The following is a 922,746-nucleotide window of genomic DNA, read 5'->3' as shown; positions in this document are numbered from 1 at the left end:
AGGAAGAGGCAGGCTTGAAGCTTATAGCGCTGGAAAAGATCTCCAGTCACTATTGTTCTCCGGGGTGTTCGACCGAATATTTCCACCTCTTTTTAGGTGTTTGTGATCTGCCTGATCTAAATACTGGGCAGGGCGGTCTAGAGACTGAGCACGAAGACATTCGTACCCATGTTCTACCCTTTGAAGCGGCCATGGATCTTTTGACCACGGGCGAGGCAGATAACGGTCCTTTAGTCCTTTCTTTGCTGTGGCTCGCGCGTGAGCGTGAAAGGTTGCGATCCGCTGCTTGAGTTCCCCGCGCGCAAGCCCTACATCTTGGGGGCATTTTTCTAAGGAGCACGCGGAATGCAAGTACACAAGGATCTGGCCGCCGCCATCGGCAATACCCCTCTTATCCGGTTGCACCGGGCCAGCGAAGCCACAGGTTGTGAGATCCTTGGTAAAGCTGAATTTATGAACCCTGGTCAATCGGTCAAAGACCGTGCCGCGCTGTTCATCATCCGAGATGCCATTGCACGTGGCGATTTGCGTCCGGGCGGCACAATTGTTGAAGGCACCGCTGGCAATACTGGTATCGGCTTGGCGCTAGTCGGGGCCTCACTTGGGTTTAAAACCGTGATTGTCATCCCAGAAACCCAAAGTCAGGAAAAGAAGGACATGATCCGGTTGGCCGGGGCTGAATTGGTGCAGGTGCCCGCCGCGCCTTACAGCAACCCCAACAATTATGTACGCTATTCCGGGCGTTTGGCTGAAAAACTGGCCGAGACTGAGGAAAACGGTGCGATTTGGGCCAATCAGTTCGACAACGTTGCGAACCGTCAGGCACATATTGAAACCACTGGCCCAGAAATTTGGAACCAGACCGGTGGTAAGGTTGACGGCTTTGTTAGTGCCATCGGGTCTGGTGGTACGTTGGCCGGGGTTGGCGAAGCGTTGCAGCCCAAAGGCGTCAAGGCGGCGCTTGCTGATCCTATGGGGTCAGGCATGTACACGATCTATCGCGATGGCAAGGCCGCGTCAGAGGGCAGTTCGATCACCGAAGGTATCGGGCAGGGGCGGGTCACTGCCAACCTCGAGGGCTTTACACCAGATATGTTGTTTCAGATCCCGGATGAAGAGGCGCTGCCAGTGGTCTATGACCTACTGGAACACGAGGGCCTGTGCCTTGGTGGATCATCAGGCATTAACATCGCCGGTGCCATGCGCATGGCACGTGAAATGGGCCCGGGACATACGATTGTAACCATGCTGTGTGATTACGGTACACGGTATCAATCCAAGATGTTCAATCCTGAATTCCTGCGCGAGAAAAAACTGCCTGTCCCAAGTTGGTTGTCGCAGGCACCTGAATCCATCCCCGGAGTGTTCATCGAGTGATCCATTCCGTGACACGCCTGCTATCGATCTTCTGCCTGCTGCTGGGGCTAAGCCTTGGCGGTATGGCTTGGGCGCAGGATGATGTAACGACGCCAGATTATCAGGCGTGGCAAAAAGCGGCGGGCATTGCAGAGCAGGCGATTGAGGCTGAAAAGATATCGACAGCAGCATTTGAAGAGCTGCGCGATGAAATGGCGGTTTGGCGCGATGAGTTTCGTGCTGACGGATCAATCAACAGTAATGCCATCGCGATTGTACGCGATCAAATCTCTGCGCTGGGTCCGGCACCTGAAGATGGCAATGAAGATGCTGAAACGGCGCATCAACGACAAACGCTGAATCTGCGCCTGTCAGAATTGGAGGCCCCGGTTAAAACGGCAGAATTGGCATTTCGCCGGGCAGATGGGATGATCAGCGGGATTGATGACCTGATCAGAGAGCGACGCAAGCAAGAGTTCCTTACGTTAGGGCCATCCCCGCTAAACCCGATCCACTGGGAAGCCACCCTGCGCGAGATTGGCGCGACGCTCGCAACCGTCCGGTCTGAGGTGGTGACTGCTTTGCGTCATCCCAAACAGATCGAGGATACCCTTGGATTTACGCCGGTCGCCATCGTTCTGGCGCTGATTGGTTTACTGTTATTGACGCGTGGTCGCGGGTGGGGGCAAACCCTGACAGACCGTGTTCTGGGCACAACCCCCATAGCGGCTCGTCGGGCCCTTGGTTTTGCCGTATCCCTGAGCAGTATGGCGCTGCCACTGACTGGCGTTTATATCCTGATACAGGGTGTCTATATCAGCGGTCTGGTTGGGCTGCACGGCGACTTTATGTTGCGCGCAGTTATACCTTCGATGGCGGTGTATCTTTTTGCGCGCTGGCTGACACTGCGAGTGTTTTCCCCGCGCGAGCAGAGTGAACCTATTCTGCGATTGACCTCAACCCAGCGGAAAACCGGACGCAGGTGTGGTGATTTTCTGGGCGCGATCGCCGGTCTTTACCTTTTCTTGATGGATGTTGCTCAAATCGGTGGATGGACTGCAGCCACAACCAATGTGGTTCTTTACCCGCTGATTGTGATGGCGGGCCTACTCTTGTTCAAACTGGGACAGCTAGTGCTGATTCACAGCCGTCTTCGTGACAATGAATGCGGTGAAACCAGCTATCGGGCACGGCTGTCAAACCTCTCTGCGCGGGCGATTATGGCGCTGGCAATTGCGCCGCCTATACTGGGCGGTATCGGCTATTTCGCTGCGGCACAGGGATTGTTGCTACCAACGTTACTTTCGCTGCAAATCTTAGGTGCGTTGCTGGTGGTGCAGCGGCTGGTTGGGCAGATCTATGTGATGCTAACGGGCGGGCGCAGCAGCGCCTCGGATTCGCTGATCTTGGTGGTGATAAACTTCTGTCTTGCACTTTTGACACTCCCGGTTCTTGCCTTGGGTTGGGGCGCTCGCTGGGCTACGTTGACCGAATTGTGGAGCAAACTCAGCGAGGGCGTCACATTAGGTGAAACCCGAGTTTCGCCCACGGCCTTTTTCACGCTGATTATTGTGTTTGCTATCGGATATATTGCGACACGTCTTATTCAGGGGGCGTTGAAAACCACAGTCCTGCCCAAAACCCGGCTCGATATCGGCGGGCAAAGCGCGATCGTTTCCGGTATGGGCTATGTCGGGATCTTTTTCGCGGCTTTGGCCGCAATTGTTTCGGCAGGTATCAATCTTAGCTCAATCGCCATTGTCGCCGGGGCGCTGTCTGTCGGGATCGGTTTTGGCCTTCAGACTATCGTATCGAATTTTGTGTCTGGTATCATCCTTTTGATTGAACGCCCTATATCTGAGGGCGACTGGATCGAAGTTGGTGGCAACATGGGATACGTGCGTGACATCAGCGTGCGTGCCACTCGGATTGAAACGTTTGACCGCTTTGACGTAATCGTACCGAACTCAGATCTGGTCAGTGGCACCGTCACCAACTACACCCGTGGCAATACCATTGGCCGGGTGATCGTGCCGGTAGGCGTAGCCTACGGCAATGACACGCGTCGGATCGAAAAGATCTTGCTGGAAATCGGCGAGGCTCATCCGATGGTTTTGGCTGATCCCGCACCCTATGTGGTGTTTCAGGGGTTTGATGACAGTTCGCTGAATTTTGAGATCCGAGCGATCTTGCGTGATGTGAACTGGGTCCTGAATGTCAAATCCGACATGAATCACGAAATCGCCCGCCGCTTTGCTGCGGAAGGTATTGAGATCCCATTCCCACAGCGCGATATCTGGGTGCGCAGTTCTGATCAGTCTAGTGCATTGAGCGCTGGGTCGAAGCCAGGGGCGCAACAGACCGCCAGTGCCGACAATACCACACAGGCGACCAGCTACGTGTCACAGTCTGACCTTGATGGTGATGCTGATGCTGGCGGAGACGGAGGCGGCGGAGGTGGTGACGGCGGCCGTTAAGCCCCGTTCGACCATCGGGTAGAGGTCTTGCGCCTGTGAAAATAACCAAAATTGCGCGCGCAAAGCCTTTGGCGCAAAAAACTTTCCCATGGTACTGAAATCACCTTGCCTTTCCCAAGCTTTATACAGTACCACCGGCGCCACGGAGCGGTGGCCGAGTGGTCGAAGGCGCACGCCTGGAAAGTGTGTAGGCGGGAGACCGTCTCCAGGGTTCGAATCCCTGTCGCTCCGCCACTAACCCCTGCAGTATTCTGCCTCTCTGTGGTTGGCGTAATTTACCTTTATATAACGGTCGCTTAGATGCAACGCTTTGCTGCGTAGACGCCCGTGATCCGACCGTATCTCTCATATTTCCGCATCCGTCTCAGTTGGCCTGCTTTGGAGGTTCCATTGCGGGTGATTTGGTTCGCGTGGACTATTTTTACAGGGAATTTCGCGGTTTTTTTAAACGTGGAAATATGCGGCGAGATGGTGTGTGTTGTTTTACAACGGGTTTTGCGCATTGCTGCGATATTCAAAACAGGGAATTTGCGAGGAAGCGCTAAAATAGGCGCGGCCCAGATTGGACGCAATATTGATAGCCCAAGTCCTGATTGCCCGAGAAAGTGAGTGTGAAACCTTGAGCGCTTAAACGCCCAGCATCCTCTCATGTGCCGCCCAATCAAGAGGGAGCTTCATTTTGATCAGCATACGGGTTGTGAGATCGGCAGGCTGGGTGCCGTTCATAATGGCCCTCTGGATTTTTGGGGACAGCGCGGCGACAAAATCAATTGGGTGGGCAAGGACAGTTGATAGAGACTAGAAACTATGTCTATGATCACCCTAAATATGGTCAAATCGTAGTCAAGGAACATAGTGTTGGCCATCCAGCTTATTCGGGGAAACCCGCGAGCCAGCCGCATTTCAATATTGAGCGATATCACGGCGAAACTAATGGTAAACATCAAACTTCAAGTATTTCAGATGTTTCGGGGTACTACACTTTTGATGGATCAGGTTTATAGGTGAATAGATGTGGAGAAATCACAAGGCATTACACAAACGTATCATTTCCATTTTAGGAGAGGACCGACAAGGAACCCAAACGATCGCAGAACTGAAGATTTACCCTGATCAGGTTCTCGCGGTCGTGTACGAACGTTACGAACAACCTCCTTTGAATCTCAATAAAAAGGGTAAAGATTGCATCAGGTTCGATCTTTTTTTCAGCCAATAACCGCATCTATCGTTAGAAATACCTCTGATCAGGTTAAGAAAAGCAGCATTATTTTTATTGATGAGAAAAACATAGAATTTTCTATGGGACGGTTTAACTACCGATTTAGTTGCGATGAAATTACATTTTACGCATTTCAGGCGCTCAACTATAGTAAAGTCGTAGATAACAATTTTGGTAAGATGTTAGATGAACAAGTATAAGGCATTGTCAGACTAATTTGCTTGCCCCTGGGATAGGGCAGGGTAGCTTGCGATTATGACCAGTAAATGCCCGTTTAAATATTTCAAATCCAGCCGTGATGTCATCCGTTTCGCTGTGAAGTTACGCATTCACTATGGCCTGTCGTTACGACAATGCGAGGATATGCTGGCCGAGCGCGGCATTGATGTCAGCGAGCCGTAGGGTGGGTAATATTTGCCCACCGCTTTTGGGTGCCATGGAATTTCACGTCATTCGCTCACCCTGATGGCCGCCCCTTAGCCTTGCATCACCACTCCGTCCGCGCGCCCCTCCTTTGCGTACCAAACCCGCGTACAACCTGTACAACCTGTACGCAATTTTCCACGATACCTTTGCTGCCATTCCCTGTGCCAATGCAAGGACAGGCTGGCGAAACGTGTGATGCAGAAATTCCGCAGCCATGCCAGTTTGCAGAATTTCGCCTCCGCCCACGCCTCAATTTACAACCACTTCAATGTGGAAAGAAACAAAACCAACCGCGCCAGATTAAAGACACTACGATCCGCCGCGAACACCGAGTGGAACCAACTTTTCGCGGCCTAAGAACAGGGAGTTGTGTGTCTTTTTGAGACTGGTTAGAATTCGCCTGATACCACCGCCGTTAACCCCTGATGTGTCCTACATCTGCCGTATAAAGGCGACTCTAACGGCTAGGCACATATTGCTGTGGTCAGGTGAATTTTCTAAACAATTTTGTATCGTCGAATACGGATTCTAGCGCGTCAGTGCGTTCTTTTACCGACTCCCAGGTTGCTTCTTGCACAGCGGCGATGACGCATTCGACCAAAAGCAACAGAGACTGACACGAATCCCATGCCGAGGGCACAGCAATGCGTGCGCCAAAGCTGTATTGTGCAAAGCGGTGGATAGGGGAGCGCCATTGATCGGTGAACAAGGCCACGCTGGCCCCGCGTTGCTGTGCCATTTGCGCCACAAGCAACGTGTCATTTTGATAGCGGCGGACATCAAAGGTAATCAGAAGGTCATCTTCCTTAATATCTAACAAATCATGGGCCCAAGCAGAGCTGGCCGGGATCAGGCGAACCTCGGCGCGGATCATTTGTAGGTGTAGATAGAGATACTGTGCAATAGTGTGAGATATGCGCCCACCTGCAATGTAAATACGCCGGTTCGGATCAGAGACCAGGTTGCAGACGGCGTCAAAGGCTTCGATATCCAGATGTTCCAACGTGGCACGCTGATTTTCCTGAGAAGCGCGGGAATAGCGATTGACGATGTGCTGTTCTGGCAATTCATTCTTCCAGGCATCGCGTTTGGCAATAGGGTTTGAAATAACCTCACCCAGCTCTTTGCGCAGGCTCGACTGAAAGTCGGGAAATCCTTTGAAACCGAGCTTTCTTACCATACGCAAAACGGTCGGGGTGGATACACCGGCCTTTTCAGCGATCTCGGTCATACTGCCCAAGCCAGAGATTGGGTAGTCACCCAAAATACTATCCGCCAGTTGGATCTCAGAGCGGGTCATGGCTTTGGTGTTGGTTTGGATTTTTTCGGCGATTGACATGTGATTTCCACAGTTTGCTGATATTTGTACAGTATATTACAAAATTAAATGCTGCGACAAAGAAGTTTCAGTAAATTTATTGACAGGTAAAAGTTTTTTGTAAAACGTGTTACAAATGATGACTCCACTGTGTGATTCCACCTACGGGCCGCCAGCCCTTGTTCTGCCTGCACCGGCGGATGCGGACGTGCTTATAGTTTGTGAACATGCCTCTAATCATATTCCTGTATGTCTGGATGGTCTAGGGTTGGAAGCGGAAGTCTTGCAAAGTCACGTAGCATGGGACCCGGGGGCGTTGGGCGTGGCGCAGCACCTAGCAACGGTGTTTGCGGCACCGATTGTTAGGGGCGAAATTTCGCGTTTGGTTTATGATTGCAATCGCCCTCCGGAAGCGGGAGATGCCATTCCAGCGCAAAGTGAGATCTATAACATTCCTGGGAATGTGAATCTAACACCAGAGCAACGGCAGCAAAGGATTGATCTGGTATACAAGCCTTTTTATGCGGTTTTAGCTGGGGAAATTGCAGCTCGCCAGAGATCACTACGAGTAATGGTGACTGTCCATAGTTTCACACCGGTTTACCGGGGGCAAAGACGTGATGTTGAAATTGGCATCCTGCATGGGGACGATGCGATCTTTGCCGAGGCGATGATGGAAACGCAGCCTATCGGTTCGCCTTATCTGACGCTGATGAACGAACCATATAGTGCCACTGACGGAGTGGCGCATACGCTTGACTTGCACGGTGCGACGAATGACCTGCCGTCAGTCATGTTGGAAATCCGCAATGATCTGATCACAACGGGGATGAAACAGTCACAAATGGCGAACATGCTAGCCACGTGGATTCAGCGCGCTTTGACGAAATGTGAGGGCAGGTTGTAGCTATGATTGGTGTGATGCTGGGATATGTCCAAGTGGTGGATGCAATCAATCGGCGCATTGGCAGGGTTACTATGTATGGCCTGTTTGCCATGATGGCGGTCTTGTTGTGGTCTTCGATTTCCAAGACGTTCTTTCTACCGTCACTCTGGACGCTCGAAATAGCACAGTTTGCTATGGTCGCCTATTTCATGTTGGGTGGCCCTTACGCGATCCAAATGGGATCGAATGTGCGTATGGACTTGTTCTATGGCGGATGGAGTACACGACGTAAGGCTGTGGTAGACGCCTTTACTGTCTTTTTCCTGATCTACTATCTCTACATGCTGTTTTACGGTGGGCTTGGATCGTTGGCGTATTCCTTTGGTTACTGGGGAGATGAGCCATATTCGTTTTTCGCGGGCCTATTGACAGGCAGTGAAGAGATTGGCCGATTAGAGCGTTCCTCGACTGCGTGGCGGCCTTATATTTGGCCTGCCAAGTTAATCATGGTGACAGGCATCTTCTTGATGCTGCTACAAGCCATTTCTGAATTTTTCAAAGACATGGCACGGCTTGCTGGGCATGATATCGCGGAGACACGGGTATGAGCCAGGAACACATCGCGCTGTTCATGTTTTCGACGATGATGTTGATGCTGCTGAGTGGTCAGCGGGTATTTGGTGCTATTGGTGCCATTGCGGCCATCGCTGCGATGGCCTTGTGGGGCACAGGTGGATCAGACATTCCGTTTGCAGCAGCAATGAAGTTGATGAAATGGTATCCGCTACTGACGCTGCCGATGTTTATTTTCATGGGTTATGTTCTGTCGGAAAGTCGGCTGGCGGATGACCTTTATCGCATGTTCCATGTCTGGTTCGGTAATGTGAACGGCGGGTTGGCCATGGGTACAATCGGCTTGATGGTGTTGATTTCGGCGATGAACGGCTTGAGTGTTGCTGGCATGGCTATCGGAGCGACGATTGCTCTGCCAGAGTTGCTGAGGCGCAATTACGATAAGCGCATGGTGACCGGAGTGATTCAAGCGGGGTCCAGTCTTGGTATCTTGGTGCCGCCGTCGGTGGTTCTGGTGCTATATGCGATGATTGCGCGCCAGCCCGTTGGGCAATTGTGGCTGGCTGGGGTTGTACCGGGCTTGATGATGGCTGCGATGTTTGTGCTTTATATTTGGATCCGTTGCCGCATTCAGCCTGAACTGGGGCCAGCCTTGCCTGACGCAGGAAATGTTCCCCGCGCAGAAAAGATCAGGTTGCTGGGGGCGGGTCTATTACCCCTGTTGATTTTTGCTGCGATGATGGTGCCGTTTGTGAATGGCTGGACATCTTTGGTGGAAAGTTCGGCCATTGGCGCATTGACTGCATTCTTTGCCGCGGTTCTGAAACGACGGATGACGTGGAATGTATTTGAAACCTCTGTTCGTCAGACGCTGGGCATTACCTGCATGTTCATGTGGATCATTCTGGCGGCGCTGGGATTTGGCGCAGTTTTTGACGGCTTGGGCGCGGTAAGCGCGATTGAAAACCTGTTTACCGAACAATTGGGCCTGAGCCCGATCATGATACTGATCTTGATGCAGCTTAGCTTTATCTTGATGGGCACGTTTCTGGATGACACGGCGATGCTGGTCATTGTGGCGCCGCTTTACGTGCCGTTGGTTGGCGCACTGGGCTTTGATCTGATCTGGTATGGCGTGCTATACACAATCACTACGCAGATCGCCTATATGACGCCGCCGTTTGGCTATAATCTATTTCTAATGCGCGCGATGGCCCCGCCTGAGATTTCGTTGCGCGACATCTATGTTTCTATCATTCCGTTTGTCGGGGTGATGGTCTTAGCATTGACGTTGATCATGCTCTTCCCGCAGATCGCGCTTTGGCTGCCTGAATATGTTTATCAAAAATAACCTAAAAAGAGTTTCGCAAAGAAACCAACCATTTAAGACAAGGAGACTAGGACCATGACGACAACTAGACGTAAGTTTATCACCAGCGCTGCGATGGGCGCAGCGGCGGCCCCGCTGGCGACACCAGCATTGGCGCAAAGCACAATTACCTGGCGGATGCAAACCTATGCGGGCCCAGCATTGGGTGAGCACGTGATCAAGCCTGCGATTGATATGTTCAATAAAATCGCCGGTGACCGGATGCAGATCGAACTGTTCTATGCTGATCAGCTGGTCCCAACTGGAGAGCTGTTCCGGGCGATGCAGAAAGGCACGATTGATGCGGTTCAGTCAGATGATGATTCGATGGCATCGCCAACGGATGTGACTGTCTTTGGCGGATATTTCCCATTTGCTTCACGCTACAGTCTTGATGTGCCAGTGTTGTTTAACCAGTACGGCTTGAACGAGATTTGGGATCAGGAATACTCTGCCGTTGGTGTCAAACACATCAGCGCGGGTGCATGGGATCCATGCCACTTTGCTACCAAAGATCCGATCAACTCGTTAGAGGACCTCAAGGGTAAGCGCGTGTTTACATTCCCGACAGCTGGTCGTTTCCTGAGTCAATTCGGTGTCGTGCCAGTGACACTGCCGTGGGAAGACATCGAAGTGGCTGTGCAAACCGGCGAGTTGGATGGCATCGCGTGGTCGGGCATCACAGAAGACTACACAGTGGGCTGGGCTGATGTGACTAACTACTTCCTAACCAACAACATTTCGGGGGCTTGGGCTGGTTCATTCTTTGCAAATATGGATCGTTGGAATGAGCTGCCGGAAGACCTGCAAACACTGTTCAAAGTGTGCTGTGATCAATCACACTACTATCGTCAGTGGTGGTATTGGGGTGGCGAGGCCAGCCTGCGTGTCAATGGAGATAAAATGCAGCTGACCACCATTCCAGATGAAGAATGGGCGCAGGTTGAAGCGGCGGCAACCACCTTCTGGGATGAGATTGCAGCCGAGTCTGAGACTAAGGCGAAGGTTGTTGAGATCTTCAAGCAATATAACGCAGACATGCAAAAAGCTGGCCGTCCATATCGCTATGGTTGATGCTCTCTGGCAATAAGCTTGCGGGGCGACAGTGTCGCCCCGCAGGGCACTAGGAGCCTAACTTTCTTGCCCTGTGGATGGTGCCGGGATGGCTTGTGGATGTGACGCATAAATGCCCGTCTAAATATTTCAAACCCAGTCACGAAATTTGTCCACTCATTATGACCTCTCGCGTCAACAATGAGAGGATATGTTGGTCGAGTGCTGAATAGATGTCATTTACGGGGGAACCCGCTGATCAGTCCAACCTAAGTGGTCCAGTTTAAATGTTAGTGCATGATTGCCTGATTTCCATCGGCACTATGGTTTCCGCAGCCGGTGGGCGATAGCCCAAAGCACTGTATGGACGTTTAGTGTTGTAGTGTTTCCTCCACTGTTCGATCAGGATCTGTGCTTCTCGAAACGAGTAAATCACGCTCCGGCAGCCCCATCACAAACGCACCCGTAATGATCCGAACGGGTTGCAATTTCGGGTTTAGCAGGAAATCATAAGGTCATGATCGGGCTGCATCACTGATATTCGCATGTTGGCCAACGTTTCGCCCTTGATTGCGGCTATTCAATCGCCTTGAACCCAGCCCAAATCATGAACAAACCGCGTTCTCATGCCGTACAGACCCTATAGTGCAGCCCTCCTAAGACAGGGGGCTGTGGTTTTAAAATTTCACGATACGTTCGGTAAAGGTTTCGAAAATATTTACAAATTTATGCGTTGAAAACAAACTAACCATGCCGGTTTCCGATACCGCTCCGTTCAGCCATTCCGGCATCTCTCCGAGGAGGGGGGCGGGCGTTTAGTTGCCTTTTACGGGTCGCACAAGGGGTTTCGCATTGTTTGCCGTCAAAAAGTCATTAGCTTGTCTCTGTCATCAAACGAGAGGCTTTTCGTGATTTTTACAGTTTTGCACCCGAATTCATCTTGGATGAGGCTGGCAAAGCCGCTGATTAAACCTTTGTCCCTCACAAGAGTGGCGACAGTGGCGTTACTGCTCTTTACCCCCGCGCAAGCGGCCGAGGATGATGAGATTACTCAGTTGATAGAAGCGTTGCGGTTTTATGAAACCGCCGAGATCATGCGTGAAGAGGGGCAGAAATACGGGGCAGAGATTGCTGTTGAAATGCTGGGAGGCGCTAATCTGGACAGTTGGCAACAACAGGTCAATCGGATCTATGATGTCGACAAGATGAACACGCTGATCGCGGCGCATTTCAAGGCGGAAGTCGGAGATCTTGACCTTGCGACAGCTGTGGCCTTCTTTACCTCGGAGCTGGGGGCCGAGATTGCAACGTTGGAACTGACCGCACGGCGGTCGTTTCTGGAAGACCACGTCGAGGATCGAGCGATTGAGCAGTACCTTGAGCGCAAAGACGACGAAGATGTGCTGATTGGCCAGATCGCCACCATCATCGAAGACAGCGATCTGATCGAGCTGAATGTTATGGGCGGGCTCAATGCCAATTTTATGTTTTATCGTGGCCTGGCCGAGGGCGGTGCGCTGGACATGAGCGAATCCGATATGTTGGCCGACGTCTGGGCGCAGGAAGATGGCATTCGAAAGGATACTAAGGAGTGGATCAACGCATTTTTACTGATGTCGTATCAGCCCCTGGAGCAAGGTGAGTTGCAAACCTATATAGAGTTTTACCAGACAGAGGCGGGGAAAACGCTGAATCGTGCGATGTTTGCGGCTTTCGACCAGATGTATGATGAGATTTCATACCTTCTGGGACAGGCTGTGGCGCAGCATATGCAAAGTGAGCCGTTATAAGCGCATTGCGGTCAATTCAGCCTTGACTTTGGGCGCCTTTCCCCGGATAAGCGCGCATCTTGGCGGGATACTCTCGTCCGGATTTACGTATTATGCTTCAAAGTAGCACGCTGTTCGAGGCGGCCCAATGGGCCAAGAATACCCTGAAGAGGGAGCCGTAGAATGCGAAAACGAAAAGGAAAGACGCAATGTTCGCGGTTCTGAAAACCGGTGGCAAGCAATACAAAGTTCAATCTGGTGACGTTCTCCGGGTTGAAAAGCTGGCTGCTGATGCTGGAGAAAAAGTCCAGTTTAATGAGATTCTGATGCTGGGTGGCGATGCCCCTGTTGTTGGTGCACCATTTGTTGATGGCGCAGCGGTTCAGGCTGAAGTCGTTGATCAGATCAAAGGCGACAAAGTGATTCACTTTGTCAAACGTCGTCGTAAGCACAGCTCCAAGCGGACCAAAGGCCACCGCCAACAGCTGACACTGCTGCGTGTCACAGACATCCTCGCCAAAGGTGCGGACAAGTCTGGTGTGAAAGCAGCTTTGGGTGCGGGTTCAGCGCCTGCAGCGATTGAAGCAGCGGCTCCTGCAAAGAAGCCTGCGGCCAAGAAAGCCCCTGCGAAAAAAGCGGAAGCGAAAGCTGAAGTACCTGCTGGCGCAGATGATCTGAAAAAACTTTCAGGTGTTGGCCCGGCGCTTGAGAAAAAGCTGCTCGCCGCTGGCGTGACATCTTTTGCTCAAATCGCAGCATGGTCTGACGCAGACGTAGCTGATTTTGACGAGAAACTGTCGTTCAAAGGCCGTATCGAGCGTGAAGGCTGGATCGAACAGGCCAAAGAATTGACTAAAGGCTAAGGAGAGACAAGATGGCACATAAGAAAGCTGGCGGTTCATCACGTAACGGTCGCGACTCTGCTGGTCGCCGCCTTGGCGTAAAACTCTACGGTGGCCAAGAGGTTAACCCAGGCAATATCATCGTGCGTCAGCGCGGTAATAAGTTCTGGCCAGGCGAGGGTGTAGGTCAAGGTAAAGACCACACAATCTTTGCTGTTTCCGAGGGCGCTGTAAAGTTCCACAAGGGCTTCAAAGGCCGCACCTTTATTTCGGTTCTCCCAGTGGCGGAGGCCGCTGAGTAATCCGACCTTAAGGTTTTGCAAACATTAAAGGATCGGCAAGCAGCCGATCCTTTTTCGTTTTTGACGGTCAATTGCGATCAAAATTTAATGATTACGTTACAGATCAGGAATATGAGGCTTGAAGATACGCCCTGAGGTTCCAAATCAGATGTAGCCAGGATCAGGCGGGATAGAGGAGAGCACGCATGTTACTGGAAAGAATTACAAATCAGGCTTTGATTGAGACACCACGGTTCGATCTGCGTCCATTGCGCGCGTCAGATGCAGGATTGATCACGATGAACCTTAGCGATCCCCGCGTGGCACTGAATACCAGCTCTGTGCCGCATCCATTACCACCGGGCACAATTGAGGCGATGATTGCACGGGCGCAGGCCGATGGCCGATTCGAGGATTTCTGGGCCATGGATGGCAGCAAATCCGGCGGCGATGAGGTCATGGGTGTCATCAGCTTGGTCCGTTTGGAACATGACCAGTCTGAGGTAGGTTATTGGGTGGCCCCGGCCTATTGGAACACTGGTGTGGCATCTGCTGCGGTCGAGGCTTTGCTCAAGGCCAACCCGCAAGAAAGCAAAAACATCTTCGCTGCTGTCTTTCAAGACAACGCGGCCTCGGCACGTGTGCTGACGAATTGTGGCTTTAAATACCTTGGTGACGCCGAGAGTTTCTCGGTCGCGCGTAATTCAAAGGTCGCAACCTGGACATATAGTTGGAAAACTGATTGAGGCGGACGCCGCCTTTGCTTAAGGACACAGCATGAAATTCTTGGATTTAGCAAAGGTCTATATTCGATCAGGTGCAGGCGGTAACGGCTGCATCAGTTTCCGGCGTGAAAAATATATCGAATATGGTGGCCCCGATGGTGGCGACGGTGGCAAGGGCGGTTCTGTTCTTGTGGAAACCGTTGATGGTTTGAACACACTGATTGATTTTCGCTATCAGCAGCACTTCTTTGCCAATAACGGGCAACCGGGCATGGGCAAGCAGCGCACTGGTAAAGATGGCGATGATATCGTATTGCGTGTGCCTGCCGGAACCGAGATCCTTGATGAAGATCAAGAAACAGTGATTGCCGACCTTACGCAACTGGATGAACGTGTTCAGTTGGCCAGGGGCGGCAATGGTGGCTTTGGTAACCTGCATTTCAAAAGCTCCACCAATCAGGCGCCACGCAGGTCAAATCCAGGGCAGGAGGGGATCGAACGCACGATTTGGCTGCGTCTCAAGTTGATTGCAGATGTGGGGCTGTTAGGTCTGCCGAATGCAGGCAAGTCGACCTTTCTGGCCGCCACGTCAAATGCACGCCCAAAGATTGCGGATTATCCGTTTACCACGTTGCATCCCAATCTGGGTGTTGTCGGAGTGGATGGTGTTGAATTTGTCGTCGCGGACATTCCGGGCCTGATCGAGGGCGCGCACGAGGGCCGTGGGCTGGGTGACCTGTTTTTGGGCCATGTTGAACGGTGCGCAATGTTGTTGCATCTGGTTGACGGCACCGCGGAAGATGCGGTTGAAGATTATAAAACAATCATTGGCGAGCTAGAGGCCTATGGCGGCGAATTGGCGGTCAAACCACGTCTGACCGTGCTCAATAAGGTGGATGCCTTAGATGACGAGGAACGGGCCGAGTTGGTTGAGGCGTTGCAAAAAGCCAGTGGCGATAAGGTTATGACTATGTCTGGTGTGTCAGGCGAGGGGGTTACACAAGTGCTGCGCGCCCTGCGGTTTGGTATCGACAGCAGCCGGTTGAAAAACATCGAAGAGTCAGAAGAGACAGGGTCGTGGCAGCCATAAAAAACGCAAAACGTATTGTGATCAAAATCGGTTCTGCCTTACTGGTGGACCGCGATAGCAATCAATTGCGCCTCGAATGGCTCAAGGCATTGGCCGAAGATGTGGCGATGCTGCGGGCGCGTGGAACCGATGTGATTTTGGTCTCATCTGGCTCCATCGCGCTTGGGCGCGGGGTGCTGTGCCTGCCGATGGCAGAGCTGTCTCTAGAGCAATCTCAGGCAGCTGCCGCTGTCGGACAGATCCAGCTGGCGCACGCTTATGACCGCGCGTTGGGAGCGCATGATATCAAATCGGCGCAAGTCTTGGTTACGTTGGAAGATAGTGCAGACCGCCGCCGCTATCTAAACTCCCGCGCCACACTTGAGCAGCTTTTGCGTTTCGGTGTTGTTCCGATCGTGAATGAGAACGATACCGTCGCCACAGACGAGATCCGTTATGGTGACAATGATCGTATGGCGGCGCAAGTTGCTGTGACTGCTGGCGCCGATCAGTTGATCTTGCTTAGCGATGTAGATGGATTTTATTCAGCCAATCCAACACAGGATGTCACTGCGTATCGATTTGATGTGATTGAAAAAATAACCCCTGAGATCGAAGCGATGGCGGGCGATGCCGGTTCAGGTCTGAGCAAGGGTGGCATGAAGACCAAGTTGATGGCGGCGAAGACCGCCACTGCGGCAGGCTGCGATATGGCAATCACCGAAGGGTCGGTCATGAACCCAATCCGTGTGCTAGAAAATGGCGCCGCCGTGACATGGTTCACCGCGCAGGGTGATCCACAGCAAAAGCGTAAAGCATGGATCGCTGCGATGAAACCCAAGGGCCAAATCACAATCGATGCCGGGGCCGCTAAGGCGGTGATCGGTGGTGGCAGCCTGCTGGCGGCAGGGGTACGTGTCGTTTCCGGCCGGTTCTGTCGGGGCGACGCTGTGGAAATCCGAACTGTTGATGGCACTGCGGTTGGCAGTGGTTTGATGCGTTATGATGCCAAAGATGCGATGCTGATCGTCGGACGACGCTCGGATGAGATGGAAGAGGTCCTGGGTTATCCGCCGCGTGGCCCGGTCATCCACCGGGATGACATGGCGTTCTAATTCTGCGAATAATACCCCCGAAATCCGACAAGAGGATGATGCAATGAAAGATCTGGATAACATTCAGGACCTGATGGCTGATATCGGCCTGCGCGCTAAAGCGGCCGCAATAGATCTGGCCATTGCATCGCCGGACGCGAAAGAGCGCGCATTGAGCGCTGCCGCTGATGCGGTTTGGGTCGCGCGTGATCAGATTATCGCGGAAAACGCCAAGGATCTGGAGTTTGGCCGCAACAAAGGCCTGTCCGATGCAATGATGGATCGCTTGATGTTGGACGAAGCCCGCATTCAAGGCATTGTTGATGGTTTGCGTGCTGTCGCTAGCCAAGAGGACCCTGTGGGGCAGGTACTGACCGAATGGGATATGCCCTCGGGCCTAAATATCTCGCGTGTGCGCACGCCTTTGGGGGTGATCGGGGTGATTTATGAAAGCCGTCCCAATGTGACCGCCGACGCCGGGGCGCTGTGCCTCAAGTCCGGTAACGCGGTGATCTTGCGTGGCGGGTCCGAAAGCCTGTATTCCTCTTCGGCCATTCACAAATGTCTGGCCCAAGGCCTCAAGACCGCAGGCTTGCCCGAAGATGCGATTCAACTGGTGCCCACCCGTGACCGGGCTGCGGTTCAGGAATTGTTGACCATGACGGACACCGTCGATGTGATTGTTCCACGTGGTGGGAAGGGGCTGGTTGGCTTGGTGCAGCGCGAGGCCCGAGTGCCGGTTTTTGCCCACCTCGAGGGGATTGTTCATATCTATCTGGATAAGCAGGCTGATGTGGAAAAGGCAGTGAATGTGGTGCTGAATGCCAAGACCCGTCGCACTGGTATTTGTGGTGCAGCAGAATGTCTGCTGATCCACGAGAGCCTGCTGGATGGGTTGGGCACTGCGGTGATCGCAGCGTTGGTTGCTGCGGGCGTAGAGGTGCGTGGTGACACACGCCTGCAAGCTATCGAAGGTGTGACGCCTGCATCAAATGAAGATTGGGGTAAAGAATACCTCGACAGCATTATAGCTGCTCGTGTTGTCTCTGATATTGATCAAGCCATTGAACATATTCGTGAATATGGGTCACAGCATACCGATTGTATTATCACCGAGAATGCTGACGCCGTGCAAAAATTCTTTGCCCAGCTAGATAGCGCGATCTTGGTGCACAATGCCTCAACCCAGTTCGCTGATGGGGGCGAATTTGGCATGGGCGCGGAAATTGGCATTGCCACTGGCAAGATGCATGCTCGTGGTCCGGTAGGGGCCGGGCAATTGACCAGCTTCAAGTATCTTGTCGTCGGAGACGGAACGGTGCGCGCCTGACTTTACTTGGCATAACGGTGCTATGAGTGATGCCGATCATTAATTGACCTGAAGAATAACTGACCTGCAAAGGCAGGCCTTGTGCGGCGAGTGAAAGCGGCAAAAGGCCAAACTCCACATGTGAGGCTTGCAAGTCATTGAGCGGCTGACCACTGCGCAGACTATCCCAGTGGGCCGTATCATGCATAATTGTGGATGCCTTGGCCACGATTTGATACTGATGTGACGTATCGCAGAGCGTGATCTCCCCGCCATGGGGCAGCGCCTTGTTCAGACACAGGCTGGCCAACAGCAATACCTGCGCTTGTTTACGGTCAACTGGCCCCTGAATGCCACAGGTTACAGTGGTGCGCTCATTCACAACGTGGTGCATGTTTTCATGAACCAAACTGGTCAACGCCACCTGTCCGTCCCGCGCCGCCCCAAAGGCGATGCGGTAAACCGTGAGCCGGGCAATAATATGATGTGCGCTTTCCATGGTCAGATCATATTCTGGGCCAGAGACGGTATCGGAGAGCCCAAGCAATTCAAGCCCGTTGGAAACGGATCCGATCGGGCTGGCAAAATCATGACAGAGACGCGAGCCTACCAGTGTCGCAATTTCCAAGCTATCATACATGTACAAACCTATCTGTTGAGGACCACTTTATGACCAATCTGAACGCCTTTCTTGCGCCAGGAATGCTTGTGGAACACCCGCAACGACCTGATTGGGGGCAAGGGCAGGTGCAATCTAACATTGGAAATAAGATAACGGTCAACTTTCGAAATGCGGGCAAGGTGGTGATCGATGGAGCCCGAGTGGCACTTTTGTTAAGCGATGAAAACTGAAAAACCTTACTGAAAATTTAACGAAATTTTATTTAACAAAATCTGGATGCAATGGCTGCCGTTGCCTTTGGAAACCCAGCCTTTTAAAAGCAAGCCAAATTGAATGTCACAGCGCGGGGTCAAGCCCGGCATGAGGGTGCAGGCAGAATGAAACAAGACCGTCCGCGTTATCATGTGACCGTGGCCCAGAATGAGCCTGACGTTCGTAAGGCTCAACGACTGCGTTACCAGGTTTTTGTAGAGGAATTAGGTAGCGATGGCCCAATGGTTGACCATCAAAACCGTCTGGAAGTTGATCAGTTCGATTCCTATTTTGACCATCTGTTGTTGTTGGATGCCCAGAATGGTGACGAAGTTGTCGGGGTGTATAGGGTTTTACGCGATGATCAGGCGGCTAGAATGGGGCGATATTATTCCGAGGATGAATATGATCTGAGCACGCTGAAGGCCTCGGGCCGTAAATTGATGGAACTTGGCCGTTCTTGTCTGTCGGCCGAACATCGCGGCGGGCCGGCGATGTTCTATCTGTGGAACGCTTTGGCGCATTACGTCTATGAACATAAGATCGAGATTATGTTTGGTGTGGCAAGTTTTCACGGGACTGATCCAGATGAAATTGCGCAATCCTTGTCCTTCCTGCACCACAATCATCTGGCACCCGAAAACCTGCGTACAAGGGCACAACCAGATCATTATCAAAACATGAATCTTTGCGGGAAAGGTGACATTGATCGCCTGACTGCGATGAAAAAAATTCCATCTCTGATCAAAGCTTACCTGCGGCTTGGTGGTTTTGTCGGGGATGGGGCCTTTGTTGATCATGCTTTCAACACCATCGATGTATGCCTGATCATGGATACAGAGCAGCTCAATGAAAAGCAGAAAAACATTTATTCGAAAGGTGTTGCGGCGTGAGTTTCACCTGGAGGCCTGAAGGTGAACCGACATTCAGACCCATCACATCTGGGGGCTGGATGCGGATTGTGCTGCGCGGGGGGGCTTTTGCTTTGATCTTGTTTGTTGGGGCGATCATCTCGTTCTGCATACGTTTGATTGAGCGGCCCTTCACAGGCGAAAAACGTCCCTTCAGTCCTTATTTGACTCAATGGGTGGCACGCTCCTTTTTTATCCTACTGGGCATGCGGCACGAGGTTTCTGGCGAATACATGAAGCAGTCAGGCGCGGTGGTCGCCAATCATGCTTCGTGGTTTGACATCTTTGCGCTGAATGCCCGTAAAAGGATTTACTTTGTATCAAAATCAGAGGTCGCGAATTGGCCTGTGATCGGGTTTCTGGCTGGAATGGTCGGGACGGTGTTTATCGCGCGCGACCCTAGACAAGCTAAAGTGCATCAAAAGACATTCGAAAATCGGCTGCTGTCAGGACATAAATTGTTATTTTTCCCTGAGGGAACTTCAACAGATGGAATGCGAGTTTTATCTTTCAAACCAACACTGTTTCAGGCGTTCTTCGCTGATAATTTGCTCCATGAGCTCTATATTCAGCCGGTTAGCGTGACTTATTTAGCGCCCAAGGACCAAGACCCACGGTTTTATGCATGGTTTGGGGATATGGAGTTTGGTAGTCATTTCCTGCAGTTATTGGCTGCACCGAAACATGGCAGCGTGTCCATTGTGTACCATTCTCCGCTCAAAGTGGACGCATTTACGGATCGCAAAGCCTTGGCCAAAGCGGCCGAGGATGCCGTGCGTTCTGGTATGCCCGCTGATCGCCAAATCGGGGCGGTGAATTAGGTGCCGCTACCTGTTGCAATTGCGTTAGCAAAGTGCTTGATCGTTTGTGCTGGATCTTCGGATTGCCACAGTTCATCGCCGATTCCGAAAAAATCGGTATAAGGCGCGATGCTGCGCACCAAATCAAGATCAAGCGCGCCTTCGGCAACCACTGGAATTTCGATGGTTTGCGACCACCAGTCAAAGAGGTCCAACTCGGCTTGTGTGCCATCGCCAAGGTTTGAGGCCCCGGCGGGGCCAAAACTGACGTAATCGACACCGGCTTCGCCAGCGCTCATGCCATCATGGCTTGAATTACCACAAAAGCTGCCAACGATTGCATCGGGGCCTAACTCTTTACGAGCGGCACGGACGTTGCGGGATCCGTCTAGTAGATGTACGCCGTCAAGGCCTAGCCGTTCGGCTAGCAGGAAATGCGTATCCAGTACCAAAGCCACGTCGCGGTCATGGGTGATGGCGCGGCAGGCGTCTGCAGCCCGCGACAGGTGATCTTCGTCATGAGAGGAGAGGGCAAGGCGCACACAAGCCACCTCTTGGATGTCCAAAACCTGCGCCAGCTGATCAGGAAACCGGCTCAACTCGATCTCGGGCGGCGTGATGAGGTAAATCTGTGGGTGTTCGGCCTCGGACATTTTTCACTCTCCCGGTAATCTTCGCGCTCCTATAGCGCGGAAAATCGACTTTGACCATCGGCTTATGCGCATAGAAAGGCCTCTCAGGGTTTTCAACGCGCTGTGGCTGGATTATGACGCAATCGATTTAAGGAGCGATCAACATGTCTAAAGGCCATCCGCAACCTGCCTTTGTTCTGGTACGTCCGCAAATGGGCGAAAATATCGGTGCCGCTGCCCGTGCAATGTGGAATTTCGGATTGGATCGCATGCGCATCGTGGCACCGCGCGATGGTTGGCCAAATCAGCGGGCTGTGGCAATGGCCAGCGGGGCCGGTCGGTTGCTAGATGAGGCAATGCTGGTGGATGACACCGCCGCTGCGCTGGAAGATTGTCATTACGTTTTTGCCACCACGGCCCGTATGCGCGGGATGACCAAGCCGGTCTATACCCCGGAAGAGGCCATGAGGGTCGCTGCGCAGAAAATTTCAAACGGGGAAAAGGTTGCTGTTTTATTTGGACCAGAACGTGCCGGGTTGGAAAATGACGATATTGCTAAGGCCAATGCGATTATCAATGTGCCGGTGAATCCTGAGTTTGCCAGTCTCAACCTTGGACAATGCGTGTTGCTGACCGCCTATGAATGGCAGCGCAACCATGTGGATGTGGCGCCGGTCCGCGATGAAATGGCAGGTACCGTGGTCGCTGAACAGATCGAAATTGAGAAACTCGCAGAACATTATGAGCAACGTTTGGGTGATGCTGGATTCTATTATCCGGAAGGCAAGGCGGAAAGCATGAAGTTGAACCTGCGCAATATGTGGAGTCGCCTGCCACTGACCCGTGCAGATGTGCAGATGTTGCACGGTGTTATGCGTCAGATGGTCCGTTGGAAAGAACGCGGTTGAGACCGCTTGTAGGCCGATGTGGTGCATATTAGGCTGCGGACAGCTAGCCAGGAGATTTAAGTGTGAGCAACAAGCGCAGTATCTTTGAAGAGGTCGGAGCAGAGCAGCCGGTGAATACTCCGCGAGGGGGTATGATTGACCGTGGCCGTGGCGGTGCCCGTCGGGCGGTCCGAATCTGGTTGATGGCCTTGTTTGCGCTGGTGGTTGCAATGATCATTGTTGGCGGATTGACCCGGTTGACTGACAGCGGGTTAAGCATCACTGAATGGAAACCCATCACCGGGGCTGTGCCTCCGATGAGTATGGCGGATTGGCAAGCTGAATTCGATAAATATCAAGAAATTCCAGAGTTTCAGCAGCAAAACAGCTGGATGACATTGGAGGATTTCAAATCCATCTATTGGTGGGAATGGGGGCATCGTCAATTGGGCCGTGTTGTTGGCCTAGTTTGGGCCATTGGATTTCTGGGACTCTTAGCATTACGAAAAATTCCCACGGGCTGGACGGGTAAGTTGATCATTCCGGGCGCTTTGGGAGGTGTTCAGGGTGCTGTCGGCTGGTGGATGGTGTCCTCTGGACTTGGCCATGGCATGCTGGATGTAGCCAGCTACCGGTTGGCGCTTCATTTGGGGCTCGCTTTTGTGATCCTGGCCGTTCTGACATGGTTTATCTTCAAATTGGGTCGTGAAGAACGAGAGCTGATGCAGGCCCGGCGTGGCAAAGAGGAAAAGCTTTATAAGTTGTCGACCGGCTGGCTGCATTTTGCCGGGCTACAGATACTGATCGGCGCACTGGTTGCTGGCATCGATGCAGGGCGGACATATACAGACTGGCCTTTGATGGCCGGAGGTGTTTTGCCGCCTGAGATGTGGATGACGGAACTGGGGTGGCGCAATCTGTTTGAAAACCCGGGGTTGGTGCAGTTTGTGCATCGGGTTGTTGGTTACATCTTGCTAGGCTTTGCTGTCATGGTCTGGGTGAAAGGCCGTCGCAGTGCCAATGCGGTGACACGTGGGGCGTTTAACGCGGCCTTTCTTGCGCTTTGTGTGCAGGTGATGTTGGGCATTATGACCGTGCTCTATGCAGCGCAGTGGCATGTCGCGATCACGCACCAAATTGTGGCGGTGGCCCTATGGGTGTTGATCCTGCGGGCGCGGTTTCTGAGCCTATATCCCGTTGCACAATCGATCAGAGGGTAAAATATGCGTGCTTATGACGAGTTGATGCGTTTCCAACGCGATAGCGAAGCCTTGGGACAGGTCGCAGGACGGTTGTCCTGGGATCAAGAAACCATGATGCCAGCAGGCGCAGGCGCGCAGCGGGCTGAAGAAATGGGCGCGCTGGAGGCAGTTTTACATGCCCGCCGGACAGACCCGCGCGTGGGCAACTGGCTTGCCAAGGCGGAGACGGATACACAGGGCGAAGTTGAAGCTGCTCAACTGCGGTTGATCCGGCACAGCTATGATCGCGTTACAAAAGTGCCTGCAGATCTGGCAGTAGCAGTGGCACGGGCAACCAGCACTGCACAGGGTAAATGGGCTGATGCACGTGCAAACGATGATTTTTCCACCTTTGCTCCGGTTTTGACAGAAGTTCTGGCTCTGAAACGTGAAGAAGGGGCCGCATTGGCAAATGGCGGCGATATCTATGATGCTTTGATCGAAGATTATGAACCGGAAACCTCTGCCGCTGATCTGCAAGCGATGTTTGATGCCATGCGACCCGGATTGGTGGCGCTACGCCAGGCGGCATTGAATGGAACAGAGGCCCCAAGCGTGCAGGGCACGTTTGATCACGCTCAGCAACTTGCGCTTTCGAACGAATTGGCCCGTGTTTTTGGGTATGATTTGAACCGCGGTCGGTTGGATCTGGCGGTGCATCCATTTTCCAGCGGCTCGGGTGATGATGTACGCATTACAACGCGAGTCAGTGCAACGGATCCGTTCAACTGCCTCTATTCGACCATTCACGAGGTTGGCCACGCTTGTTACGAACAAAACATTGATCGTGCCTATCACCTGACGCCAGCGGGTAAAGGCGTATCGATGGGCGTGCACGAAAGCCAAAGCCGGATCTTTGAAAATCAGCTGGGACGTTCGCGCCCGTTTTGTCATTGGCTCTATGGTCGAATGGTGGACCTCTTCGGTGATTTTGGCATTGCGGATGCCGAAACATTTTATGCCTGTGTAAACCGGGTGCATCGTGGTTACATCCGCACGGAATCTGACGAAGTGCAGTACAACCTACATATCATGCTGCGGTTCGATCTTGAGCGTGCGCTGGTGTCGGGGGATCTTCTGCCACAGGATCTGGAAGGCGCGTGGAACGATCGGTTCAAGGCTGATTTTGGCTATGAGGTCACAAAGGCCTCTGACGGCTGTCTGCAGGATGTACATTGGTCCGTGGGACTGTTTGGTTATTTCCCGACCTATGCGTTGGGCAATGTCTATGCTGGCTGCCTACACGAAGCCCTGCGAGAGGCAGTGCCGGATCTAGATGCACAGCTGGGTAGGGGCGATTTGTCGGTTGCTACGGCGTGGTTGCAGGACAATCTGCAATGCCATGGCGGACGATACAAACCGCAGGAAGTGATCGCAAATGCTTATGGAAAGGTGCCAGATTCCAATGCGTTGATGGTTTATCTTCAACGTAAATTCGGTGATTTATATCCAGTTAAGTAGAGGATGAGCGGCCTTACTGATTGATGATTTCATCGTCCAGTTCAGCCCGTTCGATCCATTGTATGGCGATGGTGCCAAGCAATGTACGATTGCGAGTTTCAATTGCCTGACGCAAGGACTGCAACACATTGGCCATCTCTATCTCGGACAGATGGTTTTCCTGTGCACGCATGATTTTTGGATGCGGCGTGGTCAACATGTCGGAACCGATGAGCAATTCCTCGTGCAGCTTTTCCCCAGGACGCAAGCCGGTGATTTCAATGGAAATATCGCCATCAGGTTGTGCGGTATCACGTACGCTCAGGCCGGATGCCTCGATCATTTGGCGTGCCAGGTGACGGATAGGAACGGGCTTACCCATATCCAGTACAAACACATCGCCACCACGTGCAAATGACCCGGCTAGTAGGACAAGGCGTACCGCCTCGGGGATGGTCATGAAGTAACGGGTGACATCAGAATGAGTTAAAGTAACGGGGCCGCCATGAGCGATCTGATCTTGAAATAATGGGATAACTGATCCGGATGAGCCCAGCACGTTGCCAAATCGCACCATGGAAAACCGGGTATGGCTGGACCGGGTGGCAAGATCCTGGATCACCAGTTCCGCCAGGCGTTTGGAGGCCCCCATCGCTGAAGAGGGACGCACAGCTTTGTCGGTGGATACCAGAATGAACCGATCGACCTCAAACTGACGCGCTGCATCAGCGACGACCTTGGTGCCGATGACGTTGTTTTGCATGCCTTGCAGGGCGTTATCTTCGACCATTGGCACGTGTTTATAAGCTGCAGCATGCAGAACTATGTTAATACCATTGTCGCCGATGGTCTCGGTGATCAACGGCTTGTCGGTGACTGATCCAAGCACGGCAGAAATGCGCAGATCCGGAGCTTTGTCACGCAGTTCATTGTGAATTTTGAATAGTAAAAGCTCGCTATGATCGAGCAAGATCAAATGCCGTGGATTGCACCGGATGATTTGGCGGCACAATTCTGATCCGATGGACCCACCAGCACCGGTGACAAGGATATTGCGGCCATCATAGGTGCTGCTAACGGCTGGCAGTTCTTCTTCCAGACGGTCGCGACCCAACAGGACGTTGATATCAAATGATTTCGGCTGCGGTTCTGATTGGATGGGCTGGGTGTGATGATCGGGAGAAACTAGATTATGCATCAACACACTAGCCGCGGCAATTACGATCAAAGCAGCAATGATAAAGGCACCAGCAGACATAGACACACCAGGAGCCAACAGCAGGACACCAACGCTGGATGTGGCAACGACTAGAATGATCAAGCACAGCGAGATTGCACGCTTTTGCCTGATATTGAGCGAAGCCATAAAATCATTCAGCATGACGTATATTCCCGACACGATCTATTTTTTGCGCCATCAAAATTTTTCCTGCCTTTGAAAGACTTATAGACATGATGGTCGTTTTCTACCAGCTAAGATAAGGTGCGCCCTTTACCCGATACAAGGCCTGTTACGGGATGTCGCAATAAGTTGTGTGAGGGTGAACAGGGTGACGGGGTTAATCGTGACCGTTTAGGCCTGCAGTTTAGTGTTATGCCTGCGCCAGTCGAGGATCATATCGTGTGCTGTTTTCTGATAGATTTGATCTGGTAGTAGTGTGGCCAAGCATGTTGTGGATAGTGAGACCTCCGCTAAGGCCTCTGAAGGAGCGTCACGCCAGTTGATGGCAATTCCAGCTGCCTTTGCCAGATTAGCCATATCAACGGGTAGAGGCGCGGCGATGTTCAACGACTTTGGCAGTTTAGCCGCGGGAATGGCGCAGAGCGCCAGAAGGATTTTGGACAAATCTCCCGGGGCGATGTAGCTGCGCTTTGGTCCAGCCCCATCTGGGAAGCGATCCAGATGGAGCGGTCTGTCGCCTTGCAATGCAGGAGTTAAGCTGTCAGCGCCCACAACATTGGCCAGACGCAGGCAAAGATGTGCAAAAGGGTCGTGCTGCCGAAAGGTCTCAACCAGCGCTTCCATATCACATTTGGCGCGTCCATAAGCATTCACGGGGAGCAATGGCGCGTTTTCCACAAGCGCGCGACCCGAGCCATATACAGCTGCGGAAGACAGATGAATGACACGCTTTGCACCGCAGTGCTTAGCAATGGCACGGCTATGCTGGGCCAACTGAATATTATCCTGCAACTCAGCCTCGTTCCCATGGGTGCAACCCCAAAGCGCGATGACGCTCTGACAGGCTGGAAAAACCTCCAGAGATTGACCCGGGGCCCAGATAACATCGCTATCCGAATGGCGTGATTGCGTGATAATCTCGACACCTGGCGTGCCGGCGGCATGCCAAGCATTTAGCACGAGTTTTCCTAACTTACCGTTTGAACCGGTCACTATGATACGTTCTGATGAGAAAATCTGTGTCATGCGCGAGTCCATGAATATGTGTCTAAGCAAAGCTTTAGCACGGCTGGTTACGAACCGGCATCATATTCAGCTCAAATGTAAGAAAGTCCGTTAGATATTATAGCAATTCAGGCGCGTTGCTTTGTAGCCTTTTGCGCCGGTTTTGGCCGGGCCACGTCAATCCTTCGCGCTGCAAGCTTTGCTGTCTTTTCAGTAGACGTTGTGCGGACACTACGCTTTGGCAACGATGGTCGTTGCATGTCGGCTTGGACAACATTGGTATAAGCCATCAATACAGCCGCGCTGAGTGTAAGATCACGCCAGATCGCCGCGATCTGCCCAAGATCAAAAGGATAGATATGTTGCGCAACGCTGGAGCACATTACAAACATCGTCAAAACCAGAGCAAAGGTACGTGTGTGAATGCCCGTCATGAAGGCCACACTGATACCGAACAATAGGGTCGAGCCGACAAGATCAGCCCATTCAAAACTCAGGAAGGGCAGAAAAAGGCTACGTTGATCTACACCGGAAAAGAGATCAAGTGATACCCCAATGAAATATGATCCAAGTGCAATACGGATCAGATTAAGTGCGAATTGAATGATCAAGCGGTGTTTTGGCAAAGGCACGATTGCAATTCCTGTCTGACAGTCACGAGCCTGTTTTTGTACGTATGGCCCTTGAGGTAACCTCTCCAGAAATTGCGGCGAAACTTTAGCCAAAGGATGAAAAACGAGGGCCGGATGCAAATCCGACCCTCTGCTTTAGGTTTAAAGGTCTCAGAATGAGATCTTAGCTTTCGCTGGTCTCTGCGTTTTCGTCTTCGTCGTCGGATTGTTCTGCAATCCAGGCAACGCTGACAACCTCTTCGCCTTTGCCAGTGTTGAACACCTTGACGCCACCAGCGCTGCGAGATCGGAAGGAAATACCTTTGATTGGGACCCTGATGGATTGACCCTTAGAGGTGGCCAACATGATCTGATCTTCCAGTTCCACCGGGAACGAGGCCACGACTGCACCAGCGCGCAGGCCTTTATCGATGGCCTGAACCCCCATGCCACCACGCCCGCGCACAGGATAATCGTGGCTGGAGCTGAGCTTGCCAGCACCCTGTGCGGTGATGGTCAACAGCAAGTTTTCCGCCGCCGACATTTCCGCATAGCGATCGGGGCTGATGGTTGCGTTTTCATCGACGTCTTCATCGCTGGCGGTCTCGTCATCAACCATACCGGCAACCGCCCGGCGCATTTTTAGATAGGCAGAGCGCTCATCCGCAGTGGCATCGAAATGGCGAATGACTGACATCGACACAACCTTGTCATCACCTTGCAGGCGGACACCACGGACACCGGTGGATTTGCGGCCCTTAAAGACCCGTACATCGGTGGATGGGAAGCGGATCGCGCGACCTGAGTTTGTCACCAGCATCACGTCATCACTTTCCGAGCAAATTCGCGCGTTGACCATTTCGACCCCTTCGGGCAGGTCCATCGCGATTTTACCGTTGCGCATGACGTTGGTGAAATCTGAAAGTGCATTGCGGCGCACATCCCCCGCCGTTGTTGCAAAGACGATCTGCAAGTTTTCCCATTCTTCATCTGGCACATCGACCGGCATGATGGCAGCAATGGAAACACCCGGTGACATTGGTAGGATGTTGACGATGGCCTTACCTTTGGCAGTCCGTCCACCCAGTGGCAAACGCCAGGTTTTCAACTTGTAGACCATGCCGTCTGTGGTGAAGAACAACAGCTGTGTATGCGTATTCGCCACAAAGAGGGTGGTCACAGCATCCTCTTCTTTGGTCTGCATACCGGATATGCCCTTGCCTCCGCGTTTTTGTGCCCGGAAATCGGCCAATGCGGTGCGTTTGATATAGCCACCGGCGGTAATGGTGACGACCATGTCTTCGCGCTCAATCAGGTCTTCGTCGTCCATATCACCTGACCAGTTGACGATCTCGGTGCGACGCGGCACTGCAAACTGGTCTCTGACCTCGCGGAGCTCGTCCGAGATGATCTGCATGATCCGCTCACGTGAGGCGAGGATGGCAAGGTATTCTTTGATTTTGCCGGCCAGTTCTTGCAGCTCGTCGGTGACTTCTCGTACTCCAATCTGGGTCAGACGTTGCAGGCGCAGCTCCAGAATGGCACGGGCTTGAATTTCTGACAGATTATAAGTGCCGTCGTCATTGGCCGTATGGGTGGGATCATCGATCAACGCAATGTATTCAAGGATTGAATGCGCTGGCCAGCGACGAGTCATCAGCTTTTCACGTGCTTCGGCCGCATCGGCAGAGGCGCGAATGGTGGCTACGACTTCATCGACGTTGGATACAGCCACCGCTAGACCACAGAGGATATGGCTGCGTTCGCGAGCTTTGCGCAGTTCAAACGCGGTGCGGCGTGCAACAACCTCTTCGCGAAAGATTACAAAGGCAGTCAGGAAACCACGCAGGTTAAGCTGCTCTGGACGACCACCATTTAGGGCCAACATGTTACAGCCGAAGTAGGTTTGCATTGGCGTAAAGCGGAACAATTGGTTCAGGACCACTTCGGGCGTGGCATCCCGTTTGAGTTCGACCACAACACGGACACCGTTACGATCGGATTCGTCCTGAACGTGGGCGATGCCTTCGATCCGCTTTTCACGCGCTGCTTCGGCGATCTTTTCGATCATCGAGGCTTTGTTCACCTGATACGGGATCTCATCAACCACGATGGCATAGCGGTCTTTACGAATCTCCTCAATCCGGGTTTTAGCACGAACTACGACGCTACCGCGCCCTTCGAGATAGGCTTTGCGGGCGCCGGAGCGGCCCAAGATCATCCCGCCGGTGGGGAAATCTGGGGCAGGGATGTATTCGATCAACTGCTCAGAATCGAGATCCGGATCGTCAATCAGCGCCAGAGTGGCATTGATCACTTCGCCAAGGTTGTGTGGTGGAATGTTCGTGGCCATGCCAACCGCGATACCGCCAGCACCGTTGACCAGCATGTTTGGGTAACGCGCGGGCAGAACCGTTGGTTCGCGGTCTTTGCCGTCATAGTTATCCTGAAAATCGACAGTGTCTTTTTCGATGTCCGCCAGCAAGGAGGCGGCAGGCTTATCCATCCGCACCTCGGTATAACGCATGGCAGCCGGGTTATCGCCATCCATTGAGCCAAAGTTACCCTGACCATCCAACAACGGCAGCGACATCGAGAAATCCTGTGCCATACGTACAAGCGCATCATAAATCGCGCCATCGCCGTGGGGGTGGTACTTACCCATGACATCGCCGACAGGGCGGGCGGATTTGCGATAAGATTTATCGTGGCTGTTACCGGTTTCATGCATCGCATATAGAATGCGGCGGTGCACTGGTTTTAATCCGTCACGCAGATCTGGAATGGCACGTGAAACGATCACGGACATGGCATAATCGAGGTAGGAGGTTTTCATCTCCTCTGCGATTGAGATCGTCGGGCCATCATGTGCCGGACGTTCTGGTTGATTATTTTCCATGTTTTCAGGGTCTTGGGGGGTATCGTTCACTATGTTACCTGTATTGTCAGGGACTGCTATATCTTGTTGTCTTTAATATATCAGAGGCAGGATATGGGGTGCAATGCCTGTCCTGACCTCAGGTTGGCAGCCGGGTTGTCAAAGTGACAACACATTGTTTTCATTGAAAAGTAATTTTTTCAGTGCATCATTAGTATATCAGGCAATAACAGGAGCAGAAACATGCAGATGTCTGAAACTGAAATGATGCTCAAGGGCTATGGACTGACGACGGCAGAACTCTTCTATCATATGCCGGACCATATTCATGTGTTGAATACATTTATCTGGCAGGATTACGACCTGGCTCCGGATTATCCCAAACTGTTTGAGTTTGTGGAGTTTTGGCAAAATGAAATTGATGGGCCGCTGCATTCAGTCAGCTTCACCCATCGCAAGCTGATCGCAGCGGGTGAATGGCGCAATATGAAAGGTGAATTTCACCTGCACTAAATGAAAATGGTAAGCTGGGTTAATGCTCAGCTTACCAAGATGTTGTTTGGTCTGCACACCGGATCATGGAATGATGCGGGTGTACTTGATGCCTTCGACCGTGGCGCCGGCCATGATGCCAGCTTGACCAAATATCACGGCAACAACCGGCGAAGTAACTGTCGTGGTGTCGGCTTGTAGGTTTCCACCTTGATCGGGCAGGGCGTATTCTACATTTGCCCCTGCAGCCCAGCCGGGAGAGCGGCGGAATTTGCTTAATGCGTCCTCGGTCATGAAAAATAACACATGGGAGAATTGCTGCGCGCCGATTTGCAGGCCAACGCTACCTTTGGCTGCAGAATAGTAATCAACCGTGGCATTGTTGATACGCAAGGCCCCACGGCCATATCCGCCGCCAAAGCCAAATCCGGCTTCGGTTACGACGGGCATTACGAGAATGCCGCTGGCCTTATCGCCCAAATCACGGGCGTTAGGGTAGTTGGCATAAAGATAGTTCAGTGTGGCATTGACACGCGCGTCAATTTTTTGCGCGCCGGAACTGCCGACGCCATTGCCGCAAGCGGCCAACACGGGAAGGCCCGCAAGGGCGCCCAGCGAAAAGCTGCGTCTGGTGAGATTGCTCATTTTATTGCCTGTTCGTTGCCTGACATTTGCCGACCTTTTTATGCATGCCGGTTGGGGCGTAGTATAGGTGTTCGAAAGAGCGCTGTCACTATGTAAGGACAATAAAGGCGGCTTATCGCCTGTATTTGCAGGTCAAAATCAGCGTTCTGACAACGGATGTGTTATCATGTGGACGACTCTCGATAGCAGGAGGTGTCGTATGGTCAACCGTGACAAAATATTTGAGGGATCGATTCCAGAAATATACGACGCATATTTGGTTCCTTTGATCTTTGAAGAATTCGCCGTTGAAATGGCAGATCAGGTGGCAAAAGCGGCCCCGAGGGAAGTATTGGAAACTGCAGCAGGAAGTGGTGTTGTTACGCGCGCTTTAGCTCCAATATTATCAGGTGACGCAAGATATTTAGTTACGGATCTTAATTCACCCATGCTGGACCGGGCTCAGCAGCAGCAACCGCCAGATGAACGCATTACATGGCAGAGGGCGGATGCTTTGGATTTGCCGTTTGAAAACAACCGATTTGATGTGGTGTGCTGTCAATTTGGCGCGATGTTTTTCCCCGACAAAGTCTCCGGATTTGCTGAGGCCCGCCGCGTGCTGAAACCTGGTGGCTATTTCGTCTTTAGCGTATGGGATCAAATTAAGCATAATGAGTTTGCTGACCATGTTACGCAGGCTGCAGGAGAGTTGTTTGCAGATGATCCACCGGTTTTTCTCGCGCGCACTCCGCATGGTTATTTCGATTTGACCGAGATTGTAGGGCACCTGAAATCGGCTGATTTTACGCAAGCCGAGATCAGGACTATTACGCTACAAAGCGTGGCAAAAACCGCGCGTGATCCAGCTGTCGCCTATTGTCAGGGCACGCCTTTGCGCAATGAAATTCTGGATCGCGATCCAGAGGCGTTGGAACGGGTGACGGATCATGCCGCAGCACGATTGAAAGCGGTCTATGGTTCAGGCCCAATCAGTGGCAAAATTCGTGGTTATGTGATCATAGCTGAGGCTTAATCAGCTAGATATCGCGCCATGGTTGGGGCGAAATAGCTGAGCACCCCGTCGCAACCAGCGCGTTTAAAGGCCACCAGGCTTTCGATCATTGCGCGTTCACCATCAATCCAACCATTGGCCGCTGCAGCCTGGATCATCGCATATTCACCGGACACCTGATAGGCAAAGGTCGGCACGCCGAACTCTTGCTTTGTGCGGCGGCAGATGTCGAGATAGGGCATGCCGGGTTTGACCATGACCATATCGGCGCCCTCTGATAGATCACGTGAAATGCAACGCATCGCCTCATCAGAGTTGGCGGGATCCATTTGATAGGTTTTTTTGTCACCCTTCAGTGCGCCCGACGCGCCGACCGCGTCACGGAACGGGCCGTAAAAAGCGCTAGCATATTTGGCAGCATAGCTGAGCAGCAACACATCTTGATAACCTGAGGCCTCCAACGCTTGCCGGATGGCACCGATGCGACCGTCCATCATGTCTGACGGGCCGATAATATCAACGCCAGCCTCGGCTTGGCTAAGTGCTTGCTTGATTAGTGCCTCAATTGTCTCATCATTGACGATTTTACCGTCGCGCACAAACCCGTCGTGGCCGGTATCAGAGTAAGGATCAAGCGCCACATCGGTCATAATCGCGATTTCCGGCACGGCGGCTTTGATTGCGCGCGTGGCCCGATTTGACAGGTTGCCCGGGTTCCAGGCTTCGGCACAATCGGCGGTGCGTTTGTCTGCGGTGGTGTAAGGGAATAGGCATATTGCCGGAATGCCAAGATCTGCAGCCTCGCGCGCAGCCTCGACAACGCGGTCTACGCTGCGCCGGACCACACCGGGCATAGATGGCACAGGTTCCTCAATATTGTCACCGTCGCGTACAAAAACCGGCCAAATCAGATCGGACACAGTAAAGGTGTTTTCGCTAACCATGGCGCGAATAGCCGCCGATTGGCGGGTGCGGCGCAAACGGTTGGCGGGATGTATCGGAGGGGTCACGGCCATATCACGGATTCCTGAATTGAACTGCTTCTCAGTTGCATGGATTTTGCCACATCTCAAGGGTGGGAATCCGGCGGCGTCAAAGGTAAGAGTAACAGACATGGTGTTGGGGGCTTAAATATTGGATTGGTACGGTCACGTTTTCGAACTGATTGATATGCGCAGTTTCAGTAATTTATGGTACTGGATATCGCTTGCTGTGGTGTGGTCCACGACCAGTCACTGGGTTTTAGGTGTGCCATGGGACGTGGCCGTGCGGGCCAAGAAAAATGTCTCTGATCAAAGCGTCCAGGATTTTGAAGATCTAGTTCGGGTTAACGTGAACCGGATCATTTATATCGTGGAGGAATCAGGTGTTTATCTCGTGGGGTTTGTCTTTTTCGTTCTGACATCCCTATGTCTCATTGGTTTTATTTACATGAACCACTTTGCGCAGGCGGTATTTTTGCTGGTCTTTCCTATGAGCTTGGTCGGGCTATTGACCATACGCACGGCATTTGCCATTCGCCTGCAGGATCTGCATGGGGACGAGTTGATCAAACGCCTGTATGGGCATCGGCAAATCACCCAGTTGCTGGGTGTGATTGCGATCTTTGTAACTGCCACGTGGGGTATGTGGCAAAACATGGTACATGGTATCCTTGGTTGATCGGGCGAAATTGGCCACAGGATTTGAATTAAGGCATGACACGATGAGTAAACAGTCTCAGATCACCATCAGTGGTGCGCCCGAAGGTTTTGACGCAAAGCTGCTTTTGAACGAGCTGGAGAACCGTCAAAAGCCGATCGTGCATATCGCACGGGATGACAAACGCATGGCGGCTATGGCAGGTGCTTTGCGGTTCTTTGCCCCGGATATTCCTGTGATCCAGTTTCCCGGTTGGGATTGCCTTCCCTATGATCGCGTGTCCCCAAATGCCGATATCAGTGCCGCGCGTATGGCGACGCTGGCCGGTCTGGTGCATGGCATGCCGGATCAGTTTATCCTGTTGACCACGCTGAATGCGGCTATGCAGCGCTTTCCGGCACGCGAGGTTTTGCAAGATGCGGTTTTCAGCGCCACTGTTGGTTATCAAGTGGATGAGGCCAATTTGCGCGGCTATCTGGTGCGCATGGGCTTTGTGCAGGCCCCAACGGTGATGGAACCGGGGGACTATGCCATCCGGGGGGGGATTATTGATATCTATCCACCCGGTGCAAGTGGCCCGATCCGATTGGATCTATTTGGTGATGTTCTTGATGGCGCGCGGCAGTTTGATCCTGTCAGCCAACGTACCACGCAAAAAATGGATCGGATTGAGCTGGCCCCGGTGTCTGAGGTGATACTGGATGAGGCCGCGATCACGCGATTTAGGCAAAACTACCGGATAGAGTTTGGTGCCGCTGGTACTGATGATCCGCTGTATGAAGCGGTGAGTGCAGGGCGCAAACATGCAGGCGTTGAGCATTGGTTGCCATTCTTTCACGAAAAACTGGAAACGCTGTTTGATTATCTGCCAGGTGCATCAATTGTGCAGGATGATCAACTGACTGCGGCCCGGTTGGCGCGTTGGGACAGTATTGAAGACCAATATGACAACCGTATGCATGCGCTTAAACAAAAGAAACGAGGGGATACGGTTTACAAGCCGGTTAAACCGGATCTGTTGTATCTGAACGATACTGCATGGGGGGAGGCAAGCAAAGATCACCGCAGCATTCAATTGGCACCTTTACCGCAATCAACCGGCCCCGAGGTGATCGATGCTAGTGGTCGGATTGGACGCAACTTCGCACCAGAGAGACAGCAAGAAAGCATAAATCTTTTCAGTGCGCTGAAGGAGCACGTTGATCAGAAATTGACGCAAGGCCCAGTTCTGGTTGCCTGCTATTCTGAGGGCGCGCGAGAGCGAATGGAAGGCCTGCTTGAGGATGAAGGCCTGATTGGTGCTGTCACCGTCAGCGATGCAACACGTATTGGTAAGATTGGTCTGCATCTGGCGGTTTGGCCAATTGAGCACGGTTTTGAAACGCCGGGCCTGACTGTGATTGCCGAACAGGACATTCTGGGCGACCGCCTGATCCGTGCCCCGAAACGGCGTAAGCGGGCAGAAAATTTTCTGACGGAAACGCAAAGCCTGAGTACCGGTGATCTGGTCGTGCATGTTGATCATGGTGTTGGTCGCTATCTGGGGCTTGAAGTAGTGACCGCTGCCGGGGCTGCGCATGAATGTATATTGCTGGAATATGCTGAAAATTCAAGACTTTACCTGCCAGTTGAAAATATTGAGCTGCTCAGCCGGTATGGCCATGACGAAGGGCTGTTGGACCGTTTGGGCGGCGGCGCATGGCAGGCCAAAAAGGCCAAGCTAAAAGAACGTATTCGCGAAATGGCGGATCGGTTGATCCGTATTGCTGCCGAACGTGCCCTGCGAAAAGCGCCGGTGCTGGAAGCTGAACACCACGCCTGGGAAGAGTTTTCAGCGCGCTTCCCGTATCAGGAAACTGATGATCAGCTGCGTGCGATTGAGCATGTGTTGGGCGATCTGGAAGCCGGTACGCCGATGGATCGGTTGATTTGTGGTGATGTGGGCTTTGGCAAGACCGAGGTGGCGATGCGCGCGGCCTTTGTCGCGGCGATGCAGGGGATGCAGGTGGCGGTGATAGCACCGACCACATTGTTGGCACGCCAGCATTATCAGAGCTTTGCAGAAAGATTTCGTGGTTTTCCGGTCAATGTACGACCGTTGTCACGGTTTGTGAGCGCCGGAGAGGCCAGCAAAACCCGCGACGCGATGGCAAAGGGGCAGGTTGACATCGTGGTGGGGACACATGCGTTGTTGGCCAAGAATATTAGGTTTTCCAATCTGGGCCTGTTAATTATCGATGAAGAACAACGTTTTGGCGTTGGGCACAAAGAGCGACTGAAGCAGCTACGTAGTGACGTGCATGTACTGACGCTTACGGCAACCCCAATCCCACGGACCCTACAGTTGAGCCTGTCCGGAGTACGAGACCTGAGCATCATCGGTACGCCACCGGTGGACCGCTTGTCGATCCGCACTTATGTGAGCGAGTTTGACAATGTCACCATTCGCGAGGCGTTGCTGCGCGAACATTATCGCGGTGGGCAAAGTTTTTATGTGGTGCCGCGGATCTCGGACTTGCCAGAGGTCGAAGCCTTCCTGAAGGACCAGATGCCAGAGGTGACCTATGTTGTGGCGCATGGTCAGATGGCAGCGGGTGAGCTCGATGATCGGATGAATGCCTTTTACGATGGCAAGTACGATGTTCTTGTGGCAACGACTATTGTGGAATCTGGCTTGGATATTCCAACGGCGAACACGATGGTTATTCACCGGGCCGATATGTTCGGTCTGGCGCAGCTGTATCAGATCCGGGGCCGGGTCGGGCGTAGCAAAACCCGTGCCTATGCCTATCTGACCACAAAACCCCGACTGAAGCTGACGACAGCGGCAGAAAAGCGACTGCGGGTTCTGGGTTCTCTCGACACCTTGGGCGCTGGATTTACGCTCGCGGCGCAAGACCTAGATATTCGCGGGGCAGGGAACTTGCTGGGCGAAGAGCAATCCGGCCAGATGCGCGACGTGGGCTATGAACTGTATCAGTCGATGCTGGAAGAGGCGATTGCCAAGATTAAAGCAGGTGAATTGGAAGGGCTGTCAGATGCTGACGATCAATGGGCACCACAGATTAACCTTGGGGTGCCGGTATTGATCCCCGAAAATTATGTGCCTGATTTGGATGTTCGCCTTGGATTGTATCGCAGGCTCAGCAGCTTGCAGAGCAAAGTTGAACTTGAAGGCTTTGCCGCTGAACTGATCGACCGCTTTGGGAAACTGCCGAAAGAGGTCAATACCCTTCTACTGGTCGTGCGGATCAAAGGTATGTGCAAAAAAGCCGGGATTGCGAAACTGGATGGTGGGCCCAAAGGGGCCACCTTGCAGTTCCATAACGATAAGTTTGCCTCGCCCACAGGGTTGGTCGAGTTCATCAAAGATCAAAACGAGTTGGCTAAGGTCAAGGACAACAAGATTATTGTGCGGCGTGATTGGCGTAAGGACAGCGATAAGATCAAAGGGGCTTTCGCGATTGCCCGGGATCTGGCGGAAAAGGTCGTGGCCGAGAAGAAGCGCCAAAAGACTAAGGCGTGAAGCTCAAAGGTTGCTGAGGATCCGCGCCTCATCAGCCACGCTTTTGTCGAAGTTGTAGCAGCGGCCAAATTCGGACCAACCGGTGCTGTGAAAAATCAGATCAGCCTGGCTGATCTGCGAGGCAGTCAATGTGCCAGCGCCCTCATAGCCGGCCTGCGCGTCGTTGAGCTTGGATGAGGTGATCATGCCATCGCCTCGACAAGGGATGCCTAATCGGCGCATTAACTGCACGCTTGCCATGAGGACAATTTCTGATTCCGGATTGCCAAAGATAGGGCCCATGAACTGCATCGAAAATGGTGTCGCAAATACGCCAGCAACGACGGGTGCACCGGCGCGGTATATCTGAGTGAGCGCGGCACCGACCATGATTTCTGCTAGACCCTGAGCCAGTGATCCTATCACGCTGACAGGGCTGGTGGCGCCCATCATCATGTATGATTCGATCATGTTGCCTTGACCCAATTCCGCCGCTGTTCGCAGGCACTGCAAAGGATTGGCTTGAATCACGAGAGGTGGCGTGGTGTTGATCATATGCATCAGCTGGCACTCAGTTGGTGTGGTCCCAACTTCCTGAGCCACGTCGCGCAAGGCCTGCTCAGATATCACTGTTCCCATCATAGGTTTTTTTGAGTGCTTCAGATGCGCGCGTGCCATGGCCATATGGCGGGTGTCCTCGGGAACATCATGAGCGATTGTCAGAAGATATCCGGTTGTTCCGAGTAATTTTGAGCGGTCACAGATTTTCACCAGTGTTTCATAATCGGCCAATGTGCCTTGTCGACGTTGACCATCAAAAGTCTCAACAACTGGTGGCCCATAAGTCGGTGCATAGACGGGTGTTCCCGCCCCGATCACAAGGTCATTTTCTGGGTTTTGCCCATGCCATGTGAACTGGGCGGGGGCTTTGGAAATGAGCTCGCGCAGATTATTCCCTTTGGTAAATACCTTATCGCCCTCGATGTGGGCCCCGATGGATGCCATCGCCTCAAGGCTGGTGGGATCGTCTTGCAGGATCACACCCACTTCGGCCAGAATCTGATCTGCCATCTCTTCGATGTTCACGATTTGCCGGTTGGATAGGGGGGCGTAAGCAGGAAGAGTTTGCTGCATGGCAGAGGTGCCTTGATGAGAGGGAATCGCCTGTGTTTTGCAACTATGAAGAAATGTAGAAAATTTGGAAAATGATTTTTTCAAATAGTGATATCGAAATTTATCATACGCAGAGTCAACAAAAAGCCCCGGCGTTGGTCGGGGCTTTTAGGGTCGTTTTACGCTTTGGCTGTGTCTTTCATGGCGTCTTCACCCTTTTTCCAAAGATTGCCCTGCCAGAGCTCTTCCAGACCGGTTTCACCGCTGGCACCTTTGGTGGTCAAATAATCATAGTATGATGTCGGTTTGTGTCCGGTCAGATTGTAGAAATCTGGGCTGCAGCGAGTGTAAAATCCGTTGGTCAGGTATTCGAAAAACTCAGCGCGGGTTGCACCAAAATCGTTTTCGAAATCAACCATGCTTTGTGGACGGTATTCGATTTCTTTGTCCATCGCACGGCCCAGGTCAGCGGCGATTTCGGCCATTGATTGCGGGGCAGGGCCGGTGATGTCATAGAATTTATTGGCGTGACGCTCAGGGCCCTCAGATAGGGCCACGGCTGCGGCCTCGGCAATGTCGCGAGTGGCTACAAAAGAGTTGCGCATATTGCCCAGTGGGTTTGCGAACCAACCCTCATTAGCAATGGTGTCACAATCGGTTTTCAGCAGGTGGTTCATGAAGAAGTTATTGCGCAGGGCGGTGACATTCAGTCCCGCATCAATCAGGGCCTTTTCACCCCACCAATAGTGTTGCAGCATCAGTGGGATGCCGGCTCCATCGCGCGAGGCGTGGCTGTCTGCTTCATAAGATGCGGTGTTGGTATCCGCACCCATGCAGCTGACTCGCACCACATGCCTAATTTGCTCGCGACGATTGCCCAGTTCTTTACAGAAGTTCAGATGCCCGTCGAGCATTGGATCAAGGGAGGCGGAGTAGATCGCTGAGACGCCATCAAGTGCAGGACCCCAGGTATCGGGCGCGGAGAGGTCGAATTTCACCACCTCATCTGCACCCAGTGATTTCAGCTGATCGATTTTGCTGTCACTGAAGTAACAGGCACGCACAGTAAATTGGTTAGCGGCGGCTAGGAGGGCGACAAGTTCGCGTCCAATGCGGCCAGTTGCGGATGTGATCAGGACAGTTTGTTTCGACATGAAGAATTTCCCTATGAGGCAAACTACACAAGGGTGCGTTTTAGTTGGGCATTGAGTTAAGTTATGAAGGCCGCTTTGGAAAACGGCATGCCCCGGAAATGTTCCGGAGCACGTGGTTATTTGGGAGCAGGGAGGCGCGTTTCGTTGAGTTTTTTGACCTTTTTCAGCAAAAGCGCACGCGCAGCAATGTTTGCGCGGCGCACGCGGAGCGCTGTGAGGAAAGCCTCTTCGGCGGTTTGTGAGGTCGCACCTAGGACCTTGACGATTTCACTGATGGCAATTTCATCGTCAGAGGCCTCGATATACTTGATGACCTGTTGAGCCAGGTCATCAGCAAGGTCTTCGGTAATGCCCATGGCCTACCTCGTGTTTTCAGTCAGGCGACGCTTCACATAGGTCGAAACGGACCCAATCATGTGGTCCATATGCTCAGGTTGCTTGAAGAAGTGATCGGACCCCTCCAACTCTTCATGCGTTATGGTGATGCCTTGCTGTTCGTGCAGTTTGTTCACCAAATTCACGGTATCGGCTGGCGGGGCAACCCGATCAGCGGTGCCGTTAATGATGAGACCAGATGATGGGCAGGGTGCTAGAAAGCTGAAGTCATACATATTTGCCGGCGGTGAAACCGATATGAAGCCGGTGATTTCCGGACGGCGCATCAGCAATTGCATGCCGATCCAGGCCCCAAATGAGAAACCTGCGACCCAGCAATGTTTTGAATTGGCATTCATCGACTGAAGATAATCCAATGCTGAAGCGGCATCTGACAGTTCGCCAACGCCTTGATCATATTCGCCCTGCGACCGGCCGACACCGCGGAAATTGAACCGCAAAACGGTGAACCCCATGTTGTGAAAGGCATAGTGCAGATTGTATACGACCTTGTTGTTCATCGTTCCACCAAACTGCGGATGTGGATGCAGGATGATGGCGATGGGTGCGTCACGCTCGCGTTGTGGATGGTAGCGGCCTTCTAGGCGGCCTTCAGGGCCGGGAAAAATAACCTCGGGCATATGGCTCCCTGTCATATGAATGGGTGATTGCGCATTCTTGACGAAATCCGTCAACCACCTTAGAACTGTTCTAAATTCCGGCAATTGCCAGACTGCATGTAAGCGAGATAAGGCCTGCGTTCAGCAAGGTCAATCAGTTCGCGGGGGAGAAACGCATGAAACTGAGCACAAAAGGGCGCTATGCTATGGTCGCATTGACCGATATTGCGCTGCAAAAGAGTGAAGATTTGGTCAGCTTAGGGGGCATTTCCAAGCGACAGGATATCTCACTACCTTATCTCGAACAGCTGTTCGTTAAGCTGCGACGTGCTGAATTGGTCGAATCCGTGCGTGGGCCCGGTGGTGGTTATCGTCTTGCACGCAGCACGTCTGATATACGGGTTTGCGATATTCTGGCAGCAGTAGATGAAACCGTTGATGCACTGCACAAAGGGGCCGGAGCCTCGGGTGCGGCCAGTGGATCGCGGGCACAATCTGTTAACAATCGACTGTGGGAAAGCCTTAGCGCGCATGTCTACGTGTTCTTGCACCAAACCCGGCTGAGCGATGTGGTGGAAAATGAATTGGCCCCATGCCCGGCGGTTCCAAACCTGTTTGCTGTAGTCGATGAGGATTGAAGATGGTTCGGAAGTGCTGTCCTCATCGCCCAACGAACGACGCTCACGTAATATTATAAACAAAAAGAATCAGCCATGAACCGAGTGTACCTTGATCACAATGCCACGACGCCGTTACGGGATGAAGCCAAGGCGGCCATGGTTGCGGCGATGGAGGTTGCGGGTAATCCATCTAGTGTTCACGCTGAGGGACGAGCGGCCAAGGGATTGGTTGAGCGGGCGCGCGGGCAGGTTGCTGCGGCCTTTGGCGCGGAAGGTGCTGATGTGATTTTTACATCCAGCGCAACCGAATCCGCTGCATTGGCTTGCGCTGGGCGTGGTTTGCTGGGTGCGGCTGTTGAACATGATGCGGTTCGGGCGTGGGTTGAAGACGTTCTTGCTGTCGATGAGGCCGGTGCCGTGGTGATTAACGCGCCCGAGAGTAGCGTGTTGCAATTGGCGAACTCTGAAACCGGTATTGTGCAGGATCTGCCACAGGGTTTGGCGGTAAGTGATATGACGCAGGCTTTTGGCAAACTACCCTTGGCGTTCAACTGGGTGGGTTGTCAGATGGCGATGATTTCTGCGCATAAATTGGGTGGCCCCAAAGGGATTGGGGCATTGGTGATCAAACGCGGCACGGATCTGACCGCGCAAATCAAGGGCGGCGGTCAGGAAATGGGGCGCCGCTCCGGTACGGAAAATGTGATTGGGATTGCAGGTTTTGGGGCCGCAGCAGAAGCAGCAGCCAAGGATTTGGCTGATGGTGTTTGGGCAAATGTAGAGAAACTTAGAAACATTCTAGAATTAGCTATTGAGGAATCTGGCAAAGGGACTATTTTTGTCGGGAACTCTGCGAAACGTTTGCCTAATACTAGTTGTTTCATCTCTCCTGGATGGAAAGGAGAGACACAGGTGATGGCTATGGATTTGGCTGGTTTTGCCGTCTCAGCGGGTTCTGCCTGCTCCAGTGGCAAGGTCAAGGCGAGCAATGTTTTGCAGGCGATGGGATATGACGCAACTCAAGCGTCCTGTGCTGTACGAGTCTCTTTGGGGCCGACGACGACAGAAGAAGATATTTTGCGATTTGCCGAAAGTTGGGGCAAAGCGCATGCGAAATTCCGCGCCCGTGCGGCGTGATGACGAAATGAAGGAGAAGGCCATGGCGGCGCTGGATGATGTTCAGGTCAAAGAAGGGGTCGATCAGGAAACGGTCGACGCTGTACGCGAGGTAGGTAGCGCCTACAAATATGGCTGGGCAACCGATATTGAAATGGAATATGCGCCCAAGGGCCTGACCACTGATATCGTAAAGCTGATCTCGGAAAAGAATGAAGAGCCTGAATGGATGACCGAGTGGCGGTTGGAGGCGTTTGCTCGTTGGTTGAAGCTGGAAGAGCCAGATTGGGCGATGGTTGATTATCCTGAAATTGATTTTCAGGATCAGTATTACTATGCACGCCCCAAAAGCATGGAAGTCAAACCAAAATCCTTGGATGAAGTAGATCCAAAGTTGCTGGCGACCTATGAAAAGCTGGGCATCCCTTTGAAAGAGCAGATGATCCTGGCCGGGGTTGAAGGCGCTGATGATATGCCAGCCGAAGGCCGCAAGGTCGCCGTCGATGCCGTGTTTGACAGTGTCTCTGTTGGGACGACTTTCCAGGCTGAGTTGAAGAAGGCGGGGGTCATTTTCTGTTCAATTTCCGAGGCGATCCGCGAGCACCCTGAGTTGGTCAAAAAGTACCTCGGATCTGTAGTTCCTGTCAGCGATAATTTCTATGCGACGTTGAATTCCGCAGTCTTTTCAGATGGTTCATTCGTGTATGTACCACCGGGCGTGCGCTGTCCGATGGAGCTAAGCACTTATTTCCGTATCAATGCTGAAAACACAGGTCAGTTCGAACGCACCCTGATCATCGCCGACAAAGGCAGCTATGTCAGCTATCTGGAAGGTTGCACCGCACCACAACGTGACGTCAGTCAGCTGCATGCGGCTGTGGTTGAAATCGTGATCGAGGAAGACGCCGAGGTGAAATATTCCACGGTTCAGAACTGGTACCCCGGTGATGAGAACGGCAAAGGCGGGATCTACAACTTTGTGACCAAACGTGCCGATTGCCGCGGTGATCGCTCCAAAGTGATGTGGACTCAGGTGGAAACAGGTTCGGCTGTAACGTGGAAATATCCGTCGTGCATTCTGCGCGGCAACGAAAGCCAGGGCGAGTTTTACTCAATCGCGATCACCAACAACATGCAGCAGGCCGATACCGGCACCAAGATGATCCATTTGGGGAAAAACACCAAGTCACGGATCGTGTCGAAAGGGATCAGTGCCGGCAAGGCGCAGAACACCTATCGCGGGCTGGTCAGCATGCACCCCAAAGCGAAAGACAGTCGTAACTATACGCAATGCGATAGCTTGTTGATTGGATCAGACTGCGGGGCGCACACCGTGCCTTATATCGAGGTGAAAAACAATTCCTCACGCGTGGAACACGAGGCGACAACATCCAAAGTGGATGATGAACAGTTGTTCTATTGTCGCCAGCGGGGCATGGACGAGGAAGAGGCGGTGGCGCTGGTCGTCAACGGGTTCTGCAAAGATGTCTTGCAGGCGCTGCCAATGGAATTTGCTATGGAAGCGCAGCAGTTGGTTGCGATCTCTCTTGAGGGCTCGGTGGGATAAAAGCCGTGATTCGCGATTTTTCAATACTTGGCGCGTTTGGTCTGGCTTGGGGGTATGATCCCTCCAAGCCTACACCTGCTCGTTCGGCCAATGAGGAAGTCGCTGCTTTTGAAGAGCATGCCGCTCGAGGTATTCGCCACTACCTTCTTTCAAAGTTCGTGAAATACACGTTGCCAGTCGTCTTGATTGCTCCTGTGTTTTTAACTTTAAGTTATTGGAAGTCCATTGGTGTTTTCGGGATTTTTCTTGGGGTAACATTTGGGTGCGCGCTGATTTATGGATATGCCCGTTTGGTTTGGCACTGGTTTCGAAAATGACGCCATGAGTTATTTGAAAACCAAAATATTCACTGATATTCGGGGTGATGAACATCCTGTGATTGCAGGCCTGTTGCCAAGGTCGCGTGTTGGCGGTAACTCTTGGCTGCAAAAAACAGACCCGAGTGCAGACACAAATGAACGAAGAGCAAAAGCAGGCCTTTCAGGATCGGGTTGCACGGTTAAGCGACAAGGGCAAGGCTCAAGTCGAAGCGCGCTCAAAAACACGCAAGAAAGGCGTGCTATTGGAACGCTTGGCTTTTCCGATTTCAATTATCGGATCACTCGCACTGGGCTATTCCACAGCTTTTGTATCGCGTTACGTGATGTATCATATGGTTGGCGTGCCCAAACCGGGAAGTGTCGACATCGCCAGCCTGATCTTCGCCGCGGCAATTGTGTTGACGATGTCCGCGATTTTGAAATCCAAACAAAAGGAATGTGCGACCGCCAGTACCATAGGATTACTGTTGGCGGTGTTCACCTTGCACAATTTTGTCTGGGAATATCCAGATCTGTTTGCACAGGTTTACGGACCCGATTGGGTCAAGGCCGTACAGCAACAAACCGAACCTTACAGCTTGTTCGTGTTCGGGCGGGTCATCGAACTGGGCTAAGGTCATCGGAGATGTCCGATGGCTGAAGCCGCGACCTCCATAATCCGGCCAGAGCTGACTTTGCCAGAGCAAGAGGCCGAATGCCTACGCGCAGCCTATCAGGATGCCCGAGTCGTGTTGGAGTATGGCAGCGGTGGCTCAACGGTTATGGCAGCTGAGATGCCGAACAAACATGTGCTATCTGTTGAAAGCGATCGCGCTTGGGTTCAGATGATGCAGGCGTGGTTCGCTGAAAATCCACCGGTAGAGAACAGCAAAGTCGATGTCATCTGGGCCGATATTGGGGCAACCGGAGAGTGGGGCCACCCCAAAGGTCATGACAATTGGCGGAGCTTCGCAAACTACCCTTTGAAAGTTTGGAGCCTGTCAAAGTTTGAGCAGCCCGATGTGGTTTTGGTCGACGGACGGTTTCGAAGCGGTTGCATCTTGGCGGCGGCATTCAGAACAACAAAGCCGCTGCGGGTGTTCGTCGATGACTATCAGCAGCGCAAGCACTATCACAAAGTGGAAAGTTTTGTTGGCACGCCCCGAATGCACGGGCGCATGGCCGAATTCGAAATTCAACCGATGCCGGTTCCGGCAGACCGGTTGCTGGAAATTATGGAAATGATGACCCACCCATGAGGTGTGGCAATGGATGACATGAGGACGAAAAATGTTAGAAGTCAGTAATCTGCACGTTGACCTTGAAGAAGAAGATAAGACTATTCTGAAGGGTGTGAACCTGACCGTTGAGGCGGGCAAAGTACATGCGATCATGGGGCCAAACGGGTCGGGTAAATCGACGTTGTCTTATGTTTTATCGGGCAAGGACGGTTATGAGGTCACGGATGGTGGTGCCACATTGAACGGTGCGGACATACTGGAAATGGAACCTGAAGAGCGCGCCGCGGCTGGCCTGTTTCTGGCATTCCAATATCCGGTCGAAATTCCGGGTGTTGGCAACATGACATTCCTGCGCACCGCTGTGAATTCGCAACGCAAAGCGCGGGGCGAAGAGGAGCTGTCGGCTGCGGACTTTTTGAAAGAAGTACGCGCCAAAGCCAAAACCCTGAAGATCGACGCAGATATGTTGAAGCGCCCGGTAAATGTTGGCTTCTCGGGTGGTGAAAAAAAACGCAACGAGATCCTGCAGATGGCCATGCTTGAACCCAAGATGTGTATCTTGGATGAGACGGACTCAGGTCTTGATGTTGATGCGATGAAATTAGTTGCAGAGGGTGTGAATGCGCTGCGTGACGAGGGACGCGGGTTCTTGGTTATCACACATTATCAACGGCTTTTGGACCATATCAAACCTGATGTTGTGCACATCATGGCCAATGGTCGGATTGTAAAAACTGGCGGACCCGAACTGGCGCTTGAAGTTGAAAACAACGGTTATGCCGACATTCTGGCGGAGGTGGCGTAATGGCGCAGGCCCTGACAAAACAGGATGCGACTGCGGCACGATTGGACGGCGTGAGCCTGCCAGAGTGTGGGGCATGGTCGCGCAACGCTCGCGAGGCCGCATTGGCGCGGCTGCGCGAAATGGGTCTGCCTGATCGTCGTGATGAATACTGGAAATACACCCGCCCGGATACGTTGACGCAAGCTGAGGCACCAAAAGCGGCATTGTTTGGTGCTGACGAGCCTGAGCTTTATGGCGGTGTGGATCGGCTCAAGATCGTATTTGTGGATGGTGTGTTTGATGCCGAAGCCAGTGATGATCTGGCACTGGAAGGGGTCAAAATTGACCGCCTGTGTGCGGCTGATCAAAGTGACATCCATTGGGCAAAAGACGTCTACGGCGTGTTGGAAGAGCGCGGGCAAACCCCTGTGCAACGTCCACTGGCAGCTTTGAATACGGCTCTGGCTTGTGATGGTGTTTTGATCCACGCAACGGGTAAGATCAGCAAGCCAATAAATCTGATTTATAACCATGAATCAGAAACTTCTGATGCGATCCTTCATCATGTGGTCAAGCTTGATAAAGGTGCTGATCTGACGGTTCTGGAAAACGGACCAGCGGCGGCACGGTTTAACAAGGTGATGGAAGTTGAGGTTGCTGATGGCGCATCTTTCCACCATATCCGCAAACAAGGGCGTGACCATGAACGCCGGGCCGTGACGCATATTTTTGCACGTCTTGGCAAAGAGAGCAGCTTCAAGTCCTTTACGTTGACTGCCAATGGCGTTCTGACCCGCAATGAATGCGTGATCGAGCTAACGGGTGATGATGCTGTGGCCCACGTAGCTGGTGCGGCTGTGGGGGATGGCAATTTCCACCACGATGACACGGTGTTCATCACCCATGATGCAGAGCGTTGCGAAAGCCGTCAGGTTTTCAAAAAAGTGCTGCGTAATGGTGCCACGGGCGTATTTCAGGGTAAAATTCTGGTCAAACAGGGTGCGCAAAAAACTGATGGCTATCAGATCAGTCAATCCTTGCTGTTGGATGAAGACAGCCAATTCCTTGCCAAACCAGAACTGGAAATCTATGCCGATGATGTGGTGTGTTCGCACGGGTCAACCAGTGGCGCGATTGACGAAGATGCATTGTTTTATCTCCGTGCGCGCGGCGTTTCGCGCCCGATCGCAACTGATCTACTGACATTGGCCTTTTTGGCCGAAGCCGTGGACGAGGTCGAAGACGAGGGCCTGCGTGAGGATATCGTGACCCGCCTAACAGGTTGGTTGGAGCGGCGGCGCGGCTGATGTCGGCGACACGTGATATTGTAGCGACCTATCGCGGCCCACGGGCCGTGATGCGACGTTTGCTGCAGGCCGGACCGCGTGAAGACAGGGCCTTGGTCTTTCTGATTTGCGGGTGTCTAATTGTATTCGTCGCACAATGGCCGCGTCTTGCGCGCGAGGCGTATCTGACCGGGCAGGAGCTTAACCCACTATTGGGCGGCGCGCTGTTGGGTTGGGTTTTCATGGCACCGTTGTTTTTTTACGCATTGGCTTTGGTTAGTCACTGGGTGTTGCGCCTGCTCAAGGGGCACAACACCGCTTACGAAGCACGCATGGCGCTTTTCTGGGCCTTTTTGGCATCCAGCCCACTGTTTTTGCTGCATGGGCTGGTGGCTGGCTTTATCGGACCGGGTCCGGGCCTTTTGGGCGTCGGGTTTGTATGGTGTGCGATCTTTTTGTGGTTCTGGATTGCCTGCCTTCAAGAGGCGGGCTGGGGCAAGGAATAAGCATGGAACTTCTGCGTGAAACCTTGTTCAGCCCTTCAACAGCGGCTGAAAAAATACTGAGCATGCGATTTCGTCCGGATGCCTTGTGGATGGCGCTGATCCTGATGGGCGTGTTGAATGCGCTTATACAGGGCATCAGCCTGTATATATCGCCTATCCCCGATGGTGTAGTGGTGCCTTCGTTGTTTCTGTCGCCACTGTTGTTTGCGACCGCCTCTGTGTTGTCATTGGTGGCTACGGTTTGCCTGTTGCATTGGCTCGGGCAGACCCTCGGCGGTGAGGCGCAACGCAATGACCTTCTGGTGCTGGTGACCTGGCTTCAGGTTGTGCGAATTTTGGCGCAGCTGTTCAGCGCGCTTGTTGTGTTTATTATGCCTGCCATGGCGGGATTGCTGATGTTGGTGGCCTCGTTATGGGGGATTGTCATTTTGGTGACTTTCATCAACAAAGCACATCGGTTTTCAAACCCATTCAAGGGGCTGGGCGTCTTGATCGGGACAATGTTGGGGATGGTGCTTGGGCTGTCTCTTCTCTTTAGCGCCATCGGCGCATCTATCGTAGGGGTGGCATGATATGCTGGATGTCGCAAAAATCCGGGCGGACTTTCCAATTCTTTCACGTGAAGTGAATGGTAAGCCGCTGGTGTATTTGGATAATGGGGCCTCGGCGCAAAAGCCAAAGGCGGTGATTGATGCGATCAATCTGGCCTATAGTCATGAATATGCAAACGTGCACCGCGGATTGCATACGCTTTCAAACATTGCCACCGAAAAATACGAGGGCGTTCGGGCGATTATTGCGCGTTTTCTGGGGGTGGCAGACGAAGATCAGATAATTCTGAATTCGGGCACCACCGAGGGCATCAATATGGTGGCCTATGGCTGGGCAATGCCGCGGTTGCAGGCGGGTGATGAAATTATCCTGTCGGTGATGGAGCATCATGCTAATATCGTGCCATGGCACTTTCTGCGCGAGCGGCAGGGGGTTGTGCTGAAATGGGTCGATACCGAGACTGATGGCTCGCTGGACGCGCAAAAAGTCATTGATGCGATCGGCCCAAAGACAAAGCTGGTGGCGATTTCACATCTGTCGAATGTACTTGGCACCAAAGTTGATGTGAAAACCATCTGCGATGCGGCGCATGAAAAAGGTGTACCTGTGCTGGTGGATGGGTCGCAAGCGGCGGTACACATGCCAGTGAACCTTGATGAGCTGGGCTGCGATTTCTATGCCATTACAGGGCACAAGCTTTATGGCCCCTCTGGGTCAGGCGCGATTTTTGTACATAAAGACCGGCTGGCCGAAATGCAGCCGTTCTTGGGCGGCGGCGACATGATCCGCGAGGTCAGCAAGGAAACCATTACCTATGCTGACCCGCCGATGAAGTTTGAGGCTGGGACCCCGGGTATTGTACAAACCATTGGTTTGGGCGTGGCGCTGGACTATATGATGGATGTCGGCATGGAAGCGATTGCCGCGCATGAAGAAAGCCTTTGCCAATACGCACAAAAGCGCCTGGCAGGCCTGAACTGGTTAAATGTGCAAGGGCAGACGCCAGGTAAGGCCGCAATCTTTTCGTTCACGATGGATGGTGCGGCACACGCGCATGACATATCGACCATTCTGGACAAAAAAGGCGTGGCCGTGCGTGCCGGGCATCATTGCGCTGGACCATTGATGGAGCATCTGGGTGTCACTGCGACCTGTCGTGCGTCTTTTGCAATGTATAACACCACGGCTGAGGTGGATGCGTTAATCGATGCGCTGGAATTAGCACATGATCTTTTTGCTTGATGCTGTTGCCTAAGATAAAGGGCGCTTAAGGATCGCGAAAAATCTCGTTAAAGGATTTTCGCAGCCAGCTCATGGTCGTCTGAATTCGCTTGTATTCCACTGTGTCAGGGTTGAGATGCATGAATAAAGGCCGCTCGATCTCGGGCGGGCCGGGGTTTGTCCTCGCTAACCCGCTAGCAGCGTGCGCGATACAAACAGGTAGCAGACCTTTGCCAATGCCGTTGCGCACAGCAGACAGCAGAATACTGGCATCGGTTGCTGTGACGCAGGTCCGATCCTCATCATTCATCTGGCGTAAGGCAGATTTGGCAATTTGTGGCCGATCTGCACGTTCATCCAGAAACTGTACCCAATCATGAGGCTTGGGCGGAATGATTGCAGATTGATAGACTGCATAGGGAACTTTTCCCAACTCAACTGCAAACTCCGTGGTAACCGGCTGAACCTCGAACCAAAGCGATACTGTGGCATCCCCACGAACCGGGGCTGGAGGTGGTGTGGATTCCAGATGGACATCTAGATCTGGATTGGCTTGCAGTAATGTGGGTAGAGCAGTTTCAGCCAGACGTTGAAGGGTCCAGGCATTGCCGTTAAGCCTTACGAGGCCGGTTGCGCCAGCTTTGGGCCCTGATAATTCATCATCCAATCTCAGGCTGGTTTTTTCCATTTCTTGCGCGCGGGCAACGGCGATATGGCCAGATTCAGTGGCCACAAATCCGGCCTTTGAACGTACGAACAGGACGGAACCGACGTCAGATTCCAGCGCGTTCAGTCGACGGCCTACAGTGGATTGATCCATGCCCAGCCGATGAGCCGCAGCAGTCAGAGAGCCTGCACGGCTGATTTCGAGTAGAATTTTCAGATTATCCCAGTTCATGCTGCTTTCATAATTATGCAAATTTGCATTTTCAATATGCTTGTATTCGGCTTTTGTCCTTAAATCCATAGGGATATTATCCTGCTACGAAGCGGCATGCCACGTGTAGAAGAACTGAAGAGTGAAATAGTGGTTTGTTTTCAAAAAGAAATTTTTAGAAGCGATTGGCGTCAAAAGTGGACGTCTGTGGCATGCCGCGGTTAAATGTTTTGGAGAATATAAGATGAAATTCCTGAAGTTCGCCCCTATAGCGGCCTTGGTAATTGCGACCGCTTGTTCGCAATCTGATCCTGAGCCGAACGTGGTTTATGCAGAGCCCGTATACGATAAGTGGGGCAATGAAGTGATCCGTGAAGATGGCGGAGGCGGGTGTTCAAATTCTGGCAATTGTTTGCCACCACCACCTCCACCACCACCACCTCCGCCACCACCTCCTCCACCAGATAGCAGTTACCCAGATCCTCAAGGTCCCGGTAACGGCGGCGGCGGTGGAAGCAGCAGCGGCGGTGGAAGCAGCGGTGGCGGAAGCAGCAGCGGCGGTGGAAGCAGCAGTGGCGGTGGAAGCAGCAGTGGCGGTGGAAGCAGCAGCGGTGGCGGAAGCAGCAGTGGCGGCAGTGCAGGTGGCACGGCCGGAGGTGTATAAATTGTGAATTGAGTTGGCGCAACTCCTTGGACCGCTCCGGCACTGATCGTGTCGGGGCGGTTTGCTTTCATCCAATCGTTGCTCGTCTATTTCTTGCCAAACCAAAGTTCCCTCAAGCTGCAATTCGTTATTGCGGGATGATCAATGGACGACTATACCCCGTGACGCACGCACCTGTAGCTCAGCTGGATAGAGCGCTGCCCTCCGAAGGCAGAGGCCAGAGGTTCGAATCCTCTCAGGTGCGCCAATAAAACCAACTAGATACAAGATATAGCGGTGAAAATTTCATCGCGTCGCCTAAGTTTCGGCAATTTGACAGAGTTATCTATCGCTGTGACCCCTGTTCCTGACAGTAGGGTGAATGGTGCCAGTATACGCGCTCGATGGGCGCGGCCGTCGTTGAAAAGAAGCTGGCCGCGTCCTCAATTTTGGAACCGTTTTGCTTCGCTCAGGTAATGGCTGTGCGCTTCAGGATATGAGGAATTATGTGCTGCTTTGGGGGTTGCACAGTTTTGGTAAGAGACCAGCTTGAACGCTTTATGACGATGCGTATCTGTGGGGATTATGACCTTTAACGGGAGATCATGTGGTATTGGGTACTCGTCATGATGCGGATGATACTTTAGGGGATAATCCGCCGGCCAATCTGGAAAAGAATGACCGCTCCCGACCTTGCAAGGTAGCTTGGCTCTTACCAACGCTTAAAAGCGAGCATTAGGGGAAAAATTAGCTGATTACGTCACGGTTTACAGGCGTTGTCGGATCGATATCGGAATATCGATATATGGGCTCGAGGGTGGCTACCTGGATTAAACAACTTCATCTTTATCCCCTTATGCCAGCCCTGGTAAAACAACTCTTGCACCCGCAACAATCATCTCCACTGCGATTGCCAATAAGATCATACCCATTAAACGCGTCATTATCACGCGCATCGTATCTGTCAGAACTTTGCCAAAGAACGAGGCAAAGAACAGCACGACAAACAGCATCGCAAGAATGGCCCCCACGACGCCACCAACGGCGATAAGCCCGGTCATCTCCTGTACGTGTCCGGCATAGATAATCAGCGTTGCGATTGTGCCCGGCCCGACGATCATCGGAAAGGTAATTGGGTAAAATGCAAGCCCTGACAGATCTTGCATATGATCCTTTTCTTTGTCGGTGCCATGGTGCGACGTGATGCTGTTACCGTTCAGCATGGACCACGCAATATGGGTCAACACAATGCCGCCCGCGATCCGAAATTGGTCAATAGTGATGCCGAAGAAACTGATGATTTTTTGTCCCAAAAATAAGATGATCACGCACATAATCGCCGAAAATATAGTGATCTTTAAGGCCAGAGCCCGTTGTTGAGCGACAGTGAAGCCAGCGGTCAGAGCTAGGAAAATTGGCAAATTCACAAACGGATTCATAATCGCAAAAAATGCCCCAAATGCTTTGGTGAGTTCGGCGTAGTCCATGTAAGTCCCTCTGGTTTTCCCTTGACCGTATGCCAAACGTCAGACACCTATTCAATCGCCCTGAACCCAGTCCAAATCAAGAACAAACCACGTTCTCATGGCAAATAAAGCCTATAGTGCTGCCCTCCGAAGGCAGAGGCCAGAGGTTCGAAACCTCTCAGGTGCGCCATCATCCTCATTGAAAAACATTTTGGGCTTGATTGCATTCTTAAGTTCGCAAGGCAGTCGCGTTTCATATGTGGGCACATATATTCGTGGTGATTGTGACGGTCATATTACAAATAGAAATGATGTGTTTGCGAGGGGATGTTTGCTTGAATTACCTCAGGCGAAATGCCAAAATTCCTATTCAACAACGGTTGGGAATTTTGGCTCCGGCGGTAGGGATCGAACCTACGACCAATTGATTAACAGTCAACTGCTCTACCGCTGAGCTACGCCGGAACACATGGGCCGTATAGCAATAGGTTTTGATGGCGTCCAGAGGGATTTTGACAATTTTTTATTTTCTAAATTATTGATGGAAATTCAGTTTGAATTTTTCGTTTGGAGAGAGATCTTCGATCGGGGAAACCACGTTTTTACCATATAGATCAATGAGGTGCGCCAATACGTTGCGTATGGCTGCAGGCATGAGGCGTTCTGGGGTATCAGTATAAATCATCTGTGCCAAGTCCGGCGCAGAGGCAGGCCCTTGTTTCAACGCCTGCACAATTTCCTGCTCTCGCATCAAACGATGAGAGATAAGCCATGAAAGACGCTCATCTGGGGTCATAATAGGGGCACCATGACCCGGAAAATATGTGTCGACGTGTAGTGCCTCAAGCTTACGGCATGAGTTCATGAAGTCTGTCAGATCCCCGTCAGGGGGGGATACCAGAGAGCTGGCCCATCCCATGACCAGATCTCCGGTAAAGAGGGCAGAGCCGAATTGGAAACACATGTGATTACCTAAATGTCCCGGGGTCCAATGGGCCGTAATCTGCCAATCGCGGCCAATGATGATCTCGCCATCAGACAGTGTGATGTCGGGCTCAAAGCCCGTGTCGATCCCTTCACCAGAAATTGGAAAACCTTTATCTATAAGGTTTTGCATGATTTTACTGCGCCCTGATCCGGACGGACCATAGGCGTGAACCTTTGCTCCAGTGATATCAGCCAGGGCGCGCGCGAGTGGAGAATGGTCAAGGTGGGAATGCGTGACAAGAATGTGAGTGATTTTCTGACCTGGTCGCAGAGCATCCAGGATGGCCTGCAGGTGTTTCGAATCTTCTGGACCGGGGTCGACTACGGCTAGATCGTTTGTGCCCAGTAGATAGGTGTTGGTTCCATGATAGGTCATCGGCGAGGGGTTTGGAGCCAGGATCATGCGGATTGTGCTGCTCAGGCGTTGTATTTGTCCTGTGGGCAATGTGTCATTTTCGATTTTGTCGCTCATGATCCCTTTTTCTCATCTCTGACTGCGGTTAGGTTTCTGTATGACATTTAACTGGCTTAAACCCTATATGCCCCGCAGCCTTTATGGCAGAGCGATTCTGATCATGTTGCTGCCAGTGATTACCCTGATGCTGGTCGTATCCGTGGTGTTCATTCAACGTCATTTTGAGGGTGTGACGCGGCAGATGACACGCTCTGTTAGTCGCGAAGTGCAAGTCTTGGGACAAAGTGGGCTGTCGGTCGAGGAGGTGGCTAAATCCGATTTGGCCAAGGTGCTGGAAATCTCTGTTCAGAAAATTCCTGAGACTGCGATGCCAGAAGCAGATGCACGTCGATGGTACGATTTTACCGGGCGGGTTGTAACCCGAGAATTTAAACAGTTGTTACCTGGATTGACGGCGGTAGTGCTCCCAGATGATTATATCGTGAAGCTCTATTTTGTGCGTGATAACACCCCAGTTGAGTTAAGCTTTGATCGCCGCCGGGTCTCGGCTTCAAATCCGCATCAGTTGCTGGTGAATATGGTGGTGTTCAGCATTCTTGTAACAATCGTGTCGTATTTTTACCTGCGCAACCAATTGCGACCGATAACACGATTGTCCCGTGCGGCAGAGGCATTTGGGCGTGGGCACAATGTGCCATATCGCGCAGCAGGGGCAGTCGAAGTTCGGGCCGCTGGCAATGCTTTTTTGAACATGCGAGCGCGGATTGAACGGCAAATTGAGCAAAGGACACTGATGCTGTCGGGGGTTAGTCACGATCTACGGACGCCGATTACACGGCTGAAACTTGGGTTGTCGATGCTGGAAGGTGAAGACAGTGAGTTGCTTCAACGTGATGTACTGGAAATGGAGCGTTTGATTGAAGAGTTTTTGGCGTTTGCGCGCGGGGCTCAGGAAGGGGTTCCTGAGCCTGTCGACCCGGTGGAATTCATTACCGAGATTGTCGAGGACAGCAAGCGTACAGGAGACGATGTTGCACTTGTGCTGCAAGAAGGTGCGGGGGAGATCGTTTTACGCAAACATCCGATGCGGCGCGCTGTTAGCAATTTGATTGGCAATGCCGTCAGATATGGTAATTGCGCCGAGGTTTCGATGAAGCTGACAGATCGCATGTTACGGATCAGAGTCGAGGATGACGGGCCGGGTATTCCGGCGGATTTACGTGAACAAGCCATGAAGCCGTTTGCGCGTCTTGATACTGCCCGAAATCAGGATCTTGGGAGCGGCGTCGGGCTTGGGTTGGCCATCGCAGCAGATATTGCACATGCGCACGGTGGCACGCTTAGACTGGGTGAAAGTGATAAGCTAGGTGGACTTAGGGCCGATATTATCATCGCGCGGTGAGTTGCTTTCCTTCTCTTTAGGCTAGGCGTTTGCCACCCTTTTGGTATCGTTACGATGCGCTAATTTTCTCTTAATACCCATATGATTTTTTAATGTGGATCCTGGTTGCACTTGTTGAGCCGGGGTAACGGGACAATCAATTTTATCTCGTGAAATATTTTTCGGACGTGCTGCGCTGATGTGGGCTCCGATACTCCGGATTGATTGGGCAAAGGCATTTCGAGAGGCCATGAGAGGGAAAATGACACAGTTAACTGATACACAAATGATTTTGGGGCCTTACGCCTATTACGCCAAACCTGCGACGCTCATTGTGCAGGCTAACGGGGGCACCGTGACGCTAGAGGTTCTGGCGGATAAGAGCGCAGATATCTGGATTGTTGACCAAAGCTTTGATGCGGACAGCGTGCACAAAGTCGATGTCAGTAATAGTACAATACGGCTCACACCGATTGGTGCTGCAAAATTCAGTTTTGTGGCGGGGTGAGAGATGAGAATCAGTGCCCCATTCACGCGCTCGTTGGTTCAAAACTTTGTACATCAAGCTGAACTTGACGCGGCTTCTGCATCTGGTCCGATCGTCACTTCCAGTCCCTTTGTTTCCCCGTTAGCGTCGGAGGAGAACGTGCAAGTGACTCGTACAGAGGGCATCTATGCGCCTCGTGGGGCTGGCGTTGTCACAATCACCACAAGCGAGTGGCGGGTTGATGGCGTGCAGGCTGGCACCGCTGCAAACTATACGCCTATTGCGGGTGATGTAGGTAAGATGTTTTCCTATCATGAAGTCGTGACGGAGACGGGAGGCATTGCGCCGGGGGTGATTAGCCGTAGTGTTGTGATGGGGGTAGTACAAGCAGAACCCGTACCAACACCGTTAGCCGCCGGCGGGTTGATTGATCAGACATTCACCAAAGATACGGGTGTTCAAACTTATAGCGTGTCGGGTGATTTCACCAATGCGGGGAGTGGGGCATGGTCTCTTTCGGTCAATCCTGACCCGGTTAATATCACAATCAACGTGTCTGGGGTTATTAGTTTCGACACAGGTGCTCTTGCTGTGGCGGCGGGTTCCAGTGTGGTGGCTACCTATACCAATGTCAGTGGCTCTGCTGACAGCGGGTTTTCTCTTACAATCGAGACGGCTGTTGTTATCACGGCTCCTGAAGCCTTTGCCATTGGCATGTGGGAACTGTTGGATCCGGCAACAGGCGGCGATCTGTCTGTGACAATCAGCAGTTTGCCTGCAAGTGGCGGTGCATTGGTTACAGATATCGAATATCGCCTTGATGGCGGAAGCTGGGTAACCTCTGGCGGGACCGGGGATTTTACAATCTCGGGCCTGAGCAACGGGACATCGGTGGATATAGAGTTGCGTGCCGTCAATAGTGTCGGGGCATCAACCGGCAGCGATAGCAAAGCGGCGACACCAACCGCTGCGCCTGTCTTTACGCCTGCGACCATTTCCGGGCTGTCCTCGTGGATCAAGGCCAATACGGCTGTGACCGTTGATGGCGGCAACATGGTTACCGCGGCGCGCGATGTCCGCGATGCGGGGTATCCTGATCCAAACGGAGCGCCGGTCATCAACGCATTGGCGGCCTGTGCGATGGATGTTGCCAGTGGCGAGATCCTCTATTGGAAGGAGCCTTCGTTTGCCGCGACGCCGGCCAGTATCACCAAGAGCCCTGTCATTGCGCATGCATTGCGGATCATGGCGGGATATGGCGTCACGCTGGCGGATAATGTCACGATGGAAGCTGGTGATTTTGAGGGAGCAGAGACCACACCACCGCTTGCAGCAGGCGATACGATGACACTGGGGGATCTGATGTATATCGCCATGCTGGAAAGCGCGAATGCGGCGGTGCGGTGTGTGGCGCGGGTTTTGGGCCGTAAAATCCTATCAAGTTCATCTGCTGCGCCGCAAGTCGCTATTGAGGCCTTCATCACGAATTTATCCGCTGCGCTTAAGGCGGATGGGATCAGCGGATTTCATATGGAAAGTGTCTCGGGCGTGTTTGATTTTGAGGGGGAAATGCTGGGTGGACCGAAAGACAGCGACCATGTCACCACAGCACATGCGGCAGCGGGATGGGCGCGTTACGCCCATCAGACTTCTGGGATGGATGCGATTTGGGGAGCTTCAAGTTACAGCTACACCATCACCGCAGGCCCTAATGCTGGTAGCAACACTATTGGCCATTTGATTGGGATGGTTGCGGATACGGATATCTATGGGCTGAAAGGTGGGGCATTGCCGGGATTGGTGGGTAAAACCTTGCATGCTGTGGCTGACCTGCCGGATGGCCGAAAGGTCGCAGTTGCTGTGCTGCAATCGGTCAATCGGGAAGGCGATGCCCGCGATATCATCACCTATTGTGCTGGAATTTCTATCGGGACAGGGCAGCAGGCGGTGAAAATTCTGCCGGGAAATGGAGTGCGCTACTGGAAGGAAGGATCCGATCCCGCGCCAACACTGGTGAGCGATGCCGTCGGTCCCGCATTTGACTTTGGCTTGCCCACAAACGCGGTTGGGCCTTATCTGAGAGCCGATATACCGGATGTACAGACGATGTTCTTTGTCTGGGACCGAGAGGTGAGCCAAACCGATTCAACCGTATGGGAAGCCTATATGGACATTTGGGGCGGCGAGCAGCAATCAGAGCGGTTGAGCACTTTGCCCGGAACGAATGGCTGGTGGGTGAAACCAGCGGGTGTGACGGTTTACAAAAACGGCAGTCCGACAGATGCTTTGCTACCGTTTGGACGTTGTGTGGTTGCGATTACTGACAGTGATCCAGACAGCATTGGGGTCTTTGGGGCAGGGCGTGTCGATGAATTTCGCAACCTGTCAGGAAAGGTCAGGGAAATCATAACCTATCATGAGGTTTTAACAGCGGCGCAAATTCAAGCCGTCACTGATTATCTTATCGCCGAATATGGCATCTTATGACACGAGCTGTGGAACATTGGGCATGAAACGCCGGATGCCCGTTTTGTGGTTTAAGATCAGATGCTACGGCGTTGTAAAATAAAGTCATCAAAACTGTTTGGATATTGCGGCTGGCGTAATACCCTGAGGATGAAGAATCGTTTTCAATCTGATTTATGTCCGCGGGGTCACGCAACAATGTCCGACAGCAGGTTTTCAATTTGGGCGCAATCAGCGGTATTCGCGGGCTTATATGCACTTAGCATGTCGCATGCGATTGCGCAGGAAGCCGCAGCGCCAAAGGTTTCTATAGCAGCAGCCTACACCGAAGAAATCGTTGACGAATCTGAGTTTATTGGCAAGGGCGAAGCTATTGATGCAGTGGAAATTGTTGCCCGCGTCGATGGGTTTGTTGAAGAAGTGGCCACCGAAGATGGTGCTACCGTCGAAAGCGGCGACCTGCTGTTTCGCATCGAACCGGATAGCTATGCCGCAACGCTTTCGGCGCGACAGGCGGATTTGTCTAAGGCACAAGCCAATCTGGAATTGGCATCAATTGAAATGAAGCGAAAACAGGAATTGGTCCGTCGTGGATCGGTTGCCGTGTCCGAGGAGGATGTGGCGCGGGCCAACGAGTTAAGCGCTGAGGCTGAAGTTCAAGCCGCGCAGGCGGCGGTTGAGCAGGCTGAGCTGGAATTAAGCTATACCGAAGTGAAGGCCCCGTTTTCTGGTCGTATTGGCCGTATGGGGGCGAGTGTTGGTGAATTGGTTGGGCCGACAAGTCCCGCACTGGTGTCGTTGGTACGAGAGGCCCCTATTTACGTGCGGTTTTCACTGACGGAAAAGCAATTTGGGTCCGTTTTGGAGCGCTTGGAGACAAGTCCTAGTGAATTGACGCATTCTGAAACGACGCCAAATGCTTTTGTCACATTATCAACCGGGACTGACTTGGATGAGGCCGGGAAGATTGTATTTCTGGATAATCGGATTTCCCCCACTACGGGGACGATCTCAGTTTTGGCCGAGTTCCAAAATGAAAAGAAGTTGATCATTGATGGGGCTTTCCTGACTGTTCGGATTGAAGCGTTGGAGCCGACATTGCACCTGTTGATCCCGCAGGCATCGGTGCAGCGGGACCAGCGTGGGGACTTTGTGCTGGTGGTGAATGCCCAGCAAATGGTCGAGCAACGTTATGTCGTTCTGGGCAAACAGGTTGAAACAGCTGTGATTGTGACGGAGGGATTGCAACAGGGCGAAAGTGTCATCGTCGAAGGTTTGCAACGGGTTCGCCCCGGGGTGCAGGTCGATGCGATCCTGACTGGCCAACAAGAGGGGCAGTAAAGGGTGTTTTCAACAATTTTCATTTCTCGCCCGAAAATGGCGATCGTTATTTCGACGGTGCTCAGCATCATGGGGGGCATCGGATATGTTGCCTTGCCAGTGGAGCAATTCCCCAATATCACCCCGCCGGTTGTCAATGTAAGTGCTACCTATACCGGTGCGAACTCTGAAACCGTTGAAAATACGGTGGCTGCCCCGATTGAGGCACAGGTGAACGGCGTCGATGACATGATGTACATGTCATCAGACAGCACAGACACAGGATCTTATTCCTTGTCGGTGACGTTTGAGGTTGGAACCGATGCCGATATCGCATCGGTGAACGTGCAAAACCGCGTGGCGCAGGCGACGGCCAGCCTGCCATCCGAAGTGATCAATTCTGGAGTGGTGACGCAGAAATCCTCTAGCAATATGTTGCTGGTGGCAGCGCTGTCGTCACCAAACGGCACTTATGATGAGGTGTTTCTGTCCAACTATGCCGCGATCAATCTCAAGGATTCTCTGGCGCGGGTTAATGGCGTTGGTAAAGCCGATATCCTGACCAATTTTGAATATGCCATGCGGATCTGGATGGATCCGAATAAGCTTGCCACACTGGGTTTAACGCCAAGTGACCTGATCCAGGTCATTCAAGAACAAAACCTTGAAGTATCCGCCGGTCAAATTGGGGCACCCCCAACGCCGGAAGGACAGCAATTCCAATATACGATTAAATCCAAAGGGCGGCTGACATCCGTTCAGGATTTTGAAAACATAGTTGTTCGCACCGGAGATTCCAGCAGCATTGTACGCGTACGCGATGTTGCACGGGTCGAGCTGGGGGCGAACTATTACAGCTCGTCAGGGCGATATAAGGGGCTGCCCGCAACTATTCTAGCAGTTTATCAAGCGCCTGGAGCCAACGCATTAGCCGTGTCTGAGGGTGTGTTGAACGAGTTGGAACGTCTATCGCATAGTTTCCCGGATGATGTTGAATACGCGGTGCCGTTCAACACGACGGACTTTGTTGAGCAGTCATTGAATGATGTTGTCTCAACGCTGATTTTGACCTTTATTCTGGTCATTTCAGTGGTCTTCGTCTTTTTGGGTAATCTGCGCGCTACGGTCATTCCGGGCGTGGCGATACCTGTATCGTTGATCGGAACATTTGCATTCTTGCTGCTCTTTGGCATGTCGTTGAACACAATTTCATTGTTCGCCCTGGTTCTGGCGATCGGTATTGTGGTTGATGACGCAATTGTTGTTGTTGAAAACGTCGAACGGTTGATCGCAGACGAAGGGCTTAGCCCGCCTGAGGCAACGCGCAAGGCCATGGGGCAGATTACCGGACCGGTGATTGCAACGACCTTGGTGTTGCTGGCTGTGTTTGTGCCGGTAACTTTCATGCCGGGGATCACCGGGCGACTATACTCGCAGTTTGCCGTGACGATTTCCACCGCCGTTGTAATCTCTTCGATCAATGCGCTGACATTGTCACCTGCACTTTGTGCCTTGATCCTGAAACCGCGATCAGGCCCACCCCAAGGTGTATTGGCGAAGTTCGAAAACGGGATCGGAGCTGTTCGGGGCCGGTATGTCGGTATTGTTCGTGGGTTGGTAAAGGCGCCAATTCTGGGGCTGGTCGTTCTGGCGGTGATATTTGCTGGCTCAAGCGGGTTGATGAAGGCCGTGCCAAAAGGATTCTTGCCGCTTGAAGATAACGGGTATCTGTTCGTGAACGTGCAGCTTCCTGATGCGGCGTCTTTGGGTCGGACCGAAACCGTGACCGAAAGGGTCAATGAAAAGATCTTGGAAATCCCCGGCGTTAAAAGCACGATTTTAGTCAATGGCTATAGCCTGTTGAATGGGGCAGGGTCGAATGGCGCGATGATCATCGCCAATCTTGACCCCTGGGACGAGAGAAGTTCCGATGAACTAAGCGCTGATGGCATCTTGCAAAAGATACTGGGTATTGCGTTTCAGGAACCAAGTGCCAGCGTAATTGCCTTTAATCCACCGCCGATTTCAGGGCTGGGGATGAGTGCAGGCGTTGAGATGAAGGTTCAACAAACCGGAGGGGGCTCAGCACAGGATCTGTCAGCGGCATTGGGGTCTTTGGTTTATGCTGCCAACCAACGTCCAGAAATTGCGCAGGCCTATACGACCTTTAGGGCGAATGTGCCCAAAGTGTTTGTGGATCTTGATCGAGAGAAAGCCAAGTCTTTGGATGTAGCAATCAGCGATATTTTCCTGACGTTGCAATCCTATATGGGGTCTTTTTATGTCAATGACTTCAACCTGTTTGGCCGGGTGTATCGGGTCATGATCCAAGCCGAGGGCGAGTATCGCGATAAGGTTGAAGATATCAATGCGCTTTATGTCCGCTCGCAAACCGGTGAAATGGTGCCAATGGGAACGCTTGTATCGACCAAGAACGAGTTGGGGCCGATCCTGCTGAACCGGTACAATATGTTCCGTTCAGCAACGATCACGGCTGTTCCGGCTGAAGGGTTGTCTACGGGTGATGCCATTCGTGTTCTCGAAGAAGAGGCTGCTACGGCTTTGCCGCCGGGGTTCGCATATGAGTGGACCGGGACGGCGCAGCAACAGCTTAGCTCTTCAGGGATGGTTGTCGTGATTTTGATAATGGCGGTGGTGTTCGGCTATCTGTTCCTTGTGGCGCAATACGAAAGTTGGACCATGCCGATTGGCATTTTGTTGTCGGTCACAGTTGCACTGTTTGGTGCGTTAATCGCGGTCTTTGTGGTGGGAAGTGATATCAACCTTTATACCCAAATCGGGATGATCATGCTGATTGGTCTTGCGTCCAAAAACGCGATTCTGATTGTGGAATTTGCGATGGAGCGAAAGGCTGCGGGCCTATCGACCAAAGAAGCCGCCCTTGAAGCCGCAACCCAACGGTTCCGCGCTGTAATGATGACAGCGCTGTCCTTCTTGCTGGGGGTTGTTCCATTGATGACCGCATCAGGGGCAGGGGCTGCAAGTCAACGTGCGATTGGGATCGCGGTCTTTGGCGGCATGTTGGCGGCGACGGTTGTTGGGGTTATTTTGGTGCCAGTACTTTATGTGATCATGCAAAATCTGCGTGAATACGTGAAGGGCTTCAAAAAAACGACCTGAGCGATGGCAGCGGTCAATTCTGGTCCATGTCCAGGCAATCTATCCCAGCCCTGATCGCGGGACTGGGATTCATAAATTATACAAAGTTGGGTTTTGTACTGCATGGTTTTGGTTGCGTTTCTGGCCGTTATCGATAAGTTTGCGGAAACTCCATCCGCACTAGGGAAATTATCGATAAAATGACTGATTGCATCACGCGCTGGACCCGAGATACTGCTCAAGACTTGTATATACTGCCATTGATGGATTTGCTGTTTCGCGCGCACACTGTGCATCGCGAAAATTTTGACCCAAACAAAGTGCAAACTTCAAAGCTTCTTTCGATCAAAACGGGTGGCTGCGCCGAAGATTGCGCCTATTGTTCACAGTCGGCGCGCAATGGCTCACAATTGCCAGCCTCCAAGCTGATCGAGGTCGAGCGTACATTGGCGCAGGCCCGCAAGGCACGTGATGCCGGGGCAACCCGTTTCTGTATGGGGGCCGCATGGCGTGAACCTAAAGCCCGCGATATGGATGCGCTTGTAGCGATGGTTCAGGGGGTCCGAGACCTTGGCATGGAAACCTGTATGACGCTTGGCATGCTGGACGACACGCAAGTGGTGCAACTGCGCGATGCAGGTTTGGATTATTACAATCACAACATCGATACATCTGAGCGATATTATCCTGAAGTGATTGGCACGCGCACCTTTGCAGACCGTATTGATACGCTGGAACGGGTGCGGGCCGCTGGAATGAAGGTATGCTCGGGCGGTATTCTTGGCATGGGTGAACACACAGGTGACCGCATCGACATGCTGGTGTCTCTGGCAAACCTGTCTGAGCCACCTGAATCTGTGCCGATCAACATGCTGATGCCGCAGGCGGATACGCCGTTGGCAGATGCTGAACCGATTGACCCGATCGAATTTGTCCGTGTGATTGCCGTGGCTCGCATCATGATGCCGCAGTCCTATGTGCGCCTTTCGGCTGGTCGTAGTGACATGAGTGATGAGATGCAGGCGATGTGTTTCTTTGCCGGGGCGAATTCGATCTTTGTGGGTGATACATTGCTGACCGCGGACAACCCCGAAGAAGACACTGACGCGCGTTTGTTTGCCAAACTTGGCATGCAGCCAGAGACCCTGCCCGTACAGGATCGGGTGGAAGCGGCTGAATGACAGCCACTGAGCGTCTGAAATCCATGCTGGGCACGCTTGAGGTCCGGCATCGACGCCGTAGGCTTTCGCCCCGGCAGGGTTTGGATTTCGCGTCAAATGACTACCTTGGGCTGACTGGATCCCAAGCGATGAACATGGCTGCGCAAAAGGCGCTGGCGCGCGGCGTTCCGCTGGGCTCGGGGGGATCGCGTCTGCTGCGGGGCAATCATCCTGAACATGAAGTGCTTGAACAAGAGGCAGCTGCGTTTTTCGGGACCGAGGCAGCACTATTCATGGGCGGCGGATTTCAGGCCAATCAGGCGTTATTTTCGACCCTGCCAGCGGCTGGTGATCTGATCCTACACGACGTATTGGTACACGCCAGTGCGATCGAAGGCATGCGGCTGGGGCGGGCGGATACACGCGCTTTTGCCCATAATGATGTCGATGATGCGCAACGCGTGTTGGCCGATTGGCGAACGGCAGGCGGAACCGGTCAGGTTTGGCTGGCGGTCGAAAGTGTTTACTCTATGGAGGGCGATCTGGCCCCACTAAAGGCCCTTGCGGCTCTGGCACACGCACAGGGGGCCATTTTGGTGGTGGATGAGGCGCATGCAACCGGCGTATTTGGGTCTCAGGGCGCAGGTTTGGCGCACGGGCTTGAGGGCGAGCTGCTGACATTGCACACCTGTGGCAAGGGGCTGGGCGTTTCTGGTGGTTTGATCTGCGGCGCGCAGGTGATGATTGATACCCTGATCAACCGGGCGCGCCCCTTTATCTTTGCCACCGCACCATCGCCCTTTGATGCGGCCATGGTCCGGGCGGCGCTGGAACAGATCTCGAATGGGCAGGGGCTGGTGGATGCGGCACAGGCACGAATGCAACATGCCCACGCCGAGGCGCGCCGTTGCGGGTTAACTACAACTGAGCTGTCTAGCCAAATCATTCCGGTCATTCTGGGCGATGATGCGCGCACTATGGCGATGGCCACGGCCTTGCAAGGGCAGGGGTTTGATGTGCGCGGCATTCGCCCACCGACTGTGCCGCGCAATACATCGCGCCTGCGGATTTCGATCACCGGAAATGTTAAACTATCAGATATAACTGAATTATTTGAACTATTGGCAACCCAATTGGCAGAGGCTGCATGAATACGATCATCATAACAGGCACGGATACGGGCATTGGCAAAACGGTCTTTGCTGCTGGGCTGACCGCAGCGCTTGGCGCAAGCTATTGGAAACCCGTACAATCGGGATTGGATGATGCAACTGACAGCGAATCCGTGCAAGCCCTGTCAGGTGCACGGATCCTGCCCGAGGCGTACCGTTTGAATATGCCTGCCTCGCCGCATTTGTCGGCCGAAGATATGGGCGTGGAAATTGACTTGGGCCAGCTTGCCTTGCCGCAAGTTGAGGGCCCGTTGGTGGTCGAAGGGGCCGGGGGCGTTATGGTGCCGCTGACCCGTAAACATTTCTTTGTGGACATGTTCGCGCAATGGCATGCACCGGTCATTTTGGTGGCCCGCACGGCACTTGGTACGATCAATCATACATCACTGTCGCTGAAAGCGCTCCGAGATGCCGGATGTGCGGTGATTGGCGTGGCTTTTGTCGGCGATCCCGATCCTGCGGTTGAGGGCACGATCTGCCAGATGTGTGACGTCGCACATCTGGGACGGTTGCCCGTGCTGGATCCATTGACCAAAGCCAACCTGAGCGAGGCCTTTGAAGCCATCGATCTTGCAACAATCAGGAGCGCGCTATGACCCCGATGGAGTTTGACGCCCGCCATTTGTGGCATCCCTATACGAATGTCATGGATCCCGGCCCGATGCATTTGATTACGGGGGCTGAAGGTGTTTGGCTGACTCGCGATGATGGCGGCAAGATGATAGATGCAATGTCATCGTGGTGGTGCGCTATTCACGGCCATCGTCATCCGGTCATCACTGACGCCATGCACCGTCAGATAGATCAGCTGCCGCATGTGATGTTTGGTGGATTGACCCATGATCCGGCGATTGAGCTGGGGCGCAGGCTGGTTGAATTTATGCCTGAGGGGTTGGACCGCGTGTTTTATAGCGATAGCGGCTCTGTCACGATCGAAGTCGCGTTGAAAATGGCGGTGCAGTATCAGATGGCGCAGGGGCACGCTCATCGGGTTGAATTTGCCACCATACGTGGCGGCTATCACGGGGATACGTGGAAGGCGATGAGCGTCTGTGATCCGGTGAATGGTATGCACGGATTGTTCGCCGGGGCCTTGTCGATCCAGCACTTCCTGCCACGCCCAAGTATTCGCTTTGATGAGGAATGGTGCGAGGATCCCATCCAGAATGGTCTGGCAGAGTTGGAACAGCTACTGGAGCGAAAAGGCAACCAGATCGCAGGCCTTATTGTTGAGCCGGTGGTTCAAGGGGCGGGGGGCATGTATTTTTATCACCCGGCATGGCTGCGCGGGGCGAAAGAGCTGTGTGATGAATACGGTATCTTGCTGATTTTTGACGAAATTGCCACAGGATTCGGCCGCAGTGGAGAGCTGTTTGCGATGGATCATGCTGGGATTGCGCCGGACATTATTTGTGTGGGCAAAGCTCTGACTGGGGGACATATCACCCTGTCAGCGACGGTCACCTCAAAAAACGTGGCTGAAGGTATCGGAAACAGTGAGGCCGGGGTGATGATGCACGGTCCCACGTATATGGCGAACCCATTGGCCTGTGCTGCGGGCGCTGCCAGCCTGAGCCTGCTTGCAAACGGAAACTGGAAGCAGGATGTGACACAAATTGCTGATCAGATGCAGCATGAGCTGGCGCCAGCCCGCGCTTTGCCCAGTGTGGCAGAGGTCCGCGTTTTAGGTGCCATCGGTGTGATCGAGATGCATGAGACGGTTGACCCACGCGTCGCCCACCGTGCGGCGCTTGAAACGGGGGTGTGGCTGCGACCCTTTGCCCGCAATATCTATTGCATGCCGCCGTTTGTGATGTCCGAGGATGAGTTGAGCCGAGTGACCTCGGCGATGGTGGCTTTGGCGCGAGGCGATGTATGAGGCACCACTGGTTATCCCATACTGGTACATCGGATCTGATCCTTGTTTTTGGGGGCTGGGCGCTTGGCGTTGCCCCATTTCAGGGCCTGAGTGGGTCTGATGATATTTTGTTTGTGGAGGACTATACCAAACTGGATGATCCGCTACCGGATCTGGCGGGCTATGACCATGTCACGTTGCTGGCCTATTCCTTTGGCGTGGCATCTGCGGCGCATTGGCTTGCGCAAAGCGGAGCAGAGCCTGACAAGTTGGTGGCCGTCGCAGGCACGTTGTATCCCGCAGATAGTAGCCTGGGTATCGCGCCTGAAACGGTGCGCGCCACGGCAGATGGGTTGACGGATGTCAGTTTTGCCCGGTTTTGCCGACGCGCGGGGGTAACTGGCCAGGCGCCTGCGATCAATCTGACAGCGGCACAGGCGGAGCTGCATGCTATTGCGGATCGCGGCGCGGCACCTGATCGCCAGTTTGATCGGATCTGGATTCCAGATCGCGACCGGATCATCCCAACCGACGCGCAAATCGCGGCGTGGCAGGGGCAGGGTGATGTAGTGCGCCATACCGATGGGCCGCATGTGCCGTTTGGTGCCGGCCAAAACTGGGCGGAGTGGCTGATATGACCCCACAAATGTCTATGCGTGTTCAACGCAGTTTCAGTCGTAGCTTTGATACCTATGATGAAGCCTCCAGCCAGCAAATCTGGGTGGCAAATCATTTGGCTCATTTGTTAGGGCAATCCGGCGCACCCAAAGCATTTGAATATGCGTTCGAGTTTGGCTGTGGTACTGGGCATCTGACGCAAGCACTTTGTCAAAATTTCGAATTCTCCAAACTGATCCTGAACGATATCACCCCTGAAGCAGATCACACTGCTGCAATCTTTGGAGCGGAATTTTTGCCCGGAGATGTCGCAACCACCGCATGGCCCAATCAGGTTGATCTGGTGGCCTCGGCATCAATGATCCAATGGCTGCAGGATCCGGCAAAGCTCATGGCGGAGGCTGCTCGCCATCTTGCCCCGGGTGGATGGCTGGCCGTGTCGGGATTTGGTCAAAATCAATATTGCCAGCTGTCTCAACTGGGATCTTCAGCAAAAGCGCCGGGTCTTTGCCAGCCAGAGGATTTGGTTGCGGCGATCTCTGATGAAATTGAAGTGATTGAGATGGGTGAGGCTGAAAGATGCCAGTATTTCCCAAGCCCGCGACATGTCTTGCATCACCTGCGCCAAACCGGGGTCAATGGACGCGCTCAAAAAGGGTGGAACAAGACCAGACTTGCGCAGTTCACGTCAGAATATGTCGATAAATTCGGTACAGAGCATGGCGTGCCGCTGACTTATCACCCGATTTGGATCGTCGGACGTAAACGCGCCTAGCCTAGTCGTGCCAGATGGCGTTGCATGACGGTATGCGCGCGCTTGGCATCACGGGCCTTGATCGCGGACAGAATTGCCGCGTGATCAGGGTCATCACGACGTTTCCAGCGTGGGGCATGATGGTTGAAAAAATGTCGTGCATATAGCAGTTGCAGATTGCTCACTTCGGCAATCAAACGCGGCATTTTGCAGCCTTCGATGATCGCGATGTGAAAGTTGCGGTTCTCACGTTCCCAATCAGTGGCCGTTTCTGATGCGTTGCAGGCCAGATGGATCAGCTCAATTGTGGCGATCTGCTCCGGGGTCAGGTTTGGCACCGACAGTTGCAGGGCGAGGGGCTCAAGCGCCCGGCGCATGACTTGCAGTTCGTCCACAACGGACTGATCCAGAGGTGCGATACAGATCCCTCGGCGTGGCAGGCTGATGACAAGCCCCTGCGATGACAGGCGGGTGAACGCTTCTCGGACAGTGACCTGACTGACGCTGAATTCACGGGCAATCGAATCTTGGCGCAGTTTTTCACCGGGCTGAAACTCTCCACGTACAATCCGCTCCGAAAGCACATGCGCAAGCTGGTCCGATTTCTTGCTTTGCTGCTCTGACACCTGTGCCTCGATACTCAATTTCCCGGTTCATGCCTTGCTAAACGATATTGATTGCAGGGTGAAGTAGGCAGGCCGTCTGAGGGGGATAATTTAAAGATGCCCCCCATTGGCATCAGGCAGACGGGGGGCGATTTTAACAGATTCAGTTTGATAAGTTTCTCGCCTGTTCACGTAGCGAGAATTTCTGAATTTTCCCGGTCGAAGTTCTGGGGATTGGTACAAACACAAAATGGCCGGGCACTTTATAGGGTGCAAGCTGATCACGGCACCATTGGCGCAACGTCTCGGCTGGTACATCAGATCCGACCACACGTTCGACAAAGGCACAGGGCGTTTCCCCCCACTTCTCATGAGGCATGGCAACAACGGCGACCACTTCGACAGCGGGATGTCGGTACAAAGCCTCTTCGACTTCGATTGAGGAAATATTTTCTCCGCCCGAAATGATGATGTCCTTGGATCGATCTTTGAGTTGGATATAGCCATCGGGATGCATGACACCCAGATCGCCAGAGTGGAACCAGCCGCCAGAAAAGGCCTCTTGCGTGGCGTTGTGATTGCGAAAGTAACCCTTCATCACGACATTCCCTCGGAACATGACCTCTCCCATGGTTTGGCCATCACGGGGCACCGAGGTCATTGTTTCAGGATCCATCACATCGAGACCTTCCAGCGGAAGATAACGCACACCTTGGCGGGATTTCAGTGCGGCCTGTTCAGCCGCGGGCAGGGTTGACCAATCTTGATGCCAGTCATTCACTACCGCAGGGCCGTAGGTTTCTGTCAATCCATACAGATGGGTCACGTCAAATCCTGCGGTTTTCATATCGGCCAACAACGTTTCAGGTGGCGGGGCGGCGGCGGTGAAAAACTGCACTTTGTGCGCAAGTTCCCGTTTGGCACTGCTTGGCGCGGAAATAAGGAGCGACATTACAATAGGTGCGCCACACAGGTGGGTCACACCATCGTCAGCCAACGCATTCCAAATTGGCTCTGCCCGGACCTGACGCAGGCACACATGGGTGCCGATGATGGCCGACATCGTCCAAGGGAAACACCAACCGTTGCAATGAAACATTGGTAGTGTCCACAGATAGACCGCATGTTTGTGCATTGAGGTTGTCAGTGCATTTCCCTGTGCCAACAGATAGGCACCCCTGTGATGCGACACCACGCCTTTTGGATCGCCGGTTGTGCCAGATGTGTAGTTGATCGAAATTGCATCCCACTCGTCTAGTGGCATCAACCATGCAAAATCAGGATCACCAGAGGACAAAAACGTATCGAAATCGATCGCGGCGTGATCTGTTTCAGGCCCGGTGAATTCCGGGTCATCATACTGGATTAAAGCCGGTTTGTGCGTACATAATGCAAGGGCCTCTTGCATCAAGGGCATGAATTCCCGATCAACAATCACGACCTTAGACGCCGCGTGATCAAGCTGAAAGGCAATGATCGCCGCGTCCAATCGGGTATTGACCGAATGCAGTACTCCGCCGCACATTGGTACGCCGTAATGGCATTCTAACATTGCTGGAGTGTTTGCCAGTAGTGCCGATACGGTGTCACCCCGTCCAATGCCGATTTGCGTCAGGGCCGAGGCCAGCTGCCGGGACCGCGTATAGAAATCGGCGTAATTGCGTTGCAATGTGCCATGAATGATTGCGGTGTGACTGGGAAAAACGCTGGCGGCGCGTTCCAGAAACGTCAATGGCGTCAGTGGTTGGTAATTTGCTGGATTGCGATCCAGACCATCATTGTACGGATTGTTCATTTTCTGCTCAATGATCTTGCCATTGAGGAGCACGTTTTTCGATGAACGCACCTATGCCTTCTTCGGCGTCGTGGGCAAGCATGTTGTTGACCATCACCCCAGAGGCATAATCGTAAGCTTCCGAGAGGGGCATCTCGCGTTGGGCATAGAAGGCACGTTTTCCGGTGGCTAGCGTCATACTGGATTTTGAGGCAATTTTACGCGCCATTTCCATGGTGATTTCTTGCAAGGTATCGGGGGCGACGGCCCGGTTTATCACCCCAATTTCGGCGGCGCGACTTGCGGGCGTCATATCGCCTGTCAGCAGCATTTCCATCGCGTGTTTATTGCCAACATTCCGTGACAGGGCCACCATCGGGGTTGAGCAAAACAAGCCGATGTGAACGCCGGGTGTGCTAAATTGCGCTGTGTCGGATGCAATCGCCAGATCGCAACTGGCCACCAACTGACAACCTGCTGCGGTTGCAACTCCTGTGACTTGGGCAATGACGGGTTTGGGACAATTCACAATGGACTGCATCACGCCTGAACATTGCGCCAAGACCTTTGTGAAATAAGCTTTTCCATGATCAGGTGCGGCGCGACCGGCTGTCATTTCCTTCAGATCGTGACCGGCACAAAAAGCAGGCCCGTTGGCGGCCAATATGATGACCCGCACGGATGGGTTGGCACCGGCATCGGCAAAAGCAGTGCCAAGTCTGGTCAGCATCGCCTCTGACAGGGCGTTGCGCCGCCCAACATCATTGAGGGTCAGGCGCAGAATGCCGTTGTCATCCAGATCATGCAGTAGAATATCAGTTGTTTGCACAGGTCCGTTCCTTTTCCCAGTCTACAGAATGTTGATTTCGACGCTGTCAGCGAGCGTATTGGCGATGAAGCAATAGCGGTGTGCCCGGTGCTGCATCTGCTCCAGTTCAGCTTTATCAACGGTGAACCCGGTGTCAAAACGCACCACTGGATGCAAATCCACTTTGGTCACTGACATTTGACCCTTGGCATTTTTGCCAAGATGGGCAACCGCGTAATCGTGGTAGCTTGCCACTTGCCAGTTGGCCTTTGTGGCGAGGGCCAGAAAGGTCATCATATGACAGCTGGATAAAGCAGAGGCGAGGGCTTGTTCAGGATTAGTGTGATCAGGGTCGCCACCCCAGTCTGGGGCGGCGTCAACCTGAACTTCGTGGCTGTGATTGTATTGCACGGTATGTGCGTTTGAATATTTACCTTCTTGTAAGACGGGCTCGATGCGCTGCCAGTGCAGCTCGATTGAAAGGTCAGACATTAATGTGTTCTCTGTATTTTTTACGCGGTTCAGGAGGCGGCGATTTTCTTTTTGGGATCAAAGAAGGGGCGTTCTGCGATGGTGGCCTTATGGATCCCGTCCGGCATTGCGACATCGACCACGGTGCCGATTTCTGAGCAGCCAGTGGATATCATTGCCAAGGCGATGTTTTGCTCAAGCCGCGGAGAATAGACGGCAGAGGTGACCTTGCCAACGACAGCACCATCTTTGCTGATGGCCCAGAAGGTGGTGTTCGGGCCTGTGAGCGGCGCGCCGTCGATCACAAGCCCCACCTGTTTGCGGCTTGTGCCGTTTTTTTTAATCCGGCGCAGCGCGGATTTGCCGATGAATTCAGCATCAATATCGAGGTTCACAAGCCGGTCAAACCCAAGCTCATAAGGATTGGTGTTGATATCGGCATCAGCATGATAAGACAGCATCCCACCCTCGATCCGACGAATAGAGGAGGTATGACCGGGTTTCAGATCAAAGGGCTTTCCTGCTGCCATAACTTTTTCCCACAGCTCATCCCCTCGTGTTCCGTCCTGCAGGTATAACTCATACCCCAATTCGCTGGACCAGCCGGTGCGCGACACGATCAACGGAATGCCATCCAGTTCGAACTTGCGCAGCCAATAGTATTTCAGATCCATGATGCTGTCGCCAAACAGCGCTTTCATCACCTCGCCTGATTTTGGACCTTGCAGTTGAAGCGGCGAAACATCGGGTTCGCAGATGCTAACATCCAGGCCCGAATGTACGGCCACACCCTGCGCCCAAAGTAGGATGTCGCTGTCTGCCAGCGAGATCCAGAAGTGGTTTTCGGCCAAGCGCAGCAGGATTGGGTCGTTCAGAAGGCCACCATCAGCATTGGTAATCAGGATATATTTACACTGGCCTACAGCCATCTTGGACAGGTCACGCGGGGTTAGCATTTGGACAAACTTAGCTGCATCCGGTCCGGTGATTTCAACCTGACGCTCGACCGCGACGTCACATAGGATGGCGTCATTCACAAGATTCCAGAAATTCTGTTCGGGGCTCCCGAAATCACGCGGGATGTACATGTGATTATATACGGAGAACCCTTGCGCGCCCCAGCGGACGGTTGCGTCGAAATACGGGGATTTTCGGATCTGTGTTCCGAACCCGAAACCATCTGATTTTGTCATGTTATTCATCCATTTACACCAATGGCGGTGGCTTCATTCGTTGTTACGAACATGTAACATCACAAGCCAGTTGGGTGTGGTCTGAAAACACGCGTTTTGCAGACCGGATAGACTGTAATCAGAGGATTGACAGGCTGATCGGGCGGGGCATGTCAGATGTTGGGTTTTGCCGCCAGTTTAGAAAGGTGAGGAGGTTGCGATTTGACCTCGCGCGTGACGATGTAGGTCATGTAACGCTCGATCCCAATTTCTGCAGCCAGCAAAGCGTCCATCATAGCTTGAAACGAGGCAAGGTTGTGGTTGAAGACCTTCATCACATAATCCATGCCGCCGCCCGTCGCGACGCATTCTGCGACCTCATCCAGTTTTTGGATGTGGGCTTCAAACCGTTCGAAATCGGATTTACGGTGATGTGTCAGCGCGATGGTGACGATGACTTGCGTAAAATCACCAATCTGATCTAGGGCAATTTCAGCATGATACCCGCGGATAAATCCAGCTGTTTTCAGCTTGCTCAATCGGGCCCAGCAGGGGGTTGGCGACAGATTGACAATCTCAGCCAGCTTGGTTTTACTGAGTTGCCCATGCATCTGGACTGCTCTGAGGATGCGAATATCAGTCGCATCAAGACCAATTTTCTTCATGTACCCGTGACCTTCGTTGAGTTCATCATAACATTGGCCATGAATGCGCAGGACGCAATCAGTTACTCTCGTTTCAGAGGTTAAGCGTTAGATTTTGGACATATCGTTTGACGCAGCTACAAGCCGTACCGTATGGGCATGAGCCATTCTATTGTAGCATACGTTTGCTTTGTGGATCATGGAATGGCGTTAAGCTGATGTCAGCAGCAATGGCACGGCCTTCTACCATGACGGTATAGCTGCCAGTTTCCAGTGATTCCTTGTCAGTTTCTCCATCTGGTAAGGCCACAAAGCACAGCCCCACAGCTGACCCGATGGTGTTGCCATAGGCCCCGGCAGTGACATAACCGACCACCAGCCCATCGCGCAGGATGGGCTCATTGTGATGCAATAATGGTTCTGGATCGTTCAATTTGACAGAACAGAGATAGGGGCCATCAGCTTTGGCTTTGCAGACAAGATAAGCGTCGCGCCCTATGAACGGGATGTCTTTGTTGGGTTTGCAGGCAAAATCCAACCTTATCTGATGTGGAGATTCCGTATAGGCCATGTCATGCCCCCAATGAACAAAGCCTTTCTCAATGCGCAAGGCATTGAGGGCTTCGCCACCGATAAGGCGCAAGCCATACTGTTTGCCCGCGTTCATCAAAACCTCGAACACATGTTCGGCAAAGTCCGGGGTGACAAAAACTTCCCATCCCAGCTCACCCGAATAGGAAAGGCGTTGGGCGAAGACCTTGGCGTGACCGATGTGGAAATGTTGGAAGCTGTTGAATTTGAAAGCTTCATTCGACATATCTATATCGCTGACGCTGGCCAGAACCTCTCGCGATTTGGGCCCCATTATGCCTAGAACGCCATAGGACGATGTCACATCACGCAGGCGCACATCTTCGTCCGGTTGGATATTGTCCCGTAAATGCAGGTAGTCGCGTCGGGTGTGTGAGATGGAGCTCATCATCATGAAGCTTTCATTGCCATGGCGGGCAACAGTGACATCACTCTCAATCCCGCCGCGTTCATTGAGCATCAGCGTATAAGCCACCCGTCCCGGGTTCATCGCCATATTGTTGGTACATAGACGTTGCAGGAAGGATTCCGCATCCTTGCCCTCGACCATCAACTTGCCCAACATGGTGTAGTCGATCATGGCCACAGCATTGCGGGCGGCATGCTGTTCCTCTTGAACTGTGTCAAACCAACTGGGGCGATAGAAACTGTGGTCATAGACCGGCGTGCTGCCAGTTGGGCCAAACCAGCCGGGGCGTTCCCAGCCTTGCGCTTCGGCAAAGCAGGCGCCGTGCGCCTTGAGTGCGTGATGAAACGGGGTGCGGCGCAGGTTTCGCACCGTTTCACGCTGACGGCCGGGCCAGTGCATCGCGTAGGTCAGCACCAAGGTTTCGGGGCAGCGTTCGCGCAAATAGATGTCACGCGCCTGAAACTCTTCGCAGCGCTTTGGGTCCATTTCAGCCAGATCCATCGGGGCATGGCCCTTCATGATCCATTCGGCCAATGCCTTGCCCGCACCGGGGCCCGATTGAATGCCGGTGGAATTCACACCTGCCAACACAAAATACCCTTTGATGTCTGGCGCTTCGCCAAGGGTAAAGCGACCGTCGTAGGAATAGCTTTCTGGTCCGTTAAAAAACGTGCGAATGCCGGTTTCCTGCAGCAGCGGCACACGGTTCATCGCCAGTTCCAAGACCTCCATCACGTCGTCTTCGACAAACGGAAGGCTGTCGAATTCAAAAGATTCGGGAATGCCATTTGTGGCCCATGGCTTGGCGTTGAAATGGGCAAAGCCAAACAACAGCTTGCCGGCGTCTTCCTTCCAATAGGTGCCATCGCAATAAGATCGTAGCACCGGCAGGTCACTGGGTAGATTGGGAATGGCCTCGGTCACCAGATAGTAATGTTCACAGGCATGAAGCGGGACACCGACGCCACTCTTCTGGCCCAATTCTCGGGCCCACATACCGCCGCAGTTGACGACAAAATCAGCTGTGATCGTGCCCTGTTCGGTGCGCACGCCGCGTGCGGCGCCACCTTCGACCAGCACTTCCTCAACTTTGATGTGTTCAAAGATTTGCGCGCCGTGCATGCGCGCGCCTTTGGCCAGCGCGGTGGTCAGGTCAATCGGGTTGGCCGAGCCGTCAGACGGCATATAGATGCCCCCCAATACACCCTCGGGATTCATCAGAGGCCAACGTTCTTTGATCTCATCCGTGCTGAGCGCATGCGCCTCGATCCCAAACAACGACGCGAAATCTGCTTTGCGCTTCAGCTCAGCATGACGTTCCTCATTGACAGCGATCGAGATTGAACCAGACCGGCGATAACCGGGATTCTGACCGGTCTCAGCTTCGATCTCTTCCAGTAACTCAATACCGTATTTGGCAAAGGCCGTGGTGGCGTGACTGCCCTGCAGCTGCCCCACTAGACCGGCGGCGTGCCATGTGGTGCCGCTGGTCAGTTGCTTGCGTTCCAGCAACACAACATCTTTCCAGCCTTCCTTGGCCAGATGATAGGCGACCGAGCAGCCGTGGATACCACCGCCAATGATTACAACTTGCGCATGGCTGGGGAGTTGTTTTTGCATGTTTGTCGTCCTGTCAGGGGTGGTTATGCGTCGGTCAAAACGCGCAGTTGTTCACGAAATAGCTGGCCAGCGTTGTCAACGGTGTCTTCGATGCCCGCCAGACGTAGCAAATGCCACGCAAGGGCGTGGTTGCTGGCGGTGACAGGCTTGCCTAAGGTCTGTTCTGCCTGTTCGATAATGCCCGCCGCGCGCAGGCTGGTGCAGGAAATAAAAACGCCGTCAACGTCAGGCGATTGGCCAACAGATATGGCGGCTTGCAGGATAGACTTTGGATCGATCTTGCCAACGACCAAATCGCTTTGCTCATAGAATGAGCCCACAACTGTGACATCGATACCTGCAGTGTTGAATTTGGCCTGCATCGCATCAGTCACTTCGGGGGAATATGGTGTCAGTAATCCAAGTCGTTTAACACCCAGAGCGCCAAGCGCGACCTTGGCGGCGGTCAACGGGTTGGTTGAGGGCACGCCGGGATGCGCCTCTTCAAAGATTTCGGCCACACGCTCTTCGCCAATAATGGTAGACGCAGACGTGCAGCCATAACCGATGGCGTTGAGGCCCATGTAGTCAGGTAACAGCCCTGCAGCGATAGGCAGTTCAGCCTCCATCCGCCCCAAGGTTTCCGGGGTGACGGTGACGTCATTGGCAAGACGCGAATGATAGACTGACACGCCGGGCAGGTCCGTCAGGGCGCGGAATTCCCATTCCATCGTCTGGTCGGATTCAAGCACCAGAAGGCCAATGCGGGCGCGGTCTCCCGCGCCAGCATCGGTTGTAAAGTTCAGGCGTTTGATACGCGCGTCTTGTTTGCTCATCTCATCCCGCCTCGGCCATCTCTTGTTGCGCGAAAAACGAGGTGTCTTTTGGCACCTCAGGCAACGCCATATCGTAAGACGAACAACGCACGCGGCCCGACGCCTCGCCGCGCACGACCTCATGCGTAAGCGTGCTGGGCAGGTGGTTTTGGCTCAATTCAATCGCGTCCTCGGCGTAATAGGTTGAGATGTAGAGCGTGCGCGAGGTGTCAGACAGGTTCGGCGCAGATCCATGCAACAGACGCGCGTGCATCAGGCAAACGGACCCTGCTTTGCCGGTGCATTTGATGACATTGTCTATGTGCTGATCTTTAACCTCATCCGCCACAGCGCCGGTAAAGACCCCGTTATGCCAATGGGAATAAAGTGGCCCGATGTGGGTGCCGGGTACAACCTCAAGCGGGCCATTTTCAAGCGTGACATCATCGACGAACAGCAGGCATGTGATGATGTCATCGTTGGTCATCGGTTGGAATGGAAAATCTTGATGGAATTTCACTTCGGTCGCCGTACCCGGAAGCTTGGAATTTACCTTGCCGTGGTGGAAGCGCAGTGCGGGGCCAATGAGTTCAGCACAGAAATCGACCGTGCGGGCGTTGCGCATAATACCTGCGTATACGTCCGAGATCTCCTCAGGTGATTGCACCCTGCGCAGGCCAGGAACCTCAGCGGTATGACCCGGTTGCAGGTCAAACCGTGGGCGGCCATCCATGGTCTCGCCGTAGTCATCAGTGTAGGCGCGGCTTTCTTCGACCCATTCAGAAAACACTTTGCGTAAGTCTGCAAGTTCTTCCGATGTTACGGCATCTTCAAGAACCAATACGCCGTCACGCCAGAACTGATCTTTTTGCTTCTGTGTCAAAACAGCCATGTTTTTGCCCTCCCTGCAAGGTAAGCTGGTATATACCAGTGATTGAGGTTGGTATATACCAGATTCCATGTTATGCAAAACAAAATCCCAGAGTGATCCTAAAAATATGAAAAGCGATATGAAATCATCAACTTCAGCTCCATTGTTTCGGAGGATTGTGGGTGATTTGAAAAGCCAAATAGTAGACGGAGAGCTGCCAGAGCATACTCCATTGCCCTCTGAGAGAGTCGTTGCTGAGCATCATAATGTCAGCCGTATGACCGCAAGGCGTGCTTTGGAAGCGGTTGAGGCCGAGGGACTTGCCTATAGTAAAGACCGCAAGGGGCGCTTTGTTTCACCCAAACGTCTGGATTACGATGTCGGTAGCATGTCAAACTTTATCTCAGGTGCTGCGGCCAAGGGGATCGAGATCGAGATGGAGCTTCTTGATAGTAAGCAATCTGTTGTCGATGCCGAATTGGCAAAAATCCTGCCGGTTCCGGTTGGAACACCGGTCTATGAGAATACGCGACTGTTTCGTCGGCAAGGGCACGCAACGTTCCTTGAAACCGAAACGGTGATCGTCAGTCGATGTAACGAATTATTGTTCAACGCGCAACCAGAGCAGCAGGCGCAACCGCAAACCCAACGCTATAGCCCGCTTGGACATATGGCAGATATCGTTATCCGAATGCGCGCGCTTGACCCACCCGAAGCTGATATTCTGGGTCTGATGCCGTATCAGTCTGGAATAGAGCAAGAGCAACGGGTGCGTGATCAAGCAGGTAAAGTTTTCTGTTTCAGCCGCCAGATCTGGCGCGGAGAGCTGGCGCAGTTTTCAGCACGGGCAATTTTAAAAGCTGGATCATAGCCATATCTTGTCGCTAATGTAGACCCGAGACGCGGGGCGGTTGATTTACTCGTTCTGGTGCAAGTTAGGAGCGGCTAAATCCGCTCTTCAAGTCGATCAATTGAAAGGGCTCTTCCGCCAGAGCCTAAAATCTAAAGCAATCTTGGAAAACCTTGAAGCCCTTTGTGATCTCTATCTCTTCACTTGCCGTAAATCCTATTAGAAGTGCCTTCTTAGGTGGCTTTTGACTGCTGTAGTAATATGAGAGCTGTTCGATCCCGATCCCGCGTTTAAGGGCCGTCCGTGTGACTTTGAAAAGTTTGTAATCTGCGCATTTATGTGGCTCATGCCTGACGCAGAATTAGTTACTTTGGGCTTCTTGTGCTCATCCGAAGGCGCCAGTTAAGTTCTTTCTATCATAAACTAGCTTGAGGATCGGCTTTGCGGCACGAAACGAACGTCGGCATGATTTAGTAGGTCACGCAATTTGTCGAAGTACCCACTGTGTTACAGGTTGTTTGGGTAGGCGGTTGATAAACGGGCACTGGAACATAGTCTGGCCGATCAGATTGTGCAGCGATTATGCCGCTATCATCAGTTTTAGCATTTTCACATGCAAACTGGTGCAATTCCTCGGCGCTAATCATAGCGTTTACGGCGTTGCCACCTCGATAGTTCGCGTGTTTCCCATACTTAGCGCAGTGCTTTACGGCAATGTCACGAGCCTCAGCAGTTAGTGTTGGTACTGTATCCCAAGCGCTGTACTTCAAACTAATCCCATTTTCGGATGCGTAATCCACGGTCGGTGTGCCAGTGGTGCATCCCAACAGTGAAACCATAACTATTGTCGCCAAAGGTGATCTCATTTTTAACACTCAATTTTGTTCATCCGTGAGTTCACCTTTAGACAAAACACTTCTGGCACAAGTTAAAGGCAAGTATAGTCAATGGCTTCTCTGGGCTCAGAGCAGTTATCTGAAGGTTATCGTCAGGATCACGGGGCCATAAATTAGGATGAATTACGGTAATACGATGCTAAGTGGCCTATGAAAAGGTTGCCCTCCGACGTCATTCTGGAAAGATCGAATCTTTGAATGCATGGAGCCACTTAGGACAGATGGAATCGTCGGAGCCACCAAATTGCGCTGCTGTGACTTTTCTTGTCACTTACAGAAAGATTTTTTGGCGAACTACACTAGGGCTAAATCGGCTCGCTCAATATCTCAAATTGGTGCAATAGTGGGTGCGATAAAATGATTCGCCATCTGTTATTGCTGTTTAATAACAATCACTTGAGTGATGGCGGAGGAGGTGGGATTCGAACCCACGGAGGACTTTCACCCTCGTCGGTTTTCAAGACCGGTGCATTCGACCACTCTGCCACTCCTCCGACTTGGTGATCTCTTAAGGAATGTGAATATCGCCTGCAAGTGTAAAATATCGTTGCCTTGATCTATCTTGATTAAGTGGAGTGATTTTCTTGATTTTAGGTTAGTTGATATTCACATTTTTCCAAAATGACTGTGGGCAGATAGGTCTCTGGGCAACGCGTGATCTGATGGTTCCAGCCGTTAAGTAATGACAGGTCTGGAATGTCCTGATTGCGTTGCCCGGTTTCTTGGTCCTCTGATGCGTTGAAGATGATGATGACCTTAGTTTTGGCGAGGCGACATATTTCACGGATGTATTCGAGATATTGTGGTGGGTTCGCATAGAAGTTGATCGCCTGGTGGCATAAAACCAGATCATGTTCAGCGGTCGGTAATGGTATTGGTAAAACTCGACCATCAAAGTACAGGGGGTGCACGTTATAGTGTGTCCAAAACGGCTGGAATGACGTTGTCTGGCTGTTTCGATCCCAATAGTCAGCCAGAGTGACGCTATGGCCCCGAGCGGATAATATCTCGTGGTTGGCGCAGGTGCCGGGCGACAGGTCAAGGACTTTCAGACTAGGTTTGTCGAACACTTCCGGGGCAAATGTTGCTAGACGTAATTTTTCACGCAAAAGATTGTAAGGTCGGATCCTGTACTTGGGTGGCGTCAGGCATCGCTCAAATACTGATGCAGACATGGGGTATGGGCCCAATTCATCTGGTTTGGAGATAACGCCGAGGTCTTGCAATCGTACCCAAGCTTCTAGTGCCCGCTGTGAGAATATGCCTAATGCGGTATCCAACCAGACAGTTTTCGGTTGTTTTCCGGTCCTTTCAAAGCGCTCTCTCATACGTGTCATACGTTCCGAGATGATTTGAGAGTGAATATCGCGACAGCGGAGGATTTCTCTTAGAACGGCGCGTTCTTCTTGCGTTTTAGCGATATAGGCTTGTCTTTTCATATGCTTCGTACGCGATCATGCTGTGTTTTGCGCTTAAACTTTCGGTACCCCCGCTTATTGAGTGAAAAGGGGCGTTTGGTGTGTTTGCACAAAGCGCGGGTATAAATCTAGTTTGTTCAGATGCATTCTTTCAATCTAACGGGGATGCAAAGATTGGAAAATCTGCAATGACCGGAGTTTTCAGGGGATTTCTGCCGAAACGATCATAGTGGACTTTTCTTGTTTGGTCGGGCAGGTTAGACTGTGCCATGCATAATCTGCATAATAAAAAACAGCACTGGGAAAACCGGTAGGCAAACAAGGCGACGGGCAAGGACACAGGAATGAGCATTCGTTCAATTGGTAAAATTCAGGCATGGCATGGGGTTGTCATGATCGGTTTGATCGCGCTTGTTGGTTGCGAAGAAGGGCAGGGTTTTTTGAAGCCTGCCGATAAGGATAAGGTTGCGACGGATTCCTCCGTATCCCAGACGGTTCCAAAAGCGGCCAAGGGCGAAGCCCGCGATGTTGAGGCTCCGGAAGTTTTTCAGGTGACCAGCAGTGGCCTGTGGGATGGTCGCCCCTCGTTGGGCGGGATCTGGGTGGCGCATCCTGATGTGACCCAGCCAGAGCGGGTGATAATTCGTAATACCAAAAATTCGAAATCGGTTGTTGGTGCGCTGTTCCGTCGTGAGCGGAACAATCCGGGCCCGGTGTTCCAGATTTCATCGGATGCAGCGGATGCCTTGGGCATGCTGGCTGGTGCGCCGGCTGAATTGTCAGTTACGGCCTTGAGGAAAGAAGCGCCACCACCGCCTCCGCCCACACCGGAACCTGTGCCAGAAGTTGAAAAGACTGGGGCTGAGACAAAAAGCGCGACCACGACCAAAAAATCCGCAACTGAAAAGAAACCTACCAAATCACAGAGCAAAAAGCTTAAAAAGGCTGAAAAGATTGAAACCAAGTCGCTTGCCCCTGTGGCGGGCGCTGCTGCGGCAATTGCGGCAGCCGAGGTCGCCAACGCCGCTGCAGCGAGCTCTGGTGGGGTAACAGATATTGGGGAATCCGCGCAGCAATCGTCGCTCAGAAAACCATATCTGCAGATCGGTACTTTCAGCGTTAAGGAAAACGCAGAAAGTACCGCCGCTAAGTTGCGTGAACAGAGCCTGCAGGCCTCTGTCAGGGAACAGAAAACCCAAAGCAAAACGCTGTGGCGTGTGGTAGTTGGCCCTGCAACCAACAAGCCCGAACGCAGCGCGCTTTTGAAAAAGATCAAGGGAATTGGTTTTGATGATGCTTACCCGGTCCGTGACTGACGGTTTTATAAATATGCGTCGTGCAACAGGTTTATTGGCTTTGGCTGCACTGTTGGGAAGTGTTGGATTTCCAGCAGAAGCCTTTGATACCAAAGCCAAAGCGGCCTTTGTTGTTGATGTTGGAACTGGCACTGTGTTGCTGAATAAAAATGCGGACGAACCATTGCCGCCCGCTTCGATGTCCAAGCTGATGACGCTGTATGTTGCGTTTGAGGCGATCCGAAAAGGTCAGATGTCGTTAGATGAACGTTTGCCAGTATCTGAGCATGCAATGAGCTATGGCGGCTCGACCATGTTTTTGGATACCACAGACCGAATACGGGTCGAAGATCTGCTGAAAGGTATTATTGTGCTTTCTGGCAATGACGCCTGTGTTGTGATTGCCGAAGCACTCAGCCCAGATGGAACCGAAGCCGGTTTTGCCCGATTCATGACACAACGGGCACAGAAAATGGGGATGACCCACTCGACATTCTCAAACTCAAACGGCTGGCCTGCTGCTGGCCATTTGATGAGCATGCGTGATCTTGCTCTTTTGTCACGACGCTTGATCGAAGATTTCCCAGAGTTTTACCCGCTGTTTGCAGAAACTGAATTTGAATTTGATGGGCGTGCACCCAAAAACACCCAAAACCGCAATCCTTTGCTGAAACTGGGTATTGGGGCGGATGGTCTGAAAACCGGACACACGCAACGCGCAGGGTATGGCCTTGCCGGTTCTGCCAAGCAGGGCGATCGCCGGGTGGTGTTTGTGCTGTCCGGGTTGGATAGTGCTAAGGCACGGGCAGAAGAATCTGAGGCTGTGGTCAATTGGTCTTTTCGGCAGTTTTCGCAACGTTCCATTATCAAAGCAGGCACCGAGATTGCCAGTGCCAACGTTTGGATGGGGGACAGTCCCGAAGTGGGGCTAACCTCGATCGAAGATATAGAGACATTGCTACCAGTTTTGTCCGACGAAGAGGTTAAAGGCGATGTGGTCTATAGTGGTCCTGTTGAAGCGCCAATTCAAAAGGGACAACAATTGGCGGAATTGGTCTTGAAACCCGAAGGTATGCCCGAAACCCGCATCCCTTTGGTTGCGGCACATGACGTTGCGCGTGGCGGGTTTATGGTCCGTTTGCAAACTGCCTCTTCGGTGTTTTTGAAGCGCATGACAAACAATCCTGAGGGGGCGCTTTGAGCGGGCAGGGACGGTTCCTAAGCTTTGAAGGGGTTGATGGGTCCGGCAAATCTACGCAGGCGCGTCTGTTGGCGGAGCGTCTTAAGGATGACGGTCATGATGTGGTCTTTACTCGTGAACCCGGTGGCAGCCCGGGCGCAGAAGAAATTCGCAAATTAGTACTGGAAGGCGATGCCGATCGTTGGTCGCCTGAAACGGAGCTGCTATTATTTACTGCGGCCCGGCGCGACCATCTAGAGCGCGTGATCTTGCCGGCACTCGCGGAAGGAAAAGTTGTGATCTCTGACCGGTATGTTGATAGCACCCGAATTTATCAGGGCGTCAGCCGGGGGGATCTGCGGACGCAGGTGGATCAACTGCATACACTGATGATTGGTCGCGAAACTGATATGACGCTGTTGATCGACATGGATCCCGAAATTGGCCTGTCCCGTGCCTTTGCCCGCGGTGGCACAGAGGAACGGTTTGAAGCCATGGGGCAGAGCATGCAGCAAAAAATGCGACAAGGGTTTCTTGAACTGGCTGCTGCAGATCCGGGGCGGATCAAGGTGATCAATGGTAACCAACCAATCGAAGCGGTTGCCGACGATGTGCGCGCTGTCGTAGATAATCTTTTAATATGAGCATAGACACACTGCCTGAAGCTGACCGGACTGAGGGGGCGCCGCACCCACGCGAAACGATTCATCTCTATGGCCAGGATGCGGCAGAGACCACGTTTCTGTCGGCCTTCAATGCCGGTCGCTTGCACCACGCCTGGCTGATGGCCGGACCGCGCGGTGTGGGCAAGGCGACATTGGCTTGGCGGATTGCACGGTTTTTGTTGGCGACGCCTGATGCCGATGATGGTGGGCTATTTGGAGAAGCTATGCCAAGCCCGGAAACGCTTGACATCAGTTCAGAGCATCCTGTGGCGCGGCGCTTGCTGGCTGGATCAGATCCGGGTCTGTATCACATCACCCGCAGTGTAAATGAGAAAACGGGCAAGATGCGTGATGCGATCCTTGCCGATGCTGTGCGCGAGTTGAACCAGTTTCTGCAGCTCAGTGCTGCGGATGGCGGGCGGCGTGTGGTGATCATCGACAGTGCCGATGAGATGAACACGCAAGCAGCCAATGCGTTGTTAAAAATGCTGGAAGAACCACCAGCACTTACGACATTTTTGTTAATCACGCATCAACCTGCACGTTTGTTGCCAACAATTAGGTCGCGGTGTCGGGTGCTGCGCCTGAACACATTGAGTGAACATGATATGGCAACTGCGCTGGCGCAAGCCGGGGTGGAACAAGCCGAAGATGCACCAGCTTTGGCGGCGCTGTCTGGTGGGTCGGTTGGGGAATCCATTCGTTTGATCAATCAGGATGGGCTTAAGGTCTATGATGAGCTGGTTCAGATCATTTCGGGCTTGCCGCAACGCTTTGATCGGCAAAGGGCGATGAAGTTGGCTGAATCAATCAGCGGTAAAGAAGCCTCGCAAAAGCTGGACCTTTTACTGGTGTTGATCAATTTATTATTGTCGCGACTGGCCCAAACCGGGGCATATGGACACCCTCCTGCCGTCGCGGCCTCGAATGAAGAGCAAGAGACGTTGTTGCGCTTGTCGCCGGATGCCGCACGCGGTCGGCTTTGGGCCAATTGCGCACAGGATATTTCGTCGCGGGCGCGCCATGGGCAGTCAGTGAACCTTGACCCTGTCGCGCTGGTCCTTGATACGGTATTCAGCATTCAGAAAACCGCCGCTGGCTGAACCCTTGGATTTTAGATGTCGCACTTGATTGAGATTACCGACAGTCATTGTCACCTCGACTTTGACTCTTTTGACACCGAACGCGATGAGATCGTTGCGCGTGCGATAGATGCTGGTGTGACCCGCATGGTCACCATCTGCACTGAATTGCACAAAGAGCCATATGTCCGTGCGATTTCAGAGCGTTATGCATCGGTGTTTTACGCCGCTGGCACACACCCGATGAATGTTACTGATGAGTACATGACAACGGTTGATGAATTGGTCACTTTATCAAAGCACCCTAAGTTTGTCGGTATTGGCGAGACGGGGCTTGATTATCACTACACCGCTGAAAGCGCTGATGTGCAAAAGCAATCCCTGCGAGTGCATATTGAAGCCGCCCGTGAAACTGGCCTGCCGTTGATCATCCACGCCCGTGCGGCAGATGAGGATATGGCCCGTATTCTGACTGAAGAGTACAACAATGGCGCGTATACCTGCGTGATGCATTGCTTTTCATCCTCGGTCGAACTGGCAAAGGCTGCGCTTGATCTTGGATTTTACCTGTCGATGTCGGGCATAACGGCCTTTCCCAAAAGTCAGGAACTGCGTGATATATTCTCCGCGGCACCGGTTGATCGGGTGTTGGTAGAAACTGATGCGCCTTATCTTGCGCCGCCTCCATATCGCGGCAAGCGCAATGAACCAGCCTATAGCGTGCACACGGCCCAAAAAGGGGCTGAGGTGTTTGGCATGGACTGGCCTGCATTCGCCGCGCAGACGCAGATAAACTTTGATCGGCTGTTCAGCAAGGCCGCACTTTATCAGGTAGCAGCCTGATGGCAGAGCTGCGCTTCACCCTTTTGGGCACAGGGTCTTCTGGGGGGGTGCCCCGGTTGGGCGGTGTCTGGGGCGATTGCGATCCTGATAATCCCAAAAACCGTCGGCGTCGCTGTTCGATGCTGATTGAGCGGATCACTGAGGCCGGGGTCACCCGGGTTTTGATCGATACCTCACCGGACATGCGCCAGCAGCTGTTGGATGCCGAGGTCGGTACGTTGGATGGTGTGGCCTTTACCCACGCCCATGCGGACCATATTCACGGCATTGATGACCTGCGGGTGATTGTTTTCAACACTAAAGAACGTCTGTCGGTTTGGGCTGATGGGGATACACAAAACGAACTTTTTGCAAAGTTCGGATACACATTTGTGCAACCTGAAAATTCACCGTATCCGCCAATTTTGAACATGCACACGATCCACGAGGATCAAGCCTTTACGATCTCAGGCGAGGGGGGCGATATTTCCCTGTTACCACTCCAGGTTAATCACGGATCGATTGATGCACTTGGTTTCAAGATTGAGGGTTTGGTTTACCTCCCGGATGTAGCGCAGATCCCCGATAAGATCTGGCCCGAACTGGAAGGGTTGGAGTATTGGATCGTTGATGCTCTGCGCCGCAAGCCGCATCCGACGCACACACATCTGGCGCAAACACTGGACTGGATCGAGCGGGTCAAGCCACGTTATGGCGTTTTGACCAACATGCATATCGACATGGATTACCAGACCCTCGTCGATGAGACTGCCGACAATGTTATCCCCGCCTATGACGGGATGCAAATCAGCCTGACGGTTTAACCCGATGCAGGCGCTGCTGAACGTCATTCTACCCGTCTTTATCGTGATTGGGTTTGGCTATGTTGCGGTATGGCGCACGTGGTTCAGTCAATCAGGCGTGGACGGGGTGATGGTCTTCGCTCAGAAGTTCGCCATTCCCTGCCTGCTGTTCTATGCAATGGTCAATCTGGATTTGGAGCAAGGTTTCGACTGGCGACTGTTGACAAGTTTTTACACCGGGGCGTTGTCCGGGTTTGCATTGGGTATTTGGGGTGCGCGTTATCTGTTCAAGCGCGATTGGCAAGACGCGGTAGCGATTGGATTTTGTTGCTTGTTTTCCAACTCGCTCTTGCTGGGATTGCCGATTACGGAACGGGCTTACGGTGCGGGTGCCTTGACCGCGAACTTTGCTATCATCGCGCTGCATTCCCCGCTTTGCTATGGGGTAGGTATCACCGTGATGGAAGTGGTCCGCGCCTGTGAAAACGGTGTTCGGGCAAGCCTGTTCAATGTGTTGAAAGCAATGTTCTCAAATGCATTGATTGTCGGGATTGTGCTGGGCTTAGCGGTTAATTTGATTGGCTTGCCTCTGCCTGCACCCCTCAGTGAGGCGATTGCCTTGCTCGGGCGATCGGCTTTGCCAGCAGCCTTGTTCGGGCTAGGTGGTGTGCTGGCTCAATACCGGCCACAGGGTGATCTACGCATCGCACTTTATGTTTGCGTAGTGTCCTTAGCGATCCACCCGGTGATCACGCTCATCTTGACATCAACCACCGGAGTTTCGGTGGATGCGACACGGTCCGCCGTCATCACGGCAGCAATGGCGCCAGGGGTGAATGCCTATATCTTTGCAAACATGTATGGACGGGCGCAACGCGTGGCGGCCTCGGCGGTGCTGATCGCCACAGGTTTATCTGTCGTTACAGCTTGGATGTGGCTGAACGTTCTACCATGATGCTGTTTGTAATGGCGATCTGAAGACCGCCATTACAAACATTTATAAAATATCAAAGGGGTTTTAGGTCTACGGCCATCTGGCGCCCATCACGGCCATCCTCCAACCCGTACTCAACTTTTTGGTCGTCGGCGAGGCCGGTCAGGCCTGAGCGTTCTACCGCTGAAATATGCACAAATACGTCTTTGCCGCCATCATCGGGGGCGATAAAGCCAAATCCTTTAGTGGTGTTAAACCATTTCACGGTGCCATTTGGCATGCCGCTTCTCCTTCTTAACGTTCTTAACTTCGCTTCCCGGAAATATGCCAGGCCATATCACACTGGGTCGTATGGTACCGGACATCTCATGCGATGGCGGCACCTGAAACACCAATGTCACGCGGGGATCATTACACCGCGAATGTAAAAAGCAAGCGAAACTCGGATGACTGCGATGTCAAAACCGGTTATGGCGGTAAAAAGAACGGAGCAAATGAATGATTTTGTATGGGTTAAAAACTTGTGATACCTGCCGTAAGGCTTTGAAATCACTTCTTGAAGTTGAATTTCGAGATGTGCGTATTGATGGGGTGCCGCAGGATTTGCTGAAATCCGCTTATGCGCAGTTTGGAAACGCTGTGTTGAACACACGGTCGACCACTTGGCGTGGATTGGATGCGGTAGAGCGCGAGCGTGATCCACTTGACCTTTTGGCAGAGCATCCGGCATTGATGAAACGCCCCTTGATAGATCACGATGGCGTGCTGTTTTTGGGCTGGACTAAAGATGTACAGGAAAAATTGCTTGGATAAAGCAAAACACCTCATAAGTTATTGAAAACGGTTTGGAGTAAATTAAATGCGGAATGCAGCATTGATGCTGGGTGTGATTGGTGGATTGTTGGCCTTATTGGTCGGATTTTTCAGCTACGGTTACACTGAATTTGTTGATAAAGTCGGAGAGATTGACGGCATTGCCGAGCAGGTGGATCAGGTTGGCCTGATCCGAGCGGTCAGCTTTTTGGCACCGCTTCTAGCGATCGCCGGTGGGGCCATGTCCAAGGTGCGCGCCCTATGGGGTGGTGTCTTGATGCTGCTATCCGCCGGGGCGATGTATTATGCCTTTGGTTTCAACGTATTCACTATGTTCCCAATGGGCTTTGTTGCACTTGGTGGCATTCTGGCCATTGCGGCCGGTAAGCCGGATGAACCAAAAGCACATTTCTGAATAAGAAAACCGGCCTCATGGGGCCGGTTTGGTTAATCTTAATGGGTTTTTACCCTACATCACGTCGATGTCAGCTTTATGTTTTCGGCACAAGATCGCGTCGAGCGATATGGCACCCGCACCTTTGATCACAATCACCAGCAAAACAAAGACCCAAAGCGCGCGAATATCAAGCAATCCGACGCCTTTGATCGCGGGATCGTACTCTGCCACATTGTCAAACCACTGCCCCCATTTTGAATGTTGCGCAGCATAGACATCGGTCAGGCTTTGCACCGCAACAAAGCCAATCATGCCAATGGCGGCCAGACGTGTGAACAATCCAACTACGATCAGGATCGGTAGAATGATTTCCGCAGTGGTGCCTGCAACAGCAACTGCCCAGTGAAAGATGCTTAACTGGCTGGTATCATATCCAGCGGCTTCCATCGCGCGGGGGAACATCTGGATGTAGGCCCCACTTGAAGGGAACAAGAAGCCGAAAATGCCATCGCCCAGTTTTGTCATAGCAGACTTCCAGAAATACACGAACAAGATGGCCGCAAACATGAAACGTGCAATCATCGGAAGCATCCAGTCGCCAACGCGTTCGACCAGTCCGAAAACCATATGATGGAGAGAGAGAAGAGCGCGCATGGCGTTTATCCTTCGGTAACAAGAGAAATGATAGCGTGTCCCTGCAACAGCAGGGTGAGAGTCGTGCCAAGATCAAATTCGGGGTGAATGCCCAGCGCGACATCTTGTGCCTGACCAATGGTTTGTCCCTGACATAAGGCAAGAATCCAATCGGCCCCACCTTGGGGTAGAAGTTGTGGAACAGGGTCAAATTCTGGTCGAGTGATCAGTGTATCTTGCGCCGCAGCCTGCGGTTTTTGCGCATCCGGTTCGGTGTTATACGCCCAGATGGCGTGTACCGGCCAGGGCGAACGAACAAGCTCCATCGCGGGGGCAAATCGGATCGTTGCCGACGCAAGTTGCTCAGGATCAATCGCCAACTCTTCCGGCGTAATGGGGGTGCTGTCGGCCGCATGATACGAACGGCGTATTGCCAACTCAAACCGGGCCACATCTGGCAGGTAGGGAATATGGGCAAGCTGTTTTTCATTGTTCAGAAAATCTGGGAGGGCGTCACCATAGTGCATCATCAATGGCGAAGATGGGGGATGTTGACGCAAGAATGTGCCTGCCAGCCCATCCATGTTGGTGCGCCCCAGAAGTTTGCTGATCAGGGGAAAGGCATTGTGCATCGCTTCGGTCAAGGAAACCGCTACATTGTTGCGGTAAACGTTGAATCGTTGACCTGCAGGGCGGGCCTGCGCATCGATGAGCCCCGTCGGAACCGTGGCGATAGGGTTGAGTAGAGCTGCCTGAAATATGTCTTGTGAAACGCTCATACGTGAACCTTTTCCAACGCAGTTTGAGCGCGCAGGGCTTCGGCTTGCAACACAGACCACTCTGGCACATCGGTATCCCATTCGACCAACACGGGCTTAGGTCCGGAACGCTCCAGAACGTAGTCAAGCAACGCCCAGACCGGATCGATCACTTCGCGTCCGTGGCTGTCGATCAGCAATGGCTGGCCGTGTTCGTCTTCATCTTCGTCATGCCCACCAAGGTGAATTTCACCAACCGATCCCAACGGATATTGATCAATGTAGTCCTGAGGTGAGAAGTTTAGATTGGTTGCAGAAACGAAAACATTGTTTACGTCCAGCAACATGCCGCAGCCCGTCCTGCGCGTGACCTCTCGTAGGAAATCAGGTTCGGACCATGTGCTTTCATCAAAAGCAAGATAGCTGGAGGGGTTTTCCAGTAGCATTTTACGGCTGACCACGTCTTGTACCTGATCTATGTGATCGCAGATCCGGGTCAGGCTGTCATTTGTATAGGGCAGGGGCAGTAGGTCATTCAGAAAATGACTGTCGTGCGTCGACCATGCCAGATGTTCGGAAAAGCTAGCAGGATTGAGCCAACCACAAAGATGTTTGAGACGCGCCAGATGATCTGTATCTAGGGGGCCTTCACTGCCAATCGACAAGCCAACACCATGCACCGAGATTGCGAACCGTTCGGACAGGTGTCGCAGTTGCGCCAGAGGGCGACCACCATCGCCCATATAGTTCTCTGCATGTATTTCCAGCCATTCAACCGGGGCGGCATCATTCAAAATTTGTGTGAAATGCTGTGATTTGTAGCCGACACCAACACCAAAAGGCAGATGATTATTATGACTGCTATCGTCCAACATCTGACATTCCTTTCTGATTGAAAATCGACGGGGCTAGTTCGCAAAAACGGGGCAGGCGTTTTGAAATTGCCTGCCCCGGATGATGAATGGTCTTATGCAGGCAGATCGCGGGACAGCTCTTCCAGTGAACCTTCGCGTGGAGTGCCATCAGCCTGTGCAGGAAGTTCGATTGACGTGCATGTACCTTCGTCAACCAGTTTCCAAGCGTTGCCTTGGTAATCAACTGTTGAGGTGCCCGCACAGGTAGTGCCGGGACCAGCCGCGCAGTCATTTCCTTCGGCGAGTGATACACCATAGCATTTTTCCTGCGCACCGGCAGTGGCGTTTGTGGTTTGAGCTACGAGAGCAGCAGTGACTGCGCCAGCAAGTGCGACAGTTTTGATTGCGTTTGACATCGGGTCTCTCCCTAGAGTTAAAAATCGTATCCTATCGATACTGAGCCGTGGAACAAGCGCGAAGCGGCTGCCGTCAAACTCGTTATCGTCGATACATGTATGATAAAGGGAGGATATGTGAAAATACCATTCACGAGCGCGTTAGACACGGAGCCGTCAAATGATGTGTGAAGGTGGTATGTTCTTATCTTATTGTTATTATTGCGTTATGTAAGTTTCCGCGGCCAATTTTTTGAAAATTGTTACAAGAAATTGGCCGCGTTTTTCGCGCTATGTTACAACAAATCAGGAGCTGTGGCCTCAACGGCCAAGGCCGATGTAACATCTGCAAGACTTTCAACCTTGGTTTGTTTCTCTCCAAGGCGGCGCACAGAGACAGTGCGCTCGTCGATTTCCTTCATACCACAGGCAAGGATAACCGGTACTTTGCCGACAGAGTGTTCGCGAACCTTGTAGTTAATCTTTTCATTGCGAAGATCGGCTTCTGCGCGGACGCCAACGGCGCGCAAAGCGTCAACCACTTCAAGACAGTAATCATCCGCATCAGAGACAATAGAAGCCACAACAACTTGACGCGGGGCCAGCCAGAATGGGAACTTTCCAGCGTGCTCTTCGATCAGGATACCGATGAAACGTTCGAACGATCCCAAGGTTGCCCGGTGCAACATAAATGGAGTGTGTTTACTGCCATCAGCCCCAATGTATTTGGCTTCCAAGCGGTCTGGCAGGTTGCTGTCCACCTGCAAGGTGCCGCATTGCCAGGTCCGGCCGATGGCATCAGTCAGGGTGAATTCCAGCTTGGGGCCGTAAAACGCGCCTTCGCCTTCCAGAAGCTCGTATTCATAGCCAGCAGCCATACAGGCATCGCCCAGGGCTTTTTCGAGCATGTCCCAAGTTTCGTCCGAGCCGATACGTTTTTCAGGCCGGGTCGACAATTTGATGGTCCAGTTTTCAAACCCTAGATCAGCATAGACCTTGGCAAGAAAAGCGATGAACTTCTTAGTTTCGGGCTCAATCTGTTCTTCAGTACAGAAGATGTGGCCATCGTCTTGGGTAAAACCACGTACGCGCATGATACCATGCAGCGCGCCTGAGGGCTCATACCGGTTGCATGATCCAAATTCAGCCATGCGCAGGGGCAGGTCACGATAGGATTTTAGACCCTGATTGAATACCTGAACGTGACAGGGGCAATTCATTGGTTTTAAAGCATTAATCGCTTTTTCACGGGCGTGTTCTTCATCGACTTCGACGATGAACATATTCTCTTGGTACTTGTCCCAGTGGCCCGAGGCCTCCCAGAGCTTGCGGTCCACCACTTGGGGGGTGTTGACCTCTACATAGCCGTCACGTTCCTGCATGCGGCGCATGTAGTTTTGCAAAGTGGTGTAAACTTTCCAGCCATTGGGATGCCAAAACACCTGACCGGGGGCCTCTTCCTGCATGTGATAGAGGTTCATCTCGCGGCCCAGTTTGCGGTGGTCGCGTTTCTCAGCCTCTTCGAGGAAGTGCAGGTATTCTTTGAGCTTTTCCTTGCCGGTGAAGGCCACGCCATAGATCCGTTGCAACATCTGACGATCTGAATCGCCACGCCAGTAGGCACCCGCGACAGACATTAGCTTAAATGCATCTGCAGGCACTTGACCGGTGTGCTGCAGGTGAGGGCCGCGACACAGGTCCTGCCAATCCCCATGCCAATACATCCGCAGCGGCTCGTTGCCCGGAATGGCATCGATTAGCTCTACTTTATAGGGCTCATTGTTCTGGGTGTAGAAATCAATCGCGCGTTGGCGATCCCAGATCTCAGTGGTAACCTTGTCGCGCAGATTGATGATTTCTTTCATCTTTTTCTCAATAGCGCCCAGATCTTCGGGGGTGAAGGACTCTGCGCGGTCAAAGTCATAATACCAACCATTGGAGATGACGGGACCAATGGTGACTTGCACGTCAGGCCACAGGGCTTGGACGGCACGGGCCATGATATGCGCAAGGTCATGGCGGATCAGCTCATTCGCAGGCTCTTCGTCCTTCATGGTATTGATACCAATGGAGGAATCTTGATCAATCGGCCACTGAAGGTCCCAGTGTTGATCATTCACAGTGGCGGAAATTGCTTTCTTCGCCAGTGAGGTTGAGATGCTTGCCGCCACTTCGGCAGGGGTCACACCTGCGTCGAAATTGCGCGCATTGCCATCGGGAAAAGTAAGGGAAATCTGGGCCATCAGCCTGATGCTCCTCGTCAGTTTGGCGCCCACGGAACGCCCGGTTGCGGGTATATGGTTCGCCGCTGTTGTGGCGCGGTCACGTTACCAAGTCAAGAGGGGCAATTTGTGTACAGGTTGTACGCGAGTTTAGTACACAAATTGGCTGTCTGTGAACGGAAGAGGCGACGTTGGCTCAGCTGCTTTGATCTCAGTCTTTTTTTGATGAAGTAAACAAACAAGAGAGGTCGTTTAGAGTTTCTGCGGCGAATGATCGGAGAGAGCCCAATCTGCACGATACGGGACAACCATTCGAGGCCCGCTTGCTGAATACGTCTCCTTACGCATCATCGCATCAAATAGAGGTTCTCGTGTATTCTCCGCGGCCTATACGACGGAAAATCCAAGGTTTTTTCATCCACAATATCGCGAAGTCAGAGAATACTTGGGGTCAAAAACATCATATTTGTCAGGTGTCAGATATTTGTTTTTGTCGCGGGCCCGGTCACCCAAGTAATTATGATATCCGTCCCTTGATCTTATCCAATGTGTGCTCTGTGTATCCGGAACGAGCTGATCTGCCCAAAAAGGAAGCCTCCGCGAGGGATAGGTTCGTCTCAAGGACTGGCAAATGAGCTGCTCCTTAACCGACGACTGCGCAACCTGACCGAATTCAATCTTTAAGAGATTCACTACGTGGCCTGCTTTGATCGTCAAATTGCGAATTTCAAAAGTAAGCGTTTCGTTTAGCTCAAAAATGTGAGTTTGCTTTCCCGGGCCAAATAGAAATTCTTCGCCTTTCCAGTCCATTCCAGCCGCGAATCTCAATCGAAATTCCCCAGGTGGGACAAGGACTTTGAAGAAGTCCCCACCGATGATGTAGGCAGCCAATGCGTCCTCATCGGTTTCAACATCGATCAACGTCAGAAAGTAATCTTGCCCTGGGGGCGCTTTGACCTGAAGTGGGAACACAGCGGGAAGACCGGTACGGTTCCACATCAGGCCGGTGGTTTGCACGGATTTCGTAGCCCTATCATCTCCAGCGCTCGCAAATGCGGACACCACGCATAGCCACACTTGAAGGACAAAAACACCAACTTTTCGACTGTGGAACAATTTTGTCAAACCAGCCTCATATCTGCAGTTCTTGGGCTCTACCGACATAATAATAGCATTTTTCAGGCGAAATGTGCGGTCACAATCGTTCAACTTGTTCTCACGTTAGAGAATGGGCAGTATCTATCTTCAGAACATCATCCGTAAATAACGTGTGATATATATCACATTTAAAAGCAATAGGTTAGAGGCCGTTCGATCTGTTACTTACGGCCCAAAGCAGACGTTCACTTAACTTGGAGATACCGCAGTGTAACAGGCTGTTAAGAATCTAGAAATTCGACAACGAGGCGATTGAACAATTCTGGATTTTCGAGATGGGCAGCGTGTGCACAATTTGGCATGACAGCTAGTTGTGATTTGCCAATGGTTTGCCAAAGTTGTTCGGTCTGTGCCCAGCTATAAGTTCGATCCTGATCACCCCAAAGGACGAGCGACTGGGCCTCAATATGTGAAAGTCGGGCCACGCCACTCCAGTTTTGCATGGCATCCAAACCAGCACAGATGGCTTGCATGCTGCTGTGTTCTGCTATTCTTGCACAGCCTTCGAAAGGTGTGGCTGCTTCTTGGAGCAAAAACCACGTTGCAGCGATACGACGAGCTGTTGCTTTCGCTCCTTCGGCCTGTGCACGGGACTTTGATGTTGCGATTGTCTCGAACCGACCTGGCAGAACTCCGGTGGCTCCAGTGCCATAGAGGATCAGCTTTTCTATACGCTCTGGCGCTTGGGACACCATCTCTTGTGCGATCATACCCCCCATGGAATGACCCAGTAAATGGAAGGTACTTATCCCGCGTTTATCCAGATCTGCTAATACCCAGCCTGCAAAAGCGGAAATGCTATTTGGGCAATTCAAATGAGCATTTTCACCAAACCCAGGCAGATCGACGGCAATAACATTGAAACTGGCACCTAGGGCCTCAATTTGCGATTGCCATTGCCGGCTGCCCCCCATGAAACCATGGACAAAAACCAAGTATTTCATTTTCGGCCACCCTGTACGATCCGATCAAGGATCATGGCGCAGAACAAAATAGCGAACCCAGCCAAGATACCTTGACCCACATTGGCATATTGTAGTGCCTCCAGCACATCCTCACCCAATCCCTTGGCGCCGATCAGAGAGGCGACAACGACCATGGCCAGTGACAACATAATGGTTTGATTGATGCCTGCGCGGATAGACGGTCCCGCTAATGGCAGATCGACCTTGGTCAGCAAATACCACTTGTTTGCACCAAAACTGATGGCCGCTTCGCGCACGCTTTCTGGTACCCCGCGCAAACCAAGCACGGTCAGGCGTACAACAGGTGTTCCACCAAAAATCATCGTTGTGACAACCGCTGCCGGTTTGCCGGTACCAAAAAATGCAATCACGGGGATCATGAAAACGAATGCTGGCATCGTTTGCATAAAATCCATGATTGGTTGAATAAATGAGTAGAACCGGCGTCGCCGAGCCGCGAACATGCCTAATGGAATGCCGATGACAATTGAAAGACATGCTGCTGTTCCCAGCAACGCCAATGTTGTCATCGCTTTTTCCCAAAAGCCCAACAGCCCCATGTAACCCAAGAAGGCCCCGCAATAAATTGCGGCGCTGATACCTGCGGTCAGCCACGTCAAAAGAATGATCAAGCTAGCGACAACGATCCAAGGCGTGCTGACAAAGACAAGTTCCAGCGCATCCAGAATGGCGCGAATACAGTATGTGATTGCATCAAATAACGTCTCACCATTATCGACACAGAAGGCAAAAAAGGCTTCAACCCAGGCGATGGCCGTCAGGCGGATGCTCGGTTCTGTTGGAAAATCACCCAACAGTTCAAATCGCCCAGGGAAACTATAGTGGAGCATGGCAGTCAAGACGATCAGGGTCATGAACGCGGCACTAAAGATGAGGTTCCTTGTCGGAATGCCCGAACGAACCGAACGGTCAGATAGCCAGTCTGAAAAACGCGCCTCTAGCGCCCAGTTGGCACAGATGGCTTGGATCACTTTGGCGACGATCAAGATAATAAGCCCTGTCAGCGCAATCCAGATCCCCTGATCTGCTAGGGCTTCGGCTTCGGCACGTATGCCACCGATGTTCGCCTCAAGCGAGTCAACAGTGCGTTGATAAACATCCACTTTGTCCGAATTGCTTTCAATCGCGGCTGCTAGCTGTTGTCGCCTAAGCTCCAGCGTGCCTTCGATTGATTCAATTCGTGCCATGGCATCTGATGCCAAATCACCAAATAATCCGCGTGCGATCTGCACAAAGCCGAGTGTTTCCAGAATTAAGAATGAAAGCGCCCAAGACCACAGTCCACGCGCGCCAAACCAAATTGGTCCAAGTAGACCTGCGACAATATTCAGGGTCGGCGTAAATCGGGCGTTGGCGCCGATTTTATCGAACTGGGCGATGTAATAATCTGGCGAAGTTTCCACAAAGGCGCGGATGTTTTCACGCCGCTCCTCGGCATAGGCCAGGGCTGCTTCGCTTTCGGTATCTTCAAGAGGGTTAATATTTGAATCGCTCATGATACTTCTGTCCCCTCGATTACAGTGCGCAGCAAATCCGCGCGAGTGATCACGCCAACATCAGTGCCGCCATCTTCGACAAGAATTGACCGTTCATCATCAATTGCCATGTTTATGAGATTGCTGAGTGTTTCACTTTCATTGACTCGTGGCAGGTCTGCGGAAAGTGGCCCGTGAGTGGCTACATGTTCTTCGATAGATCGCATGACAACATGGGCTCGAACAACCTTGAGCCGTGAAATGCCGGCGACAAAGTCGGCAACGTAGTCATCTGCCGGGTTCATAACAATGTCTTCAGCTGTGCCAGTTTGAACCACGCGGCCATCGCGCATAATGGCTATCCTGTCTCCAATGCGCACGGCCTCATCAAGATCGTGCGTGATAAAAACCGTGGTCTTTTTAAGAATTTTGCTGAGACGAATGAATTCATCTTGCAACTGCCTGCGGATCAAAGGGTCTAACGCGGAAAACGGCTCGTCCATCAGTAGAACATCTGGATTGGCAGCCAAGGCCCTTGCAAGACCAACGCGCTGCTGCATCCCGCCTGAAAGCTCATGCGCAAACTTTGCGCCCCACGCGCCAAGTTCTACAATATCCAGAACCGCAGCAGCTTGTCTCATGCGCTCATTTTTTGAAACCTGTCGGATCTCCAAAGGCATCGCAACATTGTCCAAAACTGATCGGTGCGGCATCAATGCGAAGTTCTGAAAAACCATCCCAATCTTGTGGTTGCGAAAACTCTGTAGTGCTTTGTGATCAAGCGCCATCACATCGGTGCCCTCGATCAGGATTTTGCCATCGGTCGGCTCTAACAAGCGATTGAAATGGCGTACCAATGTGGATTTTCCGCTGCCGGACAACCCCATAATGCAAAAAATCTCACCGCGATTCACCGACAGGCTTACATCGGCTACACCAACCACAGAATTGTATTCAGAAAGAACCTCTGCCTTGCTAAGTCCTTTGTCTCGGATCGCCTGCAATGCGGCTTCCGGCTTTGCACCGAATATTTTCCAGACGTTGGATATTTCTATGACGGTTTCGCTGCTCATTGGGTGCACCTGACCTTGCTTCGGGCAAATTTGGTATCGCGGCACCACGTTCGGGTGCCGCGAGAGATATTCTGTCTTAAAGAATTACAGTCCCAACCATGCGTCGACACGATCTGGATTGTTTTCGACCCACTCGCGGGCAACCTCTGCCGGTTCGCGCCCTTTGCCGCTGATCTCATATGCAAAGCCAGAGACATCATCTGCAGTCAGCGAGAAATTGGCAAAAAACTCGGCAATTGCAGGTGAGCGATCTGGTAGAGAGTTTGACCATGCGATCTGAACATTTTTCAGAGCATCTTTCGTGGCCACGCTGGAATTATTGTACCAATCCGGATCATCTGATGGCTGTTTCATGTCATACTTTGCTGCATCAAACGCAGGTTCGCTCAGCATTTGAACATCAAACATGTACCAGATGGCGTGCGGTTTATAGCAGTAGAAGGCGTAGCCTTCGCCCTTTGCAATGGAATCTTTGACGCGGGCGGTTTTCACACTCTCCTCGGCCCGAATTGGATCGATGAAGTCTAATAGGCCGTAGTCGCGTACTTTAACTTCGTTAACGTTGGCTGACGCCCATCCTGGCGCCCCGATCCACATCTCACCTTTGCCATTGCCATCGCTATCCATTTGCATGGCGACGTCAGGACGCCCCAGATCAGCGATGTCGGTGATGCTGTTGGCCTCGCCAAAGTCTTTGGAAACGCAGAAGCCCTGATTTCCCTCATACGGATTAGACGAAAGCGTTACCGTGCCCTCTTCATCAACATATTTTTGAGTGAAACTCTGCTGGTTAGGAAGCCAAACGTCGGGGTGCACATCAATGTCACCCTTGCCTTGGTCCATGGCTTGGAAAATTGTGGCATTATTACCCGGAACAAATTCGACTTCGCCTCCGATGCGCATTTCAACAACAGCTCCCAGTAGGTGCGCGATGGCTTGCGCACCGGTCCAGGATGGCACCCCGATTTTTACTTCTTCCGCGGCAAAAGCTGGAAGCGCGAAGGCGCTGACAGCGGCAGCAAGGCCAAGTGATTTCAACTTATATTTCATAATATTCTCCTCTGTTGGGTCGCGCCATTTGCGGCGTCGTTATTACTTTGATGTTGGTTCAAGTGGTCGGCAGATTGGGCGTCGAGCTCTGCACCGCATTCAGTCCCCCCGGATGTTTGCTCGATAGGATAACTCTAGTTCAGCTTGAATTAATTTCGCCAATTCAAACATTTCATCAAACTATTCCGAAATTGCATAAATATGATAAGCTCTCAAAAGTTAGATGCCGGTGGGGAAAGAAGATGGATTTAAACTGGTTGCGAGATTTCGAATGCCTTGCGCGCACTTCAAGTTTTACCCGCGCGGCAAACGAGCGGAATATTACGCAATCAGCGTTTAGTCGCAGAATCAAGGCATTAGAGAATTGGGTTGGTCTGCCTTTGATCAATCGAGCGACCTATCCGGTCCAGTTGACGGAGGCGGGGCAGCAATTCTTGCCCATCGCGCAGGCCTCGATTTCGCAGCTCTCAGAGGCCCGCCAATCGATCCGGGACGCTGATCGTGGTGACAGCCGCTTCGTCCGCATTTCAGCGCTTCACACGATTTCGGTCAACTATCTGGCCCCACGAATTGAAATTCTTCAGCAGCTGCTACCGGATTTACGTACGCGAGTTGTCTCTGATTCTCTGAGTACTTGCTGCGAATTGTTGATTGAGGGTGCTGTCGATATCATGCTTTGCTACTATCATCACGCGGTCTCTCCAATGATCGATGAAACCGCCTTTGAGCGCAAAGATCTTGTGGTTGACCGACTCATCCCGGTCGCCGCCACAGGGCCGGCACAGACAGGTGGATGGAATTTGAGTAATCGGAATGGCCCACCCATCCCATATCTCGCCTATGAGCGGTCGTCATTTCTGGGCATGGTTGTTGAGAACACAGTGGACCGAAAACCTACGAACACCAGTACGATCTACGTCGATGGCCTAGTAGAAGCAATCAAACGAAGGCTTCTGTCTGGAAGTGGGTTTGCTTGGATGCCAGAAACGGCGATTGCCCCCGAACTCGCTGAGGGGGCAGTGGTACCTGTCGGTAACAGCGAATGGAATGCGGAGTTAACAATCTCAGCGTTCCGAAATCCAAAAATGGATGATGAAACTGCGCGTGAATTATGGTGCCAGCTTTAGAAAATGATGTCCAACGATGTTTGCGGAAACAGAGATTGTTCTTTTAACAATTCCTTACGTGCAGACAAGCTTTCGTGCCAACAAAGCAATGGGGCAGGTTCTCAAACGTCGAGATCAACGCCATGCGTTTGATCTTCTTGCGCAACACTAGCTGCCCGCACTTATCAAAACCAACCAAGTGAAAAACACCTTTGCCTATACCAACGTCAACCGACATCAGCTCATCAAAATCATTCTTCGCTACGCGACTTCTCCTACATGCAGTATAGGCCAAGCTTAACCTGCTGGGTGAAGTGGCCAGTATATCCCATTACTACCGAATGCTGCATCCGGCAGGAATGAGCGCAGTCTGCGGTAAGAGGGCATTGTTAATCAGCAGAAAAGGCAGGCATTTGGGGGTGGTTGATAACCGGATATCTGGCCCCTTACTGGAAGAACTCGCCATGAATAAGGTTGTTCCGCATCAACCGTTGCTCAAGGGTTCCGAGTGGCTCCCCGATCTTATCCAAGTATTTTGAACGTGATAACGAATCGTCACGAACCGCGGAGATCGCTTGTTCCGGGGAAACTGCAGTAAATCTGATCTGTTGGCCGCTGCGGGCCTGAACCAATCTGTCTATATCGCATGAAATGACAGTTGCGATCTTTGGATAGCCGCCGGTTGTCTGATGATCGGACAGCAGCACCGTCGCTATCCCATCACCGGACACCTGAACCGATCCGCGCACAATTGGCTCTGACGGAATAGAAAGGGCACGGTCAAGGGCAAGCAATGGGCCTTTTAGACGCATACCCATACGGTCATAGGCGCCTGTAACGGCAAATGGATTGGATGTAAAAATAGAAAGGGCTTCTTTGGCAAAATGCTGATCTTGCGGTCCCATCACCACACGAATTGGCGCGTTCAACGAGTGATCATACTGAGATATTGCGCCTTCGCGGTCATTGTGAATGCTAGTATCATGGACAGTTAAGACCTGACCCGATTGTATGGCACCGCCGCCAAAGCCAGAGCTGGCATGGGTGGCGCTGTGGCCGAGCCATCTTTCACTTTGCAGCAAACCTGCAAAGGCAAGATAGGCCCAACTTCCCGTTGCACCGGGACGGATGCTAAGCTTCTCTCCTTTGCGAAAGGTCAGCACTGTCCCGGACGTGCCTTTTTGTCCGTTGTGGTCGAAAACAAACCCTTCACCCATGATGGCAAGCGTGACTTCCCCTTCACGGCACTGAAGCGTCACACCGGCTAGCGAGATTTCTATCGCTGTTTGTCCAGGTGAATTGCCGAGCGCGGCATGCGCCGCTGCAAAAGACAAACGGTCCATTGGCCCTGAAGCAGAAACACCAAAGCGCATATGCCCACGGCGCCCAGCATCCTGAAAAGTGACATGAGGGCCTGCAAAACTGACATAGATCTCAGCGTCAGTCATTTGCGTTCCCTTTCGCTAATCGCTCGAATTCTGCCTGAGTGATACGTTCGAATATTACCTTATCGCCAATATTAAACAGGAAAGGCCTATCAGCATTGCCCGTTAAAACCGACGTGGTCGACCGTCCGATAACGGACCAGCCCGTGGGCATCATTATCGTCGTCACAATACATTGAGGGCCAGCGATGATGACGCTGCATCCGGGGATATCACGTATTGCCGCTGGTTTCCGTGGCACCTGAATGGTTTCGGGAACACCCGCAAGATAAGCAAAGCCGGGTGCAAATCCATACATCAACGCACGGTAATTCCCTGCAAGGTGTGCGTTAATCACGGCGTCTTCTGACAGTCCGGTCTGTTGCGCCACAGCCGATAGATCAGGATTAAAAGGATGCTCATAACAGACCGGAATATTATGAGTGATGCCTGTGTAACCGTCTGGTTTGAGGTGCCGCAGCATGTTGCGAATATCAGATGTAATCGTAATATGATCTGTCATCAGCGGATCAAAATCCACCAAGATGTTCACCAAAGCCGGTATGGTTTCAATCACACCCGTCGGCGGCGCATCTACAATAGCTTTGTCCAATGCGACGATGATATTATGCACATCATCGCTTATCTCCGTTGCAAAGCTAACAAGAAGCGCATGGTCTGCGACGGCTTTAAATTGCGCGTTCATCTTCATGACGTAGGTTTGGAAAATTGCCTGATTTCCACCCCATGTGCCAACAGGCGTTTACGTATTTCCTTTGTCATGGCGACGGCGCCGGGGCTATCACCGTGCACACAGACGGATTGTGCTGCTAGGCGAATGGGGTCACCGTCGACGACAGGCATCATGTCGGTTTCGAGATAGGCAATAAGTCGTTCACTGGCTTGCGCGGGGTCATCAATCATCGCGCCCTCTTGCCCACGGGGGACAAGTTGCCCGGTGGAAAGATACCCTCGATCTGCAAAAATCTCGGAATATACTGGCGTGCCTAAATCGCGTGCTGCCAGTTCACTTTGAGTGCCAGAAATCGCGAGCATTGCCAAATCGGGGCTTATCTTTTGGACAGCCGCAACAATGGCATCCGCAACTGATCGGTCACGCGCCGCAAGATTTCCTAAGGCGCCATGGGGTTTTACGTAATCCACTGACACACCAGCCTGCGCTGCAAGCGCCATCAATGCACCGATCTGGGCCGCACACATGCGCCCAACCTCGTCAGGGGGCATAGGGATCACCCGACGGCCAAATCCAATCCGATCATTGTACCCGGGATGCGCACCGACTGAGACGCCGTTTTCTTTGGCAAGCAAGAGTGTCTGGAACATCGTCTCTGGGTCACCGGCATGTGCACCGCAGGCAATATTAGCCGAGGTTACAAGCGTGAGCATTGTTGCGTCATCACCCATCGCCCAAGAGCCAAAACCCTCGCCGAGGTCAGAGTTGAGATCTATTTTTAGCATTGCAGCCTACACATTTCGCACTGTTCGTTTCAGCATACGGGGATCGGCAATGATGTAAATTGCCTGCCATGCAGCCGAGGGTAAGTCATCCAATGAATGAACGATATTGATCATCCTATGCTTGGGCAACCAATCGTCGTTAAACGCCTGCAGGCAAGGGTCTAATAGGTAATTTGCCGACCAATTTGAGGGCGCTTTGTAAACTTGCCTGAATATGATTCATCATTTTTTGCGAGTAATTGAATTTGATCCATCAATTCTTTGGGGTTTAGTGGGTGCACCACAAAAAGGAATTGGCATGGTTCGGCGGGCCACACGGCGACAGACAGGGGAAAGCGGGACGGGTGCGGTACCCGATTGCGAGATACCGACCGGTGGCTATTTAAAGCCATTATCGCCGACAGATGCGTCGATGATCGTGGACCATGCTTTTGAAATGTTGTCACACATCGGGATGTCGGGCTTACCACGACCGATGGCCAATCGCTTACTCACACTCGGGGCACGGCACCGAGAGGATGGTCGCATATGCTTTCCACCTGCGATGATCCGGTATGCCTGCAACCGCGCACCTAAAAACATTTCGCTTCCCGGCTTCACACCAGACCGCGATCTGATGATTGGCGGTGGACGGGTTCATATCGGAACGGGCGGGGCGGCAGTGCAGATGCTGGATGCAACAACCGGAACGTACCGGGATAGCCACCTGAGCGATCTTTATGAATTGATGCGTGTTCTCGATGCGTCATCCCATATTCACTATGGCGTGCGTCCGGTTGTTGCCAGAGATCTTACAGATCCGTTTGAGTTGGACATTAACTCTGCCTTTGCCTGTATGAAGGCCACATCAAAACCCATCGGCATCAGTTTTTGCGAGGCGGATCATGTTCGCCCAATCATTGATATGTTTGACATGGCCCTTGGCGGTACGGGCGCATTCCGTGAGCGGCCGTTTTGTATGGCGGTCATTGCGCACGTGGTGCCGCCGCTGACATATGCCGCCGAAGGTATAGAGATATTAGAGCGGGTCATCGATGCAGGCATGATCCCGCAGATTGTTTCAGCCGGTCAAGCGGGGGCAACCAGTCCAGTGACATTGGCTGGGGCACTTGCACAAGGTTTGGCCGAATGCCTGGCTGGGCTAGTCGTGGTTGATGCCATTAAACCTGGCGCGTCGTGTATCTATGCCCTTATGCCTTTCATCTCAGATTTGCGGACAGGCGCGATGAGCGGGGGCGGTGGCGAAGGCGCTATTGCCAATGCGGCAGCAGCCCAATTGCTGGCGCATCTCGGCCTGCCATCGACCGTGTCGGCAGGCATGACCGATTCTAAGATCGCAGATGCGCAATCGGGATATGAAAAGGGCTACACCGTTGCGATGGCGGGTCACGCGGGCGCTGATATGATCAATCTGTCGGTGGGCATGTTGGGATCAATTATGGTGGCAAGCCTTGAGGCAATGGCGATTGACGATGACATGTGCGGCGCCATTCTGCGGTCGATACGGGGGATCGAAGTATCTGACGATACACTGAATCTTGAATCAATTGAACGCGTGGTGACGCAGGACGGACATTACTTAGGCGAAGCAGAGACCCTTAAGCGCATGAAAACAGATTATCTGTATCCGGCGCTTGCCGATCGTCAGAGTGTGAATGACTGGGTTGATGCGGGCGAGCAATCTATCTGGGACAGGGCACAGGCACGCGTGGCTGATATTCTTGCAAGCCCGGGACCCACACATCTGAGCGTTGAAACAGAGGCGAAAATTCGCGCCACTTATCCCATCCGACTTGAGCAATAACAGGAGGTCCTATGCACGTATTCCGCAGCATGATCATTGACGCACCCATTGAAAAAACCTGGGCTGCAGTCCGGGCCTTTGATGGTGTTGCCGCCTGGAATCCAGGAGTAGAAGGCGCAACACTGGAAAATGGCGCCGCAACACAGGTCGGCGTGGTCCGCAGTCTGAAAATTGCAGATGGCACCATTTTTCGCGAAACTTTGCTGACGCATTCTGATGTCGAAACCTTCTACACCTATGACATTCTGGAAAGCCCACTGCCGGTCACCGGATATGTTTCGATCCATCGTTTCATTCCGATCACCCACGGTCAGCAGACGCTAAGTATCTGGGAAAGCTGGTTTGAGTGTGCACCGGATAACGCTGCTGAAATGGAACAGGTGGTTGGTGATACCATTTACATCGGCGGCATGGCCGGCCTGAACAGGTTTATGAAGGAGACAGAGAATGGCTGATACCTTAGCCCCGCGCGCTGTGATTGGTGTCATGACGCCCGCCATGAACACGGTCGTGCAGCCAGAGCTGGAGCTTTTGCGCCCCGCAGGTGTGACCAACCAGATGCAACGGTTTCGGCTGGGCGGTGATGTGATTTCGGATGATCTGCCTGATGAGGCGGCCAAGTTGATGGATTGTAAACCTGCGGCCATCGCCGTGGGGTTGACCACAGATGCGGGTCCCGGCGGGCCCGACAAGCTGAAAAAACGCTGTGATGAAATATCTGCCCAAGTCGAGGTCCCGATCTATTGTGCATCCTTTGCGGATTACGAAGCCCTGCGTACCTTGGGGGCGACGCGGGTTGGCATCGTGACGCCATTCAATGCTGATGTTGATGCTGTCGTAAAAGCTAACACCGAAGCGGCGGGGTTCAACGTGGTGAGCATAAAGGGCACCAATGCCCCGTCATTACCCGCTATTTGCGAGACACCTGCTGACGATATTCGACATGTCTTTGCCGAGGTTGCAGCGACCGAGTGTGACGTCATCTTGCAGGTTGGGACCGCTCTACCAGTTGTCGCTATGATTGCGGATTTGGAAGCCACACATGGCAAGCCTATCGTCGCCTGCAACGCTGCAGTTTATTGGCAAACGTTACGCGGTATCGGGATCACGGACCCAATCCTCGGATACGGTCAGCTACTCGAGGCGCATTAATGAGCACTTATGTTCAGGTGGCGGTCATTGGTGGCGGCGCTGTCGGTGCTGCAATCCTTTATCATCTGGCTGAGGCCGGTATTACCGACACCGTTTTACTTGAGAAGAATGAGCTGACAGCCGGATCGACCTGGCATGCGGCGGGTAACATCCCGACTTATGCTAATTCATGGCTTGGCATGCGGGCGGGTAATTACGCATGGCAGCTCTATAAAGAGCTTGCCAAGGACCCTGAGGCTCCAATCACCTATCGGCATACCTCGGCCATATGGCCGGCACATACACCCGAGCGAATGCAGTTGTTTCAGCATTTGTGCGGCGTGTCCCGCTCTGCCGGGTTTGATCTGGAGATGCTCAATCCAGCCGAGATTGAAGAAAGACACCCCTATTGGCGGGCCGATGAAACGGTTTTGGGTGGTATCCTTGACCCATATGAAGGTGACATTGACCCCAGCCAGTTGACACAAGCGTTGGCGAAACATGCGCGTGCCAATGGTGCGAAGGTAAAACGCTTCACTCCAGTGACCGGGTTGGCTCAGCGTGCGTCAGGGGAATGGGACGTCGAGACATCTCAGGGTACATTTGTAGCTGGCACGGTTGTTAATGCTGCCGGATCAAGCGGTGGGATGATCGCCGCACTGGCAGGATTACATTTGCCTGTGGTCACGCTTGAACATCAATACATGGTGACCAGCGCATTACAGCAACTGGATGAAGATAGTGCCGTCTTTCCGCTAATCCGTGATCCGGATATTCGGTATTATCTGCGCCGTGAACGCAATGCATTGTTATTGGGATCGTATGCACATGACGGCCGCCCGGTATGGCAAGAGGGCGTACCTGCTGATTTTGATCACCAGCTTTTTGCCGATGACATTGACGGCATGATGGAGGTTTTTGAAGCTGCAGCAGCCCATGTGCCGATTTTGGCCGAGGCCGGCGCACAGCGATTTGTGAATGGACCGATCCCTTATTCGCCCGACGCGCTGCCATTGGTTGGGCCTGCGGGCGGTGTGAAAAATTTCTATCACGCGACTGGCGTTCAAATCGGCATCACCCATTCTGCCGCAATTGGGAAGGCAATGGCCGAATGGTTGACGGTTGGAGAAACAGAATGGGATCTTTCAGCTTGGGATCCACGCCGCTTTGGGCCTTGGGCCAGTCAAGAATATGCTGCGAAACGTGCGTCGCAGCACTATGATTTACAATATGCGATCCCTTACCCTCACCGGACTATGGATTCAGGACGGCCGGTCAATCAAACTCCGCTCTATGACCATCTGTGCGATCAGGGTGCTGTGATGGGGCAGGTCGGGGGCTGGGAGCGGGCGTTTTGGTTCAAGCAGGACGCCGCAGCAGACGCAGGCGAACTGAGCTTTGGGCATGAGCCATGGCAGGATGCCGTGCGTGTTGAATGTGAAACTGTACGTGACGCTGTTGGCATCATGGACCATGGCGGTTTTACAAAATACCTGCTTGAAGGACCAGACGCAGCGGCAATTTTAGACACTGTCGTTTGTGGAAAATTGCCCCCAGTTGGTCGCGTTCGCCTGTCATACATGCTGACGCCAGAGGGGCGCATTTGGTCCGAAGCGACAATTGCGCGTTTGGCAGAAGATCGCTTTTTGCTCTGCGGACCAACGCTGGCGGTTGAGCGGGATTTTGATTGGATTTCTGCTCAGGCCGAAAGAGCAGATGTGACGCTGACCAAAGGCTATATACATGACGGGGCTTTGCTGGTCATGGGACCAAAATCACGTGAGCTTTTACAGTCTCTGACATCGTCAAACTTAGACGCACAGACTGCGCCGTGGATGAGCGTGGCAGAGATCGAGATTGCCGGCATTCCGGTCACCGCTTTGCGGGTGAGTTATGTCGGCGAGCTGGGGTGGGAATTGCACGTCTCCTCAGATCATCTGACCCAGCTTTTTCAGGCCATTTGGCAGGCCGGTTTAACGCATAACATCTGCAATTTTGGCTCCTACGCGCTCAATGCGATGCGCGTTGAAAAAGGCTATCATGGGTGGGGAACAGACTTCGGGACTGAATACACACTGTTTGATGCGGGGCTATCGAAGTTTGCAAATATGGCGAAAGGCCCATTTACAGGACGAGAGGCCGTCGCCCGGCAATCAAAGACAGACGTTGAGTGGAGTTTTATCGGGATGGAAATCACTGATCTCGGCCCTGAGCCTTTGCCCTCAGATCCAATACTAAAGGATGGGGTTGTCATCGGCTATCTTACGTCGGTTTCTATGGGATACCGTACGGGTAAACTGCTGGCCCTTGGGTATGTTAAAAATGGTTCTCTGAGCATGGGTGAAGAATGCTCAGTTCAGGCTTTTGGGGTTGAGCGCAATGCCGTGCGCCATGAACATCACGTCTATGACCCTGAGAACAGCAGGTTAAAGGGTTAGCTAAAACCGCCGCTAATGCTGGACCATGTCGCCAATGCTTTGCCCACGTCTGTGATTGGTCCGGTATTGCTATCTTCAGAACGCATCAGAGCTTGCCAAGGGATCTCTATACCGTCCTGCCCGACGCGAGCTCCAATGATACGCCCTGCTTCAATTGCGGGGCGAACAGCCCAATCCGCCAGAACGCTTGTGCCTTGGCCGGCGGCTACCAGCTCGACGATGGCTTCAGGTAGTTCGACAGTAGCCGTCCAGCGAGGATAGCTTTCCGACGGGCGGAACAGGCGGGCAAATTCCCGATCCGGTTCAGGTGTCTTTGTGTAGGTGATGAAATCTTCACCTTCGATATCGGAGCCTTCAATAAAGGGTTTTCCTGCAAGGCGATGATTGGGTGGCATTATAAAGACCAACGGGTCTCGAAATAGCGGGATATGATTTGTGCCAAGCGGCACCGTTTCACCTGAGACAACGATCAGATCTACATGTCGGTTGGTCAGTGCCTGAACGGGTTCTCGCCCGGCACCCGCCATGACTTGCAAATCCACCCCAGGAAGATGCGCCCGCAGATAATTGGTGAAGCTGGGCAGCCAGTGATAAGAGCTGTAAGCTTCAACAGCGATGCGCACCACGTGTTCAACACCGCGATCCATACGTCGAACATCCTGCTCAGCACGGTCCATTTCTGACAGAATGCGATCGGCAGTTTCGGCGAGGTAGTCTGCGGCGGGCGTCATGCGCAGCCGCTTGTGCATGCGCGTAAACAAAACGACATCCAGTCGCCGCTCGGCCTCTTTGATGCGATGCGATAAGGCCGAAGGTGTTACGCCCAAAGCCTCGGCCGCATCGGTGACGCGCCCGTGCTCCGCTATGGCACGGATCATCTTGAGGTGGCGCAATTCAAGAAGGGGGCCGATTGGCATTTCTTTTGCCTGAATTAATTTCACGAGAACTACCATTTTAATTAACTCCTCCTCATCCATGGTCAAGATAAAATTCACCTGCAGGGCAGGAGGCGACAGGCAATGGCCGAAACAGTTCAGGAGATGTGGTGTGCTCAATCGCGGTCAGTTCTACCTGCGGGAGGGTTTGGGAATTACGATCCAAGCATTGTAATCAAAAAAAGGCCGCGGGGCGCGTGTCTGGGATGAAGATGGGAAAGAATACATCGACTACCTGATTGGTTTTGGACCAATGCTCGTCGGTCACAACCACCCGGAAGTGATGGAGGTTATTCAAGCTCAACTTTCCGATGGCATGACGTTTTTCACCAACAATTCTGTAGGGATAGAATTGGCTGTATTGGAACAGTCACGCTTTAATGCCGCCCCAAGTGCTTGTTTACGCCACTTATGAAAGTTCATACACCTTCAATTAACTGCATCGTACTGAGAAATCTAAAGCGGAAGGGTAAGGAACTCTAAGACTATTGTAGCGTAAAACTCCGAACTAGTTATCTAACACATCAGAAAGTTTCGTTCTGATCCGGGTACGCAAATCTCGGCTTCCGTTTTCGAGCCAAGCATCTGCATCGGAGCGTTCAAAGAGTGTTGGATACCAATTTTCGCTCAGGAATCTGTCTTGCGTATGCTGGTCCGTTAAATAGCTGTTGTCGGGGGCGGCGCGTTGCACCACGTCATAGGCAATGGTGTCGGCGTTGACCGGGCAGCCTGCCGCCATCTGATTGGTCCAGCCTACCAGTTCATCGCAAAGTGCCAGCATCTCAAGCGACCCGGTTCGCCCACCTGACAGGAAGCCGAGGTTGTGCACAAAGGGCGTGCCCGCCAGTGCGGCGATGGCCATGTTCGCCCCGGCCTCGGCGGCGGCTTGGGCGTCAAAGGCGTGTGAATCTGAGCATCCCGCCCCGATCCATGACGGCACACCGATGGATTTGAAGTAATCCGCCGCGCCCAAGCCGTTCAGCATGTATTCGGGCGACCCGTAAGCCAAATCCGCCTGCCGCATATCCATGGGCAAAACAGCAGATCCACTCATGATTGGGGCACCCGGTTCCGTGAGTTGGTGGATGACGATGCCGGCGATGGCCTCGGCCGAGGATTGTGCGATTGCCCCGGCCACGCTGATCGGGCTGGACATCCCGGGGAAGGTGGCTGGGTAACACACAATTGGCATGTGATGATGTGCGGCATTGATCACGCGCTCGCAGAAATCTTCGGGCAGGCGCAGGGGAGAGATTGGCCCCATCAGCTCCAGCGCAATGGGCTTGTCCGCCAGGTTGTTGTAGCCTCCGGCCAGTTCGGCCAAATGCGCCAAAATGCGGTTCTGAATATGCTCATCATGTGCCAAAACGGCTGCGGGTTTTGAGCAATGCGCAAACAGTACTTTCACCGTTTCAACCGCCTCGTCCTCGGCGGAAATGTCGCTTGGATAGCCCAAGGAACAAGACATGCTGAGATTGGGCAGTACTTCGCAAACCTTGGCGGTTTCGCGAATGTCCTCCAAAGTACAAGGGCGCAGTTCCCCGGTTGTCCGGTCCAGAATGCGCACGCAGTTGTGCCCCGGGCAATAGGATGTGATCTGGCTGGAGGTATCGACCCTGAGCTTGCCGTTCAAATCATAAAGCTTGATTTCGCGCGGCACCGTCTCCAACGCGCGTTCTACCAGCTCAGGCGGCATCCGCAGATATCCATCATCGCCCAGCATGCAGCCATGATCATTGATCAATTTTGTCCGGGCACCCTCATGTTCAACAATCACGCCGATCTGCGACAGGATTTTCAAAACGGCCTCGTGGATCTGTACCAGTTGCCCCGTATCAGCCACACGCAGTTGCAGAGCCTGATCCTTGAGCGGAGAGATGTCGGCAATATGGGCCTTGCGGTTGACCTTGTCCGAGCGCGAGCTTTTGCGACGACCACCGCTGCGGCGTGGTTTTTGCGCGAGTTCAACCATTGGGTTGCTCCTCCATGATGTCAGTCAGTGTTGTGGTTTCCAGACCGATAGTTTCATTCCCAAGGGTGATGCCCAGTCCGTTGATCATCCGCGTCCAGTAGGCAAAACTGGCGGCAATTTGATTGACGTGCACAATCTCCGCGGCGCTAAGACCGGCGGTGGTCAATGCGTCGATATTATCGCGCGTCATCGCTTCAGGTGTGTTGCTCAGCTTGCGGGTATAGAGTGCGATGGCACGTTGCCGACCCGACAAGATGTCGGATTGCAGATCACCTTGCTCCAGAACGGCCAGCACCTGTTCCGCCTTGCGCCTGTCAGGGGCCGTCGCGCAGAAATTTTCACCATGATGGGCGCGGGCATAGACGCAGTGGTTCAGGATCGCCACGTAGGTTGCAACAAACTCGGCATTGTGCAGATCCAGCGGCGCATCGGGGGCGTGCAGGATCGCCTGATAGAATTTATGCACCGGCAAGATGGCCGAGGGCCAAGGGGATAACGCCTGATACAATCGATGCAATGTGCCATCGTCGCGGCATACCTCTTGGCGTATCTCCTCGGTCAAAAAGCTATCGACCGGCGTGTCGTCTTCGATCCAGCTGGCGGAATGAGTCATGGGAACCTCACAAACCAATATCTTGATACGTGGCCATGTCATCAGAGGTCAGGCCGAATTCCTGTAAAAGAGTCTGCGCCTCAGCGGTTTGAAAGAAGGTAACCTCGCCATCGGTGAGGAACGCCTCGTCATCAAATCGCACGGTCGGATCGATGATGTGCCAGTTGATCTCGCCCGGCGGATAGTCCCCGCAGGTGTGAAAATGCAGATGGCGGGGCGAGCCGAAGATCATCCCATTCCACCGCACTGGGTCATCCTTGGCCGCTGCAAAATATCCGGTGCCGGGGTTGAGGCCGTGATGCCAGGAATGGATCAGGGTTTCATCCAATCCAAACTTTTCCGCCACCATTCGCGCATGTGCGCGAAAGGCTTCGACGTCTGGCCCGTGGCCCTCAATGTCCGTGCTATGTCCGTTTGCCACATGGATGGTGATCGGCGTGTTCAAATAATGCACCTCGGGTGAATAAGCGTGCGTATTTGTCCCGGTGACCCAGCGTTGCAGGACGATCTTGCCATTCATCGTGTGCGCAGAAATGGGTTTGTGTACTGACATCGGAAACAGGCGCACGGCAAAACCACCGCTTGAGGCCGAAACCGGTTTAGGGGCGGGGATCTCGCCGCTGACATCCGTGCCTGCCGGGCAGGTGATGTTCCATTTCTTCTTGCCGTCTAACGTACCATTGAACAGGGCGACCATGCGCACCATGAAATCATGATCATAGGTCGCTGCGCGCGAGGCCAATGTGTCGACATCCAGCGTATAGACCATCGTTTTGCTGCCCGCGCCGGGCAGAGATCTGAACCGCATCTGATCCCCAATCCGATTGAGGAACACGGTATGGTCCACCTTCGTCATTGCGGCGTTCAGGGCTTCGGGCACATCATCCGGACCGTCTGCACGCGGTGTTGAAAGGGTCAAAATAGTTGCACCTATTTCTCGGGCCTGTTCAGCGATGATATCGGCAACCGCATTGTCAAAGTAATCGATCTGCCGATCTTCCGTAATCAACAACAGGCTTTGCCCTTTTGATAGCTGCACGCAGTTGCGCAGTAAATTCCGGGCGCCTGCAGTGGCCAGCGCGTGTTTATTGGCGTGTACATTCATGATCAGAATCGCTCTGTATTTTGCAAAATCATCATATTTTAACGTTACAATATGTAAAAAATCAAAAAGATCCAGAGAAATTTTGACTGTTAAGTGGTGTCGCCTTCGACCAACTCCGCAGGCAGGGTAATTGTTGTTTGATCAAAGCTGCCGGTGTCTAAAGCCTGCAGCAATTCGCGGGCCCCGACACAACCCATTTCATAGGCAGGGGACTGCATGGTGGTTAATGTCTGCGCCGTGATCTCGTGGAGGCCAAAAGCATTGAACCCGGTGACGCAGGTTTGCCCCGGCACATCGACGCTGGCTCGTTGCAAGGCTTTCAGGGCCCCAAGCGCAATCTCATCGTTGATACACATGATTGCTTCCGGATACCCGTGTTGTGCGGCATGCGTGTTCAAGGCGGTGATCACGTCGCGATGGCGGCCATCGCCACTTGGAACAATGTCCAGCTGTTCAACACCACCCGATTGCGCAATTTCATCCCGCATGCCAGCAACACGCGCATTAACGGCGGCCCATTCGTTTTCACCGGCTGTCATGATCAAGACCGAGCGAGGTCGCCGCTTTAACACGCGCTGTGTCAATATTCGCGCTGCCACATAGTCATCTTGCATGACCGAGCAGATTTGATCAGATGGCACGTCCGGCGCTTCAAGAAACAGAACGGTTGGTTGCTGAAACTCGCGGATCAGTTTGAACTGATGCGCCCGCTGTGCGTCTGACCCAGACAACAATACGCATAATCCATCGGTCTGCACATTGCGCAGCATGGCCGATGTATCAAAGGCATCGGGTTTTACCCCTTGCAGGATCACAGAAAACCCGCCGTCGTTCAGCGTGTTGCTGATCCCGGCGATGATCTGTGTCGTGTAACCATCCGATAGGTAATGGTCAGAGGCATCCACCACGATGACCCCGATCGACCACAGTTTAGACGTCCGCAACATGTGCGCACCATGGTTCCGGCGGTAATTCAGCTCCCTAACAGACTGTTCGACCTTCTGGCGCATCTCAGGCGTCATCAGGTTGAACCGACCGTTCATAAAGTTCGAAACGGTCATCGGCGAAACTTGCGCGTGCTCGGCGACTTGTTTCAGTGTGACGCGTTTTTTCATGGGCATTGGAAAATCATTTTAATGTTACAGGGCCAAATGCGTGGAATGTAACCGTCCACAATTGAGTCTGATTAACAATCTCATTGAGAGCATGAAAGGTAAATTCCTTTTTCGAAACACAGTGTAACCTAACAGAATTGATATTACATAACATGATGAAAAGCTGTGTTCAATTTTCTGGAAAGTTTGATGATCTGAGTCGAATTACCATCCCGTGAATCTAATCTAACCCGAAGCATAGAATGTCGGCTTTCCGCCCGATTTCGGTTAGAAAAGAGCTGCCGCACGTCGTGCTTTACGCGCCTGTATAACGTTAGCAAGATCGTGTCTGCCGCTGACGTTCCAGTATTCAAAGTGATGCCGCATTGCGGTCCGCTTCAGCGGTAATTGGTCGATGGCGCCGCATTTTAAGATGAAAGAGGGGTGTATATTTACCAGACACTAAATACTGACAGGAAGGCACCCTCTCATAGCCTAGGGATTTTACCTTAAACATTACAATCAATAACAAGAAACTGTTCTTCCCATCATGGTATTTGATTGCCAAAACTGCGTTTACGGATTCGAAAGAATAAGGTCGCTTGCTTTTTCCCCGATCATAATCGCAGGGGCATTGGTGTTTCCCGACACAATTTCTGGCATGATTGAGCAATCGGCAACGCGGAGGCCTTTGATCCCGTGGACCTTTAACGCATCATCTACAACCGCATGAGGTTCATGCCCCATGCGGCACGTACCTGTTGGATGATAGATCGACGCCGTGTTGTCGCGCGCCCAATTCAGGGTGCCTTCATAGTCATCCATGTTTAAATCAGCAGTTGGTCGGAACTGTTCGGATATTTTGGAAGCAAGCGGGGCATGAAGGGCAATGTTGCGCGCGATATTCACCCCATCAACTATTGTCCGGCAATCCCTTTCGGTCGCTAGGTAATTGGGGTGAATTTTCGGATAGCTGCGCGGGTCAGGACCATTCAGAACAATTTCGCCACGGCTTTCCGGACGTAATTGGCACACTGACATGGTGAAAGCTGAGAACGGATGGACACCCTCACCGGGGCTGTCCGCTGACCAGGGTTGAACATGGAACTGAATATCTGGGGTCTCCAAATCAGGGTGGGTTTTCAGAAACCCGGTTGCCAAACTTGCGGCCATCGTCATCGGCCCGGCCCGGAACATCGCGTATTTCAATGCAATTTTGGCTTGGTTGAACAGGCTGCGAACTTCGTCATTCAAGGTTGGTTCATTGCACTTAAAGACAAGCCTTGCCTGTAGGTGATCCTGAAGCCCGCGCCCGACACCTGAAAGATCATGCAGCGGTTCAATTCCATTTTCCTTGAGGTGCCCGGCGTCACCGATCCCCGAGAGCATCAGAATTTGCGGCGAATTAATTGCCCCAGCAGATAAGATAACTTCACGCGTCACAGTAATGGTTTGTTCACGTCCCGAACGATCAATAAAGGTCAGGCCCGTGGTTTTTTTGCCATCAAGGTTGACTCGTTTAACCAGTGCATGAGTGATGATCTGTAAGTTCGGGCGATTTCGAATGGGCTTGAGGAAAGCAACAGCTGCACTGCATCGTCGCCCGTTGCGGGTTGTCAGCTGAAAGTATCCGACACCGTCTTGTTGTTCACCGTTGTAATCGGGATTGAATGGATAACCCGCAGATTGGGCCGCAGCAACCCAAGCGTCGCATATCGGGCGTTGGATGCGCATATTTGAGACGGACAATGGCCCGCCAGTTCCATGATGATCATCGGCGCCACGCTCTTGATCTTCACTGCGCTTAAAGAGGGGAAGCACGTCTTCCCAGGACCAGCCCTTGTTTCCCATCTGCCGCCAGCGGTCATAATCTTGCTTCTGTCCGCGTACATAAAGCAATCCATTGAGCGAAGATGAGCCCCCCAGCACTTTGCCACGTGGCCAATCTAGAGAACGGCCATTCAGCCCAGGATCCGGCTCAGTCTTGTAGCACCAGTCCACAGACGGATTGTGCATAGTTTTGAAATACCCAACGGGGATATGGATCCAGGGGTTTATATCACGCCCGCCTGCTTCCAATAGGATGACCCTGTTTTTGGGATCAGCACTCAGTCGATTGGCGATGACACAGCCAGATGACCCTGCTCCCACGACGACATAATCCGCCTCCATTTCATCCCTCCTTATCGGTGTTTGAAAAAAATTCTATGCAAGTTGAAAGAAATAAGCTAGCCTTTTTTGAAACAAAACGTCTCAATAAATGACAAAATGGGAGAGAAAGATGGGAATCGACAATAATCTAAAACGGATATCGCGCCGCGATTTATTCAGAGTTGCGGGTACTTACGGCATGAGTTCGACGCTTTTGGCTGCTGGCAGCTTTGGCGGCGCAATGAGCCTTGCGAATCTCGCCAGCGCGGCGGAATCAACTTACGAAAAGCGTTTTGCAAAAGAAGCCAAACACACATTGAAGTTTGGTGCATCGGGCTTCAATGATCAGAACCTTTTGATCGAACGTGCTGGTGCGCTAGAATTTGCCCGCGATCTTGAAAGCCGGACCGATGGTGAAATTCGCGTTGAATTTATCGGCAACAACCAAATCTGCGGGCAGACATCCTGCGTTGAGAAAACTCAACAAGGCATCGTGGACATCTATGCCGCCTCGACACAGAATTCCGCGGGCGGTGCACCGTATCTAAACGTTTTGGATTATGCCTACATGTTCCCGGGACGGGCGTCTCAATACCACTTCCTCTATAGCCCAGAGTCCCAGCGCATTCTGCGTGAACCGCTTGAAAAACGCCATGGTCTGAAATTCCTGTTCAGCCACTGTGAGCTGCGCGGAATTCAATTGGGCCTAGGTTGGGAAGATAGACCCACAGTCACCAAGTTAGAAGAACTGTTTGGAACCAAGAACCGTGTCACGGGCACGCAACTTGGCCGGATCGCTATGCAAGCGCTGAACTTGAACCCGGTTCCAGTTGCATGGGAGGAAACTCTGGACGGTCTCAAGCAAGGTCTTATCGATGGGGCCGAAACATGGGCCTCGGCCGTGGCCTATGCCAACATGTCACCGGTTGTATCCCAATCTGTTGACCTCAAGTTCTTCTGCGGCACGGAACACACATCAATGTCTGCGTCTGTGTTCGATAGTCTTGATGGGCACCTACAAGATGCGGTTATGGAATCCTCGTATTGGACACAAACGCACGTTCAAGCAGCGAATGAAGCCGCCTTGGTCAAGACCGTTGGTCACTCAGACCCGCAATTGCCAGGGACAATCTTCGCTGAAAACAATGTTCGCAATGCATTCCTCGCTGACGATCAGATCAAGATGGCCGAAGAGATGTGCTCGCCCGAGTTCCAACCACAATTGTGGGAACAATGGCGTGAACGCCTGAACAATTGGGCCGGTGGCATCGATACGTATCAGGAAATTTACGATATCGCGCGACAAGTTCCCGCAGATATGAAACCTGAAAATGTAGAACCCCGCCGTTGGTGGAAGTCATAACTTAATGCAAGATTGCTGGGGTTGGCGCGTCAATTTGCGCCAACTTTGACTTTATTCATAAGACCGGGAAAATCCGGCGCATCAATGGGAGACTGAAATGGCATTATGGTCAGAACTTGGCGCAATATTGAGCGCGTTTGCGGCACAAGATAGTTTTGAAATCCGAAACGCTATGAAATCCGATGCCGCATGGGTGTTGGGGGCCATCACCGCAGCACTTGGCGGATTGATTGTCATGTGGGTCTATTCAAAGGTGCCGCTTCTGGATCGGCATTTAGAGCGCACGATCATGGTTTGGAGCTATCTCGCCATTGCCTTTATTATCTTCTGGGGGGTGATTGACCGCTTTGTTTTCTCCAATCAGCAACCTTGGTCAACAACCATTCCACCGCTATTGTTTATGATCATGGCGTGGTTTGGCGCGGCCTTTAACGTGCGTTTGCGTACGCACCTGAGCTTTGCGGAGTTTCGGACTATGATGCCTCGCAGGGGGCAATTGGCATGCCTGTGCCTAGATGGTGTTTTGTGGTTCGTTTTCGCGGTGATCGTGCTTGTCACAACCACTCGGCTGACGGCCCTGTCCGCGTCGAACTTTCAGATCGTGCTCGGAACAGACAATGTGATGCAATGGTGGTTCCTGATCACCGCACCATTGTCATTCTTGCTGCTGGTTGGGCGGGTATTTGAGAACTTGAGAGACGATTTTTCTAATTGGCGCAGCGGTGAACCGTTGATCAAACAAGCCATTATCGGGGGGGATGTATAATGGCCGATGGAACCTGGGTTACGTTAATTTCACTTGGTGTCACCCTCTTGTTTATGCTGGGTGTGCCGGTGCTTTTGGTAATCGCATATTGGGTTATTGGATGTTCTGCCGTGCTGGGGCTGACACTTGATAATATGGGGGCAGAACTTCTCAATGTGTTCAACAAGGGGTTCGCCCTTTTGGCAATGCCGCTCTTCATTCTAACCGGTGATTTGATCAACCAATCCGGCATCGCCCGAAGGTTATCGGATTTTGCCTATGCCTGTTTGGGTTGGATGCGTGGCGGCTTGGCGATGGCCTCACTGGGGGCTTGTGGACTCTTTGCTGCGATCTCGGGATCCAACTCCGCCACGACAGCTACGATCGGTTCAATGCTACACCCGGAAATGGTTAAAGGCGGCTACGATGAACGGTTTTCGGCAGCAACTGCTGCAGCTGGCGGGACGGTGGGGATTATTATTCCACCTTCCATTATCTTCATCGTCTACGGTTTCTTGTTGAACCTGCCCATTTCTGAGCTGTTTGTCGCAGGTATCTTGCCTGGAACGTTGATGGTTGTCGGTATGCAGCTGGCATGTTGGATTATCTGCAAGATTAATGGCTGGGGTTACCTGATTCCGCTGCAGTTGAATCGTGTATTGAAGACAGCTTTCGGCGCTTGGCTGGGGTTCTTCGCCATTGGTCTGGTTCTGTGGGGAATCTACACTGGTAAATTTTCCCCGACCGAGGCCGCGGGCGTAACGGTCGGATTTTGTGTCCTTGCCGGTGTAGTGAGTTGGCCCCTAAATAAGCTGATGGGAGCAAATCGCGACAAACCGGTGACTGAAAAAAGCTTTGCTGAAATGTTCGTTGTCGAAGGGTTTACGCCGTTTCAAATCCCATCAATCGTTGTGCGTTCAGCGCAGATCACCGGAATTCTTGCACCCCTGATCGCTATTTCAGTTGTGATGCAGCAAATTTTATCTCTGCTGGGCGCACAGCAAACAATCGGTGATTTCGTAACCTCTATGGGCGGATACTACGCTGTCTTGTTCACTTCGATGGTGATCGTGTTCTTCTCGGGTATGGTGCTTGAAAGCCTGCCGGTGACCATCATCCTGGCCCCAATTTTGGCACCTATTGCTGCGTCCGTTGGCATTGATCCAATCCACTTTTCGGTGATCTTCCTAGTCGGCGCATCTATTGGGTTCATTACACCGCCTTACGGTCTAAATCTTTATGTAGCCTCTGGTGTAACTGGCGTTCCCTATTTCCGACTGCTCCGCTATACGGTCCCCTACCTTGTAGCGCTGATCAGCGTTTGGATACTGGTATCACTTGTGCCTGATCTCGCGTTGATCTTGCTGCCCAACAGATAGAAAAATGCGATGCCCGATAATGACCTGACGCCCCAAAAGGACAAACAAACACCACCAAATCTGCGTTTGTTGCTCATTTTGGAAGAGGTTGCACGCTTGGGCATCGCGGTGAAACCCGCGCAACTGACCGAGGCATTGGGCCTGCCCAAGCCTACGATCCACAGGCTGCTGCAAACCGCAGAGGCTGAAGGTTTTCTGCAACGCGACCTAGATGGAAGATCTTATGGCCCGGGTTTTCGGCTTCGCGGTATGGCGATGAATACGATGTCTTCGGAACATCTGCGAACAGGGCGGTTGGCAATATTGAAAAGCGTTGCCGAGGAAATCGGCGAAACCTGCAATCTGGCCACACCTGATCGCGAGGGGATGATTTATCTGGATCGGGTTGAAACCAAATGGCCTCTGCGCATCCAGCTTCCGATTGGGACACAGGTGCCGTTTCATTGTACAGCCAGCGGAAAAATGTATTTGTCTACGCTACGGACCAACGTGCTGGATGCGGTACTTTCGTCCAGTACATTGGAAAAAAAGACAGACGTGACACTCACATCTTCCGATGATCTCAAGCGCGAACTGGATCTCACTCGACAACGCAAATTCTCAACTGACAACGAAGAGTTCATGACCGGGATGACCGCAATCGCAGTGCCAGTTTATGACAGCCACCGACGTTTACTTGCGACCTTGTCAATTCACGCCCCAGTTTTACGCTTTCCCGTCAGTAAACTTATAGACTGCCTACCTGTATTGAACCGGGCCGCGCAAAACCTCACAGATATGCACGACAAGTAATTGGCTTGCGCATAATCACCAAAACAACGCTACAACGAAGAGGCGTCGCAGTGTAATACTATTGTGTTCTGCACTGCTTGTGCCGACTGTCACACATTTCACGAGGGATGCAATGGTAGCGAAGGTCTGGTATTCGCCTGAAGTGCCTTTCGCTACAGATGTGAAGCGACGAAAGTAGCCATTGGCGCAAGTGCAGCGAATTGGTGCATCGTCCGCAAAGCAGATATCATCGGTATGTCTTGCATGTGTCTGAAAACGACTTAGTTGTGAATAAACTGTTACCACAGATATCTCTTGATTACTCAAAGACGGTCGCTAGAGGCTGATATCTGAGCTCCAGTAAATATTGAGGAACCTGCTTTGGAGCAGGGGGGTGGAATGAGGTGTCACATATCTGACACAGAGTGATTTAAGCATGCAATTGCGTGCAGTTGTGCGCGATATGGGGCAAGTGCCTGTAATACTGACGTTAAGCATGTTGTGTGCAAATGTATGCCAGTGTTGCGCACAATTGTATGCAAAGGTTTATTTTAATATACTGAAATTAAATGATTTTTTTATTGTTATCGTGAATTTATCGCCATAGCGTGATCTTACGCTCTCTTGGAAAGATGAGCTAAAGAACAACAAGGATGTTCGTTATGACAGTGCAGATGACCCAATTGCAGATGGCCCAAATGAATGAAGCGACCTCTGGGTTCCCGCAGTTTAAGCAAGCCGCAGATGTGGCTGACCACGATGTGGGCGTGGTCTATGATAACACCGCGAAACGCCCCGCAGGTCAGGGCCTGTTGCGGCAGATCGAAATGCGCCTCGGTTCGATCGCGTAATTTTCTGATCTTGTAACTGCCTGCCGATTTCGGTGACACTTGTTTTGAACTTTCATAGGTCAGGGCAAAGACATGGCGCAGGCAGAATTTCTTGAAACATCGACAGGGCGACGCATCGCTTATCACAAGACCCTTGGACAGGCGCCGGGCGTGGTATTTCTGGGTGGTTTCAAATCCGATATGGATGGCACCAAGGCCGTGCATCTTGAGGCTTGGGCGCAGGCGCAGGGGCGTGCATTTCTGAGGTTTGATTATTCCGGGCACGGGCAGTCCTCTGAGGGGTTTACTGATGGCTGTATCGGGGACTGGGCCGCAGATGCGATGGAGGCCATCACAACCTTGACCGAAGGTCCACAGGTGCTGGTAGGCTCCTCTATGGGCGGCTGGATTTCTTTGCTTTGTGCACGCGAGATGCCCAAAAAGGTTGCGGGTTTGGTTACGATTGCTGCTGCCCCTGATTTTACAGAAGATTCCATGTGGGCCGGTTTTGATGAAAGCCAAAAGGCCGCATTGGAGCGAGATGGACAGGTGGCACTGCCTAGTGACTACGGCGAGGATTACATCATCACCCGCCGCCTGATTGAAGATGGACGTCATCAGCTGGTATTACGTGAGTTGCTGTCGTTGCCCTTTCCAACACGGTTTTTGCAAGGCACCGCCGATGAGGATGTGAACATGTCTGTGGCTCTGCGTTTGCTGGAGCATGCCAAAGGTCCAGACCTGCGCTTGACGTTGGTGGATGGGGCAGATCATCGGTTTTCGGACGAGACTTGTTTGTTGCTGACGGAGCAGAGCGTCGAGCAGGTTTTGGGCTTGGTTACAGCGTAAGGAGTTGGTTATGGAGCAGCGGATCTCGTTGGTAACTTTGGGGGTGGAGGATGTTGCGCGATCCGCCGCGTTTTATGAGGCCTTGGGGTGGCTGCGTGTCGACAGCCCGGATGGGGTGATTGCCTTTGATCTGATTAGTCAGACCCTGGGCCTGTACCCGCGTGCGGCTTTGGCAGAGGAGATTGGGGTGTCTGAGGCTGAGTTGGGGACTGGGGCAATGACTTTGGCCCATAATTTGCGATCTCGTGATGATGTGGATGTGCTTATGGCGCAAGCGAAACAGGCGGGCGCGCATATTTTGAAACAGCCGCAAGAGGTGTTTTGGGGTGGGTATCATGGGTATTTTTCTGATCCGGATGGCCATATTTGGGAAATTGCCCACAATCCATTTTCACCGCTGCGGTCTGATGGCGCGTTTCGTTGGAACGGTCATTAACGTAAATTGAGCAAAGAAAATTGAGCGCACCTGAGGGTGCGCGCTGGATCCCTCGTTGTTCGCCAGCGGCGAACGGCCTCATGTTGTCTGTCGGCAGAGGTAGTGCCGAAATTGCATTCAGGTGTTGGATTTAAGACTCACTTTGGATTGAAAGCAGGCACCGGGGCTTGACCTGATGCGTCTCTCAGGCAGGATGGGAATAGGAATAACACATTGAGGTCGCAAGGAAATTGATTATGCGTGAGCCACTGGTGCTTTTGCCGGGTCTGATGAGCGATGTACGGGTGTTTGGCCCTGTTCTGGAAGGGTTGAGCCGGGATCGTGCAATCACCGTGGCCCCGATCACCGATGGGATACGGATAGAGGATATTGCATCAGGTCTGTTGGATGTTTTACCCCAACGGTTTGCATTGGCCGGGATGGGAATGGGGGGCAATGTCGCGATGGAGATTTTGCGCCGAGCCCCGGATCGAGTGATGCGAGTGGCCTTGATGAATTGCATGCCTTTACCCGAAACGCCACAATCAGCGGCCGATTATGAGCCATGGATTATCAAGTTGAAGGCCGGGCTATGGGAGGATGCAGTGCAGGGTTTGTTGCCGGCGGAGACATTGGCACCGGGTGCAGTGAGAACCACTGTTATGGCACGGATGGTGGATATGGCGCAGACCATTGGTGCGGATGGGATTATTTCGCAGATCCGGGCGTTGCAACGGCGACGGGACTATCAGGCCGAGTTACGCAAAAGCAAAGTGCCGATGATGGTATTGGGGGGCGCGCATGATACGCTTGTGCCAGTCAAACGGCTGGAGTTTATGGCAGATCTGATCCCCTTTGCAGAACTTGTGATCATTCCAGAGGCGGGGCATGTGCCGACATTGGAACAACCCACGCAAGTTCTGAACGCCTTGAACAGCTGGTTAGAGCAACCTTTGGTTTTGCGGATGAGGGTTGGGTGATTGAGCGAATTACAAAGCCGCCCGGAAAGGGGCAGCTTTGTCGAATGTCAGGTTGATCGCAACGTCAGTATCTTAAGCTTTAGGAGCCGATTTCTTTTTCTTGGGGGCTGTCCGGCTGCGTTTGGCTGGCGCCTCGGAGTTGGCATCAATGAAATCCAGAACCAATGGACGGATGTTGTTGCGCCAGCTACGACCGGCAAAAATACCGTAGTGGCCAGCATCGGGCTCAATATAGCTGGCCTTTTTACTGTCGGGCAGGCCGGTCAACAGATCCAGTGCGGCGACACATTGGCCGGGTGCTGAGATATCGTCTTTGCCGCCTTCGACGGTTTTGACGGCAACGCTGGTGATTGCCCCAATATCTACCTGATGGTCGCCGATTGTGAATTTGTTTTGCGCGATCTCGAGGCCTTTGAAAATGCGCTCTACGGTGGAGAGGTAAAATTCTGCAGGCATGTCCATGACAGCAAGGTATTCATCGTAGAATTTGTTGTGGGGGTCGCGATCAGTGGCTTCGCCGCGGGCAGTGCGTGTGATTTGATCTGTAAAGGCTTTGGCATGACGTTCAGCGTTCATTGACATGAAGGACGATAGCTGGAGCAGGCCCGGGTACACCTTGCGACCCACACCTTTGTATTTGAACCCGACTTGTTGGATCATGGTCTCTTCGAGTTGACCCATTGTGACGCGCCGACCGAAGTCAGTCACATCGGTGGCAGCAGCGTCGGGATCGATCGGCCCACCAATCAGGGTTAGTGACCTGGGCTGCGCGTTGGGATCTTGTTCTGCCAGATAAGCGGTAGCCGCCAATGTGAGCGGGGCAGGTTGGCAAACCGCAACGACATGCAGGTCTGCGCCCAGCTCGCGCATGAAATCTACCAAGTATAGAGTGTAATCCTCTACATCGAATTTGCCTTCGGATACCGGGATATCGCGGGCATTGTGCCAGTCTGTGACATAGACCTCGCAATCAGGCAGGAGCGATTTGACGGTGGAGCGCAGCAGGGTGGCATAGTGGCCGGACATTGGGGCAACCAGCAGCACGCGGCGGTCCATTTCTTCGCGGCCTTGAACGGCGAAATGGATCAGGTCGCCAAAAGGGCGCTCAATCACGGTTTCAATGTTGATCAGATGGTCGCGGCCATCTTCGCCGGTGATGGAATCGATGCCCCAATCTGGTTTGACGACCATGCGTTGAAATGTGCGTTCAGTCACCTCGCCCCAAGCGGCCATCCATTGCATGGCTGGGTTTGGTGTCATGCTGAAAAGCGGGTATGATGCCATCGACAGGGCCGATGCGCCCAACCATTGATTTGTATTACGTAGGGTTTCCATCAGGTCGTAAGTCATCATGTAACGCATGTACTGGTCTCCTGCGTGGTGTACGGGTAGACTCTGTTACAAACCTGTGACCCGGCGATATTATGCTGCACAGCAGAAAGTTAAGGAAGATTCGTTAAAATGGCAACGCATGAGGACATTTCCGAACAGAAATTTGAGCGGTTAAATCAGAATCTTGCGCAAGTAGAGGCATTATCGCAACGTTTGGTGCAGGCCCTGTCGGTGCGTAAGCCGGCGAATCCAACATTGAACGGTCCGTCGCAAGATCTTTTTGCACGTGCAGCAACGACCTATTGGGCGGATTTTCTGGAAAACCCTAGTCGGATTTACGAGCAGCAATTGGAGTATTGGGGTAAATCAGTGCGCCATTTTATAGAAGCTCAACAGGCGATGGTGCAGAGCCAGGCCGACCCGGAAGAGCAGGGCGATGACCGACTGAAGGGGGACCGACGTTTTTCTAACCCGCTGTGGGAAACGAACCCATATTTCCATTATATCAAACAGCAATATGCCACCAATGCAGCGACCATTCGGCAAGCGGTGGCAGAGATCGAGGATCTGGATCAGACTGACAAGCAGCGATTGGATTACTTTTCGCGCCAGATCATCGACATGATGAGTCCGACCAATTTTCTGGGCACCAATCCAGACGCATTGGAAAAGGCAGTGGAGACGGAAGGCGCCAGTCTGGTGAAGGGGTTGGAAAACCTTGTTGCTGATCTGGAGGCCAATAACGGTGAGCTGGTTGTACGGCTGGCGGATGAGAGTGCCTTTGAGTTGGGTGAAAACGTAGCCACATCGCCGGGCGAAGTGGTGTACCGCAATAAAATGATGGAACTGATCCAATACGCGCCCACGACAGAGCAGGTGCATTCGACGCCTTTGGTGATTTTCCCGCCCTGGATTAACAAATTCTACATTCTGGACCTCAAAGAGCAAAACAGTCTGATCAAGTGGATCACTGATCAGGGGTATACGCTGTTTGTTGTTTCCTGGGTGAACCCGGATGCGTCTTTTGCTGATGTAGGTCTGGAAGAATATATTGAAGATGGATTCCTTGCGGCCATTCGCGAGGTTAAAGCGATCTGCAACGTGAAGCAGGTGAATGCGGTTGGTTATTGTATTGCAGGGACCACCTTGCACCTGACTTTGGCATTGATGGCGAAGCGCGGCGATAAGAGTGTGAAGTCCGCGACCTTTTTTACCGCGTTGACGGATTTTGCAGAGCAGGGGGAATTTGTGCCTTTCCTGCAAAACGATTTCATCGATGGGATTGAAGAGGAAGTGAACGAACAGGGGATTCTGCGGTCGTTCATCATGTCGCGCACAATGTCATTTCTGCGGTCCAATGACCTGATCTATTCGCCCGCGATCAAAAGTTACATGATGGGAGAAACGCCGCCCGCCTTTGATTTACTGTATTGGAATGGGGACGGGGCCAACCTTCCGGGTAAGATGACGATGCAGTATTTGCGCGGCCTGTGTCAGCGCAATGAATTCATCGATGGTGGATTTGAGCTGTTTGGTGAGACGCTTCATATCAGTGACGTGAAAATCCCGCTGATGGCGGTGACCTGTGAGACGGATCATATTGCGGCGTGGAAAGATTGTTACCGTGGGTTCCAGCAAACCGGGGCGAAAGACCGATCATTCATTGTGTCCGAGTCGGGCCATATTGCCGGGATCGTGAATCCGCCCAGCAAGAAGAAATACGGCCACTATACCAATGCAGACCTGAGCCTGAATGCCGATGACTGGCAAGAGGGGGCAGAATTCCACAAAGGGTCATGGTGGCCCCGTTGGGAAACATGGCTGCGCAAACGCTCTGGCAAGAAGATTTCTGCCCGCGAACCAGGTGATTCTTCGCATCAACCTTTGGCGCCAGCGCCAGGTGCTTATGTGCGCCGTAAGGCAATGGGCTGAAATTAAAAGAAAATCCATGAATTGTGAAATTTATGCTGCAGTGCAGAAAAAACCTTGAAATGCTGCAGCGCAGCATGTATATAGTTTGCAGACGCAGAAAGCGGAATTACCCGCTGACGCATATCAAGGATTGAAACGATGGCTAAAGCACAAGACTTTAACACTGTCATGAAAGACATCATGGGCGCGTTCCCCGTCGACACAAAAGCGATGGAAGATGCGTTCAAAAACCAAGCAGCCCTGAGCGAAAAGCTGTCTGGTGTTGCTCTGACCGCAGCTGAAAAATCAGCTGAACTGTCCAGCAAATGGACAAAAGAAACACTGGCCAAACTGACAGACGTCAGCAAAGCAAAAACAGAGCCAGCGGATTACGCCAAAGCGGTAACTGATTTCGCATCAGCCAACGCCGAAGTTGCTGCCGAAAACATCGCAGCATTCGCAGAAATCGCCAAAGCAGTTCAGACACAAACTGTTGAGCTGATGATGGCGGCTGGCAAAGACCTGCAAGAAGAAACAGCAACTGCTGTTAAAAAAGCTGCTGACGAAGTCACAACAGCTGCAAAAAAAGCAACTTCTGCTGCTAAATAAGCTTAGATCTTACCACTAATCCTCCCGATTAGGTATGATCTGTAAGGGCGAGCGTCAGGCTCGCCCTTTTATTTTGTGCTGCATGTGTCTAGTCTTTGCTGCAGTGCTGCATTTTGGGGAGGAAATCCGTGGCTGATACCGGAAAATCGCTTTTGATTAAGCGTTACGCTAGCCGTCGTTTGTATAACACGGAAACATCCGACTATGTGACACTGGAAGATATCGCGGAGTTTATTCGTGATGGCCGCGAGGTTCAGATCATTGATCTGAAATCTGGCGATGATCTGACGCGGCAATATCTGCTGCAAATCATTGCCGAGCACGAAAGCCGAGGCGAAAATGTCTTGCCGACCAATGTGCTGACGGATCTGGTGCGTAGCTACACAAATCAGGCAACTAGTATGGTGCCGGATTTTCTGGCCGCCAGTTTTGAGATGCTGCGCGACAGTCAGAGCCAGGTTATGGACAGCATGACCAAAGCCAATCCACTGTCTGGCATGCCAGGTATGGAAGCCATGCGCGCGCAGCAAGAGGCGTTCTTAAAGGCAATGACCGGTGGTTTAAGTGGCATGGGTACGATGCCCACCCCCGATGCTGCACCTGCCGAGAGCAGCAATGAAGACCTCAGCGATATCAAGAAACAACTGTCCGAGCTTCAGGACAAACTGTCGAAGCTGGGAAAGTAACATCAAATGGTTGATAGCCCCGGGCGCATAACCCTGTGGGGGATCGAAGTGTTCATGGCTGCGGCGGATGAACGCTCGATCTCGGCGGCGGCCAAGCGATTGGGTGCAAGCCCTTCGGCGGTCAGCCAGCAGTTGACCAACCTAGAGGGTGCCTTGGGCGCGACATTGCTGCAACGTAACGCGCGCCCGGTGCGGTTGACCCCCGCGGGAGAGATCATGCACCGCCGCGCGCAAGCCATAATGAACGAGGCGGCACTCGCACGGGCAGAACTGGCGATGTCAGACCTGTCTATGCTGACACGGTTCCGCCTTGGGATGATTGAGGATTTTGAAGCAGACGTAACACCTAAGCTGTTGACCCATATGGCGCAAAAACTGAAAGGCTGCCAGTTTCTGCTGGAAACCGGCGCCAGCCATTTTCTCTATGATCAATTGGATGCACGCGCGTTGGATGTGGTGGTTGCTGCGGAACTTGGCGCAGAACAGGACTGGGTCGAAGTGCACCCCTTGCTGCGCGAAGGGTTTGTCGTTGCTGCACCTAAGGGGATGATTAACTCGGATCGTGATACACTTAAGCAGCTCAAGCGGTTACCACTGATTCAATATACGCAACGACACTATATGGGACGTTTGATTACCTCTCATTTGGCCCGTCAGAATATCTCTTTGCCGCATCGGTTTGAGTTAGACAGCTATGCGGCGATTTTGGCGCTGGTTGGACAGGGCGAGGGGTGGACGATCTTGACGCCGTTGGCTTTGATGCGGGCTCGCCGGTTTGCGGATCAGCTTGACGTGCTTGAACTGCCATTGGCACCTTTGTCGCGGACAATTTCACTGATCAGTCGCAAAGGCGTGCTGAAGGAAATGCCCGAAAGTGTTGCGAGCAGTCTGCGCCCGATTTTACAAGAAAGTATCGTGACGCCGGCTGCGGCACGGTATGGATTTTCCGAAGAAATCCTGAAAATTCTGTAAGAGCATAAATTCATGCCACATTGCGGGTGTGCGGGTTTGAATGCTGCATTTGCAAAGAATTGATGCATTTATGGCTGACGAGGGGGGATCTGTGCTGCTAACCTCTTTTCAGCGCTGCTATTGAGTCTATATAGACAGCGCAGAAACCGCATAAGCAGACAGCATCTTGTAATGATTGATTGTATCGTCAGATTGTCAGGCCCGACCTCAAGCCAGGATGATGATGGACCCGATGGGGATGCATCTGTTCTGGTTGAGACACGTCCAAAGACCAAGCGCCCGCCGCTTTATAAGGTGTTGTTGCTCAATGACGATTATACTCCGATGGAGTTTGTAATCGCGGTGCTGGAGCGGTTTTTTGGAATGGATCATGCGCAGGCCTTTGAAATTATGCTGACGGTTCACAAAAAAGGCGTGGCGGTGGTCGGAGTGTTCAGTCATGAAATTGCGGAAACCAAGGTGGCGCAGGTGATGGATTTTGCCCGCAGACACCAACATCCGCTGCAATGTACAATGGAAAAAGAATAATATGGCTGTGATTTCACGCCTGTCGCTGGCCCTGTCCGAGGGGGATTTGACCCTGCCCGAGGCGGGACGCATCGCCATCTTTGGTCCGCGGTCCGAGACGGATATTTCTGCGTTACCCATGGAACGCTGTCATGTCGTGACAGGGTTTCGGCCGGACTATGATCACTTTGCCGGTCGTGGTTACAGTTGTTCGCAGGAACCCGAAGGGCGCTATAGCCTTGCGGTGGTGTTTCTAGGGCGGGCCAAAGCATTGTCGCAGGCGATGATTGCCAAAGCTGCGGCGGTGACCGAGGGGTTGATCGTCGTTGACGGTGTAAAAACAGATGGCATTGACTCCATGTTAAAAGCCGTACGCAAACGCACAGAGGTATCAGCGCCATTGTCAAAAGCGCACGGCAAGCTGTTCGCGTTTGTGGCCGGTGACGACTTTGATGATTGGGGTGCGCAGGTCAAACAGGTGGCGCCCGGTTTTGAGACCTTGCCAGGTGTGTTCTCGGCTGATGGGATTGATCCTGCATCTAAACTTTTGGCAGACCACTTGCCCAAGAAACTGGGTAAGCATGTTGTCGATCTGGGTGGTGGATGGGGATATCTGAGTGCCCGCATTCTGGAGCGTGAAGAGATAGAGGCGTTGCATATGATCGAGGCAGATCATGATGCGCTTACATGCGCCCGCCAAAACATTGCTGATGCGCGGGCCTGGCTCCATTGGGAGGATGCGACCCGTTGGCAACCTGAGGACCGGGTGAACACGGTTGTCACCAATCCACCATTTCATACCGGACGTGCTGCAAGCCCTGACTTGGGGCAGGCGTTTATTCGATCGGCTTGGGGGATGTTGAAACCGCAAGGGCAGCTTTGGCTGGTTGCGAACCGGCATTTGCCCTATGAAAAAACCATGGCAACGCTTTTTGCGCAGGTGTCTGAAGTGGCCGGGGACCGTAGGTTCAAGATCTTGAATGGCCAAAAACCTCTGCGGCAACCACGTTGATTTGCGCGCAAATCTGGGACGAAAGGTAGACAGTTTATGTCATTTTCAATTTCCGGCAAGACAGCAATAGTGACCGGCGGGGCCAATGGAATTGGCTTGGCGATCGGACGGCATTTCGTTGACAAAGGTGCAAACGTAATGTTTGCCGACATGGACGAAAAGCAACTGCTGCATGAATTGGGTGAGAATAAGGAAGATAGCCCGCAACGGTACTTTGCCGGGGACCTTCGGGAAAAATTGACCCAGGCCAACCTGTTATCGGCCACAATTGATGCATTTGATCAGGTTGATATCCTTATCAATGCCTCGCGACAGATTGCCCCTTCGGATGCTTTGAGTGCCGAGGATGACGCGGTCGAGATGTTGTTGCAACAAAATCTCATGGCGGCTTTGCGGTTGAGCCAGACAATCGCCAAACGGATGATCAAGCAGGCCGATAAATTGGATGACGATGACGGTGTGATTGGTGCTATCATTAATCTATCCTCGATCGCTGCGCGGAATACGCACCCTGAATTGCTGGCTTATTCCGTATCAAATGCCGCACTTAACCAGATGACCCGGTCGATGGCTGTGTCGTTGGCACCCAATCGGATCCGAGTAAACGCGGTGGCGTTTGGGTCCGTGATGAGTGGGTCATTGCAACGAACCCTGCGTGACAATTTGGAATTCCGTAAAGAAATCGAAGAACGCACGCCATTGGGGAGGATCGCTTCGGCGCATGAATTGGCTGAGACCGTGCAGTTTCTGGCCAGCGACAGTTCGGACTTTATGACGGGTCAGGTGCTGACAGTTGATGGTGGCCGTAGTCTGCTGGACCCCGTCACAGCGCCAGCGCATTGATCGCGGCACAGGGGACTATGATGCAAGAACAAAAACAGCGGGCCGCGGCCTGGTTTCGTGAGCTTCGTGATCAGATCGTAATCGGGTTTGAAGCCCTGGAAGAGCGGCACAGCACTGGCCCGCTGGGGGATCAACCCGCGGGACGGTTTGACGTGCGCGAGACAACACGCACGGCGGATGATGGATCAGACGCCGGTGGCGGATTGATGAGCGTGATGCGTGGTGGTCGCGTGTTTGAGAAAGTTGGCGTCAACGTGTCCGAGGTGTACGGCACATTGGACGAGGCCGCGCAGAAATCCATGGCTGCACGCGGTGTGCCGGGCATTGCAGACAATCCGCAGTTCTGGGCCAGTGGCATTAGTTTGGTGGCGCATATGCAAAATCCGCATGCGCCAGCCGTGCATATGAACACTCGGATGTTCTGGACGCCGGGGGCCTGGTGGTTCGGTGGCGGATCTGATCTGAACCCTTGCATTGAATACACTGAGGACACCCAGCATTTCCATGACACGCAGAAAGCGCATCTGGAGCCGCACGGCGCAGGTCTCTATCCGCGTCTCAAAGAATGGGCTGATGAGTATTTTTATATTCCACACCGTAAACGTGCGCGCGGTGTTGGTGGTATCTTCATGGATGACCAAAACAGTGGTGACTGGGAGGCGGACTTTGCTTTGACACAGGACATCGGCCGGGCGTTTTTACCGGCCTTTGTACCCCTGATTGACAGGCGACGGGTGCAGGAATGGGGCGTGGCTGATAAGGATGTGCAACTGGTGCATCGCGGGCTCTATGCCGAGTACAATCTGGTCTATGATCGAGGCACCAAGTTTGGCCTGGCCACGGGGCATGATCCGGATGCGGTCCTGATGAGCCTGCCACCGATGGCGAAGTGGGTCTGACCGAGTTTTGCCAAAGCCTTGTTATTGAAGCGCGGCAGGCGTATGTCTGCGGCGAAATTTGCCGGATTTTGACCTGATGAGCGACGAAAAACAGCCCTTTTGGACCCGTGACCGTATGGTGGGCATGGCGATGTATGCGCCAATCGCTTTTGCGATGCTGCTGCCGTATCGCTGGCGGATTGCGTTTATTGGTTGGATCACATCGCGGATAGTGGCTCCGATTGCGGGCTACGACAAGCGCGTGCGTGAAAATCTGGCGTATGTGTTACCGGACCTGCCTGAGGATGAAATCCGCCATTTGATGCGTGCTGTGCCCGACGGGGCAGGGCGCAACATGATCGAACTTTATTCGCACAAGGCCTTTACGGAACGCACGCGGCATTCGCCTGTGACCGGCCCGGGCTTGCCTGCTATTCGCGAGGCGCGAGAGAATGGTAAACCGGTAATCTTTGTGACCGGACATTTTGGCAGCTTCAATGCCGCGCGAGTCGCAATGATCGAACAAGGCTTCGAGATGGGGGTGTTTTACCGCCCAATGTCAAACAACTGGTTCAACGCGCGTTACACTGAGGCCATGCGCTCACTGTCAGAGCCGATGTTTGAGCAAGGTCGTCGCGGCATGATTCAAATGGTAAAGCATCTGCGCAGTGGTGGCGTTCTGGCGATTCTGACAGACCTGAACGCCCATGATGGCGTGCCGCTGCAATTCTTTGGAAAGCCTGCGCTGTCCCCTTTGGCAACGGCTGAATTGGCGCTAAAATTCGATGCGCCTTTGGTGCCGGTTTGGGGTATTCGTGCGGAAAATGGTTTAGATTTCAACATTCTGGTCGAAGAACCTGTGCCGCATTCTGATCCTGTGACCATGACCCAAGAGGTCAACGACCGGCTGGAGGCACAAGTGCGACAGCGTATGGATCAATGGTTCTGGATTCACCGTCGTTGGAAAGACGGTATCGGCCCAATGGCAGACAAGGGTGCCCAACAATTAGAAGAAATGCGCCGTAAAGCCGACGATTAACTGCTGGTTTGTGGCTGACAGCTATGGCTGTTAGTGTCCCAGACGGTTCCCTCAGAACAAGACATTGTTTGTTTACTGTGTTTGCTGCACGCGAGTGCGGTATGTGCGGTGCTGAGGCTTAAGGCAAAGGCGAGAATTGCTACAATTTTCATCTGTCTGTCTCCTGCATCTGCCGCGCAGTATAGCACAGCAGGGCAGGAAAAGGCAGGGGGCTCAGTAGCTGTAGGTCTGGCCGGTGGTAATAGCCTCATAAAGCGAGGCCTCTGCCCAACTGCCTTTGCCGTTGTATTCTCGAATTTTGAGCAGCTGATGACGCGCGCCTTGCAGGTCACCCTGTTCGACCATGGCCTGCCCCATGTAGGATCGGGCCAGAATATTTGCGGGGTTTTCTGTGAGGGCCGCACGATAATAAACCATGCCGCGATCAACTTCACCAAGTTTACGATAGGTGAAACCCCAATAAGTCAAAACGCGGTCTTCGTCTTGGTCGGACATTGCAGAAAGCGCGGTTTGCGCATGATCGAGCTGGTCATGATACGCAAACTCGCGAACGGCTTGATACAACTGGTCATCGGTCAATGCGCTATGCTGCGGATCGACGCATGATTTTGATTTTTTGTCCCAGACTTTGCCACCGGTACAGGTTTGGGTAGTCTCTGAAGGTTTCGGAGCGGTGGAGCTGCCACCCCCGGCAAGCGCAAGGCTGGGGGCGATGATGGCGGCGGCAAGTAATGGACGAAGCATGGGACCTCCTGCAAAGGTGTGTCTTGATTGATTATACCAAACAAAACACACCAGAAGCCGGATTATTCAGCCCATAACGTTTTCGTGAAAGATTTTAGCTTTCGCCGAAAACGCGGGTAAAGATCGTGTCGACATGCTTGGTGTGGTAGCCAAGGTCGAATTTCTCCTCGATCTGTTCCACACCCAGTGCTTTGACCACTTCTTCATCGGCCAGCAGCTCTCCTTTGAAGTCACAGCCGGTTTCCCAGACTTTCAGGGCGTTGCGCTGTACCATTTTATAGGAATCCTCGCGCGAGACGCCGGCTTGTGTCAGGGCCAGCAGAACTCGTTGCGACATGACCAGACCGGGAAACTTGTTCATGTTGGCCATCATGTTGTCAGGATAGACCAGCAGCTTTTCGATCACGCTGGTCAGGCGGGCCAGAGCAAAATCAAGGGTGATGGTCGTATCAGGACCGATGTTACGCTCAACAGATGAGTGGGAAATATCGCGCTCGTGCCAGAGCGCCACGTTTTCCAGAGCGGGCACGACGGCCATACGTACCAGACGCGCCAGACCGGTCAAGTTTTCAGTCAGAACTGGATTTTTCTTGTGCGGCATCGCAGATGAGCCTTTTTGACCCATCGAGAAAAATTCGGCCGCTTCCAGAACTTCGGTGCGCTGCATGTGGCGAATCTCAGTCGCGATGTTTTCGACGGTAGAGGAGACAACACCAAGCGCGGCAAAGAAGGCGGCGTGACGGTCGCGTGGGATCACTTGGGTTGAGATCGGCTCTGGCTCGAGGCCCAGCTCCTTACAGACGTGCTCTTCTACTGCGGGGTCGATGTTGGCGAATGTACCAACCGCGCCGGAAATGGCGCCAGTGGCAATTTCTTCACGTGCCGTTTGAAGGCGACGCAGGTTGCGGTCCATTTCAGCGTAGAAACGCGCGAAGGTCAGGCCCATTGTGGTTGGTTCGGCATGGATACCGTGTGAACGGCCGATGCGGATGGTGTTTTTGTGTTCAAATGCGCGGGTCTTCAGTGCGGCGAGCAGACCTTTGGCATCTTCGATCAGGATGTCCGCGGCGCGCACCAGTTGGACATTGAAGCAGGTGTCGAGCACGTCTGAACTGGTCATGCCTTGGTGGACAAAACGTGCCTCGTCCGAGCCAACATGTTCAGCCAGATGGGTCAGAAACGCGATAACATCGTGTTTCGTTTCAGCTTCGATCTCGTCAATGCGGGCGACATCAAATTCGACATCCTTGGCTTTCCAGACGGCCTCGGCGTTTTCGCGCGGGATCACACCCAGATTGGCCATAGCATCGCAGGCGTGCGCCTCGATCTCGTACCAGATGCGGAATTTTGTCTCGGGCGACCAGATGGCAACCATTTCAGGGCGTGAATAGCGAGGAATCATGTGACGGGCTTTCGGATATCGGTTAAATCTTGACGCGGGTTTAGACCGCGCAGCGCGCAGCGGCAAGGTAAGAGCGGCCAAGTGAGGCGGAATGCCCGTGTTTTAAGAGCTCAGAGGTGTGTTATGGCGGAAAATGAGGCGTTGCATTTCAAGGATCATGCCCAGACCCAGGCACAGGGCAAAGAGATCCTTCAGACCCAAACCCCGCATGATGTGGAGAACCTGCGCGCCTTGCCGGGGATTGCACCGCTAAAGCCGGAAGAATGGCTGCTATCTGATGAGGCTTTTACTGCCCAGATGGCCGAGCGGGAACGCTTGCTGCAAACACGGCGAGAGGATGTTTTAGCGTTGTTGCCCGAGGGGCGTGCAGCAGCGGAGGAGCTGTTGGAGCATGTTCTGGGCTGGCTGAGGATAAACGGGCAGGGGTATCAGATATCGGGCAGCTCAGTGAAGAGGCCAGATGGAGTCGTTGTTGATGTTTATCCAGATGATCCTTTGGGGAGTCTTGGACGGATTGTGCAGGATGATTTTTGCCTGTTGCAAAAACAGGGCGATGAACATGTGTTGACCGGGGCGGTGTTGTGTTTCCCGGCAAGCTGGCGATTGTCCGACAAGATCGGGCGACCATTGATTGGTATTCATGCGCGGGTGCAGGAATATGATGATCAAGTCGCGCGGCGGGTGCAGCGCCTTTTTGATGGCGTACAGGTTGGGCGGCCACTGTGGCGGTTTAACCGGCTGTATTATTCTGACCCATCCTTGTTTCAGCCTGTATCACGTCAGACCCCGTCTGAGGAATTAAGCGCAGATTATCCTTATCTGCGGACTGAGAGACAATGCGTGCTGCGCCTGCCGAAAACACAGGCCTGTGTCTTTTCTATCCATACCTATGTGATGAAACGCGGGGACACATCAGAGAATTGAAAAAGTTCGGCCTGCCCTTCATTCAAGCAAGGACAGGCCGGTCCGGCAAAAAGAGTCTGAGCGAAGGTTCAGGCTGGAAGAGCCGTGGTTCCGCTGACATCACGCAGCAATGAATACACCAACATAAAGGCCCCAATGGCAGGAACCTGTAGCAGGAATGAACAGCTGAGCGTATAGATGGTCAACCGCTTGGGAAGTGAGATTTTCTCACCGATACTGACAAGAGAGATGCTTTGCTCTGGCTCGTCGTCGGCAGTCAGGATCATATCATCTGGTGCCACATAAGGTGCGTTGTCTGCAACCTGATCACTGCTGTCATCGACGAGGTCTGCAACAAGGTCGATCAAATCGCTGCCGATCGCACAGCTAGCTTCGCCTTGCATCACGGTGTCATAAGGAAGGTAGCTGTTGGTATGCTCTACAATGTGTTGTGACATTGCCTCGAAGTAGCCGGCCGTTGGAGGGCACTTTTCACCCTGCGGCGAACTGCCAACAGCAATCACCAAATGCCATGAATTCCCCGGTCTGTTGGGTTTCAGCCATCCCAATGCGATACGCAATGTTTCGCGGTCAAGAATTGCAACGTCATCACAATCCCAAGTCAGGCTGCGCACGCCTGTGTCTGCCATCTGAAAGGCAATGTCGAACTCTTCGACAATATCAGAAAATCCAATTTTTGGCTTTTGGCGATACTCAAGGACCGCGATCGTTCCAAAATCATTATAGGACATCGTATGTTCCACCCACTTATAGTGTCCGAATATTATATGAACTTCATCATATGAATTTGGACACAATTTGCTTGGACTGTGGCGGAATTAGGTCATCCAAGCAGTACACGTATGGGTGAGCAATTAATTGCCAAAACTAGATGGTTCAATTTTCACGCATCGATTTTCGCTGCCATAATGGCGATGGCTTTTTGATAGACACCAGCCGCATTCCATTGCTGCAGGGTTTGAAAGTTGGGTTGACCGGGTTGATATCCTTTTCCTGGCTTCCAACCCTTTTGCCGCAAAAAATTAGCAGTTGAGGCCAGTGCATCAGCTTGAGAATAAAAGTCGACTTTACCGTCGCCATTTGCGTCCACGCCATATTTTAAGGCATTTCCAGGCAGGAACTGCGTGTGCCCCAACTCGCCGTGTTTGGCGCCTTTTGTGGCAGGGGTAATCGCGCCGTGATCAACCAATTTCAATGCGCCAAGGGCATGGGGCACGAAAAAGTCGGAGCGACGACAATCATAGGCAAGGGTCGTGATCGCCGAAACAACGGCGCTATCGCCCATGAAGCCACCAAACCCTGTTTCCATACCATGAATGGCGATTATGACACCCGCGGGCACACCATATTGACGCTCTAGTGAGGCATAGAAATTAGGGTTTGCGGCTTTGCGTTTGCGGCCTTGCGCAACAATTGTATTGGCACCACGCACCTGCATGAATTTTTCTAACGAATATTTAAAGCTTTTCTGATTGCGGTCTGCGGCAATGGTGCGTGTTGCATATTGTGCACTGGCAAGGGCTTGCAAGCCACGCTTGCCAACGCCGGCTTGTTTGGCCTGTTTGACAAAGCTGGATTTCCAAGCTCCAAACCCGCTGGCATTGTTACCGCACTCAGCAGCCGTTGCTGCCCCAGTTTGTAAAACCAACAAACAAGTTCCTAATGATAGAATGAAATTTCTTTTTTTCGTTAACATGACAAAAGCCTCAGTGATGCGGTTCTCATCAAAGGTAGTCGAGAGTTGCGCCAGCACAAGGGAAACCTGTGATGGCTATCACGTTTTAGCCGACCAGGTGTTGAATGGCACCCATGGCCTGAGCTGTGGTGCCATATGCGTTAAAGGCGATAAATGTCCCAGTCAGAGCCGCAGCCTGAGAGCTCAGCCGTAGGTCTTCGCCCTTGATCAGGTTGAAAACAATCAATGCCAAACCGATAGGAAGGCAAAACAGAGAAACAGAAAACGACATGAGCCATGCAGACAAGCGCTGCAGGTCACTATGTCTTATGGCGTTGACTACGATGGCAGCGCGATTGGATTCAGTTGGATAGTTTTCCTGAAATATTGCGCGCAAGTCACTGTTACGTGCGTGATCTTGATCAGTTACAGACTGCCGTGCAAGTAAGCGCTGCTGCAAAATATCTGCGGTTTCTTCAATTTCCGGCAGGACTTTGGCGCGTGAAACTGGTGTAGTTCCTTGTTGCAATACAAGGCTTTCGTGATCTTCAGGTTGTGTTGTGGCCTTGATGAAGTCGGCGCTGCTCAACACGGCCGTTCGACCTATCCATTTGACATAGTCGGGCGACAGCGCCCAATGCAGCAATGTCAGTGTATGGGCCAACACGGAATCCGTTTTCAGCGGAGTGCTCCCCGGTATTCCGGTTTCATCTAGATTTGGTTTGATTTGGACAGCTAAAAAAAATTCAGCGGGGGTTTGCAACGTCGCGATTTCAATATCTTCGCAGATTGCCAAGCGCACAACGTGATCTGCAGTCGAAACTATTGCGCAGATGTCAGAGAGGACTCTGACGGATGTGACTTTTTCTTCGAGCGCCTCAAAGCTATGGGCAACACGATTGGCGATTTTGACGATATCAAGATCTCGATAGCCCAAAAACACCAGGCCCGAAGTCAACCAATCTTTATCATTATCCATGCCACAGCCCGCTCAGAACATTTGTGCTCTAACGCACATAGCACGCATAAGGTGAAATCAATTTGTTTCAATTGCGGACACATTGAGGCAATTTGCAAAATTTCAAGCTATTGGTGCTAAATTTGAAACAAATAGTCACAAAGAAATAGCTTGTAGTTTTTCTCTGAGAACTGCTGCAGACTTTGGTGTTTCAACGTTTGAATACCTATGCTGAGAGATATTTTGGCTTTTGCTGAGGCAAGATAAGCAATTTACATGAAGAGACCGTGCTCATTGAGATAATGAAAAAAGGCACCATAATGGTGCCTTTGATCTGTGGTTTTTCGATGTTAGCTCACGATTGCGATGATCACGGCAATGTAGGTGCGATCAGATACATGGCACGCATCGCCAGCCCAGGTTGTGCTGTAGGGAAAGATTTGCGGTATAGTTTCGACATCTCTCCACTGGAATAAAGCCTTGAGAGGATGGTATCGACCAAAAGACGCATATCCGCATCACCACGCGCCATCACTAAGCCATGCTTTTCCACCGTTAAAATTTCGTTTGAAATTTTGAACTTATTTTGTAGCTCACTATTACTAAAGAGATTGTACAGAATAGATTGATCTGCGAAATGGGCTTCGATTTCGCCAGCTTCCATAGCCGCCATCGCAGCCTGATGGTTATCAAACGCAACGACTTCACCATTGACGCCAGCGCGTTTTAGCGAATTTCCCAGGGCTTTCTCGGTGGTAGTGCCTTTTCTAACGCCAATTTTCTTGCCATCCAGGGCTGACATATCCCCGCTGGCGTCCCGAAGTAGCAGAACTGCAGTTCCATCAATGAAAGTTGGAGTTGAAAAGTCAACTTTCACTCTGCGGCTCAGCGTGATTGTCGATGCTCCGCACAAAAGGTCAACATCACCGGATGCCACTTTGTCAAAACGATCTTCTGTTGTGACCGGGATAAAGTTTGTCTTGATTTTTTCAAGCTCAAGTGGCTGAGCCATAGCCGCAACAATTGCTTTGCAGATTTTGATCGAATAACCGGTAGGATTACCGCCACTATCGGCGAATGACAGGGGCGCTGCGTCCGTGCGGTATCCGATGTTAATTTCTCCTTTGGCCCGGATGCGGTCAAGTGTTTGGGCGGTGGCCGGGGCTGCGAACAGGGCCGTCATGAGAAGGCCAAGAGCGATGCGACGCATTCAGATATCCTTTTGGTATGAAATCAGTTGGGGCAATCTAGCCTGTGTTGCGGGAGTGTCAAACAGGTCACATTGCCCACGGCGGAAGAGTGCGTACAAAAAAGGCGCCCCGAAGGGCGCCTGATCGTCTGGTATTACCTGCTGTATTAGCAGCTGTAGTACATTTGGAACTCAACCGGGTGCGGTGTGTGCTCGTAAGATTGAATCTCTTCCATCTTAAGGGCGATATAGCCGTCGATCTGGTCTTTGGTGAAAACGTCACCGGCGATCAGGTAGTCGTGATCCGCTTCCAATTCTTCCATGGCTTCGCGCAGGCTGCCGCAGACAGTTGGGATGTCTTTGAGCTCTTCCGCAGGAAGGTCATAGAGGTTTTTGTCCATGGCTTCGCCCGGATCGATTTTGTTTTTGATCCCGTCAAGGCCAGCCATCAGCAGGGCAGCAAAGCACAGATAAGGGTTGGCCGCCGGATCGGGGAAGCGCGCCTCAACACGTTTCGCCTTGGGGCTTTCGGTCCATGGGATCCGAACACAACCCGAGCGGTTACGTGCCGAATAGGCGCGCAGAACGGGGGCTTCGAATCCTGGGATCAGACGTTTGTAGCTGTTCGTGGCCGGGTTGGTGAAGGCGTTCAGCGATTTGGCGTGGCTCAGGATGCCGCCAATGAAATACAGTGCTTCCTGGCTCAGGTCAGCATATTTGTCACCTGCAAACAAAGGCTTGCCATCTTTCCAGATCGACATGTTCACGTGCATGCCGGAACCGTTATCACCATAGATCGGTTTTGGCATGAAGGTGGCGGATTTGCCGTAGGCGTGCGCCACGTTGTGAATGATATATTTGAATTTTTGCAGCTCGTCTGCTTGCTCGGTCAGTGATCCAAAGATCAGGCCCAGTTCGTGCTGGCAGCTGGCGACTTCGTGGTGGTGTTTGTCGACCTTCATACCCAGACGTTTCATGGTGCTGAGCATCTCGGAACGCAGGTCCTGTGCCTCATCGATTGGGTTAACCGGGAAGTAACCACCTTTGAGGCCAGGGCGATGGCCCATGTTGCCCATCTCATATTCGGTGTCTGTGTTCCAGGATGCGTCTGATGCATCAACCTCGTAGGATACTTTGTTGATACTGTTAGAGAAACGCACATCGTCAAACAGAAAGAACTCAGCCTCTGGGCCCATGTATGCCACATCGCCGATACCTGTTGATTTCAGGTAAGCCTCAGCCTTTTGGGCCGTGCCACGTGGGTCGCGTGGGTAAGCTTCGCCAGTGTCAGGCTCAACAACCGAGCAATGGATGCACAGGGTTTTTTCCGCGTAAAACGGATCAACATAGGCGCTTGTGGTGTCGGGCATGAGCTTCATGTCCGAGGCCTCGATCGATTTCCAACCCGCGATGGAGGAGCCGTCAAACATGAAGCCCTCTTCGAGGAAATCTTCATCAACCAGATCGGCGATGATAGTGACGTGCTGTAGTTTGCCGCGCGGGTCAGTGAAGCGGATGTCGACATATTCGATGTCGTCTTCGCGGATTTGGTTGAGAACGTCTGAGATGCTCATTCCCGATTTCCTTTTTTTGCTGGGAAAATTGCGAAAGGGTTTAAAGTGCGTCTGAACCGGTTTCACCGGTGCGGATGCGGATAGCTTGTTCTACTGGGCTAACGAAGATTTTGCCATCACCGATCTTGTCGGTTTTGGCGGCATCTACAATGGCCTCGATTGCGGCGTCGACCTGATCATCGTCCAGCACAACGTCAATTTTGACCTTGGGCAGGAAGTCGACGACATATTCAGCGCCGCGATATAGTTCGGTATGGCCCTTTTGGCGACCAAACCCTTTGACCTCGATTACCGAAAGGCCCTGAACGCCGATGTCCTGCAGCGCTTCTTTCACTTCATCAAGTTTGAAGGGTTTGATGATGGCTTCGATCTTTTTCACGGTCAGGCCTCCGACTTTGGGGTTTGGAGATGTTCGACCACTTCCCGAAGGGGGATACAATCGGTTAGCGTACGAGGAACGTGCTGCGCGTGCGAGAATGAAGTGTGTTGCCTAAATTTTAGGCAAGTTGCGTTTAAAACGAGCAAGAGTGAATCGAGTGAGACCCAGATGACAGAACTTTTGACTGCAGCCCAGATGCGGGCCATTGAGCAGGCCGCGATTGAATCGGGTGAGGTCACCGGACTTGAGCTGATGGAACGCGCAGGGCAGGGCGTGGTAGAGGCGATTTTTGAGGAATGGCCGGAGCAGGCAAAAACATCCTACCGCGCGGTGGTCCTGTGCGGGCCGGGCAATAATGGCGGTGATGGATTTGTTGTTGCCCGATTGCTCAAGGAATGGGGCTGGGAGGTGGAGGTGTTTCTGCATGGAGAGGCCGATAAGCTGCCACCGGATGCGCGGGTGAATTATAAGCGGTGGTGTGAAATCGGTGTCGCACATCGGTATGACGCCGAAATCCTTATGGGGGCGGCACGGCAGGCTGTGGTTGAAGGGGTGGAACAATGGCTTGTGGTGGATGCTCTTTTTGGCATCGGTCAGCGCGCACCGCTGAACGAGGTTATGGCGCCAATGAACCGCCTGATTGATGCGACCTTTGGTGAAGGTGCAGGGCCAACGCCATTTTTCGTCGCGATAGATATCCCTACCGGATACGACGTGGACACAGGCGCGACCCTCGCACAACGCCCGATGCCAAGCGATTTGATCGTCACGTTTCATTCACCTAAACCAATTCACGAGATGCCACATATGGCGGATGCACGCCTGATGGTTGTGGACATCGGTTTGCCCGACAGAGAGGCCTGACATATGGGACGTGCCCCTAGAGTTATCTACGCCAACGCCACACGTATTGCCGGGTTGTGCAAAGACTCCGACAATCACAAGTATTCCCACGGTCATGCGCTCATCCTCTCGGGTGGATCAGGCAAAACCGGCGCGGCGCGCATGGCGGCGCGGGGGGCGCTCAGGATTGGGGCGGGGCTGGTGAGCTTGGGCGTGCCACCCTCGGTACAGATGGAGGTGGCATGTCAGGTCACGGCGGTGATGCTCAAGCGGATTGAGGGGGGCGAAGGCTTTGCCGAGGTGTTGCAGGACGAGCGCTTGAATGCGCTGTGTCTGGGGCCGGGGGTGGGGCTTGAACGAGCACTAGAATTGGTGCCGGTGGCTTTGGCGGCCAAACGGGCAACAGTTTTGGATGCGGATGCTCTGTCAGTCTTCGCGGATAGTCCGGAAGTGTTATTCGACAAGCTGCATAAAAACTGTGTTTTGACGCCGCATGGCGGGGAGTTTGCGCGGTTGTTTCCGGACATTGCTGCGAAACTGAACGAAGCGCCCACCAAAGGCCTGGCCTATTCCAAGGTGGATGCGACGCGAGAGGCGGCCAAAAGGGCGGGGTGTGTTGTCCTGTTCAAGGGTGCCGATACGGTGATTGCAGCACCTGATGGGCGCTGTTCCATCAACTCTGCGCATTATGAGAGATCGGCACCTTGGTTGGCGACAGCGGGATCGGGGGATGTGCTTTCTGGGTTTGTCACCGGATTGATGGCGCGCGAGTTTGATCCGATGCAGGCAGCGGAAACGGCCGCGTGGCTGCATGTGGAATGCGCACTCAGCTTTGGCCCCGGTCTGATTGCCGAGGATCTGCCAGAGGAATTGCCAAAGGTTTTCCAAAAACTTGGCGTGAGCTGAATTTTCCTCTCGCATCCCGTTACGGGCTTTGTTATGTGGCACCTCAATGCGGGTGTGGCGGAATTGGTAGACGCACCAGATTTAGGTTCTGGCGCCTATGGCGTGGGGGTTCGAGTCCCTTCACCCGCACCACTTCCACAAAATTTCAAAAAGGCGGGAATATCCCGCCTGATTATTATTTGTTGATGTCTTCATGCACAATTCGGGTCTGATCGTCGGCAGGTTTAAACGCGCGGCGCAGGGCGAACCACGAGATCAGAGACAGTACCGCAAACACCGCCATAAGGGCGGGCAGGCCGATATTGAAGGGCAGGGCGACAACCCCGGCAGTGATGGCCGCGCCTAGGGCGATACCAAGGAAAATATATCCCGGTGCAAGGGTTTCGAGAATGGCGAGTACGAGTGCTGCGCCTAGCCAGACCCACCATTGTGCCCAAAGATCTGTCATGATTTCCCTTTCAGCATGTTGAAGGCGTTGCCAAAGGCCTCAAGCGCATTTGCGGGGACCAGTATGGTTGATGATGATGGGCTGCTGCCAAGTTTGTTCAACGCTTCTACTTGTTTCAAGGCCACCTGATATTGCGCGGCTTCTAGGCCATTTTCTGCAATGGCAGCGGCAACGGTGCTGGTGGCATAGGCTTCTGCTTCGGCCTGAACTCGGCGGGCCTTGGCGATCTGCTCAGCGGCATACAGCTCGGCATCGGCGTTTAGCTCGACCGCGCGTTTTGCGCCCTCGGCCTCGGTCACCTGTGCGCGGCGGGCGCGCTCGGCGTTCAGCTGCTGCAGCATCGCATCGCGGGTGGCCTGATCAAGGTTCACATCCAGAATCTCGGCACGCGTCACTTCGATGCCCCAGTCATCAACGGCGTCTTCGACTGAGGATTGGATGGTATCGATCAAACCGCCACGGTTGGCTTGCACATCATCAAGGTCCATTTGACCGATCTGTGCTCGTACGATACCAGCGACGGTTGTGGCGATTGCGGCGTCGACGTCACGAATGCGGTAAACTGTCTTTTCGGGTTGGGTAATGCGATAAAAGACCGATGTGTCGACCTGCACCAGAACGTTGTCTTTGGTGATAGCATCTTGTGATGCGGTCGGGAGTTGGCGTTCCAGAATAGAGATCTTGTGGCGCACTTTGTCCAGAAACGGCACGATAAAGTTAATACCGGGCCCAAGCACCGCGCGCAGCCGGCCAAACCGTTCGACCACATGTTGCTCAGATTGAGGGACAATCTTGACCCCACGAAAAATCAGGACAAAGACAAAGACGGCCAGCAGAATAAACAGCAGATTTGATGAGACGAGATCGAGAAGTAGGTCTTCCATTAAGGATCCTCAATTTGTGTATGCAATGGTATACATATGGGTGTTTGTAGTAAATTTACAACCGCAGATAAAAGGAAAACCGGGCAGGAAAAAGGCCGTAATTGCACCTGAGTAGAAATTTTTAAAGCAGATATAAAAACGAGGCAGGGCCATACTGTACTGGCCCTGCCGTTAGGTTGACGTCAAGGTTTAGCCGTTTTACGTCGCTTGATCGGCGTGGCGCGAGCGTGCGATTCAATCACATCATACAACTTTCCGGCGATATTTTTTCCGGTAGAGTTTTCAATACCCTCAAGCCCTGGTGAAGAGTTGACCTCAAGGACCTTTGGCCCGTTTTCTGAACGTAAGAGATCGACACCTGCAAGATTGAGATCAAACGCTTTGGCCGCGCGCAGGGCGGTTTCACGCTCTTCCTTGGTGATGCGTACCGATTGCGCACTACCACCCCGATGCAGGTTTGAGCGAAAATCGCCCTCGGCCCCCGTGCGTTTCATGGATGCGACGACCTTGCCACCAACCACCAGACAGCGAATGTCTTCGCCGGCGGCCTCTTTGACAAAATCCTGCACCAAGAAGTTGGCCTTGAGACCCCGGAAGGCATCAATCACCGATTCCGCGGCTTTTTTGGTCTCGGCAAGCACCACACCTTTGCCTTGGGTGGATTCGAGTAATTTGACAATCAACGGCGCGGTGCCCACCAATCCTATCAAATTGCCGGTATCCTTGGGAGAGGCGGCAAAGGCGGTGTTGGGCATGCCGACCTTGTGACGGGCCATCAACTGGTGCGCATGCAGCTTGTCGCGGCTCGCTGTAATACCTGCCGAGGGGTTCACACAATAGGTGCCGATGGTTTCGAACTGCCGTACAATCGCAGTGCCATAGGGCGTGATTGATGCCCCAATGCGTGGAATGACCGCATCAAAGCGCGGCAGGCGTTTGCCATCATAATGCACATCCGGCGCCATGGCGTTGATGGTCATATAGCATCGGGTGGTGTTGATCACTTCAACGGTATGACCACGCTTTTCACCCTCTTCCACCAAACGGCGGGTGGAATAGTTATCTTCACGTGACAAAACCGCGATCCGCAGGGATCTGTTGGGTTGGGCCTGACGCATTTTTGAGGTGTGATAGACGTCATAATTGAGTTCTGGTTGTTGGAAGCGCTCAGTTGCAACAATTGAGATATTGTCCTTAAGCGCCGTACGTCCCAGCAACATACGCGAATTCATCGTGGCGCGGTTGGTGAGCGTGATCTCAATCGGCCAGCTTTGACCGCTGACGGATAAGTCGCTTTGTATAACAAAACGCATCTCTTTTTCGCCATTGGATGAGGTCACTTCACGTCGATCAGTAATCAATGCGGAACACGGGATCACCAGATCATCGCGGCCGGGAATGGGGTGAAGGGTGAAGCGAACCTTGGGCTTGGCTGCCGGGCCAAATGTTTCTATGTCAAATGCGTGTAGCGCGCTGGTGCGGGCGCCGGTATCGATTTTAGCGCGCAGCGCTGGAATGCCGAGATCAGGCAGGCTGATCCATTCTTCCCATCCGAAATTGAGAATGTCTGTGTCATCGGGAGTGGGCAATCGCGTCCCTCCTTATTTTGTGTTTTTGGGGCTTCCGTCATTGTGGGAAACCCTTTCCCTGAAGGCATGATCACAACATGTATGACCACAGGGTGCAACCCGGGGCTTGGCAAATGCGCTGATCCGGTGCATGTGGGCGGCATGAGAACCTTTTCCTTTTCCCTTAATGCCGAAGACGGGCAAGCCCGCACCGGCGTCATCTCAACCCCACGCGGAGAGATCCGCACACCGGCGTTTATGCCGGTGGGTACAGCCGCGACCGTCAAGGCGATGATGCCCGAAAGCGTGCGCGCGACCGGGGCGGATATTTTGCTGGGCAATACCTATCACTTGATGCTGCGCCCCACAGCGGAGCGGATCGATCAGCTGGGCGGTCTGCATAAGTTTATGAACTGGGAGCGCCCCATTCTGACCGACAGCGGTGGGTTTCAGGTGATGAGCCTAGCAGGGCTGCGTAAATTAAACGAACACGGGGTGACGTTCAAATCGCATATTGATGGCTCCAAGCACGAGCTGACGCCCGAACGGTCGATGGAAATCCAGAAGCTGTTGGGCAGTGACATTGTCATGTGTTTCGACGAATGCCCGGCACTGCCTGCGACTGATAAGGAAGTTGCTGAAAGCATGCGGCTGAGCATGCGTTGGGCGGAACGCTCCAAGGACGCCTTTGGCGATCGGCCGGGTCATGCGCTCTTTGGGATCATGCAAGGTGGTGTCACGCCGGAATTGCGTGAGGAATCTGCCGAGGCACTGAAAAATATCGGCTTTGATGGCTATGCCGTTGGTGGATTGGCTGTGGGTGAGGGGCAGGAGGCCATGTTTGGCGTTCTGGATTATGCGCCAGGATATCTGCCCAAGGACAAGCCGCGCTATCTGATGGGCGTCGGCAAGCCAGATGATATTGTTGGCGCTGTTAAGCGCGGCATCGATATGATGGACTGTGTTTTGCCGTCACGCTCTGGTCGGACAGGGCAGGGCTGGACACGTCATGGGGTTTTGAACATCAAAAATGCCCGTCATCAAGATGACCCACGCCCGATCGACGATGCTTGTACATGTCCGACTTGCCGCAACTATAGTCGCGCCTATCTGCACCATGTGTTCCGCAGCCAAGAGATGATCAGCTCGATGTTGCTGACCTGGCACAACCTGCACTACTATCAGGACCTCATGGCAGGCATGCGGAGCGCAATTTCTGAGGGGCGTTTTGCCGCTTGGGAGGCAGACTTCCACGCGCAGCGCGAACAGGGCGATATTGAGCGACTTTAATAATGTGTTGGTCTAGGCGATTCTGTTTAGGGACGAGGGCAATCTTTAGCATGGAGTTTGATTTGTGAAACAAAGGCAGTCCAACCCGTTGGATTGTTGCTGTATTCGCGCTCAAATTAGCGCATTTACCCGAAATGACGCCGGGTAAGGAAAGCCTGAATAGGTGAGTGGCGGGTTTTGGTGTATGATGCAGGTGTACTGGGATGTCTGCATTGTGAGTTATATTATGAGCTATACTATTTTTGCCTTTATGTGGGCTTCGGTCGCCGTGTTAGCTGCTATGGCACTGGGCTGAAGAAAACGTAAAGAGAATTTGAGACGAATGCATTGATTTGCGGCTTGCTCCTGTTAAGCCGACAAGGCATTGTTGCCCGAATATGGTTGAAATTCGGACACGCGCTGCCCACATCAATCATGTCAAACGGAGAAGGCCGGGGTTGCTGATTATTCGGGGCCGGAGCTTTCTTGCTTAATACAGGATATAATAATGCCAGAATTCCTTAATGCGTCGCTTCCCGTATTGCCCCTGCGCGATATCGTGGTGTTTCCGCATATGATTGTGCCGCTCTTTGTCGGGCGTGAAAAATCTGTGCGTGCCCTTGAAGAGGTGATGCAGGACGATAAACAGATTTTGCTGGCCAGCCAGATTGATCCAAGCGAGGACGATCCCGAAGCGGAGGGTATTTACCGCTCTGGTGTTCTGGCGAATGTACTGCAGCTACTGAAACTGCCAGATGGCACTGTTAAGGTGTTGGTCGAAGGCGTTGCGCGCATTCAAATTGATGAATACCTAGAAAATGATAGTTTTTTTGAGGCCCGCGCCGCGTTCCTTGAAGAGGAGCTGGGTGATGAGGCCACGATCGAGGCGTTGTTGCGCACCGTAACAAGCGAGTTCGAGCGCTACGCCAAGGTCAAAAAGAACATCCCTGAAGAAGCACTGGCAACGATTTCCGAAACCACCGAGCCGGAAAAACTGGCCGATCTGGTTGCCGGGCATTTGGGCATTGAAGTCGCGCAAAAGCAGGAACTACTTGAGACGCTTTCGGTCAGTGAGCGGCTGGAAAAGGTCTATGGCCTGATGCAGGGCGAAATGAGCGTTCTGCAGGTTGAGAAAAAGATTAAAACCCGCGTCAAATCGCAGATGGAACGCACCCAGCGTGAATATTATTTGAATGAGCAGATGAAAGCCATTCAGAAAGAGTTGGGCGACGGGGAAGAGGGCGAAGGTGAGATTGCCGAGCTTGAGGCGCGCATTAATGACACCAAACTGTCAAAAGAAGCGCGTGAAAAAGTCGACGGCGAGCTGAAGAAGCTCAAGAACATGTCACCGATGAGTGCTGAAGCCACCGTTGTGCGCAACTATCTGGACTGGATCCTGTCCATTCCATGGGGTGTGCGCAGCCGGGTCAAAAAGGATCTGAGTAAAGCCGAAGAGGTTCTGGATATCGATCACTACGGCCTCGAGAAGGTCAAAGAACGGATCGTTGAATACTTGGCAGTACAGCAACGATCCAAAAAGCTTAAAGGCCCGATTATGTGCCTTGTTGGCCCGCCGGGCGTGGGTAAAACCAGCCTTGGTAAATCTGTGGCCAAGGCAACGGGACGCGAATTTATCCGCATCTCACTGGGCGGAGTGCGCGACGAATCTGAGATCCGCGGTCACCGTCGGACTTATATAGGGTCGATGCCCGGTAAGATCATTCAAGCACTGAAAAAAGCCAAGACCACCAACCCGCTAATCTTGCTCGACGAGATTGACAAGATGGGGCAGGACTTCCGTGGTGATCCAGCCAGTGCGATGCTTGAAGTTCTGGACCCAGAACAAAACAACACCTTCATGGATCACTACCTTGAGGTAGAATATGATTTGTCGAACGTGATGTTCCTGACCACCTCGAACAGCTACAACATGCCCGGGCCACTGTTGGACCGGATGGAGATCATTCCGCTGGCGGGTTACACCGAGGACGAGAAAACCGAGATCGCCCGACGCCACCTGATCACCAAGCAGGTCAAAAATCATGGTTTAAAAGCCAAGGAATTTTCCCTTAAGGATGATGCTTTGCTGGATATAGTACGTCACTATACCCGCGAGGCTGGGGTGCGGAATCTTGAGCGTGAGATCGCGAAAATTGCCCGTAAAGCCGTGACCAAAATCGTTAAGAAAGAGGCAGAAGTAATTGAAGTTACATCAGAAAATATTTCTGACTATCTTGGCGTTAAAAAATTCCGCTATGGTCTGGCGGAGGATCGCGATCAGGTAGGTGTTGTTACTGGTCTGGCCTACACATCCGTTGGCGGTGAATTGCTGAACATCGAGGCCCTGCGCTTGCCGGGCAAAGGCCGGATGAAAACCACGGGTAAGCTGGGCGATGTGATGAAGGAATCGATCGATGCCGCGTCCAGTTACGTGCGCTCAATCGCGCCACAGATCGGGGTGAAGCCACCGAAGTTTGACAAGATGGATATCCACGTTCACGTGCCCGAAGGGGCAACGCCAAAAGACGGGCCAAGTGCCGGTCTGGCGATGGTGACATCGATTGTGTCGGTTCTGACAGATATCCCTGTACGCAAAGATATCGCTATGACGGGTGAGGTCACATTGCGTGGCAATGCCTTGGCCATAGGTGGGCTCAAGGAAAAGCTGTTGGCGGCGCTACGTGGCGGCATCAAAACGGTTCTGATCCCTGAAGAGAACGAAAAGGATTTGGCTGAAATCCCGGACAATGTAAAACAAGGGCTGAAAATCATCCCAGTTACACATGTCTCTGAGGTGCTCAAACTGGCCCTGACTGGAGAGCCTGAACCGATCGAATGGGATGAAGCCGCCGAAGAGGCCGCCGCCGCCGAAGCCGCGCTTAAAGTCGGTACAGGTGGGGCGGGCGCAACCGCGCACTAATCGTTGATCATGCATAAAATAAAGGGCGCTGTTGTAGCGCCCTTTATTGTTTTTATGTGATTGTTAGGTGCTTTCGGTAGCAGCCCTTGAGACGCGATTTATGATCCATTATGGATTATGGAATCGTAATTTTGTGCTACCTGATCATTCGCGTGGCACCCGTGAAACATAGTGATTTGCGCTGATGAACCAAGCCTTCCCAGAGCTTTGGATTTTACGCCATGGCGAGACCGAGTGGAATGTCCTTGGGCGCCTGCAGGGGCTGTTTGATAGTCCGCTGACCGAATGTGGCCTAGCACAAGCCGTGCGGCAGAGAGAAATCTTGAAAGCTGCGTTGCCAGAGCAAGGTGTGCAGGCTTTTTCGAGCCCGGCCAAACGGGCGCTGCAGACCGCAGAAATAGCGATGGACGGGCGTAACTGCCATATCAAAACTGATCCGGCCTTGCAGGAAATAGCAATCGGGGGTTGGTCGGGGATGACCGTCGCCGATATTAAATCGGCGAATCCTAATCTGGAACATTCTGATGATCCGCATGTCTGGAAGTTTCAGGCTCCGGATGGTGAACGACAGGAACAAATGCAAACCCGGTTAGAAGGGTTCCTGCACCGGCTTGAGGGCCCCAGCGTAATTGTAACCCATGGGGTGACTTCGCGGATGCTGCGCTGTCTGGTGTTGGGTTTAGACATCTCTAATTTGTCACAGGTTCCCGGCGGGCAGGGCATGGTACATCACATTCAAGGCGGGCAAGCCGAGGTGTTGCAATAATCCCTTTTGGGTAACGACGAAGTGGAACAGATGTGACCTTACCGCCAATCTATGTGCTTAGGCATGGCGAAACAATTTGGAACGTCGAGCGCCGCCTGCAGGGCCGTCGCGATTCCGCTTTAACGGAACGTGGACATGCACAGGCTGAAGCACAGGGGCGGTTGTTGCAAGCGCTGCTCAAGGACATTCCAACGCCAGATGTCTATTGCAGCCCGCTCGGCCGCACACGCCAGACCGCGCAGATTGCCTTGCAAGGAATTGATCTGGAAGTGAAATATGATGCGCGCCTGCAGGAGGTATCGGCTGGAGAATGGGAAGGACGCACAAGGCCTGATTTATTTGAAGAACTTGGAATGGAAGACGGTCCAAGCACCGAATTTACCTTGTTTACCAATGCTCCGGGCGGCGAATCCGTGGCGGAGTTGCAAGCACGTTGCACATCCTTTTTGAATTATTTGACCGGACCCACAGTTGTCATCACCCATGGCGTCACGGGCTTGATGTTGCGCGCATTGGCCTTGTGCCTGGATGATTCAGATATGCGCCAACTTGAACGCGGACAGGGGTGTATTTACCGTCTGCAAGATGGGTCTGAGATCTGCCTGAAAGAAAACGAAGTGCGGATCTGAAAGGTTTTTCAAAAATCCTGCATTTTCCGTCTCAAGGGGGCTTGCGCCCACCCTCAGGCTTAGTTATGACCCGCCTCACGGGTGATTAGCTCAGTTGGTAGAGCGCTTCGTTTACACCGAAGATGTCGGGAGTTCGAGCCTCTCATCACCCACCATCCCTTCTGCTAAATGTATAAAGTACTTACACTGATTGCATAATTATCTATGCGCTTTGTGTATCTGTGTCCGCTGCACTTAGACGATGAAGATGTCTCCAACCAACGGAGATACAGACAATGGCTACAGTGAATAAACAGCCAAACGACGTTGAATCGCGACAATGCTTGGGAGGATATACGGCGGGCTCTGTCTGCTGTTACGTGCGTGGAGGAATGTGCAGGAAGTGTATCTTTGGCAATCTGGTCTGTAGAAGGAGCAGGGGGTTCCTTTGTCGACAAAATGCTCGGATATGGCTGGAGCTTTCACGCTATGCGCGGGTGAACTCTTAGCGGCCTTGAAAGTGACGCGTAGGCATTTTAGACGAGACGTAATCGCAATGGAGATTTCATGCCCTGTTAATGTGGGGAGGCAGCAACCCTCCCGGTACAAAATCGATGGAAGATACTGTGCTGCCAAATCGATTTGATGGGCAACATTTGGCGGACTTGAGGTTTTGTAATATCATTACACAATAACACTATAAGCCGGGGTGGACCCTTAAGGTGTCCCGTGGCTTTGACATGAAAGATATCCCCAATGACAAGGGACTATTCCAAATTTCTTCCACCCAGCATGAGCGGTGGAGGGGAGAAGCGTGAGAGGCCAACCATCGAGACGCTGGGGTGGCAACCTTGTTTTGCCCAACAGATCAGCCTTGAAGAGCTGACTGAAACCCCACCGGTTCGGGTGATCGAAGTGCATCGCAGTGGCCTACATGTTGTTGGCAATGACATTGACACAACCATTGCACCGATCTCGAAGGTGACGGTTGGTGACTGGCTGTTGTATGACGCGCAGGATTCGGGTGCGAGCCGTGTTTTGGAACGCAAAAGCCTGTTGAAGCGGCGCGCGCCGGGGACGGAACGGGTGGCGCAGCTGATCGCGGCCAATATTGACACGGCTTTTATTGTCACATCTTGCAATCAGGATTTTAATGTCGCGAGGCTAGAGCGGTATATCGCCTTGATCCTTGAGGCCGAAATCACGCCGGTGATCATCCTGACCAAGAGTGATTTGGCGGTGTCTGCTGCGGAGTATCTAGCGCAGGCGCAGGCGATCTCGGAGCTGGTGCAGGTGGTGGTGCTTGATGCGCGTGGGGATGAACCCAAGGTGAAGCTTGCGCCGTGGTGTGTGCCGGGTAAAACGGTGGCCTTTCTGGGGTCATCCGGGGTGGGTAAATCGACCTTGACCAATGCGTTGACGGGGACCCAATTGATTGAAACGCAGGCTATTCGCGAAGATGATGACAAGGGGCGGCATACCACGACTCGGCGGCAATTGCATGTTGTGCCGGGGGGCTGCGTGGTTCTGGACACACCTGGGATGCGCGAGCTGCAGTTGACTGATGTGGCGGCGGGCATTGAGAACTTGTTTGCGGATCTGCACAGTCTTGCGGGGCAATGTAAGTTCAATGACTGTGCGCATGATGCAGAGCCGGGATGTGCGGTTTTGAAGGCGCTTGACGAAGGCGCGATCGACGCCGCACGCCTGGGTCGCTGGCGCAAGCTGATGGCGGAGGAGGAGTTCAACTCGGCCAGTCTATCGGAGCGCAAGTCAAAAGATAAAGCCTTTGGCAAGACCGTCCGTATGATCCAAAAGCAGAGCAAAAGAAGAAAGGGCAAGCAATGATACGCGAATATCATACCATTGATTTTGATGCTCTTTGGTGTGCTGGATCATTCTATTTGTGGGCGGCTTGATCGCGCAATACTGGATTGTATGAATTATTCAGAAGGTAGCCACACAATAGCCATGCTTGACAATCATGAGTTGTAAATTAATAAGGCCTTTTGCTTTAAGGAGGGAGCGTGTTATGCACCCTGCTTATGGGGTGGATGGTAACGTGGTTGGGGCGGTATATGGCAAGATACTTCAAACAATTATGGCAGAACCAAGATGGCGCAGTAAGTGTTGATTGGGTGGTTTTGACCGCGATGATCGTTGGCTTGATTGCTGCAGCATTCTCTGGTGTTGAGGGGGGCGTAGCTGCTTTGACCACTAAACTTATGGAATATCTGCAAAACCTTACGGTTGGTGTCTGATATCGTAGATTGCGGGTGTCGTTACATCGCGATCGTAAGTTGCAACTTATCGGCCCAATGTCTGGCGAACGGGCCAAAGGGTTTCAGCAGATGAAACAAATCAACACCCGTTGGTGAAAGTTGATACCCCTCTGAACCACGTTCAATAAACTGACTTTCGCGCAATTCTTTGAGGCGTTTGTTCAGCACGGTGGGGGACACAGATTCGCATTTGTCCTGTAGCTGACGAAATGTCAGCGGACCTGCAGAAAGCTGCCAAAGTATTCCTAAAGCCCAACTTCGACCAAGCAGGTCAAACAGTGCCATGATCGGTTTTCCGGATTTTGACCCGCGTACAGGTGCGCCGGGGAGAGGGGTGGTTTGGGGCATCATATCCTCTTGCTATCTTTTGTGTAGCAAATTATTGCTATCAAATATGTAGCGGATCCGAGGGGCCATGTCATGTTTATTTTGCCATTGTGCGCGGCTGTTGGGGCATCCACCGGCTGGGCGGTTGGGATTGTTCTTGCGCAGGCCCCGGCACGGGCGCTTGGCGCGTTTGAATTTACCCGGATACAGCTGATTGTCTGCGCCGCGCTGCTGGCGGTGATTTGCACCGTCTTTGGCCTTTGGCACAGTGTGGCTTGGGCGTATTGGCCTGCTTTTGTCGTCAGCATTTGTTTTGGTATCATTTTGGGCAATCTGGCGATGATCGAATGCCTGCGGCGTGGCGGCCCCCGACGGACAGAGCTGCTACTGACGTTCAAAGGTGTATTTGTGATGATCATGGCCTACCTCTGGCTGGGGGAGGCGATCGAATACAGCGACCTGTTGGGAGCGGCCGTTGTTCTATGCGGAGTATTTCTTGCAATCCAATATGGCAGTGATGAGGTCGGGGAAACCGATCATCTTACTGGTTCTATAATGTCGGTGATCGTGTTGGGGCTTGTGGCAACGGCCTGTCAGGGCATGGGGTTCTTGATTATGAAACCGGCTATGCAAGCAGGGACGGAACCGCTGGCAGCCTCGGCCATTCGGTTGCTTGGTGCAGCCTTGATCATATCTGTTGTCGGGCTCTGGCCGGCACAGATCTTCCGACCGCAGGCTGAAATGACACCCCAGTTGGTGTGTCAAACTATTGTGCCGGGCGTTATTGGCTATGCGGTGTCATCGTCTTTGCTGCTTTATGCCTTTGCCCATTATCATGCGGGCGTTGTTGCCGTGCTTGGGTCTTTGTCGCCTGTGTTGGTGTTATTTGTGATCTGGATAAAAGAAGGCACGCCGCCGGGCATTTTGGCGATGTTGGGGGCGACGCTTGCGGTGTTGGGCATGGGCATAATTGTAATCGCCTAAATTGGTTTGAACCAATATTTATTAACCATTGTGAAGCTGGGGCAGCCCACAGGCCGTGATCATATTATGGCAAAAGAGATGGGATGATATGCCTTATTACTTTGGAAATAGCCTAGAGGCGAATTTGGTTGCCGATGCTATTCAGGATGCCATGAGTGCGCAGTGCAAGGTGCCGGCAATTGCGCTCGGAACTAGGGAAATTTCGTGAGTTTCACTGGGGAACGCGGGATAGATTACTCTGGTCTACCTGCAAGGTTATTAGGCATCTTGGTGAAAGGCACAGGTCGGCTGTAAAGCCTTTTCGAAACCTCCACCAAATTCATTAATTCCTTGACGGCACCAGTTTGCCTGGGTTCATGATGTTTTTGGGATCAAGTGTTTGTTTGATCATGCCCATCACACCCCAAGCGGCGCCATGTTCTTGCGCCATGTATTTTTGTTTGCCCAGACCGATGCCATGTTCACCAGTGGCGGTACCGTCGAATTCAAGTGCGCGTTCTACCAAGCGATGAGAGGCTTTAACTGCGCGTTCTTGTGCGTCTGTGTCGCCCTCATCAAACAGCAGAGTGGCGTGAAAATTGCCATCGCCAACATGGCCCAATATGGGGGCTGTTTCATAACCCAGCTCTGCCAGATCATGGCGGGCGGCGTTGATCGTCTCGGATAGGCGCGAGATTGGCACGCAGACATCAGTTACTAAGGCCTGTGCGCCGGGGCGAGTGGCCAGAATTGCGTGATAGGCACTGTGCCGCATGGCCCAAAGGGCGCGGCGGTCTTCCTCTTGCTTGGCCCATTGGAAACCTGCGCCGCTGTGATCTGCGGCAATGTCGCCAAACAGCGTGGCTTGTTCATCCACGGCACTGTTTGAGCCGTGAAATTCCACCAGTAAATGCGGCTGCTCGGGCAGGTTCATCTGGGAATAAGCGTTCACGGCACGTACTGAATAAGTGTCCATCAGCTCAATTCGGGCCATGGGCAGGCCCATCTGGATGGTTTCCGTCACCGCGTTCACCGCGTCCAAGACCGTGGGAAAAGCGCAGACGGCGCCCGATATCGCCTCGGGTTGGCCGTGAAGGCGCAGGGTGAGCTCGGTGATCAGACCCAAGGTGCCTTCGGCTCCGACAAACAAGGCAGTGAGGTCGTAACCAGAGGAGGATTTACGGGCTTTGGTGCCGGTGCGGATGATTTCTCCGTTTGCGGTGACCACCTCAAGCGCCTGCACATTGTCGCGCATGGTGCCATACCGGACCGCCGTGGTGCCGGAGGCGCGGGTGGAGGCCATGCCGCCCAACGTGGCATTGGCACCGGGGTCGACCGGGAAAAACAGACCTGTGGCGCGTAGCTCTTCGTTGAGGGCCTCGCGGGTAACACCGGGCTGAATGGTGACGCTCATGTTCTCGGGGTGGACGGCTAGGATGGCGTTCATTTGTGAAAAATCCACGCAAACCCCACCTGAGATGATCTGAGTTTGCCCTTCGAGTGAGGTGCCAACGCCCCAAGCCACAATCGGGCAATGATGGCGGGCACAAATGCGAGTGATTTGTGCAACTTCATCGGTGGTTGCCGGATAGGCCACGGCATCTGGCGGCGAGAGCGGGAAATGGGTCTCACTTCTGCCGTGAATATCCAGATCAGACGTGGACAGGCTGAGGCGTTGCCCTAATAATGAGGTTAATTCGACAATCGCGGCCTGAAGTTCCATATCCTGCCTTTCGTTTGGATGACCTGCGCAGTTTAAGTGTATACTGTGGAACAGGAAAGGGCGCTTTGATCCGCGATTCAACTGGGCAGATATGGTATGCAGGATTCTGAGGTACGTGCGCTGTTGCGCGACAAAGCGCAAGAGGCGCGTGCTGGTTTGCGCACGGCTTGGAAAACGCTGCGCCAGCGAGGCCCCAGTCAGTTTCAATTTTGGGTTATTGCCCTAATAATTGGTATTGCAGCGGGTAGTGCCGCGTTGTTTTTTCGAAAGTCTATCAATGCATTACAGCGTTTTTTTTATGGAACAGATGACGTACACCGGTTGCATAGCTTTGCGCTGGAACTTCCTTGGTATTGGATTCTTTTGGTGCCAATGGTGGGTGGTTTTGTTGTTGGGATAATATTGCACAAGCTGACCCCGGATGCGCGGGTGCGGTCCGTTGCTGACGTGATCGAAGGGGCCGCCATAAATGATGGCCGGGTTGAGACAAAAGCAGGTCTTGGATCAGCGCTGGCCTCTTTGGTGACGTTGGGAACTGGCGGGTCCAGCGGGCGAGAAGGCCCGGTGGTGCATATGGCGGGGATGATTTCGACCTGGGTCAGTGATAAAATCGCGGCCAGTGGTATCACTAGCCGTGATTTGTTGGGCTGCGCAGTAGCGGCGGCGGTGTCGGCCTCATTCAATGCGCCGATTGCCGGGGCGCTATTCGCGCTTGAGGTGGTGTTGCGTCACTTTGCAGTGCACGCCTTTGCGCCCATCGCAATTGCCAGTGTGGCCGGCACGATCATCAACCGGATCGAATTTGACGAAACTGCCGAATATGCTTTGCCTTTGGCAAATACGTTGGAATTCTACGTCGAGCTGCCAGCGTTCTTGTTGTTGGGTTTGCTCTGCGGTCTGGTGGCCACGGCGTTGATGCATTCGATTTTCTTTGCCGATGACCTGGCCAGCCGCGTGCAAGACCGTTTGCGATTGCCACGCTGGCTGCGCCCAACAATTGCGGGGCTAATGCTTGGGGTCCTCGCGATTTGGTTTCCGCATATCATTGGGGTTGGCTATGAAACTACCTCGGCGGCATTGACGGGTGAGTTGTTGCTGTGGGAGGCGATCGTGTTCACTGTGCTTAAGGTGTTGGCTGTGGCCATTACCATCGGTGGGCGCATGGGGGGTGGTGTGTTTTCGCCCTCGTTGATGATTGGTGCGCTGACCGGACTAGCCTTTGGTTTGATCGCAACAGCGATTTTTCCACAAGTATCGGGATCACACACGCTCTATGCGCTTGCGGGGTTGGGGGCTGTGGCAGCGGCTGTTCTTGGTGCGCCAATTTCTACAACGCTGATTGTGTTTGAGCTGACCGGAGACTGGCAGACCGGGCTTGCGGTGCTGGTGGCGGTGTCGATGTCAACCGCACTGGCATCGCGATTGGTTGAACGGTCGTTTTTCCTGACACAGTTGGAACGACGTGGCGTGCATCTGGCTGCCGGACCTCAGGCCTATTTGCTGGCGATGCACCGTGTGGCCAAACTGATGCGGCCACTGGGAACAGACACAAGCCCAACCGAGGAGGCCTGTTGGGGGTTGATCGAGGATGGGATTTACATCGATGGCAATGCCACTTTGGAGTCGGCCATGCCAATATTTGAACGCAGCAATGTTTCGTACATTCCGGTTGTGACCTTGGCCGGAGAGGGCGAAGCGGCAGAATTATGGGGCACTTTGCATCAGGTCGACGCACTGTGGGCGTTCAACCGGTCGTTGGCTGAGGTGTCAGCAGAAGAGCACCGGTAAGTTTGTCCCGTTAAGATGTGCGCCTGCGGCGCGCAGTATGTCTCGTTGTCGACCTCTGGCCTCCGCCTCGGGCATGTCTCCGCCGGAGATATTTATGGTCAGATGAAATGAACGGATCAACGGGTTAATTCAGGCGAGATTGCCCAAGGCCGTTGATACCTTGTTTTGTCAGGGCAGCGATCAGGTCTTGGGTGTCGACGTTTTGAACCGTGTGGTTTTCAGAGATAGCCTGTGCTGCAGCGGTGCCGGTGGCTTGGCCCATGGCGATGCATTGCGGCATGCCGCGCACTGAGGCAAAGGCTACTGGGTCAGCGCAGATGATGCGACCGGCGAACATCAGGTTGGTGATGGCCTCAGGGACAAGGGAGCGGAAGGGAATGGTATAATAGGAGCCGTAATCAACGATGGCCTCGTGGGTCATGTCATCGTCACCGCGCATGACGTCATCGATCGGGTTGTCGCAGCAGACGATGCCGTCTTCGAACTTGCGGGCGCGGGCGAGGTCTTGTGCCGTGATGCGGTAAATCGCTTCGAGCTTGCGGGTTTCGCGGACACCGACGGTGGGTGAAAGCATTGACATATGGGCATTCTCGAACCCCGGCACATCAGATCGCAGAAATTGTGCAAGTTGATGGCAGCGGCGGCGACCTTCTTGTGCGGCCTTGCCGACGGCGACCGGATCGGTGCCATCAACGCCGCGAATGTGGACCGAGTTGCAAAACACGTTCCCCTTGTGAAAGGCTTTCATCAGGTAAAGCTGGGACAGATCAGGGTGCAGACGCCCCTCGGCGATGCCTGTACTGGCATATTTTGTGAAATATGGGTCAGGATCTGAAAAAGCGCGGCCCCAATCGACGCCAATCATCATAAATGAAATCGTCACGCCCATCATGTTGCCGCTAGCGTCACCCAGCGTGTAAGGCACGCCCGCCTTGGCGGAAATGTCGCCATCCCCGGAGCAATCGATCACGATTTTGGGCTCGATGGTAAACGGTCCGTTGCGATCATAGCATTGGACTGCGGCGATCTGGTTGCCTGACATGTCAGGGGCGGAGGCGGCCGCATTCAGGCGGGTTTTGACGCCAGCCTCTTCGAGCATTTCGAACATCGTCAGGGTGGCGATGTCGTGGTCATAGATGATCTCAGGCCCGAAATTCTCAAGCGTACAGGGGCGTTTTTCCGCAGCGGGAGGCGTCATGGCCTCTAGCCGCTCGGTCAGTTCCTGCATTAATCCACCGATGATCCGGCCTACTGGATAGGCCGCGCCCCAAGGCATGCCGGGGCAAAAGGCCATGACACCACCGACTTTGCTGGTGGCTTCAAGCAAGGTGACATCCAGACTTTGGCGCCCGGCGGCAACAGCCGCGCCAAAGCCGGCGGTGCCGCCGCCAATGACCAGAACATCAGTGTGTTCGATACGTTCGTTCATGGGTGGGGGTTAGACCCGTTCAACCGTTACGTCGTCATTGGAATAGAACGCCAAATGACCTTTGATCGGCTCTGCTGCGTCAGTTGGGGCCTCGTAGCTCCAACCGGCGTTGTCTATGGTTTTGCTTTTGGTGACGATGGAATAATAGCTGGCATCGCCTTTGCGTGGGCAAAAGCTGGTGCGTTCGCTGTCATCAAGAAACGCCATGGCGATATCAGAGCGCGGGAAGTAAATCACATCGTCATGGCCAGCCTCAGACAGCTCAAGCGCGTTTTTGCTTTCTGCCAGAACGGCACCACCTGCGCGGACGGTCCATGTGCCTGCTGCTTTTCTGATCGTGATCTCTGACATGTTCATTCCCTTTGTTGGTCTTATTTATTATCGCCGTTTTTTGTAACAGAACTGTATTACACGGGCTGGGTCGCTTGTTCCAGCCATAGCTGAGTTTCTTGGTCCAGCAGAGGCGTGATCTTGTCGCGGCAGGTGCGGTGGTATGCGTTGAGCCAGTCCCGCTCGGGCCCGCTGAGCATTTCTACTTTGATCAGTCGCTTGTCGATGGGCACAAAATTAAGTGTCTCAAAACACAGCTTGCCGGTTTGATCGCCGCCGGGCAGCAGATCGGCGGCTGTGACCACCACCAGGTTTTCGATGCGGATGCCAAAGGCACCCTCGCGGTAATAGCCCGGCTCATTTGAGACGATCATACCGGGTTCAAACGGGACATGGCTAACCTTGGACAGACGTTGTGGCCCTTCGTGCACGCAAAGATGCACACCGACGCCGTGGCCAGTACCGTGATTGTAGTCCTGATCAACCAGCCACAGTGGATAACGCGCAATGGCGTCGAGATCACGGCCCGCGAGCCCAACAGGGAAGCGCAGGCGGGAAATGGCGATCATGCCTTGCAGGACACGGGTAAAAGCCTGTTTTTCATCGTCACCGACTTTGCCCACTGGCAATGTGCGGGTGATGTCGGTGGTGCCATCCAGATATTGCCCGCCGCCATCCAGCACCAGTAATTCGCCGTCTTGCAAGGTGCGGTTTGAGCTGTGGCTGACCCGGTAATGCGACATTGCCCCATGCGGGCCGGTGCCGGCGATGGTATCAAAACTGATATCCAGCAGCTTGCCAGTTGCGGCGCGACAACCTTCGATCTTGGTGACCACGTCGATCTCGGAGATTGTGTCTGGGGGCTGTGCGTCAAACCAGCATAAAAATTCACAGACCGCCGCACCATCGCGTAGATGTGCCGTCCGGGTGGCGTTGATCTCGGCCTCAGTTTTGCATGCCTTGGGCAGAACGCAGGGATCGGGTGCAAACGCGTAAGGCACCTCTGAGGCTTCCAGCTCTTGCACGATCCACAGCGGGGCGCTGGTGTCATCCAATCGCACAGGACCGGTCAGGCTGCGCAGGGCAGGGCCAAAGGCGTGGGGCGGGCGAATGGTGATGTCCGCACCGAGGTGGGTTTTAACCGTGTCGTCAAGTTTTGCGTCTTCGATAAAGAGCGTGAGGTGGCCGGTGTCGTGCAGGATGGCAAAGGCATGGGCCACGGGATTGCGGGGGATATCACACCCCCGGATATTCAAAAGCCATGCGATGGAGTCGGGCAGGGTGAGAATGGCGGATTCTTGACCCGCGGTTTTGAGATCAGTCGCGAGGCGGGCACGTTTGTCTTCGTGGGAGTCGCCGGCAAATTCATCTGGGTAAACTGAAACTTTGCCTTGGGGCGGTGCGGGCTGATCGGTCCAAATGCGGTCAATCAGATTGTCATGCGGTTTCAGGCTGATGGCGCTGCTTTCAAGCCCTTTCTCAATCGCTTTGATCTGCGACGGCGTGTAGTGCAGAGGATCGTAACCCAGGACGCCACCATTGGGCATTTGCGAGCGCAACCAATCGGCGGGCAGGTTCTCAGGCCAGTCGACGGGGGTGAAATGATCCTCATCGACTTGCATCTTGACCTGTACGGTGTAACGCCCGTCAATAAAGATACCGGCAATGTCTGCCAGCGCGATGCAAAACCCGGCGGAGCCTGTAAAGCCGGTCAGATAGGCCAGACGTTCATCACAGGCCGCGACATATTCACCCTGATGGGCATCCGCGCGCGGGATCATGAATCCGCCGAGGCCATCCTTGACCATCTCTTCGCGGAGTTGCGCCAGACGAGGAGGGCCTTGTTGAGGGCTGGCGGTGTCATGGAAGTTTTGGAACATGCTGATCCTCTTGGTCTGTGTTGGGGATACCGTGCTGAGGCGTTGGAGAAATGTCCAGAGGAGATGGTGCTGAAGTATGAAATTAGCAGAGGATTTAAGGCCTTACTCATGGTTGATGTTTCGATTCAATACCAGCTTTGAACCCTTAGGTACCAAGTCAAATTGCAATTTGAACTGGAATTTGATAGCAATTCAATGTCTGAAAACTGGATAGGATAACCGGGTACATGAAGTTCAACTGAGCAAAATCTGAATCTTTTACTATGCTCACAGGAGAACAATCATGTCTTCCGATTCCAATTCGGCTGCGCGCCACGCAAGCAAAAATTACACTATTTTCACATTATTAGAACGTCCTGAACTTTTTGATGAACATCAAAACGTAGGTGGCTCAGCATGGCCTGAGTTCATGGTTCATGATCCGGTTGCAATAGCAAACTGGGACAAGATGATGAGCTATTTTTCTAACGATCAACTTTCTCTCGTGATCGAGGATCAAATTGCTGCGGTTGTTAATATGGTTCCCCTTTGCGTCGAAGGTGATCTAACCAAATTGCCTGATAGAGGTGTGGATTGGGGTGTAGAGAAATCGGTGCTGGATCATGAAAATGGAACGCCACCAAACGCGTTGATGGGCCTGCAAGTCGTTGTTGGAAAATCGTTCCGTGGGCAGAAACTCAGCATATCAGCAGCAAATGAGATGGTTGAACACGCAAAACGAGCGGGACTTGAGTACGTTGTGCTGCCCATTCGACCTAACGATAAACAAAATTACCCGCTGATCCCCATGGATCAATACATCAAATGGACGACTCCGGCGGGGCATCCCTTTGACGGTTGGCTGCGAGTTCATCAACGTTTGGGTGGTGAAACAATCAATGTGTGTCACAAATCAATGAGCATCCCCGGAACCATTTCCGACTGGGAAAGCTGGACAGGTCAGAAATTTCCCGGATCGGGTAGCTATGTTGTTCCCGGCGCCCTTAATCCAATTGAAATTGATACTGATCAAAACGTCGGGCGATACGTGGAGCCAAATGTTTGGGTAGTTCATCGTGTAGAATAGTAAGCCAGTATGGCCTTGCATGTGCTAACCGTTTGCGGGTGATTGGCCAAACACCCCCATCAAATCAATGGCAGCAAAGTCCCGCATAGCGCACGTGAAGGATTGGCTCGCCTTGGCTAAATCGCGCGCCGCATCCCCATCACACGAGCGCGGGCGCGGGGGTCGTTGTCAAACAGGGCGGCCAATTGTTCGGTCATCGCGCCGGCCAGTTGTTCGGCATCTGTGATGGTGACCGCACGTTGATAATAGCGCGTCACGTCATGACCGATGCCGATGGCCAGCAGTTCAACCTGCTTGCGTTTTTCGACCATGGCGATGACGTCGCGCAGGTGCTTTTCCAAGTAATTTGCGGGGTTAACGGACAAAGTGCTATCGTCCACCGGGGCACCATCCGAGATCACCATCAGGATCTTTCGGGCCTCCTGACGGGCAACGGTACGGCGGTGGGCCCATTCGAGCGCTTCGCCATCGATGTTTTCTTTGAGCAGGCCTTCTTTCATCATCAGACCCAGATTGGCGCGGTTGCGCCGCATCGGGGCGTCAGCCGATTTATAGATGATATGGCGCAGATCATTCAGGCGCCCGGGCAGCTGTGGGCGACCCTCATTGAGCCAGTTTTCACGGCTTTGGCCACCTTTCCACGCACGAGTGGTGAAGCCAAGGATCTCGACCTTGACGTTGCAGCGTTCCAGCGTGCGAGCCAGAACATCGGCGCAGATTGCAGCGATCGAGATCGGGCGGCCGCGCATAGAACCAGAGTTGTCTAGCAAAAGGGTCACGACGGTGTCGCGGAATTCGGTGTCTTTTTCGACCTTGAAGCTGAGTGGCGTGGTCGGGTTGGCGACAACTCGCGCCAGACGGCCCGCATCAAGCGTGCCCTCTTCCAGATCGAATTCCCAACTGCGGTTTTGCTGGGCTTGTAGGCGACGTTGTAATTTGTTGGCCAGTCGACTGACAGCACCTTTGAGGGGCTCAAGTTGTTGATCCAGATAGGCACGCAGGCGTTCCAGCTCGGCTTGCTCTGCCAAGTCGATTGCGTGAATTTCTTCATCGAATTCAGTGGTGTAGACGTTATATTCAGGATCAGCATCCGAGATATTCTGCGGTGCAGGTGGCTCGAGCGGGGCTTCGCCTTCTGGCAATTCCTGCTCTTCACCGTCTTCCTGTTCAGCCATCTCGTCGAGGCTGACCTGCGCCTGAGACTGGTCTTGCTGTTCTTCCTGACTTTGCTCTGGGTCGGCGTCGGATTCTTCTTCCTCGCCTTGGTCTTCACCGGTGCTATCAGGATCTTCTTGATCTTCGCTGTCTTCTTCGGCCTCGTCTTGTTGGTCTTCATCCAGCGCGTCGGGATCATCGCCCAATTGATCACCGTAACCCAGATCATCGATAATCTGGCGTGCAAATTTGGCAAATTCACTTTGATCTGAAAGCTTTGCTTGCAGATCTTCAAGTGTTCCGCCGGCCTGATCTTCGATGAAACCTTGCCACAGCTCCATCACGTTTTGCGCAGCGGGTGGCAGATCACGCCCTGTGGCCAGATGGCGGATCAGATAGCCAGCGGCCACAGGCAATGGCGCATCCGAGGCCTCGCGGATCTGATCATAGCCACGGCGTTGCGCCTCGGCGCCGATTTTGGCATCGATGTTGCCTGCAGTGCCGGGCATATGACGTGCGCCCAGCGCCTCACAACGCGCAGTTTCCATGGCATCATAAAGCTCTCGCGCCATTTCACCGGGAGGAGAATAGCGGGCGTCTAGCTTGTTGTTGTGATATTTGTGTTTCAGGGCAAGCGCATCCGCGGTGCCGCGTGCTTGCAGGACCTCATCACGGCTCATCCGGCGGCTAACCTGAGGCAAGCGCATCGCATCGCCGGACACGCCTGACGGATCAACGGTATAGGTGATCTTCAACTCACTGTTGTCGGCCATTACTTTGGTGGCCTCAGCAAGGGCTTTCTTGAACGGATCAGCAGGGCTATCAGATGGTTTTCTCATGGTCGGATCCGTTCCATCAGGTATACAAGTCTGGGAATAGGATCTTTAGAGGTCATCCTATTCCCTGCTGACATCACCCCAGGCTCATGCTGGCAGCGCTTTCGGGCAGTTCTTCGTCAAAGCAACGCTGATAGAACTCGGCCACGGTCTGACGTTCCAGCTCGTCACATTTGTTGAGGAAGCTGAGGCGGAAGGCATAGCCGACATCGCGGAAGATGTGGCTGTTTTGCGCCCAGTTGATCACGGTTCGTGGGCTCATCACAGTCGACAGATCGCCATTCATAAACGCCGTCCGCGTCAGATCGGCAACGGTAACCATCTGGCTGATGGTGTCGCGGCCTTCGGCGGTGTTGAACAAAGGCGCCTTGGACAGCACGATATTGGTTTCGGCGTCGTGGCTGAGGTAGTTCAGCGTGGCGACCAGTGACCAACGGTCCATCTGGGCCTGGTTGATTTGTTGGGTGCCGTGATACAGCCCGGTGGTGTCACCCAGACCAACTGTGTTGGCGGTGGCGAACAGACGGAAGTTCGGGTTCGGCGTGATGATCTCGTTTTGATCCATCAGGGTCAGTTTGCCGTCGGTTTCCAGAACACGCTGGATCACGAACATCACGTCAGCGCGACCGGCATCATATTCATCGAACACGATAGCCACAGGGTTGCGCAGGGCCCAAGGCAGGATGCCCTCGTGGAATTCGGTGACCTGCTTGCCGTCGCGCAGTTTGATAGCGTCTTTGCCGATCAGGTCGATCCGGCTGATGTGGCTGTCAAGGTTCACGCGGACACAGGGCCAGTTCAGGCGGGCAGCGACTTGTTCGATATGGGTGGACTTGCCCGTGCCGTGATAGCCCTGAACCATGACGCGGCGGTTATGCGAAAAGCCGGCCAAAATCGCGAGGGTGGTATCTGGGTCAAATTTATAAGTGCTGTCGATCTCTGGCACGCGATCTGAGGGCTCAGCAAAGCCTTTGATCGTCATATCCGTATCTATTCCAAACACGTCGCGGACGGAAATCTCTTCGTTCGGTTTTGCGTTCATATCCAGGTTTCCGTCAGCCATTTCAGACCCTTCTCAAATCATGTGTCGGCAATTCAGAATGTGGTGCAACAAATTGACCAAAAGGACAAGGGGAATGACGGGATTTCCTGATCATATGATCAGGAGTTTTATAAGGCCAGATTGAAAGGCTTTTAAAATGGTTAGGTCAAATAGGCGTGGTCAAAATGAGTGACTTTAGGCAGATCTATGCTTGTTTGTGCAGTCAAAGCAGGGATTAAACAGCCTTTTTGATGTGTCTAGTGATCACAAACAAAGGTCCAAATCATTTTGACGGCGGTATTGGGATGGGCTTAATTGGCTGTGTTTACGAAAGGCACGGGTGAAGTTGGCGTGGTCGGAATAGCCAAGTGATACAGCAATTTGTGTAACTGATAGATGGCTTTCAATGAGCAGGTTTTGAGCGCGCGTCATAATCACCTGATTTCGCAATTGCCGATAGGTCAGTCCATGTTTGCGTAAAAGCCGTTGCAGGCCTTGCACGCCTAACCCGCAGTGCTGGGCGACGCCGTCAATATCAGACAGATTGTCCAGCAGGCGCATGGTGATGATTTGCTGAATAGATGCAATCGGATCGTTTGGTTTATCGTTGTGCGTCGAAGCGGCAATCATTTCGTAGGTCAGCGGATTTCTGGCCTGAGGAGGGGCTATTGATGCATTGCATAGGCTGGAGGTATTAAACCAAAGCGCCAGACAAGGCTGCGCAAAAAAGGCAGGGCTCTCTAGTGCGGCAGCAAGGCGGGATGCATCAGGATCTTTTGGGTAGTCCAGATCAATTCTTATTGGTTGCCAAGCTGCGCCCAGATAGTGGCGCAGAAACCGTGTCATTGCCCCAACCAGATGGTCCGTATGATGTGGGCCAAAGGCGCTGTCAGGCGGGCGTTTGTAGCACCATGCGGACCGTTCACCTTGTTGATGCAGGAACAATCGGCTGCCGGTTTGCTGACTGTTCGACGTGCGACTGGCGCGTTGTAATGCTTCAGATAGAGTTCGGCCTTGGGCGCAATACTGGAGCCATAAGCCAAATTCCTTGGGGGACATGTTTTGCCCCACATCAAGGCCAAAGCATCGATCCCCGGCGCTTAGGGCGGCCATGTCAAACAGGCCGCACATAGAACGCAAAGGGATCGCCGTTTGCCTGTCTTCTATAACGCCGAGCGGTACAGCATTGGCTTCAAACACCTTTCTTAAGGGGCCAAAGCCTGCTCTTTTTTCGAGAAGTACTGGCAACGGACCGAGCCCAGTTGCCTTGGTCATAGGAACAAACGCCAAGCGATACCCCTTGTGCTGACAGGAAATGACAAGCGCACCCCCTTTGGGGATTTATACTGTCGATAGGCATCAAATGGGTCAAGCGCTTTGGCCTTTTCGATGAGGCCAGGTAATTCGAAAAAGGAATTTGTGATGAGACTAAGGCAGGTTTTATATGTTGGGTTGACTTGCGGGGGTGCGATATTCGGGCTTTCGGATGCAGCTATGGCACAGGATAAGCCGATGAATTTCCTAGTGATTTGGGGTGATGACATCGGGATGTGGAACATTAGTGCTTATAATCAGGGTATGATGGGGTATGAGACCCCCAACATCGACCGGATCGCAAGTGATGGCATGTTGTTTAGTCATGCCTACGGCGAACAATCCTGCACCGCGGGGCGCGCCTCGTTTGTAACCGGCCAAAGTGGGTTTCGAACTGGGCTGCTCAAAGTTGGCCTTCCAGGCGCAAAAGAAGGGATGTCTGAGAAAGATCCAACGATCGCAGAATACATGAAGTCTAAAGGTTACATGACTGGCCAGTATGGGAAAAATCATCTGGGGGATCGTGATGAACATCTACCTACAAACCACGGATTTGATGAATTTTTTGGCAATCTTTATCATTTAAATGCGGAAGAAGAGCCGGAGAGTGTCGATTATCCCAAGGATCCAGAATTTAAGGAGAAGTTTGGGCCCCGTGGGGTCATTCGCTCATCTTCAGATGGTGCAATCGAAGATACTGGGCCGCTGAATCGTAAGCGTATGGAAACCATTGACGAAGAGGTGACCGCTGGTGCGCTTGATTTTATGGATCGCGCAACCTCTCAGGATAAGCCTTTCTTTCTATGGTATAATTCGACTCGTATGCACATCAACACCCATCTCAAAGAAGAAAGTCAGGGAGTGACAGGTCTGGGGGTATATCCGGACGGTATGGTGGAACATGATGGCATGGTGGGTGAGTTACTTGATAAGCTTGAAGAGCTGGGTATAGCCGACAATACCGTTGTGATGTATTCCACGGATAACGGGGCAGAGGTGTTTAGTTGGCCAGACGGTGGTACAACACCATTCCGCGGCGAAAAGAACGATAATTGGGAAGGCGGTTACCGCGTTCCAATGATGCTCAAGTGGCCGGGAGTTATCGATGCTGGCAGCAGAACCAGCGAAATCATCAGCCATCTGGACTGGTTTCCAACCTTCATGGCCGCGTTGGGCGATCCGGATATGAAAGAGAAGATGTTGGAAGGACCGCAATTTGGTGAAGACAACAGCAAGGTGCATTTGGACGGATATAATTTCCTGCCGTTCTTTTCGGGTGAGACCGAGGAGGGGCCACGCAGAGAGTTCTTTTACTTTTCGGATGGTGGAGATCTGGTGAACCTGCGTTACAACCGTTGGAAAGTGGTCTTTGCAGAGCAGCGCGCAGAAGGCTTTGACGTCTGGGAAGAGCCGTTGACGTTTTTACGCCTGCCAAAGATCCTTGATTTATATAGTGATCCCTTTGAGCGGGCCCCGGAAGAAGCTGCAGGATACGCTGCTTGGCGGCTAGAGCGTCTATATCTTTTGGTGCCTGCGCAGGCTTTTGTCGGCAAATTCTTAAGCACGTTCCAAGATTATCCACCGCGTCAGAAGCCGGCCAGCTTTTCAATTGATCAGGTTTTGTCAACGTTGCAGAGCAACCAAGGCGGTTAGCGATGAGAGCTTCTTGAAATGAGAAAGGCGCCAGATTTGGCGCCTTTTTCCTATTTAAAGCTCTTGCTTTGTTTGATCTGATCCCAGGCCCAGACGGCTTCTTGTAGCTGTTCTTCTTGAGAGCGGTCGCCGCCGTTCATGTCGGGGTGGAGGACTTTGATCAGCTTTTTATATGCTTTGCGAATCTCGGCCTTGGACCAGGTGTCCTCGGCTTGCAGAATGTCGATTGCGCGGCGCTCGGTCGGGGGTAGCTTGCGGGAATTGCCGCCACGGGTTTTGCCGGGGTTTTGTGTGGCGTTGCCACCCAGTACCTGATGTGCGTCTTCAATACCCAGACGCGCCCATGCGCGCGCCTCGGGATTGGCAAAGGATTTGGTTTCGCGTTCCCAAACCTTATCCTTGGACATCTGGGCGTTCATCTCGGCCTCGGTCGTGCCGTCGAAGAAATTCCATTTCAGGTTATATTCGCGAATGTGATCCTTGCAGAACCAAAAAAATTCATCCAGCACGTCGGGCGCTTTGGGGGCACGGTACTTACCATCCTCGGTACAGCCTTCGTGCTCACACTGGCGGGTTGAGGTTGTGGATTCGCCGGACATGCCGCGGCGGCCACGCGGGTTTTTCTTTTTTGCTGTTGAGACAGACATGTCAAAACCGAAGGGATCATTCTTAGCCATGGGCACACCTCTGCGAGTCGGAGGCCAGATTTTAGAATAAAACGCGGCGAAGAAAAGGAGTGTAATGCGAAAAAGTTGTGATAAGCGAAAAAATGATGAAAACTCAGCCGTCAAATCAGTGCAATTTGACGCGATTCACTTAACGACAATCATGCCAGAGGTCAGATTGCCAAGCGTATGCGGTGCTGATGCCGCCATAGATTTAATCATTACTGCGGCTGTTCGGGCTGTTCTTGGCATCGCCCAGTAAATTTACCACAACCGGCGCTGCCTTAAAGTCAAAATATCAAAAATGGTGGGCCTAACCTGTCGCCTTTGTATCTTAGCGAGACTATGGTTTTCCGCGTTTGTTGAATGCTTTGGCTATGGTGGCTTTTTTTGCCGCACTTGGTAAGGCACGAATTGGCTTTTCCCCAGCTCAGATTCGTGAAATAGGGAGGCGTCAAACGATCTGCCCATGGAGATGATGATATGGAGATTCGTGAGGCGCTGACCTTCGATGATGTTTTGCTTGTTCCTGCTGAGTCCAGCGTATTGCCGAATACGGCAGATACCCGGACCCGCGTAACAGCGAGTATTGACCTAAATATCCCACTTTTGAGTTCGGCCATGGATACGGTGACCGAAGCACGTATGGCCATTGCCATGGCGCAAGCAGGTGGTATGGGGGTCATTCACAAGAACCTCACCACAGACGAGCAGGCTCAGCAAGTGCGCCGGGTCAAACGGTTTGAATCCGGTGTGGTTTATAACCCGATCACCCTGACAGCAGATCAGACATTGGCGGATGCCAAAGCGTTACAAGAACGCTACCGCGTGACGGGCTTCCCTGTGGTGGATCACGATGGTCGGGTTGTGGGGATTGTGACCAATCGCGATATGCGCTTTGCCACTGATGACAACACGCCGGTCTCGGTAATGATGACCAGCGACAACCTGGCAATGATGCGCGAACCGGCTGAGCTGGAAGAAGCCAAAAGTCTGATGAAGGCGCGCCGGATCGAGAAACTGCTGGTGGTCGATGCCGCAGGCAAATTGACTGGGTTGCTGACGCTGAAAGACACAGAACAAGCCGTGTTGAACCCAACCGCTTGCAAGGATGATCTGGGTCGTTTGCGCGTGGCTGCTGCCAGCTCTGTCGGGGATAGCGGTTTTGAACGCTCTGAGGCTTTGATCGATGCCGGGGTGGATATCGTGGTGATTGATACTGCGCATGGCCATTCTGCAGGTGTGATCGATGCCGTGCGCCGGGTCAAAGCGCTCTCCAATCAAGTGCAGGTGATTGCCGGAAACGTCGCCACAGGCGAAGCCACTCGAGCGTTGATCGATGCGGGCGCGGATGCCATCAAGGTCGGTATCGGGCCCGGTTCGATCTGTACCACACGGATGGTGGCAGGGGTTGGTGTCCCACAGCTGACTGCGATTATGGATTGCGCCAAAGCGGCAAAGGATACACCGGTCATTGCCGATGGTGGCATCAAGTTCTCTGGAGATTTTGCAAAGGCGATTGCCGCGGGCGCGTCGTGTTCCATGGTTGGTTCCATGTTGGCGGGCACTGATGAGAGCCCCGGCGAGGTGATCTTGTATCAGGGCCGCTCCTTCAAGGCGTATCGCGGCATGGGCAGTCTAGGTGCCATGGCGCGTGGCTCGGCTGATCGGTATTTCCAGAAGGACGCCGCCAGTGACAAGCTCGTGCCCGAAGGGATTGAAGGGCAGGTGCCTTACAAAGGTGCTGCCGGAACTGTTGTACATCAGCTGGTTGGTGGACTGCGCGCAGCTATGGGTTATACCGGCTGCGCCACCGTGGCTGAAATGCGCCAGAATTGCAATTTCGTGCGCATCACAGGGGCGGGGCTGAAGGAAAGCCATGTGCATGACGTGCAGATCACCCGCGAAGCACCAAATTACCGAGTTGGCTGATGACACCCGCCGCGCGAGTTCAGACCGCAATTGAATTGCTGGACGAGATCCAGTCCGGGACACCGGCTGAAAAGGTACTGACGGGCTGGGCGCGACGTAGCCGGTTTGCCGGATCAAAGGATCGTTCGGCAGTACGAGACCATGTTTTTGATGTGCTGCGCCAGAAAAATAGCTGTGCCATGCAAGGTGGAGGCACGTCCGGACGGCAGCTTATGATTGGTTCGTTGCGGTTGCAGGGCATAGATCTGGAAGAGGTGTTCACCGGTGCGGGATATGCGCCTGAAGCACTGGATGCAGCAGAAAGCAACCAGCCAGAAACAGAACATGCCATTGACCTTCCAGATTGGATTGTGTCGCACATGCAGGCCGCACTTGGCGCAGAGTTCGATCAGACAGTTCAGTATCTGGGGCAGCGTGCGCCGGTCTCTTTGCGCCTTAATCTGATTAAAGCAGAGGTCGGTGCCGTGATTGAGTCCTTAGCACCCGAAGGCATTGTTGTGCGGGAATCGTCGATGTCGCCAACGGCTTTGATCGTAGTAGAGGGCGCGCGGCGCGTTGCCGGATCAAGCGCCTATCGAGATGGGTTGGTTGAATTGCAGGATGGCTCTAGTCAGGCGGCGATGGACCTTTTGCCTTTGGAGCCGGATATGCGGGTGCTGGATTATTGCGCTGGCGGTGGTGGTAAAACCCTGGCCATGGCCGCGCGGGTCAAGGCGCAGTATTTCGCCCATGATGCGAACCCCGCCCGCTTGCGCGATCTTCCCATTCGGGCCGAGCGCGCTGGCGTTGCTGTGCAGGTTCTGGATACAGAGCAGTTACAGGGTCGGCAGTTTGATTTGGTGCTGTGTGATGTGCCGTGTTCTGGTAGCGGAACTTGGAGGCGTGCCCCTGATGCGAAATGGCGGTTCACGTCAGCGCATCTGGGTGATCTGATTAATGTGCAGGCAGAAATACTGGGGATGGCTGCAAGTATGGTAAGCCCCAATGGGGTATTGGCCTATGCAACATGTTCAGTTCTGAATCAGGAAAATGAAAACCAGATCACTAATTTCTTGCAGCGCAATGACGGTTGGAGTGTGACGCAACAGACCCGTTGGCCAGTTCACCCTGAGGGGGATGGGTTTTTCCTGACTTGTTTGCAGCGGGCGGACGGGTAAATGGGGTTTCGCCGTACAATTTATCTTTTGGTAACCATCAATTAAGGTTTTGCAACGCAGACTGTCTCTGAGGTTTCGCATCAGGGGCTTGGTTTGGCTTTGCATTCATCGGTAATTGTGCCCGTTTCCCATATGGCACTGCGCTTGGGCGCTGGAACTTGGGTAATCGTTGTCGCGGCAACGGGGCTCATAGCGGCGGGTTTGGTAATGCTGCCCGGCGCGCCGAAGTTGACGGTGCTATCCGCTGGAGTTTTATGCCTCTTATGTGCCTCTATCCTGTGTGTGTTGCGTTTAGAAAAAGGTTGGCAACGCCGTCGCTTCAGGCGACTGATGAACCAGATCAGCCAAGCCGATCCATTGCCCAGTGTGTTGACATTACAAAATGGCGAAATTGTAGAAACCAACGCTGCAGCAGAAATCTCATTTGGCGAAACCTTGTCGGGTATGATGACGTCGATCTTACAAGACTATTGTGCAGATCCTGCGGGCATTGTGAAACATCTGCATCAACAAGCCCTGTCATATGGAACCGCGAACGACAAAATAAAAAACCCGGGTAGAACATTGCACTTGTATGTTTCTCATGTTGGGCAGGGTTTCTATTCTTGGCGACTTGATGAAGCGTATTCCGAGTCGGGCATTTTGGGTGATACGTTTCCAATACCAGCCTTGTTGATTGGGGCAAGAAATGACGTTCTATCTATGAATTTCGCTGCAATTACATTGCTTGGAAACAACGTGTTAGGACTTGATCAGATTTGCGACAACTTGCCTTTCGTTTCTGGGCAATATCATGATGTCCATACAGCAAATGATGTGGTGCCCTGTCTGGCCTTTATAGACCAAAATGATGTGCCGGAAGGTCATCGTCGGCTATTTTTGTATCCTAAACCGGATATTGCGGCCGATCAGGGAAATGGGTGGGCTTTTTTTGAAGATCTGCCTGTTCCCTTACTTAAACTGGAGCCTGATGGTGAAATCGTATTGATAAATTATTCGGCGCGCCGATTGTTGGGAAATCCGGCAAAACCGGGAATGATGCTGGAAGATCTGCTGGAGGGTTTGGGGCGCTCGATCGTGGATTGGCTGGAGGATGCCATCGCGGGGCGAGGCGGGACACATTCCGAGTTTCTTAGGCTAAGAGACGATGAGCAAGAAGTGTTTATTCAGGTTGCTTTGAACAGGGTTAATGAACCTGAGGGCGCGCGTCTCATTGCGGTTTTGAATGACGCGACAGAATTAAAGTCGCTGGAAGCACAATTTATGCAAAGTCAAAAAATGCAAGCCATCGGCCAGTTGGCTGGCGGTGTTGCACATGATTTCAATAACTTATTAACCGCGATAACAGGCCATTGCGACTTGTTGCTTTTGCGTCATGATGCGGAAGAAACCGAATATGCGGACCTGATGCAGATCAGTCAAAATGCCAATCGTGCTGCGGCTTTGGTTAACCAATTGCTGGCGTTTTCACGCAAGCAAACATTGAAACCCAAAGTGATCGAAATGCGTGAAACACTGTCAGATCTCGCGCATCTTTTGAACCGCTTGGTCGGGGAAACGGTATCAGTGTCACTATCACATGCGCAGGACCTTTGGGCCATTCGTGCAGACCAAAGACAGCTGGAACAAGTGTTGATGAACTTGGTGGTGAATGCGCGCGATGCAATGCCTGACGGAGGTGAGATCGTCATTGAGACCGCCAATCTTGTTCTTGATCAGCCAATGGAACGTGATCGCGCGGTTATAGCACCGGGGCGGTATGTACGGGTCAAGGTCACGGATGAAGGGTGCGGGATCACCCCTGGCAAAATCCAGAAGGTTTTTGAGCCGTTTTTTACCACCAAACGCACTGGCGAGGGCACTGGGTTGGGCTTGTCGATGGCTTACGGGATTATCAAACAAACCGGTGGGTTCATATTTGTGGACAGTCAACTTGGGTGCGGCACAACATTTACCCTGTTGTTACCTGCATATGACCGGGAAAATATTATCCAAGAGGACATTGTGGCTGCGCCTGAGGAAAGCCACGTTACTGGCGGCGTTGTGCTGCTGGTCGAGGATGAAGCCCCGGTTCGTGCCTTTGCCTGCCGTGCATTACAGATGCGTGGTTTCACCGTGATCGAGGCGGAATCTGGTGAAAAGGCGTTAACTGTGTTGCAAGATGCAAACTTGCATATCGATGTGTTCGTTACTGATGTGATCATGCCGGGGATTGATGGGCCGACATGGGTGCGTAAAGCCCTGCTTGCACGCCCGCAAACCACGACGGTCTTTGTTTCTGGATACGCCGAAGATTCCTTTGGTGATAAACAATCACGCATTGCCCATTCTGTGTTTTTACAAAAGCCGTTTTCTCTGGTTGAGCTCACCGATGTTGTGGGTCAGCAATTGCATCAACAACGTCTGTTAATCAGCTCAGGGCTTAGGGCTTAGGGCGTGAGGGCAGGGGATGATAGTGGCCATTTGATCCAATACCATTCCATAGTGCGAGATCCGCGGCGCATTTACGTTCGAACTTATGTCGGGTTTTTTCCGATAGAGTTAAGTCGCCAGCTGGTGAAACGTTGTGGGCTGTTGTGGTGAAGGATGTTCCAAGCCGATTTTCAAGGAAACTGTGCAGACCGGCTTGATCGTCGTAGCGAAAAAGATGGGTGACAGCGGTTCCATTGCGCTGTGGTTCCAGAAATTTTGATTGGGATCCCACGTTAGCATAGGCAGGTTGTTCACCACGTGTATAGGCGTCAACGAAGGTATCAAATGTGATGCCTTGCGTGCTGGATGGTAAGCCTGCGCAATCCGGACGTTGGCGATAGCGATACCAGCTTCCGAGCCAGTCGATAGGTTCGCGCATGACGGCAAGAATCTCGAAATCTTCGCCAACAAATTTTTCCAGCATGGGGCGGAAAAACCGATTGTAGCGAAAAACCGGGGAATGTTTCAGTTCTGGCGGGTCGTGAACAACGAGTGCTGCGAGAGGTGCAAGGGCGGCTTGATAAGCTGTGCTGCCGGTTTTTGGTGCGGATAAAAAAACGAGCTTCGCCTTTGAAAACACAAGCAATTTCGGGATTCCTTTTAGGCCGGTGATTGGGTCCGTATAATTTAAACTACTCTTTAACTGTTCTGGGTAAAAGTGAAGATACAAACAATTTTCTTGCAATGTTCTCATTTTGTCCACATAAGAAAAAGAACAAGACGGGAACAATTGCAGCGATTGCCGCTTGCGGCAGGGTATGGAATAAGGAAGTGAAATAATGGCAACGGCAGATCTTTTATCAATGGACAGCAAGAAGAACGCAGACAAGCAAAAGGCGCTCGATAGCGCTTTGGCGCAGATTGAACGGCAGTTTGGCAAGGGCTCGATCATGAAACTGGGCGCGGATAATCCTGCGCAGGATATTGAGGCGACATCGACCGGTTCTCTGGGGCTGGATATTGCCTTGGGTATTGGTGGTCTGCCTAAAGGCCGGATTGTTGAGATTTATGGCCCGGAAAGTTCTGGTAAAACCACGCTGACCCTGCACTGCATCGCAGAAGAGCAGAAAAAAGGCGGTGTTTGTGCCTTTGTTGATGCCGAACATGCGCTGGATCCGGGCTATGCCAAGAAATTGGGCGTCGATCTGGATGAATTGTTGATCTCGCAACCCGACACAGGTGAGCAGTCGCTGGAAATCGTTGATACCTTGGTGCGCTCTGGCGCAGTCAGCATGGTTGTTGTCGATTCGGTTGCGGCGTTGACACCGAAATCCGAGTTGGAAGGCGACATGGGCGACAGCAACGTTGGTGTTCAGGCCCGCCTGATGAGCCAAGCGATGCGCAAATTGACCGGATCAATCAGCCGTAGCAAATGCACAGTTGTGTTCATCAACCAAATCCGGATGAAAATTGGTGTGATGTTCGGCAGCCCTGAAACCACAACCGGTGGTAACGCATTGAAATTCTACAGCTCGGTCCGTCTGGATATCCGCCGTATTGGCGCGATCAAAGACCGTGATGAGGTGGTTGGCAATGCGACACGCGTGAAAGTGGTTAAGAACAAAGTGGCACCGCCGTTCAAACAGGTCGAGTTTGATATCATGTATGGCGAAGGTATTTCCAAGATGGGCGAACTGCTGGATCTGGGTGTCAAAGCTGGCGTTGTCGATAAATCCGGCAGCTGGTTCAGTTACGGTGACGAGCGTATCGGTCAGGGCCGCGAAAACGCGAAAAACTTCCTCAAGGAAAACACCCGCACCGCGCTTGAGATCGAAGATAAAATCAGGGCTGCACATGGTCTGGATTTCGATATGCCCGAGATGCCCAGTAAAGATGAGGATGACATCCTCGAGGCGTAAGTCTGTACGTGACAGAGATTTTGGAACCCGGGCTGTAATGGCCCGGGTTTTCTTGTTGTAGACATGACGCTGCAGCGCGGCTAAATCATGCAGGACGCCCTGCGCCCTGAAGCCCGAAAAGAGACACTGATGCCGACGCTGAATGAAATTCGTTCCACATTTCTGAATTACTTTGACAAAAACGGTCACCAGATCGTGGACAGCTCGCCGCTGGTACCGCGCAATGACCCAACGCTGATGTTCGTCAACTCAGGGATGGTACAATTCAAAAACCTGTTCACCGGTGTTGAAACCCGTGATTACACCCGCGCCACAACGTCGCAAAAATGCGTCCGCGCCGGTGGTAAACACAACGATCTGGACAACGTTGGCTATACGGCGCGTCACCATACTTTTTTTGAAATGCTGGGGAATTTTTCATTCGGAGATTATTTCAAGAATGAGGCGATCCCTTTTGCTTGGGAACTGATCACCAAAGAATTTGGAATCGATAAAAACCGCCTGCTGACCACAGTATATCACACTGATGATGAGGCGTTTGAGATCTGGAAGAAATTGGGCGTGCCAGAGGACCGGATCATTCGCATCGCAACCAGTGACAATTTTTGGCAAATGGGCCCCACAGGGCCATGCGGTCCATGCACCGAGATTTTTTATGATCACGGCGATCACATCTGGGGCGGTCCTCCGGGCTCAGCCGAGGAAGATGGCGACCGGTTCATTGAGATCTGGAACGTTGTTTTCATGCAAAACGAACAATTCGAAGATGGATCGATGAAGGCGTTGGACATGCAGTCGATCGATACCGGCATGGGGTTGGAACGGATTGGTGCTTTGCTGCAAGGCAGCCATGACAACTATGACACGGATCTGTTCAAGGCGCTGATCGAGGCGTCGGCCAATGCCACCAATGTAGACCCTTATGGGGATCAGAACGTACATCACCGTGTGATTGCAGATCACTTGCGATCAACCTCTTTCTTGATTGCGGATGGGGTGATGCCATCGAATGACGGACGTGGGTACGTTCTTCGCCGGATCATGCGCCGGGCAATGCGGCATGCGCATCTGCTGGGTGCAAAAGACCCGGTCATGTATCGATTGGTTCCTTCTCTGGTGGCCCAAATGGGCGCGGCGTATTCTGAGTTGGGCCGTGCGCAGGCGATGATTGAAGAAACGCTGCTGTTGGAAGAAACCAGGTTTAAACAAACGCTTGAGCGGGGCTTGCGACTGTTGGATGATGAGCTGGATGGCTTAGGCGAAGGTGCTGCATTGCCGGGGCAAACGGCCTTTAAGCTCTATGACACCTATGGTTTTCCGCTTGATTTGACACAGGATGCGCTGCGCGAGCAGGGCCGTGAAGTCGACACAGATGGTTTTGATGCGGCTATGGCCGAGCAAAAAGCCAAGGCACGCGCGGCCTGGTCCGGATCTGGTGAGGCGGCGGATGCCACAATCTGGTTTGATATTGCAGAAGAGAATGGCACGACCGATTTCCTTGGCTACGACACTGAGGTAGCTGAAGGTCAAATTCTGACCCTTGTGCAAGACGGGGCCACAACCGATGCCGCTGCGAAAGGTGAAAAAGTGCAGGTCATCCTGAACCAGACTCCTTTTTATGCCGAATCTGGTGGACAGGTTGGCGACAATGGCGAGTTGAAAACAGAAACGGGCCGGGTTCAGGTCACTGACACCAAAAAAACCGCGGGCGTGTTCATTCACATTGGCGAGGTGATTGAGGGCGACATTACCAAAGGGCAGGCGGCTCAATTAGAAGTTGGCCACGCCCGCCGCACGGCAATCCGGGCGAACCACTCGGCGGCGCACTTGTTGCATGAGGCCCTGCGCGGGGCATTGGGCGAACACGTGGCGCAGCGAGGATCGTTGAATGCGGCGGACCGTTTGAGGTTCGATTTCAGCCATTCCAAGGCGATGAGCGCTGAAGAACTGAGACGAGTTGAAACCGAAGTAAACGCCTATATTCGCCAGAACACACCGGTCGAGACGCGGATTATGACGCCTGATGACGCACGCGATCTTGGGGCGCAGGCACTCTTTGGTGAAAAATACGGCGACGAAGTGCGTGTGGTGTCGATGGGCACTGATGCGTCTTCAGGCAAGGGGATGGACGGTCAGACTTATTCGATCGAACTCTGTGGTGGTACGCATGTGCGTCAGACCGGTGATATCGGTGTTTTTGCGTTGGTCGGGGAAAGTGCATCCAGTTCAGGTGTGCGCCGGATCGAGGCATTGACAGGCGAGTCTGGTTTTGCGCATCTGAGTGCACAGGCACGGCGGGTCTCGGAAATTGCGGCAGACCTGAAAGCCAAGCCTGAGGAACTGGCAGACCGGATCAAAGCAATGAGCGACGAGCGCAAGGCCCTGAGCAACGAGGTTGCGCAGTTACGACGCGAGCTGGCTATGGCTGGCGGAGCCGGTCAGGCGGCAGGCCCTGAGGCGCGCGAAATCAATGGCGTGCAGTTCTTGTCACAAGTATTGAGCGGCGTGTCTGGCAGGGATCTGCCCGCGCTGATTGACGAGCACAAGAACCGTCTGGGATCAGGCGCGGTGTTGTTGATTGCGGATGCAGATGGCAAAGCGGCTGTGGCGGCTGGTGTGACCAAAGACATGACCGACAAAGTGTCGGCCGTGGACCTGGTGCGCGCCGTGACGCCCGAGCTGGGTGGCAAAGGGGGCGGAGGCCGCCCGGATATGGCACAAGGCGGTGGCCGGGATGCCAGCAATGCTGAGGCTGCGATCAAAGCGGCCGAAGCGGTATTGGAGGGATAACAGATGCCAGCACTTTGGATTGCACATGTCACGGTGACCGACGATGAGTCTTATGGCAAATACGCCAAGCTAGCGGGGCCTGCTATTGAAAAGCACGGGGGGTATTTTATTGCCCGTGCCGGGCGTTACGTCCAGCTGGAAGGCAAAGAGCGTCCGCGCAATGTTGTGGCCAAGTTTCCTAGCGTTGAAGCCGCGGAAACCTGCTATCACAGTGCAGAGTACCAAGAGGCGTTAAGCCATGCGCGCGATGCATCCGAGCGTGAATTGTTGATCGTGGAAACGACAGAATAATGCAGGGCTTTGCTGAATTGCTAAAAACGCATTCGGCACCGGGGCGCATTGAATGGATTGGCTTGCGATCTGAACGCAAGGCCGATTTACGATCGGTTGAGAACGCTAACGTTGAATTGGATGGCTTGGCCGGGGATCATGCGCGGCCGGGTAAGCGCGCCCTTACGTTAATTCAAGCAGAGCATTTCCCGGTGATTGCAGCGCTTTGTGGGCATGAAGTGATTTTGCCAGAGGTGTTGCGCCGTAATGTCGTGATCAGCGGTATCAATCTGACAGCGCTGCGCCACAACAGGTTGCGACTTGGACCATGCGAGATTGAATTTACCGCACCTTGCGCACCGTGTTCCCGGATGGAGGCAGCCCTTGGCAAAGGTGGCTATAACGCCATGCGCGGGCATGGAGGGTGGTGCGCCCAGATTTTGAAACCCGGGCGCATCGCGATTGGGGATACGCTGGAAGTAATCCGCGATTAAGCCTGCCTTATGACAGAGACTTGGCGTTGCGCTTACGCTCATGTGGGTCAAGATAACGCTTACGCAGGCGGATCGATTCCGGTGTGACCTCGACCAGCTCATCGTTGTCGATGTAGGCGATGGCCTCTTCCAGCGACAGGGTGATTGGTGTGGTCAGGCGAACTGCTTCGTCGGTGCCGGAGGCGCGAACGTTAGTCAGTTTCTTGCCTTTGAGCGGGTTCACCTCGAGATCGTTTTCGCGTGAATGCTCACCAATGATCATGCCCGTGTAGATCTTGGCTTGTGCGCCAATGAACATCTTGCCGCGATCTTCCAGGTTCCACAGGGCGTAGGCCACGGATTCACCGTTTTCCATCGAAATCAGAACGCCAGCGCGACGGCCAGGAATTGCACCCTTATGCGGGGCCCAAGAATGGAACACACGGTTCAGAACGCCAGTACCACGGGTATCGGTCAGAAACTCGCCGTGATAGCCAATCAGGCCACGTGAGGGTACCAACGCCATGATGCGGGTTTTGCCAGCCCCAGCTGGTTTCATCTCAGTCAGTTCACCCTTGCGTGTGCTGGTCAGCTTTTCGATCACGGCACCGGAGTACTCGTCATCGACGTCGACGGTGACTTCTTCAATTGGCTCTAGCTTTTTGCCATCTTCGCCGTCACGCAGCAGAACCTGAGGGCGCGAGATTGACAGCTCAAAGCCTTCGCGGCGCATGTTTTCGATCAAAACGCCCATCTGAAGTTCACCGCGACCGGCGACCTCAAAAGCTTCGCCACCTGGGGTATCGGTGATGCGAATGGCGACGTTTGATTCCGCTTCTTTCATTAGGCGTTCACGAATAACCCGCGATTGCACCTTTTTGCCTTCGCGGCCGGCCAGTGGGCTGTCGTTGATACCGAAAGTGACCGTAATGGTTGGCGGGTCAATTGGCTGCGCTTCCAGCGGAACGTCTACTGCCAAGGCGCAGATGGTATCGGCCACGGTTGATTTTGACATGCCGGCAAGGCTGACGATGTCACCGGCGGTTGCCTCTTCAATGTCTTGGGTTTGCAGACCGCGGAAGGCTTGGATTTTGGTGACGCGGAATTGTTCAATTTTTTGACCAACGCGCGACAACGCCTGAACTGTGGCGCCAACCTTGAGACGACCGGATTCAACGCGGCCCGTCAGGATACGGCCCACAAACGGGTCAGAACCCAAAGTGGTTGCCAGCATGCGGAAATCTTCGTCAACACGGTTCAGCTGCTTGGGGGCAGGGACGTGATTAACGATCAGGTCGAACATTGCAGACAGATCAGAGCGAGGACCGTCAAGCTCGTGGTCGGCCCAGCCGGAACGGCCTGAGGCATACATGTGTGGGAAGTCAAGCTGATCATCGTTAGCGTCGAGGCTGGCGAACAGGTCAAAACACTCGTCCAATGCGCGATCAGGCTCGGCATCGGGTTTGTCGACCTTGTTGAGAACCACAATAGGGCGCAGACCCAGAGCAAGCGCCTTGGAGGTTACAAACTTGGTTTGTGGCATCGGGCCTTCGGCTGCGTCAACCAGCAGAACCACACCGTCAACCATGCTCAAGATCCGCTCAACCTCGCCACCAAAATCGGCGTGACCGGGGGTGTCAACGATGTTGATACGGGTGCCTTTCCATTCCACCGATGTGGGTTTGGCAAAGATGGTGATCCCGCGTTCGCGTTCAAGATCATTGCTGTCCATGGCGCGTTCATCAACGGCCTGATTGGCGCGAAAGGCACCCGATTGTTTGAGCAGCTCATCGACCAGCGTTGTTTTGCCGTGGTCAACGTGAGCGATGATGGCGATGTTGCGCAGATCCATCTGAAAAGCTTTCCTGATTTGAGTTTCCCCGCGCCCTATACGGGCAGGCACGAAAAGGCCAGAGGCAATTCTTGATGCATGGCGGCTTTGCGTGGACTGATGGCCTTTATATCAGCATGGGGCAAAAAACAGAAACGGCCACTCTTTGGCGGCCGTTGTTGTTGTCGGTATCGTTTGAGACTTAGAACGGGATTTCGTCGTCGTAATCCTGACGTCCACCGCCGCCACCTTGGCTGCTCTGGCCGCCTTGGGATGGGCCAGAGTCGTAGCCGCCACCTTGGCCACCGCCACCGTATCCGCCGCCATAGCCGCCGCCTTGGCCACCACCACCGCCACCACCTTCGCCGCGACCATCCAGCATGGTCAAAGTGCTGCCAAAGCCTTGAAGCACCACTTCGGTGCTATAGCGGTCATTGCCGCTCTGATCTTGCCATTTGCGGGTTTGCAGCTGGCCTTCGATGTAGACCTTGGAGCCTTTGCGCAAGTATTGCTCAGCCACACGGACAAGACCTTCGTTGAAAATCGCGACAGAGTGCCATTCGGTGCGTTCGCGTCGTTCACCGGTGTTACGATCTTTCCAGTTTTCCGACGTCGCAATACGAATGTTGCAGACTTTCCCACCGTTTTGGAACGTACGCACTTCGGGGTCGCGACCCAGATTGCCGATGAGGATTACCTTGTTGACGGAACCGGCCATTGCGACCTCCTTGCGATTGTCATTTTCGTTATCTGTGGCTTACAACACTCTACGGGCATGAAGGAAAGATTAAAATTGTAAATATTGGGCCATTTGACCGCAGGAATTTGCCGAAGATGCGCATCTTGCTGGATATTTGAATGAAACAATTTATAGTTTGCCAAAATTTAGGGTGGCGGTGACAGGTATGCGTTCGTTAACTATTGCAGCAATGGCTTTGGGCTTGCTGCTCCCAAGCGTGGGGGCGGCGGACGTTCTGTCGAGCAAAAACCGCAATAAGTTGTTTAAGTCCCAGACTGGTGTGCTCGATACCCGGGCCAAGCAACAATATAATAGCTCGGTCCGTCTTAAGCCGCAGAAAGTACGAACCCCGACGAAATGGGGCGATGAAGGTTTGGTGCGTGGCTATAAAGGCAAATACAAAGGCCGTTATCTGGGCATGGCGCGGGATGCAGCGCAACGCCATGGTATCCCGCAGGACTTGTTTTTACGGCTGGTGCAACAAGAATCGGGTTGGAACCCAAGGGCCAAGTCACACAAGGGAGCGATTGGTCTGGCGCAGTTGATCCCCAGTACTGCACGGTATTTGGGTGTGAACCCGCATGATCCATATGAGAATCTGGATGGTGGGGCGCGCTATTTGGCAGAACAATATCGTGAATTCAAATCTTGGCGGTTGGCACTGGCGGCCTACAATGCAGGGCCTCAGGCGGTCAAGAAATACGGCGGAGTGCCGCCTTATAAAGAAACCCGAAATTACGTGAAGGTTATTTGGGGCGGTTAAATCTGATCAATATTTTTGTAATATTGACTTTATATCAACAGATTAGCCAACTAAATTAAAGTGATTCGGCTGGGATTTTTTCCCAATCCTTCATCCGTGCGCGAAACCAAGTTCGTTGTCGTTTCGCATATTGCCGGGTTGCGATGGTTGCCAGATCACGTGTCTGATCCAATGTAATTTCACCCTTCAGATGGGCAATCAATTCCGGTGCTCCAATTGCCTTTGAAGATAGGTGCGTCGGGTCCCAATAATGTAGATTTTGGCGCGCTTCATCAAGCGCACCGCCATCCAACATCAAGTCAAATCTTTTTTTAATCCGATTGTTTAGCCATTCTTTTTCAACTTCGACCACAAGGCCGGTTGCGCGGGAAAGCGGCAAAAGTGGTGGTGGTGTATTGTCATGCCAGTTGGCAAGACTGCACCCAGTGGTGCGCTGTACTTCCCATGCGCGTTGAACCCGCATGGGGTTAAGAGTGTCAATTCGGGCTATTGTGTCTTGATCCAGATCGGCGAGCAACGCGGTAATACCTTCGCTTTCAAGCTTTGCGGTCGCTGTATGGCGGATATCATCCGGGGTAGGCGGGATTTCAGCGAGGCCTTGTGTCAGCGCAGTGAAGTACAAGCCTGTCCCGCCTATGATAATGGGGCGCGGCCCACTTTCGAGCAGCGAAGCTACTTCGCGTAGCCAATGGCCAACGGAATAGGGTGCATCATAAGGCACATGACCATAGAGCAAATGCGGAACTTGATGTTCATCTTCGATCGATGGACGTGCAGTCAAAATCCGCCAGTTTTCAAAAACCTGAATAGCATCAGCATTCACGATAACGCCGCCTTGCTTTTGCGCAATGCGCAACGCAAGGGCGGACTTGCCCGAAGCCGTCGGGCCCGCAATCAGGATCGGACGATCTGTGGGAAGGGCAGCAATATCTATCATCGATCCTATCCAATAGGTGAGAATATCGCGATATGCGAGATTGTTTTATGCATTTTGAGTGCATTTACCGACTCTGCGATTGAACCCCGGCGCGATTTCCGACATTTTGCACGAAATTAGCCAAATCACCATTGCGGAGCGATGCCCATGTCCGATGCCGATTCTTCTGCCTCCAAGTATAATCGTGTTATGCTTAAAATTTCAGGCGAGGCATTGATGGGGGATCAGGGGTTTGGCCTGCACCCGCCAACGGTTGAAAGAATCGCCCGCGAAGTGAAGATCGTTCATGACCTTGGGGTTGAGATCTGCATGGTCATTGGTGGCGGTAATGTTTTTCGCGGGTTGTCTGGCAGCGCGCAAGGTATGGAACGCACGACTGCGGACTATATGGGCATGTTGGCCACGGTGATGAATGCGCTGGCGATGCAAAGCGCGCTGGAGAAACTGGGTGTTTTCTGCCGGGTGATCTCGGCCATTCGCATGGATGAAGTGGCCGAGCCTTACATTCGCCGCCGCGCGGTGCGCCACCTAGAGAAAAAGCGGGTTTGCATCTTTGCCGCAGGCACCGGGAACCCTTATTTCACAACGGATACCGCCGCAACGTTGCGGGCCAATGAAATGGCCTGCGAGGCGATCTTCAAAGGGACCAAGGTTGACGGTGTCTATGACAAAGATCCAGTCGGAAATGATGATGCAAAACGCTATGACCGAGTGAGCTATGACGAGGTGCTGGCCAAGCATCTGAAAGTAATGGATGCCAGCGCGATTGCCTTGGCACGTGACAACAACTTGCCGATTATCGTCTTTAGCCTGGATCAAGCGGGCGGGTTCCGCAGTATTTTGGATGGTAGCGGCACCTATACAACAGTACACGGCTAACGTTAAAGAACCTGTACCAACAGGCAGGTGCAAGAAGGATAAGTAACATGGCAGATGATTTCGAACTGGACACCGGCGATATTGAACGCCGCATGGAAGGCGCGATTGCGTCCTTGCGGACAGAGTTTGCATCATTGCGCACGGGGCGTGCGTCGGCCAGCATGCTGGAGCCGATCATGGTTGATGCATACGGTTCACCAACGCCGATCAATCAGGTGGGTACTGTAAATGTACCGGAACCGCGTATGGTGACAGTAAATGTCTGGGATAAATCACTGGTCGGAAAAGTTGAGAAAGCTATCCGTGAGAGTGGATTAGGGATCAACCCTCAACTCAACGGCACAATTATCATGCTTCCAATTCCTGAACTCAACGAAGAACGTCGCCGTGAATTGACCAAGGTTGCTTCGCAATATGCCGAAAACGGCCGTGTGGCGGTTCGGAACGTGCGTCGAGATGGTATGGATCAGATTAAGAAGGCCAAGGCCGACGGTATGTCAGAAGATGACCAGAAGTTCTGGGAAACCGAGGTGCAGGAACTGACGGATGCCTTTATTAAGGCTGTTGATGACGCGCTTGAAAATAAGCAAGCCGAAATCATGCAGGTCTAAGGACCGGAGGGCGCGGCATGGCCACAGATATTAATGGACGAGGGCCGAACCATGTCGCGATCATCATGGATGGCAACGGTCGTTGGGCGCAGGCCCGGGGCCGTCCGCGCCTGTTTGGTCACCACGCCGGTGCGCGTCGGGTCCGCGATGTTGTCAAGTCTTGCCCGAAACTGGGCGTTAAGTACCTGACAATATTTGCCTTTTCGACAGAAAACTGGAAGCGCACACAGACCGAGGTTGCTGGTCTGATGAAACTGTTCCACCGCTATATTGTATCAGAGATGCAGGAGTTTGTGAAATCAAACGTCCGGGTCCGTTTTATTGGTGATCGGTTACGTCTAGATCGTAAACTTCAGATATTAATGGATGAGGCCGAAGAGCTGACCAAAGGGTGCGATGGCATCCATTTGACGGTTGCACTCAATTACGGGGGACGGGATGAGGTCTCTCGTGCGACAAAGCGTTTAGCGCAAGATGTCGCCGCCGGACGGCTTGACCCGAATGACGTCAATGAAGAGACGTTGCCAAAATATTTGGATACCCATGTATTACCTGATCCGGATCTGGTAATCCGTACAAGTGGTGAGGCAAGGATTTCCAATTTTCTGCTGTGGCAGTCGGCTTATTCAGAATACGAGTTCGTAGAGACGCTCTGGCCTGATTTCACCGAAGAAATATTTGCAAAGATCCTAGCCTCTTATGGCGCACGTGAACGCCGGTTTGGAGCCGTGTCCTGATGTCTGGAAATGCACAATGGTCTGATCTGATGCCGCGGGTTATCTCGGCTCTTGTGATGGCCTCCATTGGATTGATTGTCATCTTGACGGGCGGCTGGCTGTTTACGTTGGCGATTGCGATGATCGCTGGCGCAATGACCTGGGAAGTGATGCGGATGTTTATGGCGCCCAAGGCGATCTCGCATGGGGTGCTTTGTGGTTTTGCCGTGTTTTTGTCAGCACTTTTACCATCCATTCTTGTACTTCCTATTCTGGGTGCGGCTGTCTTTGTATCTGCCGCTCATATAGAGCGCGACAAAGGTGTATTCATAGGTTTTAGCTTGTGGGTGTTGTTGGCTTGCTTTGGTTTCATTCTTTTACGGCACGAGGCGGCACTGACGTGGATGCTGTGGTTGGTTTTGATTGTGATTGGAACTGACATAGCTGGATATTTCGCCGGTCGCATTTTGGGTGGGCCAAAATTCTGGCCTGCTATCAGCCCGAAAAAGACCTGGTCTGGAACGGTTGCGGGCTGGGCCGTATCGGCCATTGTCGGGGTAATATTCATCGGGCCGACCGGAACCGGCTTTGGACTTGTGGTGGTATCGGTCGTTCTAAGCTTCAGCAGCCAGATGGGCGATATTGCTGAAAGCGCGATTAAACGGCGGATGGGTGTCAAAGACAGCTCGAACCTGATCCCAGGTCATGGTGGTTTTCTGGACCGTTTTGACGGCATGATGGGTGCTTCTGTTGTGTTTGCGTTGTTTTGGGTGATCGGGTTGTTGAGCTCGGGGGCGTCATGAGACGCATCTCCATTTTTGGTGCAACCGGATCCATCGGGCAAAGCACGATAGATCTGATCCGGCGTGAAAAAGAGCTTTATGATATTGTTGCCCTGACCGGTGGCGCGAATATTGCGCAACTGGCCGCAGATGCCATCGAGCTGAAAGCGCAACTTGCGGTGACGGCATATGGCGACAAGCTGCCAGAATTGCGCGCGGCGCTGGCAGGAACCGGTATTGAGGTTGCAGCTGGAGCAATTGCCTTGGCTGAGGCGGCCAACCGCCCGGCAGATTGGGTGATGTCTGCTATCGTCGGTGCCGCAGGTCTGAAACCGGGTTTGGTCGCACTTGAGCAGGGCGCGACATTGGCGCTGGCCAACAAGGAATCGCTTGTAACCGCCGGGCCGCTTTTGATGCAAACCGCAAAGAAACATCAGGCGCGGATCCTCCCAGTGGATAGTGAACATTCGGCCGTGTTTCAGGCGCTGAATGGCGAAGATATCAAAACGGTTAAACGCGTTATTTTGACTGCAAGCGGTGGGGCATTTCGCGATTGGCCGCTTGAGCAACTGGCGGAGGCCACAGCCGCACAAGCGATGAAACACCCAAATTGGTCGATGGGGGCAAGGATCACGATAGACAGTGCTTCTATGTTCAATAAAGCCTTAGAGGTTATTGAAGCAAAAGAATTTTTTGACCTAAGATCTGATCAAATCGAGGTATTGGTTCACCCTGAATCCCTTGTGCATGCCTTTGTCGGGTTTTGCGATGGTGCGCTGATGGCCCACGTCGGGGCACCCGACATGCGACATGCCATTGGGTATGCGTTGAATTGGCCGCATCGGAGACCTTTGCCCGTTGAAATGTTGGATCTGGCCTCACAAGGTCAGTTGAACTTTCAGTCTCCAAATCTGCAAAAATATCCCGCTTTACGTTTAGCTCGTGTGGTTATGGAGCAAGGCGGGTTAAGTGGAACTGTGTTTAATGCGGCAAAAGAGCGTGCGCTAGACTACTTCATTGCAGGGCAGATTGGATTTTGCGATATGAGCTCAGTTGTTGAAACGGTTCTTGATGACCTTTGTGCGACAACTGATTTGATCGACGTCGATGTGACCTTAGATAACGTACAGCACATTGATTTGATTGCGCGCGAAGCCATTGATGCGCTTGTTGTTCATGGCGACCTAAAACTAGTGATACGAGGTTAAGTTGGAATTTTCATCCTTCATCCCCCAGTTTGACGGCTTTCTTATGACAGCGTTGGCTTTTGTTGTTGCGCTATCCGTGATTGTCGCGATCCACGAATATGGCCACTACATCGTTGGGCGTTGGTGCGGAATCAAAGCCGAGGTGTTCTCATTGGGATTTGGCCCGGTGCTGTTTGCCAGGACCGACAAACATGGCACACAATGGCAATTGGCCGCCCTGCCATTTGGTGGATATGTGAAATTCTTGGGCGATGCCACTGCGGCCAGCGGTCAAAGCAGTGATGAGGTTGAGGCAATGGATGCGGTACAGCGCCGCAAAACGATGCAAGGAGCACCCTTGTGGGCCCGGGCTGCGACGGTTGCGGCGGGGCCGATCTTCAACTTTGTACTTGCTATTATCATTTTTGCCGGCGTTGCAATGATGCAGGGCACAGTAAAAGAACCTTTTTCGGTTGGAGAATTACGCTCGTCACCCGTCGCCGAGATTACATTGGAGCCAGGTGATCAGATCGTTCGCATTGCCGGGTTTGATTTTCCAGAGTGGGGTGAAAGTGGTGCTTTTGACGCATTTATTCAGAACTTGCCATTGGAACAGGCCCTGGATTACGACGTCATTCGCGACGGCAAGACGATAAGCGTTGTAGGCCCATACCCAATGCCGCCAGTGATTGTTGGTCTGGCGCCACGGTCTGCAGCTTATGAGGCCGGATTGGAAAATGGCGATGTTATAACGCGCATTGACAATAGCGCAGTTACCGCATTTTCCGAATTGAAGGGCGTTGTAGAGAGTTCAAACGGGCGGGCGTTGAAACTGGACATCTGGCGTGATGGCGAGATTTTGGAGTTAAGTCTGAGTCCCAAACGGGCTGATGAACGCAAAGACGACGGCAGCTTTAAAACTGAATGGCGGATTGGCATTGTAGGTGGATTGGCATTTGAGCCGGAAACCGTGGGTGCGGGGCCGGGGGCTGCGGTGATATCTGGCGTCAACCGGTTGTGGACTGTGATAGAATCCTCACTTTCTGGCCTCTATCACATGATCACTGGAGCGATTAGCAGCTGTAATATGTCTGGCCCACTAGGGATCGCGCAGGTTTCTGGCGCAATGGCAAACCAAGGCGCAAGCAGCTTTATCAATTTCATCGCTATTCTGTCAGCAGCCGTTGGGTTGATGAATCTGTTCCCGGTCCCAATTCTGGATGGTGGGCATTTGGTCTTTTACGCTTATGAAGCGGTGGTTCGACGCCCCCCAAGTGAACGCATCATTAATGCATTAATGAGCTTTGGCTTGGTGTTTGTTTTGGGGTTGATGGTATTTGCCCTTGGGAACGATCTGTTCTGCCCGTAAGGAATGCCTTTTTTTGGCCGCAATTGGCCACTGATTAATGCCTCAATCAGCTACTAAACTATCCTCGCAAATTAAGTGGGGTTGCTATGAAGCAGGTTGCAAATGGATTGGGTCTTTTGTTCGATTTGAACTGGGACAGAATACTCTATGTGGCGACTGTTTTGGTGGCCTTATATGTGGGTGCATTTGTCGGGTCGCTCTGACGAAAACCGTGCTATTTCGACGGCATTTGGCTGCCGTTTGATACTCCCTTGAATTGGTCTTTTGACAAGGCATCAGACTCCGTTTACTGACGTTTACCAATAGGATGTCTTACTGGGTTATAAGAATGCATAAATTCCATCGGGGGCAGGGTCTGACACAACGTCGGGCAGGGCATTTTTCACAGATTTTTGGAAAAGTAATCGCGATTTTGTTTTTAATCGCGACGCTTACCGTACCACAAGTTTCGCAAGCGCAGTCTTATCGGTTTAATTCCGTTGCGGTTGAGGGCAATCAGCGGATCGATACCAATACGATTCTGAACTATGCTGGAATTAGTAAAGGCGAGACCGTTTCTGCAGGCCAGTTGAATGAGGCCTATCAGGACATTCTTGGTAGTGGACTGTTTGAGGCGGTCGAACTTGAGCCGCGCGGTAGCACGCTAAACATCAAGGTTAAAGAATTCCCGACGATCAATAAGATCGCCTTTGAGGGTAACAAAAAACTCAAGGATGACGACCTTTCTGGCTTCATCGAAAGCCGGACCCGTCAAGTTTTCAGCCCAACCAAAGCTGAACGCGATGCGGCCATCATTACCGAAGCCTATGCGCAAAATGGTCGCGCTTCAGCGCGTGTAACACCTAAGATTATTAAGCGTAGTGACAATCGTGTGGATCTTGTTTTTGAAGTGTTCGAAGGCGGAGCCATCGAAGTGCAGCGCATCAGTTTTGTCGGGAACCGTGCCTATTCGGACCGTCGGTTGCGCCGCGTTATCGGCAGCAAACAGGCCGGGCTGTTGCGTGCCTTTATCGGCCGCGATTCCTTTGTTGAAGACCGTCTGGAATTCGACAAGCAAGTACTGAGGGATTTTTATAATTCGCGGGGATATGTTGATTTCCGGGTCACCGGAACCAACGCTGAATTGGCGCGTGAGCAAGATACATATTTTGTGACATTCAACATTCAGGAAGGTCAGCAATTCAAATTTGGTCAGATCACAACCGTTAGTGAAATTCCAAATCTGGATTCGGAGATCTATGACGATACGCTCAAGGTGCGTTCAGGTGTTGTTTATTCACCCACCTTAATCGAAAGCTCGATCGCCCGGATGGAACGACAGGGCATCAAGGATGGCGTTGACTTTATGCGCGTTGAACCTCGCATCACCCGCAATGACCGCGATTTAACGCTTGATGTTGAATTCGCACTGGTCAAAGGACCGCGCGTTTTTGTTGAACGTATCGATATCGAAGGCAACACCACAACGCTTGATCGTGTGATCCGTCGTCAATTCGATGTGGTCGAAGGTGACCCGTTTAATCCACGTCAAATTCGTGAAGCGTCTGATCGGATCGAGGTGCTGAATTACTTTGAGGATGTCAATGTTGAGGCCCGCGAAGGTTCACGCCCGGATCAGGTGATTGTTGACGTTGATGTCGAGGAAACGACAACGGGTTCAATCAGTTTTGGTGCCAGCTTTTCGACCAACGATGGTTTGGGTCTGAGTATTGGCTTTTCTGAACGTAACTTCCTGGGCCGTGGACAACGTTTGTCTGCTCAGGTGTCGGGGTCAGCTGAAACGCTGAACTATCGCCTCAACTTCGTGGAACCGGCCTTTTTAGGTCGGGATCTGGAATTCGGAATTTCAACCTCGTTGCTTGAAACCAGTGACCGCAACAGTTTATTTGATACAACCAGTGCGGACTTCACACCAAGTATTGGATTCCCAATCAGTGAAAATGGTCGGCTGAGTCTGTTTTATAGCCTCGGCTATGGTGACATGCGTAACTATACTGGTACTTCGGGTATTCTGGCGGCGGAAACAAATGGAGATGGCCTGTTTTCCAGCGGTATCGGATATAACTATACCTATGATACACGCCGGACCGGCTTGAACCCCAATGCAGGTGTTTTGCTGTCCTTCGGGCAGCAATTCAATGGCGTTGGTGGTGATCAAGATTTCATTGAAACCACAGCTCGGGTTGTTGGCCAGACTCTAGCCTTTGCCGAGGAAGTCACGCTTCGGGCCACGCTGGAAGGTGGTGCGCTTCATTTTCTAAATAGTCAAAACAGCCGTGCGGTTGACCGCTTTAGTCAGCAGGTGATCCGTGGTTTTGAACCCAATGGCATCGGTCCGATAGAAGGAACTGAGCATCTGGGTGGTGATTTTTATGCGGCTTTGAAATTTGAAGCTGAGTTCCCGCTGGGCCTGCCTGATGAATATGGTATTACAGGTGGCGCATTTTACGATGTCGGTTCCATCTGGGGTATCGATACAACGAACGCAACTGGCGTTGTCAATTCAAGTGACTTTGAAGCGCGCCATGTAATCGGTCTTTCAGTGTTCTGGGAATCGCCTTTTGGCCCGCTGCGGATGAACTTCTCGCGTGCACTCAACGACCAACCCGGTGACGAAGAGCAGACATTTGACCTGACCGTCAGATCGAATTTCTGATGAAGCCAATGATTTGGCAGCTGTTAAGAATCCTGTGCCTGTCAATTCTTCTGACAGGCACAGCAAAGGCTCAAACGATAGGGGTGATCCAAAGCGAATTGCTGGTCTTGGATACAGAGCGGCTCTTAGCTGAAACCCTGTTCGGCAAAAAAATGACTGCTGAATATCAAGCCGCCCGTGAAAAACTAAGCACCCAAAACCGCCAGATCGAGGCCGAACTTGAGGCTGAGGAAAAGTTGTTGACAGAACTGCGTGCGCAGAGCAGCACGTATGAGTTCAAAAGTATGGCTGACGCCTTTGATGCCAAGGTTCAGGAACTGCGTCGTACAAGTGATCTTAAGGTGCGCGAGCTTGAACGTAACCGAGATCTGGCTCCGGTGGCGTTTATGCGTACCGTTGAACCTATTTTGGTTGAACTGATGGTCGAAACCGGTGGCGCAGTAATTTTGGATAAGCGCAGTGTTCTCTTCAGACGCGATGTCGTAGATATTACCAGTTTGGCAATCACGCGCATTGATCAAAAAATTGGTGATGGCACAGGCTTTGTTGTGAAAAATACCAAGAACGACCCCGAAAATGCAGTGCCGCAGGAGTGAGCGTCACTTGCTCGCGAGCGCGTGAATTGTTAGGGGTCGAAGATAAGACTGACAGGCGAAAGGATACCTGATGAGCGAGCCGCTTAAATCTGCTGATATCAATCTGATCCAACGGCTTATTCCTCATCGGTATCCGTTCTTGTTTCTTGACAAGGTCGTTGACATTGATGGTTTTAAGTCCGCGCGTGGGATTAAGAACGTCACCATTAATGAACCTTTTTTCCAGGGGCATTTCCCGGGTAAACCGATCATGCCAGGTGTCACTATCATCGAAGCCATGGCGCAGACCTCTGCGGTGCTGGTGTCGATGGGGTTAAATGCCGAGGATGCGGGCCTGTTGGTCTATTTCATGTCGGTCGAAAAATGCAAATTCCGTCGCATGGTCGTGCCGGGTGATGTGCTTGAACTTCAGGTTACCACAATGCGCGGTCGCCCGGGTGGTAAGGTTTGGAAATTCCACGGCGTAGCGACTGTCGACGGTGAAGTGGCCTGCGAAGCTGAATTCGCGGCGATGATCGACGCACCCAAGGAATGATGGATATGGCGATACGGCCAGATACTCAAATTCACCCCAGTGCTATTGTCGAGCCCGGCGCCGAGTTGGGGCAGGGAGTACAGGTTGGCCCGTTCTGTCATGTCGGCGAAGATGTCATTTTGGCCGACGGGGTTGTGCTTAAATCGCATGTTGTCGTCGCAGGGGATACCACAATTGGCGAAGACACCGTTGTGTTTCCGTTCAGCTGCATTGGCGAAATTCCGCAGGATCTGAAATTCAAAGGTGAAAACACCAAGTTGGTGATTGGTGCACGTAACCGCATTCGCGAACACGTCACTATGAACACCGGCACCGAAGGCGGTGGTGGTATGACCCGTGTGGGCGATGATGGCTTGTTCATGGCAGGCTGCCATGTGGCGCATGATGTTCAGGTTGGTGATCGGGTAATTGTGGTCAACAACGCAGCATTGGCTGGCCATTGCATCATTGGTGATGACGTTATCATCGGCGGCCTGTCGGGCATTCATCAATGGGTGCGTATTGGGCAGGGAGCGATAATCGGTGCGGTGACCATGGTGACCAATGATGTCATCCCTTATGGTTTGGTTCAGGCCGCCCGGGGTGAACTGGACGGCCTTAACTTGGTCGGTCTCAAACGTCGTGGTGTTTCGCGCGTGGATATTTCAGAACTGCGTGCTGCATTTCAGGACCTTTCCAGAAATACGGGCGGCTCTTTCATGGAGCGTGTGAAAAACTTGGGGGAAAATGCGCAAAGCGATTACGTCAAACAGATTGTGGAATTTGTCACTGGCGAAACAGACCGCTCTTTCCTGACGCCAAAACCCGGGCATCGCAAATGAGCGACAATCTTGCGATTATAGCCTGCGCCGGGGTGTTGCCGGTATTGATCGCCAAGCATCACCCCGAGGCCCTGTGCTTTGGTCTGAAGGGTGTTCCGAATGATCTTGAGAATGATGTTGATGTGCATCAGATCGAGAAGATTGGCGGCTTGTTTGCTGCCATGAAAGACCAAGGCGTTGAACGTGTTGTTCTGGCAGGATCCTTGACGCGCCCCCCGCTGAACCCGGCAGATTTTGATCCGGTGATTATGGGCTTTGCCCCGCGCTTACTAGGGGCCTTGCAGGCTGGAGATGATGCGCTGTTGAGGCAGGTGATCGGATTTTTTGAAGAGCAGGGTTTCACGATGCTGGGCGCGCACGAGCTGGTGCCAGAGCTGACAGCAGAAGAAGGCCTTCATATCGGCCCTGAGATTGGCAAGGCCAATGTTGCCGATGTCGCCCGGGCGCAAGAAATCCTGACAGCCCTGTCGCCGCTTGATGTCGGCCAAGGCTGTGTCGTGGGTAATGGACAATGTCTTGGTGTTGAAACCCTACAAGGCACTGATGCGTTGTTGCGATTTGTTGCCGAAACGGACGAGGCCCGTCATGCCAAAGGTGGCGTGCTGGTCAAAGCGCCTAAACAGGGGCAAGACCTGCGGGTTGATATGCCTGCGATCGGCCCTAAGACGATACAGGCGGTCAAAAACGCGCGGTTGGATGGGATCGTGATCGAGGCGGGCCGTGTGATGATTCTTGAGCGTGAAAAGACGCTGGACGCGGTTAACGACACTGGCATTTTCCTCTCTGCACAGAGGTTCTGATGCGGGTGTTTCTGGTTGCAGGTGAGGCGTCTGGCGACAAGCTGGGTGCTGCCCTTATGACCGGTTTGAAATCGCTGACGGATGTTGAGTTTGATGGTGTTGGCGGCCCGTTGATGCAGGCTGAAGGCCTGAAAAGCCTGTTTCCTATGGACGAACTGAGTGTTATGGGCTTGGCTGAAGTGCTGCCAAAGTACCCAGAATTGCGCAGGCGACTGCATCAAACGGCAAACGCTGTATTAGACGTTCAACCGGACGTTCTAATCACCATCGATAGTCCTGATTTTGGCCTTCGTGTTGCGAAACTGGTCAAGGCCAAAACTTCAATCAGGACGGTGCACTATGTGGCACCATCGGTATGGGCCTGGCGACCGAAACGCGCAGATAAAATGGCCAAGGTTATTGATCATGTTTTGGCACTATTACCCTTTGAGCCGCCCTATATGCAGGCAGCGGGGATGGAGTGTGATTTTGTTGGTCATCCAGTTGTTGAGGAGACACTTGCAAGTGATTGTGAGGTAAGGAAATTTCGTAACAAATTCCAGCTTGAAAGTCGACCTGTGTTGCTGGCTTTGCCGGGCTCTCGTCGTGGTGAAGTTAGCCGATTATCCCCAATCTTTGGACCGGCGATTTCGAAATTTAAACGCCAAAACCCGAACTATGAAGTGGTTGTCCCGGCGGCAGGCGCTGTCGCTGATTTGGTGAAAGAGCAGATTGGCGAATGGGACGTTTCCGCGCATGTGATTGACCCCAATGCCTATGATCTGGCAACCGCACAAGCGTACAAACGCGCTGCATTTCGGGCGGCTGATCTGGCACTTGCAGCCTCGGGCACTGTATCTCTGGAGCTGGCTGCCGTTGAGACGCCAATGGTCATCGCGTATGACTTCAGTCTGATTACGCGGTTTTTGATGAAACGTATGGCGTTAATTGATACCGCGACGCTGGTCAATCTGGTCAGCGACACACGGGTTGTTCCCGAATGCCTGTTTGAAAATTGTCGCGCCGATCTGATTGCGGATAAACTGGTTGAGGTGCAGAAAAATCCTAATGATCAGATTGCGGCAATGCGTCTGACAATGGACAGCTTGGGTCGTGGAGGCGAGGCACCCGGCCTGTGTGCAGCTAAGGCCGTTTTGACCGGGATAACAAAATCACAGACGTGAGAATTAATGCCCACGCCAGATCCATCCACCACCCAAAATGCGGCTGCTGTCGTTTTCATAAAACACACAGGCCTGACCGGGGCTGATACCCTCTTCGGCGATGATCAGTTCAACTTCGGCTGTGGTTGGGGACAAGGGCCTGATGACCGCCTCACGCGGGGGGCGGGTTGAGCGCACCTTGACGGACACCTGCCATTCGCCTCGGCTGTCAAAAGGTTCATCACCCAACCAGTTGATTTCGCGCACCGGAACAGTCCGGGTTGAGAGGAGTTCTTTGGGGCCAACGGTGACGGTCTTTTGATCAACATCCAGTTTCACCACGTAGATCGGTTCTGACAGGCCACCAATGCCAAGGCCCCGGCGTTGGCCGATGGTGTAATGGATCACGCCGTTATGTTCGCCCAGTACCCGGCCATCTGCATGTAGAATTTTACCGGGTTCGGCGGCGCCGGGGCGCAGTTTCTCGATCACGCTGGCGTAATTACCATTAGGGACAAAACAGATGTCCTGACTGTCAGGTTTGTCTGCGACCATCAGGCCGTATTTCGAGGCCAGTTCACGCGTTGCATCCTTGGACGGCAAGTGACCCAGAGGAAAGCGCAGGTAATCCAGCTGTTCGGGTGTGGTTGAGAACAGGAAGTAGCTTTGATCACGGTTGGCGTCAGTCGCGCTATGCAGTTCCGGACCCCGCGCGCCCATCTTGCGCTGGATATAGTGGCCAGTGGCCATACAGTCGGCTTCAAGATCTTTGGCGGTTTCCAGCAGGTCTTTGAATTTCACCCGCTCATTGCATCGGATGCAAGGCACAGGGGTGGCCCCGGCAAGATAGCTGTCGGCAAATTCATCAATCACCGCGTCTTTGAAGATATTCTCATAATCCAAAACGTAATGGGGGAAGCCCATGTCCTCGGCCACACGGCGGGCATCATGGATGTCGATACCAGCGCAGCAGGCCCCTTTTTTCGCGAGTGCCGCGCCGTGATCATACAGCTGCAGCGTGACACCGATGACATCATAGCCTTCTTCTGCCAGTTGCGCAGCCACAACGGAGCTATCGACGCCGCCAGACATGGCCACGACGACACGGGTGTCGGCAGGGGCTTTAGCAAAGCCAAGGGAATTGAGCGGTGTCTCAAGGGGCATGGTTGGTCTCCGACGCAGATACTGCGGAATATAGGAAAATCCTAACTACTCTCAAGGGCCAGTTTCACTTGTCGTTAACGTGCTGTGGCAATTCTGTTGGGGATGCGGCGAAAGGGGAATGAGATGTTTTTGAAAAAGGTCGACGGTCCGCGAGCGGTGACGTTGCCGGATGGGCAGGTTTTTACGCAAGCGGATTTGCCCAAAGCAAATACCAAGCGATGGGTGGCCTCCAGAAAGCTGGCCGTGGTGCGGGGTGTTTTGTATGGGTTGATTTCTCAATCCGATGCTGTGCAGCAATATGGCCTCAGCGATGAAGAGTTTTGCGAATGGGTTTCCTCTTTTGAGCAGTTTGGAAAAACGGGGCTAAAAGCCACAATGCATAAAACCGTGCAAAAAAAGCTAGACAACCATAGGTAGTATTTACTATTTGTTCTTCTATAGTAATCTGTAGTTAACCATTTTTACCGAAGCTTAATCGGAGAACTTTTTATAGCGGAGAACCCTAATGCGCGTGTTGCTCGTTGAAGATGACCCTACGACATCAAAAAGCATCGAACTGATGCTGACCCATGCCAATTTAAATGTCTATACAACGGATATGGGCGAAGAAGGCATCGATCTGGCCAAACTTTATGACTATGATCTGATTTTGCTGGACCTGGGATTGCCAGACATGAATGGCCATGAGGTGCTGCGCCAGCTCCGATTGGCACGGATCGAAACCCCCATTCTGATTTTATCTGGAACAGATGATACTGATAGTAAAATCAAAGGCTTCGGGTTTGGGGCTGATGATTATATGACAAAGCCTTTTCATCGTGAAGAGCTGGTGGCACGTATTCACGCGATTATCCGACGATCTAAAGGCCATTCACAATCGGTGATCAGAACCGGGCAGATAAATGTGAACTTGGATGCCAAAACTGTCGATGTCGAAGGTCAAGCCGTTCATCTGACCGGAAAAGAATATCAGATGCTAGAGCTTTTGTCGCTGCGCAAAGGGACGACATTAACCAAGGAAATGTTCTTGAATCACCTCTATGGTGGCATGGATGAACCTGAATTAAAAATCATTGACGTTTTCATCTGTAAGTTGCGTAAGAAACTAACAGAGGCCACTGAAGGCGATAACTACATCGAGACAGTCTGGGGGCGAGGTTATGTCCTGCGTGACCCACAACCTGTCGATCTGGACAAAGGGCATCGCTTGGCGATTGGCGCATAATCGCTGCCTCCAAAAGGTAGAGGTTCAACATGTGAGTGCTGGACCTCTGCCGCGCTGCATCCTATCACTTTGACCTGAAGCTGAAGTCGGCGAAAGATCGAAGAGGGCATTACGGATGGATAATAAAGCGGTGGAGGCCCTGACAGAGGCCGAGGCCAAAGCAGAGCTGGCTCAGCTGGCCGGCGCACTGGCCCAAGCTAATATATTATATCACGGGCAGGACGCGCCGGGCATCAGTGATTCTGAATATGACGCACTGAAGCAACGCAATGCCCTGATCGAGGCGCGATTTCCTAAACTGAAAAGACCGGACAGCCCCAGTGAACAGGTGGGCGCGGCACCAAGTGAGGGATTCGCAAAAGTCACCCATGTCGTGCGAATGCTGTCATTGTCTAATGCGTTTGATGGTGACGATATTATCGAATTTGATGAACGAATCCGTCGCTATCTTGGTTTAGGGGATGTCGCGCCGCTGGAATATACGGCTGAACCAAAAATTGATGGATTGAGCCTGAGCCTGCGTTATGAGGCGGGAAAACTGATTCATGCGGCAACCCGTGGGGATGGTGCGGTTGGCGAAAATGTCACCACGAACGCCCGCACGATTGCAGAACGTGTCGCTGAGGGGCGCAAATTACCTGACATACCGCTTCTGATCGATGGTGCCCCTGACGTTTTGGAAGTGCGCGGAGAAGTCTATATGAGCCACGCCGATTTTGCGGACCTGAATACGCGTCAAGTTGCGAGATCAGATAAGCAATTTGCAAACCCACGGAATGCGGCAGCGGGCTCGCTTAGGCAATTGGATTCTGCGGTCACCCGACGTCGCCCCTTGAGGTTCTTTGCTTATGCCTGGGGTGAGCTTAGCGCGCCATTGTCTGATACGCAGATGGGGGCGATTGAGCGTTTGAATGATTTTGGTTTTCAAATCAATCCGTTGACGGCGCTTTGCGATGGCCCTGCCGGCATGTTGGCGCATTATGACAAGATTGAACAACTGCGGGCCGCGCTTGGCTATGATATTGATGGTGTAGTTTATAAAGTGAATGACCTGTCTTTGCAGGGACGCCTGGGTTTTCGCAGCACGACCCCCCGTTGGGCAATTGCCCATAAATTTCCGGCAGAACTGGCCTGGACCCATCTGGAAGCGATTGAGATCCAAGTTGGACGTACAGGGGCGCTTAGCCCGGTGGCGCGTCTACAGCCTGTGACCGTGGGTGGCGTGGTGGTCAGCAATGCAACCCTGCACAATCAAGATTATATCACTGGGCTGGATAGCAAAGGGCAAGAGATCCGGGGTGGCAAAGACATTCGTGAAGGTGACTGGGTACAGGTTTACCGTGCAGGAGATGTGATCCCGAAGGTGGCGAATGTTGACCTGAGCAAACGCCCTGAAGGCAGCGCCGTGTATGTGTTTCCTGACAAATGCCCCGAATGTGGCAGCCCGGCCATTCGAGAGGATGGTGATGCCGTGCACCGGTGTACGGGCGGCTTGATTTGTCCGGCGCAGGCTGTTGAAAAATTAAAACATTTTGTCGGTCGTGCCGCCTTTGATATCGAAGGGTTGGGGGCAAAACAGGTCGAACAATTTTATTTAGACGGCTGGGTTAAGGAGCCCTCGGATATCTTCACGCTTGGAGAACGGTTCAGTAGCGGTCTACAGCAGCTGAAAAACCGCGAAGGTTGGGGCGAGAAAAGCGCGAATAAGTTGTTTCAAGCAATTGAAGAAAAAAGAAACATTCCGTTTGCAAGAGTTTTGTTTTCACTTGGAATACGCCATGTTGGAGAACAAGCCAGTAATCTGATCACACGCAATTACACCAGCTGGCCCGCGCTAATTACTGCAATGGATGCGGCGGCCGCGTGTGAAGGGGTTGAATGGGATAATTTGCTGGGCATCGATGGGGTCGGTGATGTGATGGCGCGCAGTTTAGTGATGGCCTTTGCGCCGGGTCCAGAACGCGATAGCATCGATAAGCTGACCGGACATCTGAACATTGAGGATGCAGAACATCCTGATATCGATGGCAGTCCAGTGGCTGGAAAGATTGTGGTTTTCACTGGAACGCTGGAGAAGATGACGAGGGCCGAGGCCAAAGCGCGGGCCGAAGCGCTTGGTGCCAAGGTCTCAGGCAGCGTGAGCGCGAAGACCGACTTGCTTGTTGCTGGGCCCGGTGCAGGTTCCAAGGCGAAAAAAGCAGCCGATCTCGGAATTGAAACCATCGATGAAGACGGCTGGTTGCAGCTGATCGATGGCTTATGAGTGGCCGCCCAGAAATTCTATTCCCGTTGTTTGCAGGGTTAGAGACGCTAACGGGTGTGGGCCCAAAGACTGTTCAAAATCTGGCTGGGCTGGATATTGAAAAGCCGAAAGACCTAGTGCTGACGTTACCTCACTCTGGGTTGGACCGACGCAAAAGGGATACTGTCCAGGGCGCGGATCTACCTGGGGTCGTCACGGTCGAGGTTACGGTTGGTACGCACCGTGCCCCAGCACGCCGTGGCGGGGCCTACCGGATTACAGTCGAGGATGCTGCGACGTCGTTCCAACTGGTGTTTTTTCACGCACGCGGGGATTACCTGGCCAAGATCCTGCCCGAAGGGTCACGGCGTATAGTGTCAGGCAGGGTCGAACTATTTGATGGCATGGCGCAATTGGTGCATCCGGATCATATTCTGCCGGTCGATGAAGCCGGTGAGATCCCGAATTTTGAACCAGTTTACCCGCTGACTGCTGGAATTAGTCAAAAAATGATGTCCAAGGCTGCCGCCAGTGCTTTGACCCGGATTGTTGAATTGCCCGAATGGATCGATCCGGCCCAAAAGGCACAATCTGGATGGCCAGATTGGTATGATGCCATCATGACCGCGCACCGGCCCAAATCTGCGCAAGATCTATCAGTGGCGCACCCAGCGCGTGAACGATTGGCTTATGACGAACTGATGGCGCATCAGCTGACGTTGGCATTGGCCCGGAGCAAGCTGCGGCGTTTCAAAGGACGATCCAGTGTGGGGACTGGTGTGTTGCAGGCCAAGGTATTGGACGCTTTACCCTATACCCCGACTGGTGCACAAACACGGTCTATTTCTGAGATCGCGGCAGATATGGCACTTGAAAACCGTATGAATCGTTTGCTGCAAGGTGACGTTGGAGCAGGAAAAACATTGGTTGCATTCAATGCGTTGCTGATCGCAGTTGAAGCGCGAGGGCAGGGGGTGATGATGGCCCCAACCGAAATATTGGCACGCCAACATATGGAAGGCTTGTATCCGTTGGCCGAGGCAGCAGGTGTGCGCCTTGAGATCCTGACTGGCCGCGACAAAGGTGTGGCGAGGCGGGAAAAATTGGCAGCCTTGAAAAATAGCGATATCGACATTCTGGTTGGCACCCATGCGGTGTTCCAAAAAGATGTGGAATTCAACGATTTGCGTTTGGCGGTGGTGGATGAACAGCACCGGTTTGGCGTGCGCCAGCGGTTGGAGCTGGGCAAAAAAGGCGCGGCGGCAGATGTTTTGGTGATGACGGCCACGCCGATACCGCGCTCGCTCGCATTGGCGCAATATGGCGATATGGACGTGAGCGTGCTGGATGAAAAACCGCCGGGGCGCAAACCGATCAAAACCGCATTGGTGAACATGGCCCGGATGGATGAGGTGGTGGACCACCTACGCAAAGCCATTGCCGAGGGGCAACAGGCCTATTGGGTCTGTCCTTTGGTTGAGGAAAGTGAAGTGTTGGACTTGTCTAGCGCAGAAGATCGTTTCAAACGCCTGCGTGCGGCCCTTGGGGACGGGCATGTTGGTTTGGTACATGGGCAGATGCCAGCCCAGGACAAAGATGTGGCTATGGCCGCATTCCAACGCGGCGAAACAAGCGTTTTGGTGGCAACTACGGTGATTGAAGTCGGCGTTGATGTGCCCAATGCCAGCATCATAGTGATCGAGCGCGCCGAGCATTTTGGTCTGGCGCAGCTGCATCAGCTGCGCGGTCGGGTTGGACGGGGCGTGGCGCAGTCAACCTGTCTGTTAATGTATCAGGCCCCGATGAGCAAAGGTGGTGAACGTCGCCTGACCACCATGCGCGAGACCGAAGATGGTTTTCAAATTTCTGAGGTCGATCTGGAAATGCGGGGATCCGGTGACCTGATTGGAACGGCCCAAGCCGGTTTGCCCAGATTTCGTGTGGCTGACCTGGAACGGCAATCCGCATTGATGGCGGTTGGGCAATCGGATGCACGCAAATTGCTGAATGATGATCCTGATCTTCAGACGGAACGCGGGCAGGCGGCACGTATTCTGTTGTGGTTGATGGAACAAGATCAGGCAATTCGTTTGATTTCAGTGGGTTAATGGAATGATTCCATAAATGTTCACTAATGTTCTTAAAAAGTTCTTTACAGTGAGTGAATAAAATGAGAACAAAGTAGCAACTGTTAATCAAAAAGGAGCCCACACCGATGCTTCACCAGATCAAAACTGTTGCCCATACGTCCCGCGAAACCCTGCTAAGCGATGCGCTTGGTGTTGTTGCTTTGATGGTCATTTTGGTCGGGGCACTTTACTTGCCTGGATTAACGTAAGTTTTCTGCCTGCAATATCCTGACCCGGCTGTGCTTGCATCTTATGTCCCAAGCGTGATGCACATATTCCGAGACGACTGTCCCTTGTCCCGACTTCTGTCCCTGTCAGCGGGTTTTTGCCTCTTCCCGCGTGAGGCACAGTTTGGATCTCCAGGATTTGCATGACTTGCCGCCGCCGCCCTATGGGTGCGCGGCGGTTTTTTTATCTGTGGTGAGAATGCAAACTTAGTCTTGGTTCTTGCGGGGGCGCATTTTCCAAACGGGTATAATGAAAACCAAACAGGCAATCAGGAACAATAGACTTGCAACACAACCGATGGCATCGCCCGCTTTGAGGGTTGTCCATAAAAAACCAAGTGCGGAGAGGGTAAAGAGAACCCATCCAGTAAAGTTATATGCCCAGACCCTACGAGGTGACATAGCAGGTCAGGCGCAGCTGCTGGCGGCGCTGATCTCAGCCATGGCCTCGACTGAGGCGTTGAGGGTTAGCAAAATCGACTCGTGGCGATTTTTATAGTCACGCGCAGGCAAAAGAACCTCGAGCCCATCAAAGGGGGCATCAGGGACTGGGCCATCCTGTTTTAACATCGATTTGAGCGCATCTCGGGCGGCAATCACCTGATCCTGTGTGCAGCCGATGATATTGGCTCCAACAATGCTGGCCGCCGCCTGACCCAAGGCGCAGGCTTTGACATCAGCGGCATAGCCTGACACGCGGCCATCGGATACTTTGATATCAACCGTCACTGTTGAACCGCACAGCGGCGAGCGGCGCTTTACTGTGGCATCAGGGGATTCCAATCGGCCATGGCGCGGAATGTCGGCGGCCAGCTCCAGAATGCGGGCAGAATAGAGTTTGATGAGGTCGGTTTCGCCGCTCATGGCTTTTCCTTTGTGTTGCTGTCTCTTAGATAGTGGGCAAAGCGTCAGATGCAAAAGGTTTTCGACATGAAATTTGATCCAGAGACACTGAAATACAACGAGGCAGGGCTGGTCCCGGCAATTGCGCAAGATCACGAGACCGGAGATGTGCTGATGATGGCGTGGATGAATGCAGAAGCCGTGGCACAGACGCTGGCAACTGGCCGCGTCACTTATTGGAGCCGGTCACGGCAAGCGTTCTGGATTAAGGGTGAAACCTCGGGCCATACTCAGGAATTGGTGGATTTCCGGTTAGATTGTGATCGTGATTGCCTTCTGGTGCTGATCAAGCAGGTAGGAGCGGCCTGCCACACCAATCGGCGGAGTTGTTTCTATACGGCAGTACGCGATGGGCATGAATGCGAGTTGATGGCGCCTATGGAAGGGTAAGATCTAGTGGTTTCGCTTTCGCAGGTCCGTACAGGATGTTTTTAATCAAGTGAAAGCGAAAGCCCGACTTTTTGGCGGATGTCATTTTCTGTGGCCCCCTCGTTGCGATATTTTGAGATGGCACGTGCGTCATCGCGTTTGGCAAGACGTTTACCTGCATCATCACGGATCAGGCCATGATGGTGATATGTTGGGGTTGGCAGATTTAGCAGGCGTTGCAGTAAGACGTGGATTTGTGTGGCCTCAAACAAGTCTTGGCCCCGAATGACATGGGTGATGCCTTGATCCGCGTCATCCAACACAATTGATAGGTGATAAGAAGCCCCCATGCCTGGACGTGCCAGAGCGACATCTCCGACGGTTTTCACCATGTTTTGAGGTTGGATCTGACCGGTTTCTCCCGTGTGTGTGCTGCCGGTTTCTAGAAACTCAAGCGGTGTGTTGAGGAGCTTAATCGCGCGCGCCATATCAAGCCTTAGAGGTAAATTGGGCAGCGGGCCTGTATGCGGCGTTTCTGGACGGCATGTGCCGGGGTAAACCAACCCATCTGGACCATGCAGCGCGATGCCTTCTTGCGGGGCTGACGCTGCGGCGCGAACATCTGCACGCGAACAGGTACACGGGTACAGTAGCCCGCGATCCCAGAGGATTTGCAACGTATCGCGATAACGCGGCAAACGTTCTGATTGGCGCAGAACGGGCTGTGACCAGCTTATGCCTAACCAAGCGAGATCTTCATAGATCTGCTGTTCCCATCGTGGCTTGCTGCGGCTTTGGTCGATATCATCAATACGAAGGTAAAACTGCCCATCCTGTGCCAGTGCCATGTCGTGGGCAAGGCACGCCGAATAGGCATGCCCCAGATGCAGAGGGCCTGTGGGAGATGGTGCAAAGCGGGTTTTGAATGTCACTTCTTTTCAACAATATAGACGTTGGACTTTATGTTTTGACCAGGCAGGTGTGGGCCATATTTTTTGAACACAAGCAGTGCGGCACCACAATCCAACCATTCACACAAAGCGCGTTCATAACTGGGGTCGGCCAGCGCATGATCATTTAGGCTCAGGCCCAGATGGCCACCCTTAGGCAGGGCTTTTAGGAGTGTATGAAGTGCAGAGGCTGGGGCCGCCCCGGTGCCAATAACGCCGATAGCGGCGATGGCTGCGTAGCTGTCTTGCGGGATCGGGGTCTCATCTTCGAGATCGATTGGGATCAGAGTGCGGTAGGCGTCTTTTTCACTGGCTCGCGATAACATTTCGGTGTTCGGATCCATGCCGTCGACCTGGCTAAATCCAGCTTGACGTAGCGCTAAACCCGACAATCCGGTGCCGCAGCCAAAATCCAGTATGGTAGCAGAGTGATCCGGCAGGTGTTTGGCAAGTGCTTTGGCGACACGCGCCGGAGTGGCATAACCATTATCGGCGACCTCTGCATCATAACTTGCTGCCCATTTATCATACATATCTTGTGTCGCCTCGGGCGAGGAGACGCCATAAATCTTATCGAAGAACTTTTCTGTCATGCAGGCAGAAGATCACACCGATTGTGTGGGGTCCAGCGCTGTTTCATCCAGCCAGCCCTGCCAGGCGTTCTTGGCGCGGTCAGTATAGGCCTTGTAGCGGTCTTTACGGCCACGACGGCCACCTTTGAGGCCATCTACCGGGCGGAACAGTCCGAAATTGACGTTCATCGGTTGAAATGTCTTTGCCTCGGCTCCGCCTGTAATGTGATGGATCAGTGCACCCATGGCGCTGTCTTGTGGGGGATCAGAGATTGGGTGCTCCAGCAATTCAGCCGAAGCAAGGCGCCCGGCCAGAAGGCCCATTGCCGCGGATTCAACATAGCCCTCAACCCCGGTGATTTGACCAGCAAAACGGATATGAGGGTGCGAGCGTAGTCGCATCTGGCTATCGAGTAAGGTGGGGGAGTTCAGGAAGGTGTTGCGGTGGATTCCACCCAAACGGGCAAAGCTGGCGTCTTCCAGTCCCGGGATCATACGCAGCACTTCGTTTTGCGCGCCGTATTTCATTTTAGTTTGAAAACCCACTATGTTATATAGTGTTCCTAATGCATTATCGCGACGCAACTGTACCACGGCATAGGGCTTGTCATCCGGTGCATGGGCATTGGTTAGTCCAACAGGTTTCATTGGGCCAAAGCGCAGTGTTTCACGGCCGCGTTCAGCCATCACCTCGATCGGCAGACAGCCATCGAAGTACGTCGCTGTTTCACCGTCGTGAAATTCGGTTTTATCTGCGGCTAGCAAGGCATCAATGAAGGCTTCGTATTGATCGCGGTCCATCGGACAATTGAGATAGGCGGTACGTTCTTCCTCGGTCTCGCCCTTGTCGTAGCGCGATTGCATCCAGGCGCGGCTCATGTCGATGCTGTCAAAGTAGATGATGGGTGCGATGGCGTCGAAAAAGGCGAGGGATTCAGCGCCTGTAACGTCAGCAATCGCCTGACCAAGGGCGGTCGATGTCAGCGGTCCGGTGGCAAAGATCCAGTTTCCATCATCGGGCAGGGCGGTGATTTCTCCCTCGTCCACGGTGATGTTGGGATGGCTGCGCAGACGTTCTGTGATTGATCCGGCAAAGGCCTCACGATCGACAGCCAAAGCTCCACCTGCGGGCAGGCGGTGTTTGTCGGCCATTTCCATGATCAGGCCATTGGCCGCCCGCATTTCCCAATGCAGCAGGCCCACTGCGTTTTGTTCACTATCGTCAGAGCGGAATGAGTTGGAACAGACCATTTCGCCAAAGTCACCGCTTTGGTGGGCGAAGGTGCCCACATGTGGGCGCATTTCATGAAGAATGACAGATATGCCAGATTGTGCGGCTTGCCAGGCGGCTTCGGAGCCAGCCATGCCGCCGCCGACGATATGAAGTGTTTTGCTCATACCTTGCGATTTAGGCGATGACGTCGGATTAGGAAAGGGAAGGTTTGCAGTCTACGTATAAAAAACCGGGCTGACTGCTGTCAGGCCCGGCTTTGAAAAATAGCATGCATGGCAAACTGATACTCGGTTTACACTAATAGCCGTGCATGCGTCCTAAACTAATAACTAATGCAATGACCAACACACTGGTTACTGACACTTTCGTAGAACCGATATGAGTTCCTAATTATTTCTTCGCCGGTTTCACTGATACTGTTGTTACTGTTTAATCGTCATATCGGTTCTGCTTCAGTTTGATCAAATAACCGGTGAAGCATATAGTGATCAACTGGATACAGTTTGTTTCCAATGTGAGGACAAGGGGCCTATATTCATGGAAATACAACAAAACATGTCCCCTTAATCGGATCGATTATATTTTGTGTCCGATATATGTGACTCACGTACTTTCTGATACCTATACAATTTTAAGTAATTGATCGTTATGTTCCTTATTTGAGAACAATCGAGTTTACGAATCTGACCAAGATGGTGGGCGTTTTTCGATAAAAGCACTGATTCCCTCTGCTGTGTCACTGTCCATCATGTTCTCGACCATGACATCCCGGGTGTAATCATAGGCTGCATCAAGTGGCATTTCGATCTGCCGGTAAAAGGCTTGTTTACCGATGCGTACCGCCGTGCTGAGTTTGCTGGCGATGGTTATGGCGAGCTCGTTTGTAGCTTGTTCAAGCTCTTCATAGGGCACCGCGTCGTTGATCAGACCCAGCTCTATCGCGCGACTTGTGTCGATGAAGCGGCCAGTGGTGAGCATCTCAAATGCCTTTTTGCGCGGGATGTTGCGGCTGAGCGCGACCATGGGCGTAGAGCAGAACAATCCGATATTCACGCCATTTACGCCAAAGCGTGTCCCTTCGGCGGCGATGGCCAGATCGCAAGTCGCGACAAGTTGGCATCCGGCTGCGGTGGCGATGCCATGGGGCTGGGCAATAACCGGCTGTGGAAGGTCGCGAATGGTGGTCATTAAGGTGGCGCACCGCGAAAACAGATCTGCAAAATAGGCTTTTCCACCATCTGCTGCCTGTCGCCCGTGAGTCATTTCTTTGAGGTCATGCCCAGCACAAAACGCCTTGCCGTTTGCAGCAAGGATCACAACGCGGATATCAGTGCTGTCTGCTATTGATAAAAGTTCAGATTGCAGTGCCGCTAACATGGCATCAGACAATGCGTTTAGCTTCTCTGGGGTGTTAAGGGTGAGGCGGGTAATGGCGCCGCTGTCAACACGTTCAAGGATTGGCATCTTGTGTCCTCCGATCTGATGTGTTCCCTTTTATGTTGGAAATCGTAGCGAGGGAAGTATGGAGCTGTTGATGAACATTGAGGAGTTGAACTCTTTCGTCGACAAAGAATTCCCTCAGGTTCGTGGCGAATTCACCATTGAGGACCTGGGGGAGATGCGCATTCGGACTCGCATGGCGGTGACTGAACGCCACTTACGCCCCGGTGGTACGGTGTCCGGGCCTTCGATTTTTGCTCTGGCTGACGTTTCTGTTTACTTGGTGGTTCTTGCCATGCTCGGTCCTAAGGGGCTGGCTGTGACCACAAGCAGCTCCATGGATTTCATGCGTAAACCTGCCGCGGGTCAGGATCTGATCGCGGAATGTCGGTTGCTGAAATTGGGTCGGGTTCTGGCCGTGGGTGAAGTGTTAGTCTTTTCAGGAAATGATGATCGCCCCGTTGCCCGGGCGAGTATGACCTATTCGATCCCACCCAAAACATAAGTTGCGCATAAAAAAGGGCCGGAGCGAACTCCGGCCCAGGGGAAGAGGGGCCGTTACGGGGTGTCACGGCCGCCAAAAAGGCTTACTGCACTCTATCAGGGCATCGCGGTGAGAAATCCCGATGTCTTCAAGTTGCTTGGGGTTGAGCCATTGCAGTTGTTTTCGTGTGTTATGGCGAAGCGACCAAAGCGTAATGAGATAAGCTGCGCGCACTGCGACCTGAGCCAGAACAGGCATGTCGCGACGAGCGGTAAGCTGCGCAAGATCTGCGTGATCTGTAAGGATAGAGGCGTGCATTGGTCTAACTCCTGTATTGTATTGGTACAATGTATGTGTTACGTAGGGATATACGTAACTTGTTTAGTACAATTCTGCTAGGAAAACATTGTGACCGATACAATTTGGCATCCTGATTTCGCTAACATTGACTCACCTAAATACATTGTACTGGTACAATCAATGCGCGCGGCGATCCGATCCGGTGTGTTGAGCCATGGGCATAAAATGCCGCCAGTGCGAGAATTGGCTTGGCAATTAGGGATCACACCGGGAACAGTGGCTCGCGCCTATAGGTTGGCAGCAGAGGAAGGTTTGGTCGAAACTGGCGTGGGAAGAGGGACCTTTGTGTCTGGAGGATTGGTGACACAGGACGCAGAACCTGAGCCCCTTTTGAATGATCCTAGTCCGGGGTCCGTAGATTTCCGTGGCGTACGGGTTCCTGATGTTGGGCAAGACAAAGAGATACAGCGCATTATGATGCTATTGGCGCGTGATAGTGAGCGCAATTATACGGATATTCCAAGTTCAGCATCAGATAAAAGGGCGCGCCAAGCCGTAGTGCAATGGATTGGGCCGGAACGAGCAGGGCGACTAACCGAAGATGATATTGTGTTGGGGTTTGGAGCGCAAAATACGGTCATCGTAGCCCTTCAAGCCTGTTTGCATGGACCTTCGCCGGTGATTTTGACAGAGGAGCTCGCCTATCCCGGGGTGCGACACGCGAGTCGTTTACTGCGAACCCAGTTGATTGGGATTGGTATGGACGACGAAGGGATGCGCCCTGATCGGTTGGAGGAAGCGTTGCGCAAGCATGGTGGGCAAGTGTTGCTGACTTTTTCAGAAGTGCACAGTCCAACAACCAGCCGGACCAGCTTGCAAAGGCGGCAAGAGATAAGCGAAATTGCCCGCCGATATCAGTTGCAAATCATCGAAGATGATAGCCTATGTGTGACACGCCCCGAAGCACCAAGTTACCGTGGTATTTGCCCGGAAAGAGCATGGTATGTGTCATCACTCAGCAAATCGGTTTCTGCGGCAATGCGGTTTGGCTATGTTGCTTGCCCGCGTGAACAAGCAGCGCAGGCGCGGCAGGTGGCACAGTCTTCCTTTTACGGCTTACCTCAAACCTCGCTCGATATCTGTGCCGAACTGATATTGTCTGGAACAGCTGAAGCCGTGCGACTGAAAGTGGAGCAGGTTATCCTTGAACGTGTTCGAATTGCGGTGAATGTGCTTGGTCAATGGGAAATCAATTGGCGGCCAGACGTACCCTTTATTTGGCTTAAGCTTCCGCAGGGCTGGCGGGGGTCAACTTTTGCTCGGGCATGCGAGGCGGAGGGGGTGCGGATTAAACCTTCTGATGAGTTTGCTTTGCCAGATGGACATGCGCCAAATGCAGTAAGGTTGGGGTTGAATGCCAATGTCTCTCAGGCAACGTTTGAAAGCGCATTGCGAACAATGTCACGGCTATTGGCGCAGCCACCCACAAACGTTGACTTGTGAATTCTGTGATTCATAGTCCAATATCGGTAAATTTAATTGGGGTAAAATAATACCGTAATTGTAATTTATTGTATTTAAACGTTTATTTGTTTCTTGGTGTCATTGACTGGCGCAAAAAGACAAGTATAAACCGCCCATCAATCGGGGTTTGTCATTTGGCAGGCCCAACAGACAAATGGGATATCCCTGAAAATGAAGACATTCTCTGCAACACCAGCAGATATCGACAAGAAATGGATCCTGATCGACGCAGAAGGCGTTGTTCTGGGCCGTCTTGCTTCGATCATTGCGATGCGTCTGCGTGGCAAACACAAAGCCAGCTTTACGCCAAACATGGACATGGGTGACAACGTGATCGTCATCAATGCCGACAAAATCCAGCTGACCGGCAACAAACGTGAAAAGCCAAACTATTGGCACACTGGCCACCCAGGTGGGATCAAATCGCGCACAACTGGCGAAATCCTGGAAGGGAAATATCCGGAGCGCGTTGTGATGCAAGCGGTCAAGCGCATGCTGCCAGGCAACCGCCTGTCACGTGTACAGATGACAAACCTGCGCGTTTACGCGGGTACCGATCATCCACATGATGCACAACAGCCTGAAGTGCTGGATGTGAAATCCATGAACTCCAAAAACACGCGGGTGGCTTACTGATGAGCGAAGATATCAAAACACTCGAAGGTCTGGAAGCGGTTGCCGATGGCACAGCACCAGCGATCGAAATCGAAGCCCCACGTGAGCCAGTTCGTGATGATCTGGGCCGCTCATATGCCACTGGTAAGCGTAAAGATGCGGTTTCCCGCGTCTGGATCAAACCAGGTTCCGGCAAAGTAACAGTCAACGGCAAAGAGATGAGCAAATATTTTGCACGTCCGGTTCTGCAGATGATCCTGCGTCAGCCGTTCACGGTTGCAGGCGTTGAAGATCAGTTTGACGTTATGGCCACCGTTAAAGGTGGCGGTCTGTCTGGTCAGGCCGGTGCGGTTAAGCACGGGATTTCAAAAGCACTGCAGCTTTATGATCCCAGCCTGCGTGGCGCTCTGAAAGCTGCTGGCTTCCTGACACGCGACAGCCGTGTTGTTGAACGTAAGAAGTTCGGTAAGCGTAAAGCGCGTCGTAGCTTCCAGTTCTCGAAGCGTTAAGCTTTTCGACATTTGGATTTGGAAAGGGCTGCCTTTGGGCGGCCCTTTTTTACGTTATGGGTACATGTTTGATTTCGCGGCGAGGGCACGTTTGCGAATGCAAAAAAGCCCGCCAGTGGCGGGCCTTCGGTTTTTTGCTAAGTGTGGTCGATCAGGCCAGTTCAGGCTCTTTGATCTGCTCGAGGTGTTTCATCAGGTTGTCAGGTGAGGACACGCCATATGGATCTTCTGGGCAGTTATCCATCAAGCCGGGCTCTTCAAACCATGCTTCAACAATGCCATCGGTGACGATGGCGGCGTAACGCCACGACCGCATGCCAAAGCCAAGGTTTTCTTTGTCGACCAGCATGCCCATTTTACGGGTGAATTCACCTGACCCGTCCGGAATGACATGTACGTTTGACAGTTTTTGATCTTGCGCCCATTTGTTCATGACAAAGCTGTCATTTACGGACATGCAGTAGATCGCATCAATGCCGTTGTCCTTGAATGTGTCAAACCCGTTTTCAAAACCGGGAAGCTGATAGGTCGAGCAGGTCGGCGTGAACGCACCGGGCAGAGAAAACAGTATCACGCGTTTGCCAGTGAAATAATCGGCAGTGGTTTTGTCTTCCCAACGGAACGGATTAGGACCTTCGATTGCGTTGTCACGGACACGTGTGTGGAAGGTCACGTTGGGCAGTTGTGCGCCAGCTTTCATCATCAAACTCCTGTGATGCAGATGTGTTTGATTAGCGCTCTAAAATGATTCTAAGGGCAGCTTCAACGGTCGAAATGTCGCGGGGTAGAATGTGAATTTATATAATAATTTTATTGCGTTGCCACACGCTCTGAAGGGTGGATAGTTTCGAGATGAAACTCATTCATCTGGTGGGATAAGCCCCAGCCCACGCAGGTAAATCCCAATTCCGGATTCCAGCAAATCCTCGGGCGCAAAGGGGCTTTGCGTACCGGGAGAATTGCGTGCGAACAGCTCTACAACGCCGTGGCTTAGCGCCCAAACATGTGCGGAAAACATCGCGGCAGGTGGGCGGTTTTCTGCGGGGATGTGTTTTGACAGCTCGGTTGCGGCATGTTCCAACACATTGCGCGCACGCGTGGCCACTGCCGCCAGTTCAGGTGTGCGGTTGATTGATATTCCAGATTCGAACATGGATATATAGTAGCCAGGATATTTCCGGGCAAATGCCAAATAGGCGCGACCTGTGGCTTCAAAGCTGGCAAGAGCGGATGGTTGCCCCTGGTCAAAAGCGTGCTGGATCAGGTCGGCGAAAATCTCATATCCCTGACGGGCGGCTTCTGCGATTAGGTCTTCTCGGCCTGCAAAATGACGATAGACAGCTGCAGGGGTGACACCGGCCTGTTTTGCAGCTTCTGACAAGGTAAATCCGGTTGGGCCTTTTGCCTCGATCAGGCTGAGTGCAGCATCAACCAATGCCTGGCGCAGATTGCCATGATGATATCCGCGCTTAGGCATGCCAGATCTCAGGGCCGGCGCATATCTTAGGATCTATCGCGCCGATGGCCTTAGCGTCTTTGTACGCATAAGGCAAAGCGTTTAGAACGTGCCGAATGGCTTGTAATCGAGCACGGCGTTTATCGTCGGTCCGTATAATCGTCCAGGGTGCATGGCTTGAATGGCTTTGATCTAGCGTTTCGTGAATGGCTCTGGTGTAATCATCCCACTTCTTTAGGCCATCAGCATCAATTTTACTTAGCTTCCACTGCTTTAAGGGGTCAGATTCGCGCCTCAGAAAACGTCGTAATTGTTCAGCACGGCCGACATTAAGCCAGAACTTGAAAACGTAGATCCCTTCGTCAGTAAGCATCTTTTCAAATGGACAAACCTGATTGAAAAATCGGTTGCGATCAGCGTCAGAGCAAAAGCCAAACACTTTTTCAACCACACCGCGGTTGTACCAGCTACGATCAAAGAACACGATTTCCCCAGCCGAGGGTAAGTGGTCAATGTAGCGCTGAAAATACCACTGAGATAGTTCTATGTCCGAAGGTTTGGGAAGCGCTACAACTCGGGCACTTCTTGGGTTAAGGTTTTCACGGAAGCGTTTGATTGTACCACCTTTTCCCGCCGCATCTCGCCCTTCAAAGACCACAACAACACGCGCGCCACTTTGACGGGCCCATGCCTGCATCTTGACCAATTCAATTTGCAACTGGTGCAGATCTTTTTCATAGGCTTTGCGTGGTAAGCGTTCAGAATGGGGATACGTATGAGAGAGAATTTCACCTTTGTCGGCGCGCCGGATGGCATCACGAATGTCCTGTGGCGCATCGTTTTCAAAAAAGTCACTAATGGCACCGCCAAATGGTAAATCCATCCTGATCTCCCTTTTACTTACATTTAATATGGCGTGCCGCCGGGTGGGGTGCAATCTTACATTGGCGTGAATCAATCAGGCGCGCAGGTCTGTCTGCTCAATCCCGATTTTGTCGATATCGTAAGGTGTTGTCTCGTATATTTCAGAAATCCAGTTGCCATAAAGCAAATGTGCATGGCTACGCCACCGGTTTTGCGGCGGCTGGGTTGGATCATCATCGGGATAGTAATTGCACGGCACATTGATGGATGTGTAATTGGCGACATCACGATCATACTCTTGTTTGAGTGTGTCACTGTCATACTCAAAATGGTTAAATATATAGAGCGCACGATGTGCCCTGTCAGATACGAGGCAAGGGCCCACCTCATCGCTATACAGGAGGGTATTCAGACCATCGGCGGCATCAATTTCATCTTGACGCATTTCTGTCCACCGGCTCACGGGAATTACACACTCGTCTGAAAAACCACGTAAAAGCGGAGAAGAGGGCTTCATATTCCGGTGCTTGAAACAACCAAAAGCCTTATGCGGTAACATATGTTTCTGCACGCCGTGAAAATGGTTGATCATCGCCATCCCGCCCCAGCAGACGCCAAAGGTTGAATGCACATGAGTTTGCGTCCATTCAAAGATCTGACGCAGTTCTTCCCAATAGGTGACAGCTTCAAAGTCGAGATGCTCAATTGGGGCGCCGGTGATGATCAACCCGTCAAATTTCTCGTCCGACGCCAGAACTTCGCTAAATGGGCGGTAAAAGCTGGCCATGTGTTCTGCAGCGGTGTTTTTGGTGCGGTGTTCGCTCATCCGGATCAGGTGCAGATCGATTTGCAAAGGTGTTGCCCCAATCAGCCGCGCAAATTGGTTTTCCGTCTGAATTTTCTTGGGCATCAGATTCAGCATTGCAATCCGTAGCGGTCTGATATCCTGACGCGCGGCCTGATCCTCGTCCATAACCATCACACCCTCGCGCGAAAGCACGTCATAGGCGGGAAGGTTGGAGGGGATCTTGATGGGCATGATGTTGAACTTTTTGTTTTGTTTGTTTGCAGATAAGAAGGTTAGCTGAGATCCTCAAGGGCGCTCGCGACGGCGTGATCAAAGTCCTCAGGGCTTTGGATTGTGGCCATTTTTGCGCTGGTCAAGGTAATACCCCATTTCGCCATCGCTTCGTAGCGTGGTTTGCGATGCGCAAGTGCGCGGGCATAGGTCCAGCGGATGAAAGTATCGGGGTCAACCGTGTCATCGCTCAGACCAGATTCGACCAAATACTCCTCCCAACAAGCGTGCAGGAAATCGGGCTGGTAGGCCATCGGCTTGGGCGAACGGTCAAACCGGCGGATCAGTTCCTGTGTGTGAGCCTCATTACCTTGCAGATAAATCATTAGGCATTGTGATGACAGCTCATTCAGTAGTGGATCATCAGGATCGTCACCGTCGGCCCATTCGCAAATTGATCCGCCGGTATCGCATATGAAGTTCGGATAGTCATACAAACGGGCGGCTCGGTCGACAAAATAGGCTGTGTCGGCCAGTGCTCGAATTTCGGCCTGACGGAATTGTTCCTGACGACGATGGTATTCATCGATTGGAAGGCCACCCTGATCTGGGTTGCCGGGTTTACCCAAATAGGTCGAAACTGGGGTCAGATTGCTGAAGGTGATATTGGATCCGATGTAAATGGAATCGGTCAGTAACAGTTCACGCAGAAAGGGCACCTGCATGGCGTGAGCCTTGGCGTTATCAGCGATAACCTCGCCCATGTAACGTGTGCCTATGCGGTAATCGATCGAGTAGTGAAACCATTCACCTTGATCACGCAGTATGCTGGAAAGGTGGGTCTTGCCCAAGCCAGACATTCCATAAAACAAGATACGTTTGTTTGGCGCTGCTCGCCAGTCATCGGCTGTTTGATAGATCATGATCGGCCCCTTTATCGCGCCTGTGGTAGCCAGAGCCGGAAGCGAGGTCAATTTGAAAGCGCAGAAAATAAAAAACCCCGCCCGAAAGGGGCGGGGTAGATACGGTTTTTGAGGGGAGAGCCTTAGAAACGGAAGCCCAGCTTCATGCCGAATGCGATAACATCATTCCCGGAGAATGAAGACACTGATGTTTCTGCGCTACCCATGTCGAAATATTTAACACCTGTTGTGATTTCCCAGGTTTCGGTCTCATAAGTGGCAGCAAGCCCATAGCTAATGTAACCATCTTTACCTGAGAGGTTACCAACAGGTTTGCCGTGATCAGATTCATAACCGAGTAGGGCAGCACCGCTCCAATTTTCATTGAAGCGACGGCCTAGACCCAGTTCATATGTCCAGATATCATCGGGTTCGGATGCAATTGGGCTGTTGGTGCGGTTTCCGGGCAGTGATACGAAGTCGGGTGGAGCAATATTGAATTTGCTCCATTCACGCCAGCGGACTGAGCCAAATAGGAGCGTATCCGTAGCAATGCCGGTTTGTGCATGCAAGGTAAAGGCCTGTGGGATTTCCACATCAAATTCCGTGCCATTGTTGTCGCGGAAGTCGTGTTCAATCGCAGATTCATATGTTAGTGCAACGCGCAGTGCAATTTCGGGCTTTTCGTATGCAGCACCGAGAAGGTAACCGAGTTTATAATCATTTCCGACATTAAGATTATAGTTAAACAACGCACCGTTTAAGCCGACAACGGTAACATTACCTCTCAGGGTTTGCAGGCGAAGGCCACCATATACACTGAAATTCTCGGAGGTTTGGTATTTTGCCAAAGCTGTAAATGCGCGAGAACTTACATCTGCATTGGATCCAGCGAAAACTGCATTTGCGGCTGTGTAATTTACATCGGCACCGACTGGCTCGTCTATCGTGAAGGCCAAAGCAACTTGATCGTTCAGTTGATGCTTATATCCTAGGGCTCCGGTAATATAGCGATCTGTGATGTTGCCAGTGCCACCTACAGCTGCTGCACCAACCGTAACTCCGCCCGAGATGATTGGTGTCATCGAGGGGGACGTCGCGTTTGGTGTACCGCTAATATAAGGTGTCACCACAGCTGCGCTGAATTCCAGATAGTTTTTGCCTTCTTCAAACAAAATTTGCGATGGATCACCGGCTCTCTCGATGCTGCCCGCGTCCGCCATGCTGGCGATCGCTGCTGTGGCAAACGTTGCCGTTATTAGACCTTGATATTTCATAAAACCCTCATACCTCTTCCTGTTTAAGGCAGAATATAGAGGCGGATGAGCCGGTCAATCTTTGACGCCGCGTCACAAATTTGTCATTTATTCTGTGTGGCGCAATGACATCACCGCATTTAAGTTATTGTATTAAATTGTATTTTTAGATTCATTCCAAAGATTTAGATAATTTGCTGCAAAAATAATTGCCGCCCCAAGCAAGACGGTTAAGGTGATTGGTTCTTGGTAAAACCAGAATCCAATCAAGGCGATCAATGGTAAACGTAGGAAGTCTACGGGAACCACAACAGTTGCAGGAGCAATGCTGATTGCTTTGGTCAAACAAAAATGCGCAGTAAGACCACAAAGCGCAATCACGATTAGCCATGGCAACGTGTCACCCGACAGGCCGGAAATGTGACCATCGTAGCCGGCGCAAATTAGTCCAAACACTGATTGCAATAAGGTCATCCAAAACAAGATACAAGTCAGGCTCTCTCGTCGGGTTAGGAGCTTGGTAAAGATAATTGACCCGGCAAATCCGATCGCAGCTAAGCCCGCAGCAATAGTACCGATGTTCAGGGCATCACTATTTCCGGGCTGTGTCACGATCAGCACACCACAAAAGCCTGTGATGGCGGCGATACTTTTGATCAGTGTTAGCCGTTCAGACAAAAAAACCGGTGATAAGATCAGCACCCAAATTGGTGAGGTGAACTCCAATGCAAAGAGTTGTGCCAACGGGATCAGGGGGAGGGCGAAGAACCATAGATTTTGCCCTGCAAAATGACTGATGTTTCGTAGGGCCTGCAAATGCATATTGCGCAGGGTTATTTGGCGGTGAGTGTTAGCTAAACGAGCGATGCACACAACGGTGATCAACCCGATCACGCTGCGATACATCATAATCTCGAATGTATCGAGTTCCAGACTGACTGCGCGCCCGGCAATCGCCATGAGTGAAAAGGCAAACACTGCCCCCAACATCCAGACCGCGGCACGTAAAATATGTGCGGGTTCAGTCGTTGTCGGGGCTGGTGTTATTCCCACTCGATTGTACCCGGAGGTTTTGAGGTGATATCATAGGTTACGCGATTGATGCCTTTGACCTCGTTGATGATCCGGGTTGCAGTTTCGCCAAGAAATTCGTGACTATAGGGATAGTAATCAGCTGTCATCCCATCAACCGAGGTCACCGCGCGTAGGGCACAGGCAAAATCATAGGTTCGGCCATCGCCCATCACACCAACGGTGCGAACTGGCAAAATAGCAACAAATGCCTGCCAGATCTCATCATAAAGTCCGTGCTTACGAATCTGATCGATATAGACAGCATCGGCTTCGCGCAGAATCTCCAGCTTTTCACGGGTGATTTCACCGGGGCACCGAATTGCCAGGCCGGGGCCGGGGAAGGGATGGCGGCCAATAAAACTATCTGGCAGCCCTAACTCGCGACCCAAAGCGCGGACTTCGTCCTTGAACAACTCGCGCAGCGGTTCGACCAGCTTCAGGCCCATTTTTTCCGGCAAACCGCCGACATTATGGTGTGACTTGATCGTGACGGATGGGCCGCCGGAAAAAGAGACGCTTTCGATCACATCAGGATAGAGTGTGCCCTGAGCAAGGAATTCAGCGTTCTCAATCGTGTCGGCGTATTTCTGGAACACGTCAATGAACAGCTTGCCGATGATCTTACGTTTGGTTTCAGGATCACTTTGACCATCCAACTCACCCAAGAACAGATCGCTTTCATCTGCATGGATTAGTTTGATGTTATAATTGTCGCGGAACATACTGACGACTTCGTCGGCCTCATTCTTGCGTAATAGGCCGTGGTCAACAAAGACACAGGTAAGCTGATCGCCGATGGCCTCGTGAAGCAAGATTGCAGCGACCGAACTATCGACACCACCTGAAAGGCCACAGATGACCTTTTTATCGCCGACTTGATTGCGAATGGTCGCTATCATCTGTTCGCGGTAGGCACCCATGGTCCAATCACCTGAAAACCCGGCCAGACGCACAAAGTTTTCATAAAGCGTGGCACCCTTGGGGGTGTGGTGCACCTCGGGATGAAATTGTACCGCGTAAAAATTGCGCGCGACATCTGCCGTAATGGCATAGGGCGCGTTGGGCGAGGTGCCGTAGACCTCAAACCCTGGGGCTATTTCGCTAACGTGGTCACCATGCGACATCCAAACCTGTTCGTCGCCATCTGCAAACCAGCCCTGCAAGATCGCCAGATCATCGCCGGGTGTCACAAAGGCACGCCCAAATTCAGCGGTTCCATGGCCCGATTCGACCTTGCCACCCAGCTGATGCATCATCACTTGTTGGCCATAACAAATGCCCAAGATGGGTAAGCCCATGGCAAAGATTTCCTGTGGCACGCGCGGGGACCCTTCGCGGGTCACGCTGTCTGGGCCACCGGAAAAGATCACGGCTTTGGGGGCGAAATCCTTTAGAAACGTGGCTGTGACGTTCTGATAAGGGTGAATTTCGCAGTAAACATTCAACTCGCGCAGGCGCCGGGCGATCAGCTGGGTAACCTGGCTGCCGAAGTCGATGATAAGAAGGCGGTCATGGGATGTCTGGGTCATAAAAGCCTAGTAGGCCGAGGCGTAGATTTACGCAAGAGAGGCGATGAGTTGTTCGATAAAAAATGTCGCCATTGTCTTTGTTAGATGTCGCTATAGGGCCTCAAAGGCCGCAAACCTTCAAGGGTGAGCGGTTTTGATTGGTTAAACTGACATTAAGCCGCGCCCTACGGGGTGCATTTAAAACCAGAGGAAGTACAGTATGGCCGAAGCAGGATCGCGTCGCCGCAGTCGCGGAGGTGGCGGAGCAGCCCGCCGCGCAGAGCGCACTACAGTCAGTTTTGAAACCGCCAAGTATATTGAACGGAACATTCCGAACTTTGAGGTTCTGAACGAGGAGGCGCTGGAGCTGATTGAAGCCAACGCTGAGACCATTCTGGCCGAGGTCGGTGTGAACTTCGTTGATAACCCAGCGGCATTGGAGCGCTGGCGTGATGCCGGTGCCGATATTGACGGTGAACGTGTTCGTATTCCACGTGGTTTGGCCCGTAAGCTGTGCTCAACCGCACCAAGTGAATATATTCAGCACGCCCGTAATCCAGAGCGTTCAGTGACCGTTGGTGGCCGCAATCTTGTTCTTGCTCCGGTTTATGGTCCTCCGTTCGTACGCGACCTGGATGGTGGTCGCCGTTATGCCACCATGGATGATTTCGAGAAGTTCGTGAAACTGGCCTATATGTCCAAATGGCTGCACCACTCGGGTGGTACCGTTTGTGAGCCAACAGATATTGCTGTAAACAAGCGCCACCTTGATATGCTCAAGGCGCATATGTTGCTCTCTGATAAACCGTTTATGGGTTCGGTGACCGAACCAAGCCGTGCGCAAGACTCTGTCGATATGTGCGGAATCGTATTCGGAAAAGAGTTCGTACAGAACAACACTGTTATGACTTCGTTGACCAACATCAACTCGCCAATGACATTTGACGATGTGATGATGGGGTCGTTAGAAGTTTATGCCAAGAACAATCAAGCCTGCATCATTTCACCCTTTATCGTTGGTGGCGCGATGGCGCCGGTTTCGGTTGCTGGCACGCTAACACAGGTTCTGGCTGAAGTGATGGCCGGTGTGGCTTATCACCAGTTGGTTCGCCCTGGTGCGCCTGCAATCTTTGGCGCTTTTGTGAGTTCGATCGATATGAACTCGGGTGCGCCAACGTTTGGGACACCTGAGGCATCGATGGTGACATATGGCGCAGGTCAGCTGGCACGTCGTCTTGGTTTGCCATTCCGTTCCGCTGGATCGTTCTGTGGATCGAAACTGCCAGATGCGCAGGCGGCTTATGAAACGTCAAACAGCCTGAACATGGGGTTGCTGGCGGGTGTGAACTTCATGCTGCACTCTTGTGGTTGGCTCGAAGGTGGTCTGGTTGCCGACTTTGAGAAGTTCGTGATGGATGCTGATCAATTGGGTGTGTTGCACGGTCTGGCCAAAGGCGTATCTATTGACGGCGACGCGCCTGCGATGGACGCCATCCGCGAAGTTGGCCCGGGTGGTCACTATCTGGGTTGTGCCCATACTCAAGCCAATTTCAAAACGGCGTTCTGGCGGTCTGATCTGCTGGACTATAAACCGTTTGAAACCTGGTCCGAAGAAGGTGAGCGTGACACACGGACATTGGCAAACATTAAAATGAAGCAAATGCTGGCCAACTACGAAAAGCCAGCAATTGATCCGGCGATTGAAGAAGCTCTCGAGGCCTATGTGGCAGAGAAGAAAGCCTCTATGCCGGATGCTTTCACTTAAGATCCTGAACCACTGGCGAAGCGCATAACAAACGCGCTTCGCCCATCAGCGCGATCAGGATTTCGACATGGTGTTTGACAGAATAGGTCATATCATCATCCAAGCGTTGCGCATTTGCCCTCTCTTCCAATTCCAATAATTGCGCTGTTGCCTCATCCACCGTTGGCAATGGGATGTCCGTAATGCATCTGGCCAGGTGTGTCTCGCGGCAGTAATTCTCCACGCCAATGCGAGCTGCATGTATTAGTGTCCGTGGGCGTTTCAAATTGCTCAGTAAAATTGCGTAATTTTGCATTATTATCCCCTATTTGCAGGCTCTCATTGAAGCACAACTATACCGGGTGTTGCGTGATGTAATGAATACCGAACGGTAGGGGGTAGATTTAATTAACATTTGAAAACAATTATTAACAGGACCCAAAAAGTTCGAAATGCAATGATTAACACGCATAGGTAGAGAGAGATTAATAGGTAGTAAGACTAATGCGCTGTCTGCTACGAAATCCGGGAGGCCAATGATGGAAAATGTGGCGGTGAAAACCGTTAATATTTACGCGTTTCCATCTTGGGTCCCAAAACCAGCCCAGAATTACCTCATACATACGGAAACAGGTGTCTCGATCAGGGCTGTCGCCCGGCAGGTTGGTTGCCATGCCTCAACTGTGCTTAGGCAAGTACGGCGATGCGAAGCGCGCCGTGATGACATGCTGATTGATCAGGCTTTTCATCGCCTAGGAGATTGCGTTCGACCTTGTGCTGCACCTGCAAGCCCATCCAAGGAGAGACCAATGGCAACAGATCAGTTAAACCCCGAAAAGCCTGTCGTTATGAGCGATGAAAAATTTCATGCTGAAGCTTTTCCGGTTTTACAACAATTGCGGAAGAACAGCACGGTGTTAGCAGTTGCCGCTGGTATGGAAAAGGCGGTTATTGTCAGTGATGACAAAGAGCAGGCAACCGTTGCAATCAACAATATCGACCGAGAGTTGGCAGAAGCGATCGCATTAAAAGGATGGATCGAAAGCAATTGTACCGGGCGTATTGTCCGTTATCGTATCAGCGCATCGGGACGTTCAGCGTTTAACCTTTTATTGGCCGAGCGTGAAAATTCCGCCATGGGGTTCGCCGAAACACAAACCTCATTTTTGGGGGTGGGTGTGACTTCGCACGGCCTTGAAACGGACACGGATGCGCCGAATACCACCACCAGAAAAAGAATTCGATACAGTGCGCCTGATACGCCACTTGCAATGTTAGCCCGCCGCCGTGACCGCGATGGCACACGGTTTTTATCGGACGATCTTGTCCGGGCAGGGGAGCGATTGCGCGAAGACTTCGAGTTGGCACAAATTGGAGTGCCAGAGCCAGATAATTGGAGCCAGATTCTTACAAACATTCCCGAGGATATACATAATTACACCGGCTCACCTTATGCTCGGGATCGCGTGATTTGTGCATTTCGCGACCTTGGTCCAGGACTTGGCGATGTAGTTTTACGCTGCTGTTGTTTTCTTGAAGGCCTTGAAAAAGCAGAGAAGAAGATGGGTTGGTCAGCACGGTCGGGCAAGATTGTGCTGCGTATAGCCCTTCAACGGTTGCACCGACATTATGATTCACTGGGTGATGCTGGTGGAATAATAGGCTGAGTAAGCGCCCGATATCGGGCGCTTACTGAAACTCTGAGCTTATTACGATCGGGCCGGGGGCCAGATTAGGGTAATACGCGACGGGCCACTCGATAACATCTGCTCGACCTGCACGGTTTCTGCAGTACTGGTACTCCCCGCCGCTGTTGTATACATAGGTATTGTTTAACGGTTATTTGCGGGGAAAAAACGGTGAAGGACATCAAGGTTCCAGAGCTACGGCATCCAGAAAAAGCGCACCGTCCGGATAATGCCCAGCCGCGCAAACCCTCGTGGATTCGTGTCAAAGCGCCGAATAGTAAAGGGTACAAGGAAACGCACCGTATTATGCGTGAGCACAACCTTGTCACGGTCTGCGAAGAGGCGGCCTGTCCAAATGCCGGGGAATGTTGGAGCCAAGGCCATGCCACCATGATGATCATGGGCGAAGTCTGCACGCGAGCCTGTTCCTTTTGTAACATCGCGACTGGAAAGCCGCCGGAAGATCTTGATGTGTTTGAGCCTGGCCGTGTGGCCGATGCTGTGCAGAAACTGGGCCTGAATCATGTTGTTGTGACCTCGGTTGATCGCGACGATATCAAAGACGGGGGAGCCGCGCATTTTGCCCAGACGATCCGAGCGATCCGACACCGTAGTCCTAAGACCACTATTGAAATCCTGACACCGGATTTCCTCCATTGCGATCCTGCCGAATTGGAAGTGGTCGTTGATGCTCGCCCAGATGTCTTTAACCACAATCTAGAAACCGTGCCGGGGTTATACCCGCAGGTGCGCGCCGGGGCGCGGTATTTCCATTCACTTCGTTTGTTGCAGCGGGTCAAAGAGCTTGATCCTAGTATCTTTACCAAATCCGGCCTTATGGTGGGCTTAGGGGAAGATCGCCAATCTGTGCATCAGGTGATGGATGATATGCGCGCCGCTGATATCGATTTCTTGACCATTGGCCAGTACCTTCAACCTACACCAAAACATCACACGGTGGCCGATTTTATAACTCCGGATGATTTTAAAGCTTATGAGCGCGCTGCATATGGCAAAGGGTTCTTGATGGTTTCTGCAACACCTTTGACCCGCTCATCCTACCATGCAGGAGATGATTTTGCTCGTTTGCGGGAGGCACGCGACGCTAAATTGGCGCGTCAATAACATGCGCTACCGCCTGTGTTCTCGACTTGCATTAACCTTAAGCAGAGTTGAGCAACATAGTTTTGAGGCATCAAAAAGAAAAGGCGACCCGAAGGCCGCCTGTTACGTGAGTGTTATGACTAAGCGTTAAATGAACGCCCTTTAGTATCAGCTGCCCCATGTGCGGACAGGTCCACAATCCATATGGACAAAGTTGCTGCCAGAATACCGGCCAACGCCGCCACCGGCGCAAGCTTTTGCTGCGCGGTACATCTGACCAACTGACCGAGATGAGAGCCGCAGATCTGCTGCTTCGCCGTTCATATGGCGAGAGTTTTTCGCGACACCGCGTGATCGGCTACGCAACATCGCATTGGTTTTCGGGCTGCGATAGCCAGACAACAGCATGAAAGGCTCATTAATATCCAGCAAGTTATGACTTGCTGCCATGATATCGATTGTACGCGCATCGATCTTCATGATGTCGTTTGTTCGCCAATCGCGCATAAACGTTGAAATTTCGCGCATAGCGTCCTTGATATAGCTGCCCTCGATCCAGTAGATCGTGTCAATGGTTTCACCTGTTCGGGGTGAAGTCATACGCAGTCTGCGGATATCTCCGCCACCACGAAGGAAGCCTGCTGCATTGCTGTATGTTGGTGCTGCGACAACGGCTGTTGCTGCAAATGCACCAAGTACCGCGCGCCGCGATAGTTGAATCGTGCCACAATTTTTCATTAGTCCGCGCCTGTCCCGTCGCTTACCTGTTTGTCCGCTTGCAAGGCGGTTCTGCCATCTCATCCCCAGATGTGCGATTGTTATTACACAAACTGATTCAGCCACCAAGTAGGGATTGTAATGTGCCTCACGAAAGCTTCAATTTCGGCGAGAATTTGCGCAAAAACTGCACAAACTACGAATAACACATGAAAATCCGATGCTATTTAGTCTCAATATCATCAATATCTTTCATAAAGATTAGGATTTCATTGGACAGATTTGACCAATCGCGAAAAAACAACAGATGGTATTACGCGACTTTCAGAAAGGTGCGGTCAGAGTGATGATGTTCAAAATCCCCACAATCAGAATGGCAAAATTAGCCTGCGCAGTATGGGTTTCTGCAACAGCTGTGGTTGTTGATACATCAGCTGCGATGGCACAATCGACGGCATTTCGGCAGGCGATTGCAGAAGGTGCGTCTTCTGATCGGGCGTTAGCCACGTACTTTCAAGACACAAATTATCAGCGCCTATGGACACAAGAAGGTGAGATTGGCCAATTGCGGCGCCAGGCACTATTTCGCGCGCTTCAACATGTTGAGGCCCACGGGCTTCCGTCAGGAGAGTATGATATTCAAGGTCTGTTGCAGCAAATGGGAAGCGCAAAGTCTCCACGTGCGCTTGGCCAAGTCGAGGTTGCGCTTAGTAAAGTTTTTTTGAAATATGCAAAAGATGTGAGTACCGGCGTTCTAGTGCCATCGTCTGTTGATTCCGGGATTAAACGTACCTCGCCTGACTTTAACCAAACCGCGCATTTGGCAAAATTCGCCCAAAGCATTCCTCGTAAATACATCAATGGACTTGCGCCCAATTCGAACGAGTATCGTCGGCTGATGAAAGAAAAGGTGCGCCTGCGGCAATTAGTGCAGTTAGGAGGGTGGGGTGCCACTATTGCTGCGGATAAACTGCAACACGGGGATCAGGGCGAGGCTGTTATCGCAATGCGCAATCGCCTGATCGCTATGGGCTACCTTGAACGGCATGCGGGGCAAGTGTTCGACGATAAGATTAAGCAAGCGGTTCAGCTGTTTCAGGCTGCGCACGGGTTGGAAACCGATGGCGTTGCAGGCCCGGGTACATTGGCCGAGTTGAACAAACCCGTAGAAGCTCGGCTAAAATCGATCATCGTCGCGATGGAGCGGGAACGCTGGATCTCTCAACCGCGGTATGAACGCCACATTATGGTAAACCTTACTGATTTCAATGCGCGCGTATTCGAGAACGATGAGGTTCAATTTGTCACACGGGCTGTAGTAGGCAAAAGTGTGGATGATCGCCGTAGCCCTGAGTTTTCTGATGTAATGGAATTTATGGTGATCAATCCCACCTGGCATGTCCCGCGTTCAATAGCGGTCAAAGAATACTTGCCTAAGATGAAAAAGAACCGCAATGCGGTATCTCATCTGAAACTGTATAACCGGCAGGGACGCGAAGTTCCCCGTAGTGCAGTGAATTTTGCGGCTTATAATAAAAGAACCTTCCCCTTTTCCATTAAACAACCGCCGTCCAAGCGCAATGCGCTTGGGCTGGTCAAGTTCATGTTTCCAAATAAATACAACATATATTTGCATGACACCCCGGCCAAGGACCTGTTTGCACGTGAAAAACGCGCCTTCAGTCATGGTTGTATCCGATTGCAAAAGCCGTTTGAGTTTGCCTATGAATTGCTTTCCAAGCAGGAAAGTGACCCCAAATCATATTTTCATTCCAAACTAAATACTGGGAAAGAAACCAAAGTCCTGCTGAAAAATAAGGTTCCTGTGCACATTATTTATCGCACTGCTTTCACCTCATCCAGCGAGGGTGTGCAGTACCGACGCGATGTTTACGGGCGTGACGCAAAGATTTGGGATGCTTTACGCAAAGCGGGGGTTTCGTTGAGCGCGGTTCAGGGCTAAACCATCCCCAAGGATAGGGGGTGTCATGGGATATACCATCAAGCAAATCGCCGAGGCTCTGGGGGCTGAGGTTTTTGGAAACGCAGACCTGATTGTTCAAGGTGTGTCCGAGCCCGCAGATGCCAGCGCAGATCAGCTGGCCATGGCCATGAAACCCAAGTTCGCCGATGACTTGCCCAACGGTGCGGCGCGTGCTGCTTTCTTGTGGGAAGGCGCGGACTGGCAGAAAATGGGGCTTGAGGCCGCTATCGTCGCGCAACGGCCGCGCTATGTGATGTCTAGCCTCACGGCTTTTCTTGATCCGGGGCAGGGTTGGGATGTTGGCGTTCACCCATCTGCCGTCGTGCATGACACTGCACAAATCGGTGCCGATGTCACCATTGGTCCGCTGGCAGTGATCGGAGCTGGGGCTGTAATAGGCGCTCGTAGTGTGGTTGGCCCACAATGCTATGTTGGCACAAATGCCAGTATCGGCGAGGATAGTTTTTTACGCGAAGGCGTGAAAATCGGATCCCGTGTCGAAATTGGCGACCGTTTTATCGCACAACCCGGTGCTATTGTTGGTGGTGATGGTTTTTCTTATGTCACACCAGAAAAATCGGCTGTGGAACAAGTACGTCAAACTTTAGGTGACCGTGGTGATGCAGGGGCACAAAGCTGGACGCGGATTCATAGTCTGGGTGCTGTAGAAATTGGCGATGATGTCGAATTAGGGGCCAATTCGACCATCGACAAGGGCACCATTCGCAACACGCGTATCGGGGCCGGCACCAAAATCGATAACCAGGTGATGATCGGCCACAACGTTGAGGTAGGCACCGATTGTCTGTTTTGTTCGATGGTTGGCATTTCAGGCTCTACCCGAATTGGTAAAAACGTGGTTCTGGCCGGACAAACCGGTGTGAACGACAATATCTTTATCGGTGACAACGTCGTAACTGGTGGGGCCACAAAGGTATTCTCAAATATCCCGGCGGGCCGCGTGATGTTGGGCCATCCAGCGATGAAGATGGAGACCACGATGGAGGTTTTCAAAGGTCTGCGTCGTCTCAAGCGGCTTTACGATGACGTCGCTGAATTGAAAAAAACTGTTTTAAACCAGAAGCAGAGCAAGTAAATCGATCAACATATACCGGAAGAGGTCGATATGGACATCAAAGATCGTGTGATAAACATCATCGCTGAGCAGGCGGTTTTGGAACCTTCTGATGTCACACCAGAAAATACGCTGGAGGATCTGGGCATTGACAGCTTGGGGTTGGTCGAAAGCATTTTTGCAATCGAAGAGACCTTTGATATTTCAGTACCGTTCAATGCCAACGATCCAAGCGAGAGTGATTTTGACATTTCTTCGGTTGCCAGCATTATTTCTGGCATCGAAAAATTGGTGAAAGATCAATCGTGAAACGTGTTGTCATTACCGGCGCGGGGACAATCAATGCGCTTGGGGCCAATGTGCCGCAAACTCTGGACGCAATGCGCGAAGGCCGTTGCGGCATCACCCAGCTGGAAATCAAAGATGTCGAACGTCTTGCCATCCAGATCGGCGGACAGGTCAAAGGGTTTGAACCAGAAGCGGCGTTTAACCGACAGCAACTGGCACTTTATGACCGGTTTACACAGTTCACTCTGATTGCGGCGCGCGAGGCGATCGCACAATCGGGATTGGAATTTTCTGGCGAACTTGCAGCCCGTGCCGGTGTTGTGTTGGGCAATTCTGGCGGCGGCATGACCACGTTGGATGAAAATTACCGATCAGTTTATGAGGATGGCAAAAACCGGGTTCATCCGTTTGTTGTGCCAAAACTGATGAATAACGCAGCGGCCAGCCATGTTTCGATGGAGTTTAACCTAAAAGGCCCAAGCTTTACGGTTTCTACTGCCTGTGCTTCGTCTAATCATGCCATGTCGCAAGCGTTTCAGATGGTACGTAGTGGCATGTCACCAGTGATGATTTCCGGGGGCTCGGAATCGATGCTGTGTTTTGGCGGGGTGAAAGCTTGGGAGGGGTTGCGCGTGATGTCAAAAGACGCTTGCCGGCCGTTCTCGGCCAATCGTAATGGTATGGTGCAGGGTGAAGGTGCCGGGGTTTTCGTATTTGAAGAGTTGGAGCATGCCCAGAAACGCGGGGCCGAAATTCTGGCAGAAGTGGCCGGTTTCGCGATGACTTCGGATGCTTCGGATATTGTGATGCCGTCAAAACAAGGCGCAGCACGTGCGATCAAAGGCGCGTTGCAGGATGCAGGGATCGCCCGTGAAGACGTGGGGTATATTAACGCACATGGTACGGGCACCGCGGCAAACGACAAAACCGAAAGCGCCGCCGTTGCAGATACCTTTGGGGCACATGCAGATAAGCTGATGATCAGTTCTACCAAATCGATGCATGGCCATCTGATTGGGGGGACGGGCGCAGTTGAGATGTTGGCCTGTATCATGGCCCTTCGCGACGGCGTGATCGCTCCAACGATTGGCTATGAAGAGCTTGATCCGGAGTGCGCCCTTGATGTGGTTCCTAATGTTGCACGTGAGGCCAGAGTCGACGTTGCACTATCTAATGCCTTCGCTTTTGGTGGGTTGAATGCAGTGCTTGCGCTTAAGCGTTTCCACTGAGACCTGGCAAGAAAAAGGCTGCCCTCATGGCAGCCTTTCAGCTATTGTACCAACATCATATTCAGTTGCTAGTGATGGCTTCGCTTTTAAAGGCGGCTGTGAAACCATCCAGTGATACGCCGATGTTTACAAACCGATCAGGGGCCTGCGCTGGTACGATCTGCATCACAGCTGAATTCCCAGCTTTGAAGGCGTTGATGTCTTCTTGTGTAAATCCAAGTTGAGCATAGCACGCGCTTCTATCGCAATAGACAAACTCATAGACTTTAGCGCGTCCACCATCGACAGCGATTTTCAAATCCTGTGTTAGCAAGGTTTGCAAGGGAACAGCAACTGTTGCCCCCGCAACAGCCTGACCACCTTCAGGAAGCTTGAACAAATCGATGGTTGCAACAGGGTTGCCGCTGTCATCAGGTAAAAGTTGGAACAAATTGCATGGGTCTTTTTCGGCATCTGTTTTGTAGCACTTCAATTGCCAGTCGCCATATTGCTCAGCTATATAGACCGCTGGCTGCGCCGCTTCCTCTTGCGCAGGTGCGCTGGCGACATTGGTTTCTGGTTCAGCCGTAACATCTGCCTCAGTTGCCCCCTCAGCGGAGGGTGCCTCGGCTTGTGTATCTTGTGATTCCGTTTCGGCCGCGACAGTGCTTTCAGTTTCGGAAGGTGCTTCTATAGCGTTTGTACTGTCTTCTTGAGCGTGCAGCGTGGTGCCTATCGCCATTAATGCAATAACGGAGAGCGACGAATAAAGTTTTGTCATTTTGGTCCTATTGTTCCAATTGATTTGCGCAGGGCCTACCACAGCCCAAACGGTGTGTCAGGCTATATCCTGCTCATTACTGGCTGGTGAGGCAAAATATTGCCACTTAAAGGCTTGCTATAAAAAGAAAAAGGAAAAGAGATTACACAATCTCTTTTCCTCATCTCTCCCTGTCGGACAGGCCGACTTATTCATTGATGGCGACGCTAGGGCAGATCCTCATTTGGGTCAACAGTTTAAAGGCAAAAATTGTACAAAAAAGCGCCGCACCCGAAGGCGCGGCCAGTCTGACAGGGAGGAAATTACCCAAAACACGCTAATAGATAGGGTTTGGGTAGGTTTTCAGACTAGCCAGAAACTCTTAACTTAGTATGTTCACATCGTGAAAAAAGTAAGACAGGGGTAACGTCGTGGAAAAAAGCGTATTTATTGGCGGTGGTGGTGAAAACTACGGCGTTCAACAAGGTCTTTCACTTAAATATGCAAACCGACACGGGTTGATTGCCGGGGCGACGGGGACAGGGAAGACAGTAACCCTGCAGATCCTAGCGGAAGGGTTTTCAGCCGCAGGCGTGCCTGTTTTCTTGTCTGATGTCAAAGGTGACCTGTCAGGGCTGGGCGATACGGGCAGTGAAGAGTTCAAGCTACATCAGGCCTTTACTGATCGAGCGCAGACCATTGGGTTTGCTGATTACGTCTATACCGCATTCCCGGTCGTATTTTGGGATTTACTAGGCGAACAGGGTCACCCCGTCCGCACCACGGTTTCTGAAATGGGCCCATTATTGCTATCGCGCCTGCTAGAGCTGACAGATGCGCAAGAAGGGGTGATCAATATCGCCTTTCGTGTGGCAGATGAAGAGGGACTGCCATTGCTAGATCTTAAGGACCTGCAATCATTGCTGGTTTGGGTCGGCGAAAACAAAGATAAGCTGTCACTGCGATATGGCAACATTTCCCCACAATCTGTTGGGGCTATTCAACGGCAGCTATTGGTGCTGGAAAATCAGGGCGGAACAAAACTCTTTGGTGAACCCGCGCTTGAACTTGCCGACCTGATGAAAACCGCACCGGATGGTCGGGGCAACATCAATATTCTCGCCGCAGATCAATTGATGGGATCGCCCAAGCTTTATGCGACTTTTCTGTTGTGGCTGCTGAGCGAGTTGTTTGAAACATTGCCAGAGGTTGGCGACCCGGACAAACCCAAGCTGGTGTTTTTCTTTGACGAGGCGCACCTGTTATTTGACGATGCGCCCAAAGCACTGGTCGATAAGGTTGAACAAGTCGCTCGCTTGATCCGCTCCAAAGGGGTTGGCATCTACTTCATCACCCAAAACCCGGATGACGTGCCCGAAGACATCCTTGGTCAACTGGGTAACCGGGTCCAGCACGCTTTGCGTGCCTTTACCGCCCGCGATCGAAAGGCCTTGACCCGAGCGGCAGAAACCTATCGCCCAAACCCACGATTTGACACTGTCGATGCGATACGTGACGTCGGTACAGGGGAAGCTGTGACCTCGATGCTGGAGGCTAAGGGAGCGCCGGGTGTGGTAGAGCGCACGTTGATCCGCCCGCCGTCCTCCAAGCTTGGTCCGATAGATTCATCAAAACGTAAAGAGCTGATACAGGCATCCCCAGTTGCGGGAAAATACGAAACCCTCAAAGATCGCAAGTCGGCCTATGAAATTCTGGCAGGGCGGGCACAGGCTGCGGCAAGCGAAGCAGAAGTTGCTGAAACGGAAGCCGAAGAATTACCTCCGATGGAGCGTGAATTCAACACCGCACGCCGCTACTCTGGCAGTCGGATCAAACGCTCCAGCAGTCGTGATCGCAGCATGGGTCAGCAATTTGGTGACGCGGTAACAAACGCAGTGCTCAAAGAGCTAAAGGGCACAACTGGGCGGCGGATTGTGCGTGGTATTCTTGGTGGTCTGTTCAAAGGACGCTAGGTGCGGATCTGAGATAGGTCCTTTAACAAGGCTTGGCAAAATGCTTCGGATTTGGTGGTACTCTGCGTTGTTTGCCCCAAAGTTTCAGGCCGTAGCAATGCGTCGCAACCAATCATGATTGGGAGAGCAATCTCCCGTTCATCTTGATCCAAATCAAAAACGCGGCAAAATGTCGAAAATCCGGTTTGGCTCACACCAAGGTATTGCACGTCTGGCGTGTTATTGTCTCGTAGGGCAAGATGCGACAAAAAACGCGCCATATCGCGGTAAATTGGGCTACGCCCAGATCGGCCAATGTCGAAACCAACCAACGTTGTTTCACGATGAATCAGATTGTTAGAATGGAAATCCCCATGGCAAATTGCCGTGCGCCAGGTTCTCTCATCGAAATAGCGGGCTAACCTCTCTAACTCGTTTAAAATACAATCTTTTACGGGCTTAAAGCGCGCGAGCGTTTTGGCTTCGTGGATATCACGAGCTCTCTTGATCCAACGACGATGGGTGGTTTGTTCGTCATGCTCTGAAACTGACATGTAGTGTTTCAGCCAACGTGCTGCCGTTTCCAAGTGTGTCGATTTCTCATCGTGATTGGATTTGCGCAACACACGCAAAAAGGATGTGCCATCAATAGCTTGCAAAATCAAAAGGTTGTATTCACTTAAGAATAATATTGGTTCGCAAACTGTGTATGCACCCTCACACATAAAGGGCCAAATGCGTTGATATTCTTGCCACTCCCGCGTTGCCGTTTGATTTGATGATCCCAAATGCATGCGAAAAACCACATCCCGCTCATTCAGGGTGCCACGCATCAATGCGCGTTTTTCTGGCACAATACGCAGCATCTCTTCGATGTGTGCGTCTTTCAATTCGGGTACCTCATCAATCATGACTTCAAGCTGCTCTGCTAATAAAAGCGTGGCGTCCAATTTTGACAGATCATGATTATCGTTGGTTTTTTGCATTGGTGTATCTTTTCTGAGCCACAACAGGGCGTCAACCGAATTGAACCCAGTCCATAGCAGCGTTATTGTGCCTCAAACAAAGAATGCAGGATTCCCCATGACCGACACACCCGTAGTAGAAATGTCATTCGAAGAGGCGATGAAAGAGCTGGAGCATGTTGTCGGCAAGCTGGAACGCGGGGATGTCGCATTAGAGGCCTCTATCGCGCTTTATGAGCGGGGTGATGCCCTGAAAAAGCATTGTGAGGCTGAGCTGAAGCGGGCCGAGGAAAAAGTGGCAGCGCTGACGCTGGACCGCGACGGTCAACCCACCGGCACGACCCCCGTCGAAGAGTTGTGAGCACTATGCATGAGGCTTTGACTGGGCTCGCGGCCCGGGTTCAGACGCATTTGGAGCAGGCTCTTGTGCCGTTTGGCGATGGTCAGGTGGCACAGGCGATGCAATACGCTGTCTCGGGCGGCAAACGGGTGCGCGCCTTTTTGGTGACTGAATCTGCTAAGTTGCATGGTGTGCCTGAGGCGCGTGCGATCTGGCCCGCCAGCGGGATCGAGGCGATGCATGCTTACAGCCTTGTGCATGACGATATGCCTTGCATGGATGATGATGCGCTGCGTCGCGGCCAACCTACTGTACATGTAAAATGGGACGAAGCGACCGCAACTTTGGCTGGTGATGCGCTGCAATCTCTGGCGTTTGAGCTGGTGTTGCACCCAGGGGGCGCTGAAACAGCACAGGCGCAAGCCGCCCTTGGGCTTGGGCTGGCACGGGCCGCTGGCGGGCAGGGGATGGTGCTTGGACAATCACTTGACATTGCCGCCGAAACCGCCGAAATCCCACTGAATTTAGAGCAGATCACCCATTTGCAAGCCGGTAAAACTGGTGCTTTGATTGAATGGTCGGCAACAACAGGCGCGGTGATGGTGGGTGCCTCAACCGAAGCCTTGTCAACATTTGCGCAGGCGCTTGGACTGGCGTTTCAAATTCAGGATGACATCATAGATGTAATCGGTGACGCCTCCGAAGTTGGCAAAGCCGTTGGCAAGGATGCCGCCGCCGGAAAAGCGACTTTTGTATCTCTTTTGGGACTAGATGGGGCAAAACATCGCGCCTCAGCCCTTGTCGATCAGGCCTGTGACGCCCTATCTATATATGGAAATGACGCAGACATGTTGCAGCAACTCGCGCGCTTTGTTATCTCGCGTCAAAAGTGAACCGGTATGACCCGATTTGACCAAGAAGGGACACCGCCCCATGTCTGACCGCCCCAAAACCCCCTTGCTGGATCAGGTGGCAAGCCCAGCGGATCTCAAGCAGTTCAGTGACGCGCATTTGAAGCAGCTTGCGGATGAAGTTCGCGCTGAAACTATTTCTGTTGTCTCAGAGACTGGCGGGCACCTTGGGGCTGGCCTTGGTGTTGTTGAGCTGACTGTGGCGCTGCATGCGGTGTTTGATGCACCAAAAGATAAGATCATTTGGGATGTAAGCCATCAATGCTATCCGCATAAGATCTTGACCGGGCGTCGTGATCGGATGCGGACCTTGCGCCAGAAACATGGTGTGAGCGGGTTCACCAAACGATCAGAATCACCCTACGATCCCTTTGGTGCGGCACACAGCTCAACATCGATCAGTGCCGCTCTTGGTTTTGCCGTGGCACGCGACCTAGGTGGTGCCTGTGACACTGGGCATGGCGATGCAATCGCGGTCATCGGTGATGGCGCCATGAGTGCTGGCATGGCGTTTGAAGCATTGAACAACGCGGGTCATCTGAAAAAACGCTTAATCGTAATTTTAAACGATAATGAAATGTCGATTGCTCCGCCTGTTGGCGCACTTTCATCTTACCTTTCAAGACTTTATGCTGGCGAACCGTTTCAAGAATTCAAAGCGGCTGCTAAAGGTGCTGTCTCGCTTTTGCCAGGACCATTCCAAGAGGGTGCCAAACGGGCTAAAGAGATGCTCAAAGGTATGGCTGTTGGCGGCACGTTGTTCGAGGAGCTGGGATTCTCTTACGTTGGCCCCATCGATGGTCATGATATGGAGCAACTACTGCCAGTGCTACGCACCGTACAGGAACGGGCCACAGGGCCAATCCTGATCCATATCACTACAAAAAAAGGTAAGGGCTACGCCCCTGCGGAAAACGCCCGCGACGGTGGCCATGCGACGGCAAAGTTCGACGTTCTAACCGGGGTGCAAAAGAAAACACCATCAAACGCGCCAAGCTATACCAAAGTGTTTTCTGAGGCGTTGTTGGATCATGCGGCCAAGGATGATAAAATCTGCGCCGTAACTGCGGCTATGCCGGACGGAACTGGTTTGGATCTGTTTGAGAAGCGTTATCCAAGCCGTTGTTTTGATGTCGGAATTGCCGAGCAACATGCCGTGACATTTGCTGCGGGTTTAGCTGCCGGCGGCTTGCGTCCATTCTGCGCGCTTTATTCGACCTTCCTACAGCGTGGCTATGACCAAGTGGTGCATGATGTTGCCATCCAGCGCCTGCCTGTGCGCTTTGCGATTGACCGTGCCGGGCTTGTCGGGGCCGATGGGGCCACGCATGCAGGCAGCTTTGACACAGCATTCTTGACCAACCTGCCGGGTATGGTGGTGATGGCCGCGGCGGATGAGGCAGAACTGGTTCATATGGTTGCCACCGCAGCTGCACATGACAGTGGACCAATTGCGTTCCGTTATCCACGTGGCGAGGGGCAAGGCGTCGATATGCCGGAAACCGGCGCCGTGCTGGAAATAGGAAAAGGCCGGATCGTTCGCGATGGTGCAAAAGTGGCAATCTTGTCCTTTGGCACCCGTCTGGGTGAAGTTATGAAAGCAGCAGAGGCTCTGTCAGCGCGTGGTATTTCGCCAACCGTGGCAGACGCACGTTTTGCCAAGCCGCTAGATGAAAAATTGATCTTGGACTTGGTGGAAAATCACGAAGCGCTGATCACAATCGAAGAGGGCGCAATTGGCGGTTTTGGCAGTCATGTCAGTCAGTTACTGGCGGAAAATGAAGTGTTTGATCAAGGTTTTAAGTTCCGATCCATGGTACTGCCTGACATCTTCATCGACCAATCCAGCCCAGAAGACATGTACAGTGTTGCGGCCCTTAATGCGTCAGATATTGAGGCTAAGGTACTTGATATATTGGGCGTTTCGCAGTTGAGTGGAAAGCGGGCTTAAACCGACAACCGTGCCGATTGCGTGCCGCGTTCGCGATAGGGTGTGGTGTTATAATGGGCGCGGTAGCATTTTGAAAAATGCGAGGGCGAGGCAAAGCCACAGGCCAGCGCCACGTTGATCACCGTCATGTCGGTTTGCATTAACAGGTTACGCGCTTTTTGCAACCGTAGCTCCATATAGTACCGTTTTGGACTGCGGTTCAGATAGCGGCGGAACAGACGCTCTAACTGCCGGGTCGACATGCCGACATCCTTGGCCAGAATCGATGGGCTGATTGGCTCTTCGATATTGGCTTCCATCATCTGGATCACTTGGCTCAATTTTGGGTGCCGCACACCAATCCGGGTCGGAACCGACAGGCGCTGTGTGTCCTGATCTGTGCGGATCGATGAATAGATCAGCTGATCTGCAACGGCATTTGCCAATTGCTCGCCATGATCATCGGCGATCAATTTCAGCATGAGGTCAATCGACGAGGTGCCACCCGCAGTAGTCATCCGATTGCCGTCAACGATAAAGACCGATTTGGTCAGCTCGACCTCATCAAATTCTTCCATGAAACTATCGTGGTTTTCCCAATGGATGGTCGCACGTTTGCCGTTCATCAGCCCGGCTTTGGCCAAGGTATAAGCTGCCGTACAAAGTCCACCAATACGCAGACCCTTGCGCGCTTCACGTCGGACCCAATTCAGTAGTTTCTTAGTGGTCGCATTTTGGATTTGAGTGCCACCACAAAGCATGACGCAATCATCACGACTCAACTCGCCCAGTGGGGAATCCAGTTGAAAGATCGACCCGGCGGAGCAATTCACCGTGCTCTCTGAATCGCCGGTTGTAACCCATTCATAGACGGTCTCTTCGGCCATTCGGTTGGCAATACGCAGGCACTCAATTGCGGCTGCATAGCTTAGTAAGCTAAAGTTATCCAACAGCACAAAAACAAAACGCTGTGGGGCGTTTTGTCCGGCGGCTCTTACTTTTCCGTCACCTGTACGCATGGTGGCGAATCTCCGACATATTCAGGTCTGTTCGCGTCGACTTTCACTAAACTGTCGCAATTTACAAGCATTCCTTCGACTCGATTGCGAGAATTCCAGCAAGACCTATATGGTCTCTTACCAACAGCTCTAGTATAGGGATGGTTCAGAATTCTGAAAGCGGAGAAAAAAGATGACCGATTGGCACAAATCTGACTGGCGCGCGAAACCGCGGATTCAGATGCCAGATTATACCGATGCTGATGCTTTGCACGCGGTTGAAGCGCGTCTTTCACAGTATCCTCCGCTCGTGTTTGCTGGCGAAGCGCGTCGATTGAAAGCCGCGCTCGGGGCCGCATCACGAGGCGAGGCATTTTTGTTGCAAGGTGGGGATTGTGCTGAGGCATTTGACCAATTTAGCGCCGATGCGATCCGCGATACCTTCAAGGTGATGCTGCAAATGGCGATGGTTCTGACCCATGGTGCCAAAGTGCCTGTGGTCAAGGTTGGCCGGATGGCTGGTCAGTTTGCCAAGCCACGTAGTGCACCAACTGAGGTGATCGATGGGATTGAGTTACCCAGCTACCGTGGTGATATCATTAATGATCTGGCGTTCACATCCGAGTCGCGTATCCCGAACCCAGACAAGATGTTGCAAGCCTATACACAATCGGCGGCGACGCTGAACCTGTTGCGTGCATTTTCAACCGGCGGCTATGCAGATATCCATCAAGTGCACGCTTGGACCTTGGGCTTTACTGAAGGTGAAAAGGCTGCGCGCTACCGTGATATGGCCAACCGGATCAGCGATACGCTCGATTTTATGCGCGCAGCTGGCATAAACAGTGACACAGCACACAGCCTGCAAACGGTTGATTTCTACACCAGCCATGAAAGCTTGTTGTTGGAATATGAAGAAGCGCTGACACGCCTGGATTCCACATCCGGCAAATGGCTGGCTGGCTCTGGTCACATGATCTGGATCGGTGATCGCACCCGCCAGCCTGACGGTGCACATGTCGAATTTGCCCGTGGCGTGTTGAACCCAATTGGTCTGAAATGTGGTCCAACCACCACGGCTGATGACTTGAAGGTTCTGATGTCCAAGCTGAACCCAGAGAATGAGGCCGGTCGCCTGACCCTGATCGCACGTTTTGGTGCGGGCAATGTCGGTGAGCACCTGCCACGTCTGGTCAAAGCGGTTGAGGAAGAGGGTGCCAATGTGGTTTGGGTTTGTGACCCGATGCACGGCAACACGATCAAATCGGCCACCGGTTACAAAACCCGGCCGTTTGAATCGGTTCTGCGCGAAGTGCGTGACTTCTTTGGTGTGCACAAGGCCGAGGGAACAATCCCCGGCGGCGTGCATTTCGAGATGACCGGTCAAGATGTGACCGAATGCATCGGCGGTATGCGTGCCGTCAGCGAAGAGGACCTGTCTGATCGCTATCATACCGCTTGTGATCCACGTTTGAATGCCAGTCAGTCGCTGGAATTGGCCTTCCTCGTCGCCGAGGAATTGTCAGACCTGCGTGAAAACCGTCTGGCGGCACAAGCCGTATAACAGGCACCCGTGTTGCCAATAATCTTGGGTAACAAATAAAATAGGCCCGGCGCATTGAACGATGCGTCGGGCCTTACTCGTTACAGATCACAACTCTTGAAACCGAATACTCTTACGTTTTAACGAGCCTCAAATAAGGGCGCTCGCCTTCTGTTGCCGTGGTCTTTCCTGTGACGGCAGGTGTTGCAGTCTTGGTGATCAACCGCAAATTAGTGCCGGTGCCAATCTCGACTGGTTCCACGTTACTTTTGGTGATCTGAAATCGCCGTGGGCCAGTCTCTGCTTGGACTTGGTAGATCCCAATGCTTTGTCTGTGGCTCTGATTTTGGGTCAAAAAACACCCTAACGCTCGCGATGTATCGCTAAGATCGCTGCGCAAGGGCAATAGCAACAGGCGACCATGAAGATCGGGTGCACCAGGTTTCGAAATGCTGCGCAGGTTAAATGTCAGACTAGCCGGGGTCTCGAACAGGTCCACCAGCAGGTCAGAAAACTGCGCACGATCAGGTTGGGCGATGAAGCTGCTGACAGGCATACCGCGCACATCCATGCCCATCAAATCAGACAGGTGTGTTCCTGCCATCCGAAACCGGGCCATGCCGGGGGCAATTTTTTCGGCGATAAAGGATGAACCTAGCAATGACGTGATGCCCTGTGGGTTAATCATGCTCCGCTTAGGGATCTGGCCGTCCTCGCATTTGCTATCCCAGTAATGACGCATCAATCGCAATTGACGGCGAAAGAGAGGGCTGTCATCCTCATCCTGCTTCATGTCCTGGATCGCGTTTAATAAATCGTCTCGCATAAGCCTCTCCATCCTCAGATGGCTGTAGCGCCATCTCGTGGGGTCATTTCAATTCGCGTAGAATTTGCCATAGTTTTGCGATGATTTGTTGTGAAAACCTAACAACTGGTTAACGCAGCAAGGTCGTGAACGCCGGACAGTTCTTGTCAGCCGTCCGGCAAATGGATAGGAGAAGAGTAGCAGCGCAGGAGGCAGGTTTGCTAAATTCTATGACGGGCTTTGCGTCGGCCAAAGGCAGCGATGCGCGGTATTCCTGGACTTGGGAATTGCGAAGTGTGAATGGCAAAGGTCTGGATATTCGCCAACGGGTGCCAGACTGGGTTGATGGGTTAGAGGCCGCGCTGCGCGCCCGAATGGGCAAGGCATTGGGGCGAGGAAACGTTTCGCTCTCATTACGGATCCAGTCGGACGAGATGGAAACCACCCAAAGTATCAATCAGGCCAACTTGACTGGCATTCTGACCCATATGGCCGAGGTTGAACAACAGGCGATGACAGCGGGCGTGTCTTTGGCACCCGCCACGTCGGCCGATGTTCTGTCAATCCGGGGCGTATTGGAAAACCGTTCCAATGATCAAGATACCAAGGCTCTGTTGGCCGTATTGCAAAAAGACTTTGAGCCGCTTTTGCAGAGCTTCATCGCCATGCGCGCCACCGAAGGGCAGGCCTTAACTGAGGTGCTACAGGGCCAGATGGATCAGATCGATACACTGACCACGGCGGCAGGTGACGTACTGGAAGAACGCCGTGATGACATGCAAGCGGCCTTTCGTGCGTCATTGGCACGGGTAATGGACAATACCGATGGCACTGATGAGACACGCATTGCGCAAGAGCTTGCCATGCTAGCGGTAAAAACCGATATCACGGAAGAACTGGACCGGCTGCGCGCCCATATTACTGCGGCTCGTGATTTGATAGCCAAGGGGTCCCCCGTGGGGCGTAAGCTTGATTTTCTGGCGCAGGAATTCAATCGTGAAGCCAATACGCTGTGTTCCAAGGCGCAAAATAGTGCATTGACCGCTATCGGGCTTGAGCTGAAAACCGTCATCGACCAGATGCGTGAACAAGTACAGAATGTGGAATAAGGGACTAATATGACCAACCGACGTGGCCTGCTGATCATCTTGTCCTCGCCCTCGGGCGCAGGAAAATCCACCCTGAGCAAACGGCTACGGGCCTGGGACCCAAGTCTAGCGTTTTCCGTTTCCGCGACAACCCGTGCACCGCGCCCCGGCGAAGAGGATGGCCAAGACTATCACTTCATGAGCGAAGATGATTTCAAACGCGACGTGAGCCAGGGCGAAATGCTGGAACATGCCCATGTTTTCGGTAATTTCTACGGCTCGCCCAAAGGCCCGGTTCAAACCGCAATCGATGCCGGGCGGGATGTGTTGTTTGATATCGACTGGCAAGGGGCGGCACAGATCCGAAACTCGGATCTGGCACCACATACCTTGTCGATTTTCATCCTGCCGCCCTCGATCGAAGAACTGCGCCGCCGTTTGATCAGCCGGGGTCAGGACAGTGATGACACCATCGCCAAACGTATGCGCAAAAGCTGGGATGAAATTTCCCGCTGGGATTCTTATGATCACGTGCTGATCAACGATGATCTGGACGCCACCGAGGCGGACCTGAAGACCATCATAAACGCGACACGTCTACGACGTATTCAACAACCGCTTCTGGTTGATCACGTGCGCAAGCTGCAAACCGAGTTTGAGAATTGCCAATGACCCTTTATGCGCTGGATGATCACCAACCACAGATTGCCGAGGACAGCTGGATCGCGCCGGATGCCAATGTGATTGGGCAAATCATTGTGGAAGAGGGGGCCTCGGTCTGGTTTGGCTGTACGCTGCGTGGTGATAACGAGCCGATCATGATCGGCGCGGGCAGTAATGTGCAGGAAAACACCGTTATGCACACTGATATGGGTTTTCCGCTGACTATTGGTGCGGGTTGCACGATTGGACACAAGGCCATGTTGCACGGCTGTACTTTGGGTGAAAATACCCTGATCGGTATGGGGGCCACGGTGTTGAACGGGGCAAAGATTGGCAAAAACTGCCTGATCGGGGCAGGGGCATTGATTACCGAAGGCAAAGAAATCCCCGACGGATCGCTAGTGATGGGGGCACCGGGCAAGGTGGTGCGGCAACTAGACCAAGCTGCGATTGACCGCCTGAAACTCAGCGCTTTGAATTATCAGAAAAATATGCGCCGTTTCCGCGCCGGGCTACGCGCCCTGTAAGCCATATCACCAGTGGGGCAATAATGGACAGACAACAGATCAATGCGCTGCTGGAGGCCCTTCCGTTACCCGCATTGGTCATCGGTCCGTCCGAGATCATTCTGGGCGCAAATGATACGGCACAAGCATTGTTGGGGCAGGGCATGATTGGGCGGCATTTCATCACCGCGCTGCGTCAACCCAATGTGCTGGATGTGGTCGAGGCAACGCTGAAGCACGGCACGACCCACACCACACGTTATCTTGGTAATGATGGCGCACAAGACACCACCTTTGTCGTCAACTGTGCACCGGTAGATATCGGACAAGGAGCCGGGGCACTGATTTGCTTTGAGGACGTCACTCACGTTGAACAAGTCGGGCAGATGCGTCGTGATTTTGTCGCCAATGTCAGCCACGAGCTGCGCAGCCCGCTGACCGCACTGTCGGGATTCATTGAAACGCTACTTGGTCCTGCGCGCGAAGATGAGGCCGCTCGAGAACGATTTCTCGGCATCATGCAGATTGAGGCCTCACGTATGGAACGGCTGGTGCGGGATCTTTTGTCGCTCAGCAGGGTTGAGAGCGAAGAACGCCAACGCCCAACAACAGAAATAGATATATTGCAGGTGATTGGTTCTGTGCTGCATACTTTGCAACCATTGGCATTGGACAATAACGTGGAAATCAAAACCGATTTCAGCCCTGATGAAGTTCTGTTGCCCGGTGATCAAGATCAGCTTCAGCAAGTGCTGACCAATTTAATTGAGAACGCCATTAAATATGGCGGGAAAGATCAGCAGGTACTGGTGCGCGCCACCACGACTTTGGACGAACCCACGGTACGGGGACCGGCAGTAGTTGTTGCTGTCCGCGATCAGGGGCCGGGGATTGATCCGGTTCACATTCCACGACTGACAGAGCGGTTCTACCGTGTTGACAGCCATCGCTCGCGCGAAATGGGCGGTACAGGACTTGGCCTCGCAATCGTCAAACATATTCTCAACCGACACCGCGGACGGCTTAGGATCGAATCAAGACCGGGTCATGGTAGTGAATTTCGGGTTATTTTGCCGATGGTGTGGAAAAGGTGAAAGTTTTAAGATCATAATATTTTATAATTACAAATACTTAAAGTTATGGTGATGTCTGTCATAAAAGAGTTACAAAACCGTAACAAAAGCGTTGCTGACCGCGCCTAAATAAGCGCAAGGCCACCACATAACGTGAGGCCATGAATAAAATCAGGAGCGTTACGCATGTCTCTCGTTAAATTGACCACGTCTGCTGTGGCCATCGCGGCCGTCTCGGCCTCCGCTGCCTATGCGCGCGATAATGTTCAGGTTGCCGGTTCTTCAACCGTTCTTCCTTATGCCTCAATCGTTGCCGAAGCTTTCGGCGAAAACTTCGACTTCCCAACCCCAGTTGTTGAATCGGGTGGCTCATCTGCTGGCCTGAAACGCTTCTGTGAAGGTGTTGGCGAAAATACCATCGACGTTGCAAACGCATCGCGTGCAATCCGCGAAAAAGAAGTTAAGGCCTGTGCTGAAAACGGTGTAACAGACATCATCGAAGTGCGCATCGGTTACGATGGCATTGTCTTTGCTTCGCAAATCGACGGTCCAGCTTTCACCGCATTCGAGCCGATTGACTGGTTCAACGCGCTGAGCCCGAAAGTTGTTGTTGACGGCGCATTGGTCGATAATCCAAACAACAAATGGTCAGACGCCAACGCTAAACTGCCAGACGTTGAAATCGCGGCCTTCATTCCCGGCACCAAACACGGAACTCGCGAAGTGTTCGAGGAAAAGGTTCTGGTTAAAGGGTGTAAAGATGCAGGCGCATATGATCTGTATCTCGTAGCTGCCGAGGGCGACAGCGAAAAAGCCAAGAAAAAAGCTGCTAAGAAAGCCTGCTACCACGTACGTACAGATGGCAAGTCAGTCGACATTGATGGCGATTACACAGAAACCCTGGCACGTATCGATAGCAACCAAGATGGTGTTGGCGTCTTTGGTCTAGCGTTCTACGAGAACAACACTGACAAGCTGAAGGTAGCAACAATGACTGATGTTGCACCTTCGACCGAGACTATCGCATCGGGTGAATATCCCGTGTCGCGCCCATTGTTCTTCTACATTAAGAAGGCCCACATTGGCGTGATCCCTGGTCTGAAAGAATACGCAGAATTCTTCGTAGCCGATGAGATCGCTGGCCCAGATGGCCCACTGGCTGAATACGGCCTGGTTTCTGATCCTGAGCTGATTGAGACACAAACAGCGGTATCAGACGAAACCACACTTGGTGGTTCATAATCTGCTTAAAACTTCGGGGCGGCCAATTGGCCCCCCGACCACCTTACCTGATGTTTCTCTCATCTGAACGGAAACCTTATGCCTTCTCATTGGCTTGTTTTGATCGTGCTTGCCTTGGCAACCATCGGCTTTGTGATTGGGCGCGCTCGCGCTCTCCAAAGTGCAGGCGGGGACAGTAAGGTACTCCACTCGCTGCCATCCTATTATGGTGCACATGTTTCGATGTTGGCCGCAGTGCCCGCTATTGGATTGTTGCTGATCTGGTTGATTGCGCAGCCATTGATCCTCAACAATATCGTTTCTTCTAACCTGCCTGATAGTGCCGTCGCAGATAGTGCGCGCAGTCTGGTCATGAGTGATGTTCGCCGTGTTGCCGATGGTATTGAGGTGGCAATTTCTCAAGGTGCAATGAGCGCACAAGAAGCCCAGAATTTGAACGCTGAAATAACAGATGTACGTGCTGAACTGGCAGATGTCGGTGTGGCACTTGGTTCTGACGTCAGCCGCACAGTTTTGGATGCCGCACAAGCCTATCGCCAATTATCGAAAACAGGCAGTATCGCGATGGCGGTTGCCGTTTTGGTATTGGTGGCAGGGGGCATGCTCTTTGCTGTGCAACGCACCGACAAAAGTTTTCGCGCCAGAAATGTCGTTGAATCCGGCATCAAAACCTTGCTACTCGCAGCTGCGTCTCTTGCCATCCTGACCACGCTGGGCATTGTGCTATCGCTGGTTTTTAATACGGTTGAGTTTTTTAAACTCTATCCCATTGGTGACTTTTTCCTCGGACTGACATGGGCACCAAGCTTTGGGGGTGGGTCAGAGCTGGGCTTTATCCCACTTTTGTGGGGCACGCTTTATATCTCGTTCATCGCGTTGTCTGTGGCAGTGCCGATCGGCCTGTTTGCTGCAATTTACTTGTCCGAATATGCCAGTCCCAAGATGCGATCAGTTGCCAAGCCATTGATCGAGATTCTCGCGGGTATCCCAACCATCGTTTATGGTCTTTTTGCCTTGCTTACAGTCGGACCATTATTGGTCGGCATCTTTGGCGCTGATGGTGTCGGCATCATGAAGGCGGGCACAGCAGTCATGACCGCAGGTCTGGTTATGGGGGTGATGTTGATCCCCTTTGTCAGCTCGCTTTCGGACGACATTATCAATGCTGTGCCTCAATCGCTGCGAGATGGCTCATATGGTTTGGGTGCAACCCGCTCTGAGACCATTAAACAGGTGGTTTTGCCGGCGGCCCTTCCGGGTATTGTCGGGGCGATCTTGTTGGCGGCATCTCGTGCCATCGGTGAGACCATGATTGTGGTGCTGGGGGCAGGGGCCGCCGCCCGGCTGAGCTTGAACCCGTTTGAAGCGATGACCACTGTCACTGCCAAGATCGTCAGCCAACTAACTGGGGACGCTGATTTTGCCTCACCCGAGGCTCTGGTTGCCTTTGCCTTGGCGATGGCGCTTTTCATCATCACGTTGGGGCTTAACTTTGTGGCCCTCTACATCGTGCGCAAATATCGGGAGCAGTACGAATGACCGACATGGCTACCAATAATAGTGCCGAGCCACAGGCGAAGTCTTCGCTTCTCGCACAAGATGCCCGCACCCAACGCCGGAACCGCAAGGAAAGTACCTTCAAGGCTCTTGGCCTAGGTGCCGTCGTGATTGGTATGTTGTTTCTATTGGTCTTGCTGACCACAATCGTCAGTAACGGCGCAGGCGCATTCAGGCAAACCTTTGTAGACGTGCCGGTCTATTTGGATTCTGCCAAGCTCGATAAAAAGGGTGAGCGCAGTATTGAGGACATCAAGAAAGTTTCGACCTTTGGGTATAACCCGCTGGTTTTGAATGGTTTGTTTGATTTGGTGCAGGAAAACGGCATTGAAACTCCGTTTGAGAAATCCAAACAGATGAAAAGTCTTATTTCGGCATCGGCAGCGGCAGAAGTACGGGACTATGTGATCGCGAACCCAGATCAAATAGGTGAAACGGTAACGTTTAAATTGCTGGCATCCAGCCGGGTTGATGGCTACCTGAAAGGCCGGGTTAAACGCGAAGATGTTGCGCGGGATAAAAATATATCTGCCGAACATTTGGATTTGGTGGATGAACTGGTCTCAGGAGGCATTGTACGCAAAAGCTTCAACATGTCCTTCGTTACGGGCGCTGACGCTTCAGAAAGCCGGGCTGAGCAGGCCGGGATCGGCGTGGCGATGATGGGCTCGTTCTTCATGATGCTGGTGGTATTGTTTCTCAGCCTGCCCATCGGGGTCGCGGCCTCGATCTATCTCGAGGAATTTGCCCCGCAAAACAAATTTACCGATCTGATTGAGGTAAACATCTCAAACCTTGCTGCGGTTCCGTCGATTGTCTTTGGTATTCTTGGTTTGGCTGTGTTCATCCAGTTCATGCATTTGCCGCAATCTGCACCGCTTGTGGGCGGCTTGGTGTTGACCTTGATGACCCTACCAACCATCATCATCTCAACCCGTGCAGCCCTCAAGGCGGTGCCGCCAAGCATCCGTCAGGCGGCACTAGGGGTTGGGGCTTCAAAGATGCAGTCCGTATTTCATCACGTGCTACCGTTGGCCATGCCCGGCATTCTAACCGGAACTATAATAGGTCTGGCACAGGCGCTTGGAGAAACCGCACCACTGCTACTTATCGGTATGGTCGGCTATATTGCTACCAACGCACCCGATGGTATCGCCTCAGGCTTTCTTGATCCAAACTCGGCCATGCCTGCACAGATCTACGAATGGGCTAAACGCGCAGACCCGGCGTACTATGAACGTGCCTGGGGGGGCATCATTATCCTGCTGCTCTTCTTGTTGACTATGAATGTCATCGCCGTCATCTTGCGCCGCCGTTTTGAACGTCGCTGGTAATTGGTTAGGATAGAAAACAATGTTTGATACTGACAACGCAAAGAACACCATGACCAAAACTGACATCAAATTTTCGGCCCGAAACGTTCAGGTCTTTTATGGCGATAATCACGCCATCAAAGATGTGAATGTGGAGCTGGAAGACAAAACCGTCACTGCCTTTATCGGTCCATCTGGTTGCGGCAAATCCACATTCCTGCGCTGCCTAAACCGGATGAACGATACCATCGACATCTGTAAGGTCAAAGGTGAGATCCTTCTAGACGGTGAAGACATTTATGACAAACGTGTCGACCCGGTCCAATTGCGCGCCAAGGTGGGTATGGTGTTCCAAAAGCCAAACCCTTTCCCCAAATCGATCTATGACAATGTGGCTTATGGCCCGCGCATTCACGGCCTGGCCCGGAACAAGGTAGAGCTGGACGAGATTGTCGAGCAGTCCCTGCGTGGTGCCGCCATCTGGAATGAGGTTAAAGACCGGCTTGATGCGCCTGGTACAGGTTTGTCGGGAGGGCAACAACAGCGTTTGTGTATTGCTCGCGCGATTGCTACCAAACCCGAAGTTCTGTTGATGGATGAGCCGTGTTCAGCCCTTGACCCAATTGCCACGGCACAGGTTGAAGAGCTGATCGATGATCTGCGCAAGAACTTCTCTGTTGTCATCGTGACACATTCGATGCAGCAGGCCGCGCGGGTCAGTCAAAAAACTGCCTTTTTCCACCTTGGTAATATGGTGGAATTTGGCCAAACTGAAAAGATTTTCACCAACCCAGAAGATGAACGCACCGAAAGCTACATTACAGGCCGTATCGGGTAGGAGCAGGTAAAATGAACACCGAAGGACATATCGCATCCGCATTTGACCGTGATCTCGAAGGTATTCAAGCCAAGATCATGAAGATGGGCGGAATGGTTGAAAACGCCATCCTCAACGCCGTTGAATCACTGGAAAAGCTGGATGAGGAGCTGGCCGAACAGGTCCGCGCCGGAGATCGGGCGATTGATGTGCTCGAAGAGCAAATCAACACTGATGCCGCACGGGTGATTGCCCTACGCGCACCTACAGCGATTGATCTGCGGGTTGTACTGTCGGTGATGAAGATCAGCGCCAACTTGGAACGCATCGGTGACTATGCCAAGAACATGGCGAAGCGCACCACAGTTCTGGCGCAAATGCCCGCGATTTCAAGATCTTCCGTTTCTTTGCGCCGAATGGCCAAAGAAGTTGACCGTATGCTGCGCTCTGCCTTAGATGCCTATATCCAACGGGATGTAGATCTGGCCTACGAGGTAATCGACCGGGATGAAGATGTCGATCAGATGTACAATGCATTGTTTCGCGAGCTGCTGACTTTCATGATGGAAGACCCGCGTAATATCACCGCCTGTATGCATATGCATTTCATTGCAAAAAACACGGAACGCATGGGTGACCATGTGACGGCGATAGCAGAACAGGTGATATATCTGGTGTCAGGCGATACCCCCGATGAGCGCCGACCAAAACAGGATCAGACATCAGTCGATCCAAATATAGCACCGGACTTTCAGGAATAAATAGAAAGTAGTCCCATGGCAACGGAACAACCCAAGGTTCTTTTGGTCGAAGACGAACCAGCACAACGCGAAGTGCTGGCTTACAATCTGGAAGCAGACGGGTTTAATGTTACCCGTGCTGAAAACGGCGAAGAGGCGCTAATCTTAGTTGAGGAAGTCGCGCCAGACATCATATTACTGGATTGGATGCTACCAAATGTGTCGGGCATCGAGGTCTGCCGACGTTTAAAAACCCGATCAGAAACTCGCGGGGTGCCGATCATCATGCTGTCGGCCCGTTCAGAAGAGGTGGACCGAGTGCGAGGCCTTGAAACCGGTGCCGATGACTATGTGATCAAACCTTATTCAGTTGTTGAACTGATGGCGCGGGTCCGTGCCCATTTGCGCCGCACACGGCCTTCGACAGTTGGGGAACGTCTGGAGTACGCCGACATCGTGCTGGATTCCGAAACCCACCGGGTTACGCGTAATGAAAAATCCCTGAAACTGGGCCCGACAGAGTTTCGCCTGTTATCGACCTTCATGGAAAAACCAGGCCGAGTCTGGAGCCGTGAACAGCTACTGGACCGCGTCTGGGGGCGTGATATCTACGTCGATAGCCGTACCGTTGATGTCCATATAGGTCGCTTACGCAAGGCCCTGTGCCAACACGGTGGCATTGATCCACTGCGCACAGTACGCGGGGCAGGATATGCGTTGGGGTGAATGACATGCTGCTGCATTAACGTGGCAGCATATCTTCTTGGTCCATTTGCGCAGCCAACCAATTCCTGAATTTTAGTACGGCAGCGTCCTTGGATTTTGTTTTTGGCCAAACCAGAAAATAGGCACCGGGTAGTGGCGTGGCGTGGCCCCAAGCGCGCACCAACCGCCCGGATGCAAGATCCTGTTCCACCAGATAATCCGGAATCAGGGCCACACCCAGCCCGTGTAATGCGGCTTGTATGATGGTAGAAAACTGATCATAAAGCATCCCGCCGACATGATCGACGCTTTCACCTTGGGCAGAAAACCAATCCCGCCATGCAGAGGGACGTGTCTGGATATGCATCAACGGATGCTGCAAAAGATCTTTGGCTGACCTAATGCTTTTATCTGCAAGAAAGTCCGGCGCACAAACCGCTATCACGGCCTCGTCTTTGAGGTGCAGAGCATCCGTTTCCGGCCAATCATGTTTTCCGAAATGTATTGCCGCGTCAAAAGGTTCCGACGTAAAGTTAAACTCAGATAGACGTGTCGAAAGATTGATCGTCACCTCTGGGTGTAACTGGGCAAACTCAGGAAGTCGGGGAACCAACCAGCGCATGCCAAAGCTGGGTAAGATCGCCAAATCAAGACTGCCGCCTGCTGGATTGATGGTCAGTTTTAATGAGGATTGCCCAATGATTTTAAGGGCTTCACGAATATCTAAAGCATAATCAATTGCCTCGGGCGTCAATGACAGTCTTCGACCTTGTTTCACAAACAGGTCGACGCCCAATTGCGTCTCCAGGCTTTGCAATTGGCGACTGACGGCACTTTGTGTCTGCGACAACTCGCGTGCAGCAGCAGTGGCGCTGCCTAATCGTTCCACTGCCTCCAGGGCTTGGAGCGAGGCAATTGGAGGTAAAAAACGGCGAGAAGGGCTCATACTTTCCTAAAACTCATGTATACTTGCTCAATAATTGATTTTTATTGCCATAAACTTCTATATTTTACAATCAAACATGCAATTTACTCATCAGGATGCCGATATGAGCTTCGATACCCCCGCGTTGCGCGCCAAGGATAAACCCAACCTTACAGATTTTGACTGGCAGGATGCGTTCCGTTTGTCAGATCAGCTTGAAGAAGATGAGCGCATGATCGCCGAAAGCGCACGGGCCTATGCACAAGAAAAGTTGCAATCTCGTGTGATCAAAGCCTATTCCGAAGAACAAACTGACCCGGAAATATTTAGCGAAATGGGTGAGATGGGCCTGTTGGGCACCACAATCCCCGAGGAATATGGCGGGTTGGGCGCAGGCTATGTTAGTTATGGCCTTGTCGCGCGCGAGGTTGAACGAGTGGATTCCGGTTATCGCAGCATGATGAGCGTACAGTCCAGTCTGGTGATGTATCCAATCTATGCCTACGGCAGTGAAGAACAGCGCCGTAAGTATCTGCCAGGATTGGCAAAAGGTGATCTGATAGGTTGTTTTGGTTTGACCGAACCAGATGCCGGTAGCGATCCTGCAGGTATGAAAACCCGTGCCACCAAAACTGATGGAGGCTATCTGCTTAACGGTTCCAAAATGTGGATTTCCAACAGCCCGATTGCTGACGTCTTTGTCATTTGGGCCAAGTCTGAGGCACATGGCGGCAAAATCCGAGGTTTTGTTCTCGACAAAGGTACCAAGGGCCTCAGTGCGCCCAAGATTGGCGGTAAGCTTTCACTTCGTGCCTCCGTCACAGGTGAAATCGTCCTGGAAAACGTCGAGGTTGGCGAAGAAGCGCTGTTGCCCGGTGTTCAAGGTCTTAAGGGACCGTTTGGTTGCCTCAACCGTGCACGCTATGGCATTGCTTGGGGTGTGATGGGTTCGGCTGAATTCTGCTGGCACGCGGCCCGTCAATATGGATTGGATCGGCACCAGTTCAATCGTCCCTTGGCGCAAACCCAGCTGTTTCAAAAGAAACTGGCGGATATGCAGACTGAGATCACCCTTGGTTTGCAGGCAGCATTGCGCGTGGGCCGTTTGATGGATCAAGCTAATGCCGCGCCAGAGATGATCAGTATGATTAAGCGCAACAATTGCGGCAAAGCATTGGATATCGCCCGCATGGCGCGTGATATGCATGGCGGCAACGGTATCTCTGAAGAATTCCAAGTGATCCGTCACATGATGAACCTTGAAACGGTTAACACCTACGAAGGCACCCATGATGTTCATGCATTGATCTTGGGACGAGCACAAACAGGGCTACAGGCGTTTTTCTAATCGACGTCCAAAATTTGACTGTTAAGGTGACTCGACTGGACCCGTTCCTGCCGGGTTTTTCTTTTGGGGCAAGTCATGGACAATCTTTGGCAACACACCTGTGGTGAAACATTCAATGCAACATCATTGACATGTTCGCATACCACCGAGGTTCTTGTGATAGGTGGAGGATTTACCGGCTGCTCTGCCGCCCTCAAAGCGGCAGAGCTTGGGGCAGATGTGACCTTGCTTGAGGCGGAAACCATCGGCCACGGTGGATCTGGCCGCAATGTCGGGCTGGCTAACGCCGGACTTTGGTTGCCGCCGGATGACGTCTGCAATGCTATGGGGCAGGTAACCGGAGCGCGGTTAAACCACGTTTTGGCAGGGGGTCCAGATCAGGTGTTTGCCATGATTGCAAAGCACGACATTCAATGTGATGCCACTCGGAATGGCACCTTGCACCTAGCCCATTCTGCCAAGGGCGTTGAACAGCTTAAAGCCCGCTTGACGCAATTCAAACAACAAGGCGCTCCAGTTACAATGCTGGATCAGCTCGAGACTAGAAAACGTACTGGAAGCGATTTGTTTTATGCTGCATTGCACGACCGGAGGGCTGGGACAATCCAACCTTTGGCCTACGCCAAGGGATTGGCACGCGCAGCAACGGCTGCCGGAGTTAAGTTATATGAAAATACAGCTGTGTTAGGCTTGGAAAATACAGGGGAGCAATGGATCGCGACCACGGCCGACGGCACGGTCAAAGCCAATTCCTTGTTGCTTGCCACCAACGCATATCACGCGCACTTCAAAACGTTGAATCTGCCAACAACATCGACTGTGCATTACTTTCAGATTGCGACGGAACCGCTTACACCGCAGCAATTGCAGACAATCCTGCCGGGTCGGGAAGGGGCCTGGGATACGGCGTTGATCATGACTTCATTCCGTCTTGATGCCGCCGGGCGGTTATTAATCGGTGGGATGGGGGCAGGAGGGGCCGTTCACAGCAATTGGGCTAAACGGAAACTTGCCAAGATGTTTCCAAGCCTTGTAAGGACAGAGATTTCGCATTGTTGGAGTGGTCGTATTTCGATGACCGCAGATCACCTGCCGCGCATTATGAAGTTGGCTCCAAACAGCTATAGTATCTTTGGGTATTCCGGCCGTGGCATCAGCCCCGGGACGGTTTTTGGAACGGCGACAGCGCAAGCTATCCTTAACTCAGACCCTGCCGGCTTGCCTGTGCCTGTATGTGAAGACTACAGCGAATGGAGTCCAGGTCTGAAATCTGTATTTTACGAGGCCGGCGCATCAGCGGTTCATTTCTCTGGTGCCCGGTAGATGAGGGCAATCACCAAAAGTGGTTTTGGCGATGATACAGACTTGAGCGGTTAAATAGGCTGCAGGATAAGCGGCTCTTTGAAATGGGCAGGCGTAGTAGGAGCTTGGTTTATTCAAGCCAAGTCTTGATGCTCAGCAAGCGACTGGTTAGAGGAAAACGGCAATGGATATTGCAAAAGAGATTTACCGCGGTGGATTTTATTCGCTGGGGCAGCATCACGAAAAGAAACAACACCCCGTTACGGGTGTTGAACACGTTATACCTGAACCTGATGTTGATTTGCGCTCACTGATGCAGGAAATGGTGCCACCGTCACCTGAAGTGGACGTCGAGTATGATAAATATGATATTCGGGCCAAACTAATAACGTTACAAAAACAATTTGTTGACCAGAGTAAGTTACTTTTACTTCACGCGGTTCTGATTGCGATCTTGCGCAAACGTGACCCTCACGAACATGCCGTAGTCTTGTTTCAGAGACTTTGGAATGAACACGGTGAATTTCTCGCAAAAAAACTGAACATTCGTTGGAAAATATCGGCATCCACAACCTTTGCTGATCATGGTGTGAACTTTGAACAGCGCTCACTTGGGATGGGGCTATCTATCTTGTTTGATTCAATAAAAATGCATGATTGTGAGCGCCGAAGGTCGGGTCAAAGTGGGGATCAACCGTTTAATCTTAACAAACAAGTAACCCGCCCATCGTTAGCATTTGATATGGGGGATTATTCCTTTTCGAAAGGTGACATCGACCGCAATATGCTTGCGCGTCTATGGGTGCTTGCAGAACGTGACATAGTGATTTTTCCGCTGGCGCGCGCGATGCTCTTTGAAATCATGACAGACGATCGATCGATTTTCGCACGCCTACAAAAACTTAAACCCCAAAAAGACACTGATGGCATTTTGAGCTTGCTGGATCGCCTATAGCCGATTCCGGGTGCGGTATTAACCACTAAGAACGTTTTCCGCCGATAAAGTTCATATATGTTCATATGCGCACAGACAGCTGTGAAACTTGCGGGCTTGGATACCCCGTAGAAAGACAATATGTACACCAAACTTCGACGACAGCGTTTTCGCGCCACCGTCCTGTGCAAGGAGAGCCAGCGTGGCCTACATAGCAGATGCAAAATTTACCCAGGGCAACCTGATGCACCACGTATCGTCGATGTCCTTGACCGCGAGCATCGGGTTGATGGCGATCTTTGTGGTCGATTTGGTGGATATCTATTTCATCTCGCTGCTTGGCGTCGATGAATTGGCTGCTGCTGCGGGCTATGCCAGTGCGCTGATGTTTTTTGCCAGCGCTATCAACATAGGCCTGTCGATTGCCGCCGCTGCGTTGGTTTCACGATCGGTCGGGGCGAAGCAAGATGAAAAAGCCCGGACGTATGCCACAAGTGTGGCGGCTTTTACCGTGGTCATCGGTATTGTCATTCCAGTGGTGATCATGGCGAACTCTACTTACTTCCTTGGCCTTCTTGGCGCCACGGGCGAGATTGCGGACAAAGCCTATACATACCTTAAGATCATTTTGCCAACGACAGTATTTTCTGGGTTGGCGATGGTTGCTGTGGCCACGTTGCGGGCTTACGGTGATGCGAAACGGGCGATGTATCCTTCCTTGATTGGGGGTGGTATCAACGCTGTTCTGGATCCTATTTTTATCTTTACACTTGGAATGGGGTTGGAAGGGGCAGCTTGGGCGACAGCCATTGCAAGGATCGCGACGATGCTGTTCGCGATCTACCCGGCGCTGCGCCAGTACAACGCTTTTGCCATGCCTCAGGCTTCAAGAATTCTGCAGGACCTGCGTGAGGTCATTGCCATTGCAATTCCAGCCATCCTAACAAACGTCGCAACGCCCTTGGGTAGCGCCATCGTAACTCGCGAGATGGCAAAATACGGTACCGAAGCTGTGGCAGGTATGGCCGTTATTGGCCGGCTGACACCTGTCGTTTTTGCCGTTGTGTTGGCCCTGTCTGGCGCTATCGGGCCGATCATTGGCCAAAACTACGGCGCTTCGCGTCTGGATCGGGTACGTGAAACCTATATTGATGGCCTAAAGTTTCTCGCCATATATGTGTTGCTGGCAACACTCTTTCTTTATCTCGTGCGGGTTCCGCTGGCGGATATGTTCGATGCGCAAGGCGATGCACGTGTGCTTCTCTATTGGTTTTGTGGTCCCTTGGCTTTAGCAAGCTTCTTTAATGGGGCGATCTACGTCTCAAACGCGTCGTTCAACAATCTGGGCCATGCTACATATTCTAGCTGGATCAATTGGGGTCGTCACACACTTGGGACGTTGCCATTTGTATTAATAGGGGCTGCTTGGATGGGGGCCCCGGGCGTATTGATCGGGCAGACTTTAGGCGGAGTAATTTTCGCCGCTCTTGCGATTTGGTTGAGCTTTCGTGTGATCGATCATCCAGGGCATAAGCTGTTCATGCCATTCTTTTGCCCACAAATGCATCGGATGCATGTGGTCAGCAGTCGCTGTATTCGCTGATAGATACTCAGGGCGATGCTTTTCGTCCTGATTGCGACTCATCTTTGCGGGAATAACGTTATTAATGATTGTTAAGAAAAAAATCGTTGATTTTGAGCATCCTGAAATCAATATTTAACTATGGAGACGTTCGAGGGACAACATCGAACGACATAACCATAAACAGGGAGTTTCAATAACATGCGACAAAAACAAGATACATTAGTCTTGGGACGTATTGTCGAAGCTGGTAAGCAGCGACAAATCACCCGACGCCATTTTATGCAACATGCGACATCTGCAGGCCTTTCAGTCGCTGCGGCGTCAGCGCTGTGGACCAACGAAGTTTCTGCCGCAACACCGGAAAAAGGTGGCTCATTCCGCTTAGGCGTTCATGACGGCAACACCAGTGACACGATGGATATGGGCAAGTACCAGTCCGTTGGTGAAATCCAACTGGGGCATACATTCCGTAGCTTCCTAACCGAAATCACATCGGATAACGGCCTTGGCGGCGACATGGCAACTTCTTGGGAGGCTTCGCCAGACGCGAAACAGTGGACGTTTGAACTGGCGAAAGATGCCTCATTCCACGATGGTCGTCCGTTCACTGCAAAGGATGCGATTGCGTCTCTGAACCACCACCGCGGCGAGGGCAACACCTCAGCAGCGGCGTCGCTGTTGGCAAACATCACAGACATAACAGCGGATGGCGATCATAGCATCACCATTGATCTTGATCAGGGCTTTGCTGACCTTCCATGGGTTCTGGCTGACTATCACCTGACAATGGTTCCCGCTAAAGAAGACGGGACTGCGGAGTGGGATACACAGATGGGTGCGGGCCCTTACAAGATCGTAGATCACGATCCGGGCGTAGGTACATTCATGGAACGTCACGATGGCTGGCACCGTGAAGGCGCATACTTTGACAAGGTTGAACATGCGATTCTGAACGATCCAAACGCGCGCCAAACCGCACTTGTTTCAGGTGACGTAGATGCGATCACCTCGGTGGACCTAAAAACACTTGGCTTGTTGGCGCGCGCGCCAGGTGTTGAGGTTGAAAATGTTGCGTCTGGTTCGGCGATCACATTGCCAATGTTCTGTGATCAGGAGCCGTTCAATGATGTGAACGTGCGCTTGGCATTGAAGCATGCTATCAACCGTGAAGACATCGTTGAGAAAATCCTGTTCGGCACTGGCACACCGGGCAACGACTTCCACGTTTCGCCCAACATGCCATACTGGCCCGACATAGAGCAGCGCACATACGACCCGGACAAAGCCAAGTGGCATCTGAAAGAGGCTGGCTTGGATTCCCTGAGCGTATCGCTATCCGCTGCAGACAGCGTGCTGCCGGGTGCAGTCGACATGTGTGTTCTCTTCAGTGAGCACGCTAAAGCTGCTGGCATCGACCTCAAGGCGGTTCGCGAACCGAATGATGGTTACTGGTCGGATGTATGGCTTAAAAAGCCATTTGTGTTCGTGAAATGGGGCGCACGTCCAACACCGGACAACATGCTGACACTAGCCTATAAAGGTGATGCGCCTTGGAACGAGTCGCATTGGCAAAATGAGCGCTTTGACACTTTGCTGTTGCAAGCTAAAGCGGAGCTGGATGAAACCCGCCGAGCAGAGATGTACCGCGAGATGTGTCAGCTTTCACGCGACGATGGTGGCACGATCATTCCTGCGTTCCTCAACTTTGTTTACGCACGCAGCAGCAAAGTTGGCCGCGGTGACAGTCTGGCTGCAAGCTGGGAAGCCGATGGAGCACGCGGTTCACACCGTTGGTGGTTCACCAGCTGATCACTGCAGATACAATATTGGAAAGCCGGGTAAACGCCCGGCTTTCTTTGTTTTTGACGTCAAACAATTGTTCCAATTGATTAATTTTTAAGACAAGGTACACTCAACCTAACGCGGGGGGAGCGGACAATGTCAGAGTCGAAAGAAATCAGGTTCACTGAAGGGAACCTGATGAAACACGTAACGGTGATGTCTTTCACATCAAGTATCGGCATTATGGCCATATACCTAGTTGACCTGTTCGATATCTTTTTCATCTCACTTTTGGGTCATCAGGAGATGGCGGCGGCAGCTGGATACGCCAGCACGTTGATGTTTTTTGTCAGTGCCATCAACATTGGCTTGTCAATCGCTGCTGGGGCCCTCATAGCTGCTGCATTGGGCGCGAATAATAGAGAAAAAGCCCGAGAAATCACCACCAGCGTTGCGGTCATTGCCACATTGATCGGGATCATTTTTCCGGCGCTAATGCTTCCGAACATCGAGTATTTGCTCAGTTTAATTGGAGCAACGGGTGAGGTCGCCGAAAAGGCGGCAAGTTATTTGTGGATTATCCTGCCTGCGACAATGTTTTCAGGCATATCAATGACCGCAGTTGTTGCCTTAAGGGCTTATGGCGAGGCGAAATGGTCAATGTATCCGTCGCTTGCCGGCGCGGGGGTCAACTTTGTGATGGACCCGATTTTGATCTTTGCCTTGGGATTGGGTCTTGAGGGAGCCGCCGTTGCGACGGTTATGGCCCGCATTGCAACGCTAGTCATGGCCGTCCGGGGCGCACGTAATCGTAGCAATGCCTTTGTAAAACCTACGGTACCCATGGTGTTGCATCACACAGGGGCCATCGTTCGGTTTTCAATCCCTGCTGTCATGCAGTCTGTGGCATCTCCTGTCGCGATGGCCATCTTGACTCGTTACATGGCCAAATTCGGATCAGAGGCTGTTGCAGGCATGGCCGTCATTGGTAGGCTGGCGCCGGTGGTTTTCTCGGTCGTGAATGCGCTACGTGGTGCCATTGGGCCGATCATTGGGCAGAACTATGGGGCAGGGCGCATGGACCGTGTGCGTGAAACCTATTTCTCTGGTCTGAAGTTTCTTGGTATCTATGTTGTTGGAATGTGTGTGCTGCTCTTTGTGCTGCGATCACCTATTTCTAACGCTTTTGGGGCCACTGGATTAACCCGAGAATTGTTGTACCTGTTTTGTGGTCCACTGGCGATCGTGGCATTCTTTAACGGCACGATCTTCATTTCAAACGCCACATTCAACAACATGGGTCATCCCGGGTATTCCGGTTGGCTCAACTGGGGCCGCAGTACCGTCGGGATGCTGCCCTTTGTCCATGTCGGTGCGTTGATGTTTGGGGCAAAAGGCGTCCTTTTAGGAGCAGTCATGGGCGGTGCCGTTTTTGCCGTCATTTGTGCAAAAATCAGTTTCAAACTCATGGACAAAAAGACAGCAGCACAAGCTCCGAAAGATCCCGATTTTGCCTTTGATCAGGAAAGCGAACATGTGATGGTCAATCAAGTGAATTCGATACAAGGGTAAGCGAAAACAAGCTAGACAGTTGATCCGACTTAGTAAGTCTTTGAGTGCAAATGAAGTTATGATCGGAAATTCCTCGATCAATGTTCACATAGCTCTGACCGCGAACACAATGGTAATGGCTTTTCCGATGCAGATAACAATTGCGCGAACTGTGCTTGCAGAAAGACGTCATGCAACGATGGCATCGTTAATGTATCAGGGGAAAATGGCGACAGCACTTGTTACGTTGCAGCAATTGTCGGGACGCCGTGGATACAAGCGCTGGAAAAGTTAGGAAACTACCACCACCTGCAATTGCATTGGCGATACCAGCAAAGAAAGCGGCTGTCATTAAAGTCGTAATATCAATGAAGATCAATTCTGGGATCCACTTCGACAAATTTGAAGGCTGTTGTCTGTACTATCGCGATCTGCGTTAGAGCGATATTGTTGCGCGACCACAGTGTTGCATTCCGTGGCGACGGTCCCTGCTAAAAATGCCATCATATCCACCAATATCGTTATCAGGGCTGCCGGGATTGATATCGACGGCCACGATATACATTCCAGATAGTGCACGCAACATGACCAAACCCTCGCGGGTCTGATGACCACCCCAGGTTGGTGTGCAGACTCTGGGGGCACAAGAGGGGGTCAAAGAAATCCGTGTCTATGCGCAGGTAATCCGGCCTGTTCTAAATAATCTGACGAACATCATTAACAATATTTGGAATGCCGCGCTCGAACATCGTCGCACATAAACAATTGATATCCCAACCCTTGTTGAGGCCAGTTTTAGAGGCGGCCGTCTTCAAAGACTTTGTTAAAACCAAAATTGAAAAGGCGGATCATTACCAAAGTCATAGCGAAACCGAAAAAACCGTTATCCAGTGCAAAGGTAAGACGCTATCGCCAATGGAACGATTATGGGTGCCAAATGGCAGAACTATGTGTCGTCTTACACAAGAGATGTGGAACGTCACGAACCTTTGACTCAATCGGCAGCTAAAACTTCGGGAAAAATAGCGATTTTCTAAAAACCCTGAAGGCAAATCTAGAGAGAGAGAAGACATTGGATTCTGGGATGGTGTCACCGAGGCTGGATATTACATGAACGTTGATCTGGATGCAGTCGTTTGTGGACCCGATCGCATTTCCCAGGCGCACCAGCCTAACGAATGTATTTCGGTAAGTTCGTTGGTAGAGTGCGAAGCGTTTTTATACTGTTTGATTTCCAATTTAACCGATGCTAAATGAGTTTTGTCAGGCATCTGTCGAACAGTACCAAAGTTGCACTTTGTCCGCATTGCGAGTTGCAGCGAACGGCTAGTTCGAAGGCTGCTATGCGGCATGACAGAACATGGATGAATGTCCGCAAAGGGCCGTTTACGTCGAAAGATCTTGCGGCTTACGGCGCCGATGCTGCGAGACGAACTGATGTCTGCTATATTCCACTTGCGCACATTCAGTTGGCACCGAGAAGTGCACGTCTTCACTTGTGAGACTTGCGATAACTAGCGGGCGTTTTCCCGAGCCACCGTTTAAAGGCGCGTGTGAACGAGCTTTGCTCGGAAAACCCGGTCAGAAAAGCAACATCAGCCAGAGAATACTGCTCATCGCGCAGAAGGCCTTCGGCAAGCTCGCGGCGCGTTTCCTCAGTCAGTGTTTGGAAACTCAGGCCATGCTCGGAAAGGCGGCGGTGGAAAGAACGCGCGCTCAGCCCCAAACTCCTCGCGATATCCGCCATGAGTGGTGCGCCTTCATTCAATGCCTGCGCGATTGAGTCTTTTGCTTGTGCGACAAGGGGCGTCGCGCTCTTGAGATCTGCAAGCTCCGCATCGAGATGCGAAATCAGGTAGCGCGAGATGCCCTCGTCTCCGAGGATATTGGGGCGTTCCATCGCTTCTTTTGATATCAGCACCGCGTCGAGATCGGCGCCGAAGGTCACGGGACAGCCAAACCAATCTTCGTGAAACAACTTCGACTTCGGCGCGGCGTGCTTCGCGAACACTTCAACCGGCGAAAACGGCACTGGGCAGACCTGTCTGCTGAGAGATACGGCACTTGCTAAGGTCGCCTCATTTGACAGACGTAGCCCCAATCTTCGCTCACCCTCGCGGTGCAGGATGAAGAGCGTGCCGTGCGGGTCCTCTCGCAATTCGTAGGAGACAACACCCGTCCAGAGACGCGCGTAGCGTTCAATACGGGTGCAGGACCCATGAAGCGTCGGGGCTGCTTTCCACGTCAGGCCAAGAGCCCCGTAATCGTCACATCTCATCGACGCGCCGACATGCACAGGCAGCTCTGTCACATCAACTTCTTTGGCCATGGCCTCCAGCATGTCGTAATAGGCCACTGCTGGGATCATGACCTTCGGATCCCACGGCGCATCATAGTCAATTCCGGCGGATGCAAGCGTTGCCCTAGGGTCGATACCGGACCCAGCAGCGGCGACCATCTTGCGCGCAAAAAGAGATGTTACATAGGCCATCGTGAAAAGAACCTCGTTGAGAAAGTACGGCACATACCAAGATAGTATCCGCGATTTTTCGCGATGTCACAGGACACTTTCCTAGGTGAAGCCATCAGAATTGCGTTTCAGCCGAATGAGGCGTCGTTTGGCGAGCGCGGTCAATTCTTTGGCGGTCGGGGTCAATATCTGAGCCGCCTGCTGGGCCTATTCCTTGGTCACCCATTTCAACCAAGGAGAAAATATATGTATAGCCAACCCATTCTCGTCGTCGGTGCCGCCGGCAAAACTGGTTTGCGCGTCGCGGCCAAGCTCGAAGAAAAAGGCGTTGATGTACGCCGGGGCTCACGGAGTTCGGATGTTCCCTTTGACTGGGAAGATCCTGCCACTTGGGCGCCTGCGCTGCACGGGGCTACCAAAGCCTACGTGACCTACTTCCCAGACCTCGCCTTCCCCGGTGCTGTCGAAAAGCTCGAAGCCTTCACGAAGGTTGCTGCCGCAAGCGGGCTGAAGCATATCGTTCTTCTGTCGGGCCGCGGTGAACATCACGCACGCCTCGGTGAAGAGGTCGCGCGTAATTCCGGTATCCCGTTCACAATCGTTCGCGCCGCCTGGTTTGCACAGAACTTCAGCGAAGGCTACCTGCGCGATCCGATTTTGGCAGGCGTGCTCCCGATGCCCGGTGGCGACATTGCAGAACCGATCATCGACATTGACGACATTGCAGACGTCGCCGTCGCCGCGCTGACCGAAGAGGGTCACGAAGGCGAACTCTATGAAGTCACCGGCCCCCGGCTGATGACCTTCGCCGAGATGGCCTATGTTCTCTCTCAAGCAACTGGCCGCCAGGTCCAGCACCTCTCCATCACGTTCGAGGACTTCCACGCCAATGTCGCTGCCTCGGGCGATGATTTTGTCGCCGACGTTTTCACGGCTATCGCGCGGGAGACGCTCGATGGTCGGAACGCGCATACGACCAACGGGGTTGAACGCGCACTTGGCCGGAAGCCACGCGACTTTGCGGTATTCGCGACCGCTGCCGCCTCTCGAGGCATGTGGAACGCCGCAGCGTGACCTCTTACCTCAAACGAAAGGACATCTCATGTCATTTACACGACTCGAAAAGGTTACCCTGGGCATCTGGCGCATGGCGATGGCACAGGTGACGTCGCTGCGACGCTCATCGTCTTCCTCGCGTTTCCTGTGGGTCGGCTAATTGGTGTTGCGGTCGATGGAATGCCATCCGGCGGCATCATCGGTGCGCTTGTGCTTGAAATTGCTATCGCGATTTTGTGCATCTTTGCCTTTCGCTAGCGCATCATTGCCCAGTTGTGACCGTCTCGCGGTGGCGCGCACATCGGCGCGCGTCGCAACCTAACTCCCAAACAGGAGATGCACTATGTCACCCTTTGTCTTTGTCCTCCTGCAACTCTCCATCCTCGCCTATGCCCTCGTCGGCGGCGTATTCCTCGCGTTCTCAGATTTCATCATGCGCTCTCTCGCTCATACTGACGGCGTCGGTGGTATCGAGGCGATGCAGGCTATCAACCGCGAGGTTTTCCGCTGGATCTTCATGACGCTCTTCCTCGGCATGGCTGCTGTGTCCGTCTTCGTCGTGATCTATAGCGCAACCAATATTGCTGGTGGTCCGAGCCTGCTTATCCTCTCAGGCGCGCTCGTTTACCTTCTGGGTTGCTTCGCGGTCACAGTGTTCTTCAACGTACCGATGAATGAGGCGTTGGCGGGCATGGACCTGACGTCTGAGGCGACCCGAGACTATTGGACCGGAACTTACCTGCCACGCTGGACGACGTGGAACACGGTGCGCACCATTGCCTGCGCGCTGTCTGCTGCGATGATGCTCTTCGGTCTCATCTGGCTGACACAGGTGCAGATGCGTCCCGCATGAATTCTGATCGGCCATCTCGCACGCGGCGGCCGATCCATAAGAACGACAGTAGGGTCAAAATGCGAAAGAGAAAGGAGAACTGATTGTCTAAGGCTCGCCCACCCAATCAGACTGGCGCTTTATCCCGCTCTCCGGTCATTGCGTCGCTGATAATGTAGCGCAGACGATCAACGTCCACTTCGGGGAAGCTGTACTGTGGCAGCATTGTACGTGATGGACGACAGCTAAGGGCCGTGAGCGCCTTGCCCTGCTAAGAATTTTGTTAGTAGACCCCTGCAGTTTGCGGCCAAAGCAATTAGTGAAACCCGTGTCTTCACCTCATCTCAAAAAGATGTTTCAACCCACGTCTTCCTTCCGAACGGATCAGGCCGACTTCTTCATCATGGCGAAGTTTTGACGCCGAAAATCCTTTCGCACGGGAGAGTTCAGAAATATCAAGTATGGCCTTGACCTCAAGTTGGCTTGAAGTGGTAATAAACATCCTTCCGATAAAGTATCAACAAAGAATAAGGTCACCACCGCATGATTACAGAGTTTCTTCCAAGCGCAGTATTGATTGGTATCGGAGCAACGGCCTTCATGGATTTGATTGCATTTGTCCAAAAGCAAATGCTTTCCCAGAAAACACTCAATTATGCGATGGTGGGGCGCTGGCTCGGCCATATGGCCCGAGGGCGGTTCATACATCGACCTATTTCTGCGAGTGAAGCAATCCGATCAGAAGGTTTGCTTGGCTGGGGGGCTCACTATCTGATTGGAGTTCTTTTCGCTTTGGTTTTTCTCACACTGGTCGATCAGAACTGGCTCATGAATCCTACGTTAATGCCAGTAACGATATTTGGCGTGCTGACGGTGCTCGCACCCTTCATGATCCTTCAACCAGCTATGGGAGCAGGGCTTGCAGCCCGGCATGCACCCAGCCCAAATATCGCGCGCGCTAAGAGCCTTCTCGCACATCTGAGTTTTGGTGTCGGTCTTTGGGTTGCTGCGACCTGCCTATCCACGTTGGCTTGACAACAAAGGCAGTCATTCACAGCAGCGGGCTAAACGGCAGTTTTGTCCCGCACAACTGACCTTGAGGCCAAGTTAGGTTTTGCAATCACAGCGAACGGCAGCAATGCGGGCTGCGACTGCAGCAATTTGGAACTGTGTCGAACGACCTCTATGGGCCGTCCATGACGGCAAAAAATGATTAGTTCTTAAGGATGCTGCGTTCGATCTAATGACGTCACCGAGCCCATTTCGACGGATGCTGCACTTTAACCCAACGGCGAAATGGTTGTGCTTGTGGACTTTCACCTGCTCCATTTGACGGGTGGTTGGCGCGATGCCAATGTTTACCTGACAGAGAACACCCACTCGGCAAGGCGCCGCTAACGGGTGTTAATTTGAAGTCTTTTCGCAAAACCCTGACGTGCCAGCGCAATCAATTTGGAGAGCAGACTGTCAAATTGATTGCACACACAGCGTAACGGATACGCTTAACTCAAAAGGAGCTAAAAGATGCAAAAGGTAATGATTACAACTGCTACGGTGTTCGCGCTTGTTGTGAGTGCTGGAATGTCCATGGCCGGCCCGTTGGGCGGCAACGGTCAACGCGGGTTTGCACAGGATGTTCGCTCATCTGTTTCGCAAGCCTTCGACCAGCAAACCACTAAAACGATAGGCCTTGGCCTGGATTTGTCGTCAAAGCAGGATCCGAGTCAAAAGAACCTCTCATCAACCCAGAAGACTAGCAATTATGGCTCGAGCTGGAGCTCGCAATTGCCCAATGCTGTCGTCATCACGGTTGATGATGGTGGCTCTCACACTGTGATTTTTGGCCAGACGTCAGGTTCCAACCTGCAACCCACGCCAATCTGGAAGTACTACCGGTAGCATTGCGCTGATCCAAGCAGGTCGCCCCAGGGACAACAAACCTGCCACCAATTAGTATCGGGCCCGGTTGTTCGCTCCGGGGCCCGCCTATGCGTACCAACTTCAATCTCTTCGGGTTCGTAGAGGGTGAAGTCAATGTCTACCTGACCAAGAACGCCCCACTGCCAAATACGCAATGAACGGGCGTAAGTTTGATGTTTTTTCACAAAACCTTGACCTGCCAACGCAATCAATTTGAACCGCACCGCGTCAAATTGACTGCACACACAGCGTAACAGATACGCTTAGCTGAAAGGCGGCCAAAGATGAAAAAGGCAATGATTACAACTGCTACAGTGTTCGCGCTTGTTGTGAGTGCTGGAATGTCCATGGCCGGCCCGTTGCGCGGCGACGCACAACGCGGGTTTGCACAGGATGTTCGCTCATCTGTTTCGCAAGCACGCGTCAGCGGTGCACTGACCGAGTTGACGACAAGCGCACAGCCATTCACCTGGGTTCAGACTGCAGGGGAATGCATCAGCAATAGTGTCGGTGATCGTAATGTGACGACGTACAGCGATGACCAGCGATATGATCAGGACTTTCTTTTGGGCGAGGTCGCGGGCGGACAGTTATTTGGCGGGCTGGAACTTGGCATCAGCAGCCTGACATCGGGTGCCAGCTCCCGCTTGGCCAATGCCAATATTTCTGCCGACTCCTATGATGCAACCCTGAGCGCGCTTTGGGTTGCCGAAAGCCAATTCTATATCGACGGGCAGTTTCGTTATGGGGATTTCGACAGCCGCATAGATTTGAATGGCCGGAACACCTTGGATATCAACGGCAGTGGGTATCAGATATCTGTTGAACTCGGCAAGTCGTTCGCATTGCAGAATGAATGGACGCTCATCCCGCAAGTGCAGGTCATGTACAGCGATATCGATTTGGGCGATGCCGCAGGTCGGATCGGATCCTTGGTGGATGATGATGCGTTGACGGCTCGGATCGGATTGCGTGCAGCACGTACCTTTGCAAACAATTCGATGCTGTATGGTCAAATCGACTTCTACAATACGTTCGACACCGAAACCTCAGCGGCAATTGATCAGAACACAGCGGCCCTGAGCGTGGGGGGCATTGTCGCCCTGTCGGATCGCTCGCAGCTGTATGCTGAGATCACCACTGAAACCGAATTGGGAAGCGGCTCCGGCGGCCTCGCTTTCGGATGGGACATCGGCTTCGAGGTCCGGTTTTAAAGCGTTTTGCGTTGATCTGAATTGAAATGGAGCTCACATGAACGCGTTAACTTAAAGTCTTTTCGCAAAACCTTGACGTGCCAGCGCAATAAATCTGGAGAGCCGGTTGCTAAGTTGATTGCACACACAGCGTAACAAACACGATCAACCGAAAGGAACCAAAAGATGAAAACCGTAATGATCACATCCACCACTATACTCGTCCTTGTTGCAAGCGCCGGAATGTCCACGGCGGGCCCGCTGGGTGACCACAATCTACGCGACCGCGCACAGGATACCCGCTCAGAGGTTTCGCAGGCACGCGATCATGTTGTTGACAGAGCAGCCAATAACGCGCGTGCCAGCGATACTGTAGCAGCCATCGAACAGGACGCAGAGCAAAGAGCGCAATACATATGCAGATCAGTACCTTGATGCGTTTGGGTATGCCATATCCGGAAGCCTTAAATTCAAAGCATGGACAGATAACCCCAACAAACCGCCAATCGGGCGCCCTATTTGAGGTACAAAAACAGCGCACATCGCCCTGGTTCACAGTGCTTGCCGGTTTGCATAAACCGAGGCCAGCCTAACCAGCCCGAACACTACCCGGCGATTGGCCTGTCCAGGTCTTGTAGGCATTCGTGAATGCCGCCTGATCAGAGTAACCAAGCGCAAAAGCAATGTCAGAAAGACTGAGCTTGGGATCATCAAGATATTGCTCTGCCAGCCTGGCACGAATGTCCTTCAGCAGTTGTTTATAGGTCGTACCTTCCTTGGCCAGTTTACGTCCAAGCGTACTGATACTCATCCCAAGTGTCTTCGCAACGTCATCTTGTGTTGGAGCAGTAAAAGACAGACGCGAGGTTATTTCGCTCTGCACCAAAGAACTTGTTTCACCAATGTCCGGCGCTAAATCCGACATCAGAGTTTGCACATGTGTTTCAAGGTGCAAAAGCAAGGCGGGATCCGCATCTCTGATCGGGATATCCAAAATTGTCTTGTCAAACAGGATACCCGGAACGCGTTGACTCTGTTTGACTTTAATCGACAAAACCTCGGATATTTGTGTTTGCGCGTCTTCCGTCAATTCATGCGGGAAACGTATCTCATGGATAGACAGGGGCGTCGCGGCTGCAATTTGAAGACTGGTCAAAAAAGCGGAAATTCGAAATTCATTATGAGCGCCATCAGCACGCATCAGCTGGGATATGGAATCTATCTCCAGAAACATGCCATTCCCGTCCTCATAGAAGGACAATTTGGCAAATCCCCGCACCAAGCGGGCGTAGTTCACAGCCTTCTCAATGGCCTCGCCAACGGTCGGAGAATTCAAAAAAACATAACTAAGAAGTGTCGTCTTTCTGGGGTTGAATGTTCTTCCGGCTGAGATCGCAAACAAGCGGTCACCGGTTTCTTGGACGGCAAGCTCCAATAGTCGCAGCTCGTTCCGGACATCAACAAAGTTTGGCGGGGTTTCGTGAATATCAACGGGTAGGTTGGCCGATCTCAGAAGCGCAACAATATCTGAACCACGGTTTTCCAAAAGCTTGGCGATGTGATGGACGCCAAAACCCGGGACATTCCAAATATCGTCATCCGAATTCCCTTGGTTCTCTTTCATACCGATATGTCGCCCTAGACTGAAGCGCCCTGCAAGCTCGGGGCGTATTGCGTTTTAAGCTATGTTAAACAGGGTGCCAAAGCTATGCCAAGCATTCGTTTCGTTGCCACTAGAAGACCAGGCAGTTGAGGCGCCGACACTATTAGGAACAAGGGCGACACTACATCCGGCGACCAAAGACCTCGCTTCTTCTGCTCAGATCCCTGGAAACCCTTCTGCCGTTTGGTCTGACGGACGCGAGCCACTCACACTATTTTGAAAGTATCAAATCACTGGTGCAGAAACAGGCGTTGGTCAGACCACAGTTGTCAGTTGGTCGCATGCCGACAGAACGCCCGACCGATTGAATCTGATCACTTACATGCAACAAAGGCAATCAAGCGGCGGCACGGCTACTTGTTGGAAAATCACAAAAAACTGAGCACTTCTCACAATACTCAAAGCTATGGCGGTCCTAGGTTGGAGATGTAACCAAATACAAGGAGATCAAAAATGAAACGCCTCTACACAATCAAAAAACTCATTGTCGCACCAGCACTGGTGATAGCACTGACGGCAGGGTCGATCATGGCAGGGCCACGTGATCACTTTGGCAGCGGTGACCGTCTCGGTGGCGCAATGTCAGGTCAGATTGCGAGCCGTGCCTATGCAAAGCAAATGGCTGAACATAAGATTGGTTCCTTCAAGAGTGGCAACAGCGTGTCAAGTTCTCACCATGTAGTTGATACTTCTGCCATCGGTGATGACGTATTGGCAAGATATGTCTTTACCCCTACAGAAGCCTCGTTCCTAAAGACTCTGTTTGACCAGCGTTAGGTGCTCAATCGATTAACCATATGACTGAAGCCGGAGGGTGAATCGCACCGGAGTCGACGCCGACAACTCCATAGGCATCGACGCAGGTGCGCATTTCACCGACCATATACCAACAGAGAACCATGGCGGTAGGGTACCTCCCGATCAATAGCGTGACCGTTGGGCGCGTTATAATGGTGGACATATCCCTCCGTGTTTTTCCACTTCAAACCACGGTTCTTAGTAACACTTTTACGCACCTTTTTTACTTCCTAGGAGGCTCAAATGAGCAAGCGGCCAAATGAGAAAAATGAACGTCTTAAACGTCGATTTTTAGAATATCGTAAGTATGCAAGACAACTTTCTAAAAAATCGCTTGATCGCGAAATTGCAGCGCTCGAACGCTTTGACGTTTGGAATGGACGCAAAGATTTCGCACGTTTTCACATTGAACAAGCGATGGGGTTTCGGACTCATTTGGAAAACAGCAAAACGCCAGTTGGGAAACCTCTTGGCAAGTCCACCATGCGGGCCATTCTGACAACCATGCGAGAATTTATTCTATCGTTATCGCAGCAAGATGGGTATCGTAGCCGGATCAAAGCCGCAGATTCTGACTACTTCAATTTGCAACGGCGGGATGAGGCGGAGGCCCGTGCGGCACCACCAGGTCCAGCACCTAGCATTAATCAAGCCAAACATGCGCTTGCGTTAATGCCAAGCGGAACGCCAATTCAGAAGCGGGATAAAGCCATATTTTCCTTTTGTGCCTGACAGGTATTCGGGTCGGCGCTTTGACCTCTCTGAAAATCAGGCATATTGATTTGGCTGAAAAATCCGTGACCAAAAACCCGCGGGAGGTAGCCACAAAATTTGGCAGGTTAATTGATACATTTTTTGCGAAGAGTTTTGAGGATGCAGAAACAGCTTTGATAGACTGGATTACCTATCTGGATGAAAAAGCACTGTAGTCATAAAGATTTTTGGAGTTGCTAAGCTCGGCATGTTTGGAGGCCCGGTCGAGATAGGAAGTCAGGTTGGAACACACGCCAATGTCTTCCGCACCATCGTAGCAAATGTTCATATGCAGACTTGATGCAGCCTCGTGCTCTTCGGTCGGAGAATACGTTTGCATTCGATGTTGTCCAACAAAGTGAGCAGCGCGACACGAAGACTCGCAGGTCGCGCCGTCTATCGTCGGATGAGTGTGAGAACACGCAGATGGCGTATCGTTAGTTTGGTTCAAAACGTCATCCCACCAAACCTCGCAGGAGTTCATCACCCACTCAGTGCGATAGTTGAGACTGGATTTGGCCGACAGCGACGCGGCCCCAGCGTCAGAGATCGCCTGTTGCTTTCGGGATGCAGTTATGTCGGCAACCGCGGCAGCAATACCAACTAAGGCGACAGACAATAACAGGTACTCAGTAACTTCCCAAAATCGACCTGAACGCTTTGATAAATAGAAGGTGGAGGCCAATGAAGTCGACACAAAAACTAGGAGAGGTTGTCCCCACGCACCTGCAATAAGATTAGACAAAGCCGTCTCATGGGTTGGCGCCTGTGGGCCCTTCAGTCGAATTGTATTGCACTTGCTACTGCAGCCCTCGCCAGGAGCATGTTTTAGAGACAAACGTCCTAGGGAATTTCGTTCAAAACGAGATCTAAGGTAGGGACCATGCTGAATTTTGCCACAAGACCAAAAGCAAAGCAAATTAGAGCAAAAGTAAATTGCTATCGCCAATGGAACGACTATGGGTGCCAAATGGCAGAACTATGTGTCGTCTTACATATGAGATGGTGGCGGACCGAGGAGGATTCGAACCCCCGACCCCCTGATTCGTAGTCAGGTACTCTATCCAGCTGAGCTATCGGTCCGTGAGGGGGGAACTAGACTTTGCGGCGGGGGTTTGCAAGAGGCTTTTTCAGAAAATGTCACTTTGCCGAAATATCGCCTTTAGGCAGGGTGATGACAAAGGTTGATCCGTTATCACTGGTGCTTTCTAGCTGCAAAGATCCACCGTGTCCGCGCAATAATTCATCGGCTATGCTCAACCCTAGGCCCGTACCACCTTTGGTCACGCCGCCGCGAAACGGGGTGAATAGGTTTTCCTGAGCCTTGGGAGGCAGGCCGGGGCCGGTGTCCAGGATTCTGATTCTCCAATCATCGTTGGACTCGTGAGCTGACACGTTGATTTCGCCGGGCTTTCCTGAATTTAGTATCGCCTGACGGGCGTTGCGCATCAGGTTCGAAATCACCCGATAGAGTTGCTCAGAATCGGCACGTATGGTCATTGCGTAGGGAATGTTTTGTGAAAAAATAACATCTGCATCGCCCACAGCTAACCGCTCGCTGTCAATGACGTCACTGACGATGTCCGTCAGCATAAACCGATTAAGTGTTGGCGAGGGTTCCTCGGCTTTGCCATAGGCAAGCGTGTTTTCACACAGGTTGACGGCGCGGGTGATCGAGTTGACCAGTTTGGGGGCCATACGGCGCACCTTTGGGTCTTCGCTCATCTCAATCCGGTCGGTGAAAAGTTGTGCGCTTGTTAGGATATTGCGCAGGTCATGACTAACCTTGGCGACGGCACCGCCAAGTTGCGCCAAACGTTCTTTTTGACGCAGTGCCGAGGTCAACTCTGTTTGCAGAGATTGCAGTGTTTCTTCCGCCTCTCGCAGCTCTGTGATTCCAGCAGACGGTTTTATAACACGTCGGGCATCTTCTGGGGCCGCAGCATATGCTTTCATATGACCAATCACACCTTCGATCGGTTTGACCAGAAAGCTGCGCACCGCCAGAAAGAGCAATCCCGCAGTGATGATAGAAATCACTGCAGACAACAGCAAAATACGAACACCGTAATCGATCATGGCATTGCGCAATGGGGTGGTTTCCAGCGTCACCTCGATCAACAGTCCGGCCATGCGTGCTGGTTCTCCGATCACGCGGATTACCTTTGGCTCAGCGTTCATGAGACAGACAATTGCGTCCTTGATCAGTTCCATTGCGGACACATCCCGCAAATCAAAGGTGCCTGCTACGGCCGAAGGCATGGGAGAGCTCAGCATAAGTTGGCGCGCTTCATTGCGTCGCAGCACCACGTTAAAGACACCAGCGTTTTGCAGTAGTTCTTCTTGCAGTTCTGGGCTGATGTCGTCAGTGGCTAAAAGCGCGAGAGACGCTATCTGCGCCTTTTCTAACCGCGCCATCAGGTAGTCTTCGCGAAAACGAGCTACAGAGGGTACAAAAATCATGATCTCAGCCAGCATCACAAAAACTGCTGTCAAAATCAGGAACCGGCCCGAAAGAGAATTCAATACACGCATGCTCGCCCTCGCATTGTCACGTTATGGTAGCCAGTTTTGTACAAACCTGACAGCCCGTTTCAGCGTTGGGTTGTCAAACAGTTTCGGCGAAAAATATGCCCCTGCCGCTCGTTTGTTGATTTCGCCAATTGTAGGGTAGGGTGCAACCATGGCCGCCACGTGTTTCATCTTCAATCCATTGGCAATGACCATGGACCATAGGTTGATCAATTCACCGGCTTGTGCGCCTACAATGGAGGCCCCGACGGGTTTGCCTTTGTATACCATTACCTTAATCAGGCCGGTGGTTTTACGCTCGGCTATAGCTCGGTCATTGTGATGGAAGTCAAAACGCGCGATCTCTAGCTTGTCGCCGTATAGGACGCGAGCCTCAGATTCTTGTAACCCAACTTGTGCCAGCTCTGGCTCAGTGTACGTGGCCCAGGGGATGTGATCAGTGCGTTGTTTTGCGGGCAAACCCAGCAGGGCAGAGCGAATTATCAGACCTGCGTGATATCCGGCGACGTGGGTGAATTGCAACCCACCGGCAACATCGCCGATGGCATAGACTCGTTTGTTGGAGGTTATCAGGTGGTCGTTGACTACGATGCCACGCCTGTTGGTTTCAATGCCCGCTGCACCAAGGTTGAGCTTATCGATATTCGGCATGCGCCCAACGGCCATCAGAAGGTGCGTGCCCTGAAAGCTGCGCCCGTCCTTGGTATCAACCGTGATAGTGCCGGCTGTCTTGCTGATGTTTGTGGCCAATGCATTTTCGGCGATCTCAATGCCTTCTTCGCGAAGCCTATCCAGCACGATTGCTGTCAGTTCAGGGTCATCATTGCCAAGCGCCGTTGCGCCTTCGATCACCGTGACCTTAGATCCCAGCCTGCGATGCGCCTGGGCCATCTCCATACCAATCGGGCCGCCACCAATAATTAACAGGTGATCGGGCTGTTCGCGCTGATCAAATAGGGTTTCATTGGTCTCATACGGGACATTTTCCAAACCAGGGATGGGCGGTACAAAGGGCGAGGAACCTGTTGAAATCACGATTCGGCGGGCCGTGATGGTAGTATCACCCGCCTGCACTTCGGTGTCAGAGATAAAGCGGCCATATTCGCGAATAACTTGCACGCCAAGGCTCTCAAACCGCTCTTGGCTATCGACCGGCTCAATTTGGGCGATGACATCGGCAACGTGGTCTTTAGCCGCTGCATAATCCACAACGGGTTTTACATCGGCGATTCCAAAATTGCTTGTATGGGCCTGATGATAGGCGGCTTTACCACTGGCCAGAAGAGCCTTTGATGGGACGCAGCCAAAGTTTAGGCAATCGCCACCCATTTTGTGCCCTTCAAGCAGGACAACTTTTGCTCCCATTTGAACTGCGCCAGCAGCAACAGACAACCCGCCTGATCCTGCCCCGATGACCAGCAGGTCAGTTTTGATCTTGGTCATGTTCAAAATTCCTTTTTGCCACGCAGGGCTTTGATGACAATCGGTAGGGCGGCAAGGGCGCAAAGACCCAAGATAGGGCCAATAACTTGCGGTTCCCACAGTAGGGATAGGTCAGGGCTCTCTCCGCGATCAAATACTTCTCCCAGTCCCACACCTATCCAGGTAAACACAATCGCACCGGGGATAATGCCCAGCAGAGTGGTGAAAGCAAAGTTGCGAAATTTGACACCGACCAGCGCGGGTAGCAGGTTGGCGACAAAGAAGGGCACGACTGGAATCAAACGCATTAAAAATAACACACTGATTTCATTCTCATGCAATCCGGTTTTTATTTTCTTAAATGTGCCGTCCGAGCTGTCCATTTTGGCAGCCAATGACCGGCCCAGACCCCAACGCGCCGCGAAAAAGATTGCAAAAGCTCCCAGTGAGGCGGCAATGACATTGAAAGCTGTGCCCAAACCCAAGCCAAACAGAAATCCACCAGTCACCGAAGCCACCGCAGCACCGGGCAGGGAAAACGCAACGATGATAAAGTAGATGGCAATAAAGCTAAGGACGAGACCAAGATAATTGGCATCCCGAAAGGCCAGTAGGGTTCCGCGTTGCTCTCGAAGTGTGTCAAAGCTCAGATATTCCCCCAAGGTGAAATAGCCAACGATGGCTGCTATCAGAATCGCAACCAGCGGCATGTGTCGCAACATGCCACTTTTTTGAGGGGTTTCTGGGGCTGTGGTTTCTTTCATATCCGGATCCGATGTTATTGTGGTGTCTCCTTAAATGAATGTTTCTATTTCAAATGGCTATAAACCTCACGTGTGGGTGATCAGCAGTGATGGAATTAAGTCTCGAGATGCCGCAAATTAGGCCAACTGTAACATCAGTGTGGAGAAATTCATGTTTTTGTTGCAAAAGCGGGTAGATGGGTTTGACTTGTTTTAAACTGCGGACTATAGCCGGGTCTCGAATTACACTTGGTTTGCGTTGATTCCTGATCGATGCGACCCTCAATGTCGGAGACGGAGCGATGAAACGCACCTTTCAGCCTTCTAACCTGGTCCGCAAGCGGCGCCACGGTTTTCGTGCGCGTATGGCAACTAAAGCTGGCCGCAAGATCCTTAATGCACGTCGCGCACGCGGTCGTAAAGAGCTGAGCGCATAAGCGCCAATCTTAGGATTGAGAACATGAAACCGCCGGGGAACTCTGTTAGTCACACAGAGAGTATTTCCCCGGCGGCTTCCGTTTGTCTGCAAGTTTTGCGAACAAGGCCGCAGTTTATTGCCGCGTCCAAAGCGAAATGGCGCAGAATGCCGTCGATGACGGTGCAAGCGCGGCCGCGCAATGATGATAGCCCGTTGATTGGAATGGGTTTTACCTGCTCCAAGAAAGTCGGGAATGCCGTGGCGCGTAATCGGGCCAAACGTCGCCTGCGTGAAGTGGCACGGGCCGTTCTGCCGGATCAAGGGCGCGAAGGCTGGGATTATGTGCTGATCGGGCGGGCCAATGTGACGGCAGAGCGCCCGTATGAGACGCTGATCGCAGACCTGCAAGAGGCTTTAAAATATCTGCACAAACCCGCAAAATGAGCCCTCTGGCGCATATCCTGTCATGGCCGGTCAAGGCCTACCGTTTGGTGTTTTCGCCGTGGGTGGGCCACAACTGTCGGTATCACCCAACTTGCAGTAAGTACGCACTTGAAGCTCTTGAAAGTCATGGGGGAATTCGCGGTGGATGGTTGGCATTCCGGCGTATTTTACGCTGCCATCCGTGGGGGAGTTGCGGCATTGATCCGGTTCCAGAGCGCGACGAAGCAAAAGACAAATCGTAAACAGGGCGAACGTACAGGATGTACGTTTTACCCCCTCGTTATGTACACAAATCAGGTGAATCGCGATACTTTGGATGTGCCGGCCTTGCTGGCTTAGAAAATTTGACTGCAGTTGATCCATAGCCGCCGGTGTGCTGTGCAACGAACGACAAGTTGGGCCCGATGTGACCGCCGTTACAAAAAGCCTCGAAAGGCGGTCTCCCGGAAAAAGGAGAGCCTATCTAATTCTACTAAACCAACAGCTCGATCTCTCCTACTGGGAACCTGATTTACGATGAATACGCTTGGCAGCAAGAGTAATGCCGCCAGTGTGTGTTCTCTCGCCACTGGGCGGCGCGAAAATCAGCCATTGGTGCTGACCCGCAGCTATATTGGTGCCTAGCCCTGGGTAACTTAGTGCGCGCACCGATGCCCAACTGCCTTGGCTATACCTCGTTCTTAGGTTGGCTCAGTCTTTTCCACTCTGCGTCGCGATTTGACACCTGAAAAGAGCGTGCGGCAATGTCATCTTAACCGATTGAGCCGCTGGTTTGTGAAATTGATGGTGAGGTCGAGAAACCGACACAATTGGCACGTAAGGTTGCTACGCCTCATTACTTTTGTTTAGTTTTCGGGCCGCTCTTTGGGCACGAGGATGCGGTGTTGACCTCTTATTTAGGCCAATCAACTTTCGGGTGACAAAGAAATTGTCTATATACGAGGTCAGATTAAACTCTTCCTCAGACGAAATATTACGGCCTTTATGATTTCCCATGACGTCTTCCATCAGGCGTAACATGAATGAAACACAATCCTCTGGCGCATCGGAATATTCGCTATTTTCCCAAAAACTGGTCTGTAAATCTTCTATAAAATAGATTCCTCCCGGAGGAAGTAACGGCAGTAAAGTACGCAGACCAATAATTTGATGAGACCAGAAATGGCTAGCGTCATCAATAACGACATGCGGTTTGTACTTTTCATATACCGCGGTTAAAAACTTGGGGTCAGAAGCATCTCCGATTTCGATAGCAATACGATCTCCCTCAAAATTCTTGGAGATCTTACGGATATCCACCCCAACAATTTGTGCATTAGGGAAATAGTCACGCCAAACCCTCAAAGATGGCGCTTCTTTACTTGGAATACCCACTCCCAATTCAAGCAAGGTAAAGGTTTCATATCTAAGAGGCGCCAACATAAATTCATACAATCGCGTATAGTCGTGATGCTCTGAACTCTTGTCGGTGTTGTGTTCTTTTGCCAGATCATCAAGCTTGCCAACAGGAAATCGAGTTTTCAATATCTCAAGGTTCTTGTTGTTTGATAAGTCGGGCGAATCTATGTTGGTATTTTCCTTCGTTTTAAGAGCCTTATCAGTAGATTGCAGTGACTGCTTTGCCATTTACTTTCCTAAAACTAGAATCGAACAATTTTAGTATTTTGTAAGTGGTATCAGCCCAGTTTGTCAAAGTTCCTTTGACGTCGCGCTTAGATACCGCGCCCGTGTAAGCAATATGTGAACCGCGACACTTGTTTATGCCAGGGTAGGGCACTCAATGTATTACCTCCATCATCGATTATTTCTTATTTACGTACTGACTGGATCTAGAGATTTTTGGACCGATTATTCACTCTCTGTGGGATTTAGGGATGCGCGATAATCGTGAGGCTACATGCACCGTTGTGGAACACTATGGAGCCTGAACACTCTCGGGTAGATCATCAATGTCTGCTTTGAAGAAGCTGAAGTGCCGCTATCAAGTGCACGATAAAGGCCCGCTATGGGCTGCTTGCCAATGGCGAAAGATGGTATGACACCATATATACGGTTGTGACTGCGCTAAGTCGATGGTTTTGGTTTTTGCAAACAAATTAGAATATGGGCAAAATATGCTTTAAGTAAGCTAAACAAAAAAGGATCTATCGTATCAATAAGTTTGACCTCAAAACGCTATCAATAGCTCATCAAGACGTGGTTAAAAACACTCGTCGATGGCTTGAACAAATGGTCGTCGGATTAAATCTATGCCCATTTTCCTCTAGCGTCATAGCCCGAAACCAAGTGTATTATGCCGTATGTGATGCCACCACCGATGCAGAATTAAAGCAGTTCTATGTGAATGAACTACAGCGCCTGCTTGGGGCTAACGAAAAAGACGTTGCCACTAGCTTGCTCATGTTTACCCAAGGTCTAGAAGAGTTCGATGATTACCTCGACTTACTCGATTGGTTTCAGCAGTTATTGGATAAAGCAGAACTGACAGAGCATGTGCAATTAGCGTCATTTCATCCTCAATATCAATTTGAGGGTGTGGCAGCAGACGATCTCAGCCACTTTACTAATCGCTCACCCTATCCAACCATACATCTTCTGCGTCAAGATCAGATGACTAAAGTCCTCGCACACGTCTTGGACCCCGAGAAGATTTATATAGATAACATAAAAACATTGAATAAACTTGGTCGTCGACAGGTCGAAGCACTCTGTCCCTGGGGTACATAAAAACTATTTTGGATCGTCGTGTAACTACATCCTTCGTCAGGTTTTATTGCTCCAAAGGCGGCTTAAGCTAAGAGAGAGTTAGGCTCATCTGGGTTATTGCATTGCTACGGTTCAACTTTGTGGTGAGCGAGGCCATAGCATGTTGATGTGCGAACGTGGAGAATGGCCACGAAGAGCCCATTTCTACCGCTCACAATATCTCAAGTTTCATGTACTTGGACTAATCGGCGATGTGGGACGTGTGCCCAGTGCCATCCTCTTGTCACGGGACATCTACCGATTGAAGGGCAGGGCGGAAAGCAGTCATTCGCTACGGTCGCAAGGCTAAGCTAGATGGTCACGAAAGCTGCCATTCAGTTGCGCACATTCGTGGCGAATTCATAGGAATGATTATTAAAGAAAAAAGAAACACTCATTAGTCGAAAAGTAGGCTACCAATAGCGCTTTGAGCCGAATTGAGTTTAGGTACCTTTTTTTGTCAGAGATCAAAGCAGCATCTTATTCGTGTAGTTTGGCTTCAACAAATGACCTTCCATTTTCAGGGGCATGATTAGGAGCTGCTGGAGTACAGGCAAATCGAAAGGTAGCGCTTCCATAAGCGCTGGATTTGAGCAATATAAAACAATCGCAGTCATCAACAACGAAGTCTATACGCTCACCAACTGATATTTGCTTAGTATTATTCGCATAACTGATTATGAGGTTACCTCCCATCAAAGAGCTTACGCCAAGCATAAGCTTCGGCTCCGACAACCAGTGTGCTTGCTTGTTGTCAGTTATCTCAAAATCCTTCACTACGACGTATCCAACCACGAGTTGCTCACGAATTTCCTTTAAAGCAATTTCTTTGCTCTCTATTGCCAGCTTTGCTTTCGCCAATAGATCAGAGTATTTCTCATCAAGCTCGTTTTGAACCTCCTTTTGAGCTGTGGCATATGTTTCATGAGGCGCGTGTTTTGTTAATGAATTTGTGTGCGAAGAAATCAGAATCGCAATCGATGAAATCATCCATGCAGTTGCAAAGAGAGTAAAGTTAACGGCAAACAGAAAGCTTTGACGTTTAGAGCTGCGTCTACAGTAAGGCATGTGTTTCTCCGGAGTGCTCAGAAGTTCAGTTGTTTTAAAAATAACCGACAACACGTTACCCATCATCTGCTCAACAGAATGGGCGCTGACAATTTGGGATAAGCCACTATCCAAAAGATAGTTGGAGTATCCGAGTGCACCAGTGCTCCAATAAATTTTGAATCATATTCTGGTGGTAGTCAGAACATACGAATACAGCTGGAGTAATGAGTCATGAGCAATTTAAAGATAGCGCAATATGTAAACCGTATTGAGATCCTATTTCTTACTCGACAAATAGTACTGGGAGGTCTGCTCGCATTGGCACCCATTGTAACACATGCGGTTCCATTAAGTTTTGACCAAATGATTAACGCAACAACCGGCAATAATCTTTTGGGAAATACAACAGATGAACGAACGATATTCTTTAGAAACGTTGCCAGTGATAACGGTCAAACGGTTGATGCGAAGATCACCACAACAATCAAAGGCGAAACAGATTTTGCCGATCAGCGAAACCCCAATGCTGAAAACTATTTTGGCGATCCAGGCTTCATCCCAGACTATCGAAACAGTACAGGTGGTCCACAGGATGATTTGGGTTTTTTGTACTATGGCAACGGCATCAACAGTTTAGAAAATGGGATTTCCATGACGTTGGAGTTCTTCGATGGAACTGATGATTTGTCGGGATCTTTCCTCCATCCAACACTGCTTACCAGCCTAGAAATCGCAATCTACGATGTAGACGGAGAAGCGTCTCAATCAGAATACTTTTTTGCACAGAAAGCGGACGGGTTAACCTCGTACTTTACGGGTAACAGCCCTCAGGCATTAGTTGCGACAGATCTTGGCGACAGTATTTTGTTTGAGGGTCCTGGCACAAACTTTTCTGAATCAGACGCAAGTGGTGCAGCTATTTTGTATTATGAACTAACTGATGCCGTAAATCTCAGCTTCGGATCAAAACAAACTGGCGGTCCCAACCAAAACGCCGTCTTTTCTGCAATTGATGGCGACCTCAGCTTGTTTGCAGGCGAAGATTTCGGCGAACCAGTGACGGTATCTACGATTCCTCTTTCGGCGAGCGTGATCTTTCTTCTTTCCGGTATCGCGGCTTACCTCATCATTGGAGGAAAAGCAGCACGCCCAATTTTTATATCTAGGACACTTGGCAAACGATAGCCTGCTTGCTGACGAATTAGATATGAAGCTTTCTTCGTAAGGCAAATTAAAAGGAATAGAGCCTGGGCCTGCTTAACGTAGACATTTGATTAACTCTTTGTTTTTTCAGTGCCATTCGCAAAGCGATGCAAAGGTTATCATATGGCTTTACAATAGTTCTGAAATCTCTCTTGCGAGCTCAGGTAAAACTGTGTGTTTTATAGACAGCCAAGCTTCGGCGTCGCAATTTTCAATTTTTTGCAAATCCGACCATAAGCTTTGTTTTCCCAAAATGGATGCTGACCCAGAAAGCTTATGAGCTTTTTGTTTGGTGGTTAAACTCAATTCCGGTTCCCTTTCGAGCGTACGGTAAAGATTTTGCAAGTCAGCTCCCAGATCTTTCAGGGCATCCAGATATTTCTTTTCTCCAAAACGCCGTTGAAAGTCTGTTACGGTGTTTGAGCCGCTCTCATCGATATGGAAGTCCTTCTCTCCTTCCAATATCGCGATGATGTTTGCATTCAGCTCATTAAGATCGACCGGCTTTACCAGCAAGGCTTCAAAGGGCGCTTGAAGGATCTTACGTTTATCTTGTTCTGAGGTATGTGCGGTTACAGCAATGGCAGGGACATTGCTCCATGCTACGTCTAGTGCCCGTATAGAATTCAAGGTTTCTATGCCATCAATTCCTGGCATACTGATATCAATAAAAGCGATATCAAAAGCGTTTTGAGACAACATTTTAATCGCTTCATATCCATCAGAGGCTTGTTCAACATTAAAACCGATATCCAGCAACATGTCCGTCATGATCATACGGTTTATCTCGTTGTCGTCCACAATGATCGCCTTGAAATTTGCCATCACGGTAATAGGTAGAATATCGAATTTTTCAGGATCCGGCTGCGGCATCGGCTCCACCATAGGAAGAGGAAGCCGTATCGTAAAAAGGCTACCTTCGCTGATAATGCTATCAGCTTCGATCTCTCCATTCATTGTTTCGACGAGGCGTTTCGTAATTGCTAGGCCGAGTCCTGTACCTACATTTTTTCTCGAAAAAGTGGTATCGATAGTCACAAATTCCTCAAAGACGCGGTCTAGATTTTCTGATGCGATGCCAACTCCATTGTCCGAAACTCGTATTTCCACAAGATTGTCCGAAGATAATCTTTCGACTTCAATAGCAACCGTACCTTCACTGGTGAATTTGATAGCATTGCCAACTAGATTCATCAGGCACTGCTGCAAAGACATTTTATAACCCAGTACAACTTCCAACTCTGTCGAAAGAAATTCGACTTTCAACTTGGTGCCGCGTGCTTCGGCGTTCGCCCTTAGACTATCTGCAACCTTCTGTACTAAATCCCGCAGATCAAACCGTGTCTCTTCTTGTTGAGAGGTGTCTGCAGAGAGGCTGGACAGATCTAAAACATCATTCACGTGAGATAACAGCAATTCTCCTGAAACGGTGATCGAGTTGAGATGTCGCTTCTGTCTTTCACTAAGATTATCAAGATTTATAAGCGAAAGGGAACCGAGTATGCCGTTTAGGGGCGTCCGCATTTCATGACTCATGATGGTCAATAACTCTGATTTCGCCTTTTCGCTTTCCTGTGCCTTGTCGCGTGCACTGCGCAGTTCCTCTTCGGCCTTAAGCTCTTTGGTGATGTCGCGTAGAAACGATACAAATACGCGCTCTCCATTGGCTTCTGACAATGATATCGATAGTTCCACCGGGAAAACTTCGCCCGATTTCCGCATCCCTTCTAAGCGTATACGTCCAGCGCCAATTACCCTCTGATCACCTGTTTCAAGAAATCGGTTCATTCCCTCAAAATGCATCTTGCGCATATGTTCCGGCACGATCATTTCGGCCATATCACCGCCAAGAGCGTCTTCCCGAGCATAGCCAAAGACAGATTCCGCAGCACCGTTGAATTCTATGATTTTACCGAACGTATCCACAACTAAAACTGCATCCAACGAGGAGGCTACTGCCGCTTCAAATTTTGAATGTACGATCTGGTTGTCGTGCGAAAAACGCTGGCTGCGCCTGTAGAGTTTTACCAATACTAAGACAGCTAAAATGAGAGCAAAAATTAATGCCAAACCAGAAATAGAAAGCTTGACCAATGTCTGTGAGAAGTTTTTGCGCCGTATCGCTTCTTCTTGTGCATGAATTTGAATACTTGCTAACGCAAGAGATCTCATATTCGGTCGCATGATGATGATTTGTGATTGAATGTCAGCAAGAGCATTCCGTAAAACAGCATCAGGCCCATCAACAATGGGCGTGGTGGTGTCAAGAAAGTCGGTTATGGATTGCAACCCCGACTTTACAACAGAATTATCCTGTATTTTTTCATATAAAATGCTCTGGGTCAGGGTAGATACCCGGCTGTAGAAGATATCAAATCGCGTTCGAAATTCAGAGAGAGTACTGTCAGAATCCTGCGCCGCTTCATAAGCTGCATTTTGTAGGCGCAGAACTTCGACTTCGAGCTGAGATACATTCCAACTGACATCATCATTCTGAGCAGTGGAAAGCATATTCAAATCGGACGTTATGGCTCGGCCTAGATACGCAATCGATAATAGGCAAGCTATTAGCATGCTCACGAATACTATGATTGGCCATCTAGCCATAAATTGAGGAGGTTCTTTGCTGTCGATCTCAACCCCGCTTTAATTCTCTGCTATGACTTCAAGTCGATTAAGCTGCCATACACTGCGCGAATAGTACTCTTCAGACCTATAAGATTTATTATCATCAAATGGATAGATTATCCACAAAGGTCCTTTGTCGCGTATGGACATTTCCACGCCATCTCGCATGTAAGCTATGATTGGACCACCTTTGACAGCATCTGCAGTCGGAATCTTCACCGCATAATCATTTAAGGCTATAGCATTGATTGTGCCCTTGGACGCACCGACGTGATTTAACAGAGTAATCAAAAGCACACCCTCAAAGGTGTGCGAGCGTTCGGTCCATATCGTGCTAGTCTCAAATCTGACAGTTGAGAGAGCCTTTAGGTCCATAATATCAAACGCCCAGGTTTCACCTTTGTCTGATGCCGCGATATCACCGGAAACTGTCAGAACAGTCTCATTCGATAAGACATGTGAGGGTAGGCATACTACGAGTACCACCCATGCAGCCTTCAAAGCGTTAATCATAACAGGTCAACTCCGTGCTGGTGATGTTTTGTATCGTCAATGTTATTTCATAGACGGATTGCACATGCTCAGGTTCATTGGGCGAGATAAATATACTTTTGTATAATCGGTATGACCGAATGGCATAGCTTGCTGCCCGAAATTGAAGGTTAAACCTCTCCATAAACGTGCCATTGAATAAAGGATGTAATGAGTATCTGCTTTGGTGTGCTGTTACCTTCGAAAATCCAAGGCGCTTGTGAGAGAAAGAATGCCGTGAGTTTAATGATTTCCAAAAATGAGTGTGGTTTATCTGGCTCAGCTTATCCGGGTACGATACAATAGGATAAGGATAAAAGGTTGGAGCGACCAAAAGCTATGCGCGTTTTATTAGCAGATGATCACGGTATGGTTCGAGATACGATTTCAGCGTATCTCGAATCCGAAGGGCGCGCCGTAGTAGTTTCAGTTGCCGACTATGTCAGCGCCATGAAGGCGCTAGATGCCAAAGGGCCATTCGATCTCGTATTTCTGGATTTCGACATGCCCGGAATGAATGGTTTGAATGGCCTCTCGGATGCGGTAAAAAATCATCCGAACCAGGCTTTTGCTATACTCAGTGGCACTGCACCTAACCGAATTGCACAGGAAGCCGTGGAGCTGGGTGCGATTGGATACGTCCCCAAGTCAATGGGCGCTAAGTCTTTGATAAATGCTGTACGTTTTATGATCGCAGGAGAAACTTTCGTACCTGTATCCGCATTAGGAGGCGCTGATGGAAAACCTGAAACTGAATTTATGAAGAAATTTAGTCAGCGCGAACGACAAGTCCTAAGCGGGCTTTGCCTTGGTCAATCCAATAAAGAGATTGCTCGTGGGCTAGATTTACAGGAAGTGACAATCAAGCTGCATGTACGAACGCTGTGTAAAAAAATGAATGCTAAAAACCGAACCCAGGCGGTCGTGATCGCAAAAGACGCGGGTTTTGAATAGTGGACATGATATAAAAATAGCTACTTTAAGTGATCGAAGAACCGATTGGCCCAGGCTTCCTGATCCATGACAGCCATCTCTTTGATGGATGCTGATGAGAGACAAGTCGCAAAGGCCCTTCAATTTGGAGCTAGCCACCACTTATAGCAGACATTTACACAACCGCGGTAAATTCACACTAAACCTGCTGCTCTAGTATCGAATCCACTTCAGGTTTGCGCTTGCGGCGAATGTCTGCAATGCGGGCTGCAATCGCAGCATCTGGTGTCAATGTTAAATGGCAGCTTGGGGCCACAAGCGATCAGGGAATGGCACTCGGTCGCTAAACATTGTTCAGCACAAATCCTTACGCTGTGAAGCTGTCGGTCTGGGAGCCGTGTCAGCTTGCTGAGACAAGCTTGATAAGTCTAAATCAGCGAAATTCATCAAAATGCATGAAAATCTTAAGTCGTTGAATTATAGGGAAGACGAGTCTCATTAATTCGGTCTCATTATTTACGTACTCCGACACGCGCTGTCGGATCACTTAATTGCTGAGACTGCGGTTGCAACAAAAACAGTCACTTAGGGTTTTAAATTTCTGAGACTCTAGAATTCATGATTGTCTAGCTGAACCACCTACAAGCAGCCCTTCGTTTAACGAGCAGAGAATGGTCGCGAAGAACCCACAAAAGACCTTGGGGTTTCTCGCTGCGCGCGCTCGCAGCACGAACTTTTCTGCGGTTGCTGAAATCTGGCCATCGCAACGCAGCGAGAAAACCGGCCATTCGCCCAGAGCGCGGCGAGAATTGTAGCCTGGACTAACAAGTCGTGGGACGAACCTGCCGTTAACGCGGAGCCTGTAGACGTCCGGTTCCCTACTTCTCCAACTCCTGCACCGCCCGTGGAAATGCCAGTGCAAGACGATGTTCGTATCCGATCCGACCTCGGTAGATCGGCCCGCTGTCGGCCATGCCGTAACCCCGATAAACGGACAGGGCGGGTTCGTTCCCCGCATCAACCGCGAGGACGAGCCCGCTCGCCTCAGGCCAGCGCTGCTTTGCGGCTTCCACAGCCAGCTCGAAGGCGGTTCGACCGTACCCCCGCCCTTGGTGAGACGTCGTGATTTTGAGGCCGTGCAAGGAGATATCGTTCGGCGTCACCCACTCAGGGGATTTCGGCGGCCTCTTCAGGAGAACGAGACCGCAGGGGTCGTCTCCGTCGAAGAACGAAAGACCAAGCACGGTTTCTCCGGGCCCAGACCGCCATTCGTCAACCGAGCTCTCGAATGTGCCACCAAGCTCCTCCTGCGCCATAGTGATAGTCAGCGCCTCGACGGCTTGAAGCTCGGCTGGATCCAGGCCATCCAGCTTGCGGGCGGTCAGGGTCTGAGTTTCACCTTGCACTCTCAGCATATTGTTGGTTCTCCCGTTCTGTCTTTCGCTCGACGATGCTATCGGACCGAGCAGAGCAACACATCAATTGCACCGTACGTTACGCAATGGGTGGGTGCGCTCAAGTGTATCAACCAAAAGCACGGACGAAGTACGCGATGGAAAGAACTACTCCGAATGCTATGACGACACTTCGAAGATAGCGTGTGCTCACGCGCTTAGCCAAACGGCCACCGACATAGCCTCCAATAGTGCTACCCACCATCATGGCAATTGCTTGCGGCCATGCGATCAACCCACCAATTCCAAACACGAGGATACTGAGGATCGTGAAGCTCGTTGCCAGCAGGTTCTTGATGCTGTTGGCGATGTGAAAATTTGAAAAGCCCATGAGTTGCGCAATCGCAAGCAAGATGAATCCAAGGCCCGCACCGAAATACCCACCGTAGATCGAAGAAAGGAAGAGGCCTGCGTAGATAGCCTTGTTCCCACGGCTTTCGCCCATCTTATTGAGCAACCATGACCGCAACGCGTCTCCGAACGCAAAGAGGCAGGTCGCCACAAGGATGAGAAAAGGAAGGAGCACGACAAAAAAATCCGGATCGGACACCAGAAGTAGGATCGACCCAATGAATGCGCCAATACCTGACACGACAAGCAATGGTAGAAGGGTTTTCCCAAGCCCACGCAGCTCCTCCCTGTAGGCGGGAAGCGCAGCTGCGTTCGACGGCAGTAGGGCAAGGTAGTTTGTTGCGTTTGCTACAACAGGCGGCAGCCCCACAGCCATGAGTGCGGGGAATGTGAACAGCGTCGCGCCACCGGCGATGGCGTTCCAAACCCCGCCGAAAAGGCCAATGCCGATCAAAATCACTGCCTGTATTGTATCCATTGTGGTCCCTCCATTTGTTGGCCGGACCATATGGTTTCAGTTGATTTAGAAAAAACGAATAAATACGATCAAAGGCATGAATGAAAACGAACGCCTGCCCATCGATAGCGATCTGCTCCAGACCTTTGTGAGGATCGCGGAATGCGGTAACCTGACTGTTGCCGCAGGAAAACTCGGGCGAACACAATCAGCGATAAGTGTACAGCTTCGCAAGCTCGAAGAGGGTTTGGGCACGACGCTCTTTCTCAGAACCGCCAAAGGCATGGTGCTGACACCGGCTGGCGAGGCGCTGCTTTCGCGTGCTAAACTGATCGTTGCCGAGATACGGGAAACAGCTCAGCTTTTCCGGGAGCCGCTAACCGGCTCAATCCACGTGGGTCTACCCGACGATTTTGATGAAACCGTCCTCGAATGTATCCTCATGGGGTTCTCTCGAACCCATCCGGGGGTTCAGGTATTGGCCCGGTCGGGCTGTACATCTGGATATGCGGCAGCGATCCGAACCGGGGAACTGGACGTTGCCGTTTGCTCCGGCCTGGATGATCCGGGCGGCGAACCTCTCGATACTGAAGAGATTGTCTGGGCCGCTCGCGAGGGTTTGATTTGGTCCGAGGCCGAAACCGTACCTTTGGCTGTGCTTGACCGCCCTTGTTACTGGCGCGATCTACCAAAGCAACTGCTGGACGCACAAGGGCGCAAGCACAGGATTGCTTTCCAAAGCGGCAGCTTCACAAGTCTTCAGGCAGCACTTCGCGCCGGTGTCGCTATCGGATTGTTGCCAAAATCCTGCGTCTGTGATGGCTTGCAGATACTGGCTGAGTCTGACGGATTGCCCAGTCTGCCCACCTCGCACCGCTCTATTATGATCTCCGCGAATGCATCGGAACAAATTGCGACAGCGATGGTGGAGGCAATCCGAAAAGCGAACCAGCGGTAGCGGTACTTGAGAAAGCCGACATTTGAGCCGATTGCAGCATTCGGTAAAGATGGGCTCGCAGCCGCCGAATGCCCATGCAGCAAGACCTCAGCTTTGGACCGCCTGAGGCTGGCCGTTCCTGAAAACAGCCAAGCCTTTGATATTACGATGTGTGGGTCAATCCTGAGACATTCGCGTTTCAGCAGCCGCCTTTCGTGATGGAAGCGGCGAAATCAACAGCAGAGCCCAATTTGACCGGTGCTGCGCTGAGCACGAATTCAGTTATCGCGAAACAAGGACTGATAGCTTGACGGCGACGTGTGAAGGTTTCGATGAAAGGCCCGTCGCAACTTTTCACTGTCACGAAAACCGCACTCAATGGCAATCGTTTTCATGCTGCGATCTGTTTCCAATAGAAGGTTCTTGGCTGCATCCACGCGCATTCTTTCAAGCGATTTTGCTGGTGACACACCGATGCTTGCCAAATACCTGCGGGAGAAACTGCGTGAACTCATCGCGCATCGCACCGCCATATCCTCGACGCTGATGGGGCGCGATAGATTTTCCCTGAGCCAATCGTGGAGGGCAGAAAATTCACCATCCAGATCTTGCGTCTGCCGCGCGAGATCGGAACTGTACTGTGATTGACCTGCCGACCTGATCATAGGCGTTACAAGCGATCGGGCAAGTTGAAGGGCGGGTGCACGCCCCAAATCCTCCTGAACTATGGCAAGAGCCATGTCGATCCCTGCAGTGATTCCTGCGGATGTCCAGAAAGGCCCATCATTGATGAAGATTGGATCGACTTCGACGCAGACCTCTGGAAAACGACTAGCGAGGAGATCACAGTCTTCCCAATGTGTAACCGCACGCCTTCCATCGAGCAGCTTTGTCGCCGCTAAAACAAAAGCGCCGCAACATATGGAGCATGCTCGCCTGGCTCTTTTTGCAAGCTGATTAACCTTCTTGACCAGAAGGGCGCTTTCAGCTGCAACCTCAGCGCCGTTGCCACCGACGATTACCAAGGTGTCTAGTTCAGGTCCATCCGGCTCGATCAGGAATTCTGACAAAGGCGCACTGTCGATCTGCACTATGGTGTTCGTTTCGACGGGGCCGCCGTCCAGCGAAACCACATGGGTCACGTAGGCGGGTAGATCTGTTCCATTGTGTCGAGCACGGGTGAACACTTGCAAGGGGCCAACAAGGTCAAGCAAAACAATGCCTGGATAAACAACAAAGACCACGGTTCGTTGTTTAGGTGCGGCGGTTTGTGAATTGGCATAAAAGGGGGGCATATTGTCATTTATGCCACAATACGGACTAGCTATCCAGTTCACATAACAGTGCACAGGAGATGCTTAATGAGAACGTTAGCGGCACTCGTCTTTCCGGGGTTTCAAACCCTCGATTTCTTTGGCCCAATCGAAATGCTTGGTGACGGCACTTACGACATCGAGATAGTGACAGTTGCGCAAGCGGCCGGCCCCATTCCGAGTCGTCATGGCCAGAACATTATCGCCGAAACCAGCTTGAGTGACCGCACAGACTACGATCTGATGCTCATTCCCGGCGGTGATACTGCTCTTGAGGAAGGCAAGAACCCAGAAATACTTCAATGGATTAGAGATGTCAGCGAAAAGGCTGAACGTGTCATGGCTGTATGTACCGGCACGGTTTTGCTCGGGATGACCGGTCTACTGGACGGAAGACGTGCGACAACGAATAAGCTGGACTTCAACGGAACCGTGCACCTCGCGCCAAGCGTTGATTGGGTAAAAGAGGCGAGGTGGGTGGAAGACGGAAAGTTCTTCACGTCATCAGGTGTTTCCGCGGGAATGGATATGGCGCTTGCGGTGCTGGCCGATTTGTATGGGGTCGAGAAAGCGGAAGAGACAGCAATCGGATCAGAATACACTTGGCGCAGGAATTCAAACGATGATCCATTTGCAAAACTCGCGGGGTTGGTCTGATGAGTGAACAAACTCAATCCACCGGACGTAGTCATGGATCGCGTATCTTTGTCACGGACGTTCCAGGTGTGCCTTTATCGCCGTCGCCAATCTCCAACGCAGTCGTTGTTGGAAATACTTGTCATATCTCGGGTCAACTGGCTGTATATGATGACGGCTATCTATCAGGCAGCGCAGGTGAAGAGGCTGGACGTGCTTTTGATCTGGTTTTTAAGATTGCTGAGGCCGCCGGTTTTGGCTCGGAAGATATCGTCTATGTTGATATCGCATTTGCTGACATTCAACGCGATCTTGCGGCAGTAAATGAAGTCTGTCGAGCGCGGTTCTCGCAGTTCCCGGCAAGGACAGTCTACGAGGCTGCAAAGCTACCCTATGGAGCAAAAGTCAAGATACAGGCTATCGCCATGAAAGAGGGTATTTGATGGCAGAGCCGCTGCCGGGCATACTTTGAGACAATACGATTCGGAGAACGAGATGGACCTCAATCCCAAAAATCTACCTGTTGCAGAAGACTGGTTCCAAATTGACCCCGCAGATGAATTTGGCATTCGACGCATAAGAGAGCCTTACGCGAAGGGAGGCAGTATCTGGTTTGTCGAAGGCGAAGATAAGTGCTTATTGGTTGATACTAGCATAGGTGTAGCGCCCATCAGAGCGTTTCTCGAAACGGTTTCAGATAAACCGATAGTCGCTTTTGCTTCAGTTGGCTATTATGATCATGCTGGCGGCTTGCATCAGTTTGATGATCGGCTAATTCACAAATACGATGCCCACCGGGTTCGGTCTCCCAACCGGCAAAGCTCGGTTGTGGAATTCTACTTTGGTAACGCATTGAAGGCTTTGCCGCATGAGGGTTTCGAACCTGACGACTACGAATTGACCGCATGCGAGCCGACACGGGTCCTGAGCGATGGCGACACCATTGACCTCGGAGACCGTATCTTCGAGGTCTTACATCTTCCAGGCATCACCGAGGGAACATGTGGTCTATTTGAGCGAAAGACAGCCGTTTTGTTTACCGGCGAAGCATTGGTTTGGAATGGTGATGAAATTTACGATGGCGAACCACCTGAGCGAAGCGATGACGCAGATAACAAAGCGTTTTGCGCTTCAATCAAACGCTTGCGCGACCTTCCTGCCGTAATAGTTTATCCGGGGCATGGTCAGCGACAATATCCACAAATAATGAGGCAAGTGATTGCATCTTACTTTGCCTAGCGTCGTGGCAATGTCATTCGTGAGATACGGCACGAACCTCGGCTCTGGATTTGCGGACGATCGCACGTTGAGCGGGACGGCACAAAATCAATGGTTGGCTCGATCTATTGATGGCTGGTTCCATGCCGCCTGCACCAAGGGCCTTGCTGTACGGAAATCGGGCGGCTGTGAGCCCAAAGCGGCAAATACTGCGCTGATCATGAATGACAACTTTACCAAAAGCAAGTGAAGCAGTTAACTGGCATCACTATGATATTTCACCAAAATAAACGGGGGTGCACGAGTGGCAGAAAATTTGGAGGGTAAAAATCAGCAGCCGGTTGACCGAGTTTTGCTTGGTCTCGTTTTGATGGCCGCCGCGATGTTCGTCATTCCGTTGAGGGATGGCATCGCGAAGCACATGACAGATGCTCTGCCAGTCTTCACCATCGCGTGGGGCACTTATGTCGCCGCAGCCATGGTTGCCGTTCCAATCGCGATGAGACTTCACGGACGTGAAGCACTGTTACCAGCCGGATTAAGGTCGCAGACAGCGCGAACTTTGTTGCTGGTCGGATCGATGACCGTGTTCTTCTTCTCCATTCGAACGGTTCCACTTGCGAACGCAATATCAGCATACTTTGTTGCGCCATTCGTTGCCACCGCTCTGGCACCGTTTGTTTTGTCAGAACGTCTTACATTTCCGATAATTTGCGCTGTAGTTGGCGGCTTTATTGGCGTCATCATTGTCCTGCGCCCTGATGGAAATTTCGACGCCAATATCCTCTGGGCTGTCTTGGCTGGCATCCTGTTTGCGTTCTATATGCTCGCCACCCGGCTTGCCGCGCGGCAGGCACCACCGATGGCAGCGCTAGCCTATCAGGCGCTCCTTGGTGCAATCGTCCTAACGCCATTTACTCTATGGTCAGGGTTGGGAGAGGTTTCTTCTTTTATAGGTTTGTTTGCAGCAGTGGGAGTGCTGCAAAGCCTATCTCACGGTTTGTCTATCGCAGCCTTCCGGTTCGCACCTGCAGGAATACTTGCGCCACTTGTCTACTTGGAGATTGTCGCGGCAGTCATTGTTGGATTTATGGTGTTCGGTGACTGGCCCGAAGCACATATTTGGCTTGGCATCGCAATTATTCTGTGCGCGGGGGCTCTGGTGGCTATAAAACGATCATAGATGACCCCTGTGTTCGAAGTTGCCATTGGTGCCGCCGCAGCGAAAGAGTGATTTGTCCTGCGCCTCGATTGTCAAATCCAACCGCCGCGAAATGGTGGATTGAAATCTGCTTGTCTGTACGGCGTTGAATGTCCGGTCTCGCGAAAACCGCTGCGTTGCCGAAAAATGCTGCCACTCATAGCAGGCGCGAATGTTTTCTGCGTCAGCAATAGCTGCGTGGGCAAAAGGCGGGTTCGTCCCGCATGTCGATTTTTGATGACGGTTGCAGCGAACGGTCGCTTCTCGTCAATGTGATGCGAAAAGGACCCTTTTTGCGGCACTTTTCCTGACGTCGCTAAGTCATTGATTCCAATTGTGCTGGACCGCCGCAAAAACCTCGTGCAAAAAGAATCTATGAAAATCGGCTATGCAAGGGTGTCTACAGAGGAACAGAACCTCGATCTACAGATCGAGGCGCTAACCGAAGTCGGGTGCGACCGTATCATCACCGATCAAGCGAAGAGCGGTGCAACGGAAGCCGAAAGCCGGGCCGGATTTTCTAAAGCAATGGGGCTGCTTGGCGATGGCGATCTTCTTGTGGTCTGGAAACTGGACAGGGTAGGGCGGTCAATCGCTGACCTCATTCATCTTCTGAAGCTGTTCGGGGATCGCGGGATCGAATTTCGCAGCCTGACAGACGGGATCGACACGACGACGCCAGGCGGGCGACTGGTGTTTCACATTATGGGAGCTTTGGCAGAGTTTGAGCGCGACTTGATCCAGGAAAGAACGAAGGCGGGCCTACGTGCTGCGAAGAAACGCGGCAAGCGTCTCGGGCGTCCGTCAGCCCTAACGGCGGCGCAAATCCAGCACGCGAAGACTGCAATCGAGGCCAAGAGCGAGACTGTTTCCGGAATGGCGGAGATCCTTGGTGTGAACCGCAGCACCTTACAACGGGCATTAAAACGAGACATTGGTGCATCGGTTTAGGTGCGCCAGAGTTTGATGCAATAAACACATTTGGAATAGCACATTGGTAAAAACTGAATCTGAGGCAATGCTCGAAATTCTGGACTGGTCCCAGGATAGACCGGTTTGGCAAAGGGACGCACTGCGCCGATTGATTTCCAGCACGGAGCCGTTGTCAGATCGGGACATCCTTGAACTGACAGAGTTGTGCAAGAACTCTACGCTGCCAACTGACCCATTGGCATCGGAGCATATCACCGCTCAGAAGTCGGGTGCGCCTACAGTTGCCTTGAAAGCTCTCCGCAATGTTCAAAATGTCAACGCGCTCGCAGAAAACCAGTCGCTCACCTTTATTCCAAAGGGTGTAACCATAATCTATGGGGACAATGGTGCTGGAAAATCCGGTTACGTCCGCATCCTGAAAAGTGCATGCCGAGCTAGATGGAAACGCGGGCGCGAAGACGAGATTTTGGCCAATATCTATGGTACGCCGACTGGACCGCAGCGCGCAGAAGTCGAATTTCACGCTGGAGCGCAGGTTCAGAAATCAGAATGGACCAGTGACTCTGCGTCTGCCGCGCTGCTTTCCGAGATCAGTGTATTCGACACACGGACGGCAAACGTACACGTCGAGGAAACAAACGATCTGGCTTATACGCCATTCCCAATGAGGTTGCTGGAGCGTCTTGTGTTGTCATGCAAGGGCGTAAAGGAAAACCTTGACCGCGAAGTCGCGGATTTGAAGCGGCAAACTCCACAAAGCATTTCAGCGCCCAAGTGTTCCCAGCAAACTCAGGTGGGTCAAGCCATTGCGTCTCTCAGTAAGGATACAGATGTAGAAACGATTTCTGACCTTGCCAACCTTTCTGACGCAGAGGTTGCCCGGCTGGCCGAACTCAATGCAGACTTCGCTCAGGACCCTCAAGTCGCAGCTAGGAGGCTGCGGGCGCAAAGAAGTAGATTGCAGTCGCTCCATGAGGATTTGCAGAACGTCCTCAATTCGGTTTCTTCGGCAAACATCGAAAAGCTAAGAAGCCTTGCCGCGGACCTTAAGAATAAGAGCGAAGCGGCTGCCGTTGCCTCAGAAGGGCTCTCCAAAGACGAAACTCTAAAGGGTGTTGGCTCCGAAACCTGGCTCGCGCTCTGGGACGCAGCCAGGGCCTATTCGGTGCAAGAAGCTTATCCCGGTATCGCCTTCCCTGTGGCGGACGCTGGATCACATTGTGTTCTTTGCCAGCAGGAACTGGATGGGGATGCCAGCACTCGGTTGAAACGGTTTGAGGACTTCGTTCAGGACAAGACACAAAAGGAAGAAAAAGACGCTCGGCAGGCATTGGATGCCATACGAGACCAGATAGCCGAGGCTACAATTCCAGTGACGAAGGTTTTGGGCGCAAAGCGATTTCTTGGTGATGAGCTTGGAAAGCCCGAGCTTGCTGATGAGTTGCGCCGGGTAGCTCTGCTATTGATGTGGCGAAGACGGCTCGCTCTTCGATCCAACGGTGATACCGTTCCTGAACTGGCCAGCTTCGATCCGACTCCTCTGAACGCGGTCATGGATGCTCTCGAAAGCCGCGCGCAAGCTATGTTGGCCGATGACGAAAGCGAAGACCGCAAGGCTTTGAAAGCGGAACTTAGCGAATTGCAAGATCGTCAATGGTTGGCTGGAATCGTTGATGATGTCACTGCTGAAATAGATCGCCTGAAACAAGTCGATGAATTGGAAACAGCACTCAAGGACACAAGACCCGGCTCAATTACTCAGAAAAACACGTCTTTGTCCGAGGCTTTGATAACTGATCGCTTGCGTGGCCGATTTCTCAGGGAGATTGATCATCTGAATTTGGCGGGTCTCGAAATTGAACTAGCGCAAGCCCGATCACAGCACGGCGTTTCTAGATTCCGTGTAAGCTTAATTGAAAGCAGTTCCAGCAATGCTGGTGATATTCTAAGCGAAGGGGAATATCGTTGCGTCGCTCTTGCTGGCTTCATGGCCGAACTCGCAACCAACGACAGCGGCTCAGGTATTATTTTCGATGATCCGGTTTCATCGCTGGACCACCTTCACAGAAAAGCCATCGCACAAAGGTTGGCTGAAGAAGGGCGGAGCAGGCAGGTGATAGTATTTACCCATGACCTGCCGTTTTTATTCATGCTCAGGGGCGCATGTACTCATGTGGATGATCCTGCGATGAGGACCGACGTCGCCTTAAGGCATATCCAGAAGAAGAATAGGACACCCGGTCATTGCCGCAACGAGGCACCTGACAAAGCTCAAGATGCGCAGGCTCGTCTTAAGACCATGCGCAAGCACCTAGCGAATTGCCGTGTTCAGTACGAAAATGATCCGGACAGCACAGAGTGGTCGGTCACTGCAACAGGGCTGGTCGGAAACCTGAGGCAAACGTGGGAAACCGCCATAGAAGATGCTGTTTCTCCGGTGTTGAGAACTTTTTCTTCTAAAGTGGACACCAAAGGCTTTGCGAAGCTTTCTGCGATAACGGAAGCCGATGCAACGACGATGCGCCAGCATTACGGGGTTTGCTCTGAGCTTCTGCACAAAGCATCAGATGCCTTGAACCCAATAGTACCGACACCGGATGACATAGATCGGGAGTTTGATGCTTTGCAGAATTGGCTCAACGCGCTTGCCCAACGTCAAAAGAGCATCAAGGTCGGATGAGCTGGTGAAAATCGCCGAAACACTAAGCCGTTGATTTCAAGAGGAGACGAGTCTCATTAATTCGGTCTCATTATTTACGTACTCCGACACGCGCTGTGAGAGTGGTTAATTATTAAGACTCGGGATTTAATAAAATCAATGGCTTTGACTTTCAAATATTAGGACTCGGAGTAGGGCGAATAATTCCAGGGTTTGAGGATTTTTCCATTAAATTAAAGATTAGTTGGCGAAGGCGATAGCACTCATTAGGCCTGATGGCAGAGAATGGCTGGTGCTCAGTATCGGCGTTCAGGAATCAAGGCTTCCACGCGCTATTTATACTTGGCCCTTACCAAATTACTGGCCATAATGAAGAGGAGCTATCTAATTGTATTACTCCGGACATGGTCCAATCCGCTAAATGATAACGCGCAAGGCTAAATCAATCGGTCAAACCTAACCCCAAATCGATATATCTTCCTTGCGTAACACCGTCTTAGTCGCGTCACGCGCTTCCATGGCATGGGCATGCCGGGTGAGATTAGAGAACTTACTCATGTCTATTCCAATCATGTTTCCCCAACGAAAGAGAACCATCAAGTAGGGATCAACTATTGAGAACGACTCTGCTACCCACAATCCATCCCTAAGTTTTTGATCAAATAGTATGTATTGCTCGTGTGCTTTTATCAAACTATTATCAACGATTTCAGCATGTCGCTCTTTGATTTTTGAGTATTTATCTGGTCTATAATACCCGGAAATGGCCGTCGCTTGAGTTACGGCGAGCCAATTCATCCATTCTATCATTCGGCTCATTCTAAATGGATCGTTTGGCATCAAATTGGAATTTGGATGCTTAGCCGCTAGATAAAATAAGATTGCTGGTACTTCTGTTATGAGGCTATCACCATCCATCAACACAGGGATTTGCCCCTTAGGGTTTATCTTTAGAAAGGCTTCGGTTCGAGTGCTTCCGTCACGGTTCGATACAAATTCGATCTCATAGGGTTCGCCAATCTCTTCCAGAACAAGGTGCGGTGCAAGCGAACAAGTTCCTGGGGAGTATAAAAGTTTCATTGATGCATACCTATTTCTGCTCAAAGAGTAATGAGATACCAAGCATCATTAAAAATGACCCACCAATTACCTTGGGCCAGCGTGATACCCTGCCTGAGTTTTCTAAAACCGATAACACTTTCGATGACAACATGACGCATACCGCATCTGGTATCGAGAATATGATGTTTACTGCGACGCCCAAGATTAAAAATTGACTCCACATGGGTAAAACCGCCGAGGCGTCTGTGAATTGAGGCAAGAACGCTATGAAGAAGATCGCGGTTTTAGGATTCAATATTTCAACTGTAGCGCTTTCCCAAAACGCAATGACGCCGCTTTTTTGCACGGCAAAATCCCCTGTTTTTGTTAAGGATTCATCTGAACTGATGATCTTATAGCCTATGTAACATAGGTACGCTGCACCCAGTGTTTTCAGTGCAATGTAGAGCACTGGAACCGTCTCGAAGAGCAAGGCCAAACCAAGTGCTGCAGCCAACACATGCACATATCCTCCGGCATGAATCCCTAGCGCTGCCATCCAGCCAGCACGCTTTCCTTGAGCCACGGTGCGTGACGTAGTGTACATCATCGCAGGCCCTGGTATCCAAGCAAAAGTCATTGTTGCCAGCATGAATGTCAGCAATAGATCATAGTTAGGCACGCTTAATCCAATCATTTGGCTGGTTATTGCTCTTGACAGGTAATCTCAAGTCACCCTCTGAGAAGATCGTTTATCTCGACTTTGCCACGGGTTCTAGCGTCGACCACCTTAATTACTACAGCGCAATATCGCGATAATTCGAGATCATGCTGGTCTGATTTGATTGGAATCGTGCCAGGTACAACGACTGAGTAGGGCGGGATGTAACCTGTCCACTGCTCATCGGTGTCCCGTTTAATGATTGGGGTAGATTCATCGATTAACACACCCATAGACACGACTGCGCCTTCCCCGACCCAAACGCCAGATTTGATTTCGGACCGTGCGCCTATAAAACAATGATCTTCAATGATGGTCGGCTCTGCTCCGAGGCTTCCACCAATCCCAACACCACCAGATAGGTGGACGTTAGATCCGATCTGTGAACATGCGCCAACAGACGCCCAGGTATCGACTGTGGTGCGTTCTCCAATATGAACTCCAACGTCCAAGAATGATGGCATAATCACGCAACCTGGAGAAATAAAGGCTGATTTCCGAATGTGGCAATTCGGAACAATGCGAAAATCAGCCCGCTCAAATTGTTCAAGCGACCAATCAGCGAACTTCGATGTTGTTTTATCCCACCACGATCCATGTTGAGGGCCACCTGATATTGAGGTGAAATCGGCCATGTCATCAGACAACTGCAAAGCTTGGATAACCCAGTCATTTGTTTGCCAGGCGTCTTGTCTATTAGACGTAGTATCTACCCTCTCAGCGGCTCGGATACGGCCATCATCTAGCATTGTGATCACCTCGCCGATGGCTTCAACCGCATCAGCGGTTTTCCAATTATCGCCCTTCTGGAACCGATCCCAAGCTATTCCAATGACGTGAGAGAATTCTATTCGATCTAGCATACGTTATTACTCCCGAATGCATCAGATGACAGCACGTAATGTGCTAGTCAATAAATGGCGTGGTTGGTTTAAAATCGTGGCAACGTAGTCATCGTAAGTTTCTGGGCGCCGGATCTCAAAGACCTCACCACTTCGATTTAACAAAAGCTCAGCAGGCCTTAGACGACCATTGTAATTGAAGCCCATCGAATGACCGTGCGCACCCGTGTCGTGGATAAGTGCAATGTCGCCGCTACTAGGAATGGGTAAGTTACGGTCTATTCCGAACTTATCATTGTTCTCGCAAAGAGACCCAACTACATCCACCAATTCCGTACGTTCCATATCCATGAAGGGAAAGCTAATATGATGATAGGCATTTGGGTAAATGCCTGGGCGCATCAACGATGACATTGACGCATCCAAGCCAATAATCGTCTTTCCCTTCTTATAGGTGTCAACAACTGAGGACACGAGAACACCATGCGGCCCAGTGACGAAGCGACCACATTCCAAAATGATTTTGGGTGTAGAGCAAGGAAACGCCGCTTTCATTACTTGACAAACAGAGGCGCCAAACATCATCAGATCTAGCGACGAGTCCGTCGGGCGGAATGGTGTACCAAGGCCACCACCAAAGTTAATGTAATCGAACTCGACACCAACTTTGTCAGAGATGGCTTTCGTGATCGATATCAACTCTCTAGCGACCGAAACGGCAAATTCTGTATCAGTTTCATTCGTATATGTCATGCGATGTATGCCGAATTTTTTAACACCACGGTCCTTGGCTTTTTGATACGCATCAAAGACATGCTTAAAGGGTATGCCGAACTTTGAATTAATCGCTCCCCCCATGGCTGCATCTGTTTTTTGCGAGCTGTCAGGGGATAGGCGAAATGCAACGCGCTCTGGGAGCTGTGTGCAATTCTCGAATGTTTTAAGGTCATCAAACGTGATGTCGGCACCAATTTCGAGCGCTCCCTGTAACTCCACATGAGATGTGTTATTCGATGTGAAAAGGATATCAGAACCAACCGCACCCACGTCTTTGCAGAGTTGAAACTCAGGGATAGACGAACAATCGAACCCCGAACCTTGCTTGTGCAACAAAGACAAGATGTGCTTATTTGGAAGCGCTTTTACAGCGAAATACAATCGAAAATCACAACTGCTGAAGCTATCAGCTAATTGTTTGTGAGAGGATATTATCCCTTCTTCGTCATATATGTGGAATGGAGTTGGGTAACTCTCAATCAAGCGAGGAAGCACCAAGGCAAGATTGGACTCGAAACTTTCAGATATTGGCATTTGTTAAGCGACCTGAGCAATACAGACGGTACGGTCCCGCAAACCACTTTGTGGACGAAAATATGGAAAATAGTATTTTTCGCGTAGTATAAATCCATGCTCAACAAGCTGAGAAGCCACCATATCAGCCCCAACAAAGAAGAAATCAGGCACAGTTTCATGTTTGGCAAAGCTCGTTTCTCGTGTCCGAGGGGGATCATTTGAAATCACTACCCAGGCACCTGATTTTAGATGTAAACTCTTCAACTTATTGAAGAAGTTTTCAAGCTTGCCATCTTCTGTGAAGAGATGGCCGATAAAACCGTCAGCGTAAATCACGTCGTAGGACGAAAACGAACCTGATTCCAATTCGTAAAAGTCGCCACAATATGCGTTTAGACCTTTGTCGCGGGCAAGCTGTACGGCCCGTTCGTTAATATCAATGACTTTTAGCTGCCTACCGTCTGTTTGCAAGTCAGACTCAACGAACGCATTTCCGCTACCAAGAGAGACAATATTACTGCCGATAGGAGCGATCGACTTTAATTTAAGCCCCATATGTTGACGATAGTCTTCGCTATATGTGGAGGGTGTAATGGAGTCATTTACTGCACCACCTCGCTCCCAAACATCATAAATGGTTTCTTTTTCGTCTAATGCGCTGTCTTCGTAGTAGTTTTTCATTTGGGCACCAAATCAATTACGGTTTCTGAATGCGGCAACTACTTGATAGTTCAAATAACAACCCAGAAGGTTATTGATAAGAATCAGTCAACCAGAACCAATTATTCGCATAGATAGCATTTATTTATATTCGATCAATCTAGAATGGAATTATAGGGGTATAATTTAGATCACAATACTGTTTATGATCGCATTCACTTCAGCCAGCCCAGACAAACACGGAGTGAAGCATCTCTCCCCACTGGCGGCACGCATATCGAGGATGAGACAATATGGATGGCTTTGGAAACCGAGACGGTAAGATCTGGTTGGATGGGGATCTCGTGAACTGGCAGGATGCCAAAGTGCACATCCTGTCTCACGCAATGCATTACGCATCGAGTGTATTTGAAGGGGAGCGCGCATATTGTGGCGTGGTTTTCAAAAGTCGAGAACATGCCATTCGATTGATCAAATCTTGCTCTCTACTGGAGATGGATTTGTCGTTTTCCCTTGATGACATCGAACAAGCAAAGCAAGATGTGATCCAAGGGAACTCGCTTGAGGATTGCTATCTGCGCACTATCGTTTGGCGCGGTGTTGGAAAAAACATGGGCGTATCTGCTCCGCAAAACCCTATTCACATGGCTATCTGCGCTTGGAGGATGGGAGAGTATTTCCCAAGCAAAAAAAATGGTGCGAGTTTGGACATATCAAAATGGCGACGGCCCGATCCACTATCATTTCCACCGCAAGCCAAAGCGTCGGCGCTTTATGCTACTGCAACGTTAGCGAAACACGCAGCAGAACGGCAAGAGTTCTCAGGTGCGCTAATGATGGATTATCGGGGTTATATTGCCGAAGCCACTGGTGCGAATATCTTTTTTGCCAAAGATGGAGAGGTGCATACCCCCATAGCAAAGACGTTCTTAAACGGAATAACACGACAGACTGTGATCGCATTGCTATCACAGCAAGGGATTCACGTCATAGAGCGAGATATTCGACCCGAAGAGTTACCGACTTTCGATGAATGTTGGTTAACTGGTACTGCAGCTGAGATCACACCTGTAATTCAAATCGGTCACGATTACTTTTACGAACCTAAGACAATGACCAATACAGTCACAGACTTATATTCCGATGCTGTACAGGGGCCAAAGGTTGAGCGGAACGCTATGTATTCATAGGGCTAAGTTTACATCTCGACGCCCATAGCTGGGCACCGTTTTTCATGGGTGCTCTTATCCGTTCAAAATAGTGCTGTGAGGATCTGCGTTGTTGCGAAATTCATGATATTTGCACCATTTCTAGAAATCCCAAAAAATAAGCATCTTTAGGTGTTGCATAAATCAGGTGCGTATTGAAAGCTATTCATATACGTTGCCACCATGTTTATTGGTTACGCCCGAGTGTCCAGTCACGGACAGTCTCTAGATCGCCAAATCGGTGCGCTAAACGCAGCCCACGCTGACAGAATTTTCCGAGAGAAGGTTTCTGGAAAATTTGTGACGGGACGGCCTCAACTCGAACGTGCGATAGACGCACTTGGGGCAGGGGACGTGTTTATGATCGCAGAGTGGGATAGAGTCACACGATCTATGCTCGACGGTATCAACATTATTCAGCGGATCGCCGAACGTGGTGCCTACGTTAAGGTCCTGGATAAGCCTTGGCTCGATCTGACCACGCCAATGGGGAAAGGTATCCTAGCGTTTCTTTCTGCGCTTGCAGAAGACGAACGAGAACGCATCACGAGACGCGCAAACGAAGGCCGTGCCATCGCTGCCCAACAAGGTGTCAGATTTGGGCGCAAACCCAAACTGACCGAACATCAGCAGAAACTCGCACGCGAGCGTATGGCCAACGGCGAAACGTGCAGAGCCATCGCGTTAGACCTCGGTGTTGCACATACGACGATTTCGAGATTGCGTTGACGAGCTACTCACATCGAGCGCCACAACACTTTGTTTTCAACAGATTGGGCGTATTTTGTTGAAAAACTCACCCTTGATCGAAGCGTAAGTCGCTGATTCAATTACTTCTGCAGGGAGGGATTTGCGATGATGGGACCGAGGCAGGAGGCGCAAGCGGCGCTGTTCTACGAGTTCTCGCTTGAGGATCATGTCCCGCAAGATCACCTGTTGCGTTCGATTGACCGTTTCGTTGATCTGGCCAGCGTGCGGGCTCATCTGGCGGATTTCTACAGCCACACGGGCCGTCCTTCCGTTGATCCTGAGCTGCTGATCCGGATGCTTCTGGTGGGCTATTGCTTTGGCATCCGGTCCGAGCGGCGGCTTTGTGAAGAGGTGCATCTGAACCTGGCATATCGATGGTTCTGCCGCCTCGATCTGAATGAGCGTATCCCGGATCATTCGACGTTTTCCAAGAACCGGCATGGACGCTTCCGCGAGAGCGAACTGCTGCGCCACCTGTTCGAGACGACTGTTGCGCGGTGCATCGAAGAAGGTCTCGTCAGCGGCCAGCGCATGGCAATCGATGCCAGCTTGATCGAAGCCGATGCAAACAAACAAAACTCAACGCCAAAAGAAGAATGGGATGCATCAACCATCGATCCTGAAGATGCGCCTCGCGCGGTCCGCGAGTATCTCAACACTCTGGATGAGGCGGCTTTCGGAGCTGCGAGCGAGGTGCAACCCAAGTTCACCTCGCATTCTGACCCTGCGAGCCAATGGACGGCAGCGCGTAAAGGGCCTGCTTTCTTCAGCTATTCTGACAACTACCTGATCGACACCGACCATGGCGTCATCGTTGATGTCGAGGCCACACGGTCCATCCGACAAGCTGAGGTCGGATCGACGGAGACCATGCTGACACGGGTGAAAGACAAGTTCGACCTCGTCCCCGACTGGATGATCGCCGATACCGCCTACGGCTCCGGCCCGATGCTCGGCTGGCTCGTGGATCGCAAGATCGATCCTTACATCCCGGTAATCGACAAGGCCGGACGCCCCGACGGCACCTGGACACGCACAGACTTCGAATGGGACGCTGAGAATGATCAATATATTTGCCCAGAGGGTCACGCGCTTAATCAGTTCCGCAGGAACTACTCAGACCCGAACCGGGGGCCGACGGGCAAGGGCACAGCCCGCTATCGCGCCTTGAAAGAAGTCTGCCAGGTATGTCCATCCAAGCCCAAGTGTTGCCCGAATGCCGATGCACGGAAGATCACCCGCGAAGAGCACGAAGATGCGCGTCAAGTCGCTAGGGATCTGGCCAAAACCGAAGAATACCAGATTGCGATGAAGCTCAGAAAGAAAGTTGAGATGCTCTTTGCCCACCTCAAGCGCATCCTAGGCCTTGGACGGCTCCGATTACGTGGGCCGTGCGGCGCAAATGACGAATTCCTCCTCGCCGCCACCGCCCAAAACCTCCGCAAATTGGCGAAGATCTTTCCCGCACCGCAGCAAACGCGCAAAGCCTGATAGAAAAGGCGCTCGCGCTCCGTTCAGAACCACACTTTCTGCACTCGCAACGCGTTGTTTTTCCACAGAATCGGCGGGAAGCGGAAGTTCGCTGCATTCGCGAAACAAGACCCACCAAACTGTAAAAGCGGTCGTTCACAAGCGAGAGGACAAGATTGCTAATGCTGCAGCTAATACCGAGGTCTGCAATGCGCAGATAGCGACCTTTGCAAAAGTCGCTATAACACGCATCGCCTAACCTTTTAGGCGATGCGCAAGCCTTCACATTCGAGTACAAGCTTTAAGGCAACTTACTAGGTAATCGACTGATAAACCCGAGCTTAAAAATTCCATTGATATAGCGCGGAAAAGGACTGAGCATTACTATCGGATCCAAAGTTTGCAAGGGCCTGGACCCGCAAGTCATGACCTTCGCCCCAAGACTGGGTATAGCCAAGGCCTAGTTCTCCGAGTGTTTCGGCCTCCGGCGATGCAGCAACAAGCGTTGCGGACGACCCAAAGACAGAGACACCAAGCGAAGAGGGGCCAGTCACGTCGCGGTAGATGGCTGCGAGAGAAGCAGTTAACGAACCATGACTGACCGGTTTGTCGAGGCTTACACCAACACGGGTTTGCGTGAAATCAAAGTCCTGCGAAGCGACTGTTGCATTCGCAAGGGACCCCGTTTCGGTGTACCCATCTACGCTTTGGTGACCGTACTGGAACATAGCTCCGGGCGTGAGGGTCATACCGTTCGCCAATCCAAAATCCCGCGTTGCGCCCACTTGCGCCGTCAGCAAATTGCTTGAATAGCTTGCATCTGCATCGGGGCTTCCACCTATTGCGCGGCTGGTGTCGTGATCCAGATAACCTGCACCGATACCGAAGCTAAGATCAGCAAAACCGAAATCCTTTGCGACGATGCCGCTGATGTATATGCCGCGAGAGTCTAGCCCGTTTTCGCCAACACTACTGTTTCCAATAATGTAGTTGGCACCAAATCCATAGCGCAGGCCAGCTCCAACATCTTTTGCCAAACCGGCGCTGAAGCTCCCCAAGGTGGAGTCAACGCTATCTTGAGTGGTGCTTGCGTCCTGCTCAGCACGGCCAACAGTAACGCGCCAATAGGGAGTAAAACCATCCCAGATGTTTGCGCGGTCACTATCATAGTTGATCGTGTTCTGACTTACGGTACCGTCGTCCGAGTTGCCAAGTTCCGATCCTAAAGTACTGTTCAAGCCAAGAATTTGGAAGGTTTCAGCCGTGTTGATCTGAAAATCAGACCCTGACACCGCAGCATATACAGGGGCAGACCCTCCTTCACCTTGAGCAAACCAAGCGCCATTGGGAACGGAGACCTTGGTGGTAAATGTCCCTGCAGCCGTATTGGCATCTTCAAACCGGTAGACCGCGCTGCTGCCTACGTGATTGAGGTCAACATCGTGATCCGCCACCCGGATTTTTTGATCAATCGAGGCGCTGCTGTCAATGTTCAGGGTACCAGAGCCACCGCCAAGGAAAATACCATAGTTGGTTCCCGACCCGCTGACCGAAATATCACCCGATACATTCAACGTTCCGTTGTGAGTGTTCGCGAAAATCCCATATGCGCGTGCAGACATTCCTTCGGCTCGTACTGAAATTGAGCCGCTATGCGTGACAGTGCCATCAAGGGTTCTGGCCCGAATGCCGTAAGCTGAGTTCGTGGTTGGTGAGCCGGCTGTAGAACGAGCTAATACGTTGATGGTGCCTGAGTTGAAAAGCTGTGCACCGGTTTGCAGCTGGTTTGTGGAGATACCGGCAGCACTGATTGTTGACCCATCGGAGGTCGCAGATACACCAATCGTGCCGGAATTGTTTAATGTGGCTCCGCCTGAGATGCGACTGACATTCAAACCGTTAGCAAAGGCAGCGGTTCCCCCATTTGCGGTGGCCGATACATTGATTGTGCCGGAGTTGTTTAGACTGCCCCCATTTTCTATAAAGGTCATTCTCACACCGGTTGCATTGGCCGAACTATTACCGGAATTCTCAGCGGTAACGTTAATTGCACCTGAGTTAGTTAAGGATCCACTACCAGAAAAGGCGCGAACACCAACCGCATTTGCATAAGACGCATTGTTCCCTTGAGCCGAGACATTGATTGTACCACTGTTAGTGAGGGATCCCTCGCTATTTATGAACCGCACATCAATGCCTTCGGCATAGGCCGAAGAACCTCCGTCACTTATGGCTGTGGTCGTGATCGTACCGGAGTTTACAAGCTGGCCATCGATAGAAAATGCGCTCAGCCCAGTGGCGGTAGCGTAAGAAGTCGCCCTCGCCACTGCGGATATATTGCCACTGTTTATCAACGCACCCGTAGTCTCAACATTCCGCACACCTAATCCAGTTGCCGAAACCGTGCTGCCTGTTGCTGTTGCACGAAGGGAGCCTGAATTGAGCAACACTCCTGCGACATCACCTGCACTCAACGCAACTGAGCCTGCAGAAGTAGTGCCATTTGCAGCCGCGGTAATGCTACCGCTATTTATCACGCTGGCATCGGTCGCGATGTTTGAGGTGCGAAGACCAGTTGCTGAGGCATCACCACTAGTAGCATTCGCCCTCGCGCTGATCGTTCCACTGTTGCGGATCAGCCCCTGCACATTCTGGACCCTAAGGCCTGATGCATCAGCGCCTGTAGAGCCAAGAGCATTCACGATTAGAGAGCCAGAATTGACCACGCGACCAGTCGGATCAACATTTTGAGTACTAATACCGAATGCTTGGGGGGCCGAACTTCCGCTGATGGTGTTCACTGTAATTTGCCCACTGTTAATCAGCGTGCCATCAACGGTCGACGTTTGAATGCCGTGGCCTGTTGCATGGCTTGTTCCACGGGTTTGGACATCCAGCGTGCCGGAGTTGACGACTGTTCCTTCCAGAAGGCCAATGTTGAATCCGTGAACTGAACCAGACGCGCTTGACGCATTTGCGATCACGGTCACAGTTCCTGAATTCACCAGTCGGCCATTGGCCCCGATATTGCCGGTATCCACCCCGGTTGCATCAGCGCCTGACCCCTGTGCCACCACATTAATGGTTCCACTATTGGAAATTTGTCCATCCAGGCCATTGGTTGCAATGCCGATAGCAGTGTTATTCGATGCTGCAGATGCCTGCACATTAATCGTACCGCTATTCGACACTTCGCCAGTAATGCCCGTAGCGGTAATACCAATGGCGGTCCCAAATGTAAGCGCTGAGTTTGCAATATGAATCGTGCCGGTGTTCTGTACAGACCCGGCGACGTTGCCCTGAACGTCGATGCCTCTGAGATCAGCGCTATCGCCATTCGCAGCACCCATGAAGATCGTGCCGGAATTCAACACGGAGCCAGAAACATCTCCGTTCAGGTCGATGGCGGAACGTGTTCTCAGGTTGCCTTCGGGAGAGCTCAATTGCCCCGCATTGGTCAGCGCGCTGGTGTAATCAGCGACGTTGATCTCAACAATTCCAGTACTTGTGAGCGGATTTACGATCACCGACCCTGCTGCTGTGATTGTATGATCAATATCTGCAGATGTTATAAAAGGTGTCGTCTGCGCAGTGTTAATTGTATCCGCACCAGCCACGCCTACGGTGATCGCGATTGCAGAAACCGACCCCAGAAAAACAGATGGGGCAATACTGGCTGCCTTGCCCTTCCATTTTGTCATTCGCCCATTGCAATTAACCGTGCGGCATCGCTGCTCGTTCAAGCCCATATCATATGTCCCCAAGTGAAAATTTCCTAAACCCGTCTGTGCGGGCCTTCGCTGCTAGGAGGGGATAAGGGCAAAAAATGGGCGGTTAAACGCCGAAAGAGGTCAGTATAACCTTTGTTCAACCACGAAATGCAGCTCTATAACTTTGGTTAACGCTAGTATAACTTTGGTTTATGCCTTTTCAGGTTTTTTGCACTGCGAATGACCACAACTGGGCTTCCGATCCGTTGCGCGCTTTTGAGTTCTCGCTTATCCGTTTTTCTAAATTGAGCGGAGTCCTTCATGCAGTCGATACAAACAAAGCAGCTAGGCCTGCCTCAGGCGATTGCGATTGCCCAGCAGAATTTCGAATCTGGACAAATTGAAGCTTGCAAATATTTGTGCGACCGCATTCTTGATACACATCCTGATCAGGCAATGGCGTGCCACCTTTCGGGATTGATTGCCCATCAGCAAAAGCGCCCAGATGATGCGGTTAGGCTTCTTGAAAAATCGCTGTACTTAGAACCAAACAATATCATGTTTTTGGCAAACGCAGTGGAAGTCATGCGCTCAGCACAGCAGGTCGAGCGAGCTATCACACTGGGGGAAAGGGCTGTTGCATCTGACCCCCATTCCGCATCGACATTGTCCAATCTGGCACTTGCCTATTATGACAATAAGCAATTGGACAAAGCCAAGGAGATACATTCCAAAGTATTAGAGCTGGCACCGGAACATTTACCGACCCTGAATAATCTGGGCAGTATCGCGAGGGACGGAAAAGATCTGGATAAGGCACAGGAGTATTACCGGCGTGCCTTGAAATTGAACCCTAATCATCATGAGGCACGTAATAACCTCGCCACAGTGTTGATCGAAGCCGATAATCTTGATGCAGCTCAAAATGAGATTTCACAGCTACTTGCTGGCGAGCCAAACTATGCCGAAGCGGTTCGCAATCAAGCGCGTATTCATTTAGCACGATTGCAGTTGGATGCCGCTGAAAGCCTCTTTCGTCGTGTGATCGAATTGGATCCAGAACTTGCACTGGCGTATCTGGGTTTGTCGCAGGTTCTACTTGAAAAAAATCATCCTGATCTGGCTTTGGCAATGGCAGAAACCGCGACGGAAAAAGACCCTAAAAACGCCAGCTGCCTGCACCAACTTGGTTTGTGTCACAGCAGCCTCGCCAATGCGGAAAAGGCACGGGAATTTTATGGCGGCGCTCTTGAGATCAATTCCGAACATAGTGCCAGCCTGATGGGCCGGGGCCACTTGCACATGGAAGCCGGGGAACTGGGGCTTGCACGCCAAGATTTTGAACAAGCACAGACGCTAGATGAAGCAGACATTTCGCCTTTGATTGCATTAAGCCGTTTGGACAAAATTCGTGATAAGGACAATCCAATCTTTGTCAGCTTAAAATCGAAGCTACCAGAAGCCGATCAAATGTCTGCAGCGAAACAGATTTCCTATCGTTTTGGGCTTGCGGAATGTTTTCATAATCTGGGTCAGTATGATGATGCCTGGGCGCAATATGCTAAAGGTGCCGTGCTTAAACGTTCGACCATCCAATATGATGCGGATGCCCGGGACCAGCAAGTTGGTCAGATCATCGAAACCTTTACACCTCGCCTGATCGCGCGACTTCGGGCATTCGCGACCTCGTCCATAAAGCCTATTTTTATACTAGGGATGCCCCGGTCTGGGACCACGCTGACAGAGTCTATTCTGGCAAGTCACTCAGATGTCTTTGGTGCCGGGGAATTACATGACCTACAAAACGTTTTTTCCTTTGATGCCCCTGACCCTGCTTTGAGCTATCCTGCGAACCTTCAACACCTGCAGGGCGCAGAGCTGACAGCGCGCGCTTTGGAATACGTCACTCGGTTGGGCGCACATTCTGTGGAATCGCCGCGGGTGACAGATAAGATGCCGTCCAACTTTAATATGGTCGGATTGATTCATGCGCTGCTACCAAATGCGCGCATCATTCACGTGCAGCGAAACCCGATGGATACCTGCCTGTCTTGTTTCACCCGCCTGTTTGAACGTAGCCAGTACCAAAGCTACGATCAGGTAGAGCTGGGACGGTATTATAATGGCTACCGCCGACTGATGACGCATTGGGAAGACGTTCTTCCAAAGGGTGCAGTTTACACATTGGATTATCAAGAACTTGTCGGTGACACAGAGCTTCAAGCTCGCGCTCTTATTGAATATTGTGGGTTGGATTGGGATCCGAATTGTTTGGAATTCCATAAATCAAAGCGCAGAGTACGAACTGCAAGCATTACACAAGTACGGCAACCCATCTACCAAAGTTCTGTTGAAAAGTGGCGCCGCTATGAGCCTTACCTCGCCCCGCTAAAAGCTACGATCGAAGCTAAAAACTATCAGGCTTAAAATGAAAAACGGTGCTCTGTTTCTTGGCGTTGAGGATCAAAATCGTTCAGTAAGTTTTATCATCAATGGGGACCAGAAACTGATTCACCATTGGTCAAATCCTCCAAAAACGCACTGAGCAGTTGCACTTTATTTGAGTAACCCGATTTCCTGTAAATCGAATTTGTCTGCGCTTTGATTGTGCCTTCTTTAGCACCTCGGATTTCGGCGATTTCGGATATCGAGCACCCTTTGAACATCAGTCTGGTGATGTGTTGTTCTGCTTCACTAAACAACCATTTGTCGAAATAGGCATTAAGCAAATCCTCAAACGCTGTAGAGGCGCGCTGCATCTTATCTTCAAGCGTTTCGTGGTATTTCTGGAATTTGTGAAGCTCTTTCCACAACACCCCCAAAGTAAAAAGCAAGCCTGCCATGACGACAGTGGCCAAGATGTGAAATTCGGCCCATTTCTGGAACCATTCGCCACCGAATTCTTCCCCAAGCTCTTCTAAAAACATAACCACTGTGCAGATGATCGTTGTGTAAAATACAAGCCGTAGCCGTTTAGTTGAGGTCATTACAGTTTGGTACTTACCTGAAGAAGGTTAAAGAAAGGGTGATCGCGGCGAAGATACCTGGTTGTCATTCACGTATCGCGAGTGTGTGAGGCAAAATAGATGTTCTGATTATATGCACGATCAAACAGAAACATTAAACCTATACCAAAGAAATACTTTAAGGAGGTGCTGTTTTAAAAACCTCCGGCCAAAATGACGACTACCCATTTTCACGCGTAAATACAGCTCCTCTAAATATCGAACATATGAAGCTAAAATGCTACTTCGCTAATATAGCCATACCTCAAGAGATTAGTGCTGCGAGATTAAACAAAGCCGACTTTTTAAGCTGCGCTGCGGCATAGTGAGTTGGCGCTGGAGATTATTCCATTCAATTCTCGCTTTCTGCAAGAAAAGGCTGCCCCTCAGTTCCTCGACAATAAGTAAAAAGTTTGGATCATCTCCCTCCCACAGTGGGCGGAAAGCAGAAATTCGCCGCGATAGCAAGAAACTGCTAACTAGCGGAACATTAGAGCCACTAAGGCCCGATCTACAAATTCCTCACTGAATGTCACCAAGGAAGGAAGAAATCACAAAAAACGTTACAAAAAAGAAGATAAAGAAGCACAGCCATGCGAACGGACGGGCAATCCGCTTAGCCTCAGCCTCTTGAAGGTTAAGATATGTTCCTGTGACTCTTTGATATTCCTGATTAAATTTTTCCGGCCATCTATCTGGAAGAAGAATCTCAATCGTCTTTTTTATGATCAACGGTTTTTCTAAAGTTCCACCGTGATCTGTACCGATCATTCCCACCATCTGGTCTAACTCTGCAGGAAGCTCTTTTAACTTCGTTGCCTGAGAACCCACAATGCCTTCCAATAGTCCGTGAAGTATTCGGAAGTTTTCCGGTAATTTGGTGAATTTAATCGCCTCCTCGAAACGCAATACATGCTCAAGCCAATCGCGGATCAAAGCGACAGATCGATCCAATGCGCGAGTGTCGGCGGGTTCACCTGGCTCCCCCCAACTCTCTGTAAGTTTCTTCAATAAACCATCGACAGGACCAAATATCTCCTGCATTTCGCTAATCTTTTGGTCAATCCAAACTATGGCTGCTGCCTCGTCGAGGAAAGAAAGTTGTCGCAGATAATGACCCCCACTGAGGTCTTCCAGGTTCTCAAAAATTTCAGAGTTGTAGTGCCGAAGCAGCTCCGCGGTTAATCTCCACTCCCAACCAGGCGGCTTATCGACCAAAAGCCGACGTACCAATGGGGGTTTATCTTGAAAAGGAGCAAGTTCTTCGTTCAAAAGGCGACGGCGTACGTCATCACTTGGTTTGCCAAGGCGCTCCAAAACATAGCTCTCGTGCTGCTCTCGCCAGTGTAGAAGCAGGTCTCCTGGATGTCGCTTTACATCGTTATCAACCGTTTTGTGGCAGTTTCGGCACAGCCAGATCCCATTCGTGATGTCCGCGCGTAGCGCATCGTTTGAATCGCCACGGTATCTAGCGCTAGAGGGTCGCGCTCCAGCAATATGCGCGGCCTCACCAATGATAGTGGTGCCAGAAGGGTCAGGATTAGGACCGACGGTCGGTACTCTGCAATCAGGGTTACTGCACAGATATCCAGCACGTTTTCCAAGTGCTTCTATAGTGGCTTTGTTGAAATCTGGTGACATAATGCTCGACAATACAATTTCTTACAAAGGTATTGCCTCTTGACTGAACTGTCAGCCAAAATCCGACTTCGTCCTACTCGCATAGCGCTACTGGTAAACCCTAACGACAAAACATCTATCCGAAGGTTTATGCGGATTTGCACCTGCTTGTGGGGAGGCATATACAATCCGATCATTCCAATCTTTCGAAATGCTCCTGATGAATGGCGGTCAGCAATCAAACGACCGATGAAGGGGCTTGATGTTGCTAAAGGCTATTTGAAGTTCTTTGAACCAGACATCTTAATCGAAGCGCGAGAAGGCCACGCTGCGCGAGCAGGTATATCACAGAACCGCGGACGAGCTATCCACGATCATATTATTTTATTGGAGGATTTGCTTCGAGCCGAGCCACACAGAGACTATGCAGAGTTGACCCGTGGACTAAGTATGATCGATGTTTTTCGGGAAAAGTATGCCACGGAACGTAAGTTTGAGTTGAGGGATCGAAGAGACGCGCTCCTCGTAAAACCTGCGCCAAAGACACTGGCCTCAGAGGCCATGTTTGGGTGTTTTCCAAACCGCCAAGATAGCCAGTATTTTGGTCAAGGTTACCAAGATGTGTATCATCCGGAGTTTTCAGAATTTTCAATAGATACGTGGCGACGCGTTTATATGGAGGACGCATTCACACCGCTTGAGCTGACCAGGTTCAAACTTGAGACTGATCGAAACTGGCAGCACGATGTGAAGATTTTCGTGTACGACCCTTCAAAGTCGACCGATGTAATCGACCTTTGGAATGCCCGTTTGGAACCTTGGCCGATTGTTCCAGTGCCCATCATTTGGTTGGATGATCTGGCGGACGATCTCGTAAGAATAATTCGGCACGAGTATCAACCTCTTCAAGGCAATCCAAATGGCATCATGCATAACGCAACGATTGAGATAGCTCGTTCGATTAGTGAGGCCGAGGCAAGGAAGGTGCACTCGATCCTACCTGATGACCTTCCAAAGGGCTCAGTGGCATTGAAGCTTTGGAACAACGAGGTTTGGCGTCGAGAAGCACACCCCAAAATGTCAGTTGAGCGTCCTCTTCGAGTGACGGCCGCTACAAAAAGAGAGCAGTTACAGGTCAGTCAAGGCGACAAATCGACAGTTCAATTTAATGCTTTATCGCCAAGTTTTGCTTCACAATATGGAGGTGCATTCAGCGCAAGATGGGTGAATGCAGTAGATTTTAGCTCGTATCATGACTGCGAGTTCGCAACGGTTTTACCATTCAATTCGACAACGTCGGATTGGCTCCGCATTAATTTCTTGGCCGACCATGTTGTCGTTGGAACGGAGGGATGGGTATTCAGTCAAAACTACAAAGACACGGAGCAAACTGTGCAATTGTCGACGGCAGAGGAGGCTGTCGTTCAATGGTTAAATAAACTTGGCTTTAAAGCAGAATTATCAGAACCGGGTCGCATAGCGAAGCAAGTGCTGAGGCAATTGGACGGGACGTGGGGCATTTACCTCCTCAAGGACGTAGAAACACTTGAGTATTTGAATGGGATGGCGGGCGGAAAACGCTTCAGGAAATCTGCGGATGGCATCCAAGAGGAGCAATTCGACCCTAAAACAAGATCGTCAAACGACTGGGTAGGCTTGATGAAGCGTAGAGAGAAACGTTGCCCGCTGCCGAAAATCACCACGAAACACTTTACCGACCGAAATATCCTGTCGCTTGGTCTTTCATCGACTTGTCCAACGTGTGCGGCACAGAATTGGCACAGCCTTGGTGACGTCGACTTCCATGTGCGTTGCGCAAGGTGCTTAGAAAGCTATCCTTTTCCCCAGGGAGAACTTGCAACAAAGAACCGGAACTTTGGCTATCGACTGATAGGCCCGTTCGCAACTCCCGACTACGCGCGCGGATCATATGCAACGCTACTAACTTACAACCTTTTGAATGATTTGAGATCGGGCTGCCATTCTATGTCATTTGCTCCAGGAGTTGACTTAGACTTTAAGGACGGCGCTCCGCCTTGCGAGGTCGACTTCATTGCATGGAGATCCCGAGTGCACTTCGGCGAGACACTTGAACCTGATCTTTTAATTGGAGAGACCAAGTCATTTGGAAGGGGTGATCTAATTCAAGATGATGATATTGCGCGGCTAAAAAGAGTGGCCGGGCAGTTTCCCGGATCGATCATCATTTGCTCTGTACTTCGCGACCAGTTCACAGATAACGAAATAGAAAGACTAAAGAAATTAGCGCAGTGGGCTCGACGTCCAAACCAATCATGTGAACCTACCAACCCACTAATTCTCTTAACTGGGAACGAGCTTTTCTTTGACATAACACTTGGGTCGACCTGGAAAGGCTTAGGCGAGCCCTATTCGATGTACGATGACTACGATTACACAAATAAGTTGCGAGGTTTGTCAGAAGCCACCCAAGCAATCTACTTGGGCCTTTCGCATTACTACGCAGACGAACGATACCAAGTACGGCGCGGTGCTCGCAGAACTTGAAATGTCGGTGCAAAATCCGCATCGCAGCGAAAACGAACGGCAGCAATGCGGGTTGCGACTGCAGCAATTTTGAACCATGTCGAGCGACCGCTAAGGGCCGTTTACAACGAGTTACGTTTGTAAGATTACCTCAGTAAGCTTCGATGCAACGGGCCGCTCAACGCTTGATAGATATCAATTTCCATTTTCAGACATCGGCTGGTAGCCTTTGTTCATTGCGGCTTGGGAACTACGTTTATGCAGGAAAACTATTTAGCTCTTCAATGCAAATCTTGTCATTTGAAAATATCGAAACCTGTGCGAATTTATGAGGCGGGTGTTAACGGTGCTATTGAGCCCGAGTTTTGCGATGGATTGCACGTGATCCAAAATGGTTTCGCTTATAAGTCGGTGCGGCCATATCGAACTGATAGCAGTTCCAAGAAGGATAAACTCGATTTTGTTCCACAATATTGGATGACGATCCAAGACGTGCTTCCAGAAGTGACGCTGACCATGGATCTGGCTAGGCTGAATGGCTGTTGTGGGCTTGACGGTTGCGATGGACCAAATCGCGTTTGCTCTTGTGGTGCGGAGGTTGGAACAGAGATGAGTGATTGTTGGACATCACATCTTTTTATTCCTGATCCAGGGCAAACGAATTGGGTTTTAGTCTGACGCACCGATTAATCTCATCAGACATGTAAGGTTATTTGAGGGAATCTCAGTTTCGGTTAAGTCCGTCAGTTAAAATATATAATCAGCAGATTTTAAGGGTTTGACTTTTGAAATCTTCATCTCCAGTTTTTTGCAGAACGATTGTGTGCTGCCTGTAACAGAGTAGGGGATAGATTCTCTAGGTGATGTGCGAGAAAAACCACAACATTGCATTGTTCAAACTGATCTATGTCGATGCGGTTTTTTGCTTCAATCAAGAATGGATGCCTTACCTCGAACGCCTGTACAATCCTCATTAACTCTATGTTTGCAGCCGGTTCAAGCTCAATTGCAGAGAACTTTAGGAGGCGGTCAGATGTATCCAATCCAGAAAATGTAACTATGCTGGCCAATCCCTGATCACACAATGTGTTTGCATTCTTTACATCCGAGGCCCCATGTCGATCGAGATTTACGAGCGCAAGAATATTCAGGGGAGATAGTCGTTCAGCGAACTTAAGTCCTTTCTATTTCGGTTACATCCAATCAAAACGCTAGTGTGATATCTGCGATAACAGCCCCACCTAGGTCACAAACGAGAAGCCTTACGTTGTCCATCGACGATGAGGGAAGATTATAAAATCCGCGTACCTCAAAGCCATAGGACAGCTTTTAAATTAGATCTGAAAAGATCGTCAACTATTAATCTTCGGTCACTGTGCGCTTAGAGAACCTATCGAATCTACATTAACAAGTTTCGAAAAACTCGCACCACATTCATTAAAATATGCTGGTACCCCGCAAACCGGTGGGAAATCGAGAGTTCTAGAAATTTCTATGCCGTAGCTATCAGCAATAGCTTTTATCGACCTAATATGACTGTATCCTGCAACCCGTCGCACTGCACGAGGGTGAATATCTATCGAGAGCAAATAAGCGGTGCCGGCGATCCTGAGATGTCGAAAATCCCTGAACCTATTTTTGCCAAAGTAAAATTTAAAAACATTGCGTGCTTGTTCGCTGCAGATAGCACTATTTTTAAGTTTCATTTCGCTCGAGCTTTTCGTTGCTGGAAAGAGGAATATATCAGCATTCGTAGTTGATATCGAGGTTTTTAATTTTTTAACCCATAGCGAAATGCGTCGAACAGGCGAGTCCATCAAGACATAGCAGCGACCATCTATTTTGAGTGCGTTTCTAAATGTCACACTGCGTTCTGATTGCTTAGACATGGCGAGCTCAATTCCTGTGATGTCACTTATTCTAGCTTTCAATAATTTCTCAATAGGAATGCCAGCACCATAGCTCGTCGCTAAAAGAGCGCGATTTCGAAAGTCGAGCAAACATTTAGGACGAACATGATTCAATGAGTCTAACACATATTCATATTCAGCTCTTACGCGCGGATTTGAAATTTTTGAGTAGGGCATCCTTCAAGATTACCACTTGATGTATTTTCATTCAAAGACAAGTATTTTGTCATTTGCCTGCTCTACTTTTCAGGCGATTTACTGTAATATCGCTAAGTTGAAAATTACTCACTCACGGAGATTACTACAGTAAATTTAAGGAGTTGTTGGGAATTCAAAGTCAGCCTGTGAAACTGAATTCATAGAAGCCTATTTAAATTCGAAGTTTAAAAATGAATGTTTTCTTGACACCTCGTGTCGCAATCAATTTAAAATGTTGAAATTTCAACTATTTAGCGCAATTATTATGGGAGTTAGACTACCTGGAAATCCATCGGATGCAGAGAGACGAAATTAAGGCCGAGCTGTCTCGGCGCGGGATTAGTTTAAGGCAGATCGCGAAAGAGCTGAGTGTGTCTCCGCCGAGTATATCAATTGTGCTTAAGGGCGATAGACGCTCAAAACGTATAGAAAATGCAATTGCACAGAAAATTGGCCGAACCGCAGAGTGTCTTTGGCCAGAACGTTATCAAACTAAGAAAGGCAAGCAATGAACTAACGTAAAAGAAAAAGCTCATGCGTCAACATGAGCTTCACACCTGATGATCAGATGACGGTTAGGTCCCGTTGCCCTGATCATCTCACATTCCAAGCCAAAGTCAACACCTGCCATTTTTGGCAGGGTGGATAGCTTATGCGATCAGAGGGTTACGATATGAAAGAGGAAAACTCCCAGAATGAGAATTGGGATAAGACGACTCAAATTGCGGGTCTGCTATGGAAGTTCACACAAAATGAAAAACTCACGAAAATGAACTGCATCGACCTGTGCAAAGAGTTAAGTTGTTCTCGATCCACACTATTTCGATGGCGTGCAGCACTTAAAAAAGAACGACATATCAATGTCCTTATACCGAGAAAACGGGGACGAAAGCCTCTGAGCAGATTCCTATCTCAGGCACATGAAGTCGTTATCGAAAACTGCATTAAAGAGCACTATCTAACACGATCAGAATTGAGTTTCTCAGCCCTTCAACAACGCGTTCTTGTTGAGTTGCAAAAGCGTGGGTTGGACCCTGTTGACAGATCTTCAATTCAAACGCGCATTGATGAAATAGAACCGCGGAAACTCTGCAAGAAACGTCAAGGTACGTGCGTTGCACAAGAAAGATTTGATATTGTCAGAGGTCATCTTATCGCTCAACGGCCCCTTCAGATCGTTCAAATTGATCATACTAAAATGGACGTCTTTGTGATCGATTGGATCACAAAACGTGTATTGGGGCGCCCGTACATGACAACTTGCCTAGACGTCGCAACAGCAAGTTTGCTCAGTGTACGGATTTCTTTTGACACACTAAGCGCAGCCTCCCTTGCGAAATCTTTTGCGGCGGCAGTTATGCCTAGGGTGAGCAGTAATGACCTTCACGCATGTGGGTTGCCTAAAGTCGTTCATACAGACAATGGAGCTGATCTAGCATCACTGGCGTTTACCACGGGTTTGGCAAAATACGGAATTAATCATGAAAAGCGTCCGATAGCACAACCAAAATACGGTGGTCATATTGAGCGACTTTTTAGAACCTTGAACACCTATATTCACACGTTGCCTGGAACAACTAAATCCAATGTGCAGGAATTAGGGAACGTCGATCCGCGTAAATCTGCCAAATTGACACTGCAACAACTGGAACAGGGCGTTCTAAGTTATGTTAATAATGTTTACCATAGATCACATCATTCCCGCCTCCATGATACGCCACTGAATTGTTGGAATAAGTACTGGAGCAGGTCAGGTATATCTCCAACTTTGCCACGAAATAAAGAGCAGTTTCGTCTTGATTTCTTACCATTTGAAATCCGAAGAATTACAGATCACGGCATTCAGTTACACCACTTAAAATACAGTTCTAAACAACTACAAAAATTACGTAATTGTGGTGTTAAAACATTAAAGATCCATGTTGATCCTGATGATATTAGGGTAATTTATGGGTGCGATGACAAGAGCGGGGTGTTTCAAATCCCTTGCCAGAAACAGTTTCACCAACGGATTTCTCTCGGAGAATGGCAGCGTATTCGAAAACCAGTATTAACAAATGCCCAAAGGTGGTCTGACGCTAATCTAATACGCCACTATCAGGTGCATGACCAAATTATCCATGACGCGCATCAATACAAGAGCTCACCAAACAAGAGATCTGGTTCTCGGACAACAGCGGGATCAAGGCGTTCATTAACATCGCTAACCCCTTCTGGATTTGGCTTGCTTATCCATCCAGGAGGCGACAATGAGTGACTTTCCCCATTTATCACCTCAAGCGTCTGTCATTGCAGCTAGAAGCGTTCCAGAACGCATCAAATGGCTTCAAAAAGGACGATTGATCTCGATTAAACCCTTACGGCAGATACATGACACATTGCGACGATCTGTTACCGGGTTTTCCACGTCTCCTGCTAAACCGCTCACAATACTGATGGCTCCGTCTGGTATGGGAACCAGCACCATGTTGCAACATTTGGCGCAGGGTCTTCCTGGACACTTTGAGGCTGAAAACACCACCCATTGCTATCCTATTGTGATGGGACATCTGCCAATTGACGGGCGAGTAGGGGACTTATGCGCTGAGCTGTGTGAGATCGTTGCGGCGCCCACTTTCGGGGTCGCGTCAGTTGCCTCGCAAGCACCCGCCTGTCTCAAACTGCTTAAGTCCCTCGGGCTGCGCCTTCTGGTGGTGGACGATTGCGCTGCTTTAAGCCAACTCACGCCTTCAAGACGTGAGCCAATTTTGAACTTCATAAGGCTGGCGATTTCGAGGTTTGACATCAGGGTTTTGCTGAACATCACGCCGCTTGTTGCACCTATTCTCAGCAAAGACGAACAGCTGTTCTCGCGTGCGCAAATGGTTGAAGTCATGCCTTTCAAATCCCAGGATATCGTATTCGAACGTTTTTTAACTGAATACCAGAAGTGGTGCCCGTTACGTAATGAATCTGACCTGATAGATGACATGTCACTTCGAAGGGCGTTAATCTTGCGCAGCAATGGTGTGACGCGCAATTTGATCGATTTGTTATTTGGCTTGAGCGCTATGGCGATCCTGTCGGGCGAAGAGCGGATCACTTACAAGCTGTATAAAGATTATCTTAATCAAGCGGAATATCCGCATGATTAGATCATTGCCCATCACTCGCAGCGCGGAGCCGGGTGAAGCATTCCAATCGTTAATAGCGCGCAATGCGGCGCTCTACGGCAGCGCTCCCTCGACATTCCTATACCACTGTTTGGGTATGAGAGCAGGGGGCAGGGATCAGTTGCCTGCGCTATTGGTTACCTGCCCGAAAAGAAATCGTGCAGCGTTGTCAGTAGCGCTGTCTTGTTCAATAGACGATATCAATGCTTTGTTTCCACAGTCAACATGGCCTTACTTGACCCGTAAAGATCTGAGTGCAACCGGAGCTGCAAACGATATTGAAACGACAGAGACCTTACTTTCTGATCAACTCAGGTTCAGCTGGTGCCCCATATGTTTGATAGAGGATCGGGCAGGGGGCAAAGACCACTTTCTACGTCAGCAATGGTCATTTGCTTATTCAACGATATGCCAGCGGCACCTTCGACCTCTAAACGGTCGCTGCGCACGGTGCTATGAGGCTGTCGCCATGCCGGATTGTGCATTGTACGGAACTCAGATCGCATTTGTTTGCCCTAAATGCGGCGCACCACTTGATGCGCAATTAGGCCTCGATGGAACGACAGAGACGCATGCGCGTGAATTATTGCAATCCACCACGGCATGCCAGATTTGGAGGCAGCTTGCCCGCATCGAAAGATATATGATTACGTCCATGAAGACGAAGAAACTTGGCTCTCGTGCTCATCGTAAAATCAAGATTCTGAAACACCTAGCGAATCTGTTACTCCACAGCAGTCACATATCGCTACGTGAATTCCAACTTCGACCGATTGATTACTTTAGCAACGCCTATGTCAATGCACCGAGAAAACTAGGGCTTGCCACGCGTCATTTATATGAACCATTTCCCGCAACCCATCTCACAGAGCGTCGCAAAGCGTTGTTGTTACTATTTGGATTGCTCGATGGAGGATTAGAGCAATATGGATTTGGCAAACAACATGCCCCAATCAGTCCGTTGCGCGAATACATGATGCCATCTTCATATCAGACTTTCGAACGTCTGATCTTCGATCTCGCGCGATTATCATTGCCAAAATAAGTTTAGCAAACTCAGCTACAGCAGGGTGTAACAATGCGCAAACGAGTCCCATTAATAGAGTCTCATTTTTAAACCACTCTCACACGCGCTGTCGTGTATAAGAAAATGACGTATAATTAGTATTATGTTAATAAAGTGGATGATCACTTTAAGGTATAATGGTTACGTTGTAATCTGAGAGTCTGTCGTTAAGAAATGTGTAATCACGACGGGCATTCACGAGCACACCGTGATCGACAATCACGCGCACAAATGCTTCGTTATGGGCGGAAAAATCGATTGGTGCAGAGTTTTCATCCATCCATGGATAACAAAATAATGAGTTCCCATAGTTTTCACCAGCACGATTTAATGATGAGAAAAAAACCTGATTTTCGATCGCTCGAGTTATCGCAAATTGATGCCAAGTAGCGAAACTTTCATCGCGGTAATAGGCCCCGCAATGCAGGATTAAATCAACGCCGTGATTCAACACCAAGCTGCGGCTGAGCTCAGGAATACGAATATCGTAGCAAATGATAGGTGAAACCCGGAATCCATTGACTTCAAAAACACAAAGATGATCTCCTCGTGTGTAGTACTCTTTCTCCATCGAAGCGCCGTATTGCGCCAGATGCAGTTTATCGTAATGGCCAATCAATATGCCATCCGGCCCAACAACGCCCATAGAAATGTGATGGCACCCCTCACCTACGCGCGGAAATCCATAAACAATCGTGATAGACAATTCGCGTGCCAGCGCTGACCACGCCAAAAACGATGGCCCATCCAGATTTTCGCCAAACACATCAAGACGCGAGAACGTTTCACGCGAATAATCAATGCTCGACAGTTCCGGCAGGACCACCAAATCGACATCGCCTTGTGTTGCAATGGCGTCGCGCACTTTCTCAACAGAAACGTTCAGATGTTCATCGCGTTCTGCAACGGTTGTCATGGTTGGAATATCGATCTGGCACGCCAAAAGGCGCAGTTGGTCAGTGTTTGGCATGGTTAGTCTTTCGTATGGTCCCAATATTCGTTCAACCGCTTGCGCGTATCTTCGATCTGGGAAACGCGGTCTGCAATGTTTTTGGTTTGCCGTGTGACAAAGAACCCGATCAATGCTTCGATCAGGATCGTCGCCCCTACATAGCTCTCAAAAAACAAAGGGCTGTCATTCGGGCTTAGCAAAGCGAAGTCTGAATTGATCGCAATAGGTGCTGCGGGACTGTCTGTGATTGCGATCACCTTGGCCCCCCGTTCTCGCGCTAGAATGGCCAGATCCACAGAGGAACGCGCACAGGGGCGTTGGCTGACGACAATCATCGCATCGTTCTCAGAAATCTCAGCGACCGGATCCGCAAGTATGCCGCCGTCTCCCCGAACCAATCGGAACTTTCCACTGACCATAATGCCGAGATAGTAAGCATATGCTGACAAACACGACGATGCTTGCATACCCACTAGATAAACACGTTCAGCTGCATTCAACACCTGCGCAGTTTCGGCAAAATAGTCCGGAGATATGCCATCAAAAATAGCCGAAATGTTACTCTGTGTGGTCGTGCGAAATTCCTCCCACTTCGCATCTGCACATTTTTGCCCACCGCTCTTCTGCAGTGTCTGGGCACGCAAGTGATACTCACGCATGTCTCCGTGTTGTACCTGCTCGCGGTAAACATCGCGCAGCTCGCCATAGGAAGCGTAGCCCAACATTTTGGCAAGGCGTGCAAAATTTGGGAGAGAAATGCCCGCGTTTTCCGCCACCTTACGCATCGACAATGTCGCGACATCACCCGGATGCTCTAGCATATAAGATGCCGCGACCTTCAAGACCCGCGGCAACTGAGGATGTAATTCCTTCAACTGCTGAGAGACATGCGAATATGGGTTTTGATCATCTCTTGGGTGCATCTATCTACTTCAGCAAGACTGCCATTCGTTGGTTGGTGATATGTGAAAGTACAACATATGAAAAATAAAATTCAATTATTTCGCAAATGTTATATTTAGTGGCAAGGTAACTGCACCTCGCCACTAAAGTTCAAGTTTTACCTGCTGAGCAGCAGATCAGGCAACCACAGTGCCAGTTCCGGTACGAACGTTGTTAGCATCAACGTTGGCAGCCATGCAAAGATGATGAACACCAGCGTTGGCCACAGCATCTTGGAAACCGGCGTGTCGCAAATCTGCGCCCCGAGATACAGCAGTGGTGCTGTCGGAGGTGTAATGTTTGCCATACCCAAGTTCACACCGATCACAGCCGCAAAATGGATCGGATCCATGCCGACGCTCTGCGCGATAGGCAGTAGGATCGGTGTCGCTAGCAATAGACCCGAGATGTCATCCATCAACATGCCGATCAGGATCATCACAACGTTGATCATCAGCAAGATCACAATCGGATTTTCCGACACAGAATAGACCATCTGTTTGGCCAATGCCGGGGCACCTTGGGCAATCAGGTTGTCCGACACGATCAAAACCATGAAGATCATCACCATCACCACACCGATGGTTACACCAGATGTTTGGATCGTCTGCGCCAGTGTTTTCCAGGTCAGGCCGCGGTAGAAATAGATCGCAACCGGGATCGCATAGACAACCGCGATGCCTGCGGCCTCGGTTGGCGTCATGATACCACCATAGATGCCACCCAAGATGATGACAGGCATCATCAACGCGGGACCAGCCAAACGCCCCTGCCCCAGCAACGAGGGCATGAATGGGTTTGGTCGCTCTGTCAGTTCGATGTTGTCATATTTACGCAGCATGAACTGGTTGGTGATGATCAGCAATGTGATCAGAATCATCGCAGGGATAACCGTAGAAAGGAAGCACTTCAGTACGTGCTGTTGTGCGACCCAACCATACAGAATGTGTGACGAACTCGGTGGAATTAACAGACCCAAGGGGCTTGCCGATACGATCAGCGCTGCCGATTGCCCACTTGGGTAGTTTGCCTTTTTCAAGTGCGGCATCATGATGCCACCGATGCAGGTCAATGTCGCGTTGGCGCTTCCGGAAATGGAGCCAAAGACTCCACATGCCAGAACACCTGCTGCGCTCAGACCGCCTTTAACATGGCCGATGAACATCTCGGCCAGCGACACAAGGGGTGCTGCGATCTTGCCTTTTTCCATGATGCCGCCGGCAATCATGAACAGCGGGATCGCCAGAAGAACCAGTGAACGTATCCCCGTTGCCCCCGTTGGAAGGTAGCCTGAGATCGACTGATCCCCGACGAGTGCAATGAAGATCAAGACTGACCCAAACGCCACATAGACGCTGACGCCGAGCAGCAACATCACGCATACAATAAGCAGACTTCCAGTTATGATCATTTGTCAGCCTCCTTGGCCATGTCGGATTTTAGGGGCAGGCCGAGACCTTTGCGGATGTGCACGTAAAGATAGGCGGCAGTGAACATCGCCATAAAGCTAAAGGCAACCATGATCGCAATCCGCCACGTAACGAACGGAATGCGCAACACAGGGGTTGCACGCAGTCGGGGAAATGCGAAGTCATCAGCTAGCGAGATGTAGCAGGCATAAACAAGAAACAGGATCACCAACAATTCAATCGTGAGAACAATGAACCCGCGCCACCAGACCAGCTTGGGGTCTTTGATTACGATGCCAAGGATATCAGCGTTGATATGCAAATTACGTGAGGACGCCAGAACGGCACCTGCAAAAAAGCCTACGATACTGATGGCCAACAACCATTCTTCGTAAGCAAATAGGTCACCCCCAAAGCCGTATCTGATCACAACAACAGCGCCGAAAGTAAACGCCATCAGAAAACCAGAAAACGTCACAATCAACCGCATGACGAATGCCACACCCTTCAAAGGCATACCTATGATCGTTGGTAGCTCGTCCGTTACTTTCGTCCGGCCATCTGCGACCGTGTAGCCGAAGAATGTCGGATTTTCACCTTCTAGTTTCGACATGTCACCCCCCCCGTATTTTTTATCTTATTTATTGGAAAAAGGGCCGGCAAGATTGCCGGCCCTTATGTCGTTTTCTAAGTCTTAGTTCTTTGCGGCCAGCAGGCGGTCAATCACATCTTGACCAACGCTGTCGGCCATCAGCGGCCAGATTTGTTCCTGAACGTGGGCGGCCATCGCGGCCTGCTCTTCGTCGTTCAGGCTCAGGATGGTGTAACCGCTGTCCAGCAGCTTCTGACGGTAGACTTCGTCGTTCTCACGGTTGTAAGCAAAGAAGTCGTCCGATGCTTTAGTCATTGCTGTTTGCAGCGCTGCAGCCTGATCTTCGCTCAGCTTCGCCATTGTACGCTCAGATGCATAGAATGTTGTTAGCTCAGAGATTGAGTTGTACTCAATGAAGTGTGTGCCAACATCAGATTTAGCGAAGATCGAGTATGTCGCTGTTTTTGTGCAGCAGATCGCGCCGTCGACAATGCCCGACTGGATCGCAGGGAAGATATCGCCCCATGCCATTGTGGTGGCCTGGAAGCCCAGCGATTCAACCATCGATTTCACAACGTTCGAAGACCAAACACGGATGTTCATGCCTTTGTCGTCAAAATTGTTCCAGTTGGTCGGTTCTTGCGTCGCAACAATGCCAACAAACCCTTCAGGGTTTTGCGCCAGGATACGTACGCCGTAATCCGCGGTGATTTCCTGCAGGATCTTGTTATATTCAGAATCCAGGTTGCGCATGATGTTATCCATGTCATCCCAGCCGCCAACAAGGAATGGCATCGACAGGAATTCCAGACGCGCATCTGTGTCAGCGTAGATAAACGCAGCAGCCAGATCGATGTTGCCACGGGCAACGTCTTCAAACAACGCTTCACCCGAACCCAACTGGTTCGCAGGGAACACATCGATCTTCAGACCAACGCCAGCCGCAGCAACGTCAGCTGCAACCTGTTCCATCATTTTTGTGCCCTGGTGGTCGATTGGGAACACGCCCGCAAAACGCAGGGTGACATCTTCTGCCATCGCGGGCATCGCCATGGTCAAGGCTACGGCGCTGGCCATTAGGCCCTTTGCCAAGGTTTTCACTTTCATATTGGATCTCCTCCAGTGTTGATTCCGCAGCTCTGTTCATTGTTTGACACGCTGCAAAATGCGCAATTTATTTTTTGGCAGATTCATCACTGATCTGCAGTGGTTCTGGACCATATTGAGGCTGATTAACGATTGCAACTTTTTATTTTAAAATGTTTCATATGCAAAATTTCAACAAACTTTTGCAATATGCACGTTCCATTGAAGTGACCAATAACGCATGACCTTGGGAAAAGTGCAATCCAGTAACACCAAAACAAACGGAAATCTGCCCCTATACATGTGAATAGGCTTTTGACTAGTCCACTCATTGTTATTTCATCTTCGTCTCCTCCTTGCCTAGCCTTGCAGTGGGCAACTGATTCTTTCGCCTCGCCCCTCTTAGTTACTGATTTGGCGAATCAGACCTCAATCGCCAATTCAACCCGATGGCGCGCCCAAGTTGATTGGGCCGCGGAATATCCGCATGGGCCGCGACCAATTGATGGATGCGGTCTTGAATATCTCGTGGATAAGGCGTGGCGCGGCGAGTGGCATGATCGACATTGATCAACACTTGCTCCATCACACAAACCAGATCGCCCTTGATTGCTTTACGCATCTCGCCAGCGATGTGGACGCGCTTGGCATCCCCAGCCAGCATTAAGTACTGACAATAGAATTGATCGCCCGACACCAGCTCTCCGAGATAATGCACATGATTTTGCAGCACGAAAGGCCCCTGACCGTATGCCTTCGTAAAGCGAATCCCCGCGCCAAGTTTATGATCAAGAATATCGTCCAGCCCGATATCAAAGGCCATGACGTAATAGGCCATATTCATATGACCGTTATAGTCGATCCAGTCATCGGAAACGAAGCGGGTCTCTGATTTGACCCAGTCCTTTTCAAACATGATCACGCACCATCTTTAAATCCGGCAAGAAAGGCATGCAGGTTTTCACCAAGTTCATCACATAGATAGCCACCTTCCTGCACTATCACGCACGGCACGTCTAATTCTGCAAGCAGCTGCGCCATCTGAGTGAAGCCGGATGTAGAAACAGCCAAACCACCAAATGGATCACCTTCAAAGGCATCAAGCCCCAATGCGATGACTACCGCCTCGGGCGCAAAGGCTCTTACATGATCCAGACCTTCGGAAAGCCCCTTGAGGAACCCTTCGTCACCGGTTCCACGCGGCAATGGGACATTCAGGTTGTACCCAAAGCCAGCCCCTTCCCCGCGTTCATGCGCGTGACCCCAGAAAAACGGATAGAACCGCGCAGGATCAGCATGAACCGAAAGCGTGTATACATCGCTGCGCTCATAGAAAATACCCTGTGTGCCATTTCCGTGGTGCAGATCCACATCAATGATCGCTACGCGGTTATAGGTCTTACGTAAATACTGCGCAGCGATGGCGCTATTGTTGAGATAGCAAAAGCCTCCTGCGAGATCGGCGAAACAGTGATGCCCAGGAGGACGACACAGGGCATAGGCAACACAATCCTCCGCGTTGACGGTTTGTGCCGCTGACACTGCGCAGTTGGCGGACCAGCGCGACGCCTCCCATGTATGCGCCCCAATTGGGCACGACATATCAGTGACATGATAACCCGCCTGCCCCACCGCCGAGAGCGGATAGCTGGCGGTTCTTCGATCAGGGTGAATGTTGGGAAATATTTCAGGCGCTGCATCTGGAATTCGCTGCCAGCGAGTATATACCGTCGACAGGAATTTGAGATAGGCAGGCGTATGTACCGCTGCCAATGGCCCCATGCCATGATCTTCAGGCGCACAGAGCTTATGCCCACCCTGCCCCACCCCCGCAAGCAGGCGATCCATGCGTTCTGGCTTTTCCGGATTGGGTTGCATCACCCCATTCACCAGAAACCCGGATGGAAAGTGCTGCCGCTGTTTTTCCTGATCGACAAAGATTTTCATAATCGTCCCCTAGAATCCCACCTTATCGGCGCCTTTGAGCTGCAACAGATTCCGCACATCTGCAGGCGTTGCCACCTCATAACCCAGCTCTTCAATAATCCGCCTAATTTTAACCACCTGCTGGGCATTACTAACGGCCAATTCGTTCTTGCCAATCATAAGACTATCTTCGAGTCCCACGCGCACATTGCCACCCAGAATGGCACTTAACGTGGCCAATGGCATCTGCTGCCGTCCTGCCGCCAGAACAGAAAACTGATAGTGATCTCCCAGCAAACGATCTGCCGTTGCTTTCATATGCATCAAGTTCTCCGGACAGGCGTCAATACCTCCTAGAACACCCATGACGAACTGCAAGAACACCGGCTCTTTCAGCCGCTTTTGCTTGAGGTAATAGGCCGCTGTCTGAATGTGACCAACGTCGTAGCATTCCAATTCATAGCGCGAACCACACCCGTCACCCATCAGATCGAATAGTCTCTCAATATCGTGAAAGGTATTTTTGAACAGGGTATCGCGAGTGTTCTCCAGAAATTGCGGTTCCCAATCGTGTTTCCATTCGGAATACTGATCTTTCATCGGAAAAAGCCCGAAGTTGATCGACCCCATATTCAACGAACACATTTCTGGCGATAGCTCTGCAGGGGCAGATAGACGATCTTCGATGGTCATCTGCGAGCTAGCCCCGGTGGTGATATTGATCACCGCATCGGTCGCGTCCTTAATCTTGGGCAGGAATCGGCGATACACGTTGACCTCCGCACTGGGTCGCCCGCTTTCGGGATCACGTGCGTGCAGGTGCAATACCGACGCACCCGCCTCCGCTGCCTCAATCGCCGAGATCGCAATCTCCTCCGGTGTGACAGGCAAGTACGGGCTCATGCTGGGAGTATGGATGGAGCCGGTCACCGCACAGGTAATGATAACTTTTTGCGCCATGGCTTACCTTTCCAATCCTGCTTCGCACGAAAAGACAGTCAGGCTGTCATCCAGAATGTTCAGCACTTCGTTTACCTGCTCTTCGGTCACAATCATCGGCGGACAAACAAGGAAGTGATCGCCATCCACCCCGCCACGCGTGCGGCGCGAATAGGTGATCAATCCACGATCATAACAAATATCGACAAAGCGGTTGTAGGCATTGAGGTCTTTTGGCAAGGGAGCCATCGTTTCTCGGTCTGAAACCATCTCGAATGCGGTCAGTAGCCCCTTCCCCCGCACATCGCCGATAAATTTGTACCTAGACATCAGTTCACTCAGCCCCGCCATCAACACATCTCCCATGCGTTGGGCATTGCCCATCAGATCGAGCCGGTCGATCTCATTCAACACGGCCAAACCCGCCGAACAAGCCAAGGGATTGCCAGCATAGGTATGCCCATGCGCAAACCCGCCTGCATCCAACACAGTGTCAACCATGTCCTGATTAGCGATCATCGCGCCCAGTGGAGCGTAACCAGCGGCAAAGCCTTTGGACACAGCGTAGAGGTCGGCACGTACATCCCAATGCTCCGATGCCATAAATGTGCCGGTACGACCCACGCCAGACATCACCTCATCCATAATCAGCAACACGCCAAATTCATCACAGATCTCGCGCACACGGGTATAGTAGCTGTCTGGGGCCACCAGCGCTCCCGTTGATGCACCTCCTACTGGCTCCATCGCGAAGGCCAGCACTGTCTCAGGACCCTGTGCAATGATTTCGTCGCGCAGCATCTCGGCGTATTTCAGACCACGTGCCTCATCGCTCAGATTGTCGTGGTCCAGATAACATGTTGGCGCCGGGATCTTTGGCATATCTTTGAACAGTGGCTTGAACGCATCCTTGAGCGGCCCATATCCTGTGAGCGCAAGCGCCCCCAAAGTCGAGCCATGATAAGAAGGGAAACGAGATATTACCTTCCACCGGCTATCTTGCCCCGTAGAAACGGCCCATTGGCGAGCGAACTTTACACAAGATTCAACTGCCTCAGACCCGCCCGAGACAAAAAACACTCGGTTTAATCCCCTTGGCATCTTGGCGGCAATCGAGCTGGCCAGTTGTTCTGCCGGTTCATTTTCAAAATGAAGCCGATAAGCAAAAGTGGCACTGTCCATTTGTGCCTTCATAGCGGACAAAACATTGGGGTTTGAATGACCTATATTACTGACCATCGCACCAGACGATCCATCAATGTAGCGCGTGCCATTCTTGGCCCAGATATAGATCCCTTCTGCGTGATCCACTTCTGGGCGGCGCGCGCGTGATTGATAGAACAGGTTCGAGGTTCTTTGCCCCCTCATTGGACTCACTCCACCATGGCAATTTGAATTTGAGATTGCGGGAATCGACATCATAGAGCAAATAGATATCAATAATGATTTACATAGATTGAATTAATATGAATGTTCCTCACGAAGCAGAAAAGATCGCGCGCGAGTTGGATTGGAATCTGCTACGTACCTTCATGGTCATCGTGCAAGAAGGCAGCATCACGCGTGCTGCCAATCGTTTGTTGTTGCAGCAGCCCTCCGTCAGTCAGGCCCTAAAGCGGCTTGAGACCCGGATTGGTGCCACGTTGATTGACCGCGCGCCCTCGCACTTTCGGGTTACAACTGCCGGGCAAGCACTTTACGAAGAATGCGCCCAGATATTTGGCACTATTTCTCGCGCCGTACAAACTGCACAGACGACAGAAGACGAGTTAACTGGGCAGGTGACCATTGCCACGCTCAGCCGCGCAGAAAGTTCACACTTCGATCAGATTCTATCGAGTTTTCATGTGCAACATCAGCAAGTACGCTTTGACATCGATGTCATGTCCAGCAAGGCAGTTCAAAAGGCTGTTTTGGAAAAGTCCGCCAGTCTGGGCCTTTGTCTGGTTCATGATCCTCATCCAAAACTGTCTTATTCGGTCCTCTACCGGGCCTATTTCGGATTTTATTGTGGGCCGTCGCATCCACTATTCGGTTGTAAGGACCTGACGTTGGATGATTTGCGCGGCCATTCTTCGGTTTCTTTTCGAACTGATCAACTGTGGGACGCGCTCCGCCCAGTTGCATTATTGCGGGCACAGCACCGGTTGGATGATAAGGTAATCGGGTACACTTCCCATCTGGGAGAGGCACTGCGAATGATCACAGCAGGCTTAGGGTTTGGCCCCTTGCCGTCACACACAGCTGATCCTTATGTGGCGCAGGGCACGCTGTGGCGTCTGCCACCTTACAATAACGCGCTCGAGATTGACATTCACCTAGTGAACAACCCCAACACCCGGCTGAACAATGCGGAGGCGGCTTTCTTCAATAAGATTAGCCGTTGGATCCATGACACTGACTTGTCCCAACGTACTTACGCTCCGCAATATTAAACGCAAAAATTCAAAGAATTGTACATCAGCCGTAGGCATGCACTTCTTGCAAGGCCAGTATGTCAAAAGAGCACTTCTAAACAAGACGACACTCCCCTAAGTCTTGGATATCAGTTTTATGTAAGGAACACCAAAATGGCTCAAGTTGCTAAAGAAATCCTGCCTCTCGCCGCTGTGCTCAGCGCAACGGCGCTGTTTTTCGTACTGCACAGCTACATGGTGGTAATGTAATCGGCAGCACGACTACCGCAAGATGCGCAGGGCTTATGCTATAAGACGTCATCTTGTGAACCTTAAAGATCAGGCCGTAATCTCGGCTTATCTGATCCAGCCAGAGACGGGATGTTCAGCACCCCGTCTCATAGGTTACTCAAAGATTGTTTGAACGTTTTCTTTGTCGTGGTTTGTGATCATCAGCTGATATCTTCCACTTTCACCATCATTTCATCCAGTTACGCTGATTACCGACGTTATGCACCAGGCCCTGCTCATCGGTGATGGTAAACGGCTTTTCTGATGGCCCAATACTGCCAATAAGCATTAGCGGTATTATTAACGTCCAGTTGAACGGGATCGGGAAGTTATCAGTATGGTAACGGATCTAAAGCAATCCATTAATACAGCTAAGCGCTCGACTTGTGAGAAGTGTCCGTCCGTCAACTCTTGTCAATCTCAATCGCCGTATTCCGCCGCCGGAAAAACCAGCGGATTGGTTTGCGCTCTCGACGGCCAGGCAACTGGGCCAACACCAACCCGGCCAGCATCAATGCGCATCCCAGCAGCATCTGATTGGTGAACATTTCGTTCAGCAGCAACCAACCTCCAAAAGCACCGAACACGGTTTCAAGGCTCATCACCAAAGCTGCCTGCATCGGTGGCACACGTTTTTGCGCCAGAACCTGCACGGTCATGGCAACACCGGTGTTCAAGATCCCGACGAACAGTAGTGCCTCGCGGGCGGCCCAAATGTCCGACAGATCATGATGTTCTAAGATCAGAGCGAATGGCAAAGACAACCCAACCACGACAAGAAACTGTACAAAGGCGTATTTGGGCCCGTCCACCTGCCCCGCGTATCGGCCGTTGATGATGACCACACCGGCCCAGAACAAGGCACATATGACGGTCAGAAGCTCACCTTTTCCGATAGCCAGCCCGGTAGTTTCCGACAATAGATATAGCCCCGTGAAAGCTAATACCGCCGCAAACCAGACTTTTGCACCAAACCGTTGACCTAGAAACAACCCGATTAGCGGCACGAAGATAATATACAGCCCAGTAATGAACGCTGACTTTCCCGCAGTTGTGTACAACAGCCCATATTGTTGCAACGTGATCCCGAAGAACATGAACACGCCGGCAAGCGCCCCGCCCTTGATCATCACAAGGGTGTCTGTTTTCAGTTTCTTGTCAGAGAATATCACGATGACCGGAACGATTGATAACGCCCCCATGGCAAACCGGATGGCGTTAAAGGTAAATGGCCCCAGATGGTCCATCCCCTTTGCCTGAAAAACAAACCCCAGCCCCCAAAGCGCCGCAATCGCAATGAGCATTACCATGCCAATCGTGTAGTCACGCGTCATATGAGGGGCTTTCTGTTTTAACAGTAATTACGTTCAAGTCGGGCGATATTCCTGTGCCAGTATCAGAGCATCAGAACCCGGTAAATCCCAGTCTTTTCAGGTATTACCATTTGGAGGTGTTGGGTATAGTAATCCCGCCAAAACCGAACCCATCACCACAATCTGACAATAATGAATGGGTATAAGTCACTTCAGCATGATGAGTATCCGTTCTGGCATTACGCGCGGTAATTTCCGCTCGGACGAAAGCAGACAACACCGGTAACGTTACCTGCTTTAAGTGTTGTTAGTACCCTATTGTGTCACTTTGCCTGAGGGTCATGTGTATTGTCTGCAGGCAACTCATTTGTAAGCGCGACTTCTCCAGCACTTGGTATGTCAAATTATTTACCAATTGATAAATATTTATTCCTGTGTAGTCTGAACGGTAAGATGCACTGCATGGGAGAGATAAATGACACACTCAACATCCACATCAGGAATTGTTTCAGGCCGGTTGGACACCACCGAACTGGCAGCAAACTTTGAGGATTTGCACAGCCCCTTGTCAGAGCACGAAGCCATGGTTGCGGCGGATCGTTGTTATTTCTGCTACGACGCCCCCTGCATGACAGCCTGCCCCACCTCAATCGACATCCCATTGTTCATACGGCAGATTAGCACTGGCACACCCGAGGCCTCGGCCATGACGATATTCGAACAGAATATTCTTGGAGGTATGTGCGCGCGGGTCTGCCCCACCGAGACCTTATGCGAAGAGTCCTGCGTGCGCGAAGCCGCCGAAGGAAAACCGGTTGAGATCGGTCGATTGCAGCGGTTTGCAACGGATACGCTTATGACCAAAGAGCAGCATCCATTCAAACGGGCAGCACCCTCCGGCAAAAGCATCGCCGTTGTTGGTGCTGGGCCTGCGGGATTGGCCTGCGCACACAGACTGGCAATGCTCGGCCACGAGGTCACTATCTATGAGTCGCGCGCCAAGGGGGGCGGGCTGAATGAGTTTGGCATCGCCGCTTACAAGTCAGTGGACAACTTTGCCCAGCGAGAATTGGACTGGCTGCTGTCTGTCGGCGGCATTAGCATGGTGTACGGTCGCAAGATTGGCGATGGGCTTTCCTTGCCGGACCTTCTGGCCAGCTTTGACGCCGTATTTCTGGGCATGGGACTGTCAGGCGTGAACACCTTGCGATGCGATGGTGAAGATGCTGCGAATGTTATTGATGCGGTGTCATTCATCTCAAACGTGCGGCAAGCCGAAGATTTGCAAAAGGTCGATGTCGGGCGGCGCGTTGTAGTGATTGGCGGCGGCATGACTGCGGTCGATGCAGCGGTGCAGAGCAAACTATTAGGCGCGCAGGACGTGTCGCTAGTGTACCGACGCGACAAAGACAGCATGAGCGCTTCGATCTACGAACAACAGCTGGCGACCTCTCAGGGCGTGCGCATCATCTATAACGCGCAACCGGAAAAAATCGTCTGCAATGGCACCGGTCTGAACGTCGAGTTTGCCTATACCGAAACGAAAGATGGCAAACTGGAGCCCACCGGAGAAGTGTTTCACCTCGCTGCAGATCAGGTTTTCAAAGCCATCGGGCAGAATTTGGCGGGGGCACCAGAAGAGCTGGCCTTGTCTGGTGGAAAAATCCAAGTCGATAAAAACGGACACACCAGTCTCGCAAACGTCTGGGCTGGAGGCGATTGCGCCACGGGTGGCGACGATCTGACCGTGACCGCCGTTGCCGAGGGCCGCGACGCAGCGATCAACATTCACGCAGCTCTTCAGAGCTAAACAAGACGAGGGTAATTCAATGGCAGATCTTTCAAGTAATTTTCTTGGCATCAAATCACCAAATCCGTTTTGGCTGGCCTCTGCTCCGCCAACTGACAAAGAGTACAACGTCAGACGCGCCTTTGAGGCGGGTTGGGGCGGCGTTGTGTGGAAAACGCTTGGTTCCGAAGGGCCTCCGGTCGTCAATGTAAACGGGCCGCGGTATGGCGTAGTCCATGGCGCAGATCGCCGTGTTTTGGGGCTTAACAACATCGAGTTGATCACTGATCGAGATCTTTATCAGAACCTTGAAGAAATCAAACGTGTGAAGGCTGACTATCCGGACCGCGCCATTATTGTTTCGCTTATGGTGCCCTGTGAAGAAGATGCTTGGAAAGCGATCCTGCCATTGGTGGAAGACACCGGCGCGGATGGCATCGAGCTGAACTTTGGCTGCCCGCACGGCATGGCCGAACGCGGCATGGGCTCCGCCGTGGGTCAGGTGCCCGAGTACATCGAAATGGTGACCCGCTGGTGCAAGCAGTATTATTCCAAACCCGTGATCGTAAAATTGACACCCAACATCACCGACATCCGCCAACCCGCCGCCGCCGCCAAAGCGGGCGGTGCGGACGCGGTCTCTCTGATTAACACGATCAACTCGATCATATCAGTTGATCTTGACGCAATGGCACCGCAACCAACCATCGATGGCAAGGGAACGCACGGCGGATATTGTGGCCCTGCGGTCAAACCGATTGCGATGAATATGGTGGCGGAAATTGCGCGCTCGCCAGAAACGGCGGGCTTGCCCATATCAGGCATTGGCGGCATTACAACATGGCGTGACGCAGCTGAATATATCGCCTTGGGCTGCGGCAATGTGCAGGTCTGCACCGCAGCCATGACCTATGGGTTCAATGTGGTTAAGGAAATGATCAGCGGTCTGTCGCAATGGATGGATGAAAAGGGGCACACCTCGATTGATGACTTTGTCGGCATGGCTGTTCCAAACGTCACCGATTGGCAGTATCTGAACCTTAACTATGTCACCAAAGCGTCGATCAGTCAGGACGATTGCATCAAATGCGGGCGTTGCTACGCGGCCTGTGAAGACACATCGCATCAAGCCATCCTGATGTCTGAGGAACGCACCTTTACCGTGGATGACACTGAATGTGTCGCCTGCAACCTGTGTGTTGAGGTCTGCCCAGTTGAAAACTGCATCACCATGGTCGAACAAGCCCCCGGCAGCATCGATCTTCGTACTGACCGGGTTGTTGAAAAAGAGCATAGTGATTGGACAACGCACCCCAACAATCCAAGTGCGGTAGCCGCTGAGTAATTTGCGGCGATTTATCAAGTTGGCCGGCGTCTTCGCCGGTCATCTTGCCTTCGGCTCCAGCATCGCCCGAAACATATTGTCCAAAAACGGCCCGGCTGTTTCAAACGGGTCTTTGCCGTCGTCTAGAACAGAGCGAATCTGGATATCAAAATCCGCATAGTGCTGTGTGGTTGCCCAGATCGAAAAGAACAGATGATAGGGGTCAACGTTCGCGATTTTCCCTTCTTCGGCCCAACGCGTGATCGCACGCGCCTTGGATGAGACCAGATCTTTCAAACCGCCCTCAATCTCGGTCAGGATATGCGGCGCGCCTTGCAGAACTTCGTTGGCGAAAAGTTTGCTTTCACGCGGAAAATGCTGCGACATCTTCAGTTTCAACGCGACGTATTTGCAGATTTCCTCAATGGGGTCACCGTCTTCGTCCATTTCCTGCAACGGGGCCAGCCATGTCTCCAACAGTCCTGCAAGCAGAGCCTTGTGAATGGCTTCCTTACTATCAAAATAATACAGTATGTTTGGCTTTGACAGGCCTGCACGCACCGCGATCATATCAATCGTCGAACCGCGAAAGCCGTTGTCTGAAAACACATCCAAAGCCGCCTCCAGAATGGATTGGGTTTTTTCCCGTTGGATACGGGTTGGTTTACGGGTTGCTTGTGAACGGGCCATATGTGGAAATGATACCTTGTGTGCTACTCCGTGGAAAGGCCAACACCTTTCAGGATCACGGTCTTAATCGATAACTTCGCAGCTTTCCATTGTGCATCGCTAAAAGGCCTGCCGCCATTCAATGTGCTGATCTGATGCCCGAAATCGGCATAATGCTGCGTTGTTGACCAAATCATGTATAGTAAATGAGATGGATCAATGGGGGCCATTTCTCCGTTAGCGATCCAGCGTTGTATATGCGCGCTACGATCATTGGCCCATTCCAGCAATTCGCCTTCGAGATAATCCTGAATGATGGGCGCACCATGCATGATTTCTGCTGCCCAGACCTTTGATCCGTCAGGGTGACTACGGGCCAAATCCATCTTTTTATCGATGTATCGACTTAAGGATTCTTTAGGACCAAGGTCAGTGTCAAAAACTGCTGCTGCTTCCATCCATATATCAAAAATGTTGTAAACGACACGCCGGTAGATCTCTTCTTTGGTCTTGAAATAGTAATGCACATTGGCTTTTGGCAGGCCCGCTGCATCTGCGATTAGCTGCGTTGTCGCCCCGGCATAACCCAATTCTGCAAAGACTTTTTCAGCGGCTTCCAAAATCGCCTTCTGGTTCTGGGATCGTTTGGAGGATATACGAGATGGAGATGGCTCTGGGTGCACTCTATATTCTTTCAAATAAAACTTGACCGATTGGACAGGTCCCTACAATACTTGACCATATAGTCAAAAAATAATCCGTCAAGAAATCTCCATGGGGGGACAACATGCCAAACCTAAATTCGAACCTACGTATAAATGGCGACCGCCTGTGGGACAGTCTGATGGAAATGGCCAAGATTGGCCCCGGTATTGCGGGTGGTAATAATCGCCAGACGCTGACCGATGAAGATGCCGAAGGGCGCGCACTTTTTCAAAACTGGTGCGAGGCCGCAGGCTGCACCATGGGCCTTGATCAGATGGGTAACATGTTTGCCACTTGGGGCGGCACCGACCCTGATGCCCTCCCCGTCTATGTTGGATCCCACCTTGATACGCAGCCAACAGGTGGCAAGTACGACGGCATATTGGGCGTACTTGGCGGGTTGGAAATCCTGCGTTCACTAAATGATCTTAGCATCAAAACCAAACACCCGATTGTCGTGACAAACTGGACCAATGAGGAAGGCACGCGATATGCGCCTGCCATGCTTTCATCTGGTGTTTTTGCTGGCATCCATACGCAAGACTGGGCCTATGAGCGGGTCGATGCAGAAGGCAAAACATTTGGTGATGAGCTAAAACGCATTGGCTGGCGCGGTGACGAAGAAGTCGGCGCGCGCAAGATGCATGCCTTTTTTGAGCTGCACATCGAACAGGGCCCTATTCTGGAAGCCGAAGGAAAAGACATTGGCGTTGTGACCCACGGTCAGGGCCTGAGCTGGACGCAAATTACCATTACCGGCAAGGACAGCCACACCGGATCAACCCCCATGCCACTGCGCAAGAACGCAGGTCTAGGCATGGCGCGGGTGCTTGAGAAGGTTGAAGAGATTGCGCTGAGCCACGCCCCCGATGCCGTGGGGGCTGCGGGCCATATCGACATCTACCCCAATTCCCGTAACGTGATCCCCGGCAAGGCGGTTTTCACCGTCGATTTCCGCTCACCCAATCTGGATGTAATCAATGACATGGTCGCGCGGATGAAAGCGGCGGCGACCGAGATATGCGAAGACATGGGCCTTGGCGTTGAATTCGAGGTGGCAGGCGGGTTTGATCCAGTGACCTTTGATGAGGGCTGTGTAACAGCCGTACGCGATGCGGCAGAACGGCTTGGCTATTCGCACAGAGACCTTATTTCCGGTGCGGGCCACGATGCCTGCTGGATTAACCGCATGGCACCAACTGCGATGGTCATGTGCCCTTGTGTAGACGGGCTGAGCCATAACGAGGCGGAAGAGATTTCAAAAGAATGGGCGACCGCAGGCGCGGATGTCCTTTTGCATGCGGTTGTTGAAACGGCGCAGATTGTTGAATGAACAATTAATACCGACATCAGCCAGACCCTAGGGAGTTAAGCAAATGAATACCAAAGTCATCAAAGGCGGAACTGTCTGCACGGCTGATCGCAGCTACAAGGCTGATGTTCTGATCGAAGACGAAGTGATCAAACAAATCGGCCAGGACCTAAAAGGCGACGAATATATCGATGCCGAGGGCGCCTACGTCATCCCCGGTGGGATCGACCCACACACGCACCTTGAAATGCCATTTATGGGCACCACTGCGGCGGAAACCTTTGAGAGCGGCACTTGGGCGGCAGCCGTTGGCGGCACAACCATGGTTGTTGATTTTTGCCTGCCCGGCGCAGATGGCGATTTGAAGAACGCGATCAATGAATGGCATCGAAAGTCAGCGCCACAGATTTGTTCGGACGTCGGCTATCACATGGCAATCACCGGCTGGGACGAAGGCGTCTTTAACGGCATGAAAGATGCTGTTGAGATGGGCGTGAATAGTTTTAAGCACTTCATGGCCTACAAAGGGGCCTTGATGATTGAGGACGATGAAATGTTCGCCTCTTTCAAGCGCTGCGCAGAACTGGGCGCGTTGCCGATGGTGCATGCCGAAAACGGTGATCTCGTTGCTGAACTACAGCAAAAGTACTTTGATCAGGGTATCACCGGCCCCGAAGGCCACGCCTATTCGCGCCCACCTGAGTTGGAAGGTGAGGCAGCTAATCGTGCAATCACCATCGCCGATACCGCAGGTGTGCCGCTCTACATCGTTCATGTCTCATGCGAGCAAACTCACGAGGCGATCCGCCGCGCCCGTCAAAAAGGGATGCGAGTTTATGGCGAGCCGCTGATCCAGTTTCTGACGTTGGATGAGAGCGAATACTTCAACAAAGATTGGGACCATGCCGCCCGCCGCGTCATGAGCCCACCATTCCGTTCCAAAGATCACCAAGATAGCCTTTGGGCGGGTCTTCAGGCAGGGTCTTTGCAAGTTGTGGCAACAGATCATGCGGCATTTAATACCGAACAAAAACGCGCGGGTCGCGATGATTTCAGGATCATCCCCAATGGCTCAAACGGGTTGGAAGAACGGCTTGCCGTGCTGTGGACAGAGGGCGTTGAAACCGGCCGTCTGACCAAAGAAGAATTTGTCGCATCGACCTCTACCAATGTTGCGAAGATTTTGAATATCTACCCCAAGAAAGGCGCGATTGTCGAAGGCGCGGATGCCGATATCGTGGTTTGGGATCCCAAGATCAGCAAAACTATAAGCCCAAGCAATCATCATTCAGTTCTCGATTATAACGTTTTTGAGGGTTTTGAGGTCAAAGCACAGTCTCGCTTCACACTCAGCCGTGGCGATGTGATCTGGGCTTGGGGCCGAAACAGTCAACCACAGCCCGGTCGTGGCCGCTTTGTACCGCGCCCTGCGTTCTCTTCGGCCTCTCAGGCGCTCAGCCAGTGGAAAGCACTCAATTCACCACGTGCTGTCCAACGTGACCCGCTCAATATTCCAGCAGGTATCTAATGAACCAAACGGTAATTTCGGCAAAAAACCTGTCGCTGACCTTTCAGACAAACGATGGGCCTGTACATGCGTTGAAAGACGTCAGCCTTGATATCAACAAGGGTGATTTTGTTTCGTTCATTGGGCCGTCTGGTTGCGGCAAGACCACATTTTTGCGGGTGATGGCAGATCTGGAAACGCCAACCAGCGGCTCGGTGACAGTCAACGGTATGTCCGCCGCCGAGGCACGCATGAAACGTGCCTATGGCTATGTTTTTCAGGCCGCCGGCCTTTATCCGTGGCGCACCATCGGTGGCAACATTCGTTTGCCACTTGAGATCATGGGCTACACCAAAGAAGATCAAGCTGAGCGTGTTTCCAACGTGCTTGAGCTGGTTGAACTGGCGGGTTTTGACAAAAAATTCCCATGGCAGCTGTCGGGAGGGATGCAACAACGTGCAAGTATCGCGCGGGCGCTTGCATTTGATGCCGACATTCTGTTGATGGACGAACCCTTTGGCGCGCTTGATGAAATTGTGCGCGATCACCTAAACGAACAACTGCTCAAGCTGTGGGCCCGCACTGAAAAAACCATCGGGTTTGTAACGCACTCCATTCCAGAGGCTGTGTTTTTATCAACTAAGATCGTTGTTATGTCTCCACGTCCGGGGCGGATTGCTGATGTGATCGAAAGCACCCTACCGCGCGACAGAACGCTCGACATTCGCGAAAGCCAGGAATTCGCCGATATCGCGCACCGTGTACGCGAAGGCCTGCGCGCAGGACATGCCTATGACTAAGGCCCCTACCCTTTGGCACCGGGTTGGGCCGGTGTTGTGTATCCTGCTTTTGCTGCTGGCGGTTTGGTATGGGGCAGCTGTTGCGCTCAATACAGCCTGGGCCAAAGACAAGGCGGAGCGCGCCGGAACAGAGCTTACCTTTTCTGAGCTTGTCTCAGATACGATGTCACAAGATAAGCCGCTGTTGCCCGCCCCACATCAGGTGGCAGAAGAGATTTACAAAACGACGGTGCTTAAGAAAATAACCTCCAAACGCTCGCTGATCTGGCATGGTTGGATCACGCTGTCCGCCACCCTGCTTGGCTTTGCCTTTGGAACGGCACTTGGTGTTTTGTTGGCCATTGGTATCGTCTACAGCCGCGCGATGGATATGTCGGTGATGCCGTGGGTGATCACCAGCCAGACCATTCCTATTCTGGCAGTCGCACCGATGATTATTGTTGTGCTCAATGCGGTGGGCGTGTCGGGGCTTTTGCCCAAGGCGATCATCTCAATGTATCTGTCGTTCTTTCCGGTTGTTGTTGGCATGGTCAAAGGCCTGCGCGCGCCGGATCATATGCAGCTTGATCAGATGCGCACATGGAACGCATCCAAAAGCACATCATTCTGGAAGCTTCGCTTGCCAAGCTCGATGCCATACCTCTTTGCTTCACTCAAAATCGCGATTGCCGCATCATTAGTCGGCGCAATCGTGGGTGAACTCCCAACCGGGGCGGTCGCAGGCCTTGGTGCTCGTCTGCTTGCAGGGAGCTATTACGGCCAAACCATTCAGATCTGGAGTGCTCTGATCTGTGCAGCCGTTCTCGCGGCGGGGCTTGTGGCCTTGATCGGCGTGATTGAGCGGGCCACCTTGCGCAGAATGGGGATGTTGCAATGAGCTGGATCCTATTTGCCCTTGTGTTCTGGCTTGCGATGTGGGTCTTAAACGTACGTCTTGCCAATGCCCCACAAACGCGGCTGACCAAAATATTGGTGCCAACGCTGTTTGGCATCTCGCTGCTTGTATTGTGGGAAGGGATGGTGCGTGGCTTCTCAATCAGCCCCATTTTGCTGCCCCCACCAAGCGCCATCGCACAGCGTTTTGCCACAAGCCTGCCAATCCTGTGGGAAGACTTTGTGCAGACGTTCATAAAGGGAGCACTGACGGGCTACATCATCGGCTGTTCCGCAGCTTTCTTAACCGCGATTGCGGTTGATCGCTCTGATTTTCTAAAACGCGGTTTGCTGCCGATTGGCAATTTTGTCGCCGCCTTGCCAATCATCGGTATGGCACCGATTTTGGTCATGTGGTTCGGCTTTGATTGGCAGTCTAAAGCGGCTGTTGTGGTCATTATGGTGTTCTTTCCAATGTTGGTGAACACCGTTGCCGGTCTGAGCGCGAAGGACAAAATTCAAAACGACCTGATGAAAACCTACGGCGCAAGCTATTGGCAAAGCCTGCTAAAGTTGGGTTTGCCTGCTGCCATGCCGTTTATCTTTAATGGTTTGAAAATCTGTACGACTTTGGCTCTTATAGGGGCGATTGTCGCCGAATTCTTCGGCTCCCCTATTCGCGGCATGGGGTTTCGCATTTCAACCGAGGTTGGGCGGCTTTCGCTCGACATGGTTTGGGCGGAAATTACTGTGGCGGCTCTTGCGGGGTCGGCATTTTATGGGACGATGGCCCTAATCGAGAAAGCTGTTACTTTCTGGCATCCATCGCAAAGAAACTAAATTGCTACCAACAAGGAGAAAATTTGTGAAAAATCTGATAAAAGGTGCTCTTGCTGGCGCGCTGATGTTTGGCGCCTCTACGGCGCAGGCTGATGATGACGTTACACTACAGCTCAAGTGGGTCACGCAGGCTCAGTTTGCTGGCTACTATGTGGCGCTCGACAAAGGCTTTTACAAAGATGAGGGCCTGAACGTCACAATCAAACCCGGTGGACCGGATATCGCGCCCGCGCAGGTGATCGCCGGCGGTGGCGCTGATGTCGTGCTTGATTGGATGCCATCTGCTTTGGCATCACGTGAAAAGGGTCTTGATCTGGTTAATATCGCACAGCCATTCAAATCGTCTGGTATGATGCTGACCTGCCGCAAAGACGCAGGGATTGAGACCCCCGCCGACTTTGCGGACAAAACCCTTGGCGTTTGGTTTTTTGGCAATGAATATCCCTTCCTCAGCTGGATGAGCAAACTTGGCTTGAAAACCGACGGATCTGAGGGTGGAGTTACAGTCCTGAAGCAGGGCTTTAACGTTGATCCGATTTTGCAAGGACAAGCCGCCTGTGTGTCGACAATGACCTACAATGAATATTGGCAGATCATTGATGCGGGTCTGGCACCAGAAGATCTGGTTGTTTTCAAATACGAAGATGAAGGCGTCTCAACGCTCGAAGACGGCATGTATGTCTTGGGCGAGAACCTCAACGATGAAGCGTTCAAAGAAAAAATGGTTCGTTTTGTCCGCGCTTCGATGAAAGGCTGGAAATACGCCGAAGAAAATACTGATGAGGCCGCAGATATCGTTTTGGAGAATGATGCTTCAGGTGCCCAGACGGAAGAACACCAGCGCCGCATGATGTCAGAGGTTGCCAAACTCACCTCAGGCTCAAACGGGGCATTGGACGTTGCCGACTATGAGCGCACTGTGAAATCTTTGCTCGAAGGTGGCTCTGATCCGGTGATCACCAAAGCGCCTGACGGGGCTTGGACCGCCGAAATCACAGACGCCGCATTGAACTAATGCCACCGCGAAAAGCAGGGAAACTTGCTTTTCGCATCACCTTTACCATCGTCACGTATGTAAAAAATTGTTTTTATATAGCACGATACAAGCCCGCGCTGATCTAGGTGATTTTCAATGTGTAGCTAACGCAGCAAAGCTTGATCAAACCACGAATGCCCAACACCAGAATTTTCCTAAGGAAGCTTTGCTCGTGAATATGAGCTCTGCTCATCCTTTGAATGGTACCGTTAAGCCTGCACACGGGTGCCTAAATCGTAATACAGGGGGTCGACAGTTTCCCGTAACCTTGATTAATTAGGGCAGATTACAGGAATATAAACATGACCTCACTCCTAATCCTGAACGGCCCGAATCTTAATTTGCTGGGCCAACGCCAACCAGAAATATATGGGCGAACAACGCTTCAGGATATCGAAAATCAATGTTTGGCACTTGCTGTTGAGTTATCAATTGATATTGAATTCAGGCAATCCAATAGTGAAGGTGAACTAATTGATATTATTCATAAATCACGAAATACACACGATGGAATGATTTTGAATGCTGGCGCTTATACGCATACCTCTGTGGCGTTGATGGATGCCATCAGCTCAGCCGAAATACCGACCATTGAATTGCACCTATCTAATATTCACGCGCGTGAAGATTTCAGGCATACTTCATACATTGCACGGGTTGCTGTCGGTGTGATCTGTGGGTTTGGGGCTTATGGATATCAGATGGCGATAAAGGCCATTCTGAATCATGTTGATAAATAATGATAAAAACAAGCCGCTTACTAGAGATATTTAATCTTCCCAACATTGAGGAGTTGTGGGATTTTCACACTCGGCAAATGGCTGATTTTGGATTTGAACGTATTCTTTATGGATATACGCGCTACCGTACTGCAACCTCATTGGGTGATCCCAATGATTTTGTCCTGCTGACCAATCACGACAAAAGTTACACTGATGTTTTTATAGGCGATGGCTTGTATTTCCACGCACCTATGGTGCGCTGGTCGTTGGAAAATGAGGGGGCATGCAGTTGGTCCGTTCTGGCAGATATGAGCCAGACGGGCACCCTTACTGATGCCGAGCGCAAAGTTTTTGAATTTAACAGATCCAAAGATGTTGTCGCAGGCTATTCCATCAGCTTCAAATCGGTCTCTCCCAGAACCAAAGGTGCGATTGCGCTGACCGCACGCAAAGGCATGTCACAACAAGATGCAGACGCAATCTGGCAAGAGCACGGAGAAGACATAATTGCTCTGAATACGATCGTACATTTGCGGATTCTTACCCTGCCCTATGTTGCTCCAGGTCGTGCATTGACGCGCCGCCAACGAGAAGTCCTAGTTTGGGTCGGAGATGGCAAAACCATACAGGATATTGCCCTGCTGCTTAGCTTGACACCAGCTACGATTGAGAAGCACTTGCGACTCGCACGCGAGGCCCTAAGCGTTGAAACTACAGCCCAAGCTGTACTTAAAGCTGCATTTCAGAATCAAATGTTCGTTCTGGACGCATAAAGTTTTATTGCATTTCAAAATGTTAACCTAAGGTAAGAAAACGCCTACTTTCCGGATGGGTAAAATTTGGGCATTATAGAAAGGTTCCGTGAGTGGTGGCTTTGAGCCAGGGAACATTTAATCGGTAACTTTCAATATTCTGAAGGCCTTCCGATTTTCCGGTCTAACCGGATGTTGGGCACCGTTTTGTATTGATAGAAACGGTGCCCGACGCAACCTGACTGCCATTTCATCCCCGAAACAGGGCAGTTGGATTCTAAAGGTGCCGCCTCTGCAAAAGGCGGCACTTTCTACATTCAGCTCAGCTGTGGAAAATAGTCCTCGCAGGTTCCTTCACGATACACATCTGCGGTACAGCAATGCAGACCCCCGCCAAAAGCGTAAGCATCGCGCAGTTCGACTTCGACCACTTCCATACCAAGTTTATCCATTTGCTCGGCTTGATATACCTCGGATTTCTCGACGCATACCGTCTTTGGATCCAGCACCAGAACATTCATGCTCAACCAAGTCGAGGAATAACACAGTGGCGGTGGTGCATTATGGGCTGGTTGCGCGGCATCCACAATTTCCCAACCATTGTCATAGAACATCTTGCGCTGATCTTCGGGCAAGCGACGTTGCGGGTTGTTGACAATCAAACCCGGGCGCAGCGGTGTAAAAGTCGCATCGATATGGATCGGATACGGATCACCAGGAAAATTCACGGTGTGTACGCGGTGATCAGTGAAATGGCGACGCAACCATTCAACGCCTTTTTGGTTGGTGGTAAACCCGTTCTGAACAACCAGATCTTTACCAAAGCGCAAGACATCCGCCGCATCAAACAAAGGTTCTTCCTCAGTCGTGACAAAGAATTTCTCTTCTGCCCACTTCAGGCGTTTTTCCACACCGATCTTTTCCGACAAATAATCAGGATGATAATCCGCATCTGTCAGGCGCGGCTTTGGTGCAGCCTCGTGGCGGAAGTTAGGATCTTCATCCCAATACTGCTGCATCAATGGACGATAGTTCAAATATTCAAACCAGCGGCAACGATATGACATCGTCGCTTCCAAAATTTCAGATCCAACAGTAAGTAAGACATCACGTGGTGGCATACAGCCAAACTGGCTATCTGTATGAAAATCGGGTGTCGTAGCTGGTACTGAGTGGTCAATCGATGTCGGCCTATCCACACGAATACCGCGGGCCTTTAACTGATTTGCAAAGTTGTCAAGCAGCTCATTGGCCCGGTCAATAGTCTCCTGAGGCCGCCTGCCCCACATTCCACGCATATCACTGTCTTCGGGAACTTTGGCATCAAGTGCCGGCTCCTCCGGCGGAATATGGCAATCATCCGCACGGCCAACGATGACATGCTTCAGCGGATCCCATTCATTCCAGCTGTTCACTTGGGTTTTATCGGGTGACCAAGACATTCCGCATCTCCTGCACTGTCAGAGACAAAGGCGGGGCCTTCAATCTCTTGATTGAAAGTCCCGGCGTACAGGAATGTGTGAATATGAAAGGGCTTCTGCCCCCGGCGACGCCATCGCCTCGTGCTGTTCGCGATTATAGCACTGCATGTTTTGTCGCAAAAGTTAAAAGAGAAACTCTGCAATAGATAATCGTCCCAATCTTCCACACGACAACTAAGCCGGACAAAGCCGCTGCTCGTAGAACTAATATCAATGTCTGCTTTGATGCTTATGATTATGAGGCGTTAACTGCCGCCTTCGACGCCCGTCGCTCCCAGACCCAAGCGGCGAGGTTCTTTAACCCGATACCCGTCCGAAACTCGAATTCCTCGAAATGAAAACGGCGACTTGAGACGCCAAAGCGTCGTAGTCCGGATTGCAATGTGTTCCTCAGTGACACTGGCCCGCAAAAGGAGACCGTCGATTGCGCTAAATCTCCCACGACAGTTTCAGCAATGATGTCCGCTGAAAGCCGTTGTCCTTCGGTCGATGCAATGAGGTGAAGACGCAGATTTGGTTTGGCCTTTGCCAAGGTTTCTAGCTCAGACAGATGCGGCGCGCCCGCTTTCGACTTTACGCAATAAAACAAATCAACCGTCGCACTGTTAGGGTCAAGTGCATGCGCCCATGCTAGAAATGGCGTGATCCCAATCCCGCCGGCGATCCAAACCTCAGAGCTTTTCCCGAAAAGACGGAACCTCCCGAAGGGACCTTGGATGGAAACCGGCTCCCCGACTTTTACAGAGCCCTCGAGGCGGGTCGTGAAATCGCCCAGAGCCTTTACAGTTACACGAAGCGATCCGTCTTCGCTGATTTTTGAAAAGCTGAAGGGGTGGGGTTCATCAGAGCGATGGCCCTTGAAGTGTAACACCCCGAATTGTCCGGGGGCTGCCTTAAGGCCTTTCTTGGTCGGCGTCATCGTAATGGCCAGTGCGCCGCCCGTCTTTTCCAAGTTTGAAACAGTGTATTTATGGTACGGCCGGATGCGATCTGGCAGCAACGTCCAAATATATGCCGCAAGGCCCGCTAGGCAAAACAAGCCAGTGTACAGACCGGCTGGATCGGTCATCGCAAAGGGTTTCATAATGAAAAAGAAATGGAACGTCGCGGCCGCAAACAGTGCACCCATGGCTTTATGTGTCCACTTCCAAAGATGGTAGGGGATAAAGGTCGCAATTGAGATCACCACAAGGATCAAAAGGCCATAGAGGCTGAGTTCGCCCAATGTCTCAGCAAGCTCGTTGAGCGCAGACTCTCGCCCCAGCCCGTCCATCTCCGCATCAATCGTGTCATGCAGAAGGACAGCGGTCATCGCCACGATACCAGCCCACTTGTGCAAGACGTAGATCCTGTCCAGCCCACCAAACACAACCTCGGTACCGGGCAGTCGCGTCGCCAGAATTTGCCCCCAAGCCATCAATATCAACGCCGACAATCCTAAATACTGAGAGAACAGCGCGATCTGGTCGGCGACATTCGGAAGCGAGAACAACTGATATGCGGGAAAAACCGTCGTTGCGATAATCAATATAAGTCCGACAGGGTTCATGTTGGGTCCTCACTTGGCCGCTTGCTGTGCGGTTTTTATCAAATCATCTGACATTAGATCATCGAGGAATAGGCTCAATAATTGCAAGCGACCTGTGACATCTGCTTTTTTGTAGACGGAGGCACATTGAGCTTTAATCGTACCCTGTTTAGTTTCGCGCAAGTCCGCGATCTCGGCTATGGAAAATCCCTTTATCGCCAATATAGCGACCTCGCGCTCTGCGGCAGTCAAAGACCACGTCTCAAAACGCGCTTCCATCACTTCGTTGAATGCCCCTGAGGCGATTTTGATTTGATCGTCCAACTGGTCTTGGCGAGTCAGGAGGTGCCGCAACTCGGAGCCGGTGAAGATCAACCCGATGAACAATGCAACCGTTACAAGCGCTTCAAGAGTATCGCTATCCGCAATTCTATTTGGTCCCGTGGGCCAAAGCAGGTCCCATGTCATGTCCAACAGAAAATACGCACAGCAAAAGGCCTGAAGCGTAAATAGAGACCACAAAACGGCAGAGCGAGACATGTTTTATCTTTCAAGATTTAATACGGTGCGCCCTTTCTATAGAACGCACCGCAAGATGTTTAGTCGTCGTTGTCACCTTCATCATCGTCGTCCATGCCGTCGTCATCGTCTTCATAGAAAGCCAGTACCAGACCTGTTTCTGTGGAGACTTCGATTTCAAAAGACTGCCCGGCCTTAACCGCATCTGCCTCGATGTTACCGTCTTCGATCTCGATCTCGATCTCCGAGACGACATAACCTTGGGCCTCAAGCGCCGCACGAACTTCTGTTTCCGTTGTCCCGATGTCGTCACCGACGCTGAACTGGGCCAATGCGGCCCCAGGTAGAAGAAGTGCAGCCAGCAGTAATGTTTTTCCGTGTTTGATCATCTTAAATTCTCTTTCCAAGGAGTTTCATGCCGCAACATTGCGGTTGCCTTGATTTGAGTGTTCTCGGAGCAATGAGGGATTGGACTTTCGGTAGAATCCAAAGGGCCTAGGCCAAAGGTTTAGGGCCAAATACTCAAAGCGGACATTCGTCGCGCTGCAAAAAAGGAAAAGTGGGCTCGATCCGGTCATTGGCCGCGTCCATATCCAATGACGGCTTTGACGCACTGGGCAAATATTGCAAAGTGCACTATCTGCGCATTGCCGACATTGGTGCACATCAATCAAATTGATACCTTGTAGACTTACCAACTCATACGTGGCCCGGCGGATGATCAAAATGAAAAAGGGCACCGAGAGGTGCCCTTAAATCTTAGCAAGAAAGCGTAAGCTTAGCCTTGGGCCGCTTTGGCAACCTCAGCGGCGAAGTCTTCTTTGACCACTTCGATGCCTTCACCAACTTCCAAACGCACGTAACCGGTGATTTCTGCGCCAACGTCTTTGGCAGCCGCTTCAACGGTCAGGTCTGGGTTGATGACGAACTGTTGGTTCACCAGAGTGATCTCAGCCATGAATTTCTTCATGCGGCCTTTGATCATGTTCTCGATGATGTTCTCAGGCTTGCCAGACTCGCGTGCGATATCGATTTGAACCTGCTTTTCTTTTTCAACAACAGCTTGGTCCAGTTCGGCCTCGTTCAGCGCGGCAGGGTTTGTTGCTGCAATGTGCATTGCAACTTGCTTACCAAATGCCTCGTCGCCGCCTTTCAGCGCAACTAGAACACCGATTTTGCCCATGCCGGCAGCGGCTGCGTTGTGCACATAGGCCACAACGGTTTCGCCTTCCAGCGTCGCCATGCGGCGCACGGACATGTTTTCACCGATGGTGGCAACTTTTGCGGTGATGGTTTCTTCGACAGTTTTGCCGTCCAGATCCGCAGCCTTCAGCCCATCAATGTCAGACGTGCCAAGGGCAGCAGTTGCGACTGATGACACCATGTTCTGGAAGTCAGCGTTTTTCGCAACGAAATCAGTTTCCGAGTTCACTTCAACAGCAACGCCTTTGCCACCGTCAACTTTGACCGCAACCAGACCTTCGGCCGCTGTACGGCCAGACTTTTTGGCCGCTTTCGCCAGACCTTTGGTACGCAGCCAATCAACAGCCGCTTCCATGTCGCCATCGTTTTCGGTCAGCGCTTTTTTCGCATCCATCATGCCTGCGCCAGTGCTGTCGCGCAGTTCTTTAACCATTGCAGCTGTAATCGCCATCTTGGTTCTCCTTAAAAAAACGTGGGTCGTGGGCGGCATTTAGACTGCCGCCCGTATCAATCGCGTGAAAGCAATTTAGCTTTCTGCAGCAGCTGCTTCAGCAGGGGCTTCTTCTGCGATGGCTTCTTCAGCTGGGGCTTCTTCCAAAGCACCCAGATCAACACCAGCCGCACCCATCTGAGCGGTCATGCCGTCCAGAGCAGCGCGTGATACCAGATCTGTGTACAATGCAATCGCACGTGCCGCATCGTCGTTGCCAGGGATGATGTAATCGATCCCATCAGGCGAGCAGTTGGTGTCGACGATCGCAACAACTGGAATACCCAATTTGTTGGCTTCGGCGATGGCCAGTGCTTCTTTTTTCACGTCGATGACGAACAGCATGTCAGGCACGCCGCCCATTTCGCGGATCCCACCCAGAGACGCTTGCAGCTTCTCTTGGTCGCGCTCGATGCCCAGACGCTCTTTCTTGGTCAGGCCGTCGGCGCCTTCGGTCAGCTGCTCATCGATTTGCTTCAGACGCTGGATCGATTTGGAAACGGTCTGCCAGTTTGTCAGCGTGCCGCCCAACCAACGGTGGTTCATGTAATATTGTGCGCATTTCTCAGCCGCATCCGCAACTGGTGTCGCAGCCTGACGCTTGGTCCCAACGAACAGCAGACGACCGCCTTTAGCAACGGTTTCACGGATAGCATTCAGGGCAACGTCCAGCATTGGGGCTGTCTGTGTCAGGTCCATGATGTGGATGCCATTGCGCGAGCCATAGATGAACTCGCCCATACGGGGATTCCAGCGCTGTGTTTGGTGACCAAAGTGAACGCCCGCTTCAAGCAGCTGACGCATGGTGAACTCAGGAAGAGCCATGTTCTTTATCCTTTCCGGTTTACGCCTCGGCACGGGATGAGAAGCGGATGCTTCAACCGGTGGACATTCAGGGATTTCTCCCCCGACGGCCCGCCCATGCCTGCGAATTAATAGCGCGCGTATAGACGCATGTTTTGTTATGCGCAAGCCCAGATGACATTAGATTATTACAAGAACGAAAATATGGTGAGTGGTGCATCTCTTTCTGAATCGTTGCTCTACGTATCAAAATTCCAAGCCTCTACAAATGAGTTCGTTGATTGCTGAACGTCTCAGCGAGACAATTGACCGAACCAAAGTTTCCTGAAAGTGTCACTTCATATGGGGCTGCATATAGAAGCCCGGACGTATTAGGAGGCCAACGGCATGTATAAACTGTTCTATGCTTTAAAAAGTGCCTCGATGGGAATTCGAGTTCTGCTGGAAGAGATCGGTGAGCCTTACGAGCTAATTCAGACGACAGTGGACATGGCTACGCCACGCCCACCAGAACAGCTGGCAGTCAATCCCAACGGCTGGGTTCCAGTTTTGTCGTGGGATGATGGCGCGATGTATGAATGTGCCGCGATTACGGTGTTTCTGTGCGACAAGCATCCCGAAGCACGGCTAGCACCAGCCGTCGACGATCCGTCGCGCGCGACATTTCTGCAGACGCTGGTCTATTTTTCGAATTCTGTCCAAAACGCTTTTCAACTTACTTATTACCCAGATCGCTTTGTTGACACGTTGACCGACGAACCAAGTGCTCAGCGGCGAGGCAACCGCCGGCTGAGGGAAACTTGGACAGTCATTGATAATCAAATTTCGGATAACGAATGGGTGCTCGGCAGCCAGTTCAGCGCGGCCGATATCTACCTCTTTATGCTGACCACTTGGTTGCGACCGGCTAAGGGGCATCCGGACATCTCTGAGTTTCCCAATGCCAAGCGCATCGCTGATAAAGTTCTGCAGAGAACGAGTGTCCAACAGGTCTATCAGCCATGGATAGAAAACCCAGAGTATTGATTTTCACTAAAACTTGTGACCCACCTAGAGCACCAAAACGATATGTCGAAATAACACAGTTAGTTGTTTGCTTGCATTGATAAGATTTGCCGCGAGCTCTGAGCCATCAGAATCTAGCAGGTTTTGTTTGAACGCTGATATAGATCCAAAATGGATTTCGTGGTCAAAGCTATCATACGTTCAACCGTAAAAAGCGCAGAATGCTTATCCTCTTTCTTTATACCCATTGTCGCAAAGTAACTTTCTGCTTACATAGCAAAAAAGATTAACGCCCGGGGCCCCATGAATACTCCGTTTGACGAAGAACCTCCTAAACCACGCCAACCGGGCCTGTTTGCGCGTCTGCGCTCTAGCTTTTTGACCGGTATCGTCGTTATCGCCCCAGTGGCCCTCACGGTCTGGCTTCTCTGGTCCATCATCGGTTGGTTTGATGGCTTTGTTTTGCCGCTCATTCCCTACAACTTCCGGCTCGAGCAATATATCGGCATTAATCTACGCGGCCTTGGCATTATCATCTTCTTACTGTTCACAATCTTCATTGGATGGATTGCCAAAGGTCTGATTGGCCGATCCCTGATTGCCTATGCTGAATCATTGGTAAGTCGAATGCCCGTGGTCCGGTCAATCTATTCTGGCGTCAAACAGATCGCCGAGACGGTTTTCAATCAAAGCGACCGCAGTTTTGAAAAGGCTTGCCTGATCCAATACCCCCGCAAAGGTATTTGGGCGATCGGCTTTATTTCAACGACAGCCAAGGGTGAGGTTAGTCAACGTGCAGAAATCAGCGGTGAGTTGTTGTCGATCTTTGTGCCAACAACGCCAAACCCAACGTCAGGATTCTTGTTGTTCTTCCCCAAGGAAGACGTGATCGAACTGGACATGAGTGTCGAAGAAGCCGCGAAACTGGTAATCTCGGCCGGGCTGGTCTACCCCGATCAAAACCTGCCCACCCCAGAAGAAGACGATTAAGCAAACATCTCTTCTAAATCAGTGCTGCTTCTTTGGTTCAGGTCATCACTGTGCTGATCCAAAAAAACATCCGCCGCTGCGCGACCGGCTTCTTTCAATTGATGTAACAAATTGGGTGTTGGTAGCAACTTGGTAGCCACTGACAGATTACGCATCAAGTCATCATCTGCGATCATATGCACATTGACCCGTTTCATCGCGCCCTGCTCCATCGCGTCCTGATCCAGCAGTCGTTGCACAAAATCAATCGCGCGCAATTCCCGTAACAGGGATGAATTGAAGCTGATCTCATTGATCCGGTTTTGAATGTCTTGCGGGCTTTTGGGCACCTCAGGGCGTTCTAACGGATTGATGTTGATGATCATGATGTCATCAGGCAGGTCCTTGGCAAAGAGCGGAAACAACGCCGGATTGCCCGCATAACCACCATCCCAATAGTGTTCATCATCAATTTCCACAGCCTGAAACATCGTCGGCAGGCAGGCCGAGGCCAGCAAAGCCTCTGGCGTAATCTCATTGCCTTTAAAAATCCGGATCTTGCCGCTGTGCACATTGGTGGCGCCAACAAACAGCTGCGGACCATCACCGGCGCAAACCTGACCGTATTCAAACTGACGTACAATACGTTCCAACGGGTTTTGATAAAACGGCCCATAGGCATAAGGCGATACGACTTGCCGCATCGCCTCTCCCATCAAATAAGCTGGCGACAGCTCTGCCATCTGGTTTACCATATTTGACCATGGCGTGCCTTGAGCCATCCAATCTGGCAGGCGCAAATCACCTGTTGCCCCCATTTGCTCCCAAAACCAATCGAGACACGCGCGCGCACCACTACGTCCGTCAGTAATCAATCCTGACTTCAACGCCGCGCCATTCATTGCCCCGGCTGAGGTGCCCGAGATTGCAGCAATCTCGATGTCATCTTCTTCAAGAAGCCGGTCTAACACACCCCATGTAAATGCGCCGTGGGCCCCGCCACCCTGCAGGGCAAGATTGATGCGTTTCATCTTTGTCTCCGATGCGCCATTGTCGATATGCAGTTAATCCAAACCCAGTACAAAAGCCAACCAGTCGCCTGACTGACGCAATTAGTGTGACGCGACGATACCGTATCAAGTGTCTTTCTTTCCAACCAAACCGCTGTGATACTTATCAACGACAGGAGGTTCCATGACAGATACTGTACGCCTTGAACGTAACAATCACATCGCCGAAGTCTCATTGAACAGACCAGAAAAACACAATGCCGTTGACCTGTCGGTCTTTGATGGTTTGGCTCGTATCGGCGAAGCGCTGCGCAAAGATCCCAGCGTCCGCGCAATCATCCTAACTGGCGCAGGTGACAACTTCTGCTCAGGCATCGATACATCCCTCTTTGCTGGCGCATTATCCCCAAAAGATATCAACGCACGCATTCTCGATGTTCCTGAGGGCGAGGTCGCAAACGCTTTCCAAAAGCCCGCCTATGTCTGGCAGGAAATCGATGTGCCGGTAATCGCCGCTCTGCGTGGGGCAACTTTCGGCGCCGGGGCGCAGATCGCTTTAGGCGCCGATATTCGTCTTGCAGCCCCTAATACACGGCTTTCTGTAATGGAGATAAAATGGGGTATCATCCCGGATATGAGCATCACCCGCACGCTGCCCCGACTGGTTCGTTCTGACATTGCTAAAGAGTTGATATTCACCGGCCGTATTGTCGAAGCCACCGAAGCCGCTGAAATTGGCCTTGTTACCCGTGTCACGGATGATCCACTGGCCAAGGCCCGCACAATAGCTGAACAGATTTGCAGTAAAAACCCTGATGCCATCCGCCGCGGCAAACGCCTGATGAACGACAGCTGGACCGCCCAAGCCGTAGAAACACTAAGACTTGAGGCAGAATTGCAAACCGAGCTGTTGGGTAGCCCTAATCAGATGGAGGCCATCTTCGCCAATCTCCAAAAACGCGCGCCCAACTTTAAATAGCCCAACAACACGACTTTTGGTGCAGTCATAAACACCAGTAAGGGTGCGGGGGGTGCCCCCCGCTTTGGTTGGTCTGCTCAGTGATCAGAACCTTTTAGAGCGCCGTCCAGCCTCCATCGACGCTAATCGTCGTACCGGTTATTTGTGCCGCCGCATCTGAGCACAAAAACTGCACCGTGCCACCTAACTGCTCCACCGTAGCAAACTCTTTTGAAGGTTGGCGCTGTAACATGACGTTCTTGATCACATCCTCACGGCTCATGTCGTATTCCTTCATCGTGTCAGGGATCTGCGCTTCAACCAATGGTGTTAGCACATAACCTGGACAGATCGCATTGGCAGTGATCGGTTCTTGCGCGGTTTCCAGGGCCGTCACTTTGGTTAGGCCTACAACACCATGCTTAGCTGCCACATAGGCCGACTTATACGGGCTGGCCGTTAATCCATGAGCCGATGCAATGTTCACCACCCTGCCCCAACCGGACGCACGCATCATTGGCAAAACCGCCGCAGTCGTATGAAACGCAGATGACATATTGATCGCAATGATCGCGTCCCACTTGTTAGCTGGGAACTGATCAATCGGGCTGACATGTTGGATGCCTGCATTATTAACCAGAATGTCGCAAGCTCCCGCATTTTCGATCAATGCGCGACATTGATCCCCATCCGACATATCCGCCTGAATATAACGCACTGACGTGCCAAATTCATCGGCAAGCTGCGCTGCCAATGCATGATCTTCTTCTCGGTCAGAAAAAGAGTTTAGAATAACATTTGCACCCGCTCGCGCCAACTCTCGTGCGACACCTAAACCGATTCCTGAATTTGATCCGGTCACAACTGCGGTTTTTCCAGACACTGTCATTAAATTTTCCTCTCTGACTCGTTTGTGCCACTGTGCCATGCTGCACCTGCAAAGAAAATGGTGCCTAGAGATCGCAAATTCCCCGTTTGGTGGCGCAGCAATGAAAGAGTGATTCTCTTCGTCCGTCCAACATCCGGCGCTTACATCCCAATTTAAAGTGTCTCACATGACGTTAAGTCACCATCATGGCTAACCATCCATCCAATCAATAAAAAATCCCCCTGAAAGCCCATGAACCATGGGTCATGGCACATGATTCAGCCGATTTGCATGGGTGACCATACGGAATGTGGAAGACAAAAAAAACGCCAGCGCGAAGCTGGCGTTAAGTTATTGAGGCAGGTTTCATACAGGCAAGAAACCTATCGAGCAGTGATCTCTTTATAAGCAATCTGACGCCACCAGCCAAGCTAAAAGTTTGAAAAGACGTGAATCCCTCTCTACTGTCGGGTTCAAACGAAGCAGTGATTTACAAGAAAGTCGCCCCGATGCGCTCAGATTTTTTCCGCCACACAGGCCGGATTGCAACTACCATTGTACTATTGATGGCCCCACATTTGTCCGCAGCGCAGCCTTCGCATGGCATAGCTATGTATGGCGACCCGGCCCTTCCACCGGATTTTGTGTCTTTGCCCTATGCCAACCCCAACGCGCCCAAAGGCGGCAAAGTGGTTACGGGCAATGTCGGCCGCTACGATTCCCTCAATCCATTTGCGATCAAAGGTCGTGCGCCATGGCAATTACGATTCCTGACACACGAGTCCCTTATGGGTCGATCCTGGGATGAACCATTCTCTTTGTACGGGCTTTTGGCCGAATCGGTTGAGACCGGCCCGAACCGTGAATGGGTCGAATTTACCTTGCGGGCAGAGGCCGCGTTTTCTGATGGTTCACCGGTGACACCAGAAGATGTCATCTGGTCGTTTGAAACACTCGGGACCAAAGGCAGCCTGCGGTATCGCAACTTCTGGGGCAAGGTTGGCGCAATAGAGCAAACTGGTCCTCGCTCCGTGCGCCTGACTTTCAATGTGCAAGACCGGGAACTGGCCCTCATCGCTGGCCTGCGCCCAATTCTGAGCAAGACGCAATGGGACGGCAAAGACTTCGCTGAAGCAGGCCCCGATAATACCCCACTGGGCACCGGCCCTTACACTATTGAAGATTACGAGATGGGCCGTGACCTGACCCTGCGCCGCAATCCAGGTTATTGGGGCAAAGACCTGCCCCTACGCCAAGGCACTGCCAACTTTGATGAAGTCCGGATTGAGTTTTACGGCGACACGGCTGTAATGAAAGAGGCGTTCAAGGCGCAGGCACTGTCCTATGTGCGTGAGTTCAACGCTGAGAAATGGGCCACACAGTATGATTTTCCGGCTGTACAAAACGGCGACATCATCCTGTCGGAAATCCCACACCAAAAACCTTCAGGAATCTCGGGTTTTGTGATGAACACCCGCCGTGCACCCCTGGATGACTGGCGCGTACGCGATGCGCTGATCCATGCGTTTAATTTTGAATACATCAACGACGCCCTCACAGGCGGGCGCCAGCCACGTATTACCTCGTATTTCTCTAATTCTGAACTGGCCATGCAATCCGGCCCGGCTGAGGGCCACGTTCAGGAGCTTTTAAAACCCTTTGCCGATACGCTCTTGCCCGGCACACTCGAAGGCTACGCCCTTCCTCAAGGAGACGGCAGTCGCCGCAACCGCGCCAACCTGCAAGTGGCCATGAAACTGCTTAATGACGCCGGGTGGGAAGTGAAAGATGGCATCCTTCAGGACGCCAACGGCATACCGCTAAAATTGACGGTACTACTGCAACAAGACGGGTTGATCCAGCAGGCGACCGCGATGATGGACATCTATGCCCGCGCGCTTGAACGCCTCGGCATCGCGTTGGACATCCAATCCATCGACCGCGCGCAATATACAGAACGCGAAAGCCAGTTCGACTTTGACCTAACTTTTATGCGCCGTGCCCTCACCCTCAGCCCCGGAAACGAGCAATATTCCTACTGGGGTTCAGATGCCGCTGACACGCCCGGCAGCCGCAACCTGATGGGGGTAAAATCCGTGGCGGCTGAGGCGATGATCGATACCATGCTCAACGCTACCGACCGCGATAACTTCATTGCAGCCACCCGCGCGTTGGACCGTATCCTGACCGCCGGACGGTATGTGATCCCGATCCATCAATACTCGATCGGTCGGATCGCACATCTTAAGGAATTAAAATACCCCAATGAAACCCTCCCAATCTACGGCGATGGCATTGGTTTTCTGCCAGAGGTCTGGTGGTTTGAAGAGGATTAACAGTTACTGTTAAGCCTCGCGAGGTTTCTCCAATAGCTCGACCTCGACAAAAGCACACTCAAAATCGTTGCCATTGATCACATCGTGCTCAACGCCAATCTCGCGAAAGTACGGCACGCCGTTTTGCATCTGAGCGGTGGATGTTTCTCCATTACCCAGATCTATTTCCAACACACCATCGAAAAGCGGCACAACAACATAATCATATTCATGCCGGTGCCAACCGGTGTTGTCGCCGCGGTCCTTAAACCGCCATTCGGTCACCCGAACCCGATCATTATCAATCATGACAGTCGGTAAAGCTGTTCCGTTGCTTGAACACATCATTTATTCCCTTCGGGTTATAGAGAAGCCCGTAAAGCCTAGGCCCGCACCCTACCCCCAGCTATAGCCAGTTGGGATAGCTGCTGAGACCACTTCCAAAGATGGATTCAGGCGCCAAAGGCCGATCGGATTGCGGCCTTCATAGTATTTGCCGCGTCGTGATCTTTGATTTGCCCATGCCCCAAGACCAATTTTGAGGCAGGTGTAGCCCCGCAATTAAGCGACGCACCAACGCGCTTCAAGTTGCCATTGATTGATGACTGACCCAGCAGCCCAATGGCCACTCCGGCCTCAACAGCAGCGATGATGCCCGACACGCTTTGACTGGAATAGACCACGCGATATGGCCTGCCGCTTGCCTGTATCGAGGTCAATGCCGCATCACGCCACCAGCAAGCTTGATCGAACAAGGCAATTGGCACAACTTCCATGGTGGAAAAGTCCCGGTGCTGGGCAGCAAACCAATGTGTTGGATCGCCATACAGAACCTCTTCATGATCCTGCGGTGTTTCCACCTCGTACACGGCCAAATCCAACCGCCCCTTGATCAGAGCATCGGGAAATTCTGCACTTAATGCACAGGTCACCTCCAGTTCAACTTGCGCGTGGGTTTGACCAAATGCCGCGATGATTTGTGCAAGTTTTGCCCGCCCGTGATCATCTGGAATGCCAAGCCGCAACTTCCCGCGCAGAGGATTTTGTGACAGGTCGCGCAGCGCTCCATCCAATCGCGCGGTCACATCGCGCGCAATTGGCAGCAAATATTGCCCGGCTTCTGTTAAAACCACACCCCGACCATGACGTTCAAACAAAGATCTGTTAAGAATATCCTCTAACCGTTTGATTTGTAAGCTAGTTGCTGATTGGGATCGGTAAATTTGCGCTGCCCCATCAGTCACGCTGCCCGCATCAGAAACAGCAATAAAAGTTCGTAATAGGTCGCTGTCCAAGTTTTCCATTTAGAAATCCAATACCTGAGATTTAAACTATTCGTTTTATATATCTCAAGCGTGCCTCTAATTTCAAATGAAACCGGAGGATATAATAATGACTGATCAAACTTGCTCCAAACCACTATCAGGTCAGCGCCAGTGGCGCATCGGGATATTGTTTACCATCTTTGCATTGTGCGTGATGATTTGGCCTGGCCCTATCAAAAATGCCTTAATCTTCTCCCTGTGGGGGCTGATCCAGGTCGCGCCGATGGTCGTCCCTGGGATCATTGTTGCGGCCTGGATCATTGCCAGTGGTGCCGACACACTGGTACGCAAGGCTTTTGAAGGGCGAACACTCGCAACTGTTCTAACGGCCGCAGCCATTGGGGCAATTACACCAGTTTGCGGCGTCACGGTTCTACCGTTGATGGTCGGCTTGTTGGCTGCTGGTGTCCCTTTGGCTCCGATCATGGCCTTTTGGCTGTCATCCCCAGTGACTGACCCCGCTATGTTGGCCACAACCGCCGCGACTCTTGGAATGCCCTTTGCGCTTGGAAAAACAATTGGCGCATTTGGCTTGGGCATATTCGGTGGCACGACCACTGCGCTGTTTTTGAAAAAATCGTGGTATGTAAACGCCTTGAGGAATAACTCTCTATCACGGCAACTCAGTACAAAACGCTGTAGTGCTATTGCATCTTACAACCCACGTATCTGGACAGATCCCGCCCGCCGACAAGCGTTCAAAGGCCAGGCACTGGCAACACTACGCCTGATCCTTATCTGCCTGATCCCGGCTTTTGCCGCCGAATATGCCCTGAATGCTGCCATTACCCCTGGTGCCTTAGCCAATTATGTTGGCAAAGATCAGTGGTGGGCTATTCCGGCAGCGGTCTTCGTCGGTGCGCCTGCTTATATCGATGGTTATGCAGCATTGCCCTTAACCCGTGCACTGATCGACAATGGAATGTCAGCTGGTGCGGCAATGGCCTTTCTGATTTCGGGTGGCGTGGTCAGCATTTGGGGCGCAATGGCGATCGCACCGGTATTGCGCTTGAAACCATTCTTACTGTATCTCGCGTTGGCTGTGACCGGATCCCTCGCAATTGGCTATGTATTTGAATGGACCTTTGGGTAACGCGCCCATTTAGGTAACCACTGGCTTTCACGTCAAGCCAATATGAAACATAAAAGCGACCCTCGAAGGGGTCGTTTTCTTTGTTAAATCCACTCAGGCGACTGAGGTGACCCACAAAAGGGTCGCATCTTCATCGCTAATCGAAATCACATTATGTCCCATCGCAGCATCATAATAGGCACTATCGCCCCGGCGCATTTCAACCGGTTCATAAAACTCTGTGTAGAGCTTCACGATCCCGGTCAAAACATAGAGAAATTCTTCGCCGTCATGACGCACCCAACCGTCAAATTCATCAATAGACCTGGCCCGGATGCTCGCGCGGTAGGGCAACATTTGCTTGTTTGCCATGGTCTCGCTTAGCAATTCATGCTCATAAGTCGCAGTAGCATGCTCAGTCCCGGCACCAGACTTTGTAACGGCCATACGACCATTAATTTGATCTGAACGAGTCGGCGTAAATAGCTGAGGGACAGTGATTTCCAACCCGATCGCAAGCTTTTTCAAAGCCTCATAAGTCGGAGACATCTGGCCATTTTCGATCTTGCTCAGGGTTGAACGCGCCAAACCGGCTTGTTGCGCGGCCTGCTCAAGTGTCCATTTGCGTGCTGTACGCAACTCGCGTACGCGCTCCCCAAGATCGAGAGGCTCGATATCTTGAAACTCGCTATTTTCGCGTGTGACGCGGATCAGGGGACCAGGGTTCAATTGTGACATATTAATTTTATAAGTGTCGTCACCTTTACTTGCAACCATGCCTCTGCACGCATAAGCCATTTCACATGACTTCAGTTCTCGATACCCGCCACCTGCAAAATCCTTGCCCGTCGTCGTTCAATCTGGCGGCACATGTGTTAGGCCGGGCCGAAGACGTGCCTGACAAAGTAGCTTTGACCATCCTAGGCTTGACTGAAACGGAACAGTGGAGCTACGCAAAATTGAAATTAGCGGTTCTTGGAACCGGCACTGGTCTTTTAAATATGGGCTTAAAACCCTACGATAGAGTATTGATAAGGCTTGGAAACACTGTTGATTTTCCAATCTCATACCTCGCGGCTATCGCGGTTGGTTTGATACCTGTGCCGACCTCGAGCCAGTTGAGCGAGGCCGAAGTCGCCAAGATTCTGGCAACCTTGCAGCCGCAGGCGATCTTGCATGCGGATGGTGTTGCGTTACCCTCTACAGACATTCCAGTAATTAACACCGCCCAATTGCAAGCAATGCGCAATCTGCCCGCTGCAGACTGGCAAATGGGTGACCCGAACCGCCCAGCCTATATTATCTATACCTCTGGCACCTCTGGTAAGGCCCGCGCCGTGGTTCATGCGCATCGGGCTATTTGGGCGCGCCAAATGATGTTTGACGGCTGGTATGGTCTAAATACAGACGACCGTTTGTGTCATGCGGGCGCGTTCAATTGGACCTACACGCTTGGCACAGGCCTGATGGATCCCTGGACAAGCGGAGCCACTGCGCTGATCCCCGCAGCGGAAGTACAAGCCGAGGCCTTGCCTCATCTTCTTAAACAGCATAGTGCAACAATTTTTGCTGCTGCACCCGGCGTTTATCGGAAACTTCTAAAGTCGAATGGCCTGCCCAAGTTACCCCATCTTCGCCATGGGCTGTCTGCGGGCGAGAAACTGTCTGATACGCTGCGTGACGCCTGGCAAACAGCCACTGGTACAGAGATTTTTGAGGCCTTTGGCATGTCAGAATGTTCGACATTCATCTCGTCATCACCCAGCCACGCCGCTAAAGTTCATACGCTTGGAAAACCCCAACCCGGTCGTTGTGTTGCGATCATTGGACCAGATGGCCCTGTCGCTCGCAATCAACAAGGTGTCATAGCTGTGCACCGCTCTGACCCCGGTTTGATGCTAGAATATCTGGGCGCTCAGGACGAAACGCAGTCGCGGTTTAAAGATGATTGGTTTTTGACCGGTGATCTTGGGCAAATGGATGACATGGGTCAGATCAGCTATCTGGGCCGTGCCGATGATATGATGAATGCAGGCGGTTTTCGTGTGTCCCCGATTGAGGTGGAAACCGTGCTCAACGCCTATCCCGGTGTGGCGCAAATGGCCGTGACGGATATTGAGGTCAAACAGGATGCGCGCCTGATCATGGCCTTTTATACCGCTCCCGCACCCCTCTCGGAAGATGAACTTAAACAGTATGCCGCGCAAAATCTGGCGGATTACAAACAACCGCGCGGATACTTTCATATTGACGCCCTACCTAGTGGGGCAAATGGCAAAATCCTGCGTCGCGCGTTGCGACCGATCTATGAGGCTCTGAATGGTCAAGCTTGATATCATCTCCGACCCGATCTGCCCTTGGTGCTATATCGGGAAAACCCTGCTGGATAAGGCGTTAATTGAGCGCCCCAATCATCCATTTATGATGCAATGGCATCCATTTCAGCTAAATCCAGATATGCCTGCGGAAGGTATGGACCGCCGCGAATATCTAGAAACCAAATTTGGTGGCAGAGAGGCGGCCATACGCGCCTATGCCCCTGTGCTGGAACGCGCCGAGGACGCTGGCCTTAATATCGATTTTGCGGCCATTAAGCGTACGCCCAACACGTTAAACGCCCACCGCTTGATCCATTGGGCCGGGATCGAAGATCGGCAAATCGCCGTGGTAATGAAATTATTCAAAGTCTATTTTGAACAAGGCGATGACATTGGCGATATCGATGTATTGGCAGACATTTCTGATAGCGTCGGTATGGACGCCTCTGTGACACGTAAACTGTTGTTGTCTGATGCCGATACCGACGACATTCGCGCCCGCGACGCACAGTTCCGCGAGATGGGCATCACTGGTGTTCCCGCCTTTATCGTTGCGGGCCAACATGCCGTACCGGGATGCCAACCCACCGAGCTGTGGCTAAAAGTGATTGACGAGATCACCGAACAGTTAAATTCGGTGTCTTCCGAGGCGAAAGCTTAAAGAGATTACAAATCATGAAAGCCACATCCCCTTTTGTCATTCTCATCTCTTCGTTGGTTATCATCGTGTCAAGTGCGACGGTGTTTTTTCACTATCTCGAAGGCTGGAGCTGGATTGATTCCTACTTCTTCACGGTCGTGACCTTGTCGACCGTGGGTTACGGAAATCTTGTACCAGAAACTGAAGTTGGAAAAATCGCAGCCTCAATTCTGATTTTTACAGGTATTGGGATTTTCGCGCTTACAATTCAAAGCTTCGCCAGCTTGACAGTAAAACGTCGTTTGCGAAAATCACGAGACCACAGACGTAAGCTTGCGCAGAACAAACAGAATAAAGAAGGCAAGGATTCTGAATCTTCATAAGATTCAATAATATTTCTGTATACAATCGCATACTGTCTTTCTTGTATCGCAATACTACGCTATGACGCAGCCAGAAAACGATTCACGCTCGCCTTGAAAGGACATGCGCCATGACAAAGATTAAGGTCGAAAATCCGGTCGTCGAACTGGACGGCGATGAAATGACCCGGATCATCTGGGACTTCATCAAGAAAAAACTGATCCTGCCCTATCTCGACATTGATTTGAAGTATTACGACTTGGGCATTGAAGCCCGTGACGAAACCAACGACCAGATCACCATCGACGCGGCTGAGGCAATCAAATATCACGGCGTTGGTGTAAAATGTGCGACCATCACCCCAGATGAAGCGCGCGTTGAAGAGTTTGGTCTGAAACAGATGTGGCGCTCGCCCAATGGCACCATCCGTAACATTCTGGGCGGCGTTGTCTTCCGCCAACCGATCATCTGTTCGAACGTTCCACGTCTTGTCCCCGGCTGGACCAAGCCGATTGTTATTGGCCGTCACGCTTACGGTGACCAGTACCGTGCCACCGATATGAAGTTTTCGGGCCCAGGTAAACTAACGATGAAATTCGTTGGCGAAGACGGCACTGTGGATGAACGTGAAGTGTTTGATGCGCCCGCTTCTGGCATCTTCATGGGCATGTATAACCTTGATCAATCTATCATCGATTTTGCACGCGCCTCAATGAACTATGGCCTCAATCTCGGCTGGCCTGTGTATCTGTCGACTAAGAACACCATCTTAAAGCAATATGATGGCCGTTTTCTGGAGCTTTTCCAACAGGTGTTTGAGGAAGAATTTGAAGATAAATTCAAAGCTGCCGGCATCACCTATGAGCACCGCCTGATCGACGATATGGTCGCCTGTGCTATGAAATGGAACGGTGGCTTTGTCTGGGCTTGCAAGAACTACGATGGCGACGTGCAATCCGATACCGTGGCGCAGGGCTTTGGCTCACTTGGTTTGATGACTTCGCAGTTAATGACGCCTGATGGAAAAATTGTCGAGGCCGAAGCCGCCCACGGCACCGTGACCCGTCACTATCGCCAGCACCAAAAGGGTGAAGAAACCTCGACTAACTCGATCGCGTCGATCTTTGCCTGGACTGGTGGTCTGAAGCACCGCGCCAAACTGGACGGAAACACGGCACTGATGAACTTTTCTGAAACCTTGGAGAAAGTCATCGTTGATACCGTTGAAAGTGGCCACATGACCAAAGATTTGGCGCTTTTGGTTGGCCCTGATCAGGGTTGGTTGACCACGATGGGTTTCCTCGAAAAGATCGACGAAAACCTGAACAAAGCGCTGGCTGGGTAAGCTACGGCTGAGATTTTCTTAAAGCCGCCTTCGGGCGGCTTTTTGCGTTTTACCATGGTTGATAATGTCTTGACCTATAAATCAAAAAGGCGCTTTGTGTGCCGATCACATCGGATCGGAGTTTCATCATGCCCAAGGCGTATTTGCTTCTTATGTTAGCTGTCATGGCTGAAGGTGTCGGCACGACCTCGCTTCAAGCCTCGCAGCAATTCACCAAACTTTGGCCCTCGATCGGTGTGGTTTTAGGTTTTGGAACAGCGTTTTACCTGATGATGCTCGTGCTGCAATATCTACCACTTGGTATCACCTATGCTATATGGTCAGGGCTTGGCATTTGCCTCACAGCGTTTCTGGCGTGGGTTATTTACCAGCAAAAGCTTGATCTCCCTGCAATGCTGGGCATGGGGATGATCATTGCTGGTATCGTAATCATTAACTTGTTTTCAAACACAGCCAGCCATTGAGAAGTTTGACTTTACCGGCAGATTCACTATGCGGCCACGGCAGTTCGATCAGTTAAAAAGCTCTGCTGATGAACCTCTCCATCTTGGAAGCAACACACCATACCTTGTGGAACTTCGATCCAGTCGGTTTGTTCAGGCGCAAGAGGCTCTGACACGACCATGTATCCGCTTAGCTCCTCACAATAGCGATAATATAGTGTGGGTGCCTTATTGTCTGAAGCATAACGCACAGCATACAAGCGCTCACCATCGCTGAACGCTGCGGACAGACGCATATGTGGGGAGTGACCAAACATCTCGGACTGGTATTGAATCTTGCAAACTGCTTGCTTCAATGCAGTCAAAGTGTCCCGATCCAATCCAAGCCCCAGTGCGGTCAAAAAGATTGCCTCGCTATCTGTAGCCCCTTTGCGCTCGGGGTAAAGCGCGTCAGAAATCCCCATATCAACACTTTTGCGGAACCCGTCGAAGCCGCCGACCTGACCATTGTGCATAAAGCTCCAATGCCCCGAGGTGAAGGGATGGCAATTGTTGCGGCTAGTTGCCGTTCCTGTAGACGCCCGTACATGTGCTAGAAATAACCTCGATTTCACTTGCTGTGCCACGGCTGCCAAGTTCGGATCTGACCACGCGGGATATACGTCGCGGTATAACCCAGGTTCTGATCGGTGGTCATACCAGGCAACGCCAAACCCGTCTGCATTGGTTGCAGTCTTGCACTCATCCGCTTGCTGACTTTGTGCGATAAGTGAGTGATCAGGTCGGGAAATAAGCTCTTCCAGAAAAATTGGATCGCCGATCCAAGCTGCCCATCGACACATAATTTAACCCCGATTATGAGTTTTGGCGAACATGTCCGCGATCATCTTGCTGGCGGTTTTTTCGAATAAAACTGGGATCACAGCGTGAACCAAAGCGGCAAAAGCTGCTGCAAACAGTTTGAAACTAAATTTACCTGCAAATACAGCGTGCTCTAGATAGGTTTCATCCACTTTACGTGGGTGTTCCAGAAAAACCTTATTCAGCATCTCATATCCTCTCAATCTATATGTTGAAATGAAATCTAAACTATAGACACTGGGTGTGTATCCCAATTCCACCAAAAATTCACACTATACATGGGATAATATCCCATGTATTAAATTCATTATGGTGAATATTGACGAAATAGATCAAAAAATATTAACAGAACTGCAACGCGATACCGACCTTCCAGTAGAAACCATTGGCGAACGCGTGGGGTTATCACGAAATGCCTGCTGGCGTCGGATCAAAGCGCTACAATCAACAGGTGTAATCCGCAAACGTGTAGCCCTGCTGGATCCAGATAAGATCGGACTAGGGCTAAGTGTAATCATGCAAATCAAGGCAGCGCACCATAACGCCGCATGGTTGGAGAAATTCGCGCGAACGACCCGTGCCCTGCCCGAAGTACAAGGCGTCTACCGGATGACAGGTGATCTTGATTACCTGATCCGAGCGCGTGTCGCGGATATGGCCGATTACGACCGATTTTACCAAACGTTGATCGCCCGCGTACCTATGGGCGATGTTTCGGCCAGCTTTGTGATGGAAGAAATCAAAGAAACAACAGAACTCCCTTTAAACCGAATTTAAAAGATGAAATTAAGTAATCTCATCAAGTCTTTGTTTCAATTTACTGTTTTCTGCCTTCAAACTTGCCAACTCCTGTTGAAATGGAGCCAAAATAGGTTGCATTTCCTCCATGGTCAAACGCACAGGTAAATGTTGTGGACAGTTCCAATCGTACCCTTCAACTGTAATGACAACTGCGCGCTCCGGGCGCCCTTTATAGTCACCGCAATTTAGTTTCTCCATCAGCGTAGGATCATCCTTCATTTCAACCAACTTTGCCCGCCCCAAAATCTTGATCCGGGCAGAATTAGGGTAATCCACTAAGATCATGGCGATCCGGTCATCATGTGAGATATTACCAGTGCTGATATACTGACGATTGCCGCGAAAATCCGCGTAAGCAATTGTTTTTTCGTTCAATACTTTCAAAAAACCACGTGGTCCCCCACGAAATTGAACGTAGGGCCAACCGCTCTCTGATACTGTGGCTTGGTAAAATCCATCCCTCATTGAGATGAATTGGGATTCCTTATCACCCAACGTGTCATTGGATGGTGCTTCCTCTGCCATCTGTCTGGCATAAAGGCCAAGGGCACCATTCTCTTCCTGCATCGCTTGCACCGCATCGGTAAAGAGATGGTCATAAAATCGCTTACTCATCTATGCCTCCTATAATCCAAGCTCGCTTAGGCCCGGGTGATCGTCGGGGCGGCGGCCTTGAGGCCAGTGAAACTTTCGCTCATCTTCAGTGATTTCGAGATCATTGATACAGGCATAACGGTTGGCCATCAGCCCATCATCATCGAACTCCCAGTTTTCGTTGCCGTATGAGCGAAACCACTGCCCTTTTGCATTGTGCCATTCATAAGCGTACCGAACAGCAATGCGGTTGCCATCATGTGTCCAAAGCTCCTTGATCAGGCGATATCCCCGTTCTTTTTCCCATTTTCCGGATAAAAAGGCCTCCACCTCGTCGCGGCCATTAACGAACACATCGCGATTGCGCCAACGGGTATCAACAGTATAGGCAAGCGCGACCTTGACAGGATCCCGGCTATTCCAACCGTCTTCGGCTGCTCGAATTTTTTGAATGGCCGTTTCTTTAGTAAAGGGAGGTAGAGGTGGACGAGACATGACAGACCTTTGTTAACCGTTCGGTACACTATAAATAGTTAAGTGTACCGATCTGTCAAGTTATGATCCTTGCGGACGTAAAAAATCACAGAGAGTCAAATAAAGCTGCCTGATGCGCGTTCCAGCGTACCGTTATCAAAAATCCATCCTCGCCTTGATCTTCAGACTGAACCAGACCTTTATCAAATAACCACGCGCGCTTGCGCCCATCATTATAACTCAAAAGCATCTCTTCAGTACGGGTATGGCCAGCCAACCCTTCTGAAATCGCGTCAATCAGGTTTTTAATACCCTCACCTGACGCAGCCGACACGATATGAGTATGTTCTACCCGCCCCGCCTGATTTTCCAACGTGTCGCGATCTTCTGCAGAGACTTGATCAATTTTGTTCCAAACCTCAATTTGTGGTGTTTCGTCTGTGACGCCAAGCCCTTCGAGAATGTTACGCACATCTTCCGCCTGATTTTCGGTTTCAGGATGTGAGATATCGCGAATATGACAGACGAGGTCTGCAGCTAAAACTTCCTCAAGCGTTGCACGGAACGCGGCGACAAGTTCGGTTGGCAGGTCACTGATAAAGCCAACCGTATCGGACAAGATTACCTCAGGCCCGTTGTCTCCTAGCTCTATCTTGCGCATAGTCGGATCAAGCGTGGCAAAAAGCATGTCTTTCACCATCACGTCAGCACCCGTCAACCGGTTGAAAAGCGTTGACTTTCCAGCGTTAGTATACCCAACGAACGCAACAATTGGAAACGGCACTTTCGCCCTTGCAGCACGGTGGAGAGCGCGGGTTTTTACCACCTTTTCCAACTGCCTGCGTAGCCGCACCAGTTGGTCATCAATGGCACGGCGATCAGCTTCGATCTGGGTTTCCCCCGGTCCGCCGACAAAGCCAAGCCCACCGCGTTGCCGTTCAAGGTGGGTCCAAGCACGTACAAGCCGCGTGCGTTGGTAACTAAGCGCTGCCATTTCGACCTGCAGCACGCCCTCTCGGGTAGCCGCTCGGTCGCTGAAAATCTCAAGAATTAACCCTGTCCGATCCAGCAGTTTTAGACCAAGCGCCTTTTCAAGGTTACGCTGCTGAACAGGCGAAACCGGCCCATCAATCAACAGCAAATCCACCTCTCTCCCCTCGATCAAGGCCTTGAGTTCTTCGATCTTCCCTTTGCCGAACAAGGTCCCTGGATGCGGCCTAGGCAAGCGCACAACATCGCCACCCAACACGTCAATGCCGGGCAAGGCTAATGCCAAGGACTTCGCTTCGGCCAGAGAAAACTTAGGTTCTCGCCGGCTCGAAGATGAGGGGATATCTGGGTGCACGACCCATGCGCGGGTTCGCGCATCATCATGGTCCATCAAGACGCGTCGTCACCATCATACAGGTTAACGGGTTGCGACGGCATAATCGTCGACACAGCGTGTTTATACACCAGCTGTGACTGTCCATCGCGGCGCAGCAGAATGCAAAAGTTATCGAACCAGGTGATCACTCCCTGTAATTTAACGCCATTAATCAAAAAGACCGTGACCGGAATTTTGGTTTTTCTAATCTGATTTAAAAATGCATCTTGAAGATTTTGTCTGTCCGTCGCCATAGTTGTTCTAAGCCTTTATTCTTGTTCTTGCGCGCGCCGCGAACCGGCACTGTCTCCCGTGGGCGGAGTATGGAACGGCAAACCAAGACTTTCCAGCATTAAATTGATTTTCCTTTGATCCAAGGGGCTTTGCGACTTTCAGTCGCGCCAAAGCGTGGGATTACACAAGGCAATAATTGCCAGGGTTTCCAATCGCCCAATGACCATCGCAACACACATCACCAGCTTGGAGGCTGGTGCGACCTGCAAAAGTTCTACGGATTGATCACCGGCAATCTGTATCAATGGTCCGGTGGTCGATAGGGTTGAAATTGCCATGAGCAGAGCTTGTTCGAACTCTTGTCCAAGCATGGTCAATAAAATTGTGATCACGGCAAGCGACATGGCAAACAGCATGAAAAACAGCCAGGCAATAAATGCACCCTGCCGTCTGATCCGGCGGCTGATGGCGCGCGAACGCCCCACTGAGGATGGATGCACCAGCCGTTCCATCTCGCGTTGGCAATGCAGATAAAGCGCATAGACCCGCAACAGTTTTACTCCTCCGGCAGTGGTGGCCACTCCGCCACCGATCAAGGCAAGACCCATCAATATCATACCCGGCGTTCCCAAGCCCGACCATTCACGTGCCGCATCCCAATAGGCGCTTTCAAATCCAGTGGTCGACAGGAACGAAAGGGTCGTAAACATCCCACCCCACAGTGTTTGCAACATAAGGCCAATGTTGGTTTCTTCTGATACTTCGATGGCACCGAACCAGTGTCGGATCACCAAAATGACCGGCAACCCAATGATCACGAATATCCCAACCCGAAATTCCGGATCATTATGCAATCCGGGGCGTGCTGTGGTCACTGTGTCGGATGAGAAGGTTAACCGAGACAGGGCAAACATCATGAACAGAAAGATCAAGACCTCTCCAGCAAATCCTGATCCGGTTTGCGTCATCCCCTCGACTGCAGTGATACCACTGGTCGACAGTGTGGCCATGGCATGCATCAATGCCAGAAACGGCACATCGCCACTGATCAGTAAAAACAGCCAAAGTGCCAGCGTCAGGCCGATGTAAACAGGGGCCAAAAGCCGGGTAGATTCGTAGATTCGCCGTGCTGTATCAGCGCGCTGAAATTGATTTGTCCGGGTGCCGCTTTGACCCGGCTCTGCTGTCGCGGTGACTTCGAAACCGCCCAGATTCAGAGGCGCCAGAACAGCCGAGGCCGACACCCAGATCAACAGGCCTCCCAGCCAACCCACCAGGCCACGCCACAAATGCAGGCTGCTTTCTAACCGTCCGGGTACGTCGAACAGTGTCGCACCGGTTGTGGTAAAACTCGATACCATCTCAAAATAGGCATTTAGATAGCTAGTGGTTTGCAGCCCTTCATAAAATGGCAACGCCAGATAGAGTGGCAACACCGTATAGGCCATGAACAATGCCCACAGATTCTGTAAATCACGGTCACGGCGTTTAGGGGCAGCAGAAAGCGTTAGCCCAATGACAAAAACCAGTACAAGCCCCAACAAAGAGGAATAGAAAAAGGCCCGCGCCATGCTGTGATCATCCTGAGCCAGCGCATGAATGGCAGGCACCAGCATGGCAAGGGCTGACATAGCCGATAGGATCAGAAATAGTGGATATCTGAGCAGGCGCGTCATCATCGGGTCAGAAGAAGTCGATCGAAACCTGAAGCAATTGTTCAACTGCAGGTACGTCCGAGGACAGGGAAAACAGAACAATCACATCACCGGAATCAATGCGCAGACTGCCCGTGGGTTTAAGGACTTCGTTGCCCTTTTTAACACCCCCAATCAAAACCCCCTCGGGGAAATCGATATCGCGTATCTGAGCTCCTGCTATACTGGATGTTGAAAGAACCTCAGCTTCGATCACTTCCGCCTCAGCATCGCCGATCGAGTAGACCGCCTTAACTCGACCATGCCGGATGTGTTGCAAAATTGAGCTCACGGTCGTTGCCCGTGGGTTGATGTAGGCATCAATCCCAAGCGGAGCCATCAGCGGCTGCAACGTGGGATCATTGATTAAGGCGATGGAATAGGCGCAACCTTCGGCCTTGGCCCTTACAGCAGCCAGCATGTTGGTTTTATCATCATCGGTAACCGCCAGAATGGCATCAGCTCGGTCTATCCCGGCCTCATGTAACAATGTCGCATCCAAACCGTCACCGTTCAGAACGATTGTACGCTCCAACGCATCAGCCGCCCGTTCGGCGCATTTACGCGAGCGTTCGATCACTTTGGCACGTGTACGTGTAGCGCGGGTTTCCAATGCCTGAGCCACGGCTAGGCCAATGTTTCCGCCCCCGACAATCACCAGGCGTTCTTGATTCCGTTGTGATTTCCCGAAAACCTCCAGCGTGCGAGGGATATCCTCGGTTGGGGCAAAGAAATAGCAATCATCATCCGCAAACAGCTGATCACCTGCGCCAGGCACGAACAGCTTACCCTTACGCCGAATACCCATAACGATCACACGTAGCGTTGAAAACAGATCGTTTAACTGCCGCAATGGCGTATTCAGGACCGGACAGTCATCCTCAAGCCGCAAGCCCATCAACTGGCCGCGTCCCTGCATAAATGTTTCAGTGTCAAAAGCTGCCGGGGCTGCCAGTCGTTGTAATACGGCCTCGGCCACTTCCAGTTCAGGGCTGATCACCACATCAATCGGCATATGGTCACGCCGGTAAATATCGGAATAGATAGCTTCTAGATATGATTGGCTGCGCAGGCGGGCAATTTTACGGTTGATCGCAAACGCAGAGTGCGCCACCTGACAGGTCACCATATTGACCTCATCCGAGTGGGTCGCCGCGATGATCATATCCGCATCTCGGGCCCCTGCCCGTTCTAACACATCGGGATAGCTGGCAAATCCGGCCAAGCCTTTGACATCCAGCGTATCAGTTGCGCGTTTCACAAGGTCAGGATTGTTATCGACTACGGTAACATCATTTTTCTCACCCGACAGATGTCGGGCAATCTGCCATCCAACCTGACCTGCGCCACAGATGATGACCTTCATTGTGCTTGCCTTATCCTACGTGAATATGTTGCATGACAGATGGGGTATCGATGGTCAATCGCTTTGTCCCATTAGCGAATTACCCCGTCAGCAGGAGGGCTTACCTATGTCGCCACGAATTTTCATTCTGACATCGGTTATGATCTTGGCCAGCTGCGCCCCACCCAACATTTTTTACAAGCAAGGTTCGACGGCGATTAGTACTGATCGCGATCGCGGAGCGTGCGAACAACAAGCCATGCGTGACGTGCCGCCCCAAATCCACACGCGCTACATCCCGCCGGTTTATAGCTACCGACCGGTTTGCAACGGAACCCATTGCTATAATCGGCAAATTCTTGTCTCTCCCGGGAGGTGGGAGCAATATGATGCCGCTGCCAGCCTACGAGCCAAAGCGGTAGATCAATGTATGGCCTCAAATGGATATAGCCAGATTAGCTTGCCCCGATGCGAAGAAGACATCACACGCGGCCGCAAGATACCGATCAACACACCAATGCCGACGATTACGGAACAAAGTTGTGCCGTAAAGGCGAAATCCGGACAATGGCGGATTATTACGCCATAGCAAATAAATATCTCAGGTTTGTCGCCTTGCTATGTCAATCGTAAGCAATGAACATCCTTGCGCTATTCCGCTTCCTGATCGTCGCGCATCGCTTTTGCGCCAGTGACAACGCCGAGTGATTTCAACTTTCTGTGCAAAGCACTGCGTTCCATGCCAACAAATTCAGCCGTGCGACTAATGTTGCCCCCAAACCGATTGATTTGCGTCATCAGATATTCCCGCTCGAACGCCTCGCGCGCCTCACGCAAGGGCATGGTTGCTATAGTCCCGGACAAGACAACACGACCATCATCGGGTGCAGTTTCGGTTTGGCCGGGGATTTCATCAGCAGCAATTTCACCGTTGGTATCCCCCAAGATCAAAACCCGTTCAATCACATTACGAAGCTGTCGCACGTTGCCCGGCCATTCCATCGTTTGCAGCAATGCCGTAGCTTCGCCACTCAGAGCTCGGACTGGCAGGCCCTGTTCTTGATTGAGCGCCTCGATGAAATGTTCCGTTAGCATCGGGATGTCTTCCCGACGCTCTTCTAGACTTGGAACCGAAATTGGCACCACGTTCAGGCGGTGATAAAGCTCGCTACGGAAACGGTCAGCGGCGATTTCAACCTCAAGATCACGACTGGTCGAGGAAATGACCCGCAAATCAACCTGAACTTTGTCGCTGCCACCAACTCGAACAAAAGTTTGATCCACCAAAACGCGCAGGATTTTAGATTGTGTTCCAAGCGGCATGTCCGCTACTTCATCAAAATAGATAATGCCGCCGTTGGCATCTTCCAAAAGGCCGGGCTCTACTCCGCGCTCAGTGCTTTCTCGTCCAAAGAGAACCTCCTCCATGCGTTCAGTTTCTATCGAAGCACAACCGACACTAACAAAAGGCGCGCTAGCACGGTTTGAATTGGTATGAACGAAGCGTGCTGCCAACTCCTTGCCCGATCCGGCGGGCCCCGTTAGCATCACTCGGCCATTTGAATTGGTGACCTTTTCCAGCTGGCTGATCAGGGCTTTGAACGTTGCGGAATCTCCCAGCATTTCACTCGGCCCAGTATCGCGCCGTTTAAGTTCCAGATTTTCGCGTCGCAGACGGCTGGTTTCCATACCGCGTCGGATCACCACCATCAATTGATCTATATTGAAGGGCTTTTCGATAAAATCATAGGCACCCTGTTTGATTGCTGCGACTGCAATCTCGATATTGCCGTGACCAGAGATGATCACAACCGGCACCTCAGGATAGTCCTTTTTTACTGCCTTGAGGATATCGATGCCGTCCATATGGCTGTCTTTCAACCAGATATCCAACACCATCATAGCCGGGGTTTTATCACCGATGGACGCCATGCATTCATCCGCATTCGCAGCTAGGCGTGTGCCATAGCCTTCGTCCTGCAAAATATCCGAAATCAGTTCCCGAATATCTCTTTCGTCATCGACAACCAGAATATCGCTCATTTTACCCTCTTAACTTCTATATTGTCTGAACTCGACTGCACCAGTGCCGACAAAGGTAGCCGAACCACAGCACAGGCCCCAAAATGCGAACCATCATTGAAGGGTTTCGCATCTTCCAACGCCAGATTCCCGCCATGCTCTTCGATAATTTTTTTGACGATCGGTAATCCAAGCCCGGTGCCTTTGTCGCGTGTTGTAACATAGGGCTCGAACAGGCGCGACCGGTCTTCAGGTAGACCAATGCCATTGTCTGAAATCTTGATCAAGGCCTGTTCTCCTTCGATCCCGCTTTCCACTTGAATCTGCGGTTTATGTCCGTCGGGCACACCTTTTTCCTGCAGACTCTCGATCGCTTCACCTGCGTTTTTCATCAGGTTTGTCAGTGCCTGGTTGATCATTGTCGAATCAACCTCGGACCACATCTCATCCGCGCTCAGATCTGTTGTAAACTTAACATCAGGTTGCCCCGCTTCTTGCAACATAATCGCATCACGCAACAGCTTTGACAGACTTTCGCGTTTGGTCTGTGGCTCTGGCATTCGGGCGAATTTTGAAAATTCATCCACAATCCGGCGCAAATCATTGGTTTGCCGCACGACGACGTCAGTCAATTGCTCAAGGCTTTCAGCTTGGTCCTCTTCCAACTGGCGGCTAAACTTGCGCTTGATCCGTTCTGCAGACAGCTGAATGGGTGTCAGCGGGTTTTTGATTTCATGCGCAATACGGCGCGCCACATCACCCCAGGCTGCCATCCGCTGAGCTGTGACCAGATCAGTCACATCATCAAAAGCCACAACGTACCCCTCACCTTCGCCCTCCTCAGAGCGTCGAGTCGACATCCGCACCAACAGATTCTCCTGGCGGCCATTGCGGCTGACTTTGATTTCTTCTTGCACAAAACCGCCCGGGCTATCCTTGAGGCGATCAAACAATGCCCCGAATTCTGGCACTGCAACAGCCAGATCGACCGATTGTCGCCCCTCCTCCCAATCCAAAAGCCGTTCCGCTGATCGGTTCACAAAGGTCACCCTACCCCCTGCATCCAACCCCAAAACGCCTGACGACACCGAGCCCAGAACCGAATCGAACAGACGGCGCCGCCGCTCGATCTGTTGGGTATTGGTCAGCAACGTTTCGCGCTGCCCCTTCAATTGCCGCGTCATCTGGTTGAAATACCGGCTGAGCTGCGCAATTTCATCATCACCCTCTTCTTCGCGCACCTTAACTTCAAGATCGCCATCACCAACCCGCTGCGCTGCACTGGTCAGGCGGCCCACAGGGTTTGACAGTCGCTCCGCAAACCACATTCCAAGCCAGACCGCCGCCAAAATAAGAATAAGGGCAAAACCGAGATACAATATGCCAAATTCAAACAGAACACGCCCGCGCTCGCTTTCGCGTTGTTGGTAAAAGCGCGCAGTTTCTTGCGTATCGTCCAAAAGATTCAGGATATCACCATCCACATTTCGACTCACGTAAAGATAGCGGTCAACCAGCGTATCTAATGGCATCAACGCGCGATATTCGTTGTTTTCCCAATCCGGGATGATCACAATGCCATTGTCTATGGCTTGTTTGAAATGTTCCGCCGTCGGCTGTTCATAGTCAAATAGATATGAACGTTCACCCCGTGCCCGGATTTCACCTGTACCGTCAATAACGTAGGCCTCGCGCAAGCCACGTTGAATCTCACGCTGACCGCGTGACAAGACCTGACGAATATCGCCATCATCCAAAAACACCACGGCCCGTTTTGTCGCCTTGATCAAGGAAGCCAGCGCCCGTGCATCTGTTTCCAGGTCACGCCGATGTTCGTTCTCATAGGCCTGCGCCGCAGCAACCGAGCTGCTGACCACTCGGCCCACCCGGTCCGAAAACCATGCCTCAAGCCCCATATTCACTGAGAGTGTCGCAAAAACCGCCACGGTCACCGTCGGCAACAGGGCCATCAGAGCAAACACCCCGGTCAGACGCAGGTGCAACCGTGATCCGGCAGATCGACGGCGCCGCGCAGCCACCATTTGCGCCACACGCTGCAAGACCAGCGCCGCGACCATGATAATATAGATCATGTCGGCCAGCAGGACGACCCGCAGTAAATTGGAAGAGCTATTTTTATCCAGAGGACCAAGAATCAGATAGGTCATCAATGCCAAAACAGGGCCCAAAACCACCAAACCAAGCGCTGCCGCATTCTGAACACGCTGCAGCCTCCGCAAGCGGCTGACGCGTTCCCAAGACAATCTACGTGTCGCTGTTGCCACGCAATCCCCCTGCAGGTTGTGGTGGGTCATAAAACTGTCGCTACATCTGGCTACTACGGCGGAGTGAGTCCGTGATAACCACGATGCTGTTGCAGTTTTACATCAACTTTCGACGGCGTGTCACGCGAATATCGAGTTCAGTCAGCTTCTTGCGCAAAGTATTGCGATTAATACCAAGCAAATCAGCACATTTGATCTGATTTCCTCCAGTCGAATCCAGCGCTATCTCAATCAATGGGATCTCAATTTCACGCAAAACTCTTGAATAAAGCCCCGGAGGTGGAAGCATTCCGTCGTGCAGATCGAAATATCGCTGTAAATGATCCGAGACTGATTCCGACAAGGTTTCAGTCCGATGTGGAGCGATCTTGGTGGCCACAGGTTTACCTGCTCCGCCACCCATAACGGCCTGTAAATCAGATTCGGAAATCTCTTCCCCGTCGGTAATCAAACGAACACGCCCAAGCAAATGTTCCAACTCGCGCACGTTGCCTGGCCAGAGATGTGCACGCAACATATCAACGGCGGTATCACTAATTTGCGAAGGTCCGATCTGACTTGCACTGTATCGGTTCAGAAAGTGCCGCGTCAGTGGTTCAACATCCTCGACCCGTGCCCGTAGCGGTGGCAGCTCCAATACTGCACCACTTAACCGATAAAACAAATCTTCACGCAGCCCGACTGCGTTCTCGGTGTCAGCCGTCGCATTTTTGCTGGTTGCCACGAAACGCGGCCCTTTATCCTTTGGGGCATCCAGCAAACGCACCAAGCGGCTTTGCGCGTCAGCGTTTAACTCTGAAACTTCTTCGAACACAATTGTTCCGCCGTCTGCCCGTAACAACAACTGCTCAGGGCGCTTCAGGTCCTCTGAACTGGCCAAGATGTACGGCCGCCCTGCGCGGGGGGAATAGTCGTGCAAGGCCCTTAAGATCAGCGATTTTCCGACACCGGATTCACCAGTGACAAATACCGGCATATCGCTTTTAACAAGGCGCGCGACCATCCGAAACACGCCTTGCATCGCTGCACTTCCTCCGATCAAAGGTAGATCATGATCGGGGTTAAAAGGTCTTTCTGGCTCTGACCTGCTGTGACCAGCATTCTGAGCCAGCGCGCGGGCCACTCGTTTCATAAGGTCCGGCAAATCAAACGGCTTGGGCAAGTAGTCAAATGCTTTGGCTTCGGTCGCGCGAATTGCTGTCATGATAGTGTTTTGAGCAGAAATAATGATGACCGGCAAATCCGGGCGATCCTGTGCAATCTTTGGCAACATCTCCAATCCGTTACCATCTGGCATCACAACATCAGAGATCACCGCGTCGCCACGCCCTTCGGCGATCCACCGCATCAGTGTAGTCAGCGAACTGGTGGCATGAACCCGGCAACCAGCCCGTGTCAACGCCTGCGTCAACACCGTGCGAATAGTGCGATCATCGTCCGCAACCAATACCGTACCATCCATCGCATTATTCCTCTTTCATCTCTTTCGGGGCCAAGGGCAAAGAAATTCGAAAGACTGTTCGCCCCTGCCCCGTATCGACTGAAATTCCACCTTCATGATCTGAAAGGATCTTGGCTGCCAAAGCCAATCCCAACCCTGTGCCACTCTCGCGCCCAGAAATGAACGGTTCAAAAATATCATCTGCAATGGCTTCAGGCAGGCCCGGCCCATCGTCTTCGACCTCGATCTGTACTGGAACGGCACGCCCCCCATTGTCGCCTGTGTGCAGGCGCAATCCATGATCATAATAACTGCGCAGGGTAATGGTGCCACCGACCTCTGCAGCTGCCTGAGCTGCGTTTTTTAGCAGGTTCAGCAGCACCTGCAGCAATTGATCAGCGTCCGCCATCACCAGTGGCAAAGATGGATCAAACGCTTCCTTTATCAACATATGACTGGCAAAGCCCACACGAGCTGATTGCCGTGCCCGGTCAAGCACATCGTGAATATTGACCGCCCTGAGATTTGGCCCACTGAGATCACCAAATTGATCCACTTGATCCAAAAGCCCCACAATCCGGCGGCATTCGCTAACGATCAGCTCTGTCATTTCTTGATCTTCGGGGGGCAAGTTCATCGCCAACAGTTGCGCCGCGCCTGTAATGCCTGCCAGTGGGTTCTTAATCTCATGTGCCAGCATTTCTGCCATGCCAATCGCCGATTTTGCAGCCGAGCGTGCAACCCTACTTTGTTCCGCGTGACCAGTGTTGCGTTTGGGGGATATCAAAACCAGCAATCTACCCACCTCATCGGCAAGCGGCGCAATCTGCAAATCGCATTGCACCGATGCATGTTGTCCAACCTGAATCTCGATATCGCGCGCATAGAGAGGTGAGGATCCTTCACGTGCGCGGGCCAAAGCCCGATTGAATGGTACGCGAACGTTTACCTTATCCCAGGCAGAGGTCCCTTTTAACGCCCGCTCTGACGCCATTAAGAACGCCTCAGCTGCGGGATTCAATTGCACGATACAATCCTGCTCATCCAATACCACACCGGGCATTGGTAGCGCTGACCAGATCGCCTCGATTGGTGCATTCATGCCGCCACCTGCACATCTGTGGCCAAAGCTTCTGGCAGGCGTTGCAGCACCTCTGCAGGGTTCCGACTGATCAAAATGGGTTTGCGCAGGTTTGTGTCGGTACCTGCAGCATCCATGTACCAGCCAAGGTGTTTACGCGCGACACGGTTGCCCAGCTCAACCCCGTAGAAGGCAAGCATCGCCTCATAATGCCCGCACACCAGATCCGCCAAAGCAGCGCTTGTTGGAATGACTGGCGCGGCATCATCAAACAACTCATGTGCGATCTGCGCCAACTGCCAGGGCCGTCCCTGTGCGCCGCGACCAATCATCACCCCATCCGCACCGGATTGCGTCAGGGCCTGCTGGGCACTAAGCCCATCCACGATATCGCCATTGGCAATCACCGGAATACGCACGGCGTCTTTCACGGCCCGAATAGCCGCCCAATCAGCATGGCCTTTGTAAAACTGGCACCGGGTACGTCCATGTATTGTAATCATTTGGGCGCCAGCACTTTCTGCCCTGCGCGCCAATTCAGCTGCATTTAGCAGGTTATCATCCCAGCCCAGTCGGGTTTTCAATGTGACCGGAACACTGACTGCACCAACAACGGCATTGATCAAGGACAGTGCGTGATCAAGATCCTTCATTAGGGCCGAACCGCTAGCCCCTGCGCCGCTGGCACTGGTGACTTTCTTGGCCGGACAGCCCATGTTGATATCGATCAACCGCGCGCCATTGTCTTGCACCAATTTGGCGGCCTCAGCGATCCAATAGGCATCACTTCCTGCCAGTTGTACCGCGGTGTTTTCAAGACCAAACCCCAATTCTGCCTTTTCGCGCACGCCGGGCTTGGCCTGTACCATCTCCTGACTGGCGACCATCTCGCTGACCACTAAACCAGCCCCAAAGGACGATACCAGATTGCGAAACGGCAAATCAGTGATTCCCGCCAACGGGGCCAATAGCACCGGAGGGTCGAGCGTTCTGTTGGCGAATGTCACGGACATATGCTTAATCCTTAGGCAGTTATTATTTCATAGCCTTCAATCCCCTTACTCACAACGCCGTCACATTCATTCCGTCACGCTAATTGCAGTTTTTGCCTAAAATTTAGGCATACACCAAACCATTGCACTCTGGCAGGTCGTTGCGTAATCAGACGATATGAAAACTGCTGCCATCATAGTGGCTGCCGGACGGGGAACCCGTGTTGGTGGCGATCTGCCAAAACAATGGCGGGCACTGGCTGGGCGACGTGTGATAGACTGGACCATAGCATCCTTCGAAAACACACCAGACATTGCACATATAGTGGTGGTTCTTCACCCCGATGACATCGAGATGCTAACACCTACACCAAATGTGACAGTGGTAGCAGGCGGTGCCACCCGAGCGGCATCAGTCTGCAATGGGTTAGAGGCATTGACCTCACATGCCATTGATCAGGTTCTTATTCACGATGCCGCGCGGTGCTGTATAAACTCCGAACACATTACTGAAATCATACATAAATTGCGTCTTTCTGCCTGCCCTGGTGTTGCCCCTGCGTTACCCGTCAGCGATGCACTATGGCATGGGGTTGATGGTAAAGTCAGCGGCACACAAGATCGTGAAGGACTGTACCGGGCCCAAACCCCGCAAGCGTTTGACTATCTTGCCATACTTGCGGCACATCGTGTTTATGAAGGCGATACAGCGGCTGACGATGTGCAGGTTGCGCGCACTGCGGGTCTTGATATTGAGATTGTGGACGGGCTTGAGAGCAATTTAAAGATTACATATGCGGAGGATTTCCTGCGCGCAAAAAAAACACTGAAGGATCAAATGGATATTCGCGTTGGTTCAGGCTTTGATGTGCACCGTTTCGGCCCCGGTGATCATGTGATGCTTTGTGGTGTACCCATCCCGCACGAGCAAGGCTTGCAAGGCCATTCCGATGCAGATGTTGGCCTGCATACGATCACCGATGCAATTTATGGCGCTTTGGCCGAGGGCGATATTGGGCAACATTTCCCACCAACTGACCCACAATGGAAAGGCGCAGAAAGCCATATCTTCCTGCGACATGCCGTACAGCTTGCTGCAGTAAAAGGGTTTAAAATCAACAATATAGATATCACTATGATGTGTGAACGCCCAAAGATTGGTCCCCATGCCGATGTAATGCGGCAAAAACTATCAGACATCATCGGCATCGATGTCTCTCGCATCTCGGTTAAGGCCACCACAACCGAACGTCTGGGTTTTACCGGGCGTGAAGAAGGCATCGCAGCTCAAGCCGTTACAACGTTGGTATCGCTATGAAAGTTTCACATTTGATCGCAACCGTTTGCTATGTTGGCCATCTGCGCCCCGCACCAGGCACCTGGGGTTCTGCTGTCGCGTTACCTGTGGCCTGGGTAATCCATGTCGTTGGCGGGCCAGTTCTGCTGGGCATCTTTATCGTCACCGGGTTCCTTAAAGGTTGGTGGGCCACGGCACAAGAAACCAAGGGCAAAGATGACCATGATCCGTCCGAGATTGTTGTCGACGAGCTGATTGGGCAATGGATCGCCCTGTTGCCGGTTTCGATTGGGGCGGCAGCAATGGGTGCGCCAATCACAGCACTCTGGCCTGGTTGGATTACCGCCTTTGTCCTGTTTCGCCTGTTCGACATCTGGAAACCCGGCCCAATCGGATGGGCGGATCGACGTGGTGACGCCCTTGGAGTGATGTTGGATGATGTAATCGCAGGGGTTTTCGCAGCCGTCGGCGTGATGATTTTTGCTGCAATATCGCATCTTTAACCACATGAGTATTGCGCATCAAATAATTGATTCTGCTATCAACAACAGAATTAAAATCACCACTGCAGAAAGCTGCACCGGGGGATTAGTTTCCGCAGACATCACCGATGTTCCAGGTTCTTCCCGCGTTTTTGAACGCGGCTATGTCACCTATTCTAATGCAGCCAAATCTGACCTACTCGGGGTTTTACAGACCACATTGGACACCTATGGCGCAGTATCCGAGCAGGTTGCCGCCGAAATGGCTAATGGTGCGTTGCTGGATGCCGCCGCAGATATCGCGATTTCCATCACCGGCATTGCCGGCCCTGGCGGGTCAGAGCACAAACCCGAAGGCCGTGTCTGTTTCGCGTTGGCTATTTCCGGAACACCCACTCAAACCGTTACCATAGAATTTGGCGCAGCTGGTCGTACAGTTGTTCGCCAACAGGCACGTGATCATGCTCTGTCGTGGCTGCAAATGGAGTTAGCCAAAATCACACGCTGATAGAATCCCTTATGCGGTGTTGGCACCATAAAGCAAAAGCCAATCATTTAGTTCCACCCCAAAAGACCTAGAGAATCTAATCATTCAGGCACTGCCCCTATCAATTTTTAATTATATATATGTGAAAGCTTAGCTGTATAATTCAGCAGCCCGCGTTTCAAAAGCGCGGACGATACGTTGCATCGCTTCATAAAAAAACAGCCCCGCTGCTGATTGAAGAAGTTTATTGCGAAATTCAAAATCGACATCAAACGACACATCACAACCCGTATCCGTGTCGGTGAATGACCAGTTTGAAATCAGGTATTTGAACGGACCGTCCTGATATTGGGTTTCAATTCGTCTGTCATCTGACCAAAGTACAACCCTGCTACCAAATTTTTCGCGAAACACTTTGAAGCTGATCACCAGATCCGCCAGCATTACCGACGACCCATCAACTTGTGATGTTACGCTCCGCACACGTGCGGCAGAAGTCCACGGAAGAAACTTTGGATAATCGCCAACATTTGCCACCAGATCGTACATCTGTTGCGCCGTATAGGGCATCGGTCGAGTTTCAGAATGTTTTGGCATCGGTTGGTCCGGGCTAAATCAGTACAGTCATACGCTTTTCGGAAAACCCATCGAAAAATTCAAGGGCAGAAAGCCGACCATGAGCTGCTTTAACAAATGTATCGAACCTTTAGAGCATAGCGTTGCAACTAACTGGCGAAACCGTGAACAGAGTTTTATTGTCTCCCATCAATCTGAATATATCTTGTCAGCAACATAGAATAATCCGAGGTCAAAACGATGAAGCGTTTGAAAGCCAGTTTTAGAATCGCACTAACCGGACTTGTTGCGGTTTCTTTTATGGCCAGCACCGCACAGGCAAATCGCTGGTTGGAAACGGCCCCTATTGATGCGCCGACTGCTGCTCTTGCCGCCAAAGGCTCCATCACGCTGGCCCAATCCCAACAAGCTAAAACCCCTGCGCAGCTCGCCTTAGAAGAGGCTAATCTATCCAACGCAAAGAAAAAGAAGAAAAAGAGCAAGAAAAAGAAAAAGCGCCGCGGCAGCTTTAAGTAAGGGATATCACCGTTTTCAGCCTATTTCAGATATCCCAACCCCGCACACTGATCATACGGTGGGCGATGCTCGGTAGCACAATGTTATTTGCAGCTTGGACCATGCGGTGGGCAGCGCCTCTATTTTCTTATGATATCGCGTTAGAGGACACTCCGGTTCTGCCATTTGTGGCGTTATATGTGTCTTTGGGCTTGCTGATAGCGTTTTGCCTGCCGCCCCTCATCCGAAGGAGCCAGACTGAGAATTCCACATCGCTCTTATGTCTTGTCCTTATGCTTGGAGCTGCAATGCGGTTATTGCAATTCGGAACAGAACCCATTCTAGAAGACGATCATTATAGGTATCTTTGGGATGGCGCACTTACCGCGACGGGTCACAACCCGTACACCTACGCGCCAGAGGACTTTTCAACAGCCCCTTCCGTTGAACCTAAGTCCCTGCAGGCACTGTCTGTACAGGCTGCCACTGTATTAGATCGCGTGAACTACCCTGAGCTTAAGACTGCCTATCCACCTGTTGCACAAAGTGGATTTGCACTGGCGTATTGGCTATCACCACTCAATATCGAGGCATGGCGTACTGTTGCCCTGCTTGCTGAGGCATGCATGCTAGGATTTGTGTTACTGATCCTTGGTCACCTTGGGCGCTCATCTTTGTGGGTTGCGCTGTATTGGTGGCATCCTCTGCCAGTAAAAGAAATCGCTAATTCCCTGCATATGGAACCCCTGTTGATGCTACCGGTGCTCCTGTCTGGATGGTTGATCTTGCGCAACCAGCTGACATTGTCGTCCGTCATTCTGGCGATAGCCGCTGGCGTCAAAGTTTGGCCTATAATGCTAGCACCAGTCTTATGGCGGCAAAAACTGTATGCTGTGAAAACGCTCGGTATCATGATCGGGATCACGACCCTTATCTTGACCATGATCTTCTGGCCTGTGGTGCACTCCGGTCTTGATCAAAGCTCTGGTTTTGTCGCCTTTGCCAGTGACTGGCGTGCGTCTTCTTCCGCCTATCTGGTGGCAGAGGCAGGAACACGCGTTTTTGCCCCCACAATCACCCCTATTCTGGCCCGTCTTCTTTTGATGGTTATTGGTATGGTTGGCATGATCTGGCTGTGCCGTATTCCAACCCAAAACCCACAAGAAACGTTTAGCCGATTTGCCATGGCAATCGCCCTGCTCTATCTGCTGCTGCCGTCACAGACACCTTGGTATTTTCTATGGGTCGCCCCATTTCTTTGCACAGTTCCAATCCGGGGCTTGGTATTGGCTGGGGCTCTTGTCCCGCTGCATTACCTGTATTTCTATTTTGCTCCCCTTGAGCTAGAGGCATATTATCACACAGGCGTTGTCTGGTTGATCTGGTTACCAGTTTGGGCGCTGTTATTGCATGATACTGTGCGCAATCGATCGCCAGTTTCGAGCCCAGGACTGGATCGTTATGCATAGTGATCACAAAATCGCTGTCGTCATCCCTGCCCTAAACGAGGAAGACGCCCTGCCCAAAGTACTGGCAGACATTCCTAACTGGGTAGATCAGGTGATTGTAGCCGACAATGGGTCAACCGATCAAACGGTCAAAGTCGCACACGCCGCAGGAGCTGATATCGCGTTTGCCCCTAAACAGGGATATGGTGCCGCTTGTTTGGCAGGTATTGCCACCACCGCACCCTGCGATATCATTGTCTTTGTCGATGGCGATTACAGTGATTATCCCGATCAAATGGACCGCCTCGTTGTGCCAATCATAGAAGGTCGCGCACAACTCGTCATCGGTTCGCGCAGGCTGGGCAATTGTGCTGCGGGCGCCATGACCCTGCCCCAGAGATTTGGTAACCGGCTGGCCTGCTTCCTGATCAAGCAAATCTGGGGGGTTACATACAGCGACCTAGGCCCTTTCCGCGCTATTAAATACAGCACGTTGGAGCATTTAAAGATGCAAGATCAGGCGTTTGGGTGGACAGTCGAAATGCAACTCAAGGCAATTTTGCATCAAATCAAAACCCACGAAGTGCCAGTAGATTATCGTGCGCGGCTTACCGGGCGCTCAAAAATCTCAGGAACCGTAAAAGGCGTGGTTTTGGCCGGAACAACCATCATCGGCGCGATCTTGACCACAGCCTTACAAGAGCGCCGTCAAACCAAGCCAAGCGATCGCCACGTGTAAAGCGCAGCGTCAGTTTATGACAAAACAGAAGAGTGGCGAGACCGGTTACCAGACAAGATAGACATGAGGAAACCGCCAAAAAAGATCTGCGCACCTGACATAATCAAGGTAAACGCAGTAATCATGCCACGCATCTCATTTAACACCCCATAATCTGATGCGATCCACCCAGTGGCTATTGAGCCAGCCCAGACAAATCCGGAAAACATCAGCGCCATTCCTGCCAGTAACCAATATTGCAAACGGGAGCGCCCCAGAAAAGTGCGGGCAAGTGGAGTCGCCTGACGAAAGCCCTCTCGATAACTGTATTGAAGTGCCATAAGCCCAAAGAGTGCTGTTTGCACACCGATTACGATGCAACCGCCAGAAACAACAGCCCAATGGTCGCCTACATTAAAGCCTGCTACATTTACCATTTCCGCATTGCCGCCCAACAACAGGGCCATCAACATGAAACTGCCAAATGACAAAAGCCCAGCCGCGGGAACCATAAACAACCAGCTTGGACTAAGCATCAGCATATAAATAAGGTGCCGCAATCCATCTCGCCAGGGATTCAAATGTGGTGGCCGCCCACGCAAATCCGGTGACAATGTGACGGGAACTTCGGCAATATCGAGATCAAGCAAAACAGACTTTAGCACCATTTCTGAGGCAAATTCCATTCCGGTTGACGACAGTTTGAGCTGTTTGTAAGCAGAATTTCTGATTGCTCGGATACCACAATGGGCATCACTGATTTTGGTTCGGAACAGGACCCTCAATATTGTCGATAGAACCGGATTTCCGATGTAGCGGTTTTTCCACGGCATCGCGCCAGGTTTGATTTCACCCTTGAACCGCGACCCCATACAAAAGTCAGAGCCATTCATAAGCGTTTTGATCATGGGAACGGCATCGACAAAATCATACGAGCAATCACTGTCGCCCATCACAAGATATTCGGCATCGCTGGCCGCAAAACCGCCGATCAGAGCAGCGCCGTATCCGCGATGTGGGACATCTACAACGCGTGCTCCGGCGATACGGGCCAATTCTTGGCTACCATCGGTGCTTCCATTATCGGCAACAATAACTTCGCCATCAAGATGGTATTGTGATCGGAGTATCTCCAGCGCTTCGCAGGCGCGGGTAACGCATTGCGAAATCGTTTGTGCTTCATTCAGACAAGGCAAAACGAATGCAACGGATTGGCTTTGGATCGGTTGATGTAACATTAATATTAATCTGTATGGTTATGAACGCTGTGACTGTAATGTATCATTCCAGATTTCGACCAAAGTATGGCTAGGGTATTTTCGAAAAAGGGCTTTTTGTCACTGGAACGCTAACGCTGCATGAGAACCCCATGCATTAATATCAATTCAAACATCAGGATCAGTTCTTGTGTGGCTGGGCGCAATTTGCGGATTGCACCCAGCCATTTGAAATAAAAGATGTCTTCAGATTGCCAGATTTGGAATGATCTGTTTTTTACGGCTCATGATGCCCGGCAGAACCACGGCGTCGCCATTAACGGATACACCAAAGGATTTTTCAGCCACGGTTTTCACCAGATCGTTCGGGACCAGCAATGTGGCCTCTTCTTTCAGGATATCGACCACGAACAGCAGAACCTGATCAACGCCGTCCTCGGCCTCAACGGTTTTGAAAGTTTCCATCAGACTCTCTTTGCGGCCCAGTGGGATTTCTGGCGCGGTGGTTTCCAGAACGGAGACACGAAATTTTTTGCCGCTCACTTCATATTCTTTGCTGTCCATGCGGATCAGTTCGGCGTCGGAAAACTCGGACACGTCAGATTTGGCGGCAAACATTTCAGCGGCATAATCTGTAACGTTCAAGCCCAGCTCAGCGGCCAGTTTTTCAGCGACAGCGCGGTCATGATCTGTGGTAGTCGGGCTGCGGAATTCCAGCGTGTCAGACAGAATGCAGGTCAATGCAGCACCTTTGATGGCATCGGGCATCTTGGCGGCATCATCACCCATCAAGTCCAGCATGATGGTTGCGGTGCAGGCCAATGGGCGAATGGTGATGTCAATCGGGCCTTTAGTTTCCAGGCCGCCGACCAGTTTATGGTGATCGATAATCGCCTGCACATCCGCTCCGTTGATACTGGCCGGCAGTTCAGCCGGATTGTTGGTGTCGACTATAATGCATGCCTGATCATCAATTACATCGGCGATGATCTCAGGTTTTTCAAAACCCCAGCGTGTCAGCATGAAGGCAGCCTCAGTATTAGGCTCCCCCAGCAAGACGGGTTTGGTGTCGGCGCCCTTCACCTCGTTGAGGTACCAGGACCATAGGATCGGCGATCCGGTGGAATCTGTGTCGGGGGATTTGTGGCCAAAAACAAGCGTGGTCATAACATGTGATCCTGCAAGAGATATGAATTTGCGCGCCTTATAGAAGGCTCTGCCCTGCTTGTCACCTGTTCAAGATGCATGGCAGCCTTGTCGTGGCAACTGGCATCATAAAGATGCACTCCAGTTGAAGTTCACTCTGTATTCCTAACGAATTAAGAGCAACACCCATCTCCCAACCGAAATACTAGTATTTCTCCAACCTAGAGAAAAACCACTTCTGTCATAATAAAAATCAACCGTTACAAGATGTTAAAATATCATATGTCACAATCTTCCCCACATCTAACGTATCGATGGAAAAATCTGTCCGTAATTCTTCGAACGCTTTTTCTGCCTCACAAAGGCAATCGCTGAGGTTTTCTGGGTTTATGCTAAATTGCAGCTCCAGACAGCTTTCTTTAGCATAGTTCTTAATCGCGGGTTCATTTAAACATTCAGCTGTATAGACCTCATCTCTATATCTAGAAATTGTTGTTTGATTGTCAGCTAACATTTTGATTTTTCCGGCGTCCACATTTTTCCCAACCGTTTCGCCAACACAGGTGCAATCAAACACTAATGACCGAATGGCATTTACGGAACACTGGCTCGCAGCGTTTTGCATTAGCTCAATTTTAGCGGCTTGTGGCACTGGTGGGGCTGACTCAGCACCCGCATAATCCTGCATCATAGTCGTCAGCTCAGTCAGGCCTAATCCTTCAGCTTCTGCACGCAACGCCTTGCCCTTGTCCCCCGCAACAACTGGGAGAGAAATGAAATCACAGCCCATGCCCCTAAACTGTTTCAAAAGCAAATTTGGTGATTCAGCCACAAAATGAATACTCCAGTTTGCTGCATCTGGAAATCCAGATTCAGCTACAGACCAGTTAGGAGATGTACAAAAATACCCGCCTTCTGCATCTGCGGCAGATAGAATACCAAGACCCGTTTCTTCATAATATGTCCACTGTGGCCCATCTGAGGTGCCACTATCGTTACTCTGAGCATGAGCAGAAACTGCTAGTCCGTTCACGAGTGTCATAATCACACTTAAGAGAAAAAATCTTTGTATAGGAAATCGCATCTCAAAAAATACCTCATCAAAAGTGTTTACCTACCGTGGCACGATGAGGAATATTTGGTCAATAATATTGTGTAAAAGGACTATTCAGTTTCAGAAAGAACCTGCTAGCTCCAGATTGTGTACAGAGGTAATACGCAATCGTCGTATGGAGCTTCAGCCGATTTTACGTGTCACAGTTTCAATCGCTCAATTTTATACCCTTGCTCCTGCAGGAGATTAAGAACGCCGTTTTCTCCCGGCAGATGCCCTGCCCCAACAGCGACAAATACTTGATCTGGAAAACCAGGATCTGTCAGCACCTCAATCCAATCATGGTTCCGCTTAGTCAGCATTTTTTCTTCCAAAAGAGCAAAATCCTCCTCCGCCCCTTCACCGCCCTGCTCGACCGAGGTTTTGCGCGAATATTCCCATAATAACGCGATATTTTGCGCCAGATATTGTGCTTTCAATGTGTACGATAAATCATCAGCGCTAAATGGCAGGTCCAATGATAAACGGATCATATCAAGTTGATCCTCTTGCGGTAAATCATCCAACATCGTCATCAGAGTGCGAAAATCCTCCAACGAACGGCTTGGGTTAGCCAGCTCTGCCGCATAATCGCCAATCAACGTGTCGATGCCACCCCCCTCCATTGCGCCATTGCGCGCCTCGCATGGACCGACACCCAGCATCATCGACGCCCAGAGCGGTTTAAATTTGGCCGCCATGAAAGACGGGATCGCGCGGTCGGACATCTGCGCGGAATAGTTCGCCCATTCCTCCTCGCTTAGCAGGTCAGCCAGAGTTGGCCCCTCAGTGATGAACATCATCGACGGATCACTGGCCATCTCTTGCCCCATCTGGGCTTGATCTGCGTTAGAGATCTCAAGATATACTGCCTCAGCCTCGGCGATCATCGGTTTCAGCGCCTCAAGATGCGCCTGTGTCTGCTCATGTGGGAAATGGTAGGTGCCAAAAATGGTAATCTCTTGCACGCCTTTTTTAGCTTTCCACAAGATCCCCTCGGGATACGGCGCGGTGGCGGCCAAACCTTCAAGCGCTTGCAATTCCTTAGCAGGCAATGCTGCGATCAGATCCATGCCGGTGCATTCGGCCTGTGCCAAAGCAAGATGAGGCGTTACAGCAAATAAAATAGCGGCAATCAAACGGTGCATAAACTCTATACCCTCAAGAGTGTCAGGACTGGCGACACATTATCGACGCCAGCCCGCCGTACAAGAGAGAATGCAAGGTATTCGTTTTCGTTTACTCTTCGGTCGCACCGCGATAACCCATCGCCACAACAAACTTCTCTGAGCTGTCAGAACGAGAGGATGGCGGTTTGACGTTCATGACCTTGGTGAAACGTTGCTTTAATAGGGCTTGCAAGCTGCCCTCGGCCCCACCTGCTAGTACCTTGGACACAAATGTACCACCTTCCTCTAGCACGTCAAACGCCATATAGGCTGCGGCTTCACAAAGCGCGATGATCCTAAGGTGGTCTGTCTGTTTGTGACCAGAGCTAGAGGCCGCCATATCCGACATCACTACATCAGCCTTGCCGCCTAGCCATTCTTTGACTTTTTCATCAGCATCGTCTTCCATGAAATCCAGTTGGTAGAATTCGCACCCGGCAAGTGGCTCGACTTCTTGCAGATCAATTCCCAGAATGGTGCCTTGTGGTTTTCCGGCGCTCTCGCCAAGGGCATTTACCCGTGGCACAGCAACCTGACACCAACCACCAGGGGCACAACCCAGATCCAGAATTCGGGCACCGGGTACAAGAAAGCCCAATTTATCGTCCAACTCCATAATCTTGAACGCTGCACGTCCGCGGTACCCTTCGGCCTGCGCGCGTTTGACGTAAGGATCATTCAACTGACGTTGCAACCAACGAGTTGAAGAAGATCGGCGCCCACGCGCCGTCTTAACCTTGACGGTCAGGTCCCGCTGGCCGCGTCCAGAGGTATTTTTTCCATCGGGCCGTTTTGCCATCAGTCTTCTCCGCCTTTCAAGACACCATCGCCTGCCATCATCGCATAGAGCATGCCTTCGCGCAGCCCCCGATCTGCGACAGACAGCCGATCAGTGGGCCAGCAGCGCAAAAGAGCCTGCAAGATCGCCGCACCTGACATAATCAGCGCCTGTCTGTCCAGCCCAATCCTTGGGTCACGTCGCCGCCCTTCCGGCCCTAAAGTCAGATAACTTTGAATAACTTTGTCAATTTCATCGCTGGTCATTTGCAATCCATCGACCCGGTTGCGGTCGTAGCGGCGCAGGTCCAGATGACTGGCGGCAACAGTCGTCACCGTGCCAGATGTACCAATAATTTGAAAACCTTCACGTTTTTGTTCATATTTATAGGGAGCAAATTCGGAAAGATTTTCCTCAAAGAACCAGCTCATGAGGGCAAAGCGCGCGCTATCATCCTCGACATCACGAAATTGATCACGCAGTGTTGCTACTCCAAGCGGTACGCTGATCCAATCGACGACCTTGGCGCCACCATTTGTACTGCCTCGTGCCGCAAATCCACCGTGCATTCCCATAATAGCCTTGGCACGTTCTTTTCTGGGTACCGCGGTCAGATCGATCCAGACCAATTCGGTCGACCCACCGCCAATATCCACGACCAACAGCTGATCGGTGTGCGAATGCACCAGCGGCGCACAGGATACGACAGCAAGCTGTGCTTCTTCCTGTGTTTCGATAATATCTAACACAAGCCCAGTTTCACGCTTCACCCGGGCCATGAATTGCGCACCGTTGCTGGCCCGTCGACAGGCCTCTGTCGCGACTAGCCTTTTGCGTTGAACATTGTGGCGCTTAAGTTTTTGCTGACACACGCGCAGGGCTTGGATCGTGCGATGAATCGAAGACCGTGACAGTCGACCAGTTTTTTCCAAACCGGTGCCCAACTGTACTGATTTAGAGAAACTATCCACGACTTTAAACTGGTTCCCCTGTGGGTGGGCAACCAGCATACGACAACTATTTGTCCCCAGATCCAACGCCGCATAAAGCGGCCCGGACTTAGGCGAGATCAGTGCGGGGCTCTCAACCTTGTTCGGGATCGCGCCCGCACTTTTGGGACGCTTGGGCGTCATAACGGCACGCCCTCCATTTCGAGTTACCTCAAGCTTAGGCATTCGATTTCGTTGGCGCAAGTGGCGACTTTCGCTTGCATCACAATGACCTCGGAAACTCGTGCTTTATTGACCGTGTGAAACGACATATGGTGCCGCAGAAGTCGCTGCTTGTTTAAGTTCTGTCGAAAAACGACGCCGAAAGTCAGCGCTCCTGCTCTAGAGAAGTGGGACCACTAAGAGGAATCATCAATGGTTGACGTCACAATCGTATATTGGCGCGATATTCCGGCACAGGTTATTGTCGGAAAAGGTCGCCGCGGAGCGAAAAAACAACTGCCTGAACGCTTTGAGCAAGCGATCGACCGCGCTGCAATGAAGATTGGTGCAGACGATAGCGATGCTTATCTTGCTGAATGGCGCAAAGCGGCCCCATACCCAATGGATGGTGACGCAAACGAAGTTGTCGAAGCCGAGGCCAATCGGATCGATGCGGAATATGATCGCGAGCGTATCAAGCAACTGATCGCCAACGATGGATGGGCTTAACCCCCTATTTATGACGGGAGGCCGTAATGGCTCTTTTAAACTTCAAGAAACGTGACAAAGCGGCCACTGTGCCAAACGAACAAGTTCACGCGTTTTTGCAGGATTACTCAATCGAAGTAATGCCGCGCACCGCAGAAAAAGTTGAAGATTTTCGTGATCTTCTGCCCGCAGGCACGCGGGTATATATTGCCCATATCGAAGGCACACCCATCGAAGAAATGGTTGCCACCGCCAAGCGCATTGCTGCCGAAGGCTTCCCTGTGATGCCGCACTTCCCTGCGCGGATCATCAAAGATCAGGCCACTCTGGCTGACTGGATTGCCCGTTACCAAGGCGAGGCCAATGTTGATCAGGCCCTGTTACTTGCTGGCGGCGTGGACAAACCTCATGGCGATTACCATTCCTCAATGCAGCTGCTGGAAAGCGGTGAATTCGACAAGGCGGGCTTTAAGCGCCTGCACGTTGCTGGCCACCCCGAGGGTAACAAAGATATCGATGCTGATGGATCGACCAAAAATGTTGACGATGCCCTGCGTTGGAAACAAAAGTTCAATGACACCACCGATGCTAAAATGGCACTGGCAACGCAATTTGCCTTTGATGCCAAGCCAATCATCGAATGGGCGAACTCGCTGAGCGAAGCTGGCATCACGATTCCGGTTCACATTGGTATCGCAGGCCCGGCCAAATTGCAGACTTTGATCAAATTCGCGATTGCCTGCGGCGTTGGGCCATCTTTGAAAGTTCTGCAAAAACGCGCTATGGACGTGACAAAGCTGCTATTGCCATACGAGCCCACGGACGTTCTGGCGGAACTGGCAGCCCACAAAGCGGCGAACCCGGACTTCAACATCACGAAAGTCCACTTCTTCCCGCTTGGTGGAATCAAGACAAACGCCAACTGGGCGATCGAAAACGGTGGCGAAGCTGCCAAACCTGTAAACGCGTCGTGAAGGACCGAAAATGACCCGCACTATTGTTGAAAGCAAGACCAAGACCGCTGTCATGGGCTTTGACGAGCCCTTTTGCGTCATCGGTGAACGAATTAACCCCACCGGTCGTAAAAAACTGGCAGCCGAGCTGGAAGCCGGCGATTTCTCAACCGTCGAAAGCGACGCGCTGGCACAAGTTGCCGCTGGCGCAACCATTCTCGATATTAACGCGGGCGTTGTCTACAACTCCAACCCCAACCCGAACGAGACAGAACCACCACTGATGACCAAAATCGTCGAGCTGGTTCAGGGCCTAGTTGATACACCTTTGTGCATTGACAGCTCGGTTCCCGGTGCACTTGAAGCTGGTTTGGCTGCAGCAGAGGGTCGTCCGCTGCTAAACTCAGTCACTGGTGAAGAAGACCGCCTTGAAATGGTTCTTCCTTTGGTCAAAAAGTACAATGTTCCAGTTGTTGCAATTTCCAACGATGACACGGGTATCTCAGAAGATCCCGATGTGCGTTTCGAAGTTGCTAAGAAAATTGTTCAGCGTGCCGCCGACTTTGGCATTCCAGCGCATGACATCGTTGTTGACCCATTGGTCATGCCAATCGGCGCGATGGGCACAGCGGGACTACAAGTGTTCACATTGGTACGACGCCTGCGTGAAGAACTAGGCGTGAACACCACCTGTGGTGCCTCGAACATTTCGTTCGGCCTGCCAAATCGTCACGGTATTAACAACGCATTCCTGCCAATGGCAATGGGCGCAGGCATGACTTCCGCGATCATGAACCCGATTGCCCTGCCCGTGAAGCAAGCGGAAATTGCAGCCAAGAAAGAAGCCGTTGCGGCAGCCGGCCTCATCCTGCCAGAAGACATGGATGATGAAACTTTCTGTCAGCTGTTTGGCCTTGGCTCGATGAAAGCCCGCTCGGGCAAGGAAATGGAAGCCATCCGCGCGGCTAACTTCCTGACCAACAACGACCCACATGGCGGCAACTGGATCAAGTTCAACAAGCCTCCTTCGGCCGATGGCGAAGACCGTCGCGGTGGTGGTGGTCGTCGCCGTCGTCGCGCCTAAATCACAGGTATACGCAAACCAAAAGCCCAGCCATTGTGCTGGGCTTTTTCGTTTCACAAACATATCCGCATTTAAAGCAGGCCTTTGTCCCGTGCCAGCATCGCCGCATGAGTCCGATTACGTGCGCCCAGTTTTCTAGACAATGTTTTCACATGCAGTTTTACTGTGACTTCCTGCACATCAAGGTCACGAGCAATTTCTTTGTTAGACTGTCCTTGAGCCAGCCCCAACAAAACATCTTTCTCTCGCGGGGTCAGTAATATTAGGTCAGAATCATCATCGTCGCTGTCCAATTCCTCTGGAGTATAGACATTCCCAGCCAAAATATGGCGAACAGCTCCAAGCAGCAAAGCAGGCGAAAGCGTTTTAGGTAAAAAACCGGCGGCCCCGGCCTTCATTGCGATACGAGCGATATCTCTCGGTGCGGTTCCAGAAAGAATTGCAATTGGACACATTGTTAAACGTTGCATTTTTGCCAAACCGGATAAGGCCTCCATACCCGGCATGGAATAATCTAATAAGATCAGGGAAAACGGCGCTTCCTGAGCATTGACGGTAATCGCATCTTCCAATGTTGGAGCACAAAAAACCTCAAAACCTCCGCTGGAGCGAAGGTATTCTGCGATGGTTCCACGCACCAAGTCGTGGTCATCTGCGATTAGAATTTTATGCATCATGGCCTCTCTTGCCCAAGGCATGACGTATTAATTTTTGGTGCAAACTATACAGGCTTGCACTACGCGGTATACAAAAAACCTTACGTCCTGACCAGATGGGATGTTAAAAATTGATTTGAAGGGTGTTTAATTTTGTCTATTCTCAACTCTTACGACCTGTTGCTATGTTAATAAACAATCACAGGATAATATTATGTTAAAACATGTTACAATTTCCATCCTGGCGTTGATTTTTTTTCTCTCGCCTGCGTCTTCCCTAAGTCAGGAAACGGAGGAAATACTTCTGACCATTCAGATCCAGACTGACGGCAACTCAAAAAACCGAACCATTGATTTCACCCGTGCGGACCTTATGGATTTCCCGGATACAACAGTAACCACTACGACCATATGGACAGACGGGGAACAGACCTTTACCGGTGTCCAGATACAAGCACTGCTGCAGCATCTCAACATTCAGTCTGCTCAGCTTGAACTCGTAGCAGAGAACGAGTACTCCATCGAAGTACCTGCCGCCGATTTTTATGAAGATACAGCAGTACTGGCCTATGCCCGCAATGGAGAAGTCATGACTTTGCGCGAAAATGGGCCTCTTTGGTTGGTGTATGATTATGATTCAGACGCAAAGTACCGTACCGAGTTTTATTATCTGCGCAGCATATGGCAGTTGACAAAAATTATGGTTAAACCTTATTAGATTTAATGTCTAAATCATTGAATTACATATTAAAAGATATAATTTTGTATCTTGCGTCTTTACGCAGTCACATCCTGGTTTTTGGCATGTTTTCTGTAATCTTCTTTATTGCAACGATCGCAATGACCGCACAAGTTTTTCTACAATTCGACAAATACCGTACAACGGTCAATGACAACTTGCGTTGGTCCTTGACGCAGATGGAGCGGGATCATTTGCAATTCATTCTAGCATTGGAGCGCGTTGAGCCAAACGACGACAGCAGTATTGATCATGCCAGGCTAAGATATGATATTTTATACAGCCGCATCATCGGCGTAAAAGATGGTGGTACATTTAATAGTGCCTTTTCCGATACTGAACCGCGAACCCACTTACGAAAGATCGTAGACACACTCAGTGAAGCCTTACCGCATATTGACGCGGATAATCAAATGCTTGCGGAGCACACCCAAGATCTGCTGGCCGCTTTCAATCAACTTACTCCCTTGATGCGTAGCCTCTCTATTGAGAGCATCAAAGCCGAAGCCAAACACGTCGCGCAAGAGCGCACAATATTGGCCAACCGGTTGCGGCAACTGGCGGTACTAAGCTTAGTATTGCTATCCGTTTTACTCGCGCTTTTGTCTTTCTTATGGCGAAGTGACCGCATTCACCGAAAACAAGCTTTGGAAAACCTCATTATTCTCAATAGACTAAAGACCATACTTGACACGTCACTGGATGCGGCATTGGTCGTCAAACAAGATGGTACACTGTTTGAAACCAATCTTACTGCGACCAAGCTACTTGATTTCAAAACAGGTCAGAACAATACGCCCACAAACATTCAAGACATTCTGTTTCGGCGCGATCATGATCAAAACCTACAGCCCATCGCAGCTCAAGACCTGTTCACTGCCTGTGCAGTTAACCCAATCCATAGTACTGACCTCAGTGCTAAAACCGCTAGCGGTAGCAGTTTCCCGGTTGAGCTTTCAGCCAAGATCACCGCGACAGAAGATGACACGGTTTGCGTATGTTTCTTACGTGATATTTCTCGCCGTTTACAAGCTGAAGCGCATGTCGCTCATGCGCGCGACAAAGCTCTTGCAGGGGAACGTGCTAAAGCACGTTTTCTTGCGATTATGAGCCATGAAATGAGAACGCCGCTACAAGGGATATTCGGCACGCTAGATTTGCTGGAAGACACCCCACTGAATGATGAGCAGGAACGCCATCTTGGCATCTTGCAAACCTCAAGCAACCTGTTGCTCAATCAAGTCAATGACGCTGTGGAAATGCTACGCACTGGGGAAACCAATGTGCTGGCAAAAAATGAAACGCATTTCAATCTTGAAGAAATGTTGTCTGAACTGGTCCTTACCGCGACACCTGTGACACTAGATAATAACAGTGAAATAAAGAATATATCATCAAATCAATCAATTGGCATTGTAAAAGGAGATCAAGACAAACTACGTCAGGTTCTGTTGAACCTCATATCCAACGCTGCAAAGTTTACGATAAATGGCACGATCACGGTGGAGGCTGCACGCATTGGCAAAGCGGAAGGCGATCTTGTTGAAATTCAGGTGACCGATTCAGGTATCGGAATCGACGTTGGGGACATTGATCGCATCTTTGATGAATATGTCCGCCTAAATGATCAAAATCAAGACACCCCAGATGGCAGTGGCCTTGGCTTGAGCATCACGAAACAATTGGTCCAACTCATGGGGGGCGTTATTGGAGTCGAAAGTGAACCTGGGGAAGGCAGCGTATTTTGGGTGCAACTACCTCTTCCGGCTGTTCCCCAAAATGTTGAACTCAGTCAAACTGATGCGCCCACACGCCACATTGCCGCCTCGGCACCACAGAAAATTCTTTTGGTAGAAGACAATGTCAGCAGCCGTATGGTTCTTGAACAAATGCTTAGCAACGATGGTCATGACGTTCAGTCTGTCACTGACGGTGAAACAGCAATTTCCTTTGCGTCGAAACAGGTATTTGATCTTATTTTTATGGACATCAATTTGCCCGGAATGAGTGGAACCGAAACAGCTGCAGCCATCAGACAAAGCCTCACCGCGTCAGAAAGCACAAGAATTGTCTTTCTAACAGCCCATGCTGCATTGGCGTCCCAAACAGCTGCCGAACGCGACAATAAGGAAGAAATCTATACCAAACCTTTGCGCAAAGGCGATCTTCGTATGTTAGTGGCCAACAGCAATCCCAAAATACAGGTCGGCGGCCCAAAACCAAACATGGATTTTGATACGCAAACATTCCATCAATTTCGCGCGTCCATTAATAACAAAGAATTAGACGAGTTGCTGAACAAGTTCCGGGACGAAGGTGATGCATTAACCACCCAATTGCAGAATTTTGAGGGGCAAAGCGCGCAAGACTTAACCAATACGATCCATAAGCTGGCCGGCTCCTGTGCTACCTTTGGCGCAAATACTATGCAATCTATTCTTAATCGGGCGGAAACGGCTGTGACGGAAAACGATCTTGATACAGCCTATCAGGAATTGCGTACCCTCCCGAAGGCTTGGCAGTTAGCTTGCGCAGCGATGGATACATTGAAAAATCGTGACCAAGTCTAATAGTCTGGCTTTCGGCGTTAAAATCTTCGTGTTAGCCATAAGGAATGAAAAAAACCCGCCTCAGCCTTAAGTGGCTTGAAATCTTTCTGTTGATTACTCGGCACGGCTCGCTTCAGGCAGCGTCGGAAGAGGCAGGTCTTTCTATCAGCACCGTATCCCATCACTTGCGCAGTCTGGAAGATGAGCTTGGCGTACAGCTGTTTGATCACAAACGTCGCCCTATCCGTTTGACCTCCGAAGGCAGCATTTTTCAACGCAACATCAGCGAAGCGATGCGCCTGATCCATAAGGCCGAAACTGAGGCCACAACAGAAAATGTTTCACAGACACGGAACCTAAAGCTGGCATTAATCGAGGATTTTGACAGTGAGATCACACCGGAACTGGCCCGAAGCCTGATCGACAGCATGCCAAATTGTCGGTTCCAGCACCTAACACGACCCAGCCATGATATTTTGGAACTGCTCAAGAACAACGATATCGATATCGGCGTAGCCACCCGTCCGCAATTTCCTCAACCAGACTTGAATGAAATACCATTGTTACGCGATCCCTTCGTGATGATTTTGCCCGCAACAAATGATACCCCGCCTGAACGCCTGTTGGACGATCCCAGCACCCTGCCCTTACTGCGCTACAATCAAAACCAGATCATCGGTACGCAGATTGAAACGCAGCTGCGTCGCTTGCGTATTTCACAACCAGTGCAGTTTGAATTCGACAGCAATCAAACTCTGATGAACATGGTGGCTGAAGGTCATGGTTGGGCGATCACAACACCAACAAACTTTATGCGTGCAAGACGATTTCACCGCCAGATCAAACTGGTGCCGTTTCCGGGCAAAGAGTTCGCACGTTTCATTTCTGTTTTCACGACCGACCTGTGTGCTCCGCAAATTCTGACAGCGATTAATCAAACATTGCGAAATCTTATTCAATCGCACTCGATTTCACCAATGACCCAGAAATTCCCATGGCTGCGGGATCAATTCAACCTGATGCCAGACGATACTGACCTTACAAAATCTTGAACTTTTCCCTAATCTTCGCGTCTTGCTCAGCTGACAGATACTGTGGCTGATAATCCGATAGGATGGCTTTCGCTTTTGCATTGGCTTGCTGCCAGACATCTAACGCACCGTTCTCCTGCCAGGTTCTTGGATTGTCACGATCAGCAAGGCTTGGGTAGAAATAGTCTCTCTCCATTGCCTCAAATGTATGCGTGCCGCCTAGGAAATGCCCCTCCCCCAGAACCGCATGGCAAATAGCGTCAAACCCAAGGTTTTCCTCGGTCACTTCTATCCCGCGCAGCATCCGGTAGGTGCTGGAATGCATTTCGTCATCCAAAATGAACGCCTCAAAACTGGCCCCCAATAGCGACGCTGTCATGCCCGAGGATTCGTAGATCAGATTGCCCCCCGCCAAAGCTGCCGCCACTGATGTCATCGCCTTTTCTGCCCCGTACTGGGCATCGATTGCCTTGGCATCTGTCATGGAGGCCGCCACACCAGACGGTAACCCCAACCAGTTGCTCAGCTGTGCTGATGCCGCGTTGAGAACGGAAATCTCGCCACCGCCCCCCGCAAAGGCACCAGTGCGCAAATCAATTACCAGCGGCCAGTTCGAAAACACCATCGGATGACCCGGTTTGATCGCATTGACCATCACCAGACTGGCCAGTGTTTCGGCCAGTGACTGTGCTAGAAACCCAGCCAACGTAGCAGGTGCCGTTGCCCCGGCTTGTGCAGCAGTGATGCACGATAATGGTATATTGTGTTTGATACATTCAAACGTCACATCCACTGCGTCTTCTCCATACCGCATGGGTGAAATTACCGGGCTTATGTGAACTTTCAAAAACGGCTTACGAGAGAATTCTCCCGGACCACCAGCCACTATGTCAAACATCTCGACGATCGGCTCGACGTGTTCGGCCAAGGTAAATGCTGTCGCCACAGGTTTGGTCGTGTTTTTCATCAACGCATAGGCGGTGTTCACATCCAAATCGTAAGGGTCTGCAACATCTGTCGCGATACAGCACCGGGTGAACCAGCTTACATTGTTCAAAGTATCCTGTAGCCGGGTAAAATCGTGCAAGTCTTTCAACGTGGATTCGCGATACAGTCCGGTCTCAAGATCCAGCGCCTGAACAGCGGCGCCCCCAGTTCCAAAATGTACAGATTTGCCACCCACCTCGATGGATCGCGCATCGTCACGCCCATGTAACGTGAATGTCTTTGCCGCCTTGCCCATCATCTCTTCGACCATCGTGCGTGGGAAACTATAGCGTTCGCCGGGAATGGCTTTGGCTCCGGCTTCGGTCAGGATTTTGGCCAAATTGTCAGGCACCTCACCCATGCCCAACTCCTCGAGCAGACGCAGGGCTGTCTCATAGATTGATGAAAGTTCAGCCTCTGTCAGTGGTTGATACATGCCACCTAGCTGCCCCGGAGGGGCCGGGTTGACCTTTGGCGGGGCCGCACTTTTGGCAAGTCTCTTCCGACGGCCGGATCTGCGTGCTTTTTGCCCAACGTCTTCGGTCATCCGAGCCTCTTTTGCCAAGTGATGTGAATTTACTTATCCTGTTATGGACCGCCAACGTGCCTTATCCGCAAGTAACTTCTCTCTATTTCTATTTTTTCGAATTCCCCATACGAAAATATAAGAAGCACCCAGATCACAATTGACCATTGAGCCATAAACCACGCCATTACAGGAAAATCTTTATTCCCGGAGATCACCATGAAAACGCAGACCCGTTGTGTTGTAATTGGCGGCGGCATTGCCGGCTGCTCGACCCTTTATCACCTCACTCAGGAAGGCTGGGCAGATGTTGTCCTGGTAGAACGAGATGAGCTGACCAGCGGCACAACATGGCATTCAGCAGCTCAGGTGACCAACTTTGGCATGAACCAGACCATGGTTGGGCTCAAGACGCATTCGATCAATTTGTACAAAGAGCTGGCCGATGATCCGGAATATCCGATCAACTACCACCATGCCGATGGCGGCATTCGCCTTGCCAATACCGAGGCACAGATGGAAGGCTATCGTCACTTTTCATCGATGGCCCGCGGCATGGATGTGGAATTTGAAGTGATTGATGCACAAGAATGCGCTCGCCGTCATCCGTTAATTTCAACCGAAAATCTTATTGGTGGGCTGTGGGATGGGCAGGATGGCGATATCGACCCGGCGCAGCTGTGTCAGGCTCTGGCTCGACGCGCCCGAAAGGCTGGAGCTGAGGTATACCGTAATACCCCTGTGACCGGGTTGACCCAACACAAAGACGACAGCTGGACCGTGCATACCGAACACGGTGATATTGATTGTGAGGTTGTGGTCAACGCCTGCGGTTATCGCGTGAATGAAGTGGGTGCGATGATGGGTGTGCACCACCCCGTCATGTCGATGGAACACCAGTATTTCCTGACCGAGGAAATCCCCGCTATCAAAGAAGCAGGTCATCGTATGCCGCTGCTACGTTGCCCTATCTCAGATTATTACTCGCGACAGGAAAAAAACGGCCTGCTGGTCGGATTTTATGAACAAGGTTGTAAAACATGGGGCATGGACGGAATCGACCCCAACTTTGTCAACGCGCTTTGCCCTGATGATCTTGACCGCATTACAGATGTGCTCGAAGGCGCGTTCGAGCGAATGCCTGCCCTGATGGAGGTTGGGATTCACACCGTTGTGAACGGCCCAATCACCTATACGATCGACGGTGCCCCCTTGGTTGGTCCCATCCCCGGAAAACGGAATGCTTTTTGTATCATCGGCCTGCGCGCAGGCTTGGGTGAAGGTGGTGGTCATGGTTGGCTTTTGGCCCAGCAGATCGTGCACGGCGAGGCATGTTATGACACTTGGTGCCTTGATCCGCGACGTTTCACCGGTCACACCAATGTGGAATTAACGGCACTGAAAGCCATCGAAGATTACCAAAACGAATTCCGCTTTCATTTCCCCAATGAACATCGCCCTGCAGGCCGTTATGCCAAAACAACTCCGCTCACTCCGGTTCTGGAGGCTGAAAACGCAGAGTTCACAGTCGTCAATGGCTGGGAACGGGCTGAGTATTTCAAGCCGTCACCAGATTTCCACGTAACGCATTCTTTCAAATTTGATGAAGCCCACGACATTGTCAGCACCGAGGTCAAAGCTGTGCAGACAGCGGTTGGTTTGGCTGAGGTTAACGGATTCAACCGCATTGAGATTACAGGTTCCGATCGCCACAGATTCCTTGATCGCATGATTTGCGGTGCGGTAACCAAACGCGACGGTCGAGTTGGGCTCGGATACCTCTTGAACCATCATGGAATGATCAAGGGAGAGGCCACAGTTGCCAATATTCCTGCCTCGGATCGTGGACCAGACAGAGTCTGGTATGGTTCTGCTGCTGCATCAGAATTCCACGACATGGATTGGCTCAACCAACACCTACGCGATGACGAAGATGTACAAATCAAGTCGCTGACCAACGATCAAACCATTCTGGTGCTTGCAGGACCGAACTCCCGTGATGTTTTGTCAGAAGTCTCTCGCATTGATTGGTCCAAGGACGCATTTCCATGGCTATCGGTGCGCGAGTGTTTCATCGGCTTTGCCCCCGCCACAGTCATGGCAGTCAGCTTCTCAGGTGAGCTAGCCTATGAAATCCATGTTCCCAACGCCAATCTCTATTCCGCCTATCGTGCCTTGCGCGACGCAGGTAAGGCGCATGGCATGACACTCTTTGGGGCCCGCGCTGTTGAATCGATGCGCATGGAAAAAGGCTTCCTGCATTGGAAGGCAGATCTAATCACGGAATTCGACCCCTTTGAGACCGGACTTGATCGCTTTGTGAAGCTTGATAAGGATTTCATCGGCAAAGAGGCACTACTGAAGCGTCGCGAATCTAGTCCAAATCGCAAGCTGGTCACGCTCAAAGTTGATTGCGCTGACGCGGCAGCGCATGGTGGGGCCTCTGTCATTCAGGGTAGTAAGATCATTGGCACTGTGACATCTGGTGACTGGGGCCACAGAACGGACCTCAATCTGGCCTATGCATTTGTTGATCCAGATCAAAGTAACGACGGCACAGCAGCAGTGATCGATATCCTTGGCGATCTTGTGCCCTGCACTGTGATACCTCCGGCGCCCTATGATCCTGATATGAGCCTACCACGCGGCTGATTGCCTCACAGGTATGTGAGCCTATGAAAGGATGGCAGCCCCAAACAGGGAGTTGCCATTCCCTCGGCTTGCTTTACCTTTCTGGCGACTCGAAGAAAACCGGCCCTGTCGCCGGATATTGTGGGGTATCTGCGTGCCAGTCTGGAAACAAATTCTTATCCTGTGCCTTCTGGCAGCTGCGGGTTATGGTGGATACAGCTATTTTCGTCATCAATCTGCCTCGCCAGAAACGGCAACAACACAACGCATCAGCCGTCCTATTCTGGTTGAAACAGCCAAAGCTGAACCTCAAAAACTGACCCAAAGCGTCGAGGCGGTTGGCACCACTCGTGCGCTCCGCTCAATCGCAATCGTGCCATTGTCCAGCGGTCGGCTCGTGTCGCTTGAAATCACACCGGGGCAAACCGTGGCGCAAGGCGACATACTTGCCCGGCTGGATGATGCAATTGAACAGGCTGACCGGGCTGAAGCCCACGCCCGCTTGACCGAGCAGCAGCAAATTCTCAAACGTGTTGAACAGCTCCGGCTGACAAACGCCGTTTCGCAGGCGTCCCTTGATGAGGTAACTGCCCGTCTCGCAGAGGCGCGTGCACAGCTTGACCGGATGGAGCAACAGCTGGAAGACCGCACCATTCGTGCACCCTTTGCCGGTGTTGTGGGGTTGAACGAAATTGATCTGGGTGCGCGTGTCGACGAAGGTGAAACCCTCACACGACTTGATGATCTATCACAGGTCGTGGTGGAATTTTCCTTACCTGAAACGTTGTTTGCAACAATCTCTATCGGTCAGTCCATTAGCGCGCGCTCAGCTGCTTTTCCCGGCCGAACGTTTTTTGGAACAGTTTCCGCCATTGACACACGGATCGACCCGACCAGCCGCGCCTTTCGCGCGCGTGCCACTGTTCCAAACCCCGATGGAATCCTGCCCGCTGGTATGTTCATGTCATTGACCCTGATATTGTCAGAGTATGACGCATTAGTCGTGCCTGAGGAGGCGATCATATTTGAAGCCGCCTCAACTTATGTCTTTATAATCAAAGACGACATGGCCCAACGTCGCGCCGTAACAACAGGTCAGCGACACAACGGTATCGTCGCAATCAATGAGGGTTTACAACAGGGAGACGAGGTGGTCATTCGCGGATTAAAGCGTGTTCGCGACGGCAGTCAAATTACCCGCGCTGTGCCCAGCTCCGATGATGACACCCAAACGGACAACGGTTCATGACCCTATCTGACATCGCTGTTCGCCGCCCTGTTCTGGCCGCTGTCGCAAGCCTGTTGATCATCGTTTTTGGTATTGCCGCGGTGCAATCCATTCCAATCCGCGAATTACCTGACATCGATAACTCTGTTGTAACGATCCAGACCACCTATACCGGCGCCGCTGCTGAGGTCGTGGACACTGATATTACCGAAACGATTGAGGGCGCAGTATCTGCCATCACAGGTTTACGTTCTATCAGTTCCGAAAGTCGTCAGGGGCGCAGCAGCGTCACTCTTGAATTCAATGTTGGACGCGATATTGATCAGGCATCAAATGATGTCCGTGACGCCGTTGGTCGTGTACGCGGGCAGCTGCCAGAAGAAGCCGATGAACCGCAGGTAATCAAAAGCGATGCCGACGCAGACCCGGTGATGCGTCTAGCGGTTACGTCGTCACGCATGACCACCGCCGAAATCACCGATTACATGGATCGGTTTATCTCCGATCGAATTTCAACGATTGATGGCGTGGCTAATGTCAGAATTTATGGTGATCGGCCTTTTGCTGTGCGCATTTGGTTGGATCGGCGGGCCTTGGCAGCACGAAAATTAACTGTCTCAGATGTAGAGGCCGCCCTGCGCCGCAACAATCTTGAACTGCCCGCCGGCGAGCTTGAATCGCAAAACCGCCAACTAACCGTGCGGTTAAACAGCCGCCTGAACGCGGTTGATGATTTTCGCAACATCGTAATTGACCGTATCGTTGGCTATCCTGTCCGATTGGGCGATGTCGCGGTGGTAGAACCCGGCGTGACAGACGACACAACAATTGTGCGTGCAAATGGGGCAGATGCCGTCGGCATGGCCGTTCTAAGACAAAGCCAATCCAATACCTTGGCCATCTCAAAGGCCGTGCGCGCCGAAATTAACCGGCTTAGGCCAACCCTGCCAGAAGGTATGGAAATCATTGTTGGATCTGACGACGCTCTGTTTGTTGGTGCATCAATTCGAGAAGTTCTCACCGCACTGATGATTTCACTTGGTTTGGTCATTTTGGTGATTTTGCTATTCCTGCGCAGCGTGCGGATTACGCTCATTCCTGCAATAACCATTCCGATCTCATTGATCGGGTGTTTCATCTTTATCAATACTATGGGCTTTTCGCTCAACACCCTGACATTGTTGGCTTTGTTGCTGGCCATTGGCTTGGTCGTGGATGACGCGATTGTGGTGCTAGAAAATATCCAGCGCCGGATTGAACGTGGCGATACCCCGATTGTTGCCAGCCTACGAGGTGCCCGGCAGGTCACCTTTGCCGTCATCGCCACCACGGTTACGTTAGCCGCTGTTTTTGTACCTTTATCTTTTATGCCCGGTCAGGTCGGCCGACTGTTTGTTGAATTTGGCTGGGTTCTGGCGGCAACGGTGATTATTTCCACATTTGTGGCGCTGACCGCCTGCCCGGCTCTGGCCTCCAAGCTACTACGCGCCCGTAAATCACCTGCTAAATTGGATTCTGAGCTTGAAAAGTCAACCATCGAACGCGGCTACGAAGCCCTCCTGAAACGTGCACTCGGAATGCCCTTGGTTGTTCTGGCGCTCTCTGCGGCACTTTGTTCTGGGGCATTTTTGGTTTATGAGACCCTGCCACGTGAGTTGACCCCGAAAGAAGATCGCGGCGTGGGCTTTATTCCCCTTACCGCACCCGCGGGCAGTACAGTAAGCCATACCGATACGGCAGCCCGCCAAGTCGAAGATATTCTTGCACCGATGCGCGCAGAAGGCCTTCTTGAGACAGTCTACACCTTTACAGGATGGGGCAATCGGGCGTGGCGTTCGTTTGTCGTGTTCCGGCTATCTCCATGGGAGGACCGCGATGCAACGGTGTCAGACGTGATTGGCCGGATCATGCCGCAGATGGGCAAGATCACCATTGCGCGCGGCTTCCCCGTAGCTCCTGCAGGACTTGGCCTGCGCGGAAGTTCATCTCCCGTGCGGCTTGTGGTTGGCGGACCAGACTTTGAGAGTGTAAAAAACTGGGCAACTGAGTTACTGGAGGCATCGGAAAACATCCCCGGTCTGGTCAATCCCGAAATCAATTTTGAGCAAAACCTGCCACAGCTTGATATCAGCATCGACCGGGCACGAGCGGATGATTTAGGCATAACGGTCGAAACCATCGCCAGCACCTTGCAAACCTTTCTTGCATCACGCGAGGTAACAGGTTTTGTCAGCCGTGGTCGTGAATATCCAGTTTTGCTTCAAGCCAAAGCAGATGACCGTGATAATCCATCCGATATTAACAATATTTTTGTGCGGGCTGGAAATGGCGAAACGCTGGTACCGCTTGGCGCGCTGGTCACCCTGACGGAAAACGCCGCTGCTCCTTCCTTGCGCCGGTTTGATCGCTTGCCGTCAGTGCAGCTGTCTGGCGCATTGGCTCCGGGGTACAATCTGGGTGAAGTACTGGCATCTGTCGAGGTTCTTGCACAAGATATTCTGCCAACCGAGGCGAAACTGGGATTCGAGGGGCAATCTCGTACATTTAAAGACACCACATCAGGCACATCCTTGATTTTTGCGCTGTCGGTACTGATTGTGTTTTTGGTGCTTGCCGCACAGTTTGAAAGCTTCATTCACCCCATCACTATCATGTTAACGGTGCCTGCAGGTCTGGCTGGGGCAATCTATGCGATGGGCATTTCTGGGCTATCACTCAATATCTACAGCCAGATCGGGATCATTTTGCTGACCGGCATGGTAGCCAAAAACGGTATTCTGATTGTCGAGTTTGCCAACCAACTGCGCGATACCGGCCTGAACACTCGCGATGCAGTTTTACAGGCTTCCATTCAGCGTCTGCGTCCAATTGTGATGACCGTGTTGTCAACCATTCTTGGCGCCTTGCCATTGGTTTTGGCCAGCGGCGCTGGGGCCGAAAGCCGAATTGCGATTGGCACCGTTATCGTAGCTGGTTTGGCAATGGCATCGGCGTTGATGTTAGTAGTGACCCCAGTTCTTTACGATCTACTGGCCCGTTTCACCCGCCCACAAGCCGAACGTGACGCCGACATCGCACGGGGCATGCCGCAGCCGTAAGTTTAATCTATAAGACGACAACGCCACAATAATATAGGCAGAGAATGGCCGGTATTATTTGTGTTTTCGCAATTCAGGCATGGCCTTCATCGCCCTGTGATGAAATATTTACAACAAGTGACGGGGTCTGAGCGTGTTCGAATCAAATTTTAAGAAATTTCTTTGTCTTACCACTTGGTTAGCCTTTGCAGCTCAGACATCAGGCGCGGTTGAGTTGACGATTTACGCCCCCGGCGCGAGCGAGGATTTGGCAAAAGACCTTAAGGCGGCATCTTTAACCCTCAAAACCAAAGGCGAAGAGGAAAGCACGTCACAAGACATTCTTGCCGCCGCCCGAGCAGATTACGCGCGAATGACCAGCGTTTTATACGAACACGGCTATTATGGTGGCATTGTAAAAGTCAACGTCGATGGACGCGAGGCGGCCAGTATTCCCCCCGTTGGTGAGCCCCGAGAAGTCAACAAGATCCAGATCTCGGTCAAACACGGGCCAAAGTTTGCTTTTTCAAAAGCATCCGTGCAGCCCCTGCCCCCCGGTGCCGAACTGCCAGAAGGCTTTGCCCCCGGGCGTCCGGCCCTCAGCGGGCTTGTCGGTGATGCCGCAATCGAGGCCATTTCGGCATGGCGTGACCACGGCCACGCCAAGGCTGACATCAGCAGTGAAAACATCACAGCTAATCACAACAGTAAAACCCTATCGGCTGAAGTCGGAATTGCGCCGGGACGCCAAGTGAAATTCGGCAAGTTGAATGTGGTTAAGGTCGAATCTGTTTCGACAAAACGCATCCAGCGCATTGCAGATCTTCCAACCGGCGAAACGTTCTCTCCACGCGAGTTGCGCGATGCCGCGGATCGCTTACGTAAAACCGGAACGTTCCAATCGGTTGTGCTGCAAGAAGCTGATGAGATCAATCCAGACAATACACTTGATATCAATGCAGAGATGATCAACGCCGAACGGCGGCGTATCGGTGCGGGGATCGAGTTTGAAACCATCGATGGCTTGACCCTTTCCGGCTCTTGGTTGCACCGCAATATCCGCCGTGACGCCGACCGCTTAAAAATTGACGGAAAAGTCGGCGGCATTGGCGGCGAAACGGGCGGTATCGATTACAGTGTCATCGGTCGTTATGACCGCCCATCGACCTTTACCCGCGATACGGGCTTGTTCTTGCAGCTTGGCGTCGAGCTGGAAGATGAACCCGAGTTTCGTGATTACAACTTTCAGGTCGGCGGCGGCGTAACACATGACTTTTCCGATGATCTTTATGGTGAATTGGGGATCGGATACCGCTTCTCTGATGTGACCGACAATTTGGGATCGCGGACCTTGCAGCACCTTGTGCTGCCAGCGAAATTAACCTGGGATACCCGAGACAAGGAATTAGACGCCCGCAAAGGGTTCTACACCAATCTAGAAGTGACACCCTTTTACGAGCTGGCGGAATCCGATACCGGGGCACGTATTTATGCGGATTTGCGCAGCTACAAGGCCGTTGGTTCAAGTAAAAACCTGGTATTCGCAGGGCGCATGCAGCTGGGTGCTGTTACTGGTTCAAGCCTTGAGAACGTCCCGCCAGAGTATCTGTTTTATTCTGGTGGCGCTGATACCGTACGCGGGCAGCCGTACGAATCCCTTGGTGTGACACTCGGTAACGGACAAGTCATAGGCGGCCGCGCGTTCCTTGGGTTTTCAGGCGAGGCGCGCATTCCCGTGGCGGGTAATTTCTCAGCCGTGGCCTTTGCCGATACTGGTTTTATTGGACAAGAGGCGTTCAACACTGACGACGGCGAATGGCACAGCGGTGGTGGTCTGGGCGTGCGCTATGCCACCAGTATCGGCCCGATCCGTTTTGATCTCGCAACCCCCTTCGATGATGATGCCGGTAAGGATTTCGAATTCTACATCGGTATTGGTCAGGCCTTTTGATGCGTAAATTTGTTTTCATCTCTCTGTTTGTCGCTTTTACAGCCCCCGTATTTGCACAAGAGGAAGAGGCCTCAGATGACAGCAGTTTTCTCGAAGGTCTAATTGAAAGCTCTTTGTCGGGTGCCAGCCGAGACGTTGTGATCAAAGGTTTCCAAGGCGCGCTTTCTTCCAACGCAACATTGGATGAGATGACCATATCTGATGCTGACGGGGTTTGGTTGACTCTGCGTGATGCCTCTCTGGTCTGGACCCGTAGTGCACTTTTGCGTGGGCGTCTCAAAGTTGATGAATTAACCGCCTCTGAGCTGATTATCACACGTTTACCCGACAGTTCAGAGGCCCCAAGCACCGAAGATACCGTTGCACAGCCCTTCGCCCTGCCCGAACTGCCCGTTTCAGTCAACGTCGGCAATATTAACATCAGTCAGGTCAAACTTGACGAAAGCATTCTGGGGGAAGAGGTCGACCTGACAGTGTTAGGCAATCTTATATTGGAAGGCGGCAATGGCTCTGCCTTATTGGATATCTCGCGCCAGCCGAAAAACCGCGGGCATTTGCGGTTAGACAGCAGTTATTCCAATGAAAGCCGGGAACTGAAGATTAACTTAGATCTTGAAGAAGATGCAGAAGGGATCGGCTCCAAGCTATTGAAAGTCCCAGGTGAACCGCCCTTGTCACTCAAGGTGATTGCTGATGCACCACTTTCCGATTTCAGTGCCGACATCGTTATGGCTACCGAGGGCGAGACCCGGCTGGCCGGGGTTGTCACTCTCAAAGAGGAAGGTCAGGATCCCAGCGAGCGGATCACTCATTTCTCGGCAAACATGGGCGGCGATATGCGCGCACTCTTCACCCCGGATTTGCAGCCCTTTTTTGGAGAAAAAACACTTTTTAGCCTGCAAGGGACAACCACAGCCGATGGTGCAACCGATCTAGAACGCTTCTTTCTCAGCTCAGCAGCCCTACAACTCGATGGTGCTGTTGATTTGGGTCCGGGCGGTTGGCCACGTAAGTTCAACGTCGTAGGAAAATTGGGCGGTACAGGGAAAACCCGCCTGCCGACAACGGGCCCTGCGACATATATCGACACCGCGAACATCACAGCCAGCTATGACGTTCAGGCTGGTGAAGCATGGGAAATGCAACTGGCGTTGTCTGATTTCTCACGCGATGACGGTATCAGCCTCGCTCAAACCACAGTCACGGCCAACGGTACATTTGGCCGCCTGAAACCTCGCAAACTTGCTGGTGACATCACTTTAAGTATCGATGGCATCGCACATGAAAACCCTGATCTGGCGCGTGCTCTTGACACGGCATTAACTGGTAAAACCAGCGTTGTCTGGCAAAAGAATACTGGCATAAACCTGCGCGGGTTAGAGTTTCAAACCGGAGATTTGAAACTATTGGCGAACGGCGGTCTTGGTGGCTTGTCCAAAGGTCTTCCTTTTCGTGGCCGAGCATACCTAAGTGCCGGTGATCTTTCCCGCCTGTCTGGGCTGGCCCAGCGTGATCTTGGTGGCGCGGTTCAACTTGCCCTGCGCGGAGAAGCCGAACTCATTGGGGATTTCTTTGATGCGGATCTCTCTATCCGTTCAACTGACTTGAAGATCGGCGAAACCCGCCTTGATCCGCTGCTGGCCGGCGGCGCCAAACTTGAAGTTTCGGCACGGCGCGACACGACGGGCACAACTCTCGACAGCTTGACGATCAACAGCCCCGAAGTTGACGCCCAAATTCAAGCACACTTAAATCCAGACAAAGGTGATTTGACCCTTGCTGCCAAATTGCAAGAACTGGCACTGGTTGAACCTACTCTCTCTGGCCCAGCGACTGTTGATACTGCGATCAGTTGGGCCTCAGGGCAAGATTTAACAATCGACAAGCTGATCGCAACTGCCATGAAGGCTGAGCTGTCCGTATCCGGTGCTGTAAATCCAGAAGATAAAAGCCTACCATTTAATGGCGATATCGACTTTCGTGCGGCTGACCTCTCGGCCTTTGCTGGCATCGCGCAGATGCCATTATCAGGTGTGGTTGACCTTCAGTTTACTGGCGCCGCGCAAGCCGGAGACGATTTCATTAACGCGCCCTTTGCTGCTGAACTTTATCTGACTTCATCAGATATTGAGATAGGCGAAGAGCGCATTGATGCTCTGATGTCTGGGAATACACGCTTGGTCGCCAAGGCCGCACAGGATGAAAAAGGCCTGCGTTTGGACGCATTTAACATCATTAATGACGCCCTGACAGCCACAGCCGCTGGCCAGCTGATCAAAGGTGAAGACGGCACCTTTATGCTCAGGGCTGAAATTGATGACGCATCGGCCATCGATCCGCGCCTCAATGGTTCGGCCTTGCTCGATACAAATCTGGACTGGGCTGGTGACACGGAAACGATGACACTGAAGCACCTCTCCGCTGCGGTCTTTGGTGCGGATCTGTCTGCCAGCGGGATGGTGCAACCCTATGATGACACCCTGCCCTTTGATGGAACGCTTACTTTGAAGGTGCCTGATCTGTCGGAATTTGCACCGCTGATCAACATGCCCTTGTCAGGATCGATTGATCTGAACAGTAAAGGTAACGGCAAATTCAAGGGACGTGAATTCGATGTCGAAACCAACCTGCAAGGCAACGGCCTACGGACTGGAAACGCGGACCTAGATGCGCTGCTTGGCAGCAAAGTTGTACTTGAGCTGTCGGCAGCTCTGCAAAACAAAGAACTGGATTTACGCAAGCTGATCCTGAGTGCGGCTGAAGTCACCGCCGATATTAAAGGTTCAGGCCCTGGATCTCCGATCAGCTTTGATGCCAGATTAGCCAACCTTGGCCGCTTTGCCCCCGGTTTTGATGGCGCATTATCCGCCAATGGACAAGCCACACTTAACGATTCATCTGGGGAAAACATCACCCTAAAAATGAACGCTGTAGGTCCTGGCAGAGCCACCGCAAACATTTCTGGCGACGTCATTGAATACGGTAAAAATGTCGCGTTGGCTGTATCTGGAGTTCTACCGCTTGGCTTGATCAATGGATTTATCAAGCCAACGGCAATAGATGGAAATGCCCGCTATGACCTGCAAATCAATGGTAAGCCATCGCTTTCTGCAATCACGGGTACTGTCGACATTGGACCTGCCCGCGTGACGGATCCATCGGTTAATCTCGCTCTTGAAAACATCCAAGGGTCTGCCAATCTCTCTTCCGGGCAGGCCAATATGAATCTCACAGGGCAATCTGCACTAGGTGGAACTATTCAAGCCAGCGGCCCCATCACCCTCAACCCACCTCTCCCAGCTGACCTTGCGATCAAACTTAATACCTTCACCATCCGTGACCCGGAACTGTATCAGACGTCTGTAAATGGCGATATCAAGATCACGGGGCCCCTACTGGCCGGTGCGTTAATCAGCGGCAGGATCGATTTGGGGAAAACAGAAATTCGCCTAAGCCCCAGTGTCGGTACCGGCATCAAGGATCTTCCCGGCCTTAGGCATGTCAATGAACCCGCAAGTGTGCGCGCCAGCCGCGAACGAGCCGGCTTGATAAAAAAAGAGAAATCCAAACCCGTGATCTTCCCATTGGATTTGGCCATTAATGCTCCAAATCAGATCTTTGTGCGTGGCCTTGGGCTGGATGCTGAGCTGGGCGGAGAGCTTCAAGTTCGGGGCACAACAAAAGAAGTCAGCCCCAGCGGCTTTTTTGAACTAATTCGTGGCCGGATTGACATTATCGGCCAACGAATCGAACTGGCTGAGGGATTGGTTGACCTTCGTGGATCTTTGATCCCCTATATTCGGTTTGTTGGCGAAACTGACACCGATGAAATCACCGCACAAGTGATCGTTGAAGGGGCCGCAGATGAGCCCGAAATCACCTTTTCGTCCTCTCCTGATTTACCAGACGAAGAAATCGTCGCACACCTTCTGTTTGGACGTGGATTGGATTCAATTTCGCCGATTCAAGCTGCACAATTGGCTGCTGCAGTCGCGAGTCTTAGCAACGGTGGGGGCGGCTTGGATGGTGGATTGCGCAGCCGCTTGGGGCTGAGCAACCTCGATATTGGATCGACAGAAGATGGCGGAACCGAAGTATCTGCCGGCACTTATCTTACGGATAGTATATATTCCGAAATCACCGCTGATAGTGAAGGCAACGAAAAGATCAATCTCAACCTCGACCTGACCCCCAGCTTCACAGTCAAGGGATCGACCAGCACGGATGGTAACAGCGGTCTTGGTGTGTTTTTTGAGCGCGATTATTAACCCCAAACATTACAGGATTGATCGCACATTACAGGTTAGAGCTGACGTGCGCGGGTTAACCCGCGCCCTGTTTTAGCTTGCCCGTTTCTGTCGCTCACCTTCAGCGCGGCAAATATTGTCGGCTTCGCGAACACTCATGTTATTTGGGCGGTCAATCGCACGATCCCACAGCACCCGTTCTTTGGTATACAACTGACAAGTCACAATCCCTTTTGCTGTCTTCAATTGCACTGGCGTCGTTTCATAGTTTTGTGGATCAATCGAACACCCCGAAAGCAGCGCAACGCAAAATACGCCGACAATAGATACTTTTCTTTTACTGATCATCTTCAGTTTCACCTTCACTCAATGATAAGTCGACAAAGCTTACGCCCAAGACATTAACAATCTGCCTCGGATCGCTTGAGATTGCACAATATTAAGAATTTTGCAAAACGTATTTCAGAGGGAAATTTTGTCACAGCGGATCAGATTTGCAATTTATTGTCAGTCCTTGATGACAATAAATTGGCTTGCCGAGGTGCAGGTAATATTTCATTTGCACAGAAAAAAGGGGGCATTTGCCCCCTTATTGAGTTTCGCTGTTCAGGCTCTGTCTGTTAACCGCTCGGTGTTTTTTGCCTGTGGCCTGAACGTCGTCCGGGGTGAGCGCACCCGCCCCGTATGGAAAAGGAGCAGGTCAACGACCCGCTCCCGATGTGTCTTAGCTACAGCCGCTGGTCGAACCGCAGGTGTTGCATTTCATGCAGGTCCCATTGCGGACCAGCGTGTAGTTACCGCAATCGCCACATGGATCACCCTCATATCCCTGCATGCGTGCCTTTGAACGGGCATCCATGCCTGTACTTGCGCTGGTCGTCACCGTGGTTTCGGTCACAACAGCGCCCGCAGGACTTGCCGTTTCCGGCACCAAGGCCTGCAATGTTCCAACCGGATCCATGGCTCCAGCAAAGGCCGTCGCCCCGGCAGCCTGCACACCACCATTCAGAACAATCAACTCTTGTGGCAGACGTTTGCGCAGGTAACCGGTTGAGCTGATTTGTTTCAGGACATCCAAAGAGTTTGATGCAGCTTCGCCTGACAACTCTTTGATATTACTTACGCCCTCTTCTTCGCCACGACCGATGTCATCGAATGTTGCCCCTTGTGGTTTCACATGGGCAAGATCGGTGCGGTCCAGATAGCTAACCGCCAGCTCGCGGAAGATATAGTCAAGGATTGAAGTGGCATTTTTGATGCTGTCGTTACCTTGCACCATGCCCGCGGGCTCGAACTTGGTGAAGGTAAAGGCGTCAACAAACTCCTCCAGCGGCACGCCGTATTGCAGACCAACCGAGACGGCGATAGCAAAGTTGTTCATCATCGCCCGGAAGCCCGCACCTTCTTTGTGCATATCGATGAATATCTCACCTAAAGAACCACTTTCGTACTCACCCGTCCGCAGGTAAACTTTGTGGCCACCAACAATCGCCTTTTGGGTATACCCCTTACGGCGCTCTGGCATCTTTTCGCGGTGCGATTTGATGATCTCTTTGACGATCACCTTCTCGACTATCTTTTCCGCCAGTACAGCCGCTTTTTCCTGCGGTGTGCCGCTTTCCAAGATGTCAGCCGCCTCATCATCATCCTCAACCAAAGCCGCTGCCAGCGGCTGGCTCAGTTTTGATCCATCACGATACAGTGCGTTTGCCTTGACGCCCATCTGCCAGCTGCGTTCATATGCTTTTTGGCAATCTTCGATGGTGGCGTCGTTCGGCATGTTGATGGTCTTGGAAATCGCGCCTGAGATGAACGACTGTGCTGCAGCCATCATGTCGATATGTGAGTTCACGGACAGGAAGCGTTTGCCTTTCTTGCCGCAAGGATTGGCACAATCAAAGATATGATAATGCTCTTCCTTGAGGTGTGGCGCATTTTCCAATGTCATAGTGCCGCAAACATGATCATTCGCCGCGTCAACGTCGCGCTTGGAATAGCCCAGATGCGCCAGCATATCAAAAGTCGGATCATTCAGTTTGGCCGCCGGAATGCCCAAAACATTAGTGCAGAACTCTTCGCCCAGCGTCCACTGGTTGAACACGAACCGGATATCAAAGGCACTGCCAAGGGCGGCGTCGATTTTGTTCAGCTCGTTTTGGCCGAAACCATGCCCAATCAGTGATGTGTGGTTGATCCCCGGTGCGTTGCCGATGGTGCCATGACCGACTGCATAGCTGACAATCTCTTCAATCTGTGCTGAGCTGTAACCAAGCGTTTCAAGAGAACCGGGAACAGAACGGTTGATAATCTTGAAGTAACCGCCGCCGGCCAGTTTCTTGAACTTCACCAAGGCAAAGTCAGGCTCGATCCCTGTAGTGTCACAATCCATCACCAGACCAATCGTGCCGGTTGGGGCTACAACAGAGACCTGCGCGTTACGATAGCCGTGCTTTTCACCCAGCTTCAACGCCTCATCCCAGCTGGCCATCGCCAGATCAACCAAACGGCTGTCCGGGCAGTTGGTCAGGTCCAGCGGTACAGGTTTAATCGCCAGATCTTCGTATCCTTCTGTCGCGCCATAGGCCGCATTGCGGTGGTTACGCATCACCCGAAGCATATGTTCAGCGTTTCGTTCATAACCAGTGAAAGCCCCACGCTCACCCGCCATTTCGGCAGAGGTTGCGTAGGCTACGCCAGTCATGATCGCCGTGAGTGACCCACAAAGCGCACGTCCTTCAACACTGTCATAGCCATAGCCCATGTTCATCAGCAGGCCGCCGATGTTTGCATAACCAAGACCCAAGGTGCGGAACTCATAAGACAACTGCGCAATCTCTTTTGATGGGAACTGCGCCATCAGAACCGAGATTTCCAGCGTCATGGTCCACAGACGTGTGGCGTGAACATAGCTATCAGCGTCAAACTTGCCATTTTTATAGAATGTCAGCAGGTTCATAGACGCGAGGTTACACGCAGTGTCATCCAAGAACATGTATTCAGAACAAGGGTTTGATCCGCGAATCTCACCATCTTCTGGGCATGTATGCCAAGCGTTGACCGTATCGTGATATTGAATACCCGGGTCGGCACAGGCCCATGCTGCATGGCCTACGTCTTCCCACAGGTCACGTGCCTTGATGGTTTTCGATACGCTACCATCTGTGCGGTTGATCAGTGCCCAATCGTCATCGTTTTCCACAGCCTTGAGGAAGGCATCAGTCACACGGATTGAGTTATTGGAGTTTTGTCCGCTGACCGATGCGTAGGCTTCACTGTCCCAATCAGTGTCGTAGGTCGGAAATTCGATGCTCTCATACCCCTGACGTGCATAATCCAGCACGCGTTTAACATACGTTTCAGGGATCTGGGTCTGTTTGGCCCCCCGAATAGCAGACTTAAGCTGCTCGTTTTTCTTGGGGTCAACCGCATCTTCTGAACTGCCATCCCAAGAGCGAATCGCGCCAAAGATTTCGTTCAGCTTCTGCTCGTGCATTTTGGAACCGGCCACGATGGAGGCAACTTTTTGCTCTTCCTTGACCTTCCAGTTGATGAATTCCTGCACGTCAGGGTGATCGGCATCACAGATCACCATTTTGGCTGCACGCCGCGTTGTACCACCCGATTTGATCGCGCCAGCGGCGCGGTCGCCAATTTTAAGGAAGCCCATCAAGCCCGAAGATTTACCACCACCCGAGAGAGATTCCCCTTCGGCACGCAAAGACGAGAAGTTTGTGCCCGTGCCTGAACCATATTTAAACAGGCGTGCCTCGCGCACCCACAGATCCATAATGCCACCGTCGCCGACCAAATCATCTTTGACCGACTGGATGAAACACGCATGGGGCTGCGGGTGCTCATAGGCGCTGCTCGATTTTGTCAGTTCGCCCGTTTTAAAATCAACATAGTGGTGGCCCTGGCCCGGTCCATCGATGCCATAAGCCCAATGCAGGCCGGTGTTGAACCACTGAGGAGAGTTCGGGGCAGCCATCTGGTTAGCCAGCATAAAGCGCATTTCATCATAGTAAGCGGCAGCGTCTTCCTCGGTGGTGAAATATCCACCTTTCCACCCCCAATAAGCCCAAGCACCTGCGAGACGGTCAAACACTTGTTTGGCGCTGGTTTCGCCGGCCATACTCGCATTGTCATTGGCAGGAACCGAACGCCACAGAAACTCAGGAACACCTTTTTCCTTAACCTTCTTCATCTTGGCTGGAACACCGGCTTTACGAAAGTATTTTTGAGCAATCACATCACTTGCGACCTGACTCCACTTGGCAGGCACCTCTACGTCATCAAGTCGGAAAACGATCGTGCCATCGGGATTGCGAATCTCCGAGCTGGTTTTGATGAAATCCAGGCTGGCATAGGCATCCTGACCCGATTTGGTAAATTTGCGTTCGATCTTCATTATCGCTGCCCCATTATTCCAGCATTTCATCACTAAATTTGTTAAATCTGTCGTTACAGATCCGCAAACCACCAAACTCAACAGATACAAACATCGGTCTCGCAACACCCAAAATCAGGTCGCAAGGTTATTACCTGGCCTAAACCAGGACCCATTTGAAGTTTTGTCCCTGCTTCGCCTTTCGACACTATATATAGTGGCCGTTTAGCTTGCCCGCACAAATTGACGTATTTACCCATAACTGGTCAACGTTTTTTTTGAGGTTTTTTTTCGAAAAAACGGTTGACCGGCATGAGCCCGTGATGCGGTTTCACGCTAACGTGATTCATCCACAGCCTGCTTAAGGCCTTGATCATTTTGATATCAACGTCGGAAGGTTGTTAAATCTTCTGTATTTCAGCCAATTTAGGTATCTACGTTGAAGTATCACCTTCAGTTTAACTTTTGCGAATCTCTCGCGATGTTAAACTTATCCACAACGCATTAGCCTGGCCCCCGGTTGGGGAATTCTGCATCACATATGTCGTTGAAAGTTTAAATGGTCGGGGCGGCAGGATTCGAACCTACGACCCCCTGTACCCAAAACAGGTGCGCTACCAGACTGCGCCACGCCCCGGACCATGCGCAGTCTCTAACTTGCTTTTTCTGATTTGAAAACCCCTTAACAGGGCCAAGATGCATAATCTTTTTCAATAGAAGGATGTTGGATCTCACTGCCAACAGAAATTCCGATCAGATCGGCCAGTCCGCCATTGATTTCAAACACATACTGGATGTTATCACCGCCATAAATCGGACTTGTATCCAATGGAATGGCGTTGCTGTGGACCTTCTGGACGGTTCCGGAAGAATCAAGGAACAACATGTCCAGAGGAATCAGAGTATTCTTCATCCAAAACCCTATTGTTTGTTCTTCTGGATAAACAAATAGCATGCCCGCACTTTTGGGCATTGATTCTCGATGCATTAAACCCTGCGCCCGTTCGACCTTGTCGTCTGCAACCTCAACGGTAAAACGCGCCTGACCCCAGTCACCGCGCACAGTTAATGCATCTTCACTGCATTTTTGTTCTGCTAAAGCTGTGGATCCTGAAAAACAAAAAAGTATTACAGCGATTAGTCTTGCTTTACAGCCACTTCCCATCCGCACACCTCTGTTGCCATACGGCCCCGTTTTCCTTCGATGACCCGAAGGGCAAGCGCTTCACCAGGCTGTAGATCGGCCAGACCGGAACGGCGCAGAACTTCCATATGAACAAAGACGTCTTCGTCACGGCCAAAGGTATTGGCGAATCCAAAGCCCTTACCTTTATCAAACCACTTTACACGTGCAGGTTCCAACTTGGCGGCACGGATCACTTCTGGATCGATATCGTCCAAATCCGCTAAAGCGATTCCCTCAACGTCAGCAGGTGGCTCTATGTGATGCACAACAACCGCTTGGGTCCCCCGGTCGGTTTTTTGAACATCAATTTCAACAAGCGCATCATCTGCAACCGAACTTTGCCCAAAATTGCGCAAAACATTGGCGTGCAGCAAAATATCAGGGCCACCTTCATCGGAAACGACGAACCCGAATCCCTTGACAGGATCAAACCATTTGACCCGTCCTTTGATTGTTCGAATGTCGTCATTCATCTCTGTCATCGTAGTCCACCAAGCGTTAGCGCTTATACTCAAATTGCTTCTTGAGACATTTTACCATCCACACGCAAGCAAAAAGTCTAATATTTTTCAGGGCCTAGCATTTCACGCAACGCGAATGTCATGGGCTAAGTCTTATAATTTTCCATTCATTATCAGGGGCTTCTCGCCGCCATACAAACCTATCATGTAAACGATACGCCCCATCGGCCCAGAATTCAATTTCTTCTGGAATAATTTTAAAGCCCCCCCAAAACGGTGGCCGGGGTGGATTGGTGCCCATCTGGGTTGTAACCTTTGCGACCCGCGCCATCAGAAGGCTACGTGATTCAAGTGGGCGCGACTGATCCGAGGCCCAGGCCCCTAACCGACTCTTGAGCGATCTGGAGGCGTAATACTCATCCGCCTCAGCTCCATCTTCACGGTTAACCACCCCCCGAATCCGGACTTGGCGTCGTAATGATTTCCAGTGCAAGACCATCGCGGCTTTGCCTGTGGCTGCGATCTCGTTTCCCTTAGCGCTGTCGTAATTAGTATAGAACCAGAACCCATCTTCGGAGATGGATTTAAGCAATACCATACGCACATTAGGCAGACCATCCGTATCCACAGTGGCCAGCGCGACAGCGTTCGGGTCATTCAGTTCGCTTTTTTCGGCCTCACCCAACCACGTTCTTGCTATCTTAAAGGGATTCTCGCCCGCAAAAATACCGCTTCGCTTTACCATTTATCCCTCTAGTCCTGCGCTTGTATAACCATAATGCTATACAACTTAGTACAACCATAGCAATCATACAGTCAGATTAAACACATTATACTCGTTTCTGCCCATTGCGCGCGCCAGCCACTTGAAGCAAGTGAAGCGATCGCCTAAAGAAAGGGCAAAATAGAACGTGTTCGAGGGCAAGAAATGTCAAATCAACTGATGGCGGGAAAACGCGGGCTTATTATGGGTCTCGCCAACGACAAATCCATCGCCTGGGGAATCGCCAAAGCCTGCGCCGATGCCGGGGCTGAAATGGCCTTCAGTTATATGGGTGATGCCTTCAAAAAGCGAGTTGAACCTCTGGCCGCTCAATTGGGCGTAACACAGCTGTTTGATTGCGATGTATCAAACCCGGAATCAATTGATGCGGCCTTTGCTGAAATTGAAAAAGTCTGGGGCAAAATCGACTTTCTGGTTCACGCCATCGGCTTTTCTGACAAGAACGAGCTGCGCGGTCGCTATGTTGACACCAGCCGTGACAATTTCCTGATGACCATGGATGTCTCAGTCTACTCTTTCACCGCGGTTGCACAGCGCGCCGAGAAGATCATGACTGATGGTGGCTCCATGTTGACCCTCACCTATTATGGTGCCGAGCAGGTCATGCCACATTATAATGTCATGGGTGTTGCCAAAGCCGCGCTTGAGGCATCAGTCAAATATCTGGCCGAGGATCTGGGCAAGGACAACATTCGCGTCAATGCGATCTCTGCTGGTCCGATCAAAACACTGGCCGCCAGTGGTATCGGTGATTTCCGCTATATCCTGAAATGGAACGAGTTGAACTCTCCTCTGCGCCGCAATGTGACCATCGATGATGTTGGCAACTCTGCACTCTATCTGCTGAGCGATCTAAGTAGCGGTGTGACCGGGGAAAACCTGCACGTTGATTCCGGATATCATATTGTCGGTATGAAAGCCGTCGATGCCCCTGACATCGATAAATCATAAGGAATAACCATGACAGATCGCCTGCCACACGAACGCGGCTTCCACGTCAGTTGGGATCAATTGCACCGCGATGCCCGCGCATTGGCTTGGCGCCTGCAAAGCGAAGCCCCGGACGACACTGGCTGGCGCGCTGTTGTGGCAATCACCCGTGGCGGCATGGCCCCTGCAATGATCATCGCGCGCGAACTGGACATTCGCACCGTCGATACCATCAGCGTCAAATCCTATGACCACCAGAACCAAAGCGAAGCCATTGTGATCAAATCGCCAGATATGGATCTTATCGGAGATGGCGAAGGCGTCTTGGTGATCGACGATCTGGTCGATACCGGCAAGACTTTGGAAATCGTACGCAAACATATGCCCAAGGCGCATGTTGCAACTGTCTATGCCAAACCAATGGGTCGCGAGATGGTTGATAGCTTCATCACCGAAGTCAGCCAGGACACCTGGATCTTTTTCCCATGGGATCTGGCCTTGCAATATGTCGAACCTTATCGCGGATCAGGTTGAAATAAGGGCTATTCAACACAATAACATTGTTTAAATTCAACAACCTGCAGACTACTTGCCAGCAGGCTGTTCAGCATTATATTCAGATCGCTCTCAAAAATCGTCATCCAGCGACCTTAGATCCAGATAAGCTCCAATCGGCCCGCAGCACAAACGCTTTAGAACGCCCGAAAGCTCATGTTTTATTGACTCAATTTGTTGATCACACGTTTGTGATGTGCTAATTGGGGCTATAATGTGTTTATTTGGAGACTGTATTATGAACAAAATTATCCTTGCGGCGGCACTAACATTATGCACCGCAGCACCTTCATTCGCTGCATCCGTTTTTGTCGGATCATCAAACGGAACAATCGGCACGCTGGACACTGATACTGGTGTACTTTCAGGGGCTTATGATGCTGGCCCAGGTTGGTTCGACATCGCCGTTGACAGCTCTGGTGATGTCTACGGCACCACAGGCAGCTCACTGTACTCCATCGACGTTGATAATTCGGCGCAGGGGGTTCTTTTGGGCGGTCATTCAGCTTTGAACGGATTGGCCTTTGATGATTCTGACACTCTGTTTGGCTCTGGTGGCAACAGACTGTTCACCTTAGACACGACAACTGGCGCATCGACTGTGGTTGGTAATGTCGGAAGCGGCTTTAGCTCTTCTGGTGACCTCGCATTCAGCGCCTCAGGTGTGCTATTTGGCACGTCTAATGGCGGCTGTTCAGGCGGGGGCGATTGTCTGTTTTCAATTGATGCTGTCACTGGCGTTGGAACATATATCGGTGATATCGGCTTTAGCGCCGTGTTTGGCCTGTCCCGCATCGGTAGCACATTGTTTGGCATGACCGCTTCAGATCAGCTGATTTCCATCGACATGGGCACGGGTGCCGGTACATTGATCGATACCTATAACATCAGCGGACAAACCTATGGCGCTGCGGTTCCAGCCTCGGCTGCAACGATCCCACTGCCAGCAGGTGGTTGGTTGCTGCTCAGCGGCTTTGGTGCACTTGCTGCGGCACGGCGTCGTCGCAAACAGTCATAATCAACTGACTATAAAAATAACAAAACCCCGGTCGATGGCCGGGGTTTTTATTTGCCTGATTGTTATTGTCGCAAGGCCATGGCCCCTGCTCCGGTGATCAACAATATCCCAACTATGGTCATCAGATCTGGGGTTTCCCCCAACAGGACAATGCCCCACATCACCGCAAAGCCGACATAGGCAAAATCAAATGTGCCCACCAACGACGGCGGCCCATTCTGATAGGCCACTACCGCGCAAATGCTACCAATCAGCATTGCAACTCCCAAAGTAACCATCACGCTCCACTGGCTGGGATTCATTTCCACCCATGCGGCGAACAAAAGACTCTCTGGATTGTACCCCGAAGCGCTAAAGACACCCACCCCGGCAATCACTGCTCCGGTAATGATGAAAGACACGTGAAGTGTGAGAGCCAGAACCAAAGGATGTTCTTCACGTAACTTCGCGCGGGTGGTGATCATCGCAAAAGCATAAAGGATTGCAGAAACGATCGGTAACAAAGCATACCAATTGAAGTCATCTGCCTTAGGGCGAAGGATCAGCAATACCCCTAAAAAGCCCAGCAAAACTGCGATCCAACCAAGTCCTTTTATTTTGTCACCCAACAACAAACCCGAAAACAGCGTGATAAAAATTGGGCAGGTGTAATATGCCGCTGCTGCTGCCGAAAGTTCCAAAAAGGGCAACGAAATATAGTAGCAGACCCACATGCTCGCCATCAGAAAGCTACGCAACAAGGCCCAACCCAGCCTTTTTGGCAAACGCAACGCTTTGGGTTCCCGGATCAGAAAAATCCCTAGGAAAACAGGTACAACCAAAGCAGAGCGTAATACGAATATTTGCGAAATAGCAAAACCGGAACTTGCCCCTTTGATCAAGGCATCCCCAAGAGACAGCGCAAGCACAGCAAAGACAACCGATCCGATTGCCAAAGGAATGTTATCGACCCGGAAATTTGATGGATTTTCACTGCTCATAACGTGCTCGATTTAATTGCTTTCTGCCCAGCAGTAGGAGAAGCTTCATTCTATTGCAATCGACACAATCAAGATCGTGCTTTTCCCGGAACATTCCGTCTGGTAGCCCTGTCAGCAACAAGAGGAGTTCCAAAATGGCAACTGGCAGAACCACCGCAACCTTTCTTCCTCCGGTGATGGAGGCCCGCCGCTGGTTGCAAGGTGTGGATTTTCCTCCAAACCGCCCCCTGATTAACGTCAGTCAGGCCGCACCAGTTGATCCGCCCCCAGAAGATCTTTGCAAAGTGATCGCTGAGGCCGCAATAAACCAGCCCGAGGCGCATCTTTATGGCCCTGTTCTTGGCCTGCCAGAATTGCGCACCGAAGTCGCTAAACAATGGAATGTGGCTTATGGCGGTACATTGATGCCGGACAACATCGCCATTACCTCTGGCTGCAATCAGGCATTTTGTGCCACCATCGCATCCCTATGCAGTGATCATGATGAGGTCATCCTACCAACCCCATGGTATTTCAACCATAAAATGTGGTTGGACATGTCGGGCATAACAACTGTTCCACTTAAAACGGGCACTGATTTGCTTCCTGATCCAATAGCCGCTGACGCTCTGATAACGGACAAAACCCGTGCCATCGTGCTGGTCACACCCAATAATCCCGGTGGTGTAGAATACCCCTCCGAGCTGGTTCAGGCCTTTTATGATCTGGCACAGCGGCGTGGCATCAAGTTGGTCATTGATGAAACCTACCGTGACTTTGATGCCCGCAGCGGGGCACCGCACAATCTGTTTCAGGATACAGATTGGGATACAACGCTGATCCAGCTCTATTCCTTTTCCAAAGCCTTTCGCCTGACTGGGCACCGCGTCGGTGCCATCACTGCCGCCACCGCATTGCTAAGTGAGATCGAAAAGTTTCTCGATACCGTCACGATTTGCCCCAATCAGCTTGGTCAGATTGCCGCCGTTTGGGGCATGCAAAACCTAAGTCACTGGTTGGCAGGGGAACGGGATGAAATTCTGGATCGTCGCGCCGCCATTCACGACAATTTTCACAAGCTAGAGGCCAAAGGCTGGCAACTATTGGGCTGTGGGGCCTATTTTGCATATGTGCAGCACCCTTTTGCAAAGCCATCAGATGAGGTCGCGCGCGATTTAGTGCGTGAAGCCGGTGTTCTTATGTTGCCCGGCACAATGTTCCACCCAGATAATGAGCCGCGCGCTAGCCGCGAATTCCGGGTGGCCTTTGCCAATGTCGACCGCGTGCAAATTGGCGAACTCTTTGATCGTCTGGCGCAATTGAACTGGCCCCTTGCCCCTCGCGTGGACAGCGCGTAGACAGTCCCGCAAAGCGTCAACACCTAGTTCCACAGGAGGCCACATGGCTGCTAAAAACCTTTCAAAACCCTTTGTCTGGATCTTGATGGGCCTGCTCATTCTTGGACTTGGTGGCTTTGGTGTGACCAACCTGTCGGGTAACGCTCGCAGCATTGGGCAAGTCGGCGATGCAGACATTGATGTGAATGACTATTTCCGTGCCTTGCAGTCCGAAATTCGCAGCCAGGAAGCCGCTCGCGGCGAGGCACTCAGTTTTATCCAGGCGCAAGAAATGGGTGTCGTTGACAATGTTTTGTCACGGCTTGTGTCGGTTGCCGCACTGGATGATGAAACCCAGCGTCTTGGAATTTCTATTGGCGATGAAAACCTGCGTGATGAGATCACCCAAATCCCGCAATTTCAGGGAATAGATGGCAACTTTGACCGCCTCGCCTATGAAACCGCGCTCGAGCAGATCGGCCTAAATGAGGGCCGCTTTGAAAAACAAATGCGCGATGAAACCGCCCGCACCCTGTTGCAGGCGGCAGTTCTGGCCGGGGTCGCCACCCCTGAAGCCTACACCGATACGATGCTGACCTTCTTAGGTGAGAAACGGAATGTTACTTGGGCTACACTGGGTCGCAGCGACCTAAAAACAGGCCTGCCAGTGCCAACCGAAGACGACTTGGCGCAGTACCACAAAGACAACGCCGCCTTGTTCACCGCACCAGAAACCAAACGCATCACCTACGTACAACTTAGCCCGGAAATGATCGTTGATACCGTTGAGGTCGATGAAGTCATCCTGCGGGACGCCTACGAAGATCGCGCCGAGCAATACAATCAACCAGAGCGCCGTCTGGTCGAACGTCTTGCCTATCCCGATCAGGATGCTGCAGACGCCGCATATACCAAACTGGCCAATGGTGAGGCCACATTCGAGGATCTGGTAGCTGATCGTGGGTTGGAGCTGATCGATATTGATCTTGGCGATGTGTCCAAAGCATCTCTGGGTAGCGCGGGCGAAGCCGTTTTTGCCGCCTCAGCTGGCGATGTCACCCACCCCGTTAGTACCGATCTTGGCCCGGCGCTGTTCCGGATCAATGCGGTGCTTGCTGCACAGGAAACCAGCTTTGAGGATGCCCTGCCTGAGCTGCGCGAAGAACTGGCGACTGATCGCGCCCGCCGTGTGATCGACAGCCAAATCAACTCAATCGATGACCTGTTGGCCGGTGGTGCCTCGCTTGAGGATCTGGCACAGGAAACCGATGTAGAACTTGGTCAGATCGACTGGCATGCAGGTGTAGCCGAAGGCATTGGCGCGTTTGAAAACTTCCGTGCTGCTGCCCAAGAGCTCACCACAGAGGATTACCCTGAAGTCCTGCAAACGCAGGACGGTGGTATCTTTGCACTACAACTGGATGAAGTCATCGCCCCTGTTCTGCGCCCATTGGACAGCGTCCGTGATGATGTTGAAGCCAGCTGGACCAACGATGCAACAGTCCGCGCGCTTGCGACACAGCTTGAGACCGACCTACCCCGCCTGCGTGATGGCGCAACGTTCGAGGAGATCGGGCTGAGCCCACGGGCTGCAAACAACCTAACCCGTACAAGTTTTGAGCCAGACACACCACCTGCGTTCACTCAGCAGGTTTTTGAGATGCAATCTGGCGATATCTCTTCGCTGAATGATTCTGGTCAGATTTACATTATTCGCCTCGATGCGATCATTCCGCCTTCTGATACAGATGAAAGTTTGGCACAAATCAAACCGTTGATTGAAAACCAATATGCCTCTGGCCTGTCACAGGACCTGTTCCAGTTGATGGCTGACGACATCCGCAATCGGGTTGGAATTGAGTTGAACCAACAGGTGCTCAATGCCGTACACGCAAACTTTCAATAACAGGCACTGACCGTGGATCTGACCCCATCATTCGAGACCTTTGAACGCGGCTACAACGTTGGCCAAAATCAGGTTGTCTTTACCCGTCTGGCCGCTGATCTGGACACTCCGGTGTCTCTGATGCTCAAACTCACCGGCGCAGCGCGTGATGCCTTTGTTCTTGAATCTGTGACCGGCGGAGAGGTCCGCGGGCGCTATTCCATCATCGGCATGAAACCTGATCTGATTTGGCAATGCCACGGCGAAACCAGCCGAATTAACCGTCAGGCCCGGTTTGACCCCGATAGTTTTGAAGACCAAGACGGCGCACCGCTCGACAACCTGCGGGCCCTGATTGAATCCAGCCGAATTGACCTGCCCGAAGATCTGCCTGCGGCCAGTGCCGGTCTGTTTGGCTATCTTGGCTATGACACGATCCGACTGGTCGAACATCTACCCAACATCAACCCTGATCCGTTGGGCGTTCCCGATGCGATCATGATGCGCCCCTCGATCATCACCGTTCTGGACGGAGTAAAGGGCGAAGTGATCGTTGTGTCGCCCGCATGGGTGCAAAACGGCCAGAACGCGCGCGCGGCTTATGCGCAAGCAGCCGAACGAGTCATGGACGCTGTGCGCGATCTCGAACGTGCCCTGCCACAGGCGAGCCGCACCATTGGTGAGGCCCATGAAGATGCCCCACCGGTGTCCAACTTCACCCGCGAGGGCTATAAGGCCGCAGTTGAAAAGGCCAAAGAATACATTCGAGACGGCGACATCTTCCAGGTGGTGCCATCGCAGCGTTGGACACAGCCGTTCCGCCAACCACCGTTTTCGCTATATCGCAGCCTGCGGCGTACTAACCCATCGCCTTTCATGTTCTATTTCAACTTTGGCGGCTTTCAGGTCATTGGCGCGAGCCCAGAAATTCTGGTGCGGGTCTTTGGCGACGAAGTAACCATTCGCCCCATTGCGGGCACGCGCCCTCGTGGTGCAACACCCGAAGAAGACCGAGCGCTTGAGGCGGATCTTCTGGCTGACCAAAAGGAACTATCAGAGCACCTGATGCTGCTAGATCTGGGGCGTAATGATACCGGGCGTGTGTCCAAAATAGGTACCGTGCGTCCGACCGAAAAATTCATCATCGAACGTTACAGCCACGTCATGCACATCGTCTCAAACGTTGTGGGTGAACTGGCGGAAGACCAAGATGCGCTCAGCGCTCTGCTTGCGGGCCTGCCTGCAGGAACAGTTTCTGGCGCACCCAAAGTGCGCGCGATGGAAATCATCGACGAGCTCGAGCCCGAAAAACGCGGCGTCTATGGCGGTGGTGTTGGCTATTTCAGCGCCAATGGCGACATGGATGTGTGCATTGCCTTACGTACGGCCGTGGTCAAAGACGAGAAACTTTATATTCAGGCCGGCGGCGGTGTTGTTTACGACAGTGACCCCGAGGCGGAATATATGGAGACCGTCCATAAATCCAACGCTATACGCCGCGCCGCTGCAGATGCCGCGCGCTTTACCGGCAATGGCAACGATTGATATGATTTCGACGCAATGACACAGCTGATCCTGTTCAACAAACCTTATGGCGTGCTGTCACAGTTCACTGATAAAGGTACAGCAGGATCAGAACGCCCAACTCTGTCAAAATACATCAACATACCAGATGTGTACCCCGCCGGACGGCTGGATCGCGATAGCGAGGGACTGTTGCTGTTGACAGACGATGGTAAGTTACAGGCCCGTATCGCCAGTCCGAAGTTCAAAACGGCCAAGACATACTGGGTTCAGGTCGAAGGGATACCGAATGAGGCCGCACTTGAAGCGCTGCGCACCGGCGTCACGCTGAAAGACGGCCCAACCCGACCTGCCAAAGCCCGCCCGATCGACCCACCAGAAATCTGGGATCGTGACCCGCCAGTGCGCTTTCGCAAATCTGTACCAGACTGCTGGTTAGAGCTGACCATTTTCGAAGGCCGCAATCGCCAAGTCAGACGTATGACTGCGCATGTTGGACACCCGACCCTGCGCCTCATCCGTGCCCAGATCGGGGATTGGTCTCTTGCAGATCTCGCCCCAGGGGATTGGCGCCTGTCCGGGCCTACTGGCCGAAAGCCACTTTAGATTGCTCTGCAGATAAAACCGCCGATACCGGAGCCAGCGCCACCTGCCCGGCCCGATCCTCAAGCGCCCAGACTACCAAAGCCTTGGCAGTTTCAGGCTGCAAACGGCCCAACATGATCACGCCTTCTTCTTCTTGCCCGGCCCGAAACGCGCCTTGGTCAAGAAACCGGCGGATCATCCGCTCATTCTGGCCCTGCGCATCGAAATCGCGAAACACCGATGCCGATGGCACACCTTCACGCGCAATCAGTTTTTGCGCCGTGTTCAAGCCGTTAGACATCAACACAACTCCATGTCCGCTATCTCGCAAGATCGGGGCAAGTTGCTTACTAGCGGAACGATTAGCCTGCATTCCACCATTCTGGCCTTCAATGACCGCAACCGCCTCGGGCACAACATTCAGATAGATCTGCATTGCCTCTTCGGTGCCACGCGCATCGACCTCTGATGGCAGGTCAATCTGCGCCAAAACCTCATGCCCTGCGGCACGCAATTGTTGCGCCAATTGCGCGGCGTCAGGGTTCTGGACATCAATGGCAAAGCTGACTGGATAGGGGAAATCTTCCAACACTTGGCTATCAAGGGCGCTGGCATGATCCACCATCAGCACAATCGCCATCAATGGTTTATTGTCAGGATTGTCGAACTCATTTGAATAGCGTTCCAGCGGTGACAAATCAGTCGTATCGGGGACATCACCAAATGCGGTTTCTTCAGTTTCAGGCGCAGCCCCCAACGTGCCACCATCCGAATCTGGCTGCGTAATCGACGGTAGACGATCGGTTGTGACCCCATCGGCAATATCACTGATCGTGCCTGAGCTTTCGGGCACATTCTGGTCAGCATCATATGCGGCCTGAACATCTAATGCCTGATCTTCATGACCGGCAGTGTCTTCAACCGGCGCCGCAGGCTGCAATGGTTGCGCAGGAACGGTAGACACAGAAAGCGCCTGTTCTTGCCCCGGTGCAGCAATAGCCTTGGTTTGTGGGACAGTCAGCACTGGCGCATCGGTTGTCACAGTCACAGGAATCGGAGTGTCTTGCCCTTCAGGCACAGTTAAAGCTGTTTCAGGGGCGTCTATATCGGGCTGCGCTGCCGGCTGGGTGATTGAATTTGACAGGTCATCCAACGTATCAGGCGTCGAGGTTTCCCCAGAAAGAACATTCTGTGACTCTTCGGTCTGTGCCTGACCCTGTGTCTGGTCTTGCAAAGCCGTGGCCACACTTGATTGCCCGGTCTGGGCAAAACCAGATTGGTCCGGCACATCAACCAAAGGCGTGTTGACGACATGTCCATTCGGTGTTCCCGAAACAAGCGATACGGTGCCAAGTGCAAGTCCGGACACCATTGTGCCGGTGATCAAGCCTGCAAAAATTCCCTGTCTCAATGTTTTTGCCTCTGATTTGCCTTCTAATAGCTATGCGCCTCTTGACGCTGCCGCGCAAGCCTGAGCAATTATACCGCGACCAGTGGGCGGGTCTCCAGCCCCAAATCCGATATGGGATAGGCGAAATGTTGCTTTTGATCGATAACTACGACAGTTTTACCTACAATTTGGTTCACTATGTGGGTGAGCTTGGTGCCGAAGTGGTCGTCAGACGCAACGACTCGATTGACGTGCAAGAGGCCATGGGAATGAATCCCTCGGGGATTCTCTTAAGCCCCGGCCCTTGTGATCCTGATCAAGCTGGCATTTGCCTGGCCCTGACCGAGGCTGCAGCCGAGACAAAAACCCCCCTGTTGGGCGTTTGTCTGGGTCATCAGGCCATTGGGCAAGTATTCGGCGGCAAGGTTGCGCGCCATTCTGAGATTGTTCACGGCAAGATGGGCATGATGCACCACAAAAACAAAGGTGTCTTTGCTGGCCTGCCATCCCCGTTTGAAGCCACGCGCTATCACTCGCTTGTGGTAGAGCGCGAAAGTTGCCCCGACGTGCTGGAAATCACGGCCGAGCTGGAAGATGGCACCATCATGGGTCTGCAACACCGGGAATTGCCGATTCACGGCGTGCAATTCCACCCCGAGTCGATTGCCTCGCAACACGGCCACGCGCTGTTGAAGAACTTTCTCGACACGATGAAAGTCCCGGCATGAGCGACGATCTAAAACCGCTGATTGGCATTGCAGCCGATCGCCCCCTAACCCGATCTGAAGCTGAAACCGCCTTTGGTGTATTGTTTGATGGCGAAGCCACACCAAGCCAGATCGGCGGCCTGCTAATGGCCCTTCGAACCCGCGGGGAAACGGTTGATGAATTCGCCGCTGCCGCTGCGGTCATGCGCGCTAAATGCAATGCGGTCAAAGCACCCGCTGGCGCGATGGATATCGTTGGCACCGGTGGTGACGGCAAGCATACGCTCAATATTTCAACCGCAACCGCCTTTGTTGTTGCCGGCGCTGGCGTGACTGTTGCCAAACACGGAAATCGCAATCTGTCATCCAAATCCGGAACCGCAGATGTGCAAAGTCAGATGGGTATCAACGTTATGGTTGGCCCTGAGGTGGTTGAAAAGGCGCTAAATAAGGCTGGTATAGCCTTCATGATGGCCCCTATGCACCATCCGGCCATCGCCCATGTCATGCCCACCCGGGCTGAGTTGGGCACGCGGACAATATTTAACATCCTTGGCCCGCTGACCAATCCCGCTGGTGTCAAACGCCAACTCACTGGCGCGTTTTCCCGCGACTTGATCCGACCGATGGCCGAAACTCTGGGTCAGCTTGGGTCAGATCGCGCTTGGTTGGTCCATGGCTCTGACGGTACGGATGAGTTGACCATCACCGGCGTTAGCTGGGTGTCTGCGCTTGAGGAAGATGGATCCGTGCGCGACATAGAGCTACACCCTGAGGATTTCGGCCTGCCCGTCCATCCGTTTGAGGACATCATCGGCGGTACCCCTGAAGATAACGCTGTTGCCTTTCGCACCCTGTTGGATGGCGCGCCGGGTGCGTACCGCGATGCCGTACGCTTGAATGCCGCCGCCGCCTTGGTCGTAGCAGGAAAAGCGGATGATCTAAAAACTGGTGTTGAGATGGCGACAGTCAGCATCGATAGCGGCGCTGCCCGCGAAAAAATTGAACTTCTAGCTAAAATCACATCGGAGAGCGCATGAGCACGCCCACCATTCTTGAACGTATTAAAGCTTATAAGCTGGAAGAGATCGTCGCAGCCAAAGCTGAGCGTTCGCAAGACGATATCGAAGGTGATGCCAAAGCCGCCGATCCTGTACGTGGCTTTACAAAGGCATTGCAAGCCGCATCCCGCGAAGGCTATGGCCTGATCGCTGAGATCAAAAAAGCCAGCCCTTCCAAAGGCTTGATCCGTGAAGATTTTAACCCACCCGAGCTGGCCAAAGCCTATGAAACAGGTGGTGCAACCTGCCTATCTGTTCTGACCGATACGCCCAGCTTTCAGGGCGCACCTGAATTTATGCAACAAGCCCGGGCAGAAACCAACCTGCCGGTTCTGCGCAAGGATTTCATGTATGATCCCTATCAGGTGGCCGAAGCCCGCGCTTGGGGGGCAGATTGCATCCTGATCATCATGGCCTCCGTCAGTGATGATCAAGCCGCAGAGTTGGAATCCGCAGCTTTTGAGTGGGAAATGGATGCGCTAATCGAGGTTCATAACGCCGAAGAGCTTGAACGTGCGACTCGCCTAAAATCCCACATGATTGGCATAAATAATCGCAATCTCAACACCTTCGAGACCACTCTTGATACCACGCGCCAACTGTCCAAACGCGTCCCGGCCGATCGGATGATCGTTTGTGAAAGCGCACTGAACACTCGTGAAGACTTAGCTGAAATGGCCCGGTATGGCGCGCGCAACTTCCTAATCGGTGAATCGTTGATGCGCCAGCAAGACGTCGCAGGCGCCACCCATGACCTGTTGGCGTCGCCCTTGCGCCCCGGAGGGTTCTGATGGCTGAGCTCACTCATTTCGATCAAAGCGGTCATGCCCATATGGTTGATGTGTCGGAAAAATCCGTGACATCACGGATTGCTGTGGCCACTGGTCAGATCAAGATGTCTGCGCAAGCCTTTGAAATCGTTTCTGAAGGTCGTGCCAAGAAAGGCGATGTTCTATCAATCGCCCGGCTTGCAGGCATCATGGGTGCGAAAAAAACCTCGGATCTGATCCCGTTGTGCCACCCGCTGGCAATTTCCAAGGTCGCGGTTGAGCTGATGCTTGATCCAGATCTGCCCGGTGTTCAGATCGAAGCGACGGTTAAAACCACGGGCCAAACCGGTGTTGAGATGGAGGCACTGACCGCTGTCAGCACCGCCGCATTGACCGTTTATGACATGGTCAAAGCTGTTGATAAGGCAATGGAAATTGGCAATATCCATCTGGCCTTGAAAGATGGCGGAAAATCAGGCCTCTACGAGGCGTCATGATTAGCGTTCAAACCGCATTGGAGCAGTTATTCGCGCTGGTTTCACCGATGGAAACTGAGGGTGTTTCGTTGGTTAACGCTGCAGGTCGCGTAATGTCACACGATGCCACGGCCAATCGGGATCAACCACCTTTTTCAGCTTCTGCCATGGACGGCTACGCCGTACGTAGCGGCGATATAACACCAAGTGCCTCGTTTCAGGTGATCGGCGAATCCGCAGCGGGCCATGCCCTTGATCAAAGCGTTGCCTCCGGCCAATGTGCCCGCATCTTTACCGGCGCCCCAGTGCCACCAGGTGCAGACCGCGTGATCATACAAGAGGACGTCACCCGCGAAGGAGACACCATTCGCATCACGGGTGACATCGGTACGTCCGACCATATCCGCAAACAGGCCTCTGATTTTGCCACTGGCGACGCCTTGCGCGCCCCACGTCGGTTGCGCCCCTCTGACATTGCACTACTGGCCGCAATGAACGTGGCGCAGGTCACTGTGTATCGCAAACCGCAAATTGCACTGATCTCTACCGGGGATGAATTGGTCATGCCGGGCGAAACACCCGGTCCGGATCAGATCATTGCCTCCAACACCTTCGGTCTCAAGGCGATGCTGGACGATTTGGGCGCAAATGCTCGCATCCTGCCCATCGCCCGCGACAACCGCCCCGCGCTGGAGCTGAGCTTTGATCTGGCCAAAGATGCTGACCTAATCGTCACCATTGGCGGGGCATCCGTCGGTGATCATGACCTTGTTGGATCCGTGGCCTCAGATCTGGGGTTAGAGCAAAAATTCTATAAAATTGCCATGCGACCGGGCAAACCATTGATGGCAGGACGATTGAATGACGCGGCCTTTGTGGGACTGCCCGGTAATCCGGTATCGGCCATGGTGTGTGGACATGTGTTCTTGAAACCGGTGGTGCTGGCCATGCTGGGTCTTGGTGCTGCACCATCACTACGTCAGCAGGCCACGCTTGCAGCCGACATTCCAGAAAACGGCCCCCGCGAACATTACATGCGCGCCACGGTCACAAATGGCAAAATCACCGCGGAAACCAGACAAGACAGTGCACTATTGTCCGTCTTCGCCGACGCTAACGCCCTCCTGATCCGCCCGCCAAATGATGGGCCACGTAACTCAGGCGATGTGATGGACTATTTGCCAATTTAACAACTTACTCACAGCCGGGTTGACACAAAACGGGAACATGCGTAGAACAAATGTAAACGCATGAACCGAAGGACCCTGCACATGTTGACGAAAAAGCAGCTGGATCTACTTGAATTCATTCATAAACGCATTCAGCGCGACGGGGTTCCCCCCAGTTTCGATGAAATGAAAGAGGCGCTGGATCTGCGCTCCAAATCCGGCATTCACCGGCTGATTACCGCACTGGAAGAACGCGGATTTATCCGCCGCCTTGCCCACCGTGCCCGGGCGTTGGAGATTATCAAACTGCCCGAAAGCCTGGGTGGTGATAGTAGCCATGGGTTTTCCCCCCGTGTCATTGAGGGCGACAGACCTGAAGCCGGCAAGCCCGCCAATGCTATTCCGGTTGACGCAGTGCATGCGCTGGAGCTGCCAGTTATGGGACAGATCGCGGCCGGGGTCCCCATTGAAGCGATTGCGCATGCCTCTCACAATGTCACGGTGCCAGATTCAATGCTCAGCGGTCCTGGAGAGCACTATGCCCTCGAAGTAAAAGGGGATTCCATGATTGATGCAGGTATTAACGATGGTGATATTGTGATCATCAAGGAAACCAAAACTGCAGATAACGGGGATATCGTTGTCGCATTGGTTGAAGATCAGGAAGCCACGCTCAAGAAGTTCTACCGCCGTGGCGGTGCCATCGCATTGGAAGCCGCCAACCCTGCCTATGAAACCCGGATGTTGCCTGACAATAAGGTCAAGGTTCAGGGCCGCTTGGTTGGTTTGATTCGTACCTATTGAGCCAGATCATTTAGAATTCCAAAGCCGCCTGCCAGTGATCTGGCGTGCGGTTATTGTTTTCATTCCTTCTACTTCAACATACATAGCTAATGCACCGGTATATTTTAATATTCCAGGATGAATAGTTTGGCACGGTAATGTATTTTCGGGTTCTGAATTCATCACCAAAAGATCATTCTTTTCGCAATCCTGCATTGCCGATACAGCCTTTTTCCCCTGTACGGTTTTGATCGAAATTCCTGCGATACTATGCACGTCCCAGCGTTCTGCGGCCTGCGCCTGCACGGCCAAATCACCATCGTTTTCCAACCAGTTCTGAGCCACGAATCCGGCGCCACGCGGTTTTGATAGCGCGCGCCCCTCATCCGTCATCACCCCCACCAATGCACCGGTATCGGCAATGAGCACATCCGGGCGTTTGGACCCAGCCCAAAGGACAAAAGCCGCAATCACCGGCACGATACCAATCAACCGCAGACGCCCCTGCCATAAGATCACCACCAACAGACCCAGTGCAAGCACTGGCAAAACGATCTGATCAGGGCTGATCACCATGCGGCGCGCCCCGTCTAATCCGGACACCCAATGCGCCACCTTCAAGATCCACGCCAGTCCCTGCCCCATAATCCACAAAGCGGGCGCCTCAAGTCCAAGCGGCATCAAGCACATAGCGACAACGGCCGCGGGCATCACGACGATGCCCATCACCGGCACGCTCAGCAGATTGGCCAGCAATCCGTAATGTACAATCTGATTGAAATGCGCCGCAGCAATCGGCGCGGTGGCCAAACCCGCCACCAAAGATGAGATGACCACGGCAATCAGCGGCTTAGCCCATCTTGGCCCTAGTGACACCTCAAAACTTCGTAATGCCCCAAAAACCGCGACCAGCGCGGTTGTCGCAGCGAAAGACATCTGAAACCCCGGCCCTAACAAGGCTTCTGGTCGCAAAGTCAGCACGATGACCGCCGCGACTGCCACAGCCCGCAGGCTGATCACCCTGCGGTCCAGCATCACCGCCAACAATGCTACGGCCGCCATCACAAAGGCCCGCTCAGTCGCAACATTGCCACCTGACAAGGCCAAATACACGGCCGCCGCACACAGCGCGATCAGGGCAGATATCTTTTTTGCAGGTATGCGCAGGCTCAGCGCCGGGATCAGAGCAAAGCCCACCCGGGCCGTGGCAAATACAAACCCAACCAAAAGCCCCATATGCAGGCCAGAAATTGCCAGAAGGTGCGCCAGATTAGAATGGCGTAAGGCTTGCAATGTTGCCTGAGACATTGAGGAACGATCACCAGTTACAACAGCGGCAGCAAAGGCGCCGACTTCGCCGTCTAATTGCCCCTGAATACGATCAGATAGAAACAAGCGAGCTGACATCACACGCAACGCCCCATCTGCGGGTTTAATCGCCAGAACTGGCGTGCGTGTATAACCAACGGCACCAAGTTGCTGAAACCACGCATGGCGCTGAAAATCAAAGCCATAAGGCTCTACCGGGCCGCTGGGCGGGGACAGATGGCCCGTCATCATCACCCGCAGCCCTGCGCGGGGCGCAAACGTATTCCACTCTCCGTGCAAAGACACACGAACCCGCGCAGGCGTACGTGCAGGTGGAACATTGCCCAGCTGAACCTGATCCAGTGTCAGACGCATGGCATCGCTTGAGGATCTGTCTATCGCGATTAGGCGCCCTTCGACCGGGCCATAATAGCGCCAGCCCAGAATCGGCCCCGCAACCATATGCGCCCGCCCCGCAGTCAGGCAAAAACCGACCGCCACAAATACCAGCGCCCAGACCAACGGCGTGATCATGGTCGGCCCCTTCATTGCCAGCCCAAGCCCAACCAAAGCCCCCACAATGATCGCAAAATAAGTGACGACTTGTGGTTCAGATTTCAGGGAAAAATAAATGCCAACGCCCAACGCCATCGCAACCGGCACCCATGGGAACAGATGCCCACGTTGTCGCAACCAGTGTTGTTGTAATCCATAAAGTTTGACACGTTCAGAGAGCCCCAAGGCTTGTCTCCTTTCTGACAGGCCGATAGAGAGGCGTTAACGCTATCTCCCTTATGGTTACCGAAAGGTTAATTGGACCCATGTCGCAAAAAGTTGTGACCCGCTTTGCCCCGTCTCCCACTGGTTATCTGCATATTGGTGGTGCCCGAACCGCCCTGTTTAACTGGCTGTATGCCCGTGGCCGCGGGGGCACATTTCTGCTGCGGATCGAAGACACCGACCGCGCGCGATCTACCCCCGAAGCAACACAGGCGATTATGGATGGGTTAAGCTGGCTGGGCCTTGATCATGATGGCGACGTGATCAGCCAGTTCGAGCGCGCCCCACGCCATGCCGAGGTGGCCAATCAGTTACTGGCCGAAGGCAAAGCCTACAAGTGTTTCGCTACACAGGAAGAAATCCAGGAATTCCGCGATACGGCCCGGGCCGAAGGGCGTTCAACCTTGTATCACAGCCCTTGGCGTGACGCAGATGCGGCAACACATCCCGATGCGCCGTTTGTCATTCGTATCAAAGCGCCACGTGACGGTGTCACGATGATCCGTGATGAGGTTCAGGGCGATGTCAAAATCAGCAATGATCAGCTGGATGACATGGTACTGCTGCGCGGTGATGGCACACCGGTTTATATGCTCGCGGTTGCGGTTGACGATCATGATATGGGGGTAACTCACGTGATCCGCGGTGATGACCACCTTAACAACGCAGCACGTCAAATGATGATCTACAACGCGATGGACTGGCCCCTGCCGGTATACGCACATATCCCACTGATTCACGGGCCTGACGGTAAAAAACTCTCCAAACGCCACGGCGCGCTTGGCGTCGAAGAGTATCAGGCCATGGGCTACCCTGCCGCTGGCATGCGCAACTATCTGGCACGTCTGGGTTGGAGCCACGGCAATGATGAATTTTTCACTGACGAACAAGCTACAGAATGGTTTGGCCTGAGTGGTATCGGAAAATCCCCGGCGCGGCTGGATTTCAAAAAGCTGGAAAATCTCTGTGGCCAGCATATTGCCGTAACGGAAGATGCTGCACTGCTGCATGAATTCACCGCGTTCAGGACCGCCGCAAAGTTAAACCCTCTGTCTGACAATAAATTGAGCTTGATGGAATCGGGCATGTATTGCCTCAAAGAACGCGCCAAGACATTCTTTGAACTATCTGATAAAGCTGAATTTATCCTGACTGAGCGACCCATTTTCCCCGATGAGAAATCAGCGTCACAGCTTGATATTGTATCCCGTGGCATACTGTCAGAATTGACGCCGCACCTGCAAAATGCTACGTGGAGTCGTGAAGGTCTGGAAACGACGATCATGGGGTTCGCAGAAGCCCGTGAGATGAAGTTTGGAAAACTGGCCGGTCCATTGCGCGCAGCCCTCGCTGGCCGCAGCACAACACCCAGCGTCTTTGACATGATGCTGGTTCTGGGGGCAGACGAAACAATTGCCCGTCTAAATGATGCAAGCCAGCCCGGCGATCTTTCATCGTGAGGGTTAGTACAAATTAAGCACCTGAAAACACGTATTTTCGGGGACAAATGGGAGAACAGGATATGGCAGACGAACATAAAACCGCAAAACTGAGTATTGGCGGTCAAGACTATGAGCTTCCTGTTTTCACACCCACTGCGGGTCCGGACGTGATCGACATCCGTAAGCTCTATGCCCAGGCGGGTGTCTTCACCTATGATCCCGGATTCACCTCTACCGCCAGCTGCGACAGCACCATCACTTTTATCGATGGCGGCAAAGGTGAATTGCTGCATCGCGGATATCCTATCGATCAACTGGCCGAAAAGTCACATTATCTCGAGGTATGCTATCTCCTGCTATACGGTGAGCTGCCCTCACCTGCGCAGCTGGAAGAATTTGAAAGCCGCATCACCAATCACACGATGCTGCATGAACAGATGCACTTCTTGTTCCGCGGCTATCGCCGTGATGCGCATCCGATGTCGATCATGGTGGGTGTGGTTGGCGCGCTGTCTGCCTTCTACCACGATAGCTTGGATATCAACGACGAATGGCAACGCGAGGTCGCCTCAATCCGGATGTTGGCAAAAATGCCAACCATCGCGGCGATGGCGTATAAATACACATTGGGCCAACCTTTCGTGTATCCACGCAATGATCTGGATTACGCGTCAAACTTCCTGCGCATGTGCTTTGCTGTTCCGGCCGAAGATTACGAGGTTAACCCGATCCTGAGCCGCGCGATGGACCGGATCTTTACCCTGCATGCCGATCACGAGCAAAACGCCTCGACATCAACGGTCCGTCTGGCCTCCAGCTCAGGTGCAAACCCATTTGCATGTATTGCCGCCGGCATTGCCTGCCTTTGGGGCCCTGCTCACGGTGGCGCAAACCAAGCCTGTCTTGAAATGCTGCAAGAAATTGGCAGCGTTGATCGTATTCCTGAATTTATTGAACGCGCCAAAGACAAAAGTGATCCGTTCCGTCTGATGGGCTTTGGCCACCGGGTTTACAAAAACACCGACCCACGCGCCAAGGTTCTCAAACAGTCCGCCGACGAGGTGCTTGAACTGCTGGGCGTCGAAGACAACCCGCTACTGCAAGTCGCCAAAGAGTTGGAGCGTACAGCCCTGCATGATGAATACTTCATCGAGAAGAAGCTCTTCCCGAATGTGGACTTCTATTCCGGCATTATCCTTGAGGCGATGGGTTTCCCCACCTCGATGTTCACACCAATCTTTGCCGTGTCACGTACCGTGGGCTGGATTTCACAGTGGAAAGAGATGATCTCGGACCCGCAACTGAAAATCGGCCGCCCACGCCAACTCTATCAAGGCGCGACCTTCCGCGACTATGTGGATATCGAAAAGCGGTAAGCCAAGCAGAAGTCGCCCTAGCCAGGGTGCAAACGATAAACACCCTCGCAGAAATCTGCGAGGGTGTTGCCATCTAAAACGGCTATTATGTGAGCAAAGCAGCCATGCAGCTCATTAACAAGATTCAATAAGAGTTCTTCTTGGCTGCGATAAAGTAGCTAGAAGCCCCAGAATACATTCCCTTTGTTTCCACAACATCAAAATCACCGCCACTTACCAACTCATCCAAGTCTGAACTTTGAAGCCTCCGTATCGGGACAGGAATGATCCCAAACTTACACAATATACGAACAAGCTGAATTTGAGCGCTCACAACAAAGGACATTTTATCCCGCAAGCAGGGTGTTACGGAAATAAACGACCCTTCTGGCTTTAGAAGTTCATGCGCCCTTCGTACAACGCGCTGTGGATTAGGCACTGTATGGAGCATGTTGAAGGCTAAAATGACATCAAACGAGCCTTTTCTATATCCTTCATCAAAAATATCTGCCTGCGAAAAACTGATGTTATCAACGCCTTTTTGAGCTGCTTTCACCTTTGAAAGCTCAATCATTCTTTCTGAAATATCAATGCCTAGGATTTCTGTTACATGGCTGGCCAAATCGCAGGCTGTCGTGCCTGTTCCACACCCATAGTCCAAAACAACATCGCTGTTCTTGAGGTGTCTCTTTGCCCATTCCCTTGATACGTGATGGATACGTTCAAATCGCTCTTCGGTCCTGTCGTAATTATTGGCAGATTTATCCCAGGACTTTTGTGATTTACTCATCAAATAGATTCCATAAAATTTAAATTTTTTGGCTTTAACGATGAGAGACCAAGGGCCTACTCCGTACATTTTTCTAATCGCGAATTCGGTTCGATCTCCACCATCTACCTTATCTCATTCGCCATATTGGCTGCGATCAGCGCCTGCCCTCGGCTGTCAATTAGAGCTCAAACCAGTCATTTTGATGATGTCGAGCGTTCTTGTTTGCAAATATGGCTGCAACACCTTTGGGAGCGAGTTCCTCACACCATACCAGTTCGCTTTTCCATGTACACAAGTGATTAACGCCCTTCAAAATTGGCCGGGCGTTTATCCAAGAACGCCACCACGCCTTCTTTGAAATCACGTGTGCTGCCGCACTGGCCCTGCAGTTGTGCTTCTAGGGTCAGTTGATCGTCCAACCCGTTTTCCCAGCTTTCGCGGATCGCCTGTTTTAATCCGGCATAGGCTGCAGTCGGCCCATTAGCCAGATGTGCTGCACGGCCGCGCCAGTGGGCATCAAACGCGTCATCTGCAACCGCTTCCCAAATCATACCCCAGTCATCGGCCTGTTGGGCCGTAATCGGCTCGGCAAACAGCGCGGCGCCCATCGCCTTGGCCGCACCCATTTGACGTGGCAACCAATATGTGCCCCCAGCATCTGGGATCAAGCCAATGCGGGTAAAGGCCTGAACAAACTTGGCGCTTTGCGTGGCAATCACCACGTCTGCCGCCAAGGCCAGATTGGCCCCGGCCCCTGCCGCCGTGCCATTCACCGCACTGATCGTCGGAATCGGGCACTCCATGATGGCCCGCAGCATCGGCACATATTCATCGCGCAGAACCCGCTCCAGATCCAGATCATCCAACGTCCCCGTGTCGCTCAGGTCCTGGCCGGAACAAAACGCCGCCCCCTCACCCGTCAGCACCAAAATCCGCGCCTTACGCGCCGCAAATCGGGCTGCATCAGTGATTTCAGCGCGCATCAAGCCGCTCAGCGCGTTCATCTTGTCAGGTCGGTTAAGCGTGATGACCGCAACGTCATCTTCCAGCGTAAACCGAATGGATTGATAGGTTTTCATGACACGGCTCCTTGATGCGTTTTGCTGCACTCAAACTGTTTTGATAAGGATCTCCAAGCGGAACGGAACGTCACTCCTTGAGCAATTTGTCCAGACGCGCTTGTTCCTCAGCGCTCAGCCCCTTACTGGCGGTATCCACGCTTCGGCTGCGACGGCGTAAAAACATCAGACCGATGGCCCCGGCGATCACCAGCATCACAGGGCCGGACAGCCATAGCACCAGATTTGCGCCCCCGGTTAAAGGCTTCAGCAAGACATACTCGCCATACCGCGCGACAACAAATTCAATCACTTCATCATCGTCATCGCCCTCAACCAGACGTTCACGCACCAAAAGGCGCAGGTCCCGCGCCAGGGGGGCGTTGGATTCATCGATGCTCTCATTGCGGCAAACAAGGCAACGCAATTCCGCCGAAATACTACGCGCACGTTTTTCCAACACTGGATCGCTTAGAACTTCATCCGGTTGCACAGCGGCCACTGGCATCAGCGTCATCACGCAGATAACACCGGCCACAGCCACACGGGTGAACATTTGCCACATCATTCCGCCGCCACCGGGTTAGCCTGCGCCCGTTTTGCCCCTGCTGCAACACGGTACCGCCGATCGCTTAGGGACAATGTACCGCCGAGGGCCATCAAAATCGCACCGCCCCAAATCCAGTTGGCAAAAGGTTTATAGTAGGTTCGGACCACCCAGGCATTATTCGCCTGCGGATCACCAATCACCACATAAACATCACGGAAAAACCCATTGTCGATCGCGGCCTCCGTTGTGGGCATGCCTGCCACGGGATAAATCCGTTTTTCTGGCGTCAAAACGGTGAGGTTCTCCCCCTTCTGATCCAGCACAATATCCGCAACAACCGCAACATAGTTTGGCCCATCAACCTCCCGCACATCCCGAAGGGTCAGACCGTAGCCTGCGACCTCGAACCGCTCGCCAATATGGGTGACGCGAATATCTTCCGCCTCCCAGGCTAACATTCCGGCAACACCAGCCATGGTCACACCCAGCCCGGCATGCGCTACCGACTTACCCCAATCGGCACGCGGCAAGCGCCGCAGGCGGCTCAAACGTTCTCCAATGCGGCCACGCCCGGTGCGGCTCATCAGATCGACCAAGGCGCCCGACATCAACCAAGCCCCCAGAAAGAAACCAATCGGGCCAAGCGCGCTGCGTTCAGTCTGCATCGCCCAGATCAGCACACTTATTGCCAGCGACAGAATAAAGGCCGGGATCAAGGGTCGAAGATTCCGGTTCAGCTTTGCGCGTTTCCATGGGAACATTGCCCCAATCGGCAAGATCAGCCCCAGAACCACCATAAAGGGGGTAAAGGCCAGATTGAAAAACGGCGCCCCTACTGACAGTTTTCGGTCAAAGAACAGCTCCGACACCAACGGCCAGATGGTGCCCACAAAAACTACAAACGCAGCCACAGCCAGCAACACGTTGTTAAGCACCAAAGCGGATTCCCGGCTAAGGACGCCAAAGACACCCTTGGCCTGCATTTCAGCTGCGCGTGCGGCAAACAATGTAAGCCCCACCAGCATGAAAAACGCCAAAATGCCCAGCAAAAATACTCCACGTTCTGGATCTGCAGCAAAGGCATGCACTGATGTGATCACACCAGAGCGTGTGATGAATGCGCCAATCATCGAAAATCCAAAAGCGATGATCGCCAACAGAATTGTCCAGCTTTTCAGGCTTTCGCGCTTTTCGACCACGATGGCAGAATGCAGCAAAGCCGTCGCCAACAACCATGGCATGAACGACGCATTTTCAACCGGATCCCAGAACCAAAAGCCCCCCCAGCCAAGCTCATAATACGCCCACCAACTGCCTAACCCGATACCAATGGTCAGGAAAATCCAGGCCGCCAAAGTATAGGGTCGTACCCAACGCCCCCAGGCCGCATCAACCCGGCCTTCGATCAATGCGGCCAAGGCGAAAGAATAGCTCATCGAAAGACCGACATAGCCCAGATAAAGAAACGGCGGATGAAACGCCAAACCTGGGTCTTGCAGCAAAGGATTCAAATCCTGTCCATCAAAGGGCGGCACAGCCATACGCAAAAACGGGTTGGAACTGAACAAGATAAAGGCAAAGAACGCCACGGCAATGGCCCCTTGCACTGCCAGAACCCGTGCCCGCAAGCTGTCAGGCAGTACATTGCCAAACCACGCCACAAAGCCGCCAAACAACGTCACGATAAGCACCCACAGCAGCATCGACCCCTCGTGATTGCCCCAAACACCCGTGATTTTATACAACATCGGCTTGAGCGAGTGGCTATTCAACACTGCAAGTCTGAGAGAAAAATCAGAGGTCACAAAGGCCCAAGTCAATGCGCCAAAGGCCACAGCCGTTAGTATAAATTGCATTGTCGCCGCAGGCACGGCTGATGTCATCCAGCCTTGCCACCGGTATTGCGCGCCCACAAGCGGAACAACAGCCTGAAAACAGGCTGTCAGAAACGCAAGAATCAGGGAAAAGTGCCCAAGCTCAATAATCATAGGTCTGTTATAGGGCGCCCTATGCAGGCGGCCAATGGGCATCGCTCATTTGTGTTCGCGCAGATTGTCGCGCTTTAGTGTTGAGATTTACGCCAATCTTCAAGGGCAGCATTGGTCTCACCTTCGCCTTGAGGGCGAAGCGTCTGAGCGATCACTTCATGATCCTCGTTAACCACTTCAACTGCCAAGGCCTCAAGCGCTTGAATATTTTCGACCACCATCGGTGCGCGCGCCATTGTTTGTGCCAAAGACCGGTGAAATTCCTGCCCTTTGGCCTGATGGCGCGCCCCAAAATAAAACGATACAATCGCCCCCAAAAGCCACCACAATGGTTCGGGCACCAGCGCGATACCTTGCATGCGTTGCGCGAACCAGACAGGGTCGACCATTGCCGAGACAAACAAGCCAAGCGTCCCAAGCGCCATCGCCGGGCGCGGTATGCGATTCAACCCATCCATCAGCCGATCAAACCAGCCACGTTGCTGAAGTTGGAATTCCTTGGCAAATTGTTCCAGCGTCTGCGCTTGATGATCTGCGGCGCGTGCGGCACCAGCTTCGGCGTTTTCACGAAACACCTGTGCGGTCTCAGACAACACATTGCGCCCACCGCCGAAAACAAAACTCAAGATCCGTTCAATCATCCCCATGATGCCACCCTTTGCTGAAACTCACGCGTGCTCAGGTGGTACCGCTGTGTGATGAACTCTTCTGCGCGCTTGATCCATCCACCTTTGCCCCCCTTACGATTGCGCGCATATTTGCGACTGGCTGGGCGATGATCCGCAAGGCGAAAGTAATAATTGCGCCGCGCAATGCCATAAGCATCTACCAGATGATCCGGCGCCAAACGCCACGCCGCCTGTGTTGCGGCAATGGTTTGTGGCCCAATCTTGCCGTCTACGCTGGTCTGCTGACCCATCTGACATAATAGACGTTGCAAGATCTTGACCGCATTTGCCCCTGCATTGACGTACATATCAAACACAGACGCCTGCAGCGCCTGTGGCAAATGCGCGATCCCCGGCTTATCAAAATAATGCTTGATAAAGACCTGCTCGGCCTGTGCGCGGCTGAGCTGCCGAACATCCGTTACATCGACGTCACCGTCACGGTCTAGATCCAACCCCAGACGGCGCATGGTATGAATGGTCACGCCGTATTTTGTCGCCCCGCCCAGATCGTGCGGGTCGTTCACAAAACCGCCCTCGCGGGCAATGATCTCTTTTGCGATGTCTTGAACTGTTTTCATTGGGACCGCCAATTTTCACACTTTGGAAAAGATTGGCGGTCAACCGATTAATAAAGGCCTTAGTCTGCGTCCGCAGGTTTATAAACGCCCTGCTCTTTCAGCGCGTCAGCCACTTCTTTTGGCAGGTAACTTTCATCGTGCTTGGCCAAAATCTCTGTCGCTTTAAACACGCCACCTTCGTAGGTGCCCGTGCCAATCATGCCTTGATTTTCCTCAAACAAATCCGGCAAAACCCCTACATATGTGACAGGGATAGACGCCCCACCATCAGTGACGTTGAACCGGATAGTATCCCCATCACCGCGGATCAATGTGCCCTCTTCAACCAACCCTCCCAAACGGAAACGTTCGCTTGCCACGGGTGGCTCCTCCACGACTTGCGAAGGGGAGCGAAAAAAGTTGATCCCATCGCGCATGGCAAATCCGATCAATGCGGTCGACACGACGAGCGCGACCATAGCAACCGCAATGATCTGGATCCGGCGTTGTTTCTTGAGCGATTTCACCTGAGCACCTCTGTCAATCTTTGCCTAAGTTCGCTTTGCACTATGGAAAGAGCGGCGCCAACATCAGCCCTTCAACCTCATCACAACCCAGCATCAGATTGGCATTTTGCAACGCCTGCCCACTGGACCCTTTTGTCAGGTTGTCCAACGCTGCAATCACAATGGCACGACCCTCAATGCGGTCGCCTGTCACACCAATGTGGCAAAAATTGCTACCCCGGATATGGCGCGTGCTGGGGGTTTGACCAAAGGGCAGAACCTCCAAAAACGGCTCGTCCGTATACGCCCCTGCCAGCGTCTGATGGATCTGCTGCGCGTCACCTTTGACATAGACCGTTGCAATGATTCCGCGGTTGGCGGGCAACAAATGCGGTGTGAACTGAACTTTTACGGGACGACCGGCAACGGCGGAAAACTCCTGATCAAACTCGGCCAGATGACGGTGCGTGCCGCCCACGGCATAAGCATGCGCCCCCTCAGACAGTTCAGCATGCAGCAGGTTTTCTTTCAGGCTGCGCCCTGCCCCACTGACGCCTGTTTTAAGATCAATGATAATCTCATCCAGATCAATCACACCCGCCTGAATGAGCGGCCGCAAAGCATATTGCCCCGTCGCGGCATTGCATCCTGTACCTGCAACAAGCCGCGCCTGTTTGATCTGATCGCGGTAAAATTCTGTCAGGCCGTAAACCGCCTCGTCCTGACAATCGAATGCCTGATGTTCGCCACCATACCAGCGGGCATATTCCTCTGGATCACGCAGCCGGAAATCGGCGCTCAGATCAACGATCTTCAGCGTCTTCGGCAATTCCTTGATCACCGCTTGTGATGTGGCATGCGGAAGCGCGCAAAAACACAGATCAACCTGATCGAAATCAATCTGATCAATTTTCACCAGCTTGGGCAACGTCAGATGGCGCAAATGTGGAAACACATCCGCCATCGCCATGCCAGCTTTGGAGTTGGCACCAAGCGCGACTATCTCCATCTCGGGATGGGTGGCAATCAGCCGGATCAACTCGGCTCCGGTATAGCCCGAAGCGCCCAAAATTGCGATTTTATGGGTCATCTCATGACCTTTCATAGTTCTCTGTTCGTGTATGTATGAAACTCTGTGCGCGGCTTCAATGCGACGCGACAGCTCACCTGTTCAGGCGGCCTCAAATGTGATCTGTCGTCGCAAAAATTGCGTCGCCCGGTCCGAGACTCGCTTGGGATTTCCAGTCGTCATAAAGGTACTGCCATCCGCCTTGCCCAGCATGTTGGGATGGCGGATCAGATAGTCTGCCAGACTCTCCGCGACCAAATCGGCCTGCGAATACACTTTAACTTCTGGGCCCAAGGCCTCCGCAAAAGCCTCTTTGACCAATGGATAATGGGTACACCCCAGAATGGCGGCTTCAGGACTGGGCATCTTCCGCTTAAGCGCCTCAACATGCGAACGCACCAAAGCTTCGGCCAAAATCATATCGCCCTCTTCGATGGCATCGACAATACCACCACAGGCCTGTGCTTCGACATCGACACCGATCGCACGAAACGCCAGTTCCCGCTGAAACGCGCGGCTCGACACCGTTGCAGGTGTCGCGAAAAGCGCAACATGTTTGACCTCAACCTCGCGTGGTGGCGAATTATCACCCCACTGCCGTTCTGTCAGCGCCTCGATCATCGGCACAAACACCCCCAGAACGCGCTTACCTTCTGGCACACCCTCTTCTTGGATCCGGCGCAAAGACGCCGCCGCGGCGGTATTGCAGGCTAACACAACCAGATCGCAACCATGATCCCACAGCCGATACACATGTTCGCGTGTCAGGTTGTAAATATCTTCTGCATCACGCACGCCATACGGCGCATGTGCATTATCGCCATAATAGGCCAATGGCACGTCCGGCAACCGCGCCGAGACCGCGTCCAGAACCGTCAGGCCACCAAGACCGCTGTCAAAAATACCTACTGCCATTCTCAATGCGTCCCACAGTTATTCGAACTCGAAGCCCCGCTCATACGGATCAAGAGGCCCTGGAGACAATTCATACGTCTTGCATCGCAGAAATTCCATCAGTGATTTGCCATCTTTGGCACGTGCGTCCAATTCATCCCGCCCGATCGTATCACCGATGACGACCCGTACTGGTGTATCGACACGTTTTTTGAACTCTTTGATCAAAAGCCCCATACGTAATGTCACATGTAAATGGCTTGCCAATTGGAACAAACGACTGGTGTGCCCCTCAAAAAACACCGGCACCACCACGGCATCGGATTTGGCAATCATCCGAGCTGTAAACCCACGCCAATCCGGGTCCATCGGCCGCGAGAATGGTTTAACTGCCGTGGACACAGTACCACCCGGAAAAATCCCGATCGCACCGCCCTCTTGCAGGTAATTTAAGGCTTTCTTTCGCGTCTCAAGGTTCAACCGCACCGCTTCTTTTGATTGATCGAAACTAACAGGAAGCACAATCCGGTTCAGATCCTCCGCCTTGCGAAAGACCTGATTGGCGAGAATGCGAAAATCCCCTCGCGTCTGGCTTAGGATATGCCCCATCATCATACCATCCAAAATACCATATGGGTGGTTTGCAATTAATATCAGTGGCTTGCCCTTTGGAATGGACGCAAGGTTTCCGCCTGTGACATCCAATGAAAGCCCATAACGATCCACCATCACCTGCCAGAAGTCGCGCCCATTAGCGATCTCTGCATCATACCCTTCGGCACGTTTAATCAACCCAACCCGTCCGGTCAGGTTCTCCATCGTGCGGATCATGGCACGCCCGCCCCGTGTCTGGGCCGAATATGCATAGCTGATGTCAGACACGACTTTCCCTGAAGACCGCATGATCACGATTCCCTATCTTGATGGGGTTAAGCCTATAGCCGATCCCTCATCACAGGATCATGACAATTTCACTACCCTACTGCGCTGCCTGTTGCAGTGGGGCATTTCCATCACGGATAGCCGCCAACAATTCCTCTCGCCGTTTGGCCGCCTTGGCCACAGCTTCCACTTTGATCGACCCAAATCCGCGAATACTCAGCGGTAGTTGCGCCAACGCGATCACGGCATCATGATTGTGCTCGGAAATCTTTGGAAGAATGGCCTTCATATCCGCCTCATATTGTCGGATCAGAGCGCGCTCCATCTTGCGCTCTGCACTATAGCCAAACGGATCAAATGGTGTTCCGCGCAGGCCACGCATCCGCGCCAAAATCTTTAGCGATCCCGTCAACCAACTGCCGAAGGCACGTTTACGAGGCCAGCCATCTGCGCCCTTGCCCCCCAAAACGGGCGGCGCAAGATGATAGGTCATCTCGAAATCACCCTCAAAGGCCTCCTCCGCTTGTTCCCGACTTCTGAGGAGCAACCGGGAAACCTCATATTCGTCCTTGTAAGACAAAAGCTTATGATACCCGAGCGCCAGGGATTGTTTCAGCTTAGAATCTTCAACACCCGCAAGCATGCGCTGATATCGCTTGACCAATCTACGCCCTTGATAATCCCTCAGGTGTGCCTCGCGGAAAGCAATCTTATCCTCTAATGTCTGAGGTCGCTCAACACTCTCAACATGCGCAAGCTCGATAACCGCTTGCGGATCCTGAACGGCCCAACGTCCAATTTCAAAGGCGCGTAAATTGCGCTCCACAGCCGTGCCATTTAGCTCAATCGCCTCTCGGATGGCTCCTGCACTCAGCGGAATCAAACCCGCTTGCCAGGCCCCGCCCATCACGATCATGTTGGAGTAAATCGCATCGCCCATAATCTGCATCGCCAGTACCGTGGCATCAAACAGATGGGTCCGGTCTTTTAGCCGCGCAGTCAGTGACAGTTCCAACCGCTCGGTTGGCAGGCGAAATTCCGTATCGCGGGTAAAATCACCGGTCATGGTTTCGTGGCTATTGACCACCGCACCCGTTTTACCTGATCGCGTCAGTCGTAGCGCCTGCGCCCCGGCACTGACCACCAGATCACCACCAATCAGCGCATGCGCCTCACCCACGGCCACACGAATGGCGCTAATGTCTTCCGGCTTATTGGCCAACCTGCAATGAATATGTACCGCACCGCCCTTTTGCGCGAGGCCCGCCATTTCCATTACACCAGCCCCTTTGCCATCGATCTCGGCCGCTTGTGCCAGAATGGCCCCCAGCGTGACAACGCCTGTGCCGCCAATACCCGTAATCACGATGTTATGAGTGCCGTCGATTGCTGGCAATTTCGGCGCAGGAAGGTTCGGAATTTCTACCGCCTTGCCGCCATGTTTACGTGGTTTTGCCCCCTTTAGCGTGACAAAAGACGGGCAAAACCCATTGAGACAACTGAAATCTTTGTTGCACGCCGATTGATCCACGGCACGTTTACGGCCCAGTTCTGTATCGACCGGTGTGATCGCCACGCAATTGCTTTGCACCCCGCAATCACCGCACCCCTCGCAGACATCCGTATTGATAAACACACGCTGATCCGGATCAGGAAAATTACCCCGTTTTCGACGGCGACGTTTTTCCGCGGCACAGGTCTGAATGTAGACAATCGCGGACACACCTTCGAGCTTCGCAAAACGCTCCTGTACTCGCATCAACTCAGCGCGTTCATGCGCCTCTACTCCCGCAGGAAACTTTTTCAGATCAACATCTTCCTTGTCGTCATAGACCACAGAAACATTTCGCACCCCCATGGCCCGCAGCTCAGCCACAATTCGGGGCGCATCCAGCCCACCCTCATTGGTTTGCCCACCAGTCATCGCCACGGCATCATTGTACAGGATCTTAAAGGTCACATTCACACCCGCCGCCAGCGCAGCCCGAATGGATTGAATTCCAGAATGGTTATAGGTGCCGTCGCCCATGTTTTGAAACACATGCGCGCGGGTGGAAAACGGTGCCTCACCAATCCAGTTTGCCCCCTCACCACCCATATGCGTGTATCCGGTGGTTTCGCGGTCCATCCACATCGCCATGATGTGGCAGCCAATCCCGGCATAGGCCCGGCTGCCATCCGGCAGCTTGGTCGAGGTATTATGCGGACAACCAGCACAAAAATACGGCAAGCGCGCTGCTATATCTTCTGCATTATCCGCCTGTCGGGCCTCATCAATCCGCGCCATACCGGCTTGCATCTGATCGGTATTGCGACCCTCTTCAATTAGGATATTACCGATCTTTTCGGCAATCATGACCGGATTCAATGCCATACGGGTCGGAAACAGCTCTTCTTGATGCAAACCACCCGCACCGCCCTTGTACCAACCGTAAACCCGCCGACCCCGACGGTCATCAAAAATGGCTTCCTTGATTTGCAGCTCGATCAGTTTGCGCTTTTCTTCAACCACGACAATCAGGTCCAAACCCTCGGCCCAGTCATGAAAGCTGTGCATATCCATTGGAAACGTCTGACCAATTTTGTAGGTCGTGACGCCCAGCCGTTCGGCCTCCTCTCCATCAATGCCCAGCAAGCTGAGCGCATGAACAAGATCCAGCCAGTTCTTACCGGCCGCAACAAAACCAATCTTTGCGCCCGATTTTCCCCATACCCTATTGTCAATTTTATTTGCACGAGCAAAGGCTTCTGCAGCAAACCTCTTGTGATCAATGATACGCGCCTCTTGCGTGATCCAATGGTCATTCAAGCGGATATTCAAACCGCCATCTGGCATATCAAAATCAGGCTCAACAAACTGCATCCGGTCCGGGCTGCCATCGACAACGCTGGTGACCTCGACCGTGTCTTTCATCAATTTCAGCCCAGACCAAACCCCGGCATAGCGCGACAAGGCATACCCATAGAGGCCATAATCAAGGATCTCCTGCACGCCCGCTGGTGATAAAACCGGCATATACGCATCCACCATCGCCCAATCCGATTGGTGACACACGGTTGAACTTTCTCCGGTATGGTCATCCCCCATGGCCATCAATACACCGCCGTATTTCGATGTGCCTGCCATATTGGCGTGGCGCATCACGTCGCCGGATCGGTCAACCCCCGGCCCTTTCCCGTACCAAAGCCCAAAGACGCCATCGTATTGGCCCTCGCCGCGCAGTTCGGCCTGCTGCGTGCCCCACAGTGCGGTTGCCGCCAGATCTTCGTTCAGGCCTTCCTGAAACTTGATTTGCGCCTCTGCTAGCTTGTGCTCAGCCCGGTGCATCTGCATGTCAACGGCCCCCAAAGGCGACCCCCGATATCCCGAAACATACCCCGCTGTATTCAGACCTGCTTGACGATCCCGATGGGCCTGCATCAGCATAAGGCGAACCAATGCCTGCGTTCCGTTCAATAATATCTGCGATTTTGTCAGATCAAACCGATCATCCAATGAAACCTGCTGCCTGGTCATAACGTACCTCCGGTCACGGGATTTCCCTTTAATATAACTCTATATTAGGTCATAATTTATGACCTACAAAGAAGATTTTTATTAAATCTTCATCGCAACACTGTGATTCCACATTGGTTTTCTGCTATTGCGTTGATCAGATGAAACCGTGCTGAAAGTGTCGCATATGGATTGGGATAAGCTTAGAATCTTTCACGCCGTCGCAGATGTCGGTAGCCTGACCCATGCCGGGGATCAGCTCCACCTGTCGCAATCGGCGGTCTCGCGGCAGATCAGGGCCCTCGAAGAGGCGCTGCACACTACCCTTTTTCACCGCCATGCCCGCGGACTGATTCTCACCGAACAGGGCGAATTGCTGTTCGATGCTACTAAGGCGATGATGAAACGACTTGATACGGCCACCGCCCGCATCCACGACAGCGAAGAAGAAGTCTTTGGCGAGATTAAAGTCACGACCACCAACGCCTTTGGCACGCTATGGCTCGCCCCGCGCCTGCCCCATCTGTATGAAAAATACCCCGACCTGAAAATTGACCTCATGCTCGAAGAGCGTGTGCTTGACCTGCCCATGCGCGAAGCCGATGTCGCCATCCGCATGAAAGAGCCCAGCCAGGCCGACCTGATCCGCAAGCGCCTGATGGATGTACACATGCGGCTTTATGCATCCAAAGAGTATCTTGAACAGCACGGAACGCCCGGGACGATCAAAGATCTAAAAGACCATCGTCTGATCTGCCAAAGCCCGAATGCCCATCAGGTCAGTGCCGGTGGCCGGTTGATCCAAGATCTTATCACACATGGCGTTTCAGTCGGCTTGACCGTCAACAACTACTATGGCGTCTTGCAGGCAGTGCGCCATAACCTTGGGGTTGGCGTTCTTCCCGATTATCTTATGCAAGATTATCCCGAGGTGCTCCGCATCCTACCCGATGTGCAATCCAGTGACGTGCCGGTTTATCTGGCCTACCCAGAAGAATTGCGTCACTCAAAACGAGTCGAAGCCTTCAACGCCTTTGTCAAAGACGAAATTATCGCTCATCGCAAACGCGAACGGGCCCAGCTGACTAACTGAAGCAGTTCCTGCGTGGTGTTACAGATTCATCACTTGCGGTTGCTCAGATGTAATAATCACATAAATGCATTATAATTCAATATCTTATGGGTGATTTAAATTTAATAAATTAGCCATGCAATAATTGCATAGCAGGCATGATCAAATGTATGCATGATTTTTCTTGAATGCGTGATCGCGCATCCCTATCTGGGTCTCATGACAGTGACGGCGCACAGCGCAACACTCTCATACCTCCCTGTTGGACTAAGGCCGAGCTTATAGCTCGGCCCCTTTTTTTTGCGCAATCGAAATTTTTACAGTTGCACGATCGCAGGGTCAGCCAGCGGTGAGATTACCCGTGGCGCGCCCTCGGTAATCACGATGTTTTCTTCATGTACCATGATCTTTCCGGGCGATACTTCGGTGCCCGGCTCCAATGTGATAACCATGCCGGGTTTCAGCACTGTTTCATCTCGTGGTGTCAAAGAAAGCCCTTCGGTCAACTGCATGCCCAAAGCATGACCCAAACGCCCCGCTTCTTCGCCAGCGCCCGCAATATCAGCCATCGCCTTCCAGACATCACGCGCCGTTGCGCCGGGACGTGCGGCCTCAAGCCCCGCATGGGTCGCCTCGATCAGTCGCGCATGGGCTGATTTAACGGCGTCAGACGGCGTTCCGATGGAAAAGTTGCGATCATAATCGCAAAAATAACCATCCCAAATGGCCCCAGTATCCAGCATCAACACATCACCGGCCGACATCGGGTTGGGTGACGCAAGAGAAATCACATCGTCATACCCGCCCGGTGCAGCAGCGCCGGAAATATAGGGTACCCAATCTGCGCCCTCCTCTAACAGCAACCTTTGAAAGTCGCGAAAGACCTGTTCAACGGAAATACCTTCACGCGCAATCTCACCCATTCGGGCAAAAGAGCGCGCGGCAATGCCGCAAGCCACTTCGATCTTTGCAATCTCAGCCTCTGATTTTACCGCCCGCAGATCAGCCACGATCCCGGCGTCACCGGTAAATTCCAACCCACTGAGCGTCTTCACACGCTCAAAGTCAGTCAAGGGCATCCGAAGATGCGTCTCGTACCCAGAAGGTACCCCAATCGGCCCGCCAACTTCGCGCAGGGTCTCCGCCAAAAGTGTAACACCGTCATCCTCAAGGTTCGGGGCGGACCAAGTGCGAATGTCGTTGATCCACCCGCGTCCCATCAGCACGGACCCAATCGACGGAATCACCGCAATCGGCTCACCCGCGGCAGGCACAATCAAGAACCAAGGGCGGCTAGGGCTTTCCCAGAACCGGGTCAGAAATCCGCTGAAATAACGGACATTCGGCTCAGTCGTCAGCAAGATTGCCCCAAGCCCCTGTTCCGCCATCAACGTCTGTGCATTGCTAACCCGGTTACGAAACTCGGCTTCAGGAAACCCGCGCGTCATGCCTCGGCCTCTTCGCTCAGAATGCACAGAACCCGCGCATCAGGACCTAGCCCCATAAGATCAAGTGCGGCAATACCCGCCGCTCCAGATTCGGTCGAAGCCAGATCAAGCGCGGCAATCTTTGGTAAAATCGCACTGCCCTCGTCTTCAGAAATCAAGGCAAAGGCATCCGCATCCCGCGATAGACCTTTGAGCGCGATCAACGACGCCTCTTTGCAATCCAAGCGCCCCATGTTCGACACTGGCCCTTTGGTACTCACCATATGCCCCGCTTCAATGCTTTCCTTCAGCGCAGGCGCAGCCACCGGTTCCACTACAATGATTCGCGGTGCATTCCCCCAGGCCGAGCGAAAATAGGCAGCACAAGCCCCCGCCAGACCACCAACACCTGCTTGCAGCATGATATGCGTGGGTGCCTCTGGCATCTGCGACACGGCCTCGGCGGCCATTGCTGTATAACCTTCCATCAAACGATGGGAGAGTTCAAAATATCCGGGCCATGAGCTGTCCGACAACAAGGTCCAGTCATTATCCTTAGCTGCCTTTTGAGCGGCTGCCATGCTGGCCTCATATTCGGCCCCGGCACGCACCACATCAGCGCCTAACCCACGCAAACGCTCAGCAAACCCTTCCGGCACGGTTTCCGCCAGATAGACTACCGCACGCGCGCCAAACTGGGCAGCCCCGGCCGCTACAGACATTCCATGATTTCCAGCACTTGCAGTCACATACACCCGCCCAGACAGGGCCGCAGACAGATCATCAACGCCCGTCTCAGCAGCCTGATGCGCTATCACATAGGCCGCGCCAAGCGCCTTGAAGCTGCCCAGATCCATCCGGCCACGTTCATCCTTGACCCACAGCTTGGTGCCAAAGGCATCCAGCGCATGCAGCGGCGTCTCCTTGCAACCAAAACAGCGCGCCATCAGCTCGGCAGGCGCAGCGGCATTTACACTCGGATACGGGATTTCCGACAGATCTCCGTCAGTCAAGCCTGAGCCGCGATGTGGGTTCTCGATGATGTCCATAATGTCTCCTCTCTCTTGACGCCCACAGGATGGGAAAATTCCCCCTGCGTCAAGCCAAGACACCTTCCTTTACACACCCTCTTCCCCCCTGCCGCACAATGCCCTAAAGAGACCGCAAAACCAGCCACCCGAGGATCAGTCCCAGATGCAAGAACCTGCCATCACGCCCGACCTTATCGAAGCCCACGGTCTTAAGCCCGATGAATATGAACGCATTCTGGAAATCATTGGACGCGAACCCACATTTACTGAGCTGGGCATCTTCTCAGCGATGTGGAACGAGCACTGCTCTTACAAGTCCTCGAAAAAATGGCTGCGCACCCTTCCAACAGACGGCCCACAGGTGATCTGCGGCCCTGGCGAAAATGCAGGCGTGGTTGATATTGGCGATGGTCAGGCTGTGATCTTCAAAATGGAAAGCCACAACCACCCGTCTTACATCGAACCCTATCAGGGCGCAGCCACCGGCGTTGGCGGCATCTTGCGCGATGTCTTTACCATGGGTGCACGCCCCATCGCCTCGATGAACTCGCTCAGCTTTGGCGAACCTGATCACCACAAAACCCGCCAGCTGGTGCACGGTGTTGTGGCTGGTGTTGGCGGTTACGGCAACTGCTTTGGCGTGCCCTGCGCGGGTGGCGAGGTTCGCTTTGATCCCGCATACAACGGCAACTGCCTTGTGAACGCTTTTGCTGCTGGTTTGGCCGACAGCGACAAGATATTCTATTCCGCCGCCTCAGGCGTTGGCATGCCGGTGGTTTACCTCGGTGCCAAAACCGGTCGTGACGGCGTTGGCGGCGCCACTATGGCCTCAGCCGAGTTTGACGACACCATTGAGGAAAAGCGTCCCACCGTTCAAGTTGGTGATCCCTTCACCGAAAAACGCCTGATGGAAGCCACGCTGGAGCTGATGCAAACCGGCGCTGTGATCTCGATCCAGGATATGGGTGCTGCGGGCCTGACATGTTCCGCTGTGGAAATGGGTGACAAAGGCAACCTTGGCGTCAAGCTGCAATTGGATAATGTTCCACAGCGCGAAGACAACATGACCGCCTACGAGATGATGCTCTCGGAATCGCAAGAACGCATGCTGATGGTGCTTAAGCCCGAGAAAGAATCTGAGGCGCGCGCTGTATTCGAGAAATGGGACCTCGACTTTGCCATCGTCGGTGAAACCGTCGCCGAAGACCGCTTCTTGATCATGCACGGCAATGAGGTCAAAGCAGATCTTCCATTGGCCACGCTCGCCGGTTCAGCCCCTGAATATGACCGCCCATGGGTCGAACCAACACCAGCTGAACCACTGGATCCGAATTCAGTGACCTCAGTTGATCCAATTGATGGCCTCAAGGCCCTGCTCAGCTCTGCGAATTATTGCTCGCGCCAATGGGTCTATGAGCAATATGACACATCTGTCATGGCCGACAGCGCTCGTCGCCCCGGCCAGGGCGGTGGATTGATCCGCGTACACGGCACTGACAAACAACTGGCGTTCACCTCTGATGTGACCCCGCGCTACGTCAAGGCCAACCCGATTGAAGGCGGCAAACAAGCCGTCGCCGAAGCCTACCGCAACCTGTCTGCCCTTGGCGCTGTGCCTCTGGCAACCACCGATAACCTGAACTTCGGCAACCCCGAAAAGCCTGAAATCATGGGTCAATTTGTTGGCGCTATCAAAGGCATCGGCGAAGCTGTCGCCGCTTTGAACGTGCCAATCGTATCGGGTAACGTCTCGCTCTATAACGAAACTGACGGTCAGGCGATCTTGCCGACACCAACAATTGGTGCGGTTGGTCTGATTGTGGATCCTGAGACCGCCATCACCGATGTTGCCCGTGATGGTCATGTGGCGTTGGTGTTGGGCGAAACCACAGGTCACCTTGGCCAATCGGCCCTACTGGCCGAGGTTTTCAACCGCATCGAAGGCGATGCACCTACCGTTGATCTGGATGTTGAAAAGCGCCTCGGCGACTTCATTCGCGCCAATCACCAATGGATCAAAGCCTGTACGGACCTCTCAGATGGTGGTCTGGCCATGGCTGCATTTGAGATGGCCGAAGCTGGCGATGTTGGCGTCTGCCTTGACAGTGACGACACCGCCTTCCTGTTTGGCGAAGACCAGGGCCGTTATCTGATCGCGTGTAACTTCGATCAGGCCGAGGCCCTGATGATTGCCGCCGGTCAAGCCGGCGTGTCGATCCAGTCGGTTGGCCGCTTCATGGGTGACACGGTTCATTTTGGCAGCAGCTCGTCCGCCCCGCTAGCTGAACTTTCTGATCTATTCCGTGGCCGTTTCGCCGAATTGTTCGACTAAACGCACAGGCGATCACGTTTCCTTTAGCATGGCTGTTCCATCGCGGGCAGCCATGTACATTGACGGCAACCTTGAAAGGATGCCTGATGAAACGCCTGTTCGCTGCCGCAACGCTCGCCCTTCTCCCTGTCATTGCGATGGCACAAGAACCTGTTCCTGATACCCCCACCCCAGACACAAATACTGAGGTGGATCCTCAGGCCGCACCTGTTGAGCCTGCTATGACACTGGAACGTATGAACCAGATCATTACCACGCTTGATCCCGGTGCACAGACAAATGGCAAGCTGTGGCAACTTACCATCGCCGAAACGGAATTATTGATTGTCACAGACCCCGACAGTGATCGCATGCGCATCCTGTCCCCCATCCAGAATGCGGATGAAGTATCTTCAGACAAACTGAACCGCATGATGCAGGCCAATTTTGATACGGCCCTTGATGCACGCTACGCGCTTGCAAAAGGCACGCTTTGGTCAACCTATATCCACCCGCTGTCGCCCTTAGAAAAGGATCAGCTGATCTCAGGCATCGGTCAGGTGGTCAATCTGGTGAAAACCTACGGCACGCTCTATTCTGGTGGCGCCCTACAGTACGGCGGTGGCGATAGCGCCCCGCTGCAACGTCAATTGATCGATGATTTACTTAAGAAAGGTGAGGAAATCTAACCTCACGCCCCTTCAGTCCATCTTGCGCTTGGCCCCGGTGCGCTCTACATCCTAATCAAAGAGCAAAAGGAACGCACCCATGGCCATGCAAGCCCAGGAACTTGAGGATCTGATCCGCACAACATTTCCCGACGCCCAGATCACAATTACCGATCTGGCTGGCGACGGAAACCACTATGCGGCTGAGGTCATCGATGAAAGCTTTCGCGGCAAAAACCGGGTGCAGCAACAGCGCGCTGTCTACGCCGCCCTCAAAGGCAAGATGGACGGCCCCAGCGGCGATCTGCACGCACTGGCCCTGACGACAAAAGCGCCTGAATGAACCATTTCTGGATCATATGGGTCGGCCTATCCGCCGTCGTTGTCATTTTGACAGCCATTGCCCTGATCCGCCATCGCCGCAAACCCAAACAAACACGGGGAACCACGCCATCCCAAAATGGCTTTGTTGTTACATCAAACTATGCGGGCGACCATGATATGATAAGCGCTCGTGTTATCTCCCGTGATCCGCAAGAATATGCCAAGACATGGCACTCAGAAAAGTGAGACCAAAGATGACTGACGTAAAAACCCAAATCGACGAAACCGTCAAAGCCAACGACGTGGTGCTTTACATGAAAGGCACCAAGGACATGCCGCAATGCGGATTCTCCTCACGCGTGGCGGGCGTGTTGAACTACATGGGCATCGACTATGCCGATGTGAATGTGCTGGCAGACGATGCCGTTCGTCAAGGCATCAAGGATTACTCCGATTGGCCAACAGTGCCACAGCTGTATGTCAAAGGTGAATTTGTTGGTGGATGTGACATCATCACCGAGATGACCTTGTCAGGTGAGCTGGACACATTGTTCGAAGACAATGGCGTGACTTACGACAAAGACGCAGCCAACAAAATCCGTGAAGCCAACGCCTGACATTTACCTATTTTTTTAAGAAAAATGCCCCGCCATTTGGTTCGGGGCATTTTTTGTGTACCAAATCTGCGTACAACCTGTACCAGTTGTACGCAAATTTACATATATTACGCCGTAGGCCGCGCTTCAGCCCGGCTCCTCCAATCACAAACCCAATTTATCCCGCATAAACGCCAACGCCACCTGTAAACCATCCGGTGCGATCCCGTGGGCAGTGCCCTTCATCACATGGGCATAAACATCTTTCCAGCCAGCCGACTGCAATGCCTCTGCCGCTTCCGGCAAGGATTGCGGCGGCACAACATCATCGGCATCACCATGCACCAACAGGATCGGAGGGCGACTGACGGCTTCATCCGCCAGCAACTCTGGTGCCAGCAGGCGGCCAGAAAAGGCAACAATACCGGCAACCGGATCTTCACGTCGTGGGGCGACATGTAGCGACATCATGGTACCTTGGGAAAATCCAAACAAAACAACCTGTTCCGGCAAAACATCTTCGTCCACCATCAACGCATCAAGAAACGCATTCAGATCATCAGAAGCGGCCATAAGTCCGCGCTGCGCCTCCTCCTCGGATGAGCCATCAATCCACGGGATCGGGAACCATTGATAGGCATTGGGCATGCCCGGAATGCTCTCAGGTGCATCAGGTGCCACAAACAACGTATCCGGCAGATGTTCTGCCAGCGGGTCCGCCAAGCCCAGCAGATCAGCCCCATTCGCGCCATAGCCATGCAAGAACACAACAATCGACCGCAATTCCCCTGATAACGGCTCTTTCCGTTCTGCCTGCAATACCCGTGTCATCTGATCCCTTCCCTGTTTTTATCTACCCGGTAGTACGCCCAAAGTATCCGCGCAGCAACCGATCTATAGGGCTGCCAAGCTACCGCCATCTGCCTGAATTCTTTCTCTTTTGGCCGCTCCGGCAGGTCATAAAGAACCCTTGCCGCCTCTTGCAACGCCAAATCCCCAGGCGCAAAGACATCAGCGCGTCCGAGGCTGAACATTGCATAGATTTCCGCGGTCCAGGCCCCAATTCCTGGCACCACTACAAGCGTCTTTATCACTTGATCGGACGGCATCTCACGCAGTGCATCAAAATCAATCCGCGCTTCAGCCAACGCTTTGGAATATCTTATTTTCTGACGACTAAGCCCGGCATCGCGCAGATCATCATCACTGGCCCACATGATCTTGCGCGGCCCCGTCAACTTGGCCTCCTGCATACGCTTCCAGATCGCCGCAGCAGAGGCCACACTTACCTGCTGACTGATGATCGCGCTTAGCAATTCCGCAAACCCATCAGGCTTACGTCGAAGAGGCAACGGCCCCGTCAATGCGCGCGCATGCGCCATACGCGGGCAAATCGAGGCCAGATAATCCGCCCCTGCCTCGACATCGGCGAGTGTTTCAATAATGACCTCTGTCACAGATCAGCCACCCAACTCAGCGCGGCTTCAACAGTCTGGACGATTGTGGCCCCCGGTAAAAGCGCAGGCCGCCGGATAATGGCAACCTTGATGTCCAGTTCCCGCGCGGCTTCCAATTTGGAATAAGACGCTTGCCCGCCCGCATTTTTGACCACCAACCAATTGACACGTAAATCTTTGAAAAGGTTTATCTCTTCTTCAACCGAGAATGGCGGGCGTCCAATACGGAATTCACCATTTTTAAATGGAAATGGGCCATCCGGCGGATCGATCTGACGACAAATCAACCGGCAATCCGACAAGTTTTCAAATCGCGTTAACGTCTGTCGACCAGTTGCAAGGAACACCACAGATCCAGCCTGAATGTGCTGAACTGCTTCTTCTTCATGGTCGATAAAGGTCCAATGGTCACCGGTTTGCGGCTCCCATCCTGGGCGCGATAGCTGACAGTATGGAATATTTTGTTCTTGGCAAATCCGCCAGCTGCGCTCTGATATATTTGATGCAAATGGATGTGTTGCATCCAGCACAGCCGTAATTTTGTTTTCTGACAGATAGTTAGTAAAAGACTCTTGTCCACCAAAACCACCAATACGGGTTGGAATTCCCATAGCTTTGGGGGCACGGGTGACCCCCGCCAGAGAGGCAATAGCATCCTGTCCTTGTGCAGCCAATTGGGTCGCAATTTTTTGGGCCTGGCTCGTGCCCGCCAGCAACAAAAGCGTCATGCGCCCGCCCTTGCCAAAATCGTACCCTTGCGGTCAATCACAACAATGTCACTCTGGATATCGGCAGGTAACATGGCACGCATTTTGATTAAGGCTTCATTTGCAACCCATTGAGAGAATTTATTTCCTACAACTTCATAGACTTGCAACGCTGTATTCATGTATTTAACGTCACTCTCGCCCAAAGTCTCGGCCAGTGCTTCGAAATCAACCTGACTGCGCCCGGAATGCAGATCACGCGCTCCTTGTGCCAATTTTGTAAGCTTGCCAATGCCACCGCCAATGGTCACGTGCGGCACCGGATTTTTGGCAATGTATTTCAACATTCCACCGGCAAAATCACCCATATCCATCATCGCATGATCCGGCATATCATACAGATTCTGCACGGTTTTTTCACTAGTCGCTCCGGTGCAACCCGCCACGTGGTTCAACCCATCCGCCCGCGCCACATCCACCCCTCTGTGAATGGAGGCAATCCAGGCCGCGCAGGAAAATGGCCGCACAATTCCGGTAGTACCTAAAATCGACAACCCGCCCTTGATACCAAGCCGAGGGTTCCATGTCTTTTGCGCCAACGCCTGACCGTTTGGAATACTGATTTCTATTTCAACATCAGGGTGTTGTGACAATCTTTTCGCCATCTCATCAACGGTTTCGTGCATCATCTGACGCGGCACAGGGTTGATTGCAGGCTCTCCCGCAGGAATGGGCAAACCCGGCATTGTGACCATACCCACACCTATGCCAGCGCGAAACACCACGCCACCATCCGAGGTCCGCACCCGCGCAATAATCATTGCCTGATGCGTCACATCCGGATCATCACCTGCATCTTTGATCACACCAGCGGCAACCCACCCCTCACCTTGCTCCCAATGCGCAATCTCAAATTCGGGGCGTTCTCCTTTTGGAAGGGTAATGCGAACCTTGTCAGGCCGCCCCTCACCCCACAGCCCCATCAAGGCCGCACGCGTTGCGGCGGTGGCACATGCACCCGTGGTCCAACCACGGCGCAAGGGGGTGTCAGGTTTGCGGCTCATAGCGCGACTATAGGCATGGCGCAACTTGGCTGCCAACGGCAAATCGCAACTACGAACACGCTGATTTCCCCCAAATTTCACAAGCCAACACGCAAATCTCTGAAAATCTTACTTTCCATGTCGCAGCACGGTCATGATATGGTCGTTGATAACCTTTTCCACGCCGCCAAGACACGGCATAGAGAGCATATGAGTGTTTCATTGACCCTGCCCGATTCGAATTGGCCCCAGCTGCAACCCGGTTGGGTCTGGCTCTGTGGTGCCGGCCCCGGCGATCCGGGTCTGCTAACCCTGCATGCCCTTAATGCCCTGCGTCAGGCTGATGTGGTGATCTACGATGCCTTGGTGCAAGAGGCCATTCTTGATTGGGCCCCGCAGGCCGAACATCTTTATGCAGGTAAACGCGGCGGCAAACCAAGTGCGAAACAGCGCGATATTTCCTTGCATCTGGTCGAGCTGGCCAAAGCAGGCAAGCGCGTTTTACGCCTTAAGGGCGGTGATCCGTTTGTGTTTGGTCGTGGTGGTGAAGAAGCCCAGACATTGGTGCAACACGGCGTACCCATCCGCATCATTCCCGGCATCAGTGCAGGCATTGGGGGGTTGGCCTATGCTGGTGTGCCCGTTACCCACCGCGACGTGAATCAATCGGTCACCTTTGTCACCGGCCATGACCAATCAGGCGAGACGCCATCTTCTCTAAATTGGGAGGCCATCGCTAAGGGCAGTCAGGTTATCGTGATCTATATGGGCATGAAACATGTCGATCGTATTGCCAACGCCTTGATGGATGCCGGACGTGCCAAAAACGAGCCCTGCGCTGTTGTTTGCTCTGCCACAACGGATGATCAAAAAGTCCTTGAATCTACGCTTGGAACGCTCGCGCAGGACATCGAAGATAGCGGTTTGGAACCGCCTGCCATTCTTTGCATCGGCCGCTCTGTCCTGATGCGGCAAGTGCTTGATTGGCAAGGCATGATCGCGGGTGATGCCCCACGTGATTTGGACCCGTTGGGTCGGGGTCGCCCGGCCGAAAGCGCATGACAACGAGATCATCAGGCCATGGCCTGATCATCGCCGCCCCATCCTCGGGCAGCGGCAAAACCACTGTCACATTGGGCCTTCTGCGGGCTTTGCGCGAAAATTGCATATATGGCGCTGTGCGCGGGGCTAAATCCGGACCCGATTATATCGACCCCCGTTTTCACGAAGCGGCCAGCGGGAAACCCAGCTATAATCTTGATGCTTGGGCTATGACGCCAGACCGCATCAAATCTCTGGCCTCAGACACCGGCCTGATGGTGCTTGAGGGGGCTATGGGGTTGTTTGATGGTGCGCCACCAGCTGGCAAGGGTGCCACTGCCGATCTGGCGCGTCTTTTGGGCCTGCCTGTTGTCTTGGTGATCGATTCAGCCCGCATGGCGCAGTCTATAGCACCACTGGTAAAGGGATTTTCCAAGTTTGACCCAGAGGTCAATGTCGCGGGTATCATCCTGAACCGGGTTGGCAGTGAACGCCATAAACGCATGCTGGAAACCGCATTGGCGCCAACCCGCATTCCCGTGCTGGGGGCAATCCCTCGTTCCGCTACATTGGAGCTACCCTCGCGCCATCTCGGGTTAGTGCAGGCCGGCGAACATAAGGATCTGGATCAATTTTTGGATCAGGCTGCACAGGTGGTCTCTGGCAGTGTCGATCTGGATGCGCTGCAGCAATTGGCTCAGCCTATCGTGGAATCTTCCAAGACAACAACGCAGGATTTGCTTGGAACCCGCATTGCCATTGCCCGCGATCAGGCCTTTGCCTTTAGCTATCCGCATGAATTGCGATCTTTGGAACACCGTGGTGCAGAACTGGCATTCTTTTCACCGTTGGCCAATGATGTGGTGCCAAATGCTGATCGCATTTACTTACCGGGTGGCTACCCTGAGCTCCACGCCGAACGCCTTGCATCGGCAGGTAGTTTTCTTGGCAGCATTCGCCAAGCATCAGAAACGACCAAAATTTACGGCGAGTGCGGAGGTTACATGACCTTGGGCACCGGGCTAACAGACGCCAATGGTCAGCGTCATGAAATGGCCGGTCTATTGCCCCTAGAGACCAGCTTTGCCGATCGTAGGTTGCATCTGGGATATCGTACGCTGACCAGCCTTGACCCGAACAACCCCGGTCAGTTCGCGGCGCATGAGTTTCACTACGCCACTACACTTTGCGCTGACGGTCCGCCCTTGTTTCAAGCGACAGATGCTGAGGGGACAGCCCTGCCACCCATGGGCCTGATCAACGGCAATGTCAGCGGTTCATTTGCGCATATTATCGCGCCCCTCTGAAACCTCTGGACGTTGCCCAATAGCAGGCGTAAGCCTTGCGACATGAGCAGCTCAATCGCAGATATTCCAACACCAGATAAAGCCGTGCGCAATGTCATTGTTTTGGTCTTAGCCCAGGCGATCCTTGGCGCGCAGATGGCAATGGTATTTGTGGTCGGCGGGCTGGCTGGACAAACCTTGGCCAGCAACATCTGCTTCGCCACGTTGCCAATCTCACTGATTGTTCTTGGTTCCATGTTTGCCGCAACCCCGCTCTCGGCTTTCATGCAACGCTATGGCAGACGCGCAGGTTTTCTGCTCGGTACTGCCGCAGGTGCAACAGGTGGTGCAATCGGGGCCTATGGATTGTATCTAGCGTCATTTCCAATTTTTCTGCTCGGCAGCTTGATCACTGGCATTTATATGTCAGCACAAGGTTTTTACCGTTTCGCAGCAACCGATACGGCAAGCGATGAGTTCCGACCAAAGGCCATTTCCTACGTCATGGCTGGGGGCCTTGCCAGTGCCATCATCGGCCCACAATTGGTTAAGGTGACCAGCCAGATCATGGTGATCCCGTTCATGGGCACCTATCTGGCCGTGATTGCGTTGAATGTGATCGGCACAGTCTTGTTTCTGTTTCTCGACATCCCCAAGCCTGCGCCCCCATCGCAAGACGCATCAATCGGGCGCAGTCGCTTAGAACTGTTACGGACTCCGCGCATTGCTGTCGCGGTGATCTGCGCTGCTGTCAGTTACGCCTTGATGAACCTTGTCATGACCTCAACTCCACTGGCCGTCGTGGGCTGTGGGTTTAGCGAAAACAACGCCGCTGACGTCGTCACCGGCCACGTGCTGGCAATGTTTGCACCATCCTTCTTTACCGGACACCTTATCGCACGCTTTGGGGTTGAGAAAATAATGGGCCTTGGCCTGCTAATTCTTGCCAGTGCCGGGGTTGTTGCCCTTCAAGGTGTAGAGCTTGAGAATTTCTTTATTGCGCTCATCTTACTGGGTCTTGGCTGGAACTTTGGCTTTATCGGCGCCACATCGATGCTGGCCAGCTCCCACACGCCTGAAGAACGAGGTCGCATGCAGGGTCTCAATGATCTGATCGTGTTCGGAACAGTCACTTTAGCGTCACTCTCTTCGGGTGGTCTGATGAACTGCTCCGGTGGCGACGCCCAAACCGGTTGGGCCTCTGTCAATCTGGCGATGATCCCCTGCCTAACCTTAGCTGGCGGCGCGCTGATCTGGTTGGTGATGCGCCCCAAAGAAACGGCTTAATCTCTCCGTAAATCTAACGCCAATAAAAGTGCGTTCCAGAAAGAACTCACTCGGGGTACTGTTGTGCTTTTGCTGAAAAATCTGAAACACATCTTTGGACGGCACGTTAGTAGATCAAAGATGCGGCGCTAATTCATGAGCGATCTGGTCTGCGAAATAACTCTGCATCCGACGCGCAATATGTGTAGCATCCACAAACACTGGTCCCTCCTCCCAAAGCGAAGGGCACGTGCCTTGTGCACAGAGTTCATCAATCAGTGACACCGCTACTGCGCCCCGGTCGGATAAATTGTCGAACACAGTCAACAAATGTGCGAACCGGCTGTTGTAGTCTTCTTTCTGAATATCCAGCTGCCAATCCACACCAAAAGCCAGTTGGCGTGCTAAGGTCTCTGGTACAGAATGGCGTGCCCAATACATAGGTTTGACCAAGATAACTTTCTTTTCTGCCGCACGCAGACGTGTCACGATCTCGGTCAGGCGTGTTTCAAATGCTTTGTGGCCCTCCACACCCGCAATGTAGCGGCCGCCGTAGACATACATATCGCCATCATAAGGCTGTGTCCAAGACGAGGCTATTATGACCGCCTCAATTGACGCACTTTTCTCGGCCAACGCAATCGCTTCAGACACCAAACGAGAACACCCGGCCCGCCCTGAATCCGGTACTGGTAAACATCCATGCCCAAAAGCAAAAATAGCGCTTTCATTATTGGAGCGTAGCCAAAGATCAAAGGCCCCAGATAATGCATAAGAATGGCTATCGCCGATTATCATCATACGCGGCGCCACATCACGCGCACCCAATCGGCAATCAGGTTTCACGCCATTTTCCGTAGATTCGCAGATCGCGAATTCCTTAGGAAGATCTTCACGTGTGGAAAGATAAGTCTGCGCATCTACGGTAAACCGCTGCGGCAAGCCACTGGTTCCGTAAATAACTGCGACAAAGCCCAATGCTGCTAGCTGCCCCACCCCAGCAACGGCCAAAAAGCCGCGTTTAGCAGGAAACCGTTTTCCGGTTCGAATGGGCGTTTCGACCAAAGCGTAAATGCCCCAGGCCAACAACACAGATAATGCAAACCCTATGCAACGCCAGATAAGCGTAAATTCTTCCAGACTATCTTGCAGGATGATTTTAATCGGCCAATGCACCAAATAGAGCGGATAGGAGATTTTACCGAAAAACACCATCGGCCCGATGGATAATCCGCGCGTAACCCAAGCCGAAGACTCAGTACCACCAATTATAAACAAAACCGCAGCCATCACCGGCAAAGCCGCGTACCATCCCGGAAAGGCAATATTTGGATGATGGATCAGCAAGGCCATGGCAAGCAGAACAATCGCCACGGGACCTGCAAGGCGCGCTAGGGTTTCTGAGACCGTGTAGCGAGACAAAATCAGTGCGAGAACACCCCCAGCCAACAGCTCCCAAGCACGAGTCGGCAAAAGATAAAACGCCGCCTGAGGCTTCCAATCCGACGCGAGCCAACCAAATATGAACGAGCCAAGTGTAAGCATCGTCATCCAGATCAACAAAGTCCGAGGATGCCCTTTCGTCAATCGCGCCAAGACCATTAGCATTACTGGGTAAAAAAGATAGAATTGCTCTTCCACAGCCAGAGACCACATATGAAGCAATGGTCTCGAATGTGCATGGAATCCAAAGTAGTCTACATCCTTCCAAAGATAGATGTTGATGGCATAAATCGACGAAAAGAATGTTTCTATTGCCAATTCATCAAATAAGGCTGGCAAGAACAAAACATAGCCAGCCAAAAGATAGGTCAACAGCACAACCAACAATGCAGGATAAAGACGTCGAATACGGCGATAATAGAATTCCTTGAGCGAAAAACTGTTCGCCTCAAGCCCAGATGTGATGATGCGAGTGATCAAGAATCCCGAGATCACAAAAAATACATCGACCCCAATAAAACCTGCATTTCCAATTGGCAGCAGTTTAAAATGAAAAATGCAAACCAAGAGAATAGCAATGGCCCGCAGCCCGTCAATGTCGCGCCGGTAACTCAGAGACGCATGGGATGGCTCAGATAATTGTTTTGTCATGCATTTATGTGTGCCGCAACTTTTTGATTTTCTCAAGTTACTTTGCGGAAAGGTCGAACCTTGCCCCTGTTTTCACCCGCCTGCAGCCTGTTCGATTTCTTTGTCCGACAGGCCGTATTTTTCCGCAAAGTGGTGTCTCGCGCAGATCAGCCGTGGATCATCTGGCCGCATGCCTAATGTCCGGATGAATTCGATACGTTGCTTATTGCGCAAAGCCTCGCGATCAATCCCGGTTCCCATGACGCGGTCGATAATCTCGCCGCCCGGGGAGACGTGAAACCACTTTGCAAAATCCCTGAAGTGATGCTGATTATGCAAGGTTGTCACATGCCGCTCGACCCGGGTTTTGCGGACGTTCAGATGTGCCGTCATATGGAACCATTCATACCCCAAAAAAGTCGACACACCGCCGACCAGTACGATGGCAGCGGCCAGTGGCAACGCATAGATCGGCACGACCAACATAAGCCCACCCCAGACCAGAGCGAAGTTCACAACCAACATCGGCACCGACACCCAGATCGGTGCAAAGAAAAGCCTCGTGTTGGTAGGAAAGTCATGATGGCCATAATGTGCCTGATACAACAGATCAAAAGCCCATTGTCTTTGCGGCGGCTTCAAGTGAAATACGTAGCGATGCAGACTATATTCATTCAGCATCTGAGCAGGTATTCCAAACAACACAAAGGCCCAGGTCCACACCGGTGCAGTCCAAACAAGTATCCCAGCCCCAAGCAGAACCGCCAATATCATTACTGGAACAGAATTATGCTGAAGCAACAGCCGTAATCTTTGCATTGGTTCTCAGGTCCCTATGATGTTTTGTAGCAATCTAGCATGGCCTACATTTCGTGCAGCAATGACGTTGGATCACTTAAGGCCGACCTCTCATGAAACATTCTAGGACCAAACGGTTGACATGATGCTATTAAAGACGAGCTTAACGCTCGACCTTTAATAACTTGTCAGCTTGCGGTTCATCATCTTGGATTAAATCCTCGGAAGCCTAGCCGTGCTTAGAATCCGGTTATTCTCTCAACCAACCAATAGATAGCGACACCGCCAATGGCGTAGCCCATCGCGGAATGACCGGGGGCCCCAACGGTACGAAATTGCTGTGCGACACTTTTTGACATCTGCCGAAGGATCACAAACCCAGCTATAACCACAAATACAAAGGTCAACTGCCCGGCCTCTACCCCCAGATTGAACGCCAGCAACGCGGCCGGAATATCACCTTCGGGCAGGCCAATATCACTTAAGGCTCCGGCAAACCCCAATCCATGCAGCAAGCCAAACAAGAAAGAGACCACCCAAGGAAACCGCGCGCTAAGGCGTGGGTTAGACAAGTCTTGTTTCAGGATTTCAACCGCAAGGAATACGATCGATAATGCAATCACTGCTTCCACCGGTGATCCGGGCATATCAACCACCCCCAATGTAGCGAGAGCCAAAGTGATCGAATGAGCCAATGTAAAGGCTGTAATTGCACCGATCAGTCGCCCTGTATTTTGGATAAGAATGAGTAAGGCAAAGACGAACAACAGGTGATCCCAGCCTTCCAAAATATGCTCAAACCCAAGCTGCCCGTATTGCCATAAGACTTGCCAGACAGTCTGCTCCTGAGGCAGAATAAACGCCGTTTCTGAAGGGGTTAGCCGGTATGCAAGCATCGATCCCGATTGTGAAAAACCAACCCGTATCAGAACATCGGTACGCTGAGATTCCAAACCCGGAATGGCGACAGTTTCGCCCTTGAGACCGCCGTCACATGTTGCCATCCAAGCCACGCTCCAGGCTTGCCCGTCAAACTGAGGAGTACCGCCATGATCCGGAGTGCAGTTTTCAGGTAACTGCGCATCGATCGCCATTGGCATTCCCTTGACATCGGGTCGGCGCCAGAACACCTGCCAGGTTTCAGGGGCAACCTCTGTCATTTGAAGATAACCGGGTTCTAGGGCATGGCTTTGTGCAGCCTGTCCGCTAAGTAGAAACACCATCAGACAAGCAAATGCGCGAATAACTTGGCTCATTGATTTGCCTGTTCTTGTATAGCAGCTGAATCCGGTAAGATGATATCATATTTTTCGCGCAGTTTCTGCACATAGGCTTCGGACAATTGATTAGACATTTCCCGACGCCAATCAACCAACACCTGATCTTTGATGCTTTCCAAATCTGGGGTGGTAACATCACGCTTATCGCTTACCCGCACGAGGTGAGTCCCGTAGCCAGACACGTAAGGTCCACTCCAAGTATTAATATCAACACTCTCTAATTGCTCAAAAAAACCACGTCCGAATGTTCCGTCAATGACTTGTTGCGGCGCAAGTGAAATCTGTGCCGGCAATAAGGTCGCAACCCCGACAGAAGTGTTCGGTGTGCCATCAGACAGTTTTGCAAGGGCCTTTTCCACCTCAGTTTCGGCTGGGTTAGAACCAAGAAACACCTGTGTAAAAGCAACCTGCCCCTGCACTTCATATTGCGCTGCATTCTCTTCGAAGAAGGACAACAATTCCGCATCGTCTGGCATGGCTGCCTGTGCTGCGGATGTGGACAAAAAGGTCATCTTCTGGCGCAATCTTGACCGTATAACACCATCACCACGCTCCAGGCCCAGCTCATATGCCTCTCTGACCAATACCTCTTCGGTGATGTGATCTTCAATAAGCGCCGCCAACTCGCCTTCTGTAGGTGATCTCTTCCAGGTCGCAGTAAACGTTTGTGCAAGCACGTCACTGATGTGTTGAGACACTTCAACTCGGTCGCCATCAACGGTCTCGTTAATCTCTTCACTAGAAACCAGAGCAAACCAACCAAACACACACAGGCCAAGCACACAGAAATGAACCAGAGGTTCTTTAAGGTAATTCATAATCGATCCAAATTGAAAAGCTACGGGTCATGGCTTTTAGCAATCTTACATTACACCCGATTTGACAACAGATTCTCATGGCTTGTGCAGTCGCGAATAAACACCAGATCCCCTAACAATCCCAGATAACACGTTAAAGGCGTGACATTCACGTCGTAAACGGGTGTTATGGGGTTCCAACAGGAGAAAAAAATGACAAAAAAGAAGGCCAAACGTGGCGGCAGCCGTAAGAAATTGAAATCTCTGTCAGAGATTTTCCAGTTTTTACGTAAAAATGAGACACCCATTTATGTCGTTACCCCTACGCCCTACAGTTTACTTGGACTGGATCAATGGGTCGGCGGATTAGAATATATAAATTACTTTGACATTTTTGACGGCAATCACGACCGATCTTTCGTTCCCACAAGAATGCCACATGATGATTTCCAGTCGATGGAAGACGTCGCCAACTATCTGGTCTCACACCCCGAATTTCTAGAGCGAGCTCAGGCTCGTAAGGATGGCCTGGCGATCTTCGTGATGTTTAATGAAAAGACAGAACAGCTTTGCGCAGATGCCGGTCTGAGCGTTGCCTTGGCCCCCGCAGCCCTGCGTGAGCATCTCGACAGCAAGATCGTCACCACCCAGCTAGGCAACGACGCAGGCGTCGCATCCGCCCCCAACGTTCTGGGTCATGCCGATACTTATGAAGAGTTGATGGAGCTCGCCGACAGCGCCAAGCTAGGCCCAAATCTGGTGGTGCAAACTCCTTATGGTGATAGCGGGCGCACAACATTCTTCATCAAATCCCGCAAAGATTGGGATAAATATTCGGGCAAGATCGTCGATCAACAGCTCAAGGTGATGAAGTACCTAAACCACCTGCCCGGTGCTGTCGAAGGCTGCGCCACACGCCACGGCACACTTGTGGGTCCTGTCATGACCGACATCACCGGCTTTGCAGAAGTTACGCCTTACAAAGGTGGTTGGTGTGGCAATGATGTGTCTCCGCAACTGTTACCCGATGGTGTGGCCGAGCAGGTACAGGAGATGGTGCGCAACTTTGGCGACCGCCTGTATAAAGAAGGTTACAAAGGCGTCTTCTGCCTCGACTTCCTTCTCGATACCGACACCAACGAAGTTTACTTGGGCGAACTGAACCCACGGGTCAGCGGTGTAACACCCCCCACGAACCTGATCACCTCAACCTATGGCGGTTGCCCCCTGTTCTTGTTCCATCTGCTCGAATTCCTGGATGTGGATTACGAGATCGATGTTGCTGAGATTCAGGCCCGCTGGACAGAGTATGACAACTGGACCCAGCTGGTGCTGAAACAGACCGACGACAAGGTCGAGCTGATCACAAAGGCCCCACAATCCGGGATCTGGCGTTTAGACGAAAACGGCGACGTTCACTTTGCCCGTTCGGCTCTCAACATCACGTCTCTGGGTCAGGAAACCGAGGCCTTCTACCTCCGCGTCTATAGTGCCGGGGATTATTGCTATCACGGGGCCGATTTGGGCTGTCTTTTGACCCGAGGACGTATGCAAACCGACAAGCGCAATCTGACCAAACGCGCCAAACTTTGGAATGCCGGGATCAAGGCACAGTTCAAGTCGATCCCACTGATGCCACAACAGGCTGCGGCCGTTCCGGATGACTTGTCTGAAGGAAAGTGGTTCTAGAACGCTCTGCAATTCAATGCAGAAAAAGTAAAAAGGCTGGGTAAACCCCAGCCTTTTTATTACTTCATATTCGGCCCACCTAACGGACCATCCTCTGATGGGGCTATCGGCTCAATATCGTTGCGAACCCAGAAGAACCGGAAACCGAAAGATAATAGCCATTTTTCCAACCGGTCAAGGCTGGACCATTCGCGCCGTAATCCGCGGGCGGATTCGACCAGAGCCCATTGACCATCGACCAGAAAATAGACCGTCCACGTGTTGGGATAACGGTCATTGTTGGCAAAACCACCGCCCGCCACTTCGCGCACAGTGCGCACAGCAACGGGATAGTCCGTAATACGGTCTTCGACCATCAGGCTGAACAGGTCGCCCTGCCGGATGGTACTGGTTGGTGCGGGATTAGCGTTCATAAATGTCTCGATAGTAGAAAGGCTGTTCCCTCAGTATCTTCACGCTTCAGGCTGCGCGTCAACTGGATCGTTTACAGCCAAAACCGCGTCGCGACGCGCTGCGATGTCTTTGCCTGTCAGGGCCTCAACACGTTCTGCAACGGTCCAGATTTGGCCAAACGGGTCTGCCAGAGCGGCTGTGAGCTCACCCCAGTAGGTTTCAGTAGGCGCGGACAACAGGGTCGCGCCTGCGGCAATCGCCTGCTCGGACATTGCAACAACGTCATCAACATAAAGATGCAGCGAGACCGCGCTTGAGGCGGTATAGCTTTGCGGCATATGGCCGTGTGCGGCCCATCCACGGGTCACAAACAACATCGCATTGCCAATTTTCAAAGAGGCAAAGCTAGGGGCGTCGGCATCGTCCTGTACCTGAACTTCGGCGCCAAAGGCTGCGTTCAAAAATTCAATAGTTGCTGCAACGTCATCTACGGCAACAGATGCTGTAATTGTCGTATAGCCACGCGGGCGAATTGCTGGTTTTTTCATGGTCAATCTCCAATTGAAAGCCAGATTCACACAGAAAGGTGACTGGCAACACTATGGAGCATGGTGTAGTTTTTTTTGATTGCAAATGCAACACCATGTATCATAGTGTGCGATCCTGCGGCCTATAAGGACAGATATGACCACCCCACCGGACATAAAAAACAACGGCTTGGTGCCTGATTCTGCCATGCACAGGCAGTTAACCGTATTGTCCGAGGACTATCCAGCTGGGGCCTGGGGTGAGGTCCATCACCGATTCTGGCCCGCGTGGAAAAAGTGGTTCGACGCAAAAGGCCATTCCAGCGCAAGTCTTGAGGATGGCAACCGCGCCATCCGGCGCTACATGCCCGAGCTGGAACGCCTGATTGATCGGCTGGCCAACATTGCGCCAAATGACGAAACCTTCCGCAGCTTTCTAACCTTTTGGTGCCCGCCTCGTTATCTGACAAACTGCTCACAAGCTGCATCAACTGACCAACATGGCCCGTTCCTGATCAGAAACTATGATCTGGACCCTGCCCTCAATGAACTGACCTTGTTGCGCACCAACTGGCGCGGCAAGCGCGTGATCGGCATGGTCGACGGTCTCAGCGGGCTATCAGACGGCGTCAATGAAAACGGCCTTGCGATTTCGCTCAGCTTTGGTGGGCGTCTCAAAGTTGGTATCGGTTTTGGCATCCCGCTGATCATCCGCTATATTTTGGAGGTCTGCACCGACGTACAGGACGCAGTCGAGGTTCTGCGGCGCATGCCCTGTCACATGTCTTACAATGTGACCCTGACGGATCGCTCTGCTGACACCATCACGGCCTTTCTGGCCCCTGATCGACCACCGATTATGAAACAACAAAACTGGGCCACTAATCACCAGCTTGGAGTTGAACTCACCGGGCATGGTCGTTTCTCGGCCACCATGGAACGGGCCGAGATATTGGAACGTACTTTGGCCAGTCCCATCTCGCCCTCTGCGGAACAGATGAAGCAGCTTTTCCTCAGCCCGCCGGTGTTTGCCACCCAGTATAATCGCGGATTTGGCACGGTTTTTACCAGCCTCTATCGCCCCGTCACCTCCAGTTTGGAACTCATTTTCAGCAACGGCTCTGCCGGGCAGTGGTCAGTCAACGACTGGCCGACCAATCGTATCCCTCTGCGATTTGATGCCCAAGGGTCTCACTTGCTGTAAACAGAACACTCACAAAGGACAAAGCCATGACAAAATTCGCCATTGGTGGAATTCAGATGCACCTTGGGGTGCATGACAACATGCCAGAAATGAAAAAACGTCTGGCCATCATGATGCACCTCTACCCCTGGGTCGAGATGGTCGTGTTCAGCGAGCTGTGCCATTCCGGCCCCAACCCGCAATCGGCGCAGCCACAAGATGGCGAATATGAAACCCAATGCCGTGAACTGGCGCAGAAATATGGCATCTGGCTGATCCCCGGCTCTTACTATGAAAAGGGCGAGGTCGACGGCGTGATCTACAACACCGCACCGGTGATCAACCCGGCGGGCGAAATTGTCACCCGCTACCGCAAGATGTTCCCTTTCACGCCCTATGAAAGCCATACCACCCCCGGCACCGAGGTTTGCACCTTTGATGTCCCACACGTCGGTAAATTTGGGATGTCGATCTGCTATGACATCTGGTTCCCTGAGCTGACCCGCACCATGGTCTCCCAAGGGGCCGAGGTGATCATCAACCCGGTTCTGGCCAGCTTTGTCGATCGCCACGCCGATCTGGTCATAGCGCAAGCCTCAGCCGCGATGTTCCAATCCTATGTCTTTGCCATCAACGGTCTGATGGCGGGTGGCAACGGCTATTCCCGCGTCATCGACCCGGCAGGTCAGTTGTTGCACGACGGATCGGTCAACGAGGAACTGATCCCGATTGAGGTTGACTTCGATTTAGTCCGTCGCCAACGGCAGCAAGGTCTGTTGAACATGGGTCAACCCCTCAAAAGCTTCCGCGACACAGACATGACCTTCCCGATCTACAACAATGGCAGCCACCAGACCGAATATCTGAACTCACTCGGTCCGTTGGAAAAAGCCAAACGTCCTGTGCGTGGTTAATCAAACAATCCGAGTGATTTTAGCGTTCCCTTTGCATGAGCGCTGTAATTCGCAGATGACTCGTGGGCGCAAGCGGTTGTTTGTGGTCCACGACGTCAATCATGGCAGTTTGCCGAGCAGTTGACTTCACAATTATCGGAAACCTTCTGAAACAAGCCTCGCGAAATTCGCCATCAAGTGCTTTCGTGCTTCGGAGCGCTCCCTTCTCGGTAGGGTTCGTAGGTACCTTTGTAATTGCCTATATCGCGCAGCATGCATTGGCTCCCACATCATCTGCATCAAATACCAAGCAATCCAAGCCAAGACCATAAGCGTACTGAAAGCCGACACCTTTCGCCAAAATATATGCCCTTCTGAGAATAGAAGGCCAGCACCAATCATCAAAAGCGAGACCAATATTGCCAATTGCCCCAATGGCCCAAATTTGCGCCAGAACGGTTCATAGAACTCTGCGTTGGTACCTATTCCGATCCATAGCCCAAGGACAACAATTAAGCTGCTTTGGGAAAATGTCCAAACTTCAATGCCCACTAGTTCAGCAAAACAAATCAGAAATGAGCCCCCCACAACACAAAGCCTCAACACTGCGTTGCATCGCAACTTCATTCTATTTTCCAATGGTGTAGTAAGCTTAAACTGCTCAAATTCAAGCGTCGAATTCATACTTCTCCCCAAACGTCACTCATCCCTAAATTGTAGTAAAATGTGAGGAAAGAATGACCGAAAACAGACTGTCATGCGACATGTTCCCAATGCCGACCCGCATTTCATCAAAACGTCGGCGGGGTGCAGGCGCTGATAATCTCGCAGGGTGCGGCACCGATGGCCTTGAATCGATGCGGCATGTTGCTGTTGAACAGATAGGCATCACCGGGGCCCAGGATCTTGCGTTCTTCCCCGACTGTTACTTCAATCCGGCCGGAAATGACGATCCCGCCCTCTTCACCTTCGTGCTGGTATTTTTTCACACCCGTATCCGCCCCCGGCTGATAGGTTTCGTGCAAAATCTGCAGACTGTGCCCAAACAAATTGCGCCCAACCTGACGCAGTGACAGCTTGCCCCGGCTGATCTCGGTCAGCTCTTCGGCGGCGAAAAACACTTTACGCTCTTGCTCTGGCTCAAAGGCAAAAAACTCTGACAAACCAATGGGTATGCCATCCAGCAGACGTTTGAGCGCGCTGACCGATGGATTGGTTTGACCGGATTCGATCAGGGATACGGTGGAATTGGGCACGCCCACCGCCTTGGCCAAGGCGCGCTGCGACATGCCTGCCCGTTCCCTAAGGTACCGCAAGCGCGCACCAATTTCGAGATTCGTGTTCGATGTGTTTTCAGTGTTCATAATATTGAACACTATAACCTTCTGCTACATAGATTCAATGCTTTACGTGAAATTAGAAAAAGGTTTGCAAAGCACACAATGATCCATAGTGTGAGGCGATTTCATTTCACCCGAGTCAGCATGACCGGCTTTTGGAGAGGACATGATATGAAAAACGCAGAGATCGCAAAGCGCCGTGACGAGACCATCGCCCGTGGCGTTGGCATGATGACACAGATCTATGTAGAGCGTGCAGAGAATGCTGAAGTTTGGGATGTCGAAGGTACCCGCTACATCGACTTTGCCGCTGGCATCGCCGTGGTCAACACGGGTCACCGTCACCCCAAGGTCATGGCTGCCGTTGAAAAACAACTGAGCAAGTTCACCCACACCTGCCATCAGGTCATGCCGTATGAAAACTACATCGGTCTGGGCGAGCGCCTGAATGACGCCGTGCCCGGTGATTTTGAAAAGAAAACCATCTTTGTCACAACTGGTGCTGAAGCTGTTGAAAACGCCATCAAGGTGGCCCGCGCCGCAACCAACCGTCAGGCCGTTATCGCCTTTGGTGGTGGTTTCCATGGCCGTACATTTATGGGCATGTCGCTGACCGGTAAGGTACAGCCATACAAAGCTGGTTTTGGCACCATGATGCCTGACGTGTTCCACGTTCCCTTCCCAATCGACCTGCACGACGTCAGCGTTGACGATGCCAAGGCTGCGATCACCCAACTGTTCAAGGCGGATCTGGACCCTGCCCGTGTTGCGGCCATCATTCTGGAGCCGGTTCAAGGCGAAGGTGGTTTCTATCAGGCCCCGGTCGAGCTGATGCGCGCCGTTCGTGAGATCTGTGATGAGCATGGCATGGTCATGATTGCAGACGAGGTTCAGACCGGTTTCGCCCGTACTGGTAAGCTGTTCGCGATGGAGCATTACGATGTTGCCGCCGACCTGACCACTATGGCCAAGGGTCTGGCGGGTGGCCTGCCACTGGCCGCCGTAACCGGCAAAGCAGATCTGATGGATGCGGCCAACCCCGGCGGTCTGGGCGGCACCTATGCCGGTAACCCGCTAGGCATCGCCGCTGCACATGCCGTGATGGATGTGATTGAGGAAGAGCAGCTTTGTAATCGCGCCAACGAGTTGGGTTCGCGCCTCAAGCAACGCCTCGAAGCGATCCGCGCCGATGTGCCAGAAATGGTCGATGTTCGTGGTCTCGGCTTCATGATTGCGGCCGAGTTCAACACTGCCGACGGCAGCACTCCAAGTGCAGATTTTGCCAACAAAGTCCGCGCCGAAGGCCTGAAACGCAATCTGGTTCTGTTGACCTGTGGTGTTCATGGCAACGTTGTCCGATTCCTGGCCCCGATCACTATTCAAGATGAAATCATGACCGAAGCCATGGACCTTCTGGAAGAGTCGATCAAAGCGGCGCAGGAAGCATAAGGAGCGTAAGATGCTGGATACAAACGCAAACACGCTAAATTTGAACGATCCGACCCTGTTAGAGGGTCGGGCCTACATCAACGGCGAATGGCGTAGCAGCGACAGCCGCTTTGCCGTGACCAACCCCGCCACAGGTGCCCTCATCACCGAGGTCACCGACAGCACCATCGCCGATGTGCAAGAGGCTATTGATGCCGCATACGTGGCGCAAAAAGATTGGGCTGAATGGACGGGCAAGGAACGCGCTGCCGTTCTGCGCAAGTGGTTTGATCTGATGATCGAGGCACAGGATGATCTGGGCACCATCCTGTGTGCCGAAATGGGCAAACCTCTGGCCGAAGCCAAAGGTGAGATCGCCTATGGTGCGTCGTTCATAGAGTGGTTCGCAGAAGAGGCCAAGCGCGTCTATGGCGATACAATTCCGGGCCACCAGCGCGACAAACGCATCGTCGTTCTGAAACAACCCGTCGGGGTTGTCGGAGCCATCACGCCGTGGAACTTCCCCAATGCAATGATCGCCCGCAAAGTGGCCCCTGCTCTTGCCGCTGGCTGTAGCTTTGTGGTGCGTCCAGCCGAGCTGACCCCCCTGTCTGCCATCTCTATGGCCGTTCTGGCAGAACGTGCGGGCGTGCCTGCCGGTGTCTTCAGCGTGCTGCCCAACAGCAACTCGCGCGGCACGGGCGAAGAAATGTGCGCCAATCCCAAAGTGGCCAAGATCACCTTTACCGGCTCTACCCGTGTGGGTCAGATCCTGATGCGTCAGGGCGCCGATACCATCAAAAAGATGTCGCTAGAGCTGGGCGGCAACGCGCCGTTCATTGTCTTTGATGATGCTGATCTGGATGCCGCGGTTGAGGGTGCCATGATTGCCAAGTTCCGCAACAACGGCCAAACCTGTGTCTGCGCCAATCGGATCTATGTGCAATCGGGCGTTTATGACGCTTTTGCAGAAAAGTTGGCCGCAGCCGTCTCTAAGTTGACCCCCGGCAACGGGATGGATGCTGGCGTGACCACTGGCCCACTGATCAACGAAAGTGCGGTTGCCAAGGTTGAGGAACATCTTGCAGATGCCACAGCCAAAGGCGCACGTGTTTTGGTTGGTGGCAAACGCCTTGATGGCACATTCTTTGAACCCACCCTGCTGGCTGATGTTCCAACCTCTGCGTTGGTGTCAAAAGAAGAGACCTTTGGCCCGGTCGCGCCACTTATCCGGTTTGAAACCGAGGATGAAGTCATTGCACTGGCCAACGACAGCGAATTTGGTCTGGCCGGTTACTTCTATGCCAATGATCTGTCGCGCGTCTGGCGCGTGGCCGAACGGATTGAAACCGGCATGGTCGGCGTCAACACCGGATTGATCTCAACCGAAGTAGCCCCGTTTGGCGGCGTCAAACAATCCGGTCTAGGGCGTGAAGGCTCAAAATACGGTATGGATGACTATCTGGAGCTGAAATACGTCTGTCTGGGCGGGATCAGTTGATCCCCAAGGCAAATTTAGCAATACGTCTTCCGCATTATTTTACCTTGCGGAATATTACTTTCCTAACTGGAAGTAAAGTTTCCCTTGCGGAAGACGGATTCACTGCATAATAAATAGTACAGAAACACCATAAAAACTTGCCAAAAATTACCAAGGCATAACTTCCCGCATCAATGCACACGCCCAACAGGAAGATCGATTAGATGAAAGACAAGGTAACAACCGTCGAACATGCGATGACGCTTATTCGCGATGAAGACGTGGTCACCACCACCGGGTTTGTTCAAAGCTGTATTCCTGAAATGCTGCATGCGGCGTTGGAAAAACGGTTTCTTGAGGAAAATCACCCACGCGACCTGACCTTGATCATGTGCGCGGGCGCTGGCGACAGCAAGGGCTTGGGTACTGGCCGTTTGCACCATGATGGCCTGCTCAAACGCGTGATTGCAGGCAATTTTGGACGCATGCCCAAAGTAGCCCAAGCCGCGCAAGAAAACCGTATTTGTGGCTACAATCTGCCACAGGGTGTCATCTCGCAGCTCTATCGCACCTGTGCAGCCGGTCAGCCGGGGCTTTTCTCTAAGGTTGGCCTGCATACCTTTGTCGATCCGCGCCATGGCGGGGCCAAGGTCAACAGAAAGACCGAAGAAGATATTGTTAAACTGCACAATATCGATGGCGAGGAATGGTTATTCTACAAGGCCACAAAAATCGATGTGGCCCTGATCCGTGGCACTAGTGCCGACCCGTCAGGCAATATCAGCATGGAACGTGAGGCCCTGACACTGGATGTTCTGGCGCAGGCGATGGCCGCACATAACAACGGTGGTCTGGTGATTGCGCAGGTCGAACGGATTGTCGAACCCGGATCGATTAGCCCTAAGGATGTCAAAGTGCCCGGCCTGTTGGTCGATTGCGTTGTTGTTGCAGATCCGCAAGACATGCACCGCATGAACTACGGCGTGATGCATGACCCTGCCCTGTCCGGTGAAATCCGGGTACCGGTAGAAAACATGCCGAAAATGCCACTCGATCAGCGCAAAATCATCGCCCGACGTGCCGCGTTTGAACTACCGCCAAACGGCGCGGTAAACCTTGGTGTTGGCGCCCCTGATGGCGTTGCTGCCATCGCCAATGAAGAAAAACTAACTCCCTATATCACCCTGACCACCGAGGCCGGGGCTGTGGGTGGCGTTCTGGCGGGAGGATCAAGCTTTGGCTCATCCCGCAATGCCGATGCAATCATCGACCAAAACCAGATGTTCGATTTCTACGATGGCGGCGGGCTTGACCTGACCTGTCTGGGCATCGCGCAATGTGACCGCGAAGGCAACGTGAACTCGTCGCATTTTGGTGGGCGTTTGAACGGCTCTGGCGGATTTATCAACATTTCGCAGAATTCCCGCGCCGTGGCTTTTGCCGGTACCTTTACCGCAGGTGGCCTACAGGTCGCGGCCGAGGATGGCAAACTGCGCATCGTACAGGAAGGCAGGAACCGCAAGTTCGTGCCGCTGGTCGATCAGATCACTTTTTCTGGCACCTATGCCAGCAGCCGTGCCCAGCCAGTTCTTTATGTGACCGAACGTTGCGTGTTCCAACTGACCCCTAAAGGGTTGGAACTGATTGAAATCGCACCGGGCATTGATCTGGAAAAAGATATTCTTGGCCAGATGGGTTTCACCCCAATCATCGAGAATGTCTCGGTCATGGACAGCCGGATCTTTATTGATCAACCGATGGGGCTTTTGGATACGCTATTGAACGTAAATCTGTCCGAACGCATCACCTATGATGCCGAGCGAAATTATATGTTCGTCAACCTCGAGGGTTGGAGCATCAAGAAAAGAGGCGACATTCAGGATCTAAACAAAGCTCTGGTTGCCGCCTATGAGACAACCGGGCAAAGCGTGAAAACGGTTATCAACCAGAACCAGTTCCGGATTGCCGATGATCTTTATGATGACTATGCGCTGTTGGTTGAACAGGTTCTATCGCAATACAGTCTTTCAACTGTACGCTACACCACCAGTGCCTTTATGCGTTTGAAAATGAAGGAAACTCTAGCTAAACGTGGGGTGCAGCCGCATATTTTTGAGAGCCAAGACGAAGCGCATCAGGCCATACAATCGATGTAAGGGCCACGTCTTTTTCATGTTCTCCTATGGGCCTTGCCTCATAGGAGAGCTTGTTCTTGTCATTGAAACCTTAAGGCCGCCACTTTATGCCTTAGTGGATCATTGACTGGATGCAGGCTCTTGAAAACACTTCTTATGTATATCGCCGTCTTCATTGGTGGCGCTTTGGGGTCGCTTTTGCGTGAACTGTTTTCGCTTGAGATCCCCGGGCTTCCTTTTGTCACCGCCACCTTTGGCATCAATGTCGTGGCCTGTTTTATTCTGGGCTGGCTTTACGCAGTGCGTCACCGGGTCCATGCCCATGTCATTCACCTTGGCGCGGTGGGATTTTGCGGCGGGCTGTCGACGTTTTCGTCGTTCATGGCTGAAATCGCACGCCTTGCAGATGCAGGTAGCTGGCATGTTCTTACCGCACCCGCGCTTGAAATCATCTGCGGTCTGGCTGCAGCAATTTTGGGCGAGGCGCTTGGCCGCCGATATCACACTGGCGAGGTTACAGAATGAGCGACTTTTACCTGCATCTTCTGTTTGCCTTGGGCGGTGGTTCAGGAGCGGTTTTACGCCATCTGACATCACAGATGGTCACGCATGAATTGCCGTTAGCAACTATGATCGTCAATGTTTTAGGGTGCTTTTTGCTGGGTCTCTGGGTGTCCTACCTTGGCCCATCCACTGACCTGCTTTCCCAGCAAGAACAGCGACTTGTATTTGGTTTTTGCGGTGGCTTCACCACATTTTCCAGCTTTGCGTATCAATCCCTGCAATTACACCGTGAACGCACTTACATTCTAGCGGGTGCAAATATCGGCCTCAGCCTGATCTTGTGTTGGGGAGCGTTTTGGTTGGGTCTGATTGCCTTACGCTAACGGCGTCATCTCTCGACGCTTACAGGCGATTTGACAGCAACGGTTGATCGTTTTTCTTATGACGGCTCAGCAAGCTAGATATTTGAGCTGTTTTCTTCACAAAGGCGCGCGCTGGGGGTGGCCTGTGACCCTTTCCTTGCAGCTCTGGGAACAATGTGAGCAGCTCCAGATAAGCCGAAAGCTGTAGCGACTTCAACGCCTCTTGCCCGGCATAAAGACTTTCGCTGGGTTGCCCATTAGAGAAGATCACCTGATGCATATCAAACATCAGGTGGAAATACGCCACATCTTCGCTGCCATCGCATTGCTCGACGCCATCAATATCCAGCAGTTTGATCGCAGGAATCAGAACTTCCATGTGCCCAAACATCCGTTTTGCAATGCGGGACCTGATCAAAATGCGATGCTGCGGTGATACTTTAAGGTCTTGCGCAGGGTAACCATCCCCTAGTGCGCCCTGACGAATTAATACCGGCCGTAGCTCTGGCCGGTCATAAAGATCGCGTTCCGACAGCCCCCGTGCGCCAATCCATCGTACCGGCTGAAGGCCACAATCCATAGTCAGAACAAGATCACCTAGCCGGATCTCCTCGACGGGTTTGGCTCCATCCGCGGTCGCAATCAATGTGCCGGCGGTGAAACAAGCAATACCAGTCCCGTTTTCAAATTGTGAATAACTTACCGTCTGCCCCGAAGGCAAAAGAAACGACCCACTGGTCAGGGTGTATGCAACCCCAAGTTCAACCGTGAAAGGGTCAGCAAGCGCATCATCGGTTACAATCGTTCCCAATGGCAAGTTTAAGGCATCGGTTCCACCGCCCCCAAATAATCCCTGAGATGAGGATGAATCCACGAAATCCAGGCTGTCATTATTATTGCCCAGATTAACACGGGTTACCGAGGTACCTTCAATGAAAACAGTGTCGTCTCCACCCCCGCCATTCAAGCGCGCAGACAGTATGCTATCATTTACGGTAATGGTATCAGCGCCGCCATTGCCGGCCAAGTTACCGGTCACAGTGCTGTTTGAGACCGATATTTCGTCATTTCCGCCATTGCCCCTGACACGACCCGAAAGCGTGCTATCTGTGATAGCTATCGTGTCATTGCCCTGTCTGGCCTCAACGTTGTCAATTGGGCCCGCAATCGTATCCGCACCGAGTGTCCCATTGTTACTGGTAACACCGATATCATCGTCTTCGTTTGTTCCATCGATATCCGGCATGGATCAGGGTTTCACTTCGGATTGTTGCCACATCATATTAGAATGAACACTCAATGCCTTCATCCTATTCATCAGACTATATAATGTAATAGTGGCTATATTTCACCCGGCTGCCTTAATCAGGGCATCTTCTGACGTAACGGAAGCCAAATTATATCAACGCGTAATTACTCACGCGTTTTCCGCTAGCAAAGTGAGTACGGCGTCCACAATACCGCCAGCTGACGGCATGGTCGCCGCATAGGCCGGACCGGTTGCGATAAAACTATCCTCAGCTGTCAGGCGCCTGCAAGGCGTATTAGGGCATTGCTCGGCCATCATCGCCATTAACGCCTCAGCCACGCCACCAGAGCGCCGTGTCTCATCGACAATCAGGATGTTATCGCAGCTTGCGACTGCGGCAATCAACGCTTCTTCAGGCAAGGGTGAGAGCCAGCGCAAATCAATCACACGCGCATCAACACCTTGATCCTTTAGCGTTTTTTGTGCCTGCCTCGATAAGTAATACCCATTGGCAAAGCTGATGATTGCAAGGTCAGTGCCCTCACCAGATTGCGCAACCTCACCCAATTTCGAGATTTCTCCGGGCTCGGGATATTGGCAAAGCCACCCCTCATCCCCCGCCTCATGCAAGTCTCGCATCGGATAAAGGGCAATCGGTTCCAAAAACACAACAACCCGCTGCTCTTCACGTGCGAGCCGTACACATTCGCGCATCATCCGTACCGCATCCGTGCCATTGGAGGGGCAGGCCAATATGACACCGGGGATGTCGCGCAGCACAGCAACCGAGTTGTCATTGTGGAAATGCCCGCCAAAGCCCTTTTGATATCCCAAACCTGCGATCCGGATGACCATTGGGTTGGTGTATTGACCATCTGAGAAGAACGACAACGTCGCCGCCTCACCGCGCAGTTGGTCTTCGGCGTTGTGCAGATAGGCCAGAAACTGGATCTCTGGCACCGGCAAGAACCCGTTGTGCGCTAATCCGATTGACAGCCCCAGAATGGATTGTTCATCCAGCAGCGTATCAATCACCCTGTCCGGACCAAAGCGTGACATCAGCTTTTGTGTCACGCCGTATACGCCACCTTTGCGACCAACATCTTCGCCCATCACGGTGATCTCGGAATGCTCCAACATCAGATCGGTCATGGTCCAGTTTATCAGTTTGGACAGAATTTGCGGCTCTTTCATCACGCGCATATCACTACCAAATGCCTGTATGCGGGCTTCATCCGACGGGCCGTTGCCTGCAGCGCAATCGCGTATTGGAGGGATCAGGCTGGCCATGACTTGGTCGGCTGACTGCAGCCTTGGTCGTTTAACCACCTCTAATGACATCCCTCGAACATCAAGGTTTGTTTTATCATATAGATTCAATGCATTATTAGGCGTCATTACATTCGATTGTGACAACAACCGAACCGAATGCAGCAGCGGGTCATTAGCCTCATCGCGCTCCACCTCAGTCCGCGACAGATAGGTCGTCGCCACATCCGGCCCTGCATGACCATAAAGACGCACAGTGCGGATATGCAGCACGGCAGGTTTGCGACGCGTCCGGACATATGCGGCCGCCTCTGCCGTCACGCGGTAGGTGTCGTAGATATCCAGACCGTCGCAGGAGAAGTATTTTAACCCCGGCTTGTTTTGCAGGCTCGCCGCAATCCAACCCTTTGGCGTTTTGACGGAAATCCCGATGCCGTTGTCTTCGCAGACAAACAGCAACGGCATCGGCACCGATTGATAAGACGCCCACCCCGCCGTGTTGAATGCCCCCTGCGCCGTAGAATGGTTGGCAGAAGCATCGCCAAAGGAACACATGATGATGCTGTCATCTGGCAAGACACGATGTTCTGGCGCATGTCGTTTGGCCAAGCCCAGTGAATAGGCCGCCCCAACAGCTTTGGGCAGGTGACTGGCAATGGTTGAGGTTTGCGGTGGAATGAATAGCTCTTTTGACCCAAGAACCTTGTGCCGCCCACCAGAAATCGGATCGTCAACAGATGTGGCAAAACTCAGCAACATGTCCAACATTGGATTTTGCCCCGGCACTTGCCCCGCCCTTGCGATCTGAAACGCCGCATCACGGTAATGCAGGAACGCCATATCTGTAGGTCGCAAGGCACCGGCAACCGCCGCCATCCCTTCGTGACCTGAGGACCCTATGGTATAAAACCCCTGCCCGGCTTTTTGCATCATCCGGCTTTCCCGGTCCAATGCCCGCGACAGGCATTGCGCGCGAAACAGGTTTTCGGCCAGTTCGGACGACAACGGTCCAGCCGGATTTTGCCCCTGCGGAAGATCATTACCCGCCACACGTGTTTGGAAATTATTGTGAACGATTTCTGCCCGGTCCATCTCAGTCTCTGACCCTGTTATTACTCTGCGCTCTCATCGTAATTCATGCGCCACACTGTGCCGAATTCGCAAGTCTTATTTGGGTCAATGCTACTTTCACAAAATAATTTGATCAAATTATTCAATATACCCCTTAGAAATTACATTTACGGGTTTGCTCTCTTACTGAACTTGGTCAATAGTCTTGCCAACAAGATTGAGTCTCAGGCTCCGGCATTTTGATTGCCGGCCCCAGGTAGAAAGGCAAATTCATGCAATACGAAGCACCGACAACGGTGAGTGCTGCAATTGACCTGTTGTCCAACACTTCCGGCGAATGCCGCGTGATGGCAGGCGGCACTGATCTATTGGTCCGACTGCGGGCTGAAATGTCAGACCCCGATCTGATCGTCGACATTAAACGCATCGAAGGCATGCGCGATATTATGGCCGAAGATGGCGGCTGGCGCATTGGCGCAGCTGTCAGCGGTGCCGAGATGAGCGAACACGCAGCGCTGTGTAAAGACTGGCCTGGTGTTATCGAAGGTATGGATTTGATCGGATCTACGCAGGTCCAAGGCCGCGCCACACTGGCGGGCAACCTATGCAATGCCTCCCCTGCAGCTGACAGCGTTCCGGCGATGATTGCGGCCAATGCCGTGGCACGTATTGCCAGTAAAGATGGCACACGTGATGTGCCGGTGGCAGACATCCCTGCTGGCCCCGGTAAAACCACATTGGCAGCTGATGAGTTCATCACATCGATATTCCTGCCAGCCCGCGGATCAAACGCAGCAGATGCCTATCTGCGCTTTATCCCGCGGACCGAAATGGACATCGCCGTTGTTGGCTGTGGCGTCTCACTGACGCTTGATAACGCTGGTGTTTGTACCGCAGCTCGGGTGACACTGGGCGCTGTTGCCCCAACCGTGCTTGTTGTGGATGCCGCGGCAAGCGCTCTGGTCGGATCCAAACTGGATGATGCGGCATTGGGTGCATTGGCGACAGCCTGTTCAGATGCCGCAAACCCAATCAGCGACAAACGCGGAACTATCGAGTTTCGCAAGCATGTTTCCGGGGTCCTTGCCCGGCGTGCCGCAAAAATTGCCTATCAGCGCGCAGGAGGTGCGTCATGAGCCAGATTCATGTGAAAACCACAATCAACGGCGACCCGGTCGATTTCCTGTGTGAGCCCGAAGAAACCCTACTGGATGTGCTGCGCGATAAGCTTAGCCTGACCGGCACCAAAGAGGGATGTGGCAGCGGCGACTGTGGCGCTTGTTCTGTCACGGTTGATGACCGTTTGGTTTGTTCATGCCTGATGCTGGGGGCCGAGGCCGAAGGCCGCGAAGTCAGCACGATTGAGGGCATGGCACAGGGCGACGCGCTGCACCCGCTGCAGACTAGCTTCATCAAACATGCCGCCCTGCAATGCGGTATCTGCACACCCGGCATTCTGATTGCTGCAAAATCCCTGTTGGAAAAGAAACCCGACCCAACCGAAGAAGAGGTTCGGTATTGGCTGGCTGGTAACCTGTGCCGCTGCACCGGTTATGACAAAATCATTCGCGCCGTGATGCAGACGGCCAAAGACCTGCGGGAGGCGTCATAATGGCTCTGGACAACACAGAAAAGAAACGCGAATTCAAAGTCGTAGGCACAAGGGTTGAACGCCCTGACGGCATCGACAAGGTCACCGGTCGCGCCCGTTACGGCGCTGACATGAGTGCACCGGGTATGCTAATCGGCCGCATTCTGCGCAGCCCGCATGCCCACGCCAGGATCGTCAGCATCGACACCAGCAAAGCCCGCGCCCTACCCGGTGTGCATTCGGTCATCACCCGTGCGGATTTTGATGACGCTCCCGATGATGTGCTCGATGTCCTAGACAACTGTATGGCCGGTGAAAAAGCCCTGTATGACGGCCATGCCGTCGCCGCCGTGGCCGCGACCAGCGCACCCGTTGCACGCAAAGCGTTGAAACTGATCGATGTGGTGTACGAAGTGCTGCCACATGTCACCGACGTTGATGAGGCAATGAAACCCGACGCGCCGATCCTGCACGCAGGCCGCGCCGAAGAAACCGCGCCCGAAGGCTCCTCCGGCAACGTCATGGCGCGCCATGAGTTTGGTCATGGTGATATCGAGGTGGGCCTAGCCAAGGCAGACCGTATCGTTGAGCGCACTTATAAGACGGAGGCCACCCACCAGGGCTATATCGAGCCCCACGCCTGTCTAGCGACCTTCGCGCCAGACGGTCAGGCCGATCTATTCTGTTGCACGCAGGGCCATTACATGGTCCGCAACACCTGTGCGGCCATCATGGGCATGAAACAGGGACAATTACGCGTCACGGCCTCAGAAATCGGTGGCGGCTTTGGCGGCAAGACAACTGTCTTCCTTGAACCTGTTGCCCTATGCCTGTCGCGCAAAACCAGCCGCCCCGTCAAAATGGTGATGAGCCGGTCCGAAGTGCTCCGCGCCAGCGGGCCAACCGCCTCCAGCTCAATCGATGTGCGCATCGGCATGACCAAAGACGGCAAGATCACAGCCGGATTTGCCGAACTACGCTATCAAGGTGGCGCCTACCCCGGCTCGCCCGTTGAATTCGGCGCAATGTCCGGCTTTGCGCCGTACAATCTGGAAAACGTCAAAACCATTGGCTGGGACGTGGTCACTAACCGCCCCAAGCAGGCCGCTTATCGCGCCCCCGGCGCACCAATGGCGGCATATGCTATTGAAAGTGCGATTGACGAGTTGGCCAAAGGCTTTGACCTCGACCCGCTTGAGGTGCGCCTGATGAATGCATCGCGCGAAGGAACGGTTGCCTCTTACGGTCCCACCTTCCCTGCAATCGGGTTAGAGGCCACGCTGAAGGCCGCCAAGGATCATCCGCATTGGTCAGCCCCGCTGGGCCCGAACCAAGGGCGCGGTGTGGCATGTGGTTTCTGGTTCAACTTCGGCGGCGACACTTGCGTCACGCTCAACGTGGCCCCTGATGGCACGATCAACGTCTCCGAAGGCAATCCAGACATTGGTGGCTCGCGCGCCTCAATGTCGATGATGGCCGCCGAGGAATTGGGCGTGCCCTATGATCAAGTACGTACCATCGTGGCTGACACGGCTTCGCTGGGTCAAAACGAAGTCACCGACGGCAGCCGCGTGACCTTTGCCGTGGGTCTTGCCACGATCAAAGCTGCACAAGCCGCCAAGCAAGAGATGTGCAAACGTGCTGCCATGACATGGGGCATCGACGAAGATGCTGTTGTTTGGGAAGACGGGGCCGCTAAACCCGCCGGTCCAAACGCAGGAGAATTCCCGCCGCTGACCATTGCAGAGATTGCAGGCACGGCATCAAACACGGGCGGGCCAATCGCGGGCCACCACGAGGCCAACCCCGAAGGTGCCGGCGTCAGCTTTGCCACGCATATGGTTGATACTGAAGTAGATCCTGAAACCGGCTACACCAAAATTGTACGCTACACCGTGTTTCAGGACGCGGGCAAAGCCGTACACCCGGACTATGTCGAGGGCCAATTCCAAGGCGGTGCAGCGCAAGGTATCGGCTGGGCTTTGAACGAGGAATACATCTACGGCGAGGATGGCACCCTGCAAAATGCAGGCTTCCTAGATTACCGTATTCCGGTAGCCTCGGACTTGCCGATGATCGACACGGTGATTTTGGAGATCCCCAACCCGGGTCACCCCTACGGCGTGCGCGGTGTGGGTGAAACGTCCATCGTGCCACCCTTGGCCGCTGTGTCCAACGCGGTGTCAGAGGCGGCAGGCGTACGCATGACTGAACTGCCGATGTCACCGCCCCGCCTGTTGGCCGCGATGCAAAGCAAATAAGCCATGGTTCAGGTGCGCCTTTGGGGATCTCTGGCTGATTTTACAGATGGCCAAACCCATGTGGACATCGACGCATCCAACCTGCGCGAGCTTTTGAATGGATTAGCCCGGGATTATCCCGGGCTAACGCCGCAGCTTGATCGTGGGGTCTCGGTCTCAATCGATGGGCGCATTTACAACGACAGTTGGTTCACGCCCATCAAGCCCGATAGTGAGGTGGTCCTGCTGCGCCGCCTCAAAGGCGGCTGACAGCCCTCTTATGCCGCCATGTCCCAGGCATTGGTGACATCAAAATTACTCCAACCCCAATCCATCGCCAGTTGGTAATCGTCACATCCACCATTGCCAATGTCCACCATATCGTCGGCACCTTGGTCGAGTTCAACTACCATAAAGTCATCTTCATCGGCCACACTCGGATCTTCGTCTCGTGGCGTGAACCAGAAGTTGTCAGCGTCGCCAAACGCAACTTCAAACCTCTCTTCGATCAACGCCTCGATCCGATTACCCAGATCAGTCAGGAACGCATTGAGATCGAAGGCGAACTCCTCTTGCTCAGGCTGATCAACCGGCACGTCGTCCTCTGGAGTTTCAACAACGGGTGTTTCTGGCTGTGGTTCTGGATCATTTTCTGCAACCGGGGTCTCGTCTTCCTCCTCAACCACCTCTGGCGTTTCATCCTCAGCCACTTCAGGCACATCCTCGACCTCGGGCACATCTTCGGCCTCGGGTGTCTGGTCCACCTCAGGTACGTCCTCTGCTACAGGCTCCTCTTCAACTTCCGGCTCGTCTTCTGCAACAGGCACGTTGTCTTCCGGCAACTCAGCCACAACAACCGGATCTTCTTCGATTACATCCTCCTCAGGAACCGCATCATTTTCTACGACCGGCATCTCTGGTTCCGGCGCCACTGGTGTCTCGGGCACAACAGGCTCTTCGACTGGGGTGGCATCGGTTGCGCCAAAGTTTTGGGTGATCATCACACCGTCAAAGCCACGATAATCACCACGCTCAACCCCAATTCCGATCTCTTCGTAATCCGGATTCAGGATATTAGCCCGGTGGCCCGGGCTGTTCATAAGGCTTTCGTGAATGTCGCGCACGTCATCCTCCAGGCCCGGTTCGCCCCGTTCACTTTGCCAACCAATGTTTTCACCCCAGGTCCAGTTCCCTTCTAGAACGTAACCGGCGCTGACAATCCGATCACCAGCGGAGGATCCTCCCTCTCCGGTGTGCGAAAACACATCTTCCTCCAGCATCCAATCGCTGTGATCTTCGCTGGCCTCATTCAGATCCCCGTTAAAGCGCAAGGGCGAAAGCCCCACTGCTGCGCGCTCTTCGTTGATCAATTCAAGCATCAAGACTTCAAGTGCGTTTGCCTGAGACATCAATAGTCCTTTCTGGCGCTGTGTTCGCCATTCATCATTTCTAGACTGCCCAACATGCATTCATCACGACAAAGAAACCCCGCCCGGCGGCCAACCGGCCAACCAGTTTGGTACGGCACAACCCAGTGCCACACTCAATAAACGTTGTATTCTCTCACTCGCCCAAGACGACGAATGTCTTACGCCTCTTGGACAAGTGGGACGCTATTTTCAGATGAAATTCACTACAACAGCGGGCAAAATCACGCGCACACAATGGCGCGAAACTGCCCAAATCCAAAGTTGGACCGGCAAAAATATGCGCGTCACAAATTGCGCCACATTTCCCACCGGGATGATGTGCAACGCAGGCGATTTTATGATTTGAAACGCCATTGTGCGGCGTATTCCTAGAAACTTACACTAATTTACCGCAAGATCACACGAAGGCTTCCTGCTTTAACTAAACTCTTCGGTTTGATAAGGTAGAATTGCACAATTCGAGGCAAAGGTTCCAATCATGAGACTCATTTCCATTACATCAGCGGCTTTTCTTTCCCTTGCCGCTCCCCTGATGGCGCAAGACATCGTCAAGCCGGTAAAACTCATGAAGATCGAAGACAGCGACGGCAGCGTTACCCGCCAGTTTTTTGGCCGCGTCGTAGCACGTGAAACCGTCGATCTGGCGTTTCAAGTTTCTGGCCAGATCGTTAATTTTCCGGTCAAAGAGGGTGAACCTGTCAAACAAGGTGAACTAATTGCCAAACTGGACCTCGAACCCTTTGAAATCTCTCTGGATCAAGCCCGCGTTCAAAAGGAACAGGCGGATCGCGATCTTGCCCGCTACAAGCTGCTTGAAGGCAATACTGTTAGCCAAGTCAGCGTTGATGACGCCCAGACGGCGGATGATCTTGCCAAGATCAGCCTTCGTGATGCTGAACGCAACCTGAACGAAGCTACCCTGTTGGCTCCGTTCGATGGCCTTGTCGCTGCCCGCAGCCTTGCCAACTTCAGCACCATCAACGCAGGCACCCCGGTTGTCCGCCTGCACGATATGTCCGATCTTCGAATCGAAATTGACGTGCCCGAAGTGCTCTTTCAGCAAGCCGGCAAAGATCCGGATTTCGAGATTTTTGCAAGGTTCCCCGCCAGTGATGAAACTTTCCCTGTTGAGGTTCGCGAATTCAACGCCGAAACCTCGACCATTGGCCAAACGTTCACCATCACTTTTGGCATGGAACCTCCAGAACATCTGGTGATCCTGCCCGGTTCATCGGCCACAGTGATCGCCATTCAAAGCGGTCAGACAGAGCATTTCATAGTCCCCACTGCCGCCATCGTCACTGCCAACGATGGCAGCACGTCCGTCATGGTCTTTGAACCTACAGGCGAAGGTCAGGGCACAGTTTCCAGCCACGCAGTAGAGATCACCCCCTCGAACAAGGGCGAGGTGCAGGTCATTTCGGGCCTGAACCCTGGTGATGAGATTGCTGCTGCTGGCGCATCCGAGTTGAGCGACGGCCAAACCGTGCGTCGCTTCACCGGCTTCGCGAACTGAGGGGCCGGATCATGAACATTGCACGTTTTTCCATTGATAAGCCGCTGATCACTTGGCTGATCATGTTGGGCTGCCTTCTGGGCGGTATTTGGGGCTTTACCAGCCTTGGACGTCTAGAAGATCCCGCCTTTACCATCAAGACTGCTGTTGTTGTTACCCAATACCCCGGAGCCTCCGCCGAACAAGTCGCCGAAGAAATCTCGGAACCACTGGAATCCGAAATCCAAAAAATGGGCGAAGTGGATGAAATCCGCTCGATGAACCAGCCCGGCCTGTCGTGGATCACCATCGACATGAAAGACCAGTATGATGGCACTGAATTGCCAGAAATCTGGACTAAACTGCGCAACCGCGTCTCAGATGCACGCCTGCCCAATGGGGCCACGATACCTTATGTCAATGATACCTACGGCGATGTGTTCGGCATCTACTATGCTATTACCGCGCCCGGTTTCTCTGACGCCGAGCTTTATGAGCTTTCAACCTTTATGCGGCGCGAGCTGCTGACCGTCGAAGGTGTCGCAGACGTTGAGGTCGCAGGCATTCCTAATGAGGTGGTTTACGTCGAACCCAACCTCGTCGTAGCCACCAATCAAAATGTCTCCCCCAGTGCTATTCAAGACGCCATTGCCAACGCCAACTCCGTTGTGGATGGCGGCAGCCTCCAATCATCTGACGGCCGCACCTTGATCCAAGCCCCAGAGGGCGACGAAACGGTGGATGAGATCGCAGGCCTAACTGTTGGTGTTGACGGTGAAATTGTTAACCTCGATGACTTTTCCAAGGTCTACCGCGCTCAGGAAACCAACCCAGACATCTTTATCCGCCATAACGGAATCCCCGCTTTTACGTTAGGCGTTGCCGGTATAGCAGATGAAAACATCGTCGATGTAGGAAAACGTGCCGATGCCAAGCTGGCTGAACTGGCCGGCGATATCCCTGCAGGTGTCAGCCTCGCACCAATATACCAACAACACCTTGTGGTCGAAGAGGCATCAAACGCCTTCCTCGTTAACCTCGCCATGTCGGTCACCATCGTGGTCATCGTTCTGGCGCTGTTCATGGGCTGGCGCGCCGCTGTGGTTGTGGGGTCTACCCTGCTGTTGACGGTGGTTGGCACCCTGATGTTCATGAGCTTCTTCTCGATTGAGATGGAGCGTATCTCGCTGGGCGCGTTGATCATTGCCATGGGAATGCTGGTGGACAACGCCATCGTGGTGGCCGAAGGCATGCAAATTGCCATGCAACGCGGCTCAAACTCCCGCGATGCGGCAGATGATGCCGCCAGCAAAACTCAAATCCCTCTGCTGGGCGCAACCGTGATCGGCATCATGGCTTTTGCCGGCATTGGTCTCAGTAATGATGCCACTGGAGAGTTCTTATTCTCACTCTTTGCGGTGATTGGCATCTCATTGATGTTGTCATGGATTCTGGCCCTAACCGCTACTCCACTGCTTGGGCACTACTTCTTTAAGCAAGGTACATCATCCGAAGGCGACACCGGCTATGACGGGCCGCTATTTCGTGTCTACGGCAAAGCCCTCAACGCAGCTATACGTCTTCGTTGGTTGGTTGTCGCGGGCCTCATCGCGGTCACAGTGGTGTGCTACGCAGGCTTTGGCAGTATCAAGCAGCAGTTCTTCCCTGACAGCAACACGCCGCTATTGTTTGTGCACTACAAACTGCCGCAAAGCGCCTCGATCCACCAAACCTCGCGCGATCTTGAAGTCATCGAGGATTGGTTGGAGCAACGAGACGACGTGGTGTCCTATACCACCTATGTCGGCCAGGGCGCTTCGCGCTTCATGTTGACCTATCAGGCCGAGGATCCCAACCCCAGCTACGGCCATATCATCGTCCGTACGGAAACCATCGATACAATCTCAGCTCTAGCGGATGAGATGCTGACCGTCGCAGCCCATAACCTCCCCGAGGGTGAATTCCGCGCCAAACGTCTTGCCTTTGGTCCCGGTGGCGGCACCCCGATCGAGGTCCGTTTCTCAGGCCCTGATCCAGAGGTGCTGCGTGACTTGGGCGATCAGGCTATGAAGTTGATGGCGGAAACCACCGATGACATCACCACGCTCTTCATTGATTGGCGTGAAATGGAGCAGGTGCTACGAGCCGTCTATGCCGATGACCGGGCGCAAGAGGCCGGCATCACCCGTGAAAACGTCACCAACGCCTTCATGTTTGCCACCGAGGGGCTTAGCGCTGGGGTCTACCGCGAAGGCGAACGGCAGATCCCTATCGTACTGCGCCTCGCCCCTGACTCCACTCTCGCCCTAACGGATATGAAGCTGTTCTCGGCCAGCGCCAGTGAGTTTGTTCCTATGGAACAGGTCATCGACGGTTTGGTGTTCGAGCCGCAAAACACGCTGGTACATCGCCGCGACCGAGTTTTGACCCTGACCGTCGGCGCAGAAATCAAGCTGGGCCTAACTGCACCACAGGTACAGTCGCAGGTAAAACAAACAATCGACTACATGCCCCTGCCCCCAGGCTACAAGATGGAATGGGGCGGTGACCTGGAAAGCTCATCCGAGGCGCAAGCCAGCCTCGCAGCACAATTGCCTTTCAGCATCATCATCATGGTGCTCATCTCGATCCTGCTGTTTAACGCCCTGCGCCAGCCGCTGATCATCTGGCTTTTGGTCCCAATGTCGGTCAACGGTGTCACCATCGGCCTTTTGGGCACGGGTATGCCTTTTACCTTCACCGCGCTTCTGGGCCTGTTGTCGCTTTCGGGCATGTTGATCAAGAACGGCATCGTTCTGGTCGAGGAGATTGACATCGTCCGCCGTGAGGAGCCACAACTGCCCCTCGCCGATGCGATTATCAAAGCCAGCACCTCGCGTGTGCGTCCCGTTATTCTGGCCGCGGCGACAACCATTTTGGGGATGATCCCGCTTATCTGGGATGCCTTCTTTGTCTCGATGGCAATTACTATCATGGGTGGTCTGGCGTTTGCCTCTATCCTGACACTGATCGCCGCGCCCGTGTTCTACTATCTGTTTTTCGCGCGCTCTGCTCGAAAACAGCAAAGCATGGCACCTAGCCACGCCTAAGGAAAAGTACGCGCCCACTTCCATTTTGTTGAGGTGGGCGCTGATACACGGTACTGCGGGGCTGGAAATGCAACGATAAGCACCTATCTTTTCAGATGAATTCACGTTATTTTAAAGGCATAATATATCAAACTTGCCCACAAATGAGGTGAGAAAACAGCGGTAAAACAGGCACATTCCCATAGATCTGAACGCCGCACCAAAATTGGAATGAGCAGCAGATATGGCACGTAAAATACAATATGGCGTTGTTCCCTACCTGAAAGAGGGCAATAAAACGCGCATTATCATGGTGACCAGCCGTACCCACCGCCAATGGATTTTCCCAAAGGGTGGCCGTGTAAGTGGCCTGTCACGGCGTAAATCCGCGCTACAAGAAGCCTTGGAAGAAGCTGGTCTAAAAGGCCGCATCGATAAGAAAGCCGAATTTACGTCAACCATTATTCGTAACGGCGAAAAAATTGATCTGGTCCTTTACCCAATGCAGGTCGACAAAATGAAAAACAAATGGGACGAGATGCATCAGCGCCGTCGTGTGGTGATTTCACCGCGCAAAGCTGAAAAAATCGTAACTTGCAAAGGCATGCGAAAAGGTATCAAAAAGTGGCTGCGCTGGCATGACAAAATCAAATCAGAGGCCGCCAACAAGAAAGCAGCGTAATGTCCACTCTAGTGCAGAACGTTACTATGGCCTCCAATCGGATATCAATCTCTCACTTTTAGTGAGTAATATGGCAGGAAAAGAACGGCATAAAATTCTTCCCCGTCAACCAGAACTACCCGCAACAGGCCTACGCCTTATATGATGGACCACAACACATGAAAAAAATCGACGTCGATAAAGACTATAAACGCTCAAAATTTTTGATTAAAGCAATGATCGCGCAAGTCGTCGTGATCTTGGTGATCATGTTTTGTTATTGGGCATACTTAAAATCTTGAGCGAGGCCGATAAAATCGTCGACCTTCAAAAAACAATATGGTTTGCATTTTGCGGCGCAATAGTTGAGCTGATTTATTCAACAAATAGTCTGCAAACTGACCCTTGCACTCAAATTCTTAACTGGCGATCCTTCATTTCTGCTCCACCCCCAGCTGGTGTGCCAGTGTGCCATCCCAGTCTTCGCTTGGGATTTTAGGAATTTCTGGATCTGCCTCATAAGATGGTGTCATGATCTGAGTTCCGTTCTCATTAAACACATCTACGATATTTGAGTGGAGATCAGACATGATCTTGGGCAAATGCCCGCCTCGGGATGTAAAGGCATTGATCTCATAGTTGATTGCATAGTCTGCCAATTGCGACCACAAAACAAAGGGTTTAGGAGCTTTTTTCAAACCCGCCGTGCGCCCTGCCGCCTCGATCAGCATGGCTTCGATCTTTTTGGGTGGTTCCTCGTAGCCGATACCAACGACCGTGTGCACCATCAGCCCTCGACCATCAATGGCACGGGTGTAGTTCACCACTTCTGAATTCAACAGTTTGGCGTTTGGAATACTGATCAGCTCATTTTTGAGTGACTTCAAAATAGTTTCCATCAGCTTGATTTCGATCACATCGCCAGTCAGATCCCCGACTCTGATCCGGTCACCAATATTGGTGCTGCGGCGGTAAATGACGAACAGCCCGGCCATGATGTTGCTGACCACCGTATTAGACCCCAAAGACACCATAACCCCCGCGATAATCGTAAGCCCTTGAAAGGCTGCAGAATCTGACCCAGGAATATGTGGATAGGCAAATACGATAGCAATACCGATGATCAGGATACGTGACAGAAAATAGGTCGGCGCGACCCAGTGACGTTCAAAATCACCTAGCTCCAATACACCCGCCTCAACGTTATCCAAGACAACCTTCACACCTTGAATCAAATAACGGGTGATAAAAGCAATTATGATAAGGGTGATCAAGCTGGGCAGATAGGAGACAAAGCCTTTTAATATGTCGATCAATGGCGTTGTAACGTAGGTCAAAAGCAACTGTGCCAATGGTCTGGTTTCTGCGATCGAGAACAAAACCAGTGATAAATAATAGTAAAAAATTACGAAATATACGGCCCATAAAACCAGCTGCATCGCAAATCTGACCAGCCCTGCAACAGCTTGGCCGCGAACGATAGATTTTGTTGCTTGCTCTACATCTTCGAACCGGCTTTCGACCAATCTCCCAACTGCCCGGATAAATGCATTGCGCCGCCGGAAAAACAACATTGAGACAATGACAAATCCGGCCGTCCATGCCAGCGCAGATTTTGCGCTACTCAACCGGGCAGACTGAGTACGTTTAGCCCGGTAGGCAACAACAGCTTCTCGAATACGATTGGCATAGATCTCAGCCAAAGCTTCAACGTCCAGGCCTTCCAGTTTGGCCTCAGCACCAGACACCAAAACGACATCCAATCCATCCGAAGACACACTTCTGCCATAGCGATGGGGACGAATTAGCAGATCAACGCTGGGTTCATCAGATGCCTCTGCCAGATCAATAATCCGGTTTGCAATCCCCTCGGCCCGTTCATCTGCAGGCAAGGCAGTAAAGCCCCTGACCCGAAACAGAATCTCTCCTTCAACTATGACTGGGGCAACATAAGTGTCATCATCTATGATCGAGGTTTGCTCTGAACCACTTGAAACAACATTGTCACTATCTTGCGCCTGCGCTGTTGCAGGCATGCTCGCGTGCAAACACAAAACAGATGCAGCAATCATCAAACACCGCACCAACACATCAGGCCACGTTGTTTTACTTGCTGTCATATCGATTGTCCCTTTGAATGTTTTATCGTCAAGATGGCATAAACCCTCTTAATCACAAACATTTCTTTTGAATTAAAATCTTTGACCTGCATAAATGTACAACAGGTTTTCACCTCGATCGTTACCCGAAACGTCGACAGAAAAATCGACAGGAAATTTCTTAGACAAGCGATATCTCAGGCCAACACCACCAGCAGAGCCGGACCGGTCTAAATCGTCGATACTGCTTCCAACGGCACCTGCCCCCGCAAACAGCACATATCCAAATTGCTTACCCAAGCGACTTCGATACGCCATCTGGGCTGATACCATTCCATTATCGAGAAACTGAGTAGAGTTGAAGCCGCGCAATGCATCGGTGCCACCAACAGAACATAAATCATAAAAGACAGTCTGTCGGGACGCTCCACAGCCCGTAAAACGAAACGCGACAACGCTTCGGTCTGTGACACTTACGTATTTATCATAAGTTGCATAGACTTTGGAATAATCCGAGCTCTGCCCGGAGATCGGCTGCGTATATAAGCCGGTTAACCTGAACCTGGAGCCCTCAGACGGGTAAATGTCATCATTTCGACGATCATGTTCAAGCGACAAACCATAACTCATCGTCGAAAACCCAAGTGATGGCCTGAATTCAGCAGGAAGTGCATTAAACAGCCTGTTGTTTGATGTCACGTTCGTCTCAAGGTACCGCGTCAGCAGGCTTATGCTGGTGTTCTGCGTGAAGCCATATCTAAAATCCATGCTGGCTAATCTCCCGGTTTGCCGCACCGGGATAGTCAAATGATTTCCAATCAGATCATAATTGGCGTCTGCATCAATATAGCTACCAGACACCCCCCAACGATTGTCATTGAAGGACAAGCTGAAAGCCAGACCATATGCTTCGGTGTCATTTGTCGATTTCAACGCCCCCACCCCGAACATCGAAGTATCCGAACCGGGATCGGCTTGAAACAGATATGCCCCACCAATGGCAAGCCCTTGTTCGATCATAGGATTAGAAAACGGCACTGGCACCGCAATGAATGAACCCTTGCGAAAGCCAATATTTTGTTGCGTCGCGGCCTGATTGATCGGCTGCATGTTTTGTTCAACAGTGCTGCTTGTTGATTGTGAGATTGCAGCGACTGGGGCTAGACATATCAGTACACATCCGCTCATCGTCCGAAGCAGTGAGCAAAAACGCTTGATCCAGCCATAAAATCTGTTGTTGGCAAACATGCGACCACAGCCTCATCCTTTGGTCACTCAAAGGTTTCACGCAATAATTGTGTCGTCCATACAAACCTGATGCCTGACGTGTTTTTCATAGAAACCCGTTTCCAAAGCACCACAGTCCCTCATAGGTAAAGTTGATTTTCTTGACATTCCACAGAATCCCACACAAGGTTTTGAGATAATAATGGAAAATTTCATGCTCAAACACCTTGCAATTACCGCTGTGACGGGATTGTCGTTGTTTGCCCAACCCGTGCAAGCAGAAGCCGTCGCAACCCTACGTGATGGCGGTAAATCCCTCTTTTCTTTTACCGTTCCTGATTTTTGGACTATGCAATCCGGCGGGAAACAACGCCTTACCCTCCCCGGCTCGGATGAGGCCCGTTCCGTGCCACAGATCATATCGATCCGGCCAACAGAAGATCCGACTTTGTGGATGGGGTTCTTTTCCCCACCTGGTGTGCGCACGATAGCCGAAGGCAGGACCTACCTGCAGGAGGTTGCAAGCTTTCTGGGTTCTGACCCTACAGTCACCGATCGACCCAAACGTATCATCGGAGGTCGCGAGGCGCAGGTCATCGAAGGCACAAGCCGTCGTGACGGCAAAGATTTGCAGTTTTTCATCGCGATCATCGATTTGCCGGGGTCGCGCATTGCAATCGGTGCCTCAGTGGTCGAGGCAGGAACAGATGTGAAATTCTATGATGAAATCAATGGTGTATACGAATCATTTCATGTGGCACGCTAAGAGGGGCAGGACAATGAACAGCAAATTTATTCGCCTATCTCTGATCATGTTTTCTGGCTTGGTGCTGTCCGGATGTGACGGTGTTTATGTCGGTGCTTCTTATGGTTATAATGACGCCTTTTATTGGAACCACTGGCACCAAAATGATCGCGATGTTGACGTCGATATTGATATTGACCGTCCCCCTCGGCCAAAGCCTCCGGTCACACGTCCCCCGGCAAAACCCAAACCGCCAATTGCACGGCCACCAGCAGGCCGCCCGCATCCACCAACCGCACGCCCGCCAGCATCGCGCCCGCCGTCTGTGCGTCCCCCCATGCACCGACCACGTCCAAGGCGTGGCTAAAGCCACGTCAAATCAGGCACCTGTGCGGGGTGCCCGAAGTGCTTAAGGCTGGTAATTAACTATATTCGGACAGCCGCGCGACATAGCGCGCCAAAGTGTCGATTTCCAGATTGATCAAATCCCCTACACCCACATCCCCCCAGGTGGTTGCGATTTTGGTGTGCGGAATGAAATTGATACCAAACACTGTGCCTTCCACCTCATTAACGGTCAAAGACGTGCCGTTAAGCGCAACTGATCCTTTTGAGGCAATATAGCGCGCCAGTTCTGCAGGTGCCTCAAGACTGACCCGAGTACTGTCGCCCTCATCTTTCATCGCGACCACTTTTGCGATTCCGTCAACATGCCCCGATACAATATGACCGCCCAATTCATCGCCAACCCGCAAAGCGCGCTCCAAATTGATCCGACGACCCATTGTCCAACCACCGAGATTACTTTTGGTCAGGGTCTCGGCTGACACATCAACATCAAACCAACCCTGCCCTTTGCTGACCACGGTCAGGCACACACCGTCACAGGCGATGGATGCACCAATATCCACACCGGCCATATCATAGGCCGATTTTATTCTGGCACGCATATCACCACGTTGTTCCAGTTGCTGAACGGTGCCGATGTCGGTGATGATCCCGGTGAACATATTGAAAGCCTCCACAGGTTGATCCTTCGCACCTACCCTTTGACCTGCACGATGACAAGCCGCCTTGCTGCAGGCTTTACTGATATCAATCATGCGTTATATGATTTCAAACAAATTGCAGGTAATCAGATTATGCGTGAACCAGTGAACGCAGACCGGGTGTTTCTTTTTCTTCAAGGACCGCACGGGCCGTTCTTTTACAAATTGGGTAAAATGCTCGAACAAGCGGGTGCAGCGGTTTGGCGCGTTGGCTTTAACGCTGGCGACCGGGCGTTTTGGCCAGCTGCGGCGTCTTATATTCCTTACCAAGACAATATCAATGACTGGTCCAATACGCTTTTAAATATTGTGACTGATAAACGGGTCACTGATCTTGTTCTCTACGGTGACACCAGACGTATCCATGCAGATGCGATAAAAATCGCGCATCAGCATGATTTGCGCATCCATGTTTTCGAAGAAGGCTATATGCGCCCCTATTGGGTCACCTATGAACGCGGTGGCTCAAACGGAAATTCGCGCCTGATGGATATGACCATCGCACAAATGCGCGACACTCTGGAGCAGTCCGACATCGATAGCCCCATCCCCCCAGCCAGCTGGGGAGATATGCGCCAACATGTTTTTTACGGCGCAGTCTATCACGGTGTAGTCTTGCTATTGAACCGTCACTACAAGAATTTCCTACCGCACCGATCACTCAGCATTTCAGAGGAATTCAGGCTTCACTTCAAGCGCTTACTCTTTATGCCTCATCATTCCATACAGCGCCGAATTGCGACACTTAGGATCAAACGCGGCAGCTTTCCCTATCATCTGGTTTTGCTACAACTCGAGCACGACGCATCATTTCAAGCGCATTCGCCCTTCTCAACTATCACGGAGTTTCTGGAAACCGTAATCGAAGGTTTTGCCAAAGGTGTACCAACACATCACCACCTGATCATCAAAGCACATCCCCTAGAGGACGGGCGTTCATCGTTTGTAAAAGAACTGAAGCGTATTGCTCAAACGCATGCCGTTACCGGCCGCATCCATTATATTCGGGGTGGAAAGCTTGCCGCCCTTCTGGATCAGGCGCGCAGCGCTGTGACCGTCAACTCGACAGCGGCTCAGCAGGTGTTATGGCGCGGTATCCCGCTGAAAACTTTTGGTGATGCAGTTTACGCCAAGCCAGAGTTTGTAAGCACACAAACCCTGCCCGATTTCTTCAAAGAACCTAATCGCCCAGATCGCCGCGCCTATATTGATTATCGCCAGTATTTACTGGAAACCAGCCAGGTCGCAGGTGGGTTTTATTCAACAAAAGGCCGCAGGCAATTGCTTAGACAGGCAGTTGACATGATGCTGGCTGGTAATGACCCTTATGATGCGATCAGATCGGGCACCGCGTCTCCGCGGCAACAGTTGAATATTTCCGCATAAACCCTCGCCGCACCACTATAGATTTAACACACAACCTTATTTAGTGTACGGGTCAATCAATAACACAAGAATCATATTGAGGGATTTAAGCGGTGAATTGCCTTTATGTTAAGCTGGCAAAGTCAGTTACGGCTGCTGTTATCATCTCAGCTGTGTCGTCTTGTGCCCTCCCGAGGGTTGGCCCAACCAAAGCTGAAATTTTTTCCGGATCCGTAGAACGTTCGGGCGATGCATTTATCGTCAGTGTCGATGACCGGGTCCTCAAGGCAACAGCTGTACAAAAGTCTCTGGGCTTTTCCGATAGTTTCAAATCTGCAGGGTTGGTCGGATCGGATACCATCAACCCCGGTGACACTTTGGGTCTGTCGATCTGGGAAAACGTTGACGATGGGCTGTTGTCTAGCCAAGTTGGCGGTCAAACCGCACTGGAAGAAATACAGGTCGACGGTGAAGGCTTTATCTTCGTCCCCTATGCTGGACGTGTTCGCGCAGCTGGTAACACGCCAGAGGGCGTGCGGCGGATCATCACCAACAAGCTAATGGAGCAAACGCCAGACCCGCAGGTACAGGTACGCCGAATTGCGGGCAATGGCTCGACCGTATCATTGCTTGGCGGTGTTAGTGGCCAAGGCGTGTATCCCATTGAGCGACCAACACGGACGCTGTCACGGATGATTTCTGCGGCTGGTGGAATCAGCATCGAGCCGGAAACTGCCCTCGTCAGCGTTTTACGCGGAAATCAAAAAGGCACGATCTGGTTTCAGGATCTGTTCAAAAATCCACAATACGATATCCCTCTGCGCAGTGGTGACCGGGTTGTCATAGAACAAGATACCCGCACCTATACAACACTTGGTGCAACCGGCGCTCAGGCTCACCTGCCATTTCGGCGGCCGGTATTGTCGGCGGCCGAAGCAATCGCCGGTGCTGGTGGTCTATCATCCACCACTGGTGACCCGACCGGTGTATTTGTCTTGCGCAATGAACCCTCTGAGATTGCCAATCAAGTGATGGGACGCAATGACCTTCAAGGCAGCCAACGCTTGGTTTATGTCATGGACATAACAGAGGCCAACGGACTGTTCATGCTGCGAGATTTCACCATCCGTAATGGCGATACAATCTATGTGACCGAAGCCCCCTTCTCTCAGTGGAGCAAACTCGCCGGTGCGCTTACCGGGACCTTGGGTGCAGTTGGTTCGATCTCAACCGCGGGCGACACTTTGGGGCTTTGATGTCCAGCATGCCTGATCAATCTGCGCGTCAGGGTGACCAGCCCCGGCGCGCTTACTATTTCAACGCAGGCTTTTTAAAACAAAAACGCGTCCGGCGCATTTTAGAGCTGGCAGGATATGACCTGAAGCTGGGCCAACCGCGAGGCGATGATCTTATCGCGGTCTGGGGCCGCGGTCCTTATGCCCACCGCGGCGAGGCCATGGCAGAAAAAACCGGAGCCAGCTTGATCCGGATTGAAGACGCCTTTCTGCGGTCCTTGTTTCCCGGGCGCAGTGGAGAGCCCCCCCTTGGCCTGATGGTCGATCATCAAGGCGTGCACTTCGACAGCCAGCATGCATCAGACCTTGAGCTCCTTCTTGCCACGCACCCGCTGGATGACACCCCATTACTGAACCGTTCCCGTGCGGCCATCGCCCGCCTGCGCGAGGCTCATCTGAGCAAATACGCAGCCTTTAAGACTACAGCTCCCCTGCCCGATCCCGGCTACGTCCTAGTGGTGGATCAATTACACAAAGATGCCAGCGTTAAATACGGTCAGGCGGACGCTAACACTTTCAGGGAAATGCTGACCTGTGCCCAGCTGGAGCATCCCGGCGCCCAGATCTTGATCAAGACACATCCGGAAACCATTCAAGGCCATCGGGCCGGTTATTACTCGGTCGATGATGCCAACGACCGTATCCAACTCCATTCTGACCCGATCAGCCCCTGGCACCTGCTAGAGGGCGCATGCGCGGTGTATACCGCCAGCTCGCAAATGGGGTTTGAAGCGATCTTTGCCGGTCACCGCCCGCAGGTTTTCGGCCAACCCTTTTATGCGGGCTGGGGCTTGACCGAAGATCGCAATCCGCGCCCTCTTCCACGTCGAGGACGCAACCTGACCAAGGCGCAACTCTTCGCGGCAGCGATGATATTGTATCCGAAATGGTATAATCCATTCCACGACCAGCTCTGCGAAATCGAAGACGTTATTAATACGTTTGAAGCCACAACTAGATGCTGGCGCGAAGATCACTCCGGATGGCACGCAGAAGAGATCCGCCTGTGGAAACGCCCCTCGTTTCAAACGTTTTTCGGCACACATAAGCGTGTGCGTTTTGGCTCCGCCAAGGACTCCAATGCCCCGCGCATGATCTGGGCCAGCAAAGCCACTACAAATGAAACCAATGTCACCCACGTCGAAGACGGTTTTTTACGCTCCAAAGGATTAGGGGCGGAACTAACACCGCCGCTATCGCTGGTTTGTGACGATTTGGGCATTTATTATGACCCCACAAATGAAAGCCGGTTAGAGCGCCTCATTACGCAACGTGCAACCCTGCGCCCCGATCAAGAACGCCGTGTCGAGGCGCTAATAACGTCCATCAAACGTGCCGGTCTCAGCAAATATAACATCGGTCAGGACATCAGTACGTTGACCAGCGGCCACCGCATTTTGGTGCCCGGACAGGTCGAAGATGACGCCTCAATCAAACAGGGTACTGGCCAGATCAACACCAACCTTGCCCTGCTGGAGCGAACCCGACAGCAGAACCCTGATGCGGTAATCCTTTTCAAACCACACCCCGATGTTGAGGCAGGCCTGCGCTCCGGCGCTATACCTGAGGCACAGGTTTCTGAACTGGCTGATCATATCTGCACGAATACAGATCCATCGACATTGCTGGAACATGTGGATGAGGTTTGGACCATGACCTCTCTGATGGGATTTGAGGCGCTGATGCGCGGCCTGCCCGTCACCACCACCGGTGCACCATTTTATGCGGGCTGGGGTCTGACTCGTGATCTTGGGGACATTCCCGCGCGGCGCACAGCCCGTCCCGACCTTCATGGCCTGATCCACGCCACTCTTATCGACTATCCTCGCTATCATGATCCGGTAACCGATCTGCCTTGCCCGGTCGAAGTCATCGTCGGCCGGCTCTCCAGTGACGCGCCGTTGCCACGCAATGCCCGCAACCGCCTATTGTCGAAACTGCAAGGTCTATTTGCCAGCCATACGAGATTCTGGCGCTAAACCCCACGAAACCGTCCTGTGTACTTAGTTTGCAGCGCTTTCGGCTCTCCCCTGTGGTGTACTCATGATGCTTTGTAAAAGTCGATTTTCTCGTTTCCGTTCACACTCCTGACGTCTTGGTGTACTTCTGATTTATGCGACTCGAATAGCCAGTATACGCCTCTAGATTTTTAAAACTTATACGGCTATACAAGAAACTGAACGAACAATAAAAATTCAACAAGGAGCCTTCCCCAATGTTTAAATTAACCGTTTCTGCGCTTGCACTGTCGACAGTTGCCTCTGCGGCTTTTGCTGATTGTGGCTCGGTCACCTTCTCTGATGTGGGATGGACTGACATTACAGCAACCACCGCAGCAACCACCGTTGTACTTGATGCGCTTGGTTATGAGACCAATGTAAAAATTCTGTCCGTGCCAGTCACATATGTTGGTATGGCCGAAGGCGACGTTGATGTATTTCTGGGCAACTGGATGCCAACAATGGAAGGCGACATCGCTCCTTACCGCGAAGCTGGAACCGTCGATACCGTGCGCGCCAATCTTGAAGGGGCCAAATATACACTGGCCGTAAATAAGGCTGCGATGGATCTGGGCATCAAAGATTTCGCTGACATTGCCGCACAATCTGAGGCGCTGGATGGTAAGATTTACGGCATCGAGCCCGGTAATGACGGCAACCGCCTGATCCAGTCCATGATCGATGATGACGCGTTTGGTCTGTCTGGTTTTGAAGTTGTCGAATCCTCCGAGCAGGGCATGCTGGCACAGGTTGACCGCTTGTCTGGCAAAGAAGAACCGATCATCTTTCTCGGCTGGGAACCCCACCCGATGAATGCCAACTTTGACATGGGCTACCTGACCGGCGGTGATGACTTCTTTGGCCCCAACCTTGGTGGCGCGACAGTCTACACCAACACCCGTGCTGGCTATGTGACAGAATGCCCTAACGTCGGTAAGCTTCTGAACAATCAAGAATTCAGCTTGGCCATGGAAAACGAGATCATGGGTGCAATCTTGAACGACGGCGAAGAGCCTAAGGATGCAGCCTCGGCCTGGTTGAAAGCAAACTCTGACGTGCTTGGCCCATGGCTCGACGGCGTCACCACCCAAGACGGTGGTGATGCAATGGCCGCGGTCAAGTCGGCCCTCGACCTTTAAGCCAGATAAGATGATGAATGGTCCCGGATTTTCCGGGACCATTTGTTTTGGATATATGCAAGATGGAGGGGCCTGATGGATTGGCTGGAAGAAAACAAGATCCCGGTTGGGAAGACCTCAAAAGCCATATTCGACTGGATGCAAGATGTCGGGGAGCCTTTCTTTGACGGACTTGCAACAGTCATGGAATGGCTGATTGATGCCATCTTGTGGGTATTGCAAACACCGCACCCTTTGTTGGTGATTGCCGGTTTTATCGGCATTACATGGATCTTGCAGCGCAATTGGAAGATCTGCCTGTTCGTGGCAGTTGGCAGCCTCTTCATCGTTAACCAAGGCTATTGGGAAGAAACCACTGAAAGCCTGACATTGGTGCTCTCGGCTTGTGTGGTTTGTATGGCCATCGGCATTCCCATCGGCATCGCAGCGGCCCACCGGCCTAAGCTCTATTCGGTGATGAGGCCCATTCTGGACCTAATGCAAACCCTGCCAACATTTGTTTATCTGATCCCAGCGATCGTGTTCTTTGGCCTTGGAATGGTGCCTGGACTTATCGCAACGGTGATCTTCGTAGTCCCTGCCCCAATCCGCCTGACTCATTTGGGCGTGTCCTCCACACCCACGCCATTACTGGAAGCGGCAGAGGCCTTTGGCGCAACCCCGCGCCAGACACTGTGGAAGGTCGAGCTGCCCTATGCCATGCCGCAAATCATGGCCGGTCTGAACCAGACGATTATGCTGTCGCTGTCGATGGTAGTGATCGCCGCCCTTGTTGGCGCCGACGGTCTGGGTGTGCCGGTGATCCGGGCGCTGAACACTGTGAATGCAGCCCTTGGATTTGAAAGCGGCTTTGTCATTGTTGTCGTAGCGATCATGCTCGACCGGGTTCTGAGAGTGGAGCATTAAGCCATGAGCAATGCAGTAGAATTCGATAACGTTTCCATTGTCTTTGGCGACAAACCACAAATTGCCCTACCTTTGATGGATGACATGAAAGAACGCGGAGAAATCCAGCGCGAAACAGGTCAAGTACTGGGGGTTCATGATTGCTCGCTCAATGTGGCCGAAGGGGAGATCCTTGTGCTGATGGGTCTGTCCGGCTCGGGGAAATCCACACTTTTGCGTGCCGTCAACGGGTTGAACCCAGTGGTGCGCGGTGCTGTGCGCGTTAGTGACAGCAGCACTATGGTGGATGTCACCAATTCTGATGCCGCTACCCTGCGACGGATGCGGCAGCACCATATTGCCATGGTATTTCAACAGTTTGGCCTGCTACCTTGGCGTTCTGTGCGTGAAAACGCCGGGCTTGGGTTAGAGCTGGGCGGAATGACCAAAGCCGAGCGTGATCAACAGGTTGACAAGCAACTTGCGCTTGTGGGCCTAACGGATTGGGCAGAACGCAAAGTTGGTGAACTTTCGGGCGGAATGCAGCAGCGCGTGGGCCTTGCCCGCGCCTTTGCAACCGAGGCCCCGATCTTGTTGATGGATGAGCCCTTTTCTGCGCTTGATCCACTGATCCGGACCAAGCTGCAAGATGAGTTGCTGGAGCTGCAGCGCGACCTAAAGCGCACGATCATCTTTGTCAGTCACGATCTGGATGAGGCGTTTAAAATCGGCAATCGCATCGCCATCATGGAAGGCGGACGGATTGTGCAATGCGGCACCCCGCAAGAAATCTTTTCCGCCCCGGCCAACGACTATGTCGCGGACTTTGTGGCCCATATGAACCCACTGGGGGTCCTCTGCGCCCGTGATGTGATTGAACCTGCAAATACCACCCCCACGATCACGGTCGCACCAGATACTGACATTCGTGAAGTCATGGCCCGGATCGGCGATAGTGATCAGCCGGTCGGTGTGATCGAAGATGGCCAGATCATCGGTCAGGTGACCAAAGATCGGGTCTTGGAAAAGTTACTGGATCCCCGAGCATAAGCCACACGGATCAAAACACCTTAGAAAAGCCGGGTACCAAGCCCGGCTTTTTGTTGTTTATGGCCCGATTGGTCACGTAGGATTTCATGTTTCTCTTGATCGACATCAGACGACGATGTAGCCAAACCCTTTGCCGCATTACATGAAACGCATCAGCACAAGACAACCCGGCGTCACACTCCAAAATCGCATTTCAACTTGTCAACACATGCGAAAATAGAGGATCAATACCGTCAAAGACTGCCACAAATATAACAGGCCAATTGATGATCAAGATCTTGAAAATCGTATTTAAAATCTCTCTTCTGATTACACTTTTGATCATGACCGTCTGGGGTAGCATGGCCCTGTGGTACAGATTACCGGGATACGACCAGTTACGCACCGGGGCGGCGGCCGTTTTTGCCCTTACTGGATTGGTCACCATCTTGGCCCAGTTTAGTTCAAAATCCACTCAGGCTTTGGCTGGGTTTGGTGTGGCTTTCTGCGTTCTTCTCTTTTGGTGGCAGTCCATAGATCCGCCCAAAAATGGGGGCTGGGCCCCTGATGTTGCTCGCCAAGTGACCGGCGAGATATCAGGCGACATCGTCACCCTGACCAATGTCCGCGAATTCGAATGGCGCAGCCCTGAGGATTTCACCGAAAACTGGACCACGCGGGAATTTGATCTGAGCAAAATCGACACTCTAGACGTTTTCATGTCCTATTGGGACAGTCCCAATATTGCCCATATCATCGTAAGCTTTGGGTTTTCTGACGGGCAGTATCTGTCTTGGTCGGTCGAAGTACGCCGCAAAATCGATAGCGGTTTTTCCCCGATTGCGGATTTTTTCAAAGAACACACCCTCGCCACGGTGGCCTCAGTTGAACAAGACGTCGTCGGGCTGCGTTCAAACATCAGAAAAGAGGATGTTCAGCTATACCGTATGAATATTCCCGCCAGCCCGGCACGTGCTTTGTTTGAGCAATATGTCAGCTACTCAAACCACTTGAGCGCAAACGCCCAATGGTACAACTCCGTTACGACCAATTGCACAACCGTGATTTATCAGTTGCTGGATGCCGCGGGCATAAAAAACAAATTCGACTGGCGCATACTGATCAATGGCTTTCTACCTGAGTATTTTTACGAACGTGGGATCGTACAAACCGCTCTTCCCTTGGCTGAGCTGCGCGAATTGGGCCGTATTGCCCCCCGGGCAAACGACACAGGACTTGTACAAGGGTTTTCGACTGCAATCCGTATCGGTGTTCCCACGCCTCATTAATGGCGCAAATCACCCTTTGATTTCCCAAGCGCAGCCCACTTTGCCACGTTCAAGGGATTGCTGATTTCAACAATCACCGCGTCAAAAACATGACAGCTGAACAGCATTTTCTTTATTTAACAAAGGCCTCCAACGCCCATTAAAGATGAAGGGCGTTGGAAATTCAATTCAGTTCTACAAAACGTCACGCAGAGGTGACAGCGCGGCGCGTCATCACATTCACCAAATGTGCACGATATGCGCCGGATCCATGCAGATCGGATATCATACCGGAACCATCGAGATTGAGCCCCTCCATGGCATCAGCTGAAAAGTTTGCGCTAAGCGCGGCCTCGGCCTCGGACCAGCGGAACACACCCTCTTCTGACGCGCCGGTGACAGCCACGCGCACGCCACTGGAGAACTTTGCGACAAAGACACCAACCAGCGCAAAGCGCGAGGCAGGTTGTTCAAACTTCACATAGGCGGCTCTTTCAGGTACCGGAAATCTCACCTCTACGATGATTTCACCGTCATCCAGCGCAGTGCCAAACAACCCGTCAAAGAAATTATCCGACCCAATTTCGCGCCGGTCTGTGACGATTGTCGCGCCCGAGGCCAAAGCCCCAGCAGGATAGCAAGCCGAGGGGTCGTTGTTGGCAAGGCTTCCACCAATTGTACCGCGATTGCGCACCGCGGGATCGCCAATGTTTGCCGCCAAACTGGCCAAGGCAGTGTAGCCCTCGACGCCGGCAGCGACTTCGGAATGGGTTGTGGCACCTCCAAGACAAACCCTGCCATCATCATCACGGCAAATGCCCCGCATTTCACCAATGCCCGACAGGCTGACCAGTTTTGATGGCATGGCAAGGCGTTGCTTAAGTGTCGGGATCAGGGTTTGACCGCCGCCAAGTGCTTGCGCCTCTTCTGTCCGTAATGCCTCCACTGCGTCTGCGATGGTGGCGGGGCGTTCGATATCAAATGCATACATGATTTTTCTCCTTACCCTTGCATCGCTGACCAGACGCGCGACGGCGACAGTGGCATATCGATATGTGTGACATCGTGGCCTGCACGACGCAGGGCATCGACAACAGCGTTCACCACCGCAGGTGGCGACCCAATCGCCCCTGCTTCGCCACAGCCTTTCACGCCCAACGGGTTGTGCGTACAGGGCGTCTGACAGGAATGATCCACGGCAAAGAACGGCACATCATCCGCCCGCGGCATGGCGTAATCCATGTAAGAGCCGGTCAGCAACTGACCATCCTCATCATAGCTACAACCTTCCAACAACGCCTGCCCAATGCCCTGTGCGATGCCGCCATGAACCTGACCATCAACGATCATTGGATTGATCACATTGCCAAAATCATCTGTGGCCGAAAAACGCTCGATCGTGACCTTGCCGGTATCAGGATCTACTTCAACTTCGCAGGCATAGGCCCCTGCAGGGTAGGTAAAGTTCGCAGGATCATAGAACGCCGTTTCTTCAAGTCCCGGTTCGATCTCATCCAATGGATAGTTATGCGGCACATAAGCGGCCAGCGTCACATCACCCCAGGCCACAGATTTATCCGTGCCAGCAACGCTAAACTGACCATCCTTCAGCTCAATGTCTGCTTCAGCAGCTTCCATGAGATGTGCGGCTATCTTTTTGGTCTTGCTGATAATCTTTTCGGCCGCCCGCACCATGGCCGAGCCGCCCACGGCGATAGAACGCGAGCCATAGGTGCCCATGCCCATCGGCACATTGGCCGTATCCCCATGACTGATTTCCACCATTGAAGCATCAATGCCGATCATATCTGCAATCACCTGTGGGAAAGACGTCTCATGCCCCTGCCCGTGGCTGTGTGATCCGGTCATCACAACAATGCCACCGGTCGCATTCACCCGAACAGTCGCGGATTCATACAGTCCCGCACGCGCACCAAGTTGGCCCACCAGATTTGAGGGCGCGATCCCGCAAGCCTCGATATAACAGTTCACGCCAAGACCTCGGATCAGGCCCTTATCCGCGCTGGCTTTGCGCCGCGCATCAAACCCGGACAGGTCTGCAATTTCTTCCAGTTTATCCATGGTGGCATTGTAATCGCCGGTGTCATATTCCACAGCCACGGGCGTGGCATAGGGGAATTCAGTGATGAAGTTTTGCCGCCGCAGCGCAATCGGATCAAGGCTTAGCTCACGCGCGGCTTTGTCAATCACCCGCTCCAGCTGGAATGTTGCCTCGGGCCGCCCGGCCCCGCGATAGGCGTCAACTGGCACGGTATTGGTGAAGACCGCCTTGACGTTCACATAGATCAACGGTGTCTTGTAATTCCCCGCCATCAACGTGCCATGTAGCCATGTCGGTACAGATGGCGCAAAGGTTGACAAATACGCGCCCATATTGGCATGCGTGTCCGTGCGCAGCGCGACAAAATTGTTGTCTGCATCCAGTGCCAATTCGATCTTGGTCACATGATCACGGCCATGCGCATCTGACATAAAGGCTTCTGATCGGCTCGACGTCCATTTTACCGCGCAGTTCATGGCCTTGGCGGCAAAGGTGCAAAACGCCTCTTCCGCGTAATGGAAGATCTTGGACCCAAACCCGCCACCCACATCAGGTGCGACAACCCGTAACTTATGCTCTGGAATGCCCAAAACAAAAGCACCCATCAACAACCGGATGACATGCGGATTTTGTGAGGTGGTATAAAGCGTGCTATCGCCAGTGGCACGGTTGAAATCGCCAACTGCAACGCGCGGCTCCATTGGGTTAGCAATCAGGCGGTTATTGACCAGCTCCAGCGTCGTGACATGTGCCGCGCCTTTGATGGCCGCATCAACCGCATCACGGTTCTCTTCAACAAAGCCCCAGTCATAGCAAAGATTGCTGGTCAGATCGTCGTGGACCTTGGTTGATCCATCCGCCAGTGCCGCTTTCATATCAACCACAGCAGGCAGGTCATCAATATCAACTTCGATGGCTTCGGCTGCATCTCGCGCCTGCTCACGGCTCTCCGCAACCACAGCAGCGATAATTTCGCCAACATGCCGGACCTTGCCTTGTGCCAGCACCGGGTGCGCCGGTTCCTGCATCACTTCGCCGTGCCGATCGGTGATTTGCCAACCACAGGGTAACCCGCCTACCTCGGCGAAATCCGCACCCGTAAAGATACGCAGCACGCCGGGCATCTGTGTGGCGGCAGATGTATCAACATTACTAAGCACCCCATGCGCCACGTCCGAGCGCAGGAAATGCACATAGGCCTGACCCCGCAAGTTAATATCATCGGTATAATTCCCGGTTCCGCTTAGAAACCGCACGTCTTCGCGCCGTTTGGTACTGGCGCCAATGCCTCCATCTGCTGGCATATCAAATCCTCCCTATCGGGTTCACGGGTCACGCCCGCCCCTGCGCCTTATTCGGCGGCGATTGCGTCTGCGTCTTGACCGCTGGCGGCCAGAATGGCTTTGACGATGTTATGATACCCGGTGCAGCGACAGATATTGCCTTCCAGATAGTCGCGGATCTCTGCCACGGATGGTTTTGGATTGTCCTGCAGCAAAGCTGCCGCAGACATCACCATGCCCGGCGTACAAAACCCACATTGTAACCCGTGATGGTCCTGAAACGCCTGTTGGATTGTACCCAATGACCCATCGGCATTTGCCATCCCTTCGACGGTGGCCACCTCGGCGCCCTCAGCTTCGGCAGCAAACATGGTACAAGCCTTGACCGCCTTGCCGTTCACATGAACGACGCAGGCCCCACATTGGCTGGTATCACAACCGACGTGTGTCCCCGTTAAATTCAAAGTTTCGCGTAGAAAATCGACAAGTAGCGTGCGGCCTTCAATTTCGCCCGACGCGGCCTTGCCATTCACGGTCATGGTGACCTGTGACATTGGCTCCTCCCAGTAGCTATTTTTTCTTGGCTAGGGCGAGTTAAACACGGGGCCGCTTACATGAGAAGAAAAAACTTTGCGATTGGTCAGGTTTCCACACCAAAGCGCATATTCGTGAAATCATTCACCTTATTGGTTGATTGATATGGTGCGCAATGTTATTCAACCATATGGATGAATTAGAATCGCAAAATCTGTCCGACCTGCTCAAGGCCGCAAGTGATCCAACACGACGGGTCATACTGACACTGTTGGCGCAACACGGCCCGCTGCGTGTGACGCAGATTGCCACCCATTTCGACATGAGCCTCAATTCCGTTTCCAAACACATCAAAGTGCTGGAACGGGCTGGTCTGGTGCTGCGCCGGACGGAATGGCGTGAGCATCTGATTGAAATACAGCTGCAACGCCTGAAGCTAATAGACGACTGGTTCGAGGAATTGCGCTCGATCTGGTCCTTGCGGCTTGAGGCTCTGGATGACCTGATCACCAAGGAGACTGCCAATGACACAGACAACAACTAAGGCTACAACTGACCTGTATTTACAGGTCGAACGCATCATCTCCGCCCCGCCCGAGGTCGTATTCGACGCTTGGCTCAACCCTGAAATGCTGATGCGTTTCATGTGCCCCGGTCCCGGAATGACCACGCCTAAGGCGACAACCGATCCAAAAGTCGGCGGGCGGTTTGATCTGATCATGCAGGCTGGCGACGATCAAATGCCCCACGGCGGCGTCTATCAAGAAATCGACCGCCCCAACCGGTTAGTGTTTTCATGGGAAAGCCCGTTTTCAGTCGAGGGTAGCCAGGTCACGCTAGACTTTAGCGCGGTCCCCGAGGGCACTCATGTGACCCTTACCCATATTCGCTTTCCCAACGAGGAAAGCCGCGACAACCACCAAGGTGGGTGGGCGCATATCTTGGGCGTTCTTGCCGAAAGCTTCTAACGCGCCCGTCCCCTGCGCGGCATTGGTCGCGTAGGGATTTCCTTGAGCAAGCCACCTACCCCCATTCCCGCAATATCGGCGCTGGTCACTGCAATACCACAGGCCACACGTGACAAAACCCAATCTGCGCCATGCAACACGGGTGAACGCGCACTACCCGGCAAGCCAATCACTGGCCTACTTTCGATATCCCCCAAAAACAACAGGTTGCCCGGATCCACGGGCATGCCAAACCGGTCCACGGTGCCCCCAGCCCGTCGCAATGCCGCCGGAGCAACATCTTGCGGATCTGATGTTGCTGAACCCGTCAGGATCAAAACGACATCTCCTTTAGCAGCGGCAATCTCGTCCGCCAACGCGCCTTCATCATGCGGACAACTGCGGGTCTCAGTTAGAGTTATCTCTAGCGCAGACAACCGGTTTTCGATCGCCGCCAGCCCCTTGTGCCCGGGGCCACCGGGGATTTCTGTTATTATCAAACTCGCTGTCTTCTTCACCGGTTTCGCCAGACCTACCGCGCCCTTCGCCAGTTCAGCGGCGCGTGCAATCTCACCCTCAGGCACGGCATAGGAAATGATCTTGACCGTCGCAATCATGCCCCCGGCATGGATCTGATGAAATGGCCCGACAGTGGCCACTGTAACCATCGGATTTACCGCATTTGCTGCATTAATTTTCTCAACATCCAGCAACACAACACCGGGACCATCTGCAATCAGATTCACCCGTCCCGTAAATGGTTCGCTTAACCTTAGGCCTTCTGCTCCATCTTGCAGAGCCTGTGCCAAAGCCAAAGCGGCTTGATCTTCATGCACATCACGAGGCTCAAGTTGTGCAACCGTGACCTCGGAAACCCCTGCCTGCTGCAGTGCCGCTATATGCGATGCGGTTAAAGCAACACCCTTGCGCAGACGCTTGCCAACAACCGCTTCGGAATGGGCCAAAATGGCGCCCTCGGCCTTGTCAACGGGAACAGAACCAAACTTCATTCTCCACCCTGTCGCAGAACGTTTGTGACCTCCGCCAGCGTGGAAACCGCGATCTCTGATGGGCTGGCCGCACCAATGTCCAGACCTATTGGTCCGTGTATGCGCTGTAATTGCGCGTCACTGAACCCTTTGGCACGCAAGCGTTCCAACCGCTTGGCATGGGTTCGTTTGGATCCCAATGCACCGATATAAAACACATCAGATTCAAGTGCCAATTCCAAAGCAGGATCATCCAGTTTCGGGTCATGTGTAAGTAACACCAGCGCTGTGCGCGTATCCAACCCCAAGGCCTGCAAAGCTTCCTCCGGCCACTCGTTCAGGATCGTTTCACCCGGGAACCGCGCCTGCGATCCAAAGCTTTCACGCGGATCGACCAGCACTGGATCATAGCCTGCGATCCGCGCCATCGGCACCAGTGCCTGTGTGATATGCACCGCGCCCACCACAATCATCCGCAAAGGTGGATTGTGAATACAGACAAAAGTGTCTCCATCATCCTCAAATCCAGACCGATCCGCCCGGAACCGCGTGTTAAATCCCTCGCTTTCTAACCGGCGCTGGACGGATGCACCCGTTACATAAGCCACGGGTGTACGGGCGGCGCGCGCCGCAACCAGATCTTTCAATATCTGTTCTGGCATCACCGTCCCAATAGGTTCAACCAAAATACGAATGGTTCCACCGCAGGCCAGACCAACGGCAAAGGCATCGCCATCAGAAATGCCATACTCTAACACCATAGACTTCCCCGCCTCTATCGCATCCATGGCTTCAGCGACAACCGCCCCTTCAACGCAGCCGCCAGATACAGATCCTTCGATCTCACCGCTTCCGGAAATCACCAACTGGCTACCAACACGGCGCGGGGCACTGCCCCAGGTTTCCACGACTGTGGCCAAGGCCGCGCCTTTACCTGCGCGATACCATTCGAGTGCAATTTCGGGAATATTGTCGAACCGGTCCATTTCGTTCCTCAATTTCGATCATACCGCTGAGATAAGAGTCTTCGGCGAAAACCGCCTGCCCCGCAACCCGGATTACAGCATATCAAGTAAACGCATCTTCTGGCCTGTATCATCCGGGCGCGAAATAGCTTCGACCAATTCTTCCAACGACCCGATCGAATGTCCGGCCCGAAAACTATCAACATGCGGCAACATCGCCGCAATCCCTTGCGCCTTGGGTGCAAACCCATCCCACCTAAGTAGCGGATTAAGCCAGATCAGCCGCCGCGCGGTGCGCTGCAGGCGTTTCATCTCATGTGACAGATCGTCAGGCGCGCCTCGATCCAACCCATCTGTGATCAACAACACCACCGCACCTTGCCCCATCACCCGACGCGACCAATCACGGTTAAATTCGTGAAGGCACGATCCGATCCTTGTACCGCCTTCCCAATCTTGCGCCTCGACCCCTGCAGCCGTCAGCGCTGCATCGACATCGCGGGTCGCCAGATGCCGGGTAATATTTGTCAACCGCGTACCAAAGGTAAAGGCATGCACCTGTGCCCAACCTGCGCCCTTGTGATTGCTCACAGCATGCAGGAAATGCAGCACCATGCGGCTATATTGGCTCATCGAGCCTGAAATATCACACAACACCACCAGATTGGGCCAACGTTCGCGCGGCTTTTGTTTGTGAATACAACGAATTTCGCCACCACGACGTAAGGCCGCACGCAAAGTTGCACGTGCATCAATGCGTGAACCATGCGAATTCGCCTGACCACGTCGTGATGCATAAGGTTTGACCGGCAGCTTAAGACGCGCCAGCATGCGCTTGGCTTGCGTAATCTCATCCGTGCTCATCTGCTCAAAATCCAATGATCTGAGCCGCTCCTGAGTCGACATGGTTAGCGAGGCATCAATTTCTATCAGAAGCTCTTCGGGTCGGTGATCCATCTCTGGCGGCTCTGGCCCCAAGCCATCCAGCAACGCCTCAGTCGCACGTTTTTCTGCGGCTTGAGCTTGGCGATCATCCTGCACACCACGCATCGACGGCAATAACAATGACATCATCTGTTCCAGATACTGCGGATCACGCCAGTAAAGTCGAAAGATCTGAGCAAAGACGTCGCGCTGTTCAGGACGGTTCACAAAACAAGCACGCAGGGTGAAAAAGAAATCCTGTTTCGACGTGAACCCTGCCGCTTGCACCGCTCGCACCGCATCCACCACCCGGCCCGGGCCAGCAGGTAGTCCGGCACGACGCAACGCCCGGGCGAAATGGGTGATATTATGCGTCAGGCGTGGAGTGTCTGGCAGATCAAGTGGCGCATATTCAGGCATGACCGTATAATTTCAAAACAGCTGCAACATTGGCAGCATGCACATCACGATATGGCTCAAACCATTTTAATGTCCCGGCCTCAATGTCCACAGCCAGTATATCCTCTGGCCGATCACGCGCCTGTTCCGGGGCGGTTTCAAGCGACATCAGCCACTGAATATACCGCTTCATTGCCTTGATAACCTCAGGGCCAAACCCGCCTTGGGCGATGATCTCAGGCGCACCGTGGTCTGGCAAAATGTGCCGCGGCTCCAACGCGGCCAGATGATTAAGATCACGCAGATGGTGGGCAAAATCCGCAGGCTCATCGACATAGGTCAGCGGGTCCTCAATCGTATCGCCCGCCAACAAGATGCCGTCTTCTGGCAACCACAATACCGTTGCATCATCACTGTGAATGTTTGCCTCGATCAACACGACCCGGCGGTCACCCAGTGTCAGTTCCATCGTTCCTGAGAAGGTTTGCGTTGGTAAGATCAAAGGGTTGACTGCAGGCGGTCCGTGATATTGTCCTGTTTCGATCACGGTTTTGCGTGCATTTAAATGGTGGAAGGTCTTCTCGTTTGCGATCACATCGCAATCGTTAAAAGCAGAGGTGCCCGCCACATGATCCAGGTGCCAGTGACTATAAATCACGGTTACATCGGTAACCCCTAACCCATTCAAATGCTCCCTTATGAACGCGCCATGCTCTGGTGATACATGGGTATCGTAAACGAACGCCTGCTTGCCTTCGACCACAGTGTAGGTGGCAATCCCAAGAGCTATGGCGCCGTCATCAACCCAATTTTTTTCCTCCATGAAGCGATAGCCGGATACACGCCCGTCATAATAGGCGTAAATCCCTGGGTGTGGCTGCAAAACAGTCAAATGCTGTGTCTTAGAACTTGTCATGCAAGAGTCAGCTCTGATTTCGCCGCCTCTAAAACCCGCGTGGCCTCACTTCCTTGCAACTTTGTAATGTCATCTTGATACTTCAGCAAAGCGCCCAAAGTGTCAGAAATGACCTCAGGGCTAAGGTTCACCACATCCAGCGCCAGCAGGCATTTTGCCCAATCGATGGTTTCTGCGACACCGGGCTTTTTGAACAAATCCTCTGTGCGCAGCTTTTGCACAAAGGCAACGACCTCACGGCTCAGCGCCGCGGATGCCTCAGGGGCGCGGGCTTGTAAGATCTCGATCTCACGATCAAAGCTGGGGAAATCGACCCAATGGTAAAGACAGCGCCGTTTAAGCGCGTCATGCACTTCGCGTGTGCGGTTCGAGGTGACAACAACAATCGGCGGCTCAGGCGCGATGATTGTACCCAGCTCAGGAATTGTCACTTGAAAATCACTCAAAGCTTCCAGCAAAAACGCCTCAAACGGCGCATCCGTGCGATCCAGTTCGTCAATCAGCAATACCGGTGCGCCACCCGGTTGCGGACGCATGGCCTCTAAAAGCGGGCGCTCAATCAGATACTTTTCGCTAAAAACTTCATCTGTCAGCTGTGCCTGATCTGACGCACTCGCCTCTGCCGCGCGAATCGCAATCATTTGGGCGGCAAAATTCCATTCATAAACAGCAGTTGCGGCATCAAGACCTTCGTAACATTGTAACCGGATCAAACGCCGCCCCAAAGCCGCAGCCAGCGTTTTGGCGATTTCGGTTTTCCCAACGCCAGCCTCGCCTTCCAAAAACAGTGGCCGCCCCAAACGCAGCCCTAAAAACACCACCGTGGCCAGTGATCTATCGCAAACATAGCCTTTTGCGTTCAGTTTGTGTTGTACATCACATATGGATGAGATCGATTGCATTAGGACCTCCGTTCAGGGGTGATCCCTGCATAGTCTACAATGGTGGTCAATAGGCAGAACTGATCACATCTTTACTCTAATATCCAGAAACCTCTTGGATTCTTCAAATTTTTGACCAGATTGGACAATAGCCCGCTGTAACTGGGCCAGTTGATGTTAGTAATGGTATTTAGGATTTAACACTATGCACGAGCCCCCCCCCTCTCTCGAACACTCCCTTGGAGGGTTGCAATGGCAAGCCTGGCTAGAAACAGCGGAGCAGATCGCGGACGAGGATGGATATGTCGAATACCTGGGCAAAAATCACGCTGCCATCCTGATTGAAAAAAAACCAACCCTTTTAGTGACGTTTGAATCCTTCGGCGCGGTATCCGCAAGAACAGAAACAGCGCACCCCTTGGGCTGGTCAATGGTGCGGGCATTAGGCTGGTCGCACCTTTGCTTGATGTCGAAAGGTGACACATGGTTTCGAGACGACTGGGTTTACGGATATTTTGACCGGCTGATTGATGATGGATTTTTTGAGGATTTCGAACAGGTCATTTTTTACGGCGCCGGGCCCTGCGGTTATGCCGCTGCGGCGTTCTCTGTATCGGCACCTGGGGCAAAGGTTTTGCTACTGCAGCCACAAGCCACGCTAGCCCCCGAACTAACCGAATGGGATGATCGGTTCCGTCATATGCGGCGTACTGATTTCAGCAGTCGCTACGCCTATGCCCCAGATATGATCGAAGCCGCGGAAACCGTATTTTTGCTTTATGACCCTGCAATTACAACCGATGCAATGCATGCAGCCTTGTTCAACCGTCCCAATGTGGTGTCGTTTCGCACACGTTTCATGGGCGCCGCACTTGAGGCTGCACTCATTCGGATGGATTTGATTTTACGTATCCTGGCACAAATGAGCTCGGACCGGCTATCATCCAGCAGTCTTGCGCGGCTATGTCGTGCCCGGCACGGGGATCCACGTTATCAACTCAACTTGCTCAGACGTCTGCGTCAGGAAGATCGCCATTGGTTGATTACGCGGCTCTGTCGCCGTGTGTTGAAGGAACGCTCTGCTCCGTTGTTCCGCACCGCCTTGGAGCACAGCGAACTCGTGTTAAATACGCAAAGCATACATGATCCACAATCGGCTGACTAAGTCCTCATTCGGGCACTGGCACTGGCGCGCAGGATTGTGTAAAGCCGGGACATGACCCAAAGCCTGACCCTGCACCGACCCGACGACTGGCACCTGCATTTGCGTGATGGCGCAATGCTGCGCGCCGTCCTGCCCGAAACTGCTCGCCATTTTGGCCGCGCGATCATCATGCCAAACCTTGTACCACCAGTGATAACCGGTGATCAGGCTGCGGCCTACCGTGACCGCATTTTGGCCGCCCTGCCTGAAGGCATGAACTTTGAGCCGTTGATGACGCTTTATCTGACAGAAGAGACCAACCCCGATGATCTGGCCGCGGCACATGCCAGCGGATTGATCAAATCGGTCAAGCTGTACCCGGCCGGCGCCACGACCAATTCCTCCAGCGGTGTCAGCAACTTCGACAAGGTGCGCCCGGTGCTGGAGCGTATGGCCGAGATTGGCTGCCCGCTATGCGTACATGGCGAGGTCACCGACGCAGACATCGACATTTTTGACCGCGAAGCCGTGTTTATCGACCGGGTTCTGGACCCGATCCGCCGCACCACACCGGGCCTGCGCGTGGTCATGGAACATATCACCACCGCCAACGGGGTGGACTATGTCAAAGCCAACGACAACGATCTGGGCGCGACAATCACAACCCACCACCTGATCATCAACCGCAACCATATTCTGGTCGGCGGGATCAAACCGCATTACTACTGCCTGCCCGTCGCCAAACGTGAAGAGCACCGCCTTGCCCTGCGCAAAGCTGCTACCTCGGGTGATGCCCGGTTCTTCCTTGGTACCGACAGCGCGCCTCATACCGATGACAATAAAGAAAGCGCCTGTGGCTGCGCTGGCTGCTTTACGGCCACCAACACCATGTCGCTCTTGGCGCATGTGTTCGAGGAAGAAAATGCGCTTGATCAGCTCGAGAAGTTCTCGTCGCTCAATGGCCCCGCTTTCTATCGTTTGTCAGTGAATGTGGCAAAGATCACCCTGACCAAAGGCGATCAGGTAACCTACCCCAGTCATATCGAAACCGAAGATGGCCCCGTTACCGTTTTCAACCCCGGCTTTGACCTGCATTGGCGGGTGGAGTGACCCTCCCCGCCCCTCAAGATTAACAAGGACAAGATCATGATCCCTTCCTCCTATCCCGATGCCAAGGAAATCGCCCGTCTCAGCGCCCGCATGCTGCTGGAAATTCAGGCGGTACATTTCAACGCGGACGAGCCCTTTACTCTGGCCTCTGGCCTGCCGAGTCCGACCTATATCGATTGCCGCAAGCTGATCAGCTATCCCCGCATCCGCAGCACCTTGATGGATTTCCTCACTGTCACTGTGATGCGCAATGCTGGCTTTGAAGCGTTCGACAACATCGCCGGTGGCGAAACCGCGGGCATTCCCTTTGCCGCGCTGGTGGCTGAACGTATGGCATTGCCGATGACTTACGTTCGTAAAAAACCCAAAGGCTACGGCCGCAATGCCCGGATTGAGGGCGCGATGTCCGAAGGCGAGCGCGTTTTGCTGGTCGAAGACCTGACCACCGATGGTGGCTCCAAGCTCAGCTTTGTGGACGCCATCCGTGAAACCGGTGCCAGCTGCGCCCATACGGCTGTGATCTTCTACTATGGCATTTTCCCGGAAACAGAAAAGACGCTTGGGGATCATGGTGTTAACCTGCATCACCTGTGCACGTGGTGGGATGTTCTGGCCGAGGCCCGTGCGCAGGGCTCTTTCGACAAAGCCACGCTCGATGGTGTCGAATCGTTCCTCAATGATCCGCGCGCCTGGCAGGCCGCACGCAGCTGAACCAAGCACAACAGCCCTGACCACGCGTCAGGGCTACAACATTGGCGCAATTGCACTCTGCGGGAAATAGCGCACGAAATACTAAATATTGACGAAATGCCAATCAATACGGCAATATGTGGGACATGGACAGTTATCCACAGCCTGTCCACAAAAACATACAGTTTGCTCTTACCCACGTGGAATCTGTATGAACCCCACAAAGCCGACGGGGAAAGATTATGAACGAGGTCACCAGCTTCAACGCCACTGGCGTCGAAGTCGAGCAAGCTGATTCAATGCCGCACTCCATCGAAGCTGAACAACAGCTTCTGGGGGCGATCCTGACGAATAACGATGTCTATGATCGCGTTGCCAGCATCATTGGCGCACAGCATTTCTATGACCCTGTACATGCCCGCATCTATGAAACAGCGGCCGCTCGTATTGCCAAAGGCAACCTTGCCTCCCCCGTAACCCTCAAGGCGTTTCTGGAAAACGATGAGGGCCTCAAGGAACTTGGCGGTCCCGCTTATCTGGCACGTCTTGCTGGCGCGGCAATCAGCAGCTTTGCGGTGCGCGACTACGCGCAGATGATCTATGACATGGCTATCCGTCGCGAACTGATTGGCCTCGGCCACGACATTGCTGGCAAAGCCACACGTGCCGATGTTGCCAGCGAACCGCGCGATCAGATCGTCGAAGCAGAACAAGCACTGTATAAGCTATCGGAACAGGGCCAGACCGAAACCGGGTTCCAGTCCTTCCTCAAGGCCGTCACCGATGCGGTGAACGTGGCCAATGCTGCCTATCAGCGCGAGGGCGGGCTTGCAGGCATTTCCACGGGCCTGCTTGATATGGATGGAAAGCTTGGCGGGTTGCACAAATCTGACCTGCTGATCTTGGCTGGCCGCCCCTCGATGGGGAAAACATCACTGGCGACCAACATCGCTTTTAACGTCGCCAAAGCCTATAAACGCGGCACCCTGCCCGACGGCAGTGAAGGCGCGGTTGAAGGCGGGGTCGTCGGTTTCTACAGCCTTGAGATGAGCGCCGAACAGCTGGCTGGCCGGGTTTTGGCCGAAGCCTCAGAGATTTCATCGCACAAGATCCGACAGGGCGACATGGACGAGGTCGAGTTTCGCCGCTTTGTCGAAGCCGCCAAAACACTGGAATCTTGCCCGCTTTACATCGACGACACCGCCGCCATCCCGATCGCACAGCTGGCCGCCCGTGCCCGCCGCCTGAAACGGACCCACGGTCTTGACCTGCTGATCGTCGACTACTTGCAGCTGGTGCGCGGTACATCCGACAACCGGGTGCAGGAAATCGGCGAAATTTCCATGGGTCTCAAAGCCATTGCCAAAGAACTCAACATTCCTGTTGTTGCCCTGTCCCAGCTCTCGCGTCAGGTCGAAAGCCGTGACGACAAACGCCCACAGCTGTCAGATCTGCGGGAATCGGGCTCAATCGAGCAAGATGCCGACGTGGTCATGTTCGTGTTCCGAGAGGAATATTATGTTGAACGTGAGAAACCATCCGATGAACGGCTTGAGGAAATGGCCGAATGGCAGGAAAAAATGGCCCGCCTGCACGCCAAGGCCGAAGTGATCATCGGCAAGCAACGTCACGGCCCCATCGGTACAGTCGAGCTGAGCTTTGAAAGCCAGTTCACCCGCTTTGGCAATCTGGTCAAACCCTGGCAGCAAGGCAGCGATCAGGAATTCTAAAGTCAAAAATGCACCAAAATCGCGCCTTTTTGGACCGCTAACCTTTACGGAAAAGCGCTTCTGTGGTGCCGAAAGAGCAAAAACATGCCTCAGTCAGATCAAAAAGCCACTGAAACCTACCTTGCCTTTCAGGTCATCCCGAGGGTGAGACATGGAAACAACTTTGAGGTTGTGGATCGCGCTATTGATGTCGTCAAAGCGGCCAATGTCCCGTTTCAGGTTGGAGCCATGGAAACCACGATGCGAGGCGAATTGAACGACTTGCTGGAGATCGTGAAACAGGCGCAGCAGGCTTGTTTGGATCATGGTGCAGTAGAGGTCATCACGAACATTAAAATACATACCACAACGCCGGATGCATCCGATACGTTTTGCACCTATCACCGGGGTGTGACACCGGGCAACAGCATGTTTGTTGATCGCTGACATGCGCTTTGAGCCAATGAGCTGCTTACAACAGTTTACCGGCGCAAATTATCATGCCAAGCTTCGCCAACCATTCTGAATGAATTGAAAGGGCAGACACATGGACCGACGCACGCTTTTGGCTGGTGGCGCCGCCTGCTGCACCCTTTCAGGTATTGGAGGCACGACTTTGGCACAGGCAAAAGCCCCGCTTTGGGTGCCACCCGAAGAATCCCCCCATGCCCTGACCTTCATGCAATGGCCAACCAGCCGCAAAGTGCATCCTGATCCGGTCTTTTTGGACATGTTGCGTGGTGCTATTGCCGATATTGCCAATGCTATTTCGGCTTTTGAGCCGGTGATCATGCTGGCCGAAGGCAGTACGCACCGTCAGGCAAAAAAATACCTCTCCTCTAAGGTCAAACTGTGGGATATCCCGACCGAAGACCTTTGGTGTCGCGACTCTGGCCCGCTCTTTGCACAAAAATCTGATGGCACCCTTGCCGTCAGCCACATCCAGTTTAATGGCTGGGGCCAAAAACAGGTCCATACACATGACGGGCAAGTCGCAGCCGCTGTGGCTGACCGCCTTGGCCTAGATCTTATTTCCAGCGGCCTACACGGAGAGGCCGGCGCCGTTGAGCATGACGGCCACGGATTGCTGATGGCGCATGAAAGCTCTTGGGTAAACCCGAACCGCAATCGCGGGCTAAGCCGCGACCAGATTGAACAAAAATTGCTACAAGCCTACGGGGCTGACCGCATGATCTGGTCCGCCGGCGTTTGGGGCGAAGACATCACCGATTATCACATCGACAGTCTGGCCCGGTTCACGGGCCCCGGTCGGGTACTTATCAATCTACCCGAAGAGCCGGATATGCGTGATCCGTTCCATATTGCGGCCCTTGAAACCCACGCTCAACTGCAGGCCGAGGACCTTGAGGTAACTGTTATCCCAGAGCCCGTTACCCCCCGCATCAACAGCATAGATTTCGTGGCATCCTATGCGAATTATTATGCCTGTAATGGCGCAATAATAGCCTCGAAATTTGGTGATCAGGAAACTGATAGCCTTGCTGAGGATACGCTGAGAAAGCATTATCCAAATCGCGAGATTGTCTCACTTAATGTCGATGCCTTAGGTGAGGTCGGAGGCGGCATTCACTGTGCAACACAGCAACTGCCTGCCCTGTAAGAAACAACAACCACCGGTCTGATCATATTTCAAGTGCTTAAAAAGACCACGCCCCAGTGGTCAGCGCCAGGACAACACTCGCAGCCACAACGCCGAGACTGGCCAGACGGATTACATTCGAATGTTTCGGTTTTTCAACAATCTCTGGCGCGGGACCGGTTTCTTCAATTACGCCGGTTTCTTCAATCGCACTGGCACGCGAGACGTGATCCAGAAACGCATCAATATCAAAGCCATTCCAGTTTCGTGACAAAACATCCCGTTCGTTGATCACGCGTTGGGCAAAACGGTTGATACAGGCCGTCCGGCGCTCCTCATCTTTGGCCAGATACCGATCGTCTGGCGCACCTGAATCATAGATGTTCAGGCCAAATCCTGCATTTAAAAAGAGCTGACGAACCTCGTCATCTGCATTTTGCAACGCCACAGCCAAAGCCGGATCGCGAAACAGAGCCACCTCTTCTGAGGCCTGCCCCCCCATGCCCAGATCATCAAAAGCATTCTGAAATTCTTGCTTCATCTCGTCTGGTACAACCGAGAACATATCGAAATCATACTTGAAACTCATGGTGCCTCTCCACTCAGGTCCGAAGATGTGGTAAACGACCAATCAGACGATATTTTGACAGCATTATGGCTGCATCAGACCGGGCTCAAACGCGGATTCCCCCTTGACCCTGCGCGCTGCCATGTCATGAACAGCACCATGAGCAGTGGACGACTGACAATCGATCTTGGCGCGGTTTGCGCCAACTGGCGCGCGCTGGATACCGTAACCCGCGCCGAAACCGCAGCTGTGGTCAAAGCTGATGCTTATGGTCTGGGCGCATCGCGCGTAGCACGCGCGCTGGCAACCGCAGGTGCCCGAACATTCTTTGTAGCCAATGCCGAAGAAGGTGCCGCCCTGCGGCAGGCCCTTGGCCCCGGCCCTACCATTAACGTTTTTTCCGGACACATGTCCGGAGATACCGACATGATAGGTGATCTTGATCTGGTTCCGATGCTCAATTCTCTGGAACAAATGATCCGCCATGTGGAATCATTACCCAGCCATCCCTTTGGCGTCCAGCTAGATACTGGTATGAACCGCCTCGGCATGGAGCCGCAGGAATGGAGTGCCGTGCGTGAGATTATGCTACAGATGTCCCCAAGGCTAATCATTAGCCATCTGGCATGTGCGGATGAACCAAACCACATCATGAACCAAGAACAGTTGAATGTTTTCAAATCGATAACATCCGACCTGAATATTCCTCGCTCATTAGCTAATACCGGCGGCATCCTTCTCGGCCGCCAATATGATTTTGATATGACCCGCCCCGGCATCGGCCTTTATGGTGGTCATCCCTTTGACGAAGCGCAATACGTGGTCACCCTCGATATTCCGGTGGTTCAATGCCGTGATCTAGAGGTTGATGAAACCGTCGGTTATGGCAACAGCTTTACTGCGACGCGCCCAACCCGTATTGCCACAATTTCTGCCGGATATGCCGATGGTATTATGCGCGCCATAGCCGCTGGGGCCATGTTGTTCGCAGATGGCGTCGCTTGCCCGATCGCCGGGCGCATATCAATGGACCTGATCGGCGTCGACATCACCGATCTAGGTGAAGACCCGAAAGACATGCGCCTTTTAGGGGCGGAACAAACTGTTGATGATCTGGCAGATGATGCCGGAACCATCGGTTACGAAATCTTGACCTCTTTGGGGTCACGCTATGCACGGCGGTATATCGGTATATGAGTTTCATACTGGGCTTTCTGGCCTCCCTCGGGCGATTTGCACTGAACGGGATGGCTTCTCTTGGCCGACTGGCAACCTTTTCGGGCCAGACTTTTGCACATATTCTGCGGCCTCCCTATTACCCTCGCGAGCTGCTGATTGCGCTGCTCCAGATCGGCTGGATGTCCTTGCCGGTGGTTGGTCTCACCGCCCTCTTCACCGGCGGCGCATTGGCACTGCAAATCTACGCCGGTGGCGGACGTTTCAACGCCGAGGCGGTGATGCCTCAGATCGTTGCCATCGGCATGGTGCGCGAATTGGGGCCTGTTCTTGTTGGCCTGATGATCGCCGCGCGTGTGACCTCCTCAATCGCCGCCGAGATCGCCACCATGAAGGTGACAGAACAAATCGACGCTCTGGTCACGCTCTCCACCCACCCGATGAAATATCTCGTCGCCCCACGTGTTCTGGCCGCATTACTCACCGTGCCAATTTTGGTGGCGGTCGGTGACATCATCGGCATCATGGGTGGCTTTACCGTTGCGGTGCAAAATCTGAACTTCAACCCCGCCACATACCTACACAACACTGTCAACTTCCTCGAGATGCGCGATATCGTGTCATCCTTGGTCAAAGGCGCCGCCTTTGGCGTCATCGCCTCAATCATGGGCTGCTACTTCGGCATGAACTCTGGTCGCGGCGCTCAAGGTGTGGGCCGCGCCACCAAAAGCTCGGTTCAGGCCGCCGCGGTGCTGATTTTGGCCGCTAACTTTGTCCTCACAGGAGTTTTCTTCTCGCTATGATCAGAATGGAAAACGTCCACAAGGCCTTTGGCCCTAACCGCGTCCTGCAAGGCGTGAACCTTGAGATTCCCAAGGGCACCTCGATGGTGATCATTGGCGGCTCTGGCACCGGAAAATCCGTCACGCTGAAATGCGTGCTGGGTCTCATTCACCCCGACAGCGGCATCATCACCCTGGACGAGGAAGACGTGACCAAAGCTGACCGCGATGCGTTCCTTGCGCGCTTTGGTATGCTCTTCCAAGGTGGCGCGCTGTTCGATAGCCTGCCCGTCTGGCAAAACGTCGCCTTCCGCTTGCTGCGCGGCTCGCTCATGCGCCCCAAGGAAGAAGCCCGTGAAATCGCCGTTGAAAAATTGCGCCGTGTCGGCCTCAAGGCCGATGTTGCTGATAAATTCCCCGGCGAACTCTCTGGCGGCATGCAAAAACGTGTGGGTCTTGCCCGCGCCATCGCGGCCGAGCCTGAGATCATCTTCTTTGACGAACCCACCACCGGCCTTGACCCGATCATGTCCGGCGTGATCAACGATCTGATCCGCGAGATCGTCGTCGAAATGGGCGCCACCGCCATGACGATCACCCACGACATGTCCAGCGTCCGCGCCATCGCCGACAACGTTGCCATGCTGCACGATGGTGTCATCCAATGGACCGGCCCTGTGGGCGATATGGACCAATCCGGTGATCCTTACCTTGAGCAATTCATCCAAGGCCGCGCCGAAGGCCCGATTGAGGCGGTGCGGTAACTTCAATGGCAATAAGTATATGGTTTGGATCATTCGCATATCTCATCATCGCAGTGCAGGTCGCTAACGGTTTTCCCTCATTTTATATCGACCGAGAATATAAAGCTAAGAACCCTGATTACGTCGGGCGCTTCTTCAAGGGTAATCTCCTCTATTTTGCACTTGTTTTTTTGGGAGTGGGATTACTAGTTCTAGCCCCGTACACAGGATATCCACGTATAACTATACTTCTCGGGGGAATTTTCCCGTTATTCGCGGCCATAAAAACGCGCCAGTACCTGAAACACGAAGTAGGCTATCCCTCTCCATTTATGTCCTCCTTCTTTACCCACTCCCCCAGCATTCGGGCTCTCTTTGATCGCAGTCCAATGTTGCTATTTGATGTCTGGACAGTTGTTCTTTCTATAGGCTTCGCCAGCATGAATTATTTTACTTTGTAATAAGTCTCATAAGGTATCAAAATTCGACCTTTATATGCTTATGAGTAAAATTTCACCTGCCTTCATCTTTCGCAAAATGCTACGGGATAGTCACGTGTTCCACGCGGCGGAGGCAGCGCCACTACCTTGCACCCCTCGCCCCATGTGATTAGATCGCGTTCATGATCCTGCGCTATGCCAACCTCGCCCTGCTGATCCTCTTCCCCATCGCGTGGTTTGCCCCGCTGATGCGTGCAGGTGTGCTGCCACTTTTTGGCCTGTCAGAGATCAGCGTCATTTCAGGCCTGCAAAGCCTGTGGCAAAGCGATGTTTTCCTCGCCCTTGTCGTCACCATATTCGCACTTTTCGCGCCCTACATGAAAACTATCGGCCTTGCGCTGATCCATTTCCGCCTGATGCGCCGCAGGGCCCTGCCAGCGCTGCAGATCCTTGGCAAACTCGCCATGGCAGATATTTTTCTCATTGCGCTCTATATCACCCTCAGCAAAGGCATCGGCATCGGCCGGATCGAGGTCGCCTGGGGCCTCTATCTGTTCACGGCCTGTATTCTGGCGTCGATTTTCATTGGGTTTTTAACCGAAAAGAAAAAACATTAGGCGACTAATTTTCATTAAATATTAACTCACTAAGCATATCATCACGCGTTTTCACGCAGTTTTCACGCCAAAATAAGCGAAAAATTGCTATATTGAGCATGGTCGTTTCTGTGTATGGAGGGCGCCATGAATAATAACCAGTCTATTCAACCAACACTTTTTTACATTCAACAGATTTTTCAACGCGTGGCTTTTCTGGCCCTGATATTAATCTCTGGCATTTTGCTCGGCTCGTCGGCCATGGCCGCAGCAGGGTTTCTGCCCTGGCTTAGCTTTGAAATGAGCTATGGCACATTAACCATTGAAAATGCTGGAATGTATATGCAAATAGGCGCTGCCAATTTTACGCTTTTGTTGTGTTTCTTCTTGCCGACAAACACGCGCGTTATGAAGCTCGAAAATTCGCACCGCTCCTTCACCATCGGCATGCAAGATGTGGCGCAGGCCTATGCCTTGGCCCACGCCAGTGACCGGGCCAATCTCTTCAGTCTGTCGTCCGAGTTTGATGCCGTGCGCGAACGTATGAAATTTCTGCGCGCCCATCCTGACTTGCAACATTTAGAACCCGGTGCGCTCGAGGCAGCGGCGCAGATGTCGCATGTAAGTCAAGAGCTTGCAGACACTTATTCAGATGAAAATGTCGCACGTGCTCAGACTTTTCTGACACAGCGACAACAGGAAATGGACACCTTCAACACCCGGCTGGAGCATGCCAAACAGATCAGCGGCGACCTGAAACATTGGCTGCACGAGGTCGAGATGGAAGAAAGCATCGCCGCCAGCCAGTTGAACCGCCTGCAGGACGAATTGAACGAGGTCCTGCCCAAGCTCAAACGCGCTGTCAAAGCGCGCAGTGATGGCACAGTGATCAAAATTCCTCGTCACGCCGCCGAATAGGCATTTGACCCGCCTGTCCACTTCGGGCAAGAGCAGGATATGGCAAAAACAACCACTGTCTTTTCCTGCACTGCCTGTGGCGCAACCCATTCTCGATGGTCGGGCCGTTGTGACGCCTGCGGTGAATGGAACACGATCGCACAGGATGCGCCGCTCTCAACAGGCCCGTCCTCCAAATCGCTTGGCAATAAACGTGGCACACCGATCGCTCTCAGCGATTTGGACCATGACGAAGCCCCACCACCCCGCAGCCATTCCCGTATTGGTGAATTGGACCGCGTCCTTGGCGGAGGTCTGGTACCCGGCAGCGCCGTGCTGGTTGGCGGCGATCCCGGCATCGGGAAATCCACGCTCTTGCTGCAGGCCGCAGCAAAATTTGCCCAAGCTGGACTGGCGACCGTCTATATCTCTGGCGAAGAAGCCAGCGCACAAATCAGATTACGGGCGCAGCGGCTTGGTCTTGGAAAGGCCCCAGTCAAATTAGCCTGCGCCACCGCCCTGCGTGACATTCTGACCACGCTCGAGGCCGAAAAACCACAGTTGGTGGTCATCGATTCAATTCAGACCATGTGGGCCGACACCGTCGACAGTGCGCCCGGATCGGTCAGCCAGGTTCGCGCTTGTGCGCATGAGCTGACAACATTTGCCAAACGCACGGGTACTTCGGTCATTTTGGTGGGTCACGTCACCAAAGAAGGTCAGATCGCAGGCCCTCGTGTCGTTGAACACATGGTCGACACGGTGCTTTATTTTGAGGGTGAGCGCGGCCATCAGTTCCGCATCTTGCGCAGTGTCAAAAACCGCTTTGGCCCGGCAGATGAGATCGGCGTGTTTGAGATGACTGGCCGCGGCTTATCTGAGGTCTCCAACCCGTCCGAGCTGTTTTTGGCCGGTCGCGGCACCCCCACCCCCGGATCCGTGGTTTTTGCGGGCATCGAGGGCACCCGCCCGGTGCTGGTTGAGATGCAGGCACTTGTCGCCCCCACCCCGCACGCACAGCCTCGTCGCGCCGTTGTCGGCTGGGATGGCGCACGATTGGCGATGATTCTTGCCGTGCTTGAGGCGCGTTGTGGCGTGCCTTTCACCGGACTTGATGTTTATCTTAATGTTGCTGGCGGTATCCGCATCACCGAACCGGCCGCCGATTTGGCCGTCGCCGCGGCCCTTCTGAGTGCGCGGGAAGACGCCGCTTTGCCGCCGGAAACAGTGATTTTCGGTGAAATCAGCCTTTCAGGCGGCCTTAGACCGGTTTCACAGACCGAAAACAGGTTGAAAGAGGCGCAAAAACTTGGTTTCACCAGCGCAACCATTCCCGCCGGTGGTAAACCAGGGGGATCTGCAGGTTTGAAGTTGACACGCGTTGGTGAACTTCAGAAGTTTGTGAATGACTTAGTGAACGCGGATCAACCGCAAAAAGGGACAGGATAGAATCCATGGAAGGTTTCACCATTATCGACGGCGTTGTCGCGCTTTTCATCGTCATGTCTGCCCTGCTGGCCTATTCTCGCGGTCTAGTCCGCGAAGCTCTTGCGATCGCGGGTTGGGTGGCAGCCGGCATTCTGGCTTTCATCTTTGCCCCGCAAGCCTATCCTTTGGTGAAAGAGATCCCGGTCATTCGCGATGTCATTGGCGACAATTGTGAGTTGGGCATGATCACCGCCTTTACTGGTGTTTTTGCAATCGCATTGATTATTTCATCGTTCATCACCCCCTTGTTTTCATCAATTGTTCAAAGATCTGTCCTTGGTGGGTTGGATCAGGGTTTGGGCCTCCTCTTTGGTGTTGCCCGCGGCATTTTGTTGGTTGCCGTAGCCTATTTCGTCTACGAAACCGTTGTAACATCGCAAAGTATCGAAATCATCGATGACAGCCGATCAGCACGCGTCTTCTCAAACCTGACCTCTAAGGTTGAAGAAGGTGACCCTGAACAAGCTTTGGGCTGGATCACACAGCAGTATGAACAGCTGGTTTCTGTTTGCGGACCAACGGAATAACTTAGGCGAACCAAGCGCAGAAAGTAGAAACTGCAGCGCAAAAGAGCAAAGTCCCGCCTTAGCTGAAAGGCGTGACTTAAAACAACCAAAAGATTACTAAACGACTGAAATACCATAATTATTCGTTCACAAATTTGAATTTTTCATCACTTTAATATCATTTCAAAAACGTACCTTGCTCTGACTACAAGGCATTCCGTTATAGCCGCTCTGGCGTAGCGCAGTTGACTTAGTATTCGAGTATGACACAATGATAGAGCGCACGATATTTGCTTTCGACAACGAGGCACTGATTGTTGCTTCCAGCTCTGCGGCAAACATAGTTGGCAACGGGGTTATCAATAATTCTGATACACCTGATGGCACTATTTTTACATTCACGGCTAACAGCGGCACAACGATCACCGTAGAAGACGATGGCCAGTTTGCGGATGCCATCGCCGCTGACAACAATCTGTTTTTCAATGATGACGAACTTACAGACCACAGGATTATAGATGGCGCCGGGCTAATTGCCGACGGCACCGAAGTCGAAGCCGAATCGCGGATTGAACTTCAAGCCGTTGATGCAGGTGGAAACCCCACCGGCCCCCTCATTACCGTCACTGTGTTTTCGCAAAATGGTGTCACACAAGATGTCTGGGGTTTTAGCTCCGACATCCCTCTTGTCAATGGAACGCAATATATCAAAGTTGGCGGCAACAATGATGGCACCACGTTATATACCGACTTCATCACATGTTTTAGCAAAGAAACTCTGATCAAAACTAAGATCGGTGCTCAACCAATTGAAAACATCTTAATTGGCCAAAAGGTTTGGACTCTAAACAACGGCTTCCAATCCGTGCGCTGGATCGGCCACACACGCGTTGCCGCAAAGGGTTCTCATGCGCCGGTTGTTTTTGCTCCAGGCAGTATCGGTAACGAACAAGAGCTTATCGTTTCACAAGAACACAGGATGTACTTAAAGTCCGCCCACACCGAATTACTTTTTGCTCACAACGACTGCCTTGTTGCCGCCAAGCACCTTTGCGGCATGCCCGGTGTCACCCTAAAGGAAGGTGGCCATATCGACTATTTCCACCTCATGTTTGATCGCCATCAGATCATTATGGGCAATGGCATATTGAGCGAAAGTTTCTTTTTATCCGAAAACTCCGTCAACGCGATCGACAAAGATCAAAAGATAGAGTTGCTATCGCTTTTCCCAGATCTCGCCTCGGGCATTCAAAATCAGGGAGCCACTGCAACCATAGCCCTTAAAACCTATGAGGCGGCTTTACTAAAAGCTTATGCACAAAACAAAAATAGCTCTTTATTCGCATCAGCCGCCTGACCCCATTCATTAGAATGTTACATTCCGCAGATGAATCGCTGATCCCTGCGTGACATATGTTATATTACCCCTTATGAGAGGCGCACATACGCAATCGGAATCGGAGCTGCTCCCCGTGTCCTTAGAAATGCCCCCCGCCCATCCCTTTGACGATGATAAACTGCGGGAGGAATGTGGCGTTTTCGGCGTTATCGGCGTCACAGATGCCGCTAACTTTGTCGCCCTTGGTCTGCATGCCCTACAACACCGTGGACAAGAAGCCGGCGGTATCGTCTGCCATCACCCCGAACATGGCTTCAACTCGGCCCGCCGGTTTGGCTATGTCCGCGACAACTTCACCAAACAATCCCTGATGGAAACCCTGCCTGGCCCTCTGGCCATCGGGCACGTGCGTTATTCCACCGCCGGATCCAAAGGTGCAGTGATCCGCGATGTTCAACCCTTCTTTGGTGAGTTCGCAATGGGCGGTGCCGCCATCGCCCACAATGGCAACATCACCAATGCTGATGCCCTGCGCCGTGAACTGATTGAACGCGGCTCAATCTTCCAATCCAGCTCGGACAGTGAATGCATCATTCACCTGATGGCGCGGTCCTTGCAACGTACAATTCCCGAACGCATGGAAGACGCACTGCGCCGTGTCGAAGGCGCGTTTTCCGTCGTGGCCATGACCCGCACCAAACTGATCGGTGTGCGCGATCCGCTGGGTGTGCGCCCACTGGTGCTTGGTCAACTCGCTGACGGCGGCTTCGTGCTCAGTTCAGAAACCTGCGCCCTCGACATCATCGGCGCGCAGTTTGTACGCGAGGTCGAGCCCGGCGAGATGGTTGTGATCTCTGAGAAGAAAGGCGTCGAAAGCCATTATCCTTTCCGCCCAGCGAAATCACGGTTCTGCATCTTTGAACACGTCTATTTCTCTCGTCCCGACAGCCTGATTGGCGGGCGCAGCGTTTATGAAACCCGCCACCAGATTGGCGTGGAACTGGCACGCGAAGCCCCTGTTGAAGCTGACCTCGTCTGCCCAGTCCCCGACAGCGGCACGCCGGCGGCGATCGGCTTTAGCCACGAATCCGGTATTCCCTATGCGATGGGCATCATCCGAAACCAGTACATGGGCCGAACCTTCATCGAGCCAACCGAGCAAATCCGCAACATGGGTGTACGCCTAAAACTGAACGTGAACCGTGCGCTTATCGAAGGCAAACGGGTCATTCTGGTCGATGACAGCGTTGTGCGCGGAACAACCAGCCGCAAAATCAAAGATATGATCCTTGATGCCGGCGCCAAAGAGGTCCACTTCCGGATAGCCAGCCCCCCAACGGCCTGGCCCTGCTTCTACGGTGTCGACACGCCCAATCGCGAAAAACTGCTGGCCGCGACCATGTCCGAAGAAGAGATGCGTGAGCACCTCAACGTGGACAGCCTCAAGTTTATCTCACTGGATGGTCTCTACCGTGCCGTCGGCGAGGCACAGGGCCGCAGCCCATCATGCCCGCAATACTGTGACGCCTGCTTCTCAGGAGAGTATCCTGTCGCTCCGACCGACATGATCAACAAAGGTTTTGAGCTTAAAGCCGCAGAATAATACCACGTCCCGGGTCCGCACTCGCGTGATCCGGGACGTATTTTCAGGCAAGCCACCTGCAGGGTGGTGTTATGGCTGACGATCCGCTTAAATTTCGCCCACACCATTTCCTGTGTTCTCTGGGTTTTCAGGGCAAAGGCTATTCAGACGGATTCACCGCCAATATGGCCGACATCGTGGTTGGGCAACTCCGCGCTGAAGGCGGCGACCAAACAGAAATCGAAGTTGTCGGCGATACCGATGCCATCTGCGCCCCCTGCCCCAAACGCCGCGGAAACCTGTGCGAAAATCAAGAAAAAATCGCAACACTCGATGCCCGCCATGCCCGCGCTTTGGGTCTGTTTGTTGGCTCTAAATTGACTTGGGGCGAAGCCCAACGTCGCATCCTCAAACGCGTCCCCCCCAGTTCGCTCACCCAACTTTGTAAAGGCTGCCAATGGTTAGAGCTTGGCCTGTGTGAAACCGCCCTGCAAGCCTTGCATGACCAAAACACCTAGCCAGCGTAAAACACCAGGCCGAGCTTCAAAGCTATTCAACACAGAAATATAGAAATGACCGCATTGGGCCCAATGGGTCACGTTCTGTGCTGTGCAGGAATGGCTTCTAGGAACGACAAAGCCATTGCCCGCGCAATCTTACTTTCATTTCCGCAAGCGGTGCCTGTGTCTGTGTCAGTAGATCAAAATTGTAAGGTAGGTCTGATTAATAATTATCTACTTTATTCATTTTGATGACTCTAAAGTTTTTCTATGACGCTACAGCTTTGCGTCATGCTTTTCCAAAAATATGTAAAGAGTCGTCTTTTATTGGTTCCCTGCCCGTCGTACGAATAACACTCGTTCAGCCCCTGATTTGACGTCTTCAACAATGGCGATCAGGACGGGAACGAGGATCAGCATCAGCAATGTCGCAAAGATTTCTCCGTAGGCCAAGGATATGGCTGCCGGGATAAGGTACTGTGCCTGTTCAGAAGTTTCCGTCAACAAGGGGGTCAAGCCAATAACAGTTGTGACCGTTGTCAGAAAGATTGCCCTAAATCGACCTACACCTGCATCTCTGAGGGCGTTGGGCACCGGCATGTTTACATCTCGAGCATCATTGTAACGTGTCATCATGACCAAGCTATCATTCACTACAACGCCCGTCAGCGCCAGCATTCCAAAGAACGACAGGATCGACAGCGGTACGCCCATGATCAAGTGCCCGATGGCCGCGCCGACAATGCCAAACGGAACAATGGCCAAAATCACAAAAGGCTGCCAGTAGGATTTCAACGGAACCGCCATCAAGACATAGATCGCAACAACTGCCATGATCAGCGCCTGAAGTAACCCGCCGCGGATCTGGCCAATTTCTTCCAACTCTCCACCCAATTCGACCCAGACATTCGGATATTGATCCAACAGTTTTGGCATCAGCTGTTCTTGGACGGCCTGTCCCACTTCTTCTGGGGGCACAACGGATCGGTCGATGTTTGCCGTGATGGAATTGGCCCGAAACCCATCCAAACGTAGAACCGTTTTTGGAACATAACCGCCATCAACTTCGGCGACGGTCGTCAATGGCACCCAGGCACCAGTTTCACTGCGCAGCTGTGTGCGCAACAAATCATCCACAGTATCACGGGCTGCGCGGCTGTTGAGTACAATAACCTTGACCTCGTTGGTGCCGCGGCGAACCTTTTGCACTTCGGAGCCACCAAAAGACAACCCAATCTGACGGGCGAGGCTTTCTGCGGTAAACCCGAGGTTTCGTGCTTCGGGCCTCAGGCGCAGGCGCAACTCAGGTTGGCCACCTTTCAACCCGTCTTGTACATTGCTGACACCGTTGATCTGGCTTAAAAATTCGCGAACTTCTTTGCTGGCCTGCGCCAGTGTTTCCGTGTCTTTTGACATGAGCTCAATGACAAACCCGCCAGAAAATGATTCCGACCCGGTAAATTTCAACTGAGTGGACCCTTCGATCGGGCCGGTACGCGCGCGCCATTCCCGGATCACATCTAGAATTTCCACGCCTGGCCTGTCAGCGACGGGTGTCATCTCGGCATAAAGCTCCGCAGATTCACCGCCCTCGACTTGAACAAAGACAGTGCGGATCGGGGGGCTTTCCAGCCCGGATTTCTCTTGCAGCTCAGTGTTAAGCTCTTCACCAACTTTCTGAATGTGGAGGATGTTCTTTTTCGTCAGCTGAAACGGTGCCCGGGCGTCCATTTCGAGGCTGACTGTAATCACTTGCCCCGGAACATCAGGGAAAAAGACCGTTTTGATCTTTCCCAACCCGATCAGGCCAACCCCCAGAGAGCCAGCAGCCAGAAACAATATTAAAACGGCATAGCGGTGGCGGATCGATTGAACAAGAGCAGGAAGGTATATCCGGTCACGAAACCACGTCAGGCCGCCTTTTGCGCCGGATTGAATTTTGGCCCAGACACGCGCCAAAAGGGTTTTGGGTGTTTGATCCATTGGCAGTGCAGCCAAATGCGCTGGAAGGATGAATTTACTTTCCAACAACGAAAACAGCAGTGCGAAAATCACCATTCCGGAAAAACCAGCCAAAACCTTGCCTAGCGGATTGTCCAAAACGAACATTGGCAAGAGCGCTGCAACCGTCGTTAAAACACCAAAGACAGTAGCAACCGCAACCTTGTTTACACCCGCCTCTGTACCGCGGATCGGATCACGGGTTTTCTGACGTTCCTCAAAGACGCTTTCACCGACAACCACCGCATCATCTACCAAGATACCTAACGCGATGATCAGGCCGAAAGTTGTCACATCATTGAGCGAGTAATCCACCCAACGCGACCCTGCGACCATGATTGCCCCCATGACAGATACAGGGATCCCCATCGCGACCCAAAACGCCAGCCGCACATTCAAAAACAACGACAGCATCAGAGTTACCAAAATCAGACCCTGAATACCGTTGGATTTCAAAAGCTGTAACCGATCTGCGATGAACCCAGCTGAATCGCCCCAAACGGTCACTGATGTCCCTGGTGGCAGCTGATATTCATAGTCAGCAACGACAGAGTTCACTGCGCGCGAGATTTCCAGCAGGTTTTCTTTCTGCCCGACAAGCACCACCATTCCGATGGTTGGCTTGCCATTCAATCGAAACAGATAGTCACCTTCTGCAAAAGTATCATGCACAGTCGCCACGTCGCCCAGTGTCACCACCGAACCGTTGGGCTGTTCAATCACCGGAATGCTCGCGAAATCGCCGGCATAACGTGCCCTGTTGTCAGCTCGTAGCGATATGGTGCCACCTTCAGTGCGAAGTTTTCCGCTCTGAAAATCAATAGAATTTTTGCGGATTGCACCCGATAGGTCCGCGACCGTCAGGTTGAGTTGGCGCAAACGATCGGGGTCAACATCAACCTTGATTTCCTGCGGAATAATGCCCCAAATTTTCAATCGCGACAGTTCGGATCGCGCAAGCAGATCCTCTTTCAATCCTCGTGCTAGGGTTTGAAGACTGGCTGGATCTGCATCGCCTGAGATGTTGACGTATAACGCCGGGAGGTCATACCCGTCGGTTTCGATCACCGGGCGTTTTGCCGCTTCGGGAAGATCAGTGATGCCATCGATTTTTAATCGCACCTTATCGAGCAACTTTTGCAAGTCTTGCCCGCCGGCACGTCGTACTGAGATATTTGAAAGTTCATTTGAGGATTCTGAGGTGATGCTGCGCACACCTGGCAATCCTTCCAGCGCCTGCTCGATTTTTCGGGAGACCAACTCGTCTACTTGTTGCGCTGTTGCACCTTCGTAAACCGTGGAGATAACGACATTTTCAGGTGGAACACGAGGGAACCCCTCGATCCGAATTGACAAAAGCGTCATGACACCGAGAAACAGGATAAAGCCCATCATCAGATTGGCAGCGACGGGGTTGCGGATGAACCAGGCGGTCAAGGCATGCATGATTATTTTCCTGCGTTCATGGGTTGCACCCATTGATTGGGCAAGAATATTGCCAGTGGGGTGACTGCGACTTGTAAGAACGTCTCGCCCTCAGGGGCGGCGATAACGACACGATTGTTCGCACGAAACAGGATGCTTGGCTTGAAGCGCTGCAACTGTTCATTGTTATCCACGTGCCAGACATAGCCCTCGCGTGTCAGGGCCGTTGCTGGAACGTTGAGGGTTGCGTCCAACGAGCGGCCTTGCAAAATCACCCGCACGAAGTCACCGGGTAAAATTACTTCATTGTCTGTGGCACTAAGATCCAAGAACACCCTGAATTGCCGCGTTTTCTGATCAAGAAAACCACCCCCTTGCCGCACCACTGCAGTTGCAAAAGGGTTGCCATTGCGATCAAGCACATCGGCGGATTGCCCTGCCAAAGGATGTTTCAACAAAGCCCATTCATCGTGATCAAGTTCAATCGTCAACTCGAAATTCTCGCGATCGACCAGCTTCGCCAGACGGTCACCTTCGGTAACAGATTGCCCAAGGCTGACAAAACGTTCAGTAACAATTCCCGAAAACGGTGCATCAACGGATGTCTTGGATAGTTTCGCCTCAGCGGCGATGAGTTGACGCTCTGTTGTCGCAACAGACAACGTCGCGATCTGCAATTGCGGCAAGCGAAGTGCCAGATCATTTGGCGGCTGGGTCCCATCGCGGGTGAACTGGCGGCGGGCGACTTCGGTTTTATTCTGCGCCTCTAGCAACGCCAGATGCGCCTGTGCCAGCATCAGCTTGGTGTTGGCAACGTCTGCTTGGTATTGTGTTTTATCAATTGCGAATAGAGGTTGACCAGCTTCGACCCGGGCACCGGCAAGGCCGGCTCCTTCAACCTGAGTGATCCGGCCCGAAACCTCTGCACGGATCTCTGCAGACCAGCGTGGTGTGATCTCTCCATAAACCTCAACGCGGGCACTTTGTGTTTGAACTGAAACCGGCTCAACCGTAACAACTGGCGCGGCCCCAAAGTCTTCATTTTGCTCAACATCAACAGTATTTTCAGCGGATTGCAAAAACAAGAAGACCGCCCCCAACACAAGTAGAGAAATCAAGATCCAAACCCATCTTCGCGGCGCCTTAGATACGGTTGCAGTCTCGTTTGTCTCTGTATTTATCATGTCGACGCCCATCCAAAGTATGTTGCTGTTCTATTAGTGAGAGCCCGCGATAACTATGCGGGCTCTCTTGCCAGCGTTCCGTGAGTGGTCAGCGGTTAACCCGCGATTGCTGGCAAATTTTGACTGATGCAGTGGAAGTTTCCACCATGCAGCAGAATCTCTCGTCCGGGCACACCGATGATTTCGCGGTTCGGGAAGGCACGCACGAAGGTCCGTTCGGCCTCTTGATCCATGTCCGGGTCAAGCTTTGGATACACCACACGATTGTTCGTGAGGATGTAGTTCACATAAGAGGCGGGCATGCGGTCTTCGATTTCCCCTATGCGGGCATAGGGCATCGAATTGAGCTCTTCGTCCGTTACATAGAGTGGCCCTGGCTGATGCAGCTTGTGCACTTTGAACTTGTTGCCCTGTGCATCGGTGCTGGATTGCAGCACCTGCAACGCTTCGGCTGAGCGCTCATATTGCGGATCGTTTTGATCGTCGGTCCAGGTCAGGATGACCTCAGAGGGTCCGGCAAAGCACGCCATATTGTCAACGTGACCGCTGGTGCTGTCTTCAAACACACCGCGCGGCAGCCAGACAACTTTCTGGGCCCCAAGGTAGGCCTTGAGATGGTTTTCGATCTCTGCCTTGCTCAGGTCCGGATTGCGGTTGGGGTTCAACAAGCATTCCTCAGTGGTCAAAATGGTGCCACGTCCGTCTGAGTGGATGGATCCACCTTCTATAACAAGAGGAGCACGATACCGATCTGCCCCTTCATGTTTCAGCATGCGGCGGGCCATCTTGCTGGTGTCCCAGTAATCGTCAGGGTATCCCCAACTATTAAACTTCCAATCAACCCCTCGACGCTCTCCCGCATCGTTAAGCAAGAAGGTTGCTCCATCGTCTCGGACCCAATTGGTTCCGCCGTGCATTTCCACGAGATCAACCGTATCGGGCACCATTTTACGTACCCGTGCAGCTTCTCGTCGCGAGACCACAAGGCGCACTTTAATGTCATCTGAAATGGCCGTTGCCATTTCAGCAATCACCGGCTCAGCCAACTTGCCTTCGTTGCGCCATTCCTCGGCTTCCGGCCAAACCAGCCAGATCGCCTCGTGATTTTCAAACTCACCCGGCATCCGAAATCCGTCTGCTGTTGGGGTAGACTTCAATAAGGATGAGGTCATCGCGGATTTCGCGAACCCCATGCTGGGAAGCCCAGCCATGCCAAGCGCCACTGCCGTATTTCCAAGCAAGGCTCTACGATTGATCATCATCTTACGTCTCCACGCATTTTCATGTTCTGTTGACGTCGACATGCCAATTGTTTGTCGCAAAACTATCCCCAAGATGACCCTGATTTGTCGCAATCTGTCGCAACATCAAAGACCTGCGACAGATTGCGACAAACTCTTTAAGACATTTGGAAGACCCCGCCGCGTTTTCCGGTTATGTATGTTGAAACTTGCAATCGAGACTACCGATGCCCCAAGACACAAACGCTACTGATCCGCATATCCTTGTGGTTGATGATCGACGAGATATTCGCGACCCTTTGCGCAAATACCTTATTAAACAAGGCTTACGAGTGAGCGTTGCAGCCAGCGCGGCAGAGGCGCGCAAAATGCTACCCGACGCTGCGGTCGATCTTATTGTCCTCGACATCATGATGCCCGGCGAAGACGGGTTGTCCCTGTGCCGCGATATTCGCTCAAAGTCGGAGATTCCAATCATCCTTTTGACCGCGCTTTCAGATGAAACTGACCGTATTGTTGGGCTTGAATTGGGAGCAGACGACTATCTGACAAAGCCGTTTAACCCACGGGAATTGCTGGCCCGGATCCGTGCCGTGTTGCGCCGCAGCCAATCTAGCCCACCAGAGATCAAGGGCAACGGCAATATCTGGCAGGTTGGGCCGTGGCAATTTGATATCTCCGTTCCATGCCTACGCCTCGCTGAAGCAGCTGACATTCCTCTAAGTACTGGCGAGGCGGCACTGTTGGAGGCGATGGTTTCACGTGCGGGCCGCGTTCTATCGCGCGCGCAATTGTTGGACCTGACCCAAGGACGCGATCCAAACCCGTTTGACCGCGCCATTGATAACCACATAAGCCGTTTGCGTAAGAAAATGGATCTTGGACCTGATGCGGATCCGATTATCCAGACCGTATGGGGCGGTGGGTACAAGATCGTAACAGAAGCTCGCAAGTTATGAGAGGTCTTTGGCCAGATCGTCTTGCCTGGCGAATAATCCTGCCGGTGGTTGCTGTCGTGGTCGCAGCGCAATTTGCGTTGAGTTGGTTAATTTTTGCGGCCTTTGAAAAGGATTTCTGGGACAAGGATCAAGCCAGATATGCCGCACAACAACAGGCTCGCGTGCAGCGGTTAATCGAAACATTGCGCGATGCGCCCGAAACACAAACCATATCAATATTGAGTATTGCCAATGGGCAGGATTTTCACGCTTGGTTGGCGCAGGATACAAGTTCTCTAGCTGAGTATGAAGGCTTTCCAGTAACACAAGGCGCAACTGCCCTTATGCAAGTGCTTACCCCAATTAATGGGGTAGAGGACATCACTGTAACAGGTTTTGTCCCGTATGATCTGGGTGACTATGAAGCCATCCTTTCTGCGCCTGACAGGGTGGTATACGGTTTTGGTGTGGCCGAGGAAAATCTATTGGTTGAAGCTCAAATCCGTCCCGGAGCCTGGCTGCGCATTCTGACGCCGACCGCTGAATTTGATACTGAGATCACACCTTGGAGCGTCGGTCCGGATCCCCTGTTTGTGAGTCTTATTGCGCTCAGTATTGTGCCATTGTTGATCCTGATTATTCGGCAATTGGTTGGACCAATTCGCAATTTGGCGCAATTTGCTGAACGCATCGGACACGGTAACTGGAAGTTCGAAGAAATACCCGAAACCGGCCCGCTGGAGACCCGTCAGGCCGCGCGGGCACTAAATGTCATGGCGCGCCGCATTCGCGACTTTGTTGAAGATCGCACCCGGATGTTAGCCGCGATTTCACATGATATTGCCAGCCCACTGACCGGCATGCGCCTGCAAGCAGAAATGGTGGAAGATCCAGACATTCGCGAGTCGCTGATTCAGGGTATCGTAGAGATTAGCACTATGAGCCAATCTACATTGGCATTTGCCCGGTTGGATGCAACAAAAGAGCAGCCGCAGACGTTGTACTTTTCCGAATTTGTGGCTGATCTGATCAAGGACTACGACGCGTCAAAGGTCAGTTTCATTTCAACTGCGTTCACCGAAGGCGCAATGGCGGATATTCGTCAGGTTCAGATGCGTCGTGCACTAAGGAACATCGTCGAAAATGCCCTCAAATACGGTGAAACGGCCGAGATATTGCTAGATGCTTCCGAGCGCGAATTCCGCTTGACCGTAACAGACACTGGTCCCGGTCTGCCGGATACTCTTCTCGAACAGGTTTTTGAGCCGTTCTTTCGGGGCGACACATCCCGAAACCCAGAAACCGGCGGTACGGGCTTGGGTCTCTCGATTGCGCGCAACCTTGTTCGCCTCCATGGCGGAGACGTTGTTCTCCGCAACCACACCGAAGGAGGGCTGATCGCTCAGGTTATATTGCCGCGAAGCGGCACCTTCAAATGAATTAGTGCAAAGCGCAGCATTTCACCGGTGTTATGTAATCACCTCAATCCGAGTATGCCGAATGCCTATGTCTCGACCACATCAGAAAACCGCCGTTGAACTCATCGCAGCGAAGTTCAGTTGCGTCTGCTTAGCGTGCGTCAACGCGGTAACTTTCCGTCATCATTCACCCCGATTAGCCTTGCTTTCCGCTTAAAGAGATATTTTTTGTCGCAGGCCTGCAAAAGCCCAGCAATACCTCTTGATTTATGGCCGCAGGAATGAAATCCCCCGTTTATGACTGATCAGAGCACATCAAAAATCGCCCTCGTCACTGGGGCATCCCGTGGTTTGGGCGCCGCATTGGCCGAAGATCTGGCCAAGACGCATCACGTTGTTGCCGTGGCCCGTACCACTGGCGCGCTGGAAGAGCTGGACGACCGCATTCAGGCTTCTGGTGGTCAGGCAACCCTTGCACCGATGGACATCAACCAACCCGACGCCATGGCGCAGCTGTGCCGCTCAATCTATGACCGTTGGGGCAGCATTGATCTCTGGGCCCACTGTGCCGTGCATGCGCCACCAATGTCCCCGGCCCCGCATATGGACATGAAAGACTGGGACAAGACCCTGACCAGCAATGTCACCGCAGCCGGCCGTCTGATCACCTTTATCGCGCCTTTGTTGGGCGATCAGGGTCAGGCAGTATTTTTTGATGATCCCTGCACAGGTGACAAATTCTTTGGCGCATACGGTGCCAGCAAAGCCGCGCAAATCGCTCTGGCGCGCAGTTGGCAGGCAGAGAATGCCAAATCTGGCCCCAAGGTGCATATTCTCACCCCAAATCCGATGCCCACAGCGGTGCGCGCACGCTTTTTCCCTGGTGAAAACCGTGATACGCTGACATCCGCGCAATCCGAGGCCAAACGCCTGTTGGCACAGATCTGACCTGAGGTTCCACTTGCATCACGAACACGTTACCCCATCTAATGCAGGTAACAATCGCAGGATGCCAAATATGTCAGTTTCAAAAAGCCTCGCCGCCGCCCTCTTGCTTGGGCTGACTACGCCTGCCGTCGCCGAGGACCTACATCTCGTGTTGGAACTAAAGTCCCATGTCGATGACGAGGTTGTCCAAGTCGTCGCGCTCTACGTCAGTGAAATTGACCCCAACAAGCGTTCTGCCGATGATGAATACAGATTAGAGATTGACGGCAAAGCGGTCGATCTACCGCAAAACCTTCTGGCTGGGATCAATCATCAGCGCCGCAGCTACAGTTATGATGGCCAAAGCGGCGGCATTGAAACGGTGGACCCCGCAGCCGTCTGCATGCTTGGCGGCCCTGCTGCTGGCGAAACACTTGAGGCGCTGTATCTGACATATGAAAACCACAAGATCACCGGCAGCGAAATGCGCCCGGTGCTAAGCGAGGCGACAAACTGCCTCTTCACCCCACACATCAACCCCAGCAAACTGCATGCGCATCTGGCTGCGGTCAAAGCCCTGGGGCAGCTGCAAACCGTCCGTACTCTGACTGTGCAATAGCACATACCTCTCTTTATGCTCTTGCTGTAAAGGCCAAGTGAATCCATGGGTAATGGTCTGGATTGGCCTCTTTTTACCTGATGTGTACTGTTTGAAACTTCGTTGTCTCAGTGCTAACAAATTCAAAATCATCGGCATGGCTTGAGCAATGCATCAATCAATGATGAACGCCCTTGATCGGGATAAGATGGCCAAATTCTCACACCCGTTAAAGAACTTTGATCTGCGAACCAACAGACTTGCCCGTTCCGCCCTGCACAGCTAGTAAAGCCCAAGTATTTTAGGGACAAAGCTGTGCGTATCCTCATCACCAATGACGACGGGATCAATGCCCCCGGTCTGGCTGTTCTCGAAGAGATCGCCACTGCCATCGCCGGGGACACGGGCGAGGTTTGGGTTGTTGCACCCGCGTTCGAGCAATCGGGCGTTGGCCACTGCATTTCCTTCACCCAACCGATGATGATCTCGCAGGTATCCGAGCGCCGCTACGCCGTACAAGGCAGCCCCGCAGACTGCGTTCTGGCCGCCTGTCATGACATCATGAAAGACGCGCGCCCTGATCTGGTTCTGTCCGGTGTGAACCGCGGCAATAACTCAGCTGAGAACGCGGTTTACTCTGGCACCATCGGTGCCGCGATGGAGGCCGCACTTCAAGGTGTCGATGCCATCGCGCTCAGCCAATATTACGGCCCCGCCACGCAAGGCCTTGCGGATCAGTTTGAAACCGCCCGTGCATATGGACTGAAAACCGTGCGCCAATTGCTGGATCACGGCGTCTGGACCAAAGATGATTACGGCATTTTTTACAACGTGAACTTCCCACCCGTCGCGGCCAAGGATGTCCAAGGAATCCGCGTCGCCCATCAGGGCTTTCGCCGCGATATGGGCTTTGGTGTGCAGGCGCAAAACTCCCCTTCCGGACGCAAGTTTCTGTGGGTCACAGGCGCACCGCAACAACAACCCACCTCTGAAGGGTCCGATGCAGACGTCAATCTCAAGGGCTACATTTCCGTGACACCGATGCGCGCCGACCTGACAGCCCATGACATTCTATCCCCTCTCAAGGCGATCGAAACATGAGCGCTATGAATGAGGTTGCCGAACGCAAGATGCAGTTCCTGTTTGCCCTGCGGTCCAAAGGGGTAACCGACAAGCGTGTCCTCAACGCAATGGAGCACGTTGACCGTGGACCATTCATTCGCGGCCATTTTTCCGACCGAGCCTATGAAGACACGCCACTGCCCATTGCCTGTGGCCAGACCATCAGCCAGCCATCAGTGGTAGGCCTGATGACGCAAGCGCTGAAAATCAGCCCACGCGACACGGTACTAGAGGTTGGCACCGGTTCGGGTTACCAAGCCGCGATCCTCAGCCAACTGGCCCGCCGGGTCTACACGGTTGATCGGTTCAAACGTCTGGCCACTGAAGCGGCGGCAATCTTTCGCCAACTGGACCTGACCAATATCACCACATTGACCGCCGATGGCAGCTTTGGCTTACCTGACCAAGCACCATTTGACCGCATCCTTGTAACCGCCGCTGCCGAAGATCCGCCAGGGCCGCTCTTGGCGCAGCTCAAAATCGGGGGTATTATGGTTTTACCGGTCGGTCAGTCCGACACCGTTCAAAGCCTGATCAGGGTCACCCGATCCGAAACCGGCTATGATTATGACGAGCTACGCCCGGTCCGTTTTGTGCCCTTGGTCGAGGGTCTGGGACGCGATACAGAATAAAGAAAATAACGATCTGCAAAGCCCCATCCATAAGGGGCAACTGACGAGGATTTAATCGAGATGACCCACCGCAGAGTTTCCCCCCGCATAATGCTGGCTGGCTCCGCCCTTTTGGCGCTGACCGCCTGCGAAGAGCCGCTTGATTGGGACCTTCGCAATCAGGTTGGTAATGGTGCCGCCACATCGAATGCAGCCCTTGGCGCAACAGCAGATCGCCCGCAACCGGACGCGCGTGGGATCATCTCTTACCCCGGATATCAGGTCGCTGTTGCCCGACGCGGCGACACTGTGAATAGCCTTGCCGCGCGAATTGGCGCCAATGCCAGTCAACTGGCCAGTTTCAATGGCGTCAAACCCGAAGACAACCTGCGTGACGGCGAAGTTCTTGCCCTGCCCGGCCGTGTTGCGGAACCTTCTGGTGGCCCCATCCAGCCGAATGGCAACGTTGACATCAGCACATTGGCAGGATCAGCCATCGACAAGGCCGATTCACAAACGGTTAAAACCAGCACACTGTCGCCAAGCCCCATACAGCAAACTGGTGTTGAACCGATCCGCCACAAGGTCGAGCGCGGCGAAACCGCCTTTACCATCGCGCGACTCTATAATGTCTCAGTCCGCAGCCTGTCGGAATGGAACGGATTGGATAGCAACTTCACCGTACGCGAAGGCCAGTTCCTGATGATCCCTGTCGCCCTGCCGGGAAAAAAGAACGAACCCTTTGATGCTGGTGCGGCCACGGTCACAACATCGACACCCGGCTCAGGTAGCCCGACCCCAACACCACCAAGTGCGTCAAAGCCTTTGCCGGATGAGAAAACCGTCCCCGTGTCCGAACCCGTTAAGACCACCACCATTGCGCCGGATCTGGGCGCAGAACAATCAAAATCCACGGCCCGTATGGGATACCCAGTGCAGGGCAATATCGTTCGTGATTATGAAAAGGGTAAAAACGAAGGCATCGATATCGCTGCCAAGGCCGGAAGCGCCGTCAAAAGCGCCGCAGATGGCGTGGTCGCAGCCGTCACGCAAGACACCCGCGGTACCTCGATCATCGTGATCAAACACCCCGGTAACTTGCTGACTGTTTATTCCAACATCGATGCCGTTGCGGTGAAAAAAGGTGGGGCAGTCAACCGCGGCCAGAAAATTGCACAGATCAGCAAACAAGGCGCGGAGGCTCTGCACTTTGAAATCCGTAAAGGCACCGACAGCACCGACCCAATTCCCTATCTGAAATAAGACTATGGCAAGGGGGCCGCAAACGCCCCCTTTCCGCTTATCGCATTCGCTGGCTTTATGGTCGTATCCGTCACGCGCTGATTGCCCTTTGTATTGCACACACGTAGCAACTCAGAGGACACATCATGACCACAAGCAAACCAGTCATCGGGTTTCTCAACCCCCAAGCCTATATGCAAGATGCAATTGCGGATATGCGTAACCGCTTGGACGTGCGTATCCTGACGCCTGAAACGTGGGATGCCGCTGAAATTGATGACGTCGTCACTCACTGTCAAGCCGAAGGCATTCAGGCCGTGGCAGGGTTTGCCCAAAAAGACGCCTTTCATCATATCTTGATCAACGAACGCCTTGGCAATCCAACAATTTCCCGTCTGGCGTTTTTGTATTGCATGAACAAATATCTGATGCGCACGCTCGAGGCCGACCCATTCTGGTTTGCCCCAATAGATCCGCTGTCTGAAAGCGATGACGATATCATCGCAAAGATCGCTGAATGGCCGTTCATGCTGAAAAACACCTCACTGTCGTTGGGACGTGGGATCTTCAAGGTCAAAACCCCCGATGATCTACGCGCCGTTCTGGCTGATTATCGTGCTGATACCGCCTTGCAAGACCTGATCGCCTTTCAGAACGAGACATTCTCAAAGGGCATCCCAGCCGAACAAATACCCCCCGTCGTGCCGCCGTTTATCGCCGAACATCTGGTCGATATGAATACGGCGATTGAATACTGCTACGAGGGCTATATCACCGCCACCGGCGAAGTCGTGCACTATGCCCTGACCGAAGAGGTGTATTTTTCCAACCATCAGGCATTGGGGTATCTGACCCCGCCCCTGTCATTGTCGGCCGAGCAAACCAGCCAGATCGAGGCTTGGGTCAACGACTACATGGGTCGGATGTCCGATCTGGGCTATCACAATCAGTTCTTCAATCTTGAGTTCTGGATCATGCCCGACGGCACCATCGCCCTGACCGAGATCAACCCCCGCGCCGCGCATAGCTATCACTATAACTATGTCTATTCGTTTGGGTCGTCCCTGTTCGAAGACAACCTCAGCCTTGTGGCAGATGGCGGCAAACTACCCGATACCCCCTGGCGCAAATGGCGCGCAGGCGAAGATCACAACTATACACTGATCGTTCTGATCACCGCCAAACAGACTGGGCAAGTCAGTGATATTCTGAACTATGCTTACGTCGATCATTTGGAACAAAACGAGGGCATCCTGATCCGCCACACCAAGCAACGTAATGACACGTTGACCGCCGGTGACATGACCGCCGCCGGTGCGATGTTGCAGCAGATCTGGATCACCGGGCGCACAGCACAGGAACTGATCGCGAAAGAACGTGAGATTCGTGCAAAGATCTATTTACAGGCGCAAGAAGGCTCTGACTATCCAGACTATTGGGTGGCGTAGGGTTTTGGGGCATTGCCCCTTTGACCTGTGGCCAATTCCCCCAAAGTATTTAGGGAATGATGAAGAGCCGTATTGCGTGTCGGGTTAAACCGTCACGCCCTGACGTCCAGCCAGATCGGTGAAATACTGCCACGCCACCCGGCCTGAGCGCGCGCCACGTGTGGCCTGCCATTCGATCGCCTCAGCACGCAAGGTTTCATCGTCAATAGCAACACCATGCGCATCACAATAGCCCCTGATCATCGCCAGATATTCATCCTGATCACAGGGGTGAAAGCCCAGCCACAGGCCAAAGCGATCCGACAATGACACCTTTTCCTCAACCGCCTCAGACGGGTTGATCGCACTTGAGCGCTCATTCTCGATCATATCACGCGGCATCAGGTGACGGCGATTAGAGGTCGCATAGAACACCACATTTTCTGGCCGGCCCTCAATGCCGCCGTCCAGCACCGCCTTAAGTGATTTGTAATGCTGGTCATCATGGCTAAAGCTCAGGTCGTCACAAAACAGCACAAACCGCTCTTCCGCTCCGCGCAGGTGGTTCAACAAACGCCCGACACTGCTCATATCTTCGCGCTGCAGTTCAACCAGTTTCAGCGGCAGGTTTTCGGCCCGCACCGCAGCGTGCACCGCTTTGACCAGCGATGATTTACCCATCCCCCGCGCGCCCCACAAAAGCGCGTTGTTGGCGGGCAAGCCACGGGCAAACTGGCGGGTGTTCTCCAGCAATGTATCTCGTGATCGGTTGATGCCAACCAAAAGCGCCATATCCACCCTGCTGACCTGCGCCACAGGCTCCAGCCGGTCCGGTTCCACATGCCAAACAAAGGCATCAGCTGCGGCAAAGTCCGGGGCGGACAACGCCGCCGGGCTCATCCGTTCCAGCGCCGCTGCAATCCGCTTCAGCGGGTCGCTCATGGTTTGGGGTCCTCGGGTAGATCCATCACATCCCCCTGATCGTCTTCGTCCTCGGCTTCAGCTTCAGCGTCGTCGTCCTCGTCATCATCGAACCACAGGCCCTCGGCACGCAGTTTTTTCTCACGTTCGCGCTCAACCCGTTGAACAAGGAAAATCGAAATCTCATAAAGACCGTAAACCACAACGAACAAGATCACCTGCGTGATCACATCGGGCGGTGTCACCAAAGCGGCCAGCACAAGAATGCCCACCACCGCGTATTTACGCACGCTGCGCAGGCCCGGTGCAGTCACCAGTCCCGCCTTACCCATCAGGGTCAGCAGCACCGGCAATTGGAAACAAAGGCCAAAGGCCACGATGAACTTGATCGTCAGGTTCAGATATTCCTGCGCGGAGCCTTGGAATACAACAGACAGCCCCTGGGTCACTTCTTCGCCAACAACAGCTTCACCCTCTTGGCCAAACTGTTGGAACCCAAGGAAGAAGTCATAAGCCAATGGTGTCACAACATAAAATGCAAATGACGCCCCCAGAATAAACATAAATGGCGACGCAACGAGAAACGGCAAAAACGCGCCTTTTTCATTTTTGTACAAGCCCGGCGCCACAAAACGCCACATCTGGTTGGCAATATATGGAAACGCCAGAATAAAGCCGCCCAATAGCGAGACTTTAATCGCAACAAAGAAGCCTTCCTGCGGGCTGATAAAGATCAGATCACAGTCTTGCCCGCGTTCGGCCAGAACCGAACACAAGGGCGCGGTCAAAAAATTAAAGATCGGCGTTGCAACAGTAAAACAAATCACCATCCCGATAATAAACGCCACAACGCTGTGGATCAGGCGGTTACGCAGTTCGGTCAGATGCTCAATCAGCGGCGCGCTGGAGTCTTCAATCTCGTCGCTGTGGCTCATGCCTTATCCTCGGCAGGTTTTGTGGTCTTTTTTGCGGCGGGCTTCTTGGCCGCTGATTTGGCAACCGTCTTGGCTGCACTGGTTTTTGCCGCAGGCTTCTTTGTTGCGGTTTTTGCAGCTGCGGGCTTCTTCGCAGCCGCCTTGGGCTTTGCAGTCGTCGATTTGCTTGCCGTTTTTGCAGCAGCCTTCTTAGGCGCTGCCTTTTTCACAGGCTTATCTTCAGCCGCTTTTGCAGCTTCTGCCGCCTTACGCTCGGTCGCTTTTTCGGCAGCTTTGGCTTTGATCTTGTCGGCTTTTCCCTGGCGTTCAGGATCAACCTTACCTGCGTCATCCTTGGGCTTGCCGCTGTTCATGGTCTGCTGCACAAAGCCTTCAGTCGATGATTTGACCTCATCCGCAACGGTACGGATTGGGTTTGATGCCGTCTTCAGCATCTTGCCCACTTCATTCATCCCACTGTCATCAGCTGCATCATTCATCGCACGGCTAAACTCGCGCGCCATGCCCTTGGCCTTGCCCACGAAATTACCAACCGTGCGGAACATGCCCGGCAGATCCTTGGGGCCAACGACGATCAATGCAACCACGCCGATGACCAGCAGCTCCATAAAGCCCAGATCAAACATCTAAGGTTTAGACCTTGTCTTTTTCGTCAGCCGGGGTCACGTCTTTCGCGGTTTCTGCGGCCTCTTCTGTAGCTTCATCTAGCTCTTTGGTGCCTTCAGCCACGCCCTTTTTAAACGAGGTGATGCCCTTACCCACTTCGCCCATCAAAGACGAGATCTTGCCGCGCCCGAAAAGCACCAGCACCACAACCGCGATCAGCAGAATGCCTGGAAGGCCAATATTGTTCAGCATGTTCTTTTTTCTCCCTAGTTTCGGGGTTGCTTTGGTCCCCCCGAAAAAACTTTCCCCTTTATGTAAGACGATCATCAACGGGTGAAAAGGCCAAACCACCTCAAGAGCTGCATTTTGCCCGCAATCCCCCGTTGGTTGGGTGCCAACCCATCAATTTTCCGGCGCACCTGACCAAGCCGCGCATCGGAGGGGGCTGATTTTGAAAATTGCTACTTAATCACATAAATCAGTAAAACCTCACCGTATCGCACCTCTCTCCCCAATCGTCTCGGCCTATCAGTTGTTACTTGCAAAATTTCCTCTCTCGAAAGGAGCAACCCTATAGAGACTGTTTTCAGGCCGCTTCAACAAATCACCATCCAAACACATCCCACAATATGTATAGTCAAAACGACACAGATTGTCGCTGATCGACAAGCGCGGTGCATCAGATCCCGCAGGTTAAACGGACATATTGCAGGAGGCTTTTATGAAAACCACTACGCGTGTGGCCGTCATTGGCGGCGGGGTCGTTGGATGCTCAGTTCTTTATCACCTGACCAAATTAGGCTGGTCTGATGTCATGCTAATTGAACGGTCCGAGCTCACATCAGGCTCGACTTGGCACGCAGCAGGTGGTTTCCATACGTTGAACGGCGATACAAATATGGCCGCCCTGCAGGGCTATACCATCAAGCTCTATAAAGAGCTGGAAGAGATCACTGGCATGTCTTGTGGCCTCCACCACGTCGGCGGCGTCACATTGGCCGACAACCAAGACCGCTTTGATATGATCCTCGCTGAACGCGCCAAGCACCGCTACATGGGTCTGGATACCCACATCGTTGGCCCAGAAGAAATCAACAAAATCGCCCCAATCACCAACACCGATGGCATCTTGGGCGCGCTTTATGATCCGTTGGACGGCCACCTTGACCCTTCGGGCACCACCCACGCCTATGCGCGCGCTGCAAAAATGGGCGGGGCCGAGATTGAAACCCACTGCAAGGTCACGGAAACCAACCAGCGCCCAGATGGCACATGGGATGTGGTTACCAACAAGGGCACCATCCACGCCGAACATGTCGTCAACGCTGGTGGCCTTTGGGCGCGTGAGGTCGGCGCCATGGCTGGCGTCTACTTGCCCCTGCACCCGATGGAGCACCAGTATATCGTCACTGATGAGATCGCCGAGATCTATGAGCGCGCTGAAGAACACCCCCACGTGATGGATCCGGCAGGCGAATCTTACCTGCGCCAAGAGGGCCGCGGTCTGTGCATCGGCTTTTATGAGCAACCCTGTAAACCTTGGGCCGTCGACGGCACCCCATGGGATTTCGGGCACGAACTGCTGCCTGATGATCTGGATAAGATCGAGGACTCCATCGCCTTCGCCTATAAACGCTTCCCGGTTCTGGAAACCGCAGGCGTCAAATCCGTGATCCACGGCCCCTTCACCTTTGCCTCTGATGGCAACCCACTGGTCGGGCCCATTCCGGGCCTGCGCAACTATTGGTCGGCCTGTGGCGTCATGGCCGGGTTCAGTCAGGGCGGCGGCGTCGGCCTCATGCTGGCCCAATGGATGATCGAAGGCGAATGCGAACGCGATGTCACGGCGATGGACGTTGCCCGCTTTGGCGATTGGATCACGCCGGGCTACACCCGCCCAAAGGTCACGGAAAACTATCAAAAGCGCTTTTCCGTCTCTTACCCAAACGAGGAACTTCCTGCCGCCCGCCCGTTCCGCACCACCCCGATGTACGACACCTTCGACAAAATGGGCGCCGTCTGGGGCGCGCAATACGGGCTTGAGGTGGTCAATTACTTCGCGACAGGTGACGAGCCGCGCTATGAAACTCCATCTTTCCGCCGCTCCGACGCGTGGGAGGCCACAGCGCGCGAGGTCAAAGCCGTGCGCGAGGCCGTCGGCATTAACGAGGTTCACAACTTCGGCAAATACCGCATCACCGGCGCGGATGCCCGCGACTGGCTTGATCACATCATGGCGGGCCGCATCCCAAAACCGGGTCGCGTGTCACTGACCCCGATGCTCAGCCCCAAGGGCCGCTTGATTGGTGATTTCACCGTGTCAGGCCTGAATGAACAAACCTTCCAGCTTACCGCCTCTTATGGCGCGCAGGCCAACCACATGCGCTGGTTCCTGCAAAACCAATCGGGCGACGTGCGCATCGACAATATCTCGGATCAGCTCAACGGTTTCCAAATCGCCGGGCCAAAGGCGCGTGATGTTCTGCAAGCCTGTACCCGCGACAATATCAGCGACATGAAATTCATGGACCTGCGCCGCGCCACCGTCGGTATGGCCGATTGCCTGATCCAACGCGTCAGCTACACCGGTGATCTGGGGTACGAGATCTACTGCGACCCACTGTCCCAACGCGCCCTGTGGGATGCGCTGTGGTCAGAGGGGCAAAACCACGGCATGAAACCCTTTGGCATGCGCGCGATGATGTCCCTGCGGCTTGATCGCTTCTTTGGCTCGTGGCTGTCAGAATTCTCGCCCGACTACACCCCAGTTGAAACCGGCATGGACCGCTTCATCAGCTGGGGCAAAAACGCCGATTTCATCGGTCGTGCCGCCGCCGAGGCGGAACACGCCTCAGGATCCGCCCGCAAGCTGGTCGCATTCGAGGTCGATGCGCTGGATACTGACGTCAACGCCTATGAGCCCGTGTGGATCAACGGCGCGGTCAAAGGCTTCTGCACCTCTGGTGGCTATTCACACCATGCGGAAAAATCCATCGCACTGGCCCTGATCCCCACGGAATTGGCAGTTGAGGGCCTTGAGGTCGAAATCGAAATCCTCGGCCAAATGCGCCCTGCTCGTCTGATCACCGAACACCTGTTTGATCCGGATTTCAGCCGCATGCGGGGGTAAGCCAAACTCTTGGTCAAAAAAAGGCGACACTCACCTGCCGCCTATTTCACAGGCATACATCGCCAAAGCCCCGCCCGGCATCACCGGGCAGCGCCCGACCTCCCCGTCGCACCAAAGGTGCGTCACTATAGTTAGCACGCCTCTGGTGTGGCAGGGCGCTTTTGCAGCGTTACAAGATAGAGCAGCGTCACAAACTGGGCGCAAACTTCGCATACAATACATCGCCTAGACGCCCTTCAGATCGGACGCGGCACGGATATTGCAAACCACTATCACGACTGACTTACTTCAACTGCGCAAACAATATCTTTGCATCCACAAATGATTGCAATAAAGGTGATAATACCAGCTATAATTGCGTCTGGACTTATTAATGATAATGCCAACAAATGTTTCAACACTAGAACGCGGTCAATTCGGGCCAGCTTGGTTTCGAATATTCATTGGCCTCTATGCTATTCTTTGCGGCTTGCCCTCGTTACTTTATCTTATTTTTGATGTTCAAGACCTCGTATCTCCAAGCTGGGTGATGAAGGCATCATCGATAGACGCGTACTTAAGTACCATCCTGATCTGCGCCATCGGCGCTGCATCGTTAAGAAGCTGGAGAAAACAATACCTTTCTCATGAGAAATCTTTGGTGGTGCTTTCCGGGGCATCTTTCGCTTTTATGATATATGTGTTTGGAATTTTCTCTGACAAAGGCCCAGTGAAATACGGCATGCCGATTATTGCGGCAACGTTTTTCGGTCAGGAAATTGAGGTGCCCTTTACTGTTGAAAGAGCCTATTTTCATTCCTTTGGTGAATGCAAAAACCCGATTGTGGTAAATCGGATGGCTTCTTCATTTGAACGTGTTTGCAATTCCTCTGAAGAGTTCGTGGCTAGCCTTAAGCCGGATGATGCCATCGTTGTCTCCGGCAAAGGAACGCAGTTAGGTCTTTTCCCAGATTCAGCTCGTAGATCCGACTGAAAATCGAAGCTCGCGCAACCGGGCACTCCCTGCGCGAAACAGCGGGCGTAGCCCGCCGCGCATCGGCGACGCGCCCCAACGCCGCGGCGATTGGGTGAGGATGTATCACAACGTTAAGAATAGACGGATTTGGCAAGAGATATGGGGCAATCCCCAATGTTTGGATCGCCCCCCGCGCACGCCGCTGCGCGGCTCATAGATATCCCAGCGTTTGTGGGGTCCTACCCCTCCGACGCCACCCGCGCTTCAACAGCTTCAGCCAGCGCTTCGCTTTGCGCGGCCAATTCGGCCATTGTTTCAGCTAAACCTTCGGGCATCACCGGCACTTCGACTTCAACCTCGATCCGCTCCGCCTCAGCCGTAGGGGCCGCACGCAGTTGGTTCAGCTCAGCTTGCAACTCTGCCGCCCGGTCCTCGGCCTCGCGCAGTTTGTCCTGAAACCCGGCTGTTTTATCGGCCAACATCAGCCCCGCCATCAGTAGCATCCGCGATTCCGGGATGCGCCCGATCTGTGCGGCCAGCACTGCCGCCTCATCATCCAGCATCTTAGCCGCAGATCGCAGGTAATGCTCTTCGCCTTCCTGACAGGCCACTTCAAAGCTACGGCCACCGATTTCAATATTAATCTCTGGCATTACATGGCCTCCGATGTTTCAGCATCTGCAGACGCCCCGGTTTGATAATCTAGCACGTTTTTCAACTCGCCTAAGATCGCCCCTGCTTCGGCTTCTTCAGCCGCGCGATCGGCGCGCAGGGCATCCAGCTCCGCCATCAGGCCCTTGTTGATCAAATGCGGCTCACCCACGCCAGCGGCATTGGCATCACGCAGCGCCTGATTGTTGGTGCGCAGTTGCCGGTTCGCCTCGCGCAGCGACTGCAATTCGCCATCGAACCGCGACACGGCGGTCATTTGATGTTGGTAACTGGTTTGCGCCTCTGCCCGTGCAACGTCAGTGCGGGCCTCGGCCTCGGCCTTGGCCGTTTCTAGGTGCTCGACCTGCTTTGTCAGCGCTATGTTCTCAGAGGCCAGCCGTTCAAGATCAGCCTGTAGTCGTTCCAATTCCTCATGGTCCACGGAAGAATGGTCCACGGCAGGTGCTGCAACGGTCGTTGGCAATGCCTCGACCCCCTGCGTGATCCGCTCTAACGCGGCGGAAATCCTGTGTTTCAACGCATCAATTTCACTCATAATCCTCAGCCCCTCACGTTCTTGTCCCGGCAGCGGCGAATCGTCTGCCCGCCGGATTATGCCCAACTCTACCCAAAGACCGCGAAAAATGCGCCCCCCGATGTCCCGTTACGTCCCAAGCGGCACTCCTGCGCTTGATCTTTGCCGCTGGGCTGATATGCAGCGCCTTATCAGTTTCCACTGCCAAAGGACGCACCCCCGTGGATATCGCCGCACTTCGCACCGCCAACCCCGATCACTGGACCAAAGCCGCCGCCATTCGTGCCCTGACACTGGATGCGGTCCATGCCGCAAACTCCGGTCACTCCGGCATGCCCATGGGCATGGCCGACGTTGCGACCGTCTTGTTTGAAAAACACCTCAAGTTTGATGCCTCTGCACCAAACTGGCCCGACCGCGACCGGTTCATCCTGTCAGCGGGTCACGGCTCCATGCTACTCTATTCCCTACTGCACCTGACCGGCTATGAGGACATGACCCTTGAGCAGGTCAAAAACTTCCGCCAATGGGGCGCCATCACCGCAGGTCACCCAGAATATGGCCACGCAACAGGCATTGAGACCACCACCGGCCCATTGGGTCAGGGGATTTCAAACGCCGTTGGTTTCGCCATGGCCGAAGAAATCCTGCGTGCGCGTTACAGCCGCAAACTGCAAGATCACTACACATACGTGATCGCCGGCGACGGCTGCCTGATGGAAGGCGTCAGCCAAGAGGCCATCACCCTCGCTGGCCGCCACGCTTTGGGTAAATTGGTCGTGTTCTGGGATAACAACAACATCACCATTGATGGCACTGTTGATCTGGCTGACCGCACCGATCAGGTCAAACGCTTCAAAGCGTCCGGCTGGCACGTTCAGGAAATCGACGGCCACGACCCCGAAGCCATCGACGCCGCCATCACGGCCGCCAAAAAGGCGAACAAACCATCCATGATCGCCTGCAAAACCCACATCGCTTTGGGTCACGCCGCTCAGGATACCTCCAAAGGTCACGGCGCACTGACTGATGATGCCCAGCTTAAAGCCGCAAAAGCCGCATACGGCTGGACCGGCGGACCGTTTGAGGTGCCCGCAGATGTGAAATCCGCATGGGAAGCCATCGGCAGCCGCGGCGCGACAGAGCGTCAGGCATGGGAAACCCGCCTGTCAGAGAAATCTGAGCGTCGTCAGGCTGAATTCACCCGCATCTTTGCAGGCGATGTCCCTGCCCGCCTTGCCCCGCAGATCCGCGCGTTCAAACGCCGCATCGCCGATGAAGCCCCCAAGGTTGCCACGCGTAAGTCCAGTGAAATGGCGCTGGATGTGATCAACCCGATCTTGTCCGAAACCGTTGGCGGCTCGGCTGATCTCTCGGGCTCGAATAATACCAAATCCGGCGACATGACCGTGTTTGACACCGACAACCGCAAAGGCCGCTATGTCCACTGGGGCATTCGTGAACACGGCATGGCCGCGGCAATGAATGGCATGGCGCTGCACGGCGGCATCCGCCCTTACGGCGGCACGTTCATGTGCTTTACCGACTACGCCCGCCCCTCCATGCGTCTGGCGGCCCTGATGCGGGTGCCAACCGTGTTTGTCATGACACATGACAGCATCGGCCTCGGCGAAGATGGCCCAACCCACCAGCCGGTCGAACATCTGGCAATCTCGCGCGCCACGCCAAACACATGGGTCTTCCGCCCCTGTGACACCGTGGAAACAGCCGAGGCATGGGAACTGGCCTTCACCACCAAAGAAACCCCATCAGTTCTCTCGCTGACCCGTCAAGGCCTGCCCACCCTGCGCACCGACTACAAGGCGCGCAACCTGACAGAGCAAGGCGCTTATGTGCTGGCGGATTCCGAGGGCAAACGTCAGGCTATCCTGATCGCCACCGGGTCCGAGGTTGAGATTGCGATGAAAGCCCGCGACCTGCTGCAAGCCGAAGGCATCGGCACACGGGTTGTCTCTATGCCATGTATGGAGCTGTTCGCCGCACAGGACGAATCTTACCGCCGCAAAGTTCTGCCCGCCGGCCCGGTCCGTGTCGGGATTGAGGCTGCCATGCGCGACGGCGGCTGGGATCGTTGGCTCTTGGGTGAACGCGGCCGCGAAGCCAAAGCTGCCTTTATCGGCATGTCGGGCTTCGGCGCCTCCGCCCCCGCGGGCGAGCTGTACCAACAGTTCGGCATCACGGCCGAGGCCACAGTGACAAAAGTCAAAGAAATGCTCAGCTAAGTCATTTTGACCAGCTGAATTCTACATCAGGGCGGCCTTAGGGTCGCCCTGTCCTTTTGGGCCGCATACCTCTCGTTTTGTTGAGCGGTCGTGACCATTCCTCTCTCTCGCAGCTCTGGCAATTGCCCCCAATCCCAATACGGTCGCGCCAGATTTACCTATATGAGAGAAAGACCAGATGATGCGCACCCAACTCCTGACAGCAGGCCTTGTCCTGATGACCTCCGCCACCTCTCTTCTGGCTGGTGATTTCGCTTCCAAGGCTGATATCACCGCCGCGATGAGCGATCACACCTATCTGGGCGGTATGCTGACCGGCACCTTCTCAGAATACTATGCGGCTGACGGCAGTATCAAAGGCGACGGCTACGGCGGCAAATGGAAAGCCACCGATCACGGCATGTGCTTTCAATACGGCACTGATCCCGAAAACTGCTGGGATCTGAAAATCAGCGGCAACGCTGTGACCCTCTATAAAGACGGCGCTGTCGATGGCTCTGGCGTCGTGGTCAGCGGCAATCCGAATAATTACTGAGCGACTAGCCGGGTAGAAATAAAACGTTGCTCTGCCCGGCACCGCCCGGCCTCGCCTCAAATACGCCAACGCTGATGCCGCAATCCAGCCAACGCCACCGTATCCCTACGCCCAAGCAACCGAAAGGCTCTGGATATACAGCAACGGCCGACCCAACATCGGCATTGGCGGCATAACACCCGCCGTGAAACTAAAAATAGCCGCGTGAATTCTACGGCTGAGCCCCATTAAAAACGGGGGGTTACCCCGTTCAAGGCTGTTAAGCTCTATTCCGTTTATATTTGCAGCCTGATTTAAGATATCGATCTGATCATTAGTCAGCGTATCTGACATAAACCCTCAGCCACTTTTGTGATGGAGTTGCTCTCACTCGCGCTCATAGCTACCTGTCCAGTTGTATTATTGTAATTGTTCTTGAGGTGTATCTACCCCATGCATTCCTTGAATACTTCGGTCTCTTCAACTTGTTGCATGCTTAAATACGGAAGATCGTTTTCCACGAAGCATCGTATCCTTGGTGATTCAAAATCAGGCCCATTTCGCCCTTTGTATTCTGCAATAAGATCGCCCCTGGGTAGAGTGCCAACTGGGTCAACAAAAAACATGAGGTATACCAGATATGCTTGTGCCCTAGCATTATCTTCAAAGCTATGGTGATACTCAAATAACTGTAGTATAAGTCTGTTTTTAAAATATTGGTAATCTTGACTATCAAGAGTACCTTCGCGACTTTCGATCAAAGCCTCTATAAGTTTGAATGTCGTATAATATCTGATAGCAAGATCGGCCTCATTCGCGACCCCTATCATTATTATTACATCAGCGCCTCGATCTTTACCTGTTATGATGCTTTCCGTGAGTCGCATTGTCACCCGGTATGCGCTGCAAAATCCCTCATCTTGCCACGCATTACAATCATTTATATCTGTTTCATCAGCCGCGTTAGCAACTTCGGATAAACCTAATATCAAAGAAAGTGATAACGCGGCTATTCCTGCGATGACCGTTTTTGAAACTGGTTTCATTTCTGTCCCGTCATTTGCAAAACGCTCACCATAGATAGCTTATGAGTTAGGATATGTATTTAAATCGTACTTTTTACTTATACTAAACCACTACCGACTGGCGTCGATAGGATTTTTGATATGCCGTTCCAGATACTGAAGTACGACGTTCTCAGTGATAGCACCGTTGGCGATCGAGAAATACCCTCGGCCCCAAAAGTGACGGCCCCAGAAATAACGCGTTACTCTGCCCGGCACCGCCGGGTCTCGCTTCAAATGCGCCAACGCTGGTGCCGCAATCCAGCCAACGCCACCGTATCCCTGCGCCCATCCCCGTGGGAATGGGATGGGCGCGCAAGACATATCGCCCACGTTACCCTATCATTCTGAAAATCCCGATAACGTATTCCCGTAGGGTGGGTGCGAACCCACCATTCCCCGGCCCAAACCCACAAACCCGAATTTGCGTACATAACCCACGTACAACCTGTACAGGCTGTACGCAAATTTGGTTCAATGTGCCGCCTTTTTCCCGCTCACCGCGCTCCACATCGGCACGATCACTTTTGTCACCACCGGGATCAGGGCAAAGCCAATCGCCAGCCCCAGCACGCCATCCATGGCCGCCTTGGCGAACCACTCGGTGAACCCCGTATAAGCTGCGGGCACCATGTGCCCAACCGCAGCGGCCCAGTCGTGAATGTGGTGCCCCAGCCAGCCATAGCCCATGACCTCAAGACTATGCACAATGATTGATCCGCCGACCCACAGCATTGCAGCCGTTCCAACAATCATAAGCAATTTCAAAAACTTGGGCATCACTCTTACAATGCCACGCCCCAAGGATTTGGTCAGGCCAAGTCGACCATTATTGGCCAGATACAACCCGACGTCATCGGCCTTCACGATCAGCGCGACTGATCCATAGACGATCACCGTGATCCCGATGGCCACCGCCGCCAGCACTGCAGTTTGCATCCAGATGTTGGTGGGTGGAATGGCTGAAAGCGTGATCGTCATGATCTCAGCTGACAAAATAAAGTCGGTTTTAATCGCACCTTTGGCTTTTTCCTCTTCCAAATGCGCGAGGTCGACTGTCTTATCCGATTGTTTTTCCTCATGTTTTTCGTGTGGAAAAAGCACATGCGCGATCTTTTCTGCCCCCTCAAAACACAGGTACGCCCCGCCCAAAAGCAGTAGTGGCGCAATCATCCAAGGGGCAAATTCTGACAGTAAAAGTGCAGCAGGTAAGAGGAATAAGAGCTTGTTTTTAAAAGATCCTTTGGTGATACGCCAAACAATCGGCAACTCTCGTTTCGGCGCAAATCCTTGCACATATTTCGGCGTCACCGCGGCATCATCAATCACCGCCCCAGCCGCCTTAGACCCCGCCTTCAAAGCCTGCGCCGCCACATCATCCACCGACGCCGCCGCCACCTTGGCAATCCCAGCCACATCATCCAACAAAGCCAGCAATCCGCTCATGGCTGTATCCTTAGTCCACTCATACGTTGCCTTAATGTGAAGCCTGAACGCACGGGGTGCAAGCGGTTCAACGGGGCACCATTGTCACAAACGGCATCATTTGTGATCAAAGTTATCGCTACCACTCAGAAAAATGGGCGTTTTACGCTTTCACCTAACCTGCAGCCCTTTTATACCGCAGCCAAACCGCCCGTTCAGGAGAAGACGCATATGACCATCAAAGTTGGCATCAACGGCTTTGGCCGCATCGGCCGCTGCACCCTCGCCCATATTGCAACCAGCGCCCGCGACGATATCGAAGTCGTCAAGGTCAACGCGACAGGCCCGCTTGAGACCGCAGCGCATCTGATTAAATATGACAGCGTCCATGGCCGTTTTCCAAACGAGATCACATTGGGCAAAGGCTCCATGGATTTGGGCAAAGGCCCGATGCAAATGTATTCTACCTACAACATGGATGAACTGGACTGGTCTGGCGTTGATGTGGTTTTGGAATGCACCGGCCAGTTCAACGATGGTGAAAAAGCCAAGAAACATCTGGAACGTGGCGCCAAAAAGGTATTGCTTTCTGCCCCCGGTAAAAACGTTGACCGTACCGTTGTGTTTGGCGTCAACGACAACGAAATGCTCGCCGGTGAGACCATGATCTCAAATGGGTCCTGCACCACCAACTGTTTGGCTCCAGTCGCCAAGGTCCTGCACGAAGGGATCGGCATTGAATCCGGCATCATGACTACAATCCACGCCTACACCGGCGACCAACCCACGCTGGACCGTCGCCACAAAGACCTGTACCGCGCGCGCGCTGCCGCAATGTCGATGATCCCAACCTCCACCGGTGCTGCCAAAGCTTTGGGTGAGGTTATGCCGGCGCTCAAAGGTAAGCTAGACGGCTCTGCCATTCGCGTTCCAACCGCCAATGTCTCTGCGGTTGACCTGACATTTGTTGCACAAAAAGACGTGACTGAAGCAGAAGTGAACACACTTGTTGCCGAAGCCGCAGCGGGCCCGCTCAAAGGTGTACTGGGCTACGATCCAGAGCCCAAAGTCAGCATCGACTTCAACCACACCGAAGAAAGTTCTGTCTTTGCGCCAGAGCAAACCAAAGTCATTGGCGGCCGTTTAGTGCGCATTCTGGCGTGGTATGATAATGAGTGGGGCTTCTCATGCCGGATGGCCGATGTGGCCGTCGCAATGGGAAAACTTGGTTAATAATCAAATTCTTGCACTTCAAGGTCCCGTCGGGCATACCCGATGGGACCTTTTCTTTTGGATAGTCCAAATGACCAACCACGTCGCCGTTGCTCTGATAAGCATTATCGTTATCGCTCTTGGCATTGATGCCATCGTGTTCGATTGGGCAAATACCGTTTTTCTCGGCAGTAAATTTATTGATCTGGTGGAATGGCTCGCCTTCTGGCGTTGATGCGGTTTAGATAAATCGCTCAATTAGCGCATCTTTGACCGGCGGCGTGACAAACTTGGAGATATCACCGCCAAGACGCGCGATTTCTTTGACTAATTTAGATGCAATCGCCTGATGTCCCGCGTCTGCCATCAAAAACACTGTCTCAACACTGCTATCCAGAACCCGGTTCATACCAACCATCTGGAACTCATATTCGAAATCAGCCACCGCCCGCAGGCCGCGAATGATCAAACCTGCATCTACATCGCGCGCGCAATCAATCAAAAGATTTTCAAACGGATGTGCGATAATTTCAGTGCCAGTCTGCACGCTGAGTTTAGCGCATTCTTCTTCGATCATCGCCACTCGTTCTTCGAGCGTAAAAAGCGGCCCCTTGTCACGATTGATCGCCACGCCGATAACCAGACGGTCCACCAAGGCAGAAGCTCGCCGTATGATATCTACATGCCCCAATGTAATCGGGTCAAAAGTACCAGGATAAAGGCCAATGCGCATTTTCTGTCTCCGTCTCACTTGCCGCTGACGCAACTATATTGCGCCACCAATTGCAAGACTTAGAACAGGCTGAGCGGATAATTTCGAGCCACTAGTGACCCATAATCATCCCTTGCAGAGCGTCTTTCTCCATCGCCAGTTCCTGCATGCGAGCTTTGACCACATCACCTATAGTGACAATACCAATCAGCTTACCATCTTCCACCACTGGCATGTGACGAAACCGGCCATCTGTCATTTTCTTCAAAACAACATCAGATGTATCCTGCCGGGTGCAGCAAACAGGATTGTGCGTCATCATCTGATCGACAGTTTCATTAAGGGTACTGGCCCCTCTGACCCCTAAAGAGCGGACGATATCGCGCTCTGACAGGATACCATCAGGCGTGTCACCACTGCTGGAAACCATCAACACACCAATGCGCCGTTCTGCAAGAATTTGCGCCGCTTCCGAAACCTTAGTCGCGGGCTTGACTGTAATGACCGCATTGTCGCCCTTTGTTCCAAGGATTTGTTGTACAAGCATGCGAGCCACCCCTTTGCGCAATTATATTTCTTAACAACAGGTTCCGGTATCATTGGGGCTCTGTCAAGTCTGAGCCTCCAACCGGGCCACCTCTTGCCGCATCCCATCGACCAGAGCAGAGGCAAATCGGTTTTGGCGTTCCAATCGCCTGTCATCTGCATGACGCACCAAATAGAAACTGCGTGTGATACTCACCTGCTCGGTCAAGATCTTCTTTAGTCCATCAAACCATGGCATTGCAAAATCATGCACTACCCCCAAACCGCACCCTTGCCTGACCCAATTGATTTGGACCGCAACAGAGTTTGACGCCAGATGCACACGTTCCAACCCAGTTGCACTGAGATAATCCAGCTCTTTGTCGAAAATCATGTCCTGAATATAGCCAATAATCCGGTGACCCTTGAGGTCTTCCAACGTCTTTATTGGGGGGTGCTGATTCAAATACTCCTCAGATGCGGCGAGATGTAACTTGTAATCCGCCACCCGCTGCACCGTTAACCTTCGTCCAGCAGTTGGTGGGCTGACAGCAACAACCATGTCCGCCTCGCGTCGGGTCAGGTTGAACACCCGTGGCAGGGCGACGATTTGAATTTCAAGATCAGGGTTGGCGCGGCCAATTTCAGCGCAGACCTTTGGCAGCAGGAAGTTTGCCGACCCATCTGGGGCGCCAATTCTGATTTGCCCCGTCAGCCCACCGGTTTTTCCGGCCATTTCTTCGGTTGCCTCGATCATCGCCTGCTCCATCCGCTCGGCGTGGCCCATCAGTCTTTGTCCGGAATCTGTCAGCGCATAACCTGTTGGAGATTTTGCAAAAAGCGGAGCATTCATATCATCTTCGAGCCGCGCAACTCTCCGCCCGACTGTGGCTGGGTCGATTTTCAACGCCCTGCCCGCCCGCGACAGGCTTTCACTGCGGGCCACCGCCAAAAAGATCTTCAGATCATCCCAATGTGCGTCCATTTTCAAGCCTTTGCATTTTTGCAGGGTGCTTTTGTCATATTGCCTGTTTTCCATATAAATTTGCAATGGTAGATACGGGCAAAGTTTAATGGAGGATCCCATGCAAGAGCTCACACACTTCCTGAATGGTCAGCAAACCAAAGGCACTTCGGGTCGTTTCGCCGACGTATTCAACCCAGCCACTGGCGAAGTTCAGTCGCAATGCCCTATGGCCAGCGTAGATGAAACCACCAAGGCCATCGAAGATGCCGCCGCCGCGCAACCCGCTTGGGGCCTACTGAACCCACAAAAACGCGCCCGTGTCATGATGGCCATGGTTGGCCTGATGAACCGCGACATGGACAAGCTGGCCGAGGCCTTGTCTCGCGAGCACGGCAAAACCATCCCAGATGCCAAAGGCGATCTGCAGCGCGGTCTTGAAGTGATCGAATACTGCATCGGCGCACCGCAGATGTTGAAGGGCGAATACACTGACAACGCAGGTCCCGCCATCGACATATACTCGATGAAACAGCCGCTTGGAGTTGTTGCGTCAATCATGCCCTTCAACTTTCCTGCGATGATGCCGCTGTGGCACGTTGGCCCGGCGCTGGCTTGCGGCAACGCGGTGGTTTTAAAACCATCCGAGCGTGACCCATCTGTGCCACTGATGCTGGCAGAACTGTTTGTCGAAGCGGGCCTGCCTGCTGGGCTATTCCAGGTCGTGAATGGCGACAAAGAGGCCGTTGATACGTTGCTGGATAGCGAAATCATCCAAGGTGTATCCTTCGTTGGGTCCACTCCGATCGCGCAATACATCTACTCCCGTGCCACCGCCAACGGCAAACGTGCACAGTGTTTTGGAGGCGCTAAAAACCACCTGATCATTATGCCTGACGCTGATTTGGATCAAGCCGCTGATGCGCTGATCGGTGCTGGTTTTGGCGCGGCAGGCGAACGCTGCATGGCGATCTCAGTTGCTGTTCCTGTTGGTGAAGAAACGGCTGACAAGTTGATCGAAAAGCTGGTTCCACGCATCGAAAAACTGCGCGTCGCACCATACACAGATGGTGACGATGTTGACTACGGTCCAGTTGTTACCCGCGAAGCCAAAGAGCGTATCATGGGCCTGATCCAAACGGGCGTTGATCAAGGCGCTGAGCTGGTTGTTGATAATCGCGACTTTTCGCTTCAAGGCTATGAAAATGGCTTCTTTGTTGGTCCACACCTGTTTGACCACGTCACGACCGATATGGACATCTACAAGACCGAGATCTTTGGCCCCGTCCTGTCCTGTGTCCGCGCAGGTTCTTACGAGGAAGCAATCGGCCTAGCGATGGACCACGAATACGGCAACGGCACTGCGATCTATACCCGCGATGGCGATACAGCACGTGACTTTGCCAGCCGGATCAACATCGGCATGGTCGGTATCAACGTGCCGATCCCTGTGCCGCTGGCCTATCACACGTTTGGTGGCTGGAAAAAGTCAATGTTCGGCGATCTGAACCAGCACGGCCCAGACTCGTTCAAGTTCTACACTCGAACCAAAACCGTGACGGCGCGCTGGCCCTCGGGCATCAAAGAAGGTGGCGAGTTCAACTTCAAAGCCATGGACTAAACATGGGCAAATAATAAAAAGGGCGGCCAATCGGCCGCCCTTTTTCATTTCAGGGTTCGTAGTTTATGACTTTTTACGGCGTATCGCACCAAGCCCCCCGAGCGCACCGATCAACAGCCATCCTGCCGCAGGCAATGGAACAACTGCGGGATCATAATGCACAGTCACAGTTTCTAGCTTCCATGAATCACCTGGTGTGCATCTTTTGTTCCACCAGTAGCGCCCAGTGCAGGTTTTGCCGCCAAATGCGCCAACAGCGAAAATATTGGTCAGCTCAGAGCCAAAACCAGTAAATGGGTTATTCTCCGTTACTTTAAACTCTTCGCTATAGGCGTCACCTACCCCAATTTTACCATCACCAGAAGCATCTGTCAGGACGCGAAAATCATCATAACCATCATAATATCCAAACGAGATATTTTTGATTTTCACCATCGCAGAAAACGTAATCTGGATGAAATCCTTGTATCCGGTTCCATCAACGGTATGGCTGTCGCGCCTGGAGTTCGACACCCCCGCGCCACCTCCGTAGCGCCCAATACGGCTATCCACAATCGACGCCGTTTGAATCGTGCCCGCCCCGATATTGTCACCAGAAACCGAGGAAAACGATTTACCATCAAACGTCGCGGTTACCCCCCCCCTCGGTCAAAGAGAACGAGGATGGCAGGCTATAATAGCTCCCATCTTTGCCCTGCAAATCAAAGGTTATGGTGGCCGCTTGTGCACCAACTGCGGCGCAACTTAAACCCACGATACTCGCTAACATTTTATAAACTCTAAAGTGTTTCATCTATTCACTCACCCAATTAGTACAAACCATGCCTCCCCAAAGGCACTGGGTAAGTATACCACAATCCCACCACCTACCTGACACATTGTGAACACATTGCGTAAAAGTTCGCACTCTTTCAGAGCCTTATTCCGCACAATACAACCAAAGAACGGCAATTTACTGCAAATCGGAAACGATCATTACCTATGGGTGCTTTCCACAATATTTAACACCTAAGAATTCCCTAAATACGTCAGGGAATTTAGAATCGCATCATTGCAATTAGCGGGCGAGTTCAACAACTCCCCGCTAAATCATAATCTAAAAAGTGAGCAGTTTTCAGCGCTTTCGGCGAAGCGCCGCCATTCCACCAAATGCACCCAATAACAGCCAGCCCGCGGCTGGCAGCGGAATAACTGCAGGTGGCGGGGTGTCGTCATACTCTACTGTAATCGACTTCAACTTCCACGAGTCGTAATCGCCGAAAGCTGCAACTGCAAAAACATTCGTAAGCAAGCCATTAAAACCGGTATACGGGCTGTTTTGGCTGACATTTACGTTGCTGCCATAGGCATCACCAACTCCGATCTCGCCATCTCCAGACGCATCCGTCAGAATCCGAAAGTTATCGTATCCATCGTAATATCCGAACGAGATTTCTTTGATCTCAACCATAGCTGAAAACGTGATCTCAACAAAATCATCCCATCCACGTCCGTCGACGGTATGGCTCCCGTCAGAAGAAGAGTTCACAACGCCTGCACCGCCGTAGTAACGGCCAATATGGCCATCTTGCACGGTGCCAGATGTCACAATACCGTTCGCCTGCGTCGCAGAACTGAAAGAACGCGCATCAAACGTTGCCGTTAATCCGCCCTGTGTCAGTGAAAACTCCGATGGCAAGCTGCTGAAACGTCCGCCATCATTTCCTTGCAAGTCAAAGCTGATTGTTGCCGCCTGTGCGCCCACTGCTGAGCAGGAAATTGCCACAGCACAGGCTGTAGTTTTAAACAAAGTCTTGAGATCCATTTTTTTACTCACTCTAAAACCAAATACAAAATCCCCGGAATGGTGACCGGAAATTGATAACGCCGCCTCAATAACGCATTAAACAGAAATTACCAGAAAAAATTCATGACCTAGCTGTTTAATAGGTCGAATGCTGCCGGAGTAAAAGCTAAGCGGCATGTTAACCTTGGCATTTTACTTGTTAGAATTTGCGTCCACTGCATTGACACACAGCCAACATGCGACTTTTCTGTAGCCATCTGAAGTTATCGAGAGTGCCCATGTCCGCCCTATCCCCTGATTTTACAATTGGAATCGAAGAAGAATATCTTTTAGTTGACCAGGATAGTCTGGCGCTCTCTGAAGCTCCAGCAGAAATGATGGACGCCTGCCAAAGTGAATTGCAAGACCAAGTAGCGCCAGAGTTCCTCAAATGTCAGATCGAGATCGGCACAAAGGTTTGCGCCAATGTTGCCGAGGCGCGAGAAGATCTCAAACGCTTACGCGCTTGTGTCTCAAAACACGCGGCACGCTTCAATCTGGCACCGATAGCGGCCTCTTGCCATCCATTTTCCGACTGGAGAGATCAAAGCCATACTGAAAAGGAGCGCTATAATGCGCTATCATCTGATCTAGCAGGCGTTGTTCGCCGCATGTTGATCTGCGGCATGCATGTGCACGTTGGGATTGAACGGCCCAATCAACGTATCGATCTGATGAATCAGCTTTGTTATTTTCTACCCCACCTGCTGGCGCTTAGCTGCTCTTCACCGTTTTGGCAGGGTCGCGACACTGGCCTCGATAGTTATCGGCTGACAGTGTTTGACAACCTGCCGCGCACCGGCTTGCCCCCACGTATGGACAGTTTTGGAGAGTTTGAACGTGCGGTCTCAGCACTCACAGACCTAGGTGTGATCGAAGACAGCTCGAAAATCTGGTGGGATCTACGACCCTCCTCCCGGTTCCCGACAATTGAATCCCGCATTTGCGATGTCCAGCCACGGTTGGAACACACGTTGACCCTTGCGGCTCTGACACAGGCTCTGACCCGAATGCTCTGGCGTTTGGCCACCAACAATCAACGTTGGCGCATCTATGACAACTTTCTGTTGTCAGAAAACCGCTGGCGTGCTCAACGCTATGCAACCCGCGAAGGTTTGATTGATTTTGGCCGCCACGAAATTGTGCCCATGTCCGAATTGGTCGAAGAGATGATCGGGTTAGTTCAGGAAGATGCCGCCTTTTTCTCCTCAGTTGATGAGGTCGAGCGTAGTCGTGAGGTCCTAAACAGCGGGACAAGTTCCGGTCGCCAAAGACAGGTTCATCAAGATGCCTTGGCCAACGGGCAGGATGAACATCAGGCGTTGCAATCAGTCGTACGCCACCTAGTCGAAGAATTTCACGCCGACCTGTAGCGTCAAAACGCAGTCACTTCTGCGTGAGGGGGCAAAATGTCACTCCTATTCCCCCTCGTTTTCATAGGGCTTATTCCCTAGATTGAGATCAGATAAGCACCGCATAAAACCCTGAGTAGAGATCCAATATGACTGACAACCGCCTAAACCGCCGCACCGCGATTGTGACCGGCCTTGCCGCTCTGGCGACGCCCAGCCTGATCAACGCTCAGGAGGCCCCGAAATCCACACGCCGTAATGCGTCTGCCTTCAAGACTCAACATTGGAGTGACCATTTCGACAGTCTTGGCAAAGGTTGCATCGTAGCTGACATCAGCAGTCGCGCCCTGCACTACTGGGATGCCGATGGCGAAACATACATCTTGTTCCCATCTTCAGTACCACAGACCGAAGACATGACAAAACGCGGCTATACTGAAGTTGTACGCAAGGCAGAACACCCAAGCTGGACACCAACCGCGTCGATGCGCGAACGTGATCCAGATCTGCCCCAACGGATCGAAGGTGGTGCCCCAGGCAATCCACTTGGCACACGGGCGATGTATCTGAGCTGGCCCGCCTACCTGATCCACGGCACCCATGACACGCGTAAAATCGGGCGCAAATCCTCAAGCGGCTGCATTGGCCTATACAACGAACATGTCGAAACCCTCTTCGACAAGGTTCCGGTCGGTACGCAAGTGCTATTGCTCTGACTTCGTCAGTAAACGCAGAGAATTCCCATATGATTGATAGGCTCCCAGGTGCCATTGCTTGTTACATTGGCTACCTGGAGTTTTTTATGATGCCCTGACTGGTTTTGAATCAATCATGCTTAACAACTGAGTATCTTGATATAACCTAATTGCGTTACTAAACACCTCGGTCGTCAGAGAAGAAGTTGGCTCTGACTTTTCAAGTCGATCCAGATCTTCGGCAACTATTTTAAATAGCGCAGGCGGCATATTCTTTATGACCAGATTTAGGGCTTGATTTAACCCTTCGTGCCCCTCATCAATGCCCTCTTGGAAAGACATGATTGGATCGTCTTTGGTTGATACAAACAGTAGTTCATTCATTGCCACACACTCTTTTACTAGGAACCCTTGGAACATTTTGGGTTCGAAACTCATTTAACAATTTCATCATTATTAATTAATTTGGCAAAACTTGGGCAATTATAACGATTTTCTAAATGACGTTAAGTCAACTCAGTAGCCGTTATCTACTCCTTTTCTATAACTTAGGTATTCCCCTCCACATCTGCCATTCATTTAAGTTTGCGCCTGTTGGGGTTGCCAAATTGGGAAAAGGCGCATTAATTAAACATACGTTCATTTTATACAGCAGGCGAGACCACAATGGATTTTGCTCTCAGCGAAGAACAAAAAGCTATATTTGACGTGGCTTTTGCCTTTGGGCAAGAAAACATTGCCCCCTTTGCACAAGATTGGGAACGGGAGGGCACTATCCCGAAAAAGCTTTGGCTTAAAATCGCGCAACTTGGATTTGGGGGGTTATACGTCTCTGAAGGCCACGGTGGCGCAGGCCTCAACCGGTTGGATGCCACCTTGGTGTTTGAGGCGCTATCGATGGCCTGCCCCTCTGTCGCTGCGTTTCTATCAATACACAATATGTGCGCCAAGATGATCGACAGCTATGCCACGCAGGGGCTAAAATCACGTATTCTGCCCGATGTTCTGGCGATGAAAACGGTGCTTTCCTACTGCCTGACCGAACCCGGCTCAGGGTCAGATGCAGCTGCACTCAGAACCAAAGCACAAGTCAGAGATAACAGCTACACAATATCCGGCAGCAAGGCTTTTATCTCAGGGGGGGGATATTCAGGCGGCTATGTTGTCATGGCCCGCACAGGGAATGACGGCCCGGCCGGTATATCAGCGCTTTATGTTGATGACGGCACCGAGGGACTTTCCTTCGGCGGGCTTGAAGACAAGATGGGCTGGCGCAGCCAACCCACACGGCAAGTCCAGTTTGACGGATGCCCTGTCACCGTTGAAAACCTGCTGGGGATCGAAGGACACGGCTTCAAATATGCCATGAAGGGGCTTGATGGAGGAAGGTTGAACATTGCTGCCTGTTCTCTTGGCGCTGCGCAACAAGGCTTGAACCAGACGCTGGCCTACATGGCAGAGCGCCGTGCCTTTGGCCGCAGCATCGATCAATTTCAAGCGCTTCAATTTCGGCTAGCTGATCTGGAAATAGAGCTGCAAGCCGCTCGGACCTTCCTGCATCAGGCTGCGTGGAAACTCGACACTGACGCGCCCGATGCGACCAAGTTCTGCGCCATGGCCAAGAAATTCGTGACCGAGACCGGGTCAAACACAGTCAATCAATGCTTACAACTGCATGGCGGTTACGGCTATCTGGCTGACTACGGCATCGAAAAACTGGTGCGAGACCTGCGCGTGCATGAGATACTCGAAGGGACAAACGAAATTATGCGCCTGATCGTGGCGCGAGACCTTTTGGGAAAACAATGAACGACATCCACATTCACACCCAAGGACACGCTGGCCGGATCACTCTTGATAGGCCACAGGCACTCAACGCTATCACATATGAAATGTGCCTGGAAATCGAGTTGGCGCTGATCAACTGGCTATCTGATGACAACATTAAACTAGTGATCATTGACGCCACAGGCGACAAAGCCTTTTGCGCAGGCGGCGACATTCAGGACCTCTACAAGGCTGGCTGCGCTGGCGACTTTGACTATGGGCAAACCTTCTGGCGTGATGAATATCGTTTGAATGCTCTGATTGCTGAATATCCCAAACCCTATGTCGCCTTTATGCAAGGATTCACTATGGGCGGCGGTGTTGGCATTTCCTGCCATGGCTCGCATCGCATCGTGTGCGAAAACAGCCAGATTGCCATGCCCGAGGTCAGCATTGGCCTTGTACCGGACGTCGGCGGTAGTTTGCTCTTGGCTCGCGCACCGGGGCGATTGGGCGAATATCTGGGAACCACCGCTGCCCGTATGCAGGCGGATTGCGCCATCTTTGCTGGCTTCGCAGACACGTATATCCCCCGCGCCCAATGGTCCGATTTGATCGAAACACTATGTGAAACAGGGAACGCCGCAGTTTTGGAGCAACACAGTAAGCCTGCCATCAGCGGCCCACTGCGCGAGCAGATCCCCCAGATTAACAGATTGTTCGGCGGTGAGGCCCTACGGGATATTAAGAATGCTCTGGTGGCAAAAAATTCTGAATTTTCCAACGAAACCCTCAAACAAATGGCGCGCAACTCTCCGTTAGCGATGGCAAGCGCAGTTGAACTGATTCACCGGGTGCGCGGCCCAAACGCCAACATCTACCATGCGCTTGAGATGGAATACCGCTTTACCTTCCGCGCACAGGAAAAAGGTGACTTCCTCGAAGGGGTCCGTGCCGCAGTGATCGACAAAGATCGCAGTCCTGAGTGGCTGCACAGCTTTGACAATCCCCCTGCCCTAGAGGTGTCGCAGATGCTGATGCCACTGGGGGAAAACGCCCTGACTTTTGAACAAAAGGACGCCACATCATGAAAATAGGTTTCATCGGCCTGGGAAATATGGGCGGCCCAATGGCCATCAATCTGGTCAAGGCCGGGCATGAGGTTAATGGTTTTGATACCGCGGAGGTCAGCCTCGACGGGATTAACATGGCAGACAGCGTTGCAGGCGCCGTTAAAGATGCTGAGGTTGTCATCACAATGCTGCCCAACGGCGCAATCCTGCGCGCGGTTGCTGATCAAATCCTTCCCAACATGGCTCGCGATGCTACGCTGATCGATTGTTCTACCGTGGATGTCGAAAGCGCCCGCGCGGTCGATGTACAGGCATCTGGCGCTGACCTTTTGTTTGTGGATGCGCCCGTATCGGGCGGTATTGGGGGCGCTTCAGCTGGCACGCTTACCTTTATGGCAGGCGGATCAGATGCCGCATTTGCCGTGGCAGAACCCCTGTTCGAGATCATGGGACAAAAAGCCGTGCATTGCGGGGCTGCTGGCGCAGGTCAAGCTGCCAAAATATGCAATAACATGATCCTTGGTGCCACCATGATCGCCACCTGCGAGGCCTTTGCATTGGCCGACAAGCTGGGATTAGATCGTGATAAAATGTTTGATGTGGTTTCAACCTCATCGGGCTACAGTTGGACCATGAACGCCTACTGCCCCGCCCCAGGCGTAGGCCCACAGTCACCAGCAGACAACGACTATCAACCGGGGTTTGCCTCTGAACTGATGCTTAAAGATCTCGGCCTCAGCCAGCAAGCTGCCAGCAGCGCCGATGCTGACACGCCGATGGGCCAACTGGCGCTGGAACTCTACAAACGATTTGTCGAAGACGAAGATGGTTTGGGCAAGGATTTCTCCGCCATGCTGCCCCGATTTGAAAAACGTGGGCGTGAATGAATAACCATCTGGAGCGAGGTTTCGCGCAACGTGACGCCTGCCGTGTTCAAGAGCCCTGTATTCGTTTAAACTCGGTCGCGGAAATCTTTGGAACCAACTCGAAATGGGGCACATCATGAAAGCATCAATGATCAGCTTTGCCGCAATCACCACACTGGCGATTAGCCCCTCGTTTGCATTGGCAAATAACGGTAAGGGCAAGAACAAAAATAACAAGAATGACGGTTTTGAAGTCCAGCGCGTTGCCCCACAAGGCGGTTCCGACTATGGCCATTGCCCGCCCGGGCTGGCCAAGAAAAACATTCCTTGCGTTCCCCCGGGGCAAGCCAAGAAATACTATGGCGTTGGCGAATACCTTCCTGGCGGATATCATCGCATCAAAAACCCGTCAAAATATGGATTTCGTAAAAATGGCTACCATGTCCGCCTAGGCGACTATGTCTACACGATTGACGAGGATACCCATGAAATCTTGAATGTGATCGGCGCGGTTGCCGATGTTCTCGATTAGGGCGTCACATCCTACTCAGCAGCCACCTTACAGGCTTTCAACATCGGCTTGAGGTAGTGACCAGTGTGACTGCGCGGCTCTTTGGCCACATCTTCTGGTGCGCCTTGGGCCACGATCTCCCCCCCACCATCACCACCTTCGGGGCCGATGTCGATGATGTGATCGGCGGTTTTAACCACGTCGAGGTTATGCTCGATCACAATTACGGAGTTTCCACCATCAACCAATTCATGCAACACTTCCAATAACTTGCGCACATCCTCAAAATGCAGCCCCGTGGTCGGTTCATCCAGAATATAGAGCGTGCGACCAGTGGACCGTTTCGCCAGCTCTTTCGACAGCTTAACTCGCTGCGCTTCACCGCCGGATAATGTTGTCGCCTGCTGGCCAACCTTAATATAGCCCAGCCCAACCCGTGCCAGCGCGTCCATCTTATCTCGGATCGATGGGATCGCTTTGAAAAACTCTTGCGCATCTTCCACTGTCATATCCAGCACATCAGCAATGGACTTGCCTTTGAATCGGACCTCCAGCGTCTCGCGATTATACCGCGCGCCCTGGCAAGTTTCACAAGTGACATAAACATCGGGCAAGAAGTGCATCTCGATCTTAATCACACCGTCGCCCTGACAGGCCTCACATCGCCCGCCCTTCACGTTGAAAGAAAAACGACCAGGCTTGTAGCCCCGCGCCTTGGCCTCGGGCAGACCCGCAAACCAGTCGCGGATAGGAGTAAAGGCCCCTGTGTAGGTCGCGGGGTTTGAGCGTGGCGTCCGCCCGATGGGCCGCTGATCGATGTCGATCACCTTATCCAGATGCTCCAACCCTTTAATCGTCTCGCACGGCGCCGGCGTCTGTCGCGCGCCATTTAGGCGCATGCTTGCGGTTTTGAACAAGGTCTCAATCGTCAGGGTCGACTTGCCACCGCCCGACACCCCTGTCACACAGACGAACTGCCCCAGTGGAAACTTTGCATTCACCGCTTTAAGGTTATTCCCTGTAGCCTTGATAACGTTGAGAGATTTTCCGTTACCTTTGCGGCGTTCTTCGGGAATTGAAATCTCTCGCTGTCCCGTCAGATACTGTCCCGTGATTGATGCCGCGTCGGCCTGAATCTGGTCGGGCGTACCGTGACTGACCACAGCCCCCCCGTGCACACCAGCCCCGGGACCGATGTCAAAAACATAGTCCGCGGTCCGGATGGCATCCTCGTCATGCTCAACCACTATCACCGTATTACCCTGATCACGCAGGTTCTGTAACGTCTCCAATAGCCGTCCATTGTCACGCTGGTGTAGGCCAATGCTAGGCTCATCCAACACATACAAAACTCCGGTCAAGCCGCTGCCGATCTGGCTCGCCAGCCTGATCCGTTGGCTTTCGCCACCTGACAATGTACCCGCATTGCGACTAAGCGTCAGGTATTCCAATCCAACATTATTCAAAAACCCCAACCGCTCGCGAATTTCTTTAAGGATAGCGCGGGCGATCTCGTTCCTCTGTTTTGTCAGGTGATCTGGTACAGTTTCACACCACTCAAACGCCTCGCGGATCGACATTTGCACCACATGCCCGACATGCAGACCGGCAATTTTCACCGCCAATGCCTCTTCACGTAACCGATACCCTTCGCAGGACCCGCAGGGCCGGTTGTTTTGATACCGTTCGAACTCTTCGCGCACCCAGTTGCTATCCGTCTCACGATAGCGTCGCTCCATGTTGGGAATCACCCCTTCAAACACACGGCTGATCTGGTAGACTCTCCCACCCTCGTCATAGCGAAACTCAATCTCTTCTTCGCCCGAGCCATAAAGGAACACCTGTTTGATATGCGCAGGCAGATCTTTCCATTTGTCGTTCTTGTTAAACCCATAATGCTTGGCAATCGCCTCAATGGTCTGCAGGAAATACGGCGATTTACCTTTACGCCACGGTGCCAACGCTCCGTCATAGACCTTGAGCGCCTCATCCGGTACCACCAGCCGCTCATCAAAGAACAGCTCCATGCCCAGCCCATCACATTCCGGACAGGCCCCAAACGGTGCATTGAAAGAAAACAGACGTGGTTCAATCTCTGGAATCGTAAAACCACTGACTGGACAGGCGAATTTTTCACTAAAGGTGGTGCGCTCAGGATCCCCCTCGCGCGGGGCGGACTCCAAAACCGCAATCCCATCCGCCAGATCCAGTGCGGTGCGAAAACTGTCTGCTAGGCGGGTTTCGATGCCCTCTTTTACCACCAGCCGGTCCACCACCACATCGATGTCATGGCGGAACTTCTTGTCCAACGTCGGTGGCTCATCCAGCTCGTAAAACTGTCCATCCACCTTAACCCGCTGAAAGCCCTGCTTGCGCAACTCAAGGAATTCTTTGCGATACTCACCCTTACGGTCGCGCACGATCGGCGCCAACAGATAGGCGCGCATGCCCTCTTCCATCGCCATCACCCGGTCGACCATATCCTGTACCTGCTGCGCTTCAATCGGTTTACCAGTTGCAGGGCTGTAGGGCGTGCCAACACGCGCGAATAGCAGACGCATGTAGTCGTAGATCTCTGTGACCGTTCCGACGGTTGAGCGTGGGTTTTTACTGGTGGTTTTTTGCTCAATCGAGATTGCCGGCGATAGGCCACTGATGTGATCGACATCCGGCTTTTCCATCATATCCAGAAACTGCCGCGCATAGGCCGACAGGCTTTCAACATAGCGGCGCTGACCTTCGGCATAGATCGTGTCAAACGCCAGACTGGACTTGCCAGATCCAGAAAGCCCGGTAATCACAACCAGCTCATTGCGTGGAATATCCACGTCAATGTTCTTGAGGTTATGCTCGCGTGCACCACGCACTTCGATATTTTTCAGCTCGGCCATCTGCGCCCCCGGTAATAGGTGATTAACAGATATAGAACTCTCACTGAGTCTCCAACCAGAAAATGAGAACAATCCGCGAACACAAGCTTTACAGAGGCGTGCACCTGGGGCTCTGCCCCAGACCCCGAGATATTTACAGTCAGATGAAATAAACGGACTGTTAATCAATATTCCATACTTCTTTGTCTGCGGTACAGGCGGAGACGCCGATGACCGTGTCAGGTGAAACCCTCTGGTACAGCAGCCAGAGGGCGGATCCAAAATTTATCTGTCCATAAATATCTCCGCCGGAGGCAAATCCGAGGAGGAAGCCGGAGGCTAACGACGAGACATCAAGCGCGCACCAAAGACGTGCACAATGTCATTCGGTGATGTTGCGGCACACAAAAGATGATCCTTTTGGATACAATATACCTTGCAAGGGGCGCGCGTTTCAGCTTTGGATACTGCATCAGGGCAAATTGCGCCCGCTTATTCCCGGAATACGACGATGAATAATCTCAACGGCATCTTGCTTGTGATCGCCTCTATGGCAGCCTTCACGGTCGAGGACATGTTTATCAAACAGCTTTCAGCGACCGTGTCTGTGGGTCAGATTCTCATCATACTGGGGCTGGGCAGCGCCACGATCTTTGCTCTTTTGGCCCGAAAAAAGGGTCATTCCCTAACTCAAGCCTCAGCCTGGAGACCTTTATTTATATGTCGCGCGTTCGCCGAAGCGGTTTCAGCAATGAGCTTTGCCACGGCGTTGTCTCTGGTTGACATCTCGACCGTGGCCGCCGTGTTTCAGGCCACACCTTTGGCCGTCACGATGGGTGCCGCACTTTTCTTGGGCGAAACCGTCGGCTGGCGGCGCTGGAGCGCCGTCGGGGTTGGTTTCATCGGCGTTATGCTGATCATTCGTCCTGGCCTTGATGGGTTTGAGCCTCCAGCTCTCTTTGCCCTGATCGCCGTTGTAGGCGTTTGCATCCGCGACCTGATCACCCGCAAGCTTGATACCAATATCTCCTCGGCGGTTGTATCATTCCAAGGTTTTTCGGCCCTCGTCCCCGCTGGAATCGTGCTAATGCTGATCACCGGCAACGCCCCGGTAGGCGTCCCGAACACTCAGGCGATGATGTTTGTCGGAGGCATTATCTTTGGCGCAATTGGTTATTATGGCATTGTCGCCGCCATGCGCGTTGGCGAGGCTTCCGCTGTTATGCCCTTCCGCTATACTCGATTGGTGTTTTCAATGTTGATCGGCATTGTCGTTTTTGGTGAACGCCCCGATATGATCACCCTTTTGGGCGCCAGTCTGATCATTGGCAGCGGACTTTACACCTTTTTGCGGGAACGCGCGGTTGCACAGCAAGCCTGATGCGTTCTGCGACATGTTAACGCTAACATAGCTATACGTATTCCCTCTAGCGCACAAACTTGTTATGGCGCAGGCAACTGATCTATGCCCGAGGACACGACATGAGCACCATCATTGATATTCACGCCCGCGAAATTCTTGACAGCCGGGGAAATCCAACGATCGAGGTCGATGTCGTTCTCGAAGATGGTACAATGGGTCGCGCAGCTGTCCCCTCTGGGGCCTCCACCGGCGCGCATGAGGCCGTGGAACGCCGCGATGGCGACAAAACCCGCTACTTGGGCAAAGGCGTGCTCGAGGCTGTTGCAGCCGTGAACGGCGAGATCGCCGAAGAACTGGTTGGCATGGATGCCACAGAACAGGTTGCCATTGACGGCGCAATGATTGAACTCGACGGCACCCCAAACAAAGCACGCCTTGGTGCTAACGCCATTTTGGGTGTCAGCCTTGCTGTTGCCAAAGCCGCTGCTGATTTCACCATGCAGCCGCTTTTCCGCTATGTCGGCGGCACTTCGGCCCGGGTTCTGCCGGTGCCGATGATGAACATCATCAACGGCGGCGAACATGCTGACAATCCGATCGACATTCAGGAATTCATGATTATGCCCGTCAGCGCGGGCAATATCCGTGATGCCATCCGCATGGGTGCCGAGATATTCCACACACTCAAGAAAGAGTTAACCGCTGCAGGCCTTTCTACTGGCATCGGTGACGAAGGCGGCTTTGCCCCCGATATTGCATCCACCCGCGAAGCGCTGGATTTCATCCTCAAGTCGATTGAGAAAGCTGGCTACAAACCCGGCGAAGACATCTACCTTGCTCTCGATTGCGCCGCGACAGAATACTACAAGGACGGCAACTATGTGCTGACCGGCGAAGGCAAATCCCTTTCTTCCGATGAAAACGCCGCCTACCTTGAGGCACTGGTCAACGACTACCCGATCATCTCCATCGAAGACGGCATGGCAGAAGATGACTGGGATGGCTGGGTCGCCCTGACCAAGGCCATTGGCGACCGCGTACAGCTGGTCGGCGATGATCTCTTTGTCACAAACCCAACCCGTTTGGCCGAAGGAATTGAACGCAAAGCAGCCAACTCTATGTTGGTCAAGGTCAACCAGATTGGTAGCTTGACCGAAACCCTCAAGGCCGTCGATATGGCCCACCGTGCCCGCATGACCAATGTCATGTCACACCGCTCGGGTGAAACCGAGGATGCCACCATCGCCGATCTGGCAGTTGCCACCAACTGCGGCCAGATCAAAACCGGCTCGCTGGCGCGTTCCGACCGGTTGGCCAAGTACAACCAACTGATCCGCATCGAGGAATCATTGGGCGACACGGCTGAATACGCCGGGCGTTCGATCCTGCGATAAACACAATTTGGTCGCGGCGGGCCAACCGCCGCGACCCCAATGCGCATAGTTTGGTCAGTATTCATGCACGAACCATCGCAGGGCAACAAATTTCAAATCGAACACTCAGAGCTATTGATGCGTTCCTTTGAAAAACGCCTCTCGCGCCCTCTCACGACAAGCGCCAAGGCGCTTTATCATGCCCCCTTCCCTGTTTTGTCACACAATGCGATAGACGATCCCGTCTTCACCTACGGTAATCTTGCGGCGCAAAAACTGTGGGAGGTTAGTTGGGATCAGATCACTCAAATGCCCTCACGCCTGAGTGCCGAGACGGACGAACGCGCGGCGCGTGCCGCCATGCTGGCTTCGATCACCGCAAACGGATTTATCGACGATTACCACGGAATCCGTATTTCCAGTTCCGGCCGCAGGTTCGCAATCAAAAACGCAATCATCTGGACATTGAGCGATGATCAGGGCCACAAATGCGGCCAAGCTGCCACCTTTAACGAGATCGAGTTTCTATGACCGCCCAAGACATCATCACCACCCTTGACCTGCACCCCCATCCTGAAGGCGGCCATTACCGCGAAACTTGGGTGGCCGACAATGAGGGTCGTCCTGTGGGCACCTGCATCTACTTCCTCCTGCAAGGCCACGAGCAGAATCGTTGGCACAAAGTGGACGCAGCTGAAATTTGGCACTTCTACAGTGGCGCACCCCTCGTATTATCGCTTGCCAAAGATGAAAGCGGCCCGGCCGTCGATCATACCCTTGGCACTGATCTGGTCACCGGTCATCGCCCACAAGTCATCGTACCGCCCAATCACTGGCAGATGGCGCGCTGCACGGGTGATTATACTTTGGTCGGTTGCACGGTCTCGCCCGGTTTTCAGTTTGAGAAATTCATCCTCGCGGCGCCAGATTTTGACATTCCGCGTTAACGGCGCAGATACTCATTCACAACACAGGCCGGGGCCTCTTGACGCAGTTCAACCGCCCCCAGATGCCGCCAGTCATCCGCAGAGAATTCTGGAAAAAACGTATCGGCGTCTTCTACGATCCGATCCACTTCGGTGATGACAATTCGGTCGGCCATCGGCAACATTGCTGCGTAGATTTGTCCGCCGCCAATACAATAAAGCCGCCGGTAACCCTGCGCTTCGGCCTCAGCAATCGCGGCTTCAATGTTCGAAAACGTCAACGGTGCACAATCCGGATTTGACGACACAACCAGATTGAGCCGCCCCGGCAGTGGTCGCACCGCTTCAGGCAGGCTATCCCAGGTTTTACGTCCCATGATCACCGCACCGCCTTCGGTCTCGCGCTTGAAAAACGCCAGATCCTCGGGCAGATGCCAAGGCATATCGCCATCGCGGCCAATTGCGCCATTGCGCGCCCGCGCTGCGATCAGAGTAATCATATCTCAGTCTTCCCAATGAGCCCGGATAAATTCAACCAGTTGTTGGGTAGATCCATCCTTTGTGTCGGCATCCACCTGCCCTGACAAGACAGGCTCCAGTTCCAGCGCCAGAACTTTGCCCAGCTCCACACCCCATTGATCGAACGAGTTGATCCCCAAAATCACGCCTTCGACAAAAACCCTATGTTCATACAGTGCAATGATTTGGCCCAGGCGACGTGGTGTCAGCTTGTCATAAACCAGCGTTGTCGAAGGCCGGTTACCCTTGAACACCCGGTGCCGGGCCTGACGTTCCAGCTCATCACCCTCAAACCCTTTGCTTGCCATCAGACGCCGGGCCGTTTCTATTGAGCGCCCCAGCATCAAAGCTTCGGACTGGGCCAGACAATTAGCCACCAGCAATTCATGCTGATGCGCGAGGTCTGGTTCATGGCCCTCAGCGGCAAGCATGAATTCGCAAGGCACCACCTGGGTCCCCTGATGGATCAGTTGATAAAATGCATGTTGCCCATTGGTTCCCGGCTCACCCCAAACCACAGGGCCTGACCCACCCTCAACCGGCGTACCATCCATGGTCACGCCCTTGCCATTGCTTTCCATTTCAAGCTGCTGCAGATAGGCGGGCAGCCGGGCCAGACGCTGATCATAGGGCAGAACCGCGCGGGTTGGATAGCCACAAACCTGATTATGCCACAACCCGACCAAGGCCAGCATCACTGGCATGTTTTGCGCCAACGGGGCCTCGCGAAAGTGCAGGTCCATCGCCTCACCTCCAGCAAGAAACGCCCGAAACCGTTCTGGTCCAATTGAAAGCATTAAAGACAGGCCAATCGGCCCCCAGATTGAATAACGTCCCCCAACCCAATCTTCGAACCCAAACACGCGTTCGGGTGGAATCCCAAACGCACTAGTCTTATCTTCAGCCGACGCAAGCGCCACAAACTGGCTAGCAGGATCATCCACCGCCTGCGCCATCCAGTTGCGAGCGGTTTGTGCATTGGTCATTGTCTCGACAGTGGTAAAGGATTTTGAGGCCACAATCACCAAAGTGCGCGTTGGGTCCAACCCCGCCAATGTGTCATGAATATCGGCAGCGTCCGCGTTTGAGACGAAATGACAACGCGGTCCATCACGATAAGGCAGCAACGCCTTGACCGCCATTTCCGGCCCCAGATGTGAGCCACCTATACCAATATTCACTACATCGGTGATCTGCCCGCCAGCCCCCTGATAATGCCCTGTGCGCAGAGCCTCGGCAAAGGTCTCCATTTTTGCTAGTCCAAGCCGAATGTCAGTCAGTACATCCTCGCCCTCCAGCATTATCGGCGCTGATGACAACGCCCGCAAAGCTGTGTGAAGTACGGCGCGCCGCTCGGTCTCGTTGATTTCGGCGCCTGAGAACATCGCCTCGCGACGGGCTTCCACCCCTCGTTCAGCGGCCAGATTGCAAATCGCCTGACGCGCCTCTGTCGTCAGTGAGGTCTTGGAATAATCAAACAACAACCCATCAAAGTGGATTGCAAAATCAGACGCGCGGCCTTTTTCTTCAAAAAGGCCGGTTATGTCCGCGCCAGCCAGCGCCTTCAATTCTGCCCACATGCCTGCCTGCTACCTCCACTTGGGTCTACATGAACCCAAATACCTTAAACTTTAAAATTACTGCGGGAATATCTCGATTTTATGGCGGGGGTTAGTCCCGTTCTAAAAAAAGATCACCAGATTTCTTTTATGGTGCCCAATGCACTGTAGTTCCATCCAAAATCGCAGCAACTGGAGCAACAAGCGGATCTGTGCTGCGCGCACGTTCCAGCGCGGCTCGTTTTCCTGCGCCGGTGATCACCAGATGCTTTGCGATTGCACCGTTGAGAACCCGCGCCGACATACTGAGCCGTGGCTCAGGAGCGTTGGGGGCCCGCATTGGGATCAAAACCGGGGCATTTGCCGCCAAACCCTGCATCAATTGATCGCCTTCAGGAAACAAAGATGCCACATGCATGTCATCGCCCATGCCAACAAGCAGCACATCAATCGGCAATTTTGGTTCAATCCCAGTGATCAAATCAGCAAGCGCCTCTTCGGGCTCTTCCGCCTTTTTGTAAAGCGGCACCATAGTGGCCGCAGCTGCCCGCTCCTGTAGCAGCCGCTCAGTGATCAACCGGGTGTTAGAGCGCACATGCACAGCTGGCAACCAACGCTCATCACTCAAGGCAACGTCAACCCGACTCCAGTCTAAATCGGCAGCGCAAAGCGTATCAAAGATCGGACCCGGTGTATTGCCTCCGGGCACTACAAAAAATGCCCTTTCTTCGTGTTCCAGCACCGCCGTCAATTCACCAGCCAGCACATTTGCCAGGTCGATCGCCATCATTTCTGCGTCAGCGTATTCTACAAGCTTCATGCCTTAATCTCCCGCCAGCGGCGTCCATCGCGGTGCATCAGCATCAACGCATCATCAGGTCCAGAGCTGCCAGTGGCATAGCGTATCGGCGTCTCCGCGTTCTCGTCCCATTGTGCAATAATCGGATCGGTCCAGGCCCAGGCCTCTTCCACCTCATCGCCGCGCATAAATAATGTCTGATTCCCGCGTATCACATCCATGATCAAACGCTCGTAAGCGTCTGGAAAATCTGCTTCTTCCGGTCCCAGTGCCTCTGCAAAGCTCATATCCAGCGGCACATCAATCAACCGCATACCGCCCGGTCCCGGCTCCTTGATGGTCACTCCAAGCTCGATGCCTTCGTTGGGTTGTAATTTGATGGTCAGGATATTGCGATGCCGGCCGGCATCTTCGTCAAAGATTGAATGCGGTGCGTCCTTGAAGACAATCGCAATCTCGCTTGCGCGCTCACGTAGACGTTTACCGGTTCGCAGATAAAATGGCGTATTCGCCCACCGCCAATTACTGATATGCGCCTTGAGTGCGACAAAGCTTTCTGTGGTACTTTCAGGGTTTTCTGCCTCTCTTCGATAGCCCAGCAAATCGTCTGTGCCTTCATACTGCCCGCGCACAATGTCCTCTTCCCCCACCGGATCAAGTGCGCGAATAACCTTGAGCTTTTCATCACGTACCGCATCAGGGTTGAACTTGGCCGGAGGTTCCATCGCGATAAGACATAACAATTGCATCATGTGATTTTGCATCATGTCGCGCATCGCACCGGCACGGTCATAATATCCCCCGCGCCCACCAACACCGACAGATTCAGCCACAGTAATCTGGATGTGATCAATATACTGGCTGTTCCACAGCGGCTCGAACAGCATGTTACCAAACCGGATCGCCATCAGGTTCTGAACAGTTTCTTTGCCCAGATAGTGGTCAATCCGGTAAATCTGATTTTCCTCAAAGTGCTCGGCCAGAACTTTGTTCAATGCGCGCGCACTCTCCTGATCCCGGCCAAAGGGTTTCTCGACCACAATCCGACTGGTGCCATCGGCCATGCCGTGCAAATGCAATCGCTCGGCCAATGGCCCAAACAAACGTGGGGCAACGGAAAAATAAAACGCCCTGATCCGATCTGACCGGGTCAATTGGGCCAGCTCAACCCATCCGGCCTCTCCCAGTGCGTCGATCGTCACATAATGCAGCCGGGTCATGAACTCATCAAGATGGGTACATGCGCCTTTGGTTTTTGGGTCAAACTCAGTAATCGCATCGCGTACAAACTGGCGATACTCCTCGCTGTTCATTTCTGAACGCGCGGCGCCAATCACACGCGAATCTTCCCCCATCTGCCCGGCACAAAAACGCCGAAACAGTCCGGGCAAAATCTTGCGTCGGGCCAAATCCCCGGTGCCCCCGAAGATTACCAAATCAAATGGCTCAACCGGAATAACCCTTGAAACCATGTTAGCTTGCTCCATTTTCAGCGCGTTGGACCTCTTGGCCTAACACAAACAACCCTAATGCCCGATCACAAAGCTGTCACCAGCCCGCGCTCGACTTTCTTTCACACAAAGAACCGGATATTTCGGAAAAGCAAACGAAAATCGGAGCTTGCAATGAAAGATGTCGTCGACACCACTGGTGCACTCTCAGGCCCCAGCGTAAAATTTCAGGATCCGCTATACACCGCAGATGGCCAAATGCGTGCGACAGTGCCCCTCAGTAACCCCGAAACGCTGTGGTTCAACACAGGAACGCTGTGCAATATCACTTGTGTGAACTGCTATATTGAAAGCTCGCCCAGCAATGATCGGCTGGTTTATCTCACGGTAGAGGACATCAACGACTACCTCGACCAGATCGAAGACCGGAACTGGCCCATTCGTGAAATCGGCTTTACCGGTGGTGAACCGTTCATGAACCCGCAGATGATGGCCATGACCCGCACCTGCCTTGATCGCGGCTATGACGTTCTGATCTTGACCAACGCCATGCGCCCGATGATGCGCAAGATCGTGCAAAAAGGCTTGCTGGAAATCCCTGCAGAGCAGCGAAAAAAGCTGATCTTCCGCATTTCACTCGATCATTGGTCTCAATCTGCTCACGATGAAATACGCGGCAAAGGTGCCTTTGACCGCACCATCGAAGGTATGGTCTGGCTACGTGACAACGGCTTCCCAATGGCCGCCGCTGGCCGCACAATATGGAACGAAACAGATGCCGAGGCGCGCGAGGGGTACCGTTTGCTCTATGCAAAACACAGTTTCGATATAGATGCCGACAATCCCGGCATGACCGTGCTTTTCCCTGAAATGGATGACACGGTTGAAGTCCCCGAGATTACCACTGCCTGCTGGGGCATCCTGGACAAGTCGCCGCGCGACGTGATGTGTGCCTCTTCGCGCATGGTCGTAAAACGCAAAGGCGCGGATCACCCCACCGTGTTGGCCTGCACGCTCTTGCCTTATGATGAGCAGTTCGAGATGGGAAGCACTTTGGAAGAGGCCGAGCGCGATGTCGCGCTCAACCACCCCCATTGCGCCAAATTCTGCGTGCTGGGCGGTGCCAGTTGCTCGAGCTAAGCCCTATTCAAGCGTGTTCTTGTAAATTACACCGTCTTTCATAATGACCCGTATGGTTTCCGGGCTCTCGGGGCGTGGTTCAGCATCAAACCATTTGTCTCCGGTGCCCACCACGCTGAAATCCTCCAAGGGATTGCCATCAATGAGCAAGATGTCAGCATATGCGCCCTCTTCGATTACGCCCAGTTTCCCATCAGGATAGGGGTTCATGAAATCACCCGTCATAGCCGCGATTTCACCGCCAACAGAGGTCATTGCCACCAAAGAGGTGTAAGCGCCAAAAAACTCATGCGCGAGGTGCTTTTCATAGGCGACCTGAATATTGCAGGCGCCCACGGTCCCGACGCAATCCGTGTGATGCCCTCTTTTCGCGGGGCATTTGCGCATATTATCCAGGTAATCAGTAAATGCTGCCGAGGCCGACAGCGCCTTGGCCAGGCTGGACGGGTTGCTGGCAATCGCCGGAATGGTTGTGAGGCCAGGATCAAAGGCGGTCAGGTTGGTGGTGATAAAGGCCCCTTTCTCCTCCATCACCGCGCCGATTTCACAATCATACATGAACCCATGCTCAACAGAACGCACGCCGGCATTCAGCGCGCGCAGGATGGAATCCTTACGGTACGAGTGCGCCATGGCATAGCTGCCGTATTGTTCGGCGATCTCAACGGCGGCTTCAATCTCTTGAACCGTGCGTCCCTCCATCTGCCAGGGATCAAAGGACGACACGACGCCCCCTGATTGCATTACCTTCAACTGGTTGGCACCCATACGGAAATTGTTGCGTGCGGCTTTCAAAACCGCATCCACGCCATCTGCATCCACGCCGATGTTCAGGCGATTCATGTTTGATTCTGCATTTGGAGGAGCTGTGAACGAGGCAAAATCAGCATGCCCGCCACGTCCACCAATAAAGGCTGCTGAAATATAGACCCGCGGCCCATCAATGATCCCAGCGTCAATCGCACGCCGGATCCCAGCATCGGCGCCACCGGCATCTCGGACTGTGGTAAAGCCCTGCATCAGGTACATCTCGGATTGCGCAGCCGCATGAAGTGCTAGATCCATCCAGGTTTTATCGGTCTCCATCAGCGGAATGGTCGGCCCCGGCAGGGCCAAATGCACGTGATTGTCGATAAACCCGGGCAAAAGCGTCCGCCCCTCGCCGTCAATTACCGCCGCATCAGGTGCTTCAATCGCCTCGGTCGATACGCTCTTAATCAGATTCCCCTCGACCAGTACGGAAGCGTTTTCAATCCGTGCCTCATTCACCCCATCGAACACATGCACATTGGTAAACAGTGTTTGAGGCTGTTTTTCTTCCTGCGCATGCGCCATAGATGCGAGCAACAGCGCGCTTATTACTCCATAAAATTTCATAGTGGTCCTCCCCAGGATATCTACCTGAGGTAGCACATAATCTGCAAAAGGTCACGAACAGCCTAATTTTGCGTGATTTACCAAACAAAAAAGCTGAGGAGAACCTCAGCTTTTTAAGAATTAGCTATAGCCCAACTTAGATATGGATAGCCATGCCGTAAGCGTCCAACACAGACTCGTGCATCATCTCTGACAGTGTCGGATGCGGGAAGACGGTGTTCATCAGATCTTCCTCGGTTGTTTCCAACTGACGGCCCACAACATAGCCTTGGATCAGCTCTGTCACCTCTGCTCCGACCATATGCGCGCCCAAAAGCTCGCCGGTTTTGGCATCAAACACAGTTTTGATCATGCCCTCGGCCTCGCCCAAAGCAATTGCCTTGCCATTGCCGATGAAGGGGAAGCGACCGACCTTAATGTCATAGCCTGCTTCTTTTGCCTTGGCTTCCGTGAAACCAACACTGGCCACCTGCGGGTGACAGTATGTACAGCCCGCGATGCTTTCGGGTTTCACCGGGTGTGCATGTTTTCCGGCCACCAGATCCGCGACCATAACACCCTCATGGCTGGCTTTGTGGGCCAACCACGGCGCACCCGCGATATCGCCAATCGCATAAAGCCCATCCACTCCGGTACGGCAGAATTCATCCGTAACCACGTGCGTACGGTCAACTTTGACGCCAAGCGCTTCAAGGCCAAGGCCTTCAACATTACCAACAATGCCCACGGCCGAAATGACCGTGTCAAATTCGTGCTTCACAACTTTGCCGCCCACTTCGATATGTGCGGTGACTTTGCCTTTGCCACGATCCAGCTGTTTGACCATGGCCTTCTCCATGATCTTCATCCCTTGTTTGACAAAGGACTTCTTGGCGAAAGCGCTGATTTCCGCGTCTTCCACCGGCAGAACGCGGTCCATCACCTCGACCACAGTCGTATCGGCACCCAAGGTGTTGTAGAAGCTGGCAAATTCAATCCCGATGGCGCCTGATCCGATGACCAGAAGTTTCTTCGGCATCCGGGGCGGCATCAGTGCATGTTTGTAGGTCCAAACCAGATCACCATCGGCTTCAAGCCCCGGTAATTCCCGTGCCCGCGCACCTGTGGCCAGAATAATGTTCTTGCCCGTCAGCTCTTCGGTGCCCTTGTCAGTTTTTACGCTGACCTTGCCGACGCCAGTAACCGTGGCCTCCCCCATAAGGGTCGTGACTTTGTTTTTCTTCAACAGGTGACCGACACCACTATTTAGCTGCTTTGAAACACCGCGTGACCGTTTAACGACCGCATCCAGATCATAGCCGATACCTTCGGCGGACAGGCCGAATTCCTTGGCCCGGTGCATCAGGTGGAAAACTTCGGATGACCGCAACAAAGCCTTGGTCGGAATACAGCCCCAGTTCAGACAGATCCCGCCCATATGCTCGCGCTCAACCACGGCCACTTTCAGCCCGTTCTGCGCCCCCCGAATAGCGGCAACATAGCCCCCGGGACCTGCGCCAATTACCACCATATCAAAGCTGTTATCTGCCATCTGAGACTCCGGTTCAAAATTTAGTTTGACACTAAACTACTTTTGAACCGACCACAACGCGACATGCAAGCGATGACCGCGAGCCTAAACCAGCAGTCAAAACACTAGTGCCAAATCTTCACAAAGACCTTTATTTTCAGGCCGCATTCGCCTTTTGCAGATCGCGCAATGTCGCGCCATATCCACCATCAGCTAGATAGGCTTTCTCAGGCGCGGACGTTCGGCGTTGCAACGCTTCATTGCGATATGGGAATCGACCAAACATACGGATCACCTCGCGATGCGCTTGCGCATGCAACAAGTTGGACAATCCATGTTCTGGCATTCGCTCAAGCATTAGACGCACACAGCGATCCTGATGACACAGGTTTTCTGAATGCATAAACGGCATATAGAAAAACTGTCGGGCGGGCTCTGCGACGCGTATATCCCATTTACGATGGATCGAAGCGGCGGCGGCTGCAACAGCATTCTTATCTGTTGCAAAAGCTTCAGCTTTACCGCGGAACATATTGCGCGGGAACTGATCCATCAAAATGATATAGGCCAAGGCGCCGTTTGGATATGTCAGCCAAAGGGCATAAGCCCCCTGCCGGGCATTGTGCCATGCCCCTTGAAAGCGATCGCGGATCTCCTGATCAAGGGTGTCAGAGACTGCATACCACCCCTCTGGACCCACATCATCCAACCAAAAACTCAATACATCGTCAGGGGTGACCATGGCGTGCTCCTTCATTCGCTCGGTCATATTGTTAAAGTTAACCCTAAGTCACACGCAATTAAATTAACAGTAAACAAATACTACAGTGTCATAGGATTGTTACTTTAATGTTACTCTTTTATCGCGTCAGCCGCTTCCTGTTCTTCTATTGCGTTCTCGATCACAACTTCTTGCGCGAACTCAACCGCCATTGGTGATGAGGTCGGCGTCATCATGGTAAAGAGATCGGTATCATCGGCCACGGGTGCCGCACGCTGCGTCATCCGGTAGGCCGCATAGCCTGCCATGGCAAAGGACATAAACGCGATATACATAAACAAGCCGCTAGGACCAACAACTCCCATGGCCCAGCCCGTGATTGGTGGGCCAACAACCGCCCCCAGGCCGTTGATGAACACCATACCCCCTGCAGCAGCGGCCATATCATCATGCTCAAGAAAGTCGTTGGTATAGGCGATCAGCAGGGAATAAAGCGGGTTCGACATTCCGCCGATCATCAGCGCCGAGATCAACAGGAAGCCATAGACATGCCCCATGAACACCGCAAGAATTCCGCCAAAACCGCAAGCCAGCGCGCCAAAGAAAATCAACACACGCCGGTCCATCCGATCTGACAACCAACCAATAGGAAACTGCAGGATCAATGGCGCAATAAAGAACATTGATACCAGAGTTGAGATCTGCACAATGCTCAACCCCACCTCGGTCCCGTAAACCGGGACCATCCCAAATTGCGCCGAGAAGATCCCACCCAACATGAACATACCGATACAGCCCAAAGGCGAAATTTTCAGGATTTGTTTCAAGCTCAATGGCTTTGCGGTTGAAAACGCAGGCGTTGGGCTAACCGACAACAGGATTGGCGCAAACGACAGCGAAATCAAAACCGAAGGCACAATGAATAAGATAAATCCGCTTGGGTCGCCCAGTACCAGCAAATACTGCGCCGTAATCAACCCAACCATCTGCATAATAATATAAAGCGATAGCGCCTTGCCACGATTTTCATTCTCTGCGGCTTCATTCAGCCAGCTTTCCGCCGTCACATAGATGCCGGAAAAGCAAAACCCGACCATGATACGCCCGATCCCCCAAAACAGCGGGTCAGTCAGTGCTGGAAACAAGACCACGACCGCCGAAAGCAACGATCCAAGAGCCGCAAACACCCGTACGTGACCCACACGGCGTATCATTTCAGGTGCAAGGCGCGAGCCGAACAGGAACCCGACAAAATACCCGGCCATAACCAATGACATCTGAAAGGTTCCAAACCCTTCAAGATTACCTCTGATGCCAAGCAGAGTGCTTTGCATGCCATTGCCAACCTGCAAAAACATAATGCCCAAAAACAGCGGCCAAGTACCGGTAATGACTTTCAACATCTCGGGTCTCCCGTTTCACGTCGCGCTATCATAGCGACGCTCACGCATTGATCTGGTTTATCCGCGACTCAGTTATCGCCGTCTGCGCCCCGGTCGCACCCTTTCAGGACGGGATCAATAACGAAGAGTCACCATAGGAGAAAAAACGGTACTTTTCTGCTATGGCATGGGCGTAGATCTGCCGTATTTCCTCAGAGCCGATCAGAGCCGACACCAACATCATCAACGTTGACCGTGGCAGGTGGAAATTGGTCATCAATGCATCGGTGACATGAAATTCGAATCCCGGATAGATGAAAATATCAGTCTCGCCCTGCCAAGGCGCGATTTCACCACCACGCGCAGCGCTTTCAATTAGGCGCAAAGCAGTTGTTCCCACCGGTATAATCCGGCCGCCGTTGGCTTTGGTTTGACGAATTTCATTTGCTGCCTGCTCGCTCACATGCCCCCATTCCGCGTGCATTTTGTGTGTGGTCACATCGTCAACCTTGACCGGCAGAAACGTTCCCGCACCAACGTGCAAAGTGACATGGGTGAATTCCACCCCATTTTCGGCCAACTCTGCCAGCAAGGCTTCGTCAAAGTGCAGGGATGCGGTCGGCGCCGCAACGGCACCGGGGGTGCGCGCAAACACGGTTTGGTAATCCTCATGGTCCTGCGCATCGGCGGCACGTTTGGCAGCAATATAAGGTGGCAAAGGCATAGACCCGATCCCGGCCAGAGCGGCATCAAAGCCATCCCCCGTCAGATTGAACCGCAAGATGCCCTGCCCGTCTGCTTTACCGATCAATTCCGCCTCAAGCCCGGCATCGAATTCTATGATCTCGCCTTCGCAGATCTTCTTCAGCGGTTTGATCATCGCCCGCCAGGTGCCATCGGTCTCGGGGCTGAGCAGTGTGACCTCCATACGCGCCTCGGTCAGACCTTGCGCACTTTCGCGAGCCCGCACGCCCTGCAAACGCGCAGGGATCACCTTGGTGTTGTTCAAAACCAACCTATCGCCCGGTCGCAACCATTCCCCAAGCTGATCTACCGCGCTATCGGTGATCTGCGCTCCTTGAGCCACCAACAGCCGCGCCGCCCGACGCGGACGCGCCGGGCGTACAGCGATCAGCTCATCCGGCAAATCAAAATCAAAATCACTGGTTTTCATCGGTCGCGCTCACGTTCTGTTTGGGCTTTATTGGGGGCTGGATCTTGCTGGGCCTCGGCTTCATTTCCAGCTTCAGCAGTTGTTTCATCTTTCGTTGGCGCAGGGCGTCGGAACAATTCTCGGAACAAACCCGGCGCAAGGGCGGTCAACGGGTTCACATAAACATCAGGATCCTCAGCCGTTCCCGTCAGGGTGAAATTGAAGCCAAACAGCCCCTCACCCTTACGTGAATAGGCCCCGCCCAAAGCATTCAACGCAAATATGGGCGAAATCACCCCCTGCATATCCATCTGCCCACTGTTCGTGTCGTAATAGCCATCCACCGATATCCCCATCGAGGCACCGGTTGCCGCGCCCGAATAGACGGTCACCCGGTCGGGTGCCAAGTGAAAGCGCCCCTCGACCGTGCGAAAGTGAATGCCATCGCCACCCATCTGCTCGACCAGCCCGACAATACTAACCGCGTTGAGCAGGGCCGCCATGGCCGGTGCATCCGTCAAACGCATACTTTGTGCCAATATATGACCGTCGAACTCTCCGGGTTCATCCGCAGGCACCAGTCGCAGCTCCATTATGCCATCCCGGGCATTTTTCAACAGCCCGGCCGACGCCAGAACCGCGCCCGCATCCTTTGAGCGGATAACAAAGGCACTTCCACCGTTTTGCGGAACGATCCGGCCACTGATCGCGCCACCTTGATTGACCCGGCCCGTAAACGTGCCCGACGCCCCATTTGCTAGGTCGAGATCGGCTTTGAAATTCGTCAATGTGATACCATCAGTGATCTTGAGCTGGTCCAGCACCATCGTGACAGGCCCACGGTCACGCGACGAGCTCGCAGAGCCTCCTGCATCCTGCGGTCCCTTCAAAACCGAGGCATGCCGAACATCAAACACACCGCCCAAAACCCGCACCGCCGGAGGTAGGCCTTGCCCGCGCCCAACCAATTCAACCGGCGCATCTAGCCAGTTTCCCGCTTTTACAGAGGTAAACGACGCCCGATCTAACCCGCCATCCGGTTTCAAACTGACATTGCCTCTCGCTTCAAGCCCTTGTGCGTTCAGAATGATCTGATCAACCACGACCGGTTCAGCTAATCGCCCACTGACCTCAAGCCTGCCCTTGTCTTGTGCAGCATGTGTCCAATCCAAATCCTGCAATCGCAGACCGAGCCCAACCAAATCAGAACTCAACTTGAATGATCCGGGGCCATCCTTTGGCAGATCAAGCGTTATCGGCGCACGGGCTGAGCCGCTCATACTACCAGGCGGCAAACCGATACGGAATTCATCCAAAAACCGCGCTGATAGTTCTACCCAGCCTTCAACCCGGCTTCCCGGTGTTCCGTTGGCACCCAGATCAGCGCCCCAGATGGCCTCAAACGGCACCTGCCCTATACGGCCATTCCCTGAAATTTCCAAACGGTCAGCCACGGCATGCACCCTCAGTTCCTGCGCTGTCAGGACCTTTTCAGGGATCAGCTTGTCACTTGTGATCTGAGTTAGTTTCCCCAACAGATCAAACGACACATCTTCCAGCAGCAAACGTTTTTTGAGCAGCAGGTTGATGTGCCCCTGCACCTCAGCCCGACCATCAGCCAATACCACTGGACGACCTGCCTTATCCAAAAACTCAAACGGCTTTTCGTTCAACAATGCCAAAGCTGCTGTAATCGTGCTGTTGGTGCGTAACATCACTTGAGCCGGGCCGCTTTTGACGTCGGTGTCAGGAATGATGAAGCTGGTCCCAGCAATGTCGACACGTCCGCCTTGCGGGGGTGTCACATACCCTTCATCAGCGCTGATCACAAAGCGCCGCCCCACAATCGAAGCGCGCCCGGTGCCACCTTCGATCGGCGGTAACCCCTTGACGAACTGCGTCGACATCTCTTCGAACTCAAACCCAAGGTATAAATCCGGTGCCTCATCTGGTTCTATCCGCATAGAAAACTGAGCATTGGTCAGTAGACCATCGATCACGTTTTCGGCGATCCAGCTGCGCGGCTTCCACTTGAAATCTTCAGGCCAAAGCTGAAGTAGGCGGTCGGAACTAATTTTGTCGAGATGCGCATCGACAGACACCACCCAACCTTTATCTTGCGCAGCAGCCTCAGCCGCCACAATCATCCGGCGGTCTTGATCCAGAATTGAAAGTTCACCTACGGTAACAACAAACGGATCCAAGCTTAACCGCAGATCAGCGTGTGCCCCCTCAAGATTGATCGGCTCAGGATAAAGACCCGCAGGGTTGGCATTCAATTGCTGAATTTCGATCTGCCCTAAAATCGCATTGGGCCAGCCTTGATCCATACCCACCAAATGCGCTTTGCCAGAAGCCGATAGCTGCCCCCATTTGCTATCTACAAACAGTTCATCAAAGGTAATCTTTTCCTGCGATGGATCGTAGCGAAAATAGCTGCGTAATGCGGAGAACGCGATCGGATGCGCCGCCGCATTCGGCTTCACAACGCCTTCCGCCATCTGCAATGTTGCATTCAGGCCCGACAATGCGCCGTCAGCATCGATTTCCCCACGCACTGATCCAGAGATCGGCGCATCAACAGCCTCTAGCCAACTCATTGCCGGGGATTGGCCCGCGATATCGCGGGCAGATATATCCTCAAAGCTTACGCCAAAGCGTGCAGATGCTTCACCAATGGTGCCGCCATATCGTGCAGACAGTGTCGAGACATAATCACGTGCTCCCAAAAGGGCAAAATTCCCACTGATTTGTAGGTCGCGCCCATCCCGTTTCAGCGACATTATCGCACCATCAACCGACCAGTCCTTATCGACTCTTGCGTCTTGGAACCGAACATTCAAATCGCGCAGATCAACCTGCCGCAACGCATCGAAATGCGGATTTTCCAACACCTGATGCGCTTGCTCAATCAAGGCCGCCATGTTTGGCGCTTCTTGCACAGCGGGTGCAGCCCCCCCCACCGTCAGGCCAATCTGACCATTCTTATTGCGGCGCAACAGTACCTGCGCCCCGAGAATAGAAATTGACCGTGATTTCACCTGCCCTCGTAACAACGAACTTAGCGCCACAGTTGTCTGAACATCAGACAACCGGGCCAAAGACCGCCCATCGTCATCAGCCAAAGCCACACCTCGCAATTGCAGGCGGGGCACCCAACCCTCCTCCAGCACGACGGCAATATTATCTATCGCAATTGAAAACCCTGCTGTATCGCGGTTGAGCCGCTCAATGACCTGCCTCTCAACCCAATCCGGTGCGTCAATGCGCATTCCCATCACTGCAATGAGGGCAAGCAAAATCGTCGCCAGGCACAGGCAAAGAACCGAGACCGTCCAGATCCCGACCCGCAAGCCAATACTGCGTTTTTTGCGCTTTGTGCCTTTGGTCAATTCAGTGCCCAAATCTGCCTTCCTGCGATCTGCTTTATCTTTGCCTGACGCGGCCTAATATAAAACCAACAATTTCGCCATGAGGAATCACCATGCTTAACCCGACCGATGACGCCCCCGACTTTACTCTGCCTCGCGATGGCGAAGGCGAAGTGACCCTTTCTTTGTTGCGCCCGGCGCCGGTTGTGCTGTTTTTCTACCCACGCGACGACACATCGGGCTGCACCAAAGAAGCTATTGCCTTTACCGGGTTGAACGCTGAATTCGAATCTCTTGGCGTCAAAGTGTTTGGTATTTCCAAGGACATTGTCACCAAACATGACAAATTTCGCGACAAACATGCGCTCGGCATTCCGCTGTTGTCGGACGCCGAAGGCGATGTTTGTGAACGCTACGGTGTCTGGAAAGAAAAAAGTATGTATGGCAAAAAATTCTTCGGCATTGTACGCACAACGGTTTTGATCGATGGCGACGGCAAAGTTACCCGGATCTGGCCTAAGGTCAAAGTCGCAGGCCACGCCGAGGATGTCCTTGCCGCTGTCAAAGATCTGTGAAGTTTCAAACGTGACCGAAACAACACTCACAGCGATGGCCGTCGAGGTATTGACCACCGCAGATGGCCGTACAAAAACCGCTCTTTCACGGGCGCACGCCCGCAGATGGTTTGCCGCACGCGAAACTGGCAAAGACATCGCCATTGGCGACTCAAAGCCGCCATTGCGCCCAGCCCGACCGGAAAAACCAGAGTTACTTGACCCACGTGACGTTCCCCGCCGCAAGCCGGGGTCACCGAGAGGTCGCATCGCTATTCTGCATTCCGTCGCACATATTGAGCTTAACGCCGTTGACCTGCATTGGGATATCATCGCCCGGTTTTCGGAAACGCCGATGCCGATGGGTTATTATGACGATTGGGTCAAGGCTGCCGATGAGGAATCCAAACATTTCAACCTTCTATGCGACTGCCTTGAAGCGCACGGAAGCCACTATGGTGCCCTTGCCGCTCATGCTGGTATGTGGCGCGCAGCTGAAGACACTATCGATGACTTCATGGGGCGGCTGGCCGTTGTTCCCATGGTGCTTGAGGCCCGGGGCCTTGATGTCACCCCGGCCATGGTCGAGATTTTCGAAGCCGCCAAAGACACTCAGACAGTAGAGGCCCTCAAAGTAATTTATGCCGAAGAAGTCGGACATGTGGCTTACGGGTCAAAATGGTTTCACTTTCTGTGCGGCCGAAATGAGATGGACCCGAAAGATGCGTTCCATGCCTTGGTTCGAAAGTACTTTCACGGAGCATTGAAGCCCCCCTTCAACGAAGAAAAGCGTGCCGAGGCCGGGCTACCACCCGATTTTTATTGGCCGCTGGCCCAGCAAAAAAGTCAGTAAGCCGAATATTCACCTCAAAGTCGGCGAACTTTCGCCATTCACATGGGGTTTTTGGCGGTGTTTCGGCAGGCCACTGCCAAACATCTTGCCCAAAGGCAAACAGCTTTGTATGGACATTCGGGAACGCAACTTAACAATAAAAATATGCGTCTACCCATTGGGATAGGTAACTGGGACTGAACACTTGCGCACTAGACTTGCCATTAGACTAAATGCTCTGCTTGAGCGTAACTTCCCCGAACGTCGGGTTTTTCTTAAATCAGACAACGACACGCGATTCATTCGTTTGCGCCCTGCGTCGCAACTGATTGCCTTTGCCGGAACCTCGGCCATCGTCGCTTGGGCCATCGTTGCCACTGCAATTTTATTGATGGATTCAATCGGTTCGGGTAACTTCCGTGAACAGGCAAAACGAGATCAGCTTACCTATGAACAACGCCTGAACGCATTAGCACAAGAGCGCGACTCCCGTGCCGAAGAGGCCATCGCGGCACAACAACGTTTCAACTCTGCACTGGAACAGATTTCGACGATGCAGACCGAACTTCTGACTTCGGAAACCCGCCGACATGAGTTGGAAACCGGAATCGAAATCATTCAGGGCACCCTGCGTCGCGCGATGAATGAGCGCGACACTGCGCGCGATGAGGCAGCACAACTGACTGTTGCCCTCAACAGCGCAGAAACAGCGCCAGGTCAGCCGAACGACACCCAGGGTGAAAACCAAGAGGTCGCTTTTTTGACCGCTGCCCTGCAAGACACAGCCTATGAGCGCGATCAAATCACTGAAAATGCACAATCCGCCCTGATCGAAGCCGATGAGATGGCGACAGAAATCCAACTGATGAAGGATCGAAACGATCAGATCTTCCGCCAGCTGGAAGAAGCGATGACCGTGTCAGTCGAGCCACTGGACAAAATGTTCTCCGCCGCGGGCATGAATACCGACAACATGCTCAAAACCGTGCGTCGCGGTTATTCCGGACATGGCGGCCCAATGATGCCATTGTCGTTCTCTTCGCATGGGCAAAGCGACGAGCCTTCTGAGGACGCCCTGCGCGCCAATCGCATTCTTAATCAGATGGACCGCCTGAATCTCTATCGAATCGCCGCCCAAAAAGCCCCCTTCGCCCTGCCGGTCAAAGGCGCTTTCCGCTATACCTCGGGCTATGGCATGCGGTGGGGACGGATGCACAGTGGTTCGGACTTTGCTGCCCCACACGGCACACCTATTTATGCAACGGCTGATGGCGTTGTAACTCAAGCCGGTTGGCAATCCGGTTATGGCCGTCTGGTCAAGATCCAGCATGAGTTCGGCATTGAAACCCGCTATGCGCACAATTCCAAGATCTATGTCAAAAAGGGTCAACGGGTCTCGCGCGGGCAGAAAATTTCTGCTATGGGCAATACTGGACGTTCAACCGGCACCCATTTACACTACGAAGTTCGCGTCGGCGGTAAGGCCGTCAATCCGATGATCTATATCAAGGCTGCAAAAGATGTTTTCTAAGAGCAAAATCAACGACCCCGCCCCAAAAACCGATGCTGCAAAATCCGCAATGCCCGAGCGCAAAGCTGATGCTGCACCTGCCGAGGCCTCTAAGCCCGAATTCAAAGCTGCGGCACCAAAGGCCAAACCTCCGGCATCTATTCTGTCGACCGATCTGCATATTACTGGCAACATCAAAACAACTGGTGACATTCAGGTCGAAGGCACAATTGAGGGCGATATCCGCGCGCACCTTCTGACCGTTGGTGAAAGTGCAACAATCAAAGGCGAAGTCATAGCAGATGACGTTGTCATCAACGGCCGCATCGTTGGCCGTGTACGCGGCTTGAAAGTGCGCCTGACCTCGACCGCACGTGTCGAAGGCGACATCATCCACAAAACAATCGCCATTGAATCCGGCGCCCATTTCGAGGGTTCGGTTCAGCGCCAGGATGACCCACTAAGTGCAAAATCGTCAGCGCCCAAGCCAAAAACCGAAGGCTGATAGCAGGTAATATTATCAAGTTAAAAGGCGCCTTGCATCGCAGCGGCGCCTTTTTTGTGTTTGGGAACCTCGTGTTTCTGGGTCATTCACCTGTGTGAAAATTCCAAGTCCATTAGTTCTCCTATGCTACGCCATTGTCCGCAAGAAGGCAGCGGCGCATGATACAGCCATCCGTTTAACAAATGGTTAATCACTGTGTCAAAAAGCACAGACTGCAGCCTCACAACACATTAATTTCGCATCAATTCCGAAACCCATTTTTTACGATTTATATTTGTTGCGGTTCGTCTTTCAGACATAAGAGGCCAGCAATGCACCTAAGATCCATCCGCGAACGTGTCATTCAGACGTCCAGTTTCGAGCTTATAGGCATCGGCTTTGTCAGCCCGCTTTACGCCTTTGTTGCCGGGACTGATATGAGTGAAAGCTTTACGTTAATCACCTTGATATCCATCACAATTCTGGTGTGGTCACCGTTGTTCAACACTCTGTTTGACTATTTTGACGCTTTGTCCTCTGGCAGAGTAGCCAGTGAGCGCCCCGGTCCTTTACGCATGCTGCACGCCACTCTGCACGAGGTCTGCGCCATCGCTCTCACCTGTCCGATCCTGATCCATGTCGGCGGCCATAGCCTATTGGACGCGCTGAAATTTAATCTTGGACTAACCTTAACGTACACCGCGTACACCTACATCTTCCACCTCATCTATGACCATCTACGCCCAGTTAGAGCTGAGAGTACGGATTTCCAAAAACCGCTAAACCCATAAGTATCAACGGCCCGTGTCAACGTTCCATGGCACTCGGCTCTGTACTGATGGCTATTCAAGACCAAATTCATTGCATCATTAATCGAAACGTTGGACATACAACCTCTATCTTGCTATCCAACAGCCATGGGGTCCGCGATTGCCCCGTGAAGCTCAGGCTCAATTTTCGCTTCCAAAATCAACGTTAAAGGTCGCGCGTAATATGGCGGCCTTAGCAAAGGAAGTGGTAAATGCCTGCACTTAACGAAATCTCCCCTAACCAACTCAATCGTCTGATAGGCACCCCCAATGCCCCCACCCTATTTGACGTTCGCATCGATGAGGACTTTGAACTAGATCCCCAACTCATCCCCGGTGCTATCCGCTGCGCGCATACTGATCTAACATCATTGCAGCATCAGCTTGATCATCGGGGCGCAAGCAAAGCCGTGATTTATTGTCAGAGGGGCCGCAAAATCTCCCATGGCGTCGCCGCTCTCTTGCGCCAGACCGGGCACCAGGCCGAAGTTCTCGAAGGTGGCCAATTCGCCTGGCGTGACGCAGGCCTGCCGATGATCGACGGTCTGATCTCTCTGCCTCGTAACGCCAGCCGCGCCACTCGCTGGGTCACCCGTCACCGGCCCAAAATTGACCGTATCGCCTGCCCTTGGCTGATCCGTCGGTTCATCGATGCAGAGGCCGAATTTCTCTTTGTTCCGCCTCAGGATGTCCTGCTTGTGGCGGAAAAATTCAATGCCACGCCCTACGATGTTGCAGAAGTACAATTCAGCCATCGCGGCGAAAACTGCACCTTCGATACGCTCCTGCAAGACTTTGACCTGAAATCCGATGCACTCACACAAATGGCCACAGTCATTAGAGGCGCGGACACCAACAACCATGACCTTTCACCGCAGTCTGCGGGCCTGTTGGCCTTTTCCACAGGTCTGTCACGCATGTTCCGCGATGACATCGCCCAACTGGATGCCGGTATGCTGCTCTATGATGCGCTCTATCGTTGGGCACGCGATGCCATGGACGAAGGCCACGACTGGCCCCAGTCCCGGTAAAATACGGGAACATCATGTCACACCCGACCTTAAAAGACACCCTGCCCATCTGGTGGCGTATCGGCCTGCTGTCCTTTGGTGGGCCCGCCGCGCAGATTGCATTGATGCACCGCCTGATCGTTGATGAAAAACAATGGCTATCAGAGCAACAATACCTCAATGCACTCTCGTTTTGCATGCTCTTGCCCGGCCCCGAGGCGATGCAATTGGCAACCTATACTGGCTGGCGTTTGCACGGTGTGCGTGGTGGCCTGATTGCCGGATTGTTGTTTGTTCTGCCCGGTGCTTTTGTCGTCATGGGCTTTGCCGCGCTCTATGCGCTATATGGCAGCACGCCCACGCTGGAAACGGTGTTTCTTGGCATCAAAGCCGCCGTTCTTGTCATCGTGTTCGAGGCACTGCTCAGGGTCGCACGCAAAGGTCTGACCGGCACAGCGCATAGGGTGATCGCCGGGCTCTCTTTTGTGTCTTTGTTCTTTTTTGCACTGCCCTTTCCATTCGTGATCTTTTCGGCAGCGCTTTACGGTTATTTCACCGCCCGTCCCGGCGCGGGTTTGTCAAACAGTACAAATCCGGTGGCATGGCAGAAAACTGCAACCACCATTGTGATCTGGTTGGCCATCTGGATCTTGCCGCTGCTGTTTATACCCCTAGTGACCGGTTATGACGTGCTTGGCGACATAGGCGCGTTTTTCTCCAAATTGGCCACTGTAACCTTTGGCGGGGCATATGCGGTGTTGGCATATATGGCGCAAGAAGCGGTCGAGACTCACAATTGGCTGTCAGCCACGGAAATGGTTGATGGGCTGGGGCTGGCTGAAACCACACCCGGGCCACTTATCTTGGTCACTGAATTCGTTGGTTTTTTAGCTGGCGCACGCGCCGAGGGTGGTATGAACCTTTGGTTAGGGATCTCGGCGGCGCTCGTCACTCTTTGGGCTACGTTTGCACCCTGTTTCCTATGGGTCTTCGCTGGTGCGCCCTACATCGACTGGCTGACCTCAAAGCCCAAGCTTCGCGCCGCTCTCTCTGCCATCTCAGCTGCCGTTGTGGGCGTGATCCTAAATCTATCGATCTGGTTCGCGCTGCACGTGCTGTTTACCCGCGTGCAAGTCACTGACTGGGGGATCATGTCCGCGTCTGTCCCTGTTCTAAGCAGCCTCAACTTTGCTGCCGTGGGCTTGATGGTTTTGGCGGCAATCCTTCTGATCCGTCTGAAACGCTCAGTCCTCTTCACCCTCGCAACCTGCGCTAGTGCAGCCGCAACTTTGCTGCTGATTTGATCCCTAACTCTGGGCGTTTATTTAGCCCAACGGCAGCTTGGAGCCCAGAGTTACCAGTGCGGCACTCAGCAGTGAATGGCCGCTATCTTCATTTGTCCAACGCGAGCTTTGCGCCCAGTCCAACCAAGATGCTGCCACCTATTCTTTGTGCCAATCGATTTGCCCCACCCGAAGATTTGAAGTACGCAGCGACCTTATCCGCGAGAACAACGCACAAAGCGTCCGCGCTGGAAAACATGAAATTGACAATCGTTCCTAGGATCAAAAGCTGTACCCAGATTGGAAATGACGCAGACGGGTCTGCAAACTGAGGCAGGAATGCCACGTAGAAAATAGCGGTTTTGGGGTTTAGAACTTCAACAGATACACTTTCCCAAAACGCGCGCTTTGCGCTTTTCTGAGATACGGCGTCCACAGAACCATCTGTATCCTGTTTTGCCCGAAACATCGTAATACCAAGCCAGATCAGATAGGTCGCACCTGCGAGCTTCAATGCTAAATACATGGTCGGAACGGCCTCAAACAAGAACGCAAGGCCGACCGCTGCCGCGATGACATGAACATATCCCCCCAGGTGAATTCCCAATGCAGCGAACCATCCCGCGCGGCGTCCCTTCGCGATGGTTTGGGCAGCTGCATAGAGTGTGGATGGGCCTGGCATGTAGGCAAAGATGCTTGTCGCAATCATAAATGCGACCAGAAGCTCTAGAGATGGCATGGGTTCATTCCAATTGCTTATGTCAAAGGAACTTTAGGTATATACGCCTTATATTCCAAGTTGCTTTGCTCTCGAACCGGACTTTTTGGTAGCTGCCATGGATGGCGGCTTCGTCCGCACTGCGGACACCGCGAGCGTTTGCAAGTTCCCACCTAGGCTTCCCAAAGGAAGGCCAAAATTGTGATACGGCTAGTTCGGTTGGACTGCGACTAGAACAACATCAAGTTCGGCTTCCAAATCCTGCAGCTGTTTGAGTTGGTCTTTTGGCAGCTCAGCAGTCTGGGCCTCAACACTGGCTAAAGCCACCACAGGGCGGCCAAGGTCGTTTTCCAGCTGTTGAATCGCGTTCAGTTTATCGGCTTCAAGAGATGCAAGCGGATACAGCATGTATGTTCTCCTTTTTCTAGATCGTTCTGAGTATAGATCATTTCCTAACAATTATCACATTGGAGGGTGTTATGCTGACGCAAGAAAGCAATACCCACCATAAAACAGACGGATACAGAGCTGACGCAAACACCAAGATGATTTGCGTACCAAACCCGCGTACAACCTGTACCACCTGTACATAAATCAGGCCTCCAACTCGGCATCCCAATAAAGGAAGTCTAGCCAGCTTTCATGCAGGTGGTTGGGTGGGAATTTGCGCCCGGTATTGCGCAGTTGTTCCGCCCCCGGCTCGCGTGGCGGTTTACGCAAGGACATATGCGCCTGCCGCAAGCTTTTTGAGCCTTTGCGCAGGTTGCACGGGCTGCATGCGGCAACCACGTTTTCCCAACTGGTGATCCCCCCTGCGGCACGGGGCACCACATGATCAAAGGTCAAATCCCCATGCGTGCCGCAGTACTGACACTGAAATTCATCCCTTAAAAAAAGATTAAAGCGCGTGAAGGCCACGCGCTTTTGAGGTTTAACATAATCTTTCAGGACAATCACACTGGGGATGCGTATCACTGTACTGGGGCTTCTGACCGTTTCATCGTATTCGGCAACGATATCAACCCGGTCCAGATAAGCCGCTTTGATCGCGTCCTGCCACGACCACAACGATAAGGGGTAATATGACAAGGGCCGGTAATCTGCATTCAACACCAATGCCGGGTGGTGCTTTAACATTGATGGCTCTCTTACAAAGTCTGTTCTAAAATCCTCTGCCATACCTTCCAATCACTCCTGCCCGGTTGACTGTAATTCTAGTTCCTGTGCGGGGCGACCCGCCCATGACCGATCCATTGTTACTGCCCACTATATATCGTGTCCACCATCTGACAACCCCCACATATGGAAGGTTCATACCCAGTTTAACGAAACCCTATTAAGGGAATGTGACAGTTATCCACAGGCTCAATATTTGATGTAGCGCGATTACAATCCGAAGACAGTGGATCTCATCAGCCCCAACTTCTGCCGCATTGGAGAGGTTTCCAATTGCCCAATAGCCACCTTTTCCGGGTTTTTCACTGCGGCCTTCAAGATAGCCTGCGCTTGCCAAAGCGCCAAAAACACCGGACGGGCTTCTTGGGGCACAGCCGCAATACCCTGTCGTGCCGTGGTCAAAGACCGCAACCCACCCTCGGCCAATTCACGAACAGCATCAGCGCGCCCATCAACAAGGGGAATACGACCTGAGGCCTCTAACGCCGGAACCGCACGGAGCCAGTTTGCCAGCCCATGGGCATAGCCAGCCTGACGCGCAAGTTCATCATTGGGAGAGGACACAGCCCGCAACGCAACGGCCAGCAGGTTTCCTGCAGTCACCCTCAGGTACAAGCGAAGATGTTCATCGTTTTCAAAGGGTTCTTTATAGATATCCCAACGCCGTTGAGCGATCAGATCATCCAACAGCCCTGCCCCGTAAGCGTCGATGATCGTCGCCAATGGCGTGGCCACTTCATGTCGGCGTACCGGACCGCCGCCTGTACGGATTTCCTCCAACGCGTCACGCCACCATTGCAGGCGCATCTCAGCAATCATCGGCTCTTCGGTCAACCACGGTGCGCGGGCCACTTCGACGTTAAAGGCATATAGCGGAAACAGTATTTCGCGCAGCGCAACCGGCGCGGCCATAGTGGCTTTGAAACGATCGGGGTCGCCCTTTTCCACAATGGCAGCACAGGCCACGATATCTTCATGCATCACGCAAGAGCTTCCAGTTGATCGCATCCAAAAGCGCCTCGAACGAGGCATCCACTATGTTCGCACTGACGCCCACGGTCGACCAGCGCCGCCCCTTACCATCCTCACTATCGATGATGACGCGGGTGACCGCCTCGGTTCCGCCTTGCGTAATGCGTACTTTGAAATCGACCAGACGCATGTCATCAATGGCATCCTGATAAGGCCCCAGATCCTTGGCCAGCGCCTTGGCTAAAGCGTTCACCGGCCCGCGATCTGAGCCATGTCCATCCATGGATTCGCTCACGGACAATTTCTTTTCACCACCCACTTTAACCACCACAACCGCCTCGGACAGCGAGACCATCTTGTCGTATTTGTTTTTGCGCCGCTCTACGGTCACCTTGTAGCGTTTGACTTCGAAATACTCGGGTAAAAGGCCCAGTTCCCGCCGCGCCAGCAGCTCAAAGCTCGCCTGCGCACTGTCATAGGTATAACCATGATCCTCACGGTCTTTGATCTCCGCCAGAATGCGTGGCAGCGCCGGGTTATCGCGCTCCACCTCAAGTCCAGCCTCGGCCAAACGGCGGCGCAAATTTGACAAGCCGGCTTGATTGGACATTGGAATAATTCGTTCGTTTCCAATGGTTTCCGGTGGGATATGTTCGTAAGTGGTAGGGTCTTTCAAAATAGCCGAGGCATGCAATCCCGCCTTATGGGCAAAGGCCGAGGCCCCTACATAAGCCGCCTGTTTGGTAGGCACCCGGTTAAGAATCTCATCCAGCTGACGACTGGCCTTGGTCAGGGTTTGCAAGGTCTCCTTGCTAACGCCCGTATCCAAGGTGCTGGCATAGGGTTCTTTCAGTAAAAGCGTCGGGATAATCGCGATCAGATTGGCATTGCCGCAACGCTCGCCCAAACCATTCAGCGTGCCCTGCACCTGTCGCGCACCGGCATCAACGGCGGCCAGACTACAAGCCACAGCATTTTCAGTATCGTTATGGGTGTGAATACCTAATTGATCACCAGGAATGCCTGCAGCAACGACCGCAGATGTGATGCGGTAAATGTCATAAGGCAGCGTGCCACCATTGGTGTCGCACAACACCACCCAACGTGCACCAGCTTCGAGCGCGGCTTTCAGGCAGCTCAGCGCATATTCAGGATTGGATTTGTAGCCGTCAAAGAAATGCTCTGCATCGAACAGAGCTTCGCGCCCGTTGTTCACGATATGAGCGATGGATTTGGTAATGTTCTCACGGTTTTCCTCGAGCGTGATGCCCAAAGCGGTGGAAACATGAAACTCATGGGTTTTACCCACCAGACAAACCGCACTTGTGCCCGCATTCATCACTGCAGCCAGAACATCATCGTTTTCAGCACTCATGCCCGCGCGTTTCGTCATACCGAAAGCAGTCATCATAGCGCGTGTTTTGGGGGCTGCGTCAAAGAATGCGCTGTCGGTCGGGTTGGCCCCGGGCCAGCCGCCTTCGATATAGTCAATGCCCAGCTCATCCAGCGTCTGTGCGATGGTCTGCTTTTCAACGGTCGAGAACTGCACACCCTGCGTTTGCTGGCCGTCGCGCAGGGTTGTGTCATAGAGATAGAGGCGTTCTTTGGTCATGTGCACATCTCGCAACAGAGGGTAGCGCCCGACCCTGGGTGGGCGTTCGTGACAGTGTTCATCGCCACGTCAGCGCAACAAAACCCATGGTAAGTGAAAGCCGAAACCTTGCAAAAGCGCCCTCCCATGGGGAGGGTCGGGCGCTGCCCGGGGTAAGCCCGGGCTGGATGTTGTGAGGAAATCATTTCAACGCCTCCAATTTGGAAGCATCAAATACATCAGGGTCAAGGTCATACTCGAAGACCCTTTCACCTGTAGTTTTATCTTTTGTGGTTCGTGTAACGACGCCAGCCTGATGAAGTTGGTCACGCAATTGATCTGCAATTGAAAAGTTCTTTTCGTTAATAGCGGAAACCCACTTTTGAAAACAATCTTCAAGCATTTTATAAACATCTGGTGCCGATGTTTGTAATTGCTGTTCAATCGTCGCTGTTGTGACAAGCTCTTTGAATGTCGATGAAACAAGATTTTCGAAACCCAATAAGTTCAATGTAGCTTTAAACACCGCCTTTGAATTTGCACTTTTCTTGCTCTCATCAAAAAGTTTGTGCATCCGTGAAATGGCAGCATGTGTATTCAGATCATTACATAATGCCGCAATCACTTCAGAATCAGGAGCTCCATTTTCGTTTTCATCTCCGCCAATAGGCCCATCAAACTCCGACCAACGTCGTAGTATTTTCTCCGCCTCCCGCGCCTTCTCCGACGTCCAGTCCATCGGTTTGCGATAATGCGTCGACAGAAACACAAAGCGGATCACCTCACCCGGGATGCCCTGATCCAACAGGTCGCGGACAGTAAAGAAATTGCCCAGTGACTTGGACATCTTCTTACCTTCGACCTGTAGCATCTCGTTGTGCATCCAAACCTTGGCAAAGTCAGACCCCGGATTGGCGCAGCAGCTTTGGGCAATCTCGTTTTCGTGGTGCGGGAATTGCAGGTCATTGCCGCCACCGTGGATATCAAAGTTAGCCCCTAGCAGATCATCCGCCATGGCCGAGCATTCGATATGCCAACCCGGACGCCCCCAACTCCACGGGCTTTCCCAGCCGGGTTGGGTCTCGTCCGAGGGTTTCCACAACACAAAATCCATCGGATTTTTCTTGTAGGGTGCCACCTCAACTCGTGCCCCGGCGATCATGTCATCGACAGACCGGCCTGATAATGCGCCATAAGCTTTGTAGCTATCGACAGCAAACAGCACATGCCCTTCGGCGGCATAGGCATGACCCTTTTCGATCAACCCTTCGATCATCGCCACCATTTGCGGGATGTATTCGGTGGCGCGCGGCATCAGGTTGGGCTCCATCGCGCCAAGCGCACCCATATCATCCAGAAACCATTGGATTGTCTCGTTAGTGATGTCGCTGATTTTACGCCCTGTTTCAGCGGCGCGAACGTTGATCTTATCCTCAACATCCGTGAAATTACGCGCATAAGTCACTTGCTCTGCGCCGTAGACATGGCGTAGCAAGCGGTAGAGCACGTCAAACACCACCACAGGGCGCGCGTTGCCCAAATGCGCCCGATCATAAACCGTCGGCCCACAGACATACATCCGCACGTTCTTATCATTCAAAGGTGTGAACACCTCTTTGCGACGTGTCTTGTTATTGTGCAGCTTAATCTCGGTCATAAGTCCCTCGTGGCGCGCAGTGTTCCCGCAGCGGGCTTATCAACTTACATTCAAGGATGGAATAGAAGACGACCCGCAGAGTGCTCTCAGCAGGTAATAATGCAGCAAATAATGATGGTTGCAGTCTTCATGGGGCGACCATATGAGGCCGCCCCGAATTGGTCAAGCCGTCTCCGACCTACTTTCTGCTATATCTCTTAAGTCGCAAAATCGGTCACTGAGCGAAGTGCACATCGATTGCCATCTGGATCACAAAATTCCGCAGTCGTCCCCCACGAATGAAACCTGACATCAACCGTAACACCAGTTGACTCTAATTGTGCTACAGCAGCCTCAATATCAAACACATTAAACCGGAGCTTTGTCGGACATCTCGTTATCGGCTTGCACCCTGATACCGCGTCGCCACCCGTTTCAACCATTAAATACGCACCCGTGAACTCAAAACATGTGAGCTGCCCTCCGGGGTCCTCTTTTTCAAACGACACCGGCAATCCAAGGCTATCTCGGTAGAAACGAACGCATTCAGAGTAATTTTCCGTATTCAAAATGATACCACACTTCGCGGTTTTCATTGTTAAGGCCCTCATTCGCTGTAGCTGACTACCTCAAATTCAATCCCGTCAGGCCCGTTGAAATAGAACCGCAGCCCCGGCTCATAATCCCCGTGGCTATGTGGCGCATAACCGGCAGCTTCAACTTTGCGCTCTACTGCTTTGATATCATCCACCACCACGCCAACATGATTGAGGCCAGCAATCTGCTCATATGTATTGCCCATCGGGGTCAGGAATTTCCCGGGCTTATACAGCGCAAGATAACTGTCCTCGTCCCCGACGTGCACGGTATATCCATTGTCCTTGGCAGTCCCTTCCCAACGGATATGCCAATCGAAGAGATTACATAAAATCGCAGCGATTTCCTGCGGGGCGGTGACTGTGACGTTCAGATGCTCAAGTTTCATATCAATCCCTTTCAGTTTGATTCCTCTTTAAATTCATTGTAATTTCTAAAGTATACTTTAAATCAATATGGATAATTTTCATGATAACCAATAGGTTAGAAACTAGAGGATTAAGTATCGGCTTTGTTTCTGAGCGCACCGGCCTGCCCACATCGGCCATCCGCTACTACGAAGACGAAGGATTGGTCACGCCAGATCGCAACGAATCTGGGCACCGCCGTTATGCCAGGGCTGACATTCGGCGGTTGTCGTTTGTGATGATTTCACAAGGGTTGGGCTTCTCCATTGCTGAGATCCGCGAGGCATTGGCCACACTGCCCGACCACCGCACTCCCAACAAAGGCGATTGGAATCGTATTTCGAAAAAATTCGGCAAAATCCTCGACGAGCGGATTGAACAGATGCAATCGCTACGCGCCCGGCTGGATGGCTGTATCGGGTGTGGTTGCCTGTCCTTGCAAAGTTGCGGGCTCTACAATCCACGCGACCGCGCCGCTAAACGTGGCAAAGGTCCGCGATATCTGATGGGGGATCCTATCGAAACGGATTAATCAAGTTTCAAATGCTTCTGTATCAAACAGGTATTTTTCAGCTCCAATTCCTCCATATGAAAATAAAATTCAGTTTTTCATTGTCTGTTTGCGACAAAGGTCGTTAACTGAATAGATCCACGTGCCGAAACGTTGCATTCGTTCTCATCACGCAGGGAGAGATTGGATATGAAACCGAGCTGCAAAATTGCACTTGTGATCTATACGATCGGCGCCGCACGTGGGCGTGCCGCTCGGGGAAGGCCGTCTTGGGTTTGAGTTTTTCAACCCTTTAAAGACACCATTTCCCATAGGACACCACACATGAATGCACCCTCACCTCGCCGTTCCGGCGGACGTTCCGCCCGTCGCGCTAGCCGTGCCGCTCCGCTCTCTGATGAGCTGCGCCCTATTCGTCCCGGCATGGAAGGCGGCCGTTACAAAGCGCTGACCCAAGCCCAAATCGAAAAAATCCACAACGCAGCCCTTGAAGCACTGGAAACCATCGGCCTTGCCGACGCACCAGAAAGCGGTATCAAATACCTAACCGGAGCAGGTGCCGTTCTGGGTGATGACGGACGTATTCGTTTCCCCCGTGCTGTGGTCGAAGACGCGATTGCCAAGTCCAACAAGAAAATCACGTTGTTCAGCCGTGACGGCAAAAAAGACCTCGATCTATCTGGAACCAAAGTACACTATGGCACCGCCGGCGCCGCGGTGAGCCTTGTCGACGTCGAGGGCAAAGAATACCGCCACAGTACGTTGCAAGATCTGCATGATGCGTCTCGTATCGCAGACGTATTGGACAACATCCATTTTGTTCAGCGACCGATGGTTTGCCGCGATATCGAAGACAATTTTGAAATGGACATGAACACGGTCTATGGCTGTGTGTCTGGCACAACCAAGAATGTTGGCACATCTTTCACCGACCCCAGCTACGTCAAAGGCGCGCTGGAGATGCTGCACATGATTGCAGGTGGAGAGGATCAATGGCGCGAACGTCCTTTCGTCGTCAACTCCAACTGCTTTGTCGTTCCTCCGATGAAGTTTGCCACTGAATCCTGCGAAGTCATGGAAGAATGCATTCGTGGTGGCATGCCAGTGCTTTTGCTGTCTGCGGGCATGGCAGGCGCAACAACTCCGTCGACCATCGCTGGTGCCGTTGTGCAAGCCACTGCAGAAGTTTTGGGCGGTTTGGTCTACGTTAATGCCGTCAAACCCGGACACCCGGCAATCTTTGGCACTTGGCCTTTCGGTCTGGACTTGCGCTCTGGCGCAATGACAGGTGCATCTGCCGAACAGGCCCTGCTCAGCTCGGCCTGCGCTCAGATGCATCAGTTCTACGGCCTGCCCGGCGGCGCTGTGGGCGGCATTGCCGATGCCAAACTGCCGGACATGCAAGCAGGATATGAGATGATGTGTTCAAACGTCATGACAGGGCTGTCTGGCCTGAACATGGTGTATGAAGCCGCAGGTATGCACGCGTCGTTGTTGGGTTTCTGCCTTGAATCTCTGATCATTGGTGACGACCTCATTGGTCATGCTATGCGCTGTATCCGGGGAATCGAAGTGAACGATGAAACCATGGCACTTGATCAGATCCGCGATGTCTGCATCGGTGGACCCGGGCACTATCTGGGGACTGATCAAACCCTCGCACGCATGCAGGTGGATTACGTCTACCCCGCCATCGGCGACAGGACTTCTCCTAAAGAATGGGCCGAGATTGGCAAACCCGATCTGATCCAAAAGGCGATCTCCCGGAAAGAGGAAATTCTGGCAACACGGTCCGCCGCGCGGTTTGATCCCGCACTGGACGCTAAAATTCGCAAAGCGTTCAACATCCACCTCCCGGCATAGAACGTTCCAATTTGTAACTGCTAAACGACCGGCGCCATTTGCGCGCCGGTCTAGTAAACTCTGCTGTGGCAAGAAAGACTCGCACTGACTTATGTGGCAAGAAAATGCCGCATTTTCGCACGTAAGGGATTCACAACACGAATCACCTATGGCATTGTGCAAAAACACCGCCCGTAGAGGCGGGTTTTGAGGCAGAATCATAATGGCTTTCCACAAGCGACCCGCCTTTGGCGTGTTGACATATTTCCTGATCGCTTTTGGCCTTGGCGCCTATTTTACCTTTGCCGCTGTGCAGGGCGATTACGGCGTGTTTCGCCGTGCGGAAATTGATGCTGAGCGCCGCGCATTGCAGGCGCAACTTGATCAATTGGATGCCGAAATTGCCACCATGGAAAATCTGACCAAGCGTCTGTCCGATACCTATCTGGATCTGGACCTACTGGATCAACAAGCACGCGATGTTCTGGGCCTGCTGCGCGCAGACGAGATTGTCATCCGCTAACCCCTCCATAAATTGAAAACCTAAGGCTGCTAACTGCCGCAGCGGCATTTCTCTCTCGCCACTGCGGTCAAAATGCTATATTAAGTAGTTTAAGGCTAAACTATTTATCAAAATTGGGAGACCCACACGCATGGCCACCCGGAAATCATCCAAAAAATCAAATACTTCCGCTGAGGAACTGACACAGTTCTATCGCGACATGCTCTTGATCCGTCGATTCGAAGAAAAGGCAGGCCAACTCTATGGCATGGGCCTGATTGGCGGATTCTGCCACCTGTACATCGGCCAAGAAGCTGTTGTTGTCGGATTAGAATCCGCCACCAAAGAAGGTGACAAACGCATCACCACTTACCGCGACCACGGTCATATGCTGGCTTGCGGCATGGATCCAAATGGCGTGATGGCCGAGCTGACAGGCCGTAAAGATGGTTATTCGCGCGGTAAAGGCGGATCAATGCATATGTTCAGCCGTGAAAAGCATTTTTACGGCGGCCACGGTATTGTTGGCGCCAACGTACCTTTGGGTGCGGGTCTCGCCTTCTCTGATAAATACAAAGGCAACGACAACGTCACATTCACCTACTTTGGGGATGGCGCGGCAAACCAAGGCCAGGTTTACGAGACCTTCAACATGGCCGCCCTTTGGGAATTGCCGGTGATCTTTGTGATTGAAAACAATCACTATGCGATGGGCACTTCGCAAAAACGCTCCACCTCCTCCCCTGACATATATACCCGTGGGCAAGCCTTTGGTATCCCCGGCGAAGCTGTCGATGGCATGGATGTGCTTGCGGTCAAAGAAGCCAGCGAAAAGGCTGTCGCGCACTGTCGTGCAGGCAAAGGTCCTTATATCCTTGAGGTTAAAACCTATCGCTATCGCGGTCACTCAATGTCTGACCCGGCCAAGTACCGTACCCGTGAAGAAGTGCAGAAAGTCCGTGAAGAAAAAGATGCGATCGAACACGTTCGTGATCTGCTGCTGAGCGGAAAACATGCGACAGAGGATGACTTGAAGGCGATCGATAAAGAAATCAAGACAATTGTCAACGCCTCTGCTGACTTTGCGAAAACCAGCCCTGAACCTGCTCCAGAAGAGCTCTGGACAGATATTTACGCGTAAAGGGCGACCATGGCACATTTTGAGATTTACGTAAGCGACATAGAAGCCGGAAAAGCCTTTTACGGACAACTCTATGGCTGGACATTCTCCCCCATGGATGGCGGCGAGGAGGTGAACTATCATCTCGCCGAATCCGCCGGTCTCGGGGAAGGGTTAACCATCGGCATGATGACACGGCCAGATACCCCGCACACCGCTGGCTCCGCCGTTCGCGGTGGCACGATGACTTTTGATGTCAGTGATTGCGACGAGAGTTACAATTGGGCGCTGGCAAATGGCGGGGCCGAGGCCCTGCCCCCCATGGATTATCCCGGTGTGGGCCGCTGCGCCTATGTCGAAGACGGCCAAGGAAATATTGTGGGCATGATCAGCCCAGCGAAAGGAAGCGCATAATGGCAACCGAAATTCTGATGCCCGCCCTATCGCCCACCATGGAAGAGGGCACTTTGGCCAAATGGTTGGTCAAAGAAGGCGACATAGTTGCAAGCGGCGATATCATCGCTGAAATTGAAACCGACAAAGCCACAATGGAATTTGAGGCGGTTGACGAAGGTACAATGGGTAAAATCCTTGTGCCCGACGGCACTGAAGGTGTGAAAGTGAACACGCCCATCGCCGTCATGCTGGAAGACGGAGAAAGCGCCGACGACATCACCAGCGCCTCGGCGGCCGCCGTACCAACAGCCGTTGAAGTCCCAGCACAGGCGCCAGCGCCCGCTGCAACCGCACCTACTACGCCGACCCCGGACACCAGCCCCGACTGGCCTGAGGGCACCGAAATGCAAAGCATGACCGTGCGCGAGGCTTTGAATGCCGCCATGGCTGAAGAAATGCGCGGCGATGACAGCGTCTTTGTCATGGGCGAAGAAGTCGCCGAATACCAAGGCGCTTACAAAATCACTCAAGGACTGTTGGATGAGTTCGGTGCAAAGCGCGTTATTGATACGCCCATTACCGAACACGGCTTTGCCGGGATTGGTGTTGGCGCTGCCTGGGGTGGATTGAAACCCATCGTCGAATTCATGACTTGGAACTTTGCCATGCAGGCGATTGACCAGATCATAAACTCGGCCGGTAAAACCAACTACATGTCTGGTGGCCAACTTGGGTGTTCCATCGTGTTCCGTGGCCCCAATGGTGCTGCGGCACGTGTTGGTGCGCAACACAGCCAAGACTATGCGGCTTGGTATGCTCAGGTCCCCGGCCTCAAGGTTGTTCAGCCTTATTCTGCTGCTGACGCCAAGGGGTTGCTGAAGTCCGCCATTCGTGATCCGAACCCGGTTGTGTTCCTGGAAAACGAAATCCTCTATGGCCGCAGCTTTGAGGTTCCCAAGATCGACGATTTCACTATTCCACTGGGCAAAGCGCGTGTGGCTCGCACGGGCAGTGATGTCACCATCGTAACTTTCGGCATCGGCATGACCTATGCATTGGAAGCGGCAGACAAATTGGCCGAAGACGGCATCAGCGCTGAAGTCATCGACCTGCGCACCCTACGCCCGATTGATTATGACACTGTGATTGCCTCGGTGATGAAAACCAACCGCTGCGTCACTGTCGAAGAAGGCTGGCCCGTGGCATCGATGGGCAACCATCTCAGCGCTACGATCATGGAACGCGCGTTCGATTACCTCGACGCACCGGTGATCAACTGCACCGGCAAGGATGTGCCCATGCCCTATGCCGCCAATCTTGAACGCATGGCGCTGACGTCAACGGCCGAGGTTATCGATGCCGTCAAACAAGTTACCTACCGGTAAGGAGAAAGAGCGATGCCAACAGAAATCCTGATGCCCGCACTGTCCCCCACCATGGAAGAGGGCACATTGGCCAAATGGCTTGTCAAAGAAGGCGATACCGTCAGCTCTGGCGACTTGCTGGCCGAAATTGAAACCGACAAAGCGACGATGGAATTTGAAGCCGTCGACGAAGGTGTCATCGGCAAAATCCTCGTGGCTGATGGCTCCGAGGGAGTGAAGGTCAATACCGTCATCGCTGTCCTGCTGGAAGACGGTGAAAGCGCTGATGATATTGGCGCAACATCAGCCCCAGCACCCGAAGTTGCACCCGCGACTGAGGCGGCCACCGAGGTGACCCCATCAGGGGCCGCCGAGAAGGCCGCACCCCCTGCTCCAGCAGCCGCCAGCGGCGCGCGCATCTTTGCTTCACCTCTAGCACGCCGGATCGCGGCGCAAAAAGGTCTGGATCTCAGCCAAGTCAATGGCACAGGTCCGCATGGTCGCATCGTCAAAGCCGATGTCGAAGCCGCCCAGCCCGGTGCAGCCCCTGCCGCGACAACTGCAGCTTCTGCCGCGCCCGGGTCAGTACCAGCTGCCGCAGCAACGGTGTCTTCGGGTCCATCGACGTCACATGTCATCGCCATGTACGAAGGCCGCGAATACGAAGAAGTCGCGCTCAACGGCATGCGTAAAACCATCGCTGCCCGCCTGACCGAGGCCAAGCAATCAATCCCGCATTTCTATCTGCGGCGTGATATCAAGCTGGATGCTCTGCTGAAGTTCCGCAGCCAGCTCAACAAGCAGCTTGAAGGTCGTGGTGTGAAACTCAGCGTCAACGACTTCGTCATCAAAGCCTCTGCACTGGCGCTGCAGTCCGTGCCCGATGCCAACGCCGTCTGGGCCGGAGACCGCGTGTTGAAATTAAAGCCGTCAGATGTGGCTGTGGCTGTGGCGATTGAAGGTGGTTTGTTCACCCCTGTGCTGAAAGATTCAGATATGAAATCTCTGTCTGCGCTGTCTGCTGAGATGAAGGATCTTGCCTCCCGCGCCCGTGATCGCAAACTTGCACCACATGAGTATCAGGGCGGCAGCTTTGCCATCTCCAATCTTGGCATGTTTGGCATCGACAATTTCGATGCCGTGATCAACCCACCTCACGGTGCTATCCTGGCCGTTGGTGCCGGCAAGAAGAAGCCCATCGTCGGCGATGACGGTGAGCTGACCGTGGCCACAGTCATGTCCTGCACTCTGTCAGTTGATCACCGAGTAATCGACGGCGCGCTTGGCGCTGAATTGCTACAAGCCATAGTTGACAACTTAGAGAACCCGATGGTCATGCTAGCCTGATTTCTCTTACACGACACACAATGATAAAAGCCGCAGTGACCCATCACTGCGGCTTTTATCATTGCCCCAGATTTTTTTATTCACTTCACGCATTATTCTCTCGCGTTTCACGCAGAGTTTTCATGCCTATTGTATAATCACGCTATGTAGAGCGCCAAAGGTTTCATTTTGCCAGCGCTCAAAGAACGTACACAATTGTTGTTAAACTAATTTTTGCAAATTATCCGCATAAAAAATTCACACAAGGTATTCTCATGCCCACTTCTTCTATTGAAATGATTGATGTTTTCATTCTGTGCCGCGCAATTGGTTTGCTTGGATTTTCGATCTATGTGATCGGTTTTTTCTGCCTGTGTAGCGGCCGGCTCAGCAGTGCCACGCCCGGTTATTTTCTTCTCACCTTTATCGCATCCAGTTGTGTGATGGTCTCGTTGATTGTCGAGTTCAACCTCAGTGCGGCCCTGATTCAGTTATTTTACATTGTGATGTCTTTGGGTGGGATCATCATTCGCTTGTCGCACAGGAAACAGCCATCAAAGCAGTTTGATCAAGCCGTTTGAACGAAAAAGCACCGCCTCGTCAAAAGCGGTGCTAGAATAAAATATCAACCTGTGTTGCAACAGGTCATAGGTTTATCGAACACCCAATAGCTGATCCATCTGAATGGACGGTTGATCACATCCGGCCTCACCAACAATCTTCGCAGGTACACCGGCGACAGTTTTGCAAGGCGGAACCTCTTGCAACACAACCGAGCCCGCCGCGATACGCGAGCAGTTGCCAACAATGATGTTGCCCAGAACTTTGGCTCCGGCCCCGATCAGAACACCACTGCCAATCTTGGGGTGGCGATCTTCCTCTTCTTTACCGGTACCACCCAACGTGACTGAGTGCAGCATCGATACGTTATCGCCAACAACAGCGGTTTCGCCAATCACGATCGAATGCGCGTGATCAATCATGATACCACGGCCAATCCGGGCGCCTGGGTGGATATCCACACCAAACACTTCGGACGAGCGCATCTGGAAGAACCGCGCCATATCCTGACGCTCATTGTGCCATAACCAATGCGCCACTCGGTACGCCTGTATCGCCTGAAATCCTTTGAAATAGAGCATTGGCAGGATGTAACGATCGCATGCTGGGTCACGATCATTCACTGCCACAATATCGGCGCGTGCAGCCTGAGAAATCTCAGGATCAGCAACATGCGCCCAGTCACAGATTTCACGTAGGATCTGTTCCGGCATTTCAGGCGAGGCCAGCTTCAACGAGATCCGATAAGCCAGCGCCGATTCGATGGTGTTATGGTGTAAAATACTGGAATGCACCAACCCGCCCAGCAACGGCTCATCAGTGATGGCAGCCTGAGCTTCCTCAGTAATACGGCTCCAGACAGGATCTACCTCTGACACATGTGCGCGTGTTTTGACCATTTGCAAGCTCCTTTGGCTCGTGCTTGATTATAACACATAGGCAGTAATGGCAAAATGCAAAGTGGTGATGGGAGATATAAGCAAAATGGATGAGTCAGATCTGATTACATTCCGCAATTTAATCTCAGAACGCCTAAACGCATTGGATGCAGAAGATGTTCTTGGCGCCGAAGGTCAGCAAACCGTCGAGTTGGACCAACAAGCAGTAGGCCGCCTCAGCCGAATGGACGCGTTGCAAAATCAAGCCATGGCCAATGCCAATCACGCCCGGCGTCAGGCGGAGCGGGCGCGTCTGAACGCGGCCCTCATCCGCATGAATGAGGGTGAATTTGGCTATTGTGACAGCTGCGGCGACGTCATTAAGCTTGAACGCCTACACCTCGATCCCGCAGCCATGATTTGCGTCGAGTGTGCCAAGGGTTAAATCCACCTAGGCAGAGTTGATATAACGGGCGCTTACACCTGCCCCAAACAGCGATGACACCTGTGCCACCTGCAGCTCATCACCTAAGGTAAAGGAATCCGCACTTTGCGCCGCGGCGGAATACACCCATTCAGCTGTATCAGCCAACTCTTCGCGTAAGGTCTCTCCTGCTCGGACGACACGGACTATATATTGCTCTCGCTCTTCGCCCAACGGAATTTCAGGGGTTTCCCAACGGTCAGCGCCAATACGGCCGCGCCGCACCCAACTAAACAATCGGTCCTGCCCTACAGCCCCCTGCAATCGCAAATGCACCGGGCGATAGGGCCGTAATCCGATCCCCTCAAATGCCAACTCGATTTGCTGATAAGCTGGATCATCCAGCGGTCGTCCTGCCGGGCCAATGCGATAGAACCGCGACAGCCCTCGCTTTGCATCGGGCAGATCAATCTGCAACGGGCTACCATCCATACGCACGATATATGACCCCACCGGCCACGAATAACCCTCAGTTCGCTCTGTGCCCAACTGCCCCCGCAGGCGTTTACTCAGCATATAGGTTTCGGGCCCGACCATATCCGCTGTTTCGAACTGAAACAGCTCCCACCCATCCGGGCTGCCATTCCCGATTGCGCACAAGTTTGCCCCGTTCAAAATGGCGGCCTCGCTGACACTTTCCAATTCGCCGTGCAGCATCTTCACCAACAGACCATCACTACGATCCATCAAGCCGGACGGCGCCCAGCTCAGCTCAGTTTCCGTGATCCCAATCGGTGTCCGGGCTGAGGCAACAGTGTTCAACCTGTAATTGGAATCAAAATCGGAAGCATATAACGCAGCCGATCCCGGCCAAGGATCCGCCGCCACCGCCAGATAAGGTGCATGAGGCACCTCATCGCCGGTTAACAAAGGCAAATCGAGAAAAAACGGCGACACCGGTGCCGGTGGCACAAAACCAGCCAGATTTGGAACGGCATCAACAAAATCAACCGGACGATAGCTTTCGGCATCTATCCGTACGCCATCGAGCTGCTGCGTACCGCCACGTTCTTCAACCCGGTCCACACGGTAGAGCCCTTGCCCACCGTCTTCCGGCAAGGCCACGACATCCCCAGCGCCTATTTCCAGCTGCGAGGGTGGCAAGCTGAATTGTACTGTATCTGTGTTTAATTGAGCCTCCGACAGCCAACGCTCAACTGTCTGGCGCCCTTCCGCCCGCGGCATTGATAGCGGGAATTCCGATGCAGACACCACCGGATTTGGATCATCAGCCAAAATGGCTTCTTCCGCGACGACTTCGAAATCTCCGTCTGCCTCAACAAAGCGCAACCGCACTCGACCTGACAATTCTGCTGCGCTGCCTCGGGTGTATTCAAGCACCCCCTCATCGCGCGCATCACGAACAACCATATCCGGATCAATCTCAAAATCAGCCACGCCATCACGCATCCGAAACTGCAAGGTACCATCGCGCTCAATTGCATCAAATCCATAGTGCAGCATCAATGGTTGCAGCGCCGCGCGCGCCTCGCCGATCTCATCCACCTGATAACCCTTCACCATGCCGTGCAATTTTGAGGTATCCACATGTCCCGCCCCAACTTCTTCAGCGATCTCATCCACAACCGAAGCCAGACGGCGCGAAGCGGCTCTCCCTGAAATCCAATGCCCCCGGCCGTAATTTTCACCATCGTTCCAGAGCTTGCGATTGTTGGGGAAAAACGGATATGGCCGCGCATCCCAGGCCCAGACATAAGCATGATCCATATCCACCATCGGTCCGCCATACAGCTCTGAGGTTGGATTGCGCTTTGACTGTCGCCAATAACCGTTCATCGCTCGCAAATATTGCATCTGAATGGTTTCGTCCCGCCGCCCATCAGAATAGTAAGGCAACTTGGATTCCGATGACTTAGGATCAAGAAACTTATTCGGTTGATTGGTGCCCTTATTCACCGCAGCGCAGCCATATTCGGTAAAACGGATAGGTTTTGATTCCGGCACCCAATCTGTCGGTACTTCTGATCGTACGCCATTCACCCGCTCATGATGCGTATTTTCCCAAAAGCCGCGCAGATCTTTGTACCGCCAAATCCATGACTCCTCATGCGCCTCATCGGTAATTGGTGTTCTATTCTGGGCCGCGCGTGCTTCTGGCGAGGTATAATACCAGTCATACCCCTCACCTCCTTCGATATTGGCTTGCAGATAACCAAGGTCATAGGCCGTCTCCCAATTCACGTCGGCATGCTCCGTACCATCGCGCCAATCAGACAGTGGCATATAATTGTCTATTCCAATGAAATCGATGTTTGCATCGGCCCATAATGGATCAAGGTTAAAGAACCGATCCCCGGAACCATCTTGCGGTTTATAGCCAAAGTATTCTGACCAGTCCGCCGCATAGCTAATCTTGGTGCTGGGCCCCAAAAGCGCACGTACTTCAGCCGCCAGATTGCGTAATTCCTGCACTGCCGGAAAACTGTTTCCAGCTCCGCGAATTTGCGTCAGCCCGCGCATTTCTGAACCGATGCAGAAACTCTCAACACCACCCGCGGCCTTACACAAAGCCGCCTGGTGCAAAATAAACCGCCGAAACCCCCATTCCCCTGGGCCGCTATAAACCACCGGGCTCAACTTTGCCGACCAATCTAAATTGATCAAACCTGCAAACCCACCTGTACCGCCCACTGTCGCTGTACCATTTGTGGCAAAATGACTGGCTTGCGCTGTACCAAAAAAAGCTGCTACCTCTGCCTCAGCGCCATTTGTTCCATCAGAACTGCCCGGCCGCCCCGGCGCTTCATTTAGCGTGATCCGCCCGCGCCATGGCAGCTCAGGCTGGTGATCCCTATCGCTATAGGGATCTGGCAGTTTATTGCCTGCGATCTGATCCATCAGAATGAAAGGGTAAAACATCACATCTTTACCCGCAGCCTTCAATCTCTTGATCGCTTCAATAACCGCCTGATCCGATGGCGTACCACCATAGAGCGGTTTATTGTCGGTACCACGTACGACCCGCAGTGCAAAACTTCGCCGTACACCAGACACATTCCAGGGCATGTTCGCCCCATCAAAGCTGTTCTGTTCCACTTTGGGTAAAACGCTACAGGCTCCGCAACGCAGGTCGTTCCCAAACCAACTCACCACCAAAGACACGGCATCACAGGCTGGCAACTCTCCCTCCAATGCGTCCATTGATGTCAGAAAATCACTTTTGCCTGACCAGGAATTCACATTTGCCTGCTTACTTGACCCCGGCCCATAGCGCAGCGTGACTTTGCTGGTCGCCAAGGTGTATTCTCCGCTACCCGGCAACATCGCAACACCGCGCACCGCCTGCGGTGGGTCAAGTTCAGCCCCCGGTTGGCCCTTTTGCGGCGGACGCAACACCTCGAAAGAAAACTGCGGCACTCGATTGCCAAACTGCTCCAGCTCAAGATTTTCGATCACCACATAGGCCGTGCCGCGATAGGCCGGCACAGTTCCGGCCCCCTCGACCGCTTCTATCTTAGGATCCGGTAGCTGATCGCACGTGCCATAATATACCCGCATATCCAGATTATCGCGGGTCAATTCATTGCCATCAGCCCAAACGCGCCCAACCTGACTGATTTCTCCTTCGCATAGCGCTATCGCCAGACTAACCGCGTATTTATATTCCCGTACCGTGGGCGTAACTGGGGCCGGTGCTGACCGCCGTCCTTTGCCCCCTCCTCCGCCACCGCCACCACCGCCGCTTCCTTCTGTAATTTTGACCCATTCGCGAAATTCTGTGGCCCAAATAACCTGTCCAGATACCCTCATGCGTCCGTAGATCCGGGCGATAGCATCTCCTTCACCTGCTCCGGTCAGACGCAAGCGGCGCACCCTTCCGGTTTCGACCACCTCAGATCCCCGCCCCATGGTGCGTTGATCGAGGGAACGCCCAATCATCGCCCCGGCAAAACGCCCGATTGCTGCTGTCGAAAGGCCCAGTACAGAGCCCCCAATTTGCCCACCGATTGCACCGCCGACAGCGGATAAGACAACTGTTGCCATTTTTATATCTCCTCAGGAAATCTGAACCGCGCCACAATGCGCCGCCGCCACGGTGTACTCAGCGGGCTTTCCACCACCGCATGACCGGAATATGCATGGATGAAGCTGGCTCTTGGCCGTACCTGCCCCGAGATCCCCAGATGTTTGGCCACCGCACCCGTGCGCATGCGAAACAGCAACACATCTCCGGGTTGCTCGTCATCCAGAGGGGCCCTGCGCAAATGCCGCGCTGCTGTGCGCCATAAAATCTCATCTCGTGTCGGTTCCGCCCAGTCCATCGTATAGGCCGGAACAGATTCTGGCTCCTCACCAAGCACCTCACGCCAGACCCCGCGCAATAAGCCCAGACAATCCGTACCCGCCCCCTTACACGAAGCCTGGTGCCGGTACGGCGTGCCAATCCAACCACGTGCAGTGCGGACAACCTGCTCTCCCACCCCAGTCATCGACGACGACTCCGGCCGTCTAAACGCCCAGCGCGCGTTGGATCTGTCACGGACCAATCATCACCTGGAATATCCGGAAAACCTTGAAAGTTTAGATAGTTATTGAATTTCTTTCGACATGTCTCACCACGTTTGTCGCATCCCGTATCCAACCGCAAAAGATCACCGGCCAAAATTTCAGCCCGCAATGGATGCCACAGTTCAACCAAGCGCCCATCTGCATCCACCCTGTCACGCTTGATCAACCCACTTAAGCCCTCAGCAGCACCGGACAGAATGCGCAACACGCCGTATTGGAACCACTCAGGTGCATATCCGTCCAACGCGTCAAACCGAAACGCGCGCCGATCCTCGACGCGTTCAACCGCGCGCACCAAGAAATAACCCGGCGTCTCAAGATCAAACCCGCATCCCTCATCCCCAAGAACTGCGCCGCAAGGCTTTTGATAGACCTTGCCATAGGGCTGGTTGAGCACATCTGTCAGGCCCCGTAATTCAGCCTCAAACGCCCCACCCTGACGGCGCAACTCTCCGATCAAGCCCCGAAATTGCAATTGACGTTCTTCGACATTCTGCCAGTTCACCAGCCAAGACTGCACTTCAGCCCCATCATACCGCCCAGCCTCGATATCCGTTTCACGGATCGCCACATCACTAAGCGCCCCCAGTGCTTCTGTATTGTCCACGGACAAACCCGTGGTTTGCTGCAATGCCAAGGCACTTAGTCCCGTGTCTGCGCGAAACGTGACTCCATCAAACATCAGTGGCAGATCGTGATCAGTGAACCCCATCACCTCACCATCCCGTCGGGTCAGCACCCAACACCGGCAGGTGGTGGTCACCCCGGTTTGCAAATGCGCCTTTAACCCTTCGTCAAACCCGCTCATACCCGAACCTCCACCACCGGAATGTTTGGTACCTCCCCAGCTTGAAAGCTGGCCACGCTAGTTTGGATACGGTCCGTGTCGAACCGCACCGGCACGTCAAATTCAAAGCCCGCAGTGATTGCGACCCCCTCATTCGGTGGATGCAGAAACGTCACTATCCCGGTGCTGGTCTCGACCTCAAAGTGAATGCCTTCCTGCTGCTCGACCCCGCCAAGACCAATGCGCACAGTGCCTGCCACAGGTTTCTTGATTGGCCGCTGATAGATAACCTCGCCAGACCGGTAGGTCTTGATCAAAGGGAACGCCCCGGTCACATCATCACCGCGCGCGATCTCTTGGTCGTCATACTCCGGAGCAATCGAAGACTGACTTGTTTTGTAGTCTGTCCAATCTTTCCAACGAAACCCGAAAATCTGCCCTTGGCGCGCCTCGAAAAACGCAATCACCGTCTCGATGTCATCCAGACTACGCATTGCCAGACCCGCATCATATCGCCTGCGTGAATGCGCCCAAGGCGTATTGCGCTCTTCAAACCCGTTGGCCAACGTCACAATGTCTGTGTGTCGCTCTGGTCCCCCAAACGAGCCAAAGCTCAGGTTGGCCGGAAATCTGACCTCATGAAACCCCATAATCCGTTCCCTTCCTACTCAGCGATTGCGGTTGCCGCGCCCAATGGCCCGGCCCAACTGGGCTGCTATCTGCCCCTTAGAGCGGCGAAAGCTATCCGCATCTGGCGTGTTGATGTTCATCGTGACATTCACTGGCGCACCACCCCCGGCACTGCGCACCCCCAGTTTGCCATCAGAACCCCGGCTAAGTGGCATAATCGCCTCTGGTCCAGCTTCGCCCATAAGCCCGGTTTCCCCCCCACGCATCGGAAAATGCATCGGCCCACTAACCACGCCCCCATCCGCAAACGGGCGCACCCGCCCCTGCGAAAAACTGCCGCCATTTGCAAAAGGCAGCAGATTACCAACTAATCCGCCAATGCCCTCTGAGATCAGGCCACCGACATGATTTGTCACTGGCCGCACAGCTGAATTAAACGCATTGTTAATCATGGCATTGCCGACCTTCTCTAGGGACATGGACAGGCTGTCGCCATTCACCACCGCCCCCCGAATTGCGCTGCTAAGCCCCTTGCTGATGCCGCGTTCCAATCCCTGAACATCTTGACCAACATCAGCAAAAGCGGTTTTGACCCGTGTCATTTCTGTATTGAACACCCCAGCCATCGCCGCGGCACCTCCCAGACTGTCTTCCAGCTCAGCCGCCTGCATCTCCAGATCATCCACACTCTCACCATCAATCATCTTTGATTTCCTCCCTATCCGGATAGCGCTGCAACAGTGCATCCAATCCGGCCCTGCGTAATGGTGCAGCCCCATCACCAGCCCCCAGCATCAGCTGCAGTTCTGCTGGCGTGAGCGCCCAAAACTCCGCAGGGCTCAGCCTCAAACCCCGCAAACCCGCCTGCATCAGCACAGGCCAGTCAAACCCGGCCATCAGCCCCCCTCCGGCAAAGCAAAGGCCCGCACCAACAACCCAGCGGCCGCCTTTGTGGCCATCATTGGCCCGCCTTCAATTTCGGCTGCTAACAAATCCTTCGCGCGCCCCTGCCAACCACCACCACGTAGACCGGCCACAATCAGCATCAGCACATCGCGAGTAGAAAACTTCCCCTGTTCAAATCTCTCGACCAAAGCCACCAAAGTGTCGCTTTCCAGCCCCGCCTCCAACTCAGCCAAAGCCCCTAACGTAAGCTTCAGCACATGGCGTTGCCCATCGATCACCAGTGCCACTTCACCAGCCCAAGGGTTGCCGCCTGCCTCTGCCATATTCAGATTGCCGTAAAGTTCAGCCGGCCAGCCGAGGCCAATGACAACTCATAAGTCGCCTCACCATCATGCGTGCCGCTGTACTCAATTGCGGTGACCTGAAACGGACCTTCAATGATGCCAAAGTCCGGGATTACCACCTGAAAATCCGGCGTATCCCCGTCAAAAAAGACCTGCCGTGCCCGCTCGTCACTGGCCCCGTCACGAAATACACCTGACCCACTGATTGCAGCGGACTTCACCCCAGCCCCTGTCAGCAGTTCCCGCCAGCCACCTTGGCTTTCAAGGTTGGTAACATCCACGCTTTCCGCATTGAAGCTCACCCGCGTGGCCCGCAAACCAGCTACGGTCTGAAAATTGCCATCCCCCGTCAGGTCAATCTTGACCAAAAGGTCCTTACCATTCTGCACTGCCATTTATCGTCTCCATTCGTTGAAATCAGTTCGGGGAAAACAAGCCACTGCATCAGCCCGTATCATCGACGCGCACCCGAAAAGTCAGATCTATCCGTCGTAATGAACCCCCATCTGTGCGCCGCGCACGCGCGCGCCAAAAATGCATCCCAGTCAGGTATCCACGGCTCAGGCTAAAATCAGCGTGACTCAGCCTGTCACTCACCGCGCTGGCCACGGCCTTAGCCTGATGAAACCCCGGCGCTTGGGTAATCACCGATACGGTGATCCGGTGCCAAGCGCCCACACCGGTGCTGTCACATCGTCCGCGGACCTCTTCCGGGCCCAACGCGACATAAGTCTCTGGTAGCTCCCCAACAGGCACCTCGTCATATATCGCGTCGCCAACCAAGGCGGTCAGCGCCGTATCTGCACTCAGGTGGCTATAGACCGCCTCTTGTAAGGCTGCGGCTACTGCATAACTCATAACGCGACCTCCTCTTGCGCATAGCAGGTTAGAAACCGACCATGCACGTCACGCTCGTTCACGGCTTCAATTGCAAACACACGATCACCGTCGCGCAATCTCTGCCCTGCCAACGGTCTGGCTGTCGTACCAACCGGAGCGGCCCGCACCACGATGCGATAACCACTTTGGCTCAGGTTGGTTGCCGCACCAGCTGCCTCTCGCCCAGAGCGGGCTGTGATTTCTGCCCAAAGCGTGCCAATGGCCACCCAACTCTCAACATAACCACCAGCACTATCTGGCGCCCTTTCGGGGGCTTCCAGCACCAGTTTACGACTCAAATGCACCCGCTTCATTGCGACGTCCCCCCGGCAAACAGCCGAACGGTGCGATAACGCTCGATCAGGCTGGTCACCCCAAAGGGCATGCAACCACCCCCCAAAGCAGTCTCGTCGCGGTACTCATAGTAATGCGCTGCCAACAACAGCACGGCCTGTGCCAGATCTGCAGGTAAATCACCCCATGCGGGGCCGTACCCTGCCGCAAACTTCACCTCTGCCACGCTCCCGTCTGGAACCAGCGGCAGCATTGTGCCCGCAGGCCTCAGGATTGGACGTTGCATATCCATCTCCAGCCGGTAGTGCGCAGGATCAATCACTTCTTCCTCGGCGGTCTGATTTCGCAGAACCAACGATGTAACTGTACTCACCGGTGCAATCGGCAATGCCTGACCCGCCGGGTCACGCCACCGCGTCACTGTCCAGGAAAAAACCCTCGTAATCAGCGCCTTACCTGTGCGTGCTTCTATCGCCGCCAGCGCCGCCCGCAGAAAACTCTCCAAGACCGGATCCTGCAGCGTTCCGTCATCAAACCCAGTCCCCAATCGCAAATGCGCCTTGAATTCCGCCAATGGCAGCGCGGCCTGGGATACCGCAGTTTCTTCGATCAACATCATGGATGTGCTCCACATATTACGGCTCCTCTTGCGTTCAGACGCGCGGTACCAGCGTTGCTCTGTCGGAGAGGAGCAGCTGGACAACGCCTATCCGGCCCGCGCGCCCCAGGGTGGGATCAGCCGATCCCACCCCGTTCACCGCCTCTTACGAGGTAGCGAATTTCAACAACTTGATTGCGGCGAAGTCGCTTACGTCCCCGCCAACACGTTTGGTGGCATAAAACAGCACATGCGGCTTCGCGCTGAACGGATCACGCAACACCCGCAGATCAGGGCGTTCGGCAACGGTGTAGCCTGCACTGAAATCACCAAAGGCCATCGCCATGGCATCAGCGGCCATATCAGGCATGTCCTCGGCAATCAGCACCGGATACCCCATCAGGCGCGCAGGCTCGCCTGCCGCCAGACCATCCGACCACAAGAACCGTCCATCTGCATCTTTGAGTTTGCGTACAGCCCCCGCTGTTTTGGAGTTCATCACAAAGGTGCCATTGGCCCGGTATTGCGCCCCTAGGGCATAGACCAGATCGACAATCGCATCTGATCCATTGAAATCGCCCACAGCACCGGTTGGTACATAGCCCAGATTGCCCCAGGTCCAGCTGTCATTGTCGACAGTTGGGTGGTTCAGCATTCCCTTGGGCTTATCCACGCCATCCCCGGCAATAAACGCCCCAGCCTCAGCCCGGGCAAACTTGTCGGCAATGCGCCCCGCCAACCAAGATTCAATGTCAAAAGCACTGTCATCCAACAAACGCTGGCTTGCCTTTGGGAGGGCGCTCAACTCGTGCAGAGGGATAGCAATCCGGTCAATCGTCGGTGTCGCGCCTTCCGTGACAGACCCCGTTTCAGTCGCCCAGCCATGGCCCACATCAGTATGGTCAATCAGCACGTCATAAGATGTCGCCTCGACCTGCACCACATTGGAAATCGCCCGAATAGATGCCGTTGATGCCAACACAGAGCGAATGACCTCCGAGGTCTGAGGATCAACCAGATACCCACCATCGCCCGCTACAGCCGTGTTCAGCGCTTTGCCCTCCAGCTCAAGCCCACGCAGCGCATCATCATCACCCGTGCGCAGATAAGCATCAAATGCCTTTTCATGCGGGGCATCACCCTCTGCGGCACAGGACAATACGGGGCGCATCTGCGCCATTGATTTGCGTTCCATTCGTGTCATCTTTTTTTCCTGCTGTTGAAGTCGCGTCATAATATCGGCCCGAAAGCCACTGAAATCGTTTGTGAAACCTTCAATTGCGGCTTTCACCTCGGCCACCGGAGACACATCTTCCCCGGTCCGAGAAATCACCTCGGTCTTGCTCATCTCTGTTCCTGTTCTGATCAGTTATCCCGGCGCTATTGCTGCGCCATCTCCTGGCGCGCAGCCTCAAACCCCGCCGCCAATTCTCGCAAGGCTTGCTCCAACTGGGGATCATCCCCCTTGGCCATCACCCGCGCACTGGGCAGCATCGGAAAGGTCACCAGTGACACCTCCCATAGCTCCAGTTCCTGTAAGAGCCGTGCACCCTTATCGTTCTTCATCGCCTTAACGGTGCGATAGCCGATGCTCAGCCCATCAATCGCCTTAGCTGCAATCAATGCTGCCGCCTCCCGCGCCTTTTCCACACTGTCCAGCAACCGCCCCTTAACATAGAGACCTTTGGCGTCTTCACGTACCTCGTCCCAGACCCCAATCGGTTGGGCCGGATCGTGTTGCCACAGCATCTTAACCTGCCGCCCCTCAGCACTTAGTCTCGCCAGAGATCCCGCGTAAGCCCCGGGTTGCACCACGTCACCACCCCGGTCCCGATCACCAAACAGGCTGGCATAACCTTCAACCTGCATGCCATCAGTGACACTCAAGGTGGCTTCCATTTGGCAGAACTTTCGCTCTAACCCCCAATCCATCGTCATTTCCGTCATCCTTTCACATCCCATCCGGTAGGGTGGCCAGTTCTGCCCACCGCTCTTCATGGCAGCACCGTGATCAACGGCTGAAACGCCTGTGCCAAAATCGCCCCCACCACGCCGTACACCGCCAACCACAAACGCTTTTCCAATCGCTCTAACGCGACCTCGATCTTGTCCAATCGCTGTGCCAACGCTTCATGCTGCAACTTGGCCACCCGTTCATGCGCTTCCAACCGAAGCGCAGGCGCACAATCAAAGGCTTCAAACCCGTATCGCGTGCCCTCAACCATCCGCAGACTCTCCATTCAAGGCTGGCAACCCCAACATTTCACGCTTTTCCGCTGCGGTCAGGAAATCCGCATCCGTCACCCGCTCCCATTGCGCATCGCGTTCCACCGCCAGCGCAGGCACCTGATCCAAATCCGGGCGCAGCTCTACTGCTTCCTCAGTGAACCCTTTCAGCCATTCACTGACCCCGGCCACAACACGCGTCGCCAACGGCAACACCGTCAGGCGGTAAAACGCCCGGTTTGCCTCTTGGTAGTTCGCATAGGTCGCATCACCTGGTATCCCCAGCAGCATTGGCGGCAACCCAAAGGCCAGCGCAATCTCGCGCGCGGCACTTTCCTTGGTCTTCTGGAACTCCATATCCGAGGGGCTGAACCCCATCGGCTTCCAATCAAGCCCACCTTCCAACAACATCGGTCGTCCGGCATTGCGTGCACCCTGATGGTGTGTTTCCATCTCGCTGACCAACCGGTCATACTGATCATTGCTCAGACTTCCCTGCCCCTCGGCACCTTTATAAACGATCGCCCCACTGGGCCGCGCCGCATTGTCCAACAATGCCTTAGACCAGCGGCTGGCACTGTTGTGCACGTCCAGCGCCTGCGCTGCCGCTTGCAAAGGCGACAGACCATAATGATCGTCCTGCGGGTGAAAGTTCTTTAGATGGCAGATCGTCGCTGGACCGTCTTGCGCCTCAAACCGATGCTTGCGCCCACCTACGGCGTATTCATAGGCCACCGGCCAACCATCCGCCCCCGGCACCACACTCATCCGGTCGGATCGCAGCACATGCAGCTCCAGCGGGCTTTGCCCCTCGCCGCCACCCACGGCCTCCAGATAGGCATTCCCGCTCAGCAACAACTGCCCATATAGCGCCTCAAACAATTCTGCCCGTCCCTGTGCCATATTGGGTCGCTTGACCAGATCCAGCACCGGATGGCTGCTATAACGCGCCGTGTCATCCTGCAGCACCAGCGGCAGGCTCGCCGCCGCCTCGGCCAACAGTTTCACACAGCGAAACCCAATCGGATTGCCTGCAAACCCCGTGCGCATCAGACTGGCGGTATCGCGCGGACTCCACGCCACCCGGCCCGAATTGCCCCAGGCCACCACCCGGCCCGTGGCGCTGGCCTTCTGCTCTGGCGCAACCTGCTCTTGCCCCTGCCGGAAGAAATCCAAAATCATCTGTCCAAAGCTCCTCTGGCTGCCTCACATGGGATGCTGTTCATCCCGCGTTGACCCCATCAAACCGCCAAAGCTTTACGAAAGATTTATCAAGGCGTGCGCTGCACCTCCGACACAAGGCTCACTGCGAAACGCCTCATCTGTCGCCGCAGCACAAAGTGACCTTTTTTGAGAAACGAGTTTGCGACCTTAAGCTATTGATTGTACTCATTGCTTAGTCTTAGTAGGAAAATGAGTTTTCGAAACCCAAATGTGTAAAGTAAAAACTCTTCTTTTCCCGACCTATCTTGCAACGGGAAAACATCCCGTTAACTTGGAAGAAGCCGTTGATCTAGCGAACCGCGTCCTAAGAGAAAACAACTCGCAGGACTTCGAAGCTTACATTGAGGGTGCGAGATTATGGAGAGACTACTATCTTTGTTCATACCGTAACATCGAACAACCAAACGAAGTGTATGGTGGTGGTGCTACGCTCGTTGTGAGAAAGTCAGACGGCCTAAGTGGAATGATTTTTGTAATGGCAGATTGGCTTGAGCTTGATGAAAACATTCAATTGGCTCCGATAGAGCAAGCCTACGAAAAGTTCGATAGATCGAAAAAGTAACGGAATTTTCAATTATCAAAATGCCCGGAACAGCACGCGCAGCGCGCCGGGCAGAGCCCGACCGCCCCATGGACGGGCTCTTTTGCCACGTCAATCATTTTAGATAGGTCAGATGCGGGTTGAGGCATAAACCAAGATGTGACCCCCTTACGACGCCCACCCGCGGTCTGGCCCTGCCCGTCAATGCAAATAAGCCGTCTTGCAATGCAAAACGGCTTATTTAATCACTGGTATCTATTGCAGTCTAAACCGCCCGCACTTTCGGCTCTCGCCATTTCGCTGCGGGGGTGATCATCAGCTCGGTCAGCGCCCACACCAGCGCATCCACCCGATCCGGGCTGCCTTTGCCCTCATACCCTTGCGCGGTCATCTGGCTCATCTGGTCCTCCAGATCGCCTAGCCCCCGCAGGTGAAGCACCCGGTCTTGCTCATAAAGCGCGGCCACCGGCTCTGCTCGTGCCACCTTGCCTCGGCTGGCATGTACCGCTTTGACCGGCACCAGCGGGTCAATCTGCCGGATCACCTGCTCCACCAGATCACCACCTTGGTTGACCTCCGCCACCAATCGCGAAGCGCCATATTGCTCCATCGTTCGAATGGCCGCTTTGGCCCACCGTGTCGGGCTTGCCGCCTCTATCGTGCAATCGGCCAACACATAGGCCCGCCAATCCTGCACCGGGCCCTGCGTCACCGCCCCCGCCACCACAATGCCACAAGCATCTGATGTACGCTTACCAGTCACCGGGGGGTCCACCGCCACAATGATCCGGTCCAGTTCCGGTGCAACCTCAACCTGCAGCGCCTCCAGCATTCCCGTTGTCCACAGCGCATCCTCGGCCTCGTCAATCAGCACGCCGTCCAGCTCCTGCCGCCCCAGCCGCGTGCCCGCATACCGCGCCCGCACCTCATCCAGAAACGACTGTGCCAAAAACGCAGAGTTAGCCTCGGTCGGCGCCTGCGTCACCACAGTGCTCTCCTGCGCCAATAAATCCTTCAAAACGCCAACATTGCGCGGCGTTGTCGTCACGCAAACCTGCGGATGCTCCCCCAGTCGCAGTCCAAACTGCAACATATCCCAAGTTGCACGCGCCTTCTTCCACTTGGCCAGCTCATCCACCCAAGCGCCGTCAAACTGCGGTCCGCGCAAGGATTCCGGATCATGCGCCGAAAACACCTTGGCCACTGCCCCGTTGGGCCAGATCAGCTGCTTGCGTGTCGCCTGCCACTCGGGGCGCCTGTCCGGGGGCGAACAGGCCATGATCCCGCTTTCGCCAAAGACCATCACCTCGCGCGCTTGTTCAATGGTTTCCCCAACCAATGCGATCATCTTACAGCGCCCTTCATCCAAAGGCCGTGCGCCCTCAACTTGCGACCGCACCCATTCAGCCCCGGCGCGGGTTTTCCCCGCGCCGCGCCCGCCCATGATCACCCAGGCATGCCAGTCACCCTCTGGGGGCAGCTGGTGCTCCAGCGCCCAGAATTCGAACAAATAGGGCAACGCCAGCAGCTCGCCCTCGTTCAGATCATTTAGGAAGTCGTCTTGGACATCTGGCCCTTCTGAGACGATCCAATCTGCAGCAGATCGAAGCCCGGGCTTCGCCAAAGTCGAGCGCGTAGTCGTAAACAATGCCCTTGTCTCGTTTGTTGCGTTTTTCAAGTTGCGCCTCCGCTTCGATTGCAATCTTCAGCCATTGCCTGATTTCCGCAATCGCCCGCCCCGCCTCTTTCAATTCGTCCAGATCGCCCGCCCTGATCCGCTCGTATCTGGCCTCGAGTTCTTCGCGCATATCCGCCAGCTGTCGCTCGAGCGCATTGATCGAGGTGGTCAGGCCCGAAGGCCCCGTATCGGGGGTGATTAATGTCATAAATGCTCTGCCTCATCTGTTGTGACACCCCTCTTGTTGCGAACGCCTCGCCGCGTTCTGTCCAGTGCAGGCATCAAGATGAAGAGCAAAGGTTAACAAGGGCTGGCAGCACCGCACGCCCAAACGAAACAAGGCCCCACAAAGGGGGCCTTGTTTAAAATCCAAAACGGGTCAGGGCGACTTAGCTGCCTTGCAACTCGTCAGTGCACTTGCGCGCTTCGTAGATCGCGTTTTTCGCGCCATCAAGATTGATGGTGTAGATGAACGGCGTATCCGGGAAGGCAACCAATTCACCTTCTTTTTCCAAATCTTTCACAAAATTTGGATTGTCGGTCAGAATATAGCCACCTTTGTAACCGTCTTCCAGACCATGCGAGACGGCCTCAGATTGGCCGAGATAGACATTGTCATTTACCAGAACGGCAACTTCCTTCAGGCCCTCTTCAACTTCGGCGCCCTGCGCAAACACGCCAAGATAGCCATAGTCACCCGTTGCCGTCAGGCCCATCTGCACCAAACCACCGTTTTCGCCCTTTTGCGAAATCAGGCAAGTCTTGCTGGTGTTGTTTTGATGAACGGCCCAAGGACCCGCCGTCCGGTACATCACGATATCATCTTCACTTGATGGCAGCACATCAGCTGCACCGGCGAATGCAGGCGACGCCAAGACAGCGAGCGCAGCACATGTATGATAGAATTTTTTCATGTTTCTCCCCATGGAATTCTCAGGTTCTAAAAATTGAATACTCGCCATATTCGAACACGAATCCGGCAAAAGCTATTCGCACAACCACAATATGTATAAACTCGATATAAACAACAGTATTTTCTTACATCAAATCCGAAAAAAACTCACAACTTCATTCAGATAGGGGAAATTCTAATACATATATCGGCTCTTTTTTTACCCAACCCCTTTACGATGCATAATGTAAATCACATCACTTTTCCCTTTAAAAACATCACTTTTTTGTTATCTCACCTCGATAAGACACGATACAATCAGCCAATAGCCGCACACACTCCAAGCGTTTATTTTGCTCAGGATAGTACAAATAAAACGGCGGCAATTTCCGGGAAAAAGGATCAAGGATCGTTTGCAAACGCCCCGCCTCCAGATGATCCTCCATCGTCGCCCGTAACGAAAATCCAATCCCATGACCTTCGCTTGCCGCCTGAATCACACCTGCAACCTGATCAAATATGATCCGCGCTGGCGGGTCGATCACCTTCTCCTGCCCCTCTTCCACAAACTGCCATTCTGCCAACTTGTTAGCCGTCGGCAATTTGTAGCGAATACACTGATGCTCCAGCAGATCCCGTGGGTGAGACGGACAACCATGTCTTTCCAGATAGGACGGCGCGGCAAAGAACACCACCTCCAGCGGCGGCGTGATCCGCACTGCGATCATGTCAGGCGCCAAAGCTTCCCCCAGCCGAATACCTGCGTGAAACCCAGCCCGGTTGATATCCACAAGTTCTTCATTCCAAGACAGGTCCAGCTTGATCCCCGGATTCTCCTCCAGAAATCGCTCCATCACTGGAGCAAGCGCTGTCATATAAGCCCCCCGCGACAGGCTAAGACGCAGCGTTCCGGTGGTTGAGTTCCCCAGTTCCTTGGTCTTTTTCACCGCATAGGCCATATCACGATAGGCAGGCGCAGCAGCTTCAAACAATGTCCGTCCCGCTTCGGTCAGCTCAATACTGCGCGTTGTCCGTATAATAAGGCCAACAGCCAGCTTCTCCTCCAATGCCTTGAGTTGCAGGCTCACAGCCGGCGGCCCAACGCCAAGCGCCCGCGCTGCAGCACGCAAAGATCCTTCCTGAACAATCGTCAGAAAGACTTCGATACCCTGAATTGGTGCACGTTCCATTGTTTAATTTTACTAATGAATAGGTTTCAAATTCAATGTCTATTCAAATATTATTCCTCAAATAACATGGGCAAATACGACAATCACACACAGGTCTATGCCGTGAGCTTTACAGATACATCGTCTCGCCCGCAAAATCTAAGCCGCGGGGTTATCCTCGTTATCGCGGCAGCCTTCACCATTTCTCTGCAAGACGTGGCGATCAAATTGTTCAGCACGCAGCTGACCCTTTGGCAGATCTTCTTCCTACGCGGGATGCTGATGTTGCCTTTGCTCTTTGCCTTGGCACGGATGCAGGGCCTACATCGGGTCCTTTTGCGCCTCGCATTGGAAAAATGGGTCCTCATACGATCACTTTGTCTGACGTCGACCTTTCTGGCCTTTTACGCAGCCCTGCCCTTCCTTAATCTCTCAACCGTTGGGGCCGCAAACTATGTCGCGCCCATCTTCGTGACGCTGCTCTCTGCCTATGTAATTGCTGAACCTGTTGGCCCACGCGGCTGGCTTGCAGTGTTCATCGGCTTTCTCGGGGTTATCTTATTACTGCAACCCGGCACCGACGCATTTTCCTTCTGGGCGGTTCTGCCCCTGATTGGTGCCGCCTTCTACGCAATGGCCCACATCACCACGCGCGTGAAATGCCATGACGTCCCTCTTTCAGCGGTCGCCCTCTCTCTCAATCTCGTCATGATGGCGGCTGGTGGGCTCGGAAGTTTGATAATCAAATTCACCACCCCACCAGATACTCTCATCCACTCCTACCCATACATTTTTGGAAACTGGGGATCTCTTGGAATAACCGAATGGCAGATCCTGTTCTTCCTCGCCTGTGTCTCGCTTGTAATCTATATGTTGCTTGCAGGCGCATATCAGGCCGCGCCCCCCTCAAAGGTCGCAACATTTGAATACACCTACCTGATCTTTGTCATGATTTGGGACTACTTCTTTTTCGCGCTCCTGCCGAACGCTCTATCGCTATTCGGAATGGCATTAATCGTCGGCGCGGGTTTGATGGTTTTGCGCAAACAACGCTAACCATCCAGAAGTCGGGAATTTGTGTACATTTTAGGGGGGTATTGCGTACAGGTTGTACGCAATACCTGTTTATTGATTATTACGCTCGGCTTCGATCTTGCGCCATTCCGCCACGTTGGCGTTATGCTCATCCAAGGTCTTGGCAAAAGCGTGCCCACCGGTTCCATCAGCCACAAAGAAGATGTATTCAGTGCTGTCAGGGTTAACTGCCGCTTCGATGCTGGCACGGCCCGGATTGGCAATCGGCGTTGGGGTTAAACCTTCAATAACATAAGTATTATAAGGTGTTCCCTTGCGAAGCTCGCTTTGTCGCAAGCCACGACCTAACACGGATTTCCCTTCAGTGATCCCATAGATAACCGTCGGATCCGTCTGCAAACGCATACCGCGCTTCAACCGGTTGGTAAACACACTGGACACCTGCCGCCGTTCTTCTGCGATCCCAGTTTCTTTCTCAATGATCGACGCCAGTATTAACGCCTGTTCAGCAGTCTCCAACGGAATACCCTCCGCCCGGTTTTCCCATGCTTGCGCAAGGATATCCTCTTGAGATTGCTTCATTTTGTCCAAAACTTCAGTGCGGCTATCGCCTTTACGCACCTCATAGCTATCCGGTGCCAACCATCCTTCACCGGGAACCTCAGCAACATCACCTTTAAGAACGTCAGCGGCTTTGAGCCCCTGAACAACCTGCCAGCTTGTCACGCCTTCGGCAACGGCAATCCGGTACCGCGTATCCGACTGGTCACGCACGGCTGTATACTCTGCCGGGGCTTCCCCCTCTGCAGGATCGAATGCAGCGACCTCAACGTACTTTTCGGTCTCGGTATCCAGCTCGCGAACTAATGTTTCCAGCGATGTCACACCGATACGGTAGACAACTTCGGTACCACAAGTACTGGCCCCACCTTTGGTGACCAGATCAACGATTTCACTCATGCTGGCCCCATCCGGGATTAACCAGCTGCCCGCTTTCAGTGCGCCACTTTTATCGGTGTACTCTGATCCCAACCGGAAAATCATTCCGCTGGATATAGCGCCCTGCTCCTCCAGATTCTCGGACACGCGCCGCATAGTTTGCCCACGCTCTACCCGCAGACACATTTGATCATCCAATGGGCCTTCAACAGAATACTGCTTTTGTCCCCACAAGATCGCTCCGGCCATCAGGAAGATCAAAACAATCAAACATGTCAAAGCGTTAGAGGCAATATGTCGCCACATCAGCGCAATTTCCCGACACAGAGGCTGGCGTTTGTACCACCAAAGCCAAAGCTATTGGACATCGCAATATTGATCTCACGCTCACGCTTCGCATTTGGCGCCAAATCCAAAGGCGTCTCAACCGCAGGATTGTCCAGATTAATGGTTGGTGGTGCAACCTGATCACGGATCGCTAGGATCGAAAAAATCGCCTCGATCGCACCAGCAGCACCCAACAGGTGCCCGGTCGATGACTTGGTCGAACTCATCGTCGTTTTGCTAGCGCTCTCGCCCAGCAAACGCTCAACAGCGCGCAGTTCAATTGTATCTGCCATCGTACTGGTGCCGTGCGCATTGATGTAATCCACATCTGCGGCCTCAAGCCCGGCCCGTGTCAATGCCGCCTGCATCGCACGGAACCCGCCATCACCATCCTCCGCTGGGGCTGTGATGTGATACGCGTCACCCGACAGACCATAACCCAGGATTTCGGCATAAATCTTTGCGCCACGGGCTTTTGCGTGCTCCAGTTCTTCCAGAACGACGATCCCTGCGCCTTCGCCCATAACAAAGCCATCGCGGTCATCATCATAGGGGCGGCTCGCCGCCTGTGGGTCATCTTCGCGTTTGGTTGACAGTGCCTTGCAAGCGTTGAAACCGGCAATACCGATCTCACAAATCGCTGCTTCAGCTCCACCGGCCACCATAACATCCGCGTCACCAAATTGGATCAGGCGAGCCGCATCACCAATTGCGTGTGCGCCTGTGGAACAGGCGGTCACAACTGAGTGGTTTGGACCCTTGAAACCATAACGAATGCCAACCTGGCCAGAAATCAAATTGATCAGAGCGCCCGGAATAAAGAACGGCGACACCCGACGCACACCTTTGTCGCGGATGATCAACGTTGTTTCCTCAATCGAACGTAGGCCACCAATGCCAGACCCGATCATCACACCCGTACGCAACAGGCTTTCTTCGTCTTCGGGCGCCCAACCAGCGTCTTCGACCGCCTGCTGTGCTGCCGCCATACCGTAAAGAATGAAATCATCCACCTTACGACGTTCTTTTGGCAGCATATATTCATCGGCATTGAACGTACCATCACTGCCATCCCCCACAGGGACCTCGCAGGCGTATTTGGTGGCCACGTTTGAGGCATCAAACCGCGTGATTGGACCAGCTCCGGATTGACCATCCAGAATTCTTTCCCAGCTTTCTTCAACCCCAGAGGCCAAAGGTGTAACCAAACCAAGACCGGTGACGACGACTCGACGCATCATACTGTCCTTTCAACGTAATCTTTCGCTGCTCATATCCTGCCTTACCCCTCGGGGGCAAGTCCAACAAAAACGGGCGCGCAAAAGCGCGCCCGTTTTTGTTGGATTTGTATAATTTATTGAAACTCTGCCACTGGCTCCGGCTCAGCTCGCCCCGTCAGCAGCGCTTCTTCCAGATCAACATCCTTCGACAGCAACGCTTTGCCTATCAACGTACCTGCGATGTTTGGAACATACTTCAACCGCGCCACATCATCGGCACTGCGCACTGTCCCGCGTGCGATCACCTGATGATGGGTCTTTGCCGCAAGGTTGGTGATCACACCAAGGCTTGCATCCTGATCTTCGATGTCAGCATCAATATCCGTCACAATAACACCGGCCAGTGGCACATCATCAAACGCGTTGATATAATCCTCTGGGGAAAACGCACTTTGCGTGCGCCAACCCTCAGTCATGACCGCGCCCTGAAACACGTCTACGGCGAGAATAATCTGGTCCGGATGTGAACGCGCCAGTTCTTTGACCAATTCAGGATCCCGTGCCGCCATGGTACCAATGACAATCCGACCGACACCCTTGTCGATCCAACGCTCGACACCTTCACGCGCGCGGAATCCGCCGCCCAGTTGAACTGGAATACCGGCCTGACGGATAATCTCTTCGATCAAATCGCAGTTATCACCATCTCCGGCCAGTGCATTGATGTCCGTAACGTGCATCCATTCCGCACCCGCAGCCGCAAATTTGCGTGCTGTTTCAACCGGATCGACGTGCCATATCACTGGCTCCTCCAGCCGGCCACGTGTCAACGAGACACATTTATTGTTGTGTAATTCAATTGTCGGATAGATGATCATGATGAGGCGCCCTTTCTATCAATCTTGCTCTGATTTGAATGACAGAGTTCTGTAACTATGGAGTGTAGTTCGATTTAACGAATTTACCAAATCGGCATATAATAAGCTGATAACGTCATAGTTCACGACAAAAAGAAAGGCCCCGGAAATCCGGGGCCTTCTGGCATTCTAAAAAATGCTATAATTCTTATGATGCTTCGGTGATGAACTTTACAGCATCGCCAAATGATTGAATTGTTTCTGCAGCGTCGTCTGGGATTTCGATGCCGAACTCTTCTTCGAAGGCCATGACCAGCTCAACCGTGTCAAGGCTGTCTGCGCCCAGATCATCGATGAAAGAAGCATTTTCTACAACTTTGTCTTCTTCCACACCCAGGTGCTCAACAACGATTTTTTTAACGCGGTCTGCGATATCGCTCATGTCATATTCCTCATCTTTTGCCGGACCTTTGGCCCAATTACCGCCCCTGCTCGTGCCGGGATACGGCGTTAGTTATGCCCATCTGGGCGGTTCATTCTTCCCGTTCAACCGGGTCATTGTCGCAAAAAATACTCCTGCGTCAACGAGTCTGCGCCGCCTATAACACATGCCGCGCTAATGGCAAACATTTTCACAAAGTGGGAGGCCTGCAAAAAATTGCAAGCCCTGCCCGTTTATAGCATCGCCATGCCACCGTTAACGTGCAAGGTCGAACCAGTCACATAACCTGCCTCTGGGCTGGCCAGATATAGCACTGCCGCAGCGATCTCTTCCGGTGCGCCCATACGAGCAGCCGGAATTTTGCCATTGATCGCAGCCTTTTGATCATCATTCAATTTGTCGGTCATCGCAGTGGCAATAAAGCCCGGCGACACAACATTCGCTGTGATGCCCCGGCTTGCGACCTCATATGCGATGGACTTAGTCAATCCAATCGTACCCGCTTTGGAAGCGGCATAGTTCACCTGACCGGGGTTGCCCGTGGATCCAACGATCGAACCAATGTTGATGATCCGCCCCCAACGCGCCTTCATCATCGGGCGCATCACACCACGGCACAGGCGCATGGTTGATGTCAGGTTTACATCCAGAACGCTTTGCCATTCCTCATCCGACATACGCATAAAGATCTGGTCGCGCGTAATTCCGGCGTTGTTCACCAGAATATCAAGCCCGCCCATCGCAGCAGCCGCATCTTTTGGCAGCGCATCCACAGCGGCCGGATCGCTCAGGTTACATGGCAGCACATGCGCGCGTTCACCCAACTCTGCCGCCAAAGCTTCCAACGGCTCTACCCGCGTCCCGCTCAAGCCGACAGTTGCGCCAGCGCCGTGCAAGGCCTTGGCAATCGCACCACCAATACCGCCAGATGCGCCAGTAATCAGAGCTGTTTTTCCAGTTAGGTCAAACATGGTTTCATTCCTTTTTCTGTAGCAAACGTAAAATTTGCCCGTATCTCAATTTGTATCAGAGGATCATTCGGCCTGCAGCGCTTCGGCGGCAGCTTTCACTTCATCCGGCGTGCCCATGTTGCGACAAGTAATGCTGCGGTCAATCCGGCGGATCATGCCGCTCAGGGCCTTGCCTGCACCAATCTCCCAAATCTCAGTTACTTCATGAGAGACCATGGACAGCACCGACTCGCGCCAGCGCACTGATCCAGTGACCTGTTCGACCAGTAACGACCGAATTATTGCAGGATCGTTGATCGCCTCGGCGACCACATTCGCCACCAAAGGTACGGCAGGCTGCTCGACATCTACCTCACCCAAAGCCTGCGCCATCACGGCAGCAGCTGGCTCCATCAAGGCGCAATGAAACGGCGCGCTGACCGGCAACAACACGGCACGTTTTGCGCCACGTTCCTTGGCTAGCTCAACTGCACGCCCAACAGCGTCGGCATGGCCTGAGACAACTACCTGACCGGGATCATTGTCATTCGCCGCCTGGCAAACCTCGCCCATTGCGGCCTCTTCAGCCACAGCTTTCGCTGTCTCAAAATCCAGCCCCAACAGGGCTGCCATCGCACCGACACCCACAGGCACCGCCTCTTGCATGGCCTTGCCGCGTGTCCGCAACAAGCGCGCGGTGTCCGCAACACTAATCGCGCCAGCAGCGGCGAGTGCAGAATACTCACCAAGGGAGTGCCCGGCGACCATTTTTGCCGCGTCAATCGTTACACCTTCGGTCTCCAGCGCGCGCATTGTCGCCAAAGAGGTCGCCATCAGTGCAGGTTGCGCATTTTGGGTCAGCGTAAGGTCTTCCTGTGCGCCTTCCCAAATCAGGTCTGAAAGTTTTTCTCCTAAAGCTTCATCAACTTCGTCAAAAACTGCCTTGGCGGCCGGATAGGCATCCGCGAGGGCCTTGCCCATACCAATTGTCTGTGCGCCCTGCCCCGGAAATACAAATGCTCGACCCATATTCTGCTATTCTCCCTGATATATCCCTACCCGGATACCCCGCTGTGCGCCTTGACGCAACGGCGAAGCTCACGCTTACGCGAGCTCTATGCACATTCCCTGTGCGTAAACTGGTATTGTTCTTGCGTATGGTTAGGATAGATCACACTCAATTTGTAATTAATGAGAGACGCCAACATGCCCCGGCACAACAGCCCCACCACATACGGGTCCGTCGCTAAATCCTTTCATTGGCTGACAGCCCTCCTTATTCTCTCGGCAATCCCACTTGGGATCATCGCCAATAATGTCGCCCATGGCATCACCACGGGTGTTGCCGCGACTGAAGCAGACATTGCCCGCGCCTATCTTTTGTTTTCGCTGCACAAGACCATCGGCGTCAGCGTCTTCTTTGTTGCCCTTGCACGGATCTTCTGGGCATTGAGCCAAACCAAACCGGGGTTATTAAACGGCAATCACAAAGCCGAGGCTTTGGCCGCCGAAACCGTGCACTGGCTGCTCTATGGTTCGTTGGTGGTAGTACCACTCAGCGGCTGGATCCACCATGCCGCCACCACCGGTTTTGCCCCTATCTGGTGGCCATTTGGTCAAAACCTACCGTTTGTTCCCAAGGAGGAGCACCTGGCGGAACTCACCGGCACGCTGCACTATATCCTGCAGTGGGTGCTGATTGGCGCGCTGCTTCTGCACATCGCAGGCGCGGTCAAACACCATGTGATCGATGGTGATGCCACCCTTCGCCGCATGCTGCCAGGCCAAACTGACGCTCACCCAACGCAAAAACAACCCGGTCACTTTTTGCCTTTCATTGCAGCGCTGGCAATCTGGGCTGCAGCCATGGGCGGCGGTGCTTATCTGGGGTGGTTCCCGCAATCGCACACTGTAGAAACGATTGAACTGGCTGAAATTGAGCCATTAGAAATCTCCGAAACGAATGAAGACGTTGCCTCACCTACCGACGAAACCACCACTGAGAACAGTTGGCAGGTTCAAGACGGATCGCTCAATATCGTTGTAAGCCAGTCCGGCTCTGACGTGACAGGCGGTTTTGCTGACTGGGCAGCAGCGATTGCCTACAGCGAAACAGCCGATGACACAGGAAAGCACGGAAGCGTTGATGTTGAGATCAACATTGCCTCCCTATCCCTCGGTGCCGTCACTGATCAGGCCATGGCCGCCGACTATTTCAACGTCGGCACCTTCCCCACGGCACAGTTTGTGGCTGATCTGGTGGCAGAGGGCGAACAGATGATTGCCCGCGGCACCCTCACCATTCGTGATCAATCCGTCCCTGTGGACATTCCGTTTACGCTTAAGATCGACGGTGACATCGCGACCGCCGCAGGCGAACTCTCGGTTGATCGCCGCGACTTCAACATCGGCAAGGGCGTCAGTGACGAAGGCACATTGGGCTTTGGCGTGAGCATCCAGTTCAACCTGACCGCAACACGTGGCTAACATACAAAAGGCTGCCGGATCGACCGGCAGCCTTTTCAAGACTCTCAAAAATTTGAGCCTTATTCCGTTTTGGATGCCTCAAGCGAGATTACAATCTCAACTTCATCGCTGACGTTTGGCGCGTACTTTCCTACATTGAAGTCGGAACGCAGCACCGTTGCAGTCGCATCAAAGCCCAAAGATGCCTTACCGTTCATTGGGTGTGGCGCCGCCTGTGTCAGTTCCGTCGCCAAAACCACTGGCTTGGTCACACCATTCATGGTCAGATCGCCGGTGATGTTGGCAGTCTTATCGCCGGTCACATCAATACCCGTTGATACGAACGTTACCATGTCACCATCCGCTGCGCCAAAGAAGTCCGGGCTCATGAAGTGCGCAAACCGCTCCTCCCAACCGGTCAGCATAGATGTAATCGGCATCGAGACATTTACAGACGAATTGGCCGGATCTTCGGCATCAAAGGCGATCTCGCCGCCAAATCCCGAGAACATTCCATAAGTTGTTGAGAATCCAAGGTGATTGTAAGAAAACACCACCTGACTATGGCTTGGATCAAGCGCATATGTCTCGGGCTCTGCAAATGCGGCAGATGCAGTTATGGCCAATGCGGCAGCCAATAGCGTGGGTTTCATCTTAGTACTCCAAAATTAGATTTCATGTTTGTTATCGGCACAATGACTTTGGGCTATGCACGTCGTCACGGCCTCAACTTAGATCTTTTTTCATCAAACAAAACCCGCCCCTGCAACATTTCGCCGATGCCTGATGGGGGAAGTTCTATTCGGTCTCAAAACCGTCAATAAACATTGCAGTTTCAGCTGTGTTATACGACCTTGCACAGACCCAAGATCCATCGTATACGCTCCTCGCCTTTTGCAAGAATTTATGAACCGCGCAGTCTCTCGTGGATGGGTCGCAAAAGGTTTCTGACCCGCCTTTGAAATGCGCCTAGATAGAAGTGGAGCACACATGCCGCTATATGAGCATGTATTCATCTCGCGTCAGGATCTGTCCAACGCGCAGGCTGAAAGCCTTGTCGAACATTTCAGCACCGTACTGGCTGACAACGGCGGTAAAGTCGTTGAGTCCGAGTACTGGGGCGTTAAGACAATGGCCTACAAGATCAACAAGAACCGCAAGGGTCACTACTCCTTCTTGAAAACCGATGCGCCTTCGGCCGCGGTACAGGAAATGGAACGCCTGATGCGCCTGCATGACGACGTGATGCGCATTCTGACCATCAAGGTCGAAGAGCACGCTGAAGGTCCGTCAATTCAAATGCAAAAACGTGACGAACGTGGCGATCGCCGCGAGCGCCGCGCTTGATCTGACCTGAAGAAAGGACTCTAAACCATGGCTGCAAAACCATTTTTCCGCCGTCGTAAGGTTTGCCCATTCTCGGGCGAGAACGCACCTAAGATCGACTACAAAGACACGAAACTGCTGCAACGCTATATCTCTGAGCGTGGCAAAATCGTGCCGTCCCGTATCACCGCCGTTTCGGCTAAGAAGCAGCGTGAACTGGCCCGTGCTATCAAACGCGCCCGTTTCCTCGCCCTGCTGCCTTACGCTGTGAAATAAGGAGAACCTGACATGCAAGTTATCCTTCTCGAACGCGTAGCTAAGCTTGGCCAAATGGGCGACGTTGTAGACGTCAAACCAGGTTACGCACGCAACTATCTGCTGCCTCAGCACAAAGCTTTGTCCGCTTCCGAGCGCAACATCGCGGACTTTGCAACACGCAAAGCCCAGCTTGAAGCAAACAACCTGGAAACCAAAAAAGAAGCCGAAGCGATGGCCGAAAAGCTGACAGGTCAGCAATTCGTCGTGATTCGTCAGGCCTCCGATTCTGGCGCCCTGTACGGTTCTGTCAGCACCCGTGACGCAGCTGATGCTGCAATTGCGGATGGCTTCACTGTTGATCGCAAGCAAGTTGCTCTTGCCCGCCCGATCAAAGAGCTGGGCCTGCACGACGTGATCGTCACTCTTCACCCCGAAGTCGACGCAACAATCATTCTGAACGTTGCCCGCTCCGAAGAAGAAGCAGAACTGCAATCAACCGGCAAATCCATCCAGGAAGCCGCTGCAGAAGCCGAAGAAGCCGCTGAATTCGAAATTGCCGAACTGTTCGACGATATCGGCTCCGCTGCATCTGAAGACGACTACGCAGGCGACGACGCCTAAATTAACGTGATCGTCGCGAATTTTAGCGCCGCGCAGTCCTCTGCGCGGCGCTTTTACTTGCTCAGAGTCTAATTCCTATTTTCGCAACAGTAAGTTACCGCCCCGTTGTTTGTTCGCATTTACGTATAGTATTCTATAAATTGACCATAATTTTGTAGCTCAATCACAACATGAGTGGACAATAAGCATTTGCTTCACGCATAATCAGCGCCAGTAGCGATAGTAATCACTGTTTCGCTACTCAACCACGTAATTCACGAAAGTCCGTGCACTTTATGGAACTAATTGACCTTGCAAATATGCCCGATGGCCAAAAAGATTTTGTCGGCCATCTCAGGAATGTTTGCGAAAACTTAGGCCTAGAATATGCCTCCTATGCGTCAGCCCATCCTTTTAATGGAACAGTGCATGCTTTCACCACCTATCCTGAGCGTTGGAAAAACCATTATATGGAACATGGCCTTCATCTTCTGGATCCTACCATTGAGAAAACATCACGTAGCATCGCTCCAGTGGATTGGAGCCGCCTGGAACGTGATGAACAGTTCACAAGCATCTTCACACAAGCACGCGATTTTGGTCTGCCCGATACGGGCCTAACCATACCAGTCCGCGGCCCATACGGTGAGGTCGGGTTATTCAGTGTATCTGCTTCGGTATCTGCGGTGGATTGGCAGAAACTCAGAACAAAGATCATCGGAAACCTTCAATCCGCCGCCGTGTATCTGCATGATGCGGTAATGACATCTGACGCAATGATGAAAAGCCTGCGCTTTCCTCACCTCTCGGCAAGGGAGAAAGAAATTCTGCAATGGACCGCAGCTGGAAAATCACAACAAGACATCGGTGATATCCTGTCAATCTCTCCTCGAACTGTCGAAGTTCACCTAAGATCAAGCCGCGAGAAACTATTCGCCCTCACAACAGCGCAAGCTGTCGGGCGCGCCCTTTCTTTAGGTCTTATCGTTCCAGGTTAGGCCACTCAAGGCCTCTACGGGATTTCCCTAATACCCACAAATACAGGACCTGATACATTCTCCCTACAACTTTTAGGGGAGAACAGATAGATGATACTCGTCATTGACGCGCTCAATAAAAACACATTTGGCCCAGTACTTGACGAAATGTACCAGCTAAGAGCCCGCGTATTCAGTGAACGTATGGGGTGGGACGTCAATATTACGAACGGCCGCGAAATTGACGACTTTGACGACCAAAATCCAGCCTATGTTGTCCAACTGGACGAAGACCTGAAGGTCACTGGCTGCGCCCGATTATTACAAACAACCGGCCCACATATGTTGTCGGATGTTTTTAGCGACATTCTATGTGGTGAGCCACCGCTGCGCAGCGCCTTGATGTGGGAATCCACCCGTTTTTGCGTTGACCGCGAGAGATTGGATCGCGGCCAAGGCTGTAAATCTGTTGGCTATGCCACCTGCGAACTAATGGTTGGCATTCTGGAATATGCACACAACTCCGGCATCGAAGATATCATCACTGTGATTGACCCGGTCATGAACCGCATCCTGATGCGCTCCGATAATGCGCCATATGACTACGTTGGAAAGACGGTAAGCATGGGCAAGGTCAAAGCCATGGCAGCCCTGCTCGAATGCTCTCAAGAGCGTATCGACCGAGTGCGGAATTTTGCCGGCATCACTGGAAATATTTACATCCCTGAAGACGAGCTTGCGAGCACTCTCTTGGACGAAACATCTCCCGACATTGGTATTGATTTGCAGGATTATTTTGACGATCAGCTTTCCACGGCTGTTAACGAACGTGAAAAAGCGGCGGCACGCGCTTTGCGACAAGCGTTAAGCTAAGCCAAAATAGAATTATAGAAATCAAAACGACACCACAATTAAAAAAGGGCTGTCATACGACAGCCCCTTTTAGTTTTCAGATCATATTTGACCTTATTCTTTGTCCAGCTCTTCTACGGCTTTTTCTAACTCGTCTTTACTAATTTCTTTGTCAGTCACATCCGCCAGCTCAACAACATAGTCGATGACCTTTTCTTCAAAGATAGGTGCACGAAGTTGTTGACGCATTTGTGGGTTGTTTTGAACAAATTCAAAGAACTCACGCTCGTGACCTGGGTATTGACGCGCTTGTTGCATAACCGCTTGGGTCATTTCTGCATCGCTAACCTCAACCTCAGCTTTACGGCCCAGTTCAGCCAACAGCAGGCCAAGGCGTACACGGCGTTCGGCCAGAGTGTTGTGCTCATCTGTGGCTTCGATCTCAGGGTGATCGTGGCCTTCGACCTCTGGATTTTCTTCGTGCCAGATCTGGTGCGCAATCTGCTTGGCTTCAGCTGCAACCATTGATGGAGGTAGCTCAAAGCTTACTTTACCATCCAGATCATCCAGCAATCCACGCTTCAGCACAGCACGTGCTGCACCGGCATATTCTTCTTCAAGGCGCTCGCTGATTTGTGTTTTCAGTGCAGCCAAATCGTCGGCACCGAATTTCGTAGCCAACTCATCATTGATTTCAGCAGCGGCAGGCGCTTTCACAGCTTTGATTGTGCAATCAAAGACAGCCTCTTTGCCAGCCAGATGCTCAGCCTGATATTCATCAGGGAAGGAAACCGTTACGGATTTCTCTTCTTCGGCTTTCACACCAACCAGTTGCTCTTCGAAGCCAGGGATAAAGCTGTTGGAACCCAAGACCAGCGGGTAATCTTCGGCGCTGCCACCTTCAAAGGCTTCGCCATCAACTTTGCCAACAAAATCCATGATAACCTGATCGCCATCTTTGGCTTTGGTGCCTTTTTTGCGATCCTTGAAGTCTTGCGCACTTTCAGCCAGATTGGCCAGCGCTTCTTCAACGGCTGCATCATCGGCTTTGGCAACCAGACGCTCCAGCTTAACCGATTTCAGGTCAACTTCTGGGATCTCTGGCAGTGCCTCATAGGACATCTCAACTTCTACGTCATCGCCTTCTTTCCAATCCTGATTGGTCATTTTGACGTCAGGCTCGGCTGCTGGACGCTCACCGCTGTCTTCAAAGTGCTGTGACATCGCACCATCGACAGCTTCTTGCATGGCTTCGCCAAGAACGCGGCCGCCAAATTGCTTGCGCAACAGGGCCAGTGGCACTTTACCTTTGCGGAAACCTTTCAGTTCCACTTCAGGCTGAGCTTCTTTCAGCTTGCCTACAACTTTTTCGTCCAACTCTGCTGCGCTCAAAACCAGTTTGTAGCCGCGCTTCAGGCCTTCGTTCAGGGTCTCGGTGACCTGCATGTTCGTCCTCATCCATAGCGTTGTGCCGCGCAAAACGCGGGCAGATAAATCATTGGCTCTTCTATTGCCCTGCCTTGTTACGTGCAAGTCCGAAAGACTGTTCAGTCTTGATTTATTATCTGGTGCGGTCTCCCAGTAAAAGTTCGAACTCGATTGTGCCTGCTTTTGACGACGCTGGAACTGATCGAAACTTCTCTTTCGCCGACCTTTCACTTCCCAACATAGATGAACAATTTAACAAGTTAGAACGCTGGCATGATGTGCTCAAACCCCATGCGGATGTTGGACATTGAATTAATTAGCCTGACACCACCTTCTCTTCCATTGTCGACCCAGATCGTCTTGGGGTAGACGTCTAGAGGGGGAGACCAACGAAATACACCTAATGAGTAGGAGCTAAAGAATTCGATGTGTAATCTAATCAGAAATCGCTTCGTCATCTTCGCGATTATTTCTGGATCTGGCTGGGTCATAGATGTTGCGGCCACGATGATGATTATTCAGTCCGGTGTAACGCCCTTTGTCGCAAGCCTGATCGGTTCAGGATTAGCGGTAACCATTGTTTACTTCATGTCTCGATTATTTGTGTTTTCGCGGCGTCGACTTGGAACACCACAAAACTACATCCTCTACCTTGGATGGCAGTTCTGTGCTATTTCAGTTGCGTCTGGATTGGTCGCTGGGATCGCGTTTGGGACCGAGGCCTACCTAACTAACCTTAGTACTATACTTGGAACAGAAGCGCTCACGCTCGCGGCGGGTTTAGGCAAGATCTTGGTGACACCATTAACATTATTTGCGAACTTCGTATTTATGAAATGGCTCACACAGCGTGAATACATCAAATCCTCAACGGCAGGCACATCATGAGTATTTTGGTATTTATCCCGATGTACAATTGTTCGGCTCAAATCCCGCGCGTGTTACATCAGTTGCGTCATCCAGATGTGGCTGCATTGATTGACGGCGTCGTTTGTATCGACAACCAATCCACGGATGACACCGCCGAGATGGCAGGAGGCATTCTGGCAGATCTGAACCTGGGGTTACGAGTGCTGTTGAGTAACGATGACAACTATGGATTAGGTGGCTCCCATAAAGTTGCAATTAACTTTGCACGGAAAGAGGGGTTCACACACCTGATTGTCCTTCACGGAGATGATCAAGGATCGATTCTGGATATTGTCGACTCTCTGAAAAATGAGCAACATCTGTGTAATGCGTTCCTGATGGGAGCGCGGTTTATGCCTGGGTCGCGGTTGGAGGGCTATTCACCATTGCGGACAATTGCGAACAGAACATTCAATTGGATATTTTCGCTGATATCTCGAAAGCGTCTTTATGACTTGGGATCCGGTTTGAATCTTTTTCAGGTCTCTGCTTTTGATGATGATTTCCATATCAAGTTCGCAGATGATCTAACTTTTAACTACTATCTTATTCTCGCGCTGACAGCTCGGAAGTTGAGCGTTAAGTTCTTTCCGTTGACGTGGCGAGAGGATGATCAAGTCTCGAACGCGAAGTTGGGAAAGATGGGCATGCAAATCATAAGAATCCTAACCTTGCGTTTAATAAGTCGCCGGAAATTTCTTCATGGCGAACACCGCCAAATTGCGCGTGCAACGTACTCTTCGACAGAGATAGGTCGGTGGAGACTATGACGGCGCGGCGCGGCTATCTGTCTGGAACGATCAGGGGCATGTGGAAAAAAATGGGCTGGTCGCAGCGCGCGGCGATTCTTGGCGGCTACATAATGCTATATGCCATTGCCGTAGCGGCGATGATCGCAATTACAGATGTTGTTCCCGCCTATATCGCGATTTCAGCTGGTGCCCTTTATCTCCTAAGCCATGTCTTTCGTGCAATGCGGCTGGCAGCGTTGTCCGTGGATGCGCTGAAATTGTCGGGGCGAACAACTGCAGCGATGCATTTCGCGACAATCCCATTTGCTTTACTTCTGCCATTCAAATTGGGTGAGGTTGTGCGCTTTTTTGCACTTTATAAAATGGGCGGAAAAGCAAGTTATGCCGTGATTGTCTTGCTTTTAGACAGAATGTTTGACTCGCTCTTTCTTGTCCCGATCGTTGCTTTTCTGGCCTTAAAGAGCGAAGTGCCGCTTGCCCTGGGAGTTTTCACGATTCTTGCAGCGACAGTGCCTTTGGCTGTTGTTTTTGTTGGACCGCGTTTGTTGAGCGAGGTGCAGAGCTACATTGTCTCCAATCATGCCAGCCCGGTGTCACTTCGATCTCTGCGGAAGATCGATGTAGCACGCCGCCTAGTGGTTCATGCTGCACAGGTTGCACGCCGCCAAGCTCCGCAATTGTGCGTCTTGTCTTTACTTATTTGGCTATGTGAGCTTCTTGTTTGTATGATCCTAGTAATAAACTCAGCTGAAATTTTTCAAGATGCCCTTGATCTACTGGGCTCACGGCTCGTCGTGTTCTGGGCAAGCGACACCATGAGTCCAATTCTTAGCATCGCAGTGTCAATTACACTGGTGTCGCAGCTGCTACTTTGGCCGGGAATGACGCTGTTCTTTCTTGATAGGCTGAAGCATGAACAACATCAATCAAGATCAGTAGATCATAAACCGCGGAATTACGTCGAATGATACCTGAATTATGCGTCATTATAGATGACCGTGAAGTGCCGCCACCTCAACTTGAAGGCCTAATCGGCGATATGCATTTCGGCGATCTGTTGCGTCGGAGGAGGAGATACCTTGATGAACTGGCTGCAGTAGCGGCCAGCGCTGACGACGTAGTTATCTTGCGTACTGATGCTGATGCCGAGCAACTTGCACGGCGGATTGAATCTGCGCGTGGCGAGACACGATGGCTTCGGTTGCCAGTGACCATAGCCCCATTAAATTTAGATGCCTTGGATCCAGTAATCCGAAAGATGCGTTTTGCTTTAGATCCGACCCTTTTGGCTCCTGTTTTGGAAGATGACGCACCTGCCGTTCTCTTTGGACGCGATGCGATTGATCTGATCTCTGCTCGTGCGGGAACCGATCGCCGATCCTATCTTTTGCTCTTCGCAGAAAAAGCGACACCAGCGTCCCATGACATCAATTTTATTGACCTTCGTCAGCCCGATGCCCTACGTGATTTTCTCTCACACGCTACTGAGCCACGTGGTTTCAACAACCTATTCACCGAGGCTGGTGTCTTCGTCAAAAGTTCAAAAGATATCGTGAAAATGAAGGCAGAGTTTCAATATTTCAAACTGGCTTCGCCTGAGATTAAACGTTTCTTACTACCCACGTTTGGTTACGAAGAAGCCGACGGCGTGGCTTCTTATCGAATGGAGTATCTGCGCGTGCCAGATGCGGCGCTTCAGTTTGTTCTGGGGTCGATGACACAGGCCAATTTTGATCAATTGCTCAGCCATTTTTTTGCCTTCATCGCGGCACGTGATCGTGATGTGGTCGGCCGTAGTAATGTTGAACAGCAAGGCAAGGTGCAAATTATCACAAAGATGCATGATCGCCTTACGACTTTTCTTGCCAAACCTGAAGGCAAGCAGATTGATGCGCTATTGGTGGCTGGTGGTTTAGATTACGGATTGGCAGGCCTGCAACAGCGGGCGTCTCTATTGATTGAGAAGGCCTTATCATCCTTTGAAGGAGAGCATCTTGCGTTCAGTCATGGTGATCCATGTTTGTCGAATATCTTGTTTGATCATCGGATAGGGCTGATCCGATTGATTGATCCGCGCGGTGCGCTCAACCGAGAAGATGCGATGATGCATCCGCTTTATGACATCGCCAAGCTGTCACATTCGTTTTGCGGTAGCTATGATTTCGTTAACAACGGACTGTTCTCTATCGAAGTGAACGCCGATCTCAAAATGGAACTTAACTGTCACCGTGGGGGGGCGCCAGACTGGGTGCGGGATCGTTTCAAACGACGGGTTGCAGATGAGGGTTGGGATTATGCGCAGGTGCGCGCAGTAGAAGCCTCCCTATTTTTATCAATGCTACCATTACATCTGGATCATCCGCGCAAATTACTTGGTTTCGCATTAATAGCAGAAGAAATTATCACTGAATTGGAATCTTTAGCATGATTGAAACCGAGCGCGCCCTTGTTGTCGATATTGATGGGACGCTCTGTCCAATAAAGCATTCACATGAGGATTATGCCGATCTTGTACCGGAACCACGTATCATAGAAAAAATCAGGGCACTACATATTGATGGCTGGCATATCATTTTGTCTACCGCACGCGGCATGCGTAGCAATGACGGTAATCCGGGTAAGATCACGAAGAATGTCGGGCCTACCCTTTTGAAATGGTTAGTAAAACATGACATTCCATTTGATGAGTTACACTTGGCAAAGCCATGGCCTGGCCGGCAAGGGATTTACATTGACGACCGTGCAGTGCGCCCACGAGAGTTTGTTGAATTGAGCTTTGAAGAGCTTGAGGCGTTGATGGAGCGTGACCGCCTCGCTATTCGGATTGAGGAAGACGACGTATGACTGGTATTCTGGCGATTACAATGGCTGGGCGTGGCAGCCGGTTTACGAAAGTGGGCTATACGCGTCCAAAATATGAGATTGAAGCACACGGTATACCACTTTTTGACTGGTCCATACTAAGCCTTATGGCTTTCCATGAAGCTGGGTATCGCTTTATGTTTTTGGCTCGCAGTGGATGTGGAGCTACCGCCTATATCCAGAAACGGGCAGAGGTACTTGGCCTAACGGATGTGGTTGTTAAAACTATAGATGACGTTACGGACGGACAAGCGACGAGTGCGTATTTGTTGGCGGAAAATGCGCCAGAAAAAGAACCCTTTGCGGTCTACAATATCGATACTTTTGTAGACCCCAAAGTGATCTCACCACCATCTGTTAAAGATATGGCTGGCTGGATTCCCTGCTTTCCCGCTCCTGGCACAGGTTGGTCTTTTGCCCGTACAGATGCGCAAGGCACCGTCGTGGAACTACGCGAGAAAAAGCGTATTTCTGATCATGCCACCGTTGGCCTTTATTGGTTTGACAGTGCTGCCCGCTACTGCTCCCTTTATGAGACTTACTTTGCGACGCCTGGCCAGGAGGAGATGGGGGAGCGCTATATCGCGCCGCTTTACAATCAAATGATCGCGGAAGGTGCTATAGTACAAATTTCGCAAATCGCTCTGGAAGATGTGGGCATGCTCGGCACGCCAGAACAAGTTGATGATTTTGTCACGTCTCCACCGGCAGCAGCACTACGCTATATGCAGGCACGGCTGAGCACGTGACCGCGAAGCGCTCCTATTGCGCGTTCAGGGCAGCGTCTGCAGCCTCAAGAATTTTTTTGGCTTCTATTTCTGGATCTGAATCTCCTGTGACATTACCTTGCAGCAATATTTTACGTGAGGTGTGAGCGAGAGCGGAGATCTCGGCATCCGACAGCCGATATGTCTGATTAACATTCTCCACTAAGTCAGTTTTGGGCAAGGGCGATGTAATGGGTACCAAAGCAAAACGCGCCTCTGGCCGCATCTCATTTAGGCATGCTTGGCCACCTTCTAGGAAGATGGCTGCTGAGTTTGTGGTGGAATCAGGCAAGAACGGAATATGGGACCGAATGTGGTAGAGTTCTGCTCCGTTCGGGTGTCGCCAATACGTCGCATATTCTGAGCACGCAGCCAACTCAGGCGGTAGAATTCGATACCCAGCGATGACCAATGCATTCTGTAACGCGCGTTCCTCAGTCCAATTATAGGAGATCACGGCTGCGGTTGTGTCGGCATCTTCGATAGCGTAGAGCAAAGCAACCGTATGATTTTCTAACTTGAAAAATGCATTCTGCCATTCCATCCATTTATCGCTAAACCAGATTCGACCGGTCAGTGTTGGAATTGCGTTCTCAGATTCATAGGGTACTGGATAAAATGATGATAGCATCGGAGCACCGGGAACCAAGAAAGCTCCTAAAATCACTATGGTTCGTGTACTGAGCTTCTCCGTCTTAGAGCTGAATTCGTTCCCGTACCTTACCAAAGGCATGAGGACAAACTGATCAAGTGACAGGGCAGTTGCTGTTGCTAGAAATGGGATAAGAGTCATAAAGGCACGTGGATCGTAATATTTGCCTAGTGTGATCCCATAGATAAGAGCCGGATAGACCATTAAGATCAATGGCAAGGTATGCGTGCGACTACGCCATCCATCAGGTTTAGCAAGGCGACGCCTGCTTTCCATAATCTTAAATCCAAAGAAGATGGCAGGTAACCCAACTCCAAATGCAAGTAAGGCTGCCGATAGATCACGGTAGAATTTGGTAGCCAGATTTACGTTACCACGGTCCCAAAGCGTATCGGCAGCAGACGCAACCTCGATACGAAACATGACATTTGCCGCTTGCGGGTCAACGAGAGCCATAAGCAAGTGGATCATGATCGCGCCACTTAAAAACGCTGCACTACGTTGCAATGCTATGGCGAACGTGCGTGATCCGAAGACAGTTAAAAACAAAAATAGCGGAAGCAATAATATCTGGTCTAGTCGACATAGCAATGCGATTGATAGCAGCGTACCAGCAGCAAATATCCAGACCAACCGTCGTGACCATTCAAGCAAGATAAGACCCCAGATGGCGAAGCTTGCAGCCACAACGTTATCGTTGAAAAAGAACTGGGCATCGATCACGATTGGCAGAAACAATAATGTTGCAACACTCGCGAGCCAAGTTGTCTTACTCCAAAGCTTGGTGAGTACAACAAGACCGCCCATAAAGATCGGTAAGATGATCCACATCAGAAGATCGTAGCCAGATCCTGGCGCAAGATCTGACAGCGGCGCCATCAACCAAATTGTACCCGGACGGGACAAATAGAAAAAATTGTGTATCATCCCCCATAATGGATCTGTCGAGGCAATATCGGGCAACAACAGTGACATGGTTTCTGTTAGATAACTGAAACCCTCGACATGTGATCGCGTCAATGTTGGGCGCAATGACATCAGCAACAATATCAAAACGCCAATCCAAAGCCCTGTTGGTGCAACGCCTGAGTTTCTAGTTCCTTTGGTCGTAAACTTCTGCTTTGGCGGACGTTTGTTGACGGGTTGGATCATCATCGGACACCATTCTTGGAAAGGTTATCTTGATACAATAGATCAGGCTTAATTGGTTTTGCCCCGCGCGGCCCCCAGATGTACCAGGGATGTTCCTCAGTACCAGTTTTCCCATTTTCTTCCCATGAGGTCCAGTCGACTAAGGCCAATTTCGCGCGAAATCTTCTGTTATCGTGGAACATGCGTTTTCTCGCGCTTCCAAGAACAAATTCGTCTGTCAACAAGGGGGCTACGAACCCATCACATCGTTCCAGTGCGCGCCCAACATACTTTTGCGCAATAACATTTCGATGTCCGTTTGGTGGATTTGTGCTCAGATCAAAATCGCCCGTATCGATTTTTGGCATCCCATGATTGAGAAAATCCAGGATGCAAGAGTGCGGTATGCCATGAGTGGTAAAGTCCGATGTTATTACCGTTTTGGCTCCTGCCCAATAGAATGGTCCCACCATACGATGATTTCCGGCCGAGGGGTCCCAGACCACCCCATCGCGCCAAAGCCCTTTCAGGGTGCGGATAATCCATTCTACTGCCCATACCCCACTTTCATAGAGATCATTCTTTTTGAGTGAGTGTTTCGAAGCAGTGATGGTCATCATGCTTCCACCTTTACCTAAATATATCAATGCTTGGAAATGACCTATTTTGATACATCTACATTTCTCTTTTTGCCATGAGTTCCTGAGTTGATTACTGCTCTCACTTTGAGAGAGCGCATCCGGTAATGAACTCAATCCCTTGACTGTTCCATCCACCAATATCTCTCGCCAATGCATATCCGTCGTCATCGGAAATATCTCCTGCGAGATGCGATGCGCCAGTGTGAAATGATGCTCCATCAGCCATTGATTTGCCAGTGCTGCGAAGGTCTTGTTGATTGCGCCCTTGCGCGGGTCCAGATCCGCCAATGCTTTCAAGATCGCATAAAGCTGCGCTTTATGCGTTTTGTTGCTTAGCCAAACGTCATGGGAATATGCTCCTATGGCAGGACTTCCCATTTATTGGCATGCTAAAAGCAGGAGGACGAGAGATGGCCAGCATGAATATTTCTCTTCCCGGTGCGATGCAAGACTGGGTTGAGCGGCAGATGAAGACAGGGCGTTTTGATAACGCCAGTGAATACATGTGCGATCTGACTCGTCATGATCAAAACTGCACTTCCAAGATCGCCGCCGTACAGCACCTTGTTAATGAGGCCATGGCCTCGGAAAGCAGTGGCAAGCCCCTCGTGGAAACCCGCGCCATTGCCAGAGCGCAAGCCCAAACACAGGCGCAACGCCGATTGATCGGGCCCAGCAAAGGAGGCCCGGTCAACTCTCAACTTTGTTGGTCGTCGGGGATGCCTAAAATAGGCGTCAATCGTAGCCAAAAACATGACCGGTCGCGAACTCGGATCCGGCGTTTGAGGTGGGTAGCGGTTTGCAGGTTTCAAGCAAAGGAAATTCACAGGCTCCAATGCCAAAATTCCTCTCGATAAGATTCGCAGAGCTGCGAGTGCGCAATATGAACGGCAAGATTGACGTCAGTATCAGTCGCATCCGTTGATAGACCAACTACCTCATTGTTGCTTCTGGTATGGTAGACACCTGCGCGTGCTCTCCAGCCGTGATCCGCAAGCCACAGCGCCGCCATGTCCAGATGCAAGACCTCGAAGCTGAGCGCTTACCTCACAGTTAGTGTTTTTCTCTAGAACGCATACACAATCTTGAACACTATGAAGCGCAAAATGCATCTTTTTTGAGCTTGCGACCTCCACCTCACGAACGCACCTTGAGCAATCCCCTAAGCCAATTTCATGAAGAAAAACTGTGTTTATGCTGTACTTGACGAGAGCAGTACCTTGAGTGGCTGCGAGTCAAGGACTTAAGTATTTGTTTTATTGATTTAATGGTGCCCCCACACGGACTCGAACCGCGGACCTACTGATTACAAATCAGTTGCTCTACCAGCTGAGCTATAGGGGCTTGCGGATGCACATACGCATATCGCCGATCCACTTCAAGATAGAAAATGCACGAAATGGGACATCGAAAGCGGTTTATCTGTTTCTAAATAAATCTATAGTAACGATGCGAATTACCCCAAATGGACCACAGATGCAGATCGTCTTACACACTGGCGCACACCTTACTGACGAAGACAGGCTGATTAACTGCCTGATGAAGAACTCTTCCTTGTTTCAACAACACGGCGCAAACATCCCTCGCCCGGCCGGATACCGTAAATTGATCCGTACCGCAATGAATGACACCAGCCCCTTCTCGGCATCATCGACATTCAGCGAGGTGCAAAAAGCCGTTATTGGCTCATCTAAGGCAGATCGACATGTTATTTCAAACTCCGGTTTTTTCGGAACGGAAAAAATGTGCTTTGGCTCAGGTGAGCTTTATCGCTCAGCAGAAACTCGTATCGGTGCTATAAAGAATCTTTTTGCGAATGATCAGCTTGAAATGTTCATGGCCATTCGCAATCCTGCGTCATTCTTGCCGTTGATATTTTACAATTATCATGACAGCTCGACGCAAGAACGTTTGCTTGGCGACAATCTGCATTCCGTGCGTTGGTCAGACTTCTTTGTTCGCATCCGACAAGCATTCCCTGATTTACCCCTGACCGTTTGGTGCAATGAAGACACTCCATTGATTTGGTCCCAAGTCATCCGGGAGATGACACAAATTGACAGCACTGTCGCATTTGAGGGGGAATTCGCCCTCATGCATGAAATCCTGAGCGAAGGTGGGTTAAAACAATTTCAGACGTTCATGGAGGGCCATGACGGTTTAACCGAAGTACAAACGCAGCGTGCCATTGTTGCCTTCATCGAGAAATTCGCACGAGAGGACGCTCTTGAAGACGAACTTAAACTCCCGGGTTGGAGCCAAGAGTTAACTGAGCAGATGACTGAATTGTATGACGCCGATCTTGATCGGATCAGTGAAATTCCAAATCTGAAAATCATTCAACCGATCTAGCAACTACCAGAAATCGCTGCTCTCCGGCAGATCCAACCGTGCAGGAGAGCACAGGTATCACATCATGCCCAAAGCTTCTTTGTAAAGCTCAAGAACGGCCTCTTCTTCGGCGATGTCATCCTTGTCCCGCTTGCGTAAGGAAACAATTTTACGCAAAACCTTTGTATCGTAACCGCGCGATTTGGCTTCGGCCATGACCTCTTTTTGCTGCTCAGCAAGGTCTTTCTTTTCAGCCTCAAGGCGTTCAAACCGTTCAACAAACTGGCGCAATTCATCTGCTGTAACGCGATAAGTTGCATCTGAATTCATATCGTTCATCTCGGCCTCATAACGTTTAAATTCTGTTGTCAGACCCATTCCCTACTGGCACAGCCCACACGCCGCAAGCCTCAATCCCGAGGAATATGCACGAATTGCCAAACCGCTGCGCTTGCAGTTTCGATGCAGTTGTTTTAGCGCAGAGATGAAGAACACAATTGAGGTGAACGCAATGGGAAGTCTGGTCTGGATCGGGGCAGCAGTATCGCTGGCGGGACTTGCTGGCTTGTTTTGGTGTATTCTCAAGGTCTGGAAGGCCCGCAGTGCCGGGCTCAGCGATGACGAACTGCGAGACGCCGTACGCAAAGTTGTGCCGTGGAACACTGGCGCTTTGTTTTTGTCGGTCCTCGGCCTGATGATCGTTATTATCGGGATCGCCCTGACTTGAGTGAGATATAACAACGGTCAATTCAATAGAAACATCGGCCATTTGTAACCATATCGAGCAAGATCTGAGGTGGTGTCCACAGCTGGGGAACCACCTTCATCCACTGTTGCATAGACCGCACTACCGGCAATAGCCCATCCAGATTGGCACAAAGCAACGGCCCCCCCCTATGCCGCGCCATGTGCAACGCGTAGATTGCACTCACATCAATATCAGAAGCCCGGCGCACGCCATCTTCCGCCAGAATGTCGATCGCTTCTTTTATCAATACACCATGCAGCGCCTGTGCAATATCATCAGAGCCACTGAAAATCGCTGAAGGATGCGCGTGATGCCTGCGCCAGGTATCCAGCCACGGCACCATCGCGGGGTCAATTTGTCCAGCGTTATAAAACCAATCACCAAAGCCACCGTCAGAGATAACAGAACGCAACAATACCAACCCGGATGTCGCAGGCAGATCATGATATTCCTGATATTTCTCCAATCGCCGGGCAATATTGGGCAAACCGATTGCATCGATTTGCTGAAATGGCCCCAATGCAAAGCCCGCCATTCTGGCGGCTGTATCCACCTGTTGTGGTGCTTGCCCTGCTGCGACCAATTCCAGCGCAGCCAGGTAGAAAACGGATTGCAATCTGCCTGAAATACACCCCGATGACGCCGTCGTCTTAAGCAACACCCGCCCATAGCCATCCAACAACCCGACCACAGTATCAAGTGCGTGTTTATCCGTATCTGCGGCCGCGACTTCGGAAAACCGCAAGCCTCCTGCCAATTCTGGAATACAGATAGTGACAGATCGATCTGCGCGTGATCTGCCTGCGTACCCCCACCCCTCAATTGTCACCCAAACACACCTATCTTTTAGCTTTGGCAGACTTTCCTCAGGCGACTTAGACATTGCATCGAATACAATATCCGCATGTTGCAGAATTTCGTAACCACTTCCGGCAGACAGCCGGGATAGCTTCGCCTCGATCGCCTGAGGGCTCAAGTGGCCCGTCTGAACAGCCTGATGATAGATGGCCTTTATACGCTCATGTGTAGCCAGTGCCTGTTCTGCCTCTGCATTCAGCAAAATAACATCAGCACCCTTACTGTGACAAAGCAGAACCAACGCGTCAAGTTGCGGGTGGTCCCCCAAACAAACAACCGTCTGCGCCATCTCGGGTGAACCACTCAATACCGGCGCCAGCGTCGCGCGTTTTTCAGCCACATAAAGATGATGTAGCGCGCGCGAAGATCGTGAGTTGCGTAAATCTTTGAAAGCAGCCCGCTCCAACGCTAAGCCTTGTGAAAATGGCAAAATTTGAGCCGCTTCAACACAACGTAACAGGCAGTCCATAACATCGCCACGTTTGGTCATGCGCAATGAGGCTGTGCTTACCGCCTGCTGATAAGTCAGAGGCTCGGCAAAGCCAGCAACCGCATCCCGAGTTCTGCGCCACTGCCCTTTGCTGGACAGGTAAATCGCCAATTGAACTGCATCAGAAATGGGTTCTTTATCTGTAATTTTCTCAAATACGCCGGCCAATGCCGGATCACCGACATCCAAAGTGCGGCCTGACGACAGGATCTCAAGGGATTGTTGCGCACCGATTAGGCGCGGCAAACGCTGTGTCGCCCCTGCGCAGGGTATCAGCCCAAAAGCAATCTCTGGTAACGCAATTGTAGTGCCTGTTTCTGCAACCCGCGCCGCACCCGCCAATGCAAGATCAAACCCCGCACCAAGCGCTGCACCATGGATGGCCATCACCACTGGTTTGGGACTCATTTCAATCAGATTACACAGCGTCGTCACATCAGGCATAGCCAAATCAACCATGTATTCCTGAATATCGAGACCGGAAGAGAAGCACTCTCCTACGCCGCAGATCACAACCGCCCTGACGGCCATGTCATGAAATACGCTTTCCAGATGTTGAACCAACTGGCCTCGTAATGTTGGCGATAAAGTATTCGTCACAGGGCGGCACAGTTTCAGAACCATAACCCCATCTTGCAGTTCAGAATAAACTTCGGATACCAAATCGCCCCCTTGCATCTGCTGGGAACAGTAAACACGAAACCCGTTGCATTACGCAAGAACGACGTCAGATTGGCATGTTATCGAACTGTGCTTCCATCGCCTCTTCATCCAGCTCGTTGCGCAGCGCTTCGAATTCTGGTGGGATATCAACACCGCTCTTTTGCGCCTCAGTTAGCATCCAGGCCCAGTGGGACGCGTAACAATATCGCTGTTCAACGCTTGTCGCCATTATTTTTTGCAAAAACAGCTCCAGTTGATCTAAGTGACCCGTCATTTTGCCCTCCTGTTGCAGGTCCGCTTTTGAGACCAGGTTCAATGGCCCTGTATCTTTTGAAATCGGGAACCAAAGATACGACATCCGCGATCCAACCGCCTTGCGATGGATCAATGTAAGCTGGACAGGTCGAATTATTGCGATACCATTGAAACATATCAGGGAGGTGTCAATGTCACCAGAAGTCACCGGATTTTTCGACCAGAGCACAAATACCGTATCCTATGTGGTCAAGGACCCGCAGGGCAGTTCTTGCGCAGTTATCGATTCCGTTCTCGATTTTGATTATGCCTCTGGGCATACAAGCACCGCCTCGGCGGATCGGATCATCGATTATGTTCGGCAAAATGATCTCAAGGTGCAATGGCTGATCGAAACCCATGTTCATGCCGATCACCTGTCAGCCGCCCCCTACCTGCAGCAAGCAGTAGGCGGGCAGATGGGGATCGGTGACAACATCCGCACCATTCAGGAAACCTTTGGCAAGATTTTCAACGAAGGTTCAGAATTCCAACGTGACGGATCACAGTTCGATCAGCTTTTTGTAGAGGGTGACAGCTTTCAGATAGGTCAGCTGCGGGCCGACATCCTACACACCCCAGGTCACACGCCAGCCTGCCTAACCTATGTCATCGGTGACGCCGCCTTTGTTGGCGACACGCTATTTATGCCGGACTTTGGTACCGCCCGCTGCGATTTTCCCGGCGGATCATCTGAAATGCTGTATTCCTCCATTCAGAAAATTCTAAGCCTTCCAGATGAAACACGAATCTTTGTCGGTCACGACTACAAGGCACCCGGGCGGGACGAATTTGCCTGGGAAACCACCGTCAAAGAGCAAAAGGCCAATAACGTACATATTGGTACCGGACAGGACGCGCAGGATTTTGTCAAAATGCGCGACAGCCGGGATGCGACATTGCCAATGCCCAAGTTGATCATTCCATCGTTACAGGTCAACATGCGCGCAGGTGAAATGCCACCCGCTGACGAAAACGGGGATGTCTATTTGAAGGTGCCGCTGAACAAACTCTGACCAAATGATAATGTGAGTGCGGTGTGAATGCCGCGTATCAGCGCTGAACGTTGGGCAAGATCAGACGAAAGGCTGCACCGTTTTGACCCGGCAAATAAGAAATACTGCCACCTAACCGCAACATAACCTCTCGACAAATCGCAAGCCCCAAACCGGCTCCATCGGCCCCAGTTCGGCCACTGCGGGAAAACTTCTCAAAAATCATTGCCTGCTGATCAACCACGATCCCGCTGCCATTATCACTGAAATCCAGTGTTATGATATCGTTATTTTCAGCCGCTTTAATGGATAAGATTGGGCTATCAGCGTCACAATATTTACGCGCATTTGAAATAAGATTGATGAACACCTGCACAAGTCGGTCCAAATCAGAATGTAAGGTGATTTTTTCACTCCCCCTATCGCGTTGAATGACAATGTCCTGCCCTGCATCACCTGCCGAGGCCTCGGCCCGGTCCAGCAAATCAGCTAGTAACCCTTCTTGATTGCTTAATTCAACTTGACCATTCTCCAATACACTTAGGTCCAGAAGATCATTCAACAATCGGGTCAAACGAATGGTCTCATCATGGATGATTGATGCATAATGCGTTTGCTTTTCAACCGTCAGCTCAGTTGAATCACGCAGGATTTCAGAAAATGCCCGGATCGATGTCATCGGCGTGCGCAATTCATGACTGATCTGCGACAGAAACTCGTCTTTCTGCTGGGACAGCTGCGTCAGTTTATCATTGGCCTCGCGCAATTGCCGAGCGGTTCTGGCCTGCTCTTCTGTTTTGGCTTCCAACTGGCTGGAATATTCCATAATCTGGGCCGCTTCATTGGCAACCGCTAGCAGATCTTCGACTGACACTGCTGCACCGCCAACGATCTGAGAAATCATCGCGTGAGCCGTAGCCACCCCGACTGACCCCGACAATACGCGCTCCAGCTTGAGCAAAAACTCTGGTGTGGGTTCCGGCAGATATCCAGCCAACCCCTGTTCGTTTGCAGCCTGAGCAAACAAGGCCTGAGCTTCCTTGCCCCCAAGAATACGCTGCGACATGATCAACAAGTCTTCGCTGCGCGCCATAGTGCCGCTCCAGCTGCCTGCTGTTGATGAATGCTGGAACACATTGACGAATTGCGCACCCTGCAACCGCTCCAACGGCTCAGGGAAACTGATCATGGAAATAAGGACATAGGCCATTGTATTAAACGAAAGGCTCCACATCACCGCATGGACCACACGGTTCATATCCTCAGCGCCAAACATGGCCTCAGGTCGCAGCCATTCAATGCCAAACAATCCGTAGTCCAGTACCGCCTGTGGCAACAAAATTGACGGTCCAAAACTGGGCAGAAACAAGCAGTACAGCCAGATCAGCGAGCCTACCCCTAGGCCTGATATTGCGCCAACTCGGTTACCGCCACGCCAAAACAATCCTCCAAGCAGCGCAGGTAGAAACTGTGCGACCCCAGCAAAAGACACCAGACCAATCGCTACCAGCGCGGTGCCACCACCTGAGATTTGATAGTAAAGATAGCCCAGGAACAAGATACCTGCGATCGACAACCGACGCGCCAATAGTGCCACGTGCCTCACATCGCCCGACATGACTGCCGTGCCACCCGTAGTCCATAACCATATCGGCATCACGATATGGTTCGATACCATTGTTGAAAGCGCGATAGAGGCGACAATCACCATAGATGTGGCTGATGAAAAGCCGCCAAGAAATGATAGGATTGCCAAGCCATCTCGCCCCTCTTGCAAAGGCAGGGTCAGAACAAAAAGGTCAGGGTTTGAACCTTGAGGCAGCAGATCTAGACCCACCGCGGCAATGGGCACGACGAACAGACTCATCATCATCAAGTATACTGGAAAAGCCCAAGATGCGGTACGCAAATGTCCCTCATCTTCGTTCTCAACCACCATCACCTGAAACATCCGCGGCAAACATATAAAGGCCGCGGCTGACAACAGCGTTAAACCGACCCAGCGGCTGCCGGGCACGTCCCATCTGGCAATATTCGAGGCATCGATACGTGCGAAGGTTTCCTCCACCCCTCCGGCCAACCCCCAAACCACGAACACCCCAACCGCCAATAGTGCAAAGAGTTTCACAACAGCTTCAAGCGCGATGGCCATAACCACGCCGTGGTGGCGTTCATTGGCGTCCAAATTTCTGGTGCCGAACAAGATGGTGAACAGCGCAAGGCCAAAAGCCACCCAAAATGCTGTCGATTGTGGATTGGGCGCATTTACCTGATTGGGGTCCGCCTGTGCAAAGGCCTCGAACGACAAAGTTACAGATTGCAGTTGTAGCGCGATATAGGGCGTTGTGCCAATCACGGCCAGCAAGGTCACACAGACGGCTAGTAGATTAGATTTCCCGTATCGCGATGAAATTAAATCCGCGATTGAAGTGATCCGCTGACTGCGCCCTACCCGCACCATTTTGCGCAGGGTCCACCACCAGCCGATCATCACCAGTGTGGGACCAAGGTAAATAGTCAGATATTCAAGGCCAGACCGTGCCGCAAACCCCACCGCACCGTAAAACGTCCAAGCCGTACAATAGATCGACAATGAGAGCGTATAAACTACTGGCGAGCGCAGCCACGCCCCGCGTCCCTGCCGTGCTGCGCGATCTGCAGCAAAAGCCACAGTAAACAAAAAGATCACATAGAACACGCAGACAACTATCAGGATGTTGAGTGTCGCCATTCTTACTGCGCCTCATCTTTTGACGCATCTTCCTCGGGATCAGAAGGGGCCAGATAGCCAGAGATGACCGCTGCCAGAACCGCCAGAATAATCCACACAGCAAACAGGTAGATCATCACAAAACCTGTTGAGGCCGCACCTTCGGCTTGCCCCTTCCACAACAACGGAATACAAATCAACCCAGCCCCCAGAATGGGCAACAGGCGTGCGGCATCCGCCATGCGGCGACGGCGATAGGCCCGTCGATCGACAAAAACCGGCATCTTTTTGCGACTCATGATGGCAACATCGCACGAACGGCTTCTAATACTTCGGCATTGGAAAAGGGTTTAGTCATGAATCGGTTTGCCCCGGCACGTTCTGCCATTTCGCGATCTTTTTGCTGCCCGCGCGCGGTCAGCATCAGGACCGGCGTACGGCCCAGTTGTTCATCTTGACGAATTTCTGCCAGAATATCGAAACCGCTTTTCCCCGGTAGCATCACATCAAGAATGATCAGATCAGGTGAGCGCGTACGTACGACATCCACCGCATCATGACCGTTAGAATGGGTTTTAACGTTCCATCCATCACGCGCTAGGATAAAGCTGATCGCCTCAATAATATTTTGTTCGTCCTCAATGACAAGAACTTGTTTGCTCATGAAATCAGCCTCCCCTCCGATCCCGTGCGACGCACAGGTAAAACCGTCGCCGCACTCACGTATCGCCGCACTATGGTAAAACTAAACCACGCTGTCAAAATTCCTATGCCAATATAGATGGCTCGCGCCGCGCCGCGCAGTCCGACAATGTACAGATCCGGCAATTCAGGCCAACCGTCCGGGCTGCATCAAGTTCCGGAAGCCGGTTGTCCGGGATCAACAGCATATGCGCCCGCATTACTGCGGGATAATCGAAACCTGCAGGAGCAATTAGTTCGCAGGCAGCAAAGGCCTGTGTGAGCCCGGCCTCTTGCCCAGCCTGGCGAAGCACAACCCGAACTGGAGACTGAGGCATGGTCAGCACTTGGTAAATAGGCCAGAGTGCGCAACCATCATCGCTGCGCGGTAGGGAAAAACCGTCGATCGGCTTACGAAACAAAATAGCCCCGCTAACATCACATGTCATAAGACCAACGGATGTTACCTCATCAGCAGGCAACATGGCCAACCTGCGAAACACCTGTGGCAATGTTACCTGATACTTTAGCGCAATCTGTTCAGGATCAATGCCAACCTCTGATATCAGATGCAAAATCCCGTCGATCGGCAGTTTTGCTGCATCCGCAACGTAGGTGTACAATACTTCTGCTAGCAAAGATCGCGCGGCCGGACCGCAAATCACAGAGGATTGTTGCAGCAGATCAGAGATACAATGCTCTCCAGCACCGCCCGCACCGGCTTCAAGTTCTGGAAAATGATAATCTCGACTGTCAAGGAATGCATGCAGTTCGTCATGAGGCGAACGGATGTCCTTTCCGGCCTCCGGCGCGCCCTCTAGATATCGAACCAAAGATTCAGCCCCTTCAGCAAGGCGCTGACTGTCTTCATTGATATTACGATGAAAGCGCCCCTGCCACTCGGGCTCCAACTCTTTCGTGTCCACCAAAATAGACGCTGCGGAATGAATGGCAGTAACAGTTGATATGACCTCGTGTAGCGATGCGGCCAGGTGAGGATCATGTGCCATACGTTCGGTCAGTGATGTCACAGTTTGAAACAGCTCATCCCGCTCGCGATTGAGCTGCTTTAACAGCTCTGCCCAACCCGGAAACCGCGCGGCAAACTCCTCAACGCGCTCAACCTCAGCAGCAAACTCAGCGCGGACACCTGCAGCTTCGCGCAGCCCATTGACCAACAACCGTCCAGCTCCATCAGACAACAGATTCGGCTCAACCTGCAAAACTTCTGCAATTTTCAGAAGAGTTTTTCCGCCGATTCTGCGGCGGTTATGCTCAATCAGGTTGAGATAGGACGGGGAAACACTGACCCGCCGAGCAAGCTCTGCCTGCTTCATGCCTAGCAAAATACGCCGCTCGCGAATTCTGGTTCCGGCCATCAGATGTTGCGACATGGGGTTTTTCCATATATTTCAGGTGCATCACTATCATTTTGTAAATTAATTTACAAATAACAAAGAATATTTTTCAAGATTATTTACAAAATAATCTTTTTTCCAAAAGCATTTGTTGAGAAATTTTCTATCACGCTGCGATAATTGCCTCGCACAATAGTGCAAGCTGGAAACGTGGAGGAGACGCGTCCGGCAAGTCAATAAACGGGAGGATATCAATGTCCAATTCGAACCTGAGCCGCCGTGGCCTGCTCAAATCCAGCGCCTTCGCGGGTGCCGGGCTGGCAATGCCAACCATCTTTACGGCATCATCGGCAGCCGCTTACATGAACGAACCAACCGGGAGCACGGTGACCCTTGGCTTTAACGTGCCGCAAACCGGCCCTTATGCAGATGAAGGTGCCGACGAGCTGCGCGCCTATGAGCTTGCTATTGAGCACCTGAACGGTGGTGGCGACGGCGGCATGATGGGCACATTTACGTCCAAAGCCCTGCAAGGCAACGGCATCCTTGGCAAGAAGGTTGAATTTGTCACTGGTGACACACAGACCAAATCAGATGCGGCTCGCGCCTCGGCTAAGTCGATGATCGAAAAAGATGGCGCGGTGATGATCACCGGTGGTTCATCCTCGGGTGTTGCGATCGCTGTTCAAGGTCTCTGTCAGGAAGCTGGCGTTATCTTTATGGCCGGCTTGACACACTCCAACGACACAACCGGCAAAGACAAGAAAGCCAATGGCTTTCGCCACTTCTTTAACGGTTACATGTCCGGTGCGGCTCTTGCCCCAGTGCTTGAAGCCAACTACGGCTCAGACCGTCGTGCCTATCACCTGACGGCTGACTATACTTGGGGCTGGACACAGCAAGAATCCATCGCATCCGCGACCGAGGCTTTGGGCTGGGAAACTGTTGAAAACGTACTCACACCACTCGCGGCAACAGACTTTTCATCCTATATCGCACCTGTTCTGAACTCGGGCGCTGATGTACTGGTTCTGAACCACTACGGTGGTAATATGGTGAACTCTTTGACTAACGCGGTTGAGTTCGGTCTGCGCGACAAGCAGATCAATAACAAAAACTTCGAGATCATCGTGCCGCTGTATAGCCGTCTGATGGCAAAAGGTGCCGGTGACAACGTCAAGGGCATCTATGGCTCCACCAACTGGCACTGGTCATTGACGGATGAGGGCTCGAAAGCCTTCGTGAAATCCTTCGGCACCAAATACGGCTTCCCACCATCACAGGCGGCACATACATGCTATGTACAAACTTTGCTGTATGCAGATGCGTGTGAGCGTGCCGGTACATTCAATCCATGCGGCGTTGCTGAAGCATTGGAAGGGTTTGAATTTGACGGTCTTGGCAACGGCAAAACGCTGTATCGCGCCGAAGATCACCAGTGCTTTAAGGATGTGCTGGTTGTGAAAGGGAAAGAAAACCCTACGTCAGAGTTCGACCTTCTCGAAATCGTCGAAGTCACACCGGCATCGCAGGTCACGTACGAACCCGATCACCCAATGTTTGCCGGTGGTGAACTGGGTACCTGCAACGCGGGCTAATCATATCACCACACCAGTCGCGCGTAATCGCGCGCGGCTGGTACTGATCTGATCCTATAATTCAACAGCGCCGTTTTTACGGAACCCACGGGTGGGAACAATGGACGCATTCATTCTACAAATTCTCAATGGCCTAGACAAAGGCTCAGCCTATGCGCTGATCGCTCTTGGCCTGACTTTGATCTTTGGCACGCTCGGCGTCGTCAACTTCGCGCATGGTGCCCTCTTTATGATCGGGGCCTTTTGCGCGGTGACGCTTTCAAAGATCCTCAACATCAGCTTTGAAACCATTGACGAAACTCAGACGGATTTCCTTGGCAATCCGCTTAAGGTCAAGACGCCCTATGTTGAGGCTTGGTTTGGCCCAGACGTCGGCGCAAGCATCATCGATTGGGCTGTCCCCCTCGCGATCCTGTTCTCTATCCCGGTCATGATTGGCATCGGTGTCATCATGGAACGTGGGCTGATCAAACATTTTTACAAACGCCCACATGCCGATCAAATCCTTGTCACTTTTGGTTTGGCCATCGTTTTGCAGGAAGTGATCAAAGCCAATTTTGGAGCGAACCCGATCCCCACCCCAGCGCCTGAAGCTTTCAAGGGCAGCTATGATTTCGGTGTTATGCTTGGATTTGAGGCCAATGCGATCATCTACCCATACTGGCGTTTAGTGTATTTTGCCTTTTCCGCCGTCATCATCGGCGGGGTCTTTGCATTCTTACAATTCACCACCTTTGGCATGGTCGTACGCGCTGGCATGGCAGATCGCGAAACGGTTGGTCTGCTTGGCATCAATATCGACCGCCGCTTTACCATCATGTTTGGTATTGCCGCCGCGGTCGCCGGTCTTGCCGGGGTGATGTACGCCCCAATTAATCCACCCAATTACCATATGGGCATGGACTTCTTGGTGCTCAGTTTCGTCGTGGTCGTTGTTGGCGGCATGGGCTCCCTGCCCGGCGCCGTCCTGGCAGGGTTCTTGCTGGGCATTCTTGAAAGTTTTGCCTCGACCACTTGGGCCACCACCACAATCCCTGGGATCAACCAGATCATCATCTACCTAGTTGCCATTATCATCCTGCTGACACGTCCGCGCGGATTGATGGGCAAAAAAGGCGTGATGGAGGAATAAGCAATGCTCGGACTTAATAACAAAGACTTCAAACTGCTGCTGATCGTCATCGCGCTGACCATGCTCGCTCCTTTCATCCTGAACCCTTTCCCTGATGGGTCGGGTCTGGCGCAGTTCAACGCAGGCTACCCTGATCTGATGCAGAAATTCGTGATCTTCGGCATCTTCGCTATCGGGTTCAACATCCTGTTTGGCCTGACCGGCTACCTCAGTTTTGGTCACGCCGCCTTTCTGGGTGTCGGTTCATACTCCTGCGTCTGGATGTTCAAACTGCTCGGATACAGCGTTGTGCCCGGCATCTTACTATCAATCGTAACCTCGGGCCTCTTTGCCCTTCTGATCGGGGTGGTGTCATTGCGACGCTCGGGCATCTACTTTTCAATCCTGACACTAGCCTTTGCTCAAATGAGCTTTGCGCTTGCCTATTCAGTCCTGTCGAACCCTAAGTTTAACCTGACCAACGGTGAGACCGGCCTCCAAGTTTACTCGAACGATCTTCAGATTTTCCGCGGTGAAAACAGCCCCTCAGTCCCACACTTCTTTGGACTTGAGATGAATGCGACGCATAAAATGGAAGTCGGCGCATGGCTCTTTCAGTTCAACGTTGGCTACTACCTCTGTGCCGTAATCCTGATCTTGGCGTTTTATCTGTCTATCCGCATTTTCAGCTCACCTTTCGGTATGATGCTGCGGGCGGTGAAATCCAACCAGACACGATTGTACTACACCGGCGTGAATGCCCGCCCATACACTTTGGCCGCTTTTGTTATCTCTGGCATGTACGCTGGTCTTGCGGGCGGATTGCTATCAGCAGTCGATCCTCTGGCGGGCGCTGAACGGATGCAATGGACCGCCTCAGGCGAGGTTGTCTTGATGACCATCCTTGGCGGAGCAGGCACATTAATTGGTCCGGTTTTAGGTTCTGGCCTGATCAAGTATTTCGAGAACATCTTCTCGAAAATCAACGACAGCGTTTTGCATAGCTGGTTTTCGTTCCTGCCGGACGGCTTGGAGGATCTGGTCGTGACTATCATCCACCCATTTGTCGGCAAAGGCTGGCATCTGACGCTTGGCGTGATTTTCATGCTGATCGTGATCTTCCTGCCCGGCGGATTGGTCGAAGGCGGCAAGCGCATCAAGGGCCTGTTCAAAAGCAAGAAACCGGGCTCGCCGCCCTCAGATGAAACCACACAATCCACACCTGCAGAGTAAGGAGCGTTATCAATGGCTATCTTAGAAGTCAAAAATGTCAATAAACGCTTTGGCGGCCTGCAGGCCCTAGGCGATGTGAACCTCAGCGTTAAGGAAAACACGGTTCACGCCATCATCGGCCCCAACGGGGCGGGCAAGTCAACACTGCTAAACTGTCTTGTCGGCAAGCTGACACCCGACACCGGGTCGGTCATGTTTGATGGTCAATCAGTTCTGGGACGTAAGCCATTTGAGATCAACCAGATGGGCATCAGCCGCGTCTTTCAAACACCTGAGATTTTTGGCGATCTGACAGTGATGGAAAACATGATGATCCCGATCTTTGCCAAGCGTGATGGCGCATTCCGCATGCATGCGATTGAAAGCACCGCCAATGAAAAAGGCATCATCGAACAAGCTGAAAACATGCTTGAAGACATGAATATGATCGACAAACGTCACATGAATGCAGCAGCCATGTCACGCGGCGACAAACGCCGGCTTGAGATTGGCATGTGCCTGGCGCAAGAGCCACGCCTGTTGCTGCTAGACGAGCCTACCGCTGGGATGGCACGGGCCGACACCAATAACACGATTGATCTGCTCAAACAGATCAGCGACGAACGCGACATCACCATCGCCATCATTGAGCACGACATGCATGTTGTGTTCTCGCTGGCGCAACGCATCACCGTTCTGGCGCAGGGCACCCCATTGGTCGAAGACACCCCGGACAATATCAAGGGCCACCCCAAAGTACGCGAAGCGTATTTGGGCGAATCCGCTTGAGCGAAGGAAGGACATCAAAATGAACGCGAAACCCGATTTTGCCAAAGGCAGAAACCGTGCTGAAACCGCACCCGCTTTCCTCTCGGTCTGGGACCTACAATCCTACTACGGCGAAAGCTACATCGTGCAGGGCGTTTCCTTTAACGTCCACGAAGGTGAAATCCTGGCCCTGCTGGGCCGCAATGGCGCTGGCAAGACCACCACTTTACGGTCGATTGCCCGGATGGACGATCCGCAATTGCACCACGGCGAGATCTGGCTGGACCATCAGCCCCTGCACAAGATGAGCAGTCACGAAGCCGCTGTTGCCGGGATCGGCCTTGTACCCGAAGACCGCCGCATCATCCCTGGCCTGACGGTCGAGGAAAATCTGCAACTGGCGCAGATCGCACCACCCATTGGCTGGTCATTGGATCGACTTTATACCCTCTTTCCCCGCTTGGCGGAACGCCGCAAACAAGAGGGCGTCACTCTATCAGGTGGTGAGCAACAGATGTTGGCCGTGGCGCGTGCCTTGGCGCGTGATATCAAAGTACTGCTGTTGGATGAACCTTACGAGGGTCTCGCGCCGGTGATCGTCGATGAGATCGAGAAAACTCTACGGATCATCAAGGAACAAGGCATCACTACCATCATCGTGGAACAAAACGCTGTGCGCGCACTGGAGTTATCTGATCGCGCTGTGATCCTTGATACCGGTGGCATTGTCTTTGACGGTGCCGCCGAAGAGGTACTTCAAAATGAAGAGCTGCGCTCCGAGTATTTGGCGATTTAAAACTGCGGCCCTCCTCTTGCCCTAACGGCATCAGGTAGGCAAAGATACCGCAAACAAAAATAGACCAACAAAGGTATAACATGTCCGACACGACCTACGCCCCTTCGGCCGCTTTCGCCGATAACGCCCATATTGACGCCAACAAGTATCGCGAAATGTACGATGCTTCGATCAATGACAACGAAGGATTCTGGGCCGAGCACGGCAAACGCATCGATTGGATCAAGCCTTTCACCAAGGTCAAAGACGTCAGCTATGATTTTGGCAATGTATCGATTAATTGGTATTCTGACGGCACCCTGAACGTCTCAGCCAACTGTATCGACCGCCATCTGGCAACACGCGCTGATCAGACTGCAATCATATGGGAGCCGGACTCCCCAACGGAAGACGCGCAACACATCAGCTACGCGCAACTGCACGATAAAACCTGCAGAATGGCAAATGTTCTGAAAGATCTGGGCGTGACGGCAGGCGATCGGGTCATTCTTTATATGCCGATGATCCCAGAGGCGGCCTATGCCATGCTGGCTTGTGCCCGTCTGGGTGCGGTTCATTCCGTGGTCTTTGGTGGATTTTCGCCTGATGCGCTGGCCAACCGGGTCAATGATTGCGGTGCGGAAGTGGTGATCACCGCAGACGAGGCCCCTCGCGGTGGTCGCGCAACGCCATTGAAAGCCAATGCAGATAAGGCCATGACCAGCTGTGGTGATGATGTTCAACTGCTTGTTGTACGTCGGACCAATGGCGATGTCGCATGGAATGATGCGCGTGATCGCGACTGCACCGCCCTGATGGCCGCTGCCAGCGCTGAATGCACGCCTGCAGAGGTCAACGCCGAAGATCCGCTGTTCATCCTCTATACGTCCGGCTCGACCGGCAAGCCAAAGGGTGTTGTTCATACCTCGGGTGGCTATCTGGTCTACGCAGCGATGACACAAGAGTTGGTGTTCGATTATCACGATGGTGATGTCTACTGGTGCACTGCCGATGTCGGTTGGGTCACAGGCCACAGCTATATCGTCTACGGCCCGCTGGCCAATGGGGCCACCACGCTGATGTTCGAAGGCGTTCCAACTTATCCCGATGCCAGCCGCTTCTGGCAGGTCTGCGAAAAGCATAAGGTCAATCAGTTCTATACCGCCCCTACCGCAATTCGCGCATTGATGGGTCAAGGACCTGAATTTGTTGAGAAGTGTGACCTATCAAGCCTCAAACTCTTGGGCACGGTCGGAGAACCGATTAATCCCGAAGCCTGGAATTGGTACAATGACGTGGTCGGCAAGGGTAAATGCCCGATCGTTGACACCTGGTGGCAAACCGAAACCGGAGGCCACCTGATGACCCCCCTACCCGGTGCCACGGCCACCAAGCCGGGATCGTGCACAACACCCTTCTTTGGCATCCAGCCGGTCATTCTTGAGCCGCAAACAGGGCAAGAAATCCATGAGACCGAAGCCGAAGGTGTTTTGTGTATCAAAGACAGCTGGCCGGGTCAGATGCGTACGGTATTTGGCGATCACGACCGGTTTGAGCAAACCTATTTCTCGGACTACAAAGGCTATTACTTCACCGGGGATGGCTGCCGCCGCGATGCGGATGGCTATTACTGGATCACCGGTCGCGTAGATGACGTGATCAACGTCTCCGGCCACCGGATGGGCACAGCCGAGGTCGAAAGCGCGCTTGTTGCCCATGCCAAGGTCGCCGAAGCTGCCGTGGTGGGTTACCCGCATGATATCAAAGGTCAAGGCATCTACGCCTATGTCACACTGATGTCCGGCGAAGAGCCCTCCGATGAGTTGCGCAAGGAATTGGAAACATGGGTCCGCACAGAGATTGGCCCCATTGCCAAACCTGACCTAATCCAATGGGCCCCCGGCCTGCCCAAAACCCGTTCAGGTAAGATCATGCGCCGCATCCTGCGCAAAATCGCCGAAAACGATTATGGCAGCCTGGGCGATACATCCACGCTGGCAGAACCTGCCGTAGTAGATGATCTGGTTGAAAACCGCATGAACCGCTAACCCTTTTGTTTCTATCGCTTTTTACGGGTTAACAGACCTGATGGGCCGATACAGTTTTGTGTCGGCCCTTTTTTCATGTTTTCATCACGTTATTGTGCCACAAGCTTCAGAAGCGACACATTGTCGCAAATAAACGCGAAACCGTCGCGACTCAGGTGCACCATCGACTGCAGCGGAAATTCAAACCGCGACAGCCGAAAGGTGCCCCATGACATCGATATCACCATCCACCTACACCGCCCCTTCACGTTCTGTGCAAGGCATCATTGCTGTTGAGCTAGGCATGGTTGTCTTTGTGTTTCAGGACGCCATGATGAAAACCATGCTGGATCTGCATCCGATCTGGTTTTTGATCTTCATGCGGGCCGTGGTTGCTGTCTCGCTATTGATCCCATTGATCGTGATCCTTGGAAAACCTCATCGCCTGTTCACACCACTTTGGCCCCTGCACCTGCTGCGCGCCTTCTTGTTTGCCAGCGGATTCAGCATGTTTTACGCCGCCTTTCCGTTCATGGGACTGGCCGAGGTGACAACAATTTTCTTCTCAGCCCCGCTGATTACCGCGTTGATGGCCGCCCTGTTCCTGAAGGAACAGATCGGACCGCACCGTATTGGTGCCCTTATTGTCGGATTTATCGGCATCCTGATTGCGATGAACCCCTTTGGCGGTGATTTCAGCTGGATCGCCATATTACCGCTTGGCTGTGCCGTAACCTATGCCGCTTCTCAGGTTCTGGCACGCAAAATCGGCGAACGCGAAAGCTCATTGACCGTTGGCCTGTATACTTTGGCCATATCTGGCATTTTGATCCTGCCCATGGGTTGGGGCATGAACCAGATTTTCGCATTTGGCCCCGAATACAGCCACCTGCAATGGAGCTTTGGCATCAAGGATACGCACGATCTGCTACTGCTGGTTGTTCTTGGCCTTTTGGGCACTGTGGGTTGGATCTTGTTATCGCGCGCCTACCAGATCGCCAACCCAAGTCTGGTTGCAACTTTTGATTATACTTACCTGCCCTTTGCAACCATTCTGGCCTACTTCATGTGGGACGAAGTTCCACCAACTGCGACCTTCATCGGCATGAGCATTATCATCGCCAGTGGGCTCTATGTTGGTCTGCGCGAAATTCGAGCTGCGCGCGGCTCAAAAGAGCAACCCTTTGTTGCCGAGACCACCTATGCACCGGGCAACCCGTTAACAGCTTATAATGCCTATGATGACGACCTGAGATGAGCGCGACAACCACCACATCGGTTGAGACGTTTCGAGACCCGCACGGCATAATGTTTGTCTGCCTTTCCGGCGTTTTATGGTCAACTGTCGGCCTTGGCATCCGCCTTATTGAGGATGTGCAAGTTTGGCAGATCCTGTTTTACCGGTCCTTTGGCCTGTCTGCGCTGCTCTATGTCGTGATCCTGTTCAGAACAGGGGAAAGCCCATTCAAGCTTGTGTGGCTTACCGGTTGGGCCGGGCTGATTGGTGCGCTGGCGCTTGTTGCGGCCTATTCGGGCGGCATCTATGCCATGCAAACCACATCAGTGGCCAATGCCATGTTATTGTTCGCCAGTGCACCCTTCATGGCCGCAATCTTGGGACTTATCGTTCTAAGGGAGCAGGTCAAACCACACACTTGGGGTGCGATCGCCGTGGCTCTTGTCGGTATCGGCATCATGGTCTGGGATGAATCTGGCAGCACCGCAGTGATCGGAAATATCGCAGCGCTTGCATCAGCCTTTGGGTTTGCTGTGTTCACTATCGCGTTACGGTGGGGTAAAAACGGAGAAATGCTCCCGATCGTGTTTTTATCCGGTCTCTTGGCAATCGTAATCATGGGCGCAATTTGCTTAATCCTTGATCTACCTCTGACCCTAAGCCAGCGCGATGGCGCCATCGCCCTGACCATGGGCGTGTTTCAAGTCGGGGCCGGGTTGGTGCTTTACACCCTAGGGTCAAAGTCTGTACCCGCAGCAGAGTTGACACTGCTGTCTCTGGCCGAGGTGATTCTCGGTCCGTTCTGGGTCTGGCTGTTTCTGGGTGAGATGATCTCCAGATACACCCTATTGGGGGGTGCGATCTTGCTCTTAGCGATTGCCGGAAACACCGCTTTCAGCGCTCGTCGCCGGCGACCACCGCCACGTATATAAGATACAGCCTCACCCAGAAAGTTGTATGTTAGCCACGCCCTCGATACGGTGGCACGCCCTGATCAGGGATCCAAACACCCTCAGGCATACCACCGGTCTGCCAGAAAACATCAATAGGAATGCCGCCACGCGGATACCAGTATCCACCGATGCGCAGCCATTGCGGCTCCAGAAACTCTGCCAAGCGGCGCGCGATACTTACGGTGCAATCTTCATGGAAAGCACCATGATTTCTGAAGGATGTGAGGTAAAGCTTAAGTGACTTGCTTTCTACCAACCATTGGCCCGGAACATAATCAATCACCAAGTGGGCAAAATCGGGCTGTCCGGTCATCGGGCAAAGCGACGTAAACTCTGGCGCAGTAAATCGCACATTGTATGACACATCCGCCTGCGGATTTTGCACCCGCTCCAGCTCGGCCTCTTCCGGGATTTGCGGCTGGACCGTTGCGCCACCTAGCTGTTTTAAATCTTTGTAGATATCGCTCATATCCGTTCCTTTTCAGATCCCGCGCTTGTTGCCCCACAGCATCACATGCAACTGGGGCAGCACTCGCGCACTATACCACTTCACTTCAATCACCTGATCAACCAGCCAGCGCATACGTTCATCTATGCCCTCGATGTCCACCTCGGCGTCATCATCTTCAGGCGTTGGTGGGGTATGATTGCCCGGCTGCAGATAGATGGGAAGGTCTGGAAACCGTCCTGCCACCTCCCGTGCATAGGCAAAATCCACCTCGTCAAACACCACGATTTTCAGAACTGTCTGCGCGGCCTCCTGCTCGACACATCTAGCCAGCACATCCCAATCGGTTTCCATCCCGCTGGAAGGCGGCTTGGGGCTAAGCACCAGCATATCGAGCTTGGCAAACCAGTCTTTGACCACGCTGCCTTGAGTTTCCATGCCAAAGGTATAGCCTTGCGCATGCCCATGATCGATCAACCCACCAAGTGGTTGAATAGCGGGGTTTCCCCCAGACAGAGTGATCATCAAAGGTTCTTCGTTGGCGAGTTTTTGAACCTCATCCAACACCGCCTGGGCAGACATCGGTGCCCACATATGGCGGTATTCCTGATCAACCGCATGCAGGCTATCACACCAGGAGCAGCGAAAATCACAGCCCCCCGTACGCACAAACACCGTGGGCACACCTATGACAGCCCCCTCGCCTTGGATGGTAGGACCAAAGATTTCCGAAACTCGGATCTTCTCGCTCACGGCTTGTATTCCGCCCAGGTTTTGGGTGTTTCGCTGACCCGCACGGCGCTGACCTCAACCCAGCGCGCCTTGGCCCAGTTATAGAAATGTTTGGCCAAACGTTCTGCCGTGACCATATCATCCCCCAACACTTCGTTCAGGTGACGGTGATCAAAGGTATCATCGATATAAGCCTTAAACGGCGCGAGCTCCTGATAGTCGCGCACAAAACCGTTGGCGTTCAGCTCTTGCCCTGACAGTTCAATCATCACAACATAGTTGTGACCATGCAGCCGCCCGCATTGGTGCCCTTCGGGCAAGCCAAACAGCTGATGAGAGGCAGAAAAGGCGAATTCTTTGGTGATCCGGTACATTACTGTGCCCCTTCTATTGCCGCCTGCCAGAAGTCCGGGTCGGCATAATCAGTTGGATCTTCCACCCCGGCCAGATGGAACGCCTCGCGCCGCTCGACACAGGTACCACAACGCCCGCAATGGCGCTCACCGCCCTTGTAGCACGACCAAGTATCACCAAAGGGCGTGTTGTGCTTTGCACCATCTTCGACAATCTGCGCTTTTGAGATATTCACATAGGGCGCATAGAGTTGCACATCAGCATAGCCATCAAGCGCCTCATTCTGCATCACTTGAAATGCATCAATGAATTCCGGGCGACAGTCTGGGTAAATGAAGTGGTCACCACCGTGTACTGCCACTGCAACAGCATCCGCCTTTTCTGCAGCGGCCATACCAAAGCCAATCGCCAACATGATGGCGTTGCGGTTGGGCACAATGGTGATTTTCATCGTCTCTTCAGCATAGTGCCCATCCGGCACATCTATATCATCAGTCAGAGCCGAGCCGTTCAATGCTGCGCCAATGGCCCGGATATCTACGACTTTATGCAATACGCCTAAACGCTTGGCGCAATCTGCAGCATATCCCACTTCTTTGGAATGACGCTGTCCATAATCAAACGACAGCAGGCCACAAAGCTCATGCTCTGCAGCTACTTTATGTGCCAATGATACAGAATCCAGCCCGCCTGAGCAGATCACGATCGTCTTCATGGTGTCATCCTTGTTTTTTTAGCGCGGGTAGGCTGCGACCGCGACGGGCCGCTTCCTACACCGTTCATACACGCATGGCAACAGGTGGGATCAATGCCCTACTGAAGTAGGCCCCATCCGCAGATCATATTAAACCCGTATGAGGCGGGCCTTCAGCTCGCCATCTGTTTCAGAGGCCCGCGTAAATCTCAGCGATACGTTTAACCGCCTCTTCTGGAGACAGTTCTTCGCTTTCGCCAGTGCGGCGACTGGTTAGCTCAACCACGCCATTCTTGAGCCCGCGTGGGCCAACGGTAATCCGCCATGGCAAACCGATCAGATCCATAGTGGCAAACTTGCCGCCTGCCCGTTCTTTGCGATCATCATATAGCGGATCCAGTCCCAACGCAGTGAGTGACTTGTAAAGCGCATCACAAGCGGCATCCGCTTCTTCGTCACCTTGTTTGAGGTTCACGATACCGCAATGGAACGGAGTGACGCCCTCCGGCCAGATGATACCCTTGTCGTCATGGCTTGCCTCGATGATCGCACCAATCAGGCGCGACACACCAATGCCGTGGCTGCCCATATGTACCGGCACTTTCTTACCATCAGGGCCCTGCACCATAGCGTTCATCGCCTCAGAGTATTTGGTACCAAAATAGAAGATCTGCCCAACCTCAATGCCGCGCGCAACACGACGACGATCTTCAGGAACCTCGCTGAACTTCGCCTCATCATGGGTTTCGTCCGTGCGGGCATATTTCGAAGTGAATTCCTCAAGGATCGACTGGCACTGCGCGTGATCGTCATAATCTATCTCACGGTCGCCAAATGATAGGTCAGTGACGGCACTGTCATAGAACACCTCAGATTCACCTGTATCGGCCAGCACCAGGAATTCATGCGTATAATCGCCACCAATGGGACCACCATCGGCGCGCATTGGAATGGCCTGCAGGCCCATACGTTCATAGGTACGTAGATAGCTGACCAGATGGCGATTGTAGGCGTGCAGTGCATCTTCTTTGGTCAGATCAAAATTATACCCGTCTTTCATGAAGAACTCGCGGCCGCGCATCACGCCAAAGCGTGGGCGAACTTCGTCGCGGAACTTCCACTGGATGTGATAGAGCGTCAATGGCAAGTCTTTATAGCTACCAACATGAGAGCGGAAGATATCGGTAATCAGCTCTTCGTTGGTTGGGCCATAGAGCATATCGCGATCATGCCGATCGGTGATGCGAAGCATTTCCTGACCGTAGTCATCATAGCGACCCGACTCGCGCCAAAGATCCGCAGATTGCAAGGTTGGCATCAGCATTGGTACATGACCTGCACGTACTTGTTCTTCGTGCACAATGTTTTCCAGCTTACGCAACACCTTGAACCCCAGCGGTAGCCAAGAATAGATCCCGGCGCTGGATTGCTTGATCATACCAGCCCGCAGCATCAACCGATGGCTTGCGATCTGAGCCTCAGACGGTGTTTCTTTCAGGACCGGCAGAAAGTATCGGGACAGGCGCATATCAAACCTCAGCAAAATTGGTGTTTGGCCCCGTTTATGGTTTTGTGCGGCATCAGACAAGCCATGTTATCAACCACAAAACGAGATCCACGTTAGAAGACAGAAGAAGATGCGCAAATTGTATAGCCCACTTGCATACTTTCCACGCATAAGCGATGACTGAGCAGCACATTTTCAGAACAGAGGCCAGCATGGCATTATCAGCAAAGACACAACTGAAATCCTGGGGCATCGCGACGGCGATATTCTTTGTTTTGATGTGGTTTTTAGGCGATGTGATTATGCCATTCGTTCTCGGGGCTGCCATTGCTTACATGCTTGATCCAATTGCTGATCGGTTCGAGGCAATAGGGTGTTCTCGCGCCTTGTCAGTCGGGATCATAACCTTGTTGTCAATTCTGGTCTTCGCCGCCGCCATTTTGATGTTTATTCCGGCATTAATTGAGCAGGCCGTCGCCCTGTTTCAAGCGGCACCCGAAGCGTTCCATCAACTGCATGTCCTCATCTCAGAGCGCCTTCCTCAGATTGATGACCGCAATTCAGCGCTGCGCGAAGTATTGGATTCAATCGGTGCAACGCTGAAAGAAAAAGGCCCAGCCTTTGTAGAGGCTGTTCTGGGTTCGGCGGCATCCATCGTAAACGTCATCATCTTGTTGGTGATTGCCCCCGTCGTGGCGGTCTATCTACTTTATGACTGGGATCATATGGTCGCAAAGGTAGATGATCTGCTCCCGCGGGATCATGCCCCAATCATTCGCCAGCTTGCTAAACAAGTTGACCGAACGCTTGCCAGCTTTGTGCGTGGGATGGGAACCGTTTGCCTGATTTTAGGGGCTTATTATTCGATTGCGCTGATGATCGTGGGGCTGCAGTTTGGTCTCTTAGTTGGCGCGGTGGCTGGTCTGGTCACCTTCATTCCCTATCTGGGGGCACTGATTGGAGGCGCTCTCGCAATCGGATTGGCCTTGTTCCAGTTCTGGGGCGATTGGGTCATGGTTGCTCTGGTTGCAGGTATCTTCATGATCGGCCAAATGCTTGAGGGTAATTTCCTAACCCCCAAACTGGTTGGCAGTTCCGTGGGTCTGCATCCCGTTTGGTTGATCTTCGCACTATCCGTCTTTGGTGCACTTTTTGGCTTTGTCGGCATGCTGGTTGCCGTGCCGCTTGCGGCTGCAATCGGGGTGTTTGCGCGCTTTGCCATTGGCCAGTATAAGTCAAGCCTTCTGTATCGCGGGCTAGACAATTCCGACGTGCAGTAAAGATCACAAGACATTAAGGACCGCAGTCATGGCCGAACAACTGAGCTTTGATTTACCAGTGCGGCAGGCATTGGGCCGGGAGAACTTCTTCGTCTCCCCCTCAAATGCAACAGCCGTAGCAATGATCGAAGGTTGGCAAAACTGGTCAGCGCGCAAATTATGCCTTACTGGTGCGTCCGGCTCTGGCAAAACCCATCTAACCCACGTTTGGGCCGCCCTCAGCGGCGCGCAGATCATTGCAGCAGACAACCTCTTAGAGCAAGATGTTCCATCCCTTGCATCAGGACCTGTTGCCATTGAGGATTGCGAGACGATCGCAGGTAATCCAGATGCTGAACAGGCTTTATTTCACCTACACAATCTGACCTTAGCCGAAGGTCATTCGCTGTTGTTCACGGCATCCAACGCACCGTCGCGTTGGCCCCTGACGCTGCCAGATCTGACTAGCCGGATGCAGGGCACACCAACAATCACTTTAGGTCCGCCCGATGACACATTGTTGTCCGCCGTTTTGATGAAGCTATTGTCAGATCGACAACTGTTGCCCAGCCCAGAAACGATTCCATATCTAACCCGCCGGATTGATCGATCCTTTGATACCGCACAGAAAATCATCACCCGGTTGGATGCGCTCGCCTTACAAACCGGGCGGCCAATTACACGCAATATGGCAGCCAAACTACTGGATGAAGAGGAATAGCGCCGTTTTTTTCTAGAAACTGTCACATTCGCCCAGTAAACCTAACATATGTCAAACGCTGATTTTTTATCCTCACCGCTGCCTGAACCTGTTGAGTTCAAGGATTTAGACAAATCTGGCCCTGGTCGTTTCTTCAACCGTGAGCTCAGCTGGTTGGCGTTCAACTGGCGTGTGTTGGAAGAGGCGCAGAATCCCCGTGTGCCGCTGTTGGAACGGCTGCGCTTTTTGTCGATCTCAGCCAACAATCTGGATGAGTTTTACAACGTCCGTGTCGCCGGCCTACGTGAGCTAGCCCGTGCTGGCAACACCACCCCAGCCTATGACGGCCTGACACCGGCTGAGCAGCTGGTCTTGATCAACGAAGACGCACGACAATTGCTTGAGGCACAGCAAAACACATTTGAAATCCTGAGCCGAGAAATGGAAACTGCGCAAATCACCATTCTCGACAATGACAGCCTAAGCAAAGACGACAAAACCTATCTGGCAGATATCTTTCTCAATCAGGTATTTCCCGTTCTGTCACCGCTTGCAATTGATCCAGCACATCCCTTCCCGTTCATTCCCAACCTTGGTTTTTCGCTGGCCCTACAACTTGAGCGTAACTCTGACAAAAAACCGCTGATGGCCCTGCTGCCAATTCCGCATCAGATTGACCGTTTTGTAACGTTGCCATCTTCAAACGGCACTCATCGTGTTTTACCACTGGAAGAGCTTCTATTGCTGCACCTCAGCAGCCTGTTCCCGGGGTATAAATACAAATCACACTGTAGTTTCCGTGTCCTGCGCGACAGTGACCTCGAAGTTGAAGACGAGGCCGAAGATCTGGTACGCGAATTCGAAGTCGCGCTAAAACGCCGCCGTCGCGGGGAGGTGGTGCGCCTCAAAATCTCAGGCGACGCTCCGAGGCAACTGCGCCGCACCATTATGCAAGAATTGCACGTCTCACCCGATGAGGTGGTCGAGGTCAAAGGCATGATCGGTCTGGCCGATTTAGGAGAACTGGTGCTTGATAGTCGACCTGACCTATTGTGGCCCAATTTTACCCCGCGGGTGCCTGAACGCGTGCAAGACCATGATGGCGATATGTTTGCGGCCATTCGCCAAAAGGACATGTTGCTGCATCACCCATACGAGACCTTTGATATGGTCGTGCGCTTTTTGGCGCAGGCAGCGCGTGACCCCGATGTGGTGGCCATTAAACAGACGCTGTACCGAACCTCAAAAAAATCCCCGATTGTTGAGGCCCTGTGCGAGGCTGCCGAAGATGGAAAATCTGTCACCGCGTTGGTCGAGCTAAAAGCCCGGTTTGATGAGGCTGCAAACATTCGCCAATCCCGCCGCCTTGAACGTGCAGGCGCGCATGTTGTGTACGGCTTTCTTGACCTCAAGACACATGCCAAAATCTCAACCGTTGTGCGCCGTGAAGGTAAAAATCTGGTGACCTATACCCACTATGGTACGGGCAACTATCACCCGATCACCGCCAAGATTTACACTGATTTAAGCTTTTTCACCTGTGATACCTCACTGGGGCGGGATGCCACCAAAGTGTTCAACTATCTATCGGGTTATGCCCAGCCTGAAAAATTGGATAACCTGTCAATCTCTCCAATCTCTCTCAAACCCAAGTTGCTAGAGATGATCGGAAAAGAGATTGAATATGCAATACTCGGAAAACCAGCCGAGATCTGGGCCAAAATGAATTCTGTGATCGACCCTGATGTGATCGATGCGCTTTATGCGGCCTCAAACGCCGGGGTGAAAATCAATCTGGTTGTACGTGGCATTTGCGGGTTGAAACCCGGCATCAAAGGTTTAAGCGAAAACATCCGTGTCAAATCCATTGTCGGGCGGTTTTTGGAACATTCCAGAATTGTCTGTTTTGGGAACGGTCATGGCCTGCCATCCAGAAAAGCACGAGTTTTCATCAGCTCTGCCGACTGGATGGGACGCAACTTGAACCGGCGTGTTGAGACCTTGATTGAGATCGAGAATGCCACCGTCAAAGCCCAAATTGTCAGCCAGGTAATGGCCGCAAATCTGGCAGATGTGGCGCAGAGTTGGGTCATGTCGTCCGATGGACGCTTTACCCGACCAGAGCCACCAAAGGGCAAGTTTGCGTTCAATTGCCACAGGTTCTTTATGGAAAACCCATCCCTGTCTGGTCGTGGATCTGCCGGGGCTTCTGATGTTCCAAAACTGACACACACCAAAGATTGACCGCCCTGCTTTGCTGGCGCATACACAACAAAAAATTACGACCGGGGGATCATATGAACACCACTGGAGCAACTGCGCCAAAAGACTGGAGGCCGTTTCGCCGCCCTCTTTTCAATGACCCTTCAGCACGCGCACTTAGCCGCGTTGGTGTGATTGATGTCGGCTCTAACTCTGTTCGTATGGTCGTTTTTGATGGCGCTGCACGCAGCCCGGCCTATTTCTTTAACGAAAAGATCATGTGCGCGCTTGGTGCCGGTATGGCGCAAACCGGGCGGCTTAACCCCGAGGGGCGTGTTCGGGCGTTGGCCGCGTTGAAACGGTTCCAATTGCTGGGCGAAGCCATCGGAACCGGCCCGCTGAGTGCTGTCGCCACCGCCGCGGTACGAGAGGCAGAAGACGGCCCTGAATTCCGCGACGAGGTCGAACGCGAAACCGGAATCAAACTTTGGGTTGTAGACGGTCAGGAGGAGGCCCGCCTATCGGCGCAAGGTGTGCTACTGGGATGGCCTGGTGCTTATGGCCTAGTTTGCGATATCGGTGGGTCATCAATGGAGCTGGCCGAGATCAATGGCGGCGAGGTTGGAAATCGCATCAGTTCAGATCTTGGGCCCCTTAAGCTACGTGAATTGAAGGGCGGCAAAAAGGCCCGAAAAGAACTGATCCGCGACACGCTGTCGGGCATGCATAAGGCGCTTGGGCCTCAAGAAAACCGCCTGTTTCTGGTTGGTGGATCATGGCGCGCAATTGCCAAGATTGACATGGCACGCCGGGGTTACCCCCTACTGGTGCTGCACGAATACCGCATGACGCCAAAGGCCGTACGCGATACCGCCGATTACATCGCCCTGACCAATCTTGATACCCTCAAGGTGCAGGCTGATGTGTCTTCTGCCCGGATTTCGCTTGTTCCTCATGCCGCTGAGGTCCTGCGCGAGATTGTGAAAACTTTCAAACCGCATGATATCGCCATCTCAAGCTATGGCATTCGCGAAGGGCTTTTGTACGAACAGATGCCGCAACGCCTGCGCGACCGCGACCCGCTGATTGAATCCTGCCATTTTGCTGAATCCAAAGATGCCCGCCGCCCCGGACAAGGCAAGGTAACATACAACTTCATTTCGCCCTTGTTCAAAAAGGCAACAGCCGATCGTATTCGTTTGGTCAAAGCCGCCTGTCTATTGCATGACGTCAGCTGGCGCTCTCACCCGGATTACCGCGCTGAAGATTGCTTTGAAAATGCCACACGTTCCAACTTGGGTGGGTTAAAGCATTCTGAACGAGTGTTTCTAGGTCTGGCCCTGCATTACCGCTATTCCAACAGCAGCTCAGGCACCCGGTTTGAAAAGCTGATGCATCTGATCACACCAAAAGACGCCTATGAGGCCAAAGTGCTGGGCAAGGCCATGCGCCTTGCTGCGATGCTTTGGTTTGATATGGAATCCCCTTCGGTCGAGCTCAGCTGGTATCCGAAAAAACGGGTAATTGAGTTGCACCTGACAGATAAAACTGCCCCATTATTTGGCGAGGTCGCGCAGGCGCGCTATCACTCTCTGGCGGAGACGCTGGAGGCCATGGCCAAGGTCACGATCCAAACCTGAGTCAGATCAGATATCGATTTCTTCTTCAGCGTTATCTTTCTGCGGCTCCTCAGTCTCCTGTTCCTCAGGTGTTTTGCGACGAATGATGATGTCGCCATTGGGCAAAATCTCAGGCGGGTGATAGGCGCTGAAATCTTCGATCTTGCCCAGTAAGTCGATGAATGCAGGCCCCATGTCCTGTATCAGTCCACGCAAGCTAGGTTCCATTTCACTGGCCATGCCTTCGAGATCTTTCAGTGCGGGCTCCATCTCGCTTAGGAAGCCTTCTAACAACATTTGCATGCCTTGTTCCATCAGCGATGGACCATCATTCACCTCATCCTTGCGCTCAGCCTCCTGTGCAAAGGAAGGTACAGCCAGATGGGCCAGAGTCGCGGTCATAAGCAAAATTCGTTTCATGATCTCAATATAAGTGCCTGTTGTGAAATTTTAAGGTCGCAGTCCATGATCACAACTCAATATCCAATGTGACCGGAAAATGATCGGACGCCATGATTAGCGCATCGCGCAATTCCGGCACTTGCCAGCAGGACGGATCATCAAACGGATGCCAGATCCGCCAGCGCGGTTTTTTACCCCGTAAATGCGGGGATATCATAATATAATCCAACAGCGCCTGCATATATCGCTTTTCTTGTGATAGATAGAACCTTGCCGATGAATACCGCGCCCCCAAACGCCGTGTCAGCGCCTGCCGCGCATGTGGGTCATAAAGCCTGTGATCACCCTCTTGCCCCAAAATAATCTCAACTGTCGAGCGACCAAAGAGATGCTCATATTCGTCCAACCCGGGGCCATCATTGAGGTCGCCCAGAACAATCACCGGCTCGTCTGCCCCTAGATGTTGATCAATTCGCTGCCTAAGCCAGACCGCCTGCGCCTGTTGTTTGCGCCGATTTGCGATCGACATTCTGATCGCTTCATCCCGCCCCCGTGCCCCATGCGGAGCCTTTGATTTCAGGTGCGCCCCGATCAATCGAAACGGCACGCCATCCCGCGGCGTGATCGCCAGCTCAATCGGAGGTTTGGAAAACACCACAAGATCTTCGGTGGCATCAATGTCCAAGTCTATCCTGAACACGCCGTCAAATCGCGGCGCATCAGACGAGCCTTTTTTGCCGGTTTCCTGTCCTTTTGGATCATGCACACAAGAAAGTTGTTCGGGATCATAGAGCAGCGCAATCTCTTGTTGGGTGTCATTGGCAAAGCCTAAGGCGGCGCGGCGCGCGCGAATGCCCATCGCGGCAGCAAAATGTTCCAGCGCCGCAACAGTACTGCGGTGTTTGTTTTGATCCGGAGCTTCAACTATCAAGATAGCATCGGCATCCAGTGCGTTGAAGACAATACCTAAAGCTGCCAATTGATCGCGACGGGTGATATCGTAACGCGCGGACCATTCGCCATCATCCAGCAAGGCCCCATCATCATCGAACAGAGCATTGAACCATTCAACATTATAAGTCGCGATCCGCATATTCAGCCCCCCTGATTAACCGCCTCCCACGCATGATTGATATCAACCATGCGTTTTTCAGCCAGCTTGATTGCCTCTTGCGGAACGCCGCGCGCGATCATTTGATCCGGGTGGTTATCCCGTACTAGTTTACGCCAAGCCTTGCGAATATCAGCCATCGGGGTGTCTGGACTGACCCCCAGAACCACATAAGGATCCGGTTCCGCATCCGGTACATAGCGGCTGCGTAATGCGGCAAACCCGGCTTGAGATATACCAAAGATCTCGGCCACGCGTTCCAAAAAAATGTCCTCATTCGGATGGTAAACCCCATCGGCAATCGCGATGTGAAACAAACCCTCCATCAGATCACACAAGGCGCCCTCTTCTTCTTTGAACATGCTTTTGATCCGCTCGGCATATTCTTCAAACCCCGCCACATCCTGCCGCGCCAGATTAAACACCCGGGCAGCCCCGGCCTCATCATCGCGGGCAATCTGGAACACCTCGCGAAAGGCAGCCACTTCGTCACGGGTAACCAGACCGTCGGCCTTGGCCATTTTGGCCCCCAGACCGATCACAGCAATGGCAAAGGCTACGCTACGCTCTGGCGGGGTGCGCAGGCGGTCCAGAATATCGCTCAGAGATTCCCCATTGGCGAGAGCTGACAGAGCATCCGATATGCGGGTCCATAAAGACATGCGTTCAACCTAACGGCTTTGTCTTGGGTTGTCAGTGCGACAATCCAGCATTTTTTGCAAAAGAATCAAATCCATCCAGCGTCCAAACTTTCGACCAGCCTTGGCAATATACCCGGCCTGTGTGAACCCTATCGCTCTATGAAAGGCAATCGCATCCGGATTTTCTGCGCTAATTCCCGCCACCAGACTGTGGACACCACCCTGACAAGCCGCGGCTTCAAGCGCAGCCATCAAGGCGCGACCCATCCTGCCGCCGGTAGCCACCTTTGACAACATGATGCTGTGTTCCATCGTGTGGGCATATCCCGGTCCACCACGAAATTGCGCATAGGTGGCAAAACCCAACACCTTACCCGCATCTTCGATGATCAAAAACGGCAGACCCATCTGTGTTTTTTCACTGATCACAGCCGCGATGGCTGCAGGTGCTTTTGCCGATGTCGTAAACGTCACTGCAGTTTCGCGAATATAAAAGTTCCAAATCGTCGCAATGTCGGCGGCATCACTGCTATTTGCCGCCCGAATCCTCATGACAGGATCCTCTCCCCCATTGGTGTTTCAAACACATAGCTTTGTTTGGCCGGGCCCTGCTCAAACACGACACGCGGGTCAGTCAGGCGAGAATGTAAAGTGGCTTCTAGCTCTGCGGCTTGAGGATGCTGCACGATTATTTGAGCGAGCCTACACCCTGAGCGATCCAACCGCGTAGCAGGATGCGGGGCGCATTGCCATTCGATCAACGCAGGAAACATGTTGTCATAGGGCAAAATCCCACTATCCGGGACCGCCATCTGCCAGCGCAGATCACCACGCGCCAATGGCACCGCAGTGCCTGCCCCCTCGAATTGCGCAATCGCTTCACTCAACGATCCTGTGCGACAAATCCAGATCGCAGGACGTGCCTGCCCGGTAAAGCGATCCAAATCGAACCAACGGGGATAAGGCAGAGGCGGCGCATCAGGATCCGTGGCTATGACCTCTAGATACAGCCCATCCTCCAAGCCCAGTAGCATGTTGTGGGTGCCAAAATGCGCGTGCTGCCCGCCGAGTTGCAACGTCACCCCCAATGTCGTTTCAACCCAGTTTCGCCCGTCTTCCAGTGTTTCACAGGCAATCGCGATATGGTCCAGCTCTAACATCTCAAGTCTCATTTCTGCAGGTTGGGCAGCGACAAGGATAACGCCCATACCCTATCATTGACAGTTGCACGCAAAAATCAAAGGAGTTCAACCGCACATTAATCACGGAAAGCTACAGGCAGAACAAATGTAACCGTCGAACCATCATCCGCACCTTCACATCTTGAGGCCAGCGAGGGCACCTACGACCAACATCATTCACATCCCTGAGAACTCAAGTGTACGGTCCATGGAGAAACTCCTTCAAATCCATGAATCACGAATACAAAAACTGCAGTCAAAATTGGAAGATGGGAACTAAATAGCGGTTACGCTTAACGGATACCATTTATCATTTAAGTCGCAATAATTTTGTTTAAGCGCATGATTGTTATGGATAATATTCGATTTCTCAGATCGCTGCGTGCCAAAAGACGACAAACGGATTGCGCATTTTGAATCATTGTAAGACAGGCATCTGGGTTGTCTTCAGCCCACGCAAATTTTCCTTCCAAATCACCGCCGTTTTGAGCAAAGGGAATATAGTGTTCCCACGGTCGGAAGTGACCAGATGCAAAAGTTTCAAAAGGGGTCTCCATCACGAATGCAACTGAGCCGCTATTAAGCGTCCAATACAAACTAGACCCCACGTCCTGACCCGGCATCACTGCAATGTAACGATATTTTTGCTGTTCAGATACCGACAGTGGGTCTTTGAACATTCCATAGTGCAATGAATCCTCATCTTCAGTTTTCCCCCAGTTTCCAACAAAACCAAAGTCTGTAAAGTTGCTGTGTTGAAACGCATTAACTATATTGAAGCGGGGAACATTGAGTAAATGTTTCATTGCAGCCGCTTTATCCAATTCGCCACTGCTATATAGCCTTAGAATACGCTTGTAGCGTAAACCTCTATTTATTCCATCTGGTTTAACAACATGTCCTGTTGTGCCTCCACGCCAGATAATTTTTGAGGCCTTAGCTTTCCAAGGTACTGCAGTCGGATCTACGTGATCCAGGTATTGATTGCCCCCAAGATCATGATAACGATTTAATGGCCATAGAACGCGTTGGCGGTTCGTACGGACCTGATTGAATGAAAAAACAGGGAAAACACCGGATGCGCCGGACTCTTTCAGAGATCGCACCCGCCGATCCTGCATATCAACAATGTAAGGGAATTTTGGTGAAAATTGTTCAATCTGCTCTATACAGCTAGCCGTCTTATGAATGTCGTATACGCCTGTATCCATAACAGGCCCGTCATTCGTTTCAGCGTTCCAACGATATGGACCATCGCCCGTCGGCGTCATCATGGCTGCAATACCTGTGCTTGCTCGAAAGGCATAATGCATTTCTGCTTCACCACACGTCAGAGGATATCGCAATGCGCCACACATAAGGCGCACAGATTTTTCTACAAATGCGTCATCGTTAGTCTTCGAGCGACGCGCCATAAACTGAGCCGTCTTAGCAATTGGGATAGGGTTTTGCGTTGCCAATTTATCGCTATTGACCGCCCATCGATTTGCCATTTTCCACATACCATTTTGTTGGGCAAGCTCCCTGAACAGTTGGTGGAAATGTCTGGTTCTGATTTTTGATGCTGTGAGATTTCCCATTCTCTTAACATAGTATGGGCTGTTTTGACGTCTTTCCCGAAAGCGATTACGTAAATTGACACCGTTGTCATGGAAAGTCAGCAATGAATAGAGGGCATCCTGGGCTCCGGCCTCGACGATAGTACGCAAAGGCGCGTGACCCGCGCCGCGGATAATCACGTTATGCCATTTCGCTGGTATGGCGAGCCGCTGTACATGTCTGCGATCTCGTGTGTGGCTCGGATCGAACAGGCAGAAATATTCAATACTATTATCCAATTCTTTGAGAATGTCGTACCGAAACTCACCTACGGCCTCTACGTAAGAGTTGTACCTTCGTTCAAATGGAACGACCGCAGGATCGATTGAAAATTGCGGGCATGCAGCCACAACGCGCTGCGCACCAAGATGCCTCGCCGCGAGGATCGCGCCATAACCTCCCATACTTGACCCGTACGTTGTGAGCTTTTTCCCTTCAGGTAAGTAGTTTTTAACTTGTTCCATCGCATGAAAAAAATCTGCATCTTGGTACCATAAAGCAGATTTAATCTGGACAGCTAAAACTTCAGCTCCACGTTTATTAAGAAAATTCAGCGCCCACCCGCCTTGGCTGAAACCCAAAGGCCAATCCAAATCGGGAAATGTCACGATAACCGGCGCATTCTTCTCTTGTGAACGAAAATGTACTACGCGCATAGAAGCGGATTCATACACGATGAGCGGCACGCAATCTGGCATAATCTTAAAATAGCATCCCGTAATTGAATTACGCTAACTTCAGCAGAGATAGCTTAGTAAATGTTACGTTGCCCTATCGATTTGTTCTAGTCAGATGCAATTGCTTTGTTCAGATTCAGGCTTTGTCAGGTTAATTTTTCAAAGCAGTAAAGGACAAAACCTCACGTCACGCTGAAACCCGATGCCATGAGACGCATACATCGCTTACAAACTGGCCTCCACGTAGTTACTATAGTTGACTAACTTCGCTCTTGTGTCTCCGAGGAAAAAAAATAGCTGAGGATATCAACCGCTATTTTACTGGCAATCGCAAAGTGTGGCAAACCTCGCAAGGGCGGGTTCGCCAAACGCTTACGTACAAATTCCATAAAGTTTTGGCTCAAACAAGAACAGGCGATCTGTTGGTCGCCTGAACGTGTCGAAGACAAAAAACATATTCCTGATACGAAGTTAACTGCGCGCCTCGCGAATAATCTGCAATATATCCTGTGCGGCTTCGGGGATGTTGGTGCCGGGGCCAAAAATCGCCTTTACCCCTGCGTTTTTCAGGAACTCATAGTCTTGCTGCGGAATAACCCCGCCACAGATCACGATGATATCGCCTGCATCCTGTGCCTCAAGCGCCTCGATCAGTTTTGGTGCCAGTGTCTTGTGGCCCGCCGCCTGGCTGGAGATCCCAATAACATGCACATCGTTGTCAATCGCATCCTGCGCCGCCTCCTCGGGCGTCTGGAACAGCGGACCTACATCGACGTCAAAACCGATATCGGCAAATGCCGTTGCGATAACCTTAGCGCCGCGGTCATGGCCGTCCTGCCCCATCTTAACGACCAGCATGCGCGGACGGCGGCCCTCTTCCTCGGCAAAACCTTCGATTGACTTTTGAATGGCGGCAAAACCTTCGTCACCCTCATAGGCAGCGCCATAGACGCCAGCCAGTGTTTTCACTTCGGCGCGGTGGCGGCCGAACTCATCTTCCATCGCCATGCTGATCTCTCCTACAGATGCACGCGCCCGGGCCGCTTCAATCGCGGCCTCAAGCAGGTTGCCACCCTCACGGGTACGGCGGGTCAGTTCTTGCAATGCAGCCTCACAAACGGCGGCATCACGGGTTTCGCGGATTTTCTCCAACCGGGCGACTTGCGCTTCACGGACTGCAACGTTGTCAACGTCCAGAATATCGATCAGATCTTCTTTGTCCTTGCGATACTTATTCACACCGACAATCACTTCGTCACCACGATCAATCATCGCCTGACGGCGGGCCGCGGATTCTTCGATCCGTAGCTTGGGCATGCCACTGGCTACAGCTTTGGTCATGCCCCCCATTTCTTCGACTTCCTGCATCAAGGCCCAGGCCTTATCGATCAGTTCTCCAGTCAAGCTTTCGACGTAATAAGAGCCCGCCAAAGGATCAACCACATTGGTCACACCGGTTTCTTCTTGCAAGACCAGCTGGGTGTTGCGGGCAATGCGGGCCGAGAAGTCTGTCGGCAAGGCAATCGCCTCATCCAGAGCATTGGTGTGCAGGGATTGTGTGCCCCCCAGAACCGCGCTCATCGCCTCGTAAGCCGTGCGGATCACGTTGTTGTAAGGATCTTGTTCCTGCAACGACACACCAGAGGTCTGGCAGTGCGTGCGCAGCATTTTTGAACGCTCGTTTTTGGCGCCAAACTCTGTCATTACGCGGTGCCACAACGTGCGCGCCGCCCGCAGTTTTGAAATTTCCATGAAGAAGTTCATGCCAATAGCAAAGAAGAAGCTCAGCCGTCCCGCGAATTTATCCACATCCATGCCCGCTTCGATCGCGGCGCGGACATACTCACGCCCATCCGCCAGCGTATAGGCCAGCTCTTGCACCAGGTTCGCACCGGCCTCTTGCATGTGATAGCCCGAGATCGAGATCGAGTTGAACTTAGGCATCTCATTTGCGGTAAATTCGATAATATCACTAACAATCTTCATAGAAGGCTCAGGCGGGTAGATATACGTATTACGCACCATGAACTCTTTCAGAATATCATTCTGAATGGTGCCGCTCAGCAAGCTGCGGTCATGTCCTTGCTCCTCGCCCGCGACAATAAAGCTAGCCAGAACCGGAATTACCGCGCCGTTCATGGTCATCGAGACAGAAACTTTATCCAGCGGGATACCGTCGAACAAGATTTTCATATCTTCAACACTGTCGATGGCCACACCAGCCTTACCAACGTCCCCCACCACACGCGGGTGGTCGCTGTCGTAACCGCGGTGCGTTGCAAGGTCGAAAGCAACAGAAACTCCCTGCTGGCCCGCTGCCAGATTGCGACGATAGAAAGCGTTGGATTCCTCAGCAGTGGAGAAACCCGCATACTGGCGGATCGTCCAAGGGCGCCCCGCATACATCGTAGCCTTCACCCCACGGGTAAAAGGTGCCTGCCCCGGAATGGTGTTCATATGCTCCAGATCAGCCGTGTCTTCTGCAGTATAAAGCGGCTGGACATCAATGCCCTCAAGCGTATTCCACGTCAGGTCGTCAACTGGCCTGCCGCGTAGCTCTCCTTCGGCAATCTTGCGCCATTCGTCTTTATTGGAAGTCATCAGATTGTCCTCTTTCATCTCATCAGGGGCGCGCGCTCGGCCCCAATTTCGGAATTCTTTGGTGTCTGGGCAGCCATCATGCTTCCACTTCTTGTGCTGTGGTGCGCATCTGCGGGTTTTTAGTTATCTCTATGAAATTTCTGAGAATTGCATGGTCATCTGCCATAGCATTTCGTATCCATAAGACTATATCTGTGGCGACAGGAGCCGTGATGGTAAAATATTTTGCATTGTTCGTTTTCGGGATCACCACGTCAGTTGCTGGCGCGCAAGAGCTATCCGAAAGCTCGACCTCCCCTGAAGCATCAATCATTGTCGAGGGTGAGACAGCCGATCTTTCTGCGTATTCTTGGGTGAACAGGCCACTGGTGATCTTCGCCGACAGCGACAAAGACCCCCGGTTCGAACAGCAGATGGGATACATCACTGAGGGGCTGGGTGAACTGGCCGAGCGCGATGTCATCGTACTGACCGACACGACGCCCAAACCGCTGAGTTCCCTACGCACAGGACTGCGCCCTCGTGGCTTTATGCTGGTGCTGATCGGCAAAGACGGCAACATATACCTGCGCAAACCGCTGCCATGGGATATTCGCGAAATTACCCGCGCCATCGACAAGATGCCTCTGCGCCAGCAAGAAGTCCACGACCGGCGCGAGGCCCGATAACCGGTTTGTTTCAATCGCGAAATTCGCAACGCAGTGGCACACGCCCAAAGGCGATCTTCGCCCCTGTGTAACGCGCCATGCTGATTGGCTTTTCCCCGTAAAACACAGTATCTGCCCCATAACGCTGATTGAGGCCATCGACCAGAAGACATAGTTTTTCGCGCTCGGTCAGCTCCCCAGCAGCATTGCGATCCTCGAACAGATCGGCGATATGCCCGGACTGCGCCACAAGCCCCCCCAACATGACGTTCACTGACCCAGGTTGAATCGGCTTCAAAGACGTCCAGAACAGCCGGAAATGCCGCAACAGTTGAAAACTGTCCTGCGTCGCCGGAAAGCTGCCGCCCAAACTTAACCGTCCACGTCGCCGACATTTCACCGATACATGAAGGTAGGTTGCAAAATACTGATCTCGCCGCAATCGAGTTGCCGCCTTGATCAGTAGTCGACGCGCCACCAACCTGGCCCCCGAGGGCGTCCGGTTTTCGGGTGATAAGACCTGCCCATGCCCCATCGAGCGTTTTTCCGGAGCCGTCGAGATTGAGATATCCTCGCCCTGCAGGGCCCGGATAAAGCGCTCGCCCTCGACGCTGTGCCAAATCTGACGCGCGTGTTTCGGGTTCAACGCATAAAGCTGCGGTATTGTCAGAATACCCGCCCCCGCCAATCGTTGTGCCATGCGTCGACCAATGCCCGGCACATCGCGCAAAGATAGATGCGCGATCTTGTTCGGCATGACCTGCGGCGTAAGCCATTCCAACCCATCGGGCTTGCGCAGCTCGCCCGCCAGCTTGGCCAACAGAACACTTGTGCCAAGACCGATGGAACATCGCAAATACTGCCCCGCCTGATTGTAGATGCTTTGTCGCATCTCCTGCGCCAATTCGAGCGCCCGCCCTAAAGATCGGTCTGCGCCCGAAAGCCTGCAATAAAACTCGTCGACAGATTGCGCCTTCTCGACCGGCAAAATCTGACTGGCCGCGTCCAGAATGCGATGATGATAGTCGACATAAAGGTCGTGCTTGGCCATCCGAAACTGGATGTCTGGGCAAAGCTGCACCGCTTCGCTGCGCCGGGTTCCAACTTTCACGCCGCAGGCTTTGGCCTCGTAACTGGCCGCGATACAACAGGCGTTTGCCTGATCCACGGTCAGCACCCCAACCGGCCGTCCCTGCAGGCTGGGATCGATCTGTTGTTCCACACTGGCGAAATAGCTGTTCATGTCGAGGTAAAGCACCTCGACTTGAATTGACTGCATCCGCATCTCCACTTGGCAGGATTCGCCAGATGAAACTAGAACAAAGATGGAACATTTGAAAGCGTACTATCCTCTATTCGAATTCCATGATCACTTCATCAACTGCGAGACTGTCGCCAGCCGCTGCGTTGATTTTGGTGACAATGGCTTTCTTTTCCGCGCGCAGGATGTTTTCCATCTTCATCGCTTCAACGGTACAAAGCGCCTGCCCTTCCTGCACTTCATCGCCGATCTGAACATTCACACCAACAATCAGGCCCGGCATTGGGCACAGCAGCATCTTGGAGGTATCCGGCGGCATCTTTTCCGGCATCAGCTCGGCCAACTCTGTCTGACGCGGGGTGCGCACATGCACCTTCATGTCAGCGCCCCGATTGCGGATACGGAACCCGCCCGGAATTTTGCAGACCTTCAGGATCAGCGGCGCACCATCAACATCCAGTACAGCCAGTTGATCGCCTGGCGTCCAATCTGATGCGACACGGTGCTGTGTGCCATCCGCAAAGGTTACTGTGGACCCTTCCGGATCTGCATCAATAATAACATCAAACCGCTGCCCTTGTAGACACACAGCCCAGTCGGAACCAACTTTGCGCTCATGGTTATCCATCCGGCCAGACACTCGCGTGCGGCGAATTTCTGCAACCCGGTGCATTGCGGCGCTTGAAGCTGCAATCCGACGCAGGGCGTCCTCGGGCAATGTGACACCCTCAAACCCGTCCGGATATTCTTCGGCGATAAAGGCCGTGGTCATTTCACCGGCGATAAAGGTCGGATGGTCCATTACGGCTGCCACAAATGGCAGGTTGTGACCGATTCCTTCAACCTCAAAACTGTCCAAAGCCACGCGCATCGCCTCAATAGCTGAAGCACGATCTGGCCCCCATGTGCAAAGTTTGGCGATCATCGGATCGTAGTACATGCTGATCTCGCCGCCTTCATAAACACCGGTGTCATTACGGACAGCAGTGTCACCCACGGGCGCATCACCTTGCCATGTCCCTGCCGCGGCCATCGGACCAGCTGACACTTCGGATGGCGGTCGATAACGGCTCAAGCGACCGATTGAGGGCAGGAAGTTGCGATAAGGATCTTCGGCATAAAGACGATTCTCAATCGCCCAACCGTTCAGTTGAACATCGTCTTGGCCAATTGTCAGCTTTTCACCCGCAGCGACGCGGATCATCTGCTCGACCAAATCAACGCCAGTGATCAACTCGGTCACTGGGTGTTCCACCTGCAGACGGGTGTTCATCTCGAGGAAGTAGAAATTTTTGTTACCATCGACGATGAATTCCACCGTACCCGCGCTGGTGTATCCCACCGCCTGCGCCAAAGCGACCGACTGATCGCCCATGGCCTTACGAGTGGCCTCGTCCAGAAACGGGCTTGGGGCCTCTTCCACAACCTTTTGATTTCGGCGCTGGATCGAACACTCGCGTTCGCCCAGATAAATCCCGTTGCCATGAGCGTCACACAGCACCTGAATCTCAATGTGGCGGGGTTGCGTTACAAATTTTTCGATAAAGATCCGGTCATCGCCAAAAGAGTTCGCCGCCTCGTTCTTGGACGACTGAAATCCTTCGCGTGCTTCTTCATCATTCCATGCGATCCGCATGCCTTTACCACCGCCGCCAGCGCTGGCTTTGATCATCACCGGATAGCCAACCTCGTTGGAAATTTTGACAGCATCGTCAGCATCTACAATCAGCCCCATGTAACCCGGAACCGTTGAGACATCCGCTTCTTGCGCAATTTTCTTTGAGGTGATTTTGTCACCCATGGCCTCGATCGCGCCAACTGGGGGGCCGATGAATGCAACGCCTTCTGCTTCAAGTGCCTCTGCGAACTTGCTGTTTTCGGACAAGAAACCGTATCCCGGATGCACAGCCTGCGCCCCGGTCTGGCGGATCGCCTCCATGACCTTATCGATCACGATATAGGATTGGTTCGCTGGTGGTGGGCCAATATGAACCGCCTCATCCGCCATTTTGACGTGCAATGCATTGCGGTCAGCATCTGAATAGATCGCGACCGTTTTGATACCCATCTTGCGGGCTGTCTTAATCACACGGCAGGCAATTTCACCCCGGTTGGCAATCAAAATCTTATCGAACATAGGTGTCCCTTCCTCCGGTTCGCAGCCACAAATTTGGTGGCATCGACGCATCATAAAAAAGGCCACCGGCGCGCAATGCACCGATGACCTGTTGTGGCATGAAACGAGCCCCCCCAAAGGGGCGGCCGTTCAGATTAGCATTTTTTGGTTGCCTGACAGTAGGCGACGTTGCCCGCTGCGCCAACAACCAAGCCTGTTCCGACACTGCCACCGAGGACAAGCGCGGTTCCCGCACCGGCGCCTGCGCCGATAAGCCCTTGTTGTGGGAGTGTGTCGCCGCAAGCGGCAAGCCCCGTAGCAGCCACCAACAATAGGAGTGTGAATCGTTTGATCTGCATTTGGTACCGCCTCTTTTTGCGCTTTCTTTTATGGGCGCATTGAATCCGATTGAGGCCAGCCAGTCAAAACCTTTCCATAATACAAAAGCAATTCTGGCAATCTTTTGCTGAAGGTCCACGCCTTTCGGCCGCGTCACAAAAATGGGCGGCCTGCGCTTGTCAGCACAGTGCCGCCCAATAGGGGAAGGGTAACGGAATAGACAAAATGTCCCGACCCTTTGGGGAAGAGTCGCCACTACTACACTCACATTGCGATTGAAGTGCCGCAAAGCAAAGCGCCTTCCGCAGGCTTCGCCCGCATCGGCTGTATCTTGCGCATTTTCGCAACCTACAGGCAAAATCATGCCGTTGCGATGCACGATAAGATCCAGCCACGCGCCCATCAGTCCGGGTCTCCGTCGAATACATCCGGAAACGTGGCACGGGCGGCGGCAACATCCACCATCAAAAGCGCATCATAACTCTCGGGGTCAAAGTCACTATCAGCGGCGATCACCTCACGTCCAAATAACCAACTCAGACGCCCGGCATCCAGATTGCCGCGTTCAAACGGTTGATCACCGAAATGTTCCCACAATGCGCGCAAGAAAGCCGCATCAGCCCGGCGATCCGCCGGCCGGCGGTCCCGATAACGCTCTCGTACCAACAAAGGCGTAACACCTTTGGGATTGGCCCGCCTGATGACAAATTGAAAATCCGATCCGGGAAGACGTCCCGGAAACCCTCTATGCTTTAGCATATTGCCTCCTTAGTGATCCAAGAAAGACAAAGGGACGCTTTGGCAGGCACATCCCCCTGCCCAATCACGTTCGCAATGAACTTATTTGTATTTTCAGATGTGGGCTTACTCAGCCACAATTGGTTCTGAGTTATAAACGACGAATTCTTCGTCAGGTGGCGCACAAGCAGCAATGCCAGTAAGCAAACCGATTGCGAAGACCATTTTGATAGGGTGTGACATATCCATTTTCCGTCTCTGTTTTGCCTGACCGAAAGAGACCATGTTTCCGCCAGACTTTCATTCCTGAAATCGGTTACCATCTGAAAGCCGTCAAGTCTGCCTGCAAAACGCCAAAACATCAAAAGGCCTCCCAGACGCAGGCATCACCTTCAATGCGATACGCCTCAAAGACCTGCACCACTTCGGCATCAAAAACGCCAAACTCCGATGGTTGGTCCGCCAACGACACAATGATCTGTGACGGCTTTGGCCCAACCACAACCGCCACACGCGGCAGAGCATAGCTATCGCACAAATAATCCAGATCCGCCTGAACGGAACCCAACTCGGTCTTTCCCTCCGTAAAGTCAGGACTGACAAAGCGGAACCGATATGCCAGCCCGCCCGCGGGCCGATCCCAAAGCATTTCCTGCAGGTAGACCTCAATGCCAGACGGCAAGATAACAGCCTCTTGCTCGCTTAGCTCTAGGGCACTGGCTGATGTTGCGACGCAAAACAAAGCCAATACAACCTGCCGCACGCCTCGCACACACTGCATCAGCGCAAAATACCAAGATATGGTGCCGCGAAGTTTCCGAACTTGGGTCATGAATGCCCCCCATCGGAGATATTCCGTGATGTCGACCTTGGTCGTGCACATCTGATCCAACGTTGCCGGTTTGACGGGTCATTCAAAACTGCTTCGATCCGGGAGATGATAGTGTGCGGATAGCGACCTTCGATACGTGCCCCTGCGATAACGCGCACCCCACCAGCCACTTCAGACACCTGTACAATCGGTGACAATCCCCGAACATTCTGCAACGCCCGCCACATATCCTGCCGCACCTGATGCGCCAGTCTGAGCGGAACAGCCAAAGGCAACTCTGTCTCTGCCTGCACATCAAAACGTACAGGCAGATGACGGGCCAGTGTGAGCCCATTCGCATCACGCAGGATATGCCAGTTCTTGCTCATTGATCAAAGCGGGATATTGTCGTGCTTTTTCCACGGATTGGTCAGGCTCTTGTTGCGCAATGACGCAAACGCCCGACTAACCCGCATTCTGGTGCTACGCGGCTGGATAACCTCATCGATAAAGCCTTTTTCTGCCGCCACAAACGGGTTGGCAAATCGGTTTTCATAATCTTGCGTGTGCTTGGCAATTTTGTCCGCGTCACCCAAATCCGCACGGTGAATAATCTCGGTCGCGCCTTTGGCGCCCATCACCGCAATTTCGGCAGTGGGCCAAGCATAGTTAAAATCGCCACGCAAGTGCTTGGACGCCATAACATCGTAGGCCCCACCATAAGCCTTGCGAGTGATGACCGTGACCTTTGGAACCGTGGCCTCGCCATAAGCAAACAGCAGTTTAGCGCCGTGCTTGATCACTCCGCCGTATTCTTGGGAGGTGCCAGGCAAGAAACCCGGCACATCAACCAGTGTGAGGATCGGGATTTCAAAGCAATCACAGAACCGCACGAACCGTGCAGCTTTACGGCTACTATCAATGTCCAAACAACCTGCCAGAACCATAGGTTGGTTGGCAACAACGCCCACAGTCTGCCCTTCAAGACGGACAAATCCAGTGATGATGTTTTTGGCGAAATCTTCTTGAATTTCGTAAAAGTCACCCTCGTCGGCAACCTTTTCGATCAGCTCTTTCATATCATACGGCGTATTCGGGTTATCAGGGATCAGCGTATCAAGGCTATCCTCGACCCGCCCCGGCTGATCAAAAAATGGGCGTACTGGTGGCTTTTCCCGATTTGACAGAGGCAGGAAGTCAACCAAACGACGCACTTCGGCCAACGCTTCAACATCATTTTCAAATGCCCCATCGGCAACGCTGGATTTTTTGGTATGCGTCGAGGCGCCTCCCAGTTCTTCGGCGGTCACCACTTCGTTGGTCACCGTTTTCACCACATCCGGTCCAGTAACAAACATGTAAGAACTGTCTTTCACCATAAAGATGAAATCTGTCATCGCTGGGCTGTAGACCGCGCCACCAGCACAGGGCCCCATGATCACAGAGATTTGCGGAATGACGCCCGAGGCCATGATGTTGCGCTGAAAAACCTCGGCATAACCTGCCAAAGACGCAACACCTTCTTGAATGCGGGCACCGCCCGAATCATTGATACCGATGACAGGCGCGCCATTTTGCATCGCCATATCCATGATTTTGCATATTTTTTCGGCATGTGTCTCTGACAAAGATCCACCAAAAACCGTAAAGTCCTGACTGAACACATAGACCATACGGCCGTTGATTGTGCCCCAGCCGGTGATCACACCGTCACCGTAAGGCCGCTCTTTCTCCATACCAAAGTCCGTGCAGCGGTGCGCCTTGAACATATCAAACTCTTCAAAACTGCCCTCATCCAGCAGCAGTTCGACCCGTTCGCGTGCCGTCAGTTTACCCTTGCCATGCTGCGCCTGAATACGGCGCTCACCACCACCAAGGCGTGCAACCGCACGGCGATCTTCGAGTTGCTGCAAGATATCTTTCATCACGGACCCCTTTGAGATTTCCCGCACAATAGAAAAAAGGGGCGTGCATAAAAAGGAATATTCCGCAAATTTGCAAATCTTTGAAGACTATATTTGTAATATTTGCAAATGTGCAAATTTCATTTATTTGATTGGACATCCGGGAAAGAGCTACATAACCATTTTAGTATGGTTGAACCCACGAATTCCATTTTTTTAAATCGCTCTACACCACCCCATATTCTTACGTTGATTTTGCTGGCCGGCATTTCAGCGCTTGCAATGAACATGTTTCTTCCCAGCCTGCCCGGCATGGCGATCTATTTTAAAACAGATTACCGTCTCTTGCAGCTTTCGGTTGCACTATACCTCGCGGTCACTGCGGTGATGCAAGTCGTTTTGGGGCCGGTCTCAGACCGGTTTGGCCGCCGCCCGGTTGTCTTGGCTGGGATGGCCATTTTCCTGCTTGCCACATTGGGTTGCATCATCTCGACCAACGTCTATGTCTTTTTGGCCTTCCGTATGCTGCAAGCAGCAATTGTCGCCGCCATGGTACTAAGCCGGGCCATCGTGCGTGATATGGTTCCTCAAGATCAGGCCGCGTCGATGATTGGTTACGTCACAATGGGAATGGCCATTGTGCCTATGGTTGGCCCCGCCATTGGTGGCGTACTGGATCAACTGTTTGACTGGCATGCAAATTTCTGGCTGCTTTTTATTCTAGGCGCTCTTGTGACGCTAATCACTTGGGCCGATCTCGGGGAAACAGCACCACTGGGGAACGGGCGCATGCGAAATCAATTTCGCGAATACCCGACATTGCTGAAATCATATCGCTTTTGGGGATATTCAATGGCCTCGGCCCTTTCATCCGGTGCGTTTTTTGCCTACCTTGGCGGTGGACCGTTTGTTGGGGCCCATGTGTTCGACCTGCCCCCGGCTAAACTCGGCCTCTATTTTGGTGCCCCGGCAATTGGATATCTTCTCGGAAACTTCTTGTCCGGACGTCTGTCTGTGCGGGTTGGGGTAAACCGTATGGTATTGTGGGGCACATTGATTGCCTCAGCGGGTATCGCCCTTAACCTGTTGATGTTTGAACTCAACATTGGATCAGCCCTCAGCTTTTTTGGCCTGATGACCTTTCTAGGACTTGGGAACGGCATGACCATCCCCAATGCCACAGCCGGTGCCCTGTCTGTGCACTCAGATTTGGTTGGAACCGCCAGTGGCCTGTCGGGCGCATTGATGATTGGTGGGGGCGCTGCCCTGTCTGCATTGGCAGGAGTGATGCTGACTTCAAATAGTGGCGCCTTTCCGCTTTTGTGGATTATGCTGGTCTCATCAGTTCTGGGCGTCTTCGCAATCGGAGCGGTGATGATGCGCGAGCGCCGCGCAATGGCGACACAGTAACTTCGCTAAAATGTCAGTCATTAATGCAATAAGTGCCGGAAAATTTGGCAAACACACGAATATAGCCAGGTCAGATTAACGTTACCGGCTCCCGCCTCGTCAGGTGATCCATCCTCTTGTACTTTCGTTGCCATAAAACCCAACATGGGACAGTGCCAAGCAGCTTGCACCCTGCCCTCTTGAGCGCTAAACGCTGATGCTAACAAGACAGACGGAGAGACCCATGTCCATCGACCGAGATACAGCCGCTCGTGTGGCCAAACTGGCCCGCATCCGGGTGGAGGAAGACGACCTTCCTGCCCTGGCACAGGAGTTCAACAATATTCTGGGTTTCATCGAGCAACTTAACGAAGTTGACGTCGAGGGCGTTGAACCAATGACCAGTGTCACCCCAATGCGCCTGAAACGGCGCAAGGATGAAGTTACCGATGGTGGTTATCAGGGCAAGGTTCTGTCAAATGCGCCAGATGCGCGCGAAGGGTTTTTCGCAGTTCCAAAGGTGGTTGAATAATGTCAGACCTCAATACATTGACCATATCCGACGCCCGCGACAAGCTGCGTGCTAAAGAGATCACTGCAATTGAATTGACTGAATCTTGCTTGTCCGCAATCGAAGCTTCAGATGCATTGGGGGCTTTTGTTCACAACACGCCAGAATTGGCCCGCGAACAGGCGGCGGCGGCGGATACGCGCATTCAAGCCGATGACGCGCCCGCAATGTGCGGCATCCCGCTGGGAATAAAAGACCTTTTCTGCACCAAAGGGGTCGCCAGTCAGGCCGGCAGTGGCATCCTCGAAGGTTTCATCCCTGAATACGAATCTACCGTTTCGCAAAACCTGTTTGATGCAGGCGCAGTGATGCTAGGTAAGCTGAACATGGACGAATTTGCCATGGGGTCTTCAAACGAAACCTCAGTTTATGGCAACGCGGTTAATCCATGGCGTCGCGGCAATGATGACGCTGCATTGACGCCAGGTGGTTCCTCCGGTGGATCCGCCAGCGCGGTTGCTGCCGACCTTTGTTTGGGCGCTACCGGTACGGATACTGGCGGTTCAATCCGTCAACCCGCTGCGTTTACTGGCATTACCGGAATAAAACCGACCTATGGCCGTTGCTCACGTTGGGGCATCGTGGCATTTGCCTCGTCGCTGGATCAGGCTGGTCCAATGACCAAATCCGTGCGCGATTCCGCAATCATGCTGGAAGCCATGTGCGGCTATGATGCCAAGGATTCGACCAGCGTTGAACTCGCCGTGCCGAATTTTGAAGCCATGCTAACCGGCGACATCAAAGGCAAAAAAATCGGTATACCAAAAGAATACCGCATGGACGGCATGCCTGCAGAGATCGAAAAACTTTGGGCTGATGGCGCTGAGATGCTCAAGGCCGCAGGAGCCGAGATTGTCGATATCTCCCTGCCACACACCAAATACGCCCTGCCTGCATATTATGTAATTGCCCCGGCGGAAGCATCATCGAACCTCGCGCGTTATGACGGTGTACGCTACGGCCATCGGGCGCAACTGGCACAAGGTGATGGCATCACCGAGATGTACGAAAAAACCCGCGCCGAAGGTTTTGGCTCAGAGGTTCAACGCCGGGTGATGATCGGGACTTATGTTCTGTCGGCGGGCTTTTATGATGCCTATTACAACCGCGCCCGTCGGGTGCGTGCACTGATCAAGAAAGACTTTGATGATGTGTTTGCCGCTGGCGTGGAGGCGATCTTGACCCCCGCGACGCCATCAGCAGCTTTTGGTTTGGGTGAAATGAAAGACGCCGATCCGGTGCAAATGTATCTCAACGATGTCTTTACCGTCACCGTCAACCTTGCCGGACTACCAGGAATTTCGGTTCCTGCTGGTATCGACAAACAGGGCCTGCCTCTAGGTCTGCAATTGATTGGCCGTCCGTGGGAAGAAGGTGACTTGCTCAATACCGCTTACGCATTGGAAGAGGCCGCCGGGTTTGTAGCCAAACCCGCAAAATGGTGGTAAGACGCCGAAAAGCAGATGGCAGGACAACAGCACATGCGTATTTTGATCGGTTCAATGGCCCTTGTTGGGCTGGCAGCATGCCAGACAACCGTCCCCGACAGCGGGGCCGGTGTGGGGTTCAAAAATTACAACCAGTACCAGACTGAGAAAGCCGCGCGTGATGCCGCCTTAGCCGGTCAAGCCATTCCCCCAGCCACGGCTATTTCTGGCGAAAGCAGCGCATCCTCTGCCGAGGCGCTGGCCGCCGAAGCTGAGGCTGCATTACTGCGAACACAGGCCAACTCTGGTGCCGCCCAGGTACAGACCAATGCCAATGCGCCAGTTCCGCAAACCGTAAGCGGTGCCGCCGGGATATCCAGCGAGAATGACTTTAACGCTGTCGGCGCCCAGCGTTCGATTGAAAGCGATGCAGCCTTGATCGCCGCAAACAAGCAGCAATACAAGGTAGTAGAGCCAACTGCTCTGCCTCAACGTTCAGGCAGTGGCGGGCCAAATATTGTGGCCTATGCGCTGAATACAAGCAATGCGCCGGGCACACAGGTTTACAGCCGCCCAGGCTTGAACAAACAAGCACGTTTCCAGAAAAACTGCTCGAAATACCCGTCATCAGACAAGGCGCAAGAAGAATTCCTATCCAGAGGTGGACCGCAGAACGACCGTTTGGGTCTTGATCCAGATGGCGATGGTTTCGCCTGCTCATGGGATCCACGCCCATTCCGCAAGGTTAACGGCTAATCTGTCATGACCATGTCGGTGTGAGACCATATGATCTACCACCACTCTCCTAATTTTGGGCCGCGTCGCAATGACTTGCGGCCCGATCTTATTGTGCTGCATTACACGGCCATGCAAAGCGCCAAGGCTGCACTGGCACGGCTTTGTGATCCACAATTTGAAGTGTCCGCACATTACCTGATCTCAGAGACCGGAACTGTCTGGCAGATGGTCAAAGAAGAAATGCGTGCCTGGCATGCGGGCGCAGGTGAATGGCATAGTCAGAAAGATATCAATTCGCGCTCCATCGGGATTGAGTTGGCCAATACTGGCACACATCCCTTTCCGGAACCTCAGATGGCAGCACTTGAAGTGTTGATGCAGGGTATCATGTCGCGTTGGGATATCCGTCCTGAGGGCGTAATCGGACACTCAGATATGGCTCCAGGTCGCAAATGCGACCCCGGCCCAAGATTTGACTGGCTCAGACTGGAGCACATCGGGTTGGCCGCTCCGCGCTATACGGGAGATGGCCCCCAGCAACCGTCAATGGATCAGTTTCGCACGCTGGCACTGGCCGCAGGATATACAAGCGAGGCCGATGACAGAACATTGCTGGAGGCCGTGCGTCTGCGCTATCGCCCTCATGCACAAGGGCCCTTGTGCACGGACGACTTCCGACCTTTGCGCAAAGCCTGATGTTATTTGAACTGCTTCATCCGAATGCAGCTATTGCTTTCGAGAACAAGCGGCAGACGCCGGATCTCAGACAACACCTGATCCAGCCTCGGCAATGTGGCAACGCGCAACTCAAGGATAAAATCATACATGCCGTTGGCTGATGCCAAGGAATGAACTTCAGTCATTTCTCTTAATCTGGCTATGGTCTTACGGCTATCGCCATTCGATAGGCGCAACAAAACCAAAGCCTCAATCCCTGCACTATCTTCGCCTTGCCCCAACGTGATCGTAAATCGCGTAATTGTGCTGTTGGCTATCAGGCGATCGATGCGATTTTGCACCGTTACCCGCGAAACCCCGAGTTCTGCCGCCAGATCAGTGGCCGAGCGCCGGGCGTCTTCCCCCAATAGGAATATCAATTGGCGGTCAGTTTCATCCATATCCATTCCCACCTTTCGGTTTATGTAATCAATATAACAATTAGACATAATAACTTTCTTTTTGAAACTAATTACTACTATTTTGTCGAGATGTTTCTTCTAAAACTCTTCCTAACTCACCCACCTATAGAGGCTGCTCATGAAAGTCACCGTTTGCCAAATCGACCCACGTGCCCCCCATCTGGACGGGTTTTTGAACGACCTGAAGCAACACATCACAGAGCAGGGTACCGATTTTCTACTGCTGCCGGAAATGGGATTTTCTGATTGGCTCGCAGCAGATCCCAAACCTGAGGCTGCTCGCTGGCAGCAGGCCGTATTGGATCACGACCATCAAATTGCGAGCCTATCTGATTTTGGCACACGCGCTATCATGGGTACCCGCCCCATCGTTAAACCCAATGGCAGTCGCCGTAATCAGGCATATCTTTGGTCAGCGGATACAAACCAAGCGGCAGCAGTGCATGAAAAATACTATCTTCCTGACGAAGACGGGTATTGGGAGCACAGCTGGTATGACCGTGGACCTAAGTCCTTTGACTTGGGGCGTGCGTTAAATATGCGGATCGGCGTGCAAATCTGCACTGAGATGTGGTTTTTCGACTGGGCACGCCACTATGGGGCCTCCCGCGCTGATCTCCTGTGCGTGCCACGCGCCACTCCGCATGGCTCTACCGACAAGTGGCTGGCCGGCGGACAGTCGGCAGCAGTATGTTCTGGGGCTTATTGCCTGTCGTCGAACCTTTGGGCACCTGAAGGGGAAAAACTGAACGCAGGTGGATTGGGTTGGATTATCGACCCCGAAGGTGACATTCTGACAACCACTTCAGTTGAGCAGCCCTTCGCCACTGCTGAGATCGATCTTGATTTTGCACACCACAGCAAAACCACCTATCCCCGTTACGTCCCTGAGTAAAACTCGGCGTTGACCACCCTGCCCCAAAGGCTTAAACCGCCCCTTGCGCGGAGGGCTGGATGACCGCGAGGTGGTAACACCACGAGGAAAGTCCGGACTCCACAAGGCAACGGTGCCGGGTAACGCCCGGCCGGGGAAACCCGAGGGAAAGCGCCACAGAAAACAGACCGCCCCACTTGCTGGGGTAAGGGTGAAACGGTGGGGTAAGAGCCCACCGCGGGACGGGCAACCGGACCGGCACGGCAAGCCCCACCGGGAGCAATGCCAAATAGGGACAGCATATGGGCCAGCCTTGGCCCGGCCGTCCGGGTTGGCAGCTAGAGGTCTGTTGGTAACAGCAGGTCTAGATGAATGGTCATCCAGGGGGTCCGCCCCCGGACAGAATCCGGCTTACAGGCCCTCCGCGCTTATCTTCCGCTCTTGCCAGTTGACTTGTTGCGAAAGAACATATCTTTGAGAGCCCATGCGTCTCTCTCTTCTGATCACAGCCGTTTTATGGCCAACGCTGATCCAAGCCGAATCGACACGCGTGATCGATGGCCGCGCCGTCGCATGGAAAGCGATATCAGGGCATCAGATGCTGATCCGCGGGGAGTTTGCTACGCTCAAAGCGGTGCTCTGTCCGCCTATCAGCACGCCAGAAGGCCGGGATGCAAAGACTTTGCTGAATGCCTTCATGAAAAGCGGCCGCGGCAACGTGCGTTGCATCATCGACGGCCCGGAAGACAACAGAACAGTTGAATGTTTCAAGGAACGCCGGAGTTTTGCGACCGGCATGATCGAAAGCGGCTTATACGTTGCGCACTGAACTGAATGCAGATTGAGCTTCTTCACCACAATTAAGTTGACGCCCAGCAGTAATGTTCACACAGTCCACGAAACACCCTCAACAGTGGACGCCCCCTATGACGTCAGAATTAGAAAACACCATCGACCTTCTGGGCGAGCTGATTGCTTTTCCGACCGTCTCAAAAGACAGTAATCTGGATATGATCAATCACCTGGCTCACCGGCTGGAAGATGTCGGTGCGCGAGTACAGGTGTTTCAGGACAGCACGGGTAAAAAGGCCAATCTTTTTGGCACTATCGGCCCCGATGTTGATGGTGGCATTGTACTGTCCGGTCATAGTGATGTGGTTCCTGTTGTCGGCCAAGACTGGACAAGCGATCCGTTTCAGATGGTGGAACGTGATGGGTTGCTCTATGGGCGCGGCGCTTGTGATATGAAGGGCTTCATCGCAGCAACTGTTTCTATGGCCCCTATCCTTGCCAAACGGGTGAACGCCCGGCCGCTGCATTTTGCCTTTACCTATGACGAAGAAATCGGATGTTTCGGGGCGGTGGATCTGATTGAAAGCTTGAAAGCGCATGATATCCGCCCCGGTGTCGCGATCATTGGTGAGCCGACCTCGATGCGCGTGATTGAAGGCCACAAGGGGTGCTATGAATACAGCACCCACTTTTGTGGCCTCGCTGGCCACGGATCAGCCCCCGACCTAGGTGTGAACGCAGTAGAATATGCCGCCCGCTACATTGGACGCCTGCTTGAACTCAAAGAAGAACTTCGCGGCATGGCACCCGAAGGCAGCCAGTTTGTCCCGCCTTGGACCACCATCAGTACCGGGGCGCTACACGGTGGCGTGGCGCACAACGTGATCCCTGAACAAGCACAGGTGGATTGGGACATGCGTCCAGTGCAAACGTCTGATGCAACATTCGTCAATGACAATCTGCACCGCTATTGCAACGACGTGCTGCTGCCTGCCATGCAGGCGGTTTCGCCCGGGGCCAGCATTCGTGTGGACAGTATAGGTGAGATCGACGGGTTGGAGCCGGTCGAGGAAAATGAGGCACGTGATATCATCATGGAACTGACCGGTGCTAACGGCACTGATCTGGTGGCCTTTGGCACTGAGGCGGGCATTTTCCAAGGCTATGGCATGTCTGCGGTCATTTGCGGACCCGGATCTATTGATCAGGCGCATAAGGCCGACGAATATGTATCGATCGATCAGATGCAGCAATGCGTCGAGATGTTAGCTCGCCTGGGCGATAAGCTCGATAGTTAAACTCACTCAGCCTTGCGGCGGAATGTCATGTAGTGTGGTGTGCGACCTTCGCGCAGGGCCTTTTTCTCGTACCGGGTCGAAATCCAATCGTCCCAACAATTGCGCCAGTCATCTGGCCCCTCTGCTAGCCACTCAAAGCCGTGCTTGGGCACTTCTTGCATTGTCTGGCGAACATAGTCGGGAATATCAGTCGCGACACGGAAGATTGCACCCGGCTTCAAAACCCGCGCCAAAGGCTCCAGATGCTCAGCCGTGACAAACCGGCGGCGATGATGGCGCTTTTTGGGCCATGGATCTGGATAGAGCAGAAAGGCCCGAGAAATTGATGCCGTAGGCAACACATCAAACATATCGCGCGCGTCGCCTGGGTGCACCGCTAGGTTTTCAACACCTGCCTTGCGGATTTTACCCAGCAGCATGGCCACACCATTAATGTAGGGTTCGCATCCGATGATACCGGTGTCAGGGTTCTGCGCAGCCTGATGCACCATGTGTTCCCCACCGCCAAAACCAACCTCAAGCCAGACAGGTTTACCACCAAAGAGCGCCTGCAGATCGATCGCATTACGATCCGGGTTGACGTCCCAATCGACAGCCCCAGGGGACAACGCTTGCAGATCTTCAGCAAGGTAGGCCTGTTGGCTCGACTTCAGAGTTTTGCCCTTAAGACGGCCATAAAAATTCCGCCATGGCGCGCCAGTGGGGTGTTTGTCGGATTTAGCAGTGTCGTCGGACATCGGAGCTCTCTTTACTCAAGGCTGCTCGCACGAGTTTGATCGCACAGGGTTACGCCCCTGTGCCGCAAGATAGGCCGGCGTGTCAAGCCGGAGCTCAGATCAAACTTATGACCGATGATCAGGCCTGGTTGAAGAACCTGCGCAAAATGAAAATACCGGGAATGCTCACTAGATACATGGTGATGCCATATAACGCTGAAGGAATGGCAAATTCTGAGATACCTGCCGTCTGTGCCACGAGACCAGCCACCGCGATGCCAAGCGCTGCGTTCTGCACCCCCATTTCGATGGAAATGCAGATGCCATCGGGGCCTGACAGCCCCAATAGGCGACTAATTGAGACTCCCACGATCAAAAGCACCACGTTCATCACCATCAAAAGTGGCCCCAATTGCCAGAATTTCTCGGTGATCAACGTCCAGTTCACCGCCAATGCTGCGACAACGATTACCGCAAACAGAACCATGGCAATGATCGTAATAATTTGCTCAGCCCGCATCGCGCTGGCGCCTGCCAGCTTGCGCAAACCCAGCCCAAGTAAAACCGGCAATACCGTAATGGCAAACATGGCGATCGCAATTGAAGCCACGTTAATATCAGGGGCTTGCGTGCCTAGAAATTGATCTGCGGCCCAAGCTACCAGAAACGGTACAGTCAGCATCGACAGCAGACTGACCACAGCCGTCAGAGTGATCGAAAGTGCCACATTGCCTCCACCCATTTTGGTCAGGACATTCGACGTGACACCGCCGGGGCAAAACGACAGCAACATGACACCAAAGGCCAAGACAGGCGGCAGCGAAAAAACCTGCAACAATGCGAAGGCAATCACAGGCAGAGCCACAATTTGCAGGATCATTCCCACGACAACCGCCTTGGGCATGGTCAGAACGCGACCGAAATCAGCAGGTGTCAGACCAAAGCCCAGTGAAAACATGATAAAGGCCAGAGAAAGCGGCAAGGCCACATCGACGATCATTATTGGGTCTCCCTTGTCGTTGCACGGACCGTGCCACGGCAGGTCAGCAAATCCCAAGCGGAACCCTGCGTCACAAAAACGATATCAGCAAGCAAATCTATCCGTTCAGCTCTGCAAAACCACATGTGAGTATTCAGAAGAATTATGCTTGAAGTGATGAAACTGACCAAGCCCGCGCCAGTTGCAGATAGTATCAAATCATCAATAAGCGGATAATTTAATATTATTACAAATACTTAACCAAGATCAACCGCCATTTGGATCGCCACCACCGGACGAGCCACCGCCACCACCGGACGAGCCATCGCCACCACCGGACGAGCCATCGCCGCCACCAGACGAGCCATCGCCGCCACCAGAYGAGCCATCRCCGCCACCAGACGAGCCATCGCCGCCACCAGACGAGCCATCGCCGCCACCRGACGAGCCATCGCCGCCACCAGACGAGCCATCGCCGCCACCAGACGAGCCATCGCCGCCACCAGACGAGCCATCGCCGCCACCAGACGAGCCATCGCCGCCACCAGACGAGCCATCGCCGCCACCGGACGAGCCATCACCGCCACCGGACGAGCCATCGCCGCCACCAGACGAACCAGCGCCAGATGCCCCACCTCCACTGGCAGAAGACGCACCAGATGATGATGAACCACGGCCACCTCGGTCGCCGCCCTCTCCACCGCCATCGCCGCCGCGACCGCCAGAACCGCCTTGGTCACCAGATCCAGCTGCTGTCGCAAAGCCGCCTTCAGCACGATCCAGCCACCAAATCAAATCATCAAGGTTCGGGTTCTTAACTTCGATATATTCCTTGGCCAGAACCATCACTTCTTGCATTTCAGACGTGCTGGCATTCTCGCTTGGGCGCCGATAAGGCTCGCCCCAGCGTGGCCCCCCAAGGTAAACTGCAGCAAACATAATTTTGGCCTTGATCGACGAAGTACCACCCGCACGCAGCGCATTGTAAAACATCACATGGACACGCTGCCACGAATTGCTATGGAACCTCTGCCCGTTTTCATTGCCAATCCCGCAATACGCATCATGAATGGCCGCTGCGTTGACAAATTCCTTTGTAGTTGGGGAACCGACAATCGGAACAAATATATCAGGGATCGAAGCCCCATCTGTGACTGTCCCTGAGTCAGCCACCCAGCTTACGCCTTCTCCATCGACAAACTGAAGCGGTTCTGCAACCCGGTAAAAGGTGTTTACCCTCGACTGGATTTGCAAAGGTTTAGAGCGATCCAACTGAACTGGGCTATTGTTGAAAGCGCAAGCTGCACCGCCATTTTCACCACAAGCGCCTCTAGAAACGGCCAGCGCCTCCGCGTCATCACTAATGACGCCAGGCGCGCAACCGGCAAGCGAACCGCTCAGGATAATAGGCAGGACAGACAAGCGCATTTTCAGCACCTATTAAGGTTACGTCATCACTCAATACGCCGAATATATCGCGTATTTGGGCAATTTCAAAGTCAATAGAGTGTAACCTTAGGTCACATTTGATCAAATGGCCTTTTTCAGTGTTTCCACCAGATCTGTTTTTTCCCAACTAAATCCGCCATCTGCTTCAGGCGCACGCCCAAAATGCCCATAGGCGGCAGTGCGTTGATAAATCGGTTTGTTCATCTGCAGATGCTCACGAATGCCACGTGGCGTCAGATCCATGGACGCGGCAACAGCTTTTTCGATATCTGCTGGATCGACATTTCCCGTACCATGTGTATCCGCATAAATCGACAGTGGTTTGCTAACCCCAATGGCATAAGATAACTGAATAGTGCAGCGCTCGGCCATGCCTGCAGCAACCACGTTCTTTGCCAGATAACGTGCAGCATAAGCCGCGGAGCGATCAACTTTTGTCGGATCTTTACCTGAGAATGCACCGCCTCCATGAGGCGCCGCGCCACCGTAGGTATCCACGATAATCTTGCGTCCGGTCAGACCTGCATCCCCATCAGGACCCCCAATGACGAACTTGCCTGTTGGGTTGACGTGCCATTCAGTAGCATCCGTAAGCCACCCATCGGGCAGTGTTTCATAGATGTATGGCTCAACAATCGCCCGGATCGCGTCACTGCTCAGGCTCGCATCCAAATGCTGTGTGCTCAGAACAACGGAGGTAACACCGACGGGTTTACCGCCTTCGTACACAACTGACAGCTGTGACTTGGCATCAGGCCCAAGCGCAGGCTCGGCCCCAGATTTGCGAACCTCAGCCAGGCGACGCAAAATGGCGTGGCTATATTGGATCGGTGCAGGCATCAGTTCTGGAGTTTCGGTTGTCGCATAGCCAAACATGATCCCCTGATCACCGGCACCTTCTTCTTTGTCAGCACTGGCATCGACACCCTGCGCAATATGTGCGGATTGTTCGTGCAGCAGATTGGTAATTTCGACTGTTTTGTGGTGAAACTTATCCTGCTCATAACCGATATCTTTGATACAGGCGCGAGCAATCTCATCAATGCGGCCCATGTATTCTTTGAGACGTGCCTGATCTGAAAGACCAACCTCACCACCGATCACCACACGATTTGTTGTTGCAAAGGTTTCGCAGGCAACGCGTGCTTCGGGTTCTTCAGAGAGAAACGCATCCAGAACGGCATCTGAGATACGGTCACAAACTTTATCGGGGTGCCCTTCTGAAACAGATTCAGAGGTGAAAACATAGTTATTACGAGACATTAAGGTCGCTCCATTGAATGATATCCGTCACGTCAGGAAGCCGTTGTGACAGGGTGAAATTCTGATACACCATAGAATGAGGTGCATCAAATAAGTAGTCTACTCTCCTCTGCGCCGTTCTAACCGCTTTGACAAGGCCCAAATTGCCAAAAGCGTAATTATGAGAGGGCCATCACCCAATCGTGCGTAAACAGTTATAGGCAAAGGTGGAGGCAAGGCCGCATCCTGCCAACCCGCCACCCCCAGAGGCAGTGACGCTGTGACCCTGCCCGCGGCATCAATCATCGCAGATACACCGGTGTTGGCCGCACGGATCATTGGAAGGCCCTGCTCCACACTGCGCAGGCGCGCTTGTGCAAGGTGCTGATAAGGGCCAGAAATCTGCCCGAACCAAGCATCATTGGTGATTAACATCAGAAAATCTGGGCGCACGGGTGCTGCATTCACATCCTGCGGGAACACCCCTTCGTAGCATATCAAGGCCAACGCGCCGCCCAGTCCCTCGATCTGAAGGACCTGCATACCGGGACCGGATGAATATCCATTGCCTTCGCGCGCCGCCATTCCAGAGATGCCGAACTGCGTCAGAAAATCCCCAAACGGGACGTATTCACCAAAAGGTACCAGATGAGATTTGTCATAAACTGCAGCCAGTTCTCCCTGCCCGTCCAGCACGGCCATAGCGTTATAGAAACGCACACCTTCATAACGCTGCGCCCCCAGCACCACGGGAACTCCCTGCGCTGCATCTGCAATGGCATCCAACGTTGAGCCCGCGTTATTGAGCAACACTGGAATGGCGGTTTCAGGCCAAACCACCAGATCGGGCCGCGTGGTGCCATCGCTTTCGCGGGTAAAGGCGATCTGGCGGTCAAAAAAGATCTGAACTTTGTCAGGATCCCATTTTTCATGCTGGGCCGCATTGGGCTGAATCACGCGCACAATTGGAGCATCTGGACCGGCTATGTTGTCAGGCGTTAGAGCATTGCCCGCACCATATGCCAGTATAATGCCCGCTAATCCGGCAACACCAAGCCCGCGTTTGCCTTCGATCAAAAACCATAGCGCCGATGCAGCCACAAAAAGCAATGCAGTCAGTAACAACGATCCACCATAAGACGCCCAGTGAAGCATCGGCGTATCAATCCAAACATGCCCCGGCTGCGCCCAGGGAAAGCCGGTCAAGATATAGGTCCGTGCAGTTTCTGCCAAAGTAAGGGCCACAATCCACCCCCCTACAGCCGTCCCGGTAGCACGTGCAATTGCAAAACCCGCTGCCCAAAGCAACGCCAATCCAGCACTTAGACCAATCAAAGCAAAGGGCGCCATCCAGCCGTGACGCGCAACATCCACCAAAAACGGCTCAACAATCCAGCTCAGCGCAAGCATGAAGTAGCCGGTTCCAACGGCCCAACCCAACCTTGCGGCGTGTTTCCAATTGCGTGAATGTCGAAATAGCCCAAAGACCAACGCCAGAGCGACGACGGTCGCAGGCCAAAGGCCAACCGGAGCCTGCCCCAATGCTGCAACAGCCCCGAACCCTGCAGCCAGCAACATTTGTTTTGCTACACTAAGCTCAGAGCTCCACCTGCTGATCCGTTCCGCCAGCACCATATTGGCGTCAGTCCTCTATGTGCGATTGTGGCAAGCGCACACGCAGGCGTTTGATCCGGCGCGGATCAGCGTCTAGCACTTCGATAACAACCCCGCTGGGATGTTCAACCACCTCACCACGCACAGGCACTCGCCCCAGCAACATGAAGATCAAGCCCCCCATCGTGTCGATTTCTTCTTCATCCACCTCATCAGCATCTGTCAGAGACAGGCCGGTTTCGGCCTCAAACTCATCCAGTGGACACTTGGCCAACACCAGGTACGTGCCCGGGCTTTCATTACTCCAGCAGATGTCCTCGTCGACATCATGTTCATCTTCGATCTCACCAACCACCTGTTCGATCAGGTTTTCAATCGTCGCAAGACCATCAACTCCGCCATATTCATCGATCACCAATGCCATGTGACGGCGTTCGCTTTGCATCTTTTGCAACAACACACCAATGGGCATGGAGGGCGGTACAAACAATAATGGCCGCAACATGTCTTTCAGCGCAAACTTGGCCCCGCCTCCGTTGAACCCGTGTTTGAGCGCAAAGTCCTTGAGGTGCACCAACCCAATGGGCGTGTCCAACGTGCCTTCAAACACTGGCAATCGGGTGAGGCCACTTTCGCGAAAGATAGCGACCAATTCATCCTTGGATGTGGTGAGAGGCACCGAAACAATATCGGCTTTGGGGATTGCAACATCTTCGACCAAAAGCTCTCCGAGCGTTCCCAGACCAGGGGCTTCTGATCGCTGGCCATTTCCATTTTCCGATGTGATTGATGCGCTTTCATCACCAGGAGTAATCGCCCCCCAGATCCGACGGAAAAATCCGCCCTGTTCGTCATCATTATCCTGGCTCGACGCCTGCGCGCGATGCGCCGCGTTAGAGGAGTCTTCGATACTGTCGCCCATTCTCTCTTTCCATTGGCCGGGGCAATAATTGCCCATGGCATTTAATATGGGTCTTCCAACCCCAGTTTGCCAAGTACTGCCACCTCAATTCCTTCCATCAAAGTGGCATCCTTGTCACGTATGTGATCATAGCCCAGCAAATGCAGCACCGCATGCACGATCAGATGCGTCACATGGTCCATAAAGGGTTTGCCCGCATCAGCAGCCTCCCGCTGACAGGTTTCAAAAGCAATCGCAATATCGCCCAACTCCAGATCTGGGCCGGGCTGCGGCAAATCCGGCGCTTCCCCATCGATCTCGGGGCCGCGCTCTTCACTAGGCCAGCTGAGTACGTTGGTTGGCTGTGGCTTGTCGCGGAAATCACCATTCAGCTCTGCAATACGGGCATCATCACAGCCCATCACCACAATCTCAAACTCTGACGGCACAAGCTCCATATGAATAAGCGTAGCCTGAGCCGCCTTTTCGGCCAGTTTGGGCAAATCCAACGCTTTCCATCGCGCATCTTCGATCATCGTGTCAGTCAGCATCTCAATCGCCTAATCACCGGGCTGTCATTGACCCGCGTCATAAGCCTCGATGATAGCGGCAACAAGTGGATGTCGCACAACATCTTTAGAAGTGAAGTAGTTGAAGTCGATTTTCGGAATAGTTTTCAGCAAGCGTTCAGCATCATGCAAACCCGAGGCCACACCACGTGGCAGATCAACCTGACTGCGATCTCCGGTGATGACCATACGCGAGCCCTCGCCCAGACGGGTCAGGAACATCTTCATTTGCATCGAGGTTGCGTTTTGTGCCTCGTCCAGAACAACATAAGCATTCGCCAATGTACGTCCGCGCATAAAGGCCAATGGCGCGATCTCGATTCTCTTTTCTTCGATCAGCTTGGCGACTTGCTTGCCCGGCAGGAAATCATTCAGCGCATCATAAAGCGGCTGCATGTAAGGATCGACCTTATCTTTCATATCACCTGGCAGATAGCCCAGCTTTTCACCAGCTTCGACCGCAGGGCGGCTTAGAATGATTCGGTCAACGTGGCCTTCGATAAACATCGAAACTCCCACGGCAACAGCCAGATACGTTTTGCCCGTACCCGCGGGTCCGATGCCAAAGGCCAGTTCTTTGGCAAACAGCGATTTAACATAGGCCTTTTGTGCGTCTGTCCGCGGCTCAACCAGTTTCTTGCGGGTTTTAATCTCGACCCGCCCGCCCTGAAACATCTCAAGTTGATCGCCATCATGGGTTTCATCATCCGGGGCCATACGCAGTTCGCGGTCGACATCACCATGTTCCACCGAGCGCCCATCTTCCAAACGCTCATAGAGCGCCTGCAAAACCTGCACGCCCTCTTCCACGGCCTCTTCTTGCCCCATGACAGCTAACTGATTCCCCCGACGCAAAATCTGCACCCCGAGGTTTTGCTCGATTTCAGTAAGATTGCGGTCATATTCACCGCAAAGGTCTATCAATAAACGATTATCTGGAAATTCAACGACCGATTCATGCAAAGCATCCGGTCCGGATTGCGGTGGCAGCACGTTGGTGACCAATCCCTTCTCCTTAATTAGAGATCCTGACTGAAATCGTGCCAACTTGTGTCCGCCAGCGCAAGAGGCAAAGCGTGTTGTTTTCAAAAACGACACCACATACTTGCACCCGGATACAGATACGGGCGCCGGTGACGTCGTAGTCTTGTTTAGAAATTGTAGTTCAGACCAAGACGAAAGTTGTTAAAACTGGGCGTTACAACTGTACTGGCACCCGCCCCATCGCTGAGGGAGAAACCATCAATATAGTTATATTCCCATTCAAACAGAACAGACAGGTCCTGATTGATCGCACGTTCAACACCCAATCCGAAGACCAGCCCATCTTTATCAGTACTGCTGTTAAGATTGATCGCATCACTGCCAGTGGCGCCAACCACGCTATAATCAATTTCGGAACGGGTATAGCCGATGGTCGAATAGAACAGCGTATTTTTACTGAGGTTGGTAAGCCCGCCTTTGTATTTCAGCGACAGCACACTCTCGATTTCACTGGATGCATTATAAGTTGCTGTCGAAAAGGAATCTTCGATATCAGCAAGATCATATCCCAATTCGAATCCATGCACATATGCTAGCCTGCCAAGCGGAAGATTGTTGCGCCAGCCCAAACGCACACCGTAGTTAATGCCCGCGGGATTAACCGTTCCTGGTGTCGTCACCAACACCCCATTCGGCCGCTTATGGCCAACGTCATCTGAGATCCCCACACCATATGCGAGGCTACCCCCGACGTAAAAACCGCTAAGGTCAAGGACAGTCGGCGTTGCAACTGCTACCGGAGCGATAACCACTGGCTCTTCTAGGTTTCCGGCTGCACTTTGTTCGGTGCTAATCACCAACACCGTACCAAGCACGGCTGCCGTTGCCGTAACATTACAAAAATTCTTAAATCGGTTTTTCATGCAGTGCATATTTCAACTCCCCAGATCGACTGCATAGCACGCGCCAAAAATCTACAGTCGCCTCATTACAACACTAACCAATGAATTATCCCAAGATTTGTGCAGCAGCGCCGGGTAATTCATCTGGCATGGGCATTCTGCAAAAACGGCATCGAGTCCAACAAATTCCCTGAACGCTTAGCCATTATGGAGGAATTGACGCTAAATTAGCACACCTTTAAGCGAATTTGTCCCCGATTCAACAATACGCACCGCCCGTAATTCGCCGACATTGGCCTGCGCCTCGGCAACATGCACTGCGTGCAGATATTCGGACTTTCCGACCATCTGACCATCGAAACGGCCCGGCTTTTCGAACAAAACACTGACATCGCGGCCAACCATCCCATCTTGAATGGCGCGCTGGTCATGGGTAATTTGAGCCTGAAGGCGCTGAAGGCGTTCCGAGGCCTCATCCTCGTCCACTTGAGGACGCTCAGCCGCAGGAGTGCCCGGACGGGTGGAGTATTTGAAGGAATAGGCATAGCCGTATTTCACTTCTTTGACCAAATCGAGCGTCGCCCGGAAATCTTCTTCGGTTTCCTCGGGGAAACCCACGATAAAATCACCCGACATCACGATATCAGGGCGGGCTGCGCGAATTCTCTCAAGCAGGCGCAGATAGCTTTCTGCTGTATGGCTGCGGTTCATCCGTTTGAGAATTTTATTGCTACCCGACTGCACTGGCAGATGCAGATAAGGCATCAGCTTACCGCAGGTGCCATGCGCCTCGATCAACTCGTCGGTCATGTCGTTGGGGTGGCTGGTGGTAAAGCGGATGCGCTCAAGCCCATCAACCTTGTCCAGCTCCCAAATCAACTGCGCCAGCGTCCGGTCTCGACCATCAACCCCTACCCCATGATAGGCATTCACATTCTGCCCCAGCAGGGTAATATCGCGAACCCCGCGTTCAACCAGCTCTCGTGCTTCCGTCAGGATCCGGTCCACCGGGCGGCTAACCTCGGCACCGCGAGTATAAGGCACCACACAAAAGGCGCAAAACTTATCACAACCTTCCTGAACGGTCAGAAATGCCGAAGGGCCACGTTTGGCTTTGGGGCGTGATTTCAGGCGCTCAAATTTATCTTCTTCCGGAAAGTCCGTATCCAGCGCCTTAACGCCTTCCTGGGTTTTTGCTTCCATCTCGGGTAGGCGGTGATAGCTTTGCGGCCCGACCACCAAGTCAACCAAAGGCTGGCGGCGCATAATTTCCGCGCCCTCGGCCTGCGCGACACAGCCAGCAACACCGATTTTGAGATCTGGTTTTGCCTCTTTCAACCCTCGGAAACGACCCAGTTCGGAATAAACCTTTTCCGCGGCTTTCTCCCGAATATGGCAGGTGTTGAGCAAAATCATATCCGCATCATCAGCGCTTTTCGTCTCGACATACCCGGATTCGCCTAGCGCCTCTGCCATGCGTTCGCTGTCATAAACATTCATCTGACAGCCGTAGGTTTTGATGTATAGCTTCTTTGCTTCGGACATGCGTCTGCGCCCCGGTTTCGTGTTCGCCATTTCAAGGCGCCTGACTACATCAGATAAGGGGTGACTTGCAATGCAAGACAATATACCCGAATTTACAAACCCGCAGCACAGGATCACCGGATGCGTCACAGCAGTTTGAATGCTTTTTTATCCGCTCAGAGGCAGGCTTTGAACAAGGGGCCTGTTGCGATGATTTTTGTCGAGGATCAAATCGAGATCGAGACAACCATTCACCATCACCTTGAAAGCGGATTTAAACAGGTTTTGGTATTCATGCCTGTAGCCTTTGACTTACCAGAAGACCTAGTCGAAAAAATCCACCGCATTGACCATGATCTGTCACAGGTCCACAACGTTCCCGAAATCATCAATCAAGTCATCGAAGCCGCGCCTGACGTATGGATGTATTACTGCTTTAACGCCGAATATTTGCTCTTTCCGTTTTGCGAAACCCGCGGTATCGGTGAAATGTTGTCGTTCCACACTGAAGAGCGGCGCGACGCTATGCTATGCTATGTTGTCGATCTTTATGCCGGAGATCTGGATCGTTTCCCCAATGCGGTCTCTTTGGAAAATGCTTATCTGGACAAATCCGGTTATTATGCACTCGCGCGCCCTGACCCTGCCAATCACAATCACCCACGCGAGCGCCAATTAGACATTCACGGCGGCTTGCGCTGGCGGTTCGAAGAACACATCCCCCCGGCCCGTCGTAAGATCGACAGGGTCGCCTTGTTCAAATCGAAACCCGGGCTGACACTACGCGAAGATCACACCTTCAGCGATGAAGAATACAACACTTACGCCAGCCCTTGGCATCACAATCTAACAGCCGCCATCGTATCGTTCCGTGTTGCAAAAGCTCTGAAACGCAACCCTGGTTCGTCCTTTGAAATCGGAACCCTAAAATGGCACAACTCGGTCTCGTTCAAATGGGATTCACGTCAATTAATGGATTTGGGCCTGATTGAGCCAGGTCAGTGGTTTTGACCACCAGCTTAAATCGTCAAATCATCATCTGCTGCATTGATGGTAGATCTGCTTTTTTACGAAGCATGCGCGTTGCCACAATCGCGAAATGACGCCAAAGTTCTAACCAACTAGTTTGCCACAAAGAAAGAAACATAAGACATGATCTCATTAGAATCCTTCGGCGATTTGTCAGCGACAGATGTTGGCGAATTCAAACCTAAGCCGACAACACTGACAGACGGCCAAACTGAAGCACTGATCGTTTTATGGAAATCCGAAGACGAGGCGACCTCCATTGGTGTTTGGGAATGCACGCCTGGTAGGTTCACTGCAGATCGCACTACAGCCGGTGAATACTGTCATATCATTTCCGGCCGCGCTACTGTTTGTAACAGCGATGGATCAAATGCACGTGACATAGGGCCGGGTGATTTACTTGTACTTGCGCAAGGCTGGACTGGTGAATGGACCATTCACGAACATATGCGCAAGCTATTTGTGATCAATGCAACAGGATAAATTCAATCTATTTCCATTTGCTTTCACGGCATTCGCATTACCAAAAACTTAGCACCGCAGAGATATGCGGCTAAATTTGTGGATTTTGGAAACAGGATTAATGTTGGAGCTTCAGCAGCGCGGCAGTCACGGGTGAGCCGCTCCGATCGCCAGAAGGTGAAATCTTCGACACAGCCGCAGTAACAAAGCTTTTGGCACCCTCAGAACTGTCGATAAGCTGCAGTACTTTCACGGCAGCCACCTGCATGCCATCATGTACCGGTGGGGCCAGACGTTTTTCCTGCCAGATTGCGGTCAGGGAAACGCCAACCATCAAGAACATGGTCAGGCTGGCCCATTTGCGCGCACGTTTTGCGCGCGCGACAAAGCGGTCATAGTGTTGATCAGGGCTGTTGCGACGAAAATCCATATTGCAACGCTGCGATTCTCAGGTGGCAACAATAGGGCAAAATACGGACCAATTAGTGATTACAGATTGTCTTGCTGCGGCATACCCAACACATGGAAGCCGCCATCAACCCGGATAATCTCACCAGATGTACAAGCCCCTGCCTCTGACGCCAGATAAACAGCAGTGCCACCAATTGCCGAAAGCGTCGCGTTCGCCCGCATCGGCGCGTTATCTTCGGTATGACGGAAGGTCTTGCGCGCCCCTCCAATTGCCGCCCCGGCCAGAGTTTTCATCGGCCCCGGTGAAATGGCATTCACCCGGATACCGTCTGGACCCATATCATTTGCCAGATAACGTGTTGCGGCCTCAAGTGCCGCCTTTGCCACGCCCATCACGTTGTAGTTGGGCACAACGCGGTTAGAGCCCTGATAGGTCAAAGTGGTCAACGATCCGCCATTTTCCTTCATCATCGGATAGGCACGGCGTGCCACTTCGATGAAGGAATATGCACTGATATCCATCGAGTTTTTGAAATTGGCACGGGTCGTGTTCAGGAACCTGCCGGTCAGCTCAGATTTGTCGGAATAGGCAACAGCATGCACCACAAAATCAATTGTCGGCCAACGTGCAGACAATTCCTCAAAAGCACGATCCAGCGAGGCATCATCCGTTACATCGGCATCAACCATAAAGTCGCTGCCAACACTTTGCGCTAGTGGCTCCAACCGTTTACCAAAGGCTTCGCCTTGATAGGTAAAGGCCAGCTCGGCCCCTGCTTCGTGCATAGCTTTAGCAATACCCCAAGCGATCGAACGATCGTTCGCGACGCCCATCACCAGCCCGCGCATGCCCTGCATTGGTTTTGTCATCTGTATTCTACCCGTGATATCTGCTCAGCAGCATCGACCCGTTGGTGCCACCAAATCCAAAACTATTTGTCATAACCGTATCCAGGCCGGCCTGATCCACCCGAACGGTGGCAATTTCTTCCGGCTGCAACTGTGGGTCCAAATTCTCCACATTGATTGACGGAATAATAAAATCGTCTTTAAGCGCCAACAGACAGAACACTGCCTCTAGCGCACCTGCCGCACCTTGCGCATGGCCAGTCATCGACTTGGTCGAACTGATCGGCGGTACATTGCCTTCGCCAAAGATCCTACGCACAGCGGCCACTTCGCCAGCGTCTCCAACCGGTGTGCTCGTGCCGTGGGCGTTGATATAACCAACTTTGCGGCCCTCGGGTAACTGGCCCAATGCCAAACGCATCGCGCGTTCACCACCCTCACCTGATGGCGCAACCATGTCGTGACCATCGCTGGTCGCGGCATAACCGGTCACTTCGGCATAAATCTTAGCACCGCGCGCCTTAGCATGCTCCAGCTCTTCCAGAACTAGCATGCCGCCACCGCCAGAAATCACAAATCCATCGCGATCTGCGTCAAACGCACGCGAGGCTTTTTCAGGTGCATCATTATATTTTGAGGACATCGCGCCCATCGCATCGAACAAACACGACAGGGTCCAGTCCAATTCTTCGCCGCCACCGGCAAACATAATGTCTTGCTTGCCCATCATGATCTGCTCAGACGCGTTGCCAATGCAATGCAAGCTGGTCGAACAGGCCGAGGTAATAGAATAGTTGATGCCCTTGATCTTATAAGCCGTCGCCAAGTTCGCCGAGATGGTCGAACACATGCATTTCGGCACAGCAAACGGTCCAATCCGTTTAGTTGCACCTGTTTTCAACACGGTTTGATGTGCGGTAAGCATTGCGGAGGTAGATGGTCCGCCAGAACCTGCCACCAGACCCGTGCGTGGATTGGAAATGTCACTTTCCTCCAACCCGCTGTCCGCAATCGCCTGCCCCATGGCGATATGCGCATAGGCCGCACCTGCCCCCATGAAACGCAAGGCGCGTTTATCAACATGTTCAGAGACATCAATGTCCAAGGCACCCGCAATTTGACTGCGAAAGCCATGCTCGGCCATCTCTGCATTAGCAGTGATGCCAGAGCGACCAGCTTTCAAGGATGCGGTGACCTCTTCAGCATTATTGCCAATGCTTGATACAATTCCCAATCCAGTAACGACAACACGACGCATGCGTCCACTCCTTAGTATTCGAGTGCTTTAATTTAGCTCGCTGCCTGTGCCAGCCCGACTTTCATGTCGCGCACTTCACAGACCACTTCACCGTCGGCTTTCACGACGCCATTGGCAACACCCATTTTTAACCGGCGATCAATCACTCGGGTGAAATCAATGTGATACGTAACCAATTTGCGATCCGGGCGTACCATTCCTGACAGCTTGACCTCGCCGGCACCAAGGGCAAACCCCTGCCCCTGCCAACCACGCCAGCCCAAATTGAAGCCAGTTAACTGCCACAGACCATCCACCATCAAACATCCGGGCATCACGTTGTTGCCGGGGAAATGGCATGGAAAGAACCAAAGCTCAGGATGGATATCCAGCTCTGCGACAATATGCCCTTTGCCGTTTTCACCGCCATCGGCGCTGACCTCGGTAATCCGGTCCATCATTAACATCGGTGGTTCGGGTAATTGGGCGTTGCCGGGGCCAAACAGCTCCCCGCGTGCGCATTTCAGCAATTCATCTTTGTCGAAACTGCTTGGGTAGTCGGCCATTCAGAGCGCGCCTTTCTGTAGTCGGGTCATCATCTTACTGCTTCGTGTAGCACCCGTCAAAACCTCGTTGCAAGCCCGACGAGTCATTATCCCCTTATATATGTTATGCGATTTTCATTTGAAATTCCTGCAAAGCAAGTCCAATATCCCATGTGACTAATATGGATGAAGCCCGTGACACCCTCACAAGCAACACCTCTTGAAATAAATTGGCTGGCTGGTTCCGGCCTGCGCCCGACGCGACAGCGCGTTGCACTGGCCTCGTTGCTGATCGGCGATGGGCAGCATAGGCATGTCACCGCGGAAAGCCTGTTTGCCTCGGTGAACAATTCTGGCGAGCGAGTATCGCTGGCCACCGTCTACAACACACTACGTGCGTTTTGTGATGCGGGCCTGCTGCAAGAAGTCACGGTCGACGGATCAAAAAGCTATTTCGATACCAACACCCATGACCATCCGCACTTCTACTGGGAAGACGACAACCGCCTGTCGGATGCGCCCGCAGATCAACTTGAAATCGTGCAATTGCCCGACGCGCCAGACGGCACTGAAATTGCCAAAGTTGACGTTGTGATCCGCCTGCGCCGGAAATGAACGCAAGCACACGTATCCTCTGGCTCAGCGATCTACACTTCGAACATCAGGACAAAGTTCTGGGGCATGACCCTATTGCGCGACTAAGTGCCGTCATTGACTTCATCAACCAGCATTATACAGACGCTGCCCTGTGCCTGATCACTGGCGATATGGTCGAAACCGCAACTGCGGCCAACTATACTGCGGTGAAGTCCCTGTTGGATACACTCAAAGTGCCGTGGTATCCGATGACCGGAAATCATGATAACCGTGCTATGTTTTTTAATCATCTGCCCTTGCCGGACACGGCAATGCCCGGCTTTGCACAGTACACGATTGATGTCCCAAACCTGCGTTTAATCTGCCTCGACAGCCTGAAACCCGGATCTGCCAGTGGCGTCTTGTGCCCCGACCGCCTGAACTGGTTACAAGCAACGCTTGAAGCGCAACCCGACAGACCCAGCGCCGTGTTTCTTCATCACCCTCCCATACCACTTGGGCTACCGGTGTTGGACCCGGATGGATTGGAAAACGGTCCTGATTTGTTGGATCTGCTCAGCGACTTCCCTGCAGTGAAACAGTTCTTTTTTGGCCATGTTCATCGCCCCGTGACCGGCCAAATTAATGGCCTGCCCTACACTAGTATTCGATCAGTCCTGTATCAGGCGCCACCCCCCGCCCCTGCATGGGATTGGGATAGTTTCCGTCCAGCGACCGAGGCACCAGATCTTGGGGTGATTGATGTCACAGCTAATCGTATAAACGTGCAATTCATCTCCTTCTGCTCCGCAAGTTTTGGCGTTGATCCCTCCACCGCCTGACCCAAAAGGACCCCACAATGCGTGCCATGCTCTACTCCCGATTCGGATCAGCCAGCGACGTTCTGGAAACCGCCACCGTTGACACCCCCACCCCCGCAGCAGGTGAGGTTCTGGTCCGGCTGGCTTATTCTGGCGTGAACCCGTCTGATGCCAAAGCCCGCGCAGGTACACGCCCCGGTGTGATCAAACCTGTTTTCGACCAGATCATCCCGCATTCTGATGGCGCTGGCGTGATTGACGCTGTCGGAGCTGGCATTGCCTCCTCACGGATCGGCCAGCGTGTCTGGATCTATAATGGTCAGTGGCAACGTGCCTTTGGCACTGCCGCAGACTACATCGCGCTGCCAGCCGATCAAGCAGTACCCCTAGCCGATGACATCTCACTTGAAGTCGGCGCAACCTTGGGCATTCCTGGGCTAACGGCAGCGCAGACCGTTTTTGGCGGTGGCGACGTGACAGGCAAAACCCTATTGATTTCCGGCGGTGCCGGATCGGTTGGCCATAACGCTGTCCAACTGGCCAAATGGGGCGGTGCTACCGTGATCGCCACAGCATCGGCAGGTGCCGCCAACCGGGTGCTCGCCGCCGGGGCGGATCATGTGTTGGACTACGCCGATTCAAAATTAGCTGAAAAGGTTCTGGACTTGAGCAACGGCGGCATTGACCGCGCGATTGAAGTTGAGTTTGGTACCAATGCTGTACTGCTGGCCGAAGTGATGAAACCGCTAGGCACGATTGCGACCTATGGTTCAGGCAAATCAATGACCCCTGAATTGCCCTTTGGCCCCTATCTGTTCAAAGCGCTAAAAATCGATATTACCCTGATTTACATACTGCCTGCGTCTGAGCGGTCCACCGCCATTGCACGGCTGAATCAGGCGCTAAGCAACGGCGCATTGAACCCCGAAATCGCTACAACCTATCCGCTTGAAAGCTGCGCTGCGGCGCAGGACGCGGTAATGACACCGGGGCGTGCCGGGGCGGTGCTGTTGGATTTGCAAAGCGTTTAGAAAGAAAAGATAACTCTTCTCAAGGCGGTCATCCTGTTCCCGCATTTCCAACACAATCACGCCGCAAACCATCAATAGCGGGGGCTGACTAAAACGACTTGATTCTTATTCGGAGCCCCCATGAAACATCTTGTCTGCCTACTGGCGGTCCTCGCCCCAACAGCGACCTTTGCCGCTGACCGTACATTTGAATGCGTTCCCAATGGATCTAAGCTGCCAGAGCTGACTGCGCGCCTTGTTAAATTTGATGGGCAAGACAAAGGTCAGATCACTGTAGACGGCGCTGACATCGAGGCTGCAGTTTATGGTTCTCTAGGTGGCTTCAATTTCCTCCATATCGGCAGCGGCTACACTTATAGCTATGACGTCAATATTGAAGCAGGCACTGTTAAATATTCCGCATCCGGCAGCAAAAACGGATTCGGCAATGGCACTTGTACTGAAACTTCAGGCTGAAATCTAAAATTCAGACGGCACGTCCCAAACGGGACATGTGCCGTCTGAAACCGTATTATCCGATCGAGACCAGCTCGATTGCGAATGTAAGATCCTGACCCGCCAGCGGGTGATTGGCATCCAAAACAACCTCGTCATCGCTCAGTTCGACTACGGTCACAGCCATAGCTTGACCATCTGGTGTCTGAACCTGAAGTTGCATACCCATATCAAGCGGAATATCGGCTGGAATATCCTTACGTGGCACGGCTTGACGCGCAGCTGGCTCTACCGGGCCATATGCCTGATCCACGGGCACTTCGACGGTCTTTTTGTCCCCAACGCTCATCCCCGGTAGCGCAATGTCAAGTCCGGGAATGATCTGGCCAGATCCGACGACGAATTCCAACGGTTCGGCGCTTTCACTACTGTCGAAAACAGAGCCATCCTTCAAAGTGCCGGTGTAGTGAATACGAACGTTATCGCCCGCTTTAACTTGGGTCATGAATTTTCCAATTCTGTCATGAGATGAATGTGCAAGGCCGGACAGATGCCAGGGCGCTTGAATGATGGCAAAGACGCTATCGCGCAGATCAAAAGATTGCAAACGCTTCTTCTTGCGCGCACTTCTGCGACCATACAACAGTGCGTAATCCTTGATTGCAAAGCAGGGCTTTTCCCTTTTGAGTATCCATGACAGTTTGGCCACAGTCAAAGGATGACACGATGCCAATCACGACCTGCATCTTTGATGCTTACGGAACCCTGTTTGACGTGGCCGCAGCTGCACGCAATGTTGCGGCAGAACCGGGCTATGTCAGTTTTGCTGCACACTGGCCCAAAATTGCAGAGCATTGGCGCCAGAAACAGTTGCAATACACTTGGTTGCGAGCGGTCACGGGGCAACATACAGATTTTTGGGACGTCACCCAAAATGGACTGGATTGGGCACTTGAGGCTGAAGGCTTGCAAGACGACCACGCGTTGCGAGAGAGGTTGTTGCAATTATACTGGGAACTTGATGCTTTTGCTGAGGTTCCGGCCATGCTTAATACATTGAAGGACCGCGGGTTGAACACTGCAATCTTGTCCAATGGATCACCCGATATGCTAAATGGCGCTGTACAGTCGGCGCAGATTGGCGATGTTCTTGATGATGTCTTGTCAGTTGAAAGCGTCAGGATATTCAAGCCCGCCAGCGTGGTCTACGATTTGGTCGGGCAGCGGTTTGATTGCGCCAAACGTGAGGTACTCTTTGTCTCCTCCAACGGATGGGATGCGAGCGCTGCCGCCGGCTATGGCTTTACCACTGCTTGGGTCAACCGCGCGGGCGATCCCGTAGACCGTCTTCCTGCAAAGCCCAATCATATTCTGCCGGATCTCACCAGCATTCCAGAATTGGCGGGGGTCTGATGCCGTATTTCACCACTTCAGACGGCTTGTCACTCTATTACACCGATCAAGGCGAAGGCGCGCCGATCCTTTGTCTGGCCGGGCTGACACGGAACACTACGGATTTCACCTATTTCGCATCATACATGCCAGATAGCAGGCTGATCTGTATGGATTACCGCGGTCGAGGGAAATCCGACTATGACCCAAACTTCATGAATTATAACATCGGGCGCGAGGCGTTTGATGCGATTGAATTAATGGATCATCTGGGGCTTGATCGCTTTACCGTGCTTGGCACTTCGCGTGGCGGATTAATCGCCATGGCCCTGTCGCACAGCCATCCACAGCGATTGACCGGCGTGATCCTTAACGACATTGGTCCGGTTGTCTCACCCGAAGGGATTGAGCGGATCATGGATTATGTCGGCAAGGAACCACCCTTTGCCAACCTCAATGCCGCCGCTCACGCCTTGATGGTCGGACATGCGCAGGGATTTCCTGGCGTATCTTTGACACGTTGGCGTGAACAGGCGGAATTCATGTGGCGAGACAAACCCGGTGGTGGCGTAGGTCTGCGTTATGATCCACATCTGCGCGATGCACTGGTTGGGCAAGCTGGCACCGGTGATACCACGCCGGACCTGTGGCAACTGTTTGACGGGCTACGCAACATCCCTTTGACGATCATTCGTGGGGCAAATTCTGACCTGCTAAGCCCGGATACATTGGCAAAGATGCAAACCCGCAACCCCGACATGAAGGCCGTCACTGTCCCTGACCGGGGCCATGTGCCATTTCTAGATGAACCTGAATCCCTCGATGCGATCACCCGACTGCTGGAGCAGACACAATGACAGATATTTCCATGATCCGCGCTGCGGCCAAACGCCTGAAAGGCCATGCCCGGCACACGCCAATGCTGTCTTCGCCCTTTCTAGATGAAATCGCCGGACGACGGGTTCTGATCAAGCCAGAATGCTTGCAACATACAGGAAGCTTTAAATATCGCGGCGCGCGTTCAGCTGTCTCAGCTCTTGATGATGCGATCCGTGCCAAGGGGGTCATCGCATTCTCAAGTGGAAACCATGCGCAGGGTGTGGCGCTGGCAGCGCGGCAATATGGCGTGCCTGCCGTGATTATCATGCCAGAAGACGCCCCAAAGCAAAAGATTGACAATACCCGCGCCCTCGGGGCTGAGGTGGTGCTTTATGATCGTGCCAATGGCGAAAGCCGTGAAGCACTGGGCGAGCAATTCCAGGCCGAGCGCGGCCTGACCCTGATCCGCCCCTATGACGAGCCGCAAGTCATCGCGGGCCAAGGCACCACCGGGTTAGAGATTGCAGAGCAGGCAAAAGCCGAAGGCGTGGAGCAAGCCGATGTATTGGTCTGCTGCGGAGGTGGTGGCCTGACTTCAGGCATCGCACTTGCGCTTGAAGCCGAAGCCCCCGGCCTGCGCGCCCGCCCTTGCGAGCCGGAGGATTTTGATGATGCCACACGTTCACTCGCCGCCGGTGAACATCGCAGCAATGCACAACCTTCAGGCAGCATCTGCGATGCCATTGTCACCCCCACCCCCGGCGAGATTACCTTTCCGATCATGAAACGTCTCTGCGGTCCCGGATTGGTGGTCACCGAGGACGAATGCTTGCACACCATGGCGCTGGCCTTTCAACGCCTGAAACTGGTGATCGAACCCGGCGGCGCGGTGGCTTTGGCCGCAGCTCTTTTCCGCAAAGATCAGATTGAAGGTGATGCTGTATTGTGTACCATTTCGGGGGGTAATGTGGACACAAGTATGTTTGAACGCGCCCTCTCCCAACACGGAAGTTAACCCATGACTGATTTCACGATTGCCTCCTTCAACGTCAAAAACCTAATCGGCGCGGATAAGGAATATTACGAATTTCAGACCTACACCCCGGAAGAGTTTGCCTGGAAACAAGATTGGCTGGCCGATCAATTACTCAGCATGGATGCCGACATCGTCGGATTTCAAGAAATCTTTGAAGAAGAAGCCTTGCAGGCTGTCATTGATGAATTCAATATCCGTGCCCATGCGCACAACGATGCAACTATTCCCGATAAATCAAAACGCTATCATAAAAAGGTGATCTTCCGAAAACTGCGCATTGACCCCTATGACACTGCTGCGTTGGCCTTTGCCCCCAATACCGCAGATGAAGGCATCCCCGGCCAGCGTCGCCCCGGCGTGGCAATCCTGTCGCGGTTTGGATTTAAAGGCACGCCCGAAGTCATTCAGGATCTGGATGAACCCCTGAATATTCCGTTCCCGCCATTACGTGGCACAGAAAGCGCACAAGATGCGGGGCATTACACCCTCAAGCGTCTGTCACGCCCGATCCTTAAGGCGCGCATTCCTGTGGGCGGCCAAGTGATCACCGTGTTCAACTGCCACCTGAAATCAAAACTGGGAGAATTCATCCAGCCTCAAGGCGCTGATTTTGCCCCCGAAGAGGATCTGACGCGATATGACCCTGTGGCTCGCGCCCTTGGAAGTTTGAGAGCTGCAATGCGCCGTATGGCCGAAGCCTGGGTGCTTCGCCGTGAGATCGTACGCGAATTGACTGCTGGAAATCCGGTGATGATCATGGGGGATTTCAATGACGGCGAACATGCGGTGAGCTCGGAAATCATCACGGGGGAAACACCATTTAAGAACTATGCATGGATGCAGCGCCACAATGCCAAACAGAAATCAGACCGCTACAGCGCGGCTGAGAACACCCAAATTTCCGAGGCGGTGAACGCCATGTATCTGCATTCCGCTGAAAAGCTGTTTGTACGCAAATCACTGCGAGACATGGTTTATACTTCGGTCTTTGGTGGGGTGTTTGAATCGATCGATCAGATTTTCATGTCCCGCCATTTTCATCCCGACTTTGATGGGCGCATTGGCGAAATGACCTACTTCAACGCATTCAACGACCACTTGACTGATGGCTCTCACGCCGATGCGCCGTATAATAAGCTGGCATCGGATCACGGTCAGATTATGGCCCATATGACTCTGATTTAGTTGGAGCATAAGACGCCAATGCCAGATTTATTTGAAACACCCGATGGATCGCTGTCCTATTCCGAAACAGGCCCCAAAGACGCCCCGGCCCTGATCCTGGCGCATCCTTTGGGCTTTGATCAGCAGGTCTGGGATGGCATCCGCCCTCTTCTTCCTGAAGGGCTTCGCGTTATTGCATATGATTGCCGCGGGCATGGGGCGTCTGATTGCCCCGCCCCGCCCTATTCAATGGGAGCGCTGGTACGTGATGCCGAGGGGTTGCTTGACCATCTAGAAATCCGTGACTGCGTATTTCTAGGGTCTGGTGTAGGCGGATTGGTAGCACAGGGATTGGCTGTCAAACGGTTAGAGTTGATCCGTGCCTTGGTTTTATGTGGCACTGCGGCCAAGATAGGCCTGCCAGCGCATTGGCAGGTACGCATTGACCAAGTTGAGGAAGATGGCATCGATGCTATTGCAACAGCAGTTCTTACACGAAGCTTCTCTCGCAAATTCATGGCGTCATGCGATTTACAGCATTGGCATCAAACCCTGCTTGGGCAAAACCCGCAGGGCTATATTGGTTGTGCACAGGCAATCTCGGGCACCGACTTTTATACACCCACATCTGGTTTACGCCTGCCTACGCTGGGCATGGTAGGATCAGATGATCGCATTACGCCCCCAGATCTGATGCGTGAAACTGTTGATCTGGTCCCCGGATCGCAATTTCACCTGATCCGAGGCAGCGGACATTTACCCTATGTTGAACAACCAGCAGAGTGCGCCAATATCGTGACTGGTTTTCTAGACTCCGTCGGCCACATTTAAGCCCCAGCTTGCCCAGTTGCGACACCAACGCCGCATTCAGTCTTGCAGCGCGCAGAGAATCATTATCACCTGCAGTGATCAGCCTTGCAAAGAGTGGAAAAGCCCATGCAAACCATCAAAGCCGCCGTCTGCCACGAATTTGGTCAACCTCTTGTTGTTGAAGATGTGCGCCTGCGCGCGCCAGAAACGGGAGAGGTCCAAGTAGACCTCGAAGCTGTCGCCATCTGCCACTCTGACATTTCTTATGCAGGCGGATCCTGGGGCGGCTCCCTGCCTGCCGTTTATGGCCACGAGGCCGCCGGGCGCGTCAGCGCCATCGGCGCGGGTGTGAACGGCTTTAAGGTTGGTGATCCGGTGGTTGTCACGCTGATCCGCGCCTGCGGTCAGTGCCCCAGCTGTGGCGGAGGGCGACCAACAGGTTGTGAAACGTCACATGACGGCGATTATGGTCCGCTCTCAGCAGCGGATGGTGGCAAACTACATCAAGCCATGGCTTGCGGAGCCTTTGCCGAAAAGGTTGTGGTTGATCAAAGCCAACTCGTTAGCATACCGGAAACGTTAGCAATGGATTTGGCCAGTCTGTTGTCTTGCGGTGTGATCACCGGTGTTGGCGCGGTGGTAAATTCCGCAGGGCTGCGCCCGGGTCAGGATGTTGTGGTTATCGGGGCTGGTGGTGTTGGTCTGAATGCCATTCAGGGTGCCCGCATCGCCGGTGCCCGCCGGATCGTTGCAGTGGACATGACTGAAGACAAGCTTGAGATCGCCCGCGAATTTGGCGCAACAGATGGTGTGCTGGCCACCTCAGACAAACCATGGCGTGACGCCAAAGAAGCAATCGGGCGCGGTGCCGATGCGGTGATCGTCACCGTGGGCGCGGTTCCCGCCTATGATCAGGCTCCTCAATATCTGGCCGGTGGCGGACGTGTGATCATGGTAGGAATGCCGCATGTTGGAGGCACTTCGACCTATGAACCGGTCAATTTCGCTGCTGCTGGGCAAGGCATGATCGGGTCAAAAATGGGCGATGTGGTGATCCGCCGCGATATTCCATGGATGATCGATCTATATAGTCAAGGCCGCCTGAAACTGGATGAGTTGATTTCAAACCGTTGGTCTTTGGATCAGATCAACGAGGCGATCGAGGATACAAAATCCGGCGCTGCCAAACGCAATGTAATCATGTTCTGAGCAATCCACATGAAAATCAACGCATCATCTCTTGCCGCCTTTTATCTTATCTCTCGCAGCACCGCATGCCACGCCGTTGTTATGCATAACGGAGCCTCCTCGCATGAAACTTAAAGACCTGGACATCATCATCACCGCACCTCCAGCCCCTGGCTGGGGTGGGCGTTATTGGATCTTAGTCAAGCTAACCACTGATACAGGCATCACCGGCTGGGGAGAATGCTATGCCAGTAGCATCGGACCTGAGGCGATGAAACCCGTCATTCGCGATGTGTTTGAGCGCCATATGCTGGGCGAAAACCCCGAAAACATTGAGCTAATGTTTCGCAGGACCTTTTCATCAGGTTTCACACAGCGGCCTGATCTGACCGTCATGGGCGCGTTTTCCGGGCTTGAGATTGCCTGTTGGGATATTCTGGGCAAAGCACGAGAGCGCCCGGTCTGGGCCTTGCTTGGCGGCAAGATGAACGAACGCATCCGAGCCTACACATATCTCTACCCCCTGCCCAAACACGACATCACAGCTTTCTGGAATTCTCCGGATATGGCCGCGGAGGCTGCTGCCGATTGTGTCGCGCGTGGATTTACGGCTGTGAAATTTGACCCGGCCGGGCCTTATACCCTGCGCGGTGGCCATATGCCTGCGATGAATGATATCGCCCAATCTGTCGCCTTCTGCAAAGCCATCCGCGAGGCTGTGGGAAACAAGGCAGATCTTCTATTCGGCACCCATGGGCAGTTTACGACTGCTGGTGCAATTCGCTTGGGACAGGCGTTAGAGCCCTATTCACCACTATGGTTTGAAGAGCCCATCCCACCGGATGCCATTGAAGAAATGGCCAAAGTCGCCCGCGCGGTGCGTATCCCTGTGGCCACAGGTGAGCGGCTAACCACCAAGGCAGAGTTTGCACCTGTTTTGCGTTCAGGAGCGGCAAGTATTCTGCAACCCGCCCTTGGCCGGGCTGGCGGTATTTGGGAAATGAAAAAGGTGGCCGCCATCGCAGAGGTCTACAATGCACAGATGGCCCCTCACCTTTATGCGGGCCCGGTTGAATGGGCCGCCAATGTGCATCTTGCAGCTTCAATACCGAACATCTTGATGTGTGAAACCATCGAAACCCCATTCCATGACCAGTTGATCAAAGGCTCCATTCGGGTGGAAAATGGCCACATCACGCCACCCGAGACACCCGGGCTGGGCATTGAAGTGGATGAAGAACTTGCCCACGCAAATCCCTACACTGATGACGGGCTGCACCTGCAGATGCAGGAAGCTCCCTGCGATTATGTCAACGCCAATTTCTTTGCCGGTGGCGCACCACCAAAAGGTGAATAATCCACCTCTGCCCACATAAAGAAACCGGCCCCTATTTGGGGCCGGCTATGCCTTAGTCAGAAGTTTCTTCAGCAGCAGCATCTGAATCACTCGATGATCCTTCCGAAAAACTTGCCAGATAGGCTGCCAGATCAGGGCCTTTCTTTACCTTCTGCGGCGTCATCTTGGATTTACTTCCAATAAATTTTCCTGGGTTTGCGATGTATTCAAGCAGGTTCGCCTCATCCCAGACCAAACCGTTCGCGCCCATTTCAACAAGGCCAGTAGAGTATTTAAACCCTTCTACGGACCCCGCGGCACGCCCGATCACGCCATAAAGATTGGGTCCGGTTTTCCCGCCTTTGACAAAGTCCTCAGTATCCGACGCAATTGCATGGCAGGCACGGCAGCGTTTGAATTCCTTTTTGCCTTTGTCAGGATCGCCCTCTTGCGCAGTAGCTGGCAAGGCAAAAGCAAGGCTGGCAAGAATTGCTGGCACAATAAGTTTCATGTTGGACCTCTTTTCTCCAAAACGATGGGTTTCTGACATATCTTACAACAGATGATAGTCGCGTTTTATTCGTTCAGGACAAGTGCTACGCACAGGATGAATTGTCGCAGTGCCGCAATCACATCATAGCGCTGCCGCCATATTATAAAGGCCAGAAAACAAGGATCGCCGGGATCGATACCGCCACCACAATAATTTCCAGCGGCAGGCCCATACGCCAGTAGTCGCCAAAGCTATACCCCCCCGGCCCCAGAATCAGCGTGTTATTCTTATGCCCGATGGGTGTCAGAAACGCCGACGACGCCGCAATCGCCACCGCCATTAGGAACGGATCGGGTGACACGCCGAGTGTTTGCGCCATCTGAATTCCCACCGGGGCCGCGACAATTGTAGTGGCCGTATTGTTGAGCACATCAGACAGTGTCATCGTCACCACCATCAGCACTGTCAAAATGGCCCAGGCTGGTAGACCATCGGTCAAAGAGATCAGGCTTCCCGCAATAAGTTCGGTGCCACCAGCAGTTTGCAGTGCCGCGCCAAGGGGAATCATCGACCCCAAAAGCACCACAACCGGCCATTCAATATGATTATAAAGTTCGCTCAACGGAATGATCTTTGTCAGGACATAGCCGACCACAACCAAACCCAAGGCAATTGGCAAATAAACGATGCCCACACTGGCGGCCAGAACAGCCACAGCAAACATGCCGATGGCCAGCCAGGTCTTGCTATCGTCAGTCACAGCCAAGCCGCGATCAGCTAGCGGCAAACATCCCAGCCAATCAGTAACATCCGGGCCGGTGTCTTTAGGAACAAGCAGCAACAGGATGTCACCGGCTTGAATCGGGGTGTGGCGCACCCGGCTGGTGATCTTGCGCCCTTCGCGGGAAATCCCCAACAGGACCGAACGCCGCCGCCAATGCAGGCCAATCGATTGAGTCGTCTTACCCACGATGCGCGCATGCGCAGCCACAACCACCTCGATAATGTCGACGCCGTCACCGCTGGCCGTCAGGCGCTCTTCGCGTTCTTTATCTGACAACGACAGCGATAGAGCCGCGCGAAATTCATCCAAGGCTTCGGGAGAGGCCTCTAGCACGAGAACATCACCAGCCGTGATCGTCACGTTGCGCGCGGTACCATAGCGGCGCTTGCCGTCGCGGATGATGCCCAGCACAGCCACATCTGCTTTTTGCGCCACCTCGTCCAGTTCAGCCAGACGTTTCCCAATATGCGAGGATCCGTCTGGCACCACAAGTTCCGCAATATACCCTGCCAGTTCAGAGGCTTGCAATCCACCGTTATTGCGCTCCGGGATCAAACGCCAGCCAATCAACGCAACAAACGCCAGACCGGCCAGTGCAGCAATTCCGCCAACGGGGGCAAAGTCGAACATCGCAAAAGGTGTGCCTGTGGCCTCGCCCCGGATTGCTGCAATGATGATATTGGGCGGCGTTCCGATCAGTGTGGCCATGCCTCCCAGAATGGTGGCGAAAGACAGCGGCATAAGGCTGATGCCCGGCGCGCGCCCCGCCTTGCGGGCGGTTTGCACGTCCACCGGCATCAGCAGTGCCAACGCTGCAACATTGTTCATAAACGCCGATAGAACCGCGCCAATACCACCCATCAATGCAATATGACCACCCAAAGCCCGACTGCTGTCCACCAAGGTACGGGTAATTAAGAAAACAGCGCCAGATCGAACCAGACCGGCAGAGACCACCAAGACCAATGCGACAACAAGCGTAGCCGGATGACCAAAGCCTGAAAATGCATCTTTTTCAGGAACGACCCCCAGAACCACCCCAATAAGCAGGGCTGAAAAGGCCACCAGATCATAACGGTAACGCCCCCACAGCAGCATCGCGAATACAGCGCCAAACAGGCAAAACAAGATAATCTGGTCAGTCGTCACGCGGGTCCCTCCTTGGTTGAATTGAGCCAAACCCATCAGCCAACCAAATGCAACCGGGTTGCACGTCTTGCCACGCCTGTCCTATAGAGACAGAAATTCAAAATTCAGTCGGAGGCGGATGATGGCCGGCCATTCAAAATGGGCAAATATTCAGCACCGTAAAGGGCGTCAGGACGCGGCGCGTTCTAAGCTTTTTTCAAAGCTGTCAAAAGAAATCACTGTCGCCGCCAAAATGGGCGACCCTGATCCGGAAAAAAACCCGCGTCTGCGGATGGCAGTCAAAGAAGCCAAGTCGCAATCCGTTCCTAAGGACGTGATCGACCGTGCGATCAAGAAATCGCAAGCGGGCGATGGCGACGATTACGAAGAAATCCGTTATGAGGGCTACGGCCCTAATGGTGTGGCTGTGATTGTTGAGGCAATGACCGACAACCGCAACCGCACTGCCAGCGTCGTGCGCTCGACCTTTAGCAAATGCGGTGGCAACCTTGGCGAGACTGGCAGCGTTGGCTTCATGTTCGACCGCACTGGTGAGGTCACCTACCCTGCTGAGGTCGGCGATTCTGATACCGTGTTTGAAGCCGCAATTGAGGCTGGTGCCGATGATGTCGAAAGTTCCGAGGATGGTCACATCATCTGGTGCACAGATACAGACCTAAATGAAGTATCCAATGCACTCGAAGAAGCACTAGGCGAATCTGAGTCGACCAAGTTGGTGTGGAAACCCACCACTACGACCGAGATGGATCTTGAAGGCATGCAAAAGCTGATGAAGCTAATCGATGCGCTGGAAGATGACGATGATGTGCAACGTGTCACTGCTAACTTTGAAGCCTCAGACGAGGTGATGGAGCAGCTTTAACTGCGCCACCGACACTAAGTATTCTAAAAAACCGGGCAGCGCTTGCCCGGTTTTTTTATATGCAGTCTCAATAGATGATTAATATTTTTTCATCTGATCGGTTTGTATTGTGGTGTTCAGGCCATTTTTCAACCCACATGCGACAAAATATTTGATCTGGGTCAAACTCTCGCATTGCCCCGAGCGCCTGCACATTCTAAAACCAAACTTGATCACGCGCGCGCAATCCTATGGAATCGTGTGCCTAACAACATACCAGCAGGAGGCATCAGATGGCAGACGCAGCCGTTCACGGCCACGAACACCATGATGAGCGCGGGTTTTTCACCCGCTGGTTCATGTCCACCAACCACAAAGACATTGGCATCCTTTACCTGTTCGTTTCAGCCCTTGTAGGGTTGGTATCGGTCATGTTCACCGTTTATATGCGGCTTGAACTGATGGAGCCCGGCGTCCAGTACATGTGTCTTGAAGGCGCGCGTTTCATCGCCGATTCCGCCGCAGAATGTTCCCCCAACGGGCATCTTTGGAACGTCATGATCACCTACCACGGTGTTTTGATGATGTTCTTTGTTGTTATTCCTGCGCTGTTTGGCGGGTTTGGCAACTATTTCATGCCGTTGCAAATCGGCGCGCCGGATATGGCCTTCCCACGGATGAACAACCTGAGCTTCTGGCTGTATGTAGCAGGTACATCGCTAGGTGTTGCGTCATTGCTGGCTCCGGGCGGCAATGGACAGTTGGGTTCAGGCGTTGGCTGGGTTCTCTATCCTCCGTTGTCCACCTCTGAGGCAGGCATCTCGATGGATCTGGCGATCTTTGCCGTGCACGTCTCTGGTGCCAGCTCGATCCTGGGTGCGATCAATATGATCACCACTTTCCTGAACATGCGTGCCCCCGGCATGACCCTGTTCAAGGTGCCGCTGTTTGCCTGGTCCATCTTTGTGACCGCATGGCTGATCCTGCTTAGCCTGCCAGTTCTCGCCGGCGCGATCACCATGTTGCTGACAGACCGGAATTTTGGCACGACCTTCTTCCAACCTTCTGGCGGTGGTGATCCAATCCTGTATCAGCACATCCTGTGGTTCTTTGGTCACCCCGAAGTGTATATCATCATCCTTCCGGGTTTTGGTATCATCAGCCACGTGATCGCAACGTTTTCTCGTAAACCTGTCTTTGGTTATCTGCCAATGGTATGGGCCTTGATCGCCATTGGCGTTCTTGGCTTTGTTGTCTGGGCGCACCATATGTACACGGTTGGCATGTCGCTTTCTCAACAAAGTTACTTCATGCTGGCCACGATGGTCATTGCGGTGCCCACAGGCGTGAAGGTATTCAGCTGGATCGCGACCATGTGGGGCGGCTCGATCGAGTTCAAAACCCCCATGCTGTGGGCCTTTGGCTTCCTCTTCCTCTTTACTGTGGGCGGGGTCACGGGCATCGTATTGTCACAAGCTGCAATCGACCGCGCCTATCACGACACCTACTATGTGGTAGCACACTTCCACTATGTGATGTCACTTGGGGCCATCTTCGCCATCTTTGCAGGGATTTACTTCTACCTACCAAAGATGTCCGGTCGTATGTATCCTGAATGGGCAGGTAAGCTGCACTTTTGGGTGATGTTCATCGGTGCAAACCTGACCTTCTTCCCGCAGCACTTCTTGGGTCGTCAGGGCATGCCACGCCGTTACATCGACTATCCAGAAGCCTTTGCGCAGTGGAACTACTGGTCGTCCATCGGTGCGTTCATTTCCTTTGCCAGTTTCGTGTTCTTCTTTGGTGTCATCCTTTACACCCTGACACGCGGTGCACGGGTCACTGAAAATAACCCATGGAACGAGTATGCTGACACATTAGAGTGGACCCTACCGTCACCTCCACCAGAGCATACGTTCGAAATCCTGCCGAAACAGGAAGACTGGGACAAAGGCCACGCGCATTAATATCCAGTGTTTTAGACAAAGAAAGAGGCCCCGGAATTCCGGGGCCTCTTTCTTTTGGGGAAATAGTTATTCCGGTCACAAATATAGTCGTGGTCAAAAGCGAATTTTTCTGGTTTATTGCCGACATGCCGAATGACAACACTTCCAACGACAAAAACGCGACCTGCGTCTTTGCTGTGCGTCGGCATCAATAATCACACAAAAACTTCAGGGAAACTTTATGTCTACAATTAAAGATAAGATGATGATGGACCGCCTTGCAAAAGCCGCCAGCGAAGGCAGCATTTCACGCCGGTCCTTCATGAACTACTCAATGGCTGCTGGGATGACAGCAAGTGCTGCAACCGGGTTGTGGGGTACGTCCGCCAAGGCCGCGCCACAACGCGGTGGTAAGTTCCGTCTAGCACAACATGACGGCAACACAAGTGATACACACGATCCAGGCACATACCTGTCCTATTTCACCATTGTGATGGCACATACTTTCCGCTCGTATCTGACCATGATCAACACAGATCAGACACTTGGTGCGGACGTTGCCAACGAATGGTCGGCGACACCGGATGCACAGGAATGGACCTTTGTTCTGAACCCGAATGCAACGTTCCATTCTGGTGCCAAAGTGACGGCAACAGATGTTATCGCGTCGATGAATCACCACCGTGGCGAAGACTCTGGCTCAGCGGCGAAAGCCCTGCTGGCAAGCGTGGTTGAAATTGTTGATAACGGCGACCATTCGGTCACGTTCAAACTGGATAGCCCGAATGCTGACCTGCCTTGGATCATGCCAGATTATCACCTGCCTATCTGCCCGGCCAACGCGGATGGTTCACTGAACTGGCAATCCGGTGACGGCTGTGGGCCATACAAGTTGGTTGAGTACGAACCGGGCGTCGCTGCACGTCTGATCCGTTTTGACGACTGGCACGGTGAAGGTGCGTATTTTGATGAAATCGAAATGCTTGCAATCAACGATCCAAATGCGCGTCAAACTGCCTTGGTGACCGGTGACGTGGATTCGTGTTCACTGCTTGAAAACAAAACTTTGGGACTGCTGTCGCGAAATCCCAATGTCGAGGTTGATAACGTGGCATCTGCCTCGGCAATCACCCTACCAATGTTCACAGATCAGGCACCATTCGACAATGCAGATGTTCGTATGGCCCTGAAACTGGCCATCGACCGGAATGAATTGGTTGAGAAGATCGCATTTGGTGCGGCCACCGTTGGCAACGACTTCCATCATTCTTCGGCAATGCCTTACTTCCCATCGGAAATCCCTCAGCGGGAATATGATCCGGAGCAAGCCAAGTCTCTACTGAAAAAAGCTGGCATGGAAGGGCTAACAGTCAATCTAAGCGCCGCTGAATCGATCACAACCGGTGCTGTCGATATGTGCATTCTTTATGCTGAACAGGCTAAGAAAGCAGGTATCAATATCAACGTCGTACGCGAGCCGAACGATGGATACTGGTCAGATGTTTGGCTGACAAAGCCTTGGTGTCTAGTGTCATGGGGCGCACGTCCGACGCCTGACGTGATGTACACGTTGGCGTATAAAGACGATGCTGCTTGGAATGAATCACATTGGCAAAACGAGCGTTTCAACGAAATCCTGCTACAAGCCAAGGCCGAGCTGGATGACGTTAAGCGCGCCGAGATGTACCATGAGATGGGTATGATCTCTCGTGATGATGGTGGCACAGTCCTGCCGTACTTCCCTAACTTCGTCTATGGCCGTCGCAAAAACGTACGTCACACAGGTCAACTGGCAGCCAGCTGGATGATGGATGGCGCTCGTGCTGGCCATCGTTGGTGGTTCGAAGGCTAAACCGATAGATTACAAATCATTTGAAATGGCCCAACGCTTGCGTTGGGCCATTTTTTAAGAGCAGAGGCTGTGCGTTTTATGGTCTTTACTCGCTGTTAGCGGTCGCATTTATCCTTCCCCCCGCCCCCCACAGCGTGGTAAGCCGCGCGCACTGCAACTTTAGGATCGTGGCAATGAGCAACGAAATTCGCCTCGCTTTTGAACATCCAGCCGCACGGGCAGATGCTACTGCCCCTGATGGGCCATTGGATCGCATTTCCCTCCGCGATCATATTGTCGAGGTTGAGATCGGCGCGTTTCAGGTCGAACGTGGCATGACACAGCGGATCTGTTTCAACGTCGTGGTGGAAGTCAGTCCAATCACCGAAATCATTGATGATGATGTCGATCGTATTCTGTCTTATGACCGCGTGACCGAAGCCATCGCTGCGGAACTGGCCGAGGAACGCCTTAACCTACTGGAAACACTAGCTGAGCGGATCGCTGAGCGGATTTTGCTGGAGCCACAGGCGATACGGACCTTTGTGCGTATTGAAAAACTGGATCGTGGGCCGGGTGCTTTGGGTGTCGAAATTGTCCGCTCAATCGAAGATCTGGATGCCACTCCTATTGCGGCTCACTCTGATACGACACCGCATCCGCATGTAGTGTTTTTGACCAATGCCGCGATTGCCTCGCCTAACCTACCGCGTTGGCTGGATCAACTTGAAGAGCGGGCTGAACCGGTCATTCTGTGTGTCGGTCATTCTGACACCCCTGCCCCGCAAACCGGCCACAAAATGACCCAACGCCGGGTCGACCTGCTGGCATTGGAACAAAATGCCTGGGTTTTGGGTGGGCGCGATGATCGGTGCGTTGTCGTCAACACCAAAACTGAATTGGACTGGGCAATGAAGAATGGCCAGATCAGCGTCTGGGCCCCTTCCAAAATCGTGCTGGATGCGGTTGATGGCCCGGCAATTGGTCCTGATGATCCTGTCGCGCTTGCAGCATGGTTCGCGGGCCATATTGAGGGCTCTGACTTGTTGCTGATCGGGGAGCAACCACCAACGTCTTCTCCCGTTGCTGTCTACATTCAGGACATCGCGCAATCCGGGCTATGATCTACTATCGCCCTGTCCCCCGATCTGACCACATCCGCCCCATCGGTGCCTATGCGCTTGCTGGAGGATGGCTGTGGTTTGACACGGTAGAAGAGCTGCACCGTAATGGCCCCTCGCGCCTGGTCCATGCGGCAGAACTACCACCTGAAATATTAGAGCGCCTGACGGCCCCGCGTCCGGCTATTGCAAGCCTTAACTTTGACACTCCACATCTGATGGGGATCCTGAACGTCACACCAGACAGCTTTTCCGATGGCGGACAGCATTATGCGCTTGAGGCGGCACTGACGCGCACGCAAGCAATGATCGCAGATGGCGCCAGCATCATTGATGTGGGCGGCGAATCCACCCGCCCCGGCGCCGCCGAAGTGGTTATTGAAGAAGAGATCAGTCGCACAGCCCCCGTCATAAGTGCCATCCGCGCGGCCTCAGATATTCCTGTCTCCATTGATACACGCAAAACCCCGGTTGCCAACGCTGCGCATCAGTCTGGTGCGAATCTGGTGAACGACGTGGCTGGCTTCACCTTTGATCCTGCCCTTGCCCTATATTGCGCCCAGCACGACCTGCCTGTCTGTGTGATGCACGCCCAGGGTACACCTGAAATCATGCAAAACGATCCGCGCTACGATAACGTGGCACTGGATATTTACGACTATTTGTCTGACCGGATCGACGCCTTGGTAGCGACAGGTATTTCCCGCAAACAGATCATTACCGATCCTGGCATCGGCTTTGGTAAGACGCTGGAACACAACCTAACGCTGCTACGCAATTTGGCTTTGTTTCACAGTCTGGGATGCCCCATCTTGTTAGGTGCATCACGCAAGCGCTTTATCGGTACCATTGGTGGCACAGAAGAGGCGCGCAATCGCGCCCCCGGCTCTATCGCCGTGGCATTGGCAGGCGTGGCACAAGGCGTACAGATCCTACGCGTACACGACGTGTCTGAAACCAATGAGGCGTTAAAACTTTGGCAAGCGTCAACACTTGGGATCTTGCGATAAACACGTCATGTTTTAACTGCGGCTAAAAAGCCGCCGCAACGCCCCCAGCTGGCTGAGCGCAACACCGCCCAGAATAAGGCCCATACCCAACAACAAGCTGGGTGGCAGTGGTTCCGAAAGGACCACTGCCCCAAAGACGACAGACCAAATCGGCACCTGATAGTTCACCAGGCTCATAAATACTGGCCCCGCATCCCGGATGACTTGTACCAGCAGAATCTGCGCCACAGCAGTGGGGAACACCCCGAGATACAGCAGCGCCAGAATACTGGTTGTGTTCAAACCTTGCGGCAACCCCTCTGCGATCAACGCATAGGGCGTAAAAATCACCGCCGCCACCAACAACACCCCGGCAGCCAATGACAGGCGGTCAACATCGGGGCACAAGCGCGTGCAGATTGCCCCGATGGCATAACAGCATGCCGCTGCGACACAGGCCAGCCGCGCCAGTGATTCCAATTCATTCCCGGTGGAATTGAACGCCGCTGGTCCGATCAGAACGATGACACCACATGTGCCGATGACAAAGCCGATGAAACGTCTAAGCTTCATCTCTTCGCCCGGCACCAGAAAATGCGCGAGTGGTAAAATGAACAGCGGCACCACTGCCATACAGACCCCGGCAAAGCCGGATGCCACAGACAGTTGCCCCCAAGACAGCAATACAAATGGCACCGCGTTAGAAAACAACGCCATGCCAGTGATAAAAATCCAGATTTTACCGGCATTCTTGCCGCGGCGCGCGGGCAGCCCTGGCCCCTTGGCATAGGCCAACCCCAACAAAAGAACCGCCCCGAGACAAAGCCGCGTTGCCACTAGAAATAACGGCCCGGTGCCCTGCAACGCCACGGTAACAAACATGAAGGACGCGCCCCAGATGATGCCAAGAATAGCAAGCTTGAGCCAGTTTATCGGGGCGAAGTCCTGCATCAGTTCAATCCTTTAACAAAAAAGGGGCATCCGTTACCGGATGCCCCTAAAACGCTTATGTCATCTAGATCAGTTCTTTTCCTGATCCACAAGCTTGCCAGCTGAAATCCAAGGCATCATGCCACGCAATTTTGCGCCAGTTGCTTCGATCTGGTGCTCATCATTGGCACGACGTGATGCTTTGATGGTTGGCTGACCAACCGCATTTTCCAGCATGAAGTCGCGAACGAATTTACCCTGCTGGATGTCGTTCAGAACTTCTTTCATACGCGCTTTGGTTTCGTCGTATTTCAGGATGCGTGGGCCGGTGACGTACTGGCCATATTCTGCAGTGTTAGAGATCGAGTAATCCATGTTGGCGATGCCACCTTCATAGATCAGATCAACGATCAGCTTCACTTCGTGCAGGCACTCAAAGTAGGCCATTTCAGGTGCATAACCAGCTTCGACCAGTGTTTCAAAACCACAACGGATCAGCTCAACTAGGCCTCCACAGAGAACCGCCTGCTCACCAAAGAGATCAGTTTCGCATTCTTCACGGAAGTTAGTTTCGATGATGCCTGAGCGGCCGCCACCGATGGCGGAACAGTAAGAAAGGCCAACTTCAAGCGCTTTGCCGCTTGCGTCGTTTTCAACTGCGACAAGGCAAGGCACGCCGCCACCTTTGACGTATTCGCCGCGCACGGTGTGACCTGGGCCTTTTGGCGCCATCATAATCACGTCAACGCCTTCTTTTGGCTCAATCAGGCCAAAGTGTACGTTCAGGCCGTGAGCGAATGCGATCGCTGCACCCGGCTTGATGTTGTCGTGAACGTATTTTTTGTACGTTTCTGCCTGCAGTTCGTCAGGCATGGTGAACATGATCACGTCACACCAGGCCGCCGCTTCGGCGATACCCATGACGGTCAGGCCTTCGCCTTCGGCTTTTTTCGCACTAGGTGAGCCTTCGCGCAGGGCAACAACAAGGTTTTTCGCACCGGAATCGCGCAAGTTCAGCGCATGGGCGTGGCCTTGGGAACCATAGCCGAGGATGGCAACTTTTTTCTCTTTGATCAGATTCACATCGCAATCGCGATCATAATAGACGCGCATTTCCGTCTCCTTTAGGATATTGGGTCTTGATGAAGGCAAATTAGCTGTTTTACCGTGATGGGTATTTTAAATTTCATTGTTATATAAAATTTTTTGAAGTAATCATTCGTGAAACTTTCATATCGATGAAATATCATGCTTGACGATACTGACCGACGAATCCTGCGCCACTATCAGCACAACGCCACCCTTAGCCCCGCTGATCTGGCCGAGCGCGCCAATGTCACACCCGCCACCTGCACCCGGCGGCTGGACAAGATGAAAAGCGCTGGCATTATCCGAGCCAACCGCGCGGTGATTGACTGGCGTGTTCTGGGATACGAGGTTGAGGTGTCGCTACGCATCACGTTGGAGAAAACCAATCCACGCGCGTTTGATGAATTTATCATCGAGGCCCGTTGCATCACCCATATCGTCGAAATCCAGACCTTTCTGGGTCGGGTTGATGTACGCCTTTCGGTCATTGCGCGTGATATGGCACATTACCAGCAGATCTATCGAAGTGCCATTTTGACCCTGCCCCACATCGCCGATATCGAGGCCTTGATGCATGTCGCGCGTTTGAAATCCGATGAGGTGCTGCCGCTATGATCGATCTGGACAACACTGACCGATTGATTCTGCGCGAGCTGATCGATGACGCCACCCAAAGCGCCAGCACCATCGGCCGCAAGCTGGGCCTGTCGCAACCTGCCACTTGGCGGCGTATCCGGCGTTTGCAGGACAGTGGCGTGATCAAGGGGCAGCGGTTGGATCTGGACCACGAAAAGCTAGGTTTTGGCGTCACCGTTTTTTTGGGGGTCAAACTGGCAACAAAGGGCAGGATTAGCTTGGATGACTTTGAGCGCGCTGTGGCCGCCATCCCCGAAGTGCAAACTGTTGAACACATATTAGGCGTCTACGACTATCGCTTGCGGATTGTGGCCCGTGACATCTCTGATTTTGAGCGTGTTTTACGCCGCCGGATCATGATGATGCCCGGGGTTGGCGATGTCGAGGCCAATGTATTGTTAAGTGAAGAACGCCGCCCCGGTCCGATTGGCTGACACCGCCGATTACTTGCCCTGACGAATCCCACCTTCTGTGTGGCGTGTTTTCGCTATTGCTATACGCCCTGCGGCTGCTATGGCATTTGCAACTGTATCCGCATGACCCAACAGGAGATATCCCATGTCTGCCCTTCTCGACCATATTGACCCTGACGGGTTGCTGGAATTTTCCGTCGTTTTCACTGACCGTTCACTGAACCATATGTCAGCCGCATTCCAACAGGTGATGCGAGATACCTCATCAATGCTGAAAGACGTCTACAACGCTGATGCCGTAGCATTGGTTCCCGGTGGCGGCAGCTACGGAATGGAGGCGGTTGCCCGCCAGTTTGGCCATGATGCACATGCGCTGATCGTGCGCAACGGCTGGTTCTCATACCGCTGGACACAAATCTTTGACGCAGGGAAATTTACCTCAGACACAACTGTTTGCATGGCCCGCCAAACTGGCAACGGCGCACAAACTCCATTTGCCCCGGCCCCAATTGACGAGGTCACCGCGAAAATCCGCGAAGTCAAACCTGACGTTGTGTTTGCACCGCATGTGGAAACCTCTGCCGGTTTGATCCTGCCGGATGACTACATCACCGCCATGGCCGCCGCCGCCCACGAGGTTGGCGCGCTGATGGTGCTCGATTGTATCGCTTCCGGCTGTGCCTGGATCGACATGAAAGCCACTGGCGTTGATGTGCTGATCTCTGCTCCGCAAAAAGGTTGGTCTGCATCCCCATCTGCCGGTCTGGTGATGATGTCTGAGCGTGCGCTGGAACGTCTAGAAAACACTAATTCTGACAGCTTTGCCATGGACCTGAAGAAATGGCATTCAATCATGCAGGCCTATGAAAACGGTGGTCACGCCTATCACGCGACCATGCCAACGGACGCCTTGCGCGCCTTCCGTGACACAATGATTGAAACCCGTGACTACGGCTTTGACAAACTCCGCGATGCACAGTGGGAACTGGGCAATGGCGTGCGTGCCATGCTAGCTGAAAAGGGTGTGAAATCCGTTGCTGCCGAAGGGTTTGGCGCCCCCGGTGTGGTTGTTAGCTATACCACCGACGCGGATGTACAGAACGGTAAGAAATTTGCAGCCCTTGGCATGCAAATCGCGGCTGGTGTACCACTGGCCTGTGAAGAGCCAGAAGGCTTTATGACTTTCCGTCTGGGCCTGTTTGGACTTGATAAACTATATGATGTGCCCGCCACATTGAAGCGTTTGCAAGATGCATTGGATCAGGTGCTCTGATCATCTGGTGCCCTTTTAAACAAGGGCACCACCCTACCCACGCATGCCAAGGCCCATCTGCATGAGGGCCTTGCGCACCGGGGCCATTCCATAAATTGCATTCAATCCCGCTGCCCGCAAATCGCGCAACGGCTGTGCCCGTATTTGCGACGCGCGATTGAGCAAGTCAATTCCCGCCACTCGGGTTGCGATGTCTGTGTGACGCTGGCGGTGGTACTCTTCCAACATCTGCGCATCGCCCAATCGATCCGTAGCCGCCTGCGCCAGATCCAGCAGCGCCCGCATATCCGCCAAAGACATATTTAGCCCCTGTGCTCCGATGGGTGGCACCACATGCGCCGCCTCAGCTAAAAGCGCCAAGCGCTCGCCATACAGGCTTTCGGCCTGCTGGCTGATGATTGGCCAGACTGTACGACGAGAGACCAATTTCAGAGGGCCGTAAAGCAGGCAAGAACGTTCATTCATTGCGGCCTCAAAATCTGCCTCTGGCAGCGCGGCCAAACGTTGCACCTCTCCACCATCCTCCATCCAGACAATCGCCGAACAAGGTTGCCGCTCGTAATCCGGCAGGGGAACCAGCGTAAACGGCCCGCCAGAGCGATGTATTTCGGTTGAAACCTGTTCGTGTGGCATGGGGTGCGTCACGGTAAAGGCCAGCGCCTTTTGCCCATAGCGGGTTGTTTTCACGTCAATTCTGGCGGCCTGTCGCAGGGTCGAGTTGCGCCCATCTGCGGCGATGGCCAGCCGACAGCGAACTCGGGTGTTATCCGTTAGAGTGACGCGTGCCTCTGACGTGCGGGTGAACAGTGTAGACACGCCCACACCGGGCCTGAAATCAACGTTATTCAGCCCATCGATATGATTCAGCATTTCGCGCCTTAGTAACCAGTTGGGCAAGTTCCATCCAAAGGGTTGATCCGAAATATCGCTGGCGTTGAACTCTTTGATCACACGCGGTTCAGGATCAGCACCGCCTGCATCCACAATCCGCATGATTTGCAAATCTGCAGCAAAGGGGGCCAACCGATTCCACAGACCTGCAGCCGCTAATGTCTGTTGTGCCGGTTGCAAAAACGCCGTTGTACGCAGATCAGAGCCTTGCGCATTGCGCGTGGTCACTGGGGCCGTAGGGTCAACACAGATCACAGAAAACCCGGCGTTACCAAACAAGATGGCTGCCGTCAGACCGGCAACACCGCCACCGGCGATCAGAATATCACACTGAGTATCCGTCATCACGCCCCCTGCTCAGCCGCGAGAGATCAAAATGAGAATGACAAACATCACCGGTACAAAACACACTGCCGGAAGATAAAGCCCAATGACCCCAAACTTCAAAATGGCGATCCCCCACAGTGAAATCACCGTAACCAGTGCATACCAGATGTGATCGGTGTCGCCATATAGCAAATCTTTGGCCATCCAGCCGATAATGGGCACCATGAAAAACAGCCGCAACCACAACGGCGGGCGATTTTGGGTTGAGTTCGTTTCCATGTTGACCCTTTCGAATGCGTTTCTTTCAGATAACAATCAGGCCACAAAGAGGTATGCGCCAAATTGTCCTAAGCTGAGTGTCAGGCGGTTAGAGCAGACAAAAACGCCGCCAGATCATCCGTGTGGTAGTGAATATAGTCGGCTGTTTCTTCGGCCTCTGCAACCAAAACCGTCCGCATACCCATGGCATGGGGCTGTGCCAGATTACGCGGATCATCCTCAAACATTGCAGCGCGGGCTGGATCAACGCCATCTTGGGTAAAGATTGCTTCAAACGCTGCCCGCTCGGGTTTGGGCAGAAATCCTGCATTTTCGACGCCATAAACCGCATCGAATGCGCCACTCAACCCCCTGTGATCGATGACTTTTTCCGCATAGGGCGCGCAGCCGTTTGTATACACGATTTTACGCCCCGGCAGGGCATCAATGCGCGCGCGCAGGTCGCGGTCAGGTTCCAGCTCATCAAAGCAAATGTCATGCACGTGCACCAGATAAGGCGCTGGGTCGATCTCATGTTCTCGCATGAGTCCCGCCAGCGTCGTGCCATGAGTGCGCCAATAATGATGTCTAAGACGATCAGCCTCGGCGCGCGGAACCTGAAGCTGCTCCATCACATATTGCGTCATCCGCGTCTCAATCTGGTCAAACAGACGCACCTGCGGCGAATACAGCGTGTTGTCGAGATCAAAAACCCAAGTCTCAATATGTGTGAAATGCTGTTTTGGCATGGCGTCTGTCTACTCCAGCACATCGCATGGCGCAATCCACAGAGACTTGATTATAAGCCGTTTGCATGTCTAGTGTCCTTCAAGACAGAATCCAGCAACACAGGGACATGGATATCAGATGAAAACGCCGTCAAAAGATGCCTATGCTCTGATCCTCGAAGCGATCGACTTGGGTATTTACAAACCCGGTGATCGTTTGGTTGAAAGCGATCTCGCCGACCGCTTTGGCGTGTCACGAACCCCAATCCGAGAAGCCCTTCAACGGCTTGAAACACAATCACTGTTAACGCGTGATGGTCGCAGCCTGATCGTCGCATCATTGGATCATAACCAGTTGGCAGAGCTTTATGTGGTGAGAGCCGAGCTGGAAGGTTTGGCCGCTCGCCTTGCAGCGCGCCATGCAACCGATGAAGAGATCAAAGTATTGCGGGACATGGTCGAAGGTGATCATGCATTGTTGGGAAACCCTGATGCGATGGCCAAAGCCAACCGGCGGTTTCATAAGCAGATACATCTGGCCTCGCACAACCGGTTTCTGGTGCAGCAGCTGGATCTGGTGCATCGCTCGATGGCTTTGATGGCGATCACATCGCTTGCTGCCGAAGGTAGGGACAAGGATGCGTTGGATGAACATGACGCCATTGTCAGCGCGCTCGAAAGCCACGATGCTGATACTGCAGCGACAGCACTGAAAGCCCACATTTCAAAGGCTTTTGTAACCCGACTTAAGCTTGATTCGGGAGAGGTCAGCAGCGTCGTCTGACCCCTCAGAAACCTCTCGTCCCAAAGATAATCCATGAGTGGTTTTATCCCAGTAGAACGGTTTGAAAATCAGTTCATACAACGCCTTATAGGCCGCAATTGCCCCAAGCGGCGTGTAAAAGTGCATGGTAGGCGCCCAAAGCATCAGATGACGATGTGGTGGCCGCGACACGCTGGCGGCATGGATGGTGATGTTCAGTAGTTCAATGCTCAAAAACAAGCTGGCAAATAACGTCAGGGTAAAATGCGAGACCACGCCCTGCAACGGATGCGGCAAGCCGAAAATAACCAACCAGAAAGACCACAAAAACGGGGCCAGCAGAAATTGTGACAATGCCGAGATGAAATGCGCTTGAAAGCCCCAGAATTTCCACCCACCCAATTGCCGATACAGCAACATAGGTCGACGCATATGCACCAGGTAGGTTGTCATATACCCCTTGAGCCAACGTGAGCGTTGCTTGATCCAGGGCCAAGGGCGGCAGTTAGCCTCTTCTCTGGTGGCGGTATTGATCATTTCCGTCTCATACCCATGTCTCGCCAAACGAAACCCAAGGTCTGCGTCTTCGGTGACATTATGCGCATCCCACGCGCCCAACTTTTCCAGCGCAGTTCGACGAAAGAAAAGCGTTGTGCCTCCGAGGGGAATAGCAAACCCCAACCGGGCCATGCCAGGTAGGATCAAGCGAAACCAGCTTGCATATTCAATGGTAAAGCAACGCGCGAGCCAGTTTTGTTGTGGGTTGTAATAATCTAGAACGCCTTGCAGACAGGCCACTTTTTCTGGAGCTTGTTGAAACCTGCGCGCAATTACAGTGATCTGATCCGGATCAGGCGCATCTTCTGCATCGTACACGCCAATGATGTCCCCTTCGCAAAAATCCAACGCATAATTCATCGCTCGCGGCTTGGTGCGAGGGTGGCCATCCGGCACCACAATGGCCCGCATCCAAGGGGGTAAATCAATTGCCGCCAGAGTGGCCTGCGTGGTTTCATCCTCTTCCTCCAGCACCAACACGACATCCAGAATGCATTTTGGGTAAGTCAGTTGGCTAAGCCGCGCGACCAAGGCATGAGCGATTTCAGTTTCCCGAAACAACGGTACAAGAATCGAAACCTTTGGAAGCGGCTGTAATTTCTTGCCTGCATTGTGGTTTACGCGTGTTTTCAGCGCCCCTAGACTGGCAACAAAGGCTGACACCTTTAGTGTTGCAGATACCAAAAGCGTAAACGCTGCCCACAACATAAAAACACAAAAGGTTAACGTCGGGGCGGCGAACGCCACAGTGATCAAAAGCCCTATCAAACCTACCGCCGCAAGGATTCGCCAGCCCCGTCGATCTGCCCAACTGCGACTGCTTTCCTGTAAAGCCACTCGCGTTTGTGCCGCCTGTGTCAGCACCTCGCGAAATTGCGATGCAATCTTTTGCTGCACATCCTCTCGTGTAGCAGGCAACAGCCTTGCCGCCCCTTCCTTAGTAGAAAGTACAGCTTGTAACCCGTCTATGTCAGCGCAGGCAATTGCAGGCTTCCGATCTTGATCGGTTACCGGCCAAATCCCATGTTTAAGCAAGTTTTGTGGCGGGATCTCCAGATTCCGAAATGCAAGTGTCTCAAGCTCTGGAAATGTGACACAGCGTGACCTGAGGTGTCGCGCATGTGCCTGTAGCACGTCCTCTTGTGTTGCAAATCCTTCGGCCATCAAAATACGATCGAGCGATGCATCACAATACCGTCCGACAATTTTGGCCAAGGCCAAGTCTTTTTCAGAAAGACCTGCGCATTCTGACAGAGTTTTCTCAAACTGAACATTTTGGGCGCTGTCCTCCCAGATAGCCGGGCTCAGCTGCCGAAGTTCCGAAATGCCCATATTGCACCTCATCCTCTTCCATACAGGAGGAGAATGCAGCGTTAGGGTTAACGAAACATGAAGACTTAGTTAACGCAGATTAACCCGCCATCGAGGCTGCAAACCGCTCGAACAGATAGAAACTATCTTGCGGGCCGGGGCTGGCTTCGGGGTGATGCTGGACGGAGAAGACCTGACGGTCTTTCATCCGAAGTCCACAGTTAGAACCATCAAACAAGGACACATGTGTTTCAACTACATCATCGGGCAAGGTCTGGCTATCAACCGCAAATCCGTGGTTCATAGACGTAATTTCAACTTTGCCCGTGTCCAAATCTTTCACCGGATGGTTCGCCCCGTGGTGTCCGTGGTTCATTTTGATCGTCTTTGCGCCCAACGCCAACGCCAACATTTGGTGCCCCAGACAGATCCCAAAGACCGGAATATCTTTTTCCAGAATCGATTTAATCATCGGAACAGCATATTTACCAGTTGCAGCAGGATCCCCGGGACCGTTCGACAAGAAGACCCCATCGGGGTTGTGCGCCAGAACTTCTTCGGCGGTAGCTGTGGCAGGCAGAACCGTCACATCACAACCCGCGCTTGCCAGGCACCGTAGGATGTTGCGCTTCGCACCATAATCTACGGCAACGACTTTGTGCTTGGGGTTCTCCTGACGTTTGAAACCGCCAGGCCAAGCCCAGCGCATTTCATCCCAGCGATAAGACTGTGCGCAAGTCACATCCTTGGCCAGATCAAGCCCTTCAAGCCCAACAAAGCCACGCGCCTGTGCAACAAGCGCATTCACATCGAAGTTACCTTCGGGATCATGTGCCATAGCAACATGTGGCGCGCCTTGTTGACGAATAGCACGCGTCAGACGGCGCGTATCAACACCACCCACCGCAATCCTGCCGCGACTAGCCAACCAATCTGCCAGATGCTCGGTCGCGCGCCAGCTGCTGGGCTGGGTTGGATCCCATTTCACAATCATGCCAGCGGCAACCGGTTCCGCAGTTTCATCATCTTCGGGGTTCACGCCAACATTTCCGATATGAGGAAAAGTAAAGGTGACCACCTGACCGGCATATGACGGGTCGGTCATGATCTCCTGATATCCTGTCATCGCAGTGTTGAAGCACAGCTCGGCAGTTACAACGCCCGTAGCGCCGAAGCCATGCCCATAAAAAACCGTACCATCAGCCAAGGCAAGGCAGGCAGTCGGGCGGGATGTGGACGCAGTAGCCATATTGGGATTCTCCGGAGCGCAAATTTGCGCGAACCTATGCCTGCCCCAGTCTAGGGTCAAGCCTGAAGATCGGTCATATTAGGCCATATTCTGCGCCATTTGTCACCTCACCTTTCGGATGGTTGCCTTGGGTTGAGCGCTCCGATATACGCCGTAGCTTGTGACTGGCCATGGGGATGGAAAGCATGGAATTGCGAGAGCAAGTAAACGCGGCACTCAAGCAGGCGATGAGAGACAAAGACAGCGGACGTTTGGCCACGCTCAGGCTGATCAATGCCGCCATAAAAGATCAAGATATCTCCAGACGTGGTGGAGATAATGATACCGGCGTGAATGACACCGAAATCCTTGCGATTCTTGGGAAAATGACCAAGCAGCGCAACGAAAGCGTGCGCGCATACGAGGAAGGTGGCCGGATTGATCTGGCGGAACGTGAGCGCGACGAAATCAAGATCATCGAAGAGTTCTTGCCACGTCAGCTGAATGATACTGAAATCGAAGCCGCCGTTGAGAAAGCGATCACTGATGTTGGTGCCAGCTCGATTCGGGATATGGGCAAAGTGATTGGCCAACTTAAAGACAGCTACACTGGTCAGATGGATTTTGGTGCCGTTGGACCAATGGTAAAGAACCGCCTCTGCAACGCAGCGGGCTGACCCTTACCGCCCCCTCATGGACACCACTAGGCGTAGCGCATCACTGACTTCAACATACAGTGCCTTGCGTTCGTCTTCGGATAGAAACGCCCCTAACTCGACCTCTCGACCATTGCCTTTGAGGGTCAGATAACTGTCTACCGGCCCGCCTTGGGGATGCAAGTGGACTTTGGTCCAGTAAGTTTTGCTATCCCATTCCAGAACTGTACCGTTCGGCTCCACTCTGCGCAAATATGCAGCAGCCGGTGTTATCGTCAATTCTTCGCGCAGCTTGCCGGTGAAATAACTATGCTCTAACGCCCACCACAGCCCTGCGACCGTCAATAGCAAGAACGGCAGCAACCCCCATAACACAAATGTACCCAACAATGGATAAAGCGGGATGGTGATGACCCCGAAGGTTACTAAAATGAACCAGAAAAACCCTTGGCGCGGTAAAGATCGGTGCGGCCGCAAAATCAATTGGCGGTCTGTTTTTTGCGCAGTATCAACCCATTGATATGGCATTTTTGAGTGCCTCTTAGAAACGTTGGCTATGTATTTGTATCAATCCAGATCGTAACAGGCCCATCATTCAGCAGCTCAACCTTCATGTCAGCCCCGAATTGCCCACGTTCCACAGTGACCCCCTGCCCAGCCAGCTGATCAGAAAAGTATTCGTACAGGCGTTTCGCCTCCTCTGGTGGCGCCGCCCCTGAGAAACCAGGTCGATTGCCGCGTGACGTATCAGCCGCAAGTGTGAACTGACTGACCACTAATGCACCGCCATCGATGTCACGTACAGACAGATTCATCTTACCTGCCTCGTCCTGAAAAATCCGCAATTTGGAGATTTTGGCGGCCAGTTGTTCTGACTGTGCCTCGGTGTCACCCTGCATCGCGCAAACCAAAATTAAGACACCCTTGGCACATTGCCCAATCACGCGATCATCAACCCGCACGCTTGCGTAGCTTACGCGTTGTATCAATGCCCGCATTGAAGCCTCCCTTAGTTGACCATTCGATACCTGCGCCCGCACGCAAACGCCAGTGCAGAAGCATTTGGTAAATGTATCGAACAGGTGTTAAGGGAGCCAGATGGAAAACAGGTCTTTCATTCCGCGCGGTGCCGCTAGCTTTCAGGTCGACTACGATGGTCCACCCAAGGATTATTACTTTGTCCTGCTGCCCAAACTAACCCTGCTGGCGTTCACTTCGGCAGTTGAGCCTTTGCGCATTGCCAATCAGATCACCAATCGCACACTCTACCGCTGGCATATCATGACACGCGACGGGCAGCCGGTCAGCTGTTCTTGTGGTGTGACGATCATGCCAGATTCAGAGCTGATCGATATTTCGCGTCATGCCAGCGCCTTTATTTGTTCGGGCATTGAACCAGCGGAAACACTTGTACCGCAGTTGACCACTTGGATCAGCCGGCAGGTTACAAACGGGGCTAAGGTGGGTGGTATTTGCACCGGCGCCTTTGCATTGGCCAAGGCCGGATTGCTGAAGCGACGGCGTTTCACCCTGCATTGGGAAAATCAGCCAGCGTTTGAGGAGATGTTCCTTGATCTGACCCCGACCGGCACAATTTATGAGAAAGACAATGGGTTGCTGACCTGCGGTGGTGGCAGTGCTGCTACAGATATGATGCTTGATATTATTGAAACCGATCATGGGGCTAATCTGGCAGCACTTGTGGCCGACATGGGGCTTCATACCCGAAATGCCACCGGCAGCGTGCCACAGCAATCGGCCTATTCGCACGCCCTCAGCAGCCGCAATGCGCACCTAATATCGGCGATGGAATTCATGTCACAACACATTGAGTACCCAGTAGAGATCACTGACATCGCCGCTGCGATCGGAATCTCGCGTCGGCAGCTAGAGCGCCATTTCAAACGTTATGTTTCCGCTACGCCGGCGCAGTTTTATCTGGAAATGCGAATCAACCGAGCCCATGCATTGTTGAATGAAACCAGCATGAGCATCGCCGAAATTGCCGCTGCCACCGGCTTCGGCAGCTCGTCACAATTTTCCACGCGTTTCAGAAAACGCTACGGCAAGCCACCAAACACCTATCGCAAAAGCTAACCCTTGCGTTTAGGTGGCCGTCGGGTGCGTTTGGGCGCAGGTTTAGCCGCTTCGTCAACTTCGGGTTTCATCCCGAGCTGATCACGCAGAACGCGCGGGCGGATTTCCTCAACCGCACCAGATTTCAACTGTGCCAGCTGAAACGGGCCGTAAGACACACGGATCAACCTGTTCACGGTCAGACCGATTGCTTCCATCGCGCGACGGATTTCTCGGTTTTTACCTTCGCGCAAGCCAACAGTAACCCAAGCGTTAGCACCCTGTTGACGATCTAACGAAACGTTCATTGGCTGAAAGTTCTCACCGTCAACAGTCAATCCTTTGCGCAAAGGGGCAAACGTTTCTTCTGTTGGGCGGCCATTCACCCGAACCCGGTATTTGCGCAGCCAACCGGTCGAGGGCAACTCAAGCTTGCGCTTCAGCTCTCCATCATTGGTCAAGAGCAGCAGACCTTCAGAGTTAAGATCCAGCCGTCCGACGCTCATCACACGTGGCATGTCTTTGGGTAGCTCATCATAGATAGTAGAGCGTCCTTTTTCATCGCGATTGGTTGTCACCAAGCCCGTCGGCTTGTTGTACAGCCACATTCGCGCTGGTTCAGCAGCCGCAAGAGGCTTTCCATCCACAGTGATCTGATCTTTGGAGGTTACATTCAGAGCGGCACGTTCAATGACCTTGCCGTTTACCACAACAAGGCCGGCTTCGATCAAGCGTTCAGCTTCGCGCCGACTGGCCAAACCAGCACGGGCAATTACCTTTGCGATACGTTCGCCTTCGGGGGTTTTTTGTGTCATGGCCCCGCTTACCCTATCATCTGGACTTGCGAAAGACCCGATGAGAGGGCAATCAAGCGTCATGCGTTTCAATAGCCATATGCAAACGGCCCTGTTTGAGGCCCAAGCAGCAGCCGCCCGTGGCGAGGTGCCCGTTGGTGCCGTAATTTGTTCCCCTGACGGGCAAATTATCGCGCAGGCCGGAAACCGCACACGCGAATTGAATGATCCAACCGCGCATGCCGAGATTCTGGCGATTCGTGCAGCCTGCGCCAAATTGGGGCAAGAGCGGCTTATGGGCCATGATCTCTATGTCACGTTAGAACCCTGCCCTATGTGTGCCGCGGCCATCTCAAACGCTCGCATCAATCGGCTATATTTTGGCGCCTCTGACCCCAAGTCTGGCGGCGTTTCTCATGGTGCACGGGTGTTTAGTCATGCCCAATGCCATCATGCGCCTGAAGTCTATGATGGATTGTCAGCATCTGAGAGCGAGGCTCTGCTCAAGGATTTCTTCTCCGCGAAGCGATAAGGTTGATTAGCCCCTCAAGGCCTGATCAAGATCCGCGATCAGATCATCGATATGCTCAATCCCGACCGACAGTCGCAATAAGCCCGGTGGAATACCCGAATGCGGTTCAATCGAGTGGCGGTGCTCAACAAGGCTTTCGACCCCACCCAATGACGTAGCCCGATGAAACAGGCTCAATCGACCAATTGCCGCCAGTGCAGCAGTTTCTCCACCGTTAACTACGACAGATAACATATAACCAAATCCGCCCTGCATCTGGCGCTTGGCCAGCTCATACCCTGGATGGTCGCGCAAACCGGGATACCAGACCGCCTCGACCCTGTCATGCGTGGCCAGATATTCGGCAATGGCCTGTGCATTCGCGCTCATACGCTCAAGCCTCAAGGGCAAGGTTCGTATACCACGCATCAGCAGCCACGCTTCAAAGGGCCCAATAATGGCGCCCGCATCATGGCGATCCAGCGCGATGGCTTGCCATGCAGCACTGCCTGCATCTGCGCAAGACAACACCCCCGCCAATACATCAGTGTGCCCGTTGATGGCCTTAGTGGCCGAATGCATCACTATATCAGCCCCGAATTGCAGGGCTTGTGTCATTGTTGGCGGGGCTGCGGTCCCATCCACTGCCAATATCGCACCAGCGCGATGCGCCAAATCAGACGCTGCCGCGATGTCGGTGATTTTCAACCACGGATTTGACGGTACTTCAATCCAGACCAGATCTGCAGGCTGGGCGCACGCAGTACTTAAAGCATCCAGATCAGAGGCATCGACCTGATCCAACATAATATCGCGCCGCGCACAGAAATCCTGCGCCCATTTGGTAACACCCCAATAGATGCCAGATTGCAGAACAACCCGCCCCCCATTCGACACAGTACGAAACACTGCTGCCGCTGCGGCCATACCAGAAGGAAACAACAACGTCGCGGCCGCCCCTTCGAGTTGGTTCAAGATTTCTTCGGCCTGACGTACGGTATCGTTGTCGTCGCGACCGTAAATTTTATCTCCCCGCAAAAGCGCGTTGTCTGGTCCCCGTAAAAATGTCGTCGCGGGTTGGATACCCGGCACAACCCCTGCTCCGGCGGCATCAACCGCTCCCGCGGCCTGTGCCGCAATAGTTTCGGATTTAAAAGGTGACTTATTCATAATGCATAAAGCCGCCCGGGCCCCCAGCCTTTGGCGTCTATTCCCGCCAGCTTCAGCAAATGCCAGATCAAAGCAGAGTTTGAGCTTATAACTGGCAGGTTCAGTTCCGACTCAACCTCATCGACAACGCCGAATGTGCGCAAATTCGTACAGCTGGCAAACACCGCTTGCACGCCCTCAGCTTGCGCCGCTTGCAGCATGGCATCACGGGTACTGCGTTCAGCAATTCGGGCGACAGTGGAATCTTCACTTTCGCCAAAACTTTGCTCGCTGACGGTCTCAATACCATTTTCTGCCAGATAAGCCCGCATCGGAGCAGTCACGCTGGGCACATAAGGGGTAACCAAAGCGATGCGCCTAACATTAAGAGCCCTAATCGCTTCGATCACAGCAGTCATCGGGTTGGTCACCGGCACATCTGGATGCGCTTGTTGAACGAGACGCTCGACTTCCTTGGGGCCAATCACGGTGGCGCCTGAGGTGCAGGCATAGGCAATGGCCTTCATCCCGCTTGGCAACAAAGCCGCTGTACTGGTCATCCCATCAGCCATGGTTGCAAGCTTCTCTGGTGTCACATCCGCCATCGCGGGGATGCGCGCATGCAACAGGTTAATACCCTGCCCTTCCAACACCTGACGCGCCTCAAATTCTAGCGTTTCATCCGTGCTCAGAACAATGGCCCCCAACTTGTGCCCACCTGCAGCCCCATCATCCAGTTGGTAGTCCATCAATTTGCTCCCTTACCTGATGGTTTGCTGATTGTCCCACCGGACACCGCTGCACGAACACCGGTTGTGCCCGGGCCAGACGTGGGCAGACCGCGCTGCACGCGAACAGCCAGATGCGCAAAAGCCTGCGCCTCCAACATGTCTCCATCAAGCCCAACCGCCTCTACCGGATCAACTTGAGCCTCCAAAACGCCGTTCAGCATATGCATCAAGACCGGGTTCTTACGTCCGCCCCCTGTCACCAGCACTCGCTCTGGCATAGATGGACAGCGTTTCAAACCACGTGCCACGGCAGCTGCACACATCATGGTCAAGGTTGCCGCAGCATCGGAATCAGGCAGTCCTGCAACCAATTCCAGAATTCCAGTGAATTCATCCCGGTCCAACGACTTCGGGGCGAGGCGATCAAAGTACGGATGCAGCAAGAACTGCTCAACCGCGTCCACAACCACGTTGCCCTGCGTGGCCAAAGCGCCATCCTGATCGTAAGCGCGACCCAAACGCTGCATCATCAAATCATTGATTGGCGCGTTCGCCGGCCCCGTATCAAAAGCCAACAACGCGCCTGGGGTATCTGGGGCTTTCTTCTGTGGGTCGACCCACGTCAGGTTACCAACCCCTCCAAGGTTCAAAAAGGCGACAGGGTTCTCTGCCCCGATCCATTTGGCGCAGGCAAAGTGATAAAACGGTGCTAATGGCGCGCCTTCCCCCCCTAACCGTACATCTGCAGTCCGGAAATCCCATACGACCGGGCAGTCGAGCGCATTGGCCAGAGCAGCGCCATCGCCAATTTGGTGTGTTCCCCGCCCGTGTGGATCATGTGCTAGAGTTTGCCCGTGAAATCCGATAAGAGCTGCACCTTCAAAGGTGCCGAGATGCCCTGTATGAGCCTGCTGAATCACCTGTAAAGCCTCGGAACAATCGTCATCTTGCCATTTCCCAAGGGCTGCGCGCAGGGCCAGTTGCTCAGCTTCGGAATAGGCCCGATATCCACTACCGCCAAAGGCGTGAATCACCTCGCCATCGGTATGGACCAGCGCGGCATCAACACCGTCTAGCGATGTGCCTGACATTGCACCCAGCGCCCAAATGGGACCTGCTTTCATCATGGCCTTTTCCTTTGCCAAAACCCTGCCTATACATGCCCCGCAATCAACACTGGGACAAGCATAATGACCTACCACCCCAAATCGGATTTCATGACCGTCATGATGGAACGCGGCTTTCTGGCTGACTGCACCGATTATCAGGGCCTCGATGAGGCGCTGACCAAAGGGGTGACACCTGCCTATATCGGCTTTGATGCCACCGCAAAATCATTGCATGTTGGCAGCTTGATCCAAATCATGATGCTGCGCTGGTTTCAAAAAACTGGCCACAAGCCGATCACCCTGATGGGCGGCGGTACCACCAAGGTGGGCGATCCTTCGTTTCGTGCAGATGAACGCCCGCTGCTGACCGAAAATCAGATCGACGACAATATTGCCGGAATCAAAAAGGTTTTTGCGGCTTATATTGACTACGACAGCGATGCCGAGAATGCAGCGCTCATGCTCAATAACGCCGAGTGGCTGGATGGGTTGAACTATCTGGAGTTTCTGCGTGACATCGGACGGCACTTTTCTGTCAACCGGATGTTGGCATTTGAATCGGTGAAATCGCGGCTGGACCGGGAACAATCACTGTCGTTCCTCGAGTTCAACTACATGATCCTGCAGGCCTATGACTTCTTAGAGCTGAACCGCCGCTATGGCTGTTTGCTGCAAATGGGTGGCAGCGACCAGTGGGGCAACATTGTGAACGGTATCGACCTGACACGCCGTGTACTTGATCATGAGATTTATGGCCTGACATCCCCCCTGCTGACCACCTCGGACGGTAAAAAGATGGGCAAATCGCAAGATGGTGCAGTTTGGTTGAATGCCGACATGTGCAGCTCGTACCAGTTCTGGCAGTTCTGGCGGAACACGACAGATGCAGATACCGGTCGTTTCCTCAAACTCTATACAGAGTTACCACTGGATGAATGCAAACGTCTGGGCGCGTTGGAGGGATCTGAAATCAACGCAGCCAAGATTATTCTGGCGAATGAAGTCACGACCCTGCTGCACGGTGCAGAAGCGGCGCGCGCTGCCGAAACAACTGCGCGCGAGGTGTTCGAAAAGGGTGGCGTTGGAGACGACCTGCCAACCTATGAGCTGAGCGCGGATGAGTTGGGTGATGGTATTTCCATCGTGCAACTGATCGTAAAATCCGGTCTGGTGAAATCCGGTAAAGAAGCCAAGCGCCTGATCAGCGAAAATGGTGCCAAGCTAAATGATGAGCCGCTGACAGATGCCGGTCTGATGCTGGATGCCACTGCTTTTGCTGCGCCCATTAAACTTAGCGCAGGCAAAAAACGCCATGCCTTGGTCAAGCTAAGCTAAGCTATCAAAATTGCGGGATGATACGTCATCCCGCTTTTCATTACAGTTCCATGAAACTTTCATAACAGCACATAATTTAGATTGACTTCACCCAATATATCAATAATTCATGATATATGGATAAGACAAACGCCCTCCTCGCTCTCGCAGCCCTTTCACAATCAACCCGGTTGGATGTATTCCGCTTGCTGGTTCGTGCAGGCGCCGACGGTATGCTTTCCGGTGAAATAGGAGAAGCGCTTAACGTTAAACAAAACACCATGTCCGCCAATCTAGCCGTGCTGACGCAAGCTGGTCTTTTGCGCAACAATCGCGAGGGCCGAATGATCCGCTATTTCGCCAATATGGAGGGTATGCGTGGCCTGCTCGCCTTTTTGACGGAAGATTGCTGCGGCGGGCAACCAGAACAATGCAAAACCCTGATCAATGAGATCGCCTGTAACTGCTGAAGCTTACATTCTGACAAGGAAAACTTATGACCGACACATCCGTTATTGAAAACTCGGGGCTTGGAGCCTTTGAGCGATGGCTTTCTGTCTGGGTAGCGCTTGCCATCGGCGCGGGTCTATTATTGGGCAACGTATTTCCCAGCCTGTTTGCTTTTCTGGCCTCGCTGGAGATTGCCTCCGTCAACTTGCCCGTGGCGGTTTTGATCTGGGCAATGGTTTACCCAATGATGGTAGGAGTAGATTTCAGCTCCATCCGTCAGATCGGCGACAAACCCAAAGGACTGATTGTAACGCTTATCGTCAACTGGCTGATCAAGCCCTTCACCATGGCCGCACTTGGTGTGTTGTTCTTCAACTATGTCTTTGCCGGTTTGATCCCGCCAGACGATGCACAGGCCTACCTTGCTGGTGTCATTTTGTTGGGAGCAGCTCCCTGCACGGCAATGGTTTTTGTCTGGTCCAACCTCACCCGAGGCGACGCCACCTATACTCTTGTGCAGGTCAGTGTGAACGATGTTGTCATGGTCTTCGCCTTTGCCCCGATCGTAGCTTTCCTTCTTGGGGTGACCGATATTGTCGTCCCTTGGGACACGCTACTGCTGTCAGTTGGCCTCTACGTCATGCTACCACTACTGGCCGGCTACCTGACCCGCCAGAAACTGGTGCAAAAGGGCGGTGAAGAGGCCGTTGATGCCTTCAAAAGCCGGGTCCAGCCGTTTTCGATCTTTGGTCTGCTGGTTACGGTGGTGCTGCTCTTTGGTTTTCAAGGCGAGGTCATCTTGGACCGTCCTCTGGTCATCGTGCTGATCGCGATCCCGCTGTTGATTCAGTCTTACGGCATCTTCTTTATCGCCTATGGGGCGGCACGGGCTTGGCGCATTCCTTTCAACGTGGCCGCCCCATGCGCCCTGATCGGTACTTCAAACTTCTTTGAACTGGCCGTGGCCGTGGCCATCAGCCTATTTGGCTTGGGTTCCGGGGCCGCTTTGGCAACCGTTGTTGGGGTACTGGTCGAAGTTCCAGTTATGCTGTCACTGGTAGCATTCGCAAACAAAACAAAACATTGGTTCCCATCTGAACGAGGTCAAAAATGAGCATCGTTATCCATCACAATCCCGGTTGCGGTACGTCATCAAACGTTCTCGATATCATACGTCAGGCGGGGTATGATCCCGTCGTTGTTGAATATCTGAACACAGGCTGGACCAAAGCGCAGCTACAGGGGCTTTTTGCAGCCGCCGGTCTGACGCCCCGTGATGCCCTGCGCACGTATAAAACCAATGCCGAGGAACTGGGCCTGACGGACCCGTCTGTTTCCCAAGAGGTTCTTTTGAATGCGATGGTTGAACATCCTGTTCTGGTGAACCGGCCGATTGTGTGCACTGCCAAAGGCGTAGCGCTTTGCCGCCCCAGCGAAAAGATCCTCGATCTTTTGGAAAACTGGCCAACCGGGCCAGTGTATAAAAAAGACGGCGAAATGATCCTTGATGAGAATGGCAACCGCCTATGAGTGACGCGCCCAACATCACAGACAGCGCCTTTCACCCGGTAGATGAGGCAAAACTGATCCCACAGGAGAGACCAACGCATAAGCCACGCATTTTGCTTTTGTATGGCAGTTTGCGTGATCGCTCATACTCACGCCTGCTGGCCGAAGAATCGGCTCGCATTCTGAACCGGTTTGGGGCCGCAACACAGTTATTTGACCCCTCGGGCTTGCCACTACCCGACGATTCCGAGGCCAGCCACCCCAAGGTGGCAGAATTACGCGATCTGGTGATGTGGTCTGAAGGTATGGTCTGGGTCTCTCCAGAACGTCACGGTGCGATGACCGGCATTATGAAAACCCAAATCGACTGGATCCCCTTGGCACCAATTGGTGGCGTCCGCCCCACACAGGGCAAAACCTTAGCTATCGCACAGGTCTGTGGCGGCTCACAAAGCTTCAATGCCGTCAATCAAATGCGCATTCTGGGCCGTTGGATGCGGATGCTGACCATTCCCAATCAATCCTCAGTGCCCAAGGCGTTTCTCGAATTTGGCGAAGATGGTCGCATGAAGTCCTCGCCGTTTTACAACCGCATCGTTGACGTGATGGAAGAGCTGGTCAAATTCACCCTGCTGACCCGCGGTCAGAAAGACTATCTTGTCGATCGATATTCCGAGCGTGTGGAAAGCTTGGAAGAGCTGTCAAAGCGCGTCAACATGAAGACCGCTACCTGAAACGCAAAACGCGGCCCCTTTTGGGCCGCGTTTCGTTACACTTAAGCTCGGAAAGCTTAGTCCGCTGAGATGTTAATCGCAGACTCGCGACCGTCACGGCCAGCTTCGATGTCAAAAGTAATCTTTTGATTGTCTGCAAGACCTGTCAGGCCGGAACGCTCGACAGCTGAGATGTGTACAAATACATCTTTGCCGCCGCCATCAGGTGCGACGAAGCCGTAGCCTTTAGTTGTGTTGAACCATTTTACGGTGCCAGTAGCCATATCCGTAGTCTCCAAAATTGTTGCTGTCCGCATTAGTGCGACAGCCCGGCGTGGTTGGTCTGGATCGATAGACTGAACGCCGAAGATCGGGAGACAGTGGGTCGAAAAAGAATAACGTTAGCACCGCCCATATGGCTGGCAATGGCGCATTTTGCAAGACTTAGCTTATAAAAACGGCCAATTGCCATTGGCTGACTGCCACGATGTTTGTGTCACGTCCGATCCTTAAGCGTCTCTTTCAGAACGGTTTTCACCAGCGTTGGGTCAACGTCTGCACTGACGAACGCATCTCCAATGCCGCGCGTCAGGATAAAGCGCAACTGGCCGTCGACAACCTTTTTGTCCTGCCCCATCAATGCCAGAAGACCTTCGGCATCAGGCAGAGCACCATCGATATCCTTGAGATCTACTTTCATGCCCATATCACGCAAGTGCGCTCGCACACGGCTTGGGTCTTCTTGAGAACACAGGCCCATGCGCGACGACAATTCAAACGCCAAAGCACAACCGATGGCCACACCCTCGCCGTGCAGCAAGCGATCAGAATAACCCGTTGCCGCCTCTAACGCATGACAGAAGGTATGCCCCAGATTGAGCAGCGCTCGGTCACCTTGTTCGGTCTCATCGCGCACGACAATCTCGGCCTTCATCTCGACCGAGCGTTTAACCGCAGCAATCCGCGCCGCCATATCACCCGCTGCTGCGGCTGGGCCATTTTTCTCTAACCACTCAAAAAACGCGGCATCACCCAACAACCCGTACTTCACCACCTCGCCGTATCCGGCAAGATAATCGCGTGGCGTCAATGTGCCCAGCACTTCAGTATCGGCCAGCACCAACGAAGGCTGGTGAAACGCACCGATCAGATTTTTACCCTGCGGTGCGTTAATGCCGGTTTTGCCCCCGACCGAGCTATCAACCTGAGCCAACAGGCTGGTTGGGATCTGCACAAACCGCACCCCACGACGCAACACCGATGCGGCAAAGCCAACCAGATCGCCGATTACACCACCACCAAAAGCAATAACGACATCGCGACGCTCAACCTTCTCGGCCAACAGCCATTCAACCGCACGTTCAAAATGTGGCCACGATTTTGTCGCTTCGCCTGCTGGAAGTGCCAGCGCCGTCGACGCAATACCTGCTGCCTCTAACCCGTCTTGCAAGGCTTTCAGATGCAGTGCCGCGACATTTTCATCGGTAATGATTGCCACACGTTGCCGATGCAACAGCGGTGCAATCAATCCACCTGACTGTGCAAGCAGGCCGGGGCCAATGTGGATGTCATAGGCGCGATCGCCCAAGCCAACATGCACTGTTTGGGTCATGTATTTTTCTCCATCACATCGCTCCGCGCGCTCAGCGCCTCAAGAACCTGCTCTGCCATCATCTCAATCGAATAATCCGGATGCGCCGGAACACTCAGATCTGCCTGCGCATAGAGAGGGACACGCTGATCATATAACTCTTTAAGCTTTGCATATGGTTTTGCCACACGAAGCAAAGGCCGGGTGTTTTTATGTTTCACGCGTGACCATAACAGATCCAGATCTGCATTCAGCCACACCGAGACACCTTTATCGGAAATCAGAGCTCGGTTTTTATCTGACAGAAACGCGCCCCCTCCGGTTGAAAGAACGCAGCATTCTTCTTCGAGCAATCGATCAATCACTTCGGTTTCCCGATCCCTGAAAAACGGCTCGCCGTCCCGTTCAAAGATCTCTGCGATGGTCCGATTTGCCGCTTTCACAATTTCAGCGTCCGAATCAAGAAATGGCGCATTCAGCCTGACCGCTAATGCCTTGCCGACTGCAGTTTTACCCGCACCCATCATCCCGACCAGTACAACCGTCTTTTTGAGCTTCCAATTCATCGCCGCAGCCACTTTTTTCGGCGCTCCCCTGCCAAAATTCACCCTCTTGTCTCTGAATGACGTGATCTTATGTAAAAGGCCAGTTATAAGTTACACAAAACCAATGCAAAATCGGGCATAGATTAGGGCAGGACATATATGTATCGACTTATCAAACTACTGGTCTACATGGCCTTGTTGGCGTTTATCGGTCTTGTGGGGTACGCGTATATCGGCCCCTTCTTTGGGGCTGATTTTTCCGCGCCACAACAAGAGATCCGACAGGAAATCCTGCTTGAAACTCAATAACACGTTTTTACTGTGCCTCGGACTAAGTGCCGCGCCGCTGGCGGCGCAGCAGCCTCTTTCGGCCATCGACCCGCCAAACCCGTTGTCGGCAATTGAATGGCTAGAGCAACCCCTGCCCGTCACAGCCGTGACACCCAACACATTGCAGCCTCTGCCGGGCGACACATCAACCGGCGTCAGAACCCCCGATGTCGTAGTCATGCCCTTGGATAATCAACGCAGTGATGCGGTCGGACTTTTGCCGCCAGCGACCACAGGTTTGCCTGCCACACTATGGCACAACAGTGTAACTGCTGATCTGGTGAATAGCCTTGCAGGCTTATCCTCTGAGCCACTACCTGCGGTGCAGGCGTTATATTACACCCTGCTCTTGGCGGAGGCCGAAGCCCCGCACGATACCTCATCAGATGCGCTATTCCTTAAGGCCAGAACCAAAGCGTTAACGAAATACGGCGCCGTTGACGCCGCTCTTGCCCTGCTTGAACGTGCAGGCGCCGGATCCACGGTGCTGTTTGACAGCTGGTTTGATCTGGCACTGCTGGACGGGGCTGAAGATGCCCCCTGCGCCGCATTGTACCGCGCCCCCATCCTGAGCCAAAGTTATGCCAACCGTATATTCTGTAGCGCACGCTCAGGCGACTGGCCCACGGCAGCGCTGATTTATAACACCGCCCTCAGCCTGGGTGTCCTTACCCCGACCGAAGCCGATCTGCTGGAACAGTTTCTGGATCCGGAAATGATCGAAGAAAACCCGCCCAAAGCACCGCCCGGAAAAATGACGCCATTGTTGTTTCGTCTGTATGAGGCCGTTGGTAGCCCGCGGCCCACCCGCAGCTTGCCGCGCGCCTATGCCACGGCTGATCTGCGCGGCAATTCTGGCTGGAAGGCTGAACTGGAAGCCGCTGAACGTCTGGCCAAAACCGGTGCCCTGCCTGCAAATCGTTTGCTGGGGCTTTACACGGCGCGCAAGCCCGCCGCCTCTGGCAGCGTTTGGGATCGCATTGCAACGATTCAGGCGCTTGATAAAGCCATAGAATCAGGTAACGAAGTAGACATTTCTGAAGCGCTCAATCCAGCATGGGATGCAATGCTAGACGTTGGACTGGCCATACCGTTCGCCGAACAATTTGCGCCGAGGCTGATCACAGCCAACTTGACCGGCGCATCGCAAGAGCTGGCCTACACCATTGCCTTGTTGTCCCCAGATTATGAGGCCGCGGCCCAATCTATGGGGGACAAGATCTCTGACGCGACCTTTGCAACAGGTCTAGCCAAGGGGGCACCACTACGGGATGCCGCCCTTTCCCCGCTACAGCAAGCTATCACTACAGCTTTTGAATCGACAAATGCGGCCCCTGAGCACCAAGAAAAACTCAATTCCGGCAAGCTTGGGCAGACAATCCTCGAAGTGGCAAAGCAGCTGGATCAGGCAGGTCGCAACCAACTAGGTGATGTGGCCAGCACCTTGTCCACGCTTCGTGCTATCGGGCTTGAAGATACTGCACGGCGCGCAGCACTTCAGCTGCTTTTGCTCCCTAGCCCGACATGAGCAACAATCCCAACTGGATCTCTGTTTTCCTCGAATCACAAGCCGCAGAAGTGGGGGCCGCACAAAACACGCTGGCCGCCTATGCCCGCGATCTGGGAAATTACAGCGACTGGTTAAACAGCCGCCAGCTTGGCATGGGCATGGCCACGCAAAACGATATTGAGGCCTATCTGATCCATTGCGAAGCGCAAGGGCTGGCTATTTCCACTCGCGCGCGGCGCCTGTCGGCCATCAAACAACTATATCGCTTTGCTTTTGAGGAAGGGTTTCGATCAGAAAATCCTGCCATTCGCATTCGCGGCCCCGGCAAGGCAAAACGTCTACCCAAAACTCTGAGCGAGGAGCAGGTTGATAACCTTCTGGTCGCAGCACGCCAATGTGGCCGGTCAACCGCCGACAAACTGCGCAATACCTGCCTGATGGAGCTGCTATATGCCACGGGCATGCGAGTAACAGAGCTGGTCTCGCTGCCTGTGTCGTCAACACGTGGCGATCCCAACATGCTATTGGTCAAAGGTAAAGGCGGTAAAGAGCGTATGGTCCCACTGTCCCCTCCGGCCCGTGAGGCGTTGGCGGCATGGATCGGTGTAAGGGATGAAAACCAAGAAGTTGCGCGTCTTAAAGGCAAACCTGTTTCAGCATTTTTGTTCCCTTCTTCGGGAAAATCCGGCCATCTGACCCGGCATCGATTTTATCTTCTGATCAAGGAATTGTCAGTCGCAGCCGGTGTGCCTCCAACACAGGTCACACCGCACACCCTGCGCCATGCATTTGCCACGCATTTGCTGGCCAACGGTGCTGACCTCCGGGTAATCCAAACCTTTCTGGGCCATGCAGATGTCGCCACGACCGAGATCTATACCCATGTGTTAGAAGAGCGCCTGCGTGATCTGGTCGAGGGTCATCACCCACTGGCGGTTACCGCACGGCGTAAATCCGACGGAAGCACATCTTCGGACGGCCAATAACCGGAAACGAGCGCATCGTGATAGCCCTGCGTCAAGCCAGCCGCGCGCATGGCCTTCTGTTCAGCCTGATGATCATAATTCAGCGCATGGATTTGTGCCTGACCTTCGCACATCGTTATATATTGCGTCGTCGCGACACCCGCATTAGCAGGCATACCGATTACCCCTGCATTGATCCACTCCACACCAGCGACATGCCGGAGAAATGCAATTCCGCTATGCCCTGCAATGATACCATTCACCAGGCCAACGATGGCTTGCACCTGCGCCACCTCCTGCTCAAACACCTCTTCCACAGAAACCGGCCAGATAAAGCGGCTGATCTCCGAAACGCCCCCATGGATTACTGCAAAGCGCCGCCCAAAGTGGGTAAAGACAACAATATCCGGCAGATTACGCATCCACACACGATCGTCATCCGTTACAGCAAGGTTGGCATGGGCATACCACCCCGCTGAAAGCAGATCACATGTGCTGCCCGCGTCAAACCCGCAACCGCAATTGTCTTGCCGCGCTGCAAGTTGTTTTTCGCAGTTACCTGCGACGATTGGACAACCCAGATCTCGAATCATTTTCACCGTCTCATGTGGCGCAGAGCAATAGGCCACCACATCTCCGGTACAAATCATGCGATCGCTTGAAATCGCTTGTTTTTCAGCCTGTTTCCTAAGCGCAGTCAGCGCTTGCAGGTTCGAATAGGGTCCGCCAAAAAGCAGCAAGGGATCATTTTGTTGCCCTAAATCCCGTATAACCACAATGATTGATCCCTTGATTGCCGGGCCTGCAATGCCCATAACCCTAGGGAATACAAAGGCATTAAGGTCAATGGAACCGACATCACCAATACTTGATAGCGCATTCTGGCTTACCGCAGGTGCAATTCTGGGCCTTCTGGTCCTGTCCGCTTTCTTTTCGGGCAGCGAAACCGCACTTACAGCAGCCTCGCGTGGTAAACTACGCGCTCGTGCAGACAAGGGCGAGCGTCGCGCTAACCGCGCATTGAAAATTACCGAAGACAGCGAACGCCTGATTGGTTCAGTGCTTTTGGGCAATAACCTTGTCAATATTCTCGCGACATCATTGGCAACAGCGCTTTTCACCCGCGCACTAGGTGAAAGTGGTGTGGCAATCGCCACATTGGTCATGACAATGTTGGTCTTGATCTTTGCCGAGGTCCTGCCCAAGACCTACGCCATCACCAACGCCGAAGCCGCAGCCGAACGTACCGCCCCGATCATCAGCGTGGTTATTTTAGTCTTTTCCCCGATTGTGACTGCTGTGCGCTGGCTGGTACGGGGTGTTTTGGGCCTTTTTGGTGTAAAAATCGATCCGGACAGCCACATTCTTGCGGTGCGCGAGGAAATCGCCGGAGCGCTACATCTGGGCCATTCCGAAGGCATCGTTGAGAAAGAAGACCGAGACCGTATCCTTGGTGCACTTGATCTGGTGGACCGCGCGGTTGAAGAAATCATGTTGCACCGCTCGCATATCGAGATGATCGATGCCAGTGCTGACCCACAGGACATTCTGGATCAATGTCTACGCAGCAATCACACTCGCCTGCCAGTCTTTCAGGATGACCCTGACAACATCATTGGTGTGATCCACGCCAAAGACTTGCTGCGCTACATGTTTGGCTCTTCGAAAGGCAAAAAAGCCTCTCCCAAGTTGGCCAAGGATTTCGACATCGCTAAAGTAGCCCGCGCCCCGTATTTTGTGCCGGAAACCACAACACTTGATGATCAGATGCGCCAGTTCCTGCGCCGCCGCAGCCATTTTGCTTTGGTGGTTGACGAATATGGCACCCTGCAAGGGCTGATCACGCTTGAGGATATTCTGGAAGAGATCGTTGGTGAGATCACCGATGAATTTGACCCCGCAGCCGAGCACGCCATTCACAAAAGTGACGATAATCAGTTCCTGATCGATGGCGCTATGACTATCCGCGACCTAAATCGTGCAACGGACTGGAACCTGCCCGATGACGCCGCCAATACCGTGGCTGGACTGGTAATTCACGAGGCACGTATGATTCCCTCCGTGGATCAGGTGTTCAACTTTCACGGTTTCCGCTTTCAGATCGTGGCTCGCCAAGACAACCGGGTCAGTAGCCTGAAGATCCGCAAACTTTGATGTGTCCGCCGTCAGGATCATTGACCTGACGGCGGACATCAACGTTGGCTAGCTGGGGGCTGCTATCTACGCTTAGAAGCCAAAGCGCAGGCCAACATTGAGGCTGAGATTATCAAAGTCATCTGAAACGGTCGCAGGTCCAGCGGGCCCTACACGTGTCAGTTCAACATCAAATGCGCGGCTGTAACGTGCATCGAATGTCAGATCCAAGCGGTCGTTCAACTTATAGGCTACCCCAGCAATCAGCTGCGCGGCAAAGACCTCATCGTCATCGTTAATACGCACTGGCAGGCCACCGTAAGAAACGCTGGAATCAATAAACGCCGCACCAATGCCTGCGCCAATATAGGGCGTGAAACGTTCATGCGGTGTCTTGATGTCGTACAAAAGATTGGCGAAGATCGAAGTCGAGCTGATGTCACCCTGAACGTTTCCTTCTTCTCCCGCACCATTACCGGAGAAATCGATCGAGTCGGCATCGTTTTCACTATAAGACAGCGCCAGCTCAGCCCGAACGCCAGACCACGCCGGAATTTTGGTGCCAACCGCAATGCCCAGATTGTAGCCACCATCAAAATCTGACGCGACATTTGCCTGTGCCCCACCTGGTCCCGATGATCCGGTCTGGTCTGTGTCGAAAAGCTGGTTAAACCCCAGCGACCCCTGCAAATAAAATTGCTCTTCGGCAAAAGCCCCCGATGCCGGCAGGGTTGTGGCCGTAACCGCTAACGCGAATATCTTCGATCTGTTCATGTCCTCACTCCATTGATTTGCTCAAAGTCAGCCGGTTACGCAACCGGACATGAGGTTAAACAAATTCAAGGCAAGATTATTTTCACACGCCATGTCACAAACCCGTCATGAGGCACCGCTTATCGCCGATTGCACATGCGGCGACATGCAACAGAAAATTCAAAGAATTTATTGAAGAGGCGCGCACAGGCGCTCAATGGTCAGGTCCATTACGGAATAGTCTTTCAGGCTAACAGCAACAGTCATTGCCCCCTGAACAGCGGTTTGTGCGGCAAGCGCCTGTGATCTTTTATCCGAGATGTTGTCCGGCAGAGAGGCCATTAGCCAGTTAATATTATTGCGGAAAAATTCGGCGACACGGTCGGCCACCTCATCCGGAAGTCCCGAGCTTTCTGAGGCTAGTATACTACACAGGCATTGCAGGTCACTTTGATACAATGCGTCTTTGTAGACATCGCAAAACGCGCGCAATGCCTCAGGCCAGTCAAGCGCCCCTGCCGGACCTATCAGATCAGCAATGCGCGTTGCGTAACGATCAACTACAGCCAGCCCCAGATCATGCTTTTGCCTAAAATGATAGTGAATGCTGGCCGATTTAATCCCCATCTCATCCGCGAGATCACGAAAGCTGACAGCATGATAGCCACGCAGCCGAATGGCACGTTCCGCCAAATCAAGAATTTGCGTTCGGGTATCTGTCATCTCACTCGCCACCTTGTGACCTACTACTAGATAGGCTTGACAGAATGCAAGCGCAATGCAATCAATCTACCTATCACTAGATAGATAGGATTCGAAAATGAAAATCTACGAATTTGAAGGTTTCCCAAACCCCGCCCGTATTCGCATTGCATTGGCAGAAAAGAATCTGACCGATAAGGTCGAATTCGTTTCGGTCAACGTGCCAGAAGGTGAGCATCAATCCGAAACATTCCGGGCTAAAAACCCCTCTGCCACAGTACCTTTGCTGGAGTTGGACGACGGGACATGCATCTCAGAATCCACCGCAATCACCGAATATCTTGATCACATTGGTGGTACGCCGACCCTGACCGGAACCACGCCAAAGGATCGGGCAAAGATCCACATGATGCAACGCCGCGCAGAATCCAACCTGCTGGATGCAGTCGCCGCGTATTTCCACCATGCAACACCCGGTCTGGGGAAACACATTGAAGGATATCAATGTGCGGAATGGGGGGAACATCAAAAACATACCGCCCTGAAGGGCATGCATTACCTTGATGGCGTGCTGGCCAGTCAGCCCTTTCTTGCCGGGGGTGATTTCAGCATGGCAGACATCACTGCATATGCTGGCCTGGGCTTTGCTGATTTTGCAAAGATCGCTATTCCTGACGAATATGTTAACCTCAAAAACTGGCGTACACGCGTTGCCTCCCGCCCTTCACTCAACGCCTGAGAACGGAACTGATCATGGAACTAAATACCGATTTTTCAAAACGGATTGCAGTGCATAGTGCGGGTGAGCCGTGGGTAGCGTCTCCGGTTGCGGGTGTGGATCGGCGCATGCTGGACCGCATTGGCGGTGAAGTGGCGCGGGCGACCACAATCGTCCGATTTGCCCCAGACAGCGCCTTTTCCCCGCATGTTCACACCGGTGGCGAAGAATTTTTTGTTCTCGAAGGTGTCTTTCAAGACGAACATGGCGACTTTCCTGCGGGCAGCTATATCCGCAATCCACCGGAATCCTCTCATACTCCGGGCTCTGCACCGGGATGTGTGATCTTTGTCAAACTCTGGCAATTCGATATGAAGGACCGGACGCATAACCGTGTTGACACCAATAAGATGAGATTCATCCGCCAAGGCCCAGACACAGAAGTTCTGCCGCTTTTTTCAGACGAACACGAAGATGTCGTTCTTGAACGTTGGGCACCAGGCGCAGGAATTCCACTGCATGCCCCAAAAGGCGCCGAGATATTGGTGTTGGAGGGTGGCTTTGAAGAATCCGACGAGGCGTTCAAAACCCATAGCTGGCTTCGACTGCCGAAAGGCGGTGATACCACCATAAAGGTCGGCGAAAACGGCGCGCGCGTTTGGATCAAGCGCGATCACCTTGCGCAAACACCGCATGCTCCTGCGGTCTAAACGAAACACCCCGACCCGCATTCAGCGGATCGGGCATTTGTCAGGCCCGTTTGCGCATTCCGAGCAGCACAGCGGCAAAGCCAGCCACAAGCACCACAACACAAATGGCCAGCAGCTGCTCGTATTTGTGACCCTCAGGTAAGATCTGTGCGATCCACTCAGCATCGCGCTTAAAATAGACGAAGGCCCCTAACATCGCAGACCCAAAGGCCACCATATATGACCACCATGTCACAGGTCGGCCCAGTACCAACCCCACGAACAACACCGGTGTCAGGAACATACTAGCGGTGCCGCTCACGGCCACCGCATCAAACAAGGTCTGATTGCCCCATAATGTCAGCACTGCGCCAAGGATCATGAACACAACCATCGCAACCCGCCCACCATTCAACGTGCGCGGACTTAGTTTAAGTTCATCCACAACCAAGCGTGCGGCACTGGACAAGGCCGAATCTAACGTACTGAGTGCGCTAATCAACAGAGACAACAGCAAAGCCACAAAGAGCCAGGTCGGGAACATATTGGCCCATGTGCCCAAGAGTTGTCCCTCGTATTCCGCGCCGCTCAATGCGGCCTGAATACCGAAGATACCAAAGGCGATAATGCAAATGCTCGAGAGCCAAAATGCATGCAAAAACGCCGCGCGCGTGGTGCCGCGATCGGCCAAAAAACCGCGATCCATCATCACCGGGTCGTGTGCCGGATAAGAAAACACCTGCAAAAATGCGACCAGCAGCAACACCTGACCGTTCCACGACCCTGAGACCCCCTGTGCTGTCGCAACGGCCATGATATCAAATCCGGGGCTGGTGATCAGCGCGATAAAAGCAGCAAAAAACACTAGCAAAAAAACCAACATCTGAACAACATCTGTGCGCAACGCCGCGCTCAACCCACCCCAGGCGCTATAGGCCAGCCCCATAAGGGCCACCAGAACAATCGAGGCGTTTTTCGCGATGCCAACCTCGGGCAATACCGCTGCAAAAATCAACCCTACCACCAAAAGATTTGCGAAGACCTCTGATAGCAAGCGCAGGGCAATCACTACATTATAGCACTGCACTCCACTGCGCCCAAAGTGTGCGCTCAACCAGTCCTGAACCGATCCAGCACCTGTGTCGCGCAGACGGGAAACGATAAATCCCCCAGTCAGAAACGATCCATAATATGCGGCATAAGCCAGAACGCCCCAGACCCCATAATAATAACCCAAAATAGCTGAATTCATCAAAGATCGTGCAAAAATCCAGGTTGTCACCTGACTAAGCACAAGTGTCAAAAGCCCCGGAGCGCGACCGTGTGTATCCAGACCATAAAAAAACCCTTCAACCGTTGCCTTTCTGGGGGCTGCCACAAGGCTGGCAATAATCACCAGAACAAAAACTATAATCACGGCAGCCGTTTGCATGTCAGGATTTCCTTCGCTGTTCGGTACTCCGCCTAACAGGGCATCATGGCACGATCCAGCTTTGCAGTGGCAACCAACGGAAATGTGATGGAAAGCTCCCAAGCATTGATCGTTTTACAAAATTTCAACCAACCACTGTTTAGCGTGCAAAAAATGACAAAAGTGACTGGGATTGGATCATTCTAAATGGAGGCGGTAATGACCTGTGGTTTGGTTGCGGCTGTTATGGATGTGATGCGAAAATGGACCAGCTGATTTCAAACGATGGCCAAAAGGGCAAAACCCCAACCTTGGTCCGTAAGCTGCGCGCAACTGGGGCGCAGGTGGTCTATGTCGGTTATCTGCGCAGCCCCGGCGTCGATTCCCCGATTGAAGGATGTCGAAACGAAGGCGATGAACTGGAATGCGGGATCACTAGCCTGGCCGCCACAGATGGCGGGTTTCATTTCCTATCAAACGCCGATCTGGTGCCGCATGGAGACCGGTCATCCATGCGATCGATATGATCCATCCTTCCCCGAAGGCTAGCAAAGCAATCGGCAAGCGTATTGCCAACCTAATCGCCAAATAATCACTCGGGCGCTGGCAGCAGGTCGAATGTGGCGGCGGCCAGACATGCGCCATTTACCTGCACTTCTATCTTGTGCGGCCCGGGATGTAGGGTGAATGTTGTCGTACCTTTCTTGAACCGATGTTTCTTTTGCAATGTCAAAGTGCGTCTTCCGTCGCAATGCGCCTGCTTTAATTTGAAAACCTTGCGCCGATCCACACCATCCGGCCTGTGAAAATACATCACATAATCGACCAAAACTGGCACCGCTTCTGGGCAGTTGATCTCGCAAGTGAAGTCTAACACCTCACTGATCATGACGCTTGGGCTTTGAAGTTTAAGCGCCACATCAAACTGCAGGTCATTGCGATAGCCCAAAAACGCTAACGTTTCCGTATGACCTTGCTTGATCAGTGTGCGGAGCGCGTGCCGCTCCATCCATGCCAGCTCTGCTTTGTTTTGCCGCGCTTGCCCGCGCCAGTGTTCAAGCCTCTCCAGCACGGCCTCAGGGTCAGTTTTGGAGATATCATTCAGATGGTTTGCGACTGATCTGGTCACATACCGGGTCTGATCTGCGTGCAGAAGATCCAGCAAATCAAGAGGGCGCGTTGTGTCAATATCAATACGCCTTGCCCATGGCAATTTGGGCCGAGTTCCTTCGCTCACCAGCCGCCGGACGTGGTAATTTTCATCGCTTGCCCATGTCTTTAACCGATCAAAGGTCTCGTCTGGCCATCGGTTCAGAAAGGGACGAATGTAAAACTCCATCGAGAACCGCTTAGTGGCAGCATATAACAAATTCAGTGCACGTTCGCGATGCTCCTCCAGACCATGCCGCACAGCCAATATGCCCGGTACAGCATGGATAAAGCGTCCAAAGTCATCATCGCTCAACGTCGGGTCTAAGTGTGGAGGCAGGGCCGCCTCAAGCTGGTCAGCCATTGCTGGGAAATCCACATCCAACTGCGCCTGAATGCAATCGGCAATCCAGTCAAGCCGGGCCATAAGTTCCCTGCTTTCGAGCCCGGGTATCGCTTGCGTCAGGAATTCATCGGCATCAAATCCGGGCAAGGCAGCTGAATATTCAACCGCTAGATCAGACAGGCTTTGCGAATTAAACAAATGATCTTTGAGAGAGAACCGTTCCGCCACCTTTAAAGCGTGGCGTTAACGCCACCTCCGTCAAGCAAGATGTTTTGTCCCACGATAAATCCGGCATGCTGGCTGCACAGAAACGCACAGGTCGCGCCAAACTCAGCCGCCGTGCCATACCGCCCTGCGGGAATGCTCGCACAGCGCTGCGTTTTTGCTGCATCCATGCTAATACCCTGTGCATTGGCAACGCCGGTGTCCAATGAAACCGCGCGATCCGTGGCGTGAATTCCTGGTAACAAATTGTTAATCGTCACCCCTTGCCCAGCAACCTGACGCGCCGTGCCCGCAACATACCCAGTCAGGCCAGCGCGGGCCGAATTCGACAAGCCCAAAACTGCAATCGGTGCCTTAACAGATTGTGACGTAATATTCACCACCCGGCCCCAACCACGATCGATCATGCCCGGAACCAAGCCTTTGATCATGGCAATCGGCGTCAACATATTGGCATCCAGTGCTTTGATGAAATCATCCCGTTCCCAATCGCTCCACATCCCCGGAGGCGGGCCACCGGCATTGTTCACCAAAATATCAACACCCTTTGCAGCATTTAACACCTCAGCCTGCCCTTCGTGGCTAGTGACATCCACTGCAACCGTCTGCACCGATACGCCGAAGTCATCACGCACTTGCTGCGCGGCAGCTTCCAATGCCTCTGCGCCGCGGGCATTCATCACCAAATCGACACCCGCCTCGGCCAGCGCACGCGCGCATCCAAGCCCCAAACCTTTGCTTGAAGCACAAACCAAAGCACGCTTTCCGCTAATTCCGAGATCCATATTCGCCCTCACCATGTATTTTCATGTTTCTTTGCCACAAATGCGAAAAACTCCAACGTCACAATTGCGTCGAGATTAATCTATATTAACATGGAAACTTAGTACCATACCCATTCCATAAATGTTGCTTCTGTATGAATCATATCGCCCCCAGTCCAAAACAAACCCTTCCTGTTTTCCGATCTCAGGATCTTGTAGTGGTTTCAGGAGCGAATGCTGGAGATTACATTTCATATGCCAATGAATTGGATCTGGATGATACCTACGAGCTGAGTGCAGGAGTCACACCCGGCCAGCTGATCGTTTCCACCGATGACAACGTGAACTTCAGGATCAGCGGCAACAGCGAACTGGGCGAGCCCGGCGCGCGGGTCTACATGGACAGTTGCCTGACATTGATGTGTTCGACCGGTTGTGTCGTCGAAGCCCTGATCTGGGTCGAAGTGAACGCACAAGGTCATGTGGCCGAAGTATTTGTCATGCCGCTCGCGTCTCTCACAGCAAAATTGGGCTATACGCTCATTGGCATTGATCGCGATCTGGTGATGCAAAAATATGCGGAACTATCCTGCGTTTCATTCGCCCGCGATACCAAGATCACCTTGGCAAGCGGTGCACAGAAATTGATTCAGGACCTTACTGTCGGGGATCATGTCCTAACCCGCTATGACGGGGTACAGCCGATCCGTTGGATCGGACAGTCCACGGTACGCGCCCTGGGTGAATTTGCCCCCGTACGGATCAAAGCTGGCGTACTGCACAATACCAATGATCTGATCGTGAGCCCCGACCATCGGTTGTTTATCTATCAACGCTCGGATGCCATCGGCGCAGGCCGGTCAGAGGTCCTGGTACGTGCCCGCCATCTGGTCAATGGATCGACAGTAGTGCAACAAGACGGTGGCTTTGTGGAATACTTCCAGCTTGTGTTTGACCAACACCAGATCATCTATGCCGAAGGGATAGCTGCCGAAACCCTGATGATTAACTCGCAGACCCGTGCCGCCCTGCCCACCGAGCTGGATCAAACCTTTCCAGGCGTCCTGCACGAGCATCGCCCGCATCACGATTTTGAGATCCCCAAAGAGCTGCTTAACCACGCTGATGCCGCAAACCTGCTTAAACGCGCCTCGACAATGTAACGCCTTCTTATTGCACCTCTGCTCCCCGCGCTCTATACGGCGCGCATGTTGGATATTGCCTCAAACCGCCCCGATCTACCGGCTGAAATCGCCCGCCGCCGTACCTTTGCGATCATTTCGCACCCGGACGCTGGCAAAACGACCCTGACGGAAAAATTCCTGCTGTTTGGCGGGGCCATCCAGATGGCTGGCCAAGTGCGCGCCAAGGGCGAGGCCCGGCGGACACGGTCCGACTTTATGCAGATGGAAAAAGATCGTGGGATTTCTGTTTCGGCCTCGGCAATGTCGTTTGATTTTCGCGAATTTCGCTTCAATCTAGTCGATACCCCCGGTCACTCGGACTTTTCTGAAGACACCTACCGCACGCTGACAGCTGTTGATGCCGCTGTTATGGTGATTGATGGGGCGAAGGGTGTTGAAAGCCAGACACAAAAGCTGTTTGAGGTCTGTCGCCTACGCGACCTGCCGATCCTGACGTTCTGTAATAAGATGGACCGCGAAAGCCGGGACACATTTGAAATCATTGATGAAATCCAACAAAACCTTGCCATCGATGTGACCCCAGCCAGCTGGCCCATCGGTCAAGGGCGCGATTTCATTGGTTGCTACGACATGCTTAACGACCGGTTGGAACTGATGGACCGCGCGGATCGCAACAAGGTGGCTGAAAGCATACAGATCGACGGGCTTGATGATCCAAAGCTAGCCGAGCATGTTCCAGATACTCTGATCGAGCAACTGCGCGAAGAACTGGAAATCGCGCGCGAATTGCTGCCCGCGCTTGACCCGCAAGCCGTTCTTGAGGGGCACATGACCCCGATCTGGTTTGGCTCTGCGATCAACTCTTTCGGCGTCAAAGAGTTAATGGACGGCATCGGCACCTACGGCCCTGAGCCGCAGCCACAACAGGCCAGCCCACGGCAAGTCTCACCTGATGAAAAGAAAGTTGTTGGCTTTGTCTTCAAGGTGCAAGCCAACATGGACCCAAAACACCGTGACCGAGTGGCGTTTGTCCGCCTGGCCTCAGGTCACTTTAAACGTGGCATGAAACTCACCCATGTACGTACTAAAAAACCTATGGCTATCTCTAGCCCAGTGTTGTTTCTGGCTTCAGACCGGGAACTGGCAGAAGAGGCCTGGGCCGGAGATATCATCGGCATCCCCAACCACGGCCAGCTGCGCATTGGTGACACGCTAACCGAAGGCGAGGCCATTCGTGCCACGGGCATTCCGTCCTTTGCACCTGAGTTGCTGCAAAGCTGCCGCGCTGGTGACCCAATGAAAGCCAAGCACCTTGAAAAGGCTCTGATGCAATTCGCCGAGGAAGGTGCTGCCAAAGTATTCAAACCCAGCTTTGGATCTGGCTTTATCGTTGGTGTGGTCGGCCCGCTGCAATTCGAAGTGCTTGGTTCAAGGATCGAACTGGAATACGGCCTGCCCGTACGGTTTGAAGCCTCCCAGTTCACTTCTGCCCGCTGGGCCGTCGGGGAAAGGCAGCCACTTGATGCCTTTATCAACGCCAATAAACAGCACATTGCCCATGATCACGATGGCGACGTTGTCTATCTGACGCGCCTGCAATGGGACATCGACCGCATCACCCGCGATTATCCTGATGTGACACTGTCGGCGACAAAGGAAATGATGCCCTAACAAGCCCCGTCAAGAAATTGACACAATCAACCTTGCAATACAGGGAAACAATCTGTTTCCCTGTATTAATGGGGACTAATCCTTGAATTTCATTGCCTTGCGCCATGATGGATGCCATTATTTTGACACATTTCGCACCCGTGTATTTTACCCACAGGAGATAATTAAGGGTTATGATTAAAAAAGTTTTAACAGCAGGGCTTCTGTCGCTCATCGGCACATCCGGCTTCGCCGCAAGCGTATCGTTTATGAATGGTGACCATGAAATCTCATCGTACCAAAGTGGCATTATGTCTGGCACCTATGGTCACACCTTAACAAGATATGAGGATACAACCACAGCTTGGGGCAACGCGATTGCCGCAGGTGATACTATCATCGTAGAACAAAGCGGTGATGATGGCGCTGGCGCAAATCTAGCCGCACTCGATTCATTCGTTTCCGGCGGTGGCCGGTTGATCGTATTCGGAGGCAGTGGCAACCAGGATTTGCTGGATGCTCTGTTTGGCGGAAATTTGACGGACGCCCTAGGATATACCAACTCTTTCACCAAAACTGCGGCAGCGGCTGGAACTACCTTTGCTGATGACGTTGCAACATTGGTTGGGTTAAGTTCCACTCACTCTCTGGGTGGCGCATTGCCAACAGGATCAACTGTTTTCTACGAAGGCAGCACTGGTGGGTCCACGGGCAATCCAATCGTAACCCGCACAACTAAAGGTGCTGGTGATGTTTTCTATCTTGGGTTTGATTTCTGCTGTGCCGGAACAGACCAACAAAGAAACGACTGGGCACAAGTTCTGGACAGCGCGATCACCTTTGATGGCGGCGATGTGTCCACGATCCCATTGCCTGCTACTGGTTGGCTGCTTATCGCTGGCCTTGGTGGCGTAGCAAGCCTGCGGAAACGCAAAAAAGCATAAGCTGCAATAAGTTTAAAGAGAGGCCCTGCAATGCGGGGCCTTTTTCAATTTGAGTGCCCTTCGTTATACAGCCATTAATTGATAATATCCCCGATTTGATTGCCTCAGTTACAATTCCCCAAATGCCAATAAACTCTTGAACAGTAAATTACCTTTGCCGTAGCTTGGCGCATATGACACGTGTGCATGCCCCTCATCTACAGAACAGAGTGCTACCCACTGGTGAATTTCACGCAGTATCTGCCCGCGGCACGATGATGGGTAATCGTGGCATTTTACATGATGACCAGAAACGCCTTGGCCGGGCCCGATGGACTCATCAGGCCTGGGTTACCTGCGTTCTGACTTTCAAAGGCCGCCACCGCGAGGTCATGGGTCCACGCAAATATACAGAACTATTTTTCCTTGATGAGGCTGTAGCTTTGGCTGCGGGTCATCGCCCCTGCGGAGAATGCAGGCGTGCGGAGTACCTCAAGTTTCGTGGGTGCTGGGATACCGCGCATGGCCCGGCCCAAGACCTCAAGTCAATTGACCGGCATATGCATCAAGACCGTGTTAGCCGCACACGTGCGCAGATCCGGCATAGTGCATCGCTGAACACGCTGCCTGATGGGACCTTCATACTGTATGATATGCAACCTCATCTGGTCTGGGGGCCAGACCTGCTATGCTATACACCAGAGAGGTACAGCAACCGGTTCAAACGCCCAAGCATCGATGAGGCAACCGTTATGACACCCCGTGCGACCCTTGCCGTATTGCATGCAGGTTATCGCCCTGCCCTGCATCCCACAGCAACTTCGGATCATGGTTAGCACAATAATCTGAACAATGAATACCCTACTCACTACACAGCTTATGGATGGCTTTTTATACTCAACTTGCACAATTTTTCTGGGAGCGGCATTTTCAAGATATGAACAGTCAAACAAGCTGGGGCGTGGTTGCAACGATCAAAGCCCCCACCAAAGACATATTAGACTTTGCCGCCTATCATCTTGATCTGGGTGCGAAACGTGTCCATGTCTATCTGGACGACGATGATCCAGTTGCACACAAAGCCCTGAAATCGCATTCAAAATGCCGCGTACATCTGTGTGATGAAACCTATTGGCGCAAACGCAAGGGACGCCCGGATCAACATCAACTGCGGCAGTCCATCAATGCGACTCATTGCTATCGCCGCGCCTCGGATGTGGATTGGCTGGCGCATATTGATGTTGACGAGTTTCTGTGTCCATCACAGCCCTTGGCACTGCAACTTGCAGAATTACCTGATAGCGCCCTCACCGCGCAACTACGCCCGATTGAAGCCCTTGCGCCTGACCCCTTTACCCTTCCACCGAATGGGCAAGTCTGGGCCAAGGGATGCGCCAGTCGCTTAATTGATCGACGTGCGCAAACACAGGAAATCTACCCCACCTTCGGCAATCAGCTGAATGGTGGGTTTCTCAGTCATGTTTCTGGCAAGATTTTTGTACGCACTGGACGACAAGGATTTAAGTTACGTATTCACAATGCGTTTTTCAACGGAACCCGCCTGACCAACGCACATGTTTTGCAGCAAACACAACTGTTGCACATGCATGCTCCCAGTTGGGCTCATTGGCGTCGCAGCTACCGATACCGGCTGAACCAAGGGGCTTACCGGGCCGAGCTTCAGGCTAACGCACGCTTTAGTACTCAAAAGCTGAGCATGCATGAGTTGCTTTCATCACTGGAAACCGAAGGCGGAGAACCCGCATTGCAAGCCTTTTTCACCGAGGTCTGCGTCGCCACCCCACAATTGCGTGAAAAACTCAGCGCGCATGGGCATCTTCATGCCGTTTCGCTGGGTTTAGATGCAAAACGAAAGCGCCATTTCGCCGACGCCGTATGACTGTGACGAATTTAGCAATAAAACCATAGTTTTCCATGAAATATTCGGGTTCCTGCCCCTTGCATTGACCCAAGCCCACCGATCCGCTAAATGGAGCCAGATTACTGGATTCTAAATCGTGTTTAAACGAAGGCCATCCGGGCCTGATCCACACCAGACGCGCGGGCCAAGCATAGTGTCCGCATATGACGGATGCACATGACTAAATTTTCTGATCTGAACCTGAATTCCAAGGTCCTTAAGGCCATTGTTGAAGCAGGATACGAAACCCCCACCCCAATTCAGGCTGGTGCCATTCCTCCCGCTTTGGAAGGCCGTGATGTTTTAGGCATTGCCCAAACAGGCACCGGCAAAACTGCCAGCTTCACCCTGCCAATGCTGTCGCTTCTGGCTCGTGGCCGCGCCCGGGCACGAATGCCACGCAGTCTGGTGCTTTGCCCGACACGCGAACTGGCTGCACAGGTTGCTGAAAACTTCGACACTTATTCCAAGTATCTAAAGCTGACTAAGGCGCTGTTGATCGGCGGCGTCAGCTTTAAAGAGCAAGAAGCGATCATCGACAAAGGTGTCGATGTTCTGATTGCAACACCAGGCCGTTTGCTTGATCATTTTGAGCGCGGCAAGCTGATCTTGTCCGATGTCAAAGTCATGGTTGTCGACGAAGCAGATCGAATGCTGGACATGGGCTTTATCCCTGATATCGAGCGGATCTTTGGCTTAACCCCCTTTACCCGTCAAACCTTCTTTTTCTCGGCCACTATGGCACCAGAGATCGAGCGGATAACCAACACGTTTCTCTCCGCACCAGAGCGCGTCGAAGTGGCTCGTCAGGCCACAGCGTCTGAGACAATTGAACAGAATGTGGTGATGTTCAAATACAAGCGCCGTGATCGCGCCGATAGCGAAAAGCGCAAGGTCTTGCGCGCATTGATCGATTCCGAAGGTGACAAATGCACGAACGCCATCATCTTTTGCAACCGCAAGACTGATGTCGACATCTGCGCCAAAAGCTTAAAAAAATATGGCTATGATGCTGCAGCCATCCACGGTGATCTGGACCAATCCCAACGTACCCGTACACTTGAATCGTTCCGCAATGGAGAATTGCGCCTTCTTGTCGCTTCAGATGTGGCAGCGCGCGGGCTTGATGTGCCATCAGTCAGCCATGTCATCAACTTCGATGTTCCTGGCCATCCCGAAGACTACGTTCACCGAATTGGCCGCACGGGTCGCGCCGGTCGCGAAGGCAAAGCGATCACCATCTGCAATCCCCGCGATGAAAAAGCGTTGAATGCGGTTGAAGCCTTGATCCAGAAAGAAATCCCTCGGATCGACAACCCAATTAAGTCCGAAGAACCAGCCAAGCCGCGCAAATCGGCCAAACCTAATACAGAGGTCGAAGCTGAAGGCGCCAAGTCTCCGAAAGCAAGCAAGCCGGATGACAAACCTGTCAAACATGCCAGATCTGATGACAAGCCCGCAAAACGCAGCAATCGTAAATCCGACAAACAGAGCGGCGGCAATCAGGTTGTAGGTATGGGTGACCACATGCCTCAGTTTATCGCGCTCAGCTTTGACGAACGGCGCGCAGGTTAAATTCGCCTCAAATGATGCATTTGGCAGAATGCGCGTGCTAATGCGCGCGTTCATTCATACTGTGCTTGCCGTATTTTCGTGCAGGTTACATTTTTTTGTATGCGACACCAAGTTTCTAACTAAACTGCGAATATGAAACGATTTGTCAAACGCCTACTCACCTTTTTTGCGCTTTGCGCCATTGCTATTTTCACCGCTCGACTTCTATTTTCTTTACCGGACATCACAGACCGTACAGACAGCATCGCACTCCCTGCTCAACCAGATACCGCACTGGGGGCATTGATGCATGCAAGTGAAACGCTGCATCCCGGAAAATCGGGTGTAGCGCAGCTGTTGAACAATCATGATGCGTTAGCCAGCCGCCTAGCCCTGATCAAAGCCGCAGAGCGTTCGATTGATGCGCAATACTACATTTGGCACGATGACACCTCGGGTATCTTGTTGCTGGATGCGCTTCACAAGGCCGCAAAACGCGGTGTGCGCGTTAGGCTCTTGCTGGATGACAATGGCGTTCCTGGGTTGGATTCGTATATGAGTGCGCTCAATGATCAGGATAATTTCGAGATCCGGCTATTCAACCCGTCAACCTTACGCAAACCCAAGCTGCTGGGATACACCTATGATTTTTTCCGGATGAACCGCCGGATGCACAATAAGTCCTTGACCGTTGACGGGGCTGCCACAATCATCGGTGGCCGAAATATTGGTGATGAATATTTTCAGGTTGGGGATGATCAATTTTACATTGATCTGGATGTGCTTGCGACTGGCGCAGTCGTTCCTGAAACGGCCAACGCCTTTGACGACTATTGGAACAGCCCATCAGTGTTTGCCGTTGAAGCAATTGTGAATGGGGTAAGCGATATCAAAGCGTTTGAAACCCGCGTCACCGATGTCCGCAATAGCATCGCAGCCAAGGACTTTTTATCAGGATACCAAGACAGTACATCAGAGTACATTGCCGGCACTTCTACTCTGGAGTGGACCGATGTTCAGTTGGTTATTGATGATCCATCCAAAGGTATGGGGCGCGCCACGCGGGATCAGTTGATGATCACCCGGCTGGGGGCCATTCTTGGTCGCGTAAACTCTCGTTTGGACCTTGTTTCCGCTTATTTCGTGCCCGGGAAACAGGGTACAGAATGGCTCGCAGGGTTGTCGCAATCTGGGATCGATGTGCGTGTATTAACCAATGCCATGGACACGACCGATGTGATTTTGGTTCACTCTGGCTATGCTAAATATCGTCGTGAACTCCTTGAAACCGGCACTCGCCTCTTTGAGCTAAAGCTCAGAGGTAAGGCACCCGAGAAAGATGATAAGATCCTGCCCTTTGGTCTATCCGGAGCGAGCCTTCATGCCAAAACCTTTGCCGTTGACGACAAACGCATTTTTATTGGTTCCTTCAACTTTGATCCCCGTTCTGCCATGCTTAACTGTGAAATGGGTTTCTTGATCGATAGCCCAAGCATGGCTGCAAAAGTGAGTGCCGGATTTGACGGTTCGCTCACCACCGTCAGCTATGAGCCTGAGCTGACCCCAGAGAACAAAATGATCTGGCGCGAACCGCACAATAATGGTGATGTCACGATTTACCAAGAAGAACCCGGCGCAAGCTGGTTTGAGCAAATAGCGCTTGTGCTGATTGGCCTTCTCCCAATCGAATGGCTTCTTTGAGCTTATCTAATCAATATATCGATCAGCGCGCGCCCCTGCCCGCTCATGGTGAATGGGAAGCGTGCGGCCATACAGCTGCAAGGTTCGCTCTGGCGACCCCACCATTCCCGGTTCTTCAACATATGAAAAAATCGCAACATATCGCGGGCGTGGGCCCTTTAATGGGGCCACACGGTGCAGAGAATAACGCCCCCGGAAAAGCTGTAGATCCCCGGGTTCCAACTCCAGCACTGTCACTCTGTCCGAGGAGCCATTCAATACGCGTTTTACTTCGCCAAAGTTTTCATCCCCTTCGCGTATGCCTGCCGCATATTCAAATTCGCCACCCTTTTCGGCATTCTGCAACGCCAACGTTACTGTGAAATTGTTCGTATCAAAATGCCATGGAAATCCGTTCCCTTCTTCAGCCATGTTCACAATGACATCGGCGAGTGGATCAGCGTAGCGGTAGAAATTTGTTTCCTCCAGACAGTCGCGGATAAAGTCATCAAAGCCAATGAAATCATGAACGCTCCTGAGTGGGCCATCTTTGGCGAAGTTATCCGCTGGGATAAAGGCGTTTGAACGATCATAAAACTGCCTGCGTGGGTCATCTTCCGGCAGGCCTGGGTCGTCTTTGGTAAAATAGGCATTGGTTCGGTTGAACGACTTATGCCCCTTGTCAGATACGCCATCCGCCTCTGCCGCCAGCGCGGCCACGCCCTTGGCGCTCAGGAACCCTTTTAGCACCGCGCAGCCGTCCCGCGCAAGATCAGCACGCACATGCGCTAGAACTTTGTCGCGCCGTGGCCCGTCCTGATCGATGGGGTAACGGGCAAGATTGATAAGTTCATGGCTGTGATGCGACATTTAACTCTCCCTCGGCTTAACTTGAGGAAAGCGCAGGAAAACACTCTGATCTTATACAATAACGACATGAGAGTTGGCGTGATCTGTCGATATCACGCCAACCACAGTTTTGCGCACGCAAATTAAGCGCTCAGCCGGCTGATGATCACAGAAACCTCAGGGCGTTTACCAATTTCAGTTTGCGAGGTTTGACGTGCGACCTTACGCAGCCCCTCTTCCAACTTTTCGTCATCCATAAGGGTCTTGTTGTTAGCCCGACCGATAAACTGGCTCAAGTCTTCCTCTAACACATCAACCAACGGTGCGCGGCTGTGACCTTCTTCGGCCAAACCTTTGATTTCGCACCATGGATCACCCAGTATCTCGTCATCTTCATCAATAATGACATTGATCATGATGTGGCCATTCAGTGCCATGCGCATGCGATCGCGAACCACGCCATCAAGCGCTCCAATCTTAACCGACCCATCCAGATAGGTCCGTCCGGTTTCGACATATTCCACAATTGTCGGCTTTTTGGCGGACAGATCAACCATAGCGCCATTTACAGCCAGAATACCTTTGAACCCATTACTTTGGCTCAATTTAACATGCTCACGCAGATGCCGGTGTTCGCCATGCATCGGCACAACATATTTGGGCTCTAGCAGGTGATGCAACGCGCTCAGGTCAGGGCGGTTGGCATGGCCAGACACGTGGTACTTACCACTGCTGTCATCCACCACATCAACACCCATCTCGCTGTATTGGTTAATAATCCGAATGACACCACGTTCGTTCCCCGGGATGGTTTTGGACGAGAACAGAAAGGTATCGTTGCCCTTCAGCGTGATCCCCTGGTATTTGCCCTGCGCCAGCTGTGCACTAGCAGCACGGCGCTCGCCCTGGCTTCCGGTTACAAGCAGCATCACATTGCCCCGAGGCATCGACTTTGCGTCCTCAGGGCTGATTGTTTTTGGGAAGTCGGTCAGAACGCCGGTTTCGATCGAAGCTTCAACCATCCGGCGCATCGCCCGCCCCAACAGACAGATTGAACGCCCGGCGCGCTTGCCTGCCTCGGCAAGGGTTTTAACCCGGGCAACGTTACTGGCAAAGGTCGTGGCAACAAACATGCCCTCGGCGCTTTCAACCAAAGCTTCGATTTCCCCACCGATTTCACTTTCAGAACGGCCGGGGTGTGGATTAAACACATTGGTAGAATCGCACATCAGCGCCAGAACGCCGGGTTCTGCCAAGCTTCGCCACAGATCCTCATCAAAGGCCTCGCCAACGATCGGATTGCGGTCCATTTTGAAATCACCCGAATGCACCAATCGGCCTTTGGGCGTATCAATCACCAAACCCGAACTTTCCGGGATCGAGTGTGAGATTGGCACAAAGCCAACCTCAAAGGGGCCGTATTCACGTGTTTCCGGCCACGCTGATACGGTATGTACGGCTTTTTCCGGATGCCCATGCTCAGACATCTTGCGGCGCGCCAGATTGGCGGTGAACGCCCTTGCATAAATCGGTGCGCCCAATTCACCATAGAAATGCGCAACTGCACCAATGTGGTCTTCGTGCGCATGGGTGACGAAAATCGCTTCGAGCTGGTCGCGACGTTCAATCAACCATTGCATATCTGGCAAAATCAGATCGACACCCGGGGTGCCGTCCATATCCGGGAAGGTAAGGCCAAGATCCACCAAGATCAGCCTTTCCTTGCCAGGTTTGCCGTAACCATAAACATAGGCATTCATGCCAATTTCACCCGCCCCGCCTAAAGGCAGGTAAATCAACCGCTCGTTACTCATGGCTTTTTAGCCTTTCGAATTATGGGCATGGATTACTGTTAACCCATGCATTGTCAGATCATCTTCGATCACGTCAAACAGCGTTTCACCCTGTGCAAACAAAGGCGCTAATCCGCCGGTTCCAACGATACGCATCGGGGCGTCATGTTCGGCCCGGATCCGTTCGCAAATACCATTAACCAGCCCGATATACCCCCAGAACACACCCGACTGCATACAATCGACAGTGTTGGTGCCAATCACCTTTTGCGGCATGGTCACATCGACATGTGGCAAGGCTGCCGCCGCTGTGTGTAATGCCTCAAGTGACAGATTAACACCCGGGGCAATCACGCCACCAATATAGGCACCATCGCCCGCTACAACATCAAATGTGGTCGCGGTTCCAAAATCCACCACGATCAGATCGCCGCCGTGTCGGTCAAAGGCTCCTGCAGCATTGACCAACCTATCCGGGCCCACTTGTGTACCTTCATCAACGCGAGCTTCAACCGGTAAATTACATTCCGGTTTGCCCACCACCATCGGACGACACCCAAAGAAACGGTCCGCAAAGACGCGCAAATTAAACACCACCCGCGGCACGGTCGATGATATTATCACATCGGTGATCTCAACATCGATGCCGTAGTGTTCCACCAATGTGGAATACCATGTAAAATAAGCATCCGCCGTGCGGGCGTGGTGGGTCGAGGTGCGCAATGTGCACAGGAACTCGTTCCCATCCCAAATCGAAAACACCGTATTGGTATTACCGCAGTCAATCGCCAGCAGCATGGCAACCCCCGTCAGAAAAACACATCCGCAGCCGGAATGGCCATGCGGGATTTTGCTGTGGATAGTACAAGATTGCCTGCCGCGTCCACCGTCTCGAAGGTTCCGACATAGTTTTCGCGCGTGGTGCGTGCTGTAATCACCTCACCCAAGCGTGCTGCTCGGCCCAGCCAGGCCGTGCGGATCGGCTCAAATCCATAAGTCACAAACTGCGCCTCATAGCGCGCATAGGCGGGGGCAAGCAGGTCGAGAAACTCTTCTGGTGTGACGGTCACACCCGCCTCCGACATCAGCGACACAGGCCGGGTTGCGCCCGCCTCGACTTCGCTTGTATCAGGGGCAGACATCAAGTTCACACCGATGCCAATGGCAAAATGCGCAAGCTGATCGCCAAAGCCCGCGCTTTCCAATAAAATGCCTGCCAGTTTACCACCATTCAGCAGCACATCATTAGGCCACTTCAAGCTGAAGATTTCCGCCCGACCGGTTGCAGCAACCAAAGCATCATAAAGCGCCAGTGCTGCCACAAAGGACCGCAGCGCCACTTTATCAGGGCTTTCAGTGGGTCGCATCACCAGTGTTGCAGAAAAATTGCCTTCGGGGCTGGCCCAGACCCGCCCCCGGCGTCCCCGTCCGGCGGTTTGGCGTAGGGCTAAAATCCATTCCGGCCCACGTAGGTCATGCGCTACGCGCATCGCTTCGGCGTTGGTGCTATCCATCTCTGCCAGAATGCGACGGCCATAACCTTCGGGCCAGTTAGTTGACAAGTGCTGCTGCCGCGGCCTGCGCCACGCCTTCGATACCGAACATGTTAATGATGCCCACCAGCATAATGGTGGCAGAGCCCATCAAGAACACCCACAAGATGGGTGAACGGCCTGTACTAAGGGGTTCACGCTCTTCCCCGAAGTACATGAAATAAACGATGCGCAGGTAATAAAACGCGCCAATCACAGAGGCGATCACACCGGCAATCGCCAGCCACGCAAGACCCGCATCATAAGCGGCCCGCAGTACGTAGATCTTGCCAAAGAAACCCAGCATTGGCGGCACGCCAGCCAGACTGAACATCAGTATCAGCATTGCCAATGCCCGGCCCGGATGGCTGCGCGAATACATATTCAGGCTATCAATATCTGTGACCGGCTGACCATCACGTTCCATGGACAGAATAAAGGCGAAAGTGCCGACATTCATCGTCACATAGATCGCCATATAGACCAGCATCGCCTGCACGCCAAAAGCGGTGCCCGCCGCCAGCCCCATCAGAGCATAACCCATGTGGGCAATTGATGAATAAGCCATAAGGCGTTTGATGTCGCGCTGACCAATTGCAGCCACAGCCCCAAGGAACATCGACAACACACTCAGCAGTGCCACAACCTGTTGCCAGTCGCCGACGACCCCGCCAAAGGCGTCATGTACCACACGGGCAAACAGGCCCATTGCTGCCACTTTCGGTGCGGTGGCAAAAAACGCAGTGATCGGTGTTGGCGCGCCCTCATAAACGTCAGGCGTCCACATGTGGAACGGCACGGCAGATACTTTGAACGCCAGACCAGAGATCACAAAAACCAACCCCAGCAACAGACCAATCGGTGCCTGCCCGTCTGCAGCCGCGATAATGCCCGAGAACAGCGTCGTGCCAGCATAACCATAGGTCAGCGAGGCACCGTACAAAAGCAAACCAGAACTCAGCGCGCCCAGAACAAAATATTTCAATCCGGCTTCGGTCGATTTAGTGCTGTCGCGACGCAGACTGGCAACAACATAAAGAGCCAGCGATTGCAGTTCCAATCCCATATAAAGCGCCATCAGATCACCGGCACTAACCATCACCATCATGCCCACGGTCGCCAATGCGATCAGCAGCGGATATTCAAACCGCAAGATATCGCGCCGCTCCATGTACTCCTGACCCATGACCATCACGGCAGCGGCACTCAGCAAAATCACCACTTTGGCAAAGCGGGCAAAGCTGTCATCATTGAACATGCCACCAAATGCCGTGCGTGTACCCTCCCCACTGACACCGATCCACAGCGCCAGAACAACGAATAGTGCCGCGGTGAGCCATGTCAGCACCCCGGCGAATTTGTCCTTGCCTGTATAGGCCACCCCCAGAAGAGCTGCCATCGCGTAGACCGAGAGGATGATCTCGGGCAGGATAACATTTAGATCTGCCTGCATTGCAGCGCCCCCTTAGTGCGACGTTTCAGCAACTTGGATGGCGGCACCTGCCGCACCCCGTGCTGTGTCATAGTTAGAGATCAGCACCTCAACAGAGGGGCCAATGATATCGGTGATCAGGCTGGGATAGACCCCCAGCAGTAAGGTCATCACCACCAGCGGCGCAAAGATCGCGCGCTCACGTTTACCCATGTCGGTGATCGACTTCAGGCTTTCTTTGATCAGATCACCCATCACGACCCGACGATAGAGCCACAGCGCATAGGCTGCCGACAGGATCACGCCGCTCGCGGCCACCAAGGCCACCCAGGTGTTGACCTGGAAAATCCCCATCAAGGTCAGGAATTCCCCGATGAACCCAGACGTTCCCGGCAGGCCAACATTGGCCATAGTAAAGAACAAGAAGATCAGCGCGTAGGCGGGCATCCGGTTCACCAACCCGCCATATGCGTCAATCTCGCGTGTATGCATCCGGTCGTAAATCACACCGACACACAAGAAGAGCGCGCCTGAGATAAAGCCATGGCTCAGCATCTGGAAGATCGCACCATCAATGCCCTGCTGGTTCGCGGCAAAGATCCCCATGGTTACATAACCCATGTGCGCAACTGAGGAATATGCGATCAGCTTTTTCATATCCTGCTGCGCCAGCGCCACCAGTGACGTATAGACAATCGCAATAGCCGACATCCACAACACCAGCGGCGTCATCACATCAGCCCCCACCGGAAACATCGGCAGGCTGAAGCGCAAGAAACCGTAGCCACCCATCTTCAGTAAGATCGCCGCCAGCACAACCGAACCCGCCGTCGGAGCCTGAACGTGTGCATCAGGTAACCAGGTATGCACCGGCCACATCGGCATCTTGACCGCAAAGCTGGCAAAGAAAGCAACGAACATCAACGTCTGCATGCCGCCAATGATCTGTACACCCAATAGGCTGAAACTGTCGGATTCAAACTCATGGTTCAGCATGCCAACAATATCGGTTGAACCGAAATCGTTATACATTGCCACCATGGCGACTAGCATCAAAACTGATCCAAGGAAGGTATAAAGGAAGAACTTGAACGAGGCATAAATCCGCTCTTTACCACCCCATATCCCAATGATCAGGAACATCGGAATGAGTCCCGCCTCAAAGAATACATAGAACAACACCAGATCCAGCGCCATAAAGACGCCCAGCATCAGTGTTTCCAGCATCAAAAATGCAATCATGTATTCCTTAACACGCTTCTCCACATTCCATGATGCAGCAATAGTTAGCGGCATCATAAAGGTGGTCAGCATTACAAACAGCACGCTGATCCCATCAACGCCCATCTTGTACTGCAAACCAAAGATCCACTCATGGGTCTCAACAAACTGGAACCCGGTATTGTTAGGATCAAAATCAAACAGGATGAACAGCGAGATCAGGAAGGTCGCAGAGGTCGCGATTAGCGCCACCCATTTGGCCACACCCTGGGCTGCAGCATCCTCGCCGCGCAGAAAGATCGCCAGAATGGCGGCTGCGCCCAGCGGGATAAACGTTACAAATGAAAGCAGATGAGATTCCATCAGTGTGCGCCCCCGCTGAATGACACCCAGGTCACAAGGACCACAATTCCGATCACCATCGCCAACGCATAGGTGAAGACATATCCTGACTGTGCCCGCCCCGCGAGACGGGTAAAGAACGGCACAATCCCCATGGCCACGCCATTGAGCGTACCATCAATCACATTGCCATCGCCACGTTTCCACAGGAAATGACCCAACCGCTTTGCCGGGCGCACAAATAGGAAATCGTAGATTTCGTCAAAGTACCATTTATTCAATAAGAACAGATACAGCGGGCGCTGATTTTCAGCCAAACGTCCGGGCAAGGTCGGGTTCCAGACATAGAACCAGAGCGCCACAACGAAACCTGTCAACATCGCAAAGAATGGGCTCATTTTGACCCATTTCGGCGCATGGTGGGCATCGTCCATGACATGATTGTCAGCCGCCATATAGATCGCACCCTCAGGTGCCACCGCATGGCCTGCATCTGCCACAGCATGATCCGCGTCTTCGTCATGCCCGTCGGCATCAGCAACGACAGTGGCATCATGGTCATCAACCTCAGCATGATCATCTGCGTGGCCGCTGGCCACGGCTGTCTCTGTGTCCGCATGTGCATCCGCTTCACCATGCGCATCAGCCGCTTCGGCATGGTGCGCAGGAATTCCAAAGAACTCATTCACCTGATCATGATCACCAAAGAAGTCGTTGTACCACAGCATCCCGGCGAAAATTGCTCCCAATGACAGCACTCCAAGCGGCACCAACATCACCGTTGGACTTTCATGGGCGTGATCATGGGTGTGTTTGTCGCCACGCGCCTCACCAAAGAAGGTCAGGAACATCAAACGCCAGCTGTAGAAGCTGGTGAACAGTGCCGCAATTACCAGCATCCAGAAGGCATAGCCGCCAGCCGTGCCTGCATAGGCGCTCTCAATGACCGCATCCTTGGACAGGAAGCCGGCAAAACCGATATGCGTCAGCGGAATGCCAACGCCGGTGATGGCCAACGTCCCGATCATCATCGCCCAGAACGTATAAGGCAGCTTTTTGCGCAAGCCACCATAGTTACGCATGTCCTGTTCGTGATGCATTCCGTGGATCACGGAACCTGCACCCAAGAACAACATCGCCTTAAAGAATGCGTGCGTAAACAGGTGGAACATCGCGACCGAGTAAACCCCAACGCCCGCCGCCACAAACATATAACCAAGCTGCGAACAGGTCGAATAGGCGATTACACGTTTGATATCGTTCTGTACCAGACCAACAGTCGCGGCAAAGAACGCGGTGGTCGCGCCCACGAATGTGATGAACGCCGTGGTTTCAGGCGCATATTCCATCAGCGGGGACATCCGACAGACAAGGAAAACACCCGCAGTTACCATGGTTGCCGCGTGGATCAGCGCCGAAACTGGTGTCGGGCCTTCCATCGCATCTGGCAGCCAAGTGTGCAGGAACAATTGCGCCGATTTGCCCATCGCGCCAACAAACAGCAAGAAAGCCAGAACGTTCGCCGCGTTCCAGTCTGCCCACAAGAATGTCAGTGTCATGTTCGCCAGCTCGGGCGCCATGGCAAAGATCTCGTCCAGCTTGATCGAGTCGGTCATCAGGTACAGGCCGGCAATGCCCAGAATAAAACCAAAGTCACCGATACGGTTGACCACGAAGGCTTTGATCGCCGCCGCATTTGCACTTGGCTTACGGAAATAGAAACCGATCAACAGGTATGAGGCCAGGCCAACCCCTTCCCAACCAAAGAACATCTGCAACAGATTATCCGCCGTCACCAGCATCAACATGGCAAAGGTAAAGAGGCTCAGATAAGCAAAGAAACGTGGGCGATAGCTCTCGTTTTCGGCAAAATTTTCGTCATGCGCCATGTAGCCAATAGAGTAGAGATGCACCAAGGCAGACACGGTATTGATCACGATCAACATGATCGTGGTCAGCCGGTCCACCCGAATGGCCCAGGCTGTATCAAGCGTGCCTGATTGCAGCCATGTCATGATGTGAACGGCCTCAAGCTCAGTTGCGCCTTTCAAGAATACAACCCAGCTGAGCAATGCGGCCAACATCAACAGACCTGTGGTCAGCCATTGCGCACCCTTGTCGCCAATGACCTTCCAGCCAAAGCCCGCAATGATTGCCCCGATGAGCGGCGCAAAGAGGATTATCTTGTAAATCATCTGATGCTCAGCCTTTCATCACATTCACGTCTTCCACAGCAATCGTGCCTCGATTGCGGAAGAAACAGACAAGGATCGCCAGACCAATCGCCGCCTCGGCAGCTGCAACCGTCAACACAAACAGGGTAAAAACCTGCCCGGCCAAATCTCCCAGATGCCACGAAAAGGCGACCAGATTGATGTTGACCGACAGCAACATCAGCTCGATCGACATCAGCAGGATGATCACGTTCTTACGGTTCAGGAAAATCCCGAAAATACCAATGACGAACAAGGCCGCAGCCACCGTCAGGTAATGTTCCAATCCAATCATGTCGTCCCTCGGTTCTTCTCTTGTGCCAAGATCAGGTGCATCACAGCCCCTGCCCCGGTTTGACGTCTTTCAGTTCCATTGCCTTGGCTGGGTCGCGGTACATCTGCGCCAACACGTTCTGGCGTTTGACATCCTTGCGATGGCGCAGGGTCAGTACAATCGCGCCAATCATCGCCACCAACAGGATCAGACCTGACAACTGGAACAGCAGGAAATATTTGTCGTAAATTAGCAGACCCAGTGCGGCGGTATTTTCCACGCCCTCGGGGGTCACGGCCTGACGGGCGGATTCTGCGCCCTCGGCCTCGTGCCATGCGCCGTAAGCCATCCCAAGTTGCATCAGCAAAACAAGCCCGATCAGCAGGGCCAGCGGCATATAGCGCGCCATTTCGGCCTTCAATTCGGCAAAGTCCACGTCCAGCATCATCACCACGAACAGGAACAACACCGCGACCGCGCCGACATAGACGATGATCAGCAACATCGCGACGAATTCCGCCCCCAGCAGCACGAACAATCCTGCCGCGCTCAGGAATGACAGGATAAGCCACAGCACCGAATGCACCGGGTTGCGACTGACAACAGTGAACAGCCCGCCGATCAACAGGCAGGTCGCAAACATATAGAAACAGAATGCTGCCATGGTCATCACTCTTTGTCCTTTTCCTCGGTCTCATCCAGAACCTCGCGCGCAAAATCCATCGCGCGGGTCATGGACGGGATGCCGGCAAACATCGACATATGGGCGATGGTTTCGGCAATTTCGTCTTTGGTGGCACCGGCTTCCAACGCATGGCGCACGGTCATACGGATCTGGCTGTCGCTTTGCGCGCCCAGCATGGTCAGCCCCGACAGGGTCAACAACATGCGGGTTTTAGCATCCAGACCGTCCTTATTGACCCCTTTGCCGAAACTCATTTCCATGAATTCCTTGGGCATCGTTGGCCACAGCTTTTCAAACCCCTTGGGTGAAAACGACTCGAGCGTGGGATTCAGGTTTTTCGCCATCTCCTGCGCATGCGCCATCATCTGTTCAAACGGGTTTTTAGGATCAGTCATCGGTACGGTGCATCCAGTTCCAGATTGCGGGCAATCTCGGCCTCCCAACGGTCGCCGTTATCGAGCAGTTTTTCCTTGTCGTAAAACAGCTCTTCGCGGGTCTCGGTGGCAAATTCGAAATTCGGCCCTTCAACGATGGCATCCACTGGGCAGGCCTCTTGGCAGAAGCCGCAATAGATGCATTTGGTCATGTCGATGTCATAACGCGTGGTGCGACGGCTGCCGTCATCACGGGGCTCAGCATCAATAGTAATCGCCTGCGCCGGGCAAATCGCCTCGCACAGCTTGCAGGCAATGCAGCGTTCTTCGCCATTGGGGTACCGGCGCAATGCGTGCTCACCACGGAAACGCGGGCTCAGCGGCCCCTTTTCATGCGGATAGTTCAGCGTCGCCTTGGGGGCAAAGAAGTACTTCAACCCCAGCTGAAACCCCTTGATGAAATCCTTGAGCAGGAAATAGCCCGCGGCTCGGTTATAATCGATCTGCGTCATGGATTATCCCCCAATCGCCCAGCGGGCCCAAAAGCCGCCAAACACTTCGAATTTTGCCAGGAACGACACGATCACCACCCAGCCGATCGACAGCGGCAGGAACACCTTCCAACCGATCCGCATCAACTGATCATAGCGATAGCGTGGCGTGATCGCCTTCACCATTGCGAAGATGAAGAAGAAGAACGCCATCTTGCCGACCATCCACAGCACGCCATCAGGCAGCCCCGGAATGGGCGACAGCCAGCCACCAAAGAATAGCAGCGACACCAGCGCGCACATCAGGAAAATGGCAATGTATTCGCCCGCCATAAACAGCAGGAACGGTGTTGATGAATATTCCACCTGATAGCCCGCCACCAATTCAGATTCAGCCTCGGGCAGGTCAAACGGCGGACGGTTGGTTTCAGCCAAGGCCGAGATGAAGAACAAGAACACCATTGGGAAATGTGGCAACCAGTACCAGTTGAACAGGCCCAGATCACCATCTTGCGCGGCAACAATGGCACCAAAATTCATTGATCCGGTCGAAATGATCACGCCGATGATGATCAGGCCCAGCGAGACCTCATAAGAAATCATCTGCGCGGCCGACCGCAACGAACCAAGGAAAGCGTATTTGGAGTTTGATGCCCAACCGCCCATGATCACGCCGTAAACTTCCAATGACGACATGGCGAACACGAACAGGATGGCGACGTTGATGTCACTCAACACCCAGCCATCATTGAACGGGATCACCGCCCAGGCCAGAATGGCCAGAACAAAGCTGGTCATCGGGGCCAGAATGAACACCGGCTTGTCGGCACCAGCGGGAATGACTACCTCTTTCACCACATATTTCAGCGCATCCGCCACCGATTGCAGCAGGCCAAACACGCCAACCACGTTGGGACCGCGCCGCATCTGAACCGCGGCCCAGATCTTGCGGTCACCGTAGACCAGAAACAGCAGCGAGATCATTACGAAACCAACCACGGCCAAACACTGTGCCACGATCAGTACCGCAATCCCAAAAGGGGTCGTCAAGAATTCAGCCATCAGGTCCTCGCACCATCGCTCGTCGGTTTACCGCTTGTTACGCGGCTTGTGTTCATTTGCCCAGCCGGATCCCCGGCTTTGGCGTTTTCATCTCAGTTTTGGTCCGCGTTATTCTGCGGCCAGTGGTTTATCGCTGCGTGCTTTCGCACCGGCGCTCAGCTCTGCCATCAACGCGCTGGAGCGCGCGATTGGATTGCTCAGGTAAAAATCTTTCACCGCACCACGGAAATCAGCCGTGCCTAACGTGTCTGTTGCCAGCGGCTGCCACTCGTTCTCTGGCACCGTGTCCAGTTGAGCCAGATGCGGCACCTCTGCCACCAGCGCCTGACGCAGTTGCGCCATGCTGTCATACGGCAGGGCATTGCCCAGCTCGCCCGACAGTGCCCGCAGGATGGCCCAGTTTTCCTTGGCCTCGCCCGGTGCATGCCCCGCACGCAGCGCCAGTTGTGGTCGGCCTTCTGTGTTTACGAACAATCCGGTTTCTTCGGTATAAGCCGCACCTGGCAGGATCACATCGGCGCGGTGCGCGCCCCGGTCGCCATGACTGCCTTGATAAATGACAAAGGCACCGGCGTCGATTTCGACCTCATCTGCCCCAAGGTTGTAAATCACTTTGGCCCCATTAATCGCCGCCTCCATGCCACCTTCGGTCACGGCACCAACATCCATCGCGCCCACGCGTGCAGCGGCGGTGTGCAAAACCATCAGTTTGGAGTTCGTCTCAGCCGCCAGTTGCTGCGCTGCGGCCAATACCGCCAGGCCATCCGCCTCTCGCAGAGCCGCCTGCCCCACGATCACAACAGATGGCTGATCCATGACCGCGCCATGTTCCTTGCCCAGCAGGCCAGACAGTGCCGCGCGATCCGTCCCAATATGCGCATAGTCATAGGTCAGATCAGTCGCTTCGCCGATCAGGCCAACGGTGGCCCCTTTGATCCATGCCTTACGCAAGCGTGCGTTCAGAACCGGCGCCTCAACCCGCGGGTTGGTGCCAATCAGCATGACGAATTTGGCGTCATCGACCTCTTCGATGCTGGCAGTCCCGACATAGCCCGAGCGATTGCCAATTGGCAGACGCGCGTTATCAGTGCGGCATTCGACATTGCCGCCCAGGCCTTCGACCAGCTGTTTCAGCGCGAATGCCGCCTCAACCGGGGCCAAGTCGCCGATCAGACCGGCAACCTTCCTGCCCTTCATCGCCTCTGCGGCTTTGGCAAGGGCCTCGCCCCAGCTTGCGGGACGCAGCTTGCCGTTTTCACGCACAAAGGGTTTGTCCAGACGCTGGCGACGCAGCCCGTCCCAGACAAAGCGAGTCTTGTCTGAAATCCATTCCTCGTTCACGCCATCATTGTTGCGTGGCACGATCCGCATGACCTCTCGACCCTTGCAATCCACCCGGATGTTGCTGCCAAACGCATCCATCACATCGATGGTTTCGGTCTTGGTCAGCTCCCACGGGCGCGCAGTAAAGGCATATGGTTTCGACACCAGCGCCCCCACCGGGCACAGATCAATGATGTTGCCCTGCAAATTGCTGTCGAGCGTTTCGCCCAGGTACGAAGTGATCTCTGAATCTTCGCCACGCCCTGTCTGGCCCATCTGGGTGATGCCCGCGACCTCAGTCGTAAAACGCACACAACGCGTGCAGGAAATGCAACGTGTCATATGGGTTTCCACCAGCGGCCCCAGATCCAGATCATCCACCGCGCGTTTTGGTTCACGAAAGCGGCTGAAATCCACGCCATAAGCCATGGCCTGATCCTGCAGATCGCATTCGCCACCCTGATCGCAGATCGGGCAATCCAGCGGGTGGTTGATCAGCAGGAATTCCATCACCCCTTCGCGAGCCTTTTTGACCATCGGAGAATTGGTTTTCACCACCGGCGGTTGGCCTTCGGGTCCGGGGCGCAGATCACGCACCTGCATGGCACAAGAGGCCGCCGGTTTCGGCGGCCCGCCAACAACCTCCACAAGACACATCCGACAGTTCCCAGCGATCGACAGGCGTTCGTGATAGCAAAAGCGCGGCACTTCAATGCCGGCCTGCTCACACGCCTGAATCAGGGTCATCGCCCCGTCGACTTCGATCTCGTTTCCGTCGATGATGATTTTGCGAAGGTCAGTCATCGGTTCTCACTTTGCTTTCAGTAACACGCCAATCTGGCTGTTCTTCTTGATCTCGCCATGCCCCAGCTTGCACAAAGAGGCATGATCCAAATTGCTGGCACCACGGCTTTTGTAATAGGCATTCCGACGCTCACGCATCTCGGCTTTGTTCTTTTTGTTGTTCAGATACGATCTGATCTCAGGCTCGCTATAACCACGTTCACGCGCGATATCCTTGAGGTCGTTGACATAGCCTCGCGCGGTGAACACACGCACCCCAATGGTATCGCAGGCGCGGTTGATCTTTTCGGCAACGGCCACAATCAGCAGCCCGGCATTGATGTCGTCTTCGTTTTTCAATCCGGCTTGTGCCTGAGCCGCGGTACTGGCCAACAACGCGGCTACAACAAGTGGTACAATCATACGCATTTGATATCTCCTATATGACAAGCAGAAGGCCACGGATCATTCCGCCCTTCTGCTGACACGCAGGTGGTGTTACAGGCGTTCGTTATGCAATAACAACGCATGTATCCCACTGATATCGCGACATTTATCACCACGTCACACAAGCCCCTGTCAGTTTCAGGTCACTCCCAGACAGGTTCAACGTCCCATTCTTGGCATCTGGCCCCTGCACCCATTTGATCTCAGAGGTGCCAAAGTTTTTCAGGCAATACTTAGTGCCTTCCAAACGGCCTGCTTCACGTGCACCATCCAAACCTTTGGTGGCCCGTTTGACTGTTACGACAAAGCTCTGGCGGTCTTCTGATGCACTCTTGGCTTTCGTGGGGTAATATACCCCGTTGAAATAGACGCGTTGTCTTTTCTCGGTACAGGCCGACACAGTCAACAAGGCTACCAGACACAACAATACAATTCTCATCGTACACCACCCTGCCGTGATACCGGCACTAAATAATATGAACTCACAATCGACATCATCGTTTCAAAGAGCCTTTCCGATAGCCGCCAGACCCAGCAACAAACAACACAACCAACCCACCACGTAGATGAACGAGCGTGGCCCCATATTTGGTTTGCCGATGCCCTTGACATGTACCACGATCAACGCAATCCGGCTGATGAAAAAGATAGAAGCCAACCAGTTGACGCAAGTTGGACTAACGCCTGCAAAAATCGCCGCAGCTGTTACAGCGACAAAAAAGCCAATAGTTTCGGACAGATTCAGATAAGCCCGGTGCCACCGATAAGTCTCAAGACCGTAATCTTGCTCAGGCGAAGCTCCCGGCGCAAGGCCCAGTTTCTGCTTACGCAGTGCTGTCAATGGCGACATCACCAGCCCCATCATGGCTGTGCCCGCAAGTGCAACAATTGCATGTCCGTATTGCCCTAGATCATCCATGATATCACTCCGCTGCCATCGCACCCATCCGGCCCGATTTCTGGGCCTTGATGCGATCTTCGATTTCTTCCCGGAAATTGCGGATCAAGCCCTGAATCGGCCAGGCTGCAGCATCCCCAAGGGCACAAATGGTATGTCCTTCAACCTGTTTGGTCACTGAGAAGAGCATATCAATCTCTTCCAGTTCCGCCTCGCCGCGCACAAGACGGTCCATCACCCGCATCATCCAGCCGGTGCCTTCACGGCATGGCGTACACTGACCACAGCTTTCGTGCTTGTAGAATTTGCTCAGCCGCCAAATTGCTTTGATGATATCGGTTTGCTTGTCCATAACAATGACCGCTGCCGTGCCAAGGCTTGATCCTACATCCCGCAACGCGTCAAAATCCATCACCGCATCCCGCATGTTTTCACCGCGTACACAAGGCACTGATGATCCCCCAGGGATCACTGCCAACAAATTATCCCAACCGCCGCGAATACCGCCGCAATGCTTGTCGATCAGTTCCTCAAAGGGAATCGACATCGCGTCTTCAACCACGCAAGGGTTGTTCACGTGACCCGAGATGCCAAACACCTTTGTGCCCGCATTATTGGGGCGGCCAAAGCTGGCAAACCAATCCGGCCCTCGACGCAGGATGGTCGGCACAACGGCAATCGATTCCACGTTGTTCACAGTCGTCGGGCAACCATAAAGCCCCGCGCCCGCTGGAAATGGCGGCTTCATCCGCGGCATGCCCTTTTTGCCCTCGAGGCTTTCCAGCAGCGCGGTTTCTTCGCCGCAAATATAAGCCCCGGCTCCGTGCGCGAGATAGAGATCAAAGTCGTAGCCCGACTTGCAGGCATTCTTGCCAATCAGACCAGCCTCATAAGCTTCATCAATCGCCGCTTGCAGCGCCTCCCGTTCACGAATGTATTCGCCGCGAATATAGATGTAACAAGCATGGGCGCCCATGGCGAAGCTCGCAATCAGGCAACCCTCAACAAGCGTATGCGGATCATGGCGCATGATCTCGCGATCTTTACATGTTCCCGGCTCAGATTCGTCAGCGTTCACCACCAGATAGGCCGGGCGCCCGTCGCTTTCTTTGGGCATGAAGGACCACTTGAGCCCCGTTGGAAAGCCCGCGCCACCACGTCCACGCAATCCGCTGGCCTTGACCTGATCCACAATCCAGTCGCGCCCGTTTTGCAAGATCTTCGCGGTGCCATCCCAATGGCCGCGTGCTTTCGCGCCCTTCAGGCTCCGATCATGCATCCCGTAAAGATTGGTAAAGATACGGTCCTGGTCGTTCAGCATCCCGCTACCCCTGTTTGTCCTGACGCGCACGCCAGATCTGAAAAATCATCCAAAAGGCCCAAATGAACCCTGCCAACGCCACCAAATCGAACAATGCCAGCATCCGATGGCTTATCCCCAGCACTCCGCCGATCAACGACGCCAAAACCCAAAACACCGCCGTTCCAGCGATCACTAGGGCCACATGTCGCCCCTTTTGTGCTTCGGTCTTGTCGCTCGTCATAGCGTACACCCACATCCTATGCCTTATCGCCCTTGGCCAAATCAGTGGCCTGACTGATCCAGTCGTCACGCTCGATCCGGCCTTTGAACTTCAACCGCGCATCAACCCAGGCAATCTCGGCCTCTGACCACTTTGCAATCTGGTCATAATGATAAAAGCCCAGCTCGTTGAGCGTTTGCTCCAGTTTTGGACCAACACCCGAGATCTTTTTCAGATCATCCGCCCCCGCTTTGCGCGCGGCTTTTAGCGTTCTGGGTTTCTTTTCTTTAACGTCCGCTGCTTCAGCCTTTGGCGCATCCGCTTTTTTGGCTGAAGCTCTATCAACATTTGCGGTAGGTTTCGTGGGCGATTTCGCCTGCTTCACCTTTGGCGCGCCTGGGTTATGATTGGCCCCTTTGTCACGCCACGGCGCCAATAGCGGCACCTCTGTGCCATCAATGCGTTTGACCGTATCGCCAATTGCCGTCGCGAGTGCTGCGCTGGCATTATACTGCGTCTTGCTGCTGTCAAATTCGGTCAGGCTGGTCAATCCGCTCAAGGGCTCGGACGCATAGCGCCCATTCTGCGGCCCCGGCACCGGCACATTGCCAGCCGCCAGTTCATCGAGAATTTCAACTAGACGCTCGCTTGTCAGATCTTCGTAGTAATCTTTGCCAATCTGGGCCATCGGCGCATTGGTGCAGGCCCCAAGGCATTCAACTTCTTCCCAACTGAACTTGCCATCTGTGCTGACCACATGCGGCTGATCGGCAATCTTTTCACGGCAAACTGCCACCAGATCTTCGGCACCACAGATCATGCACGACAGCGTACCACAGATCTGAATATGTGCTACAGATCCAACCGGTTGCATCTGGAACATAAAGTAAAACGAGGTCACCTCAAGCACGCGAATCTGCGCCATATCCAGCATCTTGGCAATCACTTCGATGGCCGGACGTGTCACCCAACCTTCTTGTTCTTGCGCACGCCACAAAAGTGGGATCACCGCACTGGCTTGCCGCCCTTCCGGATACTTTGAGATCTGCGCCTCGGCCCATGCCTGATTGGCAGGGGTAAAAGCAAAACTCTCAGGCTGCTCGTGGTGGAGACGTCTTAGCATCTAGGCACAGGCTCCTGTGATCAGTTTGACCCCACCCTCTGGTAGAGCTTCGGCATTGCCAGCGGCCAATTCGTATTTGGTGATGTCTTTGACCTGCTCACGGGTCAAGCCAGTTTGCAACTCGACCGGCAGGTAATCAGATTCGTGTACCATGCTGCAATCGATGCTGGCCACGGCCGCCTCGTAATTGGCGATATCCTGTTGTGAAACGCTTTGCGGTGGCAATGCACAGGCCGCCAATAGCGACATTCCAGCAATCACAAATCCAAACTTACGCATGTTCATCAGAAATCTTCCCCGTTTACACTTTTCTCAAGACCAGATCAGCGGTCAATTTCCCCAAACACAACATCCATCGTGCCAATAATTGCCGCCACATCAGCCAGTTGATGCCCCCCGGCGATGTGATCCATCGCCTGCAGGTGCAAGAACCCCGGCGCGCGGATCTTTGACCGGTACGGCTTGTTGGTGCCATCAGCCACCAGATAAACGCCGAACTCACCCTTTGGGGCCTCAACTGCGGCGTAAACCTCACCCGCCGGTACGTGGAACCCTTCGGTATAAAGCTTAAAGTGATGAATGAGCGCCTCCATCGAGGTCTTCATTTCCCCACGCTTTGGTGGCGTCAGCTTGCCCCGGGCCAGAACATCGCCCTTACCCTCGGGCGCACGTAGCTTGGCAATCGCCTGATGGATGATGTGCACCGATTGGCGCATTTCTTCCATTCGGCACAGGTAACGGTCATAACAATCACCGTTTTTTCCCACCGGGATCTGAAACTCAAATTCGTCATAGCATTCATAAGGCTGCGCCCGACGCAAATCCCATGCCATGCCAGAGCCACGTACCATCACACCAGAAAAGCCCCAGTCCAGCGCGTCCTGTTCGGTGACAACACCAATATCTGCGTTACGTTGTTTGAAAATCCGGTTTTCAGTCAGCAAACCATCGATGTCTGCCAACACTGCCGGGAACTCATTCGCCCAAGTTTCGATATCGTCAATCAGGTCCTCAGGCAGGTCCAGATGCACACCGCCGGGCCGGAAATAGGCCGAGTGCAGGCGCGCGCCGCAAGCCCGCTCATAAAAGCACATCAGCTTTTCGCGCTCTTCAAAACCCCACAAAGGCGGTGTCAACGCGCCAACGTCCATCGCTTGCGTGGTGACGTTCAACAGATGGTTCAGAACACGGCCAATCTCGGAATACAAAACCCGGATCAGGCTGGCACGACGCGGAACTTCGACCCCGGTCAGCTTTTCAATGGCCAGACACCAGGCATGTTCCTGATTCATTGGTGCCACATAATCCAGCCGGTCGAAATACGGCAGGTTCTGCAGGTACGTGCGGCTTTCCATCAACTTTTCAGTGCCACGGTGCAGCAGGCCGATGTGTGGATCGCACCGTTCAACAATCTCGCCATCTAGCTCTAACACCAGACGCAAAACACCGTGGGCTGCTGGGTGTTGCGGGCCAAAGTTAATGTTGAAATTGCGGATCTTCTGTTCGCCGGTCTGCGCGTCTTCGAAACCCTTGGAGCCGTCCATCATTTGCGCTCCTCCATACTACTTTGCGAACTCGAAGAATTCGCCTTAGCTACTTTTTGTCTCAAGACGTTTGCAATCCACGCGAATATCGCAGCACTCGTAGCATACAGAAACGTCAAATATAGGGTAATGTTCATACCTTCTGTCCAAACCGGACCATCAACCCTTTGACCAGACATTCCTACTGCAATTGTCCTGACATATCCGCCACCAAAACCCGCCAGAAGCGCAAGCGACACACCAATCACAACAATAACGGCGACAGAAATTGCGATGGCTTTTCTCTTCGACAAGAAAAAACCGCACAAAGAACCCAGCACGATTGGAACAGGATTCGCGACCTGTTCGATTGCAAACCCTAGGTTGCTACCCGCCACTTCCACTACGCCTCCTCCTGCTTCAGGCGATACGCATCAAACGCTTTTCTAACAAACCCCCCGATGCAAGCCGGTATAATGAAACTCAATGGGATAGATGCCCCAACCAAGAAGCCCGCACCTGTAGCTTCTTCTTCGACAGTGCCTTTTAGAACCCAGTCGATCGCGTGGACAAAAAGCCCAGCGGGGATCGCAAACACCAAAGCCGCAACAAATGACCAAAGCCATATTTGCTCAACCGTCAAAAAGTGGCCCAACCACAGTCCACCTATCAAAGAAACCACTCCGAATACGATAAGCTGTATCATGTGCCAGCCTCGTCTTTTTTCTCATCACCCGGCAGAATGTATTCGGCACCCTCCCATGGGCTCATGAAATCAAACTGGCGGTATTCTTGCACCAAAGATACCGGCTCATAAACCACGCGCTTTTGCGCCTCGTCGTAGCGCACCTCGGTATAGCCCGTGGTCGGGAAATCCTTGCGCAGCGGATAGCCGCGAAAACCATAGTCGGTCAAAATCCGGCGCAGGTCGGGGTGACCGCTGAACAGAATGCCGAACATGTCAAAGACTTCACGTTCAAACCAATTGGCCGACGGGTGCACCGATGTGATTGAGGGCACCATGTCCTCCTCGCGCACAGCAGTACGCAAGCGAATGCGTTGGTTTTGGTACATCGACAGGAAATGATAGACCACATCGAACCGCTTGGGGCGTTCGGGGTAATCCACGGCTGTGATGTCCACCAGCGATGAAAACTTGCAAGTCTGATCGGTTTTGAGAAACTCAACAAACCCAACGATATGCGATGGCGCGATGTCGACGTTCAACTCACCATGGCTGACATCCCATGCCAGTACGCAATCGGGGCGCTTGAGCTCAATATAAGCGCCCAGCTCATTCAGGGCCTCGGTCATCGCATCACTCATCGTACAATCGTCCCTGTCCGGCGAATTTTGCGCTGCAGCTGCAGGATGCCGTAAACCAGCGCCTCGGCTGTCGGAGGGCAACCCGGCACGTAGATGTCTACCGGCACAACCCGGTCACAACCGCGCACCACCGAATAGCTGTAATGATAATAACCGCCACCATTTGCGCAGGACCCCATCGAGATCACATAGCGCGGCTCTGGCATCTGATCGTAAACCTTGCGCAGCGCCGGGGCCATCTTGTTCGTGAGTGTCCCCGCCACGATCATCACGTCCGACTGACGCGGGCTGGCCCGCGGGGCAAAACCAAAGCGCTCCACATCATAGCGTGGCATCGCGGTGTGCATCATCTCAACCGCGCAGCAGGCCAAACCAAAGGTCATCCAGTGCAATGATCCGGTGCGCGCCCAGTTAATGATGTCCTCGGACGAGGTCAGCAAGAAGCCTTTGTCCTGCAGATCACGGTTCAATTCCTGCGTGGCGACCTCGCGATCACCGCCAGCGGTGTTGGCGCCGTAAGCACTTTGGGATGTTACTGCCATTCCATCGCCCCCTTGCGCCATTCATAGGCAAAGCCAGCGGTCAGAACGGCCAGAAACACCATCATCGACCAGAAACCAACCATGCTGACATCTTTGAAGGCTACTGCCCATGGGAACAGCATCGCAATTTCAAGATCAAAGATGATGAACAGGATCGAAACCAGATAGAACCGCACGTCGAACTTCATACGCGCATCGTCAAAAGCGTTGAAGCCACATTCATAGGCGCTGACTTTTTCCGGGTCAGGATTGCGCACCGCCAAAATAACCGCCGCAAGGATCAGGACAATCCCAAGCGCGATGGCAATGCCCATCAAAACGAGAATGGGAAGGTATTCCCTCAGCATCTCTTCCACGTTGTGGCTCCTTTCATGCGCGTTGGGCGCATATCCAGATTGCTGCAATGATTTATCCGGGTTTACCCCTGCCCCTTGGTGGGGTCAACCAGCGGGAGCCAGATTCACAGGTAAGTTTGCGACCATACAACTTCCGATTTGATGCATATTCTCAATGTTATATGGACCGCGCCGCTTCCGATAGGTTTTTAAGCTTTTCCATCGCCAGATCACGCCCGAGAAAGCCCAACCCACAATCAGGTGCCGCAATCAGGCGGTCAGCGGGTAAATGGTTCAATATCTCGTGCATCCGGGCGCGAATCTCCTCCACAGTTTCCACGCGACTCGACGCAATCGTAACAAAACCGACAATCAGCTTTGACTTTGCAAAGCTCTCGAACAACGCGGCCGGGTTGTAACGGTGCGCATCCTCAATCGAGATTTGGTCCGCCACGCCGTCAACCACCTCCGCGATTTGTTGGTATGAGGTTTGATCTGCCTTCGGATAGTCCCGGTCATCCAGAGCATTGGGATAGCCGCAACACATATGCACGACCCGCTGCACATCAGATGGCACAGCGTGAAAACACCGCTCAAGTGTTTCAATGCCATAGGCCAGCGCAGCATCGGGTTTGCGGGCAAAAATCGGTTCGTCCACTTGAATATATTTGCATCCTGCCTCTGCCAGCGCCAGAACCTGTTTATTCAAGGCATCGGCCAGATCGCGCGTCAAGGCCGCCGGATCGTTGTAATGCACATCCGCTGTTGTGTCTGAGATGGTCATCGGCCCCGGCATGGTGATTTTGACCGGTCGGCCCGCCGCCGCCTCGGCCACCTGCCAGTCACGCACCAGAACGCTGGTATCGCCCGCCGCCACAGCACCGCGAATGGTCGGCAGCTTGGTTACATAGGCATCATTGCGCATCGAACGTTCGGTCAAGTTCTCAAAATCGAACCCCGCAAAATGGCGGCATTGGTAATGCACATAGTTTTCACGCCGCACTTCACCATCGGTGGGCACGTCGATGCCACATGCAATTTGATCGGCGACAACCTCAGCTGTCGCCCGATCCAGTAAGGTCTGCGCCTCTTCTATCTTTTCATGGGTCCACTGCTGCGTGACTTCTGCGTCATACTCCTCGGAGTCGTGCGAGACCTGAAACCAATCTGAAATCGGCACATAGTCGGGTTTTGGATAAGCTCCGATGCAAGTGGTTGTCAGTGGCATGTCATTCCTCAATCGCTACGCGTTGCAATTCAGTCTCCTGCCTCCCTCTATTGGCGTCAAGGAAAACCCAAACGGTCAAGTATCGAAACTCACGCCGTTCACATCCAAACACCTAGCAAAGCTGATCTAATAACGACTATGCGGACTTGGCTATCGTTGGCCTTGAAGATATCTATGACCGCTATCACGCCGAGGTCCATTTCAGGTTTCGAAAATTCCAGTTGGCTGATTGTCTAAACTGGTAAGGTTTTTCTTTTTCCAGAACTCCTTTACCTTTTCAGGTCCCATTTCAGCGTACCATGGCTCCAAGTCAGCTTCACCTCGACTTCGCACCACCGACATCTCAGGAACACCACTGCCGCAAGATGTCGTGACAAGGTCGATATCAAGCACAAAAATATTACGCGCACCAGCAAAGTCGGGAAACAACGCGTACAGATCGTCCCACTCTGGATCGCGTGGATGGATGACCTTGGCATCACCATAGGTTCGCAGGATTAAGTGGTCTCCTGTGAAGGCACAAAACATGAGCGTCATACGCGGATTTTGCAGCAAATGGGCGGCGGTTTCATTGCCACTTCCAGTCAAGCTAAGCCAGACGATTTTCTCATCCGAGATAATCCGCAGTGAATCCAGCCCTTTAGGAGAGACGTTCACACGCCCTTCAGGTGCAGCCGTTGCGACAAAGAACACAATTTGCTCTTCTATAAACCTGCGAAACGCCTTGGTAAGTTTATTGGTCTTAATGCCCATGTTTGATCTTCTCTTTTGATTAATTGGTAGCTGTATGACGTGGGTCTAGCCATCTCGGCAGTGGTCGGAGGCTCTACCACTACCTTATTCTTCCTCTTGTCATGCATTCATCTATTGTTTCGTAAGGCAAGCTGTTGCCCAATTCCGAAAAGTCCCCGTGCTTGAACATGTTGACCGAAAGATTGTGCAAGGTTGTGTGTATGGCAGTCGCCATCGCCATCCCCAATGATATCCGCGCGGCACCAGCATCGGCGAATTCCTTCAACGTGACGTTTTCTACGGTACTAATTCCAACGTTCACAGGAATCGAAACGCTGTTACAGACCCTTGTGACAGCCTCTAAATCGTTCAGGTATGGGACGTAGACGCAATCTGCACCAGCCGCTTCAAAAGCCTGAATACGCCTGATCGATTCATCTAGATCGTACAAGCCATGCATGAAGCCATCGGCACGTGCGACAAGAACAAAATCTTTTGACAGGGCCTTTGCCGTAGCACTAGCGGCTTGGATGCGTTCTACGGCAAGATCAAATCCATAGGGTTCAATATCGGGAAGCGAAATGTCTTCAATCGAAATACCCGCCAACCCAATTTCCGAGGAGAGCTTAACGGTCTCTTCTAGTATGTCCGGAGCATCGCCAAAGCCATTCTCAAAATCGCCGGACACAGGAAGTGACGTTGCAGATACGATGATTTCAGCATGAGCCAGAGCGTCATCTCGTGTGAGATTTCCCAGATCGGACCGCCCCAATGTGAAGGCATGCGCACCCGAGGATGTCGCGAGAGCCTGCGCTCCTAGCCCTGCAAATAGGCAAGCTGTGCCTCTATCCCAAACATTCGTTAAAATGAATGGATTTCCGCGCGTATGAAGTTCTCGAAAAGTTGGTGACATTCGGGTTGTCCTTGACTCGTTTGGGATAAGATCACCACACATTAGCACTTCGCTGCTGACATGTGTGTGTCAGCAGTCTTCAAAGCCGTATAAGAATAACGATTGCTTTTGGATCGAGATTGATTGGTCACTCAGCTCGAGTGTTTGAAATAATCCAGTTGCTCCGGAACGCTGAAAACCCCTGTACGCGCAGAAGATCGCAGGCGATTTGAAAGATACCGAGCGCACCGTGCATCGCGATATTGTTTCGTTACAGTCTCTTAGGGTCTCGATAAAAGGTGAAGCAGGTGTCGGGTTGCCGTTGCATATCATTCTGAAGCCTGCGTCTCACCAGGTGGTGCTAATTGAGGAACAATTTTCGACATTTCAGGTCAGATCGTATTTCAACATATTGCAGCCAATAAATGGAGGAAGGCAGATTTTGAGCCGCGCTTCGGATGCCGCACTGAAAGAAGATGATCTTGACCTTATTGCTCTTATTGGAATCAATTCCGAAACGATTGAAATTTCGAGTGGGCGAGCGTTAGAACAATGGAATTCGGAGGCTATTGAAGAACATGTCCCAAAGTGGGCTTAGTTAGAGAACCGCGCTAAGTGATATGCGGCTATGGCGTGCCGCCAGTTGATTTCCCTATTTTAATCACCCAATTGATCTCAACTCGAATTCGACATGCCATTGAAGGTCATAAGCGTCATTCGCAATGCATCAGCATTTGAACTCTAAGCGGACATTTATGTATAGTGTTTTCTTCATTGAGGTAGCGTCTATCCCTCTTCATACTCCACCCAACTCTTGCGAAAGGCGCTGGGGGATTGGCCGAAGCGTTTTTTGAAGCGGATGGTTAGCTGGGTGGCGCTGCTGAAACCAGTGGCGGCAGAGATTTCAGCCACGGTCATGTTGGTTTCATTGAGCAAAGCATGGGCCCGGGCGACGCGCAATTCGATATAGAATTGTACCGGCGAGGTGCCAATGTATTGCTGGAACAGGCGCTCCAATTGCCGGCGTGAGATATCCATGTGTTCTGCGATCGCGCCGATCTCCAAAGGCTCTTCAATGGCATCGTGCATGTATTGCATTGCAGTGATCAGGTGCTGGTTGCGGCTGCTGAGGGCGACGGAATAGGCCGATTTTTGCAGGGCTTTGCGGTTATCGGAACGAAAATGAATGCTCATATCCGCTACGATGATCGCCAAGTCCTTGCCGTGGTCTGTTTCGATCATTTCCAGCATCATGTCAGTGGCCGCGTTGCCGCCACCGCAGGTCATGGTGCGTTGATCAATCTCGTATAGGTTGCTGCTGGGATCTTGCACCGGGAAATGTTCCATAAAGGCGGGTTGATTTTCCCAATGCAGTGTGAAGTTTTGGCTGTTCAACACACCAGCCTGTGCCAGAGCAAATGCGCCGGTGCAAATGCCGCCCATATGGCAGCCATGGGCCTTTTGATGGCGGATCCAGGCGAGGGTTTTCGGACTTGTGCTTTCATGTGGTTCAATGCCGGAGCAGACAAAGGCAAAGCTGGAACGTGGCAGGTTTTCCAGTGCCATGTCGGGGGTGATCTCAATCCCGTTGGAGCAGGCGACAGGCTGTCCGTCTTCGCTGAGTAGAAACCAGCGATACAGTTCTTTGTTGGTGACCTGATTGGCGATGCGCAAAGGTTCCACTGCGGCGCTAAAGGCCAGCATGGTGAATTTGGGCAGTAGCAGAAAGTAGAAATCTTTCGGCGGGCCGTCGTAGTCAATTCTGAAACTGGCAGCGCCCTTGGGAACGAAGTTTCTCGATTGCATTGGTCACTCCTAGCAGAGCTGTCGGATCTTGTGAAAGGCGCGCCGCAGCCCGAAGGCCGCGACGCTGGGAGGGTTCGGTTTAGGCTGTCACCGCCTCGATGGTTTCTCCGCTGTCTTGCCAGGATTGAATTTCTTCGTCCGTTGCCTTGGGCGAAAAGAGGCCCGTCATGGCGTAGAAGATCCCGATCACCGGGGATAACCAGCAGGCAAAGGCCAGCGGGATGTAGAGCAGATTCTCAAAGTTTCCATCTGAGATACCCAGACCGAGAGCGGTGATTACAAAGGCGCCGCCTGCATTCCATGGGATCAAAGGGGAGACCAGAGTGCCGCCTTCCTCGATCGCTCGCGAGAGATTCAGGGGAGAATACCCCATGCCGCGATAGACCGGCGCGTACATCCGACCGGGCAAAGCGATAGAGAGGTAAGGATCGCCTGCAACGGTATTGGTTGCCACAGAGGTCAGGATTGCGGAGGTCTGAATGCCAGCAAAGGTTTTTACTTTGGAGATGATGACCGAAATAATCGCCTGAAGGCAGCCAACACGCTCCAATGCGCCACCGAAACCAAGCGCCAGCAGCACCAGCGAGATGGTCCACATCATCGATTGAATACCACCGCGATTCAGCAAAGGATCAATTTCCGCAACACCTGTGTCGACCGAATAACCGCTGTTGGCGAACGTGAATGTCTCGTGCAGGTCGGCGCCCTGACAGAAGATTGCCATGAGGCCACCAACGACTGCCCCAGCAAAGAGGGATGGGATCGGAGGTTGCTTCATGATCGCCAACAAGATGACAAGTACAGCTGGCAGCAGCATCAGGGGGGAAATCCAGAATGCTTCTTCCAGTGCAATGGTGATCACATCGATCCGCTCAAAGGAGACTTGCGATGTGTCAATCAGGGTGAACCCGACCACAAAGTAGATCACCAGCGCGATCAGCATCGATGGCACTGTTGTCGGTAGCATGTTGCGAATGTGGTCAAACAGATTGGTGCCTGTGACGGCGGGGGCCAGATTGGTTGTGTCCGACAAGGGCGAGATTTTATCACCAAAGAAAGCGCCAGAAACAACCGCGCCAGCAGTCCAATACATAGGAATGCCAAAACCGGCACCGATACCCATCAAGGCCAAGCCGACAGTGCCGGTGGTGCCCCAAGACGTACCTAGAGAGACAGAAACAATAGCGCAGAGCAACATTCCTGCCGCAAGGAACCATTCCGGTGACAATATTTTGAGGCCGTAGTAAATCAGTGTTGGCACTGTGCCGCTGGCTATCCAGACGCCGATGATCATACCAACCGTGATCAGGATCGAGACAGAGGGTAGTGAGATATTGATGACATGAAACACGCCCTCTTCGATGTTGTTCCATTTGTGGCCAAGCTTGAGCCCGACCAACCCGGTGATAGCAATGCCGAAGGCCAGTGGAATATGTGGGGTAAAGTCGCCGAAATAGAACAGCTGGATGCCAAGCACACAGAGCGTCAGGATGATAGGCAAAAGCGCCATCCCAAGGCCGGGCTTGGTGATGTTTGAATTAGATGTAGACACGTAGGTTACCTCCCTCAGGTCAGAGACGTGCTTGTTGTGGATAAGGTTAAACACCAGATTTGGGTGGTAGAGACTCAAGGTCAGTGCGCCGGAAATTTAACGATTTGCGACATGACAAGTGGCACATCCGACGTTCTGGGCCTTGCCGCGTGGGGCTGAGGCAGCTACCACATGTGCAACACCCAATTGGGAGCATGGGCATGGAAGAATTTCACCAACGGCTAACCGACCTCCGTCAGGAGTTTCACCGTGATCCTGAGCTTGGATTTCAAGAAGAGCGAACTAAGGCCAAGGTGGCGTCGATCCTGCGGGAGCTGGGGCTGGAGGTGCATGAGGGCGCGGGCGTGATTGGTATCCTTAAGGCAGGCAATGGCAATCGTGCAATTGGACTACGGGCGGATATGGATGCACTGCCGATCCATGAAATCAGCACGCATGACTATGTCTCGAACAATCCCGGGGTGATGCATGCGTGCGGTCATGACGGGCATACCACCATGTTGCTAGGTGCGGCGGAGACACTGAGCAAGTCGCCAAATTTTGACGGCACCGTTGTGTTTATCTTCCAACCCAATGAAGAGCACGGTCTGGGCGCGCAGGCGATGATCAAAGAGGGCCTTTTGCAGAAATTCCCAATTGATGAAGTTTATGCCATCCACAATCTACCGGGCGCGCCAACTGGTCAAATCTCAACCCGGCCGGGGCAGATTTGCGCCAGTGAAAGCCTGTTTGAGATCGAGATTTCCGGTCAAGGTGGTCATGCCTCAATGCCACATGTCGGAGTGGATGCAATTACCGTGGGTGCCGAGCTGGTTCTTGCCTTGCAAACCATCGTGTCGCGCAAACTTGCACCGGGGGCCGGGGCGGTTGTGTCCGTGACTGAGTTCCTGACGGATGGGCAGCGTAATGTGCTGCCGGGGCAAGCTGTGCTTAAGGGCGATGTACGGGCACGCCTGCCGCAAGACCGGGAAGCCGTGGAGCGCTTTATGCGCCAAATTATTGATGGCGTTGCGGCAACGCACGGCGTGACTGCGAAGATGAGCTTTAACACGGAATTCATCGAAACCATCAATGCCGACGGCCCAGTAGAGGCGGTTGTCCGCACCGCAAAGGCTGCTGGTCATGAAGCAATCGGTGACCGCCCAGCCATGAGTTTCTCAGAAGACTTCGCACACTTCTGTGCTGCTGTGCCCGGTTGCTTCCTCTTGCTTGGGAATGGTGAGGAGGGACCAAACGGACAGCCCCTACATGCCGCGGATTACGATTTCAACGATGCGCTGTTGCCCATCGGGGCGGGGTTCTGGGCAGATCTGGTGAAGGATCGATTGCCAGTAAGAGCTGAGGGGTAACCCCCAATCTGTGCTGTTCGCTGTAAATGCAAAATGTCTGCTAAGAACCCTTAGCAACCGATGCTACGTTGCATTCTGGATATTTTAATCTCTACAAGCCATGCATTCAGCCGAGATTGACTATCACTCACAGCCATTCAGAATAGTTTTCAATCCGTTTTTGAGGCAAACAATCCCCTTTTCCCAGGAATGTCTCGGGCAATATGCAATGTTTGATCTCAAGTCGAATTTGTTCTTGAAATGACACGTTTATTGTTATGTCTCACACATAGCAAAACTTCATTGCTTAGAGTAGGTTTCGTCTCCCCCAAAATTGCTCTTTAGAACGGCGACCATGTTCGCTAAGCAGACAAATCAGCCCGCAACCATCTCACCTTCTCTGATCACCGTCCGATACCTTGCAGGCGGGAGACCTTTTTCCTTGCGAAACACCCGCGAAAACCCGGATTCGGATAGATAGCCTACGTCTTCTGCAATCTCGGCCAGCGGCTTGCGAGTTTCCCGCAGCGCCTTGCAGGCCAGTTGCATCCGCCAATAGGTCAGATAGCGCAGCGGCGGCATACCAATCATCTCGGAAAAGCGCACCGCAAATCCGGTACGCGACATTCCAGCCTCGCGGGCCATGGTCTCAAGTGTCCAGTTCTGTGATGGATCCGCGTGAACCACGCCCAGCGCGCGCGACAATTGCGGGTCGGCAAACCCCGACAACCCAACATCATTGGCGGCAGCACTTCCAAGAAAAGCCCGTAACGCCTGTGCGAAAATCATTTCCGACAGTTTCAAAGCGATCAACTCACCTCCCAAATTGGGCTCGGACGTTTCGGCCCCAATCATCCGCAACGAGGCCTCCATCCACTGACCAGTTTGTGCGCCGTAATCCGCGACATGCACCAAAGGGGGTAACCAACTAAAAATAGGATGCTCCTGCCCGTCTGCGATCGAAAAATGGCCACAGATCAACTGGGTTTCTCGATCTTCCACTTCCAGAAAGTCATCTCCGCCATAATACAGAACGCCAGTGCCATCATATCCTGATTTTTCCATCACAGTTTCCAATGGCAAGGCTTTGGTTTCGGTATCCGGGTGGCAATATAGAACGTGCCCTGCACCGTTGGGGATGATAACCAGATCGCCCTGTGCAAGACGCAGCGCCTCACCACCCTTTTCATGCCGGATCAAGCATTCCCCCCGATGCACGAAATGAAAGCGTGCGACATTGGAATAGCTCGGCACCCGCACACCCCACGGCTGACGAAAAGATGTACGGAAATACAATGTCCCCTTTAGGGAGAGTTGCATCAGAATATCACTCAGAAGATCTTTCATACGCTAAATATGGCAAATCGTTCAATCAGAGTCGATGATCGCAAACGATTGGTCACAAATTCTGTACGTATCGTCATACACGGCTGTAAGTTTCGTGCTTTCCTTAGTGCACAACCACTTTGCTTCAAGGATCCCACGATATGAAACATATTCTCTCCGCAGTAATTCTTGCACTTGCCTCCCCTGCTCTGGCCGCAGATCCGGCCCAGCTCAGCGACACGGAAATTGCGCATGTCGCCTATACGGCTGATAATATCGACATCCGGTATGCCCATCTGGCCTTGGCCATCAGCGATAACCCAGAAGTCCGCCAATTTGCCCGTACTATGATCAGCGATCATGAAGCTGTCAACGCAGCTGCACTTGAACTACTGGACAAGCTTGGGGCTCAGGCGACCGACAATTTCCTTTCGCAAAAACTGAACGAAGATGCAGAAGGCATCATTGATCATTTGTCACAACTACGTGGGGCCGAATTTGACCTTGCTTACGCGGAAAATGAATTGGGATATCATCAGGCCGTCAATGATCTCGTGGAAAATACGTTTATTCCCAACATCGATAACGACGAAGTGAAAGCCCTTTTTGAACAGGGTCTGGAAATCTTCAAAGTTCACGAAGGTCACGCTGAAACGATGATTGCGACCCTCAAATGACATTGCAACGCCGCCACTTTCTGGCCTGTACTGGTGCAGCTCTTGCTGCTCCAGTGTTTGCTCAGGGCTCAGCTTTCACCGTCTCCATTCGCGATTTTCTTTTTGAATTACCAAAATCAGAGCTTCACTCAACGGACAAAATTACATTCATCAACCATGATCTTGCGCCACACACGGCAACGGCTGATGATGGCAGTTGGGATACCGGTGTTCTGGAATCAGGTGATAGCATCACATTAACAATCGGCCCGGATTGGACAGGTCCATTTCATTGTGCTTTGCACCCGGCAATGACCGGGACGTTGCAGATTAATCCTCTATAACGTCCATTTCGGAGGGCGTTTTTCAAAAAAGGCCGCGATCCCTTCACGAGCCTCTTCCCCCTCCCAACAAGCGCTCAACTCTGCGATTGAGGCCTCGATCGCCGCCTTATCAATCGTTGGCCCTAACTGCCTCAACATTCTCTTGGCTCGCGCTACAGCTTGCGGCGCACAAGATAGATACGGGGTGATTTCTGCCTCTACTGCGTCATCCAGCTCGACCTCTGTCACGGAACGCGCCAGCAGGTTCAATCGCACCGCCTCTGCTGCATCAAAGCGCTTGCCAGACATAAACACCTGTCGCGCGGCGGCCTCGCCCATACGGGCCGCCGCATAGGGGCCAATTGTTGCCGGAATCAGGCCCAACCGGGTTTCAGTCAACGCCATCTGCAGATGCTCCACCCCGATGGCCACATCACAGACTGACGCTAAACCAACCCCACCGCCAAAAGCATTGCCATGCAACCGCCCAATCAGGGGTTTGGACAACGTATTGAGCGCCTGCAACATATAGGCCAGCTTGGCCGCTTCCTTGGCGCGCACCTCCAGGGTTGCCTCAAATTGGTCACGCATCCAACCCAGATCGCCACCTGCGCAAAACGTCCGCCCTTTAGCGGCCAGCACCACGACCCGAACCGCGTCATTCGCACCCAGTTGGCCTGCGGCCTCAGTCAGCTCTGCCATCATCTGCGCGGACATGGCGTTGTGTTTCTCTGCCCGGTCCAACCACAAGGTTGCGACACCTCGGTCATCTTGCTCGATGGAAATCGTTTCAAACATTTTCAGGTCCCGTTCTCATCGCACACGCCATCTGCGCGGCCTCAATTAGCACATCACGATCAAGACCCGTGTCATAACCCAGCGCCGTTAACCGATCATGCACGGCTTCAGTGGCGACATTACCTGCCGCACCCGGCGCATAAGGGCATCCCCCCAAGCCACCAACCGCTGCATCAAAGACCCGCACCCCCTGTGCCAGAGATACTTCGATATTCTCCAATGCACGCCCCGCTGTGTCGTGATAATGCCCGGCCAAATGCGCGACAGGAACTTGCATCAGAACGGCTGACAACATCGCATCCAAACGCTCTGGCATTGCCTGCCCGATGGTATCGCCCAGGCTCACCTCATAGCAGCCAGCCTTGTATAAATGTTCAGCCACCCGTGTCACAGCGGCGGGCGCAACCTTTCCGTCATAGGGGCAATCGGTCACACAGGACACATACCCCCGAACCGGAATGTTAGTCTGCCGCGCCGCTTGCATAATCGGTGCAAACCGCTCGAAACTCTCGGAAATCGTCGCGTTGATATTTGCCTTTGAAAACCCTTCCGAGGCTGAAGCAAAGACGGCAATCTCATCTGCCTTTGCTGCAACTGCACCATTATAGCCGCGTATATTGGGGGTCAGGGCCGCATACCGCACACCCGGCATACGCTGGATCCCCGCCAGCACATCCGCCCCATCCGCCATCTGCGGCACCCACTTGGGGCTGACAAAGCTGGCCACTTCAATGCGAGAGAACCCGGCGCGGTTCAAACAATCAACTAGGGCGATTTTATCTGCTGTGGCAATCTGTTGCGCTTCGTTTTGCAACCCATCTCGCGGACCAACCTCGAAAATCTCAACACGCTCGGCCATTCAACCCTCCGGTACAGGGTAGAAGTCTTGCGTATAAAAATCCTGCGCACCATCCTTGTCACGGGCCAGTTGGTAAGCCGAGCGTGCGGCAAGGCGATTGGCATACTCGGTCAGGACCGGGTAAGCATCCATCTTGACATAATATGGCGCGGCAAACAGGTTGAACCCCATCATGATGTCTGCGGCAGAAAACCCGCGGGTCAAAACATAATCCTGCGCGCCTAGCATGCGCTCGAAACCGGCCAAGGTTGCCGCCAATCGCGCCGTGGTCAGCTTGATCACCACCGGCGAAGCTTGCGTCAGATCACGCAAAAACAAATGCTGCATGTTCAGCTGCTCGATCAGGCTGGCCATGGTTTCAGCGTAAGACAGCAATTCAAGATAATGCGCGCGTTCAGCCTCGCCAATACCCGGTGCCAGACCACCACCCGCATGTTCCTCGCACAGGGTCTGCACAATGGCCCCACTTTCGAACAACACTCTGCCATCGATCTCCAACGCGGGCACCCGCCCCGCCGGGGAAATCGCCAGAAATGCCGGATCCCGCAACGATCCGTTACGGATGGAATACTCCACTACATCGCAATCAAACCCCAGTTCCTCAAGCAGCCACAAAACCCTGAAAGAGCGCGAAAACGGCACGTGGTGTAAACGGATCATTGCGTGTCCTCCTCTGTCTCTAGTGCAATCAACGCAGCGCCAGCTTCAACCTGCGCGCCCTCATTCACCAAAATATCTGAAATCACCCCATCGCGCATCGCCAACAGGGTATGTTCCATTTTCATTGCCTCCAGAATGGCCAAACGGTCGCCTTTTGTCACCACCTGCCCGGCAGAGGCAAACACAGCCTTGACCAACCCCGGCATCGGCGCTTCAACCACATTGCCCGTGCCCGCCTCTTCCGTACCTCGCGCCAGCGGATCGTGTCGAGTAAAAGTCACGGCACGTGGCCCGAAAAGAGTGATTTCATCGCCAATCATCACCTGCGCCGGGGCGTGAGCTTCATCAAACCGCCAGCCCGCTGCCAACCTTTGCGCGCGCACCCGCGTCTCGCCAACATCTACCTCATGGTGAACCGCCGACTGCACAGTCACTGCGATCTCTCGGTGTTCCTCTTCCTGCTGTAGGTTGATCGACCATGTCAAAGGCTGCCATAGGGCAAAGCCGGTTTCAGGCGCAACCTCCCCCATCAACCCCAGCCCGGCCAGCGCCGCCTGCGCCCAGTGTTGTGGTGTCACTTCGGGTTCTTGCACCAACGCCTCCAGATCCCGTGCGATCAATCCTGTATCAACCTCGCCACGCGCAAATCCCTCGTGTCGACACAGCGCCCCCAGAAAGGCCAGATTGGTTTGCAATCCTGCAATCTGACAGGCCCCGATTGCCTGCTGCATCTTGCCCAACGCAATTTCGCGGCTGGCCCCATGGGTGATAATTTTGGCAATCATCGGATCATAAAAAGGGCTGATCGCATCGCCTGACTGTACGCCCGAATCCACACGGGCACCCTGTGGAAAGACCAGATGTTCCAATGTACCCGTGGCCGGTAAAAATCCCTTTGGCACATCCTCGGCATAAAGCCGCACTTCGAAGCTGTGGCCAGTGATCGTCAGCCACTCTTGAGTGGCTGGCAGGGCCTCTCCCGATGCCACCCGTAATTGCCATTCCACCAGATCAACACCGGTGATGGCCTCAGTCACCGGATGCTCCACCTGCAACCGCGTATTCATCTCCATGAACCAGAATCCGTCTGCACGTAGGCTGTCATTCCCGTCAACGATGAACTCCACCGTGCCCGCGCCCCTGTAACCAATCGCCTCAGCCGCACGCACCGCCGCCTGCCCCATGACCGCACGCATTTTTTCGGTCATGCCGGGTGCAGGCGCTTCCTCGATTACCTTTTGATGCCGCCGCTGCAATGAACAATCTCGCTCAAACAGATGCACGGCGCGTTCACCATCACCAAACACCTGCACCTCAATATGGCGCGGGTGCTGGATGTACTTTTCAATCAGCACATCAGCATTGCCAAAGGCGGTTGTTGCCTCGCCCTGCGCACTTTCCAACGCGGCAGAAAACGCGGCTGGTTCTTCAACCAACCGCATGCCCTTACCCCCGCCACCGGCGACAGCCTTAATCAACACCGGATAGCCGATCTTTGCGGCCTGCTGCGCCAAAAAGACCGGATCTTGAGCGTCGCCATGATAGCCCGGCACCACCGGAATGCCGGCCTCTTGCATCAACGCCTTGGCCGCATCTTTCAGCCCCATCTTGCGAATGGCACTGGCCGACGGACCGATAAACACCAGCCCCGCCGTCTCAACCATCTCCACAAATTCGGGGTTTTCGCTGAGAAAACCGTAGCCTGGGTGAATTGCCTGCGCGCCTGTTGCAAGCGCCGCCTCCACAATCCGTTCCCCCCGCAGATAACTCTCTGCCGGGGCCGCCCCACCTATATGCACCGCCTCATCCGCCAGTGCCACATGCTTGGCGTCCCGGTCAGCGTCGGAATACACCGCCACCGTCGCCACACCCAGCTGACGCGCAGTTTCAATAACCCGGCAAGCAATCTCGCCCCGATTGGCAATGAGGATTTTAGTGAACATCTTCGGTCCTCGCTTTTCGAAATTCAGACAAGCCAGCCATCACACCATCCCTGTCGTTTGCTACCATCATAGGCACGCGCCACGCCGCTATTGACCATCAAATCAGCAATCCTTTCACCGTCCATTGAAAGCTGCACCAACACGCGCCTGTAACGGTCTGTACCACGTCGCTCGATGCTGAGCGCGTCAGCTGTCCAAAGCATCTGTCGCAACTTCCAACTGGCCACCGTCCCCCGTGCCCATTCAGAGAAACACTTGGGACTAAAGATTTCCGGCGTATCCAGTCCGACCAGCCGTGCGCTCTCAAATCCGTAGCCCGGACAATAGACCTTGACCGTATCTCCATCAGTGACGCTCAACACCCGACACCGGCTATCATGTGCGGGCTTGGCTACGGCCACATAGGCATCGGCCAGAAACGGAAGCACAAACATCCCCATCACCCCAAGAACCACAATCGTCTTAAGGTAAAACCGTGGGTCTAAAAACCGATTGCGCCGGGAATAGCGCCAAGGCCGACGTCGGTAAGATGGAGCAAAGCGCGCTCTACGCAGCATCACACACCCCGCTACATCCGAAACACGCCAAAGCGTGTCTCTTCAATTGGGACACACAGTGCGGCTTGCAGGGACAATGCCAGCACCTGTCGCGATTTACGTGGATCCACGATCCCATCATCCCACAACCGGGCACTGGCATAAAGCGGGTGACTTTGCTCTTTGAACATATCAATTGTTGGCTGCTTGAACGCGGCTTCTTCCTCGGCCGACCAGTCGCCACCCTTTCGCTCGATCGCATCGCGTTTCACCGTGGCCAGAACCCCCGCCGCCTGTTCCCCGCCCATGACCGAGATCCGCGCATTGGGCCAGGACCACATGAAGCGCGGGCTATACGCCCTCCCGGCCATACCATAATTACCCGCGCCAAATGACCCACCTACCACCATCGTCACCTTGGGCACCGATGTTGTGGCCACCGCTGTCACCATCTTGGCGCCGTGGCGGGCAATGCCCTCGTTTTCGTATTTCCGCCCGACCATGAAGCCGGTGATATTTTGCAAAAACACCAGCGGAATGCGGCGCTGGCTGCACAATTCTACAAAATGCGCGCCTTTTTGTGCGGCTTCCGAGAACAGCACGCCGTTGTTGGCAATGATCCCCACCGGGCAGCCCTCGATATGGGCAAAACCACACACAAGCGTTTCGCCAAACCGTGCCTTGAATTCATCAAAGCGCGAGCCATCCACCACCCGCATGATCACCTCGCGAATATCATAGGGCGTGCGCAGATCGGCAGGCACCACTCCGAGCAGCTCCTCGGGATCGTAAGCAGGCGGTTCAGGCGTGGCCCAGTTCGCATCACCCGCAGTCTGCCAGTTCAACCCCGCCACGGCCTGCCGCGCTAGTGCCAATGCATGGGCATCATCCTCTGCCAGATAATCTGCCACGCCAGACAGTCGGGTATGCACATCGCCCCCGCCCAGATCTTCGGCGCTGACTTCTTCCCCCGTCGCCGCCTTGACCAGCGGCGGGCCGGCCAGAAAAATCGTGCCTTGTTCTTTGACGATGATCGACACGTCAGACATTGCCGGAACATAGGCCCCGCCCGCCGTGCACGAGCCCATGACCACCGCGATCTGCGGAATGCCTTGTGCGCTCATCTGCGCCTGATTGTAAAATATCCGTCCAAAGTGATCGCGGTCCGGAAACACCTCATCCTGATTAGGCAGGTTGGCACCGCCACTGTCGACCAGATAGATGCACGGCAGCCGGTTTTCCTGCGCAATCTCCTGCGCACGCAGATGCTTTTTCACCGTCATCGGATAGTAGGTGCCACCTTTGACAGTGGCATCATTGCACACCACCATGCAGCGCACGCCCGACACCATTCCAATGCCCGCGATCACCCCGGCACAGGGGGCAACACCGCCGTACATGCCATACGCCGCTGTCGCGCCTACTTCCAGAAAGGCGCTGCCTGAATCCAGCAAGTTGGCCACCCGGTCCCGCGGCAACATCTTACCCCGGCTCAGGTGGCGCTTTCGTGAAGACTCACCACCACCCGCAGCTGCCAATTCAGCAGCCTTTCGTACCACATCCAAGGCTTCAAGATGCCCCGCACGATTGGCTTCAAATTGCTCTGATCCACTGATCACATTTGACGTCAGCTTCATGCTACTCTCCTGCCTTGTTGCAATTTTGCCGCATCGCAGCATGATCGCGTAAAATTGATCCAAATCAAGGCATTTCGTGATGCTGCGACGCAAAATACACGCATCACTTTAGAAAGAAGACTGCCATGAAAAACATCACTGTATTCTCGCTTGCCACTGCGCTTTGCGCACTTGCAGCTGCCCCCGTCGTCGCACAGGAAAAAGGCGATATGCTCTTGGGACTGGGCGTACACTACGTTTCGCCAAAAGACAGCGCCAGCACCACTACCGCCGGACCTGTTGACGTAGACGGTGCAACCAGCGCGACCATCACATTCGAATACTTCATCGCCGACAACATCGGTATCGAAGTTCTGGCAGCATGGCCTTTTGAACATGACATCAACCTCGGTGGCGCCGGGAAAATTGGCTCTGCCAAACACCTGCCGCCCACCGTATCGCTGCAATACCACTTCAGCAATTCGTCGAAGTTCACCCCCTTCGTTGGCGCCGGCCTGAACTACACCACCTTCTTTGACGAAAGCACCAGCGGTGCCTTGTCCGGTGCCTCGCTCTCGCTCGACGATTCCTGGGGGCTGGCCCTGCACGCAGGTCTCGACTACGAGATCTCTGAACGCGGGTCGCTGCGTGCCGACGTGCGTTGGATCGACATCGATACCGAGGCCAAAGTCAACGGCACCTCGATTGGCGATGTCAACATCGACCCATGGATCTTTGGCGCGGCTTACGTCTTCAAGTTTTGATCGACGCATATAATCTTGAAAAGCGGGGGTCACGAATTGGCCTCCGCTTTTGCTCTGGCCTTCAAATCCTTGCGAATAACCTTGCCCGTCACAGTCATTGGCAAGGCCTCTAAAAACCCGATTTCGCGTGGATAGGAATACGTAGCCAAGCGTGTCTTGACGAACACCTGCAATTCCTGCGCCAAGTCTTCCGAGGCTTGCGCGCCCTCCTTCAGCACGACATAGGCCTTCACAATCTCAGTGCGCAGTGGATCAGGCTTGCCCACCACCCCCACCGTGGCCACTGCCGGGTGTTTCAGCATGCAATCTTCAATCTCTGCCGGGCCAATTCGGTATCCAGCTGAAGTAATCACATCATCCTCGCGTCCGATAAACTCAAGATAATCCCCATGCCAGCGCCCCCGGTCGCCGGTCAGCATCCAGTCACCTTTGAATTTCTCCGCCGTCGCCTCGGGTCGGTTCCAATAGCCCAGCATCATGCTGGCCGATCCACGACGGATCGCCACATCACCTTCGCCTGAAACTGACGCTCCTGCGTCATCCAACACCGCAATCTCATGCCCCGGCACCGGTTTACCAATACACCCCGGACGTGGCTCAAACAGCGTGGCACAACTTGACGCCACCATATTGCATTCGGTCTGGCCATAGAATTCATTGATTGTCAGAGCAAAGGCCTCCCGCCCCCAGCTCAGCATCTTGGCACCCAACGGCTCGCCCCCGCTCGCGACTGAGCGCATACCGTCGATGACAGCCTCCTCAGCCTTAAGCATCCGCAGCGCGGTGGGTGGGAAAAAGACGTTGCGCACGCCGCCTTCACGCACGATCCGCTGACACTCCTCCACGCTGAACTTACCCATCCGTGCTGCCACCACCGGCACGCCCAACGCCAACCCTGGCATCAGCACATCAAACAACCCGCCAATCCAAGCCCAATCGGCGGGCGTCCACAGACAATCACCCTTCTGCCCCAGAAAATCATGGCTGACCTCAACCCCTGGCAAATGCCCGGTCAACACCCGATGCGCATGCAACGCCCCCTTGGGGCTGCCGGTGGTCCCGCTGGTATAGATCAATACCGCAGGATCTTCCGCACTGGTTTGCACCGTCTCAAACGGTATGTCTGAGAGCACCAGATCCTCCGGGATCAGACCCTCCTGCCCCTCCAACATCTGCACGCCATCCAAGTCGGTGACCACAATCTGCGCCCCGGCGTCCCCCACCCGGCTCAGTAGCGCATCACGCTTAAACAGCTTGAACAAAGGGATGGAAATTGCCCCAATTTTCCAGATCGCGATATGCGCAACAGCGCACCAGATGCCTTGCGTGCGCAGAACACCCACTCGGTCACCACGTTGTACACCCCGTGCTACAAGCTCATGCGCCAATCCATCCGCCAGCCGCCGCAACTCGTCATAATTGACATCTCGCCGCCCGTCATTCAAGTCAATGATAGCCACCCGCTCTGGGTCGGTTTCAGCCCAGTCATCGCAAACCTGCGCAGCCATGTTCAGGTGTTTGGGGAAATCCCAAGTAAACGAACGGACTAGCCCGTCATAATGATCAGAACGCTCGAGCATTAACTCATCGCCCCATCATCTCACGCCCCACCAGCATGCGGCGAATTTCCGAGGTGCCTGCCCCGATCTCCATCAGCTTGGCATCGCGGAACAGCCGCGCGACAGGGGCGTCACTCAAGAAACCAGCCCCGCCCAGCGCCTGCACGGCCTGATGCGCTTGCACCATGGCCTGCTCAGATGAATACAGACAACAGGCCGCCGCATCTTGCCGGGTCACATCACCGCGGTCACAGGCCTTGGCGACCTCATAGACATAGGCCCGCGCCGAATTCATCGCCGTATACATATCGGCGATCTTGCCCTGCATCAGCTGAAAATTCCCAATCGGTTGGCCAAACTGCTTGCGCTCCGCAAGATAAGGCATGACCTCGTCCAGACAGGCGGCCATGATCCCGGTGCCGATCCCGGCCAGCACCACGCGCTCGTAGTCAAGGCCCGACATCAGTACGCGCACGCCCTTGCCCTCTTCGCCCAGCACGTTTTCAAACGGCACCTGCACGTCGTCAAAAATCAACTCGGCGGTGTTTGAACCACGCATACCCAGCTTGTCAAAATGCGGGCTGGTGGAAAACCCCGCCATGGATTTTTCAATCAAAAATGCCGTGATGCCTTTGGATCCAGCCTCAGGATCTGTCTTGGCATAAACCACCAGCGTTTCAGCATCCGGCCCATTAGTGATCCAATATTTATGTCCGTTCAGCCGGTAATGATCATTGCGCTTTTCCGCCCGCAAGGACATCGACACCACGTCGCTGCCTGCGCCGCTTTCCGACATTGCCAGCGCACCGACATGCTCACCAGATACCAATCCCGGCAGATACTTGGCCTTTTGCGCGTCTGTTCCATTCAGCTTAATCTGGTTCACGCACAGGTTGGAATGTGCGCCATAGGATAACGAAACCGAAGCTGAGGTCCGAGCGATCTCTTCCACCGCGACCACATGCGCCAGATAGCCCATACCCGCGCCACCGTATTCCTCGGGTACAGTGATCCCCAGCAAGCCCAAGTCGCCCATCTCACGCCACAACTCATTCGGAAACGCATTGCTCTGGTCAATCTGCGCCGCCAAGGGCTTCACACGCTCCTGCGCCCAGCGATGCACTACATCGCGCAGGGCACCGACATCTTCCCCCAGGTCGAACCGCATTACCGCATTGAACATGAACCCGCCTCGCCATTATTGAACACTTGTTCATTTATAGGGCAAAATCTTTCATCAGGTCAACACAACCTGTCCGCAAGAAAACATTAATAGGGATGGCACAGCTCACATTGCCTGATAGACGGCACTTACCTCTGATCTAATGATCCGCGCAATTAATCCGCAATCTTCAACACTGAAAGTCAGCGGCAGGCGCATATCGACAATGCCCTTCAACACGCGGTCACTGGCCGGCATCCGTTCAGACGGCGCATAACGCCAACTATCATAGCGGCTGGTAAATCCGGTGGGTTCTGCCCCGCCAAACCACTTCAACTCGACCCCGCGCTGCAGGCAGCGATCAATCACATCGGCAATCGCCACATCTGACCAATCCAGCAGCAAAAACTGAATGGACGATCCGACATAGATCTCTTGTTCTGGCCGCTCCACGATGGCCAGACCGGGTGTACCCCGCAACTCGGCTTCCACCACATCATAGCGCGCATTCCACGTCGCACATTTCGCAGCCAAATTGGCCAGTTGCGGCCGTAAGATCGCCGCGCGCAGATGATCCATCCGGCCCGACACATTCGGCGTGTCGTATTTCACGCGTTCCATCACCTCGGCCGGTGGCACAGTCCCATTGCGGCCATAAAGCATATACGATCCCGACAGGATCAATGCCCGTGCCATGACTTCATCATCGTCAGTGACAAACAGCCCACCCTCGCCCGAGTTCATATGCTTGTAGGTCTGCGTTGAATAACACCCGATTAGCCCATGGCGACCTGATGGCACGCCATTCCAGCTGCCCCCCATGGTGTGGGCACAATCCTCAACCACGGTCACACCGGCGGCATTGCAGATCTCCATCAACCGGTCCATGTCGCACAGATGCCCGCGCATATGGCTGAGCATCAGCACCTTGGCTTGGCTCACTTTGGCGGCCAGATCTTCCAGATCAATCGTCAGATCTTCAGTCACACCGACAAACACCGGCACACCGCCCATGCTGGCAATAGCTCCGGGCACCGGGGCCAGTGTAAAGGCATTGGTCAGGACCTTCTCGCCGGGCTTTACCCCAATGGCCCGCAAGGCCGTCGCCAACGCATAGCCGCCAGAGGCCACCGCCAGCGCGTATTTCGCCCCAACGTAGGCGGCAAACTCCTGCTCCAGCAGACCGGTTTCCCCAACTTCGTCAGGTGAAAGGTTATAGCGGTGCAGACGACCGCTCTGCATCACCTCGACTGCGGCGGCAATTGCCTCCGGAGAGATGGGTTCTTGCTGGGTGAAACTGCCGGTAAATATCTCTGTCATGCTACGTGTTGTGGCAACGCCATCCGCCGTCGTCAATGCCGGGGCGCAAAATTTCAATGCAATCCCAGCGCTTTTCAGACTTCCCGAAGCCGCTCTGAAGCAATGTCAAATTTTGAAATGATCAGAACACTGGTTCAGCCGATCAATTCAACCACAACACCATGAAGATCATCAAAATGCGATAGTAACGCATCCGGGCCCAGCGACGACACATCAAACGCCCCCGGCCCAAATGTCACCAAAACTGAGGCCACACCCGCCGCCCGCGCAGTATCATGGTCGGTTTTTGTATCGCCAATCATCACGCTTTTGGCGACATCCCCGCCCGAGCGCTCCACCGCCGCATAATAGGGGCTCGGGTCTGGTTTACGCACTGGCAAGGTATCCGCCCCAATCAGAGCATCAAAATGACCAAGAACCTCAAGGTTCTCTAACAGTATCCGCGCCAGATGTTCTGGCTTGTTGGTACACACGGCTACCTTATATCCATTGTCGCGCAAGACTTTCACCGCCTCAATCGCGCCCGGGTAAAACACCGTGTGGTGATCAATCGCCTGCGCGTAATGTTCAAGCAACAAAGGGTACTGACGGTCAATCTCAGCCACATCATCACCGCGACCCAGACGGCTCAACCCCAGTTGCAGCATCGCTCGCCCCCCGCGCAACGCAGTGCCTGCATCCTGACTAGCCTCCAGCTGGTTCCCCTCACCCATCGCTCGAAAGCAGGCATTGGCCGCCGCGATCAAATCACCGCTGGTATCTGCCAAAGTTCCATCCAGATCAAATACTACCGTGCGCATCTTTACCCTACCTTCCAAGTCTCTTTCGGGCGAACATCCGCGCATCCACGCCAACAACTGTCACATGTCGCAATCAACTTTGATCGCTCATCGACTTGCGCCGCCCTTATAACCGGATAAAACGGGCAGATCGAAAAGACAAAGAGAATTCGCATGAACACAGCACTGATTATTTTGGCAGCAGGTCAAGGCACCCGTATGAAATCCGACCTGCCCAAGGTGCTACACCAAATCGCCCATGCCCCAATGCTGGTCCATGCGATGAAGGCCGGTCAGGTGTTGGAACCCGAGAAAATCGTTGTGGTCGCAGGCCACGGTGCCGATCAGGTTGAGCGCGCCGCACTGGAGTGGGACGAAACAGCCCTGATTGCGCATCAAAGTGAGCAACTCGGAACAGCCCATGCTGTCGCACAAGCTGGCTCGCACCTTGATGGGTTTGAGGGTGACGCCATTGTTCTTTACGGCGATACACCGTTCATTCGCCCAGAAACGCTCGAGCAAATGACCAAGGCTCGCGCACAGCATGACGTTGTTGTGCTGGGGTTCGAGGCGAAAGATCCCGGTCGCTATGGTCGCCTTGTCATGCAGGGTGACACGCTGGAACGCATCGTCGAATTCAAGGACGCGTCTGAACAAGAGCGCGCCATTAATTTTTGCAACAGCGGCGTCATCGCCGCCCCGGCCAAACTGTTGTTCGATCTGATTAGTGAGGTCAAAAACAACAACGCGGCCGAAGAATACTACCTGACCGATATAATCGGCATCGCCCGCGCTAAGGGGCTCTCGGCCACGGCCGTCGCATGTGATGAATCTGAAACCATGGGCATCAACTCCCGCGCGGAGCTCGCTCAGGCCGAAGCCGCCTTTCAGACCGCCGCCCGCAATGAAGCGCTGGAAAACGGCATCACCATGCACGCGCCCGAAACCGTGCACTTCGCCCATGACACCCATGTTGGCCGAGACACAATCATCGAACCGAATGTCATCTTCGGCCCCGGCGTGACAGTGGAATCAGGCGCCCGCCTGCGCGCCTTCAGCCATTTTGAAGGTGCTCATGTCTCGCGTGGCGCTATCGTTGGCCCCTACGCCCGCCTGCGCCCCGGTGCCGAGCTGGCCGAAGACACCCACATCGGTAACTTTGTCGAGGTCAAGAACGCCACCATCGGTGAAGGCAGCAAGGTCAACCACCTCAGCTACATCGGAGACGCCAGTATTGGCGAGGCCAGCAATATCGGCGCAGGAACCATCACCTGCAACTACGACGGCGTCATGAAACACCGAACCGAGATCGGTAATCGCGTGTTTGTCGGCTCCAATACTATGCTTGTCGCACCCGTTTCACTGGGCGATGATGCAATGACCGGTTCCGGCTCGGTCATCACGTCAAACGTGCCCGACGGCGCTCTGGCCCTTGCCCGCGCCCGGCAAGAAACCAAACCCGGCATGGCACGCAAACTGGTTGAGATGCTAAAAGCCAAGAAAAAGAAAAAAGAGGCCAAGTAATGTGTGGAATTGTTGGAGTACTCGGAAATCACGAAGCCGCGCCCATACTGGTCGAATCTCTGAAACTGCTTGAATATCGCGGCTACGACAGCGCCGGCATCGCTACGGTCAACAACGGCAAGTTAGACCGCCGCCGTGCCGTAGGCAAACTGGTCAATCTCTCGGACCTTCTGGTTCATGAACCTCTCGCAGGCAAAGCTGGCATCGGTCACACCCGTTGGGCCACACACGGTGCGGCGAACCTGTCCAACACTCACCCGCACCGCGCAGGCTCTGTTGCGGTTGTCCATAACGGCATTATTGAAAACTACCGCGACCTGCGTACAGAGCTCGCCAGCAACGGCATCGGCCATGAAACAGATACTGATACTGAAACCGTTGCTCTTTTGACCAAACATTTCATGGATCAGGGATCATCTGCTGAAGACGCTGTCAAAGAAACCTTGTCCCGGCTAGAGGGAGCTTATGCGCTGTGTTTCCTGTTTGACGGTGAAGAGGACCTACTGATAGCCGCCCGCAAAGGCAGCCCTCTGGCGGTCGGTCATGGCGATGGTGAAATGTTCGTGGGCTCTGACGCTATCGCATTGTCGCCTGTCACCAATCGGATCACATACCTCGAGGAAGGTGACTGCGCTGTCATCACCCGCACCAATCTAAAGATTATTGATATCAACGGTGAACTGGCCAACCGCCCCATCAAAACCGTCCGTATCGACAATACCCGTGTCGACAAGGCCGGTCACAAACATTTCATGGCCAAGGAAATCGCCGAACAGCCGATGGTGATCAGCGAATTGCTACAAGCCTACCTAAGCCAGGATGGCCAAAACATCACCCTACCAGATGACGGCATTGACTTTGGCAAAATCGACCGCCTGACAATGGTGGCCTGCGGCACGGCGTTTTACGCCTGCCTGACTGCAAAATACTGGTTCGAACAGCTGGCCGGCATTCCGGTTGAGGTCGATATCGCCTCTGAATTCCGCTACCGCGAACCGCCCATCCCCGCCCGCACCGCCGCACTGTTTGTCAGCCAATCGGGCGAAACCGCCGACACACTGGCCGCTCTGCGCTATTGCGAAGGCCGCGCTGACAGCATCTTGTCAGTGGTCAACGTTCCAGAAAGCTCGATTGCACGTGAAAGCAACATCGTCTTTCCAATTCATGCTGGCGCAGAGATTGGCGTCGCCTCGACCAAGGCCTTCACCTGTCAGCTGACCGTGCTGCTGTTGCTCGCCCTCAAAGCCGCCGAGGCCAAAGGCCGAATCAGCTCGGACGACCTTGCCGACAAGCTATCGCTGTTGCGTGGCGTGCCCGGCGCAATCAATCAGGTGCTTGAGGCAGACCAGACCTTTCAATCAGCCACACGTCTGTTGGCGGAATCTGACAGCGCACTGTTTTTGGGCCGTGGGTTAATGTTCCCGCTGGCCTATGAAGGCGCGTTGAAACTCAAAGAAATCAGCTATATACACGCTGAAGCCTATGCGTCAGGCGAACTCAAACACGGCCCGATCGCGCTCATCGACAAAAAGATGCCCGTTGTCGTCATGGCCCCCAAGGACCAGCTGTTCGACAAGACCGTGTCTAACATGCAAGAGGTCATGGCACGTGGTGGGAAGGTTCTGTTGATCACCGACCGCGACGGTGCAAGTGAGGCCGGCGAAGGCGTCTGGCAATCTCTGATCATGCCCGAGATCGACCCAATTCTGACCCCGATCCTCTATGCCCTGCCCGCGCAACTATTGGCCTATCATACCGCTGTCGCCAAAGGCACTGATGTGGATCAGCCGCGCAACCTCGCCAAATCCGTGACGGTCGAATAAAACATGGGCAAACAATTTGACGCACTGGACGAACGCCAGATCGCCTTCATCGAAAAACAGCATATGTTTTTCACCGGCACTGCCGCCCCAGAGGGCAAGGTCAACATCTCACCAAAAGGCATGGACAGCCTGCGCGTGCTGGGGCCCAATCGCATCATCTGGCGAAACTTCACCGGCAGCGGTAATGAAACCGCTGGTCATCTTGCGCTAAATGACAGAATGACCTTGATGTGGTGCTCGTTCACCAAACAACCGATGATCATGCGCACCTATGGCACGGCTAAGACCATCCGCGAAGGCGATGCCGACTGGAATGAACTCTCTGCCCATTTCCCTCCCCAGCTGGGCATGCGGCAGATCTACGATATGCACATCAATATGGTGCAAACCTCCTGCGGTTATGCCGTGCCGTTCTTTGAACACGCCGGCGACCGCGACACATTGAAACACTGGGCCGATGACAAGGGCGAAGACGCCATTCGCACCTACTGGTCCGAGCGTAACGCACAAACGCTCGACGGCTTTCCCACAGGATTTGAAGACAAATGACCCCAGAACACGCGATTGAGACACTCAAAGCCCAAGCCGAACCCGGTCGCGCCGAGGGCATGGCTGACTATCACAAAGTGCCACGCACATACCTTGGCGTAACCAACCCGGTCCTCAACGATCTGACCAAGGAATGGCGTCAAAGCCTGAGCCTTGAGGATCGCATCGCGCTGGCTGATGGTCTATGGCAATCAAACGTGTTCGAAGGCCGCGTTGCCGCCGCCAAACTGCTCACCCAGGCCCGTATCAACCCTGACCAAGCCGCTTGGGATTTGATCACCTCCTGGCTGCCTGATCTCGACAGCTGGGCCATCGCAGATCACGCCATGACAGCCGGACAAAAACGCCTGATCGCCGCCCCCAGCCGAATTGATCAGGTCGAGGCATGGACCAAATCCGATAACCACTGGACCCGCCGCGCTGCCATGGTCATCACCCTGCCTTTCACCAAATCCAACAACCCCAAACCGGTTGAGCTGGAAATCCGCGAGCGCGTTCTGGGCTGGGCCGCGACTTACGTGCAGGATCCCGAGTGGTTCATCCAAAAATCTGTCGCCTGGTGGCTGCGTGACCTGTCGAAACACGCCCCCGATCGCACTCGCGCCTTCATGAATGAGAATGGCAAACACATGAAACGCTTTGCCCGCAAAGAGGCTGAGAAGTATTTGGGTGAGTAAATCAAGGAAACGACCTTACCTATCAGCAAAGGTCCCCCCTTCATCTGCCCCCTTCATCTGCCCCCAACTATCTCCGCCAGAGGCGGAGGCCAAAGGCCGACAGCGAGATATGAATCGCGCCGCAGGCGCACATTCAAAAACCACCAATTCGCGACTTAGGATGGGCTTTCAATCTACTATTACCAGGCAAAAAAGGCGGGTTACCCCGCCTTTCCATATTCGCAATCTACTGGGTGCCTTAAAACTTGAATCCCAAGAACAGGCTGTAGGAGTTTTCATCCACACCGCGTACGCCAAACTTGTTGTTGAAGTGCGTGTATTCGGCACCCAAGTGTAGCTTGTTTTCATTCATACCGACAGCATTGCCAAGGTCCCAGCGAAACTGGGGCGAGAACACAATCTGCTCTTCAACATTGGAACCTTGATCACCGATGAAGTCGACAAAACCTTTGGCAAGAAACTTCTGCTTGCCCAGCTCAAACGGATAGTCCCAGACGATTGTCGCTTGATACGTAGTGTCCAGACTACGGCTAAACGGGTCGACGAAGTTGTTGTATGCGTAGACACCAAGGCTCAGAACCCGAAAGCCTTTTACGTCAAAGTTCAGACGTGGACCAGCTAGCGCCACGGAAAAATCAGTGCCCTGGTTCAAACCACCACCAAAATCCAACCCGCTGATCGGGCTGGAATCACCGAAATCAAGGCCAAGTTGACTGCCATGTAGGTGGTAATAGATCTCGCCATATTGGTCACTTTTGCGGCCAGAGTTATTTGGCAGCTTGTCGTTGTCCTGAAAGAAGTCGACAAAGAAGAACAAATCGCCAATGGCATTGGTGGAAAAATGTTCCAACGTGATTGTCTGGCGTGATGTGGTGTTGTCAAAAGTTGGGAAGTTGGCGTTGCGTCCCATCTTGTATTCGTCGCCATAGTGCAACTGAATTTCCGTTTGCGAAAAATCGGCCTGTGCGGGTGCGGCCATTGAAAGGCTTGCGGTCAAAGCAGCCCCAGCGAATAGATTCCCAAATAGTCGTTTCATAGTCAGTCCCTCTGTTAGACTTTTCTGGCCAACACGCGAACAAGCACGCCCGGCTAAATTTATTGAAGTGCGACTTTTCTAGGTAAACAATTCAGACCGAAACAAGCATACTGCCCCTTATTTTCATGTACTTATGGATTTCTGACACATTATTGTGCGCGTAAAGAATTGTTGTTTAAGGTATTGTTTTGCATTGCCTATTATCAATATTTTCAATCAAATTAAACACAACAATACTTAATTAATTGAAAGAGCTTCTTGCATTTCACCACAATTAAATACACCAATTAGGTGAATTTATTGCACACGCTCCCCATAAAGATGACAGATACGCTGAACTTGATCTCAAACGATGAGAACCTCGAATCCAGAAAATATCCAAACCACCAAACTGTCATATGCTCAAAGCAGCGCGTTAAGTTGCCCTCGCATGAGGTCATCAATCCAAGAACGATAACTTCAAACCGCACATAACGAACAAATTGACAAAGAAGTGTAGGATAGGAAAGTTTAACGCTCAGCCAGGCAATCTTGCACGCATCTCAGGTGGAGACCAGCTCTGCAACAACGGTATGAAAGACTAGACGATTGAGATCTGCTGACAATTCAGATCTGACTTTACAACGCAATCTCTGGCTCTTTCGTTAAGGCGAAAGATAGCGTCTACAAGTTCAGTCAGTGTACCCGGTTGTGTATACTCAATTCGACCGAAAGCATCATGAACAACCCACGCATTAGAATTGGCTTCAAACAACGTTCTGCTAAGCAACACATCTTTCCCGTCATGGTAAATGAAGCAATGTAATTCTTGGTACTGTTCCACAAACTTTAGATCATGGGATGAATTGTGTTTCATTGCGGCGCTCAAAATGTCGGTGATCTCCCAATGCAACCAGCGGCCATCTTTTCTAACCTCGTGGAGCATCACATTCAAAGCGGCCCTACCCGCTCGTAGATTAAGGCTCATTGATCCGTGCTCATCAGATAGATCCAGTTTATCAAAATTCTATCCTTGATCGAATGTGTTTCACTGATGTCATAATGTCCTCATCCGAAATGCGCTTGAGGAATTTGCCTATGTTCGCTTTGTCAAATTGACACGGTTCGCTCAATCTAAACCCAATTTATCATGCATTTTTGCGTCGCATAATTTGTTCGCCTCGAGAGCCTGATTATTATCACGATTCAACAACTCACCCTCGAATATCAATTCGATTTCAGATCGCTTGATCCCAAGCGTTTTTTGTTTCCAAGGCGCAACAGAAATCGCTGCGCAATCTCGCGTAAAATATTTTTTGACGCCACAAATAATGCTCATATCAAAATCTCCCTCCACCACCTCGCGGCTCATATATTTCAATCCCGTATCTAAGAAAGAAGAAAATTCCGCGCCCAAACACAATCTGAAATTCAAATTTTCATACGGCTGTTTAATATTCTGATATGGCGGCAAAATTTTCACCATCACAAACATACATGACGTCGCGTCACCTATTGGAATAAAATCCAGCCTCGCAATTTAAATGCGCTTCAGGTGCAAAAAGGCGTCGAATCAAATCACATACCGTCCATTGCAGAATATGTGCCCAGCTCATTACTCCACCTACTAAAAACTCCAACACACCTTGCTGCATTAAGAACAAATACCCCCAACTGGAACACCATGAAGGCGTGCCTCGAGACTTCGGAAACGATGTGATCGCTTTCCTGAACCACTATTTGTGCATGGACGAATGGCCAAGATATACAGTCTTTGCATCACTCACGTAGCTGATAAACCTTCACCTCAGGCAGGCTGGTCAGATCCGCCTCGATTAGGCGCATGGCGGCCAGCGATATTTGACTTCCCGCGCCCGTACTAGCATCCAGTGGCACCAGTTCCAGCACAACTGACGTACCCTTGGCCGGATAGTCCACTCGCCCTTTTGTCATTGATTTGACCAACGGTGTTTTCATCCAGATGCCCGGCTCGCTCGGTGGCCCAAGCGAAGCGATAGTGTTTCCCAGATATTTGGCACCACTTGATTTTTCCGCCTCTGCCACGGCTTCAGCCCGCGCTGATGCAGTGGTTGTATCAAATTCTTCAACGCTATTGGCATTGGATGGCGGTGGTGGTGCATCGGTCAGAATCGCCGACTCTGCCTGCACCTCTGCTGTACCTTCGCCATCAGCAGATTGTGTACTCTTCCCGCGCATGTTCTGAAACGCATCACGGACATCTGCACAACCGGACAGCACAACCGTAGAGATCATTAAAATCTGGCAAACCCTCATCTCACCAACATATTGTCACCAAGGCTTGAATTCAATCACCCAAGAACGGTCTTGCCCCCATGCCGCCCGCGATTTAGGTTCTGATCCATGAGTGCACCCTTGATTGACCCTTTCCAGCGCCCGATTTCTTATCTGCGCGTTTCTGTGACGGACCGCTGCGATTTTCGTTGCGTCTATTGCATGTCGGAAAATATGACCTTCTTGCCCAAGAAAGAATTGCTAACCTTGGAGGAGTTGGACCAGATGTGCACAACCTTCATCGACATGGGTGTTGAAAAGCTGCGCATTACCGGAGGGGAACCGTTAGTCCGCCGTGGCATCATGGGCTTTTTCAATTCCATGACCAGACATTTGGACAGCGGCACGTTGAAAGAGTTGACCCTGACCACCAACGGCTCGCAACTTGCTAGGTTTGCCGATGATTTGTATGCCGCAGGTGTACGCAGGGTGAATGTTTCGCTTGATACGCTAGACGAGCAGAAATTCGCAGACATCACCCGTTGGGGCCGTCTGCAACAGGTACTCAAGGGTATTGATGCCGCGCAAAATGCTGGCCTTCGGGTCAAATTGAACGTCGTTGCCCTAAAAGGCTTTAATGAGGATGAACTGTTCACGCTTGTAGAATGGTGCAACACACGCGACATCGACCTGACCTTTATTGAGGTCATGCCTATGGGAGACATCGGCAATGAAGATCGCCTAGATCAATACTGGCCCTTGAAAGACTTGCGTGCAAAACTGGCGGAACAATATACCCTGCTGGATCTGGCCGAACGCACTGGTGGCCCGGCACGTTATGTGCAACTGACTGAAACTGGGCAGAAAATCGGTTTCATCACGCCCCTCACGCATAATTTCTGCGAAAGCTGTAACCGCGTACGTCTGACCTGCACAGGCGAGCTGTATATGTGTTTGGGTCAAGAAGACATGGCAGATCTGCGCGCGCCTTTGCGTAACAATCCTGACGATACGACAGCCCTGCAAGAGGCCATTCGCGGCGCCATTCTACGCAAACCCAAAGGTCACGATTTTGACTATTCACGTCAGGATGTGGCCGGCAGAATGACCCGCCACATGAGCCACACCGGCGGCTGATGACATTACCCTCTACACCTTTTCTGGTCCGGTTATATAATGCCGGAGCCAACCTGATTGCCTCTTTGGCCTATCGCCGTGTGCGCAAAAAACTGATGGCCCAGGGCGTCGATGCTACCCGGTGCAGGGAACGTATGGGCTATGCCAGCAAGTCCCGCGCAGACGGCCCACTGCTTTGGTTTCATGCCGCCTCGGTCGGGGAAACCCTGTCTGTTTTGCGGTTGATCACCCACTTGGGAGAGGTTCACCCGAGCTATTCTTTTCTAATCACTTCCGGTACGGCCACCTCTGCTCAGATTGTGGCCAAACGTCTTCCACCACGATGTCAGCATCAGTTCGCTCCCTTAGACTGTCGCAAAGCGCTACGCCGTTTTCTCGATCACTGGAAACCCAGCGCCGCCGTCTTTGTGGAAAGCGAGCTATGGCCACAGATGTTGCAACAAACCCAAACGCGCGGCATTCCCTTGGCCTTGGTCAATGCCCGTATCTCGGAGCGATCTTTTGGCCGGTGGAAGAAATTCATCACCATCGCGCAATTTGTGCTGGGGCATTTCACCCTCATTCACACACAAGACGACCGAACCACAGCCCATTTACATGAAATGGGATTTACCCACGCCTTTACTGGGCAAAATCTTAAATCTGTCTCTGGGCCACTGCCGTATGACGTGGCGGAGTTTGCCAATATCAACGCCCAATTGGACCAACGTCCAGTCTGGATTGCCAGCTCAACGCATCCCGGTGAAGATGAGATTATGCTGGATGCGCATCAATCTGTACTTCAAACCCATGGAAACGCGCTGCTGATCCTTGTCCCTCGACACCCGGAACGCGCCACTACGATTGAAATGCTGATTACGGACAGATCCCTTTCACTTGCTCGCCGCTCCAATGGCGGAGAGATCACGACCAACGCACATGTCTATCTTGCTGATACGCTTGGCGAAACGGGCCTGTGGTATGCGCTTTGTCCGATCACCTGCCTGTGCGGCTCGTTCTCTCCGGTTGGCGGGCATAACCCTTATGAGCCTGCCTATGCAGGATCGGCAGTGGTTCATGGGCCTCTCTATGCAAATTTCGCCCAGACCTATGCCGATTTCGATGCCCACGGTGGCGCGCTACAGGTCACGGATGCTGCGGAACTGTCGCAGACCATTGTCAATCTGATGTCAGCCCAGCAAGACCTGCAAAAACTTCAAACGCGATCTTTGGCCTTTGCGACGGCTCAAGACAACATGCTGGACGTGCTATCTGAAAGCCTTTCCAAAGCTTTGGCTCTAAGGTAGGCACATTATATCTGCCTTCAACAGGACCGCCACAGTGCCCGAGCTGATCGTCACAAATTTCAACCGGAACTTTACCGGGGTCTCATCAACGGCGGCCGCCGTCATTCGGCAGCAGATGCATGATTATGATCTGCACCTATGTGATGTTGCCCTGCCTGGCTGCCCTGCCCCTGTCACAAGGCCAAAAGCGCGGAACCTCTCTGCCCAACCATCAAAGGGCAAACTATTCACGATCTGGCATGTGCGACGCAATCCTGAAATGCGCGTGGCCCTGTGGGCTCGTGATGTACTGAACCTGCCAATCAAAATTGTCTTTACCTCCGCCGCACAGCGCCGCCATTCGGTTTATCCGCGTTGGCTGATCTCAAGAATGGATGCGGTGATCGCCACAACGAAAAAGGCGGCAACTTTTGTGCCCAATGTTCGGGCGGTTGTGCCTCACGGTGTCGATATAGAGCGTTTCACCCCTGTAAGCGATCGTGCCGCCGCATGGGCAGCAACCGGCCATCCGGGGGCACGCGGCATTGCCACTATTGGACGTATTCGCCCAGAGAAAGGGACCGACAGATTTGTCGATTCCATGTTGACACTTCTGCCGGGCCATCCCGATGTAACCGCCCTTGTCATCGGCCGGGCGGGAAAATCAAACGCCGCATTTTTGGCCGAACAAAAAACCAAAATTGCCAAGGCAGGCTTGGCTGACCGCGTGCTTTTCCTTGGGGAAGTTCCGGCCGATGATCTTGTCCCACTCCTTCCGGCCCTGTCTGCCGTTGTACAGCTACCACAGTACGAAGGATACGGAATGACACCGCTGGAAGGCATGGCAAGTGGCGTGCCGTTCGTGACCACTGATGCCGGATATTACCGCAGCTTTTCCTGTCAGGGTGCAAACGGCATAATCGTCGGTGATAATATCGTGCAAGATACTGCGGCACAGCTCGCAGCCATTTTAAGTGATCCGGATCGACACGCCGCCATGGCGTGCTCTGCCCGTATAGCCGCCGAAACCGCCTTTGGCATTCGCGGTGAGGCCGATGGGATCAATGCCGTATATGAGCAGCTCTGGGCTCAGGGCTAGAAACCGGTTCAGGCTGGCATTCTACGCTCGATCAATTCGGCCCACCAACTACATCCAGCCGGGATTGCATCATCATTAAAGTTATATTCCGGATGGTGCACCGCGGCGCTATCACCATTGCCCACCAAAATATACGCGCCGGGGCGTTCTTCGAGCATAAAGGCAAAGTCTTCGCCGCCCATGATCAAAGGTGCCTCTGAACAATCGCCGCTGACACTATTTGCAACCTGTGCTGCAAAATCCGTCTGGTCGGTATGATTGACCATCACAGGATAGTTGCGCTCAAAATTCAATATTGCACGACCACCAAATGCCTCGCCAATATGTTCGCATAGGCTTTGCATCCGTTCTTCGGCCAGATCACGCATCTCTGCGCTGAGCGTCCGGACCGTACCCATCAAGCTGACGCTCTGAGGGATAACATTAAATGTGTTCGATGAGCTCTGCATCGAGGTGACTGACACAACAACCTGCTCAATCGGATCAGCGTTACGGCTTGCAATCGTTTGCAACGCGACGATCAGATGGCTGGCCAGAACGGTTGGATCTACCGTTTCGTGCGGTTTGGCGGCGTGCCCACCTTTGCCCTCGATCTCAATATCAAATTTGTCTGTGGCCGCAAAAAAAGCGCCGGGACGAATGGCAAACGTCCCCACAGGCATGCCCGGCCAATTGTGCATGCCGTAAACTTCCTGAATGCCAAACCGGGCCATCATGCCATCTTCGCACATCTCGCGACCGCCGCCGCCGCCCTCTTCAGCAGGCTGGAAAATCACCACACAGGTGCCATCAAAGTTCCGCGTCTCTGCCAGATACTGCGCCGCCCCCAGCAACATGGCGGTATGTCCGTCATGGCCGCAGGCGTGCATTGCCCCATCTGTATTGGAGGCGTAATCCAATCCGGTTTGTTCATGGATTGGCAGGGCATCCATATCAGCCCGCAAAGCGATGACCTTATCCGACGCCCGTGACTTTCCGTGAATGACCCCGACGACACCAGTGCGCCCGATCCCGGTGACAACGTCGTCGCAACCAAAGGCTTTCAATTTCTCGGCGACCAATGCGCTGGTGCGATGGGTCTCAAAAAGGATTTCAGGGTTTTGATGAAGATCCCGGCGCCAGGCCGTAATGTCATCGTGCAATTCGGCAAAGCGGTTTTTCACAGGCATCATGCAATCCTCATATCATGAGATATGTCATATCCCTTTTTGTGCGAAGCGCAAAACATCTTTGATGTGATCGGGTTCATTGCCTGTTTTTGACACCTCAAGAACCACCACTGAATCATCGCGCTCTGTACTGAAATCAATGAATTTCGCCCGACACACCAAACACACCGTCTAGGAGAACATCAAAGCACCCGAACCATCCTGACGTGCTAAAATCTGAAGAAACACCCATAAGCACATAAAAATAAATTAAAAAATCCACTTTATACGGACACAAGACTTGCTTTTTCGGCAGTGATGAGATGATATGGTGCCATTCCTGAATATTTATAAGTTTGTAACATTACTCGGTTGCGGATTTAAAAAACAATTCGGCGTTAGACCGAAACACTCAACAAAGCGGTGCATCAACTGCTTAAGGTTTGGCAGCCATTCAGGGGAGGCCGCGATGAACATGAAGGCTTTACTTCACTGCACAGCAGCGTTTCTGGCTGTAAGCAGTTACGCATATGCAGAGCGTGCCTCGGATGGGCAGCTAAACATTATCTATTGGCAAGCCCCCAGCACATTGAACCCTTATCTGTCTGGTGGCACAAAAGATTTGCAAGCCGCGAGTTTGATCGTTGAACCCTTAGCGCGCTATACTCAGACTGGAGCCCTTACCCCTTGGCTGGCAGAGGCGATACCCACCGTCAAAAATGGCGGCGTATCGGAGGATCTCAAGCAAATCACTTGGACACTCAAAGAAGGCCTAAAGTGGTCCGATGGCACACCTCTGACATCCGAAGATGTTAAGTTCACGTGGGAATATTGCACCGCAGATGGTGGCGGTTGTGCGCAGATTGAAAAATATGGCGGCATTTCATCGGTGGAAACACCGGATGATCGCACAATCATCGTTCATTTCACCTCACCCAAACCCTACCCCTATACGGCCTTTGTAGGTGCTCAGGCTCCGATCTTGCAAAAAGAGCAGTTCGCAGAGTGCATGGGTTCCAACGCCGTAAGTTGTTCAGAGCAAAACCTCGCCCCGATTGGCACTGGCCCATTCGTAATTTCTGAGTTTCGCCCAAATGACGTTGCTTTATATGATGCAAACCCAAACTATCGTGACCCTGCCAAACCTTCCTTTGCCAATGTGGTCTTGAAAGGCGGTGGCGACGCCGCCTCAGCCGGACGCGCCGTGCTGGAAACCGGCCAGTTTGATTATGCATGGAACTTGCAATTAGCACCCGATGTGCTGAGCAGTATGGAGCAAGCAGGCAAAGGTGAGGTCATTTCCGGCTTTGGCACGTTGGTTGAGCGGATCATGATTAACATGACTGACCCGTCCAGCGAACTGGGCGCTGAGCGTTCAACCATTGCCCACCCGCACCCTATCTTGTCAGACAAGGCCGTGCGTCAAGCATTGAGCCTGGCAATCGATCGTGAACTGTTGGTCGAAATTGGCTACGGTGACGCGGGGCGTGCCACATGCAATGTTCTGCCCGCACCGGAAATCTATACCTCAACCGCAAATGAATCCTGCAAAACGCCAGATATCGCTGGTGCGAACGCTCTTCTGGATCAGGCCGGTTGGGAAAAAGGGGCTGATGGTGTTCGGGTCAAAGATGGTCAACGCCTGTCGCTGCTGTTCCAGACTTCCACAAATGCCGTCCGCCAGGATTTTCAGGTTATCTTGAAACAATGGTGGTCCGAGATCGGCGTTGAAACCGAATTGCGCAATATTGATGCTTCGGTCTTTTTTGGCGGCAATGCTGACAGCCCTGACACGTTCCAGAAATTCTATGCCGATGTTGAGATGTACGCCAACAATTTCGACGGCACTGATCCTGAGGCATATATGGCGAACTGGGCTTGCGACCAGATCCCATCGCCAGAAAATCAGTGGCAAGGCAACAATATGCCACGCCATTGCAATCCTGCGTATGATGAAATGTCCAAGAAATTGCAGCAAACTGCGGTTTTGGAGGAACGGGCCGCGCTGGCCAAGGCGATGAATGACATGTTGATGCAGGATTTCATCATCCTGCCACTGGTCGACCGCGGCCGTGTTTCAGCGAAATCCAACAGCTTGGGAGGCGTCATTCTCAACACTTGGGATAGTGAAATCTGGAATATCGCAGATTGGTATCGCATCAAGGATTGATATGACCTTGATATGAACAGCACCAACAGATTAATCTACGGATCAATCAAGGCACTGCAGTAACCTCAAAGGGTCCCAATGCTGACTTATATCATTCGTCGGCTGGTATTGTCGGTACCCACTCTTCTACTCATTGCACTGATCATTTTTCTTTTGCTGGAACTTGCACCGGGAGACCCGATGGCGCAAATGCCATTGACCATTTCCGCTGAAGTGCGTGAACAAATGCGTCAGGCGCTTGGGTTAGGGGAACCTGCCCCCATTCGCTTCTGGAACTGGTTGGTGCAGTTTTTCTGGGTTGAGCCACTGGTTATGATCGACAGCCTGTTCGGCACCGAATTTTCTGCTGGCAAACCACGCATCATCAGCTGGCAGCACCACGCCCCTGTAATGGATGTGATCCTGCAACGCCTGCCGCAAACACTGTGGGTGGTTGGTACAGCCTATATCATCGGTATTTTAATCGCGCTGCCGATCGGTATTTATCAGGCATATCGGCAATATTCGGTCTTTGATCAGGCTGGAACCTTTATCACCCTGATCGGCTATTCCATCCCACCCTTTTTCACCGGACCATTGCTAATTGTACTGTTCTCAGTGCAACTTGGTTGGTTTCCTTTCGTCTATGATACAACGCATCAGATAAACGATTGGCAGGGTTTTAAATTTCAGGTTAATCAAATGATCTTGCCCGTGATGGTCCTGTCGCTGCAAACCACAGCACAGATTAGCCGCTACATGCGATCAGCAGTGCTCGACAATCTGGATCAAGATTATGTACGCACGGCACGCGCCAAGGGCTTGTCAGAAGCCCGCGTTGTGATCCGCCATGTGCTGCGCAATTCACTGATCCCGGTGGTGACGGTAATTGCTTTGGGCCTACCCGCAGTTTTTGGCGGCGCAATCATTACCGAGAAAGTCTTCGGCGTGAACGGCATCGGTGCACAGCTGATCAGCGCAATTCAGGCCAATGATCTGCCGACCGTGCAAACCCTGACATTCATATTTGCGGTTTTGATCGTATTCGCCAATATTGTGGCCGATATCCTTTATGGCGTGCTTGATCCAAGGATCCGCTATGACTGAGCGTTTCTCCTCACCCTCTACGCGCCACCAGAAGTTCTGGCGCCAGTTCAGCAAACACCGTGGTGCATTGATTGGTGGCATTGTTTTTGCGGTGATTGTTCTGGGGGTGCTACTAGGGCCGATGATCTGGACGCTCGACCCAGGCTATCCTGATATTCGCGCACGAAATCAAGGGGCAAGCTGGGCCCATCCCCTCGGCACGGATCAATTAGGGCGCGACACACTGGCCCGTCTGATGGCGGGGGGGCGAAGCTCGATCTCGGTCGGCATGATGGCAATGATTTTGTCGATTGGACTGGGGTGTCTCATCGGGATGGCGGCCGGTTTTTTCAAACGGCTGGACGGGCCCTTGATGCGACTGACCGACTTGTTTCTCGCCTTGCCCCTTTTGCCGCTTTTGTTAGTCATCATGATGCTGTTTCGGGAACCTCTTGGTCGGACAATTGGCCCACAGGCAGGGATCTTTGTGCTGATCGTATTCGCCATTGGCATCACCAGTTGGATGCCAACCGCCCGCGTCGTGCGCGGTGAAGTTCTTGCTCTGAAAGAGCGCGACTTCATTCGCGCCGCTCGTGCGATCGGGGCGACGGACTTTACCATTTTAAAACAACATATTGCACCCAACATCCTGTCACCGATTATCGTCTCGGCCACCTTGGGGATCGCCACCGCAATCATCACAGAATCAGCGCTCTCCTTCCTTGGCCTTGGCTTTCCGCCTGATTTCCCAACATGGGGACGGCAACTGAGTGATGCGACAATTTACATGCAAGATTATCCGGGCCGCGTGTTCTGGCCCGGTTTGGCGATTTCGTTGACTGTGCTCAGCGTCAATTATCTGGGCGATGGCCTGCGCGATGCACTGGATCCACGGCAACGAAATCTGCGGGGCTAACCCACATCCACGCCAGGGTTCACTCTGGCAAATTTGCGTACAAGTGGTACAGACTGTACCCGTGTTTGGTACACAAATCCGATCACCACATTCGCCTTGCGCTGCGGGGATAGCCGGGTAGGATACGCGCCACTGCTAAAGATGGAAAAATGATGCCCCAGTTCGAATATAAAATCATCCCTGCCCCTACCAAAGGCAAGAAAGCCCCCGGCGTGAAAACCGGTGAAGCGCGCTTTGCCCATGCACTGGAAGAGCAAATGAATGAGCTGGCTAAAGACGGGTGGGAGTATCAACGCTCGGACATTCTGCCCAGTGAAGAACGTCAGGGGCTAACCTCGACACAAAAAATCTATCGCTCGGTTTTGGTGTTCCGGCGCGAAGTGGCTAACGTCGATGCGCCGAAGGCGGAAACAGCCAAGCTCACCGCAGATCGCAGCGAACCAGAGATCAAGAAACCAGTGCCCCCGGTTAGAGAGCCGGAGCCGGAATATGACCCAGAATCTTACGGCGAAACGCTGAAAGCTTCGGAAGAGATACAAAACGACGCCAGCGCTGAAATCAAATCCTGAGCCGCAGCCATGAAAATCGCGACCGCCGCCTATCCGCTTAATCCGCTGACAAGCTGGGCCAATTACGTCACCAAGATCGAAGACTGGGTGCGTACCGCCGCGGGTCAAGGTGCGGAGCTTCTCGTTTTTCCCGAATACGGATCAATGGAGCTGGCCATGTTGTCGGGCCCCGAAGTTGCAGGTGATCTGGAATGCAGCCTGAAAGCAGTCTCAGACCTGACCCCCGATGCGGATGCCCTGCATTCCGATCTGGCGGCTAAATACAATGTGCACATCTGCGCCGCCTCTGCGCCGGTTTATGACCCTGCTTTAGGTGCGCGACCTGTAAACCGTGCCCGGCTGTTCAGCCCCGATGGTGGCTGTGGCGTTCAGGATAAGCAAATCATGACACGGTATGAGCGCACCCCAATGGAGATGGCTTCAGGCGGGCCATTGCGATTATTCGAAACGGCTCTTGGCAAGATTGGTATTCTCACCTGCTATGACAGCGAATTCCCCCTGCTGGGTCGAGCCTTGCAGGATGCTGATCTGATCCTTGTCCCCTCCTGCACCGAGGCGCTTTCGGGCTATTGGCGCGTGCGCATCGGTGCCATGAGCAGAGCGCTTGAAAATCAGTGTGTGACTGTGATGGCATCGATCGTTGGCGAGGCCGCGTGGAATCAGGTGGCCGATGCAAATACGGGAATGGGCGGTATCTTTGGCCCACCAGACGTGGGCTTTCCAGCAACCGGTGTATTGGCCGAAGGCACGCTGAATGCCCCCGGCTGGACCTATGCCGAGGTTGACCTGAACGCCATCGCACATGTGCGTGCGGATGGTCGTGTGCTCAACCGCACTCACTGGGCCGAACAGTCCGGTCGCGACAAGACGGTCACACCTAAGCGATTAGGCTGATTATCCCCTTGAAAACCACGATCAATAGGCGCATTTAGTGCCCTGTCCGCGAACAGGCGGATTAGAAAACTAAGGAGAGACCATGGCCAAGGAAGATACGCTCGAATTTCCCGGTGTTGTGAAGGAACTCCTGCCCAATGCGACATTTCGGGTCGAGCTTGAAAACGGCCATGAGATCATCGCACATACGGCAGGAAAAATGCGCAAGAACCGGATCCGTGTTCTGGCAGGCGACAAGGTGCAGGTCGAAATGACCCCCTATGACCTGACCAAGGGCCGCATCAACTATCGCTTTAAGTAAGCGACTGAAATCAATGCGTTTAATTCTCGGATCGGGAAGCCCGCGCCGTCGTGATCTGCTGGCGCAGATTGGCGTTGTGGCGGATGAAATTCGCCCGCCCGAGATTGATGAGACCCCGCACAAGGGCGAGTTACCTCGCCCTTATTGCATTCGAATGGCCGCTGAGAAAGCACAAGCCATTACACTGAACGCGGGGGAAGTTGTGCTCTCTGCCGATACCACGGTGGCACTTGGCCGTCGCATTCTTGGCAAACCCGAAGACGCCAATGAAGCCACACGATTCTTGCGCGCCATGTCCGGACGTCGCCATTCGGTGATTACGGCCGTGGCCGTGCGCACAAGTGATCGTCTTTGGCAACGTGATGTTGTCACGGCTGTGAAAATGAAACGCCTCAGTGATGAGGAGCTCAACAGCTATTTGGCCACCAATGATTGGCAGGGCAAGGCTGGCGGCTATGGCATCCAAGGCCCTGCCGGGGCTTTTGTGCCATGGATACAGGGCTCTTTTACGTCTGTGGTAGGATTGCCCATCACTGAAACCGCAGCACTATTACAGGCTGCCGGATACCCCGTTTGGAAAGGTGCATCATCATGAAGGGTCAAATGATCGTTCTGGATCAATATGCCGGAGGCGAAGCCGCCGCATTGATGGTCGATGGCAAGCTGGAAGATCTTTACCTGGACCACGACGCACCGCGCCCCGGCGCGATCTACCGCGCCATTGCCGACCGTCCGGTCAAAGGCCAGGGCGGCATGTTCGTGAAAACCCCGGATGGATCTGCCTTTCTACGCCAGGTCAAAGGGTTATCCCCCGGACAACCAATCTTGGTGCAGGTCACCGGTTATGCCGAACCGGGTAAAGCCATCCCAGTAACCACCAAAATTCTGTTCAAAAGCCGCTATGCTATTGTCACACCTGACGCACCCGGTATCAATGTCTCACGCAGTATCAAGGATGACGACCTGCGCGATACCTTGCAAGGCTTGGCCAAGGCCGCGATGCCCGAAGGATCTAACGTGGGGCTGATTATACGTTCCTCCTGTGCAGCAGCAGATATGGATGAAATCTCTGATGACATCGAGACGATGGTAGATCTGGCCACCGCAATTATGTCCGAGGCCGAGGGCGACAGCGCTGAAAAGCTAACCGAAGGTGATGGACCACATGCGTTGGCGTGGCGTGAATGGGTCGATCCGGCACAGATTGAGACCGAAGACGGCAGCTTTGAAGTCACGGGCGTGGCCGACCATCTGGCCGAACTGGAAAGTGCACAGGTGCCTCTGGGGGCTGGTTCCAGCATGTATATCGAGCCGACCCGCGCCCTAACCGCCGTCGACATCAACACCGGCAACGACATGTCACCCGCCGCGGGCCTCAAGGCCAATCTGGCCGCTGCGGCCGACCTGCCCCGCCATTGCCGGATCCGTGGCATAGGTGGCCAAATCACGCTGGATCTGGCACCGATGTCGAAAAAACACCGTCGCCAATTTGAAAACGCTCTGCGCACCGCATTCCGCACCGATACGGTGGAAACGGCATTGGTTGGTTGGACCCCGTTGGGACACTTTGAGTTACAACGTAAACGCGACCGCCTGCCCTATCATGAGGCTTTGTCATGAGCTGCCCGGGGTGCGGAAAACCAACCCAGAAAACGTTTCGCCCATTCTGCTCAAAACGCTGCGCAGACGTCGATCTGGGCCGCTGGATGAACGGCGATTACGCCCTGCCCTCACAGGATCCAGACGATGAAGAGCGGGTTGCAGAAGAGCTGGCTCAACAAATCACAAGACCACACTAATTTTTTCGCCGAACCCTCTGGACAGCCCCTCCTCGCTCGCCTAGAAGGCCAACACCCGAACGTGAAAACGTTCCCCGTGCCCGGGTAGCTCAGGGGTAGAGCAGTGGATTGAAAATCCTCGTGTCGGTGGTTCGATTCCGCCCCTGGGCACCACTTCTCCCCCTATTTTACAGACTCGAATGCACCTCTTTTGTGTTATTAAAAATGCACAAACATGCTATACACTTTGAAAGAGTGAATTTTGGCTCGGGATTTCAAGTCAATATCATTTGCAATCAGCGAACAGCTATTGGAAGGCTCATCATCAGTTTGACACCGCAAAAGGCTACACAGGATTTCTATTCGGGTCTTCCAGCTTTTGTTGATTTCCGGGAAGTCGCTGATTTGAAACATTACCAAGCGCTGCCTGATGACTGGACCCTGATCGTTTCGGATGTAGTAGAATCCACGAGAGCGATAAAAAGGGGTGAATACAAAAACGTTAACATGGTTGGCGCAGCGTTTCTGACAGCAGTAATCAATGTTAGCGAAGGGGTGTCATTGCCATTCGTCTTTGGTGGTGATGGGGGGGTGATCGCAGTCCCGCCAAGTTTGTTGAATAGCGCATGTGAAGAAGCAGGGAAACTGCAGGCGGCATCCTTGAACCTTTTCGGGTTGTCGTTACGAACCGCTGCAATTCCTGTGTCCGCACTGCGATCTTCTGGCGCAGACATACTTGTTGGAAAATACCATTTGTCGGAAGGAAACCACCTTGCGATGTTCGCGGGCAATGGTGTTGCTATGGCTGATGAATGGCTCAAAGCGGACGTCCATAGCAAAGGCTATGCACTCTTACCAAATGAAGATAATAAATATCCCGACTTGCAAGGCCTCTCATGCCGGTGGGAGCCTTTGAAAGCCAAGAACGGCACCATGCTCACGACAATATTGCTCCCATACAATATTGACGCGACTAAGGAAATACAGACCATTACCGATGCGATAGGTGATATACTAGGCGATCAAATCTCAAATTTCGCGCCAGCCCATGATTCAACATTGAAGTTTCGGTTTCCGCCATCAGGCCTGTCGCTCGAAATAGCCGCAGGTGCGCACAGCTCGAATCGTTTTAAGCGTACTATTTGGGCCTATCTGACCGCTTTAATACAATACTTTTGCGAACGATTTGGTGTTTCAGTTGGTGACTATAACGGTGCGACTTATCGTGAGGAGCTAAAATCCAACACCGACTATCGCAAATACGATGGCGCGTTACGAATGGTTCTCGATGTGAGCCCGCAGCAGGCCGCTAGGATCGAGGATTTTCTGGAATTGGAATACCAAGCGAAAAAAGTGATTTATGGGACATGGAAAGCTGACCAGGCCATGATGACTTGCCTCCTGTTCAGCCTATCAGAAAGTAAACACGTTCATTTCATAGATGGCGCTGACGGAGGATATGCAATGGCTGCTAGTGATTTAAAGCTGCGTATGAAAGGCACAACCAAGGTGTAGTTGGTCGAAATGATAATTGTGCATACTTGATAAAAAGGGAGCAATTACATTGACCATCATGTCTGTTCGTGCAGCAGTAATCTGATCGCGTTGCTTCCGATCCGCAACATTTCTTACGCCGTAGTCATACGCGATTGTGAACTGGGTATTCAGATCGGGATAAAGCAGCTCAACAGCCTTGCTTTTGGGTCGATATCACGAACCTGATTATACATCCAAATCATTGAAATAAATATAAAAAGTAACGGGACGTGCGATCAAAATAAAACAAGCGTAGTTTACACTTTATACCACTTCAAGGTTAGTTGATAAGGCAATGTTTTATGCTAAAGTACACCGGATTTCTTCGGCCAGTCGAGGACACTATCATGTTCAATCTCGCCACTGTGGTAGCTGCTGAATTTGGCGATCACCTTGCAGAAACTTATCTGGAATTTTTTCCAGATAAGAAGCCCGAGTACGCAGCTTTCTTAAATGACTATGCCAGAGAAGCACTGGAACACCTGAGCTGCTCCGACGCGCCTTACCACAACGCCGAACATACGATGATGGTTACCTTGGTTGGTCAGCAAATCATTCGCGGCATGCTTGAAACCCGCACCGTGAAACCTGAGGACTGGCTGCATTATATTTTAGCGCTCTTGCTTCATGACATCGGCTTTACCCGTGGCGTCTGCGATGGCGATACCGAAAGCGAAGTCGTTACCAACGAAACAGGAAACAGGATTTGCCCACCCCGCGGTGCTACAGATGCGTTTCTTGCCCCTTACCATGTTGACCGTGGCAAGATTTATGTTCGCCATCGCTTTGCTGACTCTAACCTGATCGACGCAGAACGCATCGCGCAATCCATTGAATTCACCCGATTTCCCGTGCCAAGCGACGCAACCTATGCCTGCACCGAAAGTGAACCTGCCTTGGTACGGGCGGCAGACCTAATCGGTCAGATCGCTGACCCATATTACTTCCGCAAGATTAGTGGTCTTTATCACGAGTTTGTCGAAACTGGTTATGCGCAGAAGCTTGGGTGTGATACGCCCATGGATTTGATGGAGCAGTTTCCAGACTTCTATCACGGGCAGGTGCAGCCGTTGATTGGCCCTGCGCTAAAGCATCTGACACAAACGATAGAGGGTAAAAAATGGGTGGAGCAACTAAACGACCACGCTTCCCTGAATGCTCGTCACAGTCGTCGCCTTGGGCCATTCCCCGGTCCCTCAAACAATGGCGACGCCACCTGAGCTGACTGAGGGATTTACAACTTCAGCTAGTTCAGCCCTGACATGTTATAGGGTGTTGTCAGGCGAATTCGAACTCGTCTCGATGCGTGTCGTGTATAGTAGCTCTATTTGCAAACGCGGCAGGCCGCTGAGATGAAGTGGGCTTGGCGCCCGAAGGAGTTGATGACTTTCCCCACCAGATCGCCTCACACTGCTTTGAAATAAAACCGCTATTCCTGCAGAAATGTTTGTAATCAGACAGGAAAGTCGTCAAATCAGTGGTGAAGGAATAGCGGGGCCTGACCCTAGATAGGTCTTGCAAGATTTGCGTTGCATCTGATTTAGTGACCCTAAGTAAAGTAAACTCTTTGGGGCTAGCGTTTGCAGGAAACCGACAATCAGGAATTCGAGGGTGAGCTTCGTATACACGAGGCACTGGACGTCGCGTCGACAACACCGGTTTTTGCTTTCTACACTCTTTTGGCCTTTTCAGTCATGATCTTTCAGATCGGCCCCTCAAACCTGACAATACCTGCTATCACAGCCGTGGCTCTGCAGTTGTTTATTAATCTGATGGGAATGAAGAGCTATTACGCCCTGCGTAAGAAATCCCGACCTAAATCCATTTCCAAGCGGCGGCTAAAAGTAATTCTGATTACTTCGCTGATCCTGGGGGCCAGTTGGGGCAGCTTCAATTTTTTCATGATACCGTATCTGGAGCCGCATTCGCAAATGTTGCTGTATCTTTTTGCATTCATCGGGGCATTTGGCGGGGCCACAACATTTTCATTAAGGGTGTCATGGGGTTTTTCCGGTCCAATCCTCTTCTTGACATGGGTGGCCATGCTGCTTTGGGGGTCGCTCGAATGGTACATTAACACAATAACCATTCTGGGCACTGTTTTTGCAATTACGCAGTTGACATTCCTTACGCGAAAAAGCGCCATCAATGGCATCAAGTTGACGCTGGCCAACACTAAGGCGCTGAACGATCAGCTTAAGGCCGAAAACCAAATGCGCGAGCTGGCGCGCATTCCCGAAGAGAACCCCAACCCAGTCTTGCGTGTTACAGAACAGGGCGAACTCGCTTATGCCAATAAGGCAAGCTCTCCATTGATCGAAGCACTGCAGCTGAAGGTTGGTGACCGAGTAGGAACGGATTGGAGTAAGCGCGTCATCACGGGTTTGAATGGGGATCAACGGCAAGATTTCGAGTACGAGGCCGATGGTCAGATCTATGCTCTTTTGCTTTGGCCGGTTCCAGAAGGCGGGTACGTGAACATTTACGGCCGGGATATTACCACTCTCAAAAAGACGCAAAGCTCCCTTATCCATGCAGAGAAAATGGCAAGTCTGGGTCAGCTGACGGCTGGCATCGCGCACGAGATCAAAAATCCGCTGAATTTCGTGAATAACTTCTCCAAGCTTTCCATGGAAATGATGGATGAACTTGTCGACGTTTTGAAAGAACCGCTCGGCTCTCTGAAAGAGGACGACCGGGAAGACGCCGAAGACTTGATTCAGACCGTGGTAGGTAACTTGCAAAAAATAGGCGTACACGGTCATCGCGCAGACAGCATCGTCAAAAACATGCTTTTGCACTCGCGCGAGGGGACGACAGAGAAGCAGCGTGTAGGTCTAAATACGCTCGTGCAGGAAGCCGCCAATCTTGCGTATCATGGTGCGCGTGCAACGGACAAAACCTTTAACGTGGACGTCCAGACGGATTTTGACGGTGAGGTCGGCGATGTGGAATGCTTGCCGCAAGAGTTGCAGCGCGTTGTGCTGAATATGTGTTCCAATGGCATGTACGAAGCCGCGAGAAACGCGGGCTCTTATGGCCGAGAACCTATTTTGAAAGTATCGACCCAACGTATGGGAAGGCGTTATGAGGTGAGGGTCACAGACAATGGTGGCGGTATCCCTGAAGATATGCGTGACAAAATTTTTAACCCGTTTTTCACCACCAAACCCACGGGTGAAGGCACCGGGCTGGGTCTTTCCATGAGTTTCGATATTATCAAACAGCATGATGGTGGGCTATCTTTTGAAACTGAGTTGGGCCAAGGGACTACATTCCTGTTCTACCTACCTGCGCCAAATGATGAATAATCTGCGAAAGGATTGCGTGATGCCAAAGATACTGCTGGTCGATGACGAACCCGACGCAGAAGCGCTCTTCCGGCAGAACTTCCGGCGCGAGATACGAAAGAACCAATACGAATTCATGTACGCACAATCCGGACATGAGGCCCTTGAAATACTGGTTTCGCCGATTCCGCCAGATGTTCTTCTGGTCTTGTCTGATATCAATATGCCCGGAATGTCCGGTCTTGAATTGCTAGACGAAGTTAAATCCAGGGCCCCTGATCTCCCTGTAATCATGGTCACTGCATACGGAGATAAGGGAACAGAAACCGAAGCGGTCAGGCGCGGCGCCAGAGGGTTGGTCTCCAAGCCCGTCAATTTTGAGGACCTTAAAAATTCGTTGGCCATTATGGTGGATGAAATCTCACAATGACAAACACAGCACGTATCCTCGTGGTCGATGATGAGCCGGATGTAGAGGCGCTGATTACTCAAAAATTCCGTCGCGAAATTCGCAAAGGCCAGATGGAATTTGTTTTTGCGCAGAATGGCCAAGAGGCGCTTGATCATCTGGCTATAGACACTGACGTGATGATGGTTTTGTCTGACATAAATATGCCCAAGATGGACGGCCTAACCCTACTGACACATCTGGGTGAAGATTATCAGGATCTTAAAACTGTTGTTGTTTCCGCTTATGGCGATATGGAAAACATTCGTATCGCCATGAACCGCGGCGCGTTCGACTTTCTAACGAAGCCCATTGAATTTGACGATCTTGAGGCCACGATAAGTAAGACGCTGTCGCATCTTGAAGCTTTTCAGAAACTACAGCGCGAGAAAACCGAAGCCGAACTGGCCCGCGCAACTCTTTCTCGGTATTTTTCCCCAAATGTTGTGAAAACGCTCTCCGAAGGGGGAGGCGAGATCGAAGCCGGCGGTAAACGCTGTGAGGCGACATTTCTGTTCACAGATCTGGCCGGTTTCACACCGCTGGTAGAATCCACAGATTCTGACACGATCGTCGCGCTGCTGAACGACTACATAGAAGGCGTCGCCAGCGTGATTTTCGCGCATGAAGGCACCGTCATGAAGATCATCGGCGATGCGTTTCACGCAACATTTGGCGCGCCGGTGCCGCAACCTGATCATGCAGCGCGATCCGTTAATGCGGCGCTGGAAATTGATGCGTTTTCCGAAAAGTTTCGAAAAACCTGGAAGGACAAAGGCGTAGATCTTGGACTAACGCGGATCGGCCTGAACACCGGCGAGGCTGTGATTGGAAATTTCGGTGGCAAGTCGTTCTTCGATTTCACGGCTTATGGGGATGCGGTAAATGTTGCTGCGCGTCTTGAGGCCGCCAACAAATCGCTTGGCACTCGAATTTGCATGAGCGAGACGACGCGCGCCCAAATACCTGATTTTCATGGACGACCTTCCGGAAATCTCCTGCTTCCGGGAAAGTCCCAACCTTTGGCGGCTTTTGAGCCGCTCACAAAAGAGCGTGATGCCCTTCCTGCTATGGCAAATTATCGGACGGCATATAGCAAACTGGCGGAAGGATCCGATACGGCGCGCCAGCTCTTTGCCGCGTTGATTGCGGACTTGCCTGACGACCCCTTAACGCTACTGCACTTGCGACGGGCACTTTCGGGAGCAATCAATGTCGACGTTGAGATGTCTTAACCCTGACCTCGAATATGCCTTGGTGGACACCCCGCCGATGCCCACGTCTCAAAAGGGGAATGACGCTCGAACCCGAGCGTTCCAAAGGCGGCCTGACAACGAAGATCTATGCCGCTGTGGATTCCTTGGGCATAGCCACCCGGTTTACGACTAAGCCAGGGCAATGGAGCGATATGAAGCCACGCGACATTACTCGGGTTAAGCCTCCTGCGTTTGCGCGGCATTCGCCACGAGCCGCCTGGTGACCAAGCGCATCACGGCCATGGCGAATTTAGGGTCTTCATATTGCAGTCGCGTAAAGCGTTTCTCGTTGAGTTCGTAAACAACCGTATCCTCTACGCAACGAACCGACGCCATTCGCTCAGCACTGCTGTTGAAGAAAGCCATCTCGCCAAAAATCTTTCCCGCAGGCACGGTCACATTCTGACCCTCGATTTCAACGAGGCCCTCGGCCAGATAATAAAGGCTGTCAACCGGATCGCCCTTTTCGAAAACAACATCGCCCGACTGGATAATACGCTTTTTTCCGTAAGCCATGGCGCCGGAAAAATCAGGTTCTGACTCGTCCGTCATATGCGTCACCAATCTGCGTAGCGCGATGAGTTCGTAGAGACGATAGGCGTTGATGGAGAGCAAGATGGCTTCAATCGCCAGAAGCGGCCAGATCTGAAACAAAGCGCTATAGATGATGAAGCAGACCGACGATAAAATCACGAGGACACGCAGCCAGATCATCGAATTCATAGAGAACGTCGCCAATTTGAACAAAACAGCGAGCCAGCCAACGGCCTCAATGATGTGGTGTGTGGTGATAAATTCCATTGGCTTATTCTCCTAATGCACCTCTCGAGCCAATAGCCAGATCAAGGACTTGGTCAAACGCTACGGCCATGTTGCCGCTTCCATGCTAAATGTACAGTTTTAGTCGACGTCAGAGTTTTGGTTCTTAGGCCAGGGTCATTTGTCTCCCACATGCTTCTGGAGGGTATGGGCAATGAGGCTGCCATGGCCAAAGAGCGCGCTATGGCTGCGGTGCCGCATGTTTTCTTGCGGTGGGTTCTTTATCAGCCGCCAACCCAACCATATCGCGACTGATGCAAAGAGGACGCTTCCGAGCGCCTGTCCAATTAAAACCCCCTGCGCGCCCATCAAGAACCCACCAGCGACAACAAACGGCCAAGTGCCCAGAGTGTTCTGCCCCCAATTCAACCACGTCGAATAAGACGGGCGGCCTAGCGTGTTGAATGACGCGCTCGCCACAAAGACCGAGCCACTGAAGAACGATGACAGCGCAACGGGGAAGCAGTAGAGGTAAATCAGTTCCCTCGTCAGGTTCTCAGCATTAAAGAGATCAGCAATCGGACCACGTAAGGCCAACAAGATCATGGTTACACAGAACACATAGATCGCAACGAACTTAATGGCATCGAGATAAGCGCGCCTGACCCGATCAACATGGCCAGCACCGAAATTCTGCCCGATAATTGGCCCGATGGCACCCGACAACGCCCAAATGACGGAGAAGGCGACGGGTGTCATCCTCCCGATCACAGCCATCCCAGCCACCGCCTCAGATCCGAATTTTGACATTTCGCGGGTCACGATCGCCGTACCAATGGGCGTGGCCACATTGGCCAGCACGGCCCGACTGGCAAAATGCGTCACTGTCTGGAGATCACGCCAGAGCAAGCGCAAGCCTGGGGAAACAAACGTATTGTGCTTGCGCAACGCCGGATAAAGGGCAAGGCCTAGCGTCACGAATCGCGCCGCCACCGTTGCCCAGGCCGCGCCTGGCAAGCCCATGTTCAGGGCGAAGATGAAGATCGGGTCAAGCACCGCATTGGTCAACGCCCCGAAAAGGGCTGGATACATCGCCAGCCGGTTCTCTCCGCGGCACCGCAGCGCTGCGACGGTAACCATGGACAGGCCCGAAACCCAGGTGAATGGCACGACAATCCAAAGATAGGTTGCCGCCAGTTCAGCCACCTGTCCCGTAGCACCGAGAAGGCCTACGAAAAACTCAATGTTGAACAATAATATCAGAGGTATGGCGACCCCGGTCACCATGACAAGCATGGCTGTACTTGTGGCATATTCTCGGGCCTCCAGCTCATCATCCTCGCCGATTGACCGCGACACCAAAACGCCGGCTGCGACCGACAGACCAATGTTGATTGCGCTGGTAAAGAACATGAGAGCACTGGCATAACCCGCCGCGGCGGCCATCTCCTCATACCCAAGCATCGAAATGAATATCAAGTCGATCAGATCTACCGCATAGATCGCCATCAGGCCTATGCTAGCCGTGAAAGATGACACCGAAACGTGACGCATAATGCTGCCAGTGGTATAAATCGCGTTTTTCCCGGTTGTCATCTCAAATGTCTCATAATTGGGCCGGCCATCACCGTGTAAGCACTCCGGGGCCGCATAAATTCCCCTTTGCATTCTACCAGTGTACAAACATTAGTTAGATGCTGGTAGTCTCGAGTTTCATAGGACCCCCAGCCAGACCGCCCGTAACCAAAGCTGTCTGCCGCATAGAGAATTTTACACTATACAATCTCTGCTAGGTCTTGCTAGATTAACTTGGCTTGATGCGTGCGCAGGCTTTTATAACCTTCAGAGATGAGCAAACGCTCTCCATTCAAATACTTCATGACCAGCCCCGGGATCATCCGTTTGGTGCCTTATGAAGGTATAAGTAACAATTTGCGATTTAGGATTTTGATGTTGCGATAGCTCACTTCAATCGCACCTATTGCTTCCAGATCTTTTAAGATAATCCCAACAGAATTCCGCGATAGCGATGTCATTTCGGCCAATTCGCTTTGGCTAAGTGGCAGCTCCTTAGGATCACCCTCGCTTCCTAATCCAAACATCTGACCATCACCGATTAGCCTAAGAAGGTTTAGCGAAACACGATTGTTGGAATTCTTCTCCAAACCGCAGGCGACAATGGTCATCATGTGCTTGATATGCCCTGCTGTTAACCGTGCCAAACCGGCCCAGACTTCTGGCATATGCTGGGTGAGAACTTGCAGTTTATGAAAGGGGAAATGCGCCACTTTACAATCTGTTCTGGCAGTTACCCTTATAACCCGATCAATGTCCAAAGTGTAGGCAGTATCTCCGCCCCAAGCCCCGGCACAAGAGACATGGAGTAATATCGGAGGTGTACTCAAAGGCGCGATCATGATGTTGCTCCACCCATCTACCATCGCAATGATCGATCCTTTTGGGTCGCCAATTTGATAGATTTCACCGCCCTTTCGCCATCTGGCCCACAGACTTAACTTGGATGTTGCAGCGATATCGCTGATGATAGCACCTCTGAGTGTCTCAGGGCGTGATAATCAACGAGATCCACAATGAAGTAAGGTACCACAAAGCCTGCGAAACCAACAACATTGATCCCACTGTCGCCTGCCGATAGCGCGCCATTGTGTGTTGAAATAATGCGTGGTGCAGAACCGATCATTGCCAAAGGTCACGAGCTGATCGAGGTTGGGGAAATATCTGGAAACGACCGAAATCCTGAACAAACTTGTCTATGCGGAAGCCGACAACTAGACCGGTAAGCACTTGCTGGCAGATGCGTTCGAGCAAATTGGCTATCAACAAGAAAGCCCAAGCGTGCGCAACAGCTTTCTGGAGGGCGCATCTGAGCTGCGTTATGGCGTGCCGGCTGGTTTCGTCGCCGACCTTGCAAGGCCGGATATCATCCGGACGATGTCTACTTCAATGTGGTTGGATTTTATAGCCATCCGTCGGGGCAGCAGCAAGGTTGTCGGCGTGAACTTTGTGGTAAACCTGAACCTCCCAGATATCGAATAGCGACACATTGTAGAGTTCAGCAATGCTACACCAGAAAATCTGGTTGAGGCAGGCACCGCCACGATGGAGGGCGATCTGGTTATTCTAGATCAGATGAGATCAACGCTGGTACAGTTCGATGTAGGTTTCGAAGCCCTACCCAGCATAGGTACTCCGAACTTGACGCCAGAAGCTAAACCTCTGTCCCAACCAGTAGCTCTGGCGGTTAAGCGGGATACCAATAATCAAGGCCGCTTATGAGAGTGGCCTTTTTTGTGTCTACGTGTGATTTTTGCAAAATATTCTGGTCATTTTCAATTGCATCGGCAAACGTAAAACATACGGTTAGCTATCGCTGACCCTAGATGAAATTAGCGTAACATCATTTAGAAAGCGGGTGCACATGTCCGGATCGGTCATTGTAAACATATTTTTTCCTGCCATTACATTTGCGATCATGCTCATTACCGGCACGGGCGCCGATGTCAGGGGCTTTTCTGCGATACGCAGCAAGCTCATGACCGTGTTGATTTGTTTTTCTGCTCAGTTGGTTTTGCTGCCATTGATCGCAGTCTCGATTGCCAGCGTTCTAGGTTTGTCACCTCTGGTCGCAGTAGGCCTTGTCATACTGTCAATTTCACCAGGTGGTACATTGTCAAACTTTTATACCTACTTCGGTCGTGAAAACGTAGAACTGTCGGTGGCGCTGACGGCCATCGGCGTGTTTGTCTATGCCGTCGCGTTTCCCTTTCTGATCGCAGTCGTCTCTTCGGTTTTCGAACCCATCTCTGGAAACCTCAACCTTCCTGTCATGAAAATGACGCAGCAGATTTTATTCTTTGTAGCGGTGCCTATGGCCATAGGAATGTGGATACGCAACCGGTTTGTAAACGCCGTAGAATTGGCGCGGCACCGTCTGGACATTTTGGCCAATCTGCTTGTTTTGGCTCTGGTCGGCGTTTCGACCTGGGTTGGTTGGCCGATTCTCAAGCTGTCATTGCCTGAAATCGCACTTGCCAGCGCACTCTTTACAACTGCGGCTTTAGGTGTCGGGGCGCTTGTTACTCGCGGGATCGACCCAAGGGATCGCCCAGCTGTCACAATCGAATGTGCTGTCAGAAACGTCCCCGTGGCGGTTATCGTGATGAGCAACGCCTTTGACGATCTCACTATCGTGGGTTTTTTCGTCGGCTACTTTCTATTCCACGCACCAATTTTGATGGGCTACAGCACAATGTGCCGCAAAACGGTATGCAAACACTCGAAATACCCGCCTCATTCTTAAGTAGCCAAATATAATGTGTTTTGTCTGCCGTCAGGTTTTTGGAATCAAAAGCGACTGAAACAAAAAGGGAATTCGGCACATCTGGTTGGTTTGATTAAGCGTGAAGTAGTTGGGAACTTTCAATGTAACAATTGTGATTTTAGATCAATTTGGAAAAGTAGACGATACCGTTAGGCGGCGATGTCAGACGAATTCCAACTCGCCTCATACCTGACATCAATCCCACGTTCAGCCGGCATATCTTCGCATTGCCGCAAGGATAGGCCATAGTGGATGCGCAATTTCACTTCAAAACAGATAATATCACGGCTGGATTTGAAATACTAAAACGGGCATTTACTGGTCATAATCGAAAACTATCCCTGCCCTATCGCAGGGGCAAGCGGTCAACTTAACAATGCCCTCTCAGGGGCTTTCGCATATAATTTCGCGCTGTTTGGTCACCATTGCTTGCCACTTACCCCAATGATCATAGTAGCCAGTGCCCAACTACCCCACATTTATCCCTTACCCAGAATGGCACCTTGCAGATCAAAATGTTTTGGGAACATTGCACTCAAAAAGCGAAAAACGATGCGCATTGCTTCTTGGCGATCAAAAGAGGTCGGGTGTAATAAATAGTCCGTCCACATCCCTTCGAGCATTGCCAGTGTCCCATGTGTTGCGTCGCGGGCCACCGACGCGGGATCAGAAGATTGCGTTTCACCCGCAATACGCAGGAAAGCATTGTGCACCATGTTGCGTAGTTTACCATCGCGGGTATCCGAGTATGCGGCAACCGCCGCTCGATTGCGGGCCTCGCCACGAAAGGCGTACCAGATGCTTACGTTTCGATGGTTGAGCACCTCTTCACCAAGGTCCCCCCTCACAATCATCGCGATGCGTTCCTGACCACTGGGCCCGGCCAACTGCAGCAGCTCTTCCAGACCATTATAGTATTGCTCGCTTGAGTGGCGCACAGCCTGATCGATCAGGTTATCCTTGCCACCAAAATGCAAGTGAACCATGCCGCGCGATAATTCCGCCCGTTGGATAATCTCACTGACTGATGTGGCGGACACCCCCAATTCAGCAACAGAATCCAGCGTGGCTTCAATCAGCGCAAGACGATTGTTCTCTCTGGTTTGTTGACGTTTTCCGCTTTGTTCCACGAGCTTGAAGCCTATTTTTATAGTCTTTTTCTATCTTTTATTGGTAGTTATGCGCATCTGTCTGTGCTTTCGCAAGATCACGCCTGAACTTTATCCTTGACTCAAGGGTGTTGAAAATACCATCTTTAAATGGACGATCGTCCATTTTGTGTTTTCATGATGCAGAATGACACCAAGCCAATGAGGTTTCATGAGCCGGTATCTGAAAACTGAGGCCGCCAAGGGCATCGCGCTAAGCGCGCCTGCATCGCTGTATGTTGGGCTGCTGGTGGTGATCCCTCTGGGCATTCTGGTGGTCTATTCGTTCTGGACGCAAACCTATGTAGAAATTGACCGCACCTTCACGCTTGCCAACTACAAAGAGGCGATAAACGACCCGCTTGTTCGGTTTTTATTGCTACGCTCCATTATGATCGCAGGCGGCGTGACCATGATCACGGTCGCGCTGGCTTATCCGATCGCGTATTTCATTGCCTTTCGCACACAGAAAAAAACCACATGGCTGTTGCTGATCACCATTCCATTCTGGAGCAGCTACCTGCTTCGGGTTTTCAGTTGGAAGCTGATCCTTGGATTTAACGGAGTGATGAACTCAGCCCTATTGTCTGTTGGTGTCATTTCTGAACCCCTGACATTTTTGCTCTATAATGAGTTCGCGGTCATGCTGACGCTGGCACATGCTTGGGCCCCTTTCGCCATCCTGCCAATCTACGTCAGCCTGCAAAAAATTGATCGCAGTTTTCTGGAAGCGGCAACTGATCTTGGCTGCAACAAGTTGGAGCGGTTTTTGCGCGTCACCCTTCCGCTAACGCTGCCCGGCATCATCGCCGCGAGCCTGATCATCTTTATTCCGACTGTCGGCGATTATGTAACCCCTGCCCTTGTGGGTGGATCGCAAGGTAAGATGATCGCCAATCTCATTCAGGTGCAATTTGGCGCGGCGAACAATTGGCCCTTGGGGGCCACGCTTTCACTGATGGCCATGATGTCCGTCGGACTGGTTGCCATTGGTTACGTTCTTCTGGTCAGAATGTTGGGGAGACGTATCCGATGATTGGGCTTCCGCGTATTTCCGGGCTTTATCTATACGCCCTGCTCTATCTGGTGTTTCTATACCTGCCGGTGCTGCTGCTGCCGCTGTTCTCATTCAATGATGGCACTATTGTCGCCTTCCCGCTCAAGGGCTTTACGCTCAAATGGTATGGACAGTTGGGCGCGCAGGAAACCTTGCTGCAGGCTATGGTCAATTCACTCATCGTTGGCAGTGTCACGGCGGTGATGTCGACATCTCTTGGACTGTTCGCTGCACGGGCCTATGTACGATACCGTTTTAAAGCACGCGAGCTGTCTGAGGGTCTGGTTATGCTGCCGCTGGTCATTCCCGGCATTATTGTCGCCAGCTCGATGCTTGTCATGTTCATCAGCATGGGGCTGAAGCCCAGCCTGACCACCGTCATATTGGGCCATGTCTTTTTGGCCTTACCTTTCGCCGTTTCAATCATGAAGTCAGCCTTTGATGACTTTGATCAATCGCTTGAAGAAGCCGCATTTGATCTGGGTGAAACAGTCGTTGGTGTCTTTCGCCGTGTCACCTTACCGATCGTGTCGCCGGGCATTATTGCCAGCCTTTTGGTGACATTCACTGTCTCTTTCGATGAATTTGTGCTGGCCTTCTTCTTGTCGGGCAATCAACCCACCCTACCCGTCTATATCTGGAGCCAGATCCGCTTTCCTGCAAAGCTGCCCAACACATTGGCGCTAGGTTCACTGCTTTTGTTGTCCTCAGTGATCTTGCTGCTGGTCGCAGAGTATTTCCGCCGTCGTTCCACCAAATCAACGCAATGAAACAAAGGACCTCAACCCTATGAGTGACCAGAACATCATCGAGATCCAGGGAGTGGAAAAGCGGTTCGGTTCCTTTGTTGCCGTGCGCAATATGAACCTGAACCTGCGTGAGGGTGAGTTCTTTTCACTGCTCGGGCCATCAGGATGTGGTAAAACCACCGCGTTGCGAATGATCGCTGGTTTTCAAGACCATGAAGAGGGTGAAATTCGCATCGATGGCCAGTTGATGGAGGATATTCCCGCCAACAAACGCCCCACCAATATGGTCTTTCAAAGCTATGCGATTTTCCCGCATCTGAATGTCGGCGATAACGTGGCCTTTGGCCTGCGCAAAGGCGGGTTGACCAAGCAGGATATCAAAGAACGTGTGGCAGAAGCCTTGGAAATGGTGGAGCTGGGCGGGCTGGAAAACCGCAAGGCAAATGAGTTATCCGGCGGACAACGCCAGCGGGTCGCGCTGGCACGGGCGCTTGTCATGCGGCCCAAGGTATTGCTGCTGGATGAACCCCTATCTGCCCTGGACAAAAACCTGCGCGAAGCCATGCAGCTGGAAATGCGGCGGCTTCAGCAAAAGCTTGGTATCACGTTTGTGATGGTCACCCATGACCAATATGAAGCGATGACCATGTCCGACCGAATTGGCGTGATGTTCGCAGGCGAGCTCAAGCAGGTTGATAAGCCAGAAGTGCTCTATGCCCGGCCCTGCAATCGCGAAGTGGCGTCGTTTATTGGCGGCATGAATTTTTTGCACGCCAATGTTCTGTCTGAAAAAAACGAAACGCTGAATATCGACCTGCAGGGGTTTGGGGCGCTGGACATCAGCGTGAACCCAAATGTTGCCACCCATGACCGCGCCCTGCTGGTAGGGGTCAGGCCGGAACAGCTGGAAATTGCTGCGGCGCAACCAGATGGGTACGATGCCTATGCCCAAGGCAGCATCAGTGACGTCGCCTTTTACGGTGAAAGTGTTCACTACTATGTGCGGATTGATGGCGTCCCTGACCCAATTTCCGTTGCTGTTCCAAACTATTTTCACACAGTCGACCACAAGCGCGGAGACGCGGTCTGGCTGGGTGTTCAAAGCGCCTCGGTCATCGATCTTGGCAAACGCGATACATGAAACATCTGGGAGGAAAAATCATGACAAAAACATCATTATCACTCGTCAGCGCTGCTGTGGCAGGGCTAACCAGTTCAATTGCCTACGCCGGGGCCGAAGATTTGGTGATCTTCGATTGGTCTGGTTATGAGGATCAGGGCTTTTATGGCTCTTACGTGGAAAAGCACGGCGGCGCGCCAAGCTATACCTATTTTGGCAGCGTCGAAGAAGCCTTTACCAAGCTGCAATCAGGCTTTGAGGCCGACCTTGCCCACCCTTGTACCGATGCTTTGCGTAAATGGGTTGCTGCCGATCTGATAATGCCCATCGACACGAGCCGTCTGGACAACTGGGACAAGCTTTTGCCGCAGATCAAGGATGTCGACGGCGTGATCATTGATGGTGAAACTTACATGGTACCGTTTGAGTGGGGAAACACCGGGCTGATCTATCGCACGGATATGATTTCTGGCGACGACGTATCTATTCAACTGATGGCAGATCCCGCCTATCAGGGAAAGATTGCAGTGCCGGATGCAGCATCCAGCGCCTATGCTCTGGCAGCATTGGCAACCGGGGCCTCCAGCTACACCAACATGAACGATGAAGAGTTCCAAAAGGCCTCTGATTTCTTGCGCTCAATACATCAAAATGTCCGGTTTTACTGGTCTGATGCGGGTCAACTGGATCAAGCGATTGCCAGCGGTGAGGTCACCATGGGTTGGGGCTGGAACCAATCCGAGCTGAACCTCATCTGGAACGAAACGCCTGCCGTGATGATGCGCGACACTGACAAGGGCATCGCAACCTGGGTCTGCGGCTATGTCCATCTGAAGAGTGCAAAACAATCCGATGATCAAATCTACGACATGCTCAACGCCCTGAGCGACGAAGCAAGCGGCAAGTACATCATCGAAAATTGGGGCTACGCGCACTCGAATGCGGAGGCCTTCAAATCAGCCGATCAAAGCCTGATTGAAACCTACGGGTTTGCCGATGTTGACAGCTTCTTTGAAAAAAGCCTGTTCTTTGACGCTGTTGAGCCCAAACTTGAAGGTCGCATGTTGAAAGAATTCGAGCGGATCAAAGCCGGATTTTGATCTCAATATAACATCGGGAACCCTTTTGGGTTCCCAGCTCTCCACAAGAAAGAATGCGCGCGAATGTCTGACGCAAATCCATATGGCCTGCTGTTTGAACCGGTTAAAATTGGGCCGGTAACGGCCAAGAACCGTTTCTATCAGGTCCCGCATTGCACCGGTCTGGGGCATGTCCGCCCCCGTGCTGATGCCGGCGTGCGCGGCATGAAAGCAGCCGGCGGCTGGGCAGTGGTCTCAAATCAAGAAACGGAAATCCACCCAACATCGGACCTGGCGCCTTTTGCCGAAGGACGGCTTTGGGATGCGCGCGATGTGCCCGCCCTGCGTCTGATGACTGAGGCGGTGCACGCCCATGACGCGCTTGCCGCCGTTCAGCTGGTCCACAACGGCAATCACGCGCAAAACCACCTGAGCCGTGCGCCTATTCTTGCGCCATCCGAAATGTCCATCGACATGGCGCATCCCAAACAGGCTCGCGCCATGGACAAAGCCGATATTCGCAATTTGCGACAATGGCACCGTGACGCTGCAAAACGCGCCAAAGAGGCCGGGTTTGACATCATCTACGTCTACGCCGGTCACAACATGACAATCGCGCAACACTTCATGCTGCCACACATGAACCAACGCAGCGACGAATACGGCGGATCACTGGAAAATCGTGTTCGCCTGACCCGTGAGCTGCTTGAAGATACGCTCGAAATCGCAGGCGGGGATTGCGCCGTTGCCCTCCGCTTTGCCATCGATGAAATGCAGGGCCCCGACGGTATGCAGGCCTCCGAGGAAGGCCGCGCTGTTGTTGAGTTGCTCGCTGACCTTCCTGACCTATGGGATGTGAACATCGCCGATTGGTCAAACGATTCCGCCACTACCCGGTTTCAGCCGCAAGATGGGTATCAAAACGACTATTTAGCTTATGTAAAAAAGGTTACGAACAAGCCTGTGGTTGGCGTTGGCCGCCTGACCTCGCCTGACATGATGCTATCAATGGTCAAAAAAGGTATTGTCGATCTGATCGGTGCGGCGCGCCCCTCGATCGCGGATCCCTTTATACCAAACAAGATAAAAGAAGGTCGGATTGACGAAATTCGCGAATGCATCGGTTGCAACATTTGTGTCGCCTCTGACAATATCGGAATCCCGATCCGCTGCACCCAGAACCCAACTATGGGCGAAGAATGGCGTCGCGGCTGGCATCCAGAGGTGATCGCTCCAAAAGTATCAGACACTGATACATTGGTCATTGGTAGCGGCCCTGCGGGCCTCGAATGTGCCATGCAACTGGCCCGTCGCGGTTATGGCGTCACTCTGGCCGAAGCCCGGTCAGAGTACGGCGGGCGTGTCCTGCGTGAAAGCCAGCTCCCGGGCCTGAATGCCTGGGCACGGGTGATGGATTATCGCCTGAATGATCTCAAACAACGTGCCAACGTGCAGATGTTCACTGACAGTAAACTGGACGCCGAACAAGTCGCCGAACTGGGGATCAAACACGTCTTTGTCGCCACAGGCGCAACATGGCGCACCGACGGGATCGGGCGCAGCACGCAGCGGCACCGACCGCATGTTGCCACAGACGCGCATATCCTGACGCCAGATGACATCATGATTGGTAAAACACCTCCCGATGGTCCGGTCATGGTCTATGATGATGACCAGATTTATCTTGCCGGTGTCATCGCCGAAAAGCTGGCCGCCCAAGGTCGAAGGGTTATCTTTGTGACCCCTGACACCATGGTTTCGGGCTTCACTGCCAACACGTTAGAGCAACACCGCATCCAAGCCCGGCTGATTGAGATCGGCGTTGAGATCCATTGCAACCAGTCTTTGGCGAAGCTTAATCCAGAGGGGGCGCAACTGAGCTGTGCCTATACCGGACGAACAACTGACATCCAGTGTGCCTCGGCCGTTCTGGTCACAGAACGCCACCGGGAAACAGGCCTTTTCACGTCACTACAAAATCTGGGCCTGACGACTTTGGAGCTGATCGGCGACGCCGCAGCACCCGGGTTGATCGTCGACGCTGTTTTTGCAGGCCATCAAGCCGCACGTGATTTCGAACGATCCCCTGAAGAGGTGGATCAACAATACTTCCAACGCGAACTGATCTCTTTAGAAACGGATGAGGTGCTCTGATGGCGCAAGATGATTTGCAACTGATGCGTGACTTAGTTGAAGCCCGGCAAGACGGGTTCGCCCTGCCACGCCATTTTTATACATCTGAAGATGTCTATGAGAATGACATCAAGGCCTACTGGAACCACAGTTGGATCTGGGTTGGTCATGTCAGTCAGGTGCCCCATCCCGGTGATTATTTCCTGTTCGATTATGCAAAGGAAAGCATCATCGTGGTCCGCGACCGTGAAGGCGAAGTGCACGCACATATGAATGTGTGTCGCCATCGGGGTTCGCGTGTGTGCACTGAAAAGCAGGGCAATGCCCGTGTGTTTTCCTGCCCTTACCACGCCTGGACTTTTGATCTAAGCGGCAAGCTGCGTGGTGGCCGGGCTATGGGGCCTGACTTTGATCCCTCGAAATATGGGTTGTTCCCGGCACAGATCCGCATTTTTGAGGGCCTCATTTTTGTCTGCGCCTCGGACCAAGCACCGCCAATTGATGCGGGATTGGCAGAGCTGCAATCTCATGCTGCGCCATTCGATTTTGCCAATATGAAAATTGCGCACGAGGCGTCGTACCCCGTGCCTGCCAACTGGAAGCTCGCGCTTGAAAACTACATGGAGTGTTACCATTGCGCGCCGTCGCATAAGGAATATTCGCGCAGCCATAGCCTGAAAGACCCGACTGAGATGGAGGGTTTGGTAGAGCCCTTGCGCGAACGCTCAAACGCCATTGGGCTAAAGATCGACGAAATTGATCAAACCGGTGAAAATTCTGCAGGCCCAGCCGCAGATGTCTACTGGCGGCGCTATCCACTGTTCGAAGGCTATCAAACCGGCAGCAAAGGTGGCGAGCCTCTTGCTCCCATTCTGGGGCATCTCACCGGATTTGATGGTGGGGCCACTGACATGCAAATCGGACCACTAAACAACTTCTTAATCTACGCAGATCATGTTGTCGGCTACCGCTTTGTACCTACGGCATTGCAGGAAACGGATATTCAGATCGTTTGGTATGTCCGCGGCGATGCCGATGACGGCAAAGACTATAACAAGGAGGATCTGACATGGCTCTGGCATGTCACCTCTCAGGACGACGAGCGGATCATTCGTCATAACCAAGAGGGCGTCAATTCGCACCGGTTTGAACCGGGTCCGTTATCAGAAATGGAATGGGGAATTTTGACGTTCTACCACAGCTATCTCAGCATGATCTGAAGTTTCACCATTTAAAACGTAGCGCCTGACGATCCTGCCGTCAGGCGCTTTGGCTTAACTCGCCTGCCAAAGACCTTCGCGGCGCAAATCCTCTGTCGCAAGCGAAATCCCTTGTTCCAGCAGGTCAAACATCTCATCAATCTGGCCTTTGGTAATGATGAGAGGTGGCGAAAACACACACATATTCACAATCGGACGCACCAACAGCCCCAGCTCCTGACAACGTGCATCGATACGGGCACCGACCGCATGGTCAAGCGCCAGTGGATTCGGTGAGTTTTCGTCTGCCACACATTCCACACATCCGACCAGACCCATTCCCCGCGTATCGCCAACGATTGGCATATCACGCAACGCATGTAGACGTGCCTGAAAATGGGGTGTGACCTCGCGCACGTGATCCAGAATGTTTTCATCCTCGAATATCTGAATATTTTTCAACCCGGCCGCAGCGCTCACCGGGTGACCAGAATAGGTATAGCCATTGCTAAACGTCGCATCCTGACCCGCATCAACAATGTCTTGTACCAAATGGTCTGCGATAATGGCTGCGCCCATGGGAACATACCCCGATGTCATGCCTTTGGCGCAAGTGATGATATCGGGCACGATGCCGAACACCTCTTCGCTGGCAAACCAATGTCCCAAACGGCCAAAACCAGTAACCACTTCATCCGAGATATAAAGCACATCATGCTTGTGACACACCTCAAGGCAGCGCTGATGATAGCCCGCAGGCGGCACGATAACTCCGCCAGAGGACAAGATCGGTTCAGCTATAAACGCTGCAACATTGTCTGCGCCAAGATCAACAATCGCGGCCTCAAGATCAGCAACCTTTTCGTCTAAAAATTGCTCTATGCTCAGGTTGAGATCACGCCGGTACGGGTTCACATCTGGCAGGAAGTGCACCAAGTCATGGGCCACATCCATCCAGCCTTTGTCGCGTTCCTTGCCGCTCATCGTTGCAGCAAGATAGGTACTACCGTGATAGGCTTTTTGCCTGGAAATCACCTTCTTCTTGTTCGGCTGTCCCAGCACATTGTTGCGGTAATGAATAAACCGCAGTGCGCTATCTACGGCTGTGGATCCACCCGTCGTAAAGAAAACGGTATTCAAATCCCCCGGTGTGCGCTGCGCAATCTCATGCGCCAGTTGTGCCGCGGCAGAGTTGGAATTATTGAAGGCAGAATAATATCCCAGCTGCATAGCCTGATCCGCCATTGCCTGCGCCAGATCCTGTCGGCCATAGCCGACCTGAACGCACCACATGCCGCCCGGCCCATCCAGCAACCGTTTGCCATCTTCTGCGTAAACATAGATCCCCTTTGCATTCTCAACAAACGTTCTAGATCGGTCACGCACCCCGGCTGAGTTTTCCCAAGGGTGCAATACATTATCTCCATCCCACTCTCGCAGCGTGTCAAATTCGGTCCCGTTCGTCAGCATGGTCACCCCCTTCAAAATGTCATTTTGCAGAAGGATAAAATAAAAATGGACGATCGTCCATTTTTATTTATGAAGAGTCGAAAGCATCAGCCCCGCGAAAGAAATACATAACGCAGCTTCCTTCCACTGCTCTTTCCGATTCAGCGGACTAAAACCTTGTTATTTTGCGTGGTTATGCTTTGTGTACTTACAGGGGGATACCCTCACGCTGACAGGAGCCAACGACAATGAACCGTGCAGAATATTTGCAAGACTTCCTGGACGCACTCAAAGCTGCCTTTCAGACCCATGTAACGGCACCCACTTCTAAGCGGTCTCTTGCTACCATATTTGAAGCCCTTGAAACCTCAGGCTCCTCATCCGAGCGAAATGAACACCGCCTGCCCGTCTGCAAACATCTCGATCAGGCGCTCGCACCGTTACAGCATCAAGACGCAGGTCTTCAGCGCGTCGGCGATACGTTTCGCCAGCTTGAACCCAAGCTCAACTGGCGCAAACGGGATGGCGACTGGACAGGTGCTAGTGACAATTTCGCAGACAGTCACGCGAATGCCCTGATCATGGGCCCTGCGGGACTAGAACGCAGAACGGATGTCTGGATCGGGGTAACGCTTCTGGCTCCTCATGTCAGATATCCCGACCATTGCCACCCTCCCGAGGAAACCTACCTCGTGATTAGCGATGGCGTTTTCCGAAATGACGAAGCCGATTGGTGCACGCTTGGGCCGGGTGGATCATTTTTCAATCCCCCGGGGATCACGCATGCGATGCGTTCGGACGCGAAGCCTCTGCTCGCGTTTTGGGTGCTAAACGCGCAACCCAGCAGCTTTGCATCACGCCCAACACCGGTGCCATGAGAACCCGACCTTAGCCACGGCAGTGTTTCGCGATCTCGCGGTTCAGCAGACCGGTTTCAACCAGTTGGCAGCGATTACGCGCCTCGTAGTAATAGCCGCGGGCGTACCACATGACGGCCTCATCCATATCACCATCTGACACCAACCATGCGCCTCGCAAATATTTCACAGCCCAGCGCAAATTCGTTTCAGCATCCAACAGGCCAGACGGCTTTCCCTTAAATCCCATTTGCCCCGCTGTCGCTGGCAGGATCTGCATCAACCCGTAATATGGCCCGTTGCGCGCTGATGGCCTGTAATCGCTTTCGCGTTGGATCACCTTGTGCACCAATGGGCGTGGCACTTCATAAAGATCCGCATATTCATTGATCAACAAGCGCAACTCTGGGGTCTCACCCGGATAGAGCGCAGGTGGCACGTCGCTTGCCTTCTTCCCACCCGAGCACGCCGCAAGAAACAGCCCTGCTGCCAACACTAAATATCGCATCATGTCTCTCACCTTTGTTCAATGATGGCAGTGATACCACTCCCACGTGGACGTACAATGTGTCGTCCGGCAATTCAGACAATTGAGCAAAGCTTCTCTTATCCACTTACATCAGACCTGATGCATATCCATTCGGAATGGTGACATTTTAAACATATAACAGTAAGAACACCGCTATATGCAGTCCTAAGCACGGATGCACGCGCGGAGCATGTCTTTTGGCCTTTATAAGTGAACTTCACTATTCCAACGCTTACGCCGCAAGCAGTGGCACGCGTGAATTTGTGGAAATCACGCTTGCGCCCGGCGAAAATCCTGCAGATTTCCAGGTTGGGTTTTACAATTTCACCGGCAATGTTGGTCTGGTCGTCACATTGAATGACCCTGCATTGACACCAACCACTCTGCCGGATGGGAGCACAGTTTATGTCATCGGACGACCGGATTTCAATATTCTGCTGACCGACCCTGACGGCGGGGCAACGGGCATCAACTATGAAGCGGTTGCCCTTGTGGATACAGCCAATTCAACAGTTGAACAGTTTTGGGATATCGGTGGCGGCACTCAGCAAATCACGGCTAATGACGGCCCGGCTATGAATGCCCAATCGACCACAATCAACCCGCCGACCGGGCCGAATGCCTCGACCTATACCATACAGTTTTCTGCCGACGACCCGACATCACCAATCTTTGAACCTGTAACCGAAGGGGCGCCCGTATGCTATTGTGATGATGTTCAGATCCTAACAGCCACTGGGTTACAGCCGATCGGCGCCGTTGATATTGGCACAACGGTTCAGACAGTCGGTCAATCGCTGCAGAAAATACGCTGGATAGGACGGCAGTACATATCCCCTCGCCGCCTTTCCAAGCAACCCAACATCCGCCCTGTGGTGATCTCAGCGGGTGCACTTGGGTCAGGACTACCTCAGCGTGATCTGCGCGTATCCAGACAACATCGGATCGCAATCTCTGGCCCGATTGCAAAACGAATGTTTCATGCAGATCAGGTACTGATCGCGGCAAAGGATCTGCTTCCATTACCCGGGATTTTTCGCGACGACAGCTTATCCCCTTTTTCCTATGTGCACATTGCACTTGACCAGCATAGCCTCATCAAGGTCGAGGGCATCACGGCAGAAACCTTGTTACCCGGCCCAATGGCACTGACTGCACTTTCTGACGTGGCAAGAGAAGAATTGCTGTCGATTTTCGGGGCTGATGCATTAGGCGATATGGTCGACAATCCTGCCCTCCCGTTGGTGTCCGGGCCAAAAGCCCGTAAAATGATTAAGCGTCACCAACGGAATAATCTGGGTTTAATTGGCTAAACTGCGATCTAATGCGATCGCAGCGCGACCTGCTCATTACGGATCAGATCGACCATTGCAGCCACATGAATTTCAAGCGCATCAATCACCGGAAACCCCGGGGTCTGCCCTTCAAAAGCCAACCCCAAGTCAGTGCCAGCAAGCAAAATTGCCTCTGCCCCCTGATCATCAATCATGCGTTGGCCCGCAGCAAAAAACAGATCACGATCAGCTTGCGCGCATTCGCCTGACAGGGCCACTTTCATATAAGTGTCTCCCAATTCTGCCACCCCAGTCTGGGGCACAACCGCGTGCACTTTCTGCAAACGTCCAAACAGTTTTGTGGTTAGAACAGATGGGCTGCCCAGCAAACCAATGCGATCTATGCCCTGCTGTGCGCAATACTCATCGACGGGATCGATCGCGCTCATGACTGGCAGGGGCGATAATGCTGCCACCTCGTCATAACAAAAATGCCCGGTCAGTGCTGTGATCGTCGCCATATCGCACCCCGCGCCTTTTAACTGCATAAGGTGCTTCACAAATATCTCGGCCTGTGCGTTACGGCGGCCCGATGTTGCATTGCTTGCCAAAGCTGAAACATCCGCATGGACAATGGTTAGCTTCAAAGGCAAGTCTTCCGCCTTAAAAACCTCAACCAGTCGGCGATAATAGGCGATTGTTGCCGCTGGCCCTATGCCACCAATCAACCCGATATGCATGGTATCCTCGTTTCTTTATAAGGGACGGCACATTCGTATCATACACAGACCTACCACAAATCATCAGAATTCCGGTCAGAAAATCATCCTGCAACGGGCACACCAAAGACAATCAACACTGCGTAATCTTTCTTGCGACACCCAGACACCAAAGGTGGGCTTTCGCCCGGTTTAAGCGGAAAGACATCACGGTTTGCATTCTCAGGAGAGCAGGTTTCCGTTTCCCCCACCGGGGTATACCGCGCAGACCGACAAGGCCCATGGGTCACATTGGCAATCGTTTTATCATCACTCAACGACCAACTCTGGCGACCTTCCTCATCAGGGGGGTCAACCGTTAGCAACGCAATATGTTCTTCGCCATTGGTGACATAGTATTGCCCCGCAGATATTGGAAACTCCGGCGCTTTCATGATCAGGCCGTTTTCATCCAACCACCAGTCATCAATATCAAACCGCCAGCCTGTCGGCCCGATCCCACCGACGCTACGCAGGGCCTGATAATACTTCAACCAAACCCCGATTGGGCCGGGATCTTGATGCCAAATACCCCAGGTTTCCGCCCCGCTTCCCGACGTCGCCCCCTCGGGTGCCAGCGCCGCAATATACTTTGTTGGAATTCGTCGGTAATTGGCAGCAAACAATGCGGTTCCACGCCCTGCAAAAAGGCTGGCAAGAGCTGCCCCAATCCATTTCCGCCTGGTCAGCTTCGGACCTCGCATTGCCCTACCTCCAATAACTCACTGCTCTTCATGACCCATTCAGCTCAGGCTTTCCAACGCCTGTTTCGCCTGATCACCCAGCCACGCGGTCATTTTCTTGTACGGCACCGGACCATAGCTGATCCGAGCAACTCCCAGCTCTGCCAACCTACTATTTTCCGGCGTGTCCGGCAGAGCTATGATGTTCACTGGCAACTCAACCGCCGCGCACAGGTTGGCAATCATCACTTCATCTTTCAATGCGGGCGCAAAGAACCCGCTGGCCCCTGCCTCCGCATAGGCTTTGGCTCGGGCGATAGCCTCATCCAGCATCGCCTCGGAATGATCCTCGGGCGCTGCTTTCAAAAACAGATCCGTACGCGCATTGATAAAGGCAGGAATACCTGCGTCCTCGCACGCCATGCGCATGGCCTTCACCCGCGTGGCTTGAACCTCAACTGGATGCAGATCAGAGCTGCCAATCACTTGGTCCTCAAAATTAAAGCCCACAACACCAGTGTCCAATGCGCGGGTTACATTGGCTTTAATCCCTTCGGCATCCGTCGCATATGCCCCCTCAAAATCAAGACTGACCGGAACATCAACAGCCCTTACAATCCTTGCTGCATTTGCCAACGCCTCTTCCAAGGGGATGTGCTGCCCATCCGCATACCCCTGCGCCATGGCCACAGGTGCACTGCCCGTTGCAATCGCAGTGGCGCCCGCCTCGGACACGACCCTGGCACTGCCAGCATCCCAGATGTTAAATAGGACCACTGGCTGCCCCTTAACATGCAGGGCTGCAAAGGCCTCAGCGTTTTGAATTTGCGTGGTCATATCATGATCCCCCTTTGACTACGATCAACTCCTAGCAAGGCAACACCTGACGGCACAGACTTATTCACATTAATTATTTCACGTTTTCGAGACAAACAGCTTCGCACGATACGCCTTCGAAACGTTTATGCTCGTCATTTCATCGTTTGCAGTGCTGGTGTGGCGTACCTCGCCTTATTCGCCACGTACCGGCAACGCGCTAAGCTTGGTTTCTGGCGCAAACAGATGGTACGCATAAAGATCCGTCCATTCGACCAACTCAACAATGCCTTGTATCAGGCTTGTGTGTAATGTTTCCGTTGACTTGGTTGTGTAGTACGTGAGCGAACACGGCGTGGCGAGCTCCTGACGAAATCCGGTGTATTCACCAAACCATATATTGTCACCTTCTTGCCTGAGAGTATAAGGATCGCCCCCGATACCAAAGGCATACCCGTATTTGCGCGCAGGTTCATCCAGCAACCCAGCGTCTATGTTTTCGCAGGCATGCTCAAGTTGGTCGGTTTGCAGGGTTTTTACTGGCTCGACACCCGCAACAATCAAACGCCACTGTGCGGCCTGTCCGACAGTCTCTACAATCATCATCTGTTCCGGTGGGGTCTGCAGCATCGTCACCAGCAAAGATCGCGGGAACCTGATATCATCCGCGATCACTTGCAGATCCGCTATCGACGACAACGCCGCCGCATAAGCATCTGAGACGATGGCCTCTGAATACTGGCTTTTGGGCAAATTGAGAGATGGCGAATGAAATCCCAACCGTGCTGTCGGATAAATCGCGCGGCTGGGCTGCGATCCACGATCAGATTCAGAAGAATAGCTGCCCCCCATAAAGGCAATGGCACAGGCCGATAGACAACGGTCCCCTGCCTCAACCACCGTACCTAATCCGTTAAGTTGCAGAAATTGAGCGATTTTTACGCCTTCTGAAAACGTGCCGCCTTCGCTGTTCAGACACACGCTGTCCGAGGTGAAATCCCGCATATAGTAAAACGGGTCAACCTCTTCGATCTGGGCGCGAAAACCGTCTAAAGCAGCCTCAAGTTCCTGCGCATCACCTCTTTCAACAGGGCCTTCAAATTTTAAAATACACCCTGTGCCATCAACAACATTCGTTCGGTTCCATTCTCCGGCGGTGCCTTCCCCAGCCAGACAGAACCATGCCATAACCACAAAAATCCCGCGAAAGCCACGGCATCGCTCAGATACCTTAATCATGTAATTTCCCCAGTCTTACTTGGCCTTCAACCTTTGGAGTGACACTCCCCGGCATAGGCTTGAAGTTCCCGGCCAACGCTTGTGTCCCCGGTTCTGTCAGAAATCCGCTCATAAAACGGACCATAGACAAACCCATACTTCTGTGCAGTTTCACAAAAATACGCGTCCAGCAATTTGGCCTCACACAACCCGCTGGATCGGCAAAACCCGACCTGCGTGTAAAAGCTGTCAACTTTGAGCAACGCAGGCTGAATTCCACCATCCAAATCGTTGCGAAAGACGCTCGCATCCAGCAACGCACCATAGGTTCTTTGCGTCACACTGGTGTTGCGAAACACGCCGACCAGCCCCTGTTGCCGGCTCCAAAAATCGGCCAATGTGTGCCGTGCCTCCAACATGTCGGCATTAGCGTATTGTTCGATATAAGAGATAGAGCGGCTTTTTTTGTCGTTGGATCGTGCGTCAACGCGGTCATATACATATTGCGCCACGCCAAAGACGGCGATGGTCAGTGTCACGACCTTGGCAATACTGTCGAATTTAGAAGGTTTCTCAACCTCTTCCGGTGGCGCAGCCGCTTCATCTTTGCTCAAGTCGGCACCCTTCGGGATAGAAAGCATACAAGTCTGAATTCTCAGGGATTTCCAACGTCGTAAGACATTCAAAATCTTCCTTGCTCAGCGCGACAACGGGGTCTGGACCTTGAGTTTCATCAACAGAAACATCTGGCGCCGAATTGAGGACCTGATCCAGAATGCTAACTTGCCCCCCTCCGGAGGCGCCTGCACATTCTGAAACCGCAATAAACGCTACATTCCCGTCCTCGATATCGTAATCCGCTCGGTGGGAAGTGACACAGGCCAGACTTTCACCTGTCATCAGGAAAAAACTATCATCTTCGGCCAAAGCCGAACCATTGAGTGCCGGAACAAACGCCCCGGCGAGCAAAATAAGCGAGACGCGGTGAAACATCAGGGGCCCCATCGAAAAATATTCATTAAATCAAGAGAAACACAGCAGGCTCATCTGTCAATAGAATATACGCAGACCCGGCGTCTCCTCTGTGTTTTGGCTGGTCATTGGCCATGACCATTGACAGATCACGTCGTCTCCGGTCGAGTGGCCCAGCACCAAAGCCAACGCATTGAGCCATCCATGACTGACCACAAAGCCTTTGTCTCCTCCCTACCCCGCGAAACGCTCTCGGCTCTAAACACGACCGAGGACACCCCCGGACTACGCCATCTGGCAGGGCATGCAGGGTTGATCCTGTTCCTAGGCTGCTGGATCGCTTTTGGCTGGCCCCTGTGGCAACTGGCGCTGGTCGCGCAAGGCATCGCCATCTGTTTTCTCTTCACGCTGGAACATGAGGCTACACATAAAACCCCGTTCAAGACCGAAGCTATCAATGAATGGGTCGGGCGCATCTGTGGCCTTCTGATCTTTCTGCCGTTTGAATGGTTTCGCTATTTTCATCTTGCGCACCACCGTTTCACCAACATCCCCGGCAAAGACCCCGAGCTGATCGCCGGGGCCAAGCCCGAGGGTTGGGGCAACTATATCGTTCATGTCACTGGCATCCCCTATTGGGTCGACACCATCGATAAAACCATCGGCAACGCCTTTGGCCGCGCCCCCGGTGACTATGTCCCAGAACGCGCCCACGCACGGGTACGGTCCGAGGCGAAATGGATGATGGTCATCTACGGCTTTGCCATCGCCAGTCTGTTCGTCACGCCGCTGCTGTGGTGGGTCTGGCTACTGCCCTGCCTGCTGGGGCAACCCTTCCTGCGGCTGTATCTTTTGGCTGAACATGGCCGCTGCGCCTTTGTCGCCAATATGTTTGAAAACACCCGCACCACCTACACCAACCGGATTGTGCGGTTTCTGGCGTGGAACATGCCCTATCATGTGGAACATCACACCCTGCCACAGGTGCCGTTTCACAAGCTGCCCGATCTGCATGACCATATGCAGGGACAGCATCAGGTGACGTCAAATGGTTATGCCCAATTCACCACAGAATACATCGCTAACATGCGCTAATGCTTGCACAGCCGCCGCAGGCACGGTAACCCGCATCAAACGCTGATACAGGTATGCCCAATGGACGATCTCAAGAACAAATATCTGACCGCAATCGCTGATGCTGCCGATGAAAACGCGCTCGAAGAGCTGCGCGTTCAGGCCGTCGGCAAAAAGGGCGAGGTCAGCCTGAAGATGCGTGAGCTGGGCAAGATGACACCGGAAGAGCGTCAGGTTGCCGGTCCCGCCTTGAATGCGCTGAAGGATGAGATCAATTCGGCACTCGCCGCCAAGAAAGCTGGCCTTGCAGATGCCGCACTGGACGCGCGCCTGCGCACCGAATGGCTGGACGTGACCCTGCCCGGTCGCCCACGCCGTCAGGGCACCATCCACCCAATCAGCCAAGTCACCGAAGAGGTCACCGCGATCTTTGCCGATATGGGCTTTGCCGTGGCCGAAGGGCCGCAGGTCGAAAGCGACTGGTTCAACTTTGATGCGCTCAACATCCCCGGCCACCACCCGGCCCGCGCGGAAATGGACACGTTCTATACCCACCGTGCTGAGGGCGACGAGCGCCCACCGCACGTGCTGCGCACGCACACATCACCCGTGCAGATCCGCTCGATGCAGGATCAAGGCGCGCCCATCCGCATTATCGCACCGGGCCGTGTGTACCGCGCTGACTATGACCAGACCCACACCCCGATGTTCCATCAGGTCGAAGGGCTGGCCATCGACAAAGACATCTCTATGGCCAATCTGAAATGGGTGCTGGAAGAATTCGTCAAAGCCTTCTTCGAGGTCGACGATGTCGAGCTGCGCTTCCGCGCCTCGCACTTCCCCTTCACCGAGCCTTCGGCCGAAGTCGACATTCGTTGTTCTTGGAAAGATGGCACCGTAAAGGTTGGCGAAGGCGACGACTGGCTGGAGGTTCTGGGCTCGGGCATGGTGCATCCCAAGGTGCTGGAAGCCGCCAACATTGATCCCAATGAATATCAGGGCTTTGCCTTTGGCGTCGGCATCGACCGCATCGCCATGCTGAAATACGGCATCCCCGACCTGCGCGCCTTCTTTGACTCAGACCTACGCTGGCTGCGCCACTACGGCTTCTCTGCGCTGGACGTGCCGACGTTGCATGGTGGTTTGTCGCGGTAGATGGGGGTGTTAAGCGAAATCTGGTGGTATATTTCTTCGCTAGGCGATCAGTTCATCGCACTAGCATTTACCATTGTTGCCGCGCTGGTATTTTACGCATTTCGTTTGCGACCAATCCTAATATATGGCCGTGCGCACTCTAGCCTACACAACCTGAATGTTTCGCAAAATCAAAATGGACCACCTGAGTCAGATGATTTTCTGGAAGTATTCAATGAACAATTTTTTGTTCAAAATACAGGAAAGAGTCCGGCTACTGATGTGAGCCTCGTCTTGAGCCACTTTCCACGAAATGTTTCGATCAATCCTGGCCAAAAAGTTAGTTACGAAGCCATTGAAAATGGACAGTGTTTAATAAAACTACCCTATATCGCTGCGAACGAACTTATTACATTGGATTGCATATATCTGAATCAAAGAGCCGCCTTCTTTGTGTCTGTTCGATGCGCAGAAAGTGTTGGCAAAGACGTTGATTTTTTTACAGTTCGACAGTTTTCCAATTTTACATATAGTGTGATTTGGCTTCTAATCTTGTTTGGCGTGGCCTTCATCTTACAGTTCGTCACTTCATTATTTTGAGGCGAATAATTAAGCGCGGAATAAGGCCGTAGGCCGCCGCGCGTATCGCCAGACCGCCCGCAAGGGCTGGCGATTTTGCACCCTCTGCGACACGCACCAGCCTTCACGGATTTGGCCGGGATAAACCGACCTACCAAACCACACATCGCCATCCCGCGGTCTGGCTTGGCAAAGCTCCTCGCAAAACGCCCACAGAGATGTGACATGACATTACACCTCTGATCCGCCATGTCTGGGCATATGATACGCACCCTGCTCACCGCCCTGTTTATGTCTGCCGCTCCTGCCTTTGCCGTGGGTCTGCAAGACACCCCCTGCCACGCCGAGGTGCCCTGCCAACTCGGCGACCGTTCCTACCACGTGCTGGAACCCGACGGCTGGGACGGCAAAACGCCCCTACCCGTTCTGCTGCATTTCCACGGTTGGGCGCGGCAGGGGGATTTGATTGTCAAACATGGCCGCATCGCCGGGGCCACGCGCAAACGCGGCGTCTTGCTGGTGGCGCCCAATGGCTTGGGCAAAAGCTGGGATTTCTGGAGCGCCCGCACCGATGACGTGGCCTTTACCAATGCGGTGCTGGATGATGTGGCCAAACACTACCCCATTGATCGCACTAATATCTTTGTCTCTGGCTATTCCTTTGGATCAGCGATGGCCTGGCGCTACGCCTGTCAAAGCGGCAATCATGTGCGCGCACTTTTGGCCGTGGCTGGCACGCTCAATCAATCCGAAACCTGCCCGCAAGCCCCCAAAGAGGTCCGTCATGTGCATGGAACATCCGACACCGTGATGGATTTCCCCTTTGGCCCAAACAATGACACCACCTATCCCGTGGCGCTGTGGCGGGCAAAATACAACTGCGGTGCAGGCATAGAAAACGGCACGTGGCACATCACCGAACACGATACATTTACCCGCACCACATGGGATAGCTGCAACGACGGAAAGGTCACGCTGGATATCCACAGCCGCGGGCATTTCATTCCCCGCGGCTGGATTGCGCGTCAACTGGATGAGCTGCTGGCGCTGACCCCCAGCTATCCGTGATCAGTGCCCGCCGGTCAGAACCAGATTTTGCACCGGCATTAGCATCGCCCGCATCCGGATCCCAAAAGCGTGCACAATGCCCACCGTATCGACCACATGCAGGAACAGCCACTTGCCAAAGCCAAGGCTCTCGTCTTCAAGCAGCTCGTGGTTGTTGGTGTAAAGGTTCGCCATGCACTTACTGCCGCGCTTGATGTCATCAACCGTACCCTCGAACAAAGGCTCCATATACACCGTCAACGTCCCCGGGCGGGCGCTGTCCTGTAGATCGCGCAGCTGATCCGTGGGCCGGAACTGTCCGGCCGGGATATAGTCAGAAACCTCTACAACCCGCATCGGCACGATGGTCAGCGGCAATGACATGCAGGTGATCTCGCCGATCATTCCCGGCTTAACGACCTGCGTCGCCAACTGATTGAAGCCCGCCTGAAAACGCCCGCGTCCGGCATCCGGTGGCACAAGCACCCCGGCTGGACGCAGGATCGGGTTAACCAGATCCCCGGGCTGCAGGGCAAACTGCTCAATCGTGCCGTCAACCAGCGCATAGACAACAGTCTTGTCCAACTCGATCTGAGCTTGCTTGCGGGCGGCAATCGCAGTTGCTTTGGCAGATGGGAGCGAAATCTCGATTTCGGCTTCCACAGCCTTTAGCTGCGCTTTGGACGCGTCCAACGTCCCCTTCCGCGATTGGACCGTATTTTCCAACTTCTCGACATCGCGTGTACTGACAGCCGTTGATCCTTTTTCCAACAGTGTCTTGCGCACTTCAAGCTCTTCTTGCGCTTGCTCCAAAGAGCCCTGCGCCTGCTGAACGACCCCTCGAGCCGCAGCCAGATCCGCCTCAGCCACATTGAACTGTGCCAAGACCTCATCAAGCTGCCTCTCGGCGGTTTCAACAGCAGCCTGCTGACTTGAACTATCAAGCGAGAACAACTTGTCACCCGCTTTGACCTCTTGATTGTTTTCGACAAACACTTCATCCACGCGACCTGCATTTTCCGACAGGATGGTCACAGTGCGGAAATATGACGATACGTTGCTGGTAGACGGGTGGTAGTAAAACACCAACGTGATGATGGTGATGGTCAGCATCAGGCAGGCCGTGATGCCATAACGCAGCTCGTACCAAACCGAAAATAGGGTCAGCTCATGACCAAATCGCTTGCCCTGCCGATAGCGGCGAAACAGGTAATCCGGCAGAATGGTAAGCATTGAACAGACGGTAAATTCCAGCATGTTATGCCTCCGCCTTTGTAGCTTCATCTGCAGTGGGTTCGGCGATATCTGCCGCCTCAGCTACGGCTTCATCCGTTTTACCACCCGCCATTTTCTCAAGCGATTCCGATATAGATCGAAGCAAACCTTCGTAATCCGGTAGCTGGATTGACGCCAGGAAAAGCGCCAAAATCCAAAACAGGTTGTTATGCGTAAACAAGGCAACAAGCCCCATCACCGCAACCAGCTGAAACTGCGTGTGATTTGACGAATGTGCCATGTGTTCGGGCAGCGCATGCAGCTTCAAATACAGCACCCCGATCATCAAAATTGCTAAGATCACCGCGACAACAACGATCACAAATAACGTGTCCGTTTCCCCCGGTGCCGTGATGAAAGAAGGCAAGTGTCCAAGCTCGCCGTGCGATGATTCCGCCATAGTGTCCCCAAAAGTCTAATTTTATTGCATTGTTCTACTTTGCCCATTTTGCAGCATTTAACATTTAAAAAAAGGAAAAACGCCCGACTTTTCAGCCGGACGTTCATTTGTTTCACAATGTGAGACTAAAGTTAGTCGATCATCGGGATCAGTTTGCTGACACTGTCCTTGGCGTCGCCATAGAACATGCGGGTGTTTTCCTTGTAGAACAGCGGGTTCTCAATTCCGGAATAACCGGTACCCTGACCACGCTTAGACACAAACACCTGCTTGGCCTTCCAGCATTCCAGAACCGGCATACCGGCAATAGGGCTGTTCGGGTCGTCCTGCGCCGCAGGGTTCACGATGTCGTTTGATCCGATGACGATGGCCACATCTGTTTCTGGGAAATCATCGTTGATCTCATCCATCTCCAGCACGATGTCATAAGGCACCTTGGCTTCGGCCAGCAGCACGTTCATGTGCCCGGGCAGACGACCCGCCACCGGGTGGATGGCAAAACGCACGTTTTTGCCTTTGGCCCGCAGCTTGCTGGTGATCTCGCTCACCGCCTGCTGCGCCTGCGCCACGGCCATGCCATAACCCGGAATGATGACAATGTTATCTGCCTCATTCAGGGCTGCGGCCACGCCTTCAGCCTCAATCGCGATCTGCTCGCCTTCAACCGCCATCTGCTCACCCGCAGGGCCACCAAAGCCACCCAGGATTACGCTGATGAACGACCGGTTCATCGCCTTACACATGATGTAAGACAGGATCGCACCAGAAGAGCCGACCAGCGCACCAACAACGATCAACAGGTCATTGCCAAGGCTGAAACCAATCGCCGCCGCGGCCCAACCTGAATAGCTGTTCAGCATCGACACAACCACCGGCATGTCGGCGCCGCCGATGCCCATGATCAAGTGATAGCCAATGAACAACGCCGCCAAAGTCATCAAGAACAGCGGCAAGAAGCCACCGGTGTTGCAGTACCAGATCAGACAGATCAGCGAGAGACCTGCAGCACTTGCGTTCAGAACATGCCCACCGGGCAGCTTTTCCGCCGCCGAGGACACTTTGCCTGCCAGCTTGCCATAGGCAATCACGGAACCAGTGAAGGTCACCGCACCAATGAAGATACCAAGGAACAGCTCAACCCGTAGAATGTTGATCTCGACACTGTCTTTCTTGGCCAACAGAGCGGCAAAGCCCTCAGTCGCCTTTTTGGCGGTGTCATCCATCGCCAGAACATTGCCCAGCTCGATATGCGCGTTATAGCCGACAAAGACGGCTGCCAGACCAACAAGGCTGTGCATCGCCGCCACAAGCTGAGGCATTTCGGTCATCTGTACGCGTTGCGCCACATAGGTACCAATAAAGCCACCCGCTGCGATCAGCAGCAGCGACAAAAGCCACAGGCCAGAGCCCGGCCCGATCAGCGTTGCGGCAACCGCCAACCCCATGCCAACAATGCCATACCATACCGCGCGTTTGGCGCTTTCTTGTCCGGACAAGCCACCCAGAGACAGGATGAAAAGAACGGCTGCCACCACGTAAGCGGCTGTTGTAAAACCATAATCCATTATTCTGACCCTTTACGACTTTTGGAACATGGCGAGCATGCGCCGTGTCACGAGGAACCCACCGAAGATGTTGATCCCCGCCATGAAGACCGAAAGCCCGGCAAGCAGGATAACCAAGAAACTGCTCGACCCGATTTGCATCAACGCCCCCAGGATGATGATCGACGAAATCGCGTTGGTCACCGCCATCAGTGGTGTGTGCAAGCTATGTGCAACGCCCCAGATCACCTGGAAGCCGACAAAGACCGCCAGAACAAACACGATGAAGTGCTGCATGAAGCTGGCCGGGGCTACAAGGCCCACACCCAGCAACAATACCGCACCAATCCCCAGCAGGGTAACTTGGTTCTTGGTCTGCGCCTTGAACGCCGCCGCCTCTTGCGCCAGCTTTTCTTCGCGCGTCAGCTCTTTTGGCGCTTCCGCCTTGGGCTGTGCCGCAATCGCCTGAATTTTTGGCGGTGGCGGTGGGAAGGTGATCTCACCTTCAAACGTCACGGTCGATCCGCGAATAACGTCATCTTCCATGTCATGATTAATCTGACCGTCTTTCTCAGGGGTCAGGTCGGTCATCATGTGGCGAATGTTGGTCGCATACAGCGTCGAGCTTTGCGCCGCCATCCGGCTTGGGAAGTCGGTATAACCGATGATCGTGACGCCATTGTCGGTCACGATCTTCTCGTCCATCACTGTCAGCTTACAGTTGCCGCCTTTTTCCGCCGCAAGGTCAACGATGACCGAACCCGGCTTCATCGCCGCAACCATGTCTTCGGTCCACAGCTCTGGCGCTTCGCGGTTGGGGATCAGGGCGGTGGTGATGACGATATCAACCTCAGGGGCCAGTTCACGGAACTTGGCCAGCTGCGCCTCACGGAACTCTGGAGAAGACACCGAGGCATAACCACCCGCGGCCGCACCATCGGTTTGCTCCTCCTCGAAATCAAGGAAAACAAACTCGGCGCCCATCGATTCAACTTGCTCGGCCACTTCAGGACGCACATCAAACGCCAGCGTGATCGCACCAAGCGAGGTCGAGGTCCCAATCGCGGCCAGACCAGCCACACCGGCACCGACAACCAGAACTTTCGCGGGCGGTACTTTACCCGCCGCTGTGATCTGACCGGTAAAGAACCGGCCAAAGTTGTTGCCCGCCTCAATAACCGCGCGGTAGCCGGCGATGTTTGCCATCGACGACAGCGCATCCATTTTTTGCGCACGGGAAATGCGTGGCACCATTTCCATCGCGATCACATTCGCGCCTTTGGATTTGGCCAGCTCCATCCCTTCTTCGTTCCCACCGGGATTGAAGAAGGAAATCAGCGTTTTGTCCTTGGTCAGACGTTTGAGTTCCGTCGTGTCTGGTTGACGTACCTTCGCAACAATATCACAGGCCTTCCACAGGGCGGCAGGTGTCTTGATCACCTCTACCCCGGCGGCCTCGTAATTCGCATCCGAAAACCCGGCGCTTGCACCAGCACCGGCCTCAATCGCGCATTCATATCCCAGCTTTTGTAATTGCAATGCGGAGTCGGGCGTCATCGCCACCCGGGCTTCGCCCTCCAGCACTTCTTTTGGCGTTCCGATCTTCAAAACTGCGTCCCTTCCTTGTCGTTCGTCGTCTTGCCCTGATGGTTGGCCCTGAACAAGATGTCGCTTGATAGCTTCAAGCGTCGTTATTTCACAGCACTTCCCAAGATGCGACAGCCAGTTTTTCCAAATCCCTAGGGCCAATGCCTAGATTTTAGGCAATGATCTGGATCCATCCTCAAAAACAACGAAAAAACCCACGTTTAGGATACAATAGGATACCAAAATGACGATCCAGCGCCATTTTTCGAGGCATAATCTCCCGCAATTCGCTAGATTTATTAAGTCCAAAGAATCACCCTACGCGGCCAATTTGTCGACCAGTATGTGACTCATACAAAAAACGTTGACCGGATTATCAGCCCCCTAGATCCAGCGCCGCGTTTTGAGGCAATACTGGGCAAATTCCGCCCGAAATTGGCGTCGCAGACGGTTTTCTTCTGGAACAACAAAACGCACCTCAAGCACCCACAAAAAAATCGGCACAAGCGGCAATGCCAGTACCGCATCCCATTTCAGAATACAGCCCAGCAAGATCAGACAATCCCCCAGATAGATCGGGTTTCGCGACCGCTTGAAGATCCCGCTTTGGATCAGACGCTCAGCCTCGCGATGGGGAATGACAGTGGTACGATGCCTGCGAAACTCTAGTATAGCCATTGCAATAAGCACCAGCCCCCCGCCGACACATAGCCCCCCGGCAAATCTGGACCATGCACCACCAAAGCTCAGGCCAAATGATAGATAGGTCACCTGTCCCCAAGCCAAAGCAAGGAAAAACACCAGCCATAAAGGTGGTACATCAATTATCCTGCGCATCTGTTTTTCCTTTCCCCCCTATCGGTAGGGGGATTATGTTCGAATAATGATGAAATAGCAGGGCGTCACTTTGGCGCTACCAGAAGGACCTACATGAATCGGGATAATTTCAACAACTTTTGCGCAGAATTCAAAGCCACATCCCATGTCATTCAATGGGGCAACGCCGATGTGTGGAAGGTCGGAACCAAGGTCTTTGCCATCTGCGGCTGGAACGACGGACGCGATGCCTTCACCTTCAAGGCGTCCGAGATCGCCTACGAGGTGCTGCAAGATCAACCCGGCATCCGCCCTGCCCCATATCTTGCCTCGCGCGGGATGAAATGGTTGCAAGTCTACGATAAACCGGGGCTCAGCGACACAGAGCTGCAAAACCACATCGCACAGTCCTATCAAATGGCCGCGGCCAATCTGACCAAAAAGAAACGTGCGGAGTTGGGGATTATCCTAGACCGTGAGGCAAAGACTTAAAAAACGTGAACCTGCGCCAACTAAGGTCACAAGTCCACGTTGCCCGGCAAGGTCACCTTCAACTTACCCTTCAAAGGTTTACGCTGTCTTAAGGGACCAATTTTCCTGCCCGTTGGCCCAAGCCCGTGCCGCATCACCAAAGGCCTCAAACAACGGGCGGCTGACCGGGTCGTTGGCCGCATTCCATTCAGGATGCCATTGCACCGACAGGGCAAAACCCTTGGAGTTCCTGACATAAATCGCCTCGGGCGTGCCGTCGGGTGCATGACCATCAATCACCACATCCTTACCCGGTGTCACAATCCCCTGCCCGTGCAGGGTGTTGGTCATCACCTCTTGCGCGCCCATCAGACGTTCAAACACGCCACCCGGCGTGAAATGCACCACATGGCGCAGGGCAAACTTTTCTTCCAGCGTGCCATCGGGCGGCATTCGGTGGTTTTCACGGCCCGGAATCTCGCGGATTTCCGGATGAAGCGTGCCGCCCATGGCAACATTGACCTCCTGAAAGCCCCGGCAGATGCCCAACACCGGCTGCCCCCGCTCCACGCAGGCCCTTACCAGTGGCAAGGTGATCGCGTCGCGCGCCCGGTCGAAATCACCATGTGCAATAGTGGCCGCCTGCCCATATTCCTCAGGGTGCACATTCGGGCGCCCACCAGTCAGCAGAAACCCATCACAGGCTTCCAGCAACTCGGGCACCGATACATATCGCGGATCGCTTGGCACGATCAGTGGCAAACAGCCTGATACTCCCGACACAGATTCTGACAGCATCGTTCCCCCGGCATGCACCGGGTATTCGTCATCAATCTTGTAAGAATTGCCAATAATACCAATGATCGGACGTGACATGCTGCGCCTTGTGTTAATTTCGCTAGACCAGAGTTACCCCGACCACGGCCACAAGAAAACATCAATTCCTGCACATGTCTTCGCGCAAGGATGCAGAGGAGGATGATTTACGCGCTCAGCGCAATCACCGCCACGCCAACAGACATCAACCCCGCAGCAGCAGAGCGGCGTTTCCAATTGCCCTCTTTGAAGAAGACGAAACCAATAATGGCGGCAAAGATCACCGATGTCTCACGTAGGGCCGAAACCGCCCCCAACGGCGCAAAGTTCTTAGCATAAAGCACCAGACCATATGCCACCATTGACACCAACCCACCCGCAAGGCCAATCATCCAAGTTCTGGCCGGAACCTGCGCCAGCATGTGACGACGGCGAACGCCGATGAAACCGGCGATGATAAAATGCAAAAACGCGCCCCAGGCCCAATACGACAGCGTATTGCCCGACAGGCGCACGCCGATGCCATCAAAGACCGAATAGATCGAGATGCACAAACCTGTGCCCAGCGCAAACAACAACGCATTGCGATCAAAGCCCGAACTCAGCGCCTTCCAGCACGACAGCGGGATCGCAGCAGCAATCAAACCAATGCCGAACCATGCCGTCAGCGGCAACAGCTCCCCCACCAGAACCATCGCCCAAATCGCCACCAGCGCCGGCACAATGCCACGCGCAATCGGATAAACCACGCTGAAATCACCATAGCGATAAGCCCAGTTGAGCATGTAGTAATAGCAAAAATGCGTCCCCGTTGAGAACAGGATGTAGAGAAAACTCTCATAGGTCGGCAGCGGCAGTTGCGTGATCATAATCCCGCCCGCCACACATTGCGCCAACGCAATCATGCCCAGCGTCAACGTCCGATCGGCCGCCGATTTCACGATGGCATTCCACGTCGCATGCAAAACAGCGGCAAAAAGAATGATGGCAACAACCGAAGGTGTCATGGCGGATCCACGCTTTGTAACAGGTTTATGAAAGCGCCATTAGGAGGAGCGCCCCCAAACCACAAGCCCCTCTCAATAAGTCCAGTTTGTAGACTAACGACCGCTATGCGGAAGAAAGCGAGATTTAGGATTGCTGACTTCAGATGCTCGCTTTGAAGCTCGCGAGCTTGAGGCCAAAACCAATGAACACAACACCCGTCACTCCCTTGAGCCATCTCTGGAAGCTGCCACTTCGCGCCATCGAAGTCAGCTTAGAGAACAACAAAGTCATGGTGGTGAACCACGCGGTAGCAACCATCGAGTGAAGAAATACAAGCAAGAAGGACGAGGCGGCAGATGTTTCGCCAACAGTGATGAACTGAGGGAATGCGGCAAGGTAAAACATTGAGACCTTTGGATTCAACGCGTTCGTGAAAAAGCCCTCCATATAGGCGCGCCATAATGTCCTTCGCGTTTGTGCAGGTTTCACTGTCTCAGTGTTTTTGACGCTTTTGAATGCTCCGAACAGAGCCTTCAACCCAATCCATATGAGGTATGCTGCCCCAATGTACTTCACGATAGCGAATGCTGTCGCGGATTTGACCAGAATGATTGAAATCCCAAGTATGGCCAGAGCACCATGCAGGAAAAAAGCCGTCACAAAACCCGCGACATTGGCAAATCCGGCTGCTCGACCAGATGTAGGAACAGTCTTCGCGATCAGGAAGCCATTCGGGCCTGGTGACATCACCAAGAGTGCTGCAACAAACACGAATGCTGCAATTTCTGACCACGCCATCTGCGAATACTCCTCCGTCGCGATTTCATGTTAAATACTGGAGGCTGGGTGGGCCGGTCAACTTGTAACTAAGGGCTCAAACCGGACATTGGCCTATAAGCCAATCAGGTGTTCATATGTTCAGAAAAAGAGCCCCTCTAAGAGGTCTCCAACTTTCCCCGCTTGCAGCCCCCGCGGGATGCATTACATCTGTTGGCGCAGCAGACGGAGGCCGAGCATGCGTGAAACCACCCCCCAACCGATTTACCTCAAAGATTACACGCCCTTTGGCTATCTCATCGATACGGTTGAGCTCACCTTTCACCTGCACCCCGAACAGACACGGGTGAAATCGCGCATTCAGTTCCGCCCCAACCCTGACGCCACAGACCGAACCTTTTTCCTGCACGGCGAAAACCTCAAATTTCTGAGTGCTACCATCGACGGGAAACCCGTCACCCCCACAATAACCGATCAGGGCCTAACTGCGGATGTGCCCGATGCCCCGTTCCTGTGGGAATCCGAGGTCGAAATCAGCCCCGTCACCAACACCGCGCTTGAAGGGCTCTATATGTCCAACGGCATGTACTGCACCCAGTGTGAGGCCGAAGGCTTTCGCAAAATTACCTATTACCCGGACCGCCCTGATGTGATGGCCTCCTTCACCGTCCGCATCGAAGGCCCGGAAAAGGTCATGCTTTCAAACGGTAACCCCGGCGATACAGGCGAGGGTTTCGCCGAATGGCATGACCCCTGGCCCAAACCGGCCTATCTCTTTGCACTCGTGGCTGGCGATCTGGTCAACCATCCCGGCGCATTCACCACCAAATCCGGTCGCGATGTAGAACTCAACATCTGGGTCCGCCCCGGTGACGAAGGCAAATGCGCCTTTGGCATGCAGGCGCTCAAAGACTCGATGAAATGGGACGAAGACGTCTACGGCCGTGAATACGATTTGGATCTGTTCAACATCGTCGCCGTCGATGACTTCAACATGGGTGCGATGGAAAACAAAGGGCTGAACATTTTCAACTCCTCTTGTGTGCTCGCCAGCCCGGAAACCAGCACCGATGGCAATTTCGAGCGGATCGAGGCGATCATCGCCCACGAATACTTCCACAACTGGACTGGCAACCGCATCACCTGCCGCGACTGGTTCCAGCTTTGCCTCAAAGAGGGGTTAACAGTCTACCGCGACGCACAGTTCACATCAGACCTGCGCAGCGCCCCCGTCAAACGGATCGAAGACGTCATCGCCCTGCGCGCCCGCCAATTCCGCGAGGACAACGGCCCCCTCGCCCACCCGGTGCGCCCCGAAAGCTTTGTTGAGATCAACAATTTCTACACCGCCACCATCTATGAAAAAGGCGCCGAGCTAATCGGCATGCTCAAAACACTGGTCGGGGATGAAGCATACTACAAAGCATTAGATCTCTACTTTGACCGTCACGACGGCGACGCCGCCACAATCGAAGACTGGCTGCAGGTGTTTGAGGATGCCACTGGTCGCGATCTCAGCCAATTCAAACGCTGGTATTCCGACGCGGGCACCCCGCGCCTGCAGGTTAGTGACGATTATGCTGATGGCACCTACACGCTGCATTTCTGCCAAAGCACACCGCCCACTCCGGGACAGGATGACAAGCCGCCACGTGTCATCCCCATCGCCGTCGGCCTAATCGGCCCCAACGGGGACGAGGTGCAGGCAACACAAGTACTAGAAATGTCTGAGGCCGAGCAAAGCTTCACCTTCACCGGCCTCTCCGCCAAACCCACGCCGTCGATCCTGCGCGAATTCTCCGCGCCGGTGATCTTGCAACGCGATAGCAACAATGCTGAACGTGCCTTCCTGCTGGCCCATGACACAGATCCCTTTAACAAATGGGAAGCAGGCCGCGCCTTGGCCAAGGACGGGTTGATCGCAATGATCCGCGAGGGGGCTGCCCCTGACAGCGCCTATCTCGATGCCATCACCGCCGTCGCCCGCGATGACACGCTTGATCCGACCTTCCGCGCCCTTGCCATGGGCCTGCCCAGCCAAGACGATCTGGCCCAAACCCTGTTTGACGCAAACCATACTCCTGATCCACAGGTCATTTGGGATGCGCTGGAAACGCTTCGACAGGCCCGCGCCCAGCACATGCAAGATCTCGCCCCGCGCCTCTATGCCCAATATCAGGTCGAAGGCGCCTATAAGCCAGATGCGGCCCAATCCGGTGCACGTTCCTTGGCCAACACCGCCCTTGGTCTGATCACCCGGCTCGATGGTGGCGCACAGGCCCAGCGCCAATATGATGCGGCGGACAACATGACCCAGCAACTCGCTGCCTTCTCATGCCTTTTACAGGCCGGTAAGGGCGAGGCCGCGATTGCCGCCTTCTATGACCAATGGCAAGATGATCGTCTGGTCATCGACAAATGGTTCTCAATGCAGGTGGTGCAAGCCGCTCCAGATCAGATTGCAACCGTCGCCGACGCGCTGACTAAGCATCCAGATTTCACCATGAAAAACCCCAACCGCTTCCGCGCCACACTCGGCGCACTGGCGATGTCCCCGGCGGGCTTCCACCATGCCTCAGGCGCTGGCTACGAATTGCTGGCCGACTGGCTCATCCAGCTCGACCCGCTCAACCCCCAAACCACCGCCCGAATGTGCTCGGCGTTTGAGACCTGGAAACGCTACGATGCCGACCGGCAAGACCTCATCACCACGCAATTGAATCGCATCCTCGCCACCCCAAACCTGAGTCGCGACACTACCGAAATGGTCACGCGGATTAGAGGGGCGTAAATCCGTAGGGTGGGTGCAAACCCGCCCTCCAAAATTAACCTTCTGAAAATGGTCAGTTGTCATCCAGCCTAGAAGGCAATCCATTTGTTTCACCTGACTACAAATATCTCCACCGGAGGCAAACTCAAGGCGGAGGCCGAAGGCCGACAACGAGACATCCTGCGCGCCGCAGGCGCACATTTTGATGCATGGTCTTGATGCACCATCCGCGATGCACGGTTTGCGTACAAAACCCGCGTACAACCTGTACAGCCTGTACGCAAATTTACCCGGCCCTAACGCTCTGCTCCCGGAGTGCTCAACCCTTTGGGTCGCGTCTTGGGACGGGTTGATTCGATGGGTTTGCAATAGGTCTGCGCGCGGGTGTACGCCATCATATCATTGCGTTTACGACTGCTGTAAAACGGGCCCCAATCAGCCGCGACCCCTTTCATGCCACGTGACACAACCCCATCACGTGGCACGGTTTTCGCCATGATCCGAATGCCGCAATTCAAGTTCGCCACCCCATCTTTGAGTGCGGCCCCCGAGCGTGCGTTGCATTTATAAAGCTGCGCGGTCGAGGGTGTGATCTGCAACAAACCATACCAACGCCCGCCGCCGCCAACAGCGGTCTGTCGAAACGTGCTTTCATGCTTTACCAAAGACGAAATCAACCCCACCCAAAACGCCTGCCGCGCCTCAAGATCTGCTTCTGGGTATGCCGGGCACCAATCGGTCACATCTGCCGGCACCATATTTGCCAGCGCCGCACCATGGGTTTTCAACGCCGCAAGCGAGGCGCGCGTCCATAACGCGCCGCTTTTCTGCCCCTCCCAACGGGTGCGCGGAATGTTGCCCTCACGCGCCGGTGGTTTCAGAGTTTTGCTGGAGGACCCCGACGAATCTGTCTGCGCAAAGGCAGGCATCGCCAAAAGAGCCATTATAAAATAAGCGCTTAACTGTTTCATCGTTGTATATTCACTATTTTACCAATGACGAGCAACATCCAATTTCCCCACCAAAACCATAGCATGGCGACGTTCGCGCATAGCTGCACGCTTGCACCGGGAACAACATCTCTTACAAATAACACCAGCACAAATCACGCCGGTGCAACTGAACAACGAAACAGGATGAAAAAGCCCCCCTGCAAGGACAGAAGGCCCGACAGCCCCCTTGCCCGCCGGGGGCGGCTGCCGTAGAAGGCGGAAGACTTTTCCGCACCGGAGACACTGCTATGCTGGACCTGACTTACGACACCCCAAAGCCCAAGGTTATTGCCGGGGCCAAATATGACTGGGAACTGGTCATCGGGATGGAGGTCCACGCGCAGGTTTCCTCGAATGCCAAGCTGTTTTCCGGGGCCTCAACAAAGTTTGGCGCAGAGCCTAACTCAAACGTGGCTTTTGTAGATTCGGCGATGCCCGGCATGTTGCCCGTGATCAACGAATACTGTGTAGAGCAGGCCGTGCGTACGGGTCTTGGCTTGAAGGCTGAAATCAATCTGAAGTCGGCCTTTGACCGCAAGAACTACTTTTACCCTGACCTGCCCCAAGGTTATCAGATTTCGCAGCTTTACCATCCCATCGTGGGCGAAGGCGAAGTGCTGGTTGAACTAGGCGACGGCACTGCGCGTCAGGTCCGGATTGAGCGCATTCACATGGAACAGGACGCTGGCAAGTCGATCCACGATATGGATCCTGCAATGTCGTTTGTTGACCTGAACCGAACCGGTGTTTGCCTGATGGAAATCGTCAGCCGGCCAGATATTCGTGGTCCAGAAGAGGCCGCTGCCTACATCGCCAAAATCCGCCAAATCATGCGCTATCTTGGCACCTGCGATGGCAATATGCAAAACGGAAACCTGCGCGCGGACGTCAACGTTTCGATCTGCCGGGCGGGTGCGTATGAAAAGTATCAAGAGACGCAGGATTTTTCGCATCTGGGTACCCGTTGCGAAATAAAGAACATGAACTCCATGCGCTTCATCCAGCAGGCGATCATTATTGAGGCCAACCGCCAGATTAAAATCGTCGAGGGTGGTGGAACCGTTGATCAAGAAACCCGGTTGTATGACCCGGATAAGAACGAAACCCGGTCGATGCGCTCCAAAGAAGAAGCACATGATTACCGCTATTTTCCGGATCCTGACCTGTTGCCGCTTGAGATCGAGCAGGCTTGGGTAGATGACATCGCGGCCACTCTTCCCGAACTGCCCGACGAGAAAAAATCTCGCTTGATCAACGATATGGGCTTGTCTGACTATGACGCCAGCGTCCTGACCGCCGAGGCTGAGAATGCCAGCTATTTCGAGGCTGCAGCGCAGGGGCGCGAAGGTAAGGTTGTTGCGAACTGGGTAATCAATGAGCTGTTTGGCCGTCTTAATAAGGATGACGCTGACATCGCCTCTTCACCCGTATCACCAGCACAGCTGGGTGGCATTGTTGATTTGATCGCCTCTGATGCGATCAGCGGAAAAATCGCCAAAGACCTGTTCGAAATCGTCTACACCGAGGGTGGCGATCCCGCACAGATCGTCGAAGAGCGTGGCATGAAGCAGGTGACAGATACTGGAGCAATTGAAACCGCCGTGGATCAGATCATCGCTGACAACCCCGCACAGGTCGAAAAAGCCCAGCAAAACCCGAAACTTGCCGGCTGGTTTGTAGGTCAGGTGATGAAAGCCACAGGCGGCAAAGCCAATCCCAAAGCTGTGAACGAGATCGTCGCGCAAAAACTCGGGCTCTAAGGCCTTTTTGCGATGCATATCAGAATCAAAGCAATGCTGCGCAATACCATCGCAGCATTTGCGATTTCTGGTGGCGGAATAGCTGCGGCAGAGCAAGCGCAACTCTCCCATACTTGCGATCCAACGGATGTCTTTGAGGAATGCCGCGATCTCGCTCTGCGCTATAGCATCGGAATCTCTCCGTTTCCACGTGACGAGCTCCGCGCTAAGACATTAAACATGCTCGCGCTTGAGCAAGCCAAAACTGACTGTACTGCTGACTTTGGATATTCTGACGGCTGTCGTAGAGCACGAGAATACATCCTTGCTGAGACGGGACGTATACGCCCCTCAACCGGCCTGGACACTCCGGGAGCGCAAGCGTTGTTGGACCTACGCGAAATTGCTGAGACGGGCTGCGAGCGTCAAAACCCACAGTCTTGTCTGGCGCGTGCAACGTTCGATTATGATGTCGGGCTCTTATTGTATCGCTCGCAAAAAGCCCGGCAAAGCGGCCAAGATAGCAACCAAGTCGCGCGAGCCTACTTTGCAGAGCGAGATGGATTTTTGGCGCTGGCGCGAGAGGCCGCAAAACACCATATATACCGCCTACAAAAGCAATGCGATGCAGGAAAAGAAGACGCCTGCCTGCACCGCGACCAAACTACAGATCTTTTTCACACTGTGTCCCCAGATACAGAAACAGAAGCAGAAATCGCCGTTTTGTATCCCTCTTATTCTACGGCTTGTTTGAATGGTGACATCAGAGCATGTGTCCAGCTGGCTCGTAACATTGCCACCCTTGGTTTGGAATACGAACCGACCATAGATGAAGCGGAAGCCCCGCAGCTAGTCGCAAGACGGCTTGAGACAGAATGCATAGCGGACAATGGCCCGGCATGCTTTACCGTGGCCTTACTATTGACGGCGTTGGAACGTGACCCTCAGGCGCTTTATACTCAAAGCTGCAGGTTGCATGTGGCTGAAGGCTGCGAAGCAATCGCTTGGCAGGCAGTTGTCACTTACACCGACATCCCAACCCCAGAAAATTTGAGCGCCGCAATGCCACTGTTGCAAAAGGCCTGCGAGATGGGGCGCAACGTGCCGTGTCACGTACTAGAGCATCTGCCGACCAATTAGGCAGAGATTTTTATTTCCGTGCTTTCTCATTGCATTCCGTAGCATACCCTTTATGCAGAGAACGCCCAACGAGAGATGCTCCGGATCATGTCCCAACCTGCCCCATTCTTTTCGACCTATCACGAGATCGAGCCGGGTTGGATTGATCACAACAACCACCTGAACATGGGCTATTACACCGTTTTGTTTGATCGCATGTCGGATGAAGTGTTTGCCGAATTAGGCTTTGGGCCGAATTACGTCAAACGCACCAATCACACGACCTTTTCAGCCGAGTTTCACATCCGCTATCTGCGCGAGGTCAAGTTGGGCGAACGTCTGCGGTCCTCATTTTACATGCTCGACTATGACGGCAAACGTTTCCACACCTATCAGGAACTGTTTCACGAGGACGGCTGGATTTCAGCCACTGGCGAAGGGTTGACCCTTCATGTCAATCTGGACGGCCCCAAGGTTGCACCTATGCCCGATGACATTCTGGCGCGAGTATCAAAAATGGCAAAAGCGCACGCCACCCTACCCAGTCCTGCGGATGTCGGACGCAAAATCGAAATCAAACATAAGGGCTAACGCTTATTCATATTGCAATGTCACACGCAGGTTTTACCAGATGTTGGGAATTTGCATCGTGAGCATGGCAAGTAAAGGGTCGACGGCTGTGATCAGGTTGGGCTAGGCTTAGCCAGAACTGGGCATATGCCCGCAACTTCAGCGGCCTCGCTGCTCACAAGAGGCCCACAGGACCGCATGGCAGAATTAATTCTTCGTCGTCTTGCCCTTGGCCTTGCCACCATTTGGATGGTGTCAGTTATCATTTTCATGGGGATTGAAGCCCTGCCCGGCGATGCCTGCACGGCCTATCTGGAGCGCGATGCACAAGGCGAAGTGCTGGAAAGGTGTCGCACACAACTGGGCCTGGATCAGCCCGCCGCCCAGCGATATCTAAATTGGGCAACTGGGGCTATTCAAGGCGACCTGGGCGTATCAGCCAACGGTAACACAACCATCGCCACAGAGGTCGGCCTAAGGGTCAAAAATTCAATCTTGCTGGCCGCAGGTGCGTTAAGCGTTGGCGTGCCGCTTGCGATATTTTTAGGAGTAATCACCGGGTTATGGCGCGATAAATTCCTTGATATTTTCTTTTCTACCGGGGCCATTTTTGCAATGACTATCCCCGAATTCGTCGCCGCCACGATCATTACCTTGATCTTTTCGATCTGGCTTGGGGTACTGCCTGCGGTGGTATTGACACCCGCAGATGCACCAGCTTTGGATTTCTTTCCTGAATTTGTCCCCGCCGCGATCGTACTGACCCTGGTGATGGTGGCCCATATTATGCGCATGGTCCGGTCATCGGTTATTGAGGTGATGACCAGTGATTACATCCAGATGGCTCAACTCAAAGGCGTACCATATTGGCGGATGGTGTTTCGCCATGCCTTGCCCAGTGCGCTCTTACCTGCCATCAACATCGTCGCGCTAACGATTGCATGGTTGTTGGGTGGCGTCGTGGTGGTTGAGGTCGTGTTCAACTATCCGGGCCTGGGCCGGATGATGATTGATGCAATCTCGGATCGCGATCTGCCGGTCATTCAAGCTATCGCCATTCTGGTGGCCGCCACCTACGTCGGCATCAACCTACTGGCGGATCTGTTGACCATTCTACTGAACCCACGCCTACGCACTCAACATCTGAGGCGCAAATGAGCCTTGCTCCCCCATCACGCGCCCAGACGCGCCCATCATTACTTCGCCGTTGGGGCACGGTGTTGCGGGATGTCATGTCGCGCCCATCCGGAGCCATTGGCTTGGGTTTGGTCTTGGCACATCTGCTCATGGCACTCTTGAGCCCGTGGCTCACGCCATATGATTACAAGGCAATGAATGCCGGGATGATCCTGTCAGCCCCCTCGCCAGAACATTGGCTGGGCACCGACCATCTGGGCCGCGATGTCTGGAGCCGAGTCATGCTGGGCGGACGCGAGGCATTGCTGGTTTGCGGTATTGCCACGCCGATTGCTGTGCTTTGGGGTGGTTTGATCGGCGTTTGGCTAGGCCTGCGTGGCGGATGGCCGGACGAGATGGTGATGCGCGCAGTTGATGCCTTTCTGGCGTTACCGGGCATCTTGCCGCTGATGGTCTTGGTGGTCATTTTTGGCACGGGCAACGAGGTGTTGATCCCAACCTTGGCGTTCTTCTTTGGCATCCCGGTGATCCGTGTGGTCAGGGCCGCGGCGCAAACTGTTGTTGCCCGTGACTTTGTGCTGGCGGCCCGTGCACGCGGGCACCCGCAGCATGAAATTATTCGGCGCGAACTGCTGCCAAATGTTCTGGATGTGCTTCTGGTTGAAGGGGCAATGCGCCTGAGCTGGATGTTACTGACCTTTTCATCCCTGTCATTCCTGGGCTTCGGCGTGTCAGAGCCTACCGCAGATTGGGGCCTCATGATCAACGATGCCCGTACGTTCATGTCCTTGGCCCCTTGGGGTGTTTTGGGGCCGATGATTGCCCTGTCCAGCCTGATCATCGGTGTCAACCTGATGGCAGATGCTTTGGCTAAGGCACTGGGCATCGACCGCGCCGGAAAGGCAGTACTGTAGAATGAGCAATATGCCAATCGTCGACATCCAGAACTTGTCTGTCGGTTTCACCGGTCGCTCCGGTGCCACCCTGCCCGTATTACGCGACATCAGTCTGAGCATCCGTGCCGGTGAAAGCATCGGTCTGGTTGGCGAAAGCGGCTCAGGTAAAAGCACATTGGCCCTGGCGGCTATGGGGTTTTTAAAAGGTGGGCTACGAAAATTGTCCGGTCATGTCTGTTTTCAGGGTGATGATATGTTCGCCCGCTCTCGCGAAGAGCTTGAAACCATTCGCGGTGGGCGATTGGGGCTTATTCCGCAAAACTCTGGTCAAGCTCTGACACCGACAATGCGTATCGGAACGCAGCTGAGCGAGGCATTGCGCCTGCATTGCCCCTCAGTTCCTGCCGATCAGCATCAAGAGGTTTCCCATAATCTGCTGGCACAGGTACGATTGCCCGACCCCAGTACAATCCTGCAACGGTTTCCCCATGAGCTATCTGGTGGGCAACAACAACGCGTCGCCATCGCAATGGCCTTGGCTGGTGAACCCGAGGCTTTGTTGCTGGACGAACCAACAACCGGGCTAGACGTCACCACGCAGGCGCATATTCTGCAGTTGTTGAACGATCTGGCCGAGAGCCGCAATATGGCCATGCTGTATGTCAGTCACGATCTGGGTGTTATCGCCCGTAGCTGTGCCCGCGTAGCGGTGATGTATGCCGGTCAGATCATCCTAGATGGCCCAACACGACAAGTTTTGCGAACGCCATCGCACCCTTATCCCAAGGGATTATTGGCTTCGATCCCCCGATTGGAAGACCGGCGCTTGCCCGTCGCCTTAGAAGGTCGCCCACCCCCACCCGGCGGCGCCGGAAACGGCTGCGCCTACGCCCCACGTTGCCCATTGGCCGAGGCACGATGTTCCGCCTCTCCACCCCCACCCATTCCAGATGGTCAGGGTGGAATCGTGCACTGTTTTCGACCTGAAGACACACTAAGTTCCACTATGGATCAGGGACGGCATGAGCCCATACACCATAGCCCCGATGGCCGCCCAGCACTGGATCTTGATGGAATTTCGCTCAGCTATAGTAACCTAGGCTTGTTTGATCGTTTACGTGGTGCAGTTCCCCCAGTGCCAACTGTTGATGGGATTACGGTGACAATCGCACGGGGTGAAACCCTTGGCCTTGTTGGCGAATCAGGTAGCGGAAAGTCCACCATTCTCAAAGCCATTGCCGGGTTGTTACCACCCAAAACAGGGCAAATCTGCGTTGCCGATGAGATAAACCTGCCCGCTTTGGTCGAAAAGCGATCCCCTGAACAACTTCGCCGGATCCAAATGATTTTTCAAAATCCGGATGAGAGCATGAACCCACGTCAAACCATTGGAGAGATACTGGCGCAACCCTTGCGCCTTTATGACCAATTGGAGGGGCAAGCCCTGCACGACCGGGCCGTCGAGCTTCTGGAAACCGTACGGCTAAGCCCGCATTACATCGACCGCCTGCCCAGCCAGCTGTCAGGTGGTGAAAAACAGCGCGTGGCCGTCGCCCGTGCCTTTGCCGCCGAACCTGAGATTGTACTTTGTGACGAAGTGACATCAGCGCTGGATGTCTCGGTCCAGGCGGCGGTTCTGGATCTGCTCAATGATCTCAAGTGCAGTAAGAACACCACCTATGTTTTTGTCAGCCATGATTTAGCAGTGGTTCGGGCGCTCTCGGATCGTGTGGCCGTGCTTTATCAGGGGCGTTTGTGCGAATACGGCCCAACCGAGCAGGTCTATGGCGCGATTTCTCATCCTTATACTGACATTTTGCTGAGGGCCGTTCTGGAGCCGGACCCGGACACAGCGCCCCAGCTATGCGCCGAGGATGTGGTCGAGCTGTCGCCACCCGCACAGGGCTGTCCATTTCAACGCCGATGTCCCCACCGTTTGGGTGCAATCTGTGACCAGGAACAACCACCCTGGCAAGAGGGCGCGAGCGGTCACATGATCCGCTGCCACATTCCCCGCAATGAATTGCAAAAAATTCCAGAAACTGCACCGCCGCAGAGTAACTCTTTCGTCAGGTAATTTTGTGCACGTTGAAATGCGCCACGTCATAAAAAATGGCGGCAGAATCTCTGCCACCATTCTTCGCCAAACAGGAAGAGAAAGGCTTACTGCTGCAATGATGCAGGTGTCGCATCTTTGATGTCAGTCCAGTTTGTATCCGCTTTTGTAATGAAACCCGGAACATCGCCATTCCAACGTTCCTGAATGTCTTGCGACAGATTCAGGTACAACTTGTTATCAACGATTTTCCAGTAATCAGGATCACCATCAAATTTGAAGCCCATTGCAGTCCCGAAGGCACAGTATCCACCATATGCCGGAGCATAGGCTTCTGGGTTGGCTTCAAATGCCGCTTTGTTTTCTTCCGACGCAAAACGATAGGTCGCGTCATTGTAGACGGAAGAGATTTTGTAGCTACCTTCCGTAGGCTCACCAACGGTGAAATAAGCCACCGGGTCATAGCCCTGCATTGCAAGGCCTGTTGATGACGCGTTCACATCAGGGCCAGCAGCCAAAGCGGTGGTTGCAGTGATAACAGACAGGGCAATTCCGCCCACGAGGGTTTTGATCTTGTTCATTGGGTAACCTTTCCCATTGTTTTGCCCTACCACGTTCAATTCAGCGGTGATGGGCAAGTCGATTTGAATGTTGCAGAAGGCTGTAATTTCCTTCTGCAACCAAACTGGAGATCCGTTGGTAACGTTTCAAAACAACTAAATGTGAATGTGCATGGCTGAACAATACGCTGTGCATCTGTGAATTTAAGTCCCGATGCAGTACCATAGGTCTCGACGCTGGCGCGGATCAGCCACAATTCCAAGAAACCTCCTCAGTTTCACCGTATTTTTATTTTGAAGTCAGCTCACAGCATATTATTTTAAGATCAAACGTTTTAAGGACCTCTTGTTATGATCACACGTCGCCACTTCATCGCCACTGGCCTGACAGCCGCCGCACTCCCTGCGACAGGGCACGCCTTTGAGCTTGAGCAAAAGTTCAACCCGCAAAAAGTGAGCATCAGCTCGAAATATCAGCCCGGCCAGCTCTTGGTTTTGCCGCGGGCGCATTTTCTATATTTCATCACGGCCCCTGGCGAGGCATTGCGCTACGGCGTCGGCGTCGGCAAAGCCGGGTTGGAATTCAGTGGCACCGCAACTATCAGCGTGAAAAAAGAATGGCCCACCTGGCGGCCGACAAATGAAATGATCGAGCGTGATCCATCCGCTTATGCCAAATTCAAAGGCAATGATTATGTTCAACCCGGTGGTGGCGATAACCCACTAGGTGCCCGGGCACTGTATCTGTTCCAAAATGGGCGCGACACATACTTCCGCATTCATGGAACGACCGCACCAAAAACAATTGGTAGGTCGGTTTCAAACGGCTGTATCCGGATGCTGAACAAACACGTCGAAGACCTGTACAACCGTGTGCCAATCGGAACTGTAGTGACCGTTCTATAAAGACCTGATCTGATCAGACACTCATGTCTTCGGCAAAATTCCCGAAGACATGAACCCTCCATCCACATTTAAAATATGGCCGTTGATAAAGCCGGCCTGTTCTGACGCCAGAAAACACACCGCATCCGCAACCTCTTGCGTTGTAGCATAACGTTTGATCGGAGTTTGGGCGTGCCACAACTCACGATCTTTAGGGCCGTGAACCTTTTTGATCATCGGGGTATCGACCGGGATCGGCGCAACCGCGTTGGTGGTCACGCCCTGATCGCCCAGTTCTGCGGCCAGCAGACGGGTCAGCATGTCAACACCGCCTTTGGTGCAGGAATAGGCCCCGCGCCCGGCGTTGGCGATCTGCCCGTTGACCGAGCTGAGCGTGACAATCCGCCCCCAACCGTTTGCGACCATCTGACGCCCAGCCAGCTGGCAGCAATGGAACGTACCGCTGAGGTTCACATCCAGAATACGTGCCCAGTCCTCGGGATCAAAATCAAGGATTGGAACGGCCTTCACAACAGCCGCACAGGTCACCAGAATATCCACACCACCCGACGTTGCCAGTTGTGCGAATACTGCTTCGCAGGCCGAACGGTCACTAACATCAAAGGCCACATACTGAACCGCATGCCCGTCGGCATGCAGCTCCTGCACCGCGGTTTCGCACGCCACCTCGGACAGATCACAAATCGTCACCTCAGCTCCGGCACGGCACAGGCCTTCGGCACAGGCCAGCCCGATACCGCCTGCCCCACCGGTCACAAGTGCACGCTTGCCTGACAAATCAATTTCGATGCTCATTGCAGGGTCCTCTAAGATTGCGCCTCAAGTGGCTTCTACCGGAAAGACAAAACAGCGATCCCGGCGCAACATCAACCACATGGCTTTGCCGGGCTTGGGCAGAAACACGTTAGGCACAGTCGCCTTTAGGGTCGATCCGTCGTGATCCATGCGGAACTCGACCAGACTTTCACTACCCATAAACCGCGCACGCACGGCGGTACCCCGCGCCGGTGTACCAAATTTAATTGTCGGGCTCGGGCCTACGCCACTACGATCAAAATCAATCTTGATGTGCTGTGGGCGTGTGACGATCTCAACCTCCTGGCCATCGCCTACACCCGGCGCCAGAAACTGCCCAAAGGGCGTATCCGCCAGTGCGCCGTTCACCGTACCACGGATAATATTGACGTCACTAAAGAAAGCCACAGCCTCGCGATCCACTGGCGCATTATAGATGTTGTATGGCGCACCCTGTTGCACAATCCTCCCACCGCGCATCAAGGCAATTTCATCAGCCATGCGCATGGCCTCTTCGGGTTCATGGGTCACCAGTAGAACTGCCGTATCTTCCTCGCGCAGGATTTCCAGCGTTTCATCGCGAATACCGTCGCGCAGACGGTTGTCCAGGCCTGAGAACGGCTCATCCATCAGCATGATGCTGGGACGCGGAGCCAAAGCGCGGGCCAAAGCCACCCGTTGCTGCTCGCCGCCTGATAATTCATGCGGATAGGCCTCAAGATAACGTGCCATGCCAACCCGGCGCAGCAGCTCTTCGACTCGTTTGCCCTTATCAGCTTTTGAGTCGCTCAAACCAAAGGCCACGTTCTCCCCCACCTTTAGGTGCGGGAACAGGGCAAAATCTTGAAACATCAAGCCAATTTGGCGCCGCTCCGGCGGGACGCGAAACACCGTGTCGCAAACCAGATTGCCATCAACCCAAATCTCACCGCTGTTTTGCATCTCAACGCCTGCGATCATCCGCAATGTCGTTGATTTGCCGCACCCAGAAGGACCCAACAGGCAAACCACCTGCCCCGGTGCAATTTTGAGCGACACATCATCCACGACCTTGCGACCATCGTAACGTTGCACAAGGTTCTTAATCTCTAATCTGGGAGGAGTTGGTTGCAAATCGGCCCCATAGCTTTCCGATTATTTCTATCGGGTTTTAAAAGCGGCATAGCAAGCCTGCTGATCTGGTGCAAGCGATGAGGAGTAACTCATGGCACATCTATAGAATGGTCTAGGAGGTAAAAGCCGTAAAGTTTCTACAATTTCATTAATTGAGTAAAATACTCAGATTGACAATCCTGACTTTTTAAATCAACTAATAGACAGCAAGCCAGCCTGACGAATCCAATAGGCAAGCCCGAACACGACGCGCAGGTCACTGCGCATTGAACCGAGAAATTCCGGACTGTTACTGCGGTCCTCCACACTGTGTTAAGGAACCTTGTGAAATGAAGTCTTTCACGCTCTCCGTCAGCGCCATTGCCCTGACAAGCCTCGCCCCAGCAGCACTGGCAGGCGATGCCATCAATAAAGCCGATATTCTCAATAATTACGCAAACATCGCGTCCGCAAAATACAGCGACAGCCTGAGCAGCGCTGAAACACTGCAAGCTGCCGTGGCCGCACTTGTGGCCGAGCCGACCGCAGAAAACCTGCAAACTGCCCGTGCTGCTTGGCTGGCAGCGCGTGTTCCTTATCAACAAACCGAAGTGTTCCGTTTCGGTAATGCCATCGTTGATGACTGGGAAGGCAAGGTAAACGCCTGGCCACTGGATGAAGGCCTGATCGACTATGTTGATGCCAACTATGGTGGCCCAACAGACGAAAACAATTTCGCGGTTCTGAATGTTATCGCCAACCCAAGCTTTGAGCTGTCTGGCGAAAAAATCGATGCCCGCGACATTACACCAGAATTGCTAGCCGAAACCCTGCAAGAAGCAGACGGGATCGAGGCCAACGTCGCCACCGGCTATCACGCCATTGAATTTCTATTGTGGGGTCAGGACCTGAACGGAACAGCCCACGGTGCAGGCAACCGTCCTTCGACAGATTTTGCTGCCGGGGATGCCTGCACAGGCGGTAACTGCGACCGCCGCGCGGAATACCTGACCGCCGTGACCGACTTGTTAGTCTCGGATTTGGAATGGATGGCCGCGCAATGGCAGGATGGCGGCAACGCCCGCGCCCAACTTATCGCAGACGAAAACAAGGGAATCACCGCAATCCTCACCGGCATGGGTTCTTTGTCATACGGCGAACAGGCCGGTGAGCGCATGCGTCTTGGCCTAATGCTAAACGACCCTGAGGAAGAGCATGACTGCTTCTCGGACAACACACATAACAGCCACTACTATGATGGCTTGGGCATCCAGAATGTTTATTTGGGCGAATATGTTCGCACCGATGGCCGCCTTGTTTCCGGCCCATCCCTGTCAGATCTGGTTGCCGCAACTGACGCGGATCTGGACACCGAAATGCGTTTGAAACTGAGCAACACCATGCAAGCTCTTGGTCGCATCAAAAGCACAGCTGAGGCAGGTTTCTCTTATGATCAGATGCTTGAGGCCGGCAATGCTGGCGGCGAGGCTTTGATCATGGGCGGTGTGAACGGTCTGGTTGATCAAACCAAATCAATCGAGCGGGTGGTGTCCATATTGGGTCTTGATCAGGTTGAATTCGAAGGCTCAGACAGTCTTGATGCCCCAGAGGCCGTGTTCCAATAAGATCAAGCGGAGTGATCTGAGATGATAATCTGTCATTGTCAAAATATTACGGATCACGAGATCAACGCTGCTATTGATTGGATGAGGGCCGCCGATAATGCGACCCTCATCACCCCCGGAAAGATTTACCATGCTCTTGGAAAAGTGGCAGATTGTGGCGGTTGCATGCCGCTTTTTCTGTCAACCATGAGAAACAATGATAACCTGAAAGTCCCCATGGAACTGCGTGGCCTACGCCGCGACATTACAAAGGAAAACCAGACATGCAAGGCGACAGCAAAGTCATCGAATACCTGAACAAAGCACTGCGTCACGAGCTTACAGCCGTCAGCCAATACTGGCTGCACTACCGTCTGCAGGATGACTGGGGCTTGGGTCGAATGGCCAAGAAAAGCCGCGAAGAGAGCATCGAAGAGATGGAGCACGCGGACAAATTGATCGACCGGATCATCTTTTTAGGTGGGCACCCTAATCTACAAAAACTTGATCCACTACGGATTGGTCAAAATCCGAAAGAAACACTGGAATGTGATCTGGCGGCCGAGATTAGTGCAAGAGCGCTCTACAAAGAAGCGCGCGAGGTCTGTAGTGGTGCAGGCGATTATGTGACAATGAAACTGTTTGAAGAGCTGATGGCAGATGAAGAAGGTCACATTGATTTCCTCGAAACCCAGCTTGAGCTTTATGAGACCCTTGGTGCGGAACGTTATGCCCAACTTAATGCGACTCCAATGGACGAGGCTGAGTAGTCTCACCCTTCTGGCGGCGGGATTTGCTCCGGCCGCCATCTCTGGTCCGCTGGACGAACCACATCTGAATATCATCCCCCGCACTGACGCTGAAGTTGCGCGGATTGAACGCGTTCTTTTGGATGTTGAGGATTCCTCGAACGTCCATCAATTCGAGGCGAAATCTGCAGGGGCTGCCACAGTTCGCGTGCGCCCTGATGCCGATGCGTTCTCGCAACCTTCCG

Annotated in this window: 878 protein-coding genes, 10 tRNA genes, 1 other RNA gene, 5 pseudogenes and 1 riboswitch (2 of these 895 cut by a window edge); of the genes and pseudogenes, 477 read left to right on the top strand and 417 right to left on the bottom strand. The window is 52.8% G+C overall.

The window, feature by feature from the left end; genetic code table 11:
• The 6 genes from D9A02_RS13765 to D9A02_RS19250 form a co-directional block, all read left to right on the top strand.
• Positions 1-290: the 3' portion of an NUDIX domain-containing protein gene (locus D9A02_RS13765; protein WP_120501498.1), read on the top strand. The gene continues 811 nt to the left of window position 1, outside the view; the window shows 290 of its 1,101 coding nt (coding positions 812-1,101); the start codon falls outside the window, past its left edge; it ends in the stop codon at positions 288-290.
• A 55-nt stretch (positions 291-345) separates the two neighbouring features.
• Complete coding sequence (locus tag D9A02_RS13760; RefSeq protein WP_120501497.1) at positions 346-1,377, top strand: cysteine synthase A; 1,032 nt, start codon at positions 346-348, stop codon at positions 1,375-1,377.
• Positions 1,378-1,385: 8 nt separating this feature from the next.
• Positions 1,386-3,833, top strand: a complete 2,448-nt coding sequence (locus D9A02_RS13755; protein WP_254054635.1) for a DUF3772 domain-containing protein — start codon at positions 1,386-1,388, stop codon at positions 3,831-3,833.
• 144 nt (positions 3,834-3,977) lie between these two features.
• A tRNA-Ser gene (locus D9A02_RS13750) sits at positions 3,978-4,067 on the top strand.
• 509 nt (positions 4,068-4,576) lie between these two features.
• The gene (locus tag D9A02_RS19590) at positions 4,577-4,837 is read left to right on the top strand and encodes an HNH/endonuclease VII fold putative polymorphic toxin (protein WP_120501496.1); all 261 of its coding nucleotides are present in this window, start codon (positions 4,577-4,579) and stop codon (positions 4,835-4,837) included.
• A gap of 470 nt (positions 4,838-5,307) precedes the next feature.
• Positions 5,308-5,454 carry a hypothetical protein gene (locus D9A02_RS19250; RefSeq protein ID WP_162933074.1) on the top strand — a complete coding sequence of 49 codons (147 nt, stop codon included), beginning with the start codon at positions 5,308-5,310 and terminating at the stop codon, positions 5,452-5,454.
• Between the two features lie 508 nt (positions 5,455-5,962).
• Here the strand turns inward: D9A02_RS19250 and D9A02_RS13730 are convergent.
• Positions 5,963-6,817 carry a MurR/RpiR family transcriptional regulator gene (locus tag D9A02_RS13730; RefSeq protein WP_120501493.1) on the bottom strand — a complete coding sequence of 285 codons (855 nt, stop codon included), beginning with the start codon at positions 6,815-6,817 and terminating at the stop codon, positions 5,963-5,965.
• Positions 6,818-6,932: 115 nt separating this feature from the next.
• Between D9A02_RS13730 and D9A02_RS13725 the strand changes: the two genes are divergently transcribed.
• Genes D9A02_RS13725 through D9A02_RS13710 form a run of 4 tightly spaced genes read left to right on the top strand, consistent with a single transcriptional unit; the run spans position 6,933 to position 10,698 of the window.
• The gene (locus D9A02_RS13725; protein ID WP_120501492.1) at positions 6,933-7,703 is read left to right on the top strand and encodes an N-formylglutamate amidohydrolase; all 771 of its coding nucleotides are present in this window, start codon (positions 6,933-6,935) and stop codon (positions 7,701-7,703) included.
• Positions 7,704-7,705: 2 nt separating this feature from the next.
• The gene (locus D9A02_RS13720) at positions 7,706-8,290 is read left to right on the top strand and encodes a TRAP transporter small permease subunit (RefSeq protein WP_120501491.1); all 585 of its coding nucleotides are present in this window, start codon (positions 7,706-7,708) and stop codon (positions 8,288-8,290) included.
• A complete protein-coding gene (locus D9A02_RS13715) occupies positions 8,287-9,606 on the top strand; it encodes a TRAP transporter large permease subunit (RefSeq protein WP_120501490.1) in 1,320 nt (439 codons plus the stop codon). The genes D9A02_RS13720 and D9A02_RS13715 overlap by 4 nt, the downstream gene beginning before the upstream one ends.
• 54 nt (positions 9,607-9,660) lie before the next feature.
• Positions 9,661-10,698 (top strand): TRAP transporter substrate-binding protein, encoded by a 1,038-nt coding sequence (locus D9A02_RS13710; protein ID WP_120501489.1) that lies wholly within the window; start codon positions 9,661-9,663, stop codon positions 10,696-10,698.
• Positions 10,699-10,960: 262 nt separating this feature from the next.
• On the opposite strand, the pseudogene D9A02_RS13705 reads toward D9A02_RS13710, so the two are convergent.
• Positions 10,961-11,113: pseudogene (locus D9A02_RS13705) on the bottom strand (integrase core domain-containing protein); the annotation flags it as partial.
• A gap of 562 nt (positions 11,114-11,675) precedes the next feature.
• Between D9A02_RS13705 and D9A02_RS13700 the strand changes: the two are divergent.
• The 7 genes from D9A02_RS13700 to D9A02_RS13670 all read left to right on the top strand — a co-directional run bounded on the left by D9A02_RS13700 (position 11,676) and on the right by D9A02_RS13670 (position 17,787).
• Positions 11,676-12,467: a DUF2059 domain-containing protein gene (locus tag D9A02_RS13700; protein WP_162933073.1), complete on the top strand. Its 792-nt coding sequence runs from the start codon at positions 11,676-11,678 to the stop codon at positions 12,465-12,467.
• A 188-nt stretch (positions 12,468-12,655) separates the two neighbouring features.
• On the top strand, positions 12,656-13,309 hold the full coding sequence (locus D9A02_RS13695; protein ID WP_120501487.1) for a 50S ribosomal protein L21: 654 nt from the start codon (positions 12,656-12,658) through the stop codon (positions 13,307-13,309).
• Positions 13,310-13,320: 11 nt separating this feature from the next.
• On the top strand, positions 13,321-13,590 hold the full coding sequence (gene rpmA, locus D9A02_RS13690; protein WP_120501486.1) for a 50S ribosomal protein L27: 270 nt from the start codon (positions 13,321-13,323) through the stop codon (positions 13,588-13,590).
• 185 nt (positions 13,591-13,775) lie between these two features.
• On the top strand, positions 13,776-14,315 hold the full coding sequence (locus D9A02_RS13685; RefSeq protein WP_120501485.1) for a GNAT family N-acetyltransferase: 540 nt from the start codon (positions 13,776-13,778) through the stop codon (positions 14,313-14,315).
• Between the two features lie 31 nt (positions 14,316-14,346).
• Entirely contained in the window at positions 14,347-15,384 is a 1,038-nt protein-coding gene (obgE, locus tag D9A02_RS13680; protein ID WP_120501484.1) for a GTPase ObgE, read from the top strand.
• Positions 15,372-16,478 carry a glutamate 5-kinase gene (gene proB, locus D9A02_RS13675; RefSeq protein ID WP_120501483.1) on the top strand — a complete coding sequence of 369 codons (1,107 nt, stop codon included), beginning with the start codon at positions 15,372-15,374 and terminating at the stop codon, positions 16,476-16,478. Before obgE ends, proB begins: the two co-directional genes overlap by 13 nt.
• Positions 16,479-16,521: 43 nt before the next feature.
• Positions 16,522-17,787 (top strand): glutamate-5-semialdehyde dehydrogenase, encoded by a 1,266-nt coding sequence (locus tag D9A02_RS13670; protein WP_120501482.1) that lies wholly within the window; start codon positions 16,522-16,524, stop codon positions 17,785-17,787.
• Here D9A02_RS13670 and D9A02_RS13665 read toward each other — a convergent pair.
• A complete protein-coding gene (locus D9A02_RS13665) occupies positions 17,747-18,406 on the bottom strand; it encodes a histidine phosphotransferase family protein (RefSeq protein WP_120501481.1) in 660 nt (219 codons plus the stop codon). The genes D9A02_RS13670 and D9A02_RS13665 overlap by 41 nt on opposite strands.
• A 29-nt stretch (positions 18,407-18,435) precedes the next feature.
• Here D9A02_RS13665 and D9A02_RS13660 point away from each other — a divergent pair, with 29 nt between their 5' ends.
• The 3 genes from D9A02_RS13660 to D9A02_RS13650 all read left to right on the top strand — a co-directional run bounded on the left by D9A02_RS13660 (position 18,436) and on the right by D9A02_RS13650 (position 20,372).
• On the top strand, positions 18,436-18,618 hold the full coding sequence (locus D9A02_RS13660) for a DUF3553 domain-containing protein (RefSeq protein ID WP_120501480.1): 183 nt from the start codon (positions 18,436-18,438) through the stop codon (positions 18,616-18,618).
• 147 nt (positions 18,619-18,765) lie between these two features.
• The gene (locus D9A02_RS13655; protein WP_120501479.1) at positions 18,766-19,533 is read left to right on the top strand and encodes a GNAT family N-acetyltransferase; all 768 of its coding nucleotides are present in this window, start codon (positions 18,766-18,768) and stop codon (positions 19,531-19,533) included.
• Between the two features lie 59 nt (positions 19,534-19,592).
• On the top strand, positions 19,593-20,372 hold the full coding sequence (locus D9A02_RS13650) for a 1-acyl-sn-glycerol-3-phosphate acyltransferase (RefSeq protein WP_120501478.1): 780 nt from the start codon (positions 19,593-19,595) through the stop codon (positions 20,370-20,372).
• Here the strand turns inward: D9A02_RS13650 and D9A02_RS13645 are convergent.
• Positions 20,369-21,004 carry a thiamine phosphate synthase gene (locus D9A02_RS13645; protein ID WP_120501477.1) on the bottom strand — a complete coding sequence of 212 codons (636 nt, stop codon included), beginning with the start codon at positions 21,002-21,004 and terminating at the stop codon, positions 20,369-20,371. The two genes, D9A02_RS13650 and D9A02_RS13645, sit on opposite strands and share 4 nt — an antisense overlap.
• Positions 21,005-21,147: 143 nt before the next feature.
• On the opposite strand from D9A02_RS13645, the gene D9A02_RS13640 reads away from it, so the two are divergent.
• From D9A02_RS13640 to D9A02_RS13630, 3 genes are all read left to right on the top strand, one after another.
• Positions 21,148-21,891, top strand: coding sequence for an RNA methyltransferase (locus tag D9A02_RS13640; protein WP_120501476.1), 744 nt, complete (start codon positions 21,148-21,150; stop codon positions 21,889-21,891).
• A gap of 62 nt (positions 21,892-21,953) precedes the next feature.
• The gene (gene ctaA / locus D9A02_RS13635) at positions 21,954-23,090 is read left to right on the top strand and encodes a heme A synthase (protein ID WP_120501475.1); all 1,137 of its coding nucleotides are present in this window, start codon (positions 21,954-21,956) and stop codon (positions 23,088-23,090) included.
• A gap of 3 nt (positions 23,091-23,093) precedes the next feature.
• The gene (locus D9A02_RS13630; RefSeq protein ID WP_120501474.1) at positions 23,094-24,572 is read left to right on the top strand and encodes a carboxypeptidase M32; all 1,479 of its coding nucleotides are present in this window, start codon (positions 23,094-23,096) and stop codon (positions 24,570-24,572) included.
• A 13-nt stretch (positions 24,573-24,585) separates the two neighbouring features.
• Here D9A02_RS13630 and D9A02_RS13625 read toward each other — a convergent pair.
• The 4 genes and pseudogenes from D9A02_RS13625 to gyrA form a co-directional block, all read right to left on the bottom strand.
• A pseudogene (locus D9A02_RS13625) lies at positions 24,586-25,677 on the bottom strand (UDP-N-acetylglucosamine 4,6-dehydratase family protein); the annotation flags it as partial.
• A gap of 447 nt (positions 25,678-26,124) precedes the next feature.
• Positions 26,125-26,979 carry an NAD(P)-dependent oxidoreductase gene (locus D9A02_RS13620; protein WP_162933072.1) on the bottom strand — a complete coding sequence of 285 codons (855 nt, stop codon included), beginning with the start codon at positions 26,977-26,979 and terminating at the stop codon, positions 26,125-26,127.
• 107 nt (positions 26,980-27,086) lie between these two features.
• Positions 27,087-27,590, bottom strand: a complete 504-nt coding sequence (locus tag D9A02_RS13615) for a hypothetical protein (RefSeq protein WP_162933071.1) — start codon at positions 27,588-27,590, stop codon at positions 27,087-27,089.
• A 163-nt stretch (positions 27,591-27,753) separates the two neighbouring features.
• Positions 27,754-30,468 (bottom strand): DNA gyrase subunit A, encoded by a 2,715-nt coding sequence (gyrA, locus tag D9A02_RS13610; RefSeq protein ID WP_120501470.1) that lies wholly within the window; start codon positions 30,466-30,468, stop codon positions 27,754-27,756.
• Between the two features lie 222 nt (positions 30,469-30,690).
• Between gyrA and D9A02_RS13605 the strand changes: the two genes are divergently transcribed.
• Positions 30,691-30,960, top strand: a complete 270-nt coding sequence (locus tag D9A02_RS13605; protein ID WP_120501469.1) for an usg protein — start codon at positions 30,691-30,693, stop codon at positions 30,958-30,960.
• Positions 30,961-31,023: 63 nt separating this feature from the next.
• Here the strand turns inward: D9A02_RS13605 and D9A02_RS13600 are convergent, their stop codons facing one another.
• Complete coding sequence (locus tag D9A02_RS13600; RefSeq protein ID WP_120501468.1) at positions 31,024-31,584, bottom strand: YSC84-related protein; 561 nt, start codon at positions 31,582-31,584, stop codon at positions 31,024-31,026.
• A 199-nt stretch (positions 31,585-31,783) separates the two neighbouring features.
• Between D9A02_RS13600 and D9A02_RS13595 the strand changes: the two genes are divergently transcribed.
• A complete protein-coding gene (locus D9A02_RS13595) occupies positions 31,784-32,596 on the top strand; it encodes a class I SAM-dependent methyltransferase (RefSeq protein WP_120501467.1) in 813 nt (270 codons plus the stop codon).
• On the opposite strand, the gene hemB is transcribed toward D9A02_RS13595, so the two are convergent.
• The gene (gene hemB / locus D9A02_RS13590; RefSeq protein ID WP_120501466.1) at positions 32,593-33,591 is read right to left on the bottom strand and encodes a porphobilinogen synthase; all 999 of its coding nucleotides are present in this window, start codon (positions 33,589-33,591) and stop codon (positions 32,593-32,595) included. The two genes, D9A02_RS13595 and hemB, sit on opposite strands and share 4 nt — an antisense overlap.
• A gap of 118 nt (positions 33,592-33,709) precedes the next feature.
• Between hemB and D9A02_RS13585 the strand changes: the two genes are divergently transcribed.
• Together D9A02_RS13585 and mfd are read left to right on the top strand one after the other, a co-directional pair.
• Positions 33,710-34,237, top strand: a complete 528-nt coding sequence (locus D9A02_RS13585; RefSeq protein ID WP_254054634.1) for a component of SufBCD complex — start codon at positions 33,710-33,712, stop codon at positions 34,235-34,237.
• A 43-nt stretch (positions 34,238-34,280) separates the two neighbouring features.
• Positions 34,281-37,742 (top strand): transcription-repair coupling factor, encoded by a 3,462-nt coding sequence (gene mfd / locus D9A02_RS13580; protein WP_120502536.1) that lies wholly within the window; start codon positions 34,281-34,283, stop codon positions 37,740-37,742.
• Positions 37,743-37,745: 3 nt separating this feature from the next.
• On the opposite strand, the gene D9A02_RS13575 is transcribed toward mfd, so the two are convergent.
• The 4 genes from D9A02_RS13575 to D9A02_RS13560 form a co-directional block, all read right to left on the bottom strand.
• Positions 37,746-38,855 (bottom strand): trimethylamine methyltransferase family protein, encoded by a 1,110-nt coding sequence (locus D9A02_RS13575; protein WP_120501465.1) that lies wholly within the window; start codon positions 38,853-38,855, stop codon positions 37,746-37,748.
• Positions 38,856-39,013: 158 nt separating this feature from the next.
• Entirely contained in the window at positions 39,014-39,988 is a 975-nt protein-coding gene (locus D9A02_RS13570) for an NAD(P)H-binding protein (RefSeq protein WP_120501464.1), read from the bottom strand.
• A 116-nt stretch (positions 39,989-40,104) separates the two neighbouring features.
• Positions 40,105-40,344 carry a hypothetical protein gene (locus D9A02_RS13565; protein ID WP_120501463.1) on the bottom strand — a complete coding sequence of 80 codons (240 nt, stop codon included), beginning with the start codon at positions 40,342-40,344 and terminating at the stop codon, positions 40,105-40,107.
• Positions 40,345-40,347: 3 nt separating this feature from the next.
• Positions 40,348-41,004, bottom strand: coding sequence for an alpha/beta hydrolase (locus tag D9A02_RS13560; RefSeq protein ID WP_120501462.1), 657 nt, complete (start codon positions 41,002-41,004; stop codon positions 40,348-40,350).
• 155 nt (positions 41,005-41,159) lie between these two features.
• On the opposite strand from D9A02_RS13560, the gene D9A02_RS13555 reads away from it, so the two are divergent.
• The 11 genes from D9A02_RS13555 to D9A02_RS13505 all read left to right on the top strand — a co-directional run bounded on the left by D9A02_RS13555 (position 41,160) and on the right by D9A02_RS13505 (position 50,196).
• Positions 41,160-41,621, top strand: coding sequence for an Rrf2 family transcriptional regulator (locus tag D9A02_RS13555; RefSeq protein ID WP_120501461.1), 462 nt, complete (start codon positions 41,160-41,162; stop codon positions 41,619-41,621).
• A 75-nt stretch (positions 41,622-41,696) separates the two neighbouring features.
• The gene (locus tag D9A02_RS13550) at positions 41,697-42,740 is read left to right on the top strand and encodes a cysteine desulfurase family protein (RefSeq protein WP_120501460.1); all 1,044 of its coding nucleotides are present in this window, start codon (positions 41,697-41,699) and stop codon (positions 42,738-42,740) included.
• 22 nt (positions 42,741-42,762) lie between these two features.
• Positions 42,763-44,286, top strand: coding sequence for a Fe-S cluster assembly protein SufB (gene sufB, locus D9A02_RS13545; protein ID WP_120502535.1), 1,524 nt, complete (start codon positions 42,763-42,765; stop codon positions 44,284-44,286).
• 5 nt (positions 44,287-44,291) lie between these two features.
• The gene (locus D9A02_RS13540) at positions 44,292-44,603 is read left to right on the top strand and encodes a hypothetical protein (protein ID WP_120501459.1); all 312 of its coding nucleotides are present in this window, start codon (positions 44,292-44,294) and stop codon (positions 44,601-44,603) included.
• A gap of 137 nt (positions 44,604-44,740) precedes the next feature.
• Positions 44,741-45,220: a hypothetical protein gene (locus D9A02_RS13535; RefSeq protein ID WP_120501458.1), complete on the top strand. Its 480-nt coding sequence runs from the start codon at positions 44,741-44,743 to the stop codon at positions 45,218-45,220.
• Positions 45,221-45,238: 18 nt separating this feature from the next.
• Complete coding sequence (locus tag D9A02_RS13530) at positions 45,239-45,844, top strand: hypothetical protein (RefSeq protein ID WP_120501457.1); 606 nt, start codon at positions 45,239-45,241, stop codon at positions 45,842-45,844.
• 31 nt (positions 45,845-45,875) lie between these two features.
• Positions 45,876-46,631 (top strand): Fe-S cluster assembly ATPase SufC, encoded by a 756-nt coding sequence (gene sufC / locus D9A02_RS13525; RefSeq protein WP_120501456.1) that lies wholly within the window; start codon positions 45,876-45,878, stop codon positions 46,629-46,631.
• Positions 46,631-47,917, top strand: coding sequence for a Fe-S cluster assembly protein SufD (gene sufD / locus D9A02_RS13520; protein WP_120501455.1), 1,287 nt, complete (start codon positions 46,631-46,633; stop codon positions 47,915-47,917). The genes sufC and sufD overlap by 1 nt, the downstream gene beginning before the upstream one ends.
• Positions 47,917-48,402 carry a YIP1 family protein gene (locus D9A02_RS13515; RefSeq protein ID WP_120501454.1) on the top strand — a complete coding sequence of 162 codons (486 nt, stop codon included), beginning with the start codon at positions 47,917-47,919 and terminating at the stop codon, positions 48,400-48,402. Before sufD ends, D9A02_RS13515 begins: the two co-directional genes overlap by 1 nt.
• A gap of 2 nt (positions 48,403-48,404) precedes the next feature.
• Positions 48,405-48,974 carry a Yip1 family protein gene (locus D9A02_RS13510; protein ID WP_162933070.1) on the top strand — a complete coding sequence of 190 codons (570 nt, stop codon included), beginning with the start codon at positions 48,405-48,407 and terminating at the stop codon, positions 48,972-48,974.
• Position 48,975: 1 nt separating this feature from the next.
• The gene (locus tag D9A02_RS13505; protein WP_120501452.1) at positions 48,976-50,196 is read left to right on the top strand and encodes a cysteine desulfurase; all 1,221 of its coding nucleotides are present in this window, start codon (positions 48,976-48,978) and stop codon (positions 50,194-50,196) included.
• A gap of 25 nt (positions 50,197-50,221) precedes the next feature.
• On the opposite strand, the gene D9A02_RS13500 is transcribed toward D9A02_RS13505, so the two are convergent.
• The gene (locus D9A02_RS13500) at positions 50,222-51,073 is read right to left on the bottom strand and encodes a LysR family transcriptional regulator (RefSeq protein WP_162933069.1); all 852 of its coding nucleotides are present in this window, start codon (positions 51,071-51,073) and stop codon (positions 50,222-50,224) included.
• A 350-nt stretch (positions 51,074-51,423) separates the two neighbouring features.
• Here D9A02_RS13500 and D9A02_RS13495 point away from each other — a divergent pair, with 350 nt between their 5' ends.
• Both D9A02_RS13495 and D9A02_RS13490 read left to right on the top strand, forming a co-directional pair.
• Positions 51,424-51,723: a hypothetical protein gene (locus D9A02_RS13495; protein ID WP_162932999.1), complete on the top strand. Its 300-nt coding sequence runs from the start codon at positions 51,424-51,426 to the stop codon at positions 51,721-51,723.
• Between the two features lie 163 nt (positions 51,724-51,886).
• Positions 51,887-51,963, top strand: a tRNA-Arg gene (locus D9A02_RS13490).
• 586 nt (positions 51,964-52,549) lie between these two features.
• On the opposite strand, the gene D9A02_RS13485 is transcribed toward D9A02_RS13490, so the two are convergent.
• The 3 genes from D9A02_RS13485 to D9A02_RS13475 all read right to left on the bottom strand — a co-directional run bounded on the left by D9A02_RS13485 (position 52,550) and on the right by D9A02_RS13475 (position 54,620).
• Entirely contained in the window at positions 52,550-53,182 is a 633-nt protein-coding gene (locus D9A02_RS13485; protein ID WP_120501449.1) for a MarC family protein, read from the bottom strand.
• 369 nt (positions 53,183-53,551) lie between these two features.
• Positions 53,552-53,626, bottom strand: a tRNA-Asn gene (locus tag D9A02_RS13480).
• A 70-nt stretch (positions 53,627-53,696) separates the two neighbouring features.
• Positions 53,697-54,620, bottom strand: a complete 924-nt coding sequence (locus D9A02_RS13475; RefSeq protein ID WP_120501448.1) for an MBL fold metallo-hydrolase — start codon at positions 54,618-54,620, stop codon at positions 53,697-53,699.
• A gap of 40 nt (positions 54,621-54,660) precedes the next feature.
• Between D9A02_RS13475 and D9A02_RS13470 the strand changes: the two genes are divergently transcribed.
• From D9A02_RS13470 to D9A02_RS13420, 11 genes are all read left to right on the top strand, one after another.
• A complete protein-coding gene (locus D9A02_RS13470) occupies positions 54,661-55,965 on the top strand; it encodes an ATP-binding protein (RefSeq protein ID WP_120501447.1) in 1,305 nt (434 codons plus the stop codon).
• A 241-nt stretch (positions 55,966-56,206) separates the two neighbouring features.
• Positions 56,207-56,452, top strand: a complete 246-nt coding sequence (locus D9A02_RS13465; RefSeq protein WP_120501446.1) for a hypothetical protein — start codon at positions 56,207-56,209, stop codon at positions 56,450-56,452.
• Positions 56,453-56,596: 144 nt separating this feature from the next.
• A complete protein-coding gene (locus D9A02_RS13460) occupies positions 56,597-58,918 on the top strand; it encodes a serine hydrolase (RefSeq protein WP_162933068.1) in 2,322 nt (773 codons plus the stop codon).
• A 243-nt stretch (positions 58,919-59,161) separates the two neighbouring features.
• A complete protein-coding gene (locus tag D9A02_RS13455) occupies positions 59,162-60,238 on the top strand; it encodes an efflux RND transporter periplasmic adaptor subunit (RefSeq protein ID WP_254054633.1) in 1,077 nt (358 codons plus the stop codon).
• A gap of 3 nt (positions 60,239-60,241) precedes the next feature.
• Positions 60,242-63,358 carry an efflux RND transporter permease subunit gene (locus D9A02_RS13450; protein WP_120501443.1) on the top strand — a complete coding sequence of 1,039 codons (3,117 nt, stop codon included), beginning with the start codon at positions 60,242-60,244 and terminating at the stop codon, positions 63,356-63,358.
• Between the two features lie 179 nt (positions 63,359-63,537).
• A complete protein-coding gene (gene bioB / locus D9A02_RS13445) occupies positions 63,538-64,518 on the top strand; it encodes a biotin synthase BioB (RefSeq protein WP_120501442.1) in 981 nt (326 codons plus the stop codon).
• Positions 64,515-65,648, top strand: coding sequence for an 8-amino-7-oxononanoate synthase (locus D9A02_RS13440; protein WP_120501441.1), 1,134 nt, complete (start codon positions 64,515-64,517; stop codon positions 65,646-65,648). Before bioB ends, D9A02_RS13440 begins: the two co-directional genes overlap by 4 nt.
• Entirely contained in the window at positions 65,645-66,265 is a 621-nt protein-coding gene (bioD, locus tag D9A02_RS13435; RefSeq protein WP_120501440.1) for a dethiobiotin synthase, read from the top strand. Before D9A02_RS13440 ends, bioD begins: the two co-directional genes overlap by 4 nt.
• A complete protein-coding gene (gene bioA, locus D9A02_RS13430) occupies positions 66,262-67,548 on the top strand; it encodes an adenosylmethionine--8-amino-7-oxononanoate transaminase (RefSeq protein WP_120501439.1) in 1,287 nt (428 codons plus the stop codon). Before bioD ends, bioA begins: the two co-directional genes overlap by 4 nt.
• Positions 67,545-68,165: a pimeloyl-ACP methyl esterase BioG family protein gene (locus tag D9A02_RS13425; protein WP_120501438.1), complete on the top strand. Its 621-nt coding sequence runs from the start codon at positions 67,545-67,547 to the stop codon at positions 68,163-68,165. Before bioA ends, D9A02_RS13425 begins: the two co-directional genes overlap by 4 nt.
• The gene (locus D9A02_RS13420; RefSeq protein ID WP_120501437.1) at positions 68,162-68,920 is read left to right on the top strand and encodes a methyltransferase domain-containing protein; all 759 of its coding nucleotides are present in this window, start codon (positions 68,162-68,164) and stop codon (positions 68,918-68,920) included. The genes D9A02_RS13425 and D9A02_RS13420 overlap by 4 nt, the downstream gene beginning before the upstream one ends.
• Here the strand turns inward: D9A02_RS13420 and D9A02_RS13415 are convergent.
• The 9 genes from D9A02_RS13415 to D9A02_RS13375 form a co-directional block, all read right to left on the bottom strand.
• Entirely contained in the window at positions 68,917-69,543 is a 627-nt protein-coding gene (locus tag D9A02_RS13415) for a GntR family transcriptional regulator (RefSeq protein WP_120501436.1), read from the bottom strand. The two genes, D9A02_RS13420 and D9A02_RS13415, sit on opposite strands and share 4 nt — an antisense overlap.
• Positions 69,544-69,667: 124 nt before the next feature.
• Positions 69,668-71,299 carry an acyl-CoA synthetase gene (locus tag D9A02_RS13410; protein WP_120501435.1) on the bottom strand — a complete coding sequence of 544 codons (1,632 nt, stop codon included), beginning with the start codon at positions 71,297-71,299 and terminating at the stop codon, positions 69,668-69,670.
• A 7-nt stretch (positions 71,300-71,306) separates the two neighbouring features.
• Positions 71,307-72,107, bottom strand: a complete 801-nt coding sequence (locus D9A02_RS13405; RefSeq protein ID WP_120501434.1) for an enoyl-CoA hydratase — start codon at positions 72,105-72,107, stop codon at positions 71,307-71,309.
• Between the two features lie 21 nt (positions 72,108-72,128).
• The gene (locus D9A02_RS13400; RefSeq protein WP_120501433.1) at positions 72,129-72,578 is read right to left on the bottom strand and encodes an OsmC family protein; all 450 of its coding nucleotides are present in this window, start codon (positions 72,576-72,578) and stop codon (positions 72,129-72,131) included.
• A gap of 29 nt (positions 72,579-72,607) precedes the next feature.
• A complete protein-coding gene (locus D9A02_RS13395) occupies positions 72,608-73,750 on the bottom strand; it encodes a glycine cleavage T C-terminal barrel domain-containing protein (RefSeq protein ID WP_120502534.1) in 1,143 nt (380 codons plus the stop codon).
• Positions 73,751-73,902: 152 nt separating this feature from the next.
• Positions 73,903-74,394, bottom strand: a complete 492-nt coding sequence (locus D9A02_RS13390; protein ID WP_120501432.1) for an Lrp/AsnC family transcriptional regulator — start codon at positions 74,392-74,394, stop codon at positions 73,903-73,905.
• A 148-nt stretch (positions 74,395-74,542) separates the two neighbouring features.
• A complete protein-coding gene (locus D9A02_RS13385; RefSeq protein ID WP_120501431.1) occupies positions 74,543-76,993 on the bottom strand; it encodes an FAD-dependent oxidoreductase in 2,451 nt (816 codons plus the stop codon).
• Positions 76,994-77,016: 23 nt separating this feature from the next.
• The gene (locus D9A02_RS13380; protein WP_120501430.1) at positions 77,017-77,808 is read right to left on the bottom strand and encodes an aspartate/glutamate racemase family protein; all 792 of its coding nucleotides are present in this window, start codon (positions 77,806-77,808) and stop codon (positions 77,017-77,019) included.
• Between the two features lies 1 nt (position 77,809).
• Positions 77,810-78,679 carry a phytanoyl-CoA dioxygenase family protein gene (locus D9A02_RS13375; RefSeq protein WP_120501429.1) on the bottom strand — a complete coding sequence of 290 codons (870 nt, stop codon included), beginning with the start codon at positions 78,677-78,679 and terminating at the stop codon, positions 77,810-77,812.
• A 118-nt stretch (positions 78,680-78,797) separates the two neighbouring features.
• Here D9A02_RS13375 and D9A02_RS13370 point away from each other — a divergent pair, with 118 nt between their 5' ends.
• Positions 78,798-79,529, top strand: a complete 732-nt coding sequence (locus tag D9A02_RS13370) for a GntR family transcriptional regulator (protein ID WP_162933067.1) — start codon at positions 78,798-78,800, stop codon at positions 79,527-79,529.
• Positions 79,530-80,808: 1,279 nt separating this feature from the next.
• On the opposite strand, the gene D9A02_RS13365 is transcribed toward D9A02_RS13370, so the two are convergent.
• Both D9A02_RS13365 and D9A02_RS13360 read right to left on the bottom strand, forming a co-directional pair.
• Positions 80,809-80,898 (bottom strand) — tRNA-Ser (locus tag D9A02_RS13365).
• Between the two features lie 96 nt (positions 80,899-80,994).
• Entirely contained in the window at positions 80,995-81,843 is an 849-nt protein-coding gene (locus D9A02_RS13360; RefSeq protein ID WP_120501427.1) for a methyltransferase domain-containing protein, read from the bottom strand.
• A gap of 323 nt (positions 81,844-82,166) precedes the next feature.
• Between D9A02_RS13360 and D9A02_RS13355 the strand changes: the two genes are divergently transcribed.
• From D9A02_RS13355 to D9A02_RS13325, 7 genes are read left to right on the top strand one after another with little or no spacing between them, the layout of a single operon-like run.
• Positions 82,167-83,138 (top strand): SPOR domain-containing protein, encoded by a 972-nt coding sequence (locus D9A02_RS13355; RefSeq protein WP_120501426.1) that lies wholly within the window; start codon positions 82,167-82,169, stop codon positions 83,136-83,138.
• Between the two features lie 13 nt (positions 83,139-83,151).
• On the top strand, positions 83,152-84,318 hold the full coding sequence (locus D9A02_RS13350) for a D-alanyl-D-alanine carboxypeptidase family protein (protein WP_120502533.1): 1,167 nt from the start codon (positions 83,152-83,154) through the stop codon (positions 84,316-84,318).
• Positions 84,315-84,941: a dTMP kinase gene (gene tmk, locus D9A02_RS13345; RefSeq protein WP_120501425.1), complete on the top strand. Its 627-nt coding sequence runs from the start codon at positions 84,315-84,317 to the stop codon at positions 84,939-84,941. Before D9A02_RS13350 ends, tmk begins: the two co-directional genes overlap by 4 nt.
• Complete coding sequence (locus D9A02_RS13340; RefSeq protein WP_120501424.1) at positions 84,938-86,065, top strand: DNA polymerase III subunit delta'; 1,128 nt, start codon at positions 84,938-84,940, stop codon at positions 86,063-86,065. Before tmk ends, D9A02_RS13340 begins: the two co-directional genes overlap by 4 nt.
• A gap of 15 nt (positions 86,066-86,080) precedes the next feature.
• Positions 86,081-86,887, top strand: a complete 807-nt coding sequence (locus tag D9A02_RS13335) for a TatD family hydrolase (protein WP_120501423.1) — start codon at positions 86,081-86,083, stop codon at positions 86,885-86,887.
• Entirely contained in the window at positions 86,887-87,690 is an 804-nt protein-coding gene (locus tag D9A02_RS13330) for an MBL fold metallo-hydrolase (RefSeq protein WP_120501422.1), read from the top strand. The genes D9A02_RS13335 and D9A02_RS13330 overlap by 1 nt, the downstream gene beginning before the upstream one ends.
• Positions 87,691-87,694: 4 nt before the next feature.
• Positions 87,695-88,624 carry an AEC family transporter gene (locus D9A02_RS13325; RefSeq protein ID WP_120501421.1) on the top strand — a complete coding sequence of 310 codons (930 nt, stop codon included), beginning with the start codon at positions 87,695-87,697 and terminating at the stop codon, positions 88,622-88,624.
• A 52-nt stretch (positions 88,625-88,676) separates the two neighbouring features.
• On the opposite strand, the gene D9A02_RS13320 is transcribed toward D9A02_RS13325, so the two are convergent.
• The gene (locus D9A02_RS13320; RefSeq protein WP_120501420.1) at positions 88,677-88,883 is read right to left on the bottom strand and encodes a cold-shock protein; all 207 of its coding nucleotides are present in this window, start codon (positions 88,881-88,883) and stop codon (positions 88,677-88,679) included.
• A gap of 218 nt (positions 88,884-89,101) precedes the next feature.
• Between D9A02_RS13320 and D9A02_RS13315 the strand changes: the two genes are divergently transcribed.
• Together D9A02_RS13315 and D9A02_RS13310 are read left to right on the top strand one after the other, a co-directional pair.
• Positions 89,102-89,416: an arsenate reductase family protein gene (locus D9A02_RS13315; protein ID WP_120501419.1), complete on the top strand. Its 315-nt coding sequence runs from the start codon at positions 89,102-89,104 to the stop codon at positions 89,414-89,416.
• A gap of 46 nt (positions 89,417-89,462) precedes the next feature.
• Entirely contained in the window at positions 89,463-89,831 is a 369-nt protein-coding gene (locus tag D9A02_RS13310) for a hypothetical protein (RefSeq protein ID WP_120501418.1), read from the top strand.
• Between the two features lie 54 nt (positions 89,832-89,885).
• Here D9A02_RS13310 and D9A02_RS13305 read toward each other — a convergent pair whose 3' ends face one another.
• The 11 genes and pseudogenes from D9A02_RS13305 to D9A02_RS13255 all read right to left on the bottom strand — a co-directional run bounded on the left by D9A02_RS13305 (position 89,886) and on the right by D9A02_RS13255 (position 100,417).
• Positions 89,886-90,467 (bottom strand): DoxX family protein, encoded by a 582-nt coding sequence (locus D9A02_RS13305; protein ID WP_120501417.1) that lies wholly within the window; start codon positions 90,465-90,467, stop codon positions 89,886-89,888.
• A 5-nt stretch (positions 90,468-90,472) separates the two neighbouring features.
• Positions 90,473-91,225, bottom strand: coding sequence for a DNA-binding domain-containing protein (locus D9A02_RS13300; RefSeq protein WP_120501416.1), 753 nt, complete (start codon positions 91,223-91,225; stop codon positions 90,473-90,475).
• On the bottom strand, positions 91,222-92,079 hold the full coding sequence (locus D9A02_RS13295; protein WP_120501415.1) for a DUF692 family multinuclear iron-containing protein: 858 nt from the start codon (positions 92,077-92,079) through the stop codon (positions 91,222-91,224). The genes D9A02_RS13300 and D9A02_RS13295 overlap by 4 nt, the downstream gene beginning before the upstream one ends.
• Positions 92,080-92,171: 92 nt before the next feature.
• A complete protein-coding gene (locus tag D9A02_RS13290; protein WP_120501414.1) occupies positions 92,172-92,474 on the bottom strand; it encodes a DUF2282 domain-containing protein in 303 nt (100 codons plus the stop codon).
• Positions 92,475-92,749: 275 nt separating this feature from the next.
• Positions 92,750-94,696, bottom strand: coding sequence for a threonine--tRNA ligase (gene thrS / locus D9A02_RS13285; RefSeq protein ID WP_120501413.1), 1,947 nt, complete (start codon positions 94,694-94,696; stop codon positions 92,750-92,752).
• Between the two features lie 231 nt (positions 94,697-94,927).
• A pseudogene (locus tag D9A02_RS19585) lies at positions 94,928-95,050 on the bottom strand (DUF3604 domain-containing protein); the annotation flags it as partial.
• Between the two features lie 39 nt (positions 95,051-95,089).
• Entirely contained in the window at positions 95,090-95,800 is a 711-nt protein-coding gene (locus tag D9A02_RS13275) for a hypothetical protein (protein WP_162933066.1), read from the bottom strand.
• Positions 95,801-96,054: 254 nt separating this feature from the next.
• Entirely contained in the window at positions 96,055-96,777 is a 723-nt protein-coding gene (locus tag D9A02_RS13270) for an alpha/beta fold hydrolase (RefSeq protein ID WP_120501411.1), read from the bottom strand.
• Positions 96,774-98,315, bottom strand: coding sequence for a proline/glycine betaine ABC transporter permease (locus tag D9A02_RS13265; RefSeq protein WP_120501410.1), 1,542 nt, complete (start codon positions 98,313-98,315; stop codon positions 96,774-96,776). Before D9A02_RS13265 ends, D9A02_RS13270 begins: the two co-directional genes overlap by 4 nt.
• Positions 98,312-99,367 (bottom strand): glycine betaine/L-proline ABC transporter ATP-binding protein, encoded by a 1,056-nt coding sequence (locus tag D9A02_RS13260; RefSeq protein ID WP_120501409.1) that lies wholly within the window; start codon positions 99,365-99,367, stop codon positions 98,312-98,314. Before D9A02_RS13260 ends, D9A02_RS13265 begins: the two co-directional genes overlap by 4 nt.
• Positions 99,368-99,451: 84 nt before the next feature.
• On the bottom strand, positions 99,452-100,417 hold the full coding sequence (locus D9A02_RS13255; RefSeq protein ID WP_120501408.1) for a glycine betaine ABC transporter substrate-binding protein: 966 nt from the start codon (positions 100,415-100,417) through the stop codon (positions 99,452-99,454).
• Positions 100,418-100,659: 242 nt separating this feature from the next.
• Between D9A02_RS13255 and D9A02_RS13250 the strand changes: the two genes are divergently transcribed.
• A complete protein-coding gene (locus D9A02_RS13250; RefSeq protein WP_120501407.1) occupies positions 100,660-101,544 on the top strand; it encodes a LysR family transcriptional regulator in 885 nt (294 codons plus the stop codon).
• A gap of 425 nt (positions 101,545-101,969) precedes the next feature.
• Here D9A02_RS13250 and D9A02_RS13245 read toward each other — a convergent pair whose 3' ends face one another.
• The 3 genes from D9A02_RS13245 to pxpA are packed head-to-tail and all read right to left on the bottom strand — an operon-like array spanning position 101,970 to position 104,426.
• Positions 101,970-102,971 (bottom strand): biotin-dependent carboxyltransferase family protein, encoded by a 1,002-nt coding sequence (locus tag D9A02_RS13245; protein ID WP_120501406.1) that lies wholly within the window; start codon positions 102,969-102,971, stop codon positions 101,970-101,972.
• Complete coding sequence (locus tag D9A02_RS13240; protein WP_120502532.1) at positions 102,964-103,653, bottom strand: allophanate hydrolase subunit 1; 690 nt, start codon at positions 103,651-103,653, stop codon at positions 102,964-102,966. Before D9A02_RS13240 ends, D9A02_RS13245 begins: the two co-directional genes overlap by 8 nt.
• A 2-nt stretch (positions 103,654-103,655) precedes the next feature.
• Positions 103,656-104,426 (bottom strand): LamB/YcsF family protein, encoded by a 771-nt coding sequence (pxpA, locus tag D9A02_RS13235; RefSeq protein WP_120501405.1) that lies wholly within the window; start codon positions 104,424-104,426, stop codon positions 103,656-103,658.
• 298 nt (positions 104,427-104,724) lie between these two features.
• On the opposite strand from pxpA, the gene D9A02_RS13230 reads away from it, so the two are divergent.
• Genes D9A02_RS13230 through D9A02_RS13215 form a run of 4 tightly spaced genes read left to right on the top strand, consistent with a single transcriptional unit; the run spans position 104,725 to position 109,799 of the window.
• Positions 104,725-106,230, top strand: coding sequence for a trimethylamine methyltransferase family protein (locus D9A02_RS13230; RefSeq protein WP_162933065.1), 1,506 nt, complete (start codon positions 104,725-104,727; stop codon positions 106,228-106,230).
• 11 nt (positions 106,231-106,241) lie between these two features.
• Positions 106,242-106,685: an SRPBCC family protein gene (locus D9A02_RS13225; protein ID WP_120501403.1), complete on the top strand. Its 444-nt coding sequence runs from the start codon at positions 106,242-106,244 to the stop codon at positions 106,683-106,685.
• Complete coding sequence (locus D9A02_RS13220; protein WP_120501402.1) at positions 106,678-107,382, top strand: hypothetical protein; 705 nt, start codon at positions 106,678-106,680, stop codon at positions 107,380-107,382. Before D9A02_RS13225 ends, D9A02_RS13220 begins: the two co-directional genes overlap by 8 nt.
• Positions 107,382-109,799: an FAD-dependent oxidoreductase gene (locus D9A02_RS13215; protein WP_120501401.1), complete on the top strand. Its 2,418-nt coding sequence runs from the start codon at positions 107,382-107,384 to the stop codon at positions 109,797-109,799. The genes D9A02_RS13220 and D9A02_RS13215 overlap by 1 nt, the downstream gene beginning before the upstream one ends.
• On the opposite strand, the gene D9A02_RS13210 is transcribed toward D9A02_RS13215, so the two are convergent.
• Positions 109,796-110,716, bottom strand: a complete 921-nt coding sequence (locus tag D9A02_RS13210) for a LysR family transcriptional regulator (protein WP_162933064.1) — start codon at positions 110,714-110,716, stop codon at positions 109,796-109,798. The two genes, D9A02_RS13215 and D9A02_RS13210, sit on opposite strands and share 4 nt — an antisense overlap.
• 244 nt (positions 110,717-110,960) lie before the next feature.
• On the opposite strand from D9A02_RS13210, the gene D9A02_RS19580 reads away from it, so the two are divergent.
• Positions 110,961-111,149, top strand: coding sequence for a hypothetical protein (locus D9A02_RS19580; RefSeq protein WP_367946764.1), 189 nt, complete (start codon positions 110,961-110,963; stop codon positions 111,147-111,149).
• A gap of 93 nt (positions 111,150-111,242) precedes the next feature.
• Here D9A02_RS19580 and D9A02_RS13200 read toward each other — a convergent pair whose 3' ends face one another.
• The 5 genes from D9A02_RS13200 to D9A02_RS13180 form a co-directional block, all read right to left on the bottom strand.
• Positions 111,243-112,706, bottom strand: a complete 1,464-nt coding sequence (locus tag D9A02_RS13200; protein WP_120501399.1) for a trimethylamine methyltransferase family protein — start codon at positions 112,704-112,706, stop codon at positions 111,243-111,245.
• Entirely contained in the window at positions 112,699-113,319 is a 621-nt protein-coding gene (locus D9A02_RS13195; protein WP_120501398.1) for a hypothetical protein, read from the bottom strand. The genes D9A02_RS13200 and D9A02_RS13195 overlap by 8 nt, the downstream gene beginning before the upstream one ends.
• Before the next feature lie 7 nt (positions 113,320-113,326).
• Entirely contained in the window at positions 113,327-114,424 is a 1,098-nt protein-coding gene (locus D9A02_RS13190; RefSeq protein ID WP_120501397.1) for a hypothetical protein, read from the bottom strand.
• A gap of 89 nt (positions 114,425-114,513) precedes the next feature.
• Complete coding sequence (locus tag D9A02_RS13185; protein ID WP_120501396.1) at positions 114,514-115,545, bottom strand: LacI family DNA-binding transcriptional regulator; 1,032 nt, start codon at positions 115,543-115,545, stop codon at positions 114,514-114,516.
• Positions 115,546-116,094: 549 nt separating this feature from the next.
• Positions 116,095-117,690: a GMC family oxidoreductase gene (locus tag D9A02_RS13180; protein WP_120501395.1), complete on the bottom strand. Its 1,596-nt coding sequence runs from the start codon at positions 117,688-117,690 to the stop codon at positions 116,095-116,097.
• Between the two features lie 109 nt (positions 117,691-117,799).
• Here D9A02_RS13180 and D9A02_RS13175 point away from each other — a divergent pair, with 109 nt between their 5' ends.
• The 8 genes from D9A02_RS13175 to D9A02_RS13140 all read left to right on the top strand — a co-directional run bounded on the left by D9A02_RS13175 (position 117,800) and on the right by D9A02_RS13140 (position 125,001).
• Complete coding sequence (locus D9A02_RS13175; protein ID WP_120501394.1) at positions 117,800-119,032, top strand: TRAP transporter substrate-binding protein; 1,233 nt, start codon at positions 117,800-117,802, stop codon at positions 119,030-119,032.
• A 97-nt stretch (positions 119,033-119,129) separates the two neighbouring features.
• Positions 119,130-119,798, top strand: a complete 669-nt coding sequence (locus tag D9A02_RS13170) for a TRAP transporter small permease (RefSeq protein ID WP_120501393.1) — start codon at positions 119,130-119,132, stop codon at positions 119,796-119,798.
• Positions 119,798-121,156 (top strand): TRAP transporter large permease, encoded by a 1,359-nt coding sequence (locus D9A02_RS13165; RefSeq protein WP_120501392.1) that lies wholly within the window; start codon positions 119,798-119,800, stop codon positions 121,154-121,156. Before D9A02_RS13170 ends, D9A02_RS13165 begins: the two co-directional genes overlap by 1 nt.
• Positions 121,157-121,165: 9 nt before the next feature.
• The gene (locus tag D9A02_RS13160; protein ID WP_120501391.1) at positions 121,166-121,948 is read left to right on the top strand and encodes an IclR family transcriptional regulator; all 783 of its coding nucleotides are present in this window, start codon (positions 121,166-121,168) and stop codon (positions 121,946-121,948) included.
• Between the two features lie 641 nt (positions 121,949-122,589).
• Positions 122,590-122,778 (top strand): hypothetical protein, encoded by a 189-nt coding sequence (locus D9A02_RS13155; protein WP_162933063.1) that lies wholly within the window; start codon positions 122,590-122,592, stop codon positions 122,776-122,778.
• A 72-nt stretch (positions 122,779-122,850) separates the two neighbouring features.
• A complete protein-coding gene (locus D9A02_RS13150; RefSeq protein WP_120501389.1) occupies positions 122,851-123,606 on the top strand; it encodes an alpha/beta fold hydrolase in 756 nt (251 codons plus the stop codon).
• A gap of 10 nt (positions 123,607-123,616) precedes the next feature.
• Entirely contained in the window at positions 123,617-124,042 is a 426-nt protein-coding gene (locus D9A02_RS13145; RefSeq protein WP_120501388.1) for a VOC family protein, read from the top strand.
• A 236-nt stretch (positions 124,043-124,278) separates the two neighbouring features.
• On the top strand, positions 124,279-125,001 hold the full coding sequence (locus D9A02_RS13140; protein WP_120501387.1) for an alpha/beta fold hydrolase: 723 nt from the start codon (positions 124,279-124,281) through the stop codon (positions 124,999-125,001).
• 72 nt (positions 125,002-125,073) lie between these two features.
• On the opposite strand, the gene phaZ is transcribed toward D9A02_RS13140, so the two are convergent.
• On the bottom strand, positions 125,074-126,363 hold the full coding sequence (gene phaZ, locus D9A02_RS13135) for a polyhydroxyalkanoate depolymerase (RefSeq protein ID WP_120501386.1): 1,290 nt from the start codon (positions 126,361-126,363) through the stop codon (positions 125,074-125,076).
• 99 nt (positions 126,364-126,462) lie between these two features.
• On the opposite strand from phaZ, the gene phaC reads away from it, so the two are divergent.
• The 9 genes from phaC to D9A02_RS13090 all read left to right on the top strand — a co-directional run bounded on the left by phaC (position 126,463) and on the right by D9A02_RS13090 (position 134,790).
• Positions 126,463-128,265, top strand: a complete 1,803-nt coding sequence (gene phaC / locus D9A02_RS13130) for a class I poly(R)-hydroxyalkanoic acid synthase (RefSeq protein ID WP_120501385.1) — start codon at positions 126,463-126,465, stop codon at positions 128,263-128,265.
• A 138-nt stretch (positions 128,266-128,403) separates the two neighbouring features.
• Positions 128,404-128,853: a phasin, PhaP gene (locus D9A02_RS13125; protein ID WP_120501384.1), complete on the top strand. Its 450-nt coding sequence runs from the start codon at positions 128,404-128,406 to the stop codon at positions 128,851-128,853.
• Between the two features lie 128 nt (positions 128,854-128,981).
• A complete protein-coding gene (phaR, locus tag D9A02_RS13120; protein ID WP_120501383.1) occupies positions 128,982-129,539 on the top strand; it encodes a polyhydroxyalkanoate synthesis repressor PhaR in 558 nt (185 codons plus the stop codon).
• A 6-nt stretch (positions 129,540-129,545) separates the two neighbouring features.
• Positions 129,546-130,511, top strand: a complete 966-nt coding sequence (locus D9A02_RS13115; RefSeq protein WP_120501382.1) for a LysR family transcriptional regulator — start codon at positions 129,546-129,548, stop codon at positions 130,509-130,511.
• Positions 130,512-130,682: 171 nt separating this feature from the next.
• Positions 130,683-131,039, top strand: coding sequence for an ATP-dependent Clp protease adapter ClpS (gene clpS, locus D9A02_RS13110; protein WP_120501381.1), 357 nt, complete (start codon positions 130,683-130,685; stop codon positions 131,037-131,039).
• 1 nt (position 131,040) lies between these two features.
• On the top strand, positions 131,041-132,030 hold the full coding sequence (locus D9A02_RS13105; RefSeq protein ID WP_120501380.1) for a class I SAM-dependent methyltransferase: 990 nt from the start codon (positions 131,041-131,043) through the stop codon (positions 132,028-132,030).
• A 36-nt stretch (positions 132,031-132,066) separates the two neighbouring features.
• Entirely contained in the window at positions 132,067-132,873 is an 807-nt protein-coding gene (locus D9A02_RS13100; RefSeq protein ID WP_120501379.1) for an SDR family NAD(P)-dependent oxidoreductase, read from the top strand.
• A gap of 17 nt (positions 132,874-132,890) precedes the next feature.
• Positions 132,891-133,772 (top strand): oxygen-dependent coproporphyrinogen oxidase, encoded by an 882-nt coding sequence (gene hemF, locus D9A02_RS13095; protein WP_120501378.1) that lies wholly within the window; start codon positions 132,891-132,893, stop codon positions 133,770-133,772.
• A 76-nt stretch (positions 133,773-133,848) separates the two neighbouring features.
• Positions 133,849-134,790, top strand: coding sequence for a lysophospholipid acyltransferase family protein (locus D9A02_RS13090; RefSeq protein ID WP_120502531.1), 942 nt, complete (start codon positions 133,849-133,851; stop codon positions 134,788-134,790).
• A 213-nt stretch (positions 134,791-135,003) separates the two neighbouring features.
• Here the strand turns inward: D9A02_RS13090 and D9A02_RS13085 are convergent, their stop codons facing one another.
• A complete protein-coding gene (locus D9A02_RS13085) occupies positions 135,004-135,534 on the bottom strand; it encodes a M48 family metallopeptidase (RefSeq protein ID WP_120501377.1) in 531 nt (176 codons plus the stop codon).
• 94 nt (positions 135,535-135,628) lie between these two features.
• Positions 135,629-136,936: an adenylosuccinate lyase gene (purB, locus tag D9A02_RS13080; protein WP_120501376.1), complete on the bottom strand. Its 1,308-nt coding sequence runs from the start codon at positions 136,934-136,936 to the stop codon at positions 135,629-135,631.
• 123 nt (positions 136,937-137,059) lie between these two features.
• Here purB and D9A02_RS13075 point away from each other — a divergent pair, with 123 nt between their 5' ends.
• Positions 137,060-137,860: a DUF3445 domain-containing protein gene (locus tag D9A02_RS13075; RefSeq protein ID WP_120501375.1), complete on the top strand. Its 801-nt coding sequence runs from the start codon at positions 137,060-137,062 to the stop codon at positions 137,858-137,860.
• Between the two features lie 68 nt (positions 137,861-137,928).
• On the opposite strand, the gene D9A02_RS13070 is transcribed toward D9A02_RS13075, so the two are convergent.
• The 6 genes from D9A02_RS13070 to D9A02_RS13045 form a co-directional block, all read right to left on the bottom strand.
• Complete coding sequence (locus D9A02_RS13070; RefSeq protein ID WP_120501374.1) at positions 137,929-138,591, bottom strand: hypothetical protein; 663 nt, start codon at positions 138,589-138,591, stop codon at positions 137,929-137,931.
• Between the two features lie 152 nt (positions 138,592-138,743).
• Entirely contained in the window at positions 138,744-139,556 is an 813-nt protein-coding gene (locus D9A02_RS13065) for a lytic transglycosylase domain-containing protein (protein ID WP_120502530.1), read from the bottom strand.
• A gap of 85 nt (positions 139,557-139,641) precedes the next feature.
• Positions 139,642-140,514, bottom strand: coding sequence for a hypothetical protein (locus D9A02_RS13060; protein WP_120501373.1), 873 nt, complete (start codon positions 140,512-140,514; stop codon positions 139,642-139,644).
• Between the two features lie 349 nt (positions 140,515-140,863).
• Complete coding sequence (locus tag D9A02_RS13055) at positions 140,864-141,703, bottom strand: amino acid ABC transporter substrate-binding protein (RefSeq protein ID WP_120501372.1); 840 nt, start codon at positions 141,701-141,703, stop codon at positions 140,864-140,866.
• Between the two features lie 146 nt (positions 141,704-141,849).
• A complete protein-coding gene (gene glnA / locus D9A02_RS13050; protein ID WP_120501371.1) occupies positions 141,850-143,256 on the bottom strand; it encodes a type I glutamate--ammonia ligase in 1,407 nt (468 codons plus the stop codon).
• Between the two features lie 40 nt (positions 143,257-143,296).
• Positions 143,297-143,635 (bottom strand): P-II family nitrogen regulator, encoded by a 339-nt coding sequence (locus tag D9A02_RS13045; protein WP_085805745.1) that lies wholly within the window; start codon positions 143,633-143,635, stop codon positions 143,297-143,299.
• 168 nt (positions 143,636-143,803) lie between these two features.
• Here D9A02_RS13045 and D9A02_RS13040 point away from each other — a divergent pair.
• Both D9A02_RS13040 and D9A02_RS13035 read left to right on the top strand, forming a co-directional pair.
• Positions 143,804-145,384, top strand: a pseudogene (locus D9A02_RS13040) (NAD(P)H-hydrate dehydratase).
• A gap of 48 nt (positions 145,385-145,432) precedes the next feature.
• Positions 145,433-145,516 (top strand) — tRNA-Leu (locus D9A02_RS13035).
• A gap of 43 nt (positions 145,517-145,559) precedes the next feature.
• Here D9A02_RS13035 and D9A02_RS13030 read toward each other — a convergent pair.
• From D9A02_RS13030 to rimK, 3 genes are all read right to left on the bottom strand, one after another.
• The gene (locus D9A02_RS13030) at positions 145,560-145,832 is read right to left on the bottom strand and encodes an NfeD family protein (RefSeq protein WP_120501370.1); all 273 of its coding nucleotides are present in this window, start codon (positions 145,830-145,832) and stop codon (positions 145,560-145,562) included.
• Positions 145,829-146,716, bottom strand: coding sequence for an SPFH domain-containing protein (locus tag D9A02_RS13025; RefSeq protein ID WP_120501369.1), 888 nt, complete (start codon positions 146,714-146,716; stop codon positions 145,829-145,831). The genes D9A02_RS13030 and D9A02_RS13025 overlap by 4 nt, the downstream gene beginning before the upstream one ends.
• Before the next feature lie 182 nt (positions 146,717-146,898).
• Positions 146,899-148,305 carry a 30S ribosomal protein S6--L-glutamate ligase gene (gene rimK / locus D9A02_RS13020; protein ID WP_120501368.1) on the bottom strand — a complete coding sequence of 469 codons (1,407 nt, stop codon included), beginning with the start codon at positions 148,303-148,305 and terminating at the stop codon, positions 146,899-146,901.
• Between the two features lie 141 nt (positions 148,306-148,446).
• On the opposite strand from rimK, the gene tgt reads away from it, so the two are divergent.
• From tgt to D9A02_RS12985, 7 genes are all read left to right on the top strand, one after another.
• Positions 148,447-149,574 (top strand): tRNA guanosine(34) transglycosylase Tgt, encoded by a 1,128-nt coding sequence (gene tgt, locus D9A02_RS13015; RefSeq protein ID WP_120502529.1) that lies wholly within the window; start codon positions 148,447-148,449, stop codon positions 149,572-149,574.
• A 487-nt stretch (positions 149,575-150,061) separates the two neighbouring features.
• On the top strand, positions 150,062-152,473 hold the full coding sequence (gene lon, locus D9A02_RS13010; RefSeq protein WP_120501367.1) for an endopeptidase La: 2,412 nt from the start codon (positions 150,062-150,064) through the stop codon (positions 152,471-152,473).
• Positions 152,474-152,657: 184 nt separating this feature from the next.
• Entirely contained in the window at positions 152,658-153,239 is a 582-nt protein-coding gene (locus D9A02_RS13005; RefSeq protein WP_120501366.1) for a histidine phosphatase family protein, read from the top strand.
• Between the two features lie 32 nt (positions 153,240-153,271).
• On the top strand, positions 153,272-153,868 hold the full coding sequence (locus tag D9A02_RS13000) for a histidine phosphatase family protein (RefSeq protein WP_120501365.1): 597 nt from the start codon (positions 153,272-153,274) through the stop codon (positions 153,866-153,868).
• 79 nt (positions 153,869-153,947) lie between these two features.
• Positions 153,948-154,023, top strand: a tRNA-Val gene (locus tag D9A02_RS12995).
• Between the two features lie 580 nt (positions 154,024-154,603).
• Positions 154,604-155,695: a ribosome small subunit-dependent GTPase A gene (gene rsgA, locus D9A02_RS12990; RefSeq protein WP_120501364.1), complete on the top strand. Its 1,092-nt coding sequence runs from the start codon at positions 154,604-154,606 to the stop codon at positions 155,693-155,695.
• A gap of 179 nt (positions 155,696-155,874) precedes the next feature.
• On the top strand, positions 155,875-156,108 hold the full coding sequence (locus D9A02_RS12985) for a Flp family type IVb pilin (protein ID WP_254054632.1): 234 nt from the start codon (positions 155,875-155,877) through the stop codon (positions 156,106-156,108).
• 21 nt (positions 156,109-156,129) lie between these two features.
• On the opposite strand, the gene D9A02_RS12980 is transcribed toward D9A02_RS12985, so the two are convergent.
• On the bottom strand, positions 156,130-156,477 hold the full coding sequence (locus D9A02_RS12980) for a helix-turn-helix domain-containing protein (RefSeq protein WP_120502527.1): 348 nt from the start codon (positions 156,475-156,477) through the stop codon (positions 156,130-156,132).
• A 72-nt stretch (positions 156,478-156,549) separates the two neighbouring features.
• Here D9A02_RS12980 and D9A02_RS12975 point away from each other — a divergent pair, with 72 nt between their 5' ends.
• Positions 156,550-157,440 carry a DMT family transporter gene (locus D9A02_RS12975; protein WP_120501363.1) on the top strand — a complete coding sequence of 297 codons (891 nt, stop codon included), beginning with the start codon at positions 156,550-156,552 and terminating at the stop codon, positions 157,438-157,440.
• Between the two features lie 322 nt (positions 157,441-157,762).
• Here D9A02_RS12975 and D9A02_RS12970 read toward each other — a convergent pair whose 3' ends face one another.
• Complete coding sequence (locus D9A02_RS12970; RefSeq protein ID WP_120501362.1) at positions 157,763-159,142, bottom strand: FAD-binding oxidoreductase; 1,380 nt, start codon at positions 159,140-159,142, stop codon at positions 157,763-157,765.
• 96 nt (positions 159,143-159,238) lie between these two features.
• Here D9A02_RS12970 and D9A02_RS12965 point away from each other — a divergent pair, with 96 nt between their 5' ends.
• A complete protein-coding gene (locus D9A02_RS12965; RefSeq protein ID WP_120501361.1) occupies positions 159,239-160,930 on the top strand; it encodes a chloride channel protein in 1,692 nt (563 codons plus the stop codon).
• A 124-nt stretch (positions 160,931-161,054) separates the two neighbouring features.
• On the opposite strand, the gene D9A02_RS12960 is transcribed toward D9A02_RS12965, so the two are convergent.
• From D9A02_RS12960 to D9A02_RS12950, 3 genes are read right to left on the bottom strand one after another with little or no spacing between them, the layout of a single operon-like run.
• Entirely contained in the window at positions 161,055-162,359 is a 1,305-nt protein-coding gene (locus D9A02_RS12960) for an FAD-dependent oxidoreductase (protein ID WP_120501360.1), read from the bottom strand.
• Between the two features lie 9 nt (positions 162,360-162,368).
• Positions 162,369-162,710 carry a DUF427 domain-containing protein gene (locus D9A02_RS12955; protein WP_120501359.1) on the bottom strand — a complete coding sequence of 114 codons (342 nt, stop codon included), beginning with the start codon at positions 162,708-162,710 and terminating at the stop codon, positions 162,369-162,371.
• A 56-nt stretch (positions 162,711-162,766) separates the two neighbouring features.
• On the bottom strand, positions 162,767-164,569 hold the full coding sequence (locus D9A02_RS12950) for an aminopeptidase P family protein (RefSeq protein WP_120501358.1): 1,803 nt from the start codon (positions 164,567-164,569) through the stop codon (positions 162,767-162,769).
• A 283-nt stretch (positions 164,570-164,852) separates the two neighbouring features.
• Here D9A02_RS12950 and D9A02_RS12945 point away from each other — a divergent pair, with 283 nt between their 5' ends.
• Positions 164,853-165,635 carry a hypothetical protein gene (locus D9A02_RS12945; protein ID WP_120501357.1) on the top strand — a complete coding sequence of 261 codons (783 nt, stop codon included), beginning with the start codon at positions 164,853-164,855 and terminating at the stop codon, positions 165,633-165,635.
• A 116-nt stretch (positions 165,636-165,751) separates the two neighbouring features.
• Here the strand turns inward: D9A02_RS12945 and cobT are convergent, their stop codons facing one another.
• From cobT to D9A02_RS12930, 3 genes are all read right to left on the bottom strand, one after another.
• The gene (gene cobT, locus D9A02_RS12940) at positions 165,752-167,629 is read right to left on the bottom strand and encodes a cobaltochelatase subunit CobT (RefSeq protein ID WP_120501356.1); all 1,878 of its coding nucleotides are present in this window, start codon (positions 167,627-167,629) and stop codon (positions 165,752-165,754) included.
• A 73-nt stretch (positions 167,630-167,702) separates the two neighbouring features.
• Positions 167,703-168,689 (bottom strand): cobaltochelatase subunit CobS, encoded by a 987-nt coding sequence (gene cobS / locus D9A02_RS12935; RefSeq protein ID WP_120501355.1) that lies wholly within the window; start codon positions 168,687-168,689, stop codon positions 167,703-167,705.
• A gap of 243 nt (positions 168,690-168,932) precedes the next feature.
• Positions 168,933-169,943, bottom strand: coding sequence for an AraC family transcriptional regulator (locus D9A02_RS12930; RefSeq protein WP_120501354.1), 1,011 nt, complete (start codon positions 169,941-169,943; stop codon positions 168,933-168,935).
• A gap of 219 nt (positions 169,944-170,162) precedes the next feature.
• Between D9A02_RS12930 and D9A02_RS12925 the strand changes: the two genes are divergently transcribed.
• The gene (locus D9A02_RS12925) at positions 170,163-171,635 is read left to right on the top strand and encodes an arylsulfatase (protein ID WP_254054631.1); all 1,473 of its coding nucleotides are present in this window, start codon (positions 170,163-170,165) and stop codon (positions 171,633-171,635) included.
• 50 nt (positions 171,636-171,685) lie between these two features.
• Here the strand turns inward: D9A02_RS12925 and D9A02_RS12920 are convergent, their stop codons facing one another.
• Entirely contained in the window at positions 171,686-172,312 is a 627-nt protein-coding gene (locus tag D9A02_RS12920) for a J domain-containing protein (RefSeq protein ID WP_120501352.1), read from the bottom strand.
• Between the two features lie 471 nt (positions 172,313-172,783).
• Between D9A02_RS12920 and guaB the strand changes: the two genes are divergently transcribed.
• From guaB to D9A02_RS12900, 3 genes are all read left to right on the top strand, one after another.
• Complete coding sequence (guaB, locus tag D9A02_RS12910) at positions 172,784-174,232, top strand: IMP dehydrogenase (protein ID WP_120501350.1); 1,449 nt, start codon at positions 172,784-172,786, stop codon at positions 174,230-174,232.
• Positions 174,232-175,389, top strand: a complete 1,158-nt coding sequence (locus D9A02_RS12905; RefSeq protein WP_120501349.1) for an RsmB/NOP family class I SAM-dependent RNA methyltransferase — start codon at positions 174,232-174,234, stop codon at positions 175,387-175,389. Before guaB ends, D9A02_RS12905 begins: the two co-directional genes overlap by 1 nt.
• Before the next feature lie 93 nt (positions 175,390-175,482).
• Positions 175,483-177,822 carry an ATP-binding protein gene (locus D9A02_RS12900; protein WP_254054630.1) on the top strand — a complete coding sequence of 780 codons (2,340 nt, stop codon included), beginning with the start codon at positions 175,483-175,485 and terminating at the stop codon, positions 177,820-177,822.
• Here the strand turns inward: D9A02_RS12900 and D9A02_RS12895 are convergent.
• Positions 177,812-178,447, bottom strand: a complete 636-nt coding sequence (locus tag D9A02_RS12895; protein ID WP_120502526.1) for a sulfotransferase family 2 domain-containing protein — start codon at positions 178,445-178,447, stop codon at positions 177,812-177,814. The two genes, D9A02_RS12900 and D9A02_RS12895, sit on opposite strands and share 11 nt — an antisense overlap.
• A 193-nt stretch (positions 178,448-178,640) precedes the next feature.
• Here D9A02_RS12895 and recA point away from each other — a divergent pair, with 193 nt between their 5' ends.
• The 4 genes from recA to D9A02_RS12875 all read left to right on the top strand — a co-directional run bounded on the left by recA (position 178,641) and on the right by D9A02_RS12875 (position 183,274).
• The gene (gene recA, locus D9A02_RS12890) at positions 178,641-179,720 is read left to right on the top strand and encodes a recombinase RecA (RefSeq protein WP_120501347.1); all 1,080 of its coding nucleotides are present in this window, start codon (positions 178,641-178,643) and stop codon (positions 179,718-179,720) included.
• 129 nt (positions 179,721-179,849) lie between these two features.
• Complete coding sequence (gene alaS / locus D9A02_RS12885; RefSeq protein WP_120502525.1) at positions 179,850-182,510, top strand: alanine--tRNA ligase; 2,661 nt, start codon at positions 179,850-179,852, stop codon at positions 182,508-182,510.
• 3 nt (positions 182,511-182,513) lie between these two features.
• The gene (locus D9A02_RS12880; RefSeq protein ID WP_120501346.1) at positions 182,514-182,801 is read left to right on the top strand and encodes a DUF1330 domain-containing protein; all 288 of its coding nucleotides are present in this window, start codon (positions 182,514-182,516) and stop codon (positions 182,799-182,801) included.
• Positions 182,801-183,274 (top strand): MOSC domain-containing protein, encoded by a 474-nt coding sequence (locus D9A02_RS12875; RefSeq protein ID WP_120501345.1) that lies wholly within the window; start codon positions 182,801-182,803, stop codon positions 183,272-183,274. The genes D9A02_RS12880 and D9A02_RS12875 overlap by 1 nt, the downstream gene beginning before the upstream one ends.
• A 7-nt stretch (positions 183,275-183,281) precedes the next feature.
• On the opposite strand, the gene typA is transcribed toward D9A02_RS12875, so the two are convergent.
• Both typA and D9A02_RS12865 read right to left on the bottom strand, forming a co-directional pair.
• Positions 183,282-185,105 (bottom strand): translational GTPase TypA, encoded by a 1,824-nt coding sequence (typA, locus tag D9A02_RS12870; protein WP_120501344.1) that lies wholly within the window; start codon positions 185,103-185,105, stop codon positions 183,282-183,284.
• 181 nt (positions 185,106-185,286) lie between these two features.
• Positions 185,287-185,802: a single-stranded DNA-binding protein gene (locus tag D9A02_RS12865; protein WP_120501343.1), complete on the bottom strand. Its 516-nt coding sequence runs from the start codon at positions 185,800-185,802 to the stop codon at positions 185,287-185,289.
• A 187-nt stretch (positions 185,803-185,989) separates the two neighbouring features.
• On the opposite strand from D9A02_RS12865, the gene D9A02_RS12860 reads away from it, so the two are divergent.
• Positions 185,990-186,586 carry a lytic transglycosylase domain-containing protein gene (locus tag D9A02_RS12860; protein ID WP_120501342.1) on the top strand — a complete coding sequence of 199 codons (597 nt, stop codon included), beginning with the start codon at positions 185,990-185,992 and terminating at the stop codon, positions 186,584-186,586.
• 55 nt (positions 186,587-186,641) lie between these two features.
• On the opposite strand, the gene miaA is transcribed toward D9A02_RS12860, so the two are convergent.
• Entirely contained in the window at positions 186,642-187,523 is an 882-nt protein-coding gene (miaA, locus tag D9A02_RS12855; protein ID WP_120501341.1) for a tRNA (adenosine(37)-N6)-dimethylallyltransferase MiaA, read from the bottom strand.
• A gap of 147 nt (positions 187,524-187,670) precedes the next feature.
• Between miaA and pyrH the strand changes: the two genes are divergently transcribed.
• From pyrH to lpxB, 12 genes are all read left to right on the top strand, one after another.
• Positions 187,671-188,402, top strand: a complete 732-nt coding sequence (pyrH, locus tag D9A02_RS12850; RefSeq protein ID WP_174232036.1) for a UMP kinase — start codon at positions 187,671-187,673, stop codon at positions 188,400-188,402.
• A gap of 47 nt (positions 188,403-188,449) precedes the next feature.
• A complete protein-coding gene (gene frr / locus D9A02_RS12845; protein WP_120501339.1) occupies positions 188,450-189,013 on the top strand; it encodes a ribosome recycling factor in 564 nt (187 codons plus the stop codon).
• A gap of 17 nt (positions 189,014-189,030) precedes the next feature.
• A complete protein-coding gene (locus tag D9A02_RS12840) occupies positions 189,031-189,750 on the top strand; it encodes an isoprenyl transferase (protein ID WP_120501338.1) in 720 nt (239 codons plus the stop codon).
• Positions 189,750-190,532: a phosphatidate cytidylyltransferase gene (locus D9A02_RS12835; protein WP_120501337.1), complete on the top strand. Its 783-nt coding sequence runs from the start codon at positions 189,750-189,752 to the stop codon at positions 190,530-190,532. Before D9A02_RS12840 ends, D9A02_RS12835 begins: the two co-directional genes overlap by 1 nt.
• The gene (dxr, locus tag D9A02_RS12830; RefSeq protein ID WP_120501336.1) at positions 190,529-191,719 is read left to right on the top strand and encodes a 1-deoxy-D-xylulose-5-phosphate reductoisomerase; all 1,191 of its coding nucleotides are present in this window, start codon (positions 190,529-190,531) and stop codon (positions 191,717-191,719) included. The genes D9A02_RS12835 and dxr overlap by 4 nt, the downstream gene beginning before the upstream one ends.
• 1 nt (position 191,720) lies before the next feature.
• A complete protein-coding gene (gene rseP / locus D9A02_RS12825) occupies positions 191,721-193,067 on the top strand; it encodes an RIP metalloprotease RseP (protein ID WP_120501335.1) in 1,347 nt (448 codons plus the stop codon).
• Positions 193,068-193,395: 328 nt separating this feature from the next.
• Positions 193,396-195,723 (top strand): outer membrane protein assembly factor BamA, encoded by a 2,328-nt coding sequence (gene bamA, locus D9A02_RS12815; RefSeq protein ID WP_120501333.1) that lies wholly within the window; start codon positions 193,396-193,398, stop codon positions 195,721-195,723.
• A gap of 8 nt (positions 195,724-195,731) precedes the next feature.
• A complete protein-coding gene (locus tag D9A02_RS12810; protein WP_162933062.1) occupies positions 195,732-196,319 on the top strand; it encodes an OmpH family outer membrane protein in 588 nt (195 codons plus the stop codon).
• Positions 196,320-196,389: 70 nt separating this feature from the next.
• On the top strand, positions 196,390-196,854 hold the full coding sequence (gene fabZ, locus D9A02_RS12805; protein ID WP_120501331.1) for a 3-hydroxyacyl-ACP dehydratase FabZ: 465 nt from the start codon (positions 196,390-196,392) through the stop codon (positions 196,852-196,854).
• A 5-nt stretch (positions 196,855-196,859) separates the two neighbouring features.
• Complete coding sequence (gene lpxA, locus D9A02_RS12800) at positions 196,860-197,675, top strand: acyl-ACP--UDP-N-acetylglucosamine O-acyltransferase (RefSeq protein ID WP_120502524.1); 816 nt, start codon at positions 196,860-196,862, stop codon at positions 197,673-197,675.
• The gene (locus tag D9A02_RS12795; RefSeq protein WP_120501330.1) at positions 197,672-198,475 is read left to right on the top strand and encodes an LpxI family protein; all 804 of its coding nucleotides are present in this window, start codon (positions 197,672-197,674) and stop codon (positions 198,473-198,475) included. The genes lpxA and D9A02_RS12795 overlap by 4 nt, the downstream gene beginning before the upstream one ends.
• A complete protein-coding gene (lpxB, locus tag D9A02_RS12790) occupies positions 198,475-199,638 on the top strand; it encodes a lipid-A-disaccharide synthase (protein WP_120501329.1) in 1,164 nt (387 codons plus the stop codon). Before D9A02_RS12795 ends, lpxB begins: the two co-directional genes overlap by 1 nt.
• A gap of 3 nt (positions 199,639-199,641) precedes the next feature.
• Here the strand turns inward: lpxB and mnmA are convergent, their stop codons facing one another.
• Positions 199,642-200,781 carry a tRNA 2-thiouridine(34) synthase MnmA gene (gene mnmA / locus D9A02_RS12785; RefSeq protein ID WP_120501328.1) on the bottom strand — a complete coding sequence of 380 codons (1,140 nt, stop codon included), beginning with the start codon at positions 200,779-200,781 and terminating at the stop codon, positions 199,642-199,644.
• A gap of 123 nt (positions 200,782-200,904) precedes the next feature.
• On the opposite strand from mnmA, the gene D9A02_RS12780 reads away from it, so the two are divergent.
• From D9A02_RS12780 to D9A02_RS19515, 5 genes are all read left to right on the top strand, one after another.
• Entirely contained in the window at positions 200,905-201,198 is a 294-nt protein-coding gene (locus D9A02_RS12780) for a DUF1153 domain-containing protein (RefSeq protein WP_120501327.1), read from the top strand.
• Between the two features lie 88 nt (positions 201,199-201,286).
• Positions 201,287-202,006 carry a response regulator transcription factor CtrA gene (ctrA, locus tag D9A02_RS12775; protein ID WP_120501326.1) on the top strand — a complete coding sequence of 240 codons (720 nt, stop codon included), beginning with the start codon at positions 201,287-201,289 and terminating at the stop codon, positions 202,004-202,006.
• Positions 202,007-202,121: 115 nt separating this feature from the next.
• A complete protein-coding gene (gene ligA / locus D9A02_RS12770) occupies positions 202,122-204,269 on the top strand; it encodes an NAD-dependent DNA ligase LigA (protein ID WP_120501325.1) in 2,148 nt (715 codons plus the stop codon).
• Complete coding sequence (gene recG / locus D9A02_RS12765; protein WP_120501324.1) at positions 204,266-206,356, top strand: ATP-dependent DNA helicase RecG; 2,091 nt, start codon at positions 204,266-204,268, stop codon at positions 206,354-206,356. The genes ligA and recG overlap by 4 nt, the downstream gene beginning before the upstream one ends.
• 107 nt (positions 206,357-206,463) lie before the next feature.
• Complete coding sequence (locus D9A02_RS19515) at positions 206,464-206,586, top strand: hypothetical protein (RefSeq protein WP_301951091.1); 123 nt, start codon at positions 206,464-206,466, stop codon at positions 206,584-206,586.
• Between the two features lie 426 nt (positions 206,587-207,012).
• On the opposite strand, the gene D9A02_RS12755 is transcribed toward D9A02_RS19515, so the two are convergent.
• The gene (locus D9A02_RS12755) at positions 207,013-207,468 is read right to left on the bottom strand and encodes an iron-sulfur cluster assembly scaffold protein (protein WP_120501322.1); all 456 of its coding nucleotides are present in this window, start codon (positions 207,466-207,468) and stop codon (positions 207,013-207,015) included.
• A 48-nt stretch (positions 207,469-207,516) separates the two neighbouring features.
• On the opposite strand from D9A02_RS12755, the gene hisI reads away from it, so the two are divergent.
• Positions 207,517-207,897, top strand: coding sequence for a phosphoribosyl-AMP cyclohydrolase (hisI, locus tag D9A02_RS12750; protein WP_120501321.1), 381 nt, complete (start codon positions 207,517-207,519; stop codon positions 207,895-207,897).
• Positions 207,898-207,938: 41 nt separating this feature from the next.
• On the opposite strand, the gene gluQRS is transcribed toward hisI, so the two are convergent.
• The 4 genes from gluQRS to D9A02_RS12730 form a co-directional block, all read right to left on the bottom strand.
• Positions 207,939-208,808 carry a tRNA glutamyl-Q(34) synthetase GluQRS gene (gene gluQRS, locus D9A02_RS12745; RefSeq protein WP_120501320.1) on the bottom strand — a complete coding sequence of 290 codons (870 nt, stop codon included), beginning with the start codon at positions 208,806-208,808 and terminating at the stop codon, positions 207,939-207,941.
• Positions 208,805-209,419, bottom strand: a complete 615-nt coding sequence (locus tag D9A02_RS12740; protein ID WP_120501319.1) for a class I SAM-dependent methyltransferase — start codon at positions 209,417-209,419, stop codon at positions 208,805-208,807. Before D9A02_RS12740 ends, gluQRS begins: the two co-directional genes overlap by 4 nt.
• A gap of 12 nt (positions 209,420-209,431) precedes the next feature.
• Positions 209,432-210,796 carry a methylenetetrahydrofolate--tRNA-(uracil(54)-C(5))-methyltransferase (FADH(2)-oxidizing) TrmFO gene (trmFO, locus tag D9A02_RS12735; RefSeq protein ID WP_120501318.1) on the bottom strand — a complete coding sequence of 455 codons (1,365 nt, stop codon included), beginning with the start codon at positions 210,794-210,796 and terminating at the stop codon, positions 209,432-209,434.
• Between the two features lie 511 nt (positions 210,797-211,307).
• Complete coding sequence (locus D9A02_RS12730) at positions 211,308-212,096, bottom strand: enoyl-CoA hydratase (protein WP_120501317.1); 789 nt, start codon at positions 212,094-212,096, stop codon at positions 211,308-211,310.
• Positions 212,097-212,166: 70 nt separating this feature from the next.
• Between D9A02_RS12730 and D9A02_RS12725 the strand changes: the two genes are divergently transcribed.
• Entirely contained in the window at positions 212,167-212,577 is a 411-nt protein-coding gene (locus D9A02_RS12725) for a PaaI family thioesterase (RefSeq protein WP_254054629.1), read from the top strand.
• Between the two features lie 63 nt (positions 212,578-212,640).
• Here the strand turns inward: D9A02_RS12725 and D9A02_RS12720 are convergent, their stop codons facing one another.
• Positions 212,641-212,874 (bottom strand): DUF1127 domain-containing protein, encoded by a 234-nt coding sequence (locus tag D9A02_RS12720; RefSeq protein ID WP_120501315.1) that lies wholly within the window; start codon positions 212,872-212,874, stop codon positions 212,641-212,643.
• A gap of 90 nt (positions 212,875-212,964) precedes the next feature.
• Between D9A02_RS12720 and D9A02_RS12715 the strand changes: the two genes are divergently transcribed.
• The 3 genes from D9A02_RS12715 (at position 212,965) to rpsI (ending at position 215,504) form a co-directional block, all read left to right on the top strand.
• Positions 212,965-214,359 carry a PLP-dependent aminotransferase family protein gene (locus D9A02_RS12715; RefSeq protein ID WP_254054628.1) on the top strand — a complete coding sequence of 465 codons (1,395 nt, stop codon included), beginning with the start codon at positions 212,965-212,967 and terminating at the stop codon, positions 214,357-214,359.
• Between the two features lie 192 nt (positions 214,360-214,551).
• Positions 214,552-215,016: a 50S ribosomal protein L13 gene (rplM, locus tag D9A02_RS12710; protein ID WP_120501314.1), complete on the top strand. Its 465-nt coding sequence runs from the start codon at positions 214,552-214,554 to the stop codon at positions 215,014-215,016.
• Positions 215,016-215,504, top strand: coding sequence for a 30S ribosomal protein S9 (gene rpsI, locus D9A02_RS12705; protein ID WP_120501313.1), 489 nt, complete (start codon positions 215,016-215,018; stop codon positions 215,502-215,504). Before rplM ends, rpsI begins: the two co-directional genes overlap by 1 nt.
• A 151-nt stretch (positions 215,505-215,655) precedes the next feature.
• Here rpsI and D9A02_RS12700 read toward each other — a convergent pair whose 3' ends face one another.
• The 8 genes from D9A02_RS12700 to guaA all read right to left on the bottom strand — a co-directional run bounded on the left by D9A02_RS12700 (position 215,656) and on the right by guaA (position 223,603).
• Positions 215,656-216,204, bottom strand: coding sequence for a peroxiredoxin (locus D9A02_RS12700; protein ID WP_120502522.1), 549 nt, complete (start codon positions 216,202-216,204; stop codon positions 215,656-215,658).
• Positions 216,205-216,363: 159 nt separating this feature from the next.
• On the bottom strand, positions 216,364-216,981 hold the full coding sequence (locus D9A02_RS12695; protein WP_120501312.1) for a TetR/AcrR family transcriptional regulator: 618 nt from the start codon (positions 216,979-216,981) through the stop codon (positions 216,364-216,366).
• On the bottom strand, positions 216,974-217,843 hold the full coding sequence (ppk2, locus tag D9A02_RS12690; RefSeq protein WP_120501311.1) for a polyphosphate kinase 2: 870 nt from the start codon (positions 217,841-217,843) through the stop codon (positions 216,974-216,976). Before ppk2 ends, D9A02_RS12695 begins: the two co-directional genes overlap by 8 nt.
• Before the next feature lie 75 nt (positions 217,844-217,918).
• The gene (metA, locus tag D9A02_RS12685) at positions 217,919-218,863 is read right to left on the bottom strand and encodes a homoserine O-succinyltransferase (protein ID WP_120501310.1); all 945 of its coding nucleotides are present in this window, start codon (positions 218,861-218,863) and stop codon (positions 217,919-217,921) included.
• A gap of 41 nt (positions 218,864-218,904) precedes the next feature.
• A complete protein-coding gene (locus D9A02_RS12680; protein ID WP_120501309.1) occupies positions 218,905-219,765 on the bottom strand; it encodes an ATPase in 861 nt (286 codons plus the stop codon).
• A gap of 122 nt (positions 219,766-219,887) precedes the next feature.
• Positions 219,888-221,021: an outer membrane protein transport protein gene (locus tag D9A02_RS12675; RefSeq protein WP_120501308.1), complete on the bottom strand. Its 1,134-nt coding sequence runs from the start codon at positions 221,019-221,021 to the stop codon at positions 219,888-219,890.
• 132 nt (positions 221,022-221,153) lie between these two features.
• Positions 221,154-221,990: a DMT family transporter gene (locus tag D9A02_RS12670; protein WP_120501307.1), complete on the bottom strand. Its 837-nt coding sequence runs from the start codon at positions 221,988-221,990 to the stop codon at positions 221,154-221,156.
• A gap of 53 nt (positions 221,991-222,043) precedes the next feature.
• Positions 222,044-223,603, bottom strand: a complete 1,560-nt coding sequence (gene guaA, locus D9A02_RS12665; protein WP_120501306.1) for a glutamine-hydrolyzing GMP synthase — start codon at positions 223,601-223,603, stop codon at positions 222,044-222,046.
• A gap of 199 nt (positions 223,604-223,802) precedes the next feature.
• Between guaA and D9A02_RS12660 the strand changes: the two genes are divergently transcribed.
• Positions 223,803-225,347 (top strand): trimethylamine methyltransferase family protein, encoded by a 1,545-nt coding sequence (locus D9A02_RS12660; RefSeq protein WP_120501305.1) that lies wholly within the window; start codon positions 223,803-223,805, stop codon positions 225,345-225,347.
• Here D9A02_RS12660 and D9A02_RS12655 read toward each other — a convergent pair.
• A complete protein-coding gene (locus tag D9A02_RS12655) occupies positions 225,340-225,642 on the bottom strand; it encodes a DUF6477 family protein (RefSeq protein ID WP_120501304.1) in 303 nt (100 codons plus the stop codon). The genes D9A02_RS12660 and D9A02_RS12655 overlap by 8 nt on opposite strands.
• A gap of 493 nt (positions 225,643-226,135) precedes the next feature.
• Between D9A02_RS12655 and D9A02_RS12650 the strand changes: the two genes are divergently transcribed.
• Both D9A02_RS12650 and lipA read left to right on the top strand, forming a co-directional pair.
• Positions 226,136-226,993 (top strand): DUF6456 domain-containing protein, encoded by an 858-nt coding sequence (locus tag D9A02_RS12650; protein WP_367946750.1) that lies wholly within the window; start codon positions 226,136-226,138, stop codon positions 226,991-226,993.
• 192 nt (positions 226,994-227,185) lie between these two features.
• Positions 227,186-228,139: a lipoyl synthase gene (gene lipA, locus D9A02_RS12645; protein WP_120501302.1), complete on the top strand. Its 954-nt coding sequence runs from the start codon at positions 227,186-227,188 to the stop codon at positions 228,137-228,139.
• 147 nt (positions 228,140-228,286) lie between these two features.
• Here lipA and D9A02_RS12640 read toward each other — a convergent pair whose 3' ends face one another.
• The gene (locus D9A02_RS12640; RefSeq protein ID WP_162933061.1) at positions 228,287-228,856 is read right to left on the bottom strand and encodes a DUF882 domain-containing protein; all 570 of its coding nucleotides are present in this window, start codon (positions 228,854-228,856) and stop codon (positions 228,287-228,289) included.
• A gap of 286 nt (positions 228,857-229,142) precedes the next feature.
• On the opposite strand from D9A02_RS12640, the gene D9A02_RS12635 reads away from it, so the two are divergent.
• The 4 genes from D9A02_RS12635 to D9A02_RS12620 are packed head-to-tail and all read left to right on the top strand — an operon-like array spanning position 229,143 to position 233,411.
• Positions 229,143-230,798 (top strand): murein L,D-transpeptidase, encoded by a 1,656-nt coding sequence (locus D9A02_RS12635; protein WP_254054627.1) that lies wholly within the window; start codon positions 229,143-229,145, stop codon positions 230,796-230,798.
• Between the two features lie 25 nt (positions 230,799-230,823).
• Positions 230,824-231,915, top strand: a complete 1,092-nt coding sequence (lpxD, locus tag D9A02_RS12630; RefSeq protein ID WP_120501300.1) for a UDP-3-O-(3-hydroxymyristoyl)glucosamine N-acyltransferase — start codon at positions 230,824-230,826, stop codon at positions 231,913-231,915.
• Positions 231,916-231,945: 30 nt separating this feature from the next.
• Entirely contained in the window at positions 231,946-232,203 is a 258-nt protein-coding gene (locus tag D9A02_RS12625) for an acyl carrier protein (protein ID WP_120501299.1), read from the top strand.
• Positions 232,200-233,411: a beta-ketoacyl synthase gene (locus D9A02_RS12620; protein ID WP_120501298.1), complete on the top strand. Its 1,212-nt coding sequence runs from the start codon at positions 232,200-232,202 to the stop codon at positions 233,409-233,411. Before D9A02_RS12625 ends, D9A02_RS12620 begins: the two co-directional genes overlap by 4 nt.
• A 61-nt stretch (positions 233,412-233,472) precedes the next feature.
• Here D9A02_RS12620 and D9A02_RS12615 read toward each other — a convergent pair whose 3' ends face one another.
• On the bottom strand, positions 233,473-234,171 hold the full coding sequence (locus D9A02_RS12615) for an invasion associated locus B family protein (RefSeq protein WP_120501297.1): 699 nt from the start codon (positions 234,169-234,171) through the stop codon (positions 233,473-233,475).
• A 410-nt stretch (positions 234,172-234,581) separates the two neighbouring features.
• Here D9A02_RS12615 and D9A02_RS12605 point away from each other — a divergent pair, with 410 nt between their 5' ends.
• Positions 234,582-236,123 (top strand): helicase HerA-like domain-containing protein, encoded by a 1,542-nt coding sequence (locus D9A02_RS12605; protein ID WP_120501295.1) that lies wholly within the window; start codon positions 234,582-234,584, stop codon positions 236,121-236,123.
• Here D9A02_RS12605 and D9A02_RS12600 read toward each other — a convergent pair.
• Complete coding sequence (locus D9A02_RS12600; protein ID WP_120501294.1) at positions 236,120-237,088, bottom strand: aminoglycoside phosphotransferase family protein; 969 nt, start codon at positions 237,086-237,088, stop codon at positions 236,120-236,122. The two genes, D9A02_RS12605 and D9A02_RS12600, sit on opposite strands and share 4 nt — an antisense overlap.
• Positions 237,089-237,185: 97 nt before the next feature.
• Between D9A02_RS12600 and D9A02_RS12595 the strand changes: the two genes are divergently transcribed.
• Genes D9A02_RS12595 through dxs form a run of 3 tightly spaced genes read left to right on the top strand, consistent with a single transcriptional unit; the run spans position 237,186 to position 240,269 of the window.
• A complete protein-coding gene (locus D9A02_RS12595; RefSeq protein WP_120501293.1) occupies positions 237,186-237,428 on the top strand; it encodes an exodeoxyribonuclease VII small subunit in 243 nt (80 codons plus the stop codon).
• 5 nt (positions 237,429-237,433) lie between these two features.
• The gene (locus D9A02_RS12590; RefSeq protein ID WP_120501292.1) at positions 237,434-238,300 is read left to right on the top strand and encodes a polyprenyl synthetase family protein; all 867 of its coding nucleotides are present in this window, start codon (positions 237,434-237,436) and stop codon (positions 238,298-238,300) included.
• Positions 238,301-238,340: 40 nt separating this feature from the next.
• The gene (dxs, locus tag D9A02_RS12585) at positions 238,341-240,269 is read left to right on the top strand and encodes a 1-deoxy-D-xylulose-5-phosphate synthase (RefSeq protein ID WP_120501291.1); all 1,929 of its coding nucleotides are present in this window, start codon (positions 238,341-238,343) and stop codon (positions 240,267-240,269) included.
• On the opposite strand, the gene D9A02_RS12580 is transcribed toward dxs, so the two are convergent.
• Positions 240,266-241,267, bottom strand: coding sequence for a GlxA family transcriptional regulator (locus tag D9A02_RS12580; RefSeq protein ID WP_120501290.1), 1,002 nt, complete (start codon positions 241,265-241,267; stop codon positions 240,266-240,268). The two genes, dxs and D9A02_RS12580, sit on opposite strands and share 4 nt — an antisense overlap.
• 172 nt (positions 241,268-241,439) lie before the next feature.
• Between D9A02_RS12580 and D9A02_RS12575 the strand changes: the two genes are divergently transcribed.
• Positions 241,440-242,810 (top strand): class II 3-deoxy-7-phosphoheptulonate synthase, encoded by a 1,371-nt coding sequence (locus D9A02_RS12575; protein ID WP_120501289.1) that lies wholly within the window; start codon positions 241,440-241,442, stop codon positions 242,808-242,810.
• Positions 242,811-242,922: 112 nt separating this feature from the next.
• On the opposite strand, the gene D9A02_RS12570 is transcribed toward D9A02_RS12575, so the two are convergent.
• Complete coding sequence (locus D9A02_RS12570) at positions 242,923-243,615, bottom strand: PAS domain-containing protein (RefSeq protein WP_162933060.1); 693 nt, start codon at positions 243,613-243,615, stop codon at positions 242,923-242,925.
• Positions 243,616-243,812: 197 nt separating this feature from the next.
• Between D9A02_RS12570 and D9A02_RS12565 the strand changes: the two genes are divergently transcribed.
• The 10 genes from D9A02_RS12565 (at position 243,813) to phoB (ending at position 253,319) form a co-directional block, all read left to right on the top strand.
• The gene (locus D9A02_RS12565) at positions 243,813-244,703 is read left to right on the top strand and encodes a YicC/YloC family endoribonuclease (protein WP_254054626.1); all 891 of its coding nucleotides are present in this window, start codon (positions 243,813-243,815) and stop codon (positions 244,701-244,703) included.
• 9 nt (positions 244,704-244,712) lie between these two features.
• Entirely contained in the window at positions 244,713-245,354 is a 642-nt protein-coding gene (gene gmk, locus D9A02_RS12560) for a guanylate kinase (protein ID WP_120501286.1), read from the top strand.
• A complete protein-coding gene (locus tag D9A02_RS12555; RefSeq protein ID WP_120501285.1) occupies positions 245,351-245,872 on the top strand; it encodes a gamma carbonic anhydrase family protein in 522 nt (173 codons plus the stop codon). The genes gmk and D9A02_RS12555 overlap by 4 nt, the downstream gene beginning before the upstream one ends.
• Positions 245,873-245,895: 23 nt before the next feature.
• Positions 245,896-246,945, top strand: coding sequence for an ATP-binding protein (locus D9A02_RS12550; protein WP_120501284.1), 1,050 nt, complete (start codon positions 245,896-245,898; stop codon positions 246,943-246,945).
• A 165-nt stretch (positions 246,946-247,110) separates the two neighbouring features.
• On the top strand, positions 247,111-248,166 hold the full coding sequence (locus D9A02_RS12545; RefSeq protein WP_120501283.1) for a substrate-binding domain-containing protein: 1,056 nt from the start codon (positions 247,111-247,113) through the stop codon (positions 248,164-248,166).
• Between the two features lie 78 nt (positions 248,167-248,244).
• The gene (gene pstC, locus D9A02_RS12540; RefSeq protein WP_120501282.1) at positions 248,245-249,705 is read left to right on the top strand and encodes a phosphate ABC transporter permease subunit PstC; all 1,461 of its coding nucleotides are present in this window, start codon (positions 248,245-248,247) and stop codon (positions 249,703-249,705) included.
• Positions 249,702-251,057: a phosphate ABC transporter permease PstA gene (pstA, locus tag D9A02_RS12535; protein ID WP_120501281.1), complete on the top strand. Its 1,356-nt coding sequence runs from the start codon at positions 249,702-249,704 to the stop codon at positions 251,055-251,057. Before pstC ends, pstA begins: the two co-directional genes overlap by 4 nt.
• Positions 251,058-251,076: 19 nt before the next feature.
• The gene (gene pstB / locus D9A02_RS12530; protein WP_120501280.1) at positions 251,077-251,874 is read left to right on the top strand and encodes a phosphate ABC transporter ATP-binding protein PstB; all 798 of its coding nucleotides are present in this window, start codon (positions 251,077-251,079) and stop codon (positions 251,872-251,874) included.
• An 11-nt stretch (positions 251,875-251,885) separates the two neighbouring features.
• A complete protein-coding gene (phoU, locus tag D9A02_RS12525) occupies positions 251,886-252,614 on the top strand; it encodes a phosphate signaling complex protein PhoU (protein WP_120501279.1) in 729 nt (242 codons plus the stop codon).
• Between the two features lie 15 nt (positions 252,615-252,629).
• Positions 252,630-253,319, top strand: coding sequence for a phosphate regulon transcriptional regulator PhoB (gene phoB / locus D9A02_RS12520; RefSeq protein WP_120501278.1), 690 nt, complete (start codon positions 252,630-252,632; stop codon positions 253,317-253,319).
• A gap of 16 nt (positions 253,320-253,335) precedes the next feature.
• Here the strand turns inward: phoB and D9A02_RS12515 are convergent, their stop codons facing one another.
• Positions 253,336-254,244, bottom strand: coding sequence for a LysR substrate-binding domain-containing protein (locus D9A02_RS12515; protein WP_120501277.1), 909 nt, complete (start codon positions 254,242-254,244; stop codon positions 253,336-253,338).
• A 103-nt stretch (positions 254,245-254,347) separates the two neighbouring features.
• Here D9A02_RS12515 and D9A02_RS12510 point away from each other — a divergent pair, with 103 nt between their 5' ends.
• From D9A02_RS12510 to D9A02_RS12485, 6 genes are all read left to right on the top strand, one after another.
• Positions 254,348-255,571: an acyl-CoA dehydrogenase gene (locus D9A02_RS12510; protein WP_120502520.1), complete on the top strand. Its 1,224-nt coding sequence runs from the start codon at positions 254,348-254,350 to the stop codon at positions 255,569-255,571.
• A gap of 75 nt (positions 255,572-255,646) precedes the next feature.
• The gene (locus tag D9A02_RS12505; RefSeq protein ID WP_120501276.1) at positions 255,647-256,894 is read left to right on the top strand and encodes an FAD-binding oxidoreductase; all 1,248 of its coding nucleotides are present in this window, start codon (positions 255,647-255,649) and stop codon (positions 256,892-256,894) included.
• 163 nt (positions 256,895-257,057) lie between these two features.
• The gene (locus tag D9A02_RS12500) at positions 257,058-257,828 is read left to right on the top strand and encodes a hypothetical protein (protein ID WP_120501275.1); all 771 of its coding nucleotides are present in this window, start codon (positions 257,058-257,060) and stop codon (positions 257,826-257,828) included.
• A 181-nt stretch (positions 257,829-258,009) separates the two neighbouring features.
• On the top strand, positions 258,010-259,410 hold the full coding sequence (locus D9A02_RS12495) for an MATE family efflux transporter (RefSeq protein ID WP_254054625.1): 1,401 nt from the start codon (positions 258,010-258,012) through the stop codon (positions 259,408-259,410).
• 180 nt (positions 259,411-259,590) lie between these two features.
• The gene (locus D9A02_RS12490) at positions 259,591-261,201 is read left to right on the top strand and encodes an ABC transporter substrate-binding protein (protein WP_120501274.1); all 1,611 of its coding nucleotides are present in this window, start codon (positions 259,591-259,593) and stop codon (positions 261,199-261,201) included.
• 129 nt (positions 261,202-261,330) lie between these two features.
• Positions 261,331-262,746: an MATE family efflux transporter gene (locus D9A02_RS12485; protein ID WP_120501273.1), complete on the top strand. Its 1,416-nt coding sequence runs from the start codon at positions 261,331-261,333 to the stop codon at positions 262,744-262,746.
• A 415-nt stretch (positions 262,747-263,161) separates the two neighbouring features.
• On the opposite strand, the gene D9A02_RS12475 is transcribed toward D9A02_RS12485, so the two are convergent.
• A complete protein-coding gene (locus D9A02_RS12475) occupies positions 263,162-263,383 on the bottom strand; it encodes an arginase family protein (RefSeq protein ID WP_162933059.1) in 222 nt (73 codons plus the stop codon).
• A 413-nt stretch (positions 263,384-263,796) separates the two neighbouring features.
• On the opposite strand from D9A02_RS12475, the gene D9A02_RS12470 reads away from it, so the two are divergent.
• On the top strand, positions 263,797-263,982 hold the full coding sequence (locus D9A02_RS12470; RefSeq protein ID WP_301951099.1) for a M20/M25/M40 family metallo-hydrolase: 186 nt from the start codon (positions 263,797-263,799) through the stop codon (positions 263,980-263,982).
• Between the two features lie 235 nt (positions 263,983-264,217).
• Here the strand turns inward: D9A02_RS12470 and D9A02_RS12465 are convergent, their stop codons facing one another.
• On the bottom strand, positions 264,218-265,216 hold the full coding sequence (locus D9A02_RS12465; RefSeq protein WP_120501270.1) for an AraC family transcriptional regulator: 999 nt from the start codon (positions 265,214-265,216) through the stop codon (positions 264,218-264,220).
• Between the two features lie 225 nt (positions 265,217-265,441).
• Between D9A02_RS12465 and D9A02_RS12460 the strand changes: the two genes are divergently transcribed.
• The 7 genes from D9A02_RS12460 to D9A02_RS12420 all read left to right on the top strand — a co-directional run bounded on the left by D9A02_RS12460 (position 265,442) and on the right by D9A02_RS12420 (position 270,631).
• A complete protein-coding gene (locus tag D9A02_RS12460) occupies positions 265,442-266,269 on the top strand; it encodes an NmrA family NAD(P)-binding protein (RefSeq protein WP_120501269.1) in 828 nt (275 codons plus the stop codon).
• Between the two features lie 129 nt (positions 266,270-266,398).
• Positions 266,399-266,509 carry a DUF4345 family protein gene (locus D9A02_RS19450; protein WP_254054624.1) on the top strand — a complete coding sequence of 37 codons (111 nt, stop codon included), beginning with the start codon at positions 266,399-266,401 and terminating at the stop codon, positions 266,507-266,509.
• Between the two features lie 85 nt (positions 266,510-266,594).
• Positions 266,595-267,104 carry a DUF1772 domain-containing protein gene (locus tag D9A02_RS12450; RefSeq protein WP_120501267.1) on the top strand — a complete coding sequence of 170 codons (510 nt, stop codon included), beginning with the start codon at positions 266,595-266,597 and terminating at the stop codon, positions 267,102-267,104.
• A 522-nt stretch (positions 267,105-267,626) separates the two neighbouring features.
• On the top strand, positions 267,627-268,118 hold the full coding sequence (locus D9A02_RS12440; protein ID WP_120501266.1) for a DUF2938 domain-containing protein: 492 nt from the start codon (positions 267,627-267,629) through the stop codon (positions 268,116-268,118).
• Positions 268,119-268,607: 489 nt separating this feature from the next.
• Positions 268,608-268,982: a hypothetical protein gene (locus D9A02_RS19330; RefSeq protein WP_216824960.1), complete on the top strand. Its 375-nt coding sequence runs from the start codon at positions 268,608-268,610 to the stop codon at positions 268,980-268,982.
• Positions 268,983-269,287: 305 nt separating this feature from the next.
• Complete coding sequence (locus D9A02_RS12425; RefSeq protein WP_120501264.1) at positions 269,288-270,217, top strand: autotransporter outer membrane beta-barrel domain-containing protein; 930 nt, start codon at positions 269,288-269,290, stop codon at positions 270,215-270,217.
• 165 nt (positions 270,218-270,382) lie between these two features.
• Positions 270,383-270,631 (top strand): hypothetical protein, encoded by a 249-nt coding sequence (locus D9A02_RS12420; RefSeq protein ID WP_120501263.1) that lies wholly within the window; start codon positions 270,383-270,385, stop codon positions 270,629-270,631.
• A gap of 154 nt (positions 270,632-270,785) precedes the next feature.
• On the opposite strand, the gene D9A02_RS12415 is transcribed toward D9A02_RS12420, so the two are convergent.
• Complete coding sequence (locus D9A02_RS12415; RefSeq protein WP_120501262.1) at positions 270,786-271,820, bottom strand: AraC family transcriptional regulator; 1,035 nt, start codon at positions 271,818-271,820, stop codon at positions 270,786-270,788.
• Between the two features lie 492 nt (positions 271,821-272,312).
• Here D9A02_RS12415 and D9A02_RS12410 point away from each other — a divergent pair, with 492 nt between their 5' ends.
• Together D9A02_RS12410 and D9A02_RS12405 are read left to right on the top strand one after the other, a co-directional pair.
• Positions 272,313-272,636 (top strand): hypothetical protein, encoded by a 324-nt coding sequence (locus D9A02_RS12410; RefSeq protein WP_120501261.1) that lies wholly within the window; start codon positions 272,313-272,315, stop codon positions 272,634-272,636.
• A 264-nt stretch (positions 272,637-272,900) separates the two neighbouring features.
• Positions 272,901-273,389: a hypothetical protein gene (locus tag D9A02_RS12405; protein ID WP_120501260.1), complete on the top strand. Its 489-nt coding sequence runs from the start codon at positions 272,901-272,903 to the stop codon at positions 273,387-273,389.
• Positions 273,390-273,561: 172 nt separating this feature from the next.
• Here the strand turns inward: D9A02_RS12405 and D9A02_RS19245 are convergent, their stop codons facing one another.
• The 5 genes from D9A02_RS19245 to D9A02_RS12380 all read right to left on the bottom strand — a co-directional run bounded on the left by D9A02_RS19245 (position 273,562) and on the right by D9A02_RS12380 (position 278,128).
• Positions 273,562-273,750 carry a hypothetical protein gene (locus D9A02_RS19245; RefSeq protein WP_162933058.1) on the bottom strand — a complete coding sequence of 63 codons (189 nt, stop codon included), beginning with the start codon at positions 273,748-273,750 and terminating at the stop codon, positions 273,562-273,564.
• Between the two features lie 666 nt (positions 273,751-274,416).
• Positions 274,417-274,493 (bottom strand) — tRNA-Arg (locus tag D9A02_RS12395).
• 57 nt (positions 274,494-274,550) lie between these two features.
• The gene (locus tag D9A02_RS12390) at positions 274,551-275,945 is read right to left on the bottom strand and encodes a HAMP domain-containing sensor histidine kinase (RefSeq protein WP_120501258.1); all 1,395 of its coding nucleotides are present in this window, start codon (positions 275,943-275,945) and stop codon (positions 274,551-274,553) included.
• Between the two features lie 21 nt (positions 275,946-275,966).
• The gene (locus D9A02_RS12385) at positions 275,967-277,385 is read right to left on the bottom strand and encodes an NAD(P)/FAD-dependent oxidoreductase (RefSeq protein WP_120501257.1); all 1,419 of its coding nucleotides are present in this window, start codon (positions 277,383-277,385) and stop codon (positions 275,967-275,969) included.
• A 2-nt stretch (positions 277,386-277,387) separates the two neighbouring features.
• Positions 277,388-278,128, bottom strand: a complete 741-nt coding sequence (locus D9A02_RS12380) for a TVP38/TMEM64 family protein (RefSeq protein ID WP_120501256.1) — start codon at positions 278,126-278,128, stop codon at positions 277,388-277,390.
• A 281-nt stretch (positions 278,129-278,409) separates the two neighbouring features.
• On the opposite strand from D9A02_RS12380, the gene rpmH reads away from it, so the two are divergent.
• From rpmH to yidD, 3 genes are read left to right on the top strand one after another with little or no spacing between them, the layout of a single operon-like run.
• Positions 278,410-278,544, top strand: coding sequence for a 50S ribosomal protein L34 (gene rpmH / locus D9A02_RS12375; RefSeq protein ID WP_027241708.1), 135 nt, complete (start codon positions 278,410-278,412; stop codon positions 278,542-278,544).
• 23 nt (positions 278,545-278,567) lie between these two features.
• The gene (rnpA, locus tag D9A02_RS12370) at positions 278,568-278,969 is read left to right on the top strand and encodes a ribonuclease P protein component (protein WP_120501255.1); all 402 of its coding nucleotides are present in this window, start codon (positions 278,568-278,570) and stop codon (positions 278,967-278,969) included.
• Positions 278,966-279,211: a membrane protein insertion efficiency factor YidD gene (yidD, locus tag D9A02_RS12365; RefSeq protein ID WP_120501254.1), complete on the top strand. Its 246-nt coding sequence runs from the start codon at positions 278,966-278,968 to the stop codon at positions 279,209-279,211. The genes rnpA and yidD overlap by 4 nt, the downstream gene beginning before the upstream one ends.
• 583 nt (positions 279,212-279,794) lie before the next feature.
• Here yidD and D9A02_RS12360 read toward each other — a convergent pair.
• Complete coding sequence (locus D9A02_RS12360) at positions 279,795-280,595, bottom strand: hypothetical protein (RefSeq protein ID WP_120501253.1); 801 nt, start codon at positions 280,593-280,595, stop codon at positions 279,795-279,797.
• Positions 280,596-281,165: 570 nt separating this feature from the next.
• On the opposite strand from D9A02_RS12360, the gene D9A02_RS12355 reads away from it, so the two are divergent.
• Positions 281,166-281,696, top strand: a complete 531-nt coding sequence (locus tag D9A02_RS12355; RefSeq protein WP_301951090.1) for a DUF1415 domain-containing protein — start codon at positions 281,166-281,168, stop codon at positions 281,694-281,696.
• Positions 281,697-282,194: 498 nt separating this feature from the next.
• On the opposite strand, the gene D9A02_RS12350 is transcribed toward D9A02_RS12355, so the two are convergent.
• Positions 282,195-282,845, bottom strand: coding sequence for a hypothetical protein (locus D9A02_RS12350; RefSeq protein ID WP_120501251.1), 651 nt, complete (start codon positions 282,843-282,845; stop codon positions 282,195-282,197).
• Between the two features lie 150 nt (positions 282,846-282,995).
• Between D9A02_RS12350 and D9A02_RS12345 the strand changes: the two genes are divergently transcribed.
• Positions 282,996-283,949, top strand: a complete 954-nt coding sequence (locus D9A02_RS12345; RefSeq protein WP_162933057.1) for a hypothetical protein — start codon at positions 282,996-282,998, stop codon at positions 283,947-283,949.
• Positions 283,950-284,096: 147 nt separating this feature from the next.
• Here D9A02_RS12345 and D9A02_RS12340 read toward each other — a convergent pair whose 3' ends face one another.
• Both D9A02_RS12340 and D9A02_RS12335 read right to left on the bottom strand, forming a co-directional pair.
• Complete coding sequence (locus D9A02_RS12340) at positions 284,097-286,478, bottom strand: ATP-binding protein (RefSeq protein ID WP_254054689.1); 2,382 nt, start codon at positions 286,476-286,478, stop codon at positions 284,097-284,099.
• Between the two features lie 135 nt (positions 286,479-286,613).
• Positions 286,614-287,108, bottom strand: a complete 495-nt coding sequence (locus tag D9A02_RS12335; protein ID WP_120501248.1) for an oxidoreductase — start codon at positions 287,106-287,108, stop codon at positions 286,614-286,616.
• 357 nt (positions 287,109-287,465) lie between these two features.
• Here D9A02_RS12335 and D9A02_RS12330 point away from each other — a divergent pair, with 357 nt between their 5' ends.
• Positions 287,466-288,080: a response regulator transcription factor gene (locus D9A02_RS12330; RefSeq protein WP_120501247.1), complete on the top strand. Its 615-nt coding sequence runs from the start codon at positions 287,466-287,468 to the stop codon at positions 288,078-288,080.
• A gap of 857 nt (positions 288,081-288,937) precedes the next feature.
• Here the strand turns inward: D9A02_RS12330 and D9A02_RS12320 are convergent.
• Both D9A02_RS12320 and D9A02_RS12315 read right to left on the bottom strand, forming a co-directional pair.
• On the bottom strand, positions 288,938-289,474 hold the full coding sequence (locus D9A02_RS12320; protein ID WP_120501246.1) for an N-acetyltransferase: 537 nt from the start codon (positions 289,472-289,474) through the stop codon (positions 288,938-288,940).
• A 109-nt stretch (positions 289,475-289,583) separates the two neighbouring features.
• Positions 289,584-290,342 carry a sulfite exporter TauE/SafE family protein gene (locus D9A02_RS12315; protein WP_162933056.1) on the bottom strand — a complete coding sequence of 253 codons (759 nt, stop codon included), beginning with the start codon at positions 290,340-290,342 and terminating at the stop codon, positions 289,584-289,586.
• 76 nt (positions 290,343-290,418) lie between these two features.
• Between D9A02_RS12315 and D9A02_RS12310 the strand changes: the two genes are divergently transcribed.
• A complete protein-coding gene (locus D9A02_RS12310) occupies positions 290,419-291,279 on the top strand; it encodes a LysR family transcriptional regulator (RefSeq protein ID WP_120501244.1) in 861 nt (286 codons plus the stop codon).
• 257 nt (positions 291,280-291,536) lie between these two features.
• Here D9A02_RS12310 and D9A02_RS12305 read toward each other — a convergent pair whose 3' ends face one another.
• On the bottom strand, positions 291,537-292,553 hold the full coding sequence (locus D9A02_RS12305) for a GlxA family transcriptional regulator (protein ID WP_254054622.1): 1,017 nt from the start codon (positions 292,551-292,553) through the stop codon (positions 291,537-291,539).
• 66 nt (positions 292,554-292,619) lie between these two features.
• Between D9A02_RS12305 and D9A02_RS12300 the strand changes: the two genes are divergently transcribed.
• The 7 genes from D9A02_RS12300 to D9A02_RS12265 all read left to right on the top strand — a co-directional run bounded on the left by D9A02_RS12300 (position 292,620) and on the right by D9A02_RS12265 (position 299,239).
• The gene (locus D9A02_RS12300) at positions 292,620-293,228 is read left to right on the top strand and encodes a DJ-1/PfpI family protein (RefSeq protein ID WP_120501243.1); all 609 of its coding nucleotides are present in this window, start codon (positions 292,620-292,622) and stop codon (positions 293,226-293,228) included.
• Positions 293,228-293,650, top strand: coding sequence for a RidA family protein (locus tag D9A02_RS12295; RefSeq protein WP_120501242.1), 423 nt, complete (start codon positions 293,228-293,230; stop codon positions 293,648-293,650). The genes D9A02_RS12300 and D9A02_RS12295 overlap by 1 nt, the downstream gene beginning before the upstream one ends.
• Before the next feature lie 52 nt (positions 293,651-293,702).
• A complete protein-coding gene (locus D9A02_RS12290; RefSeq protein ID WP_120501241.1) occupies positions 293,703-294,446 on the top strand; it encodes an MBL fold metallo-hydrolase in 744 nt (247 codons plus the stop codon).
• A gap of 10 nt (positions 294,447-294,456) precedes the next feature.
• Entirely contained in the window at positions 294,457-294,675 is a 219-nt protein-coding gene (locus tag D9A02_RS12285) for a hypothetical protein (protein WP_120501240.1), read from the top strand.
• 54 nt (positions 294,676-294,729) lie between these two features.
• A complete protein-coding gene (locus tag D9A02_RS12280) occupies positions 294,730-295,608 on the top strand; it encodes a DMT family transporter (RefSeq protein WP_120501239.1) in 879 nt (292 codons plus the stop codon).
• Between the two features lie 354 nt (positions 295,609-295,962).
• The gene (locus D9A02_RS12270; protein ID WP_254054621.1) at positions 295,963-296,577 is read left to right on the top strand and encodes a recombinase family protein; all 615 of its coding nucleotides are present in this window, start codon (positions 295,963-295,965) and stop codon (positions 296,575-296,577) included.
• A gap of 43 nt (positions 296,578-296,620) precedes the next feature.
• Positions 296,621-299,239, top strand: a complete 2,619-nt coding sequence (locus tag D9A02_RS12265) for an AAA family ATPase (RefSeq protein ID WP_162933055.1) — start codon at positions 296,621-296,623, stop codon at positions 299,237-299,239.
• 435 nt (positions 299,240-299,674) lie between these two features.
• Here D9A02_RS12265 and D9A02_RS12260 read toward each other — a convergent pair whose 3' ends face one another.
• Genes D9A02_RS12260 through D9A02_RS12240 form a run of 5 tightly spaced genes read right to left on the bottom strand, consistent with a single transcriptional unit; the run spans position 299,675 to position 303,796 of the window.
• Positions 299,675-300,298: a glutathione S-transferase family protein gene (locus D9A02_RS12260; RefSeq protein WP_120501236.1), complete on the bottom strand. Its 624-nt coding sequence runs from the start codon at positions 300,296-300,298 to the stop codon at positions 299,675-299,677.
• Between the two features lie 10 nt (positions 300,299-300,308).
• Positions 300,309-300,941: a LysE family translocator gene (locus D9A02_RS12255; protein WP_120502516.1), complete on the bottom strand. Its 633-nt coding sequence runs from the start codon at positions 300,939-300,941 to the stop codon at positions 300,309-300,311.
• 50 nt (positions 300,942-300,991) lie between these two features.
• Positions 300,992-301,843 carry a 2,3,4,5-tetrahydropyridine-2,6-dicarboxylate N-succinyltransferase gene (locus D9A02_RS12250; RefSeq protein WP_120501235.1) on the bottom strand — a complete coding sequence of 284 codons (852 nt, stop codon included), beginning with the start codon at positions 301,841-301,843 and terminating at the stop codon, positions 300,992-300,994.
• Between the two features lie 21 nt (positions 301,844-301,864).
• Positions 301,865-303,133, bottom strand: coding sequence for a diaminopimelate decarboxylase (locus tag D9A02_RS12245; protein WP_120501234.1), 1,269 nt, complete (start codon positions 303,131-303,133; stop codon positions 301,865-301,867).
• Between the two features lie 3 nt (positions 303,134-303,136).
• Positions 303,137-303,796 (bottom strand): class I SAM-dependent methyltransferase, encoded by a 660-nt coding sequence (locus D9A02_RS12240; protein ID WP_120501233.1) that lies wholly within the window; start codon positions 303,794-303,796, stop codon positions 303,137-303,139.
• A gap of 272 nt (positions 303,797-304,068) precedes the next feature.
• On the opposite strand from D9A02_RS12240, the gene D9A02_RS12235 reads away from it, so the two are divergent.
• The 3 genes from D9A02_RS12235 (at position 304,069) to D9A02_RS12225 (ending at position 307,224) form a co-directional block, all read left to right on the top strand.
• Positions 304,069-304,965 carry a branched-chain amino acid aminotransferase gene (locus D9A02_RS12235; RefSeq protein ID WP_120501232.1) on the top strand — a complete coding sequence of 299 codons (897 nt, stop codon included), beginning with the start codon at positions 304,069-304,071 and terminating at the stop codon, positions 304,963-304,965.
• A gap of 201 nt (positions 304,966-305,166) precedes the next feature.
• Positions 305,167-305,712: a recombinase family protein gene (locus D9A02_RS12230; protein WP_120501231.1), complete on the top strand. Its 546-nt coding sequence runs from the start codon at positions 305,167-305,169 to the stop codon at positions 305,710-305,712.
• A gap of 126 nt (positions 305,713-305,838) precedes the next feature.
• Complete coding sequence (locus D9A02_RS12225; protein WP_120501230.1) at positions 305,839-307,224, top strand: IS1182 family transposase; 1,386 nt, start codon at positions 305,839-305,841, stop codon at positions 307,222-307,224.
• Positions 307,225-307,544: 320 nt separating this feature from the next.
• Here the strand turns inward: D9A02_RS12225 and D9A02_RS12220 are convergent, their stop codons facing one another.
• Entirely contained in the window at positions 307,545-310,904 is a 3,360-nt protein-coding gene (locus D9A02_RS12220) for an autotransporter domain-containing protein (RefSeq protein WP_162933054.1), read from the bottom strand.
• 330 nt (positions 310,905-311,234) lie between these two features.
• Here D9A02_RS12220 and D9A02_RS12215 point away from each other — a divergent pair, with 330 nt between their 5' ends.
• Complete coding sequence (locus D9A02_RS12215; RefSeq protein ID WP_120501228.1) at positions 311,235-313,340, top strand: tetratricopeptide repeat-containing sulfotransferase family protein; 2,106 nt, start codon at positions 311,235-311,237, stop codon at positions 313,338-313,340.
• A gap of 62 nt (positions 313,341-313,402) precedes the next feature.
• On the opposite strand, the gene D9A02_RS12210 is transcribed toward D9A02_RS12215, so the two are convergent.
• Entirely contained in the window at positions 313,403-313,840 is a 438-nt protein-coding gene (locus D9A02_RS12210; protein ID WP_162933053.1) for a LuxR C-terminal-related transcriptional regulator, read from the bottom strand.
• A gap of 600 nt (positions 313,841-314,440) precedes the next feature.
• A complete protein-coding gene (locus tag D9A02_RS12205) occupies positions 314,441-315,571 on the bottom strand; it encodes a hypothetical protein (protein WP_162933052.1) in 1,131 nt (376 codons plus the stop codon).
• Positions 315,572-315,787: 216 nt separating this feature from the next.
• Between D9A02_RS12205 and D9A02_RS12200 the strand changes: the two genes are divergently transcribed.
• Both D9A02_RS12200 and D9A02_RS12195 read left to right on the top strand, forming a co-directional pair.
• On the top strand, positions 315,788-318,064 hold the full coding sequence (locus D9A02_RS12200; RefSeq protein ID WP_120501225.1) for a hypothetical protein: 2,277 nt from the start codon (positions 315,788-315,790) through the stop codon (positions 318,062-318,064).
• A 237-nt stretch (positions 318,065-318,301) separates the two neighbouring features.
• Positions 318,302-318,721, top strand: coding sequence for a hypothetical protein (locus tag D9A02_RS12195; protein ID WP_120501224.1), 420 nt, complete (start codon positions 318,302-318,304; stop codon positions 318,719-318,721).
• 692 nt (positions 318,722-319,413) lie between these two features.
• Here the strand turns inward: D9A02_RS12195 and D9A02_RS12190 are convergent.
• Positions 319,414-320,130: a hypothetical protein gene (locus D9A02_RS12190; RefSeq protein WP_120501223.1), complete on the bottom strand. Its 717-nt coding sequence runs from the start codon at positions 320,128-320,130 to the stop codon at positions 319,414-319,416.
• A 317-nt stretch (positions 320,131-320,447) separates the two neighbouring features.
• Here D9A02_RS12190 and D9A02_RS19575 point away from each other — a divergent pair, with 317 nt between their 5' ends.
• From D9A02_RS19575 to D9A02_RS19445, 5 genes and pseudogenes are all read left to right on the top strand, one after another.
• Complete coding sequence (locus D9A02_RS19575; RefSeq protein ID WP_120501222.1) at positions 320,448-320,663, top strand: helix-turn-helix domain-containing protein; 216 nt, start codon at positions 320,448-320,450, stop codon at positions 320,661-320,663.
• 161 nt (positions 320,664-320,824) lie between these two features.
• Positions 320,825-322,408: a Mu transposase C-terminal domain-containing protein gene (locus D9A02_RS12180; RefSeq protein ID WP_162933051.1), complete on the top strand. Its 1,584-nt coding sequence runs from the start codon at positions 320,825-320,827 to the stop codon at positions 322,406-322,408.
• Positions 322,401-323,285 (top strand): TniB family NTP-binding protein, encoded by an 885-nt coding sequence (locus D9A02_RS12175; RefSeq protein ID WP_120501220.1) that lies wholly within the window; start codon positions 322,401-322,403, stop codon positions 323,283-323,285. The genes D9A02_RS12180 and D9A02_RS12175 overlap by 8 nt, the downstream gene beginning before the upstream one ends.
• Positions 323,278-323,721, top strand: a pseudogene (locus D9A02_RS19570) (TniQ family protein); the annotation flags it as partial. The gene D9A02_RS12175 and the pseudogene D9A02_RS19570, both read left to right, overlap by 8 nt.
• Before the next feature lie 51 nt (positions 323,722-323,772).
• Positions 323,773-324,348 (top strand): hypothetical protein, encoded by a 576-nt coding sequence (locus D9A02_RS19445; protein WP_254054620.1) that lies wholly within the window; start codon positions 323,773-323,775, stop codon positions 324,346-324,348.
• Between the two features lie 148 nt (positions 324,349-324,496).
• Here the strand turns inward: D9A02_RS19445 and D9A02_RS12165 are convergent, their stop codons facing one another.
• The 9 genes from D9A02_RS12165 to D9A02_RS12125 form a co-directional block, all read right to left on the bottom strand.
• A complete protein-coding gene (locus tag D9A02_RS12165; protein ID WP_120501218.1) occupies positions 324,497-325,339 on the bottom strand; it encodes a carbon-nitrogen hydrolase family protein in 843 nt (280 codons plus the stop codon).
• 2 nt (positions 325,340-325,341) lie between these two features.
• Positions 325,342-326,244, bottom strand: coding sequence for a MurR/RpiR family transcriptional regulator (locus tag D9A02_RS12160; RefSeq protein ID WP_120501217.1), 903 nt, complete (start codon positions 326,242-326,244; stop codon positions 325,342-325,344).
• A 137-nt stretch (positions 326,245-326,381) separates the two neighbouring features.
• Positions 326,382-327,674, bottom strand: a complete 1,293-nt coding sequence (locus tag D9A02_RS12155; RefSeq protein WP_120501216.1) for a TRAP transporter large permease — start codon at positions 327,672-327,674, stop codon at positions 326,382-326,384.
• Entirely contained in the window at positions 327,671-328,285 is a 615-nt protein-coding gene (locus tag D9A02_RS12150; RefSeq protein ID WP_120501215.1) for a TRAP transporter small permease, read from the bottom strand. The genes D9A02_RS12155 and D9A02_RS12150 overlap by 4 nt, the downstream gene beginning before the upstream one ends.
• 81 nt (positions 328,286-328,366) lie before the next feature.
• On the bottom strand, positions 328,367-329,371 hold the full coding sequence (gene dctP, locus D9A02_RS12145) for a TRAP transporter substrate-binding protein DctP (RefSeq protein ID WP_120501214.1): 1,005 nt from the start codon (positions 329,369-329,371) through the stop codon (positions 328,367-328,369).
• A 385-nt stretch (positions 329,372-329,756) separates the two neighbouring features.
• Positions 329,757-330,266, bottom strand: coding sequence for a thioesterase family protein (locus tag D9A02_RS12140; RefSeq protein WP_120501213.1), 510 nt, complete (start codon positions 330,264-330,266; stop codon positions 329,757-329,759).
• Between the two features lie 2 nt (positions 330,267-330,268).
• Positions 330,269-331,297, bottom strand: coding sequence for a histone deacetylase family protein (locus tag D9A02_RS12135; protein WP_120501212.1), 1,029 nt, complete (start codon positions 331,295-331,297; stop codon positions 330,269-330,271).
• A 9-nt stretch (positions 331,298-331,306) separates the two neighbouring features.
• On the bottom strand, positions 331,307-332,236 hold the full coding sequence (locus D9A02_RS12130; protein WP_120501211.1) for a 3-keto-5-aminohexanoate cleavage protein: 930 nt from the start codon (positions 332,234-332,236) through the stop codon (positions 331,307-331,309).
• A gap of 3 nt (positions 332,237-332,239) precedes the next feature.
• Positions 332,240-333,583, bottom strand: a complete 1,344-nt coding sequence (locus D9A02_RS12125) for an aspartate aminotransferase family protein (protein ID WP_120501210.1) — start codon at positions 333,581-333,583, stop codon at positions 332,240-332,242.
• Positions 333,584-333,681: 98 nt separating this feature from the next.
• On the opposite strand from D9A02_RS12125, the gene D9A02_RS12120 reads away from it, so the two are divergent.
• Positions 333,682-334,650, top strand: a complete 969-nt coding sequence (locus D9A02_RS12120; RefSeq protein WP_120501209.1) for a LysR family transcriptional regulator — start codon at positions 333,682-333,684, stop codon at positions 334,648-334,650.
• A 656-nt stretch (positions 334,651-335,306) separates the two neighbouring features.
• Here the strand turns inward: D9A02_RS12120 and D9A02_RS12115 are convergent.
• Positions 335,307-336,236 (bottom strand): DMT family transporter, encoded by a 930-nt coding sequence (locus D9A02_RS12115; RefSeq protein WP_120501208.1) that lies wholly within the window; start codon positions 336,234-336,236, stop codon positions 335,307-335,309.
• A 454-nt stretch (positions 336,237-336,690) separates the two neighbouring features.
• On the opposite strand from D9A02_RS12115, the gene D9A02_RS12110 reads away from it, so the two are divergent.
• Together D9A02_RS12110 and preA are read left to right on the top strand one after the other, a co-directional pair.
• Entirely contained in the window at positions 336,691-338,025 is a 1,335-nt protein-coding gene (locus tag D9A02_RS12110) for an NAD(P)-dependent oxidoreductase (RefSeq protein ID WP_120501207.1), read from the top strand.
• 19 nt (positions 338,026-338,044) lie between these two features.
• Entirely contained in the window at positions 338,045-339,349 is a 1,305-nt protein-coding gene (gene preA / locus D9A02_RS12105; RefSeq protein ID WP_120501206.1) for an NAD-dependent dihydropyrimidine dehydrogenase subunit PreA, read from the top strand.
• A 39-nt stretch (positions 339,350-339,388) separates the two neighbouring features.
• Here preA and D9A02_RS12100 read toward each other — a convergent pair whose 3' ends face one another.
• Together D9A02_RS12100 and D9A02_RS12095 are read right to left on the bottom strand one after the other, a co-directional pair.
• Positions 339,389-340,018 carry a TetR family transcriptional regulator C-terminal domain-containing protein gene (locus tag D9A02_RS12100; protein WP_120501205.1) on the bottom strand — a complete coding sequence of 210 codons (630 nt, stop codon included), beginning with the start codon at positions 340,016-340,018 and terminating at the stop codon, positions 339,389-339,391.
• Between the two features lie 23 nt (positions 340,019-340,041).
• The gene (locus D9A02_RS12095; RefSeq protein ID WP_254054618.1) at positions 340,042-340,617 is read right to left on the bottom strand and encodes a TetR/AcrR family transcriptional regulator; all 576 of its coding nucleotides are present in this window, start codon (positions 340,615-340,617) and stop codon (positions 340,042-340,044) included.
• Between the two features lie 167 nt (positions 340,618-340,784).
• Here D9A02_RS12095 and D9A02_RS12090 point away from each other — a divergent pair, with 167 nt between their 5' ends.
• The 8 genes from D9A02_RS12090 to D9A02_RS12055 all read left to right on the top strand — a co-directional run bounded on the left by D9A02_RS12090 (position 340,785) and on the right by D9A02_RS12055 (position 348,565).
• Positions 340,785-342,035 carry a Zn-dependent hydrolase gene (locus D9A02_RS12090; protein ID WP_120501203.1) on the top strand — a complete coding sequence of 417 codons (1,251 nt, stop codon included), beginning with the start codon at positions 340,785-340,787 and terminating at the stop codon, positions 342,033-342,035.
• A 43-nt stretch (positions 342,036-342,078) separates the two neighbouring features.
• A complete protein-coding gene (gene hydA / locus D9A02_RS12085; protein WP_120501202.1) occupies positions 342,079-343,542 on the top strand; it encodes a dihydropyrimidinase in 1,464 nt (487 codons plus the stop codon).
• The gene (locus D9A02_RS12080; RefSeq protein WP_120501201.1) at positions 343,542-344,321 is read left to right on the top strand and encodes an ABC transporter ATP-binding protein; all 780 of its coding nucleotides are present in this window, start codon (positions 343,542-343,544) and stop codon (positions 344,319-344,321) included. The genes hydA and D9A02_RS12080 overlap by 1 nt, the downstream gene beginning before the upstream one ends.
• A complete protein-coding gene (locus D9A02_RS12075; protein ID WP_120501200.1) occupies positions 344,314-345,198 on the top strand; it encodes an ABC transporter permease in 885 nt (294 codons plus the stop codon). The genes D9A02_RS12080 and D9A02_RS12075 overlap by 8 nt, the downstream gene beginning before the upstream one ends.
• A complete protein-coding gene (locus tag D9A02_RS12070) occupies positions 345,195-346,034 on the top strand; it encodes an ABC transporter permease (protein ID WP_120501199.1) in 840 nt (279 codons plus the stop codon). The genes D9A02_RS12075 and D9A02_RS12070 overlap by 4 nt, the downstream gene beginning before the upstream one ends.
• A gap of 25 nt (positions 346,035-346,059) precedes the next feature.
• Positions 346,060-347,049: an ABC transporter substrate-binding protein gene (locus tag D9A02_RS12065; protein ID WP_162933050.1), complete on the top strand. Its 990-nt coding sequence runs from the start codon at positions 346,060-346,062 to the stop codon at positions 347,047-347,049.
• A gap of 323 nt (positions 347,050-347,372) precedes the next feature.
• A complete protein-coding gene (gene aroQ / locus D9A02_RS12060; RefSeq protein WP_120501198.1) occupies positions 347,373-347,810 on the top strand; it encodes a type II 3-dehydroquinate dehydratase in 438 nt (145 codons plus the stop codon).
• The gene (locus D9A02_RS12055) at positions 347,810-348,565 is read left to right on the top strand and encodes a LuxR family transcriptional regulator (protein ID WP_120501197.1); all 756 of its coding nucleotides are present in this window, start codon (positions 347,810-347,812) and stop codon (positions 348,563-348,565) included. Before aroQ ends, D9A02_RS12055 begins: the two co-directional genes overlap by 1 nt.
• Before the next feature lie 296 nt (positions 348,566-348,861).
• On the opposite strand, the gene D9A02_RS12050 is transcribed toward D9A02_RS12055, so the two are convergent.
• From D9A02_RS12050 to rpsB, 6 genes are all read right to left on the bottom strand, one after another.
• Positions 348,862-349,986, bottom strand: a complete 1,125-nt coding sequence (locus tag D9A02_RS12050) for a serine/threonine protein kinase (RefSeq protein ID WP_120501196.1) — start codon at positions 349,984-349,986, stop codon at positions 348,862-348,864.
• Positions 349,987-350,260: 274 nt separating this feature from the next.
• Positions 350,261-351,574 (bottom strand): ferric reductase-like transmembrane domain-containing protein, encoded by a 1,314-nt coding sequence (locus tag D9A02_RS12045; protein WP_120501195.1) that lies wholly within the window; start codon positions 351,572-351,574, stop codon positions 350,261-350,263.
• Positions 351,575-351,583: 9 nt separating this feature from the next.
• Positions 351,584-352,093, bottom strand: coding sequence for a LuxR C-terminal-related transcriptional regulator (locus D9A02_RS12040; RefSeq protein ID WP_120501194.1), 510 nt, complete (start codon positions 352,091-352,093; stop codon positions 351,584-351,586).
• Between the two features lie 59 nt (positions 352,094-352,152).
• Complete coding sequence (locus D9A02_RS12035; RefSeq protein ID WP_120501193.1) at positions 352,153-352,461, bottom strand: PepSY domain-containing protein; 309 nt, start codon at positions 352,459-352,461, stop codon at positions 352,153-352,155.
• Positions 352,462-352,850: 389 nt separating this feature from the next.
• Positions 352,851-353,726 (bottom strand): translation elongation factor Ts, encoded by an 876-nt coding sequence (gene tsf, locus D9A02_RS12030; RefSeq protein ID WP_120501192.1) that lies wholly within the window; start codon positions 353,724-353,726, stop codon positions 352,851-352,853.
• 75 nt (positions 353,727-353,801) lie between these two features.
• On the bottom strand, positions 353,802-354,590 hold the full coding sequence (gene rpsB, locus D9A02_RS12025) for a 30S ribosomal protein S2 (RefSeq protein WP_120501191.1): 789 nt from the start codon (positions 354,588-354,590) through the stop codon (positions 353,802-353,804).
• Between the two features lie 366 nt (positions 354,591-354,956).
• Here rpsB and D9A02_RS12020 point away from each other — a divergent pair, with 366 nt between their 5' ends.
• Together D9A02_RS12020 and D9A02_RS12015 are read left to right on the top strand one after the other, a co-directional pair.
• On the top strand, positions 354,957-355,595 hold the full coding sequence (locus D9A02_RS12020) for a glutathione S-transferase family protein (protein ID WP_120501190.1): 639 nt from the start codon (positions 354,957-354,959) through the stop codon (positions 355,593-355,595).
• Between the two features lie 282 nt (positions 355,596-355,877).
• A complete protein-coding gene (locus D9A02_RS12015) occupies positions 355,878-356,564 on the top strand; it encodes a DUF502 domain-containing protein (protein ID WP_120501189.1) in 687 nt (228 codons plus the stop codon).
• On the opposite strand, the gene D9A02_RS12010 is transcribed toward D9A02_RS12015, so the two are convergent.
• Entirely contained in the window at positions 356,561-357,574 is a 1,014-nt protein-coding gene (locus D9A02_RS12010) for a patatin-like phospholipase family protein (RefSeq protein ID WP_120501188.1), read from the bottom strand. The two genes, D9A02_RS12015 and D9A02_RS12010, sit on opposite strands and share 4 nt — an antisense overlap.
• A 163-nt stretch (positions 357,575-357,737) precedes the next feature.
• Here D9A02_RS12010 and D9A02_RS12005 point away from each other — a divergent pair, with 163 nt between their 5' ends.
• Positions 357,738-358,532 (top strand): crotonase/enoyl-CoA hydratase family protein, encoded by a 795-nt coding sequence (locus D9A02_RS12005; RefSeq protein ID WP_120501187.1) that lies wholly within the window; start codon positions 357,738-357,740, stop codon positions 358,530-358,532.
• Positions 358,533-358,626: 94 nt separating this feature from the next.
• On the opposite strand, the gene D9A02_RS12000 is transcribed toward D9A02_RS12005, so the two are convergent.
• Positions 358,627-359,400 carry a 3-hydroxybutyrate dehydrogenase gene (locus tag D9A02_RS12000; protein WP_120501186.1) on the bottom strand — a complete coding sequence of 258 codons (774 nt, stop codon included), beginning with the start codon at positions 359,398-359,400 and terminating at the stop codon, positions 358,627-358,629.
• 545 nt (positions 359,401-359,945) lie between these two features.
• Here D9A02_RS12000 and D9A02_RS11995 point away from each other — a divergent pair.
• Entirely contained in the window at positions 359,946-361,715 is a 1,770-nt protein-coding gene (locus tag D9A02_RS11995; RefSeq protein WP_254054688.1) for an extracellular solute-binding protein, read from the top strand.
• A gap of 9 nt (positions 361,716-361,724) precedes the next feature.
• Here D9A02_RS11995 and D9A02_RS11990 read toward each other — a convergent pair whose 3' ends face one another.
• Together D9A02_RS11990 and D9A02_RS11985 are read right to left on the bottom strand one after the other, a co-directional pair.
• Complete coding sequence (locus tag D9A02_RS11990; protein ID WP_254054617.1) at positions 361,725-362,042, bottom strand: cupin domain-containing protein; 318 nt, start codon at positions 362,040-362,042, stop codon at positions 361,725-361,727.
• A 104-nt stretch (positions 362,043-362,146) separates the two neighbouring features.
• Positions 362,147-362,998, bottom strand: a complete 852-nt coding sequence (locus tag D9A02_RS11985; protein ID WP_120501184.1) for a LysR substrate-binding domain-containing protein — start codon at positions 362,996-362,998, stop codon at positions 362,147-362,149.
• Between the two features lie 88 nt (positions 362,999-363,086).
• On the opposite strand from D9A02_RS11985, the gene D9A02_RS11980 reads away from it, so the two are divergent.
• Positions 363,087-364,112, top strand: coding sequence for a permease (locus D9A02_RS11980; protein WP_120501183.1), 1,026 nt, complete (start codon positions 363,087-363,089; stop codon positions 364,110-364,112).
• A 93-nt stretch (positions 364,113-364,205) separates the two neighbouring features.
• Here the strand turns inward: D9A02_RS11980 and D9A02_RS11975 are convergent, their stop codons facing one another.
• On the bottom strand, positions 364,206-364,829 hold the full coding sequence (locus D9A02_RS11975; protein ID WP_120502513.1) for a helix-turn-helix domain-containing protein: 624 nt from the start codon (positions 364,827-364,829) through the stop codon (positions 364,206-364,208).
• A gap of 65 nt (positions 364,830-364,894) precedes the next feature.
• Here D9A02_RS11975 and D9A02_RS11970 point away from each other — a divergent pair, with 65 nt between their 5' ends.
• From D9A02_RS11970 to D9A02_RS11950, 5 genes are all read left to right on the top strand, one after another.
• Positions 364,895-366,424: a class I adenylate-forming enzyme family protein gene (locus tag D9A02_RS11970; protein ID WP_120501182.1), complete on the top strand. Its 1,530-nt coding sequence runs from the start codon at positions 364,895-364,897 to the stop codon at positions 366,422-366,424.
• Positions 366,411-367,070, top strand: a complete 660-nt coding sequence (locus tag D9A02_RS11965; RefSeq protein WP_120501181.1) for a DsbA family protein — start codon at positions 366,411-366,413, stop codon at positions 367,068-367,070. Before D9A02_RS11970 ends, D9A02_RS11965 begins: the two co-directional genes overlap by 14 nt.
• Positions 367,071-367,084: 14 nt before the next feature.
• Positions 367,085-367,432 carry a potassium channel family protein gene (locus D9A02_RS11960; protein ID WP_120501180.1) on the top strand — a complete coding sequence of 116 codons (348 nt, stop codon included), beginning with the start codon at positions 367,085-367,087 and terminating at the stop codon, positions 367,430-367,432.
• Between the two features lie 110 nt (positions 367,433-367,542).
• Entirely contained in the window at positions 367,543-368,757 is a 1,215-nt protein-coding gene (locus D9A02_RS11955; protein ID WP_120501179.1) for an NADP-dependent isocitrate dehydrogenase, read from the top strand.
• 128 nt (positions 368,758-368,885) lie between these two features.
• Positions 368,886-369,221 carry a multidrug efflux SMR transporter gene (locus D9A02_RS11950; RefSeq protein WP_120501178.1) on the top strand — a complete coding sequence of 112 codons (336 nt, stop codon included), beginning with the start codon at positions 368,886-368,888 and terminating at the stop codon, positions 369,219-369,221.
• 26 nt (positions 369,222-369,247) lie between these two features.
• On the opposite strand, the gene D9A02_RS11945 is transcribed toward D9A02_RS11950, so the two are convergent.
• Both D9A02_RS11945 and D9A02_RS11940 read right to left on the bottom strand, forming a co-directional pair.
• Complete coding sequence (locus D9A02_RS11945) at positions 369,248-370,042, bottom strand: class II glutamine amidotransferase (RefSeq protein ID WP_120501177.1); 795 nt, start codon at positions 370,040-370,042, stop codon at positions 369,248-369,250.
• Positions 370,043-370,045: 3 nt separating this feature from the next.
• Complete coding sequence (locus tag D9A02_RS11940; RefSeq protein ID WP_120501176.1) at positions 370,046-370,249, bottom strand: DUF6356 family protein; 204 nt, start codon at positions 370,247-370,249, stop codon at positions 370,046-370,048.
• A gap of 121 nt (positions 370,250-370,370) precedes the next feature.
• On the opposite strand from D9A02_RS11940, the gene D9A02_RS11935 reads away from it, so the two are divergent.
• Positions 370,371-370,838 carry an Lrp/AsnC family transcriptional regulator gene (locus D9A02_RS11935; protein ID WP_120501175.1) on the top strand — a complete coding sequence of 156 codons (468 nt, stop codon included), beginning with the start codon at positions 370,371-370,373 and terminating at the stop codon, positions 370,836-370,838.
• Positions 370,839-370,847: 9 nt separating this feature from the next.
• On the opposite strand, the gene D9A02_RS11930 is transcribed toward D9A02_RS11935, so the two are convergent.
• From D9A02_RS11930 to trkA, 6 genes are all read right to left on the bottom strand, one after another.
• Complete coding sequence (locus tag D9A02_RS11930; RefSeq protein ID WP_120501174.1) at positions 370,848-371,477, bottom strand: pyridoxamine 5'-phosphate oxidase family protein; 630 nt, start codon at positions 371,475-371,477, stop codon at positions 370,848-370,850.
• 9 nt (positions 371,478-371,486) lie between these two features.
• Positions 371,487-371,951: a nuclear transport factor 2 family protein gene (locus D9A02_RS11925; RefSeq protein WP_120501173.1), complete on the bottom strand. Its 465-nt coding sequence runs from the start codon at positions 371,949-371,951 to the stop codon at positions 371,487-371,489.
• Positions 371,952-372,036: 85 nt separating this feature from the next.
• Complete coding sequence (hflX, locus tag D9A02_RS11920; RefSeq protein WP_120501172.1) at positions 372,037-373,311, bottom strand: GTPase HflX; 1,275 nt, start codon at positions 373,309-373,311, stop codon at positions 372,037-372,039.
• Positions 373,311-373,550: an RNA chaperone Hfq gene (gene hfq / locus D9A02_RS11915; RefSeq protein ID WP_120501171.1), complete on the bottom strand. Its 240-nt coding sequence runs from the start codon at positions 373,548-373,550 to the stop codon at positions 373,311-373,313. The genes hflX and hfq overlap by 1 nt, the downstream gene beginning before the upstream one ends.
• 138 nt (positions 373,551-373,688) lie before the next feature.
• On the bottom strand, positions 373,689-375,209 hold the full coding sequence (locus D9A02_RS11910) for a potassium transporter TrkG (RefSeq protein ID WP_120501170.1): 1,521 nt from the start codon (positions 375,207-375,209) through the stop codon (positions 373,689-373,691).
• A 4-nt stretch (positions 375,210-375,213) separates the two neighbouring features.
• The gene (trkA, locus tag D9A02_RS11905) at positions 375,214-376,590 is read right to left on the bottom strand and encodes a Trk system potassium transporter TrkA (protein ID WP_120501169.1); all 1,377 of its coding nucleotides are present in this window, start codon (positions 376,588-376,590) and stop codon (positions 375,214-375,216) included.
• Positions 376,591-376,696: 106 nt separating this feature from the next.
• Between trkA and D9A02_RS11900 the strand changes: the two genes are divergently transcribed.
• Positions 376,697-377,158 carry a hypothetical protein gene (locus tag D9A02_RS11900; RefSeq protein ID WP_120501168.1) on the top strand — a complete coding sequence of 154 codons (462 nt, stop codon included), beginning with the start codon at positions 376,697-376,699 and terminating at the stop codon, positions 377,156-377,158.
• 62 nt (positions 377,159-377,220) lie between these two features.
• On the opposite strand, the gene D9A02_RS11895 is transcribed toward D9A02_RS11900, so the two are convergent.
• From D9A02_RS11895 to dusB, 5 genes are all read right to left on the bottom strand, one after another.
• A complete protein-coding gene (locus D9A02_RS11895) occupies positions 377,221-378,612 on the bottom strand; it encodes a sigma-54 dependent transcriptional regulator (protein WP_120501167.1) in 1,392 nt (463 codons plus the stop codon).
• Positions 378,609-380,876 carry a PAS domain-containing sensor histidine kinase gene (locus D9A02_RS11890; RefSeq protein WP_254054616.1) on the bottom strand — a complete coding sequence of 756 codons (2,268 nt, stop codon included), beginning with the start codon at positions 380,874-380,876 and terminating at the stop codon, positions 378,609-378,611. Before D9A02_RS11890 ends, D9A02_RS11895 begins: the two co-directional genes overlap by 4 nt.
• Positions 380,877-380,973: 97 nt before the next feature.
• Positions 380,974-382,338, bottom strand: coding sequence for a response regulator (locus D9A02_RS11885; protein WP_120501165.1), 1,365 nt, complete (start codon positions 382,336-382,338; stop codon positions 380,974-380,976).
• A 4-nt stretch (positions 382,339-382,342) separates the two neighbouring features.
• The gene (locus D9A02_RS11880; RefSeq protein WP_120501164.1) at positions 382,343-383,419 is read right to left on the bottom strand and encodes a nitrogen regulation protein NR(II); all 1,077 of its coding nucleotides are present in this window, start codon (positions 383,417-383,419) and stop codon (positions 382,343-382,345) included.
• Positions 383,416-384,411 (bottom strand): tRNA dihydrouridine synthase DusB, encoded by a 996-nt coding sequence (dusB, locus tag D9A02_RS11875; RefSeq protein WP_120501163.1) that lies wholly within the window; start codon positions 384,409-384,411, stop codon positions 383,416-383,418. Before dusB ends, D9A02_RS11880 begins: the two co-directional genes overlap by 4 nt.
• Before the next feature lie 157 nt (positions 384,412-384,568).
• On the opposite strand from dusB, the gene D9A02_RS11870 reads away from it, so the two are divergent.
• Genes D9A02_RS11870 through D9A02_RS11860 form a run of 3 tightly spaced genes read left to right on the top strand, consistent with a single transcriptional unit; the run spans position 384,569 to position 386,677 of the window.
• A complete protein-coding gene (locus tag D9A02_RS11870) occupies positions 384,569-385,708 on the top strand; it encodes a bifunctional 2-C-methyl-D-erythritol 4-phosphate cytidylyltransferase/2-C-methyl-D-erythritol 2,4-cyclodiphosphate synthase (RefSeq protein ID WP_120501162.1) in 1,140 nt (379 codons plus the stop codon).
• Positions 385,705-386,190, top strand: coding sequence for a phosphatidylglycerophosphatase A (locus D9A02_RS11865; RefSeq protein WP_120501161.1), 486 nt, complete (start codon positions 385,705-385,707; stop codon positions 386,188-386,190). The genes D9A02_RS11870 and D9A02_RS11865 overlap by 4 nt, the downstream gene beginning before the upstream one ends.
• 4 nt (positions 386,191-386,194) lie before the next feature.
• Positions 386,195-386,677: a CinA family protein gene (locus tag D9A02_RS11860; RefSeq protein ID WP_120501160.1), complete on the top strand. Its 483-nt coding sequence runs from the start codon at positions 386,195-386,197 to the stop codon at positions 386,675-386,677.
• 129 nt (positions 386,678-386,806) lie between these two features.
• Here D9A02_RS11860 and D9A02_RS11855 read toward each other — a convergent pair whose 3' ends face one another.
• Complete coding sequence (locus D9A02_RS11855; RefSeq protein ID WP_120501159.1) at positions 386,807-387,253, bottom strand: type II toxin-antitoxin system RatA family toxin; 447 nt, start codon at positions 387,251-387,253, stop codon at positions 386,807-386,809.
• Between the two features lie 219 nt (positions 387,254-387,472).
• Here D9A02_RS11855 and D9A02_RS11850 point away from each other — a divergent pair, with 219 nt between their 5' ends.
• From D9A02_RS11850 to D9A02_RS11840, 3 genes are all read left to right on the top strand, one after another.
• Positions 387,473-387,748: a hypothetical protein gene (locus D9A02_RS11850; RefSeq protein WP_120501158.1), complete on the top strand. Its 276-nt coding sequence runs from the start codon at positions 387,473-387,475 to the stop codon at positions 387,746-387,748.
• 287 nt (positions 387,749-388,035) lie between these two features.
• Positions 388,036-389,196, top strand: coding sequence for a glycosyltransferase 87 family protein (locus D9A02_RS11845; RefSeq protein ID WP_162933049.1), 1,161 nt, complete (start codon positions 388,036-388,038; stop codon positions 389,194-389,196).
• Positions 389,189-389,914 (top strand): glycosyltransferase family 2 protein, encoded by a 726-nt coding sequence (locus D9A02_RS11840; protein ID WP_120501156.1) that lies wholly within the window; start codon positions 389,189-389,191, stop codon positions 389,912-389,914. Before D9A02_RS11845 ends, D9A02_RS11840 begins: the two co-directional genes overlap by 8 nt.
• A gap of 14 nt (positions 389,915-389,928) precedes the next feature.
• Here D9A02_RS11840 and D9A02_RS11835 read toward each other — a convergent pair whose 3' ends face one another.
• The 6 genes from D9A02_RS11835 to D9A02_RS11810 all read right to left on the bottom strand — a co-directional run bounded on the left by D9A02_RS11835 (position 389,929) and on the right by D9A02_RS11810 (position 396,429).
• Complete coding sequence (locus tag D9A02_RS11835; RefSeq protein WP_120501155.1) at positions 389,929-391,131, bottom strand: glycosyltransferase family 2 protein; 1,203 nt, start codon at positions 391,129-391,131, stop codon at positions 389,929-389,931.
• A 225-nt stretch (positions 391,132-391,356) separates the two neighbouring features.
• Positions 391,357-392,277, bottom strand: a complete 921-nt coding sequence (locus tag D9A02_RS11830) for a manganese-dependent inorganic pyrophosphatase (protein ID WP_120501154.1) — start codon at positions 392,275-392,277, stop codon at positions 391,357-391,359.
• Positions 392,278-392,509: 232 nt separating this feature from the next.
• Positions 392,510-393,340 carry a hypothetical protein gene (locus tag D9A02_RS19240; RefSeq protein ID WP_162933048.1) on the bottom strand — a complete coding sequence of 277 codons (831 nt, stop codon included), beginning with the start codon at positions 393,338-393,340 and terminating at the stop codon, positions 392,510-392,512.
• A 170-nt stretch (positions 393,341-393,510) separates the two neighbouring features.
• On the bottom strand, positions 393,511-394,497 hold the full coding sequence (locus D9A02_RS11820) for a TraB/GumN family protein (protein WP_120501152.1): 987 nt from the start codon (positions 394,495-394,497) through the stop codon (positions 393,511-393,513).
• Positions 394,498-394,588: 91 nt separating this feature from the next.
• The gene (locus D9A02_RS11815) at positions 394,589-395,317 is read right to left on the bottom strand and encodes an RlmE family RNA methyltransferase (RefSeq protein WP_120501151.1); all 729 of its coding nucleotides are present in this window, start codon (positions 395,315-395,317) and stop codon (positions 394,589-394,591) included.
• Positions 395,317-396,429, bottom strand: a complete 1,113-nt coding sequence (locus D9A02_RS11810; protein WP_120501150.1) for a Ppx/GppA phosphatase family protein — start codon at positions 396,427-396,429, stop codon at positions 395,317-395,319. Before D9A02_RS11810 ends, D9A02_RS11815 begins: the two co-directional genes overlap by 1 nt.
• A 231-nt stretch (positions 396,430-396,660) precedes the next feature.
• On the opposite strand from D9A02_RS11810, the gene D9A02_RS11805 reads away from it, so the two are divergent.
• Genes D9A02_RS11805 through D9A02_RS11795 form a run of 3 tightly spaced genes read left to right on the top strand, consistent with a single transcriptional unit; the run spans position 396,661 to position 398,973 of the window.
• Entirely contained in the window at positions 396,661-396,957 is a 297-nt protein-coding gene (locus D9A02_RS11805; protein WP_120501149.1) for a virulence factor, read from the top strand.
• Positions 396,958-396,983: 26 nt separating this feature from the next.
• A complete protein-coding gene (locus D9A02_RS11800; RefSeq protein ID WP_120501148.1) occupies positions 396,984-397,910 on the top strand; it encodes a methylenetetrahydrofolate reductase in 927 nt (308 codons plus the stop codon).
• 10 nt (positions 397,911-397,920) lie between these two features.
• On the top strand, positions 397,921-398,973 hold the full coding sequence (locus D9A02_RS11795) for a methyltetrahydrofolate cobalamin methyltransferase (protein WP_120501147.1): 1,053 nt from the start codon (positions 397,921-397,923) through the stop codon (positions 398,971-398,973).
• 71 nt (positions 398,974-399,044) lie between these two features.
• On the opposite strand, the gene D9A02_RS11790 is transcribed toward D9A02_RS11795, so the two are convergent.
• Positions 399,045-399,647 carry a response regulator transcription factor gene (locus tag D9A02_RS11790; protein ID WP_120502512.1) on the bottom strand — a complete coding sequence of 201 codons (603 nt, stop codon included), beginning with the start codon at positions 399,645-399,647 and terminating at the stop codon, positions 399,045-399,047.
• Between the two features lie 196 nt (positions 399,648-399,843).
• Here D9A02_RS11790 and D9A02_RS11785 point away from each other — a divergent pair, with 196 nt between their 5' ends.
• The 3 genes from D9A02_RS11785 to D9A02_RS11775 are packed head-to-tail and all read left to right on the top strand — an operon-like array spanning position 399,844 to position 403,969.
• The gene (locus D9A02_RS11785; protein WP_120501146.1) at positions 399,844-400,347 is read left to right on the top strand and encodes a molybdopterin-dependent oxidoreductase; all 504 of its coding nucleotides are present in this window, start codon (positions 399,844-399,846) and stop codon (positions 400,345-400,347) included.
• 5 nt (positions 400,348-400,352) lie between these two features.
• Positions 400,353-402,938 (top strand): ATP-binding protein, encoded by a 2,586-nt coding sequence (locus tag D9A02_RS11780; RefSeq protein ID WP_120501145.1) that lies wholly within the window; start codon positions 400,353-400,355, stop codon positions 402,936-402,938.
• A gap of 44 nt (positions 402,939-402,982) precedes the next feature.
• The gene (locus D9A02_RS11775) at positions 402,983-403,969 is read left to right on the top strand and encodes a LysR family transcriptional regulator (RefSeq protein ID WP_120501144.1); all 987 of its coding nucleotides are present in this window, start codon (positions 402,983-402,985) and stop codon (positions 403,967-403,969) included.
• On the opposite strand, the gene D9A02_RS11770 is transcribed toward D9A02_RS11775, so the two are convergent.
• Positions 403,956-405,482 carry a trimethylamine methyltransferase family protein gene (locus tag D9A02_RS11770; protein WP_120501143.1) on the bottom strand — a complete coding sequence of 509 codons (1,527 nt, stop codon included), beginning with the start codon at positions 405,480-405,482 and terminating at the stop codon, positions 403,956-403,958. The two genes, D9A02_RS11775 and D9A02_RS11770, sit on opposite strands and share 14 nt — an antisense overlap.
• A 198-nt stretch (positions 405,483-405,680) precedes the next feature.
• Between D9A02_RS11770 and D9A02_RS11765 the strand changes: the two genes are divergently transcribed.
• The 5 genes from D9A02_RS11765 (at position 405,681) to D9A02_RS11745 (ending at position 418,616) form a co-directional block, all read left to right on the top strand.
• Entirely contained in the window at positions 405,681-408,113 is a 2,433-nt protein-coding gene (locus tag D9A02_RS11765) for an FAD-dependent oxidoreductase (RefSeq protein WP_120501142.1), read from the top strand.
• 133 nt (positions 408,114-408,246) lie between these two features.
• Positions 408,247-409,341, top strand: coding sequence for an efflux RND transporter periplasmic adaptor subunit (locus tag D9A02_RS11760; protein ID WP_162933047.1), 1,095 nt, complete (start codon positions 408,247-408,249; stop codon positions 409,339-409,341).
• Positions 409,338-412,418, top strand: coding sequence for an efflux RND transporter permease subunit (locus D9A02_RS11755; protein ID WP_120501140.1), 3,081 nt, complete (start codon positions 409,338-409,340; stop codon positions 412,416-412,418). The genes D9A02_RS11760 and D9A02_RS11755 overlap by 4 nt, the downstream gene beginning before the upstream one ends.
• A 214-nt stretch (positions 412,419-412,632) precedes the next feature.
• On the top strand, positions 412,633-414,348 hold the full coding sequence (locus D9A02_RS11750; protein ID WP_254054615.1) for an autotransporter assembly complex family protein: 1,716 nt from the start codon (positions 412,633-412,635) through the stop codon (positions 414,346-414,348).
• Positions 414,348-418,616: a translocation/assembly module TamB domain-containing protein gene (locus tag D9A02_RS11745; protein ID WP_120501138.1), complete on the top strand. Its 4,269-nt coding sequence runs from the start codon at positions 414,348-414,350 to the stop codon at positions 418,614-418,616. The genes D9A02_RS11750 and D9A02_RS11745 overlap by 1 nt, the downstream gene beginning before the upstream one ends.
• Before the next feature lie 72 nt (positions 418,617-418,688).
• Here D9A02_RS11745 and D9A02_RS11740 read toward each other — a convergent pair whose 3' ends face one another.
• From D9A02_RS11740 to pdxH, 6 genes are all read right to left on the bottom strand, one after another.
• The gene (locus D9A02_RS11740) at positions 418,689-418,955 is read right to left on the bottom strand and encodes a hypothetical protein (RefSeq protein WP_254054614.1); all 267 of its coding nucleotides are present in this window, start codon (positions 418,953-418,955) and stop codon (positions 418,689-418,691) included.
• A gap of 364 nt (positions 418,956-419,319) precedes the next feature.
• Complete coding sequence (locus D9A02_RS11735; protein WP_120501136.1) at positions 419,320-423,003, bottom strand: vitamin B12-dependent ribonucleotide reductase; 3,684 nt, start codon at positions 423,001-423,003, stop codon at positions 419,320-419,322.
• A 539-nt stretch (positions 423,004-423,542) separates the two neighbouring features.
• Positions 423,543-423,619: transfer RNA gene (locus D9A02_RS11730), tRNA-Pro, on the bottom strand.
• Positions 423,620-423,664: 45 nt separating this feature from the next.
• Positions 423,665-424,147, bottom strand: coding sequence for a DUF192 domain-containing protein (locus D9A02_RS11725; RefSeq protein ID WP_120502511.1), 483 nt, complete (start codon positions 424,145-424,147; stop codon positions 423,665-423,667).
• The gene (locus D9A02_RS11720; protein ID WP_120501135.1) at positions 424,120-424,650 is read right to left on the bottom strand and encodes a cold-shock protein; all 531 of its coding nucleotides are present in this window, start codon (positions 424,648-424,650) and stop codon (positions 424,120-424,122) included. The genes D9A02_RS11725 and D9A02_RS11720 overlap by 28 nt, the downstream gene beginning before the upstream one ends.
• Positions 424,651-424,768: 118 nt before the next feature.
• Positions 424,769-425,374 (bottom strand): pyridoxamine 5'-phosphate oxidase, encoded by a 606-nt coding sequence (pdxH, locus tag D9A02_RS11715; protein ID WP_120501134.1) that lies wholly within the window; start codon positions 425,372-425,374, stop codon positions 424,769-424,771.
• A gap of 183 nt (positions 425,375-425,557) precedes the next feature.
• On the opposite strand from pdxH, the gene fabI reads away from it, so the two are divergent.
• The 3 genes from fabI to D9A02_RS11700 all read left to right on the top strand — a co-directional run bounded on the left by fabI (position 425,558) and on the right by D9A02_RS11700 (position 427,916).
• Positions 425,558-426,364 (top strand): enoyl-ACP reductase FabI, encoded by an 807-nt coding sequence (fabI, locus tag D9A02_RS11710; RefSeq protein WP_120501133.1) that lies wholly within the window; start codon positions 425,558-425,560, stop codon positions 426,362-426,364.
• Between the two features lie 9 nt (positions 426,365-426,373).
• Complete coding sequence (gpt, locus tag D9A02_RS11705) at positions 426,374-426,877, top strand: xanthine phosphoribosyltransferase (RefSeq protein WP_120501132.1); 504 nt, start codon at positions 426,374-426,376, stop codon at positions 426,875-426,877.
• 259 nt (positions 426,878-427,136) lie between these two features.
• A complete protein-coding gene (locus tag D9A02_RS11700) occupies positions 427,137-427,916 on the top strand; it encodes a VPLPA-CTERM sorting domain-containing protein (protein WP_162933046.1) in 780 nt (259 codons plus the stop codon).
• 62 nt (positions 427,917-427,978) lie between these two features.
• Here the strand turns inward: D9A02_RS11700 and D9A02_RS11695 are convergent, their stop codons facing one another.
• Complete coding sequence (locus tag D9A02_RS11695; RefSeq protein ID WP_120501130.1) at positions 427,979-428,896, bottom strand: DMT family transporter; 918 nt, start codon at positions 428,894-428,896, stop codon at positions 427,979-427,981.
• 134 nt (positions 428,897-429,030) lie between these two features.
• On the opposite strand from D9A02_RS11695, the gene D9A02_RS11690 reads away from it, so the two are divergent.
• From D9A02_RS11690 to D9A02_RS11675, 4 genes are read left to right on the top strand one after another with little or no spacing between them, the layout of a single operon-like run.
• Positions 429,031-430,233, top strand: coding sequence for an aminotransferase (locus D9A02_RS11690; protein WP_120501129.1), 1,203 nt, complete (start codon positions 429,031-429,033; stop codon positions 430,231-430,233).
• 43 nt (positions 430,234-430,276) lie between these two features.
• Positions 430,277-432,118, top strand: coding sequence for a peptidyl-prolyl cis-trans isomerase (locus D9A02_RS11685; RefSeq protein WP_120501128.1), 1,842 nt, complete (start codon positions 430,277-430,279; stop codon positions 432,116-432,118).
• Between the two features lie 12 nt (positions 432,119-432,130).
• Entirely contained in the window at positions 432,131-433,642 is a 1,512-nt protein-coding gene (trpE, locus tag D9A02_RS11680) for an anthranilate synthase component I (RefSeq protein WP_120501127.1), read from the top strand.
• Positions 433,643-433,657: 15 nt separating this feature from the next.
• A complete protein-coding gene (locus D9A02_RS11675; RefSeq protein ID WP_120501126.1) occupies positions 433,658-434,227 on the top strand; it encodes a pseudouridine synthase in 570 nt (189 codons plus the stop codon).
• Here D9A02_RS11675 and D9A02_RS11670 read toward each other — a convergent pair.
• Complete coding sequence (locus D9A02_RS11670) at positions 434,205-435,617, bottom strand: divergent polysaccharide deacetylase family protein (RefSeq protein ID WP_254054613.1); 1,413 nt, start codon at positions 435,615-435,617, stop codon at positions 434,205-434,207. The two genes, D9A02_RS11675 and D9A02_RS11670, sit on opposite strands and share 23 nt — an antisense overlap.
• A gap of 125 nt (positions 435,618-435,742) precedes the next feature.
• Here D9A02_RS11670 and D9A02_RS11665 point away from each other — a divergent pair, with 125 nt between their 5' ends.
• From D9A02_RS11665 to lexA, 6 genes are all read left to right on the top strand, one after another.
• On the top strand, positions 435,743-436,324 hold the full coding sequence (locus D9A02_RS11665) for an aminodeoxychorismate/anthranilate synthase component II (protein ID WP_120501125.1): 582 nt from the start codon (positions 435,743-435,745) through the stop codon (positions 436,322-436,324).
• The gene (trpD, locus tag D9A02_RS11660; protein WP_120501124.1) at positions 436,321-437,343 is read left to right on the top strand and encodes an anthranilate phosphoribosyltransferase; all 1,023 of its coding nucleotides are present in this window, start codon (positions 436,321-436,323) and stop codon (positions 437,341-437,343) included. The genes D9A02_RS11665 and trpD overlap by 4 nt, the downstream gene beginning before the upstream one ends.
• On the top strand, positions 437,340-438,155 hold the full coding sequence (gene trpC, locus D9A02_RS11655; protein WP_120501123.1) for an indole-3-glycerol phosphate synthase TrpC: 816 nt from the start codon (positions 437,340-437,342) through the stop codon (positions 438,153-438,155). Before trpD ends, trpC begins: the two co-directional genes overlap by 4 nt.
• Positions 438,155-438,631: a cyclic pyranopterin monophosphate synthase MoaC gene (moaC, locus tag D9A02_RS11650; RefSeq protein WP_120501122.1), complete on the top strand. Its 477-nt coding sequence runs from the start codon at positions 438,155-438,157 to the stop codon at positions 438,629-438,631. Before trpC ends, moaC begins: the two co-directional genes overlap by 1 nt.
• Positions 438,628-439,800, top strand: coding sequence for a gephyrin-like molybdotransferase Glp (gene glp, locus D9A02_RS11645; RefSeq protein WP_120501121.1), 1,173 nt, complete (start codon positions 438,628-438,630; stop codon positions 439,798-439,800). The genes moaC and glp overlap by 4 nt, the downstream gene beginning before the upstream one ends.
• Before the next feature lie 81 nt (positions 439,801-439,881).
• Positions 439,882-440,583 (top strand): transcriptional repressor LexA, encoded by a 702-nt coding sequence (lexA, locus tag D9A02_RS11640; RefSeq protein ID WP_120501120.1) that lies wholly within the window; start codon positions 439,882-439,884, stop codon positions 440,581-440,583.
• 6 nt (positions 440,584-440,589) lie between these two features.
• Here the strand turns inward: lexA and D9A02_RS11635 are convergent, their stop codons facing one another.
• The gene (locus tag D9A02_RS11635; protein ID WP_254054612.1) at positions 440,590-442,611 is read right to left on the bottom strand and encodes a ComEC/Rec2 family competence protein; all 2,022 of its coding nucleotides are present in this window, start codon (positions 442,609-442,611) and stop codon (positions 440,590-440,592) included.
• An 80-nt stretch (positions 442,612-442,691) separates the two neighbouring features.
• Between D9A02_RS11635 and gltX the strand changes: the two genes are divergently transcribed.
• Positions 442,692-444,110, top strand: coding sequence for a glutamate--tRNA ligase (gltX, locus tag D9A02_RS11630; RefSeq protein WP_120501119.1), 1,419 nt, complete (start codon positions 442,692-442,694; stop codon positions 444,108-444,110).
• 62 nt (positions 444,111-444,172) lie between these two features.
• Positions 444,173-445,468, top strand: a complete 1,296-nt coding sequence (gltA, locus tag D9A02_RS11625) for a citrate synthase (protein WP_120502508.1) — start codon at positions 444,173-444,175, stop codon at positions 445,466-445,468.
• A 124-nt stretch (positions 445,469-445,592) separates the two neighbouring features.
• Here the strand turns inward: gltA and D9A02_RS11620 are convergent, their stop codons facing one another.
• The 11 genes from D9A02_RS11620 to D9A02_RS11570 form a co-directional block, all read right to left on the bottom strand.
• Entirely contained in the window at positions 445,593-446,237 is a 645-nt protein-coding gene (locus tag D9A02_RS11620) for a class I SAM-dependent methyltransferase (protein WP_120502507.1), read from the bottom strand.
• Between the two features lie 281 nt (positions 446,238-446,518).
• The gene (locus D9A02_RS11615; protein ID WP_120501118.1) at positions 446,519-447,298 is read right to left on the bottom strand and encodes an enoyl-CoA hydratase-related protein; all 780 of its coding nucleotides are present in this window, start codon (positions 447,296-447,298) and stop codon (positions 446,519-446,521) included.
• 70 nt (positions 447,299-447,368) lie between these two features.
• Positions 447,369-447,833, bottom strand: a complete 465-nt coding sequence (locus D9A02_RS11610; protein ID WP_254054687.1) for a cytochrome c-type biogenesis protein — start codon at positions 447,831-447,833, stop codon at positions 447,369-447,371.
• Between the two features lie 8 nt (positions 447,834-447,841).
• The gene (locus D9A02_RS11605; RefSeq protein ID WP_120502506.1) at positions 447,842-449,815 is read right to left on the bottom strand and encodes a heme lyase CcmF/NrfE family subunit; all 1,974 of its coding nucleotides are present in this window, start codon (positions 449,813-449,815) and stop codon (positions 447,842-447,844) included.
• Between the two features lie 74 nt (positions 449,816-449,889).
• On the bottom strand, positions 449,890-450,462 hold the full coding sequence (locus tag D9A02_RS11600) for a holin family protein (protein ID WP_174232035.1): 573 nt from the start codon (positions 450,460-450,462) through the stop codon (positions 449,890-449,892).
• Positions 450,453-451,064, bottom strand: coding sequence for a holin-associated N-acetylmuramidase (locus D9A02_RS11595; RefSeq protein ID WP_120501116.1), 612 nt, complete (start codon positions 451,062-451,064; stop codon positions 450,453-450,455). Before D9A02_RS11595 ends, D9A02_RS11600 begins: the two co-directional genes overlap by 10 nt.
• A gap of 59 nt (positions 451,065-451,123) precedes the next feature.
• Entirely contained in the window at positions 451,124-451,570 is a 447-nt protein-coding gene (gene ccmE, locus D9A02_RS11590) for a cytochrome c maturation protein CcmE (protein WP_120501115.1), read from the bottom strand.
• A 40-nt stretch (positions 451,571-451,610) separates the two neighbouring features.
• Entirely contained in the window at positions 451,611-452,639 is a 1,029-nt protein-coding gene (gene argC, locus D9A02_RS11585) for an N-acetyl-gamma-glutamyl-phosphate reductase (RefSeq protein WP_120501114.1), read from the bottom strand.
• Between the two features lie 81 nt (positions 452,640-452,720).
• A complete protein-coding gene (locus tag D9A02_RS11580; protein ID WP_120501113.1) occupies positions 452,721-453,533 on the bottom strand; it encodes a glutamate racemase in 813 nt (270 codons plus the stop codon).
• 18 nt (positions 453,534-453,551) lie between these two features.
• Positions 453,552-454,415 carry a lysophospholipid acyltransferase family protein gene (locus D9A02_RS11575; RefSeq protein ID WP_120501112.1) on the bottom strand — a complete coding sequence of 288 codons (864 nt, stop codon included), beginning with the start codon at positions 454,413-454,415 and terminating at the stop codon, positions 453,552-453,554.
• Positions 454,416-454,491: 76 nt separating this feature from the next.
• Positions 454,492-457,911: an indolepyruvate ferredoxin oxidoreductase family protein gene (locus D9A02_RS11570; RefSeq protein WP_120501111.1), complete on the bottom strand. Its 3,420-nt coding sequence runs from the start codon at positions 457,909-457,911 to the stop codon at positions 454,492-454,494.
• Between the two features lie 166 nt (positions 457,912-458,077).
• Here D9A02_RS11570 and D9A02_RS11565 point away from each other — a divergent pair, with 166 nt between their 5' ends.
• Positions 458,078-458,983 carry a LysR family transcriptional regulator gene (locus D9A02_RS11565; RefSeq protein WP_120501110.1) on the top strand — a complete coding sequence of 302 codons (906 nt, stop codon included), beginning with the start codon at positions 458,078-458,080 and terminating at the stop codon, positions 458,981-458,983.
• A gap of 296 nt (positions 458,984-459,279) precedes the next feature.
• Here D9A02_RS11565 and D9A02_RS11560 read toward each other — a convergent pair whose 3' ends face one another.
• Positions 459,280-460,410 (bottom strand): Xaa-Pro peptidase family protein, encoded by a 1,131-nt coding sequence (locus D9A02_RS11560; RefSeq protein ID WP_120501109.1) that lies wholly within the window; start codon positions 460,408-460,410, stop codon positions 459,280-459,282.
• Positions 460,407-461,438, bottom strand: a complete 1,032-nt coding sequence (locus D9A02_RS11555) for a pyridoxal-phosphate dependent enzyme (protein ID WP_120501108.1) — start codon at positions 461,436-461,438, stop codon at positions 460,407-460,409. Before D9A02_RS11555 ends, D9A02_RS11560 begins: the two co-directional genes overlap by 4 nt.
• A gap of 145 nt (positions 461,439-461,583) precedes the next feature.
• On the opposite strand from D9A02_RS11555, the gene purL reads away from it, so the two are divergent.
• The 5 genes from purL to grxD all read left to right on the top strand — a co-directional run bounded on the left by purL (position 461,584) and on the right by grxD (position 465,340).
• A complete protein-coding gene (purL, locus tag D9A02_RS11550; protein WP_120501107.1) occupies positions 461,584-463,752 on the top strand; it encodes a phosphoribosylformylglycinamidine synthase subunit PurL in 2,169 nt (722 codons plus the stop codon).
• Between the two features lie 86 nt (positions 463,753-463,838).
• Complete coding sequence (locus tag D9A02_RS11545) at positions 463,839-464,420, top strand: type III secretion system chaperone (RefSeq protein ID WP_120501106.1); 582 nt, start codon at positions 463,839-463,841, stop codon at positions 464,418-464,420.
• Positions 464,421-464,499: 79 nt separating this feature from the next.
• Positions 464,500-464,742: a BolA/IbaG family iron-sulfur metabolism protein gene (locus D9A02_RS11540; protein WP_120501105.1), complete on the top strand. Its 243-nt coding sequence runs from the start codon at positions 464,500-464,502 to the stop codon at positions 464,740-464,742.
• The gene (locus D9A02_RS11535; protein WP_120501104.1) at positions 464,739-464,969 is read left to right on the top strand and encodes a hypothetical protein; all 231 of its coding nucleotides are present in this window, start codon (positions 464,739-464,741) and stop codon (positions 464,967-464,969) included. Before D9A02_RS11540 ends, D9A02_RS11535 begins: the two co-directional genes overlap by 4 nt.
• A gap of 8 nt (positions 464,970-464,977) precedes the next feature.
• Positions 464,978-465,340 (top strand): Grx4 family monothiol glutaredoxin, encoded by a 363-nt coding sequence (gene grxD / locus D9A02_RS11530; protein ID WP_120501103.1) that lies wholly within the window; start codon positions 464,978-464,980, stop codon positions 465,338-465,340.
• Between the two features lie 144 nt (positions 465,341-465,484).
• Here the strand turns inward: grxD and D9A02_RS11525 are convergent, their stop codons facing one another.
• The 4 genes from D9A02_RS11525 to D9A02_RS11510 are packed head-to-tail and all read right to left on the bottom strand — an operon-like array spanning position 465,485 to position 468,547.
• A complete protein-coding gene (locus D9A02_RS11525; protein ID WP_120501102.1) occupies positions 465,485-466,150 on the bottom strand; it encodes an alpha/beta hydrolase in 666 nt (221 codons plus the stop codon).
• Entirely contained in the window at positions 466,147-466,776 is a 630-nt protein-coding gene (locus D9A02_RS11520; RefSeq protein WP_162933045.1) for a DNA-3-methyladenine glycosylase, read from the bottom strand. The genes D9A02_RS11525 and D9A02_RS11520 overlap by 4 nt, the downstream gene beginning before the upstream one ends.
• Positions 466,773-467,504, bottom strand: coding sequence for a cobalt-precorrin-6A reductase (locus D9A02_RS11515; RefSeq protein ID WP_120501101.1), 732 nt, complete (start codon positions 467,502-467,504; stop codon positions 466,773-466,775). The genes D9A02_RS11520 and D9A02_RS11515 overlap by 4 nt, the downstream gene beginning before the upstream one ends.
• Positions 467,501-468,547 (bottom strand): cobalt-precorrin-5B (C(1))-methyltransferase, encoded by a 1,047-nt coding sequence (locus tag D9A02_RS11510; RefSeq protein ID WP_120501100.1) that lies wholly within the window; start codon positions 468,545-468,547, stop codon positions 467,501-467,503. The genes D9A02_RS11515 and D9A02_RS11510 overlap by 4 nt, the downstream gene beginning before the upstream one ends.
• Positions 468,548-468,736: 189 nt before the next feature.
• Here D9A02_RS11510 and cobA point away from each other — a divergent pair, with 189 nt between their 5' ends.
• Genes cobA through D9A02_RS11495 form a run of 3 tightly spaced genes read left to right on the top strand, consistent with a single transcriptional unit; the run spans position 468,737 to position 472,140 of the window.
• Positions 468,737-469,588, top strand: coding sequence for a uroporphyrinogen-III C-methyltransferase (cobA, locus tag D9A02_RS11505; RefSeq protein ID WP_120502503.1), 852 nt, complete (start codon positions 468,737-468,739; stop codon positions 469,586-469,588).
• Complete coding sequence (locus D9A02_RS11500; protein ID WP_120501099.1) at positions 469,585-470,874, top strand: cobyrinate a,c-diamide synthase; 1,290 nt, start codon at positions 469,585-469,587, stop codon at positions 470,872-470,874. Before cobA ends, D9A02_RS11500 begins: the two co-directional genes overlap by 4 nt.
• 42 nt (positions 470,875-470,916) lie before the next feature.
• Positions 470,917-472,140 (top strand): MFS transporter, encoded by a 1,224-nt coding sequence (locus D9A02_RS11495; protein WP_120501098.1) that lies wholly within the window; start codon positions 470,917-470,919, stop codon positions 472,138-472,140.
• A 114-nt stretch (positions 472,141-472,254) separates the two neighbouring features.
• Here D9A02_RS11495 and D9A02_RS11490 read toward each other — a convergent pair whose 3' ends face one another.
• The 4 genes from D9A02_RS11490 to D9A02_RS11475 form a co-directional block, all read right to left on the bottom strand.
• Positions 472,255-474,213: an acyltransferase family protein gene (locus D9A02_RS11490; RefSeq protein ID WP_120501097.1), complete on the bottom strand. Its 1,959-nt coding sequence runs from the start codon at positions 474,211-474,213 to the stop codon at positions 472,255-472,257.
• 72 nt (positions 474,214-474,285) lie between these two features.
• On the bottom strand, positions 474,286-475,011 hold the full coding sequence (locus D9A02_RS11485; RefSeq protein WP_120501096.1) for a sterol desaturase family protein: 726 nt from the start codon (positions 475,009-475,011) through the stop codon (positions 474,286-474,288).
• A 218-nt stretch (positions 475,012-475,229) separates the two neighbouring features.
• Positions 475,230-476,246, bottom strand: a complete 1,017-nt coding sequence (locus D9A02_RS11480) for a HupE/UreJ family protein (RefSeq protein ID WP_120501095.1) — start codon at positions 476,244-476,246, stop codon at positions 475,230-475,232.
• Positions 476,243-477,088 carry a peptidyl-prolyl cis-trans isomerase gene (locus D9A02_RS11475; RefSeq protein ID WP_120501094.1) on the bottom strand — a complete coding sequence of 282 codons (846 nt, stop codon included), beginning with the start codon at positions 477,086-477,088 and terminating at the stop codon, positions 476,243-476,245. Before D9A02_RS11475 ends, D9A02_RS11480 begins: the two co-directional genes overlap by 4 nt.
• 192 nt (positions 477,089-477,280) lie before the next feature.
• Here D9A02_RS11475 and D9A02_RS11470 point away from each other — a divergent pair, with 192 nt between their 5' ends.
• A complete protein-coding gene (locus tag D9A02_RS11470; protein ID WP_120501093.1) occupies positions 477,281-478,756 on the top strand; it encodes a biotin carboxylase in 1,476 nt (491 codons plus the stop codon).
• A gap of 59 nt (positions 478,757-478,815) precedes the next feature.
• On the opposite strand, the gene D9A02_RS11465 is transcribed toward D9A02_RS11470, so the two are convergent.
• Both D9A02_RS11465 and D9A02_RS11460 read right to left on the bottom strand, forming a co-directional pair.
• On the bottom strand, positions 478,816-479,169 hold the full coding sequence (locus tag D9A02_RS11465) for a hypothetical protein (protein ID WP_162933044.1): 354 nt from the start codon (positions 479,167-479,169) through the stop codon (positions 478,816-478,818).
• A gap of 39 nt (positions 479,170-479,208) precedes the next feature.
• A complete protein-coding gene (locus D9A02_RS11460; RefSeq protein WP_120501092.1) occupies positions 479,209-479,697 on the bottom strand; it encodes a VOC family protein in 489 nt (162 codons plus the stop codon).
• Between the two features lie 136 nt (positions 479,698-479,833).
• On the opposite strand from D9A02_RS11460, the gene D9A02_RS11455 reads away from it, so the two are divergent.
• Entirely contained in the window at positions 479,834-480,880 is a 1,047-nt protein-coding gene (locus D9A02_RS11455) for a C45 family autoproteolytic acyltransferase/hydolase (RefSeq protein WP_120501091.1), read from the top strand.
• Between the two features lie 26 nt (positions 480,881-480,906).
• Entirely contained in the window at positions 480,907-481,773 is an 867-nt protein-coding gene (locus D9A02_RS11450) for a carbon-nitrogen hydrolase family protein (RefSeq protein ID WP_120501090.1), read from the top strand.
• A 770-nt stretch (positions 481,774-482,543) separates the two neighbouring features.
• Here D9A02_RS11450 and D9A02_RS11440 read toward each other — a convergent pair.
• Positions 482,544-483,116, bottom strand: coding sequence for a cupin domain-containing protein (locus D9A02_RS11440; RefSeq protein WP_120501088.1), 573 nt, complete (start codon positions 483,114-483,116; stop codon positions 482,544-482,546).
• Between the two features lie 147 nt (positions 483,117-483,263).
• On the opposite strand from D9A02_RS11440, the gene D9A02_RS11435 reads away from it, so the two are divergent.
• From D9A02_RS11435 to D9A02_RS11415, 5 genes are all read left to right on the top strand, one after another.
• Entirely contained in the window at positions 483,264-484,541 is a 1,278-nt protein-coding gene (locus D9A02_RS11435; RefSeq protein ID WP_120501087.1) for a 4-aminobutyrate--2-oxoglutarate transaminase, read from the top strand.
• A gap of 10 nt (positions 484,542-484,551) precedes the next feature.
• Positions 484,552-486,021: an NAD-dependent succinate-semialdehyde dehydrogenase gene (locus D9A02_RS11430; protein ID WP_120501086.1), complete on the top strand. Its 1,470-nt coding sequence runs from the start codon at positions 484,552-484,554 to the stop codon at positions 486,019-486,021.
• A gap of 203 nt (positions 486,022-486,224) precedes the next feature.
• A complete protein-coding gene (locus tag D9A02_RS11425; RefSeq protein ID WP_120501085.1) occupies positions 486,225-488,156 on the top strand; it encodes an acyl CoA:acetate/3-ketoacid CoA transferase in 1,932 nt (643 codons plus the stop codon).
• Between the two features lie 120 nt (positions 488,157-488,276).
• Positions 488,277-488,660, top strand: a complete 384-nt coding sequence (locus D9A02_RS11420) for a CrcB family protein (protein WP_254054610.1) — start codon at positions 488,277-488,279, stop codon at positions 488,658-488,660.
• On the top strand, positions 488,657-489,022 hold the full coding sequence (locus D9A02_RS11415) for a CrcB family protein (RefSeq protein WP_120501083.1): 366 nt from the start codon (positions 488,657-488,659) through the stop codon (positions 489,020-489,022). The genes D9A02_RS11420 and D9A02_RS11415 overlap by 4 nt, the downstream gene beginning before the upstream one ends.
• A gap of 19 nt (positions 489,023-489,041) precedes the next feature.
• Here the strand turns inward: D9A02_RS11415 and D9A02_RS11410 are convergent, their stop codons facing one another.
• Positions 489,042-490,247: a Hint domain-containing protein gene (locus tag D9A02_RS11410; protein ID WP_120501082.1), complete on the bottom strand. Its 1,206-nt coding sequence runs from the start codon at positions 490,245-490,247 to the stop codon at positions 489,042-489,044.
• Positions 490,248-490,418: 171 nt separating this feature from the next.
• Entirely contained in the window at positions 490,419-492,611 is a 2,193-nt protein-coding gene (locus tag D9A02_RS11405) for a thiamine pyrophosphate-dependent enzyme (protein WP_120501081.1), read from the bottom strand.
• A gap of 251 nt (positions 492,612-492,862) precedes the next feature.
• Here D9A02_RS11405 and D9A02_RS11400 point away from each other — a divergent pair, with 251 nt between their 5' ends.
• Genes D9A02_RS11400 through D9A02_RS11385 form a run of 4 tightly spaced genes read left to right on the top strand, consistent with a single transcriptional unit; the run spans position 492,863 to position 496,691 of the window.
• Positions 492,863-493,726, top strand: coding sequence for a xanthine dehydrogenase family protein subunit M (locus D9A02_RS11400; protein ID WP_120501080.1), 864 nt, complete (start codon positions 492,863-492,865; stop codon positions 493,724-493,726).
• Complete coding sequence (locus D9A02_RS11395; protein WP_120501079.1) at positions 493,723-494,202, top strand: (2Fe-2S)-binding protein; 480 nt, start codon at positions 493,723-493,725, stop codon at positions 494,200-494,202. Before D9A02_RS11400 ends, D9A02_RS11395 begins: the two co-directional genes overlap by 4 nt.
• Positions 494,202-496,442, top strand: coding sequence for a xanthine dehydrogenase family protein molybdopterin-binding subunit (locus D9A02_RS11390; protein WP_120501078.1), 2,241 nt, complete (start codon positions 494,202-494,204; stop codon positions 496,440-496,442). The genes D9A02_RS11395 and D9A02_RS11390 overlap by 1 nt, the downstream gene beginning before the upstream one ends.
• A 3-nt stretch (positions 496,443-496,445) precedes the next feature.
• Positions 496,446-496,691 (top strand): MoaD/ThiS family protein, encoded by a 246-nt coding sequence (locus tag D9A02_RS11385; protein ID WP_120501077.1) that lies wholly within the window; start codon positions 496,446-496,448, stop codon positions 496,689-496,691.
• An 8-nt stretch (positions 496,692-496,699) separates the two neighbouring features.
• Here D9A02_RS11385 and D9A02_RS11380 read toward each other — a convergent pair whose 3' ends face one another.
• Positions 496,700-497,830 (bottom strand): CAP domain-containing protein, encoded by a 1,131-nt coding sequence (locus D9A02_RS11380; RefSeq protein ID WP_120501076.1) that lies wholly within the window; start codon positions 497,828-497,830, stop codon positions 496,700-496,702.
• Between the two features lie 499 nt (positions 497,831-498,329).
• On the opposite strand from D9A02_RS11380, the gene D9A02_RS11375 reads away from it, so the two are divergent.
• The 3 genes from D9A02_RS11375 (at position 498,330) to D9A02_RS11365 (ending at position 503,096) form a co-directional block, all read left to right on the top strand.
• Positions 498,330-499,367 carry an efflux RND transporter periplasmic adaptor subunit gene (locus D9A02_RS11375; protein ID WP_120501075.1) on the top strand — a complete coding sequence of 346 codons (1,038 nt, stop codon included), beginning with the start codon at positions 498,330-498,332 and terminating at the stop codon, positions 499,365-499,367.
• Between the two features lie 11 nt (positions 499,368-499,378).
• A complete protein-coding gene (locus tag D9A02_RS11370) occupies positions 499,379-502,435 on the top strand; it encodes an efflux RND transporter permease subunit (RefSeq protein WP_120501074.1) in 3,057 nt (1,018 codons plus the stop codon).
• A gap of 223 nt (positions 502,436-502,658) precedes the next feature.
• Positions 502,659-503,096 (top strand): NUDIX hydrolase, encoded by a 438-nt coding sequence (locus D9A02_RS11365; RefSeq protein ID WP_120501073.1) that lies wholly within the window; start codon positions 502,659-502,661, stop codon positions 503,094-503,096.
• Between the two features lie 413 nt (positions 503,097-503,509).
• On the opposite strand, the gene D9A02_RS11360 is transcribed toward D9A02_RS11365, so the two are convergent.
• Together D9A02_RS11360 and D9A02_RS11355 are read right to left on the bottom strand one after the other, a co-directional pair.
• Entirely contained in the window at positions 503,510-505,195 is a 1,686-nt protein-coding gene (locus tag D9A02_RS11360) for a mechanosensitive ion channel family protein (protein ID WP_254054609.1), read from the bottom strand.
• Positions 505,196-505,267: 72 nt separating this feature from the next.
• A complete protein-coding gene (locus tag D9A02_RS11355; protein ID WP_120501072.1) occupies positions 505,268-506,422 on the bottom strand; it encodes a BamA/TamA family outer membrane protein in 1,155 nt (384 codons plus the stop codon).
• A 193-nt stretch (positions 506,423-506,615) separates the two neighbouring features.
• Here D9A02_RS11355 and D9A02_RS11350 point away from each other — a divergent pair, with 193 nt between their 5' ends.
• Both D9A02_RS11350 and D9A02_RS11345 read left to right on the top strand, forming a co-directional pair.
• Positions 506,616-507,167: a hypothetical protein gene (locus D9A02_RS11350; RefSeq protein WP_162933043.1), complete on the top strand. Its 552-nt coding sequence runs from the start codon at positions 506,616-506,618 to the stop codon at positions 507,165-507,167.
• 13 nt (positions 507,168-507,180) lie between these two features.
• The gene (locus D9A02_RS11345) at positions 507,181-507,513 is read left to right on the top strand and encodes a hypothetical protein (protein ID WP_120501070.1); all 333 of its coding nucleotides are present in this window, start codon (positions 507,181-507,183) and stop codon (positions 507,511-507,513) included.
• Between the two features lie 55 nt (positions 507,514-507,568).
• Here the strand turns inward: D9A02_RS11345 and D9A02_RS11340 are convergent, their stop codons facing one another.
• A complete protein-coding gene (locus tag D9A02_RS11340) occupies positions 507,569-508,156 on the bottom strand; it encodes a riboflavin synthase (protein WP_120501069.1) in 588 nt (195 codons plus the stop codon).
• 132 nt (positions 508,157-508,288) lie between these two features.
• On the opposite strand from D9A02_RS11340, the gene D9A02_RS11335 reads away from it, so the two are divergent.
• The 7 genes from D9A02_RS11335 to D9A02_RS11305 all read left to right on the top strand — a co-directional run bounded on the left by D9A02_RS11335 (position 508,289) and on the right by D9A02_RS11305 (position 517,197).
• Positions 508,289-509,581 (top strand): capsule biosynthesis protein, encoded by a 1,293-nt coding sequence (locus tag D9A02_RS11335; protein WP_120502500.1) that lies wholly within the window; start codon positions 508,289-508,291, stop codon positions 509,579-509,581.
• A gap of 92 nt (positions 509,582-509,673) precedes the next feature.
• Positions 509,674-510,816, top strand: a complete 1,143-nt coding sequence (locus D9A02_RS11330) for a polysaccharide biosynthesis/export family protein (protein WP_254054608.1) — start codon at positions 509,674-509,676, stop codon at positions 510,814-510,816.
• 8 nt (positions 510,817-510,824) lie between these two features.
• Complete coding sequence (locus D9A02_RS11325; protein WP_120502498.1) at positions 510,825-512,834, top strand: capsular polysaccharide biosynthesis protein; 2,010 nt, start codon at positions 510,825-510,827, stop codon at positions 512,832-512,834.
• Positions 512,835-513,070: 236 nt separating this feature from the next.
• The gene (locus D9A02_RS11320) at positions 513,071-513,994 is read left to right on the top strand and encodes a choline ABC transporter substrate-binding protein (protein ID WP_120501068.1); all 924 of its coding nucleotides are present in this window, start codon (positions 513,071-513,073) and stop codon (positions 513,992-513,994) included.
• A 75-nt stretch (positions 513,995-514,069) separates the two neighbouring features.
• Positions 514,070-514,900 (top strand): choline ABC transporter permease subunit, encoded by an 831-nt coding sequence (choW, locus tag D9A02_RS11315; RefSeq protein ID WP_120501067.1) that lies wholly within the window; start codon positions 514,070-514,072, stop codon positions 514,898-514,900.
• Between the two features lie 3 nt (positions 514,901-514,903).
• Entirely contained in the window at positions 514,904-515,929 is a 1,026-nt protein-coding gene (gene choV / locus D9A02_RS11310; protein ID WP_120501066.1) for a choline ABC transporter ATP-binding protein, read from the top strand.
• Between the two features lie 266 nt (positions 515,930-516,195).
• Positions 516,196-517,197, top strand: a complete 1,002-nt coding sequence (locus D9A02_RS11305; protein ID WP_120501065.1) for a DUF4105 domain-containing protein — start codon at positions 516,196-516,198, stop codon at positions 517,195-517,197.
• Between the two features lie 184 nt (positions 517,198-517,381).
• Here D9A02_RS11305 and D9A02_RS11300 read toward each other — a convergent pair whose 3' ends face one another.
• Genes D9A02_RS11300 through D9A02_RS11290 form a run of 3 tightly spaced genes read right to left on the bottom strand, consistent with a single transcriptional unit; the run spans position 517,382 to position 521,075 of the window.
• Complete coding sequence (locus D9A02_RS11300; RefSeq protein WP_120501064.1) at positions 517,382-518,167, bottom strand: xanthine dehydrogenase family protein subunit M; 786 nt, start codon at positions 518,165-518,167, stop codon at positions 517,382-517,384.
• A gap of 11 nt (positions 518,168-518,178) precedes the next feature.
• Positions 518,179-520,542, bottom strand: coding sequence for a xanthine dehydrogenase family protein molybdopterin-binding subunit (locus D9A02_RS11295; protein ID WP_120501063.1), 2,364 nt, complete (start codon positions 520,540-520,542; stop codon positions 518,179-518,181).
• 47 nt (positions 520,543-520,589) lie between these two features.
• Positions 520,590-521,075: a (2Fe-2S)-binding protein gene (locus tag D9A02_RS11290; protein WP_120501062.1), complete on the bottom strand. Its 486-nt coding sequence runs from the start codon at positions 521,073-521,075 to the stop codon at positions 520,590-520,592.
• 155 nt (positions 521,076-521,230) lie between these two features.
• Here D9A02_RS11290 and D9A02_RS11285 point away from each other — a divergent pair, with 155 nt between their 5' ends.
• Together D9A02_RS11285 and D9A02_RS11280 are read left to right on the top strand one after the other, a co-directional pair.
• Entirely contained in the window at positions 521,231-521,599 is a 369-nt protein-coding gene (locus D9A02_RS11285; RefSeq protein ID WP_254054607.1) for a helix-turn-helix transcriptional regulator, read from the top strand.
• Positions 521,580-522,023 (top strand): SRPBCC domain-containing protein, encoded by a 444-nt coding sequence (locus D9A02_RS11280; protein WP_120501061.1) that lies wholly within the window; start codon positions 521,580-521,582, stop codon positions 522,021-522,023. The genes D9A02_RS11285 and D9A02_RS11280 overlap by 20 nt, the downstream gene beginning before the upstream one ends.
• Here the strand turns inward: D9A02_RS11280 and D9A02_RS11275 are convergent.
• From D9A02_RS11275 to D9A02_RS11255, 5 genes are all read right to left on the bottom strand, one after another.
• Complete coding sequence (locus D9A02_RS11275) at positions 522,020-523,012, bottom strand: molybdopterin-binding protein (protein ID WP_120501060.1); 993 nt, start codon at positions 523,010-523,012, stop codon at positions 522,020-522,022. The genes D9A02_RS11280 and D9A02_RS11275 overlap by 4 nt on opposite strands.
• Positions 523,009-523,977, bottom strand: coding sequence for an XdhC family protein (locus tag D9A02_RS11270; RefSeq protein WP_120501059.1), 969 nt, complete (start codon positions 523,975-523,977; stop codon positions 523,009-523,011). The genes D9A02_RS11275 and D9A02_RS11270 overlap by 4 nt, the downstream gene beginning before the upstream one ends.
• A 72-nt stretch (positions 523,978-524,049) precedes the next feature.
• Positions 524,050-525,300 (bottom strand): VWA domain-containing protein, encoded by a 1,251-nt coding sequence (locus tag D9A02_RS11265; protein ID WP_120501058.1) that lies wholly within the window; start codon positions 525,298-525,300, stop codon positions 524,050-524,052.
• On the bottom strand, positions 525,293-526,195 hold the full coding sequence (locus D9A02_RS11260; protein WP_120501057.1) for an MBL fold metallo-hydrolase: 903 nt from the start codon (positions 526,193-526,195) through the stop codon (positions 525,293-525,295). Before D9A02_RS11260 ends, D9A02_RS11265 begins: the two co-directional genes overlap by 8 nt.
• On the bottom strand, positions 526,192-527,097 hold the full coding sequence (locus D9A02_RS11255) for a MoxR family ATPase (RefSeq protein WP_120501056.1): 906 nt from the start codon (positions 527,095-527,097) through the stop codon (positions 526,192-526,194). Before D9A02_RS11255 ends, D9A02_RS11260 begins: the two co-directional genes overlap by 4 nt.
• Positions 527,098-527,281: 184 nt before the next feature.
• On the opposite strand from D9A02_RS11255, the gene D9A02_RS11250 reads away from it, so the two are divergent.
• The 6 genes from D9A02_RS11250 to D9A02_RS11225 all read left to right on the top strand — a co-directional run bounded on the left by D9A02_RS11250 (position 527,282) and on the right by D9A02_RS11225 (position 533,350).
• The gene (locus tag D9A02_RS11250) at positions 527,282-528,241 is read left to right on the top strand and encodes a phosphoadenosine phosphosulfate reductase (protein ID WP_120501055.1); all 960 of its coding nucleotides are present in this window, start codon (positions 527,282-527,284) and stop codon (positions 528,239-528,241) included.
• A 51-nt stretch (positions 528,242-528,292) separates the two neighbouring features.
• Positions 528,293-529,330, top strand: coding sequence for a dihydroorotase (gene pyrC / locus D9A02_RS11245; RefSeq protein WP_120501054.1), 1,038 nt, complete (start codon positions 528,293-528,295; stop codon positions 529,328-529,330).
• A 36-nt stretch (positions 529,331-529,366) separates the two neighbouring features.
• Positions 529,367-530,041: an orotate phosphoribosyltransferase gene (locus D9A02_RS11240; protein ID WP_120501053.1), complete on the top strand. Its 675-nt coding sequence runs from the start codon at positions 529,367-529,369 to the stop codon at positions 530,039-530,041.
• Between the two features lie 221 nt (positions 530,042-530,262).
• Positions 530,263-531,750: a replicative DNA helicase gene (locus D9A02_RS11235; protein ID WP_120501052.1), complete on the top strand. Its 1,488-nt coding sequence runs from the start codon at positions 530,263-530,265 to the stop codon at positions 531,748-531,750.
• 84 nt (positions 531,751-531,834) lie between these two features.
• Positions 531,835-532,176: a thiamine-binding protein gene (locus D9A02_RS11230; RefSeq protein WP_120501051.1), complete on the top strand. Its 342-nt coding sequence runs from the start codon at positions 531,835-531,837 to the stop codon at positions 532,174-532,176.
• A 100-nt stretch (positions 532,177-532,276) separates the two neighbouring features.
• Positions 532,277-533,350 (top strand): agmatine/peptidylarginine deiminase, encoded by a 1,074-nt coding sequence (locus tag D9A02_RS11225; protein WP_120501050.1) that lies wholly within the window; start codon positions 532,277-532,279, stop codon positions 533,348-533,350.
• A gap of 37 nt (positions 533,351-533,387) precedes the next feature.
• Here the strand turns inward: D9A02_RS11225 and D9A02_RS11220 are convergent, their stop codons facing one another.
• Positions 533,388-533,918 (bottom strand): hypothetical protein, encoded by a 531-nt coding sequence (locus D9A02_RS11220; RefSeq protein ID WP_120501049.1) that lies wholly within the window; start codon positions 533,916-533,918, stop codon positions 533,388-533,390.
• Between the two features lie 138 nt (positions 533,919-534,056).
• On the opposite strand from D9A02_RS11220, the gene alr reads away from it, so the two are divergent.
• The 10 genes from alr to D9A02_RS11165 all read left to right on the top strand — a co-directional run bounded on the left by alr (position 534,057) and on the right by D9A02_RS11165 (position 543,964).
• A complete protein-coding gene (gene alr / locus D9A02_RS11215) occupies positions 534,057-535,094 on the top strand; it encodes an alanine racemase (RefSeq protein WP_120502496.1) in 1,038 nt (345 codons plus the stop codon).
• The gene (locus tag D9A02_RS11210; RefSeq protein ID WP_120501048.1) at positions 535,091-535,876 is read left to right on the top strand and encodes an ABC transporter permease; all 786 of its coding nucleotides are present in this window, start codon (positions 535,091-535,093) and stop codon (positions 535,874-535,876) included. The genes alr and D9A02_RS11210 overlap by 4 nt, the downstream gene beginning before the upstream one ends.
• Positions 535,873-536,619 carry an ABC transporter ATP-binding protein gene (locus D9A02_RS11205; protein WP_120501047.1) on the top strand — a complete coding sequence of 249 codons (747 nt, stop codon included), beginning with the start codon at positions 535,873-535,875 and terminating at the stop codon, positions 536,617-536,619. The genes D9A02_RS11210 and D9A02_RS11205 overlap by 4 nt, the downstream gene beginning before the upstream one ends.
• Before the next feature lie 601 nt (positions 536,620-537,220).
• Positions 537,221-537,655, top strand: a complete 435-nt coding sequence (locus D9A02_RS11195; protein ID WP_120501045.1) for a paraquat-inducible protein A — start codon at positions 537,221-537,223, stop codon at positions 537,653-537,655.
• Positions 537,656-537,781: 126 nt separating this feature from the next.
• Complete coding sequence (locus tag D9A02_RS11190) at positions 537,782-538,552, top strand: DNA repair protein (RefSeq protein WP_120502495.1); 771 nt, start codon at positions 537,782-537,784, stop codon at positions 538,550-538,552.
• Positions 538,553-538,591: 39 nt separating this feature from the next.
• Positions 538,592-539,980: a DNA repair protein RadA gene (gene radA, locus D9A02_RS11185; RefSeq protein ID WP_120501044.1), complete on the top strand. Its 1,389-nt coding sequence runs from the start codon at positions 538,592-538,594 to the stop codon at positions 539,978-539,980.
• Between the two features lie 5 nt (positions 539,981-539,985).
• Positions 539,986-540,546, top strand: coding sequence for a CvpA family protein (locus D9A02_RS11180; protein ID WP_120501043.1), 561 nt, complete (start codon positions 539,986-539,988; stop codon positions 540,544-540,546).
• 250 nt (positions 540,547-540,796) lie between these two features.
• Positions 540,797-541,882, top strand: a complete 1,086-nt coding sequence (locus D9A02_RS11175; RefSeq protein WP_120501042.1) for a Hint domain-containing protein — start codon at positions 540,797-540,799, stop codon at positions 541,880-541,882.
• 127 nt (positions 541,883-542,009) lie between these two features.
• Entirely contained in the window at positions 542,010-543,467 is a 1,458-nt protein-coding gene (gene purF, locus D9A02_RS11170) for an amidophosphoribosyltransferase (RefSeq protein ID WP_120501041.1), read from the top strand.
• A 71-nt stretch (positions 543,468-543,538) separates the two neighbouring features.
• The gene (locus tag D9A02_RS11165) at positions 543,539-543,964 is read left to right on the top strand and encodes a DUF1284 domain-containing protein (RefSeq protein ID WP_120501040.1); all 426 of its coding nucleotides are present in this window, start codon (positions 543,539-543,541) and stop codon (positions 543,962-543,964) included.
• A 306-nt stretch (positions 543,965-544,270) separates the two neighbouring features.
• Here the strand turns inward: D9A02_RS11165 and D9A02_RS11160 are convergent, their stop codons facing one another.
• From D9A02_RS11160 to aguA, 3 genes are all read right to left on the bottom strand, one after another.
• Positions 544,271-547,393: an efflux RND transporter permease subunit gene (locus tag D9A02_RS11160; protein ID WP_120501039.1), complete on the bottom strand. Its 3,123-nt coding sequence runs from the start codon at positions 547,391-547,393 to the stop codon at positions 544,271-544,273.
• A 2-nt stretch (positions 547,394-547,395) separates the two neighbouring features.
• The gene (locus tag D9A02_RS11155; protein ID WP_254054606.1) at positions 547,396-548,490 is read right to left on the bottom strand and encodes an efflux RND transporter periplasmic adaptor subunit; all 1,095 of its coding nucleotides are present in this window, start codon (positions 548,488-548,490) and stop codon (positions 547,396-547,398) included.
• Between the two features lie 161 nt (positions 548,491-548,651).
• The gene (aguA, locus tag D9A02_RS11150; RefSeq protein WP_216824958.1) at positions 548,652-549,818 is read right to left on the bottom strand and encodes an agmatine deiminase; all 1,167 of its coding nucleotides are present in this window, start codon (positions 549,816-549,818) and stop codon (positions 548,652-548,654) included.
• Positions 549,819-550,024: 206 nt separating this feature from the next.
• On the opposite strand from aguA, the gene D9A02_RS11145 reads away from it, so the two are divergent.
• From D9A02_RS11145 to D9A02_RS11110, 8 genes are all read left to right on the top strand, one after another.
• A complete protein-coding gene (locus tag D9A02_RS11145) occupies positions 550,025-550,756 on the top strand; it encodes a response regulator (RefSeq protein WP_120501038.1) in 732 nt (243 codons plus the stop codon).
• Positions 550,753-552,174: an ATP-binding protein gene (locus tag D9A02_RS11140; protein WP_162933042.1), complete on the top strand. Its 1,422-nt coding sequence runs from the start codon at positions 550,753-550,755 to the stop codon at positions 552,172-552,174. The genes D9A02_RS11145 and D9A02_RS11140 overlap by 4 nt, the downstream gene beginning before the upstream one ends.
• A gap of 276 nt (positions 552,175-552,450) precedes the next feature.
• Positions 552,451-553,101 (top strand): SDR family oxidoreductase, encoded by a 651-nt coding sequence (locus D9A02_RS11135; protein WP_120501036.1) that lies wholly within the window; start codon positions 552,451-552,453, stop codon positions 553,099-553,101.
• Positions 553,102-553,171: 70 nt separating this feature from the next.
• The gene (locus D9A02_RS11130; protein ID WP_162933041.1) at positions 553,172-553,699 is read left to right on the top strand and encodes a hypothetical protein; all 528 of its coding nucleotides are present in this window, start codon (positions 553,172-553,174) and stop codon (positions 553,697-553,699) included.
• A 294-nt stretch (positions 553,700-553,993) separates the two neighbouring features.
• Positions 553,994-554,779, top strand: coding sequence for a 5'/3'-nucleotidase SurE (surE, locus tag D9A02_RS11125; protein WP_120501034.1), 786 nt, complete (start codon positions 553,994-553,996; stop codon positions 554,777-554,779).
• Positions 554,776-555,432 carry a protein-L-isoaspartate(D-aspartate) O-methyltransferase gene (locus D9A02_RS11120; RefSeq protein WP_120501033.1) on the top strand — a complete coding sequence of 219 codons (657 nt, stop codon included), beginning with the start codon at positions 554,776-554,778 and terminating at the stop codon, positions 555,430-555,432. The genes surE and D9A02_RS11120 overlap by 4 nt, the downstream gene beginning before the upstream one ends.
• 60 nt (positions 555,433-555,492) lie before the next feature.
• Positions 555,493-556,674: a M23 family metallopeptidase gene (locus D9A02_RS11115; RefSeq protein ID WP_120501032.1), complete on the top strand. Its 1,182-nt coding sequence runs from the start codon at positions 555,493-555,495 to the stop codon at positions 556,672-556,674.
• 125 nt (positions 556,675-556,799) lie between these two features.
• Positions 556,800-558,101 (top strand): acetyl-CoA carboxylase biotin carboxylase subunit family protein, encoded by a 1,302-nt coding sequence (locus tag D9A02_RS11110; protein ID WP_120501031.1) that lies wholly within the window; start codon positions 556,800-556,802, stop codon positions 558,099-558,101.
• Between the two features lie 84 nt (positions 558,102-558,185).
• Here D9A02_RS11110 and D9A02_RS11105 read toward each other — a convergent pair whose 3' ends face one another.
• Genes D9A02_RS11105 through D9A02_RS11090 form a run of 4 tightly spaced genes read right to left on the bottom strand, consistent with a single transcriptional unit; the run spans position 558,186 to position 560,794 of the window.
• The gene (locus D9A02_RS11105) at positions 558,186-559,022 is read right to left on the bottom strand and encodes an ATP-binding protein (RefSeq protein ID WP_120501030.1); all 837 of its coding nucleotides are present in this window, start codon (positions 559,020-559,022) and stop codon (positions 558,186-558,188) included.
• Positions 559,019-559,936: a twin-arginine translocase subunit TatC gene (gene tatC, locus D9A02_RS11100; RefSeq protein ID WP_120501029.1), complete on the bottom strand. Its 918-nt coding sequence runs from the start codon at positions 559,934-559,936 to the stop codon at positions 559,019-559,021. Before tatC ends, D9A02_RS11105 begins: the two co-directional genes overlap by 4 nt.
• Positions 559,933-560,562, bottom strand: a complete 630-nt coding sequence (gene tatB / locus D9A02_RS11095; RefSeq protein ID WP_120501028.1) for a Sec-independent protein translocase protein TatB — start codon at positions 560,560-560,562, stop codon at positions 559,933-559,935. Before tatB ends, tatC begins: the two co-directional genes overlap by 4 nt.
• Before the next feature lie 7 nt (positions 560,563-560,569).
• Positions 560,570-560,794, bottom strand: coding sequence for a twin-arginine translocase TatA/TatE family subunit (locus tag D9A02_RS11090; protein WP_120501027.1), 225 nt, complete (start codon positions 560,792-560,794; stop codon positions 560,570-560,572).
• A gap of 469 nt (positions 560,795-561,263) precedes the next feature.
• Between D9A02_RS11090 and D9A02_RS11085 the strand changes: the two genes are divergently transcribed.
• Positions 561,264-563,672, top strand: coding sequence for an FAD-dependent oxidoreductase (locus tag D9A02_RS11085; RefSeq protein ID WP_120501026.1), 2,409 nt, complete (start codon positions 561,264-561,266; stop codon positions 563,670-563,672).
• A 373-nt stretch (positions 563,673-564,045) separates the two neighbouring features.
• A complete protein-coding gene (locus D9A02_RS19235; RefSeq protein ID WP_162933040.1) occupies positions 564,046-564,645 on the top strand; it encodes a hypothetical protein in 600 nt (199 codons plus the stop codon).
• A 221-nt stretch (positions 564,646-564,866) separates the two neighbouring features.
• On the opposite strand, the gene D9A02_RS11075 is transcribed toward D9A02_RS19235, so the two are convergent.
• The gene (locus D9A02_RS11075) at positions 564,867-565,280 is read right to left on the bottom strand and encodes a cell division protein ZapA (protein WP_120501024.1); all 414 of its coding nucleotides are present in this window, start codon (positions 565,278-565,280) and stop codon (positions 564,867-564,869) included.
• Entirely contained in the window at positions 565,280-565,834 is a 555-nt protein-coding gene (locus D9A02_RS11070; protein ID WP_120501023.1) for a hypothetical protein, read from the bottom strand. The genes D9A02_RS11075 and D9A02_RS11070 overlap by 1 nt, the downstream gene beginning before the upstream one ends.
• Before the next feature lie 200 nt (positions 565,835-566,034).
• On the opposite strand from D9A02_RS11070, the gene tkt reads away from it, so the two are divergent.
• Both tkt and D9A02_RS11060 read left to right on the top strand, forming a co-directional pair.
• Complete coding sequence (tkt, locus tag D9A02_RS11065; RefSeq protein WP_120502492.1) at positions 566,035-568,056, top strand: transketolase; 2,022 nt, start codon at positions 566,035-566,037, stop codon at positions 568,054-568,056.
• A 181-nt stretch (positions 568,057-568,237) separates the two neighbouring features.
• Positions 568,238-568,591: a hypothetical protein gene (locus D9A02_RS11060; protein WP_162933039.1), complete on the top strand. Its 354-nt coding sequence runs from the start codon at positions 568,238-568,240 to the stop codon at positions 568,589-568,591.
• Between the two features lie 425 nt (positions 568,592-569,016).
• On the opposite strand, the gene D9A02_RS11050 is transcribed toward D9A02_RS11060, so the two are convergent.
• Entirely contained in the window at positions 569,017-569,616 is a 600-nt protein-coding gene (locus tag D9A02_RS11050; RefSeq protein WP_120501020.1) for a hypothetical protein, read from the bottom strand.
• Positions 569,617-569,736: 120 nt separating this feature from the next.
• Between D9A02_RS11050 and D9A02_RS19565 the strand changes: the two genes are divergently transcribed.
• Positions 569,737-569,985: a hypothetical protein gene (locus tag D9A02_RS19565; protein WP_367946748.1), complete on the top strand. Its 249-nt coding sequence runs from the start codon at positions 569,737-569,739 to the stop codon at positions 569,983-569,985.
• A gap of 123 nt (positions 569,986-570,108) precedes the next feature.
• On the opposite strand, the gene D9A02_RS11040 is transcribed toward D9A02_RS19565, so the two are convergent.
• Positions 570,109-571,080 carry a DUF808 domain-containing protein gene (locus D9A02_RS11040; RefSeq protein WP_120501018.1) on the bottom strand — a complete coding sequence of 324 codons (972 nt, stop codon included), beginning with the start codon at positions 571,078-571,080 and terminating at the stop codon, positions 570,109-570,111.
• A gap of 210 nt (positions 571,081-571,290) precedes the next feature.
• Between D9A02_RS11040 and gap the strand changes: the two genes are divergently transcribed.
• Both gap and D9A02_RS19230 read left to right on the top strand, forming a co-directional pair.
• Positions 571,291-572,292: a type I glyceraldehyde-3-phosphate dehydrogenase gene (gap, locus tag D9A02_RS11035; RefSeq protein ID WP_120501017.1), complete on the top strand. Its 1,002-nt coding sequence runs from the start codon at positions 571,291-571,293 to the stop codon at positions 572,290-572,292.
• A gap of 70 nt (positions 572,293-572,362) precedes the next feature.
• On the top strand, positions 572,363-572,506 hold the full coding sequence (locus tag D9A02_RS19230) for a hypothetical protein (RefSeq protein ID WP_162933038.1): 144 nt from the start codon (positions 572,363-572,365) through the stop codon (positions 572,504-572,506).
• Positions 572,507-572,512: 6 nt separating this feature from the next.
• Here D9A02_RS19230 and coaD read toward each other — a convergent pair whose 3' ends face one another.
• From coaD to D9A02_RS11020, 3 genes are all read right to left on the bottom strand, one after another.
• Positions 572,513-573,004 carry a pantetheine-phosphate adenylyltransferase gene (coaD, locus tag D9A02_RS11030; protein ID WP_120501016.1) on the bottom strand — a complete coding sequence of 164 codons (492 nt, stop codon included), beginning with the start codon at positions 573,002-573,004 and terminating at the stop codon, positions 572,513-572,515.
• A gap of 91 nt (positions 573,005-573,095) precedes the next feature.
• Positions 573,096-573,530, bottom strand: a complete 435-nt coding sequence (locus tag D9A02_RS11025) for a CBS domain-containing protein (protein WP_120501015.1) — start codon at positions 573,528-573,530, stop codon at positions 573,096-573,098.
• Positions 573,531-573,593: 63 nt separating this feature from the next.
• A complete protein-coding gene (locus D9A02_RS11020; RefSeq protein ID WP_120502491.1) occupies positions 573,594-574,493 on the bottom strand; it encodes a LysR family transcriptional regulator in 900 nt (299 codons plus the stop codon).
• A gap of 100 nt (positions 574,494-574,593) precedes the next feature.
• Here D9A02_RS11020 and D9A02_RS11015 point away from each other — a divergent pair, with 100 nt between their 5' ends.
• Positions 574,594-576,093, top strand: coding sequence for a CoA-acylating methylmalonate-semialdehyde dehydrogenase (locus tag D9A02_RS11015; protein ID WP_120501014.1), 1,500 nt, complete (start codon positions 574,594-574,596; stop codon positions 576,091-576,093).
• Between the two features lie 63 nt (positions 576,094-576,156).
• Here D9A02_RS11015 and D9A02_RS11010 read toward each other — a convergent pair whose 3' ends face one another.
• Positions 576,157-576,645, bottom strand: a complete 489-nt coding sequence (locus D9A02_RS11010) for a VPLPA-CTERM sorting domain-containing protein (RefSeq protein ID WP_120501013.1) — start codon at positions 576,643-576,645, stop codon at positions 576,157-576,159.
• 562 nt (positions 576,646-577,207) lie between these two features.
• The gene (locus D9A02_RS11005; protein WP_120501012.1) at positions 577,208-577,897 is read right to left on the bottom strand and encodes a VPLPA-CTERM sorting domain-containing protein; all 690 of its coding nucleotides are present in this window, start codon (positions 577,895-577,897) and stop codon (positions 577,208-577,210) included.
• 260 nt (positions 577,898-578,157) lie between these two features.
• Here D9A02_RS11005 and D9A02_RS11000 point away from each other — a divergent pair, with 260 nt between their 5' ends.
• Together D9A02_RS11000 and D9A02_RS10995 are read left to right on the top strand one after the other, a co-directional pair.
• Positions 578,158-579,291: a carboxylate-amine ligase gene (locus D9A02_RS11000; protein WP_120501011.1), complete on the top strand. Its 1,134-nt coding sequence runs from the start codon at positions 578,158-578,160 to the stop codon at positions 579,289-579,291.
• A 128-nt stretch (positions 579,292-579,419) separates the two neighbouring features.
• On the top strand, positions 579,420-579,986 hold the full coding sequence (locus D9A02_RS10995) for a L,D-transpeptidase (RefSeq protein WP_120501010.1): 567 nt from the start codon (positions 579,420-579,422) through the stop codon (positions 579,984-579,986).
• A gap of 84 nt (positions 579,987-580,070) precedes the next feature.
• Here the strand turns inward: D9A02_RS10995 and D9A02_RS10990 are convergent, their stop codons facing one another.
• A complete protein-coding gene (locus D9A02_RS10990) occupies positions 580,071-580,349 on the bottom strand; it encodes a hypothetical protein (protein ID WP_162933037.1) in 279 nt (92 codons plus the stop codon).
• Positions 580,350-580,631: 282 nt separating this feature from the next.
• Between D9A02_RS10990 and D9A02_RS10985 the strand changes: the two genes are divergently transcribed.
• From D9A02_RS10985 to D9A02_RS10970, 4 genes are all read left to right on the top strand, one after another.
• Entirely contained in the window at positions 580,632-581,774 is a 1,143-nt protein-coding gene (locus D9A02_RS10985) for an acyl-CoA dehydrogenase family protein (RefSeq protein WP_120501008.1), read from the top strand.
• Positions 581,771-582,823 (top strand): enoyl-CoA hydratase/isomerase family protein, encoded by a 1,053-nt coding sequence (locus D9A02_RS10980; RefSeq protein ID WP_120501007.1) that lies wholly within the window; start codon positions 581,771-581,773, stop codon positions 582,821-582,823. The genes D9A02_RS10985 and D9A02_RS10980 overlap by 4 nt, the downstream gene beginning before the upstream one ends.
• Entirely contained in the window at positions 582,820-583,692 is an 873-nt protein-coding gene (gene mmsB / locus D9A02_RS10975; protein ID WP_120501006.1) for a 3-hydroxyisobutyrate dehydrogenase, read from the top strand. Before D9A02_RS10980 ends, mmsB begins: the two co-directional genes overlap by 4 nt.
• Positions 583,693-583,807: 115 nt before the next feature.
• Positions 583,808-584,203: a hypothetical protein gene (locus D9A02_RS10970; protein WP_120502490.1), complete on the top strand. Its 396-nt coding sequence runs from the start codon at positions 583,808-583,810 to the stop codon at positions 584,201-584,203.
• Between the two features lie 11 nt (positions 584,204-584,214).
• Here the strand turns inward: D9A02_RS10970 and uvrA are convergent, their stop codons facing one another.
• Positions 584,215-587,073 carry an excinuclease ABC subunit UvrA gene (gene uvrA, locus D9A02_RS10965; protein WP_120501005.1) on the bottom strand — a complete coding sequence of 953 codons (2,859 nt, stop codon included), beginning with the start codon at positions 587,071-587,073 and terminating at the stop codon, positions 584,215-584,217.
• Between the two features lie 490 nt (positions 587,074-587,563).
• Here uvrA and D9A02_RS10960 point away from each other — a divergent pair, with 490 nt between their 5' ends.
• The 4 genes from D9A02_RS10960 to D9A02_RS10945 all read left to right on the top strand — a co-directional run bounded on the left by D9A02_RS10960 (position 587,564) and on the right by D9A02_RS10945 (position 590,735).
• Positions 587,564-588,433, top strand: a complete 870-nt coding sequence (locus D9A02_RS10960) for a DMT family transporter (RefSeq protein ID WP_120501004.1) — start codon at positions 587,564-587,566, stop codon at positions 588,431-588,433.
• Between the two features lie 101 nt (positions 588,434-588,534).
• Complete coding sequence (eno, locus tag D9A02_RS10955) at positions 588,535-589,809, top strand: phosphopyruvate hydratase (RefSeq protein ID WP_120501003.1); 1,275 nt, start codon at positions 588,535-588,537, stop codon at positions 589,807-589,809.
• A gap of 63 nt (positions 589,810-589,872) precedes the next feature.
• Positions 589,873-590,319: an MEKHLA domain-containing protein gene (locus D9A02_RS10950; protein ID WP_120501002.1), complete on the top strand. Its 447-nt coding sequence runs from the start codon at positions 589,873-589,875 to the stop codon at positions 590,317-590,319.
• Positions 590,316-590,735, top strand: coding sequence for a cupin domain-containing protein (locus tag D9A02_RS10945; protein WP_120501001.1), 420 nt, complete (start codon positions 590,316-590,318; stop codon positions 590,733-590,735). The genes D9A02_RS10950 and D9A02_RS10945 overlap by 4 nt, the downstream gene beginning before the upstream one ends.
• Here D9A02_RS10945 and D9A02_RS10940 read toward each other — a convergent pair.
• The 4 genes from D9A02_RS10940 to zwf form a co-directional block, all read right to left on the bottom strand.
• The gene (locus D9A02_RS10940; protein WP_120501000.1) at positions 590,732-591,214 is read right to left on the bottom strand and encodes a dihydrofolate reductase; all 483 of its coding nucleotides are present in this window, start codon (positions 591,212-591,214) and stop codon (positions 590,732-590,734) included. The genes D9A02_RS10945 and D9A02_RS10940 overlap by 4 nt on opposite strands.
• 3 nt (positions 591,215-591,217) lie before the next feature.
• Positions 591,218-592,813: a glucose-6-phosphate isomerase gene (pgi, locus tag D9A02_RS10935; protein ID WP_120500999.1), complete on the bottom strand. Its 1,596-nt coding sequence runs from the start codon at positions 592,811-592,813 to the stop codon at positions 591,218-591,220.
• Positions 592,814-592,940: 127 nt separating this feature from the next.
• Complete coding sequence (pgl, locus tag D9A02_RS10930) at positions 592,941-593,612, bottom strand: 6-phosphogluconolactonase (RefSeq protein WP_120500998.1); 672 nt, start codon at positions 593,610-593,612, stop codon at positions 592,941-592,943.
• Entirely contained in the window at positions 593,609-595,063 is a 1,455-nt protein-coding gene (zwf, locus tag D9A02_RS10925) for a glucose-6-phosphate dehydrogenase (protein WP_120500997.1), read from the bottom strand. Before zwf ends, pgl begins: the two co-directional genes overlap by 4 nt.
• A gap of 153 nt (positions 595,064-595,216) precedes the next feature.
• Between zwf and D9A02_RS10920 the strand changes: the two genes are divergently transcribed.
• Positions 595,217-596,182 (top strand): radical SAM protein, encoded by a 966-nt coding sequence (locus D9A02_RS10920; protein WP_120502489.1) that lies wholly within the window; start codon positions 595,217-595,219, stop codon positions 596,180-596,182.
• Positions 596,183-596,185: 3 nt separating this feature from the next.
• Here D9A02_RS10920 and D9A02_RS10915 read toward each other — a convergent pair whose 3' ends face one another.
• The 6 genes from D9A02_RS10915 to D9A02_RS10890 form a co-directional block, all read right to left on the bottom strand.
• Positions 596,186-597,559, bottom strand: coding sequence for an amidohydrolase family protein (locus tag D9A02_RS10915; RefSeq protein WP_120500996.1), 1,374 nt, complete (start codon positions 597,557-597,559; stop codon positions 596,186-596,188).
• A 136-nt stretch (positions 597,560-597,695) separates the two neighbouring features.
• The gene (lpdA, locus tag D9A02_RS10910) at positions 597,696-599,090 is read right to left on the bottom strand and encodes a dihydrolipoyl dehydrogenase (RefSeq protein WP_120500995.1); all 1,395 of its coding nucleotides are present in this window, start codon (positions 599,088-599,090) and stop codon (positions 597,696-597,698) included.
• Positions 599,091-599,226: 136 nt separating this feature from the next.
• Positions 599,227-599,811, bottom strand: coding sequence for a DUF924 family protein (locus D9A02_RS10905; RefSeq protein ID WP_120500994.1), 585 nt, complete (start codon positions 599,809-599,811; stop codon positions 599,227-599,229).
• Between the two features lie 110 nt (positions 599,812-599,921).
• A complete protein-coding gene (locus tag D9A02_RS10900) occupies positions 599,922-601,193 on the bottom strand; it encodes an MFS transporter (protein ID WP_120500993.1) in 1,272 nt (423 codons plus the stop codon).
• A 103-nt stretch (positions 601,194-601,296) separates the two neighbouring features.
• Positions 601,297-602,346: a tRNA preQ1(34) S-adenosylmethionine ribosyltransferase-isomerase QueA gene (gene queA, locus D9A02_RS10895; protein ID WP_120500992.1), complete on the bottom strand. Its 1,050-nt coding sequence runs from the start codon at positions 602,344-602,346 to the stop codon at positions 601,297-601,299.
• The gene (locus D9A02_RS10890) at positions 602,343-605,729 is read right to left on the bottom strand and encodes an AsmA-like C-terminal region-containing protein (protein WP_120500991.1); all 3,387 of its coding nucleotides are present in this window, start codon (positions 605,727-605,729) and stop codon (positions 602,343-602,345) included. The genes queA and D9A02_RS10890 overlap by 4 nt, the downstream gene beginning before the upstream one ends.
• Before the next feature lie 80 nt (positions 605,730-605,809).
• On the opposite strand from D9A02_RS10890, the gene D9A02_RS10885 reads away from it, so the two are divergent.
• The 7 genes from D9A02_RS10885 (at position 605,810) to chrA (ending at position 612,199) form a co-directional block, all read left to right on the top strand.
• Positions 605,810-606,271, top strand: a complete 462-nt coding sequence (locus tag D9A02_RS10885) for a peroxiredoxin (protein ID WP_120500990.1) — start codon at positions 605,810-605,812, stop codon at positions 606,269-606,271.
• Positions 606,272-606,305: 34 nt separating this feature from the next.
• Positions 606,306-607,103 (top strand): ferritin-like domain-containing protein, encoded by a 798-nt coding sequence (locus D9A02_RS10880; RefSeq protein WP_120502488.1) that lies wholly within the window; start codon positions 606,306-606,308, stop codon positions 607,101-607,103.
• Between the two features lie 184 nt (positions 607,104-607,287).
• The gene (locus tag D9A02_RS10875; protein WP_120500989.1) at positions 607,288-608,613 is read left to right on the top strand and encodes a M23 family metallopeptidase; all 1,326 of its coding nucleotides are present in this window, start codon (positions 607,288-607,290) and stop codon (positions 608,611-608,613) included.
• Entirely contained in the window at positions 608,603-609,097 is a 495-nt protein-coding gene (locus D9A02_RS10870) for a polymer-forming cytoskeletal protein (RefSeq protein ID WP_120500988.1), read from the top strand. The genes D9A02_RS10875 and D9A02_RS10870 overlap by 11 nt, the downstream gene beginning before the upstream one ends.
• Before the next feature lie 311 nt (positions 609,098-609,408).
• Positions 609,409-609,867, top strand: coding sequence for a PACE efflux transporter (locus D9A02_RS10865; protein WP_162933036.1), 459 nt, complete (start codon positions 609,409-609,411; stop codon positions 609,865-609,867).
• 230 nt (positions 609,868-610,097) lie between these two features.
• Complete coding sequence (locus tag D9A02_RS10860; RefSeq protein ID WP_120500986.1) at positions 610,098-610,916, top strand: sulfurtransferase/chromate resistance protein; 819 nt, start codon at positions 610,098-610,100, stop codon at positions 610,914-610,916.
• Between the two features lie 14 nt (positions 610,917-610,930).
• Positions 610,931-612,199 (top strand): chromate efflux transporter, encoded by a 1,269-nt coding sequence (gene chrA, locus D9A02_RS10855; RefSeq protein ID WP_120500985.1) that lies wholly within the window; start codon positions 610,931-610,933, stop codon positions 612,197-612,199.
• Positions 612,200-612,287: 88 nt separating this feature from the next.
• Here the strand turns inward: chrA and D9A02_RS10850 are convergent, their stop codons facing one another.
• The 8 genes from D9A02_RS10850 to D9A02_RS10815 all read right to left on the bottom strand — a co-directional run bounded on the left by D9A02_RS10850 (position 612,288) and on the right by D9A02_RS10815 (position 619,262).
• Positions 612,288-612,917, bottom strand: coding sequence for a LysE family translocator (locus tag D9A02_RS10850; RefSeq protein WP_120500984.1), 630 nt, complete (start codon positions 612,915-612,917; stop codon positions 612,288-612,290).
• Between the two features lie 189 nt (positions 612,918-613,106).
• Positions 613,107-613,304, bottom strand: a complete 198-nt coding sequence (locus D9A02_RS10845) for a hypothetical protein (protein WP_120500983.1) — start codon at positions 613,302-613,304, stop codon at positions 613,107-613,109.
• A 186-nt stretch (positions 613,305-613,490) separates the two neighbouring features.
• The gene (locus D9A02_RS10840) at positions 613,491-614,075 is read right to left on the bottom strand and encodes an HNH endonuclease (RefSeq protein WP_120500982.1); all 585 of its coding nucleotides are present in this window, start codon (positions 614,073-614,075) and stop codon (positions 613,491-613,493) included.
• 207 nt (positions 614,076-614,282) lie between these two features.
• The gene (locus D9A02_RS10835; protein WP_120500981.1) at positions 614,283-615,053 is read right to left on the bottom strand and encodes a squalene/phytoene synthase family protein; all 771 of its coding nucleotides are present in this window, start codon (positions 615,051-615,053) and stop codon (positions 614,283-614,285) included.
• Entirely contained in the window at positions 615,046-616,656 is a 1,611-nt protein-coding gene (cimA, locus tag D9A02_RS10830) for a citramalate synthase (protein ID WP_120500980.1), read from the bottom strand. The genes D9A02_RS10835 and cimA overlap by 8 nt, the downstream gene beginning before the upstream one ends.
• Before the next feature lie 181 nt (positions 616,657-616,837).
• Positions 616,838-618,292 (bottom strand): cysteine--tRNA ligase, encoded by a 1,455-nt coding sequence (gene cysS, locus D9A02_RS10825; RefSeq protein WP_120500979.1) that lies wholly within the window; start codon positions 618,290-618,292, stop codon positions 616,838-616,840.
• Positions 618,293-618,489: 197 nt separating this feature from the next.
• The gene (locus D9A02_RS10820; RefSeq protein ID WP_120502487.1) at positions 618,490-618,867 is read right to left on the bottom strand and encodes a VOC family protein; all 378 of its coding nucleotides are present in this window, start codon (positions 618,865-618,867) and stop codon (positions 618,490-618,492) included.
• 11 nt (positions 618,868-618,878) lie between these two features.
• Positions 618,879-619,262, bottom strand: a complete 384-nt coding sequence (locus D9A02_RS10815; RefSeq protein WP_120500978.1) for a VOC family protein — start codon at positions 619,260-619,262, stop codon at positions 618,879-618,881.
• Positions 619,263-619,336: 74 nt separating this feature from the next.
• Here D9A02_RS10815 and soxR point away from each other — a divergent pair, with 74 nt between their 5' ends.
• From soxR to D9A02_RS10775, 8 genes are all read left to right on the top strand, one after another.
• Positions 619,337-619,807, top strand: coding sequence for a redox-sensitive transcriptional activator SoxR (soxR, locus tag D9A02_RS10810; protein ID WP_120500977.1), 471 nt, complete (start codon positions 619,337-619,339; stop codon positions 619,805-619,807).
• A 303-nt stretch (positions 619,808-620,110) separates the two neighbouring features.
• Positions 620,111-621,649, top strand: coding sequence for a trimethylamine methyltransferase family protein (locus D9A02_RS10805; RefSeq protein ID WP_120500976.1), 1,539 nt, complete (start codon positions 620,111-620,113; stop codon positions 621,647-621,649).
• A 202-nt stretch (positions 621,650-621,851) separates the two neighbouring features.
• Entirely contained in the window at positions 621,852-622,151 is a 300-nt protein-coding gene (locus tag D9A02_RS10800; RefSeq protein WP_120500975.1) for a septum formation initiator family protein, read from the top strand.
• Positions 622,152-622,281: 130 nt separating this feature from the next.
• The gene (gene pdhA, locus D9A02_RS10795; protein ID WP_120500974.1) at positions 622,282-623,271 is read left to right on the top strand and encodes a pyruvate dehydrogenase (acetyl-transferring) E1 component subunit alpha; all 990 of its coding nucleotides are present in this window, start codon (positions 622,282-622,284) and stop codon (positions 623,269-623,271) included.
• A 9-nt stretch (positions 623,272-623,280) separates the two neighbouring features.
• Complete coding sequence (locus D9A02_RS10790) at positions 623,281-623,664, top strand: VOC family protein (RefSeq protein WP_120500973.1); 384 nt, start codon at positions 623,281-623,283, stop codon at positions 623,662-623,664.
• Positions 623,664-625,031: a pyruvate dehydrogenase complex E1 component subunit beta gene (locus D9A02_RS10785; protein WP_120500972.1), complete on the top strand. Its 1,368-nt coding sequence runs from the start codon at positions 623,664-623,666 to the stop codon at positions 625,029-625,031. Before D9A02_RS10790 ends, D9A02_RS10785 begins: the two co-directional genes overlap by 1 nt.
• 12 nt (positions 625,032-625,043) lie before the next feature.
• Positions 625,044-626,357, top strand: coding sequence for a pyruvate dehydrogenase complex dihydrolipoamide acetyltransferase (locus tag D9A02_RS10780; RefSeq protein WP_120500971.1), 1,314 nt, complete (start codon positions 625,044-625,046; stop codon positions 626,355-626,357).
• Positions 626,358-626,611: 254 nt separating this feature from the next.
• Positions 626,612-626,917: a hypothetical protein gene (locus D9A02_RS10775; RefSeq protein WP_120500970.1), complete on the top strand. Its 306-nt coding sequence runs from the start codon at positions 626,612-626,614 to the stop codon at positions 626,915-626,917.
• Between the two features lie 72 nt (positions 626,918-626,989).
• Here D9A02_RS10775 and cysE read toward each other — a convergent pair whose 3' ends face one another.
• Positions 626,990-627,796, bottom strand: coding sequence for a serine O-acetyltransferase (gene cysE / locus D9A02_RS10770; RefSeq protein WP_120500969.1), 807 nt, complete (start codon positions 627,794-627,796; stop codon positions 626,990-626,992).
• An 85-nt stretch (positions 627,797-627,881) separates the two neighbouring features.
• Between cysE and D9A02_RS10765 the strand changes: the two genes are divergently transcribed.
• Positions 627,882-628,220, top strand: a complete 339-nt coding sequence (locus tag D9A02_RS10765) for a TraR/DksA C4-type zinc finger protein (protein ID WP_120502486.1) — start codon at positions 627,882-627,884, stop codon at positions 628,218-628,220.
• 6 nt (positions 628,221-628,226) lie between these two features.
• Here D9A02_RS10765 and D9A02_RS10760 read toward each other — a convergent pair whose 3' ends face one another.
• From D9A02_RS10760 to D9A02_RS10690, 15 genes are all read right to left on the bottom strand, one after another.
• A complete protein-coding gene (locus D9A02_RS10760) occupies positions 628,227-632,264 on the bottom strand; it encodes a glycoside hydrolase/phage tail family protein (protein ID WP_120500968.1) in 4,038 nt (1,345 codons plus the stop codon).
• A 2-nt stretch (positions 632,265-632,266) separates the two neighbouring features.
• Positions 632,267-632,710 carry an NlpC/P60 family protein gene (locus D9A02_RS10755; RefSeq protein WP_120500967.1) on the bottom strand — a complete coding sequence of 148 codons (444 nt, stop codon included), beginning with the start codon at positions 632,708-632,710 and terminating at the stop codon, positions 632,267-632,269.
• A complete protein-coding gene (locus D9A02_RS10750) occupies positions 632,707-633,597 on the bottom strand; it encodes a DUF2163 domain-containing protein (RefSeq protein WP_120500966.1) in 891 nt (296 codons plus the stop codon). Before D9A02_RS10750 ends, D9A02_RS10755 begins: the two co-directional genes overlap by 4 nt.
• Positions 633,594-634,226 (bottom strand): DUF2460 domain-containing protein, encoded by a 633-nt coding sequence (locus D9A02_RS10745; protein WP_120500965.1) that lies wholly within the window; start codon positions 634,224-634,226, stop codon positions 633,594-633,596. The genes D9A02_RS10750 and D9A02_RS10745 overlap by 4 nt, the downstream gene beginning before the upstream one ends.
• A gap of 18 nt (positions 634,227-634,244) precedes the next feature.
• Positions 634,245-634,910, bottom strand: coding sequence for a phage tail tape measure protein (locus D9A02_RS10740; protein ID WP_120500964.1), 666 nt, complete (start codon positions 634,908-634,910; stop codon positions 634,245-634,247).
• Positions 634,903-635,103, bottom strand: a complete 201-nt coding sequence (locus D9A02_RS10735; protein WP_120500963.1) for a rcc01693 family protein — start codon at positions 635,101-635,103, stop codon at positions 634,903-634,905. The genes D9A02_RS10740 and D9A02_RS10735 overlap by 8 nt, the downstream gene beginning before the upstream one ends.
• The gene (locus tag D9A02_RS10730; RefSeq protein WP_120500962.1) at positions 635,103-635,435 is read right to left on the bottom strand and encodes a gene transfer agent family protein; all 333 of its coding nucleotides are present in this window, start codon (positions 635,433-635,435) and stop codon (positions 635,103-635,105) included. Before D9A02_RS10730 ends, D9A02_RS10735 begins: the two co-directional genes overlap by 1 nt.
• Before the next feature lie 2 nt (positions 635,436-635,437).
• Positions 635,438-635,851 carry a phage major tail protein, TP901-1 family gene (locus tag D9A02_RS10725; protein WP_120500961.1) on the bottom strand — a complete coding sequence of 138 codons (414 nt, stop codon included), beginning with the start codon at positions 635,849-635,851 and terminating at the stop codon, positions 635,438-635,440.
• A gap of 49 nt (positions 635,852-635,900) precedes the next feature.
• Positions 635,901-636,314: a DUF3168 domain-containing protein gene (locus D9A02_RS10720; RefSeq protein WP_120500960.1), complete on the bottom strand. Its 414-nt coding sequence runs from the start codon at positions 636,312-636,314 to the stop codon at positions 635,901-635,903.
• On the bottom strand, positions 636,311-636,649 hold the full coding sequence (locus tag D9A02_RS10715) for a head-tail adaptor protein (protein ID WP_120500959.1): 339 nt from the start codon (positions 636,647-636,649) through the stop codon (positions 636,311-636,313). The genes D9A02_RS10720 and D9A02_RS10715 overlap by 4 nt, the downstream gene beginning before the upstream one ends.
• Entirely contained in the window at positions 636,646-637,248 is a 603-nt protein-coding gene (locus D9A02_RS10710; RefSeq protein WP_120500958.1) for a head-tail connector protein, read from the bottom strand. The genes D9A02_RS10715 and D9A02_RS10710 overlap by 4 nt, the downstream gene beginning before the upstream one ends.
• Positions 637,249-637,393: 145 nt before the next feature.
• The gene (locus D9A02_RS10705) at positions 637,394-638,575 is read right to left on the bottom strand and encodes a phage major capsid protein (RefSeq protein WP_120500957.1); all 1,182 of its coding nucleotides are present in this window, start codon (positions 638,573-638,575) and stop codon (positions 637,394-637,396) included.
• 32 nt (positions 638,576-638,607) lie between these two features.
• On the bottom strand, positions 638,608-639,165 hold the full coding sequence (locus tag D9A02_RS10700) for an HK97 family phage prohead protease (protein ID WP_120502485.1): 558 nt from the start codon (positions 639,163-639,165) through the stop codon (positions 638,608-638,610).
• Between the two features lie 56 nt (positions 639,166-639,221).
• Positions 639,222-639,452: a hypothetical protein gene (locus D9A02_RS10695; RefSeq protein WP_120500956.1), complete on the bottom strand. Its 231-nt coding sequence runs from the start codon at positions 639,450-639,452 to the stop codon at positions 639,222-639,224.
• A complete protein-coding gene (locus tag D9A02_RS10690) occupies positions 639,445-640,635 on the bottom strand; it encodes a phage portal protein (protein ID WP_120500955.1) in 1,191 nt (396 codons plus the stop codon). Before D9A02_RS10690 ends, D9A02_RS10695 begins: the two co-directional genes overlap by 8 nt.
• A gap of 250 nt (positions 640,636-640,885) precedes the next feature.
• Between D9A02_RS10690 and D9A02_RS10685 the strand changes: the two genes are divergently transcribed.
• A complete protein-coding gene (locus D9A02_RS10685; RefSeq protein ID WP_120500954.1) occupies positions 640,886-641,239 on the top strand; it encodes a hypothetical protein in 354 nt (117 codons plus the stop codon).
• Positions 641,240-641,483: 244 nt separating this feature from the next.
• Here the strand turns inward: D9A02_RS10685 and D9A02_RS10680 are convergent, their stop codons facing one another.
• The 4 genes from D9A02_RS10680 to D9A02_RS10665 form a co-directional block, all read right to left on the bottom strand.
• The gene (locus D9A02_RS10680) at positions 641,484-642,743 is read right to left on the bottom strand and encodes a DNA-packaging protein (protein WP_254054686.1); all 1,260 of its coding nucleotides are present in this window, start codon (positions 642,741-642,743) and stop codon (positions 641,484-641,486) included.
• A gap of 19 nt (positions 642,744-642,762) precedes the next feature.
• Entirely contained in the window at positions 642,763-643,104 is a 342-nt protein-coding gene (locus D9A02_RS10675; RefSeq protein ID WP_120500952.1) for a hypothetical protein, read from the bottom strand.
• Positions 643,105-643,285: 181 nt separating this feature from the next.
• The gene (locus D9A02_RS10670) at positions 643,286-643,810 is read right to left on the bottom strand and encodes a hypothetical protein (protein WP_120500951.1); all 525 of its coding nucleotides are present in this window, start codon (positions 643,808-643,810) and stop codon (positions 643,286-643,288) included.
• A 256-nt stretch (positions 643,811-644,066) separates the two neighbouring features.
• Entirely contained in the window at positions 644,067-644,978 is a 912-nt protein-coding gene (locus tag D9A02_RS10665) for a LysR family transcriptional regulator (RefSeq protein WP_120500950.1), read from the bottom strand.
• Between the two features lie 102 nt (positions 644,979-645,080).
• On the opposite strand from D9A02_RS10665, the gene D9A02_RS10660 reads away from it, so the two are divergent.
• On the top strand, positions 645,081-646,013 hold the full coding sequence (locus tag D9A02_RS10660) for a DMT family transporter (RefSeq protein ID WP_162933034.1): 933 nt from the start codon (positions 645,081-645,083) through the stop codon (positions 646,011-646,013).
• A 69-nt stretch (positions 646,014-646,082) separates the two neighbouring features.
• Here D9A02_RS10660 and mltG read toward each other — a convergent pair whose 3' ends face one another.
• The 6 genes from mltG to fabD form a co-directional block, all read right to left on the bottom strand.
• Positions 646,083-647,237 (bottom strand): endolytic transglycosylase MltG, encoded by a 1,155-nt coding sequence (gene mltG / locus D9A02_RS10655; protein WP_120500948.1) that lies wholly within the window; start codon positions 647,235-647,237, stop codon positions 646,083-646,085.
• Positions 647,237-648,496 (bottom strand): beta-ketoacyl-ACP synthase II, encoded by a 1,260-nt coding sequence (fabF, locus tag D9A02_RS10650; protein ID WP_120502484.1) that lies wholly within the window; start codon positions 648,494-648,496, stop codon positions 647,237-647,239. The genes mltG and fabF overlap by 1 nt, the downstream gene beginning before the upstream one ends.
• A gap of 116 nt (positions 648,497-648,612) precedes the next feature.
• A complete protein-coding gene (locus D9A02_RS10645; RefSeq protein ID WP_120500947.1) occupies positions 648,613-649,356 on the bottom strand; it encodes a 1-(5-phosphoribosyl)-5-[(5-phosphoribosylamino)methylideneamino] imidazole-4-carboxamide isomerase in 744 nt (247 codons plus the stop codon).
• A 187-nt stretch (positions 649,357-649,543) separates the two neighbouring features.
• Complete coding sequence (locus tag D9A02_RS10640; protein ID WP_085805760.1) at positions 649,544-649,777, bottom strand: acyl carrier protein; 234 nt, start codon at positions 649,775-649,777, stop codon at positions 649,544-649,546.
• Between the two features lie 233 nt (positions 649,778-650,010).
• On the bottom strand, positions 650,011-650,748 hold the full coding sequence (gene fabG, locus D9A02_RS10635; RefSeq protein WP_120500946.1) for a 3-oxoacyl-[acyl-carrier-protein] reductase: 738 nt from the start codon (positions 650,746-650,748) through the stop codon (positions 650,011-650,013).
• 63 nt (positions 650,749-650,811) lie between these two features.
• Positions 650,812-651,756, bottom strand: coding sequence for an ACP S-malonyltransferase (gene fabD, locus D9A02_RS10630; protein WP_120500945.1), 945 nt, complete (start codon positions 651,754-651,756; stop codon positions 650,812-650,814).
• Positions 651,757-651,933: 177 nt separating this feature from the next.
• Between fabD and D9A02_RS10625 the strand changes: the two genes are divergently transcribed.
• Positions 651,934-653,214 (top strand): cytochrome b/b6 domain-containing protein, encoded by a 1,281-nt coding sequence (locus D9A02_RS10625; RefSeq protein WP_120500944.1) that lies wholly within the window; start codon positions 651,934-651,936, stop codon positions 653,212-653,214.
• 59 nt (positions 653,215-653,273) lie between these two features.
• On the opposite strand, the gene D9A02_RS10620 is transcribed toward D9A02_RS10625, so the two are convergent.
• Positions 653,274-653,846 (bottom strand): YceI family protein, encoded by a 573-nt coding sequence (locus D9A02_RS10620; protein ID WP_120500943.1) that lies wholly within the window; start codon positions 653,844-653,846, stop codon positions 653,274-653,276.
• A 337-nt stretch (positions 653,847-654,183) separates the two neighbouring features.
• Here D9A02_RS10620 and rpsF point away from each other — a divergent pair, with 337 nt between their 5' ends.
• The 5 genes from rpsF (at position 654,184) to D9A02_RS10595 (ending at position 657,227) form a co-directional block, all read left to right on the top strand.
• The gene (gene rpsF / locus D9A02_RS10615; RefSeq protein ID WP_085805755.1) at positions 654,184-654,540 is read left to right on the top strand and encodes a 30S ribosomal protein S6; all 357 of its coding nucleotides are present in this window, start codon (positions 654,184-654,186) and stop codon (positions 654,538-654,540) included.
• Positions 654,541-654,567: 27 nt separating this feature from the next.
• Positions 654,568-654,795: a 30S ribosomal protein S18 gene (gene rpsR, locus D9A02_RS10610; RefSeq protein ID WP_009805008.1), complete on the top strand. Its 228-nt coding sequence runs from the start codon at positions 654,568-654,570 to the stop codon at positions 654,793-654,795.
• A 12-nt stretch (positions 654,796-654,807) separates the two neighbouring features.
• Positions 654,808-655,398: a 50S ribosomal protein L9 gene (gene rplI, locus D9A02_RS10605; protein ID WP_120500942.1), complete on the top strand. Its 591-nt coding sequence runs from the start codon at positions 654,808-654,810 to the stop codon at positions 655,396-655,398.
• Positions 655,399-655,673: 275 nt separating this feature from the next.
• Positions 655,674-656,375: an autoinducer binding domain-containing protein gene (locus D9A02_RS10600; RefSeq protein ID WP_120500941.1), complete on the top strand. Its 702-nt coding sequence runs from the start codon at positions 655,674-655,676 to the stop codon at positions 656,373-656,375.
• A gap of 90 nt (positions 656,376-656,465) precedes the next feature.
• On the top strand, positions 656,466-657,227 hold the full coding sequence (locus tag D9A02_RS10595) for an acyl-homoserine-lactone synthase (protein WP_120500940.1): 762 nt from the start codon (positions 656,466-656,468) through the stop codon (positions 657,225-657,227).
• A gap of 93 nt (positions 657,228-657,320) precedes the next feature.
• Here D9A02_RS10595 and tig read toward each other — a convergent pair whose 3' ends face one another.
• On the bottom strand, positions 657,321-658,652 hold the full coding sequence (tig, locus tag D9A02_RS10590) for a trigger factor (protein WP_120500939.1): 1,332 nt from the start codon (positions 658,650-658,652) through the stop codon (positions 657,321-657,323).
• Between the two features lie 408 nt (positions 658,653-659,060).
• On the opposite strand from tig, the gene D9A02_RS10585 reads away from it, so the two are divergent.
• Genes D9A02_RS10585 through D9A02_RS10560 form a run of 6 tightly spaced genes read left to right on the top strand, consistent with a single transcriptional unit; the run spans position 659,061 to position 663,906 of the window.
• Positions 659,061-659,522, top strand: a complete 462-nt coding sequence (locus D9A02_RS10585) for a GtrA family protein (protein WP_120500938.1) — start codon at positions 659,061-659,063, stop codon at positions 659,520-659,522.
• On the top strand, positions 659,519-660,313 hold the full coding sequence (locus D9A02_RS10580) for a glycosyltransferase family 2 protein (protein ID WP_216824957.1): 795 nt from the start codon (positions 659,519-659,521) through the stop codon (positions 660,311-660,313). The genes D9A02_RS10585 and D9A02_RS10580 overlap by 4 nt, the downstream gene beginning before the upstream one ends.
• Entirely contained in the window at positions 660,310-661,263 is a 954-nt protein-coding gene (locus tag D9A02_RS10575; RefSeq protein WP_120500937.1) for a lysylphosphatidylglycerol synthase domain-containing protein, read from the top strand. The genes D9A02_RS10580 and D9A02_RS10575 overlap by 4 nt, the downstream gene beginning before the upstream one ends.
• On the top strand, positions 661,260-662,723 hold the full coding sequence (locus D9A02_RS10570) for a hypothetical protein (protein ID WP_120500936.1): 1,464 nt from the start codon (positions 661,260-661,262) through the stop codon (positions 662,721-662,723). The genes D9A02_RS10575 and D9A02_RS10570 overlap by 4 nt, the downstream gene beginning before the upstream one ends.
• Entirely contained in the window at positions 662,720-663,139 is a 420-nt protein-coding gene (locus tag D9A02_RS10565; protein ID WP_174232033.1) for a capsular biosynthesis protein, read from the top strand. The genes D9A02_RS10570 and D9A02_RS10565 overlap by 4 nt, the downstream gene beginning before the upstream one ends.
• Positions 663,136-663,906, top strand: a complete 771-nt coding sequence (locus D9A02_RS10560; protein WP_120500935.1) for a glycosyltransferase family 2 protein — start codon at positions 663,136-663,138, stop codon at positions 663,904-663,906. The genes D9A02_RS10565 and D9A02_RS10560 overlap by 4 nt, the downstream gene beginning before the upstream one ends.
• Positions 663,907-663,919: 13 nt before the next feature.
• Here D9A02_RS10560 and D9A02_RS10555 read toward each other — a convergent pair whose 3' ends face one another.
• From D9A02_RS10555 to D9A02_RS10540, 3 genes are all read right to left on the bottom strand, one after another.
• Complete coding sequence (locus D9A02_RS10555; RefSeq protein ID WP_120500934.1) at positions 663,920-665,731, bottom strand: hypothetical protein; 1,812 nt, start codon at positions 665,729-665,731, stop codon at positions 663,920-663,922.
• Positions 665,728-666,726 (bottom strand): hypothetical protein, encoded by a 999-nt coding sequence (locus D9A02_RS10550; protein ID WP_120500933.1) that lies wholly within the window; start codon positions 666,724-666,726, stop codon positions 665,728-665,730. Before D9A02_RS10550 ends, D9A02_RS10555 begins: the two co-directional genes overlap by 4 nt.
• An 890-nt stretch (positions 666,727-667,616) precedes the next feature.
• Positions 667,617-667,692, bottom strand: a tRNA-Thr gene (locus D9A02_RS10540).
• Between D9A02_RS10540 and D9A02_RS10535 the strand changes: the two genes are divergently transcribed.
• Positions 667,666-668,700 (top strand): hypothetical protein, encoded by a 1,035-nt coding sequence (locus tag D9A02_RS10535; protein WP_162933033.1) that lies wholly within the window; start codon positions 667,666-667,668, stop codon positions 668,698-668,700. The two genes, D9A02_RS10540 and D9A02_RS10535, sit on opposite strands and share 27 nt — an antisense overlap.
• Positions 668,701-668,757: 57 nt before the next feature.
• Here the strand turns inward: D9A02_RS10535 and D9A02_RS10530 are convergent, their stop codons facing one another.
• Positions 668,758-669,018: a DUF2312 domain-containing protein gene (locus D9A02_RS10530; protein WP_120502481.1), complete on the bottom strand. Its 261-nt coding sequence runs from the start codon at positions 669,016-669,018 to the stop codon at positions 668,758-668,760.
• Positions 669,019-669,190: 172 nt separating this feature from the next.
• On the opposite strand from D9A02_RS10530, the gene D9A02_RS10525 reads away from it, so the two are divergent.
• On the top strand, positions 669,191-669,406 hold the full coding sequence (locus D9A02_RS10525; RefSeq protein WP_120502480.1) for a hypothetical protein: 216 nt from the start codon (positions 669,191-669,193) through the stop codon (positions 669,404-669,406).
• Between the two features lie 22 nt (positions 669,407-669,428).
• Here the strand turns inward: D9A02_RS10525 and D9A02_RS10520 are convergent, their stop codons facing one another.
• Complete coding sequence (locus D9A02_RS10520; RefSeq protein WP_162933032.1) at positions 669,429-671,438, bottom strand: enoyl-CoA hydratase-related protein; 2,010 nt, start codon at positions 671,436-671,438, stop codon at positions 669,429-669,431.
• Between the two features lie 64 nt (positions 671,439-671,502).
• Entirely contained in the window at positions 671,503-671,712 is a 210-nt protein-coding gene (locus D9A02_RS10515; RefSeq protein ID WP_162933031.1) for a hypothetical protein, read from the bottom strand.
• Positions 671,713-671,884: 172 nt separating this feature from the next.
• On the opposite strand from D9A02_RS10515, the gene D9A02_RS10510 reads away from it, so the two are divergent.
• Positions 671,885-672,748: an MBL fold metallo-hydrolase gene (locus tag D9A02_RS10510; protein ID WP_120500929.1), complete on the top strand. Its 864-nt coding sequence runs from the start codon at positions 671,885-671,887 to the stop codon at positions 672,746-672,748.
• 37 nt (positions 672,749-672,785) lie between these two features.
• On the opposite strand, the gene D9A02_RS10505 is transcribed toward D9A02_RS10510, so the two are convergent.
• From D9A02_RS10505 to D9A02_RS10490, 4 genes are all read right to left on the bottom strand, one after another.
• A complete protein-coding gene (locus D9A02_RS10505) occupies positions 672,786-675,458 on the bottom strand; it encodes an ATP-binding protein (protein ID WP_120500928.1) in 2,673 nt (890 codons plus the stop codon).
• 2 nt (positions 675,459-675,460) lie between these two features.
• A complete protein-coding gene (locus D9A02_RS10500; RefSeq protein ID WP_120500927.1) occupies positions 675,461-675,736 on the bottom strand; it encodes a hypothetical protein in 276 nt (91 codons plus the stop codon).
• The gene (locus D9A02_RS10495; protein WP_120500926.1) at positions 675,733-676,101 is read right to left on the bottom strand and encodes a response regulator transcription factor; all 369 of its coding nucleotides are present in this window, start codon (positions 676,099-676,101) and stop codon (positions 675,733-675,735) included. Before D9A02_RS10495 ends, D9A02_RS10500 begins: the two co-directional genes overlap by 4 nt.
• A 103-nt stretch (positions 676,102-676,204) precedes the next feature.
• The gene (locus tag D9A02_RS10490) at positions 676,205-677,512 is read right to left on the bottom strand and encodes a helix-turn-helix transcriptional regulator (protein WP_120500925.1); all 1,308 of its coding nucleotides are present in this window, start codon (positions 677,510-677,512) and stop codon (positions 676,205-676,207) included.
• A 218-nt stretch (positions 677,513-677,730) separates the two neighbouring features.
• On the opposite strand from D9A02_RS10490, the gene D9A02_RS10485 reads away from it, so the two are divergent.
• The 8 genes from D9A02_RS10485 (at position 677,731) to D9A02_RS10450 (ending at position 687,136) form a co-directional block, all read left to right on the top strand.
• Positions 677,731-679,074, top strand: coding sequence for a substrate-binding protein (locus tag D9A02_RS10485; RefSeq protein WP_120500924.1), 1,344 nt, complete (start codon positions 677,731-677,733; stop codon positions 679,072-679,074).
• A 100-nt stretch (positions 679,075-679,174) separates the two neighbouring features.
• Positions 679,175-680,206 (top strand): branched-chain amino acid ABC transporter permease, encoded by a 1,032-nt coding sequence (locus D9A02_RS10480; protein WP_120500923.1) that lies wholly within the window; start codon positions 679,175-679,177, stop codon positions 680,204-680,206.
• Positions 680,207-680,209: 3 nt separating this feature from the next.
• Positions 680,210-681,418 carry a branched-chain amino acid ABC transporter permease gene (locus D9A02_RS10475; RefSeq protein ID WP_120500922.1) on the top strand — a complete coding sequence of 403 codons (1,209 nt, stop codon included), beginning with the start codon at positions 680,210-680,212 and terminating at the stop codon, positions 681,416-681,418.
• A gap of 12 nt (positions 681,419-681,430) precedes the next feature.
• Complete coding sequence (locus D9A02_RS10470) at positions 681,431-682,186, top strand: ABC transporter ATP-binding protein (protein WP_120500921.1); 756 nt, start codon at positions 681,431-681,433, stop codon at positions 682,184-682,186.
• A gap of 19 nt (positions 682,187-682,205) precedes the next feature.
• Complete coding sequence (locus D9A02_RS10465; RefSeq protein ID WP_120500920.1) at positions 682,206-682,961, top strand: ABC transporter ATP-binding protein; 756 nt, start codon at positions 682,206-682,208, stop codon at positions 682,959-682,961.
• An 80-nt stretch (positions 682,962-683,041) separates the two neighbouring features.
• A complete protein-coding gene (gene acs / locus D9A02_RS10460; RefSeq protein WP_120500919.1) occupies positions 683,042-684,988 on the top strand; it encodes an acetate--CoA ligase in 1,947 nt (648 codons plus the stop codon).
• 208 nt (positions 684,989-685,196) lie between these two features.
• Complete coding sequence (locus tag D9A02_RS10455) at positions 685,197-686,225, top strand: DMT family transporter (RefSeq protein ID WP_120500918.1); 1,029 nt, start codon at positions 685,197-685,199, stop codon at positions 686,223-686,225.
• Complete coding sequence (locus D9A02_RS10450) at positions 686,222-687,136, top strand: DMT family transporter (RefSeq protein WP_120500917.1); 915 nt, start codon at positions 686,222-686,224, stop codon at positions 687,134-687,136. Before D9A02_RS10455 ends, D9A02_RS10450 begins: the two co-directional genes overlap by 4 nt.
• Before the next feature lie 28 nt (positions 687,137-687,164).
• Here D9A02_RS10450 and queF read toward each other — a convergent pair whose 3' ends face one another.
• From queF to proS, 5 genes are all read right to left on the bottom strand, one after another.
• Positions 687,165-687,626, bottom strand: a complete 462-nt coding sequence (gene queF / locus D9A02_RS10445) for a preQ(1) synthase (RefSeq protein ID WP_120500916.1) — start codon at positions 687,624-687,626, stop codon at positions 687,165-687,167.
• A 12-nt stretch (positions 687,627-687,638) separates the two neighbouring features.
• Positions 687,639-688,358: a 7-carboxy-7-deazaguanine synthase QueE gene (gene queE / locus D9A02_RS10440; protein ID WP_120500915.1), complete on the bottom strand. Its 720-nt coding sequence runs from the start codon at positions 688,356-688,358 to the stop codon at positions 687,639-687,641.
• Positions 688,355-688,711 carry a 6-carboxytetrahydropterin synthase QueD gene (gene queD, locus D9A02_RS10435; RefSeq protein ID WP_120500914.1) on the bottom strand — a complete coding sequence of 119 codons (357 nt, stop codon included), beginning with the start codon at positions 688,709-688,711 and terminating at the stop codon, positions 688,355-688,357. The genes queE and queD overlap by 4 nt, the downstream gene beginning before the upstream one ends.
• Positions 688,711-689,406: a 7-cyano-7-deazaguanine synthase QueC gene (gene queC, locus D9A02_RS10430; RefSeq protein ID WP_120500913.1), complete on the bottom strand. Its 696-nt coding sequence runs from the start codon at positions 689,404-689,406 to the stop codon at positions 688,711-688,713. Before queC ends, queD begins: the two co-directional genes overlap by 1 nt.
• A gap of 169 nt (positions 689,407-689,575) precedes the next feature.
• Complete coding sequence (gene proS, locus D9A02_RS10425; RefSeq protein ID WP_120502479.1) at positions 689,576-690,913, bottom strand: proline--tRNA ligase; 1,338 nt, start codon at positions 690,911-690,913, stop codon at positions 689,576-689,578.
• 191 nt (positions 690,914-691,104) lie between these two features.
• Between proS and D9A02_RS10420 the strand changes: the two genes are divergently transcribed.
• Genes D9A02_RS10420 through D9A02_RS10405 form a run of 4 tightly spaced genes read left to right on the top strand, consistent with a single transcriptional unit; the run spans position 691,105 to position 696,693 of the window.
• Positions 691,105-692,172 (top strand): AI-2E family transporter, encoded by a 1,068-nt coding sequence (locus D9A02_RS10420; RefSeq protein WP_120502478.1) that lies wholly within the window; start codon positions 691,105-691,107, stop codon positions 692,170-692,172.
• Between the two features lie 28 nt (positions 692,173-692,200).
• Positions 692,201-692,872, top strand: a complete 672-nt coding sequence (locus D9A02_RS10415; protein WP_120500912.1) for a DnaA/Hda family protein — start codon at positions 692,201-692,203, stop codon at positions 692,870-692,872.
• A gap of 48 nt (positions 692,873-692,920) precedes the next feature.
• Positions 692,921-695,095 carry an RNA degradosome polyphosphate kinase gene (locus tag D9A02_RS10410; protein ID WP_120500911.1) on the top strand — a complete coding sequence of 725 codons (2,175 nt, stop codon included), beginning with the start codon at positions 692,921-692,923 and terminating at the stop codon, positions 695,093-695,095.
• Between the two features lie 53 nt (positions 695,096-695,148).
• On the top strand, positions 695,149-696,693 hold the full coding sequence (locus tag D9A02_RS10405) for a Ppx/GppA family phosphatase (protein WP_120500910.1): 1,545 nt from the start codon (positions 695,149-695,151) through the stop codon (positions 696,691-696,693).
• Between the two features lie 6 nt (positions 696,694-696,699).
• Here the strand turns inward: D9A02_RS10405 and D9A02_RS10400 are convergent, their stop codons facing one another.
• From D9A02_RS10400 to scpA, 7 genes are all read right to left on the bottom strand, one after another.
• Entirely contained in the window at positions 696,700-697,092 is a 393-nt protein-coding gene (locus D9A02_RS10400) for a hypothetical protein (RefSeq protein ID WP_120500909.1), read from the bottom strand.
• Between the two features lie 49 nt (positions 697,093-697,141).
• Positions 697,142-698,167 carry an endonuclease/exonuclease/phosphatase family protein gene (locus tag D9A02_RS10395; RefSeq protein ID WP_120500908.1) on the bottom strand — a complete coding sequence of 342 codons (1,026 nt, stop codon included), beginning with the start codon at positions 698,165-698,167 and terminating at the stop codon, positions 697,142-697,144.
• Positions 698,168-698,169: 2 nt separating this feature from the next.
• On the bottom strand, positions 698,170-698,847 hold the full coding sequence (locus tag D9A02_RS10390) for a DnaJ family molecular chaperone (RefSeq protein ID WP_120500907.1): 678 nt from the start codon (positions 698,845-698,847) through the stop codon (positions 698,170-698,172).
• 9 nt (positions 698,848-698,856) lie between these two features.
• A complete protein-coding gene (locus D9A02_RS10385; protein ID WP_120500906.1) occupies positions 698,857-699,378 on the bottom strand; it encodes a GNAT family N-acetyltransferase in 522 nt (173 codons plus the stop codon).
• Complete coding sequence (locus D9A02_RS10380; RefSeq protein ID WP_120500905.1) at positions 699,375-699,986, bottom strand: VOC family protein; 612 nt, start codon at positions 699,984-699,986, stop codon at positions 699,375-699,377. Before D9A02_RS10380 ends, D9A02_RS10385 begins: the two co-directional genes overlap by 4 nt.
• A gap of 335 nt (positions 699,987-700,321) precedes the next feature.
• On the bottom strand, positions 700,322-702,262 hold the full coding sequence (locus D9A02_RS10375) for a glycosyl transferase family 90 (protein ID WP_162933030.1): 1,941 nt from the start codon (positions 702,260-702,262) through the stop codon (positions 700,322-700,324).
• Positions 702,263-702,754: 492 nt separating this feature from the next.
• A complete protein-coding gene (scpA, locus tag D9A02_RS10370; RefSeq protein WP_120502477.1) occupies positions 702,755-704,884 on the bottom strand; it encodes a methylmalonyl-CoA mutase in 2,130 nt (709 codons plus the stop codon).
• Between the two features lie 212 nt (positions 704,885-705,096).
• Between scpA and D9A02_RS10365 the strand changes: the two genes are divergently transcribed.
• Positions 705,097-705,552, top strand: coding sequence for a DUF4174 domain-containing protein (locus D9A02_RS10365; protein WP_120500903.1), 456 nt, complete (start codon positions 705,097-705,099; stop codon positions 705,550-705,552).
• A gap of 10 nt (positions 705,553-705,562) precedes the next feature.
• Here the strand turns inward: D9A02_RS10365 and D9A02_RS10360 are convergent, their stop codons facing one another.
• The 7 genes from D9A02_RS10360 to D9A02_RS10330 all read right to left on the bottom strand — a co-directional run bounded on the left by D9A02_RS10360 (position 705,563) and on the right by D9A02_RS10330 (position 712,721).
• Complete coding sequence (locus D9A02_RS10360; RefSeq protein ID WP_162933029.1) at positions 705,563-706,810, bottom strand: hypothetical protein; 1,248 nt, start codon at positions 706,808-706,810, stop codon at positions 705,563-705,565.
• Positions 706,811-706,883: 73 nt separating this feature from the next.
• Positions 706,884-708,929, bottom strand: a complete 2,046-nt coding sequence (locus tag D9A02_RS10355) for an acetyl/propionyl/methylcrotonyl-CoA carboxylase subunit alpha (RefSeq protein ID WP_120500901.1) — start codon at positions 708,927-708,929, stop codon at positions 706,884-706,886.
• A 134-nt stretch (positions 708,930-709,063) separates the two neighbouring features.
• The gene (locus D9A02_RS19440; protein WP_120500900.1) at positions 709,064-709,267 is read right to left on the bottom strand and encodes a hypothetical protein; all 204 of its coding nucleotides are present in this window, start codon (positions 709,265-709,267) and stop codon (positions 709,064-709,066) included.
• Between the two features lie 382 nt (positions 709,268-709,649).
• On the bottom strand, positions 709,650-710,006 hold the full coding sequence (locus D9A02_RS10345) for a hypothetical protein (protein WP_120500899.1): 357 nt from the start codon (positions 710,004-710,006) through the stop codon (positions 709,650-709,652).
• Positions 710,007-710,346: 340 nt separating this feature from the next.
• Complete coding sequence (locus D9A02_RS10340) at positions 710,347-710,817, bottom strand: DUF6497 family protein (protein WP_254054605.1); 471 nt, start codon at positions 710,815-710,817, stop codon at positions 710,347-710,349.
• Positions 710,814-711,185 (bottom strand): hypothetical protein, encoded by a 372-nt coding sequence (locus D9A02_RS10335; protein WP_120500898.1) that lies wholly within the window; start codon positions 711,183-711,185, stop codon positions 710,814-710,816. The genes D9A02_RS10340 and D9A02_RS10335 overlap by 4 nt, the downstream gene beginning before the upstream one ends.
• 3 nt (positions 711,186-711,188) lie before the next feature.
• The gene (locus D9A02_RS10330) at positions 711,189-712,721 is read right to left on the bottom strand and encodes an acyl-CoA carboxylase subunit beta (protein ID WP_120500897.1); all 1,533 of its coding nucleotides are present in this window, start codon (positions 712,719-712,721) and stop codon (positions 711,189-711,191) included.
• A gap of 168 nt (positions 712,722-712,889) precedes the next feature.
• Here D9A02_RS10330 and D9A02_RS10325 point away from each other — a divergent pair, with 168 nt between their 5' ends.
• The 5 genes from D9A02_RS10325 (at position 712,890) to D9A02_RS10305 (ending at position 717,521) form a co-directional block, all read left to right on the top strand.
• A complete protein-coding gene (locus D9A02_RS10325) occupies positions 712,890-714,110 on the top strand; it encodes a multidrug effflux MFS transporter (RefSeq protein ID WP_120500896.1) in 1,221 nt (406 codons plus the stop codon).
• 223 nt (positions 714,111-714,333) lie between these two features.
• On the top strand, positions 714,334-714,621 hold the full coding sequence (gatC, locus tag D9A02_RS10320) for an Asp-tRNA(Asn)/Glu-tRNA(Gln) amidotransferase subunit GatC (RefSeq protein ID WP_120500895.1): 288 nt from the start codon (positions 714,334-714,336) through the stop codon (positions 714,619-714,621).
• Positions 714,621-716,108 (top strand): Asp-tRNA(Asn)/Glu-tRNA(Gln) amidotransferase subunit GatA, encoded by a 1,488-nt coding sequence (gene gatA, locus D9A02_RS10315; RefSeq protein WP_120500894.1) that lies wholly within the window; start codon positions 714,621-714,623, stop codon positions 716,106-716,108. Before gatC ends, gatA begins: the two co-directional genes overlap by 1 nt.
• Positions 716,109-716,141: 33 nt before the next feature.
• The gene (locus tag D9A02_RS10310; RefSeq protein ID WP_120500893.1) at positions 716,142-716,843 is read left to right on the top strand and encodes a hypothetical protein; all 702 of its coding nucleotides are present in this window, start codon (positions 716,142-716,144) and stop codon (positions 716,841-716,843) included.
• A gap of 30 nt (positions 716,844-716,873) precedes the next feature.
• Positions 716,874-717,521, top strand: coding sequence for an N-acetylmuramoyl-L-alanine amidase (locus D9A02_RS10305; protein ID WP_120500892.1), 648 nt, complete (start codon positions 716,874-716,876; stop codon positions 717,519-717,521).
• 2 nt (positions 717,522-717,523) lie between these two features.
• Here the strand turns inward: D9A02_RS10305 and D9A02_RS10300 are convergent, their stop codons facing one another.
• Positions 717,524-717,943, bottom strand: coding sequence for an Lrp/AsnC family transcriptional regulator (locus D9A02_RS10300; RefSeq protein ID WP_162933028.1), 420 nt, complete (start codon positions 717,941-717,943; stop codon positions 717,524-717,526).
• 139 nt (positions 717,944-718,082) lie between these two features.
• Between D9A02_RS10300 and D9A02_RS10295 the strand changes: the two genes are divergently transcribed.
• The 4 genes from D9A02_RS10295 to argE all read left to right on the top strand — a co-directional run bounded on the left by D9A02_RS10295 (position 718,083) and on the right by argE (position 720,928).
• A complete protein-coding gene (locus D9A02_RS10295; RefSeq protein ID WP_120500890.1) occupies positions 718,083-718,859 on the top strand; it encodes a carbon-nitrogen hydrolase family protein in 777 nt (258 codons plus the stop codon).
• Between the two features lie 47 nt (positions 718,860-718,906).
• An RNA gene (rnpB, locus tag D9A02_RS10290) (RNase P RNA component class A) lies at positions 718,907-719,268 on the top strand.
• A gap of 54 nt (positions 719,269-719,322) precedes the next feature.
• Positions 719,323-719,667 (top strand): hypothetical protein, encoded by a 345-nt coding sequence (locus D9A02_RS10285; RefSeq protein ID WP_120500889.1) that lies wholly within the window; start codon positions 719,323-719,325, stop codon positions 719,665-719,667.
• A gap of 97 nt (positions 719,668-719,764) precedes the next feature.
• Positions 719,765-720,928, top strand: a complete 1,164-nt coding sequence (gene argE / locus D9A02_RS10280) for an acetylornithine deacetylase (protein WP_120500888.1) — start codon at positions 719,765-719,767, stop codon at positions 720,926-720,928.
• A gap of 2 nt (positions 720,929-720,930) precedes the next feature.
• Here the strand turns inward: argE and trmB are convergent, their stop codons facing one another.
• The 10 genes from trmB to miaB all read right to left on the bottom strand — a co-directional run bounded on the left by trmB (position 720,931) and on the right by miaB (position 731,829).
• Positions 720,931-721,665: a tRNA (guanosine(46)-N7)-methyltransferase TrmB gene (gene trmB, locus D9A02_RS10275; protein ID WP_120500887.1), complete on the bottom strand. Its 735-nt coding sequence runs from the start codon at positions 721,663-721,665 to the stop codon at positions 720,931-720,933.
• A 118-nt stretch (positions 721,666-721,783) separates the two neighbouring features.
• On the bottom strand, positions 721,784-722,644 hold the full coding sequence (locus D9A02_RS10270; protein WP_120500886.1) for a bile acid:sodium symporter family protein: 861 nt from the start codon (positions 722,642-722,644) through the stop codon (positions 721,784-721,786).
• A gap of 246 nt (positions 722,645-722,890) precedes the next feature.
• Positions 722,891-724,051 (bottom strand): DUF1353 domain-containing protein, encoded by a 1,161-nt coding sequence (locus D9A02_RS10265; protein WP_120500885.1) that lies wholly within the window; start codon positions 724,049-724,051, stop codon positions 722,891-722,893.
• Positions 724,052-724,153: 102 nt separating this feature from the next.
• On the bottom strand, positions 724,154-725,335 hold the full coding sequence (gene metK, locus D9A02_RS10260; protein ID WP_120500884.1) for a methionine adenosyltransferase: 1,182 nt from the start codon (positions 725,333-725,335) through the stop codon (positions 724,154-724,156).
• A gap of 6 nt (positions 725,336-725,341) precedes the next feature.
• Positions 725,342-725,390: riboswitch (SAM-SAH riboswitch) on the bottom strand.
• Positions 725,391-725,434: 44 nt separating this feature from the next.
• A complete protein-coding gene (gene lnt / locus D9A02_RS10255) occupies positions 725,435-726,892 on the bottom strand; it encodes an apolipoprotein N-acyltransferase (RefSeq protein ID WP_254054604.1) in 1,458 nt (485 codons plus the stop codon).
• 64 nt (positions 726,893-726,956) lie between these two features.
• Positions 726,957-727,850 carry a hemolysin family protein gene (locus D9A02_RS10250; protein WP_120500882.1) on the bottom strand — a complete coding sequence of 298 codons (894 nt, stop codon included), beginning with the start codon at positions 727,848-727,850 and terminating at the stop codon, positions 726,957-726,959.
• A gap of 41 nt (positions 727,851-727,891) precedes the next feature.
• Positions 727,892-728,380, bottom strand: a complete 489-nt coding sequence (gene ybeY, locus D9A02_RS10245) for an rRNA maturation RNase YbeY (RefSeq protein WP_120500881.1) — start codon at positions 728,378-728,380, stop codon at positions 727,892-727,894.
• A gap of 24 nt (positions 728,381-728,404) precedes the next feature.
• The gene (locus tag D9A02_RS10240) at positions 728,405-729,403 is read right to left on the bottom strand and encodes a PhoH family protein (protein ID WP_120500880.1); all 999 of its coding nucleotides are present in this window, start codon (positions 729,401-729,403) and stop codon (positions 728,405-728,407) included.
• Between the two features lie 146 nt (positions 729,404-729,549).
• Positions 729,550-730,305 (bottom strand): outer membrane protein, encoded by a 756-nt coding sequence (locus D9A02_RS10235; RefSeq protein ID WP_162933027.1) that lies wholly within the window; start codon positions 730,303-730,305, stop codon positions 729,550-729,552.
• Between the two features lie 201 nt (positions 730,306-730,506).
• Complete coding sequence (gene miaB / locus D9A02_RS10230) at positions 730,507-731,829, bottom strand: tRNA (N6-isopentenyl adenosine(37)-C2)-methylthiotransferase MiaB (RefSeq protein ID WP_120500878.1); 1,323 nt, start codon at positions 731,827-731,829, stop codon at positions 730,507-730,509.
• 120 nt (positions 731,830-731,949) lie between these two features.
• Between miaB and D9A02_RS10225 the strand changes: the two genes are divergently transcribed.
• Both D9A02_RS10225 and D9A02_RS10220 read left to right on the top strand, forming a co-directional pair.
• Positions 731,950-732,819, top strand: coding sequence for a hypothetical protein (locus D9A02_RS10225; protein ID WP_120500877.1), 870 nt, complete (start codon positions 731,950-731,952; stop codon positions 732,817-732,819).
• A gap of 141 nt (positions 732,820-732,960) precedes the next feature.
• Positions 732,961-733,320 carry a cupin domain-containing protein gene (locus D9A02_RS10220; protein ID WP_120500876.1) on the top strand — a complete coding sequence of 120 codons (360 nt, stop codon included), beginning with the start codon at positions 732,961-732,963 and terminating at the stop codon, positions 733,318-733,320.
• Positions 733,321-733,417: 97 nt separating this feature from the next.
• Here D9A02_RS10220 and D9A02_RS10215 read toward each other — a convergent pair whose 3' ends face one another.
• The 4 genes from D9A02_RS10215 to fabA are packed head-to-tail and all read right to left on the bottom strand — an operon-like array spanning position 733,418 to position 736,362.
• The gene (locus D9A02_RS10215) at positions 733,418-733,729 is read right to left on the bottom strand and encodes a hypothetical protein (RefSeq protein WP_120500875.1); all 312 of its coding nucleotides are present in this window, start codon (positions 733,727-733,729) and stop codon (positions 733,418-733,420) included.
• A 59-nt stretch (positions 733,730-733,788) separates the two neighbouring features.
• Positions 733,789-734,580 (bottom strand): enoyl-ACP reductase, encoded by a 792-nt coding sequence (locus tag D9A02_RS10210; protein ID WP_120500874.1) that lies wholly within the window; start codon positions 734,578-734,580, stop codon positions 733,789-733,791.
• 7 nt (positions 734,581-734,587) lie between these two features.
• Positions 734,588-735,817, bottom strand: coding sequence for a beta-ketoacyl-ACP synthase I (gene fabB / locus D9A02_RS10205; RefSeq protein ID WP_120500873.1), 1,230 nt, complete (start codon positions 735,815-735,817; stop codon positions 734,588-734,590).
• Between the two features lie 32 nt (positions 735,818-735,849).
• Positions 735,850-736,362: a bifunctional 3-hydroxydecanoyl-ACP dehydratase/trans-2-decenoyl-ACP isomerase gene (fabA, locus tag D9A02_RS10200; protein ID WP_120500872.1), complete on the bottom strand. Its 513-nt coding sequence runs from the start codon at positions 736,360-736,362 to the stop codon at positions 735,850-735,852.
• 165 nt (positions 736,363-736,527) lie between these two features.
• Between fabA and irrA the strand changes: the two genes are divergently transcribed.
• The 4 genes from irrA (at position 736,528) to D9A02_RS10180 (ending at position 739,225) form a co-directional block, all read left to right on the top strand.
• Positions 736,528-736,956 (top strand): iron response transcriptional regulator IrrA, encoded by a 429-nt coding sequence (gene irrA / locus D9A02_RS10195; protein WP_120500871.1) that lies wholly within the window; start codon positions 736,528-736,530, stop codon positions 736,954-736,956.
• Positions 736,953-737,759 (top strand): phosphodiesterase, encoded by an 807-nt coding sequence (locus tag D9A02_RS10190; RefSeq protein WP_120500870.1) that lies wholly within the window; start codon positions 736,953-736,955, stop codon positions 737,757-737,759. The genes irrA and D9A02_RS10190 overlap by 4 nt, the downstream gene beginning before the upstream one ends.
• 17 nt (positions 737,760-737,776) lie before the next feature.
• Positions 737,777-738,769, top strand: a complete 993-nt coding sequence (locus D9A02_RS10185) for an NADPH:quinone reductase (protein WP_120500869.1) — start codon at positions 737,777-737,779, stop codon at positions 738,767-738,769.
• A gap of 120 nt (positions 738,770-738,889) precedes the next feature.
• Positions 738,890-739,225: a hypothetical protein gene (locus D9A02_RS10180; RefSeq protein WP_120500868.1), complete on the top strand. Its 336-nt coding sequence runs from the start codon at positions 738,890-738,892 to the stop codon at positions 739,223-739,225.
• A 55-nt stretch (positions 739,226-739,280) separates the two neighbouring features.
• On the opposite strand, the gene D9A02_RS10175 is transcribed toward D9A02_RS10180, so the two are convergent.
• Positions 739,281-739,709, bottom strand: a complete 429-nt coding sequence (locus D9A02_RS10175) for a peptidylprolyl isomerase (RefSeq protein ID WP_120502475.1) — start codon at positions 739,707-739,709, stop codon at positions 739,281-739,283.
• 221 nt (positions 739,710-739,930) lie between these two features.
• Here D9A02_RS10175 and D9A02_RS10170 point away from each other — a divergent pair, with 221 nt between their 5' ends.
• The 7 genes from D9A02_RS10170 to D9A02_RS10140 all read left to right on the top strand — a co-directional run bounded on the left by D9A02_RS10170 (position 739,931) and on the right by D9A02_RS10140 (position 746,970).
• Entirely contained in the window at positions 739,931-740,617 is a 687-nt protein-coding gene (locus tag D9A02_RS10170; RefSeq protein WP_120502474.1) for a haloacid dehalogenase type II, read from the top strand.
• Positions 740,617-741,453 (top strand): alpha/beta fold hydrolase, encoded by an 837-nt coding sequence (locus D9A02_RS10165; RefSeq protein WP_120500867.1) that lies wholly within the window; start codon positions 740,617-740,619, stop codon positions 741,451-741,453. The genes D9A02_RS10170 and D9A02_RS10165 overlap by 1 nt, the downstream gene beginning before the upstream one ends.
• On the top strand, positions 741,450-742,430 hold the full coding sequence (locus D9A02_RS10160; protein ID WP_120500866.1) for a threonine/serine dehydratase: 981 nt from the start codon (positions 741,450-741,452) through the stop codon (positions 742,428-742,430). The genes D9A02_RS10165 and D9A02_RS10160 overlap by 4 nt, the downstream gene beginning before the upstream one ends.
• Before the next feature lie 3 nt (positions 742,431-742,433).
• Complete coding sequence (locus D9A02_RS10155; RefSeq protein ID WP_120500865.1) at positions 742,434-743,636, top strand: endonuclease/exonuclease/phosphatase family protein; 1,203 nt, start codon at positions 742,434-742,436, stop codon at positions 743,634-743,636.
• Positions 743,637-743,654: 18 nt separating this feature from the next.
• Positions 743,655-744,446 carry an alpha/beta fold hydrolase gene (locus D9A02_RS10150; RefSeq protein WP_120500864.1) on the top strand — a complete coding sequence of 264 codons (792 nt, stop codon included), beginning with the start codon at positions 743,655-743,657 and terminating at the stop codon, positions 744,444-744,446.
• A gap of 105 nt (positions 744,447-744,551) precedes the next feature.
• Complete coding sequence (locus D9A02_RS10145) at positions 744,552-745,634, top strand: zinc-binding dehydrogenase (protein ID WP_120500863.1); 1,083 nt, start codon at positions 744,552-744,554, stop codon at positions 745,632-745,634.
• 103 nt (positions 745,635-745,737) lie between these two features.
• Positions 745,738-746,970, top strand: coding sequence for a mandelate racemase/muconate lactonizing enzyme family protein (locus D9A02_RS10140; protein ID WP_120500862.1), 1,233 nt, complete (start codon positions 745,738-745,740; stop codon positions 746,968-746,970).
• A 52-nt stretch (positions 746,971-747,022) separates the two neighbouring features.
• Here the strand turns inward: D9A02_RS10140 and D9A02_RS10135 are convergent, their stop codons facing one another.
• Positions 747,023-747,460, bottom strand: a complete 438-nt coding sequence (locus D9A02_RS10135; protein WP_120500861.1) for a cytochrome c family protein — start codon at positions 747,458-747,460, stop codon at positions 747,023-747,025.
• Between the two features lie 142 nt (positions 747,461-747,602).
• Entirely contained in the window at positions 747,603-749,375 is a 1,773-nt protein-coding gene (locus D9A02_RS10130; RefSeq protein WP_120502473.1) for an SLC13 family permease, read from the bottom strand.
• A 121-nt stretch (positions 749,376-749,496) separates the two neighbouring features.
• On the opposite strand from D9A02_RS10130, the gene D9A02_RS10125 reads away from it, so the two are divergent.
• The 5 genes from D9A02_RS10125 (at position 749,497) to folP (ending at position 756,124) form a co-directional block, all read left to right on the top strand.
• The gene (locus tag D9A02_RS10125) at positions 749,497-750,237 is read left to right on the top strand and encodes a YebC/PmpR family DNA-binding transcriptional regulator (RefSeq protein ID WP_120500860.1); all 741 of its coding nucleotides are present in this window, start codon (positions 749,497-749,499) and stop codon (positions 750,235-750,237) included.
• A 272-nt stretch (positions 750,238-750,509) separates the two neighbouring features.
• Positions 750,510-752,183, top strand: coding sequence for a cytochrome c oxidase subunit I (gene ctaD / locus D9A02_RS10120; protein WP_120500859.1), 1,674 nt, complete (start codon positions 750,510-750,512; stop codon positions 752,181-752,183).
• A 220-nt stretch (positions 752,184-752,403) separates the two neighbouring features.
• Positions 752,404-754,014 carry an ABC transporter substrate-binding protein gene (locus tag D9A02_RS10115; RefSeq protein WP_120500858.1) on the top strand — a complete coding sequence of 537 codons (1,611 nt, stop codon included), beginning with the start codon at positions 752,404-752,406 and terminating at the stop codon, positions 754,012-754,014.
• Between the two features lie 173 nt (positions 754,015-754,187).
• Positions 754,188-755,117, top strand: coding sequence for a dihydroneopterin aldolase (locus D9A02_RS10110; RefSeq protein WP_120500857.1), 930 nt, complete (start codon positions 754,188-754,190; stop codon positions 755,115-755,117).
• A complete protein-coding gene (gene folP / locus D9A02_RS10105; RefSeq protein WP_120500856.1) occupies positions 755,114-756,124 on the top strand; it encodes a dihydropteroate synthase in 1,011 nt (336 codons plus the stop codon). Before D9A02_RS10110 ends, folP begins: the two co-directional genes overlap by 4 nt.
• Before the next feature lie 12 nt (positions 756,125-756,136).
• On the opposite strand, the gene D9A02_RS10100 is transcribed toward folP, so the two are convergent.
• Both D9A02_RS10100 and ilvC read right to left on the bottom strand, forming a co-directional pair.
• Positions 756,137-757,054: a DMT family transporter gene (locus tag D9A02_RS10100; protein ID WP_120500855.1), complete on the bottom strand. Its 918-nt coding sequence runs from the start codon at positions 757,052-757,054 to the stop codon at positions 756,137-756,139.
• Positions 757,055-757,123: 69 nt separating this feature from the next.
• A complete protein-coding gene (ilvC, locus tag D9A02_RS10095) occupies positions 757,124-758,146 on the bottom strand; it encodes a ketol-acid reductoisomerase (protein ID WP_120500854.1) in 1,023 nt (340 codons plus the stop codon).
• Positions 758,147-758,281: 135 nt separating this feature from the next.
• Between ilvC and D9A02_RS10090 the strand changes: the two genes are divergently transcribed.
• The 3 genes from D9A02_RS10090 (at position 758,282) to D9A02_RS10080 (ending at position 760,444) form a co-directional block, all read left to right on the top strand.
• Positions 758,282-758,737: an Lrp/AsnC family transcriptional regulator gene (locus tag D9A02_RS10090; protein WP_120500853.1), complete on the top strand. Its 456-nt coding sequence runs from the start codon at positions 758,282-758,284 to the stop codon at positions 758,735-758,737.
• The gene (locus D9A02_RS10085; protein ID WP_120500852.1) at positions 758,734-759,192 is read left to right on the top strand and encodes an Lrp/AsnC family transcriptional regulator; all 459 of its coding nucleotides are present in this window, start codon (positions 758,734-758,736) and stop codon (positions 759,190-759,192) included. The genes D9A02_RS10090 and D9A02_RS10085 overlap by 4 nt, the downstream gene beginning before the upstream one ends.
• 124 nt (positions 759,193-759,316) lie before the next feature.
• Positions 759,317-760,444, top strand: a complete 1,128-nt coding sequence (locus tag D9A02_RS10080) for an aminotransferase class V-fold PLP-dependent enzyme (RefSeq protein WP_120500851.1) — start codon at positions 759,317-759,319, stop codon at positions 760,442-760,444.
• A 33-nt stretch (positions 760,445-760,477) separates the two neighbouring features.
• Here the strand turns inward: D9A02_RS10080 and D9A02_RS10075 are convergent, their stop codons facing one another.
• From D9A02_RS10075 to D9A02_RS10065, 3 genes are all read right to left on the bottom strand, one after another.
• Positions 760,478-761,680 carry a UbiH/UbiF family hydroxylase gene (locus D9A02_RS10075; RefSeq protein WP_120500850.1) on the bottom strand — a complete coding sequence of 401 codons (1,203 nt, stop codon included), beginning with the start codon at positions 761,678-761,680 and terminating at the stop codon, positions 760,478-760,480.
• 12 nt (positions 761,681-761,692) lie between these two features.
• Entirely contained in the window at positions 761,693-761,941 is a 249-nt protein-coding gene (locus tag D9A02_RS10070; protein ID WP_120500849.1) for a hypothetical protein, read from the bottom strand.
• An 80-nt stretch (positions 761,942-762,021) separates the two neighbouring features.
• Positions 762,022-762,669 (bottom strand): pyrimidine 5'-nucleotidase, encoded by a 648-nt coding sequence (locus tag D9A02_RS10065; RefSeq protein WP_120500848.1) that lies wholly within the window; start codon positions 762,667-762,669, stop codon positions 762,022-762,024.
• Between the two features lie 118 nt (positions 762,670-762,787).
• Here D9A02_RS10065 and D9A02_RS10060 point away from each other — a divergent pair, with 118 nt between their 5' ends.
• Positions 762,788-763,432: a GntR family transcriptional regulator gene (locus D9A02_RS10060; RefSeq protein ID WP_120500847.1), complete on the top strand. Its 645-nt coding sequence runs from the start codon at positions 762,788-762,790 to the stop codon at positions 763,430-763,432.
• Here the strand turns inward: D9A02_RS10060 and D9A02_RS10055 are convergent.
• Entirely contained in the window at positions 763,373-765,301 is a 1,929-nt protein-coding gene (locus D9A02_RS10055) for a glycosyltransferase (RefSeq protein WP_120500846.1), read from the bottom strand. The genes D9A02_RS10060 and D9A02_RS10055 overlap by 60 nt on opposite strands.
• A gap of 79 nt (positions 765,302-765,380) precedes the next feature.
• Entirely contained in the window at positions 765,381-766,529 is a 1,149-nt protein-coding gene (carA, locus tag D9A02_RS10050; RefSeq protein WP_120500845.1) for a glutamine-hydrolyzing carbamoyl-phosphate synthase small subunit, read from the bottom strand.
• 185 nt (positions 766,530-766,714) lie between these two features.
• Between carA and D9A02_RS10045 the strand changes: the two genes are divergently transcribed.
• On the top strand, positions 766,715-767,185 hold the full coding sequence (locus tag D9A02_RS10045; protein ID WP_120502472.1) for a GatB/YqeY domain-containing protein: 471 nt from the start codon (positions 766,715-766,717) through the stop codon (positions 767,183-767,185).
• A gap of 3 nt (positions 767,186-767,188) precedes the next feature.
• Here D9A02_RS10045 and D9A02_RS10040 read toward each other — a convergent pair whose 3' ends face one another.
• Together D9A02_RS10040 and dtd are read right to left on the bottom strand one after the other, a co-directional pair.
• Complete coding sequence (locus D9A02_RS10040) at positions 767,189-767,692, bottom strand: DUF2244 domain-containing protein (protein WP_120500844.1); 504 nt, start codon at positions 767,690-767,692, stop codon at positions 767,189-767,191.
• Between the two features lie 26 nt (positions 767,693-767,718).
• On the bottom strand, positions 767,719-768,162 hold the full coding sequence (gene dtd / locus D9A02_RS10035; protein WP_120500843.1) for a D-aminoacyl-tRNA deacylase: 444 nt from the start codon (positions 768,160-768,162) through the stop codon (positions 767,719-767,721).
• A 100-nt stretch (positions 768,163-768,262) separates the two neighbouring features.
• Here dtd and D9A02_RS10030 point away from each other — a divergent pair, with 100 nt between their 5' ends.
• Complete coding sequence (locus D9A02_RS10030; RefSeq protein WP_120500842.1) at positions 768,263-769,261, top strand: GlxA family transcriptional regulator; 999 nt, start codon at positions 768,263-768,265, stop codon at positions 769,259-769,261.
• Here D9A02_RS10030 and D9A02_RS10025 read toward each other — a convergent pair.
• Positions 769,258-770,055: a pseudouridine synthase gene (locus tag D9A02_RS10025; RefSeq protein ID WP_120502471.1), complete on the bottom strand. Its 798-nt coding sequence runs from the start codon at positions 770,053-770,055 to the stop codon at positions 769,258-769,260. The genes D9A02_RS10030 and D9A02_RS10025 overlap by 4 nt on opposite strands.
• Before the next feature lie 61 nt (positions 770,056-770,116).
• On the opposite strand from D9A02_RS10025, the gene D9A02_RS10020 reads away from it, so the two are divergent.
• Positions 770,117-770,566, top strand: coding sequence for a nucleoside deaminase (locus D9A02_RS10020; RefSeq protein ID WP_120500841.1), 450 nt, complete (start codon positions 770,117-770,119; stop codon positions 770,564-770,566).
• A gap of 6 nt (positions 770,567-770,572) precedes the next feature.
• Here the strand turns inward: D9A02_RS10020 and D9A02_RS10015 are convergent, their stop codons facing one another.
• Genes D9A02_RS10015 through D9A02_RS10005 form a run of 3 tightly spaced genes read right to left on the bottom strand, consistent with a single transcriptional unit; the run spans position 770,573 to position 773,552 of the window.
• The gene (locus tag D9A02_RS10015; RefSeq protein WP_120500840.1) at positions 770,573-771,715 is read right to left on the bottom strand and encodes a PLP-dependent aspartate aminotransferase family protein; all 1,143 of its coding nucleotides are present in this window, start codon (positions 771,713-771,715) and stop codon (positions 770,573-770,575) included.
• Positions 771,712-772,443, bottom strand: coding sequence for an aspartate/glutamate racemase family protein (locus D9A02_RS10010; RefSeq protein WP_120500839.1), 732 nt, complete (start codon positions 772,441-772,443; stop codon positions 771,712-771,714). The genes D9A02_RS10015 and D9A02_RS10010 overlap by 4 nt, the downstream gene beginning before the upstream one ends.
• The gene (locus D9A02_RS10005) at positions 772,443-773,552 is read right to left on the bottom strand and encodes an anhydro-N-acetylmuramic acid kinase (protein WP_120500838.1); all 1,110 of its coding nucleotides are present in this window, start codon (positions 773,550-773,552) and stop codon (positions 772,443-772,445) included. The genes D9A02_RS10010 and D9A02_RS10005 overlap by 1 nt, the downstream gene beginning before the upstream one ends.
• A gap of 63 nt (positions 773,553-773,615) precedes the next feature.
• Here D9A02_RS10005 and tyrS point away from each other — a divergent pair, with 63 nt between their 5' ends.
• The 5 genes from tyrS to arsH all read left to right on the top strand — a co-directional run bounded on the left by tyrS (position 773,616) and on the right by arsH (position 777,541).
• Positions 773,616-774,869, top strand: coding sequence for a tyrosine--tRNA ligase (gene tyrS / locus D9A02_RS10000; RefSeq protein ID WP_120500837.1), 1,254 nt, complete (start codon positions 773,616-773,618; stop codon positions 774,867-774,869).
• Positions 774,870-774,985: 116 nt separating this feature from the next.
• Positions 774,986-775,318: a helix-turn-helix transcriptional regulator gene (locus D9A02_RS09995; RefSeq protein WP_120500836.1), complete on the top strand. Its 333-nt coding sequence runs from the start codon at positions 774,986-774,988 to the stop codon at positions 775,316-775,318.
• Positions 775,319-775,344: 26 nt separating this feature from the next.
• Positions 775,345-776,412: an ACR3 family arsenite efflux transporter gene (gene arsB, locus D9A02_RS09990; RefSeq protein WP_120500835.1), complete on the top strand. Its 1,068-nt coding sequence runs from the start codon at positions 775,345-775,347 to the stop codon at positions 776,410-776,412.
• Positions 776,409-776,828 carry an arsenate reductase (glutaredoxin) gene (arsC, locus tag D9A02_RS09985; RefSeq protein WP_120500834.1) on the top strand — a complete coding sequence of 140 codons (420 nt, stop codon included), beginning with the start codon at positions 776,409-776,411 and terminating at the stop codon, positions 776,826-776,828. The genes arsB and arsC overlap by 4 nt, the downstream gene beginning before the upstream one ends.
• The gene (arsH, locus tag D9A02_RS09980; protein ID WP_120500833.1) at positions 776,825-777,541 is read left to right on the top strand and encodes an arsenical resistance protein ArsH; all 717 of its coding nucleotides are present in this window, start codon (positions 776,825-776,827) and stop codon (positions 777,539-777,541) included. Before arsC ends, arsH begins: the two co-directional genes overlap by 4 nt.
• Before the next feature lie 56 nt (positions 777,542-777,597).
• On the opposite strand, the gene D9A02_RS09975 is transcribed toward arsH, so the two are convergent.
• From D9A02_RS09975 to D9A02_RS09965, 3 genes are all read right to left on the bottom strand, one after another.
• Positions 777,598-777,804: a cold-shock protein gene (locus tag D9A02_RS09975; protein WP_120500832.1), complete on the bottom strand. Its 207-nt coding sequence runs from the start codon at positions 777,802-777,804 to the stop codon at positions 777,598-777,600.
• A gap of 212 nt (positions 777,805-778,016) precedes the next feature.
• Positions 778,017-779,132, bottom strand: a complete 1,116-nt coding sequence (gene aroB / locus D9A02_RS09970) for a 3-dehydroquinate synthase (protein WP_120500831.1) — start codon at positions 779,130-779,132, stop codon at positions 778,017-778,019.
• Positions 779,129-779,677, bottom strand: a complete 549-nt coding sequence (locus D9A02_RS09965) for a shikimate kinase (RefSeq protein WP_120500830.1) — start codon at positions 779,675-779,677, stop codon at positions 779,129-779,131. Before D9A02_RS09965 ends, aroB begins: the two co-directional genes overlap by 4 nt.
• A gap of 138 nt (positions 779,678-779,815) precedes the next feature.
• On the opposite strand from D9A02_RS09965, the gene D9A02_RS19225 reads away from it, so the two are divergent.
• From D9A02_RS19225 to D9A02_RS09955, 3 genes are read left to right on the top strand one after another with little or no spacing between them, the layout of a single operon-like run.
• On the top strand, positions 779,816-779,965 hold the full coding sequence (locus D9A02_RS19225; RefSeq protein WP_162933026.1) for a hypothetical protein: 150 nt from the start codon (positions 779,816-779,818) through the stop codon (positions 779,963-779,965).
• Positions 779,952-781,514, top strand: coding sequence for a hypothetical protein (locus D9A02_RS09960; RefSeq protein WP_254054602.1), 1,563 nt, complete (start codon positions 779,952-779,954; stop codon positions 781,512-781,514). Before D9A02_RS19225 ends, D9A02_RS09960 begins: the two co-directional genes overlap by 14 nt.
• Positions 781,511-782,482 carry a site-specific tyrosine recombinase XerD gene (locus D9A02_RS09955; protein ID WP_120500829.1) on the top strand — a complete coding sequence of 324 codons (972 nt, stop codon included), beginning with the start codon at positions 781,511-781,513 and terminating at the stop codon, positions 782,480-782,482. The genes D9A02_RS09960 and D9A02_RS09955 overlap by 4 nt, the downstream gene beginning before the upstream one ends.
• On the opposite strand, the gene D9A02_RS09950 is transcribed toward D9A02_RS09955, so the two are convergent.
• Positions 782,419-783,237 carry a metallophosphoesterase gene (locus D9A02_RS09950; protein WP_162933025.1) on the bottom strand — a complete coding sequence of 273 codons (819 nt, stop codon included), beginning with the start codon at positions 783,235-783,237 and terminating at the stop codon, positions 782,419-782,421. The genes D9A02_RS09955 and D9A02_RS09950 overlap by 64 nt on opposite strands.
• Before the next feature lie 70 nt (positions 783,238-783,307).
• On the opposite strand from D9A02_RS09950, the gene D9A02_RS09945 reads away from it, so the two are divergent.
• On the top strand, positions 783,308-784,615 hold the full coding sequence (locus tag D9A02_RS09945; RefSeq protein WP_120500827.1) for an HlyC/CorC family transporter: 1,308 nt from the start codon (positions 783,308-783,310) through the stop codon (positions 784,613-784,615).
• A 72-nt stretch (positions 784,616-784,687) separates the two neighbouring features.
• Here D9A02_RS09945 and D9A02_RS09940 read toward each other — a convergent pair whose 3' ends face one another.
• Together D9A02_RS09940 and D9A02_RS09935 are read right to left on the bottom strand one after the other, a co-directional pair.
• A complete protein-coding gene (locus D9A02_RS09940; RefSeq protein WP_120500826.1) occupies positions 784,688-785,368 on the bottom strand; it encodes an outer membrane protein in 681 nt (226 codons plus the stop codon).
• Positions 785,369-785,536: 168 nt separating this feature from the next.
• The gene (locus D9A02_RS09935) at positions 785,537-786,070 is read right to left on the bottom strand and encodes a TetR/AcrR family transcriptional regulator (protein ID WP_120500825.1); all 534 of its coding nucleotides are present in this window, start codon (positions 786,068-786,070) and stop codon (positions 785,537-785,539) included.
• Between the two features lie 97 nt (positions 786,071-786,167).
• On the opposite strand from D9A02_RS09935, the gene D9A02_RS09930 reads away from it, so the two are divergent.
• Complete coding sequence (locus D9A02_RS09930) at positions 786,168-786,788, top strand: glutathione S-transferase family protein (RefSeq protein ID WP_120500824.1); 621 nt, start codon at positions 786,168-786,170, stop codon at positions 786,786-786,788.
• Between the two features lie 14 nt (positions 786,789-786,802).
• A complete protein-coding gene (locus tag D9A02_RS09925; RefSeq protein ID WP_120500823.1) occupies positions 786,803-787,477 on the top strand; it encodes a cupin domain-containing protein in 675 nt (224 codons plus the stop codon).
• Between the two features lie 40 nt (positions 787,478-787,517).
• Here D9A02_RS09925 and D9A02_RS09920 read toward each other — a convergent pair whose 3' ends face one another.
• Positions 787,518-788,888 (bottom strand): sodium:proline symporter, encoded by a 1,371-nt coding sequence (locus tag D9A02_RS09920; protein ID WP_120500822.1) that lies wholly within the window; start codon positions 788,886-788,888, stop codon positions 787,518-787,520.
• 242 nt (positions 788,889-789,130) lie between these two features.
• Here D9A02_RS09920 and D9A02_RS09915 point away from each other — a divergent pair, with 242 nt between their 5' ends.
• Positions 789,131-789,394: a hypothetical protein gene (locus D9A02_RS09915; protein ID WP_120500821.1), complete on the top strand. Its 264-nt coding sequence runs from the start codon at positions 789,131-789,133 to the stop codon at positions 789,392-789,394.
• A gap of 65 nt (positions 789,395-789,459) precedes the next feature.
• Here the strand turns inward: D9A02_RS09915 and D9A02_RS09910 are convergent, their stop codons facing one another.
• Positions 789,460-790,560: a DNA alkylation repair protein gene (locus D9A02_RS09910; protein ID WP_254054601.1), complete on the bottom strand. Its 1,101-nt coding sequence runs from the start codon at positions 790,558-790,560 to the stop codon at positions 789,460-789,462.
• 32 nt (positions 790,561-790,592) lie between these two features.
• Positions 790,593-791,372: an SDR family oxidoreductase gene (locus D9A02_RS09905; RefSeq protein ID WP_120500819.1), complete on the bottom strand. Its 780-nt coding sequence runs from the start codon at positions 791,370-791,372 to the stop codon at positions 790,593-790,595.
• A 197-nt stretch (positions 791,373-791,569) separates the two neighbouring features.
• On the opposite strand from D9A02_RS09905, the gene D9A02_RS09900 reads away from it, so the two are divergent.
• The 7 genes from D9A02_RS09900 to D9A02_RS09870 all read left to right on the top strand — a co-directional run bounded on the left by D9A02_RS09900 (position 791,570) and on the right by D9A02_RS09870 (position 800,245).
• On the top strand, positions 791,570-792,514 hold the full coding sequence (locus tag D9A02_RS09900; protein ID WP_367946747.1) for a Hint domain-containing protein: 945 nt from the start codon (positions 791,570-791,572) through the stop codon (positions 792,512-792,514).
• A 45-nt stretch (positions 792,515-792,559) separates the two neighbouring features.
• The gene (locus D9A02_RS09895; RefSeq protein ID WP_120500817.1) at positions 792,560-794,167 is read left to right on the top strand and encodes a peptide chain release factor 3; all 1,608 of its coding nucleotides are present in this window, start codon (positions 792,560-792,562) and stop codon (positions 794,165-794,167) included.
• Positions 794,168-794,340: 173 nt separating this feature from the next.
• On the top strand, positions 794,341-795,090 hold the full coding sequence (locus tag D9A02_RS09890) for a VPLPA-CTERM sorting domain-containing protein (RefSeq protein ID WP_120500816.1): 750 nt from the start codon (positions 794,341-794,343) through the stop codon (positions 795,088-795,090).
• A gap of 209 nt (positions 795,091-795,299) precedes the next feature.
• Positions 795,300-795,905, top strand: coding sequence for a hypothetical protein (locus tag D9A02_RS09885; protein WP_254054600.1), 606 nt, complete (start codon positions 795,300-795,302; stop codon positions 795,903-795,905).
• Positions 795,906-796,006: 101 nt separating this feature from the next.
• Positions 796,007-796,969, top strand: coding sequence for a glycosyltransferase family 2 protein (locus tag D9A02_RS09880; protein WP_120502469.1), 963 nt, complete (start codon positions 796,007-796,009; stop codon positions 796,967-796,969).
• A 198-nt stretch (positions 796,970-797,167) separates the two neighbouring features.
• Positions 797,168-798,565 (top strand): DEAD/DEAH box helicase, encoded by a 1,398-nt coding sequence (locus D9A02_RS09875; protein WP_120500814.1) that lies wholly within the window; start codon positions 797,168-797,170, stop codon positions 798,563-798,565.
• Positions 798,566-798,697: 132 nt separating this feature from the next.
• On the top strand, positions 798,698-800,245 hold the full coding sequence (locus tag D9A02_RS09870) for a phospholipase D family protein (RefSeq protein WP_120500813.1): 1,548 nt from the start codon (positions 798,698-798,700) through the stop codon (positions 800,243-800,245).
• A gap of 6 nt (positions 800,246-800,251) precedes the next feature.
• Here the strand turns inward: D9A02_RS09870 and D9A02_RS09865 are convergent, their stop codons facing one another.
• From D9A02_RS09865 to D9A02_RS09725, 29 genes are all read right to left on the bottom strand, one after another.
• The gene (locus D9A02_RS09865; protein ID WP_120500812.1) at positions 800,252-801,094 is read right to left on the bottom strand and encodes a hypothetical protein; all 843 of its coding nucleotides are present in this window, start codon (positions 801,092-801,094) and stop codon (positions 800,252-800,254) included.
• A gap of 122 nt (positions 801,095-801,216) precedes the next feature.
• A complete protein-coding gene (locus D9A02_RS09860; protein ID WP_120500811.1) occupies positions 801,217-802,887 on the bottom strand; it encodes a ribonuclease J in 1,671 nt (556 codons plus the stop codon).
• Between the two features lie 6 nt (positions 802,888-802,893).
• Positions 802,894-803,664, bottom strand: a complete 771-nt coding sequence (locus D9A02_RS09855; RefSeq protein ID WP_120500810.1) for a type III pantothenate kinase — start codon at positions 803,662-803,664, stop codon at positions 802,894-802,896.
• A gap of 11 nt (positions 803,665-803,675) precedes the next feature.
• Positions 803,676-804,380, bottom strand: a complete 705-nt coding sequence (locus tag D9A02_RS09850) for a biotin--[acetyl-CoA-carboxylase] ligase (protein ID WP_120502468.1) — start codon at positions 804,378-804,380, stop codon at positions 803,676-803,678.
• Between the two features lie 37 nt (positions 804,381-804,417).
• The gene (gene nuoN / locus D9A02_RS09845) at positions 804,418-805,851 is read right to left on the bottom strand and encodes an NADH-quinone oxidoreductase subunit NuoN (RefSeq protein WP_120500809.1); all 1,434 of its coding nucleotides are present in this window, start codon (positions 805,849-805,851) and stop codon (positions 804,418-804,420) included.
• A gap of 12 nt (positions 805,852-805,863) precedes the next feature.
• Positions 805,864-807,414 carry an NADH-quinone oxidoreductase subunit M gene (locus D9A02_RS09840; RefSeq protein WP_120500808.1) on the bottom strand — a complete coding sequence of 517 codons (1,551 nt, stop codon included), beginning with the start codon at positions 807,412-807,414 and terminating at the stop codon, positions 805,864-805,866.
• Positions 807,414-809,585: an NADH-quinone oxidoreductase subunit L gene (nuoL, locus tag D9A02_RS09835; RefSeq protein ID WP_120502467.1), complete on the bottom strand. Its 2,172-nt coding sequence runs from the start codon at positions 809,583-809,585 to the stop codon at positions 807,414-807,416. The genes D9A02_RS09840 and nuoL overlap by 1 nt, the downstream gene beginning before the upstream one ends.
• 10 nt (positions 809,586-809,595) lie before the next feature.
• Complete coding sequence (gene nuoK / locus D9A02_RS09830; RefSeq protein WP_120500807.1) at positions 809,596-809,901, bottom strand: NADH-quinone oxidoreductase subunit NuoK; 306 nt, start codon at positions 809,899-809,901, stop codon at positions 809,596-809,598.
• Between the two features lie 40 nt (positions 809,902-809,941).
• Complete coding sequence (locus tag D9A02_RS09825; RefSeq protein WP_120500806.1) at positions 809,942-810,550, bottom strand: NADH-quinone oxidoreductase subunit J; 609 nt, start codon at positions 810,548-810,550, stop codon at positions 809,942-809,944.
• The gene (locus tag D9A02_RS09820; protein WP_120500805.1) at positions 810,550-810,960 is read right to left on the bottom strand and encodes a carboxymuconolactone decarboxylase family protein; all 411 of its coding nucleotides are present in this window, start codon (positions 810,958-810,960) and stop codon (positions 810,550-810,552) included. Before D9A02_RS09820 ends, D9A02_RS09825 begins: the two co-directional genes overlap by 1 nt.
• Positions 810,957-811,451, bottom strand: coding sequence for an NADH-quinone oxidoreductase subunit NuoI (nuoI, locus tag D9A02_RS09815; protein ID WP_120500804.1), 495 nt, complete (start codon positions 811,449-811,451; stop codon positions 810,957-810,959). Before nuoI ends, D9A02_RS09820 begins: the two co-directional genes overlap by 4 nt.
• A gap of 3 nt (positions 811,452-811,454) precedes the next feature.
• Positions 811,455-812,492: an NADH-quinone oxidoreductase subunit NuoH gene (nuoH, locus tag D9A02_RS09810; RefSeq protein ID WP_120500803.1), complete on the bottom strand. Its 1,038-nt coding sequence runs from the start codon at positions 812,490-812,492 to the stop codon at positions 811,455-811,457.
• Between the two features lie 108 nt (positions 812,493-812,600).
• Complete coding sequence (gene nuoG, locus D9A02_RS09805; RefSeq protein ID WP_120500802.1) at positions 812,601-814,619, bottom strand: NADH-quinone oxidoreductase subunit NuoG; 2,019 nt, start codon at positions 814,617-814,619, stop codon at positions 812,601-812,603.
• Positions 814,620-814,625: 6 nt separating this feature from the next.
• A complete protein-coding gene (locus tag D9A02_RS09800; protein ID WP_120500801.1) occupies positions 814,626-815,027 on the bottom strand; it encodes a DUF5333 domain-containing protein in 402 nt (133 codons plus the stop codon).
• Positions 815,028-815,154: 127 nt separating this feature from the next.
• On the bottom strand, positions 815,155-815,484 hold the full coding sequence (locus D9A02_RS09795) for a hypothetical protein (protein WP_120500800.1): 330 nt from the start codon (positions 815,482-815,484) through the stop codon (positions 815,155-815,157).
• A 63-nt stretch (positions 815,485-815,547) separates the two neighbouring features.
• Positions 815,548-815,964, bottom strand: a complete 417-nt coding sequence (locus D9A02_RS09790) for an MAPEG family protein (protein ID WP_120500799.1) — start codon at positions 815,962-815,964, stop codon at positions 815,548-815,550.
• A 4-nt stretch (positions 815,965-815,968) separates the two neighbouring features.
• Positions 815,969-817,264, bottom strand: a complete 1,296-nt coding sequence (gene nuoF, locus D9A02_RS09785) for an NADH-quinone oxidoreductase subunit NuoF (protein WP_120500798.1) — start codon at positions 817,262-817,264, stop codon at positions 815,969-815,971.
• 4 nt (positions 817,265-817,268) lie between these two features.
• Positions 817,269-817,487: a DUF5337 domain-containing protein gene (locus D9A02_RS09780; RefSeq protein ID WP_162933024.1), complete on the bottom strand. Its 219-nt coding sequence runs from the start codon at positions 817,485-817,487 to the stop codon at positions 817,269-817,271.
• A gap of 16 nt (positions 817,488-817,503) precedes the next feature.
• Entirely contained in the window at positions 817,504-818,589 is a 1,086-nt protein-coding gene (gene nuoE / locus D9A02_RS09775) for an NADH-quinone oxidoreductase subunit NuoE (RefSeq protein ID WP_120500796.1), read from the bottom strand.
• Entirely contained in the window at positions 818,590-818,874 is a 285-nt protein-coding gene (locus D9A02_RS09770; protein ID WP_254054599.1) for a hypothetical protein, read from the bottom strand.
• A gap of 38 nt (positions 818,875-818,912) precedes the next feature.
• The gene (locus tag D9A02_RS09765) at positions 818,913-820,133 is read right to left on the bottom strand and encodes an NADH-quinone oxidoreductase subunit D (RefSeq protein ID WP_174232043.1); all 1,221 of its coding nucleotides are present in this window, start codon (positions 820,131-820,133) and stop codon (positions 818,913-818,915) included.
• A complete protein-coding gene (locus tag D9A02_RS09760) occupies positions 820,133-820,516 on the bottom strand; it encodes a hypothetical protein (protein WP_120500794.1) in 384 nt (127 codons plus the stop codon). The genes D9A02_RS09765 and D9A02_RS09760 overlap by 1 nt, the downstream gene beginning before the upstream one ends.
• Positions 820,516-820,818 carry a hypothetical protein gene (locus tag D9A02_RS09755; protein WP_120500793.1) on the bottom strand — a complete coding sequence of 101 codons (303 nt, stop codon included), beginning with the start codon at positions 820,816-820,818 and terminating at the stop codon, positions 820,516-820,518. Before D9A02_RS09755 ends, D9A02_RS09760 begins: the two co-directional genes overlap by 1 nt.
• Positions 820,815-821,426 carry an NADH-quinone oxidoreductase subunit C gene (locus tag D9A02_RS09750; protein ID WP_120502465.1) on the bottom strand — a complete coding sequence of 204 codons (612 nt, stop codon included), beginning with the start codon at positions 821,424-821,426 and terminating at the stop codon, positions 820,815-820,817. The genes D9A02_RS09755 and D9A02_RS09750 overlap by 4 nt, the downstream gene beginning before the upstream one ends.
• Positions 821,427-821,434: 8 nt before the next feature.
• Positions 821,435-821,980, bottom strand: a complete 546-nt coding sequence (locus tag D9A02_RS09745; RefSeq protein ID WP_120500792.1) for an NADH-quinone oxidoreductase subunit B family protein — start codon at positions 821,978-821,980, stop codon at positions 821,435-821,437.
• Entirely contained in the window at positions 821,971-822,336 is a 366-nt protein-coding gene (locus D9A02_RS09740; protein WP_120500791.1) for an NADH-quinone oxidoreductase subunit A, read from the bottom strand. The genes D9A02_RS09745 and D9A02_RS09740 overlap by 10 nt, the downstream gene beginning before the upstream one ends.
• Before the next feature lie 157 nt (positions 822,337-822,493).
• On the bottom strand, positions 822,494-823,543 hold the full coding sequence (locus D9A02_RS09735; protein WP_120500790.1) for a cobalamin-independent methionine synthase II family protein: 1,050 nt from the start codon (positions 823,541-823,543) through the stop codon (positions 822,494-822,496).
• A gap of 201 nt (positions 823,544-823,744) precedes the next feature.
• Positions 823,745-824,296, bottom strand: a complete 552-nt coding sequence (locus D9A02_RS09730; protein ID WP_120500789.1) for a pyridoxamine 5'-phosphate oxidase family protein — start codon at positions 824,294-824,296, stop codon at positions 823,745-823,747.
• Positions 824,297-824,375: 79 nt separating this feature from the next.
• Positions 824,376-825,188: an isocitrate lyase/phosphoenolpyruvate mutase family protein gene (locus D9A02_RS09725; RefSeq protein ID WP_120500788.1), complete on the bottom strand. Its 813-nt coding sequence runs from the start codon at positions 825,186-825,188 to the stop codon at positions 824,376-824,378.
• A gap of 181 nt (positions 825,189-825,369) precedes the next feature.
• On the opposite strand from D9A02_RS09725, the gene D9A02_RS09720 reads away from it, so the two are divergent.
• On the top strand, positions 825,370-825,765 hold the full coding sequence (locus tag D9A02_RS09720; RefSeq protein ID WP_120500787.1) for a hypothetical protein: 396 nt from the start codon (positions 825,370-825,372) through the stop codon (positions 825,763-825,765).
• A 188-nt stretch (positions 825,766-825,953) separates the two neighbouring features.
• On the opposite strand, the gene D9A02_RS09715 is transcribed toward D9A02_RS09720, so the two are convergent.
• Positions 825,954-826,973 carry a GlxA family transcriptional regulator gene (locus D9A02_RS09715; RefSeq protein WP_120500786.1) on the bottom strand — a complete coding sequence of 340 codons (1,020 nt, stop codon included), beginning with the start codon at positions 826,971-826,973 and terminating at the stop codon, positions 825,954-825,956.
• A 79-nt stretch (positions 826,974-827,052) separates the two neighbouring features.
• Positions 827,053-828,525, bottom strand: coding sequence for a Na+/H+ antiporter NhaC (gene nhaC / locus D9A02_RS09710; protein ID WP_301951089.1), 1,473 nt, complete (start codon positions 828,523-828,525; stop codon positions 827,053-827,055).
• A 200-nt stretch (positions 828,526-828,725) separates the two neighbouring features.
• Here nhaC and D9A02_RS09705 point away from each other — a divergent pair, with 200 nt between their 5' ends.
• Positions 828,726-829,874 (top strand): amidohydrolase, encoded by a 1,149-nt coding sequence (locus D9A02_RS09705; RefSeq protein ID WP_120500784.1) that lies wholly within the window; start codon positions 828,726-828,728, stop codon positions 829,872-829,874.
• A gap of 354 nt (positions 829,875-830,228) precedes the next feature.
• Here D9A02_RS09705 and D9A02_RS09700 read toward each other — a convergent pair whose 3' ends face one another.
• Complete coding sequence (locus tag D9A02_RS09700; protein WP_120500783.1) at positions 830,229-831,200, bottom strand: AraC family transcriptional regulator; 972 nt, start codon at positions 831,198-831,200, stop codon at positions 830,229-830,231.
• Between the two features lie 140 nt (positions 831,201-831,340).
• Here D9A02_RS09700 and D9A02_RS09695 point away from each other — a divergent pair, with 140 nt between their 5' ends.
• Both D9A02_RS09695 and D9A02_RS09690 read left to right on the top strand, forming a co-directional pair.
• Entirely contained in the window at positions 831,341-831,856 is a 516-nt protein-coding gene (locus D9A02_RS09695; protein WP_120500782.1) for a DUF4142 domain-containing protein, read from the top strand.
• On the top strand, positions 831,853-832,179 hold the full coding sequence (locus tag D9A02_RS09690) for a copper-binding protein (RefSeq protein ID WP_120500781.1): 327 nt from the start codon (positions 831,853-831,855) through the stop codon (positions 832,177-832,179). The genes D9A02_RS09695 and D9A02_RS09690 overlap by 4 nt, the downstream gene beginning before the upstream one ends.
• Here the strand turns inward: D9A02_RS09690 and D9A02_RS09685 are convergent.
• Genes D9A02_RS09685 through D9A02_RS09660 form a run of 6 tightly spaced genes read right to left on the bottom strand, consistent with a single transcriptional unit; the run spans position 832,174 to position 838,591 of the window.
• Entirely contained in the window at positions 832,174-832,956 is a 783-nt protein-coding gene (locus D9A02_RS09685) for a crotonase/enoyl-CoA hydratase family protein (RefSeq protein WP_120500780.1), read from the bottom strand. The genes D9A02_RS09690 and D9A02_RS09685 overlap by 6 nt on opposite strands.
• Positions 832,949-833,815, bottom strand: coding sequence for a hydroxymethylglutaryl-CoA lyase (locus tag D9A02_RS09680; protein ID WP_120500779.1), 867 nt, complete (start codon positions 833,813-833,815; stop codon positions 832,949-832,951). The genes D9A02_RS09685 and D9A02_RS09680 overlap by 8 nt, the downstream gene beginning before the upstream one ends.
• Positions 833,816-834,475, bottom strand: a complete 660-nt coding sequence (locus tag D9A02_RS09675) for a glutathione S-transferase family protein (protein ID WP_120500778.1) — start codon at positions 834,473-834,475, stop codon at positions 833,816-833,818.
• Complete coding sequence (locus D9A02_RS09670) at positions 834,472-836,418, bottom strand: acetyl/propionyl/methylcrotonyl-CoA carboxylase subunit alpha (protein ID WP_120500777.1); 1,947 nt, start codon at positions 836,416-836,418, stop codon at positions 834,472-834,474. The genes D9A02_RS09675 and D9A02_RS09670 overlap by 4 nt, the downstream gene beginning before the upstream one ends.
• A 23-nt stretch (positions 836,419-836,441) precedes the next feature.
• Positions 836,442-836,975, bottom strand: coding sequence for a thermonuclease family protein (locus tag D9A02_RS09665; protein WP_120500776.1), 534 nt, complete (start codon positions 836,973-836,975; stop codon positions 836,442-836,444).
• Between the two features lie 11 nt (positions 836,976-836,986).
• Positions 836,987-838,591: a carboxyl transferase domain-containing protein gene (locus D9A02_RS09660; protein ID WP_120500775.1), complete on the bottom strand. Its 1,605-nt coding sequence runs from the start codon at positions 838,589-838,591 to the stop codon at positions 836,987-836,989.
• 125 nt (positions 838,592-838,716) lie between these two features.
• Between D9A02_RS09660 and D9A02_RS09655 the strand changes: the two genes are divergently transcribed.
• Positions 838,717-839,334 carry an OmpW family protein gene (locus D9A02_RS09655; protein WP_120500774.1) on the top strand — a complete coding sequence of 206 codons (618 nt, stop codon included), beginning with the start codon at positions 838,717-838,719 and terminating at the stop codon, positions 839,332-839,334.
• A gap of 29 nt (positions 839,335-839,363) precedes the next feature.
• Here the strand turns inward: D9A02_RS09655 and D9A02_RS09650 are convergent, their stop codons facing one another.
• The 4 genes from D9A02_RS09650 to D9A02_RS09635 all read right to left on the bottom strand — a co-directional run bounded on the left by D9A02_RS09650 (position 839,364) and on the right by D9A02_RS09635 (position 844,175).
• Positions 839,364-840,914, bottom strand: a complete 1,551-nt coding sequence (locus D9A02_RS09650) for an AMP-binding protein (protein ID WP_120500773.1) — start codon at positions 840,912-840,914, stop codon at positions 839,364-839,366.
• A gap of 4 nt (positions 840,915-840,918) precedes the next feature.
• A complete protein-coding gene (locus D9A02_RS09645) occupies positions 840,919-842,076 on the bottom strand; it encodes an isovaleryl-CoA dehydrogenase (RefSeq protein ID WP_120500772.1) in 1,158 nt (385 codons plus the stop codon).
• Positions 842,077-842,181: 105 nt separating this feature from the next.
• Positions 842,182-843,375 (bottom strand): DegT/DnrJ/EryC1/StrS aminotransferase family protein, encoded by a 1,194-nt coding sequence (locus tag D9A02_RS09640; protein WP_120502464.1) that lies wholly within the window; start codon positions 843,373-843,375, stop codon positions 842,182-842,184.
• Positions 843,376-843,509: 134 nt separating this feature from the next.
• Positions 843,510-844,175, bottom strand: a complete 666-nt coding sequence (locus tag D9A02_RS09635; protein WP_120500771.1) for an HAD-IA family hydrolase — start codon at positions 844,173-844,175, stop codon at positions 843,510-843,512.
• Positions 844,176-844,328: 153 nt separating this feature from the next.
• Between D9A02_RS09635 and glmU the strand changes: the two genes are divergently transcribed.
• The 4 genes from glmU to D9A02_RS09615 are packed head-to-tail and all read left to right on the top strand — an operon-like array spanning position 844,329 to position 848,727.
• Positions 844,329-845,678, top strand: coding sequence for a bifunctional UDP-N-acetylglucosamine diphosphorylase/glucosamine-1-phosphate N-acetyltransferase GlmU (gene glmU, locus D9A02_RS09630; RefSeq protein WP_120500770.1), 1,350 nt, complete (start codon positions 844,329-844,331; stop codon positions 845,676-845,678).
• Entirely contained in the window at positions 845,678-847,501 is a 1,824-nt protein-coding gene (glmS, locus tag D9A02_RS09625) for a glutamine--fructose-6-phosphate transaminase (isomerizing) (protein ID WP_120500769.1), read from the top strand. The genes glmU and glmS overlap by 1 nt, the downstream gene beginning before the upstream one ends.
• Positions 847,502-847,504: 3 nt before the next feature.
• Positions 847,505-848,050, top strand: coding sequence for a pyridoxamine 5'-phosphate oxidase family protein (locus D9A02_RS09620; RefSeq protein ID WP_120500768.1), 546 nt, complete (start codon positions 847,505-847,507; stop codon positions 848,048-848,050).
• On the top strand, positions 848,047-848,727 hold the full coding sequence (locus D9A02_RS09615) for a DNA alkylation repair protein (protein ID WP_120500767.1): 681 nt from the start codon (positions 848,047-848,049) through the stop codon (positions 848,725-848,727). The genes D9A02_RS09620 and D9A02_RS09615 overlap by 4 nt, the downstream gene beginning before the upstream one ends.
• Before the next feature lie 238 nt (positions 848,728-848,965).
• Here D9A02_RS09615 and D9A02_RS09610 read toward each other — a convergent pair whose 3' ends face one another.
• From D9A02_RS09610 to D9A02_RS09595, 3 genes are all read right to left on the bottom strand, one after another.
• Positions 848,966-849,763, bottom strand: coding sequence for a DUF5020 family protein (locus D9A02_RS09610; protein ID WP_120500766.1), 798 nt, complete (start codon positions 849,761-849,763; stop codon positions 848,966-848,968).
• Positions 849,764-850,871: 1,108 nt separating this feature from the next.
• Positions 850,872-851,237 carry a hypothetical protein gene (locus tag D9A02_RS09600; RefSeq protein ID WP_120500764.1) on the bottom strand — a complete coding sequence of 122 codons (366 nt, stop codon included), beginning with the start codon at positions 851,235-851,237 and terminating at the stop codon, positions 850,872-850,874.
• Positions 851,238-851,521: 284 nt separating this feature from the next.
• Positions 851,522-852,016, bottom strand: coding sequence for a hypothetical protein (locus tag D9A02_RS09595; RefSeq protein WP_254054597.1), 495 nt, complete (start codon positions 852,014-852,016; stop codon positions 851,522-851,524).
• 108 nt (positions 852,017-852,124) lie between these two features.
• On the opposite strand from D9A02_RS09595, the gene moaA reads away from it, so the two are divergent.
• Genes moaA through D9A02_RS09580 form a run of 3 tightly spaced genes read left to right on the top strand, consistent with a single transcriptional unit; the run spans position 852,125 to position 855,496 of the window.
• The gene (moaA, locus tag D9A02_RS09590; protein ID WP_120500763.1) at positions 852,125-853,132 is read left to right on the top strand and encodes a GTP 3',8-cyclase MoaA; all 1,008 of its coding nucleotides are present in this window, start codon (positions 852,125-852,127) and stop codon (positions 853,130-853,132) included.
• Entirely contained in the window at positions 853,132-854,418 is a 1,287-nt protein-coding gene (locus D9A02_RS09585) for a 3-deoxy-D-manno-octulosonic acid transferase (protein ID WP_120500762.1), read from the top strand. Before moaA ends, D9A02_RS09585 begins: the two co-directional genes overlap by 1 nt.
• Positions 854,419-854,452: 34 nt before the next feature.
• A complete protein-coding gene (locus tag D9A02_RS09580) occupies positions 854,453-855,496 on the top strand; it encodes a glycosyltransferase family 4 protein (RefSeq protein ID WP_120500761.1) in 1,044 nt (347 codons plus the stop codon).
• Positions 855,497-855,504: 8 nt separating this feature from the next.
• On the opposite strand, the gene D9A02_RS09575 is transcribed toward D9A02_RS09580, so the two are convergent.
• Positions 855,505-856,665, bottom strand: a complete 1,161-nt coding sequence (locus D9A02_RS09575; RefSeq protein WP_120502462.1) for a M20 aminoacylase family protein — start codon at positions 856,663-856,665, stop codon at positions 855,505-855,507.
• Between the two features lie 448 nt (positions 856,666-857,113).
• Between D9A02_RS09575 and D9A02_RS09570 the strand changes: the two genes are divergently transcribed.
• The 15 genes from D9A02_RS09570 to D9A02_RS09500 all read left to right on the top strand — a co-directional run bounded on the left by D9A02_RS09570 (position 857,114) and on the right by D9A02_RS09500 (position 870,846).
• On the top strand, positions 857,114-858,814 hold the full coding sequence (locus D9A02_RS09570) for a peptide ABC transporter substrate-binding protein (RefSeq protein ID WP_120500760.1): 1,701 nt from the start codon (positions 857,114-857,116) through the stop codon (positions 858,812-858,814).
• 78 nt (positions 858,815-858,892) lie between these two features.
• Complete coding sequence (locus tag D9A02_RS09565) at positions 858,893-859,900, top strand: ABC transporter permease (protein WP_120500759.1); 1,008 nt, start codon at positions 858,893-858,895, stop codon at positions 859,898-859,900.
• Positions 859,893-860,795 (top strand): ABC transporter permease, encoded by a 903-nt coding sequence (locus D9A02_RS09560; protein ID WP_254054596.1) that lies wholly within the window; start codon positions 859,893-859,895, stop codon positions 860,793-860,795. The genes D9A02_RS09565 and D9A02_RS09560 overlap by 8 nt, the downstream gene beginning before the upstream one ends.
• A gap of 152 nt (positions 860,796-860,947) precedes the next feature.
• The gene (locus D9A02_RS09555; protein WP_120500757.1) at positions 860,948-861,364 is read left to right on the top strand and encodes a DUF4177 domain-containing protein; all 417 of its coding nucleotides are present in this window, start codon (positions 860,948-860,950) and stop codon (positions 861,362-861,364) included.
• Positions 861,365-861,373: 9 nt separating this feature from the next.
• Positions 861,374-862,258: a carbon-nitrogen hydrolase family protein gene (locus D9A02_RS09550; protein ID WP_120500756.1), complete on the top strand. Its 885-nt coding sequence runs from the start codon at positions 861,374-861,376 to the stop codon at positions 862,256-862,258.
• Positions 862,259-862,340: 82 nt separating this feature from the next.
• Positions 862,341-862,559 (top strand): translation initiation factor IF-1, encoded by a 219-nt coding sequence (infA, locus tag D9A02_RS09545; RefSeq protein WP_005978431.1) that lies wholly within the window; start codon positions 862,341-862,343, stop codon positions 862,557-862,559.
• Positions 862,560-862,572: 13 nt separating this feature from the next.
• Positions 862,573-863,154 carry a nucleoside triphosphate pyrophosphatase gene (locus tag D9A02_RS09540; RefSeq protein WP_120500755.1) on the top strand — a complete coding sequence of 194 codons (582 nt, stop codon included), beginning with the start codon at positions 862,573-862,575 and terminating at the stop codon, positions 863,152-863,154.
• Positions 863,151-864,179 carry a ribonuclease E/G gene (locus D9A02_RS09535; RefSeq protein WP_120500754.1) on the top strand — a complete coding sequence of 343 codons (1,029 nt, stop codon included), beginning with the start codon at positions 863,151-863,153 and terminating at the stop codon, positions 864,177-864,179. The genes D9A02_RS09540 and D9A02_RS09535 overlap by 4 nt, the downstream gene beginning before the upstream one ends.
• A complete protein-coding gene (locus D9A02_RS09530) occupies positions 864,176-864,358 on the top strand; it encodes a DNA gyrase inhibitor YacG (protein ID WP_120500753.1) in 183 nt (60 codons plus the stop codon). Before D9A02_RS09535 ends, D9A02_RS09530 begins: the two co-directional genes overlap by 4 nt.
• Positions 864,359-864,436: 78 nt before the next feature.
• A tRNA-Phe gene (locus D9A02_RS09525) sits at positions 864,437-864,511 on the top strand.
• Between the two features lie 51 nt (positions 864,512-864,562).
• Complete coding sequence (locus tag D9A02_RS09520) at positions 864,563-865,852, top strand: DUF3095 domain-containing protein (RefSeq protein ID WP_120500752.1); 1,290 nt, start codon at positions 864,563-864,565, stop codon at positions 865,850-865,852.
• Between the two features lie 368 nt (positions 865,853-866,220).
• Positions 866,221-867,093, top strand: a complete 873-nt coding sequence (locus D9A02_RS09515) for a metal-dependent phosphohydrolase (RefSeq protein WP_120500751.1) — start codon at positions 866,221-866,223, stop codon at positions 867,091-867,093.
• A gap of 360 nt (positions 867,094-867,453) precedes the next feature.
• Positions 867,454-869,184 carry an ATP-binding protein gene (locus D9A02_RS09510; protein ID WP_120500750.1) on the top strand — a complete coding sequence of 577 codons (1,731 nt, stop codon included), beginning with the start codon at positions 867,454-867,456 and terminating at the stop codon, positions 869,182-869,184.
• Between the two features lie 19 nt (positions 869,185-869,203).
• Positions 869,204-869,593: a response regulator gene (locus tag D9A02_RS09505; protein ID WP_254054595.1), complete on the top strand. Its 390-nt coding sequence runs from the start codon at positions 869,204-869,206 to the stop codon at positions 869,591-869,593.
• Entirely contained in the window at positions 869,590-870,846 is a 1,257-nt protein-coding gene (locus D9A02_RS09500; protein WP_120500749.1) for an adenylate/guanylate cyclase domain-containing protein, read from the top strand. Before D9A02_RS09505 ends, D9A02_RS09500 begins: the two co-directional genes overlap by 4 nt.
• Before the next feature lie 198 nt (positions 870,847-871,044).
• On the opposite strand, the gene D9A02_RS09495 is transcribed toward D9A02_RS09500, so the two are convergent.
• From D9A02_RS09495 to D9A02_RS09485, 3 genes are all read right to left on the bottom strand, one after another.
• On the bottom strand, positions 871,045-871,668 hold the full coding sequence (locus D9A02_RS09495) for a Crp/Fnr family transcriptional regulator (RefSeq protein ID WP_120500748.1): 624 nt from the start codon (positions 871,666-871,668) through the stop codon (positions 871,045-871,047).
• A gap of 135 nt (positions 871,669-871,803) precedes the next feature.
• Complete coding sequence (locus D9A02_RS09490; RefSeq protein ID WP_120500747.1) at positions 871,804-873,222, bottom strand: MATE family efflux transporter; 1,419 nt, start codon at positions 873,220-873,222, stop codon at positions 871,804-871,806.
• Positions 873,223-873,536: 314 nt separating this feature from the next.
• Positions 873,537-874,043 carry a Crp/Fnr family transcriptional regulator gene (locus D9A02_RS09485; RefSeq protein WP_162933022.1) on the bottom strand — a complete coding sequence of 169 codons (507 nt, stop codon included), beginning with the start codon at positions 874,041-874,043 and terminating at the stop codon, positions 873,537-873,539.
• Positions 874,044-874,431: 388 nt separating this feature from the next.
• Here D9A02_RS09485 and D9A02_RS09475 point away from each other — a divergent pair, with 388 nt between their 5' ends.
• Positions 874,432-874,683, top strand: a complete 252-nt coding sequence (locus tag D9A02_RS09475; RefSeq protein ID WP_120500744.1) for an alkyl sulfatase C-terminal domain-containing protein — start codon at positions 874,432-874,434, stop codon at positions 874,681-874,683.
• A gap of 382 nt (positions 874,684-875,065) precedes the next feature.
• Complete coding sequence (locus tag D9A02_RS09470) at positions 875,066-875,947, top strand: hypothetical protein (protein ID WP_120500743.1); 882 nt, start codon at positions 875,066-875,068, stop codon at positions 875,945-875,947.
• 500 nt (positions 875,948-876,447) lie between these two features.
• Here D9A02_RS09470 and D9A02_RS09465 read toward each other — a convergent pair whose 3' ends face one another.
• On the bottom strand, positions 876,448-877,098 hold the full coding sequence (locus D9A02_RS09465; RefSeq protein WP_120500742.1) for a TetR family transcriptional regulator C-terminal domain-containing protein: 651 nt from the start codon (positions 877,096-877,098) through the stop codon (positions 876,448-876,450).
• A 190-nt stretch (positions 877,099-877,288) separates the two neighbouring features.
• On the opposite strand from D9A02_RS09465, the gene D9A02_RS09460 reads away from it, so the two are divergent.
• The 6 genes from D9A02_RS09460 (at position 877,289) to D9A02_RS09435 (ending at position 884,474) form a co-directional block, all read left to right on the top strand.
• Entirely contained in the window at positions 877,289-878,152 is an 864-nt protein-coding gene (locus tag D9A02_RS09460; protein ID WP_120500741.1) for an ABC transporter permease, read from the top strand.
• Positions 878,149-878,943: an ABC transporter permease gene (locus D9A02_RS09455; protein ID WP_120500740.1), complete on the top strand. Its 795-nt coding sequence runs from the start codon at positions 878,149-878,151 to the stop codon at positions 878,941-878,943. The genes D9A02_RS09460 and D9A02_RS09455 overlap by 4 nt, the downstream gene beginning before the upstream one ends.
• A gap of 19 nt (positions 878,944-878,962) precedes the next feature.
• A complete protein-coding gene (locus tag D9A02_RS09450; RefSeq protein ID WP_120500739.1) occupies positions 878,963-880,063 on the top strand; it encodes an ABC transporter ATP-binding protein in 1,101 nt (366 codons plus the stop codon).
• A gap of 20 nt (positions 880,064-880,083) precedes the next feature.
• Entirely contained in the window at positions 880,084-881,142 is a 1,059-nt protein-coding gene (locus D9A02_RS09445) for a PotD/PotF family extracellular solute-binding protein (protein WP_120502460.1), read from the top strand.
• 63 nt (positions 881,143-881,205) lie between these two features.
• Positions 881,206-883,275, top strand: a complete 2,070-nt coding sequence (locus D9A02_RS09440; RefSeq protein WP_120500738.1) for an FAD-dependent oxidoreductase — start codon at positions 881,206-881,208, stop codon at positions 883,273-883,275.
• Entirely contained in the window at positions 883,275-884,474 is a 1,200-nt protein-coding gene (locus tag D9A02_RS09435) for an aromatic ring-hydroxylating dioxygenase subunit alpha (protein ID WP_120500737.1), read from the top strand. The genes D9A02_RS09440 and D9A02_RS09435 overlap by 1 nt, the downstream gene beginning before the upstream one ends.
• Before the next feature lie 54 nt (positions 884,475-884,528).
• On the opposite strand, the gene D9A02_RS09430 is transcribed toward D9A02_RS09435, so the two are convergent.
• On the bottom strand, positions 884,529-885,923 hold the full coding sequence (locus D9A02_RS09430) for an aminotransferase (protein ID WP_120500736.1): 1,395 nt from the start codon (positions 885,921-885,923) through the stop codon (positions 884,529-884,531).
• 227 nt (positions 885,924-886,150) lie between these two features.
• Here D9A02_RS09430 and D9A02_RS09425 point away from each other — a divergent pair, with 227 nt between their 5' ends.
• Positions 886,151-886,780 carry a dimethylsulfonioproprionate lyase family protein gene (locus tag D9A02_RS09425; protein ID WP_120500735.1) on the top strand — a complete coding sequence of 210 codons (630 nt, stop codon included), beginning with the start codon at positions 886,151-886,153 and terminating at the stop codon, positions 886,778-886,780.
• A 10-nt stretch (positions 886,781-886,790) separates the two neighbouring features.
• On the opposite strand, the gene D9A02_RS09420 is transcribed toward D9A02_RS09425, so the two are convergent.
• Positions 886,791-887,267 carry a lytic transglycosylase domain-containing protein gene (locus D9A02_RS09420; protein ID WP_120500734.1) on the bottom strand — a complete coding sequence of 159 codons (477 nt, stop codon included), beginning with the start codon at positions 887,265-887,267 and terminating at the stop codon, positions 886,791-886,793.
• A gap of 218 nt (positions 887,268-887,485) precedes the next feature.
• Here D9A02_RS09420 and D9A02_RS09415 point away from each other — a divergent pair, with 218 nt between their 5' ends.
• Positions 887,486-888,601, top strand: a complete 1,116-nt coding sequence (locus D9A02_RS09415) for a Hint domain-containing protein (protein ID WP_120500733.1) — start codon at positions 887,486-887,488, stop codon at positions 888,599-888,601.
• A gap of 8 nt (positions 888,602-888,609) precedes the next feature.
• Here the strand turns inward: D9A02_RS09415 and D9A02_RS09410 are convergent, their stop codons facing one another.
• The 6 genes from D9A02_RS09410 to D9A02_RS09385 form a co-directional block, all read right to left on the bottom strand.
• The gene (locus D9A02_RS09410) at positions 888,610-889,302 is read right to left on the bottom strand and encodes an aspartate/glutamate racemase family protein (RefSeq protein WP_120500732.1); all 693 of its coding nucleotides are present in this window, start codon (positions 889,300-889,302) and stop codon (positions 888,610-888,612) included.
• 83 nt (positions 889,303-889,385) lie between these two features.
• Positions 889,386-890,024, bottom strand: a complete 639-nt coding sequence (locus D9A02_RS09405) for a hypothetical protein (RefSeq protein ID WP_120500731.1) — start codon at positions 890,022-890,024, stop codon at positions 889,386-889,388.
• Between the two features lie 39 nt (positions 890,025-890,063).
• Entirely contained in the window at positions 890,064-890,840 is a 777-nt protein-coding gene (locus tag D9A02_RS09400) for an isocitrate lyase/phosphoenolpyruvate mutase family protein (RefSeq protein WP_120500730.1), read from the bottom strand.
• Between the two features lie 174 nt (positions 890,841-891,014).
• A complete protein-coding gene (locus D9A02_RS09395; protein ID WP_120500729.1) occupies positions 891,015-892,058 on the bottom strand; it encodes a hypothetical protein in 1,044 nt (347 codons plus the stop codon).
• A 26-nt stretch (positions 892,059-892,084) separates the two neighbouring features.
• Positions 892,085-892,651: a hypothetical protein gene (locus D9A02_RS09390; protein WP_162933021.1), complete on the bottom strand. Its 567-nt coding sequence runs from the start codon at positions 892,649-892,651 to the stop codon at positions 892,085-892,087.
• Entirely contained in the window at positions 892,638-893,030 is a 393-nt protein-coding gene (locus D9A02_RS09385; RefSeq protein WP_162933020.1) for a hypothetical protein, read from the bottom strand. The genes D9A02_RS09390 and D9A02_RS09385 overlap by 14 nt, the downstream gene beginning before the upstream one ends.
• Before the next feature lie 183 nt (positions 893,031-893,213).
• Between D9A02_RS09385 and D9A02_RS09380 the strand changes: the two genes are divergently transcribed.
• The 4 genes from D9A02_RS09380 to D9A02_RS09365 all read left to right on the top strand — a co-directional run bounded on the left by D9A02_RS09380 (position 893,214) and on the right by D9A02_RS09365 (position 896,864).
• A complete protein-coding gene (locus D9A02_RS09380) occupies positions 893,214-894,104 on the top strand; it encodes a fatty acid desaturase (protein ID WP_120500726.1) in 891 nt (296 codons plus the stop codon).
• Between the two features lie 60 nt (positions 894,105-894,164).
• Entirely contained in the window at positions 894,165-895,238 is a 1,074-nt protein-coding gene (gene pheS, locus D9A02_RS09375) for a phenylalanine--tRNA ligase subunit alpha (RefSeq protein ID WP_120500725.1), read from the top strand.
• Positions 895,239-895,817: a hypothetical protein gene (locus tag D9A02_RS09370; protein WP_120500724.1), complete on the top strand. Its 579-nt coding sequence runs from the start codon at positions 895,239-895,241 to the stop codon at positions 895,815-895,817. It begins immediately after the preceding gene.
• 228 nt (positions 895,818-896,045) lie between these two features.
• Entirely contained in the window at positions 896,046-896,864 is an 819-nt protein-coding gene (locus D9A02_RS09365) for a PHB depolymerase family esterase (RefSeq protein WP_367946746.1), read from the top strand.
• Here D9A02_RS09365 and D9A02_RS09360 read toward each other — a convergent pair whose 3' ends face one another.
• The 5 genes from D9A02_RS09360 to D9A02_RS09340 form a co-directional block, all read right to left on the bottom strand.
• Positions 896,865-898,100 carry an HlyD family secretion protein gene (locus D9A02_RS09360; RefSeq protein WP_120500723.1) on the bottom strand — a complete coding sequence of 412 codons (1,236 nt, stop codon included), beginning with the start codon at positions 898,098-898,100 and terminating at the stop codon, positions 896,865-896,867.
• Position 898,101: 1 nt separating this feature from the next.
• Positions 898,102-898,518 (bottom strand): hypothetical protein, encoded by a 417-nt coding sequence (locus D9A02_RS09355; protein ID WP_120500722.1) that lies wholly within the window; start codon positions 898,516-898,518, stop codon positions 898,102-898,104.
• A gap of 131 nt (positions 898,519-898,649) precedes the next feature.
• Positions 898,650-900,083: an NAD(P)(+) transhydrogenase (Re/Si-specific) subunit beta gene (locus D9A02_RS09350; protein ID WP_120500721.1), complete on the bottom strand. Its 1,434-nt coding sequence runs from the start codon at positions 900,081-900,083 to the stop codon at positions 898,650-898,652.
• Positions 900,084-900,095: 12 nt separating this feature from the next.
• Positions 900,096-901,670, bottom strand: a complete 1,575-nt coding sequence (locus D9A02_RS09345; RefSeq protein WP_120500720.1) for a Re/Si-specific NAD(P)(+) transhydrogenase subunit alpha — start codon at positions 901,668-901,670, stop codon at positions 900,096-900,098.
• A 363-nt stretch (positions 901,671-902,033) separates the two neighbouring features.
• A complete protein-coding gene (locus tag D9A02_RS09340; protein ID WP_120500719.1) occupies positions 902,034-902,486 on the bottom strand; it encodes an isoprenylcysteine carboxylmethyltransferase family protein in 453 nt (150 codons plus the stop codon).
• A gap of 93 nt (positions 902,487-902,579) precedes the next feature.
• Here D9A02_RS09340 and D9A02_RS09335 point away from each other — a divergent pair, with 93 nt between their 5' ends.
• On the top strand, positions 902,580-902,957 hold the full coding sequence (locus D9A02_RS09335) for an MmcQ/YjbR family DNA-binding protein (RefSeq protein WP_120500718.1): 378 nt from the start codon (positions 902,580-902,582) through the stop codon (positions 902,955-902,957).
• A gap of 78 nt (positions 902,958-903,035) precedes the next feature.
• Here D9A02_RS09335 and D9A02_RS09330 read toward each other — a convergent pair whose 3' ends face one another.
• The 3 genes from D9A02_RS09330 to D9A02_RS09320 all read right to left on the bottom strand — a co-directional run bounded on the left by D9A02_RS09330 (position 903,036) and on the right by D9A02_RS09320 (position 905,537).
• Positions 903,036-903,812 carry a gamma-glutamyl-gamma-aminobutyrate hydrolase family protein gene (locus D9A02_RS09330; RefSeq protein ID WP_120500717.1) on the bottom strand — a complete coding sequence of 259 codons (777 nt, stop codon included), beginning with the start codon at positions 903,810-903,812 and terminating at the stop codon, positions 903,036-903,038.
• A 107-nt stretch (positions 903,813-903,919) separates the two neighbouring features.
• On the bottom strand, positions 903,920-904,759 hold the full coding sequence (locus D9A02_RS09325; RefSeq protein ID WP_120500716.1) for a DMT family transporter: 840 nt from the start codon (positions 904,757-904,759) through the stop codon (positions 903,920-903,922).
• Positions 904,760-904,898: 139 nt separating this feature from the next.
• Positions 904,899-905,537, bottom strand: a complete 639-nt coding sequence (locus tag D9A02_RS09320) for a LysE family translocator (protein WP_120500715.1) — start codon at positions 905,535-905,537, stop codon at positions 904,899-904,901.
• A gap of 217 nt (positions 905,538-905,754) precedes the next feature.
• On the opposite strand from D9A02_RS09320, the gene pepN reads away from it, so the two are divergent.
• Positions 905,755-908,307, top strand: a complete 2,553-nt coding sequence (gene pepN, locus D9A02_RS09315; RefSeq protein WP_120500714.1) for an aminopeptidase N — start codon at positions 905,755-905,757, stop codon at positions 908,305-908,307.
• 275 nt (positions 908,308-908,582) lie between these two features.
• Here pepN and D9A02_RS09310 read toward each other — a convergent pair whose 3' ends face one another.
• Positions 908,583-909,257: a transglycosylase SLT domain-containing protein gene (locus tag D9A02_RS09310; protein WP_254054594.1), complete on the bottom strand. Its 675-nt coding sequence runs from the start codon at positions 909,255-909,257 to the stop codon at positions 908,583-908,585.
• Between the two features lie 269 nt (positions 909,258-909,526).
• Between D9A02_RS09310 and gatB the strand changes: the two genes are divergently transcribed.
• From gatB to D9A02_RS09280, 6 genes are all read left to right on the top strand, one after another.
• The gene (gene gatB, locus D9A02_RS09305; protein ID WP_120500712.1) at positions 909,527-911,038 is read left to right on the top strand and encodes an Asp-tRNA(Asn)/Glu-tRNA(Gln) amidotransferase subunit GatB; all 1,512 of its coding nucleotides are present in this window, start codon (positions 909,527-909,529) and stop codon (positions 911,036-911,038) included.
• Positions 911,039-911,071: 33 nt separating this feature from the next.
• Positions 911,072-912,157, top strand: coding sequence for a hypothetical protein (locus D9A02_RS09300; RefSeq protein ID WP_120500711.1), 1,086 nt, complete (start codon positions 911,072-911,074; stop codon positions 912,155-912,157).
• A gap of 87 nt (positions 912,158-912,244) precedes the next feature.
• Entirely contained in the window at positions 912,245-912,727 is a 483-nt protein-coding gene (locus D9A02_RS09295) for a thioesterase family protein (protein ID WP_120502458.1), read from the top strand.
• 177 nt (positions 912,728-912,904) lie between these two features.
• On the top strand, positions 912,905-913,864 hold the full coding sequence (locus D9A02_RS09290; RefSeq protein ID WP_120502457.1) for an ABC transporter permease: 960 nt from the start codon (positions 912,905-912,907) through the stop codon (positions 913,862-913,864).
• On the top strand, positions 913,861-914,757 hold the full coding sequence (locus D9A02_RS09285; RefSeq protein ID WP_120500710.1) for an ABC transporter permease: 897 nt from the start codon (positions 913,861-913,863) through the stop codon (positions 914,755-914,757). The genes D9A02_RS09290 and D9A02_RS09285 overlap by 4 nt, the downstream gene beginning before the upstream one ends.
• A 10-nt stretch (positions 914,758-914,767) precedes the next feature.
• Positions 914,768-916,816, top strand: a complete 2,049-nt coding sequence (locus D9A02_RS09280) for an ABC transporter ATP-binding protein (RefSeq protein ID WP_254054593.1) — start codon at positions 914,768-914,770, stop codon at positions 916,814-916,816.
• An 86-nt stretch (positions 916,817-916,902) separates the two neighbouring features.
• On the opposite strand, the gene D9A02_RS09275 is transcribed toward D9A02_RS09280, so the two are convergent.
• Positions 916,903-917,376 carry a YHS domain-containing (seleno)protein gene (locus D9A02_RS09275; RefSeq protein WP_120502456.1) on the bottom strand — a complete coding sequence of 158 codons (474 nt, stop codon included), beginning with the start codon at positions 917,374-917,376 and terminating at the stop codon, positions 916,903-916,905.
• 330 nt (positions 917,377-917,706) lie between these two features.
• Between D9A02_RS09275 and D9A02_RS09270 the strand changes: the two genes are divergently transcribed.
• On the top strand, positions 917,707-918,261 hold the full coding sequence (locus tag D9A02_RS09270; RefSeq protein ID WP_120500708.1) for a L,D-transpeptidase: 555 nt from the start codon (positions 917,707-917,709) through the stop codon (positions 918,259-918,261).
• Positions 918,262-918,282: 21 nt separating this feature from the next.
• Here the strand turns inward: D9A02_RS09270 and D9A02_RS09265 are convergent, their stop codons facing one another.
• Together D9A02_RS09265 and D9A02_RS09260 are read right to left on the bottom strand one after the other, a co-directional pair.
• Positions 918,283-919,056: an SDR family NAD(P)-dependent oxidoreductase gene (locus D9A02_RS09265; protein ID WP_120500707.1), complete on the bottom strand. Its 774-nt coding sequence runs from the start codon at positions 919,054-919,056 to the stop codon at positions 918,283-918,285.
• 24 nt (positions 919,057-919,080) lie between these two features.
• A complete protein-coding gene (locus D9A02_RS09260) occupies positions 919,081-920,169 on the bottom strand; it encodes an ABC transporter ATP-binding protein (protein ID WP_120500706.1) in 1,089 nt (362 codons plus the stop codon).
• Positions 920,170-920,498: 329 nt separating this feature from the next.
• On the opposite strand from D9A02_RS09260, the gene D9A02_RS09255 reads away from it, so the two are divergent.
• The 4 genes in view from D9A02_RS09255 to D9A02_RS09240 are tightly spaced (at most 21 nt apart) and all read left to right on the top strand, a layout consistent with a single transcriptional unit that may run on beyond the window.
• Positions 920,499-921,773 (top strand): imelysin family protein, encoded by a 1,275-nt coding sequence (locus D9A02_RS09255; RefSeq protein ID WP_120500705.1) that lies wholly within the window; start codon positions 920,499-920,501, stop codon positions 921,771-921,773.
• Positions 921,774-921,794: 21 nt separating this feature from the next.
• On the top strand, positions 921,795-922,070 hold the full coding sequence (locus tag D9A02_RS09250) for a (2Fe-2S)-binding protein (RefSeq protein ID WP_120500704.1): 276 nt from the start codon (positions 921,795-921,797) through the stop codon (positions 922,068-922,070).
• Positions 922,037-922,522, top strand: coding sequence for a bacterioferritin (gene bfr, locus D9A02_RS09245; RefSeq protein WP_120500703.1), 486 nt, complete (start codon positions 922,037-922,039; stop codon positions 922,520-922,522). Before D9A02_RS09250 ends, bfr begins: the two co-directional genes overlap by 34 nt.
• Positions 922,494-922,746, top strand: the beginning of a protein-coding gene (locus D9A02_RS09240; protein WP_120500702.1) for a di-heme oxidoredictase family protein. 1,277 nt of this gene lie beyond the right edge of the window; the window shows 253 of its 1,530 coding nt (coding positions 1-253); its start codon is at positions 922,494-922,496; the stop codon falls past the right edge of the window. The genes bfr and D9A02_RS09240 overlap by 29 nt, the downstream gene beginning before the upstream one ends.

The organism is Roseovarius sp. EL26 (genome assembly GCF_900327775.1).
In the GTDB taxonomy this organism is placed as follows: Bacteria; Pseudomonadota; Alphaproteobacteria; order Rhodobacterales; family Rhodobacteraceae; genus Roseovarius.
This window is presented reverse-complemented; position numbering and strand designations above follow the sequence as displayed.

What these genes read in the sequence shown, in the direction of transcription:
- D9A02_RS13760 (WP_120501497.1), top strand. Translation starts at nt 346, where the DNA reads ATGCAAGTACACAAGGATCTGGCCGCCGCCATCGGCAATACCCCTCTT.
- D9A02_RS19250 (WP_162933074.1), top strand. Translation starts at nt 5,308, where the DNA reads ATGACCAGTAAATGCCCGTTTAAATATTTCAAATCCAGCCGTGATGTC.
- D9A02_RS13730 (WP_120501493.1), bottom strand. Translation starts at nt 6,817, where the DNA reads ATGTCAATCGCCGAAAAAATCCAAACCAACACCAAAGCCATGACCCGC.
- D9A02_RS13725 (WP_120501492.1), top strand. Translation starts at nt 6,933, where the DNA reads ATGATGACTCCACTGTGTGATTCCACCTACGGGCCGCCAGCCCTTGTT.
- D9A02_RS13720 (WP_120501491.1), top strand. Translation starts at nt 7,706, where the DNA reads ATGATTGGTGTGATGCTGGGATATGTCCAAGTGGTGGATGCAATCAAT.
- D9A02_RS13715 (WP_120501490.1), top strand. Translation starts at nt 8,287, where the DNA reads ATGAGCCAGGAACACATCGCGCTGTTCATGTTTTCGACGATGATGTTG.
- D9A02_RS13710 (WP_120501489.1), top strand. Translation starts at nt 9,661, where the DNA reads ATGACGACAACTAGACGTAAGTTTATCACCAGCGCTGCGATGGGCGCA.
- D9A02_RS13695 (WP_120501487.1), top strand. Translation starts at nt 12,656, where the DNA reads ATGTTCGCGGTTCTGAAAACCGGTGGCAAGCAATACAAAGTTCAATCT.
- rpmA (WP_120501486.1), top strand. Translation starts at nt 13,321, where the DNA reads ATGGCACATAAGAAAGCTGGCGGTTCATCACGTAACGGTCGCGACTCT.
- D9A02_RS13685 (WP_120501485.1), top strand. Translation starts at nt 13,776, where the DNA reads ATGTTACTGGAAAGAATTACAAATCAGGCTTTGATTGAGACACCACGG.
- obgE (WP_120501484.1), top strand. Translation starts at nt 14,347, where the DNA reads ATGAAATTCTTGGATTTAGCAAAGGTCTATATTCGATCAGGTGCAGGC.
- D9A02_RS13670 (WP_120501482.1), top strand. Translation starts at nt 16,522, where the DNA reads ATGAAAGATCTGGATAACATTCAGGACCTGATGGCTGATATCGGCCTG.
- D9A02_RS13665 (WP_120501481.1), bottom strand. Translation starts at nt 18,406, where the DNA reads ATGTATGATAGCTTGGAAATTGCGACACTGGTAGGCTCGCGTCTCTGT.
- D9A02_RS13660 (WP_120501480.1), top strand. Translation starts at nt 18,436, where the DNA reads ATGACCAATCTGAACGCCTTTCTTGCGCCAGGAATGCTTGTGGAACAC.
- D9A02_RS13655 (WP_120501479.1), top strand. Translation starts at nt 18,766, where the DNA reads ATGAAACAAGACCGTCCGCGTTATCATGTGACCGTGGCCCAGAATGAG.
- D9A02_RS13650 (WP_120501478.1), top strand. Translation starts at nt 19,593, where the DNA reads ATGCGGATTGTGCTGCGCGGGGGGGCTTTTGCTTTGATCTTGTTTGTT.
- D9A02_RS13645 (WP_120501477.1), bottom strand. Translation starts at nt 21,004, where the DNA reads ATGTCCGAGGCCGAACACCCACAGATTTACCTCATCACGCCGCCCGAG.
- D9A02_RS13640 (WP_120501476.1), top strand. Translation starts at nt 21,148, where the DNA reads ATGTCTAAAGGCCATCCGCAACCTGCCTTTGTTCTGGTACGTCCGCAA.
- D9A02_RS13630 (WP_120501474.1), top strand. Translation starts at nt 23,094, where the DNA reads ATGCGTGCTTATGACGAGTTGATGCGTTTCCAACGCGATAGCGAAGCC.
- D9A02_RS13620 (WP_162933072.1), bottom strand. Translation starts at nt 26,979, where the DNA reads ATGACACAGATTTTCTCATCAGAACGTATCATAGTGACCGGTTCAAAC.
- gyrA (WP_120501470.1), bottom strand. Translation starts at nt 30,468, where the DNA reads ATGGAAAATAATCAACCAGAACGTCCGGCACATGATGGCCCGACGATC.
- D9A02_RS13605 (WP_120501469.1), top strand. Translation starts at nt 30,691, where the DNA reads ATGCAGATGTCTGAAACTGAAATGATGCTCAAGGGCTATGGACTGACG.
- D9A02_RS13600 (WP_120501468.1), bottom strand. Translation starts at nt 31,584, where the DNA reads ATGAGCAATCTCACCAGACGCAGCTTTTCGCTGGGCGCCCTTGCGGGC.
- D9A02_RS13595 (WP_120501467.1), top strand. Translation starts at nt 31,784, where the DNA reads ATGGTCAACCGTGACAAAATATTTGAGGGATCGATTCCAGAAATATAC.
- hemB (WP_120501466.1), bottom strand. Translation starts at nt 33,591, where the DNA reads ATGGCCGTGACCCCTCCGATACATCCCGCCAACCGTTTGCGCCGCACC.
- mfd (WP_120502536.1), top strand. Translation starts at nt 34,281, where the DNA reads ATGAGTAAACAGTCTCAGATCACCATCAGTGGTGCGCCCGAAGGTTTT.
- D9A02_RS13575 (WP_120501465.1), bottom strand. Translation starts at nt 38,855, where the DNA reads ATGCAGCAAACTCTTCCTGCTTACGCCCCCCTATCCAACCGGCAAATC.
- D9A02_RS13570 (WP_120501464.1), bottom strand. Translation starts at nt 39,988, where the DNA reads ATGTCGAAACAAACTGTCCTGATCACATCCGCAACTGGCCGCATTGGA.
- D9A02_RS13565 (WP_120501463.1), bottom strand. Translation starts at nt 40,344, where the DNA reads ATGGGCATTACCGAAGACCTTGCTGATGACCTGGCTCAACAGGTCATC.
- D9A02_RS13560 (WP_120501462.1), bottom strand. Translation starts at nt 41,004, where the DNA reads ATGCCCGAGGTTATTTTTCCCGGCCCTGAAGGCCGCCTAGAAGGCCGC.
- D9A02_RS13555 (WP_120501461.1), top strand. Translation starts at nt 41,160, where the DNA reads ATGAAACTGAGCACAAAAGGGCGCTATGCTATGGTCGCATTGACCGAT.
- D9A02_RS13550 (WP_120501460.1), top strand. Translation starts at nt 41,697, where the DNA reads ATGAACCGAGTGTACCTTGATCACAATGCCACGACGCCGTTACGGGAT.
- sufB (WP_120502535.1), top strand. Translation starts at nt 42,763, where the DNA reads ATGGCGGCGCTGGATGATGTTCAGGTCAAAGAAGGGGTCGATCAGGAA.
- D9A02_RS13535 (WP_120501458.1), top strand. Translation starts at nt 44,741, where the DNA reads ATGAACGAAGAGCAAAAGCAGGCCTTTCAGGATCGGGTTGCACGGTTA.
- D9A02_RS13530 (WP_120501457.1), top strand. Translation starts at nt 45,239, where the DNA reads ATGGCTGAAGCCGCGACCTCCATAATCCGGCCAGAGCTGACTTTGCCA.
- sufC (WP_120501456.1), top strand. Translation starts at nt 45,876, where the DNA reads ATGTTAGAAGTCAGTAATCTGCACGTTGACCTTGAAGAAGAAGATAAG.
- sufD (WP_120501455.1), top strand. Translation starts at nt 46,631, where the DNA reads ATGGCGCAGGCCCTGACAAAACAGGATGCGACTGCGGCACGATTGGAC.
- D9A02_RS13515 (WP_120501454.1), top strand. Translation starts at nt 47,917, where the DNA reads ATGTCGGCGACACGTGATATTGTAGCGACCTATCGCGGCCCACGGGCC.
- D9A02_RS13510 (WP_162933070.1), top strand. Translation starts at nt 48,405, where the DNA reads ATGGAACTTCTGCGTGAAACCTTGTTCAGCCCTTCAACAGCGGCTGAA.
- D9A02_RS13505 (WP_120501452.1), top strand. Translation starts at nt 48,976, where the DNA reads ATGCTGGATGTCGCAAAAATCCGGGCGGACTTTCCAATTCTTTCACGT.
- D9A02_RS13500 (WP_162933069.1), bottom strand. Translation starts at nt 51,073, where the DNA reads ATGAACTGGGATAATCTGAAAATTCTACTCGAAATCAGCCGTGCAGGC.
- D9A02_RS13485 (WP_120501449.1), bottom strand. Translation starts at nt 53,182, where the DNA reads ATGGACTACGCCGAACTCACCAAAGCATTTGGGGCATTTTTTGCGATT.
- D9A02_RS13475 (WP_120501448.1), bottom strand. Translation starts at nt 54,620, where the DNA reads ATGAGCGACAAAATCGAAAATGACACATTGCCCACAGGACAAATACAA.
- D9A02_RS13470 (WP_120501447.1), top strand. Translation starts at nt 54,661, where the DNA reads ATGACATTTAACTGGCTTAAACCCTATATGCCCCGCAGCCTTTATGGC.
- D9A02_RS13465 (WP_120501446.1), top strand. Translation starts at nt 56,207, where the DNA reads ATGACACAGTTAACTGATACACAAATGATTTTGGGGCCTTACGCCTAT.
- D9A02_RS13455 (WP_254054633.1), top strand. Translation starts at nt 59,162, where the DNA reads ATGTCGCATGCGATTGCGCAGGAAGCCGCAGCGCCAAAGGTTTCTATA.
- bioB (WP_120501442.1), top strand. Translation starts at nt 63,538, where the DNA reads ATGACTGATTGCATCACGCGCTGGACCCGAGATACTGCTCAAGACTTG.
- D9A02_RS13440 (WP_120501441.1), top strand. Translation starts at nt 64,515, where the DNA reads ATGACAGCCACTGAGCGTCTGAAATCCATGCTGGGCACGCTTGAGGTC.
- bioD (WP_120501440.1), top strand. Translation starts at nt 65,645, where the DNA reads ATGAATACGATCATCATAACAGGCACGGATACGGGCATTGGCAAAACG.
- bioA (WP_120501439.1), top strand. Translation starts at nt 66,262, where the DNA reads ATGACCCCGATGGAGTTTGACGCCCGCCATTTGTGGCATCCCTATACG.
- D9A02_RS13425 (WP_120501438.1), top strand. Translation starts at nt 67,545, where the DNA reads ATGAGGCACCACTGGTTATCCCATACTGGTACATCGGATCTGATCCTT.
- D9A02_RS13420 (WP_120501437.1), top strand. Translation starts at nt 68,162, where the DNA reads ATGACCCCACAAATGTCTATGCGTGTTCAACGCAGTTTCAGTCGTAGC.
- D9A02_RS13410 (WP_120501435.1), bottom strand. Translation starts at nt 71,299, where the DNA reads ATGAACAATCCGTACAATGATGGTCTGGATCGCAATCCAGCAAATTAC.
- D9A02_RS13400 (WP_120501433.1), bottom strand. Translation starts at nt 72,578, where the DNA reads ATGTCTGACCTTTCAATCGAGCTGCACTGGCAGCGCATCGAGCCCGTC.
- D9A02_RS13395 (WP_120502534.1), bottom strand. Translation starts at nt 73,750, where the DNA reads ATGACAAAATCAGATGGTTTCGGGTTCGGAACACAGATCCGAAAATCC.
- D9A02_RS13390 (WP_120501432.1), bottom strand. Translation starts at nt 74,394, where the DNA reads ATGAAGAAAATTGGTCTTGATGCGACTGATATTCGCATCCTCAGAGCA.
- D9A02_RS13385 (WP_120501431.1), bottom strand. Translation starts at nt 76,993, where the DNA reads ATGCAAAAACAACTCCCCAGCCATGCGCAAGTTGTAATCATTGGCGGT.
- D9A02_RS13380 (WP_120501430.1), bottom strand. Translation starts at nt 77,808, where the DNA reads ATGAGCAAACAAGACGCGCGTATCAAACGCCTGAACTTTACAACCGAT.
- D9A02_RS13375 (WP_120501429.1), bottom strand. Translation starts at nt 78,679, where the DNA reads ATGGCTGTTTTGACACAGAAGCAAAAAGATCAGTTCTGGCGTGACGGC.
- D9A02_RS13370 (WP_162933067.1), top strand. Translation starts at nt 78,798, where the DNA reads ATGAAATCATCAACTTCAGCTCCATTGTTTCGGAGGATTGTGGGTGAT.
- D9A02_RS13360 (WP_120501427.1), bottom strand. Translation starts at nt 81,843, where the DNA reads ATGAAAAGACAAGCCTATATCGCTAAAACGCAAGAAGAACGCGCCGTT.
- D9A02_RS13355 (WP_120501426.1), top strand. Translation starts at nt 82,167, where the DNA reads ATGAGCATTCGTTCAATTGGTAAAATTCAGGCATGGCATGGGGTTGTC.
- D9A02_RS13350 (WP_120502533.1), top strand. Translation starts at nt 83,152, where the DNA reads ATGCGTCGTGCAACAGGTTTATTGGCTTTGGCTGCACTGTTGGGAAGT.
- D9A02_RS13340 (WP_120501424.1), top strand. Translation starts at nt 84,938, where the DNA reads ATGAGCATAGACACACTGCCTGAAGCTGACCGGACTGAGGGGGCGCCG.
- D9A02_RS13335 (WP_120501423.1), top strand. Translation starts at nt 86,081, where the DNA reads ATGTCGCACTTGATTGAGATTACCGACAGTCATTGTCACCTCGACTTT.
- D9A02_RS13330 (WP_120501422.1), top strand. Translation starts at nt 86,887, where the DNA reads ATGGCAGAGCTGCGCTTCACCCTTTTGGGCACAGGGTCTTCTGGGGGG.
- D9A02_RS13325 (WP_120501421.1), top strand. Translation starts at nt 87,695, where the DNA reads ATGCAGGCGCTGCTGAACGTCATTCTACCCGTCTTTATCGTGATTGGG.
- D9A02_RS13320 (WP_120501420.1), bottom strand. Translation starts at nt 88,883, where the DNA reads ATGCCAAATGGCACCGTGAAATGGTTTAACACCACTAAAGGATTTGGC.
- D9A02_RS13315 (WP_120501419.1), top strand. Translation starts at nt 89,102, where the DNA reads ATGATTTTGTATGGGTTAAAAACTTGTGATACCTGCCGTAAGGCTTTG.
- D9A02_RS13310 (WP_120501418.1), top strand. Translation starts at nt 89,463, where the DNA reads ATGCGGAATGCAGCATTGATGCTGGGTGTGATTGGTGGATTGTTGGCC.
- D9A02_RS13305 (WP_120501417.1), bottom strand. Translation starts at nt 90,467, where the DNA reads ATGCGCGCTCTTCTCTCTCTCCATCATATGGTTTTCGGACTGGTCGAA.
- D9A02_RS13300 (WP_120501416.1), bottom strand. Translation starts at nt 91,225, where the DNA reads ATGAGCGTTTCACAAGACATATTTCAGGCAGCTCTACTCAACCCTATC.
- D9A02_RS13295 (WP_120501415.1), bottom strand. Translation starts at nt 92,079, where the DNA reads ATGTTGGACGATAGCAGTCATAATAATCATCTGCCTTTTGGTGTTGGT.
- D9A02_RS13290 (WP_120501414.1), bottom strand. Translation starts at nt 92,474, where the DNA reads ATGTCAAACGCAATCAAAACTGTCGCACTTGCTGGCGCAGTCACTGCT.
- thrS (WP_120501413.1), bottom strand. Translation starts at nt 94,696, where the DNA reads ATGGCCCAGATTTCCCTTACTTTTCCCGATGGCAATGCGCGCAATTTC.
- D9A02_RS13270 (WP_120501411.1), bottom strand. Translation starts at nt 96,777, where the DNA reads ATGAAATACTTGGTTTTTGTCCATGGTTTCATGGGGGGCAGCCGGCAA.
- D9A02_RS13265 (WP_120501410.1), bottom strand. Translation starts at nt 98,315, where the DNA reads ATGAGCGATTCAAATATTAACCCTCTTGAAGATACCGAAAGCGAAGCA.
- D9A02_RS13260 (WP_120501409.1), bottom strand. Translation starts at nt 99,367, where the DNA reads ATGAGCAGCGAAACCGTCATAGAAATATCCAACGTCTGGAAAATATTC.
- D9A02_RS13255 (WP_120501408.1), bottom strand. Translation starts at nt 100,417, where the DNA reads ATGAAATATAAGTTGAAATCACTTGGCCTTGCTGCCGCTGTCAGCGCC.
- D9A02_RS13250 (WP_120501407.1), top strand. Translation starts at nt 100,660, where the DNA reads ATGGATTTAAACTGGTTGCGAGATTTCGAATGCCTTGCGCGCACTTCA.
- D9A02_RS13245 (WP_120501406.1), bottom strand. Translation starts at nt 102,971, where the DNA reads ATGACTGACGCTGAGATCTATGTCAGTTTTGCAGGCCCTCATGTCACT.
- D9A02_RS13240 (WP_120502532.1), bottom strand. Translation starts at nt 103,653, where the DNA reads ATGAACGCGCAATTTAAAGCCGTCGCAGACCATGCGCTTCTTGTTAGC.
- pxpA (WP_120501405.1), bottom strand. Translation starts at nt 104,426, where the DNA reads ATGCTAAAAATAGATCTCAACTCTGACCTCGGCGAGGGTTTTGGCTCT.
- D9A02_RS13230 (WP_162933065.1), top strand. Translation starts at nt 104,725, where the DNA reads ATGGTTCGGCGGGCCACACGGCGACAGACAGGGGAAAGCGGGACGGGT.
- D9A02_RS13225 (WP_120501403.1), top strand. Translation starts at nt 106,242, where the DNA reads ATGCACGTATTCCGCAGCATGATCATTGACGCACCCATTGAAAAAACC.
- D9A02_RS13220 (WP_120501402.1), top strand. Translation starts at nt 106,678, where the DNA reads ATGGCTGATACCTTAGCCCCGCGCGCTGTGATTGGTGTCATGACGCCC.
- D9A02_RS13215 (WP_120501401.1), top strand. Translation starts at nt 107,382, where the DNA reads ATGAGCACTTATGTTCAGGTGGCGGTCATTGGTGGCGGCGCTGTCGGT.
- D9A02_RS13210 (WP_162933064.1), bottom strand. Translation starts at nt 110,716, where the DNA reads ATGCCAATCGGCCCCCTTCTTGAATTGCGCCACCTCAAGATGATCCGT.
- D9A02_RS13200 (WP_120501399.1), bottom strand. Translation starts at nt 112,706, where the DNA reads ATGGTTGAACTCGCGCAAAAACCACGCCGCAGCGGTGGTCGTCGCAAA.
- D9A02_RS13195 (WP_120501398.1), bottom strand. Translation starts at nt 113,319, where the DNA reads ATGACTCATTCCGCCAGCTGGATCGAAGACGACACGCCGGTCGATAGC.
- D9A02_RS13190 (WP_120501397.1), bottom strand. Translation starts at nt 114,424, where the DNA reads ATGAATGTACACGCCAATAAACACGCGCTGGCCACTGCAGGCGCCCGG.
- D9A02_RS13185 (WP_120501396.1), bottom strand. Translation starts at nt 115,545, where the DNA reads ATGCCCATGAAAAAACGCGTCACACTGAAACAAGTCGCCGAGCACGCG.
- D9A02_RS13180 (WP_120501395.1), bottom strand. Translation starts at nt 117,690, where the DNA reads ATGGAGGCGGATTATGTCGTCGTGGGAGCAGGGTCATCTGGCTGTGTC.
- D9A02_RS13175 (WP_120501394.1), top strand. Translation starts at nt 117,800, where the DNA reads ATGGGAATCGACAATAATCTAAAACGGATATCGCGCCGCGATTTATTC.
- D9A02_RS13170 (WP_120501393.1), top strand. Translation starts at nt 119,130, where the DNA reads ATGGCATTATGGTCAGAACTTGGCGCAATATTGAGCGCGTTTGCGGCA.
- D9A02_RS13165 (WP_120501392.1), top strand. Translation starts at nt 119,798, where the DNA reads ATGGCCGATGGAACCTGGGTTACGTTAATTTCACTTGGTGTCACCCTC.
- D9A02_RS13160 (WP_120501391.1), top strand. Translation starts at nt 121,166, where the DNA reads ATGCCCGATAATGACCTGACGCCCCAAAAGGACAAACAAACACCACCA.
- D9A02_RS13155 (WP_162933063.1), top strand. Translation starts at nt 122,590, where the DNA reads ATGACAGTGCAGATGACCCAATTGCAGATGGCCCAAATGAATGAAGCG.
- D9A02_RS13150 (WP_120501389.1), top strand. Translation starts at nt 122,851, where the DNA reads ATGGCGCAGGCAGAATTTCTTGAAACATCGACAGGGCGACGCATCGCT.
- D9A02_RS13145 (WP_120501388.1), top strand. Translation starts at nt 123,617, where the DNA reads ATGGAGCAGCGGATCTCGTTGGTAACTTTGGGGGTGGAGGATGTTGCG.
- D9A02_RS13140 (WP_120501387.1), top strand. Translation starts at nt 124,279, where the DNA reads ATGCGTGAGCCACTGGTGCTTTTGCCGGGTCTGATGAGCGATGTACGG.
- phaZ (WP_120501386.1), bottom strand. Translation starts at nt 126,363, where the DNA reads ATGCGTTACATGATGACTTACGACCTGATGGAAACCCTACGTAATACA.
- phaC (WP_120501385.1), top strand. Translation starts at nt 126,463, where the DNA reads ATGGCAACGCATGAGGACATTTCCGAACAGAAATTTGAGCGGTTAAAT.
- D9A02_RS13125 (WP_120501384.1), top strand. Translation starts at nt 128,404, where the DNA reads ATGGCTAAAGCACAAGACTTTAACACTGTCATGAAAGACATCATGGGC.
- D9A02_RS13115 (WP_120501382.1), top strand. Translation starts at nt 129,546, where the DNA reads ATGGTTGATAGCCCCGGGCGCATAACCCTGTGGGGGATCGAAGTGTTC.
- clpS (WP_120501381.1), top strand. Translation starts at nt 130,683, where the DNA reads ATGATTGATTGTATCGTCAGATTGTCAGGCCCGACCTCAAGCCAGGAT.
- D9A02_RS13105 (WP_120501380.1), top strand. Translation starts at nt 131,041, where the DNA reads ATGGCTGTGATTTCACGCCTGTCGCTGGCCCTGTCCGAGGGGGATTTG.
- D9A02_RS13100 (WP_120501379.1), top strand. Translation starts at nt 132,067, where the DNA reads ATGTCATTTTCAATTTCCGGCAAGACAGCAATAGTGACCGGCGGGGCC.
- hemF (WP_120501378.1), top strand. Translation starts at nt 132,891, where the DNA reads ATGATGCAAGAACAAAAACAGCGGGCCGCGGCCTGGTTTCGTGAGCTT.
- D9A02_RS13090 (WP_120502531.1), top strand. Translation starts at nt 133,849, where the DNA reads ATGAGCGACGAAAAACAGCCCTTTTGGACCCGTGACCGTATGGTGGGC.
- D9A02_RS13085 (WP_120501377.1), bottom strand. Translation starts at nt 135,534, where the DNA reads ATGCTTCGTCCATTACTTGCCGCCGCCATCATCGCCCCCAGCCTTGCG.
- purB (WP_120501376.1), bottom strand. Translation starts at nt 136,936, where the DNA reads ATGATTCCTCGCTATTCACGCCCTGAAATGGTTGCCATCTGGTCGCCC.
- D9A02_RS13075 (WP_120501375.1), top strand. Translation starts at nt 137,060, where the DNA reads ATGGCGGAAAATGAGGCGTTGCATTTCAAGGATCATGCCCAGACCCAG.
- D9A02_RS13070 (WP_120501374.1), bottom strand. Translation starts at nt 138,591, where the DNA reads ATGTCCTATAATGATTTTGGAACGATCGCGGTCCTTGAGTATCGCCAA.
- D9A02_RS13065 (WP_120502530.1), bottom strand. Translation starts at nt 139,556, where the DNA reads ATGTTAACGAAAAAAAGAAATTTCATTCTATCATTAGGAACTTGTTTG.
- D9A02_RS13060 (WP_120501373.1), bottom strand. Translation starts at nt 140,514, where the DNA reads ATGGATAATGATAAAGATTGGTTGACTTCGGGCCTGGTGTTTTTGGGC.
- D9A02_RS13055 (WP_120501372.1), bottom strand. Translation starts at nt 141,703, where the DNA reads ATGCGTCGCATCGCTCTTGGCCTTCTCATGACGGCCCTGTTCGCAGCC.
- glnA (WP_120501371.1), bottom strand. Translation starts at nt 143,256, where the DNA reads ATGAGCATCTCAGACGTTCTCAACCAAATCCGCGAAGACGACATCGAA.
- D9A02_RS13030 (WP_120501370.1), bottom strand. Translation starts at nt 145,832, where the DNA reads ATGACAGATCTTTGGGCACAATGGTGGGTCTGGCTAGGCGCAGCACTC.
- D9A02_RS13025 (WP_120501369.1), bottom strand. Translation starts at nt 146,716, where the DNA reads ATGGAAGACCTACTTCTCGATCTCGTCTCATCAAATCTGCTGTTTATT.
- tgt (WP_120502529.1), top strand. Translation starts at nt 148,447, where the DNA reads ATGAGAACCTTTTCCTTTTCCCTTAATGCCGAAGACGGGCAAGCCCGC.
- lon (WP_120501367.1), top strand. Translation starts at nt 150,062, where the DNA reads ATGCCAGAATTCCTTAATGCGTCGCTTCCCGTATTGCCCCTGCGCGAT.
- D9A02_RS13005 (WP_120501366.1), top strand. Translation starts at nt 152,658, where the DNA reads ATGAACCAAGCCTTCCCAGAGCTTTGGATTTTACGCCATGGCGAGACC.
- rsgA (WP_120501364.1), top strand. Translation starts at nt 154,604, where the DNA reads ATGACAAGGGACTATTCCAAATTTCTTCCACCCAGCATGAGCGGTGGA.
- D9A02_RS12980 (WP_120502527.1), bottom strand. Translation starts at nt 156,477, where the DNA reads ATGCCCCAAACCACCCCTCTCCCCGGCGCACCTGTACGCGGGTCAAAA.
- D9A02_RS12975 (WP_120501363.1), top strand. Translation starts at nt 156,550, where the DNA reads ATGTTTATTTTGCCATTGTGCGCGGCTGTTGGGGCATCCACCGGCTGG.
- D9A02_RS12970 (WP_120501362.1), bottom strand. Translation starts at nt 159,142, where the DNA reads ATGGAACTTCAGGCCGCGATTGTCGAATTAACCTCATTATTAGGGCAA.
- D9A02_RS12965 (WP_120501361.1), top strand. Translation starts at nt 159,239, where the DNA reads ATGCAGGATTCTGAGGTACGTGCGCTGTTGCGCGACAAAGCGCAAGAG.
- D9A02_RS12960 (WP_120501360.1), bottom strand. Translation starts at nt 162,359, where the DNA reads ATGAACGAACGTATCGAACACACTGATGTTCTGGTCATTGGCGGCGGC.
- D9A02_RS12955 (WP_120501359.1), bottom strand. Translation starts at nt 162,710, where the DNA reads ATGTCAGAGATCACGATCAGAAAAGCAGCAGGCACATGGACCGTCCGC.
- D9A02_RS12950 (WP_120501358.1), bottom strand. Translation starts at nt 164,569, where the DNA reads ATGTTCCAAAACTTCCATGACACCGCCAGCCCTCAACAAGGCCCTCCT.
- D9A02_RS12945 (WP_120501357.1), top strand. Translation starts at nt 164,853, where the DNA reads ATGTCTTCCGATTCCAATTCGGCTGCGCGCCACGCAAGCAAAAATTAC.
- cobT (WP_120501356.1), bottom strand. Translation starts at nt 167,629, where the DNA reads ATGAGAAAACCATCTGATAGCCCTGCTGATCCGTTCAAGAAAGCCCTT.
- cobS (WP_120501355.1), bottom strand. Translation starts at nt 168,689, where the DNA reads ATGGCTGACGGAAACCTGGATATGAACGCAAAACCGAACGAAGAGATT.
- D9A02_RS12930 (WP_120501354.1), bottom strand. Translation starts at nt 169,943, where the DNA reads ATGACCAAGGCAACTGGGCTCGGTCCGTTGCCAGTACTTCTCGAAAAA.
- D9A02_RS12925 (WP_254054631.1), top strand. Translation starts at nt 170,163, where the DNA reads ATGGCACAGGATAAGCCGATGAATTTCCTAGTGATTTGGGGTGATGAC.
- D9A02_RS12920 (WP_120501352.1), bottom strand. Translation starts at nt 172,312, where the DNA reads ATGGCTAAGAATGATCCCTTCGGTTTTGACATGTCTGTCTCAACAGCA.
- guaB (WP_120501350.1), top strand. Translation starts at nt 172,784, where the DNA reads ATGGAGATTCGTGAGGCGCTGACCTTCGATGATGTTTTGCTTGTTCCT.
- D9A02_RS12905 (WP_120501349.1), top strand. Translation starts at nt 174,232, where the DNA reads ATGACACCCGCCGCGCGAGTTCAGACCGCAATTGAATTGCTGGACGAG.
- recA (WP_120501347.1), top strand. Translation starts at nt 178,641, where the DNA reads ATGGCAACGGCAGATCTTTTATCAATGGACAGCAAGAAGAACGCAGAC.
- alaS (WP_120502525.1), top strand. Translation starts at nt 179,850, where the DNA reads ATGCCGACGCTGAATGAAATTCGTTCCACATTTCTGAATTACTTTGAC.
- D9A02_RS12880 (WP_120501346.1), top strand. Translation starts at nt 182,514, where the DNA reads ATGCCAGCACTTTGGATTGCACATGTCACGGTGACCGACGATGAGTCT.
- D9A02_RS12875 (WP_120501345.1), top strand. Translation starts at nt 182,801, where the DNA reads ATGCAGGGCTTTGCTGAATTGCTAAAAACGCATTCGGCACCGGGGCGC.
- typA (WP_120501344.1), bottom strand. Translation starts at nt 185,105, where the DNA reads ATGGATCTGCGCAACATCGCCATCATCGCTCACGTTGACCACGGCAAA.
- D9A02_RS12865 (WP_120501343.1), bottom strand. Translation starts at nt 185,802, where the DNA reads ATGGCCGGTTCCGTCAACAAGGTAATCCTCATCGGCAATCTGGGTCGC.
- D9A02_RS12860 (WP_120501342.1), top strand. Translation starts at nt 185,990, where the DNA reads ATGCGTTCGTTAACTATTGCAGCAATGGCTTTGGGCTTGCTGCTCCCA.
- miaA (WP_120501341.1), bottom strand. Translation starts at nt 187,523, where the DNA reads ATGATAGATATTGCTGCCCTTCCCACAGATCGTCCGATCCTGATTGCG.
- pyrH (WP_174232036.1), top strand. Translation starts at nt 187,671, where the DNA reads ATGTCCGATGCCGATTCTTCTGCCTCCAAGTATAATCGTGTTATGCTT.
- frr (WP_120501339.1), top strand. Translation starts at nt 188,450, where the DNA reads ATGGCAGATGATTTCGAACTGGACACCGGCGATATTGAACGCCGCATG.
- D9A02_RS12840 (WP_120501338.1), top strand. Translation starts at nt 189,031, where the DNA reads ATGGCCACAGATATTAATGGACGAGGGCCGAACCATGTCGCGATCATC.
- D9A02_RS12835 (WP_120501337.1), top strand. Translation starts at nt 189,750, where the DNA reads ATGTCTGGAAATGCACAATGGTCTGATCTGATGCCGCGGGTTATCTCG.
- dxr (WP_120501336.1), top strand. Translation starts at nt 190,529, where the DNA reads ATGAGACGCATCTCCATTTTTGGTGCAACCGGATCCATCGGGCAAAGC.
- bamA (WP_120501333.1), top strand. Translation starts at nt 193,396, where the DNA reads ATGCATAAATTCCATCGGGGGCAGGGTCTGACACAACGTCGGGCAGGG.
- D9A02_RS12810 (WP_162933062.1), top strand. Translation starts at nt 195,732, where the DNA reads ATGATTTGGCAGCTGTTAAGAATCCTGTGCCTGTCAATTCTTCTGACA.
- fabZ (WP_120501331.1), top strand. Translation starts at nt 196,390, where the DNA reads ATGAGCGAGCCGCTTAAATCTGCTGATATCAATCTGATCCAACGGCTT.
- lpxA (WP_120502524.1), top strand. Translation starts at nt 196,860, where the DNA reads ATGGCGATACGGCCAGATACTCAAATTCACCCCAGTGCTATTGTCGAG.
- D9A02_RS12795 (WP_120501330.1), top strand. Translation starts at nt 197,672, where the DNA reads ATGAGCGACAATCTTGCGATTATAGCCTGCGCCGGGGTGTTGCCGGTA.
- lpxB (WP_120501329.1), top strand. Translation starts at nt 198,475, where the DNA reads ATGCGGGTGTTTCTGGTTGCAGGTGAGGCGTCTGGCGACAAGCTGGGT.
- mnmA (WP_120501328.1), bottom strand. Translation starts at nt 200,781, where the DNA reads ATGCCCCTTGAGACACCGCTCAATTCCCTTGGCTTTGCTAAAGCCCCT.
- D9A02_RS12780 (WP_120501327.1), top strand. Translation starts at nt 200,905, where the DNA reads ATGTTTTTGAAAAAGGTCGACGGTCCGCGAGCGGTGACGTTGCCGGAT.
- ctrA (WP_120501326.1), top strand. Translation starts at nt 201,287, where the DNA reads ATGCGCGTGTTGCTCGTTGAAGATGACCCTACGACATCAAAAAGCATC.
- ligA (WP_120501325.1), top strand. Translation starts at nt 202,122, where the DNA reads ATGGATAATAAAGCGGTGGAGGCCCTGACAGAGGCCGAGGCCAAAGCA.
- recG (WP_120501324.1), top strand. Translation starts at nt 204,266, where the DNA reads ATGAGTGGCCGCCCAGAAATTCTATTCCCGTTGTTTGCAGGGTTAGAG.
- D9A02_RS19515 (WP_301951091.1), top strand. Translation starts at nt 206,464, where the DNA reads ATGCTTCACCAGATCAAAACTGTTGCCCATACGTCCCGCGAAACCCTG.
- D9A02_RS12755 (WP_120501322.1), bottom strand. Translation starts at nt 207,468, where the DNA reads ATGAGCGGCGAAACCGACCTCATCAAACTCTATTCTGCCCGCATTCTG.
- hisI (WP_120501321.1), top strand. Translation starts at nt 207,517, where the DNA reads ATGCAAAAGGTTTTCGACATGAAATTTGATCCAGAGACACTGAAATAC.
- D9A02_RS12740 (WP_120501319.1), bottom strand. Translation starts at nt 209,419, where the DNA reads ATGACAGAAAAGTTCTTCGATAAGATTTATGGCGTCTCCTCGCCCGAG.
- trmFO (WP_120501318.1), bottom strand. Translation starts at nt 210,796, where the DNA reads ATGAGCAAAACACTTCATATCGTCGGCGGCGGCATGGCTGGCTCCGAA.
- D9A02_RS12730 (WP_120501317.1), bottom strand. Translation starts at nt 212,096, where the DNA reads ATGCCAATCCTTGAACGTGTTGACAGCGGCGCCATTACCCGCCTCACC.
- D9A02_RS12725 (WP_254054629.1), top strand. Translation starts at nt 212,167, where the DNA reads ATGAACATTGAGGAGTTGAACTCTTTCGTCGACAAAGAATTCCCTCAG.
- D9A02_RS12720 (WP_120501315.1), bottom strand. Translation starts at nt 212,874, where the DNA reads ATGCACGCCTCTATCCTTACAGATCACGCAGATCTTGCGCAGCTTACC.
- rplM (WP_120501314.1), top strand. Translation starts at nt 214,552, where the DNA reads ATGAAGACATTCTCTGCAACACCAGCAGATATCGACAAGAAATGGATC.
- rpsI (WP_120501313.1), top strand. Translation starts at nt 215,016, where the DNA reads ATGAGCGAAGATATCAAAACACTCGAAGGTCTGGAAGCGGTTGCCGAT.
- D9A02_RS12700 (WP_120502522.1), bottom strand. Translation starts at nt 216,204, where the DNA reads ATGAAAGCTGGCGCACAACTGCCCAACGTGACCTTCCACACACGTGTC.
- D9A02_RS12695 (WP_120501312.1), bottom strand. Translation starts at nt 216,981, where the DNA reads ATGCCTAAGCGCGGATATCATCATGGCAATCTGCGCCAGGCATTGGTT.
- ppk2 (WP_120501311.1), bottom strand. Translation starts at nt 217,843, where the DNA reads ATGGATTTACCATTTGGCGGTGCCATTAGTGACTTTTTTGAAAACGAT.
- metA (WP_120501310.1), bottom strand. Translation starts at nt 218,863, where the DNA reads ATGCCCATCAAGATCCCCTCCAACCTTCCCGCCTATGACGTGCTTTCG.
- D9A02_RS12680 (WP_120501309.1), bottom strand. Translation starts at nt 219,765, where the DNA reads ATGATCTATCAAACAGCCGATGACTGGCGAGCAGCGCCAAACAAACGT.
- D9A02_RS12675 (WP_120501308.1), bottom strand. Translation starts at nt 221,021, where the DNA reads ATGAAATATCAAGGTCTAATAACGGCAACGTTTGCCACAGCAGCGATC.
- D9A02_RS12670 (WP_120501307.1), bottom strand. Translation starts at nt 221,990, where the DNA reads ATGTTGGGGGCAGTGTTTGCCTTTTCACTCATGGCGATTGCCGGGCGC.
- guaA (WP_120501306.1), bottom strand. Translation starts at nt 223,603, where the DNA reads ATGACCCAGACATCCCATGACCGCCTTCTTATCATCGACTTCGGCAGC.
- D9A02_RS12660 (WP_120501305.1), top strand. Translation starts at nt 223,803, where the DNA reads ATGGCCGAAGCAGGATCGCGTCGCCGCAGTCGCGGAGGTGGCGGAGCA.
- D9A02_RS12655 (WP_120501304.1), bottom strand. Translation starts at nt 225,642, where the DNA reads ATGCAAAATTACGCAATTTTACTGAGCAATTTGAAACGCCCACGGACA.
- D9A02_RS12650 (WP_367946750.1), top strand. Translation starts at nt 226,136, where the DNA reads ATGGCAACAGATCAGTTAAACCCCGAAAAGCCTGTCGTTATGAGCGAT.
- D9A02_RS12640 (WP_162933061.1), bottom strand. Translation starts at nt 228,856, where the DNA reads ATGAAAAATTGTGGCACGATTCAACTATCGCGGCGCGCGGTACTTGGT.
- D9A02_RS12635 (WP_254054627.1), top strand. Translation starts at nt 229,143, where the DNA reads ATGGTATTACGCGACTTTCAGAAAGGTGCGGTCAGAGTGATGATGTTC.
- lpxD (WP_120501300.1), top strand. Translation starts at nt 230,824, where the DNA reads ATGGGATATACCATCAAGCAAATCGCCGAGGCTCTGGGGGCTGAGGTT.
- D9A02_RS12625 (WP_120501299.1), top strand. Translation starts at nt 231,946, where the DNA reads ATGGACATCAAAGATCGTGTGATAAACATCATCGCTGAGCAGGCGGTT.
- D9A02_RS12615 (WP_120501297.1), bottom strand. Translation starts at nt 234,171, where the DNA reads ATGACAAAACTTTATTCGTCGCTCTCCGTTATTGCATTAATGGCGATA.
- D9A02_RS12600 (WP_120501294.1), bottom strand. Translation starts at nt 237,088, where the DNA reads ATGCAAAAAACCAACGATAATCATGATCTGTCAAAATTGGACGCCACG.
- D9A02_RS12595 (WP_120501293.1), top strand. Translation starts at nt 237,186, where the DNA reads ATGACCGACACACCCGTAGTAGAAATGTCATTCGAAGAGGCGATGAAA.
- D9A02_RS12590 (WP_120501292.1), top strand. Translation starts at nt 237,434, where the DNA reads ATGCATGAGGCTTTGACTGGGCTCGCGGCCCGGGTTCAGACGCATTTG.
- dxs (WP_120501291.1), top strand. Translation starts at nt 238,341, where the DNA reads ATGTCTGACCGCCCCAAAACCCCCTTGCTGGATCAGGTGGCAAGCCCA.
- D9A02_RS12580 (WP_120501290.1), bottom strand. Translation starts at nt 241,267, where the DNA reads ATGCGTACAGGTGACGGAAAAGTAAGAGCCGCCGGACAAAACGCCCCA.
- D9A02_RS12575 (WP_120501289.1), top strand. Translation starts at nt 241,440, where the DNA reads ATGACCGATTGGCACAAATCTGACTGGCGCGCGAAACCGCGGATTCAG.
- D9A02_RS12570 (WP_162933060.1), bottom strand. Translation starts at nt 243,615, where the DNA reads ATGCGAGACGATTTATTAAACGCGATCCAGGACATGAAGCAGGATGAG.
- gmk (WP_120501286.1), top strand. Translation starts at nt 244,713, where the DNA reads ATGACCAACCGACGTGGCCTGCTGATCATCTTGTCCTCGCCCTCGGGC.
- D9A02_RS12555 (WP_120501285.1), top strand. Translation starts at nt 245,351, where the DNA reads ATGACCCTTTATGCGCTGGATGATCACCAACCACAGATTGCCGAGGAC.
- D9A02_RS12550 (WP_120501284.1), top strand. Translation starts at nt 245,896, where the DNA reads ATGGACAGACAACAGATCAATGCGCTGCTGGAGGCCCTTCCGTTACCC.
- D9A02_RS12545 (WP_120501283.1), top strand. Translation starts at nt 247,111, where the DNA reads ATGTCTCTCGTTAAATTGACCACGTCTGCTGTGGCCATCGCGGCCGTC.
- pstC (WP_120501282.1), top strand. Translation starts at nt 248,245, where the DNA reads ATGCCTTCTCATTGGCTTGTTTTGATCGTGCTTGCCTTGGCAACCATC.
- pstA (WP_120501281.1), top strand. Translation starts at nt 249,702, where the DNA reads ATGACCGACATGGCTACCAATAATAGTGCCGAGCCACAGGCGAAGTCT.
- pstB (WP_120501280.1), top strand. Translation starts at nt 251,077, where the DNA reads ATGTTTGATACTGACAACGCAAAGAACACCATGACCAAAACTGACATC.
- phoU (WP_120501279.1), top strand. Translation starts at nt 251,886, where the DNA reads ATGAACACCGAAGGACATATCGCATCCGCATTTGACCGTGATCTCGAA.
- phoB (WP_120501278.1), top strand. Translation starts at nt 252,630, where the DNA reads ATGGCAACGGAACAACCCAAGGTTCTTTTGGTCGAAGACGAACCAGCA.
- D9A02_RS12515 (WP_120501277.1), bottom strand. Translation starts at nt 254,244, where the DNA reads ATGAGCCCTTCTCGCCGTTTTTTACCTCCAATTGCCTCGCTCCAAGCC.
- D9A02_RS12510 (WP_120502520.1), top strand. Translation starts at nt 254,348, where the DNA reads ATGAGCTTCGATACCCCCGCGTTGCGCGCCAAGGATAAACCCAACCTT.
- D9A02_RS12505 (WP_120501276.1), top strand. Translation starts at nt 255,647, where the DNA reads ATGGACAATCTTTGGCAACACACCTGTGGTGAAACATTCAATGCAACA.
- D9A02_RS12500 (WP_120501275.1), top strand. Translation starts at nt 257,058, where the DNA reads ATGGATATTGCAAAAGAGATTTACCGCGGTGGATTTTATTCGCTGGGG.
- D9A02_RS12490 (WP_120501274.1), top strand. Translation starts at nt 259,591, where the DNA reads ATGCGACAAAAACAAGATACATTAGTCTTGGGACGTATTGTCGAAGCT.
- D9A02_RS12485 (WP_120501273.1), top strand. Translation starts at nt 261,331, where the DNA reads ATGTCAGAGTCGAAAGAAATCAGGTTCACTGAAGGGAACCTGATGAAA.
- D9A02_RS12465 (WP_120501270.1), bottom strand. Translation starts at nt 265,216, where the DNA reads ATGGCCTATGTAACATCTCTTTTTGCGCGCAAGATGGTCGCCGCTGCT.
- D9A02_RS12460 (WP_120501269.1), top strand. Translation starts at nt 265,442, where the DNA reads ATGTATAGCCAACCCATTCTCGTCGTCGGTGCCGCCGGCAAAACTGGT.
- D9A02_RS12450 (WP_120501267.1), top strand. Translation starts at nt 266,595, where the DNA reads ATGTCACCCTTTGTCTTTGTCCTCCTGCAACTCTCCATCCTCGCCTAT.
- D9A02_RS12440 (WP_120501266.1), top strand. Translation starts at nt 267,627, where the DNA reads ATGATTACAGAGTTTCTTCCAAGCGCAGTATTGATTGGTATCGGAGCA.
- D9A02_RS19330 (WP_216824960.1), top strand. Translation starts at nt 268,608, where the DNA reads ATGCAAAAGGTAATGATTACAACTGCTACGGTGTTCGCGCTTGTTGTG.
- D9A02_RS12425 (WP_120501264.1), top strand. Translation starts at nt 269,288, where the DNA reads ATGAAAAAGGCAATGATTACAACTGCTACAGTGTTCGCGCTTGTTGTG.
- D9A02_RS12420 (WP_120501263.1), top strand. Translation starts at nt 270,383, where the DNA reads ATGAAAACCGTAATGATCACATCCACCACTATACTCGTCCTTGTTGCA.
- D9A02_RS12415 (WP_120501262.1), bottom strand. Translation starts at nt 271,820, where the DNA reads ATGAAAGAGAACCAAGGGAATTCGGATGACGATATTTGGAATGTCCCG.
- D9A02_RS12410 (WP_120501261.1), top strand. Translation starts at nt 272,313, where the DNA reads ATGAAACGCCTCTACACAATCAAAAAACTCATTGTCGCACCAGCACTG.
- D9A02_RS12405 (WP_120501260.1), top strand. Translation starts at nt 272,901, where the DNA reads ATGAGCAAGCGGCCAAATGAGAAAAATGAACGTCTTAAACGTCGATTT.
- D9A02_RS19245 (WP_162933058.1), bottom strand. Translation starts at nt 273,750, where the DNA reads ATGCAAACGTATTCTCCGACCGAAGAGCACGAGGCTGCATCAAGTCTG.
- D9A02_RS12390 (WP_120501258.1), bottom strand. Translation starts at nt 275,945, where the DNA reads ATGCGTGTATTGAATTCTCTTTCGGGCCGGTTCCTGATTTTGACAGCA.
- D9A02_RS12385 (WP_120501257.1), bottom strand. Translation starts at nt 277,385, where the DNA reads ATGACCAAGATCAAAACTGACCTGCTGGTCATCGGGGCAGGATCAGGC.
- D9A02_RS12380 (WP_120501256.1), bottom strand. Translation starts at nt 278,128, where the DNA reads ATGAAAGAAACCACAGCCCCAGAAACCCCTCAAAAAAGTGGCATGTTG.
- rpmH (WP_027241708.1), top strand. Translation starts at nt 278,410, where the DNA reads ATGAAACGCACCTTTCAGCCTTCTAACCTGGTCCGCAAGCGGCGCCAC.
- rnpA (WP_120501255.1), top strand. Translation starts at nt 278,568, where the DNA reads ATGAAACCGCCGGGGAACTCTGTTAGTCACACAGAGAGTATTTCCCCG.
- yidD (WP_120501254.1), top strand. Translation starts at nt 278,966, where the DNA reads ATGAGCCCTCTGGCGCATATCCTGTCATGGCCGGTCAAGGCCTACCGT.
- D9A02_RS12360 (WP_120501253.1), bottom strand. Translation starts at nt 280,595, where the DNA reads ATGGCAAAGCAGTCACTGCAATCTACTGATAAGGCTCTTAAAACGAAG.
- D9A02_RS12350 (WP_120501251.1), bottom strand. Translation starts at nt 282,845, where the DNA reads ATGGGTAACGTGTTGTCGGTTATTTTTAAAACAACTGAACTTCTGAGC.
- D9A02_RS12345 (WP_162933057.1), top strand. Translation starts at nt 282,996, where the DNA reads ATGAGCAATTTAAAGATAGCGCAATATGTAAACCGTATTGAGATCCTA.
- D9A02_RS12340 (WP_254054689.1), bottom strand. Translation starts at nt 286,478, where the DNA reads ATGCTTTCCACTGCTCAGAATGATGATGTCAGTTGGAATGTATCTCAG.
- D9A02_RS12335 (WP_120501248.1), bottom strand. Translation starts at nt 287,108, where the DNA reads ATGATTAACGCTTTGAAGGCTGCATGGGTGGTACTCGTAGTATGCCTA.
- D9A02_RS12330 (WP_120501247.1), top strand. Translation starts at nt 287,466, where the DNA reads ATGCGCGTTTTATTAGCAGATGATCACGGTATGGTTCGAGATACGATT.
- D9A02_RS12320 (WP_120501246.1), bottom strand. Translation starts at nt 289,474, where the DNA reads ATGCTGAGAGTGCAAGGTGAAACTCAGACCCTGACCGCCCGCAAGCTG.
- D9A02_RS12315 (WP_162933056.1), bottom strand. Translation starts at nt 290,342, where the DNA reads ATGGATACAATACAGGCAGTGATTTTGATCGGCATTGGCCTTTTCGGC.
- D9A02_RS12310 (WP_120501244.1), top strand. Translation starts at nt 290,419, where the DNA reads ATGAATGAAAACGAACGCCTGCCCATCGATAGCGATCTGCTCCAGACC.
- D9A02_RS12305 (WP_254054622.1), bottom strand. Translation starts at nt 292,553, where the DNA reads ATGCCCCCCTTTTATGCCAATTCACAAACCGCCGCACCTAAACAACGA.
- D9A02_RS12300 (WP_120501243.1), top strand. Translation starts at nt 292,620, where the DNA reads ATGAGAACGTTAGCGGCACTCGTCTTTCCGGGGTTTCAAACCCTCGAT.
- D9A02_RS12295 (WP_120501242.1), top strand. Translation starts at nt 293,228, where the DNA reads ATGAGTGAACAAACTCAATCCACCGGACGTAGTCATGGATCGCGTATC.
- D9A02_RS12290 (WP_120501241.1), top strand. Translation starts at nt 293,703, where the DNA reads ATGGACCTCAATCCCAAAAATCTACCTGTTGCAGAAGACTGGTTCCAA.
- D9A02_RS12285 (WP_120501240.1), top strand. Translation starts at nt 294,457, where the DNA reads ATGTCATTCGTGAGATACGGCACGAACCTCGGCTCTGGATTTGCGGAC.
- D9A02_RS12260 (WP_120501236.1), bottom strand. Translation starts at nt 300,298, where the DNA reads ATGAAACTTTTATACTCCCCAGGAACTTGTTCGCTTGCACCGCACCTT.
- D9A02_RS12250 (WP_120501235.1), bottom strand. Translation starts at nt 301,843, where the DNA reads ATGCTAGATCGAATAGAATTCTCTCACGTCATTGGAATAGCTTGGGAT.
- D9A02_RS12245 (WP_120501234.1), bottom strand. Translation starts at nt 303,133, where the DNA reads ATGCCAATATCTGAAAGTTTCGAGTCCAATCTTGCCTTGGTGCTTCCT.
- D9A02_RS12240 (WP_120501233.1), bottom strand. Translation starts at nt 303,796, where the DNA reads ATGAAAAACTACTACGAAGACAGCGCATTAGACGAAAAAGAAACCATT.
- D9A02_RS12235 (WP_120501232.1), top strand. Translation starts at nt 304,069, where the DNA reads ATGGATGGCTTTGGAAACCGAGACGGTAAGATCTGGTTGGATGGGGAT.
- D9A02_RS12230 (WP_120501231.1), top strand. Translation starts at nt 305,167, where the DNA reads ATGTTTATTGGTTACGCCCGAGTGTCCAGTCACGGACAGTCTCTAGAT.
- D9A02_RS12225 (WP_120501230.1), top strand. Translation starts at nt 305,839, where the DNA reads ATGATGGGACCGAGGCAGGAGGCGCAAGCGGCGCTGTTCTACGAGTTC.
- D9A02_RS12220 (WP_162933054.1), bottom strand. Translation starts at nt 310,904, where the DNA reads ATGACAAAATGGAAGGGCAAGGCAGCCAGTATTGCCCCATCTGTTTTT.
- D9A02_RS12215 (WP_120501228.1), top strand. Translation starts at nt 311,235, where the DNA reads ATGCAGTCGATACAAACAAAGCAGCTAGGCCTGCCTCAGGCGATTGCG.
- D9A02_RS12210 (WP_162933053.1), bottom strand. Translation starts at nt 313,840, where the DNA reads ATGTTTTTAGAAGAGCTTGGGGAAGAATTCGGTGGCGAATGGTTCCAG.
- D9A02_RS12200 (WP_120501225.1), top strand. Translation starts at nt 315,788, where the DNA reads ATGAAGGGGCTTGATGTTGCTAAAGGCTATTTGAAGTTCTTTGAACCA.
- D9A02_RS12195 (WP_120501224.1), top strand. Translation starts at nt 318,302, where the DNA reads ATGCAGGAAAACTATTTAGCTCTTCAATGCAAATCTTGTCATTTGAAA.
- D9A02_RS12190 (WP_120501223.1), bottom strand. Translation starts at nt 320,130, where the DNA reads ATGCCCTACTCAAAAATTTCAAATCCGCGCGTAAGAGCTGAATATGAA.
- D9A02_RS19575 (WP_120501222.1), top strand. Translation starts at nt 320,448, where the DNA reads ATGCAGAGAGACGAAATTAAGGCCGAGCTGTCTCGGCGCGGGATTAGT.
- D9A02_RS12180 (WP_162933051.1), top strand. Translation starts at nt 320,825, where the DNA reads ATGAAAGAGGAAAACTCCCAGAATGAGAATTGGGATAAGACGACTCAA.
- D9A02_RS12175 (WP_120501220.1), top strand. Translation starts at nt 322,401, where the DNA reads ATGAGTGACTTTCCCCATTTATCACCTCAAGCGTCTGTCATTGCAGCT.
- D9A02_RS19445 (WP_254054620.1), top strand. Translation starts at nt 323,773, where the DNA reads ATGCCGGATTGTGCATTGTACGGAACTCAGATCGCATTTGTTTGCCCT.
- D9A02_RS12165 (WP_120501218.1), bottom strand. Translation starts at nt 325,339, where the DNA reads ATGCCAAACACTGACCAACTGCGCCTTTTGGCGTGCCAGATCGATATT.
- D9A02_RS12160 (WP_120501217.1), bottom strand. Translation starts at nt 326,244, where the DNA reads ATGCACCCAAGAGATGATCAAAACCCATATTCGCATGTCTCTCAGCAG.
- D9A02_RS12155 (WP_120501216.1), bottom strand. Translation starts at nt 327,674, where the DNA reads ATGATCATAACTGGAAGTCTGCTTATTGTATGCGTGATGTTGCTGCTC.
- D9A02_RS12150 (WP_120501215.1), bottom strand. Translation starts at nt 328,285, where the DNA reads ATGTCGAAACTAGAAGGTGAAAATCCGACATTCTTCGGCTACACGGTC.
- dctP (WP_120501214.1), bottom strand. Translation starts at nt 329,371, where the DNA reads ATGAAAGTGAAAACCTTGGCAAAGGGCCTAATGGCCAGCGCCGTAGCC.
- D9A02_RS12140 (WP_120501213.1), bottom strand. Translation starts at nt 330,266, where the DNA reads ATGTTTGAAAAGGACTGGGTCAAATCAGAGACCCGCTTCGTTTCCGAT.
- D9A02_RS12135 (WP_120501212.1), bottom strand. Translation starts at nt 331,297, where the DNA reads ATGAAAATCTTTGTCGATCAGGAAAAACAGCGGCAGCACTTTCCATCC.
- D9A02_RS12130 (WP_120501211.1), bottom strand. Translation starts at nt 332,236, where the DNA reads ATGGCGCAAAAAGTTATCATTACCTGTGCGGTGACCGGCTCCATCCAT.
- D9A02_RS12125 (WP_120501210.1), bottom strand. Translation starts at nt 333,583, where the DNA reads ATGAGGGGGCAAAGAACCTCGAACCTGTTCTATCAATCACGCGCGCGC.
- D9A02_RS12120 (WP_120501209.1), top strand. Translation starts at nt 333,682, where the DNA reads ATGAATGTTCCTCACGAAGCAGAAAAGATCGCGCGCGAGTTGGATTGG.
- D9A02_RS12115 (WP_120501208.1), bottom strand. Translation starts at nt 336,236, where the DNA reads ATGACGCGTGACTACACGATTGGCATGGTAATGCTCATTGCGATTGCG.
- D9A02_RS12110 (WP_120501207.1), top strand. Translation starts at nt 336,691, where the DNA reads ATGACACACTCAACATCCACATCAGGAATTGTTTCAGGCCGGTTGGAC.
- preA (WP_120501206.1), top strand. Translation starts at nt 338,045, where the DNA reads ATGGCAGATCTTTCAAGTAATTTTCTTGGCATCAAATCACCAAATCCG.
- D9A02_RS12100 (WP_120501205.1), bottom strand. Translation starts at nt 340,018, where the DNA reads ATGGCCCGTTCACAAGCAACCCGTAAACCAACCCGTATCCAACGGGAA.
- D9A02_RS12090 (WP_120501203.1), top strand. Translation starts at nt 340,785, where the DNA reads ATGCCAAACCTAAATTCGAACCTACGTATAAATGGCGACCGCCTGTGG.
- hydA (WP_120501202.1), top strand. Translation starts at nt 342,079, where the DNA reads ATGAATACCAAAGTCATCAAAGGCGGAACTGTCTGCACGGCTGATCGC.
- D9A02_RS12080 (WP_120501201.1), top strand. Translation starts at nt 343,542, where the DNA reads ATGAACCAAACGGTAATTTCGGCAAAAAACCTGTCGCTGACCTTTCAG.
- D9A02_RS12075 (WP_120501200.1), top strand. Translation starts at nt 344,314, where the DNA reads ATGACTAAGGCCCCTACCCTTTGGCACCGGGTTGGGCCGGTGTTGTGT.
- D9A02_RS12070 (WP_120501199.1), top strand. Translation starts at nt 345,195, where the DNA reads ATGAGCTGGATCCTATTTGCCCTTGTGTTCTGGCTTGCGATGTGGGTC.
- aroQ (WP_120501198.1), top strand. Translation starts at nt 347,373, where the DNA reads ATGACCTCACTCCTAATCCTGAACGGCCCGAATCTTAATTTGCTGGGC.
- D9A02_RS12055 (WP_120501197.1), top strand. Translation starts at nt 347,810, where the DNA reads ATGATAAAAACAAGCCGCTTACTAGAGATATTTAATCTTCCCAACATT.
- D9A02_RS12050 (WP_120501196.1), bottom strand. Translation starts at nt 349,986, where the DNA reads ATGTCTTGGTCACCCGATAAAACCCAAGTGAACAGCTGGAATGAATGG.
- D9A02_RS12045 (WP_120501195.1), bottom strand. Translation starts at nt 351,574, where the DNA reads ATGAACCCTGTCGGACTTATATTGATTATCGCAACGACGGTTTTTCCC.
- D9A02_RS12040 (WP_120501194.1), bottom strand. Translation starts at nt 352,093, where the DNA reads ATGTCTCGCTCTGCCGTTTTGTGGTCTCTATTTACGCTTCAGGCCTTT.
- D9A02_RS12035 (WP_120501193.1), bottom strand. Translation starts at nt 352,461, where the DNA reads ATGATCAAACACGGAAAAACATTACTGCTGGCTGCACTTCTTCTACCT.
- tsf (WP_120501192.1), bottom strand. Translation starts at nt 353,726, where the DNA reads ATGGCGATTACAGCTGCAATGGTTAAAGAACTGCGCGACAGCACTGGC.
- rpsB (WP_120501191.1), bottom strand. Translation starts at nt 354,590, where the DNA reads ATGGCTCTTCCTGAGTTCACCATGCGTCAGCTGCTTGAAGCGGGCGTT.
- D9A02_RS12020 (WP_120501190.1), top strand. Translation starts at nt 354,957, where the DNA reads ATGTATAAACTGTTCTATGCTTTAAAAAGTGCCTCGATGGGAATTCGA.
- D9A02_RS12015 (WP_120501189.1), top strand. Translation starts at nt 355,878, where the DNA reads ATGAATACTCCGTTTGACGAAGAACCTCCTAAACCACGCCAACCGGGC.
- D9A02_RS12010 (WP_120501188.1), bottom strand. Translation starts at nt 357,574, where the DNA reads ATGAAACGCATCAATCTTGCCCTGCAGGGTGGCGGGGCCCACGGCGCA.
- D9A02_RS12005 (WP_120501187.1), top strand. Translation starts at nt 357,738, where the DNA reads ATGACAGATACTGTACGCCTTGAACGTAACAATCACATCGCCGAAGTC.
- D9A02_RS12000 (WP_120501186.1), bottom strand. Translation starts at nt 359,400, where the DNA reads ATGACAGTGTCTGGAAAAACCGCAGTTGTGACCGGATCAAATTCAGGA.
- D9A02_RS11995 (WP_254054688.1), top strand. Translation starts at nt 359,946, where the DNA reads ATGGCCCCACATTTGTCCGCAGCGCAGCCTTCGCATGGCATAGCTATG.
- D9A02_RS11990 (WP_254054617.1), bottom strand. Translation starts at nt 362,042, where the DNA reads ATGATGTGTTCAAGCAACGGAACAGCTTTACCGACTGTCATGATTGAT.
- D9A02_RS11985 (WP_120501184.1), bottom strand. Translation starts at nt 362,998, where the DNA reads ATGGAAAACTTGGACAGCGACCTATTACGAACTTTTATTGCTGTTTCT.
- D9A02_RS11980 (WP_120501183.1), top strand. Translation starts at nt 363,087, where the DNA reads ATGACTGATCAAACTTGCTCCAAACCACTATCAGGTCAGCGCCAGTGG.
- D9A02_RS11975 (WP_120502513.1), bottom strand. Translation starts at nt 364,829, where the DNA reads ATGTCACAATTGAACCCTGGTCCCCTGATCCGCGTCACACGCGAAAAT.
- D9A02_RS11970 (WP_120501182.1), top strand. Translation starts at nt 364,895, where the DNA reads ATGACTTCAGTTCTCGATACCCGCCACCTGCAAAATCCTTGCCCGTCG.
- D9A02_RS11965 (WP_120501181.1), top strand. Translation starts at nt 366,411, where the DNA reads ATGGTCAAGCTTGATATCATCTCCGACCCGATCTGCCCTTGGTGCTAT.
- D9A02_RS11960 (WP_120501180.1), top strand. Translation starts at nt 367,085, where the DNA reads ATGAAAGCCACATCCCCTTTTGTCATTCTCATCTCTTCGTTGGTTATC.
- D9A02_RS11955 (WP_120501179.1), top strand. Translation starts at nt 367,543, where the DNA reads ATGACAAAGATTAAGGTCGAAAATCCGGTCGTCGAACTGGACGGCGAT.
- D9A02_RS11950 (WP_120501178.1), top strand. Translation starts at nt 368,886, where the DNA reads ATGCCCAAGGCGTATTTGCTTCTTATGTTAGCTGTCATGGCTGAAGGT.
- D9A02_RS11945 (WP_120501177.1), bottom strand. Translation starts at nt 370,042, where the DNA reads ATGTGTCGATGGGCAGCTTGGATCGGCGATCCAATTTTTCTGGAAGAG.
- D9A02_RS11940 (WP_120501176.1), bottom strand. Translation starts at nt 370,249, where the DNA reads ATGCTGAATAAGGTTTTTCTGGAACACCCACGTAAAGTGGATGAAACC.
- D9A02_RS11935 (WP_120501175.1), top strand. Translation starts at nt 370,371, where the DNA reads ATGGTGAATATTGACGAAATAGATCAAAAAATATTAACAGAACTGCAA.
- D9A02_RS11930 (WP_120501174.1), bottom strand. Translation starts at nt 371,477, where the DNA reads ATGAGTAAGCGATTTTATGACCATCTCTTTACCGATGCGGTGCAAGCG.
- D9A02_RS11925 (WP_120501173.1), bottom strand. Translation starts at nt 371,951, where the DNA reads ATGTCTCGTCCACCTCTACCTCCCTTTACTAAAGAAACGGCCATTCAA.
- hflX (WP_120501172.1), bottom strand. Translation starts at nt 373,311, where the DNA reads ATGGACCATGATGATGCGCGAACCCGCGCATGGGTCGTGCACCCAGAT.
- hfq (WP_120501171.1), bottom strand. Translation starts at nt 373,550, where the DNA reads ATGGCGACGGACAGACAAAATCTTCAAGATGCATTTTTAAATCAGATT.
- D9A02_RS11910 (WP_120501170.1), bottom strand. Translation starts at nt 375,209, where the DNA reads ATGATGACGCGCCTGCTCAGATATCCACTATTTCTGATCCTATCGGCT.
- trkA (WP_120501169.1), bottom strand. Translation starts at nt 376,590, where the DNA reads ATGAAGGTCATCATCTGTGGCGCAGGTCAGGTTGGATGGCAGATTGCC.
- D9A02_RS11900 (WP_120501168.1), top strand. Translation starts at nt 376,697, where the DNA reads ATGTCGCCACGAATTTTCATTCTGACATCGGTTATGATCTTGGCCAGC.
- D9A02_RS11895 (WP_120501167.1), bottom strand. Translation starts at nt 378,612, where the DNA reads ATGAGCGATATTCTGGTTGTCGATGACGAAAGAGATATTCGGGAACTG.
- D9A02_RS11885 (WP_120501165.1), bottom strand. Translation starts at nt 382,338, where the DNA reads ATGGATGGTACGGTATTGGTTGCGGACGATGATCGCACTATTCGCACG.
- D9A02_RS11880 (WP_120501164.1), bottom strand. Translation starts at nt 383,419, where the DNA reads ATGAATGCACCAATCGAGGCGATCTGGTCAGCGCTACCAATGCCCGGT.
- dusB (WP_120501163.1), bottom strand. Translation starts at nt 384,411, where the DNA reads ATGTCCGTGACATTCGCCAACAGAACGCTCGACCCTCCGGTGCTATTG.
- D9A02_RS11870 (WP_120501162.1), top strand. Translation starts at nt 384,569, where the DNA reads ATGAAAACTGCTGCCATCATAGTGGCTGCCGGACGGGGAACCCGTGTT.
- D9A02_RS11865 (WP_120501161.1), top strand. Translation starts at nt 385,705, where the DNA reads ATGAAAGTTTCACATTTGATCGCAACCGTTTGCTATGTTGGCCATCTG.
- D9A02_RS11860 (WP_120501160.1), top strand. Translation starts at nt 386,195, where the DNA reads ATGAGTATTGCGCATCAAATAATTGATTCTGCTATCAACAACAGAATT.
- D9A02_RS11855 (WP_120501159.1), bottom strand. Translation starts at nt 387,253, where the DNA reads ATGCCAAAACATTCTGAAACTCGACCGATGCCCTATACGGCGCAACAG.
- D9A02_RS11850 (WP_120501158.1), top strand. Translation starts at nt 387,473, where the DNA reads ATGAAGCGTTTGAAAGCCAGTTTTAGAATCGCACTAACCGGACTTGTT.
- D9A02_RS11845 (WP_162933049.1), top strand. Translation starts at nt 388,036, where the DNA reads ATGCGGTTATTGCAATTCGGAACAGAACCCATTCTAGAAGACGATCAT.
- D9A02_RS11840 (WP_120501156.1), top strand. Translation starts at nt 389,189, where the DNA reads ATGCATAGTGATCACAAAATCGCTGTCGTCATCCCTGCCCTAAACGAG.
- D9A02_RS11835 (WP_120501155.1), bottom strand. Translation starts at nt 391,131, where the DNA reads ATGTTACATCAACCGATCCAAAGCCAATCCGTTGCATTCGTTTTGCCT.
- D9A02_RS11830 (WP_120501154.1), bottom strand. Translation starts at nt 392,277, where the DNA reads ATGACCACGCTTGTTTTTGGCCACAAATCCCCCGACACAGATTCCACC.
- D9A02_RS19240 (WP_162933048.1), bottom strand. Translation starts at nt 393,340, where the DNA reads ATGCGATTTCCTATACAAAGATTTTTTCTCTTAAGTGTGATTATGACA.
- D9A02_RS11820 (WP_120501152.1), bottom strand. Translation starts at nt 394,497, where the DNA reads ATGCACCGTTTGATTGCCGCTATTTTATTTGCTGTAACGCCTCATCTT.
- D9A02_RS11815 (WP_120501151.1), bottom strand. Translation starts at nt 395,317, where the DNA reads ATGGCAAAACGGCCCGATGGAAAAAATACCTCTGGACGCGGCCAGCGG.
- D9A02_RS11810 (WP_120501150.1), bottom strand. Translation starts at nt 396,429, where the DNA reads ATGACGCCCAAGCGTCCCAAAAGTGCGGGCGCGATCCCGAACAAGGTT.
- D9A02_RS11805 (WP_120501149.1), top strand. Translation starts at nt 396,661, where the DNA reads ATGGTTGACGTCACAATCGTATATTGGCGCGATATTCCGGCACAGGTT.
- D9A02_RS11800 (WP_120501148.1), top strand. Translation starts at nt 396,984, where the DNA reads ATGGCTCTTTTAAACTTCAAGAAACGTGACAAAGCGGCCACTGTGCCA.
- D9A02_RS11795 (WP_120501147.1), top strand. Translation starts at nt 397,921, where the DNA reads ATGACCCGCACTATTGTTGAAAGCAAGACCAAGACCGCTGTCATGGGC.
- D9A02_RS11790 (WP_120502512.1), bottom strand. Translation starts at nt 399,647, where the DNA reads ATGCATAAAATTCTAATCGCAGATGACCACGACTTGGTGCGTGGAACC.
- D9A02_RS11785 (WP_120501146.1), top strand. Translation starts at nt 399,844, where the DNA reads ATGTTAAAACATGTTACAATTTCCATCCTGGCGTTGATTTTTTTTCTC.
- D9A02_RS11780 (WP_120501145.1), top strand. Translation starts at nt 400,353, where the DNA reads ATGTCTAAATCATTGAATTACATATTAAAAGATATAATTTTGTATCTT.
- D9A02_RS11775 (WP_120501144.1), top strand. Translation starts at nt 402,983, where the DNA reads ATGAAAAAAACCCGCCTCAGCCTTAAGTGGCTTGAAATCTTTCTGTTG.
- D9A02_RS11770 (WP_120501143.1), bottom strand. Translation starts at nt 405,482, where the DNA reads ATGACCGAAGACGTTGGGCAAAAAGCACGCAGATCCGGCCGTCGGAAG.
- D9A02_RS11765 (WP_120501142.1), top strand. Translation starts at nt 405,681, where the DNA reads ATGAAAACGCAGACCCGTTGTGTTGTAATTGGCGGCGGCATTGCCGGC.
- D9A02_RS11755 (WP_120501140.1), top strand. Translation starts at nt 409,338, where the DNA reads ATGACCCTATCTGACATCGCTGTTCGCCGCCCTGTTCTGGCCGCTGTC.
- D9A02_RS11745 (WP_120501138.1), top strand. Translation starts at nt 414,348, where the DNA reads ATGCGTAAATTTGTTTTCATCTCTCTGTTTGTCGCTTTTACAGCCCCC.
- D9A02_RS11735 (WP_120501136.1), bottom strand. Translation starts at nt 423,003, where the DNA reads ATGAAGATCGAACGCAAATTTACCAAATCGGGTCAGGATGCCTATGCC.
- D9A02_RS11725 (WP_120502511.1), bottom strand. Translation starts at nt 424,147, where the DNA reads ATGGGAAGTGGCTGTAAAGCAAGACTAATCGCTGTAATACTTTTTTGT.
- D9A02_RS11720 (WP_120501135.1), bottom strand. Translation starts at nt 424,650, where the DNA reads ATGACAGAGATGAATGACGACATTCGAACAATCAAAGGACGGGTCAAA.
- pdxH (WP_120501134.1), bottom strand. Translation starts at nt 425,374, where the DNA reads ATGGTAAAGCGAAGCGGTATTTTTGCGGGCGAGAATCCCTTTAAGATA.
- fabI (WP_120501133.1), top strand. Translation starts at nt 425,558, where the DNA reads ATGTCAAATCAACTGATGGCGGGAAAACGCGGGCTTATTATGGGTCTC.
- gpt (WP_120501132.1), top strand. Translation starts at nt 426,374, where the DNA reads ATGACAGATCGCCTGCCACACGAACGCGGCTTCCACGTCAGTTGGGAT.
- D9A02_RS11700 (WP_162933046.1), top strand. Translation starts at nt 427,137, where the DNA reads ATGAACAAAATTATCCTTGCGGCGGCACTAACATTATGCACCGCAGCA.
- D9A02_RS11695 (WP_120501130.1), bottom strand. Translation starts at nt 428,896, where the DNA reads ATGAGCAGTGAAAATCCATCAAATTTCCGGGTCGATAACATTCCTTTG.
- D9A02_RS11690 (WP_120501129.1), top strand. Translation starts at nt 429,031, where the DNA reads ATGGCAACTGGCAGAACCACCGCAACCTTTCTTCCTCCGGTGATGGAG.
- D9A02_RS11685 (WP_120501128.1), top strand. Translation starts at nt 430,277, where the DNA reads ATGGCTGCTAAAAACCTTTCAAAACCCTTTGTCTGGATCTTGATGGGC.
- D9A02_RS11675 (WP_120501126.1), top strand. Translation starts at nt 433,658, where the DNA reads ATGACACAGCTGATCCTGTTCAACAAACCTTATGGCGTGCTGTCACAG.
- D9A02_RS11665 (WP_120501125.1), top strand. Translation starts at nt 435,743, where the DNA reads ATGTTGCTTTTGATCGATAACTACGACAGTTTTACCTACAATTTGGTT.
- trpD (WP_120501124.1), top strand. Translation starts at nt 436,321, where the DNA reads ATGAGCGACGATCTAAAACCGCTGATTGGCATTGCAGCCGATCGCCCC.
- trpC (WP_120501123.1), top strand. Translation starts at nt 437,340, where the DNA reads ATGAGCACGCCCACCATTCTTGAACGTATTAAAGCTTATAAGCTGGAA.
- moaC (WP_120501122.1), top strand. Translation starts at nt 438,155, where the DNA reads ATGGCTGAGCTCACTCATTTCGATCAAAGCGGTCATGCCCATATGGTT.
- glp (WP_120501121.1), top strand. Translation starts at nt 438,628, where the DNA reads ATGATTAGCGTTCAAACCGCATTGGAGCAGTTATTCGCGCTGGTTTCA.
- lexA (WP_120501120.1), top strand. Translation starts at nt 439,882, where the DNA reads ATGTTGACGAAAAAGCAGCTGGATCTACTTGAATTCATTCATAAACGC.
- gltX (WP_120501119.1), top strand. Translation starts at nt 442,692, where the DNA reads ATGTCGCAAAAAGTTGTGACCCGCTTTGCCCCGTCTCCCACTGGTTAT.
- gltA (WP_120502508.1), top strand. Translation starts at nt 444,173, where the DNA reads ATGGCAGACGAACATAAAACCGCAAAACTGAGTATTGGCGGTCAAGAC.
- D9A02_RS11620 (WP_120502507.1), bottom strand. Translation starts at nt 446,237, where the DNA reads ATGAGTAAATCACAAAAGTCCTGGGATAAATCTGCCAATAATTACGAC.
- D9A02_RS11615 (WP_120501118.1), bottom strand. Translation starts at nt 447,298, where the DNA reads ATGAAAACCTATCAATCCATTCGGTTTACGCTGGAAGATGACGTTGCG.
- D9A02_RS11610 (WP_254054687.1), bottom strand. Translation starts at nt 447,833, where the DNA reads ATGTTCACCCGTGTGGCTGTGGCCGGTGTTATCTGCGTGATGACGCTG.
- D9A02_RS11605 (WP_120502506.1), bottom strand. Translation starts at nt 449,815, where the DNA reads ATGATTATTGAGCTTGGGCACTTTTCCCTGATTCTTGCGTTTCTGACA.
- D9A02_RS11600 (WP_174232035.1), bottom strand. Translation starts at nt 450,462, where the DNA reads ATGGGGATGATTGAACGGATCTTGAGTTTTGTTTTCGGCGGTGGGCGC.
- D9A02_RS11595 (WP_120501116.1), bottom strand. Translation starts at nt 451,064, where the DNA reads ATGAAAACAGTTCAAGACATCGCAAAAGAGATCATTGCCCGCGAGGGC.
- argC (WP_120501114.1), bottom strand. Translation starts at nt 452,639, where the DNA reads ATGACCCATAAAATCGCAATTTTGGGCGCTTCGGGCTATACCGGAGCC.
- D9A02_RS11580 (WP_120501113.1), bottom strand. Translation starts at nt 453,533, where the DNA reads ATGGCAGTAGGTATTTTTGACAGCGGTCTTGGTGGCCTGACGGTTCTG.
- D9A02_RS11575 (WP_120501112.1), bottom strand. Translation starts at nt 454,415, where the DNA reads ATGCGGTCTTCAGGGAAAGTCGTGTCTGACATCAGCTATGCATATTCG.
- D9A02_RS11570 (WP_120501111.1), bottom strand. Translation starts at nt 457,911, where the DNA reads ATGACCAGGCAGCAGGTTTCATTGGATGATCGGTTTGATCTGACAAAA.
- D9A02_RS11565 (WP_120501110.1), top strand. Translation starts at nt 458,078, where the DNA reads ATGGATTGGGATAAGCTTAGAATCTTTCACGCCGTCGCAGATGTCGGT.
- D9A02_RS11560 (WP_120501109.1), bottom strand. Translation starts at nt 460,410, where the DNA reads ATGACGCGCGGGTTTCCTGAAGCCGAGTTTCGTAACCGGGTTAGCAAT.
- D9A02_RS11555 (WP_120501108.1), bottom strand. Translation starts at nt 461,438, where the DNA reads ATGGACATCATCGAGAACCCACATCGCGGCTCAGGCTTGACTGACGGA.
- purL (WP_120501107.1), top strand. Translation starts at nt 461,584, where the DNA reads ATGCAAGAACCTGCCATCACGCCCGACCTTATCGAAGCCCACGGTCTT.
- D9A02_RS11545 (WP_120501106.1), top strand. Translation starts at nt 463,839, where the DNA reads ATGAAACGCCTGTTCGCTGCCGCAACGCTCGCCCTTCTCCCTGTCATT.
- D9A02_RS11540 (WP_120501105.1), top strand. Translation starts at nt 464,500, where the DNA reads ATGGCCATGCAAGCCCAGGAACTTGAGGATCTGATCCGCACAACATTT.
- D9A02_RS11535 (WP_120501104.1), top strand. Translation starts at nt 464,739, where the DNA reads ATGAACCATTTCTGGATCATATGGGTCGGCCTATCCGCCGTCGTTGTC.
- grxD (WP_120501103.1), top strand. Translation starts at nt 464,978, where the DNA reads ATGACTGACGTAAAAACCCAAATCGACGAAACCGTCAAAGCCAACGAC.
- D9A02_RS11525 (WP_120501102.1), bottom strand. Translation starts at nt 466,150, where the DNA reads ATGACACGGGTATTGCAGGCAGAACGGAAAGAGCCGTTATCAGGGGAA.
- D9A02_RS11515 (WP_120501101.1), bottom strand. Translation starts at nt 467,504, where the DNA reads ATGACGCTTTTGTTGCTGGCGGGCACGAGCCAGGCCCAAAAAATTGCG.
- D9A02_RS11510 (WP_120501100.1), bottom strand. Translation starts at nt 468,547, where the DNA reads ATGAGCCGCAAACCTGACACCCCCTTGCGCCGTGGTTGGACCACGGGT.
- cobA (WP_120502503.1), top strand. Translation starts at nt 468,737, where the DNA reads ATGAGTGTTTCATTGACCCTGCCCGATTCGAATTGGCCCCAGCTGCAA.
- D9A02_RS11500 (WP_120501099.1), top strand. Translation starts at nt 469,585, where the DNA reads ATGACAACGAGATCATCAGGCCATGGCCTGATCATCGCCGCCCCATCC.
- D9A02_RS11495 (WP_120501098.1), top strand. Translation starts at nt 470,917, where the DNA reads ATGAGCAGCTCAATCGCAGATATTCCAACACCAGATAAAGCCGTGCGC.
- D9A02_RS11490 (WP_120501097.1), bottom strand. Translation starts at nt 474,213, where the DNA reads ATGACAAAACAATTATCTGAGCCATCCCATGCGTCTCTGAGTTACCGG.
- D9A02_RS11485 (WP_120501096.1), bottom strand. Translation starts at nt 475,011, where the DNA reads ATGCAAAGATTACGGCTGTTGCTTCAGCATAATTCTGTTCCAGTAATG.
- D9A02_RS11480 (WP_120501095.1), bottom strand. Translation starts at nt 476,246, where the DNA reads ATGAGCCAAGTTATTCGCGCATTTGCTTGTCTGATGGTGTTTCTACTT.
- D9A02_RS11475 (WP_120501094.1), bottom strand. Translation starts at nt 477,088, where the DNA reads ATGAATTACCTTAAAGAACCTCTGGTTCATTTCTGTGTGCTTGGCCTG.
- D9A02_RS11470 (WP_120501093.1), top strand. Translation starts at nt 477,281, where the DNA reads ATGACAAAAAAGAAGGCCAAACGTGGCGGCAGCCGTAAGAAATTGAAA.
- D9A02_RS11465 (WP_162933044.1), bottom strand. Translation starts at nt 479,169, where the DNA reads ATGAACGCTAATCCCGCACCAACCAGTACCATCCGGCAGGGCGACCTG.
- D9A02_RS11460 (WP_120501092.1), bottom strand. Translation starts at nt 479,697, where the DNA reads ATGAAAAAACCAGCAATTCGCCCGCGTGGCTATACGACAATTACAGCA.
- D9A02_RS11455 (WP_120501091.1), top strand. Translation starts at nt 479,834, where the DNA reads ATGACCACCCCACCGGACATAAAAAACAACGGCTTGGTGCCTGATTCT.
- D9A02_RS11450 (WP_120501090.1), top strand. Translation starts at nt 480,907, where the DNA reads ATGACAAAATTCGCCATTGGTGGAATTCAGATGCACCTTGGGGTGCAT.
- D9A02_RS11440 (WP_120501088.1), bottom strand. Translation starts at nt 483,116, where the DNA reads ATGAACACTGAAAACACATCGAACACGAATCTCGAAATTGGTGCGCGC.
- D9A02_RS11435 (WP_120501087.1), top strand. Translation starts at nt 483,264, where the DNA reads ATGAAAAACGCAGAGATCGCAAAGCGCCGTGACGAGACCATCGCCCGT.
- D9A02_RS11430 (WP_120501086.1), top strand. Translation starts at nt 484,552, where the DNA reads ATGCTGGATACAAACGCAAACACGCTAAATTTGAACGATCCGACCCTG.
- D9A02_RS11425 (WP_120501085.1), top strand. Translation starts at nt 486,225, where the DNA reads ATGAAAGACAAGGTAACAACCGTCGAACATGCGATGACGCTTATTCGC.
- D9A02_RS11415 (WP_120501083.1), top strand. Translation starts at nt 488,657, where the DNA reads ATGAGCGACTTTTACCTGCATCTTCTGTTTGCCTTGGGCGGTGGTTCA.
- D9A02_RS11410 (WP_120501082.1), bottom strand. Translation starts at nt 490,247, where the DNA reads ATGCCGGATATCGATGGAACAAACGAAGACGATGATATCGGTGTTACC.
- D9A02_RS11405 (WP_120501081.1), bottom strand. Translation starts at nt 492,611, where the DNA reads ATGGACCGGGCAGAAATCGTTCACAATAATTTCCAAACACGTGTGGCG.
- D9A02_RS11400 (WP_120501080.1), top strand. Translation starts at nt 492,863, where the DNA reads ATGCAATACGAAGCACCGACAACGGTGAGTGCTGCAATTGACCTGTTG.
- D9A02_RS11395 (WP_120501079.1), top strand. Translation starts at nt 493,723, where the DNA reads ATGAGCCAGATTCATGTGAAAACCACAATCAACGGCGACCCGGTCGAT.
- D9A02_RS11390 (WP_120501078.1), top strand. Translation starts at nt 494,202, where the DNA reads ATGGCTCTGGACAACACAGAAAAGAAACGCGAATTCAAAGTCGTAGGC.
- D9A02_RS11385 (WP_120501077.1), top strand. Translation starts at nt 496,446, where the DNA reads ATGGTTCAGGTGCGCCTTTGGGGATCTCTGGCTGATTTTACAGATGGC.
- D9A02_RS11380 (WP_120501076.1), bottom strand. Translation starts at nt 497,830, where the DNA reads ATGTCTCAGGCAAACGCACTTGAAGTCTTGATGCTTGAATTGATCAAC.
- D9A02_RS11375 (WP_120501075.1), top strand. Translation starts at nt 498,330, where the DNA reads ATGAGACTCATTTCCATTACATCAGCGGCTTTTCTTTCCCTTGCCGCT.
- D9A02_RS11370 (WP_120501074.1), top strand. Translation starts at nt 499,379, where the DNA reads ATGAACATTGCACGTTTTTCCATTGATAAGCCGCTGATCACTTGGCTG.
- D9A02_RS11365 (WP_120501073.1), top strand. Translation starts at nt 502,659, where the DNA reads ATGGCACGTAAAATACAATATGGCGTTGTTCCCTACCTGAAAGAGGGC.
- D9A02_RS11360 (WP_254054609.1), bottom strand. Translation starts at nt 505,195, where the DNA reads ATGACAGCAAGTAAAACAACGTGGCCTGATGTGTTGGTGCGGTGTTTG.
- D9A02_RS11355 (WP_120501072.1), bottom strand. Translation starts at nt 506,422, where the DNA reads ATGTTTGCCAACAACAGATTTTATGGCTGGATCAAGCGTTTTTGCTCA.
- D9A02_RS11350 (WP_162933043.1), top strand. Translation starts at nt 506,616, where the DNA reads ATGCTCAAACACCTTGCAATTACCGCTGTGACGGGATTGTCGTTGTTT.
- D9A02_RS11345 (WP_120501070.1), top strand. Translation starts at nt 507,181, where the DNA reads ATGAACAGCAAATTTATTCGCCTATCTCTGATCATGTTTTCTGGCTTG.
- D9A02_RS11340 (WP_120501069.1), bottom strand. Translation starts at nt 508,156, where the DNA reads ATGTTCACCGGGATCATCACCGACATCGGCACCGTTCAGCAACTGGAA.
- D9A02_RS11335 (WP_120502500.1), top strand. Translation starts at nt 508,289, where the DNA reads ATGCGTGAACCAGTGAACGCAGACCGGGTGTTTCTTTTTCTTCAAGGA.
- D9A02_RS11325 (WP_120502498.1), top strand. Translation starts at nt 510,825, where the DNA reads ATGCCTGATCAATCTGCGCGTCAGGGTGACCAGCCCCGGCGCGCTTAC.
- D9A02_RS11320 (WP_120501068.1), top strand. Translation starts at nt 513,071, where the DNA reads ATGTTTAAATTAACCGTTTCTGCGCTTGCACTGTCGACAGTTGCCTCT.
- choW (WP_120501067.1), top strand. Translation starts at nt 514,070, where the DNA reads ATGGATTGGCTGGAAGAAAACAAGATCCCGGTTGGGAAGACCTCAAAA.
- choV (WP_120501066.1), top strand. Translation starts at nt 514,904, where the DNA reads ATGAGCAATGCAGTAGAATTCGATAACGTTTCCATTGTCTTTGGCGAC.
- D9A02_RS11305 (WP_120501065.1), top strand. Translation starts at nt 516,196, where the DNA reads ATGATCAAGATCTTGAAAATCGTATTTAAAATCTCTCTTCTGATTACA.
- D9A02_RS11300 (WP_120501064.1), bottom strand. Translation starts at nt 518,167, where the DNA reads ATGTATGCATTTGATATCGAACGCCCCGCCACCATCGCAGACGCAGTG.
- D9A02_RS11295 (WP_120501063.1), bottom strand. Translation starts at nt 520,542, where the DNA reads ATGCCAGCAGATGGAGGCATTGGCGCCAGTACCAAACGGCGCGAAGAC.
- D9A02_RS11290 (WP_120501062.1), bottom strand. Translation starts at nt 521,075, where the DNA reads ATGTCACAGGTCACCATGACCGTGAATGGCAAGGCCGCGTCGGGCGAA.
- D9A02_RS11285 (WP_254054607.1), top strand. Translation starts at nt 521,231, where the DNA reads ATGTTATTCAACCATATGGATGAATTAGAATCGCAAAATCTGTCCGAC.
- D9A02_RS11280 (WP_120501061.1), top strand. Translation starts at nt 521,580, where the DNA reads ATGACACAGACAACAACTAAGGCTACAACTGACCTGTATTTACAGGTC.
- D9A02_RS11275 (WP_120501060.1), bottom strand. Translation starts at nt 523,012, where the DNA reads ATGAAGTTTGGTTCTGTTCCCGTTGACAAGGCCGAGGGCGCCATTTTG.
- D9A02_RS11270 (WP_120501059.1), bottom strand. Translation starts at nt 523,977, where the DNA reads ATGGACCGGTTCGACAATATTCCCGAAATTGCACTCGAATGGTATCGC.
- D9A02_RS11265 (WP_120501058.1), bottom strand. Translation starts at nt 525,300, where the DNA reads ATGCCTGAATATGCGCCACTTGATCTGCCAGACACTCCACGCCTGACG.
- D9A02_RS11260 (WP_120501057.1), bottom strand. Translation starts at nt 526,195, where the DNA reads ATGACAAGTTCTAAGACACAGCATTTGACTGTTTTGCAGCCACACCCA.
- D9A02_RS11255 (WP_120501056.1), bottom strand. Translation starts at nt 527,097, where the DNA reads ATGCAATCGATCTCATCCATATGTGATGTACAACACAAACTGAACGCA.
- D9A02_RS11250 (WP_120501055.1), top strand. Translation starts at nt 527,282, where the DNA reads ATGCACGAGCCCCCCCCCTCTCTCGAACACTCCCTTGGAGGGTTGCAA.
- pyrC (WP_120501054.1), top strand. Translation starts at nt 528,293, where the DNA reads ATGACCCAAAGCCTGACCCTGCACCGACCCGACGACTGGCACCTGCAT.
- D9A02_RS11240 (WP_120501053.1), top strand. Translation starts at nt 529,367, where the DNA reads ATGATCCCTTCCTCCTATCCCGATGCCAAGGAAATCGCCCGTCTCAGC.
- D9A02_RS11235 (WP_120501052.1), top strand. Translation starts at nt 530,263, where the DNA reads ATGAACGAGGTCACCAGCTTCAACGCCACTGGCGTCGAAGTCGAGCAA.
- D9A02_RS11230 (WP_120501051.1), top strand. Translation starts at nt 531,835, where the DNA reads ATGCCTCAGTCAGATCAAAAAGCCACTGAAACCTACCTTGCCTTTCAG.
- D9A02_RS11225 (WP_120501050.1), top strand. Translation starts at nt 532,277, where the DNA reads ATGGACCGACGCACGCTTTTGGCTGGTGGCGCCGCCTGCTGCACCCTT.
- D9A02_RS11220 (WP_120501049.1), bottom strand. Translation starts at nt 533,918, where the DNA reads ATGAGTTTCAAGTATGATTTCGATATGTTCTCGGTTGTACCAGACGAG.
- alr (WP_120502496.1), top strand. Translation starts at nt 534,057, where the DNA reads ATGAGCAGTGGACGACTGACAATCGATCTTGGCGCGGTTTGCGCCAAC.
- D9A02_RS11210 (WP_120501048.1), top strand. Translation starts at nt 535,091, where the DNA reads ATGAGTTTCATACTGGGCTTTCTGGCCTCCCTCGGGCGATTTGCACTG.
- D9A02_RS11205 (WP_120501047.1), top strand. Translation starts at nt 535,873, where the DNA reads ATGATCAGAATGGAAAACGTCCACAAGGCCTTTGGCCCTAACCGCGTC.
- D9A02_RS11195 (WP_120501045.1), top strand. Translation starts at nt 537,221, where the DNA reads ATGATCCTGCGCTATGCCAACCTCGCCCTGCTGATCCTCTTCCCCATC.
- D9A02_RS11190 (WP_120502495.1), top strand. Translation starts at nt 537,782, where the DNA reads ATGAATAATAACCAGTCTATTCAACCAACACTTTTTTACATTCAACAG.
- radA (WP_120501044.1), top strand. Translation starts at nt 538,592, where the DNA reads ATGGCAAAAACAACCACTGTCTTTTCCTGCACTGCCTGTGGCGCAACC.
- D9A02_RS11180 (WP_120501043.1), top strand. Translation starts at nt 539,986, where the DNA reads ATGGAAGGTTTCACCATTATCGACGGCGTTGTCGCGCTTTTCATCGTC.
- D9A02_RS11175 (WP_120501042.1), top strand. Translation starts at nt 540,797, where the DNA reads ATGATAGAGCGCACGATATTTGCTTTCGACAACGAGGCACTGATTGTT.
- purF (WP_120501041.1), top strand. Translation starts at nt 542,010, where the DNA reads ATGCCCCCCGCCCATCCCTTTGACGATGATAAACTGCGGGAGGAATGT.
- D9A02_RS11165 (WP_120501040.1), top strand. Translation starts at nt 543,539, where the DNA reads ATGGCTGACGATCCGCTTAAATTTCGCCCACACCATTTCCTGTGTTCT.
- D9A02_RS11160 (WP_120501039.1), bottom strand. Translation starts at nt 547,393, where the DNA reads ATGCATGCCTTGACCGCCTGGTTCATCCGCAACCCCGTCGCTGCCAAT.
- aguA (WP_216824958.1), bottom strand. Translation starts at nt 549,818, where the DNA reads ATGATGATCAATCGTAGAGCCTTGCTTGGAAATACGGCAGTGGCGCTT.
- D9A02_RS11145 (WP_120501038.1), top strand. Translation starts at nt 550,025, where the DNA reads ATGCCCCAAGACACAAACGCTACTGATCCGCATATCCTTGTGGTTGAT.
- D9A02_RS11140 (WP_162933042.1), top strand. Translation starts at nt 550,753, where the DNA reads ATGAGAGGTCTTTGGCCAGATCGTCTTGCCTGGCGAATAATCCTGCCG.
- D9A02_RS11135 (WP_120501036.1), top strand. Translation starts at nt 552,451, where the DNA reads ATGACTGATCAGAGCACATCAAAAATCGCCCTCGTCACTGGGGCATCC.
- D9A02_RS11130 (WP_162933041.1), top strand. Translation starts at nt 553,172, where the DNA reads ATGTCAGTTTCAAAAAGCCTCGCCGCCGCCCTCTTGCTTGGGCTGACT.
- D9A02_RS11120 (WP_120501033.1), top strand. Translation starts at nt 554,776, where the DNA reads ATGAGCGCTATGAATGAGGTTGCCGAACGCAAGATGCAGTTCCTGTTT.
- D9A02_RS11115 (WP_120501032.1), top strand. Translation starts at nt 555,493, where the DNA reads ATGACCCACCGCAGAGTTTCCCCCCGCATAATGCTGGCTGGCTCCGCC.
- D9A02_RS11110 (WP_120501031.1), top strand. Translation starts at nt 556,800, where the DNA reads ATGACCACAAGCAAACCAGTCATCGGGTTTCTCAACCCCCAAGCCTAT.
- D9A02_RS11105 (WP_120501030.1), bottom strand. Translation starts at nt 559,022, where the DNA reads ATGAGCGACCCGCTGAAGCGGATTGCAGCGGCGCTGGAACGGATGAGC.
- tatC (WP_120501029.1), bottom strand. Translation starts at nt 559,936, where the DNA reads ATGAGCCACAGCGACGAGATTGAAGACTCCAGCGCGCCGCTGATTGAG.
- tatB (WP_120501028.1), bottom strand. Translation starts at nt 560,562, where the DNA reads ATGTTTGATCTGGGCTTTATGGAGCTGCTGGTCATCGGCGTGGTTGCA.
- D9A02_RS11090 (WP_120501027.1), bottom strand. Translation starts at nt 560,794, where the DNA reads ATGCTGAACAATATTGGCCTTCCAGGCATTCTGCTGATCGCGGTTGTG.
- D9A02_RS11085 (WP_120501026.1), top strand. Translation starts at nt 561,264, where the DNA reads ATGAAAACCACTACGCGTGTGGCCGTCATTGGCGGCGGGGTCGTTGGA.
- D9A02_RS19235 (WP_162933040.1), top strand. Translation starts at nt 564,046, where the DNA reads ATGATAATGCCAACAAATGTTTCAACACTAGAACGCGGTCAATTCGGG.
- D9A02_RS11075 (WP_120501024.1), bottom strand. Translation starts at nt 565,280, where the DNA reads ATGCCAGAGATTAATATTGAAATCGGTGGCCGTAGCTTTGAAGTGGCC.
- D9A02_RS11070 (WP_120501023.1), bottom strand. Translation starts at nt 565,834, where the DNA reads ATGAGTGAAATTGATGCGTTGAAACACAGGATTTCCGCCGCGTTAGAG.
- D9A02_RS11060 (WP_162933039.1), top strand. Translation starts at nt 568,238, where the DNA reads ATGCGCACCCAACTCCTGACAGCAGGCCTTGTCCTGATGACCTCCGCC.
- D9A02_RS11050 (WP_120501020.1), bottom strand. Translation starts at nt 569,616, where the DNA reads ATGAAACCAGTTTCAAAAACGGTCATCGCAGGAATAGCCGCGTTATCA.
- D9A02_RS19565 (WP_367946748.1), top strand. Translation starts at nt 569,737, where the DNA reads ATGCCGTTCCAGATACTGAAGTACGACGTTCTCAGTGATAGCACCGTT.
- D9A02_RS11040 (WP_120501018.1), bottom strand. Translation starts at nt 571,080, where the DNA reads ATGAGCGGATTGCTGGCTTTGTTGGATGATGTGGCTGGGATTGCCAAG.
- gap (WP_120501017.1), top strand. Translation starts at nt 571,291, where the DNA reads ATGACCATCAAAGTTGGCATCAACGGCTTTGGCCGCATCGGCCGCTGC.
- D9A02_RS19230 (WP_162933038.1), top strand. Translation starts at nt 572,363, where the DNA reads ATGACCAACCACGTCGCCGTTGCTCTGATAAGCATTATCGTTATCGCT.
- coaD (WP_120501016.1), bottom strand. Translation starts at nt 573,004, where the DNA reads ATGCGCATTGGCCTTTATCCTGGTACTTTTGACCCGATTACATTGGGG.
- D9A02_RS11025 (WP_120501015.1), bottom strand. Translation starts at nt 573,530, where the DNA reads ATGCTTGTACAACAAATCCTTGGAACAAAGGGCGACAATGCGGTCATT.
- D9A02_RS11020 (WP_120502491.1), bottom strand. Translation starts at nt 574,493, where the DNA reads ATGGACGCACATTGGGATGATCTGAAGATCTTTTTGGCGGTGGCCCGC.
- D9A02_RS11015 (WP_120501014.1), top strand. Translation starts at nt 574,594, where the DNA reads ATGCAAGAGCTCACACACTTCCTGAATGGTCAGCAAACCAAAGGCACT.
- D9A02_RS11005 (WP_120501012.1), bottom strand. Translation starts at nt 577,897, where the DNA reads ATGGATCTCAAGACTTTGTTTAAAACTACAGCCTGTGCTGTGGCAATT.
- D9A02_RS11000 (WP_120501011.1), top strand. Translation starts at nt 578,158, where the DNA reads ATGTCCGCCCTATCCCCTGATTTTACAATTGGAATCGAAGAAGAATAT.
- D9A02_RS10995 (WP_120501010.1), top strand. Translation starts at nt 579,420, where the DNA reads ATGACTGACAACCGCCTAAACCGCCGCACCGCGATTGTGACCGGCCTT.
- D9A02_RS10990 (WP_162933037.1), bottom strand. Translation starts at nt 580,349, where the DNA reads ATGAATGAACTACTGTTTGTATCAACCAAAGACGATCCAATCATGTCT.
- D9A02_RS10985 (WP_120501008.1), top strand. Translation starts at nt 580,632, where the DNA reads ATGGATTTTGCTCTCAGCGAAGAACAAAAAGCTATATTTGACGTGGCT.
- D9A02_RS10980 (WP_120501007.1), top strand. Translation starts at nt 581,771, where the DNA reads ATGAACGACATCCACATTCACACCCAAGGACACGCTGGCCGGATCACT.
- mmsB (WP_120501006.1), top strand. Translation starts at nt 582,820, where the DNA reads ATGAAAATAGGTTTCATCGGCCTGGGAAATATGGGCGGCCCAATGGCC.
- D9A02_RS10970 (WP_120502490.1), top strand. Translation starts at nt 583,808, where the DNA reads ATGAAAGCATCAATGATCAGCTTTGCCGCAATCACCACACTGGCGATT.
- uvrA (WP_120501005.1), bottom strand. Translation starts at nt 587,073, where the DNA reads ATGGCCGAGCTGAAAAATATCGAAGTGCGTGGTGCACGCGAGCATAAC.
- D9A02_RS10960 (WP_120501004.1), top strand. Translation starts at nt 587,564, where the DNA reads ATGAATAATCTCAACGGCATCTTGCTTGTGATCGCCTCTATGGCAGCC.
- eno (WP_120501003.1), top strand. Translation starts at nt 588,535, where the DNA reads ATGAGCACCATCATTGATATTCACGCCCGCGAAATTCTTGACAGCCGG.
- D9A02_RS10950 (WP_120501002.1), top strand. Translation starts at nt 589,873, where the DNA reads ATGCACGAACCATCGCAGGGCAACAAATTTCAAATCGAACACTCAGAG.
- D9A02_RS10945 (WP_120501001.1), top strand. Translation starts at nt 590,316, where the DNA reads ATGACCGCCCAAGACATCATCACCACCCTTGACCTGCACCCCCATCCT.
- D9A02_RS10940 (WP_120501000.1), bottom strand. Translation starts at nt 591,214, where the DNA reads ATGATTACTCTGATCGCAGCGCGGGCGCGCAATGGCGCAATTGGCCGC.
- pgi (WP_120500999.1), bottom strand. Translation starts at nt 592,813, where the DNA reads ATGTGGGCAGAATTGAAGGCGCTGGCTGGCGCGGACATAACCGGCCTT.
- pgl (WP_120500998.1), bottom strand. Translation starts at nt 593,612, where the DNA reads ATGAAGCTTGTAGAATACGCTGACGCAGAAATGATGGCGATCGACCTG.
- zwf (WP_120500997.1), bottom strand. Translation starts at nt 595,063, where the DNA reads ATGGTTTCAAGGGTTATTCCGGTTGAGCCATTTGATTTGGTAATCTTC.
- D9A02_RS10920 (WP_120502489.1), top strand. Translation starts at nt 595,217, where the DNA reads ATGAAAGATGTCGTCGACACCACTGGTGCACTCTCAGGCCCCAGCGTA.
- D9A02_RS10915 (WP_120500996.1), bottom strand. Translation starts at nt 597,559, where the DNA reads ATGAAATTTTATGGAGTAATAAGCGCGCTGTTGCTCGCATCTATGGCG.
- lpdA (WP_120500995.1), bottom strand. Translation starts at nt 599,090, where the DNA reads ATGGCAGATAACAGCTTTGATATGGTGGTAATTGGCGCAGGTCCCGGG.
- D9A02_RS10905 (WP_120500994.1), bottom strand. Translation starts at nt 599,811, where the DNA reads ATGGTCACCCCTGACGATGTATTGAGTTTTTGGTTGGATGATGTGGGT.
- D9A02_RS10900 (WP_120500993.1), bottom strand. Translation starts at nt 601,193, where the DNA reads ATGTTGAAAGTCATTACCGGTACTTGGCCGCTGTTTTTGGGCATTATG.
- queA (WP_120500992.1), bottom strand. Translation starts at nt 602,346, where the DNA reads ATGAAAACCAGTGATTTTGATTTTGATTTGCCGGATGAGCTGATCGCT.
- D9A02_RS10885 (WP_120500990.1), top strand. Translation starts at nt 605,810, where the DNA reads ATGCTTAACCCGACCGATGACGCCCCCGACTTTACTCTGCCTCGCGAT.
- D9A02_RS10880 (WP_120502488.1), top strand. Translation starts at nt 606,306, where the DNA reads ATGGCCGTCGAGGTATTGACCACCGCAGATGGCCGTACAAAAACCGCT.
- D9A02_RS10870 (WP_120500988.1), top strand. Translation starts at nt 608,603, where the DNA reads ATGTTTTCTAAGAGCAAAATCAACGACCCCGCCCCAAAAACCGATGCT.
- D9A02_RS10865 (WP_162933036.1), top strand. Translation starts at nt 609,409, where the DNA reads ATGCACCTAAGATCCATCCGCGAACGTGTCATTCAGACGTCCAGTTTC.
- D9A02_RS10860 (WP_120500986.1), top strand. Translation starts at nt 610,098, where the DNA reads ATGCCTGCACTTAACGAAATCTCCCCTAACCAACTCAATCGTCTGATA.
- chrA (WP_120500985.1), top strand. Translation starts at nt 610,931, where the DNA reads ATGTCACACCCGACCTTAAAAGACACCCTGCCCATCTGGTGGCGTATC.
- D9A02_RS10850 (WP_120500984.1), bottom strand. Translation starts at nt 612,917, where the DNA reads ATGCCATCTCTAGAGCTTCTGGTCGCATTTATGATTGCGACAAGCATC.
- D9A02_RS10845 (WP_120500983.1), bottom strand. Translation starts at nt 613,304, where the DNA reads ATGCTGTATCCGCTTGCATCTCTTGAAGCCGATAAACTGAACGCGATT.
- D9A02_RS10840 (WP_120500982.1), bottom strand. Translation starts at nt 614,075, where the DNA reads ATGGCAGAGGATTTTAGAACAGACTTTGTAAGAGAGCCATCAATGTTA.
- D9A02_RS10835 (WP_120500981.1), bottom strand. Translation starts at nt 615,053, where the DNA reads ATGCATGAAGATATCGTGGCCTGTGCTGCCATTGTGGAAAAGGGCGAC.
- cimA (WP_120500980.1), bottom strand. Translation starts at nt 616,656, where the DNA reads ATGACCAAAGAACGCCTCTATCTCTATGACACAACCCTGCGCGACGGC.
- cysS (WP_120500979.1), bottom strand. Translation starts at nt 618,292, where the DNA reads ATGACCGAGATTAAGCTGCACAATAACAAGACACGTCGCAAAGAGGTG.
- D9A02_RS10820 (WP_120502487.1), bottom strand. Translation starts at nt 618,867, where the DNA reads ATGAAAACCGCGAAGTGTGGTATCATTTTGAATACGGAAAATTACTCT.
- soxR (WP_120500977.1), top strand. Translation starts at nt 619,337, where the DNA reads ATGATAACCAATAGGTTAGAAACTAGAGGATTAAGTATCGGCTTTGTT.
- D9A02_RS10805 (WP_120500976.1), top strand. Translation starts at nt 620,111, where the DNA reads ATGAATGCACCCTCACCTCGCCGTTCCGGCGGACGTTCCGCCCGTCGC.
- D9A02_RS10800 (WP_120500975.1), top strand. Translation starts at nt 621,852, where the DNA reads ATGGCTTTCCACAAGCGACCCGCCTTTGGCGTGTTGACATATTTCCTG.
- pdhA (WP_120500974.1), top strand. Translation starts at nt 622,282, where the DNA reads ATGGCCACCCGGAAATCATCCAAAAAATCAAATACTTCCGCTGAGGAA.
- D9A02_RS10790 (WP_120500973.1), top strand. Translation starts at nt 623,281, where the DNA reads ATGGCACATTTTGAGATTTACGTAAGCGACATAGAAGCCGGAAAAGCC.
- D9A02_RS10785 (WP_120500972.1), top strand. Translation starts at nt 623,664, where the DNA reads ATGGCAACCGAAATTCTGATGCCCGCCCTATCGCCCACCATGGAAGAG.
- D9A02_RS10780 (WP_120500971.1), top strand. Translation starts at nt 625,044, where the DNA reads ATGCCAACAGAAATCCTGATGCCCGCACTGTCCCCCACCATGGAAGAG.
- D9A02_RS10775 (WP_120500970.1), top strand. Translation starts at nt 626,612, where the DNA reads ATGCCCACTTCTTCTATTGAAATGATTGATGTTTTCATTCTGTGCCGC.
- cysE (WP_120500969.1), bottom strand. Translation starts at nt 627,796, where the DNA reads ATGGTCAAAACACGCGCACATGTGTCAGAGGTAGATCCTGTCTGGAGC.
- D9A02_RS10765 (WP_120502486.1), top strand. Translation starts at nt 627,882, where the DNA reads ATGGATGAGTCAGATCTGATTACATTCCGCAATTTAATCTCAGAACGC.
- D9A02_RS10760 (WP_120500968.1), bottom strand. Translation starts at nt 632,264, where the DNA reads ATGGCAACAGTTGTCTTATCCGCTGTCGGCGGTGCAATCGGTGGGCAA.
- D9A02_RS10755 (WP_120500967.1), bottom strand. Translation starts at nt 632,710, where the DNA reads ATGACTGGGGTGGGAGAGCAGGTTGTCCGCACTGCACGTGGTTGGATT.
- D9A02_RS10750 (WP_120500966.1), bottom strand. Translation starts at nt 633,597, where the DNA reads ATGAGCGGGTTTGACGAAGGGTTAAAGGCGCATTTGCAAACCGGGGTG.
- D9A02_RS10745 (WP_120500965.1), bottom strand. Translation starts at nt 634,226, where the DNA reads ATGGGGTTTCATGAGGTCAGATTTCCGGCCAACCTGAGCTTTGGCTCG.
- D9A02_RS10740 (WP_120500964.1), bottom strand. Translation starts at nt 634,910, where the DNA reads ATGATTGATGGTGAGAGTGTGGATGATCTGGAGATGCAGGCGGCTGAG.
- D9A02_RS10735 (WP_120500963.1), bottom strand. Translation starts at nt 635,103, where the DNA reads ATGGCCGGGTTTGACTGGCCTGTGCTGATGCAGGCGGGTTTGCGGGGT.
- D9A02_RS10730 (WP_120500962.1), bottom strand. Translation starts at nt 635,435, where the DNA reads ATGGCAGAGGCAGGCGGCAACCCTTGGGCTGGTGAAGTGGCACTGGTG.
- D9A02_RS10725 (WP_120500961.1), bottom strand. Translation starts at nt 635,851, where the DNA reads ATGGCAGTGCAGAATGGTAAGGACCTTTTGGTCAAGATTGACCTGACG.
- D9A02_RS10720 (WP_120500960.1), bottom strand. Translation starts at nt 636,314, where the DNA reads ATGAGTTATGCAGTAGCCGCAGCCTTACAAGAGGCGGTCTATAGCCAC.
- D9A02_RS10715 (WP_120500959.1), bottom strand. Translation starts at nt 636,649, where the DNA reads ATGAAGCGGGTGCATTTGAGTCGTAAACTGGTGCTGGAAGCCCCCGAA.
- D9A02_RS10710 (WP_120500958.1), bottom strand. Translation starts at nt 637,248, where the DNA reads ATGATGTTGATCGAAGAAACTGCGGTATCCCAGGCCGCGCTGCCATTG.
- D9A02_RS10705 (WP_120500957.1), bottom strand. Translation starts at nt 638,575, where the DNA reads ATGAGCAAGACCGAGGTGATTTCTCGGACCGGGGAAGATGTGTCTCCG.
- D9A02_RS10700 (WP_120502485.1), bottom strand. Translation starts at nt 639,165, where the DNA reads ATGACGATGGATTGGGGGTTAGAGCGAAAGTTCTGCCAAATGGAAGCC.
- D9A02_RS10695 (WP_120500956.1), bottom strand. Translation starts at nt 639,452, where the DNA reads ATGGTTGAGGGCACGCGATACGGGTTTGAAGCCTTTGATTGTGCGCCT.
- D9A02_RS10690 (WP_120500955.1), bottom strand. Translation starts at nt 640,635, where the DNA reads ATGATTTTGGATTTCTTCCGGCAGGGGCAAGAGCAGGTTGCGCCAGAG.
- D9A02_RS10685 (WP_120500954.1), top strand. Translation starts at nt 640,886, where the DNA reads ATGTGTAAAGTAAAAACTCTTCTTTTCCCGACCTATCTTGCAACGGGA.
- D9A02_RS10675 (WP_120500952.1), bottom strand. Translation starts at nt 643,104, where the DNA reads ATGACATTAATCACCCCCGATACGGGGCCTTCGGGCCTGACCACCTCG.
- D9A02_RS10670 (WP_120500951.1), bottom strand. Translation starts at nt 643,810, where the DNA reads ATGAAAAAATTCTATCATACATGTGCTGCGCTCGCTGTCTTGGCGTCG.
- D9A02_RS10665 (WP_120500950.1), bottom strand. Translation starts at nt 644,978, where the DNA reads ATGGAACGTGCACCAATTCAGGGTATCGAAGTCTTTCTGACGATTGTT.
- mltG (WP_120500948.1), bottom strand. Translation starts at nt 647,237, where the DNA reads ATGTGGCGACATATTGCCTCTAACGCTTTGACATGTTTGATTGTTTTG.
- fabF (WP_120502484.1), bottom strand. Translation starts at nt 648,496, where the DNA reads ATGCGTCGAGTCGTCGTCACCGGTCTTGGTTTGGTTACACCTTTGGCC.
- D9A02_RS10645 (WP_120500947.1), bottom strand. Translation starts at nt 649,356, where the DNA reads ATGATCATCTATCCGACAATTGAATTACACAACAATAAATGTGTCTCG.
- D9A02_RS10640 (WP_085805760.1), bottom strand. Translation starts at nt 649,777, where the DNA reads ATGAGCGATATCGCAGACCGCGTTAAAAAAATCGTTGTTGAGCACCTG.
- fabG (WP_120500946.1), bottom strand. Translation starts at nt 650,748, where the DNA reads ATGTTTGACCTAACTGGAAAAACAGCTCTGATTACTGGCGCATCTGGC.
- fabD (WP_120500945.1), bottom strand. Translation starts at nt 651,756, where the DNA reads ATGGGTCGAGCATTTGTATTTCCGGGGCAGGGCGCACAGACAATTGGT.
- D9A02_RS10625 (WP_120500944.1), top strand. Translation starts at nt 651,934, where the DNA reads ATGCCCCGGCACAACAGCCCCACCACATACGGGTCCGTCGCTAAATCC.
- D9A02_RS10620 (WP_120500943.1), bottom strand. Translation starts at nt 653,846, where the DNA reads ATGAAACCCACGCTATTGGCTGCCGCATTGGCCATAACTGCATCTGCC.
- rpsF (WP_085805755.1), top strand. Translation starts at nt 654,184, where the DNA reads ATGCCGCTATATGAGCATGTATTCATCTCGCGTCAGGATCTGTCCAAC.
- rpsR (WP_009805008.1), top strand. Translation starts at nt 654,568, where the DNA reads ATGGCTGCAAAACCATTTTTCCGCCGTCGTAAGGTTTGCCCATTCTCG.
- rplI (WP_120500942.1), top strand. Translation starts at nt 654,808, where the DNA reads ATGCAAGTTATCCTTCTCGAACGCGTAGCTAAGCTTGGCCAAATGGGC.
- D9A02_RS10600 (WP_120500941.1), top strand. Translation starts at nt 655,674, where the DNA reads ATGGAACTAATTGACCTTGCAAATATGCCCGATGGCCAAAAAGATTTT.
- D9A02_RS10595 (WP_120500940.1), top strand. Translation starts at nt 656,466, where the DNA reads ATGATACTCGTCATTGACGCGCTCAATAAAAACACATTTGGCCCAGTA.
- tig (WP_120500939.1), bottom strand. Translation starts at nt 658,652, where the DNA reads ATGCAGGTCACCGAGACCCTGAACGAAGGCCTGAAGCGCGGCTACAAA.
- D9A02_RS10585 (WP_120500938.1), top strand. Translation starts at nt 659,061, where the DNA reads ATGTGTAATCTAATCAGAAATCGCTTCGTCATCTTCGCGATTATTTCT.
- D9A02_RS10580 (WP_216824957.1), top strand. Translation starts at nt 659,519, where the DNA reads ATGAGTATTTTGGTATTTATCCCGATGTACAATTGTTCGGCTCAAATC.
- D9A02_RS10575 (WP_120500937.1), top strand. Translation starts at nt 660,310, where the DNA reads ATGACGGCGCGGCGCGGCTATCTGTCTGGAACGATCAGGGGCATGTGG.
- D9A02_RS10570 (WP_120500936.1), top strand. Translation starts at nt 661,260, where the DNA reads ATGATACCTGAATTATGCGTCATTATAGATGACCGTGAAGTGCCGCCA.
- D9A02_RS10565 (WP_174232033.1), top strand. Translation starts at nt 662,720, where the DNA reads ATGATTGAAACCGAGCGCGCCCTTGTTGTCGATATTGATGGGACGCTC.
- D9A02_RS10560 (WP_120500935.1), top strand. Translation starts at nt 663,136, where the DNA reads ATGACTGGTATTCTGGCGATTACAATGGCTGGGCGTGGCAGCCGGTTT.
- D9A02_RS10555 (WP_120500934.1), bottom strand. Translation starts at nt 665,731, where the DNA reads ATGATGATCCAACCCGTCAACAAACGTCCGCCAAAGCAGAAGTTTACG.
- D9A02_RS10550 (WP_120500933.1), bottom strand. Translation starts at nt 666,726, where the DNA reads ATGGGAAGTCCTGCCATAGGAGCATATTCCCATGACGTTTGGCTAAGC.
- D9A02_RS10530 (WP_120502481.1), bottom strand. Translation starts at nt 669,018, where the DNA reads ATGAACGATATGAATTCAGATGCAACTTATCGCGTTACAGCAGATGAA.
- D9A02_RS10525 (WP_120502480.1), top strand. Translation starts at nt 669,191, where the DNA reads ATGGGAAGTCTGGTCTGGATCGGGGCAGCAGTATCGCTGGCGGGACTT.
- D9A02_RS10515 (WP_162933031.1), bottom strand. Translation starts at nt 671,712, where the DNA reads ATGACGGGTCACTTAGATCAACTGGAGCTGTTTTTGCAAAAAATAATG.
- D9A02_RS10510 (WP_120500929.1), top strand. Translation starts at nt 671,885, where the DNA reads ATGTCACCAGAAGTCACCGGATTTTTCGACCAGAGCACAAATACCGTA.
- D9A02_RS10505 (WP_120500928.1), bottom strand. Translation starts at nt 675,458, where the DNA reads ATGGCGACACTCAACATCCTGATAGTTGTCTGCGTGTTCTATGTGATC.
- D9A02_RS10500 (WP_120500927.1), bottom strand. Translation starts at nt 675,736, where the DNA reads ATGAGTCGCAAAAAGATGCCGGTTTTTGTCGATCGACGGGCCTATCGC.
- D9A02_RS10495 (WP_120500926.1), bottom strand. Translation starts at nt 676,101, where the DNA reads ATGAGCAAACAAGTTCTTGTCATTGAGGACGAACAAAATATTATTGAG.
- D9A02_RS10490 (WP_120500925.1), bottom strand. Translation starts at nt 677,512, where the DNA reads ATGTCGCAACATCTGATGGCCGGAACCAGAATTCGCGAGCGGCGTATT.
- D9A02_RS10485 (WP_120500924.1), top strand. Translation starts at nt 677,731, where the DNA reads ATGTCCAATTCGAACCTGAGCCGCCGTGGCCTGCTCAAATCCAGCGCC.
- D9A02_RS10480 (WP_120500923.1), top strand. Translation starts at nt 679,175, where the DNA reads ATGGACGCATTCATTCTACAAATTCTCAATGGCCTAGACAAAGGCTCA.
- D9A02_RS10475 (WP_120500922.1), top strand. Translation starts at nt 680,210, where the DNA reads ATGCTCGGACTTAATAACAAAGACTTCAAACTGCTGCTGATCGTCATC.
- D9A02_RS10470 (WP_120500921.1), top strand. Translation starts at nt 681,431, where the DNA reads ATGGCTATCTTAGAAGTCAAAAATGTCAATAAACGCTTTGGCGGCCTG.
- D9A02_RS10465 (WP_120500920.1), top strand. Translation starts at nt 682,206, where the DNA reads ATGAACGCGAAACCCGATTTTGCCAAAGGCAGAAACCGTGCTGAAACC.
- acs (WP_120500919.1), top strand. Translation starts at nt 683,042, where the DNA reads ATGTCCGACACGACCTACGCCCCTTCGGCCGCTTTCGCCGATAACGCC.
- D9A02_RS10455 (WP_120500918.1), top strand. Translation starts at nt 685,197, where the DNA reads ATGACATCGATATCACCATCCACCTACACCGCCCCTTCACGTTCTGTG.
- D9A02_RS10450 (WP_120500917.1), top strand. Translation starts at nt 686,222, where the DNA reads ATGAGCGCGACAACCACCACATCGGTTGAGACGTTTCGAGACCCGCAC.
- queF (WP_120500916.1), bottom strand. Translation starts at nt 687,626, where the DNA reads ATGAGCGATATCTACAAAGATTTAAAACAGCTAGGTGGCGCAACGGTC.
- queD (WP_120500914.1), bottom strand. Translation starts at nt 688,711, where the DNA reads ATGTACCGGATCACCAAAGAATTCGCCTTTTCTGCCTCTCATCAGCTG.
- queC (WP_120500913.1), bottom strand. Translation starts at nt 689,406, where the DNA reads ATGAAGACGATCGTGATCTGCTCAGGCGGGCTGGATTCTGTATCATTG.
- proS (WP_120502479.1), bottom strand. Translation starts at nt 690,913, where the DNA reads ATGCGCCTGTCCCGATACTTTCTGCCGGTCCTGAAAGAAACACCGTCT.
- D9A02_RS10420 (WP_120502478.1), top strand. Translation starts at nt 691,105, where the DNA reads ATGGCATTATCAGCAAAGACACAACTGAAATCCTGGGGCATCGCGACG.
- D9A02_RS10415 (WP_120500912.1), top strand. Translation starts at nt 692,201, where the DNA reads ATGGCCGAACAACTGAGCTTTGATTTACCAGTGCGGCAGGCATTGGGC.
- D9A02_RS10410 (WP_120500911.1), top strand. Translation starts at nt 692,921, where the DNA reads ATGTCAAACGCTGATTTTTTATCCTCACCGCTGCCTGAACCTGTTGAG.
- D9A02_RS10405 (WP_120500910.1), top strand. Translation starts at nt 695,149, where the DNA reads ATGAACACCACTGGAGCAACTGCGCCAAAAGACTGGAGGCCGTTTCGC.
- D9A02_RS10400 (WP_120500909.1), bottom strand. Translation starts at nt 697,092, where the DNA reads ATGAAACGAATTTTGCTTATGACCGCGACTCTGGCCCATCTGGCTGTA.
- D9A02_RS10395 (WP_120500908.1), bottom strand. Translation starts at nt 698,167, where the DNA reads ATGCGGATCGCGACTTATAATGTTGAATGGTTCAATGCTCTGTTCGAT.
- D9A02_RS10390 (WP_120500907.1), bottom strand. Translation starts at nt 698,847, where the DNA reads ATGTCTTTATGGACCCGCATATCGGATGCTCTGTCAGCTCTCGCCAAT.
- D9A02_RS10385 (WP_120500906.1), bottom strand. Translation starts at nt 699,378, where the DNA reads ATGAGGATTCGGGCGGCAAATAGCAGTGATGCCGCCGACATTGCGACG.
- D9A02_RS10380 (WP_120500905.1), bottom strand. Translation starts at nt 699,986, where the DNA reads ATGTTAGAGCTGGACCATATCGCGATTGCCTGTGAAACACTGGAAGAC.
- D9A02_RS10375 (WP_162933030.1), bottom strand. Translation starts at nt 702,262, where the DNA reads ATGCGCGTAGTACATTTTCGTTCACAAGAGAAGAATGCGCCGGTTATC.
- scpA (WP_120502477.1), bottom strand. Translation starts at nt 704,884, where the DNA reads ATGACTTCCAATAAAGACGAATGGCGCAAGATTGCCGAAGGAGAGCTA.
- D9A02_RS10365 (WP_120500903.1), top strand. Translation starts at nt 705,097, where the DNA reads ATGGTAAAATATTTTGCATTGTTCGTTTTCGGGATCACCACGTCAGTT.
- D9A02_RS10360 (WP_162933029.1), bottom strand. Translation starts at nt 706,810, where the DNA reads ATGCAGTCAATTCAAGTCGAGGTGCTTTACCTCGACATGAACAGCTAT.
- D9A02_RS10355 (WP_120500901.1), bottom strand. Translation starts at nt 708,929, where the DNA reads ATGTTCGATAAGATTTTGATTGCCAACCGGGGTGAAATTGCCTGCCGT.
- D9A02_RS19440 (WP_120500900.1), bottom strand. Translation starts at nt 709,267, where the DNA reads ATGCAGATCAAACGATTCACACTCCTATTGTTGGTGGCTGCTACGGGG.
- D9A02_RS10345 (WP_120500899.1), bottom strand. Translation starts at nt 710,006, where the DNA reads ATGCTAAAGCATAGAGGGTTTCCGGGACGTCTTCCCGGATCGGATTTT.
- D9A02_RS10340 (WP_254054605.1), bottom strand. Translation starts at nt 710,817, where the DNA reads ATGACCCAAGTTCGGAAACTTCGCGGCACCATATCTTGGTATTTTGCG.
- D9A02_RS10335 (WP_120500898.1), bottom strand. Translation starts at nt 711,185, where the DNA reads ATGAGCAAGAACTGGCATATCCTGCGTGATGCGAATGGGCTCACACTG.
- D9A02_RS10330 (WP_120500897.1), bottom strand. Translation starts at nt 712,721, where the DNA reads ATGAAAGATATCTTGCAGCAACTCGAAGATCGCCGTGCGGTTGCACGC.
- D9A02_RS10325 (WP_120500896.1), top strand. Translation starts at nt 712,890, where the DNA reads ATGGTTGAACCCACGAATTCCATTTTTTTAAATCGCTCTACACCACCC.
- gatC (WP_120500895.1), top strand. Translation starts at nt 714,334, where the DNA reads ATGTCCATCGACCGAGATACAGCCGCTCGTGTGGCCAAACTGGCCCGC.
- gatA (WP_120500894.1), top strand. Translation starts at nt 714,621, where the DNA reads ATGTCAGACCTCAATACATTGACCATATCCGACGCCCGCGACAAGCTG.
- D9A02_RS10310 (WP_120500893.1), top strand. Translation starts at nt 716,142, where the DNA reads ATGCGTATTTTGATCGGTTCAATGGCCCTTGTTGGGCTGGCAGCATGC.
- D9A02_RS10305 (WP_120500892.1), top strand. Translation starts at nt 716,874, where the DNA reads ATGATCTACCACCACTCTCCTAATTTTGGGCCGCGTCGCAATGACTTG.
- D9A02_RS10300 (WP_162933028.1), bottom strand. Translation starts at nt 717,943, where the DNA reads ATGGATGAAACTGACCGCCAATTGATATTCCTATTGGGGGAAGACGCC.
- D9A02_RS10295 (WP_120500890.1), top strand. Translation starts at nt 718,083, where the DNA reads ATGAAAGTCACCGTTTGCCAAATCGACCCACGTGCCCCCCATCTGGAC.
- D9A02_RS10285 (WP_120500889.1), top strand. Translation starts at nt 719,323, where the DNA reads ATGCGTCTCTCTCTTCTGATCACAGCCGTTTTATGGCCAACGCTGATC.
- argE (WP_120500888.1), top strand. Translation starts at nt 719,765, where the DNA reads ATGACGTCAGAATTAGAAAACACCATCGACCTTCTGGGCGAGCTGATT.
- trmB (WP_120500887.1), bottom strand. Translation starts at nt 721,665, where the DNA reads ATGTCCGACGACACTGCTAAATCCGACAAACACCCCACTGGCGCGCCA.
- D9A02_RS10270 (WP_120500886.1), bottom strand. Translation starts at nt 722,644, where the DNA reads ATGATCGTCGATGTGGCCTTGCCGCTTTCTCTGGCCTTTATCATGTTT.
- metK (WP_120500884.1), bottom strand. Translation starts at nt 725,335, where the DNA reads ATGTCTCGTAATAACTATGTTTTCACCTCTGAATCTGTTTCAGAAGGG.
- lnt (WP_254054604.1), bottom strand. Translation starts at nt 726,892, where the DNA reads ATGTTGCTGGCTGCAGGGTTCGGGGCTGTTGCAGCATTGGGGCAGGCT.
- D9A02_RS10250 (WP_120500882.1), bottom strand. Translation starts at nt 727,850, where the DNA reads ATGGGCGACAGTATCGAAGACTCCTCTAACGCGGCGCATCGCGCGCAG.
- ybeY (WP_120500881.1), bottom strand. Translation starts at nt 728,380, where the DNA reads ATGCTGACTGACACGATGATCGAAGATGCGCGATGGAAAGCGTTGGAT.
- D9A02_RS10235 (WP_162933027.1), bottom strand. Translation starts at nt 730,305, where the DNA reads ATGAAAAACCGATTTAAGAATTTTTGTAATGTTACGGCAACGGCAGCC.
- miaB (WP_120500878.1), bottom strand. Translation starts at nt 731,829, where the DNA reads ATGTCCGAAGCAAAGAAGCTATACATCAAAACCTACGGCTGTCAGATG.
- D9A02_RS10225 (WP_120500877.1), top strand. Translation starts at nt 731,950, where the DNA reads ATGCGTCACAGCAGTTTGAATGCTTTTTTATCCGCTCAGAGGCAGGCT.
- D9A02_RS10220 (WP_120500876.1), top strand. Translation starts at nt 732,961, where the DNA reads ATGATCTCATTAGAATCCTTCGGCGATTTGTCAGCGACAGATGTTGGC.
- D9A02_RS10215 (WP_120500875.1), bottom strand. Translation starts at nt 733,729, where the DNA reads ATGGATTTTCGTCGCAACAGCCCTGATCAACACTATGACCGCTTTGTC.
- D9A02_RS10210 (WP_120500874.1), bottom strand. Translation starts at nt 734,580, where the DNA reads ATGACAAAACCAATGCAGGGCATGCGCGGGCTGGTGATGGGCGTCGCG.
- fabB (WP_120500873.1), bottom strand. Translation starts at nt 735,817, where the DNA reads ATGCGTCGTGTTGTCGTTACTGGATTGGGAATTGTATCAAGCATTGGC.
- fabA (WP_120500872.1), bottom strand. Translation starts at nt 736,362, where the DNA reads ATGGCCGACTACCCAAGCAGTTTCGACAAAGATGAATTGCTGAAATGC.
- irrA (WP_120500871.1), top strand. Translation starts at nt 736,528, where the DNA reads ATGAAGCCCGTGACACCCTCACAAGCAACACCTCTTGAAATAAATTGG.
- D9A02_RS10190 (WP_120500870.1), top strand. Translation starts at nt 736,953, where the DNA reads ATGAACGCAAGCACACGTATCCTCTGGCTCAGCGATCTACACTTCGAA.
- D9A02_RS10185 (WP_120500869.1), top strand. Translation starts at nt 737,777, where the DNA reads ATGCGTGCCATGCTCTACTCCCGATTCGGATCAGCCAGCGACGTTCTG.
- D9A02_RS10180 (WP_120500868.1), top strand. Translation starts at nt 738,890, where the DNA reads ATGAAACATCTTGTCTGCCTACTGGCGGTCCTCGCCCCAACAGCGACC.
- D9A02_RS10175 (WP_120502475.1), bottom strand. Translation starts at nt 739,709, where the DNA reads ATGACCCAAGTTAAAGCGGGCGATAACGTTCGTATTCACTACACCGGC.
- D9A02_RS10170 (WP_120502474.1), top strand. Translation starts at nt 739,931, where the DNA reads ATGCCAATCACGACCTGCATCTTTGATGCTTACGGAACCCTGTTTGAC.
- D9A02_RS10165 (WP_120500867.1), top strand. Translation starts at nt 740,617, where the DNA reads ATGCCGTATTTCACCACTTCAGACGGCTTGTCACTCTATTACACCGAT.
- D9A02_RS10160 (WP_120500866.1), top strand. Translation starts at nt 741,450, where the DNA reads ATGACAGATATTTCCATGATCCGCGCTGCGGCCAAACGCCTGAAAGGC.
- D9A02_RS10155 (WP_120500865.1), top strand. Translation starts at nt 742,434, where the DNA reads ATGACTGATTTCACGATTGCCTCCTTCAACGTCAAAAACCTAATCGGC.
- D9A02_RS10150 (WP_120500864.1), top strand. Translation starts at nt 743,655, where the DNA reads ATGCCAGATTTATTTGAAACACCCGATGGATCGCTGTCCTATTCCGAA.
- D9A02_RS10145 (WP_120500863.1), top strand. Translation starts at nt 744,552, where the DNA reads ATGCAAACCATCAAAGCCGCCGTCTGCCACGAATTTGGTCAACCTCTT.
- D9A02_RS10140 (WP_120500862.1), top strand. Translation starts at nt 745,738, where the DNA reads ATGAAACTTAAAGACCTGGACATCATCATCACCGCACCTCCAGCCCCT.
- D9A02_RS10135 (WP_120500861.1), bottom strand. Translation starts at nt 747,460, where the DNA reads ATGAAACTTATTGTGCCAGCAATTCTTGCCAGCCTTGCTTTTGCCTTG.
- D9A02_RS10125 (WP_120500860.1), top strand. Translation starts at nt 749,497, where the DNA reads ATGGCCGGCCATTCAAAATGGGCAAATATTCAGCACCGTAAAGGGCGT.
- ctaD (WP_120500859.1), top strand. Translation starts at nt 750,510, where the DNA reads ATGGCAGACGCAGCCGTTCACGGCCACGAACACCATGATGAGCGCGGG.
- D9A02_RS10115 (WP_120500858.1), top strand. Translation starts at nt 752,404, where the DNA reads ATGTCTACAATTAAAGATAAGATGATGATGGACCGCCTTGCAAAAGCC.
- D9A02_RS10110 (WP_120500857.1), top strand. Translation starts at nt 754,188, where the DNA reads ATGAGCAACGAAATTCGCCTCGCTTTTGAACATCCAGCCGCACGGGCA.
- folP (WP_120500856.1), top strand. Translation starts at nt 755,114, where the DNA reads ATGATCTACTATCGCCCTGTCCCCCGATCTGACCACATCCGCCCCATC.
- D9A02_RS10100 (WP_120500855.1), bottom strand. Translation starts at nt 757,054, where the DNA reads ATGCAGGACTTCGCCCCGATAAACTGGCTCAAGCTTGCTATTCTTGGC.
- ilvC (WP_120500854.1), bottom strand. Translation starts at nt 758,146, where the DNA reads ATGCGCGTCTATTATGATCGCGATTGCGATGTGAATCTGATCAAAGAG.
- D9A02_RS10090 (WP_120500853.1), top strand. Translation starts at nt 758,282, where the DNA reads ATGCTTGACGATACTGACCGACGAATCCTGCGCCACTATCAGCACAAC.
- D9A02_RS10085 (WP_120500852.1), top strand. Translation starts at nt 758,734, where the DNA reads ATGATCGATCTGGACAACACTGACCGATTGATTCTGCGCGAGCTGATC.
- D9A02_RS10080 (WP_120500851.1), top strand. Translation starts at nt 759,317, where the DNA reads ATGTCTGCCCTTCTCGACCATATTGACCCTGACGGGTTGCTGGAATTT.
- D9A02_RS10075 (WP_120500850.1), bottom strand. Translation starts at nt 761,680, where the DNA reads ATGACGGATACTCAGTGTGATATTCTGATCGCCGGTGGCGGTGTTGCC.
- D9A02_RS10070 (WP_120500849.1), bottom strand. Translation starts at nt 761,941, where the DNA reads ATGGAAACGAACTCAACCCAAAATCGCCCGCCGTTGTGGTTGCGGCTG.
- D9A02_RS10065 (WP_120500848.1), bottom strand. Translation starts at nt 762,669, where the DNA reads ATGCCAAAACAGCATTTCACACATATTGAGACTTGGGTTTTTGATCTC.
- D9A02_RS10060 (WP_120500847.1), top strand. Translation starts at nt 762,788, where the DNA reads ATGAAAACGCCGTCAAAAGATGCCTATGCTCTGATCCTCGAAGCGATC.
- D9A02_RS10055 (WP_120500846.1), bottom strand. Translation starts at nt 765,301, where the DNA reads ATGGGCATTTCGGAACTTCGGCAGCTGAGCCCGGCTATCTGGGAGGAC.
- carA (WP_120500845.1), bottom strand. Translation starts at nt 766,529, where the DNA reads ATGGCTACTGCGTCCACATCCCGCCCGACTGCCTGCCTTGCCTTGGCT.
- D9A02_RS10045 (WP_120502472.1), top strand. Translation starts at nt 766,715, where the DNA reads ATGGAATTGCGAGAGCAAGTAAACGCGGCACTCAAGCAGGCGATGAGA.
- D9A02_RS10040 (WP_120500844.1), bottom strand. Translation starts at nt 767,692, where the DNA reads ATGCCATATCAATGGGTTGATACTGCGCAAAAAACAGACCGCCAATTG.
- dtd (WP_120500843.1), bottom strand. Translation starts at nt 768,162, where the DNA reads ATGCGGGCATTGATACAACGCGTAAGCTACGCAAGCGTGCGGGTTGAT.
- D9A02_RS10030 (WP_120500842.1), top strand. Translation starts at nt 768,263, where the DNA reads ATGGAAAACAGGTCTTTCATTCCGCGCGGTGCCGCTAGCTTTCAGGTC.
- D9A02_RS10025 (WP_120502471.1), bottom strand. Translation starts at nt 770,055, where the DNA reads ATGACACAAAAAACCCCCGAAGGCGAACGTATCGCAAAGGTAATTGCC.
- D9A02_RS10020 (WP_120500841.1), top strand. Translation starts at nt 770,117, where the DNA reads ATGCGTTTCAATAGCCATATGCAAACGGCCCTGTTTGAGGCCCAAGCA.
- D9A02_RS10015 (WP_120500840.1), bottom strand. Translation starts at nt 771,715, where the DNA reads ATGAATAAGTCACCTTTTAAATCCGAAACTATTGCGGCACAGGCCGCG.
- D9A02_RS10010 (WP_120500839.1), bottom strand. Translation starts at nt 772,443, where the DNA reads ATGGACTACCAACTGGATGATGGGGCTGCAGGTGGGCACAAGTTGGGG.
- D9A02_RS10005 (WP_120500838.1), bottom strand. Translation starts at nt 773,552, where the DNA reads ATGATGAAAGCAGGTCCCATTTGGGCGCTGGGTGCAATGTCAGGCACA.
- tyrS (WP_120500837.1), top strand. Translation starts at nt 773,616, where the DNA reads ATGACCTACCACCCCAAATCGGATTTCATGACCGTCATGATGGAACGC.
- D9A02_RS09995 (WP_120500836.1), top strand. Translation starts at nt 774,986, where the DNA reads ATGGATAAGACAAACGCCCTCCTCGCTCTCGCAGCCCTTTCACAATCA.
- arsB (WP_120500835.1), top strand. Translation starts at nt 775,345, where the DNA reads ATGACCGACACATCCGTTATTGAAAACTCGGGGCTTGGAGCCTTTGAG.
- arsC (WP_120500834.1), top strand. Translation starts at nt 776,409, where the DNA reads ATGAGCATCGTTATCCATCACAATCCCGGTTGCGGTACGTCATCAAAC.
- arsH (WP_120500833.1), top strand. Translation starts at nt 776,825, where the DNA reads ATGAGTGACGCGCCCAACATCACAGACAGCGCCTTTCACCCGGTAGAT.
- D9A02_RS09975 (WP_120500832.1), bottom strand. Translation starts at nt 777,804, where the DNA reads ATGGCTACTGGCACCGTAAAATGGTTCAACACAACTAAAGGCTACGGC.
- aroB (WP_120500831.1), bottom strand. Translation starts at nt 779,132, where the DNA reads ATGACCCAAACAGTGCATGTTGGCTTGGGCGATCGCGCCTATGACATC.
- D9A02_RS09965 (WP_120500830.1), bottom strand. Translation starts at nt 779,677, where the DNA reads ATGAATTGGAAGCTCAAAAAGACGGTTGTACTGGTCGGGATGATGGGT.
- D9A02_RS19225 (WP_162933026.1), top strand. Translation starts at nt 779,816, where the DNA reads ATGTATCGACTTATCAAACTACTGGTCTACATGGCCTTGTTGGCGTTT.
- D9A02_RS09955 (WP_120500829.1), top strand. Translation starts at nt 781,511, where the DNA reads ATGAGCAACAATCCCAACTGGATCTCTGTTTTCCTCGAATCACAAGCC.
- D9A02_RS09945 (WP_120500827.1), top strand. Translation starts at nt 783,308, where the DNA reads ATGGAACCGACATCACCAATACTTGATAGCGCATTCTGGCTTACCGCA.
- D9A02_RS09940 (WP_120500826.1), bottom strand. Translation starts at nt 785,368, where the DNA reads ATGAACAGATCGAAGATATTCGCGTTAGCGGTTACGGCCACAACCCTG.
- D9A02_RS09935 (WP_120500825.1), bottom strand. Translation starts at nt 786,070, where the DNA reads ATGACAGATACCCGAACGCAAATTCTTGATTTGGCGGAACGTGCCATT.
- D9A02_RS09930 (WP_120500824.1), top strand. Translation starts at nt 786,168, where the DNA reads ATGAAAATCTACGAATTTGAAGGTTTCCCAAACCCCGCCCGTATTCGC.
- D9A02_RS09925 (WP_120500823.1), top strand. Translation starts at nt 786,803, where the DNA reads ATGGAACTAAATACCGATTTTTCAAAACGGATTGCAGTGCATAGTGCG.
- D9A02_RS09920 (WP_120500822.1), bottom strand. Translation starts at nt 788,888, where the DNA reads ATGCAAACGGCTGCCGTGATTATAGTTTTTGTTCTGGTGATTATTGCC.
- D9A02_RS09915 (WP_120500821.1), top strand. Translation starts at nt 789,131, where the DNA reads ATGGACCAGCTGATTTCAAACGATGGCCAAAAGGGCAAAACCCCAACC.
- D9A02_RS09905 (WP_120500819.1), bottom strand. Translation starts at nt 791,372, where the DNA reads ATGGATCTCGGAATTAGCGGAAAGCGTGCTTTGGTTTGTGCTTCAAGC.
- D9A02_RS09895 (WP_120500817.1), top strand. Translation starts at nt 792,560, where the DNA reads ATGTTGGATATTGCCTCAAACCGCCCCGATCTACCGGCTGAAATCGCC.
- D9A02_RS09890 (WP_120500816.1), top strand. Translation starts at nt 794,341, where the DNA reads ATGATTAAAAAAGTTTTAACAGCAGGGCTTCTGTCGCTCATCGGCACA.
- D9A02_RS09880 (WP_120502469.1), top strand. Translation starts at nt 796,007, where the DNA reads ATGAACAGTCAAACAAGCTGGGGCGTGGTTGCAACGATCAAAGCCCCC.
- D9A02_RS09875 (WP_120500814.1), top strand. Translation starts at nt 797,168, where the DNA reads ATGACTAAATTTTCTGATCTGAACCTGAATTCCAAGGTCCTTAAGGCC.
- D9A02_RS09870 (WP_120500813.1), top strand. Translation starts at nt 798,698, where the DNA reads ATGAAACGATTTGTCAAACGCCTACTCACCTTTTTTGCGCTTTGCGCC.
- D9A02_RS09865 (WP_120500812.1), bottom strand. Translation starts at nt 801,094, where the DNA reads ATGTCGCATCACAGCCATGAACTTATCAATCTTGCCCGTTACCCCATC.
- D9A02_RS09860 (WP_120500811.1), bottom strand. Translation starts at nt 802,887, where the DNA reads ATGAGTAACGAGCGGTTGATTTACCTGCCTTTAGGCGGGGCGGGTGAA.
- D9A02_RS09855 (WP_120500810.1), bottom strand. Translation starts at nt 803,664, where the DNA reads ATGCTGCTGGCGATTGACTGCGGTAATACCAATACGGTGTTTTCGATT.
- D9A02_RS09850 (WP_120502468.1), bottom strand. Translation starts at nt 804,380, where the DNA reads ATGGATAGCACCAACGCCGAAGCGATGCGCGTAGCGCATGACCTACGT.
- nuoN (WP_120500809.1), bottom strand. Translation starts at nt 805,851, where the DNA reads ATGCAGGCAGATCTAAATGTTATCCTGCCCGAGATCATCCTCTCGGTC.
- D9A02_RS09840 (WP_120500808.1), bottom strand. Translation starts at nt 807,414, where the DNA reads ATGGAATCTCATCTGCTTTCATTTGTAACGTTTATCCCGCTGGGCGCA.
- nuoK (WP_120500807.1), bottom strand. Translation starts at nt 809,901, where the DNA reads ATGATTGGATTGGAACATTACCTGACGGTGGCTGCGGCCTTGTTCGTC.
- D9A02_RS09825 (WP_120500806.1), bottom strand. Translation starts at nt 810,550, where the DNA reads ATGACCATGGCAGCATTCTGTTTCTATATGTTTGCGACCTGCCTGTTG.
- D9A02_RS09820 (WP_120500805.1), bottom strand. Translation starts at nt 810,960, where the DNA reads ATGACTGATCCTAAAAACCCGTTTGAACAGATGATGGCGCATGCGCAG.
- nuoI (WP_120500804.1), bottom strand. Translation starts at nt 811,451, where the DNA reads ATGACGCAGATCGATTATAACCGAGCCGCGGGCTATTTCCTGCTCAAG.
- nuoH (WP_120500803.1), bottom strand. Translation starts at nt 812,492, where the DNA reads ATGGCTGAATTCTTGACGACCCCTTTTGGGATTGCGGTACTGATCGTG.
- nuoG (WP_120500802.1), bottom strand. Translation starts at nt 814,619, where the DNA reads ATGACTGACCTTCGCAAAATCATCATCGACGGAAACGAGATCGAAGTC.
- D9A02_RS09800 (WP_120500801.1), bottom strand. Translation starts at nt 815,027, where the DNA reads ATGCGTATGATTGTACCACTTGTTGTAGCCGCGTTGTTGGCCAGTACC.
- D9A02_RS09795 (WP_120500800.1), bottom strand. Translation starts at nt 815,484, where the DNA reads ATGAGAATTGTATTGTTGTGTCTGGTAGCCTTGTTGACTGTGTCGGCC.
- D9A02_RS09790 (WP_120500799.1), bottom strand. Translation starts at nt 815,964, where the DNA reads ATGGATGATCTAGGGCAATACGGACATGCAATTGTTGCACTTGCGGGC.
- nuoF (WP_120500798.1), bottom strand. Translation starts at nt 817,264, where the DNA reads ATGCTGAACGACCAGGACCGTATCTTTACCAATCTTTACGGGATGCAT.
- D9A02_RS09780 (WP_162933024.1), bottom strand. Translation starts at nt 817,487, where the DNA reads ATGACGAGCGACAAGACCGAAGCACAAAAGGGGCGACATGTGGCCCTA.
- nuoE (WP_120500796.1), bottom strand. Translation starts at nt 818,589, where the DNA reads ATGCTAAGACGTCTCCACCACGAGCAGCCTGAGAGTTTTGCTTTTACC.
- D9A02_RS09770 (WP_254054599.1), bottom strand. Translation starts at nt 818,874, where the DNA reads ATGAACATGCGTAAGTTTGGATTTGTGATTGCTGGAATGTCGCTATTG.
- D9A02_RS09765 (WP_174232043.1), bottom strand. Translation starts at nt 820,133, where the DNA reads ATGGACGGCTCCAAGGGTTTCGAAGACGCGCAGACCGGCGAACAGAAG.
- D9A02_RS09755 (WP_120500793.1), bottom strand. Translation starts at nt 820,818, where the DNA reads ATGATACAGCTTATCGTATTCGGAGTGGTTTCTTTGATAGGTGGACTG.
- D9A02_RS09750 (WP_120502465.1), bottom strand. Translation starts at nt 821,426, where the DNA reads ATGACCGAGGCCCTGAATGAGCTGGGCGCTTATATTGAGCTCAAGCGC.
- D9A02_RS09745 (WP_120500792.1), bottom strand. Translation starts at nt 821,980, where the DNA reads ATGGCAGTAACATCCCAAAGTGCTTACGGCGCCAACACCGCTGGCGGT.
- D9A02_RS09735 (WP_120500790.1), bottom strand. Translation starts at nt 823,543, where the DNA reads ATGCCACTGACAACCACTTGCATCGGAGCTTATCCAAAACCCGACTAT.
- D9A02_RS09730 (WP_120500789.1), bottom strand. Translation starts at nt 824,296, where the DNA reads ATGGGCATTAAGACCAATAAACTTACCAAGGCGTTTCGCAGGTTTATA.
- D9A02_RS09725 (WP_120500788.1), bottom strand. Translation starts at nt 825,188, where the DNA reads ATGTCACCAACTTTTCGAGAACTTCATACGCGCGGAAATCCATTCATT.
- D9A02_RS09715 (WP_120500786.1), bottom strand. Translation starts at nt 826,973, where the DNA reads ATGCAATCGAGAAACTTCGTTCCCAAGGGCGCTGCCAGTTTCAGAATT.
- D9A02_RS09705 (WP_120500784.1), top strand. Translation starts at nt 828,726, where the DNA reads ATGGAAGAATTTCACCAACGGCTAACCGACCTCCGTCAGGAGTTTCAC.
- D9A02_RS09700 (WP_120500783.1), bottom strand. Translation starts at nt 831,200, where the DNA reads ATGAAAGATCTTCTGAGTGATATTCTGATGCAACTCTCCCTAAAGGGG.
- D9A02_RS09695 (WP_120500782.1), top strand. Translation starts at nt 831,341, where the DNA reads ATGAAACATATTCTCTCCGCAGTAATTCTTGCACTTGCCTCCCCTGCT.
- D9A02_RS09690 (WP_120500781.1), top strand. Translation starts at nt 831,853, where the DNA reads ATGACATTGCAACGCCGCCACTTTCTGGCCTGTACTGGTGCAGCTCTT.
- D9A02_RS09685 (WP_120500780.1), bottom strand. Translation starts at nt 832,956, where the DNA reads ATGTTTGAAACGATTTCCATCGAGCAAGATGACCGAGGTGTCGCAACC.
- D9A02_RS09680 (WP_120500779.1), bottom strand. Translation starts at nt 833,815, where the DNA reads ATGGCCGAGCGTGTTGAGATTTTCGAGGTTGGTCCGCGAGATGGGTTG.
- D9A02_RS09675 (WP_120500778.1), bottom strand. Translation starts at nt 834,475, where the DNA reads ATGATCCGTTTACACCACGTGCCGTTTTCGCGCTCTTTCAGGGTTTTG.
- D9A02_RS09670 (WP_120500777.1), bottom strand. Translation starts at nt 836,418, where the DNA reads ATGTTCACTAAAATCCTCATTGCCAATCGGGGCGAGATTGCTTGCCGG.
- D9A02_RS09665 (WP_120500776.1), bottom strand. Translation starts at nt 836,975, where the DNA reads ATGCTGCGTAGAGCGCGCTTTGCTCCATCTTACCGACGTCGGCCTTGG.
- D9A02_RS09660 (WP_120500775.1), bottom strand. Translation starts at nt 838,591, where the DNA reads ATGAAGCTGACGTCAAATGTGATCAGTGGATCAGAGCAATTTGAAGCC.
- D9A02_RS09655 (WP_120500774.1), top strand. Translation starts at nt 838,717, where the DNA reads ATGAAAAACATCACTGTATTCTCGCTTGCCACTGCGCTTTGCGCACTT.
- D9A02_RS09650 (WP_120500773.1), bottom strand. Translation starts at nt 840,914, where the DNA reads ATGCTCGAGCGTTCTGATCATTATGACGGGCTAGTCCGTTCGTTTACT.
- D9A02_RS09645 (WP_120500772.1), bottom strand. Translation starts at nt 842,076, where the DNA reads ATGTTCAATGCGGTAATGCGGTTCGACCTGGGGGAAGATGTCGGTGCC.
- D9A02_RS09640 (WP_120502464.1), bottom strand. Translation starts at nt 843,375, where the DNA reads ATGACAGAGATATTTACCGGCAGTTTCACCCAGCAAGAACCCATCTCT.
- D9A02_RS09635 (WP_120500771.1), bottom strand. Translation starts at nt 844,175, where the DNA reads ATGCGCACGGTAGTATTTGATCTGGATGGAACTTTGGCAGATACCAGC.
- glmU (WP_120500770.1), top strand. Translation starts at nt 844,329, where the DNA reads ATGAACACAGCACTGATTATTTTGGCAGCAGGTCAAGGCACCCGTATG.
- glmS (WP_120500769.1), top strand. Translation starts at nt 845,678, where the DNA reads ATGTGTGGAATTGTTGGAGTACTCGGAAATCACGAAGCCGCGCCCATA.
- D9A02_RS09620 (WP_120500768.1), top strand. Translation starts at nt 847,505, where the DNA reads ATGGGCAAACAATTTGACGCACTGGACGAACGCCAGATCGCCTTCATC.
- D9A02_RS09615 (WP_120500767.1), top strand. Translation starts at nt 848,047, where the DNA reads ATGACCCCAGAACACGCGATTGAGACACTCAAAGCCCAAGCCGAACCC.
- D9A02_RS09610 (WP_120500766.1), bottom strand. Translation starts at nt 849,763, where the DNA reads ATGAAACGACTATTTGGGAATCTATTCGCTGGGGCTGCTTTGACCGCA.
- D9A02_RS09600 (WP_120500764.1), bottom strand. Translation starts at nt 851,237, where the DNA reads ATGTTTGTGATGGTGAAAATTTTGCCGCCATATCAGAATATTAAACAG.
- D9A02_RS09595 (WP_254054597.1), bottom strand. Translation starts at nt 852,016, where the DNA reads ATGATCTCTACGGTTGTGCTGTCCGGTTGTGCAGATGTCCGTGATGCG.
- moaA (WP_120500763.1), top strand. Translation starts at nt 852,125, where the DNA reads ATGAGTGCACCCTTGATTGACCCTTTCCAGCGCCCGATTTCTTATCTG.
- D9A02_RS09585 (WP_120500762.1), top strand. Translation starts at nt 853,132, where the DNA reads ATGACATTACCCTCTACACCTTTTCTGGTCCGGTTATATAATGCCGGA.
- D9A02_RS09575 (WP_120502462.1), bottom strand. Translation starts at nt 856,665, where the DNA reads ATGCCTGTGAAAAACCGCTTTGCCGAATTGCACGATGACATTACGGCC.
- D9A02_RS09570 (WP_120500760.1), top strand. Translation starts at nt 857,114, where the DNA reads ATGAACATGAAGGCTTTACTTCACTGCACAGCAGCGTTTCTGGCTGTA.
- D9A02_RS09565 (WP_120500759.1), top strand. Translation starts at nt 858,893, where the DNA reads ATGCTGACTTATATCATTCGTCGGCTGGTATTGTCGGTACCCACTCTT.
- D9A02_RS09560 (WP_254054596.1), top strand. Translation starts at nt 859,893, where the DNA reads ATGACTGAGCGTTTCTCCTCACCCTCTACGCGCCACCAGAAGTTCTGG.
- D9A02_RS09555 (WP_120500757.1), top strand. Translation starts at nt 860,948, where the DNA reads ATGCCCCAGTTCGAATATAAAATCATCCCTGCCCCTACCAAAGGCAAG.
- D9A02_RS09550 (WP_120500756.1), top strand. Translation starts at nt 861,374, where the DNA reads ATGAAAATCGCGACCGCCGCCTATCCGCTTAATCCGCTGACAAGCTGG.
- infA (WP_005978431.1), top strand. Translation starts at nt 862,341, where the DNA reads ATGGCCAAGGAAGATACGCTCGAATTTCCCGGTGTTGTGAAGGAACTC.
- D9A02_RS09540 (WP_120500755.1), top strand. Translation starts at nt 862,573, where the DNA reads ATGCGTTTAATTCTCGGATCGGGAAGCCCGCGCCGTCGTGATCTGCTG.
- D9A02_RS09535 (WP_120500754.1), top strand. Translation starts at nt 863,151, where the DNA reads ATGAAGGGTCAAATGATCGTTCTGGATCAATATGCCGGAGGCGAAGCC.
- D9A02_RS09530 (WP_120500753.1), top strand. Translation starts at nt 864,176, where the DNA reads ATGAGCTGCCCGGGGTGCGGAAAACCAACCCAGAAAACGTTTCGCCCA.
- D9A02_RS09520 (WP_120500752.1), top strand. Translation starts at nt 864,563, where the DNA reads ATGCACAAACATGCTATACACTTTGAAAGAGTGAATTTTGGCTCGGGA.
- D9A02_RS09515 (WP_120500751.1), top strand. Translation starts at nt 866,221, where the DNA reads ATGTTCAATCTCGCCACTGTGGTAGCTGCTGAATTTGGCGATCACCTT.
- D9A02_RS09505 (WP_254054595.1), top strand. Translation starts at nt 869,204, where the DNA reads ATGCCAAAGATACTGCTGGTCGATGACGAACCCGACGCAGAAGCGCTC.
- D9A02_RS09500 (WP_120500749.1), top strand. Translation starts at nt 869,590, where the DNA reads ATGACAAACACAGCACGTATCCTCGTGGTCGATGATGAGCCGGATGTA.
- D9A02_RS09495 (WP_120500748.1), bottom strand. Translation starts at nt 871,668, where the DNA reads ATGGAATTTATCACCACACACCACATCATTGAGGCCGTTGGCTGGCTC.
- D9A02_RS09490 (WP_120500747.1), bottom strand. Translation starts at nt 873,222, where the DNA reads ATGACAACCGGGAAAAACGCGATTTATACCACTGGCAGCATTATGCGT.
- D9A02_RS09485 (WP_162933022.1), bottom strand. Translation starts at nt 874,043, where the DNA reads ATGATCGCGCCTTTGAGTACACCTCCGATATTACTCCATGTCTCTTGT.
- D9A02_RS09470 (WP_120500743.1), top strand. Translation starts at nt 875,066, where the DNA reads ATGTCCGGATCGGTCATTGTAAACATATTTTTTCCTGCCATTACATTT.
- D9A02_RS09460 (WP_120500741.1), top strand. Translation starts at nt 877,289, where the DNA reads ATGAGCCGGTATCTGAAAACTGAGGCCGCCAAGGGCATCGCGCTAAGC.
- D9A02_RS09455 (WP_120500740.1), top strand. Translation starts at nt 878,149, where the DNA reads ATGATTGGGCTTCCGCGTATTTCCGGGCTTTATCTATACGCCCTGCTC.
- D9A02_RS09450 (WP_120500739.1), top strand. Translation starts at nt 878,963, where the DNA reads ATGAGTGACCAGAACATCATCGAGATCCAGGGAGTGGAAAAGCGGTTC.
- D9A02_RS09445 (WP_120502460.1), top strand. Translation starts at nt 880,084, where the DNA reads ATGACAAAAACATCATTATCACTCGTCAGCGCTGCTGTGGCAGGGCTA.
- D9A02_RS09440 (WP_120500738.1), top strand. Translation starts at nt 881,206, where the DNA reads ATGTCTGACGCAAATCCATATGGCCTGCTGTTTGAACCGGTTAAAATT.
- D9A02_RS09435 (WP_120500737.1), top strand. Translation starts at nt 883,275, where the DNA reads ATGGCGCAAGATGATTTGCAACTGATGCGTGACTTAGTTGAAGCCCGG.
- D9A02_RS09430 (WP_120500736.1), bottom strand. Translation starts at nt 885,923, where the DNA reads ATGCTGACGAACGGGACCGAATTTGACACGCTGCGAGAGTGGGATGGA.
- D9A02_RS09425 (WP_120500735.1), top strand. Translation starts at nt 886,151, where the DNA reads ATGAACCGTGCAGAATATTTGCAAGACTTCCTGGACGCACTCAAAGCT.
- D9A02_RS09420 (WP_120500734.1), bottom strand. Translation starts at nt 887,267, where the DNA reads ATGCGATATTTAGTGTTGGCAGCAGGGCTGTTTCTTGCGGCGTGCTCG.
- D9A02_RS09410 (WP_120500732.1), bottom strand. Translation starts at nt 889,302, where the DNA reads ATGCATATCGGGTTGATTGGTGGCATAGGGCCAGCGGCAACAATCGCC.
- D9A02_RS09405 (WP_120500731.1), bottom strand. Translation starts at nt 890,024, where the DNA reads ATGCGAGGTCCGAAGCTGACCAGGCGGAAATGGATTGGGGCAGCTCTT.
- D9A02_RS09400 (WP_120500730.1), bottom strand. Translation starts at nt 890,840, where the DNA reads ATGACCACGCAAATTCAAAACGCTGAGGCCTTTGCAGCCCTGCATGTT.
- D9A02_RS09395 (WP_120500729.1), bottom strand. Translation starts at nt 892,058, where the DNA reads ATGATTAAGGTATCTGAGCGATGCCGTGGCTTTCGCGGGATTTTTGTG.
- D9A02_RS09385 (WP_162933020.1), bottom strand. Translation starts at nt 893,030, where the DNA reads ATGTTTCACCGCGTCTCGCTTATTTTGCTCGCCGGGGCGTTTGTTCCG.
- D9A02_RS09380 (WP_120500726.1), top strand. Translation starts at nt 893,214, where the DNA reads ATGACTGACCACAAAGCCTTTGTCTCCTCCCTACCCCGCGAAACGCTC.
- pheS (WP_120500725.1), top strand. Translation starts at nt 894,165, where the DNA reads ATGGACGATCTCAAGAACAAATATCTGACCGCAATCGCTGATGCTGCC.
- D9A02_RS09370 (WP_120500724.1), top strand. Translation starts at nt 895,239, where the DNA reads ATGGGGGTGTTAAGCGAAATCTGGTGGTATATTTCTTCGCTAGGCGAT.
- D9A02_RS09365 (WP_367946746.1), top strand. Translation starts at nt 896,046, where the DNA reads ATGTCTGGGCATATGATACGCACCCTGCTCACCGCCCTGTTTATGTCT.
- D9A02_RS09360 (WP_120500723.1), bottom strand. Translation starts at nt 898,100, where the DNA reads ATGCTGGAATTTACCGTCTGTTCAATGCTTACCATTCTGCCGGATTAC.
- D9A02_RS09355 (WP_120500722.1), bottom strand. Translation starts at nt 898,518, where the DNA reads ATGGCGGAATCATCGCACGGCGAGCTTGGACACTTGCCTTCTTTCATC.
- D9A02_RS09350 (WP_120500721.1), bottom strand. Translation starts at nt 900,083, where the DNA reads ATGGATTATGGTTTTACAACAGCCGCTTACGTGGTGGCAGCCGTTCTT.
- D9A02_RS09340 (WP_120500719.1), bottom strand. Translation starts at nt 902,486, where the DNA reads ATGCGCAGGATAATTGATGTACCACCTTTATGGCTGGTGTTTTTCCTT.
- D9A02_RS09335 (WP_120500718.1), top strand. Translation starts at nt 902,580, where the DNA reads ATGAATCGGGATAATTTCAACAACTTTTGCGCAGAATTCAAAGCCACA.
- D9A02_RS09330 (WP_120500717.1), bottom strand. Translation starts at nt 903,812, where the DNA reads ATGTCACGTCCGATCATTGGTATTATTGGCAATTCTTACAAGATTGAT.
- D9A02_RS09325 (WP_120500716.1), bottom strand. Translation starts at nt 904,759, where the DNA reads ATGACACCTTCGGTTGTTGCCATCATTCTTTTTGCCGCTGTTTTGCAT.
- D9A02_RS09320 (WP_120500715.1), bottom strand. Translation starts at nt 905,537, where the DNA reads ATGGCGTGGTCAGAAATTGCAGCATTCGTGTTTGTTGCAGCACTCTTG.
- pepN (WP_120500714.1), top strand. Translation starts at nt 905,755, where the DNA reads ATGCGTGAAACCACCCCCCAACCGATTTACCTCAAAGATTACACGCCC.
- D9A02_RS09310 (WP_254054594.1), bottom strand. Translation starts at nt 909,257, where the DNA reads ATGAAACAGTTAAGCGCTTATTTTATAATGGCTCTTTTGGCGATGCCT.
- gatB (WP_120500712.1), top strand. Translation starts at nt 909,527, where the DNA reads ATGCTGGACCTGACTTACGACACCCCAAAGCCCAAGGTTATTGCCGGG.
- D9A02_RS09300 (WP_120500711.1), top strand. Translation starts at nt 911,072, where the DNA reads ATGCTGCGCAATACCATCGCAGCATTTGCGATTTCTGGTGGCGGAATA.
- D9A02_RS09295 (WP_120502458.1), top strand. Translation starts at nt 912,245, where the DNA reads ATGTCCCAACCTGCCCCATTCTTTTCGACCTATCACGAGATCGAGCCG.
- D9A02_RS09290 (WP_120502457.1), top strand. Translation starts at nt 912,905, where the DNA reads ATGGCAGAATTAATTCTTCGTCGTCTTGCCCTTGGCCTTGCCACCATT.
- D9A02_RS09285 (WP_120500710.1), top strand. Translation starts at nt 913,861, where the DNA reads ATGAGCCTTGCTCCCCCATCACGCGCCCAGACGCGCCCATCATTACTT.
- D9A02_RS09280 (WP_254054593.1), top strand. Translation starts at nt 914,768, where the DNA reads ATGCCAATCGTCGACATCCAGAACTTGTCTGTCGGTTTCACCGGTCGC.
- D9A02_RS09275 (WP_120502456.1), bottom strand. Translation starts at nt 917,376, where the DNA reads ATGAACAAGATCAAAACCCTCGTGGGCGGAATTGCCCTGTCTGTTATC.
- D9A02_RS09270 (WP_120500708.1), top strand. Translation starts at nt 917,707, where the DNA reads ATGATCACACGTCGCCACTTCATCGCCACTGGCCTGACAGCCGCCGCA.
- D9A02_RS09265 (WP_120500707.1), bottom strand. Translation starts at nt 919,056, where the DNA reads ATGAGCATCGAAATTGATTTGTCAGGCAAGCGTGCACTTGTGACCGGT.
- D9A02_RS09255 (WP_120500705.1), top strand. Translation starts at nt 920,499, where the DNA reads ATGAAGTCTTTCACGCTCTCCGTCAGCGCCATTGCCCTGACAAGCCTC.
- D9A02_RS09250 (WP_120500704.1), top strand. Translation starts at nt 921,795, where the DNA reads ATGATAATCTGTCATTGTCAAAATATTACGGATCACGAGATCAACGCT.
- bfr (WP_120500703.1), top strand. Translation starts at nt 922,037, where the DNA reads ATGCAAGGCGACAGCAAAGTCATCGAATACCTGAACAAAGCACTGCGT.